This window comes from Enterobacter sp. SLBN-59 (assembly GCF_024807915.1).
Lineage (GTDB): Bacteria > Pseudomonadota > Gammaproteobacteria > Enterobacterales > Enterobacteriaceae > Enterobacter > Enterobacter asburiae_B.
The window spans coordinates 2,119,564-3,042,309 of sequence record NZ_JANUFI010000001.1 but is presented as its reverse complement, the minus strand read 5'-3'; the positions used below and the strand labels follow the sequence as shown (position 1 = coordinate 3,042,309).

Sequence of the window (922,746 nt, the reverse complement as noted above, 5' to 3'; positions counted from 1 at the left end):
ACTGGTACCATGGTGCGTTTCTGGCCGAGCCATGAAACCTTCACCAACGTCACCGAATTCGAGTACGACATCCTGGCGAAACGCCTGCGCGAACTGTCGTTCCTGAACTCCGGCGTCTCTATCCGCCTTAAAGACAAGCGTGACGGTAAAGAAGACCACTTCCATTACGAAGGTGGTATCAAAGCGTTCGTTGAGTATCTGAACAAGAACAAAACGCCTATTCACCCGAATATCTTCTATTTCTCCACCGAAAAAGACGGTATCGGCGTGGAAGTGGCGCTGCAGTGGAACGATGGTTTCCAGGAAAACATCTACTGCTTCACCAACAACATTCCACAGCGTGACGGCGGTACGCACCTTGCAGGCTTCCGTGCGGCGATGACCCGTACCCTGAACGCCTACATGGACAAAGAAGGCTACAGCAAGAAAGCAAAAGTCAGCGCCACCGGTGACGATGCCCGTGAAGGCCTGATTGCCGTTGTCTCCGTGAAGGTGCCGGATCCGAAGTTCTCCTCACAGACCAAAGACAAGCTGGTCTCTTCCGAGGTGAAATCGGCGGTTGAACAGCAGATGAACGAACTGCTGAGCGAATACCTGCTGGAAAACCCGTCCGACGCGAAAATCGTTGTGGGTAAAATTATCGATGCGGCGCGTGCCCGTGAAGCGGCGCGTAAAGCCCGTGAAATGACCCGTCGTAAAGGCGCGCTGGACTTAGCAGGCCTGCCGGGCAAACTGGCTGACTGCCAGGAACGTGACCCGGCGCTGTCCGAACTGTACCTCGTGGAAGGGGACTCCGCGGGCGGTTCTGCGAAGCAGGGCCGTAACCGTAAGAACCAGGCTATCCTGCCGCTGAAGGGTAAAATCCTCAACGTTGAGAAGGCCCGTTTCGACAAGATGCTCTCTTCTCAGGAAGTGGCGACGCTCATTACCGCGCTGGGCTGCGGCATCGGCCGTGATGAGTACAACCCGGACAAACTGCGCTATCACAGCATCATCATCATGACCGATGCGGACGTCGACGGCTCGCACATACGTACGCTGCTGTTAACCTTCTTCTATCGTCAGATGCCTGAAATCGTTGAGCGTGGTCACGTCTACATTGCACAGCCGCCGCTGTACAAGGTGAAGAAAGGCAAGCAGGAACAGTACATTAAAGACGACGAAGCGATGGATCAGTACCAAATCGCGATCGCCCTTGATGGCGCAACCCTGCACGCGAACTCGCACGCCCCTGCACTGGCCGGCGAGCCGCTGGAGCGTCTGGTGTCCGAGTTCAACGCCACGCAGAAAATGATTACGCGTATGGAACGCCGCTATCCGAAAACGCTTCTGAAGGAGCTGGTTTATCAGCCGACCCTGACCGAAGCCGATCTGAGCGACGAGCAGACCGTGACCCGCTGGGTGAATGCCCTGGTGACCGATCTGAACGAAAAAGAGCAGCACGGCAGCATGTGGAAATGCGATATCCAGCAGAACGCCGATAAGCAGTTCGAGCCTATTATTCGCGTGCGTACCCACGGCGTTGACACCGACTATCCGCTGGAGCACGAGTTTGTGACCGGTCCGGAATACCGTCGTATCTGCACGCTCGGCGAGACGCTGCGCGGCCTGATCGAAGACGATGCGTTCATCGAGCGTGGCGAACGTCGTCAGCCGGTAGCCAGCTTCGAGCAGGCGCTGGACTGGCTGGTGAAAGAGTCTCGTCGTGGTCTTGCGATCCAGCGCTATAAAGGTCTGGGCGAAATGAACCCGGACCAGCTGTGGGAAACCACCATGGATCCGGAAAGCCGCCGCATGCTGCGCGTGACCGTTAAGGACGCGATTGCCGCGGACCAGCTGTTCACGACCCTGATGGGCGATGCGGTTGAACCACGTCGTGCCTTCATCGAAGAGAACGCCCTGAAAGCGGCAAATATCGATATTTAATCGTCGTTATACCGCACGATAACTGGCCGCGCTTTTAGCGCGGCTTTTTTATGGACGCTGGAAGGTCCAGTGACATCGCTGCCGGTAAACGGCTCGCCAGCGTATCTATCGCTATTCTTACCCTCAGCGGCAGATGCGGCGTCTGCTGCCACACGGCATGAACGTTGAAATGCACATCCGGTGCCTGCTTCAGGAGCGGCACGAGTTTACCCTGGTGAATATCTTTGACGACCATCCAGCAGGGCAGCCATGCAATGCCGTGTCCGGCCAGCGCAGCGTCGCAGATCGCCTGCAAATCATCCATATTGAGTGACGATCGGGGCGTAAAGGTGTGCGACGTTCCTTCGTTATCCATCAGCTGCCAGGACAACACTCTGCCTGCGCTCAAATAGTTGATGGCCGTATGCTGGGATAAATCATTAACGCTTTGTGGCTGGCCTTTCTTCAACAGATACTCCGGCGCGGCGCAAAGCACCATGCGGTGTTCTCCCAGCTTTCTGGCGACCAGCACGCTGCTGTCCTGAAGCGTGCCGTTACGCACCGCCATATCAAACCCTTCCTCGACGAGATCCACCACGCGGTCGCTGAATGACATTTCCAGCTCAAGCCCGGGGTGTTCCTGCGCCAGCGCTATCAGCAAGGGGGCGACGCACTGGCGACCAAACAGCACCGGCATGGCAACGCGCAGGCGGCCACTGACCTGCTGTTTCCCCGTTTCAAGTAGCGATTCCGCACCCCGAATCTCCTCCAGCGCGCGCAGACAGCGTTCATAAAAAAGGGCGCCGTTATCGGTCAGACTCTGGCTGCGGGTGGTGCGCTGAAAAAGACGTACCCCCAGCCGCTGTTCGAGGCGAGCGATGCTTTTTCCGACCGCCGAACGTGACAAATGCAGGCGAATCGCGGCCTGCGCGAAACTTCCCGCCTCAACTGCGGCCACGAAAACAGGAATATCCTTCAGCGTATCGGTCATGGATTGTATCTATTCTGGCGTCAATAAAGAGAAAACTTATCGCCACTGGCGACCATTAGTCAACGGTAGACTGTCAGGACTAAAGCTCATCTGATGGCAGGAGAAATAAAATGACAGAGACAATGCAACGCTGGTCCATGGATGCCCTCGGGCGCGAGAACCTCAAGCTGACTCAGGCGCCCGTCCTACAGCCAGGCCCGGGTGAAGTGCGCGTAAGGGTGAATGCTGTTGCGCTCAACTATCGCGATAAAATGGTTGTTGAAGGCACAATGCCGATCCCGCTTTCCTTCCCGTTTACCCCGGCGTCTGACATGGCGGGCGTGGTGGACAGCATTGGTGAAGGCGTTACGCGCTTCCAGCCCGGCGCGCGCGTCATCTCAACCTTCTTCCCGGAGTGGATCGACGGTAAGCCGCAGGCGGACGCGCGCAATCTGCCCTATAAAACGTCCGGCGGATACTTCCAGGGCATGCTGTCCGAGTATGTGATTGTGAAGGAAGACGCGCTGGTGGCCTCTCCGGAGACCCTGGATGACGCCGAGGCCAGCACCTTACCTTGCGCAGGGCTTACCGCCTGGTTTGCGCTAGTGGAGCGCGGCCAGCTCCGCGCCGGGCAATCGGTGCTGGTGCAGGGCACGGGCGGCGTGGCGATATTCGCCCTTCAGATTGCAAAAGCGCACGGCGCGGAGGTGTTTGTCACCTCGGGGAGCGATGAGAAACTGGCGCTGGCCAAAACGCTGGGGGCCAGCCACGGCATCAACCGGCTGAAAGGCGACTGGGCTGAAAATACGCTGGCGCTCACGCAGGATCGCGGTATCGACCATATTATTGAAACCGTCGGTGGAGAGAATCTGAAGCATTCCCTGCGCGCCGTTGCCGTTCACGGACGTATCTCCGTCATTGGCGTGCTCGCCGGGACGGAGATTACCCTCTCTGCTGGCGAACTGCTGCTGAAATCCCCCGTCATTCAGGGGATTGGCGTGGGGCACCGCCGGGCGCTGGAAGATTTTGTCCGCGCTGTTGACGTCACGGGGCTGAAGCCGGTGATTGAGCATCGCTACCGTTTTAACGAGCTTGAACAGGCGTTTGAACATCTGGATCGCGGCGCGTTCGGTAAAATTGTGCTCACCCGCGAGTAAGCCTTCGTTCCCCGGAATAAGCGTAAAAGGGGCATTCCTGTTGCGCAATATAGCTCTATTTTTGTGTGCTTAATCGCGTTAGCATGAGGCAGCACTCATTTATTCCGGGGAACTCATGGCTATCAAACTCATTGCAATCGACATGGACGGCACGCTGCTGCTGCCAGACCACACCATCTCTCCAGCCGTTAAAAACGCGATCGCCGCGGCGCGCGCTAAGGGCGTGAATGTGGTCCTGACCACGGGGCGTCCGTATGCGGGCGTACACAGCTACCTGAAAGAGCTGCACATGAATCAGCCGGGCGACTACTGCATCACCTATAACGGCGCGCTGGTGCAGAAAGCCGCAGATGGCAGTACGGTTGCGCAAACCGCGCTGAGCTACGAAGACTATCTGTTCCTGGAAAAACTGTCCCGTGAAGTGGGTTCCCACTTCCACGCGCTCGATCGCAATACGCTCTATACCGCCAACCGCGATATCAGCTACTACACGGTACATGAATCCTACGTTGCGACCATTCCGCTGGTGTTCTGTGAAGCGGAGAAAATGGACCCGGCGACGCAGTTCCTGAAAGTGATGATGATCGATGAGCCGGAGATCCTGGATAAAGCGATTGCGCGCATTCCGGCGGAGGTAAAAGAGAAGTACACCGTGCTGAAAAGTGCGCCGTACTTCCTCGAAATCCTCGATAAACGCGTCAATAAAGGCACCGGTGTCAAATCGCTGGCCGATGCGCTGGGCATTAAACAGGAAGAGATCATGGCGCTGGGCGACCAGGAAAATGACATCGCGATGATCGAATTCGCCGGTATGGGCGTGGCGATGGATAACGCCATTCCATCCGTGAAAGAAGTGGCCAACTTCGTGACCAAATCCAACCTGGAAGACGGCGTTGCTTACGCGATCGAGAAGTTTGTGCTGCAGTAACGCTTATTTTTAATCATCGGCCTCGGTTATCAACCGGGGCTTTTTTTTGCGCTGAATTTATTGAATTGTTCTTTTTGTGATCTTGATTGTAGTACAACATTAAATGATTGTACTACATTACAGCCATGGCAAAGACGAACTCCCTCACGTTTGTACTGCAAAAGTGAGGTGAAATTCAGCGGTCGCGGTAAAGTAGTGATGGACATACAGAGCACAAGGACTCTCCATGACTCTCAATAAAACCGATCGCATTGTCATTACGCTGGGCACCCAAATTGTGGGTGGCAAATACGTTCCTGGTTCGCCGCTGCCGGCAGAGGCAGAACTGTGTGAGGAGTTTGAAACCTCGCGCAACATCATCCGGGAAGTATTCCGCTCGCTGATGGCGAAGCGGCTGATTGAAATGAAGCGCTATCGCGGCGCGTTTGTTGCCCCGCGTAACCAGTGGAACTACCTCGATACCGACGTGCTGCAGTGGGTGCTGGAAAACGACTACGACCCGCGGCTTATCGGCGCGATGAGCGAAGTCCGAAACCTGGTTGAACCGGCCATCGCCCGCTGGGCGGCGGAACGCGCAACTTCCGGCGATTTGGCCCAGATCGAGTCGGCTTTAAACGACATGATCGCCAATAACCAGAACCGGGAGGCGTTTAACGAGGCGGACATTCGCTACCACGAAGCGGTGCTGCAGTCGGTGCATAACCCGGTATTACAGCAGCTTAGCGTGGCGATCAGCTCGCTACAGCGAGCAGTATTTGAACGTACCTGGATGGGCGATGAGGCCAACATGCCGAAAACGCTCCAGGAACATAAAGCGCTGTTCGATGCGATACGGCATCAGGACGGCGATGCGGCAGAGCAGGCGGCACTTACTATGATTGCCAGCTCGACACGAAGGCTGAAGGAAATCACATGACATCTCGCTACATCGCAATTGACTGGGGATCGACCAATCTGCGCGCCTGGCTGTACCAGGGTGAGCAGTGCCTGGAGAGCAGGCAATCGGAAGCAGGCGTGACGCGCCTGAAGGGTAAGTCCCCCGAGGCGGTGTTAGCAGAGGTCACACAACACTGGCGCGATAGCGCCACGCCGGTGGTAATGGCGGGAATGGTAGGCAGTAACGTAGGCTGGAAAGTCGCGCCATATCTGCCTGTTCCCGCCCATTTCTCCTCTATTGGCGAGCAGTTAACGTCCGTTGGCGACAATATCTGGATTATTCCCGGCCTGTGCGTCTCTCGCGACGATAACCACAACGTGATGCGCGGCGAAGAGACGCAGCTGCTTGGCGCGCGCACGCTTTCTCCTTCTTCTGTCTACGTCATGCCCGGAACACACTGCAAGTGGGTCCAGGCTGACGCTGAGCAAATCCACGACTTTCGCACCGTGATGACCGGCGAGCTGCACCATTTGCTGCTCAACCATTCGCTGGTCGGGGCCGGTTTGCCTGAGCAGGAAGCCTCGGCAGAGGCGTTTGCTGCCGGGCTTGAACGTGGGATCGCTTCTCCTGATGTTTTGCCGCACCTTTTTGAAGTTCGCGCCTCGCACGTGCTGGGAAATCTCCCGCGCGAGCAGGTCAGCGAGTTTCTTTCCGGCCTGCTGATTGGCGCTGAGGTCGCCAGCATGCGTGATTTCATCGCGCACGAGCAGGCCATCACCATTGTCGCAGGCGCATCGCTGACGTCGCGCTACGAGCAGGCGTTTCGCGCCGTTGGGCGTAACGTTTCAACGCTATCCGGCGACACGGCATTTCAGGCAGGAATAAGGAGCATCGCTCATGCAGTGGCAAACTGATCTTCCCCTTATCGCGATTTTGCGCGGCATCACGCCCGATGAGGTGTTAGCCCACGTCGGCGCGGTTATCGACGCCGGGTTCGACGCGGTGGAAATCCCGCTTAACTCTCCGGAGTGGGAAAAAAGCATTCCGGCCGTGGTGGAGGCCTTCGGCGATAGGGCGCTGATTGGCGCAGGCACAGTGTTACGGTCTGAGCAGGTGGATGAACTGGCGAAAATGGGCTGCAAGCTTATCGTCACGCCCAACATTCAGCCTGAGGTGATCCGCCGCGCGGTGGGGCACGGCATGACCGTCTGCCCGGGCTGCGCTACCGCTACGGAAGCCTTTACTGCCCTCGATGCAGGCGCACAGTCGCTCAAAATTTTCCCGTCATCGGCTTTTGGTCCGGACTACATCAAAGCGCTGAAAGCGGTATTGCCCGCCAGCGTGCCGGTCTTTGCCGTGGGCGGCGTAACGCCAGAAAACCTGGGCCAGTGGATCAGCGCTGGCTGTGTGGGCGCGGGGCTGGGCAGCGATCTTTATCGTGCCGGACAGTCCGTGGAGCGTACCGCACAGCAGGCGGCAGCATTTGTGAAAGCGTATCGAGAGGCAGTGAAATGAAAATAACCAAACTCACCACGTACCGTTTACCCCCGCGCTGGATGTTCCTGAAAATCGAAACCGATGAAGGGGTTGTGGGCTGGGGCGAACCGGTGATTGAAGGGCGGGCGCGTACCGTAGAAGCGGCGGTGCACGAGCTGGGTGAATACCTGATTGGTCAGGATCCGGCGCGCATTAACGACCTTTGGCAGGTGATGTACCGTGCGGGCTTCTACCGCGGGGGGCCGATCCTGATGAGCGCCATCGCCGGCATCGACCAGGCGCTGTGGGATATCAAAGGCAAAGTGCTGAACGCGCCGGTCTGGCAATTGATGGGCGGCCTGGTGCGCGACAAAATCAAAGCCTACAGCTGGGTCGGCGGCGACCGTCCTGCGGAAGTGATTGATGGCATCACGCAGCTGCGCAACATCGGCTTCGACACTTTCAAGCTCAACGGCTGCGAAGAGATGGGTATTATCGACAACTCGCGCGCGGTAGACCGGGCGGTCAATACCGTGGCGCAAATCCGTGAAGCCTTCGGCAACGAGATTGAGTTTGGCCTGGATTTCCACGGCCGCGTCAGCGCGCCGATGGCCAAAGTGCTAATTAAAGAGCTGGAGCCGTATCGCCCGCTGTTTATCGAAGAGCCGGTGCTGGCCGAGCAGGCCGAGTACTACCCGAAACTGGCTGAACAGACCCACGTTCCTATCGCGGCGGGTGAACGTATGTTTTCGCGCTTCGAGTTTAAACGCGTGCTCGAAGCGGGCGGCATTGCCATTCTGCAGCCGGACCTCTCTCACGCGGGCGGCATCACCGAATGCTACAAAATTGCCGGGATGGCCGAAGCTTACGATGTAGCGCTGGCACCGCACTGCCCGCTCGGCCCGATCGCGCTGGCTGCCTGTCTGCACGTTGACTTTGTCTCCCGCAATGCGGTGTTCCAGGAACAGAGCATGGGGATTCACTATAACAAGGGCGCGGAACTGCTCGATTTTGTGAAAAATAAAGAAGACTTCTGCATGGAAGGCGGTTTCTTTAAACCGTTAACGAAGCCGGGCCTTGGCGTGGAAATAGACGAAGCCAAAGTCATTGAACTGAGTAAGTGTGCGCCGGACTGGCGTAACCCGCTGTGGCGTCATGAGGACGGCAGCGTAGCCGAATGGTAAATGCGCGTCATACTTCGCGCTGGTGATGCGTTGGCTGCGTTTTCTTACCCCGGTCACATACTTTTGTATGCTCCCGGGGATGCGAAAACTTGCCGCCTTCCCCCAGCACGAATTATTTAGCGCATTCTGTTTACGTTATTAATTAAAAAAACCAAATACACCCTCTGTAAATTACAGGGCATGGTGAGCGGCTTCGCTATGCCCAAAATCTGGAGACAGATTGCGATGGATATTCCAGTTACTGCTGCAAAAACCGGGCGTCGCCGCTACCTGACGCTAATCATGATCTTTATTACCGTGGTCATTTGCTATGTCGACCGCGCCAACCTTGCCGTGGCATCGGCCCATATTCAGGCAGAGTTTGGCATCACCAAAGCGGAAATGGGCTACGTCTTCTCGGCGTTTGCCTGGCTGTATACGTTATGTCAGATACCGGGCGGCTGGTTCCTTGACCGCGTGGGCTCACGTTTGACCTACTTTATCGCCATTTTCGGCTGGTCCGTGGCGACCCTGTTCCAGGGCTTCGCGACCGGGCTGATGTCGCTGATTGGCCTGCGCGCCATCACCGGTATTTTCGAAGCGCCCGCGTTTCCCACCAACAACCGCATGGTGACCAGCTGGTTCCCGGAACACGAGCGTGCGTCAGCCGTCGGCTTTTACACCTCCGGACAGTTCGTTGGCCTGGCGTTTCTGACGCCGCTGTTGATCTGGATCCAGGAGCTGCTGAGCTGGCACTGGGTATTCATCGTCACGGGTGGGATTGGCATTATCTGGTCGCTAATCTGGTTCAAGGTTTACCAGCCGCCGCGTCTGACCAAAAGCATCACCAAAGCCGAGCTGGACTACATCCGTGACGGCGGTGGCCTGGTGGACGGCGATGCACCGGTGAAAAAAGAGGCGCGCCAGCCGCTGACCAAAGCGGACTGGAAGCTGGTCTTCCATCGTAAGCTGGTGGGTGTTTATCTGGGCCAGTTCGCGGTGACCTCCACGCTGTGGTTCTTCCTCACCTGGTTCCCGAACTACCTGACCCAGGAGAAAGGGATCACGGCGCTGAAGGCGGGCTTTATGACCACCGTGCCGTTTCTCGCGGCGTTCTTCGGCGTGCTGCTCTCCGGCTGGCTGGCCGATAAGCTGGTGAAAAAAGGCTACTCGCTGGGCGTGGCGCGTAAAACGCCGATCATCTGCGGCTTGCTGATCTCAACCTGCATCATGGGTGCCAACTACACCAACGATCCGGTGTGGATTATGACCCTGATGGCGGTGGCGTTCTTCGGTAACGGTTTCGCCTCTATCACCTGGTCGCTGGTGTCGTCCCTTGCGCCGATGCGGCTGATTGGCCTGACCGGCGGCGTGTTCAACTTTGTCGGCGGGCTGGGCGGGATCACCGTACCGCTGGTCATCGGCTACCTGGCGCAGGACTACGGCTTCGGCCCGGCGCTGGTTTATATTTCTGCCGTGGCGCTGATCGGGGCACTCTCCTACATCCTGCTGGTGGGTGATGTGAAACGAGTAGGCTAATCCCTGCGGATGTTTTACCCTGATGCACTCACCGTGCATCAGGGTATCCTCATGAAACAAATCACCTTCGCTTCGCGCAACCACCAGCTGACCAACATCAATACCTGGACGTCGGACAGCCAGTGGCTGGTCTACGACGTGCGCCCGTCCGGTGCGTCGTTCACCGGTGAAACCATCGAGCGGGTCAACGTCGCTACGGGTGAGGTAGAGGTGGTTTATCGCGCCACTGACGGCGCGCATGTCGGCGTGGTGACCGTTCATCCTGCAGAAGATAAATATGTCTTTATCCACGGCCCGAAAAACCCGGATGCCGACTGGCATTACGATTTTCATCATCGCCAGGGAGTGATTGCGCAAAACGGTCAGGTGAGCAACCTGGACGCGATGGATATCACCGCGCCTTACACCGCAGGCGCGCTGCGCGGCGGCAGCCACGTCCATGTCTTCAGCCCGAACGGGCAGCTCGTCAGCTTTACCTATAACGACCATGTCCTGCACGAGCGCGATCCTAAACTCGATTTACGCAACGTCGGCGTGGCTGCGCCTTATGGCCCGGTGAACCCGCAGGGGAACCATCCCCGTGAATATTCGGGAACCTTCTGGAGCGTGCTGGTTAGCCGCACGACTCCCAACTCTCGGCCGGGCAGCGATGAAATCAACCGCGCTTACGAAGAGGGCTGGGTGGGCAACGACAGGCTGGCGTTTATCGGCGATACCCTCTCCGCGCAGGGCGAAAAAGTACCCGAACTGTTTATCGTCGACCTGCCGAAAGACGAGCAGGGCTGGAAGCGTGCGGGCGATGCGCCGCTACAGGGCACGACGGAGACCCTGCCTGCGCCGCCTGCGGGTGTGAACCAGCGTCGTTTGACCTTTACGCATCAGAGGGCGTACCCGGGCCTGGTGAACGTGCCGCGTCACTGGGTTCGCTGCAACCCGCAGGGGACGCAGATTGCGTTTCTGATGCGGGATGATAACGGCATTGTGCAGCTGTGGCTGATCTCTCCTGCGGGCGGCGAGCCGCGCCAGTTGACGCGTACCGGGAGCGATATTCAGTCAGCATTTAACTGGCATCCTGCGGGCGACAGTCTGGGGTTTGTGCTCGAAAATCGGATCGCCTGCTGCGACGCACGGACCGGAGAGGTGACGTTTTTGACGTCCGATCATGGCAACCCACCGTCTGCTGATGCGGTCGTGTTTTCCCCGGACGGGCGCGTTATTGCGTGGATGGAGGAGACAGCCGGTTTCCGTCAGCTTTGGGTAACGGAAACCGCGCAGTACTAGCGTGGAGGCATGTCAGCGGGCGGGATGACGGCGTTTGTCGCCAGATTTTCCTGCTCGCTTTTCTCTACCCGCGAGCGCACGGAGTTGTCCTTACGAAACATATCCCACGGCAGCAGAAGCGTATCCGCCACGGCCGTAAACGGCATATCCAGGATAACCAGGGATTTGGTGCCCCAGTTTGTATCGTCATCGGAGAGCATCGCCGCGCTGGCGCGCGTCCCCGGATATGTTCCTTCTTTACCGCCGGTGTGAGACATCACGCTCGAACACCCGCAAAGTAAAACTACCCCGCTGAACGTCGTCAGCTTTATCAGAACATTTTTCATCATCACTCAGTCATCGTTAATGGCACTGCATAGACCTGCAACTCAGGGTTATAGCGAGCCTTATCCAAAATGGATAGCCCGATAACCCCGCACTGTGGCAGCCATCGCAATTTAACCCTTTGTGCTGTTGTCCCAGTCTAAGCGAGATGCAGGAAAGTGCAAAAAAAAGTGCAGCTGTCGTTCTTGAAAAGCCCGATTGCAGACCCATTTTAAGAATGTGGCCCGATAACGAACTCGCCTGATGGGTGTTCGGGGGTGCAAAGGCCTGTCCATGGTGGAAGGCTACAATTTCTCGCTGATTTCAGGAGTTTTATTTATGCGTAACTTCGATCTTTCTCCGCTATACCGTTCTGCAATTGGTTTTGACCGCCTGTTTAACCATTTAGAAAATAACCAAAGCCAGAGCAACGGCTACCCTCCATACAATGTTGAGCTGGTTGACGAAAACCACTACCGCATCGCTATTGCCGTCGCCGGTTTTGCAGAAAACGAACTGGAGATCACCGCGCAGGACAACCTGCTGGTGGTGAAAGGTTCCCATACGGCCGAGCAGAAAGAACGTACCTATCTTTATCAGGGCATCGCCGAGCGCAACTTTGAACGCAAGTTCCAGTTAGCCGAGAACATTCACGTTAAAGGCGCGAACCTGGTTAACGGCCTGCTGTTTATCGAACTGGAACGTGTGATTCCGGAAGAGAAAAAACCGCGTCGTATCGAAATTAACTAATTACGCGGGTCGCGTAAGCGGCCCATCCAGACGTGCTTGCCGTAACGGGAGCATATGCGAATCCATCAGGATTTGCAGGAACAACTGCGCACAAAATTAGACTGTGCCGAACTCGCTTCTCAGAAGGAGATTTAGTATGCGTAACTATGATTTATCCCCTCTGCTGCGTCAGTGGATTGGTTTTGACAAACTGGCTAACGCCCTGCAAAGCACCACCGAGCAACAGACGTTTCCGCCGTACAACATCGAAAAGAGCGACGATAACCACTATCGCATTACCCTTGCGCTGGCCGGTTTCCGCCAGGACGATCTGGACATCCAGCTTGAAGGCACTCGCCTGACCGTGAAGGGGTCACCGGAAAAACAAGAGACCGAGACCAAATGGCTGCATCAGGGGCTGGTTAATCAGCCGTTTAGCCTGAGCTTTACCCTGGCAGACCATATGGAAGTGTCCGGCGCAACGTTTACCAACGGGCTGCTGCATATCGACCTGATCCGCAACGTGCCGGAAGCCATCGCGCCGCAGCGTATCGCCATTAGCGAGCGGCCTGCGTTGAATAGCTAATAGTGTGCGGGCTGATGCCATCACCCCGGCCCTCTCCTGTAGGGAGAGGGTGAAAAGATAAAGCCCTGCCCCGGCAGGGCTTTTTTGTGCGCCATCACCCATACAACCGCCTCCGGCTCTGAGAGAATCCTTAGCATAACTAAGGTTATGATAAGGAAGTGGGTCATGAGTGATATCGCGTTAACCGTCAGCGTGTTGGCCCTGGTCGCTGTTGTTGGCCTGTGGATAGGTAATATCAAAATCCGTGGCGTCGGGTTTGGGATAGGCGGGGTACTGTTTGGCGGCATTTTTGTCGGGCACTTCGCCGACAAGCTCGGGCTGGTCCTCAGCGCCGAAATGCTCCACTTTACCCAGGAGTTCGGCCTGATCCTCTTCGTTTATACCATCGGTATTCAGGTGGGACCGGGCTTTTTCGCCTCACTTCGGGTCTCCGGATTACGGCTCAACCTGTTTGCCCTCGGCATTGTGGTGATGGGCGGGCTGGTCACCGCAATCCTGCATAAAATCTTCGATATCCCGCTCCCCGTGGTGCTGGGCATTTTCTCCGGGGCGGTTACCAACACGCCTGCGCTCGGTGCCGGGCAGCAAATCCTTCGCGATTTGGGCATCGAACCCGGCATCGTCGACCAGATGGGGATGAGCTACGCCATGGCCTATCCGTTTGGGATTTGCGGCATTCTGCTTTCCATGTGGCTGGTACGCGTCCTGTTTCGCATTAACGTCGACAAAGAGGCGAAGGACCACGAAACCACGCTCACCAACGGCCATATGCCGATCAAAACCATCAACATTCGGGTCGATAACCCCAACCTGAACAATATGGCGATTCAGGACGTGCCGATCCTCAACAGCGCCAATATCATCTGCTCCCGCCTCAAGCGTGACGATATGCTGATGGTGCCCGCGCCCGGCACCGTCATTCGGCAGGGCGATCTGCTGCACCTGGTCGGCCAGCCCGGAGATTTAAACAACGCGCGGCTGGTGATTGGCCAGGAAGTGGATACCTCGCTCTCAACCCGCGGCACCGATATGCGCGTGGAACGCGTTGTGGTGACTAACGAACACGTTCTTGGCAAGAAAATACGCGATCTGCAGGTAAAGGAGCGCTATGACGTGGTGATCTCTCGCCTTAACCGTGCGGGTGTTGAACTGGTCGCCAGCCCGGAGGCCAGCCTGCAGTTCGGGGATATCCTCAACCTGGTTGGGCGCCCGTCGTCCATCGACGCCGTGGCGGATATGGTGGGTAACGCCCAGCAAAAGCTGCAGCAGGTGCAGATGCTGCCGGTGTTTATCGGTATCGGGCTTGGCGTGCTGCTCGGTTCTATTCCTGTGTACGTGCCGGGCTTCCCGGTGGCGCTCAAGCTGGGCCTGGCGGGCGGGCCGCTGATTATGGCGCTGATCCTCGGGCGTATCGGCTGTATCGGCAAGCTCTACTGGTTTATGCCGCCGAGCGCCAACCTGGCGCTGCGCGAGCTGGGCATCGTGCTGTTCCTGGCGGTGGTCGGCCTGAAATCCGGAGGGGATTTTGTCGATACCCTGGTCAAGGGCGAAGGGATGAGCTGGGTAGGCTACGGCATCTTTATCACGGCGATCCCGCTGCTGACGGTGGGAATACTGGCGCGGATGTTCGCCAAAATGAACTACCTGACGCTGTGCGGGATGCTGGCGGGCTCCATGACCGATCCGCCCGCGCTGGCTTTTGCCAACAACCTGCACGCCACCAGCGGTGCGGCCGCGCTCTCCTATGCCACCGTCTATCCGCTGGTGATGTTCCTGCGCATCATCACCCCGCAGCTACTGGCGGTGCTGTTCTGGGGGATGAGCTAGCAGGTCATCCGGGTGGATGCGCCGCAGATGGTAGTCCACCTGGTAATCACTGGTATTTCGGAACATCACGGAATAATTGAGGAACTCGCCGCTGTCGCTGTAGGAGAGAGAGGTAATTCGCAGCAGCGGCGTCTGTTCCGGCAGGTTCATATAACCGGCCAGCGTTTTATCTGCCAGCACCGGCGTCAGGCTCTCGTAGTTGCCGCTGATGGTGATCCCGCACTCCTTCTCGATGTAATCAAACTTAGACCCCTCAAGATGCGCCAGCGACAGATTGCGGAACAGCTTCACCGGCATAAAGCTGTCCTCCAGCATCAGCGGCTTCCCGTCCACGTAGCGCACCCGCCGGGAAAAGTAGATCCGTTCATCCACCTGAATCCGCAGCTGGCTGGCGATGGCGGGCGGGGCGGGCATCACTTCAAACTGTAAGACCTTACTCTGCACCTCTTTTCCCTGCTGACGCAGCACCTCCACCAGCCCGGTCAGGTTGGTGGTTTCGTGGTGAACGTCTTTGCGTGAGACAAAGGTTCCGCTGCCGTGCCGACGCTCAACCAGCCCCCAGCTCACCAGCAGATCCAGCGCCTTGCGGATGGTCATTCGCGCCACGCCGAACTCCTGCGCCAGCGCTTTTTCGCCGGGCAGCGGGCTGCCGACGTTGTAGTCCGACGAATTCAGCCGCAGCCGCAATCTGTCAGCAATGGATTTGTAGATCACCAGTAGACCTCTCTGCCGTTATCAGGGCGTGGATTGCGTTCTGACATGTCCATATTTACGTCAAAAAGTAGACCTGATTGGTCAAAATAAAACCATGAATGCGATCACGAATCGCAGCGGCACGCCATGTTCGCGCATCAGTAACTTCTTATGCTCACCTCAGGCCAGCAAAAAACCATAAAGGCCTCTACCCCTACAGGTTGTTTCATGAGGATTTAAAAATGCTCAGTCAAATACAACGTTTTGGCGGTGCCATGTTTACCCCGGTGTTGCTGTTTCCGTTCGCCGGGATCGTGGTGGGAATCGCCATCATGCTTCGCAACCCGCTGTTTGTCGGCGAAGCCTTAACGGCCCCCGATCATCTTTTCGCGCAGATTGTTCACATCATTGAAGAGGGCGGCTGGGCGGTGTTTCGCAATATGCCGCTGATTTTTGCCGTCGGCTTACCGATTGGCCTGGCGAAGCAGGCGCAGGGCCGCGCCTGTCTGGCGGTGCTGATTAGCTTCCTGACCTGGAACTACTTCATTAACGCGATGGGGATGACCTGGGGCCACTTCTTTGGCGTCGATTTCTCCGCCGAACCGACGGCCGGAAGCGGGCTGGCGATGATTGCCGGCATCAAAACGCTCGATACCAGCATCATCGGTGCCATTGTGATCTCAGGCATCGTCACCGCCATCCACAACCGCTATTTCGACAAGCCGCTGCCGGTGTTTCTGGGGATTTTCCAGGGCAGCTCGTTTGTCGTTATCCTCGCGTTCTTCGTCATGATCCCCTGCGCCTGGCTGACGCTGCTGGGCTGGCCGAAAGTGCAGATGGGCATTGAGTCCCTGCAGGCGTTTCTGCGCTCCGCCGGTGCGCTGGGCGTGTGGGTGTATACCTTCCTGGAACGCATTCTGATCCCAACCGGATTGCACCACTTCGTCTACGGTCCGTTCATCTTCGGCCCGGCGGCGGTAGAAGGCGGCATTCAGGTCTACTGGGCGCAGCACCTGCAGGAATTCAGCCAGAGCACCCTGCCGCTGAAAACCCTCTTCCCGGAAGGCGGATTCGCGCTGCACGGCAACTCAAAAGTGTTTGGCTCGGTCGGGATTGCGCTGGCGATCTGGTATACCGCGTCGCCGGAAAACCGCGTCAAGGTGGCGGGGCTGCTGGTCCCGGCCACGCTCACCGCCGTGCTGGTGGGCATCACTGAACCGCTTGAGTTCACCTTCCTGTTTATCTCGCCGCTGCTGTTTGCCGTGCACGCCGTGCTGGCGGCGACTATGGCAACGGTGATGTACGCCTTTGGCGTGGTCGGGAACATGGGCGGCGGCCTGCTGGACCAGTTCCTGCCGCAAAACTGGATCCCAATGTTCCACAACCACGCCTCGACGGTATTCACCCAGATCGGCATTGGCGTCTGCTTCACCGGGATTTACTTCGTGGTCTTCAAAACGCTGATCGAACGTCTGAACCTGAAAACGCCGGGCCGGGAAGAGAGCGAAATCAAACTCTACAGCAAGGCCGACTATAAGGCGGCGCGCGGGCAAACCACCGCCCCGGCGGCGGCCAGCCAGCAGGTAGGGCAGGCCGCCGGGTTCCTGCAGGCGCTCGGCGGCGCGGCCAACATCGAAAGCATCAACAACTGCGCCACCCGCTTGCGCATTGCGCTGGTGGATATGGCGAAAACCCAAAGCGATGACGTCTTCAAAGCCCTCGGCGCCCACGGCGTGGTGCGACGCGGCAACGGCATTCAGGTGATTGTCGGCCTGCACGTTCCTCAGGTGCGCGACCAGCTGGAATCGCTGATGAAAACCCCTTTAACGAATGAACAAACCACCCTGACAGAGGCTATATCATGAAAAAATTCTCAGTTGTTATTGCAGGCGGCGGCAGCACCTTTACGCCTGGTATCGTCCTGATGCTGTTAGCCAACCGTGACCGTTTCCCGCTGCGCGCGCTGAAGTTCTATGACAACGACGGCGCACGTCAGGAGACCATCGCCGAAGCGTGCAAAATCATCCTCAGGGAGCAGGCGCCGGAGATTGAATTCAGCTACACCACCGATCCTAAAGCGGCGTTTACCGACGTGGATTTCGTGATGGCGCATATCCGCGTGGGCAAATACCCGATGCGTGAAAAAGATGAAAAAATCCCGCTGCGCCACGGCGTGCTGGGCCAGGAGACCTGCGGACCGGGCGGCATCTCCTACGGCATGCGCTCTATCGGCGGCGTGCTGGAGCTGGTGGATTATATGCAGCAGTACTCCCCGAACGCGTGGATGCTGAACTATTCCAACCCGGCGGCGATTGTCGCGGAAGCCACGCGCCGCCTGCGTCCGAACGCCAAAATCCTCAACATCTGCGATATGCCGATCGGCATTGAAGGGCGCATGGCGCAGATTGTCGGCCTGAAAAACCGCAAAGAGATGCGCGTGCGCTACTACGGCCTGAACCACTTCGGCTGGTGGACGTCGATTGAAGATCTCAACGGCAACGATCTGATGCCGAAACTGCGCGAATACGTGGCGAAAAACGGCTATGTTCCGCCTTCGGAAGATGCGCATACCGAAGCGAGCTGGAACGATACCTTTGCCAAAGCCAGAGACGTACAGGCGCTTGATCCGGATACCATGCCGAACACCTACCTGAAGTATTACCTGTTCCCGGACTACGTGGTCGCGCACTCCAACCCGGAACGCACCCGCGCCAATGAGGTCATGGATCACCGTGAGAAGCATGTATTCAGCGCCTGCCGGGCGATTATTGAAGCCGGTCACTCTGCCGCCGGTGAGCTGGAAATCGACGAACATGCGTCGTACATCGTCGATCTGGCGACGGCGATTGCCTTCAACACTCAGGAGAGGATGCTGCTGATTGTGCCAAACAACGGGGCCATCCATAACTTTGATGCCGACGCGATGGTGGAGATCCCGTGCCTGGTAGGCCATAACGGCCCAGAGCCGCTTACGGTGGGCGATATTCCACACTTCCAGAAAGGGCTGATGAGCCAGCAGGTGGCGGTGGAAAAACTGGTGGTGGATGCCTGGGAGCAGCGCTCGTACCAGAAACTCTGGCAGGCGATCACCCTGTCGAAAACCGTGCCGAGCGCGTCCGTCGCGAAAGCGATTCTGGATGACCTGATCGAGGCCAATAAGGACTACTGGCCAGAGCTGCACTAATCGTCCTGACCGGCATCGCCCGATGCCGGTCTCCTTGTCCTTGTCGATTTACGCTATGCTGAAGCCTGCCTGGAGCACGACAAGGAACCTTCATGAAAATTTCCCGCCTCGGCGAAGCGCCGGACTACCGCTTCTCTCTGGCCAATGAACGCACTTTTTTAGCGTGGATCCGCACCGCGCTGGGCTTTCTTGCCGCAGGGGTGGGTCTCGATCAGCTCGCGCCGGATTTCGCCACGCCGCTGATTCGCGAAGTGCTGGCGCTGCTGCTGTGCCTGTTTGCGGGCGTGCTGGCGATTTACGGCTACCTGCGCTGGCTGCGCAATGAGAAGGCGATGCGTCTGAAGCAGGATCTGCCCTATACGCGCGGGCTGCTGATTATCAGCACGATTCTGCTGACGGTGGCGGGCGTGGTGATGGTGCTGGTGTTCTATGGCGGATAGCCGCAAAGCGCGGCGCGAGGCGGACCCCGGCCTGCAGCCGGAGCGGACGTCGCTGGCCTGGCTTCGCACGCTGCTGGGGTATGGCGCGCTGATTGCCCTGGCGATTAAGCACAACTGGCACCGCACGGGGGTGCCATTCTGGATTTCTATTGTTGTGCTGGCGCTGGTGGCCATCATTTTATGGCGCTATACCCGCAGCCGTAACCTGATGGACGTGGCGCAGAACGATTTTGTACAGCCGAAAGCGGTTCGGGATAAGTTCCTGATCGCGCTCGCTGTTCTCTCCCTGTCGCTGCTGTTTGCAGTAACCCATATTCAGCAAATTTTGAGCCTGTAAGCCCGGTGGCGGCTACGCCTTACCGGGCCTACGATTAACGGCCTTTTGCTAAATACTTCGCCATCTCGTCTTCCGGCACCATCCCGCCGCCGGTCGCCCACACCAGGTGGGTAACGTTGGTATGCGAATGAACGCGCACCGGCCCGGCCATCCCCGCCAGCGCCGACGGCTCCAGGCGGATCCCTTCCTCCTGCGCCAGCCAGCCGAGCATGTCGTACATGCTCTGGTCGGAAAGGGTGTAGAACCCGTCGAGCAGGCGCTCCATCGCGCGGCCCACGAAGCCGGAGGCGCGTCCTACCGCCAGCCCGTCCGCCGCCGTGACGTTATCAATGCCCAGGTCCTGCACCGCGATCTCATCGTGCAGGCCGGTGTAGACGCCCAGCAGCATGCACGGGGAGTGCGTTGGCTCCGCGAAGAAGCAGTGGACGTTATCGCCAAAGGCCAGCTTCAGGCCAAATGCTACGCCGCCGGGGCCGCCGCCAACGCCGCACGGCAGGTAAACGTACAGAGGATGGTCCGCATCCACCACGCGGCCCTGTTCGGCAAACTGCGCCTTAAGGCGCTCACCTGCAACGGCGTAGCCCAGGAAAAGGGTGCGGGAGTTTTCATCGTCAATGAAGAAACAGTTCGGATCGCTTTCCGCCGCTTTTCGTCCCTGCTCCACCGCCACGCCGTAATCCTGCTCATATTCCACGACGATGACGCCGTGGCTGCGCAGTTTGGCTTTCTTCCACTCGCGGGCGTCGGCGGACATATGCACCGTCACCTTAAAGCCGATGCGTGCGCTCATAATGCCGATGGACATCCCGAGGTTGCCGGTTGAGCCTACCGCAATGCTGTACTGGCTGAAGAAGTCCTTAAAGCGTGGCTCCAGCAGAATGCTGTAGTCGTCTTCAACGCTCAGCAACCCGGCTTCCAGCGCCAGTTTTTCCGCATGGGTCAGCACCTCATAGATGCCGCCGCGCGCTTTAATCGAGCCGGAAATCGGCAGATGGCTGTCTTTTTTCAGCAGCAGCGTGCCGGGAATAGGCTTACCAGATTCTCTCTCCAGCCGCTTTTGCATCGCCGGGATCGCGACCAGTTCGGATTCGATAATCCCGCCCGTTGCCGCCGTTTCCGGGAAGGCTTTCGCCAGATACGGCGCGAAGCGGTTGAGGCGCGCGTGCGCGTCGTCCACGTCGGCTTTGGTCAGCCCGACATAGGGCAACCCTTCTGCAAGCGTCGTGGTGCGCGGGTTAAGCCAGGTAGTTTCTTTCAGGGCGATCAGATCCTCAACCAGAGGAAACTGTGCGGTTAAAGTAGTGATTGTTGCGTTTTCCATAATACGTCTCTTCGCGCTCAGATAATGAAGGAAAGCAGGAATGTGCCGCCAAGTGCAAGCACCGAGGCGATAAACGTCGCCGTCGTATAGTATTTGAAGGTCTCATTCAGGGTCGCGCCGCAGTATTGCTTCACCAGCCAGAAGAGGGAATCGGTCACGATCGTGCAGCCAATGGCGCCGGAACCGATGGCAATGGTGATGATTTCCGGGCTCACGTTTGGATAGAGCGGCAGCATCGGCGCGACGATCGCCGTGGCGCCCATCATCGCCACCGTCGCGGAGCCTACGGCGGCATGCAGCACCAGCGCCACCAGCCAGGCGAGCAGGATAGGGTGCATGTGCAGGTTCGAGAGAATATGCGCCAGCGAATCCGCCAGCCCGCTGGTTTTCAGGATGGCGTTAAACGCGCCGCCCGCGCCGATAATCAGCAAAATGTTGGCGATAGAGCCGAAGCCGTGCTCGGTATGCGTCAGCATCGTGCCCATGCCCATATGCTGGCGTATCCCCAGCAGGTAGTAGGCGACAAACACGGCGATAAACATCGCGGTGATCGGGTTACCGATAAACTCCAGCAGCGTATACAGCGTGCCTTCTTTTGCCATATTCAGCTCGGCAATGGTTTTCACCAGCATCAGGGCAATCGGCAGCAGCACCGTGAACAGCGTGGCGCCCAGCGACGGCAGGGTGTGCTCTTCCCGCACCTTCAGGTCTGAAAATTCCGCCGGAACCGGTTTAAACGGCAGACGGTTGCCGAGCAGTTTCAGGAACAGCGGGCCGCCGACCAGCGAGGCCATCAGGCCCACCATCAAACCGTAGACAATGACCGTTCCGACGTCCGCGCCTAATTTATTGGTCACAAACAGCGCGGCCGGATGCGGCGGCACCACGCAGTGCACCGCCATCAGCGCGGTACAGAGCGGAATGGCCAGCTTGAGCAGCGACGTGTTGGTCTTTTTGGCGATGGAAAACGCCAGCGGGATCAGCAGTACCACACCCACTTCCACGAACAGCGTGATCCCGCAGATAAGGCCCACCAGCACCATAATCACGTCCGCCGACAGCCAGCGGCAGCGCTGCAACGCGATCCCGATGCGCTCTGCCGCGCCGGAGACTTCCATCATCTTGCCGAGAATGGTGCCCAGACCAATCACCGCCGCCAGGAAGCCCAGCGTACCGCCAATTCCGCTCTCAATGGCATTCACCATATCCAGCGGGCTCATCCCCATCATCGCGCCGACGAAAAAGCTCGCCAGCAGCAGCGCGAGGAACGGGTGAAACTTCAGCTTAACGATGGTTAAAACAATCAACACAATGCTGACCAGCAGCGTTGCCACAACCCAGACCTGAGATCCCATATCTCACCTCACCCTTATGTCATCTGTGGGTATTGGACGAAAAAACGGCGTGGGCTGACAAACGATATAAATTGGCGTTCAGATGAGCCAGATTGGATCAACTGAGTGACTGCGGTCTAAAAAGTGCACTTAATTCGTATTAGGTTCACATAAATTCACCCTTGAGCGGTATGCTGAGCGCAGAAAACCCGCGTGAGAATTGTGATGACCGATGCGAATGAAGCCAGAAACCGCCTGTTAAACGGCTGGCAGCTGTCGAAAATGTACACCTTTGAAGTGGCCGCCCGGCATGAGTCTTTCGCCCTGGCGGCGGAGGAGCTGTCGCTCAGCCCAAGCGCGGTGAGCCACCGCATCAACCTGCTGGAAGAGGAGCTGGGCATTCAGCTGTTCGTCCGCTCGCACCGTAAAGTTGAGCTGACGCAGGAGGGAAAGCGTGTTTACTGGACGCTTAAGTCGTCCCTCGACACCCTGAATCAGGAGATCCTGGACATCAAAAACCAGGCGCTGTCCGGCACGCTGACGGTCTACTCCCGGCCGTCGATCGCTCAGTGCTGGCTGGTGCCCATGCTGGGGGACTTTACCCGCCGCTATCCGTCGATTTCACTCACCATCCTGACCGGCAATGATTACGTCAATATGCAGCGAACGGGCGTCGATCTGGCGCTCTATTTCGACGATACGCCGCCAAACCACCTCTCTCATCACTTCCTGATGGACGAGGAGATTTTGCCCGTCTGCTCGCCGAAGTATGCCCGCGAGCATGAGCTGCTGAAAAACCCCGATAACCTCAGCCACTGCACGCTGCTGCACGACCGTCAGGCCTGGAGCAACGATTCCGGTACGGATGAGTGGCTGAGCTGGGCGCAACATTTTGCGGTGAATATGCCGCCATCGTCGGGTATTGGTTTCGATCGTTCCGATTTAGCGATTATTGCGGCCATCAACCACGTCGGCGTCGCGATGGGCAGAAAGCGGCTGGTGCAGAAACGGCTCGAACGGGGCGAGCTTATCGCCCCGTTTGGTGAAAAGACCCTGAAATGCCATCAGCACTACTATATCTCGACGCTCTCTGGCCGACAGTGGCCGAAAATAGACGCCTTTATCGGCTGGCTGAGAGAACTGGCAGGTTGAAGAATTATTACGCTTTCGCTCTACACGAAATGTGAAAAAGCGTGCTAAATACAGGTAATGCTTTCGATTTATCCAGGGTAAACCGTGTTAAAGCCTTTTATTGCCTGTGCATTACTAATCTCTTCCGGCTGGGCGATTGCCGCTGAGCCGCCGCTGACGGCTGCCCGTTATGCGCAGCAGCTGGGCGTCGGGATGGATGTGGACTGGGCGCGCACCGAGCGCGGCATACGCGAATTCGACCCGCTGGTGGTACGCGATTTTCGTGCAAAAGGCATTACCCACGTGCGCATTCGCGTCGCCGATGAGCCGACGGAAGCGCGGCTAATTCACCTGCGCAAGCTGGTAGAAGCCTGCGAACAGTATGGCGTGATCCCGATTATCGCCTATCAGGCTGATGAGTATAAAAACGACCCGAAAGCCGATAACGAGAAAGAGACGGTCAACTGGTGGATTGCCGTGGCGCACTATTTCGGTCAGAGCTATCCGCTGCTGGGTTTTGATCTCATTTATGAGCCGGCCGACAAGCTTAACCACAACCTCGCGTCGCTAAACCGCGTGTACGAAAAAACCATTAAAGCGATCCACGACATGGACCCGCAGCGCATGATCTTTATTGCGCCGCGCCTTCGCGCCGCGCCGGAGGATTTATCCAGCCTGAAGCTGCCCGCGCACAGCCAAAACTACCTGCTGGCAGAGTGGCATATTTTCCCGTGGGGGCCGCTGAAAAATAGCGGTAAATACCCGTGGACGTCCGGCACGGCGACGGAGAAAGCGGCTATCCATAATCGCATCACTACCGCGCTGCGCTGGCAGCAAAAAACCGGGCACGTGAGCTGGGTCGGGGGCTGGGGAGTGGGAGAGTCAAACCATCTCACGCCAACCGCTTCGCAAATGGCGTTCTCCACCTTTATGGCCTGCGAGTTGCAAAAGGCGAAAATCCCGTATGCGCTGAACGCGGATTTCCAGTTTTACGACGGGGAAGAGGGGGCCTGGCGGCCCGCGCCGGAGCCGTTACTGCAGGCGATGATTGCGCCCGTCTGTGAAAAGCCCGGCGAAAAGCCGGGCCATCATGCGGTTAAACCGGCTGCTCGTGATGCGGAACACGCGACGCCAGCGGCAGCCAGCACAGTAAAATCAGCAGCCCCATCAGCGTCATCAGCAGGCCCAAACTAGCCTGCCCGGTCTGCGGCATCATCGCCGAGAGCCAGGCCAGCGCGCCGGAGCCGATATTCTGCAAACCGCCTACCAGCGCGCCAGCCGTGCCTGCGAGAAACGGGAACGGCTCCATCGCGCCGCTGGTCGCCAGCGGGAACAGCATCCCCGCGCCGAAGAAGAACAGCGCTGCCGGGATGAGCAGCGTCCAGACCGTCATCACGCCAAACAGCCCCGGTATCCACATCATCAGACCCGCCAGCAGACAGCTGATTACCGACTGCCACATCAGGGTGGAGAAGCGTTTATTTGGGCGTCCGGCAAACCACGCGCCGAAGAACGCCGCCGGGATCGGCAGAATAAACAGAATACTCACTACCATGCTGCTCAGGCCCAGACCCGCGCCCAGCAGCACGCCGGAACAGGCTTCAAACACCGCAATGCCCGCCAGGCCGCCGATCAGCATCAGCAGGTAGCAGGTAAACGACCCGTTGCCGAACAGCGTTTTATAGCTGGTGATAAGCTTCGTGCGCGGGGCGTCCTGCGGGCGCGTTTCCGGCATCCAGCGCGCCATGCTGAAGGTGACAATGACGCACAGCACCAGCAGGAAGGCGTAGCAGGCGCGCCAGGACCACATCGTGTCCAGCAGGCCGCCAATCAGCGGGGCGAGAAGCGGGCTGACCAGAATACCCATATTCAACAAGCTGTTGGCATGACGGAGCTGGGTGCCCTGATACATATCGCGCGGTAAGGTTCGCGCCATCACCCCACCGACGCCGGTTCCGACGCCCTGCAGGGCGCTGGCGGCAATCAGTACGGTCAGGCTGTGCGTGGTAATGGCAATCACCGTCGCCACCATGAAAATGCTCATGCCCACCAGGATCACCGGGCGACGCCCGATTCGGTCAGACAGCGGGCCGTAGAAGAGCTGCGAAACGCCATAGGTCAGCAGGTAGGCTGCCATCACGCTCTGCACCGCGCCCTCGCGGACGTTCAATTCCTTTGCCATGTCTGCAATCGCCGGAATGTAGATGGTTTGCGCCATCTGACCGACGGCCACCAGTAACACCAGCATCAACAATAAGTTAACGTTCCTTTGTTTTTTCATGTCGCTGAATACTTTTGCCAAAAGAGAAAAATGAAGAATAAGTGACTGCGCATTCCCATAAATGCGCGAGGAATCTACCACAGAGAGATGACAATTTAAGCATTGTCGTGGTGAATGAAAAAACCGGGAAAGGCAGGATTTGTAAACAAGAACGGCAACTAATGTTGCCAGTGATTTACGCCAGGCGCAGCAGAATGGCGCCGCCGGCAATACCCAGCGCCGCCGCGATGCGCAGGCCCGCAACCTTCTCTTTTAAAAGGACAAACGCGATCAGCGCCCCGAAAAGAATCGAGGTTTCACGCAGCGCCGCGACCACCGCCAGCGGTGCCTGCGTCATGGCCCAAAGCGCCAGACCGTAAGAGCCCATGGTGCCAATACCGCCGAGCAACCCCTTTTTCCAGTGCAGGCGCAGGTAGCCGGACGCCTCGCGCCGGCGCGCCACCATCGCCCAGCTCAGCAGGCAGAAGCCGTTCATAAAGAAGGTCCACAGCGTGTAGCCCAGCGCGGTGTCCGACAGCCGCACGCCGGTGCCGTCGACCAGCGTATACCCGGCAATGAAGCAGGCGTTCAGCAGCGCCAGCCAGATCCCTTTGCGTGACCGTATGCGGCCATGCATCGCCATCGCCAGAATCGAAAGGCAAATTACCCCGATGCCGGACCAGGCGAGCCAGGAGAGACGATCGCCGAGCGCCAGCACGCCGATCAGCGCCACCAGCAGCGGGGCGGTGCCGCGCATCAGGGGATAGGTCTGGCTCATATCGGAGACCTGATAGGTCTTCGCTACCAGCACGGTGTACACCACCTGTAAGGCGCAGGAGACGATCAAAAACGGCCAGCTTGCAGCAGATGGCTGTGGGGAAAACGGCAGTAAGACCAGAGCGATAAGCGTGGCGGATCCGCTGACGCTTATCGCGGAATAGAGCTTGTCCGTTCCGGCCTTAACGATGGCGTTCCAGCTGGCATGCAGCAGCGCGGCGAAGAGCAAAATGCAGAAAACGGTGGTGGTCATGGCGTATCGGGTGATGAATTGTCACTTAACTGTAACATTCACACCCTGATGCTGCCAGCCGGTTACACGGCACAAAAAAGGCGGTGCGTCACCCGCGGTTCGTCCGAGACCAGCGTAAAACCCGCCCGATTATAAAACCCGTAGGCACTGTCCGGCGCGTGGGTATTCAGGAAATCAAACCAGATGCTGGCATCGGCCATCACCACGGTTAAAAGCTGTTTGCCAATGCCCAGCCCGCGGCACTTCTCGCTGACGTAGAGATGGCGAATACGTCCGGCGCGCGGCTGCTGGCTGAACGGATCGCGGTTGAGGCCGCACACGCCGACCAGCCTGCCGTTGAGAAACGCGCCCAGCAGCTTTTCTCCCGGCGCGTTAAAGCGGTTCTCGCCGCGCTGCCAGTTCTCTTCCAGCCTGCGCAGCATGTTGAAATTCAGTGCGATACTTTCAGCCTTCAGGGCGATATACCCCGGTTCATCCGGTGTGACGGGCTCAATTAACAGACGCGACATAGCATTCCCTCGTTATTAAAGAGGGGCGGTTGCCCGCCCCTCTCAGGTGCGACTTGAACCTGAATTACCGAAGGAATTTCAGGACAGCATCAAGCAGTTGCAGTACTGCAACAATGAGTTTGAGGATAAGTATCACCATATCCACTACGCTCATACGCGTCTCCTTTTGGTTAAAAGGAGCACGATGCTGGCGTACCTTTCCGCCGCCTGTTGCCAGCACCTGGATTGACGTAACACAGTGTGCTCACTTCAGGGGTTAAGGCACTGACGGCACCACCCGTTTCAGCCAGGACTTCGTTGCGCCGGTAAAACTGCGGCCCCCTCGCTCACTGCGAACACCCTCAGTATAGATAAATACTGTATGCATGAACAGTATTTTTTGGACAAAATCAGGAAGGCGATCCATACTCAAAAGCGTCAAAATCCGTGCCGGAATTGCGCGTTCGTCTTCGATCGCGTATACTTTTTGCGTTGACGTAACACAGTGTGTTCTGCGGCGACCAACCGCAAAACCCTGATAAAAACCTCGCTCCGGCGGGGTTTTTTGTTTTCTGATGTGCCTCATAAAAAACTGCTGGATGAGCGAGGGTTCTGCTGTTTGGCTTCGATGTGGGCTAGCCGGATCGCTTAAGCCGCTCTGTTTAATGGAGAGGTATTAGATTCATTTTGTAAGATAACACCACTTAATGTGTAAACTAATATAACTTACTAATACCTCTCAAGTAATTTAATTACTTCGCGTATAACAATAATAAATAAAAGTGAGTCAATTTATTTTTTACGTGAATGTTTAGTTGAAATAATTTCACTTATTTGAAACTCAGCGCTTTCCAATGTATATTTCCAGAGTCGCAAATATTGTATGGATACATTATGCAAGCATCTGATTATTTAAAGATGAAGTTCCAGAGTGACAGGCAGTTGGCTATTTATGGACAGCAAGGCGTTGCAGGGACATGGAGAGCATTAAAGGGGATCGGTTCTGATATTTACTCAGGAATCGAACGCGTAAGCTGGTACTCATCATGCTTAATCCCTAGCTATCATGATGTGTGTGATGAGCTTCTCTCAGAAGAAAAGAGGATGTATCTCTCAATTCTCTCGCTTTACCGTTATCGCGATGTAATAGAACACATGCTCTATCTTTATTTTGAACGTGTTATTACCGATTCTGAAAATGGAAATGAACAAAATCGCGTTCGTAAGATGGATTCAAAAGTCACCGGGCTTGTTAAAAACATACCAACAAACAAGGCCGCGCGTTTAGCGATAGCATTGGGGCTGGCCAAATCCCTTTCCGAATCTGGCCTGCTCTCTGAAATCGTCGTCGAACGGCTTGCACGCCGCGTACCTAACGTTGTCATGGCGCTTCAATTGATTGGAACGGAACAGAAGTGCGTTTTTGCTGCCCGTCGCCTGAAAACGTTGGACCCCAGGTATTACGCGACCCTGTATGCCGCACAACTGGAGATGCTTTACTACTTTTTTGAGCCTTTCCTGTCTGAACTCATTAAGAAGGTGCAAATGGGATTCTATAAGGATTTCGATGCAATTTATGACGACTTAAAGGACAAGGAGCATGTTTAAGAGTCTGCTATCAATTCTGTTTTCGGATGTTTTATTCCCCGTTTATATTTTTGCGTGCGCCTCTTTGTTCCTGTGGTTGATGCCTGACCACTGGGTATTACTAACATTCATTTCTATTGTTGTATTTATTATTGTGCATCCGATAATTTTCGGCCGCTTTGATAAGTACGATTAAATTTTATAAAAAGGATTTTATATGTCAAACCCAGCTTATTTGTTTCTAACAGATGAACAAGGTTCTCCCATGGTTGGACCTTGCCTTGTGTCAGGGCGTGAAGGTGCAATTGAACTCAAATCGTTCACTCATAATGTTAACATTCCAGTCGACGGGAATACCGGAAAATTGACGGGGACGCGCATACACATGCCCGTCATGTTTCAGAAGGAATTTGATCGGGTAACCCCGATTTTATTTCGGGCGCTGAGTACAGGAAGAACGCTCCAGTCAGCCACCATTAAGATGTACCAGATTAATGAGGCGGGTTTAGAACAGGAATATTTTAATATCCTCCTCGAGAATGTGAAAATCACCTCAATCACACCAGACCTGTACCCAGGCGCAAACACCGGAACACACCTTGAGACGGTTCTCATCCGCTACGAGAAAATCACCTGGAAGCATTGCGACGGCAATGTCATCTATAGTGACTCCTGGAATGAGCGAGCAACTTACTGAAACGTGATCCCTGACGCATTTTTGCGCAGATGAAAATATTTCCATTGTCACACCCGAAAACCTGTGTTTGTATAAATTCCATCAATGATTCCAAACACAGGTCCCCAATGACTTCATCCATCTTCACTTCGACCCTACTAAAAACTGCGCAACCAGCCGCAGTGGTCGTCGTGCGTGTGGTGGTGGTCGTCGGCAATGCGCCGTAGGGACTGGATCAACACACGAATCCAAAACCCCGCCGGCGCAAACCGGGCGGGGTTTTTCGTTTAGGACCCTCCCCGGAACGTCGGCCCAGAAGAAAAGGACTGGAGCATGGCAAGTTCGGGCACAACATCCACCACGACGCGTTTTACTGGCGCGCAGCTGATCGTTCATCTGCTGGAACGGCAGGGCATCACCACGGTTGCGGGTATCCCGGGCGGCACGGTGCTGCCGCTGTACGATGCGTTAAGCCAAAGCACGCAGATCCGCCACGTGCTGGCGCGCCACGAGCAGGGGGCAGGCTTTATTGCTCAGGGCATGGCGCGTACGCAGGGCAAACCGGCGGTCTGTATGGCCTGCAGCGGCCCGGGCGCAACCAACCTGGTGACCGCCATCGCCGACGCGCGTCTCGACTCCATTCCGCTGATCTGCATTACCGGCCAGGTACCGTCCTCGATGATCGGCACCGATGCGTTCCAGGAAGTGGACACCTACGGCATCTCTATCCCCATCACCAAACATAACTATTTAGTTCGCGACATCAGCGAGCTGCCTCAGGTTATCAGCGATGCGTTCCGCATTGCGCAGTCTGGCCGCCCGGGCCCGGTGTGGATAGACATTCCTAAGGATGTCCAGACCGCTGAGATCGAGATCGACGTCCTGCCGGAGCCGGGCGAGCGTGCCCCCGCGCCGGAATTCAGCGCTGAGAGCGTGCGCGATGCCGCCGACATGATTAACGCCGCCAAACGCCCGGTGCTCTATCTGGGCGGCGGAGCGATTAACGCTGCGGATGAAATCCGCCAGTTTGCAGAGAAAGCCAACCTGCCGACCACCATGACTCTGATGGCGCTGGGCATGCTGCCTAAAGCGCACCCGCTCTCTCTCGGCATGCTGGGCATGCACGGCGCGCGCAGCACCAACTACATCCTGCAAGAGGCTGATTTGCTGATTGTTATGGGCGCGCGTTTTGATGACCGGGCGATCGGCAAAACCGAGCAGTTCTGCCCGAACGCCAAAATCATCCACGTGGATATTGACCGCGCCGAGCTGGGTAAAATCAAGCAGCCGCACGTGGCGATTCAGGGCGACGTGGCCGAGGTTCTGGCGCAGCTGATCCCGCAGACGGACGCAGCCGACCGCGCCGACTGGCGCCAGCTGGTGGCCGATCTGCAGCGCGAGTTCCCGGGCGCCATCCCAACCGAAGGCGACCCGCTGAGCCACTACGGACTGATCAACGCCGTGGCAGCCTGCGTGGACGACAGCGCAATCATCACCACCGACGTGGGCCAGCATCAGATGTGGACCGCCCAGGCCTACCCGCTGAACCGTCCGCGCCAGTGGCTGACCTCCGGCGGTCTGGGAACCATGGGCTTCGGCCTGCCCGCAGCCGTGGGTGCGGCGCTCGCCAACCCGGACCGCAAGGTCATCTGCTTCTCCGGCGACGGTAGCCTGATGATGAACATTCAGGAAATGGCGACCGCGGCCGAAAATCAGTTAGACGTGAAAATCATCCTGATGAACAACGAGGCGCTGGGGCTGGTGCATCAGCAGCAGAGCCTGTTCTACAAGCAGGGCGTGTTTGCCGCGACCTACCCGGGGATGATTAACTTCATGCAGATTGCCGCCGGCTTTGGCCTGCACACCTGCGATCTGAACGCCGAAGAGGATGCCCACGCGGCGCTGCAGGACGCGATTTCTCGCCCCGGCCCGGCGCTGATCCACGTGCGTATCGACCCTGAACAAAAAGTGTATCCGATGGTGCCGCCGGGAGCGGCAAATACTGAGATGGTGGGAGAATAAGCCATGCAGAAACAACATGATAACGTCATTCTGGAACTCACCGTCCGCAACCACCCTGGCGTCATGACCCACGTCTGCGGGCTCTTTGCCCGCCGGGCGTTTAACGTGGAAGGCATTCTCTGTCTGCCGATTCAGGGCAGCGAGCACAGCCGCATCTGGCTGCTGGTCAACGATGACCAGCGTCTGGAGCAGATGATGGCGCAGATCGACAAGCTGGAAGACGTCACCAGAGTGGCGCGCAACCAGTCCGATCCCACCATGTTTAACAAAATTGCGGTGTTTTTCGAATAAATCGCTTAAGGTAAGCGCCCTGGTCGGCCTGCAGGCGTCGCGCTTGCAGGCCGGATAAGCGCAGCGCCATCCGGCGCTTTCAGACCGCAGGAAGACACATGACCACCATCGCTCTCATCGACGACCACCTTATCGTCCGCTCCGGCTTTGCCCAGCTTTTAAACCTCGAACCGGATTTTCAGGTTGTGGCCGAGTTTGGCTCCGGTCGCGAGGCGCTGGCGGGCCTGCCGGGGCGCGGGGTGCAGGTCTGTATCTGCGACATCTCGATGCCGGATCTCTCCGGGCTGGAGCTGCTAAGCCAGCTGCCGAAAGGGATGGCGACGATCATGCTGTCGGTCCACGACAGCCCGGCGCTGGTCGAGCAGGCCCTCAACGCGGGCGCGCGCGGCTTTCTCTCCAAGCGCTGTAGCCCCGACGAACTGATCGCCGCCGTGCGCACTGTCTCCACCGGCGGCTGCTATTTAACGCCGGATATCGCCATCAAGCTGGCGGCCGGACGTCAGGATCCGCTCACCCGGCGCGAGCGCCAGGTGGCTGAGAAGCTCGCGCAGGGGATGTCGGTGAAAGAGATTGCCGCCGAGCTGGAACTGTCCCCGAAAACCGTGCACGTCCACCGCGCCAACCTGATGGAAAAACTCAACGTCAGCAACGACGTCGAGCTGGCGCGCCGCATGTTTGACAGCTGGCAATGAGTTCCGCTTTTTCACGGCTGATCGCCGTCGTCGCCAGCTTTTTTATCTTCTCCGCCGCCTGGTTTTGCCTGTGGAGCATCAGCCTGCACCTGGTGGAACGCCCGGAGCTGGCGGTGCTGCTGTTTCCCTTCGGCCTGCGTCTGGGGTTAATGCTCCAGTGTCCGCGCGCCTACTGGCCCGTTTTGCTCGGTGCTGAATGGCTGATGCTGGTCTGGCTGGCGCAGGAGGTTGCCCTCGCGCACCTGCCCTTATTGATGACCGGAAGCGTGCTCACGCTTCTCCCGGTTGCCCTCATTTCCCGCTACCGCCACCAGCGCGACTGGCGCACGCTGCTGCGTCAGGGGGCGGCGCTGATTGCCGCCGCGCTGCTGCAGTCGCTTCCGTGGGTAGGCGAGAAGGAGATGCTCAACGCCCTGCTGCTGACCCTCACCGGCGGCCTGACGCTCGCGCCAACCTGTCTGGTGATCTGGCACTACCTCACAAGCACCGTCTGGCAGCCGCTCGGCCCGGCGCTGGTTTCCCAGCCGGTGAACTGGCGCGCCCGGCACCTCATCTGGTATCTGCTGCTGTTTGTGGTGAGCCTGTGGCTCCAGCTTGGCCTGCCCGCCGAGCTTTCTCGCTTCACGCCGTTTTGTCTGGCGCTGCCGATTATCGCCCTGGCCTGGCACTACGGCTGGCAGGGGGCGCTGATCGCCACGCTGATGAACGCCATCGCGCTGATCGCCAGCCAGACCTGGCACGATCACCCTGTGGATTTACTGCTCTCCCTGCTGGCCCAAAGCCTGACCGGGCTGCTGCTCGGCGCGGGCATTCAGCGCCTGCGCGAGCTGAACCAGTCCCTGCAAACCGAGCTGGCGCGCAACCGCCGTCTGGCGGAGCGTCTGCTGGAAACCGAAGAGAGCGTGCGGCAGGAGGTCGCCCGCGAGCTGCACGACGATATCGGCCAGACCATCACCGCTATCCGCACCCAGGCGGGCATTGTCCAGCGCCTGGCGGCGGAAAACGCGGGCGTGAAGCAGGGCGGAGCGCATATCGAACAGCTTTCGCTGGGCGTCTATGACTCCGTTCGTCGCCTGTTAGGACGGCTGCGCCCGCGCCAGCTTGACGACCTTACGCTGGAGCAGGCGGTGCGTTCCCTGATGCGCGAGATGGAGCTGGAAAGCCGCGGAATAGTCAGCCATCTCGACTGGCGCATTAACGAATCTACGCTCAGCGAAGGCCAGCGCGTGACGCTGTTCCGCGTCTGTCAGGAAGGGCTGAACAATATCGTCAAACACGCCAGCGCCAGCGCGGTTACCATCCAGGGCTGGCAGCAGGACGACAGCCTGAAGCTGATAATTGAAGACGACGGCTGCGGCCTGCCGCCGGGTTCCGGCCAGCAGGGCTTTGGCCTGGCGGGCATGCGCGAGCGCGTGAAGGCGCTGGGCGGCACGCTGAACCTCTCCTGCACCCACGGGACGCGCGTCAGCGTCAGCCTGCCGCTACGGAGTTACCATGTTTAAAACCCCTGCCAGCGCCGCGCCGATTGGCGATAAAGCGGAAATCGACGCCCGCTACCGCTACTGGCGTCGCCATATCCTGATGACCATCTGGCTCGGCTACGCGCTGTTCTACTTCACCCGCAAAAGCTTCAACGCCGCCGCGCCGGAAATCCTCGCCAGCGGCGTGATGACGCGCACCGATATCGGCCTGCTGGCGACGCTGTTTTACATCACCTACGGCCTGTCGAAGTTCTTCTCCGGCATCGTCAGCGACCGCTCCAACGCGCGCTATTTCATGGGCGTTGGGCTGATCGCCACCGGGGTGGTGAATATCCTGTTTGGCTTCTCGACGTCGCTTTGGGCCTTTGCCCTGCTGTGGGCGCTGAACGCCTTTTTCCAGGGCTGGGGCGCGCCGGTCTGCGCCCGCCTGCTCACCGCCTGGTATTCGCGCAACGAGCGCGGCGGCTGGTGGGCAATCTGGAACACCGCGCATAACGTCGGCGGGGCGCTGATCCCGATGGTGGTGGGGGCGGCGGCGCTGCACTACGGCTGGCGCGCGGGGATGATGATTGCCGGTGGCCTGGCGATAATTGCCGGGCTGTTTCTCTGCTGGCGCCTGCGCGACCGGCCGCAAACCGTCGGCCTGCCTGCGGTGGGCGACTGGCGGCACGACGAGATGGAGATTGCCCAGCAGCAGGAGGGCGCGGGGCTGACCCGCAGGGAGATCCTCACCAAATACGTGCTGAAAAACCCGTACATCTGGCTGCTGTCGCTCTGCTACGTGCTGGTCTATGTGGTGCGCGCGGCCATCAACGACTGGGGCAACCTGTACATGTCCGAGACGCTCGGCGTGGATCTGGTGACCGCCAACTCGGCGGTGACGATGTTCGAACTGGGCGGGTTTATCGGCGCGCTGGTGGCGGGCTGGGGCTCGGACAAGCTGTTCAACGGCAACCGTGGACCGATGAACCTGATTTTCGCCGCCGGGATTTTGCTCTCCGTCGGCTCGCTGTGGCTGATGCCGTTCGCCAGCTACGTGATGCAGGCGGCGTGCTTCTTCACCACCGGCTTCTTCGTGTTTGGCCCGCAGATGCTGATCGGCATGGCGGCGGCAGAGTGTTCCCACAAAGAGGCGGCAGGCGCGGCGACGGGTTTTGTCGGGCTGTTTGCCTACCTCGGCGCATCGCTCTCCGGCTGGCCGCTGGCGCGGGTGATCGACGTCTGGCACTGGAGCGGATTCTTTGCGGTGATCGCCATCGCGGCGGGGATTTCCGCGCTGCTGCTGCTGCCCTTCCTGCATGCGCAGGCGCCGCGCGAGGTGAGCGAAGCGTGATGCGTCTCACCTTTTCGCCCCGAGTGGCGCAAAACCAGGAAATTTTCCCGGTTTTACCTGGACGCTGTCTCAGGCATCTCTCCCGGCTGATTTTTACAATGCCTGCCATTCGCAGGTAAAAATCAGCTCAGGAGCAAACCATGCTGGCCTTCCTCAACCAGGTGCGCAAGCCGACCCTGGATCTGCCGCTCGACGTGCGGCGCAAGATGTGGTTCAAACCGTTCATGCAGTCCTATCTGGTGGTCTTCATCGGCTACCTGACCATGTACCTGATCCGCAAAAACTTTAACATCGCGCAGAACGACATGATCTCAACCTACGGGCTGAGCATGACGCAGCTGGGGATGATTGGCCTGGGCTTCTCCATCACCTACGGCGTGGGTAAAACCGTCGTTTCCTACTACGCGGACGGCAAAAACACCAAGCAGTTCCTGCCGTTTATGCTGATCCTCTCCGCCATCTGTATGCTCGGCTTCAGCGCCAGCATGGGCGCGGGCTCCGTCAGCCTGTTCATGATGATCGCCTTCTACGCCCTGAGCGGCTTCTTCCAGAGTACCGGCGGGTCGTGCAGCTATTCCACCATCACCAAATGGACCCCGCGCCGCAAGCGTGGTTCGTACCTCGGCATGTGGAACATCTCCCACAACCTAGGCGGGGCGGGTGCGGCAGGCGTGGCGCTGTTTGGCGCAAACTACCTGTTCGACGGCCACGTGATCGGCATGTTTATCTTCCCGTCGATTATCGCCCTGATTGTCGGCTTTATCGGCCTGCGCTACGGCAGCGACTCCCCGGAATCTTACGGCCTCGGCAAAGCCGAAGAGCTGTTCGGCGAGGAGATCAGCGAAGAGGACAAAGAGACCGAAGAAAACGAGATGTCCAAATGGCAGATCTTTGTTGAGTACGTGCTGAAAAACAAAGTGATCTGGCTGCTGTGCTTCTCAAACATCTTCCTCTACGTGGTGCGTATTGGCATCGACCAGTGGTCGACCGTATATGCCTTCCAGGAGCTGAAGCTCTCTAAAGAAGTGGCGATTCAGGGCTTCACTCTGTTCGAAGTGGGCGCCCTGGTCGGCACCCTGCTGTGGGGCTGGCTCTCGGATCTCGCCAACGGCCGTCGTGCGCTGGTGGCCTGCGTCGCGCTGGCGTTGATTATCGCCACGCTCGGCGTCTACCAGCATGCCAGCAACCAGTACGTTTACCTGGCGTCCCTGTTCGCGCTCGGCTTCCTGGTGTTTGGCCCGCAGCTGCTGATCGGCGTGGCGGCAGTCGGCTTCGTCCCGAAAAAAGCGATCGGCGCCGCCGATGGGATTAAGGGCACCTTCGCCTACCTGATCGGCGACAGCTTCGCCAAGCTGGGTCTGGGGATGATCGCCGACGGCACGCCAATTTTCGGCCTCACCGGCTGGGCGGGCACCTTCGCGGCGCTGGATGCGGCAGCCATCGGCTGTATCGTCCTGATGGCGATGGTAGCGGTGCTGGAAGAACGTAAGATCCGCCGTGAAAATCGTGCGCAGAAATTAAAAACAGCCTGAGTGTGCAGGTAACTTCTTTGCCCGGTGTGTGATGCCGGGCTTTTTTATGGCTGTCGCTGTCGACGCCGTGCGTTTCCCGCTATGATGAGCGGCTATTCATAGGAGAACGCATGGTCTGGATAATGCTGGCAACGCTTGCCGTGGTGTTTGTGGTGGGATTTCGCGTCCTGACCTCAGATTCCCGCCGCGCCATCAAACGTTTGAGCGAGCGTCTGGGGATCACCCCGATGCCGGTCGAGTCGATGATCGACCAGTTCGGTAAAACGCCCGGCAATGAGTTTATCCGCTACCTTGAGCGGCCGGACGAGGCGCATCTGCAAAACGCGGCGCAGGTGCTGCTGATCTGGCAGGTTTGCATTGTCGACGGCAGCGAGGAGAACCTGCACGCCTGGCACCGCATGCTGCGTAAAGCCCGCCTTGCCGCGCCGATTACCGATGCGCAAATTCGTCTGGCGCTTGGCTTCATGCGCGAGATGGAGCCCGATCCGCAGGAGCTAAACGCTTTCCAGCTTCGCTATAACCAGCTCTTCCTGCCGGAAGAGGGCGTGTTTTACCTGCACTGATCCCCTGTAAAAACGACAAAAGTTGTCAAATCGTTAAATCCGTCACACTTTTGATGATAAACTGCGCGACTTTTCCGCACGTTTTTATCTTCAGGTGACGCCATGACAGAACATATCCAGCCCACGACCAGACCGCAGACCAAAGAGGTTTCTCGCCCCAACTGGTCGGCCGTTTTCGCCGTGGCGTTCTGCGTCGCCTGCCTGATTACCGTTGAGTTTCTGCCGGTGAGCCTGCTGACGCCGATGGCGCAGGATTTGGGCATTTCTGAGGGCGTGGCGGGGCAGTCCGTCACCGTTACCGCCTTCGTGGCGATGTTCGCCAGCCTGTTTATCACCCAGGTGATTGGCACCATCGACCGCCGCAAGGTGGTCATTCTGTTCAGCGTGCTGCTGACGCTCTCCTGCCTGCTGGTCTCCTTCGCGGAAAGCTTCACCCTGCTGCTGCTGGGGCGCGCCTGCCTGGGGCTGGGATTAGGCGGTTTCTGGGCGATGTCGGCCTCGCTCACGATGCGACTGGTGCCCGCGCGGACGGTGCCAAAAGCGCTTTCCGTTATCTTCGGTGCGGTCTCTATCGCGCTGGTGATTGCCGCGCCGCTCGGCAGCTTCCTCGGCGGGATTATCGGCTGGCGTAACGTCTTCAACGCCGCGGCGGTGATGGGCCTGCTCTGCATCATTTGGGTGTGGAAAGCGCTACCGTCGCTACCGGGCGAAGCGGCGCACCACAAACAGAACATGTTCGCGCTGCTGAAGCGCCCCGGCGTGCTGGCGGGGATGACCGCTATCTTTATGTCCTTTGCCGGGCAGTTTGCCTTCTTTACCTATATCCGCCCGGTGTTTATGACCATGGCGGGCTTTGACGTGGACGGCCTGACGCTGGTGCTGCTGAGCTTTGGTATCGCCAGCTTTGTCGGCACCTCGCTGTCTTCCCAGTTCCTGAAACGCTCCCTGAAGGTGGCGCTGGCGGGTGCGCCGCTGGTGCTGGCAGCGAGCGCGGCGGTGCTGGTGCTGTGGGGCAGCGATAAGTGGGTGGCGTCTGCCATCGCGATTATCTGGGGGTTGGCCTTTGCGCTGGTACCGGTGGGCTGGTCGACGTGGATCACCCGCTCGCTTGCCGATCAGGCGGAAAAAGCCGGGTCGATTCAGGTGGCGGTGATCCAGCTGGCAAATACCTGCGGCGCGGCCATTGGCGGCGTGGCGCTCGACCATTTGGGGCTGACGTCACCTCTGGTGATCTCCGGCACGCTGATGCTGCTGACCGCGCTGCTGGTGGCGGGGAAGGTTAAGGCGAAGTAAGTCAATTTCCCCCCTCACCCCGGCCCTCTCCCCAAAGGGGCGAGGGTGAAAAGACAGCACCGAGCCGTCCCCTCTCCCCTGTGGGGAGAGGGTTAGGGTGAGGGGACATCAGGCTACGCCGATGTCTGAACCCGTCTTCTCGAATCCATTGAAATCAACACTACCGACGACACAATCAATAGCGTCCCCAGCCAGTCCGGCAGGGTGAACGCCACTCCCAGCAAAATCACCGACAGCAGCGCGCTGCTCAGCGGCTCGGCGCAGCTCAGAATGCTCGCCTTCGGCCCGCCAATCATCTGCGCGCCTTTCAGATACAGGCTGAACGTCAGCGCGGTGCCAATCACCACCAGGTAGAAAAACGCCAGCAGCAGGCTGCCGTCAATCACAAAGGTGGTCCCGCGTCCGGCGTAGAACGGCGTCAGCATTAGCCCGGCGATCAACATGCTCCAGCCGACAATCGGCAGCGTGCCGTAGCGGGCGATCAGCGTTGACGGATACGTCGTGTAAAACGCGGCGGCAAACGCCGATGCGATGCCGAAGAACAGCGCGGCAGGCGAGATAGAGAGCGAGGTTGGGTCGCCGTGGGTGACCAGCAGAAACGTACCGACAAGCGACGTCATGATGGCCGACAGCACAAAGACGCCGGGGCGCTTTTTCCGCGCCAGGGCGAACCAGGCCACGATAATGGTCGGCGAGAGAAACTGCAGCACGGTAGCGGTGGCTGCGTTGGATTTCTCAATCGTCAGCAGGAAGGTGAGCTGCACGGTGAGCGCGCCGACGAGTGAGAAAATCAGCAGGCTGAGGGCGTCTTTGCGATGTTTGATGACCGAGAAAATCTTGTCGCCGTGCACGAAGGAGAGCGTCAGCAGGATCACGCCGGTAAACAGCAGGCGAACCATGGTCAGGTAAGGCGAAGAAATGTGGCTTTTCTCCATGATGTACTGCGCGCAAACGCCGGAACTGCCCCATAAAACGGCGGCGATCAGGACGTTTAGCATCCCTTTACGTGTGGAACCCATTTTCTCCCCTGCGATGTTGTCGTTAATTCGGTCAACAGCATAGCATGGTTGCGTGCGGCCTGATGCCCTCACCCCGGACCGTACACCCACGGGGAGAGGGAGCAAACACTAAAAACGGCAACTTGCGTTGCCGTTTTGCTTCTACCTTGCCTAGAACCACGCCTCCCACATCGCGCCGACGTTGAAGTCGTCGAGCGTTTCGTCTTTGGTGTTGTTCACGCGCGCGGTGCGTTCGTTATCCACTTTGCCGCCGGTCACGTAGAAGCGCAGCATCGGGCGGAACTCCGGCCCCATGGCGATAGACATGTTCTGCGACAGGGTCAGCTTCCAGCCCTTGTTGTCGCCACCGTTGTCGTAATCCACGTGCTGCCAGCCCGCTTCCAGCCAGGTGGAGTGAACGTCGTTCCACCAGTGCATCGGTCGCACGATGGCGTTGTAGTTTTTGCGGTTGTCGGTCTTATCGCGGCTGTTGTCGTAGTCGTGGAAGGCGAGGATGTACTCCACCTGCGTGGCCTGGGTGAATTTGTACAGCCCTTCGAAGCTGGCGTAGACCGTGGTCAGATCCTCGGTTTTGTTGAACACGCTGTTGTCCGCGTTATCGGAGTAGCGGGCGATCACCTTGTTCACGCCGCTGTCGTTGGTGTGGCTCAACACCACGCCGCCTTGCCACGCGTTCAGACGCTCGTCGCTCTCCACCGCCTTGGAGTCAAAGCCGTAGTTGGCGTACAGCTCCATGTCGATCGGGCCAAGCTTCATGCCGTGGATTTTTGAGGTCGCGGCGTAGTTGCCTTTGTCGCCCGTGCCGGAACCGCCGGTACAGGTGATGCGCGACGGGTTGGCTTCATCTTCCATCACTTCCGGGCTACAGGATTCCACCGCCGCCACGGCGGCCACGTCGAACTGCACGCCGCCGATGTCGAAGTTCTTCACCCCGGCGCCCTGGCCGTCGTGGTTCATCCAGAAGTAATCGTTGATGCCCTGCTGCGGACGCTGGTGGAAGTCACGACCTGCCCAGAAATAGGCGTTCGGGTTGGAGGCCATAATGTTGGTCACCCCCGCGTAGGCTTTTTTCAGGTTAACTTCGTCGCCCCAGTGATCGATCATCACGTTAACGTCCCAGATGGCGCCGTTTTCACCCTTAAAGGCCTTGGAGAGCTGGAATTCCCCGCCGTTGCCTTCGTTGCCCAGACGACCAATGGCGGACGCGCCGTTGTACGAGCCGTCCACCGCCACGTATTTCTGATCGGCGGCCTGGAAGTGCGCGCCGTAGCGGGCGTAGCCGGTAAATTTAATTCCGAACGGGATCGCCATATCCGGAGATTGCGCCGCGCTTTGCGGCTCGGTCACCACGTCCGCTTTTTTCGCGACCGCCGCATCCATTTTAGCCTGACGTTCGGCCAGGGCTTTATCCACCGCTTTCGCCACAATGGCGTCGATTTGCTCCTGGGTGAATTCCTGCGCGAGCACGGAAATTGGGCAAAGCGCGGCGATAACCGCCATGGTTAATGGAAGTTTTTTAATCGTATTCATGGTTATCTCAATATAGTTTAATTTTATTCAGACAATAACCATCCCGCTCCGATCTGACAGAGTATGTCGCTATCATCAGAACAAGTGGATCTCTATTTAGGGTACAGAGGTATTACAATAATTATTTCGCCATAGACTATCTCTGATATAAATGAATAATTTCTTCGGACAGTTCACGCGCTAATAATGAATTCATTAAGTGATCCTGCGCGTGCACCATAATTAACGTCATCGGCTGGCGGCCTTCACCCGCATCCTGCTCGATCAGTTTGGTCTGCATCTTGTGCGCCTGGCGCGCGTAGCCGTCGGCTTCGCGCAGCAGGCTTTTGGCTTCGTCAATGTTGCCCTGACGCGCCGCGTGCAGCGCTTCAAAGCACAGGCTGCGGGACTGTCCGGCATTGACGATAATTTCCATTACGGCTTCTTCTAATGCGATCATCATCATTACTCTTTTTCAAAACTATTATTTAACGCGGTAGCGGCAAACCACTCTCCGCTTTTCTTAATGGTGCGTTTCTGCGTCTCTAAATCGAGCTGGATAAATCCGTAGCGATTTTTATACGCGTTGCACCACGACCAGTTATCAATAAACGTCCACATATGGTAGCCGAGACAATTGCACCCTTCGCTAATACCCTTATGCAGCCAGGCTAAATGTTCGGAAATAAACTCGATGCGGTATTGATCGTTAATCTGGCCATTTTCAATAAAACGCTGCTCGTTTTCGACGCCCATGCCGTTTTCAGAAATAAAGCAGCGTGGGTTGCCGTAATTGTCGCGCAGGTTAACCAGAATATCGTAAATACCCGGCTCGTAGATTTCCCAGCCGCGGTACGGGTTCATCTTGCGGCCCGGCATCTCGTAATTATCGAAGAACCACTCCGGCATAAACGGCGCCTGCGGGTTCACCGCGCTGTCGCGACACTTCACGCGACGCGGCTGATAGTAATTCACGCCGAGCAGGTCGATTTTCCCTTCCGCAATCAGGAAGCCGTCTTCCGGTTTACAGGCGGGTAATTGATCGCAGGATTTCAGCAGCGCTACGAGATCTGCCGGGTATTCGCCGCGCAGGACCGGGTCAAGGAAGCTGCGGTTAAACATCAGATCCGCGATGTGCGCCGCCTTCACGTCTGCCGGGTTCTGCGAACGCGGGTACGACGGCGTCAGGTTCAGCACGATGCCAATCTCCCCCGCGTAATGCCCGGCGCGGTAGGCCTGAACCGCCTTCGCATGGGCCAGCACGGTGTGATACGCCACGGTGGCTGCCCGACGAAAATCCACCACGTTCGGGTAGTGGAAATCGTAGAGATAACCGCCTTCCACCGGCACGATCGGCTCGTTGAAGGTAAACCAGTGCAGCACGCGATCGCCGAACAGCTCAAAGCAAATCTGCGCATAGCGGGCGTAGGCGTCCACCACGTCGCGGTTTTCCCAGCCGCCGATCTCCTGCATCGCCATCGGCATGTCGAAATGGAACAGGGTCATAAACGGCGTGATGCCCTGTTCATTCAGCTCATCAATGACCTGATTGTAAAAATCGACCGCTTCCGGGTTCACTTCACCGATACCGTCAGGGATCAGGCGCGCCCAGCTAATCGAGGTGCGAAAGCTGTTGTGGTTCAGCTGCTTTAACAGCTGAATATCCGTTTTCCAGTGCTGATAAAACGTGGAGGTCTGCTGCGGCCCCACGCCGCTGTGAAAACGGTTCGGCTCGCGGGCAAACCAGTAATCCCAGGTGGTTTCCCCCTCTCTTGCCCCTTCCGTCTGGAGAGCGGAGCTTGCGCTGCCCCACCAGAAATTATCGGGAAATGCGTATTTCATGACTCTTCCTCTTTGACTTAATTGCTGGCGGTCTCGGCGGCGCCGACGGTTGCCTGGGCCTTCTGCTCTTCGTTTTTGATGAGCGTACGCTCATAGGCGCGCAGGAACGGCAGGTACATCAGCGCGGACATCACCATACAGACCAGGCACATCACCACCGGGCTCAGCGCCCAGTTTGCCGCCCACGAGGCGCCAATCGGTGCAGGGGTGGTCCACGGGGTTAACGAGACGACCTGCGCCAGCCAGCCGAGTTTGGTTGCCGCGTACGCCAGGCAGGCGTTGACCAGCGGAACGAACACGAACGGGATAAACAGCATCGGGTTCATGATGATCGGCGCGCCGAACAGAATCGGTTCGTTGATGTTGAAGAAGCTTGGCACCACGCCCATTTTGCCGATGGTGCGCAGGTGGGTAACGCGGCTGCGCAGCAGCAGGAACGCCAGCGGCAGCGTGGAGCCTACGCCGCCAATCAGCAGGTAGTGATCCCAGAAGCCCTGGAGGTAAACGTGCGGCAGCGCCGCGCCGGCCGCCAGCGCCGCCTGGTTTGCCGAGAGGTTCGCCATCCAGAACGGGTTCATGATGCCGGTGACGATCAGCGAGCCGTGAATACCGGCGAACCAGAAGATCTGACACAGCAGCACGGAGAGCAGAATGGCGGGCAGGGAGTCAGACGCGGACACCAGCGGCTCAAGCAGGTGCATGATCGCCTGCGGGATAATCATCCCGGTCTGCGCTTCGATGAACAGGTTCAGCGGGTGCAGCGTGCCGATCACCACCATCACCGGGATCAGGATCTCAAACGAGCGCGCCACGCCGGTTGGCACTTCCTTCGGCAGGCGAATGGTCACGTTGTTCTGCTTCAGCCACGCGTAAACGCGTGTGGCGTAAATGGCGGTGATCAGCGCGGTGAAGATGCCCTGGCCGGAGAGATACTGGGTCGAAATTTTGCCGTCGGCATACGGCGCGGCGACCAGCAGGAAGGCCATAAAGGCCAGCAGGCCGGACATCACCGGGTCGAGGTTGAACTGACGCCCCAGGCTCGCCCCAATTCCCACCGAGATGAAGAAGGTCATCACGCCCATGCTGAGGTTAAACGGCAGCATCAGCTGTTCGCGATAGGTCTGGGAGAAATCCAGCCAGCCGCGGGCAAAGCTGTTGGTGGTATCCGCCGAGAAAGGCGGGAAGATGAACACCAGCATAAACGAGCCGATGATCATAAACGGCAGCGCGGCGGTAAAGCCGTCGCGGATGGCAATCACATACTTTTGCTGGCCCAGCTTGGCGGCCAGCGGGGTAATTGACTGCTCAATCACCGCGACCATGGATTGATATAACGAACTCATGTGAACACCTTTTAGTGTGCCGCTTCGATGAGCGACAGAGCATAGTCCAGTACTTTATCGCCACGCTGCATGCCGTAGTCCATCATATCGATGGGCTGCACCGGAATGCCTTTCGTAGCCGCCTTGTCTGAGAGTGTCTTTAACATGTATTTCACTTGCGGTCCGAGAAGGACAACCTGGTATTGCGGAAACTGCGTATCAAATTCGGAAACACCGTACGCATCAATCTTCACCGGCAAACCACGTTCTTTCGCGACATCGACCATTTTGCTGACCAACAGGCTGGTGGACATCCCGGCAGAGCAGCACAGCATAATCTTGAACATCGACAACCATCCTCTAAATGTAAAAAGTTATTGCGAGGATGATTGGACATTATACGGAAACCGGTTTCCATTCATAAAAGACAGAAGTGTGACAACCATCAAGATCCCTTACTTATGAGGCTAATTAACCGGATGTGGGTCACATAATTTGGCCGTTTTGACATCATTTTGAGTGGAAACGGAAAATCGGTTTCCATGGAAAACGGAAACGGATATACTCCGTTCTGGCTATAATGTGAGCCGAAGCGGTGATGGAATTTGCAGGCGCGAGGTAAGCCTGCCAGGGGAAAGAGATGTCGACAATCAATGATGTATCACGTCTTGCCGGGGTGTCTAAAGCCACGGTATCGCGAGTGTTGAGTGGGTCGCGTGGCGTAAAGGAAGCCAGCCGTCAGGCCGTTCTGAAGGCCGTGGATGAGCTGAACTATCGTCCCAACGTGATTGCCCAGTCGCTGCTGAGCCAGTCGACGGGCTGCATTGGAGTCATTTGCGCGCAGGAAAATATTAACCAGACCACCGGATATCTCTACGCGCTGGAAAAACAGCTCAGCCAGCATCAAAAACACCTCCTGCTGCGCTTCGCGCACAGCAAGGCGGAAGTGATGCACGCCCTTGAAGAACTCTCCTGCGGACTCTGCGATGATATCCTGGTGATTGGCGCCCGTTTCCCGCTGGACGTGGAGATGGACAACGTCATTCTGGTGGACTGCATGGAGTCTGATAATTCCAACAGCATTCAGTTCGATCACGCCTTTGCCGCCGAAACCGCCTGTAACTACCTCACCAGCCAGGGGCGTCGCCAGATTGCGCTGATCCACCCCCACGGCAGCGGTTTTGCCGACCAGGTGCTGCTCGGCTACAAGCACGCGCTGGAGAAAAATTTCCTGCCCTTTAATCGCAGCCTGGTCTTTATGGACGCGACTTCTTCATCTGTTGCGCTGCAGGAGCTGCTTAACAACGCCAGCACCCTGAATTTCAACGCGCTGCTGGTGGCGGACGAGCAGGAAGCCCAGCGGGTGATCCCGCAGCTGCAGGCGTTTAATAAATCGGTGCCGGACGACATCATGGTCTTCAGCCTGGCCGGATCGCTGCACCTGCCGGGCATTCCGGTGATCCCGGCGATTGAATATTCCATGGACGCGATGGCGGCGCGCATTGTGAGCTGGCTGACGGAGAAAACGCAGATGCTCGGGTCCTATGTTCTGCGCGGGGATCTCATCATTCCGGATATGCGGAAGCGTTAAACATGTTGTGTAGGCCGGGTAAGGCGCAGCCGCCACCCGGCGAGAAGCACGTTTCCAGCTCTCAATAATCTTCCATACAATCCACCTGACCAATCGCCCCCCAGTAGGCATCCAGGTTGTCGCGCTTCACGGCGGTAATGGCATTTTTGATCAGCAGCTGATTGGCCTCGGACGACAAAATCATCTCCTGCCAGGCTTTATCGCTCTGCTTTTTCTGTGGCGTACAGGTTTTCTTAATATCTTTAAGGACCTGCTGCTTTATTTGCGCCTCTTTCGCGGGGTCATCCTTTTCCTGAGCATGGACAAACGCGGCGAAGAGCAGACAAACCAGCAGGCAGACCAGGTGCGCAGCTTTCATCAACAACCCCCTTTAGAAGTCACATGCTTCCCATGAAATATATCGTTACATTCAGTGTAGCGACGCCAGCCGAAAGTATGAATTTTCTCTTCACCGCCTGTCATGAACTTCCCGGCAAGCGCTACTGAAGACCGCCCCCCAGCGACTGCCACAGCGTGATGCGGTTTTCCAGGTCGGTTTGCTGCAGCGCGATCAGCGATTCCTGCGCCGACCACAGCGACCGCTGCGCGGTCAGTACCGTCAGATAATCCCCCGCGCCCGCCTTATAGCTGCGCGTTGCCACGTCCAGTGTTTTTTGCTCCGCCGCGACGTATTCGCGCTGGGCGTCGAGCTGTTCGCTCAGGGTTTCTCGTCGCGCCAGCGCGTCGGCCACGTCCTTAAACGCGCTCTGGATGGTTTTCTCATAGGTAGCGATCAGCCCCTTCTTCTCCGCTTCCGCGTAGCGCAGCTGCGCCAGGTTGTTTCCGCCGCTAAACAGCGGCAGGGTGATGGACGGCGCAAACGACCAAACCTTCATCCCGTGGCTGAACAGGGAGGAGAGCGAGTCGCTGCCGACGCCCGCGCTGGCGGTGAGTGAAATGGTCGGGAAGAAGTTGGCGCGCGCCGCGCCGATGTTGGCGTTGGCGCTCAGCAGGTTATGCTCGGCCTCCTGAATGTCCGGGCGGCGCAGCAGCGCGCTGGAGCTGACGCCCGCCGGGATCAGCGTGATGGCGTTATCGCTCAGGCTCTCCAGCGTGCCGGGCAGCAGGTTCTCCGGCACCGTATTGCCCGCCAGCAGATTAAGGGCGTTTTTGTCCTGCATCACCAGCGTCCGGTAGCTCGCCACGCTGGCGCGCGCCTGCTGATACACCGCCATCGCTTCACTGACGTCCGTCGCCGCCGCCACGCCCACTTCCTGCTGGCGCTTCACAATCTTCAGCGAGTTCGCGGCGCTCTCCATCGTGGATTTCGCCAGCGCCAGGTTGCTGTTATCCGCCGCCAGCGTCACCCAGGCCGTGGTCAGCTCGCTGACCATCGTCAGGCGCGTGTTCTGCGCGGTGAACTCGCTGGCAAGCCAGGTTTCACGCGCGGCGCGGGAGAGGCTCTGGTTGCGGCCAAACAGATCCAGCTGGAAGCTGGAGACCGCGCCGTTGGCTTCATCGCTTGTCGCGACGCCGCTTGCCAGCGTGCGGCTGCGGGTGTGGCTCAGCTCCGCGTCCACCGTCGGGAACAGGGACGAGCGCGTTTCACCGTACTGGGCGCGGGCGGCGTCGATATCGGCAATCGCTTTTTGCACGTCGCGGTTGCTGTTCAGCGCCATCGTCACCACGCTTTTCAGCCGCGCATCGTTCATTACCTGCTGCCACTGGCTCACCACGGCGGTGGCTTCGCCGTGCGCGCCGGGCAAGGTTGCCGGGACGGGCGCGTCCGGGCGTTGATACGTTGGGTCTAACGACACACAGCCTGCGCTCAGCAGGGCTAGCGCTAAAACAGATACACGAAACATTATGACCTCCGGTTCGCGTGTTTACCGGAGAACAGTCGTTTCACCAGTACAAAGAATAAGGGGACGAAGAAGATCGCCAGCAGCGTCGCGGCCAGCGTCCCGCCGATAATGCCGGTACCAATTGCCACGCGGCTGTTGGCGCCTGCACCGGTTGCCACGGCCAGCGGCGTAACCCCTGCGATAAACGCCAGCGAGGTCATGATGATCGGCCGCAGACGCGTCTGGGCGGCACGCAGTGCGGCGCGCGTCAGAGAGTACCCTTCAGCGACTTTGGCTTCGGCAAACTCGACAATCAGGATCGCGTTCTTCGACGACAGGCCGATAGTGGTTAGCAGCGCCACCTGGAAGTAAACGTCGTTGTTCAGGCCGCGCAGCGAGGCGGCCATGGCCGCGCCCAGCACGCCAAGCGGGATCACCAGGATGACCGAAATCGGCACCGACCAGCTCTCATACAGCGCTGCCAGGCACAGGAACACCACCAGGATGGAGAGGGCATACAGGCTCATCGCCTGACCGCTCGCCAGTTTTTCCTGCAACGACAAACCGCTCCACGCCCAGGTGCTGCCGGACGGCAGGCTGTTTGCCAGCTGCTCCATTTTGCCCATCGCCGTGCCGGAGCTGGCGCCGCTGGCGTTTTCACCCTGAATCTCATACGCCGCCGAGCCGTTGTAGCGCACCAGGCTTTCCGGGCCGTACTCCCAGCGGGTGGTGGCAAAGGCGGAGAACGGGGTCATGGTGCTGTCACTGCCGCGCACAAACCATTTGTTGAGATCCGACGGCACGGCGCGGGTGTCGCTGTCGCCCTGGATGTAGACCTTTTTCACGCGGCCGCGATCGATAAAATCGTTCACGTAGGTCCCGCCCCAGGCGCTGGAAAGGGTGTTGGTAACGTCGCTCAGGGACAGCCCCAGCGACACGGCCTTGTTGTTATCGATATCCACCTGAAGCTGCGGCATCTGCGGCAGATCGTTGGCGCGCACGGCGTGCAGCGAGCTGTCCTGATTGGCCTCGCCAATCAGCTGGTTACGCAGCTTCAGCAGCGCGTCGCGGTCGGTGCCGCCGCTGGCCATCAGCTCAAAGGTAAAGCCGTTGCTCTGGCCCAGGCCGTCCACCGCGGGCGGCGTCATGGCAAAGATGGTCGCATCGCGGATGGTGCTCAGCTCCTGCGTGGCGCGCAGGGCGATGGCCTGAGCGGTATTCTCATCGCCTTTACGTTCGGACCAGTTTTTCAGGGAGACAAACGCCATCCCGGCGTTCTGGCCGCTGCCGCTAAAGCTGAAGCCTTCAATGGTGAAGATAACGTTGGTGTTGGCTTTCTCTTTCGTGAGGAACCACTCGCGCACCTGGCGGCTGACTTCGGCGGTACGTACCGTCGTTGCGCCCGCTGGCAGGGTGTACTGCACCATGATTTCGCCCTGATCTTCCGTTGGCAGGAAGCTGCCCGGCAGCTTAAGCATGGCGAAGCCCATCGCGCCGCAGAGCAGGGCATAGATAACCAGCATGCCGCCGGAACGGCGCAGGGCGCGCAGCACCTTGTTCTGATAGCCGCGCTCGGTCCTGCTGTAGAAGCGGTTAAACGCGCCGAAGAAGCCCTTTTTGTGCGGCGCCGTGTGGCTCAGAATCGAGCCGCAGAGCGCGGGCGTCAGGGTCAACGCCACCACCACGGAGAGGAACATTGCCGAAATGATGGTGACCGAGAACTGACGGTAAATCACCCCGGTGGAGCCGCCGAAGAAGGCCATCGGCAGGAATACGGCAGAAAGCACCAGCGCAATGGCAACCAGCGCGCCGGAGATTTCGCCCATCGATTTTTCGGTGGCTTCCCGCGCGGGCAGGCCTTCGTCGCGCATAATACGCTCGACGTTTTCCACCACCACGATGGCGTCATCCACCAAAAGCCCGATCGCCAGCACCATTGCAAACAGCGTCAGGGTATTGATGGAGTAGCCGAACAGCGCCAGCACGCCAAACGTGCCCAGCAGAACCACCGGTACCGCCAGCGCCGGGATCAGCGTCGCGCGGATGTTTTGCAGGAACAGGTACATCACCACCACCACGAGGATAATGGCTTCGAACAGGGTCTGAATCACGTCCTCAACGGAGATCTTGATGAACTCGGTGCTGTCTTTCGGGTAGGCCACGTCGTAGCCTTCCGGCATCGACTTTTTGAACTCGGCAATCTTGTCTTTTACCGCCGTGGCGGTGTTGAGCGCGTTCGCACCCGGTGAGAGCATGACTGCCATACCCGCCGCCGGGTGGCCGTTGAGCTTCGCGGTGGCGGTATAATCTTCGCTGCCCATCTCCACGCGGGCGACGTCGCTGATGCGCACCACCGCGCCGCTGGACTGGCTCTTCACGATGATGTTTTTAAACTGATCGACCGTCTGCAGGCGCGACTGGGCGCGGACGGTGGCGGTCAGCTGCTGGGCGTTCGACGAGGGCAGCGCGCCGATTTTACCGGCGGAAACCTGCACGTTCTGGGCTTCAATCGCGCTCTGCACGTCGGACGGCATCAGCGAGTAGGACGCCAGCTTCGCCGGGTCAAGCCAGATGCGCATGGCGTATTCCGCCCCAAACACCTGCAGGCTGCCGACGCCCTCCACGCGCGCCAGCGGGTCCTGCATGTTACTGACCAGCCAGTCGGCGATATCCGAGCTGCTGGCGGCGTCGGTTTTGTCATACACGCCCATGATCAGCAGGAAGTTGCTCTGCGATTTCTCGACGGTAATGCCGGACTGCTGCACCTCGGTCGGCAGACGCGATTCCGCCTGCTGAACCTTGTTCTGCACCTGCACCTGGGCGGTGTCCGGGTCGGTTCCCTGCTCGAAGGTGACGGTAATGCTCACCGACCCGTCCGAGCTGCTGGTGGAGGTGAAGTAGAGCAGGTTATCCAGCCCGGTCAGCTGCTGCTCGATCACCTGCGTCACGCTGTTTTCCAGCGTCTGCGCGGAGGAACCGGTGTAGGTGGCGGAGATTTTGATCGACGGCGGGGCGACGTCCGGGTACTGCGCCACCGGCAGCGTGCGGATCGCCAGCATCCCGGCGAGCATGATAAGAATGGCGATAACCCAGGCAAAGACCGGGCGACGCACGAAGAAGCGGGAAAACATCAGGCTTTTCCTCCACTGGCTTTCATCTCTTCGGCCTTCACTTCCTGCCCGGGAGTCACTTTGTCGGTACCTTCCACAATCAGCCTGTCGCCCGCCTTCAGGCCGCTCAGCACCAGCCATTTGTCGCCGTAGGTGTCGCCCGTCTCCAGCTGACGCTGCTCGACCTTATTGCTGGCATTCACCACCAGCGCGGTGGCGGTGCCTTTGGCGTCGCGGGTGATGCCCTGTTGCGGTGCCAGGATCGCGTCGTTCATGATGCCTTCATCTACCCTGGCGCGAACGAACATCCCCGGCAGGAGCTGATGCTGCGGGTTCGGGAAGACGGCGCGCAGCGTGACCGAGCCGGTTGATTCATCCACCGCCACTTCGGTTAACGCCAGACGGCCTTTCTCGCCGTAGGTGCTGCCGTCTTCAAGGATTAGCGACACGCTTAGCGTATCGCTATTGGTGGCAAGGGTTTGCCTGCGTAAACGCAGCAGATCGGCGCTGGAACGCGTGAGATCGACGTACATGCTGTCCAGTCCGCGAACGGTGGCGAGCGCGGTATCCTGCTGGGCGGTCACCAACGCGCCGGGCGTGACGGAGGAGATGCCGATGCGTCCGGCAATCGGCGCGGTAACGGTGGTCCAGTTGAGGTTAATGCGCGCGCTCTCCTGCGCGGCCTTCTTTGACTCGACGCTGGCCTTGTCCTGCGCGCAGGTGGACTGTGCGTCCTCTGCGTCCTGGCGCGACACGCCGTCGTCTTTCACCAGCTGCGCATAGCGCCGGGCCTTCTGGCAGTCGGCCGCTACCAGCGCCTGAGCCTGCTTCAGCGCCGCGGCGGCTTCATCAAACGCCGCGCGGTAGCTGGAAGGGTCAATTTGATACAGCGCCTGCCCGGCTTTCACGGTATCGCCTTCGGTGAACAGCCGCTTCTGGATAATGCCGCCCACCTGCGGGCGCACTTCGGCGCTCATGGCGGCGGCGGTGCGGCCGGTCAGCTCGCTGAAGACGGACACCGGCTGGCTCATGAGGGTGACAATCCCCACATCCGGAAGAGGACGTTGGGGAGCAGATGTTTGCGCATTATCGCACCCGGTCAGGAGAAATAATGCCGCGATGGAGGTTGTTATGTTTTTCATAATCTTTTTCCAGGGTGAACGACACCAGCCCCGTTAATGGCTTAACGGGGAGGAGGGCTATTTAAAGGCACAGCGATACCGCATCTCTGGCTGAGCCAGAAATGTAAAAAAGGGGAATTACTTATTCCCGCTAATTATTCATATGCGATTACTTCGCAGAGAAAAGCATATTTAAAATATCCTGATAAAGGGGTTCTAATTGTTCTGACGGGACTTTTAAGGGGGTTAATCGACGATAAATCGTCCCCTCAATCATCACGGCGGTAATCTCCACGCAGCAGCGAATATGCTCGTCGCTCAGGTGGGGAAACTGCTTTTTCAGGTGCGCGCAGGCGTTGGCGAACATGCGCGATTCGGCTTCGATCAGCATCGTCGCCACCTGCGGATTACGCGTGGCCTCAGCGGACATTTCCAGCATCAGCGCATCGTCATCTTCGTTGAGGGTCTGTCGCCAGGCGAGCGCCTGCGGCATCCCTTCCACCAGGGTTTTACCCTGCATCTCCTCAATGCGTGAGTCGATGATTCGGCGGATCATCTCTTCGATAATCGCGTCTTTGTTGCTGAAATAACGGTAAATTTGACCGACGCTGAGCTTCGCTTCGCTGGCTATCTGCGACATGCTGGCGGCGTGAAATCCGCTGGCGCGAAAGCAGCGACGCGCGGCGGTGATGATTTCGTCCTGACGTTGTTTTTGTCGTTCTTCCAGTTTCGTACTCATCGTCGGCTACCGTGTAAAAGTGAGAATGATCGTTCTCAGTATACGTTTTGGGTGCGTATTGGAAAGGCCTTTTTTATTTAGATATTGAGGGAATGTTTCCGTATTTAAAAAATGGAGGGAATGAGGAGTTTTTGTGGAGGTTAAGCTATGAGATATTCAGATTGCATAGAAAATAAGGAGAGAAAAATGCACCTGAGCATAACAAATAATGTAACGCCCGCTGAAAAAGAAGAGTTATTTGTGGGGTTAAGAGCCTATAACGGGCAATTTTTGGATATGGCGACCTTTAGCGGCGACATTGGCGTTTACGTACGAGACGATAAAGGCGTCATGCTCGGCGGGCTAATTGGGGTGCGTAAAGGCGACTGGCTGAATATCGACTATCTCTGGGTCAGTGAGACCGTGCGCGGATCCGGCGTGGGCAGCCAGCTCATCAAAACGGCCGAAGAGGAAGCCAGACGCAAAGGCTGCAAGCACGCGCTGGTCGATACCGCCAGCTTCCAGGCGCGCCCGTTCTATGAAAAACAGGGCTACCGGCTGCAGATGTCTTTGCAGGATTATCCTTATCCGGGCATGCAGCGGCATTATCTGGCGAAAGCGCTTTAAGCCCCGGATCTGTAGGCCGGGTAAGCGCAGCGCCACCCGGCAAAACCCGCATATAACTTATCCTTCTTATTGATTCTTTTTCGGTTTTTATTTCACCGCCTCGTTGTCGATATAGTCACTACAACATTTAGCAAAAGGAACTGTCTTGTGAAACGTCGATTGGGTGCTCTGGTACTTGCTGGCCTGCTGCTGGCAGGGTGCGATCAAAGTGGCAGCGATGCCAAACACATTAAAGTGGGCGTCATCAACGGCGCTGAACAGGACGTGGCGGAAGTTGCCAAAAAGGTGGCAAAAGAGAAATATGGCCTGGACGTGGAGCTGGTCGGCTTCAGCGGCTCGCTGTTGCCCAACGATGCCACCAACCAGGGAGAACTGGATGCCAACGTCTTCCAGCATCGCCCGTTCCTCGCTGAGGATAACAAGGCGCATAACTACAAGCTGGTGGCCGTGGCGAACACCTTTGTTTTTCCGATGGCCGGCTATTCCCGCAAAATCAAATCCGTCTCTGACCTGAAGGATGGGGCGACGATTGCCATTCCAAACGACCCGACCAACCTTGGCCGCGCGCTGTTGCTGCTGCAAAAGGAGAAGCTCATTACCCTGAAGCCGGGCACCGGGCTGCTGCCGACGGCGCTGGATATTACCGCCAACCCTAAACAGCTGAAAATTATGGAGCTAGAAGGGGCGCAGCTGCCGCGCGTGCTGGACGACCCGAAAGTGGATGTCGCCATCATCAGCACTACCTATATTCAGCAAACCGGGCTGTCGCCGGTGCATGACAGCGTCTTTATTGAAGACAAAAACTCGCCGTACGTGAACATCGTGGTGACGCGCGAAGACAACAAAGACGCGGAGAACGTGAAGGAATTTATCCAGTCGTATCAGTCGCCTGAGGTAGCGAAAGCGGCGGAGACGATCTTTAACGGCGGGGCGGTGCCGGGCTGGTAAACGATCTGACGGAAAACGGGTTGCTTAAATTGGCCCGATTCCATCGGTAATCGCCCTTTAACCCACTGCGGCAAGTGCGACGGCTGGCTATCCTCCTTATCACACCCACCGGAGGATAGCCCATGAACATTACCCACATTCGCAACGCCACCCAGCTGATTTCCTACGCCGGAAAACGTCTTTTAATCGACCCTATGCTGGCCCCGAAGGGGGCTTATCCGGGCTTTCCCGGCACGGCGTATGCCGAACGCCGTAACCCGACGGTCGAACTCCCCGTTGACGTCAACACGCTGCTGGACGCCGACGCGGTGATCGTCACCCATACTCATGACGATCACTGGGATCTCACTGCGGCGGAGCTGATCGCCAAAGACAAACCGATCTACGTGCAAAACGATCGTGACGCCGCGCTGCTGCGCAGCCAGGGATTCAGCAACCTGACGGTCATGACCGACGCGACCTTCTTCGGCGATATTCAGATTACGAAAACCCACGGCGGGCAGCACGGCACCGATCGCGCTTACGCCGTGCCCGAGCTGGCGGAGCGTCTGGGTGAGGCCTGCGGCGTGGTGCTGCGTCATCCCGATGAGAAGACGCTCTATCTTGCCGGGGATACCGTCTGGCGTGACGAGGTGGCGGCCGATCTGCAAAAGCACCAGCCGGACGTGGTGGTGCTGAACGCGGGCTATGCCCACGTTATTGGTTTTGGGCCCATTATTATGGGGCAGGAGGACGTGCTCAACGTTCATTTCCTGCTGCCGCAGGCCAGCATTGTGGCGATCCATATGGAGGCGATTAACCACTGCCTGTTGACCCGCAGCGCGCTGCGTGAGTACGTTGAAGCCAATCAGGTGAGTGACGCAGTGAGCATTCCCCAGGATGGCGAAACCGTTATATTCTGAGCGCGTTAAGGGGAAAGGAGGATCTGATGTCGCTAATCAACGTCGCGATTGTCGCGGTAGACGGGTTCAGCCCGTTCCACTACTCCGTTCCCTGCATTCTGTTTGGCGATTCGGTCTCCGGCGAAAAGCGCTTTAACGTGACGATCTGCGCCGAAACGCCGGGTTTTCTCACCTCAAAAGACGGATTTGCCCTCAACGCCACGCAGGATTTTACCGCCCTTGGTCAGGCCGATATTGTCGTCGTTCCCTACTGGCAGCACGTTCTTGAACGCCCGCCCCAGACGCTGCTCGACAGCCTGGTGCAGGCGAGAGACAACGGCGCGGAAATCGTCGGGCTGTGTCTGGGGTCGTTTGTGCTGGCCTGGGCGGGGCTCCTCGACGGCAAACGTGCGGCCACCCACTGGGAGTTCGAGCATCAGTTCCAGTCCCTTTTCCCGCACGTTCAGCTGGATATCAATGCGCTCTACGTGGATGACGGCAATATCATCACCTCCGCCGGAACCGCGGCGGCGCTGGACTGCTGCCTGTATATCATTCGTCAGCGCTTTGGCAGCGTGGTCGCCAACCAGATTGCCCGTCGGATGATTGTTCCGCCCCACCGCGAGGGCGGTCAGGCGCAGTTCATCGCCCAGCCGGTACCCAAAGATACCCGCGACGGACGCATTAACTGCCTGATCGACTACCTGCAGCGGCACATCACCGAACCGCATAGCCTGGACTCACTGGCGGAGGTGGTTTCGATGAGCCGCCGCACCCTGACCCGTCATTTTATTCAAGCCACGGGGATGAGCGTCGCCGACTGGCTTACCGCCGAACGCCTGCGGCGCAGCCAGCTCCTGCTTGAAGCCGGAAATATGCCGATTGAGCGCGTGGCCGAACTGGTGGGATTTAATTCCGCCGTCACCTGGCGGCAGCAGTTTAAGGCGCGTTTTGGGGTGAGCCCTGCGGAATGGAGAAAAACGTTTCGTCTTCACAGCTAGTGTATTACGGCTAACTCAAGATTTAAGGGTTAGTTAAATCACTTCTTATTTTTTCTTAATCCACCTCTCATTTTTCTGAAAAAATATTTTATTTGCTTCGCCCTAACGCAAATTAGATATACTCGCATTAAGAATGCTCTTATATTTCGAAAATATTAATTGCGAATAAATTTTGTGGCATGGATGAATAGCAATAAAATAGAAAGAAGAATAATTTCATTAGCAAATTATATTATTTTTATCTTATCGGGTGCGCTTTTTTCAGCAAGCGTTAACGCTGCACCCTTGTCGCCAGCCGATCGCGATACTATTCAGCAGCAACAGCAGCAGCTTTTATTACAGAACCAGCAACAGCGTGAAGAGCTGGAGCGGAGTATTCCTCGCCCCGCGCCTGCCAGACCTCTGCCTGCAGCCGGCGCCGGGCCCTGCTTCACCATTGATACCATTACCCTTTCCGGCACGACCCTCATTTCCCCGAAAACGCAGCAGGCCCTGGTTGCGCCGTGGCAGGGCCGGTGTCTGGATATGGCGAAAATAACGGAGCTTCTCGCCCGTATTTCTGACTGGTATATCAGCCGGGGATATATCACCAGCCGCGCCTTTCTTACCGAGCAGGATCTCTCCGGCGGCCAGCTGAATATTGTGGTGCTGGAAGGACGGCTGGAAGCGATCCGTCTGGAAGGTGAAACGCCCCGCATGCTGAAAATGGCGTTTCCGGGACGGACAGGCGGCATCCTTAATTTACGCGATATCGAACAGGGGATGGAGCAAATTAACCGTTTGCGCGCCGAACCGGTGCAGATTGAAATTCTGCCGGGAACGCAGGCCGGATATTCCATCGTTAATCTCACGGGCAAGCCGGAATTTCCGTTAAGTGCATCCGTGAGCCTGGATAATAGCGGGCAGAAGAGCACCGGTGAAAACCAGCTGAACGGCGTGCTCACCGCCAATAATATGCTGGGGCTGGCGGATAAATGGTTTGTCAGCGGCGGGCGCAGCAGCGATTTTGCCAGCGCGTTCGATGCGCAGAATTTCCAGGCGGGCGTCAGCGTGCCGTCTGGCTACGGCCTGCTGGACTACAGCTATGCCTGGAGTAACTACCGGACCACCATCAGTAACCAGGGGTTCAACTGGCTCTCCACGGGCGATACCAAAACCCACCGCCTTAACGCGTCCTGGGTGGTTTTCCGCAACGGGGATGTCAAAACCGGCATTGCGGCGGGCGTGGTTCAGCGCTCCAGCCGCAACTGGCTGAACGACGCGCCGCTTAAGAGCAGCACGCGCAACCTCTCCAGCCTGGTCCTGGGAATTACCCACACGCAAAAAATGCTGGGCGGCGTGGCGACCTTCAACCCGACCTGGAGCCACGGCATGCCGTGGTTCAATGCCGAAACCGATGAAAATAAATCCGGGGATATGCCGCGGGCGGAATTCCGCAAATGGAGCCTGAACGCCAGCTTCCAGCGTCCTGTTGCCCGTAACGCGTGGTGGCTGACCAGCGCCTACGGCCAGTGGTCGCCCGACCGGCTGTACGGCGCCGAGCGCCTGACGCTCGGCGGCGAAAGCTCCGTGCGCGGTTTTAAAGAACAGTACCTGTCCGGGGATAACGGCGGCTACTGGCGTAACGAGCTGGGGTATTCCCTCTTCACCCTCCCGGTAATTGGCGCGGTAAGCGCAACGGTCGCCGTTGACGGCGGCTGGCTGGAAAAAGACCGTCAGGACCGCTTTGCCTCCGGCACGCTGTGGGGCGGTTCGGTGGGGCTGAGCAGCGCTGGGCGCGGGTACAGCAGCCAGATTTCGGTCGGCACGCCCCTGCGCTACCCCGACTGGCTCGGCCCGGATCATGTGAGCGTTAACTGGCGCATTGCCTTCATGCTTTAAGAGACTCTACGACTATGGATACCCGTCACCCACCCGTTCGTTTCTCGCAGCGTCTGATCAGCTGGATTGTCTGCGGCCTGATGGTCTGGCAGCCGGTGGCACCCGCCGTCGCGGCGGCGCTCACGCCGGCCGGGCAGACCACGGTCGACCGGGCGGGGAACGGGGTGCCGGTCGTCAACATTGCCACCCCGAACGGGGCGGGTATCTCGCATAACCAGTTCGGCGAGTATAACGTCGGCAGCGAGGGGCTTATCCTCAACAACGGCACGGACCGTTTAACCCGGACCCAGCTGGGCGGGCTTATCCAGAACAACCCCAACCTGCAGGCCGGGCGGGAAGCGAAAGGCATCATCAACGAAGTCACGGGCGCCAGCCGCTCGCAGCTGCAGGGCTACACGGAAGTCGCCGGTAAGGCGGCAAACGTCATGGTGGCCAACCCGTACGGCATTACCTGTAACGGGTGCGGATTTATCAACACCCCGAACGTCACCCTGACCACGGGGAAACCGCAGTTCGACGCCAGCGGTAACCTGCTGGCGCTGGAGGTGACAAAAGGCGCCATCACGGTTGAAGGCCAGGGGCTGGACGCCAGTAAAAGCGACGCGCTGTCGCTGATTGCGCGCGCAACGGAGGTGAACGCCGCGATACACGCGAACGACCTGACGGTGACCGCAGGGGCGAACCGCGTGGGTGCCGACGGCAGCGTCAGGCCGGTTGCCGGCGAGGGCGCCGCGCCCGTGGTGGCGGTGGATACCGGCGCGCTCGGCGGGATGTATGCGAACCGTATCCGCCTGGTCTCCAGCGAGGCGGGCGTCGGGGTGAACCTCGGCAACCTCACCGCGCGCCAGGGCGACATTCAGCTGGATGCGGGCGGGAAACTGACGGTCAGGAACAGCCTCGCCAGCGGCTCGATTAGCGCGAAGGGCGCGGGGGTGGCCCTCAGCGGCAGCCATCAGGCCGGGGGCGCGCTGAACGTGGCCAGCTCGCAGGATGTGGAGCTCAGTAACAGCACGCTCGCCAGCCAGGGCGACATGCGCCTTTCCGCGGCGGGGAAAGTGCAGATGACGGGCGGCGGGACAAACAGCGCGGGCGCGCTGGCGGTCAGCAGCGGGCAGGCGATGACGCTCAGCAATACCTCCCTTATCTCCCGCGGCGCGGCGACGCTGAACAGTCAGGACACCCTGACCGTCAACGGTGGCGGCGTGTCGGCACAGGGCGGGGCGCTGACCGTCGCGGGCGGGCAGGGAGTGGCACTTTCGGATGCCACGCTGACGGGCCAGGGCGACACCACGCTGTCCACCGGCGGCAGCCTGACGCAGCGCGGCGGCAGCGTCACCGGCAGGGGCGAGCTCAGCGTGGCGGCCGGGAAGGATATCACCCTGACGAATACCCGCAGCGGAAGCGATACCCGCGCGACGCTCAGCAGCGGCGGCACGCTGTCATCCACGGGCAGTGCGGTCTCGGCAGGGGAGAGCCTGGCGCTGAGCGGCGGGCAGCTGGTGCTGGACGGCCAGAGCCGGGCCGATGCCGCGGCCGATATCCGCCTGACGGGCAGCACCGTCAGTAACCAGGGGCAGGTGAATGCGGGGCGCGACATTGCGCTCTCCGGCGACAGGGTGTCCAGCAGCGGCCTGCTGGCGGCGAAAGGCCGTCTGGACGTGAACGCCGGAGAGCTGACGAACGGCGGCACGGCGCAGGGCAGCGACGTCACCCTGAAGGGGCAGACGGTGACCAACAGCGGCACCCTGCAGAGCGCCGGCAACCTGGCGTTAAGCGCCGGAACCCTGGCGCAGCGGGGCACGCTGAGCGCGAAAGGCAATGCGGACGTCACGGCGCAGCAGACCCTGCGTAACGACGGCAGCCTGCTGGCTGACGGCGCGATGAACGTGACCGCAGGCGCGCTTGAGCAGAACGGCACCCTGTCCGGCGCGACGGCGCTGACGGCACAGGCCGGCACCCTGACCAGCGGTCAGGCGTCCCGCACGACCAGCCAGGGCAATATACAGATTACCGCGACCCGCAGCGCCAGCCTGAACGGGCAGACGGACGCGGCGGGGGCGGTCACCGTCAGCGCCGGCGACCTGACCACCGGCCCGGACGCGCACCTGCAGAGCGGGCAGGGGCTCACCCTGCAGGCGCAGAACGCCGCGCTGAACGGCACCCAGGCGGCGAAAGGCGCCCTGTCGGTAACGGCGGGCACGATTGCGCACGCCGGGAAATCCACCGGTGACGCGCTGAGCTTTAACGCGACCGGCGACCTGACCAGCGGCGGGGAGCTCACCGCCAGCGCCATTACTCTCAGCGGACAGAACATCCTCCAGTCCGGCGCCGCAAAAGCGGACCGCATGACCCTGACGGCCCCCGGGCGCATCACCAGCAGCGGCTCGCTGATTGCCGGTACCCTCTCGCTGGACGCAGCCTCGGTGGAGAACGGCGGGCTGCTGCAGGGGACCACCCTGCTCGGCCTGAAGACCGGGTCACTCGCGAACCTCGCGGGCGGGTCGGTTTACAGCGCGCAGGATTTAACGCTGAACGTTCCGGTGCTGACCAACGGCGGGCTTATCACCACCGACGGCACGCTGCGCATTAAAGGCGACACGCTGACCAACCAGGGTGAAATCAACGGCGTCAGCCTGAGCAGCGACTACCTCAGCCTGACCAGCAGCGGACGCCTGCTGGCGGACGACCGGCTCACCCTGAACGGCACTACTCTGGTTAACGCGGGCAGTATTGCCGCCGGCGACCTGCACATCACGGCGGACAGCCTGGAGAACCAGGGCACCGTCGAGGGGGACGCGGCCCTGACGCTCGGCGTGGCAGACCTCACTAACCGCGGCGCGCTGCGCAGCGGCGGAACGCTGACGCTTAACGGCGACACCCTTACCAGCAGCGGCGAGCTCAGCGCCACCGCGCTGCTGCTGAACCTGACCCGTCAGGTCAGCAACGAGGCGGGCGGCCGGGTGATTGCCCGGGACGGCCTGACGCTGACCGCCGCCAGCCTGACCAACAGCGGGCTGATGGCCGGTGCCGACGCGCAGTTCAACAGCGCGTCGGTGACCAACGGCGGCACGCTGCAGGGGACTCATTCCCTGACGGCGGCCGGGGCACAGCTCAGCAACCTGCAGGCGGGCATGCTGCTCTCCGGTGGCGCGCTCGGCCTGCACCACACCACCCTGAACAACGCCGGGCTCATGCAGGGCAGCACCCTGAACCTGGCCACCGGCGAGTGGATGAACACCGGTAACGCGCTGGGGGAAGCGGGCGTGACGGCGACGGTGACCGGCGCGCTGACCAACGGCGGTAAGGTGCTCAGCCAGCAGGCGCTGGACGTTCAGGCCGGCAATACCGATAACCGGGGCCAGCTGCTGGCGAAAGTGCTGACCCTGCGGGGCGACCTGCAGAACAGCGGCCTGCTTCAGGGCGGCAGCACGCTGGCCTGGTCCGGCAACACCTTCGCGAACCAGACTCAGGGGCAGGTGACGGGCGGTGAGACCCTCACCCTGAGCGGACACACGCTCAGCAACGCGGGCAGCCTGCAGGGGCGCAGCGCCACGCTGGACGCCGCAGGCCTGAATAACCAGGGCAGCGTTCAGGCGCTGGACGCCCTGACGCTTGCCGCGACCGGCAGGCTGGACAACACGGGCGCCCTGCTCAGCCAGAACCTGTTCACGCTGACGGCGGCGCAGCTGTTTAACGACGGCCGGCTGGCGGGGAAAGCGCTGACGGTGAACGCCGCGCAGCTGACCAACACCGGCATGCTGCAGGGCAACGACACGCTGGCGCTGACCACCCGCGCGCTGAGCAACGGCGCCACCGGGCAGCTGGTGAGCGGAAGCGGCCTGAATCTGTCCCTGGACACGCTCGATAACGCCGGTCTGCTGCTGGTGAACGGCGGGCTCACCCTCCGGGGCAGCGACCTGACCAACCAGGGCGATATTCAGGCGCAGGACCTGGATTTGGGGCTGGGCAACGCCCTGAGCAATACCGGGAACATCGTGGCCACCGGCGATGCCGCGCTTCACGCGACGACGCTGACCAGCAGCGGCACGGTGGCGGGCAGAACGCTGACCGCAGGCGCGACGGAGCTGCGCAACAGCGGCCTGATGCAGGGCAGCAGCGCGGTTAACGCCGCCGCTGACCGCTTTATCAACGCGCTGAACGGCAAATGGCTCTCCGGCGGCGGCTTCACGCTGACGGGCGGGCAGCTGACGAACGCCGGTACGCTGCAGGGCGCGACGCTGGACATGACCGGCACCACCCTGACCAGCAGCGGCACGGTGAACGGGCTGACGGGGCTCAGCGGCACGCTCGGCGGGGCGTTAACCAATACCGGGCTGCTGCAGAGCGGCGGCGCAACCACCTTCACCGCGGACACCCTGGCGAACCCGGGGCGCATCACCGGCGGCACGCTCTCCCTGACCGCCCGCGAGATGAACAACGACGGGCTGATGCAGGGAACGAACGGCCTGGCGCTTACCGGCACCGCGCTGACCACGGGCGCGGCCTCGCGCACCCTCTCCGGCGGCATGCTGACGCTGGACGCAGGCCAGCTGACCACGCAGGGCACGCTGCAGGGGAACGGCGCGGACGTCCGCGCCACCGGCGACTGGACGCACGGCGGGTCCCTGCTCAGCCAGGGGGCGCTGACGGCCACGACCGGCGGCACGCTGACCTCGTCCGGCTCGCTGATGAGCCAGGGGCGGGCGGATATCACCGCGCAGACGCTGGATAACCGCGGGCAGCTCCTCAGCGAAGGGGACGTGACGCTCGGCGGCAGCACCCTTAAAAACAGCGGCACCGTGCAGGGGAACACCCTCGCGCTGCGCCAGGACAGCATTAACAACCAGGGCACCCTGACCGGCCTGCAGAGCCTGACCGTTCAGGGGCAGCAGCGGCTGATGGCGCGCATGGCGATGGCCGCGCCGCAGCAGGCGCTGATTAACGGCGCAGGCGGCAGGCTGCTCACTCAGGGCGCGCTGACCATTGCCTCCGGGGCGGTGACCAACGCCGGCAGCTGGCAGGCGCAGAACATTCTGCTTAACGCGCAGTCGCTCAGCAACAGCGGCACGGTGCAGAGCGCCGACGGGCTGCAGATGACGCTGGCCGACACGCTCACCGGAACCACGGGCAGTAAGATTACCGCGCTGGGTGCGGCAACGCTGCAGGCCGCGACGCTGGTGAACCAGGGGCAGTGGGCGGCGAAAAACCTGACGCTGACCGGCGGCACGCTCAGCAACAGCGGCGCCATCAGCGGGGTGAATGGCCTGACCCTCAGCCAGACCGGCGCGGTCAGCCAGCAGTCGACCGGCACCCTGCTCTCCGGCGGGGCGCTGAACGTCACGGCGGCCTCCGTCACCAGCGACGGCAAAATGCAGGGGAGCACGCTCGGCATCACCACCGGGGCGCTCACCAACGGCGGACGTCTGCAGGGCGATAACGGCGCGACGCTGGCCCTCAGCGGCACGCTGACCAACAGCAGCGGGGGCGAAATCGTCAGCCGCGATGGCCTGACGCTGACCACGCCCGCGCTGTTTAACTACGGCCTGATTCAGGGCGGCGGCGAGACGCGCGTGACCGCCTCCTCGCAGGCGCGTAACGACGGCAGGCTGCTTTCCGGCGCGCGCCTGACGCTCGGCACGCCGCAGTTCACCGGCACCGGCTGGCTGCAGGCCACCGACCTGATACTCAATGCGGCAAACGCCACTAACGGCGGCACGTGGGTGGCCGACCGGGCCACGCTGACCGGCACCACCTTTGCCAGCCAGGGTACCACCCAGGCGGGACAGCTGACGGTTAACTACGGCCAGCTGAACAACAGCGGCACGCTGCTCGGCAACGCGCAGCTGAATATTGGCGCGGACCAGGTGACCCAGAGCGCGGGCGGCAGGCTGCTGAGCGGCGGCAACCTGTGGCTGCAGAGCCGGGGGCTGGACCTGACCGGCCAGCTGGTCTCCCTGGGGGACTTAACGCTGCAGCTGACGAACGCGTTTACCAGCCGGACCGCCGTGGCGGCAGGCCGAACCCTGACCATCAGCAGCGGCGGCGACATCGATAACCGCAGCGTGCTGCAGGGGCAGGCGGTCAACCTCAGCGCGGGCGGGCAGCTCAGCAACAACGGACAAATCACCACCGGCGGCGGCACCAGCACGCTCTCCGGCAGCAGCGTGGCGCTCAATGCCGCGGGCGCGGTGCAGGGCGGGGGCGACATCACCGTCGCCAGCCGGAGCAACATTACCGTCGACGGCTTCACCGGCACGCGCGGCTCGCTGACCCTGAGCGCGCCGGGCGCCATCGTCAACACCGCGCTGCTGTACGCGGCGAATAATCTGGCGCTGTTTGCTGACAGCATCACCAACCGGCGCGGCGACATCATGGCGGGGAACAACCTGTGGATGCAGCGTGATGCGGCGGGGAATGCGAACAGCCAGGTGGTGAACACGTCGGGGAATATTGAGACGCAGGGTGGGGATATTACCATCAGGACAGGAAGCCTGTTAAATCAGCGTGATGGATTAACGTCAACCACAACAACAAGTGCGTCGCCAGCGTATGGTTGGGTTGGGCAGGCAACTGTTGACATACCTGTGTCGGTTCTCGGAATCGATACGCTTGTTCGGGATAAATACAGCACTTATACCCATGACGGTTCAGGTACATGTGGGGGAGTTCCCTGTTTCTTGTATGAGGATACCCATTACTATTACAAACCAATTACAGGCTATGAAACACGTAAATATGCACTAAATCAGATAGCGCAGGTTGTAAATGCTGAGGGTGGAAGCGCTCGTATTTCTTCCGGGCGTAACCTGACTATCACTGCCGCAGAGTTGAACAATCAGGCGAGTGCAATCCTGGCGAATAGCAATATTACGCTTGCAGGAAACACGCTGAATAATCAGAGCTATCAGAGCGGAACTTATACAGAATATGCTGTATATAAATATGTAAGCCCCTCATATGGCGGGGGTTCTCCTGGCTCCTACTCTCCAACCCATCGCAATACTTACTACGACAATGACGTAACCTATGTATTAGATGGGCATGTCACAGAAAGTGAAAATGGTGAAACATACCGCGCCGTCATCCAGGCGGGCGGTAACGTCACCGCGAACTTCACCAGCAACATCAGTAACACCAGTACCACCGCCAATGCGGGCGGCGTCAGTAACGTTATCTCCACCCCGTCGCTGAACACCCTCAGCAACCAGAGTGTCGGCAGCGGCGTGCAAAAACAGGGGCTGAACACGACCGGCACCGTGGCGGTTAACTCGCCGCAGTGGAACGATCGGCTCCAGGGGGCGCTGCAGCAGCTTAACGGCGGCGGCTCGCTGGAAAACGGCGGCGCGTCCGGCACGCCTCTCAGCAACGTTGCCACCACGCAGAAAGGCGATGCGAACCTCGGCCAGCTGGGCGCACTGGCGAACGCCGGGGTCACCACCGCCGATCTTCGCACCGCTCAGGGCGGCGCCGTCGGGCATTATCAGGGCCAGCGCGTCGATACCAGCGCTTACCCGCTGCCGTCGGGCAACAACGGCTATTTTGTCTTCTCCGACAACCCGAAAAGCCCGTACCTGATCGGCATCAACCCGAAACTGAACGGTCTCGGACAGCTTGATCCCGCCCTGTTTGCCGATCTGAACGCGATGCTCGGGATCAAACCGTCGTCCACGGCGCCGCAGGAGACGCGGCTGGCGTTTACCGACGAGAAGCAGTTCCTCGGCTCGTCCTATATGCTCGGCCGCCTCAACCTGAACCCGGACTACGATTACCGCTTCCTCGGCGATGCGGCGTTCGATACCCGCTACGTTTCCAACGTGGTACTCAACCAGACCGGTAACCGCTACCTGAACGGCATCGGCTCCGATCTGGATCAGATGCGCTATCTGATGGACAACGCCGCGGCGGCGCAGCAGTCGCTGGGCCTGCAGTTTGGCGTCTCGCTGACCGCCGATCAGATTGCCGCGCTCGACCACAGCCTGCTGTGGTGGGAGAAAGCCACCGTCAACGGCGAAACGGTGATGGTGCCGAAACTCTACCTGTCGCCGAAGGACGTCACCGTCAACAACGGCAGCGTGATCGCGGGCAACAACGTCACCCTGAAGGGCGGCAGCATCACCAACGGCGGCAGCTCGCTGCTGGCGAAAAACAGCCTGACGCTCGACAGCCAGAACAGCATCAGCAACCTCAGCAACGGCCTGATGAAAGCGGGCGGCGACCTGAACCTGAGCGCCATCGGTGATATCAATAACATCAGCTCCACCATCAGCGGCAAAACGGTCGCGCTGGAGAGCCTGGACGGCAGCATCAACAACCTGACGCAGGTTGAGCAGATTGATATCAACGCCGGCGGGAAGTACGGCAACATCGGCCTGAAGGACACCCTGCTGGGCAACACGGCGTCGATTACCGCGCAGGATGGCCTGTCGCTTGAGGCGGGAAAAAACATCACCGTCACCGGGGCGAACCTGGCCTCCGGCGGCGATATGCTGCTGAACGCGTGGGGCGATATTGCCGTCAACGCGAATCAGATCAACGACGCATTCAGCTCCAGCCGGGAGAAAACCAGCCGTTCCTCCGTCACGTATCAGGGAAGTAACGTCAGTGCGGGCGGCAACCTGCTGGTGAATGCCGGGCATAACCTTGACGTGACCGCCAGCGACCTGAAGGCGGGCGGCAGCGCGGGGCTGAGCGCGGGCAACGACCTGAACCTGAACGCTGCACAGACCAGCGAAAGCAGCCGGAAAGGGAAAAGCGAGTCCCACAGCACCGGGCTCGACCGCACCACGATTTCCGCAGGCGATAACCTGGTCCTGAAGGCCGGGCAGGATATCAACGCCCGGGCCGCCGCGCTGGCGGCGGAGAAAAGCGTCGGGCTGCAGGCGGGTCGCGACGTGAATCTGGCTGCTGAAGAGACCACGCAGGGCGACAGCTATAGGTCAGGCAAGAAAACCGTTATTAACGAATCGGTACGTCAGCAGGGAACCGAGATCGCCAGCGGGGAGAATACTCAAATCCTCGCCGGACGCGATGTCACCACCGAAGCCGCGCAGGTGACGGCGAAGGGCGATATCGGCGTGGCGGCAGGCCGCGACGTCAATCTCAATACCGCAACCGAAAGCGATTATCACTACAAAGAGCAGACCAAAACCAAAAAAGGTTTCCTCAGCAAGAAAACCACCCACACCATCGAGGAGGACAGCGCGACGCGTGAATCCGGCTCATTACTTAGCGGCGACAACGTGCAGGTGGTGGCGGGCAACAACCTGCGGGTGTTCGGCTCCGCCGTGGCGGGCGATGGCGACGTGCAGCTTAAGGCGGGCAACAATGTTGATATCGTTGCGGCCACCAACACCGACACCTCCTGGCGCTTTAAGGAAGAGAAAAAATCCGGCCTGATGGGCTCGGGCGGGATTGGCTTCACCATCGGCAGCAGTAAAAGCACGCACGATCTTCGTGAGAAGGGTACCACCCAGAGCCAGAGCTTCAGTACGGTGGGCTCGACGGGCGGTAACGTCGCGATTTCTGCCGGAAACCAGACCCACATCGGCGGGGCGGATCTTATCGCCGGGAAGGATTTAAGCCTCAGCGGCGACAGCGTCATCATCGAGCCGGGGCACGACAGGCGCACCCGGGATGAAACCTTCGAGCAGAAGAAAAGCGGGCTCACCGTGGCGCTCTCCGGCACCGTCGGTAGCGCTATTAACAATGCCGTGAGCGCGGCGCAGGAGACCAAAGAGCAAAGTGATGGCCGTCTGAAAGCCCTTCAGGCCACCAAAACGGTGCTGTCCGGCGTGCAGGCCGGGCAGGCAGCGGATATGGCGGCAACCACCGGCGACCCGAACGCAATGGGTGTGAGCCTCTCGCTGACGACCCAGAAGTCGAAATCACAGCAGCATGCTGAGAGTGATGCGGTGGCAGGCAGCACGCTGAACGCAGGCAACAATCTCTCCATCACCGCGAACGGCAAAAACAAAGGTGCAAACAGCGGCGACATCGTGATTGCGGGCAGCCAGCTGAAAGCCGGGGGCGACACCACGCTGGATGCACAGAACGATATTCTGTTGTCCGGTGCGGCGAATACCCAAAAAACCAGCGGCAAGAACAGCAGCAGCGGTGGCGGTATTGGGGTAAGCATCGGTGCCGGAGGCAACGGCGCGGGTATCAGCGTGTTTGCCAACGTTAACGCCGCGCACGGCAAGGATAAAGGTAACGGTACCGACTGGACCGAAACCACAATCGACAGCGGCAAAAACGTCACCCTTAAAAGCGGGCACGACACCGTGCTTGATGGCGCCCAGGTTAACGGCAATAAAATCGTGGCAGACGCTGGTCACGACCTGCTGATGCGCAGCCAGCAGAACAACAGCGACTACGACAGCAAGCAGACCAGCGTTGCAGCGGGTGGCAGCTTCACCTTCGGCACCATGTCCGGTTCAGGCTATATCAACGCCAGCCAGGACAAGATGAAGAGCCGCTTTGATTCGGTGGCCGAACAGACCGGGCTGTATGCCGGGGACGGGGGCTTCGACATCACCGTGGGGCATCACACCCAGCTTGATGGCGCGGTTATCGCGTCCACCGCCACGCCGGACAAAAACAGCCTCGATACCGGAACGCTCGGCTTCAGCGATATCCACAACGAAGCGGACTTTAAAACCTCGCACTCCGGAATCAGCCTGAGCGGCGGCGGCAGCTTCGGGGATAAATTCCAGGGCAACCTGCCGGGCGGCATGATCTCCGCTGCGGGTAATAAAGGCCATAAGGAAGGCACCACGCAGGCCGCCGTGGCAGAGGGCTCCCTCACTATCCGCGACAAGGCAAACCAGAAGCAGGACGTGGCCGATCTGAGCCGCGATACCGAACATGCCAACGACAGCATCAGCCCGATCTTCGACAAGGAGAAAGAGCAGAACCGCCTGAACGCGGTTGGGATGATCAGCGACATTGGCAGCCAGGTGGCGGATATTGCCAGGACGCAGGGTGATCTTAACGGGCTGAAGGCGGCCCAGAAAGAAACTGGCGCAACACTCCCTGCAAACGCGACAGAGAAACAGCGGCAGGATTATCTGGCGAAACTGCGAGATACCCAGGCATACAAAAACGTGATGGTGACGTACGGAACCGGCAGCGATATGCAGCGCGGCATCCAGGCGGCCACGGCAGCGCTGCAGGGACTGGCGGGCGGCAATATCGGAGGGGCGCTGGCGGGCGCGTCGGCACCGGAGCTGGCGCATCTGCTGAAATCGACAGAGGATAACCCGGCTATCAACACGATTGCGCACGCGATACTGGGTGGCGCAGTTGCGGTACTGCAGGGGAATAGCGCAGCGGCGGGTGCGGCAGGTGCCGCAACGGGCGAGCTGGCTGCGCATGCTATAGCCAGCCTGCTCTATCCGGATGTGAAAGACCTGTCGACATTGAGCGAAGATCAAAAGCAGACGGTCATTACGCTGGCATCTGTATCGGCGGGGATGGCTGGTGGGTTGGCGGGAGGTAGTACGGCTTCGGCAGCTGCTGGGGCGCAAGGAGGAAAGAACGCGGCTGAGAATAATGCTACCTCCATTCCTCTCCCCTCTGGCCTGGATAACTACATGAACGCCGTGGGTTCATGGAATCAATATGCCGAAAATAAGGGCTTATCTGTAGAAGAAAAACAGGCAGGTTTGGATAAACTGGCGAAAGGCGACTTACCTGAGGGGGCTAACATCACAAAAGTGATTGTCGAAGGTTACCAGGATGGGGTAATGATCGGAGCCGCCTGGTATTTAGGACCTGCGGCGTCGGTGGGTAAAGTTGTTGGCGGGGGAGTGATTGCGGAAATCGCCAACGGAGGGTACCAGTGGTTTAACCTGAGTCAGCCAGGCAATGAAAACAAATCGTGGGATTATAAAAGCAGCATTAGTGCTGGCGTGGGGGGGATGCTTGCTCCGGGAAGGAATACCTGGCAAAACATCGGCATAGCTATGGGAGGGGCATTCTTTACTGATGGCCCAAATACGGGATCGCTTATTGGTTCAGCATTAGGTTCATGGGCTGGCGGTAAACTCGGTGAACTAGCACCTTTCCCAGGGGAAGTTAATGATCTGATAGGTGGTTTGGGAGGGGAGTTAATCGGCGATAAAGTTAAGGATAAAGTTAATGGCAAATAATAAGGCGTTTCATCGGGCTACGTTTTTGGTTTTTCTGCTTAGTACCCTTTATTACGGTGTGTGTTTTTTTGCATTTATTTTTATTGTAAACAATGTACTGATCGAGTTTATAAGTTCTGGAAAGATTGATTTATCATCAAAATCATTAATTTATCTATCTGTGGTGAGCGCTATAGTTGGCGTCGCCGCTGGTGCCAGAGTATGGCTCTTTGCAAAGTTAGATGAACGCAAAGCTAGAAAATCATCCTGAATATATCGCCACTAATTGACAGACCAATCCGGGTTGAATGGACATTTGATATGCCTGGGAAATATTCTTTCCAGGCATAACTTCGCTACAAACGAGACTTTCCTTGCGATTTTTTCTAACCGACCTACCCCAGCCTCTCCACCCGCGTCTCCCCCTCCACCATTGACAGCTGATACAGCGAAAACGATCGCTGTTTCTCAATCAACTTCGCCAGCTCCGGCGAGTGGCTGGTGAGCCAAATCTGCGAGTAGCGGCTGGCCTCGGCGATTAAGCTCGCCAGCGCGGGCAGCATCTGTGGGTGCAGGCTGTTTTCCGGTTCGTTCAACGCGATAAACGCCGGTGGGCGCGGGCTTAACAGCGCTACCGCCAGGCACAGAAAGCGCAGGGTACCGTCGGAGAACTCCGCCGGTTCCAGCGGCCTGCTAAGACCTTCGCGCTGCATCATCATGCGAAAACGTCCGCCGGTGTTGTCGCTGTAAAACACGCAGCCGGGGAAGGCCTGGTCAAGGATGCGCATCAGCAGCAGCTCGTCGCCGATCTCGACGATAGTCTGAAACGCGGCCGCCAGGTTGGCACCGTCGCTGGCCAGCACCGGGGAGCGGAAGCCGACCTGCGGGGCGCGCATCGCCGAGCCGATTGATACAGAAAACTCATGATAAAATCGCCAGTTACGCAGGGACTCGCGCATCTGCGACACTTCCGGGTAAAGATGCGGTTCGCCGAGCTGCCCGAACACCGATTCGTTCTCGTACAGCGTGCCGCTGTGGGTCACTTTCTCGTGATGCACGTTGTTCAGAAATACTGCCTGGTTCTTACGCTTCATCAGCTGTGATGAAGGCCGACGGTGCTGACCGCTCAGCCAGATGGACTCCTCTTTGATCACCGGGTCGAGCTGAAACTGCGAGGGATAGGGCAGCTTCTCCACAAACCCGACCTGCAGCTCGTATTCGTAGGTCTCTGTTTCCACCGCCAGATTCATCCGCCGCAGCTGGTCGCTGCGGGTTTTGCCTGCCCAGAACACCTTCAGAATGCCGCCCTCGTTTGCCAGCGCCTGGGAAAACTGTCCCTGAGCGGCGCTGTGCATCAGGTGTATCGCCTTGTAAATATTGGATTTCCCGGTGCCGTTCGGCCCGAAGACGATGTTGAGCTGCTCCAGCTCCAGCGACATGTCGCGGATGGATCGGTAGTTTTGAATGTGCAGGGTGTTGATCACTGGCAGGCCCCTTTTTGCAGAATAAGCCTGTATATAATCACAGTCTTTGAGATGAAATGCAAAAAAGAGACGACAGTGAGGATGTCGTCTAAACGGGGTACTGCTTTGGGCCTCTACGGGTCAATGGGGCCTTCGCATTTTTATGATCACTTGACTGCCAGACGCAGACCCAAATCATCAGGATAGGGATCAAAGTAGTTTTGCGTCATCAGATACCGGTCGGGGTATTCGGCCAGGTAGTGCTTCAGCAGCGTGATCGGGGCGAGAATAGGCAACTGTCCGTTGCGATAGTGCAGGATCACGTCGCGCAGCTCGCCGCGCTGGCGGGTGTTCAGCTGGTTACGGAAATACCCCTGGATATGCATCAGCACGTTGGTGTGATTCTTCCGCGAGGCGGGTTTTTTCAGGATGGTCATCAGTTTTTCCCGATACGCCACGAAGAAGGCGTCCAGGTCTTCCCACTCGTGCAGCGAGGCAACGAACGGGCCGATTTCGCGGTAGCCTGCCTGATGGTGCGCCAGTAGCTGAAGCTTATAGCGGCTGTGAAAATCCAGCAGCCCACGGCGCGTCAGACCTTTAGCGCGCAGCGTGTTTAGCTCGTGCAGGGCAAATACCCGCTCGATAAAGTTTTCCCGCAGCACCGGGTCGTGCAGCCGACCGTCTTCCTCGACGGGCAGCCACGGGTAGGTTTCAAGAAGGGCGGCGGTGAACAGCCCGACGCCCTCCTTGCGGCCCCGGTTGCCGTTTTCATCGTACAGCCGCACGCGTTCCAGGCCGCAGCTTGGGGATTTTGCACAGACGATAAATCCCGACAGATCGCCGATTTTTGGCAGATAGTCTGCCGTAAAGTCGGCCATTTTCTGCGTGAGGTCATCATGAGGCGGCTTGCTGAAACGGAGCTGCGTTTCGCCGCTGTCCGTCAGCGTCAGGCGTATGGCCGGACGAGGGGTCGGGAGACCGATAGCCATTTCCGGGCAGACGGGCCTGAAATTCACCCACTGGGCCAGCTCATCCATGACGAAGCCCATACGCTTGTGTCCGCCGTCAAAGCGAACGGCGGATCCGGTCAAACATCCGCTAATACCGAGCACAGGTTTCGTTGTCATGGTGTAGTCCTCCCGTTCACATAATTAAAACTTACACAACATGACTAATTTGTCCAAGTATTAGCGGAACTATTTTTTTTATTCCTTTAAAATCAATGCGTCTTAACTGCCCTTGTAGGTCGAGTAACCGTACTGGCTCAGCAGAAGCGGAATGTGCAGCTTCTCGTTGGTGCGGGTCACGGTAAACAGCACCGGGATCTCCGGGAAGAAGGAGTCCAGCTTTTTGCCGTGGAAGTACTCTGCGGTTTTGAAGGTCACTTTATACACGCCAGGCTGCATGTCCTGATCCTGCGGATAGAGCGATTTGATGCGGCCGTCGTGGTCGGTTTTACCGCTGGCAATCGGGGTCCATTTGTCCTGCTGCTGTTTCTCCAGCGTAACGGTCACGTCTGATGGCGGCATCCCGGTTTGCTGGTCGAGAATGTGGACGCTCAGCGTGCCGGCAGGGGCGCTAAAGGCAGCAGGGGCAAAGGCCATCGAGGCCAGGATCAGCAGAGGGGCAGTTTTTTTCATGGTGTTTTCCTGTTGAGTTATTCGTCACAGGAAAACGTTAGCATCTGCGGCGCGGGAAAATATTCAACTTTTCGTGAAGATTCCCGCAGGAGAAAATTATCAGAGGATAATCACTTCAAGCGATACCTGCTGCTGCCACTGCTCCACCTGTTTTTTCCGCCCGGCGGTGAGTTTGCCGCTGGTGACCAGAAGCCATTTGCGCTCCGGGAAAATTTCCGGTGCCAGCGCGTCAGGCGGAACCGGCAGGATGTCGATTCGGTGGCCCTGCCCGGTGCGCGTTAAGGCTTCGAGCCAGATCTCGCACGGGTCGTTCAGGTGCCAGCCGCTGAGCAAAATATTATCGCCCGGCGCTTTTTTATCGCCTTCGAGGCAAAACGAGGTGTAGGCGATGATGATGCCGTCGAGGATCGCGCGCAGGGTCATGGCGGCGGCGACGTTGGCCGAGACCTGGCTGCGCAGCGGGCGCAGCACGTTCGCGACCAGCTCCGGCCTTGGGTATTCGCGTCCGGCGTCGTAAATCATCTGGCGCAGGGACTCGACCTTGCCGTCCTGCAGACGTTGCAGCATGTTCTGCTGCAGGGTTTGCCAGTTGTTGGTCCGTCCCGGCATCGGGCGCTCCAGCAGCGGTTTGACCTGGCCGATCGGGACGCCTTTTTTTACCCAGTCGAGGATTTTGAGCGCCTGCTGGACGTCCTCGTCGCTGTACTGGCGGTGGCCGCCTTCCGTGCGCTGTGGCTTGAGTAAACCATAGCGACGCTGCCACGCCCGCAGGGTGGTGGCGGTGATGCCGCTGAGTCTGGCGAATTCGCCGATGGAGTAAGCCATGTCCGTGTCCAGAGTGGAGGAATACTCTCAATATACTACGAATTTTCCCGAACGGGATGAAGCGCCGAAACGGTGCACTACACTTAACGTCCAACCGTGCAAATGAAAGGAATTCTCATGAAGCTATGGCCTGTAGTGACCGGTGTTGCCATTGCGCTGACGCTGGTCGCCTGTAAATCCCCCACGCCGCCGAAGGGCGTGCAGCCGATTTCCGGTTTTGACGCCAGCCGCTATCTTGGCAAATGGTACGAGGTCGCCCGTCTGGAAAACCGCTTTGAACGCGGGCTGGAGCAGGTAACCGCCACCTACGGCAAGCGCAGCGACGGCGGCATCAGCGTGCTCAACCGGGGCTACGATCCGGTGAAGAACAAGTGGAACGAGAGCGAAGGCAAAGCGTACTTTACCGGCGAGCCAACCACCGCCGCGCTGAAGGTGTCCTTCTTCGGCCCGTTCTACGGCGGCTATAACGTGATCAGGCTGGACGATAAGTACCAGTACGCCCTGGTCAGCGGCCCGAACCGCGACTACCTGTGGATCCTGTCGCGCACGCCAACCATTCCGGATGCGGTGAAGCAGGATTACCTGAACACCGCGCGCGGTCTGGGCTTCCGAACCGATCAGCTGGTGTGGGTGAAGCAGTAGCCCCTACTGGTAGGAAAACGTAATGCTGGCCAGCGCGTTGGCCGAGCCGGGGACCAGTTCGCCGGTTCGGATGTACTGCGCCTGGAACGGTAACGTGAGCGTCTGCGCCGCCGTGGTGCTCTGGATGAAGAACTGGCCGGTCGCACCCGCGGCCGAGCTGTCCGGCCCCATCGTCAGCGGCCCGCTGCCGTTGTAGAAAAACTGCACCCCAACGCCGGACGCCGTGGAATCTCCGGTCAGGGTCACCACCGACGAGGTGTTCGACGGCGTGGTCTGATCGGTCATCACCGCGTGAACCGCCACGTTCGCGTCGCAGGTCAGGCCGACGGTAAACGTCCCCGATGGCGACGTGCTTCCCACCGTGGGCAGGGTGCGAATATCAATGGTGCCCAGCGCCACGCTGGCGTTTTTGCTGCCGACCGTACACCCGCTGGCGGTCACCGTGATGGTGGTCGGGCTGATGATGACCTGCGCCGTTTTCGTTTCGTTGTTATAGGCGGTGAGCACCGCGGCGTTGATGGTCGGGATGTTATAGACGCCGGATTTCAGGGCGGCACCGGTTTTAATAAAGGTGACCTTTGCTGACCATCCCAGATCCTGGGCAAACCCACTGGTGCCCTCTGCCGGGTAGCTTTGCGTGATACCGGTTTGCAGGGGAATATATTGCGTACTCTTAAAATCCTTCAGCCCGATGATATACCCCACGCCCGGTACGCCGGTCTCAAAAATGGTGTAATTCGCGCCGTCGACGGTGACCGTCGCACCGCTTGAGATGGCGCTGCTGCTGGGCTGCAGCGTGCCTTTGTTGCAGGTAAAAATAAGCCCGCACCAGAACACCTGCTGCACGCTGGCGGTGGCGCTCCAGGTCGATCCGATAATGCTGCCCGGCACCACGGAGTCCGCTGGCCCGCTGTAGGTCATCGGCTGAGGCGAGAGCGTAATGTCCGATTTCCAGTCCAGAGCCTGCACGCTGGCGCAGAAAAGTAATCCGCTGAGAGGAAACGCTAAACGCATCATAGATACTCCGTTGTCCAGGTGGCGAGGGCTGACACATCACCGGCGCTCACCGGCGTAGCGGTGGCAACCAGCTGCGCGTAGAAGGTCATCTGTACGCTGTCATCCCCCGCCGTTCCGTATGCGGTGGTCTTTGTATTCAGGGGAATGAGTACGCTCTCTTTATCGAGGATCTGCACCGCCACGCCGGTAGCGCCACCGTCGGCAATTTTCAGCAGCTGCGGATTGGCATCATCCGGCGTACCGCTGAAGCGAATTTTTACGCCAGCAAAGGTTGGCCCGCACGCTTCAAGCCTGAGCGTGAAGGGCGTTTTGATATTGCTGACGGCCCCGGCACGGCTGAACTGTTTAATACCAATGGTGCCCAGCGGCACGTTTTGCTCAACGGAGTCCTGCGCCACCACGCAGGTGTTGCCGATCAAATTGCCGGTGACGGAGACCAGCACGTCGTAGCCGCGAACGGGGAGCGTGAAAACCAGCAGCAGCGCAAGGCAGCCGATCCGAAGCGTTACTGACATACCACCTCCTGAGAATAAAGACCGGTGCGGGCGTTATAGTTCTGCTTGTTTAAGGCGTAGGTAATGGCGCAGCGCTGGCGGCTGCCGCGGCCCCACACGGCGTTCAGCTTGCCCTTCTCTGACAAACCGGAGAGATACAGGCTGCCGCCATCGCCAACGATGCCGCTGGTTTTGTCATCATCGAGCGAGACCAGCGTGCCGAAGGGGAGCACGTCGTTGCCGTGACGTACGATAAACATCGCTTTTGCCCCCTGGTGCGTGGTGAAGGTGGCGCGAACCAGGGCGCCATCGGTAGGCGTTTTGTTGGCGATGGCGTTTTCCAGCTCCACGTCGTTGCCGGCGGTCGTCACGTCCAGCGCGACCTGGTTAACGCGGTACGGCGTGGCGTACGGGATCACCGCGTAGCCACGGCCGTCCGTTTTGATGCCCTTATGGTTAAGCACGGCGACATTGCTGGCCCCCGGCGCTTTTACCAGAATGTTGGTGTTCCCGAGCGGCTGGCTCAGCGTCAGGCCATCTTCATGCACTACCGCGCCGCCGCTGATGCCGTAGCTGAGGTTGCGGGAGTCGCTGGCGTAGCTGTAGCCCAGGTTGTAGTCTCCCCACGCGCCTTCGTATTGCAGGGTGGCATCGCCGCCGTAGTGCTGTCGGGAGCTGTAGCGCTGGTTGACGCTATAGAACAGATTCTCCTCACCCGGCAGGTAGCCGCTCACGCCCGTGCTGGTGGTGGTGCCGGTGGAGTCCGCATGGGTCGTGGTAAAGCGCGCGCGGGTCGACAGCGTCGGGTTGCCCAGCGGGACCGAAATCGACATCGACAGGATGTTATCTTTCTTGTCGTCATACAGGCTCGAGCTTCGCTGGACGCTGACGCCAAGCGACACGTTGCGAAACGTGGCGTTCCACGCAAACTGCAGGCTTTGCGTGGTATTTGATGTGTTCCAGTAGGTCTGCTGATCCCACGACAGTGACAGCGAGCCGTATTGTCCCATCGGCTGCGACAGCAGCAGCTGGTTTTTTGCCTTGCGCGACATGCGCAGGTTGTACACGGTGTCGTATTGGGTGGTGACGGTGCCATCGTCTTCCACCGTCTGCTTTGGCGATCCGCCCGACATGCCTTTGTACGTGGTGTCGCTGAGGGTATAAAACCCTTTCGTGGAGTAGCGCAGCGAGAAGAAATTCACCCGCGTGCCAATGTCGTTCAGCAGCTTGCTGTAGCGCAGGCGCACCGAATCACCGGTATAGTGCCGATCGTCCGCCAGCTGGCTGCGGGCGTGGGTCAGATCGATGGAGTAGGCGCCAAAGCGGCCGAGGTTTTGCCCAAACCCGAGGGCCAGGCCGTTATAGCGATCGGCAAACTGCGCCCCGCCGTAAAACGTCAGGCCGTATCGCCAGCCGTAGAACAGCTCGCCCTGCGCGAAAGCGGGCGCGTCCTGATTGCCCGTCGGACGGTATTTCCCGGCGCCGAGGGCATATTTCACCTGTCCGTTACGCACCAGGTTCGGCACGCTGGCAAAGGGAAGCGTGTATTGCGTTTTGCTGCCGTCGTTCTCCTGAATGGTGACCGCCAGATCGCCTCTCGAGGAGGTCGGGTAGAGATCTTTCAGCACAAACGCCCCCGGCGGGACGGAGGTTTGATAGATGATGTTGCCGTTCTGGCGAACCGTGACCGTGGCGTTGCTGCGCGCGATGCCGCGAACTTCAGGCGCATAGCCGCTGAGGCTGGCGGGCAGCATGTTGTCATCGGTTTTCAGGGCGATACCGCGCAGGCCCACGGAGTCGAACACCTGCGCCGAGGTGTACGTTTCCCCGGCATACACCTGCGCGCGCAGGGCGTGAATATCGCGCTGCAGCCAGGTCTGCACGTGGGTGAGCTCATTGCTGTCTTTGGTCCACGTGGTGAAATCACGCAGCCGCCACGCGCCCAGGTTGACGCCGCTGTTGAGGCTCGCAAACAGCTGCTGTTCCCGCGTGCGCGTCTCGCCGCGATACTCATTGTTCGAGCCATTGACCACGTAATTCAGCCACGCGGCAGGAATGCCCGCCTCCCAGCTTTCCGGGCTGACGTACCCGCGCGGCAAATTGCGCATCGCACTTTGCGGTACGGTGAAGCTCAGGGTGAGCGTCTTCTGGTCCAGATCAAACTGCGTATCCGCAAACGCCTTCGTTAGGAAGATGCAGCGCTGCGCCAGCGGCAGGTCGCCACCCTTCGCCTGATGGCTATCGATGCCCAGCGCGGCGAATTGTTCAGGCGTGAGGCAGGGCAGCGCTTCACCCGTGCTGTCTTCAGCAAGGCGGAACGTGACGTTACCCGTGAACGCATAATTCGTATTGATATACACGTTGAAGTTGTAATCACCCGGCGGCAACGCGCTCCCGGCGTTGACCCAGGCGAGATCTGCGCTGTTTGCGCTCTCGCCGTTGAGGAACGCAGGGTTAAATTGCAGCTCGCTTTCAGCAGCCACGGCTTGCCGAATCACCAGGGAGATCACCGTGGCGCACAGGATTTTTATTTTCACGTGGTCACGCCTTACTGTTTTTATTATTGGGATAACGACGTGCGCGTGGCGGGGGTCCATGCCCCGTAATCGTTAATGGTCTGATAGCTCATGCTGCCCGCATGGCTGAAGGTTTCGGCCAGCGTCACGCTGCCTTTCGGGGGCACCATCACCGGCTGCACCGGCATACCGTCAATTTTCACGTTGATGGTGGTGAGGTAGTACGGCGTAGGGTTGCTGAGCGTGACTTTTCCGGCGCGATAGGCACCGGCCAGTTTTTTCCACGCCTCTCCCGGGCTCTCGCTGAGTCCCTCCGGGCGATAAAAGACCTTGATGCGGTTAGCCGACGCAAACTGCAGCGTATTCCCGGCGCCGCTTTTCGCCTGCTGGGGGATGGCTTTGACCGTCATCCAGTAGAGCGTCTCCCGATCCGCTGGCAGGGCTTTGCCGTTAAACATGATTTTCACCGCGCTTTCGCTGGCCGGTTTTATGACGTACAGCGGCGGCGTGATCGCGAAGTCGTTGGTGCGCTCGCCTTTCTCATTCTCCATCCACGACTGGATGAGGAACGTAGCGTCGGGATGGGTGTTTCTCACCTGCATCATGGCCTGGCTGGTGGCGCTGGAGTAGACCATTCGCGTTGCGCCCAGCCCCACGCCGCCGGCATAGACGGCGGAGGAACATAACGCACCTGCCAGGCAAATCCATGTGTTTACGCGCATAGTGTTTCTCCTGAAAGCTAAGACAGGCCCGGCTCGCAGACCGGGCCTGAGGATTACGAATAGGTCACGGTGTAGGTCGCGACGGCGCTGGCATCACCCGCGGTGGCGCCACCCTTCGGCGAGTAATATTTCGCGCTGAAGTTCAGGGTGTTGGCACCCTTACGCAGAGGGATGGCCGCAGCAGGTTCACCCAGGTTCACCACGTTGCCCTGCTCGTCATAAAGGCGAATAGCCACGTTTTGCGCAGAGTTGGCGCTGCCGTTTGCCCCGACGGACAAGCTATTAACATCGGAAGTGTCCGGCGTGCCGGTGAAGGTGACGGCCACGGTTGTGGCGGCAATCGGGTTCTCATCCGTAGAGGCTGAGGTATCGGCGATTTCGCAATCTTCCAGGGTGATGGCAAACGCTTTTGCCGTGCTGGCAACGCTGCCTGCCGTCTTCAGCGTTGCGGTACGCACTTCACCCATGTCCACGTCAATGTTGGCGCTTCCTGCGCTGATGGCGCAGGCTGAGGTCACCACTTTGCCGCTAAAGTTCACCGTGCCGCCGCTGGTGCCGGCAGCCAGGGCCGTGCCCGCTGGCAGTAAGGCCGCAATAGCGATCGCGAGCAGCGTTTTATTATTGAATTGAGCTTTCATTGTCCTGATTCCATTATGGTGTTATGTCGAGATTTGCTCTGAAAGCAGCAGGTCTAACTGGTTAAAAAGACCAGCAAATCTGTCTTGTTCCTGAGCCCGAGTTTTCTTATCGCTGAGCTTTTTAACGCGCTGACACGACGGTAAGAAAGCTGCTCTGTTTCGGCGATGTAACGCATATCCAGACCCTTTCGCAGTTCCTTCAATACCCTCCATTCACCCGGCGTCAGCGATAACGCCGTGGGTTTTTTTAGTGGGCGATAACGGCTATCGACCATTTTTAATACGCTGGCTCGCCAGTGATAAAGCGGGTCCTGCAGCGAGAGATAGGCGTCTATTTCACCGCGTATCCACAGCCAGGAATTTGCCGGTGCGGAATACATGCAAATAAGTACGTCGGGATAAAGGACTTTCATCTTCCTGATATATTTCAGGCAGTCATATCCCGCGTGATATTTCTCCATGCCGGATAAAAAAATCACGTCTACCGGTGCGGTCGCGAGTATCGCTTCGATCTCCGCGTAATTATCGATCGATGCTGTAATCTGCATAGCCGGGACAATATTTTTTAATAACGCGGCGATCCCCTGGCGCGCAAAGTGATCTCCACCCAATAGCGCGATATTTAAATGACGTGTGTTGTTGAGCTTATTCGCCATGTCATTCCCTCGATTTATAATTGTAATGAGACTCGTCTGTCTGGCAGAACGATGCCTGTATTTTCGAAGCAATTAAGCATTGCACGGTGTGAGCCCACTATACTCAGGGCGTAAAAGAGGTAACCTGAATTAATCTTAATTTGTTTTAAGTACGGTTTAGGTGTAGCGTCAATTTCTCCTCGCTGAACCGGCTTTTGCTTATCTGCCTGTAAATAATCATACCGGTAGTTTTTATTGAAAAGTTGGCTTTAATAAATGTTTTGTAAGGAAATAGTCTGGAGACGTCATGCGACGCGGGTTGTTACTGACGGTGGCTAACAGTTTCGCACCGAAATTGTTAATTAAGACGACAGCTTTCGAATTGGTCGTAATTTCGAAACCCGCTGGCAGAGCGCGTCCTCTCTGCTTTTGATTAAAAAAACAAATTAAGCGCGCTGAATAATTCAGACAATGATGGCTAAAGCGTTCAACGGGCGCCTTTGTCGAGTTTTGTCAGTGTCAAGACGGCTTAAAATGGCGGTTAAGAAAACTTCAGACCGGTCAGATAAAGAGAAAGGAAAAATAAGATTTTTCGCCAGGCGCCAGGATATACAGTTGCGCATTTATCCGTCACATTAATCCTTACACAGGCGAGGGATACGCAGGTTAACCGTGAAGGGAATCTACTGGAGCAACAGGCGTTGACCGGAGGTATTTAGCCCATTCTATGCATAAGCATTACATTATTAATGGCCTGGTAGAGTTTCATCCAGCGGCCAGCACATTACGCGATCTCAACAATCCTGACCGGGTGGTGGTATTAAATTCCCCGGCGGGGCGCTGTTTGTTGTTATTAATAGAAAGAGTCGGAAGTATTGTGACTCAACAGGAGTGCATGGATATTGTCTGGCAGCGCCGGGGGATGCTGGTTTCGCCTAATACCTACTACCAGAATATTTCTATTCTGCGTAAGGGGCTGAAGAAAGTGGGGTTTGAAACCGATCCGATTGTCACTATCCCGCGGATTGGACTGACGCTCGCAAGCGATACGCAAATCACCGTTAAAGAGACGCAGCCGCAGGCTGAAGAGGAAGAACGTGCTGCTCCGGATGCCGCCGAAGAGACCGTCGGCCCGACGGCCCCGACACGCCGCTTCTTGCTGCCGGGCGCGCTGGTGCTATTGCTGATGCTGGCTGGCGTGAGCGTTATCAGCCATAACCTGCTGCATGACAGCTATTTTGTAGACGGGTACCGCTTCGCGATGAAGATGGGCGAATGCCAGCTCTATTTTTCTCGCGATATTGAAACGCAGCGCGACAGGGATAAAGCCCTGGCCTATGCCGCCCCGTTTAAGGACCAGTGCGCGAACTATCCCTGGGTTTACGTCAGCGGATATATCCTGCTGCCCCGTGCATCGGTCATTCGCTGTGACAGGCCAATGACGGAACCCAACCGCTGTATGTCCGATTATTTTATTGAGGATCGCTAGTATGGTTCGCTACCGTCAAACGCTTGTTGCGCTCTGCCTGTGCCTGTTGATGGGGGCTATCGTGGCAGCGTATTACCTCTGGCATCGCCATTACATCCAGCCCTTTTCCTGCCAGGCGAACTTTATTCAGCATCACCGTGATGAAACGCTCTCTCTGTGGCTGAATTACACCGTGGAGGGTAACAGCGGAATACTCAGCATGAATGGCCGGTTGAAAAGCGATCCCACGAAGACCCTGAATCGCAAAGTTTTCTTTCAGATTGAGCGCAAAGACAGCGTCTATAATCTGACGTCCATACGCAATATGAAATTTCCGGACGACAACATCAGCGACAGCTGGCTGGAGAAGTACGAGCCCTTATTTTTTATCTATCCGAATAAGAATATTTATATGCGTATTAAGAAACAGCAGAATGAGAATTATTTATTTATTCTGGGGACGCTGCCGACCTACGTGTGCCACACGTCAAAAAACGGATAGCGACAGGGAGAAATGTTTTTAAGTTTTTGCGGGCATCATTTATGCTTGATTTAACAGCCAGGACCTATCTTAGGAAAATATAACAGCGACAATAATGTTGCGATAATGTAATTATTCTTCGGCAAGTTAATGAAAAATATAATTGATGATAGTGTCAGTATGACGCCTGCACGGAATAAATCCCTGCATATGGGTTTACTCCTGTGGCCCCATTTCTCGCTTTTCGCATATTCAGGATTAATAGAGGCGTTACGTATTGCATCCAGCGTCCAGAAGCGTAGCCAGAAAATACGCTTTAAACTCAGCCTGATAAGCACTTATCCCGACTTACCGATAGTGAGCAGCTCAGGGCTCAGCGTGCGGCCTGAGGCCGCCCATGCGCCGCCCGGCGACTTCGACTACATTGCGGCGATCGGCGGAGGTCTGGAGCATCTTCACCAGGGACACCGTGGCGACAGAGCGTTTCTCACGGAGGCTTATCACAACAACGTTCCCCTGATAGGTATTGGTACCGGCAGCTTTATCCTGGCGGAGGAAGGCTTACTGAACGAGCGCCGCGCCTCGATTCATCCTCATCACCATGACGTTTTCACGCAACGCTTTCCGCAGGTTTATGCTGAGCAAGGTCTCGATTTTATCGACGAAGGCGATGTGCTGACCTGCCCGGGCGGGATCTCAACGCTCACCCTGGTAACGGCGCTGATCCGCGCCCACGGGGGAGACGACATTGCGGCCACCACCTCCCGGCGGCTGTCCCTTCCTCCGCATGACGCCGCCACGCCGCGGCCCGCGAATATCGCCATGATCCCTGATTCACGGCTGCGCAGGGCGGTGACGATCGTCGAACAGTATCTGACTCACCCGCTGAACGCCGCCAGGCTCGCGCAGGACGTTAAGCTGAGCGAACGCCAGCTTAACCGCCTGTTTCACGCCGAGTTTGGCAAAACGGCGCGGGAATTTATTCGCAGCGCCAGGCTGCGCTATGCCTGCTGGCTGCTGAAAAACTCTCAGCAAAGCGTGACGGATATTGCGCGGCGGATGCGGTTTAGCGACTGCGCCCATTTTATTCGTCATTTTCAGACCGAGTACGGCTGCACGCCGGGGGTATGGCGCACGTCGCAGAACTGATGCACCTATCTCGTGCTTTCTTCGTAGGGTATTACTCGCTCGCCTGGATAGACTTCCGTTAAAAGCCCAACGGAGGGAAGACGACATGAACTGGCAGCCTTTTCGCGGCGATGCACCGGAAAATATGACGATTTTCAGCGCGTCATTTCCCGACGTCAGCGACCAGTGGCCGATGAAAGACGACGCTGCCCGTGAGATCGCCTCCCTTGACCGCGCCCTGAAAGCCGAGCCAGCGCTCCGGCCTCCGAGGGTGGAATACGACGAGGGGGGGCAGGCCGTGCTTGTCCCGCAGAACCGCTATTCCGAACAGGCCTTCCGCAACCGCCCGGCGCTCACCGCGTGGCGTACCCGGCTGGTGCCCTCCGCGCTGGCGCTGTTTGTGGTGCAAAACCCGCTGGAGGACCGCCTGCCCGACGGCACGAAAATGGACAGCGACAGCCGCCAGTGGTTTATCCACGCTAACGATGCGGTTGGCGTGCGCTCCCGCGCCCGGGTGCTGGCCGCGCTGGTGGATAAGTATATTCACAACGAAAGTGAAAATAACTGGGTTAGCCTCGCAAGCGGTGCCGCCATTCCGGTGCTGGAGGCGCTGCGCGAAGCAAAGCTCGACGGCCAGCGTGTATATCTCACGCTGGTGGACAAAGACCCGGTGGCGCTCAGCTGGGCCGAAACCATGGCGGCGCAGGAAGGGATTGTGGTGGGCGAACAGCTGACGCTGCTCAGGCGCAACCTGCTCCATACGCTGGTGCGTAACGAGGACCTGCTGCTGGAGCTCGGCGAGCATCAGGCCGAACTGGTCGACGCGCTGGGGATTTTCGAATACTTCAACGATACCGATGCGGTGATTTTTCTCCAGCGCGCGCTGCGGCTGGTCAAGCCCGGCGGGGCGGTGATTGTGTCGAACATGCTGACCAGCAGCCCGCAAATTGACTTTGTGCTGCGGGGTATCGGCTGGGAGGATATTCACCCGAGGTCGTTACAGCAGCTGCAGGATATCCACCTCGCGGCAGGCGTGCCGGTGGAAAACGTCACCGTGGTTGTGCCGAAGGATGGGGTGTATGCGGTGATGGAGATTAGGGTTTAGCTCGAACGGTGTGGGATGACAAACCGCACAATCGGTTCCCTCTCCCTTGAGGGAGAGGGCTAGGGTGAGGGGGAGCAGGGCGCAACAATATTTACCGTTCCTCAGTTGTTCGGTTAAACCGAACAACTGTCATGAAGGATTGACTCGTTTTCCTGTTCTCATTCCCAGGTGATGATTCTTGCTTGCCATGATCTATCATTTGCCTGGTTTCCTGAACCAACTTTCGGGCCATTTCCTTGATACGCTCTCTACTTTCAGATGTACGAGAGTTTATAACTTCATTTAAGGTCTTCGTTTTATTGCCTCCATGCTTCTGGATACTTGATTTAATCTCTGCGCTCTATAATGATCCCCCCATGAAAATTGAAACCGCACTTCCCACACACTTCGAACGTCTGGTTGCGATCTGGGAATCCTCCGTCCGCGCCACCCATCACTTTTTGCAGGAAAGCGATATTGCGGCGCTGCGCCCGCTATTGCTTAACGCCTATCTGCCTAACCTCAAGGTCGTGATCGCTCGCGATGACGCAGGCGTTATTCACGGCTTTTTAGGCGTGGATGAAAACCGCATTGAAATGCTGTTTGTTGATGAAGCGAGTCGCGGGAAGGGCGTCGGGAAATTGCTGCTGCAACACGCCATCGCAGCGTTCGGCGCGAACGAAGTGGACGTGAATGAGCAGAATCCGCAGGGCGTGGGATTTTATCGCCATATGGGGTTTGAGCAGGTCGGACGCTCGGAACTGGACGGGCAGGGGAATCCGTTTCCGTTGCTGCATATGCGATTGGGTGAGTAAAAATAATCAGTAGGTAATTTAAAACGTTACCGTAATTTCTGAGGGATATAATAACACCCTTATCATTCATTAAAAAAATAATTGTATTAATTTACGGTGATATTAATATAGCTCTCGCAAAAGGAGAGCGCAGATGAGCGATGGAATAAAAATTGGCGGAGTGCGACTGCTAACGCTCGGTGAAATTAACCTTGCCAAAACACTTTATGGTTTAAGTATTCGTTATAATGAAGTGTGGATTCATCGGGGAAGTTATTTGCCCTTCAATATGCAGAATTTCAGAACCGCAATGACGCCAAACGGTGAGATTTATTTTATGGAAGGTACGTATGAAAACGACTTTTCCATGTCCCATCAAAGAATGTCTCGTATCGTCGGAGCGCATCTTTTTCTGCATGACATGATGCATGTTTAGCAGCATCAGCACGGTATGATGGTACGCCTTCGCGGAGCATTCTCCTGGGCTGTCGACTATTCCTACCATTTAGATAAAAATCACTTGCTTGATTACGGTCTCGAGCAACAAGCCTCTATCGTCAGTGATTTCTGGCTGCTCAATACCTATGGATTTGATCCCCGCAGCAACCTGCATAAACTCATTGATTATGACCCATCGGAACCAAAACAGGATCTTCTCAGGCGGTATGAAGCTATTTTAGGAGACTTTCCACAGTGAAACTAAAAATTCTATTCATTCCGATTATCTCAATGTTGACCGGTTGTCCGGGTGAAAATCTGAATATTCCTGAGCAGCGAACGATCATGATAAATGGCAATCATTTTTGTTTTAGTGTTGACGAAAAAGATATTTTGAATGGATATACAATTTCGTCTATGCAACACGGTGAATATAAAGAGTTTGCGGCCGAATTTCAAAGACGTTCATATCCAGATAGTTGTATCGAGATTGCCCTGCCAGCTGGCTATGCCTATGAAATCTCTTATACCTTGAATGAGCGAAATTATTACTATCCATTTTTCAAGGATAATGACGGCAGAGTCATAAATTATCATTAGGAGGAAAGTCAATGTCATTACCCGCGTACATGTTTCTTTATGATGAAAATGGAAACCCGATCAAAGGCAGCTGCAACGTTTCGGGCAGAGAAGGCGCGATTGAGATCCTTAACAGCAATTACCACATCCATCAGGTTTGCAGCGCCAGCACGGGCAATCTTATGGGGGCCAGAGAACATGGGGCATTCACGATCCATAAGCAGATCGACAAAACGTCGCCTTACTTTGCAGATGCTTTATGTCAAAGCAAAAGGCTACAGAAAGCGGTTATCCACTACTATGATGTGAACGAAGCAGGATTTGAATTCGAGGTGTACCGCATAACGCTGGATAGTATCGTGATTATGTCTGTCGATGCTGCCCATACCTGGGTTCCGGGGGCGCCTGGTTATAATATGATGGAAAGCATCGGGATTCGTTATCGCGGTATCGAGTGGTTTTATCTGGAAGGACACATTAAATATGAGGATCACTGGAATAAGGTGCCTCAGTGATGCTGTTAGTGAAGATTGGGTCCCTCTACCTTGATGGAGAGAGATTTAAAAAATTAGTTACTGGTAATTTGCCCGATGATTACGCCACGCACTTTTTCGCCATCGAAGTAATAGGAGACCGTATTACTCTGGATGAATCCATTCTGTACTGGCGTCTCCTGATAAAAAAGCATCGCTTTCTTTTGGGCGGTCTCTTTCGCGCCGAACAACGCGACTAAATTGCCATGTGTCGCATTTAATAACGGAACATTAGCGACTGAGACTCTGATAGGTTCCGTTGTTTTAGCACACTCGTTATGGATGCCATCTTTGGCTATAACTAGCGCAGTTAACAATCCTGCACCCATTTCGTTATCCGAGATGAACCAGTAATTCGTGCCATCGTCGTCATGAAGGCAGACCCAACGAGCGGAACTGTCTGTGTTGACTGGTGAGCTGGTGATATCTGACAGGTGAGTAACCTCCATTTGTACGGCTTGCTTGCCTATAGCGATGGTTGGGGAAAGGGGCACTGTTGTAGAAATTTCCGTCAGCGAGCCGTCTTCATCGTAATACTGGGCCGCAAAGCCGGTCATTCCCGTTGCTGAGACGTGTGAACTGACTGCAACGAGTAATGGCAATAAACAAAATAAACGCTTCATTTGACAATCAATACCGTATCGTTGCTTTTCCAGATACTCCTTCTGGCACTCAGAGGAGCAATGATGCAGCCCTCTGAAGAGTCGTCAGGGTGCAAACTGCTTTTACCATGTATTTTAAATGAGTCCCTACCACACATATCATTTGTCGAATAGGGTGTGAGGCTGAGAGTATATTTTCCAGTGTGGGCTGAATTATGAGGGGACCCAATAGTGTAGGTACCTCGTGGCAGCGGTCCGCTATTTTTTACACATTCTTGTGACGGATCGTTTTTGTAACCACTTGCACCTGCGTAATCAGCATCAAATTGGTAGACACCATCCAGATAAAATTTATGCTCTTTTACATCATATTCCCAGGACATACTTTCTCCTTAAGCGCGTTCTTTCCAGGTATCAGAGTGAATGATGTTTCCATCAATGTAGTGCCATGTGATTTTTTCATATGTCAGATCTACATATTCATGGTGTGTATAGTGTTCGTTTTGCGGATGTTTAATGTCAAACATGATAGGTTCAATTTGAACAACTCTTGCATTTTCTAATGTTGTCTTAAAGTAAGCCTCTTCAAGTCCGTTATAGTTGATCCTGTAGAATATAAATTCTGCTTTTTTAGTGTTTGCCCAGTGCACAAAGCTTTGTATAGATAAGAGGATGATGAATCAATCTCTTTCATGAATGCATAGGTACTACAAATGCGTTTTGCTGTGATTTTTCCGGAGGATTTATCTATAGGTTGTTCTATTGAATGCATAAATTCAATCACTTCTATTGAACCCTCGCGATCTTTAATATCGACAGATCCATTAATTCTCCGACCTGAATCATCCTCGAGCCATAAGTAAACAGGTATAGCCATCTCAGTCTCCTTTTATAGACTGAGGGAAACTACTCTTCATTATGGATTTAAATTGTGACTTTCATTTCAAAATAGAAAATAAAATATGGAAGTGGGACTTAAAATTGCTGTTTGCGATGTATAAGTTTCTCAGATGGATTTTTAAAGACTATAACGTTGAATTATGATTTCGTTGCCATCGTAAGATAAATGCTAAGTTAAAATAGCATCAGCTATTGAAATGATGAATGTCATCAAATATTCAACTTGTAAGTTAGCATTACATGTTGGGTTCGATTGCTTTTTGGATGTTATGGAAGAAATTTGGCATTCCATAATGTGTTTTATGTTGGCTGCATGCCCAGCAGCCAACTTGATAACAGCGGGAACGGTTATGATAATTGCAGGCTCGCCAGCGTATTCTCGATCTGGCATAACTTTGCTTTAGTGCGTTTGTAATCGTCCAGCATCCTTCTGCTCCTGCTCGTTATACGCCACCAGAACGATGCATCCTTTCATCACCTTTACCGTGACCTGCTGTCCGGTATCAAAACCCGCTGCGCGCAGCCACTTGCCGGAAAGGATGATTTTCGGCGTGGATTTGTCGAAAACATTCGGGTGGTATCCCACAATTAACGAACGCTCGGTTCCTGATTGGTCGGTGTCTGGGGTAGAATGCGAATCAGCCATAATCAACTCCTTGATAGTTGGTGAGGTTAGCTCTCGTCCGGTATTGCGAGTACCTGGCGAGGGCGTTTTAATTTGAGGTTTTTGTATGTTAAGGTACGTACCTCAGTGGAGAAATTTTGCTCTTGTAGGTACGTACATGTCAACAGCTAAACGCGACCCCAACAAATCTAAATCCGGAAAAGCACCGACGTTTCAGATTCGTATTACATCTGAATTGAAGGCTCAGTTTGAGGAGGCTGCGAAGGCTGAAGGGATGAGTTTGGGGAATTGGCTAAAATCGTTGGGAAGACAAGAATTAACTAGACTGAACGAAAAAAATAATAACAACGACATCAATAAAATATTCTTAAGTTCAGGAGACTGAAAATGTTACTAGCAGAGTCATTCATAAGCTTAAGCGATCTTTACGTGGCTTATAGAAAAGCGAAGCAAGAAGCTTATTTTGATACGTTTCATTCTAATTCAATAATGTATTCTAACTACGAGTCACAACTTCATGAAAACATCAAAAATCTATATTTGAATTTGACAAAGAATGATTCTGGATGGGAAAACAATGTTTCCTTTTTGGGAGAGAATTTATATATTCCAAAGGGATTGGATGATGGTGAATGGGATAAAAACCCTATTATGCACTATCGCTCGGTTGATCCAAATACCGACTGGAGAAAAAGATTCAAAGAAAATAAAAAGAAACTTCAAGCAGAATATAGACTAATTATAAATGCTACGGTGAATTATCAAATAATTTCCGCATTATGGATCCTTAAGGTTGGTCATAAGTTAGAAAAAAAATTAAATGAAAAGCTTTCTTATGGCAATAGATTAAGACGATATGGTAGCCAGGATTTTTCGGAAGAAAAAGATTATGTGATAAATGAAAATGCAAACGGCCTGTTTGTTCCTTATTTTACAGCCTATAAAAACTGGAGAAGAAATGGGCTTAAATCAATGGAGCGATCACTTAAGAATGGGAAAAACATTACAGCAGTAACAATGGATGTTGCAAGTTTTTATCATAATATAAATCCAGAGTTTATGTTGAGGCCATTATTTTTAAAAACTATTGGAGTTGAATTGTCTTCTGAGGAAGTTTCATTTACTCAATTACTTATAAACTCAATAAAAACATGGTATTTTCAGACCCCAGACTACAAAGAAAACCCGCAAGGGGCTATACCTGTTGGTTTGTCAGCATCGAAAATAATATCTAATGTATTATTATTTGAGTTAGACCAAGACATCTATAACAATATTAATCCTATTTACTACGGGCGATATGTTGATGACATATTCCTTGTCTTTGAGACTCCTGAGGATACTATAAGTGGTGAGGCGATAATACGGTATATTTCACAACGAGTTGATTGTATCAAAATTAATCGTGATGAAGAAGGATTACCGGATTTAGTTATAAAGCTAAAATATGCATTTGATTCAAATTTAAAATTTAAAACACAAAAGCAAAGAATTTTTAGTCTTTCTTCTGAGCATGGTTTAGATCTTATAAATCAAATATCTAGCCAAATAAGGGCGCAATCAAGTGAGTATCGCATGTTACCGAGTATACCTCGGGATTCTATCCAAATGGCTGAAAAAACCTTACTTGCATCTTCAGATGCTTCATTAGTTGCTGATGCTCTTCGGAAGGCTGATACAATTTCAATTCGAAGACTCGGGTTATCATTGTTAATTAGAGATGTGGAAAGTTACTCTAAAGATTTATCTTGTCATGAATGGAAACTCATTCGCCATGAATTTTATGGTCTTTGCGAAAGATATTTACTCTCTCCAAAAGGGATGTTTGAATATTTTCAGTACTTTCCAAGAATATTTCAAATAATGATTTCTTGTCAAGATTTCACACAGTTAAATAGTTTTATTTTAAAGATAAATCAGACTTTTGGGTTGATAAAAGAAACTACTTATGTCAAAGAAAGTAATAAACTTAAATACTGCATAAATTACTTTATAAAAAAATTGATCGAAACAGTAATAAAATCATCTACTATAAAAGGTTTTGATTCATGGAATCAATTAAAAAAAGTAATTGAGGATATTAGTTTTCTTTCCGGCGTAAGGTCTGAACCCTATGATATAGAAGAATTAAAGACTATTAGTAACATGCTTTTAATATCAGATTTAGGATTAAGGCCATATAAGGATTTTTGGTATCACTCTCAAAAAAGTGATGCAATTTGCATCAATATTCCTTTGGAAAAGAGTATTCATTACCTGCTGCGGCTTCCTCAAATTGAATCTTTTAGAAAAAAAGTCAAACTAAAGAAACCATTTTGGCCTGCGTTAGCTTTTTCAACTAGACCTCTGAATATTCAAGAGATGGTTCTTATTTGTCCTCATCTTCTCGAGGATTCTGATTTTTTTGAAAAAAGCGTTATGGGATTAAGGGGGGCAAAAATATTAAATAAGGAAAAATTTAGTTTTCCTCATAATGAAGGTATCAACTACAAAATTCCTTATTCAAGAAAGGAAAAAATAAATGTGGCACTAACTAGTTTTGAAACAACTTTGCAGACGTATAATATGGTTGTATCTGGCGTACCGAATCGTAGTCTTGAGAGATATGAGAGGACGAATGATTTAATAAATAATATCCTTCGAGCCCGTAAGAGGACTGACTATATAATCCTTCCTGAATGTTCAATACCAAGAAAATGGGCTGTGAGTATAGCATCAAAACTTGGTAAGCAAGGTGTTTCTTTTATAGCAGGTATGGAGTATTATAAATTAAATGGTGAGAAAGAACTTCGAAATGATTCGTTAATATCTTTGGCTACAGTTTGGCCTGGATACCCAACAAATTTAATAATTATTCAGCCTAAAATAAGGCCTTCTCATGAAGAAGAAAAATTTCTAAAGTTAAAAGAACAAGTTTTATATAAACCGAAGTTTTTAAAAGAAGTACCACACATATATCAGCATGGAGATTTTTTCTTCGGCGTACTAATTTGTAGTGATCTAACTGATCCTCGAAATCGTGTTCGTTTTCAAGGAAAGGTTGATGCTTTGATTCTTTTAGAATGGAATGCTGATGTAAATACATTTGGTTATTTAGTAGAGGGCGCTGCACATGATATCCATTCATTTATAATCCAAGTAAATAATAGAATGTATGGCGATAGTCGAGTTAGAACACCATATAGAAAGTCTTATGAGCGTGATATGGTTAGATTGAAAGGAGGTATAGATGATTATTTTGTTATTGCCGAAATTGATTTTCTACCTTTAAGAGAATATCAGCATACAGGAGTTATGACCGATACAGAAGAAAGGTTTAAGCCTGTTCCAATAGGCTTTGATTTGGCGAAAGAAAGAATTACTACAATAATGTTGGCTGGGAATAAAAAATGAATATTGATTTTTGGGCTAAATGGGTTTCACTGGCGTCTGATCTGGCAACATTTATTGCTGTTTTTGTTGCAGGTTTAGCTGCTTGGATTGGATATAAGCAGCTTAAAAGTAGTAAAGATGAAGAAAGGAAAAGTATTGCGTATGACATTTATCAACAATATTTGCAACTTTGTATTGTAAACCCAAAATTTTCAGCAGGCTTAGAAAAACCGGAAAATAATACTAATGAATATGGCCAATACCGCTGGTTCGTTTCTGCCATGCTATTCTCTTTTGAACAAATACTAGAAACTCAGTCAAGAGATTCTAAGTGGATTGCAACGATTAAGTCTCAACTTAGTATACATAAAGACTGTTTAAAAAATTCTAGAACAGTGAGAGATAAAGAATGGAGTAACGAACTACAAGGGATCATTGAAGAAGTTATTAGATAACTTTTGGCGGAAGATCACAGGAGTCGAACCTGCCCGGGAACGCTGGCGTCCCCAACTGGATTTGAAGTCCAGCCACCTCACCGGAGATGACGATCTTCCGCGCCTCGATTGCTACATGGAGGCGGGGCGCATTATAGCTACTTTCAGGCATTTACCACATACCCAGACACACTTTTTTCACCTCTCTTTTGACCTGTACACCCCTGTTTCAGTTAATTCCTAAGAAAATCCTCATGTTAGCCCCTCGTGCTTCCAACATTTACCGCGATCACAAAAAACAAGAAACGTAATCTGCTAACCAGAAAACGCAATACCCGCTCCTGAAACAATGGTTTAAAACTCTGTAACCGGTCTCAGCGCCCCCCTACAGCGTGAAGGATAAAAAAAGATGAGCGAAGTATTGTCAGTTAAAGAGAAGATTGGCTACGGCATGGGAGATGCCGCCAGCCACATCATTTTTGATAACGTCATGTTGTACATGATGTTTTTCTACACCGATATTTTCGGCATTCCCGCCGGGTTTGTCGGCACCATGTTCCTGCTGGCGCGCGCGCTGGATGCGATCTCCGACCCGTGCATGGGGCTGATTGCCGACCGCACCCGCAGCCGCTGGGGCAAATTCCGTCCGTGGATTTTGTTCGGCGCCATCCCGTTCGGCATCGTCTGCGTGCTGGCCTACACCACGCCGGACCTCAGCCTCAACGGCAAAATGGTTTACGCCGCCGTTACCTACACCCTGCTGACCCTGCTCTATACCGTGGTCAACATTCCCTACTGCGCGCTGGGCGGCGTGATCACCAACGACCCGACGCAGCGTATCTCCCTTCAGTCCTGGCGCTTTGTGCTGGCGACCGCGGGCGGCATGCTCTCCACGGTGCTGATGATGCCGCTGGTGAACCTGATTGGCGGCGACGATAAGGCGTTCGGCTTCCAGGGCGGCATCGCCGTGCTGTCGGTGGTCGCGTTCCTGATGCTGGCGTTCTGCTTCTTCACCACCAAAGAGCGCATCCAGGTGCCGCCGAGCACCACCTCCATGCGGGAAGACCTGCGCGACATCTGGCACAACGACCAGTGGCGCATCGTCGGCGTACTCACCATCCTCAACATCCTCGCAGTCTGCGTGCGCGGCGGCGCGATGATGTACTACTGCACCTGGATCATGGGCTCGCCGGAGGTGTTCGTCGCGTTCCTCACTACCTACTGCGTCGGCAACCTGATTGGCTCCGCGCTGGCGAAACCGCTCACCGACTGGAAGTGCAAGGTCAGCATCTTCTGGTGGACCAACGCCGCGCTGGCGGTGGTCAGCGTGGCGATGTTCTTCGTACCGATGCACGCCACCGTGCTGATGTTCGCCTTTATCTTCGTCATCGGCGTGCTGCACCAGCTGGTGACGCCGATCCAGTGGGTGATGATGTCCGATACCGTCGACTACGGTGAATGGACCAACGGCAAACGCCTGACCGGCATCAGCTTTGCGGGCACGCTGTTCGTGCTGAAGCTCGGCCTGGCGCTGGGCGGGGCAATGATCGGCTGGATGCTGGCTGGCGGCGGCTACGACGCGGCAGCCAAAAGCCAGAACAGCGCGACCATCAGCATCATTATCGGCCTGTTTACCCTGGCCCCGGCGGCCTGCTACGTGCTGAGCGCCATTATCGCCAAGCGCTACTACACGCTGAAAACCCCCTTCCTGACCAAAATCCTGGGCGAGCTGGCGCAGGGCGCGCGCCGCAATCAGCAGGAGTTTGAAAACCTGCCGGTCAGCAAAGAATTGCAGAACTAAGAGGACGAAAGCATGAAAATCAGTGATGGAAACTGGCTTATTCAACCGGGCCTGAACGTGACGTATCCGGTTCAGGTGTTCGACGTGGAGCAGCAGGGCAACGACCTTGTGGTGTATGTGGCGCCGCGCGACGTGCGCGAACGCACCTGGCAGCTCGACACGTTGATGTTCACGGTGCGCCTGTTTTCCCCGCAGGAAGGGATTGTCGGGGTGCGCATTGAGCACTTCCAGGGCGCGCTGAATAACGGCCCGCACTATCCGCTGAACGTTCTGAAAGACGTGAAGGTAGAGATTGAAAACAACGCCGGGTTTGCCGAGCTGAAAAGCGGAAGCGTCAGCGTGCGCGTCACCAAAGGCGAGTTCTGGGCGCTGGATTTCCTGCGCAACGGCCAGCGCATTACCGGCAGCCAGCTGAAAAATAACGGCTACGTGCAGGACAGCAATACCGACCGCAATTACGTGTTTGAACGTCTGGACCTGGGCGTGGGCGAAACGGTCTACGGTCTGGGCGAGCGCTTTACCGCCCTGGTGCGCAACGGCCAGACGGTCGAAACCTGGAACCGCGACGGCGGCACCAGCACCGAGCAGTCCTACAAAAACATCCCGTTCTACCTGACCAACCGCGGCTACGGCGTGCTGGTGAATCATCCGGAAAACGTCTCGTTTGAAGTCGGCTCCGAGAAGGTCTCCAAAGTGCAGTTCAGCGTGGAAGGAGAATACCTCGAGTACTTCGTGATCGACGGCCCGACGCCGAAAGAGGTGCTGAACCGCTATACGCGGTTCACCGGGCGTCCGGCGCTGCCGCCTGCCTGGTCGTTCGGCCTGTGGCTCACCACCTCGTTCACCACCAACTACGACGAAGCCACGGTAAACAGCTTTATTGACGGCATGGCCGAGCGCGACCTGCCGCTGCACGTGTTCCACTTCGACTGCTTCTGGATGAAGGCCTTCCAGTGGTGCGACTTCGAGTGGGACCCGGTGACCTTCCCGGATCCGGAAGGGATGATCCGCCGCCTGAAAGAGAAAGGCCTGAAGGTCTGCGTGTGGATTAACCCGTACATCGGCCAGAAATCCCCGATCTTCCGGGAGCTGAAAGAGAAGGGCTACCTGCTCAGGCGCCCGGACGGCTCCCTGTGGCAGTGGGACAAATGGCAGCCGGGGCTGGCAATCTACGACTTCACCAACCCGGACGCGTGCCGGTGGTATGCCGACAGGCTGAAAGGCCTGGTGGATATCGGCGTCGACTGCTTTAAGACCGACTTCGGCGAGCGTATCCCGACGGATGTGCAGTGGTTCGACGGGTCCGATCCGCAGAAGATGCACAACCACTACGCCTACATCTATAACGAGCTGGTGTGGAACGTGCTGAAGGAGACGGTGGGGGAGGAAGAGGCGGTGCTGTTTGCCCGCTCGGCGTCCGTCGGGGCGCAGCAGTTCCCGGTACACTGGGGCGGTGACTGCTACGCCAACTATGAATCCATGGCCGAAAGCCTGCGCGGCGGGCTGTCGATTGGCCTGTCCGGCTTCGGGTTCTGGAGCCACGATATTGGCGGGTTCGAAAACACCGCTCCGGCGCATGTCTACAAACGCTGGTGCGCGTTCGGGCTGTTCTCCAGCCACAGCCGCCTGCACGGCAGCAAATCCTATCGCGTGCCGTGGGCGTACGATGACGAGTCCTGCGACGTGGTGCGCCACTTCACCCAGCAGAAGTGTCAGCTGATGCCGTACCTGTATCGTCAGGCGGCGCTGGCCCGCGAGTTCGGCACGCCGATGCTGCGGGCGATGATGCTGGAGTTCCCGGACGATCCGGCATGCGATTACCTCGACCGCCAGTACATGCTGGGGGATGCGGTGATGGTCGCGCCGGTGTTCTCCGAGGCGGGCGACGTGCAGTTCTACCTGCCGGAAGGACGCTGGACGCATCTGTGGCATAACGACGAAATTCAGGGCAGCCGCTGGCATAAGCAGCAGCACGATTTCATGAGCCTGCCGGTCTACGTGCGCGACAACACCCTGCTGGCGCTGGGCAACAATAACCAGAAGCCGGACTACGCGTGGAACGCGGGGACGGCCTTCCAGCTGTTTAACCTGGACGATGGCTCAACGGCGGTGAGCGAAGTGCCTGCGGCGGACGGGGCCGTGGCGTTTACGCTGAAGGCGTCACGTCGGGGCGATATCGTGACCTTTACCGGCGCGGGAGACGCGAAAAACTGGTCCGTGTGCTTGCGCAACGTACAGAAGGTGAGCGGCGTGAAGGGGGGTTCACACGCGGGCAGCGAGTGGGGCGTGGTGGTGAAAGCGGAGGGGAATGAGGTGGTGGTTCACCTTTAATTCCCCTCACCCTAACCCTCTCCCCAAAGGGGCGAGGGAAGGGTTTGCTCCCTCTCCCTTTCAGGGAGAGGGCTGGGGTGAGGGTGCGGTCGATACTACACCGCCCGTCATCGTCTGCTGCACCTGCTGTTTATCCATATTTACCGCGTTCAGCTTGCCGTTCACCGTTGGCTTCAACGGTGCGCTGGCCTGCACGCTGCCGCTGGCGGTGAGCTGAATATTGCCGTCGCCCGTAATCGGCAGCGCAGGCCAGCCCCACTGCTGCAGCACGTTGAGCGGCACGCCGCGCCCGTTCAGGCTCACCGTGGTATGTCGCTGCGGCAGCTGAGAAACCGTCGCCGTGGCTTCCAGAATGCCTTTCTCGGTAAAGGCGCTCAGGTCGGTAATGTTCACCGTGGCGGCGTTCGCATTCAGCGCCAGCGACGGACGGCGCACGTCCACGCGGTTAAAGGTCGCCGCCGCGCCGTTCAGGGTTGCGCTACCGCCCCAGATACCCCACTGGCGATCTTTCACCAGCTGCAGGTTTGCGCCGTAGCCGTCCAGAGAGGTGATCTGCCACGGGAAGGCGGGATCGATGTCGATCACCAGGTTGCGGCTCAGGCCGAATTTTTGCAGCGTGACGCTGTTCAGCCATTCCGGCAGAGGCTCCATCCACAGCGTTTTCCAGTTCTGCGGCAGGGTGTACTCCAGCCCGGCGATGGCAACATCGTCCAGCACCAGCGCTTTACCGTCGCGCAGCCAGTTACCGGACGTGCGCACCATGCCGCCTTCCCAGCGGGAGGTGAACTGACGCAGCGCCATGCCCTGCGGGGAAAACTCCGCATTCAGGATCGGGTCAAAAAGATGCAGCGAGCCGTAGATAAACTCGCTGGCGTTCATGGACAGCCGGCCTTCCTGGCTCTGCCAGTCGCCTTTGCTGAGAGTCAGGTTGCGCAGGCTTAAATCGAGATCGGTTACCGCCCAGTCCGGGCCCTGAAGCCGGGCGTCGGTCACGTCCAGACGACCAATCTGCAGAGAGGGGATGGAGGCCAGCGGCGCGAAGAACGCCATCAGCGTTTTATCGCTCTGCAGGCGGATCTCATTCAGGCGCATCGTGTCGATAATCCAGCTCCCGTCGGCGTTGCGCAGGGCGGAGCCGGTAAGTGAGCCACGGGCCATGTCGGCACCAATCGTTTTCAGCACCACCTCCCTGCCGTTAAGCTGCCCCTCGATCAGCACGTTGGTCGCCGGTACGCCGTTCAGGGTCAGCGAGCCCGCGCTCATCTGGATCTGCGCGTTGTTCCCCAGCACGTTGCCCGCTTCCGGCTGCCACGGGCTGACGCCGCCCGTGACCTTCTGCGCGCTGAGATCCCATTCGGTATTCGGGCTGTTAAAGGCCATGTTGTTCAGCTGCAGGCGATCCGCCTGGAAAGGCAGCGGTGCCGTCTGGGGCGAGAGATTCAGCGTGCCGTCGAACAGGGTGATGGTGTCCATATGCAGCGGATCGGTTATCTGGCGGCTGCTCAGGCCGATATCGACTTTTTTGGCTACCAGCGTGGCGGGTTTACCGTCCCGACCGAAGGTGACGTTTTCCAGAATGATGTGGGAAGGCGACGAAAAGCGGTGATTCATCTTGTCGAAACTGAGTTCGTAGTCGGTATTCACCGTCACCCAGCTGCTGACCTGAGACGCGCCCCAGCGGGTCTGGAGCAGAATGTAGAACGCCAGCAGCACAATGAGCAGGGCTACCAGAAGATAGATGAGGAGCTTTCCAATAAATTTCATGGTCTTCCATCCCGCAAAACGCACATAAGGGAGTTATGCACGATTTATGCGCAATCCTCAAGGCGGGAATGGTGTAATTAGATGTCACGGCAGGCATTGGCTGCCTGCCGTGAAGAGGATCAGTTCTTTTCAGGCGGGAAAACGAGGTTCAGAACGATAGCGGTGATACCGCCCGCGGCAATGCCGGAAGAGAGCAGGTTTTTCACCCAGTCAGGCGCAAACTGCAGGATCAGCGGCTGCTGGGAAACACCCAGACCGACGGCCAGCGACAGCGCGATAATCATGATCGCGCGGCGGTTCAGCGGCTCGCGGGAGACGATACGCACGCCGGAGGCCGCGATGGTCCCGAACATTACCAGCGTTGCGCCGCCCAGCACCGGCTCAGGAATGTGCTGCACAAAGCCGCTTACCGCCGGGAACAGGCCGAGGACGATCAGCATCAGCGCCACCACAAAACCGACGTAGCGGCTGGCCACACCGGTCAGCTGGATCACGCCGTTGTTCTGGCCGAAGCAGGAGTTCGGGAAGGTGTTGAATACCGCAGAGACAAACGAGTTCAGGCCGTTCGCCAGCACGCCGCCTTTCAGACGCTTCATATACAGCGGTCCGGACACCGGCTGCTCGGAGACGTCGGAGGTAGCGGTGATATCGCCGATGGTCTCCAGAGAGGTGATCATAAAGACCAGCATCAGCGGCAGGAGCAGGCCCCAGTCAATGCCCAGACCGTAGTACAGCGGCGTGGGGACAGTGATCAGCGCGCTGTTGGTCGGCGCGGTGTTCTCCGGCAGCATGCCCAGCGCCCACGCCAGCAGGTAGCCCGCCGCCATGGCGATCACCAGCGAGGCGACGCGCAGGTAAGGATTTCGCTGGCGGTTAAGCAGAATAATGATCGCCAGCACGACCCCCGCCAGCAGCAGGTTTTTCGGCGCGCCGAAGGTGTGGTCGCTCATTGCGGCATAGCCGCCGCCGATGGAGGTCAGGCCCACCTGAATCAGCGACAGCCCGATAATCATCACCACCACGCCGGAAACCAGCGGGGTGATGACGCGGCGAGCCAGATGCAGAACGCGGGAGATGACCATCTCCGTACAGCTGGCCAGCATCAGGGTGCCGAACAGCGCCGCCATCATGGTTGGGACATCCGCACCGCCGGTTTTTAGCGCCGTACCGCCCATGATAAGCGGTGCCACGAAGTTAAAGCTGGTGCCCTGAATCGACAATAATCCCGACCCCACCGGCCCCCACGCTTTAATTTGAATAATCGAGGCCACGCCGGAGGCGAAGAGAGACATGCTGATAATGTGCTGCGTGTCCTGCGCCGGTAAACCGAGCGCCTGGCAAATCAGCAGCGCCGGGGTGATCACCGCAACAAACATCGCCAGAAGATGCTGGCAGGCGGCGAAAAGCGTTTGCGGCAGCGGCGGGCGATCCTCAAGGCGGTAAATCAGTTCGCTATTTTGCTTCTGCGCAATCGGTTGCGCATCAGGCGACTCTATGGTGTTAACGGACATCGGCGGCAATCCCACGGTGGAAAAGCGGGCATTTTATCTGACCACCTGGTAAAAGCAAACGATTGCCAGCAAAAAAAGGGAAGAAAATCTGCCGCTGTGAGCAGGTTTTCTACAACGCGTGGGGAAAAAAAATTACACTTTTTGCGCCGGGGGCTCATGAAGAGCGCAAACCGGCCCAGGATAACGCCGCGTGTGTATGGAACACGCGCATAACAGGAGCCTTTTATGATTCATCTCGATACGTTGTCGACCCTTGTTGCCGCAACGCTGGTTCTTCTGCTTGGTCGCAAGCTGGTACATAGCGTTTCCCTTCTGAAGAAATACACCATTCCTGAACCTGTCGCCGGTGGCCTGCTGGTGGCGCTGGCCCTGCTGATACTGAAAAAAAGCATGGACTGGGAAATCGATTTTGATATGTCCCTGAAAGACCCGCTGATGCTGGCCTTCTTTGCCACTATCGGCCTGAACGCCAACCTGGCGAGCCTGCGCTCGGGCGGTAAGGTGCTAGGCGTATTCCTGATTGTGGTGGTGGGGCTGCTGCTGATGCAAAACGCCATTGGCATCGGCATGGCAACGCTGCTGGGGCTGGATCCGCTGATGGGTCTGCTGGCGGGGTCGATTACCCTTTCGGGCGGTCACGGAACCGGGGCCGCGTGGAGCAAGCTGTTCATCGAGCGCTACGGGTTTGAAAACGCGACGGAAGTGGCGATGGCCTGTGCGACCTTTGGCCTGGTGCTGGGTGGCCTGATTGGCGGCCCGGTGGCGCGGTATCTGGTTAAGCACTCCACCACGCCGAACGGCAGGCCGGACGATGAGCTGGTGCCGACCGCCTTCGAAAAGCCGGACGTTGGCCGCAGCATCACCTCGCTGGTGCTGATTGAAACTATCGCGACGATCGCCATCTGCCTGACCGTGGGCAAAGTGGTTGCGCAATGGCTTGCGGGTTCCGCGTTTGAACTGCCGACGTTTGTCTGCGTACTGTTTATCGGGGTGATCCTGAGCAACGGTCTGGCGCTGATGGGCTTCTACCGCGTGTTTGAACGGGCGGTATCGGTGCTCGGCAATGTCTGCCTGTCGCTGTTTCTGGCGATGGCGCTGATGAGCCTTAAGCTGTGGGAGCTGGCCTCGCTGGCGCTGCCGATGGTGGCGATTCTGGCGGTACAGGCGCTGTTTATGGCGCTGTACGCCATGTTCGTGACCTGGCGCATGATGGGCAAAAACTACGATGCGGCGGTGCTGGCGGCGGGTCACTGCGGGTTTGGTCTGGGGGCCACTCCAACGGCTATCGCCAATATGCAGGCGATCACAGAACGGTTCGGGCCATCGCACATGGCGTTTCTGGTGGTCCCGATGGTTGGCGCCTTCTTTATTGATATCGTCAACGCGCTGGTGATCAAGCTGTACCTGATGCTGCCGATGTTTGCCTGAAATCAGGCGTTGGAGTAGCGCTCGGTTTCCGGCATCCAGCGCTCAATTAGCGCTGCCGCCTGTTCGGGGTAGCGTTCATGAATATGGCGGGCGAGGCGCTGAACCTCGGGGATCATGGCCTGATCGCGCAGTAAATCGGCTACTTTGAATTCCGCGTTACCCGTCTGACGCGTGCCCAGCAGTTCGCCCGGGCCGCGGATCTCCAGGTCTTTTTGCGCAATCACAAAACCGTCGTTGCTGTCGCGCAGCACCTGCAGACGCATCTGGGCGGTTTTGGAAAGAGGCGCTTTGTAGAGCAGTACGCAGTGGGACGCAACCGCGCCGCGGCCGACGCGCCCGCGCAGCTGGTGGAGCTGGGCAAGGCCGAGACGCTCCGGGTTTTCGATGATCATCAGGCTGGAATTAGGGACGTCCACGCCGACTTCGATCACCGTGGTGGCGATCAGCAAATGCAAATCACCCTGTTTGAACGACTGCATCACCGCCTGTTTTTCGGCGGGCTTCATGCGTCCGTGAACCAGACCCACGTTCAGTTCCGGCAGCGCCAGCTTAAGCTCTTCCCACGTGGCTTCGGCAGCCTGCGCTTCCAGCAGTTCAGACTCTTCAATCAGCGTACAGACCCAGTAGGCCTGACGCCCTTCCTGAGTGCAGGCGTTGCGCACGCGGTCGATGATATCGCTGCGGCGCGTGTCGGGAATGGCGACCGTGGTGACCGGGGTACGGCCCGGCGGCAGTTCGTCGATGGTGGAGGTATCCAGATCGGCGTAGGCGGTCATCGCCAGGGTGCGTGGGATCGGCGTAGCGGTCATGATCAGCTGGTGCGGGTGGAAGCCCTGCTGCAGGCCTTTCTCCCATAATGCCAGACGCTGATGCACGCCGAAGCGGTGCTGCTCGTCGATTATCACCAGCGCAAGACCGTTAAACTGCACCTGCTCCTGGAAGATGGCGTGCGTGCCGACAATCATCTGCACCTGCCCGCTGGCAATAGCCTCCTGTTGCGCAAGGCGAGCTTTGCCTTTTTGCTTCCCGGCAAGCCAGCCCACTTCAATCCCGAGCGGCGCGAACCAGGCGCGGAAATTGTTGGCGTGCTGTTCGGCCAGCAGCTCGGTCGGCGCCATTAGCGCCACCTGTTTACCGTTAGCAATCGCGCGCAGGGCCGCCAGGGCGGCAACCAGCGTTTTACCGGAGCCCACGTCGCCCTGAACCAGGCGCATCATCGGCACGTCGAGCGCCATATCGCGTTCGATTTCGGCGGTGACGCGCGCCTGCGCGCCGGTGGGTTTAAACGGCAGAGAGGCCAGCAGCTTATCTTTGAGTGCATCATTCTTGCTTAACGGCTGAGCGTGGAAACGCTGCGCGCCCGCGCGAAGCGCCAGCATGCTCAGGTTATGTGCCAGTAATTCCTCAAGGATAAGACGCTGTTGTGCGGGGTGTTGGCCGCTTTCTAAATCGCTAAGCTGCAGCGTTGGCGGCGGGCGGTGCAGGGTGCGCAGCGCCTCGGGCAGGCTCATCATGCCCTGCGCCAGTTCGGGCGGCAGCAGCTCGGTAATGGCGCAGGTATCCAGCAGCTCCAGCGCCTGATCGGTGAGCTTGCGCAGCGTCGCCTGCTTGATGCCTTCGGTCGTCGGGTAAACCGGAGTGAGCGTCTCCTGCATTTCCGGCGTGCTGAGATCGCCCTGCACGCGGTACTCCGGGTGGATCATCTCTGCGCCGTATTTCCCGCGTTTGGCTTCGCCATAGGCCAGCACCCTGCGACCCGTCGCCAGGCTGTTTTTCATCGCCGCGCTGAAGTTGAAAAAACGCATGGTGAGAATGCCGGTGCCGTCGCTGATCTGGCAGGTCATCATCCGGCGTCCGCCGAAGGTGATGTTGCAGTTCAGGACTTCGCCTTCAACGGTGGCGTAAATGGCGGGAAGAAGATCGCCAATCTTGTAGAGCTGGGTGCGGTCTTCGTAACGCAGGGGGAGATGAAGCAGGAGATCCTGCACGGTGTGCAGGCCAATTTTTGCCAGCTTATTGCTTTGCGCCGCGCCCACGCCCGTCAGGCTGTTAAGCGGGATGGCATCCAGCAGGCGGCCTTTCATCGCTTACCCGGCGTACTGCATGGTGGCCCACCACTCGGCATCGGCTTCTATTTCGCCCTGCGCGTTGACGTGTGGGTAAGGCAATTTTTTCTGCTTCGCAACGCGAGCCAGCACCGGATAACCACCTTCAAACAGCAGGCGCTGCTGCTCATCTTCCGGCAGCATGCTGTTGCTGCGCTCGTACATCCCGGCGTTCTGACGCTGGCGCTGCGCTTCATACAGAATGAGCGCGGACGCCACGGAGACGTTGAGAGACTGGACCATGCCGATCATCGGAATGATGATGTCACGATCCGCCAGATCCAGCGCTTCCTGGGTGATCCCGGTTTTCTCCTGACCCATCAAAATGCAGGTCGGTCGGGTGTAGTCGATCTCGCGGAAATCTACGGCTTTAGCGGACAGGTTCGTGGCCAGGATCTGCATCCCGCGCCCTTTCAGGTGCGATACGGCTTCGCCAATGGTGTGATGATTTTTGACAGACACCCAGCTGTTGCTGCCTGCCGCCGCCGAGACCGTATTGCGCATACGGCCGTCCGGCCAGACGGCGTGCACTTCATGCACACCGACGGCATCTGCGGTACGGACGATAGCAGAGACGTTATGAGGTTTATGCACCTGCTCCATGCAGACCGTCAGGTCAGGCTGACGCCTGGCGAGCATTTCGCAGATACGTGCATAACGTTGTGAATTCATAAACCTAGTTTCGGTTTCGGGTGACTTTAATCACGTCCGGCATGACGCGGATCTTGCGCATAATATTCGCCAGATGCACGCGGTCGCGGGCGGTCAGACGAATAAAGGCGCTGTACACGCGGCCATCTTTTTCTTCCGTATTCAGGCTCTGAATGTTGGATGAAGCCGTGTTGATCGCTGCCGTCAGGTTCGCCAGGGCACCCTGATGGTTGAACATATCCACCTTAATTTCGGTGATAAATTCCTGCGCGGTCTCTTTATCCCACTCGACCGCCATAAACTTCTCGGCTTCTTTCTGGTAGCCGCGAATGTTACGACAGGACTCGTGGTGGATAACCAGCCCTTTACCCGGGCTGACATGCGCAATAATCGGGTCGCCAGGAATTGGACGACAGCATTTTGCGAAGGTGATCAGCACCCCGTCTGCGCCTTTAATCGGCAGGTGTCCGTGGCTTTGCGTGGTTGCAGGCACCGCTGTCGTGTCGCCTTGCTGCAGATTCTTCGCCACCACCACGCTCATGGCGTTGCCGAGGCCAATCTCTGCCAGCAGGTCGTCAAGCGACGCAAGCTTCATGCGCTCCAGCTCACGCTGGACGTTCTCCTGCGGAATTTCAGCCAGCTTACGGCTACCGCCCAACGCGTGGTTGAGCAGACGACGCCCCAGGCTGACGGAATCATCGCGCTTGAGGTTTTTCAGCAGCTGGCGAATTTTGGCGCGTGCTTTGGAGCTCACGACAAAGTTCAGCCAGGCCGCGTTCGGACGCGCGCCCGGCGCGGTAATAATTTCTACCGTCTGGCCGCTGGAGAGCGGTTGAGACAGCGGATAAGGCTGTCTGTCGACACGCGCGCCGACGCAGGCATGCCCGATATCGGTATGCACGGCGTAAGCGAAGTCGACCGGCGTTGCGCCCGCAGGCAGTTCGACAATGCGACCTTCTGGGGTGAAAACGTAAATCTCATCCGGGAAGAGATCGGATTTAACGCTCTCGATAAATTCAAACGAGCTACCCGCACTCTGCTGAAGCTCCAGCAGGCTTTGCATCCAGCGCTGGGCGCGGATTTGTGCGGTCGTGCTACTTTCGCCACCGTGCTCTTTATACGCCCAGTGTGCGGCAACACCCATCTCTGCCATCTGGTCCATGTCTTCGGTGCGAATTTGCACCTCAACAGGTACGCCATGTGGCCCGATCATCGAGGTGTGCAAAGATTGATAGCCGTTCGCTTTTGGAATGGCGATGTAATCTTTCATGCGGCCCGGACGCGGTTTGTAGAGGCTGTGCATCTGCCCCAGCACGCGATAGCAGGTGTCCGAGTCGTGGACAATTACGCGGAAGGCGTAGATATCCATGATCGAGTGAAAACGCTGCTCTTTGAGCACCATTTTGCAGTAGATGGAGTACAAATGTTTTTCGCGACCGCTGACGCGGCACGGAATTCCCGCTTCCTGTAAGCGCCCTTCAATTTCCGAGAGGATTTTTTGAATCATCTCTTTACGGTTACCGCGTGCGGCTTTCACCACCTCTTTAATCACGCGATAGCGGTTCGGGTACAACGCTTCAAAACCCAACTCTTCCAGCTCGGTTTTAATGTGATGAATACCTAAACGGTGCGCCAGCGGACTGTAGATTTCGAGGGTTTCACGGGCAATGCGGCGACGTTTATCCGGGCGAAGTGAGCCCAGCGTGCGCATGTTGTGGGTACGGTCAGCGAGTTTGATGAGAATGACGCGGATATCCTGCACCATCGCCATAATCATCTTGCGGAAGTTTTCGGCTTGCGCCTCTTTCTTGTCGCGGAAATTCAGCTTATCAAGCTTGGAGACCCCTTCCACCAGTTCGGCAACGCTTTTGCCAAACAGCTGTTCCATGTCCTGATAAGTGGCAGGGGTATCTTCGATCACGTCATGCAGCAGAGCGGCCATCAGCGTTTCGTAGTCGAGTTTCATCTCGGCCAGAATACAGGCCACCGCTACCGGGTGCGTGATATAGGGTTCACCGCTTGAACGTGTCTGGCCCTCGTGAGCGTCACGTGCAACGAGATACGCCTGCTGAAGACGCTTAATCTGGTCTTCAGGCAGGTAGGTTTGAATCAGTTGATTCAGGCTTTCAAACAGATACAAGGGCGACCCGCAGGTTTAATTAACGACGACCTTCAGCAATAGCGGTTACGGCCTGCAGTTCTGCGGCTTCCTGCTCTTGCTGCTCCTGGCGCTCACGCACGTCGAGGATCTGGTTGTTGATCAGACCTTCTTCGATTTCGCGAAGTGCAATAACGGTGGTTTTATCGTTTTCTTCCGGTACCAGCGGATCTTTACCGCCTACCTGCATCTGACGAGCGCGACGCGCGGCGACCAGCACCAGGTCAAAACGGTTACCAATTTTCTCTACAGCGTCCTGAACAGTTACGCGTGCCATACTTAAAATGCTCCACAGGTGAAGAAATGACTGGGCATGATACTGAAAGTGGGTTCAGTCTGCCAACAGTTTGGTGATTAATGCGTCATGTCGCTGCTTCTGGCGGCTCATACGCAGACGTTCTGCACGAAGAATGGTTTTGAGATCGCTCAGTGCGGCATCAAAATCATCATTCACAATAAGGTAATCATATTCCGCGTAATGGCTCATTTCTGCAACAGCCTGTTCCATACGCTTTGCGATCACTTCTTCGCTGTCCTGACCGCGGCCACGCAGGCGGCGATCCAGCTCATCTTTCGATGGCGGTAAAATAAAGATACTGCGCGAATCAGGCATTTTCTTACGAATTTGCTGTGCGCCCTGCCAGTCGATATCCAGGAACACATTCACGCCCGTGGCCAGAACCTGCTCAATGGTTTCACGCGAGGTACCGTAGTAATTACCAAATACTTCAGCGTGTTCAAGAAACGCGTCTCTGCCGATCATCGCTCTGAATTCGTCGTGATCCACAAAGAAATAGTGTTCACCGTGCACTTCACCCGGACGCGGCGCTCGCGTGGTGTGAGAAACAGAAACCTGTGTATCGTACAACGGTTGGGTTTTTAACAGTGCCTGAATAAGGCTGGATTTACCCGCGCCACTAGGGGCAGAAACAATATAAAGCGTGCCTTGAGCCATGAGAGTCTTTTGTATGTGTTAACGAAGAAGTCCTACATACGGGCTTATTATACACGTCACCGCCGTGTGACGTAGCCTTTGTCACACTTTTTCCCCTGGATTATTGAATTTTGCGTGCCGTTTTCAGGTTTTATCTGTGGTTTTCAGCAACCAAAAGAAACACCGGATAGCGTCTCGCATTGTGAAACGTTGTCGTTAGCGTTGTTTCAGGCATCCGGGTATACCTCCTGCAATGCAAAGGAGGGGTAGCGATGTGGCGATGGATAAGCGGGTTAATGCTGTTGTGGTGTGGCTCTGGCGCGGCGGTGTGTCCGGTGTGGTCGCAGGCAAAAGCAGAAAAAGAGATGGCGTCGTTAAGCGCCCAAATCAAAGGCTGGGATGAGGCTTACTGGAAGCAGGGCGTGAGCGAGATCAACGACGAGGTTTACGACCAGCTTCACGGGCGATTAACGCAGTGGCAGCGCTGTTTTGGCGGTGAGCCTTCAGAAGAGAAACTCCCGGCGCTGGCGGGAAGCGTAAAACATCCCGTTGCCCATACGGGCGTACATAAAGTGGCCAGCAAAGAGGAGTTGAGACAGTGGATGCGTACCCGACAACATCTGTGGCTGCAACCAAAAGTTGACGGTGTGGCGGTGACGCTGGTCTATCGCAACGGAAAGTTAACCCAGGCTATCAGTCGCGGTGATGGCCTCAAAGGGGAAGACTGGACCGATAAGGTGCGTTTAATCCCGTCGGTTCCGCAAAAGCTCACCGGCGCGCTGGCGAATAGCGTCTTGCAGGGCGAGCTTTACTGGTTACGCGACAACCACATTCAGAACCAGATGGGCGGAATGAACGCTCGCGCCAAGGTGGCGGGGGCGATGATGCGGCAAAAGGATAACGCGCTATTAAGCAAGATCGGCGTATTCATCTGGGCCTGGCCGGACGGACCGAAAGATATGCGTACCTCTTTAGCTGAACTGTCTCAGGCCGGTTTTACGCTGTCGGCACGGTACACGCTACCCGCCGAATCTGTCGATGCCGTCGAGAAGCAGCGCGCGGTCTGGCACGTGACCGCATTACCCTTTGCCACGGATGGCATTGTGGTGCGTTCGGAGGATGAACCTGCGGGCGAAGAGTGGTTACCGGGAGAAGGCAGCTGGGTTGTCGCGTGGAAATATCCTCCCGCAGCCCAAGTCGCTGAGGTGAGTGATATTCATTTTTCCGTGGGGCGCACGGGCAAAATTTCCGTTGTAGCAGCGCTGGAACCCGTGCAACTGGATGATAAACAGGTGCAGCGGGTGAGTCTGGGCTCGGTTGGGCGCTGGCAGAGTCTGGATATTGCTCCGGGGGATCAGATACAGATCAGCCTGGCCGGGCAGGGTATCCCCCGGTTTGATAAGGTGCTCTGGCGCGGAACGGACAGACATAAACCAGAGCCTCCGGCCTCACGCTATCATGCTCTTAGCTGTTTCTATGCTTCGCCGGAGTGTATGGAGCAGTTCTTTGCCCGGCTAACCTGGCTCAGTTCAAAGCAGGTACTTGATATTGAAGGAGTAGGCGAGTCATCATGGCGGGCCATCTGGCAGGCGCATCATTTTGAACATCTCTTTTCATGGCTGTTATTAACGCAGGCGCAGCTGCAGGCTACACCGGGTTTTTCCTCAGCACGCGGGCTGGCGCTCTGGCACCGATTTAATCTGGTGCGCGAGAAGCCGTTTATCCGCTGGCTCATGGCAATGGGTGTGCCATTGACCCAGGCTTCGCTGAAGGCGATGGGAGACATATCGTGGCAAAAGATGAGCGGGCGCAACGCTAAGGACTGGCAGACCCTGCCGGGAACGGGAGAGGAGAAAGCGCGACAAATCGTTAACTGGATTCACGCGCCTCAGATTGATGTGCTGGCGAAATGGCTCGCTGAACAGCACATCAACGGGTTCTGAAGCTAGTGGGCGCTGTGTTTGTAATGAAAAACGGGCAGCCCGAGCTTCAGACGCAGCGCCAGCATGCGGGCCGTAAAGCCAAACAGCAGCGTTGAGATGACCACCACATCATGGTTTGAAACGTAATGCTGCAGGGCGATATAGAGCACCGCTGCCGCAAAGGAGATGCCGGCATACAGCTCTTTTTGAAAGACCAGGGGGATGCGTTTGCAGAACATATCTCGCAGCACACCGCCGAATACGCCCGTGACCACGGCGGCGATGGTGGCGATAACCGGTCCTTCCCCCATATCGAGCGCGATTTGCGCACCGATTATCGAAAAGACGATCAGCCCCAGCGCATCAAGCACCAGGAACAGGCGGCGAAGATGGGGCATAACGGGCGCCACGATGGTGGTTAACACGGCGGCCGTTGCCACGATAATCACGTATTCAGGGTGTTTAACCCAGCCGAGCGGGTAATGGCCAAGCAGAATATCGCGCACGGAACCGCCACCCAGCGCGGTCGCGGTAGCAATAATGATTACGCCGAAGGTATCCATACGGCGACGTCCGGCGGCAAGCGCGCCGGTCATGGCTTCTGCGGTGATGCCAATGAGATAAAGGATGTGAAGCAGCATATACCCTCCGGTGTGAACGCGGGGGAGGTTAGCGATTTGTGCGCAAGATCACGATTGAGATTTTCTAAGGCGAGTCAGTTTGCCCTATAAATTTTTATCAAGCTATATTGAGCAGGCTTGATGAAAGGCGGTAAAGCGACAAAATGGGCGTTGAGATGGTTTAGAAATAGTAATGGGTGGTGCATTCGACACCACCCGAAAGGCATTACTCGATGTTCTGGATCTGCTCGCGCATCTGTTCAATCAGCACTTTCAGCTCAATCGCTGAATTCGTCACTTCTGCATTGATCGACTTAGACGCCAGGGTGTTCGACTCGCGGTTGAACTCCTGCATCATAAAGTCCAGACGGCGGCCCACAGCTTCTTTTTTCTTCAGAATGTTGTAGGTTTCTTTAACGTGCGCTTCCAGACGGTCCAGCTCTTCAGCGACATCGATACGCTGCGCCATCAGCACCAGCTCTTGTTCCAGGCGGGTGTTTTCCAGCTGAACTTCCGCTTCTTCCAGTTTGGCGACAAGGCGCTCGCGCTGCCATTGCAGCACTTCTGGCATATGGGTGCGGACTTTGGCAACTTCGGTGCTCACGCCTTCAAGACGCTGCTCAATCATCGCTTTCAGCGCCTGGCCTTCGGTTTCGCGGGCAACGATAAAGTCGTCCAGCGTGCCGTCGAGAGCTGCCAGGATTTCAGCGGCAATGGCGTCCAGATCCTGCTCACCGGCGGCCATGACGCCAGGCCAGCGCAGAATATCAACCGGGTTGATTTCGCCTTCATCGCTCTGCATTTTGACCCAGTTCGCCGCATTCACGAGCTGTTTTGCCAGTTTTTCGTTGAGGATGAGCTCGCCCTGTGCGCTCGCATCAGGCTCAAAGCGCAGGTTACATTCCACTTTTCCGCGCGTCAGACGCGTACGGATACGTTCACGTACGACAGGCTCAAGGCTGCGGAACTGCTCCGGCATACGGAAATACGTTTCCAGGTAACGCTGGTTTACCGAGCGCATTTCCCATGTGGCGCTGCCCCAGCTACCCTTGATTTCACGCCGGGCGTAGGCGGTCATACTGCGGATCATAGAGATTCCCGTTTTTAAAGGAGAGATGGGGGGATTATAGCTTTCGGGGGCTTCTCAGGATAGGAATAAGCGTCCTTTATCCGTATAATGCGCAGCCACATTCGTTTCAAGCCGGAGAATCCATCATGCGTCCATCAGGCCGTAGCGCCAATCAGGTGCGTCCCGTCACCCTGACCCGTAACTATACAAAACACGCTGAAGGCTCCGTGCTGGTTGAGTTTGGTGACACTAAAGTGCTGTGCACCGCCTCCATCGAAGAAGGCGTTCCGCGCTTCCTGAAAGGTCAGGGCCAGGGGTGGATCACCGCAGAATACGGCATGCTGCCGCGTGCGACCCATACCCGTAATGCCCGTGAAGCGGCAAAGGGTAAGCAGGGCGGCCGTACCATGGAGATTCAGCGTCTGATCGCGCGTGCGCTGCGCGCCGCCGTTGACCTGAAAATCCTCGGCGAATTCACCATCACGCTGGACTGCGACGTGATTCAGGCTGACGGTGGCACGCGTACCGCGTCCATTACCGGTGCCTGCGTAGCGCTGGCCGATGCCCTGAACAAGCTGGTTGCTGCCGGTAAGCTGAAAACCAACCCAATGAAAGGCATGGTTGCGGCGGTTTCTGTCGGTATCGTTAACGGCGAAGCGCTTTGCGATCTGGAATACGTTGAAGATTCCGCAGCCGAAACCGACATGAACGTGGTGATGACAGAAGACGGTCGCATCATTGAGGTGCAGGGCACGGCGGAAGGCGAGCCGTTCACCCACGAAGAGCTTCTCTCCCTGCTGGCGTTAGCCCGAGGGGGAATCGAATCCATTGTAACGACGCAGAAAGCGGCGTTAGAAAATTGATTTTAAAGGCGACCAATGAGTCGCCTTTTTTTTGCCTGTAAGACAGAAAAACCAAAGGAGCAAATCCATGAAATCGTATCAGCGCCAGTTTATTGAGTTTGCGCTTAACAAGCAGGTACTTAAGTTTGGCGAATTTACGCTGAAATCCGGGCGTAAAAGTCCCTATTTCTTCAACGCCGGGCTGTTTAATACCGGGCGCGATCTGGCACTGTTAGGCCGTTTCTATGCCGAAGCGCTGGTGGATTCCGGGATTGATTTTGACCTGCTGTTTGGCCCGGCCTATAAAGGCATTCCGATTGCGACCACCACCGCGGTGGCGCTGGCGGAACACCATGACCGCGACGTGCCGTACTGCTTTAACCGCAAAGAGGCCAAAACCCATGGCGAAGGCGGGAATCTGGTCGGCAGCGCGCTGCAGGGTCGCGTCATGCTGGTCGATGACGTGATTACCGCGGGTACGGCGATCCGTGAATCGATGGAGATTATTCAGGCCAACGGTGCGACGCTTGCTGGCGTGCTGATTTCTCTGGATCGTCAGGAGCGTGGTCGCGGTGAAATTTCCGCTATTCAGGAAGTCGAACGCGATTACAGCTGCAAAGTGACGTCGATTATCACCCTGAAAGACCTGATTGCGTATCTGGAAGAGAAGCCTGAGATGGCGGACCATCTGGCGGCGGTACGTGCGTACCGGGAAGAGTTCGGGGTGTAATTAAATTGCCCGGTGGCGCTACGCTTACCGGGCTTACGGATTACTGCAACTGAGCAGCCACTAACGGCCAGCGGGCGTCAAAATCGTCCGTTGGACGGTATTTGAATTCGCTACGCACAAAGCGGGAGAGCATCCCTTCACAAAACGCCAGAATCTGGCTCGCCAGCAGCGTTTCATCAATGGTGTAACCTTCGCCTTCACGCATTTTCTTTTCGCGCAGTACCTGGCGCAGCTGCGCTTCAATCCGCTCGAAAAGCTGGTTAATGCGGCCCTGCAGTCTGTCCTGTTCAAACATCAGCGCGTGGCCGGTGAGGATACGGGTTAAGCCCGGATTGCGTTCACCGAAGCCCAGGATTAACAGCACAATCAGACGCAGACGCGCGGTCGTGTCTTTTTCGTCTTTCAGAATCAGGTTGATGCGCGTAATCAGGCTGTCTTCAATAAACTCGATCAGACTGTCGAACATCCGGGTCTTGCTCGGGAAATGACGGTACAGCGCCGCCTCAGACACGCCTACAGAGGCGGCCAGTTTAGCGGTGGTGATGCGTTGACTGCCATCGCTGGATTCAAGCATCAGAGCCAGAGATTGAAGTATTTCTTCGCGACGATTCCTTTTCGCGGTTTGTTTTTCTGCCATGTTACAAAATACCCCTGAAAATAAGCACTTGCCAGGCTGGCATCCACACAGCGACCGCAAACGGGCGTTTGCGGTTTGTTATTGCATTATGACGCTGTGAGATACGTGTCTTTCGGGCCGTTATTTGCGCCCGGAATGGCCGAAGCCGCCTTCGCCACGGTCGGTGGCGTCAAAGTCTGCCACCAGGTTAAATTCTGCCTGTACCACCGGTACAAAGACCATCTGGGCGATACGTTCGCCAGGTTCAATGGTGAAGCTGTCCTGACCGCGGTTCCAGACGGAGACCATCAGCTGACCCTGGTAGTCGGAGTCGATCAGGCCGACCAGGTTACCCAGCACAACGCCGTGCTTATGGCCCAGACCAGAACGCGGCAGGATCACTGCTGCCAGAGACGGGTCAGCAATGTGAATTGCCAGGCCAGTTGGAACCAGGGTAGTGGCACCCGGAGCCAGTTCTACGGCGTCATCGAGACAGGCGCGCAGGTCAAGACCGGCAGAGCCGGAGGTGGCATAGGTTGGCAGCGGGAATTGCTCGCCAACACGCGGGTCCAGAATCTTAACGTCGATTTTTTTCATCATAACGGGTAACGATCTCGTCCAGTAATTGTTGGCCCAGGAGTTCCTTGCGCTCAAGCGGTAAGACTTTATCTCCATCCTGCCAGAAAAGGTGCAGTGCGTTGCTGTCGCTGTTAAATCCTTGTGTGGCCAGCGATACGTCGTTCGCGCAAATCAAATCGAGGTTTTTGCGGGTACGTTTTTGCCGGGCATATTCTTCCACATTATTCGTTTCTGCGGCAAACCCAACAACGTATGGACGATGGCTTTTTAGTGCGGCGACGCCGGCAACAATGTCCGGGTTTTTCACCATTTTTAGTGTTAATTCATCGCCTTGCTTTTTAATTTTAGCCTCGGCGATCGTCTCGGCACGATAGTCTGCGACGGCCGCACAGCCGATAAAAATCTGCTGGCTTTGCGCATGTGCCTGCACGGCGGCTTCCATCTCCAGCGCGGTGGTCACGTCAATTCGTTTCACAAACGCAGGGGTAGGCAGCGATACCGGGCCGCTCACCAGCGTGACGTTCGCGCCACGCCTTGCGGCGGCGGCGGCAATCGCAAAGCCCATTTTGCCGGAGCTGTGGTTGGTGATGTAGCGCACCGGATCCAGCGGCTCGCGCGTGGGGCCCGCGGTAATCATGATGTTGAGATGTTGCAGATCGTTGACAGGCGAAAAATGGGCTGCGGCCATATCAACAATCGTCAGCGGGTCAAGCATGCGGCCCGGGCCAACGTCGCCGCAGGCCTGGCTGCCGCTGTCCGGACCCCAGATAAGCAGGCCGCGTGAGGCCAGCGTCTCCAGATTGTGCTGGGTGGCCGCGTTACGGTACATCTGCTGGTTCATGGCAGGAACGACGGCAACAGGCGCAGGGGTGGCCAGACAAATGGTGGAGACCAGGTCGTTTGCCATACCGGCTGCCACCCGAGCGATTAAATCAGCCGTGGCGGGAGCGAGGATAACCAGGTCTGCCCATTTTCCCAGCTCAATATGGCCCATCGCGGCTTCGGCGGCCGGATCGAGCAGGCTGTCAGATACCGGGTATCCTGAAACGGCCTGCAGGCTCAGGGGAGTGATAAAGGCTTTACCGCCTTCGGTTATCGCGACCCGCACGTCAGCTCCGCGCTCGCGCAGACGACGCACCAGCTCCGGCGCTTTATAAGCAGCAATGCCGCCGCTCACGCCAAGAACGATTTTTTTACCGGCCAGGCTCATCATGATTCTTTCCTGTTGGGTTTCACCAGAGAGCGGGCATTTTATCACAATCCCCAAAGCGGGGTGATTTTGTCCTTCGTCCACTTTGCGAGGCGCTACGCAAGAACGCAATGTGGCTGTCGAGCGACGGATTGGCCTGTGGCAGCATGAGGTTAAAAAGGGGAGAAAGAGCATGGAAGAAGAGGATGAGGAGCTGCTGCCGCGCGAAAAACTGCTGCGCTATGGCGTCACCCTGTTAAAAGACGATGAACTGCTGGCGCTCTTTTTACGTACCGGAACGCCCGGAAAAACGGTATTTACGCTGGCAAAAGAGCTGATCGCACATTTCGGTTCGCTGTACGGTTTATTGACCGCCGATATGGCGCAGTTTAAGCACGTTGAGGGAATTGGCGTGGCGAAATATGCCCAGCTGAGGGGCATTGCTGAACTTGCCCGCCGTTTTTACAATGTCCGCATGGAGAAGGAAGATCCGATCCTGACGCCTGAAATGACGCGCGAATTCCTGCAAAGCCAGTTAACCGATATCGAACGCGAGATCTTTATGGTGATCTTTGTCGATAACAGAAATCGGGTGCTGAAACATAGCTGTCTCTTTGCGGGCACATTGAGTCACGTTGAGGTGCATCCGCGTGAAATTGTGCGGGAAGCGATAAAAGTGAATGCAGCGGGCGTGATCCTCGCGCATAATCACCCCTCTGGCTGTGCAGAACCGAGCAGAGCGGACAAAGAAATCACCGAACGCATTATCAAATGCTGTCAATTCATGGACATTCGTGTGCTGGACCATTTGATAATTGGCCGCGGTGAGTACATTTCTTTCGCAGAACATGGCTGGATTTAGGCTATTTCTCGCGATCCATCGGGATCTTTGTCTGTTCGGGACTTGAGCACACCGCCGAGTCAGCGTATACTACGCCACCTTTGAGAATCTCGGGTTTGGCATTTGGGCCTGGCAATCGAGAGTTCACTTAGAACTATGCGATGACCGGGCTGTAAAGCCTGACGAGGCGCCGATACCCCATACGAAGCTCGAGCTAATTTGATTTTTGGAGAATAGACATGTCCCGAGTCTGCCAAGTTACTGGCAAGCGTCCGGTGACCGGTAACAACCGTTCCCACGCACTGAACGCGACTAAACGCCGTTTCCTGCCGAACCTGCACTCTCACCGTTTCTGGGTTGAGAGCGAGAAGCGTTTTGTCACCCTGCGCGTATCTGCTAAAGGTATGCGTGTAATCGATAAGAAAGGCATCGATACAGTTCTGTCCGAACTGCGTGCCCGTGGCGAAAAGTACTAAGTACTTAAAGAGGAAATAAATCATGGCTAAAGGTATTCGCGAGAAAATCAAGCTGGTTTCTTCTGCTGGTACAGGTCACTTCTACACCACCACGAAGAACAAACGTACTAAGCCGGAAAAACTGGAACTGAAAAAGTTCGATCCAGTTGTACGTCAGCACGTACTGTACAAAGAAGCTAAAATCAAATAATTTTAGATTCCTTGTATCGAAAAACCCCGCAACTGCGGGGTTTTTTGCATTCTGCATCTCAACGGAGGAACTATGCCTGAATTACCTGAGGTAGAAACCAGCCGTCGCGGCATTGAGCCCCATCTGGTCGGCGCGACGATTCTTCACGCGGTGGTCCGCAATGGACGTCTGCGCTGGCCGGTGTCCGATGAGATCCATGCCCTGAGCGATAAACCCGTCCTTAGCGTACAGCGTCGCGCGAAATACCTGCTGCTGGAACTGCCCGACGGCTGGATTATTATCCACCTGGGAATGTCCGGGAGCCTGCGCATTCTTACCGAAGAACTGCCTGCGGAAAAGCACGACCACGTCGATCTGGTGATGAACAACGGCAAAGTGCTCCGTTACACCGACCCACGGCGCTTTGGCGCGTGGCTGTGGACGAAGGAGCTGGAAGGGCATAACGTGCTGGCGCATCTGGGCCCGGAGCCGCTCTCAGACGCGTTTAACGCGGAATACCTCAAGGCGAAGTGTGCGAAGAAGAAAAGCCCGATTAAGCCCTGGCTGATGGATAACAAGCTGGTGGTCGGCGTGGGGAATATCTACGCCAGCGAATCGCTGTTTGCGGCGGGGATCCATCCCGATCGGCTGGCCTCTTCGCTGTCGGCGCAGGAGTGCGAGCTGCTGGTCCGGGTGATTAAAGCCGTATTACTTCGCTCGATTGAGCAGGGCGGGACAACGTTGAAGGACTTCCTGCAAAGTGACGGCAAGCCGGGCTATTTTGCCCAGGAGCTGCAGGTGTATGGCCGGAAAGGCGAACCGTGCAGAGTCTGCGGCACGCCAGTGATTGCCACGAAGCACGCCCAGCGCGCCACGTTTTACTGCCGTCAGTGCCAGAAATAGGGCTACTTTAGCTTTTCCATCAATGCCTGGTGGACGTTAGTCGGCAGGAAATGGGTGACATCGCCGTGGTGACGCGCCACCTCTTTTACCAGCGTGGAAGAGATAAACGACCACTCTTTGGAGGGCATCAGGAACACACTCTCCAGCTCCGGCATCAGGTGGCGGTTCATGTGCGCCAGCTGCATCTCGTACTCGAAGTCTGCCACCGCGCGTAAACCACGGATCAGAATATTGGCCTGCTGAGCGCGGGCGAAGTTTGCCATCAGGTCGCTAAACCCGACCACCTCAACATTCGGCAGGTGCGAAATGGCATCGGTGGCGAGCTGTACGCGCTCGTTGAGATCAAACATCGGCTTTTTGCTGGGGCTGGCGGCAATGGCCAGGATCACCTTGTCGAACATGCACGCCGCACGGGTGATGATATCAAGATGACCGTTGGTGATCGGATCGAAGGTACCCGGATAAATCGCTTTTGTGCTCATGGCTCACGTTTTCTCTGAGTAGCCGCGGCAGAGCGCCCACAGCTCGGTGTATTTGTTGAAAGTATACTGGGCATTCACAACCGCGAGTAACCAGCCCTGCTTGCCGTCCAGGACGCCACCACGCAGCAGCAGCGTTTTCAGGAACGCGCCCAGCGTGTGGGTGAAGATACCCGTCAGCGAGGCCTTCTTGCCGCGCTGGTGACGCTCCTGAGCCCATGCGGTGGCATAGTTGAGCTGTTTACGCTGGAAGCTCGCGAAATCACGGCAGGTCAGGTGCAGCAAATCGCCCGTCAGGGGAATGACCTGGGCGCTATCGCAGCTCAGGGATTCATGCACCAGATTGTCGTTGTATTGATACCGCTCGCGCTCGTAGAGGCGCATCACGCGGTCAGGATACCAGCCGCTGTGGCGCATAAAACGGCCAAGGAAGTAGTTGCGGCGGGCAATGCTGTATACGGCACCAGGCTGGGGCGAGGAAATCACCGCCTGAATGGCCTGCTGAAGCTCAGGCGTGATGCGTTCGTCGGTGTCGAGCATCAGGACATAATCACCTGTGGCATACCCCTGCGCGCGCTGGCGCTGGATGCCATAGCCCTGCCAGTCAGCGTCGACAAAGACTTTTGCGCCCGCTGCCCGGGCAACGTCCACCGTGTTGTCCGTACTTCCGGAGTCAAGAATGACTATCTCGTCAGCCCAGGCAGCCGACGCCAGGCAATCCGGAAGCAGGTCGGCGGCGTTTTTGGCGATCATAACGACCGACAGACGCGTTGACATCAGTGGCTCCGCTGAGGCAGATAAGGTTGCAGAAGCTGCAGCAGTCGGGTCAGTGCGCCCTGGTTCTGGTGCAGCACTTCGACGGCATGACGCCCGTACCACAGGCGATAATCTTCGTCAGTCAGAAGGGTCGATACCTCTTTAACCACCGAATCCGCATCGGTCACGGTAATTAAACCATCGGCCTGCTGTAATTTCGCGCAGATATCTTTGAAGTTAAACGTGTGCGGCCCCATCAGCACCGGAATGGCGTGGGCTGCCGGCTCCAGCGGGTTATGACCGCCGCGTTCGACCAGGCTGCCACCGACAAACGCGAGGTCAGCGATTCCGTACAGCAGCATCAGCTCGCCCATCGTATCGCCAATCACCACCTGGGTGCTGCCGGAAGGAATTTCACCGCTGCTGCGCAGCGTGAAGCTGAAGCCGCCTTTCTGCACCATTTCACGGGCATCTTTAAAACGCTCCGGATGGCGAGGCACGAGGATCAGCAGTAAATCAGGGAATTTTTCCAGCAGCTTGCGGTGAGCCTGCAGAATGATCTCTTCTTCGCCATCATGAGTACTGGTGGCAATCCAGACCTGACGACGCGGGGCCCACTGGCGACGCAGCGTGATCGCACGGGCGGCGAGCTCAGGGGTAACGGAAATATCAAATTTCAGGCTGCCCGTTACCGCAAGCTGGTTGCGTTTCAGGCCCAGCGCGATAAAGCGTGCCGCATCCTCTTCGTTCTGCGCGGCAATCAGCGTAATTTTGCTCAGCAGGCGGCGCATAAACTTACCCAGCTTGCCGTAACCTTTCGCCGAGCGCTCTGAAAGGCGGGCGTTGGCAATGACCAGCGGGATTTTACGGGCATGCAGGGCGGAAATCATATTCGGCCACAGTTCGGTTTCCATCACGATCACCAGCTTCGGGCGAACGGTATTCAGGAAACGATTCATGGCGCAGGGCAGATCGTAAGGCAGATAAACGTGCTGCACGTCTTTACCGAAAGCGGATAACGCGCGCTCCGAGCCGGTCGGCGTCATCGTCGTGACGGTGATTGGCAGCGAAGGGTAGCGGTGACGCAGGGCGCGAACCAGCGGGATCGCCGCCAGCGTTTCACCGACAGAAACGGAATGCAGCAAAATACCGTCCGGTACGACTTTATTGCGGCAGAAGCCATAGCGTTCAGCCCAGCGTTTACGATACGCAGGCGCTTTCCGGCTACGAAGCAACAGTCTCAGCCACACCAGTGGCTGAATGATGTAGAGCAGAGCGGTATACAACAATTCCAAGCGATTATCCGTTTTTTTAGTTTCGGCGGGCAAATTCTAAGCATTTAGGCCAGGTAAAGCTATCTCTTATGCCAGATACCGTTTCAAACGGAAATAACGTCGACCCAGCCGCCAGCGCAGACGCGGACTTTTTGCACTTTTCCAGATGAGTTTCCAGATGCCTGTTTCGAAGAACTCTTTAATAATCATTGATTTCTTCTTCTCATCCTTCATGTTGTCGAAGGTGTGAATAATGCCCAGGCCCTCTTTGGCAATTTGCCAGTGGCATGCAGGGATCCCTTTCACTTTATCCGGGTAGCGCTGATTGATGGCGTCGAGCATCTGCAGGATTTTCATGTAGTGACGCGCGGAACGAATCAGCGTGTCGTCATTGTCCGGCATATGGGACACCGATGCAGAGTGAATGTAGTAGTCGTAATAACGTTCACTGGTGTACTGAACCCGCTCTGCCGCGAGCAGCACTTCGGTGGTCCACGGAATATCCTGATGGCGCAGGCCGGGTTCGAAATGGAAATTGTGTGTACGGATAAAGTCGTGGCGATAGATGTTCAACCAGGTGACGTGAAGGAATTTACGAGAGTCCAGCGCCATTTTTAACCACGCAGGGCCAGCCATGACCCCTGTCGAAGCCAGTTTGTCTTCAGGGAAGATCGGGCGCGAGGGTTTCTTGTTATTCTCCCAGACGTAGTTCCCGTTACAGGTGGCGACATCCAGATCCTGCGTGACGGCCATATCCAGCAGGCGCTGGTACATGCCGGGTTTAAAGACATCATCAATATCCGGGAAAGAGAGATATTGACCCGTCGCAACGGCCAGACCGGTGTTACGCGCGATGGATACGCCCTGGTTTTGCTGTTCTATGACCTGCAGCTGCGGCAGTTTTTCTCGCCAGTTTTCGACGATCTCCATCGAGCGGTCAGTAGAGCCGTCATTGACAATGATGACTTCCATGCTGTCGATGCGTTGATTGACAAGGCAGGTAAAGAACTGATCCAGGAAAGCTTCACCGTTATAAACGGCAACCACCACGCTTAACAATGGGGCTGAATTTTGCATAAGAAACCTGATTATTTTTGATTGTCGACCAGAGCAATATATTGCTGGCAAATGGCATTGATACCGAACGACGCGATGGTTGTATCGCCAACGACCGGTGGGGCGGTATAAATATCCGCCAGCGTTTTTGCCAGTGACTCGTCATTTAACTCTGCCAGCCCGCGCGCTAAAGCGCCGGTGAGGATTTCGGCAGGGCCTCCGGGGCAATTTGTACTGACCGGTGGCGTCTGGCAGATAATGGCTTCGACCAGCACATTACCAAAACCTTCGCAGTCAGAACTTAACACTAAAAGGCGTGCCCCTTTAATCCAGGGATAGGGATTGGACTCGAACGGGCGGAAAACCGTTTTGTTTTCAATACCCAGCTCGGCAGCAAGCTGCTTGAGTTTTTGAATTTGAGCGTCAGATCCATTGCCCATCATGACCAGCGTTGTGTCAATTTTACTCAGGGCGAACGCACGTAAGAGTCGGTCGTGGCGTTTGTGCTCATGGAAGCGGCCAACATGAATAATGTAATCCTTTCCCTGCATCTCGAAGGGCGCATCCGCCAGACGCTGAATTTCAGGAATATCGAAAGGATTATGGATAACCGCTTTGCGTCGAAGATTGAGCGCCAGCGTCTCGGAAAGATCTGTCAACACGGCGCCTGAGACGGCGACAACGTTGCGGTTTTCGTAGGTATGACGGATTTTAAGATGTTTAAACCAGCGCGAAAGTCCGCTGCGATGGCGAAGATAGGAAAACGAGAACATGCCGTGCACGCAGAACCAGACTTTATCACGTTCCAGCGCGCGGCAGTGCGACACAATGCGGTCGGTTTTGTGCAGGTGAGAGAACACCACATCAAATTTGCCGCTGCGCTCAGCTCGCTCAATCGCCTGATCCAGCAGTTGGGCGCGGCGTGGGATTTCCGTCAGCTTTCGCCACGGTTTTTTACATGTGTCCTGAACAACCTGATAATCGATGCCTTCCGGGATGGCGTAGTCGCACACTTTCCGCAGAGAGAATAGAGAGACCTGATGTCCCATTTCTATTAATCCACGGGAGAGTGTAAGAACCGTTTTTTCAGCTCCTCCACCGGGTAAACCATCAATAATCATTAGGATGCGCATTTTTAATCCAGTAATTTTTGATAAAGCGTAATAAGCTGACTTGATAGTTTTTCGGGAGTGGCGTCTTTTACACGTTCACGTGCCGCTCGTCCCATATTGTTATTTTTTTCCAGTGAAGGAATGGCGGCTACCGCTTCCTTCAATGTACTGATATCAAGTGCGTCACAATAAAATCCGTTCTGGCCTTGTTGAATAAACTCTGCACCACCGCAACTCTCTGAAGTAATGACGGGCAAGCCGCAGGCCATCGCTTCAAGAATGACGTTAGGAAAGGGATCATACAGCGTTGGCAACAGTAAACCATCGGATAGCTGATAAAAAGGCAGAGTTTCTTTTTGCACCCCCAGGAAACGGATTTGCCCCTCGCACCCTAACGAACGGGCGAGGTCGCGATAACGACGCTCTGCTTTATCTTGCCCAACCACAATCAGCCAGGCTGATGTTCCAGCGATAGCGCGTATGGCGCTGGCTAATCCTTTTCGTTCAAACCCTGAGCCAACAAAACAGAGCACAACGGCATCGGCTGGCAAACCAAATTGCTGGCGCAGCATCGCACGCTGTGCCTCCTGGGCCGGAACGAAGCGGCTGGAATCAATAGAATTATAAATCACATGAATTTTATTTGCGTCAATATCAAAGTCTTCAACGATTTCGCGTTTGATCATCTCCGCATTACAGATTACGGCTTTCAGCTCGGGCGCCTGATACATTTCCCGTTCCGCACGCATCACGTAGCGGTGATAGCGGTCATACATCAGCATTTGCGCACGCCAGGCAGGTAAAATGCGCGCGCGCTGCAGCAGCCAGCGACGATGCACCCCATCACCCGCGCGATAGATATCACAACCCGGGATGCGCTCATGGCTTTGAACAATATCAAACTGCTGTTGCTGCCACAGCGCGCGCGCGGCCTGTGCAAATCCGCGCTCTCGACTGATGCGGCCCCATTTTTGAGGGTTGCAAATGTGGATATGCCAGTCGTCTTGCTTCTCTCCCTGCCACTCACGCGTGATGACGTTGAGCTCAAGGTTCTGATTGCTCAGCGCGGTGAGAGCGCGCGAAACGAAGCGTTCCGCTCCGCCATCAGGGCGATACTTTTGGCGAACAATGGCCAGACGATGGTTTTTCATGACAGATATCTCCTTGCGGCGGAGACGACAGCATCAACGGGAATGGCGTCGAGATAGCGTTCTTTCGTTTTGGTATCAATGGCATCCGGATCGGGTAGCGGGCCGTAATCGCCGGCCCAGATGACTTCACCGTTGACTTGCCATGGAGACCAAAACGTGAGTTTAGAAGGACCAAACAGCGCCACGCAGGGCGTTTGCAGCGCGGCGGCCATATGCATTGGAACGGAGTCAACGCCGATAAAAAGACGCGCATGATCGATAAGTGAGGCCAGCTGGCGCAACGTTAGCTGGCCCGCCAGCGAGACGACTCCCGTCTTTGGCGAGGCGGCGAGAATGCGATCGATCATCGCCAGCTCTTTTTTATCCGGCCCCGCGGTGAGCACAACCGTATGACCATCCTGCTGCAGTGCAGTAATGGTTTGCGCCATTTTGTCTTCGCTCCAGCATTTAAAGAACCAGCGGGACGTCGGCTGGATCACGATATAGCTGTCGCCCACAGCCGTCTGCGTCAGCTTTTGGCGGGCATGATGCCAGTCTTCTGCGGTGTAAGCCATGGTGACAGCAGGCTGCGGCGCGACCTGTAATGGCGCCAGAATGGAAAGATTCTGTTCGACCGTATGCAGGGATTTGTGGCCGTCGACAGAGACCAGATCGGTGTGACAAAAACGCCAGAATGCACTGTTGCGTTTGTTAAACGCGAATCCGAGGCGAACGGGTGCACCGGTGAAACGGGTGACGATCGCGCTACGCCATTGATCGGCAAGGTTAATCACCAGATGATAATGCTGATTTCTTAACGCACGCAGCAACTGCCACTCTTTTTGAAGATGCTTCAGCGTGCCAAGCTGTTTCCATTTACGATCGATTCCATAAATTGTACCGATCGCCGGATGCGCGGCGAGCATATCGCGCGTTTCTTCATACAGCAGAACATCAATCTGCGCCTGCGGCCATTTTTGACGTAACGAATCAATGACGGGAGTGGTCAGCAACATGTCGCCATGATGGCGGAGTTTGATAAGTAAAATGCGCAAATCAGGTGTGTCAGGTAAGTTATTCATCATCATCTTATCGGCGTTGTACTGATGGCAATTCTAATAGACCTGATAGCGACTTGCACTCTTTCTCCATAATCTCAGTAATTTCCCTGGAAGGGTTTACTCATGCTTTGGAGAGTGCGTAACATAGCGCTAACTTTCCTGTCTTGCGGACTCATTATGAACAAACCAGCGTTTATCATCACAATTGATACTGAGGGCGATAATCTCTGGCAAAATCACCGCGTCATTAAAACGGAAAATGCGCGTTATCTGGCGCGTTTCCAGGCGCTTTGTGAGCGTTTCGGCTTTAAGCCCGTGTGGCTGACCAATTACGAGATGGCGATCGAGCCCGTTTTCATCGAATTCGCCAGGGACGCGATCGCCCGCGGTCAGGGGGAGGTGGGAATGCACCTTCACGCATGGAATAGCCCGCCGGAACACGATCTCACGGGCGATGACTGGCGATGGCAGCCTTATCTGGTTGAATTTTCGGATGAGGTGATGCGCGAAAAAGTGCTATTCATGACCCGCCTGCTGGAAGAGACCTTCCAGACCAAAATGTTAAGCCACCGTGCCGGACGTTGGGCATTTGACAGTCGCTACGCAAAATTGCTCGTTGAACTGGGCTACCAGGTGGATTGCTCCGTGACGCCACGCGTGAACTGGCGCAATGCGAAAGGCGCCCCACAGGGTAATGGCGGAACGGATTATCAGCATTTCCCCGACCACGCCTATTTCATGGATTTAGACAATATTTCCCGGGCAGGCCATAGCCCATTACTCGAAGTGCCGATGAGCATTCAGTATAAACACCCGGCGTGGTTGAACACGATCAAACAGGGTTACGACAGGCTTCGCGGTAAATACCGCTCTCCCTCTGTGAACTGGCTAAGACCGTCCGGTGGGAATGCGGAGCAAATGATTCAGGTCGCACAGCAATGCCTGTCGCAGGGAAGTGAGTACGTGGAGTTTATGCTTCATTCGTCGGAATTTATGCCTGGCGGAAGCCCAACGTTTAAAGATGAGGCGGCGATTGAAGGGTTGTATCAGGATTTAGAAACGCTCTTTAGCTGGTTATCCGATAAGACGGTAGGGATGACGCTGGCGGAGTTTTATTCCGAAAAAAATAGCGCCGGGTAATCGGCGCTGTAAGGTTTATTTTTGCAGAACCGTTTTAACGGGAGTGCTGAAAATAATGGCGAAAGGTAGCCAGAACAGGACCCAATATTCCCGTGGGTTACTGATAATAAACATACCTTGAGTGATATAGAACATCAGCGCGAAGACAAGGACGGCGATCTCCGCCTTATGATCGGCCGCTAGGTGACGAAGAGACTGTCTGGCGGCATATAAAATCATACCGACGAGTAGCAGAAGCCCCACGATCCCACCCTTAAGGAAGGTAGCTAAATAGAGGCTGTGCGTTGTGGAAATGGCCTGGCCATAGCCATTAATGAACTGAAGCTCCTTGTTGAAACCCCATCCGAAAATCGCTTTCTGTTTTGCCACTTCAACGGCGTGTTGCCAGATACCAAAGCGCACGGTGCTTGCACGAGAAGACTCTTCTGCTCGATTGATAAATATATCGAATGAGCCGCTAAAATAGAAAGCGAGACCGATTAATAATAATATAATAACCGAGCCTACCAGTAGCTTAACATTCCACTTTGGTTTACAAAGAAACGCTACTGTAGAGGCTACCACCAGGGAAAGGAACGGTCCGCGACTTTGAGTCAATATTAAGCAGGCCAGCAGCAACGGGACTGGAAGATAAAACCAGACGTTACGCGTTTCCCGCACCAATATAGCGCTTAATAAAACCCCTAGTGCCATATATCCTCCGAGGTCAATGACGTTATCAGGGGCATAAGGGAAAGCATTCGAAAGTCTGTTATAAAAAATGTTCGCTTTATCAACATAAATCAGGGTGAGTATAGCGAGTGCGACAATACCTGCATAAGCTGCGCCAATGACAAATTTTTTCTTTCCCTGCAATTCACACTGACGATAAAGACATATGAAAATAAATAAATATAATGAATGTGTTAAGGCAGAGCTTACCTGAGACGATTCAGCCCAAAGATTCGAAAGTGAAAAGTATATTAAAAAGGCACCCGTTATGCCTAGGGCGTGTAGAAAGGTACGGTCATTGATAAAATGCACTCTGAATTCATTGCTAGCAATTGTGGCAATGATAAATAGCCCAAGCGCAAGATGGAATAAGTTGTTTACGCGAGAAACTCCGCAAAAAATTATGCTTAAAAATACAAAAAGCGTAAAAGGATAGAACGGAATACGTTGGTAATTAATTGAAAACATCAGTAAAATCCTTTCTGGGAAAAACAAAGTCAGGTATAGCGCTTTGAGGTGATAAATTAATAACAGTGATGTTATCTTTTTTCAAAACAGTACTTGCCAGTGTGAACGCGGGGATCACAATATTATGTACTTTGTCTCCAAGGAATGAAGGCAACATGGTGTTACCGTTTTCATAAAATCGCGGTTGGTTGAAATTATTCATATCCAGACCAGCGATGTAAATCTTATTAAATCTCAAAAAATAAATTACCTGGAGTGCCCAATACATTACGGTACCAGCATCTACCACACCGCACCTCGCATCACGGCTGAAGGCAATATTGGGGTGTGTATCGGAAAAGACGATTTCTGGCCTACCCGCTAATGCCTGGTGCAAATTAACCATTTTTATAGAGGGTTTATAGGTTTCGTAACAAATATCTTCGATGATGCATATTTCGCAGTGGATATTTTCATATGAAAAACGGTTTATGAGCTTAACGATCCCCATTACGGTCGTAAACAAAATGACATTTTTACAGCCAATGACCTGCTTTAAAATAGCAGTCTGACGGTCGATGAACGTCATGTCGACCACAAAATAGAGACTAAAATGCAGCTTGTTATTGAGATGCCATGCGCCGTTGACACCAGCAGTAACTATCGTGGATGACAGTTTTTCAAAATTAATATTTTTGATTGAAGGACCGGTTGCCGTTATCAGAACCTCACCCTCAAACCGATCCTGAAGCGAAGTAAGCGTAGTGAGGTTGATACTTTGGCCTTTATATTTTAAATCACAAATCTCTCCGGTTTCATTGCGAGATAATTTAATAAAGGGCCACAAATTTTCGTTATGGCGCATATTGCGCTTATGTGTGTATCGGTACAATTGTTTGGTTAGAGAGCCCATTCTATGCCCCTAATAATGCTTTTTTATTTATATTCGTCAATAAACTCACTATGTTATTCATATCAACATCGCTTATAGCAAACAGTTTTTCCTTCGGCTGGCTGAAATAATAACGTGTTTCAAAAACATAAGAGTTAATATTTTCATCATTACCAATCAACAGAACGTTACCGAGTGGGCGTTGTTCATAATGACAGCAAGGCCCAAATAACATAACTACCGGCACGCCGACTGCATCGGCAATGTAGACATTCCCCGAGTCAGACGCGATATAGCAATCCATTTTAGAAATGGCCCACGGCAGCTCTTCAAGCGAGATTTTGCCAATCAGATTAATAAAGTTGGGCAGTTCACCGTAAGCGCGGGTGATGTCGTCCATCCACGATTGTTCATTCGGGGCGCCAAACACATAAAATTCGCAGGGCAGGTCGGCGAGACGATCGGAAATTTGCTTCCAGATGACCGGCGGAACGGTTTTCGCTTTATTTCCCGCGGCTACGCTGATGCCAATCCGGATCACGCCGGGTTTATCGAGGATTGCCGGATAGGTCGCAGGTTTGAAAAGTGGCTTTGTGGCGTGCTTTGGCGAGTCTTGCCAGGTTAAGGTGCGATCGGCCAGTTTGAGATAGTTCGTGACTGAAAGAGTCTTCTTACCGTGTTCAACAGTACCGTCTGCCGTTGCATAGAAAATTCCGTGATACCATCTTCGCGTGTAAGTGCTTAAAAACTGTTTGTTTTTAGCGTTACACACGGAGGCGAAAAAGAGGTTCACGCTATTGGGTTGCAGGAGATAGACATTGTCATAGCGGTTCATGATCCGGCAGGCAAAGACCAGCTTTCGCCACAGGTTACGCTTATGCTGCTCGATAAAAAAAATCTCATCGACCGTCTCATCATGCTTCGCTAGCGCACCTACGCTACGACTGATGAGCACGTCGCTTTTTTGCAGGTATGCCAGAAGGGGCGTTGCATTAACAAAATCGCCGATTTTTGCTGTCTGAATGACCAGGTTTTTACCTGTCTCTTTGCGGAACAGCTTCCGGATAAGCTTCACCGGAAAGAGTAAAATCAGCAGAAATACGTAACTCATGCGTTAGATATCCCTGTTGGAAAGCCAACGGCTGCCCTGTAAAAATGAAAAAATAGCATCTGCGCTGATATCCTTCGTTTGCTGGGTCGGGCTGACCATCTGATGCTGGTTTTTACCGTAACCCCCGATCAATTCGGGATCGGTCGGACCAAAAATCGTAATATTCGGACGATCCAGCGCCGCGGTTAAATGGCTTAAACCTGTATCAACGGAAACAACAGCATTCGCTCCCGCCAGCTGCGCGGCAACCTGCGCCAGCGTGAGTTTCGGCAATACCTCGACGTGTGAAAAACCTGCTGCCAGACGCCCTGCACGCTGCCGCTCATGTTCAGCGCCCCAGGGCAGTTTAATATGGATGCCGGTAGGTTGCATTAGTTCAATCAGGCTTCGCCAGTGCGTTTCCGGCCAGTGTTTATCGTCGCGCGTTGTGGCATGCAGGAAGACAAGATAAGGCTGAGCACAGGGATCTGTATTGCGCAAAAAGTGCTGCGCAATGGCGTAGTCGCCCTGAGTTTCCGGTTTCGCATAGCCCAGGCTTTTTGCAAACAGCTCGCGGGTACGTTCTACGGCATGCTGTTGCTTTGCGATGTGGTGGCGACGGTTATAGAACAGGCTCGCCAGCGGTTCGCGGGCGGTGTGCCAGTCCATGCCGTGCTTTACGCCGTGTGCCAGACGCGTCACCAGCGCGGCGCTTTTCACCAGCCCCTGGGCGTCGATGATGGCGTCGTAATGCCGTGCCCGCACCGCCTCACGGAAGGCTTTGCGTTCGGCTTTAATCGGGGCGGAGAACCACGCTTTGCGCCAGCGGCGAATCGCCACCGGGATCACGCGGTCAACCGCTTCATGCCAGGTGGGGATCTGCGCGAAGCCTTCTTCCACCACCCAGTCAAAACGAATGTCGGGAATGGCCCGCATCGCGTCCGTCAGTGACGGGAGCGTATGCAGAACATCGCCCATCGAAGAAGTTTTAACGATCAGTACCCGCATTCGTTATCCTTCTTCGCTCAACAGCAGTTCGTTAAGCTCTTCGAGAACGCGCTCTGGCGTAATGTCGATCAGGCTCTGATGGTAGCCTTCTGCGGCATCGCCCTTGCGTACTTTGTGATAGCCGGTGATCAGGCGGATGACGCGCGCTTTATGAGAAAGCGGGGGCGTGAAGTCCGGGCTACTTGGGCCATACAGCGCCACCAGCGGGCGGTTGAGCGCGGCGGCGACGTGCATCAGGCCCGAATCGTTGCTGACCACGGCCTCACAGGCGGCAATCAGAATAACCGCCTGTTCAAGCTGCGTTTCTCCCGCCAGGTTGCGGCACCAGGCCTGCTGTTCATTACTGAGCGTCGCGAGAATTTCGTTGCCTGCCTCGTGGTCCTTTGCCGAACCGAACAGGACAATCTGGTAGCCTTCGTCAATCAGCTGTTTCGCCAGCTCCGCATAGTGGTAGTGCGGCCAGCGTTTTGCCGGGCCGAACTCGGCGCCGGGGCAGAAGCCAATCATCGGGCGTTCAGACGATAGACCAAACGCGTTACAGGTCTGGGATTTTTCACCGTCGTTAACCTGAAGCTGTGGCCAGAGCAGCGGCTGCGGCAGGTCTTTCGCACTGCGCATCACGCCTTTGTCGTAGGCCAGCGCCACATAGCGCTCCACCATCAGCGGCCAGGCCTCTTTATCCAGCACCCGCGCATCGTTCAGCAGGCCGTAGCGCATTTCGCCGCGCCAGCCGGTGCGATGTGGGATGCCCGCAAAGAAAGGCACAAGGGCGGATTTAAAGGAGTTTGGCAGGACATACGCCCGATCGTAGCGCTTCTCGCGCAGGCTATGACCGAGCTTCCGGCGTTCGCCGATTTCCAGCGCCCCGTGGCCAAGCGGCATCGGGATCGCCTCGTTCACTTCCGGCATACGCGACAACAGCGGACGGCACCACGCGGGTGCCATCACGTCGATTATCGCCTGGGGATAACGCGCCTTGAGCGTGCGATAGAGACTTTGCGACATCATCATGTCGCCCACCCATGACGGGCCGATCACCAGAATCTTCATACTTATGCGTCGCGGTTCAGCCAGGCCATATATTCCGTTACGCCTTCGGCAACGGTCTTGAACGGCTTGTCGTAGCCTGCGGCGCGCAGGTTGGTCAGGTCAGCCTGGGTGAACGCCTGATAACGGCCTTTCAGCTTGTCAGGGAACGGAATGTACTCGATGCTGCCTTTTTTGTGATACGCCAGCGTTGCGTCAGCCACCGCCTGGAAGGACTCCGCGCGGCCGGTACCCAGGTTGAAGATGCCGGATACGCCGTTTTCCCAGAACCACAGGTTCACTGCGGCAACGTCGCCCACGTAAACGAAGTCGCGCTTAAAGCCGTCGCTGCCTTCGAACAGTTTCGGGCTTTCGCCGTTATTCAGCTGGGTGTTCAGGTGGAACGCCACGCTCGCCATGCTGCCTTTGTGACCTTCGCGCGGTCCGTAGACGTTGAAGTAACGGAAGCCGACGATCTGCGAGTTCGCTTCTGGCAGCACCTGACGTACGTACTCGTCGAACAGGAATTTGGAGTAACCGTAGACGTTCAGCGGCTGTTCATACTCGCGGGATTCGATAAAGTCCGAGGTGCGGCCGCCGTAGGTTGCCGCGGAGGAGGCATACAGGAACGGAATTTCACGCTCCAGGCAGTAGTGCAGGATCTCTTTGGAGTACTGATAGTTATTGTCCATCATGTACTTGCCGTCCCACTCGGTGGTGGAAGAACACGCACCTTCGTGGAAGATGGCTTCGATCTCGCCGAACTCTTCGCCTGCCATAATCTGGATAAGGAAGTCTTCTTTATCCATGTAGTCAGCGATGTTCAGATCCACCAGGTTGACGAACTTGGTGCCGTCTTTCAGGTTGTCAACCACCAGGATGTCGGTGATGCCTTTGTCATTGAGAGCCTTAACAATATTGCTGCCGATAAAGCCCGCGCCGCCGGTAACGATGATCATAACTGTAACCTTTGAAGTGTGGAGCCCGGGGACAATCCCGGACGCTAATGTCTCTATCATATCATTAGTATGGCTGCCCTTCAGCCATTCACCTTCACAGCGCAGGGGTACGCGTGATTTATGCTGCAAAAACGACAAGAGATGACGTGTCATCTCGTCATGAACTATAGGTTTGGGTAATATGTCCCGAAATTTGCCGAGTCTGGAGAATTGCAATGCGTGGTGATTTTTACAAACAGTTAAACAGCGACCTCGACACCGCACGTGCGGAAGGGTTGTTCAAGGAAGAGCGTATTATCACGTCTGCCCAGCAGGCGGACATCACCGTTGCCGACGGCAGCCATGTGATCAACTTTTGTGCGAACAACTACTTAGGTCTTGCGAATCACCCTGAGCTGATTGCCGCTGCAAAAAACGGCATGGACACCCACGGTTTCGGCATGGCCTCCGTACGCTTTATCTGCGGTACGCAGGACAGCCACAAGCAGCTTGAGCAAAAGCTGGCGAGCTTCCTCGGAATGGAAGACGCGATTCTGTACTCCTCCTGCTTCGACGCCAACGGCGGTCTGTTTGAGACCCTGCTTGGCGCAGAAGATGCGATTATCTCCGACGCCCTGAACCACGCCTCCATCATCGACGGCGTACGCCTGTGTAAAGCGAAGCGTTTCCGCTACGCCAACAACGACATGGTCGAGCTGGAAGCGCGCCTGAAAGAGGCGCGTGAAGCGGGTGCTCGCCACGTGCTGATCGCCACCGACGGCGTGTTCTCTATGGACGGCGTGATCGCCAACCTGAAGGGCGTGTGCGACCTGGCGGATAAATACGACGCGCTGGTGATGGTAGATGACTCTCACGCGGTCGGTTTTGTCGGCGAAAATGGCCGCGGTTCCCACGAATACTGTGACGTGATGGGCCGCGTGGATATCATCACCGGTACGCTGGGCAAAGCGCTCGGCGGCGCGTCCGGCGGCTATACCGCCGCGCGTAAAGAGGTGGTCGAGTGGCTGCGCCAGCGCTCTCGCCCGTACCTGTTCTCCAACTCCCTGGCGCCGGCCATTGTTGCCGCCTCCATCAAGGTACTGGAGATGGTGGAGTCGGGCGCTGAGCTGCGCGACCGCCTGTGGTCCAACGCCCGCCTGTTCCGTGAAAAAATGAGCGCCGCAGGGTTTACCCTGGCCGGTGCTGACCACGCGATCATTCCGGTGATGCTGTGCGATGCGGTCGTCGCGCAGCAATTTGCCCGCGAACTGCAGAAAGAAGGGATTTACGTCACCGGGTTCTTCTTCCCGGTGGTGCCAAAAGGTCAGGCGCGTATCCGCACCCAGATGTCTGCGGCGCATAAGCCTGAACAAATTGAACGTGCGGTGGAAGCCTTTACCCGCATCGGCAAACAGCTGGGCGTAATTGCCTGAGGACGTGTGATGAAAGCGTTATCCAAACTGAAAGCGGAAGAAGGGATTTGGATGACCGACGTGCCGGAGCCGGAAGTCGGTCATAACGATCTGCTGATCAAAATTCGTAAAACCGCCATCTGCGGTACTGACGTTCACATCTACAACTGGGACCAGTGGTCGCAGAAAACCATTCCGGTACCGATGGTTGTCGGTCACGAATATGTCGGCGAAGTGGTGGGTATCGGCCAGGAAGTAAAAGGCTTCCAGATTGGCGACCGCGTCTCCGGTGAAGGCCATATTACCTGCGGCCACTGCCGTAACTGTCGCGGCGGGCGTACGCACCTGTGCCGTAATACCATTGGCGTGGGCGTAAACCGCCCGGGCTGCTTCGCGGAATACCTGGTGATACCGGCGTTTAACGCGTTCAAAATCCCGAACAATATCTCTGACGACCTGGCCTCCATCTTCGACCCGTTCGGCAACGCGGTGCACACGGCGCTCTCCTTCGACCTGGTCGGTGAAGACGTGCTGGTCTCCGGCGCGGGCCCAATCGGCATTATGGCCGCTGCGGTGGCGAAGCACGTGGGCGCGCGCAACGTTGTGATCACCGACGTGAACGAATACCGTCTGTCGCTGGCCCGCAAAATGGGCGTCACCCGCGCGGTGGATGTCTCGAAAGAGAGCCTGACCGACGTGATGGAAGAGCTGGGCATGACCGAAGGCTTTGACGTGGGTCTGGAGATGTCCGGTGCGCCACCGGCGTTCCGCACCATGCTCGACACCATGAACCACGGTGGCCGTATCGCGATGCTGGGTATTCCGCCGTCAGACATGTCTATCGACTGGAACAAAGTCATCTTCAAGGGGCTGTTCATCAAGGGCATCTATGGCCGCGAGATGTTCGAGACCTGGTACAAGATGGCGGCGCTGATCCAGTCCGGTCTGGATCTGTCCCCGATTATTACTCACCGTTTCTCCATCGATGAGTTCCAGCAGGGCTTCGACGCGATGCGTTCCGGCCAGTCAGGAAAAGTGATCCTGAGCTGGGATAAGTAATCAAAAAGGGGCCTCAGGCCCCTTATTTTATTGCTTCTTTTTCTCTTCGTCCGTCAGGTAACGCACCTTGCGGGTGTAGTCCTGACCTTTGAACAGCAGTTTGTTATCCGGCGATTCAAGGTACTTCTGCCATTCAGAGAGAGGGAAGCCGCCATGCGCGCCAATCACCTCTTTCGGTACAACGGCTTCCTGACCGCCGATTTTTTTCGAGACCGGCCAGTTCATCCAGTCCCCCAGGTTAACCGTTTTTAAATCCAGCATGTCCAGCAGCGCGGCGAGCGGCAGCTGATCGGTCGGCGGCTGCGTATCATCCATCAGCTCCCAGGTATCCTGGAACAGCGTCAGCCACAGCGGGCAGATACGGCGCCAGGTTTTTTTGGTTGCCGCAAGAAACGCGCCGTTAACGTGATCGACCAGATACGGGCGCACCGTCTCTTTGTAATACGCCGGCACTTTCTCCGCTGGCGCACCGTCCAGCTTGGCAATCATTTTGCCCTGACGGAAGCTGGAGTAAATGTGCATGTCGGCCATGTTGATCTCTGGCATTTTCAGCAAGTTGAGATCGGAATCGATCATCAATACCCCTTCACCGCGAGCCTGCAGCGGGGCGTTAAGCTTCACCAGACGGCTGAGGTAGATCTGCTTATAGCGGTAACTTTCCTCACGTACGGGAAGGTTAAGCGTCACGACGCGGGTTTTCGGCGGCAGTACCCCAAAGGCGGATTCAGGCTGATCGCTGACGATGATGATTTCGCTCACCCCGGTGGCATAACGTTCCGCGAAGGTGGCAGAGAGTAATGCTTCTTCGACGAAATCTGCGCCGGTACACGGAATCACAATAGAATCCACCGCAGCAAGCGCGCCCGTCACGGGCAGAGAGCTGTAAGGAATGTTGTGTCGCCCGGTGATATGACGATAGCGAGCATTAAGAAATTTAAACATAGTTATCTCGTTTGGTTAGTGCGCGCCAAGCACGGCTTCGACACCGCTGACATAGTTTTCGATGGCATAGGTATGACAGACGTTCTGGTATGCAGCCGCAGCCAGTCGAGCCCGCAGATCCGCGTCTGCCCAGATATTGTCCAGATGCTGTGCAAGCTGTGAAACATCGCTCCAGGGGAAGAGCAGCCCTGTCGAATCATGGTCAATCAATTCCGCCGTGCCGGTCACCTGAGAGCCAATCACGGGGATATTGAGAAGCATCGCTTCCAGCACCACGCGCGGTAGCCCTTCGCTTTTTGAGGCCAGAATAAAGGCGTCAAACGTAGCGAGGTAATCAAATGGGGTATTCTGAAAACCGGTGAAGATGACGTGGTTTTCAATTCCCAGCGCTCGGGCCTGTTCCGCTAAAGCGCGGCGTTCGGCACCTTCACCGACCAGCACCATTTTCCATTTCGCCTCGGGATGCTTCTGGCTGAACTGTGCCAGCGCCTCCAGCGTGTGGTGGTTGGCTTTGCGAGGGATTAACGACCCGATACTGCCGAACACAAACGTGTCGTCATCAATGTTCAGGCGCTGGCGCATCGCGCGTCGGTCAGGTAAAGGCTGGTGGATGTCGATGGCATTATTGACCGTCGTACACAGTTCGGGCCGGACGCCATGCTGAAGCAACACGCGTTCAACGCCGTGCGAGACGGCGATGATTTTTGTGGCATGGGCATTAACCAGCTTTACCAGCGGCGGGGTCAAAACGGGCTCAATGCGGCAGTGCTGGATCAACCGCGCCTGCAGGTTCGCCGCCGCCAGATAGCCTTCTTCGTTTGAGCCCGGCTGGTTATTCATATAGAGCGTATCGAAACCGCCCTGCGTGAAAAGGGTCTCGATTTTGCTGACGTTAGGCCTGATGCGCCACATGATATCCACGTGACGCGTCAATGCCTTGCGGGCGCTGCGTGAGAAAAACAGCAGGCTACGTCCCGCTTCCTTCAACAATTTGGCCCAGACCGGCTGCGGACGTTGAGGGATCACGATGAGCGGGATGCCGATGCCGTTGAGCACCTGGCCAATTGTCTCACCTTCAGCACGACTATAATCACTGTAAAAACAACAGGTAATATCGAATTTATCGCGATTGATTCGCTTCAGGAGCTCAAGCATACTGTTGGTGCCTCCCCCCCATTCTTTGCCCGTATCCAGGAGGAGAATTTTACTTTTGTGCGGCATGTCTGAATCCGTGTGCTACCCTTCATCTGACTGCATTATAAAGAATCTGTTGAAATAAAATAGATTTTTCTATTTTATTGCTCTTGAGAATTAGACAAAATTTCAAGCGTGCTTATTTGAAAAGTGTGATTCAGGACTTTAATCGCCTCTACTCATTTATATAGTATTAATAATATTAATTTAGGCTGCTATTGAGAGTGGGAAAATGTTTAAAATAACGGTCTGCTTATTAACGTTTAATTCTGAAAGATTATTGCACGATGTTATTTCGCCTCTTTTGAAAATAGCGGATGAAATTGTCGTGGTCGATTCTGGCAGTACGGACAAAACACGATATATTTGTGAAAGTTTTGGACTGCTACCTGTCTATAAAAAATTTGGCTGGCATGGCGAGCAGATGAACCATGCCATATCCTTAGCCAGCAATGACTGGGTCCTGTGCATCGACAGCGACGAAATTCTTGACCAGGAAACGGTTAATGCCGTTTTAACGTTAAAAGCAGGCGATGAGCCAGACCCCGGAATGGCATGGCGAATATGCCGCCACTGGTTTGTTCTGGGTGAAGAAGTCCGGACGATTTATCCAGTTTCATCCCCTGATTATCCTGTGCGTCTTTTTAACCGTAACCAGTCCCGGTTTAATAACAGGCCGGTAGACGATCAGGTCGAAGGTTTTCTCCGTTGTGAACGTATTCCGGGTTATGTAAAACATGATACGTTTCCCACACTGCATGAGCTTTTTAACAAATTAAATTGTTATACAACCCGCCTGGTTCAACATCAAAAAATACGGCCCTCTATAGGGCGCGGCGTAATCAGCGCCATCGGGGCTTTTTTCAAATGGTATCTGTTTAGCGGCGCCTGGCGTAAGGGCAAAGTGGGGGTGGCGACGGGACTGTATGCCACAGCCTATAGCTTTTTGAAGTATTTCAAATCCTGGTATCAGCATCAGGAAAAAAAAGAGTCCGTTGCTAACGAGCAGACGGACTCTCAGATTGCGAAATAAGCGTCAGGATTTCTTACCCCATCCCTGCCACTGCTGTTGGACGTATTTCACCAGGGTACTGTTACTGATGCTGTCTCCGATGACGGAGAAGAAGCGGGTTGCATAGACCGGTTCAAGCGGTTGCTTCGGTACACAGCGCTTCACGCCGCGGAACGGATTACGCGGCGCTGTCGGGACGGGCTGCGCAGAATTTGGTGTAGAGGTATCTACCTGCGGCTCGTTCAGCAGATCGCTCGGACGCACCAGCGTGATATCGGCAGGCAAGGTCGGCAGCATCTGCTGCAGGACGCGAACGGTAGACGGGTGCGGGTGACCGATGGCGATGGCTGAGCCATTGCGGCGGGCCAGCTGTACCGCGCGATTAAACTGCATGCGGATATCGGCTTCGTTCTGGGTATCATCCAGGAACACCTTGCGCTTAATCACCTTTACGCCCGTTCCCTGAGCGGCACGCATCGCCTGGCTGTTGCCGATGGTCATGCTGTCGAGGAAGTAGAGGTTGTAACGCTCCAGCGCCTGCATCACTTTGAGCATCCCGTACAGGCTTGATGTCATCGCGCTGCCCATATGGTTGTTCAGCCCTACGGCATACGGCACTTTGTTATAGGCGTCGCGGATGATGCGCTCGATCTCCTCGCTGCTCATGTCCGGGCGCAGGGTGTCTTTTTCCAGCGGCTGCTTGCTGAGCGGGGCCATCGGCAGGTGGATCAGCACCTGATGACCGCTGTTATGGGCTTTGGTCGCCATCTCACGCGCGTGGGGCGCATTTGGAAGGACGGCGACAGAAATGGCCGACGGCATCGCCAGCACCTGATTTTCATAGTGCGGACGATAACCGAAGTCATCAATCACGATAGCGAGTTTACCTGCGTATACTGGTGCAGCCAGCGCCAGCGCGCTGACGACGGAGAAAACCATTCGACGAAATTGAAGCAAAACTTATCTTCCCAACCACGGCTGTGGATTGACCGCCTGACCCTGGCGACGAATTTCGAAATAGAGTGACGGGCGGCCCTGACCGCCACTGCTGCCCACAAGGGCGATGGGTTGGCCTGCGCGCACCTGCGTGCCGACGCTGACCAGCGCGCTCTGGTTGTAGCCGTAAAGGCTCATGTCACCTTTACCGTGTTCGACCACCACCACCAGACCGTAACCCTGCAGCCAGTCAGCCAGAATCACGCGGCCATCGGCAATGGCTTTTACTTCGCTACCTTCAGACGCACCGATAACTATTCCTTTCCAACGTAGCTCACCCTGCAGCTGTTCGCCATAGCGATGCAGAATTGAACCGCGAACGGGCCAGAAAGCCTGACCGCGAGGAGAGCCCAAACCGCCGGTACGCGACATCAGGGAACGTTCGCTCTCGCTTGGTTTGTAGGTAGTGCCTTTGCGGGACGCTTCCTGCTGCTTATCGCGAACGGCCTGCGCCTCGCGAGCCTCTTTTTCGGCGCGCGCTTTCGCCGCCGCTTCCGCACGGGCGATGCTGTTACGCAGTTTTGATTCGTTGGCGCGCATTTCGCTGAGCTGGCTCTGACCTTCCTGAATGGAGGATTCAAGGCCGGAAAGGGTTTTCTTACGCTCGTTGCGCGCCTGCTCAAGCTTCGCCTGCTGGGCCTGCTGATCGTAAAGCAGCGTCTGCTGCTGGCTCTGTTTCTCTTCCAGCTCGGCTTTTTGCGTGGAGACCTCTTCGCGCGTCTGCTTCAGCTGCGCGATCGTCTCCTGACGCGCCTGGTTGAGATAGCCAAAGTAGGCCTGCAGGCGCTGGCCGCGCTGGCTCTCTTCGCCGCTGAGGATCAGCTGGAGTCCGGTATGTTCACCCTGACGGAATGCGGCATCAAGCTGTGCGGCAAGATTGCGCTCCTGCGCGTCACGCTGGCGCTCGAGTTTGGCAATCGACGCGTTCATCTCGTCGATCTGTTTATTCAACTGGGCGAGGGTGTTTTGCGTTTCACGGAGTTTACGCGTGGCGGCGGAGATCGCCTCTTCCTGCTGCTTGAGCTGGGCGAGCAGGGCGGAGCGCTGCTGCTGCTGCTGGCGTACCGCACGCTCTTTGGCGGCGATATCGGCCTGAATGGATTTCAGCTGGTCGCGGTCATCCGCGTGGGCGGATGCGGCGCACAGCAATACGCCAGCGCTGAGTGCGCTGGCGTAAAACAGAGGTCTGACTGATAACCTAAGCGGCTTCACGACCCATGTGATTGAAAAAATCGCCTTTCCCCTCATGGGGAGCGATTATTCCACGATGAACAGCGGCTTACCAGTCATCTCTTCAGGGATCGGCATACCCATCAGCGACAGCATGGTTGGCGCGATGTCAGAAAGCTTGCCGCCTTCCACTGCTTTCAGTGATTTATCACCCACATAAATCAGCGGAACAGGCAGGTTGGTATGGGCCGTGTGCGCCTGGCCGGTCGCCGGGTCGCGCATCTGTTCAGCGTTACCGTGGTCAGCTGTGATCAGCAGCTGGCCGCCAACGGATTCAACCGCTTTCGCTACCTGCTCAACGCAGTGGTCCAGCGCTTCAACCGCTTTCACTGCCGCTTCCATCACCCCGGTATGACCCACCATGTCGCCGTTCGGGTAGTTACAGATGATGGTGTCGTACTTACCGCTCTTGATGGCCGCAACCAGTTTTTCAGTCAATTCTGCAGAGCTCATTTCTGGCTGCAGATCGTAGGTAGCCACTTTAGGGGAGTTGATCAGAATGCGGTCTTCGCCTTTGAACGGCTCTTCAACGCCGCCGTTAAAGAAGAAGGTCACGTGCGCGTATTTTTCAGTTTCGGAAATACGCAGCTGCGTTTTGTCGTTCTTCGCCATCCACTCGCCAAAGGTATTTGCCAGAGATGCTGGCGGATACGCGCAAGGCGCTTTGATATCGGCGGCGTATTCGGTCAGCTGGATGAAATCGAGGTTTACCACTTTCTTACGGGCAAAACCGTCGAAGTCGCTGTTGACGAACGCACGGGTGATTTCACGGGCGCGGTCAGCGCGGAAGTTCATGAAGATCAGCGCATCACCATCTTCCATGGCGGCATCAGCCTGGCCTTCAGCGCGAATCACGGACGCTTTCACGAATTCGTCGTTTTCATCACGCGCATAGGCCGCTTCCAGCGCCTCAACGGCGGTCGCAAACTGGAATTCACCTTTTGCCAGGGTCATCAGGTCATAGGCCTGTTCAACGCGATCCCAGCGGTTGTCGCGGTCCATAGCGTAGTAACGGCCAATGATGGACGCTACGCGGCCTTTGCCCAGCGCGGCGAATTTCTCTTCGAAGGCTTGCAGAGAGCCTTTTGCGCTACGTGGTGGCGTATCGCGACCGTCCAGGAAGGCGTGCAGATAGATTTTTTCCGCACCGCGCTCGGCGGCCAGTTCAACCATCGCCATGATGTGATCTTCGTGGCTGTGAACGCCGCCAGCAGAGAGCAGGCCCATGATGTGTACGGCCTTGCCAGCGGCAACGGCTTTATCGACCGCGCCAGACAGCGTTGGGTTGGAGAAGAAGGTGCGTTCTTTAATTTCAACGTCCAGACGCGTCAGATCCTGATACACAATACGCCCGGCGCCCAGGTTTACGTGACCGACTTCGGAGTTGCCCATCTGGCGGTCCGGCAGACCCACTTCCAGGCCAGACGCGTCAATCAGCGTATGCGGACGTTTCGCCCACAGGGCATCCATGACCGGAGTTTTGGCGTTGAAAATAGCGTTATCCTGGCTATCTTCACGGTAGCCATAGCCATCCAGAATCACCAGTACCATAGGTTTTTTAGAAACCGACATTGCGACAACCTCATGCTCAAGAGTCAAAATTTGCGTAATTTTACTACAGCTGAATCGATCAAATAGCCGCAGAAGATCAAAGAAAGCGCAGGGGCAAGATGTACACCAGACCATTTTGAGGCATTTTTTTAGGTGGCATGCCGCAGAAAATGGATTAGGTTATGGTCGCTGGCTGTATTTGCCAGAACGCACAGGTATACTCCTGTCCTGGTTTTTTTTATCACTTAGTCGGGAGTAGTTACCCTCCATGCAAGAAATTATGCAATTCGTTAGCCGCCATCCGGTTCTGAGCATCGCGTGGATTGGCCTGCTGGCTGCTGTGCTGTTCACCACATTTAAGAGCCTGACGTCTAAAATTAAGGTTATCACCCGTGGTGAAGCGACGCGTCTGATCAACAAAGAAGATGCCGTCGTGGTCGATCTGCGTCAGCGTGACGATTTCCGTAAAGGTCACATTGCGGGCGCAATCAACCTGCTGCCAGCTGAAATCAAAGCGAACAACGTCGGTGAGCTTGAGAAACACAAAGCCCAGCCGATTATCGTTGTCGATGCGACCGGCATGCAGGCACAGGAATCTGCCAGCGCGCTTCATAAAGCAGGCTTCGAAAACGTAACGGTGCTGAAAGAAGGTATTTCCGGCTGGAGCGGGGAAAATCTTCCTTTGGTACGCGGTAAATAAGGAGTTCAGTCATGGCCAATATTGAGATCTATACCAAAGCGACGTGCCCGTTCTGTCATCGTGCGAAAGCGCTGCTGAACAGCAAAGGCGTCACGTTCCAGGAACTGCCGATCGACGGTGACGCGATTAAACGCGAAGAGATGATCAAACGTAGTGGTCGCACGACGGTTCCGCAGATTTTTATTGATGCGCAGCACATTGGCGGCTGTGATGACTTGTATGCGCTCGACGCCCGTGGTGGACTCGATCCGCTGCTGAGCTAAGAGACTTTAGGACAATTAAAAAGGGTATTTCCATGTCAGAACAAAACAACACCGAAATGACTTTCCAGATCCAGCGTATCTACACCAAGGACGTCTCTTTCGAAGCGCCAAATGCGCCACATGTTTTCCAGAAAGATTGGCAGCCAGAGGTTAAACTTGATCTGGATACCGCATCTACCCAACTGGCAGATGACGTGTATGAAGTCGTGCTGCGTGTGACCGTTACCGCGTCTCTGGGCGAAGAAACTGCATTCCTGTGTGAAGTTCAGCAGGGCGGCATCTTCTCTATCGGCGGTATCGAAGGCAACCAGATGGCGCATTGCCTGGGTGCGTACTGCCCGAACATTCTGTTCCCGTATGCGCGTGAATGCATCACCAGCCTGGTTTCTCGCGGTACATTCCCGCAACTGAACCTTGCGCCAGTTAACTTTGATGCGCTGTTCATGAACTATCTGCAGCAGCAAGCTGGCGAAGGTGCTGAACAACATCAGGATGCCTGATGAGCACTGTTAATGCGTCAATGACTGTGATCGGTGCCGGCTCATACGGCACCGCTCTTGCCATCACGCTGGCAAGAAATGGTCACGAAGTGGTTCTCTGGGGCCACGATCCAAAACATATCGCAACGCTGCAACGCGACCGTTGTAACGTGGCGTTTCTTCCGGACGTTCCGTTCCCCGACTCCCTGCACCTTGAAAGCGACCTTGCGACCGCGCTGGCGGCCAGCCGCAACATTCTGATTGTGGTTCCGAGCCATGTATTTGGCGACGTGCTCCGTCAGATTAAGCCGCTGATGCGCCCGGATGCACGCATTGTCTGGGCGACAAAAGGACTGGAAGCCGAAACCGGACGCCTGCTGCAGGACGTTGCCCGCGAAGCGCTGGGTGATGAGATCCCGCTGGCGGTCATCTCCGGCCCGACCTTTGCCAAAGAGCTGGCCGCTGGCCTGCCGACGGCGATTTCGCTGGCCTCCACCGATCAGGCCTTCTCCGACGATCTTCAACAGCTGCTGCACTGCGGCAAGAGCTTCCGCGTCTACAGCAACCCCGATTTTATCGGCGTGCAGCTGGGCGGTGCGGTGAAGAACGTGATTGCGATTGGTGCCGGAATGTCAGACGGCATTGGTTTTGGTGCCAATGCGCGTACGGCGCTGATCACCCGAGGACTGACCGAAATGTCCCGCCTGGGCGAAGCGCTGGGTGCCGATCCGGCCACCTTTATGGGGATGGCTGGCCTGGGCGACCTGGTGCTGACCTGTACCGATAACCAGTCTCGTAACCGCCGTTTTGGCATGATGCTCGGACAGGGCAGCGATGTTAAAGGCGCGCAGGAGAAGATTGGTCAGGTGGTTGAAGGCTACCGCAATACCAGGGAAGTCCGCGAGTTGGCGCACCGTTTCGGTGTCGAAATGCCAATAACCGAGGAAATTTATCAGGTATTGTATTGCGGAAAAAATGCGCGCGAGGCAGCATTGACCTTATTAGGTCGTGCGCGCAAGGACGAGCGCAGCAGTAACTAGTCGGAACCGTTGTCACCTGAATGACCCAGCCAGCGCAGAACTGGCTGGTCATTAACTATCGTCTGGAGTAAGCAATGCCGTGTGAAGAACTGGATATCGTCTGGAACAATATTAAAGCCGAAGCCCGGGCGCTGGCCGACTGCGAGCCTATGCTGGCCAGTTTTTACCACGCGACGCTACTCAAGCACGAAAATCTCGGCAGCGCGCTGAGCTATATGCTCGCCAACAAGCTGGCTTCCTCGATCATGCCAGCTATCGCCATTCGTGAAGTGGTGGAAGAGGCTTACGCTGCAGACCCGGAAATGATCGCCTCTGCCGCCTGCGATATCCAGGCCGTGCGCACGCGTGACCCGGCGGTCGATAAATATTCTACACCGCTGCTGTACCTGAAAGGCTTCCACGCCCTGCAGGCTTACCGCATCGGCCACTGGCTGTGGAATGAAGGCCGCCGCGCGCTGGCGATCTTCCTGCAAAACCAGGTTTCCGTGACGTTCCAGGTCGATATTCACCCGGCGGCAAAGATTGGCCGCGGGATCATGCTCGACCACGCTACCGGGATTGTCGTCGGGGAAACGGCGGTGATTGAAGATGACGTCTCGATCCTGCAGTCGGTTACCCTGGGCGGTACCGGTAAAACCAGCGGCGATCGCCATCCAAAAATTCGTGAAGGGGTGATGATTGGCGCGGGTGCCAAAATCCTCGGCAATATCGAAGTCGGGCGCGGCGCGAAGATCGGCGCAGGCTCCGTGGTGCTCCAGCCCGTGCCGCCGCATACCACCGCCGCTGGCGTACCGGCGCGCATCGTCGGTAAACCAGACAGCGATAAGCCGTCCATGGACATGGATCAGCACTTCAACGGCATTCACCATACGTTCGAGTATGGTGACGGCATCTGAGATTTTGCCCGGTGGCGCTGCGCTTACCGGGCCTACCTTAATATGGCGCCCGGATACCCCAGCTGGCGCCATGCTTCATACACCACCACCGACACCGCGTTCGACAGGTTCATGCTGCGGCTGTCCGGCATCATCGGAATACGGATTTTCTGCTCAGCGGGCAGGGCATCCAGGATCGTGGCCGGCAGGCCGCGGGTTTCCGGGCCAAACATCAGATAGTCACCTGCCTGATAGCTCACGGCGCTATGCGCTGGCGTGCCTTTGGTGGTCAGGGCGAACATGCGCTGCGGCTTCTCTGCTTCCAGAAACGCGGCGTAATCGTGATGGCGAACGACGGCGGTAAATTCATGATAATCCAGCCCTGCGCGACGCAGGCGTTTGTCGTCCCACGTAAAGCCCATCGGCTCAATGATATGCAGACGAAAACCGGTGTTGGCACACAGGCGGATAATATTGCCGGTATTTGGCGGAATTTCTGGTTCGAATAAAACGATGTTAAGCATGCTGCCCCCTTAATTGCGGGGGCAGAATAGCAGAAAAGAGAGGAACTACGCGACGCCGGGTTCCTGCGAGCGGCTGTAGAGCATTTTGTAGACGGTTGCCGCAGCGGCCACCAGAGCGGGCACGCTGAGGATCATTAAAATACTGTCTGCCTGCCACTGCATAGCGAGAAGCTGGGCGCTGGTCATGGTTCCCGCCACGCCGCCAAAGCGGCCGATCCCCTGCATCCAGGCGATGCCCGTCGCGCGGCACTCGGTAGGGTAAAAGGTGGCGGCCAGGGTTTGCATGCCCGATTGCGCGCCGTTCATCGCGATCCCCATCAGGAAAATCAGCCCGCCAAACAGAGCGATATGGTTATGCTCAATGCCCAGTAAAAGAATAAGGCCCATTGTCAGCACGAAACCACACGCGACCACTTTATGCGCTTCCCAGCGGTCCATCATCCAGCCCGCGAGCAGAATGCCTGCGGTGCCGCCGAAGGTGAACAGCGAGGTGAGCCAGGCGGATTCCGCCAGAGCATAGCCCATCCCCTGCATCAGCGTTGGCATCCAGCTAAGCAGGACGTAGTAAATCACCAGCCCCATAAAATAGGTCACCCACAGCATCAGGGTGCCGGGCAGCCAGGGCATGGAAAAGAGCTGCGACACGCTCCCTTTTTTAGACGCGACTTTCTCCTCCGCCAGGAAGAAGCCCGTGACGCTATCCAGCGTGCTGCGGGCGAACCGGCTGGCGATGCGGCGGACCTGCATGACGTCTTTCCCGCGCTGCACCAGAAACTTCACGGACTCCGGTAAAAACAGCGCCAGCAGCAGCGTTAAAACCAGCGGAGCAATCGCGCCGGTCAGCAGCACGCTCCGCCAGCCGTGGTGGGGGATAAGCCAGGAAGAGATCGCGCCACCGCCCGCCGCACCCAGAGGGAAGCCGCAGTACATGGTATTAATCGCCATGGCGCGACAGCGCTGGGGGGCAAACTCCGAGATCAGCGTGATGGCGTTAGGCATTGCGGCGCCGAGCCCCAGGCCCGTCAGAAAGCGCCAAAGCGTCAGGGTATTCAGACTTTGCGCCCAGGCCGTCCCCAGGCTCGCAAGGCCGAAGAACAGGCACGAAAAGACCAGCACGCGCTTGCGCCCCATCCGGTCCGATACCGGACCGGCAATCAGCGCGCCCAGCGATAGCCCCAGCAGCGCCGCGCTCAGCACCGGCCCCAGATCCTGTTTGTGTATCCCCCATTCTGCCGACAGCGTAGGCGCGATGTAACCCATCGCCGCCGTATCAAAACCATCGATCGCCAGAACCAGAAAGCCCAGCACAATGAGCAGCCAGTGAAACCCTGAAAAGGGACTCTCATCGATCACCTGCTGAATATTCACCTTACCTGAATACGCCATACGCTCCCCTCCGATCTGATGTTGTTTTTGTGTTCTTGTATTTGCTTGTCTATACAATTGCGGACGGCAGGGGGATGTCAAATTTTCTTATCCAATATGTTATCTGGATGTTATTTTTGGCGTAAAAAAGCGCCCGAGGGGAAAATCGGGCGCGAGAAAAAGGTGTATTAACGGAGGAGAATTTACGCCGCGTTTCCCTGAGCCAGGGGAGCCAGCGCCGCCGGTAATTTGCTTAACTCCTGCACCAGAGAATCCTTACTGATTTCGCTAATCGTTCTTGCACCTGTCAGCGTCATCGCCACCTTCATCTCTTTTTCGATCAGGTTGAGCAGATTCGCCACCCCTGCCTGGCCCGCCGTCGCCAGCGCATACAGATACGCGCGCCCCAGCAGTACGCTGTCGGCGCCCAGCGCAATCATGCGCACCACGTCCAGCCCGTTGCGGATGCCGCTGTCGGCCAGGATCGCAATATCGCCTTTCACCGCATCGGCGATGGCCGGCAGGGCGCGTGCGGAAGAGAGCACACCGTCAAGCTGGCGTCCGCCGTGGTTAGAGACCACAATCCCGTCTGCGCCAAAGCGTACCGCGTCGCGGGCATCTTCCGGATCGAGGATCCCTTTGATCACCATCGGGCCGTCCCAGAACTCGCGGATCCACTCCAGGTCTTTCCACGAGATCGACGGATCGAAGTTGTTAGCCAGCCAGCCAATGTAATCTTCCAGCCCGGTCGGTTTACCGAGGTATGCCGAGATATTGCCCAGATCGTGCGGACGACCGTTCAGGCCGACATCCCACGCCCACTGTGGGTGGGTCACGGCCTGCCAGTAACGACGGAGCGCAGCATTCGGGCCGCTCATGCCGGAGTGGGCATCACGATAGCGCGCGCCGGGAGTCGGCATATCGACGGTAAAGACCAGCGTGGAGCAGCCAGCCGCTTTGGCGCGCTCGAGCGCGTTGCGCATAAAGCCGCGATCGCGCAGCACGTACAGCTGGAACCACATCGGGCGCTTGATGGTCGGGGCGACCTCTTCAATCGGGCAGACGGACACGGTGGAGAGGGTAAACGGAATGCCTTTGGCATCCGCCGCAGCGGCGGCCTGCACTTCGCCACGGCGGGCATACATGCCGCATAAGCCTACAGGCGCGAGCGCCACGGGCATGGAGAGCGTTTCGTTGAACAGCTTTGTCTCAAGGCTCAGGTCAGACATATTCTTCAGCACGCGCTGGCGCAGGGCCACTTCCGACAGATCTTCCACGTTGCGGCGCAGGGTGTATTCGGCATACGCCCCGCCGTCGATATAGTGGAACAGGAACGGGGGCAAAATGCGCTGCGCCGCGGCGCGATAGTCACTGGCTGCTGAAATAATCATGCTTTGTTCTCCCTGGAAATATCACTGTCGCCAGGCAGACGGGTAATACGCGCCTGTCGGGCCTGGTCTTCATCGAATCGTTTAATGGTGGTGTGCACGAAACCGAGATGCGCCATCATCGCTTTGCGTGCGGCCTCGGCATCACCGGCCAGAATGGCGTTGAGCACCGCCTCGTGTTGTTCGGTCAGCTGGGCAAACACCGGCGGAACCAGATACATGCGCTGGCGGCTCTGTTTAACGGAGGATTGCAGCAGGTCGAAGAACCCGCGCATGGTCTGCAGAAGCACCACGTTGTGCGACGCCTCGGCAATCGCCAGGTGAAAACGGACGTCCGCCTGGGAGGCGATGTCCGGGTCGCTGCTTTGCGTGGCCTCAAAGCAGGCGATGAGTTTCTCTTTGTCGGCGTCGGTTGCCCGCATGGCCGCGTGCCAGGCGGTACTGGTTTCGATGGCGTGACGCGCTTCAAGGATGTCGAAGCTGTAGTCCGGGTCGTTCTCCATCAGCGTCTTCAGGGGCTGCACGATGTTTTGCTCGGACCAGTCGTCATGCTGCCAGCGCACAAAGGTGCCGCCGCCGCGACGGCTCACCAGCACCCCTTCGCTGACCAGCGTCGCCAGCGCCTCGCGCAGTGAATTGCGCGACACGCCAAGCTGGGCGGCAAGCTGGCGTTCGGCGGGCAACTTCATGCCCGCTTCCAGCTGCTGTTCTTCAATCAGCGCCCGCACGCGAGAGGCAATCTCGTCGGACAGGCGTCTGGGCATCACTATCATGGGATCATCCAGGTTAAGACATAGGCCTGCAGGGTGGTGATCACCCCGACCATGCAGGTGAATATCAGGCTGTGTTTCACGGTAAAGCGGAACAGATCCGACTCTTTACCGACCAGTCCCACCGCCGCACAGGCAATGGCGATGGATTGTGGAGAGATCATTTTCCCGGTCACGCCGCCGGTGGTGTTCGCGGCCACCAGCAGGACATCCGACACGCCAATCTGCTGGGCTGCCGTTGCCTGCAGCGCGGCAAACAGGGCGTTAGACGAGGTATCGGAACCGGTCAGGAACACCCCCAGCCAGCCGAGGAACGGCGAGAAGAAGGTGAAGGCGTGGCTGGTATGGGCCAGCGCCAGCGCCAGCGTCGATGACAGGCCGGAGTAGTTCGAGATAAACGCGAACGCCAGCACCATGCCGATGGAGTAAATCGGCAGCATCAGCTCTTTAATGGTCGCGGCAAAGGTCTGCACCGCGGCCGCAGGCTTCATGCGCAGCCACACCACGGAAAGGATCGCGGCAAACAGGATGGCGGTACCGGTGGCGGAGAACCAGTCGAATTTATAGACCGCGGCATACGGCGTAGCGGCGTGCACCACCGGCGGCATACGGGCGACCATCTTGTCGAGGAACGGTACGGAGATGTTAATCACCATGTCGTACAGCGCGCCGCCCGGGGCGAACAGGGCTTTAAACGGCGGAATGCTCCACAGGGTGACCGTTGCGGTCAGGAACAGGAACGGCGACCAGGCGCGGATCACCTGTCCTGCCGTATAGCCCGTACGCGCCAGGGTTTGATCGACCTGCGAGGCGCCCATGTCGGCGAAGCGGAAGATACGTACCGGCTGCCAGCGTTTCAGGAACAGCGTCAGACAGACCAGCGACACCAGCGAGGAGATGATGTCCGGCAGCTCCGGGCCGAGGAAGTTCGAGCTGAGGTATTGAGCGATAGCGAACGAACCGCCCGCTACCATCACCGCAGGCCAGGTCTCCTTCACGCCGCGCCAGCCGTCCATAATCGCCATGATCCAGAACAGGACGATAATGGTCAGGAAGGGCAGCTGGCGGCCGACCATCTGGCCGATCTCGAAGCTGTCCAGCCCGGTGACCTGTCCGGCCACCAGTATCGGAATACCCATCGCGCCAAATGCAACCGGCGCGGTGTTCACAATCAGGCACAGGCCAGCGGCATAGAGCGGGTTAAAGCCCAGACCGACCAGCAGCGCGGCGGTGATCGCCACCGGTGCGCCAAAGCCTGCCGCACCTTCCAGAAACGCCCCGAAGGAGAAGCCGACAATCAGCATCTGCAGGCGCTGGTCCGGCGTGATGGAAAGAATCGACGAGCGGATAATGTCGAACTGCCCGGTTTTCACCGAGATTTTATAGACAAAGACCGCCGCGATGATGATCCACGCAATCGGCCACAGGCCGTAGAAGAAACCGTAGACGACGGAGGCCAGCGCGCGATCGACCGGCATTTTATAGAAGAACAGCGCCACCATCAGGGCGATAGCAACGGTATACGTCGCGGCGAGGTAGCCCTTCAGCTTGAGCTTAATCAGCGCAAAGAAGAAGAACAGAATCGGAAGCGATGCGATCAGGCTCGACAGCCAGATATTTCCGGCCGGGTCGTAGTTTTGTTGCCAGAGGCTCATGCAGGTCTCCTGGGGACCAGACAGCCTGCGCTGCGGGTGAGTCTCCGCTCAACTCTGCGTCACAGGTTGTGTAAAAGTGGTCCTGCCAATGTTGTGTTGTAGGGTTAATGACAATGAATGGTTAACCAAATGTTATGGTCAGGCAATGAGTTTGTGAGCGAAAATAATGGAATTGTGAACCGGGGAAGAAAGAAAAGGGGGATTGGTTGGGCCAATTTGAAGCAGGGTGGGGCCTGATGCCCTCACCCCGGCCCTCTCCCACAGGAAGAGGGGGAAGTATCAGAACGCGGTCTTACAAAAGCCCGTCATCTCTTTCAGGCCCATTTCGCGGCCAAGTTCGGTCATCGGGTGTACCACCACCAGACCACGGACGCTTTTTTTCAGCTTGCCCATGTCGGCCTGTTCTTTTTTGGTGATCGCGCGGCGGTGCGGCATGTTCATCAGCTTCTGCGCTTCTTTGCTCAGCTTCTGGCCCTTCACTTCGCGCAGGCGCTCGATTTCTGTTTCCAGCGTGGCGGCTTCTTTTTCCAGCTCGGCGTACTTCTCGGCGTAATCGACCAGTGACAGGCCAGCCATCTGGTGGCGGATCAGATCCAGACGGTCGCTCAGGCGTTTAATTTCGTTCTTTTCGACTTCTTTCATGACAAATAACTCTGAAAACGGGGAATTTACAGGGAAGGATACACCAATGTGAGCAGGCTTACTTCTGAAACGCTTTTTTTAAGCTGATTCGGGAAATCAGCTCAGTCAGGGAGAGCACCATCGTGGAACGGACAACCTGTTGATAACGCAGCTTTTGCATCGCGTAGAGCTCAGGGTCGCTGTTGTCAAAATGGGGAGCAGGGGGGAGCGCGCTGACGCAGTGCAGCTCGCCGAAGGGCCCCAGGATCTCATCATCGGTAAAGGTATACTCGTTACCGTCATGATTGAGCTCTTCGCGCAGCGCCATTAACAGCTCCGCATCTTCATACTCTTGTCGGTTGAGCACGCCAAGACCATAAATCAGCTTCAGACGCACGGATAAATCGCCCAGCGGTCCGTCTCCGTCCAGTAACGGTTCTACAGCATACTTTACCGCGTAGTCGTCTTTGCGAAACACCTGAAGCACCAGGATATTCACCGCCTCGGTCAGTAATTCGACGGCGGCAATCAGGAAGCTTCGTACGGTTTTGCCAGCATTCAGACGCTCAAGCACACGATTTTCAAAGGCCTGGGTTTGTTCCATTATTGCCTGCATATCTGACAATCTATTATCTGGGCGCAGGTTAACCTGCGCCTCACTGTGCATCATTTGGTTGCGTTGTATGCGTTAACCGCCTCCACAACCACGTCGCTGTTGGCGTCCAGACCGGAAATCTGCGCCAGCGCAGCCTGCGCGCCTTTGTCATCAATCAGCTGAGCCAGTTCCTGCGCCTGCGGGTCCTGCTCGCTGCGGTAGTGCATCGCGGCGGCAATCCCTTTCACCAGGTTGGCGTGCGGCAGGCCGTATTCCAGCGTGCCCAGCAGCGGCTTAATCAGACGGTCGCCCGCGCTCAGTTTGCGCAGAGGCTGACGGCCCACGCGCTCAACGTCATCTTTCAAATACGGATTTTCAAAGCGACCGAGGATTTTCTGGATGTATGCTGCGTGTTTATCAGCATCAAAACCGTAGCGTTTGATCAGCACCGCGCCGCTCTCTTCCATTGCCCCTTTCACCACCGCGCGGATCTTCTCATCGAGGATCGCGTCACGAATGGTCTGATGACCGGCCAATTTTCCGAGGTACGCGGTTATAGCATGCCCGGTGTTCAGCGTGAAGAGTTTGCGTTCGACAAATGCCATCAGGTTATCGGTTAATTCCATTCCCGGAATGGTCGGCAGGGCGCCTTTAAACTGGGTTTTATCAACGATCCACTCGCTGAAGGTTTCCACGGTCACTTCCAGCGGGTCGTTGGTGGCGGATTCAGACGGCGGAACGATGCGATCCACGGCGGAATCCACAAACCCGACGTGCGCTTCAACCCAGGTTTTGTCTTCATCTGCTACAGCGTTGAGCACGTGGCCTTTCAGCTGCGTGGTGCCGCGCACCATGTTTTCACAGGCGATGATGTTCAGCGGAGCGTCGATGCCCTGCGCTTTACGTTTTGCCAGGCCTTTCGCAACCGCAGGGGCGATGCGCTCAAGGACGACCGGACCCACGGCCGTGGTGACCAGATCGACGCTGGCGATCAGGTCGATAACGTCTTCCCCGATGCTGCTGACCGCGTTGACGCCGGACACCGTCTCAACCTGCTCGTTTTCACCGACTACATGGACCTGATAGCTATGACGCGCATTCAGGGCATCCAGGACCACCTGATTCACATCGGCGAATGTCAGCGTAATGCCCGCGTCTGCCAGCAGTTTACCGATAAAACCACGACCGATATTACCTGCGCCAAAATGTAATGCTTTCATAGTGTTAACCTTCATCAATGTTTTTACCCGAGAGGGCTGGGGTGAGGAACTTTTCCCCTCACCCTAGCCCTCTCCCCAGAGGGGAGAGGGAAGAGGACTTATTTGTTAAGAAGTGCCAGGACTTCTTCCACGCTGGTGGTGCTGGCCAGACGCGCAATGACAGACTCATCGTCCAGCGCGTTGGTCAGGCTGGTAATCACCTGAATGTGCTCGTTGTTGCGAGCGGCGATACCAATCACCAGACGGGCGATGTCGTCTTCTTCTTCACCGAAGCGCACGCCCTGCGGATACTGACAGAATACGACGCCGGTTTTCAGGACGCGATCTTTCGCTTCAACCGTACCGTGCGGAACCGCGATGGATTCGCCCAGGTAGGTTGGCGTCAGTTTTTCGCGTTCCAGCATTGCGTCGACATATTCAGGCTGAACGTAGCCGCCTTTCACCAGCTGCTCGCCGGCAAAGCGAATCGCTTCTTCTTTGGTTGCTGCTGTGCGACCGAGGAAGATGTTTTCCGCACCCAGTTTGAACAGGTGGGCGTTGCTTTCGTCAAAGCTGTCCTGCAGGCTTGAGCGCACTTTCACTTCGTTGTCTTCGTGACGCTGCGCCGCAACCAGACGTTCGGTCAGGCTGGTGTACAGGCCGCTGTCGAGGAAGTTGGTCAGCGAGATGTGCTGTGCCTGCGGCACCTGGCGCATGGCGCGTTCGGTCAGGTCGCGGTGCGTGATGACCAGGTCAACGTCCGGCGGCAGGCTGTTAATGGCGCTGTTGGTGACGGAGATGTTGGTCAGACCCGCATCCTGCACTTTCTTACGCAGCACGCCTGCACCCATTGCGCTGGAACCCATACCGGCGTCACAGGCTACGATGATTTTACGCACGTGGCTCAGGTCGTTAGACACATCGCCAGCCGCCAGCGGGGTTGCGCCTTTGGATTCGGCTTTCATGTCGTGCATACGACGGGTCGCCGCTTCAATATCGTCGTCTTCTTTCACTTTGCTGGTTTTCAGCAGGATAGAAGAGACCACGAAGGAGACTGCCATGGCCGCACAGATGGCCGCGATGTTCGCGAAGTACGCCCCTTTTGGCGTCATCGCCAGCACAGCCAGGATAGAACCCGGAGAAGCTGGAGACACCAGACCGCCGCCCAGCACGCTCAGGGTGAACACGCCGGTCATACCGCCAAGGATAACGGCCAGGATCAGACGTGGGTTCATCAGCACGTACGGGAAGTAAATTTCGTGGATACCACCCAGGAAGTGAATGATTGCCGCACCGCCAGCAGACTGCTTAGCGCTGCCGCGGCCAAAGAACATGTACGCCAGCAGAACGCCCATGCCCGGACCCGGGTTCGCTTCAATCAGGAAGAAGATGGACTTGCCGAGATCGTGAGACTGCTGAATACCCAGCGGCGAGAAAATGCCGTGGTTGATGGCGTTGTTCAGGAACAGGATTTTCGCCGGTTCAACGAAGATAGACGCCAGCGGCAGCATGTCGTGCGCCACCATAAAGTTAACGCCTGCCGCCAGAATTTTAGACAGCACTTCAACCGCTGGGCCAATGCCGAGGAACGCCAGAATCGCGAGGATCATCCCGATGATGCCCGCAGAGAAGTTGTTCACCAGCATTTCGAAGCCGGATTTGATCTTACCATCAACCCAGACGTCGAATTTCTTAATCGCCCAGCCGCCCAGAGGACCGGCAATCATTGCACCGAGGAACATCGGCATATCCGCACCGACGATAACACCCATGGTCGTGATGGCACCCACTACGCCACCACGGTCACCGCCCACCAGACGACCACCGGTGAAACCGATGAGCAGCGGCAGGAGATAGGTAATCATTGGGCCAACAAGTTTCGCCAGCGTTTCGTTAGGCAACCACCCTGTCGGAATGAACAATGCAGTGATGATACCCCACGCGATAAACGCGCCGATATTTGGCATCACCATGTTGCTGAGGAAACGACCAAAGCTTTGAACTTTGATCTTGAAATCGGATGACATAAAACACCCCTTCTTCTGTTTACGCTTAGGCTTGCGGCCCGAGGTTTATTGTTAATGAGGCGGCAGAGGTAGCCGGGCCCTGTTCTGATGCTGTGAAATCTGGCACTGAATCGTTCAACTGTCCAGACAGTGAAAATTTGTGTGACGCATATCACGTAAAGGTAGGGGGTGTGGATGTCAATGAGGTGATCTTAGTCACAAAAAAGATGGGCATAAAAAATACGACGGCGAGAAATGCGGCAAAAACCACCCTTTTATGTGATGGTTGTCACGATTTGGTTTTGTGGGTTTGTTTCTGGATTGTGACTGATTTCACAAAATATTTTTATGCAGATTTCTCCGGCTGTGATCGGCGGCAAACTCTGCTTAGCGATTCGGCGTCAGGATGGCATAGCGCGACACGTTAAGCTAAAAAACCACTTTTGAAGTGTGGTATGGCGAAAAGTTAAAACGTGGATTACGCTCATATTGTAAGGTTAAGTATATTATTATTCAGGATATATTTTGACACGCTTATAAACTTGCACGGAGATATTATAAAAAACGATACTCCCCGGCTCTGAAATAACCAGTATACCTTCTGTATTTCAAAATAAATTAATTAGGTTGCGTACTGTTTTATTAATTAAATGAGTTGACGTTGTTTAAGTGAGGAGAATATGTTTCTCAACTATTTTGCGCTGGGCGTATTGATTTTTGTATTTCTGGTTCTTTTTTATGGAATCATCGCCATCCATGACATTCCTTATAATATGGCCAAAAAGCGAAACCATCCGCATGCCGATGCGATTCACACGGCAGGCTGGATTAGCCTGTTTACGCTCCATGCCATCTGGCCGTTCCTGTGGATATGGGCCACGCTGTACCGTGAAGATCGCGGCTGGGGGATGCAAAACCACATCACCAAGCCTGATGAGGTTCCGGGCATGGATGCGCTGGCCAAACGCGTGGCCGAATTAGAACAAAAGCTGGCCGCGGTACAGCCCGCCGCTGATAAGAACACGCTGGAGCGCTAATCATGGATCTGTTAATTATTTTGACCTATGTGGCATTTGCCTGGGTGATTTTTAAAATATTCCGTATTCCGGTAAACCAGTGGACGCTTGCCACCGCGACATTAGGCGGGGTGTTTATTGTTGCCGGACTTATTCTATTAATGAACTATAACCATCCGTACACCTTTACGGCGCAAAAGGCGGTTATTTCTATTCCAATTACGCCGCAGGTTACCGGGGTGGTCAGTGAAGTGACCGATAAAAATAACCAGCTAATTAAAAAAGGCGAAGTGTTATTTAAACTGGATCCGGGCCGCTACCAGGCGCGCGTCGACAGACTCCAGGCCGACCTGGTGACCGCAACGCACAATATCGACAATCTGAAAGCGCAGCTTTCGGAAGCGGTCGCCAATACCACCCGCGTGTCGGCTGAACGCGATCGTCTGTTTAAAGATTATCAGCGCTACCTGAAAGGCAGCCAGGCAAAGGTGAATCCGTTTTCTGAAAGCGATATCGACAACGCGCGGCAAAATTATCTCGCACAGGATGCGATGGTGAAAGGCTCCGTTGCCGAACAGACGCAGATTCAAAGCCAGCTGGACAGCATGGTGAACGGCGAGCAGTCGCAGATTGCCTCCTTACGCGCGCAGCTTGCTGAAGCCAAATACAACCTGGATCAGACCGTGGTCCGTGCGCCAAGCGATGGCTACATCACCCAGGTGCTGATCCGTCCGGGGACGTACGCCGCCGCGCTGCCGCTGCGTCCGGTGATGGTCTTTATTCCTGAACAGAAGCGTCAGATCGTGGCCCAGTTCCGTCAGAACTCGCTGTTGCGTCTGAAGCCGGGCGATGAAGCGGAGGTGGTGTTTAACGCGCTGCCGGGCCAGGTGTTTACCGGTAAACTCACCAGTATTCTGCCGGTGGTGCCGGGAGGCTCCTATCAGGCGCAGGGCGCGCTGCAGTCGCTGACGGTGGTGCCGGGAACGGACGGCGTGTTGGGTACGATTGAGCTGGATCCGAATGCGGAAGTCGATGCGCTGCCAGACGGTATCTATGCCCAGGTGGCGGTCTACTCGGACCATTTCGCCCACGTCTCGGTGATGCGTAAAGTATTGCTGCGCATGACGAGCTGGATGCACTACCTCTACCTCGATCACTAATCCTTCCAGGGCAGGAATGCGACACGCGTACCTGCCCTTTTTTCATCGCTTGATCCATACTGACTTTTTTCCGGCATCAAGGATCAGGCAATGAAACTCATCGGTAGCTACACCAGTCCCTTCGTGCGAAAAATCTCGATTCTCCTGCTGGAGAAAGGGATTGAATTTGAATTCATCAATGAACAGCCCTACAACGCTGAAAACGGCGTCGCGCAGTACAACCCGCTGGGGAAAGTCCCGGCGCTGGTGACGGACGAGGGCGAATACTGGTTCGATTCCCCGATTATTGCGGAGTATATCGAGCTGCTGGGCGTTGCCCCGGCAATGCTGCCGGCTGACCCAAAAGCGGCGCTGGCGCTGAAGCAAATTGAAGCTCTGGCCGATGGCATTATGGATGCGGCGTTAACCTCCGTGCGTGAACAGGCCAGGCCCGCCGCCCAGCAGTCGGAAACGGAACTGTTACGCCAGCGGGAAAAAATCAGCCGCAGCCTGGACAGGTGCGAACAGCTTATCCGGGAGGGAAAGATTCAAACCGACAGCCTGAACCTGGCAACTATCGCTATCGCCTGCGCCATCGGCTATCTCAACTTCCGCCGGGTTTCCCCTGGCTGGTGCGTCGACCGTCCGCTGCTGGTGAAACTGGCAGACACGCTTTTTAGCCGCGAGAGCTTTGCCCGTACCGAACCGCCAAAGGCTTGATGCGGGTTATAACACTTCGGCGTCGGAGGCGGTACAATCCCTCCACATGTTAACTCCCTCTCCCGTCGGGAGGGGGGAAGATATTTACTCGCCAGGCGCTTTCATGACTACTCATCATTCGCTGTACAGCCAGATCCCCGCTACCGACCGCCTCCTTCGCGAGCCCCGCATTCATGCTGCCGTTGAGCGCTTCGGCCATACCGCGACGGTGGAGATGTTACGCCTGCTTCAGGACGAAGCCCGATGCGCTATTCAGGCAGAAAACGCCTTGCCCGACTGGTGCGCGGCGTGGGAGCAGGAAGTTGAGCACCGGCTGGATGAGAAAGCGCAAAGCGCATTACGCCCGGTGATTAACCTGACCGGTACCGTGCTGCATACCAACCTGGGCCGCGCGCAGCAGGCGGAAGAGGCGGTGGCTGCGGTTGTGCAGGCCATGCGGGCGCCCGTGACGCTGGAGTACGATCTGGACGGCGCCGGACGCGGGCATCGTGACCGGGCGCTGGCGGACCTGCTGTGCCAGCTGACCGGCGCGGAAGATGCCTGCATTGTGAATAACAACGCCGCAGCGGTGCTGCTGATGCTGGCGGCGACTGCCAGCGGCAAAGAGGTGGTGGTTTCCCGCGGCGAGCTGGTGGAGATTGGCGGGGCGTTTCGTATTCCGGACGTGATGCGCCAGGCGGGCTGCACGCTGCATGAAGTGGGCACTACTAACCGTACCCATGCGAAAGATTATCGCGCGGCGGTGAATGAAAATACCGCCCTGCTGATGAAGGTCCACACCAGCAATTACCATATTGAAGGCTTCACCAAAACGGTTGAAGAGGCAGAGCTGGCGGCGATTGGCCGCGAACTGAATATTCCGGTGATTGCCGATCTCGGCAGCGGCTCGCTGGTGGATCTGAGCCTTTACGGGCTGCCGAGAGAGCCGATGCCGCAAGAGATGATTGCCGCAGGCGTTAGCCTGGTCAGCTTTTCCGGCGACAAGCTGCTGGGCGGGCCGCAGGCCGGGATTATCGTCGGCAAGCGCGAGCTGATTGCGAAGCTGCAGCAGCATCCGCTCAAGCGCGCCCTGCGAGCCGATAAAATGACGCTTGCCGCGCTGGAGGCGACGCTGCGGCTCTATCTCCATCCGGAGAAACTGGCCGACCGCCTGCCCACGCTGCGTCTGTTAACCCGCGATGCCGCCTCGATTCGCGCCCAGGCCGAATTACTGCTGCCGCGCATTGCCCCGCACTACCCCGATTTTGACGTTCGCATTGAACCCTGCCAGTCGCAGATTGGCAGCGGTTCGCTGCCGGTGGACAGGCTGCCGAGTGAAGCGCTCACGTTCACCCCGCGTGACGGGCGCGGCAGCCACCTTGAAGCCCTGTCGGCGCGCTGGCGTGGCCTGCCTGCGCCGGTTATCGGGCGGATTTACGATGGCCGAATGTGGCTGGATCTGCGCTGCCTTGAAGATGAAGAGCGATTTCTGGAGATGTTGTTGAAATGATTATTGCCACCGCCGGTCATGTCGACCACGGAAAAACCACGTTGCTGCAGGCTATTACCGGCATAAACGCCGACCGCCTGCCGGAAGAGAAAAAGCGCGGCATGACCATCGATCTGGGCTATGCCTACTGGCCCCAGCCTGATGGTCGCGTGCTGGGTTTTATTGATGTTCCGGGGCATGAAAAGTTTCTGTCCAACATGCTGGCGGGCGTGGGGGGTATCGATCATGCCCTGCTGGTGGTGGCCTGCGATGATGGCGTTATGGCGCAAACCCGTGAGCACCTGGCGATCCTGCAGCTGACCGGTAACCCGCAGTTGACCGTGGCGCTGACCAAAGCCGATCGCGTGGATGACGCACGCGTCAGTGAGGTGCGCGAAGCGGTACAGGCGACCTTGCAGGAGTATGGTTTTGCCGATGCCCCGCTTTTTGTCACCGTGGCGACAGAAGGGCGCGGTATCGATGAACTTCGCCACCACTTACAGCAGCTTTCGTCGCGTGACCACGCCAGCCATCACCGCTTCCGTCTGGCAATTGACCGGGCGTTTACCGTCAAAGGCGCGGGGCTGGTGGTGACCGGTACGGCGCTGAGCGGTGAAGTGAACGTAGGTGATACGCTCTGGCTGACGGGCGTTAACAAGGCGATGCGCGTGCGCGGCCTGCATGCGCAAAACCAGCCCGCGGAGCGTGCTCATGCCGGGCAGCGGATCGCGCTGAACATTGCCGGGGATGCGGAAAAAGAGCAGCTTAACCGCGGCGACTGGCTGCTGGCCGATGCCCCACCTGAGCCGTCTGAACGCGTCATTGTTTCCCTGCAGACAAACGTGCCCCTGACCCAATGGCAGCCGCTGCATATTCACCACGCGGCCAGCCATATCACCGGGCGCGTGTCGCTGCTGGAAAACGATCTTGCCGAACTGGTATTCGATTCACCGCTCTGGCTTGCAGACAACGATCGTCTGGTTCTGCGTGATATTTCCGCGCGGGAAACGCTGGCCGGGGCACGGGTGGTCGCGCTGAATCCACCGCGACGCGGCAAGCGTAAGCCCGAATATCTGCAGTGGCTGGCAGCGCTGGTGCAGGCCAGCGATGATAACGCCGCGCTGCGGGTGCATCTTGAGCGCGGTGCGGTGAGCCTGCGTGATTTTGCATGGGCACGCCAGCTGAGCGAGGAAGGATTACGCCTGCTGGCCCAGCAGCCGGGCTTTATTCAGGCTGGAAACAGTCTGCTAAACGCCCCGGTTGCTGCGAACTGGCAGCGTAAGATACTGAACACGCTCGCAACATACCATGAACAGCATCAGGATGAGCCTGGCCCGGGCCGTGAGCGTCTGCGGCGCATGGCGCTGCCGATGGAAGACGATGCGCTGGTGCTGCTGCTGATTGAAAACATGCGCGAAAGCGGGGCGATCAAAAGCCACCACGGCTGGCTCCATCTGCCGGATCACAAGGCCGGGTTCACCGCAGAGCAAGAAGCGGTATGGCAAAAAGTGGCCTCGCTGTTTGGCGATGAGCCGTGGTGGGTTCGCGATCTGGCCCGCGAAACGAATACCGACGAGCAGGTGATGCGTCAGGTATTGCGCCATGCGGCGCAGCAGGGGCTGATAGTCGCGATCGTGAAAGATCGTTATTACCGTAACGATCGTATTGTGGCCTTTGCGAACCTGATCCGCGAGCTGGATCTGGAGCGGGGCTCTACCTGCGCAGCCGATTTCCGCGACCGGCTGAACGTGGGCCGCAAGCTGGCGATTCAGATCCTGGAGTATTTCAACCGCATCGGCTTCACCCGCCGTCGCGGTAACGATCATTTATTGCGCGATTCGTTATTATTTCCTGAAACTCCGTGACCCCCGTCGTAAAGCCGTTACCGGTTGGCGAGAAAATCGCCAGCCGGAACTACCCTTGATGTACACCAACAGCAAGGAGACGGTCATGACAAACAATCCTCCCTCATCGCGTATCCAGCCCGGCGAGTATGGTTTTCCCCTCAAGCTGAAGCCTCGTTATGACAACTTTATTGGCGGCGACTGGGTAGCTCCCGTCGACGGCGAATACTATTCCAACCTGACCCCCGTAACCGGCCAGCCGCTGTGCGAAATAGCCAGCTCCGGCAAGCGCGATATCGATCTGGCGCTGGATGCGGCGCACAAAGCGAAAGATAAATGGGGCCACACCTCCGTTCAGGACCGCGCGGCTATTTTGTTCAAAATCGCCGACCGGATGGAGCAGAATCTGGAGCTGCTGGCGACGGCGGAAACCTGGGATAACGGCAAGCCTATCCGGGAAACGATGGCGGCAGACGTGCCGCTTGCCATCGACCACTTCCGCTATTTTGCCTCCTGCATTCGCGCTCAGGAGGGCGGAATAAGCGAGGTTGACAGCGACACCGTGGCGTATCACTTCCACGAGCCGCTGGGCGTCGTCGGGCAAATCATTCCATGGAACTTCCCGCTGCTGATGGCGAGCTGGAAAATGGCGCCCGCGCTGGCGGCCGGGAACTGCATTGTGCTTAAACCGGCGCGTCTGACCCCGCTCTCGGTGCTGCTGCTGATGGAAATCGTTGGCGATCTTCTGCCGCCTGGCGTGATTAACGTGGTCAACGGTGCGGGCGGTGAGATAGGGGAATATCTGGCTACCTCGAAACGGATCGCTAAAGTGGCGTTTACCGGGTCGACGGAAGTGGGCCAGCAGATTATGCAGTACGCCACGCAGAACATCATTCCCGTGACCCTGGAGCTGGGCGGGAAATCCCCGAACATCTTCTTCGCGGACGTGATGGAGGAAGAGGATGCTTTCTTCGATAAAGCCCTGGAAGGGTTTGCGCTGTTTGCGTTTAACCAGGGCGAAGTCTGCACCTGCCCAAGCCGCGCGCTGGTGCAGGAGTCCATCTATGAGCGCTTTATGGAGCGGGCCATTCGCCGCGTCGAGTCTATCCGCAGCGGTAACCCGCTCGATAACGTCACGCAGATGGGGGCGCAGGTCTCGCACGGACAGCTGGAAACCATCCTCAACTACATCGATATCGGCAAGAAAGAGGGGGCGGATATTCTGACCGGCGGTCGCCGTAAGGTGCTCGGCGGGGATCTGCAGGAAGGGTATTACCTGGAGCCAACGATCCTGTTCGGTCAGAACAACATGCGCGTCTTCCAGGAGGAAATTTTCGGACCGGTGCTGGCCGTAACCACCTTCAAAACGATGGAGGAGGCGCTGGAGATTGCCAACGACACGCCGTATGGCCTGGGAGCCGGCGTCTGGAGCCGCAACGGTAACCTGGCCTATAAAATGGGCAGAGGCATTCAGGCCGGGCGCGTCTGGACCAACTGCTACCACGCCTATCCTGCGCACGCGGCATTTGGCGGTTATAAGCAATCGGGCATCGGGCGTGAAACCCACAAGATGATGCTGGAACATTATCAGCAGACGAAATGTTTGCTGGTCAGCTACTCCGATAAACCGCTGGGGCTGTTCTAATCGCCCAGCTCAGGCCGTCCATGGGCGGCCTGAGCAATTTGCTGGCGCAGGCAGTTCAGAACGCCATCCAGAACGTATTGCACGCGCCAGGGCTGGTATTCGCGTTTGCGGAAAATGGCCGTCAGATCGAGCCACCACTCTTCCTGATGCGGGAAGCAGGGAACCAGCATCCCTTGCGTTAATTCTTTTTTCAGACTCTCTTTTGGCGCAAAAACAATCCCAAGATTATTTCTTGCCAGCTCCAGGGCCGTCTGCGTATTGTCGCAAATATAATTACCGGTCACCCGGTAGTCATGCACGCTATCACTGCCGTGCACGCGGAAACGCCAGATGTTTGCATCATCGATCAGCATGGAATCAATGAGAATACAGGAGTGATTAATTAAACCTTCAGGTCCCGTTAAGGGGTGTTTATTTAAATATTCCAGGGTAGCGAATGCCGTAACAGAATATTTTGTTAACACGCTGGCAACCAGACTTTCGTCTTTCGGCGGCGCATAGGTAATTAAAATATCGCAGTCATCCGGAAAAGAAACGCCTTCTGAAAATTCATTCCGATCCAGGTTATAGGTTTTCAGGGAGATGCGGATGTCACCGATATCTTCTATCTGATGGATCACGTGGCGCGCGAGATAGGTTACGATACCTGTAGGGGCATAGATCGTGACCTTTCCGCGCTTTTCATGCTTGTAATCAGCAATAAAATTAACGAGTTGACTGTTCTTATCCAGCGTGGCATCAATGTACGGGAGTAACGCTTCCCCAAACTGGGTCAGGGCCAGCTGGCGCGTGGTGCGCTCAAAAACCTTGAGTCCAACCCGCGTTTCAAAATCAGACAGATATTTACTGACGTTGGCCTGCGCCATGCCCAGCAGGGCGGCGGCATCACCAATGCTGTGGGTGGCTGCGATGACGGATATAATTTTTAACTCGCGCGGCTTTAGCTGTAATTTATTCATCATGCACACCCATCTATATGATTTTGTATATAATATTATATAAACCGCAGCGTTGCATTGGCAAATTTGTAACCATTATTATGCGCCTCGCTTGTTTGGCATTTTAATGGATTACATGTAATGACTATTAAATACAATTTACTCATCGCTGCCACGTTATTTGCAACATCCTCAGCAATGGCCGGTGACTTTTCACTAGGAGCGGGGGCTGTATTTAATGAGTCTCCTTACAAAGGCTATAACGAAAATACTACCGCAGTACCGTTAATTAGCTACGAAGGCGATAGCTTTTATGTTCGCCAGACCACGGGCGGATGGATCCTGTGGAAAGACGCAAAAAATGAACTCAGCCTGACCGCATCGTGGATGCCGCTGCATTTCGATCCTGATGACAACGACGACCATCAGATGAAAAAGCTTGATGAGCGTAAAGCTTCTGCCTTCCTCGGCGGCGCGTACTACCGCCACGAAAGCTGGGGTTCGCTGAAAGTGGCGGTCTCGGGCGATGCCACGGATGAAAGCGGCGGTATGATCGGCGAGGTTTCATACTTCCGTCCAATCAGGATGGAACGCCTGACCCTGACGCCCTCTGTCGGTATTTTCTATAGCGACGAAAGCTATAACGACTACTACTACGGCGTATCCGGAAGCGAGTCTCGCCGCTCAGGTCTGGATGAATACACCGCCGGTGACAGCTGGACGCCATACGTTGGCCTGGCGGCCAAATATCAGTTAACCCAGAAGCTGTATCTTAACGCCAGCGCGGTCTACACCGTATTGCCTGACGACGTGAAGAACAGCCCGATGATCGACCGCGACGACAGCTTCGCGCTGATGACCGGCCTGACCTGGCGTTTCTGATGCGCTAAAGCCGGGTGGCGGCTTCGCCTTACCCGGCCTACATGGACTGCCATCGCAGTTTTACGTAGGCCCGTGCAAGCAAAGCGCCGCCGGGCATATTTGAGAGTACCGATCTCCCGTTTTCCCTTCCCGTCATGGCTTCCTCATTAATATTCCTGATACGCTAATGCGATCTGCGCCATCAATAAAGGTGTGCATCATGTGTATCATGCTTAAAGAAAATCAAACCGGGCACTCTCGCCCGTATTTGGCGAAAGGCGGGAATTAAGCACGGATATCAGAAGTCGTTATGTTTTATCCGGCTTACATTCATTCTGACTTCGACGGTAGCGCCAGCGGCTATCTTAAAAGAACCGGATTTTAACGTGCGCGAGGCGTAACACATGAACCGATTTATCGTGGCGGATGCGGAAAAATGCATTGGGTGCCGCACCTGCGAAGTGGCCTGTGCGGTGTCGCATCAGGACGCCGTCTCCGCTCGTGCCTTTGCGCCCCGCCTTCGGGTGGTTAAGGGAAGTTCATACACTACGGCAGTGGGTTGCCATCAGTGCGAGGACGCGCCGTGTGCTAACATCTGTCCAACCCATGCCATCAGCCTTACGGCGGGAGCCTGGCTCGTTGAGCAGACGCGCTGCATTGGGTGCAAAAGCTGTGTGGTGGCATGTCCGTTTGGGGCGATGCAGGTGCGCCTGGAGGGAAATAAGGCGCAGGCGCTGAAATGTGATTTATGCCTGCATCGCGAAGGCGGACCGGCCTGCGTGGAGGCCTGTCCAACCCACGCGTTGCGCTGCGTTGACCCTGCCAGGATTCGGGCTGAAAAGCTTACTGCATTTTATTGAAATTCCACGTAAACGTCAGACTGTAGCGCCAGTCCCTGTTGCGACTGTCTGTCGGAACATCCCCGACGGGTCGTGCCGCCTCCACCGTGACGCTATAGTGGCGCGTATCGCCTATCATCACCCCGGCAGCCACTGACCCGAGCCGCTGATGGGGCAAACCGGACGTGTTAAACCAGGTTTGCGCGGTATCGGCCAGGATATAGGGTTGGATGGTGGCAAGCCAGGTGCTCTCTTTTCGCATCTTGATATAGCGCAGTTCTACCTGCCCGCCGTAGCCGTAATCACCGCTTGCTTCACTGTCCTGATATCCACGGCCAAAGCGCTGGGCACCGAAGCTAACGCGTTCGGGCTCTGGCAACGTGTTATTTGACCAGTCTCCCTCCCAGGATGTTGATAGCCGCCATTTATCGGCAAACAGCCAGGCTGCGTCTAAATAGCTTTTTGTGAGCGTAAAATTAATATCGGGTTTAGGCGCTGAGACGATATCGGCACCCATCGCATCAATACCCTGTCGTACGTTGAGTCTGCCGCTGATGCTGGCGGTTGTGAATTGATGTGCACCATTGATACCCACTTCCAGCGCCGGATAACGTGCGTGTTGGTTGACGGAGTCCAGACTGTAGGTTTTGCCCTGCAGTCTGGCCTGCAGGGCATAGTCATCCCGGCGGTCGGTATAATCAAAACCGCTGGTCAGATTAATTTGTGATTTTTGCGTCAGCAGCAATGGATAGCCAAACGTCACGCCGCCGTTGTATTGCGTGGTTTTTTGCTTCGAATCGACCTGAATATTATTGGGCAAAGTGAGCAGGGGGGAAAAATCCCGCGGATTTTCACGGTAATAGCTGCCTTTGATCTGCATCGTCAGCCCTTCATCGTTTAAAAACTGCTGCCAGTTCAGACCCACATAGTTTTTTCGCGTGTTGCTATCTAACGGTATAAGCGTAGCCACGCCAAGCTGATCGCCATAGCTTGTCAGGTTGCTGAGCGTTCCGTTCAGCATCATTAAATCTTGCCCTTTACGGGTGTCGATCGTGGAGGCGATATTCCAGCTCCGCTCCTCATTACCGGTTATCTGCATCGCCGCCGCGCCATAGATATTGGTTGGCAGCTGCGCGTTGGCCGTGACCGGAACGTTCGGGGTGCGGGTCATCAGCTGGCTATAGCGATCGAACGTATCCTGAGACAGCGGTTTTTCCGCCATGATTTTTTCTGACAAGCGTTTAAGGCGCGCGGCGATATTGGGGTTGTTACTGGTTATGTCGCTGTGCGCCACGTACCCTTCGACCAGGACAATTTTAATATTTCCCTGCTGGAAATTATTATCGGGCAGCCAGGCATAGGAGAGCGGAAAACCGTCGGCCTTGTAGCGCGCCGTAATATCATTTACCAGCCCCGTAAGCGTTTTTAGCGGCACGGTTTTTCCGGCGTAAGGCCTGAAGGGGTTAAGTAATTCCTGCAAGGGATAACGCGTGCCGCCAATAAACTGAATGTGATGAATGGTAATGGGCGTTTCAGGCGTCAGCGTTGACTGCGGTTTTTCTATTTTGACTTTCGGCTGTGGGACGGTCTCAGTCTGTTCTGGGGCAACGTTACGAGAAACTTGCGCCGGGTTATCAGGGTTAATAATAGAGGGCAGTGTATCGGCGCGGGCCATGCTCAACACAACCAGCCCCGTCAGCGAAAAAAGGAAATGGTTTTTCATCGCGCTATCCCTGTTCATCATTCCCGGTTAGGGGGAGTGTCGCTGTACGAAGCGCCCCTGAAGCAGGGGCGCAGAAAGGCAATAACCGTTTTACTGTTTTGGCGTCAGTAGACCGGTGGTTAACGTGTTGTTGTGCTGGCGGTAACGCCCGACGTCAGGGTATTGAGGGTTGTATTGACCGTCGCACCCAGGCTGTTGTTCGTGGCCGCCACATTTGCATTAGCTGTGAGAGAGCCTGATCCTCCTCCGGTCGTCGAGGTGGCGGGTTTCACTAGCGTACCGGTATCCGTCACCGTCTGGCCGACGTTTTGAACGACCTGACCTACGCCGCTAAGCCCGCTATTACTGCTGCTAACGTTGGTACCTACGCCGCTCACGGTGTTTCCTACCTGCGTCAGCAGGCCGTTGACCGGAGTACCCAGACCTGTTGTGGTGCCCACGCTTTGCGTCACGCCTTGTACTCCGCCCAGCGTCTTGTTCACCACGGTCGTCGTATCGGTTGTTACCTGAGCTACCGCAGGGCTACTGACCGTGTTGGTTAAACCTGTGCCGGTGTTACTGACTAACTGCCCGGTACTGTTTACCACGCTGCCCGTCAGGCCTGTTACGCCGCTAACCGGTGTTCCCGATGTCGAACTTGCCAGGCCCGTGCCTACCGTAGAGACGGTATTGCCCAAGGAGGTGACCGATGTGGTCACGCCCTGAACCGTCGTACCAACACCGTTCGCGTTGCCCGGATCGCCAATGCCGGAGGTGACGCCCGTCCCCACGGTAGAAACGGCGCTGCCAACACCGCTGACGGTGGTTGAAACGGTTGATGTAACAGGATTATTTGTCGGGATCTGGCTTCCCAGGCTGTCCACCGTAGAGCCGACGCTGGTTACCGTTTTACCGGCATCACCCAGCACAGTATTCACGCCTGCAGTGGTTGTGCCGCCACTGCCCGTTCCGGTTCCTCCGCTGCCGTTACCTCCGGTTCCCGTTCCTGAGCCTGAGCCCGAGCCTGTCCCTGAACCTGAGCCAGATCCGTTACTGCCTGAACCACCATTGTTAGCCGTTGTGCCACTTCCATCACCCGAGCCGGTATTACTTCCGGTTGCAGGGTTATTTTTGGCTGTTGAGTGAGATCCGCCACCGCTTCCACTGCAGGCAGAAAGAGAGAACGCGAGCAGTACCGCAGCAGCAATTACGCTGATGCGACTAGCATTATTAGGTAGCATAAAAATACTCCACGCAATAGAACGCCGAGCGGCGTATTAGTGAGTATATGCAGTATTTTAAAAATGCACACAGACTCGCTTCGAGGATATTTTTTACCAGCGTTGTTTGTTTTAAATCTTGTATAACAATGAGTTAATTAATTTATTATTTAACGTCTACTTAATTATTTTTGAATTACTATAGTGCCATTAAAACAACAGGAATTATCCTAAATAATCCCTTTAAATAATAGGGGAATAAAGCTGAAGGATATATCCTTTATAAAATATATAGATCACGGTAAAAATAAGGCTCTTCATCCGAAGAGCCTTAATATTTAACAATTGCCTTCGCGCCAGGCTTTTTCAATTTCTTCGGCGAGAATTTTTACACCCGCTTCGATTTTTTCCGGATCGGGTACGTAGTTCATGCGCATGCACTGGTGCGTATGCGGCCACGGCTTATCCAGTCCCGGGAAGAAATAATCGCCCGGTACCATCAGAACGCCGCGCTTTTTCAGGCGCTGGTAGAGCAGTTCGGTGGTGACAGGCAAATCCTTAAACCACAGCCACAGGAAAATTGCTCCTTCTGGTTTGTGGATCAGGCAGCGTTCTTCCGGCAAATAGCGGCGAAGTATCGCAATCGTCTCCTGAACGCGCTGGTAATAGAATGGCTTGATCACGTCATTCGACAGACGCAGCAGGTCGTTGCGCTTAATCATTTCACACATCATCGCCGGGCCAATGCCGCCCGGTGAAAGGCTGATAATGCCGTTCATATTGGTAATGGCGGTGATGATTTTCTCGTTGGCGATGATGATGCCGCAGCGGCTGCCCGGCAGACCCAGCTTAGAGAGGCTCATGCACAGGACAATGTTCGGGTTCCACAGCGGTCGTGCTTCGCTGAAGATAATGCCCGGGAACGGCACGCCGTAGGCGTTATCGATCACCAGCGGAATGCCGTGCTGATTCGCCAGCGCATCCAGCTTCATCAGTTCGTCGTCGGTGATCACGTTGCCCGTTGGGTTAGTCGGGCGCGATACGCAGATCATGCCCGTCTCTTCACCAATATGCAGGTGTTCAAAATCGACGTGATATTTGAACTGGCCTTCCGGCAGCAGCTCGATGTTCGGGCGCGCGGAGACGAACAGATCCTCTTCCAGGCCGGAATCAGCGTAGCCGATATACTCCGGTGCCAGCGGGAACAGCACTTTTTTGGTGGTGCCGTCGGCGCGACGCCCTGCGAACAGGTTAAACAAGTAGAAAAACGCGCTCTGACTGCCGTTTGTCAGTGCAATATTCTGTGGTTCGATATCCCAACCCAGCTCGTCACGCAGCATTTCGGCGAGGAGTGCCAGCAGTTCGGTTTTACCCTGCGGGCCGTCGTAATTGCAAAGCGCATCGGTTGCTTTGCCGCTTTCCAGCATCTGAGCGAGCAGCGTCTGGAAATAGGTATTCATCTCCGGGATTTGAGCCGGGTTTCCGCCGCCGAGCATGATTGCGCCCGGTGTGCGCAGCCCGTCGTTGAGATCCTCCATCAGGCGAGTAATGCCTGAATGGCGGGTAAATTTGTCGCCGAAAAGTGAAAACGTCATAGCAGGTGATCTGTCGAGCTTATTTTGAAAGTGGGTAACCATAACGCTAGCACCGTGCTGGTGCAAATCGGGTGATGTGGTCGGATTTGTTGTTTTATATGGCGGAAGTGTATTTGTGTAGTGAATAGTTCTGGTGGGTTTCCCCTCACCCCGACCCTCTCCCAAAAGGGAGAGGGGGAAAAGACGGCGCCGTGCGGTTCCCTCTCCCCTGCGGGGAGAGGGTTAGGGTGAGGGGGTGAATTATTGATTACCTGCCCATACCACCATTACCTTATCGCCATTATGCTCGCGCACGAATCCATACCCCTCGTTCAGCGACAGCGTGGTTTGTTTGCCTTCACCAATCGCCGGGTGGCGGGCGCGGAACTGGCCCAGCGTTTGCCAGTGGGCGACAGTTAGGGCCTGCTTGCCCGTGACGTCCTGCCAGTTCATATCTGACCGGGTGCCCTGTAATGGATCAGAACCCGTCGGACCGAACGGACGCTCGGATTCATCACCGTAATAGATTTGTACGCTGCCCGGAGCCAGCAGAAGCAGCTCCGCCGCGCGCTGACCCCCTTCGCGGAACAGACGCGTATCGTGTGATGAGAGATAGCTCAGCACGTTGAAGCTTTGCAGCTTTTCCGCCATCTGCTGCCAGGTGAGATCCATATCGGCCAGGCAATCCACCGCTTTTGCCGCCTGCTCCTGATAGTCAAAGTTGATCATCGCATCAAAACCGTGGCGGTAATAATCGCTTTGCATCACCCGGTGGCCCCAGGACTCCCCGGTCATCCAGAACGGTGCGTTGTCGAGCTTTTTGTCCGGGTTCGCCCCTTTCCAGGCGGCCAGCGCCTGGCTTGCCTGGTCTTTCAGCTGTTGCCAGGCCGCAAGCTCAACGTGTTTCGCCGTATCCACCCGGAAACCGTCGATGCCGTAGTCACGTACCCACTGGCTGAGCCAGTGGGTCAGATAATCGCGCGGGGTATATACGGGGATGGCCTTCGCGTGGGTGTCGGGCTTGTGTTGGTAAAAGTTAGGCAATCCGGAAGGCGTCGTGGATTCCGTTTTCAGATCCGGCAGAAATGCCAGCGACATGGTCAAATCGTCGAAGCCGGGGTTGTCGTAATCGCCGATGTCCGTGCGGATCCATTTTTTGCCCCACCATTTCTCCCATGCGGCTTTGTCGCTGAAGTTGATGTAGTCGTTAAAGCTGTGCCAGCTTTGGCCCGCGCCCGGCTTCCAGTCCGTCCAGCGTTCTCCCAGCGTCTTTTTCAGCTCATCACCCTGAAGGTACAGGGCACCAAACTGAAATTCCTGCATGTCTGCCAGCGTGGCATAGCCAACGTGGTTCATGACGATATCAAACAGAACGCGGATCCCGCGCTTGTGCGCTTCGTCGACAAGATGGCGTAAATCATCTTCGGTTCCCATGTTGGCGTCGAGCTTCGTCCAGTCCTGGGTGTAGTAGCCGTGATAGGCGTAATGCGGGAAATCTCCTTTTGTGCCACCGCCTACCCAGCCGTGGATCTGCTCAAGCGGAGAGCTTATCCAGAGCGCGTTCACCCCCAGCTGCTGTAAATAATCGAGCTTGCCGGCAAGTCCTTTGAGATCCCCGCCGTGGAAGGTGCCAATCTCCTGCATACCGTCTTTATGACGACCGTAGCTGTTGTCGTTGCCCGGGTCACCATTCACATAACGGTCGGTCAGCACAAAATAGACGGTGGCGTTTTGCCAGCTAAACGGCGCAGGCTTGTCGGTTTCGGCGCGCTCAAGCAGCAGCAGGCCGTTACCGTGGGCGGCTGGCTGCAGGGTGATTTTTCCATTCTGCACCGTCGCCGTCTGTTTACTGTAGTAGTCGCGCACGACGGAGCCTTCCGGGAAGGTATCGCCGACGTCCAGCGACAGCGGTTTACCGTCCCACTTCGGACACTGGCGGATGACGTTTGCAACCGGCTGTTCTGCGGCACTCTGAATCGTCAGCAGCAGGGTGGGCGTGCCGGAGCGGGTATCAATCCGCATCTGGTAGTCACCGTCGCGAAAAAGGCGCCACTGCGGCGGCGTGCCGTCACAGGGCTTGAGCGACAGCATCTCATTGAGTTTTATCGCGTCCGCAGGCTGCCAGCACGTCTTGTCAAAACTCAGCGTCAGAGGACGCGTACCCTTCGCAAGCTTTGCCTGGCTTGTGAAGACCCCGGTGCCTTCGGCGCTAAATGCGCTAAACCCAGGCGATGACCAGTCGGCATGCGCCAGTGCGGGTAACATCAGAAAGGCTAATGCGGTACGTTTCATTCCTTTTTCCTGTCGCGGCATTTTTGACCAGTGTGCCATCAGGCGAGGGGCAAAAACTCATCCCCTGTCGCTTTCTGCCGGGAGGAAGCGTGAGGATGAGTGATCTCGCGCAAAATTAGGCAGTTATCTGCGATAGCGCACACAGTTTTTGTGGGATGATGTTTTTATGAGCAAGTTTCAGGTGACATAGTTTCGGAATTGGACTATTTCTATACGTGCTCTTGAAGTCTATTTTTGATATGATTTGAGATTCCGCTCTCAAATTTGTGAAAAAAATAAGGTGTTGGGATGATTACATCCGACCAGGAGACCTAATGATATCGACTCCCATTCGACGATATGGGGCTGCGATACTCATGTTACTCACCACGGCATTTTCGGGTGAGGTGCTTGCGAAGACGCACACGGATACAACGAGTAAGAAAGCCCACGTAATAAAGACGACAAGTAGTAAGGTTAGCAGTAAACAAGAGTATTCTCGCAATAGTGCAAAGAGTAGTTCACTTCCTGATTTGCGAAAATACCCTTCCGGAACACCAAGGAAAAAAGCGTTTCTCCGGACGGTAATGCCTTACATCACGAGTCAAAATGCCGCGATTACTGCGGATCGTAACTGGCTGATTTCCAAGCAGTACGATAGCCGCTGGTCGCCGTCAGAGCGCGCGCGTCTGAAAGATATCACGAAGCGCTACAAGTTGAGCTGGAACGGTAACACGCGTCGTGTGCCGTGGAATGCTCTCCTTGAGCGTGTAGATATCATCCCGGGCAGCATGGTTGCGACCATGGCTGCTGCCGAAAGCGGTTGGGGTACTTCTAAGCTTGCGCGTAGCAACAACAACCTTTTCGGCATGAAATGTGTGAAAGGTCGTTGTAATAATGCCCCTGGCAAGGTGAAAGGCTATTCGCAGTTTGAATCTGTGAAAGATTCCGTCAGCGCCTATGTGGTGAATCTGAACACGCATCCGGCCTACTCATCGTTCCGTAAATCACGCGCTCAGCTGCGTAAAGCGGACCAGGAAGTGACGGCCAGTACGATGATCCACAAGCTGAAAGGTTATTCGACAAAGGGACAGAGCTATAACAACTATCTGTTCGCCATGTACCAGGATAACCAGCGCTTAATTGCCGCCCATATGTAATCTCGAAAAAACGCCTTCCACTGGAAGGCGTTTTCTTTTCTATATCAACACCTCGCTGTGGCGATCCCGATACTCCTTCGGCGTGGTGTCATACTCCTTGCGAAACACGGAATAGAAATATTGCAGAGACGGGTAACCGCACATCTGCGATATTTCGTTGATCGACAGCGACGTGGAAATGAGCAGGCTGCGTGCTTTCTCCAGCTTTTCAGCATGGATGACGGCATGAATGGTTTCGCCCACCTCTTCTTTAAAACGCTTCTCCAGATTCGAACGCGAAATGCCCACCGAATCCAGCACCTGATCGACCTTTATCCCTTTGCAGGCGTGGTTGCGAATGTAGTGCATGGCCTGAATGACGGCCGGGTCGCTTAAGGAGCGATAATCGGTTGAGCGACGTTCCACGACACGGACAGGAGGCACAAGCAAACGCTGAAGCGGCAGAGATTCTTTATCGAGCAGACGATGCAGCAGCTTCGCCGCCTGATAGCCCATCTGACGCGTGCCCTGTGCAACGGAGGAGAGCGCCACGCGAGACAGATAGCGGGTCAGTTCTTCGTTATCAATGCCAATCACGCACAGCTTTTCGGGCACCGGAATGTGTAAATGTTCGCAGACCTGCAGCACGTGCCGCGCGCGAGCGTCCGTTACGGCGATAATACCGGTTTGCGGCGGCAGCGTTTGCAGCCAGTCCGCCAGGCGGTTTTGCGCGTGCTGCCAGTTTTCCGGCGCGGTCTCCAGCCCCTGGTACACCACGCCGCGATACTTCTCCTGCGCGACCAGCTGGCAAAACGCGTGTTCTCGCTCAACGGCCCAGCGCTTGCCGCTGGTGGCCGGTAACCCATAAAACGCGAAGCGATGGACGCCTTTCTCTTTTAAATGAAGAAAGGCGGCCTCGACCAGGGCATGGTTATCGGTGGCAATATAGTGGACCGGCGGATAGTGTTCGGGCGCATGATAGGAGCCGCCGACGCCCACAATCGGGACGTCGACGTCGGTCAGCAGCTGTTCGATGACGGGATCGTCATAGTCGGCGATGACGCCATCGCCCAGCCAGTCTTTGATGTTCTCCAGACGGGTGCGAAAATCTTCTTCAATAAAAATATCCCATTCAGATTGCGACGCCTGCAAATATTCACCAACACCTTCCACCACCTGACGGTCGTAGGCTTTATTGGCATTGAATAACAACGTAATGCGGTGACGCTTTTCAAACATGGCTCACTTCCCAATTAAGTCACAATACGGTTATCAGGCCCGTCGCTTGGTGGCCGAGTCCATCCAGACTGCCAGTAAAAGAATGGCCCCCTTGACGATATACTGCCAAAACGTCGGGACGTCCATCATACTCATCCCGTTATCCAACGACGCCATGATAAATGCCCCCATGACCGCGCCCGCCACGCTCCCGATACCCCCTGCGAGGCTGGTGCCGCCAATGACGCAGGCGGCGATAGCATCCAGCTCGGCGATGTTACCGGCGGAGGGCGAGCCGGCGCCCAGACGCGAGCTGAGGATCAGCCCGGCGATAGCGACCATCAGGCCGTTAATGGCGAAAACTGCCAGCTTGGTTCGTTCGACATTGATACCTGAGAGGCGGGCAGCTTCAAGGTTGCCGCCTATGGCATAAATACGGCGGCCAAACGCGGTGCGCGTCGCCATAAACATACCGGCCAGCAGTAAAAGCGCCAGCAGCAGGACGGGGGTCGGAACGCCGCGATAGTCGTTTAAAAGCCAGATGGCGCCCAGCACAATGACCGCCGTGAGCGCCTGACGCCCCACTACCGACGTTGACGCTGGAGAAGCCAGCCCCAGCGCCTGACGGCGCATGCGTCCACGCCACTGCCACGCGACAAACCCCAGCAACCCCACCACACCGAGGGTAAAGCCCACGGTATCCGAGAGGTAACTCTGGCCAATCTGCGACATGGCTGCACTGGTCGGGGAGACGGTGGTGCCGTTAGTGATGCCGATTAAGATCCCGCGAAAGGCCAGCATCCCCGCCAGGGTGACAATGAACGATGGCACCTTACGGTAGGCAACCCACCAGCCGTTCCAGGCTCCCAGTACCAGACCCAGCACCAGCGTGACCGCCACGGTCAGCGGCAGCGGCCAGCCGAGCCAGACGTCAAAAATCGCCGCCACGCCGCCGAGTAGGCCCATCATCGACCCGACCGACAGGTCGATCTCCGCGGAGATAATCACGAACACCATGCCCACCGCCAGAATGCCGGTGATGGCGGTCTGGCGGAGCAGGTTAGAGACGTTACGTGCGCTTAAGTACGAGCCATCGGTCATCCAGGTAAAGAAGAGCATGATGACGATAATGGCCGCGATCATCACGAAAACCTGCAGGTTAAGCGCTTTTAAGCCCGCGAACGCACCGGGCGTCGGAACAGCGACTTTGATATCAGACGGATTGCTTTTCGACATGACGTTCGCTCCTTAAAGCGGCTTCCATCACCTGCTCCTGCGTCAGGTTCTGGTTAATCAGGTTGGCTTTCAGTTTTCCCTCATGCATGACCAGCACGCGGTCGCTCAGTCCGAGCACTTCGGGTAATTCAGACGAAATGACAATGACGGCAATCCCTTGCTGGACAAGCTGATTAATCAGTTTGTAGATTTCATATTTGGCACCGATATCAATCCCGCGCGTTGGCTCATCAAGGATTAATATGCGTGGATTGAGAAGCAGGCAGCGCGCCAGAATCGCCTTCTGCTGATTCCCCCCGCTCAGACGGCCAATCGCCAGTTCCGGCGAGGAGGTTTTGACCTTCAGCCGGGCAAGCGACTGGAGGATGCACTGCTGCTCGGCGGCGTCGTCCAGGCTGCTCAGCGCGCCGGAGAACCGATCGAGTGCCGCAAGCGTAATGTTTTTACCCACCCCCATCACCGGTACGATGCCGTCTTTCTTACGATCTTCCGGCACCATGGCAATACCGTGGGCAATCGCCTGCTGGCAGTTGTCGATTTTCACCGGCTGGCCGTCGATATAAACCGTGCCCTCCCAGCGCCCCGGCCACACGCCAAACAGGCACTGTACGGCTTCGGTGCGTCCGGCACCGACGAGGCCGGCAATCCCAAGAATTTCACCACTGTGAAGGGAAAACGAGACGTTATTGACGCGCTTGATGTGGCGGTTAACGGGGTGCCACGCGGTGAGGTTTTCCACGCGTAGCACTTCATCGCCCTTAGCGTGAGGCTCATTCGGGTAGAGCGCCGTCAGCTCGCGGCCCACCATCATGGTGATGATGTCATCTTCACTCATCCCCGCGGCTTCACGCGTGCCGATGTGCTGCCCGTCGCGGATCACGCAGATGGTGTCCGAAATGGCTTTGACCTCGTTCAGCTTGTGCGAAATATAGATACAGGCGATGCCGTGGTTTTGCAGATCGCGGATGATGTTGAGCAGAACCGCGGTTTCCTGTTCGGTGAGCGAGGCCGTTGGCTCATCAAGGATCAGCAGCCTGACCTGTTTATTTAGCGCCTTCGCTATTTCGACCAGCTGCTGTTGACCCAGGCCCAGATCCCCCACGCGGGTATCCGGTGAAATGTTGAGGCTCACCTGCGCCAGCAGCTTTTCGCAGCGGAGCGTCATGGTGTCGTAATCCAGCACGCCGCGGTGGGAAATTTCGGCCCCGAGGAAGATGTTCTCCAGCACGGTGAGATGCTTCACCAGCGCCAGCTCCTGGTGGATGATGGCGATGCCTTTGCGTTCGGTATCGCGGATGTGTGTCGCCTGAATCACTTCACCGGCAAAGACGATTTCGCCTTCGTAGCTGCCGTGTGGGTAGATCCCGCACAGCACTTTCATCAGCGTCGACTTGCCCGAGCCGTTCTCGCCGCACAGTGAAACCACTTCGCCGGGGTTCAACCGGAGGCTAACGTTATCGACGGCTTTCACCGTGCCGAAGCGCTTGGTGATGCTTTTCATTTCAAGTAAATAGGGCATAACCGCTCCACATAACCCGAGGGAAGAACAGTACAACGTGATGCGCCCCCGCAGAGCAGGGGCCGCGCCGGATTACAGTTCGCTCTTCTTGTGGAAACCGTCTTTAACCACGGTGGCGTCAATGTTCTCTTTATTGACTTCAATCGGCGTGAGCAGGCGAGCCGGAACGTCTTTCAGGCCGTTATTCAGCGTTGCGTCTGCTTTAGGTTGTTTGCCATTACCCAGCTCCACGGCGATTTCCGCCGCCGTATTGGCCAGCTGGGTAATCGGTTTGTAGACCGTCATGGTTTGGGTGCCTGCGATAATGCGTTTTACGCCAGCGAGATCGGCATCCTGTCCTGAAATGGCGACTTTTCCGGCCAGCCCCTGTGCGCTCAGGGCCTGGATAGCACCGCCTGCAGTGGCATCGTTGGAGGCCACAACCGCATCAATTTTGTTGTTGTTGGCCGTCAGCGCGTTTTCCATAATTTTCAGCGCGTTTTCTGGCAGCCAGCCGTCGGCCCACTGATCGCCAACCACTTTAATTTTCCCGTTGTCGATGTACGGCTTAAGGACTTTCATTTGCCCTTCGCGGAACAGTTTGGCGTTGTTATCTACCGGAGAGCCGCCCATCAGGAAATAATTGCCCTGAGGCACTTTGTCGATCAGGCTTTGCGCCTGTAATTCCCCGACTTTTTCATTGTCGAACGAAATATAATAATCAATATCCGCATTATTAATCATGCGGTCATAGGCCAGGACTTTTATGCCTTCCTGTTTGGCTTCTTTCACCACGTTACTTAATACCTGGCCGTTATAGGGGATAATGACCAGAACATCGACGCCACGGTTGATCATATTCTCGATCTGCGACATTTGTGTTTCTTCGTTGCCGTTAGCCGACTGAACAAACACGCTAGCGCCGAGGGATTCTGCTTTCTTCACAAAAATATCGCGATCTTTTTGCCAGCGCTCCAGGCGCAGGTCGTCAATCGCCATACCAATTTTGACCTCTTTGGCATGTCCTGCAAAGCTTGCAAGGAGAAGCGTAGTGCAGAGCGTTAGAGTCAGGTTCTTTATCTTCATAATTATTAGGCCTTTTTGTAGGGGTATGTGTTGCTGAGATAAAAGAAACATTCACTACTGAGACGCAGCAAATTTTTAACGCGGAAAGGCGGGCTGGCAATTACAGATTTTTATCTTCTCATTATGATATTTGGTTTATTTCTGAATTTATGACCGCGATCGGATTTTAAAATAAGTAACGTCTTAATTACATTTGATTCTGGAATACGCGCCGAAAAATAGTTTGTCTGCGCATTATTTTGCGAGCCAGCGCACAGTTGTGCATTCTCTCAATAGCAGTGTGAAATAACGTAATTGAGCAACCCAAAATGTCTATTCACTATTACTCCTGTATCAACGACTCGCCGCATACCCTGATTATGGAGCTCAATATGCAAGCTTATTTCGACCAACTCGATCGTGTTCGTTACGAAGGCCCAAAAACGACCAATCCTTTAGCATTTCGTCACTACAACCCGGATGAGCTGGTGCTGGGTAAGCGCATGGAAGATCATCTGCGCTTTGCTGCCTGTTACTGGCATACCTTCTGCTGGAACGGCGCCGATATGTTCGGCGTGGGTTCCTTTGACCGCCCGTGGCAGCAGCCGGGTGAGGCCATTGAGCTGGCAAAGCGCAAAGCCGATGTCGCATTTGAGTTCTTCCACAAGCTGAACGTACCGTACTACTGCTTCCATGACGTGGACGTGTCGCCGGAAGGCGCGTCGCTGAAAGAGTATCTGAACAATTTTGCGCAGATGGTGGATGTACTGGCGGCGAAACAGCAGCAAAGCGGCGTGAAGCTGCTCTGGGGCACGGCAAACTGCTTCACCAACCCACGCTACGGCGCGGGCGCGGCAACCAATCCGGATCCGGAAGTGTTTAGCTGGGCAGCCACGCAGGTGGTGACGGCAATGAACGCTACGCATCAGTTGGGTGGCGAGAACTATGTCCTGTGGGGTGGCCGTGAAGGTTATGAAACGCTGCTGAACACCGACCTGCGTCAGGAGCGCGAGCAGATTGGCCGCTTTATGCAGATGGTTGTCGACCATAAGCACAAAATCGGCTTCCGCGGCACGCTGCTGATTGAGCCGAAACCGCAGGAACCGACCAAGCATCAGTATGACTACGACGTGGCGACGGTGTATGGCTTCCTGAAGCAGTTCGGTCTGGAAAAAGAGATCAAAGTGAACATTGAAGCCAACCACGCCACGCTGGCGGGCCACTCTTTCCATCACGAGATCGCGTCTGCGATTGCGCTGGGCATTTTCGGCTCTGTCGATGCGAACCGTGGCGATGCACAGCTGGGCTGGGACACCGATCAGTTCCCGAACAGCGTGGAAGAGAATGCGCTGGTGATGTACGAGATCGTCAAAGCGGGCGGTTTCACCACCGGCGGCCTGAACTTTGACGCCAAGGTGCGTCGTCAGAGCACCGACAAATACGATCTGTTCTACGGCCACATTGGCGCGATGGACACCATGGCGCTGGCGCTGAAAGTGGCGGCTCGTATGATTGAAGACGGCGAGCTGGATAAACGCGTAGCGAAGCGTTACAGCGGCTGGAACAGTGAGCTGGGCCAGCAAATCTTGAAAGGTCAGTTATCGCTGGCGGAAATTGCGAAGTACGCTGAACAACAGCAGCTGGCGCCGCAGCACCAGAGCGGGCACCAGGAACTGCTGGAAAATCTCGTAAACCACTATCTGTTTGATAAGTGATTGAGCTGAAGATGCACGTAGGCCCGGTAAGCGTTAGCGCCACCGGGCATTTCTGTTAAAGGAGTCACCGTAATGTATATCGGGATCGATCTTGGCACATCGGGTGTGAAAGCCATCCTGTTGAGCGAGCAGGGCGACGTGTTAGCAACGCAGACGGAAACGCTGCGGGTTTCACGTCCGCATCCGCTGTGGTCAGAACAGGATCCGGAGCAGTGGTGGCAGGCGACGGATCGCGCAATGAAAGCCTTAGGTGAGCAGCACAGCCTTCGTGACGTGAAAGCGCTGGGAATTGCCGGACAAATGCACGGCGCTACGCTGCTCGACAGCCAGCATCGCGTGCTGCGTCCAGCGATCCTCTGGAACGATGGCCGCTGTGCGGAAGAGTGCGCGCTTCTTGAGGAACGCGTGCCCAATTCCCGGGAGATTACCGGCAACCTGATGATGCCCGGCTTTACTGCGCCCAAATTGCTGTGGGTGCAGCGCCACGAACCGGAGATTTTCCGTCAGGTGGCGAAAGTCCTGCTGCCGAAAGACTATCTGCGTTTTCGCATGACGGGCGATTTCGCCAGCGACATGTCCGATGCCGCGGGCACCATGTGGCTCGACGTGGCGAAGCGCGACTGGAGCGAGGCGATGCTGGATGCCTGCCATCTGACCCGGGAACATATGCCAGCGCTGTACGAAGGCTGTGAGGTGACAGGCGCGCTGCTGCCAGCCGTTGCTGAACGCTGGAATATGCCTGCCGTACCGGTGGTGGCCGGGGGCGGCGATAACGCGGCGGGCGCTGTCGGTGTCGGCATGGTTGAGGCGGGGCAGGCGATGCTGTCGCTGGGAACGTCCGGCGTCTATTTTGCCGTCAGCGACGGGTATCGCAGTAATCCAGAAAGCGCAGTGCACAGTTTCTGTCATGCCCTTCCCGGGAAATGGCATTTGATGTCGGTGATGCTCAGCGCGGCATCCTGCCTGGACTGGGCGGCAAAACTCACCGGCATGGCCGACGTTCCGGCGCTCATTTCCACAGCCCAGCAGGCGGATGACGCTGCGGGTACCGTCTGGTTTTTACCGTATCTTTCCGGCGAGCGTACCCCGCACAACAACCCGGAAGCGAAAGGGGTGTTCTTTGGCTTAACCCATCAACATGGCCCGGCAGAACTGGCGCGTGCGGTTCTGGAAGGCGTGGGCTATGCGCTGGCCGACGGGATGGACGTGGTGCACGACTGCGGCCTGAAACCGACGAGCGTCACCCTGATTGGCGGCGGTGCGCGAAGCCCTTACTGGCGACAGATGCTGTCTGATATCAGCGGGTTGCAGCTGGATTTCCGCACCGGGGGGGACGTCGGGCCCGCGCTCGGTGCCGCGCGTCTGGCGCAGATAGCCATTCATCCGGAACAACCGCTTTCGCAACTGTTGCCGCAGCTTACGCTTGAACAGGCGCATTTGCCTGACGCGGCGCGCCATGCGCGGTACGCGGAGAGGCGCGACGTGTTCCGCAAAATCTACCAGCAGCTGCTGCCGCTGATGTCGTAAATACGCTTGTCCGGGAGAGGCACGAGGATGTCCTTTTTTGGTCTGTGCGTGCCTTACTTTCCTTGCCAGTATGGTGTTACACCCACTGGCGAGGAGATTTATCATGTCACGCACTGCATTAATCAACATCGATACTCAGCAGTCCTTCCATCACCGCAATTACTGGCAGGAAAGCGAGATCCCTGCGTTTCAGCAGGCGATGCTGGGGCTGATCGAAGGCTGCCAGGCGCGCAATATTCCGGTCGTTGATATTTTTCACGTGGATGAAGACGGTCCTTTCACCCTCGAAAGCGGCTATGTCAAACCGATGGCCTTTTTACGTCATCAGCCGGATGTGGTTTTCCAGAAACACGTCCATAATGCCTTCACGGATACCGGGCTTGACCGCTGGCTGCGCGAGCGTGATATCAACCAGCTGATTATCTGCGGCATTCGCACTGAACAATGCTGTGAAACCACCGCCCGGGTGGCATCCGATCTAGGTTATGCTGTGACCTTTGTTAGTGAGGCAACGCTGACGTTTCCCATGACGTACAAGGGGATAACCCTTAGCGCAGCGGAAATTCGCCATCGTACCGAGACGGTACTTTCCGGGCGTTTTGCCGAGATTAAAACGGTAGCGGAGACGCTGGAGTCACTGTAATGCGCATCGACGTCTGGTTCGTGATGTTGCCCGGGGTGCTGTCATTAGACATGACCGGCCCGGCAGAAACCTTTGTGCTGGCAGGCGACGCGTTTCGCCTGCATTACGTTGGCCCGCAGCCTGACGTTCAGACGTCGATTGGCCTGACGATGAGCGGCATTCAGCCGCTGCCGGAGCGTCTGCCGGAAGGTAGTCTGCTGGTGCTGCCGGGTGTGAGCGACTCCCGCAGTCAGTTCTCAACGCCACAGGCGCAGCAGATCCAGCACTGGCTGATGCGCCTGCAGCCGCAGATCCAGCGCCAGGAAATCACCGTGATGTGCGTCTGTTCAGGGGCCTTACTGGCGGCGAAATCGGGCCTGCTGAACAACCGACAGTGCACGACCCATCATGACGTTATTAGCCGTTTACGCACCGCGGCCCCCACGGCGACGATTAAAGAAAACCGCATCTTTGTGCAGGATGAGAATATCTGGACCAGCGCGGGGATCACGTCAGGCATCGATCTGGCGCTGCACATGATTAACCGCCTGTGCGGCCCCGAAAAGGCGCTGACCGTAGCGCGTGAAATGGTGGTCTGGTTCCGCCGTTCCGGTGACGATCCCCAGCTCTCTCCGTGGCTACGCTATCGCAATCATCTTCACCCGGCGATTCATCGGGCGCAGGATGCGCTCACCGCCGAGCCGCAAAAAACGTGGAGCTTGCCTGACATTGCCGCACAGGCGCACGTCAGCCCACGTCATCTCACCCGGCTTTTCCAGTCACATTTAGGGATTAGCGTTCGCGATTATCTGGAACAGCTGCGTCTGGCGGTGGCGGAGCAGTGGCTATTACAGGGGCGCGGCGTGGAGCAGGCTTCACTGGCGGCGGGGTTTTCCTCCCCGCGGCAGTACCATCGCGCCCGGCAGCGAAGCATTAGCTGACGAAGCGGCGAGCGTCTATTTTTTGCAGCAGCATCGACAGCAGCAGGCTGATCGCCAGCGTGGCGGCAAAAATCCAGACGATATCCAGCACCGGCCAGCTTTTTAGCTCAACGCCTCTCGTGCGCAGCGAGTGGATCACCAGCGCGTGAAAACCGTAAATCCCGAGAGAGTGCCGCGAGATAAGACTCAGCACGGGCAGGGCGCGCGCGTTCAGGGTATTTTTGGCAAGCGTGAGCAGCGAAACGGCACAGATAAAGACCATCGGCCCGCAATAGAGATACCAGGTATCGGCAAAATTGCCGCGCCACTGCAGCTCGTGCAGCGTCCCGCGTGAAATCACCGCCACGCCAGCGATAAACAGCGCCCCGCAGAGCCAGTTCAGCCCGCGTTTTTGCGTGTCCATCATCCCGATGGCGCGCCCCAGCATGCCGTAAAGCACGTAGTAAAAAGTATCGCCGTTGATATAGAGATTGACCGGCAGCCACTCAAATCCGTCGATTTTCTGTGAGAGCGTATTCGGGTTGGCGACAATGCCGATAACCACCATCAGGGCTAGGAGCATTTTACCGCTGACGTTTTTTACCTGGATGAGCGGGGAGACCAGATAGATAACGATAATGGCGAAGAAGAACCACAGGTGATAGAACACCGGTTTTTGCAGCACGTATTTCAGCGATAGCCCGGCGTTAATGGAGGTGAACAGCGTGATATAGAGCAGGGCAACGGCGCTGTAGAACCCCAGGCAGGCCGCGATGCGGATGAAGTGCCGCGGCTGCGCGCTACGCTCGCCAAAAAAGAGAAAGCCGGAAATCATAAAGAACAGCGGCACGCTGACGCGTGACGCAGAGTTGAGAATATTGGCGATATCCCAGTTAACGGGGCTGATGCTGTGGGCATTCGTGACGTACCAGGTCGTCGTGTGGATCATGACCACCATCAGACACGCTATTCCTCGCAGGTTATCAATCCAGTTAATTTTTGACTGCATCAGTTCCTCGTATTCCCTGTAAATTGAGTGTGACTGCCATTGTCCAAAAGTCTTCGCTTGGAAAATTCTGAGTTTTATTCAGCAGGCTTGTAGGGAGGCCGCGAGATTCGCAGAATGCCGGACCGTAATCTATAAAAGCTTTGATACTAAAAATAACAGCCACTGACCAGGGCGGTAATAAAAATGATGATGAAGCGTGTGGCGTCACTCTTTCTGCTGTTCATCCTGGCGGGATGCAGCGCGCCGCAAGAAGCACCTGTGCAGAAAGCGCAGCAGGGTAAAATGAGCCCGGAACGTTCACTGAATATGGAAGCGCTCTGTAAAGATCGGGCCGCTCGCCGCTATAACTCTGACGTACAGAAAATTGATGTCACCGGGTTTGAGCGTTTTCAGGGAAGCTATGAGCTGCGGGGGCATACGTCGCGCAAAGAGGGCTTTGTCTGCTCGTTTGATGCGGACGGTCAGTTTTTACACCTCTCCATGCGCTAGCCTGCTCGTATAATCAACAGCCAGACGCCGTCAGCGTTCTGGCCGGAAGGCTTATTTCCCCAATTTTCCCTAAACAACCCCGTTTCGTACTGTATATCTTGCAGCCAGCGGGTATACTGGTCCCTTCCATTTAAAACCACACGTATCCAGCACGAAATACTATGCAAAAGTTTGATACCAAGACCTTCCAGGGCCTGATCCTGACCTTACAGGATTACTGGGCTCGTCAGGGCTGTACCATTGTTCAACCTTTGGACATGGAAGTCGGCGCCGGCACTTCACACCCGATGACCAGCCTGCGCGCGTTGGGGCCAGAGCCAATGGCGACCGCGTATGTGCAGCCTTCCCGTCGTCCGACCGATGGTCGTTACGGTGAGAACCCGAACCGTCTGCAGCATTACTATCAGTTCCAGGTGGTGATTAAGCCATCACCAGACAACATTCAGGAACTGTACCTCGGGTCGCTGAAAGAGCTGGGTATGGATCCAACCATTCACGACATTCGTTTCGTGGAAGATAACTGGGAAAACCCAACGCTGGGTGCCTGGGGTCTGGGTTGGGAAGTGTGGCTGAACGGCATGGAAGTGACCCAGTTCACTTACTTCCAGCAGGTTGGCGGTCTGGAATGTAAGCCGATCACCGGTGAAATCACCTACGGTCTGGAACGTCTGGCGATGTACATTCAGGGCGTAGACAGCGTTTACGACCTGGTCTGGAGCGACGGGCCGCTGGGTAAAACCACCTACGGCGACGTGTTCCATCAGAACGAAGTGGAGCAATCCACCTATAACTTCGAATACGCGGATGTGGACTTCCTGTTCACCTGCTTCGAGCAGTATGAGAAAGAAGCCCAGCAGCTGCTGGCGCTGGAAATTCCGCTGCCGCTGCCTGCCTACGAGCGTATTCTGAAGGCCGCCCACAGCTTCAACCTGCTGGACGCCCGCAAAGCCATCTCCGTGACTGAACGTCAGCGCTACATTCTGCGTATTCGTACCCTGACCAAAGCCGTTGCAGAAGCTTACTATGCGTCCCGTGAAGCCCTTGGCTTCCCGATGTGCAACCGAAACAAATAAGAGGCGGCCATGTCTGAGAAAACTTTCCTGGTGGAAATCGGCACCGAAGAGCTGCCACCAAAAGCCCTGCGCAGCCTGGCTGAATCTTTCGCTGCGAACGTGACCGCCGAGCTGGATAACGCTGGCCTGGCACACGGTAAAATTGAGTGGTTTGCTGCACCGCGCCGTCTGGCGCTGAAAGTGGCAAATCTGGCGGCGTCTCAGCCGGATCGCGAAGTCGAAAAACGTGGCCCGGCGATTGCCCAGGCGTTTGACGCGGAAGGCAAGCCGAGCAAAGCGGCTGAAGGCTGGGCGCGCGGTTGCGGCATCACCGTTGATCAGGCCGAGCGTCTGACCACGGATAAAGGCGAGTGGCTGCTGTACCGTGCGCACGTGAAAGGCGAAAGCGCGGAAGCGCTGCTGCCGGACATGATTGCCACTTCTCTGGCGAAGCTGCCGATTCCTAAGCTGATGCGCTGGGGCGCCTCTGACGTGCACTTCGTGCGTCCGGTGCACACCGTGACCCTGCTGCTGGGCGATACCGTTATCCCGGCGACCATTCTGGGCGTGGCGTCCGATCGCGTGATCCGCGGCCACCGCTTTATGGGTGAGCCAGAGTTCACCATCGACAATGCCGACCAGTATCCGCAGATCCTGCTGGAGCGCGGTAAGGTCATTGCCGACTACGAACAGCGTAAAGCCAAAATCAAAGCGGACGCGGAAGACGCGGCGCGCAAGATTGGCGGTAACGCAGACCTGAGCGACAGCCTGCTGGAAGAAGTCACCTCTCTGGTTGAATGGCCAGTTGTGCTGACGGCGAAGTTCGAAGAGAAATTCCTGGCCGTTCCGGCTGAAGCGCTGGTATACACCATGAAGGGTGACCAGAAGTACTTCCCGGTCTATGCCAACGACGGCAAGCTGCTGCCAAACTTCATCTTCGTGGCGAACATCGAATCGAAAGATCCGATCCAGATTATCTCCGGTAACGAGAAAGTGGTGCGTCCACGTCTGGCAGATGCGGAGTTCTTCTTCAATACCGACCGTAAAAAGCGTCTGGAAGATCATCTCCCGCGCCTGCAGACCGTGCTGTTCCAGCAGCAGCTGGGTACGCTGCGCGACAAGACCGACCGCATTGCGGAGCTGTCCGGCTGGATTGCCCGTGAAATCGGTGCAGACGTCAACCACGCGACGCGTGCAGGCCTGCTGTCCAAGTGCGACCTGATGACTAACATGGTGTTCGAATTTACCGACACCCAGGGCGTGATGGGCATGCACTACGCGCGTCACGATGGCGAAGCGGAAGACGTGGCCGTCGCCCTGAACGAGCAGTATCAGCCGCGCTTTGCGGGTGACGAACTGCCGTCCAACCCGGTTGCCTGCGCCGTGGCGATTGCCGATAAGATGGACACCCTGGCGGGTATCTTTGGTATCGGTCAGCATCCGAAAGGCGACAAAGATCCGTTTGCGCTGCGTCGTGCTGCGCTGGGCGTGCTGCGTATCATCGTTGAGAAGAACCTGAACCTCGATCTGCAGACCCTGACCGAAGAAGCGGTGCGTCTGTACGGCGACAAGCTGACTAACGCGAACGTTGTGGATGATGTGATCGACTTTATGCTCGGTCGTTTCCGCGCGTGGTATCAGGACGAAGGCTACACCGTTGACACTATTCAGGCGGTGCTGGCGCGTCGTCCAACCCGTCCGGCTGATTTCGATGCGCGTATGAAGGCGGTTTCCCACTTCCGTACCCTGGAAGCGGCATCTGCCCTGGCCGCGGCCAACAAGCGTGTATCCAACATTCTGGCGAAATCCGACGAGACGCTGAACGAGCGTGTGAACGCCGCGACCCTGAAAGAGCCGGAAGAGATCGCTCTGGCGATGCAGGTTGTGGTGCTGCGCGACAAGCTCGAGCCGTACTTCGCGGAAGGTCGCTACCAGGAAGCGCTGGTGGAGCTGGCCGAGCTGCGTGACGTTATCGACGCCTTCTTCGAGAAAGTGATGGTGAACGTAGAAGATAAAGAACTGCGTATTAACCGTCTCTCCATGCTCGAGAAACTTCGCGAGCTGTTCCTGCGCGTAGCGGATATTTCGCTGCTGCAGTGATGTGCCGCTGTTACACATGCTAAAAACCCGCTTCGGCGGGTTTTTTTATGGGTCTTTTGTAGGCCGGATAAGCGCAGCGCCATCCGGCAGGTTTAGCCGATCGCGATTGTGCCTTCGTCTGTCTGCAGCCAGCGCGGTGCCTTCAGCGTATCGGCAAAGTAGCTGACCAGCTCGCACAGCAAATCTTCCATCACGATTTCAGATTGTCGCGGCAGTGAGCCGTTCATCAGCATCTGCGTAAGCTCCTGACAGTAGCGCCCCAGCTGATCGCATTCGGGTTCGAAAGCCGGAACGCGTGACGGGAGTTCCTTCACGGTCAGGCTGGCTTTTAAAGCGTCCGGAACAGGTTCCAGAAGCGTGGGTTGCAGAAGATTCAGACAGGCATAAAGTCTGCCGTAAAGCGCCATTTTTGGGGCGGGTTCTTCGCAATCGACCAGTGCGTCGGTAAAACGTTCGCAGTTATCCGCCAGTTCGGTGAAGTCGGTGGCATGGTTGAAGGGCAGGGTGATTAAAGAGTTAATCAATGACATAAAATAACCTCAGTGAGTGGTATATCTTCCGCCACGGGAGGTTCCAGGCTCGCTGGTGGCGGAACCGAACAAGGTTGGAACGACTGGCCTCACTGACACCAGCGCGCTTTGCAGCGCCCCTGTCCGGCCCGCCATTGAGATGCAACAGGCCGTACGACACAGAGCCTGTGTCGCCAGTGAAGTGATTCAGGGTTCCAATCCCGGCACCTGATTTTGCAGGTGCGAAGAGAACTTACTGCTCATCAAAACAGGCGGCAACAGTTTTGAGCTATGTCGCTGAGGATATTACCATTTCTGGAAAGAGGCTCGCAAAATTACCGTAATGAGAAGCATACTGCGGGTAGAGATTTTACAGCGACGCCATGGCGGTGGGGATTGAGCCGCCCTGGCACGTTCACAGGCCATGTCGTTACAGAGTAGCAAGGAACAACCCCCACAGCCGTATGTTCCCCCTCACCCCAGCCCTCTCCCTCAAGGGAGAGGGGGCCGTCTGTGCAGACAATATTTGGTGGGGATCCCTCAGCCCAAAGGGAGAGGGAGTATAAGTCGTCCAAAATTTAACCTTGAAACCGTCAACACATTACCGCTATCCTTATCGCGTTAACTTTCTCGCGCTGGAGCGCCCCCCAAAAATGAACAAACACGACTGATGAATTTCGATCCTTGCTAAACGCCACCGCGTCGGCAGGGGATGTTTTGATTTCATTCAGGAGTGCTTATGGCTCATTTTGCGCAGTCCCCTTCTTTTATTTTGCATCAGGTCACCTGCCAGTTTCCGACGGGCGATATCCTTTTTGGTCCGCTGAATCTCACGCTGGAACCCGCCCTGTGCGCGCTGGTTGGCCGCAACGGCAGCGGGAAAACGCGTCTGCTGCGTCTGCTGGCGGGGCTGGACGAATCGGCTTCCGGTCATATTGAACGCTTTGGCTCGCATGCCTGGGTGGCGCAGCAGCACCTCATTTCGCCGCAGACGACGCTTGCTGAACTGCTCGGGTATGACGCTATTTTTGCGGCGCGTAAGCGCATCGACAGCGGCGATTATCAGCCTGACGATCTGGACACGCTCGACGGCCGCTGGGATGTCGCCGAGCGTCTGAGCGAGGCGTTTATCAATGCGAATCTCCCGCCGTTTGACCCGGATAAACCCGCCGGTGAGCTCAGCGGCGGCGAGCGCATTCGCGCCCTGCTGTGCGGGGCGTTTACGGCTGAAGCCGATTTCATGCTGCTGGACGAGCCCACTAACCATCTGGACCGACAGGGCCGGGCGTGGTTCTACGACCAGCTCAGCCGTTTTCAGGGCGGCGTGCTGGTAGCCTCCCATGACCGCGAACTTCTGGAGCAGGTGCCGCGTATCCTTGAACTGAGCGCCTCGGGCCTGCGCAGCTACGGCGGGAATTATACGGATTATCAAACCCAGCGCGATGCCGAACAGCAGGCGGCCCGCGCGGCGCTGGAACATGCGGCAACCGAGCGCAAACGCACTCGGGTACGCATGCAAAAAGAGCATGATGACAGCCAGCGGCGTTCGGCAAAGACATTGCGCACCGTCGATACCCTGAATATCGCGTCGTTCGAGCGGGTCAAATATAAAGGCGCGGCAAAGGAGCGGATCGGCTCCTGGAAAAAACAGCACAGCGAGCAAAATGAAGCCCTCAACGCCTCGGTAAAAAAGGCGCGTGAACGCGTTGAAGAAGATAACCCAGTAATGTTCACCCTGCCGGGGAATCAGATCCCGGACGGGAAGCAGGTGCTGGTGCTGGAGGATCTGGTGCTGCCGCATGTGCCTGTTCCTCCGCTCAACTGGCGGATGGACGGACCGATGCGCGTGGCGTTAAAGGGACCGAATGGCTGCGGAAAATCGACGCTGTTAAAAATCCTCCTCGGCGAGATTGCCCCCCGTTCGGGTACCTGTAAGGTTTCCGTCAGCTGCGCTTATCTCGACCAGCATCTCTCCCGGCTCGATCTTTCGCAGTCGGTCATGACGCATCTCAACCTGAGTCATACGCCTCTGGAAGAGGGGGTATTGCGAACCCGTCTGGCGCAGCTTCAACTGGGTGCCGACAAAGTCACGCTCCCGCTGGCGGAGCTCAGCGGCGGCGAGCGTCTTAAGGCCGCCCTGGCCTGCGTGCTGTGGCGCGCGGAGGCTACGCAGCTTCTGCTGCTGGATGAACCGACCAACCATCTGGATTTGGCCTCGGTCCAGGCCATTGAAGCGGCGCTGGCCGGTTTCCCTGGGGCTTTGCTGGTGGTATCACACGATGAGGCTTTTCTAAGAGGCTTAACGTTAACGCATGAATGGGTGTGGGAAGAGGCGGGCTGGCGTTGCGAGAGCCTTTAAAACACAAGCCCCCGCAAAGGCGGGGGCATTCAATCTTCACTACGCTATCTGTTTGCTGAGTGCAGGGTTGGCCTGAATCAGGCGCATCAGCCTTAACTCGGTTGGGGTGGGTTTCTCACGTTTTGACTCCCACTCCTGCACCATAGCCACGCTGACACCCATCGCTCTGGCGAATTCTTCCGTTTTCAGTCCTGTCCCTTTGCGCAATTGCTCATATTCTGTAAAGGGATTGGATTTTTGTTGCAGGGTAATCGCCTGCGGTACGTCTTTAAAAATGATCTGTTCCAGACTGCTCAGCAGTTCAAACTCAGGATCTTTATATTCCATTGAGGACTCCTCTTAAATCTCACATCGTGATCAAGAACATCAGAGAGCCAGTTAAGAATAGTCCCTAATACGAACTCAGGATCGTCACGGGTGTGATTAATCGTGCGGTAACGATCGCTTTACCCGATTCAGCGATATGGATAGTTATGCTAATTACCTGATTAGTCATATGTCGGCTTCGGCAGGTATTTTTTTGTAAATGGTAAGAAATAAATCGGCAATAGCCGTTTTGCATGAAAAGAGTATCTTGCAAGGCTGACCTGGACTATCCTTGTCAGCGTCGGGCACGCGTGTGCCGGTGTGCGCTTTTTTGGGTGAAAGGAGTAATAAAATGGCGACAGGAAAGTCCTGCTCTCGCTGGTTTGCGCCTATTGCGGCGTTGTTGATGGTTGTTAGCCTGAGTGGGTGTTTTGATAAAGAAGGCGATCAGCGCAAAGCGTTTATCGATTTTCTGCAGAATACAGTGATGCGCAGCGGCGAGCGGTTGCCGACGCTGACTGCGGATCAGAAAAAACAGTTTGGCCCCTTCGTGTCCGATTACGCCATTCTTTATGGTTATTCACAGCAGGTGAGCCAGGCGATGGATTCCGGTATCCGTCCGGTAGTGGATAGCGTGAACGCCATTCGCGTTCCGCAGGATTATATGACGCAGCGTGAGCCGCTTCGCCAGTCCAACGGTGCGCTTGGCGTGCTGAGCCAGCAGTTGCAGAATGCGAAAATGCAGGCTGACGCGTCACGTTCTGCGCTGAAGCAGGGTGACGATCTCAAACCTGTCTTCGACAAAGTGTATGAGAAAGTGGTGACGAAACCGTCTGAAGCGCTGCAACCGCTGATTCCGGCCGCGCAAATCTTCACGCAGCAGCTGGTGCAGGTGGGCGACTTTATTGCCCAGCAGGATACTCAGGTGAGCTTTGTTGCCAACGGTATTCAGTTCCCGACCTCGCAGCAGGCAAGCCAGTACAATACGCTGATTGGGCCGCTGGCCTCCCAGCATCAGGCCTTTAGCCAGGCCTGGAGTGCCGCAGTCACGGCCACAGAATAAACCGAAAAAACCCCGTCTCTGGCGGGGTTTTTTTATGCTTATCGAAAATAACGCTTGTCATTCTTCTACCACATCGGTATAACTATCCCCGTCGGTTTGTTACACAGACCTAAAGCAGTTTAGTAAAGCAGTCCAGATTGTTATCCATAGATACCCTTCGTTGTGACCCTTCCTTCATCGCTTAAAAATCTGTAACGCAATCCATCAAGCCGGAAGGCTCAATATATTTGTTAATAAGGTAATTTCTATGTCTGCTAAAATGACTGGTCTGGTAAAATGGTTCAACGCTGATAAAGGTTTCGGCTTCATCACTCCTGACGATGGCTCAAAAGACGTGTTCGTACACTTCTCTGCTATCCAGAACGATGGCTACAAATCTCTGGACGAAGGTCAGAAAGTGTCCTTCACCATCGAAAGCGGCGCTAAAGGCCCAGCAGCTGGTAACGTTGTAAGCCTGTAAGCTTCCAACCCAGTAGCACAAAATTCAAAAACCCGCCTTCTGGCGGGTTTTTTCATTTCTATCGTTTCACCTGCGGGTTCACACAGTTTATCTCCACCTTTCCGCTTAGGGCGGCGATAAGGTTATCGACCGCAGTGGCCGCCATGTTGTAGCGCGTCTCATGGGTGGCGGAGCCGATGTGGGGCAGGGCGACGACGTTTGGCATTGCCAGCAGCGGGGAGTCCACCGGCAGCGGCTCCTGTTCAAACACGTCCAGACCTGCGGCATGGATCTCACCGTTCTGCAGGGCTTCAATCAGCGCCTTCTCATCTACCACCGGGCCACGACCCGCGTTGATGAAAATGGCGGATTTCTTCATTTTTTCAAATGCGGATTTGCCAATCAGATGACGCGTTTCGTCCGTCAGCGGCAGAACCAGACAAACAAAATCGGCTTCCTGCAGCAGAGTATCCAGCTCGCAGTAACGGGCGTTGAAGCGTTCTTCGGCTTCACCGTGATGGCGACGCGCGTTATACAGAATCGGCATGTTAAAACCAAAATGCGCGCGCTGCGCCAGTGCCAGCCCGATACGCCCCATGCCAACAATGCCCAGCGTTTTGCCGTTAACGTCCACGCCGAACCAGTCCGGTCCAATGCTTTTTGTCCATTCGCCCGCTTTCACGCGCTCGGCCACTTCCACCACGCGACGGGCCGTGGTGAGTACCAGCGCCATCAGCGTATCGGCCACGGTTTCCGTCAGGGCATGGGGGGTGTGCATCAGCAGGATCTTGCGGGCGTTCAGGGCATCCACATCGAAATTGTCGTAACCCACGGAAACGGTAGAGGTAGCACGAAGCTTCGGCATTTTCTCCAGCAGGGCGACATCCACTTTCTCGCTTGAACCCAGCAGGCCTTCGGCGCTGGCGAACGCTTCGGCGTGCTGCGCCACGGTTTCCGGGCTCAGGTTCTTCACCTGCGTGACGGTGAAGTGTTCTTCAAGGCGTTTCTGCAGATCTTCCGGCAGTGCTTTGTACAAAATGACGGACGGCTTCATGCTAATCTCCGTTGATTTTTAAGGGTTCAGGCGTGGCGTGCGCCGACAGGGTGTTGTTGATTATTAGCAGGCTTAACAATCAGAGTAAGCCACACGGAGGCGAAAAGCGCCACCCCCATAAAGATGTACGATGCGGACGGGCTGCCGGTGGCACCGTTCAGGTAGCCGACGAACCAGGAGCCGCAGAACGACCCCAGCGCACCCATACTGTTAATTAATGCCATCGCGCCACCCGCGACGTTACGCGGCAGCATTTCCGGGATGATGGCAAAGAACGGACCGTACGGGGCATACATGGCGGCACCGGCGACCACCAGCAGGGTATAAGAGGCCCAGAAGTGATTTGCACCCACGGCCCACGAGCCGATAAAGGCAAAAGCAGCGATCAGCAGCAGCGGCCAGACAAACAATTTTCGGTTCTGCAGCTTGTCCGACGCCCAGGAGACGACGATCATGGCGATGGTCGCGGCCAGGTATGGTACGGAAGAGAGCCAGCCCACTTCTACCATGCCGAGGTTTTCGCCGCCGCTGCGGATAATCGACGGCAGCCACAGCACAAAGCCGTACACGCCAATGCTCCAGGTAAAGTACTGCGCGCAGAGCAGGATCACGTTACGCGAGCGGAAGGCTTCACCGTAGTTGCGTACCGCCTTCAGACCTTGCTGTTCTTTATCCAGCTGCGCCTGCAGCGCCGCTTTTTCATCTTCGGAAAGCCATTTCGCCTGGGCAGGTTTATCTTTTACCAGCACCCACCAGCAGAATGCCCAGATCACTGCCGGGACCCCTTCGATGATAAACATCTCGCGCCAGCCGAAGGACTGGATCAGGTAGCCAGACACCACCGACATCCACAGCACCGTCACCGGGTTACCGAGGATCAGGAAGGTATTCGCGCGCGAGCGTTCAGATTTGGTAAACCAGTTACTGATGTAGATCAGCATCGCCGGCATGACCGCCGCCTCAACGACGCCGAGGATAAAGCGAATGGCGGCCAGGGCAGGAATATTGTTCACCACGCCGGTCAGTGACGCGCAGGCGCCCCACAGGATCAGACAGACGAAGATCAGCTTACGCACGCTGCGGCGTTCCGCGTAAATCGCGCCGGGGATCTGGAAGAAGAAGTAGCCCAGGAAGAAAAGGGCTCCCAGCAGGGAGGAGATACCTTTGGTTATGCCAAGGTCCTCTGTGATCCCCGCCGCGGACGCGAAGCTGAAGTTGGCACGGTCAAGGTACGCCAGGCTGTACGTGATAAACACGATTGGCATGATGTACCACCAGCGTTTTACTGCATTGGTCGAACTGTTCATAGGCTTGCCTCTGTTGTTGAGGTTGTTACCGCCGTTGTCTGTAGGGTACACGGTGGCTTGTTTTGCTGAGTGCGATTTATGCCCCTCACCCCGGCCCTCTCCCCAGAGGGGAGAGGGTTAGGGTGAGGGGGATGTTTATTCGTTAAGCTCTGCTCGCGTGGGTAATCCTTCGCTGTCGCCCTGCACCTGAATGGCCAGCGAGCCAATCTTGTTGCCTCGCTCCACGGACTGCGGCAGCGTTTTGCCTTCCAGCAGGGCGCTAATCACGCCCACGGCAAAACCGTCGCCCGCGCCGACGGTGTCGACCACGTTCTCAACCTTGACCGCCGCGACCGCGCCCTGTTCGCCGTCGGCCGTCTTAAACCATGCGCCATCGGCGCCGGTCTTCAGCACCACCGCTTTTACTCCTTTATTCAGGTAGAAATCGGCAATGCCCTCCGGTGTGCTTTCGCCGGTCAGGATCATCCCTTCTTTCAGGCCCGGCAGAACCCAGTCCGCTCTGAACGCCAGACGGTTGAGCTTCTCGACCATTTCCGCTTCGCTTTTCCACAGCACCGGGCGCAGGTTCGGATCGAAAGAGATCGTTTTTCCCTGGGCTTTCAGAGTGGCTGCCGCGTGATCCAGCAGTTCATACGAGCTGGCAGACAGCGCTGCCGCCACGCCGCTGAGGTGCAGATGGCGCGCGGAGGCGAAATAGTCGGCGTGGTAATCCGCCACTGAGAGGTGGCTTGCGGCCGATCCCTTACGGAAATACTCAACGATGGGATCGGTTCCATTTTCGACCTTTGATTTAAGCTGAAAGCCGGTAGGGAAGCGTGCATCAAGGGTGACGCCCGCGGCATCAATCCCCTCTTTTTTCAGCGAGTCGAGAACGAAATGGCCAAAGCTATCGTCCCCCACGCGGCTGACCCAGCCCACGTTCAGGCCGAGACGCGCCAGGCCGGTTGCGACGTTCAGCTCTGCGCCCGCCACGCGTTTGATAAAGTGCTCTACCGCGCTCAGCTCGCCCGTTTCGGTGGCGACAAACATCGCCATGGCCTCGCCGATCGTGATGACATCCAGCGTCTTGTGCATGGCTTACTCCTCGCGCAGCAGGTTGACGTAATGGCGGGTAACGGCGGTTAAATCCGTCCCTTCCAGCGGGAACTCGATACCGCGCGGGGCATCGGCAGGCAGCTGGCCAAGCAGATCCAGCCAGCGCGCATCGGCGTGGTCCGGCGCCACGGCGCGGAAGTTATCTTTATGCGGCACGGCGGCTTTCACGTGGATATAGCTCACCGCAGGGGCCAGATTACGCGCGGCCTCTTCGGGGGAATCACCGACCCACAGCCAGTTGCCCATGTCGAAGGTCAGCGTGACGGGTAAGGCCATTTCCCGACAGGCGGCCTGGAAGCGCTGCATCGGCGCGAGCTGTCCGCAGTCGGTCTGATCGTTCTCCACGACCAGCGCCATGCCGCTTGCGTTCAGCAGGGTACGCAGGGCGTCGAGAGGCTGCGCGTCGCGGAAATGGCCCAGGGAAACCTTCAGCCACAGGGCGTTCAGGGTGCTGGCCTCAGAGAGATAGCGGGTCAGATCCGGGTTGAGGGTGCCGTCGGGCATAAACAGGGCGGCGGGGGCGGAGTAGCACGCCAGCAGGCCGAGCAGCTCAATAGATTCTCCCAGCGCAGGCAGCGCCAGCAGCTCTTCGCTGCTGAACAGTTCCCGGCGGATCTCCACGCCGTCTGCCCCTGCGCCTGCAATAACGGGAAGCATCGCCCGCTGACCGCCTGCCTGTCGCACCTGTTCCGCACCGTACGCGGCGGTGACCACCATAATTTTCCTGCCCATCTTCGGACTCCATCGCAACATAACAATACTATTACGCTAGATGGAACCGGTTCCAAAGAAAAGGTCAGGATGTCGAATTTATGATCGGTATCACAAGGGAAAATTAACGCGCCGTGGAGCCGCGAACGATCAGCTCGCCGGAGAAGACCTGCTCGCGAACGGCATCGCTGGTGCCTTCAATGCGGCGAACCACTTGTTCAACAGCAGCATAGCCAATCTGCCAGGTGGGCTGTTTGAGTGTCGTAATGCCGACGCCCGCCAGTTCCGCCCACTCCAGTTCATCAAACCCCAGCAGACCGATATCGCTGCCCCAGTGCAGGCCAATGCGCTTGAGCGAGCGGGCGACCTGAAGCGTCAGCGCCCCGTTTGCGGAGATAACGGCTTTGCGCATCCCGCGATGGCGCGTGTGGAACTGGCGCAGGGTGTTATCAAGTTGGTCGGCTTCGTGAAGCGGCGTTTCGGCATTTTCGGCGATCACGCCGGGATATCGCTCCAGCGTGGCGCGAAATGCGCTCAGGCGCTCGCGACGGGTATTGACCATCCCTAACGGTTCACTCAGAAACAGAATGGCCTCGAAGCCCTGTTCGATCAGATGCTCGGTGGCGGTCGTGGCGGCCTGAGTGTTATCCAGCCCGACCACATCGCAGGCAAATTCCGGGATTTTACGGTCGATGAGGACCATGGGCAGGGAGGACTGCTGCAGGCGGTTTAAACCCTCTTCCCGCATGCCCACCGCGTTCACCACAATCCCTTCGACCTGGTAGCTGCGCAGCAGATCGAGGTAATGCAGCTCCTGGTCGACTTCGTTGTTGGTATTACAGACCAGCGGCGTGAACCCCTTCTCGCGACAGGCGGCTTCAATACCGCTGAGGACGTTAACGGAATAGGGGTTGGTGATATCGGCGATGATAAGCCCGATAAGGCGGGTGCGGCCGCGTTTGAGCCCGCGCGCCATGAGGCTGGGACGGTAGTCGAGATCGGCAATGGCCTGTTCAATACGCGCCAGCAATGCGTCGGACAGCAGGTGTTTCTCGCCGTTAAGGTAGCGTGAAATACTGGTTTTACCGGTTTTGGCGGCTTTCGCCACGTCGCTAATGGTGGCCCGGGCTGGTTTGCTCATCGCTGATTTCCCTGAATTTAGTGAGAATACCTTAACGGGAAAATCAGACGAATCAAGTAATTTGCCCGGTGGCGCTGCGCTTACCGGAGGGTGCGGTCTGGTGCCCTCACCCCAACCCTCTCCCACGGGAGAGGGTGCCACCACTAAAAACGGCAACGAGCGTTGCCGTTTTGCTTTTACCTACTGAATTGGGCTTAACGTAATCTCAACGCGGCGGTTCTGCGCTTTGCCTTCCGCCGTGCTGTTGCTGGCGATAGGGTTGGCAGGGCCCATGCCGCTGGTGCGGATGCGGTTGGCTTCAACGCCCTGGGTAATCAGCGAGCTGGCTACGGCGTCGGCGCGCTGCTGGGACAGACGCATGTTCAGATCCTGGCTGCCGGTGCTGTCGGTGTAGCCCATCACGTTCACGGCGGTCTTGTTGTACTCTTTCAGCACCATCGCCACGCCGGTGAGCGTGTTCGCGCCCGCGGGTTTCAGCGTCGCGCTGCTGCTGTCGAAGGTCACGTTGTTCGGCATATTCAGGATGATGTTATCGCCGCTGCGCGTCACGCTCACGCCGGTTCCCTTCATTTTGTCGCGCAGCTTCGCTTCCTGCACGTCCATGTAATAGCCGACGCCGCCACCCAGTGCCGCGCCCGCCGCTGCGCCAATCAGCGCGCCTTTACCGCGGTCTTTCTTGGAGGAGGAGAGCGCCCCCACGCCTGCGCCGACCAGCGAGCCGATACCCGCGCCAATGCCGGATTTACCCGCTTCACGCTCACCGGTGTAAGGGTTAGTTGTGCAGCCAGAAACAGCCAGTGCACCGCTCACCAGAGCGGCAATAACGAGTACGCGTTTTTTCATCTTCTTTCCTTAATCCTTTTTATTCTTTGCCACGGCGAGCGTGGCAGTTGATTATGACGTCCAGATACGGAGAAAATTCCGGGTATAACTCTGAAATTTGTGACAAACCATAAACTGCCTCAGAAAGAAGGCCGTAAACCTGCACGCAACCAGGAGCGCACGCTTGAGCACCTCAACGAAAACCATTCTGACCGCCGCCCACTGGGGGCCGATGCTGGTCGAAACCGATGGCGAAAATGTTCTGTCGTCCCGCGGGGCACTGCCAACCCAACATCCCAACTCGTTACAGACCGTCGTTCGCGATCAGGTGCACAGCAACACGCGCGTGCGCTGGCCGATGGTGCGTAAAGGTTTTCTGGCCTCGCCGGATAAACCGCAGGGGATCCGCGGTCAGGATGAGTTTGTTCGCGTGAGCTGGGATGACGCGCTGGCGCTGATCCACGCCCAGCATAAGCGCATTCGCGACACTTACGGTCCGTCGTCCATTTTTGCCGGCTCCTACGGCTGGCGTTCTAACGGCGTGCTGCACAAGGCCTCGACGCTGCTGCAGCGCTACATGAGCCTGGCGGGAGGCTATACCGGCCATCTGGGGGATTACTCCACCGGCGCGGCGCAGGCGATCATGCCGTACGTCGTAGGGGGGAACGAAGTGTACCAGCAGCAGACCAGCTGGCCGCTGGTGCTGGCGCATACCGACGTGGTAGTGCTCTGGAGCGCCAACCCGCTCAATACGCTGAAAATTGCCTGGAATGCCAGCGACGAGCAGGGCATTGGGTATTTCGACGCGCTGCGCAAAAGCGGCAAGCGCATCATCTGCATTGACCCGATGCGTTCTGAAACCATGGATTTCTTCGGCGACAGCGCCGAGTGGATTGCCCCCCATATGGGTACCGACGTGGCGATGATGCTGGGGATCGCCCATACGCTGGTAGAAAACGGCTGGCACGATGTTGAATTCCTGACGCGCTGTACCACCGGCTTCGATAAATTCGCCGACTACCTGACGGGCCAATCCGATGGGGTGGCGAAAACGGCAGCGTGGGCGGCAGATATTTGCGGCGTTCCTGCGGAGAAAATCCGCGAACTGGCGGCGTTGTTCCATAAAAATACCACGATGTTAATGTCCGGCTGGGGAATGCAGCGTCAGCAGTTTGGCGAGCAAAAACACTGGATGCTGGTAACGCTTGCCGCAATGCTTGGACAAATCGGCACGCCGGGCGGGGGTTTTGGTCTCTCCTATCACTTTGCAAACGGCGGTAACCCGACGCGTAAAGCGGCGGTGCTGGCGTCTCTGCAAGGCTCGGTGCAGGGCGGCGTGGACGCCGTGGATAAAATCCCGGTGGCGCGTATTGTTGAAGCCCTTGAAAACCCCGGCGGTTTCTATCAGCACAACGGTCTGGACCGCCACTTCCCGGACATTAAATTTGTCTGGTGGGCGGGCGGGTCGAACTTCACGCACCATCAGGATACCAACCGCCTGATCCGCGCCTGGCAAAAGCCGGAGCTGGTGGTGATTTCCGAGTGCTTCTGGACCGGCTCGGCTAAGCATGCAGATATTGTCCTGCCAGCGACCACCTCGTTTGAGCGTAACGATCTCACTATGACCGGCGACTACAGCAACCAGCATATGGTCCCGATGAAGCGCGTAGTGGCCCCGCGAGACGAAGCGCGTGATGATTTTGACGTGTTTGCTGAACTGAGCGAGCTGTGGGAAGCGGGCGGTCGCGAGCGTTTTACCGAAGGGAAAAGCGATCTGCAATGGCTGGAAACCTTCTACCAGATTGCCGGCCAGCGTGGCGCGGCGCAGGGCGTGACGCTTCCGCCATTTGCCGAATTCTGGGAAGCGAACCAGATCGTCGAGATGCCGGAGAGCGAACAGAACGCGAAGTTTGTCCGTTTTGCCGATTTCCGCCGCGACCCGGAGAGCCACCCGCTGAAAACCGAGAGCGGAAAGATCGTGATTTATAGTGAGCGCATCGCCAGCTTTGGCTATGCCGACTGCCCGCCACACCCTATGTGGCTCGAGCCGGACGAGTGGCACGGCAACGCCCAGCCGGAACAGCTGCAGGTGTTGTCTGCGCATCCCGCGCACCGTCTGCACAGCCAGCTTAACTATACGTCCCTGCGCGAGCAGTATGCGGTCGCCGGGCGAGAGCCGGTCACGCTGAATTCCCTTGATGCGAAAGCCCGGGGGATTGCGGACGGCGACGTGGTGCGCGTCTGGAACTCGCGCGGGCAGGTGCTGGCAGGGGCGGTGGTGAGCGACGGGATTAAACCGGGCGTGATCTGCATTCATCAGGGCGCATGGCCCGACCTTGAGCCTTACGAGGGAGGGATCTGTAAAAACGGGGCGGTTAACGTGCTGACCAAAGATCTCCCCAGCTCGAAGCTGGGGAATGGCTGCGCAGGGAACACGGCGCTGGCCTGGGTAGAAAAATATCAGGGACCCGAGCTTACCTTAACGGCGTTTGATCCGCCTGCCAGCTCATGATCCACGTCGGGTGCTGGGTATCATCCTGCCAGGCGCTGTCTTCAATGCGAAAGCCCTGAGCATGGTAGAAATTCACCGCCCGCACATTTTTCTGATATACCTCCAGCGTTAAATGCGGGAAGCGCTGTTGAACATGGTTCAGCAGCGCGCGCCCGATGCCTTTCCCGATGCATGACGGTGCGACAAACAGCGCGCCGACAAACTGAGACTGCATCACGCTGATAAATCCGTATGGCTCGCCATCCTGTTCCCAGACCCAGGTTTCCGCCGACGGCAGGTAAACGTCCCGCACCATGGCCTCGTTCTCTTTCCAGTAACCCGGTTCAATAAACGGATGCGCTTCCGTGGTGCTTTCAAGCCAGAGGCTCAGAAGCGGCGCGGTATTCTCACTTTGCCATTTGCGGATCATGATGGCCTCCCGGATGACAGAAGCAGCCGGTAACGTGGTCGTTGACCAGGCCACAGGCCTGCATAAAGGCGTAGCAGATGGTGGAACCGACAAACTTAAAGCCGCGTTTTTTCAGGGCCTTCGAGAGCGCATCCGAGGCCGGGGTAGAGGCCGGGATTTCCGCGAGCGTGGCGGCCCGGGTGACCTGCGGATCGTTGTTCACAAACGACCAGACAAAATCTGAGAACGATTCGCCGTTTTGCTCCATTGCCAGGTAAGCGCGTGCGTTACCGATGATGGCCTGGATCTTACCGCGATGACGGATGATACCGGCGTCCTGCACCAGGCGTTCCACGTCTTCATCGGTCATCGCGGCGACGGCGACAGGATCGAACTGGTGGAAGGCGTTGCGGTAGTTTTCACGTTTCTTCAGTACCGTAATCCATGACAACCCCGCCTGCTGGCCCTCCAGACAGATCATCTCAAAGAGTTTTTTGCCATCCGTTTCCGGCACGCCCCATTCCCGATCGTGATAGTCGATATAAAGCTGATCCTGGCTCACCCAACCGCAACGTTCCATCCGTCATCTCCCTTATTGATACTGATTTCGCAAAATTTTCATTCTGACTGGCTTGACGTGTTTACTATAAAGACAATAGTTAATACAAGGGTTATAAGCTCTTCCTGAATAACGACAAATATCGCCGAATTCGGCTCTCTCTGGGGTCGCGTTGATGATGATAAAAAAAATCAGTGGTCGCCATGCTGCTTCTGGCCTGGTGGGGATTTCAGCCTGCCTGTTTTCTTGTAATACAGCGTCTGCCTGGCAACAGGAATATATCGTTTCAGACGCCCAAAATAATACGGCGGAACGCTATACATGGGACGCGGATCACCAACCGCGTTATGAGGATATTCTGGCTGAGCGTATTCAGTCTTCGCAAAACGCGCCCGGTCTTGCCCTGAATATACCGTCTGGCAGCACGCCGGAGGGGACGATGAGCGTGGGCTGGAATTTTCCGGTTTCAGCGCGTATCACCACCGGTCCGGTGGTGGCGTGGCGATACGACGGCACGGCTCCCATGATGATCAACGAGTTTGGTGATAGCGCGTCGACGCAGGCAATCACCGACCCGCTCTGGCATGCCAGCGTCAGCACGCTGGGGTGGCGCGTGAATACCCAGTACGGCGATCTTCGTCCGTGGGCGCAGATTAGCTATAACCAGCAGTTTGGTGAAAACCAGTGGAAATCGCAGTTTGGCATGCCGCAAACGCCAGCTCCTGCCCAAAACGGTAGCTGGATGGACGTCACCGTGGGAACGGATATTCCTTTTAATACGCACGTCGCGGCCTATGCGTCGCTGGCTCAGGGGGAGCACACCACCACCGGTGAGGAGTTTTTATACACCCTCGGCGTTAGCGCAAATTTCTAGAGTTGTTACTTTTTTAAACGTTACGATAACATCTCGAATACAACAACCACGGGCGTTACAGCGATAGCGGATACTAACACGCTGTCGCTTTATGCCCGGGCCAGGCCATTCATTCCCGTTTCCAGGCATTTCATTCCGTTCCGCCTGCATTTCATGCCGTTTTACCCCAGGCGTATTAAGGTTTTGTTTATCGTTGTCCTCAGCGAACTTCCTTAATTTCTCTTGCAGGACGACTGCCATGAACACATCAAATTATAACCGCACGCGCTGGCTCACGCTCTTTGGCACCATCGTCACCCAGTTTGCGCTGGGGTCGGTCTATACCTGGAGCCTGTTTAACAGCGCGCTTTCCGACAAACTCGGCGCGCCGGTCAGCCAGGTTGCGTTCTCCTTTGGTCTGCTGAGCCTGGGTCTGGCGATTTCGTCTTCCGTCGCGGGCAAGCTGCAGGAGCGTTTTGGGGTGAAGCGTGTGACCATGGCGTCCGGCATTCTGCTGGGTTTGGGCTTTTTCCTGACGGCGCATTCCAGCAACCTGATGATGCTGTGGCTGAGCGCCGGCGTGCTGGTGGGTCTGGCCGATGGCGCAGGTTACCTGCTGACCCTGTCGAACTGCGTGAAGTGGTTCCCTGAGCGTAAAGGCTTAATCTCCGCGTTCGCCATCGGCTCCTATGGCCTGGGCAGCCTCGGATTCAAATTTATCGACTCCCATCTGCTGGCGTCCGTTGGCCTCGAAAACACCTTTATGATCTGGGGCGCAATCGTGCTGGTGATGATTCTGTTCGGCGCCACGCTGATGACCGATGCGCCGCAGCAGGAGGTCAAATCCGTTAACGGCGTGGTGGAGAACGACTTCACCCTCGCGCAGTCCATGCGTAAACCGCAGTACTGGATGCTGGCGGTGATGTTCCTGACGGCCTGCATGAGCGGACTTTATGTCATCGGCGTGGCGAAGGATATCGCGCAGGGGATGGTGAAGCTGGATGCGGCTACGGCGGCGAATGCGGTGACGGTCATCTCCATTGCGAACCTCTCCGGTCGTCTGGTGCTCGGTATTCTGTCTGACAAAATTGCCCGCATCCGTGTGATTACGATTGGGCAGGTGGTTTCGCTGGTCGGCATGGCGGCGCTGCTGTTCGCTCCGCTGAATGAAGCCACCTTCTTTGCGGCGATTGCCTGCGTGGCCTTTAACTTCGGCGGCACGATTACCGTCTTCCCGTCACTGGTAAGCGAGTTCTTTGGCCTGAACAATCTGGCGAAAAACTACGGCGTTATCTATCTTGGCTTCGGGATCGGCAGCATCTGCGGCTCGCTGATAGCCTCTCTGTTCGGCGGGTTCTACGTGACCTTCTGCGTCATATTTGCCCTGCTGATTATCTCGCTGGCGCTCTCGACCACGATTCGCCAGCCGCAGCGTGAAGTATTCAAAGAAGCGCACGCGTAAGCAGTATGAAAGAGGCCTCTGTGGCCTCTTTTTTCTTTATGCGAGACGCTTCCCGTCTCGATATTTTGTAAAAATTTATACCGATCACACTCTCTGCTGCCACTTTTCTCTCCCGCTGTGGTCTACTTATCGCGCTTGTAGACGTTTCTAATAACGCTTCCTTACGCATTTACGTACTCTGTCCGCTTTCTCTTTGAGATTCGTCGGGTTTTTATACCCCTTCCCCCAGGGTTGTTTGCATGAAATACATTAGGTCTCTTACCCAGCAAAGATTGTGTCTGATGCTGGCTGTCTATATCGGATTATTTCTGAATGGCGCGGTACTGTTCAGAAGAGTGGAAGGTTATTTTGAACACCTTACCGTAAGTAATGGTATTTTTGCCGCCATTGAAGTGTTCGGCTCCGTCCTCGCTACCTTCTTCCTCTTACGCCTGCTGTCCCTTTTTGGCCGACGTACCTGGCAAATTTTGGCCTCGCTGGTGGTGATTATTTCCGCCGCCGCAAGCTATTACATGACCTTTATGAACGTGGTCATTGGGTACGGTATCGTTGCCTCGGTGATGACCACGGATATCGATCTCTCGAAAGAGGTGGTAGGGAAAGGCTTTATCGTCTGGACAGTTTTAACCTGTCTGATACCGCTGTTCTTTATCTGGAACAATACGTGCCGCTATACGCTGTTACGCCAGCTGCGCACCCGTGGACAGCGGATCCGCAATATCGTCGTTGTCCTGCTGGCTGGTCTGCTGGTATGGGCGCCAATCCGCCTGATGGAAACGCAGCAAAAACGCGTTGAAAAAGCGACGGGCGTGGATATGCCAAGCTATGGCGGCGTGGTGGCAAACTCGTATTTGCCGTCTAACTGGCTGTCAGCGTTAGGTCTGTATGCCTGGGCGCAGGCGGACGAATCCAGTGATGTGAAATCGCTGATCAATCCAACGAAAAAATTCACCTACCAGCCGCCAGCCGACGGGATTGATGATACGTACGTCGTCTTCGTCATCGGCGAAACGACGCGCTGGGATCATATGGGTATTCTCGGCTATAACCGGGACACCACGCCAAAGCTGGCGCAGGAGAAAAACCTGGTGGCTTACCGTGGCTACTCCTGCGATACCGCAACGAAGCTCTCGCTGCGCTGTATGTTTGTGCGTGAAGGCGGTGCAAGCGATAACCCGCAACGCACGCTGAAAGAGCAGAACGTGTTTGCCGTGCTGAAGCAGCTTGGGTTTAGCTCTGACCTGTTCGCCATGCAAAGTGAGATGTGGTTCTACACCAACACGCTGGCAGATAACATTGCGTACCGTGAGCAGATTGGCGCCGAACCGCGTAACCGCGGTAAAAACGTCGACGACATGCTGCTGCTGGAAGAGATGTCGCAGTCCCTTAAGAACCATCCGCAGGGTAAGCATCTGGTTATTCTGCATACCAAAGGGTCGCATTACAGCTATTACCAGCGCTACACGCGTGATTTTGCGAAGTGGCAGCCTGAGTGCGTGGGCATTAATAAAGACTGCAGCAAGCAGGAGCTGATCAACGCCTACGACAACTCGGTGCTGTACGTGGATACCTTCCTGAGCCGGGTGATCGACCAGCTGCGCGATAAAAAAGCGATTGTGATTTACGCGGCAGACCACGGTGAATCCATCAATGAGAAAGAGCACCTGCACGGTACGCCGCGCAAGCTGGCACCGCCGGAGCAGTTCCGCGTGCCGATGATCATGTGGATGTCGGATAAGTATCTTGAAAATCCGGAGAAGGCGAAGATGTTTGCTCAGCTGAAAAAAGAGGCGGATATGAAGGTGCCTCGTCGTCACGTTGAGCTGTACGACACCATTATGGGTTGTCTCGGCTATACCTCACCGAATGGTGGGATTAACGAAAACAACAACTGGTGTAAACTCCCTGATAACAGCGTAAAAGCCGCGCAGTAGCTGCCCTGGCGAGAATATCGCCAGTTGAATGGCTTTTTGAAAATAAGGGATTGACGGGGGCGCACCTCAGCAGTAAGATGCGCTCCGCATTCGGCGAGTAGCGCAGCTTGGTAGCGCAACTGGTTTGGGACCAGTGGGTCGGAGGTTCGAATCCTCTCTCGCCGACCACATTCTGAAAAGGGCTAACCGCAAGGTTAGCCCTTTTTGCATTATGATCTTATCCCGTCAGAGTATCCAAAACGCCCCTTAGGCCTGCTTCTCCCTGCCTGTTAACGATTTTGTGACATAATCCATTGTATTTTTTTATATATAGATTGATCTTTTTTCGCGTTGCTTATGGATAACCTCAGCATTTTTCGCTGTGCGTTTTAACGTTCGCGGTATTTAGTGCTCAGATAATCACCATTCTGCAAGAAAATTTACCCATTCTGAATAAAAGTTAATCACTGATTGTTGCGAAATATGAAGAGACTTGTGCTGCAAGATAGCGAGTAGCATAAATTTCCCTGCTGAAAACTGGCATACATAGTTTTTTTAATCTTTGTTTGCGGTTTCTCACACTCAGCGTAAATCCCCGTCACCTGTATTGACGTTTTCACATTCTGTTGACAGATTGTAGGGCATGAGGGGCATTTCAGGGACGATCTGCGCTGCAACTCAAACGCTCTTCTGAAAGGATTCTCCATCCCTTTAAAGCCTTCGGGCATCACCGACCGGACCGGGTAAAAAATAAATAAAGGTCTGGCGGCGTAACACAACAAAGCAAAACATCACATTGGAGCAGAATAATGAGTATTTCCTTGAAGAAGTCAGGGATGCTGAAGCTTGGTCTGAGCCTGGTGGCTATGACCGTGGCAGCAAGCGTACAGGCAAAAACCCTGGTTTACTGTTCTGAAGGCTCGCCGGAAGGCTTTAACCCACAGCTCTTTACCTCTGGTACGACTTACGACGCAAGCTCTGTACCGATCTATAACCGTCTGGTTGAATTCAAAACCGGTACCACGGAAGTGATTCCGGGTCTGGCCGAGAAGTGGGACGTCAGCGAAGACGGTAAAACCTATACCTTCCACCTGCGCCAGGGCGTGAAGTGGCAGGACAGCAAAGAATTCAAACCAACGCGCGACTTTAACGCCGACGACGTTGTGTTCTCCTTCGACCGTCAGAAAAACGCTCAGAACCCGTACCACAAAGTGTCTGGCGGCAGCTATGAATACTTCGAAGGGATGGGTCTGCCAGACCTGATCGCTGAAGTGAAAAAAGTGGACGATAAAACGGTTCAGTTCGTGCTGACGCGTCCGGAAGCGCCATTCCTGGCTGACCTGGCCATGGACTTCGCTTCAATTCTGTCCAAAGAGTACGCGGACAACATGCTGAAAGCCGGTACGCCGGAAAAAGTCGATCTGAACCCAATCGGTACCGGTCCATTCCAGCTGCTGCAGTACCAGAAAGACTCCCGCATTCTATACAAAGCGTTCGAAGGCTATTGGGGCACCAAGCCGCAGATCGACCGTCTGGTCTTCTCCATCACGCCTGATGCGTCAGTACGTTATGCAAAACTGCAGAAAAACGAATGCCAGGTGATGCCGTACCCGAACCCGGCTGATATCGCCCGTATGAAGCAGGACAAGAACATCAACCTGCTGGAGCAGGCTGGCCTGAACGTGGGCTATCTCTCCTTCAACACCGAGAAGAAACCGTTTGATGACGTGAAAGTGCGTCAGGCGCTGACCTACGCGGTGAACAAAGAAGCGATCATCAAGGCGGTTTACCAGGGCGCTGGCGTTGCTGCCAAAAACCTGATCCCACCAACCATGTGGGGTTATAACGACGACGTTAAAGACTACACCTACGATCCTGAGAAAGCGAAAGCGCTGCTGAAAGAAGCGGGCCAGGATAAAGGCTTTACCGTTGAGCTGTGGGCGATGCCGGTACAGCGTCCGTACAACCCGAACGCACGCCGTATGGCGGAAATGGTTCAGGCTGACTGGGCTAAGGTTGGCGTTCAGGCCAAGATTGTGACCTACGAGTGGGGCGAGTACCTGAAGCGCGCCAAAGCGGGTGAGCACCAGGCGGTAATGATGGGCTGGACCGGTGATAACGGGGATCCGGACAACTTCTTCGCCACCCTGTTCAGCTGCGCGGCGGCGAAAGACGGTTCTAACTACTCTCGCTGGTGCTACAAGCCGTTTGAAGACCTGATCCAGCCGGCGCGTGCGACCGACGATCACAACAAACGTATTGAACTGTACAAGCAGGCTCAGGTTGTTATGCACGATCAGGCTCCGGCGCTGATTGTTGCTCACTCCACCGTGTACGAGCCAGTGCGTAAAGAAGTGAAGGGCTACGTGGTTGATCCACTGGGCAAACACCACTTCGAAAACGTATCTGTTGAATAATAAGTAGGGTGTTCTCCCTCTCCCTCTGGGAGAGGGCAGGGGTGAGGGGATGCATGCACGCCCTTCACCCTAACCCTCTCCCGCCAGGAGAGGGAATTTACATTTGTGAGCAATACAGACGTCACGCCACTGGTCGTGCGTCATCAGAGAGAATCCGGGTTATGTTGCAGTTCATCCTCCGACGTCTGGGACTTGTTATCCCCACGTTTATCGGTATCACCCTTCTCACTTTTGCCTTCGTCCATATGATCCCCGGCGACCCGGTAATGATTATGGCGGGCGAGCGTGGTATTTCCCCTGAGCGCCATGCACAGCTGCTGGCGGAACTCGGTCTCGATAAGCCGATGTGGCAGCAGTACCTCCACTATATCTGGGGCGTATTGCACGGTGATTTAGGGATTTCGCTGAAAAGCCGTCTTCCGGTGTGGGACGAGTTCGTGCCGCGTTTTAAAGCGACGCTGGAGCTTGGCGTCTGCGCCATGATTTTCGCCACTGCGGTGGGTATTCCTGTTGGGGTTCTGGCTGCCGTCAAGCGTGGCTCTATTTTTGACCACACCGCCGTGGGCCTGGCGCTGACCGGCTACTCCATGCCTATCTTCTGGTGGGGCATGATGCTGATCATGCTGGTATCGGTGCAGCTTAACCTGACACCGGTCTCCGGGCGCGTCAGCGATATGGTCTTCCTGGATGACTCCAACCCGCTCACCGGATTTATGCTGATCGATACGGCTATCTGGGGCGAAGAGGGCAACTTCATTGATGCCGTGGCGCACATGATCCTACCTGCCATGGTGCTGGGCACCATTCCTCTGGCGGTGATCGTGCGAATGACCCGTTCATCGATGCTGGAAGTGCTGGGTGAGGATTATATCCGCACCGCGCGCGCAAAGGGCCTGACGCGTATGCGCGTCATCATCGTCCATGCGCTGCGTAATGCCATGCTGCCGGTGGTGACCGTTATCGGTCTCCAGGTGGGGACGTTGCTGGCGGGGGCGATCCTGACCGAAACCATCTTCTCCTGGCCGGGCCTTGGACGCTGGCTGATTGACGCGCTGCAACGCCGTGACTATCCGGTTGTGCAGGGCGGTGTACTGCTGGTCGCGACGATGATTATCCTCGTCAACCTGCTGGTCGATTTGCTGTACGGCGTGGTGAACCCGCGTATTCGTCATAAGAAGTAAGGGACCATCATGTCACAAGTCACTCAAAATAAAGTGGTCGCTGCACCGGTTCCTATGACGCCGCTGCAGGAGTTCTGGCACTACTTCAAGCGCAATAAAGGCGCGGTGGTAGGGCTGGTGTATGTCGTAATCATGATCCTGATCGCGGTGTTTGCGAACTTCCTCGCACCGTATAACCCGGCGGACCAGTTCCGCGATGCGCTGCTCGCCCCGCCTGCGTGGCAGGACGGCGGCAGCCTGGCGCACCTGCTGGGTACCGATGACGTGGGCCGCGACGTGCTGTCGCGTCTGATGTACGGCGCGCGCCTGTCGCTGCTGGTCGGCTGTCTCGTTGTTGTGCTGTCGCTGATCATGGGCGTCGTCCTCGGCCTGGTTGCCGGTTACTTCGGCGGCATCGTTGATAACATCATCATGCGTATCGTCGACATCATGCTGGCGCTGCCAAGCCTGCTGCTGGCGCTGGTGCTGGTGGCAATCTTCGGCCCGTCGATAGGCAATGCCGCGCTGGCGTTGACCTTCGTGGCGCTCCCTCACTACGTGCGTTTAACCCGTGCGGCGGTGCTGGTGGAAGTGAACCGCGATTACGTCACCGCCTCTCGCGTGGCGGGTGCCGGTGCGATGCGCCAGATGTTTGTGAATATCTTCCCTAACTGCCTGGCGCCGCTGATTGTTCAGGCGTCGCTCGGTTTCTCTAACGCCATTCTTGATATGGCCGCTCTTGGCTTCCTGGGCATGGGTGCGCAGCCGCCAACACCGGAGTGGGGCACCATGCTCTCCGACGTGTTGCAGTTCGCACAAAGCGCCTGGTGGGTTGTCACCTTCCCGGGTCTGGCAATCCTGCTGACGGTGCTGGCATTTAACCTGATGGGTGATGGTCTGCGTGATGCGCTTGATCCCAAACTGAAGCAGTAAGAGGCACGAGATGGCGTTATTAAATGTAGATAAATTATCGGTGCACTTCGGCGACGAAGGCACCCCGTTTCGCGCCGTGGACCGCATCAGCTACAGCGTAAATCAGGGCGAAGTGGTTGGCATTGTCGGGGAGTCCGGTTCCGGTAAGTCAGTGAGCTCACTGGCGATCATGGGGCTGATTGATTACCCGGGCCGCGTGATGGCGGAAAACCTGCAGTTCAACGGTCAGGATCTGAAGCGCATTTCTGAAAAACAGCGCCGCCAGCTGGTGGGCGCCGAAGTGGCGATGATTTTTCAGGATCCCATGACCAGCCTGAACCCTTGCTATACCGTTGGTTTCCAGATTATGGAAGCGATTAAGGTGCATCAGGGCGGGAATAAGAAAACCCGTCGTCAGCGCGCGATCGACCTGCTGAACCAGGTGGGTATTCCTGACCCGGCATCACGTCTGGACGTTTACCCGCACCAGCTCTCCGGTGGGATGAGCCAGCGCGTGATGATCGCGATGGCGATTGCCTGTCGACCAAAACTGCTGATTGCGGATGAACCTACGACGGCGCTGGATGTGACCATTCAGGCGCAAATCATCGAACTGCTGCTGGAGCTGCAGCAGAAAGAGAATATGGCGCTGGTGCTGATTACGCACGATCTGGCGCTGGTGGCCGAAGCTGCGCACAAAATCATCGTGATGTATGCCGGCCAGGTGGTCGAGACCGGGAATTCACACGATATTTTCCGCGCGCCGCGTCATCCGTATACCCAGGCGCTTTTACGCGCGCTGCCGGAGTTTGCTCAGGACAAAGCGCGTCTGGCATCGCTGCCGGGTGTGGTACCGGGTAAATATGACCGTCCGCAGGGCTGTCTGCTCAATCCGCGCTGCCCGTATGCAACGGACAAATGCCGGGCAGAAGAGCCAGAGCTGAACCAGCTTGCTGACGGCCGTCAGTCGAAATGCCACTACCCACTCGATGATGCCGGGAGGCCAACACTATGAGTACGCAACAGGCCACCACGCAACAACCGTTGTTGCAGGCCATCGATCTGAAAAAATACTACCCGGTGAAGAAGGGGCTGTTTGCCCCTGAACGCCTGGTGAAAGCGCTGGACGGCGTCTCCTTTAACCTCGAACGCGGTAAAACGCTGGCGGTGGTGGGGGAGTCAGGCTGCGGCAAATCCACGCTGGGCCGTCTGCTGACGATGATTGAAGTGCCGACCGGCGGGGAGCTCTATTATCAGGGGCAGGATCTGCTCAAGCACGATCCGCAGGCGCAGAAGCTGCGCCGCCAGAAAATCCAGATTGTGTTCCAGAACCCGTACGGTTCTTTGAACCCGCGTAAAAAAGTGGGGCAGATTCTGGAAGAGCCGCTGCTGATCAACAGTAATCTGAGCAAAGAGCAGCGCCGTGAAAAAGCGCTGGCGATGATGGCGAAGGTCGGCCTCAAAACTGAGCATTATGACCGCTATCCGCACATGTTCTCCGGGGGCCAGCGTCAGCGTATCGCTATCGCCCGCGGGCTGATGCTCGATCCGGACGTGGTGATTGCCGATGAGCCGGTCTCCGCGCTCGACGTATCCGTGCGTGCGCAGGTGCTGAACCTGATGATGGATCTCCAGCAGGAGCTGGGGCTCTCTTACGTGTTCATCTCCCACGACCTGTCGGTGGTGGAACATATTGCCGATGAAGTGATGGTGATGTACCTGGGGCGCTGCGTGGAGAAGGGGACCAAAGACCAGATCTTTAATAACCCTCGTCACCCGTATACCCAGGCGCTGCTGTCTGCGACGCCGCGTCTGAACCCGGACGATCGTCGTGAGCGTATTAAGCTGACGGGTGAACTGCCAAGCCCGCTGAATCCGCCTCCGGGATGTGCATTCAACGCCCGCTGCAGTCGCCGCTTTGGCCCATGTACCCAGCTCCAGCCGCAGCTGAAGGATTATGGCGGCCAGCTGGTTGCCTGCTTCGCGGTCGATCAGGATGAAAATGGCGAGAAGCCACAGGCATAACGAAAAAAACCGGCGATAAGCCGGTTTTTTTATGTCTGCTTGATTATTTCCGCAGGCGAATCTGGTCGACGGCGTGCTTTTCGCTCTTGGTGAGGATCAGGCTCGCGCGCTCGCGCGTCGGCAGGATGTTCTCTTTGAGGTTCACGTAGTTGATCTCATTCCACAGCCCCGTCGCCACGCCGATCGCTTCCTCTTCAGAAAGCTGAGCATAGTGGTGGAAATAGGAATCCGGGTCAGTGAACGCCCCCTCGCGGAACTTCAGGAAGCGGTTGATGTACCAGTTTTGCAGCAGGTCTTCCGGCGCATCGACATAAATAGAGAAATCGACGAAATCCGAGACGAATACGTGATGCGGGTCGTGAGGATAGTCCATCCCGCTTTGCAGCACGTTCAGACCTTCCAGAATCAGGATGTCCGGCTGGACCACGGTTTTATCCCCACCCGGGATGCGATCGTAGATCAGGTGCGAATAGACTGGCGCAGTCACGTGCGGCACGCCGGATTTCAGGTCAGAGACAAATTTCACCAGACGGTGCATATCATAAGAAAGCGGGAAACCTTTCTTCTTCATCAGCCCACGTTCTTTTAACACCTCGTTCGGGTGCAGGAAGCCGTCTGTCGTGATCAGCTCCACGCTGCGGTGTTCCGGCCAGCGGCTTAACAGCGCCTGCAGGACGCGCGCGGTGGTACTTTTACCCACGGCCACGCTGCCTGCGATACTAATGATATAAGGAATGCGTTGACCGTTCGTCCCGAGAAACTGCTCCAGCACGGCCTGACGGCGCAGGTTCGAGCTGATATAGAAGTTAAGCAAGCGAGAGAGGGGGAGATAAATTTCTGCCACCTCTTCCAGGGACAGATCTTCGTTTATCCCTTTTAACCGTGCGATTTCACCTTCCGTCAGCGTCATAGGAACGGAATCACGCAGGGCAGCCCACTGGCTGCGGTTAAAGTGAAGATAAGGCGTCATTAACGTTTGCTCTTTTTTGCTCATAAGCATGCTTCAGTGAGCCAGCATCACACTGCCGGATCGTGGCTCATCACACAGTTAATTTTGGACAATGGGCAGGAGGTTAACACCAGATGACGGGAATAATAAGAAAAAAGATGGAAAGCGCTGCGTTACGCGGAAGCCGTCACGCTACGGTGAATACGGTGCAAATCACGATGATATGTTGAATATTTGACCTCAAATGACTACTTTTACAGCGTCCGATACGCTGTTCGCATAAAATGTGAGCGAAAGAACGTTTTATGCAAATTTTTAGTTGCATGACCGCGCAGGTATCCATAGAATGCGCGCTACTTGATGCCGACTTAGCTCAGTAGGTAGAGCAACTGACTTGTAATCAGTAGGTCACCAGTTCGATTCCGGTAGTCGGCACCATCAAGTCCGGTGGGGTTCCCGAGCGGCCAAAGGGAGCAGACTGTAAATCTGCCGTCACAGACTTCGAAGGTTCGAATCCTTCCCCCACCACCACTTTCTGGCAGCGTAAATGCCGCCGGAGCTGGTTGGAAAAATTAGCCAGCTCAAACTGAAAAAGAGAGAAATCTCTTTTTTTGTTACAGAAAGAACTGGGTAGCCGAGTTTCAGGATGCGGGCATCGTATAATGGCTATTACCTCAGCCTTCCAAGCTGATGATGCGGGTTCGATTCCCGCTGCCCGCTCCAATACGTGCTGATATGGCTCAGTTGGTAGAGCGCACCCTTGGTAAGGGTGAGGTCCCCAGTTCGACTCTGGGTATCAGCACCACTTCACTTCTCCTTCCCGTTTCTCTCTGTTTCAATTTTACTGTATTCAACAATTCAGGCATTTCGCCTGGTTGATGTGGTGATATCACCGATTTATCCGTGTCTTAGAGGGACAATCGATGTCTAAAGAAAAGTTTGAACGTACAAAACCGCACGTTAACGTCGGTACTATCGGCCACGTTGACCATGGTAAAACAACGCTGACCGCTGCAATCACTACCGTTCTGGCAAAAACCTACGGTGGTTCTGCTCGTGCATTCGACCAGATCGATAACGCACCAGAAGAAAAAGCTCGTGGTATCACCATCAACACCTCTCACGTTGAGTACGACACCCCGACTCGCCACTACGCACACGTAGACTGCCCAGGCCACGCCGACTATGTTAAAAACATGATCACCGGTGCTGCGCAGATGGACGGCGCGATCCTGGTTGTTGCTGCGACTGACGGCCCAATGCCTCAGACTCGTGAGCACATCCTGCTGGGTCGTCAGGTAGGCGTTCCTTTCATCATCGTGTTCCTGAACAAATGCGACATGGTTGATGACGAAGAGCTGCTGGAACTGGTAGAGATGGAAGTTCGTGAACTGCTGTCTCAGTACGATTTCCCGGGCGACGATACCCCAATCGTTCGTGGTTCTGCTCTGAAAGCGCTGGAAGGCGACGCAGAGTGGGAAGCGAAAATCATCGAACTGGCTGGCTTCCTGGATTCTTACATCCCAGAACCAGAGCGTGCGATTGACAAGCCATTCCTGCTGCCAATCGAAGACGTATTCTCCATCTCCGGTCGTGGTACCGTTGTTACCGGTCGTGTAGAGCGCGGTATCATCAAAGTTGGCGAAGAAGTTGAAATCGTTGGTATCAAAGAGACTGCGAAGTCTACCTGTACTGGCGTTGAAATGTTCCGCAAACTGCTGGACGAAGGCCGTGCTGGTGAGAACGTTGGTGTTCTGCTGCGTGGTATCAAACGTGAAGAAATCGAACGTGGTCAGGTTCTGGCGAAGCCAGGCTCAATCAAGCCACACACCAAGTTCGAATCTGAAGTGTACATCCTGTCCAAAGACGAAGGCGGCCGTCATACTCCGTTCTTCAAAGGCTACCGTCCACAGTTCTACTTCCGTACAACTGACGTGACCGGTACCATCGAACTGCCAGAAGGCGTTGAGATGGTAATGCCAGGCGACAACATCAAGATGGTTGTGACTCTGATCCACCCAATCGCGATGGACGACGGTCTGCGTTTCGCAATCCGTGAAGGTGGCCGTACCGTTGGCGCGGGCGTGGTTGCTAAAGTTCTCGGCTAATCGCTGATAACATTTGACGCAATGCGCATGAAAAGGGCATCATTTGATGCCCTTTTTGCACGCTTTCACATCAGAACCTGGCTCATCAGTGATTATTTTTGTCATAATCATTGCTGAGACAGGCTCTGCAGAGAGCGTATAATCCATAAAGGGATTAGCGTTTCGATTTGGCTCGCCTCGCAATCGCGGGGTGAAATTATTTGTAGAATTCTTCTGACAGGTTGGTTTATGAGTGCGAATACCGAAGCTCAAGGGAGCGGGCGCGGCCTGGAAGCGATGAAGTGGGTCGCTGTTGCCGTGCTGCTGATTGTGGCAATCGTTGGCAACTATCTTTATCGTGACATGATGCTGCCGCTCCGCGCGCTGGCAGTGGTGATTCTGATTGCTGCAGCGGGCGGTGTCGCGCTGTTGACGACTAAGGGTAAAGCAACCGTTGCTTTCGCTCGCGAAGCACGTACCGAAGTCCGCAAGGTCATTTGGCCGACTCGCCAGGAAACATTGCACACCACGCTGATCGTGGCTGCAGTGACTGCGGTAATGTCACTGATCCTGTGGGGACTGGATGGTATTCTGGTTCGCCTGGTTTCCTTTATTACTGGCCTGAGGTTCTAAGATGTCTGAAGCCCCTAAAAAGCGTTGGTACGTCGTTCAGGCGTTTTCCGGTTTTGAAGGCCGCGTAGCAACGTCGCTGCGTGAGCATATCAAATTACACAACATGGAAGAGTTATTTGGCGAAGTTATGGTTCCGACCGAAGAAGTGGTTGAGATCCGTGGCGGCCAACGTCGCAAAAGCGAGCGTAAATTCTTCCCGGGTTACGTGCTGGTTCAGATGGTGATGAACGACGCGAGCTGGCACCTGGTGCGCAGCGTACCGCGCGTGATGGGCTTTATCGGCGGCACGTCTGACCGTCCGGCGCCAATCAGCGACAAAGAAGTTGATGCGATTATGAACCGCCTGCAGCAGGTGGGTGATAAGCCGCGTCCGAAAACGCTGTTTGAACCGGGTGAAATGGTTCGTGTTAGCGACGGTCCGTTTGCTGACTTTAACGGTGTGGTTGAAGAAGTGGACTACGAGAAGTCCCGCCTGAAAGTTTCTGTTTCTATCTTCGGTCGTGCGACCCCGGTAGAACTGGACTTTGCGCAGGTCGAAAAAGCCTAAGCAGCGATCAAAAAAGCGGCGATTTAATCGTTGCACAGGGCGCGAGATTGGAATACAATTTCGCGCCTTTTGTTTTTATGGGCCCGGCCCGTAAAACGAATTTTATTCACGGGGAGCCTCCCTGAGGCGCTATCACCCAATCAGAGGATTTTACAATGGCTAAGAAAGTACAAGCCTACGTCAAGCTGCAGGTTGCAGCTGGTATGGCGAACCCAAGTCCACCAGTTGGTCCAGCTCTGGGTCAGCAGGGTGTGAACATCATGGAATTCTGTAAAGCGTTCAACGCCAAAACCGAATCCCTGGAAAAAGGTCTGCCAATCCCAGTCGTAATCACTGTTTACGCTGACCGTTCTTTCACTTTCGTTACCAAAACCCCTCCAGCAGCTGTTCTGCTGAAGAAAGCGGCTGGTATCAAGTCTGGTTCCGGTAAACCGAACAAAGACAAAGTGGGTAAAATTTCCCGCGCTCAGCTGCAGGAAATCGCGCAGACCAAAGCTGCCGACATGACTGGTGCCGACATTGAAGCGATGACTCGCTCAATCGAAGGTACTGCACGTTCCATGGGCCTGGTAGTGGAGGACTAAGAAATGGCTAAACTGACCAAGCGCATGTCCGTGATCCGTGACAAAGTTGATGCGACCAAACAGTACGACATCAACGAAGCTATCGCTCTGCTGAAAGAACTGGCAACTGCTAAGTTCGTTGAAAGCGTTGACGTTGCCGTTAACCTCGGCATCGACGCGCGTAAATCCGATCAGAACGTTCGTGGCGCAACTGTACTGCCACACGGTACTGGCCGTTCCGTTCGCGTAGCTGTATTTGCTCAGGGTGCAAACGCTGAAGCTGCTAAAGCTGCCGGCGCTGAACTGGTAGGTATGGAAGATCTGGCTGATCAGATCAAGAAAGGCGAAATGAACTTTGACGTTGTTATTGCTTCTCCAGATGCAATGCGCGTTGTTGGCCAGCTGGGCCAGGTTCTGGGTCCACGCGGCCTGATGCCTAACCCGAAAGTCGGTACTGTAACTCCTAACGTTGCTGAAGCGGTTAAGAACGCTAAAGCAGGTCAGGTTCGTTATCGTAACGACAAAAACGGCATCATCCACACCACCATCGGTAAAGTGGACTTTGACGCTGACAAACTGAAAGAAAACCTGGAAGCTCTGCTGGTTGCGCTGAAAAAAGCAAAACCAACTCAGGCGAAAGGCGTGTACATCAAGAAAGTTAGCATCTCCACCACCATGGGTGCAGGTGTTGCAGTTGACCAGGCAGGCCTGAGCGCTGCTGCAAACTAATGCCTTTACGTGGGCGGTGATTTTGTCTACAATCTTACCCCCACGTTTGCTAACGAAAGTTAGCGGCTAAAAGATTTGTTCGTTGGAGCCTGGCCTAATCCAGGCCTCCGTCGAAGACCGCAGGTGTTTCGCAAGAGACTTAATCCCCTGCGTAGACGGTGACAGAACGCTAAGATTATTTTTGGATACTCTGGCTTGTTTCTGCTCACCGTATTAAGACGCTCTTTCCGTTTGGGAGAGTGAAGTGAGTTCCGGAACATGAGTTCCGGCAAACATCCAGGAGCAAAGCTAATGGCTTTAAATCTTCAAGACAAACAAGCGATTGTTGCTGAAGTCAGCGAAGTAGCCAAAGGCGCGCTGTCTGCAGTAGTTGCGGATTCCCGTGGCGTTACTGTAGACAAAATGACTGAACTGCGTAAAGCAGGTCGTGAAGCTGGCGTATACATGCGTGTTGTTCGTAACACCCTGCTGCGTCGCGTAGTTGAAGGTACTCAGTTCGAGTGCCTGAAAGACACGTTTGTTGGTCCGACCCTGATTGCATACTCTATGGAACACCCGGGCGCTGCTGCTCGTCTGTTCAAAGAGTTCGCGAAAGCGAATGCAAAATTTGAGGTCAAAGCTGCAGCCTTTGAAGGTGAGTTGATCCCGGCATCGCAAATCGATCGCCTGGCAACCCTGCCGACCTACGAAGAAGCAATTGCACGCCTGATGGCAACCATGAAAGAAGCTTCGGCTGGCAAACTGGTTCGCACTCTGGCTGCTGTTCGCGATGCGAAAGAAGCTGCTTAATCGCAGTTATCTTTATAAAGCATTTGCTTACGTATAAACTTATTCTGATTTTCAGGAACAATTTAAATGTCTATCACTAAAGATCAAATCATTGAAGCAGTTGCAGCTATGTCCGTAATGGACGTTGTAGAACTGATTTCTGCAATGGAAGAAAAATTCGGTGTTTCTGCTGCTGCTGCTGTAGCTGTAGCTGCGGGCCCGGCTGAAGCTGCTGAAGAAAAAACTGAATTCGACGTAATTCTGAAAGCTGCTGGCGCTAACAAAGTTGCTGTTATCAAAGCAGTACGTGGCGCAACTGGCCTGGGTCTGAAAGAAGCTAAAGACCTGGTAGAATCTGCTCCAGCTGCGCTGAAAGAAGGCGTGAGCAAAGACGACGCAGAAGCACTGAAAAAATCTCTGGAAGAAGCTGGCGCTGAAGTTGAAGTTAAATAAGCCAACTTTTCTGGTTGCAGCCTGAGTAATTAGGCTGATGGCTGGTGACTTTTTAGTCACCAGCCTTTTTGCGCTGTAAGGCATCAGTAGCATTTCACACTGTTTGACTGCTGATTGTCCTGACAATGCATGTTTCTATCGACGACTTAATATATTGCGACAGGGTGCTCGCTCTGTGTAAATCGCGACGAAATGATTTAAGCGTGATAGCAACAGGTATTGCGGAAAGTATTCAATTTTCCGGTCCACAAAATGGTGTTGCACAAACTGTCCCTTCGTCGGACAGATGGGTCGACTTGTCAGCGAGCTGAGGAACCCTATGGTTTACTCCTATACCGAGAAAAAACGTATTCGTAAGGATTTTGGTAAACGTCCACAAGTTCTGGACATTCCATATCTCCTTTCTATCCAGCTTGACTCGTTCCAGAAGTTTATCGAGCAAGATCCTGAAGGGCAGTACGGTCTGGAAGCAGCCTTCCGCTCCGTGTTCCCGATTCAGAGCTACAGCGGTAACTCCGAGCTGCAGTACGTCAGCTACCGCCTTGGCGAACCGGTGTTTGACGTTCAGGAATGTCAGATCCGTGGCGTGACCTATTCCGCACCGCTGCGCGTAAAACTGCGTCTGGTGATCTACGAGCGCGAAGCGCCGGAAGGCACCGTAAAAGACATTAAAGAACAAGAAGTCTACATGGGTGAAATTCCACTCATGACAGACAACGGTACTTTCGTTATCAACGGTACTGAGCGTGTTATCGTTTCCCAGCTGCACCGTAGCCCGGGCGTCTTCTTCGACAGCGATAAAGGTAAAACACACTCTTCCGGTAAAGTACTGTATAACGCACGCATCATTCCTTACCGTGGTTCATGGCTGGACTTCGAGTTCGATCCGAAAGACAACCTGTTTGTCCGTATCGACCGTCGTCGTAAGCTGCCTGCAACCATCATTCTGCGTGCGCTGCAATACACCACTGAACAGATCCTGGACCTGTTCTTTGAGAAAGTGATCTTTGAAATCCGCGACAACAAGCTGCAGATGGAGCTGGTGCCGGAACGTCTGCGTGGCGAGACCGCGTCGTTCGACATCGAAGCCGACGGCAAAGTGTATGTGGAAAAAGGTCGCCGTATCACCGCGCGCCACATCCGCCAGCTGGAAAAAGATGATATCAAACTCATCGAAGTTCCGGTTGAGTACATTGCAGGAAAAGTAGCCGCGAAAGATTACGTTGATGAGTCAACGGGTGAGCTGATCTGCCCAGCGAACATGGAGCTGAGCCTGGATCTGCTGGCTAAGCTGAGCCAGTCTGGTCACAAACGTATCGAAACGCTGTTCACCAACGATCTGGACCACGGCGCGTATATTTCTGAAACTATTCGCGTCGACCCAACCACCGATCGTCTGAGCGCGCTGGTAGAAATCTACCGCATGATGCGTCCTGGTGAGCCACCAACTCGCGAAGCGGCGGAAAGCCTGTTCGAGAACCTGTTCTTCTCCGAAGACCGCTACGATCTGTCCGCGGTTGGTCGTATGAAGTTCAACCGTTCTCTGCTGCGCGACGAAATCGAAGGTTCCGGTATCCTGAGCAAAGACGACATCATCGAAGTGATGAAGAAGCTCATCGATATCCGTAACGGTAAAGGCGAAGTGGACGATATCGACCACCTCGGCAACCGTCGTATCCGTTCCGTAGGCGAAATGGCGGAAAACCAATTCCGCGTTGGCCTGGTACGTGTAGAGCGTGCGGTGAAAGAGCGTCTGTCTCTGGGCGATCTGGATACCCTGATGCCTCAGGATATGATCAACGCCAAGCCGATTTCTGCAGCAGTGAAAGAGTTCTTCGGTTCCAGCCAGCTGTCTCAGTTCATGGACCAGAACAACCCGCTGTCTGAGATTACGCACAAACGTCGTATCTCTGCACTCGGCCCAGGCGGTCTGACCCGTGAACGCGCAGGCTTTGAAGTTCGAGACGTACACCCGACGCACTACGGTCGCGTATGTCCAATCGAAACGCCTGAAGGTCCAAACATCGGTCTGATCAACTCCCTGTCCGTGTACGCACAGACTAACGAATACGGTTTCCTCGAGACCCCGTACCGTAAAGTGACTGACGGTGTTGTAACCGACGAAATTCACTACCTGTCTGCTATCGAAGAAGGCAACTACGTTATCGCTCAGGCGAACTCCAACCTGGATGACGAAGGCCACTTTGTAGAAGATCTGGTTACCTGCCGTAGCAAAGGCGAATCCAGCTTGTTCAGTCGCGACCAGGTTGACTACATGGACGTATCCACCCAGCAGGTGGTATCCGTCGGTGCGTCCCTGATCCCGTTCCTGGAACACGATGACGCCAACCGTGCATTGATGGGTGCGAACATGCAACGTCAGGCCGTTCCAACTCTGCGCGCTGATAAGCCGCTGGTTGGTACCGGTATGGAACGTGCTGTTGCCGTTGACTCCGGTGTTACTGCAGTTGCTAAACGTGGCGGTACTGTTCAGTACGTCGATGCATCCCGTATCGTTATCAAAGTTAACGAAGACGAGATGTATCCGGGCGAAGCTGGTATCGACATTTATAACCTGACCAAATACACCCGCTCTAACCAGAACACCTGTATCAACCAGATGCCTTGCGTATCTCTGGGTGAGCCAGTTGAGCGCGGCGACGTGCTGGCAGACGGTCCGTCCACCGACCTCGGTGAACTGGCGCTCGGTCAGAACATGCGCGTAGCGTTCATGCCGTGGAACGGTTACAACTTCGAAGACTCCATCCTCGTCTCCGAGCGTGTGGTTCAGGAAGATCGTTTCACCACCATCCACATTCAGGAACTGGCATGCGTGTCTCGTGACACCAAGCTGGGGCCAGAAGAGATCACCGCTGACATCCCTAACGTGGGTGAAGCTGCGCTCTCCAAACTGGATGAGTCCGGTATCGTTTACATCGGTGCGGAAGTGACCGGCGGCGACATTCTGGTTGGTAAGGTTACGCCTAAAGGTGAAACCCAGCTGACGCCAGAAGAGAAACTGCTGCGTGCAATCTTCGGTGAGAAAGCGTCTGACGTTAAAGACTCTTCTCTGCGCGTACCAAACGGTGTTTCCGGTACGGTTATCGACGTTCAGGTCTTCACCCGTGACGGCGTTGAGAAAGATAAGCGTGCGCTGGAAATCGAAGAGATGCAGCTCAAACAGGCTAAGAAAGACCTGTCTGAAGAACTGCAGATCCTCGAAGCGGGTCTGTTCAGCCGTATCTATGCGGTGCTGGTTGCCGGTGGCGTTGAAGCTGAGAAGCTCGACAAACTGCCACGCGATCGCTGGCTGGAACTGGGCCTGACCGACGAAGAGAAACAAAATCAGCTGGAACAGCTGGCTGAGCAGTATGACGAACTGAAACACGAGTTCGAGAAAAAACTCGAAGCGAAACGCCGCAAAATCACTCAGGGCGACGATCTGGCACCAGGCGTGCTGAAGATTGTTAAGGTGTATCTGGCCGTTAAACGTCAGATCCAGCCTGGTGATAAGATGGCAGGTCGTCACGGTAACAAGGGTGTTATCTCTAAGATCAACCCGATCGAAGATATGCCGCACGATGCTAACGGTACGCCGGTAGATATCGTACTGAACCCGCTGGGCGTACCGTCTCGTATGAACATCGGTCAGATCCTGGAAACTCACCTGGGTATGGCTGCGAAAGGTATTGGCGACAAGATTAACGCCATGCTGAAGCAGCAGGAAGAAGTCGCGAAACTGCGCGAATTCATCCAGCGTGCCTACGATCTGGGTACCGACGTGCGTCAGAAAGTCGACCTGAATACCTTCAGCGATGAAGAAGTGCTGCGTCTGGCTGAGAACCTGAAAAAAGGTATGCCAATCGCAACGCCGGTCTTCGATGGTGCGAAAGAAGCTGAAATTAAAGAGCTGCTGCAACTGGGTGGTCTGCCAACGTCTGGTCAGATTACGCTGTTTGACGGCCGTACCGGTGAACAGTTCGAGCGTCCGGTAACCGTAGGTTACATGTACATGCTGAAACTGAACCACCTGGTCGACGACAAGATGCACGCTCGTTCTACCGGTTCTTACAGCCTGGTTACTCAGCAGCCGCTGGGTGGTAAGGCGCAGTTCGGTGGTCAGCGCTTCGGGGAGATGGAAGTGTGGGCGCTGGAAGCATACGGCGCGGCATACACCCTGCAGGAAATGCTCACCGTTAAGTCTGATGACGTGAACGGTCGTACCAAGATGTATAAAAACATCGTGGACGGCAACCATCAGATGGAGCCGGGCATGCCAGAATCCTTCAACGTACTGTTGAAAGAGATTCGTTCGCTGGGTATCAACATCGAACTGGAAGACGAGTAATTCTCGCTCAAACAGGTCACTGGTGCCGGGTTAATCCCCGGCACCAGATTGTGCTAACTCCGACGGGAGCAAATCCGTGAAAGATTTATTAAAGTTTCTGAAAGCGCAGACTAAAACCGAAGAGTTTGATGCGATCAAAATTGCTCTGGCTTCGCCAGACATGATCCGTTCATGGTCATTCGGTGAAGTTAAAAAGCCGGAAACCATCAACTACCGTACGTTCAAACCTGAGCGTGACGGCCTTTTCTGTGCGCGTATTTTCGGGCCAGTAAAAGATTATGAGTGCCTGTGCGGTAAGTACAAGCGCCTGAAACACCGTGGTGTGATCTGTGAGAAGTGCGGCGTTGAAGTGACCCAGACCAAAGTGCGTCGTGAGCGCATGGGCCACATCGAGCTGGCGTCTCCGACCGCTCACATCTGGTTCCTGAAATCTCTGCCGTCCCGTATCGGTCTGCTGCTGGATATGCCGCTGCGCGATATCGAACGCGTTCTGTACTTCGAATCTTATGTGGTTATCGAAGGCGGGATGACGAACCTGGAACGTCATCAGATCCTGACTGAAGAGCAGTATCTGGACGCGCTGGAAGAGTTCGGTGACGAATTCGATGCGAAGATGGGTGCGGAAGCTATTCAGGCCCTGCTGAAGAGCATGGATCTGGAGCAAGAGTGCGAGCAGCTGCGTGAAGAGCTGAACGAAACCAACTCCGAAACCAAACGTAAAAAGCTGACCAAGCGTATCAAACTGCTGGAAGCGTTCGTTCAGTCTGGTAACAAACCAGAGTGGATGATCCTGACCGTTCTGCCGGTTCTGCCGCCAGATCTGCGTCCACTGGTTCCGCTGGATGGTGGTCGTTTCGCAACGTCCGATCTGAACGATCTGTATCGTCGCGTTATCAACCGTAACAACCGTCTGAAACGTCTGCTGGATCTGGCTGCGCCGGACATCATCGTACGCAACGAAAAACGTATGCTGCAGGAAGCGGTTGACGCCCTGCTGGATAACGGCCGTCGCGGTCGTGCGATCACCGGTTCTAACAAACGTCCTCTGAAATCTTTGGCCGACATGATCAAAGGTAAACAGGGTCGTTTCCGTCAGAACCTGCTCGGTAAGCGTGTTGACTACTCCGGTCGTTCTGTAATCACCGTAGGTCCATACCTGCGTCTGCATCAGTGCGGTCTGCCGAAGAAAATGGCACTGGAGCTGTTCAAACCGTTCATCTACGGCAAGCTGGAACTGCGTGGCCTGGCCACCACCATCAAAGCCGCTAAGAAAATGGTTGAGCGTGAAGAAGCTGTCGTTTGGGATATCCTGGACGAAGTTATCCGCGAACACCCGGTACTGCTGAACCGTGCACCAACTCTGCACCGTTTGGGTATCCAGGCATTTGAGCCAGTCCTGATCGAAGGTAAAGCTATCCAGCTGCACCCGCTGGTTTGTGCGGCATATAACGCCGACTTCGATGGTGACCAGATGGCTGTTCACGTACCGCTGACGCTGGAAGCCCAGCTCGAAGCGCGTGCGCTGATGATGTCTACCAACAACATCCTGTCCCCAGCGAACGGTGAACCTATCATCGTTCCTTCTCAGGACGTTGTATTGGGTCTGTACTACATGACCCGTGACTGTGTTAACGCCAAAGGCGAAGGCATGGTGCTGACTGGCCCGAAAGAAGCTGAGCGTATTTATCGCGCTGGCCTGGCCTCTCTGCATGCGCGCGTTAAAGTGCGTATCACCGAATATGAAAAAGATGAAAACGGCGAATTCGTTGCGAAAACCAGCCTGAAAGACACGACCGTTGGCCGTGCCATTCTGTGGATGATCGTACCGAAAGGTCTGCCTTTCTCCATCGTCAACCAGGCGCTGGGCAAGAAAGCGATCTCCAAAATGCTGAACACCTGTTACCGCATTCTGGGTCTGAAGCCGACCGTTATCTTCGCTGACCAGACAATGTATACCGGCTTTGCTTATGCAGCGCGTTCAGGTGCATCTGTTGGTATCGATGACATGGTCATCCCAGAGAAGAAACACGAGATCATCTCTGAAGCGGAAGCCGAAGTTGCTGAGATCCAGGAGCAGTTCCAGTCTGGTCTGGTTACCGCGGGCGAACGCTATAACAAAGTTATCGATATCTGGGCAGCGGCGAACGATCGTGTATCCAAAGCGATGATGGATAACCTGCAGACCGAAACCGTGATTAACCGTGACGGCGTAGAAGAGCAGCAGGTTTCCTTCAACAGCATCTACATGATGGCCGACTCCGGTGCGCGTGGTTCCGCAGCACAGATTCGTCAGCTGGCAGGTATGCGTGGTCTGATGGCGAAGCCAGATGGCTCCATCATCGAAACGCCAATCACCGCGAACTTCCGTGAAGGTCTGAACGTACTCCAGTACTTCATCTCCACCCACGGTGCTCGTAAGGGTCTGGCGGATACCGCACTGAAAACAGCGAACTCCGGTTATCTGACGCGTCGTCTGGTTGACGTTGCTCAGGATCTGGTTGTGACCGAAGACGATTGTGGCACCCTCGAAGGTATCACCATGACCCCGGTTATCGAGGGTGGTGATGTTAAAGAGCCACTGCGCGATCGCGTTCTGGGTCGTGTAACCGCGGAAGACATTCTGAAGCCGGGTACTGCAGACATTCTGGTTCCACGCAACACGCTGCTGCACGAGCACTGGTGTGACCTGCTGGAAGCGAACTCTGTTGACTCCGTGAAAGTACGTTCCGTTGTATCCTGTGACACCGACTTTGGTGTATGTGCGCACTGCTACGGTCGTGACCTGGCGCGTGGCCACATCATCAACAAAGGTGAAGCAATCGGCGTTATCGCGGCACAGTCCATCGGTGAGCCGGGTACACAGCTGACGATGCGTACGTTCCACATCGGTGGTGCGGCATCTCGTGCGGCTGCTGAATCCAGCATCCAGGTGAAAAACAAAGGTAGCATCAAGCTCAGCAACGCGAAGTCTGTTGTTAACTCCGCTGGCAAGCTGGTTGTGACCTCTCGTAACACCGAGCTGAAGCTGATCGACGAATTCGGTCGTACCAAAGAGAGCTATAAAGTGCCTTACGGTGCGGTTATGGCGAAAGGTGATGGCGAGCAGGTTGCCGGCGGTGAAACCGTTGCAAACTGGGATCCACACACCATGCCGGTTATCACCGAAGTAAGTGGTTTCATCCGCTTCACTGACATGATCGACGGCCAGACCATTACTCGTCAGACCGACGAGCTGACCGGTCTGTCTTCTCTGGTGGTACTGGATTCTGCTGAACGTACTACCGGTGGTAAAGATCTGCGTCCTGCACTGAAAATCGTTGATGCTCAGGGTAACGACGTTCTGATCCCTGGTACCGACATGCCTGCGCAGTACTTCCTGCCGGGTAAAGCGATCGTTCAGCTGGAAGATGGCATTCAGATCGGTGCGGGTGATGCTCTGGCGCGTATTCCACAGGAATCCAGCGGTACCAAGGACATCACCGGTGGTCTGCCACGCGTTGCGGACCTGTTCGAAGCACGTCGTCCGAAAGAGCCTGCAATCCTGGCTGAAATCAGCGGTATCATCTCCTTCGGTAAAGAGACCAAAGGGAAACGCCGTCTGGTTATCACTCCAGTAGATGGCAGCGAACCGTACGAAGAGATGATTCCTAAGTGGCGTCAGCTCAACGTGTTCGAAGGTGAACGTGTAGAACGTGGTGACGTGGTTTCCGATGGTCCAGAAGCTCCGCACGACATTCTGCGTCTTCGTGGCGTCCACGCGGTAACGCGTTACATCACCAACGAAGTACAGGACGTTTACCGTCTGCAGGGCGTTAAGATTAACGATAAGCACATCGAAGTTATCGTTCGTCAGATGCTGCGTAAAGCAACCATCGAAAACGCAGGCAGCTCCGAGTTCCTGGAAGGCGAGCAGGTTGAATACTCACGCGTCAAGATCGCTAACCGCGAACTGGAAGCGAACGGCAAAATCGGTGCGACCTTCTCGCGCGATCTGCTGGGTATCACCAAAGCGTCTCTGGCAACCGAGTCCTTCATCTCTGCAGCATCGTTCCAGGAAACGACTCGTGTCCTGACCGAAGCCGCTGTTGCAGGTAAACGTGATGAACTGCGCGGTCTGAAAGAGAACGTCATCGTGGGTCGTCTGATCCCGGCGGGTACCGGTTATGCGTACCACCAGGATCGTATGCGTCGTCGTGCTGCGGGCGAACTGCCAGCTGCACCGCAGGTAACTGCTGAAGATGCATCCGCGAGCCTGGCAGAACTGCTGAACGCAGGTCTGGGCGGTTCCGACAACGAGTAATCGTTGAGGCCATAAATAAAAAACCCGCTTTGGCGGGTTTTTTTATGGTGTTTTTGTAGGCCCGGTAAGCGTAGCGCTGCCGGGCTTTTTTATCAGTTCACCAACGGGATCCGACGATAAAGCTCAATCATATCGCCCGCCAGATCCTGAATGACCATCGCGTTCATCAGGTGATCCTGAGAGTGGACGGTGATCAGGTTAACCGGAAGCTTCCCGGTCCCTTCGTCAAAACCGATAAGCTGCGTCTGGATCGTGTGCGCATGCTTCACATATTCGCGCGACTCTTCCATCGCTTTTTCTGCTTCGTCAAACTCACCTTTACGCGCCATCTGTAGCGCCGTCAGGGCCGCACTGCGCGCCGCGCCTGCGTTGACCAGCAGTTCCATAATCGTGGTTTCTAAGTCTTCCATTATGACTCCAGAAGTTTGAGCGCTTTTTCCAGGACGGCATCGCCTTTCATCATGCCGTAATCCATCATGTCGATCACCGCGACCTTTTTACCCAGCGGCTCGGCCTGCGCCTGTAGCTTGGCCTGCTCGTATTTAACCTGTGGCCCCAGCAATACGATGTCGGCCGTCGCGATGTTGTCTTTAAACTCCGCAACCGGAACGGCTTTAATGGTGACTTCAACCCCTTTTTTCTGCGCGGCGTCTTTCATACGTTGAACCAGCATGCTGGTTGACATTCCCGCTGCACAGCATAAAACGATGTTCTTCATAATCAGCCTCGATCTACATGTGTTTATTGATAATTATCCCGTGCAGAGCGCTTCAACAACCGGTTTACCGCGATTGTGTGTCAGGCATCACAAAGAAACCGGCGATTTTCTGAAACCGGTTACAATTTTACATTGTCGGGTACCCGGCCCGTGGAAACGGGCAGGGTGAAAGTGGGAGGATTAGCTGATGGACGTTCGATTGATGCGGTTTTTGCCCTGCTGTTTGGCGCTGTAGAGGGCGCTATCAACGCTTCCGACAAATTGCTCCAGCGGTTCAAAATGCCACTCCCCAAGACCGCCGCTGAACGTAACCCGCAGGTTTTCTTCTCGCCAGACGCGTTTTTCAACTGCGGTACGCCAGGCTTCCAGCAATGAGAGCGCAGACGTCATCTGCTCAGCCTGGAAGATTACCGCGAACTCTTCTCCACCATAGCGGTAAATCGAGACGTGATGTGGCTGCATAATCTGGATCCCTTCGCGGGCCACGTTGCGCAGAACGATATCACCGGTCAGGTGGCCCAGCGTGTCGTTAATCGACTTGAAGTTATCGATGTCCACCAGCGCCAGCGCGAAAGGCTGCTGGGCATTCAGCAGCTCCGCGATATCGCTATCGAACGCGCGGCGGTTTTTACAGCCCGTCAGCGCATCGTGAGTGGCCTGGCGCACATAGGCCATCTCACGCTCTTTATTGGACTGGATAGTGTGGCTCAGCATCGCTTCCAGGCGCGGCGCTTCGCTGACGTCGCCGGTTTTGATGGCATTGATAATGTGCATCAGCACGGTACGCGAGGCGTGACGGAGGTATAAGCCGAAGAGGATGATGATGATTGCCGCCAGCGCAAACCCCCAGCCAACAATCGTCGTTTCGTGGCGGGTGATATCGGTGAGCGTCTCGCCAGAGACCCGGTAGATGACAAACCAGTCCGGATTGGTAAACGAGTAGTAGTAGTACCAGGCGTTGCTTTTCTTATCGTAAAGGTGGCCTTCGCCGCTGGTCATTTTGTCCATCAGCGCTTCGCTCACGTAGTGTTTGAAGAGCGCGCCTGTATCCGGGTGAAGCACAACGGCGCCGTCGCGTTCAACGACGAAGAATTCTCCCTGGACGGGCGCCACCATCTGACGCAGGGTGAAGCCCATTGACGTCAAATCGAGATGAAACGCGATCGTTCCCTTCAGTCTGCCTTCGGGAGAAATCAATGGCTTATAAAGTGTGACCGTCGGATGGCCGGTGAAATAGTCCATGTACGGGCGAGTATAGTGGCTGAAGATACTGGCTTCGGCCTGAGCGATAAACCACGGCCGCGTCCGGGGATCGAAGGTTTTACTCTTCTCCGTGGGGAGCACTTCCGGCGCGCGGAGATAATGCCCCTGCGTGTCCGCCAGCGAGATGGAGGACACGGTCGGCATCAGGTTTTGCAAATGCATCATCATCTGCAGCCCCTGCGTCGGGTTGACGTTGAGCGTCTCGTTTAGCCTGTCGTCGCGGGCAAAGTAAATCGCGGAACGGCCCAGGATATAGTCGTTTTCACGCAGGATAGATTCGGTGTAGTTCACCGCCAGGTTGTGCGTGAAATTGCTGTTTATCTGATGATAATCCTCAAGAAAATCCTTTCGTTGCGAAAGCGTCACCGCGATCGCGATCACCGCAAAACTGCATAGGATCCCCGCGAAGCTGAGCATGATTGGTCGGGTAAAAGAGAGCTTTTTGCTGTGAAGTGCCATGAGCTGTACATCGTTCCTGATGGTGAATACTTTTCGTCTGCCGATATCCTCTCAGCATAGTCGCTGTCCTGCGGTTAGCGGTGAATTATACGGCACACGATTTCTGGCGGGATGATTTATCTTAAGAACCATTAAGAAATTACTTATTCAACCTGCTGGCGGCCGTGTGCGCAATGAACCAGAGGCAGGGCGAAACGAGGAAGAAGCTTTTCGCCCTGGTCAGCATCCGTTGCTGACCGTGTGACAATAAAAAACCGGACGATCGCTGACAACCACCCGGTTTTGCCTTTTCGTCGCGCCTCGACAATTTTTTATGGTGTTGCAGCGCGTTTCATCGTCATTGCGAGGCTCTTCCCAGCCAGCTGTCCCAGTCTTTCCAGACAGGCTGAAGACCCTGCGCCGTCAGGGCTGCGGCGACCGCTTCCGGACGTCGTCCGTCATGAGGCACAAATTGCTCCAGCTCCGGACGATCGTCGGCGTAGCCGCCAGGCTGCGTTTTGGAAAACGCGCTGACGTTGTTAATCGCAAGCGGGATAACGCGATCGCGAAACGCCGGGGATTCACGCGTTGAGAGCGATAATTCCACTTCCGGGGCGAGCAGGCGAAACGCACAGATGGCCTGCACCAGCTGGCGTTCATCCATCAGCGAAGCCGGTTCAATCCCGCCCGCGCAAGGTCTCAGGCGCGGGAAGGAGATGGAATAACGGCTCTGCCAGTAGTGCTGCTGAAGCCACAGCAAATGTTCCGCCACCATGTAACAATCCACCCGCCAGCTGTCAGAGAGCCCGATCAGCGCTCCCAGACCGATTTTGTCGATCCCCGCGCGACCCAGCCTGTCCGGCGTTTCCAAGCGGAAAAAGAAATCCTGTTTCTTGCCCTTCAGGTGATGCCGGGCGTACGTCGCCTCGTGATAGGTTTCCTGGTAGACCATGACCCCGTCCAGCCCAAGGGTTTTGAGCTCCGCATACTCCTCCTGCGCCAGGGGCTGCACTTCCATCTGCAGCGACGCAAACTGACGACGAATGGCGGGAAGGTGCTGACGGAAATAGTCCATTCCCACTTTTCCCTGATGCTCGCCCGTGACCAGCAGAAGATGTTCAAAGCCCATTTCACGAATGGCCGCGCACTCGCGGGCGATCTCATCGTCATCGAGCGTTTTACGTTTGATGCGGTTGCTCATGGAAAAACCGCAGTAGGTGCAGTCATTGGCGCACAGGTTTGAGAGATAGAGCGGCACGTAGAAGCTCACCGTGTTGCCAAAACGCTGGCGTGTGAGCCGCTGCGCTCGCTGGGCCATCGGTTCGAGGTACGCGCTGGCCGCCGGGGAGAGCAGTGCCATCAGATCCTCGCGGGTCAGATGGCGGGCATGCAGCGCGCGCTCCACGTCAGCCGCCGTTTTGCTGTTAATGCGCAGGGCAATGTCGTCCCAGTTAAGCTGCCGCCAGCGATCGGTAAACGTGCTCATGAGATCGCCTCCAGAAAACCGGTCAGCGGGCTGGTGGCCTGCGCCTGGAAACTGCGCGAGCCGGGACCGGATTCCCTTGCCAGCAGGCCAGCCTCTACGGCCATGCGGAACGCACGCGCCATCATGACCGGATCGTCGGCAACCGCGATGGCCGTGTTGACCAGCACTGCGTCGGCGCCCATCTCCAGCGCCTGCGCGGCATGGCTGGGCACGCCAATGCCCGCATCAACCACCACCGGCACGGTAGCCTGCTCAATAATGATTTCCAGCATCGCGCGGGTTTCCAGCCCCTGATTGGAGCCAATGGGGGCGCCCAGCGGCATGACTGCGGCGCACCCGACCTCTTCCAGCCGTTTGCACAGAACAGGGTCGGCGCCGCAGTAAGGCAGGACGATAAACCCTTGCTGCACCAGCTTTTCAGCCGCTTTCAGCGTTTCGATGGGGTCGGGCAGCAGCCAGCGGGCGTCAGGATGAATTTCCAGCTTCAGCCAGCGGGTGCCGAGCGCCTCGCGGGCCAGCTGCGCGGCGAAAATCGCCTCTTCGGCCGTTTTGGCACCGGAGGTGTTGGGCAGCAGCGTGACGCCTGCCTCCAGTAAAGGCGCCAGAATGGCATCGCTGTGATGGCGCAGATCCACGCGCTTGAGCGCCAGCGTCACCAGCTGGCTGCCGCTTTCGCGAATGGCATCCACCATCAGCTGCGGCGAGGCGAATTTTCCGGTTCCGGTAAACAGATGTGAATCAAAGACTTTATCGGCAATACGTAACATCTCAGCCCCCTGCGATAACCTGAAACAGCAGGATCTGGTCGCCGTCATTGACCTGCTGATGTTCCCACTGCTCGCGCGGCAGGATCTGTTGATTGAGCGCCAGCGCCGTTCCCGGCTTGAGCTGGCGCAGCTTGTCGAGCAGTACCGCAACGGTGAGCCCGTCGTCGCATTTCATCGGCTCATCGTTAAACAGAATGCGCATCGCGGCCTCCGCATACCGGGCAGCGGCTGGCGCGGTGTAACGCCAGATGGCGCCAGCCGCTGGAGCGGGCATCGAACAGGCGGAGCGTATTGCGTTCCGTTTCCATGCCGCTGAGCAGCTTGATGGCCTCCAGCGCCTGCATTGTGCCCATTACGCCGACCACCGGACCAAGAATGCCCGCCGTACGGCAGTTGCGCGCCGGCTCTGCATCATCCGGCCACAGGCAGCGATAGCAGCCCTGCGACCACGGCGGGGTCAGGACCATCATCTGCCCGCCGAAACCCACCGCGCTGGCGGTGATAAGCGGCGTATTACTTGCCACGCAGGCGGCGTTAATCGCCTGGCGCGTCGCCATGTTGTCCGTGCAGTCCAGCACCACGTCGGCAAGGGCGACCTCACGGCGCAGGTTTTCACCGCTGAGCCGATCCTGCAGGGCAATCAGCGCGATATCCGGGTTGAGCTGGTTCAGGCGCTGCCGGGTAATTTGCGCTTTTGGCTGGTTGATATCCTCGGTGGTAAAGAGGATTTGTCGCTGCAGGTTGCTGAGGTGAACCTCGTCGTCGTCGGCCAGCACCAGCGTACCGATACCTGCACCAGCCAGATAAAGCGCGGCGGGCGCGCCTAACCCGCCCAGACCGACAATCAGCACCCGGCTGGCGAGCAGCTTTTGCTGTCCGTCGATGGCGATATCTTCCAGCAGGATCTGACGGCTGTAGCGCATAAAATCACGATCGTTCATCACCCGCTCCTGCCAGCTGTAACAGCTGTTCGGTGGCGAACCGCCAGTCTGCGGCCTGGGTGATGGCGCTGACGACGGCGATACTGCCGACGCCGGTCTCCAGCACCGCCGGGGCGCGTTCAAGGCTGATTCCGCCAATGGCGACGGTAGGGTAATCGGCAAGGCGTTTAACGTGACTCGCCAGCTGCGTCAGACCCTGCGGTGCGGAGGGCATCTGCTTGGTTTGCGTCGGGAAGACGTGACCCAGCGCGATGTAAGAGGGACGGGCCGCCAGCGCCACGTCGATCTCCATGTCATCGTGCGTTGAAACGCCAAGACGCAACCCGGCTTCGCGGATAGCGCTCAGATCCGTTGTTTCCAGGTCCTCCTGACCCAGGTGCACGCCGTACGCCTGGTGCTTAACGGCCAGCCGCCAGTAATCGTTGATAAACAGACGGGCGTTATGCCGACGGCCAAGCGCGATGGCGGCAGCCACATCGGCTTCCACCTCGTCATCGCGTTTATCCTTGATGCGCAGCTGGATCGTTCGAACGCCTGTCTCCAGCAGGCGCTCTATCCACTCCACGCTGTCCACCACCGGATAGAGCCCTAAACGGTAGGGGACAGGCGGGAAATCGGGCTTATACATTACGCCTCCTCTTTTTTGAGGTAGATTTCGCCGCCTCTGGCGCGGAAGGTTTCAGACATGTCCGCCATCCCCACTTCAATGGTCTGCGCGGCGGCGTAGTCGCGCACCTCCTGGCTGATTTTCATCGAGCAGAATTTTGGCCCGCACATAGAGCAGAAGTGCGCGACTTTGCCTGATTCCTGCGGGAGTGTCTCGTCGTGATAGGCGCGGGCGGTGAACGGGTCCAGCGCCAGGTTGAACTGGTCTTCCCAGCGGAATTCAAAGCGTGCCTTCGACATGGCGTTATCGCGGATTTGCGCTCCCGGATGGCCTTTGGCCAGATCCGCCGCGTGGGCGGCGATTTTGTAGGTGATCAGCCCCTGCTTCACGTCCTCTTTGTTTGGCAGGCCGAGGTGCTCTTTCGGCGTCACGTAGCAGAGCATGGCGCAGCCGAACCAGCCGATCATCGCCGCGCCAATGCCCGACGTGAAGTGGTCATAGCCCGGCGCAATATCGGTGGTCAACGGCCCCAGGGTGTAGAACGGAGCTTCGTGGCAGTGCTCCAGCTCCTCGGTCATGTTGCGGCGGATCATCTGCATCGGCACGTGGCCCGGGCCTTCAATCATCACCTGCACGTCATACTCCCAGGCGATTTTGGTCAGTTCGCCCAGCGTGTGCAGCTCGGCAAACTGCGCTTCGTCGTTCGCGTCGCGAATAGAGCCCGGACGCAGGCCGTCGCCCAGCGACAGAGAGACATCGTACGCGGCGCAGATTTCGCAAATTTCGCGGAAGTGTTCGTAGAGGAAGTTTTCCTGATGATGGGACAGGCACCACTTCGCCATGATGGAACCGCCGCGCGAGACGATGCCGGTCAGGCGCTTCGCCGTCATCGGCACGTAGCGCAGCAGCACGCCCGCGTGAATGGTGAAATAGTCCACGCCCTGTTCGGCCTGCTCCAGCAGCGTGTCGCGGAACGCTTCCCAGGTGAGGTCTTCGGCAATGCCGTTGACCTTTTCCAGCGCCTGATAAATCGGGACGGTGCCAATCGGTACCGGGCTGTTACGCAGGATCCATTCGCGGGTTTCGTGAATATAGCGTCCAGTGGAGAGGTCCATTACCGTGTCCGCGCCCCAGCGCGTGGACCAGACCAGCTTCTCCACCTCTTCTTCGATGGAGGAGGTGACGGCCGAGTTACCGATGTTCGCGTTGACCTTCACCAGGAAGTTGCGGCCGATAATCATCGGCTCGGATTCCGGGTGGTTGATGTTGGCGGGGATAATCGCGCGGCCTGCGGCCACTTCGTCACGCACAAACTCCGGCGTGATGTTCTCCGGCAGGCGAGCGCCAAAGCCTTCACCCGGATGCTGATAGCGCAGCACTTCGCTACGGATGCGCTCGCGACCCATGTTTTCGCGGATGGCGATGAACTCCATCTCCGGCGTGACGATGCCCCGGCGCGCGTAGTGCAGCTGGGTCACGCATTTGCCCGCTTTAGCGCGTTTTGGCGTCAGCAGGCCGGTAAAGCGCAGCTCGTCCAGGCCGTCGTCGGCCAGGCGCTCTTTGGTATACGCAGAACTCAGGACGCTCAGCTCTTCGCAGTCGTTACGCGCGTCAATCCACGGCTGGCGCAGCTTAGCCAGACCCTGCTGGACGTTGATGGCAACATCAGGATCGCCGTACGGACCGGAGGTGTCATATACCGGCACGGCTTCGTTGTCTTCATACTGCGGGTTATCTTTGCTGCCGCCGATGAGCGTCGGGCTAAGCTGAATTTCGCGCATTGGGACGCGGATATCGGCCTGCGAGCCGGAAATGTAGATGCGTTTCGAGTTCGGGAAAGCGGTGCCTTCCAGCGTGTCGATGAAGTGTTGGGCCTGTGCGCGCTGTTCGCGGCGGGTCAGTTTTGCAGTAGACATAGCTCATTCCAAAAGTGAAGGACATGGCTTGTCAGACGACGGATGAAGCAAGAGAGGATCGCCCTCAGGCGATACAACAGCAGTGTGACTCTTGTTCCCTTCGCAGGTATTAGCCTGATCAGGTTCCGCGGATCCCGAATTAACGGTCTCAGCCCGCGCTTTCAGGCGCTGGGCACTCCGACAAGAAAAATCCCCCTCGTGAGAGGGGCGAATGGTTGTAAATTACTCGTTAACGGTGAAGAACTCAAGCAGGGCGCGCGACGTTCTCTTCGTTACTGATGTTCAAATCGTTGTCCAGCACGAGGGCGATCAGCTTATCTTCCAGCGTGAATCGCTCTTCCAGCGCTTCACCGAGGTCGGATAGCGCCTGCTGAAACTCAAGATAGTTATCGTGGTCGATAGCGTTCTCGAGCGCGGAATCATAGTAATCCATGATCTGCTGGGTGTTGGCTTCCAGAAGGGGATAGAGCTTGCTGGCCGCTAAATACGGCGTTGTCCCTTCCATTTCGCGGATAATGCGTTCATAAATATTGAAATGGCCGTCGGACAGATAGTCGACCAGGCCCTGACAAAAATCATCCAGCGCTTTTTCATTCAGTCGCATAAACGATTCTTTGCCAGGCTTAATACCGACCAGATTGTAATAAGCCACGAGTAGATGCTTGCGTACATGTAGCCAGCGATCCACCAGTTTGTTATTTCCTCTAACGCGCTCAGTCAGGCTTTGCAGCTGGTTTAACATGGTCGACTCCGCAAAATGTAGGATTGAATCTGCTTATCCAGAATGTAACCACAATGCTAACAACATGTCAGTGAAGCGAAGGTAGTGCAATAGATATGGATCGTATTATTGAAAAATCAGATCTTGGTTGGTGGATCGTCAGTCACGAACAAAAATTATGGCTTCCTGCCGGGGAAATCCCCTACGGTGCAGCTGAGGCGTTCGATCTCGTCGGCCAGCCTGCGCTGAAGATCGGCGAGTGGCAGGGTGAGCCGGTGTGGTTGATCCAACAGCCCCGCCGCCAGGATATGGGATCGGTGCGCCAGGTGCTGGATCTGGACGTGGGGCTGTTCCAGCTGGCGGGGCGCGGCGTGCAGCTGGCCGAGTTTTACCGCTCGCATAAATACTGCGGCTACTGCGGTCATACCATGCGCCCGAGCAAAACCGAGTGGGCGATGCTCTGCAGCCACTGCCGCGAACGCTACTATCCGCAGATTGCGCCGTGCATTATCGTCGCTATCCGCCGGGAGGATTCCATCCTGCTGGCGCAGCATACCCGCCATCGCAACGGCATTCACACCGTGCTGGCCGGCTTCGTCGAAGTGGGCGAAACGCTGGAGCAGGCGGTAGCGCGCGAGGTGATGGAGGAGAGCGGGATCAAAGTGAAGAACCTGCGCTACGTTACCTCGCAGCCGTGGCCGTTCCCGCAGTCGCTGATGACGGCATTTATGGCCGAATATGATAGCGGCGAGATCGTTATCGATCAGAAAGAGCTGCTGGAAGCAAACTGGTATCGCTACGACGATCTACCGCTGTTACCTCCGCCGGGCACCGTGGCGCGTCGGCTGATAGAAGATACCGTGGCGATGTGTCGGGCCGAGTATGAGTAGTGTTACACTGAGGCCATGACGCTTAAGGAACTGCAAAAATGACCGAACTGAAGAACGATCGTTATCTGCGTGCGCTGCTGCGCCAGCCCGTTGATGTCACCCCGGTGTGGATGATGCGCCAGGCGGGACGCTATCTCCCGGAGTACAAAGCCACGCGCGCGCAGGCGGGCGATTTTATGTCGCTGTGCAAAAACGCCGAGCTGGCCTGCGAAGTGACGCTCCAGCCGCTGCGCCGCTTCCCGCTGGATGCTGCGATCCTCTTCTCGGATATTCTGACCATTCCGGATGCAATGGGCCTTGGCCTGTACTTCGAAACCGGTGAAGGCCCGCGTTTCACCTCCCCAATCAAAAGCAAAGCCGACGTGGATAAGCTGCCGATCCCCGATCCGGAAGGCGAGCTGGGCTACGTGATGAACGCCGTGCGCACCATTCGCCGCGAGCTGAAAGGTGAAGTGCCGCTGATTGGCTTCTCCGGCAGCCCGTGGACGCTGGCGACCTATATGGTGGAAGGGGGCAGCAGCAAAGCCTTTACCATGATTAAAAAGATGATGTACGCCGAGCCGCTGGCCCTGCATGCGCTGCTCGATAAGCTGGCGAAGAGCGTCACCCTCTATCTGAACGCGCAGATTAAGGCGGGTGCGCAGTCGGTGATGATTTTCGATACCTGGGGCGGCGTGCTGACCGGGCGCGATTATCAGCAGTTCTCCCTGTACTACATGCACAAAATCGTCGACGGCCTGCTGCGTGAAAACGAAGGCCGCCGCGTGCCGGTGACGCTGTTCACCAAAGGTGGCGGCCAGTGGCTGGAAGCGATGGCGGCAACCGGCTGCGACGCGCTGGGCCTCGACTGGACCACCGATATCGCCGATGCGCGCCGTCGCGTGGGCGACAAAGTGGCGCTGCAGGGCAATATGGACCCGTCCATGCTCTATGCGCCGCCAGCGCGCATTGAAGAAGAAGTGTCGACTATACTGTCTGGTTTCGGCCAGGGGGAAGGCCACGTCTTTAACCTCGGCCACGGCATTCATCAGGATGTGCCGCCAGAACACGCAGGCGTATTTGTGGAGGCGGTGCATCGGCTTTCTGCCCAGTATCACAAGTAAGGAGTGATTATGGATCTCGCGTCGCTACGCGCTCAACAAATCGAACTGGCCTCATCGGTGATCCGCGAGGATCGTCTGGATAAAGATCCTCCGCAGTACATTGGCGGAGCAGACGTCGGATTCGAGCAGGGTGGGGAAGTGACGCGAGCGGCGATGGTGGTACTGAAATACCCTTCGCTTGAGCTGGTGGAGTTCAAGGTTGCGCGTATCGCGACCACCATGCCGTACATTCCAGGCTTTCTCTCCTTCCGCGAATATCCCGCGCTGCTGGCAGCGTGGGAGCAACTCTCGCAAAAACCTGACCTGCTGTTTGTCGATGGACACGGTATCTCACACCCGCGCCGTTTAGGCGTTGCCAGCCACTTTGGTCTGCTGGTGGATGTCCCGACCATTGGCGTTGCCAAGAAACGCCTGTGCGGCGCCTTTGAACCTCTTTCAGCCGAGCCGGGCGCGCTGGCGCCGCTTATCCATAAAGGTGAGCAGCTAGCGTGGGTCTGGCGCAGCAAGGCACGCTGTAATCCGCTCTTTATCGCCACGGGGCATCGGGTGAGCATGGACAGCGCCCTGGCGTGGGTGCAGCGCTGCATGAAGGGCTACCGCTTGCCGGAGCCGACGCGCTGGGCAGACGCCGTGGCATCTTCGCGTCCGGCTTTTGTTCGTTGGCAGGAAATTCAGCGATGATTCAGGTAAACTGCGCCTAATTTTCGATTCGAGAGATCATCATGCTACAAAACCCGATTCACCTGCGCCTTGAGAAACTTGAAAGCTGGCAGCACGTGACGTTTATGGCTTGCCTGTGCGAGCGCATGTATCCCAACTATGCCGCGTTCTGTAAGGAGACGGGCTTTGGTGATGGCCATATCTACCGCCGCATTCTGGATCTGATCTGGGAAACGCTGACGGTGAAAGACGCGAAGGTGAACTTCGACTCCCAGCTGGAAAAGCTGGAAGAGGCGATTCCGGCTGCGGATGATTTTGACCTGTACGGTGTCTATCCGGCGATTGATGCCTGCGTGGCGTTAAGCGAACTGCTCCACTCCCGTCTGAGCGGTGAAACGCTGGAGCACGCAATTGAAGTCAGTAAGGCGTCTATTACGACCGTCGCGATGCTGGAAATGACCCAGGAAGGTCGCGAGATGACCGACGAAGAGCTGCGTGCGAACCCGGCGGTTGAGCAAGAATGGGACATTCAGTGGGAAATTTTCCGCCTGCTGGCAGAGTGTGAAGAACGCGATATTGAGCTGATAAAAGGGCTGCGCGCGGACTTACGAGAGGCTGCTGAGAGCAATATTGGTATAATTTTTAATCAATGAGACAATAAATCTTGAGATAACGCCCGTTTTGTCGCTCCTCGACTCTTCCCTTTCGCCCCTTGTCTGGTCTACATTTGGGGGGCGAAAAAAAGTGGCTATCGGTGCGTGTATGCAGGAGAGTGCTTTTTTGGCATTTTCGTCGCACTCGATGCTTAGCAAGCGATAAACACATTGAAAGGATAACTTATGAACAAGACTCAACTGATTGATGTAATTGCGGACAAGGCTGATCTGTCTAAAGTGCAGGCTAAAGCTGCTCTGGAATCTACCCTGGCTGCTATTACTGAGTCTCTGAAAGAAGGCGATGCTGTGCAACTGGTTGGTTTCGGTACCTTCAAAGTGAACCACCGCGCTGAGCGTACTGGCCGCAACCCGCAGACCGGTAAAGAAATCAAAATCGCCGCAGCTAACGTGCCGGCATTTGTTTCTGGTAAAGCACTGAAAGACGCTGTTAAGTAAGACGCGTGGCAGTGAACAGTTTTAGCGAAGGGGCGGTAACGCCCCTTTTGTCTTTCTGGCGTGGAACGCTCGCGCTGGCAGGCATGCTGCTGCTGTCAGCCTGCAGCCACGACACCTCCCTGCCGCCGTTTACCGCCAGCGGTTACGCGGACAACCAGGGTGCGGTCAGGATCTGGCGCAAAGATTCCGGCGGAGAAGTGCATCTGCTTTCTGCCTTCAGCCCGTGGCATAACGGCAATACGTCGACTGCGGAATATCGCTGGCAGGGAGATGACCTGTCGCTGATTGAACTGAACGTCTACAGCAAGACACCCGAACACGTGAAAGTGCGTTTTGACGACCATGGCGAGCTGAGCTTTATGCAGCGCGAAGTCAGCGGTCAAAAACAGCAGCTTTCCAGCGATCAAATCGCCCTCTACCGTTATCGTGCCGAACAAATCCGCCAGACCAGCGATGCGCTTCGTTTGGGCCGCGTTGTGCTGCGCCAGGGGCGCTGGCATGCCGATGGGACGGTCACAACCTGCGAAGGGCAGACGGTCAAGCCCGAGCTCGAATCCTGGGCAACCGAACACATTCAACGTCGTCAGCGTCATTCATCAATGGAGGTGAGTGTGGCGTGGCTGGAAGCGCCGGAAGGCTCTCAGCTGCTGCTGGTGGCGAACGAAGACTTCTGCACCTGGCAGCCGACAGAGAAGAGTTTCTGAGTTCTGTGGATTAAGCCGGATGGCGCTAACGCTTATCCGGCCTACGAACGATCCCTCTCCCTTGAGGGAGAGGCTTAGGGTGTGAAATTACTCTCCCTGCTCACGCGCAATCGCGCGATAACCGATATCCTGACGGCTAAAGCTGCCGTTCCAGTGAATATCCGCCATCAGCGCGTAGGCGCGTTTCTGCGCTTCTGCCACGGTATGGCCCAGCGCGGTCGCACACAGCACGCGTCCGCCGTTGGTGAGGACGCGATCGTCTTCAGCCAGCTTCGTACCCGCATGGAACACCTTCGCACCGTCAATCTCTTCCAGCGGCAGGCCGTGGATTTCATCCCCGGTGTTGTAGTTGCCCGGATAACCACCCGCCGCAATCACCACGCCCAGAGACGCACGCTCGTCCCACTCTGAGGTTTTCTCGTCGAGCTTGCCTTCGCAGGCTGCCAGACACAGTTCCACCAGATCGGATTTCATGCGCAGCATGATGGGCTGCGTTTCCGGATCGCCAAAGCGGCAGTTGAATTCGATGACCTTAGGGTTACCCTGTTTGTCGATCATCAGACCTGCATAGAGGAAACCGGTGTAGGTGTTGCCTTCCGCCGCCATCCCTTTCACGGTTGGCCAGATGACGCGATCCATGGTGCGCTGGTGTACTTCATCAGTCACTACCGGAGCAGGGGAGTAAGCGCCCATTCCGCCAGTATTCGGGCCGGAATCGCCATTGCCCACGCGTTTGTGATCCTGGCTGGTGGCCATCGGCAGAACGTGCTCGCCGTCGACCATCACGATAAAGCTGGCCTCTTCACCGTCGAGGAACTCTTCGATCACGATGCGGTGGCCCGCATCGCCAAAGGCGTTGCCCGCCAGCATATCCTGAACCGCGGCTTCGGCTTCTTCGAGGGTCATCGCGACGATAACGCCTTTACCAGCGGCCAGACCGTCGGCCTTGATAACAATCGGCGCACCTTTTTCACGCAGGTAGGCCAGGGCTGGCTCCACTTCGGTGAAGTTCTGATATTCCGCCGTCGGGATGTTATGACGCGCGAGGAAATCTTTGGTGAAGGCTTTGGAGCCTTCCAGCTGCGCGGCGCCTTCCGTAGGCCCGAAGATTGTCAGGCCCGCCGCGCGGAAGGCATCGACGACGCCAATCACCAGCGGCGCTTCCGGGCCGACGATGGTCAGATCGATTTTCTCGCTCTGGGCAAAGCTCAGCAGCGCCGGGATATCGGTCACGCCGATAGCCACGTTCTGCAGCGCGGGTTCCAGCGCGGTACCGGCGTTGCCCGGTGCTACGAAAACTGTTTTCACCAGCGGAGACTGCGCCGCTTTCCACGCCAGAGCGTGCTCGCGTCCGCCGTTACCAATCACTAATACTTTCATTTTCTGCTCCGGGAATTAATGGCGGAAGTGGCGCATGTCGGTGAAGATCATTGCAATGCCATGTTCGTCGGCAGCGGCAATCACTTCGTCGTCGCGAATTGAGCCGCCAGGCTGGATCACACAGGTGATGCCCACTGCAGCCGCCGCGTCGATACCGTCACGGAACGGGAAGAAGGCGTCAGAAGCCATGGCGGAGCCTTTTACTTCCAGACCTTCATCGCCTGCTTTAATGCCCGCGATTTTCGCGGAGTAAACGCGGCTCATCTGGCCTGCGCCTATCCCGATAGTCATGTTTTCTTTGGCGTAGACGATGGCGTTGGATTTGACGAACTTCGCGACCTTCCAGCAGAACAGCGCGTCACGCAGTTCCTGTTCGGTAGGCTGGCGTTTCGTTACCACGCGCATGTCGGCTTCTGTCACCATACCCAGATCGCGGTCCTGAACCAGCAGGCCGCCGTTCACGCGCTTGAAGTCCAGGCCCGGCACGCGTTCTGCCCACTGGCCGCAAACCAGCACGCGCACGTTCTGTTTTGCCGCGGTGATTTTCAGCGCTTCTTCGGAGGCCGATGGCGCGATGATCACTTCAACAAACTGGCGGGAGATGATGGCCTGCGCGGTTTCAGCATCCAGCTCGCGGTTGAAGGCGATAATGCCGCCGAACGCGGAGGTCGGGTCGGTTTTGTACGCGCGATCGTAGGCATCCAGAATAGAGGTGCTCACGGCAACGCCGCATGGGTTCGCGTGCTTAACGATAACGCAGGCCGGCTCGCTGAACTCTTTCACGCATTCCAGCGCGGCGTCGGTGTCAGCAATGTTGTTATAGGATAGCGCTTTGCCCTGAACCTGCTGAGCGGTCGCAACAGAGGCTTCTTTAACCTCTTCTTCTATATAGAAGGCTGCCTGCTGGTGGCTGTTCTCGCCGTAACGCATATCCTGCTTCTTAATGAAGTTCAGGTTCAGGGTGCGCGGGAAGCGGCCAGAAGGATCTTTACTTTCACCGTGGTAAGCAGGCACCAGACTACCGAAGTAGTTGGCGATCATGCTGTCGTACGCCGCGGTGTGCTCGAAGGCTTTGATGGCGAGGTCGAAACGCGTTTCCAGAGTCAGTGACCCTTCGTTGGCGTCCATCTCGTTAATAATGGTTTCGTAATCGCTGCTCTTTACGACGATGGCCACATCTTTATGGTTCTTGGCCGCGGAGCGCACCATGGTTGGGCCGCCGATATCAATATTCTCTACGGCATCTTCCAGAGAACAGCCTTCGCGAGCAACGGTCTGGGCAAACGGGTAGAGGTTAACGACAACCATGTCGATTGGCGCGATGTCATGCTGTTCCATAATGGCGTCGTCCTGACCGCGACGGCCAAGAATACCGCCGTGCACTTTCGGATGCAGGGTTTTGACGCGTCCATCCATCATTTCCGGGAAACCGGTGTAATCGGACACTTCGGTTACCGGCAGACCTTTATCTGCTAACAGGCGAGCGGTACCGCCTGTAGAAAGCAGCTCCACACCGCGTGCGGAAAGTGCCTGAGCGAATTCGACGATACCGGCTTTATCAGAAACACTGAGCAGAGCGCGGCGGACTGGACGACGTTGTTGCATGGTAAATCCCCTGGATTTCACGATTACAGAGAGCGTTAGATGAATTTTCCTGTGAAAAACTCATCTAACACACCTGACGGGGCATCCTTATTAAGCGCGAGCATTTTAACGAAAACGTTTGCGCAACGCTCGCACATTTTCATTTTTTCGTATCATTGTGGATAAGTCTGTGTGTAAAAAGGTATAAGGCGGGGTTTTGCTGTGGAATGCAGCAGTCAGTCATTTTTCTGACATTTAGCGGTTGCGGCCTGCTGAGAACTCCCTATAATGCGCCTCCATCGACACGGCGGATGTGAATCACTTCACAGACAACGCGGTCGGTTGAAGAGAAAAATTCTGAAATAACGGGTTGACTCTGAAAGAGGAAAGCGTAATATACGCCACCTCGCAACAGTGAGCGAAAGCCGCGTTGCAATGCTCTTTAACAATTTATCAGACAATCTGTGTGGGCACTCAAAGTGACATGGATTCTTAATGTCTTCGGACAATAAATGAATACCAAGTCTCTGAGTGAACATACGTAATTCATTACGAAGTTTAATTCACGAGCATCAAACTTAAATTGAAGAGTTTGATCATGGCTCAGATTGAACGCTGGCGGCAGGCCTAACACATGCAAGTCGAGCGGTAACACAGGGAGCTTGCTCCTGGGTGACGAGCGGCGGACGGGTGAGTAATGTCTGGGAAACTGCCTGATGGAGGGGGATAACTACTGGAAACGGTAGCTAATACCGCATAACGTCGCAAGACCAAAGAGGGGGACCTTCGGGCCTCTTGCCATCAGATGTGCCCAGATGGGATTAGCTAGTAGGTGGGGTAACGGCTCACCTAGGCGACGATCCCTAGCTGGTCTGAGAGGATGACCAGCCACACTGGAACTGAGACACGGTCCAGACTCCTACGGGAGGCAGCAGTGGGGAATATTGCACAATGGGCGCAAGCCTGATGCAGCCATGCCGCGTGTATGAAGAAGGCCTTCGGGTTGTAAAGTACTTTCAGCGGGGAGGAAGGCGATAAGGTTAATAACCTTGTCGATTGACGTTACCCGCAGAAGAAGCACCGGCTAACTCCGTGCCAGCAGCCGCGGTAATACGGAGGGTGCAAGCGTTAATCGGAATTACTGGGCGTAAAGCGCACGCAGGCGGTCTGTCAAGTCGGATGTGAAATCCCCGGGCTCAACCTGGGAACTGCATTCGAAACTGGCAGGCTAGAGTCTTGTAGAGGGGGGTAGAATTCCAGGTGTAGCGGTGAAATGCGTAGAGATCTGGAGGAATACCGGTGGCGAAGGCGGCCCCCTGGACAAAGACTGACGCTCAGGTGCGAAAGCGTGGGGAGCAAACAGGATTAGATACCCTGGTAGTCCACGCCGTAAACGATGTCGACTTGGAGGTTGTGCCCTTGAGGCGTGGCTTCCGGAGCTAACGCGTTAAGTCGACCGCCTGGGGAGTACGGCCGCAAGGTTAAAACTCAAATGAATTGACGGGGGCCCGCACAAGCGGTGGAGCATGTGGTTTAATTCGATGCAACGCGAAGAACCTTACCTACTCTTGACATCCAGAGAACTTAGCAGAGATGCTTTGGTGCCTTCGGGAACTCTGAGACAGGTGCTGCATGGCTGTCGTCAGCTCGTGTTGTGAAATGTTGGGTTAAGTCCCGCAACGAGCGCAACCCTTATCCTTTGTTGCCAGCGGTTCGGCCGGGAACTCAAAGGAGACTGCCAGTGATAAACTGGAGGAAGGTGGGGATGACGTCAAGTCATCATGGCCCTTACGAGTAGGGCTACACACGTGCTACAATGGCGCATACAAAGAGAAGCGACCTCGCGAGAGCAAGCGGACCTCATAAAGTGCGTCGTAGTCCGGATTGGAGTCTGCAACTCGACTCCATGAAGTCGGAATCGCTAGTAATCGTAGATCAGAATGCTACGGTGAATACGTTCCCGGGCCTTGTACACACCGCCCGTCACACCATGGGAGTGGGTTGCAAAAGAAGTAGGTAGCTTAACCTTCGGGAGGGCGCTTACCACTTTGTGATTCATGACTGGGGTGAAGTCGTAACAAGGTAACCGTAGGGGAACCTGCGGTTGGATCACCTCCTTACCTTAAAGAACCTGCCTTTGTAGTGTCCACACAGATTGTCTGATGAAAAGTAAATAGCAAGGCGTCTTGCGATTGAGACTTCACGTCCCCTTCGTCTAGAGGCCCAGGACACCGCCCTTTCACGGCGGTAACAGGGGTTCGAATCCCCTAGGGGACGCCACTTGCTGGTTCGTGAGTGAAAGTCACCTGCCTCAGTATCTCAAAACTCATCTTCGGGTGACGTTTGAGATATTTGCTCTTTAAAAATCTGGATCAAGCTGAAAATTGAAACGACACATCTTTAATGGTGTGTTCGAGTCTCTCAAATTTTCGCAATCAGAAGTGAAACATCTTCGGGTTGTGAGGTTAAGCGACTAAGCGTACACGGTGGATGCCCTGGCAGTCAGAGGCGATGAAGGACGTGCTAATCTGCGAAAAGCGCCGGCGAGGTGATATGAACCTTTGACCCGGCGATGTCCGAATGGGGAAACCCAGTGCAATTCGTTGCACTATCGTTAACTGAATACATAGGTTAACGAGGCGAACCGGGGGAACTGAAACATCTAAGTACCCCGAGGAAAAGAAATCAACCGAGATTCCCCCAGTAGCGGCGAGCGAACGGGGAGCAGCCCAGAGTCTGAATCAGCTTGTGTGTTAGTGGAAGCGTCTGGAAAGTCGCACGGTACAGGGTGACAGTCCCGTACACGAAAGCACACAGGCTGTGAACTCGAAGAGTAGGGCGGGACACGTGGTATCCTGTCTGAATATGGGGGGACCATCCTCCAAGGCTAAATACTCCTGACTGACCGATAGTGAACCAGTACCGTGAGGGAAAGGCGAAAAGAACCCCGGCGAGGGGAGTGAAAAAGAACCTGAAACCGTGTACGTACAAGCAGTGGGAGCACCTTCGTGGTGTGACTGCGTACCTTTTGTATAATGGGTCAGCGACTTATATTCTGTAGCAAGGTTAACCGTATAGGGGAGCCGAAGGGAAACCGAGTCTTAACTGGGCGTTAAGTTGCAGGGTATAGACCCGAAACCCGGTGATCTAGCCATGGGCAGGTTGAAGGTTGGGTAACACTAACTGGAGGACCGAACCGACTAATGTTGAAAAATTAGCGGATGACTTGTGGCTGGGGGTGAAAGGCCAATCAAACCGGGAGATAGCTGGTTCTCCCCGAAAGCTATTTAGGTAGCGCCTCGTGAACTCATCTTCGGGGGTAGAGCACTGTTTCGGCTAGGGGGCCATCCCGGCTTACCAACCCGATGCAAACTACGAATACCGAAGAATGTTATCACGGGAGACACACGGCGGGTGCTAACGTCCGTCGTGAAGAGGGAAACAACCCAGACCGCCAGCTAAGGTCCCAAAGTCATGGTTAAGTGGGAAACGATGTGGGAAGGCACAGACAGCCAGGATGTTGGCTTAGAAGCAGCCATCATTTAAAGAAAGCGTAATAGCTCACTGGTCGAGTCGGCCTGCGCGGAAGATGTAACGGGGCTAAACCATGCACCGAAGCTGCGGCAGCGACGCTTAGGCGTTGTTGGGTAGGGGAGCGTTCTGTAAGCCGTTGAAGGTGTCCTGTGAGGGGTGCTGGAGGTATCAGAAGTGCGAATGCTGACATAAGTAACGATAAAGCGGGTGAAAAGCCCGCTCGCCGGAAGACCAAGGGTTCCTGTCCAACGTTAATCGGGGCAGGGTGAGTCGACCCCTAAGGCGAGGCCGAAAGGCGTAGTCGATGGGAAACAGGTTAATATTCCTGTACTTGGTGTTACTGCGAAGGGGGGACGGAGAAGGCTATGTTAGCCGGGCGACGGTTGTCCCGGTTTAAGCATGTAGGCGGAGGTTCCAGGTAAATCCGGTACCTTTTAACGCTGAGGTGTGATGACGAGGCACTACGGTGCTGAAGTAACAAATGCCCTGCTTCCAGGAAAAGCCTCTAAGCATCAGGTAACACGAAATCGTACCCCAAACCGACACAGGTGGTCAGGTAGAGAATACCAAGGCGCTTGAGAGAACTCGGGTGAAGGAACTAGGCAAAATGGTGCCGTAACTTCGGGAGAAGGCACGCTGATATGTAGGTGAAGCCCCTGCGGGTGGAGCTGAAATCAGTCGAAGATACCAGCTGGCTGCAACTGTTTATTAAAAACACAGCACTGTGCAAACACGAAAGTGGACGTATACGGTGTGACGCCTGCCCGGTGCCGGAAGGTTAATTGATGGGGTTAGCGGCAACGCGAAGCTCTTGATCGAAGCCCCGGTAAACGGCGGCCGTAACTATAACGGTCCTAAGGTAGCGAAATTCCTTGTCGGGTAAGTTCCGACCTGCACGAATGGCGTAATGATGGCCAGGCTGTCTCCACCCGAGACTCAGTGAAATTGAACTCGCTGTGAAGATGCAGTGTACCCGCGGCAAGACGGAAAGACCCCGTGAACCTTTACTATAGCTTGACACTGAACACTGGTCCTTGATGTGTAGGATAGGTGGGAGGCTTTGAAGCGTGGACGCCAGTCTGCGTGGAGCCAACCTTGAAATACCACCCTTTAATGGCTGGTGTTCTAACGTAGACCCGTAATCCGGGTTGCGGACAGTGTCTGGTGGGTAGTTTGACTGGGGCGGTCTCCTCCCAAAGAGTAACGGAGGAGCACGAAGGTTAGCTAATCCTGGTCGGACATCAGGAGGTTAGTGCAATGGCATAAGCTAGCTTGACTGCGAGAGTGACGGCTCGAGCAGGTGCGAAAGCAGGTCATAGTGATCCGGTGGTTCTGAATGGAAGGGCCATCGCTCAACGGATAAAAGGTACTCCGGGGATAACAGGCTGATACCGCCCAAGAGTTCATATCGACGGCGGTGTTTGGCACCTCGATGTCGGCTCATCACATCCTGGGGCTGAAGTAGGTCCCAAGGGTATGGCTGTTCGCCATTTAAAGTGGTACGCGAGCTGGGTTTAGAACGTCGTGAGACAGTTCGGTCCCTATCTGCCGTGGGCGCTGGAGAATTGAGGGGGGCTGCTCCTAGTACGAGAGGACCGGAGTGGACGCATCACTGGTGTTCGGGTTGTCATGCCAATGGCACTGCCCGGTAGCTAAATGCGGAAAAGATAAGTGCTGAAAGCATCTAAGCACGAAACTTGCCCCGAGATGAGTTCTCCCTGACCCTTTAAGGGTCCTGAAGGAACGTTGAAGACTACGACGTTGATAGGTCGGGTGTGTAAGCGCAGCGATGCGTTGAGCTAACCGATACTAATGAACCGTGAGGCTTAACCTTACAACGCCGAAGCTGTTTCGGCGGATGAGACAGACACGATTTTCAGCTCTGATACAGATTAACAGAATTTGCCTGGCGGCTTTAGCGCGGTGGTCCCACCTGACCCCATGCCGAACTCAGAAGTGAAACGCCGTAGCGCCGATGGTAGTGTGGGGTCTCCCCATGTGAGAGTAGGGAACTGCCAGGCATCAATTAGAAAAACCCCGTACCGTAAGGTGCGGGGTTTTTTGCTTTTGTTTTTCCCTCTCCCCCCTCCTTGAAACTTTCTCACCTTCCGCTTGCAGGCTCGACATTATGCCCGTTTCTGGGTATCGTTAGCTATCTGGATGTCTAAACGTTTATACGTATGCTGTGAGGATATAAAGCTATGCCGATTCGGGTGCAGGACGAGCTACCAGCCGTCAATTTCTTGCGTGAAGAAAACGTCTTCGTCATGACGGCTTCGCGTGCGACAGGTCAGGAAATTCGCCCGCTGAAGGTGCTTATTCTCAATCTGATGCCAAAAAAGATCGAAACAGAAAACCAGTTCCTGCGTCTTCTGTCGAACTCCCCGCTGCAGGTGGATATCCAGTTGCTGCGAATCGATGCCCGTGAATCACGTAACACGCCATCTGAGCATTTGAACAACTTCTACTGTAACTTCGATGACATTCAGGGGGAAAACTTCGACGGACTGATCGTGACCGGCGCGCCGCTCGGCCTGGTTGAATTTAACGATGTCGCCTACTGGCCGCAGATCAAACAGGTTCTGGAGTGGGCAAAAGATCACGTCACGTCTACCTTGTTTGTCTGTTGGGCGGTACAAGCCGCACTGAATATTCTTTATGGCATCCCCAAGCAAACCCGCACTGAAAAGCTCTCCGGCGTATACGAACACCATATTCTTCATCCACATGCGTTGCTGACGCGCGGTTTCGATGACTCTTTCCTGGCCCCGCATTCTCGCTACGCCGATTTCCCGGCCCAGCTGATTCGTGATTACACCGATCTGGAGATCCTGGCCGAAACGGAAGACGGAGATGCTTACCTGTTTGCCAGCAAGGATAAACGCATTGCTTTTGTGACCGGACATCCTGAGTACGATCCGCATACCCTCGCATCAGAGTATTACCGTGATGTCGAAGCGGGTCTTAATCCGGATGTACCGTACAACTATTTCCCGAAAGACGATCCGCAAAACAAACCGAGAGCAACCTGGCGCAGCCACGGAAATTTGCTTTTCACTAACTGGCTCAACTATTACGTCTACCAGATAACGCCATACGATCTGCGTCACATGAATCCGACGCTGGAGTAATCTTCTGCACTAAACGATCCTAAAGCGTTTCAGCTATTCAAATCAGGCACCTTCGGGTGCCTTTTTTATTTCCGAAATGCTGCTCACCATTCAATAAAAATTTAATTCCAATAAAATCATATAATTAATTTCAATTAACAATTAAAATGGAAATTGTTTTTGATTTTAGAAAAAATATAGATAGTCTTAATTCTGCTGAGCGAAAACTACCCAACGATCTTTCGTTCGCATCGGGGGCGTGATTTTGGATCTTTGATGAGGAGCAGAGTAATGACTCAACAGGCAACGACGGTCGATGAACTGGCCTTTACCCAGCCGTATGGCGAGCAAGAACAGCAAGTTTTGACGGCGGAAGCGGTAGAATTTCTGACTGAACTGGTGACCCGCTTTACACCGCAGCGTAATAAGCTGCTGGCGGCACGCATTCATCAGCAGCAGGAAATTGACGATGGCAAGTTGCCTGGATTCATTTCGGAAACCGCTTCCATTCGCCGCGGTGAGTGGAAAATCCGCGGTATCCCTGAAGATTTACAGGATCGTCGCGTTGAGATCACCGGTCCGGTAGAGCGCAAAATGGTGATCAACGCCATGAACGCCAACGTTAAAGTCTTTATGGCCGATTTTGAAGACTCACTGGCGCCGGACTGGCGTAAGGTCATCGAGGGGCAGATCAACCTGCGCGACGCCGTGAACGGCACCATCAGCTATACCAACGAAGCCGGCAAAATTTACCAGCTCAAACCGAACCCTGCGGTGCTGATCTGTCGCGTACGCGGCCTGCACCTGCCTGAAAAACATGTCACCTGGCGTGGGGAAGCCATTCCGGGCAGCCTGTTTGATTTCGCGCTCTATTTCTTCCACAACTACAAGAACCTGCTGGCAAAAGGCAGCGGCCCTTATTTCTATCTGCCAAAAACGCAGGCCTGGCAAGAAGCGGCCTGGTGGAGCGAGGTCTTCAGCTATGCGGAAGATCGTTTCAACCTGCCGCGCGGCACCATCAAAGCCACGCTGCTGATTGAAACGCTGCCTGCCGTGTTCCAGATGAATGAAATTCTGCACGCCCTGCGCGACCACATTGTCGGCCTGAACTGCGGACGCTGGGACTATATTTTCAGCTACATCAAAACCCTGAAAAACTATCCCGACCGCGTACTGCCGGATCGCCAGGTCGTGACCATGGATAAACCGTTCCTGAGTGCCTACTCGCGCCTGCTGATCAAAACCTGCCACAAGCGCGGCGCCTTTGCGATGGGCGGCATGGCGGCATTTATCCCGAGCAAAGACGCAGAGCGGAACAATCAGGTGCTCAACAAGGTGAAGGCTGATAAAGAGCTTGAAGCCCGTAACGGTCACGACGGCACGTGGATTGCCCATCCCGGCCTGGCCGATACGGCGATGGAGGTCTTTAACCGCGTTCTCGGCGACAACAAAAACCAGCTGTTTGTCACGCGTGAAGACGATGCCCCAACGGCTGAAGAACAGCTGCTGGCACCGTGCGCGGGCGAGCGTACGGAAGAGGGCATGCGTGCCAATATCCGCGTCGCGGTCCAGTACATCGAAGCGTGGATCTCCGGCAACGGCTGCGTACCTATCTACGGCCTGATGGAAGATGCCGCGACGGCGGAGATTTCACGTACCTCCATCTGGCAGTGGATCCACCATCAAAAAACGCTCAGCAACGGCAAACCGGTGACCAAGACCCTGTTCCGCCAGATGCTGGCCGAAGAGATGCGGGTGATCCAGGACGAGCTGGGCGAGCACCGCTTCAGCAGCGGACGTTTTGACGACGCCGCGCGCCTGATGGAGCAAATCACCACATCAGATGACTTAATCGATTTCCTGACCCTGCCGGGCTACCGCTTCCTGGCGTAACTCACCACATAACAATATGGAGCATCTGCACATGAAAACCCGTACCCAACAAATCGAAGAGTTGAAGAAAGAGTGGACACAGCCTCGCTGGGAAGGCATCCGCCGTCCTTACAGCGCGGAGGAAGTGGTGAAATTACGCGGCTCGGTCAATCCGGAATGCACGCTGGCACAGAACGGTGCGGCGAAAATGTGGAAGCTGCTGCACGGTGGCTCTAAAAAGGGCTACATCAACAGCCTCGGCGCGCTGACCGGCGGTCAGGCGCTGCAGCAGGCGAAGGCCGGTATTGAAGCTATCTATCTCTCCGGCTGGCAGGTTGCGGCGGACGCTAACCTGGCGTCCAGCATGTACCCGGATCAGTCGCTCTATCCGGCTAACTCCGTGCCGTCGGTGGTGGATCGGATCAACAATACCTTCCGCCGTGCGGATCAGATCCAGTGGGCTGCCGGTATCGAACCTGGCGATCCGCGCTTTATTGACTACTTCCTGCCGATCGTCGCGGATGCGGAAGCGGGCTTCGGCGGTGTGCTGAACGCCTTCGAGCTGATGAAATCGATGATTGAGGCCGGTGCAGCGGCCGTTCACTTCGAAGACCAGCTGGCGTCAGTGAAAAAATGCGGACACATGGGCGGTAAGGTGCTGGTTCCTACACAGGAAGCCGTACAGAAGCTGGTTGCCGCGCGTCTGGCCGCGGACGTGCTCGGCGTGCCGACGCTGGTGATTGCCCGTACCGATGCGGACGCGGCGGACCTGATCACCTCTGACTGCGACCCGTACGACAGCGAGTTCATCACCGGCGAGCGTACCAGTGAAGGCTTCTACCGCACCCATGCCGGCATTGAACAGGCGATCAGCCGCGGCCTGGCGTACGCGCCTTACGCGGACCTGGTCTGGTGTGAAACCTCCACGCCGGATCTGGCGCTGGCAAAACGCTTTGCTGACGCCATCCACGCGAAGTATCCGGGCAAACTGCTGGCCTATAACTGCTCGCCGTCCTTCAACTGGCAGAAAAAGCTGGATGACAAAACCATCGCCAGCTTCCAGCAGCAGCTGTCCGACATGGGCTACAAATACCAGTTCATTACCCTGGCCGGTATCCACAGCATGTGGTTCAACATGTTCGACCTGGCGCACGCCTATGCGCAGGGTGAGGGGATGAAGCACTACGTTGAGAAGGTGCAGCAGCCGGAATTTGCGGCGGGCAAAGACGGTTACACCTTCGTGTCTCACCAGCAGGAGGTGGGAACCGGCTACTTTGACAATGTGACCACGATTATCCAGGGCGGAACCTCCTCCGTCACCGCCTTAACGGGTTCAACGGAAGAAGCACAGTTCTAATCTTTTCCCCCTCTCCCCTCTCGGGGAGAGGGTTGGGGTGAGGGGGAATATATGTCGCGTGGCCTGGAATTGCTGATTGCCCAAACTATTTTGCAGGGCTTCGATGCCCAGTATGGTCGTTTTCTTGAAGTGACATCCGGCGCGCAGCAGCGCTTCGAACATGCAGACTGGCATGCGGTTCAGCAGGCCATGAAGCAGCGTATCCATCTCTATGACCACCACGTGGGTCTGGTGGTGGAGCAGCTGCGCTGTATTACCGACGGTAAAAGCCCGGACGCGGAATTTTTACTGCGCGTGAAAGAGCACTACACCCATTTGTTACCCGATTACCCGCGCTTCGAGATTGCGGAGAGCTTTTTCAACTCCGTCTATTGTCGGTTATTTGACCACCGCTCACTATCTCCTGAGCGGTTATTTATCTTCAGCTCCCAGCCCGAGCGACGCTTTCGAACCATTCCCCGTCCGCTGGCGAAAGATTTCTTTCCCGATCGCGGATGGGAAAAGCTCCTGCACCGCGTGCTAACGGATCTGCCGCTGCGCCTGCCCTGGGAGAATAAAACCCGGGATATCGGCTATATCCACGCCCATCTCAACGAAACCTTCGGCGCGGAGGTGCTCAGCCACAGCCATTTGCAGGTTGCCAACGAGCTTTTCTACCGCAATAAAGCCGCCTGGCTGGTGGGCAAACTGGTTACGCCGACCGCCATTGTGCCGTTTCTGCTGCCCATTCACCGTACCGACGACGGGGAACTGTTTGTCGATACCTGCCTGACCACCAGCGCCGAGGCCAGCATCGTGTTTGGCTTCGCCCGCTCCTATTTCATGGTGTACGCCCCACTGCCTGCCGCGCTCGTGGAGTGGCTGCGGGAGATCCTGCCGGGCAAAACCACCGCCGAACTGTATATGGCCATTGGCTGCCAGAAGCACGCCAAAACGGAAAGCTATAGGGAGTACCTGCGTTATGTCACCGCGGCCGATGAGCAGTTTATCGAAGCGCCCGGCATTCGCGGTATGGTGATGCTGGTCTTTACGCTGCCGGGTTTCGACCGGGTCTTTAAGGTGATTAAAGACAGATTCGCGCCGCAGAAAGAGATGACCGCCGCGCACGTTCGCGCCTGCTATCAGCTGGTCAAAGAACACGACCGCGTCGGGCGCATGGCGGATACCCAGGAGTTCGAAAACTTTGTGCTGGATAAACAGCAGATCGACCCGGCGCTCATGGCGCTGTTAATGCAGGAAGCGCCCGCGAAAATCACCGATCTGGGTGATAAAATCGTGATTAGCCATCTCTACATCGAACGCCGTATGGTGCCGCTGAATATCTGGCTGGAGCAGTCCGAAGGTCAGGCGCTGCGGGATGCCATTGAAGAATACGGCAACGCGATTCGCCAGCTTGCCGCCGCCAATATTTTCCCGGGCGACATGCTGTTTAAAAACTTCGGCGTCACCCGTCACGGGCGCGTGGTGTTCTACGATTACGACGAAATTTGCTACATGACCGAAGTGAATTTCCGCGATATACCACAGCCCCGCTACCCGGAAGACGAGCTTTCCGGTGAGCCGTGGTACAGCGTCTCGCCGGGCGATGTGTTTCCGGAGGAGTTTCGCCACTGGCTGTGCGCCGACCCGCGCATCGGGCCGTTATTTGAAGAGATGCATGAGGATCTGTTCCGCGCCAGCTACTGGCGCGGGCTGCAAACGCGGATCAAAAACGGGCATGTCGAAGATGTGTACGCTTACCGCCGCAAGCAGAGGTTTTGCATTAGGTTTGCACCCTCTCTAGCAGGGTGAGGGCATCATGTTTTCTCCCTCTCCCTGCGGGAGAGGGCCGGGTGAGGGCATCAGGCCGCACTCAATCTCAACGAATCCCACCGTACGCCAGCGTCACCTCTTTCGCCGCCTTAATCACCAGCGCACCCAGCTCGGTCACGCGGTCATCGGTCATCCGCGAAATCGGCCCGGAGATGGAGATGGCGGCAAACGGCTCGCGGTGCTCGTCAAAAATACAGGCCGCGAGGCAGCGCAGGCCCAGGGCATGTTCTTCATCATCAAACGAATAGCCGCGCTTCCGGGTCAGGGCCAGATCTTCTTTCAGATGCACGGGCGACACCAGCGTGGCGTGGGTATAGGCGTGCAGCCCTTTACGGTGCAGCAGTCCCGTCACCTGCTCTTCGCTCAGCTGCGAAAGAAACGCTTTCCCCGCCCCGGAGGCATGCATCGGCAGCTTGCCGCCAATCGGTGCGGACATGCGCATCAGCTGCGTGCACTGCACCTGGTCGATGATAATCGCCTGGTGGTCGCTCTGGTCCAGCACCGCCAGGTTTACGGTCTCGCCGGACTCCTCCATCAGCTTGCGCAGAATCGGGTGCACAATTGCCAGCAGGTTGCGGCTCTGCAGGAAGCTGCTGCCGACGATAAACGCGTGCGCGCCCACCGCCCAGTGCCCCAGCTCGCCGACCTGACGCACAAAGCCCAGCTGCTGCATGGTGGTCAGCAGGCGGTGCGTCGTGGAGTTCGGCAGGCCAGCCTGCTGGGCCAGCTCGGTCAGGGCCACGCTGCTGTGCGACTCGGCTATCCACTCCAGCAGCTTCAAACCGCGCGTGAGCGATTGAACCTGTCCGCCCTGTTGTGCGGCGGCGGTGGTGGCAGCAGGTTTTCTGCCGCGTTTAGCGGGAACGGTCGCGACCATGACGATCTCCTTTTTCTGTATCGTGGAAATCATTTTCGTTTTATTTGGTGAATTTGCAACCGTTATCCTGACTGATCGGAGGAGTGATGGTGAACATGTCTCATGTTACCGCTGTGCGGCTTTTCCACCCTGCGAGATTGTGCCAGTATGGAACGCAGCCTTATGGCCTTGTTGAGCGTTGTCGGGAGCAAGTGTGAGCAGCAAAGTAGAGCAACTGCGTGCGCAGTTAAATGAACGAATTCTGGTGCTGGACGGCGGCATGGGCACCATGATCCAGGGGTATCGTCTGAGTGAAGATGATTTCCGCGGCGAACGCTTTGCCGACTGGCCCTGCGACCTGAAAGGGAACAACGACCTGCTGGTGCTCAGCAAGCCGTCCGTCATTAAGGATATCCACAACGCCTACTTCGAAGCGGGTGCGGATATCGTTGAAACCAACACATTCAACTCGACAACCATCGCCATGGCGGATTACCAGATGGAATCCCTGTCGGCGGAAATCAACCTGGAAGCCGCGAAGCTGGCGCGCGCCTGCGCCGACGAGTGGACGGCCCGCACGCCGGACAAGCCTCGCTACGTTGCCGGGGTGCTTGGCCCGACGAACCGCACCGCGTCGATTTCACCGGACGTCAACGACCCGGCGTTTCGTAATATCACCTTCGATCAGCTGGTTGCGGCCTACCGTGAATCGACCAAAGCGCTGGTGGAAGGCGGTTCCGATCTGATCCTGATTGAAACCGTATTCGACACCCTCAATGCCAAAGCCGCGATTTACGCGGTGAAAGAGGAGTTTGAAGCGCTCGGCGTTGACCTGCCAATCATGATTTCCGGCACCATCACCGACGCCTCCGGCCGTACCCTGTCCGGCCAGACAACCGAAGCGTTTTATAACTCCCTGCGCCACGCCGAAGCGCTCTCCTTTGGCCTGAACTGCGCGCTGGGGCCGGATGAACTGCGTCAGTACGTGCAGGAACTTTCCCGCATCGCGGAATGCTACGTCACTGCCCACCCGAACGCCGGTTTGCCAAACGCGTTCGGTGAATACGATCTCGATGCCGACACCATGGCGGCGCAAATCCGCGAGTGGGCCGAGTCTGGCTTCCTGAACATCGTCGGCGGCTGCTGCGGCACCTCGCCGGAGCACATCGCGGCCATGAGCAACGCCGTGGCCGGTCTGCCGCCGCGCAAGCTGCCCGAGCTTCCGGTTGCCTGTCGTCTGTCCGGCCTGGAGCCGTTGACCATCGGCGACGACAGCCTGTTTGTGAACGTGGGTGAGCGTACTAACGTCACCGGTTCCGCAAAGTTCAAGCGCCTGATTAAAGAAGAGAAGTACAGCGAAGCGCTGGACGTTGCCCGCCAGCAGGTAGAAAGCGGCGCGCAGATTATCGATATCAACATGGATGAGGGGATGCTCGACGCCGAAGCGGCGATGGTGCGTTTCCTCAACCTGATTGCCGGTGAGCCGGACATTGCCCGCGTGCCGATCATGATTGACTCCTCCAAGTGGGAAGTCATCGAAAAAGGGCTGAAGTGCATCCAGGGTAAAGGCATCGTCAACTCCATCTCGATGAAAGAGGGTGTCGATATCTTTATCCACCACGCGAAGATGGTCCGCCGCTACGGTGCCGCCGTGGTGGTGATGGCCTTTGACGAAGTGGGTCAGGCCGATACCCGCGAGCGCAAAATCGAGATTTGCCGCCGCGCGTACAAGATTTTGACCGAAGAGGTGGGCTTCCCGCCGGAAGACATTATCTTTGACCCGAATATCTTCGCCGTTGCGACCGGGATTGAAGAGCACAACAACTACGCCCAGGACTTTATCGGCGCATGTGAAGACATCAAGCGCGAGCTGCCGCATGCGCTGATCTCCGGCGGCGTATCGAACGTGTCGTTCTCGTTCCGCGGCAACGACCCGGTGCGTGAGGCGATCCACGCTGTGTTCCTCTACTACGCCATCCGCAACGGCATGGACATGGGGATCGTTAACGCCGGCCAGCTGGCGATTTACGACGACCTCCCCGCCGAGCTGCGCGATGCCGTAGAGGACGTGATCCTTAACCGCCGCGACGACGCCACCGAGCGCATGCTGGACCTGGCGGAGAAATACCGCGGCAGCAAATCGGATGAGGCGGCAAACGTTCAGCAGGCCGAGTGGCGTTCGTGGGACGTGAAAAAGCGTCTGGAATACTCGCTGGTCAAAGGTATCACCGAATTTATCGAGCTCGATACCGAAGAGGCGCGCCAGCAGGCAGCCCGCCCGATTGAGGTGATCGAAGGTCCCCTGATGGACGGCATGAACGTGGTCGGCGATCTGTTCGGTGAGGGCAAAATGTTCCTGCCGCAGGTGGTGAAATCCGCCCGCGTGATGAAGCAGGCAGTGGCCTATCTGGAGCCCTACATCGAAGCCAGCAAAGAGAAAGGCTCCAGCAACGGCAAGATGGTTATCGCCACCGTGAAGGGCGACGTGCACGACATCGGCAAGAACATCGTTGGCGTAGTGCTGCAGTGTAATAACTACGAAATTATCGACCTTGGCGTGATGGTCCCGGCGGACAAAATCCTCAAGACCGCGCGCGAAGTGAACGCCGACCTGATTGGCCTCTCTGGCCTGATTACGCCGTCGCTCGACGAAATGGTCAACGTGGCAAAAGAGATGGAGCGACAGGGCTTCACCATTCCGCTGCTGATTGGCGGGGCGACCACCTCGAAAGCGCACACGGCGGTGAAAATCGAGCAGAACTACAGCGGCCCGACGGTCTACGTGCAGAACGCCTCGCGTACGGTGGGCGTGGTCTCCGCGCTGCTCTCCGACACCCAGCGCGACGATTTTGTGGCGCGCACCCGCAAAGAGTACGAAACCGTCCGCATCCAGCACGGCCGTAAGAAACCGCGCACCCCGCCTGTTTCGCTTCAGGCGGCGCGCGATAACGATCTGGCCTTCGACTGGTCCAGCTACACGCCGCCGGTCGCGCACCGCCTGGGCGTGCAGGACGTGACGGCCAGCATCGAGACGCTGCGCAACTACATCGACTGGACGCCGTTCTTTATGACCTGGTCGCTGGCGGGCAAATATCCGCGCATCCTGGAAGATGAGGTGGTCGGCGAGGAGGCGAAGCGCCTGTTTAAAGATGCCAACGATATGCTCGACACGCTGAGCGCAGAGAAAAGCCTCAACCCGCGCGGCGTGGTGGGCCTGTTCCCGGCGAACCGCGTGGGCGACGACATCGAAATCTATCGCGATGAAACCCGCACCCACGTGCTGGCGGTCAGCCGTCATCTGCGCCAGCAAACCGAGAAAGTGGGCTTTGCCAACTACTGCCTGGCCGATTTTGTCGCGCCGAAGCTGAGTGGTAAAGCCGACTATATTGGCGCCTTTGCGGTGACCGGCGGTTTGGAGGAAGACGCGCTGGCGGACGCGTTCGAAGCGCAGCACGATGATTATAATAAAATCATGGTGAAATCGATTGCCGACCGCCTGGCGGAAGCCTTCGCCGAGTACCTCCACGAGCGCGTGCGTAAGGTGCACTGGGGCTACGCGGCGAATGAAAACCTCAGCAATGAGGATCTGATCCGCGAAAACTACCAGGGCATTCGCCCGGCGCCGGGCTATCCGGCCTGTCCGGAGCACACCGAAAAAGGCACCATCTGGAAGCTGCTGGACGTGGAAACCCATACCGGCATGAAGCTCACCGAGTCGTTCGCCATGTGGCCAGGCGCGTCCGTTTCCGGCTGGTACTTCAGCCATCCGGACAGCAAGTACTTTGCCGTGGCGCAGCTGCAGCGGGATCAGATTGAAGATTACGCCCTGCGCAAAGGCATGAGCGTGTCTGAAGTGGAGCGCTGGCTGGCGCCTAATCTCGGCTACGACGCCGACTAAAATCACTTTTCCTTACAACAAACAGGGCGCTCATTGGGCGCCCTGTCTCTTTCTTACGTTTAAACCCTTATACTGAACCTATGGAAAACGAATAACGATAAGGAGGAAAACCTTCCGTGCTGACCCTGTTACACCTGCTCTCTGCAGTCGCACTGCTCGTATGGGGCACCCATATCGTCCGTACCGGCGTGATGCGCGTATTTGGCGCGCGCTTGCGTACCGTTCTCAGCAGCAGCGTTGAGAAGAAGCCGCTCGCCTTCTGCGCGGGCATTGGCGTAACGGCACTGGTGCAGAGCAGTAACGCCACGACACTGCTTGTGACCTCCTTTGTGGCGCAGGATTTGGTGGCGCTGGCCCCGGCGCTGGTGATTGTGCTGGGTGCGGATGTAGGTACCGCGCTGATGGCGCGTGTTCTGACGTTCGATCTCTCCTGGCTGTCGCCGCTGCTGATTTTTATCGGTGTTATCTTCTTCCTCGGCCGCAAACAGACGCGCGCCGGGCAGCTCGGGCGCGTAGGGATTGGCCTCGGGCTGATCCTGCTGGCGCTGGAGCTGATTGTGCAGGCGGTCACGCCAATCACCGAGGCCAACGGCGTGCAGGTCATCTTCGCCTCCCTGACCGGGGACATCATGCTGGACGCGCTCATTGGCGCGGTGTTTGCTATCGTCAGCTACTCCAGCCTGGCGGCGGTCCTGCTGACGGCCACGCTTACCGCCGCAGGGGCGATCTCCTTCCCGGTAGCGCTGTGTCTGGTGATCGGGGCCAACCTCGGCTCCGGCCTGCTGGCGATGCTTAACAACAGCGCGGCCAATGCTGCCGCCCGCCGCGTGGCGCTGGGCAGCCTGCTGTTTAAGCTGGTGGGCAGCCTGATTATCCTGCCCTTTATCCACCCGCTGGCGAACCTGATGGACAATCTCCCGCTGCCGAAGGCGGAGCTGGTGATCTACTTCCACGTGTTCTACAACCTGGTGCGCTGCCTGGCGATGGTGCCTTTTGCCGGGCCGATGGCCCGCTTCTGCGAGCGTCTCATTCAGGACGAGCCTGAGCTGGATGCGCGCCTGAAGCCGAAGCACCTGGATACGTCCGCGCTGGATACTCCGGCGCTGGCGCTGGCGAATGCCGCGCGCGAGACGCTGCGTATGGGCGACGCAATGGAAACCATGCTCGAAGGCCTGCAAAAGGTGATGCACGGCGAGCCGCGTGAAGAGAAAGAACTGCGCAGACTGGCGGACGATATCAACGTGCTCTATACCGCCATTAAGCTTTACCTGGCGCGTATGCCGCAGGACGAGCTGGCGGAAGAGGAGTCCCGCCGCTGGGCGGAAATCATCGAGATGTCGCTTAACCTTGAGCAGGCCTCGGATATCGTGGAGCGTATGGGCAGCGAGATCGCTGACAAATCCCTTGCCGCGCGTCGTGCGTTTTCAGGTGAAGGCCTGAAGGAGCTGGAAGCGCTGCACGAACAGCTGGTCAGCAACCTCAAGCTGGCGATGCTGGTCTTCTTCTCCAGCGACGTGCCGAGCGCGCGCCGCCTGCGCCGCAACAAGCATCGTTTCCGTATTCTGAACCGTCGCTACTCGCACGCCCACGTTGAGCGTCTGCACCAGCAGAACGTGCAGAGTATCGAGACCAGCTCCCTGCATCTGGGGCTGCTGGGGGATATGAAGCGTCTCAACTCGTTGTTCTGCGCGGTGGCGTACAGCGTGATGGAACAGCCGGATGAAGACGACGAGCGGGATGAGTATTAATCTCTGAAAGCGCCTCGCAAAATCGTTTTGCGGGGCGTGACACTTTATAAAGCGCCATTTACTCTTCAGACCTTACATTTTGAAGGGAATAGAAAATGCTCGTTTATTACGCTACACTTCGCCAATTCATGCGCATTCCGATGGGGGTTCTCATGCGCACTACTCATGGCATCAAAAAATCAGTCAATGTGTCGTTAGCACCAGAAATCCTTGAAGAGGCGCGACGGCTTAAACTGAATCTCTCTGCTGTACTCACGAGTGCACTGCAGGAGCAGTTTCGAGCGCATCAGCGCGCAGAGTGGTTAGCAGAAAATAAAGCTTCTATCGAGGCCATTAACCAGTGGGTTGATGAAAACGGCTCCTTTAGTGATTCTCAGAGATCGTTCTGATGGAGCAATATTTTGCTTATGAGAATGAAGGTAAGGGGAAAACTGCCTATCCCTGGCTAATCAATATGCAGCATCCCGTGGCCAATGTGATGAAGCATGTCCTGGTCGCCCCAGCAGTTGAGCTTAGCCACCTGGGAGGCATTCAGCCGCCTGCGAAAGTGTGCCCTGTTGTTGAGATAGCGGGTAAGCCCTGCGTGGTTATGATGCACATGATGGCTGGCATATCGCCAAAAGAGTTAGGTGAGCGTGTTGCCGATCTTACGCAAAACCGGTCTTCATTGCGGGATGCACTCGATTTTTTGATCAACGGTTACTAACACTTTTTTGTCAGCCGCAAGGTAAGGTATATTTCGCCCTTCACAGGAGAAACTATGCTGCCAACTCAATCAACCCGATTAAACAAATACATTAGCGAGAGCGGGATCTGCTCACGTCGCGAGGCTGACCGTTACATTGAACAGGGTAACGTGTTTCTTAACGGCAAACGCGCCACCATCGGCGACCAGGTGGTCCCTGGCGATGTGGTTAAAGTGAATGGTCAGGTCATCGAACCGCGTGATGCTGAAGACCTGGTGTTTATCGCGTTGAACAAACCGGTTGGTATTGTCAGCACCACGGAAGACGGTGAGCGGGACAACATCGTTGATTTCGTGAACCACAGCAGCCGTATCTTCCCGATTGGCCGTCTGGATAAAGACTCTCAGGGGCTGATTTTCCTCACCAACCACGGCGATCTGGTCAACAAAATTCTGCGTGCCGGTAACGATCACGAGAAAGAGTACATTGTGACGGTAAATAAGCCGGTTACGGACGAATTTATTCGTGGCATGGGCGCCGGGGTGCCGATCCTCGGTACCGTCACGAAAAAGTGTAAGGTGAAGAAAGAAGCACCGTTCGCGTTCCGCATTACGCTGGTGCAGGGCTTAAACCGCCAGATCCGCCGTATGTGCGAGCACTTCGGTTATGAAGTGACGAAGCTGGAACGCACGCGCATCATGAACGTCAGCCTGTCCGGCATCCCGCTGGGCGAATGGCGCGATTTAACGGATGACGAGCTGATTGAACTCTTCAAGCTTATCGAGAATTCCTCGTCCGAAGCGAAGCCGAAGGCCAAAGCCAAACCGAAAACCCAGGCGATTAAGCGCCCGGTGGTGAAGGCGCCTCAGGCGGAAGATAAGGGGCGAGGCAAGCCGGGTAATGGAAAACGCTTTACCCAGCCGGGGCGCAAAAAGAAAGGGCGCTGATTAGCGCCTTCCACGGGTAGACGTTGTGGCGGACCAGGAAAAGGTCGCCTCTGCATCGGGTTTATAAGCCTGCTCTTTTTTCAGCTTGCGGGCTTTTTTCGCCGCGGCGTCACGCTGCGCCATCAGCTTATCGATGTACTCTTTTTTCACCTGATTGGTTTCGGCGTTCGTCAGCGTGCGGCCATGTGCGATTCGGGCGCGGTCGAGAAGCGTTTTCAGTTCGCGCTGCTCGGCTTCCGTCATGTCTTTCTGGGTCAAACGTGGTGTAGCCATTGCTGAAGCCTCCTGATAGAGAGGCTTCAGTGTAAAGCAAGCTGCGTAAATTAACCCTGCTTCACCGCATCTTTTTTCGTTTGTTCATCAATCGGTTTGCCGGACCAGTAGCCCGCCAGCAGCGAGCCGGAGAGGTTATGCCAGACGGAGAACAGCGCGCCGGGCAGGGCCGCCAGCGGGGAGAAGTAAATTTTACCGAGCGCCGCCGCCAGGCCTGAGTTCTGCATGCCTACCTCGATTGCCAGCGTGCGGCAGGTCGATTCGTCAAAACCGAACAGCTTCCCGCCCCAGTAGCCGCCCAGCAGGCCAATAGTGTTATGCAGCACCACGGCGATAATCACGATAAAGCCCACGGAGGCAATGTGCGATGCGGAACCCGCCACCACAGCGCTGATGATCGCCAGAATGCAGACCATCGAAAACGCGGGCAGGTAGGGCTCAACGGCCTTCACAACGCGCGGGAAAAGATGGTGAATGACCAGCCCCAGCGCAATCGGGATCACCACAATCTGCAGAATACTGAGCAGCATGCCCGTCACGTCCACCTGAATATGCGCGTCCACGTACAGGCGAGTTAACAGCGGCGTGGCAACGACGCCAACCAGCGTTGAAACGGAAGAGACGGTGACGGAGAGCGCCACATCTCCTTTTGCCAGGTAGATCATGACGTTGGAGGCCGTGCCGCTGGCCACGCTGCCCACCAGCACCATCCCGGCGGAAAGATCGGGCGGCATCTTAAAAGCCATCGCCAGCAGCCACGCCGCAAGCGGCATCACCAGGTAGTGCAGGAAGATCCCTGCCGCGACGGGCGCAGGGCGAGACAGCACGCGTTTAAAGTCGTCGACTTTCAGATGCACGCCCATACCGAACATGATCAGCATCAGCAGCGTGGCGACCCACGGACCAATGCCCGTGAACGTGGCGGGGGTGTAATACGCGAGTACGGAGAGCAGCAGCGCCCATAACGGGAACAGCCGCGTAACGGCGGATAACATAGTGGATTCCTTGCAGTATTGTCGTGTTGTTTAGTTATGAAAAAGCCGGGTCTGTGCCCGGCTTATAGGTATTGTTTATCCTGCTAACGAATTTTATTCAAACAAATTCTGATGAAGTTTCTGCACGACCTGCTCGGCCTGATCGGCAGGCACCAGGAAGCAGAGGTTGTAGCTGGATGCGCCGTAGCAGATCATGCGGATGTTGAACGGGTCGAGCACGCCGAACACCTCTTTACCCACGCCGCAGGCGCGCGACAGCTTGTTGCCGATGATGGCAACCAGCGCCAGGTCTTCTTCTACTTCCACGCGGCACAGCTCAGACAGCTCAATCAGCAGCGACTGCGTCAGCAGCGTGTCGCCGGTGGAGGTCGAGCCGGTGGTGTCCAGCGTTAGCGCAATGCTCACTTCAGAGGTGGTGATCAGATCCACCGAGATATTGTGGCGCGCCAGAATGCCAAACACTTCCGCCAGGAAACCGCGTGAATGCAGCATATTGTGGCTGTGGAGCGTCACCAGCGTCTGGCGACGGCGCAGGGCCAGGGCGCGGAACAGCGGTGGGTTTTCCGTTTTTTTGCAGACCAGCGTCCCGCCCGCTTTCGGATCTTTGCTGGAGCCGACGAAGACCGGAATATCGCTGCGTACGGCCGGCAGCAGCGTTGCCGGGTGCAGCACTTTCGCGCCGAAGGTGGCCATTTCAGCCGCTTCTTCAAAGGCGATTACATCAATACGTTTAGCCGCAGAAACGACGCGCGGGTCGGTGGTGTAAATTCCCGGAACGTCAGTCCAGATATCCACGCGCGTTGCATGCAGGGCTTCGCCCAGCAGCGCGGCGGTGTAGTCGCTGCCGCCGCGGCCAAGCGTGGTGGTGCGGCCTTTCGCTTCACTGCCGATAAAGCCCTGGGTGATCACGATACCGTCTGCCAGGCGTGGTGCCAGCTGCTGATTGGTCAGCTCCGCCAGCGCCTCAACGTCCGGCTCGGCGCGGCCAAAGCGATCGCTGGTACGCATCACTTTACGCACGTCAAACCACTGCGCCTGAACGTTACGCTCGCGCATGATTTCAACAAACAGCAGGGTGGACATCAGCTCACCGTGGCTGACCAGTTCGTCGGTCAGGGCGGTGGAGGTAGCCAGAGACGCCGCTTCTGCCAGAGTGGTGATATTTTCCAGCAGACGTTCCACTTCCTCGCGGATGACGTTCGGGTTCTGCAGACGCTCAAGAATGTCGAACTGAATTTTGCGCAGTGCATCCAGCTTCACGAAACGTTCTGTCGCTTCCAGTCCTTCAGACAGAGAAACCAGCAGGTTCGTCACGCCGGCGGAGGCAGACAGCACCACCAGGCGGGTATTCGGATCGGCCAGCACCACATCGGCGCTGCGGTTCATGGCATCGTAATCGGCCACACTGGTGCCGCCAAATTTGGCGACCACAAAACTCGTCATAACAACCTCGTGTCAGGGAATGAATAAGCGACCTTGGCACAAGAGTGATACGAAAACAGGTGCAGGCGCAAAATACGGCCCTATAAATAAAATGCGGGGGAGGTCCTGTCAATGCTGGGATTATGCGGATTTTTTATGGGGGGGTACCCCTGAGAAACAGGACTTATAACAGCGCCAGATTTTATGCTCCGTTTTAGGGCTTTTTGACCGACATTTCGCCGCCCCGGGAGGGCGCTTCAGCAGCTATACTTTTCGGGTCTTTTCACCTGTGTTTGATGCAGGCCAGGGCAATGGCATAAAAACCATCACAATTTTTATTTGCAGGCGCTACAATCGACCGCAGTCACAATTCTCAAATCAGAAGAGTATTGCTAATGAAAAACATCAACCCAACGCAGACCGCTGCCTGGCAGGCACTCCAGAAACATTTTGATGAAATGAAAGACGTCACCATCGCGGATCTGTTCGCGAAAGATGCCGATCGTTTCTCTAAGTTCTCCGCGACCTTCGACGACCTGATGCTGGTGGATTTCTCCAAAAACCGCATTACCGAAGAAACGCTGGCAAAACTGCAGGATCTGGCGAAAGAGACTGAGCTTGCCGACGCCATCAAATCCATGTTCTCCGGCGAGAAGATCAACCGTACCGAAGACCGTGCCGTGCTGCACGTGGCCCTGCGTAACCGTAGCAATACGCCAATCATCGTTGACGGCAAAGACGTCATGCCGGAAGTGAACGCGGTGCTGGAAAAGATGAAAACCTTCTCCGAAGCGATCATCTCCGGTAGCTGGAAAGGCTACACCGGCAAAGCGATCACCGACGTGGTTAACATCGGTATCGGCGGTTCTGACCTCGGTCCGTTCATGGTGACCGAAGCGCTGCGCCCGTATAAAAACCACCTCAATATGCACTTTGTGTCTAACGTCGATGGTACCCACATCGCCGAAGTGCTGAAGAACGTGAACCCGGAAACCACCCTGTTCCTGGTTGCGTCCAAAACCTTCACCACTCAGGAAACCATGACCAACGCCCACAGCGCGCGCGACTGGTTCCTGAAAACCGCGGTCGACAACAAGCACGTGGCGAAACACTTCGCGGCGCTGTCTACCAACGGTAAAGCGGTCAGCGAGTTCGGCATTGATACTGCGAACATGTTCGAGTTCTGGGACTGGGTTGGCGGCCGCTACTCCCTGTGGTCTGCGATCGGTCTGTCCATCATCCTGTCCGTGGGCTTCGACAACTTCGTCGAGCTGCTCTCCGGCGCGCACGCAATGGACAAACACTTCTCCACCACCGCACCAGAGAAAAACCTGCCGGTACTGCTGGCGCTGATCGGTATCTGGTACAACAACTTCTTCGGCGCTGAAACCGAAGCGATCCTGCCATACGACCAGTACATGCACCGCTTTGCTGCTTACTTCCAGCAGGGCAACATGGAATCCAACGGTAAATACGTTGACCGTAACGGCAACGCGGTGGATTACCAGACTGGCCCAATCATCTGGGGCGAGCCGGGCACCAACGGCCAGCATGCTTTCTACCAGCTGATCCACCAGGGCACCAAAATGGTACCGTGCGATTTCATCGCCCCGGCTATCACCCATAACCCGCTGTCCGATCACCATCCGAAGCTGCTGTCCAACTTCTTTGCGCAGACCGAAGCGCTGGCGTTCGGTAAATCCCGCGAAGTGGTTGAGCAGGAATACCGTGACCAGGGTAAAGATCCGGCAACCCTGGATCACGTGGTGCCGTTCAAAGTGTTCGAAGGCAACCGCCCAACCAACTCCATCCTGCTGCGCGAAATCACGCCGTTCAGCCTGGGCGCGCTGATTGCCCTGTACGAGCACAAGATCTTCACGCAGGGCGCCATCCTGAACATCTTCACCTTTGACCAGTGGGGCGTTGAGCTGGGCAAACAGCTGGCAAACCGTATTCTGCCAGAGCTGGGTGACGATAAAGCGATTGCCAGCCATGACAGCTCGACAAATGGTTTGATCAACCGTTATAAAGCCTGGCGTGCGTAATTAAAGCGTCATGAAAACGTGCCGGCTTAATGCCGGCATTTTTTTATCGGATAATTCCTGATGTCTGTTAGTTAACTCAAATTCTGAATCTGAGTTTAATCCGAAAAAGACGCTTAACCCGTTAATTGCTGCGGTTTATTTTAAGAAAATACGTAGTGGTTCATTAATATTGATATATTATAAATTATTGATTTTTATTAATTATATATTTGTGTTATTTGCCTTTCATTTCCATTTTAACCATTAGTCCGAAAACCCTCTCCCTATTTCCCCTTACGGCAAACCCACGGCACTAGTTGTGTATACTCGATTCCGCCTGAAATTCTTTTCGGGCAAATCTCCATTCATTCATTGAAGGGAAATTGTTATGAAGAAAGTACTGTATGGCATTTTTGCCATATCTGCGCTTGCGGCGACATCTGTCTATGCAGCTCCGGTTCAGGTCGGGGAAGCGGCAGGTTCGGCTGCGACGTCTGCGTCTGCGGGAAGTTCTACCGCAGCCAGCGCCAGCACCGTAAGTTCAGCCGTGGGTGTCGCGCTGGCGGCAACCGGTGGCGGTGATGGCTCCAATACCGGAACCACGACCACCACGACAACCAGCACCCAGTAATAGCGGGTGTTTTAATCATAACCACACTTCGGTGTGGTTATTTCGCCCCTTCGGAGAAGAGTCGTGAAGCGACCTGCAATCATTCTGATTTGCCTGCTGCTGCAGGCGTGCTCGGCCACCACCAAAGGGCTGGGAAACTCACTGTGGGAAAGCATGTTCGGCACACCGGGCGTGCATTTGACCGATGACGAACTTCAAAACATGCCCTATGCCAGTCAGTACATGCAGCTTAATGATGGCCCGCAGCTGTTTGTGGTGCTCGCTTTCGATGAAAACGGGCAGCAGAAATGGGTGACGCAGGATCAGGCCACCATCGTGACGCAGCATGGTCGTATCGTGAAAACCCTGTTGGGCGGCGACAACCTGCTGGAGGTGAATAACATCGCTGCCGATCCGCTGATCAAGCCGAACCAGATCGCCGACGGCGCAAGCTGGACGCGCACGATGGGCTGGACCGAACATAAGCAGGTGCGTTACGCCACGGCACGCTCGACCTTCCGCTGGGACGGCACGGACAGCGTGAAAGTCGGCAGCGACGAAACGCAGGTTCGCGTGCTGGATGAAGAAGTCACTACCGACCAGGCCACCTGGCACAACCGCTTCTGGATCGACGAGGAAGGGCAGATCCGCCAGTCCCTGCAGTATCTTGGTGCCGGATTCTTCCCGGTGAAAACCACCCTGATCAAGGCGGCGAAATCATGAAAACGCTCATCCACGTTGCGCTTCTCGCCAGCCTTGCCGCACCGCTGGCATGGTCCGCAGGGACGGTGAAGGTCTACACGCCGGACAGTGAAAAACCCAAAACCTTAACCCACGCTGAGCATCTGCTCGATCTCGTCGGACAGCCAAGGCTCGCCAACAGCTGGTGGCCGGGGGCAGTGATCGCTGAGCGGCAGAAGACGGCTGAAGCGGAACAACAGCACAAGGCGCTCCTTGCCAGGCTGACGGGGTTAGCGGAGCAGGAAGATGGCGACGACGCGGCGGCGATTAACAGCGTTCGCCAGCAGCTGCAGGCGCTGAAGGTGACGGGCCGTCAGAACGTGAACCTTGATCCCGACGAAGTGCGCGTCACGGAAAAGGGCAATCCCACGCTTGAAGGGGAGTATACGCTCTGGCTGCCGGAGAAGCCGACGACGGTGACCGTAATGGGGCTTATCAGCAGCCCGGGTAAAAAGCCCTTCACGCCCGGTCGTGACGTGGCGAGCTACCTCGACGAGCAGAGCCTGCTGAGCGGTGCCGATAACAGCTACGCCTGGGTGGTTTACCCTGACGGGCACACACAAAAAGCCCCCGTCGCTTACTGGAATAAACGGCATATCGAACCTATGCCGGGCAGCATCATTTTTGTCGGTTTTGCCGACCATTTCTGGACGAAGGCGTATGACGGGCTTAACGCCGATATCCTTCACTCCCTGATTCAGCGGATACCGGAATAATGAAAAGAACCTATCTCTACAGCATGCTGGCGCTCTGCGTGAGTGCCGCCTGCCATGCAGAAACGTATCCGGCACCCATTGGCCCGTCTCAGTCAGACTTCGGCGGCGTCGGTTTACTGCAAACGCCCACCGCGCGGATGGCGCGCGAAGGCGAAATTAGTCTTAACTACCGTGATAACGACCAGTATCGCTATTACTCGGCGTCGGTGCAGCTGTTCCCGTGGCTTGAAACCACGCTGCGCTATACCGACGTGCGTACGAAACAGTACAGCAGCGTAGAGGCGTTCTCCGGCGATCAGACCTACAAAGATAAAGCCTTCGACGTCAAGCTGCGCCTGTGGGAAGAGAGCTACTGGATGCCGCAGGTGTCCGTGGGCGCCAAAGATATCGGTGGTACCGGTCTGTTTGATGCGGAATACATCGTGGCCAGTAAAGCCTGGGGGCCGTTCGACTTCTCGCTCGGCCTGGGATGGGGCTATCTCGGCACCAGCGGCAACGTGAAAAACCCGTTTTGCTCCTACAGCGACAAATACTGCTACCGCGATAACAGCTATAAGAAAGCGGGCTCCATCAACGGAGACCAGATGTTCCACGGTCCGGCGTCGCTGTTTGGCGGCGTGGAGTATCAAACGCCCTGGCAGCCATTACGCCTGAAGCTGGAATATGAGGGGAATGACTACTCGCAGGACTTCGCCGGAAAGATTGAGCAGAAGAGCAAGTTTAACGTCGGCGCCATTTATCGCGTCACCGACTGGGCCGACGTTAACCTCAGCTACGAGCGCGGCAATACGGTGATGTTTGGCTTCACGCTGCGCACCAACTTTAACGACATGCGGCCGCACTACAATGATAACGCGCGCCCTGCATACCAGCCGGAGCCGCAGGATGCGATTCTGCAGCACTCCGTGGTTGCAAACCAGCTGACGCTGCTGAAATACAATGCCGGCCTGGCGGATCCGAAAATTCAGGTGAAAGGCGATACGCTGTACGTGACCGGCGAGCAGGTGAAATACCGCGACTCGCGCGAAGGGATCGAACGCGCTAACCGGATCGTTATGAACGATCTGCCGGAGGGGATCCGCACGATCCGCGTGACGGAGAACCGTCTCAACCTGCCGCAGGTCACAACCGAAACGGACGTTGCCAGCCTCAGGCGCCATCTGGAAGGCGAGCCGCTCGGGCATGAAACCGAGCTGGTGCAAAAACGCGTAGAGCCGATCGTGCCGGAAACCACCGAGCAGGGCTGGTATATCGACAAATCTCGCTTCGATTTCCATATCGATCCGGTGCTGAACCAGTCCGTGGGCGGGCCTGAAAACTTCTACATGTATCAGCTGGGCGTCATGGCGACGGCGGATCTGTGGCTCACCGACCACCTGCTGACCACCGGCAGCCTGTTCGGCAACATCGCCAATAACTACGACAAGTTCAACTACACCAACCCGCCAAAAGACTCGGCGCTGCCGCGCGTGCGTACCCGCGTGCGTGAGTACGTACAAAACGATGCCTACGTGAATAACCTGCAGGCCAACTACTTCCAGTACTTTGGCAACGGCTTCTACGGCCAGGTGTACGGCGGGTATCTGGAAACCATGTACGGCGGCGCGGGGGCGGAAGTGCTTTATCGTCCTGTCGACAGTAACTGGGCGTTCGGGGTGGATGCCAACTACGTCAAACAGCGTGACTGGCGCAGCGCGCAGGACATGATGAAGTTCACCGACTACAGCGTCAAAACGGGCCATCTGACCGCCTACTGGACGCCGTCGTTCGCGCCTGACGTGCTGGTGAAAGCCAGCGTCGGCCAGTACCTGGCGGGCGATAAGGGCGGTACGCTGGACATCTCTAAACACTTCGACAGCGGCGTCGTGGTGGGTGGCTATGCCACCATCACCAACGTTTCGCCGGACGAGTACGGGGAAGGGGACTTCACCAAAGGGGTCTACGTGTCGATCCCGCTGGATCTGTTCTCGTCAGGCCCAACCCGCAGCCGTGCGGCAGTGGGCTGGACGCCGCTGACGCGTGACGGGGGTCAGCAGCTTGGACGTAAGTTCCAGCTGTATGACATGACGAGCGATAAGAACATTAACTTCCGCTGATGCCCCTCACCCTCTCCCCTAAGGGGAGAGGGTAATCCTCTCCATTGCGTCAAACATAAACAAAAAATATAGATCCCCGTCACATTTTTGCGTTATACAGGAACCTCGCCCTGGAGAATGAGGTGCTGTATGACATCCCTGACTCGCCCGCGCGTTGAGTTTATCTCAACAGTCCTCCAGACCGTGCTGAACCTCGGTCTGTTGAGCCTTGGCCTGATACTGGTCGTCTTTTTGGGTAAAGAGACAGTGCATCTTGCGGATGTACTGTTCGCCCCTGAACAAACCAGCAAATATGCGCTGGTGGAAGGCCTGGTGGTCTACTTTCTCTACTTTGAATTTATCGCCCTGATTGTGAAGTACTTTCAGTCCGGCTTTCACTTCCCGCTGCGTTATTTTGTCTACATTGGGATCACTGCGATAGTGCGGCTGATCATCGTCGATCATAAATCCCCGCTCGACGTGCTGATCTACTCGGCGGCGATCCTGCTGCTGGTGATCACCCTCTGGCTGTGTAATTCGAAGCGGCTGAAACGCGAATAAAAAAATGGCGCTCCGAAGAGCGCCTAACAACAGTCACAAGTTGGGTCAATACAATACGTCTAAAGTTGAGGGTTGCAGTGGCATAACAAAATGAAACTTAACCTTTCACACCGCCCGCCGTCAGGCCGTTGACCAGCCAGCGCTGCGCCAGCAGGAACACCACGGTAATCGGGATGGCGGAAAGTACGGCCGCCGCGGCAAAGTCGCCCCACAGGTAGTTTTGCGGGTTGAGGTATTGCTGCATACCTACGGCCAGGGTGTAGCTGTTCACATCACGCAGTAACAGTGAGGCAACCGGTACTTCGGTGATCGCAGCGATAAACGACAGGATAAACACTACCGCCAGAATCGGCACCGACAGCGGCAGCAGCACCAGGCGGAACGCCTGCCACGGGGTTGCGCCATCCAGCGCGGCCGCTTCTTCCAGCGAGCCGTCGATAGTTTCGAAATAGCCTTTGATGGTCCACACATGCAGTGCGATACCGCCAAGATAGGCGAAGATCACGCCGCCGTGGGTGTTCAGGCCGATAAACGGTACGTACTGGCCCAGACGGTCAAACAGGGCATACAACGCCACCAGCGACAGCACGGCGGGGAACATCTGGAAAATCAGCATCCCTTTCAGCAGCGTCGCTTTGCCCGGGAAACGCATGCGGGCGAAGGCATAAGCACAGGTGGTGGAAAGCGCCACGATACCAATGGCGGTAATGCCTGCGATTTTCACCGAGTTCCACAGCCACAGCAGGACCGGGAACGGCGGCGGCGTGACGCGGCCATCCGCGTGTTCCACGCTGAAGCCCAGCGCGAGCTTCCAGTGCTCCCAGGAGATTTCGTCCGGGATCAGGCTCCCTGTCGCGAAGTTACCCGAACGCAGGGAGATGGCGATAACCATCAGCAGCGGGAACATGATCGCCGCGATGAAAATCAGCAGGCCTAAGTGCGTCGCCAGGAGGCGCAACTTCTGAGATTTGGGTTGTACCATTGCCATGATTGATGCCCTCCTTAATCAAATTTCATACGTGTGGCTTTCAGGTTCACAATCGCCAGAGCGCCTACCAGCAGGAAGATCAGGGTGGCAATCGCCGCCGCCAGACCGAAGTCCTGGCCGCCGCCGCCTTCGAAGGCGATACGGTAGGTGTAGCTCACGAGCAGGTCGGTATAGCCTGCTGGCGTCGTGGTGCCAAGGCGGTCCGGGCCGCCGTTGGTCAACAGCTGAATCAGCACGAAGTTGTTAAAGTTAAAGGCGAAGCTGGCAATCATCAGCGGCGTCAGCGGCTTAATGAGCAGCGGCAGAGTAATTTTAAAGAAGTTCTGGAACGGGCCAGCGCCGTCCATCGCCGAGGCTTCGTACAGATCGTCCGGGATAGCCTTCAGCAGGCCCATGCACAGGATCATCATGTACGGATAACCGAGCCAGGTGTTCACGATGATAATCATCGAGCGAGCGGTGGTCGGGTCGCTGAACCAGGCCGGTTTGATGCCGAACAGGGCGCTCAGCATCATGTTGATTTCACCGAAGCTCTGGTTAAACAGCCCTTTGAAAATCAGAATCGAGATAAACGACGGTACGGCATACGGCAGGATCAGCAGCACGCGGTAAATCGCTTTGCCTTTCAGGGATTCCCACTGGACCAGACAGGCCAGCACCATGCCCACGGCCACGGTCAGGATCACCGTCAGCACCGAGAAGACCACCGTCCAGACGAAGATGGCGAAGAACGGTTTCTGAATGCCTTCGTCGGTAAACACGCGGGTAAAGTTATCCCAGCCGATGGTGACGGTATAGCCCGGGCTGAGCTTGTCATCACCCCATTTGCCGTCGGCAGTAATGGACTGATAGAAACCAATGTCGTTATTCGGACGATATTTCACGCCGCTCTGGTTGTTGGTCAGCGTGCCGTCGTCCGCCAGGGTATACAGCGGCTGCGTGCCGGAGAACTGGCGCAGCGAGCTCATGGTCACCTTGCTTTCGTCTGGCAGCACGGCGGTGAGCTGGGTCAGCGCCTGACGGTTCTGGGTAATGACGCGCAGGTTGGCGCGTTCACCTTCCGGCAGGGCCTGTGCCTCTTTTAAGGTGAGCTTCTGCTCGCCGCCAAATTTGAACGCGTCGGAGACATAGTGTTTGCTGCTTGCTTCGTCAGTAAGCGCTAACTTCCAATCGTTCCCGGCAGGATAGAGGCCGAAGTTAAAGGTCTTGCCTGCCTGATATGAGCGATCCAGCAGGACCTGCTGCGCGCGTTCCTGCGCAAGCTGGTTGGTGCTGCTGTAGTTGGTAAACGCAATGGCGATGGTACAAATCAGCGGGAACAGGACAAACAGCCCCATCCCGGCCACGCCCGGATAAACATAGCGCCAGGCATAGGCTTTACGATTAGCGAAAATATACAGGCCAGCAGAGCTTAAAATCAGCGTCATGATGGCGAACAGATATTCCCCTTGTACGTACATTAAAACAACAAGGTAACCCACCAGCAGGCACAGCAGACCGATCGCTGACCACTTCAGCGCGTCGCTTTGCCACCAGCGTTTCTTTTTAATGACATCCATGGGGTTTTTCCTCTACAACGTTTGATCTTTTCTCCCTCTCCTGGGGGAGAGGGCCGGGGTGAGGGCGTGCGGATAGCGCCAACCCTCACCCTAACCCTCTCCCAAAGGGAGAGGGGACTACGTCATTACTTAGTAATACGACCCTGAGCATCTTTCAGCGCGGCATCGACAGTCTGACGACCGCTTGCAGCGTTGATGACCGCGGTACGCGTGGCGTACCAGAACGCAGCCATTTGTGGGATGTTCGGCATGATTTCGCCTTTCTGGGCGTTATCCATGGTGGCCGCGATACGTGGGTCTTTCGCCAGCTGATCCTGGAAGGATTTCAGCGCGACGGCGCCCAGCGGTTTGTCCTTGTTCACTTCATCCAGACCCTGATCGGTCAGCAGGTAGTTTTCCAGGAACTCTTTCGCCAGCTCTTTGTTCGGGCTGGCGGCGTTGATGCCCGCGCTCAGCACGCCAACGAACGGTTTAGACGGCTTGCCTTTGAAGGTTGGCAGCAGCGTCACGCCATAGTTGATTTTGCTCTTGTCGATGTTGGTCCAGGCCCACGGACCGTTGATGGTCATCGCGGTTTCGCCTTTGTTGAACGCCGCTTCCGCGATGGAGTAGTCGGTATCCGCGTTCATGTGTTTGTTCTTGATCAGATCCACCAGGAAGGTCAGACCCGCTTTCGCGCCAGCGTTGTCCACGCCCACGTCTTTCACGTCATATTTGCCGTTTTCAAACTTGAACGCGTAACCGCCGTCGGCAGCAATCAGCGGCCAGGTGAAGTACGGCTCTTGCAGGTTGAACATCAGCGCGGATTTACCTTTCGCCTTCAGCTCTTTATCCAGTTTCGGGATCTCTTCCCAGGTTTTAGGTGGGTTTGGTACCAGGTCTTTGTTGTAAATCAGAGACAGGGCTTCAACCGCGATAGGGTAAGCGATCAGCTTGCCGTTATAGCGAACGGCATCCCAGGTGAACGGGAACAGTTTGTCCTGGAAGGCTTTATCTGGCGTCACTTCAGCCAGCAGACCAGACTGCGCGTAACCCCCGAAACGGTCATGCGCCCAGAAGATAATGTCCGGGCCGTCGCCGGTTGCTGCAACCTGCGGGAACTTCTCTTCCAGCTTGTCCGGGTGTTCTACGGTAACTTTGATGCCGGTATCTTTTTCGAATTTTTTGCCCACTTCGGCCAGGCCGTTATAGCCCTTGTCGCCGTTAATCCAGATAACCAGTTTGCCTTCTTCAATTTTGGCGAGCGCCGGTGCGGAAATCATCATTGCTGCGAGGGCGGACAATGCGAAAACGCGTGCGCCAGTCTTGATATTCATAGCTGCCATCCTTTTTGGTGATGTCTCGTGGTATGACTTCAGTGGTTCAACGTGTCTCAGTCTCCTTATTTGACATCCTCTTTCCATCCTCCCAACCCCTACGCCCCACCCCCCGTTTGTGTGATCTCCGTTGCATAAATTTAAGTTATGAGTGCTGGCGCACATAAAAACCCACCGAATTTTGCAGGCGGCTTCACGAATTTTGCCTCAGCCCGCCCATGGCGGTCGCAGAGCCTGCTCCCTCATCCTCCCGCCTCCTCCCCCATAAAAAAGGCGGGGGGTGGAGGATTCGGGAAAGTAATGGATACCCCATAGTGAACTTATCTTGAATGTTTCTGTCGGTGACAGGTTGTAACGAAGGGAGAAGGGCATGGCGAGCGTACAGCTGCGTAATGTAACGAAAGCCTGGGGTGACGTTGTGGTGTCGAAAGACATCAATCTGGACATCAACGAAGGCGAATTCGTGGTGTTTGTTGGCCCATCAGGCTGTGGTAAATCTACTCTGCTGCGTATGATTGCCGGTCTTGAAACGATTACCAGCGGCGACCTGCTGATTGGTGATACCCGAATGAACGACATCCCGCCTGCCGAACGTGGCGTCGGTATGGTGTTCCAGTCTTATGCACTCTATCCACACCTTTCCGTTGCCGAAAATATGTCCTTTGGCCTGAAGCTGGCCGGCGCGAAGAAAGAAGTGATTAACCAGCGCGTGACGCAGGTGGCGGAAGTGTTACAGCTGGCCCACCTGCTGGAGCGTAAACCAAAAGCGCTTTCCGGTGGTCAGCGTCAGCGTGTGGCGATTGGCCGTACGCTGGTGGCCGAACCGCGCGTGTTCCTGCTCGATGAACCTCTTTCTAACCTGGATGCCGCCCTGCGCGTCCAGATGCGTATTGAAATCTCCCGTCTGCACAAGCGTCTTGGCCGCACGATGATTTACGTCACCCACGATCAGGTGGAAGCGATGACCCTCGCCGACAAAATCGTGGTGCTGGATGCCGGCCGCGTGGCGCAGGTGGGTAAACCGCTGGAGCTGTATCACTACCCGGCAGACCGCTTTGTTGCGGGCTTCATTGGCTCGCCAAAGATGAACTTCCTGCCCGTCAAAGTGACCGCGACAGCCATTGAACAGGTACAGGTGGAGCTGCCAAACCGCCAGCAGGTCTGGCTACCGGTCGACAGCGCCAACGTACAGGTAGGGGCAAACATGTCCCTCGGTATTCGTCCTGAGCACCTGCTGCCGAGCCACATCGCTGATGTGACCCTGGAAGGTGACGTTCAGGTCGTCGAACAGCTTGGTCACGAAACACAGATTCATATCCAGATCCCCGCCATCCGTCAGAACCTGGTCTACCGCCAGAACGACGTGGTGTTGGTAGAAGAGGGTGCCACATTCGCTATCGGCTTGCCGCCAGAGCGTTGCCATCTGTTCCGTGAGGATGGCACTGCATGTCGTCGGTTGCACAAAGAGCCAGGCGTTTAAGCAATCCCAAAAGAAGACACGAAACCGACAGGTGAAGTGTTCAAAGAAAAGCAATGATCTCAGGAGATAGAATGATGATTACTCTGCGCAAACTTCCTCTGGCAGTTGCCGTCGCAGCGGGCGTAATGTCTGCTCAGGCAATGGCCGTGGATTTCCATGGTTATGCTCGTTCCGGTATCGGCTGGACGGGTAGTGGCGGCGAACAACAGTGCTTCCAGGCAACCGGTGCTCAAAGTAAATACCGTCTGGGTAACGAATGTGAAACCTATGCGGAACTGAAACTGGGCCAGGAAGTGTGGAAAGAAGGCGATAAGAGCTTCTACTTCGACACCAACGTTGCGTATTCCGTGGCGCAACAGAACGACTGGGAGGCCACTGACCCGGCGTTCCGTGAAGCCAACGTGCAGGGTAAAAACCTGATTGAGTGGCTGCCAGGTTCGACTATCTGGGCCGGTAAGCGCTTCTATCAGCGTCATGACGTCCACATGATCGACTTCTACTACTGGGATATTTCAGGTCCTGGTGCAGGTCTGGAAAACATCGACGTAGGTTTTGGTAAGCTCTCTCTGGCTGCAACCCGTTCTTCTGAAGCCGGCGGTTCTTCATCCTTCGCCAGCAACAGCGTTTATGACTACACCACTCGCACGGCGAACGATGTCTTTGACGTGCGTTTAGCCCAGATGGAAATTAACCCGGGCGGTACCCTGGAGCTGGGGGCTGATTACGGCCGTGCAAACCCACGTGATGATTATCACCTGATCGACGGCGCATCTAAAGATGGCTGGATGTTCACCGCTGAACACACGCAGAGCATGCTGAAAGGCTACAACAAATTCGTTCTGCAATATGCAACTGACTCTATGACCTCTCAGGGTAAAGGTCTGTCGCAAGGTTCGAACATTGGCACCACTGACGATATCAACTACGGCATCAACAACAACGGGCACCTGTGGCGCGTACTTGACCACGGTGCTATCTCGCTGGGCGATAGCTGGGATCTGATGTACGTCGGTATGTACCAGGATATCAACTGGGATAACAACAACGGTACGAAATGGTGGACCGTAGGCGTTCGTCCTATGTACAAATGGACGCCTATCATGAGCACTCTGCTTGAAGTGGGCTACGACAACGTCAAATCTCAGGAAACTGGCGAAACCAACAACCAGTATAAAATCACCCTGGCACAACAGTGGCAGGCTGGCGACAGCATCTGGTCACGTCCAGCAATCCGCGTCTTCGCCACCTATGCCAAGTGGGATGAGAAATGGGGTTATGCGCCTTCAGGTAAAAACTCCGTTGCGGGTTACACTCCAGGCATGGCCTATAGCGATACCACTGCGAAAAGCTTCAGCCGCGGCGACAACGACGAGTGGTCCTTCGGCGCCCAGATGGAAATCTGGTGGTAATCCCGTCTTAACCTGACGTAATGACCAAACTGAGGGGCGTAAGCCCCTCAATCCTTGGGACGGCGCGCTATTGCCTGGCTACCGCTGACCTGTGCATTTTGAGGTGATAACAATGAAAATGAACAAAACTCTCCTTGCCCTTTGTTTAACCGCAGGGCTGCTGGCAAGCGCGCCTGCTGTAACGCTCGCTAACGTCAATTTCGTTCCGCAAAACACAACATCCGCGCCAGCCATTCCGACAGCGGCATTGCAACAGCTTGTCTGGGCCCCTGTCGATCAGTCTAAAACCCAGACCACCCAGCTCTCAACGGCTGGTCAGTCACTTAATGTTCCGGGTATTACCGGCCCTGTCGCTGCGTATAGCGTACCCGCCAATATTGGTGAACTGGCCATTACCTTAACCAGTGAGGTTAATAAGCAGACGAGTGTATTTGCACCAAACGTGTTAATTCTCGATCAGAACATGACGCCATCTGCCTTTTTCCCAAGTGAATACTTTACGTATCAGGAGCCCGGCGTGATGAGCGCCGACCGTCTGGAAGGCGTCATGCGCCTTACGCCAGCGCTGGGCCAGCAAAAACTCTACGTTCTGGTCTTTACCACTGAGCAAGATCTTCAGAAGACCACCACGTTGCTCGATCCGGCTAAAGCCTACGCAAAAGGTACCGGTAACGCGATTCCTGATATTCCAGACCCGATTGCTCGTCACGTCACCGACGGAACGTTAAAGCTGAAGGTGAAAACGAACAGCGGTTCAAGCGTGCTGGTCGGCCCGCTGTTTGGCTCTTCCGGTTCCGGCCCTGTCACTGTAGGTAACACAGCTGCTCCTGCCTATACCGCGCCAGCTGCCACGGCAGCCGCACCGGTAGCGACCGCAGCGCCTGCCCCGGCGAAGAAAGCCGAGCCGGTACTGAACGACACCGAAGAGTACTTCAACAACGCCATTAAGCAGGCGGTGAAGCGCGGCGATGTCGATAAAGCGCTGAAACTGCTTGATGAAGCCGAACGTTTAGGTTCAACCACTGCCCGTTCCACCTTTATCAGCAGTGTAAAAGGCAAGGGGTAACCGTTTCCCCACAGTGCTGATTTGTTAGTAGTTTGGTGCGCCTGAGTGGGCGCACTTTTTTTCGTATCGGCCAGGCTGTTGCGCCCATGTTGCGATCGTGATCGTTAAATAACGTTTGGCCCCCCTCAATCTGTGTTTCTGCGATACAATGCCATTACGTTATGTATCGGAGAGTCTGGCATGTCACACCCTGCGCTAACGCAACTGCGTGCGCTGCGCTATTTCGACCAAATACCTGCGCTTGATCCGCAGCAACTGGACTGGTTGTTGCTGGAAGATTCCATGACGAAACGTTTTGAGCAACAGGGTAAAACGGTCACGGTGACCCTGATTCAGGAAGGGTTTGTCTCTGGCGATGAGATCGCCAGCGAGCTGCCGCTGCTGCCGCAAGAGCCACGCTACTGGCTGCGCGAAATTTTACTCTGTGCTGATGGTGAGCCTTGGCTTGCCGGGCGGACGGTGGTCCCCGAGTCCACCCTTTCCGGGCCAGAGCTCGCGCTGCAACGTCTGGGGAAAACGCCGCTGGGGCGTTACCTTTTCACCTCGTCTGAGCTTACCCGGGATTTTATTGAGATTGGTCGTGATGCCGAACTCTGGGGGCGTCGTTCCCGCCTTCGCCTGAGCGGTAAACCGTTAATTCTGACGGAGCTTTTTTTACCGGCATCACCGTTGTACTAAGAGGAAGAAAAAATGGAGTGGAGCCTGACGCAGAATAAGCTGTTGGCGTATCACCGCTTAATGCGTACCGATAAACCCATTGGCGCGTTACTGCTGCTGTGGCCGACCCTGTGGGCGCTGTGGCTCGCCACACCGGGTGTGCCGCCGCTGTGGATCCTGGCCGTGTTCGTTGCCGGCGTCTGGCTGATGCGTGCGGCTGGCTGCGTGGTGAATGACTATGCCGATCGTAAATTCGACGGTCATGTTAAGCGTACTGCCGGTCGTCCGTTACCCAGCGGGCAGGTCACCGGGAAAGAAGCCCGCGTGCTGTTCATTGTGCTGGTGCTGCTCTCTTTCATGCTGGTGCTGACCCTCAACACCATGACCATTCTGCTTTCCGTTGCGGCGCTGGCGTTGGCCTGGGTATATCCCTTTATGAAGCGCTATACCCACCTGCCTCAGGTGGTGCTGGGCGCGGCGTTTGGCTGGTCGATTCCGATGGCGTTTGCGGCGGTTAGTGAGTCCTTACCGCTCAGCTGCTGGCTGATGTTCCTGGCGAACATTCTCTGGGCGGTGGCGTATGACACGCAATACGCGATGGTAGACCGCGACGATGACCTGAAAATTGGCATCAAATCCACCGCCATCCTCTTTGGTCGTCAGGACAAGCTGATTATCGGCATCCTGCAGGTCGCGGTACTGGCGCTGATGGTCGCGATCGGTCGCCTGAACGGGCTGAACTGGGAGTTTTACTGGTCCGTGCTGGTGGCGGGACTGCTGTTCGTGTACCAGCAAAAGCTGATTGCGAAGCGTGAACGCGACGCCTGTTTTAAAGCGTTTATGAACAATAACTACGTTGGTCTGGTGCTGTTTTTAGGCCTGGCGATGAGCTATTTCTTATAAAAAAGTCGGGTGGCGGCTTCGCCTTACCCGACCTACGAGTTAACAGGACATGGAGGCCCGGTAAGCGTTAGCGCCACCGGGCTTTTTTTTATCGGCGACGCAGCAGCCGAAGCGCGTTCGCCGTCACCAGCACCGTTGCCCCGGTATCCGCCAGCACCGCCAGCCACAGTCCGGTCATGCCGAGCAGGGTCGTCACCAGGAAAATCCCCTTCAGACCGAGCGCAATGCCGATGTTCTGACGGATGTTGGCCCGCGTCGCGCGCGCCAGGGCGATCGTCTGCGCCAGCCCGGTCAGGCGGTTGTGCGTCAATGCCGCGTCGGCCGTTTCCAGCGCCACGTCGGTTCCGCTGCCCATCGCTATACCGATGGTGGACGCTTTCATCGCCGGGGCATCGTTAATCCCGTCACCGACCATTGCCAGCGGCGCGCGAGCGTTCAACGCCGTCACGGCACTGACCTTATCCGCAGGCAACAGTCCGGCTTTAAACTCCAGCCCCAGCTCACCGGCAATCGCTGCCGCCGCGCGAGGGTTATCGCCGGTAAGAATAATGCCCTGCACGCCCAGCTTGTGCAGCGCCGCCACGGCTTCTTTGGCGTCATCGCGCAGAGTATCGCGCAGCGCCAGCATCCCTTTCGCGACACCGTCCTGCAGGACGGTCACGACGGTTTGTCCGGTCTGTTCTAACGCCTCAACCTCTGGACTGGAAGACTTGCTCGCCGCGACAATCAGCACCTTTTTACCTTCAACGGTGGCCTCAATCCCTGACCCGACCAGCGCTCGCTGGGCGGTTGCCGGAGGGATGTCCAGCCCGCGCGACTGCGCTTCTCGCACAATCGCCTGCGCCAGCGGGTGAGTGGACCCCTGCTCAACGGCGGCGGCCAGCGTAAGCAGCTCATCTTCACTGATTTCCTGCGGATACACGCCGGTCACCTGCGGCTTGCCGACGGTTAACGTACCGGTTTTATCGAAGGCGATATGCTGAACCTGGCTCAGCTGTTCCAGCGCCGCGCCGCCCTTAATCAGCGCGCCGCGACGTGCCGCTGCCGCCAGGCCTGAGGTAATCGCCGCCGGGGTGGAAATCACCAGCGCGCACGGGCAGCCAATCAGCAGCAGCGTCAGCCCTTTATAAATCCAGCCCTCCCACGGCTCGCTAAAGAACAGCGGCGGGACGACGGTGACCAGCAGGGCAACCAGCATGATGGCAGGGGTATAAATCCGGCTGAAGCGATCGATAAAGCGTTCGACCGGCGCGCGGCGCTCCTCTGCCTCTTCAATCAGCTTCAGGATGCGGTCGATGGCGCTGTCGCCCGGCTCGGAAAGCACGGTGAGCTGCACCAGTCGGTCGACGCTGGTGGCGCCAGCAGGCACTTTTTCACCCGCGGCACGCTCTACCGGAATGGATTCCCCGGTCAGGGCGCTCTCGTCGAAGCTGGCGGTTGCGGTAAGCAGCGCACCATCTGCAGGCAAGCGTCCGCCTGCCGCGACTTCAATCACGTCGCCCGGGCGCAGCGTATTGATGGCGACCGTTTCACGCGTACCGTTTATCACGCGAGTGGCGGTTTCCGGCTTCAGCGCCATCAGCGCGCTGACCCCTTTACGCGCCCGGCTCGCCGCCCAGCCCTCAAGGCGTTCGCCGATTAAGAACAGCAGCAGCACCATCGCCGCTTCCGCCGTCGCGCCAATGAACAGCGCGCCGATCGCCGCCACGCTCATCAGCGTTTCGATGGCAAACCAGCTCCCGCTTTTCATCAGGCGCAGCGCCTGACGGGCAATCGGGAACAGCCCGACCAGCGTGGTGGCGATAAACGCCAGAGTGCCGAACGGATGGTTAATCTGCTCCAGACCCCAGCTCAGGGCCATCATGATGATGAGGGTAATGAGCGGCAGGTTTTCTTTCAGGGAGGAGGCTTTTTCAACGGGCGCCGTTTCGCTACGCAGGGTATAGCCCGCTTTGCTGACGGCGGCTTCAACCTGCTTGGTGACGTCGTTATCGGCGCTAACCAGCAGCTTTTCGGTGGCGAACAGCACCTGAACGTGGCTCACGCCCGGCACCTGCTTCACGGCGTTTTCCACCTTGCGGGCGCAGGCCGCGCAGTCCATACCGTTGACGACCCAGCTGAAGCGGTTGCCGCTTTCAGGAAGGGGTTGAGTTGGCGTTTCGCACGCGCCTTCGCAGCAGCAGTCGTCTTTCGACGGAGCCGGGCTGAGCTTAAGTGCCGAGAATTGAGGTACTTTTTTAGGTATTTCTGGAGTCGACATGGCAGTCTCCGGCAATGATAATTTTCTCATTAACCGCAGAATACACTCTGGAGTCGACTCCAGAGTCAAGCGCTATTTAGATATACAGCGAACGCACAATCAGGAAATGCCCGGCAAAGTAGCAGGCGGAGGCAATCGCGTTATCCGCCCGGAAGCGGCGGCGATAGTGGCTGCCCAGCCACACGGTATTCCCGATCAGCAGCAGCGCGGCGCCGAAGAACGCGGACATCGCCGGAGCGGTCGGACGGAAGAACCACAGCTCGCCTGCCAGCCACACCATCACCAGCGTCATGGCGATAAAGGTACAGACCGGCAAACGCATCTCTTCCAGACGTGACCAGATCACCGCAATCAGCAGGGCGCCAATCACCAGCAGCACCAGCGGCAGCGGCCAGAAGAAGGAGAGCGTCATCTGGCTGGCAAAGTAGATGGTATACAGCAGATGGGAGAGGAAGAACGCCCCAACGGCGTACAGCAGGCGCTGGCGCGGCAGCAGGGTTAAGGCATCGCCAATCAGGGATGCACACAGCCCGGCGAGCACCAGATAGCTGACGGCGTTAAACATCGGCGCTTGCCAGGCCAGCAGCAGCAGGAGCAACAGCGTGACCGGTTTAAACAACCAGCGCTGCCAGGTGGGACCGCGGTACGACGCATCGACATAAAGCCATGCGGAAAAACAGACAGCGATAAATGACCAAAGCATATTAACTCCCTGTATCTGTTAAGTCTGAATAATCAGTTTCTGATCCAGTGTAGTGACGCGGGCGGGCGTTTGGCAATGGCGGTACAGGCAATGTATCCTGAATTCCGCATAATCTGATGGGATTTTTCAATGAGCAAGATGCCGCTTTTTTTCATTATCGTGGTGGCGATTATCGTCATTGCCGCCTCGTTCCGTTTCGTGCAGCAGCGCCGCGAGAAGGCGGATAACGATGCCGCGCCGCTGATGCAAAAGCGCGTGGAGGTGACCAACAAACGCGAGAAACCGCTCAACGACCGCCGCTCGCGCCAGCAGCAGGTTACGCCCGCGGGCACAGCAATGCGCTATGAAGCGAGCTTTAGGCCGGAAATGGGCGGCCTGGAGATGACCTTCCGCCTGGAGGCGCAGCAGTACCATCAGCTGACGGTGGGGGAGAAAGGGACGTTGAGCTACAAAGGATCGCGGTTTGAGGGGTTTGAACCGGAGCGGTAATTTCCCCTCACCCCGGCCCTCTCCCACAGGGAGAGGGTGTAATCGTTCCCTCTCCCTGTGGGAGAGGGCATCAGGCCGCACCTTACTTCTTCACCTGCGCCTTAAACTTCTTCATCCACACCAGCAGTTCAAACACGCCGAAAATAAACACGCGCAGCTGCTGCCAGCCCGTCATCTGCGGGCCGTCTTTCGGCAGGCCGTTTTTCAGCATCACCATCTGCAGGGCGTGCATAAACGACGTGAAAATCAGCGCGACGTTAACGAAAATATTCATCGGACGCGGGAAGGGGTGTACCAGGTTGAGAATTAAAAACGCCCAGACGCCCAGCATCAGCAAACGTCCCAGGTTAATCAGTACCGGCATCGGAGCCTCCTTGTGCCTGACGGTGATAAAGACGATAAGCGACCTGGCCGGCGACCTTTTCGCGGTGCAGATCCCAGTGGGCGGGAACCGGCGGTAAACCGTTTTCCACTTCGCTTTCAACGTAAATTAGCGCGTCATCCGCCAGCCAGCCGTTTTGCTCAAGCAGGGATAACGTCTCTTCCAGCAGCCCCTTGCGGAACGGCGGATCGACAAACACCACGTTATGCGGCGTGCCTTTCTGCGCAAGAAAACTCAGCGTGTTGGTGTTCACGACTTTGGCGTTGCTCGCTTTCAGCGTCGCCAGATTTTGCTGCAGCGTCTGCGCAACGCCGCGCTCCATCTCCAGCAGCGTGGCGCTGGCGGCATAGCGCGACAGCGCTTCCAGGCCGAGCGCGCCGCTTCCGGCGAAGCAGTCCAGGCAGTGGGCGTCTACCATTGACGGGGCCAGCCAGTTAAACAGCGTCTCGCGCACGCGGTCAGTAGTAGGGCGTAAACCGGGGCTGTCCGGCACCGGTAATTTCCGGCCTCGCCACTGACCGCCGATAATACGAATTTGACCGGCCGGGGCGCGGTTGGGTTTCTTCATCTCTGGAAAGCTCTGTTAACAATTGGCCTGCGATTGCGGGCGGTGATGTCAATTAAGTAAAGTGTTAGACTATTTCATCATTTTTTTAGCTTCCATGTATATAGCGCCGCGAGGAGTGTAGTCGCAGATGGCAAAACAAAAAAAACGTGGCTTCTTTTCCTGGCTGGGCTTCGGTGAAAAAGAGCAAGAAACAGAACAGAAAACCGAAGAGCAACAAGCCGTTGAAGAGCAGTCACAGCCTGAAACGCCTGTAGAAACCGCCGCGGTTGTCGAAGCGGAAGAAACGGCGCACAGCAAAGAAGAGATTGAAACCTTTGCACAAGAGGTTGTTGAGGTCACGGAACAGGTTCAGGAGAGCGAGAAGCCAGAGCCGGTTGTCATTGAGGCCCTTGCCGAAGCGCCGCAGGCCGTTATCGAACACGAAGAGCTGCCGCTGCCGGAAGAGGTGAAAGCCGAAGAGGTTTCTGCCGAAGAGTGGCAGGCCGAAGCGGAAACCGTTGAAATTGTTGAGGCGGTGGAAGAAGAAGCGGCACTCGAGCCAGAGCTGACCGATGAAGAGTTGGAAGCCCAGGCGCTGGCGGCAGAAGCCGCGGAAGAGGCGGTCATCGTCGTGCCGGTAGAAGAGCAGGCCGAAGAAGAGAGCGTCCAGGAGCAGGAAAAACCGACCAAAGAAGGTTTCTTCGCGCGCCTGAAGCGCAGCCTGCTCAAAACCAAAGAAAACTTAGGTTCCGGATTTATCAGTCTGTTCCGCGGCAAGAAGATCGACGACGATCTCTTTGAAGAGCTGGAAGAACAGCTGCTGATTGCGGACGTCGGCGTGGAAACCACCCGTAAGATCATCGCCAATCTGACCGAAGGGGCGAGCCGCAAACAGCTGCGCGACGCCGAAGCGCTGTACGGCCTGCTGAAAGACGAGATGGGTGAAATTCTCGCAAAAGTTGACGAACCGCTTAATATTGAAGGCAAAACGCCATTTGTTATTCTGATGGTCGGCGTGAACGGCGTGGGTAAAACCACCACCATCGGCAAGCTGGCGCGTCAGTTCGAACAGCAGGGCAAATCGGTGATGCTGGCGGCGGGCGATACCTTCCGCGCGGCAGCGGTTGAGCAGCTGCAGGTTTGGGGCCAGCGCAACAACATTCCGGTGATTGCCCAGCATACCGGCGCGGACTCCGCGTCCGTGATCTTCGACGCCATCCAGGCGGCGAAGGCGCGCAACGTGGACGTGCTGATTGCCGATACCGCAGGGCGTTTGCAGAACAAATCGCACCTGATGGAAGAGTTGAAGAAAATCGTTCGCGTCATGAAGAAGCTGGACGAAGACGCGCCGCATGAAATTATGCTGACCATTGATGCCAGCACCGGACAGAACGCCATCAGTCAGGCGAAGCTGTTCAATGAAGCGGTAGGACTGACGGGGATCGCGCTGACCAAGCTGGACGGCACCGCGAAAGGCGGGGTGATCTTCTCCGTGGCCGATCAGTTCGGTATTCCTATCCGTTACATCGGTGTGGGCGAGCGTATTGAGGATTTGCGTCCGTTTAAGGCGGACGACTTTATTGAGGCATTATTTGCCCGAGAGGACTAACAATGATTCGCTTTGAACACGTCAGCAAGGCCTATCTCGGTGGGAGACAAGCGCTGCAGGGGGTGACATTCCACCTGCAGCCGGGCGAGATGGCATTCCTGACCGGCCATTCCGGCGCGGGGAAAAGTACCCTGCTCAAGCTTATCTGTGGGATCGAGCGGCCAAGCGCCGGGAAAATCTTTTTTGGCGGCCATGAGATCAGCCGCCTGAAAAACCGCGAAGTGCCGTTCCTGCGTCGTCAGATCGGCATGATTTTCCAGGATCACCACCTGCTGATGGATCGCACCGTTTTCGATAACGTGGCCATTCCGCTGATTATTGCCGGCGCCAGCTATGACGATATCCGCCGCCGCGTTTCTGCGGCGCTGGATAAGGTCGGGCTGCTGGACAAAGCGAAGAACTTCCCGATCCAGCTCTCCGGCGGTGAACAGCAGCGCGTGGGCATCGCCCGCGCGGTGGTGAACAAGCCTGCCGTACTGCTGGCGGATGAACCAACCGGTAACCTGGACGATGCCCTGTCCGAAGGGATTTTGCGTCTGTTTGAGGAATTCAACCGCGTAGGAGTCACCGTATTGATGGCGACGCACGACATCGGGCTCATTTCCCGTCGTTCGTACCGCATGCTGACCCTGAGCGACGGGCATTTGCACGGAGGCCACGGTGAATAAGCGTGATGCAATAAACCAGATTCGGCAGTTCGGAAACCGGTTTGACCGTTTCCGTAAGCCGCAGGGCGGTGGTGACGGCAATCGTAATGCGCCGAAGCGCCAGAAGGCCGCGCCAAAACCGGCCTCCCGTAAAACCAACGTGTTTAACGAGCAGGTGCGCTACGCCTTCCACGGCGCGCTGCAGGACCTGAAAAGCAAACCGCTGGCGACGTTCCTGACGGTGATGGTGATCGCCATCTCCCTGACGCTGCCAAGCGTCTGCTATATGGTCTATAAAAACGTCAACCAGGCGGCCTCACAGTATTATCCGTCTCCGCAGATCACGGTCTATATGGATAAAGCGCTCGACGATAACGCCGCGGCACAGGTGGTCGGGCAAATCCAGGCCGAGCAGGGCGTGGAGAAGGTCAACTATCTCTCCCGTGAAGACGCGCTGGGCGAGTTCCGTAACTGGTCTGGTTTTGGCGGCGCGCTGGATATGCTCGAAGAGAACCCGCTGCCCGCCGTGGCGGTGGTGATCCCGAAGCTGGATTTCCAGGGGACCGATTCGCTTAACACCCTGCGCGATCGCATCACGCGCATTAAGGGCATTGATGAAGTGCGCATGGACGACAGCTGGTTTGCGCGCCTTGCTGCCCTGACCGGGCTGGTAGGACGCGTCGCGGCGATGATTGGCGTGCTGATGGTGGCGGCGGTCTTCCTCGTCATCGGTAACAGCGTGCGCCTGAGCATCTTTGCCCGTCGCGATACCATTAACGTGCAGAAACTGATTGGTGCGACGGATGGTTTCATCCTCCGACCGTTCCTTTACGGTGGCGCATTGCTCGGTTTTTCCGGTGCATTTCTTTCACTGATATTGTCAGAAATTTTGGTGATGCGGCTCTCTTCTGCCGTGACTGAAGTGGCGCAGGTTTTCGGAACGAAGTTTGATATCAGTGGCTTAGGCTTCGATGAGTGCCTGTTGCTGCTGCTGGTTTGTTCGATGATTGGGTGGGTGGCAGCCTGGCTGGCAACCGTTCAACATTTACGTCACTTTACTCCCGACTAATAAAAGCGTGATATAATCTTTCCCTGCACCGAGATGCTCGCTCTGCAGGGAAAGCGTCCCTGTTGTCGCTTCCCCTGTTATCATCTCCATGTCACAATTTGTGCGTAATTTATTCACCGTTGCACCTGGAACTTGTGGATAAAATCACTGTCTGATAAAAGAGTGAATGCTAATCTCGTTGCTCAAACGCTTTGGCATGGTTGTTGCCTGACGGGGACGACCAGGACCAGAAGAAACATTGAGAGGAATGAATGACCAAAGAAATGCAAACTTTAGCTTTAGCCCCTGTTGGTAACCTGGAATCTTATATCCGGGCTGCGAACACCTGGCCGATGTTAACGGCCGAGGAAGAAAAGGAGCTTGCTGAAAAGCTGCATTACCAGGGCGATCTGGAAGCAGCGAAAAAGCTGATCCTGTCTCACCTGCGCTTTGTTGTTCACATTGCTCGTAACTATGCGGGCTATGGCCTGCCGCAGGCGGACTTGATTCAGGAAGGTAACATCGGCCTGATGAAGGCTGTGCGTCGCTTTAACCCGGAAGTGGGTGTGCGACTCGTCTCCTTCGCTGTGCACTGGATCAAAGCAGAAATTCATGAATACGTGCTGCGCAACTGGCGTATCGTGAAAGTCGCCACGACAAAAGCGCAACGCAAACTGTTCTTCAACCTGCGTAAAGCCAAGCAGCGTCTGGGCTGGTTCAATCAGGATGAAGTGGAAATGGTGGCGCGCGAGCTGGGCGTATCCAGCAAAGACGTGCGTGAGATGGAATCCCGTATGGCCGCGCAGGACATGACCTTTGATATGTCCTCCGACGACGACGCATCTGACAGCCAGCCGATGGCGCCGGTTCTGTATCTGCAGGATAAAACCTCTAACTTTGCTGACGGCATCGAAGAGGATAACTGGGAAGATCAGGCCGCGAACAAGCTGACCCATGCGATGGAAGGCCTCGACGAGCGTAGCCAGGATATTATCCGCGCCCGCTGGCTGGACGAAGACAACAAGTCCACGCTGCAGGAGCTGGCCGACCGCTACGGCGTTTCTGCGGAACGTGTCCGTCAGCTTGAAAAGAACGCCATGAAAAAACTTCGCGCCGCTATCGAAGCGTAATTTCCGCGAAGTACACCGAGAACCCCTGGATGAAAGTCCGGGGGTTTTGTTTTTTTAGCGCCCGCTCTGGCGAATTCCCTCCCCCTGGCAAACACTTACTGATGCGCTAAGCAGGCGACTTTCTCAGGGGGACAGGGTGAAAAATAACGAACTGAACGACCGGCGTTTACAGGCGACGCCGCGCGGCATCGGCGTGATGTGTAACTTCTATGCTGATAAAGCTGAAAACGCCACGGTGTGGGACGTGGAAGGTAACGAGTACATCGACTTCGCCGCCGGGATCGCGGTGCTGAATACCGGCCATCGCCATCCAAAAGTCATTTCCGCGATTGAAAAACAGCTCCACGCGTTTACCCATACGGCGTACCAGATTGTGCCGTACGAAGGCTATGTGGCACTTGCCGAGCGCATCAACCAGCGCGTGCCCGTTGACGGTCCGGCCAAAACCGCGTTCTTCTCCACGGGGGCTGAGGCGGTCGAAAACGCGGTCAAAATTGCCCGAGCGTACACCAAACGTCCCGGCCTTATCACCTTCGGCGGCGCGTTCCACGGCCGCACCTTTATGACCATGGCGCTGACCGGCAAAGTTGCGCCGTACAAGCTCGGCTTTGGCCCGTTCCCCGGTTCGGTGTATCACGCGCAGTATCCGAATGAACTGCACGGCGTCAGCACGGCGGAAGCGTTGAAAAGCCTGGAACGCATCTTTAAGGCGGATATCGCACCCGATCAGGTCGCGGCCATTATTCTCGAACCGGTTCAGGGAGAGGGCGGTTTCAACATTGCGCCAGCTGATTTTATGCAGGCGCTGCGCGCCCTGTGCGACACCCACGGTATTTTGCTGATTGCCGACGAGGTGCAAAGCGGCTTCGCCCGTACCGGCAAGCTGTTCTCGATGGAACACCACTGCGTGAAGCCCGATCTGATCACCATGGCGAAAAGCCTGGCGGGCGGGATGCCGCTCTCAGCGGTATCGGGCCGTGCGGAGGTCATGGACGCCCCTGCACCGGGCGGGCTGGGCGGTACCTACGCCGGGAACCCGCTGGCGATTGCGGCGGCGCATGCCGTGCTCGACGTGATTGATGAAGAGGATCTCTGCACGCGCTCGGCGCATCTTGGCCATCACCTGGTGGAAGTGCTGAACAAAGCGAAGGAACACTGCCCGTATATCGCTGACATTCGCGCGCAGGGATCGATGGTGGCGGTGGAGTTTAACGACCCGCAAACGGGCCAGCCTTCGCCGGAATTTACTCGACAGGTGCAGGAGCGCGCGTTGCAGGAAGGGCTGCTGCTGCTGAGCTGCGGCGTCTACGGCAACGTCATTCGTTTCCTGTATCCGCTGACTATCCCTGAAGCGCAGTTCCGTAAAGCGCTGGACATTATCTCCGCGTCGCTGACACGTTAAAGCCATATGCCCGGCGAAAATCCCTGCCGGGCTTATCATATATTCATTTCAAATTAGCTATTCCAAAATCATAAAAATCGGGTATGTTTTAGCAGAGTATGCTGAAAAAGCGCGGACAGCACACCTATAACTGACATAAAGCGCTGCACAACAACATCACAACAATCGTAATAACCATAATAATGGGGAATCTCAGGATGAACATGAAGGGTAAAGCGTTACTGGCAGGATGTATCGCGTTGGCATTCAGCACCATGGCACAGGCAGACATCAAGGTGGCTGTGGTTGGCGCAATGTCCGGTCCGGTAGCACAGTACGGCGACCAGGAATTTACCGGCGCTGAGCAGGCGGTTGCAGACATTAATGCCAAGGGCGGTATCAAGGGCGAAAAACTGCAGATCGTAAAATATGATGATGCCTGTGACCCGAAACAAGCGGTCGCGGTCGCGAACAAAGTGGTGAACGACGGGATCAAATACGTTATCGGTCACCTGTGCTCTTCCTCTACTCAGCCAGCGTCTGACATCTACGAAGACGAAGGTATTCTGATGATCACCCCGGCAGCGACCGCACCGGAGCTGACCGCGCGCGGCTACAAGCTGACCCTGCGCACCACCGGCCTGGACTCTGACCAGGGCCCAACCGCGGCGAAATACATCGTTGAAAAAGTGAAGCCAAAGCGCATTGCCATCGTTCATGACAAGCAGCAGTACGGTGAAGGTCTGGCGCGTTCAGTGCAGGATAACCTCAAGAAAGCGAATGCCGACGTGGTGTTCTTCGACGGGATCACCGCCGGTGAGAAAGACTTCTCAACCCTGGTGGCGCGTCTGAAGAAAGAGAATATTGATTTCGTTTACTACGGTGGCTACCACCCGGAAATGGGCCAGATCCTGCGCCAGGCGCGCGCTGCGGGCCTGAAAACCCAGTTTATGGGCCCGGAAGGCGTGGCGAACGTTTCCCTGTCTAACATTGCGGGTGAATCAGCCGAAGGCCTGCTGGTAACCAAACCGAAGAACTACGACCAGGTCCCTGCGAACAAACCTATCGTAGATGCCATCAAGGCGAAGAAACAGGATCCAAGCGGCGCGTTCGTCTGGACCACCTACGCGGCGCTGCAGTCTCTGCAGGCGGGCCTGAACCAGTCAGCCGATCCGGCTGAGATTGCCACCTGGCTGAAAGCGAATACCGTCGAGACCGTCATGGGACCACTCTCCTGGGACGCGAAGGGCGACCTGAAGGGCTTCGAGTTCGGCGTGTTTGACTGGCATGCGAACGGCACGGCGACAGACGCAAAATAAACGCAAATGGCAACCATAAGGTTGCCATTTTAGTGTTTGCACCCTCTCCCCGTGGGAGAGGGTCGGGGTGAGGGCATCAGGCCGCACCGCACGCACCAAGCCGCACAAATCAGCCCTGGCGCTTCTCCCAACCGCTCTCCTGCGCCGTAAACCCTAACGCCTGCATAAACGCCGCCATCACGCCGCGGTCTTCCACGCCCACATCAGCCATCCACCATGAGGTCACGCTCGGGTTTTCGCGGATCACTTCTTCAATTAAATACTGTCCCACACCGCGACGACGGGTGACGTCACGCACGCGCAGCGAGTCCAGCGCTCCCTCTGTACCGCTCAGGGTTACGCGAACCGCTGCCAGCAGGCGTTCGTTAAAACGCGCGGCATAAATGCGGTGGGTCTCATCAACGCGCAGCGACGAAGGGGAATATTCCGGCCAGATCTTGCCCAGGTCGATATGATCCTGGTCGCTAAAGGTCACCAGACGCACGATAGTCAGTTTCATTAGCCACTTGTCCAAATCAGATTGAGTAGGGGCAGTGTACTCAATTTATTCACTCAGCGGCTTCCTCTTTTTATTCTCATTAACCAGGTGATTAGTTTTTTGGCAACGCGATGGGCAGTTTGAAAACACATGGATCGAAAAATAAGCAGAATTTTAACCTGAACGGTAGTGATTTATTCGGCGCTTTGTACCGTTATTTTATGCTGCAAACTGCACTTTTATTTGTTTATCTCTGCCTGATTTCAGAATATTATCTTTGCTTAATCGCCTGAAAAATAGAGATTTTAGTCTGGTTTTTGACAAAAAACTGCGCTAAACCATTAAAGGCACTGGTAAAAATAGCGTTGTTCATTAAAAGTACAGAATGCTTTTTAACCATAATAAAACAAAATATAAACACGACATCACGAATGGGGATTCAGAGATGAAAAGGAACGCGAAGACGTTAATCGCGGGGATGGTCGCACTGTCGATCTCGCATGCCGCTATGGCAGACGACATTAAAGTTGCGGTAGTGGGCGCGATGTCCGGCCCTATTGCCCAGTGGGGTGACATGGAGTTCAACGGCGCGCGCCAGGCCATCAAAGACATCAACGCCAAGGGCGGTATCAAAGGCGACAAGCTGGTGGGCGTGGAATATGACGACGCCTGCGATCCGAAACAGGCCGTCGCGGTCGCCAACAAAATCGTCAACGACGGTATTCAGTATGTGATCGGCCACCTGTGCTCATCCTCCACGCAGCCGGCGTCTGATATCTACGAAGACGAAGGCATTCTGATGATCACCCCTGGCGCAACGAACCCGGAGCTGACCCAGCGCGGCTACCAGCACATTATGCGTACCGCCGGTCTGGACTCCTCGCAGGGTCCCACCGCCGCCAAATACATCCTCGAGAGCGTTAAGCCACAGCGCATTGCCATTATTCATGACAAACAGCAGTACGGCGAAGGCCTGGCGCGCTCCGTGCAGGACGGCCTGAAAAAAGGCGGCGCGAACATCGTCTTCTTCGACGGCATTACCGCCGGTGAGAAAGACTTCTCCGCGCTGATTGCTCGCCTGCAAAAAGAGAATATCGACTTCGTTTACTACGGCGGCTACTACCCGGAGATGGGCCAGATGCTGCGTCAGGCACGCGCCACCGGTCTGAAAACCCAGTTTATGGGGCCAGAGGGCGTGGGCAATGCCTCCCTGTCAAACATCGCGGGGGATTCTGCCGAAGGCATGCTGGTGACGATGCCAAAACGCTATGACCAGGATCCGGCCAACAAGGCTATCGTGGATGCGCTCAAGGCGCAGAAGAAAGATCCGAGTGGTCCGTACGTCTGGATCACCTACGCGGCCGTACAGTCTCTGGCCACCGCGCTGGATCGCTCCGGCAGCAAAGAACCGCTGGATCTGGTGAAAGATTTAAAAGCACACGGGGCGAACACCGTGATTGGGCCGCTGAACTGGGATGAGAAAGGCGATCTGAAGGGATTTGAGTTTGGTGTCTTTAAGTGGCACGCCGACGGTTCATCCTCGGCCGCCAAATAATTATCCCACCGCCCGGCATGACGGGCGGGTATAAAAAGGTTTGCATATGTCCGAGCAGTTTCTCTATTTCCTGCAGCAGATGTTTAACGGCGTTACGCTGGGAAGCACCTACGCGCTGATCGCCATCGGCTATACGATGGTTTACGGCATTATCGGCATGATCAACTTCGCCCATGGCGAGGTGTACATGATCGGTAGCTACGTCTCCTTTATGATTATCGCCGCCCTGATGATGATGGGCATCGACAGCAGCTGGCTGCTGGTCGCCGCCGGTTTTGTCGGCGCGATTGTGATTGCCAGCGCCTACGGCTGGAGCATTGAGCGCGTGGCCTACCGGCCGGTGCGCAGCTCCAAGCGCCTGATTGCGCTTATTTCCGCGATCGGGATGTCGATCTTCCTGCAAAACTACGTCAGCCTGACCGAAGGCTCGCGCGACGTGGCGCTGCCAAGCCTGTTTAACGGCCAGTGGATTGTGGGGGCCAGCGAAAACTTCGCGGCCTCTATCACCACCATGCAGCTGGTTATCTGGGTCGTGACCTTTATTGCGATGCTTGCCCTGACGCTGTTCATCCGCTACTCGCGTATGGGACGCGCCTGCCGCGCCTGCGCGGAAGACCTGAAGATGGCGAGCCTGCTCGGCATCAACACCGACCGCGTGATTGCCCTGACCTTCGTGATTGGCGCCGCGATGGCGGCGGTGGCGGGGGTCCTGCTCGGCCAGTTCTACGGCGTGATCAACCCATACATCGGCTTTATGGCCGGGATGAAAGCCTTCACCGCGGCGGTTCTGGGCGGTATCGGCAGTATTCCGGGCGCGATGATCGGCGGCCTGATCCTGGGCGTGGCCGAAGCGCTCTCCTCGGCGTACCTGAGCACGGAGTATAAAGACGTGGTGTCGTTTGCCCTGCTGATTCTGGTTCTGCTGGTGATGCCTACCGGTATTCTGGGCCGTCCGGAGGTAGAGAAAGTATGAAACCGATGCATTTTGCAATGGCGCTGCTCTCTGCCGCCATGTTCTTCGTGCTGGCCAGCGTCTTTATGGGAGTCCAGCTTGAGCTGAATGGCACCAAACTGGTTGTCGATACCGCAGCTGACATCCGCTGGCAGTGGGTATTTATCGGCACGGCCGTAGTGTTCCTGTTCCAGCTGCTGCGTCCGCTGTTCCAGAAGACGCTGAAAAACGTCTCCGGGCCGAAATTCGTCCTGCCGGCAATCGACGGTTCTACGGTTAAGCAGAAGCTGTTCCTCGTGGCGCTGCTGGTGGCCGCCGTGGCGTGGCCGTTCGTGGTGTCGCGTGGCACCGTGGATATCGCCACGCTGACCATGATCTACGTGATTCTCGGCCTCGGTCTGAACGTGGTCGTGGGGCTCTCGGGCCTGCTGGTGCTGGGCTACGGCGGCTTCTACGCCATCGGCGCCTATACCTTCGCGCTGCTGAACCACTATTACGGTCTCGGCTTCTGGACCTGCCTGCCGCTGGCGGGGCTGGTCTCTGCCGCTGCTGGCTTCCTGCTTGGCTTCCCGGTACTGCGCCTGCGTGGCGACTACCTGGCGATTGTGACCTTAGGCTTCGGCGAAATCGTCCGTATCCTGCTGCTCAACAACACCGAAGTGACCGGCGGCCCGAACGGCATCAGCCAGATCCCGAAACCGACCTTCTTCGGCCTGGAATTTAGCCGTACCGCCCGCGAAGGCGGCTGGGATACCTTCAGCAACTTCTTCGGCGTGAAGTATGACCCGTCCGACCGCGTGATCTGGCTCTATCTGGTGGCGCTGCTGCTGGTGGTGATTACCCTGTTCGTGATCAACCGCCTGTTGCGCATGCCGCTGGGCCGCGCGTGGGAAGCGCTGCGTGAAGATGAGATCGCCTGCCGCTCCCTGGGCCTGAACCCGACCCGCATCAAGCTGACCGCGTTCACCATCAGCGCCGCGTTTGCCGGTTTCGCCGGAACGCTGTTTGCCGCGCGTCAGGGCTTCGTTAGCCCGGAATCGTTCACCTTCGCCGAATCCGCCTTTGTGCTGGCGATTGTGGTGCTCGGCGGGATGGGCTCGCAGTTCGCCGTTATCCTCGCGGCCATCCTGCTGGTGGTCTCGCGCGAGCTGATGCGCGACTTTAACGAATACAGCATGCTGATGCTGGGTGGTTTGATGGTGCTGATGATGATCTGGCGTCCGCAGGGTCTGCTGCCGATGACCCGTCCACAGCTGAAGCTGAAGAACGGGCAAGCGAAAGGAGAGCAGGCATGAGTCAGCCATTATTATCCGTTAACGGCCTGATGATGCGTTTTGGCGGCCTGCTGGCGGTCAACAACGTGAATCTGGATCTGCACAAGAAAGAGATTGTCTCCCTGATTGGTCCGAACGGCGCAGGGAAAACCACGGTCTTTAACTGCCTGACCGGCTTCTACAAGCCGACGGGCGGTACCATCATGCTGCGCGACCAGCACCTGGAAGGGCTGCCGGGCCAGCAGATCGCCCGTATGGGCGTGGTGCGTACCTTCCAGCACGTGCGTCTGTTCCGCGAGATGACGGTGATTGAGAACCTGCTGGTGGCCCAGCATCAGCAGCTGAAAACCGGGCTGTTCTCCGGCCTGCTGAAAACCCCGGCCTTCCGCCGCGCGCAGGATGAAGCGCTTGATCGCGCCGCCACCTGGCTCGACCGAATTGGCCTGCTTCAGCACGCCAACCGTCAGGCGAGCAACCTGGCCTACGGTGACCAGCGTCGCCTGGAGATCGTGCGCTGCATGGTGACGCAGCCGGAAATCCTGATGCTCGACGAACCGGCGGCAGGGCTCAACCCGAAAGAGACCAAAGAGCTGGACGAGCTGATTGCCGAGCTGCGCGACAGTCACGACACCACCATCCTGCTGATTGAGCACGACATGAAGCTGGTGATGGGCATTTCGGACCGTATCTACGTGGTAAACCAGGGCACGCCGCTGGCAAACGGCACGCCGGAAGAGATCCGCAACAACCCGGACGTGATCCGCGCATACCTTGGTGAGGCATAAGATGGAAAAAGCGATGTTAACGTTCGACAAGGTCAACGCGCACTACGGCAAGATCCAGGCGCTGCACGACGTCAGCCTGCATATCAATCAGGGTGAAATCGTGACCCTGATTGGCGCCAACGGCGCGGGCAAAACCACGCTGCTCGGCACCCTGTGCGGCGACCCGCGCGCCACCAGCGGGCGGATTGTGTTCGATGGTAAAGACATTACCGACTGGCAGACCGCCAGAATCATGCGCGAGGCGGTGGCGATTGTTCCGGAAGGGCGCCGCGTCTTCTCCCGCATGACGGTGGAAGAGAACCTGGCGATGGGCGGTTTCTTCGCTCACCGCGATGAATACCAGACCCGCATCAAGTGGGTATATGAACTCTTCCCGCGCCTGTGGGAGCGCCGCATCCAGCGTGCGGGCACCATGTCCGGCGGTGAACAGCAGATGCTGGCGATTGGCCGCGCGCTGATGAGCCAGCCGCGCCTGCTGCTGCTGGACGAACCGTCGCTCGGTCTGGCGCCGATCATCATTCAGCAGATCTTCGACACCATCGAGCAGCTGCGCAAAGAGGGGATGACCATCTTCCTCGTCGAGCAGAACGCCAACCAGGCGCTGAAGCTCGCCGATCGTGGCTACGTGCTGGAGAACGGCCGCGTGGTGCTGGAGGATACCGGCGACGCGCTGCTGGCGAACGAAGCGGTGCGGAGCGCGTATCTGGGCGGATAGGTAAAAGCAAAAAGGCAACGCAAGTTGCCTTTTTTAATGTTTTCTCCCTCTCCCCGTGGGAGAGGGGCGGGGTGAGGGCACCAGACCGCACGAGGTAAAAGCAAAAAGGCAACGCAAGTTGCCTTTTTTAGTGTTTTCTCCCTCTCCCCGTGGGAGAGGGCGGGGTGAGGGCACCAGACCACACCCAAACCACCCCCCAGCCCCTTTCACACAACCATCATCCCCCTGACGCCTGGCTGTCACTTATCTGTAAACAAACAGTTATTTTTCTGTAATTCGAGCATGTCATGTTACCTCGCGAGCATAAAACGCGTGATATCGCGCATCCGGCACAATAAGAGAGATGACAATGACATCGTTACGACACACAGCTTTGGGTCTGGCACTGGGTCTGGCTTTTGCGACGAACGCAATGGCTGTCACGACCATTCCGTTCTGGCATTCCATGGAAGGGGAGTTGGGTAAAGAAGTTGACTCCCTGGCGCAGCGTTTCAACGACACCCATCCGGATTACAAAATTGTGCCGGTGTACAAAGGCAACTACGAGCAGAGCCTGAGCGCGGGCATCGCCGCCTTCCGTACCGGTAACGCACCGGCGCTGTTGCAGGTTTATGAAGTGGGTACCGCCACCATGATGGCCTCTAAAGCCATCAAACCGGTGTATGAAGTGTTCAAAGAAGCGGGCATCAACTTCGACGAGTCGCAGTTCGTGCCGACCGTAGCGGGTTACTACACCGATTCCAAAACCGGCCACCTGCTATCCCAGCCGTTTAACAGCTCCACGCCGGTGCTGTACTACAACAAAGACGCCTTCAAAAAAGCCGGTTTAGACCCGGAGCAGCCGCCCAAAACCTGGCAGGACCTGGCGGAGTACACCGCGAAGCTGAAAGCGGCGGGGATGAAGTGCGGCTACGCCAGCGGCTGGCAGGGCTGGATCCAGATTGAAAACTTCAGCGCCTGGCACGGCCTGCCGGTGGCGACCAAAAACAACGGCTTCGACGGCACCGACGCGGTACTGGAGTTCAACAAGCCTGAGCAGGTGAAACATATCGCGCTGCTTGCCGATCTTAACAAGAAGGGTGACTTCAGCTACTTCGGACGTAAAGACGAATCCACCGAGAAGTTCTACAACGGCGACTGCGCCATTACCACCGCCTCGTCCGGCTCGCTGGCGGATATCCGCCACTACGCCAAATTCAACTACGGCGTGGGCATGATGCCGTACGACGCTGACGTGAAGGGCGCGCCGCAGAACGCCATCATCGGCGGAGCGAGCCTGTGGGTGATGCAGGGTAAAGACAAGGGCACCTACAAAGGCGTAGCCGAATTCCTCGACTTCCTGGCCAAGCCTGAAAACGCCGCCGAGTGGCACCAGAAGACCGGCTACCTGCCGATCACCAAAGCCGCGTACGACCTGACCCGCGAGCAGGGCTTCTACAGCAAGAACCCAGGGGCGGACATTGCGACGCGTCAGATGCTGAACAAGCCGCCGTTGCCGTTCACCAAGGGCCTGCGTCTGGGCAACATGCCGCAGATCCGTACCATCGTGGATGAGGAGCTGGAAAGCGTGTGGACCGGTAAGAAAACGCCACAGCAGGCGCTGGACTCTGCGGTAGAGCGCGGGAATCAGCTGCTGCGCCGCTTTGAGCAGTCGACCAAATCGTAATTCAAACCTGCCCCTCACCCTAACCCTCTCCCATAGGGGAGAGGGGACTGCGCGGAGCCGTCTTTTCTCCCTCGCCCCTTTGGGGAGAGGGCCGGGGTGAGGGGGAATACCTACAGAGCAAACCTATGTCATCATCCCGTCCGGTGTTCCGTTCCCGCTGGCTGCCCTATCTTCTGGTCGCACCGCAGCTGGTCATCACCGTTATCTTCTTTATCTGGCCTGCGGGCGAAGCGCTGTGGTACTCGGTACAAAGCGTCGATCCGTTCGGGCTTTCCAGCCAGTTTGTTGGCCTGGACAACTTCACCGCGCTGTTCCACGACAGCTACTACCTGGACTCCTTCTGGACGACGATGAAGTTCAGCGCGCTGGTGACCGTCAGCGGTCTGGTTGCCTCGCTGTTTTTCGCCGCGCTGGTGGACTACGTGGTGCGCGGCAGCCGGATTTATCAAACCCTGATGCTGCTGCCTTACGCCGTGGCTCCCGCCGTCGCCGCCGTACTGTGGATCTTCCTGTTTAACCCCGGTCGCGGATTGATTACCCACTTCCTGGCTGAGTTCGGCTACGACTGGAACCACGCCCAGAACAGCGGTCAGGCCATGTTCCTGGTGGTGTTCGCCTCGGTGTGGAAGCAGATCAGCTACAACTTCCTGTTCTTCTTTGCCGCGCTGCAGTCCATTCCGCGCTCGCTGGTGGAAGCCGCGGCAATTGACGGCGCAGGGCCCATTCGTCGCTTCTTCAGGCTGTCGCTGCCGCTGATCGCCCCGGTGAGTTTCTTCCTGCTGGTGGTTAACCTCGTGTACGCCTTCTTCGACACCTTCCCGGTGATCGACGCGGCGACCGCAGGCGGCCCGGTGCAGGCGACCACCACGCTGATTTACAAAATCTATCGCGAAGGCTTTGCGGGGCTGGATCTCTCCGCCTCCGCCGCGCAGTCGGTCGTGCTGATGTTCCTCGTCATCATCCTCACGGTGGTGCAGTTCCGCTATGTCGAAAGTAAGGTGCGCTACCAATGATTGAGAACCGTCGCGGGCTGACGATTTTCAGCCATACCATGCTGATTTTAGGGATTATCGTCATCCTCTTCCCGCTGTACGTGGCGTTTGTCGCCGCCACGCTGGACACCAAAGCGGTGTTCGACACGCCGATGACGCTGATCCCCGGCGGGCATCTGTTCGAGAACATGAAGACCATCTGGACTCAGGGGGTGGGCGCCAACAGCGCGCCGTTCTGGCTGATGATGCTCAACAGCTTCATCATGGCGTTTGGCATTACGGTCGGCAAAATTACGGTGTCGATGCTTTCGGCCTTCGCCATCGTCTGGTTCCGCTTTCCGCTGCGTAACCTCTTCTTCTGGATGATTTTTATCACCCTGATGCTGCCGGTGGAGGTGCGTATCTTCCCGACGGTAGAAGTGATCGCCAACCTGAAGCTGCTCGACAGCTACGCGGGCTTAACCCTGCCGCTGATGGCCTCGGCGACCGCCACCTTCCTGTTCCGCCAGTTCTTTATGACCCTGCCGGACGAGCTGATTGAAGCGGCGCGCATCGACGGCGCGTCGCCGATGCGCTTCTTCCGCGACATCGTGCTGCCGCTGTCGAAAACCAACCTTGCGGCGCTGTTTGTGATCACCTTTATCTACGGCTGGAACCAGTACCTGTGGCCTCTGCTGATTATTCAGGACGTTAACCTCGGTACCGCCGTGGCGGGCATCAAAGGCATGATCGCCACCGGCGAAGGCACCACCCTCTGGAACCAGGTGATGGCGGCGATGCTGCTCACCCTTATCCCACCCGTAGTCATTGTTTTAGCCATGCAGCGCGCGTTTGTCCGCGGCCTGGTCGATAGCGAGAAATAAGATGGCAGGTTTAAAACTTCAGGCAGTAACCAAAAGCTGGGACGGCAAAACCCAGGTGATTCAGCCGCTGACGCTCGACGTGGCGGACGGAGAATTCATCGTGATGGTCGGCCCGTCCGGCTGTGGCAAATCCACCCTGCTGCGCATGGTGGCGGGGCTGGAGCGCGTGACCTCCGGGGATATCTGGATTGACCGTCAGCGCGTCACCGAGATGGAGCCGAAAGACAGAGGCATCGCGATGGTGTTCCAGAACTACGCCCTCTATCCGCACATGAGCGTGGAAGAGAACATGGCCTGGGGGCTGAAAATCCGCGGCATGGGCAAAGGCCATATCGACGAGCGCGTGAAAGAAGCGGCACGCATTCTCGAGCTGGACGGACTGCTGAAGCGCCGCCCGCGCGAGCTCTCCGGCGGCCAGCGCCAGCGCGTGGCAATGGGGCGCGCCATCGTGCGCGATCCGGCGGTATTCCTCTTCGACGAGCCGCTGTCTAACCTCGACGCCAAGCTGCGCGTGCAGATGCGTCTTGAGCTGCAGCAGCTGCACCGTCGCCTGAACACCACCTCCCTGTACGTGACCCACGATCAGGTCGAAGCCATGACCCTCGCCCAACGCGTGATGGTGATGAACAAAGGCATCGCCGAGCAGATTGGCACGCCGGTGGAAGTGTACGAGAAACCGGCCACCCGCTTTGTGGCGAGCTTTATCGGCAGCCCGGCAATGAACCTGCTGGAAGGGCGTATCAGCAGCGCGGGCACGCATTTTGAGCTGGAAAGCGGGATGGCATTGCCGATCAACTGGTACTATCGTGGCTACGCCGGGCGTAAGATGACGCTCGGTATCCGCCCGGAACATATTGGTTTAACCTCTCAGGCGGACGGCGGCGTGCCGCTGGTGATGGACACGCTGGAGATGTTGGGTGCAGATAACCTGGCGCACGGGCGCTGGGGCGAGCAAAAAATGGTGGTGCGCCTGGCACATCAGGAGCGTCCGAAAGCAGGCAGCACGCTGTGGCTGCACCTGCCGGAAAACCATCTGCACCTGTTTGACGGTGAAACAGGACAACGAGTATGAGCAACTGGCCTTATCCCCACGTCGTCGCCCACCGTGGCGGCGGTAAGCTGGCGCCGGAGAACACCCTGGCGGCGATTGACGTTGGCGCGCGCTACGGTCACACGATGATCGAGTTCGACGCCAAGCTGTCGAAAGACGGCGAAATTTTCCTGCTGCATGACGATAACCTCGAACGCACCAGCAACGGCTGGGGCGTGGCGGGCGAGCTGCCGTGGCGCGATCTGCTGAAAGTGGACGCCGGAAGCTGGTACAGCGGCGAATTCAAAGGCGAACCGCTGCCGCTGCTGGCGGAAGTGGCCGATCGCTGTCGCCAGTACGGCATGATGGCCAATATCGAAATCAAACCGACCACCGGCACCGGGCCGCTGACGGGCAAAGTCATTGCCCTGGCCGCGCGCGAGCTGTGGGAAGGGATTACCGCGCCGCTGCTGTCATCATTTGAAATCGATGCGCTGGAGGCCGCACAGGCGGCCGTACCGGAGCTGCCGCGCGGGCTGCTGCTTGACGAGTGGCGCGAGGACTGGCGCGAGCTGACGACACGCTTAGCGTGCGTTTCTATCCATCTCAACCACAGGCTGCTGGATGAGGCGCGGGTGAAGATGCTGAAGGACGCAGGCCTGCATATTCTGGTCTACACGGTTAACAAACCCCAGCGCGCAGCCGAACTGCTGCGCTGGGGCGTGGACAGCATCTGTACCGATGCAATCGACCTGATCGGCCCGGACTTTAGTTCTGCGGATTAAGCATGCTGCCATTCGACTGCGGCGGCAGCATGTGCTGCTGACCGCTGCCTGACGACGTCATTCCTCCTAACATCCCGCCGTTTTTATTCGGCAGCGGCTGCTCGCGCACCTGCCCCTGCTGCACGCGCTGGGTGTTGGCGTTCATCTGATTTTGCAGGCTTTGCTGCTGCATCTGGGTCTGCGTTTTAAGCTGCTGATTAAGCATCCCTTTCTGCTGCTGTTGCTGGCTCATCATCTCCGTCTGCATTCGCTGCTGGCTCGGGATAACGTAACCCTGCTGGTTCGGGTTGTTCATGGTGTTGAGTGGCTGTGCGAGCGCGGAAAACGGGATCAGCGCCGTAAGGATCCATAAGCGTTTCATTGTCATTTCCTCCTTTTGAGGTCTCTCTTAAGTTTACCCCGATTTCACCATGACGATGATTTTTTAGGAGTTGTGAACCAGGCTTAAGCGGGGAATATGGATCCCTTCACCTGGAGAACAATAATGATGAAACCAACATTTTTGCGCTGGGTCGCCATCGCCGCGCTGATGGCAGGCGGTACATTTAGCGTGGCGGCCAACCCGCCAGCGGCGCCTCCGGTCTCTTACGGCGTGGAGGAAGATGTTTTTCATCCCGTGCGGGCAACCCATGGCATGGTGGCGTCGGTGGATGCGCTGGCAACAAAAGTGGGCGTCGATATTCTCAGGCAGGGCGGTAACGCGGTGGATGCAGCGGTCGCCGTCGGCTATGCGCTGGCGGTGACGCATCCGCAGGCGGGGAACCTGGGCGGCGGCGGCTTTATGATGCTGCGTACCAAAGACGGCAAAACCACCGCCATCGATTTCCGCGAAATGGCGCCTTCTCAGGCGTCCCGCGATATGTTCCTCGACGATCAGGGTAACCCTGACAGCAAAAAATCCCTGACTTCGCACCTCGCCACCGGCACGCCGGGCACCGTTGCGGGCTTCTCGCTGGCGCTGGAAAAATACGGCACGATGCCGCTGAACAAGGTGGTGCAGCCTGCCATCAAGCTGGCGCGCGACGGCTTTGTGGTAAACGATGCGCTGGCGGACGATCTCAAGACCTATGGCAGCGAAGTCATTCCGAATCACGAAAACAGCAAGGCCATCTTCTGGAAAGACGGTGAGCCCCTGAAGAAGGGCGATAGGCTGGTGCAGAAGAACCTCGCCAAAAGCCTGGAGCTGATTGCTGAGCACGGTCCGGACGCCTTCTACAAAGGGGCAATTGCCGACCAGATTGCCGAAGAGATGCAGAAGAACGGCGGGCTCATCACCAAAGCGGATCTGGCGGAATACAAGGCGGTGGAGCGCGAGCCGATTAGCGGTACCTATCGCGGATACGAGGTCTTCTCCATGCCGCCGCCGTCCTCCGGCGGGATCCACATCGTGCAGATCCTCAATATTCTCGAAAATTTCGATATGCACAAGTTCGGCTTCGGCAGCGCGGACGCCATGCAGGTGATGGCGGAAGCGGAAAAACGCGCCTACGCCGACCGGTCGGAATATCTCGGCGATCCGGACTTCGTGAAGGTGCCGTGGCAGGCGCTGACCAACAAGGCGTATGCCAAATCCATTGCCGATCAGATTGACATCAACAAGGCAAAACCGTCGAGCGAGATCCGCCCCGGCAAGCTGGCGCCGTATGAAAGCAACCAGACCACCCACTTCTCGGTGGTGGATAAAGACGGTAACGCGGTGGCGGTGACGTACACGCTCAACACCACCTTCGGCACCGGGATTGTGGCGGGCAACAGCGGCATTCTGCTGAACAACGAGATGGATGACTTCTCTGCCAAACCGGGCGTGCCGAACGTCTACGGGCTGGTGGGCGGCGATGCGAATGCGGTAGGGCCGAAGAAACGTCCGCTGTCGTCTATGTCGCCCACCATTGTCGTGAAAGACGGGAAAACCTGGCTGGTGACCGGCAGCCCTGGCGGGAGCCGTATTATCACTACCGTGCTGCAGATGGTGGTGAACAGCATCGACTTTGGGATGAACGTCGCCGAAGCGACCAACGCACCGCGTTTCCATCACCAGTGGCTGCCGGACGAGCTGCGCGTGGAGAAGGGCTTTAGCCCTGACACCATCAAGCTGCTGGAACAGCGCGGGCAGAAGGTGGCGGTGAAGGAGGCGATGGGCAGCACCCAGAGCATTATGGTGGGGCCGGACGGGGCGCTGTTTGGCGCGTCGGACCCGCGGTCGGTGGATGATTTGTCGGCGGGGTATTAACGATTCCCCTCACCCTAACCCTCTCCCCGCAGGGGAGAGGGGATTGCACGGTGCGGTCTTTTCTCCCTCGCCCCTGTGGGGAGAGGGCCGGGGTGAGGGGAGTGTGTCACTTCATTCGCGCCATATAATACGCGTCCACATACTCGCCGTTGCGCAGGGCATAGCGTTTGCCGGTGCCTTCAATTTCGAACCCGTGTTTTTTGTACACCGCAATCGCCGGTTCGTTATCGACAAATACCGTCAGCTCAATGCGGTCAACGCGCAGCCAGTTATCGCACATATCAATCATAGTGCGCATCAGAGCACTGGCAACGCCCCGGTTTTGCCACTGCGCGCCGACACAAATCCCAAAATCAGCCACATGGCTGCGGCGCGGGCGTTGCGCGACGACGATGCACAGATGGCCGGCGACATGACCTTCTATGCAGGCGACGAGCTGCTTGATGCCGGGCTGGTCGGATAGCCGTTCTTGCCACATTTGCTCAGAGGGATGAGGAACCTGTAGTGTGTTGTGGTACACCTCCGGCTGGGCGTGGATCTGACGAATGGCGTCATAATCTTTCGGTTCCGCATGGCGTATCACTATCTCACTCATTCCTTGTTCCTCAGTCAGTTAAACGTCCCTTTCAACATCAATGACTTTAAAATTTGAGTCAACCGCTATTTTTTGCAAAAAGTATTGGACAAGTGCGAATGAGAATGATTATTATTGCTCTGCATTCAGGAAGACCGCTACGGGAACCTGAAAGCACGACATTGCTCACATTGCTTCCAGTATTACTTTAGCCAGCTTTTAGCTGGCTTTTTTTTTGTTATGGTTAGACTCAGTAACCTTCCAAAAGGACTGAGCCATGACACTACATTGCGCATTTATTGGATTTGGTAAAAGTACGACCCGCTACCACCTGCCGTATGTTCTCAACCGTAAAGACAGCTGGCACGTCGCGCACATCTTCCGCCGCCGCGCGAAGCCGGAAGAGCAATCCCCGCAGTATTCCCATATCCATTTCACCAGCGATCTTGATGAAGTGCTTAACGACCCGCAGGTCAAACTGGTTGTTGTCTGCACCCATGCCGACAGCCATTTTGACTATGCGAAACGCGCGCTGGAAGCGGGTAAAAACGTGCTGGTGGAAAAGCCGTTCACCCCAACTATCGCCGAAGCAAAAGCGCTGTTCGCGCTGGCGAAAAGTAAAGGCCTGACCGTTACGCCGTATCAGAACCGTCGCTTTGACAGCTGCTTCCTGACGGCGAAAAAGGCGATTGAAAGCGGCAAGCTGGGCGACATTGTGGAAATCGAAAGCCACTTCGATTACTACCGTCCGGTGGCGGAAACCCAACCCGGCCTGCCGCAGGACGGCTCGTTCTATGGTCTGGGCGTGCATACGATGGACCAGATCATCTCCCTGTTTGGCCGACCGGACCACGTGGCGTATGACATCCGCAGCCTGCGTAATAAAGCCAACCCGGACGACACCTTTGAAGCGCAGCTGTTCTACGGCGACCTGAAGGCCATCGTCAAAACCAGCCATCTGGTGAAAATCGACTATCCGAAATTTATCGTTCACGGCACCAAAGGATCGTTCATTAAGTACGGCATCGACCAGCAGGAGACCAGCCTGAAGGCCAACATCATGCCGGGTGAACCGGGCTTTGCGGCGGATAATTCCGTGGGCGTGCTGGAGTATGTGAACGATGAGGGCGTAACGGTCAGGGAAGAGCTGAAACCGGAAATTGGCGACTATGGCCGCGTCTACGATGCGCTGTATGAAACTCTCACAACTAGCGCGCCGAATTACGTCAAGGAATCTGACGTTCTGACCAACCTCGAAATCCTCGAACGGGCCTTTGAGCAGGCTTCTCCTGCCACGGCAACCCTCGCGAAATAAGCAAAAACGGCTCCTCTGCGCTTGTTCATAATTTTTGAACAGAGGAGTCAATTTTCACCCTCTATGATCCCAGGCGGTTTGCGTCCACACTTACTCCATCGAAACGAACTGAGGGTGAAACAATGATCTACTTACGCAAAGCAAACGAACGTGGTCACGCGAATCATGGCTGGCTGGACTCATGGCATTCATTCTCGTTTGCCGACTACTACGACCCGAACTTCATGGGCTTCTCCGCACTGCGCGTGATTAACGACGACGTGATTGATGCAGGCCAGGGCTTCGGTACCCACCCGCACAAGGACATGGAAATCCTGACCTATGTGCTGGAAGGGGCGGTGGAACACCAGGACAGCATGGGCAACAAAGAGCAGGTTCCGGCGGGTGAGTTCCAGATTATGAGCGCGGGTACCGGGGTGCGTCACTCCGAGTACAACCCGAGCAAAACGGAAAAACTGCACCTGTATCAAATCTGGATCATTCCAGAAGAGACCGGCATCACGCCACGCTACGAACAGCGCCGCTTCGACGCGAAACAGGGCAAACAGCTGGTGCTGTCCCCGGATGCGCGTGAAGGTTCTCTGAAGGTGCATCAGGATATGGAGCTGTACCGCTGGGCGCTGGCGAAAGACGAACAGTCTGTGCACCAGATTGCCGCCAACCGCCGCGTCTGGATCCAGGTGGTGAAAGGTGAAGTGTCCATCAACGGCACCAAAGCGACAACCGCCGATGGCCTGGCCGTCTGGGATGAGCAGGCGCTCTCCGTGCATGCCGACAGCGAAAGTGAAATTCTGCTGTTTGACCTGCCGCCGGTGTAATAAATCATAAATAAATGCCCATCCTTCCCTTTGACAGGGGAAGGATGGGCTTTGTCCGTGATAAACTGAGCAAATCTCTCACTTCAAGATTTCTCAGGACGATGAAAAAGAAACGCCCCGTACTTCAGGATGTCGCCGATCGCGTCGGTGTGACCAAAATGACGGTTAGCCGTTTTTTACGTAACCCGGAACAGGTTTCCGTGGCGTTGCGTGGCAAGATTGCCGCGGCCCTTGATGAACTGGGTTATATCCCCAACCGCGCGCCCGATATTCTCTCCAATGCGACCAGCCGTGCGGTGGGCGTCCTGCTTCCTTCCCTGACCAACCAGGTTTTCGCCGAAGTTTTGCGAGGCATTGAAAGCGTCACCGATGTTTTTGGCTATCAGACCATGCTCGCCCACTACGGGTACAAGCCGGAACTGGAAGAGGAACGTCTTGAATCGATGCTTTCCTGGAACATCGACGGCCTGATTTTAACCGAACGTACCCACACTGCCCGCACGCTCAAAATGATTGAAGTGGCCGGTATCCCGGTGGTGGAGCTGATGGACAGTCAGTCGCCGTGCCTCGATATCGCCGTTGGGTTCGATAACTTCGAAGCGGCGCGCCAGATGACGGCGGCGATCATCGCTCGCGGTCATCGTCATATCGCCTATCTGGGTGCGCGTCTTGATGAACGTACTATCATCAAACAGAAGGGATACGAGCAGGCGATGCTCGACGCGAACCTAACCCCGTACAGCGTGATGGTGGAACAGTCCTCTTCCTATACGTCGGGTATTGAGCTGATGCGTCAGGCACGACGCGAGTATCCGCAACTGGACGGTATTTTCTGTACCAACGATGACCTTGCGGTTGGCGCGGCGTTTGAGTGTCAGCGTCTGGGGCTCAAGATCCCGGATGATATGGCAATTGCCGGTTTCCACGGCCACGACATCGGCCAGGTGATGGAGCCGCGTCTGGCGAGCGTCCTGACCCCGCGTGAACGTATGGGCCGCATTGGCGCAGAACGCCTGCTGGCGCGCATTCGTGGCGAGACGGTTACCCCAAAAATGTTAGATTTAGGTTTCACTTTGTCACCGGGTGGATCTATTTGAACTGACAAATTTGAAGTAGCTCACACTTATTCACTTCGCGCACGTTTGGATATTGCTTCTCTTTTGCCCCGGCAGGACAATGTTACCGATAACTGTTACCCGTAACAATTGACTGAGGGACACCCTTTGAGCACGACTAATCACGATCACCACGTCTACGTCCTGATGGGCGTTTCCGGTAGCGGGAAATCAGCCGTAGCCAGCGAAGTGGCGCATCAACTCCAGGCTGCGTTCCTTGATGGCGACTTCCTCCATCCGCGCAGCAACATCATGAAAATGGCGTCCGGCGAGCCGCTGAACGACGACGACCGCAAACCGTGGTTGCAGGCGCTGAATGACGCCGCGTTCGCCATGCAGCGCACCAACAAAGTCTCCCTGATCGTCTGCTCCGCGCTGAAAAAAACCTACCGCGACCTGCTGCGCGACGGTAACCCGAACCTCTCTTTCATCTACCTGAAAGGGGACTTCGAGGTGATTGAAAGCCGCCTGAAGGCGCGTAAAGGTCACTTCTTCAAAACCCAGATGCTGGTGACGCAGTTCGAAGCGCTGCAGGAGCCGGGTGATGATGAGAAAGACGTCTTAGTGGTTGATATCGATCAGTCACTGGAAGGTGTTGTTGCCAGCACCATCGAGGTCATTAATAAAAGGCAGTAAGTTTTGAGTACATTAACGCTAGTTTTGACAGCAGTGGGTTCCGTGTTGCTGCTGCTGTTTTTAGTGATGAAGGCGCGTATGCACGCTTTTGTCGCTTTGATGGTGGTTTCTATAGGTGCAGGTCTCTTTTCCGGTATGCCGCTCGACAAGATCGCCGCGACGATGGAAAAAGGGATGGGCGGCACGCTGGGCTTCCTGGCGATTGTGGTCGCCCTTGGCGCGATGTTTGGCAAGATTTTGCACGAGACGGGCGCGGTCGACCAGATTGCCGTCAAGATGCTGAAATCCTTTGGCCACAGCCGCGCGCACTACGCGATTGGTCTGGCTGGCCTGATTTGCGCGCTGCCGCTGTTCTTCGAAGTGGCCGTTGTGCTGCTGATAAGCGTCGCGTTCTCCATGGCGCGCCATACCGGCACTAACCTCGTGAAGCTGGTCATTCCGCTGTTTGCGGGCGTGGCGGCGGCCGCAGCGTTTCTGCTGCCTGGGCCTGCGCCGATGCTGCTGGCGTCCCAGATGCACGCTGACTTTGGCTGGATGATCCTGATTGGCCTGTGCGCGGCAATCCCGGGGATGATTATTGCCGGTCCGCTGTGGGGCAACTTCATCAGCCGTTACGTTGAGCTGCATATTCCGGACGACGTCACCGAGCCGCACCTGGGCGAGGGCAAAATGCCGTCCTTCGGCTTCAGCCTGTCGCTGATCCTGCTCCCGCTGGTTCTCGTGGGTCTGAAAACCATCGCCGCGCGCTTTGTGCCGGTGGGTTCCAGCGCCTACGAATGGTTCGAGTTCATCGGCCACCCGTTCACGGCGATCCTGGTGGCCTGTCTGGTGGCGATTTACGGCCTGGCGATGCGTCAGGGAATGCCGAAAGATCGGGTGATGGAGATCTGCGGTGCCGCGCTGCAGCCTGCGGGTATTATCCTGCTGGTGATCGGCGCTGGCGGCGTGTTCAAGCAGGTGCTGGTGGATTCCGGCGTGGGCCCGGCTCTGGGCGAAGCGCTGACCGGGATGGGCCTGCCGATTGCGGTCACCTGCTTCGTGCTGGCTGCGGCGGTGCGTATCATCCAGGGTTCCGCAACCGTGGCGTGCTTAACCGCCGTGGGTCTGGTGATGCCGGTGATTGAACAGCTGAACTACTCCGGTGCGCAGATGGCCGCGCTGTCTATCTGTATCGCGGGCGGTTCGATTGTGGTCTCTCACGTTAACGACGCGGGCTTCTGGCTGTTCGGGAAATTTACCGGCGCCACCGAAGCGCAAACCCTGAAAACCTGGACGCTGATGGAAACCATCCTTGGCACGACGGGCGCCATTGTCGGGATGATTGCTTTCACACTGCTGAGCTGAATGCGGTGATTTAACAAGGCTCAAAAATAAGGCCCGGTAGCGTTAACGCTTACCGGGCCTTTATATTATGCAGAACGCCAGGCCGGGTCAGGTGAAACCACCAACCCGGCTTTTTCACATCACTCGCCCTGCGTCGCGCTCTCGATCGTCAAACGCACATCCGACGTAATGAGTTCGGCCAGCATCTGGTACACCTTCAGCGTCTCTTCCGGCTCTGCATCGCCCGTATCGCTGATGTAGCCTTCATCACGCAGCGTCAGGACCAGAGAGCTGAAGACCGCTTTGTCGAAGAACTCAGGGGCGTTAATGCCGTGCAGAACGGACAGGCGCTGTGCCAGCGTCCGGCTCTCTTTCTCCAGCGTACCGCGGTTGATAGACGGGTTCGCACTCAGCAGCCAGAACGTAATGGCGTAGCGCTGCAGCGTTTCGCGCGCACCGGCCGCAAGCAGTTGCAGAGTTCGGGAACGCGACGGATTGATGTGCAGCTCGTCGTTTGAGACGGTGATCAGCCCCTGACGACGCAGCTCTTCCGTCAGTTTGTCCAGTTCGCCCGCCAGCTCGTCTTTGCTCCAGCGCAGGAACAGCTCCGCTTTCAGCATCGGATAGAGCGTCTCAACGTGACGCAATAGCTCCTGACGCGAAATACGGCGATGCTGGGTGATGATAGCCGCCATGAGCGACGGCAGCATCAGCATATGGGTGATGTTGTTGCGGTAGTAGGTCATCAGCACTGCCTGCTCGCGCGGCAGAATGATGATGTCGCCGATCGTGTCCTTTTCGACTTCAAACTTGTTCATCTGCAGTGCGTGATCGATAAGCTCACTGGCGGTAGCAGAAGGCACGGTTGAATCAACGGAATACGGCACGTTGCGCATCATGTCCAGATAGCAATCCAGCTGCTCCGTGAGCTGTTCGCGGGTCAGCGAGCGCTGACGTGAAGCCAGAAGCGCCGTACAGCACAGGTTCATGGCGTTAGCCGCACCGGCGTTGTTAATACGCACCATCAGCTCGGACGCGATGCCGTTGACCGTTGGCGTCAGCCAGGCCGGACGAATCGCTTCGATAGGATCGATGGACTCGCGCCACTCGGGAACGTGATGGTTCAGATACGTCATCAGCGGCATGGGTTCGCCGAAGTTCACGTAGCCCTGACCGAGATTGCGTAGCTTGCTCAAACCGCGCAGCATCTGCGGCAGGCTCTCTTTCTCTTTGGTCGCACCGCGCAGCTCTTTGGCGTACGTGCCCACTTCCATCACGTGCTCATAGCCAATGTAAATTGGCACCAGCGTGATTGGACGGGTTCCTCCGCGCAGCATCGCCTGAATGGTCATCGACAGCGTGCCGGTCTTCGGATCGAGCAGACGTCCGGTACGGGAACGACCGCCTTCCACGAAGTACTCCACGGAATAGCCGCGGCTGAACAGCTCGCCCAGATACTCGCGGAACACGGTGGAGTAGAGCTTGTTGCCCTTGAAGGTGCGACGGATAAAGAACGCGCCCAGGCGGCGGAAAATCGGACCTGCTGGCCAGAAATTCAGGTTGATACCGGCAGCAATGTGCGGCGGTACCAGCCCCTGGTGATAGAGCACGTAGGAAAGAAGCAGGTAGTCCATGTGGCTGCGGTGGCAGGGAACATAGACAATCTCATGGCCATCGTGCGCCAGCTGACGCACACGTTCGGCATTATGAACGTTGATGCCCTGATACAGGCGGTTCCAGGTAAAGCCGAGAATACGATCGGACAGGCGAATCATCTCGTAAGAGAAGTTCGCTGCAATCTCTTCCATCAGCGCAATGGCGTTCTGCTGGGCTTTCTCATGCGATATTTTCTTGCTGCGCGCTTCGTCTTCAACGGCGCGGGCAATCGCTTTGGAGGCCAAAAGCTTGTTGAACAGATCCTGACGCGCCGGGAGACGCGGCCCTACGGCAGCGAGGCGCTGGCGGGCGAAGTGCATACGCGCCACGCGCGCCAGTTTTTGCGCGATGATCTTGTCGGTACCGTGCTCGTCCGCCATACGACGCAGCGAAACGGAAGGGGAGAAACGCACAAAGCTGTCGCGTCCCAGCCAGGAGACCGCGAAGAACTTCTGGATGCCGTTAAGCATGCGCAGCGGCGGGTTCTCTTCACCTTTTTCACGGCCCGGACGACGACCAAACATCACCGACACCGGCACCATCTGCACATCCAGATCGGGGTTGCTGCGGTGCAGGTCGAGATAGTCGTGGAACAGCTTGATGGACTCTTCTTTTGGCGTGTAGTAGGTAAACACGCGCGGTCCACCGTGAATGAACACGTAGCGCGGCAGCAGCGTACCGTCAACTTCAAGCGGTTCAAGCGGGTCCGGTAAGTCATGCGCCAGACACTGGGCGCGCAGCGTCAGTAAGTCTGCCTTCGAGTTATAAGGCAAAACGTACATAATAGGACGCGACGTATCGAGCCCCAATTCCAGCGCGGGTTCTGCTGGGATAGACTTGCTTTTTACCAGGATGCTTAATGGTAAATTAAGTAATTTGTAGTAAATTCGTGGCCAGCCGGACATAAACGATGTAAAGCCTCTGGTTAATAATGCAATTGCGGCGCAAGGATAACAGAAAGCGCGCAAAATTTCTGTTGTTACCCGTCATACTTCAGGCTGTAGCGAAACGCGCTACAGTTCCTGTTACTGACGCTTTTTTTCATAAAAGGTTCTTTTAATGGCCAATAATACCACTGGGTTAACGCGTATCATCAAAGCCGCCGGCTATTCATGGAAAGGTTTCCGTGCCGCGTGGATCAACGAAGCCGCCTTTCGCCAGGAGGGCGTCGCCGCTATCATCGCGGTGATCATCGCCTCTTTCCTTGATGTTGATGCTATTACCCGCGTACTTCTAATCGGTTCCGTGCTTCTGGTGATGATAGTGGAAATTCTTAATAGCGCTATTGAAGCCGTTGTTGATCGCATTGGTTCAGATTTCCACGAGCTTTCTGGCCGCGCAAAAGACATGGGCTCTGCTGCCGTGTTGCTGGCGATTATCACTGCCGTTATCACCTGGGTCACGCTGCTTTGGTCACATTTCCGATGAGCCTCGAGGAATAATTAAGTCCCTGGTTTTTTGTGCAGTTTTTGGTTCCAAAATCGCCTTTGACTGTATATACTCACAGCATAACTGTATATACACCCAGGGGGCGGAATGAAAGCGTTAACGACCAGGCAGCAAGAGGTGTTTGATCTCATCCGGGATCATATCGGCCAGACGGGTATGCCACCCACGCGTGCGGAAATCGCGCAGCGTCTGGGCTTCCGTTCTCCGAATGCTGCCGAAGAACACCTGAAAGCGCTGGCGCGTAAAGGCGTGATTGAGATTGTTTCAGGCGCGTCACGTGGTATCCGCCTGCTGGTGGAAGAAGAGACGGGCATTCCGCTGATAGGCCGTGTTGCCGCCGGTGAGCCTTTACTGGCACAGCAGCATATTGAAGGCCACTACCAGGTCGATCCTGGCATGTTCAAACCGAGCGCTGATTTCCTGCTGCGCGTCAGCGGTATGTCGATGAAAGACATCGGTATTCTTGACGGCGATCTGCTTGCGGTGCACAAAACACAGGATGTGCGTAACGGTCAGGTGGTTGTCGCGCGCATAGATGATGAAGTTACCGTCAAGCGTCTGAAAAAACAGGGTAACACCGTTCAGCTACTGCCTGAAAACAACGAGTTCTCCCCGATTGTGGTCGATCTCCGCGAACACAACTTCTCTATCGAAGGACTGGCGGTTGGGGTCATTCGCAACGGCGAATGGCTGTAACCTCTTCCTGACAGGCTATGGCGCCGCTGTAGCCTGCTTCATTCTCCACTCCCGGTATTTTTCATGTCACTGCTGACGGAATCAGATAAGGCATTGTGGCGTCTTGCTCTGCCGATGATTTTCTCCAATATTACCGTTCCCTTGCTGGGTCTGGTCGATACTGCCGTTATTGGCCACCTTGATTCGCCTGTTTATCTTGGCGGCGTGGCGATTGGCGCGACGGCAACCAGCTTCCTGTTTATGCTGCTGCTGTTTTTGCGCATGAGCACCACCGGGCTCACGGCCCAGGCTTATGGTGCAAAAGATCCGCTGCGTCTGGCGCGCGCGCTGGTCCAGCCGCTGATCCTTGCGCTTGGCGCGGGAGTGTTAATCGTTTTATTACGTACGCCCCTGATCGACCTTGCGCTCCATGTTGTCGGCGGCAGCGAGGCGGTACTGGCTCAGGCGCGCCGTTTCCTTGAAATTCGCTGGCTCAGCGCGCCCGCCTCGCTGGCAAACCTGGTTCTGCTGGGGTGGCTACTGGGCGTGCAGTACGCCCGTGCGCCAGTGATTTTGCTGGTGGCAGGCAACCTTCTCAACATTGTGCTGGATGTCTGGCTGGTAATGGGCCTGCATATGAACGTGCGGGGCGCGGCGCTGGCGACGGCGATTGCCGAATACGGAACCTTGATTATCGGTCTGTGGATGGTCTGGCGCGTGCTGTCGATGCGCGGGATCTCCCTGGCGCTGCTCAAAACCGCATGGCGCGGCAATATCCGTAAGCTGCTGGCGCTCAATCGTGACATCATGCTGCGCTCGCTGCTGCTTCAGCTCTGCTTTGGCGCGCTGACGGTTTTCGGGGCCCGACTGGGGCCAGAAATCGTCGCGGTCAACGCGGTATTGATGACGCTGCTGACCTTTACCGCCTACGCGCTGGACGGATTTGCCTATGCGGTAGAAGCGCATTCCGGGCAGGCGTACGGGGCGCGCGAAAGCGGGCAGCTTAGGGACGTCTGGCGGGCAGCCTGCCGCCAGTCTGGGCTGGTGGCGCTGGCGTTCGGCCTGGTTTACGCCTGCTTTGGTGAGCAAATTGTCGCGTTGCTTACGTCTCTTCCTGCGCTGCGCGAGCTGGCGAGTCACTATCTCATCTGGCAAGTCATCTTACCGGTGGTCGGCGTCTGGTGTTATCTGCTGGACGGTATGTTCATTGGTGCGACGCGCGGAGCGGAAATGCGTAACAGCATGGCGGTCGCGGCGGCCGGGTTTGGTCTGACGCTGCTGACGCTTCCCTGGCTGGGTAATCACGGTTTGTGGCTGGCCCTGGCCGTTTTCCTCTCGCTGCGAGGGATATCGCTGGCTTTTATCTGGCACCGCCACTGGCAAAACAATACCTGGTTCCCTTCACGTCACGATATATCGTGACGGTTAAAGATTCCGAATATCAAATCAACTGCCGAATCCTTAACTACAATAATTATCACGTCCAGCAGAAAAGAACGTAACGGACGTTACGACCCGACGCTTAACTAAGAGGACACGATGATGAATAAAGACGAAATCGGCGGCAACTGGAAGCAGTTCAAAGGTAAAGCGAAAGAACAGTGGGGTAAGCTGACCGATGACGATATGACCGTCATTGAAGGTAAACGCGATCAGCTTGTCGGTAAAATCCAGGAGCGTTACGGCTACGCGAAAGACCAGGCGGAAAAAGAAGTGGGCGACTGGGAAAAACGCAACGACTACCGCTGGTAACCGGGCTATACCCGCAAGTACAAGGAAGTACACCCTGAGGGCGGCCATGAGCCGCCTTTGCTTTTACTACTGCTAACGCGGTTTTTTCTTCACAAGAATAGAGTGGTCGTGCTGACATGCGTCCTGATGGCGGCAGGCTTCCACTTCCACGCAGGCAGAGCACAGTCCGTGCGCTTCAATCACGTTATGACGCAGGGCAAAACCCATTTTCGCCGCCAGCGTATGCATAATATCTTCCACGCCTTCCGCAGCCTCTTCTTTCACCACGCCGCAGCGGTCGCAGATAAACATCGCCGATGTATGGGTGGGCTGATCGAACAGATGGCACAACACGTAGCTGTTTGTGGACTCAACTTTATGCACGAATCCTTGTTCCAGCAGGAAATCCAGGGCGCGATACACGGTCGGTGGTTTCGCCTGCGGCTCGCTTTCGCGGAGCAGGTCCAGCAGATCGTAAGCGCTGATGGCACCCTGCTGCAGGCTCATCAGACGTAAGACTTCAAGGCGCTGCGGAGTCAGGCGCACATTGCGTTGCGCACACAGCTTTTCGGCCTGCGCTAACAGCTCTTTTGTGGACTTATCCATTTAGCACCCCGGATGTTATAGGACGGAAAACCCTCACTTTATCATGTTCTGGTAAAAACGCCGAGATCCGCCAGTCTGTGCTATACCTGACCCATTGCAAACCGGGAAATAAACAATGAAAAAACCTGACTGTATTCGACATTGGCGCGACGTTGAAGGCGCGGATGATTCGACCTATCCAGATAGCGATGAGCGTTTTTCTATCGGCGCCCCGTTGGCTCGCAAGCTTGGGCTCGGGCGCATTGGTATCCATCACGAGCGTTTACCGCCCGGGCGCAGGACGTCCTATCCGCACGCGGAAAGCGATGAAGAAGAGTTCGTTTATGTGCTCGAAGGTCATCCAGAAGCGTGGATCAATGGCTATTTATGGAAACTTGAACCGGGCGACAGCGTGGGGTTTCCTGCCGGAACCGGTATTTGCCACACCTTTATCAACAACACGGACGAAGAGGTGCGGTTACTGGTCGTTGGCGAGGCCAACAAAAAGCACAACCGCATCTACTACCCGCTCAACCCTGTGTATGCCGCCACGCGTGAGGATCGCTGGGTAGACCACCCGCCCCAGTTTTTTGGACCGCATGATGGAAAACCTGGGAAAAAATAATTTCCTCTTCTATAAATATTGAGGGCCGTCACAAAATATAACAGGCCGTAAGGGAGTTTTACTTAGGGATAGAAATAGCGGGTCTTTTACTACTTATTCACAGCAATAGTTCGTTCCTGTTTGGGTGATAACAGACAGGGGTTATTTCATAACAGACTATAACGGGCATACTGTGAAAAAAAATTTTAAATTTTCGGTGGTTAGTATCGCTGTTTCCTTGTTTATGGCAAATCAGGCGGGAGCAGCCAATACCTGGACAGAATCACGTAGCGACGCAATGGGTGGCACTGGCGTTGCCTCCGGGAGCTATGGTAGCGGGGCGTTAATCAACCCCGCGTTGCTGGCAAAGGCAAAACCGGACGATGATGTGACGGTCATTTTGCCGTCCGTTGGCGTACAGGTGACGGATGAGGACAATCTGCAGGACGAGATTGATACCATCAACGACAAAATCAATCACTATAAGGATGTGGTTGATGACCTCACGCCAAGGGAGATCATCACCAATCCGTTAGGTTCCATTAATCAATTCCAGGGCGCGGCCAAAGATCTGGCCGATGAGCTGGACTATCTCAAGGGTAAAACCGCACGCGCGACGGCAGGTGCAGGGCTTGCCGTGAGTATCCCTAACGATGTGCTTTCCGTGGCCTTTATGGCGAAAGGCTACGCCCATGGCCGGGTAAGCTCGTCTATCGATCAGCAAGATATTGATTATCTGCGCGGTATTCAACAAAGCAAAGCGGTGGCTGCCGGTGTTGCCCTGGACGCTGCGCTGAACGGCACGGATCAGATCACTAAAAATCTCAACTCAACGGCGTCTGGCCGGGCAGCGATTGTGTCCGACTATGGTGTTGCCGTTGCCCGTCAGTTTGACCTCGGCGGCGTCCCGGTTTCCGTGGGGGTGACGCCAAAACTGCAAAAAACCTGGGTCTATAACTACACCACGTCAATCTACGATTACGACAGTAACAAGTGGAACGACAGCCGCTACCGCACGGACGACACGGGCTTTAACGTCGATGCCGGTATTGCGGCTGATTTCGGCGAACACTGGACGGTTGGCGTGAGCGGGCAAAACCTGATGTCGCGCGATATCGACACCAAAGATATCCGTATCCGCAACGGCCGGACGGGAGAAGTGGTGAGCTACAAAGACACCTACCAGATCCGTCCGCTGGTGACCGCCGGCGCCGCCTGGCATAACGACCTGGTGACGCTGACCGCCGATGGCGATCTGACGGAAACCAAAGGCTTCAAGAGCGAAGATACGTCGCAGTACGTGGGCGTCGGTGCTGAGGTTACGCCGCTCAGCTGGCTGGCGGTGCGTGCGGGTTATCGCGCGGACGTGAAGGGTAACGACAGCAATGTCTTTACCGGCGGTGTCGGCTTCGCGCCGTTCAGTACCGTTCATGTTGACCTGATGGGCCTGTACGGCGAGGACGAAACCTGGGGCGCCGGGGCTCAGCTGAGCATGACGTTCTAAAGTCCACCGGAGGCGCTGCGCCTCCGGCTTTTCTTTGTGCTATAGTAGCGCCCCTTTTCCACCAGATGCTTAAAACTTCGCCATGTCGTCAGAATTACAGACCGCTTTCCCTGCACACCGTTTCTCCATTGCGCCGATGCTCGACTGGACGGACAGACACTGTCGCTACTTCCTGCGCCAGCTCTCCCGCCATACGCTGCTGTACACCGAAATGGTGACCACGGGCGCAATCATTCACGGGAAGGGCGACTATCTGGCCTATAGCGAAGAAGAGCATCCGGTTGCCCTGCAGCTGGGCGGCAGCGATCCGGCCGCGCTGGCGCAGTGCGCGAAGCTGGCGGAAGAACGCGGCTACGACGAGATCAACCTGAACGTTGGCTGCCCGTCCGACCGCGTGCAGAACGGCATGTTTGGCGCCTGTCTGATGGGGAATGCACAGCTTGTAGCGGACTGTATCAAGGCGATGCGCGATGTGGTCTCCATTCCGGTCACGGTCAAAACCCGTATCGGCATTGACGACCAGGACAGCTACGAATTCCTGTGCGACTTCATCAACACGGTATCCGGGAAAGGCGAGTGCGAGATGTTCATCATCCACGCGCGAAAAGCCTGGCTCTCCGGCCTCAGCCCGAAAGAGAACCGCGAGATCCCGCCGCTGGACTATCCGCGCGTGTATCAACTGAAGCGTGACTTCCCGCACCTGACGATGTCCATCAACGGCGGCATCAAGTCGCTGGAAGAGGCCAAAGCGCATCTGGCGCATATGGATGGCGTGATGGTCGGCCGCGAGGCGTATCAGAATCCGGGCATTCTGGCGACGGTCGATCGCGAAATCTTTGGGATCGAAGGCGCGGACACCGATCCGGTTGCCGTCGTGCGTGCGATGTACCCTTACATTGAGCATGAGTTGAGCAATGGCACGTATCTCGGCCATATCACCCGCCATATGCTTGGCCTGTTCCAGGGTATTCCGGGCGCGCGTCAGTGGCGCCGCTACCTGAGCGAGAATGCGCATAAAGCCGGAGCCGATATTGAGGTGCTGGAACATGCGCTGCGACTGGTGGCGGACAAGCGATAACTTTCGCTAAAAGTTCGTCAAATTCACCACGCCCTGCGAACGTTCGCGGGGCGTTTTGCTTTAATAACAACAGGTTAATACTGGCATGATTCTTGTAATGCTTACTTCATTACTCGGGAACTCGTGGGAGATCACCATGCTGGAACTACTTTTTGTGATTGGCTTTTTTGTCATGCTGTTAGCGACAGGCGTTTCGCTGCTCTGCATTCTGGCGGCTATCGTGGTGGCGACGGTGGTCATGTTTATTGGCGGATTGTTTGCGCTGACGATCAAACTGTTGCCGTGGCTACTGCTGGCCATTGCGGTCGTGTGGGTGATTCGGGCGATTAAAGCGCCAAAAGTGCCCAGTTATCAGCGCAATAACCGCTTCCGTTACTAAGGTATTGAGGGGTTCGTCACATACTTGTAACTTTTCCGGCGGCATGGCTTAGAACAGAATAGGATTTAGTTATCGAATCTGTCACTATGACTGCCGTTAAAGAATTCATCGAGCTGTACCCTACATACAGCCGAACTAAAAAAAGAAAGGGCTTCCCACGGGAAGCCCAATTTCTTTTTGGGGCTCAGGGAATCAACAAGCTCGACCCCTGCGTCGCCCGGCTCTCCAGCACCTCATGCGCGCGCTGCGCATCGGTCAGCGCGAATTTCTGCGCATCTGCCACATCCACTTTGATGACGCCGCTGGCGATCAGCGAGAACAGCTCGTTGCTGGCTTCCTCAAGTTCTTCCCGGTTGGTGATGTATCCTTGCAGGGAAGGGCGAGTCACATACAGCGAACCTTTCTGATTCAGAATACCGAGGTTAACGCCGGTTACCGCGCCTGATGCATTGCCGAAGCTGACCATCAGACCACGGCGCTGCAGACAGTCCAGCGACGCTTCCCACGTGTCTTTCCCCACAGAGTCATACACCACGCGCACTTTTTTGCCGCTGGTGATCTCCTTCAGCCGCTCAACAATGCTCTCTTCACGGTAGTTAATCACCTGCCAGGCGCCCGCCTGCAGCGCGCGCTGCGCTTTTTGTGCATTTCCGACCGTGCCGATCAGCTTCGCGCCCAGCGCCTTTGCCCACTGACAAGCGATGAGCCCGACGCCACCCGCTGCGGCATGGAACAGGAACTGCTCGTCGGGCTTAATTTCATAGGTTTTGCGCAGCAGGTAGTAAACCGTCAGACCTTTCAGGAACGAGGCCGCCGCCTGCTCAAAGGAGATGGCGTTAGGCAGCAGGGCGGCTTTATCCGCCGGAACGTTGTGGACGGAGCTGTAAGCGCCCAGCGCAGACTGCGCGTACACCACGCGGTCGCCCTCTTTAATATGCTTAACCGCGCTGCCCACTTTGACGACGACCCCGGCTGCCTCAGTGCCCAGGCCGCTCGGCATTGACGGCGGCGGGTAGAGACCGCCGCGAATATAAGTGTCGATGTAGTTTATGCCTATGGCTTTGTTTTCAACTTGCACTTCGTTTTCGCCAGGCGCGTCAGGGGTGAACTCCACCGCTTTCAGTACGTCTGGCCCACCGTGTTTCTGGAATTCAATGCGCGTTGCCATGCTCCCTCCGTAAGAAAAATATGGTAATCTTTCGACCCACTCTTTATCTCGGTAACTCCATTCACTATGGCAGGAAACAAACCCTTCAACAAACAGACTGAACCTCGCGAGCGTGATTTCCAGGTCGCAGGGTTAAAGGTCCCGCCGCACTCGATTGAAGCGGAACAGTCGGTGTTGGGCGGTTTAATGCTGGATAACGAACGCTGGGACGACGTCGCCGAGCGCGTTGTGGCGGAAGATTTCTACACCCGCCCGCACCGCCACATCTTTACCGAAATGGCGCGTCTGCAGGAGTCGGGCAGCCCAATCGACCTGATCACGCTCGCGGAATCGCTGGAGCGCCTTGGTCAGCTCGACAGCTGCGGCGGGTTTGCCTATCTGGCGGAACTGTCAAAAAACACGCCTAGTGCGGCGAACATCAGCGCGTATGCCGATATCGTGCGCGAACGTGCCGTCGTCCGCGAGATGATTTCGGTGGCGAATGAGATCGCCGAAGCCGGTTTTGATCCACAGGGGCGTACCAGCGAAGACCTGCTCGATCTGGCTGAATCCCGCGTCTTTAAAATCGCCGAAAGCCGCGCCAATAAAGACGAAGGTCCAAAAAACATCGCCGATGTCCTCGACGCCACCGTTGCCCGTATCGAACAGCTGTTCCAGCAGCCGCACGACGGTGTGACCGGGGTAAACACCGGCTATGACGATTTGAACAAGAAAACCGCTGGTCTGCAGCCGTCGGATTTGATTATCGTCGCCGCGCGTCCGTCGATGGGTAAAACTACCTTTGCGATGAACCTCGTCGAAAACGCGGCGATGTTGCAGGATAAGCCGGTATTGATCTTCAGCCTTGAGATGCCCTCCGAGCAGATTATGATGCGTTCTCTGGCGTCGCTGTCGCGCGTGGATCAGACCCGCATTCGTACCGGCCAGCTCGATGATGAAGACTGGGCGCGCATTTCCGGCACCATGGGCATTCTGCTGGAAAAACGTAACATCTATATCGATGACTCCTCCGGCCTGACGCCGACGGAAGTGCGCTCCCGCGCGCGCCGTATCGCCCGTGAACACGGCGGCATCGGCCTCATCATGATCGACTACCTTCAGCTGATGCGCGTCCCGTCGCTTTCCGACAACCGTACGCTGGAAATTGCGGAGATTTCCCGCTCGCTCAAGGCGTTAGCCAAAGAGCTGCACGTACCGGTCGTTGCGCTGTCGCAGCTGAACCGCTCTCTGGAACAACGTGCCGACAAGCGCCCGGTCAACTCCGACCTCCGTGAATCCGGCTCCATCGAGCAGGATGCCGACTTAATCATGTTTATCTACCGTGATGAGGTTTATCACGAGAACAGCGACCTGAAAGGGATCGCCGAAATTATTATTGGTAAACAACGTAACGGCCCAATCGGGACGGTGCGTCTGACCTTTAACGGACAGTGGTCGCGTTTCGACAACTATGCCGGTCCTCAATATGATGATGAGTAATTTCTAAGGAATTCAAATGCAAGCGGCAACTGTTGTTATTAACCGCCGCGCTCTGCGACACAACCTGCAACGTCTGCGTGAACTGGCGCCTGCCAGCAAGCTCGTTGCAGTCGTGAAAGCGAACGCTTACGGACACGGTCTTCTTGAGACCGCGCGAACGCTCCCCGATGCCGACGCCTTTGGCGTCGCCCGTCTCGAAGAAGCCCTCCGCCTGCGCGCGGGCGGCATTACCCAACCCATTCTGCTCCTCGAAGGCTTTTTCGAAGCCAGCGATCTGCCGACCATTGCTGACCAGCATTTGCATACCGCGGTACATAACGAAGAACAGCTCGCCGCACTGGAAACCGCCGAGCTGAGCGAGCCGGTGACCGTCTGGATGAAGCTCGACACGGGCATGCACCGTCTGGGCGTGCGTCCGGAAAGCGCGGAAGCGTTTTATCAGCGTTTATGCCGGTGCAAAAACGTGCGTCAGCCGGTGAATATCGTCAGCCACTTCGCCCGTGCCGATGAGCCCGAGTGCGGTGCGACCGAGCGCCAACTGGATATCTTTAACACCTTCTGCGAAGGCAAGCCGGGGATGCGCTCGATTGCGGCATCCGGCGGTATTCTGCTGTGGCCGCAGTCGCATTTCGACTGGGCGCGACCGGGCATCATTCTCTACGGCGTGTCGCCGCTGGAGAACAAACCCTGGGGGCCGGACTTTGGCTTCCAGCCGGTCATGTCGCTGGTCTCTAACCTGATTGCCGTGCGTGACCATAAAGCGGGCGAGCCAGTGGGCTACGGCGGTACCTGGACCAGCGAGCGTGATACCCGTCTCGGCGTGGTGGCGATGGGCTATGGTGACGGCTATCCGCGCGCCGCGCCGTCGGGTACGCCGGTTCTGGTCAACGGTCGCGAGGTGAAGATCGTCGGCCGCGTGGCGATGGACATGATTTGTGTCGATCTGGGGCCTGAAGCCCAGGATAAGCCCGGCGACGATGTCGTGATGTGGGGTGAAGGTTTGCCCGTCGAACGCATTGCTGAAATTACGAAAGTGAGTGCTTACGAACTTATCACGCGCCTGACGTCAAGGGTTGCGATGAAGTACATCGACTGAGACTCGCAGATAGTCGTCCAACGGCATTAGCTGCCGTTGGACGCGTAACGCTTATTTCAACACGTTATAGATCGCCTGATTAGTCAAATAATCCGACGCGAGCCCTGACTCCGGACTGAAGCGCGAACCCTGGATGGATGAGAACCGTTTTCCAGTGCTGCCCAGTGAGACATAACGCTCCCCCCCATCGTTTTCCGAAATGGTGTACACCGTTTTCTGCATTTCGGCGAATAGCGGAGCGTTACGCTGAATGGCCTGATGCAATTCCAGCAGCTGCACTCCATCCAGATTGAGCTTTTTATCCAGCGTGACGCCCCATCTTTGCAGGCAAACTTCGGCGAAATGACGCACGATCGTGCCGGGCTCATGGACCACTTTTTCCCCGCTATTCCCATTGGCCGAAGCATTCCCTACCAGCGTAGCGTGGCGACCAGACATGGGATAAATATGGACTTTTGTCGCGCTATCGGTCTGCGGAATGACGCACGAGAAACCTTTTGACCGCTCATGTCTGGCATAGAAAGCCACATACTCCTTCACGTTGCTGCCCAGAGTGACTTTGTCCGCCTGGAAATTACCCATGCCCGGAACCGGATCGACCGCAAAAATATTCACCGGAATCGTCGTCAAAAGGGGGTCGGCCAGCATTGCATTGGCAAGCATATGGCAGCTAATTCCGCCCCGGCTCCACCCAACAAGGTTCACCTGAGTGGGCAGGATCTGACCCTGGCGGAAGGTTTTAATGATTTGCTGCTGCAGCGCCTGCTGGGTCACTTTACGATCGCCATAGTCATATTTGCGCCACCAAAATGAGCCGGTAACCTCAACGTCCTGAATCGGTACGCCCGCCTTTTTAAGCTGCTCATAGTTTTCTTTTGTGAGCTTCTCACGCTGCCAGTCAACGTGTCCTTTGATAATATTGATCGCATGCTGAACATTCTCATTCCAGCCGCTGCCCAGAAGCTGGGCGCGAAGCTGAGAATATTCTCCGCTTTTGACCCAAAGCTCATCGCTTTGTAGATTGCCGCTCCCCGGACCATCAAGAATGACCCATTCGGCGAACTCTTTACCCTTGTTATTGGCTGCCAGAGAAGAGATGAGCTCGCCGTTCCAGTAATTAGCATGAGACTCATCAAATTTATTAGATCCAGTACCACAGAAATACACTGTTAGTATTGTCATAAATGACCTCATTGAAATATTAATATGTAGGTGGATGGCACGCGTGCAGTAAAATAATAAGTGCCAGCAATATTTCTTGGAATATGCTATTGAGCCCAGGCTGTTTTTAATAACGATAAGATCGTTTTTAATTAAATATGGCTATGTCTAATGTGTAGTACTGCTTAACTTTTTGCTTTGGGTATATGACGTTTGCCTTATGCCGAATGCTGTTTTTACAGTTTTGTAATAGCACGCATACTTAATTTCGGAATAAGTTGGTTGAATAACCTAAGAAAATAGATTTCACACGGGGTTATGCTACGATGAATATATTAATGATCGATGAATTACCGATCTTCATTCACGGTATGAAAACAGAGCTGGAACGCGTCATGCCGGAATGCACTGTTTTTGCAGCGAACAACTTTGAAGATGCACACGCAATTTTAACCTCTATGCCGGTCAGCATTATTTTGCTGGATGGTGAAATGAAGTGCCGTGATTTTATCACTAATTTGATGACAAACTGGCCTGAGCTACCGATCGTGGTGATGTTACGAAAAACGACGGATAAGATATTCAACTTCTACATCCGCCAAAGCATTAAGGGCATTTTTACCAAGGATCTCCCCGCCGAGAAAATCAGCCAGATACTTTGCATGGTTTCCTCGGGGGTGGTCTGTTTTCCGGAGCAAGCCGTGGTCCAGCGAGAACAACCCACTGGCGGTTTGCCAATCTACTCCCTGAGTCGTCGGCAGAAGGAGGTTCTTAAGCTGCTGGCGAATGGGGGAACAAATAAGCAGATCAGCCGGCAATTGAATATCAGCGCAGGTACGGTCAAAGTGCATCTGGAATCCATCTTTCACCGACTACAGGTCAACAATCGGACGCAGGCCGCAATGCTCTATTTTAAATATATGTCTAATTAGCCGCTTTTCAGCAAAGCGAAAGGCTGCAGTCAAAATGCGTTAAAAGAAAAGCGCAACAGACAGACCTCTGTTGCGCTTTGTTTTTTTAACGGTACTGAGATTTGAAATAATATATCACCACCACCAGCGTTCCGAAGTCCTGCAATAGCCAGAATGGAAAGCTGTCACTCAGTATATCAGCACCGGTAAGAATAAATTTCATGTTTAAGCTGCTCTCACCAAAAAAACCAAAGGCGAGGGCGGCTAAGCCGATTTTACACATTACCGGCAGGGCATGGACTCTTCGGCTATAGGCGGCAAACAAAATCAGCAGCGATGTTATCAGGTCGACGAAGATAATAAAGGGAAGCACCCAGCCATTCATTATGTTAAGCATTTATTCTCCATCGGGCTTGTTGTGGGTTAAATCTGGCGGAGAAAGTGACTCATGTCTGACTTTACTTTTAATGACGCTTGCAACATCAAAAATATCGCGCTGCTCATGCCGGCGAAAAAAGTTTGCCAGCCAGACGATCAGGCCATTACTCATTGCCCCGAGGATATACCCTAAACCAAGCGTGATATCGGCCTGATTAAGGTCTATCTTTAACCAGCGGGCTGCTAATCCACCTAATGCGACGGCCGCGCCCATGCTGATTCCACCAAAAATAATGCCTGCCATAAATCGGCTGTGCTGGTGCAATCGCTGCGGTTGCCAGAAAAACGAGATACTGACGCCGCCAAATAAACCTGAAAAAGCCAGCAAGGCTTCACTGATGAGGGTCGGGAGATAGATGTCAGACATATGTTCATCCTCTGCAAGGATAAATCCCCTCGGAAAAGGGGACTTATTATCGTAACGGGCGCTTATTATTGGCAGGGATCCAGCTCAACAATATGCTGATACTTATCGGTCGTAATAAAGCGCTGCTGCCCTGACAGGCTGTAAATCAGACGCTTGGGAGAGCGATACCCCTTCACGACATCGACATCCGCGCTAAGCCAGGGCTGACTGGAAGGAAGAGCGCGATCGCTGTATTTATCGCCACCGATCCATTTTTGATTGGTGGGTTTAAGACCCCAAAGCGATTCGCTTTCACTTCCCGACCAGCCGAGGCGTTTGGCCTCATCCGAGGTAATATAGCGGTCGGGCAGGCGCCCAAAATTTTTTATATGACGAAGCGTTGTCGCCAGATCGGTCACGTTATTGACGGGCACCATACCCTGAGAAGATAAAAAGGCGTTGGCTTCCTTTATTTCCTCTTCGCAGGTTGGCATGGCGGCGGTTGCCTGTAACACGTTGAATAACGAAACAGACAGTACGGCCATTTTCACTATGTATAGTGGTTTCATTGTAATTTTCCTGTTGAATTAACTAAGAAATAGCTTCATTTCCGCCTCGCGGCGTCGGGTAAGCCCGGTCAAAACCTTACCACCTGCCTTATTCCAGCTTTTGAACTGCAGTGCGGCGCCCTGGATATCGCCTGCGTTGAATTTTTTGAGCAGCGTGGATTTCTTTAAATTGCCCACGCCAAGGTTGAAGGCGAACGAAACCAGCGCGTCGAATTGGTTCTGCGTCGAAGCGTTGTTCAGCAGTTTTTTCACGCCGTCCTCGGTGCGTTTCAGATCTTTGCGCAGCAGATCTTTGGCTTCACCGGTGGTAATTTTGGTGAGCTTTTCCATCTCCTCTTTGAGGATCAAATGGCCGTAGCCGATGGTCCATAAACCTACGGCATCGCGATAACGCTCCAGCCTCAGCCCTTCAAACTGGCAAATAAGCTGAATGCCCCTGTCACCTGTACGTTCTGGTTGTTTTTGCATTACGGAGTCTCCTCTGCTTTCGGGCGGGGAATCACCTTGTTGGTGTATTCGTCAATCAAACGCATGACGCTTTCCGGTGGCTCAAGTGCGGTAAATTGCATCTCTACATCGACGTGGCGGCTGTCACGCCCGCCTTTGTTATCGCTGGAAGGCGAAAGGCTGACGTGAAAGCGGCCAAATTCGTTTTCACCGGACTGTCGGGAAGGCGCCTGCATGCCTTCCGTACGGATCGTCAGGTTGACCTTCATCTTTTCCAGCATCAGCCCGCGCGGTGTCGAAAGCGCGACTAAGGGCAGGTCAAAGTAGTGCTTTTCATCCAGCGCCAGCTGTACCGTGCGTGGAATTAACGAACCGTCTTCTGCGGGTTCGAAAAAGGGATCCAGCGCCTTCATATACTGCTGAGCAATCAGTTCGTTGGCCGCAGTGGCCGCGTACTGCATCCCACGCGTGATATCTTCAAGCGAGATCGGCACGCCGGGAATATCGGCTGGAGGCGCTGGAGGCGCTGGAGGCGTGTTTTCTTGTACCGACGGCGTGCCTTGATCCTCTTTGTCCGCACTGTTTTCCGGCTCCTCATCCTTGCCGCCGCGCAGCCATTTTTTAAAAGACATATTTCGCTCCTGGAAAAAGGGCTACCCGGGTAGCCCTTGCGTTACGGAATCGCACGTATGTCGCGGCGTGGAAGATTATTGCGCGGCGACAGGCTTGGTTTTGGCGTTGGTCAGGTAATCAATCACGCGCTGCAGAGCTTCAGGTGGCTCCTGGCGTTTAATCTGGGTATGAATGGAATATTTCGCGCGTGTATCGGTCGAACGGGTCTGCTCCGATTTATGGGAGACCTTGCCGGTCATTTTCGCTTTGAAAACGCCCCAGCCGACGGACGCTTCTACGGAAGCCTCCGCTTCGGTGCTGCTGGAACTGGCTTCGCTCTGGCTCACTTCCAGCTCAAAGTCGATGGTACCGTCCTCGATACAGATGATGGGGTGGGTGACCGCCGCCAGGAGCGGAATACTCATCTTGCGAGTCACGCTGCCTTTATTGACCCCCTGTTCGTCTACCACGGTTTCGTCGTAATCGAACTCGATCGCGACAGCTTTGCCGTCTTTAATACAGACGGAGAGCAGGAAGTCGGTATAGGCCTTACTCGCCTGGACCTGTGCTTTGATCATCGCCTGCAGCGGACCGCCGATCATATGTTCCAGCGGCAGGGCGTTAATAACTGAACCAATAAATTGTGAATCCATGATGTGAACTCCTTGAATCAGTGAATGCGCGGTTGCGCAGGAGCCACATTACGGAAAGCGAGAAGGGGAAAATATTGGGTAAATGTCATGGCGAGAGGACGCAAAAAACCTATGCCGATCGCAGGATAATCTTAAGGGGTGGTGTTGAGTGATGTTCCGGTTTATTGTTGAAATCCCTGCCTCATCGAATTCCGGAGAACCATCGCGTGTTTCAGAAAGTTGACGCCTATGCCGGCGACCCTATCCTCTCCTTAATGGAGCGTTTCAAAGAAGATCCTCGCAGCGACAAAGTGAACCTCAGCATCGGTCTGTATTACAACGAGGATGGCATCATTCCTCAATTAAAAGCCGTTGCCGAAGCCGAAGCGCGTCTGAACGCTGTTCCACACGGTGCCTCTCTTTATCTGCCGATGGAAGGGTTAAACGCCTACCGCAACACCATCGCTCCGCTGTTATTCGGTGCCGATCACGCGGTGCTCGCGCAAAAACGCGTGGCGACCATCCAGACGCTGGGCGGCTCGGGTGCGCTGAAAGTGGGTGCAGACTTCCTGAAAAAATACTTCCCGGATTCAGGCATATGGGTCAGTGACCCGACGTGGGAAAACCACGTTGCGATCTTCGAGGGCGCAGGTTTCAACGTGGCGACCTATCCGTGGTTCGACGGTAAAACGAACGGCGTGCGCGTTGAAGCGCTGCTGGAAAAACTGAACACCCTGCCGGCGCGCAGCATTGTGCTGCTGCACCCATGCTGCCATAACCCGACCGGGGCAGATCTCACCAACGCCCAGTGGGATGCGGTGATTGAGGTACTGAAGGCCCGCGACCTGATTCCGTTCCTCGACATCGCCTACCAGGGCTTTGGCGCGGGTATGGAAGAAGATGCTTACGCCATCCGCGCCGTGGCCAGCGCCGGGCTGCCAGCGCTGGTCAGCAACTCCTTCTCTAAAATCTTCTCCCTGTATGGTGAACGCGTTGGCGGTCTGTCCGTGGTCTGTGAAGACGCCGAAGCGGCGGGTCGCGTCCTGGGCCAGCTGAAGGCGACGGTGCGCCGCATTTACTCCAGCCCGCCAAACTTTGGTGCGCAGGTGGTGGCGACGGTTCTCGGTGACGAACAGCTGAAAGCGTCCTGGCTTGCCGAAGTGGAAGCGATGCGTAAGCGCATCCTGTCCATGCGTCAGGAGCTGGTTAACGTGCTGAAAGAGGCCGTGCCGGGACATAACTTCGACTATCTGCTCAAGCAGCGTGGGATGTTCAGCTATACCGGTCTGAGCGCGGCGCAGGTCGATCGCCTGCGGGAAGAGTTCGGCGTCTACCTGATCGCCAGCGGCCGTATGTGCGTGGCGGGCCTGAATGCCAGCAACGTTCATCGCGTGGCGCAGGCGTTTGCTGCTGTAATGTAAGCACTTACCAACCGACCCTCTCCCCGTGGGAGAGGGCTGGGGTGAGGGTATCAGGCCGCACAAAAACGTTGCCCGGCATTCTGTGATCGTCTTCTTTTTATTCCGCTTCATAAGCAAAAACTCCTTCCCTTCACCTCCCGCTGGGGTTATGGTCGGATAGTTTTTTGACCATCCGCTCAAATTAAAACGATAACAAACTGAATATTCAGGGGAAAATATGCGCAAGATCACACTGGCGCTCAGCGCCGCCTGCTTATTGTTCTCGCTTAACAGCGCCGTCGTCGCGAGAGCTTCTGCCCCGACGCCGCTTTACACCGGCACCACCGCCGCCATTCTCGCCGAGCAGGCACCCATTCACTGGGTTTCAGTGGCCCAAATCGAAAACAGTCTGATCGGCCGCGCGCCAATGGCCGTGGGTTTTGACATTGACGATACCGTACTGTTCTCAAGCCCTGGCTTCTGGCGCGGGAAGAAAACGTATTCACCCGACAGCGAAGCGTATCTGAAGAACCCGGAATTCTGGGAAAAAATGAATAACGGCTGGGACGAATTCAGCATCCCGAAAGAGGTTGCCCGTGCGCTTATTGCCATGCACGTGAAGCGCGGCGACAGCATTTATTTTGTTACCGGCCGCAGCCAGACCAAAACCGAAACCGTCTCTAAAACGCTGCAGGATGATTTCCAGATCCCGGCGACCAGCATGAACCCGGTCATTTTTGCCGGTGACAAAGAGGGGCAAAACACCAAAACCCAGTGGCTGGAAAAGAAAAATATCAAAGTATTCTACGGCGATTCGGATAACGACATCACCGCCGCACATGACGTGGGGGCCCGAGGGATCAGGGTATTGCGCGCCTCTAACTCGACCTATCGACCGCTGCCGATGGCCGGAAAGTTTGGCGAAGAGGTAATCGTCAACTCGGAGTATTAAGTATCCGGCAGCGGGTTTGACTCTTTTTTAATCAAATCTCGCTGCTGCGGGTTTTACCTTTCGTCTTCTTGCTGCACACTTAGAAAGATTCATCTTTCATCACGGAGCAGCACATGTGGTACCAACAAACCCTGACCTTAAGCGCTAAACCACGCGGATTTCACCTGGTGACGGATGAAGTCATCGGGCAACTCCGCGATCTGTCGCGGGTGAAAACGGGTTTGTTGCATCTGCTGCTTCAGCACACGTCAGCCTCTCTCACGCTTAATGAAAATTGCGATCCCACCGTCAGGTCCGACATGGAGCACCATTTTCTGAAGAGTGTCCCGGACAACGCGCCTTACGAGCATGACTATGAGGGGGCGGACGATATGCCTTCGCATATTAAATCCTCCCTGCTGGGCGTATCGTTGATGCTGCCGGTTCACAACGGCCGACTGCTGTTGGGTACGTGGCAGGGGATCTGGCTGGGAGAGCATCGCATTCACGGTGGTTCGCGTAAAATTATCGCCACGCTACAAGGGGAATAAAGATGACAATTTCGGAGATACTTCAGTACTGCATGAGCAAGCCCGGCGCGGAGCAGAGCGTTCATAGCGACTGGAAAGCCACGCAGATTAAAGTGGGAGATGTCCTGTTTGCGATGGTGAAAGAGGTGGAAGGCCGTCCGGCTGCGTCGCTGAAAACCAGCCCTGAACTGGCGGATTTGCTACGCCAGCAGCATGATGACGTGAGGCCGAGCAAGCACCTCAATAAGGCGCACTGGAGCACCGTCTATCTGGATGGATCGATTCCTGGCTCGCAGATTTACTACCTGGTGGACGCGTCCTATCAGCAGGCGGTTGAGCTGCTGCCGGAAACCACCCGACAGCAACTCTCCGTGTGACAATTACAGCAACGGTTTAAGGAAGCGCGCGGTGTGCGAGGCTTCGCACTCTGCAACGGTCTCTGGCGTACCGGAGACGAGAATTTCACCGCCGCCGCTGCCGCCTTCCGGGCCGAGATCGACAATCCAGTCCGCGGTTTTAATCACGTCCAGGTTATGTTCGATGACCACGATGGTGTTGCCCTGGTCTCTGAGCTGATGCAGAACCTCGAGCAGCTGCTGGATATCGGCAAAGTGCAGGCCGGTGGTCGGCTCGTCCAGAATGTAGAGCGTCTGACCGGTGCCGCGTTTTGACAGCTCACGCGCCAGCTTCACGCGCTGCGCTTCACCGCCGGACAGCGTGGTTGCCGACTGCCCAAGACGAATGTAGGTCAGGCCTACGTCCATCAGCGTCTGCAGCTTACGCGCCAGCGCAGGGACGGCATCAAAGAATTCGCGCGCCTCTTCAATGGTCATGTCCAGCACTTCGTGGATGGTCTTGCCTTTGTACTTAATCTCCAGCGTTTCGCGGTTATAGCGTTTGCCTTTGCACTGGTCGCACGGCACGTAGATATCCGGCAGGAAGTGCATCTCAACCTTGATCACGCCGTCGCCCTGGCATGCTTCGCAGCGGCCACCGCGCACGTTAAAGCTGAAACGTCCTGGCGTATAGCCGCGGGAGCGCGCTTCCGGCACGCCGGCAAAGAGTTCACGTACGGGCGTGAAGACGCCGGTATAGGTTGCCGGGTTAGAGCGCGGGGTACGGCCAATCGGGCTCTGGTCGATGTCGATAACTTTATCGAAATGCTCCAGACCCTGGATGTCGCGGTACGGTGCAGGCTCGGCCAGCGTCGCGCCGTTTAGCGCCGTCTGCGCAATCGGGAACAGCGTATCGTTGATCAGCGTCGATTTACCGGAACCGGACACGCCGGTGATGCAGGTAAACAGGCCAACCGGCAGCGTCAGGGTGACGTCTTTCAGGTTGTTGCCGCGCGCGCCGGTCAGCTTCAGCACTTTTTCCGGATCTGCCGCTACGCGCTGTTTTGGCACTTCAATCTTGCGCTTGCCGCTCATGAACTGGCCGGTCAGCGATTCGGGTACCGCCATGATGTCCTTCAGCGTTCCCTCCGCGACCACCTGGCCGCCGTGCACGCCAGCGCCTGGGCCAATGTCGATGACGTGGTCGGCCGCGCGGATCGCATCTTCATCGTGCTCGACCACAATTACCGTGTTGCCGAGGTTGCGCAGGTGAACCAGCGTCCCGAGCAGACGCTCGTTGTCGCGCTGGTGCAGGCCGATGGACGGCTCATCCAGCACATACATCACGCCGACTAAGCCCGCGCCAATCTGGCTCGCCAGACGGATACGCTGGGCTTCACCGCCGGAGAGCGTTTCTGCCGAGCGGGAAAGCGTCAGGTAGTTCAGGCCGACGTTCACCAGGAATTTCAGGCGATCGCCAATCTCTTTCAGCACTTTTTCGGCGATTTTCGCGCGCTGGCCGGAGAGCTTCAGATTGTTGAAGAAGTCCATCGCATGGCCGATGCTCATGTCTGAGATGGTCGGCAGCGCGGTGTTTTCCACAAACACGTGGCGCGCTTCGCGACGCAGACGCGTGCCTTCACAGGTGGCGCAGGAGCGGTTGCTGATGAATTTCGCCAGCTCCTCGCGTACCGCGCTGGATTCGGTCTCTTTGTATCGGCGCTCCATGTTGTGCAGCACCCCTTCGAACGGGTGGCGACGCACGGAGGTATCGCCGCGATCGTTCATATACTTGAACTCGATGTTCTCTTTGCCGGAACCGAACAGGATCACTTTGTGTACGTTCGGGCTCAGGCTCGCCCACGGTGCTTCGACGTCAAACTTGTAGTGCTCTGCCAGCGATTTCAGCATCTGGAAGTAGTAGAAGTTACGCTTGTCCCAGCCGCGAATGGCCCCGCCCGCCAGCGACAGCTCCGGGTTCTGGATCACGCGGTCCGGGTCGAAATACTGCTGGACGCCCAGGCCGTCACACGTCGGGCACGCGCCCGCCGGGTTGTTGAATGAGAACAGGCGCGGCTCGAGCTCGCGCATGCTGTAGCCGCAAATCGGGCAGGCGAAGTTGGCGGAGAAGAGCAGCTCTTCCGCTTTTGGGTCGTCCATGTCGGAGACCACGGCCGTGCCGCCAGAGAGTTCCAGCGCCGTTTCAAAAGATTCCGCCAGGCGCGTGGCGAGATCGTCGCGTACCTTAAAGCGGTCAATCACCACTTCGATGGTGTGCTTCTTCTGCAGCTCCAGCTTTGGCGGGTCGGACAGGTCACACACCTCGCCGTCGATACGGGCGCGGATATAGCCCTGGCTTGCCAGGTTTTCCAGCGTTTTGGTGTGTTCGCCTTTTCGCTCTTTAATGATCGGCGCCAGCAGCATCAGGCGTTTGCCTTCCGGCTGCGACAGCACGTTATCCACCATCTGGCTTACGGTCTGGGCCGCCAGCGGGACGTCGTGGTCCGGGCAGCGCGGCTCACCCACGCGGGCATACAGCAGACGCAGGTAGTCATGAATTTCGGTAATGGTACCGACCGTTGAACGCGGGTTATGCGAGGTGGACTTCTGCTCAATAGAGATAGCAGGGGACAACCCTTCAATGTGGTCGACATCCGGTTTTTCCATCAGCGACAGGAACTGACGCGCGTACGCAGAGAGCGATTCAACGTAACGACGCTGTCCTTCGGCATACAAAGTGTCGAAAGCCAGTGAGGATTTGCCAGACCCCGAAAGCCCGGTCACGACAATGAGTTTGTCGCGAGGGATTATGAGGTTGATATTCTTGAGATTGTGGGTGCGGGCGCCCCGAACTTCGATCTTATCCATTCACCTTTCCCGGTTGGAACACGGATTGCCTGATTTGTTTGAAGGACAAACGGCTGTCAGAAACGGCTAATTATGACACAATTTGACCTGTTTGAATATACAGTATTGGAATGCATTTTCTGATTGGCTGTGTAACAATGTGGAGTTGCGAGAGAACTCTGGAACGTGCTACGCAACTATCAAAGTGCAGCATGGAAATGGTACACTCGCGCGTTTACACTATTAAGAAACGTATTCAGGAGACACGAACATGGCCAGCAGAGGCGTAAACAAGGTGATTCTCGTCGGTAATCTGGGCCAGGACCCGGAAGTACGCTACATGCCGAGTGGTGGCGCAGTTGCCAACATTACGCTGGCTACTTCCGAATCCTGGCGTGATAAAGCGACCGGTGAGATGAAAGAGCAGACCGAATGGCACCGCGTAGTGCTGTTTGGCAAACTGGCCGAAGTGGCCGGTGAGTATCTGCGTAAAGGTTCTCAGGTCTATATCGAAGGCCAGCTGCGTACCCGCAAATGGACCGATCAGGCCGGCGCTGAGAAGTACACCACAGAAGTCGTGGTCAACGTGGGCGGTACCATGCAGATGCTGGGTGGCCGTCAGGGCGGTGGCGCACCGGCAGGTGGCGGTCAGAGCCAGCAGCAGGGCGGTTGGGGTCAGCCTCAGCAGCCGCAGGGCGGCAACCAGTTCAGCGGCGGCGCACAGTCTCGTCCGCAGCAGCAGTCTGCTCCGGCGCCGTCTAACGAACCGCCAATGGATTTCGACGACGACATTCCGTTCTGATTTCCGCGTGCTGAAAACAAAAAACCCAGACTATCGTCTGGGTTTTTTTATTCCGGAAGGGATCAGGTAATCACCATCGGCCAGTCTGGCGGCGTGTGGCTCATCGCCTCAACCATCACCACTTTAATGTTTTCCCAGACGGCAGCGATATCCAGCAGGGTGATGCCAAGCAGACCCGTTGCAAACCAGCAGGCCGCACCCAGCCCCAGCAGGGTGCTGATGACAGCAAGACCTGCATAGTCAGATTTACGAAACTGAATATTCAGCGTGCTGGCTAGAAACATCAGTACCGCACTCAACAAAGGCCAGCGCAGGAGAACCATGCTGGTAGTAATGGTTGCCATAAAACCCATCCTCTATAAAACAGACGAACTGAATGAAACGGTGTTTCTCGTTACAAAATATGTGTGAACTATATCACATTTGTTGATTTATTCGCCAGTATCTGAACGATCAAAAAAGAGGATTTTATTCCTCAGAAAAGGCGATTGCGCGGGCTGGTCCTGCCTTCGGCGCACGAGGAGGCGGAGTCACAGCGTGCCGAAAATGCCCTTCGGGCAAGTGGGGATAGCGCAAATTCGGTTTTTATAAGAGGGGCGTTATTTTCCGCCAATACTCAAAATATTGTGGTGTAGGCTGACTATTTATAAATCAACGAACACAATGGCTCAGAGCAAATAGCATAAAACGTCATGATGAAATTGTACTTTTTTCATGCTGTCAGACGTTTGGCTTAATCAACGATTGTCTGTTGTGTTATCTTCCCGTCTGCCTGACGAGCTGGATAATTATTTTCCTTAATTGAAACGGAACGAATACTTACAGTTTAACTTACGGGAAAATATTATCGGCATAACGAAATTTAAGATTTTTAATACTAAAAGTCAGTTGCTAACTTCGCATGATTCATGCAACGTAATCACCTGTTTAACAAAGCATCCGGCCTTAAGTACTACAGGCGTACAACATGCAGGGATATAGGGCGGGAAATGAATCGTAGCGCGCGGCGCAAAATGCTCAGGGTGGTAGGGATCATCATGGTAGTTATGCTGCCGGTGATGCTTGCGCTATGGTTTGCCCAACTGCGTGCCGTGTCTGAAACAAGCGCCCAGCTACGCACATTTGCTGAACTGGCTTTAGACAAAACAGAGCTGGTTATTCAACAGGTTGAGCTGGCCAGGGACGAGGCGGTAAAATATCAGGGCGAGCTTTGCACGCCGGGACACCGTCAATATATGCTGAACGTTGTTCGTGGCCGCCTGTTTGTCGCCGATTTAATTTACGCTGAAGGTCAGAATTTTCTTTGTTCGACCGTTTTTACACCGGATCACCCCTACGCCATTCCTGTCGCTAATTACACGCGTAAACCTGACGTCGCTATCTATTATTATCGCGATACCCCATTTTATACTGGCTATAAAATGACATATATGCAGCGCGGAAATTATGTGGTGGTCGTCAATCCGCTTTCATACAGCGAAGTCATGTCCGCGGATCATTCTCTCTCCTGGGGTGTGTACGACACGGTAACCAATGCTTTCTTTTCCGTCAGCCAGAAAGCCAATGTTTCTTTATTAAATTCGATGATTCGGGATAAGGAATCGGTATTTCAAAAAGATAACCGCTTTTATACGATCGTAACATCTCCCAAAAGACCGATTGCGGCCATTGTCTCGACATCAAATAAACGCTTTTATGAAACGCTTTATCACCAGGCGACGTTGACGCTACCGCTGGGCATGATCTGCAGCATTATTATTTTGCTGGTATGGTCCCGTACCCATCGTGAACTCAATTCGCCGGGGCGCTTACTGCACCGCGCGCTGAACAAACGACAGCTTTGCGTACACTATCAGCCGATTATTGATATTAAGAATAATCAGTGTGTGGGCGCGGAGGCGCTGTTACGCTGGCCTGGCTTTAACGGCCAGGTGATGAGCCCGGCTGAGTTTATTCCGCTGGCGGAAAATGAGGGAATGAGCGAGCGGATTACGGACTATGTCGTTGAGGAGGTGTTCAACGATCTGGGCCATTTCCTGGCCGAGCATCCGCATCTCTATATTTCGATTAACCTGTCGGCCACGGATTTCCACTCTTCGCGGCTGATCGCCATGATTTCCGACAAGGCCCGCCACTACGCCGTCCGTGCGCAGCAAATCAAAATAGAAGTGACGGAACGCGGTTTTATCGATGTGCCAAAAACCACCCCGGTGATTCAGGCTTTCCGTCAGGCGGGTTATGAAGTCGCGATCGATGATTTTGGTACCGGCTACTCGAACCTGCACAACCTCTACTCGCTGAACGTGGATATTCTGAAAATCGATAAATCGTTTATCGATACCTTAACGACCAACAGTACCAGTCACCTGATCGCCGAGCATATTATCGAGATGGCGCAAAGCCTGCGGCTGAAAACCATTGCGGAAGGGGTAGAGACGGCAGAGCAGGTAAGCTGGCTGTTGAAGCGCGGCGTCCAGTTTTGTCAGGGATGGCACTTCGCGAAAGCGATGCCGCCCCAGGAATTTATGACCTGGCAGCAGCAACCTTTGCACTGAGGGCGATTAATTCAACTGGTGGCGATAGTCGCTCGGCGTGCGGTCAAACTCGCGGCGAAACACGCGGGAAAAGGTTTGTTGCGACACATAGCCAAGGTCCATCGCGATATCAAAAATGGGCCGCTGCGTTGAGCGTAGCGCCTGCGCCGCCAGCAGCAGTCTGCGCTGGCGAATGTACTCGCCCAGCGTCTGATGCATGACCGTGCGGAACATTCTCTGTAAATACCATTTCGAATAGCCCGACTTTTTAGCGACCACATCAATGTTCAACGGTTGGTCGATATGTTCATCAATCCATTCAATAAGCGTCTGAATAATCTGCTGATGCGACATAAGGTTGCCCCTCTGTAGATACAACTATCTCGGTTAATTCGTCGTTTTCTCTGCGGGGGAGTATAATTCCTCAAGTTAACTTGAGGTAAAGAGGTTTTATGGAAAAGAGATTGCCGCGAATTAAAGCGCTGTTAACCCCCGGTGAAGTGGCGAAGCGAAGCGGCGTTGCGGTATCCGCGCTCCACTTCTATGAAAGCAAAGGGTTAATTAAAAGCATCCGCAACGGGGGCAACCAGCGTCGCTATACTCGCGACGTGCTCCGCTACGTGGCGATTATCAAAATTGCGCAACGAATCGGAATTCCCCTGGCCACGATCGGCGAGGCGTTTGGCGTGCTGCCGGAAGGGCATACGCTTAGCCCGAAAGAGTGGAAAGAGCTGTCGTCCCAGTGGCGTGAAGAGCTGGACCGGCGTATTCATACGTTGGTCGTCCTGCGTGATGAGCTGGATGGCTGTATCGGCTGCGGCTGCCTGTCGCGTAGCGATTGTCCATTGCGTAACCCCGGCGACAGGCTGGGCGAGCAGGGGACGGGGGCGCGGTTGCTGGAAGAGGATTGAGATTGTGCGGCCGGTTTGCCGGGTGGCGGCTGCGCCTTACCCGGCCTACAAAACCGGGAACGTAGGCCGGGTAAGCGAAGCGCCACCCGGCAAAAGCATTATAAAGAACTAAAGCGCCACATAAGGGCGCTTTAGTTTTTCCCGGTCTTTGTCTTTCACTCTATCCCGCTGGTTCACGGGAGGGTTTCCCCCGACATCAGCACCCCTCAGTGTCGAGCTGGTTGGGGAGGTTCCGGATTGTGCTGACACTTTAATTCTATGCAAGACCCGTTTTTTCGCCAGCCTCACCGACCGTTTTTTAGACGAATTTTTTTCGCGGTGTTGTTCAATTTTCTATAGTTAAAAAGTATGAATAACAGGAGAAAGCCATGCTCACGGTACACCACCTTAACCAGTCACGCTCGCACCGCGTGATTTGGGCGCTGGAAGAACTCGGCCTGCCTTATGAGATCGTCCACTACCAGCGCGAAAAGAACATGCTGGCGCCGGAGGCTCTCAAAAAGGTGCATCCGTTGGGCAAATCGCCGGTTATCGAAGATAACGGGCTGATCCTTGCGGAATCGGGCGCCATCCTGGAGTACCTGCAGGAAACGTACGATCCCGAGTCACGCCTTAAGCCTTTAGACCCGTCGCATAAGGTGCAATACCGCTTCTGGCTGCATTACGCCGAAGGATCGCTGATGCCGCTGCTGTTAATGAAGCTGGTCTTCAACAGCCTCGGCAAGCCGCCGGTGCCGTTTGGTATCAGAACCCTGGGCAAAGCGCTGGGGCAGGGGGTGCAGAAAGCGTATCTCAACCGTCAGCTGGAAACCCATGCGCGCTTTATTGAGTCACATCTTGCCGAAAACAGCTGGTTTGCCGGGGATTCGCTCAGCATGGCCGATATCCAGATGAGCTTCCCGATCTTTGCCCTGCTGGCGCGAGGCGGTATCGCTAATCTGCCGCATATTCTGGCGTGGAAGACAAAAGTTGAGAACACCCCAGGCTGGCAAAGAACCCTGGAACAGGGGGGCCCATTATCTATCCCGGGCGAGGACTGAAATGTAAACAAATTGCGCATAGACGATAACGTTTGCGCATCCTCTGTTTATTTCTTCAGCGTCATAAGTGAATTTTAGCGAAAAACGAGAAAGTTCAGTTGAAAAGGGCGGGGATTACGCTAGATAATCGTTTGCCTTAATTTGACCACCCGTTTGTAAGCGCGGAGCTAAACGTTTGCTTTTTTTGTGACGCCCTTTCGTCACAAACGCAACACAAGGATTTGACGTTCAGCTGGCAGTGGCGTCTCCACCTCGCTTACGGACTTCCTAAAAAACTCTCAGGGGATGTTTTCTATGTCTACGCCATCTGCGCGTACTGGCGGTTCACTTGACGCCATGTTTAAAATTTCGGCCCGCGGCAGCACCGTGCGCCAGGAAATTGTTGCCGGTTTGACAACGTTTCTGGCGATGGTTTATTCCGTCATCGTTGTGCCGGGCATGCTGGGCAAAGCAGGCTTCCCGCCAGCGGCTGTCTTTGTGGCGACCTGTCTTGTGGCCGGCGTGGGCTCCATCGTGATGGGTCTGTGGGCGAACCTGCCGCTGGCGATTGGTTGCGCCATCTCTCTGACCGCGTTTACCGCGTTCAGCCTGGTGCTGGGTCAGCACATCAGCGTACCGGTTGCGCTGGGTGCCGTGTTCCTGATGGGTGTGCTGTTTACCGTGATTTCAGCGACCGGCATCCGTAGCTGGATTTTGCGCAACCTGCCGCAGGGCGTGGCGCACGGTACCGGCATCGGTATCGGCCTGTTCCTGTTGCTGATCGCCGCCAACGGCGTCGGTCTGGTCATCAAGAACCCGCTGGACGGTCTGCCGGTAGCGCTGGGCCACTTCGCCAGCTTCCCGGTGATCATGTCGCTGATCGGTCTGGCGGTGATTATCGGTCTGGAAAAACTGAAGGTGCCTGGCGGCATTCTGCTGACCATTATCGGCGTTTCTATTGTCGGCCTGATTTTCGATCCAACCGTACACTTCTCCGGTATCTTCGCCATGCCGTCGCTGAGCGATGACAAAGGCAACTCCCTGATTGGCAGCCTGGATATCGTTGGCGCGCTGAACCCGGTGATCCTGCCAAGCGTGCTGGCGCTGGTCATGACCGCCGTGTTTGACGCGACCGGTACCATTCGTGCGGTGGCCGGTCAGGCGAACCTGCTGGATAAAGACGGTCAGATTATTGACGGCGGCAAAGCGCTGACCACCGACTCCCTGAGCAGCGTCTTCTCTGGTCTGGTGGGCGCGGCGCCTGCGGCGGTGTACATCGAGTCCGCAGCGGGTACGGCGGCAGGCGGTAAAACCGGCCTGACGGCGATCACCGTCGGCGTGCTGTTCATGCTGATCCTGTTCCTCTCTCCGCTCTCCTATCTGGTTCCGGCGTATGCGACCGCGCCAGCGCTGATGTACGTTGGCCTGCTGATGCTGAGCAACGTGGCGAAAATCGACTTTGCGGATTTCGTTGACGCGATGTCTGGCCTGATTACCGCGGTCTTCATCGTCCTGACCTGTAACATCGTGACCGGCATTATGATCGGCTTCGCGTCGCTGGTGATTGGTCGTCTGGTCTCCGGTGAATGGCGCAAGCTGAACGTCGGCACCGTGATTATCGCCGTTGCGCTGGTAGCGTTCTACGCGGGCGGCTGGGCAATCTAAGTTGTCCATTGATGCGAAAACGGGTGGCTCAGGCCGCCCGTTTTTATTTTCAGGACTCATCCTGTTGCCTTTTGCGTTACTCTGGAGAAGATAGAATAAAAGGCACGACGCCTTCCGGAGTACATAAGCAACACAGCAAACAGGGAACGCATGGAAATCTTCTTCACAATACTCATCATGACCCTTGTGGTCTCGCTATCCGGGGTGGTTACACGCGTACTGCCCTTTCAGGTCCCCCTGCCATTAATGCAAATTGCCATCGGCGCGCTGCTGGCGTGGCCGACGTTTGGCCTACACGTGGAATTTGACCCCGAACTGTTCCTCGTGCTGTTTATTCCGCCGCTGCTGTTTGCCGATGGCTGGAAAACGCCCACCCGCGAATTCCTTGAGCACGGGCGCGAGATCTTCGGCCTGGCGCTGGCGCTGGTGGTGGTCACCGTCGTCGGGATTGGTTTTCTGATCTACTGGGCGGTACCGGGTATTCCATTAATACCGGCTTTTGCGCTGGCCGCCGTGCTGTCGCCAACCGATGCCGTGGCGTTGTCCGGCATTGTGGGTGAAGGCCGTATTCCGAAGAAAATCATGGGGATTTTACAGGGTGAGGCGCTGATGAACGACGCCTCCGGCCTGGTCGCCCTGAAGTTTGCCGTGGCCGTTGCGATGGGCACGATGGTCTTTACCATCGGCGGCGCAACCCTGGAATTCTTCAAGGTGGCGATTGGCGGTATTCTGGCGGGCTTCGTGGTGAGCTGGCTGTACGGCCGCTCATTGCGCTTCCTCAGCCGCTGGGGCGGCGATGAACCCGCAACGCAGATCGTACTGCTGTTCCTGCTGCCGTTTGCCTCTTATCTGATTGCCGAACATATCGGCGTGTCGGGCATTCTGGCTGCGGTTGCGGCAGGGATGACCATCACCCGTTCCGGCGTAATGCGTCGCGCGCCGCTGGCCATGCGCCTGCGTGCCAACAGCACCTGGGCCATGCTGGAATTTGTCTTTAACGGCATGGTGTTCCTGCTGTTGGGCCTGCAGCTGCCGGGCATTATGGAATCCTCGCTGGTGGCGGCGGAAGCCGATCCGAACGTTGAGGTCTGGATGCTGTTTACCGACATCGTGCTGATCTACATGGCGCTGATGCTGGTGCGTTTCGGCTGGCTGTGGACGATGAAAAACTTCAGCGTACGTTTCCTGAAGAAAAAGCCGATGGAGTTCGGCTCGTGGACAACGCGTGAGCTGCTGATCGCCTCTTTTGCGGGCGTACGCGGGGCGATCACCCTTGCCGGTGTGCTCTCCATTCCGCTGCTGCTGCCCACGGGCGACGTCTTCCCGGCGCGCTACGAGCTGGTCTTCCTGGCGGCGGGCGTGATTCTGTTCTCCCTGTTTGTCGGCGTGATTATGCTGCCGATTTTACTCCAGCATATTGATGCCGGTGATTCGACCCAGCAGCATAAAGAGGAGCGTATTGCCCGGGCGGCTACCGCCGAAGTGGCAATTGTCGCGATTCAGAAAATGGAAGAGCGTCTGGCCGCGGATGCGGAAGAGAACATCGACAATCAGCTGCTGACGGAAGTCAGTTCCCGCGTGATTGGTAACCTGCGCCGCCGCGCGGACGGGCGTAACGACGTGGAAAGCTCGCTGCAGGAGGAAAACCTGGAGCGTCGGTTCCGCCTGGCGGCGCTGCGCTCAGAGCGCGCCGAGCTGTACCATCTGCGCGCCACGCGCCAGATCAGCAACGAAACGCTGCAAAAGCTGCTGCACGATCTGGACCTGCTGGAAGCGCTGTTGATAGAGAATCAGTAGCGCGCTTTTGCCCGGTGGCGCTGCGCTTACCGGGCCTGCGTGCTCGATCGGTTCCCTCTCCTTGTGGGCTGAGGGTTTCCCACAAAATAATGCCTGCACGGACGACCCCCTCTCCCTTGAGGGAGAGGGCTGGGGTGAGGGGGAACATACGGCTGTGGAGGTCATTCCGTTCACTTTATGTTCCTTGCTACTCTGTAACGACATGACCGGTGAACGTGCCAGGGTGGCTCAATCGCCACCACCCTGGCGACCCGGGCTCCCGGCGGTAAATCGCCGCTTCGCGGTGCCCTCAGCTTATTCCTTCAGGCTATCGGGTCGGGCATGAGCCTGCATCCCTGCAGGCCACGCCCTCTCGGCGCATCCCTGCGCCTCGCCCCGGCCTTACGGAAACGCTTCGGCGATTTACAGCCGGACCAGGGTGTCGCTGTAAGCCATTAATTTTGCAGAAGAAGCGTTCATCGCTTCAGGTAAAAAATTACTGGGGATTCCTCAGCCCTGTGGGAGAGGGTTAGGGTGAGGGCACCCAAAACCCCTCACAACATTGCAGCCAGGCCTGCGCGCTCTGCGATAAATACACCCCTTCGCGCCAGATCATCCCCAGCTGCCAGTGCAGGTCGCTCTCCAGCGGGATCCAGCGCAGCGTGTTTTTATCCAGACGCTCGCAAATCGGCTGCGGCAGAATGGCAATCCCCACGCCGGCCTGCACCATCGCCGCCAGGAAATCCCACTGTCCGCTGCGCACCGCTATGCGCGGCTTGACGTTATGCTGGTTAAACAGCGTCATTAGCTGGCGGCTGAGGGCGAAGTCTTCGTTGTAGATCAGCAGAGGGTGCTCGCCGAGCAGTTCAGGTCTCACCGAGTCTAACTTCAGCCAGTCGCCGGAGCGGGGAACCAGCACGCACAGCGGGTGGCTAAAGAGCGGAAGCGTCGCCAGACCGCTCTCTTCCTCAACGGGGAGGGCGGTCATTGCCACGTCGAGCTCGCCGTTGGTGACGGCCTGCTGGACGGTTAACCCACCAAACTCCGAAATCTTCAGCTCAACGCCGGGATAACGCTGGCGAAACAGGCTAATCGGCCCGGCCATCATCATCCCCACCATGGGCGGAATGCCGAGGCGAAGCACTCCTTTCTTCAGATGATTGATATCGCCCAGCTCTGCTTCCAGCTGGCGAAACTCCGCCAGAATCGCCAGCCCGCGTTCGAATACCACGCGTCCGGTGTCGGTCAGCAACAGCTTGCGCCCGTCGCGGATCAGCAGGGTACAGTTCAGTTCATCTTCGAGGTTTTTCAGCATCTTGCTGATGGTGGGCTGGGTAACAAACAACTTCTCCGCTGCGCGGGTAAAACTTTGCTGACGAACCACTTCGACAAAATAGCGCAGCGTTCTTATGTCCATGATTATTCCTCGAAACTATACCTTTGATGATTTTAATTCATTTCAGTCCATACCGTGCGCTCTCTATACTGGCGCCTCGTCTCATTTTTGAGGAAAACCCCCATGGCCGTGGCGTTAAGCCGTTTTACGCCTGCCGTTGTGCAACGACTCCAGGTCCCGGTGCAGGTACTGCTCTACGCGGGACTGTTTGTTTTCGCGGAATATCTTGTCGGCTGGCTGCATCTGCCGCTGCCCGCCAATCTTGTCGGGATGCTGCTGATGCTGACGCTTATTCTGTGCCGCGTGATCCCCCTTAACTGGGTGCGCGCCGGGGCGCGCTGGCTGCTGGCGGAGATGCTGCTGTTCTTTGTTCCGGCGGTGGTGGCGGTGGTGAACTACGCGCAGCTGCTGATGGTGGACGGCTGGCGAATCTTTGCGGTTATCGCGCTGAGTACGTTGATGGTGCTGGGGGCAACCGCCTGGGTGGTGGATAAAGTGTATCGCTTTGAAATCAGCAGGCACAAACATGACTAATTTTCAGATCAGCGTCTTGTGCCTGATTGCGACGCTGGCGATCTACTTTGCCAACAAGCGGCTGTATCGCCGCTTTCATGCCCTGCCGCTGATGCCGCTGGTCTTTACGCCGATCCTGCTGGTGCTGATGCTGGTCTTCGGCCACATCTCCTGGCAAAACTACATTGGCGAATCCCACTGGCTGCTGTGGCTGCTCGGCCCGGCGACCATCGCTTTTGCCGTCCCCGTTTACGACAACCTGGCGATTATCAAACGCCACTGGATGTCGCTCAGCGCGGGCGTCATCACCGCCACGGTGGTGGCGGTGTGCAGCTCCGTCTGGCTGGCGCGGCTGTTTACGCTGCCCGATGAAATTCAGCGCAGCCTGGCGGTGCGTTCGGTGACCACGCCGTTTGCGCTGGCGGCCGCTAAACCGCTCGGCGGGCAGCCGGATCTGGTGGCGCTGTTTGTTGTCGTGACGGGCGTGTTCGGTATGGCGGTCGGCGATATGTTGTTCCTGCGCCTGTCGATCCGTGAAGGGATGGCAAAAGGCGCGGGGTTTGGCGCGGCGTCGCACGGGGCGGGTACGGCACGTTCGTATGAGCTGGGGCAGCAGGAGGGCGTTGTCGCGAGCCTGGTGATGATGCTCTCAGGCGTAGTGATGGTGCTGATTGCGCCGCTGGTGGCGTGGGTGATGTTTTAAGCTCCCCGGCCAGAATGACCGGGGAGAAAGGCTTAGTGCGCGCGGCCCTGCTCAACGCCCAGGCCGGTTTGAGAACGGATGAACTGGGCGCGGAATTTCTCTCGCTCCACGTTACCCTCCGGCGAATTGTCGGTGGCCGAGAAGAACCAGATGCCGATAAACGCCACGGCGATCGAGAACAGCGCCGGGTATTCATACGGGAAGATAGCGCTTGCGTGACCGAGGATCTGCACCCAGATGGTCGGGCCCAGAATCATCAGGATCACCGCCGTCAGCAGCCCCAGCCAGCCGCCAATCATCGCGCCGCGCGTGGTCAGCTTCGACCAGTACATGGAGAGCAGGATGATCGGGAAGTTGCAGCTTGCCGCAATCGAGAAGGCCAGCCCCACCATAAAGGCGATGTTCTGCTTCTCGAACAGAATGCCTAACAGAATCGCCACGACGCCCAGCACCAGCACGGTGATTTTCGAGACCTTCAGCTCGTCGCGCTCGCTCGCGCCTTTGCGGATAACGTTGGCGTAGAGGTCATGCGACACCGCAGACGCGCCGGCGAGCGTCAGCCCTGCAACCACCGCAAGAATGGTGGCGAAGGCCACGGCGGAGATAAAGCCGAGGAACAGGTTACCGCCCACCGCGTCCGCCAGATGCACCGCCGCCATGTTGTTACCGCCAATCAGCGCGCCCGCCGCGTCTTTAAACGCCGGGTTCGCCCCCACCAGCATGATCGCGCCAAAGCCGATGATAAAGGTCAGGATATAGAAGTAACCCATGAAACCGGTGGCGTAAAAGACGCTCTTGCGCGCTTCACGCGCATCGCTCACGGTGAAGAAGCGCATCAGGATATGCGGCAGGCCCGCGGTACCGAACATCAGGCCGAGACCGAGCGAGAGCGCGGATATCGGGTCTTTCACCAGCCCGCCCGGGCTCATGATCGCTTCCCCTTTCGGGTGGACCGCCATCGCTTCGGTGAACAGGTTATTGAAGCTGAATCCGACGTGCTTCATCACCATAAAGGCCATAAAGCTGGCGCCGAACAGCAGCAGGACGGCTTTGATGATCTGCACCCAGGTGGTTGCCAGCATGCCGCCGAACAGGACGTACATCACCATCAGCACGCCAACCAGCACCACCGCGACGTGGTAGTTCAGGCCGAACAGCAGTTCGATCAATTTACCCGCACCGACCATCTGCGCAATCAGGTACAGCGCCACCACCACCAGCGAACCGCAGGCGGAGAGGGTGCGAATCGGCCCCTGCTTCAGGCGATAGGAGGCCACGTCAGCGAAGGTATAGCGGCCCAGGTTACGCAGGCGTTCGGCAATCAGGAACAGGATGATCGGCCAGCCGACGAGGAAGCCGAGGGAATAAATCAGGCCGTCATAGCCGGATGTATACACCAGCGCGGAGATCCCGAGGAACGAGGCGGCGGACATAAAGTCACCCGCAATCGCCAGCCCGTTCTGGAAGCCGGTAATGTTGCCGCCAGCGGTGTAGTAATCGTTACGGGAGCGCACGCGTTTCGACGCCCAGTAGGTGATGTACAGCGTCAGCAGGACGAAAATCAGGAACATCACAATGGCCTGCCAGTTGGTTGGCTGGCGCTGGACCTCGCCGGTAATGGCATCCGCCGCGTGGGCGGCAAAGGGAAGCGTGGCGGCGAGCGCCGTCAGAACTCTCTTCATGATGCTTTTACCTCTTGCAGTACCGCTTTATTAAGTCGATCGAATTCACCGTTCGCGCGCCAGACGTAGACGCCGGTCAGCAGGAATGAAATCACAATCACGCCAATGCCAATCGGAATACCGCGCGTCACGCTGGTTCCCTCGTGCAGCGGGGTGCCCAGCCAGTGCGGGGCAAAGGCGATCAGCAGAATAAAGCCGACGTAGATAACCAGCATGATGATGGAAAGGATGAAGGCAAACCGTTGCCGCTTATCGACGAGCTCCCTGTAGTGCGCACTATTCTCTATCTGCTGACAAATATCGTTATTCATCACAGAGTCTCCAAAGGTAAGGTAGGTTTGTTTTTAGTCCCCTCTCCCTTTTGGGGAGAGGGTTAGGGTGAGGGGAGGAAGGTGCGGTCTGATGCCCTCACCCCAGCCCTCTCCCACAGGGAGAGGGAGAAAACACTAGGAAGGCATCGCGATGGCCTGCTTCTCTTCGAGCAGTTTTTCCACCACGCCAGGATCCGCGAGCGTTGAGGTATCACCGAGGTTGCTGGTGTCTCCAGCCGCGATTTTGCGCAAAATACGACGCATAATTTTGCCGGAACGGGTTTTCGGCAGCGAGTCGGTCCAGTGCAGCACGTCCGGCGTCGCCAGCGGGCCAATCTCTTTACGCACCCAGTTGCGCACCTCAGCGTAGAGCTCAGGCGACGGTTCTTCGCCGTGGTTCAGAGTGACATAGGCGTAAATCGCCTGGCCTTTGATGTTATGCGGAATGCCCACAACCGCCGCTTCGGCAATCTTCGGATGCGATACCAGCGCCGATTCAATCTCAGCGGTGCCCAGACGGTGGCCGGAGACGTTCAGCACGTCGTCCACGCGCCCGGTTATCCAGTAATAGCCATCTTCGTCACGACGCGCGCCGTCGCCGCTGAAGTACATGTTTTTAAAGGTCGAGAAGTAGGTTTGCTCGAAGCGATCGTGATCGCCGAACAGAGTACGCGCCTGACCAGGCCAGGAATCTGTGATCACCAGGTTGCCTTCGGTGGCGCCTTCCAGCGGGTTGCCTTCGTTATCCACCAGCGCAGGCTGCACGCCGAAGAACGGGCGGGTTGCGGAACCGGCCTTGAGCTGCGTGGCGCCCGGCATCGGAGTGATCATGAAGCCGCCGGTTTCGGTCTGCCACCAGGTGTCCATCACCGGGCATTTCTCGTTGCCGATTTTCTTCCAGTACCACTCCCAGGCTTCCGGGTTGATTGGCTCACCCACGGAACCGAGGATGCGCAATGAAGATCGGTCAGTGCCTTCGATGGCTTTATCGCCTTCCGCCATCAGTGCGCGGATCGCCGTTGGCGCGGTGTAGAGAATGTTGACCTGGTGTTTGTCGACCACCTGACACATACGCGCCGGGGTCGGCCAGTTTGGTACGCCCTCAAACATCAGCGTTGTTGCGCCACAGGCCAGCGGGCCGTACAGCAGGTAGCTGTGTCCGGTAACCCAGCCCACGTCGGCGGTACACCAGTAGATGTCGCCCGGATGGTAGTCGAAGACGTATTTGAAGGTGGTGGCCGCATAGACCAGATAGCCGCCGGTGGTGTGCAGGACGCCTTTCGGCTTACCGGTGGAGCCGGAGGTGTAAAGAATGAACAGCGGATCTTCTGCGTTCATCTCTTCCGGCTGATGCTGGTCGCTCGCGTTCTCAATCAGGTCGCTCCACCACAGGTCGCGCCCCTCGGTCCAGTCGATTTTGCCGCCGGTACGCTTAAGGACGATGACGTTACTGACCGTTTTGACGTTCGGGTTTTTCAGCGCTTCGTCGACGTTTTTCTTCAGAGGGATACCGCGCCCGGCGCGCACGCCTTCATCGGCGGTGATCACCAGTTTTGAACTGGAATCGACAATACGGCCCGCAACCGCCTCTGGCGAGAACCCGCCAAAAATCACCGAGTGAATTGCGCCGATACGCGCGCAGGCCAGCATGGCCACCGCCGCTTCCGGCACCATCGGCATATAGATAGCAACTACATCACCTTTTTTAATGCCCTTTTCCAGCAGGACGTTGGCGAAGCGGCACACGTCGCGGTGCAGCTCTTTGTACGTAATATGTTTGCTTTGCGAGGCGTCATCGCCTTCCCAGATGATGGCCGTCTCATTCCCGCGCTCGGCGAGGTGACGATCGAGGCAGTTCGCCGCCAGGTTCAGGGTGCCATCTTCATACCATTTAATGGAGACATTGCCGGGCGCAAAGGAGGTGTTCTTCACCTTCTGATAAGGTTTGATCCAGTCAAGGATATGACCCTGCTCACCCCAGAAGGTGTCCGGGGCGGTGATAGATTGCTGATAATTCTCGTGGTACTGCTCCGGGGTGATCAGGCAACGGTCCGCAATATTTGCGGGAATGTCGTGTTTATGTATTTGGCTCATGGCTTTTTTTCTCCTTGTAAGATGTTAATAATATGTCGCAAAAACGTTAATTGTAGGGGCTTTACAAGCTTTGTTTATTATTTGGGCTACAGATCACGCATTGTTTGAAGAGTATGAAAATTGAGCGAATGAAACTTTGAAGGAAAATAATTGATGCTGACGATTATTCACATTTATGTTTAAAAAAGCGTTTTTATAACAAAAGGTTATTTATCAGAATTAGAACAAACTCCCGTCATCGTCGCATTTGTGAGTGAAACGCGTCGTTCTTTAAGGCTTGCGCAACAGGTCGCGCAAATGATACTCATACGCCGCGTTAAAAAATCCCATAAACCAACGCAACACAATTCATACCCTTTCAGTATGTCTCCCTGTTCATGCAGTTTGAGTGAATAAGGCGCTTCATTGAGGAAGTCAGTTTCTATGAAAAACGTTAAAGTCAGCCTTGCCTGGCAGATCTTAATCGCCCTTGTGCTGGGCATCTTGCTGGGCAGTTACCTCCACTATCATAGCGACAGCCGCGAATGGCTGATTGCGAACTTGCTTTCACCGGCAGGGGATATCTTTATTCATCTGATCAAGATGATCGTGGTGCCGATTGTGATCTCGACGCTGGTGGTCGGTATTGCGGGCGTCGGCGATGCGAAACAGTTAGGCCGTATTGGTGCGAAAACCATTATCTATTTCGAAGTGATCACTACGGTTGCGATTATCCTCGGTATCACGCTGGCGAACGTGTTCCAGCCGGGGTCCGGGATCGATATGTCGCAGCTGGCAACGGTGGATATTTCGAAATACCAAAGTACGACCGCTGACGTGCAGAGCCATGCGCATGGCCTGATGGGCACTATCCTGTCGCTGGTGCCGACCAACATCGTGGCGTCGATGGCGAAGGGCGAGATGCTGCCTATCATCTTCTTCTCGGTGCTGTTTGGTCTGGGGCTCTCTTCCCTGCCGGCGACGCACCGTGAGCCGCTGGTGACCGTGTTCCGCTCTATCTCCGAAACCATGTTTAAAGTGACCCACATGGTGATGCGTTACGCGCCGGTAGGGGTGTTTGCGCTTATCGCCGTCACCGTGGCGAACTTCGGTTTTGCCTCCCTGTGGCCGCTGGCGAAGCTGGTGCTCCTGGTGCACTTCGCCATTTTGTTCTTCGCGCTGGTGGTGCTGGGGATCGTGGCGCGCCTGTGCGGGCTGAGCATCTGGATCCTGATTCGCATCCTGAAAGATGAGCTGATTCTGGCGTACTCCACGGCAAGTTCTGAGAGCGTGCTGCCGCGCATCATTGAGAAGATGGAAGCCTACGGCGCGCCTGCCTCTATTACCAGCTTCGTGGTACCGACCGGCTACTCCTTTAACCTGGACGGTTCGACGCTGTACCAGAGCATCGCCGCTATCTTTATTGCGCAGCTGTACGGCATTGACCTGTCGCTGTGGCAGGAGATCGTGCTGGTGCTGACGCTGATGGTGACGTCCAAAGGTATTGCAGGCGTTCCGGGCGTCTCCTTCGTGGTGCTGCTGGCGACGCTTGGCAGCGTCGGTATTCCGCTGGAAGGTCTGGCGTTTATCGCCGGTGTGGACCGTATCCTCGACATGGCGCGTACCGCGCTGAACGTGGTGGGGAATGCCCTGGCGGTGCTGGTTATCGCCAAGTGGGAACACAAATTCGATCGTAAAAAAGCGCTGGCGTATGAACGCGAGGTGCTGGGTCGTTTTGATAAGACGGCTGACCAGTAATGTTAAAAGCCGGGTGGCGGCTTCGCCTTACCGGGCCTACACAAGCCGTAGGCCCGGTAAGCGCAGCGCCACCGGGCAATGCTTTACTCTCCGCTCAGCGCATCAAACTCTTCGCATCCGGTATCAAACCCTTCAGTGCAGCTCAGGTTCAACCAGTACAGCGCTTTCTGTTTATTGGGCGTGATAAAGCCTTTCTCACCCTGCCTGAACAACATCCCTGCCCAGTATTCGGCGTAGCCCGTGCGTGAAAGTGCCGAGCTCCGCTTGAACCACGAGGCGGCCTGTACGTCGTCCTGGACCACTTCAACGCCGTTGGCATAAATCAGCCCCAGCAGCATTTGCGCATCTACCGCAGAGTCGTTGTCGATATCTTCGGTCGCCGTTTGCAGCAGTTTGATGGCCTGGGGATAGTCGGTTGTACCTGCCTGAGTGTTGACCAGCACGCGCGCCAGCATGATCGCGCCGCGTTTGCTGCCCGCGATGGTTGCCTGCTGCGCCAGTGCCTTAGCTTGCGCATAATTTCCCTGGGTAAAGAGGATTTGAGAGAGCAGCCCCATGGCGTCGACATCGCCACCTTTAGCGGCTTTCTCGGCCCACAGCGCGGCCTGCTTGCTGTCACCGGAGCTAAAGTATGTATCGGCCAAATAATACTGGGCACGGGCGTCACCCGCTTCAGCCTGTTCTTTGTACTGACTGCCAATCTCGTCGGCACGGACAAGCGATGTAAAAAGTAACAACAACAGAAAAATATGTTTCATGGGTTCTTATCATCGGGGTACACGCCGCGCAGTATAATCGCGGCGACAGAAGAAAAAAATGGGTGCATTAAGACCTCAGCATCCTGCAAGCCGGGCGGAACAGTGGTTCCGCCCGTAGAGGTTAGCCTGCGTTACAGGCTAATTTTGCCGCCACCTCCTGATGTTCACCCTTTATTGAAAACTCGCATAACTTACCTCGAGTAATAAAGGTAAAGATCACTATCGTCAGGCAAATAATAAAGACGATGCCTAACGCAGTTTTTAATGGCGTCATGCCTTTTACTCCTTGTCAAAAAAAGAATAAGAGGCTACTCTCAACTTGTCGGAGTTGAGGGAGAGTAGCCTCGGGTAAATGAAAATTTCCCGGGGCTTTCTACTTTCTGTCCCTCAACAATGCTCAAGACAGAAAGTCTTAAGCACCCGCCGCACATCTTATCCCTCTGAATTAAAATGCAAAGATGTAATTCTTTTTCGCGAAAATTACATTATTTCTGCGAGCCGCTTTCCAGAATAATAATTCATATATTTGATGAGTTAATCGGAAATAAAAAGGGAGTGAATATCTCACTCCCTTTATTCACTGATTAATTAACGGCTTCAGCCCATTGCGCTTTCGCGCAGTCGGGCTTTCAGCTTGTTATATTCGTCGATGACATACTGTTCCGCAGCGTGCTGATCCGCAATCGGCTCCACGCGTACGGCGCAGTATTTATACTCCGGCGTTTTGGTTATCGGACTTAAGTTCTCCGTCACCAGCTCGTTACAGGCTCCAATCCACCACTGGTAGGTCATATAGACCGCCCCTTTGTTCGGACGATCGCTGACCTGCGCACGGGTAATGATCCGGCCTTTGCGCGAGTTCACCCACACCAGCGCTTCATCCTCAATGCCGAGGCGCTCAGCGTCGGCGGTGTTGATTTGCGCGTAGCCCGGTTCGTCCGCCAGCGCCGCCAGCGCGGCGCAGTTACCCGTCATCGAACGGCAGGAGTAGTGGCCCACTTCACGCACGGTGGAGAGCACCATCGGATACTCGTCGGTGAGTTTATCGATCGGCGCGACCCAGTCGCAGGTGAAGAACTGCGCCAGCCCGTTCGGGGTGTCGAACTTCTCTTTAAAGAGGTATGACGTCCCCTGGTCGGCTTCGGACTCATCGCGACACGGCCACTGGATGTACCCCAACTCACCCATTTTTTCATAGGTTGCCCCGTAGAAGTCCGGGCACAGATTGCGCAATTCGTCCCAGATCTCCTGAGTGTTGTTGTAGTGCATCGGGTAGCCCATGCGGGTGGCGATTTCGCTGATGATCTGCCAGTCCGTTTTCAGATCCCACTTCGGCTCGACCGCCTTAAAGAAGCGCTGGAAGCCGCGGTCCGCCGCCGTGTAGACGCCTTCATGCTCGCCCCAGGAGGTCGACGGTAAAATCACATCCGCCGCCGCCGCGGTTTTGGTCATGAAGATATCCTGGACAATCACCAGCTCCAGATCCTCAAACCCTTTGCGCACCGCAGACAGCTCGGCGTCGGTCTGGAGCGGATCTTCACCCATGATGTAGGCCGCACGCACTTCGCCGTGCGCCGCGCGGTGCGGCAGCTCGCTGATGCGATACCCGGTGTGTTCCGGCAGGCTTTCCACGCCCCAGGCCTTCGCGAATTTCTCGCGGTTTTCCGGGAACTTCACGTACTGGTAGCCCGGATAGGTGTCCGGCAGCGCGCCCATATCGCAGGCGCCCTGGACGTTATTCTGCCCACGCACCGGGTTGACGCCGACGTGCGCTTTACCCAGATTGCCGGTCAGCATCGCGAGGCTGGTCAGAGAACGCACGGTTTCCACGCCCTGATAGAACTGGGTCACGCCCATGCCCCACAGGATGGCGGCGGTTTTCGCCCCGGCATACATCCGTGCCGCCTGGCGGATCTCCTGCGCGCTGACGCCGGTGATTGTTTCCACCGACTCTGGCGTATAGCCTTCGACAATTTTCCGATACTCTTCAAAACCTTCCGTACGGGTCGCGACAAACGCCTGGTCGTACAGGTTCTCCTCAATAATGACGTGCCCCATTGCGTTCAACAGCGCGATGTTCGAGCCGTTTTTTAACGCGATGTGCATATCCGCAATGCGCGCGGTTTCAATTTTGCGCGGATCGCAGACGATGATTTTCGCCCCGTTCTGCTTAGCGCGAATAACGTGGTTCGCGACGATAGGGTGAGAATCCGCCGGGTTATAACCAAAGATGAAAACGAGATCGGTGTTATCTATCTCGTTGATGGCATTACTCATTGCGCCGTTACCGACCGACTGGTGCAGACCTGCAACCGATGGGCCGTGTCAGACGCGAGCGCAGCAGTCGACGTTATTGGTTCCAATAACGGCGCGCGCGAATTTTTGCATCACATAGTTGGTTTCATTCCCCGTCCCGCGTGAGGATCCGGTGGTCTGAATCGCATCCGGGCCATACTTGGCCTTGATGGCGCTCAGACGCGTGGCGACGTAATCCAGCGCCTCGCTCCAGGAGACGGCTTCCAGCTTGCCGCCGCGCTCGCGGCGGATCATAGGGGTTTTCAGGCGCGGGGTGAGGATTTGGGTATCGTTAATAAAATCCCAGCCGTAGTAACCTTTCAGGCATAGCGTGCCCAGGTTGGTTTTCCCCTGTGCGGCCTCCGCCCGGACGATTTTGCCGTTATCGACCACCAGGTGGATCTTGCAACCTGAGGCACAATAAGGGCAAACCGTGACGACTTTTTTCATCAGTCTGCTCCAGTTAATCGAATCATTCGCACCCACTATGCAGCTTCTATGCCATGTTTTTTGTATGGGTATACCCTGACTTTACGGTCCCTTCGCGGTGAAAACCCTGACAAAAAGCAGCCAATCGTCAAAATTGACGTGTCGACAGGGCAGCGGATGTGACATGGGTTGAATTTCCGTCACTGAAAAAACCATTTGACTGGAGCCGACGGCAGAATGGTTCAGACTTAACATAATCCCCTGACGGAAGCATACGATGAAACCGGCGATCCTGGTGGTTGATGACGATACGGCAGTCTGCGAACTGCTTCAGGACGTGCTGAGCGAGCACGTCTTTAGCGTGCTTGTCTGCCATAACGGCCAGGATGCACTGCGGCAGGTACAGCAGGAGCCGAATATCGCGCTGGTGCTGCTGGATATGATGCTGCCGGATATCAACGGCTTACAGGTTTTGCTGCAGCTGCAAAAGCAGCGCCCGGCGCTGCCGGTGATCATGTTAACCGGGCTGGGCAGTGAGTCAGACGTGGTGGTGGGGCTGGAGATGGGGGCCGACGATTATATTGGCAAACCGTTCAACCCGCGCGTGGTGGTCGCCCGCGTAAAAGCGGTATTGCGCCGTACCGGCGTACTGGCGGCGGAAGTCCCCGCAGCGCCCGTCGCGGGCATTGCTTTTAACGGATGGACGCTTGATACCACCCGCTGTGAGCTGAGCGATCCGCAGCGTAACCCTGTCCCCTTAACCCAGGGCGAGTACGGCTTGCTGCTGGCGCTCACGCAAAATGCCCGTCGGGTGCTGAGCCGTGACCGGCTGCTTGAGCTGACCCACAGCGAAAGCGCGGACGTGTTCGACCGCACGATTGACGTGCTGATCATGCGCCTGCGCCGGAAGATCGAGGCTAATCCGCATCAGCCTGCGCTCATCAAAACCATCCGTGGGCTGGGCTATGTGTTTGCCACCGATGTTTCTCATAGCGAGAAAGCGGCCTAGGTATTCTCTTTGATAAACAGCTGCAGCTCGGCCAGCGTTTTCGCGCCGTCAATCGCATTGGCGGCCAGCAGGCTGGCCCGCGCACAGGCGTGTGCCAGATAAATGCTCTCCGTGAGCGGCAGCGATTCATGGCAGCCGTATAAAAACCCCGCGCAAAACGCATCGCCCGCGCCAACGCTGCCGACAATCTCTTTCTGCTCCAGTAACCATGAGGGGATCCAGCGACCTTGCTCACCCGGCGCTTCGCCCCATGCGCCTTCCGGACAGTGGATCACCACCCGCTGACGCACGCCTGCCGCCAGCAGCTGCGTCGCGGCATCGGCGATATGGGCGATATTCAGCGCATCGTCGGCGTCGCGCATCTCCAGTCCGCTAAACTCCCCGGCTTCCAGCTCGTTAATCACCAGATAATCAAGGTGGCGCAGGGCTGGGAGCACCAGCGGCTGATAGCGCGGGTCGCCCTTGCGGGAAACCAGATCGAGCGACGTTTCATACCCCTGGTCGCGCATCTGCGCCAGCAGGCGCGCGCTGCGGGTGCCAAACTCGTCATCGGGCATATCCAGGCTGTCGAGCAGCAGCAGGTAGCCGAGATGGAAGATCTTCATCGATCCGTCTAAGCGATCGAAGGCGGGAAGATCCAGCAGGCGGTTGGCGCCCGGCGAGTGGAAAAAGGTGCGCTGTCCGCTGGGATCGGTCATCACCTGCGACATGGAGGTTGGTGCAAAGGTGGTGCGCTGGACGCGCTGGCGGTTGACGTGGTACTGGTCCAGCATCGCCAGAATGTAATCCCCGTCGGCATCTTCGCCAATCAGCCCCACCGCCTGCAGCGGCAGGCCAACGTGCATTTTCGCCAGCGTCAGCAGCACGTTGAGCGGCGCGCCGCCGGTTGAGCGTTCGCTGTGGGTGATTTCCGCCAGCCAGCCGCGCTCCGGCCACTGCACGATCTGGTGGACGTGATCCACCAGCATGTTGCCTGCGGCGATGATGCCTTTGTGTTCCATTATGCCTGCCCCGCGCTGCCGAAGATGCGCATCTGTTCGGCGACCGTATCGGCAATCGCCTCTTCTATCCCCAGCAGCAGTTCAGCAAATTCATCGTACAGCGGCTGGCGGTTCGCCATGCGCTGCTCAACGGCGGCGAGTGCGGCCTGCGACATGCCGGTGTAGAAGTTGATTTTATGAATGCCGAGCTCGATGGCGCGGCGGAAGTCGGCATCGCTAATCCCGGAGCCGCCGTGTAAAACCAGCGGCAGGCCCGTCTGCTGGCGAATGGCGTCCAGGCGTGGGAAATCGAGTTTTGGCTCGCCCTTGTATTTGCCGTGCGCGTTGCCGATGGCAACCGCCAGCGCGTCAATGCCGGTTGAATCGACAAACTCGCGCGCCAGCTGCGGGTCGGTAAAGAACGCTTCATCCGCATGCCCGTACAGCGCGCCACCTTCATCGCCACCGACCGCGCCCAGCTCCGCCTCCACCGACACGCCGACCGCGTGGCACATCTTCACCACCTCCCGCGTCTGGCGAATATTCTCCTCATAGCTCAGCGTAGAGCCGTCGAACATCACCGAGCTGAACCCTAAGCGCAGGGCGCGCACCACCGCCTCGAAATGCAGGCCGTGGTCGAGGTTGAGCACCACGGGAATATCGTGACGGGCGGCTTCGAACTTAACCGCTTCGACAAGCGAATCCAGGGAGACGTACTTAAAATGCACTTCGGCGATGTTGATAATAAACGGCGAGCGTTCCTGCTTCGCGGCGGCGAACAGCGCGCGCAGGAAGTGGGAGTCGAGCACGTTAAACGCGCCCAGCGCGTAGCGATGCGCCCTGGCGTGCTCCAGACCGTCGGCAAGAGAGATCAATGGCATCATTTACTCCTTATATCCGGAACAGGTTGTACTCGTTGCACAGCACCAGCAGCGCCGGTTCGTCTTCTTCGATGTTGTTATAGCGGGCAACGGGCTGCAAAAAGTGGTTGTCGTGCTCGTCGTCGTTTACCGATGACACCTCCCCAACCAGCACGTCGCCGAAGCCGCGTTCGCCCCAGAAGCTGTGGTACAGAGTGGGTGTCAGGCAGATGCTTTCCCCTGGTGTGAGGCGCAGCTGGCTGCCGGGCGCGTGGGTCTGACGACAGCCGTCGACGGTGACCGTCACGTCGGTGTTTTCCGTCTCTTCATGCGCCCCGGCATTCCATAACTCAATAATCAGATTTCCGCCGCCCCGGTTGATGATGTCTTCCCGCTTGCGCCAGTGAAAATGCATCGGCGTCACCTGGCCGTCGCGCACGTGCATAATTTTTTCGGCATAGCACTTTTCATAAGGCACGCCGTTGGGCGAGCCGTTGCGCAGGGTAAACAGCGTCAGGCCCTCAGCGGCAAAGCTGTTGCCGCCGAACGCCGTCACGTCCCAGCCGAGCTTGAGATCGAACACTTCCTGCCATGCGGCCTGGTCAAGCTGCTGCCATTTTGTGGGCGGGAAGCTGGCAAACGGCGGGAGGTGCACGTCGTGCATGGAAAAAAACTGTCGCGTGTGGCCGAGAATTTCATTGATGTCGGAGCGTTTCATGGGGACTCCTTGAATTTTATGCCACCCCCTCACCCCGGCCCTCTCCCTCAAGGGAGAGGGGGAAATAAGTTCCCTCTCCCTGTGGGAGAGGGTTAGGGTGAGGGCATCAGGCCGCAACGAGGTTACTTAACCGTCCACCCCTTATACGTGCCGACGTTCTTTTTATCGATCATCGTCACCGGGATCAGCACAGGCGCTTTCGGCGCAGGTTTGCCCTGTAGAATGTCATAGCCGATCTCCACCGCTTTTGCCGCCATCACCTGCGGATCCTGCGCCGGGGTTGCGACAAACAGCGAGTTTTCGCGCTTCAGCGCTTCCTCACCGTCCGGGCTGCCATCCACGCCGACGATAAAGAACTCGTTGCGTTGAGCCTGCTTCGCGGCCAGATCGGCGCCGATCGCCGTCGGATCGTTAATCGCAAACACGCCGTCGATCTTCGGATTGGCCGCCAGCAGGGAGGTCATGACTTCCAGACCGCCTTCACGACTGCCCTTGGCGTTTTGGTTATCCGAGAGCACCTTGATATCCGGATGTTTTTTGAATTCCGTCTGGCAACCTTCCACGCGGTTTTGCACCGCAGAGACCGGCGGTCCGTTGATGATCACCACGTTGCCTTTGCCTTTCAGGCGATCGGTAATGTACTTACAGGCCATTTCGCCCGCCTGGGTGTTATCGGAGGTGATGGTCGCATCCGCCCCTTCCGCCGCCACGTCAACCGCAACGACCACGATCCCGGCGTCCTTCGCGCGCTTCACCGCCGGGCCGATCCCTTTGGAATCCGCAGCGTTGAGGATGATCATGTCCACCTTCGCGGCGATGAAGTTATCGATCTGCGCCACCTGCTGGCCCAGATCGTAACCGCTGGAGACCAGCGTCACCTTGACGTTATCGCCAGCCAGCTTGCGCGCTTCCAGCTCGGCACCTTTGGTGATCTGCACGAAGAACGGGTTGGCCAGGTCGCCCACCGTCACGCCGATGGACTTCAGATCTTTTGCCTGCGCAAACGGCGTTGCGGCAAGCAGCGCGCCAGCACAGAGCGCGGTCACTAACGGTTTCAAACGCATGTTGTTTTCCTCGAAGCTGTAGGGTTTTGTTGTTATGCACTTTGATGGTGTCGGGTACGGTATTTGTCGATCAGCACCGCTATGATGATCACCGCCCCTTTGATCACCAGCTGCCAGAAGTAGGAGACGCCCATCAGCGTCATGCCGTTGTTGAGGGTGGCGATGATTAATGCGCCGACCAGCGTGCCGGTGATCGTGCCGATCCCGCCGACGAAGCTGGTGCCGCCGAGGATCACCGCCGCAATCGCATCCAGCTCGTAGCCCGTGCCGAGGTTGCCGTTGGCGCTGTAGAGGCGCGAGGCGCTCATCACGCCGCCGAGCCCGGAGAGCAGGCCGCTCATGCCGTAGACAAACAGCAGCACCAGCCAGACCTTGATGCCGGTCAGTCGCGCCGCCTGCATGTTGCCGCCCACCGCGTAGATGTGGACGCCGAGCGTGGTGCGGCGCAGGATGAACCAGCAGATAGCAATCACCGCAAGGGCAATGACTACCAGCCACGGGATCGGGCCGAGGTAGTTATTGCCGATCCACTCGAAGCTGATGTTGGAGTTAATGACCGTCGTGCCGTCCGCCAGCAGATACGCCGCGCCGCGCAGCGCCGTATAGGTGCCGAGCGTCACGATGAAGGGCGGCAGCCCGGCAAAGGCCACCAGCGCGCCGTTGAACAGACCCAGCACCATGCCGAGCATCAGCGCGGCCGGAATGGAGAGCATCGCAAATTCAGGGATAAGCGAGACCACCATCGCCGCTACCGCCGTGGTGCCCAGAATCGAGCCCACGGAGAGGTCAATCCCGCCGGTTAAAATGATGAAGGTCATTCCCGCCGCCAGCACGATGTTGATCGACGCCTGACGGGTAATGTTGAGCAGGTTGCTCTCGGTGAAGAAGTTCGGGGCGATAAAGCCAAATACCGCCACAATCAGGATAAGAATCGGCAGGATGCCGACCGTTTGCATCAGATCGCTCATCAGCATTTTTTTGGCAGAGGCGGATTTCGCCACCTGCTGCGGATGGGTTGGAGTTGTCATGATTGCACCGCCTGATGATGAGTGTCGTTCACGCCGGTTGCCAGCGTCATAATGTTTTCCTGAGAGATGTCGCGCCCGTGGAGTTCACCCGCAATGCTGCCTTCCCGCATCACGTACACCCGGTCGCTCATGCCCACCACTTCCGGCAGCTCGCTGGAGATCATTAAAATCGCCACCCCTTTGCGCGCCATCTGGTTCATGATGCGGTAGATCTCGCTTTTCGCGCCGACGTCCACGCCGCGCGTGGGTTCGTCCAGAATCAGAATGCGCGGACCGATGGCCACCCAGCGGGAGATCAGCAGCTTTTGCTGATTGCCGCCGGACAGCCCGCCCGCGCGAACCTGCGAATGGGGCACGCGGATGTTAAGCAGGGCAATGGCGTCATCGGAAATGGCCTGCGCTTTTTTGCGGTTTAACATACCGAAGGTCGCGTCGCGCTCCAGCGTCGCCATGGTGATGTTCTCCTGCGCCGCCAGCTCCAGAAACAGCCCCTGCTCCTTGCGGTTCTCGGTGAGAAAACCGATGCCGTTTTCGATGGCCGCACGCGGGGAGTGGATCACCACCGGCTCGCCGTCGACCTCAATCATGCCGCCGGTGGCTTTACGCACGCCGAAAATCAGCTGCGCCAGCTCGGAGCGCCCGGCCCCCACCAGGCCCGCCAGCCCAACGATTTCGCCGGAACGGACCTGCAGGCTGCACGGCTGTACCTTTTTACCGTCGGTGAGGTGGTGGACGTTGAGGCGCGGGCTGCCGAGGGGAATATCACGTTCTTTGTTGAACAGGTCGCTTAACGGGCGGCCCACCATCATGCGCACCAGCTCGGAGGCGTTTAGCTTGTCGCGCGTCAGGCTGCCGACGTACTGCCCGTCGCGCAGCACGCTGACGCGGTCAGAAAGTTCATACACTTCCGCCATGCGGTGGCTGATATAGATGATCGCCATCCCTTCATCGCGCAGGCGCAAAATCAGTTCAAACAGGCGATGCGTTTCCCGGGAGGAGAGGGCGGCGGTGGGCTCATCCATCACCAGAATGCGGCTGTTGCGGTGCAGCGCGCGGGCAATTTCCACCTGCTGCTGCTCGGCGATGGTCAGCTTCATCACCAGGTCGGTGGCATTGAACTGTGCGCCGAGGCGCTCAATCACCGCCTGCGCCTGGGCGACCATCTCTTTGCGCTGCACCATCCCGCCGCGCGACAGCTCGCTGCCAAGAAAGATATTTTCGGCAACGGTCAGGTTGGGCGCGAGCTGCATCTCCTGATAAATCAGGGTAATGCCTGCGGCCAGCGCATCTTTCGGCCCTTTAATGTGAAACGGCTGACCGTCGATCAGGATCTCACCGCTGGTGGCGGTATAGGCTCCCGCGAGGATTTTCATCAGCGTGCTTTTTCCCGCGCCGTTTTCGCCCATCAGCGCGTGGATCTCTCCGGGAAAGACCGTCAAATCCACACCCTTGAGCGCGTGGAAACTGCCAAACGTTTTGGCAATGCTGCGCATCTCTAATACCGGGGTTCTGCTCATGGCGGATCTCCTGCGAATGCCGATATCTGCACTTCATCACAGGTGCGTAAATGCAAAATGTCAGAAGCTGTTCATATTTGTCATAGTTATGAATAGCTAATGTAGATCACAGTTATTGAACTACCCTCACCCCGGCCCTCTCCCTGAAAGGGAGAGGGAGCAAATCATTCCCTCGCCCCTTTGGGGAGAGGGTTAGGGTGAGGGGACACCAAACCGCACAGGAGCCCAAGCCCATGCCATCACGCCGTCCGCCCTTTTTCGCCAGCGCCCGAGGCCGCCTGCTGATTTTTAATCTGCTGGTGGTCGCCGTGACGCTAATGGTGAGCGGCGTGGCGGTGCTCGGCTTTCGTCACGCCAGTCAAATCCAGGAGCAGGTTCAGCAGCAAACGCTGGACGATATGACCGGCAGCATGAACCTGGCCCGCGATACCGCCAACGTGGCGACGGCGGCGGTGCGGCTTTCGCAGGTCGTCGGGGCGCTGGAATATAAAGGCGAAGCCGAGCGCCTGAAGCAGACGCAAATGGCGCTGCGCCGCTCGCTGGAACAGCTTGCGGAAGCGCCGCTGGCGCAGCAGGAGCCGGCGCTGGTGGCGCGTATTATTCAACGAAGCAATGAGCTACAGCAGAGCGTGACGGAGATGCTTGAGCGCGGCCAGCGGCGCCATCTGGAGCGTAACGCGCTGCTGAGCTCGCTGTATCAAAGCCAGAGCTACCTGCGTCATCTGCAGGACATCAACCGCCGTTACGACAGCAACGTGCCGGATGCGCAGCAGCTGATGGAGATGGACCGGCTGATCGCCGCCGCCATCGACACCCCTTCGCCGCGCGCGACCGTTCAGCAGCTGGACGCCGTGGCCGCTGCGCTGCCCCGGAGTGCCGTACAGCCGGTCGTGAAGGGGGTTCTGCCTGATTTTAATGCCGAGTTAGGCAAGCTCGCCCCGCTGTCGAAGCAGCTGGAAGAGAGCGATCTGGCGATAAGCTGGTATATGTTCCACATCAAGGCGCTGGTGGCGATCCTCAACAGCGACATTAATCAGTACGTCGGGCAGGTGGCGCAGGCTTCCCGGCTTCGCACGGCCCAGAGCCATCACGAGCTGCAGTCCATCAGCGTGTTTATCAGCTTCTTCGCCGTGCTGGCGCTGATCATCACCGGGTGCGCCTGCTGGTATATCTACCGCAATCTGGCCTCTAACCTGACGGCGATTTCCCGGGCGATGTCGCGCCTTGCTCACGGCGAACAGGATGTCTCCGTTCCCGCCCTCCAGCGGCGCGATGAGCTGGGCGAGCTGGCGCGCGCGTTTAACGTTTTTGCCCGCAATACCGCCTCGCTTGAGCACACCACGCGCCTGCTGAAAGAGAAAACCACGCAGATGGAGATCGACCGCGTTGAGCGTCAGGGGCTGGAAGAGGCGCTGCTGCACAGCCAGAAGATGAAGGCGGTCGGACAGCTGACCGGCGGGCTGGCGCATGATTTTAACAACCTGCTGGCGGTAATCATCGGCAGCCTTGAGCTCACCGACCCCGAATCAAAAGACGCGCCGCGCATTACCCGGGCGCTGAAGGCGGCCGAGCGGGGTGCCTTACTGACGCAGCGCCTGCTGGCGTTTTCCCGCAAGCAGTCCCTGACGCCGCATGCGGTAGAGATGCTGCCGCTGCTGGAGAACCTCCGGGAGCTGATGCGCCACTCCCTGCCTGCTACCCTGACCCTGGAGATTGAAGCGCAAACCCCGGCATGGCCCGCGTGGATTGACGTTAGCCAGCTGGAAAACGCCATCATCAACCTGGTGATGAACGCGCGCGATGCGATGGAAGGGCAAGGCGGGGTGATTAAAATCCGGACCTGGAATCAGCGCGTCACCCGCAGCGACGGGCGCAGGCAGGATATGGTGGCGCTGGAGGTGATTGACCGCGGCAGCGGCATGTCGCAGGAGGTGAAATCCCGGGTCTTTGAACCGTTCTTCACCACCAAGCAGACCGGAAGCGGGAGCGGATTAGGCCTGTCGATGGTCTACGGCTTTGTGCGTCAGTCCGGCGGCCGCGTGGAAATTGAAAGCGCGCCGGGGCAGGGAACGACCGTTCGGCTTCACCTCCCGCGCTCGGTGCTGCCTGCTGCGGCAGACGATGAAGCGCTGTCAGCCACCGCCTCCGTCGATAGCGAGCGGCTGGTGCTGGTGCTGGAAGATGAAGCCGATGTTCGGCAAACCCTGTGCGAGCAGCTGCATCAGCTCGGCTACCTGACGCTGGAAGCGGACAACGGCGAGCAGGCGCTGAATATGCTGGCGGCTTCGCCGGATATTGGCATGTTTATCAGCGACCTGATGCTGCCCGGCAGCCTCAGCGGCGCCGAGGTGATTAACCATGTGCGCAGCCATTATCCGCAGCTTCCTGTGCTGCTGATCAGCGGCCAGGATCTACGGCCCGCGCATAACCCTCAGCTGCCGGACGTCCCGCTACTGCGTAAGCCGTTTACGCGGGTGCAGCTGGCGCAGGCGCTGCGCAAGGTTATGGTAATTTGAGATTCCTCCGCTACCCCGGCTTCCCGCCGTTCATTATCGTAAGGCCAGTTCACCTGCGAGTCTGGCCTTATGAAACGTTACTCAACTGCTCTGTTATTCGGTCTGCTGTCACTCACCAGCCAACTGGCTCATGCCGATATTGTTGATGATGCTATTGGCAACATTCAGCAGGCGATCAACGATGCCTATAACCCCGGCAGCAGCCGCAGCAATGACGACGACGATCGTTATGACCGCAGCCGTCAAATCGACAGTCGACAATACGACGATCGTCGTCGGCAGCTTGAAGACAGACGCCGTCGTTTAGATGAACGTCAGCGTCAGCTGGATGACGATCGCCGTCGGTTAGAAGAGGATGAGCGCAGGTTAGAAGACGATTACGATCGAGGCTAAGTGCGGCCTGTTGCCCTCTCCCACGGGAGAGGGAGAAAACCTAATCCAGCACCAGCACCATCCCGTCATAGCCCGCTTCTATGCCCTGCGGCAGCGGGTTATCCATCATCCACACGTCAAACTGATGGCTGATATGCGTCAGGATCACCTGCGGGCAGCCAATTATCTCGTTTAACGCAATCACGGTATTTAAGTCGCAATGGTTTCGCGGCGTTTCCTCGCGCGGCTCATGGCTGCAGTCGATAATCATCGCCTGCGGCTGGCTGTTGAGCAGGAACTTCACCGTTTTTTCCGGCAATCCGGCGGTGTCGGAAAGCCAGGCCACGCGGCTGTGGGCCGATTCCAGCAAATACCCGAAGGTCAGTTTCGAATGGTTGAGCGGCAGCGGCGTGACCCGCAAACCCTGAAGCTCAAACATCACAAACGGTTCGACCGTGTGGCTGAAATCCAGAATGCCGGGGTGCTTAAACAGGTCGTCGCATCCGGCGTCGTCCGGCGGACCGTAAACCGGGATCGTCGCCCCCACGCCCCAGCGCAGGGGGAAAAGCCCCTGAACGTGATCCATATGGTAATGGGTGAGCAAGAACTGCTGGAAGCTGCCCGCCGGCCAATCGTCCATCAGGTGCGGAATACCGGCATCCAGCAGGGTGACGGCATCGTTGAATTTCACCACCGCGCTGCACGGGCGACGGCGATAGTTATCCTGCAGGCGCGCCCGGCGACACGCCGCGCAGTCGCAGCCAAAGACCGGCACCAGCTGGGCACCACCCGTTCCCGTCAACGTGATGGTCAGACTCATAGCGCACCTCTACAGCGGTTTGGTGAATCGGAAATGGCTCTGCGTGTATCCTTCACGGACGTAAAAACGGTGCGCGTCGGTGCGCTTCACGCTGGTGGAAAGTTCGGTCAGCTCCGCGCCGGCCTGTCGCGCCACCTCTTCTGCCCAGGCCAGCAGTTGACTGCCCACTTTTAACCCACGCGCCTGCGGCATTACGACCAGCTCCTGGATCTCGCCGATCCAGCGCGCGTGGTGCAGGTGAAACTGCATGTGCAGACCGATCATGCCGATGACCTGTCCCTCTCTCTCCGCAAGCTGGTAGCGCATGTTGCGATCCTGCAGGTTGGCAAAATAGCCCGCGTGGAACGCCTGGCGATCGAACTCTGCCTGCTTGAGCTCGCAGATCAGGGCGTAAACACTCTGCGCATCGTCGGCTGTGGCGGGGCGAAGCTGGCAGTCAGGCATGCTGTTTCTCCTTCTGACGGATAAGCGATAAAAAGGTCTCGACTGACTGTAGCAAACTTCCGTCGTTATTGAGGATGTGGCAGTCCGACGGGGCATAGCGAGCCGCGCGCTCAAGCCGCTGATCGATCTCACGGGCTGATTCACGCCCCCGGCTTTGCAACCGGCTGCGCAGAACGTCCGGCGAAACCTGCAGGCAGACCGGCAGCAGAGCCGCCTCATAGCGGGCGCGAGCTTGCGGCAGATGCGCACGCGAGCCGTTAACCAGTACGTCGAACCCCGCATGCAGCCAGAGGTCGATTTCGATGCCCACGCCATAGTAATAACCGTTGGCGTGCCAGCTCAGCGCCAGCAGGTTTTGCCCGGCGCGGATGAAAAACTCCTGCTCGCTCAGGGCGATATGGTTTTCACTCCCGGCATTGGCCGCACGGGTAATATAGCGGTGCGCGACCAGCAGCTGCGGATGTTCCCGCTGCCGTAAGGCGGACAGCAGGCTGTCTTTACCGGAACCCGAGGGCCCCATTAACCAGATGAGCCTTCCCATCAGAACACCCTTTTTCCCTGACGCCAGACGTGGTTGATATGAACGTGCTCGCCCTTGCGGTGGGCCAGCACCAGATCCGCGCGTTTACCCTCGGCGATTTCCCCGCGATCCTGAAGATTAAGCGCCGAGGCCGGGTTTTTCGTCACCAGGCGAATCGCCTGCGGCAGCGTAAAGCTGTTGCTCTCGTCGTCGGCCACCCGGAACGCCGCATCCAGCAGGCTGGCGGGGTAGTAGTCGGACGAGAGAATATCCAGCAGGCCAAGGGAGGCTAGCCTGCTTGCCGCGACGTTGCCGGAGTGCGATCCGCCGCGCACGATGTTTGGCGCGCCCATCAGCACGTTCATGCCGTGCCTGCGGGAGGCTTCAGCCGCTTCAAACGTGGTGGGAAATTCGGCGATCACGCTGCCAAGCTGGTGGGATTCGCGCACGTGATCGTGCGTGGCGTCGTCATGGCTGGCCAGCGCGATATTGCGGTCACGACACATCGCGGCAATCCTGAGACGGTTTGGCTGCGACCACTGCGCGGCAAGCGCCAGCTGCTCTTCCTCGTAGCGCGCCATCTCCGCATCGCTGAGAGAATATTTGCCCTGATAGTATTCGCGATACTTTTCAATGTTGGCGAACTGGCGCTGCCCCGGCGAGTGGTCCATCAGGGAGACCAGCGAGACCGGCTCGCGCCCGACCAGTTTTTCAAACAGCGGCAGGGTGGTGTGGTGCGGCAGCTCGCAGCGCAGGTGGAGACGGTGCTCGGCGCGGTTGAGGCCGCGCTTTTGCGTCTCCTCCACGGCGTTGATCATCTTCTCCAGATTCTCCAGTCGATCGCCGCCGTCGCGCACGTCGCCAATCGCCACCGCGTCCAGCACGGTGGTAATGCCGCTGGCGACCATCAGCGCGTCGTGGCTGCTCATCGCCGAATGGGCGGGCCAGTCGACCTTCGGGCGCGGGGTGAAAAATTTGTCCAGATTATCGGTATGCAGCTCAATCAGCCCCGGCAGCAGCCAGCCGCCTTCACCGTCCATCGCTTCAGGGGTACGGCTTTGGGTTTCGGCAAAGGCGCGAATAACGCCTTCATGAACTTCAACCGAGCCATTAACGACTTCATTTTCCAGCACCAGCCTGACGTTATTGATAATCATGCGTGGACCCCCATCGGGTGCAATCTGTCCGCCACGCGGCTGCGTACGGCGTCGTCGTGGAAGATCCCGACGATCGCCGCGCCGCGCGCTTTGGCCTGTTCGATCAGTTCCACCACGGCGGCGCTGTTTTTGCCGTCGAGCGAGGCGGTGGGTTCATCCAGAAGTAAAATCGGGTAGTCGACGATAAACCCGCGGGCGATATTCACGCGCTGCTGTTCACCGCCGGAAAAGGTCGACGGGGCGAGATGCCACAGGCGCTCCGGCACGTTGAGGCGCGTCAGTAGGCTGGCGGCTTTGGCGGCGCAGGCTTCTCGCGGCACGCCCAGATCCAGCAGCGGCTGCATCACCACGTCCAGAGCGGAGATCCGCGGGATCACCCGCAGAAACTGGCTGACCCAGCCGATCGTCGTGCGGCGCACTTCCAGCACTTTGCGCGCGGGGGCCTGCACCAGATCGACCCATTCATCGTTGTGGCGAATGTGAATGTGGCCTTCATCCGGCAGATAGTTGGCATAAAGGGAGCGCAGCAGGGTGGATTTTCCGCTACCGGAATGGCCGTGCAGCACCACGCATTCGCCGCTGCTGACCTCTAACGAGGCATTTTGCAGCACCGGCAGGCGCACGCCGTTTTGCTGGTGGAGCACAAAGGTCTTACTTACGTTTTGTACGTGGATCATGTTGGCCTCTTAATTCTGTAATACCGAGGACACCAGCAGCTGGGTGTACGGATGGTGCGGATCGTCGAGCACCCGGTCGGTTAACCCACTTTCCACCACCTGGCCCTGCTTCATTACCAGCAGGCGGTCCGCCAGCAGGCGCGCAACGCCTAAATCATGGGTGACAATCACCACCGCAAGGTTCAGCTCCACCACCAGACCGCGCAGCAGGTCGAGCAGGCGCGCCTGCACGGAGACGTCCAGCCCGCCGGTGGGTTCATCCATAAACACCAGCTTCGGATGGGTGACCAGGTTGCGGGCAATCTGCAGGCGCTGCTGCATCCCGCCGGAGAAGGTCGTCGGCAGGTCGTCGATGCGCGAGGCGGGGATTTCCACTTCCTCCAGCCAGTGCTGGGCGGTAGCGCGGATGTTGCCGTAGTGGCGCGCGCCGGTAGCCATCAGGCGTTCGCCGATGTTGCCCCCGGCAGAGACCTGACGGCGCAGGCCGTCCATCGGGTGCTGATGCACCACGCCCCACTCGGTGCGCAGCAGGCGACGGCGCCCGGCCTCGCTCATGCCGTACAGCGAGGCGCCCTCATACAAAATGTCGCCTTTCTGCGGCGTCAGGCGCGCGGAGATGGACTTCAGCAGGGTGGTTTTGCCGGAGCCGGACTCGCCGACGATCCCCAGCACTTCGCCCGGCCACAGCTCGAACGACACGTCGCTAAAGCCTTTGCCCGGCGCATACAGGTGAGTCAGGTTATTAACCGAAAGCAGCGGTTTCATTGGCTATTCGCCTCGCTCTGTTGGCGGCAGTAATCGGTGTCGGAGCAGACAAACATCCGTTTGCCCGTGTCGTCCAGCACCACTTCGTCCAGATAGCTGTGTTTGGATCCGCAGATGGCGCACGGCTCGTCCCACTCCTGCACCGTAAACGGGTGATCGTCGAAATCCAGGCTTTCCACGCGGGTGTAAGGCGGGACGGCGTAGATGCGCTTTTCGCGCCCGGCGCCGAACAGCTGCAGGGCGGGCATCATGTCCATCTTCGGGTTATCGAATTTTGGGATTGGCGACGGGTCCATCACGTAGCGCCCGTTCACCTTCACCGGGTAGGCGTAGGTGGTGGCGATATGGCCGAAGCGGGCGATATCCTCATACAGCTTCACCTGCATGACGCCGTACTCTTCCAGCGCGTGCATGGTGCGGGTTTCCGTTTCGCGCGGCTCGATAAAACGCAGCGGCTCCGGGATCGGCACCTGGAAAATCAAAATCTGATCTTCAGTGAGCGGGGTTTCCGGGATGCGGTGACGGGTCTGGATCAGCGTTGCGTCTTCGGTTTTTTCGGTGGTATTGACGCCGGTTACGCGCTGGAAGAAGCTGCGGATCGACACGGCGTTGGTGGTGTCGTCGGCACCCTGGTCGATGACCTTCAGCACGTCCGCCTCGCCGATCACGCTGGCGGTGATCTGAATACCGCCCGTGCCCCAGCCGTAGGGCATCGGCATTTCGCGGCCGCCGAACGGCACCTGATAGCCCGGAATGGCCACCGCTTTTAAGATGGCGCGGCGGATCATGCGTTTGGTTTGCTCATCCAGATAGGCAAAGTTGTAGCCGCTTAAGTTAGCCATTTTTGCGCTCCCGTTGCAGGCGTTTCAGCAGTTCCAGTTCGGCCTGGAAATCGACGTAGTGCGGCAGCTTGAGGTGCGAGACGAAGCCAGCGGCCTCAACGTTATCCGCGTGGGCCAGCACGAACTCTTCGTCCTGCGCCGGGCCTGCAACGTGCTCGCCGTAGTCCGGTGCCTGCAGGGCGCGGTCGACCAGCGCCATGGCCATGGCCTTGCGCTCGCCGAGGCCGAACACCAGCCCGTAGCCGCGGGTAAAGTGCGGGTCTTCGTCTTCCGGGGCGACGAAACCGTTGACCATTTCACACTCGGTCATCAGCAGTTCGCCGACGTTCACCGCAAAACCCAGCTCTTCCGGCGCGATTTCAACGTCAATGTAGCCGCTGCGAATTTCGGCCGCAAACGGGTGGTTGCGCCCGTAGCCGCGCTGGGTTGAGTAGGCCAGCGCCAGCAGATAGCCTTCGTCGCCGCGCATCAGCTGCTGCAGGCGGGACGAGCGCGAGCACGGGTAAACCGGCGGCGTGCGGGTGATGTCATCCGGCTGCGCGCCTGAATCTTCTTCCGTCTTCGCCAGGCCCTGTTTTGCCAGCAGGCTGAAGACGTGCGGAGACGGTTCCTGTTCGGCGTCGGAGGTGCTGAGCTGCGGCGATTCACCGTTCGCCAGCAGGGTAAAATCCAGCAAGCGGTGGGTGTAGTCGTAGGTGGGGCCAAGCAGCTGGCCGCCGGGAACGTCTTTATAAACGGCAGAAATGCGGCGTTCCAGGCGCATCTCCGCCGTATTCACCGGCTCGCTGACTGCCAGTTTCGCGAGCGTGGTGCGGTAGGCGCGCAGCAGGAAGATGGCTTCCACGCTGTCGCCGCTGGCCTGCTTCAGGGCCAGCGCCGCCAGCTCGCGATCGGCGATGCCGCCTTCGGTCATCACGCGGTCGACGGCGAGGTTTAGCTGCTGCTCAATCTGGGCGACGCTCAGCTCGGGAAGCCGTTCATCGCCCCGTCGTCTGTGCGCCTGTAGCGCATGGGCGGCGGCGATGGCCTTCTCGCCCCCTTTGACGGCAACGTACATCAGCACACCTCCACGTGGGTGGTCCGCGGGATTGCCAGCAGGCGCTCGCCGCAGGTCAGGATCAGGTCAATGCCCAGCGGGAACGGGTGCGGGCGCTCGGTCAGCTCGTGAATGATGCACTCCGGCAGCTGCGGCGCGACCATGCGTTCGTCGGCGATGCCTGCCCCCGTGAGGCGCAGCATGCGGCCGCCGCTCAGGCTGGAGACCTGCAGGATCAGCGTGGCGCTGGTCTCCGGGGCGACGGCGCTGCCTTCGCTCAGGGCGTTCAATTGCTCATGGCTGATTTGCTCGTCAGCCACGGCAAAAACCGCCTGCTGGGGCTGATCGACCAGCGGAGCGCTGGTGTGAAAACGCAGGTTCTGGCTGGCGATATCGTTCGACAGCGCGCCCGAAAGCCACACCGGGGTGTCGTTGTCGGCAAGCGTCAGCAGCACGCTGGTGGTCGCCAGGTTCAGCGGCAGCCAGCCCTGGGAGAGCTGGTGCAGCGAGACGATCACGCCCGGCTCGCTCATCGCCTTCAGCAGGCGACGAAAACTGTGTTGGGCATCCTGGACGGCCAGGGTAAAAGCAGGTTGAAGCGTCATGCGTTGTCTCCGCGAACGAGCGTAAAGAAGTCGACCCGGCTGGTATTCACTTCGGCCTGACGTGCGGCAATGCGCGCGGCGCGGTCGGCTTCCAGCGGGGCAATAAGGGTTTCCATTAACGTCTGGAAATAGGGTTGTTCCTGTAAAAGCGCGTCGATCACCGCGCAGCGCTCGGCGTGCGCTTTGTCGCGCCCCAGCACGTAGCTGTAGCCCAGCGTGCCGCTGTTCAGGCGGATTGCCGCGCGGGTGAGGGTGGCATCTCCGGCGAAAAAGCGTTCTCCGGTGCCGCCCATGCGCGCCTGGATCTGAACGAGGCCGATCTCCGGGGCGCGAAGGGTGTCGTAGTCTGGCGTCAGGCTGAGCGCGTTCATGCGGGCAGCCAGCGCAGCAGGCTGGCTGTGGGCCAGCACGCGCATCCAGCGCTGTCGGGTGGCGGTATCGAAGTGCATTCAGTGCTCCATGGTAAATTCGATCATGTCGGCGCGGGTCAGGCTGACGGAGTATTCCGTCGCGTTGATCTCGCCGTCACGGTGGTTGAGGGTGCGCACGCAGAGCAGCGGGGCCATATTGGGAATTTCGAGCACCTTGCTCTCTTTCGCCTGCGCGCGACGGGCGCTGATGCGCGTCTGGGTGCGCTTGAGCGCTATGCCTGTCGCATCCTGAAGAAAATCATGCAGCGAGCCGCTGGAGAAATGCTGGAGCACGGGCCAGAGGGCGAGGTCCGCAAAGTAGTGGTCTATCTGGCATACCGCCACGCCGTTAACGCGACGCAGGGTGCGCAGGTGAATGACGTCGTCACCCTCCTGAATGCCCAGCGCGTCCGCCACGTGGCTGGAGGCCGGACGCAGCACCGAGAGCAGCTTTTCGCTGGTCGGGTGGCTGCCCTGATCCAGCAGGTTCTGGCTAAAGCGCGCCTGGGCGTTCAGCGGGTAGTCGAACGGGCGCATCAGCACCAGCACGCCCACGCCCTGACGGCGCTGGACCCAGCCGCGCTCGACCAGCTGGTCAATGGCGCGACGCAGGGTGTGGCGGTTCACCTCATAGCGGTCGGCAAGCTGCTGCTCGGCGGGCAGGTAGTCCCCGCAGCGGTAGTGCGTGCGCAGCTCCACTTCGAGCTTTGCCGCAATCTCTTGCCAGCGGGTCGGGTAACTGGTCGGATGTCTGGATAAGTGCATAGAAAACAAAGCCTCGCTTCTCAGATGAAGTGCTTACGCAAACGTTGAGAGAGGAAATCCAGCAGGCTGACGGTGACGATGATGAGCACCATCAGGGCGCAGGTTTGCTGGAACTGAAAACCGCGAATCGCTTCCCACAGGGTGACGCCAATCCCGCCTGCGCCCACCATGCCGACCACCGTCGCGGAGCGGACGTTGGACTCAAAGCGGTACAGGGAGTAGGAGATCAGGAGCGGCATGACCTGCGGCAGGACGCCGTACAGGATCTCTTCGATTTTGTTGGCACCCGTTGCGCGGATGCCTTCCACAGGGCCGGGCTCGATGGCTTCGACCGCTTCAGAAAGCAGCTTGGAGAGCACGCCGGTGGTGTGGATGAACAGTGCCATCACGCCGGCGAACGGACCCAGGCCAACGGCGACCACGAACAGCATCGCAAAGACCATCTCGTTGATGGCGCGACAGGCGTCCATCAGGCGACGCATCGGCTGATACACCCACCACGGCACGATGTTTTCGGCGCTCATCAGGCCAAATGGGATGGAGAGAACGACGGCAAGGGCGGTGCCCCAGACGGCGATTTGCAGGGTGACCGCCATTTCGCTGAGGTAATCCTGCCACTGGCTGAAGTCCGGCGGGAAGAAGTCGGCGGCGAAAGTCGCCATGTTGCCCGCGTCTTTGAAGAGCAGCAACGGATCCATTTCCGCGCCCTTCCAGGAGATAACCAGCACCGCCAGCAGGATGCCCCAGCTTATGAGCGAGAACCAGCTGCGCTTCGGCGGCGGGAGGGTGATGGTTTGCATGTTGGCTCCTTTGGGTTTAGTCCCCTCTCCCTTGAGGGAGAGGGTTAGGGTGAGGGGGAAATGTGCGCGCTGATGCCCTCACCCCGGCCCTCTCCCACTGGGAGAGGGAGAAAGGCACTACTGCACCGCTTTATTCACGCTCGTCATCGCACCGAGCGCGGCGGTCAGGCGGTCGAGGTCTTCCAGCTGGGCCTCAATTGCGGCCACTTTGCTGGTCTTCTCCTCGTCCTTCAGCCCTTTGTTGTCCTTCACGCCCTGCATCTCTTTAAACAGCGCCAGCTGGCGAATCGGGACCAGCTGCAGGTCGCTTGACGGGCGGAACGGTGCCCAGCCCAGACGCGCCAGGACCGCTTTCTCTTCCGGCGTTTTGCCATAGGTCATGAAGAAGTCGTACACCTTGTCCTTGGTGCTCTCGGACAGGTTTTTACGCCACACGATCGGGTCGCCCGGGATCAGCGGCGATTTCCAGATAACCTTGATCTCTTTCAGCTTGTCCGGCGCGGAAGTTTTCAGCTTGTCGAGGTTCTCGGTGTTGTTGGTAGCAACGTCCACCTGCTTGTTGGCCACGGCCAGGGCGTTGGTTTCGTGGCTGGCGTTCACCGTGCGTTTGAAGTCGCTGGCGGAGGCGTTGTTTTTGGCGAAGACGTAGTAGCCAGGGACAAGGTAGCCGGAGGTCGAGTTCGGGTCGCCGTTGCCGAAGGCCAGCTCTTTGCGTTTGGCGAGCATGTCGTTGAGGTTGTTGATCGGGCTGTCTTTGTTGACGATCAGCACGCTCCAGTAGCCCGGGGAGCCATCTGCCGCGACGGTCTGGGCAAAGACCTGGCCGTTCGCGCGGTCCACCGCTTCCATGGCGGAGAGGTTGCCGTACCAGGCGATGTCCACTTTATTAAAGCGCATCCCCTGGATGATGCCCGCGTAGTCCGGGGCGAAGAAGGCGTTCACTTTGATCCCCAGCTTAGTTTCCATATCTTTCAGGAACGGTTCCCACTGAGGCTTCAGGTTCTGCTGTGATTCCGTCGAAATAATGCCGAAGTTCAGCGCTTTTTCCTGCTCTTGTGCATACGCCGGGCTTAACAGGGTGCTGAGGCTTAACATGCTGGTAAAGGCCAGCGCGGCAACGGCTTTGTAGCTCATGTACTTTCCTCGGATCGGGTTTAATTAAGCAGCCTGCGCGTTCTCTTCGACGCGGTTAATGCTGCGGTAGAGATGGTCAAAACGTTCGTTATCAAACTGATGGCTCGCGCCATCAAAGAACACATGTCCCTGACGCAGGGCGACAATGCGTTCGCAGTAGCGCAGGGCGTAATCCACCTGATGCAGCGTGACCACTACGGTGATGCCGTCGTTCTGGTTAATGTCGCGCAGGGTTTCCATCACGATGCGGGCGGACTCCGGGTCCAGCGAGGCAATGGGTTCGTCTGCAAGAATGATTTGCGCTTTCTGCATCAGCGCGCGCGCAATCGCCACGCGCTGCTGTTGCCCACCGGACAGGGTGGAGACGCGCTGGTGGGCAAAATGCGCCATGCCGACGCGGGTCAGCGCCTGCAAGGCTTCCTGCTTCTGCGAAGGGGAGAACCAGCGCAGACAGGTGCGCCAGAACGGGGTGCTGCCGAGCGCGCCAATCAGCACGTTCTCAAGCACCGTCAGGCGGTTCACCAGGTTGAACTGCTGGAAGATGTAGCCCGTCTGGGCGCGGCTCTTGCGGATATCACTGGCGAGACGCCCCGCGCGCTGCACGGTATTGCCCAGCAGCTCGACGTGGCTTTCCGGCGTTTTATCGCAGGTGATAAGGCCGCTTAAATGACGCAGAAGGGTGGATTTACCTGAACCGGATGGCCCCAGCAGCGCCACCATTTCGCCCTGCTGGACGGTCAGATCAACGGCATGCAGAGCCTTATTGTGATGGAAGGTCTTGCTCAGTTTCTCGACGCGGATGACGGTTTGCATGTGCTGGGCCTCACGATAAATGTGGCCTCATGCTGGCGCATCAATGTGACATTTGGGTTAAGTCTGGGTTGCGGGAGTTTGAAGAGTTGAAGTGAAAGCGATGACAGTCACCGTAGGCCCGGTCAGCGCAGCGCCACCGGGCGCTGTTGCCGGCTGCGCTGCGCTTATCCGGCCTAAGAGGTTTGCTGCTGCTTAACGACGTTAATCATCCACGGCACGCCGTATTTATCGGTGACTTTACCGAAACCGTGTGCCCAGAAGGTTTCCTGCCAGGCCATGTCGATATTCCCGCCCGCGGCGAGGGTGTCGAACCAGCGTTTGCCTTCATTAACGTCCTGGGTGTCGAGAACCAGCGTGAAGCCCGCGTATTGCGCGTTGCTGCCCGGCGGCATCCCGTCGCTCATCATGATATCGCTGCCCGCAATGCGGACGTTGGAGTGAGCGATAGCCGAATCCGGAAATTGCATACCGGACGGACAGCCTTCTTCGCTGTTATCGCTTTTTGGCATTTCGCCGAAGGTGATTTTATAGAGAAGCTCTGCGCCGACGGCTTGCTGGTAGAAAGAAGTGGCTTCTGCACAGTTGCCGGCAAAAGAGATGTAGGGACTTAACGGCATAATCTTTACCTCACGTAAGAAAAGCCCGTTAAGTGTAGTTCCCGAAAACCCGGTAAGCGAAGCGCCACCGGGCGGGTAAATCAGTTCTTTTTCACGAACTCTGATTTCAGCTTCATCGGACCGAAGCCGTCAATTTTGCAGTCGATATTATGATCGCCTTCAACCAGACGGATATTCTTCACTTTGGTGCCGATCTTCAGCATGGAAGAACTGCCTTTCACTTTCAGATCTTTAATCACGGTTACGCTGTCGCCGTCCGCCAGCAAATTGCCGTTCGCATCTTTTACGACAAGTGCATCAGCATCGTGTGATGGTTCGGCATCATTCCATTCGTGAGCGCATTCCGGGCAGATGAACATGCCATTATCTTCATAGGTGTATTCAGAATTGCATTTTGGGCAGTGTGGGAGTGACATATCGGTATCCTCAAAAAGTGTAAACGCGCTGGAAAGTGCCAGCTAAATGACGGCAGCGTGCCGAAAAAGGCGGCAAGTATAGCGCAAATCCACACGTTTGTCGGTGACATTGTGAATTAAAAAAATGCAAAAAGCGTATCGGGAGTGACACTTCCTGTCAGTCAGTTAAGAGATGCTTACTTCATTAACACGTTGGGAAGAAATGACGCTAAATATATCGAATATTTTATTGCAGCAAATTGCTACGCTCCTTCATTTCGGATAAGGTGAAGCGACACATTGTTATTTATCTCCTGACTTCGCTGCCATCCATATCTTTTGGCAGGGGCGTATTACCTCTCTTTTTAGGTGGGTAAATAATGATGATATATCCTGAAGTTTCTTAAAATTGGGCTACGCTTTTTTCCTTTGGCCGTCAGGCCAGGAGGGGCGCTATACACGCCATGCAAGGATAGCGAATTATTTCTGATTATCATCAATCAGTTATATTTCGGCGGACATGTTTTCCACACGTGATCATATAAGCCTGAACAACATAATTAATACCAGTGGCTTAATAAAAGTAATAAATTTGCGTTAAGGAAAGGCTTTTATCATGCACACACAGACCATTTTTGAATTAAGCCAGGAAGCTGAGCGTTTGCTACAGCTCGCCCGGCAAAACCTTGATACGTTGAAATCAATGCCGACTGCGATGCTGGAGAGCACCGCGGCTGCTATTACGGGTGAAAAGAACAACGTTTTACCTTTGCATTTTAGCGCGCGCGGTGTCGAAGCGCAGCAGGCGATGCTGAATAATGAATTACGAAAAATAACCCGGCTGGAAATGGTCCTGGCTATTGTGGGCACTATGAAAGCGGGGAAATCGACCACCATTAATGCGATTGTGGGGACCGAAGTGTTGCCGAACCGCAATCGTCCGATGACGGCGCTTCCTACCCTGATTCGCCACACGCCGGGTCAGAAGGAGCCGGTACTGCATTTCTCGCATGCCTCACCCATTGATGATTTGATCCAACTGCTTCAGAAAAAGCTATGCGATTACGATCGCGGAAAGCTCGCTCAGCATCTGGAAATTGATAAAGACATGAATACGCTGCTGGAGCGCATTGAAAAAGGAGAGGCTTTTGAGAAGCATCACCTGGGCGCGCAGCCGATATTTCATTGTCTGAAAAGCCTCAACGACCTGGTGAGGCTTTCCCAGGCGTTAGGGGTGGAGTTTCCGTTCTCTGAGTATGCGGCTATCGAACATATTCCGGTGATTGAAGTGGAGTTCGTGCATCTTGCGGGTCTTGATGCTCACCTCGGACAGCTGACGCTGCTCGATACGCCCGGGCCGAATGAGGCCGGACAGCCGCACCTGCAAAAAATGCTAAGCGAGCAGTTGTCCCGCGCATCGGCAGTGCTGGCCGTGATGGATTATACCCAGCTTAAATCCATCTCTGATGAAGAAGTCCGCCAGGCTATTTCCGCGGCGGGAAAATCCGTGCCGCTGTATGCGCTGGTCAATAAATTCGATCAGAAAGATCGCAATAGCGACGATGAAGAGCAGATCCGGGCGATGATCTCCGGCACCTTAATGAAAGGCAATATTTCGCCTGGCCAGATCTACCCCGTTTCGTCCATGTGGGCCTATCTGGCGAACCGCGCTCGCTACGAGATGATTACCCACGGACAACTGCCGGATCATCAGGAGCAACCCTGGGTGCAGGACTTTGCCGAAGCGGCGCTTGGGCGACGCTGGCGTACGGCGGACCTGGACGATATCGACCATATTCGTCATGCTGCCGATTTGCTCTGGGAAGATTCGCTTTTCGAACAACCGATACGCAAACTGATTTACGCCGCCTATGCCAATGCCTCGCTTTACGCGCTGCGTTCGGCCTCGCATAAGCTGCTCAACTACGCACAAAATGCCCGGGAGTACCTCGACTTCCGCTATCAGGGGCTGACGGTTGCCTTTGAGGCTCTGGAACTGAATATCGCACGTCTGGAAGAGGACATGGCGCTTCTCCAGACGCGTCAGAGCGTGGTGAGCGATGAGGTGAAACATGAAGTTGAGGAGGCGCTGAACGCTACAGCGGACTTTATTGGAGCGCAAAAAACCGCGCTTAACCAGGCGATTGGCGAGGTGTTCAGCGCTCAGCATATTCTTGATTTGGCAGGTATCGATCGGCAGAACCCTCACGATGACGAGCTGAAGCAGCTGGTTCTGGACGATGAAGGGCAGGCGCAGATCGCGCTGAGTAAAATCCGCTCCTCCTGCGAATTGGTGATGCTGGATGCACAGACGAAAATCTGCCGGGAGCTGGCGTTACGCTTCGACCAGCTTGAATCTACGCTGGCGCGTTCCCTGAACGAAGCCATGCGCCCCATCGAAACGCGTATTAAAGAGCATCTGAGCCATGCGGGTTTTCGGGCGCGAATCAGTTTCCCGGCGTTTCAGGCTCACCAGCTCAACTTCAATACGCGGGCGCTGTTTAACGATGCGATAGCGCAGGATGACAGCCAGGCAGGCCCGTCATCAGGCGGGAGCAGCATGCGAGAAACGGTCTCTCGCTGGCTCAATAATCCGGGCTGGGGCTGGGATGAGTATGTGGAAACGCGCACGCGCTATGTTATCGATATTGCGCAGCTACATGACAAATTTAAGCAACATATTGAGCTGTTTTGTGAACAAATACGTAAAGCTTTGTCCGCGCAGGTCGATGTCTCTGTTACGGCAGGAATGGCGACGTTCTTTGCCGAATTCTCACTGTGCCTGACCGGGTTACAGGAAAGCTTGCGTGATAGCCTCGCAGTGCGTCAACAGAATGAGCATTCAACCCGAGCGCTCTGCCAGCTGTTGAAGCAAAGTATTACGACTGCGGCGTGGATACAGGAAGATACCCGACTGTTACGCGATGATATTCAAACTCTATTCGCGGCAGAGCAACCATGACAACACCACTACTGGACGGCCCCGGGCGAAGGCTGGAGTGTATTAATCCAAAATTTATGGTCGATCTGGTTCAGGGAGTGGACGCGGCGCGTCATCCTCACCTGGGACCACAACAGCTTCAGTTTCGTGAGCGTTTGACTCAGGAAATCATGACGCATACCCGGCTGCGCCCCTGGGCGATGGCGGGTATGCTTAATGAAAATGCGGCGCTGCGCCTGGGGCTGGCGGAAAAACTGGCCGGCATGCTTGACCCGGGTCATCTCGCGCTGACGCTGATGGCAGAGAAACTGATTGCTTTGCGCCAGCAGACGCACCCGCGCGCCCAGCAGTCCCCCGGTCTGATGCAGCAGTACGCTGAACTCGCTTCTCATTTTACCCAACGCGGCGCCTATAAAGAGAAGGCGCTAACCCAGCGCGGGCTGACGGTGCAGGCGGGTGAGCATAGCGAGCAGATTTTTACCCGCTGGCGGGCCGGGCATTATGATGGCTGGTCGCTGGCCGGGCGCTGTTTTATCGTCCTGGAAGAGCTGCGCTGGGGGGCATTTGGTGACGCATGCCGCCTCGCGAATGAAGATGTGGCGGCAATGCTTAAGGATAACCTGCGCAGCATGGCGGCTAACTATCTGGCACAGGGCATCAATGCGTCACCCACGACCCGCCATTTCTATCACCAGTGGCTGACAACGCCGGCCTCTCCGGGTTTAATCGATCATAAAGACATGCTGGGCTGGCTGGGGGACTGGTGTCAGGCGGATCAACATCCGGTGAGCTGGTCAGTGACGCAAAACTGGCAGACCGTCGCGCTGGGCATGCCGAGACTCTGTTCGGCAAAACGGCTGGTGGACGGGATGGTGGAAGAGATTTTTGGCTAAATCTCTCCCCCTCTCCCCATTGGGAGAGGGAACGGTGCGGTGTGTTAATGATTCATTTCTATCGGCTTCGGTTCAGGCAGGGTCTCTTGCATATTCCCGTAGCGTTTCGCATACAGCGCCGTGATGATGGGGACCAGAATCGCGGTGACGATCACGCTCGCGGCAACCAGCGCCGTTGCTGAAGCGGCGACCGGTTCGAAGGCCGGGTTAATTTGGGCGATAATCACCGGGTTTGCGACTGCAGCACCGGCGGCTGAAGAGGCGGCGACGCCGGCCGTGCCGTTTCCTCCTCCGATTATGCGGTCGGCAATAATCAGCGGAATACCGGTGATGACGATCACGGCGACACCCAGCACAATGCCCAGCAGGCCGGTATCGAGAATGACCTTCAGGTTGATGGTGTTCCCCAGTGCGAAACCGAAGAACGGGATCAACACCGGCGTGGCTTTGCTGAAGAAATCACGCAGATCGCGGTCGAGATTGCCAAGGGCGAAACCGACCAGGAAGGGCAGGATCGCGCCGACAAAGTGGTGCGGTTCAAACGAGGCCAGGCCAGCAGACCCCAGGATCAGCATCGTCATCAATGGGCCGGACTCCAGAGACATCAACACAAATGCGCCGGACTCTTCTTTCGTCCCGTACTGATTCATCAGGCTGGCGTACAATCCGCCGTTGGTCATATCCATCGCCGAGACGATCGCCAGGACCGATAAACCCGCAAAGAACCCGGTCTGAATTCCATTCTCCGGAATGAACATCGCGCATATCATTGCCACCGCCCAGGCTACCGCTATTTTGGTGATCACCAGCGTGCCGGATTTCCGTAATACTGTCCCCGTTGCCCGTAAATTAATCGATGCGCCGATACAAAAAAACCAGACGGCAAGAATGGGAACCGTGCCTGTTATCATGCCTTTTGTGAAACCGCCAAAATAAGCTCCGGTATTGGGAGCAAGGGTATTCAGGATCGCGCCCAGTACCAGCGGAACCAGCATCATGCCGCCGGGTATACGTTCTATCGTGGCTTTAATCTTCATAGACAAACCTCACATCGGATCCCGCAGTACGGGGGATAGGTGTTAAAAATTAGTCAATAAATTCAATTGATTGTTCGTATTGCTTGTGGTGTTTTTTCGAAAGCCCTGCAACAAAATTAAATGCGTGCTCTCAATTAATCTTTTCCTTAAACACGTAAAACGCTGAATTCGGATTTATGATGCGATCATTGGAATATTGATTCAATGAAAATAAAACATCGTTTTAGTTATCTTTATCACATATTCAATGTAAAACTTGAGGCCGGTTCCTGTTGATGAAAATTTATGTAAACCTGATGTGAATTAACGTGGTTTGTTTTTCTGTTACGAAAGAAATAATGACGTGCGGGAGGATGTTCTTTAGGTGGGGTAAGGAAGTACTTATTGGCACTCCTTGACAAAAATTTGCCTGAGTTGACCAGACACGAAAATATGTGTGAAGTTGATCACAAATATAAACGCTGGTAGGGTAAAAAGGTCATTAACTGCCCAGGCAGGCGTCAACAGGTTCGGTTGTATCGACGTAAAACGTCAATGTAAGTAAACCTGCTACGCTTGAATAAGGCGATTCGCATGGAGCGGATCCCATGGTTCACAGAACGCTAACTGGACTGTGAAACAGACAGGGCCGAGTCAACGAGGATAGCTATGCTGAGAAGGAAAAAGATTAAACCCATCACGCTTCGCGACGTCACCATTATTGATGACGCAAAGCTGCGTAAAGCCATTACCGCAGCCTCGCTCGGTAATGCGATGGAATGGTTCGATTTTGGTGTCTACGGCTTTGTGGCCTATGCGTTAGGTAAAGTGTTTTTCCCCGGGGCCGATCCCAGCCTGCAGATGATTGCCGCGCTGGGTACGTTCTCCGTTCCCTTCCTGATTCGCCCGCTGGGCGGTCTGTTCTTCGGTATGCTCGGCGATAAATATGGTCGTCAGAAGATCCTGGCCATCACCATCGTCATTATGTCGATCAGTACATTCTGTATCGGCCTTATACCGTCTTACGCCACCATCGGCATTTGGGCACCCATTCTCCTGCTGATTTGTAAGATGGCGCAGGGCTTCTCCGTCGGCGGTGAATATACCGGTGCCTCGATCTTCGTCGCCGAGTATTCCCCGGACCGTAAGCGCGGATTTATGGGGAGCTGGCTGGACTTCGGCTCGATTGCCGGGTTTGTCATGGGCGCGGGCGTAGTGGTACTGATTTCAACCGTGGTGGGCGAAGATAACTTCCTCGACTGGGGCTGGCGTATCCCGTTCTTCCTGGCATTGCCGCTGGGGATTATTGGTCTTTACCTGCGTCATGCGCTGGAAGAGACGCCTGCTTTCCAGCAGCACGTCGAAAAACTGGAACAGGGTGACCGCGAAGGGCTGCAGGATGGTCCGAAGGTGTCGTTCAAAGAGATTGCCACTAAGCACTGGCGCAGCCTGCTGACCTGTATTGGTCTGGTGATTTCGACCAACGTGACCTACTACATGCTGTTGACCTACATGCCGAGCTATCTGTCGCATAACCTGCACTACTCGGAAGATCACGGTGTGCTGATTATTATCGCCATCATGGTGGGTATGCTGTTTGTGCAGCCGATTATGGGCCTGTTGAGTGACCGTTTTGGTCGTCGACCGTTCATTATCCTGGGAAGCGTTGCGCTGTTTGCTCTGGCAATTCCGGCATTCATTCTGATTAACAGTGATGTGCTGGGGCTGATTTTTGCCGGTCTGCTGATGCTGGCGGTGATCCTTAACTGCTTTATCGGGGTGATGGCCTCCACGTTGCCCGCGATGTTCCCGACGCATATTCGCTACAGCGCGCTGGCCGCGGCCTTTAACATCTCGGTGCTGATTGCCGGTCTGACCCCGACGCTTGCCGCCTCGCTGGTCGAGAGCACGCAGAACCTGATGATGCCGGCTTATTACCTGATGGTGATTGCGGTGATTGGTTTGATTACAGGTCTTACCATGAAGGAGACGGCGAATCGCCCTCTGAAAGGCGCAACGCCTGCGGCGTCTGACATCCAGGAAGCGAAAGAGATCCTGCGCGAGCACTACGATAACGTAGAGCAGAAGATTGAGGATATTGACGCAGAGATTGAAGAGCTGCAGAAAAAACGCTCCCGACTGGTGGACCAGCATCCACGCATCAACGAGTAATAAAGAAACCCGCCAACGGCGGGTTTTCTTTTATTAGCATCCGGCAGCGATGTAGTCGCCATTGGCGCTGACGGGGATCACCGTCAGGAACAGCACCGTCGCAAACAGGATCAGGACTATCCCTCCGGCTATTTTGACTGCCGGTACGAGCCATCTCAATGAGGCGCTCTCTCCGAACCAGGTCACCGTGCGCTCGCGGGCGTAACGTACAGCCAGGGAAAGCCCCACAATAGAAAGTGCGGTGCCCAAAGACATGGTCATGACCGCGGCTACCCCCCAGGTGACAATGCCCAGCGCGTTCGAAAACATCAGAATCATGATCGCCCCGCTGCACGGACGTGCGCCAATCGCCAGAATGACGCCCAGGCGCGTTTTCCAGTCGCCCTGCGTCAGATCTGTACCTACGCCGTGATGTCCGCAGCCACAGTGTTCATCGTGCTGATGAAGCGGCTTGATGGCGGAGATAGTCATCCTGCGCGGGCGCAGGCTCTTCAGCGCCTGGTAAATGACAAAAGCACCGAATGCGCCAATAAGCACTGCGCTTATCTTCTCCACGTACCAGCGGCTGGTACTGATATCCCCTGAGGCGAGGTTAAACCCCACCGCCAGAATAAAGACAAACAGAATGGCGCTGACGCCCTGCATCAGGCTACCCAGGAAGGGGACAACCCGGGCGGCCAGTTCGCTTTCCTTATTGGTGGTCAGATAGGTCGTCACGATGAACTTTCCGTGTCCGGGTCCAATGGCGTGAAGGACACCATAAAGGAAAGCCCCCGTTAACAGCCATAATCCGCCGCTGTACTGGTGGTTATTAAGCTGCAGCAGATACATCACCAGATAGCGGTGCAGCGTAATTTGCGTGGCGAGACACCACTGGATAAAAGCGTTCCAGTGCGCATGCAGGGTAAAACCCGCAAAGAGGAGTGCCAGCAGCATCAAACCTGCGGTAGGGAGACGCCAGTCGCGGGCGAGGCGTTGTGTGGTCATGAGGGGGGCCTGCACAGGGGAGATTATTTGCCGCTAGTATAGTTGATCTTCCCGCTCAATTCGTAGGATCGCATCGCGAACCGCTCATGATTGTGGATAACTTTGTGCATAAAAGGGTATAAGGCGGGGTTTTGCTGTGGAATGCAGCAGTCAGTCATTTTTCTGTCATTTAGCGGTTGCGGCCTGCTGAGAACTCCCTATAATGCGCCTCCATCGACACGGCGGATGTGAATCACTTCACAAACAACCCGGTCGGTTGACGAGAAAAAATTCTGAAATAACGGGTTGACTCTGAAAGAGGAAAGCGTAATATACGCCACCTCGCAACGGTGAGCGAAAGCCGCTTTGCACTGCTCTTTAACAATTTATCAGACAATCTGTGTGGGCACTCAAAGTGACATGGATTCTTAATGTCTTCGGACAATAAATGAATACCAAGTCTCTGAGTGAACATACGTAATTCATTACGAAGTTTAATTCACGAGCATCAAACTTAAATTGAAGAGTTTGATCATGGCTCAGATTGAACGCTGGCGGCAGGCCTAACACATGCAAGTCGAGCGGCAGCGGAAAGTAGCTTGCTACTTTGCCGGCGAGCGGCGGACGGGTGAGTAATGTCTGGGAAACTGCCTGATGGAGGGGGATAACTACTGGAAACGGTAGCTAATACCGCATAACGTCGCAAGACCAAAGAGGGGGACCTTCGGGCCTCTTGCCATCAGATGTGCCCAGATGGGATTAGCTAGTAGGTGGGGTAACGGCTCACCTAGGCGACGATCCCTAGCTGGTCTGAGAGGATGACCAGCCACACTGGAACTGAGACACGGTCCAGACTCCTACGGGAGGCAGCAGTGGGGAATATTGCACAATGGGCGCAAGCCTGATGCAGCCATGCCGCGTGTATGAAGAAGGCCTTCGGGTTGTAAAGTACTTTCAGCGGGGAGGAAGGCGATAAGGTTAATAACCTTGTCGATTGACGTTACCCGCAGAAGAAGCACCGGCTAACTCCGTGCCAGCAGCCGCGGTAATACGGAGGGTGCAAGCGTTAATCGGAATTACTGGGCGTAAAGCGCACGCAGGCGGTCTGTCAAGTCGGATGTGAAATCCCCGGGCTCAACCTGGGAACTGCATTCGAAACTGGCAGGCTAGAGTCTTGTAGAGGGGGGTAGAATTCCAGGTGTAGCGGTGAAATGCGTAGAGATCTGGAGGAATACCGGTGGCGAAGGCGGCCCCCTGGACAAAGACTGACGCTCAGGTGCGAAAGCGTGGGGAGCAAACAGGATTAGATACCCTGGTAGTCCACGCCGTAAACGATGTCGACTTGGAGGTTGTGCCCTTGAGGCGTGGCTTCCGGAGCTAACGCGTTAAGTCGACCGCCTGGGGAGTACGGCCGCAAGGTTAAAACTCAAATGAATTGACGGGGGCCCGCACAAGCGGTGGAGCATGTGGTTTAATTCGATGCAACGCGAAGAACCTTACCTACTCTTGACATCCAGAGAACTTTCCAGAGATGGATTGGTGCCTTCGGGAACTCTGAGACAGGTGCTGCATGGCTGTCGTCAGCTCGTGTTGTGAAATGTTGGGTTAAGTCCCGCAACGAGCGCAACCCTTATCCTTTGTTGCCAGCGGTCCGGCCGGGAACTCAAAGGAGACTGCCAGTGATAAACTGGAGGAAGGTGGGGATGACGTCAAGTCATCATGGCCCTTACGAGTAGGGCTACACACGTGCTACAATGGCGCATACAAAGAGAAGCGACCTCGCGAGAGCAAGCGGACCTCATAAAGTGCGTCGTAGTCCGGATTGGAGTCTGCAACTCGACTCCATGAAGTCGGAATCGCTAGTAATCGTAGATCAGAATGCTACGGTGAATACGTTCCCGGGCCTTGTACACACCGCCCGTCACACCATGGGAGTGGGTTGCAAAAGAAGTAGGTAGCTTAACCTTCGGGAGGGCGCTTACCACTTTGTGATTCATGACTGGGGTGAAGTCGTAACAAGGTAACCGTAGGGGAACCTGCGGTTGGATCACCTCCTTACCTTAAAGAACCTGCCTTTGTAGTGTCCACACAGATTGTCTGATGAATGATGAACTTCTGAATGTACTTTTGAGTGCATTAAGAAGTTTTGCTCTTTAAAAATCTGGATCAAGCTGAAAATTGAAACGACACACATGTTATGTGTGTTCGAGTCTCTCAAATTTTCGCAATCATGAAGTGAAACATCTTCGGGTTGTGAGGTTAAGCGACTAAGCGTACACGGTGGATGCCCTGGCAGTCAGAGGCGATGAAGGACGTGCTAATCTGCGAAAAGCGCCGGCGAGGTGATATGAACCTTTGACCCGGCGATGTCCGAATGGGGAAACCCAGTGTGATTCGTCACACTATCGTTAACTGAATACATAGGTTAACGAGGCGAACCGGGGGAACTGAAACATCTAAGTACCCCGAGGAAAAGAAATCAACCGAGATTCCCCCAGTAGCGGCGAGCGAACGGGGAGCAGCCCAGAGTCTGAATCAGCTTGTGTGTTAGTGGAAGCGTCTGGAAAGTCGCACGGTACAGGGTGACAGTCCCGTACACGAAAGCACACAGGTTGTGAACTCGAAGAGTAGGGCGGGACACGTGGTATCCTGTCTGAATATGGGGGGACCATCCTCCAAGGCTAAATACTCCTGACTGACCGATAGTGAACCAGTACCGTGAGGGAAAGGCGAAAAGAACCCCGGCGAGGGGAGTGAAAAAGAACCTGAAACCGTGTACGTACAAGCAGTGGGAGCACCTTCGTGGTGTGACTGCGTACCTTTTGTATAATGGGTCAGCGACTTATATTCTGTAGCAAGGTTAACCGTATAGGGGAGCCGAAGGGAAACCGAGTCTTAACTGGGCGTTAAGTTGCAGGGTATAGACCCGAAACCCGGTGATCTAGCCATGGGCAGGTTGAAGGTTGGGTAACACTAACTGGAGGACCGAACCGACTAATGTTGAAAAATTAGCGGATGACTTGTGGCTGGGGGTGAAAGGCCAATCAAACCGGGAGATAGCTGGTTCTCCCCGAAAGCTATTTAGGTAGCGCCTCGTGAACTCATCTTCGGGGGTAGAGCACTGTTTCGGCTAGGGGGCCATCCCGGCTTACCAACCCGATGCAAACTACGAATACCGAAGAATGTTATCACGGGAGACACACGGCGGGTGCTAACGTCCGTCGTGAAGAGGGAAACAACCCAGACCGCCAGCTAAGGTCCCAAAGTCATGGTTAAGTGGGAAACGATGTGGGAAGGCACAGACAGCCAGGATGTTGGCTTAGAAGCAGCCATCATTTAAAGAAAGCGTAATAGCTCACTGGTCGAGTCGGCCTGCGCGGAAGATGTAACGGGGCTAAACCATGCACCGAAGCTGCGGCAGCGACACTTAGGTGTTGTTGGGTAGGGGAGCGTTCTGTAAGCCGTTGAAGGTGTGCTGTGAGGCATGCTGGAGGTATCAGAAGTGCGAATGCTGACATAAGTAACGATAAAGCGGGTGAAAAGCCCGCTCGCCGGAAGACCAAGGGTTCCTGTCCAACGTTAATCGGGGCAGGGTGAGTCGACCCCTAAGGCGAGGCCGAAAGGCGTAGTCGATGGGAAACAGGTTAATATTCCTGTACTTGGTGTTACTGCGAAGGGGGGACGGAGAAGGCTATGTTAGCCGGGCGACGGTTGTCCCGGTTTAAGCATGTAGGCGGAGGTTCCAGGTAAATCCGGTACCTTTTTAACGCTGAGGTGTGATGACGAGGCACTACGGTGCTGAAGTAACAAATGCCCTGCTTCCAGGAAAAGCCTCTAAGCATCAGGTAACATCAAATCGTACCCCAAACCGACACAGGTGGTCAGGTAGAGAATACCAAGGCGCTTGAGAGAACTCGGGTGAAGGAACTAGGCAAAATGGTGCCGTAACTTCGGGAGAAGGCACGCTGATATGTAGGTGAAGCCCCTGCGGGTGGAGCTGAAATCAGTCGAAGATACCAGCTGGCTGCAACTGTTTATTAAAAACACAGCACTGTGCAAACACGAAAGTGGACGTATACGGTGTGACGCCTGCCCGGTGCCGGAAGGTTAATTGATGGGGTTAGCGGCAACGCGAAGCTCTTGATCGAAGCCCCGGTAAACGGCGGCCGTAACTATAACGGTCCTAAGGTAGCGAAATTCCTTGTCGGGTAAGTTCCGACCTGCACGAATGGCGTAATGATGGCCAGGCTGTCTCCACCCGAGACTCAGTGAAATTGAACTCGCTGTGAAGATGCAGTGTACCCGCGGCAAGACGGAAAGACCCCGTGAACCTTTACTATAGCTTGACACTGAACACTGGTCCTTGATGTGTAGGATAGGTGGGAGGCTTTGAAGCGTGGACGCCAGTCTGCGTGGAGCCAACCTTGAAATACCACCCTTTAATGGCTGGTGTTCTAACGTAGACCCGTAATCCGGGTTGCGGACAGTGTCTGGTGGGTAGTTTGACTGGGGCGGTCTCCTCCCAAAGAGTAACGGAGGAGCACGAAGGTTAGCTAATCCTGGTCGGACATCAGGAGGTTAGTGCAATGGCATAAGCTAGCTTGACTGCGAGAGTGACGGCTCGAGCAGGTGCGAAAGCAGGTCATAGTGATCCGGTGGTTCTGAATGGAAGGGCCATCGCTCAACGGATAAAAGGTACTCCGGGGATAACAGGCTGATACCGCCCAAGAGTTCATATCGACGGCGGTGTTTGGCACCTCGATGTCGGCTCATCACATCCTGGGGCTGAAGTAGGTCCCAAGGGTATGGCTGTTCGCCATTTAAAGTGGTACGCGAGCTGGGTTTAGAACGTCGTGAGACAGTTCGGTCCCTATCTGCCGTGGGCGCTGGAGAATTGAGGGGGGCTGCTCCTAGTACGAGAGGACCGGAGTGGACGCATCACTGGTGTTCGGGTTGTCATGCCAATGGCACTGCCCGGTAGCTAAATGCGGAAAAGATAAGTGCTGAAAGCATCTAAGCACGAAACTTGCCCCGAGATGAGTTCTCCCTGACCCTTTAAGGGTCCTGAAGGAACGTTGAAGACTACGACGTTGATAGGTCGGGTGTGTAAGCGCAGCGATGCGTTGAGCTAACCGATACTAATGAACCGTGAGGCTTAACCTTACAACGCCGAAGCTGTTTCGGCGGATGAGACAGACACGATTTTCAGCTCTGATACAGATTAACAGAATTTGCCTGGCGGCTTTAGCGCGGTGGTCCCACCTGACCCCATGCCGAACTCAGAAGTGAAACGCCGTAGCGCCGATGGTAGTGTGGGGTCTCCCCATGTGAGAGTAGGGAACTGCCAGGCATCAATTAGAAAAACCCCGTACCGTAAGGTGCGGGGTTTTTTGCTTTGTGCGCGCAGAAAAGCCCGATGGCGCTTAGTAGGCCGGATAAGGCAAAGCCGCCATCCGGCAACGCAGACCGCACGATCCCACGACAAAGAGAAATAAGAATACAAAGAAGGGATGTATAAACGCAGAAAAGCAAAAACCCAGCCATAGGCTGGGTTCTTTAAATAGTGGTGCCCGGACTCGGAATCGAACCAAGGACACGGGGATTTTCAATCCCCTGCTCTACCGACTGAGCTATCCGGGCAACGGAGCGCATTAAACCGCAATCACGCTCGATCGTCAACATTATTTCGGGAAAAGCTGTTCAATTGCTTAAGTTTGCGGCAGTCTGTCCGCTTTCGCCGTGAAAATGCACAAATCTTCCAGACACAACCAGCGTAATACGGCAATGCTGATAGCAAGAGGAGGACAGTATGGCGAATGACTGGCTTGAACTGCGTCAGCATGCAGATACGGGTATTGAGACGATTAAAGCGCATTTCGAAGGTCATGCCTTTGATCCGCACTGGCACGATAGCTATCTGGTAGGGATAACCCTCTCCGGCACGCAGCAGTTTCACTGCCGCCGTGAGCGTCATCGTAGCCAGCCGGGCGACGCATTTCTCCTCGAACCTGGCGAGATCCACGACGGTGATGCGCCTGTAGAGGGCGGCTTTACCTATTTGACCTTCTATCTGGATGAGCGCTGGCTTACCCGTGCGCTACAAGGGCTTTACGAATCTACTCCCGGGAGTTATTCACTCCACTTTGCCCAAACGTTGACGCGGGAGCCGCAGCTGGTGCGTGCTATCGGTGAGACATTTTCCACCCTGCATAATGACGAGATGAAAATCGTTCAGCAGAGCACAATGGATAATCTGCTCTCCCGGATCACCGCCCACTGCCACTGGCGTAAAAAACTGCCGTCGCAGTTACAAAGCGCTGCCGTGGCGCACCGTGCGCGCGACTATCTCTTTGCTCATATCGGCGAGAACGTAGGGCTGTCAGACCTTGCGCGCGAGACGGGAACGGATCGCTTTACCCTGACGCGCTGTTTTAAGCGCGAGTTCAACCTGGCGCCACACGCATGGCTTATTCAGCTTCGTCTGGCAAAGGCCCGACAGCTGCTGGCGCGTGGGGACCAGCCCGTTGATGTGGCTGCCGCAGTGGGTTTTGCCGATCAAAGCCATCTGGGACGTTGGTTTCAGCGTGCTTACCGTATCTCTCCTGCACACTACCGACGGTTGTGCACAAACCTTCCAGACGTTTCCAAAAAATAACGGCACATTCATGGCTCTAATAAAAAGGAGCCACCCGTGAGTTTGATACCCTTTCTGTTGTTCGCATTTGTCGCCTCCATTACGCCGGGGCCGACCAATATTCTCGTGCTGACGAACAGCCAGCACTTTGGCGTAAAAAATACCGTACCTGCTATTCTGGGCGGATGTATCGCGGCCAGTGCGATTGTGCTGGTATCAGGCGCGGGCGCGGGGGAAGTGCTGCGTCAGTATCCTCTGATACGTCAGATAATGAGCTGGGCAGGCGTGCTGTGGCTAAGCGGGATGAGCTGGCAGCTGTTTCGCGCCCCGGCTGCCCGTCTCTCCGCTGAGTACCGTATTCGATTCACCGCTCGGGCGGCGGCGCTGCTGCAGATCGTGAACCCCAAAACCTGGATGATGGCGCTGGCCGTCGTCAGCCTGTTTGCCCCAGCTGGTGACCATGCATTGCACGATATTGCGCTAATGGCGCTATGGTTTCTGCTGATCTCGATAGCCTGTTTGATGTGCTGGGCGTGGTTGGGTAAAGCGGTGAACCGAATTTTTCGCACCACCGTGGCGATGGTGCGGTTTCAGCGCCTGATGGCGCTGTGTCTGCTCGTCTCCGCCTGGGCGGGCATGCTGGCTTAGGTCAGCGCTCCACCCATTCTGCATTGGGCAAAGCGTAGAATATCTTCCGCCAGGCGGTGCGCCGTATCCACATCGGCCTGGCTACGGTTCACCAGCATGCGGCTGAGGCAACCTTCCAGCACCAGCTCCATCTGTTTAGCCACCATCGCAGGGTCATCGACTTCCAGCGTGGTCAGCAGTTCGTGGGTAAAGTCATGCGCCGCCCGTTTTTGCTGATCCGCCAACTGGTGAATAGGATGGCCAGGGTCAGGAAAATAAGTGCAGGCGGCGATGAACAGACAACCCGGGTAGCGGTTGTTGCTGACGCATTCCGTCAGCGCGGTATAGCGCGCCAGCAGCTTTTGCTCCGCGGTCAGTTCTTCATTCAGCATCAGTTGTCTGCGCCAGACATCAACCTGCTGGCTGAGATAGCGCAGGGCATCATAGAGTAGCGCCTCTTTATCCGGCCAGAAGCGCTTAAGTTCATCCAGGGGATAATCGATACGGTCGGCTACCATCTCAAGCGTGGTGCTGGCGATCCCTTGAATCTCAAGTAGTTGCAGGGCTTGTCCCAGTACGTCTTCACGTTGCACGGTTATCTCCTCCGCTATTCCCAACGGTTTGTCCCGCTTAAAGTGTTGTTTACGGTTGGCGATTGCGCAAATGCGCGCTAAATGCCGCAGCATCCATAAACCCGGTTACACGCTGTTCTGGCTGCTCATGGCCCTGTTGATTGAAGAACAGAATGGTTGGCAGCCCGAGCACGTTAAGCTGCTTCAGCAGAGCCTTATCCTGCGCATTATTGGCGGTCACGTTAGCCTGGAGCAAAACGGTCTCTTTCAGGGCGCTTTGCACCTGTGGATCGCTAAAAGTATATTTTTCAAACTCTTTGCAGGCGACACACCAGTCGGCATAGAGATCGAGCATCACCGGTTTGTCTTTCGCCTCTGCCAGTGCGCTGTTAAGTTCATCCACGTTTTTTATCTGGGTAAAGTTCAGATGCGCCTGGGTCTGACTCACCGGTGTGCCGAACGCCCAGTCCTGGAGAGGGCGTACGCTCACCAGCGCGGCAGCCAGCAGCAGGATTTGCACCAGGCGCATCCATGGCTTCTTCGCCCCCAGGCTGACGATAAACGCCCAGGCAAAGAATGATACGCCGAGTATCGCCCACAGGCGCAGACCCCAGGCGTCGCCGATGATACGCTCAAGAAGGAACACCGGCAGCGCGAGGATGACAAAACCAAATGCGGTTTTCACCGTCTCCATCCACGGGCCGCTCTTCGGCAGAAGTCGATTGCCGAAAACCGTGACCAGAATCAGCGGCAGGCCCATGCCGAGCGCGTAGAGGTACAGCGTACCCCCGCCGAGCCACATGTTACCGCTCTGGGCGATGTACAGCAGGATAGCGCTCAGCGGTGCGGTAGTGCAGGGAGAGCAAATCAGCCCGGCAATGGCACCCATCGCAAACACGCCGCCTGCGGAGCCGCCCTGCTGACGGTTGCTCATCAGCGTTAAGCGCGTTTGCAGCGAAGAGGGCAGCTGTAGCGTGAACAGGCCAAACATTGACAGCGCCAAAAGGATAAACACCGCTGACAGGCCAATGAGAACATAAGGGTGCTGGAGTGCCGCCTGGAACTGTAACCCGGCAGCGGCAACCACAAGGCCAAGGGCTGTGTAGGTTAGCGCCATTCCTTGCACGTATATAAAAGCCAGCAGCAGGGCGCGGGCGGTAGAAAGACGCTGTTTGCCGCCCAGCACGATGCCAGAGATGAGCGGATACATCGGCAACACGCACGGCGTAAAGGCAATGCCGATACCAATCAGTAACGCCCACAGCGCTGAGAACGGAAGGTCAGCGCGGTCGTTGGTTTTCTCAACCGCAGGGACCGGCGTTACAGCAGCAGACGCTTTCACTTCGCTAAGCGGCACGACTTTCGTTTCCGGTGGATAGCAGAATCCCGCGTCCGCGCATCCCTGATAGGTCACCGTCAGCGTCGCGCCTTTATCGGCCTGATTCACCGTCACGGGCACGCTTAAGCGCTGGCGGTAGATTTCACTCTTGCCGTAGAACTCGTCCTCGTGCCACTCGCCAGCGGGCAATTGTAATGCGGCCACGTTTGCCTGGGCAGGGGTAATACTCACCTGCTTGCGATAGAGGTAATAGCCCTCTTTCACCTGCCAGGTGAGCGTCAGATCGTGCTGGTTCTGCTGAAAATCGAAAACAAACGCCTGGTCGGCAGGAATAAAGTTCGAACGGCCGGGCGCGTCAAACAACCCGGCAAAAGCTGACGTGCTGCACAGCAGCAGGATCAGCGTAAGGAAGCGTTGAGCCATGAGAGATAGTCGTTATCGCCATGAACCACTGGCAATACCAGCAGCTCCGGGGTTTGGTAAGGATGATGAGATTTGAGGCAATCCAGGAGAGCCTGCTGATTCGCCAGATTGGTTTTGAGCAACATCTGGACTTCGTACTCTTGCTCCAGCTTGCCTTCCCAGTAATAAAGGGAGGTGGCACCGGGGAGGAGCGTCACGCAGGCAGCCAGTTTTTCGGCCAGCACTTTGGCGGCGAGATCCTGGGCAGAGGCTTCATCAGGGGCGGTACACAGTACGACAACAGCATCAGGCGTGTTCACAAGTCGACCTCCTCATCACGAAAGGCTTCACTATATCACGCAAGGCGGTTGGTCATTAATGAAACGGGCCGCAGTGCGGCCCGTTTTTAACTATTTTTACAACCACTCACCGTTTACAGCACCACGCCGCCAATGATAAAGCCGAGGATCACGCAAAGTGAAATGGCGACCACGCCCGGGATCAGGAACGCGTGGTTAAACACATACTTACCGATACGGGTTGAGCCGGTGTCGTCCATCTCCACCGCCGCCAGCAGGGTTGGGTAGGTTGGCAGAACGAACAGGGCAGAAACCGCCGCGAAAGAGGCAATCGCCGTCAGTGGCGTCACGCCCAGCATCAGTGCCGCAGGCATCAGCGCTTTGGTGGTCGCCGCCTGGGAGTAAAGCAGGGTAGCGGCAAAGAACAGCACCACCGCCAGCAGCCACGGGTAGTTGTGCAGCAGGTCGCCAGCGATGGTCTGAATGTCGCTGATGTGCGCTTTCACGAAGGTATCACCGAGCCACGCCACGCCCAGTACGCATACGCAGGCGCTCATACCGGATTTAAAGGTGCTGGCGTTCAGCACTTCGCTGGTGTCGATTTTACAGGTGATGCTAATCAGCGTCGCGATGGTCAGCATAAACACTACAATCGCTTCGTTACGCGGCAGGACAGGGTTCTGGATCAGGCCCACGGTATCGCTGATGGCGGTCGCGTAGAACATCACCGCGACAATACCGATCAGGAACAGCAGCACGGAGCGCTTTGCGTGCGGCTTCAGCTCGAAGACCTGGCTGCCGCGCAGTCTCACTTCACCCTTGGCGAGGCGTTCCTGGTAAACCGGATCGTCTTTCAGTTCAGCGCCGAGGAAGTTACACAGCACGGCAGTAATCATCACCGCGATCAGCGTCACCGGGATACAGATCGCCAGCAGCGTCAGGTAGCTCACGCCCATCGGCTCCAGAATACCGGCGAAGAAGACCACCGCAGCGGAAATCGGCGAGGCGGTAATGGCAATCTGGGACGCGACGACGGCAATTGAGAGCGGACGAGACGGACGGATACCCTGCTCTTTCGCCACTTCGGTAATCACCGGCAGCGTAGAGAAGGCGGTGTGGCCCGTACCGGCGAGAATGGTCATAAACCAGGTCACCAGCGGGGCAAGGAAGGTAATGTATTTTGGATGGCGGCGCAGCATACGCTCCGCCAGGCTTACCAGGTAGTCCATACCGCCTGCCACCTGCATGGCGGCGATAGCGGCAATAACTGCCATGATGATTTCGATAACGTCGAACGGGATTGCGCCGGGTTTAATCTGAAAGATAAGGGTAAGAACGAGCACCCCGAGACCGCCGGCAAAACCAATGCCGATACCCCCGAGTCTTGCTCCCAAATAAATCGCCAACAAGACGATGACGAGTTCTGCTCCAAACATAAGGACCTGCCTTGTTTATTAACAAGTTGATATTGAATTGTTGTATTTAGGTAACGCCTAAAAAGAAAAAAGGCACGTCACAAGTGACGTGCCTTAAGAAGCCTAGCCAGAACGGTTACTGTTCGCTTTCATCGGTATATCGTTTCGCTTTATATGCCGGGTGCATCAGGTTCTGGGCCGAGAAGATATCGTCCAGCTCAGCTTCGGTCAACAGCCCGCGCTCCAGCACCACTTCACGTACGCTCTTACCGGTTTCGGCGCAAATCTTACCGACGATATCACCGTTGTGGTGGCCGATGAACGGGTTGAGGTAGGTGACGATCCCGATGGAGTTATAGACATAACCCTCACAGACTTCTTTATTCGCCGTGATGCCGTTAATGCATTTTTCCAGCAGGTTGTAGCAGGCGTTGGTCAGAATGTGGATGGATTCAAACATCGCCTGGCCAATCACTGGCTCCATCACGTTCAGCTGCAGCTGACCCGCTTCCGAGGCCATGGTCACGGTTGTATCGTTACCGATGACTTTGAAGCAAACCTGGTTCACCACTTCTGGCACTACCGGGTTCACCTTGGCTGGCATGATGGATGAACCGGCCTGCAGCTCTGGCAGGTTGATTTCATTCAGGCCAGCGCGCGGACCGGAAGAGAGCAGGCGCAGGTCGTTACAGATTTTGGACAGTTTCACCGCCAGACGTTTCAGGGCGCTGTGTACCATGACGTAGGCGCCGCAGTCGGAGGTGGCTTCAATCAGGTCTTCTGCAGGCACAACCGGCAGGTTAGAGACTTCAGCCAGCTTCTGTACCGCCAGCTGCTGATAGCCATCCGGGGTGTTCAGACGCGTACCGATGGCGGTGGCGCCCAGGTTCACTTCCAGCAGCAGCTCGGAGGTGCGCAGCAGGTTTTTGGTCTCTTCGTTCAGCAGTACGTTAAACGCGTGGAATTCCTGGCCGAGCGTCATCGGCACCGCGTCCTGCAGCTGGGTACGACCCATTTTCAGGATGTCCTGGAACTCAACCGCTTTACGCTGGAAGCCATCACCCAGCTGGTTGATCGCATCCACCAGTTTCACCACAGAGGCATACACCGCGATACGGAAGCCGGTAGGGTAGGCGTCGTTGGTAGACTGGCATTTGTTTACGTGGTCGTTCGGGTTCAGGTACTGGTATTCACCTTTCTGGTGACCCATCAGCTCCAGGCCAATGTTTGCCAGTACTTCGTTGGTATTCATGTTGACGGAGGTGCCCGCGCCGCCCTGATAGACGTCAACCGGGAACTGGTCCATGCATTTGCCGTTGTTCAGCACTTCATCGCAGGCCGCGATAATCGCATTTGCCGCGCTTTTAGGAATGGTTTGCAGCTCTTTGTTGGCCAGTGCTGCGGCTTTCTTCACCATCACCATGCCACGGACAAACTCAGGAATGTCGCTGATTTTGCTGTTGCTGATGTAGAAGTTTTCAATCGCTCTCAGAGTGTGGACACCGTAGTAGGCATCCGCTGGAACTTCCCTGGTACCCAACAAGTCTTCTTCGATACGAATGTTGTTTAACATGTGAACCTTCTTTTCAAGCTGCCGATGGATTGTACTAAACACACAGTATTTATGTGGTTTTGAATATTTTCTGGCCGACGATTATTCCCTCAATCAGCCAGATGTTCGAGATCATATGCTGATGATAGCGAATTGCCGTAAGCTGGATCACTTATTATCGAGCCGATTCCATGATAATTATTAATCTGTGAAATGGGTCACCGCTTTATAATTTCCAAAAAAAATATCCGTGCAAACTGATTGAATTTTCGCTAACCGTCACCATTTCATACAAACGCGCGTCGCGAACACATTCAGACAGGGGCCCGATGGCCTCTGCCACACAGGAGATGCCAGTGCGCTGGATACCGTTTATTGCTTTCTTTCTCTATGTTTACATTGAGATTTCCATTTTCATCCAGGTTGCCCATGTGCTGGGCGTCCTGCTGACGCTGATTCTGGTGATTTTCACCTCCGTCATCGGCATGTCGCTGGTGCGCAATCAGGGTTTCAAAAATTTCCTGATAATGCAGCAGAAGATGGCTGCAGGGGAAAGCCCGGCGGAAGAGATGATCAAAAGCGTGTCGTTGATTATTGCGGGGCTGCTGCTGATCCTGCCGGGGTTCTTCACTGACTTCCTTGGCCTTCTGCTGCTTCTGCCGCCGGTGCAAAAACACCTGACCATGAAGCTGCTGCCGCATCTGCGCTTTAGCCGTATGCCGGGGGGCGGATTCAGCACCGGGCCGGGCGATACCTTTGAAGGGGAGTATCAGCGTAAGGATGAACAGCACGACCGTTTAGACCATAAAGACGATCGGTGATTTTGTTGCCCGGTGGCGCTTCGCCTACCGGGCCTCCGGTAGCGCACCGCGCTTCGGCAAAAACACCCACAGCCCTGCCAGCATGACAATCGCGTACAGACTCTTCCATCCCACCATCGCCAGCAACAGCAGGCAAAGCATACCCCCGACGACCGCCAGAGCTTTATAGCGACCTTTCAGCAAACGACATCCCGCCAGCATGCACAGCAGGTAGATCATGATGAAAACGCCGTTGGCGTAGACGATCAGCGCGTCCAGATTGATCTTCAGTGCGTAAATACACAGCGTGCTCACCATGCAGCAGCCCAGTACGGCATTCAGGGCATTCAGCGGAAGCTGGCGTTTAGACAGGCGTGCGAGGCGATTCTCTGGTTTGTCGAGCGCCTGCGACCACACCAGCCGGGCAAAGCTCTGGATATAAATATTGAGGCTGGCAAAACAGGCGAGATAGCCGATGACGCAGGCGATCCATAGCGCCTTCACGCCGAACAGTTCCACCACGATACCCGGTAGCGATGCCGCGGCGGCGAGATCCGCTCCGAACGCGTGGAAGTGTAAGACCAGCACGGTACACGCCCAATAGACCGTGCCAGCCAGCAGCAGGCCTATCATCAGCGCGCGGGGGAAATCACGTTCAGGCTGCTTAAATTCAGAGGCCAGATGGGCAAAGGCTTCCAGGCCGACAAAACACCAGAACATGACGGAGAGCGCGGCGAAAAGCTGGGAATGGTCGACGTCTGTCACCGCAGGGAAGGGAATTTCCTTTATTGTGATATCGCCCGCCCACCAGATTGCGACAACGAGCGCGACAATCAGCACCGCAACCAGCGTCTGCAGGTTGGCGCTGGAGCTGGCGCCGCGAGAGCCCACCCACCAGACGATCGCCAGCGTACCCAGCTCGGCCAGCAATAACTGCTCGTTATGCCAGCCAAACAGCGCCTGACCAAAGCCGGTCGCAATATGCAACGCCGCAGGAAGGCCAACCGGAATGACGGAGAGAAACAGCCAGCCGGTAACGCGCTGCAGCCGCGGGCCAAAGGCCAGTCCGACAAAGTGCGCCACGCCACCCGCGCTGGGGAAATGCCGGCCCAGGATGGCAAACACAATGGCTATCGGGAAAACCAATACAATCAGCGCTGGCCACGCCCACAGGCTGTTATTTCCAGCCACCAGCGCCGCCAGTGCGGGTACGGCAAACACGCCCGTACCTAACAAGGAGGTTGAGAGCAGTCCGACGCCCTGCGCCAGCCCCAGCTCCTGCTTGAGTCCACTCATTCACATCGCCCTGCCAGTACCAAAAGAGAGGCGATGGTAACACTTTCGCAAATTTTTTTTTCGACTCCCCCTTGAAGGGGGAAAAAGCTATCCCCATCTCTCAGGGCACTAGTCGGAAAACCGCATGCGGGCCGGCGTCATCCATAACTGATAATGACTTTCTCAAAGGAGAGCTATCAATGAGTATTCGTCCGTTACATGATCGTGTGATCGTCAAACGTAAAGAAGTTGAAACCAAGTCTGCTGGCGGCATCGTTCTGACCGGTTCTGCAGCAGCCAAATCAACGCGTGGCGAAATCATCGCTGTCGGTAAGGGCCGCATCCTGGAAAACGGAACTGTGCAGCCACTGGACGTTAAAGTTGGTGACATCGTAATTTTCAACGATGGCTACGGCGTGAAATCCGAGAAGATCGACAATGAAGAAGTGTTGATCATGTCCGAGAGCGACATTCTGGCAATTGTTGAAGCGTAATTTACGCACGAGAATTTGAGGAAATAAGAACATGGCAGCTAAAGACGTAAAATTCGGTAACGACGCTCGTGTAAAAATGCTCCGCGGCGTAAACGTACTGGCAGATGCAGTTAAAGTGACTCTGGGCCCGAAAGGCCGCAACGTAGTGCTGGATAAATCCTTCGGCGCGCCAACCATCACCAAAGATGGTGTTTCTGTAGCACGTGAAATTGAGCTGGAAGACAAGTTCGAAAACATGGGCGCGCAGATGGTGAAAGAAGTTGCCTCTAAAGCGAACGACGCTGCTGGTGACGGTACCACCACCGCGACCGTACTGGCGCAGGCAATCATCACCGAAGGTCTGAAAGCCGTTGCTGCGGGCATGAACCCAATGGATCTGAAACGTGGTATCGACAAAGCTGTCGCCTCCGCTGTTGAAGAGCTGAAAGCGCTGTCCGTACCGTGCTCTGACTCTAAAGCCATTGCTCAGGTTGGTACTATCTCCGCTAACTCCGACGAAACCGTAGGTAAACTGATCGCTGAAGCGATGGACAAAGTCGGTAAAGAAGGCGTGATCACCGTTGAAGACGGTACCGGTCTGGAAGACGAGCTGGACGTGGTTGAAGGTATGCAGTTCGACCGCGGTTACCTGTCCCCATACTTCATCAACAAGCCAGAGACTGGCGCTGTTGAGCTGGAAAGCCCGTTCATCCTGCTGGCTGACAAGAAAATCTCCAACATCCGCGAAATGCTGCCAGTGCTGGAAGCCGTTGCGAAAGCAGGCAAGCCGCTGGTGATCATCGCTGAAGACGTTGAAGGCGAAGCGCTGGCGACCCTGGTGGTTAACACCATGCGCGGCATCGTGAAAGTGGCTGCGGTTAAAGCACCTGGCTTCGGCGATCGCCGTAAAGCGATGCTGCAGGATATCGCTACCCTGACCGGCGGTACCGTAATCTCTGAAGAGATCGGTATGGAGCTGGAAAAAGCGACCCTGGAAGACCTGGGCCAGGCGAAACGCGTTGTGATCAACAAAGACACCACCACCATCATCGATGGCGTGGGTGAAGAAGCTGCTATTCAGGGCCGCGTTGGTCAGATCCGTAAGCAGATCGAAGAAGCGACTTCCGATTACGACCGTGAAAAACTGCAGGAGCGCGTAGCGAAACTGGCAGGCGGCGTTGCGGTAATCAAAGTCGGTGCAGCGACCGAAGTTGAAATGAAAGAGAAAAAAGCACGCGTTGACGATGCCCTGCACGCGACCCGTGCTGCGGTAGAAGAAGGCGTGGTTGCTGGTGGTGGTGTTGCGCTGGTGCGTGTTGCCGCTAAACTGGCAGGCCTGACCGCACAGAACGAAGATCAGAACGTGGGTATTAAAGTTGCGCTGCGCGCAATGGAAGCTCCTCTGCGTCAGATCGTTTCTAACGCCGGTGAAGAGCCATCTGTGGTTGCGAACAACGTGAAAGCGGGCGAAGGTAACTACGGTTATAACGCAGCAACTGAAGAATACGGCAACATGATCGACTTCGGTATCCTGGATCCAACGAAAGTGACCCGTTCTGCTCTGCAGTACGCGGCATCTGTCGCTGGCCTGATGATCACCACCGAGTGCATGGTCACCGATATGCCTAAAGGCGATGCACCAGACTTAGGTGCTGCTGGCATGGGCGGCATGGGCGGTATGGGCGGCATGATGTAATCGTGCGCTCTACGTCGTAGAACGTGAAAAACCCCCGGGCAGAAATGCTCGGGGGTTTTTCTTTTGGTCATCTTTTAGGTATAAGATTTACACACGGACAACTACTGTCCAGCTTATTGAAAACGAGGAATAACATGCGCGTAAAAGTCTGTGCAGGGATTGTAGGGGCAGCATTGCTGCTGGCGGGTTGTAGCTCCAGCAATGAGCTGTCGGCAGCGGGCCAGGGCGTTCGCTTTGTGGAAGATAAGCCTGGCAGTGAATGCCAGCTGTTAGGCACGGCAACCGGTGAGCAAAGTAACTGGATGTCAGGGCAGCATGGCGAAGAAGGCGGCTCGATGCGCGGTGCGGCGAATGCCCTGCGTAACCAGGCTGCGGCAATGGGCGGTAACGTGATTTACGGCGTGAGCAGCCCAACGCAGAGTATGCTGTCCAGCTTCGTGCCGACCGCCAGCCAGATGAACGGCCAGGTCTACAAGTGCCCGAACTGATTGCCTTTTTCCCTCTCCCTGTGGGAGAGGGTTAGGGTGCGGGGAAACTAGCGCTGCCGCAGCTGCAGATCCAGCGGCGTCTTGCTCGGCTCTCCGCCAATCTCGCGTGCCAGCTTCGGCACCATATAGCCTGAAACCAGCGTTAACAGTTCGCGCATAATCTGCCGGGCTTCTTCATCCGTCACCATGAAATGGGCCGCGCCCTGAACGCGATCCAGCACGTGCAGGTAATAGGGCATCACGCCCGCATCAAACAGGGCATTGCTCAGGTCGGCCAGCACGCGGGCGCTGTCATTGACGCCGCGCAGCAGCACGCTCTGGTTCAGCAGCGTCACGCCCGCTTTACGCAGACGCGCCATCGCCGCGCGAAAGTCATCGTCAATTTCATTCGCGTGGTTAATATGGTTCACCAGCAGCACCTGCAATCTTGACTGCTCCAGGCGTGACACCAGTCCGTCAGTGACACGTGCCGGAATGACAATCGGTAAACGGCTGTGAATACGCAGGCGCTTAACGTGCGGGATGGCTTCAAGCTGAGTCAACAGCCAGTCCAGCTCATGATCTTTTGCCATCAGCGGGTCACCGCCGGAAAAAATAATCTCATCCAGCTCCGGATGGGCGGCGATATAGTCCAGCGCGACCTGCCAGTTGCGTTTATTGCCCTGGTTTTCGGCATACGGGAAGTGCCGACGGAAGCAATAACGACAATTTACCGCGCAACCGCCTTTTACCAGCAGCAGGGCGCGGTTGAGATACTTGTGCAGTAAACCCGGCACCACGCTGTTCTGCTCTTCCAGCGGATCGGTGCTGTATCCCGGTGCGGTGACAAACTCATCCTGCGAAGTAAGCGTTTGTTTTAAAAGTGGATCGTCGGGGTTGCCTTTCTCCATTCGCGCCACAAACGCACGGGGAACGCGCAGGGCGAAAAGACGCTTTGCCTCGCGGCCTGCAAGCAACTCTGGGTGCTGATCGAGGTCTAAAAGACGCAGCAATTCATCAGGACTGGTGATTACATCGGCAAGTTGCGATAACCAATCTTCTCTGGACGGGGTGTTTAGGGTTACAATATGCGCCATTTTGTGGCTTAGCTACCAGTTAACAAATTTAGAGGGCCTTATGGCAACGTACTATAGCAACGATTTTCGTGCTGGTCTTAAAATCATGATGGACGGCGAACCGTACGCGGTTGAAGCCAGCGAATTCGTTAAACCAGGTAAAGGCCAGGCATTCGCACGCGTTAAGCTGCGCCGTCTGCTGACCGGTACCCGTGTTGAGAAAACCTTCAAGTCTACTGACTCCGCTGAAGGCGCTGATGTTGTTGATATGAACCTGACCTATCTGTACAACGACGGTGAGTTCTATCATTTCATGAACAACTCCACTTTCGAACAGCTGTCTGCTGATGAGAAAGCGGTAGGTGATAGCGCTAAATGGCTGCTGGATCAGGCTGAGTGCATCGTGACCCTGTGGAACGGCCAGCCTATCGCTGTGACCCCACCAAACTTCGTAGAACTGGAAATCGTTGAAACCGATCCAGGTCTGAAAGGTGATACCGCAGGTACCGGCGGTAAACCAGCCAAACTGTCTACCGGCGCAGTGGTTAAAGTTCCACTGTTCGTACAGACTGGCGAAGTGATCAAAGTGGATACCCGCTCCGGCGAATACGTATCCCGCGTGAAGTAATTTACGTCATGATTGAAGGCGCAGCGCCCGCTGCGCCTGATTTTTGCAGGCAGGGATGATGAAACGTACCGTTAAAATTCTGCTTCTGTTAGCGCTTTCCAGTGCATTGCTTTCCGGCTGTAACACCACCCGTGGAATGGGACAAGATATCCAGGATCTCGGTCATATCATTTCTCACGCCGCCAGCTAAGTTCGTCTAATTTTCCTAAAAATGCTTCCTTTTCCGTCAACCGGCGGGATCTTGTCTATTCTTAAGTTGCTATACACAAAACAACTTTGGCTATAAAAGGAAGATATTATGGTTAAGAAGACAATTGCAGCGATCTTTTCAGTCCTGGTACTTTCTTCAGTGTTAACGGCCTGTAATACCACGCGTGGCGTCGGTCAGGATATTTCTGAAGGTGGTAGCGCAATCTCTGGTGCGGCAACTAAAGCTCAGCAGTAATTAACATACGGTACGAGACCAGCGGGTTTCGTACCGTCAGCTTTCTGATTCCTGCAGGGATAAGAACGGAGAAAAACGCGTATCCATATGCAATTTCATCCGGATATTGCGTTTGTAGGTATAGACCGTTTTTCCATTGATACTCAGGTGAGCGGCAATTTTTTGATTGCTTGCCCCGTCCATCCACAATGTCAGCACTTTCTCTTCCTGCCGGGTCAGCAAGGGGGCGGCTGCCGTTGGCCTTTCAGCGCTAGCGCGCGAGTTTAATGCGTCATTGATAGTCGTTGCCACTTCTCCGAGACTGGCGTTTTTCAACAGCGACGACCAAACCGGGAACTGTCCGAGCCAGTCGGTCATGCCGCGGTCCTCTCCCGATTGCAGCATAATAAACGGTAATCGTTCACTGGCGTTAAGCAAGGACGAGAGCTGCTGAAAATGATGAATATCCTGCCTGAAGCCGTACAGGTCGGCGATGACCAGCGTGGGTTTCCATTGCAGAATGTGCTCCCTGGCAAGGAACAGATTATTTAGTCCGGTCACAACGTAGTGTCCCGGGAACAAACCGGAATGATTGAGCCATGCTTCAAACCCCGTGCGGGTGAAGTGACAACGGTCAATCAAAAGAATTTTGAACATATTTTATTCGCAGTCGGCTAGTGGTTTGGCTTCCTGCCATCAGAAAGCACATCATCATAGAGAAGTCGGATGAGTGCTAAATGCCGGAACTACGCGCCATACTGCGGCTATTTCTTGCCTTAACGTGTTCAGCAAAAAATGATTGAAAAAAAATAGCACGCTAACCACAATATGGGGCGTAATCTCTGCCTTACGGGACGACCCGTAAGCGTTTCTTTCACCGGGGACGGCCCCAACTTGAATTAAGTTAAGGAGCCTGAAATGTCCTGGATCATTCTTTTTATTGCTGGCCTGCTCGAAGTGGTATGGGCAATTGGTCTCAAGTACACCCACGGATTTACCCGCCTGACGCCCAGCGTCATTACCGTCACCGCGATGATCGTGAGTATTGTCCTGTTATCCTGGGCGATGCGCTCGCTGCCTGTGGGAACGGCTTATGCCGTCTGGACGGGCATTGGTGCGGTAGGGGCCGCCATCACCGGCATTCTGCTGCTGGGAGAGTCAGCGAGTCTGGCGCGTATCGCCAGCCTCGCCTTGATTGTGGCCGGCATCGTTGGGCTGAAGCTCAGCACCCATTAATGGGGCTGTTTTACCCAGATGAGTTTTGACACATCAAACCCTTGCCGGGTCGCGACGTCCAGCATTTGCTGTTTCATTTCTGACGAAATAGTTGGCGTGCGGGAAAGTATCCACAAATAGTCGCGATCCGGCCCGCACACCAGCGCGTGACGGTACTCTCTGTCGAGCGCGATCACGTTATAGCCGCCATAAAACGGGCCGAAGAAAGAGACTTTGAGCGCGGCCCGTCGCGGGTCGCCCGTGAAGTACGCTTTCCCAATCGATTGCTGCCACATCTCCCGATCGGGATTATAGCCCCGGTTGATCACCTGAATACCGCCATCATCCATCGGGCTGTAATTCGCAGTGACCTTCTCTAAGCCCTGCTCAAACCGATGGTCGAGGCGCGCGATTTCATACCATGTTCCAAGGAAGCGTTGTGCATCAAAAGGCGAGACGACGGTAACGCCTGGAGGTGGGGTAGGGGAACTGCAGGCAACCACTAAAAACGCGGCTGTCACCGCGGCGATAACAGGCAGAATGCGCATAGGAGTTTCCTTACTGTTTTTTGTTAAGTGTAGATGACGGCAAGGAAAATGTGGTTTTTGTGCGGTGTGTTTCGCCGGGGGGTCACCCCGTGGATTTTGTAGGCCGGGTCAGGCAAAGCCGCCACCCGGCAATGTTTTACTGCAGCGCGTCGAGGATACGGTATGCCGCCTCAACGCGTGCCGGGTTCGGATAGCTTTTATTCGCCAGCATCACAATGCCGAGCTGCTTTTCAGGAATAAATGCCACGTAGCTGCCAAACCCGCCGGTAGAGCCGGTTTTATGGACCCAGGATGCGTTGACCGGGGGCGCCGGTGGATTCACTTCTCTCGCAGGCAGCGGTGCCAGCGCCACCTTATTGTCGCTACCTTCAACCACGGTTTTTGCATCGACCGGCCTGTTAAGCATTTCCCAGCCTAAACCCTGATACATGGCACCCACGCGCCAGTAGCGAGACTGCGCCAGGGTAATGCCTTTCCTGAGTGAACTATCCTGAAGCGAGTCCGGCTTCATGTTGACCATTACCCAGCTTGCCATATCCTGCACGTTGGTTTTTACGCCATAGGCTTCAGCGTCCAGCATGCCTGGCGAAACGTGTACCGCCTTACCGTCGCGGTATCCCCAGGCGTAATGCGCCTCTTCCGCTTTCGGAACGTTAATCCATGTATGGTCCAGCTTGAGCGGCTTAAAGACCCGCGTCGTTATGGCCTGCTCATAGCTCATGCCGGAAGGTTTGACCGCCAGCGCGCCAAAAAGACCGATGCTGGCGTTGGCATAAAGACGCGTGGTGCCCGGCTTCCACTGCGGCTGCCAGTTTTGATAAAAGCGCAGCAGAGAGGCGTTATCCGTGACCTCATCCGGTACCTGTAACGGCAAACCACCTGCGGTATAGGTTGCCAGATCCAGCATTCGGATCCCCTGCCACTGCTTGCCTGTCAGCTCAGGCCAGTATTTTGTCACCGGATCGCCCAGCGATATTTCACCGCGAGCAATGGCATCGCCGCCGAGTACGCCGGTGAAGGTTTTACTTATAGAACCCAGCTCGAATAAGGTTTGTGGGGTGACAGGTTTGTTCGCCGCAACATCGGCTTTACCGAAGGTAAAGTAGTGCGGCTGACCTTGATAAATCACCGCCACCGCCATACCCGGAATGGCCTGCGCTTTCATCAGCGGCGTAACGGTACGTTCCACCACCTCAGCCAGCTGTTTTTCTGACATCGGGGCAGCCAATACCGAGCAGGAGGTGCTGAGCAGCAGGGCGCAGCAAAGGGATTTAGTCATCATCAGTTATCTTCCGTAATAGCAGTTCAAGGGAGTGTCCGGGCCCGTCAGACCGCTGTAGTCTGTTGGATTTGACTATGGCTGACAAACGGTTAAATTTAGCATTAGCTGTTAATTTTTCTAACGGACGAGACCATGACGCGCAGCTATCTCCCTCTTAATTCCCTGCGGGCGTTTGAAGCAGCCGCCAGGCACCTCAGTTTTACGCATGCCGCTATCGAGCTGAACGTCACCCATTCCGCGATTAGCCAGCACGTAAAGGCGCTGGAGCAGCACCTTAATTGCCAGCTGTTTGTCCGCGTTTCGCGTGGGCTGATGTTGACCACCGAAGGCGAGAATTTGCTGCCGGTACTGAATGACTCGTTCGATCGCATCGCCGGAATGCTGGATCGCTTTGCCAGCCAGCGCGCTCAGGAGAAGCTCAAAATAGGTGTGGTAGGGACTTTTGCCACGGGAGTTTTATTCTCGCTGCTTGCGGACTTTCGCCGCTGCTATCCGCATATTGATCTTCAGCTTTCCACCCATAACAATCGCGTCGACCCGGCGGCTGAAGGGCTTGATTACGCCATTCGCTACGGTGGCGGCGCGTGGCATGGAACCGATGCTGAATTCCTTTGCCCTGCGCCGCTGTCTCCGCTCTGTACACCCGACATTGCCTCCTGTCTAAAAAGCCCGGCAGATATCCTGAAGTTTACCCTGCTGCGCTCCTACCGGCGCGACGAGTGGGCGGCGTGGATGCAGGCCGCGGGTGAACATCCTCCCTCACCGACGCACCGGGTGATGGTGTTTGATTCGTCCGTGACCATGCTGGAAGCCGCGCAGGCAGGCACAGGGATTGCCATTGCGCCTGTCGACATGTTTACCCATTTACTCAGCAGCGAACGCATCGTGCAGCCGTTTGCAACGCAGATTGACCTCGGCAGCTACTGGCTGACAAGACTACAGTCACGGACAGAAACGCCCGCAATGCGCGAGTTTGCCCAGTGGCTTGTGGGGAAGATGCAGAAATAAAAGGCCCGCCGGATGGCGGGCCAGAAGCGTCAGATGGTGACCACGGCAATCAGCGTCACCACGGTCAGGATGGTCGCCAGACCGTAGAACACCCATTTCCCGCTCGGTACATGGATTTTCAGGTCATGCATCGCATGGTGAATACGGTGCAGGCCACACCACAGCGGCAGGACGATCATCAGGAAGATGAACACGCGGCCGATAAAGCTGCTCGCAAACGCCAGCACGCGCTCGTAGCTCAGCGCATCGCCCGGGAACAGCCCCAGCGGCAGCATAATGCCGACCAGCAGAATGATGACGGGGGCGATGATGGCACTCCACATGCCGCCTGCGCCAAACAGGCCCCAGAAGACCGGCTCGTCAGAACGTTTTGGATTTGGATTGATCACAGGTGTCTCCTTACCAGAACAGTGCGACAAACAGAATGACCACAGTGACCAGAATCGTCACTGCCCAGAGCCCTTTAATCACCGGCTCTGGCCCCATTTTCTCGTCTTTTATGATGATGTTCGCCGCTTTTGGCGCCAGCTCAAACCAGGTTTTGGTATGAAGCAGCGCGGCCGCGAGTACGATCAGGTTCAGAACAACAATGATCGGGTTTTGCAGAAAACCGACAAAGCTGGCCCAGGCTTCCGGGCCATGCTTGAGGGCAAAAACGCCGTACATCAGCTCAAGGCTGAACCAGACCGCCGGTACCGCCGTGCCTTCACGCAGCATGTAGAAGCGATAAAACGGCAGGTTTTTCCACCAGGTGGACGGCACAGGCCGCACATAGGCTTTGCGTTTAGTCGTCATCATGCACTCCTTAGCGTGGTTTCAGGGTAGCGATAAGAAAGTCTTTCGAGCTTTCCACTTTACCCTGCTGAATTGCGGCGGCCGGGTCGACGTGCTTCGGACACACTTCGGAGCAGTAACCCACAAAGGTACAGCTCCAGACGCCGTTCTGGCTGTTAAGCTGCGCCATACGTTCTTTTTTGCCGTGGTCGCGGCTGTCTTCGTTATAGCGGTGTGCCAGGGTAATGGCGGCCGGGCCGATGAACTCCTTGTTCAGGCCAAACTGTGGACAGGCTGCGTAGCACAGGCCGCAGTTGATGCAGCCGGAGAACTGATGGTATTTCGCCATCTGAGCCGGCGTCTGGGTATTTGGCCCCTGATCCGGCGTGCGCGGATTACCGATGATGTACGGCTTAATGGCTTCCAGGCTTTCGATAAAGTGGGTCATATCGACCACCAGATCGCGTTCAATCGGGAAGTTGCCCAGCGCTTCGACCTTAATGCCTTTGGTGTACTCGCGCAGGAAGGTCTTACAGGCCAGCTTCGGCACCTTGTTGACCATCATGCCGCAGGAGCCGCAGATTGCCATGCGGCAGGACCAGCGGTAGCTCAGGTCTGGCGCCAGGTTATCTTTGATATAGCCGAGCGCATCCAGCAGGGAGGTTTGCTCGTCATAAGGTACTTCATAGAAAGCGCTGTGCGGTGCGGCGTCCACTTCCGGATTGTAGCGCACCACTTCAACCTTCATTTTTTGCATCTCAGCCATTCGCCTTCTCCTTCTTCTCGGCGGCTTCTGCTTCTGCACCGTACACGCGTTTAGCCGGCGGCAGCGTGGTGATTTTCACGTCGCTGTAGTCCAGACGTGTGGTGCCATCTGCATCGCGCCAGGCGAGAGTGTGTTTCAGGAAATTGACGTCGTCACGTTCGGTACAGCCTTCGTCCAGACGCTGGTGGGCCCCACGCGACTCTTTACGCGCCAGCGCAGAGTGCGCCATACATTCCGCGACGTTCAGACCGTGGCCCAGCTCGATGGTGTAGAGCAGGTCGGTGTTGAATACGCTGGAGGTATCGGTGATGCGTACGCGCTTGAAGCGCTCCTGCAGTTCCGCCAGCTTGTCGACGGTTTTTTGCATCAGCTCTGGCGTACGGTAAATACCGCAGCCTTCTTCCATCGACAGGCCCATCTCGTCGCGGATCTTAGACCAGTTCTCGTTACCCTCCTGGTTCACCAGATCTTTCAGGCGTTTTTCAACGTCTGCGACCTGCGCATCCAGCGCGGCACCGTTGGCTTCGCCTGCTGTAGCCGCCCGCTCCATCGCGCGCTCGCCCGCCATGCGGCCAAAGACGACCAGCTCTGCCAGCGAGTTAGACCCGAGACGGTTGGCGCCGTGCAGACCCACGGAGGAACACTCGCCGACGGCGAACAGGCCTTTAATACGGGTTTCGCACTGCTGGTCGGTTTCGATCCCGCCCATGGTGTAGTGCGCGGTTGGACGCACCGGAATCGGCTCTTTCACCGGGTCGACGCCGACGTAAGCTTTCGCCAGCTCGCAGATGAACGGCAGACGTTCCAGCAGTTTCTTCTCGCCAAGGTGACGCAGGTCGAGATAGACCACATCGCCGCGCGGCGTGGAGATGGTGTTGCCTTTGCGCCACTCGTGCCAGAAGGCCTGAGAGACTTTGTCGCGCGGGCCGAGTTCCATGTATTTGTTCTTCGGCTCGCCGAGCGGGGTTTCCGGGCCCATGCCGTAATCCTGCAGATAGCGGTAGCCGTTTTTATTGACCAGAATACCGCCTTCACCGCGGCAGCCTTCCGTCATCAGAATGCCGGAGCCCGGCAGACCGGTTGGGTGATACTGCACGAACTCCATATCGCGCAGCGGTACGCCGTGACCGAGCGCTATGCCCATGCCGTCACCGGTGACGATGCCGCCGTTGGTGTTATAACGATAAACGCGACCCGCACCGCCCGTTGCCATCACTACCGCGTTGGCGCGGATCTGGACAAGCGTGCCTTCCATCATGTTCATCGCCACCAGGCCACGCGCCTGTCCGTCATCAACCAGAATGTCGAGGACGAAGTGTTCATCGAAGCGCTGAATTTGTGGGAACTGAAGGGAGGTCTGGAACAGGGTGTGCAGCATGTGGAAGCCGGTTTTATCGGCGGCGAACCAGGTGCGTTCAATCTTCATACCGCCAAAGCGGCGAACGTTGACGCTGCCGTCCGGGCGGCGGCTCCACGGACATCCCCACTGCTCAAGCTGGGTCATTTCCGTGGGACAATGATGCACAAAGTAGTCAACGACATCCTGCTCGCAAAGCCAGTCGCCCCCTGCAACCGTGTCGTGGAAATGGTATTCAAAGCTGTCATGATCCTGCGCAACGGCGGCGGACCCTCCTTCTGCTGCCACTGTGTGACTACGCATTGGATAGACTTTTGAAATCAATGCGATTTTAGCGTTGGGATTAGCTTGTGCTGCAGCAATCGCAGCACGTAATCCAGCCCCGCCAGCGCCTATTACGGCAAGATCGGCTTGAAAAGTTTGCACGACATTCCTCCAGATTTTTGTTATTTCGCAACGCGACAAACTAAAGGTAGTTCACCCGTCCAAAAGGACGATTGCGAAAGCGTTTCCACTGCTCCTTTATGGGTAAAACAGTATAACCGTGTAGATGTCAGGGAAATTTGACGTGTTCGATTTTTTTGCTGTTCTGTACGGCGATTTATTATGAAGATTGATGAAATACGTCACGAAAAAGTTCACCTAAATGAAATGCCCTTTTTTACTGCGCAAAATTTGTCTCTGCCCCTGCTAACGAGTAGACTTCGTGCCCTTGTCTGAAATCGGAGAACAACTCATGAGCGAAACGGCCACCTGGCAGCCGAGCGCATCCATCCCTAATCTGTTAAAACGCGCTGCAATTATGGCGGAGATCCGCCGTTTCTTTGCCGACCGCGGAGTCCTGGAGGTGGAAACGCCGTGCATGAGTCAGGCAACGGTAACGGATATTCATCTGGTGCCGTTTGAAACCCGTTTTGTTGGCCCCGGCCACTCTCAGGGCATGAATTTGTATCTGATGACCAGCCCGGAATACCACATGAAACGCCTGCTGGCGGCGGGATGTGGCCCGGTGTATCAGCTGTGCCGCAGCTTCCGTAATGAAGAGATGGGGCGTCACCACAACCCGGAATTCACCATGCTGGAGTGGTACCGCCCGCATTATGATATGTACCGCCTGATGAATGAGGTGGACGATCTGCTCCAGCAGGTGCTGGACTGCTCGGAAGCCGAAACGCTCTCCTATCAGCAGGCTTTCCAGCGCCATCTGGAAATCGATCCGCTGTCGGCGGACAAAACCCAGCTGCGCGAAGTGGCAGCAAAACTGGATCTGAGCAACGTGGCGGATACCGAAGAGGATCGCGACACGCTGCTGCAGCTGCTGTTCACTTTTGGCGTTGAACCGCAGATTGGCAAAGACCGTCCGACCTTTGTCTATCACTTCCCGGCAAGCCAGGCGTCGCTGGCGCAGATCAGTACCGAAGATCATCGTGTCGCAGAGCGTTTTGAGGTCTATTACAAAGGCATCGAGCTGGCGAACGGCTTCCACGAACTGACGGATGCCCGCGAGCAGCAGCAGCGCTTCGAGCAGGATAACCGCAAGCGCGCCGCGCGCGGTCTGCCGCAGCAGCCTATTGATGTGAATTTGCTTGAAGCATTAAAAGCAGGTCTGCCGGATTGCTCCGGCGTGGCGCTGGGTGTTGACCGTCTGGTGATGCTGGCCCTGGGCGCAGAGCAGCTTGGCGATGTGATTGCGTTTACCGTAGATCGCGCCTGACGGCAGTTTACCCTCTCCCGCGGGAGAGGGTTGCCCCGCTTACCTTACAAACTTCCCGCCGGGCGCGTACGCGCCGCTGACGTCAGCGTTCTTCCCGTTTTACGCCCGTCCAGGCTTTCGAGACGCATCTGGAACGGTGGGAACGGCATATCAATACCGTGCTCGCGGAAGCCCGCCAGAATCAGCTGGTGGATCTCATGGCGCAGCGGCATACGGTGTCCCATTTCGGCGGCGTAGATGCGCAGCTCGAAAATCTGGATCCCCTGCTGTAAATCCACAAGGAATACTTCCGGCGCCGGGTTGTCGATTACCAGCGAACAGCGCTCAGCGGCAGTGTAGAGGATCTGGGTGACCTCTTCGCTGTTGGCGTCCGACGGCGCCGGTACCGTCAGCACCACGCGGGTAACGGAGTCTGACAGCGACCAGTTGATGAACTGCTCGGTAATAAACGCCTTGTTTGGCACGATGATCTCTTTGCGATCCCAGTCGCTGATCGTCGTCGCGCGGGTGTTGATCTTCGTGATGCTGCCGGTCAAATCGCGGATCGTTACGGTATCGCCAATACGGATCGGTTTTTCGAACAGAATGATCAGGCCAGAGATGAAGTTGGCGAAGATCTCCTGTAAACCAAAACCTAACCCTACACCAAGGGCCGCCACCAGCCACTGCAGCTTCGACCACTCAATACCGATCATCGAGAAGCCAACCAGCCCGCCAAACAGCATGATCAGATATTTGGTAATGGTCGTAATCGCATAGCCTGTACCCGGCGTTAAATCCAGATGCTGCAGCAGCGCAAGCTCCAGCAGCGCCGGGAAGTTGCGTACCAGCTGCGTGGTGATGATCAGCACCAGAATGGCAATCAGCACCGCCCCTAAGGTAATCGGCTCCAGGCTTTCAACACCCTGCACCGTAGACGTCACGTCCCAGAGCGAGATGTTCTCCAGGAAGCCAAACGCGGAGTGGATCTCTGACCAGAGGAAGATCACCGACAGGAGGGCAATCAGCATCAGGATGGAACGAACCAGGCGCAGGGACTGGGTACTGATGGCATCCAGATCCAGTTCGACTTCGTCCGCTTCCGTTGTGCCTTCCGTACTGTTGACGTGGTTTGGCTCTTCCTCACCCCGCGCGCGCTGGGCGAGGATCTCCGCCCGGCGATGCTTGGCACGATCGAAGGCCAGACGGCGGCGCTGGATCAGCATCCAGCGGCGGATCACGTGGTACACCACCAGCAGCAGGAACCAGATGGCCACCGAGGTTTCCAGCCGCGCCAGCAGCGCCTGCGCGGTTGCCAGATAGCCTACCGCTGCTGCCAGCATCGCAAACAGCGGCGCGCTAAGCAGCAGGTTCCAGAGCAGCCGGTTGAACATGTTTTCGCCGCTGCCGGATTTATCGAGATAGAGCGGAATACCCGCGCGTTTCAGGCTGAGCGTAACGATGGCCAGCGCCCCGCATATCAGCATAAAGCAGAGGCGCCCCAGCGAGCCTGAGAACTCCCGGTCGTTGAGATTATCGAACATGATCAGCGCCATAATCAGCGGCACAATCAGCCCGATGCTCATCAGGTAGTAACGCATGGCGCGCGCGACGCGATTACGCGGCCAGCCAAAGTGGGTGATGAACAGGCCATTGGGGCGCGCGAAGGTGGCGCAAATCATGACCACCCACAGCAGCGGCACCGTGGCGGTGACGCCATCGCCAATCGCGACCGCGAGCGGATAGGGCCAGGCTTCCCGCAGGCCATACCCCAGCGTCATCCACAGCACCGGCAGCGGAGAGGCGACAAGAATCGACCAGAATACGGTGCGCAACGTCAGCCAGAAGTGATCCTGGGTGACTTTCCCGACCCGGGAGCTGGAACGCTCCAGGAAGCGGGTGAAATGTCTGCGCGAGTAAATGCTGAAGCCCACCAGAATCAACGCCCCCAGCAGCGGGAAAATGGTCTCTTTGCTGGTAAACATCATCACGCTGGCCTGTCCCAGCTGGCTGACGGTGTCCAGCGAAATCAGGCGGCGCAGGTCCTGGACAATCTCAATCGGCCACGAGAAGGTCATCGGACGCACGTCGGACGTCCAGAAGAGATAACGGTGCGTAGCCTCGTTCACCTCTTTCAGCGCATCTTCCAGCTGGCTATTGGAGACTTTTAGCTTGGTCAGCTCCAGAATCAGCGTATCCCCGCCCTGGAGCAGAGAGTTCAGCAGTTCACGCTGGGTACGCAGCTGGGCTTCCAGAATACGGTTTTGCTCGCTGGTCAGGGGCTGTCCGTCAGCCTGACGGATCTGGCGGATTTGCGGCTGTTTATTGAGAAGATCTTCAAAGTGCAGTCGCTGAACGCGCAGCTGGGCCATCTCGGTATCCAGCTGTTGCGGCTTCGGCATTTCCGGCAGGCGCGCGACCTGGGCACGTAACGCTTCGCCCAGCAGGTTTGATGATCCGAGCCACTGGGACTGCTCGCGCAGGGTGTTGAGCGCCTGGCGAACCTGCAGGGTTTGATTGGTGGCCTGACGCTGCTGCGAGGCAACCAGATCCATGCGCTGCGCCTGCTGGTTCAGCGCGGCAGAAAGCTCGCGGTTGACCCTGAATTGTTCGTTGATACCGGCAGGCAGGTTTTCGCTGTTTTCCGCCAGCAGTTCGGTGCTTTCAAGGGCACGCTCGGCTTCGCGCTGACGCTGGCTGTTAAGCTGATTGCGCAGGGCCTGGAGATACGCATCCAGCTGCTCGCTCTGCTTCTGAGCGAGTTCAGAGCGCATCCGCGACAGCTCCTGGCGGTTATTGGCGGAAAGCTGCGCCAGCTCCAGCTCATCGACAAGGGCCTTCAGGCGAGCCGATTCTGCCTGCAGGCCCAGATTTTGAGCCTGAGCCTGTGGCGTATTGCCGCTTTGCGTACCCACGCGACGCTCAACCTCATTAAGCTGGCGGCGGGCGTCGGTTTGCTGTTGCGGAAGCTGGCTGAGGGAGTCGGCAATTTCACGCGCTCGCTCCTGCTCCTGCTGGGCAAGGCGGCTCTTTTCCAGAAGCTGGCTGCTGACCTGCAGGATCTCCTGGTTCAGGGCGTCGGAGGTCATGCCTGCGGGCACGTCGCGCGGTTCGTCACGCAGATTATTGAGCTGCGCGCGCAGCGTCTGCGAGAGTTTGGGGAAGTTGTCGATAACCTGCTGATACTGCTGAGCGCGCTCAAGAGAGCCTTTTCGCTCCTCAAGCGCGTTCAGGGCAGCCTGGAGCGACTCGACGGTCTCTGGCTGAGCGGGTTTGGCCGCTTTTGCCTGCTCCAGTTCCTGGGTTATCTGTTTGGCGTCGGGGGCTGTCGCTGCGTACGCCCCCATGCTGAGGCACCAGGCCATCAGTAGAACGATAATCGGGCGCACGTCAGCGATCCTTCTGTTGTTAGCCTTCGTCTTTTTTGTCGTCAACCAGCGGGCTGGCGTCGTGCTCGGCGTTGATCTCTTCCTGCGGTAGCGGCGCTGGTTCTGCATCCGGCGTAACGAAGGTTTCGGTAGAGACCGCCAGCGGCTGGCCCAGTTTGGTGACCGACAGGCTTTCGAGCTGTTCAGCCAGCTTCACTTTGCCCGGCGCAAACAGGTTGATTACGGTAGAGCCCAGCTTGAAGCGACCCATCTCCTGACCTTTCAGCAGGGCCACCGAGCCTTCCGCTTCACCGGCAGGCCAGGTCCAGCGTTTGATCACGCCTTCGCGCGGTGGGGTGATGGTGCCCGCCCAGACGGTTTCGATGCTGCCTACGATGGTCGCACCCACCAGAATCTGCGCCATAGGGCCAAATTCAGTATCGAACAGACAGATGACGCGCTCGTTGCGGGCAAACAGGTTCGGCACGTTCTGCGCGGTCAGGTGGTTTACGGAGAACAGGTCGCCCGGGACGTAAATCATTTCACGCAGGATACCGTTACACGGCATGTGCACGCGATGGTAGTCGCGCGGTGAAAGATAGGTGGTGGCAAACGTACCGTTGCGGAACAGATCCGCCATCAGGTAGTTACCCGCCAGCAGCGCTTCCAGACTGTAGTTATGGCCCTTCGCCTGCAGGATTTTGTCGTCTTCGATATTACCCAACTGGCTGATCACGCCGTCTGCCGGCATCACCAGGACGTTAGGGTCGGTGTTCAGCGGGCGCACTTCGTCACGCAGCGGGCGTACGAAGAACTCGTTGAAGGTGCGGTAGCTGGCGGTATCCGGCTTCTGCGCCTCTTTCATATCGACCTTGTAATATTTTACGAAAAGGTCGATGACCAGTTTGGTCAGCCAGCCCGCGCGTTTGCTTGCGCCCCAGCCCGCCAGGCGAGTGAGCCACAGTTTTGGCAGAATGTATTGAAGCGAAAGTTTAAATGCGTTTAACAAGGTAGCCTCCAGGCCATTGTTTTGTCGTTCCTGATCCGGCGTTAAGCCGCCGGAACCTGAAAAAAGGGGACGATTTTAGCGATGCTTAGCTTAGTTGTCAGTTATCAGAATCAGAAAAGTTTTTACGCGTTTTTACGTCTTCCATGCTCTCAAGAATGCGGTGGTAATTCTCGAAGCGGGTTTCCGCGATCTCGCCTTTCTCAACCGCTTCACGGATAGCGCAGCCTGGGTCGTTATCGTGCTTACAGTCGCGGTATTTACAGGCGCCTAAATAATCATGGAATTCGACAAATCCGTTAAAGATTTGTTCCGGCTCAAGGTGCCACAAACCGAACTCACGCACCCCCGGGGAGTCGATCACGTCGCCGCCGTGCGGGAAATGATACAGACGCGAGGCGGTGGTGGTGTGCTGGCCCAGGCCAGAGACGTTGGACACATCGTTGGTCAGGATCTCTTGCTGGAGGCCGAGCAGGTTGTTCAGCAGGCTCGATTTACCCACGCCGGACTGGCCAGCAAAGATGCTGATGCGGTCGGTCAGCGCCTCTTCCAGCGGTTTAAGGCCATCTTTGGTGTGGCTGGAGACCATCAGCACGCGGTAACCAATCTTGCGGTAGATATCCATCTGCTCATTCACGAAGGCCATGCCGTCGTCATCCAGCAGATCGATTTTGTTCAACACGATAATCGGTTCAACCTGCAGCGTTTCGCAGGCGACGAGATATCGGTCGATAATGTTGAGCGAAAGTTCGGGCAAAATCGCCGATACGATAACAATCTGGTTAATGTTGGCAGCAATGGGTTTGACCCCGTCGTAGAAATCGGGACGGGTTAACACGGACGTGCGCTCATGAACCGCTTCAACGATACCTTTTACCGTAACGCCTTCCGCCGCCTCTTTACCCGGTCGCCAGACCACGCGATCGCCGGTAACCAGTGAACGGATGGTGCGACGGATATTGCAACGGTGAATATCCCCGTCGGCGGATTCGACATCGGCATGCATACCGAAACGGCTGATGACTACGCCTTCTGTCGCTTCACCAAACAGGTTGTCGTCATAATCCGGCTTCTCCGAAGTGGTTTTAAGACGGCGCTGGTGGTTGGCGTTTACGCGGCGCTGCTGCCCTTTGGAGAGTTTATTTTTACTCAATCGCGCTGGCTCCTGGTCGCCCGTAAGGGGCAAAACCTCTATGATACACTCTAATTAATACTAGTTAACCTGCTACTGCCGGTTATGCGAGAAGGGTGGAAAATAACATGAGCGCGGATGAAAACAACCTGATTTGGATCGATCTCGAAATGACCGGGCTGGATCCCGAGCGCGATCGCATCATTGAAATTGCAACGCTGGTGACGGACGCTAACCTGAATATCCTGGCTGAAGGGCCAACGATTGCGGTGCATCAGTCCGACGACCAGCTGGCTTTGATGGATGAATGGAACGTGCGCACCCACACCGGCAGTGGCCTGGTAGAGCGCGTGAAGGCGAGCACGTTCGGCGATCGCGAGGCGGAGCTGGCGACGCTTGAGTTCCTGAAACAGTGGGTTCCGGCAGGCAAATCGCCTATCTGTGGAAATAGCATCGGCCAGGATCGCCGTTTCCTGTTTAAGTACATGCCGGAGCTGGAGTCATATTTCCACTACCGCTATCTGGATGTCAGCACCCTGAAAGAGCTGGCGCGTCGCTGGAAGCCTGAAATCCTCGACGGCTTCAAAAAGCAGGGGACTCACCAGGCGATGGACGATATCCGTGAGTCTGTGGCGGAGCTTTCCTACTACCGCGAAAACTTTATTAAGCTGTGATTTTGCGATCCGGCGCCTTGCGTGGCCGGGTTTTTGTCGTTAAATTGTTCAGCTTGCCGATTAATTAAGCATTTGAACTTAATTTCGAAAAAATCGCTTTAAGGGGGGTTGCAGCTAAAAGGATTTCTCGTATAATGCGCCTCCCGTAACGACAGAGAATTACACGTTACGACAGCAACAAAAGCAGTGCAGATTTGCGGGAATAGCTCAGTTGGTAGAGCACGACCTTGCCAAGGTCGGGGTCGCGAGTTCGAGTCTCGTTTCCCGCTCCAAAATTTGAAAAGTGCTTCCAAAGCACGGACCACCCAAGCGGGAATAGCTCAGTTGGTAGAGCACGACCTTGCCAAGGTCGGGGTCGCGAGTTCGAGTCTCGTTTCCCGCTCCAAAATTTGAAAGTGCTTCTAAAGCACGGACCACCCAAGCGGGAATAGCTCAGTTGGTAGAGCACGACCTTGCCAAGGTCGGGGTCGCGAGTTCGAGTCTCGTTTCCCGCTCCAAATTCTTCTTCATCTCTAAAATATCCACAGCGAAAAGAGTCGTTGGGGACGTTTTCTATTGTCTCTGAAATACTCTTGTGAACAGAGTTATCCACAGAAACTACGCTTAACCGTAACAGGGTTAAAACTTAGCAGGGTGAATAATATCTTTGTAACGCGCTGTATTTAGTAAATAAATTTTCATTTCAAAATGTTATTGAGATCACTTGACCTCTTCTCCAGCCCAGATGGCGCTTGAGTTTGTAATTTTATTCACAGGCTGTGAATAGTTCAGGCATCCCGCGTAAGCCCTTTTTCAATCACCCGCACCAGACGCTGTTTCTTCGGTAGCTGCACCTCGATCGTGCAGGCATTACGCTTCTCTATTTGCTGCGCAATCGCCCATTCTATGTGTTCATCAAGAAGTGGGTGCTCACCTTTACGGCTTTCAAGCGCCCGAATATTCGCTTCATCCCACGGGGCATTACCCAGCGCGACGGCAACATTACGCAGCCAGCGCAGATGACCGATACGGCGAATGGCCGAACCTTCCGTCACTTTCAGGAACCAGGCTTCGGTCCAGGCGAATAACTCAACCAGCTGCGGCGCATGCAGCGCCTTACGCGGGCTGAAATCCTCTTCGTCCGTGAGCTGCGAATAGCGGTTCCACGGGCAGATCAGCTGGCAGTCGTCGCAGCCGTAGATGCGGTTGCCGATAAGTGGTCGAAATTCCTCTGGAATGGCCCCTTCCAGTTCGATAGTGAGGTAGGAGATGCAGCGGCGCGCATCAACGGTGTAAGGCTCGACGATGGCACCCGTCGGACAGATGGTCATGCAGGCCACGCAGCGTCCGCAGCCTTCCTCTACCGGGCCGTCTACCGGCAATGGTAAATCAATCAGCAGTTCACCCAGGAAGAAAAACGATCCGGCGTCGCGGCTGAGGATAAGTGAGTGCTTACCTGTCCAGCCAAGCCCGGCTTTTTCGGCGATCGGGCGCTCAAGAATAGGCGCAGAATCGACAAAGGGTCTAAAATTCAGCGAAACACAGTGCTGCTGAATAGTTTCCCCGAGTTTTTTTAAACGGTTACGCAAGAGCTTATGGTAATCACGGCCCAGAGCGTACCGGCTGACGTAACCCAGAGAGGGATTTTTTAGCGTGCGCGCAAAGGCCGCGTTGGCGGGCAGATAATTCATGCGCACGCTGATGACGCGTAATGTGCCCGGCAAAAGCTCGTGAGGGCGGGCGCGCATCATGCCATGACGCGCCATCCACTCCATTTCGCCGTGGTATTGTTTGTCCAGCCAGGCCTGCAGTTTCGGCTCGCTGGCGGAGAGGTCGGTATCGGTAATGCCCACCTTCTGGAAGCCAAGCTCAGCACCCCACTGTTTAATTTTTTGCGCTAATTCATTGAGATCGAGGGGCTGTGACATGACGGACCATACGGTGAAGAAAAACCCCGCAAGTATACCACATTCCATCTGGCATGCGGATGACCTCCGGCGCGCCGAAAAAGAGGCCGCAGACAGCCTCGGGATTACCCTTTATGAACTGATGCTGCGCGCGGGTGAGGCGGCGTTTAACGTTGCCCGCAGCGCGTACCCTCATGCCGCCCACTGGCTGATTCTGTGCGGTCACGGCAATAACGGCGGCGACGGCTACGTTGTCGCCCGTTTGGCGGTTGCGGCAGGTATCCGCGTGACGTTGCTGGCCCTGGAGAGCGATAAACCGCTGCCGGAAGAGGCCAGCGCGGCCCGGGAGGCGTGGCTTAACGCAGGCGGTGTGATTCATGCGCCTGATATCGTCTGGCCGGAAGAGGTGGATCTGATTGTTGATGGTCTGCTGGGTACCGGGCTACGCAGTGCGCCTCGCGAGAACATTGCCGCCCTTATTGAACACGCTAACGGACATTCCGCGCCGGTCGTTGCCCTGGATATTCCCTCAGGCCTGATCGCACAAACCGGCGCGACGCCGGGAGCGGTGATTCAGGCTGCACATACGGTAACCTTCATCGCCCTCAAGCCGGGGCTACTGACCGGTAAAGCACGAGACGTTGTTGGCGTGCTGCACCACCATGCGCTGGGGCTGGAGAGCTGGCTGTCCGGGCAGGAAACGCACCTCGCGCGTTTTGATGCTTCGCAGCTTGCGGCGTGGCTCCCGCCGCGCCGGCAGACGTCCCATAAGGGCGATCACGGCAGGCTGGTGATTATTGGCGGCGATCATGGTACGGCAGGTGCAATTCGCATGACCGGCGAGGCGGCTCTGCGCAGCGGTGCCGGATTAGTGCGAGTACTCACTCGCATTGAGAATATTGCGCCGATCGTTAGGGCCCGACCGGAGCTGATGGTCCATGAGCTTACGCCTCAGGCGCTTGAAGAAAGTCTGGAATGGGCGGACGTGGTGGTGATTGGCCCCGGGCTTGGGCAGCAGGCATGGGGTAAACAGGCCCTGCAAAAGGTCGAGAATTTTCGTAAACCGATGCTGTGGGATGCCGACGCGCTTAACCTTCTGGCAATAAACCCCGATAAGCGTCACAATCGCATTCTGACGCCACACCCCGGCGAAGCCGCGCGCCTGCTTAACTGCAGCGTGGCAGAAATTGAAAGCGATCGCTTACTTTCTGCTCAGCGTCTGGTAAAACGTTACGGAGGTGTTGCTGTTTTGAAAGGGGCAGGAACCGTTGTCGCCAGTGACGAGACGCAGGGCATTATTGATGCCGGAAATGCGGGCATGGCAAGCGGCGGCATGGGCGATGTGCTTTCCGGCATCATTGGCGCATTGCTTGGACAGAAACTTCCCCTTTATGATGCAGCCTGCGCGGGCTGCGTGGCCCACGGTGTCGCGGCGGATAAACTGGCCGCGCGTTACGGTACACGCGGCATGCTGGCCACCGATCTTTTTTGCACGCTGCGGCGTGTTGTTAACCCGGATGTGATTGACGTAGAAAATGACTAATCGAGCGATTCCTTTACCTGATGAACAAGCCACTTTAGAACTCGGCAAGCGCGTGGCGCAGGCCTGTCAGGGGGCAACCGTCATTTATCTGTATGGTGATTTAGGTGCGGGTAAAACCACCTTCAGCCGGGGTTTTTTGCAGGCGTTAGGGCATAACGGGAATGTGAAAAGCCCAACCTACACGCTGGTAGAACCGTACACCCTTGAAAATCTCATGGTGTACCACTTCGATTTATACCGCCTTGCGGATCCTGAGGAGCTGGAATTTATGGGGATCCGTGATTATTTTGCCAACGACGCCATTTGCCTGGTGGAGTGGCCGCAACAAGGTGCGGGTGTGCTGCCTGACCCGGATGTCGAAATTCACTTAGATTACCAGGCACAAGGGCGTGAGGCGCGCATCAGTGCTGTTTCCTCATCAGGCAGTTCCTTACTGGCGCGACTGGCCGGTTAAGCGTAGGGATGACGGGATGATAAATCGCGTTAAAGGTTGGTTGTTGGCTGCCACCGTGCTGCTGTGCGCGCAGGCCGGGGCTGCAAACCTCTCAGATATTCAGGTATCAAACGGCGAAAGCCAGGCCCGGATCACGTTCAGCTTTATGGGCGACCCTGAATATGCGTTCTCACAGCCAGACAGCCACAGCGTGGCGCTGGATATCAAACAAACAGGCGTGATCCAGGGGTTACCGCTGCGGTTCAGCGGTAATAATCTGGTGAAAAGTATCCGTTCGGGAACGCCGCAGGATAGCCAGTCGTTACGCCTGGTGGTTGATCTGACCGAAAAGGGCAAAACGAAGGCGGTGAAGCAGCAAAACGGGGCGAACTATACGGTGGTGTTTACCATCAATGCCGACGCGCCGCCACCGCCTCCACCGCCGCCGGTCGTAGCGAAGCGCGTGGAAGAACCGGTGTATACGCCGCGTCCTTCTGAACCTGCGCGTAATCCGTTTAAATCGCAGAACGATCGCATTACTGCGGCAACCAGCAGCAATACGGTGACGCGTCCGGCGGCCAGCGCGCGACGCGCGACGGTCAGCGGTGACAAAGTGATTATCGCCATTGATGCGGGCCACGGCGGGGAAGACCCGGGGGCGATTGGCCCTGGCGGCACGCGAGAGAAAAACGTCACTATCGCTATCGCGCGTAAACTGCGTTCGCTACTCAATGACGACCCCATGTTTAAAGGCGTGTTGACCCGCGACGGGGATTACTTTATCTCCGTAATGGGACGCTCGGACGTGGCGCGTAAGCAAAACGCGAACTTCCTGGTCTCTATTCATGCGGACGCCGCACCGAATCGTAGCGCCACCGGCGCCTCGGTTTGGGTGCTGTCGAACCGTCGCGCTAACAGCGAAATGGCCAACTGGCTGGAAGAGCACGAGAAGCAGTCTGAACTGTTAGGCGGCGCGGGCGACGTGCTGGCGAACAGCCAGTCCGATCCGTACCTCAGCCAGGCGGTGCTGGATTTACAGTTCGGTCATTCGCAGCGCGTCGGGTATGATGTCGCCACTAACGTATTGAACCAGCTGCAAAGCGTTGGCGTGCTGCATAAGCGCCGTCCGGAACATGCAAGCCTCGGCGTTCTGCGCTCCCCGGATATTCCGTCCATCCTTGTAGAGACGGGCTTTATCAGTAACAACGGTGAAGAGCGTCTGTTGGGAAGCGACAGTTACCAGCAGCAAATTGCCGAAGCGATTTATAACGGTTTACGTAAATATTTTGAGGCGCATCCTCTGCAGTCTGCGCCGCAGAGCGGCTCAGCACAGACGGCCAGCGCAGCGCTGCCGGGTGAGATGACCGCGACCAACTAAGGAGCATTCATGCCGATTCAGGTTCTACCGCCGCAGCTCGCGAACCAAATCGCCGCCGGTGAGGTGGTGGAACGCCCTGCGTCGGTGGTGAAGGAGCTGGTGGAAAACAGCCTCGATGCGGGCGCAACCCGCATCGATATTGATATCGAACGCGGTGGCGCGAAGCTTATCCGCATTCGCGACAACGGCTGTGGCATTAAAAAAGAGGAGCTGGCGCTGGCGCTGGCTCGTCACGCCACCAGTAAAATCGCCTCTCTGGACGATCTGGAAGCGATTATTAGCCTCGGTTTTCGCGGCGAAGCGCTGGCCAGTATCAGCTCGGTTTCGCGCTTAACGCTGACCTCCCGTACCGCTGAACAGCAGGAAGCCTGGCAGGCTTACGCCGAAGGGCGCGATATGGATGTGACGGTCAAACCCGCGGCGCACCCTGTCGGCACGACGCTGGAAGTCCTGGATCTGTTCTACAACACCCCCGCCCGACGCAAGTTTATGCGTACCGAGAAGACCGAGTTCGGCCATATCGACGAGATCATTCGCCGTATCGCGCTGGCCCGTTTCGATGTCGCCATCAACCTCAGCCATAACGGTAAGGTGATGCGCCAGTACCGCGCGGTGGCGGAAGGTGGACAGAAAGAGCGTCGCCTGGGCGCTATCTGCGGGACGCCGTTTCTGGAACAGGCTCTGGCCATTGAGTGGCAGCACGGCGATCTGGCTTTACGCGGCTGGGTTGCCGATCCAAACGCGAGCAGTGCTGCGTTCTCTGAAATTCAGTATTGCTACGTGAACGGGCGCATGATGCGCGATCGTCTCATCAATCACGCGATTCGCCAGGCCTGCGAAGACAAACTCGGGGCCGATCAGCAGCCAGCTTTCGTCCTTTATCTGGAAATCGACCCCCATCAGGTGGATGTAAACGTTCATCCTGCCAAGCATGAGGTGCGTTTCCACCAGTCGCGTCTGGTTCACGACTTCATTTATCAGGGCGTGGCCGCCGTGTTGCAGCAGCAGGCAGCGCCAACGCTGCCGCTGGAGAACGACGCCCCTGCGCCGCGTCCGCTGCCTGAAAACCGTGTAGCGGCAGGGCGCAACCATTTTGCTGAGCCTGCCGTCGCGCGTGAACCGGAAGCTCCGCGTTTCTCCCAGGCCGGGAGCGCACCGCGTCCAACGGGCGCGAACTACCCGAATGCCCAGCCGGGCTATCAGAAGCAGCAGGGAGCGTTGTACCGCAAGCTGCTGGAAACGCCCGCCGTGGAGCGAAAAGAGCACATTCAGCCCGCTCAGCCTTCTCTGGACGGCCATAGCCAGAGTTTTGGCCGGGTGCTGACGATTATCGCGCCGGATATGGCGCTGCTTGAGCGTGACGGCAAACTGATGCTTCTGGCCCTGCCGGTCGCCGAACGCTGGCTCAAGCAGGTGCAGCTTACGCCAGGCGAAAATGCAGCCTGCGCGCAGCCGTTATTAATTCCGGTTCGCCTGAAAATATCCCCTGATGAAACGAGGGTATTGCAGCGCGCAGAGCCGCAGCTGGCGCAAATGGGTATTGAAACCGTGCTCGAACCACAACATGTGACAATTCGTGCAGTGCCTTTACCCTTACGCCAACAAAATTTACAAAACTTGATTCCTGAACTGATAGGCTACCTGGCGCAGCAAACGTCGTTTGATGCCGCCAACACCGCGCAGTGGATCGCCCGCCATCTGGCAAGCGAACACGCGACGTGGAGTATGGCGCAGGCCATTAGCGTGCTGGCGGAGGTAGAACGCCTCTGTCCGCATCTGGTGAAAACGCCGCCGGGTGGGTTATTACAACCTGTTGATTTACAAACGGCGATGAACGCCCTGAAACATGATTGACGCAAGTAAGGCGAGCCTGCCTAAGGCAATTTTTTTAATGGGCCCAACGGCCTCCGGCAAAACGGCGCTAGCCATTGAGTTGCGTAAAGTTTTGCCTGTAGAGTTGATTAGCGTCGACTCCGCCCTCATCTACCGGGGGATGGACATCGGCACGGCGAAGCCTGACGCAGAAGAGTTGCGTGCGGCGCCGCACCGTTTGCTCGATATTCTCGACCCGGCTCAGGCCTATTCCGCAGCGGATTTCCGCCGGGATGCCTTAGCCGAGATGGTCGAGATAACGGCGGCGGGACGTATACCGCTGTTGGTTGGCGGAACCATGCTCTATTTCAAGGCGTTGCTGGAAGGGTTGTCACCTCTGCCATCCGCGGATCCGGAAATAAGAGCGAAAATTGAGCAGCAGGCGGCAGAGCAAGGTTGGGACGTTTTGCATCAGCAACTGGCGGAGATTGACCCGGTTGCTGCAGCACGGATCCATCCAAATGATCCGCAAAGGCTTTCCCGGGCACTGGAAGTTTTTTTCATTTCGGGTAAAACTTTAACGGAACTGACGCAAACGTCAGGAGACGCTCTGCCGTATCAGGTGCATCAGTTCGCCATCGCCCCGGCGAGCCGTGAACTGCTCCATCAGCGAATTGAGCAGCGTTTTCATCAGATGTTAGCTTCAGATTTTGAAGCAGAAGTGCGGGCGCTATTTGCCCGTGGAGATTTGCATACGGACATGCCTTCCATTCGTTGTGTGGGATATCGCCAGATGTGGTCGTATCTTGAAGGTGAGATTTCATACGATGAAATGGTTTATAGAGGTGTTTGCGCCACGAGACAGTTAGCGAAGCGCCAGATCACCTGGTTGCGCGGTTGGGAGGGGGTTCACTGGTTAGACAGTGAAAAACCGCAACAGGCGTTAAACGAAGTGATTGAGGTTGTTGGTGATATCGCTCACTGAATGTGTACAATTGAGACGTATCGTGCGCAATTTTTCAGAATCGCAAGGTTCTAAGTACAAAACAAGCATATAAGGAAAAGATAGAATGGCTAAGGGGCAATCTTTACAAGATCCGTTCCTGAACGCATTGCGTCGGGAACGTGTTCCAGTTTCTATTTATTTGGTGAATGGTATTAAGCTGCAAGGTCAGATTGAGTCTTTCGATCAGTTTGTGATTCTGTTGAAAAACACGGTCAGTCAGATGGTCTACAAGCACGCTATTTCTACTGTTGTTCCGTCCCGTCCGGTATCTCATCACAGCAATAACGCTGGCGGCGGCACTGGTAGTAACTACCATCATGGCAGCAGCGCGCAGGGTTCTTCAACGCCGGCGCAGGACAGCGACGAGACCGAATAAGGTTTCGCACTGTTATCCACACGGGGAGCCAGGGATCCTGCGTTCCCCGCTGATCTTTTTAGAGAGGTTTACGCTTGTTTGACCGTTATGATGCCGGTGAGCAGGCGGTGCTGGTACACATCTATTTTTCGCAAGACAAAGATATGGAAGACCTCCAGGAGTTTGAATCTCTGGTCTCTTCCGCCGGTGTCGAAGCAATGCAGGTGATTACCGGTAGCCGTAAAGCGCCGCACCCAAAGTATTTTGTTGGTGAAGGTAAAGCAGTCGAAATTGCGGATGCCGTAAAAGCAACCGGCGCGTCAGTCGTGTTGTTTGATCATGCGCTGTCTCCAGCCCAGGAGCGCAACCTGGAAGCCCTTTGCGAATGCCGTGTTATCGATCGCACGGGTTTGATTTTAGATATTTTTGCTCAGCGTGCACGTACCCACGAAGGGAAACTGCAGGTTGAGCTGGCGCAGCTGCGCCATCTGGCAACGCGTCTGGTGCGTGGCTGGACACACCTTGAAAGACAAAAAGGCGGGATTGGTTTGCGCGGCCCGGGTGAAACCCAGCTCGAAACCGACCGTCGTTTGCTGCGTGGCCGAATTACCCAGATCCTTTCACGTCTGGAACGTGTAGAGAAACAGCGCGAACAGGGGCGTCGGGCGCGAACCAAAGCCGATATCCCGACGGTGTCGCTGGTGGGCTATACCAACGCCGGTAAATCCACCCTGTTTAACCAGATAACCGAGGCCCAGGTGTATGCCGCAGACCAGCTGTTTGCGACCCTGGACCCTACGCTGCGCCGTATTGACGTCGCAGACGTCGGTGAAACGGTGCTGGCGGATACCGTAGGGTTTATCCGCCACCTGCCGCATGACCTGGTGGCGGCGTTTAAAGCCACCCTGCAGGAGACGCGACAGGCGACTCTGCTGCTGCACGTGATTGATGCGGCAGACGTGCGCGTGCAGGAGAACATCGACGCGGTGAACGTGGTGCTCGAAGAGATCGACGCCCACGAGATCCCAACGCTGTTGGTCATGAATAAGATCGATATGCTGGACGATTTCGAACCGCGTATCGACAGAGATGAAGAAAACAAACCGATTCGGGTCTGGCTTTCTGCCCAGACTGGTATTGGTGTGCCACTGCTTTTCCAGGCTTTGACAGAACGTCTTTCCGGTGAGGTAGCTCAGCACACGCTGCGACTGCCGCCACAGGAAGGCAGGCTGCGCAGCCGGTTTTATCAGCTTCAGGCGATAGAAAAAGAGTGGATGGAGGATGACGGCAGCGTGGGGATGCAGGTGCGTATGCCGATCGTTGACTGGCGTCGCCTCTGTAAACAAGAACCTGCGCTGGTCGACTATATCGTCTGATCAGAAAGGGGATGCCTGAATAATTCGCCCTTGCATAACAAATATGGAGCATATACATGGCGTGGAATCAGCCCGGTAATAACGGACAAGACCGCGACCCGTGGGGAAGCAGCAAACCTGGCGGCAACTCTGAGGGAAATGGCAACAAAGGTGGTCGCGAGCAGGGGCCGCCGGATCTGGATGATATCTTCCGCAAACTGAGCAAGAAGCTTGGTGGCCTTGGCGGAGGAAAAGGTTCTGGCTCGGGTGGCAATTCCACTCAGAGCTCGCGCCCGCCAATGGGTGGCCGCGTAGTGGGCATCGTGGCCGCTGCGGTAGTCATCATCTGGGCAGCCAGCGGGTTCTACACCATTAAAGAAGCAGAACGCGGCGTAGTCACCCGTTTCGGTAAGTTCAGCCATCTGGTTGAGCCGGGTCTGAACTGGAAGCCGACCTTCATTGACGATGTGACCGCGGTAAACGTGGAATCCGTCCGTGAACTGGCCGCCTCTGGCGTGATGCTGACCTCTGACGAAAACGTGGTGCGCGTTGAGATGAACGTGCAGTACCGCGTGACCGATCCTGAGCGTTATCTGTTTAGCGTGACCAGCGCCGATGACAGCCTGCGTCAGGCGACCGACAGCGCCCTGCGCGGTGTGATCGGTAAATACACCATGGACCGTATTCTGACCGAAGGTCGTACCGTTATTCGTAGCGATACCCAGCGCGAGCTGGAAGAGACCATTCGTCCGTACAACATGGGTATTACCCTGCTGGACGTCAACTTCCAGGCTGCGCGTCCGCCGGAAGAGGTGAAAGCCGCATTTGACGATGCGATTGCTGCCCGTGAAAACGAACAGCAGTACATCCGTGAAGCAGAAGCGTACACCAACGAAGTTCAGCCACGCGCTAACGGTCAGGCGCAGCGTATTCTGGAAGAAGCGCGCGCGTATAAAACGCAGACCATCCTGGAAGCTCAGGGTGAAGTGGCCCGCTTTGCGAAGATCCTGCCGGAATATAAAGCGGCACCGGAAATTACCCGTGAGCGTCTCTATATCGAGACCATGGAAAAAGTGCTGAGCCATACCCGCAAAGTGTTGGTTAACGACAACAAAGGCGGAAACCTGATGGTTCTGCCGCTGGATCAGATGCTGAAAGGCAGTTCTGCGCCAGCAGCGAAAGGCGACACCAGCGGCGCGAACAACCTGCTGCGTCTGCCGCCAGCCTCAACAGGCAGCGCCAGCACGAACACAACGCCTTCTTCGAACGATGGTGACATTATGGACCAACGCCGTGCTAACGCGCAGCGTAACGACTACCAGCGTCAGGGGGAATAAGGATGCGTAAGTCAGTTATTGCGATCATCGTCATCGTACTGGTCGCGCTTTATACCTCGATCTTTGTGGTGAAAGAAGGCGAGCGAGGGATCAAGTTCCAGTTCAGCAGCGTCGTGCGTGATGGCGACAAACGCCCGGTGATTTACGAGCCGGGTCTGCACTTCAAGGTACCGTTTATTCAGTCCGTGAAAACGCTTGATGCGCGTATCCAGACCATGGATAACCAGGCCGACCGTTTCGTGACCAAAGAGAAGAAAGACCTGATCGTTGATTCCTATATCAAATGGCGCATCAGCGATTTCAGCCGTTACTTCCTGGCAACGGGCGGCGGCGACGTTTCTCAGGCAGAAGTGCTGCTGAAACGTAAGTTCTCTGACCGCCTGCGTTCCGAGATTGGTCGTCTGGATGTGAAAGACATCGTGACCGACTCCCGTGGTCGTCTGACCCTGGAAGTACGCGATGCGCTGAACTCCGGTACAGCGGGCACTGAAGACGAAGTTTCAACGCCGGCAGCAGATGATGCGATTGCCAAAGCGGCTGAACGCGTTCAGGCGGAGACCAACGGTAAAGTGCCGGTGATCAACCCGAACAGTATGGCTGCGCTGGGTATCGAAGTCGTTGACGTGCGTATTAAGCAGATCAACCTGCCAGTTGAAGTGTCCGAGGCGATTTACAACCGTATGCGCGCCGAGCGTGAAGCGGTAGCCCGTCGTCACCGTTCACAGGGCCAGGAAGAGGCTGAGAAGCTGCGTGCCGCAGCGGACTACGAAGTCACCAAGACGCTGGCGGAATCTGAGCGCCAGGGCCGTATCCTGCGCGGTGAAGGCGATGCCGAAGCGGCGAAGCTGTTCGCCGATGCCTTCAGCCAGGATCCTGACTTCTACGCCTTTATCCGTAGCCTGCGCGCTTACGAGAATAGCTTCCAGAGCAACCAGGATGTGATGGTGCTCAGCCCGGACAGCGATTTCTTCCGTTATATGAAGACGCCGACTAACGCAACGCGATAAACTCAGGCTCGTTTGAGTATTCAAACCACCGCTCCCAACGGAGCGGTGGTTTTCTTTTATAGGGAATAAAAATGAATTCAACGATCTGGCTCGCACTGGCCCTGGTCCTGGTGCTGGAAGGTCTTGGACCGATGCTTTATCCGCGTGCCTGGCGCCGAATGATCGCCACGATGAGTCAGCTGCCGGATAATATTTTGCGTCGTTTTGGCGGCGGTCTTGTGGTTGCGGGCATCGTGATCTACTACATGTTGAGGAAAACGATTGGCTGATCAAAAAGTAGGCGCAATCGGCGTATTTTGAGGTCAAAAAGTGCTGTATATCTGAAAAAGCGATGGTAGAATCCATTTTTAAGCAAACGGTGATTTTGAAAAAAATGGGTAACAACGTCGTCGTACTGGGCACCCAATGGGGTGACGAAGGTAAAGGGAAGATTGTTGATCTTCTGACTGAACGGGCTAAATATGTTGTACGCTACCAGGGCGGTCACAACGCAGGCCATACTCTCGTAATCAACGGTGAAAAAACCGTCCTCCATCTTATTCCATCAGGCATTCTTCGTGATAACGTCACCAGCATCATCGGTAACGGCGTTGTGCTGTCTCCTGCTGCGCTGATGAAAGAGATGAAAGGTCTGGAAGACCGTGGTATCCCTGTTCGTGAGCGTCTGCTGCTCTCCGAAGCCTGCCCGCTGATCCTGGATTATCACGTGGCGCTGGACGTAGCGCGTGAGAAAGCGCGCGGCGCGAAAGCGATCGGCACCACCGGTCGTGGTATCGGTCCGGCTTACGAAGATAAAGTAGCACGTCGCGGTCTGCGCGTGGGCGACCTCTTCGACAAAGCAACCTTCGCTGAAAAACTGAAAGAAGTGATGGAATATCACAACTTCCAGCTGGTGAACTTCTACAAAGCTGACGCTGTTGACTACCAGAAAGTGCTGGATGACGTCATGGCGATCGCTGACATTCTGACCGGTATGGTTGTTGACGTGTCCGATCTGCTGGACCAGGCGCGCAAGCGTGGCGATTTCGTCATGTTCGAAGGTGCGCAGGGTACGCTGCTGGACATCGACCACGGTACCTATCCGTACGTAACGTCCTCTAACACCACTGCAGGTGGCGTGGCGACCGGCTCTGGCCTGGGTCCACGTTATGTGGATTACGTACTGGGCATCATCAAAGCGTACTCCACTCGCGTGGGTGCGGGTCCATTCCCGACCGAGCTGTTTGATGAAACCGGCGAGTTCCTGTGCAAGCAGGGTAACGAGTTTGGCGCGACCACCGGTCGTCGTCGTCGTACCGGCTGGCTGGATGCGGTTGCAGTGCGTCGCGCAGTGCAGATCAACTCCCTGTCTGGCTTCTGCCTGACCAAGCTGGACGTACTGGACGGCCTGAAAGAAGTGAAAATCTGCGTAGGCTACCGTATGCCAGATGGCCGCGAAGTGACCACTACTCCGCTGGCTGCTGACGACTGGGAAGGCATTGAGCCAATCTACGAAACCATGCCGGGCTGGTCTGAGACCACTTTCGGTGTGAAAGAGCGTAGCGGCCTGCCGCAGGCGGCGCTGGATTACATCAAGCGTATTGAAGAACTGACCGAAGTGCCGATCGATATTATTTCTACCGGCCCGGATCGTACTGAAACGATGATCCTGCGCGACCCGTTCGACGCATAATCTTCGTGACTGCTGGCCTGCGGGGAGACCCGTAGGCCGGATAAGCGTAGCGCCATCCGGCGACCGCTCCTGGATCTCCGCTTTTTCGCCCCGTCTGTCAAATAAATTAGCCGCTCACTATCTGGCTGGTTTATCATCATTAATGAATATCTCTGCGGTTTGACCGCGTTTTCCCTTTTTCCTGAGGTTGATGTGCAGTTAACAAGTTTCACCGATTACGGCTTACGTGCGCTGATTTACATGGCGTCGTTACCCGAGGGGAAGATGACCAGTATCTCTGAAGTGACAGAGGTCTACGGCGTATCCCGTAATCATATGGTCAAAATAATCAATCAACTTAGTCGTGCCGGATACGTTGCTGCCGTCCGCGGGAAGAATGGTGGGATCCGTCTCGGTAAACCGGCACAGAGTATTCGTGTTGGCGATGTGGTACGTGAACTGGAGCCGCTTTCTCTGGTGAACTGCAGCAGCGAGTTCTGCCACATCACGCCCGCTTGCCGCCTGAAAAAGGCGCTTTCAAAGGCCGTGCAAAGTTTTCTCATGGAACTGGATAACTACACGCTGGCCGATTTGGTTGAAGAGAATCAACCGCTTTATAAATTATTGCTGGTGGAATGAAGAAAATTTCCACCGGAGCTGACAACGGAGGAACCGACATGTCACATGATCCTTTCCAGGAACGCGAAGCCGAAAAATACGCGAATCCTATTCCCAGCCGCGAGTTCATCATTGAACACTTAACAAAACGCGAAAAACCCGCCAATCGTGAAGAACTTGCCGTTGAATTAAACATTGAAGGTGAAGAGCAAATTGAAGCCCTTCGCCGCCGCCTGCGCGCGATGGAGCGTGACGGGCAGCTGGTCTTTACCCGCCGCCAGTGCTACGCGCTGCCAGAACGCCTCGATCTGCTGAAAGGGACCGTCATTGGTCACCGCGATGGCTTCGGCTTCCTGCGCGTGGAAGGCCGTAAGGACGATCTGTACCTCTCATCTGAACAGATGAAAATGTGCATCCACGGCGACCAGATCCTGGCGCAGCCGCTGGGCGCTGACCGTAAAGGCCGCCGCGAAGCGCGCGTGGTACGCGTTCTGGTGCCAAAAACCAGCCAGATCGTCGGCCGCTATTTTACCGACGCGGGTGTGGGCTTCGTGGTGCCGGACGACAGCCGTCTGAGCTTCGACATCCTTATCCCACCTGAAGAGGTGATGGGTGCCCGCATGGGCTTTGTGGTGGTGGTGGAACTCACCCAGCGCCCAACCCGTCGCACCAAAGCGGTAGGTAAAATCGTCGAAGTACTGGGCGATAACATGGGCACCACGATGGCCGTTGATATGGCATTGCGCACCCATGAAATTCCGTACATCTGGCCGAAAGCGGTTGAAGATCAGATCGAAAGCCTGCGCGAAGAAGTGCCGGAAGAGTCCAAAGTGGGCCGCGTGGATCTGCGCTCCCTGCCGCTGGTCACTATCGACGGCGAAGACGCCCGCGACTTTGATGACGCCGTCTACTGCGAGAAAAAACGCGGTGGTGGCTGGCGCCTGTGGGTCGCTATCGCTGACGTAAGCTATTACGTCCGTCCGCACACCCCGCTGGATAACGAAGCCCGCAGCCGCGGTACCTCGGTCTACTTCCCGTCCCAGGTCGTGCCGATGCTGCCGGAAGTGCTGTCTAACGGCCTGTGTTCCCTGAACCCGCAGGTTGACCGCCTCTGTATGGTTTGCGAGATGACCATCTCCACCAAAGGGCGCTTAACCGGCTACAAGTTCTACGAAGCGGTGATGAGCTCGCACGCGCGTCTGACCTATACCAAGGTCTGGCATATGCTGCAGGGCGACCAGGATCTGCGCGAGCAGTACGCGCCGCTGGTCAAACACATCGAAGAGCTGCATAACCTCTACAAAACGCTGGATCAGGCGCGGGAAGAGCGCGGCGGGATCTCGTTTGAGAGCGAAGAAGCGAAATTCATCTTCAACGCCGAACGCCGCATTGAGCGTATCGAGCAGACCCAGCGTAACGACGCGCACAAGCTGATCGAAGAGTGTATGATCCTGGCGAACATCTCGGCGGCACGATTCGTTGAAAAAGCCAAAGAGCCTGCGCTGTTCCGTATTCACGATAAGCCGACCACGGAAGCCATTACGTCGTTCCGCTCCGTGCTGGCTGAACTGGGTCTGGAACTGCCCGGGGGCAACAAGCCAGAGCCGCGCGATTACGCTGAGCTGCTGGAGTCTATTGGCGACCGTCCTGACGCAGAAATGCTGCAGACGATGCTGTTACGCTCTATGAAGCAGGCGATTTACGATCCGGAAAACCGCGGACACTTCGGCCTGGCGCTGCAGTCTTACGCCCACTTTACGTCGCCGATCCGTCGTTATCCTGACCTCTCTCTGCACCGTGCGATCAAGTATCTGCTGGCGCAGGAGCAGGGCCATAAAGGGAACACCACCGAAACCGGTGGCTACCACTATTCGATGGAAGAGATGCTGCAGCTGGGTCAGCACTGCTCCATGGCCGAACGTCGTGCCGATGAAGCAACACGCGACGTGGCGGACTGGCTGAAGTGTGACTTTATGCTCGATCAGGTCGGTAACGTCTTTAAAGGCGTGATTGCCAGCGTGACCGGCTTTGGTTTCTTCGTTCGTCTGGACGAGCTGTTCATCGACGGTCTGGTGCACGTCTCCAGCCTGGATAACGACTACTACCGCTTCGACCAGGTCGGCCAGCGCCTGATTGGCGAATCTGGCGGCCAGACCTACCGTCTGGGCGACCGTGTGGAAGTGAAGGTCGAAGCCGTGAATATGGACGACCGTAAGATCGACTTCAGCCTGATCTCCAGCGAGCGCGCGCCGCGTAACGTCGGTAAAACCGAGCGTGAAAGGGCGAAAAAAACCGGTAACGGTAAACCGGGCGGCGGTAAACGTCGTCAGGCGGGCAAGAAGGTAAACTTCGAACCGGACAGCGCGTTCCGCGGCGAGAAGAAACAGAAGCCGAAGGCGGCGAAGAAAGAAGCCCGTTCAGCGAAAAAACCTTCCGCGAAAACGCAGAAAATCGCTGCCGCCACCAAAGCGAAGCGCGCGGCCAAGAAAAAGCAGGCGGAGTAAATTCTCCCCTCAACCTGACCCTCTCCCCAGCGGGGGGAGGGGAAATACTTATTACGAGAACCATCAATGAGTGAAATGATTTACGGCATCCACGCGGTGCAGGCCCTTCTCGAGCGCGCACCGGAGCGTTTTCAGGAAGTGTTTATTCTGAAAGGGCGTGAAGATAAGCGTCTGATGCCGCTGATCCACGCCCTGGAAGCGCAGGGCGTGGTGATCCAGCTGGCGAATCGCCAGTTCCTGGATGAGAAAAGCGAAGGCGCGGTCCACCAGGGGATCATTGCCCGCGTGAAGCCGGGTCGTCAGTATCAGGAAAACGATCTGCCGGATCTGATTGCCGAGCTGGATAACCCGTTCTTCCTGATCCTCGATGGCGTTACCGATCCGCACAACCTCGGCGCGTGCCTGCGCAGCGCCGATGCGGCGGGCGTGCACGCGGTGATCGTGCCGAAAGATCGCTCCGCGCAGCTGAACGCGACGGCGAAGAAGGTGGCCTGCGGCGCGGCGGAAAACGTTCCGCTGATCCGCGTGACCAACCTGGCGCGCACTATGCGTCTGCTGCAGGAAGAGAATATCTGGATCGTCGGTACCGCCGGTGAAGCGGATCATACTCTGTACCAGAGCAAAATGACCGGCCGTCTGGCGCTGGTGATGGGTGCGGAAGGCGAAGGCATGCGTCGTCTCACCCGCGAGCACTGCGACGAGCTAATTAGCATCCCGATGGCGGGCAGCGTATCGTCCCTGAACGTTTCCGTTGCGACGGGTATCTGCCTGTTTGAAGCGGTGCGTCAGCGCGGAGAATAAACAGCAAGGCCGTCCACAGGACGGCCTTTTGTGTTTTCTCCCTCTCCCCGTTGGAGAGGGGCTGGGTGAGGGCACCTGATGGTGACAACCTCACTCCTCCAGTGACCGCAAATGGTCGTCCTTCCTCAGCGTCATCAGCGCGAAAATACTCACTACCGCCGTCGCCATCACGTAATACGCCGGAATATCCAGGTTGCCCGTCTGCTTAATCAGCCCGGTAATGATTAACCCTGCGCATCCCGAGAAGATCGCGTTCGACAACGAGTAGGCCAGCCCCAGCCCCGTATAGCGCACGCGCGTCGGGAACATCTCAGATAGCATCGCCGGGCCCGGACCCGCCAGCATGCCCACCAGACCGCCCGCAATCAGCACCACAACAGCCTTCACCGCTAGCGTGCTGGACTCCGCCTGCAGGATTTTCAGCAGCGGCAGGGCGAGGATCAGCAGCAGCGCGGTGGCGAGAATCATCACCGTGCGGCGCCCTATCCGGTCACTCAGGATCCCCGACGGAATGATGGTCAGCGCAAAACCAATATTTGAAATCACCGCTATCAACAGCGCCTGGTTGAACCCGGTGTGCAGCGCCGACTGCAGATAGGTCGGCATAATCACCAGGTAGGTATACCCCGCCGCAGACCAGACCATGACGCGCCCAATTCCCATCACGATGGCCCGGAGCGTGGCGGCAGTATCCGCCTGAGCGACAGCCGGTTTATCCTGCTGCTGCACAAAGCTCGGTGTCTCTTCCATACTGACGCGAAGCCACAGCGCCACAACGCCCATGGGCAGCGCCAGGAAGAACGGAATGCGCCAGCCCCAGTCGTGCAGGGCTTCAGGCGTGAGAAGGGTGGAGAGCAGCGCCACGATGCCTGCGCCCGCCAGCAGCCCCAGCGCCACGGTAAAGGACTGCCACGCGCCATAGAGCCCACGCTTGCCGCGCGGGGCGAACTCCGTCATCAGCGAGACCGCGCCGCCGTACTCGCCGCCCGCGAACAGCCCCTGCAGGATGCGTAGCAGCGTAATAATCAGCGGCGCGGCAATCCCGATGCTGGCGTAGACCGGCACAACGCCGATGGCGGCGGTAGCGAGCGTCATTAGCACTAGCACAATGATTAGCGTCGGCTTACGGCCAATCCGGTCGCCGATGCGGCCAAACACCACCGCACCCAGCGGGCGGAAGAAGAAGGCGATGGCAAACGAGGCGTAGGTGAGGATCAGGCTGGTCAGCCCCGCCTCTCCTTCAAGCTGGAAGAAGTTTTTCGCAATGACGGTCGCCAGAAAACCGTAGACCGCAAACTCATACCACTCGATAAAGTTACCAATGGAGCCTGCAATTAATGCTCGCTTGTGCGCGTCCGGTTGCATAACGATCCTCACTTAAGGTGTAAGAATAAATTATTCAACAAAAGCGGAGTCATGAAATAGTTTATTCTTATGTTCTGTGAGCTATTTCACGAATGATATCAGCGGGATCGTGAACGTGTGACTCCCCTCCCATGCAGCGTGCGCGCGGTCTGTCCATACTTATCGTCATTGCCACTGAAGGAGGGAGACAGCATGCACTGGCAGACCCATACCGTTTTCAATCAACCTGCACCGCTTTCCAACAGCAACCTTTTCCTCTCGGACTGCGCCCTGCGCGATGCGGTCGTGCGTGAAGGAGCCGAGTGGGATTTTGAGCTGCTCGCCAGCATCGGGCAGCAGTTGGGCACCGCGGAGTCGCTGGAGCTGGGCCGGTTGGCAAACGTCAACCCGCCCGAGCTGTTACGCTATGACGCCACCGGGGAGCGGCTGGACGACGTGCGTTTTCATCCGGCGTGGCATCTGCTGATGCAGGGGCTTTGCGCCAACCGCGTGCATAACCTGGCGTGGGAAGAGGAGGCGCGTAAAGGGGCGTTTGTCGCTCGGGCCGCACGCTTTGTGCTGCATGCTCAGGTGGAGGCGGGCACGCTTTGCCCGGTCACCATGACGTTCGCCGCCACGCCGCTGCTGCTGCAGGCGCTCCCCAAAGCATTTCACGACTGGCTGACGCCGCTGCTCAGCGATCGCTATGATCCGCACCTTGCCCCTGGCGCGCAAAAGCGCGGCCTGCTGATTGGCATGGGGATGACGGAAAAGCAGGGCGGCTCGGACGTGCTTAGCAACACCACCAAAGCGGAAAAATGCAGTGACGGCAGCTACAGGCTGGTGGGGCATAAATGGTTTTTCTCCGTCCCGCAAAGCGATGCGCATCTGGTGCTGGCTCAGGCGAAGGGCGGGCTATCCTGCTTTTTTGTGCCGCGCTTTTTGCCTGACGGACAGCGCAACGCCGTGCGTCTTGAGCGCCTCAAGGACAAGCTCGGAAACCGCTCCAACGCCAGCAGCGAGGCGGAGTTCCTTGATGCCTCTGGCTGGCTGCTGGGGGAAGAGGGCGAAGGGGTACGGCAGATCCTCAAAATGGGCGGGCTGACGCGCTTTGACTGCGCACTGGGCAGCCACGGACTGATGCGTCGGGCGCTTTCGGTGGCGCTGTACCATGCCCACCAGCGTCAGACCTTCGGCAAAAATCTCATCGATCAGCCGTTAATGCGCGAAGTGCTAAGCCGCATGGCGCTGGTGCTGGAGGGGCACACGGCGCTGCTGTTCCGCCTGGCCCGGGCGTGGGACAAGCGTGCCAATCTGCAGGAGGCCGCCTGGGCGAGGCTGTTTACCCCGGCGGCGAAATTTAGCGTCTGTAAAGCGGGCATCCCGTTTGTCGCTGAGGCGATGGAGGTGCTGGGCGGGATCGGATATTGCGAAGAGAGCGAACTTCCCCGCCTGTACCGCGAGATGCCGGTCAACAGCATCTGGGAAGGGTCAGGAAATATTATGTGCCTGGACGTTCTGCGCGTGCTGGCGAAGCAGCCGGGTATTCACGACCTGCTTGCCGATGAGTTTGCGCAGGTGAAAGGGCAGGACAGACACTTCGACCGCAGCTGGCGACAGCTTCAGCAAAAACTGCGTAAACCGCAGGAGGCGCAGGGGCGGGAGATCGCGCAGCAGCTTTTCTTGCTGGGTGCCGGAAGCCAGATGCTGCGGCACGCATCGCCCCCGGTGGCGCAGGCGTGGTGCCGTATGATGCTGGATACCCGTGGCGGCACGCTGATGAGCGAGCAGGTGCAAAGCGACCTGCTGCTGCGTGCGACGGGCAGAGTTGGTTAGCCTTTTAGCTGGAACAGGCTCACCAGCTGGGTCAGGTGTGAACCCTTCTCGCGCAGCGTTTGAGCGGTTTGTTCGCTGCGTGAGATGCGATCGGCATTGATATGCGACGCTTCGCCAATATGGGTCATGGCAAGGTTCACCTGGCCGATCCCGGCGGACTGCTCGCGTGAGGCATGGTTAATCTCGGTGACCAGCTGGCTGATGTTATCGATATGAATGATGATGTCGTCCATCGCCAGGCGCGTCCGTTCAGACAGCGCATGACCCTCACTCACTTTTCTGAGCGTATCGCCAATCAGCTGTTCAATCTCCTTCACCGCGTTAGCGCTGCGACCCGCCAGCGCGCGAACTTCCTGCGCGACTACCGCAAACCCTTTTCCGTGCTCGCCTGCGCGGGCCGCTTCCACTGCCGCGTTCAGCGCCAGAATATTGGTCTGGAAAGCGATGGATTCGATCACGCGCGTGATGTCTTCGATGCGTTTTGACGCTTCGCGAATGTCGTCCATGGTCGACACCGCATGGGTGACCGTCTCACCGCCCTGATGGACCGCGAGCGAGGTTTCACCCACCAGCTGCTGTGTTTGCTCCATGTTGGCGGCATTTTGCTGCACGGTGGCGGCCAGCTGCTCCATGCTGGCGGACGTCTCCTCCACGCTGCTGGCCTGCTTGTTGATCTGCTCTGAAATCTCGCCAGTGTCGGCGGCCAGCGCGTTGGTGCCCAAATGGATCTCGCCTGCTGCCTCACGAACCTGCAGGACAATTTTTTGCAGGCCGCCGCCGATGCCGTTGATAGCATCGATCAGCTGGCCGACTTCGTCCTGGCGGGTCACGGGCAGGCTGGAACGGAGATCCCCTGCGGCATATTGTCGGGCAAGATGGATAACGTTGCGCAGCGGACGGGTCAGCACGCGGCGAATAATGACCACGAACAGGCCAGCAAAAAGGATGGATAAGACCACGCCGGCCAGCAGGAAGCGATCGCGCATGGCGGTAACGCTTGAGAGCAGCACCGATTTATCCACTTCGCCCACGATCGTCCAGTTCCAGCCCGGCAGCGGGGTATAGGCCATTTTCAGTGTCCGGCCGTCGTCGCTTGTACGCTCCAGCGTGCCGGGTTTGTCACCCAGAAGCTGCTGCTGCGTCGCGCCGTCCCACTTCGGCTGTTTTCCCTCTTCGCTGGCATGGAACAGGTATTGCCCGCGCGTTTTGCCGTTGCTGCGATCCAGCACGAAGAAGTGACCGCTCTCGCCCAGGCGGCGGTTGAGGATTTTCTCGCGCATTACGTTCCAGGAGTGGGTGATGTCCACCCCGACAAAGACAATCGCAATGACCTGCCCTTCGGCGTTTTTAACGGGCTGGTACTGGGTGATGTAGTGTTTGCCGAACAGCAGCGCCAGGCCGCGGTACACTTCACCTTTGTTGACGGCGGCAAAGGCCGGGCTGGCGTTATCCAGAACGGTACCCATTGCCCGATCGCCATTCTCTTTGCGCAGGGAAGTGGCTACGCGAACAAAGTCGTTACCGCTGCGTACAAACAGCGTCGAAATGGCTCCCGTACGGTTCAGGAACTCGTCCGAAAGGGTGTTATTTTCATGCAGCCCGGTGTCTCCGCCTTTCAGAAGCGGAACGCTAAGTCCGTTAATCGTCTGGTGTTGGGAATTATCAATGTTCAGGGGCTGCGGTAAAAAGGTGGTAAACAGACGGGTATAGCTCTCAACCTCTTCACTCAGGCTGGTGTTGAACATCTGCACCATGTCGACCATGCCGGTGGACTGATTATGCAGATCTTCGACCGCAAGGGCTTCAAGCTGCTGGCTGGCTTTTTGGCTGAGCAGAAAAGTGAATAGCAGAAACAGCGTGGCGACACTGACGCCAGTCAGCAGCGAGAGTTTCGACCCCAGGCCCGCACGGCGGAAAAAGTTGATCATAAATTGCTCATCATTGAAAAGTTATGGTTCTTCAACGGCAGAGCGGAGATTACGTTTACTGTTTTAATGTAACAAAATGTTATTCAATTGTTCTTTATTGGTTTTATATAAGATAAAAAATTTGCAAAAACGAAAAGCCACTAAAAATAAGTGGCTTTTATCAGGAGGGAGTTTACACGTAGAGAATGGCCTGTACCCGCCAGCGATCGATATGGTTATCTTCCTGCATCTGGATGATGCGATACCATGAAGCACCCTGCTCATCGGCCTTTAATGCCACGACACGTTCAACGTCTTGCGGGCTCCCCGAGATATTATTCACGGAGATCTGGCCAATTTCATTCAGGCCAGTCACACAATCAGCACTGGCGAATTCTGCTGACTGCGCGGTGGTGCTCAGCAGGCCTGCTGAGAGCAACAGTGAGGTCAAAGCAAGAGTTCGTTTCATCGTCAGCTCCATTTCACATATATCCGGTATCCGCCGGGCAATCCTTCGCTAATAAACTCCCTTCCATTGATGCGGGCGTGGAGTTTATTGTGGACAGGAAAATGTCTATGGACGCAAAGCAGTGTAAATCTCGTTCAAAGGAAAACCATTATTTGCGGTACAAAATGGCCTGTGAGTACCACTGTCCCGTTATGATGGTTTCGTCGATCATAATGATGACGTAATAATCTGCTTTGGCGGCGACGGCCTGTGCTTTTATTGCCGATTCTGCGTCATCCGGAGAGCCGCGAACCAGCGCGGAGATGGTGCCCATTCGTTGTAATCCTTCCGTCTGATTACGACGAATCTCCTGTGGATGATCGGCGACCGGTGGAGCGGGTTGCGGCGTTCCCTGCAGCGCGCTACAGCCACTCAGCAGAAACACCAGCAATAAAGCAGCAAACCTGCGCATAACCATATCTCGTTTCCTGATAGCCATAGTGTAGTTGGCTGTGAATTTAGTTTTGGGGGAATGTTCCCGAAGTGTTATCTGGGACGTATATTTCGAATGAAAATGACGCGAAAGCGTAACCCAGTTCTCAACATTATGAATCATAGATTCGCACAGGGTCGACAATGATTGAAATTGAAATACGCCACCTCGGCGACCATGAAATTTTACACGCGATGCCGGCGGGTAAACGTGATAAACCGCTGCCTGTTGTCGTTTTTTATCACGGGTTTACCTCATCGAAGCTGGTTTACAGTTATTTTGCGGTAGCGCTGGCGCAGGCGGGTTTTCGCGTGGTGATGCCAGATGCACCCGACCACGGCGCACGCTTTACGGGTAATGAACAGGCGCGGCTGGGGCAGTTCTGGCACATTCTGCACGGGAGTCTGACCGAGTTTTCCGGGCTGCGCGATGCGCTTTATGAGGCAGGGCTGGTGGCCGACAATCGTCTGGCGGTAGCCGGGGCATCGATGGGCGGTATGACGGCGCTGGGGATTATGACGCATCATCCTGAAGTGAAGTCTGTCGCCTGTCTGATGGGCTCGGGCTACTTTACTTCGCTGGCGAAGACCCTCTTTCCCCCTCAGGATTTAACGGAAATGACCGCGACGCTGGCAGAGTGGGAAGTGACCCGGGCATTGCCGCGCGTGGCCGATCGCCCGCTGCTGCTGTGGCACGGTGACGCGGATGATGTGGTCCCGCCCGAGGGAACCTTCCGTCTGCAGCAGGCGTTAATGAATGAAGGGCTGGACGGTAATCTGACCTGCCTGTGGGAACCGGGCGTCCGCCACCGCATTACGCCAACGGCGCTGGACGCCACGGTGGCGTTTTTCCGCCAGCACCTGTAACGCGCGGGACTTTGACGCCCTTATCTTCCCGCTTCGGGAGGATCTCTGGGGACTCTTTTACCGGGAGTATTCCGGAGCTATTCACAAAAAAAAGCCCCCGGGCAGGGGGCAACGTCAACTATGGCTATGTTCTCGTTGTTGGCTTTCCTGGTGCTAGCGTTAAAGCGTTATCGGTAAATATCTGCACTGGCGTGCATGTTGCCGTTGCTGCCGGGCTCACGGGTTAACATCACGTGGTAATAGGTTGCGCCCTGCGCATCGGTTTCTGCGTTTAATGCCTGATCTGCTTCACTTTCCGTGGCGAAATTATGATTGATGTAAATTACGCCCAAGCTTTGCACATCATCCATGTTTCTGGCCTGTCGGCTGTCTATCTTGATGGCTGCCATCGCGTTTGCACTGAGCAAAAGCGCCGCCATTATGGCTAATGCGATTTTTTTCATGATATGCGCTCCACGACTACGTGCTGCGAGAGGGGGGATGCTCCTTCTTTAATTCAGGCGATCTCTGATTAAAGTGTAATCACTCATCCGGCGGGGATGCGTGACCATTTCTGATGCAGTTGTTCAAAAAAACAACGCTTCCGGGTGTGACCAATTTTAAATCACCCACTTAGACCCGCTTCGCGCTTTGTGCGAATTATTTGTGCAATCAGCTTGAGTTTCCAGGGGCGCGCAAGTATTATGACGCGTCAATTTTTCAGCCGACCTTTAACACGTTCCTTGCCTCCCCGGGCCTCGGCTGACCCAGACAGGAGGCTGAATAATCCGTAAGGAGCAATTCGATGCGTCATTACGAAATCGTTTTTATGGTCCATCCTGACCAGAGCGAACAGGTTCCGGGTATGATCGAGCGTTACTCTGCTGCCATCACTGGTGCAGAAGGTACGATCCACCGTCTGGAAGACTGGGGCCGCCGTCAGCTGGCTTACCCGATCAACAAACTGCACAAAGCACACTACGTTCTGATGAACGTTGAAGCGCCGCAGGAAGTGATCGATGAGCTGGAAACTACCTTCCGCTTCAACGATGCCGTTATCCGCAGCATGGTTATGCGTACCAAAAACGCAGTTACCGAAGCATCTCCGATGGTTAAAGCGAAAGACGAGCGCCGTGAGCGTCGCGATGATTTCGCAAACGAAACCGCAGATGATTCTGATGCTGGGGATTCTGAAGAGTAATTTCTGATGACCAACCGTCTGGCGTTGTCCGGCATCGTATGCAGGGCTCCCCTTCGAAAGGTCAGTCCATCAGGAATTCCGCATTGCCAGTTCGTGCTTGAGCATCGTTCTGTGCAAGAGGAAGCCGGGTTTCACCGGCAGGCGTGGTGCCAAATGCCCGTTATTATTAGCGGACACGAAAACCAGGCCATTACTCACAGTTTAACGGTCGGTAGCGCAGTAATCGTTCAGGGGTTCATCTCTTGCCACAAGGCAAAGAACGGCCTGAGCAAAATGGTTCTGCATGCCGAGCAGATTGATTTGATAGATTCTGGAGACTAGCCATATGGCACGTTATTTCCGTCGTCGCAAGTTCTGCCGTTTCACCGCGGAAGGCGTTCAAGAGATCGACTATAAAGATATCGCAACGCTGAAAAACTACATCACCGAAAGCGGTAAGATTGTCCCAAGCCGTATCACCGGTACTCGTGCAAAATACCAGCGTCAGCTGGCTCGCGCTATCAAACGCGCTCGCTACCTGTCCCTGCTGCCGTACACTGATCGTCATCAGTAATCGGGCACGGTCCATTAATACGACTTTAAGAGGATAAGGTAATGCAAGTTATTCTGCTTGATAAAGTAGCAAACCTGGGCAGCCTGGGTGATCAGGTTAACGTTAAAGCGGGTTACGCACGTAACTTCCTGGTTCCACAGGGTAAAGCTGTTCCAGCTACCAAGAAAAACGTAGAGTTTTTCGAAGCACGTCGCGCTGAACTGGAAGCCAAACTGGCTGACGTTCTGGCGGCTGCTAACGCTCGCGCTGAAGCAATCAACGCACTGGGCACCGTTACCATCGCGTCTAAATCAGGCGACGAAGGTAAACTGTTCGGTTCCATCGGTACCCGCGATATCGCTGATGCAGTTTCTGCAGCAGGCGTTAAAGTGGCTAAGAGCGAAGTTCGTCTGCCGAACGGCGTTCTGCGTACCACTGGTGAGCACGAAGTTGACTTCCAGGTTCACAGCGAAGTGTTCGCTAAACTGGTTGTTAACGTTGTAGCTGAGTAATTTTTTACTCTGCTCACGTTGAAACGCCGGCCTTGTGCCGGCGTTTTGCTTTTTACAGATCCGGGTCTTAACGCGCCCTGATGAAACTGCCGTCTGGCTGGCGGGTAAACAGTACCTGTTGTCCACTTCCCGTATCAATCGTTAACCCTGTCACTACCCCGCTGGCATTCTGGCGAATCTGTACCATCTGACCATTCTGCAGGTTACTGAGCGGTTTACCCGCACCTTCCACCTTCGCCATGGCATACACGTCGGTTGGCGGCAGGTTGTGGTCGCGGAACAGCTGCGCCAGGGTTTTGCCCGGCTCTACGCGATAGGAACGCCACTGTTGCTCAATACCGGTAGGCTGTTGCGCCTGAGGCTGAGACGGGGCGGCGGCTTGATCCTGCGGCTGTTCATCCTGAATGGGCTCTGGCTCAACCGGCGCGACCTGACCCGGATCGTTAGACGGGGTGACGAGCTGCGTCTGCATCGGCTGTGCGTCAGGCTGAGGCCGCGTCTGCGACTGAATGTCCAGTTGGGCATTGCGGGTGACGGGTGCGGTATCGACATCATCGCCCCCGGAAGGAAGCAGGAAGCCCACGATCACCATCAGCGCGCCAATGATGATCCCTCTGCGATGCAGAGGAGGCAGCGGGTCCATGATGCGAAAATTGTCCGGCGCCTGCCAGATTTTCGCCAGGGTAGGTTTCAGTTCAAATCGCCCGGGCATGGCACTCCTCCTGCTCCGCGTATTTTTTATCCTGTGTCCCGAAGTATAGTTTGCTAACTGCCTGAACGGCGTAGTAAACCCGACATCCGTGACATCAGTTCGGGATTAATCCTGGTTATCTCTATTGTTTCTGTTTCGTCGCGGTTTGTCACCTTAACTTCAGACAAAGTTTTACCCATAAGGGCATGGCTGATATGCTGCCCGCTACTTTAAATGTGATGGAAGGAAAACCCATGACCACCCCGACTTTTGACACTATCGAAGCGCAGGCAAGTTACGGTATCGGCTTGCAGGTAGGACAGCAGCTGAGCGAATCCGGCCTGGAAGGTCTGTTACCAGAAGCGCTGGTGGCGGGTATCGCTGACGCGCTGGAAGGCAAACAGCCTGCCGTTCCGGTAGACGTTGTGCACCGTGCGCTGCGTGAAATCCACGAACGTGCTGACGCCGTGCGTCGCGCGCGCTTCGAAGAGATGGCGGCCGAAGGTGTGAAATATCTGGAAGAGAACCGCGAGCGTGAAGGCGTGAACAGCACCGAGTCTGGTCTGCAGTTCCGCGTGATCAATCAGGGCGACGGCGCAATCCCGGCGCGTACCGACCACGTTCGCGTGCATTACACCGGTAAACTGATCGACGGTACCGTGTTCGACAGCTCCGTGGCGCGCGGCGAACCGGCTGAATTCCCGGTCAACGGCGTGATCGCAGGCTGGATCGAAGCTCTGACCCTGATGCCGGTCGGTTCCAAATGGGAACTGACTATCCCGCATAACCTGGCCTATGGCGAGCGCGGCGCTGGCGCGTCCATCCCGCCATTCAGCACCCTGGTCTTTGAAGTCGAGCTGCTGGAAATTCTGTAATCGAATTTTCTTATTTCCTCTCCCCGGTTGGGGAGAGGAAAATAGTGTAAAAACCTATAGTTACGGTGCTATCAACATTTTATCTTGCAAACGAAACTGTTGCGTGTATTTTTGTGAGCTGTTTCGCGCTGTATGAGTGATATGACACTCACTTTCAACATATTATTAACATAATATCTAAATCATAGTATTCATCCCGCCGATTCTTACCTAATATCGATTAGCCCTTACAAGGGAACGTCATCTTTTGACGTATTTAAAGGCCAGAAGAGCCTTAACAACACAGACAGGCATAAACAGGAAAATATCACATGGTAGATCAGGTCAAAGTCGTCGCCGACGAAGAGGCGTCGTCTGAACAGTCGCTACGGCGCAATCTCACTAACCGTCATATTCAGCTCATTGCGATTGGGGGTGCCATCGGTACCGGGCTGTTTATGGGGTCAGGCAAAACCATCAGTCTCGCCGGGCCGTCGATCATATTCGTTTATATGATCATCGGTTTTATGCTCTTCTTCGTGATGCGTGCAATGGGTGAGCTGCTGCTCTCGAACCTCGAATACAAATCCTTTAGCGACTTCGCTTCTGACCTGCTCGGGCCGTGGGCGGGCTATTTTACCGGCTGGACCTACTGGTTCTGCTGGGTCGTCACCGGTATGGCGGACGTCGTGGCGATTACCGCCTACGCGCAGTTCTGGTTCCCGGGGCTGTCGGACTGGGTCGCCTCGCTGGCGGTCATTGTTCTGCTGCTGAGTCTTAACCTCGCCACCGTTAAAATGTTCGGTGAGATGGAGTTCTGGTTCGCGATGATCAAAATCGTGGCGATTGTCGGGCTTATCGTCGTGGGTCTGGTGATGGTGCTCACCCACTTCCAGTCGCCAACGGGCGTTCAGGCGTCGTTTACCCATCTGTGGAATGACGGCGGCTGGTTCCCGAAAGGCATTAGCGGCTTCTTTGCCGGCTTCCAGATCGCGGTATTTGCGTTCGTGGGCATTGAACTGGTGGGCACGACGGCAGCGGAGACCAAAGATCCCGAGAAGTCTCTCCCGCGCGCGATTAACTCTATTCCGCTGCGTATCATCATGTTCTACGTCTTCGCGCTGATCGTCATTATGTCCGTGACGCCGTGGAGCTCCGTGGTGCCAACCAAGAGCCCGTTCGTTGAGCTGTTCGTGCTGGTAGGCCTGCCTGCTGCCGCGAGCCTGATTAACTTCGTGGTGCTGACCTCTGCTGCCTCGTCTGCCAACAGCGGCGTATTCTCCACCAGCCGTATGCTGTTTGGTCTGGCGCAGGAAGGCGTGGCGCCGAGCGCGTTCGCCAAGCTGTCGAAGCGCGCGGTACCGGCAAAAGGGTTGACCTTCTCCTGCATGTGCCTGCTGGGCGGCGTGGTGATGCTCTACGTGAACCCAAGCGTGATTGGCGCGTTCACCATGATCACCACGGTCTCAGCGATCCTGTTTATGTTCGTCTGGACCATCATCCTCTGTTCATACCTGGTGTACCGCAAGCAGCGCCCGCACCTGCATGAAAAATCGATCTACAAGATGCCGCTGGGCAAGCTGATGTGCTGGGTGTGCATGGCGTTCTTCGTCTTCGTGCTGGTTCTGCTGACGCTGGAAGATGATACCCGTCAGGCACTCATCGTCACGCCGCTGTGGTTTATCGCGCTGGGGCTGGGCTGGGTGTTTATCGGTAAGAAACGTATGGCAGGCGTAAGGTAAAAGCAAAACGGCAACTTCGGTTGCCGTTTTTAGTTTTTGCACCCTCTCCCCGTGGGAGAGGGCCGGGGTGAGGGCATTAGGCCGCAGCGGCCTTTTTTATTCCCCAGCTAATGCCCGCGGGAACAGAACGTTGTTCTCAAGACTGATGTGTTCCATCAGGTCGTCAATCATCTCGTTAATGCCGTTGTACATCGCTTTCCACGTTGTGCACGCTTCTGGCGGCGGCGTGACGTTGTGGGTGGTGTGTTTGATCACTTCCAGCAGCTCACCCGCATCATCGTGCTCGCTTTCCATCACGCTTATAGGCCCCATCGCCTGGCTTCCCATTCCCTGTTTAATCATCGGGAAGAGGATCTGCTCTTCTTTCATCATGTGGCTGGAAAGCTCTTCATGCAGCAGGGTCAGGTATTTCGCCAGACCGCGCGGTACGGAAGGTTTGTCGGCATGTACGCGCTCAACTTTGGTTGCCTGCAGGATCAGTTCCGGCAGCTGTTCACGGTGACGGTCATGGTATCGCACGATGATATGGTCGATGATTTCAGCGAGCGAGGCGGTTCGCCAGTCTTTGTCGACGGGCTGCCCGGCCAGCTGCGCCAGCTCTGCTTCAATCACCTCAACGTCCAGCTCCTTGCGTGAGGCCGCACGCGCCAGGGTTTGCTTACCGCCGCAGCAGTAATCCATATCGTATTTACGGAACAGCGCAGAAGCGCGAGGAATGGAGAGCGCCAGCTCGCCAAGGGGTTGGTCGCGAAAGGCCATAGCAGTTACCTCGTCATCAATAATATAAGATGCATATTAAATGCATCTTTAAGACAGCGCTATAACCCTTTAGAGGGAAGGGGGAAAGTGAGATGCAGATCACAAAAAAATATCCCGTTTAACTCTCTGAATGGACTTAGGAAAGTGGTTTAGAAACTTTTTAAAGGTGTAGAAACAGTAAACAACCCGCCGCGTCTGCCGATATATCCACGTCAGACAAACCTGCATATAACAAAGGCAACGCATGTTTAAACGTATAAAAGTCATTACCCTTCTGATTTCGGTGCTGCTTGTGCTCGGCATCATGCAAGTGATTTCCGCAGGTATCTTTATCAACGCGCTGAATAACGATAAAGACAACTTCACCGTGTCGCAGCTCTCCAGCAAGAACGTGGCGGAGTTTACCGATGCGTGGATCAGCCTGAACCAGGCGCGCGTGACGCTGAACCGCGGGATGCTGCGTCTGCAAAGCAGCATGGCCTCTCAGATTAACGGTGGGCAGCTCAATGAGCTGGTCAACACGGCGAAAAATCTGCTCGCCGATGCGCAGGTCCATTACGATAAATACTATGCCCTGCCAAATACGCCGGGCCTGGACGAGAACCTGGCCAAGCGTCTGGAAGAGCAGTACCGCATTTACTCCTCAACGCTGACGCAAATGAACGTCCTGCTGAGCCAGGGCAATCTGGAAGACATGTTCAAGCAGAACGCGGAGCAAAAGCAGACCGCGATGCAGGCGGTTTACCGTGAATGGCGTGAAGCGCAGGCAACGCTTACCGATAAAGGCATCCAGGACAATGAAAGCGACTACAAGCGCATCCTGTGGATCCTCTCTGCGGTTATGCTGCTGGTGATTGTGGTGATTATCTCCAGCTGGGTAGCCATGCGCCGCGTGCTGCTGCTGCCTCTGGAAGAGGTGATTAACCATATTCGCGCCATTGCGGCGGGGGATTTAACCCAGCCGATTCAGGCTGAAGGTAAGAACGAGATGGCTATCCTGGCGCGTAACGTTCAGGAGATGCAGACCTCGCTGGCGAACACCGTGGGCGTGGTGCGTGAAGGTGCGGATACCATCTACACCGGTGCCGGTGAAATTTCTGCCGGCAGCAACGACCTCTCTTCCCGTACCGAGCAGCAGGCCGCGTCTCTGGAAGAGACGGCAGCCAGCATGGAACAGCTGACGGCAACCGTGAAGCAGAACGCCGATAACGCGCGTCAGGCTTCCCGTCTGGCGCTGGACGCCTCCTCAACGGCGAAGAAGGGCGGTAACGTGGTGGAAGGCGTGGTGCGTACAATGGACGAAATCGCCACCAGTTCCAGTAAAATCGCGCAAATTACTAACGTGATCGACGGTATTGCCTTCCAGACTAACATTCTGGCGCTGAACGCGGCGGTTGAAGCGGCGCGCGCGGGCGAGCAGGGCCGTGGTTTTGCGGTGGTGGCAGGGGAAGTGCGTACTCTCGCCCAGCGCAGCGCCCAGGCGGCGAAAGAGATCAAAGCGCTGATCGATGATTCCGGCGAGCGCGTGAACGCGGGCTCCCAGCTGGTCAACGAAGCCGGGGAGACGATGGCAGAGATCGTTAATGCGGTCACCCGCGTCACCGACATCATGGGTGAAATTGCCTCGGCCTCTGACGAGCAGAGCCGCGGTATTGACCAGGTGGGCCAGGCGGTAGCCGAGATGGACCGCGTGACCCAGCAGAACGCCTCGCTGGTAGAGGAATCTGCGGCCGCGGCGGCGGCGCTGGAAGATCAGGCTGCCCGCCTGAACGAAGCGGTGGCGGTGTTCAAAATCACCCGCAACCAGGCGGTCAAAGCGGCGCCGGTGAAAACCTATGTACCTAAAGCGCAGCCCGTAGCGGCGGCGTCTGAAGGGAACTGGGAAACGTTTTAAGGGCTTGCCCGGTGGCGGCTACGCCTTACCGGGCCTACGATTTTGTAGGCCCTGCAAGCGCAGCGCCGCTGGGCAATGCTCACATCTCCGAAGCCGGAATGACCCTCGGTTTTTCCGGCTTCGCTCTTACCGCCATCACCACTCCCACCACCAGCAGCGCGATCCCGCAGGCCGTGAATAACGGCGGTAAGCTCTGGCGCATCAGGAAGGTATAAAGCAGTCCGGCCAGGGTTTCGAAGACAATCAGCGGCCCTAAAATCACCGTCGGCAGCTTCTGGCTGGCAATGTTCCAGCACAGCGCGCCCACCCATGAGCACAGCACCGCAATCGCAACCATCAGGCCGATAAACACCCAGGGTCTTGGCCCGAAGGGTTGGGCGAAGTCTGGCTGTTGATGGCCTAACCAGATGCACGCGCCGGCATAGCCCACCAGCGAGACGGGCAGCGTAACCAGCGCCTGCGCCGTCGCCCACATCATCGGGTGCTTGTCCGGGTTCTCCCGCAGCCAGCGCGCGTTGCGCAGGGCATACCATGCCCAGCACGCCACGGAAATGAACGCCAGCACAATGCCAGAACCGTAACGCCACAGGTCAACATCCGCCTGCCCGTGACGCAGCTCGGCAATATTGACGCATACCAGCCCCACGGCGGTGCATACCAGCGCCGGTATCATTTTTGACCACGCCAGTTTGCCATCGCGGTGGCTGTAGAGCCGGTTAGCAAAGACGGGGATGACGACCGGCAGCGTGCCGATAATCATGGTAGATACCGGCGCACCGGTACGCTGAATGGCACTCGCAAGGCAAACGTAGTAGATAAGATTGCCCATCATGGTCAGCGCCAGCGCGGTGCCCCAGTCCTGACGGCTGAGCTGACGCAAGCGCGCGCGTCCCAGCCACGCCAGGGGCAGAGCAATCAGCCCGAGCGCCAGATAGCGTCCGGTCGACTGCAGTATTGCCGGATACTCGGGCACGATCAGCGGGCCGACAAAAATAAGCCCCCACATCATCCCGGCCAGCAGGGCATACAACACTCCACTAATCATTTTTCCATCCACAGGTATTTACGCTGCATGCAGTGTAGGAGGGGAAAATGCGCGCGTATTGTATGAGATTGCGCATTAGCGCCGGGTGACCTGCTTCTGGTAGCGCACGGGCGTAATGCCGTAGCGGCGGGTAAACGCGCGGGTTAAATGGGACTGGTCGGTCAGCCCGGTCGCGGCTGCCACTTCGGCGGCGGGCATGCCGTGGGTGAGGAACGCTTTAGCGCGCCAGAGGCGAATGGCCATCAGCATCTGGTGCGGCGTAACGTGAAAATGGGCTTTGAACTGGCGCTGGAAGTGGTACGGGCTGAGCGAAACGACGCTGGCCAGCTCGTCCAGAGTCAGGGAGTGCATGTAGTTGTCGTGCAGGTACTCGCGCACGCGTTCGAAGCGGTGCGCGCCTTCCTGAATCACCGGCGCGTGATGGGCCAGCGGCTGGAAGGTCTCAATCAGATCCAGCAGTAATCCTTTTTGCGCAAGCGGCTCGTCCGTATGCCACAAGCCGTAAATCAGCCTGCCGATTTGCTGCGAGCGCAGCGGGTCATGACGCGTGACATCGCTAAACCACCAGTGCCGGAGGCCGGTCACCTCTTCCAGCAGATCGGGTTCGATATAGACCATCCGGTAGCGCCAGCCGCCTTCGGTGGCGGATTCACCGGTATGGATCTCGTCCGGGTTCATGGTAACGACGGATTTTTCCGCCGCGAGATGCTGGGTACCGCGATAGCGAAAGCGTTCGGCACCGGTTTCAATCGTGCCGATCCCGAAGGCTTCATGGGTGTGAGGCTCAAAGGCGTAGTCAGAAATATGCGCGTGATAAAGCTCCAGGCCCGGCAACTGCGCCAGATGGCGAAAGCGCGCGCTGTCTCTTTCATCATTAAACTGTTCCGGTACGCCTTGCACGTTGAGCCTCCTCGTGGTCATCTTTTCATTATCAGAGATGACCGGAATTTATGCACTAAACATCTTTGCCCGGACGGTCTTACGGTAATCCCCCGGTGAAACCGTTGTTTTATGCTTAAACTGGCGATTAAAGTGCGCAATATCCTGATATCCAACCGCATTTGCAATCTCCTGAATACACAGATTGGTGGATTGCAGCATTGTCATGGCGGATTCAATTCTGGCGGTTAATAAATACTGCAGTGGGGACATGTCGGTGGCATTTTTAAAGCGGCGATTAAAGTTGCGCAAACTCATGCCAGCCATATCTGCAAGATTCTGCATGGATATATCCGAGGCGCAGTTGGCTTTTATCCAGATTTGAATTTGAATAATATCTTCATCCGGATGGGGTTTGTTTTCTTCACTGTAACACTGACGTTCAAACTGGCTACGAATTTCATGGAAAAATGTCCGTTGAGTATGGGTGGCTACACGTTTCCCGTATGTCGTTTCAATAAAATGAATTGTCAGATCTGACAGGGCCTTAACGCTTGCGGCGCAGAAAATATTATCGGCCTGAGTGAGAAAATGTTTTGTCTGTAATTTTACGCTGGGGTAGTCGCGCGAGAATTGTTTGAAGTAGTGCCAGTGGGTGGTGGCAGGCTTTCCGTTGAGCAATCCCGACTCCGCCAGAAAACAGCAGCCCGTTCCGACGGCGGCGATGCGGGTTCCTCGCGCGGCCTGCTCGGTCAGCCATTCCAGAAGTTCAGGCTCTTGTCTGACCACCGCGCGAGGATTGCGCCACAGGGCAGGAAGATAGATAACGTCATAGTGTCTGTCTGCGGCAAGGGTGGTATCGGCGGTAATGCTAAAACCACTGTGCGTCAGAATGGGCTCGCTGTTTATGCCAATGGTATTCACCTTCAGAATATTCTCCGGGCGACAGAGCCTGAAGGGTGACTTCTCCGGTTTGTGCGTGCCTGCGTGGGATGTTTTTTTTTGCTCAGCTAAATAGCTACTGGCTGCCGCTTTCCACATTTCAATCGGAAGACTGAGACCGGAACTTAGCATGCGTTCACATAACACAAATCCTATTTGTGTATTTGTCATTTTTGATTAATACCTGTTTTGACTATTATTTTTGGTGGCTCATCGTTGCCGTGGCCAAAAAAGTCAGCGTTTTGGCTGGATTTTCATATTAGCTTTTGTTGGTAATTTGTAAACTAATATCTGAAATTATCGCACTTGCTTAATAAAATAAATCCACGACCACGAGAGAATAAATTATGGTGAAATTACCCGTAATAACGGCTTTTGGCGGCTATGGTCCAGCTGGGCGTAGTTCTTCACATCATGCATTTCGTCGAATGATTATTGAGTCATTATCGGAAGAGGAACGGCAGGATACGTTATTATCGTTAGCCAACCTGATGGGCGTCCTTAAATATGATGAAGGTGGGTATTGCGACATTTCCGGTAAAAGATTTACACCTGCTCAGGCCGCCGCGAGGATAAAAGACGAGGTGCTTGAGGGAACCCTTATCAGAAATATTACGCGCGACTACTTTGATGTCGATGCTATTGCCGGCCATGCAAAATTGAATATGGCTTCAGGCGAAGAGGGATTCAGTTTTAATATATCTGCCAGGCAATTACCTCAACCCTTACCGGCGGGATGGCACGTTGAGGAATTAGCGGATCGGCGTGTCCGTATTACCGTTCAGGGAGAGATGGACTGCAAAATTGAGGCGTTGCTGCGCACGGAGGTTCAGGCTGCAGGGCTGTTGCCGCAGGGATTCCGTCCGGGCGACCATTACAATTCGCAGTTCCATCCGCGGGCGTTACAAATGGCGATTGTCGGAGCGTCAGACGCCATCAACGCGCTGGGGATCCCGTGGCGAGAGGTACAGGCCAAAATCACGCCGGATCAGCTCGGCGTCTATTCGGGCAATATCATGGGGCAGCTCGACGATTATGGCTTTGGCGGGATGCTGCAGTCGCGCCTGAAAGGCCATCGCGTCAGCGCCAAACAGTGCCCGCTGGGCCTGAACAGCATGTGCGCCGATTTCCTCAATGCGTATGTGCTGGGTAGCGTCGGTCATACCAGCGCCACGCTGGGGGCGTGTGCCACGTTTCTGTATAACCTGAATGCGGCAGTTGAGGATATCAAAGCGGGGCGCATTCGCGTAGCCGTCGTTGGCAGCGCCGAAGCGCCGGTCACCTCAGAAGTGATTGAAGGATTCGATGCCATGGGCGCCCTGGCAACGGAGAGCAAGCTTAAGCACATTGATGAAACGGAAACGGCCGACTGGCGCAACAGCAGCCGCCCGTTTGGCAACAGCTGCGGTTTTGTTATCGCAGAATCCAGCCAGTATGTCGTGTTAATGGACGACGAGCTGGCGCTGCAGCTTGGCGCAGAGATCCACGGTTCGGTGGGGAATGTCTTCATCAACGCTGACGGCTTTAAACGCTCTATTGCGTCAACGGGGCCGGGGAATTACATCACCATGGCGAAAGCCGTAGCCTCTGCGGTATCGATGGCCGGGATAGAGACGGTGCAGAAGGGATCGTTTATTCAGGCGCACGGCTCAAGCACGCCGAAGAATTGCGTCTCCGAGGCCGATATTTTTGACCGCGTTGCGCAAGCTTTTTCGATTCGCGACTGGCCGGTGACGGCGGTGAAATCGTACCTCGGTCACTCCCTAGGCCCCGCCAGCGGCGACCAGCTTATCGGCTGCCTCGGCGTCTTCCGCTATGGTATTTTGCCGGGAATTAAAAGCGTGTCCCACATCGCGCCGCAGGTGAACAATGCGCGCTTAACCATTCCTCTTCAGGACTGCAAATTAGAGGAAGGCCAGGGACAAATCGCCTTTATTAATTCAAAAGGCTTTGGCGGTAATAATGCCACGGGGGTGGTTTACTCGCCAAAGCTTACCCATCAATGGTTGCGCAAACGCTATGGGGAAACGGTGTTTGCGAATTATCAGCAGCGTAACCGCCAGGTGCGACGTCAGGCTAACGCCTACGACGAGGCGGCCTCGCAGGGTGAACTCAATGTCATTTATCGTTTCGGCCAGCAGGGGATAAATGAGGAAGATATTAAGATTGATATGAATGGCATCACCATTCCCGGATTTGAAAAACCGATAACGTACGCGACGGATAAAGAATACCCGGACTTTTAATCGTTATATCTGATTTTATTATTAATAAATATGAGCGGGCCGGGTAAGGGAAATCACCCGGCCGCAGGAAAGAACGGTGACACCGTTAAAGAATGGCTTTAATGCTCTGCGCCAGCGGGGTCGTTGCGCGCCCGATCAGCTTGCTCAGCGTATGGCTATCGTCAAAGAGTCCCCCTTTGGACGCACCCACATCGGAGTCCGCCAGCATATCTGCCAGCCCGGCAGGCAGACCGACGCTTTTCAGCGCGGCGGCAAAATCCGCTTCACTGAGATTCTGGTAGGTTACCGGCTTCCCGCTCTGTTTGCTGAGTTCAGCCGCCAGTTCGCTCAGCGTCCAGCCGTGGTCGCCCGCCAGTTCGTAGACCTTGCCCGCGTGGCCCTCTTCTGCGATCACTTTGGCGGCCGCCGCGGCATAGTCGGCACGGGTGGCAGAGGCAATTTTGCCTTCGCCTGCCGCACCAATAAACACGCCGTGTTCCAGCGCAGGCGGCGCGCTCGCCAGGTAGTTTTCGGTATACCAGCCATTGCGCAGCAGGGCATAAGAGATGCCGGACGCCGCCAGCGCTTTTTCAGTGGCAACGTGTTCAACGTGCAGACCCAGCGGGGAGTTGTCCGCATGCAGCAGGCTGGTGTAGGCGATAAATTTCACGCCTGCCGTTTTGGCGGCGTTAATCACGTTCTGGTGCTGGGTTGCGCGCTGGCCGACTTCGCTGGAAGAGATCAGCAGCAGCTTATCCACGCCGCTCAGCGCGGCGGTGAATGCGGCTTCATCCGTGTAGTCCGCCTGGCGAACCACAATTCCCTGCTGGCTTAAGGCCTGCGCTTTCGCCGGGTTACGTACGATGGCCACAATCTGGCTGGCCGGTACGGTTTTCAACAGCTGTTCGATAACGAGATGGCCAAGCTGGCCGGTAGCACCGGTAATCGCGATCATGATGAATCTCCTTCGTGTTTGTCTGGTGTTGTGGCACACTAGCACCATAGCTAACTTTTAGTAAGTACGTACAAAAAGGTAAGTATGAAAACAACGATACCGACGCTCAGCGAACAAATGCGCGATGGCAATCTTTTCGCGGAACAGTGTCCTTCACGCGAGGTGCTCAAACACGTGACCAGCCGCTGGGGTGTCCTGATTCTGCTGGCCCTGCGCCAGGGAACGCATCGCTTTAGCGATCTGCGCCGTAAAATGGGCGGGGTGAGCGAAAAGATGCTGTCGCAGTCACTCCAGGCGCTGGAGCTGGACGGGTTTGTCGATCGCGTGTCGTATCCGGTGGTGCCGCCGCACGTAGAGTATAGTCTGACGCCGATGGGGATTGAGGTCAGCGAGAAAGTCGCCGCGCTGGCGGACTGGATTGAGGTGAATACCCCGAAGGTGATGGCGAACAGGGACGATCGTGCGGCCTGATGTCTTCACCCTGACCTAATGCCTGCGTGGGCGACCCCCTCTCCCTTGAGGGAGAGGGCTGGGGTGAGGGGGAACATATAACTCTGGTGGTCATTCCGTTCACTTTATGTTCCTTGCTACTCTGTAACGACATGGCCTGTGAACGTGCCAGGGCGGCTCAATCGCCGCCGCCCTGGCGACCCGGGCTCCCGGCGGTAAATCGCCGCTTCGCGGATTGCTCGCCCCATCCCTGGGGCTCACCCTTTCAGGGCCAGCTCAGGCGCTGTCCAAAATTGCTCCCGGCAATTTTGTCCTCAGCTTATTCCTTCAGGCTATCGGGTCGGGCATGAGCCTGCATCCCTGCAGGCCACGCCCTCTCGGCGCATCCTTGCGCCTCGCCCCGGCCTTGCGGAAACGCTTCGGCGATTTACAACCGGACCAGGGCATCGCTGCAATTCATTAATTTTTCTGAAGAAATATTCATCGCTTCGAGTTGGAAAATTACTGAGGACCCCTCTCCCATAGGGAGAGGGAACAAACACGAAAAACGGCAACGTATGTTGCCGTTTTGTTTTTACTTGCTCAAATCCACCTGATAAATCGCGAACCCGATATCATCCGTTGCGACCTTCTTCATCGGATACTGGGCTTTATCCTTGATAAACGCGGCTGCTTTATCGGATGGCGACGTTTCAAAGCGGATATCCAGTTTCGTATCGCTGTGGATCGGCGCGAGACGCCAGTTGTTGTCCACCGCCGGATGAATTTCGCCCGCCTTCTTCGACTCCGCGCTGATCCACGCCGCCAGCACCGAGCGGTTCTCATCCGGCGAGGCAAAGGCGATGTGGCTATCTCCCGTACCGGCAAACTTACCGCCGTAGGCGCGGTAGTTATTGGTCACGACCAGGAAGGTGGCATTCGGGTCGATCGCCTTGCCGTTGAAGGTCAGGTTTTTGATGCGCTCCGCCTGCGGGTTGATCGCCTGACACTCGCCGTCATATTTCGCCGGCTGGGTGACGTCAATCTGGTAGTTCACGCCGTCGATCACGTCGAAGTTATAGGTACGGAAGCCGTCCCAGTTAATCAGCGACTGCGGCTTACTGCTGTGCGGGTCAATCTGGTTAAACTGTCCGGCAGAGCACTCCAGCCACTCTTTCACCTCCTGGCCCGTCGCTTTTACCACCACCAGCGTGTTCGGGTAGAGATAGAGATCGGCGGCGTTACGGAAGGTCAGCTGGCCCTTTTCGACTTCAACATAGCTTGCCGGGTCGTTCTTACGCCCGCCCACCTTGAATGGCGCAGCCGCTGACAGAACCGGCAGTTTTGCCAGATCCGGATCGCCCTGCACAAAGTGTTCCGCATAGGCTTTCTGCGCCATGTTGACGACCTGAACGGTCGGGTCGTCCTGCACCAGCGCCAGGAAGCTATACATGTTGTCGGCGGATTTGCCGATCGGCTTGCTGACGAATTCGCGCGTGGCGTCGTGATCGTGCTTCAGCACGTCGACCAGTTTTTTATCTTCCGCCGCCAGAGATTTTTTAGCCGCAGCGTCGTAAATCGGGCGCGCTTCGGCTTTTGACTGCGTCACCTTCCAGCTGCCGCCGTCGTTATTCAGCACTAGGTCCACCACGCCAAGATGGTCGCCCCACATGCCCGGCATCACCGAAGGCACGCCGTTGAGCGTCCCTTTCTCAATGTCCGCTCCTTTGATGCTGGCGAAATCTTTGCCCGGGAAGACCGCGTGGGCGTGGCCGAACAGGATCGCGTCGACGCCTGGGACTTCACTCAGATAGTAAACGGAGTTTTCTGCCATGGCCTGATACGGATCGGCGGAGAGGCCCGAGTGGGCGACAACGACCACCAGATCGGCGCCTTTTTCGCGCATTTCCGGCACGTATTTCCGCGCGGTTTCGGTGATGTCATTAACGGTCACTTTGCCGTCTAGGTTGGCTTTATCCCACGTCATGATCTGCGGCGGCACAAAGCCGATATAGCCGATTTTCAGCGTCTGTTTTTTACCGTCCTGGTCGACGACGTTTGTCTCTTTAATCAGGTAAGGGGTAAAGAGCGGCTTTTGCGTCTTAACGTCGATAATATTGGCGTTAACGTACGGGAATTTCGCACCGGCAAGGGCGTCATGCAGGTATTTTAGACCGTAGTTGAATTCGTGGTTGCCGAGGTTGCCGACGGTATAGTCCAGGGTGTTCATCGCTTTATAAACAGGATGGATCTCGCCTTTTTTCAGCCCCCTGGTCGCCATGTAATCCCCGAGCGGACTGCCCTGAATGAGATCGCCATTGTCGACCAGCACGCTGTTTTTCACTTCGCCACGCGCCGCATCGATCAGGCTTGCCGTGCGTACCAGACCGAATTTTTCCGTCGGGGTATCTTTGTAGTAATCGAAGTCCATCATGTTGCTGTGCAGATCGGTCGTTTCCAGAATACGCAGATCTACCGTCGCCGCCTGTACGCTTGCTGCAATCAGCGTCGCCAGAAGCGTTGCACTAAACTTAATCATCAGAGGAGTCCTTTTTTCGATGCAGAGCACAAAAGAGTATGTATCTATAGCTTGTTGCTTACAGAAATGTGAATCCTGACAGAAAAAAGTAACCTGAAACCGGAATTGCTTCACAGATAGCGGAATTGTTCACATTACGATATAACTAAAACAAAGAGTTAACCTCACTGCGTTAACAAAGAGGTGGAAAATGCTAGATAAAATTTGTCAGCTCGCACGGGATGCGGGAGATGCCATCATGCAGGTGTATGACGGCAGTAAACCTATGGAGGTGGTCAGCAAAGCCGACGACTCTCCGGTCACGGCGGCGGATATCGCGGCGCATAAGGTGATCCTGAAAGGATTACAGGCTTTAACGCCGGATATCCCCGTTCTGTCAGAAGAAGCGCCGCAAAGCTGGGACGAGCGCCAGCACTGGCAGCGTTACTGGCTGGTCGATCCGCTGGACGGGACAAAAGAGTTCATCAAGCGCAACGGTGAATTCACCGTCAATATCGCCCTGATTGAGAAGGGCAAAGCGGTGCTGGGCGTGGTCTACGCGCCGGTAATGAAGGTGATGTACAGCGCTGCAGAAGGGAAGGCGTGGAAGGAAGAGTGCGGCGTGCGCAAGCAGATCCAGGTGCGCGATGCGCGTCCACCGCTGGTGGTGATTAGCCGCTCGCACAGCGACAGCGAGCTGCAGGAGTACCTGCAGCAGCTGGGTGAACACCAGACCACCTCGATTGGCTCATCGCTGAAATTCTGCCTGGTGGCGGAAGGCCATGCGCAGCTCTACCCTCGCTTTGGGCCAACCAACGTCTGGGATACCGCGGCAGGTCATGCCGTTGCCGCGGCCGCCGGGGCGCATGTTCATGACTGGCAGGGCAAGCCGCTTGACTATACCCCGCGCGAATCCTTCCTCAACCCCGGCTTCCGCGTCTCTATTTACTGAGCCAGCAGCTTATGCAGCAGGTCGACAACCTGCTGCACCTCTTCCTGGGTTAACGCGCCGTCTTTCGCCCACTGTACGCGGCCCTCTTTATCCAGCACGATAATCGCGGAGCTCTCTTCTTCCAGCTGCCAGGCCTTACGGGTTACGCCGTTGCTGTCGACGATAAACTGCGACCACGGGTAGAGCTTTTTATTGCTCTCAAGGCTTGAGCGCACAAACATCCCGGAGCCCGGAATGGCGTCGTCGGTGTTAACAATGGTGGTCGTCTGGTAGCGGTCGTGAGGGAATTTTGCGGCCTTGATCGCTTCCACCAGGGTAGCATTTTTCTCTTTTGCGGATGTACGACCGGCAATATGTTGTACAACTCTCACTTTGCCCGCGAGCTGCGCGCTATTCCAGGGTTTGTAGCTAAACTTATCATTGTCGAGAATCAATTCTCCCCGGTCAGCAATGCCGACTGGCGGTACACGTTGTCCTTTTTCAATGTTGTGAGCGGAAGCCCACAGCGGCAGCAGCAGGCAGGCTGCTGCAAGGATATTACGTAGGGTCATGGCGTTTCCTTATTGTTTGCAGGTGATCCGACCACTTGGTCTTGCGCTTTTAATCATAAGTGCGATCAATGGGGTTTTCCCGCAATCCCGATGCCAGTTTGCGGGCGAACGCACATATCCATGAAAAAACGACGGCTTATACTGCGCCCGGTCACGCTTTGCAAAGATTATTCTGAATAATTGTAATCAAACGGTAAATAAACTTATGCACACTGGGTAACACCGTAGTTCTGGTCTATAGTCATTGGGCATTAAAATTTGCGCTCAGGACAGTCGGGCCGATTGTGGCACCGCAAGAGCGTATGATTCGCAGGAGATACAATAATGAAAATTTTCCAACGCTACAACCCGCTTCAGGTGGCGAAGTACGTGAAGATCCTGTTCCGTGGACGGTTGTACATCAAGGATGTTGGCGCTTTTGAGTTTGATAAGGGCAAGATCCTTGTCCCAAAAGTGAAGGACAAACAGCACCTGTCTGTGATGTCCGAAGTCAACCGTCAGGTTATGCGTCTGCAGACTGAGATGGCTTAACCAACGTGCTATGCAGTAGTTAAAAAAACGGCTCCCAATGGGAGCCGTTGATGTTTGTAGAGGCTGGTACTTTACGCCGACACCTTCTCTTCCGCGTCCGGCAGCTTCGGTACCAGTACGGTCGGTTTGTTATCGATGCGCGTCACCAGCAGCTGGTCGATGCGGTAGTTATCAATATCCACCACTTCAAACTTGTAGCCGGAGAACTTCACCGAGTCGGTACGTTTCGGGATCTTACGCAGCATAAACATCATAAAGCCGCCGATGGTCTCGTAGTTGCCGGACTGCGGGAACTCGTCGATATCCAGCACGCGCATCACGTCTTCAATCGGTGTGCCGCCATCAATCAGCCACGAATTATCGTCGCGCTGAACAATCTGCTCTTCCAGCCCCTGGCCAACCAGGTCGCCCATCAGCGTGGTCATCACGTCGTTCAGGGTGATAATACCCACCACCAGAGCGTATTCGTTCATGATAACCGCGAAGTCTTCCCCGGCGGTTTTGAAACTTTCCAACGCTTCTGAGAGCGTCAGGGTGTCCGGCACAATCAGGGTATTGCGGATCTGCACGCCGCTGTTAAGCGCCAGGCTCTGGTTTGCCAGCACGCGGTTCAGCAGGTCTTTGGAGTCGACGTAACCGATGATGTGGTCGATATCTTCATTACAGACCAGGAACTTAGAGTGCGGATGCTGCGCCACTTTGTTCTTCAGGCTCTGCTCATCTTCATGTAAATCGAACCAGATAATGTTTTCACGGCCCGTCATGGAAGACGGCACGGTACGGGATTCCAGTTCGAATACGTTCTCAATCAGCTCGTGCTCCTGCTTGCGCAGCACCCCGGCCAGTGCGCCGGCTTCCACCACCGCATAAATGTCGTCAGAGGTGATGTCGTCTTTACGCACCATCGGCAGCTTAAAGATGCGGAAAATGACGTTCGCCAGGCCGTTGAAGAACCACACCAGCGGACGAAACACGTACAGACAGAAGCGCATCGGGTTGATGATACGCAAAGCCACAGCTTCTGGCGCAATCATACCGATGCGTTTCGGGGTCAGGTCTGCAAAGAGGATGAACAGGCCGGTTACCAGCGAGAAGGAGAGGATAAAGCTCAGCTGTTCGGCCAGTTCAACGGACATGTACTTAACAAACAGACTATAAAACGCCGGAGAAAACGCCGCATCACCCACGATACCGCCGAGAATGGCGACCGCGTTGAGGCCAATTTGCACCACGGTGAAGAACATCCCGGGATTTTCCTGCATTTTCAGGATGCGGGTGGCATTGATGTTGCCTTCATCGGCAAGCAGCTTCAGTTTGATTTTACGGGACGCGGCCAGCGAGATCTCAGATATCGAGAAAAACGCGCTGACGGCAATCAGACAAAGTATTACTAAAATACTGTTTAACATAGTTTATCCGGCTTATCGCCAGATCCTCAGAAGGGGAGTTGATACCATTTGTGTGAAAACACATTGAAAATCAGCTCGTAGCGTTGAGCCGATTATTTCAGCGGGTAGTATAGCGTAAAGAGATGTAAATCTGCCAGAGGTCACAATTTGGCATAAAAAAGACCGGACAGCGTGGCGCTGTCCGGTACGGGCGACGATTTAACGGCTGATAATCAGGCCAGCTGTGGCGGCAGGCAGACGCCGATGCCCCCGATACCGCAGTAGCCGTACGGGTTTTTATGCAGATACTGCTGGTGATCGTCCTCGGCATAGTAGAACGGTTTCGCGGTGGTGATTTCCGTCGTCACCTCGCGCGTATCGCCCGCTTCACGCATGGCCTGCTGGAAACGCTCAAGGCTGGCGCGTGCGGCGGCATCTTGCTCGGGCGTGAGCGGATAAATGGCCGAACGGTACTGTGTGCCGTGGTCGTTGCCCTGACGCATGCCCTGCGCCGGGTCGTGGTTTTCCCAGAAGACCTGCAGGAGTTGCTCGTAGCTGATGACTGCAGGGTCATAGACCACGCGTACCGCTTCCGCATGCCCTGTTTCGCCGGAGCAGACTTCGCGATAGGTAGGATTCGGCGTGTAGCCGCCCGTGTAGCCAGCCGCCGTGCTGTAAACGCCGGGCAGCTGCCAGAAGAGGCGCTCAACGCCCCAGAAGCAGCCCATGGCGAACAGGGCGATTTCCATTCCCTCCGGCACGTTGGTCATGGAATGGTTATTGACGGCGTGTAAGGTCGCCACAGGCATAGGGGTGTTGCGTCCCGGTAATGCATCAGTTTGTGAAACCAGATGCTTTTTGTCGAATAAACTCACGATGGGGCCTCCCGGGGTGCGATGTTTCGGTTAAGGTTGTCACGAAGCGTTTAATTGAACACAATAAATGCGCTGAATGAGTCTAGATTTAATCATAAGAAATATTTGGGTGTTACACCCGTTTTCAACCCGTGATTTGGGTTTTTGGCCAACAGGCCGTATTTTGCCGCGGAGCGGTACTTCATTTGCTTCCAGGGTGGAAACAGGGATATTCAGGAGAAAACGTGACAAAAATCCGCCAGTTATGTTTAGTCAGTGTGTTGCTGACAAGCGGGATTGCCAGCGCGGCGAATGTCCGTTTGCAGGTTGAGGGGTTATCCGGGGCGCTGGAAAAAAACGTGCGTGCGCAGTTGTCGACCATCCAGAGTGATGAGGTGACGCCGGACCGGCGTTTTCGCGCGCGCGTGGATGACGCCATCCGTGAAGGGCTTAAAGCGCTGGGGTATTACGAACCCACCATTGATTTCGATCTTCGCCCGCCGCCAAAGAAGGGGCGCCAGGTTCTTATTGCCCGCGTTTCGCCGGGTGAGCCGGTATTGATTGGCGGCACGAACGTTATCCTGCGCGGCGGGGCGCGTACCGACCGGGATTACCTGGACCTGCTCAGCACGCGGCCGAAAATCGGTACCGTGCTTAACCACGGTGACTACGATCATTTCAAAAAAGAGCTGACGAACGTTTCCCTGCGTAAGGGCTACTTCGACAGCCAGTTCAATAAAAGCCAGCTGGGGATTGCGCTGGATCGGCGTCAGGCCTTCTGGGATATCGACTACGACAGCGGAGAACGCTACCGCTTTGGCGATGTGACGTTTGAAGGTTCGCAAATTCGTGAAGAGTATCTGCAAAACCTCGTGCCGTTCAAAAAAGGGGATTACTACCAGTCGAGGGACCTGGCGGAACTGAACCGTCGTCTTTCCGCTACCGGCTGGTTTAACTCCGTGGTTGTCGCGCCGGAATTTGATAAGTCTCGCAAAACGAAGGTGTTGCCGCTGCATGGCGTTGTCTCGCCGCGCACCGAGAACACCATTGAGACCGGTGTTGGCTACTCGACGGATGTTGGACCACGCGTGAGAACCTCGTGGAAAAAACCGTGGATGAACTCGTACGGTCACAGCCTGACCACCAGCCTGAGCCTCTCTGCGCCCGAGCAGCAGCTGGATTTCAGCTACAAAATGCCGCTGCTGAAAAATCCGCTTGAGCAATATTACCTTGTGCAGGGCGGTTTTAAGCGCACCGACTTGAACGACACCAAGCAGGACTCAACAACGCTTGCGGTCTCCCGCTTCTGGGATCTCTCCAGCGGCTGGCAGCGCGCCATTAACCTGCGCTGGAGCCTGGACCACTTTACCCAGGCCAACGTCACCAATACCACCATGCTGCTTTATCCGGGCGTGATGATCAGCCGTACCCGCTCGCGCGGCGGCCTGATGCCGAGCTGGGGCGACTCACAGCGCTACTCCATCGATTATTCCAACTCCGCCTGGGGCTCCGACGTGGATTTCTCGGTGATTCAGGCGCAAAACGTCTGGATCCGCACGCTGTACGACAAACACCGCTTTGTGATGCGCGGCAATCTCGGCTGGATTGAAACGGGAGACTTCGAGCGCGTTCCGCCGGATCTGCGCTTCTTCGCCGGGGGCGACCGCAGCATTCGTGGGTATAAGTACAAATCGATCTCACCTGAGAACGAGAAAGGCCAACTTACCGGTGCATCAAAACTGGCGACCGGATCGCTGGAGTATCAGTACAACGTCAGCGGAAAGTGGTGGGGCGCCATGTTTGTTGACGGCGGTGAGGCGGTGAACGATATCCGCCGCAGCGACTTCAAAACCGGCGCGGGCGTGGGCGTACGCTGGCAGTCACCCGTCGGGCCCATCAAGCTCGACTTCGCCGTGCCTGTCGGCGACAAAGAAGAGCACGGATTACAGTTTTACATCGGTCTGGGGCCTGAATTATGAGTTTATGGAAGAAAATAAGCCTCGGGGTGCTGATTTTTATCGTGCTGCTGCTCGGTACGGTGGCGTTTCTGGTGGGAACGACGACCGGGCTGCATCTGCTGTTTAACGCTGCGAACCGCTGGGTGCCGGGGCTGGAGATTGGCCAGGTAACGGGCGGCTGGCGCGACCTGCGTCTGAAGAATATCCGCTACGAGCAGCCGGGCGTGGCGGTGAACGCCGGGGAGTTCCACCTGGCGGTGAAGCTGGGCTGCCTGCGCGACAGCAAGCTCTGCGTCAACGATCTGTCGCTTAAAGACGTCAACGTGGCGATAGATTCGAAAAAAATGCCGAAGTCTGCGCCGGTCGAGGAAGAGGACAGCGGCCCGCTGAATCTCTCCACGCCGTACCCGATCGCGCTCTATCGGGTCGCGCTTGATAACGTCAATATCAAAATCGACGACACTACCGTGTCCGTGATGGATTTCACCTCCGGCCTGCGCTGGCAGGAGAAAAACCTCACCCTGACGCCGACGTCCCTGCAGGGCTTGCTGATCGCGTTGCCGAAGGTGGCCGACGTGGCGCAGGAAGAGATCGTCGAGCCGAAGATCCAGAACCCGCAGCCGGAAGAAAAGCCGCTGGGCGAAACGCTGAAAGATCTCTTCTCGAAGCCTGTCCTGCCGGAAATGACCGACGTTCACCTGCCGCTGAACCTCAACATCGAGGAGTTCAAAGGCGAGCAGCTGCGCCTGACCGGCGATACCGATCTGACGGTCTATAACATGCTGCTGAAAGTCAGCAGCATTGACGGCAACATGAAGCTCGACGCGCTGGATATCGACACCAACCAGGGCTCGGTGAATGCGTCAGGGAATGCCCTGCTGCGCGATAACTGGCCGGTGGACATCACGCTTAACAGTGCCCTCAACATCGATCCGCTGAAAGGCGAAAAGGTGAAGGTCAAAGTGGGCGGTGCGCTGCGCGATAAGCTGGATGTCGGGGTGAATCTCTCCGGCCCGGTGGACATGGTTCTGCGCGCGCAAACGCAGCTGGCGGAAGCCGGGCTGCCGCTCAATCTGGAGGTTGTCAGCAAGCAGCTTTACTGGCCGTTCACCGGCGAAAAGCAGTTCCAGGCCGATGATCTGAAGCTGAAGCTGAGCGGCAAGATGACCGACTACGCGCTCTCGTTCCGCACCGCGGTGAAGGGACAGGGCGTGCCGCCCGCGAACATCACGCTGGATGCGAAGGGCAACGAACAGCAGGTCAACCTCGACAAGCTGACCGTCGCGGCGCTGGAAGGCAAAACCGAGCTGACCGCGCTGCTCGACTGGCAGCAGGCGATCAGCTGGCGCGGCGAGCTGAAGCTGACGGGCATTAACACCGCCAAAGAGGTGCCGGACTGGCCGTCGAAGCTGGATGGCCTGATTAAAACCCGCGGCAGCCTGTACGGCGGTACGTGGCAGATGGACGTGCCGGAAATCAAGCTCACCGGGAACGTGAAGCAGAACAAGGTTAACGTTGAAGGCTCGGTGAAAGGCAACAGCTATCTGCAGTGGGTTATCCCGGGGCTGCACGTGGCGCTGGGCCGCAACACGGCGGATATCAAAGGCGAGCTGGGGGTGAAAGATCTCAATCTGGATGCCACCATCGACGCGCCGAATCTGGATAACGCCCTGCCGGGGCTGGGCGGCACGGCGAAGGGCCTCGTGAAAGTGCGCGGTACGGTGGAGGCGCCGCAGCTGCTGGCGGACATTACCGCCAATAACCTGCGCTGGCAGGAGCTGAGCGTTGCCCGCGTCCGCGTGGAAGGGGATGTGAAATCCACCGATCAGATCGGCGGTAGCCTGAACCTGCGCGTGGAGCGCATTTCTCAGCCGGACGTGAACATTAACCTGGTCACCCTGGACGCCAAAGGGAACGAGAAACAGCACGACCTCCAGCTGCGCGTGCAGGGCGAGCCGGTCTCCGGCCAGCTTCACCTTACCGGCAGCTTCGACCGCAAAGAAGAACGCTGGAAAGGGACGCTGGATAACACGCGCTTCAATACGCCGGTCGGGCCGCTGGCGCTCTCGCGATCCATTGCCCTCGACTATCGCAACGCTGAGCAGAAGATAAGCATTGGGCCACACTGCTGGACCAACCCGAATGCGGAGCTGTGCGTGCCGCAGACCATCGATGCGGGTGCGGAAGGGCGCGCGCAGATCAATCTCAACCGCTTCGATCTGGCGATGCTGAAGCCGTTTATGCCGGATACGACCCAGGCCAGCGGCGTCTTCAGCGGGAAAGCCGATGTGGCCTGGGACACCACCAAAGAGGGACTGCCGCAGGGCAGCGTCACGCTGTCCGGGCGTAACGTGAAGGTGACGCAGGAGGTCAACGACGCGCCGCTGCCGGTGGCGTTCGACACCCTGAACCTGAGTGCCGATCTGCATAACAATCGCGCACAGCTGGGGTGGACGATCCGCCTGACCAACAACGGTCAGCTGGACGGGCAGGTCCAGATTACCGATCCGCAGGGACGGCGTAATCTGGGCGGCAACGTCAACGTCCGTAACTTCAACCTGGCGATGGTGAACCCGATTTTCGCGCGCGGGGAAAAAGCGGAGGGCATGCTGAACGCTAACCTGCGCCTGGCCGGTAACGTGCAAAGCCCGCAGCTGTTCGGTCAGATGCGGCTCAGCGGCGTGGATATCGACGGTAACTTCATGCCGTTTGACATGCAGCCCAGCCAGATCGCGATGAACTTCAACGGCATGAGCTCGACGCTGAGCGGCTCGGTATTGACGCAGCAAGGGCAAATCAACCTGAGCGGCGACGCGGACTGGAGCCAGCTCGACAACTGGCGCGCCCGTATTGCCGCGAAGGGCAGCAAGGTGCGCATCACCGTACCGCCGATGGTGCGCCTGGACGTCTCGCCTGATGTGGTCTTTGAAGCCACGCCAAGCCTCTTCACGCTTGACGGACGCGTCGACGTGCCGTGGGCGCGCATCGTGGTTCACGACGTGCCGGAAAGCGCGGTCGGCGTCTCAAGTGATGAAGTGATGCTCAATGAAAATCTGAAACCTGTCGAACAGAAGAGCGCGGGCATACCGATCAATAGTAACCTCATCGTGCACGTGGGGAATAACGTGCGGTTGAATGCGTTTGGGCTGAAGGCGAGGCTCACGGGCGACCTGAAAGTCGCGCAGGATAAACAGGGGCTTGGCCTGAACGGGCAGATCACTATCCCTGAAGGACGTTTCCACGCCTATGGTCAGGATCTGATTGTGCGCAAAGGCGAGCTGCTGTTCTCCGGTCCACCGGATCAGCCCCTGCTGAACATCGAGGCGATTCGTAACCCGGAAGCGACGGAAGACGACGTCATTGCTGGCGTTCGCGTCACCGGCTCCGCCGACGAACCGAAGGCGGAGATCTTCTCTGACCCGGCGATGTCGCAGCAGGAAGCGCTCTCTTATCTGCTGCGTGGGCAAGGTCTGAACAGCGGACAAAGCGACAGTGCGGCGATGACCTCGATGTTAGTGGGTCTGGGGGTTGCACAAAGTGGGCAGGTTGTGGGTAAAATCGGCGAGACGTTCGGCGTAAGCAATCTGGCGCTGGACACCCAGGGCGTGGGTGACTCCTCGCAGGTGGTGGTCAGCGGCTATGTATTGCCGGGTCTGCAGGTAAAATATGGTGTGGGGATCTTTGACTCACTGGCAACTCTCACGTTACGCTATCGCCTGATGCCCAAGCTATATCTGGAAGCAGTGTCCGGCGTAGACCAGGCACTTGATCTGCTCTATCAGTTTGAGTTTTAGCAATGCGAATATTTGTCTACGGCAGTTTACGAACCAAGCAAGGCAACAGTCACTGGATGACCAATGCCCTGCTGCTGGGGAATTACAATATCGAGAACTACCAGTTGTACAGCCTGGGCCACTATCCAGGCGCGGTTCCGGGCGAAGGAACAGTACAGGGTGAAGTCTATCGTATTGATAACGCGACGCTTGCCGAACTTGATGCCTTGCGCACCAGGGGCGGTGAATACGCACGCCAGTTGATCCAGACTCCGTACGGAAGTGCGTGGATGTACGTCTACCAGCGTCCGGTCGAAGGGTTAACGCGGATTGTAAGCGGTAACTGGTTAGACAGAGACCAGTACTGAAAAAAACAACGCCACCGTGAGGTGGCGTTGTTTTTTTTATTCCTTCAACTCTCTTCTGTATCCCGGCGTCGGGTTAAAAACAGAGGAACGAACAGCATGATGTACGGGGCAATAAGCCATAAAAAACACAAGGCGCGTGAACGGCCATAGTAGTTTATGCACCGCGTATTGCTTGAAATGACGGGCAGGAAAAACAGTAAAAACAGCAGAATCACATAATCGCTTCGATAAGGGATCCATAAGTAAAACAAAAACCAGGCAAGCTGGAATGTCATGATGCAGAGATACTGCCATTTACTGTCTTTACCGTAACAGTCAAACGCCTTTATGTAGCCCATCTTTATGCTTTGAAGAAAGAAACTTAGCATGTATAACGCTCACGATCGCGACGGTCAGGAGTGTGCTCATCAGCAACGCCCCTAAAAAATAGCTTTGGGTGATATCAGTAGCACCCGAGCCTAAAGTATGCAATTTACTATAACCTTTATCTACTGCAACAAAAAGCGTATATAGCCCTATGTTAATAAAGAATTGCAGAAGACAAGAAAAAAAGATATTTCTGGGAATTGTTTTTAATAGAGTGAGTAACGCATAAATAATGCTTGATGATAGCGCGAAGTAAAGTCCGTTAAGTAAACCAGATAGTAATGCGCTATTTATTTGACTGAATATTAAATGATCGCTTCCATAGTACCATGACAGATATTCAACATAAGTACTTCTGCCAAAGACAAAGGAGGCAATAATAAGGACGAATAGGCTTATGACATGGCTTTTCTTACTCATAATTTTGCTCCCTTAGATAGCAGCTCCTTCATCGTTTTACTGGCTTCTAGCTGATCTTTGATTATGGCAAGGTCACGAGTATTGTGGTTATATTTTGCAATAGCGGTTGGTGTACCCTTACCACCATTATCCATAAAGAAGACTATATCCTTACGACCATAAAGAAGGACTTGTGGGATGGGATCACGCCCATAACTCACCGCCTGTGGAAGGGAGTGGATAGACTCTGTCGTGAGGAAGCGAGGAATATTTTCATGCTCAATATTACCTAAAGGCGTGGTGGCAACAAGGGAGCCGATAAAATCGGTCGTATACACTAACGCATCTGTATCCTTGGTCGTTACTTTTGAACCCGTAATATATTTTATCTGTTGCCAAAGGGTAATATCTTTAGGGGTAACCTTAACACCATCCATAAACATATCCTGCTTGCGTTTTAGCTGAATGACAGTACGGTGCACCTGTGTCAAAGAGGGGCTGATTTCCCCAATAGAAGGCATATAACCATCGCGGGAATACAACCGTTCAATGATAAAATAAATTCCAGTTGGGCGGGCAACATCAATGTTAATGGATGACATATGAATCCTGTAATGAATGGGGATTAATGATCATCATGACAGTATGTTGTGAACAGCCAGGCTATTCAACCACTCCCACTATAAATGATAGGGAGTCTTTTTTTTGTTTTTAATATCCAAAACAAAAGGAATGGGATTATTCTTAAAAGTTAAGTTTGTACTACTCTCAACCAGGGAAATAAAAAAGCCCCGACTCGCGGGGCCTTCATTAACAGCGGTAAGAATTACTTCTTAGCAGCGCGTTCGAAAGAGGCGATGATTTCTGCTTTCGCCGCTTCTGCGTTGTCCCAGCCGTCAACTTTAACCCACTTGCCTTTTTCGAGGTCTTTGTAGTGCTCGAAGAAGTGAGTGATCTGCGCTTTCAGCAGCTCTGGCAGGTCGTTCACATCTTTGATGTGATCGTATTCTTTGCTCAGCTTGGTGTGCGGTACCGCAACCAGCTTCGCATCTTCACCGGATTCGTCGGTCATTTTCAGCACGCCAACTGGACGGCAGCGAATGACGGAGCCTGGCTCCAGTGGGTATGGCGTTGGGACCAGCACGTCAACCGGGTCACCGTCCAGAGACAGGGTGTGGTTGATGTAACCGTAGTTGCACGGATAGAACATCGCGGTAGACATGAAACGGTCTACGAACAGGGCGCCGCTCTCTTTGTCCACTTCGTATTTGATCGGATCTGCGTTAGCCGGGATTTCGATAACTACGTAGATGTCTTCTGGCAGTTCTTTACCCGCTGGGACGTTGAGTAAGCTCATGTCGGTGTCCTTTAAAATGGATGGTAAACAAGTGGCAGGTATTATAGCCAACTCGCGCTGAATGTCTCCGCCTGTTTTCGCTTTCTCTCCCCGCTTTCTCCACTTTTCAGACCGATTCCATGACAGAAAAATCCATAAACTCAGCCGCATTTTTCATGGCGAAATGAAAGCGATTACAAACTTGTGATTAACGTTTTATTCACTTTTCTGAAGTGTGATGTAACGCAATTCGTTACATATTTCATGGGCTATAGTCATTTCGCAGAACATCTTTTAACCAACAATAAACACCCCTACGAGGACGCTCATATGTGGAAGCGCTTACTTCTTGTCACAGCAGTTTCGGCAGCCATGTCGTCTATGGCGATGGCCGCTCCCTTAACCGTAGGTTTTTCGCAGGTCGGCTCTGAATCTGGCTGGCGAGCGGCAGAAACCAACGTTGCGAAAAGCGAGGCTCAGAAACGCGGCATTACCCTGAAAATCGCCGATGGTCAGCAAAAACAAGAGAATCAGATCAAAGCCGTGCGCTCCTTTATCGCCCAGGGCGTGGATGCCATCTTTATTGCACCCGTCGTGGCGACCGGCTGGGAACCCGTCCTGAAGGAAGCGAAAGACGCTGAGATCCCGGTCTTCCTGCTCGACCGTTCCATCGACGTCAAAGACAAATCCCTCTATATGACCACCGTGACCGCCAACAACGTGCTTGAAGGGCAATTGATTGGCGACTGGCTGGTGAAACAGGTCGACGGCAAGCCGTGTAACGTCGTTGAGCTGCAGGGCACCGTCGGCGCGAGCGTGGCCATCGATCGTAAAAAAGGCTTTGCTGAGGCCATCGCTAAAGCGCCAAACATCAAGATTATCCGTTCTCAGTCCGGCGACTTTACGCGCAGTAAAGGTAAAGAGGTCATGGAGAGCTTCATCAAGGCTGAAAACAACGGCAAGAACATCTGCATGGTTTACGCCCACAACGATGACATGGTGATCGGTGCGATTCAGGCGATTAAAGAAGCGGGCCTGAAGCCGGGCAAAGATATCCTCACCGGCTCTATCGACGGCGTGCCGGACATCTACAAAGCGATGATCGACGGCGAAGCCAACGCCAGCGTGGAGCTGACGCCAAACATGGCGGGTCCGGCATTCGACGCGCTGGAGAAATTCAAGAAAGACGGCACGATGCCTGAGAAGGTGACGGTCACCAAGTCCACGCTCTACCTGCCTGATACGGCGAAAGAAGAGTTAGAGAAGAAGAAAAATATGGGCTACTAAGACCCGCGCCCCTCACCCCAGCCCTCTCCCCGGAGGGGAGAGGGAGAAAGGCAGGGCGGAGCTGGATATTAACAATTGGCACGATCAATCCCCTCTCCCCTCCGGGGAGAGGATCAGGGTGAGGGGGAAAACCATGACCACTGAACAACACCAGGAAATCCTCCGCACAGAGGGCTTAAGCAAATTCTTCCCCGGCGTAAAGGCGCTGGATAACGTTGATTTCAGCCTGCGGCGCGGTGAGATCATGGCGCTGCTGGGCGAGAACGGCGCGGGAAAATCGACGCTGATTAAATCCCTGACCGGCGTTTATCATGCCGATCGCGGCACCATCTGGCTGGAAGGCAACGCCATTTCGCCGAAAAATACCGCCCATGCCCAACAGCTGGGGATCGGGACGGTGTACCAGGAAGTGAACCTGCTGCCGAATATGTCGGTGGCGGATAATCTGTTTATTGGCCGTGAGCCGCGACGTTTTGGCCTGCTGCGCCGCAAAGAGATGGAGGCGCGGGCGACAAAGCTGATGGAATCGTACGGTTTCTCCCTTGACGTCCGCGAGCCGCTGAACCGCTTTTCCGTGGCGATGCAGCAGATTGTCGCCATCTGTCGCGCGATCGATCTCTCGGCAAAGGTGCTGATCCTCGACGAACCCACCGCCAGCCTCGATACCCAGGAAGTTGAGATGCTCTTTACCCTGATGCGTCAGCTGCGCGATCAGGGCGTCAGCCTGATCTTCGTTACCCACTTCCTCGATCAGGTATATGAGGTAAGCGATCGCATCACGGTGCTGCGCAACGGCAGCTTTGTCGGCTGCCGCGAAACCCGCGAGCTGCCGCAGATCGAACTGGTGAAAATGATGCTGGGCCGCGAGCTGGAAACCAACGCCCTTCAGCGCGCCGGGCGCACGCTGCTGAGCGAGAAACCGGTCGCCGCGTTCAGCGATTACGGCAAGAAAGGCGTGATATCGCCGTTTAATCTGGAAGTCCGCCCGGGCGAAATTGTCGGGCTGGCGGGCCTGTTAGGATCCGGACGAACCGAAACCGCCGAAGTGATCTTCGGGATCAAGCCGGCCGACAGCGGCAGCGCGCTGATCAAGGGCAAACCGCAAACCCTGCGATCCCCGCATCAGGCCTCCTGTCTGGGCGTCGGCTTCTGCCCGGAAGATCGGAAAACGGACGGCATTATTGCCGCGGCCTCGGTGCGGGAAAATATCATTCTGGCGCTGCAGGCCCAGCGCGGCTGGCTGCGCCCGATCCCGCGTAAAGAGCAAAACGCCATTGCCGAGCGCTTTATCCGTCAGCTGGGTATTCGTACCCCGAGCGCGGAACAGCCCATCGAGTTCCTCTCCGGCGGCAACCAGCAGAAGGTGCTGCTCTCCCGCTGGCTGCTGACCAAACCTCAGTTCCTGATCCTCGACGAACCGACCCGCGGCATTGACGTGGGGGCGCACGCCGAAATTATCCGGCTTATCGAAACCCTGTGCGCGGACGGTCTGGCGCTGCTGGTTATTTCGTCCGAGCTGGAGGAGCTGGTGGGATATGCCGATCGCGTCATCATCATGCGCGATCGCAAACAGGTGGCAGAGATCCCGCTGGATAAGCTGTCCGTTCCGGCGATCATGAATGCCATCGCGGCATAAGGAGTAAATCGTGATGCCCCGTTCGCTTTCGCAAACCGGTGAGTCAAAGCGCCGATTCAGCTGGCCAACCGGCACGCCGCAAATCGCAGCGCTGCTGGTGGTGCTGCTGGTTGATAGCCTGGTCGCGCCGCATTTCTTCCAGATTATCGTGCAGGATGGTCGCCTGTTTGGCAGCCCGATAGACATTCTAAACCGTGCAGCGCCCGTGGCGCTGCTGGCCATCGGGATGACGCTGGTCATCGCCACCGGCGGGATTGACCTTTCCGTCGGCGCGGTGATGGCTATCGCCGGGGCCACGGCCGCCTCCATGACCGTGTCCGGACACAGCCTGCCGGTGGTACTGCTGGCGGCCTTAGGCACCGGCGTGCTGGCCGGATTATGGAACGGCATTCTGGTGGCGGTGCTGAAAATTCAGCCCTTTGTCGCCACCCTTATCTTAATGGTGGCCGGGCGCGGCGTGGCGCAGCTGATTACCTCCGGGCAGATTGTCACCTTTAACTCGCTGAGCCTGGCGTGGATCGGGAGCGGCAACCTTCTGTTCTTCCCGACGCCGGTGATCGTTGCCCTGGTCACGCTCGTGGTTTTCTGGCTTTTCACCCGCAAAACGGCGCTGGGCATGTTCATTGAAGCCGTCGGGATCAACATCCGCGCCGCGCGCAACGCCGGGGTCAACACCCGGCTGATGGTGATGCTGACCTACGTGCTGAGCGGCGTCTGCGCCGCCATCGCCGGGGTCATCGTCGCGGCGGATATTCGCGGGGCCGATGCCAACAACGCGGGGCTCTGGCTGGAGCTGGACGCGATCCTCGCGGTGGTGATCGGCGGTGGATCGCTGATGGGCGGGCGCTTTAACCTGCTGCTCTCGGTGATTGGCGCGCTGATCATTCAGGGAATGAACACCGGGATCCTGCTCTCGGGGTTCCAGCCGGAACTCAACCAGGTGGTGAAAGCGGTGGTCGTGCTCTGCGTGCTGATCGTCCAGTCGCCGCGCTTTGTCAGCATCATTAAGGGGATCCGTGGCCATGATAAAACGTAATTTACCGTTGATGATCACGCTGGGCGTGTTTGTGCTGGGGTATCTCTACTGCCTCACCCAATTCCCCGGTTTTGCGTCGACGCGCGTGATTTGCAATATCCTGACCGATAACGCCTTTTTAGGCATCATCGCCGTCGGAATGACCTTTGTGATCCTCTCCGGCGGGATCGATCTCTCCGTTGGGTCGGTGATCGCGTTTACGGGCGTGTTCCTCGCGAAGGCGATCGGCTTCTGGGGGATCTCTCCGCTGGTGGCGTTTCCGCTGGTGCTGGCGATGGGCTGCGCGTTTGGCGCCTTTATGGGGCTGCTTATCGACGCGTTAAAAATCCCGGCGTTTATCATTACCCTCGCGGGGATGTTCTTCCTGCGCGGGGTGAGCTATCTGGTCTCGGAAGAGTCGATTCCGATTAACCATCCGGTGTACGACACGCTCTCCAGCCTGGCGTGGAAAATTCCCGGCGGCGGCCGCCTGAGCGCGATGGGGCTGCTGATGCTGGGCGTGGTGGTGATTGGCATCTTCCTCGCCCATCGTACCCGGTTTGGCAATCAGGTTTACGCCATCGGCGGTAACGCCACGTCGGCAAACCTGATGGGGATCTCCACCCGCAGCACCACCATCCGCATCTATATGCTCTCGACCGGCCTGGCGACGCTGGCGGGGATCGTCTTCTCGGTGTATACCCAGGCGGGCTATGCCCTTGCAGGCGTGGGCGTTGAGCTGGATGCGATTGCTTCTGTGGTCATTGGCGGCACGCTGCTCAGCGGCGGGGTGGGGACGGTGCTGGGAACGCTGTTCGGCGTGGCGATCCAGGGGCTGATACAAACCTATATCAACTTTGACGGCACGCTCAGCTCCTGGTGGACGAAGATCGCCATCGGCATTCTGCTGTTTATTTTTATTGCCCTGCAGCGCGGTCTTACGGTGCTCTGGGAGAACCGCCAAAGCTCACCTGTTACCCGCGTAAACACATCGGTAACAGAGCGATAACACGCTGAATTTGCTTAAAGTCTAAACATTTTCCGGTAGCGGCCGATACTCTTTTTTTATGCCCAGAAATATCTCGCTACCGGAAATAATATCATGCTTAAAACGCTATCGATTCGTACCGGCTTGCTCTCTTTACTGGCCGTTATGACCCTTCTGCTGCTGATTGTCAGCGGCATTGGCATTTATGCCCTCACACAGAGTTCTTCTTCACTGCAGCGTATTAATCACCTTCAGGGTGAGCAGATGGTGCAGCTTAATTCAGGCTATACGCTGATCCTGCGCGCGCGCAATGAGGCGGGCCAGGCCGTCCGCATGATGGAAATCGGCATGCTGGACGATGCGGCCAAAGCGGTAAAAAACATCAATCAGGAAGTTGCCCTGGCCCAGAAAACGCTGAAAGGCGTGATCGACGGCGGCGTGGCTGACGAGCAGGGGCAACAGCTGCTCGATAAAGTGGCGGCCAGCCTGGCGACGTATAGCCAGCAGGGGATCAACCCGATGCTGAAAACCCTGAATGATCAGAGCGCGGACGGGTACTACGATCTTCTGGAGAAGACGCTAATTCCGGTGGCGAAGCAGTTTGATAACGACATGCAGGCGTTTCAGAAATGGAGCGAAGCGCGTGGTCAGGCGGAAGTGAGCGCCGTGCAGGCGAGTAAAACCCGCGTACTGATCCTGATTATCGTCGCAGCGCTGCTGACGGCGGGCATTATCGTGCTCGCGTGGCTGGTGCTGCGCCATATGCTGCTCAAGCCGCTCTCTGCATCGATCGCTCAGCTGGAGAACGTGGCGGCGGGGGATTTAACCCATACGCTGAATGCCCCCGCGAGCCAGGAGTTTAACCGCCTCAACGCGGTGATAGAGGAGATGCGGCAGTCGCTGATGAACTCGGTTATGCGGGTTCGCGATGCCAGCTCGCAAATTGACACCGGTAGCCGCGAGCTGACGCTGGGAAACCGCGATCTTGCCGAGCGTACGGAATCTACCGCCACGTCGTTGGAGCAGACGGCGGCCAGCATGGAACAGATCACCGCAACGGTGAAGCTCAACGCCGATAACGCCGAGCAGGCGCACCAGCTGGCGAAGTCGGTGTCCGACACGGCCGATCACGGCAGCGAAATGGTCTGCTACGTGATTGAAAAAATGCGCGATATCTCGGGCAGCTCGGCGCGCATCGCCGACATCCTGAGCGTGATCGACGGTATTGCCTTCCAGACCAATATCCTGGCGCTTAACGCCTCCGTGGAAGCGGCGCGCGCGGGCGAGCAGGGGCGCGGGTTTGCCGTCGTCGCGGGCGAAGTGCGAAACCTCGCCAGCCGCAGCGCCGACGCGGCGAAAGAAATCCGATCGCTTATCAGTGATTCGCAGACCCACGTTAACGAGGGCAGCGAGCTGGCCCAGCAGGCCGGCGAAACGATGGACGAAATCGCAACAGAAGTGCTGCGGATGACCAAACTGATGCGTGAGATTGCGACCGCGTCTCAGGAGCAGAGCCGCGGCATTGAGCAGGTGAATATTGCGGTGAATCAGATGGACGAAACCGCGCAGCAGAATGCGGCGCTGGTGCAGCAATCCTCCGCCGCGACCCGCTCCCTTGAAGAGCAGTCGCGTCAGCTGATGGAAGCCATGTCATCATTCAAAGTGACGACTCAGACCGCTGCATAATATTACCCAGCCCCGGTACGTTCTGTGCCGGGGTTTTATTTTTTCCGGAATTAACTGCCGCAATATTATCGTGAATTTCACCCATTAATATTTCCAGCGAACTGGTTAAGGCTAACGCTTTTTCCGTCGGTTCAAGATATAAACCTTTGCGGAAAAATAACGGTTCATCAAAGAGTTGATTAAAACGCTTTAGGGCCAGACTCACCGCCGGACGTGACATCTCCAGACGCAAAGAGGCTTTAGCCATGCTGCCGCAGCGGACGATTTCAATAAATACAGGGATAAGATTTAAATCAATGCCGGTATTAGCACGGGAATAATTATTCATTGCGATTCTGCTCCACGAAATATCTGTCAAACTGTTATGGAAATAATGCAGGAGCAGTGGTGAATATTAAAGCATGTTTTTTATAAACACTTATACGGTAAAATATATAAATGACCAGGGGAGCCAGAACGGCTCCCCTGTAGAGAGGCATTACGCGTCCGGGTACTCACGGATAAAACGCTCAACGTCTTCAACCATGTGGTTGTTGCCGACGAAGAATGAACGGCGCTGGTGAAGGCTTTCCGGCACGATATCCAGAATACGCTCTTTACCGTCGCTCGCCTTGCCGCCCGCCTGTTCGGCGAGGAACGCCATCGGGTTGCACTCGTACAGCAGGCGCAGCTTCCCGTCCGGGTGGCTGGCGGTGCTTGGGTAGAGGTAGATACCGCCTTTCAGCAGGTTACGGTGGAAATCCGCGACCAGAGAGCCAATATAGCGGGACGTGTACGGGCGCTGGGTTGCTTTATCTTCTTCCTGGCAGAATTTAATGTACTTCTTCACGCCGTTCGGGAATCGGATGTAGTTGCCTTCGTTGATGGAGTAGGTGTTGCCCTTCTCCGGGAAGCGCATGCGTTCCTGGCTCAGGCAGAAAACGCCCAGGGAAGGATCGTACGTAAAGGCGTGAACTCCGCAGCCGGTGGTGTACACCAGCATGGTGGAGGAGCCATAAACGACGTAACCGGCAGCAACCTGGTTAATGCCCGGCTGCAGGAAATCTTCTTCGGTCACCGGCGTGCCAACAGGCGTGACGCGGCGGTAGATGGAGAAAATGGTACCGACAGAAACGTTAACGTCGATGTTTGAGGAGCCGTCGAGCGGATCCATCAGAACAACGTATTTAGCGTGTTCACACCCTTCGAAAACAACAATTTCATCTTCTTCTTCAGAGGCGATACCCGCAACGATGTCGCGCGCGCGCAGTGCAGCTTTCAATTTTTCATTTGCGAACAGATCGAGCTTCTGTTGAACCTCGCCCTGAACGTTCTCGGCACCGCTGGCACCCAGGATATCGACCAGACCGGCCTTGTTGATATCGCGGTGGATGATCTTAGCGCCCAGCTTTATTGCCGACAGCAAAGCAGTGAGTTCACCGGTAGCATGAGAGAACTCGTGCTGCTTTTCGACAATAAATTCACCTAACGTTTTCATAACACTTTCCCTGCATCTTTGTGAGTAGAGCGATTGTATGTTCACTAAAACGACTAAAGCCCAACAATCTTAACAAACATTCAAATATTAGCGCAGAGGTGAATCGCGCCAGCAACATACGGATTTACCTGAAATGCGTTTCACAGCCGCTAACATGTGAGTAAAATGTGCGCCACATTGAAGAAGGATAGTGACGTATGCGCATTCATATATTGGGGATTTGTGGCACTTTCATGGGCGGACTGGCAATGCTGGCGCGCTCGCTGGGCCATGAAGTGACAGGTTCGGACGCCAATGTGTATCCGCCAATGAGCACACTTCTGGAGAAACAGGGCATCTCGTTAATTCAGGGCTACGATGCCAGCCAGCTGGATCCCGAGCCGGACCTGGTGATCATCGGCAACGCCATGACCCGCGGCAATCCGTGCGTCGAGGCGGTTCTGGAACGCAATATTCCGTTCATGTCCGGCCCGCAGTGGCTGCATGACTTCGTCCTGCGCGACCGCTGGGTGGTTGCCGTTGCCGGTACCCATGGCAAAACCACGACCGCGGGCATGGCGACCTGGATCCTCGAAGCCTGCGGCTACAAGCCGGGCTTCGTGATTGGCGGCGTACCGGGTAATTTCGACGTTTCTGCGCGTCTGGGTGACAGCCCGTTCTTTGTGATCGAAGCCGACGAATACGACTGCGCGTTCTTCGACAAACGCTCCAAGTTCGTGCATTACTGCCCGCGCACGCTGATCCTCAACAACCTTGAGTTCGACCACGCGGATATTTTTGACGACCTGAAAGCGATCCAGAAACAGTTCCACCACCTGGTGCGCATTGTTCCGGGCCAGGGGCGCATCATCCTGCCGGAAAACGACATCAACCTGAAGCAGACGATGGCGATGGGCTGCTGGAGCGAGCAGGAGCTGGTGGGCGAGCAGGGCCACTGGCAGGCGAAGAAACTCAACGCCGATGCCTCCGAGTGGGAAGTGCTGCTCGACGGTGAAAAAGTGGGTGAGGTGAAGTGGGGCCTGGTGGGTGAGCACAACATGCACAACGGCCTGATGGCTATTGCTGCGGCGCGTCACGTTGGCGTTCTGCCTGCGGATGCGGCCAATGCGCTGGGCTCGTTTATCAATGCCCGTCGCCGTCTGGAACTGCGCGGTGAAGCCCACGGCGTTACCGTATATGACGATTTCGCGCACCACCCAACGGCTATTCTGGCCACGCTTGCCGCCCTGCGTGGCAAGGTCGGCGGCACTGCCCGCATTCTGGCGGTGCTGGAACCGCGCTCGAACACCATGAAGATGGGCATCTGCAAAGATGACCTCGCGCCGTCGTTAGGGCGTGCCGACGAGGTCTTCCTGCTGCAGCCGCAGCATATTCCGTGGCAGGTGGCCGAAGTGGCCGACGCCTGCATTCAGCCTGCGCACTGGAGTGCGGACGTGGATGCGCTCGCGGATATGGTGGTGAAAGCCGCACAGCCTGGCGACCACATTCTGGTGATGAGCAACGGCGGTTTTGGTGGGATCCATCAGAAGCTGCTGGACGGTCTGGCGAAGAAAGCGGAAGCGGCAGCCGCAGAGTAAAAAAAAGCCCGGTGGCGCTTGCGCTTACCGGGCCTACTTTCCCGTGTTTTCTCCCTCGCCCCTCCGGGGAGAGGGCCGGGGTGAGGGGAAGAGATTACTCGTCGTTCTCAGACAGCTCGCGCAGATACTGGAAAATCAGGCGCGCAGATTTCGGCGGCTTATTCCCTTCTTTCTCTTTCTTCGCATTGCGGATCAAGGAACGCAGCTGCTGGCGGTCGGCATCCGGCCACAGGTTCAGCACTTCCGGTACGGCATCATCACCCTGTTCAATCAGGCGATCGCGGATCTGCTCAAGCTTGTGGAAAAACGCAACCTGCTGGTTGTGGCGGTTTTTCAGCTTGTCCAGCGCCTGGCGGATCGGATCGACGTCGCGCTGACGCAGCATTTTCCCGATAAGCTGAAGCTGGCGACGACGGCCTTCTTTTTTGATTTTCTGTGCCAGTTCAATGGCATCACGCAGATCCTGGTCGAGCGGGATCTTGTCCAGCGCGTTTTTACCCAGTTCTACCATTTCTGCGCCAAGCTGTTTTAACTCTTCGGCGTCACGTTTAATTTCACTTTTACTGACCCAGATGATCTCATCATCTTCGTCTTCGATGTCATCACCGGGAACGTCGTCGAGCCAGTCTTCGGGCTGCTTAGTCATGTCAGGCTCCTTAAAAAAAGAGGCTAATGTTACCAGTTAAGACGCGCACTGAAAAACGGTTCTCTGTTAGACTTCAGATAACTCTCTCTTACAGTATGGCATTTGCGATGAAAGTAACCTCACAAGTTGAAGCGCAGCGTAAGATTCTTGAAGAAGCCGTCTCCACCGCGCTGATGCTTGCTTCAGAAAAATCAGATGGCGCCGAAGTGGCGGTCAGCAAAACCACCGGCATCAGCGTGAGTACCCGCTATGGTGAAGTGGAGAACGTAGAATTCAACAGCGATGGCGCGCTTGGGATCACGGTGTATCACCAGAATCGCAAAGGCAGCGCGTCGTCTACCGATCTCAGCCCGGATGCCATTGCCCGTACGGTGCAGGCGGCGCTGGATATCGCCCGTTATACCTCTCCGGATCCTTACGCAGGCGTGGCGGATAAAGACCTGCTGGCGTTTGACGCGCCGGATCTCGATCTTTTCCACCCGGCGGAAGTAACCCCGGACGAAGCGATCGAACTCGCCGCGCGCGCCGAGCAGGCTTCCCTGCAGGCCGATAAGCGCATCACCAATACCGAAGGCGGCAGCTTCAACAGCCATTACGGCATCAAAGTCTTCGGCAACAGCCACGGCATGCTGCAGGGCTACTGCTCTACCCGTCATTCGCTCTCCAGCTGCGTGATCGCCGAAGAGAACGGTGACATGGAGCGTGACTACGCCTATACCATTGGCCGCGCGCTGGGGGATTTGCAGTCTCCTGAGTGGGTGGGTAAAGAGTGTGCCGAACGCACGCTGTCACGCCTGTCGCCGCGCAAACTCTCCACCATGAAGGCCCCGGTTATTTTTGCCAACGAAGTGGCGACCGGTCTGTTTGGCCATCTGGTGGGCGCTATCGCGGGCGGCTCGGTTTACCGTAAGTCGACCTTCCTGCTCGACTCGCTGGGCAAGCAGATCCTGCCGGAATGGCTCACCATTGAAGAACATCCGCACCTGCTAAAAGGGCTGGCCTCCACGCCGTTCGACAGCGAAGGCGTGCGCACTGAACGTCGCGATATCATCAAAGACGGCATTCTGACCCAGTGGCTGCTGACCAACTACTCCGCGCGCAAGCTGGGGCTGAAAAGCACCGGACACGCTGGCGGCATCCACAACTGGCGCATTGCCGGACAGGGCCTGAACTTTGAGCAGATGCTGAAAGAGATGGGCACCGGTCTGGTGGTCACCGAGCTGATGGGCCAGGGCGTAAGCGGCATCACCGGAGACTACTCGCGCGGCGCGGCGGGCTTCTGGGTGGAAAACGGCGAAATCCAGTATCCGGTGAGCGAAATTACCATCGCTGGAAATTTGAAGGACATGTGGCGCAATATCGTTACGGTCGGTAACGATATTGAAACACGTAGCAATATACAGTGTGGTTCTGTACTTCTGCCGGAAATGAAAATCGCCGGTCAGTAATACCCGTAAAGGCGTTTTAATAATAAAAAAGGAAGTGAGCAATGCGTAAACATCTGTTAGCGATCGTCGCGGCTTCAACGCTGGTTCTTGGCTCTTCTGCGTTTGCTGCCGATCTTGAAGACGACATGGGCATCCTCGGTCAAAACCTAAAGGTGGTGCAGAAAACCGACAATGCGGCTGAAATGAAAGACGCGCTGACCAAAATGCGTGAAGCGGCGCTCGACGCACAAAAAGCGACGCCTCCGAAGCTGGAAAGCAAAGCGGCAGACAGCGCAGAGATGAAAGACTACCGCCACGGCTTTGACGTGCTGGTCGGCCAGATCGACGGCGCGCTGAAGCTGGCTAACGAAGGCAAAGTGAAGGAAGCCCAGGCGGCGGCCGAGCAGTTTGTGACGACCCGTAACACGTATCACCAGAAATACCGTTAACCGATCGCGCATCTGACAAACAACCAGCGGGGGCCAGCGGCCCCCGTTTTTTTTACGCGGTAATAAGTAAACCCTATCGCCATCACATTTTTGCGTCACCACGCCTGAACGTTTCGTTTCCCCGGCGCGCGTTTTGCCGCTGGAATACGTGATATTCATCACGCAAATACCGTCATTAATTCAGATTCACCGCATTTATGTGGCACAGATCACTGCTGCGGCTCGCCTTTCCACTTCGAAGTGGAAAACAACTCGCTACAAACAATTCCCCCCCAACGTTAGTTTTATTCCAGAGCCATTAACGGGGTAAGACCAGTGATTAACGGAGCGGTAATGAACGACGTTGGGGAACAGGCAGAGCAAACAGAACAGCTCGCGAACACCATGCTGCAGCAGGTTTATGCCCTGCTGGGTCGAAACAACATCATCCCCAATGCGGTACAGGAGCAGATGCTCACCTCCCACGTGCGCGCAATGGCGCACCGGTCCGTGACCGGCGAGCCGCTGCCGGAGGTTGAAGCAGAGCTGTTTGACGAAATTTCACCGGATTCAATGCGGCTCGCCCGTGAAGTGGTCGCGCAGTTTGGCAATCTTCCTGATGAAGAAGCCTGGCTGCTCTCCGTTCACTTTGAAGTCGCGAAAGACAACCTTTAAGGAGCAACACATGGAACAGATTACAGTCGTGATTGGCGATCGCCTGGGTAAAGGTCAGAAAGTGGCTGCGGGTGTGGAAAAAGCAGGTGGACGCGCGGTGGTCGTACCGGGCATGGCAGCGGATATGAAGCTCGGCGACGTGATGAAGGCGGAAAACGCCACCTTCGGCATCTCCTTCTGCGGCAGCGGCGGCGCGGGTGCCATCACTGCCCAAACCAAATATGGCTACAAGGCCAAATACGGCATGCGTTCCGTGGAAGAGGGCGTGACCGCCATCAACGAAGGCTGCAACGTGCTGGGCTTCGGCTTTATGGATAAAGAAGAGCTGGGCGAGCGTCTGGTACAGGCGTGGCAGAAGAAATACGGCGCATAAGCATGAAAGAACAGTTCACAACCACGGTGAGAGTGAAGGGCAAAGGCGACGCCAAAGCGCGCGCCTTTGCCGACGCGCTCAACCACGTTCAGGCCGCGGTGATGAAAGCCTCACCGCATATCTTACTGCGTATTGAGCCACAGGATGTGCAGGTCGTTCAGGCGCAAGAAGCGGTGCGAAAAGAAGCGTTTCTGTTCTTCTTTCTGCGCCGGGAAAGACGCACCTACAGCGTGGAGCTGGATGTGACCGTCAACGTGACCGCTATCAATCTTGACCAGGTGGATTTCGTCACGCAACGCTGATTATTCATAAAAGGGCAGACTGATGTTCTTAATTATATTAATAAAATCGCTCATCATTGGCGGCCTGGTTGGCGTCGGTGTCGGAGCCGGGGCTGCACGCATGTTTCATGCGCCTACCACTCAGGGTATGGGCGCGTTTCGTACGTTGGGGGAACTGAACTCCTGCGAAGGGGATCCGGCGTCCCACTTCTCCTTTGGGTTAGGTTTCTTCTTTAACGCCTGGGCCTCTTCCGTGGCCGCAGGGGCTTTCACACAGGACGTTGACCACCGCATCATCCCGAACTGGGGTGCTGCTGCACTGATGATCAAAAACCGTAACGTCGGCGAAACGCTGCACGACCCGCGCAAAATGGCGATTGCCTGCGGCGTGATTGGCATGCTCGTCGTCACCTTCCTGAACCTGACCGCCTCCTCCGTTCCTGCAGCGCTTCAGGTCACCGCCGTGAAGGTTCTGGTACCGGCGGCAAACCTGCTGGTCAACACCGTCATGCCGGTGATCTTCTGGCTGGCGGCCATCGACGCGGGTAAAAAATCGGGCTTCTGGGCCACCATCTTTGGCGGCGCGGCGCAGCTGATTATGGGGAACGCCGTACCGGGCCTGGTGCTGGGGATCCTGATCGGGAAAGGCGTGGAAGAGAGCGGCTGGAACCACGTCACCAAAGTGATGATGGCGGCGATCGTCCTGCTCTTCGTGCTGAGCGGCTTCTTCCGCGGCTTCGACATGAAGATGATCGAATCCTTCCATCTGACCGTGCCGAACTGGCTCGACATGATCCACAACTCGCTCAGCGGTAAATAACAGGAGCCTCTAAATGGAACAGAATAAAGGTTTTTGGTATGCCGACTGGTCGTTCCCGATCTTCGTTGGCCTGCTCTCCTCCGGCGTTTTCGCAGGGACGCACATGTACTACCTCTACGGCATCGGCGCGTTTAACGAAGTGGCCTTCGTGGCGATGCTGAAAGCGGGGATCGATACCGGCGTTTACGGCGCGGTGGCGGCGTTCGGCGCGAGCTTCCTGTTCGCCCGCATTATCGAAGGGTCGCTGGTGGGTATTCTCGACATCGGCGGCGCCATCCAGACCGGCGTGGGCCTCGGCGTTCCGGCGCTGCTGCTGGGCGCGGGCATCATGTTCCCGGTGACCAACTTCATTGCCGCGCTGATTACCGGCCTGGTGATTGGTCTGGCGATTGGCTACGTCATCATCCTGGCGCGTAAGTTCACCATCAACCAGAGCAACTCCACCTACGGTGCAGACGTGATGATGGGCGCGGGTAACGCCTCCGGCCGCTTCCTCGGGCCGTTGATTATCCTCAGCGCCATGACCGCCTCCATTCCTATCGGCGTCGGTTCCCTGCTGGGTGCGCTGGTGTTCTACATCTGGCAGAAGCCGATCACCGGTGGCGCGATCCTCGGCGCAATGCTGTTGGGCTGGCTGTTCCCGGTCGCCCTTTAATACCCGCGGGCGCTCAGGCGCCCGCCTTATCAGGAGATCCTCATGTTTGATTTACTCCTGCGCCGTGCGCGCCTTGCCGACGATACCCTGACCGATATCGCCATTCAGGACGGGAAGATCGCGGCGCTGGGCGAGATTGACGCCCCCGCGCATAAAACGGTTGAGCTGAACGGCGACGTGTTCGTCAGCGCAGGCTGGATTGACTCCCACGTTCACTGCTACCCGAACTCCCCGATTTACCACGACGAGCCGGACAGCGTGGGCATTGCCACCGGCGTCACCTCCGTGGTGGACGCGGGCAGTACCGGCGCCGACGACGTGGACGACTTCTATGACATCACCCGCAGGGCCTCCACCGAGGTGTTTGCCCTGCTGAACATCTCCCGCGTGGGGCTGATTGCCCAGAACGAGCTGGCCAACATGGCGAATATCGACGCCGACGCGGTGAAGCAGGCGGTGAAGCGCCACCCTGATTTTATCGTCGGCCTGAAGGCGCGCATGAGCAGCAGCGTGGTCGGTGAAAACGGCATCACGCCGCTGGAGCGGGCGAAAGCCATTCAGAAAGAGAACGGCGACCTGCCGCTGATGGTGCACATTGGCAACAACCCGCCGAACCTCGACGAAATCGCCGAGTTGCTGAGCTCCGGCGACATCATCACCCACTGCTACAACGGCAAACCCAACCGCATTCTTACGCCCTCCGGCGAGCTGCGCGCCTCCATCACCTCCGCCCTGAAGCGCGGCGTGCGTCTGGACGTCGGCCACGGCACGGCGAGCTTCAGCTTTGAGGTGGCGAAACGCGCCATCGCGATGGGCATTCTGCCGCACACCATCAGCTCGGATATCTACTGCCGCAACCGCATCAACGGCCCGGTGGGCTCGCTGGCAAGCGTGATGTCGAAGTTTCTCGCCATCGGCATGTCCTTGCCGCAGGTGATTGACTGCGTGACCGCCAACGCCGCCGACGGCCTGCGCCTGGCGCGCAAGGGCCGCATCCAGCCGGGTCTCGACGCCGACCTGACGCTGTTCACGATTAAACGCCAGCCGACGGTGCTGACGGACGCCGAAAACGACAGCCTGCAGGCTGAACACATTCTGGTGCCGCTTGCCGCGATCCGCGCGGGCAAGGGCTACATGACCGAACAAGGGAGCACGGAACATGCCTTCGATTTATGAGAAGTACCATTTAAAGCAGGTTATCAACACCTCTGGCCGCATGACGGCGCTGGGCGTCTCCACGCCGCGCCCGGAAGTGGTGCAGGCGGCGATGGACGGCATGAATCACTATTTCGAGATGAAAGATCTGGTCAACAAAACCGGGGAATACATCGCGAAGCTGCTGGATGTGGAAGGCGCGACGGTAGTTTCCTGCGCGTCTGCGGGCATTGCCCAGTCCGTGGCGGCGGTGCTGGTCAAAGACAGCGACTGGCTGCTGGAAAACCTGCACGTGACCCCGATTGAGAACAACGAAATCGTCCTGCCGAAAGGCCACAACGTAAACTTTGGCGCGCCGGTGGGCACCATGGTGGCGCTGGGCGGCGGCAAGCTGGTGGAGGCGGGCTACGCCAACGAATGCTCCGCCGATCAGCTGGCGGCGGCGATCACTCCGCGCACGGCGGCGATCCTCTACATCAAATCTCACCACTGCGTGCAGAAAAGCATGCTCAGCGTCGGGCAGGCGGCGGTGGTGGCGCGCAAGCACGATCTCCCGCTGATCGTCGATGCGGCGGCGGAAGAAGATCTGCACGCGTACTACCGATCCGGCGCCGATCTGGTGATCTACAGCGGCGCGAAGGCGATTGAAGGCCCAACCAGCGGGCTGGTGATCGGCAAAACCCAGTACGTTGAGTGGGTGAAGCGCCAGACCGCGGGCATTGGCCGCGCGATGAAGGTGGGCAAAGAGGGCATTCTTGGCCTGACCTGCGCCATCGAACACTACCTGACGGCGACCAAAGAGAGCGGGTCTGAAATGGTGGCGAAGATGACGCCGTTTATCGAGGCGCTCAACACCCTCAACGGCGTGACCGCGCGCGTGGTCTGGGACAGCGCCGGTCGCGATATCGCGCGCACCGAGATCAAGTTCGACGAAGCCACGACCGGCGTCGGCACGGGCGATCTGGTGGCGAAGCTCAAGCAGGGCGAATATGCCATTTACTTCCGTGGCTACAAGGCCAACGAAGGGATTATCGAGGCGGACGTGCGCAGCGTGAACGCTGACCAGCTGAACATCGTGTACCGCCGCATTAGCGAAGTATTAGGACAGGAGAAAAAAGCATGAAACTGACCCCCAACTTTTACCGTGACCGAGTCTGCCTGAACGTGCTGGCAGGATCGAAAGCCAACGCCAGCGCCATTTACGAGGCGGCGGAAGGTCACGTGCTGGTGGGCGTGCTCTCCAAAAATTACCCGGACGTGGCGAGCGCCGTTGCCGATATGCGTGAATACGCCGCGCTGATTGATAACGCGCTCTCCGTAGGCCTCGGCGCGGGGGATCCGAACCAGTCGGCGATGGTGAGCGAGATCTCCCGTCAGGTGCAGCCGCAGCACGTCAACCAGGTCTTTACCGGCGTGGCCACCAGCCGCGCGCTGCTGGGGCAGAATGAGTCGGTGGTCAACGGCCTGGTCTCTCCGACCGGCACCGTCGGGATGGTCAAAATCTCCACCGGACCGCTGAGCAGCAACGCTCCGGACGGCATTGTGCCAGTTGAAACCGCGATTGCCCTGCTGAAGGATTTCGGCGGCAGCTCCATCAAATACTTCCCGATGGGCGGCCTCAAGTGCCGTGATGAGTACAACGCGGTGGCGGAAGCCTGCGCCCGTCACGACTTCTGGCTGGAGCCGACCGGAGGTATCGATCTGGAAAACTATGAGGAGATCCTGCAGATCGCCCTCGACGCGGGCGTGAGCAAAATCATCCCGCATATCTACAGCTCGATTATCGACAAAGCCAGCGGCGACACGCGCCCGGAAGACGTGCGTACGCTGCTTGCGATGACGAAGAAGCTGGTGAAGTAGTATCTGCCCTCACCCTAACCCTCTCCCAAAGGGAGAGGGAACTTTTACCTCCTCTCCCTTTGGGAGAGGGCCGGGGTGAGGGAAAACAAACCGCACAAATATAAAGGAGCCACCATGCACACCCGTACCCTGCTTGTTGCTTCACTCTCAATGCTCGCCACCGCCGCTATCGCCCAGCCGCAGTACGCCTGGGTGGGCACCTACAACCCCAACGGCGAAGGGCTGTACCGCTTTACCGTTGACCCGCAAAGCGGCGCGCTGGCGAATAAAACGCTGGTGAGCAGGCTGCCGAACGCCGCGCAGCTGGCCGTCTCGCACGACGGCAAAACGCTGTATCTGGCAAGTGAAGTGGAGCAGGGCGTGGTGCAGGCGCTGCGGGTGGGGGATAACGGCGCGCTGAGCGAGCTTAATCAGGTGGCCTCCGGCGGCGCGGGGCCGGTTTACCTGTCGCTGACGCCGAACGGTCGACATCTGCTGGTGGCTAACTATGTCAGCGGATCGATCGCCGTTTTGCCAGTCAACGCAGACGGCAGCCTGGGTGAGGCTACGGATAAACGTCAGGATCAGGGCGAACCGGGCGCGGCGAAGCCGGAAGCGGCTGTCGAAGGAAGCTTTGCCATCAGCGATCATAACGGCCCCCACGCGCACATGATCGCCGCCGATCCGAGCGGGAAATACGTGTTTTCCACCGATCTTGGGCTGGATCGCCTCTACCAGTACCGTTTTGACGATCGAACAGGGAAGCTGACGCCGAACGATCCGCCGTTTATCAGCGCCTCCTCAAAAGGCGCCGGGCCGCGCCACTTTGTCTTTACGCCAAAAGGCGATGCCCTGTGGCTGATTAACGAAGAGGCGTCTACGCTCACCCATTATACCGTGAACGCCAACGGCACCCTGAAAGAGGGCAAAACGCTCTCAGCCCTGCCGGAAGGTTACAAAGGCACCAGCTTTGCTGCCGGGCTCGCATTAAGCGCCGACGGTAAACAGCTGTATGTGGCTAACCGTTTGCATAACAGCATCGGGCACTTTACCGTAACAGCGGAGGGCACGCTGACGCATCAGGACGACGTGTGGACGCGCGGCGACTACCCGCGCACCCTGACGCTCGATAAGCAGGGACGCTGGCTGTACGTCATGAACCAGCGCAGCGACAACATTACCCGTTTCCGCGTCGGTCAGGACGGTAAGCTCAGCTTCGAGCCAGACTATACCCCGGTCGGCAGCCCATCCCAGATGGTCATTTCACCTTAAGCTGTAAGAGGACAAGCCCGTGCGATTTCCGAACCAACGTTTAGCGCAACTGTTCGATCTGTTGCAAAACGAGACGCTGCCGCAGGACGAGCTGGCGCAGCGGCTGTCGGTCTCCACGCGAACCGTCCGTGCCGATATCACCGCCCTGAACGCGCTGCTGGCAAGCCACGGTGCGCAGTTTATATTGAGCCGGGGCAACGGTTATCAGCTCAAAATTGATGATGCCCAGCGCTACCAGCAGCTGCAGGCATCCCACCCGCGCGCGCTGCGTATTCCCCGGACCGGGCCGGAGCGCGTGCACTATCTGGTGGTGCGTTTTCTCACCTCGGCATTTTCTCTTAAGCTCGAGGATCTGGCGGACGAGTGGTTCGTCAGCCGCGCCACGCTGCAGAGCGACATGGCCGAAGTCCGCGAGTGGTTTCACCGCTATAACCTGACGCTGGAAACGCGCCCGCGCCACGGCATGAAGCTGTTTGGCAGCGAGATGTCGACCCGCGCCTGCCTGACCGATCTGCTCTGGGAGCTGGCGCAGCAGGACAGCCTGAACCCGCTGGTGACCGACGTGGCGCTGAATGCAGGCGTGGCGGAGCAGATGGTGCCCGTGCTACACGAGGCGCTGACGCGTCATCACATCCGTCTGACCGACGAAGGCGAGCTGTTCCTGCGCCTGTACTGTGCGGTGTCGGTGCGGCGCATCAGCGAGGGCTATCCGCTGCCGGAATTCCATGCCGAAGACGTGGAAGAGAACGTGCGCGAGGCGGCGAAGGATATCGCCGTCACTATCCAGCAGCTGGCGGGCAAAGCGCTTTCACCTTCAGAGGAGAGCTGGCTCTGCGTGCACATTGCGGCACGGCAGATCCAGGAGATTGCCCCGAGCGCCATTAACGCGGATGACGACGAAGCGCTGGTCAACTACATCCTGCGCTACATCAACACCCACTATAATTACAACCTGCTCAGCGACGCGCAGCTGCACGCGGACCTGCTCACGCACATCAAAACCATGATCACCCGGGTGCGGTATCAAATCATGATCCCCAATCCGCTGCTGGATAACATCAAGCAGCACTACCCGATGGCGTGGGATATGACCCTCGCGGCGGTGTCGAGCTGGGGAAAATACACGCCGTATGTGATCAGCGAAAACGAAATCGGCTTCCTGGTGCTGCATATCGGCGTCGGGCTGGAGCGCCATTACAACATCGGCTACCAGCGCCAGCCGCGGGTACTGCTGGTATGCGACGCCGGGAATGCCATGGTCCGCATGATCGAGGCGGTGCTGCAGCGCAAGTACCCGCAAATTGAGGTGGCCCGCACGCTCACCCTGCGCGAGTACGAGCTGGCGGAAACGATTAGCGAAGACTTTGTGATCGCCACCGCCCGCGTAAGCGAAAAGTCCAAACCGGTGGTGACGATCGCCCCGTTCCCGACCGATTACCAGTTAGAACAGATCGGCAAGCTGGTGCTGGTGGACCGCACCCGCCCGTGGATGCTGGATAAATACTTCGACGCGGCCCATTTCCGCATTATCGACAAGCCCGTTGACCAGCAAACGCTGTTCCGTGAACTGTGCGCGCAGCTTGAAGGCGAGGGGTTTGTCGGCGCGGAGTTCCTGGATTCTGTCGTCGAGCGTGAAGCCATCGTCAGCACCATGCTCGGCGACGGCATCGCGCTGCCGCACTCCCTCGGCCTGCTGGCGCAGAAAACGGTAGTCTATACCGTGCTCGCCCCGCACGGCGTTCAGTGGGGAGACGAAACCGCGCACGTCATCTTCCTGCTCGCCATCAGCAAAAGCGAATACGAAGAGGCGATGGCGATTTACGATATCTTCGTCACCTTCCTGCGTGAACGGGCGATGTCGCGGCTCTGTAGCTGCGGTGACTTTGCCGGGTTTAAGGCGGTGGCGATGGAGAGTTTGAGTCGGTTTTGAGAGGCGTTATCCAGAATTCGATGTAATGCGAATGTAATGCTAAACTGCATTACACATTCGATTTTACTGGAGGCATAATGGCCACGCTGAACGTCCGTCTGGATGACAAACTCAAAAACGAGGCTTATGCCGTGCTGGAAAAACTCAATATCACCCCAACGGAAGCCGTGCGATTACTGTTTCAGTACGTCGCGGAGACGGGACGTATGCCGGTGAAAACGGTCACGATTAGCGACAGCGAAGATGCGCTGATACAGACGGTCCGGGAGCGACTGGCGAATCCGCAAAAGGGAATCAAGGTTAGTCTGGATGACTTATGAACTGGCATTTGACCCGAGGGCGTTAAAGGAGTGGAGCAAGCTGGGGCAGACTGTAAAAGACCAGTTTAAGAAGAAACTTGCGGACGTGCTGGTGAGCCCCAGGGTCGAATCGGCCCGCCTGCATGGTCTGCCGGATTGCTACAAAATAAAACTCAGATCGCAGGGTTATCGTTTGGTCTATCAGGTTCAGGACAACGTTGTAACGGTATTTGTTATCGCTATCGGTAAGCGAGAGAAATCAGCCGTTTATCATGATGCAAACAAACGGCTTTAGCGTTCATCGCAAATGGTGCACAACCTGGTTGCTGCTGCCGCGCCAGATCAGGGCTGGGTCTTTTAAATCCTGCACGAACTTGCCGTCGACCAGGACGTTAATCAGATCCACTACTTCTCTTTGCTGCGCATTGAGTTCATCCAGCTTATATCCCGTCCAGACCCAAATATCTTTGCCTGCACATTCGCGGCGAATGCGCTTCACCAGCTTCAGGATCTCCGGCACGTTTTGCGGGTGCAGCGGATCGCCGCCGGAGAGGGAAATCCCCTGACGTTTGATGCGCGTGTCGTTCAGGTCGTTGACGATCCGGTCTTCCATTTCGGCGGTGAACGGCATGCCGGAATTTAAGCGCCAGGTGCTTTTGTTATAGCAGCCGGGGCATTCGTGGACGCAGCCTGAAACGAACAGGGTGCAGCGGGTGCCGGGGCCGTTGACGATGTCGACGGGGTAGTATTGATGATAATTCATAGCGTTAACCTGATGCCCTCACCCCGGCCCTCTCCCACAGGGAGAGGGAGAAAACCGGTGGCCGGAATAACTATGTGCTCGATCGGTTCCCTCTCCCTTGAGGGAGAGGGGTAGGGTGAGGGGGAGAACCCTGCGCAGAACTTACCCGATCTGCCCATTCCCCAAATGCTTCACGCGACGCTTCACCTCTTCCTGCTTGCCGGCGTTAAACGGACGCGCGTCCGGGCTGCCGAGATAGCCGCACACGCGACGGGTCACGGAGACGCGAGCCGCATCGTGGTTGCCGCATTTCGGGCAGGTAAAGCCTTTGCTCGTACACTCGAACTCACCGGTAAAGCCGCACTCGTAGCACTCGTCGATTGGCGTGTTGGTCCCGTAATACGGCACGTGCTGATAGCTATAATCCCACACGTCTTCCAGCGCCTTCAGGTTGTGCTGAATGTTCGGGTACTCGCCGTAGCAGATGAAGCCGCCGCTGGCGATCGGCGGATACGCCGCTTCGAAGTCGATCTTGTCGTACGGGTTCACCTTTTTCTCCACGTCGAGGTGGAAGCTGTTGGTGTAATACCCTTTGTCGGTCACGCCTTCCACAATCCCGAATTCGGCGGTGTCCAGACGGCAGAAGCGGTCGCACAGATTCTCGCTCGGCGTGCTGTAGAGGCTAAACCCGTAGCCGGTTTCCTCTTTCCACTGGTCAACCGCGTCGCGCAGGCGCTGAACGATGGCGATGCCTTTTTCGCGCAGGGCCTCGCTGTCGTACATATGCGTATCGCCCGCCAGGGCGTTGATGGTCTCGTGAATACCGATATAGCCCAGCGAAATGGACGCGCGACCGTTTTTGAAGATCTCCGACACGTCATCGTCCGCTTTCAGACGTACGCCGCAGGCCCCTTCCATATAGAGAATTGGCGCCACGCGGGCCTTGACCCCTTCAAGGCGCGCAATACGGGTCATCAGCGCTTTGCGCGCCAGCTGCAGACGTTCATCCAGCAGCGTCCAGAATTCCGCTTCATTGCCTTTCGCCTCCAGCGCGATGCGCGGCAGGTTAAGGCTGATGACGCCCAGGTTGTTGCGCCCGTCGTGGATCTGCTCGCCGTTTTCGTCTTCGTACACGCCGAGGAAGCTGCGGCAGCCCATTGGCGTTTTAAACGAACCGGTCACTTTCACCACCTGATCGTAGTTCAGGATGTCCGGATACATGCGCTTGCTCGCGCACTCCAGCGCCAGCTGTTTGATGTCGTAGTTCGGATCGCCAAACTTGTGGTTCAGGCCGTCGCGAATGGCGAATACCAGTTTCGGGAACACCGCCGTTTTGCGGTTTTTACCGAGGCCGGAAATGCGGTTGCGCAGAATGGACTGCTGGATCAGGCGCGATTCCCAGCTGGTGCCCAGACCAAACCCGAAGGTTACAAACGGCGTCTGGCCGTTGGCGGTATGCAGCGTGTTCACTTCATACTCCAGCGACTGGAAGGCGTCGTAGCACTCTTTCTCGGTGCGGGAGTGCGCATAGCCGTCGGCGTCCGGGATCTGCCACTCTTCGGCCGTTTTACGATGCTTGTTGAAGCTTGCCGTCACGAACGGGGCCAGCACTTCATCAATGCGGTTAATCGTGGTGCCGCCGTAAATATGGCTGGCGACCTGAGCGATAATCTGCGCGGTGACGGCGGTGGCCGTGGAGATTGATTTAGGCGGTTCAATCTCGGCGTTACCCATTTTAAAACCGTGGGTCAGCATGCCTTTCAGGTCGATCAGCATGCAGTTGAACATCGGGAAGAACGGCGAATAGTCGAGATCGTGGTAGTGAATTTCACCACGCTCGTGCGCCGACACCACGTCGCGCGGCAGCAGGTGCTGACGGGCATAGTGTTTGGCGACGATACCGGCCAGCAGGTCGCGCTGGGTCGGGATCACTTTACTGTCTTTGTTGGCGTTTTCATTGAGCAGGGCGGAGTTGGTCTGCTCCACCAGGCCACGGATCTCCTGGTTCAGACGACCGCGCTTCTCACGCTGCACGTCACGATCGTGACGGTACTCAATGTAGGCGCGCGCCAGCTGCTTGTAGGGCCCCGCCATCAGCTGGTTCTCAACCGCGGTCTGGATCTCACTGATATCGACCTGGCTGCGTTCGTTCATCTGGCTGCTAACGACTTCTGCGACGGTGGCGCAGTAATCTGCGTCATCGACTCCCGCTGCTTTAGCTGCACGCAGAATGGCTTCCTGGATGCGCTCTGATTTAAACGGCACTTTACAGCCATCACGTTTCATCACATGCGGTGTCATGATCACTCCATTTTTTGAAAACAGGTTATCCACAGAGGTGGAGAAGTAATAACCGGGCATATTCCCCGCCGGGCCAAAGACTTCCCGCGTTCCCAGCTCGTGTTATCCACAATTCCGGCCAGCGTAAGCGCCGTCTTGTTGTTGGAATAGTAGACGATAAATACAAGATGTTGGGTCGGCGTGCATTTTAAGTGCTACATATAGTGATTTGCATCAAACATGTTTGCGATTTATTTGATGCAGAACAAAGTAAAAAGACGAGAGTACAAACGACGGGCGCTACAGCGATTGTAAAGGCGCGAGAGAAAAATCTGATTATTTACTCAACAAAAACAGTAAAGTAAGCCGGGTGCTGAACCGCACCCGGTAGAGAGAGTTACTGCTGCAACCACCAGACGGCTTCAAACGGACGCAGCGATGTCGTTTGCGGTGCCGGGTAGTTACTTATCACCACCTGCGACCTATCGCTGAGAGCGTCTGCCTGCCATTCCTGCGGTATATTACTCAGGTTCGCCGCCACCATCAGCGTCTGCCCCTGCCACTGACGACGGTAGCACCAAAGAGAAGGATGTTCCGGCAGAAGATCCTCATAATCTCCCCACGTCAGCACCGGCAAGGTTTTACGCAGGCCGATCAGCGACCGGTAGGTGTAGAACACCGAATCCGGGTCGTCGAGCGCGGCGCGGGCGTTCACCGTCTCGTAATTGTCGCAGACGCCAATCCACGGCTCGCCCTCGGTAAAGCCCGCATTGTGCGAAGCGTCCCACTGCATTGGGGTTCGCCCGTTATCGCGGGACTTACTCGCCAGAATCGCCAGTAATTCATCCGGTTCGCGGCCGTTGGCGCGCAGTTCGGCGAACATGTTCAGGCTTTCCACGTCGCGATAGTCGGTGATGCGGCTGAAGTGCGGGTTGGTCATCCCCAGCTCCTCGCCCTGGTAGATATACGGCGTGCCCTGCATGCCGTGCAGCACCATGCCGAGCATCTTCGCGGCCTGTACGCGGTATTCCCCTTCGTCACCAAAGCGCGACACGATGCGCGGCTGATCGTGGTTACACCAGAACAGCGCGTTCCACGCCCTGTTGTGCATCCCCTGCTGCCAGTGGCGGAAGAGGGTTTTCAGCGCCACGAAGTCCGGCTTCGCCTTCGTCCATTTTTCGCCGCCGGGGTAGTCCACCTTCAGGTGGTGGAAGTTAAAGGTCATCGACAGCTCGCGTCCGTCGAGCGAGGCGTACTGCTGGCAGTTCTCCAGTGAGGTCGAGGACATCTCGCCCACCGTCATCAGGTTGCGCGGGGTGAAGACGTCCCGGCTCATCTCCTGCAGATATTCGTGAACGCGCGGCCCGTCGGTGTAGAAGCGGCGGCCGTCTCCGGTGTTGTCGTCCGGGAAATCCTGATCTTTCGAAATCAGGTTAATCACGTCGAGACGCAAGCCGTCGACGCCGCGATCGGCCCAGAACTCGCACACCTTTTTCAGCTCGGCGCGCACTTCTGGGTTCTCCCAGTTGAGATCCGCCTGCTCCGGGGCGAACAGATGCAGGTAATACTGCTCGCTCTCGGCGTGCCAGCGCCAGGCGTTGCCGCCAAACTTGGAGCGCCAGTTGTTGGGAAGCTGCTCCGGCGTGCCGTCGCGCCAGATGTAGAACTGGCGGTACGGGCTCTCTTTGTTCAGCGACTCGCGGAACCAGGCGTGCTGCGTGGAGGTGTGGTTAAACACCATATCCAGCACGATACGGATGCCGCGCTCGTGCGCCCGGGCAACCAGCTCGTCGAAATCATCCAGCGTGCCGTAAGCCGGGTCGATGGCGGTGTAATTCGCCACGTCGTAGCCGTTATCCACCTGCGGGGAGATATAAAACGGCGTCAGCCAGATGGCGTCGATGCCGAGGGTTTTCAGGTAGTCCAGACGCTGCGTCACGCCGCGCAGATCGCCGGTGCCGCTGCCGGTGGTGTCCTGGAAACTCTTTGGGTAAATCTGATAGATGACGCCGTTCTGCCACCAGTGAGGAAGGGTATTCATAGTGCGTTCCTGCAAATGCGAAGGGGCGCAACTGCGCCCCGAAAGAAGAAGTTAAACAATCTGCAGCGAGCCCTGACGGAACTTACGCTGGTAAACCACTGTGGTGAGCGCCATAGGGACGATAATCGCGATGGCCATCGCCAGGGCAAACACCTGCCAGTAAGCTGGCTGGATGGAGAGGATGCCCGGCAGGCCGCCGACGCCAATCCCGTTCGCCATCACGCCGTTCAGACCGCACACCAGGCCCGCCAGACCGGAACCGATCATCGCGCAGAGCATCGGGAAGCGGTATTTCAGGTTGATACCGTACATCGCCGGTTCTGTGACGCCGAGGTAAGCAGAGATGGCTGCCGGAACGGAGATCTCACGCTCGTTGTGCTTGCGGCTGACGATGATGATGCCGGTCACTGCAGAGGCCTGCGCAATGTTAGACAGGGCGATAATCGGCCAGACCGGCGTGCCGCCGAGGCTCTGGATCATCTGCATATCAATGGCCAGCGTGGTCTGGTGCACGCCGGTGATCACCAGCGGGGCGTAAAGGAAGCCAAACAGCGCGGCACCGATTGGCGCAAAGCTGCCGGTCATCAGGTGACGCACCGCGAAGGCCACGCCGTCGCCGATCATGCGGCCAAACGGACCGATAAAGGCGTGCGCCAGGAACACCGCCAGAATCAGCGAGCAGACCGGCACCACCACCAGATAGAGATAATCCGGCACGATGCGCTTCAGGCGCGTTTCAATAAAGCCCAGCGCCAGACCCGCCAGCAGGGCCGGAATGACCTGCGCCTGATAGCCCACTTTGGCGATGGTAAACAGGCCGAAGTTCCACACCTCAGGCACCTGCTGACCAAGTAAGTAAGCGTTCATTAACTGTGGAGAGACCAGCGTGACGCCCAGCACGATACCGAGAATCGGCGTGCCGCCCATCTTGCGCACCGCGGACCAGCAAATCCCGACCGGCAGATAGAAGAAGATCGCCTCGCCAATCAGCCACAGGAAATCGTAAACGGTTTTCAGCGCCGGATACATCTGCGCCAGGGTTTTGCCGTCGCTCATCGGCACATCGCCGATGACGTTACGGAAGCCTAAGATTAAGCCCCCGCTGATCAGCGCGGGCAGCAGCGGGAAGAAAATTTCCGCGAAGTGGGAAATCAGCTGCTCGTGCCACTTCATATTCTGGCGCGCGGCCTTCTTCGCCTGCTCTTTATCGGCAGAAGAGTGCCCGGTTGTCGCCAGCAGAGCCTGATAGTAATCGCCCACTTCGGTACCAATAACGACCTGGAACTGCCCGGCGTTGGTGAAGCAGCCTTTGACCATGGAAAGTTCTTCAATGGCCTTCGGGTTGGCTTTGGCCGGATCGTTCAGCACGAAGCGCAGGCGGGTAATGCAATGGCTGACGGTGGCGATGTTTTCGCGTCCGCCGACCAGGACGATCAGCCGATCGATATCTGCTTGTTTGACTTTACTCATCATGAAACCTCATGACAGATGGTGAGGGGGTGTAATGACCTGAGCGCAAGCCTACTCCTTCAGCGTGACGGCGAAAATGGGAACGTTCCCGAAATCAGGCGAAGATCACAATAATCTGTTTTAGAGGGGTTACGAAAGATGAGCGGGAATGACGATCTGACGGGGCTCTGAACGCCCGTTTATCTGCTCGATCAGCTGCGCGGCGGCCTGTCTGCCGGACTCGGCGTAGCCCGGATCGACGGTGATGATCTCCGGGTGCAGGAATTTCATCAGCGGCGTGCTGCCGACGCTCGCCACCTGCAGGTTATCGATACGCTGCTCCTGCAGATATTTGCTCGCACCCAGCGCCAGGGTATCCGTGGCGCACACCAGCGCGGTGGTCTGCGGCGTCAGAACGCTGGCGGCCTGCTCGTAGCCCTGCTTCATGCCCAGCCCGGGCAGGGAGGCCACGGCGGAGAGATTGTGCTTTTTGCAAAAGGCCAGGTAGGCCTCATGACGGCGCTTGCCGGTGGTGACGTCCGCGTGCGGGACGCCGAGGAAGCTGATGTGGCGATGGCCTTCGTCAAACAGGCGCTGCATCAGGGTGATAATCGCGCCCTCGTCGTCATAGCAGACGGAGGCAAACCCGTGGGCATCGCGCGCCAGCAGCACCAGCGAAGGCTGCCAGGGTTTCAGCATCTCGTCCTTAATGCCGGTAAAACCAAACAGCACCACGCCGTCAATGTTGCGCCGCTGGAGCATACCCAGATGTTCTTCAACCAGCTGCACAGAGAACTGGCTCTCCATCATGATCGGATCATACCCCTGCTCGTAGAAGGCGGGCAGCATGGTCTGCACGGCGAGGTTTTCAGACAGAGAGTCCAGACGCGAGACAATGATGGCGACGACTTTGTCACTCTGCCCGCGCATGGCGCGCGCGGAGCGGGAAGGGGAAAAACCGTGCTGATTCATGACCGCCTCAACGCGCTCGCGGGTGCGTTCGCTGACGCCGCTTTCGTTGTTCAGCACGCGTGAGACGGTCGATTTCCCCACGCCGCTTAAACGCGCGATGTCTTTAATCGTAAGGCGGTTCTGCATGCTGTATTCCCTGTAACAACGACGATGTAGTGAATTGAGCCTAATGCTATAGCGCGATTTCGCTATGGGCAAAGTCTGGTTTACGTTCGGTTTATTTGCAGGGGGGTATAATACCGCCCGAATCGTCATAAAGGGTATGCCTAAATCCCTGTACTGCGCGGCGACACCCTGTTTTTTTACTTACCGGAGGCTTCATGGATCCCGATCCCACACCTCTCCTGAACGGGAGAATGCGTTCTTTCCGGTAAGCCAGCTTTTGCTGTCTCACCGGCGTGAGGCAGCAACGTCTTAAACGTTCCTGCTTGAAAAATTGAGTGCCTCTCAGGTACGGCCTTGCCACGCCTGAAGGAATTGCTGCGTCCGCATTCGCGGATGCGGAGGAATGACTATGTTTAAAAATATCACCCGGCAGCTGCAGGCCCTGCTGAGCCGCCACCTGCCACACCGTCTTGTTCAGCGCGACCCGCTGCCAAACGCCAAAAACATGGCGGGGGCGGCGATCCCCGCGTCCCTGACCGAACGCTGCCTGAACGTGGCGGCGATGGATGAAAACGAAGTCTGGCGCGCGTTCGGCGGACATCCGGAAGGGCTAAACGCGGCCGAAGTGGAAAAAATCCGCGCCGTGCACGGCGATAACCAGATCCCGGCGCAAAAGCCGTCTCCGTGGTGGGTGCACCTGTGGCTCTGCTACCGCAACCCGTTCAACCTGCTGCTGACCGTGCTCGGCCTCATCTCCTACGCGACGGAAGATCTGTTTGCCGCAGGCGTCATTGCCCTGATGGTGGGCATCTCCACGCTGCTGAACTTTATTCAGGAAGCCCGCTCCACCAAAGCGGCGGACGCCCTGAAGGCGATGGTCAGCAACACCGCGACCGTCTCGCGCGTGATTAACGATCTCGGCGAAAACGCCTGGGTGGAGCTGCCGATCGACCAGCTGGTGCCGGGCGATCTGGTGAAGCTGGCCGCGGGGGACATGATCCCGGCGGATTTACGCATCATCCAGGCGCGCGATCTGTTCGTCGCCCAGGCCTCCCTGACCGGGGAATCCCTGCCCGTTGAAAAGGTGGCGCGCAGCCGCGACCCGCAGCAGATGAACCCGCTCGAGTGCGACACCCTGTGCTTTATGGGCACCACGGTGGTGAGCGGTACGGCGCAGGCGATTGTCACCGCCACCGGGGGCAACACCTGGTTTGGTCAGCTTGCCGGGCGCGTCAGCGAGCAGGAGAGCGAGCCAAACGCCTTTCAGAAAGGGATTGGCCGCGTCAGCATGCTGCTGATCCGCTTTATGATGGTGATGACGCCGATCGTGCTGCTGATCAACGGCTACACCAAAGGCGACTGGTGGGAAGCGGCCCTGTTCGCGCTCTCCGTGGCCGTTGGCCTGACGCCGGAAATGCTGCCGATGATCGTCACCTCCACGCTGGCGCGCGGGGCGGTGAAGCTCTCTAAACAGAAAGTGATCGTTAAACACCTCGACGCCATTCAAAACTTTGGCGCGATGGACATCCTCTGCACCGATAAAACCGGCACCCTGACGCAGGACAAAATCGTGCTGGAGAACCACACCGATATCTCCGGCAAAACCAGCGAGCGCGTCCTGCACAGCGCGTGGCTGAACAGCCATTACCAGACCGGGCTGAAAAACCTGCTCGACGTCGCGGTGCTGGAAGGGGTGGATGAGGAATCCGCCCGCACGCTCTCCGGGCGCTGGCAGAAGGTGGATGAGATCCCGTTCGACTTCGAGCGCCGCCGCATGTCGGTGGTGGTGAGCGAGCAGACGGACGTGCATCAGCTGATCTGCAAAGGGGCGCTGCAGGAGATCCTCAACGTGTCGACGCAGGTTCGCTATAACGGCGACATCGTGCCGCTGGACGACACCATGCTGCGCCGCATCAAGCGCGTCACCGACAACCTGAACCGTCAGGGGCTGCGCGTGGTGGCGGTCGCGAGCAAGTTCCTGCCCGCGCGCGAGGGTGACTATCAGCGTATCGACGAATCCGATCTAATCCTCGAGGGTTACATCGCCTTCCTCGATCCGCCGAAAGAGACCACCGCGCCGGCGCTGAAAGCGCTGAAGGCGAGCGGTATTACCGTCAAAATTCTCACCGGCGACAGCGAGCTGGTGGCGGCCAAAGTGTGCCATGAAGTGGGGCTGGACGCGGGCGACGTGGTGGTGGGAAGCGATATTGAGCACCTGTCCGACGACGAGCTGGCGAAGCTTGCCCAGCGTACCACGCTGTTTGCCCGCCTGACGCCGATGCACAAAGAGCGCATCGTCACCCTGCTTAAGCGTGAAGGGCACGTGGTGGGCTTTATGGGCGACGGCATCAACGACGCGCCCGCGCTGCGTGCGGCGGACATCGGTATCTCCGTCGATGGGGCGGTGGATATCGCCCGCGAGGCGGCGGATATTATTCTGCTGGAAAAGAGCCTGATGGTGCTGGAGGAGGGCGTGATCGAAGGGCGCCGTACCTTCGCCAATATGCTCAAGTACATCAAGATGACCGCCAGCTCCAACTTCGGTAACGTCTTCAGCGTGCTGGTGGCGAGCGCGTTTCTGCCGTTCCTGCCGATGCTGCCGCTGCATCTGCTGATCCAGAACCTGATGTACGACGTGTCTCAGGTAGCGATCCCGTTTGATAACGTCGACGACGAGCAGATCCAGAAGCCGCAGCACTGGAACCCGGCGGATCTCGGGCGCTTTATGCTGTTCTTTGGGCCTATCAGCTCCATCTTCGACATCCTGACCTTCTGCCTGATGTGGTTTGTGTTCCACGCCAACACCCCGGAACACCAGACGCTGTTCCAGTCCGGCTGGTTCGTGGTAGGTCTGCTGTCGCAGACGCTGATTGTGCACATGATCCGCACCCGCCGTATTCCGTTCATCCAGAGCCGCGCCGCGTGGCCGCTGATTGTGATGACGGGCATTGTGATGGCGCTCGGCATCGCGCTGCCGTTCTCGCCGCTGGCAGGCTACCTGCAGCTTCAGGCGCTGCCGCTGAGCTACTTCCCGTGGCTGGTGGCGATCCTCGCGGGCTATATGGTGCTGACGCAGATGGTGAAAGGATTCTATGCGCGTCGGTATGGGTGGCAGTAATTTTTTACCCTCACCCTAACCCTCTCCCTGAAAGGGAGAGGGGACCGCTCGGTGTCGCCTTTCACCCTCGCTCCTTTGGGGAGAGGGGGCTGGCTTTCCTCCCAAATTCAACAACCTGTGATCTCCGTCGGCGCATTCGCTTGACGACAAATTGAGCGCATGTTAACAGAATGTTTTGCCTTTATTTGGCCCGTCAGATAAGGAACATTCATGTTACGGTACAGCCTCTTAACCGCCGGGCTGATGCTCGGCGCCTCTGCGTTTGCCGCCCCGGCAGGCGATCTCCCCCTGATGCCCTGGCCTGCGAAGGTCGAACGACCTACGACCCAGGGCGCGTTGGTGCTCAGCAACAACGTATCCATTAGCGTCAGCGGGGACGATCTCGGTGACGCCGTCAACCGCCTGCGCCAGCGCATTGCCCTGCAAACCGGCTGGACGCTGCAGCCCCAGGCCGACAAGCCTGAAAAGCCGACCATCCGTATCGCGATTGCCAAAAAGGTAAAACCGCAGCCGCTGCCGGACAGCGATGAAAGCTATAGGCTCACGGTGGATGCCGACGGCGTCGATATCTCCGCCAACACCCGCTTCGGCGCGCTGCGCGCCATGGAAACGCTGCTCCAGCTGATGCAGAACGGGGCGGAAAACACCTCGCTGCCGTGGGTCACCATTGAAGATTCGCCGCGCTTCCCGTGGCGCGGGCTGCTGCTCGACTCGGCGCGTCATTTTATTCCGCTGCCGGATATCAAGCGCCAGATCGACGGCATGGCCGCGGCGAAGCTCAACGTCCTGCACTGGCACTTAACCGACGATCAGGGCTGGCGCTTCAGCTCGAAGCGCTACCCTAAGCTGACGCAGCTTGCCAGCGACGGACTGTTCTACACGCCTGAACAGATGCGTGAAGTGGTGCGTTACGCCGCCGAGCGCGGTATCCGCGTGGTGCCGGAGATCGACATGCCGGGCCACGCCTCGGCGATTGCCGTAGCCTATCCGGAGCTGATGAGCGCCCCGGGGCCGTACGCCATGGAGCGCCACTGGGGCGTGCTGAAGCCGGTTTTAGATCCCACTAAAGAGGCAACCTACGCCTTTGCTGACGCGATGGTCAGCGAACTGGCGGCGATCTTCCCCGATCCGTATCTGCATATCGGCGGCGATGAGGTCGACGACAGCCAGTGGAAAGCGAACGCCGCGATCCAGAACTTCATGCGCGACAACAGGCTGGCGGACAGCCACGCGCTGCAGGCGTATTTCAACCGCAGGCTGGAAACGATCCTTGAGAAGCATCACCGGCAGATGGTCGGCTGGGATGAGATCTATCATCCCGACCTGCCGAAAAGCATTCTGATCCAGTCCTGGCAGGGGCAGGACGCGCTGGGGCAGGTGGCGCAAAACGGCTACAAGGGCATTCTCTCGACCGGTTTCTATCTCGACCAGCCCCAGTCCACCGCCTATCACTACCGCAACGAAATTGTCCCACAGGGGCTGAACGGCGTGGATGTGATTGCCGACACCGACAGCGTCCAGAGCTGGGCCTTCTCCATGCCGCGCCTGAAGGGCAAGCCGGTAGAGGGGAGTTTTACGCTGGTGAAAGGGGATTCAGGCTGGCGCGGGTTTATTGATTTTGCCGGGAAATCCCGCCGCGCGGTGCAGGATATTGAATGGCGTGACGACAGCCAGGTGACCTTCACCGTCGACACGTGGATGGGCGAGACGCGCCCGGTGGTTTCCGTCGATAACGATAAACTCACCGGCTATTTCCTGGTGGGGAATACGCGTTATCCAATCAGCGGCACGCGTCTGGACGCGGTGCCGAAAGGCATTCCGCCCGTCGTGCCGGACGTGGCGAATCAGGCCAACCTGCTCGGCGGGGAAGCCGCGCTGTGGGCGGAAAACGTGGTGGCGCCGGTGCTGGATATCCGCCTGTGGCCGCGCACCTTCGCGGTGGCGGAGAGGCTGTGGTCCGCGCAGGACGTCAACGACGTCGACAACATGTACACCCGCCTGCAGGCGATGGACAGCTGGTCGACGGTGTCTGTCGGGCTGCAGCAGCATACCCAGCAGCAGGTGCAGTTCACGCGCCTCGCCGGTAATGCCGACACGCTGCCGTTGCAGATCCTTGCTCAGGCTGTAGAGCCCGCGCAGTATTACACCCGCCAGCACCTGAAGTTCCAGGCGGGAAATTATCATCAGTTCGAACCGCTCAACCGCTTCGCCGATGCGCTGAACGCCGAAAGCGCCACCGTGCGCCAGATGAACAAATGGGCGGACCGCCTGGTGAGCGATGCGGAAGACGCGGAAAGCGCCGACGCGCTGCGCCACGTCTTTAACCGTTGGCAGAGCAACACCAGCGACGCGCTGGCGCTAAGCGAAAACAGCTATCAGCTGAAGGCGATGAAGCCGGTGATCCAGGAGGTGGATAAGCTGGCCTCCATTGGCCTGAGGCTGACGGATCTGGTGGCGCGCCAGGGCACGCTGGATGATAAAGAGATAGCCTCGATTCAGAGCGAGCTGGATAACGCGGCGAAGGTTCAGGACGAAGTGGTGATTGCGGCGGTCTATCCGCTGGAGACGCTGCTCAGGGCGACGCGGAATCAGTAGCAAGCAACAAAAAAGGCAGCCTGGGCTGCCTTTTTTTATCGCCAACGCGAATTAGCGACGTACGGCAATCGCTTCGATTTCAATTTTCACGTCTTTTGGCAGACGGGCCACTTCCACGCAGGAGCGCGCCGGGAAGGTGGCGTTGTGCTCGGTGAAGAACGCTTCGTAAGTGGCGTTAACGGTCGCGAAATCGTTCAGATCCTTCACGAAAACGGTGGTTTTCACGATATCGCCCACTTTCAGACCGGCAGATTCAACGATAGCCTGCACGTTTTCCAGCGACTGACGCGCCTGTGCCGCGACGTCTTCCGGCACCGCGCCGGTTTTTGGGTTCACCGGGATCTGACCGGAAGTGATGATCATGCTACCCAGATCAACGCCCTGAACGTAAGGGCCGATAGCCGCTGGTGCATTTTCCGTCGCGAGTACTTTGCTCATGTTTTCTCCAGAATTACAGCGTTAAGAATGTTCCCGGCCATTATAACAGCCGGGATTTCATTACCAACCTCAATTAGTTGGCCAGCACCACATAATGAGAAAACTCTTTTTCGCAGTATTTGCATTTGAGCGCGATGTCATCGGCGCGTTTTTTCACTGCAAAGCTGGAAGAAACCGGCTCAGCATGACTGATGCAGTTGCTGTTCGGGCAGACCAGCACGCTTTCAATGCGATCCGGCAGGCTCGGACGGGATTTGCCGACCACTTCATACTCGTCGATGCGGTTGACGGTGGCGTCCGGCGCGTACAGCGACAGCTGGTTGACCTGCTCGTCGGTCAGGAAGGTGTTCTCGATTTTAATCAGGTCTTTGCGGCCCATCTCGCCCGACGGCAGGTTGAGGCCGATGGTGATGCGCTGGTCGGTTTCGGTCAGTTTGAACAGCGTCAGCAGCTTAAAGCCCACCTGCGCAGGGATGTGGTCAATCACGGTGCCGCGCTTGATGGCTTCAACCTGGAGTTTGTTATCGTGTGTCATGGTCGTTTCCCCTTACAGTGCCAATTCGCGATTCAGAACCAGTGCCAGTAACGCCTGGCGGGCGAAGATGCCGTTTCCGGCCTGCTGGAAGTACCAGGCGTGCGGCGTCTTATCCACGTCTGTGGTGATCTCATCGATGCGCGGCAGCGGATGCAGTACCTTCATGTTGTCGCGCGCGCCCTCGAGGTCGCTGGCGCGCAGCACGAACTGTGCCTTCACGTTGGCGTATTCGGACGGATCCAGACGCTCTTTCTGCACGCGGGTCATGTAGAGAATATCCACGTGGCTCATCACCTCTTCGATGCTGGCGTGCAGGCTCCACTGAATGCCTTTCTCATCCAGCATGTCGAGAATGTACTGCGGCATCGCCAGCGCGTCAGGCGCGATGAAGAAGAAGCGGTTGCCGTTAAATTTCGCCAGCGCCTGGGTCAGGGAGTGGACGGTGCGGCCATATTTCAGGTCGCCGACCATGGCGATATTCAGGTTCTCGAGCTTGCCCTGCGTCTCCTGAATGGTGAACAGATCCAGCAGGGTCTGCGTCGGGTGCTGGTTGGCACCGTCACCGGCGTTCAGCACCGGAATGCCGCCGGAAAATTCGGTCGCCAGGCGCGCCGCGCCCTCCTGCGGATGACGCATCACAATCGCGTCGACGTAGGTGCTGATCACTGAAATGGTGTCCGCCAGGGTTTCGCCTTTTTTACCCAGCGACGTGTTGCTGCTGTCCGAGAAGCCCACCACGCTCGCGCCCAGGCGGTGCATGGAGGTTTCAAAGGAGAGGCGGGTGCGGGTCGAGGCTTCGAAGAAGCAGCTCGCAATCACCTTGTGCTTCAGCAGCTCCGGTTGCGGATTGGCCTTCAGTTTTGCCGCGGTTTCCAGAACCAGTTCCAGCTCTTCGCGGCTGAGGTCGTTTATGGAAATGATGTGTTTTTGATAAAGCGGATTCATGTTTATCTCCTGACGCCGGGCAAAAAAAAGCCCCTCAAATGAGGGGCTCTGGGAATAGGTTTAGCAACGGGAAGAAAAACGGCAGGCCAGCGTCTGATTTCAGACGCGGTAAGACGTTATGTCGTACACGCTTGACCATGCTTCCTCCCGGCAAATTGTCGGGCATTATACGCAGCTCGCTTTTCGGATCAAGCGATTTAATGCACGCTTTACTCAATGCAAACGGTTCTTTATGAATATTAATGCGTTCTGAGTAAATAATTAATTTGCTTATGCACCAGTGCGGTGCGCTTCACGACCCGGGGAGCGACCCAGACGATACTGCTGCCGGCCACCACGCCTAAAATTTCCGGTAGCTGGTGATAATCCAGAATACGCGCCACCGCGCGGCCATATCCGGCGACGGTATGAACAAGGATAAACTCGCTATTGTGCTCGACGCTGACCACCATTTCGGACACGGTACGCGCGGCGTCGGGGGCAGGGCGCAGCTGGGGATTCAGCGAATAAATCTTTAGCCCTTTGGCATTTCGAATTTTTATGACGCCGAGCAATTTAAGCAGACGTGAAACGGTGGACTGGCTGATGGTCTCAAAACCACGCTCCTGCAAATCCCGGCGGATCTCCTCCTGAGAGAGATAGCTCTTTTCTGCGATCAGGCGCTGGCAGACCGTCAGCTGTAGTTGCTCTTTGGGAGAGTACTCTTCGTAATCCATCATAGTTCCCATATCAGTTCCTGAAATAACCGGTGGCACCGCACCGATCCGTAGGCCGGATAAGCGCAGCGCCATCCGGCAAATCACAACAAGGCACCCAGACTTAACGCCACCATAATCACCACCGTTAAAATGCCCAGCAGCGGCGCCACCCATTTCAGATAACGCACGTAGGGCACGCGGGCGATAGCCAGCCCGCCCATCACGACGGCAGAAGTGGGCGTGACGAGGTTAACGATGCCGGAGGCCGACTGGTAAGCCGTCACCACCAGGTCGCGGTTGACGTTAGCGAAATCGGCAAGCGGCGCCATGATCGGCATCGTCAGAACGGCCAGGCCGGATGAAGAAGGCACAAGAAACGACAGCACGACCTCCAGCCAGTACATCACGTTGATAAACGCTACCGTGGACAACCCGCTGACCAGCCCTTCCGCGCTGTGCAAAATGGTGTGGGTAATCATGCCCTTATCCATGATGACTACGATACCGCGCGCGATGCCGATAATCAGCGCGACGCCCAGCAAATCTCGCGCGCCGTTGATAAACGTCGACGTCAGCTCCTCTTCGCTCATGCGGGCAATCAGGCCGACGATAATCGCGCTGGCGAGAAACACCGCCGAGATCTCCGCCATCCACCAGCCCAGCACCGCCACGCCGTAGATCATCACCGCGAAGGCGAGGGCGAAAATCACCAGGATGATTTTGCGCACCGGGGTAAATTCCAGCGACTGTTCGCCCTTGTCGCCGAGGAAATGGGCGCGGTTCTCTTCCTGTTTGTCTGCGACGATCGACAGCGACGGATCCTGGCGCACCTTACGGGCGTAACGCATCACCCACGCCACGCAGATGACCCAGCCGATGACCAGCAGCGCCACGCGCAGGGCAATGCCGTTAGTGAAGGGGATCCCGGCGGCGTTGGCGGCGATCACCGTGGCAAACGGGTTAATGGTAGAGCCGAGCGTGCCGATCCCCGCCCCGAGCAGCACGGTAGAGGCGGCGACAACCGGATCGAACCGGGCGGCCAGCATCACCGGTACCAGCAGGGTGTAGAACGGCAGCGACTCTTCGGCCATGCCGTAAATGGTGCCACCTGCGGCAAACAGCGCCATCAGGATCGGGATCATCCACTCCTCGCGCCCGCGAAGCCGGGTGGTGACGCGTTCGATCCCGGCGTCAATCGCCCCGGTTTTGGTGACGATCCCGAGAAAACCGCCGATGATCAGGATAAACAGCGCGACGTCGATCGCCCCGGCCTGGCCGGAGACCGGATCGTACAGCCCGGCGATGGGCGCCATCAGGACGGAAACCAGCCCCTGCGGATGCGCCGCCACGTGCGCGTACGTTCCGGCAATCGGGACTTCTTTACCGAGGGTTTCGTTCATCGTCATCTGGTACTGACCGGCGGGGACGACCCAGCTCAGCGCCGCCACAACGGCAATCAGGAAAAAGAGAATGGTGTAAGCGGAGGGAAACTTAAACTTGCCCATGATGTTCTCCTTAAACCCGGCGCACCCCGCGGCGCGCCGGGCGGTGATTAGTCGCCGAGTGTCGCCACCATGACCGCTTTAATGGTGTGCATGCGGTTCTCTGCTTCGTCGAAGACGATGGAGTTCGGTGATTCGAAGACCTCTTCCGTCACCTCCAGCCCCTTCAGGCCGTAGGCCATCTCGATCTCGCGGCCCACTTTGGTGTGTTCGTTGTGGAACGCCGGCAGGCAGTGCATAAACTTGACGTTCGGGTTGCCGGTGGCTTTCATCACGTCCGCGTTGATTTGATACGGCTTCATCAGGCTGACGCGCTCGGCCCAGGCCTCCTTCGGCTCGCCCATGGAGACCCACACGTCGGTGTAGAGGAAATCGGTCCCCTGCACGCCTTCTTCCACGTCGTCGGTGAGGGTGATGCGCGCGCCCGTCTCTTTCGCGATGGCGCGGCACTGCTCAACCAGCCCGGCTTCCGGCCAGAAGGATTTCGGCGCGACGAGGCGGATATCCATCCCCATCTTGGCCGCGCCGACCATCAGCGAGTTGCCCATGTTGTTGCGCGCGTCGCCCAGGTAGGCAAAGCTCAGCTCCGGCAGGGTTTTGCCCGGCGCGTGCTCCAGCATGGTCATCAGGTCGGCGAGGATCTGCGTTGGGTGGAACTCGTCGGTCAGGCCGTTCCACACCGGCACGCCCGCGTACTCGCCCAGCTCTTCGACGATGGCCTGGCCGTAGCCGCGGTATTCGATGCCGTCATACATGCGGCCCAGCACGCGGGCGGTGTCTTTCATCGACTCTTTATGGCCGATCTGCGAGCCGCTTGGGCCGAGATAGGTTACCTGCGCGCCCTGGTCGAACGCGCCCACTTCGAATGCGCAGCGGGTGCGGGTGGAGGTTTTTTCAAAAATCAGGGCGATGTTTTTCCCGACCAGGGTTTGCTTTTCGCGCCCGGCTTTTTTGGCGGCCTTCAGCTCGATGGCGAGGTCGATCAGGTACTGGATCTCCGCCGGGGTGTAGTCCAGCAGTTTCAGGAAGTTGCGGTTTTTCAGGTTGATGGTCATGGGTAAATCCTTTTTTAAAATTAGTGTCTAAAACCTTACCCCTCACCCCAGCCCTCTCCCCAAAGGGGAGAGGGTGTTTCAAGTCCCCTCTCCCCTTTGGGGAGAGGGTTAGGGTGAGGGGAGAGTGTGCTCAATTACGAATCAACGTGCCTTTCTCGCCCGCCAGGATCTCCGCGCCGTCGGCCAGCGCGCCGATCCCGGCAATGCCGTTGCAGGCTTCTACAAACTCGCGGCAGGCGGCCACTTTCGGCCCCATCGATCCGGCGTCGAACTGCATGCCTCTGAGCAGCTCCGGCGTCACCTGCGCCAGCGGGCGCTGGGTCGGCTTGCCCCAGTCGAGGTACACCGCGTCGGCATCGGTCAGGATCAGCAGGGCGTCGGCCTCGATCTGGCGCGCCAGCAGGGCGGCGGAGAGGTCTTTGTCGATCACCGCCTCAATGCCGCGATAGCCGTTGGCGTTCTCCACCACCGGCACGCCGCCTCCGCCGTTGCAGATCACCAGGTGATCGCGCTGGATCAGCGCCGTGATGGCGTCGCTCTCGACGATGCGTTTCGGCTGCGGTGATGGCACCACGCGGCGGACGTAGCTCCCGTCGGCCTTAAACACCCAGCCTTTTTCCGCAGCGAGCGCTTTCGCCTGGGCTTCGCTGTACACCGGGCCGATGTATTTGGTGGGGTTGCTGAAGGCCGGGTCGGCGGCGTCCACTTCCACCTGCGTGAGCAGGACGCTCACCTCGCGCTGCGGCAGATTGTTTTTCAGCGCCTGCTGGAGCATGTAGCCGATCATTCCCTGGCTTTCGGCGCCGAGAACGTCCAGCGGGTAGGGTGTGACTTTGTCGTAGGCGCTGTTCTGCAGCGCCAGCAGCCCGACCTGCGGCCCGTTGCCGTGCACCAGCACCACGCGCCACTGTTCTGTTAATCCGGCGATGGTGCGCGCGGCCTGCTCGATGTTCTGGCGCTGGATTTCGGCTTCCAGCGGCTCGCCGCGCTTGAGCAGCGCGTTGCCGCCCAGGGCCACAACCAGAGTGGGTTTTCGTTCCATGATGGCTCCTTTAAATTCCGTCGCGTTCCAGCGGGCAACTCATGCAGCGCGCGCCGCCGCGGCCGCGTCCGAGTTCGTCTCCCGGGATAGGCAGCACGGTGATGCCCGCTTTGTCGTACTTCTCGTTGGTCCAGACGTTGCGCTCGTAGCCGATCACCACGCCCGGACGAATGGTCAGCACGTTGTTGGCGTCGTTCCACTGCTCGCGTTCGGCTTCAAAGGCGTCGCCGCCGGTGGTGATCAGGCGCACCTGGTTAATGCCGAGCGCTTTCTCGATGGCGTGCAGCAGGTCTGTTTCCTGAGTGCGCAGCAGGCCGCCGCGTCCGTCCGGGGTGAGCGTCCAGCACTGGGCATCCTTGCGCACCACTTCCGGGTAGACGGAGAAGGTGTCCACGTCGATGTGGGTCATGACGGTGTCGAGGTGCATGCAGGAGCGGTGTTTTGGCAGCTCAACGGCGATCACGCGCTCGGCCTGACGGTGTTTGAACAGGCTGTTGGAGAGGAACTCCACGCCCTGCGGCGTCGTGCGCTCGGACATGCCGATTAATACCGCCCCGCGGCCAATCACCAGTACGTCGCCGCCTTCTAGCGTGGCGTGGTCGTAATTAATATTCTCGTCGCCGAAATACTTAATAAAATCGCCGTCGGCAAACGCCGGGTGCCAGCGATATATTGCCCGCAGGTTATTGGTTTCACGCTGACGGGCCGGTTTCGCCATTGGGTTAATAGAGACGCCGTTATAAATCCAGCACGAGGTGTCGCGGGTAAATAAATGGTTCGGCAGCGGCTTCATAATAAAATCATTCGCCGTGTGGGTATCCACCACCATATTTTTAATGGCCGCCGGAATTTCGCCGTAGGTTAATCCGCCGCTTAATCTGCGCGCCAGTTCGCGGTGCGGCATATCCGCCAGCCAGCCGCGGACGTCGCCGGCAAAGGTCGGGCCGAGGCGATAGTCAGAGATTTGGGTATCCAACAGCCAGGCTTTCGCTTCTGCAATATCAAGGGTTTGTGTCAGAAGGTCGGTCAACAGCAGGACTTCCACACCCTGCTCGCGCAGCGTGTTGGCGAAGATGTCATGCTCCTCACCCGCCCGCTCAACCGAGAGCACGTCATCGAAAAGCAGCTCCTGACAGTTTGATGGCGTTAAACGTTTCAGACTTAAATTAGGACGATGCAGCATAACGCTACGCAATTGACCAATTTCAGAACCGACGTAATGCTTTTCCATAATTATTCCTTTAACTGTTTTTCAGAATAAAAAGGGCATGCGCCATGTGATGTGTTTAATTTCATGGCGGCTAAGCTCAATTGATTTCGTGATTCATACTAGGCAGTTAAATAATCCGTATTGTGATATTGCTCACGCGAAACCGGATATTAAGGAGTTTGTTTTCATTTGCATGATTCGCATCAGATAATGATTGATTTCATATTATTGAGGGGTGAATAGCTAAGCAGGATCCGCTGGCATTATTTGAGGTTGTTATTATTTTGTAGATTTTAATTCTTTGAAATATATCGTTATGTGACTGATTTTAAATGAAAAATATCATGAGCAAGAATGGCTATGCAATTAACGTAATTAACTATTTTTGACTTAAGAAAAATCAATAAATAATTATGGCTTTTTAGAGCAAATTATCAAAACAGTAAAGTGTGAGACGGCAACGGGTTTTGTTAATTAGAGAGCAGGATCAAGAGGTTAGAAGAGTCGGACGATAAGCGCTGATCGAGGTTATGCATAACCCCTGCATAATTGCCTGGACAGGATTAACAGTGGGTTAACACCTTTCCCGATAAACATGCGCTCGCGCAAACCTCTTCGAAAAAGGGCTGGTATGGCAGTCTTAACTCTCGTATAAAAGATAAAAATGAAACGTTGTTTTACGTAGAGGGATTTCACATGATTATCGGCAACATCCACCATCTGCAGCCCTGGCTGCCTGACGCGCTGCGCCAGGCCATTGAGCACGTTAAAGCCCACGTCACCGACGCTACGCCGCTCGGCAAGCACGACATCAACGGCAGCAGCCTGTTTTATCTGGTCTCGGAAGATATGACCCAGCCGTTCGCCGAGCGCCGCGCCGAGTACCACGCGCGCTATCTGGATATCCAGATCGTGATGAAGGGGCAGGAAGGAATGACGTTCAGCACCCTGCCGCACGGTACGCCGGACACCGACTGGCTGGCGGACAAAGACATCGCGTTCCTGCCGGAAGGCGAGCAGGAGAAAACCGTGGTGCTGAGCGAAGGGGATTTTGTGGTGTTCTGGCCGGGTGAAGTGCACAAGCCGCTGTGCGCGGTGGGCGCGCCTGCGCAGGTGCGCAAGGTTGTGGTGAAGATGCTGATCGGCTAAACGAGTTTACTCCCTTTCCCACAGGGAGAGGGCCGTATCGGTGCTTGATTTGCCCGGTGGCGCTGCGCTTACCGGGCCTACGATTATTGATATCGTTGCACAAAGTAGGCCGGGTAAGCGCAGCGCCACCCGGCAAGAAAGGCGCACTGAACCACTAGAGTGATAAGAACTTTGTTTGGCTCATTTAGAGATAGCCAGATTTCTTGAAAAATCCGCATTAGAAACTGACTGTACCTTCCATAAGTTGTTTTCTTTAACCATGCAGTCTATGACTACGTGCTCCTGCTTTTTGCCAAATGCAATGTATACGTTGACACAAACTGGATCGGTATCCCCGGCTATGGCTGTTACATTCTGGGGCCAGTCATCGCCAACGTATTGCGCTTTTAAAAACATATCGGCTTCGTAAAACTCTTCGTCGGCATAACGCGGATCCTGCGTATGACGGAGTTTTTTCATTGTTGATGCTGTGACATATTTATCTATTTCGTTTCCATCAGTAATGGGAAATGCATCTTTGTTGATTTGATTAACGTACCAGCTGTTAAATTTTACAGCACGCTCAATCGGGTCAGAGTGGCCAGCCATTACAGAGAAAGAAAATATGAAGAGAAGCTGTAAGATATTTTTCATATCAGTAGTGCCTGTAAAGGATGATTTTTGGCTGTATATTCCGATATGTCTGGCCGGGATAAAGGCTGTTCTGTTTAAAATCTGAATACCAGGTGCCCGATCCGTCGTAGATACATGCATGCCCATTCTGATGCGCACCTGGTAATGCGTCAATTACTGCGACATCACCCTCAATGGGTGTGCCGTACACCTTGCTGAATCCTGCCTTCTCAAGAGAGCGCCAGAAGTTTTTTGCATCAGCACCATCAATTTTCAAACCTCCGGCACGAATAGCTGCAGCGACGGCGCGAGCGCAGTAACCCGTACTGTTATGATGTGCGTGGCTGCGGGCATATGACACAGCTTCATGCTTATTCCATGACATAAAATAATCCTTATTTTATTAACGAAACGTAGTAATAAGGAAACATTACACCGGATATTTACAATGGTTTGTAATTGATAATGATCTAATATTAACCATCATCAATCTAATAAATAATGGTTAATAAAATTATAAATACATATTATGGTTGATGCTTATCTGAGGATGCGTCAGTAAAATGATTTTTTTGCTCGTAAACTGGAAATGATTATCTGCTGAAAAATAATTCAGCAGATAATCACCATCTCAAGGTAAGAGAGAGGCTCACTCCCCAAGCGTCGCCACCATCACCGCCTTAATCGTATGCATCCGGTTTTCCGCCTGGTCGAACACGATGCTCGCCGCCGACTCAAACACCTCGTCCGTCACTTCCATCCCGCCGTGCAGGTCGAACTCTTTCGCCATCTGCTTGCCGAGCGTGGTCTGGTCGTCATGGAACGCCGGCAGACAGTGCAGGAACTTCACGTTCGGGTTGCCGGTCAGCGCCATCATCTGCGCATTCACCTGATACCCGCGCAGCAGCGCAATCCGCTCCGCCCACTTCTCTTTGGCTTCGCCCATCGACACCCAGACGTCGGTATAGATAAAGTCCGCGCCCTTCACGCCTGCCGCCACGTCTTCCGTCAGGACAATCTTCCCGCCGTGCTTCTCCGCCAGCGCGCTGCACTCCGCCACCAGGCTCTCTTCCGGCCAGCAGGCTTTCGGGGCCACCAGGCGCAGATCCAGCCCGGTCAGCGCCGCTGCTTCCAGCATCGAGTTGCCCATGTTGTTGCGCGCGTCGCCCGCGTAGACCAGCGTCATCTCGTTAAACGCCTTGCCAGGCAGGTGCTCCTGCATGGTCAGCAGGTCCGCCAGCAGCTGCGTCGGGTGGAACTCGTTGGTCAGCCCGTTCCACACCGGCACGCCCGCGTACTGCGCCAGCGTTTCGACCACTTCCTGGCCGTGGCCGCGATACTGAATGCCGTCGTACATCCGCCCGAGAACCCGCGCGGTGTCCTTAATTGACTCTTTATGCCCAATCTGGCTGCCGCTCGGCCCTAAATACGTGACGCGCGCGCCCTGGTCAAATGCGGCAACTTCGAAAGAGCAACGTGTACGGGTCGAGTCTTTTTCGAAGATGAGCGCGATGTTTTTACCGGTAAGCTTCTGTACTTCCTTGCCATTTTTTTTATCGGCTTTGAGCTGTGCGGCAAGGGTCAGCAGAGAGGTGAACTGTGCAGGGGTAAAGTCGAGCAGTTTCAGAAAGTGTTTTTTGTATAAATCGGACATTTTATCCTCGCATGGCGAACGCCACTTATTGAATTAAAATTCACTTTATATGTGTAATTATTCATTTGCAACCCCGTTTCACAATTCTTTCTTACAAAGGTGGAGGCAAACCCGTCCGTGTGTGAAAATAGAAGTATCTGCCGCACTTTAAAGAGGATTGAGCCATGGCAAACCCGGAACACCTGGAAGAGCAACGCGAAGAGACGCGTCTGATTATTGAAGAACTGCTGGAAGACGGTAGCGATCCGGACGCGCTGTACACCATCGAGCACCATTTCTCTGCGGATGATTTCGACGCGCTGGAAAAGCTGGCCGTGGAAGCCTTCAAGCTGGGTTACGAAGTGACCGAGCCGGAAGAGCTGGAAGTGGAAGAGGGCGACACCGTCATCTGCTGCGACATCCTGAGCGAAGGCGCGCTGAAGGCAGAGCTTATTGACGCGCAGGTAGAACAGCTGATGAACCTGGCCGAGAAGTTTGAAGTGGAATACGACGGTTGGGGAACCTACTTCGAAGATCCGAACGGTGAAGACGGCGAAGAAGGCGACGACGAAGATTACGTCGACGAAGACGACGACGGCGTGCGTCACTAAGCGTTTCAGGCGGTGGCGCGAGCCACCGCTTTTTCAAGGCAGAACCATGGATTACCCGCAGATACTCGCCCCCGTTCTCAACTTCCTCCAGTGCCCGACCCCGCAAGCATGGATTGATAAAGCCCGCGACCCGGCGAACCTGCCGCTGCTGCTCACCGACCACATGGTGTGCGAGCTCAAGGCCGCCCAGACCGCGCTGCTGCTGGTGCGTAAATACGTCGCCGACGAAAGCGGTGCCGACGCGCTGCTCGACTGGCTCAAACCCTACGAACAGTTCACCTTCCGCGACGGCCCGGAGCCGGACTTCGTCGCCCTGCACAGGCAGATTGGCAAAAGCGTGATGCCCAAAACCGATGACCCGTGGGGCCAGTCGCTTATCGACAGCATGGTGCTGCTGATTAAAGAGGAGCTGCACCACTTCTGGCAGGTGCGCGAGGCGATGCTGGCCCGCAACATTCCGTACGTCAAAATCACCGCCAGCCGCTACGCCAAAGGGATGCTGAAGGACGTGCGCACCCACGAACCGCTGACGCTGATCGACAAGCTCATCTGCGGCGCCTACATCGAAGCCCGCTCCTGCGAACGCTTCGCCGCGCTGGCTCCGTTCCTCGATGATGACCTGCAGAAGTTCTATCTCTCGCTGCTGCGCTCGGAAGCGCGCCATTATCAGGACTACCTGACGCTGGCCCAGCAGGTGAGCGACGACGATATCTCACCGCGCATACAGCTTTTTGGCGAAATTGAAGCCACACTTATCTCGACACCGGACAACGAGTTTCGCTTCCACAGCGGCGTGCCGGTGTAAACCGGCACAACTCAAGGATAAGGATGCGAGATGAATAAAACGTGGACCCGTACCGTGATGGTTGTTGTGGTGGCCGCCGCCGTGGCGTTCTGGGTGTTCTTCGACAGGCAGCGCGCTCCGGAACGGCAGATGGATTCCGCCCTTAACGCGATGCCCGCCTGGCAGGTGATTAAGGAGCAGGAGCCCGCGCTGCATCAGCGCATCCTCGACCAGATGGCCGCCCTGCAAAAAGCGGGCGAGCCGGAGCAGCAGATTATCGACACCATCCAGCCGCAGATCCTGCATCTGCAGATGTCGCGACTGCAAAACGCCCCGGACGCCAACGTGGTGAACTACATGACCATCAACATGGAGCAAACCGCCGCCATCCAGAAGGTGAGCGACGACGCCTGCTTCCGCTTCCTCTACCCGACGGTGAAGGGCGGCGTGAACCCGATGCGCATGCTGGATAAAGACCTGATGGCGCGGCGCATGCAGGCCGACGCCGACATGATGCGCGCGGCCTACGGCAAAAACCGCCACACCGTGACCCAAGTCGAACGCGAGGCGGCTGTTGAGGACGTGCGGCCGATTATGAAGCAACTTGCCGATAAGTACGGCGAGGAAATCCAGCTGCTGCAGATGCCGGAGAAGGCGGCGGGCAAGGAGAAGCTCTCCTGCGATATGGTGCAGGAGATGTGGGCGAAGGTGCTGGCGCTGCCGGAGCAGAAGGCGGCGGGGGTGATTCGTCTGGCGGTGTCTGAGCTGGAGTGACAAAGGGCGCTGGTTTTTTGGGCACTTAGCGTAGGTTTAGCGCGTCGTCGCTTGCATGGCGGCGCGCGACAGGTATAATCCACAACGTTTCCGCATCCCCTTCAGTGCCGAAGTGGCGAAATCGGTAGACGCAGTTGATTCAAAATCAACCGTAGAAATACGTGCCGGTTCGAGTCCGGCCTTCGGCACCATTAGTACTTCCAAGATCATCCGAGAAAGTCCATTAAACCCTTTAAAATCAACGCTTGCAGCGATTTTTACGTCCTGAGTTGTCCGTGGTAGTCCGTTGAAATCCGGATATAATTGGGGGCATCTTAACTTCGATAAGAAATGAGCCCTCAGATGAAGCTCAACGCAGACAGGTCGAGACCGCAAAGCCAAAAGACAAAACCTATAAAATGGCCGATGGCGGCGGTTTGTATCTCGAGGTTTCGGCCAAGGGTTCTAAATACTGGCACATGAAATACAGACGCCCCTCCGACAAAAAAGAGGATCGCCTCGCTTTTGGTGTGGCCTTCTGTGACGCTGGCTCAGGCAAGAGCAAAGCGCGATGAAGCTAAAAAGCTGTTAGCGCAGGGCATTGCTCCAAAAACCGAACAGAAACAAGCTCAGGCCGAGAATTCAGGGGCATATACTTTTGAAACCATTGCTCGTGAATGGCATGCCAATAACAAGTGCTGGAGTGAAGACCATCGATCGCGCGTTCTTCGCTATCTTGAGCTTTATATCTTCCCTCATATCGGTTCGTCCGACATTCGGCAGCTTAAAACCAGCCACCTGTTAGCCCAGATTAAAAAAGTTGATGCCAGTGGAAAACACGATGTCGCTCAGCGCCTGCAACAGCGCGTCAAGGCCATTATGCGGTATGCCGTCCAGAACGATTACATCGATTCTAACCCGGCTAGTGATATGGCAGGTGCGTTATCAACAACCAAAGCTCGACATTACCCCGCTTTACCCTCCAGCCGCTTTCCTGAATTTCTTGCACGTCTTACTGCATATCGTTCCGCTTAGTCGGCAGGCGATGATTTTGTTAGAGCAGCTTAAGCAGATTAGTGGCGATAAAGAGTTACTTTTTCCGGGTGACCATGACGCAACTAAGGTTATGAGTGAAAATACGGTAAACAGTGCATTGCGTGCGATGGGATATGACACTAAAACCGGGTGTGCGGGCATGGGTTTAGGACGATGGCGCGTGGTGCGTTGTGTGAGTCAGGGTTATGGAGCGATGATGCGATTGAACGACAATTGAGCCACACAGAGCGTAACAATGTGCGTGCGGCTTACATACATACTTCTGAGCATTTGGATGAACGCCGTTTAATGGTGCAATGGTGGGCTGATTATTTAGATGTAAATCGCGACTTACATGTAACACCTTATGATTTTGAAAATAATAAATAATTTACATAGCCCCCTCTCATTTGTGAGAGGGGGCTATATTTATTCTTCACTTCCTAATTGACCAGTAATAATTCTTTCAAATTTTAATATTAATTTACTGATTTCTGGGTCTGATGTTCTCTCTTCAGCTTGTTTTAGCCTTGTTATAGCATCATCAAATACAGTTATATCTTTTGATTTTCTATAAAGTTCGAGCCCAAGAGAACAATAAGAACTTAAGATATATTTATGATCAGGATAGCGCTGCAAAGCAATCATGGCTACTTTCTCTGCTTCCCTTAAGATTGTAATCCGATCTTCAGTCATTATTCCTGGGGTATTAACTGCTCTTGCCGTCAGAAGAGAAACTTTGTATCGCATAATTGCACTGTCAGATCTGAAATCTTTGTCAAAAATTCTAATTTCTGTTTCAGCTTTATCAAACTCACCCAAATCAATCATATTTCTAATTAGTCGATGTCTAGGCAATCTTTCTCCAGGCGCTATTGATATCATTTTACGTAACAGCCTGTTTTGCGCTGTTTTGTCTGAAATCCTCTGTAAGCCATTTTCTATGTTACAAAGCTCTCTAATTGTGCGGATTTCTATATCATATGTTGGTGAAATACAATCAATGACTTTGTCAAATAATGATATTATATCTGAAGTGTCCGAGTACTTGTATTTTGCAATTATGTCTACTATTACTGAATGCCGCCCTCTCCAGCCATAAATACCCTCTCGTTCACTGACGGTATATTCGTTTATAATCTCTGAGAGATTAACTAAGATTGCCTGAATAGCATCGCTAGGGATGCTTAGCAGTCTGATGATCAACTGTCTATGAACCCTTACTCCTGCACTTTCCATTGCGGCTACAATTTTATATATCTCTTGAAGTTCCGATGATAAATGTGCATATTCTCGTAAAATAATGTCATCAAATTTTTCAGAGGCAAATATATTTTTCAAGCAAACAAACATATCAGACTCACATCTAACGGCTAAGCGCCTTTTTCTTTCTGGCCTGGAGAAACCACTAAAATTCTCCTCAGTTAATCCTCTCATTGTTGTATTGTTTTCTATCAGGAATAAGAGTCGATCTATCTCTTCACTAGATAGTTGAGACAGGCTAACATCTTTACCATGTTTGTATATATTAGGCGTTTTGATGCGAGGATTCCAAAGGTTCTTCGATGAGGCACAAATTATCTTCAAATTAGAAATGTTATCAGAACGTAATCTATCAATTAATTCGTTAATTGCGTTTAATTGAGAATGAGCTTCATCTATAAACAAAATACCTATTTTATCATTTTTTACAAGCTCTTTACTTACGTCTAGCCAGGCAAGAGCTTCTAAATTAAAATCATTTTTATGCTCCCAGCAAATGATCCCTTTATCAACGCATCTAACTAGCATTTGTCTAGCTGCGGTTGTTTTTCCAACACCACTAGCTCCAAGTATTATGAGAGAGGTAATATCTTGCGAGGATATAAGTTGGTCACTCAACCCTATAATATCGCGCTCAAACGTCAATCCTGATTTAATATCTGAATAAAGCGCTGGCCATCCATTGAACATTGCAATCGCATCACCTTCTCCAGCCATTAAATGGTTAACATCTTGAGTGGTGGCTCTTAGCTGAATAGTATTGTAAAAGTAATCTTGATCGTTTCTTTGTGGTCCAACCTGAGGTTTAGCAGCTGCTAACTCCGCAAAAAAGTCATCAATGCCTCCGAAGCAAACTTTAAATCCTCTCTTCTCATAAAGCATAGCCCTGTTATCATCACGGCTATAAAGAAATAATGAAACTTTACCAATCCCGGAAATTGCATTTATGTTGGCTGTTTTTTCAATAAGTTCTTTAATGTGAGCATCTGCTAGAGAATGACCTATTATTATTAAATGAGAGTCACTAATATCATTTTTAAATCTATCCCAGAGTTTTTCCCTGTATTCTACAGTTTGATCGTAATCTCCGTCACTAATTATTATCCTAGACTGAATGCCGTCAACTATATCCTTATCTATCGTGCCGTGTAATTTGAAGTATTTTAAAGTGTCCGCCCCACCGGCACTTGAAAAGTCAAAGTTGGATGAAATGGGTCTTATTCTTTTTTGAGAGGAATTATAACTCTGTTCAATTAACTCATCATAGTTTGTGGTGTATATCGACTTCCAGTCATATAGTGGAGTATTGAGTATTCCACCAGTAGGTTTAACATCTTCAAACATCTTTCTTAATTCGGTGATCATCTCATATCTGGTATATTTAGTTTCCAGTATGCTTGTGAACTCTCTAAGGGTATATCCATTTGCATCTTCTTTAAATCTAGTGGCCAGCTTTCTAATTATTCCTTCCACGCTAGGTGCTCTAGATGGAATTGATGAACCCGCACCAAAAAATAAAACGGTTTTTTCAGGCGTTATGTCATGTACTAATTGTTTAATGTCTATAGGCATATTAAATCCATTTGGTTTTGGCTTATATTGGCGATTTTATATTTCTTACAATCTTAAATCTATTTTTGACGCAAATAGACTATTTATTCCTCTAATAGTGATATATGTTTCTGAACCTTGATATAGATCACGTTACACTAATCTAAGCTCTGGCGCGCAATGCTCTCCCCGCCCCGCCTGCCCCCTTAAGGAGGCGCTTTTAATGCAGGTACATGAACGGCCTCAGGGCGCGCTAGTGCTGGCGCTGGCGGGGGATTCAGTGTCAGTAAAACGCATGCAAAATCATGCACCTTAAGCATGCATGGCTTTGATATGTAAAAATGGCGGGATTTCGGGGATTTTTAAGCGGGTACTAAACGACCAGTTCTGCACGACGGCGGGGGTAATTCAGGTTCTGTACGGGCGTGAATTTTCACGATTATCATCCCGAGAAGCCGCGTCTGGCCTGAATCCGATGGCCGTTAAAATGTCATTATCCTGCGCCGAATAATTAATTTTTTCACCGGCGACCAGCTAGAGCTGTAGCGCCTCGCACAGATAATCGAGTCAGTGCTGCATGGCGTAGCGCTGAACGGCGGGATGTTGCCCGGAATAATTCATCAGTTCAGGGGCATTTGCGGCGGTCAGCTCCGCGCCGTGCGCCCGCATAAAATCATTTAATCGGTCGCGGATGCTGATGCGCTGCACTTCTTTATGCGAGCGAATATAGCGATCGGCAGGCTGATTGATTTCCCATTTTTTTTCATATCTATAATTTCGCGCAGCGTTTGCAGGCTCCGGCCGCTGTCGACAAGCTGTTCGCGGTATGCCTGTTCGGCCTGCGTCAGTTCTTCCCTGCGTTGCAGCCAGGCGGATTTATTTGCCTGACAGGCCGCAAAGGCTTCCTGTAGTGTCAGTGTGGTCACGTAAGTTTCTCCCTCTGACTGAGGGTGCTTAGGCACCGGCACGGTTAACGGTGGCCGCCGGTGCGGGGACAGGGATGACCGGCTCTATCGCCGGTGAACGAATAACCCCGTCGATGGATTCAAGCGTGCGGAAGGTCGCCGAACACTTGATGCTCATGCACTGATAGTGATCCGGGCGTGTTCCATAACGATCTCACGTCGTCGTGTTGTTTCCTCGCGAGGGCGAGCTGAGTGGATTTTGGAGTGGCCAAGGCCTGCGGCATTGTGAGTAAAGCCAGTAACAGAAATGGTGAGTTTTTACGCATGATAATAGTCTCCGCAGACTGTTCATGGCAGTGTAGAATAAGGTCAGGTCAACAATCAGCTAAGAATTAGTTAGCATAGAAAAAAACATTTCATCCCGTTAGCTTGTTTATGTAATTTCTGTTCTGAGAGTGGGCGAATGTATCAATTTCTACGCTAAAGCGTAAAATGATGTGATGAAATCTATATTGTGAATGAGGAATTAATTTTTTTATATAAGTTAATTTGTTATAATTGGGCGAGAATGTGAAATTTTTAACTTGGAAATGAGCATGAAAAATAAAAGAGCTTGGGCTTTTAAAACAATAAGTAAAAAAGAACAAGTTTATCGTGGTAATGATGGTTATGATGATAATCCATCTGAATCGTATTCTTATGATAATTTGGTTGCTAATCATAAGCAAGTTGAATCTGGGGATATTGTTGTAATATATAATAGGAAGCAAGTAATTGGTGTGGCGGAAATAACCTCTCTTATAAAGGAAGATTCTCAAAAAGAAATAAATCAATGTCCAATAAAAAACTGTAATGCAGAAAAAATAAGAACCAGAACTAGCAAGAAACCCGAATGGAGATGTAGTAATGGCCATGAATTCGAAAAACCATTAAAAAAAAACATACCTGTAATAAAATCTACGGCATTCTATTCTAATAGCTTTAAAATACTAAAAATGAATTATCTTGAGCTGGAGGGTAAAATAATAAACCATAACAAACAACTATCTATCCAGGAAGTAAAGTTAGAATGGGCAAAAAATCTATGGGAAGGAAATAATCTTTATATCGATAATTTAGAAAGCTTAGAGGCGAGTGAACCTGAAGCCCTATTCAACAAGGAAGATCTAAGAGAAGTAGTTAATCGTTCTATTAAACAAAGACGAGGACAACGTTCGTTTAGGGAAAAACTTCTCAAAAAGAATAATCATTGCGCTATAACTAAATGTGCGGTTGTAGATATTCTTGAAGCCGCCCATATCTATCCATATAGAAATAACTCTCATAACCATATAAGTAACGGTATTTTACTTAGGGCTGATATACATACACTTTTTGATCTTGATTTAATAGCTATTGAGCCTAAGAGCTTCACAGTTCATATTAATAAAAAGCTTAAAGGCAGTGAGTATTTGGTTTATGAAGGTAGTATTCTTAGTCTTTCCCACGTGCTATCACAAGAGGCAATAGAAGAAAGATGGGAGATATTTATGGATAAAAATAAATGAGTAAAGAATTTCTAGAATGGTTCATATATTAGAATGTTTTGGACAAAACTTGAGGTAAGTTTATAGCAGTTCCTTTCGATAAAAAACTCACAATACAACAGGGGATGTTAATAACTTATAATCACCGTTTATAACTCCCTGCAGCCATCTAGGCCGTCATCCAAACCATAAGGCGGTAGGTAGAAACATCAGCATTATGGTACAAGCAATGGCTGCGTTCGAGAAACCGAATGCCCTTGGTATTGTTACAAAACTAGTCGATCGTGTTTATACAAAATTGTTATTGGTGATATGGTTTGCTGTGCGTGGGGTCGCTCAACTGGTTTAGTGCGCCAAGTGAATGACGAAATGAACGGTACGATCCATCGATGGTTTAGAGCGATGATGAGCTGAAGGGCGAGATTGACTCTATTTATAATAGCCTTGAGAAGCGTCAGGTTTAGGACAGCGATTTTATAAGCCTCTTACCGGTATTTGTTTAGGGAAAGTTGGATGAAGCCACCGGGTTTTAAAGCTTAACTAATTGATTTTTGTATCATTTATTATGCGCTATACTGTGATATTCACTACGCATGCTGCATGTATACCACTTGGAAACATCATTAGCTAAATCTCATAATTACTACTCTCTGTTGAATCCATATACTGATCAAATATCCAGAATAAATCGTTTCATCTGGGTCAAATGAGTGATATATTTTCACCCATAAACCCCTAGGAGGCGTTATGTCTGAATTCGATTTATTTGCTCAGGAACTGCTCGAAAAAGCAGAAGCTGAAGAAAAACAACAACAAGAGCGCGACAGGAAGCTGATTGATCGGGTACTTGAAATTTACGACCAGAAGTATGTCGCAGAACTGCTAAGAAAAATAGGTAAAAACGAGTGGAGTCGCGAAACTCTTAACCGCTGGATAAATGGCAAGTGTGAGCCAAAATCGCTCACCATGGCAGAAGAAGCGCTGTTACGGAAAATGCTGCCGGAGCAACCCGCTCATCATCCTGACTATGATTTCCGCTTTATTGATCTGTTTGCCGGTATTGGTGGTATACGTAAAGGATTCGAGGCCATCGGCGGGCAATGCGTTTTTACCAGCGAATGGAATAAAGAAGCGGTACGTACCTACAAAGCAAACTGGTACAACGATGAAGACGCACACACATTCAATCTGGATATCCGCGAAGTCACGCTAAGCGGGGAAGAAGGCATCTCAGAAGAGAAAGCCTACGCCCATATCGATCAACACATCCCGGATCATGACGTCCTGCTGGCCGGTTTTCCCTGCCAGCCATTCAGTCTGGCGGGTGTAAGTAAGAAAAACTCTCTCGGACGTGCACATGGATTCGAATGTGAAGCGCAGGGCACTCTGTTTTTCGATGTTGCCCGCATAATCAAGGCTAAGCAACCAGCCATTTTTGTTCTGGAAAACGTGAAAAACCTTAAGAGCCATGACAAAGGCAAAACGTTTAAAGTTATTATGGATACCCTTGATGAATTAGGCTATGAAGTCGCTGATGCCAATATTACAGGGAAAGATGATCCTAAAATTATTGATGGTAAAAATTTCCTGCCACAACATCGTGAGCGTATTGTTCTGGTCGGATTCCGCCGTGACCTCAATATCCATCAGGGATTCACTTTAAAAGATATTCATAAATTCTACCCTGAGAAAAGACCAACATTTGGTCAGCTTCTGGACCCTGCGGTTGACAGTAAATATATCCTGAGCCCTAAGTTATGGGAGTATCTCTATAACTATGCTAAAAAGCATGCTGCCAAAGGTAATGGGTTCGGTTTTGGTCTGGTTGATCCGAATAATGAAAATAGCATTGCGAGAACATTATCCGCTCGTTACCATAAAGATGGATCTGAAATTCTCATCGACAGAGGATGGAATAAAGAACTCGGCGAAATCGATTTCTCAAATCCAGTGAATCAGGAACAAAGACCAAGAAGACTGACGCCTCATGAATGCGCCAGATTGATGGGTTTTGAGCAACCCGGAGGCAAGCCATTCCGGATCCCCGTTTCCGATACCCAGGCCTATCGCCAGTTTGGGAATTCAGTGGTCGTTCCCGTTTTTGAAGCCGTGGCGAAACTGCTTCAACCTTATATTATTAAAGCCGCAGCAAACAAGGCGACAAATAAATAATATAAACAGATCCCCCGGAATTTATCCGGGGGATAACAGTATAAAATTATTTAATCGACATACAATGATTTAGTTTCATTGATAAATGTATCTAAAGAAATAAGATATTTCCGGATAGCTTTCGGGTACTTATCATGAAGACTAATGGGTACAACCAACCTGACTCTTTCCTGCTGCATCTCCTGAAATTGAGCAACGGAAACACCTTCCTGAAGGGTAAAAAGGTAAATGTCCTGAATTCTATCTGCTTCATTTAATATTTGCCGCCAGCGATCTTTACAGGTCGTTTTTACTGCCAACATGCGAAGCTTCTGCTCAGGGAACGTCTCATCGTGATAAGCTTGCGCAGAGGGGAATAAAAAATCTGGCTTCTTATTTCCTTCTGTAACGGCCTGAGTCTCAAAAGTTTTCAGCCCATGCTCATTAAAAAGTTGTTCAAGATGCAGCTCAAGTGATTTACCGGCTCGTGATTTTCGTCTGTTGCTCACGGAATTCGCCAGTGCAATAAATTCATTAACGGAACCAAACCCAGACTGAACTATGCCCAGCACATGCATTTCCTCCACCAGTAGGAAAATTTCATACTCAACACGACGACGTTCAATCAGTTGCTTATCCGGACCTACGACATTTGGGGAATAGTGAGCTGCTGCATACTGGATAATTTCCTTACCTGAAGGGAAATTTGTTCTCCACTCCTCAGGAAGACGATACCCATTGGAAACTGGTTCTTTTAAGGCCAGGCCGCCCAGAATCTCATTTGCGGGGCCATAGACCAACGATCCAGGAACAATTTCTCCGAGCGATGACTCAACGACATCTTCTTCTTCTGCGTCATGACATACCCAAATATCAACAAATTGGCTATCAGATCCCTGATGGTGATCAAACGCCAATAATGCCAGCGCTCCCGTATTCTCCGGGTCTTGCAGAGGATTCTTTCCTCCCCCCCATCGAGTGATACGCTTTTCATTTCGTGTCTTACCAAAGAAACGACCATTGTAATAAATGGCCCTAGCCTCGCTGTCCGGGCAGCTGTGCGAGGAGGTATGCGCATTCAGCCTTACGGACGGGTTAGGATCCCTTGTATGATTAATTGAAGGGAAAAGATGTCCAACAATGCCAGAGGGTATGTAAATACCAACCTGATGTCCGCCCGTCGCGCCGGTGTCGTTGGCTGACAAACGCTTGATGAACATATAGGTGTCACTGGTTGATTTATCTAACAGCCATGAATGTAGCCCCGACATCATCACTTCCTCGCTGTAAAAATATCGCTGATTTTTAAACGGTTATCCTGCCACAGCTCTGCTTTAGTGAATACTCACTATGCCGTTTTATTTGATGTTGTTATTTTATTCATTCTCCCGGATTTAGCTCAGATTCCGGAAAACCGTATAATCCATTTCTGACCGTTTCTGATATCTGGGCTAAGAGCTTTTCAAGCTCAGTGGTTCGCAGGTCATGCGATCACAGACTAACTAATTGTGTGTTGAGCTGACTAAAGTGATGAATTACTGAGTTAACCTACTCCCTGTCGACTAGCACCGCCTGATCATCAAGCGGCGCTTTTTCGTAGTATCCCATTCAGCCATGTCTCATCCCTGTCTGGGCGGTTATCCTGAGTCGCCCACAGTGAAGTTATCTCCATTCCCGGAACCGCTCTCAGCAACTCCCGCAGCCCCTCTTCATCCAGGTCCGTAAACCGTCGTTCACCCTGTACCCGTTCACCGTTGCCGTACTTAAAGGACACATACCAGACGCCGCCAGGTTTAAGCGCATCCGCAAGCTTCTGCATCACCGCAAGCAGCTCAGAAGAGAGGACATGCAGCAAAGAGGCACAGCACCAGATCCCATCGTACTGCGCTTTACCGTCGATCTCTGAAAATGTCATCAGCTGCACGGGTAACCCGGTATGTTGCTTTGCCAGTTCCACCATCGCGGAAGAGGCATCAAAAGCATCCACCTGATAACCCATCTCATGAAAGGCTTTTGCGTCCCGGCCTGAACCGCAGCCCGCATCCAGAACCCGGGCACCGTGAGGCAGGTGTTGGGTAAAGGCCTCGTAAAGCGGGGTCATATCGACATTGACCGTGCCATCGAAGAAATCCTGTGCGTGGTTCTGATAGTAGTGAAGAGTCATTAAAATGTTGCCTCGCCTTCCGCGTAGGGTTTCCAGGTATGGATAAGTTTGTCCAGCGCGGCCTGCCAGTTGCGCTGAAGAAAGCTTTTCCGTGCTTCAGGACGTTGCCCTGTCTGTTGAACAATCGTCTCATGTAACGGCAGTTTGCTTTGAATAAAATACTCATTGCGGGTGTGTAACCGCTGCAGGAGGCTGAGGTCGGGAATGCGTGCGGACTTGCCTTCGACGCCACGGTTACAGCACCGACAGGCCAGCACTAAGTTCCATACGCCGTTAATATTGCTCACTTCTTTACGGGCAGCCCAGGGAATAAAGTGGTCGACGTCCGCCAGAGCTGCGTCTCCCGGTACCAGGCTGATGGGTTTGAAGCAGTAAAAACACCGCCCTTTCTGGTAACCATTCAGGCTGTCGCGACAGCTGGTGATGTCTACGCGATGCGCGTTCACCCTCGTGAACAACAGCTGATTATCTTCGTCGAACTCCACGCCCACAAGGTTACGCGAAATCCCCATCGACCAGGCCTGTTCCACCAGGTTCCAGCGGGCATTGGTTTCAAAGGCGAGGTTTTTATACTGCAGGCGTTCGCCCAGTTTAAAGAAGTTGTCCGTCAGACGGATGCCGTTATTAGTTTTGCGCTCATCGAGGAAAAAACGTTTATCGATCTCGCCCTGGTTCACGTAATGAAAGGCATCAATCACGTTGTTAAAGCCAAGGCGCACCGTCGCTTCAATGAGCTGAGCGTGGGTGATTTCACCTCTGTTGAACTTCAGGCAGGTATCAAGAAATTGACTGCTGCGGGAGGTGATCTGTTTTGGCGCATGCTTCAGGTGTTCGCAAAGATTGCGGCTGAACGGTACGGCAAGCTGGTCGAGCGTTATCAAATCGCTGCCCGATTTATCCACTTCATACAATGCTGACGCCAGCGCAAATTTGTAAGATGCGACGTTCCTTCCAAAGAGGATCACACCACGCCAGTAGTTCTCAAGCGTCGGATCGGCCTGATAAAATTCCATCGATGAAGTCCTGTTACGGTTGGCTGGGCAGGGCGTTACTGAAGCCTGTAACAGGATCACATAACAAAATCAGGGTGATGTAAATCGTTAATCTATAGGTTTGATGAATTTTTGTGGGATCTGAGAAGAAGGGCTGGATGCGATGAATTTGTCGTCTAAGGCAATTTAGCGAATGAATAGATTTCTGGATGAGGAAAATAAGACTGATTTTCAAGCCAGCGATTTACCAGTATCCCCCAAACCCATTCCCTGAATCCCCCTTGTATTTCCCAATTTTACCTGTCGCAAAACCGCTGTATTTATATTCAGTTCTGTATAATAGGCAGCAGTAATTACGCCAGTCGGAAAAACGCCTTTTCATGGGGATGTCCTCATGTGGCTTATGAAGACATTACTAACATCAGGGAGCAGGTCACTCTGCCAGCGGTTCGGTCTCGCCCCTGAGGGTACATGGTCAACATGATAAACCTAGCTTCCTGACACACCTCTGATGTTACCGCCTAACGGCCTTACACGTTGTCTTACCACCAACGGGCTATTGTCTGAAAATCAGAGGTCTCTCGGAAGAAAACCTTCTTATGTCCAATTGCGTAGGAGTACGATAAGCCAACAAATCATTATAGATAAAAGGGTTATCTATGGCTCTACATGGAAAGTTCGTAATTAATGATGCGTACTACTCCCCGTTATCGTTTCCTGGTATAGGCACGTTTTTAGCTTTCTCTGGTAATGGTGCTTACCGTAATCGTGGGGCATGTGGAATGATCCCCAAAGAGGGGCCAGTACCAGCGGGTAAATACTGGATTGTTGACCGCCCTCAAGGTGGACTCAAGTCACAGCTAAACACAGTGGGAAGAGACATTTATAATCACTTCGCCAATGGTGCAACATTCAAACATTCTGAATGGTTCGCATTATGGCGTGATGATTGGGGGATCGACGACTACACATGGATTGAGAGCGTTAAGCGTGGCAATTTTCGTTTGCATCCAGGCGTACTATCAGAAGGTTGTATCACTCTCCCACATGATTCTGATTTTGCCATGTTGCGTAATGCTCTGTTGAGAAGCCAGAGAATAGATGTTCCTTGCATGAGGAAGCTACAGGCATACGGCACGATTGAGGTGATCTCCAATGGCAAAACATGCCCTTAGTTTATTCATCAAGATAGTGCTGTTCGCTGTTGTTGTGCTGATCGTTGCTGAAATGGTTCCGTATGATGGATTAGTTAATTCTATTACGGGGCTTTTCGATTTCCAGACCGCCGACAAGTTTACCCGCTTCATTTTGGGTGAACCTGATTTAGAAGTTTGGGAATCGTTAGACGGCTATTTTAGCATCTTAATCAATACATTAATCAGCGTACCTGTCATGAGCGCCATTACCACGGCGTACAGTGGCGCGACACAAAAAGTTAGTCCAGCTGGCATCCCCAGAGAGTGGTTCAGTTCCACATTGCGACGGTTAGCTAAAATCTTCGGGTTTACCTTCCTGTTTTGGGCGTTGTTTCGCTTGCTGCCTTATCAGTCTTTATTCCCGGATCAAATGTATTCAAATTTCACATTGGCGGCGATTGTGGGCTTTCAGTTGCTCTTAACGATTGTTTGCTACTGGTTCATCACGAAGAAAATCACAACTAAAAGGAGTTTGTAAAATGCCTATTCCGGCTTACATGTGGCTTAAGGACGATGGCGGCGCAGATATTAAAGGAGCTGTAGACGTTCAGGATCGTGAGGGGAGTATAGAGATTGTTGGCTTTAGTCATGGTCTGAACATTCCAGTAGACAGTGCCAACGGGAAGATTACTGGTAAGCGTTCACATTCTCAGATGATGATTGAAAAGGAGTTTGATAGCTCCAGCCCGTATCTATACAAAGCCGTTGCCACCGGTCAAACGTTGAAAAGTGCGGAAATTCGCTGGTATCGCATTAACCATGCAGGACAAGAAGAGTGCTACTTCGTCATGACCATTGAGGGCGTGAAAGTGACGGGCATTAATCCAGGGATGCCAAACGCTAAAATGGCAGGAAACTCGCAGATCAACCACATGGAATCTGTTTCCCTGATGTATGACAAAATCACCTGGCGTTATGTTGATGGTAATGTCCAGTATACGGACGATTGGAACGTAAGAGCGTAACAAATAGAAAGGAGGCATTGAGTGCCTCCTCTTTATTAACGCTTATTCTCGCAAAGGAGTCTGTCCTTAATTCTGTGTAACTGCCATCGTATTAAAGGTGATCGCTCAGTCGGTCACCGAACTTGATAATAAAACGACTCATTGCCAGCCCGAAGAATGGCGAATGGTTGCTCTGAGGTCCATGCGGGCGCTCACCTTATATTCTGATAGTCCTCGCTGCGTAATTTCCCTGACTCCACCCTTTTCCTGAACCCCCCTCGCAAATTCCAAATATCCCTCACACCAAACCGCTGTATTTATATTCAGCCCTGTATAATGGTCACCAGAAATTACGCCGAACGGCAAAAGGAAATATCAACGAGAATTTAACGAGAAATTCGCGATATGAAGGTGCTGCAACACCCCCATACCGCTAACCACCAACAACTAAGATGGAGTTGAAAATGGCTGCGACGAATTTTAAGCCAGAGTTTACTGTTTGCAAAACAGAATCAGACGCTTTCACCGGCATGATTGAAAACCGCGAGCTGGTACGCAAAAACAGCGCCCGCCGTCTGCACGGCAACCAGCCCGATACAGCGCCCGTTCATCCCCGCGCAGAAACGCCGCAGGACAGTGCTGCCTGCTGCGAACTGTATGCACGCATAGACATGAAATACCTTCTGCTGGGCGGCGAGTGGTTAACCCGCGCAGGCTTTATCAACGGCATGCCGGTAAAAATCCGCGCCATGAAAGACTGCATCGTGATTACGCCACAGCATACAAGAGAATTATGGGGATGCCTGGAAGGTATGAGCGTGGTGAATATAAATAAGCAGAAAGTCGCGCAGTGGTTGAAGACGTTTCCGGGAGCGCTGAATGATACTGGAGATATCCCGGTAGTTAAGCGCACTATAGGGCAGGCAAAATAATAACGTATTTAAACACCCTTGATCCTGAATCGAGGGTGTTTAAATTAGTAGAAGGGGTAATTTGTTTTTTCAATAATATTATTGATCTGAATGGTATGGCTGTATTTTTATCATTGTGGTTATATAAGGAGGCTTTTCAGAAGTATGTTGGAGATCTCAATTTAATTATTGTCCAACATTTATGATTCTTCCTGGAGCAACTCAATGGAATGAACTATGGACACAACAGAAGAACTAAATGGAACGTATTTTTATGCTGGCAGAACCAATCTTACCGCGGCAGGACTTTTCTTTATGATTTACTGTGAGTCAATTGCCGATCATTTTGGTATTGACGATGTGGCAGGAATTGCTGCGTTATACAGTGGTGCTAATAATCAAACGACTAGAAAGAAACCCGCAGGAGCTACGGAAGGAACGTCCCGAGCCTCGAAAGCCATGAGGAACTATTTCAAACAGGCGAAATTTCCTTATGGCATTAAGCTGCCTACCTGGGTTGGTGGGTACACTCCGTGGACAGTAAAGTGTCGAATGGTATCGAAAGTTAGTGCGTTTGTTGGCAGGACAATACCGTTAATAGGCATATTGATATTAGTCGCTGATGTATCACTAATCACCTATGCTGCAATACGTGATTATAATCGAATCGCACGGGGCAGCGACAAACTATGGTAGAGGATATTGAGCAGCGCATCTACGCCTTAGCCAGACGCTATAACGGCGTTTATCTGATGAATAACGAAGCGAAGCAGAAATTACTGAATGCAAAAACTGATTTGGATACTGACATGCAGCTTGATGTCACTGAAGCAGAAGATTTAATGGAAGAATTTTTTAAAGAATTTGATGTTGATAGAGGGAATTTTAACATAAACACCTACTACCCTGATGAGCCTTTTTCATGGAATCCATTCAAAAAAAGCCCGGTGGTGATGGTTCCAGATTTCACTATTGGAATGCTTATCGAATCCGCAAAAGCGGGCAAATGGTTATACGACTAAAACGCAAGGAGCAATAGAATGGCCGTACCTGTACATCTCTTTTTAACCAATGACGGCGGCACAATGATTTGTGGTTCTTGTGACGTTGCACAAAGGGAAGGAAGTATTGAGCTAAGAGGATTACAACATAACCTCAGCCTGCCAACCGACTCGGCAACGGGAAAGGTCACTGGCACTCGTCAACATTCGCCGTTTCAGTTTACCAAGGAATTGGATAGCTCTTCGCCCTATCTGTTCAAAGCGGCAGCAACGGGTCAGACCCTTAAAACGGCAGAATTCAGGTTTTACCATATTAACTATTCCGGGCAAGAGGAGGAGTATTACCGAATCACGCTCGAGAATGTTAAGGTCATTTCTGTGAGTCCAGTAATGTACGACACCCGAGGCTGTCCGGGGACGGGGCATATGGAGGAAGTGGCGTTTAATTATGAGAAGATTACCCATTTGTACAAGGACGGTAACTTGTTAGCGCACGACGCGTGGAACGAACGTCCAACATCGGGTTCCGCTGCTTGATGCTATCTTGAACTTGCCCGCCAGCGTTTCGTTTGTGCGGGCAGAGAATATCATTCTTTATTCCTTTTCGTAAATGATGGCAGAAACATCATAAAAATAACCCACGCAAAAATTCCAATAATCTTCATAGGCCAGGGTTCAAACACATCCAGACACACAATTGCGCCAATAACTAATAGCGGACCTTCTATCAGTTCAGCTATCCCCCCTAAAACATGTAACTTATGAGGCAGTGCCCGATTAAGTAATGTCGCAATAAGTTGTGCACTTCCTAAGATTATTGTTATTGCGATTATACGGTCCTCCCAGTTATCAAAACTAACCAAAGAAATGAGGCATGTAGCCAGTACATAACCACAGAATAATATATTCAGCATGTAAATAATAAACTTGCCCATAGCATTTTCCGAGACGGTTAAAAAATAAGAGTCTATGACAATAGCGCTCTTAACAGAATGACAAACGACAATGGCTAATAATGCATTTAAGAATTTTTGCTCCTCGCTTATTTACGCAATAATCAAGTTAGCGGCTTCATGCCAATCCCCCGCATTCCACCGCTAAATCGACTTTAACTAAACACCGGCACCCCCAGCCCAACCTTCACCTCCCTCAACGTCCCCTGCGTCACCCCCTGCGCCCGTTCCGTCCCGCGCTTCAGCATCGCCATCAGTTCCCCCTTATCCTGCATATACATCGCCCTCCGCTCCCGCATCGGCGCAATCAGCTCCTGCAGGCACGCCTCCAGCTCGTTCTTACACGCCCGGTCACCCAGCCCGCCCGCCCGATAATGCGCCTTCATCGCTGCCACTTTCTCCCTGTCCGGATGAAACGCGTCGAGATACGTAAACACCACGTTCCCCTCAATCTGCCCCGGGTCGCTCACCTTCAGGTGGTTCGGGTCGGTGTACATGGCGCTGACCGCACGATGAATGGTCTCTTCGCTGGCCGAAAGGTGCAGCGTGTTGCCGAGCGATTTCGACATCTTGGCGCTGCCGTCGATGCCGGGCAGGCGGCTGGTGTCGCTCAGCATCGCCTTACAGTGGCGCAGCACCGGGGCGGGCAGCAGGCTGTTCATCTTGTGCACAATCTCGTTGGTCTGCTCAATCATCGGCAGCTGGTCGTCGCCGACGGGCACGCACTCGGCCTTGAACGCGGTGATGTCCGCCGCCTGGCTGATGGGGTAGGCCATAAACCCGACCGGCAGCGAGCGGGCGAAACCCTTCTGCGCAATCTCGTTCTTCACCGTCGGGTTACGCTCCACGCGGGCGACGGTCACGATGTTCATATACAGCATCGTCAGCTCGGCGAGGGCGGGCAGGGCGGACTGCAGGCAGATCGTGGTCAGGTTCGGGTCGATGCCGGCGGCGAGGTAGTCGGCCAGCACTTCGGGGATGTTGTCGCGGATCTTCTGCGGGTTGCTGCCGTTGTCGGTCAGCCCCTGCAGGTCGGCAATCAGCACAAACTGGCTGTGCGTCTGCTGCAGCGCCACGCGCTGGCGCAGCGATCCTACATAGTGGCCGAGATGCAGCGGGCCGGTTGGGCGATCGCCGGTGAGGATGGTGGGTGCGTTCATAAAGACTCCTTAATGGGCAGTTGCCGAAAGGGGTCTTAGATGTGTGAAAGCCGCCTTTCGGCGGCTATCTGAAAATGGGGAAAACTACTCCGAGCCGCCTTTAAGAAGGCAGCCACCAGCGGTTTACGGTGAGCACGGCGTGGTTTATGTTCATGCTTTTACCGTATCACGTCCGGCGAGAAAAACAAAAGGGCACGTCATGCTGCAATCTCTCAACCATCTGACCCTCGCGGTCAGCGACCTGCAAAAAAGCGTCACCTTCTGGCACGAGCTGCTGGGGCTGACGCTGCACGCCCGCTGGAATACCGGGGCCTATCTCACCTGCGGCGATCTGTGGGTCTGCCTGTCGTACGACGAGGCGCGCCAGTACGTGCCGCCGCAGGAGAGCGACTACACCCACTACGGGTTTACCGTGGTGGAAGAAGATTTTGAACCGCTCTCGCAAAGGCTTGAGCAGGCGGGCGTCACCGTCTGGAAGCAGAACAAAAGCGAGGGGGCGTCGTTCTATTTTCTCGACCCGGACGGGCACAAGCTGGAGCTGCACGTGGGCAGCCTCGCCGCGCGGATGGCGGCGTGTCGGGAGAAGCCCTACGCGGGCATGGTGTTTACCTCAGACGAGGCTTGAGGCGCGCACCTTCAGCCTGCAGGTCCTGTCTCAGCGATCACTGGCTACGTGCCGCTGGCGGAGCGAAAGCGCCGGGTGGCGGCTGCGCCTTACCCGGCCTGGAAAAAATTACAGCGACTTCACAAACGCCAGCAGGTCTTCGTTAAGCTGGTCCTGGTGGGTCAGCGCGAAGCCGTGCGGCGCGTTGTCGTACACCTTCAGCGTGGCGTTTTTGATCATCTCTGCCGCCAGCTTGCCGGTGCTTTCAAACGGCACGATCTGGTCGTTGCTGCCGTGGATCACCAGCGTCGGCACGTCGATTTTCGCCATATCCGGGCGGAAGTCGGTTTCGCCGAACGCGGTCACGCAGTCGATGGTGCCCTTCAGCGACGCCAGCAGGGCGATGTTCAGCGTCTGGGTCAGGGCACCGGCAGAGACGGTCTGCCCGGCGTTGATGCCGTAGAACGGCGTCGCGAAATCGCTGATGAACTGGGCGCGATCTTTATGCAACCCGTCGCGAATGCCGTCGAACACGCTCTGATCCACGCCCTGCGGGAAGGAGTCGGATTTACCGAAGATCGGCGTCACCGCGCCCAGCAGCGCCAGACCGGCCACGCGCGCGCTGCCGTAGTTGTTGATGTAACGGGTCACGTCGCCGCCGCCCATGGAGAAGCCCACCAGCGTCACGTCGCGCAGATCCAGCGTGGTAATCAGGTCGTTGATGTCGGACGCAAAGGTGTCGTAGTCGTAGCCGTTCCACGGCTGATCCGAGCGGCCAAAGCCGCGACGGTCAAAGGCGATGGCGCGGAAGCCGCGCTCCGCCAGGTAGTTCAGCTGGCTGTCCCACATGTCGCCGTCCAGCGGCCAGCCGTGGCTGAAGAGAACCGGTTTGCCCGCGCCGCCGTCTTTGTAGTAAATCTGCGTGCCGTCTTTTGCCTTAAACGTTGCCATAGTGTGTTCCTGTGCAGGTGATGATTATGGTTATACCGGCGCGACCAGGTAGCGAATTGCCGGTGATGTTGTGCCCTGATGAAAAGCCAGAACGCGGCTCTGCAGCAGGAGGTCATTCATGGTGTGGCGCTCCTGCTGGCGCAGATGCTCGATCCAGGAGCCCATCAGGAAGGTCTCGATAAACAGGCCGGGGCGCTCGATATCCTCGTACACCGCCCAGCTCATCGCCCCGGCGCGGCGGCGCACCCGGCGCAGCTCGTGGACGGCTTCCAGGAAGGCCTTGGTGTTGTTCGGGTCGATGATGTACTCGTGCGATACCAGCACCGGGCCGCGCTCGTTGGGCAGGTCAATCTCCACGCCGTCCAGCGGCTGGCCGCTCAGGTCGAGGTTCAGGTCCGGATCTTTCCCCAGCTTCCAGCGGAACACGGTGGCGCTCGCCAGCACCATCCCCAGCGTGGCGACCACCAGCGAGGTCGGGGTGCCGAAACGGGAAGCGATCTGCCCCCAAATGGCGCTGCCCGCGGTCATCGAGCCGAAGAACACCGTCAGGTAGACCGCCAGGGCGCGGGCCTTCACCCAGCGGGCGGCGCTGCGCTGCGCGCCGAGATTCAGCGTTGAGAGCACCGCAATCCACGCGAAGCCGGTGAAAAACTCAAACAGGTTGAGCAGCCAGACGTGACGCACGAACGCCAGCGCCAGCATGGTAAGGGCAAAGGTCAGGCTGGCGGCCACCATCAGGCGGTCGGCGTCGAGCCGCTGGCGCAGGCGCGGCAGCAGGATCGCCCCGGCAATCGCCCCCAGGCCAATGCACGCCAGCATCACGCCGTAGCCCGCCGGGCCTAAGCCCAGCTCGCGGCGCGCCACCAGCGGCAGTAGCGCCCAGCCCGCGCTGCCGAAAACGAAGAAGGCCACGGTGCGCACCAGCACGTTGCGCAGCACCGGCGCGGCGTGCACGTAGCGGATGCCGGAGCGCACCGCGGAGAAGAAGTGCTCCGGCGGCAGGCGCTGTATGGACGGTGCCGGACGCCAGCGCCACAGCACCCACGCCACGCCGACCACGGAGAGCGCGTTGAGGGCAAACACCATCCACGGCCCGGCGAGCGACAGCAGGAAACCGCCCAGCGCGGGGCCTATCGCCCGGCTGATGTTCACCCCCAGCGAGTTCAGCGCCACGGCGGCGCCCAGCTCCGGCTTGCTCACCAGATCGGGCACCACGGCCTGGAACGGCGGCGAGCTCATCGCCGCCCCCACGCTCAGCAGGAACGTCGCCACCAGCAGAACGGCGGGGGTGACGTGTCCGGTGAAGGAGAGCACCGTCAGCCCGGCGGCGGCGATGAACACCCACAGCTGGGAGAAGAGCAGGTATTTACGCCGGTCGACGATGTCCGCCATCACCCCGGACGGCAGGGCGAAGAGGAACATCGGCAGGCTGCTGGCCGCCTGCACCAGCGCGATATCCAGCGGGTCGGCGCTCAGGGTCAGCATGCTCCAGTTGATACCGACGTCGCTCATCCATGAGCCGACGTTAGAGACCACCGTGGCGATCCACAGCATGCGGAACACCGGCTGGCTCAGCGGCTGCCAGGGCGAAACCGTCGGTGCGGGCGTCGTCTCGACGTGTGCGTCGCGAACGTCGTTAACCTGGGTCATGCGAACCTCTCCGCTGTCTTACGCTGCAGCCGCCACTGGCCCGGCCCGGTGAGGGCGAGGGTGGTGAAGATAATCAGCAGCAGCCAGCCAAACTGCCCTTCGGCAATCGACCAGTTCGGGTGGACCGCCAGCATCGCCACCAGCAGCACGGCGATAATCGGCAGGCACGCCAGGCGGGTGTACACGCCCGCAATGATAAACAGCGGGCAGATCACCTCGGCGAAAATTGCCGGGATCAGGCTGGCGTAAGGCCCGAAGCCGAACGGATCTTCAATGCGCGTCAGCTCTTCGCTGAAGTGCAGCACCTTCGGCAGGCCGTGTACGTACAGCAGCAGCAGGCTGCCGGTCAGACGCAGGAAGAACAGCCCCAGGTCGACCCGGGGCGGAGCAAAGGTGTTTTTCATCAGAATGCAAAGCAGCTGCAGCCCAGCGCCCCCCAGAAAGCGTTATCGTCGGACACCGGCATCTCTGACGTGCGGGCGAAATCATGCTGGTGGCTGTGAACCCCGCACGGCCCGCTGCAGTGGTGGACGGCGTTCATCCCGACGCGGGCGGCCTGCGGCGGCGCGCTGCGGTAGTGGCCCGGCACCTTGACCACCGGGGACCACTCGGGCAGAACCGGAATGGCCGGCGGCGCGAGCGGGCCAAAAGCGCCTGCGGCGTAAACGATATCGCCGTTGACCACCGTCAGGACGGACTCGATGCCCTTGATCTCCTCTTCCGGCACGCGGAAGAAGTCTTTGCTCAGTACCGCCAGATCGGCGAGCTGGCCGACCTTGATCTGCCCCTTCTGGTTCTGCTCGCTGGAGAACCACGCGCTGCCCTGGGTCCAGAGCATCAGGGCGGTATCGCGATCCAGGCGGGCGCTGTGGTCGTACATCTGCATCCCGCCGACGGTGCGGCCGGAGACCAGCCAGTAGAGCGCGGTCCACGGGTTGTAGCTCGCCACGCGGGTGGCGTCCGTCCCTAAGCCCACCGGCACGCCGGTCTCGAGCATTTTCGCCACCGGCGGCGTGTGGCGGGTGGCTTCGATGCCGTAGCGCTCGGCAAAGTACTCGCCCTGGAACGCCATGCGGTGCTGGACGGCAATGCCGCCGCCGAGCGCTTTGATGCGGTCGATGTTGGCCTGGGTAACGGTTTCCGCATGGTCGAAGAACCAGTGCAGGCCGTTGAACGGTATGTCGCGGTTCACCTTCTCGAAGACGTCCAGCATGCGGCTGATGGATTCGTTATAGGTGGCGTGCAGGCGGAACGGCCAGCGGTGCTCCACCAGATGGCGCACCACGCGCTCCAGCTCGTCTTCCATGCCCGGCGCGAGGTCCGGGCGCGGTTCGAGGAAGTCTTCAAAATCGGCGGCGGAGAAGACCAGCATCTCGCCCGCGCCGTTGTGGCGGAAGAAGTCGCTGCCCTGGCCCGGCGTGAGCATGTCGGTCCATTTTTCAAAGTCTTCCAGCTCGTGGCCCGGACGCTGGGTAAACAGGTTGTAGGCGATGCGGATGGTCATCTGCTTTTTCTCGTGCAGCTCGGCAATCACCTCGTAATCTTCCGGGTAGTTCTGGAAGCCGCCGCCCGCGTCGATGGCGCTGGTCAGCCCCAGACGGTTCAGCTCGCGCATGAACTGACGCGTGGAGTTGACCTGCTGCTCAAGCGGCAGCTTCGGCCCTTTAGCGAGCGTGGCGTAGAGGATCATGGCGTTCGGACGGGCAATCAGCATCCCGGTCGGGTTGCCGTTGGCATCGCGCTGGATCTCTCCGCCCGGCGGGTTTGGCGTGTCCTTGGTGTAGCCGACCACCTTCAGCGCGGCGCGGTTGAGCAGCGCGCGGTCGTACAGATGCAGGATGAAGACCGGGGTGTCCGGCGCGGCGTCGTTGATCTCGTCCAGGGTCGGCATCCGGCGCTCGGCAAACTGGAACTCGGTCCAGCCGCCCACCACGCGCACCCACTGGGGCGACGGCGTGCGCAGGGCCTGCTCTTTCAGCATCCGCAGGGCGTCGGCCAGCGACGGCACGCCTTCCCAGCGCAGCTCAAGGTTGTAGTTCAGCCCGCCGCGAATGAGGTGCAGGTGCGAGTCGTTCAGGCCGGGGATGGCGGTGTGGCCTTTTAAGTCGACCACTTTGGTGCCTTCGCAGTGGTGCTGCATCACCTCGGCGACGGTACCCACTTCCAGAAATTTTCCGTCGCGCACGGCAACGGCTTCCGCGACGGGGTTCTCGCGATCGACGGTGTGAAACTGGCCGTTAACCAGAATGAGATCGGCTTTACCAAGGGTAACCATAAACTGCTCCTGACTGAGAGGGGAATGGTCAGGATTATGGGAACCGGTTTCGGCAAAGATCCAGTTATACAATAGGATAGGTATACCAAAGTATAACTATACCTAAGGTTAACTATACGAAGAGATAATTACGCGCAAAGACGGAAAACCGCAGGATGAGGGTGACTTTATCGTCGCGGCGCTCGCGGCGATTTCACCCTTAACCACTGGAAAATGCTATGACCTCTTCAAAGCTCGAAGTGTTAACCCCTGCGAACTGTCAGGTAATCTTTATCGATCACCAGCCTCAGATGGCGTTTGGCGTGCAGTCTATTGACCGTCAGGTGCTGAAAAACAACACCGTGGCGCTGGCGAAAGCGGCTAAGGTGTTCAACATCCCGACCATCATCACCACCGTTGAGACCGAAAGCTTCTCCGGTAATACCTATCCGGAGCTGCTGGACGTGTTCCCGGGCCAGGACATTCTGGAGCGTACCTCCATGAACTCCTGGGACGACCAGAAGGTGCGCGACGCGCTGAAGGCCAACGGCAAGAAGAAGGTGGTGGTTGCCGGCCTGTGGACCGAAGTGTGCAACAACAGCTTTGCCCTGTGCGCGATGCTGGAAGGCGATTACGAAATTTATATGGTGGCGGACGCGTCCGGCGGTACCTCCAAAGAAGCCCACGACTACGCGATGCAGCGCATGATCCAGGCGGGCGTGATCCCGGTCACCTGGCAGCAGGTGATGCTGGAGTGGCAGCGCGACTGGGCGCGTAAAGAGACCTACACCGCGGTGATGGATATCGTGCGCGAGCACTCCGGCGCGTACGGCATGGGCGTCGATTACGCCTACACCATGGTGCACAAAGCGCCGTCTCGCCAGAAGAGCGAGCACCGCACCTTAGCGCCGGTCCCGGCACGCTAAGTTCCGCTGGCGGGCTGGTCCCTCATCCGGCTCGCCGCTGCCTCTTTCTCTGGAGTTCACAATGAGTACTGGGCTGATATCCCTTGCGGCAGGCGTGTTGATTGGCCTGATGTATGCCGTGCTGAAGGTGCGTTCCCCCGCGCCGCCCGCGCTGGCGCTGATTGGCCTGCTGGGGATGCTGGCGGGTGAACAGGCGACGCGACATCTGTTATCCCGCGACGGCGCGCCGCCGCCTCCGGTGACCGTTCCGCAGGTCAAATCGCAGACGGGAGCGTCATCATGAAAGCATGGATAATTTCGCTGGTGTGCGGCGTGTTTGCTGGGGTAATTTACGCCCTGCTCGACGTGCATTCCCCGGCGCCGCCGGTTGTCGCCCTGCTTGGCCTGTTTGGCATGCTGGTGGGCGAACAGCTCATCCCGGTGGGACGGCGTTTACTGAGTCGCGAACCGCTTACCCTCGCCTGGTTTCGTCACGAATGCGTGCCGAAAATCAGCGGCACGGCGCCCCCTGCGCCCGCGAAGGACGATCGCGACGTTTAATGATTTACCAGAGGAAAGACAGCATGACGCTGCCGTGGCGCATTGCCATCATTGATGACGAACGATCCGTCCGCAGCGGGCTGAGTAATCTCCTGGAGTCGGAAGGCTATACCGCCGATACGTTTGATTCGGCAGAGGTATTTCTGAGCCATCCGCTCGCCCTGTCCGGCGCGGCGCTGGTGATCACCGACATCAAGCTGCGGGGCATGAGTGGCCTGGAGCTGTTTGATAAGCTGCGGCTGCTGGCCGTACCGCCTCCGCCCGTGCTCTTTATCTCCGGTCATGCTGATGAAAATATGCAGCGGTACGCTCTTAATCTGGGCGCCGCTGCATTTTTGCGTAAGCCTATTAACATCGATATTCTGCTGGATCATATTCAGCGGGAGCTGGCCCGCCGACAATAAGGATCGCGGATGAACGAACACGAGCAGCCTGCATTCTGGCCCGCCCAGGGGAATCTTCACCAGGGGCGGGTTTTTGTCCTTAAAGAGGATGTGATTTTTACCGTGCTGGCGCAGGAGGGCGGAATCGCCTGGATGCACGCGCGACATCCTCACTCCGGCGGCTCGTTCATTATCGCCACCGCGGCGAGCGACGAAGAGGAAGAGCGGGCCACCCGGCTGCTTAAAAACGAGTTTGCGCTGCGCGACGCGCTGCAGGACAGCTGGGCCATTCGCGCCGTTGCGTCCACCCAGTACCGGGGGCGCTTCGCGCTGGTGTACGCCCCGTTTTCGTTTGAGCTGCTGGCGCGGCGCGCGGGCAGGGCGATCTCGGGCATCACGCGCTTTCTCGAGATGGCGATCCAGATTTGCGTTCCCCTGCGCCAGATGCATCTGCAAAACCTGATCCACGGCGATATCAAGCCCGGCAGTATTTTTGTTCATCACGACGGCACCTGCCGTCTGGGCAGCTTTGGCCTTTCCAGCAGTCTTTCCGATGCCATCACCCAGACCCGGCTTGCCGTTTCAGGGGGCACGCCTGCGTATATGTCGCCGGAGCACACCACCCGCACCCAGCGCCCCGTCGACGGCCGCAGCGATCTCTACAGCCTCGGCATGGTGCTGTATGAACTCCTGACCGGACGTCTGCCGTTTGAGCTGGGGGAGGACGATCGGGCCAACTGGGCGCACTATCATATTGCCTCGGCGCCGCTGGCCCCGGACGCGATCCGCCCGGACGTGCCGGGAATGCTGTCGACCATCGTCCTGAAGCTGCTGGAAAAGCACCCCGATAACCGCTACCAGACGGTCGACGGATTGATTGCCGACCTTCGCCGCTGCCAGGCGACGCTGACCTGCGAGGGCGAGATCGTCGCCTTTACCCCCGGCCAGCAGGACCGCACCCCGGCGATCCATCTGGCGGACTCCCTGTTCGCGACGCATCCGCAGGCGAACGACGTTATTGCGGCGTTTGAGCGGGTGAGTCAGAACCTGGTGCCGGAGCTGGTGACAATTGGCGGGCCGTCGGGGATCGGCAAATCCTCAATTATCGCGACGGCGCTTAAAACGCTGCAGCAGCGTACGGTGCTGCTGGCGGTGGGCAAAGTCGACCAGTTTTCGCCGTCGCTGCCCTACGGCGTATTAAGCTCCGCGTTCCGCACCCTGACGCTGCACCTGCTGGGGCTGCCCGCAGACGAGGTGGCGAAGTGGAAAATCCGCCTGTCTCGCGCCCTGGAGGGGCACGAGGCGCTGGCCGTCAGCCTGGTGCCCGAGCTGGGCCTGCTGCTGGAGAGCAAGCCGCGCTTCTCGGCCGATACGTTTTCCATAGATGCCCGGGCGCGCTTCAGCCATATGGTGCTGGCGCTGGTAAAAACCTTTGCCTCGCAGGGCTGCCCGCTGGTGCTGGTGCTCGACGATCTCCAGTGGAGCGACGCCGCCAGCCTACACACGCTCAAATATCTGCTGATGAACTGCGGCGCTGTTCCGCTGCTGGTGGTGGCGGCCCACCGGGATATCAGCGCCGTGCCCGACGCCGCCCTGCAGGCGCTGCTGGCGGGCCTGCCGGAGGCGGCGCAAAACGCGAGCGAGATTGTCCCGCAGGCGCTTTCCGTGAAAGCAGTGGCGCGCTGGCTGGCGACGGTATTTCGCACCCGCAGCGCGGCGACGACCGACCTCGCCACGCTGATCCACGAGAAAACGGGTGGCAACCCGCTCTTTGTGCACGAGTTTTTCCGCCGCATCGTGGATGACGGCCTGGTGGTGCACAACAAATATCAGGACAAGTGGCACTACGATCTGCAGGCGATCCGCGCCAGGCATTACACCGAAAACCTCGTCACCCTGGTGCTGGAGCAGCTTGAAGAGCTGCCCGACGAGACGCGCCGCCTGCTGGGCAGCATCGCCTGCCTCGGCGGCACGGGCGAGATGGAGATGATCTGCCGCGTGGTCGGCATGTCGATGGCGGAAATGCGCTATGCGCTGCACCCGGCGGTGATGGCCCAGCTCATCGTGCTGGCGGAAAAAAAGTACGCCTTCACCCACGACCGGGTGCAGGAGGCCGCCTTTGCGCTGCTGGATCGGCATGAGAGAAGCCATATTCACCTGACCACCGCCAGCCTGCTGGCCGACGCCGCGCGTCAGGCGGCGGGGAATGAGCTGCTGTTCCGCGCCGTGCACCACGTCACGGCCGCGCTGGACAGCATCCAGCCCGCCCCGCAGCGGGAGATGTTCCGCGAGCTGAGCCTGCTGGCCGCGCGACGCGCGAAGCGCTCCGGGGATTATCCTTCGGCGCTCGGCTATATCCAGACCGCCAGAGCGCTGGGCAACGCCGGGACGGTGTCGGACTTTATGCTCGATATCGAAGAGGCGGGCTGCGAGTTTGCGCTGGGGCACCTGGAGCGGACCCGCGAGCTGTGTGATGCCATTCTCGGCTGCCCAGGCGGGCTGACCGAAAAGGCGCTGGCGGCGAACCTGCTGGTGGAGGTGTACATTCGCCAGTCGGACAGCCGTCTGGCGCTGGAGGCGGCACTCTGCTGGCTGGGGATTTTTGGGATCCAGATTAGCCGCTATCCGGAAGATGCCGACTGCGACGAGGCCTGGGCGCTGTTTTGCAACCGCACGGCCGACGCGCCGCAAAACCTGTTTGCCCAGCCGTCGCGGATGGATAACCCGGAAACCGAAGCGGTGATGAACCTGCTCTACAGCGCCAGCATTTGCGCCAGCTTCATCTGCCCGCGCCTGCACTTTTTGCTGCTCTGCCGCATGATGCACCTGACCCTCGACCACGGTATTACCGGCGCCTCCACCACGGCGATGGCCTGGTTTGGCGTGCTGATTGGCCACCGCTACGCCGAGTATCGCCTTGGGTTCCAGTACGGCACGCTGGCCCGCGAGCTGGTCAATCGCCACGGCTACGACGCGTTCGAAGCCAAAACCCTGCTGCCGCTCGACCAGCTCAGCGTCTGGACCCAGCCGCTGTCGTTTACCATCGAGTGCGCAAAGGCCTGCTTCACCTCGGCGGTGACCCACGGGGATATGACGATGGCCTGCTTTGCGGCCTGCCATCAGGTGATTAACTTCCTCTCGCGGGGCGATCACCTGGATGGGGTGCTGACCAGCATCGATCGCGGCCTGGCGTTCGTGCGTAAAACCCACTTCCAGGACGTGGAAACCATTCTGATGGTCCAGCGCGGCTACGTTGAGTTTCTGCGCACGCCGGTCATCGGCACCTGGACCGCGGCGCAGGTGCTGCCGGAGGCGCTGCTTCCCGCGTCGCCGGAGCAGGCGCCGGAGAAGAACTCCACCATGCTGTTCTGGTACTGGCTCTACCGCGGCATGGCGCACTTTACCTGCGGCGAATATGTCGACGCGCAGGCGGATCTCGAGATGGCGGGCTGGTACGCGTGGTCTGCGCCGGGGCATATCCATCTGCTGGATTACCATCTCTACAGCGCACTGGCGCTGTCACGTCAGCTGACGCCGGAGACCTTCTCGGCGAATCACCGCCGCAGCATTCACGCCCACTACGACAAAATTGCCCTCTGGGCGCGCATTAATCCGGGCACGTTTGCGGATAAAGAGGCGCTGATCTACGCCGAAATCGTGCGGCTGGACGGGATGAACAGCATTGCGCTCGAGCAGTATGAGAAGGCGGTCCGGCTCTCCCGCGAGGGCGGGTTTAACCCGATCAACGCCCTGGCCCACGAGCTGGCGGGGCGCTTTTCGCTGGCCTGCGGCTACCCGACCGCCTCGGACGCGCACTTCCGCGGCTCGATTGCCGCCTGGGGCCGCGCGGGCGCGCAGGCCAAGGTGCGCCAGCTGGAGCAGGATTTCCCGCACCTGCTGGCCTCCGGGCAGGCCAGCGCCTACGACACGGTGGCCTTCGCCCAGAACGAGACCATCCGCGATCTGCAAAGCGTCATCAAAGCCTCCCGCGCGCTGTCGGAAGAGATTAACCTTGAACGCTTAATCGAAAACCTGATGACCATCCTGCTCGAACGCGCCGGGGCGCAGCGCGGCCTGCTGCTGCGCGTGAGCGAGAGCCTCATCCCGGAGATCGAGGCCAGCGCCTGGACCAGCACCGAGGGCGTGCGGGTGCGGATCCTGAAAGATGTGCCGACGGCGACCGACCTGCCGCTGTCGGTGCTGGCGGCGGTGATCCGCACCGGGCAGGAGATCCGCACCGGCAGGCCAGAGGAGTTTCATCCTTTCAGTCAGGACCCCTATCTGGTGACCTCGGGGGCGGCGGTCATGTGCGTCCCGATGTTCAAACAGGCGCGGCTGGTGGGTGTGCTGTACCTGGAAAACCGCCTGATGCCGGAGGTCTTCACCGCCGAGCACTCGCGCGTGGTGAGCCTGCTGGGCGCGCAGGCCGCGGTATCCCTGGAGACGGCGCGGCTGTACGCCGAGCTGCTGGCGGAGAACATCCAGCGCCGACGGGTGGAGAAAGAGCTGCGATCCAGCCAGACCTCGCTGATGCTCGGCGAGCAGATCAGCCACACCGGCAGCTGGCGCTGGGAGCTGGAGCAGGATCTGATGTTTGTCTCGGACGAGTACGCCCGCATTCTCGGCCTGCCCGAGCAGCAAAAGACGATCTCCATGGCGGAGTTTTTGACCTTCGTTCATGAGGACGATTACGCCCGCATCAGCGCCATCGTCACCCGGAGCGTGCGCGACGGGCTCTCCATGCGCGCGGAGTTTCGCGTTAAGCGTACCGACGGCTCAACGCGCTACCTCCTCGGGATTGGCGATCCGGTGGGCGTGGGCAGCGAGGTGAACGAGTATTACGGCATCATCACCGACATCACCAGCCAGCGCGCCGCGGAGGATGCGATGCGGGTCGCGCAGGCGGATCTGGCGCGGGTCTCCCGGGCCACCACCGTTGGGCAGCTGACCTCCTCCATCGCCCACGAGATCAACCAGCCGCTGATGTCGATCGTCTCGAACGCCGGGGCGAGCCTGCGCTGGCTCAACCGCGAGCCCGCCCGGCTGGATAAAGTGCGCGAAGGGCTGGAGGAGATCGCCGCGGAAGGCGCGCGGGCTGGGGAGATCATTCGCAGCATCCAGTCCCTGACGCGCAAGCAGGATCCCACCTTCTCGCGCATCGACATGCACTACCTGATCCACCATATCATCACGCTCTCCCGCAGCGAGCTGGAGCAGAGACACATTAGCGTTGATTATCTGTTACAGGCGCAGAACAGCTTTATCACCGGCGATAGCGTGCAGATCCAGCAGGTGCTGTTGAACCTGGTGATGAATGCGGTAGAGGCGATGGCCGAGGTGAAGGATCGCGCCAGCACCATAACCCTCAGCACCGCCAACGCGGACGGGAAAGTGATCGTCGAGATCGCCGATACCGGGAGCGGCATTGAGCCCGAGCGGCTGGAGCAGATTTTTGACTCGTTCTACTCTACCAAAGCGCAGGGGATGGGGATGGGGCTGACCATCAGCGCCAGCATCATCGAGCGCCACTGCGGGAAGCTGAGCGCGCGCCGCCGGGAGCCGTACGGCACGGTGTTCGCGTTTGCGCTGCCGCTGGCGGCGCAGGAAGGGTAAAGGTTACTCCGCAGGCTGGCTATTGGTCAGGCGCTCAACGGCCCTGACCAGCTCCGCGACGGAGCGCACCTGCATTTTCTCCATCACGCGGCGGCGGTGCACCTTCACCGTGATCTCGCTGACGCCCAGCTCGGCGGCAATCTGCTTGTTCAACATGCCGCTTATCGCCAGCGTCAGCACCTCGTGCTCGCGCGGGGTGAGGGACATGTGGCGCTGCTTCAGGGCGTAGTGCTCTTTATTGCGCACGGCGTTGTGTTCCGCCAGCTGAAGCGCGGACTCAATGGCGTCGATAAGCGCGGTGGATTCGACGGGCTTGGTGAGAAATTCGTACGCGCCGCCTTTAATGGCGCGCACCGACATCGGGATAGTGCCGTGGCCGGTAAGAAAAATAATCGGGATTTCGCGCCCGCTGTCCTTAAGGGCATCAGCCACCTCAAAGCCCGAGATGGCGGGCATTTGCATATCGAGGACTACGCACGACGGGAGCTCTTCAAAGCGGTGTTGAAGAAACGCTTCTGCCGATGAAAAGCCGACGGCGTTCAGGTCCGCCGAATCCAGCAGCCCGATCACGGACTGCCTGACTGCGTCATCGTCATCAACCACATACACAATGTGTTCCATTCACCGCCCCGGTGCTGATTTACATGTCGAGGATGCAAACAATCCCGCCGGTTACGTAAGGGACTGTTTATGCTGACTTTCATCTTAACACATTAACTATCATTATCATTTAACAATATGATAACCGTATGAAGATGAAGTATAGCGATCCGTGACCGGAGCGGTGAAGGAACGAAACGCTGATTTTATGCACCCACAAGCTCGATGCGGTTGCCGTCCGGATCCGCAATTACCGCTTCATAGAAGCCGTCCCCGGTCATGCGCGGGGCGCTGAGCAGCGTGCCGTTGGCCTGTGCACGCCCGGCCATGCTGTCGACCTGCGCTTTGCTGCCGACGTTGATGGCGATATGCGCCCAGCCGATAAACTCCGGGTGCGCAGGGGCGTCGGGCAGATCCGGTAGCGTCATCAGCTCGATGGTCGGCCCGTCATCCAGCGTAATAAAGTGTGATTCGAAACCGGGACGATTTTTACTGACGTAGCGTTCGTTACTGCGGCCACCAAACACCGTTTCCCAGAACTGAACCTGCGCGTTCAGGCTGCGGGTCCAGAGTGCGACATGGGCAATATTCATAAGCTCCCTCGTTATTTGTCTGTGAGGACTTTCACCGGTAAAACAGGCTACACTCTGGTTTTGAGCGCGACAAGCTGAGGAAATAACAATGCACTACACACTGAAAGATAGCGACAAGGAAAAAGCGGAAGGGTCAAACGGCGCGGGCGCTCTGCAGCAAAAACTGCTGGAGTCTCGTTCGATTGTGATCTCCGGTGAGATCAACCAGGAGCTGGCGCAGAAGGTCATCACCCAGATGATCCTGCTGCAAAGCGTCAGCAACGATCCGATCAAGCTGTACATCAACAGCCAGGGCGGCCACGTGGAAGCGGGCGATACCATCCACGACTTCATCAAGTTCATCCGCCCGGAAGTGCACGTCATCGGCACCGGCTGGGTGGCGAGCGCCGGGATCACCATCTTCCTGGCGGCGAAGAAAGAGCACCGCTACTCGCTGCCAAATACCCGCTTTATGATCCACCAGCCGCTGGGCGGCGTGCGCGGTCAGGCGACGGATATTGAGATCGAAGCGCGCGAGATCATCCGCATGCTGGATCGCGTGAACAAGCTGATCGCTGACGCCACCGGCCAGCCGCTGGAAAAAGTGAAAAAAGACACCGACCGCAACTTCTGGATGTCTCCGGCAGAAGCGCTGGACTACGGCATCGTGGGTAAACTGATTACCCATTATGACGAGCTGAAGCTGGATTAAGTTTTCGCGGCGTGTTTGAGTCGGGTGACGGCTTCGCCTAACCCGACCTACGCCGGACCTAGCGTACCTCGAACACCACCGCCATCCAGTTCGTTCGCGTGCCTGGCGGAAACGCCGGGTAAGGATCGAGCCGTGTACATGCCCCCGCCCAGATGTATGTATCCTCATCAATGCGATACCAGTGCGCGTTGCCTTCCACAGCATCCCCCATCACCGCAGCCTGCACCGTCAGCTGGCTTCCCGCAGGGAGTTCACGCGCCACGGGCGAGAATACCGAGGGGTTCTGTTTACGCGTGTAGACCGCTGTTGTGGTCTTAACAAAGCCAGTGACCGGCAGTTCAGTGAAATCGCTCATTTCAGGCCTCATGACAGTTCTCTCTTAACGTAACGATATAAGCCGCTGTAAATATGGCGATCACGATAAAGCGTGAAACTGTCAGAATGTGTCATGCAGAAGTCTGAAAGGCACCCGTTGAGCGGGTGCCTGGAGGATTACTTAATTCTGGGCTGCGATGCTGATAAGTTCGTAGATTTTTTTTGCCCCGGCATTTGATTGAGTCAGTTCAATATTATGTTTCTGGCCATTCTTCATATGCAGGACAATTTTTTTATTAAAGGATCCTTTTATGACTACGCTACTGACTTCGCTGAAGCGGGCGTAGAAAGTTTCATACAATTTTCCCAACACGCAAAAAACACCGTCATCGGTTAATACCACACCATGATCCCCTTGGCCGAAAACCGTTTCGTCGTAGTAGAACAGGATCGCATCTTCCGTGAGAGGAGGCAGCGATTGACGATGACTGGCCGCCTGGACGAAATTGCTTATTTTTTTCGCGTTGAGATTGTCGTAGCGGTAAAAGTTGTGGTCTTTGTTCGTCGCATACTGTGTTAATTCACCCCCGGCTGGTTTGTGTTCCAGCGCTGGCAAGGTTTGCTGTGGCTGTTGTGGTGTTGTTATCGTTGCCTCCGATACGGAACCAACCATAGAGGCACCAACAGCTCCCATCCCCGGAAGCGTCTGGGAGGTCACGCTATGTTGAATGGTGGTCACAGTTCGGGTGTAAGCGTTGACATGGCTCCCGCCTCGCATATGCGCTGATACGTTTTGCGGGGTTTTGACCACGGTCTGCACCGGGGTCAGCACGGTTCTGAATGCCGCGCGTAAGGATGCCACAATCGAGACGATCAGAAGTGCGATAAGTGGGACCGAAAGCCACATAATTGAAAAATAGAAAATACTTTGCTTAGTGTTGGTTGCCAGCTGCGTTAACCTGGAACAATAAAGCCCTGCAGTTATCACGTACACGACACCACAAGCGATAGTGGCAGCCATGTTGCTCTCCCCGTCCATTGCCATTTCCTGGATAACGGGAAAGAGCAAACATCCATAGAGAACAGCGCTAAAGAGCGCATCGGGAAGTAATGTTTTTATCGTCTCAAAGGCTTTCGCAATATTGTAGAAGATCCATAGAAGTAACAATATCCAGCCAATGACAGGAATAGCTGCGGCGATAGCCATTAGTATCATGCTGACGATCATACTGCCAAGAATATTGCCTAAATGCCCTTCCGAAATAAGATACCAGATAAAATACAGGAAGGAACCGGCGAGAACGGCCGGGAAGGCGACCACAACGCTTGCAGGTATAAAGAAAACGAACCCGCCAAAGATAAGTAATAACAAAAAGCAAAGGCCAGGTCCATTATTGTCAGGTGTTGAGTTTGCTTCAGCGTCTATAGACATATTAGTGATCTGCCTGTGGGTTAATGATAGGGAATGGAATAAATGCCCTTGGTGTAAGCAAACTGAGAGGTAAAGGCTGTTTGGTCTTTCCGTTAACTAATGCCAGTGACGTCAGGCGCAGCGTGAGATTGCTTTCGCAATAATGCTCGCCTTCGGCGAAAGCCGTTTGGTATCGCGTGGCATCAGAATCGCCGAATGGGTCTACCTGCAAAGTATCATGAGCTACAAGGTTATTTTTTGCATCAACGAGGTCAAAGCCTACCTCTAACGAACCAACGCTTTCCATGCCACTGTCCAGCGTGAAAGTGGCGCTGCACATCCCTTGATTTGCCCAGACGGTGTTTGAGTGCCAGATCTCAATCGCATGAGTTGGAGCAGCGAATAAAAGACATGCGAATACTGTGCTACAGTGTAAGTAACGGCTCATCATATTTTACCATCCTGAAAATGATGTATTAATCAACATAACCGTATGTTGCATCATCACCGGTGTCCGCTTCTTTTACGAGGCCTTGACCGCGATATTCATTAGGTAAAAACCCCCCATTAGTGCACTCTTTTTTCATGATGAGCTTTTGGTTTTTATATACTTTCAGGCCGGTATAATCCCATCCTTTTCCCGTACCGCTATAAACAACATAGCTGTAGTTGCCATTGATGAAACGATAATAATAAGCGCCTCCACCTGAGAACGTCATTTCACCCAGGCGAACCTGCGTTTTGTCTCCCTCATTTTGGGGGAGAGTCATTTCTACTTTTTCAAGTGAGCCGTAATAATAAGTAGGAACATCGTGATCCAGACGGACGATAACGTATTTTCCGTTCGTGAGTTCGCAGTTGAAAATAAGTTCAGGCTCAGGCGGTGCAGCATGAACGCTTGGAGTTGTCGCCAGAAGTGTCAATAATCCAGCAGAGAGTAATTGAGATTTCAACGTTATTTTTCCTTAGCAGGTAAAGCAGCCGGTAATCCGGCTGCTATTTTATTATTGTGAAGCCAGTGTTTCTTGTAATTCATTCAGCTGTCCCTGCAGCTTCTGCAGTTCCATCTGTTTTTGCAATTCGGAAGCGCTTGGTTTGTTTTGCGCCTCCTTCATACTTTTTTCCAGGTCTGCAACTTGCTTTTGAGCATCAGCCCGGCCAGCTGTTTTTTTCTTCAACTGGGCGACCAGATTGTTCATCGACTTTTGCAGTTCTTGCTGCGATTTTTGTTTACTGGCTACGTTGGCATTGCTCAGTGCTTTCTCTTTTTCAATCGCATCATTCACCGCTTTGAACTCTTTATTCAGTTCCTGATCGTGTTGCAGCGTTTTTTGTTTATCTTCAACGCGCTTATCCCAGGTGCCGGAGTAGTTGCAGTTAAATTTGGTAATAATGCTGACATCACCGGTTGTCGGGTCACAATCTCGCGCGTTAGTGGCACAGCCGGCTAATATGAGTGCGCTGAGTGCAAGAAAAATATAACGCATTGCTATTCCCCTCAACCGACTTTCAGCGCGGTGCGCTGGGTATAGAGGCTATCGAGCTCGCCCTGCAGAGAGCCAATTTTGTCGCGCATCAACGCAATCTCGCTATCCAGATTTTGGGTATCACTGCCGGATTTGCTCATGTCTGCAGAAACGTCCTGCCACTGCTTCTCATGTTTTTTCATGTCGGTGATGGTGCCGCGAAGGTAAGCAATGTTGGCATCCACTCCTTTAATTTGCTTCTGTACGGCGTCTTTTTTCACCGTGTTTGCAGCCATATCTTTTTCTATTTGAGCGAGGGTCTTTTTATCAGAGTCGATAACCGATTTTGCAACGCTGGTTGCGTTCTGAATGCGTTTGTTTTCGGCTTCAACATCCTTAATCGTTGCGTTTAACTGCAGCTCTTGGGAGGCGTATTTTTTGCGCTGATTATCCAGATAGGCGTTAGCCCCCATACCCACACCGCAACCGGCGATAGCGGCGGCGGCCATACATACCGCTTTGTTGCTGGAGTTACTGACAGCGCAAGCCAGTGCGCCGATTACCGCGCCGCCAGCACAGGCCTGCCAGCCTGATTTATTGAAAAACTCAACGTCCTGATTATTGGCAAGGCGCGGGTCGACGCCGCCACTACTTCCCGTACTGCCATTCTGGCACCCCGCCAGAAATACCATCATTCCTGCTATCACTGCTGTGCGAATAACCTTTAACATTCCAATCTCCTGAACTATTTAATTATTTTTTTTACATGAACTAAGCCACGCCTCGCGCGCAACTTTTCCATCTTTCCAGTACCCCTGAAGGTTCTTCCAGTAGGTATCGAGATAACCGTTAAGGTTGGTTTTTCCGCGTGCAGCCATCTGTTGCAATACGACAGCGACCTGCGGTTCGATGAGGGGTTTGTCATAGGTTTTGCCCATGTCTACCAGGGTGTCAGCGTAATAACTGGTAATAAAATCAAGGGCTTTTTGATGTTGACCAAGCTGTTCCTGACGGCGGGAGCAATTAGCATCAAGCTGGCTGCCTGCGGCACAGGTTTTGGTGAAGAGCTGGTTGAGACGATCGTAAAACTCGCCGTCATCTTTCATTTTTGTGCACAAAAAGGCGCCCAACTGTAACGATGTGCGTATTGCCTGATCCCGTTGTTCATCCCGAAGCTGGCTATTTGCGCGCAGCTCACCGCGCAGTTGCTCAAGTTGTTTCTTCAGCGCGTCATCCTGGACTTTTGCCGAGATAGCATTCAGGTTTTTTAGCGAATCATCAGCTTTGCCTGCAGGTGTCTCCTTTTTACCCGTGCCTAATGATTGCCACTCTTTTTCAATCTCTTTCACCCGCTCGCGTGATGTCAGGGTTGTGGAAACTAAAACCAGACGAACACCGGTGCTTTTGGTTGTATTCTCGCCCGCATTGGCATAGTACGGCTCCTCTCCACGCAGTGAACTGCGGATATCCGCCTGAGGAGTCATATAACTGCCCCCCCGAACGACATAGCCCCCAGCCTTACCATGCAGGCGATCGAGCTTGTTCAGGCGGAACGGGTCAAACATCATCTCTGCTGCGTTGCCCAGTATGTCGTGCAATCCGAGCGGGTTAGGTTTCAGCAGGCCGGTAAGCTGAAGTTTTCCATTTGCAGACTGTGCCCCCGCAAACCAGACATAACCGTTTAATCCTTCAGGCATGGGGAAGTGGCGATCGCGGAACTCTGCGGGGGAAACCGCGAGCCCGCCGCGTGCGGCAAACTCCCACTCGGTTTCTGTCGGAAGCCGTAAAAATCCCGCCTGACCATCATCTTCAGGCAGTGCAGAAAGTTTTTCTTTTCGTAACCACAGGTTGTATTGATTTGCGAATACCATGGCATCCATCCAGCCAATACTCACCTTCGGTAAACGTCCTTTCATATCCGTCGTCGGGCATTCCCCAGAAAGCGCGCGATACTGCAGGTCGCTCAGTTCATATTTGGCCATCAGGTAATAACGGCCCTTACCACCCTTCTCCGGGAAACTGCCTGCAATGTGTTCCTGGCGAGATTGTTCAACGTATCCCCAGTCGTCGCCTTCTTGCCCCAGCGTGATGTTGTAATCTTCCAGCGGTTTATTCAGCGGGATAGCGACTTTGCGAAATGCCATGGCACCGTCGCACGGCATAGGCAATATCACGTCATCGGCCAGAGGTTTTGGGTTCCAGAACTTTTCATCCCAGGTGGCATTCGCCGCGCAGGCGTACCCGAGTCCAATGATAGCCAGGCTCATCGCCAGTTTAGATTTCACGTAAACTCTCCGCAGGTTCGATTTTCAGTGCGCGCAGTGCTCCGATAGCGGCCACGCCTAACGCCACGGCAAGGACACAGAGCAATGCGGCGATAAAATGAAGGGGGTCAAGGTGACAGACGAATGCCTGGTCCGGTAAAGAACTGCCCAACACATGGTTGAACAATGCGCTGCCCAGCAGGTAGATGATCACACCCAGTCCGTATGAGACGCCGGTCAAACACAGCGCCTGAATAATAATAAAAAGCGTCACAGCGCGACGGCGAAAACCCAGAAGGCGCAGCACGGCCATATCTTTGCGCTTACGATCAATGTTGGCGATGAAGGCACCGACTAACGAGGCGATGCACCCTGATGCAGAGATCCAGGCAATCACGCCAAAGATAATCCCCAGCACACGGTCGATGGCACGCACAGACTCAATTTGAGCTGACTGAGTGATAGCCTCAATGTTCTGCGTCTCCAGCCACCGCGCGAGGAGTGAAACGTCATCTATCGAACTGGCATAGATACGTGCTCTTGAATAGCGGGTTCTCTCTCTGGGCGGCTTGCCATCGCTGACCCCCAGCAAGGGAACCTGAAAGCCATCGCGGTAGTCTTCCAGAGCAACAAGCAAAGGCAATGTAATAAAGGCACCTTGACGTGAAAATTTTGCGTCATCCAGCACGCCGGTAACGGTTAAAGCGAACGTGGCGCGTTGGTTTTTCCCTTCGCTTTTTCGGCTCACCATCAGGCGCAGGATATCTCCTGGCTGCACGCCAAGGCGCCGTGCCGCACTGGCGCTGAGTACGGTATCGCTGTCTTTGACCGGTGCTCTGACATCCTGCAAAAGAGGATCGCCTTTGGCCGTCGGGATCACTTCAGCACCCGGGACAAAGTGTTGCCCGTCCCGGACCAGATCGGCCTGAGTGTTCAGCGAACGGGTTAACGGAATCGAAAATCCGACTTCTGAACGGCGGGCGAGCTTATCAAGCCAGGCAAAATCATAATTACCATTACCCGTTATACGTACTTCCCGGGTGCGAGGGTCGTCGAGAAGCTGATGGCGAAGCTGGCTGACAATGCCATTCTTCAATCCGAACAGCAGCAATAACGGTGCGATAACGGCAATCAAAGAGAAGATGATGCACAGCGCGACCTTGCGATCGTGAATGAGATCGCGCAGAGCCATACGGCATAGCAGGGTGCCTGACGCTGGCATATCAGCTGGGTAAGAAGACACTTTTTCCCTCTCCGGTCACGGCCTGATATCGGTCAATCCCAAAATGCGTCACGCGCTGCCAGTCGTGGCTCACAACAATGGCTGCCATATCCAGTGAGCGCACCATGCCGATCATCAGGTCAAACAGCCGGTCTGCATTATCAGGATCCAGCGCCGCAGTCGGTTCATCGGCAAGGAGTAAGCGTGGCTGGTGGGCAATCGCACGGATGAAGGCAACGCGCTGGCGCTCGCCGATAGAAAGCCGGGAAGGCATTCTTGTCAGCAGCGGCCGCACGCCCAGGCTGTCGATGGCCTTATCGAGCCAGGCTGACTGTAGGCTAAGTCCTGCCAGCCTGCGAACCAGAGTGATGTTTTCTATCACGGGTAACCAGGGCAACAAGCCGCCGTGCTGTAGCATAAACCCAAGCTCGCGTGCGCGAAGCGCGGCCAGGACAGGCTCGTTTTCAGCCATGAGCGGTATTGAAATATCGCGACCGGCGAGCCGGTATTCGGCAAGATGCGCTGGGCGGAGGATCGCCCCTATCATCTCCAGAAGCGTGCTTTTACCGCACCCGCTAGGCCCGGTTAGAGCGACCACCTCTCCCTTTTTCAACGAGAGGTGCGGGAGGGCGACGCTATAGCCATGCGTTCCGCCCCGGCTGATCTCCATATCGCGGATCCTCAACATCAGGGCAGGTTCTCCAGAGGTACCGGATAAACGTTATCGCGTGGGTCGCTATCGGGCGCTAATGCCACCCAACGGTCTACATCCTGGTTGTAGCGTTGATAGTAATTAAGCTTGGTATTCAGCCTGCGGATGAAACGCTCCTGCTCAAGGCCATCCCAGCTTTTCCAGGTTTCTTCGTCCAGGCTCAATACTTCACTGAGGTAAGGTAAGCTCTCGATATATTCACCGAGCAGCCCCATCTCTCCTAGGCGGGTCGCATTTTTCCCTTTCGCCTGGTTTGGATCGTTGCCCATGGTTGCCGCCAGAGAACGCAGGCTGGCAAACATGTCATCCGGAGAGATCATCCCCTCATTGGCGGCATTGACGATCTTCTTCATGACATCGCTCAGATCGCTGAGCTCGCTTTTCGTGAGCAGTACGCGCACCTCGGTCGCCGGGATGTTTTGGTCAATCAGATCGCGGTCGCTTATCCATGACTTGAATACCGGTGGTGCCGTGGTGCCTTGCTTTTCACCCAGATAGGCAAGACGCATTGCCTTACTTAACTTGTCGGCATCACTGAGCAGGGGATCTTCTTTCTTACCGGCATATTTAGGGCTTGCCCCCAGCGCGCTCCCCGCCGTTTCTTCGCCGCTCCAGGCTGTTTTAATCTGGCCGGTAATGGCATTCGCCAGGTTATCGACCATACTACCGAAGCTATTTACATCACCTGAATCAATAGGATAGTAGAGCGGTTTGTGCAGGAATGGATTTAACGTCAGCTCCTGATACTGGGCTTCAGCAGAACTGTGATTTTTCTTACCATCAGAGGTTTTCAGATGTAACGCATACAGCGCAACGCCACGATAGGCGGCTTCCTGACGCACCTGGGCGGCATCCAGATGGGTTGACGAGAGCTTATCTGTGCCATCAAGCGCGCCTGCGTCAGTAATCAGTACAACGTAGCGGGCGCCAAACTGCGTCCAGTCCACTTTGTCCAGCGCTGTCATGACCCCGCCGTAAGCATCTTCATCAACCTTGCTGCTGGAAACGGTAGCCTGCTTCAGGTCATGTACTTTAGCGAGGAAGTCTTTACCATCTTTAACGGTATTGGGGTCGACATACATCTTGCTGTCGTATTCAAGACCCGGAACCGCTTTCACGCTGGAGCGGAAAGCTACCAGGCCAAACTTGACCTGATCCTGTAAGTGTTCCTTCTCGATCCTCTTGTAGATCTTATCGATCGCCTCTTTAGTGCGATCGATATACGGCCCCATCGAGATGGTGGAGTCGATCACAAAGACAACCGAGGCGGAGAACCCTTTCATCATGTTCTTTTCATCAGCAGCGGACGCGGCCTTTTTTGCGGGCGACTTTTCGCTGACGGAGGCAACGTTGAGTACACGTACCTGGAAGCCGGTATCGGTAAACACATCATCTGAGCCAAGAACAGGTAAGAGATAAAAGTTTTTTAACTGATCCACCATGTAATCAGGCTCGCGTGCCAGAACCTGCGGGACCGGTTTATGGCTGCTCAAACTGTTGAGCATTGGTTGCAATGTTGCCGCAGGGTTTTTGCTGTTCAGAAGAGACTCAACGTCGGATTTCTCTTTAAAGAACAGCATCGGTTGACGGCCAGCAGGATTGGTAAACGCCAGCGTCAGCTGCATTTTCCAGTCAACGGTGCAGGAGGATTTCATCCAGCCAGCGGTATGACCAAAGCTGTCCGGCCCAACCTGCAGCCACGTGTCCTGACCCAGCGTTGTCCTTTGGTAAACATAGAATCGACTAAAGGCCGGCTGCTCTTTACCTGCTTCACCTGCTTTGGCGGACAGCTGGCAGCCTGGGTAAGTCAGTACCCGCTGGAATAACGCATGTTTACCTTCCTGCAAAAGCGGCTGTTTACCCGCGGCACAGGCGGGGGATGCCAGCGTTGCGGCACACACCAGGCTACTGAACCAATGCATGTATTTCATTGTTTATCCTATTTCTTCAGCTCAGCTAAACGGGCTTTGGCCTCGTTATTCTGCGGGTCCTGATTTACAACCGATTCATACCAATACGCCGCTGTCTCTGCGTCAGGATTGAAGCATCCCCCTGGTTTTGCGGTTTTCGGGTCATATTCTTGTGCATAACGAACAGCTATCTGCGTATCGCCGGACTGGGCTTTATAGGCGTAAAGGCGCTGAGCGATATCGCAATGTTTTGCCGCTTTCGCTTTTGCGATGACGTCCAGCAGTTGTGCACTACTTGGCTGGCTACGCAGGCACCCTTTAACGAACGCCATTTCATTGCCGCTCGCCATTTGTTCATCACCACACGGCCCGGTAGTTTTCGCGACGGGCGCGGGAGGTGCCGCTGGAATTGCAGGCTCTGGCTTACGGGTAAACCACCACCCAGCAGCGGCCAGCAGGAGCAATAGAATGGCTAATCCCGCAAATAACGGCAGCTTACTTTTCGGCTTATGCGGCTGTTGAGATACAGGCTTTTCTGCGACAGGTTCTAAAACGACAGGTTCCGGTTCTTGAACGGACATCGGCTGCACGATGGGGGTATCATTCAGCGTCTGTATATTTTCCGGGAGTGGGTTTTCACCACCGGCCTGGGAGCTGAGTAGCCCTTCAGCGATGGTCAGAATCCCCATATCCTTATTACTTCCATCTTTGATGGTGATGCGATAGGCCGCCTGGCGGTTGGCGAGTAGTGGATCGATCAGAGAAGGGCCGACCTGAACGCAGGGCGTCTCCTCATTTTGTATCAGTGGAGGAAGGGCGAGGAAAATCTCGCCACTGACCCAATCACCGTGGCTATCCAGATACAGGCGATCCTGATTACGTACTACCGAGATTGTGACGCCCTCGGCATCGCCTTTCCAGCCTTTCAACAAGAGCAATGCGAATCCTGGTTGTATAGGGGTCAGCGTCTTAAGTTCAGGTTTGATCACGTCCAGTTACTCCTTTGCCAATTTAATCTGGCGGAGAATGACGCCCAGATTTTCGTTCTGCGCGACGCTAATCTCGCGTCCGGCAGAATGACCTGCGTTTTCGGTAATGAGTGCTTCCAGGCCAACCAGCCAGTCGATGATAAAGAAGGCACTGTAGTTCAGCTGTTGCGGCGTCAGGCGTGCCAGGCGTTCATCACCTTTCCAGACCACGCTGTCGCACGTTGGTGGACGGGTAAAGATCGGCTGTTCGGGCTGGTTGAGACGGGCCGGGCGTTTCGATTCCGGCATATTTTGATAGCCCAGCCAGGTGATGAAATCGCTCATCACGTGAAGCACGCGTGAAACCTGACGCTCGACCATACGTTCGCGACGAACGCCAGCCTGCTCGGTATTTTTCATTGCATTGACCAGCGCGTCCTCGACACGTGAACGCAATAACCCCGTGATCAATTCGTCTACCAGCGCTTCGGCAATCGGGCGCGGAAGACTGATGTAGTTGAGCATGGCGGCGGTTTCAGGCAGGCCGCGCAGATGGTTAATCCAGAGCTGAACGCTCTGGTGCGCGAAAGCGATCTCATGGCTGTGCGTCGTCACCGCAGTTGCGCTGCTTTCGAAAGCATCTTCCACACCGATATCAAAGAATCCTGCATCTTCTTCTTCTGCTTCAGGCGCAGACAGGGTCGTTTGCTGCATGTAAAGTGCATGGAGATCGCGGCGTGCCGGAACCAACCGCGCCAGCAGTTCGCCGTGCATGCCGCTGCGTTTTTTCAGGGTGGCAAGGATCTCTTGCGCAATTCGGGATTTTCTGGACAGCTCTTCTTCGCCGTCCGGCTGGTACCAGTTCCCCAGTCCCCCTTCGACCAGTTCGTGGCGGATCTCGTCGAGCTGTTCTGCGATCCGCTCCAGTTTCAGTTCAGGGCGGGCGACGCGGGTCAGATAATCGGCCATTCGGCGCATACCACCGTCGTTGAGGGTGAGCATCGCATCCCAGGCTTCAGCAGGGTTCGCGATGTAGCGAGCGACAGCTTCATCTTCAAGGAAGGTTTTCCGCATCAGTGCGAGCTGCCCGCCATTGTCGTCGTTGAAAGCCGCTTCACTACCTGCGTTCATGCGGATAAAGGGCGTTTGCTGGCGCGGTTTGCGTACCAGGAACGTGTTATTGAACGCCTGACCCTGGCTCCATTCCTGCATCCATTTGTACTGGCCAAAACGCTCGGTCATCGCCATTTTGATCATCCCGCCAAGCCCCCAGGACTGGCGAAGAAGTGCTTCGTCATGGGAAAGGTTTTGGCTAATGCGCAGATCAAACATGGTTAATGCCCAGACTAGGCCAGGTAAGCGACGACCACGCGCGTCGGCATCGGCGCCCTGGGTGTAACGGATCCACTCGTCCAGAACGCCGCCCACTTCTTTGACATCGGACTGTTTTGTTGAGGCCGTACACACCACCAGGACATTCATCTCCTGGTTTTCGGTGTAACGTTCAAAAAGATAGGCCACTTTTCCGCGCAAAATTAACTGCGCTAGCGGGTTGCTCTCTGCATTTTTAACCTCGCGAGTGACATCACTCATGGACTCCACCGCCAGACGGCCGCGATAACCCGGGAAATCAAGCAAGTCGACGGCTTCGAAGATTGTTTCGCGAGGCGGAGCCATTAACGGGATATGCAATTCAACGGTAAGCGCAGTGAGCTCTGCCAGCGATAGCGAAATAGACGCACCCGTTTGCCCATTTACCACAGGACAGACTTCAATAGTCTGATCCGACGGGGTATTCAGCCGCTCCAGCATATCGACGTTCATGATGCTATCCCGCTGGATAAGCAGGCCGTTTTCGTTACGAACCAGCGTGCTCAGCGGGGCACGCAGCTCCTGCTCTCCACCGAGACGCTGTAGCGTGTTGGCAAAACGGATATAGGCATTGGTTAGTTCTGGTACTTCGCCCCATAAAACGGAGAAAAGCTGGCCGCGATCTTCAACAGAAAGCCATGGTGCGAGGCTTACTGCCTGTGGCCAGTAGGTCAGGGCAAAACGGCTTTGCGTTTTCTCAGCATGGCGGATGAGGTAATCCCAAAAAGAAACTACGTCATCTTCGGTCACGCCAGGGCTGCGGGAGGTCAGGCGTCGTTTCGACAGGGACGTTAACAGATCGCTGATGCGTTTTTCATCGAACTGCCAGTCAAATTTTTCCTGGTTGAAATCATGGATGAATGCGTTGGCGAGGATCTTCCCCATTTCCACTTCGTTGAAGAGCTGTAACGTGACAGGCCAGCGGTCGTCTGAGCTCTGAGCACTGCGGCTAAACCGGGTAACAAGACCCGTCGCCTCTTTGCCGCCGCCAGGCGGGTTGATGTGGGTCAAAAAATCGAGCTGATTGCCGCCGAGGCGTGTTTCCAGCTTTCCGTTTTCACCCGCAGCCAGCGCGGAAATGAGATACGATTTGCCTGCCTGCGACAAGCCAAAGAAGCCGATTGTCATCGGTTTCGCTGCGGCCTGCGCCAATCTGCGTGCTTTGTTACGGCTGCGGCGCAAGTTCATGGTCAGGCGATCGGCTTCAGTGTTCAGGCGCGGCGCGTCCTGACGAACGCTTGCGATCCAGTCAATGGCCCGGCCTGCACCTTGTTCGACGCCATTCCAGCCCTGGATAATGGTGTTGGGATGAATAGTGCTCATTAGCTTTTAATACTCCCGCTATCCAGCCAGTAATGGGTTTCACTCAGCCCATTACCGACCATTGTGTTCAACTGGAATGCAACATCTCTACGACCATAACCGCGCTGTGCGTTTTTCATTTCCATCGAGCCAATCTGGAAGCGCTCCGGACTGACCGGTTCTTCGCTACTACGTCCACGTCCCTGTTCTGCGGTTAAACCGATGCTTATTACAGCATCACCCGACAGCTCGCTTGCCAGGTTCGCACTGGTAATTTTTAGGGTGTAAAGTGCGGTCGATGGCCAGCGTTCGTTATCAAGCTGGCGGAAACCGATACGCACTTCCCCCCGTGCTTCAAAGCCTTTCCCTTCCGGTAACTGGAAATCAGCGGAGTCCAAATCAACGTCGCGATAGGCGACATTGCTGTCTTTAATCACATTGTTTCCATCAAGCATCCCGACATAGCGGATGGTTGAATAAGGCTTAAAGTTCGCAGTGCGGAAGAAGAAGTTGTTGAGCCTGGATTTCTCCGCTAACAGGCACAGCATCGCCCCCACAACGGCTGTCGATTTCGGATCGTCAATGCATCCTTTCTTGTTAAACGGATACCAGCCACCGGTTTCATAACCGTGGAGTGGCAGCACGCGAGAAGGGGGAACAGGTTGAAGCTGGCGAATGAGCGCTTGAATTCCCGGCAGGCGGGATGGACGACCGGTTAAAAGTAATACATCGCAGTTGTAGTGCCAAAGCACTTCGCACAACGCGCGCAGGCTGTGGCAAATGTTCATTCGCCCGCTGCGAGGGTCGATAAATTCATTGTGCAGACGCGCAAGATCCAACTCCAGCGGTACATCCAGAATGGAGAACGGTACTTCGCTCGCAAGCTGTCCGGAACGGGCAACGTCGTTGACGTAATCCTGTACTTTCTCGGTTGGAAGATTATCGGCAAGTAGCTCACGGAAAGTGTAATTCAGTATCTCCCGACCATTTTCCGGGGAGTACTCTTCATAGCGATGCAAAATAGATAACGCCAGAGGCGCGAAGATCTGCAATGTTAGCTGCTGACGTAATACCTGTTTTCCGGCTTCGATCGATTCACTACCGAACAGTTGTGACATCATTGATTCGGCTGCAAGATCGCTGTGGCCGACTTTGGTCATGGCCGCTTTTACTGCTGGCTGGAGGAAAAGCCGTATAACATCCAGCAGTATGTCGTCGCCTGCTACCTTAAACCCTTCACGGAAAAGCTGTTTCGGGGTAATCCGGACGTTAATGCCCTGGCCTTCATCCAGCGTGTAGCGAGAAATGACGAGATCGGTCGTTCCTCCGCCAATGTCAATCGACGCGATTTTTAATGAGCGTGTATCGCTGGTGTCCTTTTGAGTATCGGGACGGCGAGTAGCTGCAAAAAATTCGTCCGTGCGACCGCCAAAGTAGTTCTGCGTTTCGTTATAGAGATATACCAACTGCCCACAGGTGGCTTCGTCCCACTTCACGTGTACGCCTGGATGGGCGTATTTCAAGCACTGCGGGTCATCGCCTTCATAATCCATCTCTTCCCAGCCGAGCGCTTTCCAGACCATGCGGATAGCGTCATGCATGCTCTCCTCAAAGATAGCGCGCTCAGGCTTTGGCATCGCCGGAGGGACAGTCATAATGACATTTCGTAAACGACGCGGTGTGCTGGCGTGGTTCATCTTCAGCCGCTGTGAAGGGCTGTTGATTTGCATGAGAGCCTGGCTTAATACCTCTGACAACATCATCGTCATCAGCGAGCTACGACTGTATACCGGCGTGAAGACGGGCATACGGTCTTCTTCATTTTTCAGGCGAATGAGCAATTTCCCCTGATCGTTGATCATATACAGCAGCGGTGCTGCAGTGGCTAACGGCTCTCTGTCACTTTTCACGAAGGCCTGGCTAAAGCGCCATCCCGGTGAATAGGGTTGATCGTCCCAGAGGTAGCGTTTAGGGCTGGAGATCCCTGTTGAGCCCTCGGTACCCAGGCGTTGAGCCGCCATTCTGAAGGCTTCTCCGCCGACGCGTCCAATGGTTGGCCATGTGAAGGCATCGCTGCGCCCGCTTTTTAGCGAGAAATCCTGCTTGCCGAATTCGGCCTGGGCAAACTCGAGACGGCTGTCAAAAGGCTCGTTATAAACAAATTGCGGTTGGCTCAAATCTCGCAGCTGAAGCTGATAAAGTTGAGAAAGCCCTTTATTGTCGTCACGATGTTCTTCGATCAGGATGCCGCAGCTACGTGAGTTACCAATGTCCAGCACGAGATCTACAGGTATCGCTGAGTCCCGGATTTTTACGTCGTTGACCTGTACTTCAGGAACGACAATCGTCGTCGCCAGGACATGCAGCAGGTTAAGATAATGCGCCTGATGTTCCTGCTGCAGTAGTTGTTCATCAATGTCATCAATATGTTGGCGTAATACTTCGCGAGCCTGAGTACTGAAAATTTCCCGTAGCCATTCATTCACCCATGGCAGTGAGAGAAACTCCCCCATCTCGTGAGGATGGCGTGCCAGAGCAAATCCCGCGCCTGAACGGATATCATCCTCGCCCGGTGCGAGATACTGCGTATTCTCGCGATCCGGGAAAATTTTGGTATCAAAAATCAGAGTAGCGCGCCAGGTATTGCCCTTTTCATCCGGCTCAGGCAGCTCATGGAACTGGACGCGTGACCAGTTATACGGCCCGTGAGCAAAGGCTCGTGGCGGGTTGAAGCGGAAAAATGGCAGCGGTAACCAGAGGCCGCGATAGAGGCGTAGCGACTCTTCGGTCGTCAATGTGTAGTCGGAGTCTGCGTAGCGAGGAGGTTCGCTGTCAGGTTGAGGGATCTGCAGCTTATCTTCCCTCTCATTATAGATAAGCCGCATAATAGCCTCGTCTCCCTGTTGACGAAGAAATTCCCCATATTCTTTACGCGTGGGCAGGGTAAAGGCGAAATCAAGGAACTGGATCCCGCTGTCGCGAATAAGTTTGACCTGTTTTTTAAAATCAGTGAGTTCAGCGAGCATTTACTGACTTGCCTCCTGCTTCATCGAAATAGGGAAAAGTGTTTTGGCGTCGTAACGGCCTTTGCAATCCGCAATGTTTTGCGCGCCGGGAGCACACAGAATTTCTGGCATTTGGTAGCGTGAGCCATCGGAGCACTGTGCTTCTCCCTGATTGTTAATGGCGAGATGACCTGACTGAATGGCCGCGTTGACCGCGCCACGACAGGTCACACCGTCGCCACGGATCATCTGTACTTCGCCCTTACCGTCATTGATTTGGTAACTCAGACTAAGGGGCTTTCCTGTGCGTTGATCCTGAATACCAGCCCCTGCGTGCCAGTTCCCGTCCAGAAAACGGGTGTTTCCTTGGGCCAGTGAAGATGCGGGCAGGGTCAACGGGACTTTAGCGCCAGTTGAGGTATTGGCCGATGGCGCTTCGAGAGCAGGTGCTGTTCCGCCGGGATGAGGGCTATTCGTGGCTGACGCAGGATCCACAGCAGATGCCGTTGCTGCTGCGCTTTGTGACGGCGTTTGTAATGCTGATTGCTCTTGTGACGTTGTGAGTGAAGTGCCCGTGGTGCTTAAAATCTCACTGCCCGTTGTCGAATGCAGGTTCGCCTTAGACGTTGTTGTGCTGATGATGGCCCTTGACGACGGCGCAAGAGATTCGGCTGTTGGAAGGTGGGGCGCGGGCAAAGCGGGTACGGAAGATGAAATACCAGGGATCGTTATGCCTGGCATGCAACCCCGTAAGAACAATAGTGCTAAAAAGAGTAACAGAAGTAGCGGCAGTAGCCAACGCAACCATGCGGGTAAGAGCAACCACCAGCGTCTTTTGGCGTGCCTTTGATGAGTGAAAGTGCGTTCTGGTATCACCGGTTCAATACTGGCTGATTGCGGAGGCAAGGCTGTAGATATGGGACGCAAACAGTCTAACGGCTCGATGCGGGCCTGGTTAGTGGCGTTCACAAATCCCCAAAAACTGATGACCGGCTTTCCACCTACCAGCCACACGTGCTGCTGATCGGGGAATTGCATCGCTTTTTCAAGTAATTTCCCAAAGAGCCGGCGTTCCGGCTGCTGGCTTTGGGCAAATTCATTACTTATCTGGCGAAACGCTGCATGGGTGGTTTCGAGTTGCGCGAGCGCGGCCTGGCGCTCAGCTTCCGTTGCGGCCGTCCATGGAATAACGTCACCGGCCAGCGGGGCATACCAGTCGATTCGATCGCCATGCTCGCTGATTTGCGGGATGGCTAAAGTGTCAGCAACCGCCGTTTGTTTTCTAAGTCGTAGGGTTTCACGCAGCTGTAATGCGGAAATATATACTGCCTGTCCATTCTCACCCATCGACTGATATTTATCGAGCTTGTCACTGCATAGAAAAATTTCTTTCACGCTGCATGCCTTTGCTGTTAAACGAACAAGTGAAAGCAAGTTCCACTGTGAAAAAGGACGCCGCAAATACGCCGGGTAATCTGCGTCAATTGTTTATGGCAACAAAATATTGAGTATTATCGGCAAATGGCCGAAAACGTTTAGACCTAAACTAAACTTATTATTGGGACGTGCGCATATCCGATTGCCGCAAAAAAAAGTTTCGCTGTGAAACTATATTTCTGGCAATGTATTCATTTTCTCTAATGTGTTAATCACAACCCTGCGGTATATATTCCTTCACGGCGTTGTTCATCATCTTATTAAACTCCTGCGTATTATTGACAGCAAATACCTTTCCACCTGTATTGCTGGCAATACAGTTTCCGGCGCCGGTATTCATGATATCGACAACATTGACCTGTAATCGGGGCTTACGTTTTTTTAGCTCAAGCGCGACATCGCAAGGCGAGCCTCCGCATGTCTCTTCCCCGTCCGTCACCAGTAGAATTATGGCATCACGGTCAACGCCATTAACTCGTTTCCCCGCCTCTTCTAACGCCTCTGCCAGAGCGGTTTTACCCACCGGCTGGATTTTATCAATTAACTTTTTTAGCTCAGCGCGTTGTTCCGGCAGGAAAGCCGGAGTTGCGTTCACCTGGTGGCAATTAGCTGCGGCAATAAGGCTAATGTCCATGTCATTTGGCACGTCATCGATAATGTGTTTAGCGGATTGATGTGCGAGCGTAATGCGACGAGGTTCACGATCGATACCGGGTACAGGTTTATCCTGCATCCACCGCATTATCTCTTCTGGTGTGGCATCCATGCTCATGGCCATAGAGCCAGAAGCATCAAAAATAATAACCATTTCAGGTGCCTGCTGTTTTGTCCGCTGTGCCGGGCAGAGCATTTTGACCTGATGCTCAGGGGCTGGCTGGACGGGAGAAACGGCAGGAGTGGCTACTTTGACAGTCGGCCAGCAGCCGCGCAGGAGAACAAGAGCCAGAAGCAGAGCCAGTGCTAAAAGCCCCAGCCATAACCACCCACGCTTTTTAGCCAGCGGTTCTGCCGGCAACTTAGTTTCAGGCATGATGTCCCAGCCTGTAATCACAGGCTGACCGTCAACGATCCATATTCTTTCTGGTGAGGGCTGTCTGGCTATTTTTGCCAGTAACTGCAGTGTTTCGGGAGAAGTCTGCGCGCTAGTCGAGAGTGTTTGATGAAGTTGAGTGAGTGCCGCCAGCTTTTGTGAGAGGAGTATGGCGATTTTGTCTCGCTCAACGACGTTTAAAGCGTTAAAGCGTTGGGGTTTGCCATTTATTTCGCTATACCATTCAACCGCACCATCTTCAGCCTGCTGAGGGCGGGCAAAAAGATTGAGATAAGTTTTAGAAAGGTGTCGGTCAATAAGATTATTTAAGGCAGAAAACGTTGAAATATATTCTTGTAAGCAATGTTCGCTTTCAACAGTCCTTGTGATTCTAATCATTGCCTTTAATGAGCCAGGTATGCAAAAGAAAATAGCTTAGAGCTAAATATAAAGAATGACAATCTCTAATGCTAATCTTGTTCTTAAAATTAAAAAACTACCAGTTTTAAGAGGTAAGATGCCTTGAGTAAAAGTAAACGTCGGACGGGGGAAAAGGTTCATGAAAAATTATCATTTAAGTTTTACTTTAATACCACTTCACCTAATGACCAGGTTTAATCATTGCCAACACGCGCGTGGCAGGCAAATCATCTGCGCTTGACCCACGACAAAGCAGCCCTCCACGCTCTCCACCATAATCGCGCCTGTTTCCCCTCTCTCTGGTGCTACCCATGGCGTATCAACTGAACCTGAACTGGCCGGAATTTCTTGAGAAATACTGGCAAAAACAACCCGTAGTGCTGAAAAATGCCTTCCCGAATTTTGTCGACCCGATTACTCCGGACGAGCTGGCAGGGCTGGCGATGGAGCCGGAAGTCGATAGCCGTCTGGTGAGCCATTTCAACGGCAAATGGCAGGCCAGCAATGGTCCGTTTGAGCACTTTGACGATCTGGGCGAAACCGGCTGGTCGCTGCTGGCGCAGGCGGTGAACCACTGGCATATGCCCGCCGCGGAGCTGGTGCGTCCGTTCCGCGTCCTGCCGGACTGGCGTCTGGATGACCTGATGATCTCCTTCTCCGTGCCGGGTGGCGGCGTGGGTCCGCATATCGATCAGTACGACGTGTTTATCATTCAGGGGATGGGCAGCCGCCGCTGGCGCGTGGGCGACAAGCTGCCGATGCGTCAGTTCTGCCCGCATCCGGCGCTGCTGCACGTCGATCCGTTTGAGCCGATCATCGACGAAGATCTGGCCCCGGGCGATATCCTCTACATCCCGCCTGGATTCCCGCACGACGGCTTTACCCATGAGACGGCGCTCAACTACTCGGTCGGTTTCCGCGGGCCGAACGGTCGCGATCTGATCAGCAGTTTCGCCGATTATGCGCTGGAAAACGATCTGGGCGGCGAGCACTACAGCGATCCGGATCTGACCTGTCGCGAACACCCGGGCCGCGTGGAGCAGTACGAGCTCGATCGCATTCGCCAGATGATGATCGAGATGATCAGCAAGCCGGATGATTTCACAAAATGGTTCGGCAGCTTTGTCTCCACGCCGCGCCACGAGCTGGATATCGCCGCCGCTGAGCCGCCGTACGCGCCGGAAGAGGTGCTGGACGCGCTGCAGGGCGGCGAAACGCTGTCCCGCCTGAGCGGCCTGCGTGTGCTGAACGTCAACGGCAGCTTCTTTATCAACAGCGAACAGCTGGAGACGGTAGACGCGAAGGCGGCGGATGCGCTGTGCCGCTACACCGAACTCGGCCAGGCCGAGCTGGGCGATGCGCTGAATAACCCGGCGTTTGTTGAAGAGCTCACCGGGCTGATTAACCAGGGATACTGGTACTTCGACGAGTAACCTGCCTGTTGCCCGGTGGCGCTGCGCTTACCGGGCCTACAGGATCGGTTTTCTCCCTCTCCCTGTGGGAGAGGGTCGGGGTGAGGGCATCAGGCCGCACTACTCCTCCATTGCAATCACAATCGCTTCACCCATCTTCTTCAGCGCCTCGCGATTCTTCTCCGTCGGCGGCAGCGCCACGTTGATCCGCAGACAGTTGCGGTACTTCCCGGAGGCGGAAAACAGCGATCCGGCCGCGGCCTGGATCTTCAGCCGACACAGCTGCTTGCTGACGCACACCATGTCGACCTTTTCCGGCAGCTCAATCCACAGCAGGAAGCTGCCCTGCGGGCGCGTGACGCAAATCTCTGCCGGAAAATACTGCCGCACCCAGCAGGTGTAGGTTTCCATATTCTGCTGATAAATCTGGCGCATACGACGCACGTGGCGATGGTAATGGCCGTCGCGAATAAACGCCGCCACCGCCATCTGGGTGCCCGGCACGTTAAACCCGCCCGCGGCGTATTTCATGTGCATCACCCGGTCGTAATAGCGCCCCGGCACAATCCAGCCGACGCGCAGGCCCGGCGCCACGGTTTTGGTAAACGAGCTGCAGAGGATCACGCGGCCGTCGATATCCATCGAATGAATGGTGCGCGGGCGCGGGTACTCCGCCGCCAGCTCGCCGTAAATGTCATCTTCCACGATCACGATATCGTGCCGCTGGGCCAGGGCTAAAACCTGCTTTTTCCGCGCTTCCGGCATGATAAACCCGAGCGGGTTATTGCAGTTGGGCACCAGAATCACGGCCTTGATCGGCCACTGCTCCAGCGCCAGCTCTAACGCCTCGATGCTGATCCCGGTCTCGGGATCGGTAGGAATTTCAATCGCCTTGATGTCAAACCCGCGCAGCATCTGCATGGTGCCGTGAAACGACGGCGACTCCACCGCCACGATATCCCCCGGCTTGCACACCGAGAGCAGGGCAATCGACAGCGCGCCGTGGCAGCCGTTGGTGATGACAATCTCATTCGCCGCTACGGTGGAGCCGCCGTCCAGCATCAGGCGGGCGATCTGCTCGCGCAGCTCCAGGCGGCCGTCGAGCACGTCATAGCTCAGCATCTCGGCAGGATTATGCTGCGCGATGCGGCTCATCTCGCGCCACAGGGGCTTCAGGCTCGGCTGGTTAATATCCGGCGAGCCGCCGCCGAAGGAGATCATCTCTTTGTCGGCGCGGGCGTCCAGCAGCATCATCACCTCATCCCACTGGGTGACGTCCACGGGGCGCTGCACCGGGCGCGTCATGGCCGGAACCGGCGGCTGGGCCTTGCGCTGCGAGACAAAATAGCCGGAGCGCGGCTGAGGGGTGATCAGCTGGAGGTTTTCGAGGACCTGATAGGCCTGCTGTATGGTGCTGATGCTCACGCCGTGCTCCTGGCTCAGCGTGCGCACCGACGGCAGACGTTCGCCGCTGCGATACAGCCCTTGTTCAATGCGTTCTGCCAGGAGGTTGGCCAGATGTTGATAGCGCGTCATGCTGTATCCTTTGTTTCCACCATACAGATTGTAAAACCAGTACAGATTGCCGTAAAAATTGGCATGCAGATACTGTTTTAGCGGATCTGTATGTTAAACAAAAGGTGTTTTTGAGTCTGTATTGCGCAGACCGATTTCCAGGATGATAACCCCACTGGTACAGTGAGGAGAGCATCATGGAATTCTATGAGAATCGTTCAAAACGTCCGTTCGTCGTGTTTGTCTGGATCGGCAAAACGATCTGCAACTGGTATCGCATCAACCGTACCCGCCGCATCCTGAGCCAGATGAGCGACGAGCAGCTCAAGGACGTTGGGTTGTCCCGCAATGATATTTAAACCGTAGGCCGGGTAAGGCGTAGCCGCCACCCGGCGATTTCAGCTCAACAGCGCAAGCGTCTGCCGCTTCGGCCTCTCCAGCAACGCCAGCGCCTCTTCATACGACCGCACGTTGTTATAGCCCATCACCAGCCCGTAGCGTTTGCCCGACCCGCAATACCACTCCGAAAGCGCATTCACCTGCAGCTGCTGTTCCTGCCAGCAGCGCGCCACTTCCCGGTCACCGCTGCCTCTGGTCAGGAACGCCACGATATGCATCCCACCGTCGTTTTGCTCGGTGAAAAACAGATCGCCATACACCTCGCGGAGAGCCGCAATCATCCAGTCGCGGCGGGTCTGATACAGCGCGCGCATCTTTTTCAGGTGACGGAAAAAATGCCCTTCGTTGAGAAACGCGGTGAGGATCTTTTGCGTCAGCACCGGCTGGCCGCTGGTGGTAATGTCCGCGCAGTCGGTAAAGGCCCCGACGGTGCTGGCGGGCATCACCACGTAGCCCATGCGCAGCGACGGCATGATGGTTTTACTGAAGGTGCCCATAAAAATTACCCGGTCGTGCTGGTCGAGGCTTTTCAGCGACGGCAGCACCTTGCGGGTGTAGTGAAACTCACCGTCGTAATCGTCTTCGATGATCCACGCCTCGTTCTGGCTGGCCCAGTCGAGCAGCTGCTGCTTGCGCGGCAGCGATAGCGTGACCGCCAGCGGGCTCTGGTGCGACGGGGTGACGATGGCAAAACGGGCGTCGCGATGGTGACGGAGCAGGTAGTCCGTATCGATGCCGCAGTGGTCGACCGGCACCGTGTGCAGGCGCGGCACGATCCGCTTGAGCAGCTGCTGGCCCATAAAGTAGCCCGGATCCTCAAACACCACCTTGTCGCTGCGGCTGGCGAGGGTGTCGAGGATCAGCCGCAGGCTGCCGCTGTAGCCGCTGGTGATCAGCACCTGTTCGGCGCTGCAGGACAGCCCGCGTGAGATATTAAGATAGCTGGCGATGGCCTGGCGCAGCGGATACCAGCCCAGAACGGGCGGATTGAGCATCTCCTCCTGACGCATGGCGCGCGTCGCCTGACCCGCCAGCAACAGCCATTTTTTATACGGGAAGCTGTCGAGGGCGGGGATGCCAGGGCGCAGAAACCCGGCCCGCTCGCGCTGGCTGATGAGCGATGCCGGAAGCGTGCCGGTGGGCTGTTCCGCAGGGGCACTCTTATCCGGCAACAGCAGGTCCGGGTTGACCCGCGTGCCGCGCGCGCCCCGGCTCACCAGATACCCTTCCCCCGTCAGAATGGCATACGCCGTTTCGACGGTTTTACGCGCCACCTTCAGCTCTTCCGCCAGCACGCGGATGGCAGGCACCTTATCGCCCGGCTTCAGCACGCCGCGCGTGATGTTGTCGCGATAGCGGGAATAAATCTCGTGATAGCCTGGCTTCATGTCCTACCTCATTTCACGCGTTTTGTATCTTTTTACTATGTCATGAACGGCGTAGATTTGCCGCATCGCATGACATATGCCGCACAAAAAAGAGGAAAGACAATGAGCACTCGCGTTAACCACCACAAAGTTACACCCGCCCTCGCCAACGCCCTGTCCGCCCTGAGCATGGAGGTGGCAAAAACCTCCATCGACCCGGCGCTTAAGCACCTGATCGACATTCGCGTGTCGCAGCTGAACGGCTGTACCTTCTGCCTGGATATGCACTCGAAAGAGGCCAAAATCGCCGGCGAGCGCGAGCTGCGCCTGTACCATCTGGCGGCCTGGCGCGAGTCCCCGCTGTTCAGCGCCCGCGAGAAAGCCGCGCTGGCCTTCACCGAAGCGCTGACCCAGATTGGCGTTCACGGCGTGAGCGACGCGTTGTACCGCAGCGTGGCGGAGCACTTCTCGGACGTGGAGATTTCAGAGCTGAACTTCGCCATCGTGGCGATCAACGCCTGGAACCGTCTGGGGATCACCTCCCGCATGGCGCCGGGCTCGCTGGACGCGGCTTACGGGCTGAACAAGGCTAACCTGGAATAATCCCGCGCTCGCGGATCGTCGCCACCAGCGCCCGCAGGCCTGGCGGGACGTGGCGATGGCCGGGGTAGTAAAGGCGCAGTCCGGCAAAGGGCTGCGCCCAGTCGTTTAAGACGCTCACCAGTTCTCCACGCTCCAGCTCTTCACGGATATACAGTTCCGGCAAAAATCCCACCCCTAATCCCGCTTTTACGGCGCGGATCGAGGCAAAAAGATCGGACGTCGCAAAGCGCGGCGGCACGGCAAGGGCGTACGTTTCCCCCCGACGCGCCAGCTCCCAGCGGTAGATCCCGCCGTGGGCCATGCGCATGCCGATCCCCTGATGCGAAAGCAGATCGTCCGGCGTCTGCGGAATGCCGTGACGGGCAAAATAGTCCGGCGTGGCGGTAACCAGCTGGCGGATCTCTCCGGTCAGCGGCACGGCGATCATGTCCTGCGGCACGGACTCTTCAAGGCGGATCCCCGCGTCATAGCCTTCCGCGACGATGTCGATCATTCGCGCTTCGCTGACGGTCTCTACGCGCATCTTCGGGTAGCGGATCATAAAGTCGATCAGCAGCTGGTCCAGAAACAGGGTGCCGATATGGTTCGGCACGTTCAGACGCAGCGTGCCGGCGGGTTCCCCGGTGTCGCTGTGGATCTCCTCGCTGGCGAGACGGATCTCCTGCAGGGCCGGGCCGATACGCGCCACGTAGCGCTGTCCGGCGTCGGTGAGCGCCACGCTGCGGGTGGTGCGGTTAAAGAGGCGGGTATCAAGGCGGCTCTCCAGCCCGGCGATGGCGTTGCTGACCGCCGTGGCGGACATGCCCAGCTCCTGCGCCGCGGTGCGAAAGTTGCCGCGCCGCACGACCGCCATCACCACTTCCAGCTCTGTCAGACCTGAACGATGCATAGATTATCCTGAAAATCGAAACAACCCTTGCAGCATAGCGTGGATTATCGCAATGGAGAAACCGTGACAGACTGTGCTCACACAGCCTGAGGAGGTTTATATGCACACCATCGAACAGATCTTTATTAACGGCGAATTTGTTACCCCGCACGGCAACGAGTGGTTTGATTTGTACAACCCGGCGACGGCGCAGGTCATCGGCCAGGTTCGTCTGGCGGATGAGATTGACGCGGAGCGCGCCGTTGCGGCGGCGAAAGCGGCGTTCCCGGCGTGGTCGCAGACCACTAAACAGGAACGCCTCGCGGCGCTAAAACGTATGCACGCCGCCGTGGCCGCCCGTCACGACGATCTGCTGGAAGCGGTCATTGAAGAGTACGGCGCGCCCGCTTCGCGCTCTGCATGGATGGCCAGCTATCCGGCGGAGGTGATTGCTCAGGCCATTGAGGCGCTGGAGGCGTTTGAATTTATCACCCCCGCAGGCGCAGCGACGGTGCAGATGACGCCGCTTGGCGTGGCCGGGCTCATCACGCCGTGGAACAGCGACGCGGGGTTTATCTGCGGCAAGCTGGCGGCCGCGCTGGCTGCGGGCTGTACGGCAGTCATCAAGCCGAGCGAAATGAGCGCCCTGCAAACCCGGATTGTCACCGAAGCGCTGCGCGATGCCGCACTGCCGCCGGGCGTGTTTAATATCGTCACCGGACGCGGCGAAACCGTCGGTGAAACCATCAGCCGTCATCCCGACGTGGCAAAAATCTCGTTTACCGGCTCGACGAATACCGGCAAGGCGATCCTGCGCAACGCGGCGGAGAGCTTTAAGCGCGTTACCCTGGAGTTAGGCGGTAAATCGCCGACGATCCTGCTGGATGATGTGGATCTGGCGCAGGCGATCCCGCTGGTGATTCAGGCCGGATTTATGAACAGCGGGCAGGCGTGCGTGGCCGGAACGCGCATTCTGGTGCCGCAGGCGCGCAAGGCGGAGATCGAAGCCGCATTGGCGCAGGCCGTGGCGGCGGTGAAATCGGGCGATCCGCGCGATAGCGCGACGGACGTCGGCCCGATGGTCAGCGAAAAGCAGTGGCAGCGGGTGCAGGGCTATATCCGTAAAGGAATCGAAGAGGGCGCGCGCCTGCTGGCGGGTGGTGAAGGGAGACCGGACGGCACGCGAGACGGCTGGTTTGTGCGCCCTACGCTGTTTGCCGACGTGAACAACCAGATGACGGTCGCCCGTGATGAGATTTTCGGCCCGGTGCTGTGCGCGATCCCTTATCGTGACGAGACGGAGGCTGTCGCCATTGCCAATGATACCGACTACGGACTGAGCGCGATGGTGCTGGGCGGCGATGCGAACCGCGCGCGACGCGTGGCGCAGCAGATTGTTTCCGGTCGCGTGCTGGTGAATACCCTTGCCCATGAGCCGAAGGCGCCGTTCGGCGGGTTTAAGCACTCCGGCGTGGGGCGCGAGATGGGCGAGTGGGGGATCCGGGCGTTTATGGAGCCGAGGTCGATTCTGAGCTAAAACCTGCCCGGTGGCGCTGCGCTTACCGGGCCTACAGGAGCCCACAGGCCGGATAAGCGCAGCGCCATCCGGCACAACATTTCGCTCTTTGCCGAAGCATCGTTCCTCTCTACCCTGCATTCTCTCTCCAAATCACTACGGAGAGACCATCATGATTGCAGTCATTTTCGAAGCCAAAGCCGCGCCCGCCCATCAGGCGCGCTACCTACAGCTCGCTGCCGAACTCAAACCTCTGCTGGCGGACATCGACGGCTTCATTGATATCGAACGTTTTCAGAGCCTGACGACCGACGGCAAAATCCTGTCGCTTTCCTGGTGGCGCGACGAAGAGGCCGTCCGCCGCTGGAAGCAGAACGTCTTCCATCAGGCGGCGCAGGCCGAAGGGCGGGAGTCGATTTTCGCGTACTACCGCATTCGAGTGGCGCAACTGGTGCGGGAGTACAGTTCCGAAACCGGAGGGCACGCGGATGTATGACGTTCACCTTATTCTGCTGACGGATGATGATAAGCTGGCCGCAGAGATCACCGAACCCTGGGCGACACATGTTAAAAACGAGCCTACCTCCTGATAACGGCGCGGCGCTGGAACAGGCCATTGCCGCGGTGGCTGCCGCAATGGCCGATCCGTCGCGTGTAAAGATGCTGTGCGCGCTGATGGACGGGCGGGCGTGGACTGCCACCGAGCTGAGCGCGGCGGCAGACGTTGCGCCGTCGACCGCCAGCGGCCATCTCGCCCGGCTGGTGGAAGGGCAATTGGTTACCTGCCTGTCGCAGGGGCGGCACCGCTATTATCGTCTGGCGGGGCACGACGTGGCGGCGCTGGTCGAGCATATGATGGGGCTCTCCTGGAGCCGCATCACCCCGCCGGAAACAACCGCGCCGAAAGCCATGCGCGAGGCCCGAACCTGCTACGACCATCTTGCCGGAAGGGTTGCGGTGCAAATCTACGATTTTATGCAGGCGGAAGGCTGGCTGGAGGCAGACGGTTCAGCGCTCACGCCGTATGGCCGCGAGCAGTTCCTGACGCTCGGCGTTTCGTTAAGCGCTCACCCGCGCCGAAAAGCCTGCTGCGCCTGTCTGGACTGGAGCGAGCGGCGGTTTCATCTGGGCGGTGAGGCGGGCGCGGCGCTGCTCATTCATCTGGAAAGCAAAGGGTGGATCCAGCGGGTGGCGGGGTACAGGGAGGTGGTGGTGACGGCTTCAGGTAGGGCTGCTGTTAAGAGACTTTTTAGCCGCTAAACTCTGATGCGGGCTGGTGCCCTCACTCCGACCCTCTCCCACGGGGAGAGGGAGACGTCGTTTCGCAATTCCTGCTCTTTCGCCTCTCGTTTCTTGATACTTACCCTGATAACTATTATCGTTACCGCGTGTGACGAGAGGTTTCCCCATGAGCGAAGAAGAACTGTTTAGCCGCAGGCCGATGGGCATGCGGATGGCGATGATCGTGCGCCAGTGGCGTGCGGTAATCGACGACGCCATTCTCGATACCGGGTTAACCCAGTCGAGCTGGACGGTGATGATGCAGCTTCATCAGCTCGGGGATAACGTCTCCGTGAGTGAGCTGGCGGAGGTGCAGGGCATTGAACTGCCGCCGCTGATGCGCACCCTGACACAGCTGGAAAAGCAGGGTTACCTGCTGCGCTCCGTATCGCCTTATGACAAGCGCATCCGGCTTCTGACGCTGACGCCTGAGGGAAAAGCCCTATTACAAAGGCTCACTCGGGTGATTGAGACCTATCAGGCGCGCGTATCGCAAAACATCGCGCCGGAACATATCGACATTTTCAGCGCCACCCTGAATCAATTCGCCTGCAATTTGCGGACAATCCGCGAAGAAGATAACAAGACCGAAAAATAATGACCCCTGAACAAAAGTTTGCCCGCTGGGTAAGGGTGAGTATTGCCTCTTTCCTGCTGATGTTTGTCTACTTTATCGTCGCGGATATCTGGATCCCGCTGACGCCGGACTCCACCGTGATGCGCGTGGTGACGCCGGTTTCTCCGCGCGTCTCCGGCTACGTGGCGGCGGTACATGTCCACAACAACAGCCAGGTGAAGAAAGGCGATCTGCTGTTTGAGCTCGACGACACGCCGTTTCGCAATAAAGTGGAAGCGGCGCAAATCGCGCTTGAGCAGGCACGCCTTTCCAACGACCAGCTGGATGCGCAGATCGCTGCCGCGCAGGCCAGCCTGAAAACCGCCGTGCTGACCGCGCGTAACGATAAAGTGACCTTCGATCGCTACCAGAAGCTGAGCACCCTGCAGAACGTCTCGCAGGCGGATCTGGATAAGGTCCGAACCACCTGGCAGAGCAGCGAGCAGTCCGTCAGCTCCATCCAGGCCAATATCCATAACCTGCGCATTCAGCGCGGCGAGCGGGACGAGCACCGCAACGTGACGCTGCAAAAATACCGTAACGCGCTGGATGACGCGGAGCTTAACCTCGGCTGGACGAAGGTTTACGCCCAGGCGGACGGTACGGTCAGTAACCTGCAGTTAAGCCCGGGCTTTTACGCCTCCTCGGGTTCCGCCGCGCTGGCGCTGGTGAACAACCAAACCGATATCGTCGCTGATTTCCGCGAGAAGAGCCTGCGCCATACCCATCAGGGCACCGATGCCGCCGTGGTGTTTGACGCCTTTCCGGGGCACGTTTTCCGCGCCCACGTGACCAGCAGCGACGCGGGGATACTGGCGGGTCAGGAGGCCGTGAACGGCCAGCTGTCCGAGCCGGAAACCTCCAACCGCTGGGTGCGCGATGCCCAACGCATGCGTATTCACGTCGCGCTGGACGAAGAATTGCCGAAGCATCTGCCGACCGGCGCGCGCGCCACCGTGCAGCTCTACAACAGCGAGGGGCCGTTTGCGCGCTTTTTCTCCGGGATGCAGATCCACCTGGTGAGCCTGCTTCACTATGTCTATTAGCACCCTGGCGCGGGTGTTTACCCCGCACGGCAACATCGTCTATACGGCAAACGACTTTCGCCAGACCCTGCGCATCGTCTTCGCCGGGATGATTGCGCTGAGCATCTCCAGCTTCTACAACACCAGCTACGGCGTATTTTTCGTAGTCTATCCGATCATGCTCCTGTCGCTGGTGCCGGTGTTTAACCGCCACGTGGCGAAGCAGTTTATCTTCAGCGCCGCGCTAAACTGCGTCGAAATGATCTTCATTATCGGCTATCTGTCGCAATGGCCGGTCATCATGACGCTGGTGGTGTTTGCCCTGTACGTGATGCGTTTTCGCTTTATGAGCAAGGGGCCGCTGTTCCTGTTTGGCTCAATGGGCGTGGTGTGCCAGAGCGTGATGCTCAACTTTATGAGCTACCCCACTACCAGCTGGCACACGCTGCTGTTTTCCAACATCGAAGCGAGCGTGATGGCGGTGTGCCTGAGCGCGCTGATGAACTATCTCCTGCCGGACGTGGAGCCCCGCAGGCCGCCGCCGCTGATTGAGAAAGACGATGCCCGCGTGCGCCACGAGTCGCTGCTCTCCGGCACCGTCGCGACGCTGATATTCGTGGTGTTTCAGATTAGCGACTTAAGCGATTCGCTTTCGGCGCTGATGGCGGGGATTTTGATCCTGTTCCCCATGCACTACCGCGGTTCGGTGATGAGCTCGATCTGGCGCGTGGTCGGCGTGGTGCTGGGCTGTCTCTATATTCTGGTGGTGCAGCTGATCCTCTACGATCACAGCAGCCATATGCTGCTGATGATGCCGCTGATTGGCCTCGGGCTGGCGTTTGGCGCGCGTCTGCACGTGATGGAAAAGGTGGGCGCGGGCGTGGGGTTCTCCAGCATCACGACCATCGGCATTATGTTCGGGCAGAACATGCACCCGGACACTGACCTGGTGTTCAGCGATCTCTACCGCATCACTTCCGTCACCTTTTCGCTGGTCGCAACGCTGACGATGGTCTTCCTGGTGCATCTGATCCTCAACCGCTTTGAGGCGACGCGCTACGTCATCGCGCCGCCTAAAGTAGATTAATGCCCCAGCACGGCAGGCAGCTGCGAGAGTAAAAACAGGATCAGGCCAATCGTCCCGCCGACCAGCGTGCCGTTGACGCGGATGAACTGCAGATCTTTACCGATGTTAAGCTCAATCTGGCGGGACATGTCTTTGGCGTCCCAGCTTTTGACCGTGTCGCTGATGTGGCGCGTCAGAAACGCCGCGAAATCCGGTGCGAGGCGGTGTGCCGCCTGCTCCAGATGCTCGTTCAGCGACGCCCGCAGGCTGGCGTCGTTAGACAGCGTTTCGCCAAACCACAGCCCGGCGTTGGCGATGCGCTGCTTCACGCGCGAATCCTCGCTTTGCATATCCGCTTTCAGCCACTGGCGCAGGTCGGCCCACATCTCTCCCAGATAGCGGTTAAACGCCTCATCGTTTTTCAGGTAGTGCTTGATGTTGTCGGCTTTCGCCGCCATTTCCGGATCGTTTTTCAGGTTGTCGATAAGCTTCAGCGTGGCACGGTCGAACGCCTGGCGGATCTGGTGCGTGCGGTCGTGGCTGATATCGTCCAGCAGCGTGTTCACCGCGTTCGAGACCATTTCCGCGCTTTGATCGCCCAGCCACTCGGTGGGCAGCACCATCGCTTTGCGCGGGTGTTCGGTCTTCAGCCAGTGGACAATCTGATCGGCAATAAAGTCCCGCGTGCTCTCCCGCTGAATCAGGGTAATCAGACGGTTGATGATCGCATCCAGCAGCACCTGGTGGCGGTTGTTTTTGGTCATGCTCTCCAGCATCACGGCGCTGGTTTCGGTGAAATCGACCTTGTCGATGGCCTTATGCACCGCCCGTTTGAGCAGGCGCTGAATGCGTCCATCGTCGGTGAGTTCGAGAAAACCGCTCATCACCTGCATCAAATGCAGCCCGACGCGCTGGGCGTTGTCCGGTTTGCTGAACCAGGCGCCGATCATCTGGGCAGGTTCATAGCGGCGGATGAGTGCCACCAGCGACTGGGTATCAAGAAACTTCTCCTGCACAAACTGGCCGAGATTGTCGCCGATCCGGTCTTTATTGCGCGGGATAATCGCCGTATGTCGCGAGATAAACGGAATGGGCACCCGGCGGAACAGCGCAACCACGGCAAACCAGTCTGCCAGCGCGCCGACCATCGCCGCCTCGGCAATGGCCTTCACGCCGCGCACCCAGAAGGTCTGCGGCAGGAACAGGGTGGTGATAAACGCCGCGGCGGCAACCAGCAGCAGCGACAGCGCCAGCAGCTTGGCGCGTTTGAGTTCAGCTATTTTTTCCATGGGTTAAGGATAGAGGGAAGTTCACCAAAAGTGCAAAACTGGTGTAAGAGGAGGGGGATGCATAATCTGAGCGAACAGACTGCTATTATATTAAAAAATATATGTATTAAAATTACCTATTATTCATTTTTATATATTTTTTGTGCTTGTCTATTATCGGCAGTAAGTTTTTGTGATCTTCATGGTAATTTCGATTTTCTTGCCCGTCATAAGATAAAGAACTATTCGTAAAAGGAGGTGGTATTAATGACATGGGAATATAAAGTATCGACAGGAGTATTGAGCCATAACGGTGAGTTTGTCGCTAACTGCTACAGCGGCGCTGGTGAATCGAAAGATAAACCCGAGTGTGAAAGTCAACGAAACAGAGGGCCCATCCCCAGAGGTATTTATTTTATTGCCGGATGGAATAATCATAAAAGTGCAGAGGCCATAATTCTTGAGCCTATAGCCGGAACCAATACCTTTGGTAGAGATCACTTTCAAATTCATGGTGATAAAAAAGGACTGCCGCCAGGTTCTGCGTCAGCAGGTTGCATCATAATGAACGGCCAGGACAAGCGCCATATAATTTATGATTCAGGTGACACAATACTGGTGGTACGATAATGAAATATATTATTGCGCTATTCTTTTTGTCCTTATCGATGGGCTTATTTGCCAAAAATCATACGCCTGAGCAGATATTGCAAAGGATAAACGACAAGGGGGTCAGCACTGTTGTTGGTGAAATGAACTCAAATGATAACGGTGAGTCGGAATGGTGGAACCATGTCATCCCGAAAATCAGGAGCGGAACACAAGCATGGTTAGCGGTGGCGAGTGCCCTTGAACCCGGAGTAGACGCCAGTACGGCTGAAGATTTAAAGGCGGCGCTTTCAGAAGCCATCCCGCATAACCCTGAGGGTGTCTTAGCAATATTAAAAGACGATAAACCGTTGCTCACTATTGAACAAGTCTGCGCTTTTGCTAATTTCCCTGAGACGGAAGCAGAGAGCAATAAGCTTTATGTAGATTCCATCAGGGAGATGTTTAAAATAAAAAGCCCTGAGGGTAAAAGATGTCTCGCCGTCATGATCGCCACCGTTGAACACTCTGTTCCATTCGATAAGGATATTTAAATGGCCATTCCGGGATATATGTCATTAACTGACGATGCGGGTAATATTATAAAAGGGAGCGTGAAAGTTACAGACCGTGAAAACCAAATTGAGGTTTTAGGGCTCTATCATAACGTAAGCTATAATTCTGACCTGCATAATGGCAGAGTGTTGAGCAAACGCCAGCATCGCCCTTTTCTCATTGAAAAGGAAATTGATGCCTCCAGCGTTTATCTCTATAAAGCGCTCAGCACGGGCGGTACGCTCAGGAAAGCGACTATCGACCTTTACAGAATCAATGATGCCGGTCAGGAAGAAATCTATTTCACGATAACGCTGGAATCGGTAAAAGTCGTCACGCTGTTTTCATTAATGCATGACGTGAAAGAGACTTATCATGAAAAACAGGGGCATCTTGAGCTTGTTCAGCTTCGTTATGAAAAGATTACCTGGCATTACCGTGACGGTAATGTTATTCATTCGGATGACTGGGATTATCGGTTAGGGGCTTGATTAACCTGCGCCGGGAGAAAAATCTTCCCCGGAGCAAAAGGCAGTTATTCGTCCAGATCCATTGAATCAATGCGTCCACGGTGGGTCTTACCGGTACTGTATTCACTGTCGAGAAAACGAACGCCGAGAAAGGTATCCATTCGGGATTCGATCAAGGATTGCAGCTCTTTTTCGATGGTTGCTGCTTTACCGGAAAGTTCTTTTACGCCGCTAGCACTATAGCGGAAAAGTTGAATATCACTCATGAATCGATTCCCTGCGCATTTTTGCGATGTCATACATCAGATGAGCAAACCCTTTGGCAACGTCAGGAGACGATAAATACTGCATCATCATCTCCTTGTGCGCTTCGTTGCTGTCTATCACGGCGTCATCAATGGCTTTCGTAAAGTCGCCCAGCATCGCTTGTTCACGGGTGTTGTTGTCGAGTTGGGTCATGACAAGTTTGTTTTCTGCGAGCTTATCGTAAACCACAAAGGCATAGTTGAGCATATCTTTGTCGGTCAGATTTTCGGTGATAAACAGCTCGTTGAGCTGCGACAGCACCTGCGACATAAACTCCTCTTTCTTATCTTTTGCTTTTGCGGTGCCGACGTCATTAACCGGGTTGAGCTTATACTCTGCCGCATCCTCCTGAAGCTTGATATGCTGTTCCAGGATTTTTGAAAGCCGATAGTGGCTCATTTCAACATTGGAAAGATCGACGTCATCTTCATCTGTTGCCTCTTCGCGCAGTAGGGGGCGAAGGTGTCGACAATACAGGCTTAACTTCTCCAGCGACTTGTCATCGTAGGCGACGATCTGGGACATAAATTCATAAAAGCGTACAAAGCTGCCGAGATCTTTTTTGAAGATCTCCAGACGATCTTTTTCCTGCTTGCAGGATTTAAAACTGTTTTCCGCGTTCGCGAGCAAAATGGGGTTAGGGGAATCCTTTTTTGTTAATTCATAGATTTGTTTAGCGCTGATATACGCCTCTTTCGCGGAGGCATACCGCATTGCCCAGCGGTTTACTGCAGGCATGCAAATATTGCTGAGCATCGCATTCGATTTCTTCTTACTGTAAAAAGCCTCGCATAGCTGTTCGACTTCGTGCCATAAAAATATCCCCGTCGCGCGAAGTTTCTCGTACAGATCGAACACCAGACCTGGATCGCTGACATCGGTCAATTCAGCCGTTTGGTAGTAGGGTTGGAAGGCAGCCAGGATGTCGTCAGGTTCGTTATAAAAATCGAGTACAAAGGTGCCGGATTCCTTTTTACCAGGATAGGTTCGGTTCAGCCGCGACAGCGTCTGTACGCACTCCACGCCGCCAAGCGCTTTATCCACGTACATGGCGCACAGCTTCGGCTGGTCGAAGCCGGTCTGGAACTTGTTGGCTACCAGCATCACCTGATAATCATCGGTATCAAACGCCCTACGCATGTCGCGGCCCTTGAGCGCCGGGTTCATATTGATTTCAGTGAATTTCTGGTGCAACAGCGCAAGGCTGTTCATGTCATTTTCCTGAAACTCAACTTCGCCTGAGAACGCCACCATCGCAGCGATCTTTCCGTAGCCCATGTCGGCAATGTATTTATCAAACGCCAGCTTATAGCGCACGGCGGCTTTGCGAGAGCTGGTGACCACCATCGCTTTTGCCTGTCCGCCGAGCAGATGCATCACGTGCTGGCGGTAGTGCTCAATGATGACTTTTACCTTTTGCGAGACATTGTGGTCGTGCAATGTTACCCACTGGTTGAGCCTGATCTTCGCCCGATTGCTGTCCACTTCCCGGTCTTTATCACCCATTTTTTGCAGCAGCTTATAGGCCACTTTGTAATTGGTATAGTTCTTCAGCACGTCGAGGATAAAGCCCTCCTCGATGGCCTGGCGCATAGAGTAAACATGAAACGCCGCAGGTTTATTGGTTCTGGATGCGGGCTCGTGCGGGTTGGGTCTGCGGCCAAAAAGCTCCAGGGTTTTCGCCTTCGGCGTCGCGGTGAAGGCGTAGAAATTCAGGTTGCTGCTCCCGCTTCGCGCGGCAAGGGTGGCGTCGAGGATGTCTTCGGAGGTGAGGACCACATCGTCGTCGGCCCCTTCGCTCATCAGCACCTCTTTCAGCTGGCGCGCCGTGGAGCCGCTTTGGGAGGAGTGCGCTTCATCTGCGATAATCGCGTAGGTTCGCTCTTTGAGACAGGTGCTGTTTTCAATCGCTTTAAGTACGAACGGGAAAGTCTGAATGGTGACGATGATGATGGGCTGCGAATGCTCCAGCGCGCAGGCGAGCTTCTCCGATTTCGAGCCTTCCCCCTCGCGGTTGTTGATTCGCCCGACCACGCCGTCCGCATGTTCAAACTGATAGATGGTGTCCTGCAGCTGATCGTCCAGCACGGTGCGGTCAGTCACAACAATCACCGAGTGGAAGCGTTTTTCCCCCTTTTCGTTATGCAGACACGAGAGCTGATGCGCCGTCCAGGCGATGGAGTTCGATTTTCCGGATCCGGCGCTGTGCTGGATGAGGTATTTGTTGCCGGTGCCTTCCTCATCTGCTGCGGCAATGAGCTTGTTCAAGACGTCCCACTGGTGATAGCGCGGGAAGATCAGGCTCTCTTTTTTGACCTTTTTACCGTCCCAGTCCTCTTTTTCCTCAATTTGCAGATGCACAAAGCAGGCGAGGATCTTCAGCAGATTCTCGGGTAGCAATACCTCGTTCCACAGATAGCTGGTGGCGTATTCATGGTGATCCTCCGGGATGTCGTTACCCGCGCCACCTTCTTTCGTGCCTCTGTTGAACGGCAGAAAGAACGTGTCGTCACCAGCAAGTCGAGTGGTCATGTAGACCTCATACTGGCTGACGGCGAAATGCACCAGCGCGCCGCGCTTGAAGGTCAACAACGGCTCAGGCTTGTTGGTCTCCGGATCTTTTGGCAGGCGCGTTTTTTTGTACTGGTTTATGGCGCTGTTGACCGTCTGCTTGAATTCGGATTTCAGTTCGAGAGTGGCAACGGGAAGGCCGTTGATAAACAGCACCAGATCGATGCGCCTGCGTTTGGCTTTCGCCTCCGTGTCGCTGCCGCTCGCGTGGGGGCTGTAAACCAGTTCCGGAACGATACGGCAGATGTTTTGCCGATAGCGCGCAAGGATGTCCGGGTTGAGGTTGTGATCCGGCTTGAACTGGCATAACGAGAAGCGTGCGTTATGGCTTTTGATGCCGTGGCGCAGCACCCCCAGGGTGCCGTAGGTTCGTGACTGAAGATCGGTGGCGTTGGCATCGGCTTTTTTAAGCTGCGCCACCAGCGCATCGAGAAAATGACGCTCGGTGTCGTTGGGATAGATGCGGGTGAATTTTTCCCACTCCTGCGGCTGGGTAATTTGGACAAACGTCAGCGCATCCTGCGGATAGAGTGCACGTTCGCGATCGTACTTGCTGCCCGTGCCGGGGATCCAGCCGTTCTGACACATCTGATTGATGATATCTGCCTGCAGGTTCGATTCTTTGGTGACGTCGGCGATCATGCTGTGGCCTCCTCTGCGGTGAGGGATGTTTCGGTGCTGCTGGCGGGAGGCGTCCAGTCACGTAGATCGATTTTGCCGGTGACTGCGGCGGAGATAAGGGCGGTGCGACGTTCTTTCAGAAGCTCAATTTGCTGGAGTTGTTTTTGGATTAGAGTGTCGATTTTTGCGGTCTGATAATCTAGAAAGGCCGAAATTCTTTCTTGTTCGTTTTCTGAAGGTAGCCAAAGAGATAATCCACGTAAAATGGACTGAGAGATACTAAAAACTTTGACGCCTTTAACTGAGAATCTAATTTGAGTCCTTAACTCTTCACAGTCAAAAATGTAAGCATAGAAACGATAATTTTCGCGTTTCACTGGTCTGGCTATTATTGTATGGTAACCGGCGAAAGTAATTGTTTCATGAATTAATTGCGAGAAATTACCTGATCCTATAATGTCCTCAGAAGTATCGGCAAAAATAAGATCGCCTTTATAAATTAATGAGTTAAAATTATTTTTCAGGTTTTTTTTATCAACAGATTTTAAATGATCAATCTCAGGGTTAACTTCAAAACTATATTTAGAATGTATTTCTCCATAATTTAAACAGGGAATGCCTTCATCTTGGAGATCTTCTTTTGTAATAGTCAGACCTTTATCAAATGCAAAGCAATATCTAACTTTACTGATAACCCAGCACTCAGGTATCTCCCCCAACCACTCAACCCCAGAATCCTTATATTCCGGATACGCCTTATACTTAGCCATCAGGAGTGTACCTCCTGCAGCAGCTTCATTATCTCCGCACTCAGCGCATCCAGCTCCGCGTCAATCTCCTCCAGCGGGCGCGGTGGCTTGTACACATAAAAATGCCGGTTAAATGGAATTTCGTACCCAACAACCCCAACCTCGCCGTCGCGGGCGTCGCGCTTATCGGCATTAATCCAGGCGTCCGGCACGTGCGGCAGCACTTCCGCCTTCACATAGCCTTCAATCAAATCGCTGGTCGAAACAGACGGATTGAGCGCCACGTTCTCGTTGTCGCGCAGGTCGCCGTCCTGCTCAAACTCCACCACCTGTCCGCGGTACGCAAACGCGCCGTACAGCGGCTGCGCATCTTCCCTGAGCACCTTTTTGACGACCGGCTCCGCGTCGGGGTTTTTGCGGGTAATGGCCTCGATGAACTGCTTATGCTCTTTGGCATCCAGCTTAACGGCGGCGGTTTTAAACGCCTCTTTGAGCGTCAGCTGGAACTGATTGAAATCATCGCTCGGCTGAGCGAGACCACCTGCTTTCCCGTCGAGCGCCGTCTGGATTTTTTGCGCTTTGAACATCAGCGCGCGCTGTTGTCGCCACAGCGTTGCGTCGAGCAGATCTTTAATCTGCTTCTCTTTAAGCTCAGGGAATTCAGCCTTGATAACGGCGCGTGCTTCCACCTCGAACTCGGCAAAGCTGCCGTAGTTCTCGTCCTGCCAGAAGGCACCGAACGCGTCGTACAGGCACGCCATCGGTGCGTTAAGCGGTTTTGGCGCAAAGCGCAGCGCGGCGATGGATTCATCCGTGACATGCGCCGTCAGGCGCAGCGGGCGCTCAATCGTCAGCCGGCGGAAGCCAAAATCGGTGCTGTAGAAAATCTTGCTGGCGACGGCGCGCTTGTCGTCCGCGTCCTTAAGATCCACGACCTCGGCGTCGCCAAAGGTGCGGGTGATGAGCCGAATGTCCTCCTCGCTCATCATGTTGCGCTTCGCGCCCAGTGACTTACGCATTTTGCTGCACAGCTTGCTGGCGTCGATCAGCTGGATCTTGCCCTTACGCTCCGCCGCCTTTTTGTTCGACAGGATCCACACGTAGGTGGCGATCCCGGTGTTGTAGAACATGTCGGTGGGCAGGGCGACGATCCCTTCCAGCAGATCGGCTTCAAGGATGTAGCGGCGGATCTCGCTTTCGCCGCTGCCCGCACCACCCGTGAACAATGGCGAACCGTTGAGAATGATCCCGATGCGCCCGCCGGTATCCGCATCGCGCATTTTGCTGATCAGGTGCAGCAGGAACAGCAGCGAGCCGTCGGAAACGCGCGGCAGGCCAGGCCCGAAACGGCCATCAAATCCTTTACGATGCTCGTTGTTAACGTCGGCTTCGATCTTCTTCCAGTCCACGCCAAACGGCGGGTTCGACAGCATGTAATCGAAACGGTCTGCTGGAAGCTGATCGTTAGACAGGGTATTGCCCAGCTTGATGCGGCTGACGTCCTGACCCTTTATCAGCATATCGGCCTTACAGATAGCGTAGGACTCCGGGTTCAGCTCTTGCCCAAACGCGCGCATCACCGCATTCGGGTTGAGTTCGTGAACGTACTCCATCCCGGCAGAGAGAAATCCGCCCGTGCCTGCCGTCGGGTCGTAAAGGGTTCGAATAACGCCCTCTTTGGTGAGCGCCTCGTCGTCTTCCATAAACACAAGCGAAGTGGTGAGGCGAACGATATCACGCGGCGTGAAATGCTCACCGGCGGTTTCATTCGAGCTTTCGGCAAAACGACGGATCAGCTCTTCAAAGACCAGCCCCATGTCATGGTTGGAGATGGCCTGCGGGCTGAGATCGGTGGTGGAAAACTTCTGCACCACTTTGTAGAGGAGGTTGGCATCATCAAGTAACCCAATGAATTCGTTGAATTTAAAGTGCTCGAAAATTTCCCGCGCATCTCTGGAAAAATACTGAATGTAGTTTTCCAGGTTGGCCCTGATGTCGTTTTGGCCCATTTTGCTCAAATCCAGCGGCGAGGCGTTAAAGAACGTCAGCCCGTTGGTGACGCGCAGGATTAACTTTTCTTTCGCTTCTTCAGGCAGGGGAGAAGAGCGGACTTTTTGAGCCTCAATAACGACGGCCTCTTTAGTCTCTTCAAGCACGCATTCCAGGCGGCGCAACAGGGTAAACGGAAGAATAATGCGGCCATATTGAGATTGCTTAAAATCACCGCGCAGGAGATCTGCAACAGACCAGATAAAGGCTGCCGTTTGGGAGAAATTCAGGGTACTCATAAAAGCGTCCTTGCCCATTTTTCAGGCATTTTTGATGATGAATTAAAACCCTCTTTTTATCATGGTTAAAAATATAGATCGACTAAAAAATAGATCTAAATCAATGGTTTATGTTTATGAATTACAATAATTCATGGGTGTCATGAATGTGTATTTCAATCCAAATGATGGAGCAGGGTCAAAGAGTATTAACGCACAACCGCCACAGCACCCACCCGCCAAATCCCATCAGCACCACCCCCGCCGTGCGCTCAATCCACCACAGCGAACGGCTGAGCTTCTGTTGTACCGCCGATAGCCCCATCAGCGACACCAGCGCGACATCCCACGCCAGCACCACCATCACCATCCAGACGCCGCAGGTCGCCTGCTGAAGCAGCGTGACGTCCGGCCCCAGCAAGGCCGTCATCAGCGCCAGATAGAACAGCGCGTTTTTCGGGTTTAGCAGCGCCGAACCGAGCCCCAGCAGGATCTGCTTTTGCAGCGAGGGAAAGCGCTGGTGGGTTTCATTCAGCGCCAGCGCCAGCGCCTGCTGGCGGCTGCGAATCAGATGCGAGCCGACCCACAGCAGGTACAGCGCCCCGCAAAGCTCGATAAGCGTAAACAGCCACGTAAACTGGCGCAGCGCGCTCCAGCCGATAATCACCAGAAGAATATAGAGCGCGTTGCCCGCGGCGATGCCGAGGCACAGTCCGGCGCTGCCGCGTAGCCGATAGCGCGCGGCATAGCCCACGAGCAGGAAGAAATCCGGGCCCGGGCTTAGCAGGGCGACAAAGTGCGCCAGCGCCAGGGCGAGAAAAGCGGAAGGGAAGAACAGTTCCATAGCGACCTCAGTTAACAATCCGAGGTCAGAGTACGGCGCTGCAGAACCTATTTATTGTCTGATATTGATCGGCCGGTGGCGTACTGGCGCGGCGTGGCGGCGGTATAGCTGACGAAGGTCTTATGAAAATGGCTCTGGTCGGCAAAGCCGCTCTGGTAGCCGACGTCGGCAATATCGTCCCCGGCACGCAGCCGCACCTTGGCGTACTCCACGCGGGAGATGTTGAGAAAACTGCCCGGCGTCAGGCCGGTGTCCTGCCTGAAGGTGCGGATCAGCGTCTCCTTGCGCAGCGAGAAGCGTTGGGCAAGCTCGTCGAGGGAAGGCGGGCAGGTGAGATCGGAAAGAAACGCCTGCTGAATCTGCTGGCTGGTTGCGCGAAGCGCGTCAGCGTTATCCGCGGCGCGGGGAAGGGCAGAAAGCAGGGTCTCAAGGGACGCCGGAGACAGGGTCTCAACAACGTCCAGGTAATGGGCAAACAGGGTTGGGTTACGAATCACCTGTAGCGCCAGCGGAAGCCCGGTGTCGATGTAGAGCATATGGTAGCTGCGCGGTTGCCCGGCGACGGGGTTGCAGCTGTGCGGCACACCGGCCGGGATCGCGATGAGGTCCCCGGGGTTAAGGATGTACTCTCTGTCATGACACACGCAGCAGGTCTGGCCCTCCACAATCGCGCCGATGGAGAGCTGAGGGTGACTGTGGCGTTTGTACGCCTGCGTACTCTGCCAGGTGCTGCGCAGCTCAAGGCCTGAGGCGCGGTGAAAAGTCTGGCGGATATGTCGGGTATCGGTCATGGGCGCTCCTTCTGAAGATTTTTTATACCACGTCAGCGAACCGTCCGGCAGCGCTTCATTAAGAACCTTCCGGATATACCCAACTTTACGTCCATAGCCAGTCATGTTGACTACCCTTAATACCCTAAGCGGTAAAACAAGGAGATTCGACATGGCTTATCAGACAGTAAATCCTGCCACTAACCAGCTCATCAAAGAATACCCCTCACATACCGACGCGGATATCGAAGCGGCGCTGAAGGCGGCCGATGCGCTTTATCATTCGGACTGGGCGAAAGGCGACATCAGCCAGCGCCTGCCGGTGCTGCATAAGCTTGCCGATCTGATCGACGAGCGTGTGGAGGATCTGGCGAAAATTGCCAGCCAGGAGATGGGTAAGCTCATCGAACAGAGCCGCGGCGAGGTGAAGCTGTGCGCGCAGATCGCCCGCTACTACGCCGACAACGCGAAGCGGTTCCTGGCCCCGGAGAAGTACGACTCTGAGCTCGGTGAAGCCTGGGTGGAGCATCACCCCATCGGCGTGCTGATGGCCGTTGAGCCGTGGAACTTCCCGTACTACCAGCTGATGCGCGTCCTGGCGCCAAACCTGGCGGCGGGTAACCCCGTCATCGCCAAACATGCCAGCATCGTGCCGCACTGCGCCGAGACCTTTGCCCATCTGGTGCGCGAGGCGGGGGCGCCGGAAGGGGCGTGGACCAACCTGTTTATCTCGTCCGAGCAGGTGGCGAATATCATTGCTGACGATCGCGTGCAGGGCGCCGCATTAACCGGCTCCGAAAAGGCCGGCAGCGCGGTGGCCGCGCAGGCGGCGAAGCACATTAAGAAATCCACGCTGGAGCTGGGCGGTAACGACGTGTTCGTGGTGCTGGACGATGCAGACCTTGAGAAGGCCGTGAAAATTGGCGTTAACGCGCGGCTCAACAACGCCGGGCAGGTCTGTACCGCGGCGAAGCGCTTTATCCTGCATGAAAAGATTGCGGATGCCTTCCTGAGCAAATTCACCGAGGCGTTTAAGCAGGTGAAGATTGGCGATCCGCTGGACGAAAGCACCACGCTGGGGCCGCTGTCGTCTAAAGATGCGCTCGAAACGCTGACCAGACAGGTTAACGAGGCGGTGAAAAACGGCGCCACGCTGCACTATGGCGGCAAACCGGCGCAGCGCGACGGGAGTTTCTTCGAACCGACGATCCTGACGAATATCTCCCGCGATAACCCGGCGTATTTCGAAGAGTTCTTCGGCCCGGTGGCGCAGATGTACGTGGTGAAAAACGACGACGAGGCGGTCGCGCTGGCGAACGACTCCCACTACGGCCTGGGCGGGGCGGTATTCAGCCAGAATATCGAGCGCGCGAAGAAAATGGCGTCGCGGATTGAGACCGGGATGGTGTACATCAACTGGCTCACCGATACCGCGCCGGAGCTGCCGTTCGGCGGCGTGAAGCGCTCCGGCTACGGACGCGAGCTGTCGGATCTGGGGATCAAAGAGTTTGTGAACCAGAAGCTGGTGGTGGTGCGTAAGTAAGAGATAATAAAAAACCTGCCAGCCGGCAGGTTTTTTTTAAGGGATTATTGCACTTCGATCTTGTCCCAGCCGCTTTTAAACATGCAGCTGTCAACTAACGTATCCCGGCGATATTCGTTCGCGTCTTCAACCGTGTAGCTCGTGGAAATATCCTTTTTCTTGTTCTTTTTGTCCGTTTTTTCCGAGCTGGATCCGGTCACGACGTTATCCGGGGGCAGATCGATTAGCGCCTGCGCTTCGCATTCCGTGAGCTTTTTATTCATTTCCGCATCGCTGACGCCCGGTTTCACCCATTTGTACTGGACGCAGCCGGCGAGCATCAGCGTGAGGCTCAGAACGCAAAGCGCGGTCATGCGGTGTTTCATCAGAAGGTGACTCCACCGCCTACATATGCGCCGTCAATCAGCGTGTGGCCAGGACGACCGTCTTTTCCGTCCACGCTCACGTGGCGGTAGCCCACTTTCAGGGTCACTGGCGTAATTGGCGTCCAGCTTACGCCGCCGTTGGCTTCGACGTAGTTTTTCACGCTGTTGTTCAGGCCTTCTGGTGCGACATAGCCTTCACCGTACACGTGGATGCTGTCGGTCAGGGCAACGTTTACGCCGCCGCCAATCGGGAACGCCACGCCGTTATCGCCTTTTTTCGGGCCGAGGTAGATGGCTTTTGCGCCCGCGTTCAGCATCACCGGGCCAAGACCCAGGTTGTAGCCTGCGCCCACGCCGCCGGTCTGGGTACCGTCGTCGGTGTTTTTGAGCCAGTTACTTTCCAGATAAACACCGGATGAGGATTTCCCCATTTCCAGATTGAGGTTGGTAAAGTTTTTACCCTGCTCAACGGTGCCGCCCATCGCCAGTGCGGAACCCGATACGGCAGCCAGAGCAGAAAGAAGAAGGATATTCAGTTTTTTCATGTTTTTTGCCTCGTCATTAAATTCATCTGGGCGCACCTTAACAAGCGATGTTAATGACTGCAAATGTGATATAAATCGCGGTTTTATACTGATATTGTTAACTTTTTTATTGAAGTTGTTGCAATGATGTTTGATTGTCGGGGTGTCAACAGGGGATGTTTTTAGCGTTTAGGAACCGTTTAGTTTTTTGACTAAACATAAACTGAACGAGGCGGGGATAGTGATTTGAGATGAATTAATTGGGTTTCTAATAATTTCCAAAAATGTTTCGCCTGTCACACAAAACAACAAAGCCTTACATTTCGAGCGATGAATATACGTTCAATCGCGCAGGCCGGTTTCCCTTCCATGTCATTTTTCTGACACGTTTATTCTTTACGTTGTTGGCTTCACTAACTGGATGCTAACAATATGAAAAGAAAAATTATTCCTGTACTTATCGGCTGTGCGCTCTCTTTCTCTGGCCTGGCGGCGCAGCCCACTGCTGAGCGCTATGTCGTCAGCTTCCCTGAAGGCTCCCACGTGAGCTACAGCGGCGCGTTTGCCAGCGCGTTTCCGAACGGACTCCCTGTGGGAATCGGCTCCGGCCTGCTGTTTACGGGCAAGCAGGGCGACGCCCTGACCTTTGCGACCGTGACCGATCGCGGTCCAAACGCCGATGCGCCAAAAATGGGTAAAAACGAAGCCAAAATATTTGTCACGCCAGATTTCGCGCCGCTGCTGATGACCATCCGCGTTCAGAACGGCAAAGCGGAGGCTGTCGACGCCCGCCCGCTGCATGATGATAAAGGCGAGATCAACGGTCTGCCGCTGCAAAGCGGCGTGATTGGCTCCACCAATGAAGTGGCGTTCAGCGACACCCTCAAGATCCTGAAGGGCGACAACCGCGGGCTGGACACGGAAGGCATCACCCCGGACGGCAAAGGCGGCTACTGGCTGTGCGACGAATATGGTCCGTTCCTGATTAACGTCGACAGCAAAGGGAAGATCCTGGCGATCCACGGGCCGCAGGCCGCGGAAGGGGAGAAATCCATCGCGGGCGGCCTGCCAAACATCATCAAATGGCGCCAGGCGAACCGGGGCTTTGAAGGCCTGACCCGGATGCCGGACGGGCGGATTATCGCCGCCGTGCAAAGCACGCTGGATATTGACGGCAAGAGCAAAAAGCAGGCGCTGTTTACGCGTCTGGTGAGCTTCGACCCGGCGACCGGGAAAACGGCGATGTACGGTTACCCTATCGACAGCGCGGCCTACAGCAAAAACAGCGACGCCAAAATCGGCGACATCGTGGCGCTCGATGACCAGCACATCCTGCTGATTGAGCAGGGAAGCGATAAAAACGACGGGATGCGTAACCTGATTTACAAGGTGGATCTCAGCAAGGCGAGCGACCTGACCACCTTCGACAAGCCGGGCGAATACCCGGAGTTTGATGATGAGAAAACCCTGGCGCAGCGCGGCATTACCCTTGCGGCTAAAACGCAGGTCGTCGATCTCCGCGCACTGGGCTGGCAGCAGGAGAAGGCCGAAGGGCTGGCGCTGATCGACAGCAAAACGCTTGCGGTAGCGAACGATAACGACTTTGGCGTGAAGGTGGCGATGCAAAACCCGGTCGAGGGCAAGAAGCTCAAGGATTATCGGGTGAACGCGGAAGGCAAGCTGACGCTGGATGATAAGCCAGTTGAAACCACGCTCAGCGTGAAGCCGCTGAAAAAGCCGGAGTCGGACAGCGAGCTGTGGATTGTGACGCTGCCGGAGGCGGTGAAATAAGTATCCCCACAAAATAATGCCTGCACAGACGCCCCCTCTCCCTTGAGGGAGAGGGCTGGGGTGAGGGGGAACATACGGCTCTAGTGGTCATTCCGTTCACTTCATGTTCCTTGCTACTCTGTAACGGCATGACCGGTGAACGTGCCAGGGTGGCTCAATCGCCACCACCCTGGCGACCCGGGCTCCCGGCGGTAAATCGCCGCTTCGCGGTGCCCTCAGCTTATTCCTTCAGGCTATCGGGTCGGGCATGAGCCTGCATCCCTGCAGGCCACGCCCTCTCGGCGCATCCCTGCGCCTCGCCCCGGCCTTACGGAAACGCTTCGGCGATTTACAGCCGGACCAGGGCGTCGCTGTAAGTCATTAATTAACCTGAAGCAACGTTCATCGCTTCAGGTTAATAAATTACTGGGCAGAGGGGATGCATGGCTGTTATTTCTTCAGACCCGCAAACGCCGCCCGAATTTCTTCTTCCGGGAGTTGGATACCGATAAACACCATCACGCTGTGCGGCGCTTCCTCGCCCCAGGGGCGATCCCAGTCGGCGCTGTACAGGCGCTGTACGCCCTGGAACAGCAGGCGGTTCGGCTCGCCGTCAATCCACAGCATCCCTTTGTAGCGCAGCAGCTTGTCGGCAAACGACAGCAGCAGGTTTTCCATCACGCGCGAAACCTCGCTGATGTCCACCGGGTAGTCCAGCTCCACCACTATCGACGCCACGTCGTTTTGCCTGTCTCCCATAAAGTGGAAGCGCGGCTTTGCGGTGACGTTCTCTTCCAGCATAAAGCCGTTGGTATTGAACAGCTGAGACAGAGCGATGTCTCCGTGCGTCACCGTGTAAACCGGCGCGCGGGAGTTAATGCGCGTCAGGCGCTCGCGCAGCTTAACGCTTTCGCCCGCCACGTCGGTTTTGGTCAGCAGGATGCGGTCGGCGTAGCCCACCTGAGACTGGGCGATGGTGAACTGGTTCATCTGCTCGTCGGCGTGAACCGCGTCGACGAGGGCAATGACGCCGTCCAGCAGGTAGCGCTGGCAGAGGATCTCGTGAGAGAAAAAGGTCTGAATAATCGGGCCGGGGTCGGCCATGCCGGTGCACTCGATCACCAGGCGGTCAAAGTCGATCTCGCCGCGATCGCGGCTGTCGAGCAGGTCCAGCAGGGCGTCTTCTAATTCGTTAGAGCGGGTGCAGCAGATGCAGCCGTTGGTCAGGGTTTTGATCTGGGTGGCGCGATCGCCGATCAATTGATCGTCAACGGAGACCTCGCCGAATTCGTTTTCGATGACGGCGATTTTGAAGCCGTGCTGTTCGTTCAGGATGTGGCGCAGCAGGGTGGTTTTACCGGCGCCGAGGAAACCGGTCAGCAGGGTAACGGCAATCGGGGTCATGGTCTCTCCTTTAGCAGCAGCGAACGCCGCCTTCTCCACTTCCGCCGTAGCGCGCTTCCTGACGCTCGCGGAAGAATTCGGTGTAGGTCATGTAGGGCTTATCCGGATGGTTGGTCTTCATATGCTCAACGTAGTTGTCATAGTCCGGAATGCCAATCAGCATTTTCGCCGCCTGACCGAGGTATTTTTTTGCTTCGCCTAAGTTACCAAACATTGTGGGTTCCAGACAGAAAAAGCCCGGCGATGTGAGTCCGCTGGGCTTATGTTTCCCTCACCCCAGCCCTCTCCCAAAGGGAGAGGGGGAGGATTGCGGATTAATGGTGTGAAGAGGTCTTCACGCCGCCTTCCGGCACCGGCACGTACGGGGTTTCTTTATCCGTACGGCCGTCGGCGTTGCGCACGTTCAGCCAGGTTTTGATGCCGTAGAAAATAATGCTGTACACCACCACCAGGAACAGAATGCTCAGACCCGCGTTGGTGTAGTTGTTCACCACGATATGGTTCATGTTGGCAATCTGCTGAGCGGTCAGGTCCGCTCCGCCTGCGGCAATCTTCTCTTTGTACTGGTTAGCCATGAAGAAGAAGCCTTCCAGCTGCGGGTTGGCGCTGAACAGCTTCAGGCCAAGCGCCCAGGTGGTGCAGAGCAGCAGCCACAGCGCAGGAACAACGGTTACCCAGATGTATTTGGTGCGCTTCATCTTCACGAGGACCACGGTACCGAGCACCAGAGCAACGGCTGCGAGCATCTGGTTAGAGATACCGAACAGCGGCCACAGGCTCTTCACGCCGCCGAGCGGGTCGACAACGCCCTGATACAGCAGGTAGCCCCACAGGCCGACGCAGCCCGCAGTACCCAGAATACCCGCCACCAGAGAGTCGGTTTTCTTCAGGAACGGCACGAAGTTACCGAGCAGGTCCTGCAGCATGAAGCGGCCCGCACGGGTACCGGCGTCCAGCGCGGTCAGGATGAACAGCGCTTCGAACAGAATACCGAAGTGGTACCAGAAGCCCATGTCCGCCCACGGCAGCACCTTGTGGAACACGTGTGCGATACCGACGGCCAGCGTCGGCGCGCCACCGGCGCGGTTCAGTACGGACGGTTCGCCGATGTCCTTCGCGGTTTGCATGATCTGCTCAGGCGAAATCACGAAGCCCCAGGAGCTGACGGTCGCCGCCGCGTGTGCGCTCGCGTCCTTCAGCTGCGCCATAATCAGCGCCGCGTTGTCACCGCCCATCTCGTGCAGGTTTGGCATGGTGATGCCGAGGCCCGCAGGCGGGGTGTTCATCGCGAAGTAGAGACCCGGTTCGATGATAGACGCGGCAACCAGCGCCATGATCGCCACGAAGGACTCCATCAGCATCGCGCCGTAGCCGATCAGACGCGCGTCTTTCTCGTTCGCCAGCAGCTTAGGCGTGGTGCCGGACGCAATCAGGGCGTGGAAGCCGGAGACCGCACCGCAGGCGATGGTGATGAACAGGAACGGGAACAGGGCGCCTTTCCACAGCGGGCCGGTACCGTCGATGTACTGGGTTACCGCAGGCATTTTCAGATCCGGGTTAATCACCAAGATACCGATCGCCAGACCGACGATAACGCCGATTTTGAGGAAGGTCGCGAGGTAGTCACGCGGGGCCAGAATCAGCCAGACCGGCAGCAGCGCGGAGATAAACGCATAGCCAATCAGCGCGAAGGTAATGGTGGTGTCCTTGAAGGTCAGCGCCGGGCCCCAGTAAGGGTCGTGCGCAATCACGCCGCCGAAGTAGATGGAGGCTACCAGCAGCACGATACCAATCACCGACACTTCACCTACGCGTCCCGGTCTCAGGAAGCGCATGTAGATCCCCATGAACAGCGCAATTGGCACGGTTGAGCAGACGGTGAAGACGCCCCACGGGCTTTCGGCCAGCGCTTTCACCACGATCAGGGCCAGCACCGCGAGGATGATGATCATAATCAGGAAGCAGCCGAACAGAGCGATCGTCCCCGGCACGCGGCCCATCTCTTCTTTGACCATCTCACCCAGAGAGGCGCCGTTACGGCGAGAAGAGATAAACAGCACCATAAAGTCCTGCACCGCACCCGCCAGCACCACGCCTGCGAGCAGCCACAGGGTACCCGGCAGGTAGCCCATCTGCGCGGCCAGCACCGGGCCGACCAGCGGGCCTGCGCCCGCGATAGCGGCAAAGTGGTGACCAAACAGCACGTAGCGGTTGGTTGGCACGTAATTCAGGCCGTCATTGTTAATGACCGCCGGAGTGGCGCGCGTCGGGTCGAGCTTCATGACCTTCTGCGCGATGTACAAGCTGTAGTAGCGATAAGCAACAAGATAGACGGAAACGGACGCAACCACGATCCACAGGGCGCTTACGTGTTCGCCCCGGCGTAATGCGACAACCGCCAGACAAAAAGCGCCGAGGATCCCGAGTAAGGCCCAGGGCACGTGCTTCAGTAGTTTTTTAGTATCCATAGTAAGACCTGGTTTTTTATGTAAAGAAAAAAGGGTCAGGGTTCGTTGTGAGGAGGTATTGATTAATGCTGGAGCGATCGTGCCAGATCCTCGCGCGTGTAAAGGACGGTAAATGAATGAGTGGTTGAAAGTGCCGGGTGAGCGGTCAAAGGGGGCGACGAGCGGTTCCGGCTCGCCGCCAGGGGGCGAAATTATGTGATTGAGATCACTTGATTATTCGGGTTACGCTCCACCGCCAGATAGTTCTCCAGCGTTCTAATCAGTTTTTCCTTCAGCCAGTTCGGTTCCAGAATCTGAATGTGGGGCAGCCAGTAGAACAGCAGCGGCAGGATCTGGTTCTCGTGCGCCGCCTGGCAGCGCAGCGTGACGCCGCCCTGCTGCTCCTCCAGCAGCTCCTGTTCCGGCAGAAGATCGCGGCGCAGGAAGTAATGTGAAATATTATCTTTGATAAATATTTTCACCGCGAAAGTATTTTCAGACACCCAGGGATCGAGGCTTTTCTCCAGCAGCTCAAGGACATTTTCTTCGGGCGTGAAGGTCGTTTTCTGAATATCAAACCAGCTAATCTGGCTCAATGAGAAGGATTTCAGGCGGCTATTTTCGGTGGCTTGTAAATACCATATATTTTTTTTGTTAATGAGTTTATAGGGATTAATCAGACGGGTTTTTCCCTTATAAACGATCTGACAAACATTATGGTTTTTAATCGATCTCTCGATTTTCGTTAAATGACGGCGAATATCACGTTCTACCGTGTGTTCTGCCTCATTTCCAAGAATGAGAATATGGTTTTCGTCAACGCGCGTTTCAAGCTTTTGCCAGAATTCCATATTTCTTTCAGGGAAAAAGCTGTCAGCATTCAGGAAGTTAGCAAGGGTGTGATGTAAGCCTTGTCCGCCGGGCGATTGTGCAGAATGGATCAGCCGATATAGCCCGTTACCGGTATGCTCAACAATGGGAGAGAGGGCATTTAAATCCCGGTAGACGGTACGCTCGGTAATTTTAAATTTTTCCATTAGCGCACTGCGGTTTACCACACCGTTTAAATGTAGCTCAACCAGAATATCGACCAGACGTTCAGCCGAGCGGCTCCGCGTCGTTTTAGCCATAAGGTCATCCTGTATATTTAGGTATGCGCTGAATGATGCGGATGCACTGACAAAGGGTGTCAGTATTCAGTCACAGAAAATTTCTCTTATGGGTATATAACGGCGTGATTTAGCGGAAACCTTAGGAGTTTTTGTAGAAAGCGGCGCTGGCCGGAAAAAAAGGCCAGCGCGAGGGGGGGATCACACGGCGGCTTCCGCCTCCAGCATGACCGGGTGGAAACGGCGCTTGAAGTAGATCAGACCGTGTCCCGCGTCACTCAGAATGATGTTCTTAACTTCAACAAGGTAGACAAGATGCGTGCCGATGGTTTGCACCTGGCTAATCTCGCCCTCAAGGCTGGCGAGCGCGCCCTTGAGCACCGGCTGCGCCAGCGGTCCTTTCTGCCAGCAGGAGAGGGTAAAGCGCTCCTCCATCGTCATACCGGTCATCCCCGCAAAATGGCGAGCCATGATCTCCTGTTCGTGGTTCAGCACGTTAACGCACAGCCTGCCGTTGCCCTGAAATACCGGGTTCATGGCGCTGTTGGCGTTGATGCACACCATAACCGACGGCGGGGTGTCCGTGACCGAACAGACGGCGGTGGCGGTAATGCCGCAGCGGCCCGCCTCGCCCTCGGTGGTGATCACATTAACCGCCGCCGACAGGCTGCTCATTGCGTCGCGAAAACGCAGGCGTTGTTCATCTGAATGCATTGCAACCTCCCGCTGCGCTATTTCAGCAGCTTGTCGAGCATATTGATATCGCTGTTGTTGTGCAGGTGCGGCACCGTCCAGCCGTGCTGGTCGTATTCGGACATGCAGCGGTCGACCATCGCCATCATTTTGTCCATGTTGCCAGAGCTCTGCGCCTGGCGCAGACACTGCAGGCGGATCTCATCCTGGCTGCCGGAGTAGTTGATTTCGTACAGCTCGTGACGGCCGCCGAACTCGCTGCCGATGGCGTCCCACATCAGCTTCAAAATCTTGATGCGTTCGACGTGATCCATGCCGTTGGAGCCGCGCACGTATTTCGCCAGATACTGGTCGATCTGCGGGTTGTTCAGATCCCGGGCGCTGGACGGCAGGTAGATCAGCCCGGACGTCACGTTACGCTCGATGATGTTCTTGATCTTCGCGTAGGCCATCGGCGCCATCACGCGGTAGGTTTGCAGCGCGGCGTGATCCGGCAGATACGCGCCGTTGACCCACGGGGTGGCTTCGGAGCACATGGAGTCGCTCAGCGCCCAGAACATGTTGCGCCAGGCCACCACTTCGCCCAGATCCGCCTGCACGCCGCGGAACTCCAGGGTGCCGGTGCACTCCAGGGATTTTTTCAGCAGGGCGGTGATGAAGTCGAGCTTCACCGCCAGACGCACGCAGGCCTGCAGCGGGTACATGCGGGCGAAACCGCCCTCCATCGTCCAGCGACGGCAGCGGTCGAAATCGCGGTAGATCAGCACGTTTTCCCACGGGATCAGCACATGATCCATCACCAGGATCGCGTCGTTCTCGTCGAAGCGGCTGGAGAGCGGGTAGTCGTACGGGGATCCGGTTGCGCCTGCCACCATCTCGTAAGAGGCGCGGGAGATCAGCTTCACGCCTTCGGCATCCATCGGCGCGACGAACATCAGCGCGAAGTCCGGGTTTTCGCCCATCACCTGCGCGGAGCCGAAGCCGATCATGTTGTAGTGGGTCAGCGCCGAGTTGGTTGCTACCACTTTCGCGCCGCTGACGATAATCCCGGCGTCGGTCTCTTTCTCCAGCTTGATGTAGACGTCTTTCACCTCGTCCGCCGGCTTGTGGCGGTCGATCGGCGGGTTAACGATGGCGTGGTTGAAGTACAGGCCGGTTTCCTGAATGCGGGTGTACCAGCTGCGGGCGTTCTGTTCGAACTGGCCGTAGAAGGCCGGGTTGGCGCCGAGCGCGCAGCCGAACGCGGCTTTGTAGTCCGGCGTGCGGCCCATCCAGCCGTAGCTCAGGCGCGACCACTCGGCGATGGCGTCGCGCTGCTGGCGCAGGTCGTCGGCGCTTTTCGCCACGCGGAAGAACTTGTGGGTATAGCCGCCGCTGCCGGTGTCGGTGCCCCAGCAGAGCGTGTCCTGCATCTCCGGCTTGTGCAGCGCGTCGTACATCTGTGCGATGGAGGCCGCCGCGTTGCGAAACGCCGGATGGGTGGTGACGTCTTTGACGCGCTCGCCGTAGATATAAATCTCACGGCCGTCCTGCAGGCTTTTTAAATACTCTTCGCCGGTTAACGGACGTTTGGCATCAGCGCGGAAATCTTCAGGCTTCATAGGGACCTCGTATCGGAATAGAGTTGTTAAATTTATGTTTTGTTTTTGTTGTTTAATTGAAGCCTGAGAGGGGCGGAACGTGAAGGGACGATTGGGACAACGGCGGGTACTTTTCGGGCTGGATTGGGATTTGTGATCGTTGTCCCCTCACCCCGGCCCTCTCCCCAAAGGGGCGAGGGAGAAATCGTCCCCTCTCCCCTATGGGGAGAGGGTTAGGGTGAGGGGTAAGGTTTTACGACACTGGTACTTTCCGCGCCCGATACGCGCTCGGCGAACACCCCACTAAGCGATTAAAAAACCGGGCAAAATAGGCCGGATCCTTAAACCCCAGCTGCCAGGCAATGTCGCTGACCGCGCTGTCGGAGAAGAGCAGCAGCCGCCTGGCTTCCCGCAGCTGGCGGTCGAAGATCAGCCGCTTCGGCGGGCGGTTGGCGAAGCGGCGGCAGATATCGGTCAGGCGGGATTCGGTCAGGTGCAGCTCGCTGGCGTATTCCGGCACCGTCCAGTGCTCATGGTAATGAACGTCAATCAGCTGGGTAAAGCGCTGGAACAGCTTCAGCTCGCCGCGCATGCCGCCCGAAGCGTGGTCGTCGAGCTTCGCGTTACGCAGCAGCAGAGTAAACACCGCCTGCGCCAGCAGGACCAGAGTATGTTCGCGCCCCGGCAGCTGTTCCGTGGATTCCCGGGCAATGAGCTGCCAGTAGTGCTTCAGCGCCGCCAGCTCGTCCGGCCTGTCGGCCAGCGAGAGGCAGATCCCCGGCAGGCCAAACGCTTCCCGCGTGCCGGGGTAGAGCACCTCCAGCAGCGGCCAGATGAGATCCTCGCGCACCGTCAGCACGTGTCCGTCGCTGTCGGATTCGGTGATAAACGCGTGCGGCACCGACGGCGGCGTGAGGACGAACAGCGGGGCCTGCACCGAGTAGCGGTGATCGTCGAGCTGGAGCTCAATCTGCCCGGTATCGAGAAAGTGCATCTGAAAATACTGGTCGTGACGGTGCGCCTGCATGTCGCGGCCAAAAAAGGCCGCCATGCGCGCGAACGACTGGTAGTGCACATCGTCGGTGCCCAGACTTTCGTCGTACTCCTTGCTGATATCAATGTTGGCGATAGGGCTCTGGCACATGCTCGTTCCTCTGTTGATCCCGCTGCGTCATCGGAATGCGCGTCAGCACCAGCGCGCCGACCACCAGCAGCCCGGCCACAAACCACAGTCCGGAGCTGAAGCTGCCGGTCGCGTCGCGCAGAATGCCGATCAGCAGCGGGCTGACGGCGGATCCGACGTTGCCGATGGCGTTGATCACCGCCAGCGCCACCGCGCGGGACTGCAGGCTAATCACCCGATCCGGCGTGGTCCAGAATATCGCCATGGCGGTAAAGGATCCGGTTGAGGCCATAATGATGCCAAGCAGCTGGATCAGGCTGTGATCGGTGGCCGAGGCCAGCATCCATCCCGCCGCGGCGAACAGGTACGGCAGGATGGTGTGCTTTTTTCGCTCTTTCAGCCTGTCGGAGCGTCGGCTCCACCAGATCATCCCGAGAATGGTGCAAAACTGCGGGATCGCCGCCAGCAGGCCGATGACGATATTGCTGCTCCCCGTGTTGAAGCTCTGCAGGATCTGCGGCGTCCAGATGTTGATGGCGCTGAGCGTGTTGGTCAGGCAGAAGTAGGCCAGCGTGTAGAGCAGCACCGCCGGGGTCAGCACTTCGCGCAGCGTCGATCGCGGCGTGACGGACTGGGCAATGGCGACCTCCTGCTCGCGGGCGATCATCGTTTTCAGCGCCTGCTTTTCGTCGTCGTCGAGCCAGGTGGCCTGATCCGGCGTGTCGTTGAGATAAAACCAGGTCACCACGCCGAGCACCACCGACGGCAGCCCCTCCAGCAGGAACAGCCACTGCCAGCCCTTCAGGTTCCACAGCCCATCCATCGCCAGAATGTAGCCGGAGAGGATCGAGCCGAGCATCATGGTCACCGGCATGGCGATCATAAACAGCGCGTTGGCGCGGGCGCGGTGATAGGCCGGGAACCACCATGTGAGGTAGACCAAAATCCCCGGCAGGAAGCCCGCTTCGGCAATGCCTACCAGCATGCGCAGGACGTAGAGCGTTTCAGGGCTGGTGGCAAACATGGTGCAGGTGGAGGCGATGCCCCACACCACCATGATCCCGGCGATCCAGCGCCGCGCGCCGATCTTCGCCAGCATGATGTTGCTCGGGATCCCGCACAGCACGTAGGTGACGTAAAACAGCGTCGCGGCCAGGCCAAACATCGTGGACGTGAGGCCCAGATCTTTGCCCATCGTCAGCCCGGCAAAGCCGATGTTGATGCGATCGAGAAACGAAAAGACAAACAGGATAAAGAGAAAGACGATCAGGCGTCGGAACAGCTTGTTAATGGCGCGATGTTCAACAGCTTTATTATCATGGGTTTGCAGGGTAGAGGTCGTCATGGTGCGCTCCAGATCTTACGTTTAGTAGACGGATTTATTGTTATTAACTGACGTAACCGGTTGTTCGATAAAGCGTGCCGCCAGCGCTTCGGCGCCGCGGGCGAGCAGGGTGGTGTCGACGCCGACGGCGACAAACAGCGCGCCAAGCTCGAGGTAGCGTTTCGCCAGCGGCTCGTTCGCCATCAGGATGCCGGGCGCTTTGCCCGCGCTGAGGATCTGCGCGATAGCCTGCTCGATGGCGGCCTGCACCTCCGGGTGCTGCGGATTGCCGGCAAAGCCCATGTCGGCGCTCAGATCCGCCGGGCCGATAAACACGCCGTCGACGCCTTCAACGTCCAGGATCTGCGGCAGATTTTTTAGCGCCTCGCGGGTTTCAATCTGCACCAGCACGCACATGGCGTCGTTGGCCTGCTGCAGGTAATCCGGGATGCGGTTCCAGCGCGAGGCGCGCGCCAGGGCGCTTCCGACCCCGCGAATGCCCGCGGGCGGGTAGCGGGTGGCACGTACCGCCAGCCGCGCTTCGTCGGCGTTTTGCACCATCGGCACCAGCAGGGTTTGTGCCCCCACGTCCAGCAGCTGTTTGATCTGCACCGGGTCGTTCCACGACGGGCGCACCACCGGCTGGCTGGGATAGGGCGCGATGGCCTGCAGCTGGGTTAACACGGTCTGCACGCTGTTCGGCGCGTGCTCGCCGTCGATCAGCAGCCAGTCGAAGCCTGCCCCGGCCAGCAGCTCGGCGCTGTAGCTGCTGGTGAGCCCCAGCCATAAACCGATTTGCGGGCGGCCCGCCTTCAGCGCCGCTTTGAATGCGTTTTGCATGGTTGTCTCCTTACACAAAGCGGCAGCTGATGGAGCCCATGTTGCCGTAGTCGACGTGGAAGGTGTCGCCTCTGCTGGCGGGCACCGGGCGGGTAAAGGAGCCGCCGAGAATAATCTGGCCAGGCTCAAGCTGCACGTCGTACGGTGCCAGCTTGTTCGCCAGCCACGCCACGCCGTTCGCCGGGTGGTTAAGCACGCCTGCGGCGACGCCGGTCTCTTCGATCACGCCGTTGCGGTAGAGCAGGGCGGAGATCCAGCGCAGATCCAGCTCGTCGGGCTTAATCGGACGACCGCCGAGGATCACCCCCGCGTTGGCGGCGTTATCGGAGATGGTATCGAACACCTTGCGCGGGCGCTGGGTTTCCGGGTCAACGTTGTGGCAGCGGGCGTCGATCAGCTCCAGCGCGGGGATCACGTAGTCCGTAGCGTTGTAGACGTCGAAGATGGTGCAGTTCGGGCCGCGCAGCGGTTTTGCCAGCACAAAGGCCAGCTCCACTTCGATACGCGGAACGATAAAGCGATCGACGGGAATGTCGCTGCCGTCGTGGAAGAACATGTCGTCCAGCAGCGCGCCGTAGTCCGGCTCGCTTATCTGGGAGCTGGCCTGCATCGCTTTGGAGGTGAGGCCGATCTTGTGGCCCTTCAGCACGCGTCCTTCGGCAATCTTCAGGCTGACCCATTCGCGCTGGACGGCGTAGGCGTCGTCGATGGTGATCGTCGGGTAGTCGAGAGAGATCTGGCGGATCTGCTCCCGGGACTGTTCCGCCTGATGCAGACGATGGGCGATCAGGGTATGGGTATGTTTGTCGAGCATGGCGATATCCTGTTTTACGTTTGTTTTCTCCCTCTCCCCGTGGGAGAGGGACGGGGTGAGGGCATCAGGCCGCAGAGATTTCCCCTCACCCTAACCCTCTCCCAAAGGGAGAGGGGACGGTATTACTTAAACAACGCGTGCACGTTGTTTTGTTTGTAATTGAGCGTCGGGTGCAGCTCCTCGAGCTCGAACGACAGCGCCAGATAGCGGCTCGCCATTAGCGCCGAGAAGTGCATTTTGATCAGCGCAAACAGCATCTCCCCCACGGCTTCCCGGCTCTCCAGGCTGCGCCCGGAGCCAATCTTCAGCGTCATATGCACAAAGGCGTAATCGTGCCTGCCGTCGGCCATCTGCCAGGTGTCCAGCCAGTGGGCGCGGCTGCGGATGCCGCCGATGGGGAAGATGCCCGTGGCGGCCAGCGCCTCGTTCACTTTGGCAAACAGCCCCGGCAGGTCGGCCTGCTCGCGGATGTTGTCGGTACATTCAGCAATAAAGTGCGGCATGGTGGCTCCTTACGCGGGCAGCGGGAAAACGGCGTTGACCTGGCCGGTGCCGGAGCTGGCGAACAGCTCGGTGAGGAACTCCACCTTGCCGTCGTACTGGTCCCAGCCGAGCATCCCCAGCAGCATCACCGTGTCGTGCATGTTGCCCTCGCCGTAGCAGTAGTCGGCGTACTCCGGCAGCATGCTGCAAAATTCCTTAAACTGGCCTTCGCGCCACAGCTTCACCACGCGCTCGTCCATCTGGCGGTCGAACTCGCGGGTGTAGCTGTTCATCCCTTCCTCCGCGCGCTGGTCGTCGATAAAGCGGTGCGACAGCGAGCCGCTGGCGAGCACCGCCACGGTGCCGTCGTATTTTTCGATGGCGCTGACGATGGCCTCGCCCAGCCTGCGGCTGTCGGCGAAGTCGTGAACCGTGCAGAACGCCGAGATGGAGACTACCTTGAAGTGCTTATCCGCGTTCATGTAGCGCATCGGCACCAGCGTGCCGTACTCCAGCTTGAGGCTCGGGATGTTGTGCGCTTTGGCGCGCACGCCGAGCTTCACCGCCTCGTCGGCGATCAGCTGGCCGAGCGCCGGGTTGCCGTCGTAGTCGTAGGTCATGTCGCGGATAAAGTGCGGCAGCTCGTTGCTGGTGTAGACGCCCGCAAAATGGTCCGCACAGTTGATGTGGTACGCGCTGTTCACCAGCCAGTGGGTGTCGAACACGATGATGGTGTCCACGCCCAGCTCCCGGCAGCGCTTGCCGATCTCTTTATGCCCGTCGATGGCCGACTGGCGGCAGCCGTGGTTTTTCCCCGGCAGCTCGGAGAGGTACATCGACGGAACGTGGGTGATTTTTGCCGCTAACGCTAATTTACCCATGGTCAGATCCCCCACTTTGGAATCGGATGGTCGCCCATGGAGATGCAGACGTTCTTCATCTCCGCGAACACCTCGAAGCTGTACTCACCGCCCTCGCGGCCGGTGCCGGAGGCCTTCACGCCGCCAAACGGCTGGCGCAGGTCGCGCACGTTCTGGGTGTTGACGAACACCATCCCCGCTTCGATATTCCGCGCCAGGCGCAGCACTTTGCTGACGTCCTGGGTCCAGATGTACGACGCCAGGCCGTACTCCACGTCGTTGGCCAGGCGCAGGCCTTCCGCTTCGTCCTTAAACGGCAGCAGGCAGGCCACCGGCCCGAAGATCTCCTCCTGCGCCACGCGCATGCGGTTGTCGACGTCCGCCAGCACGGTTGGTCGCAGAAAGTTGCCGCCCTTCAGGTGTGCAGGCAGATCGGTCGGTTTGTCCGGGCCGCCCGCCAGCAGGGTCGCACCCTCTTCAATGCCGAGGCGGATGTAGCCGGAGACTTTCTCCCAGTGCTGCTTGCTGATGAGTGCGCCGATCTGGGTGTTCGGATCGGTCGGGTCGCCCACGCGCAGGCGGTTGGCGCGTTCGGCAAAGCGCTTCACGAATTCCGGGTAGATGCTCTGCTGGATGAAGATGCGCGAGCCGGCGGTGCAGCGCTCGCCGTTGATGGAGAAGATGGTGAACAGGGCGGCGTCCAGCGCGCGCTCTATGTCGGCATCTTCAAAAATCAGCACCGGGGACTTGCCGCCCAGCTCCATGGAGTATTTCTTCAGCCCGGCGTTTTTCATGATGTTGCGCCCGGTGGCGGTGCCGCCGGTGAAGGAGACGGCGCGTACGTCGTGATGGCGCACCAGCGCGTCGCCTGCCGTCGCGCCGTAGCCCTGCACCACGTTGAGCACGCCCGCCGGAATGCCCGCCTCCAGCGCCAGCTCGCCCAGACGGTCGGCGGTCAGCGGGGAGAGTTCAGACATCTTCAGCACCGCGGTGTTTCCGAGTGCCAGGCACGGCGCGACCTTCCAGGTGGCGGTCATAAACGGCACGTTCCACGGCGACACCAGCGCGCAGACGCCCACCGGCTGCACCAGGGTGTAGTTGAGCATCTTGTCGTCGACCGGGTAGGTTTTGCCGTTCATCTGCTGGCACACCTCGGCGAAGAACTCGAAGTTGTGCGAGGCGCGCGGAATGAGCACGTTTTTGGTCTGGTGGATCGGCAGGCCGGTGTCGGCGGTTTCCATGGCGGCGATCTCGGGCACGTTCTGGTCGATCAGGTCGCCCAGACGACGCATCAGGCGCGCGCGCTCCTTCATCGGCAGGTTGGCCCATTTCGGGAACGCCTCTTTAGCGGCGGCGACGGCCTGGTGAACTTCACCTTCACCGCCGGCGGCGACTTCCGCTAATACCTCGCCGGAGGCCGGGTTGGTAGTGTGGAAGTACTCGCTTCCGGCGACGTTTTTACCGTTGATCCAGTGGTTAATCTTTTTCATTTTGCAGTCTCCTCGCTGACAATCCGGTTCACCAGGCGTCCCACGCCTTCCACTTCCACCACCACTTCATCGCCCGGCACCACGTCGGACAGCCCCTTCGGCGTGCCGGTGGCAATCATGTCGCCCGGCTGCAGGGTCATAAAATCGCTCAGGTACGCAATCAGGTACGGGATGCTAAAAATGAGATCGGCGGTGGTGCCTTCCTGCCGCAGCTCGCCGTTGACGAAGGTGCGCAGGGTGAGGTTGTGCGGATCGGGGATGGCTTCTTTTGGCACGATGTTTGGGGAAATGGGGGTCAGCCCGTCCCGGCTTTTTACCCGCAGGTTTGGTCGGTAGTAGTTTTCCAGGTAGTCGCGGATGGCGTAGTCGTTGCAGACCGTATAGCCCGCAACACAGTCCATCGCCTCGGCTTCGCTGACCTTACGCGCGGTTTTACCGATGACCACCACCAGCTCCGCTTCGTAATGCATGTATTCGATATTGTTCGGGCGCACCGACGTCTGGCCGTCGCCGTTGAAGGTGTTTGGCGCTTTGATAAATACCAGCGGCTCGGTCGGCGGCTTAAAGTCCAGCTCGCTGGCGTGATCGGCATAGTTGAGACCGAGGGCAAACAGCGTGGCGTGCGGCGGCGTGCTGTGCGTGTTAGCGACGTCGCGTTCATCTACCACCGGGTTTTCCAGCGGCGGAAAACTTTCCGCCAGAACGCGCACGCGATCGCCCGGGCGGATCTCCACGCGGCTTTGCGGGGTGCCGAGCAGGATCGCATCGCCGGGATTGAGGGTGGCGAACTCGCTCAGGGCGCTCAGCAGTTCGGCGGCGCTGCGCTGAAGATCGGCCGTGCTCCAGTGGTCCGCTTCGCGGCCGTTGATCTCGGTGATGATGGTCAGGTTATCCACGTTATCCACGGCGACCAGTTCGCCGAGCGGGCAAAATCCGTCCCGGCATTTGGCCTTGATGGCCGGGCGGTAGAAGCTCTCTTCCGGCAGGCTCACCTCGTTGGCGAGCGCATATCCCGCGATGTACTCCGCGGCGTCCTCCACGCGAACCTTGCTGGCGGTTTTGCCCACGACCAGCGCCACCGTCGCGCCGCTTAATACCGTTTCCCCGTGCGGGAAGGGGATCGGCTCGCCCGCGCGGATCACCGTGTTATGCGGCTTGATAAACCACACCGCCGTTTTCGGCGGCGTGTTGTAGGGAGCTTTTTCAAAGGCCTCACGCCAGGCTTCACGCTGGCTTTGATGGTTGAGGGCGACGGCAAAAACGGTACCTTTCATTCACATACTCCTCACTCCGACGGTCCGGGTTATGATTTCATTAATATGTTAATGATCTGGTTTTATGCTTTTGCTGTTTATTTCGCAATCAGAAGTGAAATATTTGTGATGGGAATAACAATAAATTTACATGTTGGATTTTATTTATATGTAAATCATATGTTTAATAAAAATGAATGGTTTCTGTTAGACTTTTTGACGGAAAACGTGTTGTTTATAAAAGCATCTTTTAGGGATTGTTTACTTGTTAATGATGGGAAGGGGAAAGGCTATGCATGATTCATTAACCATCGCGCTGCTGCAGGCGCGGGAAGCGGCGATGTCGTACTTCCGCCCGATCGTGAAGCGCCATAACCTGACCGAGCAGCAGTGGCGCATCGTGCGCGTGCTGGCTGAACATCCGTCGATGGATTTTCACGATCTGGCGTTTCGCACCTGCATCCTGCGCCCGAGCCTGACCGGCATCCTGACGCGCATGGAGCGCGACGGCCTGGTGCTGCGCCTAAAGCCGGTGAACGACCAGCGCAAGCTGTACGTGTCGCTGACCAAAGAGGGGAATGCGCTGTATGAACACGCCCAGGCGCAGGTCGAAGAGGCGTATCAGCAGATCGAGGCGGAATACACGCCTGAGAAGATGAAACAGCTGACGGCGCTGCTGGAAGAGTTTATTGAACTCGGAAACCGGCATAACGCAGCGCGGGAAGAAGAGTAAAAACCACAAATTCCAGGATGATTTTCGTAAAGTTTTCCCTTTCCAGGCCGAAAATTCTGTATCTGTCTGAGGAAAGAGAAAACATGTTAAACCGTATCAAGATTGTCACCAGCTTAATGCTGGTTTTAGCGATATTTGGCCTTTTACAACTCACGTCCGGTGGTCTTTTCTTTAATGCCCTTAAGAATGACAAAGAGAATTTCACCGTCCTGCAAACCATTCGCCAGCAACAATCCACGCTGAACGCCAGCTGGGTCGCGTTGCTGCAAACCCGTAATACCCTGAACCGTGCGGGTATCCGCTACATGATGGATCAGAGCAATATCGGCAGCGGCGCGACCGTTAACGATTTGATGCAAATCGCGTCTACGTCTCTGAAACAGGCGGAAAAAAACTGGGCTGCCTACGAAGCCCTGCCGCGCGATCCGCGTCAAAGCGATGCGGATGCCATGGAGATCAAGCGTAACTATGATATTTACCACGGTGCGCTGGCGGAGCTGATTCAGCTGCTGGGTGCCGGCAAAATCAACGCCTTCTTCGACCAGCCGACCCAGAGCTATCAGGACGGTTTTGAGAAGCAGTATGTGAGCTACCTGCAGCAGAACGACAAGCTGTATCAGACGGCGGTCGAAGACAGCAACAGCTCCTACAGCCAGGCTATCTGGGTGCTGATCAGCGTCCTGATTGCCGTGCTGGTGGTGATCGTGGCCGTCTGGCTCAACATCAAGCAGACGCTGATCTCTCCGCTGAATCGTCTGATCGACAACATTCGCCATATCGCCAGCGGCGACCTGGTGAAGCGCATTGAGGTTCAGGGCACCAACGAGATGGGTGAACTGGCCGACTCGCTGCGCCATATGCAGAGTGAGCTGGTGCGTACCGTTGGCGACGTGCGTAACGGCGCGAACGCGATCTACAGCGGCGCGAGCGAAATTGCGATGGGCAATAACGACCTCTCTTCCCGTACTGAACAGCAGGCCGCTTCCCTGGAAGAGACCGCTGCCAGCATGGAGCAGCTGACGGCAACCGTTAAGCAGAACGCCGAAAACGCCCGTCAGGCGAGCCACCTTGCGCTGAGCGCCTCTGAAACCGCGCAGAAAGGCGGCAAAGTGGTGGATAACGTGGTCCAGACTATGCGCGATATCGCGGGCAGTTCGCAGAAAATTGCCGACATTATCAGCGTGATCGACGGCATTGCCTTCCAGACCAACATTCTGGCACTGAACGCGGCGGTAGAAGCGGCGCGTGCGGGCGAGCAGGGCCGTGGTTTTGCGGTGGTGGCAGGTGAAGTGCGTAACCTGGCCCAGCGCAGCGCCCAGGCGGCTCGCGAAATCAAGAGCCTGATTGAAGACTCCGTGGGCCGCGTGGAAGTGGGCTCAACGCTGGTAGAAAGCGCCGGTGAAACCATGGGTGAGATCGTGAACGCGGTGACCCGCGTAACGGACATCATGGGTGAAATCGCCTCTGCGTCTGACGAGCAGAGCCGCGGTATCGACCAGGTGGGTCTGGCGGTCGCTGAGATGGATCGCGTGACCCAGCAGAACGCCTCGCTGGTTGAAGAATCTGCCGCAGCGGCGGCCGCCCTGGAAGAGCAGGCGAGCCGTCTGACTCAGGCCGTGGCGGTGTTCCGCATTCAGCAGGAGCAGATGAAAGCGCGCGAATTCGCTGCGGCTAAAGCGGTTTCCACGCCGGTGATGGCGCGTAAAACCGCGACGGCCGATTCAGGCGATAACTGGGAAACGTTCTAACCCGGTGCGTTGTGCCGGGTGGCGGCTACGCCTTACCCGGCCTACGGAAGGTTGTTGCAGGCCCGGTAAGCGAAGCGCCACCGGGCGATATCAAAGCGGCAGACGCATGGCACAGCGGGAGTTATACGCTAAGCCGTGCGCTGCTTCTTCTTCACGTTTTTCACGCAGTTCAGGCGTGAGTTCAGCTATGTATTCAAACCCCAGCTTTGCATAGAACGGCGCGTTCCACGGTACGTCCCTGAACGTCGTCAACGTCAGCGACGCCAGCCCCAGCGTGCGGGCATGGTCTGCCACGCAGGCGATGAGTTGCCTGCCGATCCCTTTTCCCTGCCAGTCCAGATCAACCGAGAGTTCGACAATAAACAGTGATGAAGGGTGTGCCTCGGCGAGGATAAACCCGACGGGCTGGCCGTTCGCCAGCGCCAGCCAGCTTAGCCCACGTTCGGCATATTCCAGGTGCTGCTCAGCGGAAATGACCTCACCGTCGGCAAGCCAGGCGAGATCCGGGCTTTCACGAAAGCGCTCGCCCGCCGCGCGTTCAATGGCGGGCAGGGAGGCAACGTCGCCGGGACGCGTGGGGCGGACGGTGAGGTTAAGGTCGACCATTAGCCTGCGCGACTCACAATTTTAATTTCGACCATGCCAATGCCGAGCTCGCGCGGTGAATGGCCGAGAATATTCCCTTCATTGGTGGACTGCGGATCCGGCGGCACGATCACCAGGGTATTGCTGCGCGATGGGTTCTCAAAATGCAGCGTGTGCGTGCTCACGTCGTTCCCGAGCGTCAGCATCTGCTCCTGGCTGCCCACGCGAACCGGTACGGGCTTGTTAGCGTTGGGGCCATACGCTCTGGCGGTGATCACCAGGTCGAATTGTTCCGGCAGGGGATGGGCGTATTCAATTTTCACCTCGTTGCCCAGCTGCGCGTTGGACCAGCGCCCCCAGGACTCCGGACGCGAGATGCCGCTAAACTGCTTCACTTCCTCGGGCGCGCCGGCCACGTTAAAGATAAAGCTGTCCGCTTTGTAGCGAATGTCGTTATCGCTGATTTTCAGCATGTCGACGTTACGCTGATAGCGCGCGGTATCAATCACCGTATCGTTAAACGCGGTTTTGCCTTTCCACTGGGCTTTATCCACGTGCTGCACGGTTTGCTCCCCGCCGAGCTGACCCTGAGAGACGCACCAGTCGGTAGAAAGCGCCAGCGGCTGCGACCAGAGCTGGCCCATCTTGTAACATCTGTCGACCCAGACGAAATTATCGCGTGGGGCAAAATCGGCCAGCTGATAGCGCAGCGGCGCGGAATATTCGCTTTCCGGCAGCGGCTCGACGCGCCCCGCCGACACGCGCACCAGCAGCGGTAGACGGAAGCTGCTGCCCGAGAAGGCAATCGTGTTTTTATCCCGATCGACGGTGAAGTCCTTCATCTCTTTCGGGAAGTTCCACAGGCGGATAATGTCTGGCTTCCAGGCGAGAATTTTATCCTTCATGTTGAGGAACACTTCCGACAGGGATTGCCCCGACAGCGTGCTGCGGCCCAGGCCAATAAAGTTGTCGCCGCCCAGAATGTCCAGCACGGTTGCGCCGTTATCCATGGAGTTGCGTTTGGTGGCGATGACCTCCTGCTGCGGCTGGTCGCCGCGCAGGACGAAGAACAGGTTGCTGCGATCCTGCTTGTTGAGCCGATCCCATGCGCTGTTTTTCATCGCCAGATGGTCAGACGAAACGACGATGACGGTGTTTTTAAACCAGGGCGAGGCTTTGATTTTCTCGACCAGCGCGGCAATGTGCTCCTGGCTGCAGGTCACGGCGCTGAAAGACGTGTTGTTTTTGCCATCCACGTCATAGCTTTTGCGTTTGCAGCTGCGCGAGACGAACCCGTCCGGATGGTGGGTGTCCACCGTCAGCGCAAAGAGGGAGAAACGCTTGCCCGCGCGGGAAAGCTCCTCGAATTTCTTCCAGGTTTCGTCGAGTACCGTATCGTCATAGAAGCCCCAGTCGTTGCGGTAGCTCGGATCGGCAACCGTCGTTTTTAACTCCTCTGAGCCATACAGGTGGTCAAAACCGTGGGATTTCAGGAACACGTCTTTTCCGGCAAAGCGCAGGTTTGCCCCCTGCACGAAATAGTTTTCGTAGCCGGAGTTTTTCAGGATATCGCCGAGGCAAATATTCTGGGGGAAGAACGTCGACATCGAGGCTGAGGCGTTACCTTCAAAAGGCGCGAACAGCGGGATACCGCACTGGGAGGCAACCATCCCGGCAATCGTATAGTCCGTACCCGGCAGCTGCATGGTGTGGCTGAAGTCGAGCCCTTCGTTTTTCAGCGCGCCCAGGTCCGGCGTCAGGTTCGGGAAGGCATCGTTATCAAAGTACGTGCGTTCCAGGCTTTCGCCGTAGATGTAGACCAGGTTGAGCTTCGGGCTGGCGATCGTTTTGGACGGTTCTTTGTAGTAAGCCGCGAAATCCGGATCGCCGTCGCGCGACTGGGATTTCACCAGCTCGGTGATCTGATGGAACGCCGGGCTGGCGTCGACGGAGGCCAGCGCCAGGAATAACGCCAGCAGGCTGTAGCCATGATGGTGCGGAAGATGGCGACGTCGACGCAGCACCCAGGCCAGCGCGCCAAAAATCGTCACCAGCGCGACGATAAGGCCGAGCCCCGGAAGAATGTACTTGCCCACACCCGCGCCCGTCAGGCTGTTCGTTAGCGTGTAGAGCACCGCATCGTTAATACCGTCACCGGTAAAGTAGTCGCTGGCGTATAAGGTAATGTTTAAAATAATAAAAATGCCGAGTACCACCAGCGTGGCGATAAACCACCAGGTGTGACGGCCGGCTTTCCAGGCGTAAACGCCGACAGAAGCCAGAAAAAGGATAAGAGACATGAATTCTGACAACAGCATATCCTCATGACGCCAGGTGCTTCGCTGGCTAACTGTTTATTTTTTGGGTCATACAATGTAATTGCGATGTCGTTAAGCTGCAATTTTAGTGTCACGAAAGTGTGCTGTTGTTAGGATTTGGTTTAGAAAATCGTTTTTATGAAGAAGGTCGCATCCTGACAAACGGACGCTGAGACGGTGGCAGGTGGGAAAAACGTTCGTTTAGCGCCGCTTTGCAAGACTATCGCATTAAACGCGGCGTGTTGTGGCAGAAAAAGGGGTGGATCAGGAGATGAAATTAACGCCTTGTTTCAGCACCAGATCGCAGGCCTTGGTTTTCACCTGTTTTGCCAGAGAAGAGTTGCCGAGGGTGCTCAGGTTAAGCTGCTGCCCGTTTTGCGCGTTAAGCAGGCCCTGAATGCCGTCCATATAGTTGGTGTCCGCTTTTTGCTCCTGGGTATCTAGCCCCAGTTTACCCAGCACCTGGTTTTTCACGTTTTGCGCGTCGGTCACGGAGGCCAGCTTTTGCTTCGCGCAATATTCCAGAATCCCCGCCGCGTTGTTCATCGTGCCCGCGCTAAGGCTCTGAGAGCTGTTGCCCAGCAGGCTGGTGAGGGAAGAGGCGGAGAGTCCACCCTGAGAGCCGCTGCTCTCTTTGGTCAGCTCATTTGCCGCGCTTGACAGGGACTCCTGCCAGGACGCCGCTTGCGCTGCGCCGGTCACCAGCATAGCGCCTAAAAAGGTGCTGATTAGAATCTGTTTTTTCATCATGGCTCTCTCAAAAAGGTCCGTTTTGGGCCGAAGGGTTCCAGTATATACCTATGCCCTGGCGGCGATTCCTGGAACTGTCTTAATACTCTTTGCCGGTAACGCGGCTGCGGTAACTTTCCCAGTCGAAGATGACATAGAGACTGTTACCCAGCTTCATGCGGTCCATGACGCGTTCTCCCAGCAGGCGGGTCATTTCGTCGATATTGTGGTTCGTCAGCATGCCGGTGGGGCGTTTGGACGAGGAGCGGCGGTCGACAATCTGGTTGATGATCACTTTTTCATAGCGGGATTCTGTCTGAACGCCAATCTCGTCGATGACCAGTAAATCGACATTGCTCAGATCGTTGAGCAATTGCTCTTCGCTGGTTTCGCGGTTGCTGAAGGTGTCTTTCATCGCGGACATGATATCGGCCACGGTGATGATAAGAACCGATTTACCCCGCAGAAGCAGCTCGTTGCAGATGGCGGCTGCAAGGTGGTTTTTTCCGGTACCCGGCTTGCCGCTAAAGATAAAGCTGGCGATATTGCCGTCGAATTCATCCACGTACTGACGGGCGGCGGCAAGGGCGTTCATTTGTCCGTTGGTTTCGACTTTATAGTTATCGAACGAGCAGTTCTGGTGCAGGGGACGGATACCGGAGCGGTTAAAGGTGCGCTGCATTTTCATCGCCCGGTTTTCCCTGGCGAGCGCGGCGGCGCGGATCTCACCTTGCTCTTTTTGCCACGCCAGCAGCTCTTCACCCGTGGTGAAAGCGGGCTTCACGTTGGCAGGCATCATTTTTTGCAGACGTTTCATCAGGTCGCCGACGTTCTTCATTTCGCACCTCGGAATCCGCTGGGGATCTGTTTATCCGGTTCTGAAAACGCGTTGATATCGCGTTTGGGCTGGCCGTTGTTGCCGGCGCGGGTAATTTGAAGATGACGCGCGAGCTTTTGCTGCCATTGAATATGGGTGAAGACTTTACCTTCCGCCTGCCACCAGGCGGTAAACGCGGCGAGCTCTTCCGCGGTGGCCGGCTGGGTTAGCGCAATGCCCCACAGCGCGGCCTGCCGCTGAAAATCTGCATCCGGCTGCCAGCCCGCGTACAGGGCAAATTTTCCCATCGGAACGGTCACGGGGACGTTAACCGGTTCATCAAAGAACTGGTTGTCCAGCGTGATATCGCTCGCCGGGCGTGACAGTTGCGCTTCAATCTCCAGAAGCTGTGCCAGGCGTTCCGGCGTGATTGCGTAGAACGCCGGCGCGTTGTCGGCAAAAACCGCAACCGTGCCGCCTTCGGCATGGGTCAACACACCGCGTGGGTCGCGCATAAAGGCATCAATGCCAGCAATGCTGGTGGTCAGAATTCTGGAGGACATAACGCTTACTCTACTGATTACTACGGGCGTGATATGGGCTTATGGTAGCACAGAGAGAGGAAAGGGAAGGAGGGGATTTCCCCGGTGGCGCTGCGCTTACCGGGGCTATGGTCGTAGGCCTGAAAAGCGCAGTGCCATCAGGTATTTATCACGCGATGATGTTCAGGGTCACGTCGATGTTGCCGCGGGTCGCGTTAGAGTACGGGCAAACAATGTGCGCCGCATCGACCAGCTTTTTGGCTTCCGCAGGATCCATACCCTCAACGTGGATGTTCAGTTTTGCTTCGATACCAAAACCGGTTGGCAGCGGGCCAATACCCACTTCGCCTTCAATAAAGGCATCTTTTGGCAGGGTGAATTTGTCGCGTGCGGCCACGAACTTCATCGCGCCCAGGAAGCAGGCAGAGTAGCCCGCAGCAAATAGCTGCTCAGGGTTCGTCACTTCTCCGCCCATGCCGCCCATCTCTTTTGGCACGCCCAGTTTTACGTCCAGTACGCCATCGGAAGAGGTCGCGCGGCCGTCACGGCCACCGGTTGCTTTTGCTTTGGCGGTATACACTACTTTTTCTAAAGACATGGCAGGTTCCTCATCTTGCTTTAATGCGTGCTATTAAATAGCGTGCGATATATATGGGTAATAATCACGCGTAAAGTATAGCTTTACGCGCGGTGTAGCTGTTGTCGCAAAAGTTCGAGCTGCTGTTTGAGCGCCAGCAAAGTGTCGGTATCACACTGCGCTGCGCAACCCACCGCATGGGGAATACCCAATGCCTGCTGCTGAAGTTCACGTCCCGCTTCACTCAGGGTGACGGCGACCTGACGTTCGTCTTTGCGCGAACGGTGACGGTTGATTAACCCACCGTTTTCCAGCCTTTTTAACAGCGGCGTCAGGGTTGCAGAGTCCAGAAACAGGCGTTCGCCGATGTCCGACACCGTGACGTCATCCTGCTCCCACAGTACCAGCATCACCAGATATTGCGGGTAAGTCAGGTTCAGCGGTGCCAGCAGTTGCCGGTACAGCTTATTAAGCGCCAGATTTGCCGAATAGAGAGCAAAGCAAAGCTGGTTATCCAGCTTGAGCGCAGCGGTTGCGTCGTTCGTTTTCGCGTTCATGAGATTAATATAGGTAGTGTGCGATTTAATTGCAAGCAATTTTATGGGCAGGTGTAGCGGAGCGCCACCTGAACGGCCATTTTGCGGTAGTGCTGGCGCTGAGCCTGTTCGTCCGCCCCATCTTCAAACAGGAGCGTGAAGGTGTAGCTGTTGGCAACGTAATGAAAGCTGAAGCTGCTTATCAGGCGGTGAAGATCGCGGGCGTCAACCGTCTGGCTGAAGAGCTGCTTTTCTTTGCCCCGGAGCAGGATGCCCTCCAGCAGGTCGAGCGCGCTACGGTTGACCTGGCGCAGATAGCTCGACTGCTGCATAAAGCGGCCCCGCTGCATGTTTTCCATGCAGATAATCCGGATGTAGTCCGGGTGGTCGGCATGATAGTCAAAGGTGGCTTCAACCAGGTTGACCAGCGCTTCGACGGGGGGCATTCCCGCCAGGCTTAGCGCTTTTTCACTGGCGCGAATCTGGGTGTAAACATGTTCCAGAACCAGGAGATAGAGATTCTCTTTATTCTTAAAATGGTAAACCACCATGCGTTTGGTGGTGCCCGCTTTCTCCGCGATCTGCTCCATGCGGGCACCGTTCAATCCATACTCGGCAAAAAGCGCGATGGCGCTCTGAAAAATTTTCTCTTTCAGGCTGGATTCTTCGCTGTGCTCGGGGTGTTCGCTGCCAGGGTTAGCCACATCCTTTCCTTATTTTCACCAAACGGACCAGAAAGATTATCTCCATGGCAGCGAAATAACACAAATATCAAACGCGTGGGCGTTTGCGGTACAACCACAGCCCGGGGATCGACAGCCCGATAGAGAGCGCGCCGACGATGGACGAGGCCTTAAGAAAGTTGCTCAGGAGGAGGATCATCTGAGGCTCGGTGTAGCCAAAATGGCTGATTTTCACCGCGGAAATCATCGCCGTATAGGCAGATATGCCGGGGAACATTGGGATCACGGCGGCGACGGTGAACACCTTGGGATGCGCCAGATACCAGCGCGACCACTGAATGCCGATACTGCCAACCAGCATGGAGGCCATAAATGTCGACCATTCGATGTTAAATCCTGCGGTCATCATCACCATTCGCGAGCCATGACCAATCGCGCCCAGCAGCGCACACCACCGCAGAGCGCGTTGCGGAACGTTAAACACCATCGCAAAGCCGACGGCAGGAATGGCGGCCAGAAGCATGTCCTGTGCCAGCGCCAGCAGAAAATCTATCACGCCCATCCGCGTAACCCCCAGAGTGTCATGGCCATCACAACGCCGATGCAGGTCGCCAGCGTCAGCAGGCTGGCAATAGCCCAGCGTGCCAGACCGGTATTGATGTGTCCTTTAAACATGTCGGCGACGGCGTTAATCAACGGAAAGCCCGGAACCAGCAGAAGCACGCTGGCGGCCATGGCAATCGTCGGGGTAGTGGCAAACTGCGGCAGGCGCAGCAGCAGGCCGGAAACCGTGGTGGCGACAAACGCGGTAATGCAGAAGTTAATTTGCGGATGCAGCTGCCGGTGCGTCAGCAGCTGGCGAACATACATGGCGATACTGCTGGCGAAAAAGGTGACGATCGCGCCGTCCCAGCCGCCTTTATTGAGCTTACAAAAGCAGGCGCAAGACAGCCCTACCATCACCACGACAAGCCAGCGCGGATAACGCAATGGCTTAATTTGGCTGAACCGTTTTTCAATCTCCCGAAGATCGAGAAGCTTATGTTCAGCAAGGATGACGATGTGCTGCACTTCGGTCACGACGTGCATGTTAATGCCGCGATCATGGTTTTTGCGGGTGGAGGTCAGGCACTGGCCGTCTTTGATCGTGGTCAGCACGATGGCGTTAGATGAAATAGCGCTTTCAACGCTATCCATACCCAGCGCCAGTCCCAGCCGGGTGGAAAGCTCCTCAACCAGCGCGCTTTCCGCGCCGTGCTGGAGCAGAAAAAGACCGCACTGAATACATAGCCGCGTGATAGCACGCTGCGTTGACCGATCTGCCTGCATGTATTGTCCTGAAGAAGGTGGAAAGTTGCCGGTTGGCCCATAGCGATTACTTTTAGCACAAAGTGCAGTGTCTCTTGCTGTGGGCCAGATCAAGGTTTATGCAAACAGTTGCAGCGCCTACGTGCGGAAGGGGTTGGGATTAATTCATCATTCTGGTGAATTATAATTATTGAAAGATAAGTTATATATATTTAGTTATTCTAATTTTATATTGTAGTTATTTTAATGACACTGCAATTAAATTTAATTTCGCTTTGTGAGATATTACTGCTGTTTAGGTATTTCTTAAACTAAGAAAACATCTCATCTTCTGCTTGTATTAACCTGCTTTACACTCAGGGACGAAAATACTCATACGTTGATGCACTTTAACGTTACTCATCACATGAAGAATGGACATGGAGGGTCTATGTTGTCTTTGCACGGTAAGCATAGCGTTATCATTAGCCGGATACCGGTCATGCAAAACGGGTTGGGGGGCGTAATGACTCGCCATTTCCCCGATTTTGAATTGACCTATTGCAGCTCATTGCAGGAGTTAACACTGCTCCAGCTACGCCGCGCTGACGTCATCATTGCCGATATTACAGGCGAATACTGGAATCCTCGGGGCGCGCTCGAAGAGTATTTCAATTTATTGAATCAATACCGGAACATTCACTGGATCTTTTTAGTTTCGCGGCCGCTTAACCCTATTGCCGTTGAGCTACTTGTGCGCCCGGAAAGTACGTTGCTTTCTGATATGGAACCCATTGAAGGCCTGGTTAACGCTATTCGGGCAGGTAGTGAACGCGCAGAGCGGGTAAGCCAGACGTTGTTAACCCCGGAACCTCAAAGTACGGGGGAAGAAGACGAAAACGTTATTGCCCTTACGCACTCCGAACGCAAAGTTTTGCGACTGTTAGGTAAAGGATGGGGGATTAACCAAATCGCCACATTGCTCAAGAAAAGCAATAAAACCGTCAGTGCACAGAAAAACAGTGCGATGCGACGGCTGTCATTACGCAGTAATGCCGATATGTACGCCTGGATAAACAGTACACAGGGAATGCGAGAGCTGAGTTTGATGTCAGCCTATGGAGAGTTCGAGGAATGGAAAAAACCGATTCAACAAGACATATCGCCATCGTCGAAAATTGCACGATGAGTGCTGTTGGGCTGCAGCATCTTTTTGCGATGCCCGGCCTGAATCATTATCAGCTGCATCTGTTTAGTGAATTTGACAGCTTTAAGAAAGCACTTCAGCACATCAATTTTTTCTCGCTGATCTATTCATATTCCGATGCGCGAGAAGAGCGTCGTAGCTGCCTGGCGCACCTGCGGGATTTTGCGTTTACGCATGGCCATATCCAGCGCATTATCCTGGTCGCTGATGAGATGGAAGCAAGATTGATTAGCCATCTTTCCCCGTCACGCCTTCACGGTGTGGTCAGTAAATCGCTGAAGCTTGAGCTCCTGCAGAAGGAACTCATGGTGTTGCTGAGCGAAACCCTGCGCATCAATGACAATATGATGAATCACTGGTACCAGAGTCAAAGCAGAATGTTAAGCCCAACGGAACGGGCAATATTGCGTTATATGTCTTGCGGCTATTCCATTCCTCAAATCGCGGCACAGCTTGAACGCAATATTAAGACCATCCGGGCGCATAAGTTTAATGCGATGGTCAAGCTGGGGGTGAACTCTGACGTAGGGCTGCTCGATGCGGCGGATATTATTACCCATCTTTCAGCAAGAGAACCGCGAAGTTCGATACTCAGCAAGCCGACTTTTTTATAACCTGTCTGTTGCGCGCCAGACAGGTTCTGGCGCATCAATCATATGCAAACATCAACCCATTTTGCGGAAGTTAACTCTGCCATTCTGTCAGGTGAAATACGCACGGCACTATGAATTGCGCCTGCTGCGGGCAGAACTTCGGCGTACTGCTTTAATGAGATATCGCAGTAAACCGCGAGCGGGTTTTCCAGGCCGAACGGGCACACGCCGCCAACGGGGTGACCGGTGATGGTCACCACTTCATCACTGCTGAGCATGCGCGCTTTTGCACCAAAGGTATCTTTCAGTTTTTTGTTATCCAGGCGCGCATCGCCTTTCGCCACAACCAGTATCACCTCATTTTTCACCTTTAATGACAAGGTCTTGGCGATTTGTCCCGGTTCAACACGATGGGCGGCAGCAGCCAACGCAACGGTAGCGGTACTCTGACTAAGTTCAATGACGTCTATATCCGGCGCGTTGTCGGCAAAAAACTGCTGTACAGACTGCAAACTCATTGTTTCCTCCTGACAAATATCCTGCGTAATCTGTCATAAGAATTTATGCTCTGTAAATATCTCTTCAGTAACAAATATCCCGAACGGCTGATTTCTGGATCCTCTTCACAATCACGGAAACCGGTTACAGTAACCGGTTGCAGAGCGAGATGCGTCGATTAATACTGAGTACGTAACGTCCCCTGTATCCAATAATAAGAGCAAATTATGAAACCATTCCGTCTGAGCAGTACCACTGGTACACAAGCCAGCAAGGTTGTGAAGGTGATTTATGGAACAACGTGCGGCGCAAATGCGCCCGTAACAAACGTCTGACAGGAGATCTGCCATGTCTGCCAACCATGCTGCGTTTAACCTGATATTCCGTTTTGTTGAAAATTACGTCAGCCCGATTGCCGGGCGGATCTCTTCCCAGCGTCATGTCATGGCTATCCGTGATGGGTTTATCTCTGCGATGCCATTTATGATTGTGGGTTCGTTTCTGTTAGTGTTCGCATACCCACCGTTTTCGCCGGATACCACCTGGGGTTTCGCCCGAGCCTGGCTGGATATGGCGAAGCAGTTTGAAGGCCAGATCCTGACGCCGTTTGATATGACGATGGGCATTATGTCCATCTATATCTGTGCGGCCATCGCCTATAACCTTGGCAAACATTATGTCAAATCACACCAGTTAGACCCGTTTATGTGCGCCATGCTGTCGCTGATGGCGTTTCTGCTGGTCGCGGCACCGAAAACCAAAGGCACGCTGCCTGTCGATAGCCTGGGTGGGACGGGCATTTTTACCGCGATTCTGGTGGCGATCTACTGCGTTGAGATGATGCGTTTCCTCAAGGCCCATAACATCGGTATTCGCCTGCCGGACCAGGTTCCTCCGATGATCAAAAACTCTTTTGATCTGCTCATCCCGGTGCTGGTAGTGGTGTTGACGCTTTATCCTTTGAGCCTGCTCATTCAGTCTCAGTTCGGCATGCTGATCCCGCAGGCCATTATGTCGGTCTTTAAACCTCTGGTTTCCGCAGCGGATTCCCTGCCTGCGATCCTGCTGGCCGTGTTGATTGGTCATCTGCTGTGGTTCGCCGGGATCCACGGAGCCGCCATCGTCTCCGGGATGCTGCAGATGTTCTGGCTGACTAACCTGGGTGCGAACCAGACCGCGCTGGCCGCCAGTCAGCCTCTGCCGCATATTTTTATGGAGGCGTTCTGGACGTTCTTTATCGTGATTGGCGGGTCGGGCGCCACGATGGGGCTGGTCATTTGCTATCTGCGTAGCCGTTCAGCGCATTTACGCTCTATCGGGCGTTTGAGCGTGGTACCCAGCTTCTTCAACATCAATGAACCCGTTATCTTCGGTACGCCAATCGTGATGAACCCGGTGTTCTTTATTCCGTTCCTGCTGGCACCGATGGTAAATGCCGTGCTAGCCTGGGCGGCGATGACGTTTGACCTGATTGGCCGCGTCATCTCAGTGGTTCCCTGGACGGCACCGGCGCCAATAGGCGCAGCGTGGGCTCTGGGCTGGGATTTCCGCGCGGCTATTCTGGTTGTGGTTCTGGCCTGCGTATCGGCAATCATCTACTTCCCGTTCTTCAAAGTGTACGAGAAACAGCTGCTGGAGCAGGAAGCGGAAGAAGCACAGCGTAACGCGGAAGAGGACAATCAGCAGGTGGCTTAGGTTAAAGCAAAACGGCAACTCAGGTTGCCGTTTTTAGTGTTTGTTCCCTCTCCCTGAGGGAGAGGGGCAGGATGAGGGCATCAGGCCGTGGCCGATTATTTCAGCGTGCAGTCCCCGCACTGCTTAACGTCCGGCAGGCGATAGCGCTGGCAGCAGGTGCGGCGAACCAGAAGTCCATCACGGAGCACGACGGTACGGAATAACGGGTTGTCACGGCCATCGGAAAGCTGTTTTGCAAAGAAACAGGACTGACGCAGGGCATCAACGTTCTCATCACCAAGCAGAGGCTTCATTTCCGTTAAATACCAGTGGATTAAATAGCCCGTATTGCTCCAGATAAGCTTCGCGTTAATCTCTCCCGTCGCTTCAAGCGCGTCCACGACCGGGATCAGGGCCTGGGTGATAAGCTGCTCCATGCGTTCCTGAGCCGTCAGGCGTTCCGCGTTCTGGTCTTCGTGCAGATCAATCCAGAAACAGGCTGCGCGCCCGGTTTCGTGAAACTCGACGTGGAAATTATCCGGCGAGAGTTCCAGCATGCTCTTCTGGGTTAACAGCGCCAGCATGAGGGGAGGCACCATCAACCCGATATACCATTGCGCCCAAAGAGAGAGCAGTGGTTTATTTTCCCGCGTAAGAGTGGGCTGATTGCGATAGATATGGTCGGAATAGGTGGCCAACAGCGACTGCAGTTTTGTCGGTTGACGCCACTCTGAGAGCGTCATGGCGTGGTTCGGGTGCGCTTCATCAAGGCGGATAAAATCCAGCAGGTGGGCGCGCGTCTCCGCAATCTTATCCCGTATGGCATCCGCAAGCGAAGCATTCCCGCTGGTGAGGGGCGCTCGCCAGAGGAGGGGCTCGACGATGTGTGCGGTATGCGTAGCCATAGTATAGATAGAAATCTAAATGATAATGATTGCCAATCCTAACTATTGCTCATATCAATGGCAAGACTTTTGTCTTTAAGACACCGCCGTGATGTTTATGCCGTCTGCAGCTCTTCACTTAACAGAATGTTATTGCGCCCCATATGCTTTGCTTCGTAGAGGGCTTTGTCCGCTTTTTCCAGCGCGCCTTCCACGTCTTCATCCTCGAAAATGGCAATACCAATGCTGATGGTGACGTTTGTCGCGACACTCTCGTTAAACAGATGCGGGATTTTCAAATCGTAGACTTTCTGACGGATCCGCTCGGCCGTCTGGCGGGCATGTTCGAGAGAAATATTGGTCAGCAGCACCATAAACTCTTCTCCGCCAAAACGCGCCACAATATCGCGAGAACGCACGGCGTCGCGAATTGCCGCAGAGACGCGCTTCAGCGCCTGGTCGCCCATCATATGGCCATAGTGATCGTTATAGGCTTTGAAGTGATCGATATCCATCAGCAGGACAAAGTGCTCGCCATTTTCTACCGTCGGCAGGTTCTCCAGACGGCTTTGCAGACCACGACGATTATAGAGCCCGGTAAGCGGGTCCATCATGCTGAGATCGGTAAGGGTTTCTCGCTCTTCCAACAGGCGCGAGAGCAATTCCTGAGCGAAACGATCGTTACGCGTTTGCAAAATGTTATGTATAGCAATTGCCACCACAGGAAGTGCGAAAGAATAGGTCATTCTCAGCCATATATCGTGATCGCTTAGCCACAGGCAGACAATAAAGGTGGGCAATGAGTGCAGCGTAAATGCTTTGATATTACTCGCGAATGCCAGCGTTCCGATAAAAAGTACCGTTAATAGAGCGATTAACAAATACGTCGCGTGGTCGTGGGTAATTAAGGCGAATTTAGACTCAATTTGCCAGGCCCACAAAATACCGAAGATCCCTGAAACAACGGGAATATTTATCTTCCGCGCGCGCTTTCTCCAGTGCCAGACGAACAGGCCGGTGCTGATGGAGAAAATAGCAATAAGTGGGGCAGATAACAGGCGTACAGAATTGAGCGGATTTGTTACCGAGAACACTGCCGAGGTTGCGTTCAGAAATAAAAATAAACGTAACGACAATTGATATTTTCTGTGAACCAAAGACCGCCAGGATTGTGATGTCATAGTCGTGCGTTTTTATTAAAATTTAATTAAAACAAATAAGTAGGTGCTGTTTCGCAATAAAACATGCAAAAAACTCAAAGAGTAATTATCAGAAAATCTTTAGATGTTGTTAACAGGTGTGCAATTTATCACCTTAGGCAATTCCTGTCATTACGGGAAAGGTAAAGGTCGATGGATTTTGATTCATTCAGCTGACAAATGATAATGTCTGTCATATGATATTGGTTATCATTATCGTTGTGAGAGGGCAGATCATGTTGAACAGGGCGCTTGGCAGTGGTTGGGGGGTATTGCTACCGGGAGCCATTCTCGGCGGGTTGATGTTTGCCGATCTCTCCCTTGATACCTGGAAAGCGATCATTGTGTCAGGACTGTTAGTCACGTCAGGCATGATCTGGCATAAGCAGCTGCGCCACTTTGTTTTACTGCCATCATGCGTAGCACTGGTCAGTGGAATTCTGGTGATACTGATGAGTTTGAAATAACAGGGAAAAACAAGGGGAACTTCAGAAGGGATGTAAGATAATTGGTGCGAGGGGGGGGACTCGAACCCCCACATCCTAAGGACACTAACACCTGAAGCTAGCGCGTCTACCAATTCCGCCACCTTCGCACAGTCATCTTACTATTTTTGATATCGCCTCGTTGGTGCGAGGGGGGGGACTCGAACCCCCACATCCGTAAGGACACTAACACCTGAAGCTAGCGCGTCTACCAATTCCGCCACCTTCGCCCAGTGCGAGCAATATCATTGTGATTTATGGTGCGAGGGGGGGGACTCGAACCCCCACATCCGTAAGGACACTAACACCTGAAGCTAGCGCGTCTACCAATTCCGCCACCTTCGCATACCATCGATACTGTAAAAGTATCGTAACCACGGAGGCGCATTCTAGATGTTTTCAGCTTTACGTCAACAGAAAAGTGCGCGCGACGCCTTGATTGCTGCAAAAATGGCCGATGCAGGCGCTATGCGGAGCCGGATGGCGCTTGCGCTTATCCGGCCTGCTGGAGCGGAGATTACTTTTTGGCCTGGCGCGTCATGACGGTACGGTAGACCTTAAAGCGGCCGGTCTGGGCGATCACTTCGTGGAAGCCGAAGGTTTCGTCCAGCACTTTCGGGTACGCCAGGAAGGCGTTCGCGACTATACGCAGCTCGCCGCCGCTGTTCAGATGACGGGTTGCGCCGCGGATCAGCGTTTGCGCCGCTTCAAGGCTGGTCTCCATACCGTCGTGGAACGGCGGGTTGGAGATAATCATGTCGAAGCGACCGGTGACGTCGGAGAAGACGTTGCTGGCAATCACCTCGCCTTCAATGCCGTTTGCGGCAAGCGTTGCGCGGCTGGCTTCAACAGCCGGGGCGCTCACGTCACAGAGGGTTAAGCGCACTTTTGGTGAATGGCTGGCTAGCACGGTAGAGAGCACGCCCGCGCCGCAGCCCACGTCCAGCACTTTGCCTTTGGTATGCGGCGTCAGGGTGGAGAGCAGCAGCTTGCTGCCCGTATCCAGCGCGTCACGGCTGAACACGCCCGGCAGGGTTTTGATGGTCAGGCCGTCAAGCTGGTACTCGTCCCAGTATGCCTGTGGATCGAACGTTGTCTGTTTTTCCAGACGGCCATGATACAGACCACAGCGGCGTGCGCTGTCGACTTTATTCAGCGGCGCGTAGCCTTCCAGCATCTGTTCAGCGCTACGCACGCCGCTGCGGTTCTCACCCACCACGAAAATATCGCAGCCTACCGGCAGCAGGGAGAGCAGGTTCATCAGCTGGAACTGGGCTTCAGGCTTGTTCTTCGGCCAGTAGTAGATCAGCGTATCGCAGTCGGCGATATCGCTCTGCTCCGCCACCAGGCTAAAGCGCGCGCGCTCGCCCATCTGGCGGCTCAGCACCTGCCAGTGGTGGTAGTATTGGGTGTGGGCACGGCTTTCAGCACAGTCGAAACGCGCAGGCAGGTCATCCTGCATATCTCCGGCAAACAGAATACGGCTTTCTTCGAAATCATCACTGTGACGCAGCAAGACTTCACTTGCCGGGGTAAATGCAGACATGAATTGTTCCTCAATAAACTCAGGCGGGGATTATAGTAGGTAGATGGCGCACTTTCGACACATTTGCTATATTTGCGCGCCTGAGAGACAGGAGTTTTCCCTATGACATCCCGACGAGACTGGCAGTTGCAGCAGCTGGGCATTACCCAGTGGGCTTTGCGTCGCCCGACGGCGTTGCAGGGCGAAATCGCCATTTCCATCCCTGCGCACGTACGCCTGGTGATGGTGGCGGAAGAACTGCCTGCCCTGAATGAACCCCTGATCGATGATGTCCTTCGCAGCCTGAAGATGACGGCCGACCAGGTTTTACAGCTGACGCCAGAGCGTGTCGCGATGCTTCCTCCTGATAGCCGCTGTAACAGCTGGCGTATCGGAGAGACAAACGAGATCCCCCTCCAGGGGAGCCAGATCTGCACGCCAGCGCTGGACGAACTGAAAGCCAACCCAAAAGCGCGCAGCGCGCTATGGCAACAAATCTGCGAATATGAACACGATTTCTTCCCTCACGACGCCTGACCTGACCACCGCGTTCGCGATTGAAACACGCGCCCACGCGTTTCCGTGGAGCGAAAAAACCTTCGCCAGCAATCAGGGCGAACGGTATCTGAACTTCCGTCTGGACGTTGACGGCACCATGGCCGCCTTCGCGATCACGCAGGTTGTTCTTGATGAAGCGACGCTGTTTAATATTGCGGTTGATCCCGCGTTCCAGCGCCGTGGGCTGGGAAGAGAACTGCTCGAGCACCTCATTCGTGAGCTCGAAACCCGTGACGTTTTCACCCTGTGGCTGGAGGTGCGCGCGTCGAATGTCGCCGCCATCGCGCTCTATGAAAGCTTAGGCTTTAACGAGGCGACGGTCCGCCGTAACTACTACCCCACCGCAGAGGGACGTGAAGACGCCATCATAATGGCTCTGCCGATTGGATAACGAATATAAGGTTGTAACGATGAAATGGGACTGGATTTTCTTTGATGCCGACGAAACGCTGTTTACGTTTGACTCGTTCGGCGGCCTGCAGCGGATGTTTCTCGACTATAGCGTGACCTTCACCGCTGAAGATTTTCAGGACTATCAGGCGGTAAACAAGCCGCTGTGGGTGGATTACCAGAACGGTGCCATCACCGCGTTACAGCTTCAGCACCAGCGTTTTGACGTCTGGGCGGAACGCTTAAAGGTCAGTCCGGGAACGCTGAACGATGCCTTCCTGAACGCGATGGCCGATATCTGTGCGCCACTGCCGGGTGCGGTTTCCCTGCTGAATGCGTTGAAAGGGAAGGTGAAACTGGGGATCATCACCAACGGTTTTACCGCCCTGCAGCAGATCCGCCTCGAGCGCACCGGCCTGCGCGATCATTTCGACGCGCTGGTGATCTCCGAAGAGGTGGGCGTACCTAAACCGGATCCGCGTATTTTCGACTACGCGCTGGCCCAGGCCGGTCATCCTGACCGCGATCGCGTCCTGATGGTGGGTGATACGGCAGAGTCAGATATCCTGGGCGGCATGAAGTCAGGTTTGTCGACCGTCTGGCTCAACGCGCATGGCCGCGTGAAGCCTGAAGGCATCGAGCCGACCTGGACCGTGACGTCGTTGAACGAACTGGAGCAACTCCTGTGTAAACAATGATTGCCTGCCCCCCATTGATGGGTAAAATAGCCGCAATTTTGTATTCCATGATGCGTGGCGTGCTGCCGCGCTTATAAAAGAAGATTTAATTATGACGTTGTCTCCTTATCTGCAAGAGGTGGCCAAGCGCCGCACTTTTGCCATTATCTCGCACCCGGATGCCGGTAAAACGACCATCACTGAGAAGGTGTTGCTGTTCGGACAGGCGATCCAGACTGCGGGTACCGTTAAAGGCCGTGGCTCCAGCCAGCATGCAAAATCTGACTGGATGGAGATGGAAAAGCAGCGTGGTATTTCGATTACCACCTCCGTGATGCAGTTCCCGTATCACGACTGCCTCGTGAACCTGCTGGACACCCCGGGCCACGAAGACTTCTCCGAAGATACCTACCGTACCCTGACGGCGGTGGACTGCTGTCTGATGGTGATCGACGCCGCGAAAGGTGTAGAAGACCGGACCCGTAAGCTGATGGAAGTCACCCGTCTGCGCGATACGCCGATCCTCACCTTCATGAACAAACTCGACCGCGACATCCGTGACCCGATGGAAGTGATGGACGAAGTGGAAAGCGAGCTGAAAATCGCCTGTGCGCCAATCACCTGGCCAATTGGCTGCGGTAAGCTGTTCAAAGGGGTGTATCACCTCTATAAAGACGAAACCTACCTGTATCAGACCGGTAAAGGCCACACCATTCAGGAAGTTCGCGTGGTGAAAGGTCTGGATAACCCTGAGCTGGACGCGGCAGTCGGCGAAGAGCTGGCCGCGCAGCTGCGCGACGAGCTGGAGCTGGTGAAGGGGGCGTCTCACGAGTTCGATAAAGAGCTGTTCCTGAGCGGTGAAATCACCCCGGTCTTCTTCGGTACCGCGCTGGGTAACTTCGGCGTTGACCACATGCTGGACGGTCTGGTGGAGTGGGCGCCGCGTCCGATGCCGCGTAAAACCGACACCCGTGAAGTGGAAGCGCAGGAAGAGAAATTCACCGGCTTCGTGTTCAAAATTCAGGCCAACATGGACCCAAAACACCGCGACCGCGTGGCGTTTATGCGCGTGGTGTCCGGTAAGTATGAAAAGGGCATGAAGCTGCGCCAGGTGCGTATCGGTAAAGATGTGGTGATTTCCGACGCCCTGACCTTTATGGCGGGTGACCGTTCGCACGTTGAAGAGGCGTATCCGGGCGACATCATCGGTCTGCACAACCACGGCACGATTCAGATCGGCGATACCTTCACCCAGGGTGAAATGATGAAGTTCACCGGTATTCCGAACTTCGCACCGGAGCTGTTCCGTCGTATCCGTCTGCGCGATCCGCTGAAGCAGAAACAGCTGCTGAAAGGCCTGGTTCAGCTCTCCGAAGAGGGCGCCGTGCAGGTGTTCCGCCCAATCGCGAACAACGACCTGATCGTGGGTGCGGTCGGCGTGCTGCAGTTCGACGTGGTTGTTGCGCGTCTGAAGAGCGAGTACAACGTGGAAGCGATTTACGAGTCTGTGAACGTCGCGACCGCGCGCTGGGTTGAGTGTTCTGACGTGAAGAAATTCGAAGAATTTAAGCGTAAGAACGAAATTCAGCTGGCGCTGGATGGCGGCGATAACCTGACCTATATCGCGCCAACCATGGTGAACCTGAACCTGACGCAGGAACGTTACCCTGACGTTCAGTTCCGTAAAACCCGCGAGCACTAATCCCCTCTCAGAGCACGGCTCCCGCCGTGCTCTTCTTTAATTCCTGTCTTATTAATCCCTTGCGGAATGTTCTTAATTCAACGCAATTTCACGCTATTCGCGCGTTTTTTACCCAATTCTGAAAGCGGCTCTGTGAGAGTGATCTATATTTAACTCAGTGTTTAACACCGGGCGTGGATAAATTAACTGTTCAATGCATGACTTTAGGTTATCCATTTTACCCGTGTGTTTATTCGCAATATATAAAACTACTAAGGAAGTATGTAGCCCGAATAACGGGTAAACACAGGAATAGATCGATGAATATGACAAGACTGAAGATTTCGAAAACTCTGCTGGCTGTAACCCTGGGTAGCGTTCTGGTGAGCGGTTCCGCTCTGGCGGAAAGCAGCACAATGGATAAAGCCCAGTCCACGGCCGATACCGCAGGGCAAAAAATCGATAGCTCTATGAATAAAGTCGGCAACTTCATGGACGACAGCTCAATCACAGCAAAAGTGAAAGCCGCACTGGTGGATGATGAAGCCATCAAAAGTACCGATATTTCCGTTAAGACCGACAAGAAAGTGGTCACGCTGAGCGGCTTCGTGGAAAGCCAGGCTCAGGCCGAACAGGCGGTGAAAGTCGCGAAAGGCGTTGAAGGCGTTGCGTCCGTCAGCGATAAGCTGCACGTACGTGACGGTAAAAACGCGTCGGTGAAAGGTTATGCCGGTGATGCAGCCACCACCAGCGAAATCAAAGCTAAACTTTTAGCAGATGACATCGTGCCGTCCCGCAAGGTGAAAGTGGAAACCACCGATGGTGTGGTTCAGCTCTCCGGTACGGTAGATTCGCAGGCGCAAAGTGAACGCGCCGAGTCCATCGCGAAAGCGATTGACGGTGTGAAAAGCGTTAAAAACGATCTGAAAACGAAGTAAATCTGGACCATTCGCCCGTCTGGTTAAAACCTGCGGGCGAAATAAGAACGACTCTGGAAAAACGCCGGTGAGTGACCTGAGCGCTCACGTTTAGCGGCCGACATTAACTATGGTAAAGGAGAAGCTTATGTTTCGTTGGGGCATTATATTTCTGGTTATCGCGTTAATTGCCGCCGCATTGGGCTTTGGTGGACTGGCAGGTACAGCGGCATGGGCAGCTAAAATTGTCTTCGTTGTGGGTATTATTCTGTTCCTGGTCAGCCTGTTTACGGGTCGTAGACGTCCGTAGCAAACGCAATATTCCTTCAACAAAATAAAGCCAGTCACTGTGACTGGCTTTTTCTTATTTGCGGAACAGGTCGGGTGCGTTACTGTGGTGTTATAAAATAATCAAAACAGGAAAGCAGAGGTGGGGCAACGAATTCCCGTTACGCTCGGCAATATTGCGCCGCTGACGTTAAAGCCGTTTCGCTCAGGACAACTCGCACTGGTTTGCGAGGGGGGAGGGCAGCGCGGCATCTTCACCGCAGGCGTGCTGGATGAATTTATGCGCGCGCAGTTCAACCCGTTTGACCTTTACTTCGGCACCTCTGCCGGGGCGCAGAACCTCTCTGCCTATGTATGTAACCAGCCCGGCTACGCGCGAAAGGTCATCATGCGCTACACCACGGCGAAAGAATTTTTTAATCCGGTGCGCTTTGTGCGCGGCGGTAACCTGATCGATCTTGACTGGCTGCTGGAATCGACCTCCAGCCAGATGCCGCTGGCCATGGATACCGCTGCCCGTCTGTTTGATAGCGGCAAAGAGTTCTGGATGTGCGCCAGCCGGGGCGATGACTATTCGCCGGGCTATTTTTCTCCTCAGAAGGAGAACTGGCTGGACATCATCCGCGCCTCCAGCGCGATCCCCGGCTTTTATCGTACCGGTGCCCTGCTGGACGGCATTAGCTATCTGGACGGTGGGATCAGTGACGCGGTGCCGGTGCAGGAAGCCGCCCGGCGCGGGGCGAAAACCATTGTGGTGATCCGTACCGTACCGTCGCAAATGTATTACACGCCGCAGTGGTTCAAACGGATGGAGCGCTGGTTGGGCGACAGCAGCCTGCAGCCGCTGGTGAACATCGCGAAGCAGCATGAAACCACCTACGGCGCGATGCAGCGCTTCATTGAAAAACCGCCGGGCAAGCTGCGTATTTTTGAAATCTATCCGCCTAAGCCGCTGCTGAGCATGGCCCTGGGCAGCCGCGTCCCTGCGCTGCGCATGGATTACAAAACGGGGCGGCTGTGCGGGCGTTACTTCCTGGCGACGGTGGGGAAAATGCTGGCGGAGCAACCGCCGCTTCATCGCCATAAACGCATTATTTTGCCGCCTGCGATTGTCGCCAACGACGCCCTGACGATGCCGCTGGTGGATATTCCGCAGGCGAATGACGCTTTACTGGATAACGAGGATCTGGCGTGACGCTCCGCTTTGTCGATACCCACTGCCACTTTGATTTTCCGCCGTTTACCGGGGATGAAGCGCAAAGCATAGCGAAAGCGGCCGAAGCAGGCGTTCAGGCTATCATTGTGCCGGCAGTGGAAGCGGCCTATTTTTCCCGGGTGCTGGATCTTTCCGCGCGGCACCCCGCGCTCTATGCCGCGCTCGGCATGCATCCGATTGTGATTGAACGGCATCTTGATGAGCACATTGAGAGGCTTGATGAGGTTGTGCAAACCGCAGGAGACAAACTTGTCGCCATCGGTGAGATCGGCCTCGATCTTTATCGTGAGGATCCGCAGTTTGAGCGCCAGCAGACGATCCTCGACGCGCAGCTCAGGCTGGCGAAGCGCCACGATCTGCCGGTGATCCTCCACTCAAGACGCACGCACGATAAGCTGGCGATGCACCTGAAACGCATCGATCTGCCGCGAAAAGGGGTCGTGCACGGTTTCTCCGGCAGCCTGCAGCAGGCGCAGCGTTTTATTGAACTGGGCTATAAAATTGGCGTCGGTGGCACCATCACCTATCCGCGCGCCAGTAAAACCCGGGACGTGATGGCACAGCTGCCGCTGTCGGCGCTCCTGCTGGAAACCGACGCGCCGGATATGCCGCTGAATGGTTTTCAGGGCCAGCCGAATCGCCCGGAACAGGCGGCGCGCGTGTTTACCACCCTATGTGAACTGCGAAAAGAGCCTGAAGAGGTGATTGCCGATGCGCTGCTGGAAAATACCCGTTCGGTATTTGGCATCACGCTATAGGTAAAGTGCCGGACGAATCACCGTTATCTTCTGTTTTTCCAGCGCCAGCGCCAGCGGTTCAACGTCCTCGGGCGTGGCGCTGCGCCATGAGGCCGCCTCACCGTAAACGCCATGCGCATGAAACGCGTTGATGCGCACCGGCACATTCCCAAGCCCGTGGATAAAGGTCGTTAGCGGTTTGAGGTGTTCCAGATAATCACACTGCTCCGGAATCACCAGCAGGCGGAGTTCCGTCAAACGGTGACGATCTGCCAGCCAGCGGATGCTCTGCTTAATCTGCGGGTTTTCGCGCCCGGTCAGGAAGCGGTGATGCTCGTTCCCCCACGCCTTCAGATCCAGCATCGCGCCATCCAGTACCGGCAGCAGCTTTTGCCAGCCGGTTTCGCTTAACAGACCGTTGCTGTCTACCAGGCAGGTGAGGTGACGCAGGGCGGGATCGGCTTTGATCGCGGTGAACAGGGCGATCAAAAACGGCAATTGCGTTGTGGCTTCGCCGCCGCTGACGGTGATCCCTTCGATAAACGGTGCGGATTTGCGGACCTGAGCGAGGATCTCTTCCACGCTGAAGCGGTGCGCCATAGGCGTTGCCTGCTGCTGGCACAGGTGCAGGCAGGTGTCGCACTGCAGGCAGTCACTCTCCTGCCACCAGACGCGTCCGGCCTGAATCGTCAGCGCGTCGTGCGGGCAGTGGGGCACGCAGTCCCCGCAGTCGTTGCAGCGGCCGATCGTCCACGGGTTGTGGCAGGTTTTACAGCGCAGGTTGCAGCCCTGCAGGAACAGCGCCAGGCGGCTGCCCGGCCCGTCCACGCAGGAAAAAGGAATGACCTGACTAACTAAAGCGCATCTGCTGTTCATGGCTTATCACGCGCGGCTGACGTTCCAGAATACGGGTATTGCGTGCGGCCTCTTCCCCCAGCCACGTGGTATTGGTGCGCGATCCGGCTTCCCGGTATTTCTCCAGATCCGACAAGCGAACCATGTAGCCGGTCACGCGGACCAGATCGTTACCCGCTACGTTGGCGGTAAATTCACGCATTCCCGCCCTGAATGCGCCCAGGCAAAGCTGAACCACCGCCTGCGGGTTGCGTTTGACCGTCTCCTCCAGGGTGAGAATATCGCTGATTCCGGAGTGATAGTGTTTGTGATGCGGCGCAACGGCCAGCAGATGGCTGATGGGATCCGGCTCGTCGCCGTAGGGCAGGCGCGCGCCCGGCGTGGTGCCCGAATCGGAACTGATCCCCGACTGCGCGTGCAGCATCGCGCGATGCTTCCAGCCGTGCTTCACCGGCGTGCTTTCAACGAACGCTGCAAGCTGTTCGCTGATGCGATAGCCCAGCGCGTTGGCCTGTTCATCCTTTCCGTAGCGTCCCGCTAATCCTGCTTTCTCACAGAGCGCGTTTACCGCTTCCGCCAGGCCGTACATGCCAAACATGGGCACAAACCGATCCGCATCAATCAGCCCCTCTTTTACCAGGAAGCTATTCTCAAAGAAGCCAGATTGCTCGTACAGGAAACCGCAGCGTGCATCGATGATGGCAATTTGCTGCTGGCAGTAGTGCGGGAGCGTGCGGGTGAAGAAGTCGTCAATGGATGCGCTGCGTTCAGCAATGGCTTTGAGGTTAAGGCGCACCAGAGTGCTGCCACCGCCTGCAAGCGGCAGGGAGTTGTAACAGCTCACCACGCCGTAACGGCCTTTTGTGAAAATTTTATCATTCATCGGGCCATTAGAAATATGAGGTTTGCTGCATTCACAAATGTTTTTCGCCACCTCAAGCAGCAAATCATCCGGGGTGATATCGGGATCGTAGATAAAGGTCAGATTCGGTGCGACCTGCTTCAGCTCTGCATCGGCACGCAAAATGGCGCGCGTGACGGGCGTATCTTCAGGCCCGATGTTTGCGTGCATAAACGCATCCGGCAGCGTACGGTCGAGATAGCGCCAGAAACGTTTTATTCGGCTATCGATCTCTTCTTGTGTTAGAATTATAACATATGGCGTTAATATCGCATCAAGCTGACCGAGATAGACCGGCATCGATGTGACGGACGGAACATGATGGTAGAGGATGGTTAACAGCGAGAGGGCGTCGTCGAGATCTTTCGCGCCTTCCAGCTCCAGCCACTCTGAACCGTTAGCCAGAAATTTTGCGTAATCCGGCAGAACGTAACGGGGTTTGTAAGGCGCATGGCCTTCGAACATGTCGCAGATAACCCCCTCGTCCAGCGCGGCTCGTGCGGCCTCAGGAAGTGCCGGGTAAGGCAGGTTGTTTTCCGCTTCCAGCGCCAGAAAATGACGTTTTTGTTCCGGGGTTAACACCGGGCTTGTCACAATGTGCTGGCAACGTTGTTGCAGGGCGTCGGGGCTGGAGTGGGGCATAGTCGCTTCCTTGTGTGTTCTGCGGATGATGAACGGATTGTAGGAAGCAAGCCTGTCGGGGCTTTTGATCCGACAGGGGGTATCGCTGCTTTAGTCAGCAATTTACGCGCTAAAGTTTGAAGAAGATCTCATTACAGTAATGCAAATTTGTATGCAGTTTTCATTAACTGTGATGAATGTCGAAGTGTGGATGCGGGTGAATGTTAGAATACTCACAGACCCGCAAGGTAAAATTTATACGGCACTGCCGTTGGAGAATGTTATGACCGATTTAACTGCAAGCAGCCTGCGCGCGTTGAAACTGATGGACCTGACCACCCTGAACGATGACGACACCAATGAAAAAGTCATCGCCCTGTGCCATCAGGCGAAAACGCCGGTGGGTAACACCGCAGCCATCTGTATCTACCCGCGCTTTATCCCGATTGCCCGTAAGACGCTGAAAGAGCAGGGTACGCCGGACGTGCGCATTGCAACCGTAACTAACTTCCCGCATGGCAACGACGATATCGAGATCGCGCTGGCAGAAACCCGCGCGGCGATTGCTTACGGCGCAGACGAAGTTGACGTGGTGTTCCCGTACCGCGCGCTGATCGCCGGTAACGAGCAGGTCGGTTTTGACCTGGTGAAAGCCTGTAAAGACGCGTGCGCGGCGGCAAATGTGCTGCTGAAAGTGATCATCGAAACCGGCGAGCTGAAAGAAGAGGCGCTGATTCGTAAGGCATCTGAAATCTCCATCAAAGCCGGTGCGGATTTCATTAAAACCTCTACCGGTAAAGTGCCGGTGAATGCGACCCCGGAAAGCGCGCGCATCATGATGGAAGTGATCCGCGACATGGGCGTATCCAAAACCGTTGGTTTCAAACCTGCGGGCGGCGTGCGTACTGCTGAAGACGCGCAGCAATTCCTGGCGATTGCCGACGAGCTGTTTGGCGCCGACTGGGCCGATTCCCGTCACTACCGCTTCGGTGCGTCCAGCCTGCTGGCCAGCCTGCTGAAAGCGCTGGGTCATGGCGACGGTAAGAGCGCAAGCAGCTACTGATTGCCAGACAATGCCGGATGACGCTTCGCTCATCCGGTCGACAGGATCGTAGGGCGGGTAAGCGTAGCGCCACCCGCCACAACTCCCCCGATTCCGCATGGAGGTTACCGTGTTTCTCGCACAAGAAATTATTCGTAAAAAACGTGATGGTCATGCATTAAGCGATGAAGAGATCCGCTTCTTCATCAACGGCATTCGTGATAACACCGTCTCAGAAGGGCAAATTGCGGCTCTGGCGATGACCATTTTCTTCCACGATATGTCGATGCCTGAGCGCGTGTCGCTGACCATGGCGATGCGAGATTCAGGAACCGTTCTGGACTGGAAAAGCCTCAACCTTAACGGCCCGATTGTGGATAAGCACTCCACCGGCGGCGTGGGTGACGTGACGTCTCTGATGCTCGGCCCTATGGTGGCAGCCTGTGGCGGTTACATCCCGATGATCTCCGGGCGCGGCCTGGGCCACACCGGCGGTACGCTCGACAAACTGGAAGCCATTCCGGGCTTCGATATCTTCCCGGACGACAACCGCTTCCGCGACATTATTAAAGACGTTGGTGTGGCGATTATCGGCCAGACCAGCTCTCTTGCTCCGGCAGACAAGCGTTTCTACGCCACCCGCGACATCACCGCGACCGTTGACTCCATCCCGCTGATCACCGCCTCTATCCTGGCGAAGAAACTGGCAGAAGGGCTGGACGCGCTGGTGATGGACGTGAAGGTGGGCAGCGGCGCGTTTATGCCGACCTATGAACTTTCTGCTGCGCTTGCGGAAGCGATCGTTGGCGTCTCCAACGGCGCGGGCGTGCGCACCACCGCGCTGCTCACCGACATGAACCAGGTGCTGGCCTCCAGCGCCGGTAACGCCGTCGAAGTGCGTGAAGCGGTGCAGTTCCTGACTGGTGAATACCGCAACCCGCGTCTGTTCGACGTCACCATGGCGCTGTGCGTTGAGATGTTAATCTCCGGCAAGCTGGCCAAAGACGACGCAGAAGCCCGCGCGAAGCTGCAGGCGGTGCTGGATAACGGCAAAGCGGCGGATATTTTCGGCCGCATGGTCGCAGCCCAGAAAGGCCCGACCGATTTCGTCGAAAACTACGCGAAATACCTGCCAACCGCGACGCTCAGCAAAGCGGTGTATGCCGATAGCGAAGGGTTTGTCTCTGCAATGGACACCCGTGCGCTGGGTATGGCAGTAGTCTCGATGGGCGGCGGCCGTCGTCAGGCGTCAGACACCATTGATTACAGCGTCGGCTTTACCGATATGGCCCGTCTGGGCGACAGCGTTGACGGTCAACGTCCGCTTGCGGTGATCCACGCGAAAGACGAAGCCAGCTGGCAGGAAGCGGCTAAAGCGGTGAAAGCGGCAATTACGCTTGACGATAAAGCGCCGGAAACCACACCGACTGTCTATCGCCGCATCACCGAATAGCGGTATACTGATCTGATCGATAATTTTTGAAGCACTACGTACGGAGAACAATTATGAAACGTGCATTTATTATGGTGCTGGACTCATTCGGCATCGGCGCAACCGAAGATGCAGAACGTTTTGGTGACGTGGGTTCCGATACCATGGGCCACATCGCGGAAGCCTGTGCGAAAGGCGAAGCGGACAACGGTCGTAAAGGCCCTCTGACTCTACCTAACCTGACCCGCCTCGGTCTGGTGAAAGCGCATGAAGGTTCTACCGGTAAAATCGCAGCCGGTATGGACGGCAACGCGGAAGTCGTGGGCGCCTATGCCTGGGCTCACGAGCTCTCCTCCGGTAAAGACACCCCGTCTGGCCACTGGGAAATCGCCGGTGTGCCGGTGCTGTTCGACTGGGGTTATTTCTCCGATCACGAAAACAGCTTCCCGCAGGAGCTGCTCGATAAGCTGGTGAAGCGTGCCAACCTGCCGGGCTACCTTGGTAACTGTCACTCTTCCGGTACCGTGATTCTGGACCAGCTTGGCGAAGAGCACATGAAAACCGGCAAGCCGATTTTCTACACCTCTGCTGACTCCGTGTTCCAGATTGCGTGCCATGAAGAGACGTTTGGCCTGGATAAACTCTACGAGCTGTGCGAAATCGCCCGTGAAGAGCTGACCGAAGGCGGCTACAACATCGGCCGCGTGATCGCGCGTCCGTTTATCGGCGACAAAGCGGGTAACTTCCAGCGTACCGGTAACCGTCATGACCTGGCCGTTGAGCCACCGGCGCCAACCGTGCTGCAGAAGCTGGTTGAAGAGAAAGACGGTCACGTGGTTTCCGTGGGTAAAATCGCGGATATCTACGCCAACTGCGGCATCACCAAAAAAGTGAAAGCCACCGGTCTGGACGCGCTGTTTGATGCCACCATCAAAGAGATGAAAGAAGCGGGCGACAAGACTATCGTCTTCACCAACTTCGTGGACTTCGACTCCTCCTGGGGCCACCGTCGCGACGTTGCGGGCTATGCAGCGGGTCTTGAGCTGTTCGACCGCCGTCTGCCGGAGCTGATGGAGCTGGTGGGCGAAGATGACATTCTGATCCTGACCGCGGACCACGGCTGTGACCCAACCTGGACCGGTACCGACCACACCCGTGAGCACATTCCGGTGCTGGTGTATGGCCCGAAAGTGAAGCCGGGCTCGCTCGGTCACCGTGAAACCTTCGCGGACATCGGCCAGACCCTGGCGAAATACTTTGGTACGTCTGACATGGAATATGGCAAGGCCATGTTCTAAACGGATTGGGTGCGGCCTGATGCCCTCACCCCGACCCTCTCCCACAGGGAGAGGGAGAACAGAATGTAGGCCGGGTCAGGCGTAGCCGCCACCCGGCAAAAACAACAATGTAAAAGGAACTGAAGATGGCAACTCCTCACATTAACGCAGAAATGGGTGATTTCGCTGACGTCGTATTGATGCCGGGCGACCCGCTGCGCGCGAAGCACATTGCAGAAACTTTCCTGGAAGACGTGCGTGAAGTGAACAACGTTCGCGGCATGCTGGGCTTCACCGGTACCTATAAAGGCCGCAAAATCTCCGTTATGGGCCACGGTATGGGTATCCCATCCTGCTCTATCTACACCAAAGAGCTGATCACCGACTTCGGCGTGAAGAAAATCATCCGCGTTGGCTCCTGCGGCGCGGTGCGCATGGACGTTAAGCTGCGCGACATCGTTATCGGTATGGGTGCCTGCACCGATTCCAAAGTTAACCGCATGCGTTTCAAAGACCATGACTTCGCGGCGATTGCTGACTTCGGCATGGTGCGTGACGCGGTTGACGCGGCAAAAGCGCTGGGCGTTGAAGCGCGCGTGGGTAACATCTTCTCTGCTGACCTGTTCTATGCCCCGGACGGCGGCGAGATGTTCGACGTGATGGAAAAATACGGCATTCTGGGCGTTGAAATGGAAGCGGCGGGTATCTACGGCGTCGCGGCTGAGTTTGGTGCGAAAGCGCTGACCATCTGCACCGTGTCTGACCACATCCGTACCCACGAGCAGACCACTGCTGCCGAGCGCCAGACTACCTTTAACGACATGATCAAAATCGCGCTGGAATCCGTTCTGCTGGGCGATAAAGAGTAATTCTGTCTCTTCCCTCCCTCTCCCTGTGGGAGAGGGCAGGGGTGAGGGCACCAGACCGTACCTAGCGCACGGCCTGTGCAATCCACGCCGACAGCTCCCGCAGCTCTTTTTCCTGCTCCGGAAAATCCCCGATCAACGCGTCGCATTCCTGCTGCAGCATATCCGCCCTGTACAAACAGCCCTGCAAACGTGCCGCCAGCGCCTCTAACGGTGCCGGGTTCAGGCTATCGGTAAACACCTGCGTGCGGGTGATATGGCCTTTCTCCACGTCAAAATGCAGCTCCACGCCGCCCCAGGTGAAACGCTCGTCCAGCAGATGGGAAAAGGCAGGAGCCTGACCGAAGTTCCATTCCCAGCTGCTCTGGCGGGCGAAGGTTTCGGCGAAGTTGGGCAGGTCCGGGGTTTTGTCAGGGGAGATGACTTCTGCTTCCACGCGCTCGCCGTAATGTTCAAAGAACGCGTCACGGACGGCATCGCAAATCTGCTCGTGCGTAATGCCCGGCAGCAGTTCCACCAGATTTGCCACGCGGCCGCGCACGGAGGTAATTCCTTTGGCCTGGAGCTTTTTCTTATCCGGATTCAGGTAGTTCGCCAGACGGCTCAGGTCAGCGTTCAGCAACAGGGTGCCGTGGTGGAACCCGCGATCCATTGTTTCGCGGTAGGCGGAGCCGGAGACCTTCCGGTCACCCTCGGGGGTTTTCACCACCAGATCGTTACGCCCGGACGCTTCCGCCGTCACGCCGAGTGAATTGAGCGCGTTGAGGACGATGGACGTTGAGATGGTTTTGTCGTATTCCGGTTTGCCCGCCATAAAGGTAAAGCAGGTATTGCCCAGATCGTGAAACACCGCGCCGCCGCCGCTGCTGCGACGTGCGAGACGGACGTTGTCCTCTTCCATACGCCGCGTATTGCACTCTTTCCACGGGTTTTGCGCGCGGCCGATGACCACCGTATCGGCGTTCCGCCAGAGAAACAGGACGCGCTGGGTGGCGGGCATCTGGCGGAAGATGCACTCTTCTACCGCGAGATTAAACCAGGGATCGTAAGAGTCAGAGATAAGCAGGCGTAACGTCGTCATGGCAAAGTTCCTTTTCCGAATCGTTCGCCTACTTTATCACTAATCTTTCTTCTCGCTCTCTTCGTCTTCGGGGACGGAGTTGCTGGCGGTCAGCAGGAACGGGGATTGCTGCCAGCGCGAGCGCTTGCCGCGAAGCAGGGTGCGCGCCAGCACAACGCCGATGGCGAGTGAAAGCAGCAGCATCAGGCGCAGAATATTGGTGGTATTATCGACCTGTTTGGCTTCAGTAGGCAGGGTGTGGGTATCGAGGGTCAGGCGCAGATAGCCCAGTGGGCCATTCTTCCCCTGAATAGGTTCGACAATCTGCTGGTTAAAGTAGCCCCCGGCTTTTTTCCCGTCCAGCGCCAGCCTGTCGCGCACGTCGACGTGTTCGCCAGCGCGGGCAATCAGGTTGCCTTGCTCATCATAGACGCCGGCATCAAGAATGCGGCTATTCTCCGTGAGCAGGCGTAAAACCTGGCCTATCCGCTTCTCGTCCGGCGTTTCGGTACGCATGGACGGCGCGACGTTGAGCGTCACCTGGCGTGCCAGCGTGCGGGCCAGCTCTTCAAACTGCGGGTTGCGTTGCCGTTGATGGTTCTGGCTAAACCACGATGCCCCTTGCATCAGCACCACTAATAGTGCGAGACAGGAAAGGACAATCACGGCGCGATGGAGCCGGAATTTCAGTTTTGCGCGAGCCATATTCCACCTGCTGAAAATTTACGGCTTAATGTTGCCAGAAGTGATGGTTACAGGGTAGCCTCATGCGTTATTTTCCCTCTGCAACCTTCCGGCGCGAACGAAATTACAGGAGCTTTAATGCCGAACATTACCTGGTGTGACCTGCCAACGGATGTCTCTTTATGGCCAGGATTGCCGCTCTCTTTAAGTGGCGATGAGGTGATGCCTCTGGATTACCACGCCGGTCGTAGCGGCTGGCTCCTCTACGGACGCGGTCTGGATAAGCAACGCCTGACCCAGTATCAAAGCAAGCTGGGTGCGGCAATGGTCATCGTCGCCGCCTGGTGCGTGGAAGACTACCAGGTTATTCGCCTGGCGGGTTCCCTGACGCAGCGCGCAACGCGTCTGGCGCATGACGCCGGGCTGGACGTCGCGCCGCTGGGTAAAATTCCGCATCTGAAAACCCCGGGCCTGCTGGTCATGGACATGGATTCTACGGCGATCCAGATCGAGTGTATTGACGAGATTGCGAAGCTGGCGGGCAGCGGCGAGCTGGTGGCGGAAGTCACCGAACGTGCGATGCGCGGCGAGCTGGACTTCACCGCCAGCCTGCGACAGCGCGTGGCGACCCTGAAAGGGGCCGACGCCAACATTCTGCGCCAGGTGCGCGACGTGCTGCCGCTGATGCCAGGGCTGACGCAGCTGGTGCTGAAGCTGCAATCCCTCGGCTGGAAAGTGGCGATTGCTTCCGGTGGCTTCACCTTCTTCGCGGATTACCTGCGGGAAAAACTGCATCTGACCACCGTGGTGGCCAATGAGCTGGAGATCATGGACGGCAAGCTGACCGGCCAGGTGATCGGCGATATCGTTGATGCCCAGTACAAAGCCAATACGCTGACGCGTCTGGCGGAAAAATATGAAATTCCGGTTGTCCAGACCGTCGCCATCGGCGATGGCGCGAACGACCTGCCGATGATCAAAGCCGCCGGTCTGGGCATTGCCTACCATGCCAAGCCAAAAGTGAATGAAAAGACGGAAGTCACTATCCGTCACGCTGACCTGATGGGGGTGTTCTGCATTCTCTCCGGCAGCATTAATCAGAAATAACGGTCTGCTTTGTAGGCCGGGTAAGCGTAAGCGCCACCCGGCACGCAGGCCGCACAGAAATAACGAGGTAAACCGTGGCGAAAGCTCCAAAACGCGCATTTGTCTGTAATGAATGTGGTGCGGATTATCCGCGCTGGCAGGGGCAATGCAGCGCCTGTCATGCCTGGAACACCATCACCGAAGTGCGTGGTGTGGCGGCTTCGCCGAGCGTGGCGCGCAATGAGCGCCTGAGCGGCTATGCCGGTAACGCGGGCGTGGCGAAGGTGCAAAAACTTTCGGACATCAGCCTCGAAGAGCTGCCGCGCTTCTCCACCGGGTTCAAAGAGTTTGACCGCGTGCTCGGCGGCGGCGTGGTACCGGGCAGCGCGATCCTGATCGGCGGTAACCCGGGCGCGGGTAAATCGACCCTGCTGCTGCAAACGCTCTGCAAGCTTGCCGAACAGATGAAAACCCTGTACGTCACGGGCGAAGAGTCTCTGCAGCAGGTGGCGATGCGCGCGCACCGTCTGGGCCTGCCGACCGGCAACCTGAACATGCTCTCCGAAACCAGCATCGAGCAGATCTGCATGATTGCCGAAGAAGAGCAGCCGAAGCTGATGGTGATCGACTCCATCCAGGTGATGCACATGGCGGACATTCAGTCCTCGCCGGGCAGCGTCGCGCAGGTGCGTGAAACCGCGGCTTACCTGACGCGCTTTGCCAAAACGCGCGGCGTGGCGATTGTGATGGTCGGCCACGTGACCAAAGACGGCTCGCTGGCCGGGCCGAAGGTGCTTGAACACTGTATCGACTGCTCCGTGATGCTCGACGGCGACGCGGATTCCCGTTTCCGTACCCTGCGCAGCCATAAAAACCGCTTTGGGGCGGTGAACGAACTGGGCGTGTTTGCCATGACCGAACAGGGGTTGCGCGAAGTCAGCAATCCCTCGGCCATCTTCCTGAGCCGCGGCGATGAGATCACCTCCGGCAGCTCGGTGATGGTGCTATGGGAAGGAACGCGCCCGCTGCTTGTTGAAATTCAGGCGCTGGTGGACGTGTCGATGATGGGAAACCCGCGGCGCGTGGCGGTCGGTCTGGAACAGAACCGTCTGGCGATCCTGCTGGCGGTGCTGCACCGTCACGGCGGGCTGCAGATGGCGGATCAGGACGTCTTCGTTAACGTGGTCGGCGGCGTCAAAGTCACGGAGACCAGCGCAGACCTGGCGCTGCTGCTGGCGATGGTCTCCAGCCTGCGCGACAGGCCGCTGCCGCAGGACCTGGTGGTCTTCGGCGAAGTGGGCCTCGCCGGGGAAATCCGTCCGGTACCCAGCGGCCAGGAGCGTATCTCCGAGGCGGCAAAACACGGTTTCCGCCGGGCGATAGTTCCCGCCGCCAACGTGCCGAAAAAGATCCCGGAAGGGATGCAGGTATTTGGCGTGAAAAAACTCGCAGATGCGTTAAATGTCTTTGACGACTTATAATTACGTAAATTTGATTTTGCAGGAGGCACCGTAATTTATGTCATCATTTGACTACATCAAGACCGCAATCCGCCAGAAGGGCTGCACGCTGCAGCAGGTGGCGGACGCCAGCGGCATGACCAAAGGCTACCTGAGCCAGCTGCTGAACGCCAAAATCAAAAGCCCCAGCGCGCAGAAGCTGGAAGCGCTGCACCGCTTTCTGGGGCTGGAGTTCCCGCGTATGCAAAAGAACATCGGCGTGGTGTTCGGCAAGTTTTACCCGCTGCATACCGGGCATATCTATCTGATCCAGCGCGCCTGTAGCCAGGTTGACGAGCTGCACATCATCATGGGCTACGACGAAACCCGTGACCGTCAGCTGTTTGAAGACAGCGCCATGTCGCAGCAGCCGACCGTGCCGGACCGCCTGCGCTGGCTGCTCCAGACCTTTAAGTACCAGAAAAATATTCGTATTCATGCCTTTAACGAAGAGGGTATGGAGCCGTATCCGCACGGCTGGGACGTGTGGAGCAACGGCATCAAAGCGTTTATGGAAGAGAAGGGCATTGCGCCTAACTGGATCTACACCTCTGAAGAGTCTGACGCGCCGCAGTTCCGCGAGCATCTGGGCATCGAGACGGTGCTGATCGACCCGAAACGCACCTTTATGAACATCAGCGGGGCGCAGATCCGCGAAAACCCGTTCCGCTACTGGGATTACATCCCGACTGAGGTGAAGCCGTTCTTCGTGCGTACCGTCGCGATCCTGGGCGGCGAGTCGAGCGGTAAATCAACGCTGGTCAACAAGCTGGCGAATATCTTCAACACCACCAGCGCGTGGGAGTACGGCCGCGATTATGTCTTCTCGCACCTTGGCGGCGACGAGATGGCGCTGCAGTATTCCGACTACGACAAAATCGCGCTCGGTCATGCCCAGTACATTGATTTTGCGGTCAAATACGCCAACAAAGTGGCGTTTATCGATACCGATTTCGTCACCACGCAGGCGTTCTGTAAAAAATACGAAGGGCGCGAGCACCCGTTCGTGCAGGCGCTGATTGACGAATACCGTTTTGACCTGGTGATCCTGCTGGAAAACAACACCCCATGGGTGGCCGACGGCATGCGCAGTCTCGGCAGCTCCGTGGACAGGCGAGAGTTTCAGACCATGCTGGTGGAGATGCTCAACGAAAACAACGTTGAGTTTGTCCATGTGGAAGAGTCTGACTACGACTCCCGCTTCCTGCGCTGCGTCGAGCTGGTGAAGGAGATGATGGGGGAGCAGGGGTAAAAACTTACCCCTCACCCTAACCCTCTCCCACAGGGAGAGGGGACTTTAACCTCCCTCTCCCTGTGGGAGAGGGCCGGGGTGAGGGCATCAAGCCACTCAGAACTCAACCACCACTTTCCCCCGCATATGTCCCTCCAGCACTTTACGGTGCGCCTCGGTAATGCTTTCCACGCTCAGCCCGTGCAGCGTTTCGCTGAGCGAACTTTCCACCACGCCGTTATCCACCAGCTTTGCCACCTCATTGAGGATCTCACCCTGACGCGCCATATCCGCGGTCTGGTACATGCTGCGGGTGTACATAAACTCCCAGTGCAGGGCGGCGGATTTGGACTTCAGCTTGTCCTGGTTCAGCGGATGTTCATTTTCAACGATGGAACAGATATGCCCCTGCGGCGCAATCAGTTCGCTGACCGCATCCCAGTGCCCGTCGGTGTCGTTGAGGATGAAAATGTAATCCACAAAGGTGAGCCCCTGTTTCGCCAGCTCGCCTTTCAGATCGCGGTAGTTGACGACAATATCAGCCCCGCGATCGCGGCACCACCGGGCGGAATCTTCTCGTGAAGCCGTTGCGACGATCTTCACCTTGCTGTTGTGCTTCGCAAAGGGGATCGCCAGCGATCCCACGCCGCCCGCGCCGCCGATGATCAGCAGCGTTTTTTCCGCCCCGGCATCCTGAATGTTCAGGCGTTCAAACAGACCTTCCCACGCGGTGAGCGCGGTCAACGGCAGTGCAGCGGCAGCCGCCCAGCTGAGGCTGTCAGGCTTGCGCCCGACAATCCGCGCGTCGATCAGCTGGTGCGTGGTGTTGCTGCCCGGGCGGGTGATATCGCCCGCGTACCAGACCTCGTCACCCGGTTTAAATCCGGTCACGCCAGCCCCCACCGCTTTGACGATCCCGCTGGCATCCCAGCCGAGGATGCGCGGCTCGTTCAGCCCGTTTTTAGCGATGCCCGCGTGGACTTTGGTATCGACCGGGTTAACGGAGACGGCCTTCACCTCTACCAGCAGATCGTGCTCGCCGGGCCGCGGCATTGGCGGGGTGATTTCAATGAAGGTGGACGGATTTTCTGGGTTAACGGCAATAGCTTTAACAGACATGGTGTGTTCCTCAATGGCATGCGTTTTGTTGAGGCTAGTCTATTAAGTGGCCAGCTGCATGATAAGATGGACAATCAAGAACTCAGCGTTCGTACAGGATGAACAATCATGTTTAAACAGCTGCAGGATATGGCGCTGTTCGCGCTGGTGGCGGAGATGGGCAGCTTTACCGCTGCCGCGCAGAAAGCCGAACTGCCGAAATCCAGCGTTAGCCAGCGAATTAGCCAGCTGGAGCAGCAGGTGGGGATCCGCCTTCTGAACCGCACCACGCGCAGGATCAGCCTCACGTTTGCGGGCGAGCACTATCTGGTGCACTGTCGCGAGATGCTGGCGGCCAGCGAGCGGGCCGAGTACGCCATTCAGCGGCTGCGCGAAAACCCGAGCGGGCGGCTGCGGATCACCTGTCCGGCGGGAATTGGGGCGACGCTGCTGGCGCACATGAATGCCGAGTTTCAGCTTCGCTATCCTGACGTGTCGCTGGATGTGTCGATCTCTGATGACGTGGTGGATCTGGTCGAGGCCGGTTTTGACGTAGCGCTGCGTACCGGCAAGCCGCAGGACTCCTCCCTGATTGGCCGGATGATCGGGCACTGCCCGCGCTACATGCTGGCCTCGCCGGACTATCTGGCGCGTCGGGAGCCGCTGACGCATCCCCGTCAGCTGGTGGAGCACCGCTGCATTACGCACCGGGCGTGGTCGGAGTGGCTTCTGCGAAGCGAGAGCGAGGATTACCGCTACCTGCCGGATAACGCGCACATGACCGATAATCTGGTCTACGCCCGCGAGTGTGCGATTGCCGGTGCGGGGATCACTCTGCTTCCCGCCTTCCTGGTAGAAGATAAAATTGAAAAAGGGGCGCTGGTTCAGGTGCTGCCGGAGTGGAATGTTGAAGGTAACGATCTGTGGCTGGCCTACCCAAGCCGCAAGCTGAATTCGCCTGCGCTGATGAGCTATATCGACTTTGCGATGCAGTTTGACGAGGTGAAGCGGTATTACGTGGGTGGGTGATTTTGTGCGGCCTGATGCCCTCACCCTGGCCCTCTCCCACGGGGAGAGGGTACAAACATAAAAAACGGCAACCGAGGTTGCCGTTTTGCTTTTATTTCGAAATACGCTTGTACTTAATACGCTTCGGCTCCAGCGCGTCGGCGCCCAGCGTGCGTTTCTTGTACTCTTCGTATTCGGTGAAGTTACCTTCGAAGAACTCCACCTTACCTTCGTCCTGATAGTCCAGGATGTGGGTCGCGATACGGTCCAGGAACCAGCGGTCGTGCGAGATAACCATCGCGCAGCCCGGGAACTCCAGCAGGGCGTTTTCCAGCGCGCGCAGGGTTTCGATATCCAGGTCGTTTGTTGGTTCATCGAGCAGCAGAACGTTTCCGCCCACCTGCAGCAGCTTCGCCAGGTGCAGACGACCGCGCTCACCGCCGGACAGCTCGCCCACGCGTTTGCCCTGGTCGGTGCCTTTGAAGTTAAAGCGGCCAACATAGGCGCGGCTTGGCATCTCGGTGTTGCCGATACGCATGATATCCAGACCGCCGGAGACTTCTTCCCACACGGTTTTGCTGTTATCCATTGCGTCACGGAACTGGTCAACGGAGGCCAGCTTCACGGTTTCACCCAGCGTGATAGAGCCGCTGTCAGGCTGTTCCTGACCGGACATCATGCGGAACAGGGTCGATTTACCCGCGCCGTTCGGACCGATGATCCCGACGATAGCGCCTTTCGGTACGGAGAAGGTCAGGTCGTCGATCAGCAGACGGTCGCCGTAGGACTTACGCAGGTTGGTCACTTCAACCACTTTATCCCCCAGACGAGCTCCAGGTGGAATAAACAGTTCGTTGGTTTCGTTACGTTTCTGGTATTCGGTGTTGTTCAGCTCTTCAAAGCGTGCCAGACGGGCTTTGCCCTTAGACTGACGGCCTTTCGCGCCCTGACGAACCCACTCCAGCTCTTTCTCGATAGACTTACGACGCGCCGCTTCCTGAGAAGCTTCCTGCGCCAGACGCTGATCTTTTTGCTCCAGCCAGGAAGAGTAGTTGCCTTCCCACGGAATACCTTCACCGCGGTCCAGCTCCAGGATCCAGCCAGCGACGTTGTCGAGGAAGTAACGGTCGTGGGTAATCGCCACAACGGTGCCTTCGAAGTCGTGCAGGAAGCGCTCCAGCCACGCCACGGATTCCGCATCCAGGTGGTTAGTCGGTTCGTCGAGCAGCAGCATGTCTGGTTTTTCCAGCAGCAGGCGGCACAGCGCCACGCGGCGGCGTTCACCCCCGGAGAGGTTCGCGATTTTCGCATCCCAGTCCGGCAGACGCAGGGCATCAGCCGCGCGCTCCAGCTGCACGTTCAGGTTGTGACCGTCGTGCGCCTGGATGATCTCTTCATACTTGCCCTGCTGCGCGGCCAGCTTGTCGAAGTCCGCATCCGGCTCAGCGTATTTGGCATACACTTCATCCAGACCTTTCAGCGCGTTGACCACTTCGGATACCGCTTCTTCAACGGATTCGCGAACGGTGTGTTCCGGGTTCAGCTGAGGTTCCTGCGGCAGGTAACCAATCTTGATGCCAGGCTGCGGACGGGCTTCACCTTCGATGTCTGTATCAATGCCGGCCATGATGCGCAGCAGGGTGGACTTACCGGCACCGTTGAGACCCAGAACACCGATTTTTGCGCCCGGGAAGAAGCTCAGCGAGATATTTTTAAGAATATGACGTTTCGGCGGGACAACTTTGCCGACACGATGCATGGTATAAACGAATTGAGCCACGTTGGACTTCGCCTCTTTTATCGTAATGAGAAGGAATTTCAGCCTCGAAGTGTAGCCTTTTTCACGTCCTAATCCCAGCCAGGAACGTCGGGAGTGTTAAAACGCGCAAGAAAGGTAAAAAAGTGTCCATGACGTGGCGCGTTGAAGGATGCCTGGTTAGCATAAGTTAATTAGACTTTGACGTGGCAAGACGCTGCAATTGACGAAAAAACAATGAGGAAGAGCTTGTGGAAAAAGCCAAACGGGTGGTCTGGCGTCTGCTGGCTGCCAGCGTATGCGTAATGGCGGTAAGCCAGGCGGTGCATGCCGATTCACTGGATGAACAACGTAACCGCTACGCCCAGATTAAACAGGCGTGGGACAACAAGCAGATGGATACCGTGCAGGTGCTGATGCCGACGCTAAAGGATTATCCGCTGTATCCGTATCTGGAGTATCGCCAGATAACCGACGATCTGATGAACCAGCCTACCGTCACCGTGAATAACTTCATTCAGGCGAACCCAACCCTGCCGCCAGCCCGAAATCTGCAGTCTCGCTTTGTGAATGAGCTGGCGCGTCGCGAAGACTGGCGCGGACTGCTGGCGTTTAGCCCTGAAAAGCCGAACGCCACCGAAGCGCAGTGTAACTATTACTACGCAAAATGGGCGACCGGCCAGCAGGAAGAGGCCTGGGCCGGAGCGAAAGAGCTCTGGCTGACCGGAAAAAACCAGCCGAACGCCTGTGATTCCCTGTTTAGCGCGTGGCGTGCTTCCGGCAAGCAGGATCCGCTCTCCTATCTTGAACGCATCCGTCTGGCGATGAAAGCCGGTAACACGCGTCTGGTGAGCTCGCTGGCGGGGCAGATGCCGTCCGATTACCAGACGATCTCCACGGCGGTTATCTCGCTGGCAAACGATCCAAACAGCGTCCTGACCTTTGCCCGCAGTACGGGCGCGACCGATTTTACCCGCCAGATGGCGGCGGTGGCCTTTGCCAGCGTGGCGCGTGACGATGTCGAAAACGCGCGGCTGATGATCCCGCAGCTGGTGCAGGCGCAGCAGCTCAATGAGGAGCAAACCCAGGAGCTGCGCGACATCGTGGCGTGGCGACTGATGGGCACCGATGTGACCGATGAACAGGCGCGCTGGCGTGACGATGCCATTATGCGTTCGAATTCTACGTCGCTGGTGGAACGCCGCGTGCGCATGGCGCTGGGCACGGGCGATCGCCGTGGGCTGAATACCTGGCTCGCGCGGTTGCCCATGGAGGCCAAAGAGAAAGACGAATGGCGCTACTGGCAGGCCGATCTGCTGATGGAGCGCGGTCGTGATGATGAGGCCAAAGAGATCCTCCATTCGCTGATGCAGCAGCGCGGGTTTTACCCAATGGCTGCCGCGCAGCGTCTGGGCGAAGAATACACTTTCCGTATAGATAAAGCGCCCGCTAACGCGAACCCGGCACTGACGCAGGGGCCAGAAATGGCGCGCGTTCGCGAGCTGATGTACTGGAATATGGATAACACCGCGCGCAGCGAGTGGGCGAATCTGGTGACCAGCCGCACCACCGATGAGAAAGCCCAGCTTGCCCGCTATGCGTTTGATAATCACTGGTGGGATCTCAGCGTGCAGGCGACGATCGCCGGCAAGCTTTGGGATCATCTGGAAGAGCGTTTCCCGCTGGCGTACAAAGATCTGTTCGATCGCTACACCAGCGGCAAAGATATCCCGCAAAGCTACGCGATGGCGATTGCCCGTCAGGAGAGCGCGTGGAACCCGAAAGTCCGTTCCCCGGTGGGCGCCAGCGGCCTGATGCAGATTATGCCGGGCACGGCGACGCACACGGTGAAGATGTTTAATATTCCGGGCTACAGCAGTCCGTCGCAGCTTCTGGATCCGGATACCAACATCAACATCGGTACCAGCTATCTCCAGTACGTGTATCAGCAGTTCGGCAATAACCGCATCTTCTCTTCTGCGGCGTATAACGCGGGTCCTGGGCGCGTGCGGACCTGGCTCGGCAACAGCGCCGGACGCATCGACGCCGTGGCTTTTGTGGAGAGCATTCCGTTCTCGGAAACGCGCGGCTACGTGAAGAACGTGCTGGCCTATGACGCTTACTATCGCTACTTCATGGGGCAGAAAGATACCCTGATGAGCGATGCCGAGTGGCAGAGACGTTACTGATCGGCGTGGGTTGTGTTATGCTGTACTCGCTAAAGAGTACAAGAGGCAGCATAACATGACCCAGCATTCCCCGTATTCCTCGGCAATGGCCGAACAACGTCATCTGGAGTGGCTTCGTTTTGTGGAGCTGCTGCGTCAGTCTTACGAACAGGATCTGCACTTACCCCTTATGCAGCTGATGCTCACGCCGGACGAGCGCGAGGCGCTGGGCACCCGCGTGCGGATCATTGAAGAGCTGCTGCGCGGAGAGATGAGCCAGCGCGAGCTGAAAAATGAGCTCGGCGCGGGTATTGCAACGATCACCCGCGGCTCGAACAGCCTGAAGTCGGCCCCGGTTGAGCTGCGCCAGTGGCTGGAAGCGGTATTGTTGAAAAACGCCGGATGACGGCTTTGCCTTATCCGGCCAAAAAACTTACCGATAAATCGCGTTATGGAACGGGCTTAAGGCCAGAATCACGGCCTGATGATAAACGCCTGAACGCGTCAGCGCGCCTGCGGTAAAGACGCCAATCGCCCCTTCTTTACGGCCAATCTCATCGATGCCGGTGTACTGCGACATCACCGGCCCGAGCGCTTCACCCGCACGGACTTTTTCCAGAATGATCTCCGGCAGCGGCAGGGTGGCCGAACGTGCTTCACCGCGCTGCTCGCGGCTTTCGATGACAACCCAGCTAAAGGTTGCGCCTTCGTCGATACCTGCTTCAATCGCTACCCAAAAGTCGGCATTCGGTGCCGCGGCCTTAGCGTTTGCCACGCGATTTCGTGCGCCAGCGCGCGTTTCCTCGCTGCCAAACGGCTGTTCAGGTACGCCGCTCTCGACGCCGATGGCCTCAATATGGCAGGATCCTGCGCCGAAGATCTCGTCAAATGCCCTTAGAATTGCCTGAATTTTGGCAGGATTAGTGGTAGCAGAGACAACATGGTGCATAATTAAGCTCGATTCAAAAAAAACTCATCGCAGTATAACGGAAAAAAAGCATGTTACAGGTATACCTTGTTCGCCACGGTGAAACGCAGTGGAACGCCGAGCGACGTATTCAAGGCCAGTCAGACAGTCCTCTCACCGAGAAGGGTGTGCAGCAAGCGTGGCAGGTGGCGGAACGCGCCAGAACGCTGGGTATTACCCACGTGATCACCAGCGATTTAGGTCGCACACAGCAGACGGCGCGCATCATCGCAGATGCCTGCGGCTGTGACGTCATGCTGGAGCCGCGCCTGCGCGAGCTGGATATGGGCGTGCTGGAGAAACGCCATATCGATACGCTGACGGAAGCGGAGGAGGGCTGGCGCCGCACGCTGGTGAACGGTACCGAAGATGGCCGCATTCCCGAAGGCGAATCCATGCAGGAGCTTAGCGTACGCATGCATGCCGCCCTGGCGGAGTGCCTGAAGCTGCCGGCGGGAAGCCGTCCGCTGCTGGTGAGTCACGGGATTGCGTTGGGTTGCCTGGTGAGCACCATTCTGGGGTTACCGGCTTACGCTGAGCGCCGTTTGCGCCTGCGCAACTGCTCCATTTCCCGGATTGATTATCAGGAAAGCGCGTGGCTGGCGTCGGGCTGGGTAGTAGAGATGGCAGGGGACATTTCGCATCTTGATGCCCCTGCGCTTGACGAACTGCAGCGTTAACGACGTATCGGAATCAAGAATTCCATACGCAGATTGATTGGGCCTTCTTCCGGTTTGGCATCCTGCGCCGGGTAGTAGCGCTCAATGTCCTGACCTTTACGGCGATTCAGATTCAGCATCGGCATGCAGGTTCCGTAAACGGTCAGGATAAACTCCTGAACCCCCGTTCCCAGCCCTTCATAGGCGAACATCACGTATTCGCCGCCTTCCAGCACGACTGGCTTCGAACCCTGAATATACCCATTGGCCATCTCTGGTGTCAGCGCGGTGGTGTAGAACACCTCCTGCTCGTCGTCTTTTTCCTGGCTTGGGTGCGTTTCGTTGAGGCCATACAGGATTGGCGGGATCGTCGGTGCGTGGCTCAGGAAGTCGCGCCAGAACTGGACGCGCATCTGATGACGGAACTCTGAAATCTGCTCCAGGGAGCACGAGTAACTCTGTGTCGTGCCGATCAGATGGGTTTCAGGCAACGTGACAATTTCGTATTTTGGCATCGCGAACTCGCCCAGACGCAGCGGCGGACGCATGCCAAACGAGCTCCAGTCAGGCGAGCGACGATAAAGCGCTGGCGTCAACGAGAACTGTTTTTTGAAGGCGCGGGTGAAGGTCTGCTGTGAATCGAAACGATATTGCAGGGCAATATCCAGAATAGGCCGCGCGGTCAGGCGCAATGCCACAGCAGATTTTGATAAACGACGTGCGCGAATATAGGCCCCGATAGCATGACCGGTGACATCCTTGAACATCCTTTGCAGATGCCACTTGGAATAGCCTGCTTTAGCCGCCACATTATCCAGTGACAAAGGCTGGTCGAGATGACCTTCCAGCCAGGTGAGCAGGTCGCGAATAATTCCAGCCTGATCCATATACTATCCTCATCCTTAAAACAGCAGGTGCCTGATAACAGGTTAGCGGATAATAGCATTTTTTGATGTTTTAGCATTCAGTGTTTTTTTTGCGCATTCATGCTTTTTAGAGCACATTACAGGCAGATATATTCTAATCCTGTGATCTTGCTACATTTTTGTCTAAAGTGTTGAATAATCGCTAAGTGTAATTTTAAAGAATGGTAACAATATGAAATACAAGACTTTGATCTTCACCGCGTTGATGCTGATGGTCGGGCGTGTGGCGCAGGCAGAACAGATTGGCTCCGTCGATACCGTGTTCAAAATGTTCGGCCCGGACCACAAAATCGTGGTGGAGGCGTTTGACGATCCGGACGTGAAAAACGTCACCTGCTACGTCAGCCGCGCGAAAACGGGTGGTATCAAAGGCGGGCTGGGACTGGCGGAAGATACCTCCGATGCGGCGATTTCCTGTCAGCAGGTGGGGCCGGTTGAGTTAAGCGATAAAATTAAAAACGGCAAAGCGCAGGGCGACGTGGTGTTCCAGAAACGGACCTCACTGGTGTTCAAAAAGCTGCAGGTGGTGCGTTTCTATGATGCCAAACGCAACACCCTGGCTTACCTTGCCTACTCTGACAAAGTGGTGGAAGGCTCGCCGAAAAACGCGATCAGCGCGGTGCCGATTATGCCGTGGCATTAATTCAGGGATGAACTATGCAACAACCTGTGGTCTGGCTGGTTGAAGACGAAACCAGTATCGCCGATACGCTGATCTACATGCTTCAGCAGGAAGGATTCGCGGTAAAGGCGTTTGAACGCGGTTTACCCGTGCTGGAGGAGGCGCGGCGGCAGGTTCCGGCGCTCGCTATTCTGGACGTCGGGCTGCCGGACATCAGTGGATTTGAGCTTTGCCGCCAGCTTCTGGCGCGGCACCCCTCACTGCCCGTGCTGTTTCTGACGGCGCGCAGTGATGAGGTGGACAAGCTGCTTGGCCTGGAAATGGGGGCTGATGACTACGTTGCGAAACCTTTCTCCCCTCGTGAAGTCTGCGCCCGGGTGCGGACGATTTTACGGCGCATGCAGAAATCCGTCGCACCATCAGATACGTTGCGTATCGGGCAGTTTGAACTGAACGAGCCTGCCGCGCGAATTAGCTGGTGCGGTGAAGCACTGCCCCTGACCCGCTATGAATTCTTGCTGCTCAAAACCTTGTTGCAGGCCCCCGGGCGGGTCTTTTCTCGTCAGCAGCTCATGGACAAGGTGTGGGGTGAAGACGGCGACAGCTTCGATCGTACCGTGGACACCCACATCAAAACCCTGCGCGCCAAGCTGCGGGCGGTGAACGAGGAACTGTCACCCATCAGCACCCATCGCGGTATGGGCTATAGCCTGGGGCTGTATTAATGCGCATTGGGATGCGTCTGCTGCTGGGGTATTTCCTGATCGTGGCCATCGCCGCGTGGTTCGTGCTGTCGATCTTTGTTCAGGAAGTGAAGCCCGGCGTGCGCAGGGCAACCGAGGGCACGTTAATCGATACCGCGACCCTGCTGGCTGAAATTGGGCGTGATGATTTGCTTTCGGGCCATGCGCAGCAGGGCAAACTGGCGCAGGCCTTTTCTCAGCTACATCAGCGCCCTTTCCGCGCCAATATCGGCGGGATCCATAAAGTGCGTAACGAGTACCACGTCTACATGACCGATGCGCAGGGCCGCGTCGTGTTTGATTCCGCCGGTCTGGCCGTGGGCCAAGATTACTCGCGCTGGAACGATGTCTGGCTGACGCTTCGCGGCGAATACGGCGCGCGCAGTACGCAAAGCCATCCCGACGATCCGGAGAGCACGGTGATGTATGTTGCCGCGCCGGTTGTGGAGCAGGGCAAGATTATCGGCGTGGTGTCGGTCGGGAAACCTAACAGCGCGATGGCACCGGTTATCCATCGCAGCGAGCGGCGGATCCTGTGGGCAGGCGGGGCGCTGCTCGGCATTGCCCTGCTGATTGGCCTCGTTGTGGCGTGGTGGATCAATCGATCTATCGCGACGTTATCGCGCTATGCCGACTCGGTGACCACGGATACGCCTCTCCCGCTGCCTAATCCTGGCAGTAGCGAACTGCACAAGCTGGCATTGGCGCTGGAGAGTATGCGCATTCGCCTGGAAGGGAAAAACTACATTGAACACTATGTCCATGCGCTGACCCACGAGCTGAAAAGCCCCATCGCCGCCATACGCGGCGCGGCGGAAATTCTCTCCGAGCAGCCGCCGCCGCAGGTGGCCGCGCGGTTTATCGATAATATTCTGGTGCAAAACGCGCGTATGCAGTCGCTGGTTGAAAAACTGCTCACTCAGTCGCGTCTTGAAAATCGGGTCGAAATTACGCCTCAGATCGTCCGTGTCGACCTGCTGTTTACGCGTCTTGCCGACGCGCGCTCGGCGCTGTTGGCAGCAAAAGAGATTGTACTGACCCTTCAGCCCGCTTCGATTCATGTTGAAGGCGATCCCGACCTTCTCGAACAGGCACTCGGTAATTTACTGGATAACGCTATCGATTTTACGCCGCAGGGCGGCGCCATTGAACTGGCGGCCCGGGAAGAGCAGGGGCAGATACAGCTGATCGTCACCGACAGCGGAAGCGGGATCCCGGATTACGCGCTGGATCGTATTTTTGAGCGCTTTTATTCTCTGCCGCGGGAGAACGGATTGAAGAGCAGCGGGCTCGGGCTGGCGTTTGTTCAGGAGGTGGCGCGTCTGCATCAGGGAGAGATTACATTGCGTAATCGTGATGAAGGTGGCGTGATGGCCACGCTGATACTTCACCGTCCCTTCACATAACTTCAAACTAACCCCACACGGCCTGGTTACGCTCTCCTCATCATAAAGGAGACGTAATGATGAAATCCCCACTGTTCTGGAAAATTAGCACCCTGCTGGGGTGCATCCTGCTGCTGTTAGTCCCGCTTTTTATGGTCAGTAACCTGATATCAGAGCGGGAGAACTACCGCAATGATGTCGAAAATACGCTTCGCCAGAGTACCAGCGGACCGCAAAAACTGGTCGGCCCGATGATTGCGATTCCGATGACGGAGATCTTCTACAAGATAGAGGACGAGAAGAAGGTCGAATACAAGAAAAGCTACATGCATTTCATTCTGCCGGAATCTCTGGTTGTTGAAGGGAACCAGCGCGTTGAGTCGAGAAATATTGGTATCTATGACGGGCAGATCTGGAACACGGACCTGAAGATAAAAGCGCAGTTTAATACCGAAGAGCTGAAGCAGTTGAAAGGGGAAACGATCGCGACAGGGCAGCCGTTTATCGTGACGGGCGTTGGCGACGCGCGGGGTATTGGCACGGTCAGTATCTCTAAAATCAATGGTGAGACCCTAAGCGTGGAACCCGGTTCAGGCGTCTACGGTGCGTTTGCTGGGATCCATATCCTGCTGACCGACAAAGCGCTGGAAGCCAAAACGTTTGCGCTTGAGATGTCCCTCAGCCTGGCGGGAACTGGCAGTTTTGCGGTGGTACCGGTAGGGCGTAATAGCGAGATGACGCTCAACAGCAACTGGCCGCATCCGGGCTTTATGGGCGATTATCTCCCCGTTAAGCATCAAATAGGCGAGTCTGGTTTCCAGGCGAACTGGCAGAGCAGCTGGTTTGCAAATAACCTTGAGAGCTGGTTCTACGGCAAGGAGTCGCCGGAGTGGGAGGCGCTCCCGGCCTTTAGCGTGACGGTAGCGACGCCAGCCGACCAGTATCAATTGACCGACCGGGCAATTAAATACGCTATTTTGCTGATTGCGCTGACGTTTATGGCTTTCTTTGTCTTCGAAACCTTAACCGGATTACGCCTTCATCCGATGCAGTATCTGCTGGTGGGGCTGTCGCTGGTCCTGTTCTATCTGGTGTTGCTGGCGCTGTCTGAACACGTCGGGTTTACGCCAGCCTGGGTTGTTGCAAGCCTGGTTGGCGCAGCGATGAACGGAATGTACCTGCAGGCCGTGCTGAAAAGCTGGAAACGCAGCGGGCTGTTTGTGCTGGCACTACTCGGACTGGATGTCGTGATGTGGTTCCTGCTGCGCTCGGAGGACAGCGCATTGCTACTGGGCTCTGCTGTTCTTGCCCTGGCGCTGTTCGCGGTGATGTACCTGACCCGGCATTTCGACTGGTACTCGCTCTCTCAGCCGAAGCGACCAGAGCCACCCGCAGCATCTGATAACGATACGATGCGGATCTGGAAATAAAAAAACGGCGCAAATGCGCCGTTTTTTAATGCGTTAACTGCAGGATTACTCCTGCAGATCGCCGCAGAAACGATACCCTTCGCCGTGGATCGTGGCGATGATTTCCGGCGTATCTGGCGTAGATTCGAAATGCTTACGAATACGACGAATGGTCACGTCTACGGTACGGTCGTGCGGTTTCAGCTCACGGCCGGTCATTTTCTTCAGCAGCTCTGCACGGGACTGAATTTTGCCCGGGTTTTCGCAGAAGTGCAGCATCGCGCGGAATTCACTGCGCGGCAGTTTATACTGCTCACCGTTCGGGCTAATCAGCGAACGGCTATTGATATCAAGTTCCCAGCCGTTGAATTTGTAGCTGTCTACGCTACGACGCTCTTCGCTGACCGTACCCAGGTTCATGGTGCGGGACAGCAGGTTGCGTGCACGAATGGTTAACTCGCGAGGATTGAACGGCTTGGTGATGTAGTCATCCGCACCGATTTCCAGGCCAAGAATTTTATCAACTTCGTTATCACGGCCCGTCAGGAACATTAACGCGACGTTCGCCTGCTCGCGCAGTTCGCGCGCCAGAAGAAGACCGTTTTTGCCCGGCAGGTTAATATCCATGATCACCAGGTTGATATCATTTTCAGAAAGGATCTGATGCATCTCTGCGCCATCGGTCGCTTCAAAGACATCGTAGCCTTCTGCTTCGAAAATGCTCTTTAACGTGTTGCGTGTTACCAACTCGTCTTCAACGATAAGAATGTGCGGGGTCTGCATGTTTGCTACCTAAATTGCCAACTAAATCGAAACAGGAAGTACAAAAGTCCCTGACCTGCCTGATGCATGTCGCAAATTAACATGATCGGCTTAACGTGACTAAAGTACGTAATTGCGTTCTTGATGCACTTTCCATCAACGTCAACAACATCATTAGCTTGGTCTTGGGTACTTTCCCTTTGGACCCGACAGTGTCAAAAACGGCTGTCATCCTAACCATTTTAACAGCAACATAACAGGCTAAGTGACACCAGACACCCAATAAAACTACGCTTCGTTGACATATATCAAGTTCAATTGTAGCACGTTAACAGTTTGATGAAATCATCGTAGCGGAATGCTAGCCTTTGTCACAATTTTTCAATAAACCAACTAGTTGCGGACATTGATTTATAAACGAAGCGAATCCAATCAGAATAGGGTATTCATGTCGCTATTATCATTATAAAACATGGGGATAATAGTGTTCTGTTAACATTCTAACTGATTGTTCAGACAAGGAATAGTTTAGCGTTTTTAATTTGTTATGAAACGCTATTTCGGTGATTTGTGTTGCATTTTTGTAAATTCGCGCCGCGTAATATGTTGAAGTGCATCACATTTTTGCCCGCTAACTGATTAAAAAGAGAGCATAAATGCATCTGTCGATTGTACTGGTTGCCCCAGCCAGAGCCGAAAATATAGGCGCTGCCGCGCGCGCCATGAAGACCATGGGATTCACCGATTTACGTATCGTGGACAGCGCTGCCCACCTGGAGCCTGCGGCTCGTTGGGTAGCGCACGGATCGGGCGATATCCTCGATAATATAACCACTTACGCGACGCTTGCTGATGCGCTGCACGACATTTCGTTTACCGTTGCGACCACCGCGCGCAGCCGTGCGAAGTTCCATTACTATGCCACGCCAGCGGAGCTGGTGCCGATGTTGGGCGAGAAAAGCCAGTGGCTGGATAAAGCCGCGCTGGTGTTTGGTCGCGAAGATTCCGGATTAACCAACGAAGAGCTGGAGCTGGCGGACGTTCTTACCGGTGCGCCGATGGTCGCCGATTATCCCTCCCTGAATTTAGGCCAGGCGGTCATGGTCTATTGCTATCAATTAGCCTCCCTAATACAAATCCCTCAACCTCCGGCAGAAGGGGCAAATGAAAATCAGCTGGCTGCCCTGCGCGCTCGCGTTGAGCAACTGTTGTCTCAGCTGGGTGTGGCGGACGATCAAAAAATGGCTGACTGGTTGCAGCAGCGTTTGGGGCGTCTTGAGCAGCGGGACACCGCAATGCTGCACCGTTTGCTGCACGATATTGAAAAAAAATTGGCGGAGTAAAATCCTGCCATAAGTTTTTACTATGGCGAATAAGTCTGTCCAGAAGGGTTGCTATTGGGCGAATCGGATGAAAATAAATCTGCAAACAGCGGGACGTGAGAGTCTCCCGAATTGTGATCAAATTAAAAATTCGTTGACTTAAGGTGCCCGATCCTTTAACCCTAAAAGAATACAGGACAGACAGATAATAATGACAGAGTACACAACATCCATGAAACGCATCAGCATCACCACCATTACTACAACCATCATCATTACCACAGGTAACGATGCGGGCTGACGCGTACAGGAAAAACAAAAAAAAGCCCGCACCTGAACAGTGCGGGCTTTTTTTTCGGCTAAAGGAAACGAGGTAGAACCATGCGAGTGTTGAAGTTCGGCGGTACATCAGTGGCAAATGCAGAACGTTTTCTGCGTGTTGCCGATATCCTGGAAAGCAACGCCAGGCAGGGGCAGGTTGCTACCGTGCTCTCTGCCCCGGCAAAAATCACGAACCATCTGGTGGCGATGATTGAAAAAACCATCGGTGGCCAGGATGCACTCCCGAACATCTGCGACGCAGAGCGTATCTTCGCTGACTTGCTGCAAGGGCTGGCAGAGGCGCTGCCAGGCTTCCCACACGCTCAGCTGAAGTCCTTCGTTGAGCAGGAATTCGCACAAATCAAACACGTCCTGCACGGCATCAGCCTTCTCGGCCAGTGCCCGGACAGCGTCAACGCGGCGCTGATCTGCCGGGGCGAAAAACTCTCTATCGCCATCATGGCCGGCGTGCTGGAAGCGCGCGGACATAGCGTGACCGTGATCGACCCGGTTGAAAAACTGCTGGCGGTGGGCCACTACCTCGAATCCACCGTTGATATTGCCGAATCAACCCGCCGTATCGCCGCGAGCAAAATTCCTTCTGACCATATGATCCTGATGGCAGGCTTCACCGCCGGTAACGAGAAGGGCGAGCTGGTAGTGCTGGGCCGTAACGGCTCCGACTACTCCGCCGCCGTGCTGGCCGCCTGTTTACGCGCGGACTGTTGTGAAATATGGACTGACGTCGACGGCGTTTATACCTGTGACCCGCGCCAGGTACCCGATGCCAGACTGCTGAAATCGATGTCGTACCAGGAAGCGATGGAGCTTTCCTACTTCGGCGCCAAAGTGCTTCACCCTCGTACCATCTCCCCGATTGCCCAGTTCCAGATCCCTTGCCTGATTAAAAACACCGGTAACCCGCAGGCGCCGGGTACGCTGATTGGCGCGAGTACCGATGAAGACGGTCTGCCGGTCAAAGGCATCTCCAACCTGAACAACATGGCGATGTTCAGCGTCTCCGGCCCGGGGATGAAGGGGATGGTCGGCATGGCGGCGCGCGTCTTTGCGGCTATGTCCCGCAACGGTATCTCGGTGGTGCTGATTACCCAGTCTTCTTCCGAATACAGCATCAGCTTCTGCGTGCCGCAGGCTGACTGCCTGCGCGCCCGTCGCGCGCTGGAGGAGGAGTTCTATCTGGAACTCAAAGAAGAGCTGCTGGAGCCGCTCGCCATTCAGGAACGCCTGGCGATTATCTCCGTGGTCGGCGACGGCATGCGCACGCTGCGTGGTATTTCCGCCAAGTTCTTCGCCGCGCTGGCGCGCGCCAATATCAATATCGTGGCGATTGCCCAGGGCTCGTCAGAGCGTTCAATTTCTGTTGTCGTGGACAACGATGACGCCACCACCGGCGTACGCGTGGTTCACCAGATGCTGTTCAACACCGACCAGGTTATCGAGCTGTTCCTGATTGGCGTCGGCGGCGTGGGCGGCGCGCTGCTGGAGCAGGTGAAGCGTCAGCAGGAGTGGCTGAAGAAGAAACATATCGATCTGCGCGTCTGCGGGATTGCCAACTCCAGAGCGCTACTCACCAACGTTCACGGTCTGAACCTGGAGAACTGGCAGGCCGAGATGAACGAGGCGAAAGAGCCGTTCAACCTGGGCCGCCTGATCCGTCTGGTGAAAGAGTACCACCTGCTTAACCCGGTGATTGTCGACTGTACCTCTAACCAGGCGGTGGCCGACCAGTACGCCGACTTCCTGCGCGAAGGGTTCCACGTGGTGACGCCGAACAAAAAGGCCAACACCTCGTCGATGGATTACTATCACCAGCTGCGTCTGGCGGCGAGCAAGTCGCGCCGCAAGTTCTTGTACGATACCAACGTGGGCGCGGGCCTGCCGGTTATCGAGAACCTGCAGAACCTGCTGAACGCGGGCGACGAACTGCAGCGTTTCTCCGGCATTCTCTCCGGCTCGCTGTCGTTTATCTTCGGCAAGCTGGATGAGGGGATGAGCCTCTCGGAAGCGACCCGCGCCGCGCGCGAGCTGGGCTATACCGAGCCGGATCCGCGTGACGATCTCTCCGGTATGGACGTGGCGCGTAAGCTGCTGATTCTGGCACGTGAAACGGGCCGTGAGCTTGAGCTTTCCGATATCGTGATTGAACCCGTGCTGCCAGCAGAATTTGACAGCAGCGGTGATGTCGCTGCATTCATGGCAAATTTGCCGCAGCTTGACGATGCTTTTGCCGCGCGCGTTGCGAAAGCCCGTGATGAAGGTAAGGTATTGCGCTATGTTGGCAACATTGAAGAAGATGGCGTGTGCCGGGTGAAGATTGCCGAAGTGGATGGCAACGACCCGCTGTACAAAGTTAAAAACGGCGAAAACGCCCTCGCGTTTTACAGCCACTATTATCAGCCATTGCCGCTGGTGCTTCGCGGCTATGGCGCAGGGAACGATGTTACGGCGGCGGGTGTGTTTGCCGATCTGCTGCGTACCCTGTCATGGAAGTTAGGAGTTTAACATGGTCAAAGTTTATGCCCCGGCTTCCAGCGCGAATATGAGCGTCGGATTTGACGTGCTGGGCGCGGCGGTGACGCCGGTGGATGGTTCACTGCTGGGCGATACGGTCACGGTGGAAGCGGCAGACAGCTTCAGCCTGAACAACGTCGGCCGCTTCGCCAGCAAACTGCCGCCTGAGCCGCGCGAAAATATCGTCTATCAGTGCTGGGAACGCTTCTGTCAGGAGATCGGCAAAAACGTGCCGGTTGCCATGACGCTGGAAAAAAGTATGCCGATTGGCTCGGGGCTGGGTTCCAGCGCTTGTTCGGTGGTCGCCGCGCTGGTGGCGATGAACGAGCACTGCGGCAAGCCGCTGAACAACAACCGCCTGCTGGGGTTGATGGGCGAGCTGGAAGGGCGCATCTCCGGCAGCATTCACTATGACAACGTGGCGCCGTGCTTCCTCGGCGGCATGCAGCTGATGATCGAAGAAAATGGCATCATCAGCCAGCAGGTGCCAGGGTTTGATGAGTGGCTGTGGGTGCTGGCCTATCCGGGCATTAAGGTCTCTACCGCGGAAGCGCGTGCGATCCTGCCCGCGCAGTATCGTCGCCAGGACTGTATCGCCCACGGGCGTCATCTGGCGGGCTTTATTCACGCCTGCTACACCCGTCAGCCGCAGCTGGCGGCGAAGCTGATGAAGGACGTCATTGCCGAGCCGTACCGCACGAAGCTGCTGCCCGGCTTTAACGAGGCGCGACAGGCATCGATGGATATCGGCGCGCAGGCGTGCGGCATCTCCGGCTCCGGCCCGACGCTGTTCGCCCTGTGCGACAAGCCTGACACCGCGCAGCGCGTGGCGGACTGGCTCTCTAAACACTACCTGCAAAATCAGGAAGGCTTTGTTCATATTTGCCGTCTGGACACGGCTGGCGCACGAGTACTGGGATAATTAATGAAACTCTATAACCTTAAAGATCATAACGAGCAGGTCAGCTTCGCGCAGGCGGTAACTCAGGGGCTGGGCAAAAATCAGGGGCTGTTCTTCCCGCATGACCTGCCGGAATTCCAGCTGACCGAGATCGACGAGCTGCTGAAGCAGGACTTCGTCACCCGCAGCACCAAAATTCTGTCTGCGTTTATCGGCGACGAAATTCCGCAGGAGCTTCTGGAAGAGCGCGTGCGTGCGGCGTTCGCTTTCCCGGCGCCGGTGAAGCAGGTTGAGCCTGACGTTGGCTGCCTGGAGCTGTTCCACGGTCCGACCCTGGCGTTTAAAGACTTCGGCGGCCGCTTTATGGCGCAGATGCTGACCCACATCAGCGGCGACAAACCGGTGACCATCCTGACCGCGACCTCCGGCGATACCGGTGCGGCGGTGGCGCATGCCTTCTACGGCCTGAAAAATGTCCGCGTAGTGATCCTCTATCCGAAAGGCAAAATCAGCCCGCTGCAGGAAAAACTGTTCTGTACGCTCGGCGGCAACATTGAAACCGTGGCGATCGACGGTGATTTCGATGCCTGCCAGGCTCTGGTCAAGCAGGCTTTCGACGACGAAGAGCTGAAGGTGGCCCTGGGTCTGAACTCTGCCAACTCCATCAACATCAGCCGTCTGCTGGCGCAGATCTGCTACTACTTCGAAGCGGTGGCGCAGCTGCCGCAGGAAGCGCGCAACCAGCTGGTGATCTCCGTGCCGAGCGGTAACTTCGGTGACCTGACGGCAGGTCTGCTGGCGAAATCCCTGGGTCTGCCGGTGAAACGCTTTATCGCGGCGACCAACGCCAACGACACCGTGCCGCGCTTCCTGAAAGACGGGAAGTGGGCGCCGAACGCCACGCAGGCGACGCTCTCCAACGCGATGGATGTGTCACAGCCGAACAACTGGCCGCGCGTGGAAGAGCTGTTCCGCCGTAAGATCTGGCGTCTGGGTGACCTGGGCTACGCCGCGGTGACGGATGAAACCACCAAAGAGACCATGCGCGAGATGAAAGCGGTGGGGTATATCTCTGAACCGCACGCGGCGATTGCCTACCGCGCGCTGCGCGACCAGCTTAACCCGGGTGAATATGGCCTGTTCCTGGGCACCGCGCATCCGGCGAAGTTCAAAGAGAGCGTGGAAGCGATCCTGGGCGAAACGCTGCCGCTGCCGAAAGAGCTGGCCGAGCGCGCCGACCTGCCGCTGCTGTCACATGAGCTGCCCGCAGATTTTGCCGCGCTGCGTAAGCTGATGATGACCCGCGCGTGATTGTGTTGCCCGGTGGCGGCTACGCCTTACCGGGCCTACAACGACTACGACGACCTAATCGAAGGCCGGGTAAGGCGAAGCCGCCACCCGGCTTTTTTGTGGAGAAATTAAGGAGAGAAAAAGCAGGAAAAAAGCAGAAATTCCCAATAAATGCGGTCACTTAGCGTTTAGGATTGCAGAGAATAACATCCCCCGTTCCCCTCGCGTACTCTCCTTACATCGGCCCACGTTGGGCAAGAAGAATAAGGAGTCACCTGTGTCTACACTGAAACCTGCACTCATCGCGCTTTCACTGGTGCTGGCCGCCCCCATGGCGGTTCAGGCATCTGAAATTACCCTCGTACCTGCAGTCAAACTGCAGATTGGCGACCGGGATAACAACGGGCATTACTGGGACGGCGGCCGCTGGCGCGACCACGACTGGTGGAAGGCGCATTATGACTGGCGTGATAACCACTGGCGCCCACATGATGAGCATCGTAAACACGACGATCGTCACGATGACCATCACCACGATGACCGCCGTGACGATCGCGGCCCGGACTGGAAACACCATTAATGCAAAACCCCGCCAGCTGGCGGGGTTTGTTTTTACTGCTCGTGGCGCTTAAACACCAGCTCGCCTTTCCCTGACGACGCCTCGTCAAAGAAATAGCCTTCGCTGTTAAATTTGGTTAACTGCTCCGGCTTCGTCAGGCGGTTCTGGATGATGTAGCGGCTCATCAGGCCGCGCGCTTTCTTAGCGTAGAAGCTGATCACTTTGAACTTACCGTTCTTCTCGTCGAGGAACACCGGTTTGATAATCTCCGCATCCAGCTTTTTCGGCTTCACCGACTTATAGTATTCGTCGGATGCCAGGTTAATCACCACGTTATCGCCCTGAGCGTGCAGCGCCGCGTTCAGCTTGTCGGTAATGATATCGCCCCAGAAATGATACAGGTCTTTGCCTTTGGCATTTTCCAGGCGAATCCCCATCTCCAGACGATACGGCTGCATCAGATCCAGCGGGCGCAGTACGCCGTACAGACCCGACAGCATGCGCAGATGCTGCTGGGCAAAATCGAAATCGGCTTCGCTAAAATCTTCCGCCTGCAGGCCGGTGTAGACATCACCTTTAAACGCCAGAATCGCCTGGCGAGCGTTCGCCGGGGTGAAATCCGGGTGCCACTCGTGAAAGCGGGTCGCGTTAAGATCGGCCAGCTTGTCGCTGATGCTCATCAGCGAGGCGATTTGCGGCGCAGAGAGCTTACGCGCTTCGCGGATCAGCTGTTGCGAGTAGTCCAGCAGTTCAGGCTGGGTATAGCGCTCGGTGGCGAGCGGGCTCTGGTAGTCGAGCGTTTTTGCAGGTGAAATCAGAATCAGCATATCCAGTCCTTGCAGGAAATTTAGAGCGACTTTAGCAAAAAATCGCCCTGAATTGATCGATAGCTGTTATTGCCGCGGCAAATCATCCCACGTGCCGGGGGCAAGCTGCGCCTTAATATCGGGATAGCGGGCGGGATCAAATACCGGCGGAACGCCGAGTTTGCGCTGACGCAGATAGTCTCTGGCAATCAGGGTCACAACGGGCGAGAGCAGCAGGATAGCGGTGAGGTTCGTGATCGCCATTAGCGCCATAATGATATCGGCCAGCTGCCAGACCAGCGGCATGCTGAGTAAGGAGCCAGCGATGATCATCAGTATGACCGCGAGCCGCAGGGTTCCGATTGCGGCGCGAGAGTCGAGCTTCAGGAAAATAAGGTTATTTTCGGCGTAGAGGTAATTCACCACAATCGAGCTGAAGGCAAACAGCACCAGGACGAGCGAGACAAATCCTGCTCCCCAGCCGCCGGTCAGGTTCACCAGCGCCTGCTGGAGAAGCTGTATCCCGGCGGTTCCTGAGGAGTGCGGGACGGGGCCTGCCAGCAGCAAAATCATGGCGCTGGCGGAGCAGATGATAATGGTATCGGTAAAGACGCCAATCATCTGCACAATGCCCTGTGCGGCCGGGTGCGGCGGCCAGGAAGAGGCGGCAGCGGCCGCGTTGGGGGTTGACCCCATTCCGGCTTCATTGGAGAACATGCCCCGCTGAAAACCCGCCATCAGCGCCTGGCTAAAGGTATAGCCCAGCGCCCCGGAGGCTACCTCGCGCCAGCCAAAAGCGCTTTTGACGATGGTCGCAATCACGCCAGGCACCTGGTCGATATGCCGTGCGGCGACGAACAGGCTCGCGACCACCCAAAGCAGCGCCATAACGGGAACCAGCCACTGCATCAGGCGGGCAACGCCCCTGAGACCGGCAGAAATGGTGAGCAGAACGACGAGGGCTAAAGCAATACCGGCGACCCACTCCGGGCAGGAGAAGGCATAGCGCAGGGCATTGGCGACAGAATTTGCCTGGACGGTATTAAAAATAAGGCCGTATGCGAGCAGTAAAAAAAGCGAGAACAGAACGCCCATCCAGCGCATCCCCAAGCCACGCGCCATGTACCACGCAGGACCGCCGCGAAACTGGCCGTTTTTATCTTTCTCTTTATACAGCTGGGCGAGCGAACTTTCGGCAAAGGAGGTGGCCATTCCGAGTAGCGCCGTCACCCACATCCAGAAGACCGCGCCTGGCCCGCCGGCGCTGATGGCCAGCGCAACGCCCGCCAGATTCCCGCTGCCGAGGCGTGCCGCCAGGCTGGTACAGAGTGCCTGGAACGACGTTAATCCGCCCGGCTGGGGCGTAACGCTGTTTTTCAGACTTCTGCCAAACTTGCGAATATAACGAAACTGGATAAACCCACTGCGTAGCGTAAACCAAATACCTGCTCCCAGAAGCAGGTAAATCATTATCGAACCCCACAGGACTTCGTTAATAAAGAAAAAGAAATCAGGCATTAACGTCCCTCTTGTTGATGCCAAAGTGAATATGTAAGCGCTACCACTGATTGGGCATGCTGTTGCTTAGCAGCCTGTTAATCTTCCGAGTTTACCATACTCTACCTAAGCGCACTGTCTGCGGTTGCGCTACCCCTCCGTCGTGTTATCATCAGGGCAGACCGGTTACATCCCCCTAACAAGTAAACCTGTCATTTTTCCGCTGCAGACATGCTGTCGGTAGCGTGAATTATCCAGGGCACGTTAAAAGAGAAACACTATCATGACGGATAAATTGACCTCCCTTCGTCAGTTCACCACTGTCGTAGCTGACACCGGAGATATCGCGGCAATGAAGCTGTACCAGCCGCAGGATGCCACAACTAACCCTTCTCTGATCCTTAACGCCGCACAGATCCCTGAGTATCGCAAACTGATTGACGACGCAGTGACCTGGGCGAAAGCACAGAGCAACGACCGCGCGCAGCAGGTTGTGGATGCCACCGACAAACTGGCAGTGAACATCGGTCTGGAAATCCTGAAGCTGGTTCCTGGCCGTATCTCTACCGAAGTGGATGCACGTCTCTCCTACGACACCGAAGCGTCTATCGCCAAAGCGAAACGCCTGATCAAAATGTACAACGACGCTGGCATCAGCAACGACCGTATCCTGATCAAACTGGCTTCCACCTGGCAGGGTATCCGCGCGGCAGAGCAGCTGGAAAAAGACGGTATCAACTGTAACCTGACCCTGCTGTTCTCCTTCGCGCAGGCGCGTGCATGTGCAGAAGCAGGCGTATACCTGATTTCTCCGTTCGTGGGCCGTATTCTGGACTGGTACAAAGCCAACACCGATAAGAAAGAGTACGCGCCGGCTGAAGATCCAGGCGTGGTTTCTGTTACTGAAATCTACGAATACTACAAACAGCACGGCTATGAGACTGTGGTTATGGGCGCAAGCTTCCGTAACGTCGGTGAAATCATCGAGCTGGCTGGCTGTGACCGCCTGACCATCGCCCCTGCGCTGCTGAAAGAGCTGGCAGAAAGCGAAGGTACCATCGAGCGTAAGCTGTCTTACACCGGTGAAGTGAAAGCGCGCCCAGAGCGCATTACTGAATCCGAGTTTCTGTGGCAGCACAACCAGGATCCAATGGCTGTAGATAAGCTGGCGGACGGTATCCGTAAGTTTGCTGTTGACCAGGGCAAACTGGAAAAAATGATCGGCGACCTGCTGTAATCATTCTGCGTGACCGGGCTCCCGGTCACGCGACTTCTTTCGTACCCTGTCTGAATCTCCTCTCTGCGTGTATCATTCCCTTTAATCAGTACTTTTTGAATGGAATGGATATGAATACCTTACGCATCGGCCTAGTGTCGATTTCTGACCGCGCCTCCAGCGGCGTTTACCAGGATAAAGGCATCCCCGCTCTGGAAGAGTGGCTTGGCAGCGCGCTGACCACCCCCTTTGACATTCAGACCCGCCTGATCCCTGACGAACAGCCGATCATCGAGCAGACGCTCTGCGAGCTGGTGGATGAGATGAGCTGCCACCTTGTTCTGACGACGGGCGGAACCGGCCCCGCGCGCCGCGACGTGACGCCGGACGCAACGCTGGCGATCGCCGATCGTGAAATGCCGGGCTTCGGCGAACAGATGCGCCAGATCAGTCTACACTTTGTCCCGACGGCCATTCTTTCCCGCCAGGTGGGAGTGATCCGCAAGCAGGCGTTGATTCTGAACCTGCCGGGGCAGCCGAAGTCGATCAAAGAGACGCTGGAAGGGCTGAAGGCGGAAGATGGCAGCGTCCTCGTTCACGGCATCTTTGCAAGTGTACCGTATTGTATACAGCTGCTTGACGGCCCCTATGTGGAAACCGATGAGAAAGTAGTAGCAGCTTTTCGCCCGAAAAACGCACGTCGCGAAACAATCTCCTGAAATTAACCAATATGTGGCATTAGCTGAAGCGGCGATGGCGTGGTAAAGCTTTTACGGTATAGTAATTTTTTCTTTACGATTGCTGTAAAAATAAATCCACAATATACGCAAATGGTTCGCTATGTCACATAACACCCGACCTCTGAATCGACAGGACTACAAAACTCTCACGCTCGCGGCCTTAGGCGGCGCGCTGGAGTTTTACGACTTCATCATCTTTGTTTTCTTTGCCGCCGTGGTGGGAGAACTCTTCTTCCCGGCGGATATCCCGGAATGGCTGCGTCAGGTGCAAACCTTCGGCATTTTTGCCGCCGGGTATCTGGCGCGTCCGCTGGGTGGCATTATCATGGCCCACTTTGGCGATCTGGTCGGGCGTAAGAAGATGTTTACCCTTAGCATCCTGCTGATGGCCGTGCCGACGCTGGCTATTGGTCTGCTGCCCACCTATGCCTCGATGGGCATTCTCGCTCCGTTGCTGCTGTTGCTGATGCGCGTTCTTCAGGGCGCGGCGATTGGCGGTGAAGTGCCGGGCGCGTGGGTGTTTGTCGCGGAGCATGTTCCGGCGCGCCGCATTGGAATCGCCTGCGGAACCTTAACCGCGGGCTTAACGGTAGGGATTTTGCTCGGTTCCGTCGTCGCGACAATTGTAAACACCAGCATGACGCAGCAGGCCGTGCATGACTGGGGCTGGCGTATTCCGTTCCTGCTGGGCGGGGCGTTTGGTCTGGTCGCGATGTACCTGCGCCGCTGGCTGCAGGAGACGCCGATTTTCCTCGAGATGCAGCAGCGCAAAGCGCTGGCGCAGGAGCTGCCGGTGAAGGCGGTCGTGGTACGTCATAAAAAAGCGGTGGTGGTGTCGATGCTGCTCACCTGGCTGCTTTCGGCGGGCATTGTGGTGGTGATATTGATGTCCCCGGTGTGGCTGCAAAAGCAGTACGGTTTCGCCCCTGCCGTGACGTTACAGGCGAACAGTATCGCGACAATCATGCTCTGCTTTGGCTGTCTGGCCGCCGGGCTGGCGGCAGATCGTTTCGGCGCCAGCGTTACCTTTATCGTCGGCAGCCTGTTACTGGCCGCATCAAGCTGGGCGTTTTACCATCTTGCGGGCAGTCATCCTGAACAGCTGTTCCTGCTGTACGGCGTGGTAGGGCTGTGCGTGGGCGTAGTGGGTGCTGTGCCTTACGTCATGGTGCGAGCTTTCCCGCCGGAAGTACGCTTCACCGGGATCTCGTTCTCTTACAACGTCTCATATGCCATTTTCGGCGGGCTGACGCCGATTGCGGTGACGGTGCTGATGGGCGTGTCGCCGATGGCGCCAGCCTGGTATGTACTCGCGCTCTCGTTGATGGGGCTGGGATTAGGGATTTGGCTGGGGCAGATGAAGGGATGTCGTGCCCGCGAAGCGGACACGACAGAGGGATCAGTGTTTTTCACCAATCGGTAGAATGGTGCGGTCAAACTGCTCGTTCAGCACTTCACCCATTGCGAGGTAGATAGCGCTTGCGCCGCAAACCAGACCAATCCAGCCTGCAACATGAACGATGCCTTCGTTATCCACCAGGTGACCGATCGCCAGCAGGGCGAACAGCACGGTCAGGCTCAGGAAAACGAACTGCAGCATGCGGTTACCTTTCAGGGTACCGAAGAACATGAACAGGGTGAAGATGCCCCACAGGCCCAGGTAAACGCCCAGGAAGTGGGCGTTTGCCGCGTCAGCCATGCCCATTTTAGGCAGCAGCAGAATGGCAACCAGGGTCAGCCAGAAAGAACCGTAAGAGGTGAAGGCGGTTAAGCCGAAGGTATTGCCTTTCTTATATTCCAGCAGGCCCGCGAAGATTTGCGCGATACCGCCGTAAAAAATGCCCATCGCCAGGATGATGCCATCCATCGGGAACATCCCGATATTGTGCAGGTTCAGCAGGATAGTGGTCATGCCAAAACCCATCAGGCCCAGCGGAGCCGGATTAGCCAACTTAGTGTTGCCCATAAGTCCTCAAAAAAATCATCATTAATATGGTGAAATGGTTAAACCCGCGTCAGTACTCCCTGACTGGGCGCGGCATCATAATGGGCGCAATCGATGGCGTCTATGATCTCATCAGGGTGAAATTAAAATTTTTTTTATGCTTGCCCCTTGATGGATGCCGTCGCGACCCCATCTTGTAGTCAACCGCAGTGTGTGGACCTGAAAAAAATCAAATCTGGGCAGTTGAAAAAGCACGTTCTGCCCTTATTACAGGTACACAACCACATGTTGACTGAATTTTTAGTGGAGACGTTTAGATGGGTAAAATTATTGGTATCGACCTGGGTACTACCAACTCTTGTGTAGCGATTATGGATGGCACTACTGCACGCGTGCTGGAGAACGCCGAGGGCGATCGCACCACGCCTTCTATCATTGCTTATACCCAGGATGGTGAAACTCTGGTTGGTCAGCCGGCTAAACGTCAGGCAGTGACAAACCCGCAAAACACCCTGTTTGCGATTAAACGCCTGATCGGCCGCCGCTTCCAGGACGAAGAAGTTCAGCGTGACGTTTCCATCATGCCTTACAAAATCATCGCGGCAGATAACGGCGATGCATGGCTTGATGTGAAAGGCACCAAAACTGCACCACCGCAGATTTCTGCTGAAGTGCTGAAAAAAATGAAGAAAACCGCTGAAGATTACCTGGGTGAGCCGGTAACTGAAGCTGTTATCACCGTACCTGCCTACTTCAACGATGCTCAGCGTCAGGCAACCAAAGATGCTGGCCGTATCGCAGGTCTGGAAGTAAAACGTATCATCAACGAACCAACCGCTGCTGCACTGGCTTACGGTCTGGATAAAGAAGTTGGCAACCGTACTATCGCGGTTTACGACCTGGGTGGTGGTACTTTCGATATCTCTATTATCGAAATCGACGAAGTTGATGGCGAAAAAACCTTCGAAGTTCTGGCAACCAACGGTGATACCCACCTGGGCGGTGAAGACTTCGATACCCGTCTGATCAACTACCTCGTTGACGAGTTCAAGAAAGATCAGGGCATTGACCTGCGTAACGACCCGCTGGCCATGCAGCGCCTGAAAGAAGCCGCTGAGAAAGCGAAGATCGAGCTGTCTTCCGCTCAGCAGACCGACGTGAACCTGCCGTACATCACTGCAGACGCGACCGGTCCTAAACACATGAACATCAAAGTGACCCGTGCGAAACTGGAAAGCCTGGTAGAAGACCTGGTGAACCGTTCAATCGAGCCGCTGAAAGTTGCCCTGCAGGACGCTGGCCTGTCCGTATCCGATATCCAGGACGTTATCCTGGTCGGTGGTCAGACGCGTATGCCAATGGTTCAGAAGAAAGTGGCTGAGTTCTTTGGTAAAGAGCCACGTAAAGACGTTAACCCGGACGAAGCGGTCGCAATCGGCGCTGCGGTTCAGGGTGGCGTACTGACCGGTGAAGTTAAAGACGTACTGCTGCTGGACGTTACCCCGCTGTCTCTGGGTATCGAAACCATGGGCGGTGTGATGACTGCGCTCATCAACAAAAACACCACCATCCCAACGAAACACAGCCAAGTGTTCTCTACCGCTGAAGACAACCAGTCTGCGGTAACCATCCATGTGATTCAGGGTGAGCGTAAGCGTGCGGCGGATAACAAATCTCTGGGTCAGTTCAACCTGGACGGTATTAACCCGGCACCGCGCGGCATGCCGCAGATCGAAGTCACCTTCGACATCGATGCTGACGGTATCCTGCACGTGTCTGCGAAAGACAAAAACAGCGGTAAAGAGCAGAAGATCACCATCAAGGCATCTTCTGGCCTGAACGAAGCGGAAATCGAAAAAATGGTTCGCGATGCCGAAGCTAACGCGGAATCCGACCGTAAGTTCGAAGAGCTGGTTCAGACTCGCAACCAGGGTGACCATCTGCTGCACAGCACTCGTAAGCAGGTTGAAGAAGCAGGCGATAAACTGCCAGCGGAAGACAAGACTGCTATCGAAGCTGCACTGAGTGCGCTGGAATCCTCACTGAAAGGTGAAGACAAAGCGGACATCGAAGCGAAGATGCAGGAACTGGCGCAGGCTTCTCAGAAGCTGATGGAAATCGCTCAGCAGCAGCACGCTCAACAGCAGGCGGGCGCTGACGCTTCGGCGAACAACGCGAAAGACGACGACGTTGTCGACGCTGAGTTCGAAGAAGTTAAAGATAAAAAATAATCGCCCTGATGCAGGGTAATTAATCGGCACGGGCGTAGGAGAACTCTCCACGCCCGTGCTCGCATGTTAAGGGGCTTAAAAAAACCAATGGCAAAGCAAGACTATTACGAGATTTTAGGCGTTCCGAAAACTGCGGAAGAGCGTGAAATCAAAAAGGCGTACAAGCGCCTGGCCATGAAATTCCACCCGGACCGTAACCAGGGTGACAAAGAGGCTGAAGCCAAATTTAAAGAGATCAAAGAAGCCTACGAAGTCCTGACCGATGCACAAAAACGTGCGGCCTATGACCAGTACGGTCATGCAGCCTTTGAACAGGGCGGCATGGGCGGCGGTGGGTTCGGCGGCGGCGGCTTTGGCGGCGGCGCTGACTTCAGCGATATCTTTGGCGATGTATTTGGCGACATCTTCGGCGGCGGCCGTGGTCGTCAGCGCGCGGCGCGCGGCGCGGACCTGCGCTACAACATGGAGCTGACGCTGGAAGAGGCCGTTCGCGGCGTAACCAAAGAGATCCGTATCCCGACGCTGGAAGAGTGTGACGTTTGCCACGGCAGCGGCGCGAAAGCGGGCACACAGCCTCAGACCTGTCCAACCTGTCACGGCTCTGGTCAGGTACAGATGCGCCAGGGCTTCTTCGCGGTACAGCAGGCCTGTCCTCACTGTCACGGTCGCGGCACGCTGATTAAAGATCCATGCACCAAATGCCACGGGCACGGCCGCGTTGAGAAAACCAAAACTCTGTCCGTTAAGATCCCGGCTGGCGTCGATACGGGCGACCGCATCCGTCTGGCGGGCGAGGGCGAAGCTGGCGAGCACGGTGCACCGGCAGGCGATCTGTACGTTCAGGTTCAGGTGAAACAGCACGCCATCTTCGAGCGTGAAGGTAATAACCTGTACTGCGAAGTGCCGATCAATTTCGCGATGGCGGCACTCGGTGGTGAAATCGAAGTGCCTACGCTGGACGGTCGCGTGAACCTGAAAGTGCCTGGGGAAACCCAGACCGGCAAGCTGTTCCGCATGCGCGGGAAAGGCGTTAAATCCGTTCGCGGTGGCGCCCAGGGCGACCTGCTGTGCCGCGTCGTCGTGGAAACGCCGGTTGGCCTGAACGACAAGCAGAAACAGCTGCTGAAAGAGCTGCAGGAAAGCTTTGGCGGCCCGACGGGTGAGAAAAACAGCCCGCGTTCCAAAAGCTTCTTCGATGGCGTCAAAAAATTCTTCGATGATTTGACTCGCTGATTCGTTAGCTGGTTTTCATCTTCTCAAAGCCCGGAAGCGATTCCGGGCTTTTTTATTTGCGCGTATAGCTCGGTTAAACTGAGTCTATACTCAATATTAATCTGTTTTTGCCGAGCTATTTGGCTTGGTATTATGGTTTTATCGAGGTATTGTTGTAAAAGAGAGAACTTAAATGAAATTACTACACCGTTTCTTTAGCAGTGAGGCGTCCGGTGGCGTGATCCTGATTATTGCCGCAGCGGCCGCGATGGTGCTGGCTAACCTTGGCATCACGCAGGATCTCTACCATGCATTTCTGGAAACGCCCGTTGAGCTGAAGGTCGGGGCGCTGGAAATTAATAAGAACATGCTGCTGTGGATCAACGATGCGCTGATGGCGGTGTTCTTCCTGCTGGTGGGTCTTGAGGTTAAGCGTGAGCTGGTTCTGGGCTCGCTTGCCAGTCGCCAGCGCGCGGCGTTTCCGGTGATCGCAGCGATTGGCGGAATGGTCGTTCCGGCGTTGCTCTTCCTGGCGTTCACCTGGCAGGATCCTGTTGCACGTGACGGCTGGGCGATCCCGGCCGCGACGGATATCGCCTTTGCGCTCGGTGTCTTAGCCCTGCTCGGTAGCCGCGTGCCGGTGGCCCTGAAAATCTTCCTGATGGCGCTGGCGATCATCGATGACCTGGGGGCCATTGTGATTATCGCTCTGTTCTACACCAGCGATCTGTCGATCCTGTCCCTGAGCGTCGCCGCCGGGGCGATTGCGGTGCTGGCGCTGCTGAACATCTTCAATGTTCGCCGCATCGGTATCTATATCCTGGTGGGGATGGTGCTGTGGACGGCGGTGCTTAAATCCGGCGTGCACGCCACGCTGGCAGGCGTGATTGTGGGCTTCTTCGTGCCGCTTAAACCGCAGGACGGCAAGTCGCCTGCCAAACAGCTGGAGCACGTGCTGCACCCGTGGGTTGCCTTTATGATCCTGCCGCTGTTTGCGTTTGCCAACGCGGGCGTTTCCCTCGGCGGCGTGACGCTGGACGGGCTGACGTCCGTGCTGCCGCTGGGCATTATTGCCGGGCTGTTTATCGGTAAGCCGCTGGGCATTAGCCTCTTTTGCTGGCTGGCGACGAAGCTGAAGCTTGCGTCATTGCCGCATGGCACCACGTTTTCGCAGATTATGGCCGTCGGCGTGCTGTGTGGAATCGGGTTTACGATGTCGATCTTTATTTCGACGCTGGCGTTTGGTACGCATGCGCCTGAGCTTATCGTCTGGGCTAAACTCGGCATTCTCATCGGGTCATTACTGGCCGCGGTAATCGGTTATACCTTGTTGAAGGTGAAGTTGTCCGGACAGGCCGTCCAGGCATAACGGAACACCGGGAGGAGGCGATCCTTCTCCCATACACACTCAGGGAGAGAAGACGCGATGTCTCATTTAAATTACAACCATCTGTACTACTTCTGGCACGTCTACAAACAGGGCTCGGTGGTGGGGGCGGCAGAGGCGCTCTACCTGACGCCGCAAACCATCACCGGGCAAATCAAGGCCCTGGAGGAGCGTCTGCAGGGGAAGCTGTTCAAGCGTAAGGGGCGTGGGATTGAACCCAGCGAACTGGGTGAACTGGTGTTCCGCTATGCGGACAAAATGTTCACCCTGAGCCAGGAGATGCTGGATATCGTCAACTACCGCAAAGAGTCGAACCTGCTCTTTGACGTGGGCGTGGCGGATGCGCTGTCCAAGCGACTGGTGAGCGGCGTGCTGGATGCGGCGGTAGTCGAAGATGAGCAAATCCACCTGCGCTGCTTTGAATCCACCCACGAGATGCTGCTGGAACAGCTGAGCCAGCACAAGCTGGACATGATTATCTCGGACTGCCCGATTGACTCCACCCAGCAGGAAGGGCTGTTCTCGGTGAAGATTGGCGAATGTGGCGTGAGCTTCTGGTGTATCAACCCGCCGCCGGAGAAAACCTTCCCGGCCTGCCTGGAAGAGCGTCGCCTGCTGGTGCCTGGGCGACGCTCAATGCTCGGACGCAAGCTGCTGAACTGGTTTAATTCGCAGGGGCTGAAGGTAGAAATCCTCGGTGAGTTCGACGATGCGGCGCTGATGAAAGCCTTTGGCGAAGCGCATAATGCGATCTTCGTTGCGCCGACGCTGTACGCGCACGATCTCTATTCAGACGACAAGATTACGGAGATAGGCAGAGTGGATAACGTGATGGAGGAGTATCACGCCATATTTGCCGAAAGAATGATTCAGCACCCGGCGGTGCAGCGAATCTGCAACCGTGACTACTCGGCGCTGTTTACGCCACCGGCAATCTGAAGGCATAAAAAAACCCGCGTTAAGCGGGTTCTTTAAACAAGCAACAACAAGTAGCGATTAAGCCAGTTTGTTGATCTGCGCGGTCAGGTTTGCTTTATGACGCGCTGCTTTGTTTTTGTGGATCAGACCTTTAGCAGCCTGACGATCCACGATTGGTTGCATTTCGTTAAATGCGTTCTGCGCTGCAGCTTTGTCGCCTGCTTCGATTGCTGCGTATACTTTCTTGATGAAAGTACGCATCATAGAGCGACGGCTTGCGTTGTGCTTACGAGCCTTTTCAGACTGAACGGCACGTTTCTTAGCTGATTTGATATTAGCCAAGTCCAACTCCCAAATATGTTCTATGTGGACAATTCAAAGGCCGAGGAATATGCCCTCTTTGCCTTCTTTTGTCAATGGATTTGTGCAAATAAGCGCCGTTAATTAGCGACGCTACGTTACGTAGTGATGGCGCAGGATTCTACCAGCTTGTCTTCCCTGAATACAGCCTTTCGGCATAAAAATCGCAGTTCAAGAGCAGATTTTTTCGCTGCGAAAGGTCAGCCTGATGAAATCATTACGGCTTTCTGTTTTGCGCGAACAATCGCCGGTTAACCTTAACCGCTGTACAAGGTATACTTTGGCGATTTTCACTGTTTTGAGCCAGACATGAAGCTGATACGCGGCATACATAATCTCAGCAGCGCGCCACACGGGTGCGTGCTGACTATTGGTAATTTCGACGGCGTGCATCGTGGTCATCAGGCGCTGTTGCAGGGATTGCGGAAAGAAGGGGAGGCCCGTGGCCTGCCCGTTGTAGTGATGATTTTCGAGCCGCAGCCGCTGGAGCTGTTCGCGGGCGATAAATCTCCCGCCCGACTCACTCGCCTGCGCGAGAAATTGCGCTATCTGGCGGAGTCCGGCGTGGACTATGTATTGTGTTTACGTTTCGATCGTCGCTTTGCCGCGCTGACAGCACAAAATTTCGTCAGCGACCTGCTGGTTAAGCGTCTTGGCGTACAGTTTCTTGCCGTGGGCGATGATTTCCGCTTTGGCGCTGGTCGTCAGGGCGATTTCTTGCTATTACAGAAGGCTGGTCTGGAGTATGGATTTGACGTCACCAGCGCGATGACCTTCTGCGAAGGCGGCGTGCGCGTCAGCAGCACGGCGGTGCGTCAGGCGCTGGCTAATGATGACCTGGACACGGCAGAAACCCTGCTGGGCCATCCGTTCACCATCTCTGGCCGCGTGGTCCATGGCGATGCGCTGGGCCGCACGATAGGCTTCCCGACGGCGAATATACCGCTGCGTCGTCAGGTTTCCCCGGTTAAAGGGGTGTATGCGGTGGAAGTGGCAGGACTGGGCGATAAGCCGTTCTACGGCGTCGCCAACATTGGCACGCGTCCGACCGTCGCCGGTGTGCGTCAACAGTTAGAAGTGCACCTGCTGGACGTTGTAATGGACCTCTATGGTCGCCATATAGATGTGATACTGCGTAAAAAAATACGCAACGAGCAGCGATTTGGTTCGCTGGATGAACTAAAAGCGCAAATTGCGCGAGATGAATTGACGGCCCGCGAGTTTTTTGGGCTTTGAACCCGGCTTAACTGCCTACGTGATAAATACGGAACCGAGAATCTGATGAGTGACTATAAATCAACCCTGAATTTGCCGGAAACAGGGTTCCCGATGCGCGGCGATCTCGCCAAGCGCGAACCGGGAATGCTGGCGCGTTGGACCGATGATGACCTGTACGGCATCATTCGTGCAGCCAAAAAAGGCAAAAAAACCTTCATTCTGCATGATGGCCCTCCATATGCGAATGGCAGCATTCATATTGGTCACTCGGTTAACAAGATTCTGAAAGACATTATCGTGAAGTCCAAAGGCCTCACGGGATACGACTCGCCTTATGTTCCGGGCTGGGACTGCCACGGTCTGCCAATCGAGCTTAAAGTGGAGCAAGAGTTCGGCAAGCCGGGTGAGAAGTTCACCGCCGCCGAGTTCCGTGCGAAGTGCCGCGAATACGCAGCCACGCAGGTTGACGGTCAGCGTGCTGACTTCATCCGTCTGGGCGTGCTGGGCGACTGGTCGCACCCGTACCTGACCATGGACTTCAAAACTGAAGCCAACATCATCCGTGCGCTGGGTAAAATCATCGGTAACGGCCACCTGCACAAAGGCGCTAAGCCGGTGCACTGGTGCGTGGACTGCCGCTCTGCGCTGGCAGAAGCGGAAGTTGAGTATTACGACAAAACCTCTCCATCTATCGACGTGGCGTTCCATGCCGTCGATCAGGATGCGGTGAAAGCTAAATTTGGCGTCTCCTCGGTAAACGGCCCGATCTCTCTGGTGATCTGGACCACCACCCCGTGGACCCTGCCGGCCAACCGTGCGATCTCCCTGTCCGGTGAGTTCGAATACGCGCTGGTGCAGATTGACGGTCAGGCGGTTATCCTGGCGAAAGATCTGGTTGAGAGCGTGCTGAAGCGCGCGCATATCACCGACTACACCGTGCTGGGCACCGTGAAAGGCGACGCGCTGGAGCTGATGCGCTTCAAACACCCGTTCCTGGACTTCGACGTTCCGGCGATCCTGGGCGACCACGTGACGCTGGAAGCGGGTACCGGTGCGGTGCATACCGCCGGTGGCCATGGTCCTGACGACTACAACATCAGCCTGAAGTACGGTCTGGAAATCGCTAACCCGGTTGGCCCGGACGGATCTTACCTGCCAGGCACCTATCCGGCGCTAGACGGTATCAACGTCTTCAAGGCGAACGACATCATCGTCGACATGCTGCGCACCAGCGGCGCGCTGCTGCACGTTGAAAAAATGCAGCACAGCTATCCGTGCTGCTGGCGTCACAAAACCCCGATCATCTTCCGTGCGACCCCGCAGTGGTTCGTCAGCATGGATCAGAAAGGCCTGCGCGAGCAGTCTCTGAAAGAGATCAAAGGCGTGCAGTGGATCCCTGACTGGGGCCAGGCGCGTATCGAATCCATGGTGGCTAACCGTCCTGACTGGTGTATCTCCCGTCAGCGTACCTGGGGAGTGCCGATGTCTCTGTTCGTACATAAAGAGACGCAGGAGCTGCACCCGAACACCCTGGAACTGATGGAAGAAGTGGCGAAGCGCGTCGAAGTTGACGGCATTCAGGCGTGGTGGGATCTCGACTCCCGCGACATCCTGGGCGCTGACGCAGACAACTACGAGAAAGTGCCGGATACCCTGGACGTGTGGTTCGACTCCGGGTCTACCCACTCCTCCGTGGTTGACGTGCGTCCGGAATTTGCCGGTCACGCTGCCGATATGTATCTGGAAGGGTCTGACCAACACCGCGGCTGGTTCATGTCATCTCTGATGATCTCCACCGCCATGAAGGGTAAAGCGCCTTACCGTCAGGTACTGACTCACGGCTTCACCGTGGATGGTCAGGGCCGTAAGATGTCCAAATCTATCGGTAACACCGTTTCTCCGCAGGATGTGATGAACAAGCTGGGCGCAGACATTCTGCGTCTGTGGGTGGCCTCTACCGATTACACCGGCGAAATGGCGGTGTCTGACGAGATCCTGAAGCGTGCTGCCGACAGCTATCGTCGTATCCGTAACACCGCGCGCTTCCTGCTGGCGAACCTGAACGGGTTCGATCCGGCAAAAGACATGGTGAAACCGGAAGAGATGGTGGTGCTGGACCGCTGGGCGGTAGGCTGCGCGAAAGCGGCGCAGGAAGATATCCTGAAAGCCTATGAGTCTTACGACTTCCACGAAGTGGTGCAGCGCCTGATGCGCTTCTGCTCCATCGAGATGGGCTCGTTCTACCTCGACATCATCAAAGACCGCCAGTACACCGCGAAAGCGGACAGCGTGGCGCGTCGTAGCTGCCAGACCGCGCTGTTCCACATCGCAGAAGCGCTGGTGCGCTGGATGGCGCCGATCATGTCCTTCACCGCGGATGAAATCTGGGGCTACCTGCCGGGCGACCGTGAGAAGTATGTGTTCACGGGCGAGTGGTACGAAGGTCTGTTCGATCTCTCCAGCACCGAAGCGATGAACGATGCCTTCTGGGACGAGCTGCTCAAAGTGCGTGGCGAAGTGAACAAGGTTATCGAGCAGGCGCGCGCGGACAAGAAAGTCGGCGGCTCTCTGGAAGCGGCAGTTACGCTGTATGCCGAACCGGAGCTGGCGGCGAAGCTGACGGCGCTGGGCGATGAATTACGATTTGTCCTGTTGACCTCCGGTGCGAAAGTTGCGGATTATGCCGATGCTTCTGCTGATGCTCAGCAGAGCGAACTGCTCAAAGGACTGAAAGTCGCGCTGAGCAAAGCCGACGGTGAGAAATGCCCGCGTTGCTGGCATTACACCACCGATGTTGGCCAGGTGGCGGAACACGCAGACATCTGCGGACGCTGTGTAAGCAACGTCGCCGGTGACGGCGAAAAACGTAAGTTTGCCTGATGAGTAAAACTCTCTGTTCAACAGGACTGCGCTGGCTATGGCTGGTTGTGGTGGTGCTGATTATCGATCTGGGCAGCAAGTTCCTGATCCTCCAGAATTTCGCTCTGGGGGAGACGGTTCCGCTATTCCCGTCGCTTAACCTGCACTACGCGCGTAACTACGGCGCAGCGTTTAGTTTCCTTGCCGACAGCGGTGGCTGGCAGCGCTGGTTCTTTGCGGGTATCGCTCTCGGTATCTGCGTGATCCTCGCGGTGCTGATGTACCGCTCGAAGGCCACGCAAAAGCTGAATAACATTGCCTACGCGCTGATCATTGGCGGCGCGCTGGGCAACCTGTTTGACCGCCTGTGGCACGGCTTTGTGGTTGATATGATCGACTTCTACGTCGGCGACTGGCACTTCGCGACCTTTAACCTTGCCGATACGGCAATTTGTATCGGTGCGGCGTTAATCGTGCTGGAAGGCTTCTTGCCTAAACCGGCCGTGAAAGAGCAGGCGTAACACACTCGCCCGGTGGCGTAATGCTACCGGGCAAAACAAGCGAGCAATTTGCATGTCTAAATCCGTACAGAGCAACAGCGCGGTTCTCGTTCACTTCACGCTGAAGCTGGATGACGGCTCCACGGCCGAATCCACCCGCAATAACGGCAAACCGGCCCTGTTTCGTCTTGGCGATACCTCCCTGTCTGAAGGTCTTGAGCAGCAGCTTCTGGGCCTGAAAGAGGGTGAGAAAAAAGCCTTTTCGCTGGAGCCGGATGCCGCGTTTGGCGTGCCGAGTCCGGACCTGATCCAGTATTTCTCGCGCCGCGAGTTTATGGACGCGGGTGAACCGGAGATCGGAGCGATTATGCTCTTTACCGCTATGGACGGCAGCGAAATGCCTGGCGTGATCCGCGAGATCAACGGCGACTCTATTACCGTTGACTTCAACCATCCGCTTGCCGGGCGTACCGTTCATTTTGATGTTGAAGTGCTGGAAATCGATCCTGCACTGGAGGCCTGAAATGCAGATCCTGTTGGCTAACCCGCGCGGCTTCTGCGCCGGTGTAGACCGCGCTATCAGCATTGTTGAAAACGCGCTGGAGATTTACGGCGCGCCGATTTATGTACGTCACGAAGTGGTGCACAACCGCTACGTGGTCGACAGCCTGCGCGAGCGCGGAGCCATCTTCATTGAACAAATCAGCGAAGTGCCGGACGGTGCGATCCTGATCTTCTCCGCGCACGGCGTCTCTCAGGCGGTACGTAACGAAGCGAAAAGCCGCGATCTGACCGTATTCGATGCCACCTGCCCGCTGGTGACAAAAGTGCATATGGAAGTGGCTCGCGCCAGCCGTCGTGGTGAAGAGTCGATTCTGATTGGCCATGCCGGTCATCCGGAAGTCGAAGGCACCATGGGCCAGTACAGTAACCCGGAAGGAGGGATGTATCTGGTTGAGTCGCCTGAAGATGTCTTTACGCTGAACGTGAAAAATGAAGCCCGTCTGTCGTTTATGACCCAGACAACGCTCTCCGTAGACGATACTTCAGACGTGATTGACGCGCTGCGTCAGCGCTTCCCGAAAATCGTTGGCCCGCGTAAGGATGATATCTGCTACGCGACCACTAACCGTCAGGAAGCGGTGCGCGCACTGGCTGAAAAGGCGGATGTGGTGCTGGTAGTCGGCTCCAAAAACTCGTCTAACTCAAACCGTCTGGCCGAACTGGCGCAACGCATGGGGAAAGCGGCTTTCCTGATTGATGACGCGTCGGATATTCAGGAGGCGTGGGTTAAGCACGCGGCATGTGTCGGCGTGACGGCCGGGGCGTCTGCGCCAGATATTCTGGTACAGAACGTCATTTCTCGTTTGCAGGAACTGGGCGGTGGCGAAGCGGTGCCGCTGGAAGGACGTGAAGAAAACATCGTTTTTGAAGTCCCGAAAGAACTGCGCATCGACGCCCGCGAAGTCGAATAGTCCTTTTTCTGATGAAAGGCCAGCACCTCCTGTGCTGGCCTTTTTTTTACCCGTTACTTTATCGTGACGACAAAATCATGTCTTTTACTGATATTTAAGTCGGTTTCACGTTAAATTCTAATTATCGGTGTTTTCAGTTGGCAGTGCTTCTCAAGGCTGGTTAATCTGAAAACGGTTTACATCATTTTAACGTAAGAGAATAACTATGCATGATGCACAGATCCGTGTCGCCATTGCGGGCGCGGGTGGACGTATGGGCCGTCAGCTTATTCAGGCGGCACTTCAGATGGATGGCGTCGCGCTTGGCGCGGCTCTGGAGCGTGAAGGCTCTTCACTTCTGGGGACCGATGCCGGTGAGCTGGCGGGCGCAGGCCACACGGGCGTTACCGTGCAAAGCAGCCTGGAGGCGGTAAAAGAGGACTTCGATGTATTCATCGATTTTACCCGCCCGGAAGGGACGCTCGCGCATCTGGCGTTTTGTCGTCAGCACGGCAAGGGGATGGTGATCGGCACCACCGGTTTTGACGATGCGGGCAAGCAGGCTATCCAGGATGCATCAAAAGAGATTGCGATTGTCTTCGCGGCAAACTTCAGCGTGGGCGTTAACGTCATGCTGAAGCTGCTGGAGAAGGCCGCGAAGGTGATGGGCAACTATACCGATATTGAGATCGTAGAAGCTCACCACCGTTACAAGGTTGATGCGCCATCGGGTACGGCGCTGGCGATGGGCGAAGCGATTGCTCATGCACTTGATAAAGACTTAAAAGACTGCGCGGTCTATACCCGCGAAGGTTACACCGGCGAACGCGTGCCGGGCACTATTGGCTTTGCAACCGTGCGAGCGGGTGACATCGTCGGCGAACATACGGCGATGTTCGCCGATATTGGTGAACGTGTCGAAATTACGCATAAAGCCTCCAGCCGAATGACGTTTGCCAACGGCGCCGTACGCTCTGCTTTGTGGCTTAAAAACAAGAAAAACGGCCTTTTTGATATGCGAGATGTGCTCGATCTCAACAATTTGTAAGCATTATTACCCATCGTGATGTGGTTATTGCAGTCGTAATTATTTGATTGCATAGGGCAATATTTTATTGCCCTTTTATTTTGTCTGTTTTATAGCGTATTTTTGTTTAAGTCTCTAAATATCTATCTCTTGTGGCGTTTTAACGTTACTGAAATGTAAATTTTGACCATCTGGTCTACTTTATAGTGCTGCACCATCTCATTTTTCATTAAACCAGGCGCGCAAGCGTTTTCCGCAGTGATTTACCTGATCTTTTTGTCGCTTAAGCCGCATTCCACTCGCCAGACTTGCAAAAGAGTAAACAAAATATCCGTTTTAAGTTGACTTTTACCCACCAAATCCCCAGAATGCCGCCGTTTGCCAAAAATCCGCTGGCAACACATTTGCATTGATCCATGACATGCTATGAATTAATATGCAAATAAAGTGAGTGAATATTCTCTGGAGGGTGTTTTGATTAAGTCAGCGCTATTGGTTCTGGAAGACGGAACCCAGTTTATCGGTCGGGCCATAGGGGCAACGGGTTCGGCGGTTGGGGAAGTCGTTTTCAATACTTCAATGACCGGTTATCAAGAAATCCTCACTGATCCTTCCTATTCTCGCCAAATCGTTACTCTTACTTATCCTCATATCGGCAATGTCGGCACCAATGCGGCTGACGAAGAATCTTCTCAGGTACATGCGCAAGGCCTGGTCATCCGCGACCTGCCGCTGATTGCCAGCAACTTCCGCAATACCGAAGACCTCTCTTCTTACCTTAAGCGCCATAACATCGTGGCGATTGCCGATATCGATACCCGTAAGTTAACGCGTCTGCTGCGCGAGAAGGGTGCACAGAACGGCTGCATTATCGCGGGTGATAACCTCGATGCGACGCTGGCGCTGGAAAAAGCGAAAGCCTTCCCGGGCCTGAACGGCATGGACCTGGCGAAAGAAGTGACGACCGCTGAAGCCTACAGCTGGACTCAGGGTAGCTGGACGCTGGAAGGCGACCTGCCGGAAGCGAAAAAAGAGAGCGAGCTGCCGTTCCACGTGGTGGCCTACGATTTCGGCGCCAAGCGCAACATCCTGCGCATGCTGGTTGACCGCGGCTGCCGCCTGACGGTAGTTCCGGCACAAACGTCTGCCGAAGACGTGCTGAAGATGAATCCGGACGGTATTTTCCTGTCCAACGGCCCTGGCGACCCGGCGCCGTGCGATTACGCCATCGCCGCCATCAAGTCCTTCCTGGAAACCGACATCCCGGTATTCGGCATCTGCCTCGGCCATCAGCTGCTGGCGCTGGCGAGCGGTGCGAACACCGTTAAGATGAAGTTCGGCCACCACGGTGGTAACCACCCGGTGAAAGACATCGATAACAACACGGTGATGATCACCGCGCAGAACCACGGCTTTGCCGTCGATGAAGCCTCGATGCCGGCTAACCTGCGCGTGACCCATAAGTCGCTGTTTGATGGCACCCTGCAGGGGATTCATCGCACCGATAAGCCAGCTTTCAGCTTCCAGGGTCACCCGGAAGCCAGCCCGGGCCCACACGACGCCGCGCCGCTGTTCGATCACTTCATCGAACTTATCGAGCAATACCGTAAGACCGCTAAATAATCAGGAGCCGAGAAGACAATGCCAAAACGTACAGACATAAAAAGCATCCTGATCCTTGGCGCTGGCCCGATCGTCATCGGCCAGGCCTGCGAATTCGACTACTCCGGCGCGCAGGCGTGTAAAGCCCTGCGTGAAGAGGGTTACCGCGTAATCCTGGTAAACTCTAACCCGGCAACCATCATGACCGACCCGGAAATGGCTGATGCAACCTACATCGAGCCGATTCACTGGGAAGTGGTACGTAAAATCATCGAGAAAGAGCGTCCGGACGCGGTGCTGCCAACCATGGGCGGCCAGACGGCGCTGAACTGTGCGCTGGAGCTGGAGCGTCAGGGCGTGCTGGAAGAGTTCGGCGTGACAATGATTGGTGCGACCGCCGACGCGATTGATAAAGCAGAAGACCGTCGCCGCTTCGACGTGGCGATGAAGAAAATCGGCCTCGACACCGCGCGTTCCGGTATCGCACACAACATGGAAGAAGCGCTGGCCGTCGCGGCTGACGTGGGCTATCCGTGCATCATCCGTCCATCGTTCACCATGGGCGGCACCGGCGGCGGCATCGCCTACAACCGCGAAGAGTTCGAAGAGATTTGCGAACGCGGTCTGGATCTCTCTCCAACCAAAGAGCTGCTGATTGATGAATCGCTGATTGGCTGGAAAGAGTACGAGATGGAAGTGGTGCGTGATAAAAACGACAACTGCATCATCGTCTGCTCCATCGAAAACTTCGATGCGATGGGTATCCACACCGGCGACTCCATCACCGTTGCGCCAGCCCAGACCCTGACCGACAAAGAGTATCAAATCATGCGTAACGCCTCGATGGCGGTACTGCGTGAAATCGGCGTGGAAACCGGCGGTTCTAACGTGCAGTTCTCGGTGAACCCGAAAACCGGCCGTCTGATTGTTATCGAAATGAACCCGCGCGTGTCCCGTTCCTCCGCGCTGGCCTCTAAAGCGACCGGCTTCCCGATTGCGAAAGTGGCGGCGAAGCTGGCGGTGGGTTACACCCTCGACGAGCTGATGAACGACATCACCGGTGGCCGCACCCCTGCGTCCTTCGAGCCGTCCATCGACTACGTTGTGACCAAAATTCCACGCTTCAACTTCGAGAAATTCGCAGGCGCGAACGACCGTCTGACCACCCAGATGAAATCTGTCGGTGAAGTGATGGCGATTGGCCGCACGCAGCAGGAATCCCTGCAGAAAGCGCTGCGCGGCCTCGAGGTGGGCGCGACCGGCTTCGACCCGAAAGTGAGCCTGGACGACCCGGAAGCGCTGACCAAAATCCGCCGCGAGCTGAAAGACGCGGGCGCAGAGCGTATCTGGTATATCGCCGATGCCTTCCGTGCGGGCCTCTCCGTCGACGGCGTGTTCAATCTGACCAACATCGACCGCTGGTTCCTGGTGCAGATTGAAGAGCTGGTGCGTCTGGAAGAACAGGTCGCGGAGCTGGGCATCAACGGCCTGGACGCTGACTTCCTGCGCGTGCTGAAGCGCAAAGGCTTCGCCGATGCGCGTCTGGCTAAGCTGGCGGGCGTGCGTGAAGCGGAAATCCGCAAGCTGCGCGACCAGTACGACCTGCACCCGGTCTACAAGCGCGTGGACACCTGTGCGGCTGAATTCTCGACCGACACCGCCTACATGTACTCCACCTATGAAGACGAGTGCGAAGCGAACCCGTCCGTCGACCGCGACAAGATTATGGTGCTGGGCGGCGGTCCAAACCGTATCGGCCAGGGCATTGAGTTCGACTACTGCTGCGTACACGCCTCGCTGGCGCTGCGCGAAGACGGTTACGAGACCATCATGGTCAACTGTAACCCGGAAACGGTTTCTACCGACTACGACACCTCTGACCGCCTCTACTTCGAGCCGGTTACCCTGGAAGACGTGCTGGAAATCGTGCGCATCGAGAAGCCAAAAGGCGTTATCGTGCAGTACGGCGGCCAGACCCCGCTGAAGCTGGCGCGCGCGCTGGAAGCAGCAGGCGTGCCGGTTATCGGCACCAGCCCGGACGCGATTGACCGTGCGGAAGACCGCGAGCGTTTCCAGCAGGCGGTTGACCGTCTGAAGCTGAAACAGCCGGCGAACGCCACCGTCACCGCCATTGAAATGGCCGTTGAGAAGGCGAAAGAGATTGGCTACCCGCTGGTGGTGCGTCCTTCCTACGTGCTGGGCGGCCGCGCGATGGAAATCGTGTATGACGAAGCCGACCTGCGTCGCTACTTCCAGACTGCGGTGAGCGTCTCCAACGATGCGCCAGTGCTGCTCGACCGCTTCCTCGACGACGCGGTTGAAGTGGACGTTGACGCCATCTGCGATGGCGAAATGGTGCTGATTGGCGGCATCATGGAGCATATCGAGCAGGCAGGCGTGCACTCCGGCGACTCCGCCTGTTCTCTGCCAGCGTACACCCTGAGCCAGGAGATTCAGGACGTGATGCGCCAGCAGGTGCAGAAGCTGGCCTTTGAGCTGCAGGTTCGCGGTCTGATGAACGTCCAGTTCGCGGTGAAAGACAACGAAGTCTACCTGATTGAAGTCAACCCGCGTGCGGCGCGTACCGTACCGTTCGTCTCCAAAGCCACCGGCGTACCGCTGGCGAAAGTGGCGGCGCGCGTGATGGCGGGCCAGACGCTGGCGCAGCAGGGCGTGACCAAAGAGATCATTCCACCGTACTACTCGGTGAAAGAAGTGGTGCTGCCGTTCAATAAATTCCCGGGCGTTGACCCGCTGTTAGGGCCAGAAATGCGCTCTACCGGGGAAGTGATGGGCGTGGGCCGCACCTTCGCAGAAGCGTTCGCGAAGGCGCAGCTGGGCAGTAGCTCCACCATGAGAAAATCAGGCCGTGCGCTGCTCTCCGTTCGCGAAGGCGACAAAGAGCGCGTGGTTGACCTGGCCGCCAAGCTGCTGAAACAGGGCTTCGAGCTGGACGCGACCCACGGTACCGCGATTGTGCTGGGCGAAGCCGGCATCAACCCGCGTCTGGTGAACAAGGTGCATGAAGGTCGTCCGCACATTCAGGACCGTATCAAGAATGGCGAATACACCTACATCATCAACACCACCGCAGGCCGCCAGGCGATTGAAGACTCCAAGCTGATTCGTCGCAGCGCGCTGCAGTACAAAGTGCACTACGACACCACCCTGAACGGCGGTTTCGCAACGGCCATGGCGCTGAACGCGGATGCCACCGAGAAGGTGATTTCAGTGCAGGAAATGCACGCGCAGATTAGCAAATAAGTAAAAATGCCCGGTGCCGTTCGGCTGCCGGGCATTCTCCCATCTTCAGAACCTTCTGGTTTTTCATCCGCTTTCAGTCAGTTAGCCTAAAATGGTTAGGTCGATAACGAAATTCAACTGAGAGCAGGGGAAAACACCATGCAAAATAAATTACTGATCGCTTCCGTTCTGGCTGCCACGACAATGTTTACCGTTGCGGGCTGTTCGTCTAATCAGGCCGTAAAAACCACCGATGGCAAAACCATTGTCACCGACGGCAAACCTCAGGTGGATGACGATACCGGTCTGGTGTCGTACAAAAACGCCGAAACCGGTCAAACCGAGCAGATCAACCGTGACCAGGTGAAATCCATGGGCGAGCTGGATAACTAATTCAGAATTCTGACGTAAGCCCGTCAATAATATTCACTATTAGCCTGTTGAATTACTGACTACACTCTTTTGTTAAAAGAAAGCAGTAACAACAGGCTAATCAATGATTCTGATAATTTATGCCCATCCTTATCCGCAGCACTCGCATGCGAATAAGCGGATGCTTGAGCAGGTAAGGACGCTTGATAACGTAGAGATACGTTCCCTCTATCAACTTTATCCCGATTTTAATATCGATATCGCCGCCGAACAGGAGGCGCTTTCCCGTGCCGATCTGATTATCTGGCAGCATCCAATGCAGTGGTACAGTACGCCCCCGCTCCTGAAGCTGTGGATTGATAAAGTCTTCTCCCACGGCTGGGCGTATGGCCACAACGGCAATGCGCTAAAAGGAAAAAGCCTGATGTGGGCGGTCACCACCGGCGGTGGGGAAAGCCATTTTGATATCGGTTCCTTCCCGGGTTTTGACGTCCTGGCGCAGCCGCTGCAGGCGACTGCGCTCTATTGCGGTCTGAACTGGCTCCCGCCGTTTGCGATGCACTGCACGTTTGTTTGCGACGATGAAACGCTGCAGGCGCAGGCTCGCCATTATAAACAACGCTTACTTGAGTGGCAGGAGACGCACCATGGATAGCCATACGCTGATAGAGGCGCTGATTTACCTCGGCGCGGCGGCGCTGATTGTGCCCGTGGCGGTCCGCCTGGGGCTGGGTTCGGTGCTCGGCTACCTGATTGCGGGCTGCGTCATTGGGCCGTGGGGCTTTCGACTGGTCACGGATGCCGAGGCGATTCTCCATTTCGCTGAAATTGGCGTGGTGCTGATGCTGTTTGTGATTGGCCTGGAGCTCGACCCGCAGCGGCTGTGGAAGCTTCGCGCCTCGGTATTTGGCGGCGGCGCGCTGCAGATGGTGGCCTGCGGCCTGCTGCTGGGCGGGTTCTGCATCCTGTTAGGAATGGACTGGAAAGTGGCAGAGCTCATCGGCATGACGCTGGCGCTCTCCTCAACGGCCATTGCCATGCAGGCGATGAACGAGCGAAATCTGACGGTCTCCCAGATGGGACGCAGCGCGTTCTCGGTGCTGCTGTTCCAGGACATTGCCGCTATCCCGCTGGTGGCGATGATCCCGCTGCTGGCGGCCAGCGGTTCCTCTACCACGCTGGGCGCTTTCGCGCTGTCGGCACTGAAGGTGGCGGGCGCGCTGGCGCTGGTGGTGGTGCTTGGCCGCTACGTGACCCGCCCGCTGCTGCGGTTTGTCGCCCGCTCTGGCCTGCGCGAAGTGTTCAGCGCCGTGGCGCTGTTCCTGGTGTTTGGCTTCGGTCTGCTGCTGGAGGAGGCCGGGCTGTCGATGGCGATGGGGGCGTTCCTCGCAGGCGTTCTGCTGGCGAGCTCTGAATACCGTCACGCGCTGGAAAGCGATATCGAGCCGTTCAAAGGGTTGCTGCTGGGACTGTTTTTCATCGGAGTCGGGATGTCCGTCGACTTCGGTACGCTGGTGACGCACCCGCTGCGGATCGTCATCCTGCTCGTCGGCTTCCTGGTCATTAAAATGGTGATGCTGTGGCTGATTGCTCGCCCACTGAACGTGCCGGGCAGGCAGCGCCGCTGGTTCGCCGTGCTGCTGGGGCAGGGGAGTGAATTTGCGTTCGTGGTCTTTGGCGCCGCGCAGATGGCAAACGTGCTCGATCCCGAGTGGGCGAAAGCGCTGACGCTGGCGGTCGCCCTGTCGATGGCGGCGACGCCTGTGCTGCTGGTGGTGCTGACGCGCCTGGAAAAATCGGACAGCGGGCAGGAGCGCGAGGCCGATGAGATCGACGAGGAGCAGCCGCGCGTCATCATCGCCGGATTTGGCCGCTACGGGCAGATCGTGGGTCGTTTACTGCTGTCGAGCGGGGTGAAAATGGTCATCCTCGATCACGACCCCGACCATGTCGATACCCTGCGTAAATTTGATATGAAGGTGTTTTACGGGGATGCAACCCGCGTCGATCTGCTGGAATCCGCCGGGGCGGCAAAAGCCGAGGTGTTGATTAACGCCATTGACGATCCGGAAACCAGCATGCAGATGGTGGAGCTGGTAAAAGAGCATTTCCCGGCGCTGACTATTATCTCCCGCGCGCGCGATGTGGATCACTACATCCGGCTGCGGCAGGCGGGCGTAGACGCGCCGGAGCGTGAAACCTTCGAAGGTGCGCTGAAGTCTGGCCGCATGGCGCTGGAAAACCTGGGACTTGGCGCGTATGAAGCACGCGAACGGGCAGACCTGTTCCGCCGCTTTAATACCGAGATGGTCGAAGAGATGGCGGCGATGGCCGGCAGTACGGCCACCGAGCGTGCGGCGGTGTTCAAACGCACCAGCGCGATGCTGACGGAAATCATTAACGAGGACCGTAACCACCTGTCGCTGATCCAGCGCCATGGCTGGCAGGGCACGGAAGAGGGCAAGCATACCGGCGATCCGGCTGACGAGCCCGAGAGTAAACCTTCCGCGTGAAGTGGAGTTGCCAGCAATATTAAAAAATTTCTTTATCTTTACCCTGCCGCCAGTCGACGAAAGATTAAGCTTTCCGTATAGTGGCGGCAATTTTTTGCATCCGGGAAATTTTCAATGATCAGTCTGATTGCAGCGCTGGCGGTGGACCGCGTTATCGGTATGGAAAATGCCATGCCGTGGAACCTGCCTGCCGATCTCGCATGGTTTAAACGTACTACGTTAAACAAGCCGGTAGTGATGGGCCGCCTGACCTGGGAGTCGATTGGTCGTCCATTGCCGGGCCGTAAGAATATCGTTATCAGCAGCCAGCCGGGCACTGACGATCGCGTCGAATGGGTAAAATCAGTAGACGAGGCGATTGCTGCATGCGGCAATGCCGAAGAGATCATGGTGATTGGCGGTGGGCGCGTGTACGAGCAGTTCCTGCCAAAAGCGCAGAAGCTGTATCTGACCCACATTGATGCAGAAGTGGAAGGGGATACTCATTTCCCGGACTACGATCCGGACGAGTGGGAATCGGTATTCAGCGAATTCCACGATGCGGATGCACAGAACTCCCACAGCTACTGCTTCGAGATTCTGGAACGTCGTTAAGTGATTTTCCCTCTCCCGGCCGGGAGAGGGAATAACGTATCAGGAGGCAACGGCCTCGCTTTCCCCCAGGTCCAGCTGTCGGTTGGACGGCTGCACAAAGTAAGCTTTATCTTCCCAGCGTAAGCAGGTTAACTCTCCGCCCCAGCAGCATCCGGTATCCAGACCGTAAATCCCTTCCGGTGTGCCTTTTCCTTCCAGTGCAGCCCAGTGACCAAATACCACGCTGTACTCGCTTGTCACCGGCCCCGGAATGGCAAACCACGGCTTGAGCGGCGCGGGCGCGCTCTCCGGCGTCTCTTTGGAATACATATCCAGCTGTCCGTTCGGGAAGCAGAAGCGCATGCGGGTGAACGCGTTGGTGATAAAGCGCAGACGGGCCAGACCGCTGAGATCCTCGCTCCAGTGGTTCGGCATATCGCCGTACATGGCATCGAGGAAGAAAGGATACGAGTCGCTTGCCAGCACCGCCTCAACGTCACGCGCGCAGGTTTTCGCCGTCTCAAGATCCCATTGCGGGGTGATCCCGGCATGCGCCATGACCAGCTTTTTCTCTTCGTCGATCTGCAGCAGGGGCTGACGGCGCAGCCAGTTAATCAGATCGTCCGCGTCCGGCGCATCCAGCAGTGGGGTGAGGCGATCTTTAGGTTTGTTGCGGCTGATCCCGGCGAAAACCGCCAGCAGATGCAGATCGTGATTGCCCAGCACCATGCGCACGCTATCGCCCAGCGATTTGACGAAACGTAATACTTCAAGGGAGCCGGGGCCACGCGCGACTAAATCGCCCGTCAGCCAGAGCGTGTCCTGTCCTGGCGTAAAGTCGACCTGTTTTAATAATGCGATCAGTTCATCGTAGCAACCGTGAACGTCGCCAATCAGATATGTAGACATTAGATTAATGAATGAGTGTGGTTACGGCGAGACGGAACACAGGAATGGCAACGCGGAAATCATTGCCATCGACGTCGACCATTTCATAATGGCCCTGCATGGTACCCATCGGCGTTTCAATCACCGCGCCGCTGGTGTACTGGTACTCTTCGCCAGGGGCGATGTGGGGCTGTTCACCAACCACACCTTCGCCCTGAACTTCGATTTCGCGGCCATTGCCGTTAGTGATAAGCCAGTAGCGCCCGCGCAGCTGCACGGGCATCCGCCCCAGATTGCGAATGGTCACGGTGTAAGCGAAAACAAAACGTTCTTCGTCCGGTGAGGACTGTGATTCAACATAGACGCTTTGTACATGGACACATACGCGGGGCGAATCAATCATGGCTTAACTCTCCTTCGGCGGCGCATTATCGCTGATGTAATTAGCCAGCTTGCAGTACTGCTCTACGGAAATGTTCTCCGCACGCATTGCCGGGTCGATCCCCAGCTCGGCTAACACCTCAACGGTAAACGAATTGCTCAGGCTGTTACGGATCGTTTTACGGCGCTGGTTAAAGGCTTCTGTGGTAATGCGGCTCAGTACGCGCAGATCTTTAACCGGATACGGTTTCGTCTTGTGCGGCACAAGGCGCACAACCGCTGAATCCACTTTCGGTGGTGGTGTGAACGCTGACGGCGGTACTTCGAGTACCGGGATCACGTTGCAGTAATACTGTGCCATCACACTTAAACGACCATACGCTTTACTGTTCGGGCCTGCAACCAGACGGTTAACAACCTCTTTTTGCAACATGAAGTGCATGTCGGCAATGGCATCAGTATAGCTAAAGAGGTGGAACATGAGCGGCGTGGAGATGTTGTACGGCAGGTTGCCGAAGACGCGCAGCGGCTGGCCCATTTTTTCGGACAGCTCGCCAAAGTTCATGGTCATGGCGTCCTGCTGATAGATGGTCAGCTTCGGCCCGAGGAACGGGTGCGTTTGCAGGCGTGCGGCCAGATCGCGGTCCAGTTCGATGACGGTCAGCTCGTCGAGGCGTTCGCCTACCGGCTCGGTCAGCGCGGCAAGGCCCGGGCCGATTTCGACCATCGCCTGACCTTTTTGCGGATTAATAGCCGAGACAATGCTTTCGATCACGAACTGATCGTTAAGGAAGTTTTGCCCGAAACGTTTACGGGCTAAGTGGCCCTGATGGACTCGATTAGTCATTGAGTATTAACAATCATTTTGATGGCGAGATTAAGCGCCGTAATAAAACTGCCGACATCCGCTTTCCCCTGGCCTGCCAGATCCAGCGCAGTACCGTGGTCAACGGACGTTCGAATAAAGGGTAAACCGAGGGTGATATTCACCCCGCGGCCAAAGCCCTGGTATTTTAGCACGGGCAGGCCCTGATCGTGGTACATCGCGAGCACGGCGTCGGCATTATCCAGGTATTTCGGCTGGAAAAGGGTATCTGCAGGCAGCGGCCCGCTGAGGTTCATCCCCTTCGCCCGCATTTCGTCGAGCACCGGAATAATGGTGTCGATCTCTTCGGTTCCCATGTGCCCGCCTTCTCCGGCGTGCGGATTCAGGCCGCAGACCAGCACGTGCGGCTGCGGGATCCCAAACTTTGTCTGCAGATCGTGGTGCAAAATCCCGATGATCTCGCGCAGGAGTTCAGGGGTGATCGCATCAGGAATGGCTCTGATCGGCAGATGGGTAGTCACCAGCGCAACGCGCATTTCCTCCGTCGCCAGCATCATCACCACTTTCGGGCTGTGCGAGCGCTCTTCGAAGAACTCCGTATGCCCGGTAAAGGGTATACCCGCTTCGTTGATGACGCCTTTGTGGACGGGGCCGGTAATAAGGGCGGCAAATTCGCCCTTCAGGCAACCGTCGCAGGCGCGCGCCAGGGTTTCAACGACATAGTGGCCGTTTTCCGTGCAGAGCTGGCCCGGAATAACCGGCGTACGAAGGGGAACAGAAAGAAGGGTGAGGGTACCGGCTTGCTGCGGTGCTGGCTGTTGGCCTTCAACGTAAGGGATGAGCGTTAAAGGCAGACCGAGCAGCGTTGCCCGGTCTTGTAACAGTGTTGCATCGGCGCAGACAACCAGTTCTACCGGCCAGCTGCGCTGGGCGAGCTGGACAACGAGGTCAGGCCCAATCCCGGCGGGTTCGCCGGGCGTGATAACAACACGATGCTGTTTCATTAGTTGCTCAGAACTTTCACGTAAGCGCTGGCGCGTTGTTCCTGCATCCAGGTCGCTGCTTCTTCAGAGAACTTACGGTTAAACAGCATACGGTATGCTCTGTCTTTCTGTGCCGCATCCGTTTTATCAACGTTACGGGTGTCCATCAGCTCGATCAGATGCCAGCCGAATGAAGAGTGGACCGGCGCGCTGATCTGGCCTTTGTTCAGCTTCATCAACGCATCGCGGAAGGCAGGATCGTAAATATCCGCAGCCGCCCAGCCCAGATCGCCGCCCTGGTTAGCAGAGCCTGGATCCTGAGAGAACTCTTTTGCTGCTTTCGCAAATGAGGTTTTACCGCTCTTAATGTCAGCTGCGATCTGTTCCAGCTTCACACGCGCCTGATCGTCAGTCATGATCGGTGACGGTTTCAGAAGAATGTGGCGAGCGTGAACTTCGGTGACGGAGATATTTTGGCTCTGGCCGCGCAGATCGTTCACCTTCAGAATGTGGAAGCCCACGCCTGAACGGATAGGACCAACGATATCCCCTTTCTTCGCCGTGCTCAGCGCCTGGGCAAAGATAGATGGCAGCTCCTGAATACGTCCCCAGCCCATCTGGCCGCCTTTCAGCGCCTGTTGGTCAGCGGAGTAGGTGATTGCCAGCTTGCCAAAGTCGCCGCCGTTACGCGCCTGTTCAACAATCGAACGCGCCTGGCTTTCGGCTTCCGCAGCCTGATCGGACGTTGGGTTCTCTGGCAGTGGGATCAGAATGTGGCTCAGGTTCAGCTCTGTGCTCGCATCGTTCTGGTTACCCACCTGTTTTGCCAGCGCGTCCACTTCCTGAGGCAGGATGGTGACGCGGCGACGCACTTCGTTGTTACGCACTTCCGAAATCAGCATCTCTTTACGGATCTGATTACGGTAGGTGGCGTAGCTGATGCCGTCATAGGCCAGGCGGCTGCGCATCTGGTCTAAAGACATATTGTTCTGCTTCGCGATGTTAGCGATCGCCTGATCGAGCTGCTCGTCAGTGATCTTCACACCCATTTTCTGCCCCATCTGCAGAACGATCTGATCCATGATCAGACGCTCCAGGATCTGGTGGCGCAGCGTAGCGTCATCCGGAAGCTGTTGACCGGCTTCGCCCGAATTGAGCTTCACCGATTTCATCAGACCGTCAACGTCACTTTCAAGCACGACGCCGTTGTTAACCACAGCAGCGACTTTATCAACAACCTGGGGGGCGGCGAAGCTGGTATTCGCAACCATAGCGACACCGAGCAGCAGCGTTTTCCAGTTCTTCATACTTTTTCCATTTCAATTAACCGCAAAGCGGATTACGTTGCAAATCAAGCACATTACAAGGCGCTACTGTACGGCAGAATATTCGAGCGCAGCATTTTCTGCGTACCCAGACCGTAGTTGGAACTCAGGCCGCGTAACTCGAAGTTAAAGCCAATCACGTTATCGTATTTGCTCTGATTGTTTTCACTGTTCCAGCCGTTAAGCTTGCGTTCGTAGCCGACACGCAGCGCGTAACAGCAGGAGTTATATTGCAGACCCACCATCTGGTCAGCAGGTTTATTAGCGTTAGTGTCAAAGTAGTAAGCGCCTACGATTGACCAGCGGTCGGCGATTGGCCAGCTCGCTGCGCCACCCACCTGCGAAATACCGTCTTTATACTGCTCTGCAGTACCATAGTTTGGTAACGTCGCCTGAATATATTCCGGGCTGGCATAACGATAGGTCAACTGCACCATACGATCTTCATCCCGGCGGTACTCAATCGCCGCCGTACTGTTGGCGATATTGTCGAGACGGGTGTCATATTGCACGCCACCGCGAAGACCCCAACGATCGGTCATACGCCAGTAGGTATCACCAGCCCAAATCAGCGAACCTGTCTTGTTATCTTTCTCCCACTTAATATTGTCATCGCCGGTGCGAGACTCGGTGAAATAGTAGATTTGACCAACAGAAACGTTAAAACGTTCAACGGCAGCGTCATCATAAACGCGTGATGTGACCCCGGTCGTTAACTGGTTCGCTGAGGCGATGCGGTCAAGGCCACCGTAGGTACGGTCGCGGAACAGGCCGCTGTAATCAGATTGCAGTAAAGAGGAGTCATAGTTATTGATGTTGCTCTGATCGCGATAAGGCACATACAGGTACTGCATACGTGGCTCCAGCGTCTGGGTATAGCCATCCGCCAGAAGTCCCATATTGCGTTCGAAGATCAGCTTACCGTCCATTTTGAACTGTGGAAGCGTACGGTTTACGCTTTCCTCTAGATGAGCGTTGTTGCTGGTGTTGTAATCATCAATATTTTTTTGCTGATAGTGTGTCGCCATCAGCTTGGCTTCCGTGTTCAGGCTTGCCCAGTCATTCGACCATGGCAAGTTGATGACGGGCTCCAGGTGAACTCGGGTGGCTTCCGGCATATTGGAATTGGTGTTTACAAAATGCACCGCCTGACCATAAATACGGGTGTCGAACGGACCCACGTCATTCTGGTACCAGTTAACGTCCAGCTGCGGCTCGGCACCATAGGTACTCGCGGTCTGGCTGGAGAACACCTGGAACTGCTTGTTGGTTACCGTCGCATCGAAGTTCTGCACCGCATAGCCAACGCTGAAGATCTGCGTGGCATAACCGTCGGTACTCGAACCGTATTTTGACGAGAAATCGTTGAAGTAGTTCGGGTCACTGACCTTGGTGTAGTTAACGTTAAAACGCCAGACCTGATCCATTACCCCGGAATGCTGCCAGAAATACATCCAACGGTGTTTATCGCCTTCGGTCGGATGCTCGTCCTGGAAGACTTTATCCGACGGCAGATAATCCAGCTCCATCAGACCCGCACCGGCGTGGGTCAGATAGCGGAACTCGTTCTCCCACATGATGTTGCCGCGCTTGTGAATATAGTGCGGCGTGATCGTCGCATCCATGTTTGGCGCGATGTTCCAGTAATACGGCAGGTAGAACTCAAAGTAGTTCGACGTGCTGTATTTGGCATTCGGGATCAGGAAACCGGAGCGACGTTTGTCACCCACGGGAAGCTGCAGATAAGGGCTATAGAATATGGGCACCGGACCCAGCTTAAAGCGGGCGTTCCAGATCTCTGCGACCTGTTCTTCGCGGTCATGGATAACCTCGCTCCCGACCACGCTCCAGGTATTGGAACCCGGTAGACATGACGTGAACGTACCGTTTTCCAGGATCGTATAGCGGTTTTCACCGCGCTGTTTCATCAGGTCAGCGTCGCCGCGCCCCTGGCGACCCACCATCTGGTAATCACCTTTCCAGACGTTAGTATCTTTAGTATTCAGGTTTGACCAGGCTTTCGGACCTTTCAGGATGACCTGATTGTCGTCATAGTGCACATTACCCAGCGCATCCACCGTTCGTACCGGCTCGGCCGCACCTTCCGGCTGCTTCTGGTGCAATTGCACTTCATCTGCCTGCAGGCGGCTATTGCCCTGGTTAATATCGACATTGCCCGTAAAGGTGGCATTGTCAGGGTAAGTCCCTTTCGAACTGTCGGCAGTAATGGTTACCGGCAAGCTATTTGTATCGCCACTCACCAGTGGGCGATTATAACTTGGAACGCCAAGCATACACTGCGAGGCGAGATCGGCCGCCAGACCCTGTTGACTGTACAGGGCGGAGCCAATCATTGTGGCCAGGAGGGTGGGGATACGTTTTTTCATACGTTGTATTTTATTGTTCCGTCATCAGTGGCTACGGCTTACAAACGCTCAGAGACTATCTTACTCATCTGCGCAGTACCAGCGTTAATCCTGCCCGTTTGCGTGCCAGAGTGTTAGGCTCGCTATCGAATGACGAGTATGATAAAGCAAATTATAGGCGATGTCCTTCAATTGACCGTGACTTGAACACAGTGATGATGACGTTGCGTCGGCAAGGAATATGACTATCCGGGGAGTATATGCAGTATTGGGGTAAAATAATCGGCGTTGCGTTCGCCATCATCATGGGTGCCGGGTTCTGGGGGATTGTGCTTGGGCTTATTATCGGCCATATGTTTGATAAGGCGCGCAGCCGCAAAATGGCCTGGTTTGCCAATCAGCGCGAGCGTCAGTCACTCTTTTTCTCCACCACCTTTGAGGTCATGGGGCACTTAACCAAATCCAAAGGGCGTGTCACAGAAGCCGATATTCAGATTGCCAGCGTCTTTATGGATCGCATGAATCTGCACGGCGACTCCCGTCTGGAAGCGCAAAATGCGTTTCGCATCGGTAAGTCGGATAATTATCCGCTTCGCGAAAAAATGCGTCAGTTCCGCAGCATCTGCTTTGGACGTTTTGATTTAATTCGGATGTTTCTGGAAATTCAAATCCAGGCGGCTTTCGCAGACGGTTCACTTCACCCTAATGAACGTGACGTGCTGTACGTCATTGCGGAAGAGCTGGGCATCTCCCGCATGCAGTTCGACCAGTTCCTGCGCATGATGCAGGGCGGGGCGCAGTTTGGCGGCGGCTATCACCAGCAGTCGTCCGGCGGTGCCTGGCAGCAGGCGCAGCGTGGTCCGACGCTGGAAGACGCCTGCAACGTGCTTGGCGTTAAGCCCTCTGACGATCAGACCACGATTAAACGTGCCTATCGTAAGCTCATGAGCGAACACCATCCGGACAAACTGGTCGCGAAAGGCTTACCGCCAGAGATGATGGAGATGGCGAAGCAAAAAGCGCAGGAAATCCAGAAGGCGTACGAGCTCATTAAAGAGAAGAAAGGTTTCAAATAAAAAAAGCCCGACGATGTCGGGCTTTTTTTTAGAAGTCCACCGGGGCTTTAAACGTCATCGCGTTACCGAAGGCCGGATGGGTGATGGTGAGCGTCTGCGCGTGCAGCTGCAGACGTGGCGCTAAGGCCAGCGCTTCAGGCGGCGCGTAAAACCTGTCGCCCAAAATCGGATGACCCAGGGCGAGCATATGCACGCGCAGCTGGTGCGAACGTCCGGTAATCGGCTTAAGCAGGACGCGCGCGGTATTATCCGGCGCGTACTCCAGCACTTCGTACTCGGTCTGCGCGGCCTTGCCGGTTTCGTAACACACCTTCTGCTTAGGCCGGTTTGGCCAGTCGCAGATCAGCGGTAAATCTACCAGCCCTTCCGCCTTTGCGGGGTGGCCCCAGACGCGGGCGACATACTGCTTTTTCGGCTCGCGCTCGCGGAACTGGCGCTTTAACTCGCGTTCCGCCGCTTTGTTCAGCGCCACCACAATCACGCCGCTGGTGGCCATATCCAGGCGATGGACAGACTCCGCCTGCGGATAATCGCGCTGAATGCGCATCATCACGCTGTCCTTGTGCTCGTCCAGACGCCCCGGCACGGATAACAGGCCGCTGGGCTTGTTGACCACCATAATATGTTCATCCTGATACAGAATGACCAGCCAGGGATCCTGAGGCGGATTGTAAGGCTCCATCACCATCTTGCGCTCCGTTTACTGATGCGTCACAACGATAAGACGCAGGGCATCCAGACGCCAGCCAGCCTGATTCAGGCTTTCCAGCACCTGCTGACGGTTGCTTTCAATCGCAGCCAGCTCGTCGTCGCGGATGTTCGGGTTGACCGCTTTTAACGCTTCCAGACGGGACAGCTCCGCAGACAGTTTCTCGTCGGCTTCACTGCGCGCGGCGTCAATCAGCGCTCTGGCCGCTTTTTCAATCTGGGTTTCGCCCAGTTGCAGAATAGCGTGCACATCCTGCTGTACCGCGTTCACCAGCTTGCTGCCCGTATGGCGGTTTACCGCACTCAGCTGTCGGTTGAAACTCTCGAATTCAACCTGTCCCGCCAGGTTCGTGCCGTTTTTATCCAGCAGCAGACGCACCGGTGTTGGCGGCAGGAAGCGGGTGAGCTGCAGCTGTTTCGGCGCCTGCGCTTCCACAACGTAGATCAGCTCCACCAGCAGGGTGCCCACCGGCAGCGCCTTGTTTTTCAACAGGGAGATGGTGCTGCTGCCGGTATCGCCGGAGAGGATCAGGTCCAGACCGTTGCGGATCAGCGGGTGTTCCCAGGTGATAAACTGGGCGTCTTCGCGGGACAGCGCCACGTCACGCTCAAAGGTGATGGTACAGCCATCTTCCGGCAGGCCCGGGAAATCCGGAACCAGCATGTGATCGGACGGAGTCAGGACAATCAGGTTCTCGCCGCGATCGTCCTGGTTGATGCCGACGATGTCGAACAGGTTCATGGAGAAGCTGATGAGACTGGTGTCATCATCTTGCTCTTCAATGCTCTCGGCAAGCGCCTGCGCTTTTTCACCGCCGTTGGAGTGGATCTCCAGCAGGCGGTCACGCCCTTGCTCCAGCTGCGCTTTCAGCGCGTCGTGCTTCTCACGGCAGGACTTGATCAGCTCATCAAACCCTTCCGTGTTTTCCGGCGCGGCCAGGTAGCCGATCAGATCGCCATGCACCTGATCGTAAATGGTGCGGCCCGTCGGGCATGTATGTTCAAACGCGTCCAGACCTTCGTGGAACCAGCGTACCAGCACGGACTGGGCAGTTTTTTCCAGATACGGCACGTGGATCTGAATATCATGCGCCTGGCCGATACGATCCAGACGGCCAATACGCTGCTCGAGCAGATCCGGGTTAAACGGCAGATCGAACATCACCAGGTTGCTGGCGAACTGGAAGTTACGGCCTTCAGAGCCGATTTCCGAGCACAGCAGAACCTGCGCGCCGCTGTCCTCTTCCCCAAACCACGCCGCGGCGCGGTCGCGCTCGACGATGGACATGCCCTCGTGGAACACGGCGGCACGAATACCTTCGCGCTCGCGCAGGACCTGCTCCAGCTGCAGCGCGGTGGCCGCTTTGGCGCAGATCACCAGCACTTTCTGGGAGCGGTGCGCGGTCAGGTAGCCCATCAGCCACTCCACGCGCGGATCGAAGTTCCACCAGGTGCCGGTATCGCCTTCGAACTCCTGGTAGATCTGTTCCGGATAAAGCATGTCGCGGGCGCGCTCTTCCTGGGTTTTGCGCGCACCCATAATGCCGGAGACTTTAATCGCCGTTTGATACTGCGTCGGCAGCGGCAGCTTAATCGTATGCAGCTCGCGTTTCGGGAAGCCTTTGACGCCGTTACGGGTGTTTCGGAACAGCACGCGGCTGGTGCCGTGGCGGTCCATCAGCATGTCGATCAGCTCTTTACGCGCGGATTCCGCGTTGTCGCTCTCGCTGTTCGCAGCCTGCAAAAGCGGCTCGATATCCTGCTCGCCAATCAGATCGCTCAGGGTGTTGAGTTCGTCATCAGAAAGACGCTTGCCCGCCAGCAGCATGGCGACGGCATCGGCGACCGGACGGTAGTTATTCTGTTCTTCCACGAACTGCGCAAAGTCGTGGAAACGGTTTGGATCGAGCAGGCGCAGACGGGCGAAGTGGCTTTCCAGACCCAGCTGCTCCGGCGTTGCGGTCAGCAGCAGGACGCCAGGCACGCGTTCCGCAAGCTGCTCGATAGCCATGTATTCGCGGCTCGGCGCGTCTTCGCTCCAGACCAGGTGGTGCGCTTCGTCAACAACCATAATGTCCCACTCGGCATCGCACAGGTGCTCAAGACGCTGCTTGCTGCGGCGCACGAAGTCGAGGGAGCAAATGACCAGCTGTTCGGTTTCAAACGGGTTGTCGGCGTCGTGCTGCGCTTCGGCATAGCGTTCATCGTCGAACAGGGAGAAACGCAGGTTAAAGCGGCGCAGCATCTCAACCAGCCACTGGTGCTGCAGGGTTTCTGGCACCACGATCAGCACGCGTTCGGCAGCGCCGGAAAGCAGCTGTTGATGCAGGATCATGCCCGCTTCGATGGTTTTACCCAGACCCACTTCATCTGCCAGCAGCACGCGCGGCGCGTGGCGACGGCCCACGTCGTGGGCGATGTTCAGCTGGTGGGGGATCAGGCTGGTGCGCTGGCCGCGCAGGCCGCTCCACGGCATGCGGTACTGTTCACTCTGGAACTTACGCGCGCGATAGCGCAGGGAGAAGCGATCCATACGGTCGATTTGCCCGGCAAACAGGCGGTCCTGCGGCTTGCTGAACACCAGTTTGCTGTCGAGCAGCACTTCACGCAGGATGACATTGGCTTCATCCGTATCAAGACGAGTACCAATGTAGGCGAGCAGTCCATTCTCTTCTTTTACGTCTTCAATCTTGAGCTGCCAGCCGTCATGGCTGGTCACGGTGTCACCCGGATTAAACATCACGCGGGTTACAGGGGAGTCATTGCGAGCGTACAGACGGTTTTCACCGGTGGCAGGGAAGAGGAGGGTAACCATACGCGTATCGATTGCTACGACGGTTCCTAGTCCAAGTTCGCTTTCTGTATCGCTGATCCAGCGTTGACCAAGTGTAAAAGGCATAGTTGTTCGGCTCTAATCTTTAATTGCAGGCAATAGTTCGACTACCGTCAAAAAAGACGGTCAACGAAAAATGGGTCCAGGAATGGAAAGGGCGCTATGGTACTGGATGGCAGCCATTTCGTCACGCGTCAAAATAGGCCAAGTTGCCCTGTAACCAGTGTAGCAAAATCATCGTCGATGAAGGGCAAAATTCCGTCGGCAACCGGCTGAAGCTGGCGCGTCAGATAGTGTTCGTAATCCAGCGGAGAGTGCTGATAATCCACGGGTTCCGGGCCGCTAATGGTCCAGACGTATTTGATGGTTCCCCGGTTTTGATACTGCGGCGCGCGGCCACGGCGTACGTTTTCTTCATCCGCCAGGCGCGCGGCGCGTACGTGCGGAGGAACGTTGCGCTGGTACTCCGCGAGCGGGCGGCGCAGGCGCTTGCGGTATACCAGCTGCGCGTCAAGTTCGCCCGCCATCAGGCTGGCTATCGTCTCGCGCACGTAGTCCTGATACGGCTCATTGCGAAACACCCGCAGATAGAGCGTCTGCTGGAACTGCTGCGCCAGCGGCGTCCAGTCGGTACGTACCGTCTCCAGTCCTTTAAAAACCATCCGCTGCGCGTCGCCTTCCTGAATCAACCCGGCGTAGCGCTTCTTGCTGCCCTGATCGGTGCCGCGAATGGTGGGCATTAAAAAGCGGGCGAAATGGGTTTCAAATTCCAGCTCCAGCGCGCTGGTTAACCGCTCTTTCTGCAAATGTTCCTGCCACCAGTCGTTCACGAAGGCGACCAGCGCTTTGCCGATTTGCGCGGCGTCGTCTTCAGAGTGCGGGCCCTTAAGCCACACAAAGGTGGAGTCCGTGTCGCCGTAGATGACGTCATAGCCCCGGGACTCAATCAGCGCTTTGGTCTGGCGCATGATCTCGTGCCCGCGCATGGTGATCGAGGAGGCCAGACGCGGATCAAAGAAGCGGCAGGCGCTGGTGCCCAGCACGCCGTAGAAGGCGTTCATAATGATTTTCAGCGCCTGTGAAAGCGGCTTGTTGCCGTGGCGCTTGGCCTCATCGCGGCCGTGCCAGATGTTTCCCACGATTTCAGGCAGGCAGTGTTTTTCCCGCGAGAAGCGTGCGCCGAGGAAACCTTCGGTGCTGTGCTCATCGTCCGGCTGGGCCATGCCCTCTACCAGCCCGACGGGATCGATCAGGAAGGTACGGATAATCGACGGGTACAGGCTTTTGTAGTCCAGCACCAGCACCGAGTCATACAGTCCTGGCCGGGAGTCCATCACGTACCCGCCGGGGCTTGCCTGCGGCGGTACGTCCCCGAGGTTGGGGGCGACGTATCCCGCCCGGTGCATGCGCGGAAAATAGAGGTGGCTAAAAGCCGCCACGGAGCCGCCGTGCCTGTCTGCCGCCAGGCCGTTTACCGTCGCGCGCTCCAGCAGGAACGGCATAATCTCGGTTTTGTGGAAAATTTGCGTGACCAGCTCGCAGTCTTTCAGGTTATAGGTGGCAAGCGCCGGTTTATCTTCATTAAAGCGCCGGTCGATCTCGTCCATTCTGTCCCAGGGGTTGTCGATGGATTTGCCTTCGCCAAGCAGCTCCTGTGCGACCGCTTCGAGGGAGAATGAAGAGAAGTTCCAGAAGGCGGACTTAAGCGCCTCAATGCCGTCGATAATCAGGCGACCGTTGGCCTGCGCGAAAAAAATACCGTTCTTAAAACCGTGTTCGCGCCATTCCAGCTCGCTGTTTCCGCGCCCCAGCATCAGCGGGATGCGGTAGCGCTCGGCGTGCTTTTGCAGGACGCGCAGGTCGAACTGCACCACGTTCCAGCCGATCAGGACGTCGGGGTCGTTGTCGGCAAACCACTGGTTAAGCTTCTCCAGCAGCTGCGGGCGGCTGTTGACGTACTCAAGCCGGAAATCCAGCGCGGACGCATCGCCATTCGGCGGCCCGAGCATATAAACAACCCGATCGCCGCAGCCTTCCAGACCGATGCAGTACAGTTCGCCGTGACGGGTGGTTTCGATATCCAGGGAGACCCACTTCAGCGGCGGGCGGTAGTGCGGATTCGGCTTCAGGCGCGCGTTAACGAGGCTGCCGCAATGCGCGGTGCCGTCGACCCAGACGGGGGCGGAGATGAACCGCTCCATCAGAAAGCGTTCCGGTGGGCGGATATCGGCCTCATAGAGCGTCACGCCCGCCTCGCGGAGCAGCTTTTCATAGCGCATCAGCTGGCGATGGGCGCGACAGTAGAGGCCGTAAACCGGCTGACGGTGGAAATCCTTCAGCTCAAGCGGGGTGATGCGCCAGCCGTTTTCGCCGCGCAGCAGCTGCTTTACCTTTTCGACGTGGGCTTCAGGAATAAAGGCCACGGATTCCTGCGGGGGCAGCGTAACGTGCAGCGGACCGCTGTCGGTTGCCAGCCAGAACGCGACCTCGGTGCCCTGAGGGGTATCCCGCCAGTGTCGGGTCAGTAAAAAGCCTTCTTGCGCCTGCGCCACGCCGTTATCCCAGAAAACAAAACCAGGCCTGATTATAGCCTGGTTAAGATTTTAATGCTGGGTTTATATACAGTTTACTGCCCGTAATAGGCCTTCGCGCCGTGCTTGCGCAGGTAATGCTTATCCAGCAGGGTTTGCTGCATATCCGGCAGCTGCGGCGCCAGCTGGCGACAGAAGATCCCCATATAGGCGACCTCTTCGAGTACGATGGCGTTATGCACCGCGTCTTCCGCGTTTTTACCCCAGGCAAACGGGCCGTGGGAGTGCACCAGCACGCCGGGCATCTGCGCGGCGTCGATCCCCTGTTTTTCGAAGGTTTCGACAATCACGTTGCCTGTTTCCCACTCATATTCGCCGTTAATCTCGGCGTCGGTCATCAGACGCGTGCAGGGAATGGTGCCGTAAAAGTAGTCCGCGTGCGTGGTGCCGGTCGCCGGGATGGACTGGCCCGCCTGCGCCCAGATGGTGGCGTGGCGCGAATGGGTATGCACGATGCCGCCGATGGTCGGGAATGACCGATACAGCAGGCGGTGAGTCGGCGTATCGGAGGACGGTTTTTTCTTACCTTCGACCACTTCGCCGGTCTCAAGGCTGACAACGACCATATCGTCTGCGGTCATCACCGTGTAATCCACGCCGGAAGGCTTAATCACGAACACGCCTTTTTCGCGGTCAACGGCGCTGACGTTGCCCCATGTCAGGGTGACCAGATTATGTTTCGGCAGCGCCAGGTTGGCTTCGAGCACCTGACGTTTGAGATCGTCTAACATCGTTATCTCCCTGCCCGGTGAGCGTAGCGTCACCGGGCATTCCGTACTTAGCGTTTTGAACCGTAATAGACTTCGTTCCAGCGCAGCGCGTCTTTGAAGGCGGGCAGGCGGGTATCGTTATCAATCACGGTCAGCTCGATGTCGTGCAGCTCGGCGAACTGACGCATGTCGTTCAGATCCAGCGCGTGGCTAAACACCGTGTGGTGCGCGCCGCCGGCCAAGATCCAGGCCTCTGAGGCGGTTGGCAGGTCAGGCTGTGCTTTCCACAGGGCGTTGGCGACCGGCAGTTTCGGCAGAGAGTGCGGCGTTTCAACCGCATCGACGCAGTTCACCAGCAGGCGGAAGCGATCGCCCAGGTCGATCAGGCTGGCGTTGATGGCCGGGCCCGTACGGGTGTTGAAGATCAGACGCGCCGGATCGGCTTTGCCGCCGATGCCGAGGTACTGCACGTCGAGGATCGGTTTCTCTTCCACGGCGATCGTCGGGCACACTTCCAGCATGTGCGAGCCGAGTACCAGGTCATTGCCGTTTTCGAAGTGATAGGTGTAGTCCTCCATAAAGGAGGTGCCGCCCTGCAGACCGGTCGACATCACCTTCATGATGCGAAGCAGAGCGGCAGTTTTCCAGTCGCCTTCGCCCGCAAAGCCGTAGCCCTGCTGCATCAGACGTTGTACCGCCAGACCCGGCAGCTGTTTCAGGCCGTGGAGGTCTTCAAAGGTAGTGGTAAAGGCGTGGAAGCCGCCCTGTTCCAGGAAGCGCTTCATGCCCAGCTCGATGCGCGCCGCGTCCAGCACGTTCTGACGCTTGTCGCCGTTGATTTGTGCCGCAGGCGTCAGGCGGTAGCTGCTTTCGTACTCGTCCACCAGCGCGCTCACGTCGCCGTCGCTGATTTCATTCACCACCTGCACCAGGTCGCCCACGGCCCAGGTATTCACGGAGAAGCCGAACTTGATCTGCGCGGCCACTTTGTCGCCGTCGGTGACCGCCACTTCACGCATGTTGTCGCCGAAACGCACCACTTTCAGATGGCGGGTATCCTGTTTGGATACTGCCTGGCGCATCCAGGAGCCGATACGCTGTTGCGCTTTGCCATCCTGCCAGTGGCCGGTGACCACCGCGTGCTGCTGGCGCATACGCGCGCCGATGAAGCCGAACTCGCGGCCGCCGTGCGCGGTCTGGTTCAGGTTCATAAAGTCCATGTCGATGCTGTCCCACGGCAGCGAGGCGTTGAACTGGGTATGGAACTGCAGCAGCGGTTTGTTGAGGATAGACAGGCCGTTGATCCACATTTTGGCGGGTGAGAAGGTGTGCAGCCACACCACCAGACCGGCGCATTTATCGTAGTAGTTGGCGTCGCGGCAGATGTGGGTAATTTCGTCCGGCGTTGTGCCCAGCGGCTTCAGCACCAGTTTGCACGGCAGTTTGGCTTCCGCATTCAGCGCGTTAACGACGTGCTCTGCGTGTTTCGTCACCTGCTGCAGCGCTTCCGGTCCGTACAGATGCTGGCTGCCAATCACAAACCACACTTCATAGTTATTAAAAATGGTCATCATCGTGTCCTTAATGGGTCAGGGTTGCCGTAGTGTCCGCGGTGCTTTTGGCCGGGGCGGCGACAGGGAGATAGTGAAGTTCGGCGCTTTTTGCCCATTGCTGGTAGCGCTGATAAAGCTGTTCAAAGCGTTGCGCCTGATGGGCGCGCGGCTGGAGCGTGTTTTCGACGGCGCTCGCCATATGCTGCTGTGCGGTCGGAATGTCGGCATGCACGCCTGCGGCCACGGCAGCGAAAATCGCCGCGCCCAGCGCGCAGCACTGATCGGAGGCCACAATCTGCAGCGGACGGTTCAGCACGTCGCAGCAGGCCTGCATGATCACCGGGTTTTTACGGGCGATGCCGCCCAGCGCCATCACGTTGTTCACGTCGATGCCCTGTCCGGTGAAGCACTCCATAATGGCGCGGGCACCGAAGGCCGTTGCGGCAATCAGGCCGCCGAACAGCGCAGGGGCGTCGGTCGCCAGGTTGAGATCCGCGATCACCCCTTTCAGGCGCTGGTTGGCAAACGGCGTGCGGCGGCCGTTAAACCAGTCCAGCACCACCGGGAGGTGATCGAGAGACGGATTTTTTGCCCAGGCTTCGGTGAGCTGCGGCAGAAGCTGCTTTTTGCTGTCGGCTATCTGGGTTTTCAGTTCAGGATGCGCCGCCGCCAGCTGGTCCAGCGGCCAGCCGAGCACGCGACCAAACCAGGCGTAGATATCGCCAAACGCGGACTGACCGGCTTCAAGACCGATGAAGTCCGGCACCACGCTGCCGTCAACCTGGCCGCAGATGCCTTTCACCGCGCGGTCGCCGACGGTGGCTTTATCCGCCGTCAGGATGTCGCAGGTTGAGGTCCCGATGACTTTGACCAGCGTGTTTGGCTGTGCGCCCGCGCCCACGGCGCCCATATGGCAGTCAAAGGCACCGCCCGAGATGGCCACGTTCTGCGGCAAGCCGAGGCGCGTCGCCCACTCTTCGCAGAGGGTGCCGACGGGAATATCGGCGGTAAAGGTGTCGGTAAAGAGCGGGTACGTCAGGCTCTTGTTGAGGATCGGGTCGAGTTCATCAAAGAACGCGGCCGGAGGCAGGCCGCCCCAGCTTTCATGCCACAGGGATTTATGCCCGGCGCTGCAGCGACCGCGGCGGATATCCTGCGGGCGGGTGGTGCCGGAGAGCAGGGCAGGCACCCAGTCGCACAGTTCAACCCATGACGCCGCAGCCTGCGCAACGGCTGCGTCGGCACGGGTGACGTGGAGGATCTTGGCCCAGAACCATTCGCTGGAATAAATCCCGCCGATGTAGCGCGAGTAGTCCTTTTTGCCCGGCTGGTGGCACAGGCGCGTAATGGCTTCGGCCTCTTCCACGGCGGTGTGGTCTTTCCACAGCACGAACATGGCGTTCGGGTTGTCGGCGAACTCCGGGCGCAGCGCCAGCACGCGGCCTTCGGCATCCACCGGGGCAGGCGTGGAGCCGGTGCTGTCGACGCCAATTCCGACAATCTCAGCCCGCTGGGCGTCAGTCAGTTCGGCAAGAACGGTTTTGATCGCCGCTTCCATCGACTCGATATAGTCACGCGGGTGGTGACGGAACTGGTTGTTAGGCGCATCGCAGTAGCGCCCCTCTTGCCAGCGCGGGTACCACTCAACGCTGGTTGCTATCTCCTGGCCGGACGTACAGTCCACTGCCAGCGCGCGAACCGAATCGCTGCCAAAATCGAGGCCAATCGCAATTGCCATGGTGTTGCTCCATCGAAAAAACAGGTATGGAAGAACATTAGAGACTGGGGAAAAAAGTCGTCAGGCAGGATCCGCTAATCTTATGGACTAAATTGCTGTTACAACGGAAAGTGTGACGCCGTGCAAATATTCAATGTGGACATTTCTGCCGCACTTATAGACACTTTTGTTACTGGTTATCTGCCTGCTCTGGCGGAGAAATCAGGGGGAAAGGCTGAAATATGGCGGACGTAAAAGCGGCGTGATGCTTTTTGGATCTTTTCGCGGGCCATTTTAAAGCTGCTTTTAGTGATATGGACAATTGGTTTCCTTCAGGACCCTTGGGAGAACTGAATCTATGGCCGAAACGCAAAACGATCCCCTGCTGCCGGGATACTCGTTTAACGCGCACCTTGTGGCGGGACTGACCCCTATCGAGGCTGAGGGATACCTCGACTTTTACGTCGACCGACCGCTCGGCATGAAAGGGTATATCCTCAACCTGACCGTGCGAGGGGAAGGGATCATCAAGAACGGTGACCAGCAGTTTGTCTGCCGCCCCGGCGATATCCTGCTGTTCCCGCCGGGGGAGATCCACCACTATGGCCGTCATCCGGATGCCAAAGAGTGGTATCACCAGTGGGTCTATTTCCGTCCGCGCGCCTACTGGCAGGAGTGGCTTTCGTGGCCCGCCATTTTTGCGCATACCGGTTTTTATCGCCCGGATGAGGTTCATCTGGCGCAGTTTCGCGAGCTTTTTGCGCAGATTATCGAAGCGGGACAGGCCGGTGGTCGCTACGCCGAACTGCTGGCGATTAACCTGCTTGAACAGCTGCTGCTGCGACGGATGGAGGCGATTAACGAATCGCTTAATCCCCCGCTGGACAACCGCGTGCGCGACGCCTGCCAGTACATCAGCGACCACCTGGCCGATAGCCAGTTTGATATCGCCAGCGTTGCTCAGCACGTCTGCCTGTCGCCGTCGCGGCTGTCGCATCTGTTCCGCCAGCAGCTGGGCGTCAGCGTATTGAGCTGGCGCGAGGATCAGCGCATCAGCCAGGCGAAGCTGCTGCTCAGCACCACCCGGATGCCGATCGCCACCGTGGGGCGTAACGTGGGCTTTGAGGATCAGCTCTATTTCTCCCGGGTATTTAAAAAATGCACCGGCGCCAGCCCGAGCGAATTCCGCGCGGGATGTGAATAAACGGTAAAAAAAGATAAACAAACAGGTGAATGCAGAAAGCAACCTGTAAACTATTCAGACAATTGTTGCCTTGACGCGGTGCGGGGCGCTAAGCAGAATCGCTGATTCGTTTTCTGACCGGAATAGTTATGCAGGCATTGCTGGAACACTTTATTACCCAGTCCGTTATGTACTCGCTCATCGCCGTGGCGCTGGTGGCGTTTCTGGAATCGTTGGCGCTGGTTGGGCTGATCCTGCCCGGCACCGTGATGATGGCAGGACTTGGGGCGCTGATTGGCAGCGGCGAGGTTAATTTCTGGCAGGCGTGGCTGGCCGGGATTATCGGCTGCCTGCTCGGCGACTGGATCTCCTTCTGGCTGGGCTGGCGCTTTAAGAAGCCGCTGCACCGCTGGTCGTTCATGAAAAAGAACAAAGCCTTGCTGGATAAAACCGAGCATGCGCTGCATCAGCACAGCATGTTTACCATCCTCGTCGGCCGCTTTGTCGGGCCAACGCGTCCGCTGGTGCCGATGGTGGCGGGGATGCTGGATCTGCCCGTCGCGAAATTCGTGGTGCCGAACATTATCGGCTGCGTCTTCTGGCCGCCGTTCTACTTCCTGCCGGGGATCCTCGCGGGCGCGGCCATCGATATCCCTGACGGTATGCAAAGCGGTGAGTTTAAGTGGCTGCTGCTGGGTACGGCTGTGCTGCTGTGGCTGGCGGCATGGCTCTGCTGGCGGCTGTGGCGCAGCGCGAAAGCCAGCGTCGGTCGCCTGACGCGCTATCTTCCGCGCTCTCGCCTTTTGTGGCTGGCCCCGCTGGCGCTTGGCGTGGCTGTGGTAGCCCTGGTTGCGCTGATTCGTCACCCGCTGATGCCGGTATATGGCGAAATTCTGCTGAAGGTGGTGAGCCGTTAAGGTTTATTCCCTCTCCCCGTGGGAGAGGGCCAGGGTGAGGGCATCAGACGGCACGAATGCCCAACAGTGAAGACGCCCCCGCTTTACCGCTCAGCAGTTCTTCTGTTTTTCCATCCCACAAAATACGCCCTTCGGCAATCACTACCGATCGCGGGGCGATGCGGGCGGCATCCTCAATACTGTGTGAAACCATCAGCATCGTCAGCTGCTGGCGCTGGCAGACGTCCTGAACCAGGGCGAGCATCTCCTGGCGCAGCGCGGGATCGAGCGCCGAGAACGGCTCATCCAGCAGCAGTATCGGCTGCTCGCGCACCAGGCATCGCGCCAGCGCCACGCGCTGACGCTGGCCGCCGGAAAGCTCGCCCGGCAGCCTGTCGATGAACTCGTTGATCCCCATCTGGGCGGCAATGATCTCCAGCTTCTGGCGCTGGGCATCGTTCAGCCTGAGTCCCGGATGCATCCCCAGCGCGATGTTTTGCCGCACCGTCAGATGGGTAAACAGGTTGTTTTCCTGAAACAGCATTGAGACCGGACGTTTCGCGGGCGGCGTGTAGGTATGATCTTGATTGTTAATGACGATCGCACCGCTTGCCGGCTGCAGAAAACCCGCAATCAGATTAAGCAGCGTGCTTTTTCCCGCGCCGCTTGGGCCAAGCACGGCGATCATCTCCCCCTGGCGCGCGGAGAGCGTGAAGCGCATCGGCAGATGCTGGTAAAGCCAGGTTACATCAGTCAGTTTTAACATCACGCCCCGGAAGTTTTTCGATAACGGTAAATAAGGCAAAGCACAGCAGCAGCAGTAACAGCGCGGTGACCGCGCCGTCCTGACTGCGATAAGAGCCGATCTGCTGATAGAGCCAGTATGGCAGCGTGCGGAAATCTTCATTGCCAAAGAGAGCCACCACGCCAAAATCCCCAATCGACAGCACGCAGGCAAACGCCAGCGCCTGCGCCAGCGGACGTTTTAGCGCGCGCAGTTCCACCACCTTCAGCCGCTGCCAGCCCTGCATGCCCAGCGACTGGCACAGCAAACCGTAGCGGCTGTTGACGTCGCGCATCGGGTTTTCCAGCACTTTGAGCGCGTAAGGAATGGCCATCAGGGCGTTGGTGAAAATCACAATGCCATCGGCCCTTTCCGGCAGGCCGACGGTGCTGTTGAACAGTAAAAAGAAGCCCGTCGCCAGTACGATGCCCGGCATCGCCAGAATCAGCATGCCCGTCAGCTCCAGCGCCTGCCCGGCCTTTTGGGCCTGCCGGGCATAGAGTTCACGGCTGCTCCACAGCAGCATCATGGTCAGCACGACGCACAGTAACCCTGCCGCCAGCGCGATACGTAGCGAGGACCAGGTCGCCTGCCAGAGGATGGGCTGTTGCAGGACGGACATGAGATTGAGGTTCAGTCCGTCAACGATAACGGCCATCAGCGGCGGCAGCAGAAGCAGGAGCGCCAGCGCGATCAGGATAAAATCGGTAACGCGGCTGTGCAGGCTGTCCTGCGGATCGCGCCAGCCGGTTATTTGATTGCTGCCAGGGGGAATGGCTTTACTCAGCCGCTGGCTCAACAGCACCAGCACAAGGCAGCACGCCATCTGCACCATCGCCAGCAGCGCGGCGCGACCGGGATCGTAGTCGTAACTCAGCGCCTGGTAAATCGCCAGCTCAATGGTGGTGGCCTGCGGCCCGCCGCCGAGCGACAGCACGGTGGCAAAGCTGGCAAAGCAGAGCATAAAGATTAACGCCGCGACGGGCGGGATCTGGCGGCGCAGCCACGGCCATTCGACAAAGCGGAAGAATGAAACGCCGCGCATGCCGAGCTGGGCGGCAATCTGGCGCTGCTCGCCGGGAATGTTCTCCAGCGCCTGCAAAAAGAGGCGCGTTGCCATCGGCATATTGAAAAACACGTGTGCGAGCAGAATGCCCTGCAGTCCGTAAGGAGAGAATGACCATTCCAGACCAAGCTGGCCGAACAGCAAAGCCAGCCAGCCCTGGCGACCGTAAACGCTGAGGATCCCAAATACCGCCACCAGCACGGGCAGGATCAGCGTCATGGCGCACAGGCGCAGCAGTGCCAGCCTGCCTGGAAAACGCCGGCGATACAGGGCGCGCGCAAGAAAAATAGCCGGGAGCACCGACAGCAGGGCTGAGAGCGACGCCTGCCAGAAGGAGAACCGGATAACGTGCCAGAGGTAGCTGTCGTGCCAGAGGGCGAGCATGTCGCTCTCTGGCGCGTTGAACCACAGTGCAAGAAAAGCCCCCAGGCTGACCGCCACCATCACTGTGGCGGCGAGCAGCCCGGGAAGTAACCAGCCGGGAATCAACGGCTGACGGCGCGTTGCCATTCACTTACCCATGCTGCACGCTGCGCGGCGACCTGCTGCGGCGTAAACTCCAGCGAGGTTTTTGGTTTGGTCAGCTGCTCGAAACCTGCGGGCAGCGCAACGTTCGTGACCGGATACATCCAGTTGCCTGCGGGAATCGCATTCTGGAACGCCGGTGAAACCGTAAATTTCAGGAACTTCTCGGCCAGCTCCGGCTGTTTGCTGGCGGCGGTACGTGCGGCGACTTCCACCTGCAGATAGTGCCCTTCAGCAAAATCAGCGGCAGCATAGTTATCTTTCTTCTCGGCGATGATGTGGTAGGCCGGAGAGGTGGTGTAGCTCAGCACCAGGTCGCTTTCGCCTTTCAGGAACAGGCCATAGGCTTCGCTCCAGCCCTTGGTCACGGTGACGGTTTTGGCGGCCAGTTTCTGCCACGCTTCCGGCGCTTTATCCCCGTAAACCTTTTGCATCCAAAGCAGCAGGCCCAGGCCTGGCGTACTGGTGCGCGGATCTTCATAAATCACGCGCCATTTCTGGTCACTCTCAACCAGTTCTTTCAGGCTCTTCGGCGGGTTTTTCAGCTTATTTTTGTCGTAAACAAAAGCAAAGTAGCCATAGTCGAACGGCACAAAGGTGTCGTTTTTCCAGCCGCCCGGCACGTTAACGGCATCTGCCGCGACGCCGCTTTTGGCAAACAGTTTGGTTTGCGAGGCGGCCTCCAGCAGGTTGTTATCCAGCCCGAGCACTACGTCGGCCTTGCTGTTTTTCCCTTCCATGCGCAGACGGTTGAGCAGCGATACGCCATCTTCCAGCGCCACGAACTTCAGCTCGCAGTTACAGTCAGCTTCGAAGGCTTTTTTAACCACCGGGCCAGGGCCCCAGTCGGCAGAGAAGGAGTCATAGGTGTAGACCGTCAGGACGGGCTTCGCAAAAGCAGGCAGCGCAAACAGCGCCAGCAGGGGGAGAACTTTTTTTAACACTTTGCACCTCAAAGTTGAGTGGCAAAGGATTTTGAGAGACAGCCTCAAATCCCTTCGCCGGCGTTATCCGGATCAGGTTCGACGGGTATTATCTCAGCGCACATCTGTGATGCAGCACCCCGTTGAGAACGGCGCTATTGTAATGATTTGGTGAATATTACGAAAGCGTTATGGCTCCGGCGGCGCAAACCAGGCGGATTTAAAATCAAACCAGCCCAGGGTGTTCATCCGCAGGCCGCGCATGCTGCGCTGGCCCTGGATCATCAGCCAGTGGTGGATCAAGGGTACGATCGCCTGCTCGGCCAGAAGCTGCTGGCACCACGCTGCAAGATTCATTTCGCCCGCGCGCCACAGGGCGGCATCCTGCTGCCAGTCACGGTCGATGCAGTGCTGGATCAGCGGGACTTCATACAGATGCGAGAAAAGGGAAAAATCGAGCGGCAGGGTAAAGTTGGCGCTGTTGAGCCAGATATCACTGGCGATCTCCCCCTGATGCCATTCGTCATAGTCCACTTCCCTGACCTCTAACGTGACCCCCTCGGCTGCCAGCAGCCGGGTCATGATTCTGGCGATAAAACGATGCTCCACGTGTTCGCGGTAGTAGGTCAGGGTGATGGACTCCAGCCCTGCGGGTTTGTCGCAGTGCACCGGGCGGGCGTGGTGCCAGCGCGGAAGCAGGCCGTACGCCGGGAACCAGTATGTCTGGTACTGCTCTTCCGCATGGTAAATCAGATTGGAAGGGGACAAAACGTGGCTAACCCACTTGCGGACGGCCTGGTTTGCCCCACGGTGGGTGCGGCGGTCAAACAGGAGATAGTAACACCCTTCCTCGAGGCGACTCTCCACGGCTTTTTCTCCCGTGGTGGGGCCTTCCAGCGTCAGCCCGCAGCTCAGGTCTTCATTGAGATCCGGCAATACCCAGACGTTCACTTCGTCGATGAGCGCCCGATAGCCAAAGTAGTCGTCGAACGCGCGGATTTTCAGCTGATTGCTGTTATTGCGGGACACGGAGTAAGGCCCGGTGCCAATCGGCAGGCTGGCAAAATTGTTCATTGATTCCCACTCGCCGGGCAAAATCATCGACGGCACGTAGCCCAGCAGCCAGGGAAGCCACTTATCCTGTTGCGACAGCTCAATATCCAGCGTCCAGGCCGTGGGCGAGTGGATGCGGGAGATATGCGAGTAGAGCGGTAGCCTGCGGGCACGTTCCAGGGAGGCGATGACGTCGTGCATTTCCAGCTCGCGGCCGTGGTGAAAGTGGATGCCGGGGCGTAAAAAGAAGCGCCAGTGGCGCGGGGAAAGTTGCTGCCAGTGATGCGCGATATCCGCCTCCAGTTCCCCGTTTTCCTCATTTATCCGCGTCAGGCCGCTGAAGATTTGCCGGGCCATATGCGTTTCTGAGCGGCGTAAGGCCGTGCCGGGCAACAGATTTTTCATCGGACGGTAGTAGAGCACCCGCAGAATGTGGCGGCCCTGACGAAAGCTGCGCCCGAGATGGGAAACCAGCATCTGGCGCACGGCGGCTTTGTCGCCAACCAGCTGTACCAGCTGATCGATGCGGTCCTGCTCGAGCAGATCTTCCGCGCGCTGCTGCTGCAGCGCCAGCCCGGTATAGAGGAAGGTCAGCCGCGAACGTTTGCCGCGTCCCGCCTCCGCTTCCCAGCTTAACCAGCCCTGCTGCTGCATGGTGTTGAGCAGCGTGCGCATATGGCGGCGGGAGCAGCTAAGCAGGTCAGCCAGCTCGTTGAGCGTAGTCTCCTGAGATTGCCCCTCGCAGCACTGCCAGAGGCGGATAAACTGTTGTTGCAGACGACCGGAAGGCATAAAAGGGGAACTCCTGACAAAAAACCAGCAATTTATTTATCCCTATATTAGGCCAATAATTCTCCCCGATGAAGCGAGGAGGTAAATTATGAAGAGGTCTACCGCACGTCAGTTCTATCAGCAGTACTTTTCAGCGACAAAAGGATCGTCCTGGCTGGCCCGCCGGTGTGCAGAGCAACGGCTGAAAACGTTAGAAGAATTGATGCAGTGGGACGTTACAACACCGACCTCTTCCCGCTAACTCGCCTCGATCATGTGTGACTGAGTATTGGTGCTTATCACCCGCCAGCAAAATGTTTTTGCTGGCTTTTTTCGTTTACTATTCACCCAATTTCGATTCGCTCTCACAAGGACTTGCGCATGCTCTGGTTGATGACGATGGGGCGACGCCTGAACGGCGTGTATGCCGCTTTTATGCTGGTGGCCTTTATGATGGGCGTGGCGGGGGCGCTGCAGGCGCCGACGCTGAGCCTGTTTCTCAGCCGCGAGGTGGGGGCGCAGCCGTTTTGGGTCGGCCTGTTTTACACCGTTAACGCCATTGCCGGGATCCTGGTCAGCCTCGCGCTGGCGAAACGATCGGACAGCCAGGGCGATCGCCGCAGGCTGATCCTCTTTTGCTGCGCCATGGCCGTGGGAAACGCGCTGCTCTTTGCCTTCAACCGTCATTATCTGACGCTCATTACCTGCGGCGTGCTGCTGGCGTCACTGGCGAACACCGCCATGCCGCAGCTGTTCGCGCTGGCCCGTGAATATGCGGATAACTCGGCGCGTGAAGTGGTGATGTTCAGCTCGGTGATGCGCGCCCAGCTTTCGCTGGCGTGGGTCATTGGTCCGCCGCTGGCCTTCATGCTGGCGTTGAACTACGGCTTTACCACCATGTTTTCCATCGCCGCCGGGATTTTTGTCATCAGCCTGGCGCTGATTGCCTTCGCGCTGCCGTCCGTGGCGCGCGTCGAACAGACGACGGATAAACCTGTCACCGAGGTGAGCGGCTGGCAGGACAAAAACGTCCGCATGCTGTTTATTGCCTCCACCCTGATGTGGACCTGCAACACCATGTACATCATCGATATGCCGCTGTGGATCAGCAGCGATCTGGGCCTGCCGGACAAGCTCGCGGGGATCTTAATGGGAACTGCCGCCGGGCTGGAAATTCCGGCAATGATTCTGGCGGGTTACTACGTTAAGCGCTTTGGAAAGCGCAGGATGATGATTGTCGCCGTGGCGGCCGGGGTGCTGTTCTACGCGGGGCTGATCCTTTTCCATTCGCGGGAAGCGTTGCTGGCGCTGCAGCTGTTTAACGCCGTGTTTATTGGGATTGTTGCCGGGATCGGCATGCTCTGGTTTCAGGATCTCATGCCCGGTCGTGCCGGCTCGGCGACCACGCTTTTTACCAACAGCATTTCAACCGGGGTGATTCTGGCGGGCGTGATTCAGGGGGCGCTGGCGCAAAGCTACGGGCATGCGTCTGTCTACTGGATGATTGCGGCGCTATCCGTCGTGACGCTCCTGCTGACCTGCCGCGTAAAAGACGTGTGATCGGATGAGCGAAACGGAGCCCGGGAACGCCGGGCTCTGTGAACCGTTTTATTCTGAATACTGATATTTACGCTGCGCGCGTAGCGTCAGGTACATATGAACGAGGCCCATGAAGCCGTGTGCCCAGAAATATGTCTCAATAAAGACCGTCAGGAATTTATGCAAATCCAAGACGGATTCCGTGACGGACGAAACCGGCCCGAGCGTGGCGTTCAGCACGAACCAGGCCGCGCCGCAGAGTGCAACGCCCAGCAGCGCCAGCACGCCCAGACCTTGCACCGTTGCTGCCATACCGCCGGCATGCGCGTCAGGAAGCTGACGCTGCGCGAGGGTGCGAATATCGTCAACAATTCCGCGAAAATCCAGCGCCAGCCAGGCGAAGTAATACTTAAATCCGCGCTGGGTTAACATCCATGCCATCATGGCAATGCCACAAAAAAATAAACCAAACCCGGAGATAACATGGATCCAGGTGACAATTCCGTTCAGCCCGGATTCGTGGAGGGCTTCACTTTCGGTGAAATTAGAATTGATAATCTGGGCGAGGACCAGTACGGCCACAAGAATGTGCAGTATGCGAAGAAAAGGCGTTTCTTTATGGGGAAGCGTATCGCGTAAATTTGGTTTCATCGCTTTTTACCTCAATAATGAGAGAGCTGATGCGATGCAGTGTGACGCAGATTAATTAACGAAACCTTAACGGTCGCTTGCGTCACACTGTATTTATGCGTTCCGGTTAGTGGGCAGGATCAATATGCGTCATCACGTTCAGCACATTGAATTTTTGCATCACGTTATTTCTGGCATTCACGGCAATCTGATGTCCTTCTTTTACGCTTAATTCGCCGTTCACTTCCAGATGGACATCGACAAGGGCTAAATCGCCCATCTTGCGGGTTTTTAAATCATGGAGTCCGGTGACGCCCTCGGTTGCGAGAAGACACGTTTTGATGTCGTGCTCCAGCTCGGGCTCAAGCGAACGGTCCATCAGATCGTGCAGGGCATCGGCAGCAAATTTGTAACCCATGTGGGCGATGAATACTCCGACAATCAGGGCCGCAATGAGGTCCATCGCGTGAAAACCCACTAAATTCCCGGCAATGCCGATGGCGACAACCACTGACGACGCTGCGTCAGAACGGGCATGCCAGGCATTGGCTATCAGCAGCGAGGACTGAATACGTTTTCCCGTGGCAAACATGTATCTGAACAGGCTTTCCTTCACCACCAGCGCCAGTATCGCCACCCACAGCGCGGCCCCTTTCACCAGCTGATGCGTCTCGGGGTGAAGCAGTTTATTGCCTGCGGACCAGAGCATCCCGACCCCCACAAGCAGCAGAATAGCGCCAATAATGAGCTTTGCGCCGTTTTCGAAACGCAGATGACCATAATGATGATCGATATCAGAGGCTTTCTGACTCTTTTTATTCGCAACCAGAACGACAAAGTCGGAGGATAAATCGGAAAGAGAATGAATCCCATCAGCAATTAAACCTTGTGAACCGGAAAATATTCCTGCAACTATCTGAAAGGCGGTGAGTAAACTATTTATTATTACGCTCACTAATGTGCATTTATGTATTTCCCGAGAACGGATATGAGACTCATTGCCATTTTTCTTTTCCATGATTATTTCCGCTACCAGCTGATTGAGCGATTATTTTGCGCACGGAACATTAAATTGACATTAAATATAACGTCATTATTGGCTGGGTTTGGGAAGTATTTACAGAAGGAGGGGGGGCTCGGGATAAAACGCGGCCTGCAGAGTGGACTGCAGGCCGGAGGATTATTTCATAAATGCGGGTTGTTTGTTTTCGTAAGCGGCAATCGCCGCGTCGTGCTGGAGGGTTAAACCAATGCTGTCCAGACCGTTCAGCATGCAGTGACGGCGGAACGCATCAATGCTGAAGCTGTAGGTCTTATCCCCGGCTTTCACCACTTCTGCTTCCAGATCCACTTCAAACGAAATGCCCGGATTCGCCTTAACCAGCGCGAACAACTCATCGACCTGTTCATCGCTCAGCGTGACGGGCAGCAGCTGGTTGTTGAAGCTGTTACCGTAAAAAATATCCGCGAAGCTTGGGGCAATGACCACTTTAAAACCGTAGTCGGTGAGCGCCCACGGCGCGTGCTCACGGGATGAGCCGCAGCCAAAGTTTTCGCGTGCCAGCAAAATGGAGGCGCCTTTATATTCCGGGAAGTTCATAACGAATTCCGGATTAGGCACTTCTCCCTTATCGTCCAGGAAACGCCAGTCGTTAAACAGATGTGCGCCGAAACCGGTACGCGTCACTTTCTGCAGAAACTGTTTTGGAATAATAGCGTCAGTATCGACGTTAGCGGCGTCCAGCGGGACAACACGGCCCGTATGTTGGGTAAATTTCTCTGCCATGATTGTCTCCTTATTTCAGACTGCGAATATCGGCGAAATGGCCGGTGACTGCCGCAGCGGCGGCCATTGCCGGGCTGACCAGATGGGTGCGCCCACCGCGGCCCTGACGGCCTTCAAAGTTACGGTTGCTGGTGGAGGCGCAGCGCTCGCCCGGATTCAGGCGATCGTTGTTCATGGCCAGACACATGGAGCAGCCGGGCAGGCGCCATTCGAAGCCCGCTTCGATAAAGATCTTATCCAGACCTTCGGCTTCCGCCTGGGCTTTCACCGGACCGGAGCCAGGTACCACCAGCGCCTGAACGCCTGGCGCCACTTTGCGGCCTTTGGCAATCTCGGCTGCGGCACGCAAATCTTCGATACGGGAGTTGGTGCAGGAACCGATAAATACTTTATCAATGGCGACATCGGTCAACGGCACGCCGGGCTTAAGCCCCATGTAGGCCAGCGCTTTTTCCGCACTGGCGCGCTCGACCGGATCGGTAAAGGATGCCGGGTCAGGGATATTGTCGTTAACGGAAATCACCTGGCCCGGATTGGTGCCCCAGGTCACCTGAGGCGCAATCTCTTCTGCCTGAAGAGTGACGACGGTGTCAAAGGCTGCGCCATCGTCGGTTTTCAGGGTTTTCCAGTACGCTACCGCGTCGTCAAAATTCTGACCTTTCGGCGCATGCAGACGACCCTTCACGTAGTTGAAGGTGGTTTCGTCCGGCGCGACCAGACCGGCTTTTGCGCCCATCTCAATCGCCATATTGCACAGGGTCATGCGTCCCTCCATGCTCAGCGCCTGGATGGCTTCCCCGCAGAACTCAACAACGTGACCGGTGCCGCCTGCGCTGCCGGTTTTACCGATGATGGCCAGCACGATGTCTTTTGCGGTAATACCCGGTGCGGCTTTACCCTTCACTTCAATCTTCATGGTTTTGGCGCGGCCCTGTTTCAGGGTCTGCGTTGCCAGCACATGTTCCACCTCGGAAGTGCCAATCCCGAACGCCAGAGCGCCAAACGCGCCGTGGGTCGCGGTATGGGAGTCACCGCAGACGATGGTCATGCCCGGCAGGGTGATCCCTTGCTCAGGCCCCATCACGTGGACGATGCCCTGATACGGATGGTTCAGGTCGTACAGCTCAACGCCAAATTCATTGCAGTTCTTAATCAGCTCCTGCATCTGGATACGCGCCATCTCACCCGAGGCATTGATGTCTTTGGTCTGGGTGGAAACGTTGTGATCCATCGTCGCGAAGGTTTTACCCGGCTGACGTACCGGACGCTTGTGCGCGCGCAGGCCGTCAAATGCCTGAGGAGAGGTCACTTCGTGCACCAGATGACGGTCAATGTACAGCAGCGGGGTTTCGTTCGGTGCCTCGTAAACAACGTGCGCATCAAACAACTTTTCATATAACGTCTTAGCCATGATTACACCCCTTCAGCGACATAGCGGGCAATGATGTCGCCCATTTCATCGGTACTGACTGCCGCCGTGCCGCGTGCTAAATCGCCGGTACGGACGCCTTCTTCTAACGCCCGGTTAATGGCGTTTTCAATTGCGGTTGCCGCCTCGCCTGCATCCAGGCTGTAGCGCAGCAGCAGGGCCAGGGAGAGGATCTGCGCAATCGGGTTGGCAATATTTTTGCCGGCAATATCCGGCGCGGAGCCGCCCGCAGGCTCGTACAGGCCAAAGCCTTCTTCATTCAGGCTTGCAGAGGGCAGCATGCCCATCGAGCCGGTGATCATCGCGCATTCGTCAGAGAGGATATCGCCGAACAGGTTGGAGCACAGCAGCACGTCAAACTGGGACGGATCTTTAATCAGCTGCATGGTCGCGTTGTCGATGTACATGTGCGACAGCGCGACGTCCGGGTACTGCTTAGCGACTTCGCTGACGATCTCGCGCCACAAAATGGAAGACTGCAGCACGTTCGCTTTATCAATGGAGGTCACTTTATGGCGGCGTTTGCGCGCCGACTCGAACGCGATGTGGGCGATACGCTCGATTTCGAAACGGTGATACACCTCGGTATCGAACGCTTTCTCGTGTTGTCCGCTGCCTTCGCGTCCTTTTGGCTGACCGAAATAGATCCCGCCGGTCAGTTCACGCACGCACAGAATGTCGAAACCGTTGGCGGCGATATCCGCACGCAGCGGGCAGAACTCTTCCAGACCCTGATACAGCTTCGCCGGACGCAGGTTGCTGAACAGTTTGAAATGTTTACGCAGCGGCAGCAGCGCGCCGCGTTCAGGCTGCTCTGCCGGCGGCAGGTGTTCCCATTTCGGGCCACCGACGGAACCAAACAGCACGGCATCGGCATTTTCGCAGCCTTCCACGGTCGCTTTTGGCAGCGGCGTACCGTGGTTATCAATCGCAATACCGCCCACGTCGTAGTGGCTGGTGGTGATTTTCATCGCAAAACGCGCGCGAACGGCTTCCAGTACTTTCAGCGCCTGTGCCATCACTTCCGGACCAATACCGTCGCCCGGCAACACAGCAATATGGTAATTCTTCGACATTACACGGTTTCCTTGTTGTTCTCTTTATTCTGAGCTTTGCGTTGCAACTCTTTTTCGACTTCGGCGGCGCGCCAGATGTTGTTCAACACGTGTACCATCGCTTTCGCGGAGGATTCAACGATATCGGTCGCCAGGCCCACGCCATGGAAGCGGCGGCCATTGTGGGTAACAACTATGTCGACCTGACCCAGTGCATCTTTGCCGTGGCCCTTGGCCGTCAGGTCATATTTCACCAGCTCAACGTCGTACTCGGTGACGCGATTAATCGCCTGATAGATGGCATCGACAGGGCCGTTACCGTTAGCGGCCTCTGCTTTAATTTCATCGCCGCAGGCCAGTTTGACCGAGGCGGTGGCGATGTCGCTGGAGCCGGACTGCACGTTGAAGTAATCCAGACGGAAGTGCTCCGGCTCTTCCTGCTGCTTGTTAATAAAGGCCAGCGCTTCCAGGTCATAGTCGAACACCTGGCCTTTTTTGTCGGCCAGTTTCAGGAACGCGTCGTACAGCTGGTCCATGTTGTAATCGCTGTCCTTATAACCCATCTCTTCCATACGGTGTTTAACCGCGGCGCGACCGGAACGGGAGGTCAGGTTCAGCTGTACTTGATTCAGGCCGATGGATTCCGGGGTCATGATTTCGTAGTTTTCACGATTCTTCAGGACGCCATCCTGGTGGATACCAGAGGAGTGCGCGAAGGCGCCGGTACCGACAATCGCTTTGTTAGCCGGAATGGGCATGTTGCAAATCTGGCTGACGGTCTGGCTGGTGCGCCAGATTTCGTTGTGATTAATGCGGGTGTGCACGTCCATGATGTCTTTGCGCACTTTGATCGCCATGATCACTTCTTCCAGCGAACAGTTGCCCGCGCGTTCGCCGATACCGTTCATCGCGCCTTCTACCTGACGCGCGCCAGCGTGGACGGCGGCGATAGCATTGCCTACGGCCAGACCCAAATCATCGTGGGTGTGGACGGAGATAATTGCTTTATCAATATTCGGCACGCGGTCATACAGGCCGGTGATGATGTTGGAGAACTCAAACGGCATGGTGTAGCCGACGGTGTCCGGGATGTTGATGGTTTTCGCGCCCGCGTTGATGGCGGCTTCCACAACGCGCGCCAGGTCTTCGATTGGCGTACGGCCCGCATCTTCACAGGAGAACTCAACGTCATCGGTATAGTTGCGTGCGCGCTTAACCATGTAGACCGCGCGCTCAATCACCTCATCCAGCGTGCTGCGCAGCTTGGTTGCGATGTGCATAGGCGAGGTAGCAATAAAGGTGTGGATACGGAACGCTTCGGCGACCTTCAGCGACTCGGCGGCGACGTCGATGTCTTTCTCTACGCAGCGCGCCAGGGCACAGACGCGACTGTTTTTAATGGTGTGCGCAATGGTCTGTACGGATTCGAAATCACCTGGGGAAGAGACAGGGAAACCGACCTCCATCACGTCAACACCCATACGTTCGAGAGCCAGCGCGATCTGCAGTTTCTCTTTTACACTCAGGCTTGCCTGTAATGCCTGTTCACCGTCACGTAAAGTTGTATCGAAAATAATGACTTGCTGGCTCATGGGTTAGGTCCTTGTCAGTCTTAGGGCGCCTTGCTACGAGCATAAAAAAACCCGCGCAGTGGCGCGGGTTTCTAGTCTTACTGGTGACGATTCAACGCTGAATTTCGCCCGCCAGTCTACCGCGCACAGTGGATGCGTTTAGTAGTAGTAGACCGGTGAAACGAATGGTGCGTGTCATGAATCGTGCTCCGTTAAATTCAATATGCTTTTAGTGGTACTGGATACGGTTGTTCATGTCAACCCCTGAGGATGAAAACGGGCCCGACAGATGGAATCAACCGGGTATTCACTTTAGCTAATTGTGCTGGTTTTAGCTTTTTTGACCCGATTAATTGTCTAATTTTGGACTTGAGAAAAGAGTTGCAGATACCAATAAATATAAATGTTTAAAAATGAGTGAAATGTTTTATGAGGATGCTTTGTGTTTAAATAGTTTTGATATCATAAACTTATAAATGTAGTGAATTTTTTCCGGAATGCTGGAAAGCGAATAGAGATAACAGGTTGTTAACTAACTGTAGGGCGATAGTAATAACAGTTTAATAATACTTAAATCATCATTAACCTGACGGCAATTGTATATTGGTTTGATTTATGGTTTCATTTAAATCCTAAAGTCAAACATATCAGTTTTGTTCATTAATTTTCGTTAATATAAAGTCTTTATTTATTCCGAATTTTAAATAATTCTCTTTCGCTGATCGTATTTGCATGATAAATGATATTTTTCAGGATTATTACCGTACGTTGGCAAAGGGGTGTAGCGTGACAGTGGAGTCAGAAGTGCCAGAAAATAATATTAAACAACCTCAAGCTACTGATGGGATTAAACCACAGTTACGCACGGTGGATCTGAATCTTCTGACGGTGTTTGATGCTGTCATGCAGGAACAGAATATCACCCGCGCTGCCCAAACCTTGGGGATGTCACAACCTGCCGTGAGTAATGCCGTTGCCAGGCTTAAGCTTATGTTTAACGACGAATTATTTGTTCGCTACGGGAGGGGGATCCAGCCTACGGCGCGCGCATTCCAGCTGTTTGGCTCCATTCGTCAGGCGTTGCAACTGGTCCAAAATGAGCTGCCGGGATCGGGCTTTGAACCCTTAAGCAGCGAGCGCGTATTCCATCTTTGTGTCTGTAGCCCTTTAGATAATTATTTAACGTCTATTATCTATAATAAAGTTGAAGAGATCGCACCCAATATCAATCTTGTTTTTAAATCATCCCTGAATCAAAACACAGAACATCAGTTACGCTATCAGGAGATCGAATTCGTTCTGGGGTATGAAGAGTTCCGTCGTCCGGAATTTTCCTGCGTGCCGCTGTTTAAAGATGAAATGGTTTTGGTCGCCAGTAAAAAACACCCGCGCCTGAATTCTCCGCTGCGAGAAAACGATGTTTATAACGAGCAACACGCCGTTGTTGCGCTCGACAGATATGCTTCCTTTAGCCTGCCGTGGTATGACACTGCGGATAAACAGGCGAGCGTGGCTTATCAGGGCATGGCCATGGTCAGCGTATTAAACGTGGTTTCCCAGACACAGCTGGTGGCAATTGCGCCGCGCTGGCTGGCAGAAGAGTTTTCTGACCCTTTAAATCTGCAAATTTTGCCTCTGCCGCTCAAGCTAAATAGCCGTACCTGTTATCTTTCCTGGCATGAAGCAGCGGGCCGGGATAAAGGACATCAGTGGATGGAAGAGTTGCTGGTTGGCATCTGTCGCCGGTAAACGCATCAGGATAAATCGCATCGTTTTATGTGATTTATCCTGAGTTTTTTTAGATAACTGCTATTTTCTTCTGTGATGATTTTTTTTGGCTGCTCTACGGCACGCAAAAATAGATGATTTCCTGCATTGTCGCGCTTTTCAGCGATGATTTATCACCTCACTCTCTATTCCCAGAGGAATTAACCATATCTTCTGTGAACGGCTGCTTTTTCTGCTTTACGCACCGTTTATCTCCCCGGGTTTGCTAATTGCCTGCCTCATAACGAGCGGTTAAGGTAAAGAACACTCTGCAAAATATAAGATTGGTTCATCCCAGTCGTAAGACGGTGCGGAAATGAATTCGGCAGTCCGTCTATAACAAAATGCCTGGAGGCAAAGCATGGAGATGTTGTCTGGCGCGGAAATGGTCGTTCGGTCGCTGATCGATCAGGGCGTAAAGCAAGTGTTCGGCTACCCTGGCGGTGCGGTTCTCGATATTTATGATGCGCTGCATACGGTTGGGGGCATTGACCATGTTCTGGTACGTCACGAGCAGGCGGCGGTACACATGGCTGACGGCCTGGCACGTGCGACGGGTGAAGTGGGCGTGGTGTTAGTCACGTCTGGCCCCGGCGCGACAAACGCCATTACCGGGATTGCAACGGCCTATATGGACTCTATCCCGCTGGTGATCCTCTCCGGGCAGGTGGCAACCTCACTGATTGGCTACGATGCGTTTCAGGAGTGCGACATGGTTGGGATTTCGCGTCCCGTTGTGAAGCACAGCTTTCTGGTCAAGCAAACAGAAGACATTCCCGGCGTATTGAAAAAAGCCTTCTGGCTGGCGGCGAGCGGACGCCCGGGACCGGTGGTGGTCGATCTGCCTAAAGATATTCTCAACCCGGCAAACAAGCTGCCTTATGTCTGGCCGGAATCGGTCAGCATGCGCTCTTATAATCCCACAACGCAGGGGCATAAAGGTCAGATCAAGCGAGCGTTGCAAACGCTTCTGGCAGCCAAAAAACCGGTGGTCTATGTCGGTGGCGGGGCGATCAACTCTGCCTGTGAAGCCCAGCTTCGTGAACTGATTGAAAAGCTTAACCTTCCCGTTGCGTCGTCGCTGATGGGGCTGGGGGCGTTCCCTGCCACCCATCGTCAGGCGCTGGGAATGCTGGGTATGCACGGTACCTATGAAGCCAACATGACGATGCATCATTCCGATGTGATCTTTGCCGTGGGCGTGCGCTTTGACGACCGCACCACCAACAACCTGGCGAAGTATTGCCCGAACGCTACCGTGCTGCACATTGATATCGATCCAACGTCAATTTCAAAAACGGTGTCGGCTGATGTGCCGATCGTCGGTGATGCCCGGCAGGTTCTGGAGCAAATGCTGGATCTGCTGACCCAGGAGAGTGCAACCCAGCCGCTGGATGAGATCCGCGACTGGTGGCAGCAGATTGAACAGTGGCGCGCGCGTCAGTGCCTGAAATATGACACGCAAAGTGAAAATATTAAGCCGCAGGCGGTCATTGAAGCGGTGTGGCGACTGACGAAAGGTGAGGCGTACGTGACCTCAGACGTGGGGCAGCATCAGATGTTTGCCGCCCTGTATTACCCGTTTGATAAACCGCGACACTGGATCAACTCCGGTGGTTTAGGAACCATGGGCTTTGGTCTGCCTGCTGCGCTGGGCGTGAAGCTGGCGCTGCCGAATGAAACCGTCGTCTGCGTGACGGGGGACGGCAGTATTCAGATGAACATTCAGGAGCTGTCTACCGCGCTGCAATATGAACTGCCGGTACTGGTGCTGAACCTGAATAACGGGTATCTCGGTATGGTGAAGCAGTGGCAGGATATGATCTACTCTGGCCGCCACTCTCAGTCATACATGAAATCGCTGCCGGATTTTGTTCGTCTTGCTGAAGCTTACGGCCATGTAGGCATGCGGGTGACCGATCCGGCTGAGCTGGAGACGAAGCTCGCGCAAGCGCTTGAGCACGTTAAAAACAACCGCCTCGTCTTTATGGATGTGATTGTTGATGGGACCGAGCACGTTTATCCGATGCATATTCGTGGTGGTGGTATGGATGAAATGTGGTTAAGCAAAACGGAGAGAACCTGATATGCGCCGGATATTATCTGTTTTACTGGAAAACGAGTCTGGCGCACTGTCTCGCGTCATTGGCCTTTTTGCGCAGCGCGGTTATAACATTGAAAGCCTGACCGTTGCCCCAACGGAAGACCCGACGCTGTCGCGCATGACGATCCAAACCGTCGGCGATGCCAAAGTGCTTGAGCAAATTGAAAAACAGCTGCATAAGCTGGTCGACGTACTGCGCGTGAGCGAGCTGGGGCAGGGGGCCTACGTTGAGCGTGAGGTCATGCTGGTGAAAATCCAGGCCAGCGGCTACGGGCGTGATGAAGTCAAACGCAATGCGGATATTTTCCGCGGACAAATTATCGACGTCACGCCTTCTCTTTATACTGTGCAGCTGGTCGGGACAAGCGACAAGCTGGATGCTTTCCTCGCGTCCGTGCGGGACGTTGCAAAAATTGTCGAGGTGGCGAGATCGGGTGTCGTAGGTCTGTCACGCGGCGAGAAAATCATGCGTTAGTTGTCAAAAAGGTTCGCCTCTTTCTGCCCGGTCACCAAAGCCGGGCTTTTTTTTGCGTAATCAGCCGACAACGCAGATAAAAGCGGTTGCCGCGAAGTCTTTTCTGCGTTTAGATGTTAAAAGATTTAACCATAACCTTGACAGGGCCATGGACTCTTTTCTTTTTTTAAGGGGCAATTGTGAAACTGGATGAAATCGCCCGGCTAGCCGGCGTGTCACGAACAACGGCCAGCTATGTGATTAACGGTAAAGCAAAGCAGTACCGTGTCAGCGACAAGACCGTTGAAAAAGTTATGGCGGTGGTTCGTGAGCATAACTACCATCCGAATGCTGTCGCAGCCGGTCTGCGTGCCGGGCGTACCCGCTCTATTGGTCTGGTGATCCCTGACCTGGAAAACACCAGCTATACCCGTATCGCCAACTATCTTGAACGTCAGGCGCGCCAGCGCGGCTATCAATTGCTGATTGCCTGCTCGGAAGACCAGCCCGACAACGAAATGCGTTGCATTGAGCATCTGCTCCAGCGCCAGGTGGATGCCATCATCGTGTCGACCTCTTTGCCGCCAGAGCATCCGTTCTACCAGCGCTGGGCGAACGACCCGTTCCCAATCGTGGCGCTGGATCGCGCGCTCGATCGCGAGCATTTCACCAGCGTCGTGGGTGCGGATCAGGATGATGCCGAAATGCTGGCCGCAGAGCTCAGAACGTTCCCCGCTGAAACAGTGCTGTATCTTGGCGCGTTGCCCGAGCTTTCCGTGAGCTTCCTGCGTGAGCAGGGATTCAGAACCGCCTGGAAAGACGATCCGCGCGAGGTTCACTACCTCTATGCCAACAGCTACGAACGTGAAGCCGCAGCGCAGCTGTTTGAAAAATGGCTGGAAACGCATCCGATGCCTCAGGCGCTGTTCACCACGTCATTTGCGCTGTTGCAGGGTGTCATGGATGTGACCTTACGTCGTGAAGGTAAACTGCCCTCCGACCTGGCGATTGCCACGTTCGGGGATAATGAGCTGCTCGACTTCCTGCAGTGCCCGGTGCTGGCGGTAGCACAGCGTCACCGCGATGTGGCTGAACGCGTACTTGAGATTGTGCTGGCAAGCCTGGATGAGCCGCGCAAACCGAAGCCGGGTCTGACGCGTATCAAACGCAATCTCTACCATCGCGGAATTCTAAGCCGCCAAAAATGAAATGACCGGGGCGGAGAAATCTGCCCCATTTTGTTGTGATTATTCGTGCAGATAATTCCCGGAGAGAAATTAGGATAATTCTTGCGGGATCGTAATCGCCTATTTTTTTAATTCATTCTGGCTTTTAAATTGTCCTTTAAAAGAACGTCCGGGCGATTTTAAACAGCTATCTTTGTATTATTTTGTTACAAACCCTCATCGGTCGATGAATATTCAGACGTTTTTCCTCTTACTGCTCCAGCTTACGTGGCAACCTCCGCGCTTACCGGGCACCTGGATGAATCTGGCGCTGTTATCCCCTGAGAATCTGTCATAAAATGCTGCCCGCGTCGCAAACTGACACTTTATATTTATCTGCGATGATATTGAGTGAGCTTTAACGCTAGTGTGCATATTCGGTTTTTTTCTTACAAATATTCATAACGTTAATTTTGCCTCGCCAGTTGTGCAGTTATTAACCAGGACTGTTTATCTCTGTAAATAGAGGGCTTTCGGGTCCTTATAGGGAGAGTCCTGGCTTGACAAGCTTTTCCCTCGCTCCGTAAACTCCTTTAGGTGGGAATTTGTGGGTTAAAGTGGTGAGGAGGGGTGAGACTGGCATGTTCCGTGGAGCTACGTTAGTCAATCTCGACAGCAAAGGGCGTTTATCGGTACCAACCCGATACCGCGACCAGCTGATTGAGAACGCTGCGGGTCAAATGGTTTGCACCATTGACATTAACTCCCCCTGCCTGCTGCTTTACCCCTTGCCTGAATGGGAAATTATTGAGCAAAAGCTGTCGCGACTGTCGAGCATGAACCCGCAGGAACGCCGCGTGCAGCGGCTGTTATTGGGACATGCCAGTGAATGTCAGATGGATAACGCAGGGCGGTTACTGATTGCCCCTGTGTTGCGGCAACATGCCGGTCTGACCAAAGAAGTGATGCTGGTCGGGCAGTTCAACAAGTTTGAACTGTGGGATGAAACGACCTGGTATCAACAGGTCAAGGAAGATATCGACGCTGAGCAGTCTGATTCCGCGACATTATCGGAACGGCTGCAGGACTTGTCTCTATAAATATGATGGAAAATTATAAACACAAAACGGTGTTACTGGACGAGGCCGTAAACGGTCTGAATATTCGTCCGGATGGCATCTACATTGATGGCACGTTTGGTCGCGGTGGTCACTCGCGTTTGATTCTCTCCCAGCTTGGAGAGGAAGGACGTCTGCTGGCAATCGATCGCGATCCGCAGGCAATTGCCGTTGCACAAACCATCAATGACCCACGCTTTTCCATCGTGCATGGACCTTTCTCTGCGCTCGCGGATTATGTTGCCGAGCGTGGCCTGACGGGCAAGATCGACGGGATTCTTCTCGATCTTGGCGTCTCTTCACCCCAACTTGATGATGCTGAACGTGGTTTCTCCTTTATGCGTGATGGTCCGCTGGATATGCGTATGGACCCGACGCGCGGTCAGTCTGCCGCTGAGTGGTTACAGACCGCTGACGAAGCAGATATTGCATGGGTCATCAAAACGTTTGGCGAAGAGCGCTTTGGCAAACGTATTGCGCGCGCCATCGTTGAGCGCAATCGCATTGAGCCCATGACCCGCACCAAAGAGTTGGCCGAAGTGATCGCGGCGGCGACACCGGTGAAGGATAAGCACAAACATCCCGCGACCCGTACCTTCCAGGCGGTTCGCATCTGGGTAAACAGTGAACTGGAGGAAATAGAGCTGGCGCTAAAAAGCTCGCTCGACGTGCTGGCCCCGGGTGGGCGGTTATCCATCATCAGCTTCCATTCGCTGGAAGACCGTATTGTGAAACGCTTTATGCGTGAGCAAAGCCGCGGTCCACAGGTGCCAGCGGGGCTGCCGATGACGGAAGAACAACTCAGGAAACTGGGTGGCCGTCAGTTGCGAGCATTAGGCAAGTTGATGCCGGGCGAAGAAGAAGTGGCAGAGAATCCACGCGCCCGTAGTTCAGTGCTGCGTGTTGCAGAGAGGACGAACGCATGATCGGCAGAGTGACAGAGACCCTAAGCAAAGTTAAGGATTCGTTAGGAAGCAACGAGCGCCATGCCTTGCCTGGCGTGATCGGCGACGATCTTTTGCGGTTTGGGAAACTGCCACTCTGTCTGTTCATTTGCATCATTGTCACGGCAGTTACGGTGGTGACCACCGCCCACCATACACGTTTATTGACTGCGCAACGCGAGCAGATGGTATTGGAACGCGATGCGCTGGATATTGAATGGCGAAATCTGATCCTTGAAGAAAACGCGCTCGGCGATCACAGCCGGGTTGAACGGATCGCAACGGAAAAGCTGCAGCTGCAGCATGTTGATCCTTCGCAGGAAAATATCGTAGTACAAAAATAAGGGAAAACGCGACGCATGAAAGCAGCGGCAAAAACGCTAAAACCAAAACGTCAGGAAGAACAGGCCAACTTTGTCAGTTGGCGTTTTGCGTTGCTTTGCGGCTGCATTTTACTCGCTCTGGGTTTTCTGCTGGGACGCGTGGCCTGGCTGCAAATCATCGCCCCTGACATGCTGGTGCGTCAGGGCGACATGCGCTCCCTGCGCGTCCAGGAAGTGTCGACATCCCGCGGGATGATCACCGACCGTTCGGGTCGTCCGCTGGCGGTGAGCGTGCCGGTGAAGGCGATCTGGGCCGATCCGAAAGAGCTGCACGACGCTGGCGGTATCACGCTTGATAACCGCTGGAAGGCGCTTGCGGATGCGCTGAAGATGCCGCTGGACCAGTTAGCTTCACGCGTAAATACGAACCCGCGAGGGCGCTTTATCTATCTGGCGCGTCAGGTGAACCCTGACATGGCGGACTACATCAAAAAATTGAAGCTGCCTGGGATCCATCTGCGTGAAGAATCCCGTCGTTACTATCCATCCGGCGAAGTGACTGCTCACCTCATTGGCTTTACTAACGTTGATAGCCAGGGGATTGAAGGCGTTGAAAAAAGCTTTGATAAATGGCTCACCGGCCAGCCCGGCGAGCGCATTGTGCGTAAGGACCGCTATGGTCGCGTAATTGAGGATATTTCCTCTACGGACAGCCAGGCCGCACACAATCTGGCCCTGAGTATTGATGAGCGGTTACAGGCGCTGGTTTACCGCGAGCTGAACAATGCCGTGGCCTTCAACAAAGCGGAATCGGGCAGTGCCGTGTTAGTCGATGTCAACACGGGTGAAGTGCTGGCGATGGCCAATAGCCCGTCCTACAACCCTAACAATCTTACCGGTACGCAGAAGGATATTATGCGTAACCGTACCATCACCGACGTGTTCGAACCGGGTTCGACCGTTAAGCCGATGGTGGTCATGACTGCCCTTCAGCGCGGTATCGTCAATGAAAACACCGTCCTGAATACCATTCCATACCGAATTAACGGCCACGAGATCAAAGACGTGGCGCGCTACAGCGAATTGACCCTGACCGGGGTGTTACAGAAGTCGAGTAACGTCGGTGTTTCAAAGCTGGCGTTAGCGATGCCGTCCTCAGCGTTAGTAGAGACTTACTCACGTTTTGGGCTTGGAAAGGCGACCAATTTGGGGTTGGTCGGAGAACGCAGTGGCTTATATCCTCAAAAACAACGGTGGTCTGACATAGAGAGGGCCACCTTCTCTTTCGGCTACGGGCTAATGGTGACACCGTTACAGTTAGCGCGAGTCTACGCAACGATCGGCAGCTATGGCGTTTATCGTCCGCTGTCGATTACCAAAGTTGATCCACCGGTTCCCGGCGAGCGTATCTTCCCGGAATCAACCGTCCGTACGGTTGTTCATATGATGGAAAGCGTGGCGCTGCCCGGCGGCGGCGGCGTGAAGGCGGCAATCAAAGGTTATCGCATCGCCATCAAGACCGGCACGGCGAAAAAAGTAGGGCCGGACGGCCGCTATATCAACAAATACATTGCCTATACCGCAGGCGTTGCGCCTGCAAGCAATCCGCGTTTTGCGCTGGTGGTCGTGATAAACGATCCACAGGCGGGTAAATACTACGGCGGCGCCGTCTCCGCGCCTGTGTTCGGGGCTATCATGGGCGGCGTGTTACGCACCATGAACATCGAACCGGATGCGCTGGCGACGGGCGAAAAAAGTGAATTTGTAATTAATCAAGGCGAGGGTACAGGTGGCAGATCGTAATTTGCGCGACCTTCTCGCTCCGTGGGTGCCAAATGCACCGGAGCGAGCACTGCGAGAGATGGTACTGGACAGCCGCGTGGCTGCTTCTGGCGATCTTTTTGTGGCGGTGGTCGGTCATCAGGCGGACGGGCGTCGTTATATCCCGCAGGCGATTGCGCAAGGTGTGGCTGCCATTATTGCTGAGGCGAAAGATGAGGCAACCGACGGTGAGATCCGTGAAATGCACGGGGTGCCGGTCATCTATCTCAGCCAGTTAAACGAGCGTCTTTCCGCGCTGGCGGGACGTTTTTATCACGAACCTTCCGACCAGCTGCGCCTGGTAGGCGTCACGGGTACGAACGGTAAAACCACTACCACGCAGCTGATGGCGCAGTGGGCCCAGCTGCTGGGTGAAACCGGTGCGGTGATGGGTACCGTGGGTAACGGCCTGCTGGGCAAAGTGAGCCCGACGGAAAACACCACCGGCTCGGCCGTAGACGTACAGCATGTGCTTGCCGGTCTGGCAGGGCAGGGGGCAACCTTTGCTGCGATGGAAGTCTCTTCGCACGGTCTGGTTCAGCACCGCGTCGCGGCGCTGAAATTTGCCGCTTCCGTGTTTACCAACCTGAGCCGCGATCATCTTGATTATCACGGTGATATGGAGCATTACGAAGCCGCGAAATGGCTGCTGTTCTCTACTCACCATTACGGACAAGCCATCATCAACGCCGACGACGAAGTGGGCCGCCGCTGGCTGGCGAAGCTGCCGGATGCGGTTGCGGTGTCGATGGAAGACCATATCAATCCCAACTGCCACGGCCGCTGGCTGAAGGCGGTTGAGGTGAATTATCACGACAGCGGGGCGACAATCCGCTTTGCCTCTTCCTGGGGTGAAGGCGAAATTGAAAGCCGCCTGATGGGCGCTTTTAACGTCAGCAACCTGCTGCTGGCGCTGGCAACGCTGCTGGCGCTGGGTTATCCGATGGCTGAACTGCTGAAAACCTCAGCGCGTCTGCAGCCGGTTTGCGGCCGTATGGAAGTGTTCAGCGCGCCGGGCAAACCGACCGTTGTGGTTGATTATGCCCACACGCCGGATGCGCTGGAAAAAGCGCTGGAAGCGGCGCGCCTGCACTGCGCCGGTAAGCTCTGGTGCGTGTTTGGCTGTGGCGGCGATCGCGATAAAGGCAAACGCCCGCTGATGGGGGCTATTGCCGAGCAGTTCGCAGATATTCCGGTTGTGACCGATGACAACCCGCGTACCGAAGAGCCGCGCGCCATCATTAATGACATTCTGGCGGGCATGCTGGACGCGGGCCGCGCTCGCGTGGTGGAAGGGCGTGCGGAAGCCGTGACCAACACCATCATGCAGGCGCAGGAGAATGATGTTGTCCTGCTGGCGGGCAAAGGCCATGAAGATTATCAGATCGTTGGCAATCGCCGTCTGGACTACTCGGACCGCGTAACGGCAGCACGCCTGCTGGGAGTCGTGGCATGATTAGCATCACGTTAAGCCAGGCTGCTGCCATCCTGCAGGGCGACCTGCACGGGCAAGACCTGACCATTGATGCCGTAACGACGGACACCCGCAAGATTACCGCAGGCTGTCTGTTTGTGGCGCTGAAAGGCGAGCGTTTTGACGCGCATGATTTTGCAGAACAGGCCAAAGGGAACGGTGCCGGTGCGCTGCTCGTCAGCCGCAAGCTCGATATCGATCTGCCACAAATTGTGGTGAAAGATACGCGTCTCGCGTTCGGTGAACTGGCCGCCTGGGTTCGTCAGCAGGTCCCTACTCGCGTTGTCGCCTTGACCGGTTCATCAGGCAAGACGTCGGTGAAAGAGATGACGGCGGCGATCCTCAGCCAGTGCGGGAATACGCTTTATACCGCGGGCAACCTCAATAATGACATCGGCGTGCCGATGACATTACTCCGCCTGACCAAAGAACATGAATTTGCGGTGATCGAGTTAGGGGCAAACCACCAGGGCGAAATCGCCTGGACCGTGAGCCTGACTCGCCCGGAAGCCGCACTGGTGAATAACCTCGCGGCGGCGCATCTGGAAGGCTTTGGCTCGCTGGAAGGCGTAGCGAAAGCCAAAGGTGAGATTTACACCGGTCTGCCGGATGACGGTATCGCCATCCTGAACGCCGACAACAACGACTGGCTGAACTGGCAAAGCATCATTGGTTCGCGTAAAACCTGGCGCTTCTCGCCGAATGCGGCCAACAGTGATTTTACCGCGACCAATATCCATGTGACGTCGCACGGCACGGAGTTCACCCTCACCACCCCAACGGGTGGCGTAGATGTGCTGCTGCCGCTGCCGGGTCGCCATAATATCGCCAATGCGCTTGCGGCGGCGGCGTTGTCGACGGCAGTGGGCGCGTCGCATGAAGCGATTAAAACCGGGCTGGCGAACCTGAAAGCCGTGCCGGGGCGTCTGTTCCCGATTCAGCTTTCGGAAAACAAGCTGCTGCTTGATGACTCCTACAACGCGAACGTGGGCTCGATGACGGCGGCGGTGCAGGTGTTATCTGAAATGCCGGGCTACCGCATCATGGTGGTGGGCGATATGGCAGAGCTGGGCGACGAAAGCGAAGCCTGCCATACCCAGGTCGGTGAAGCGGCGAAAGCGGCGGGGCTGGACTGCGTGCTGAGCGCAGGAAAACTGAGCCAGGCGATTAGCCAAGCCAGCGGCGTTGGCGAGCATTTTGCTGATAAAACCGCGTTGATAGCGCGCCTTAAGGCGTTGATTACAGAAAAACAAATTGTGACTGTGTTAGTGAAAGGTTCACGTAGTGCCGCCATGGAAGAGGTTGTGCACGCATTACAGGAGAACGGGACATGTTAGTTTGGCTGGCCGAACATTTGGTCAAATATTATTCAGGCTTTAACGTCTTTTCGTATCTGACGTTTCGCGCCATCGTCAGCCTGCTGACTGCGCTGTTCATCTCGTTGTGGATGGGCCCGCGCATGATTGCCCGTCTGCAAAAACTCTCTTTCGGCCAGGTTGTGCGTAACGACGGTCCGGAATCGCACTTCAGCAAGCGCGGCACGCCGACCATGGGCGGGATCATGATCCTGACCGCCATCGTCGTTTCCGTGTTGCTGTGGGCCTATCCCTCTAACCCGTACGTCTGGTGCGTTCTGACGGTACTGGTGGGTTACGGGATCATCGGTTTTGTGGATGATTACCGCAAAGTCGTCCGCAAAGATACCAAAGGCCTGATCGCGCGCTGGAAGTATTTCTGGATGTCGGTGATCGCGCTGGGCGTGGCCTTTGCGCTGTATCTGGCAGGCAAAGACACGCCAGCTACCGAGCTGGTCGTGCCGTTCTTTAAAGACGTGATGCCGCAGCTGGGGCTGTTCTACATCCTGCTGGCCTACTTTGTGATTGTCGGTACCGGTAACGCCGTTAACCTGACCGACGGTCTGGATGGCCTGGCCATTATGCCAACCGTCTTTGTGGCCGCCGGTTTTGCGCTGGTGGCGTGGGCGACCGGTAACATGAACTTTGCGAACTACCTGCACATCCCTTATCTGCGCCACGCGGGTGAGCTGGTGATCGTCTGTACGGCGATTGTCGGCGCGGGGCTGGGCTTCCTGTGGTTCAACACCTATCCGGCGCAGGTCTTTATGGGTGACGTCGGTTCTCTGGCTTTGGGCGGTGCGCTCGGTATTATCGCCGTACTGCTGCGTCAGGAGTTCCTGCTGGTGATCATGGGCGGCGTGTTTGTGGTTGAAACCCTGTCGGTGATTTTGCAGGTCGGTTCCTTCAAGCTGCGCGGTCAGCGCATCTTCCGTATGGCGCCGATTCACCACCACTATGAACTGAAAGGCTGGCCGGAGCCGCGCGTGATTGTGCGCTTCTGGATTATTTCGCTGATGCTGGTGCTGATTGGCCTGGCAACGCTGAAGGTACGTTAATCATGGCAGATTACCAGGGCAAAAAAGTCGTTATCATCGGGTTGGGCCTCACGGGGCTCTCCTGCGTGGACTTTTTCCTCGCACGCGGCGTGACGCCACGCGTGATGGATACGCGTGTCTCTCCGCCGGGTCTGGACAAACTGCCGGAACAGGTTGAACGCCACCTTGGTGGTCTGAATGATGACTGGCTGCTGGCAGCCGATCTGATTGTCGCCAGCCCGGGTATGGCGCTGGCGCATCCTTCGCTGAGCGCTGCTGCGGATGCGGGCGTTGAGATTGTCGGCGATATCGAGCTGTTCTGCCGCGAAGCGCAGGCACCTATTATCGCCATTACCGGTTCTAACGGTAAAAGCACCGTCACCACCCTGGTGGGGGAAATGGCGAAAGCGGCGGGCATGAACGTCGGCGTTGGCGGTAACATTGGTTTACCCGCTCTGATGCTGCTGGATAAAGGCTGCGAGCTGTATGTTCTCGAGCTTTCCAGCTTCCAGCTGGAAACCACCTCCAGCCTGCATGCTGCGGCCGCGACGATCCTCAACGTGACTGAAGATCATATGGACAGGTATCCATTTGGTCTGCAGCAGTACCGTGCCGCCAAGCTCCGCGTTTATGAAAATGCCAAAGTCTGCGTTGTTAACGCCGATGACGCGCTGACCATGCCGGTGCGTGGCGCAGACGATCGCTGTATCAGCTTCGGTATCACGATGGGGGATTACCACCTGAACCGTCAGCTGGGCGAAACCTGGCTGCGCGTGAAGGGTGAGAAAGTGCTGAACGTGAAAGAGATGAAGCTCTCTGGTCAGCACAACTATACCAATGCCCTGGCGGCGCTGGCGCTGGCGGATGCAGTAGGGCTGCCGCGATCCTCCAGCCTGAAAGCGTTAACCACGTTTTCTGGTCTGGCGCACCGTTTCCAGCTGGCGCTGGAGCACAACGGCGTGCGCTGGATTAACGACTCCAAAGCCACCAACGTCGGAAGCACGGAGGCCGCGCTGAACGGTCTGCACGTTGACGGCACCCTGCATTTACTGCTGGGCGGCGACGGTAAATCAGCTGATTTCTCCTCCCTGAAGCCGTATCTCGCCGGAGATAACATCCGCCTGTACTGCTTCGGGCGTGACGGCAGCGAGCTGGCTGAACTGCGCCCTGAGGTTGCCGAGCAAACCGAAACCATGGAACAGGCGATGCGGCTGATTGCCCCTCGCGTGAAGCCAGGCGATATGGTGCTGCTCTCTCCGGCCTGTGCCAGCCTCGATCAATTCAAGAATTTCGAACAGCGTGGTGATGTCTTTACCCGCCTGGCGAAGGAGTTAGGCTAATGCGTTTATCTCTCCCTCGCCTGAAAATGCCGCGCCTGCCAGGATTTGGGATCCTGGCATGGGTATTTGCGGCGCTCAAAGGCTGGGTGATGGGCTCTCGTCAAAAAGATAACGACAGCCTGGTCATGTACGATCGCACGCTGTTCTGGCTCACTATGGGGCTGGCGGCGGTCGGCTTCATTATGGTGACGTCAGCCTCAATGCCCGTCGGGCAGCGTCTGGCGAACGATCCTTTCCTGTTTGCCAAGCGTGATGGTCTTTACATCATCCTGGCGTTCTGCCTGGCGCTGGTGACCTTGCGCCTGCCGATGGAGTTCTGGCAGCGCCACAGTACGGCGATGCTGATCGCCTCGATTATTATGCTGCTGATCGTACTGGTGGTGGGGAGCTCTGTTAACGGGGCATCGCGCTGGATCGCCTTTGGCCCGCTGCGCATTCAGCCTGCGGAATTTACCAAGCTCTCCCTGTTCTGCTATCTGGCTAACTACCTGGTGCGTAAGGTTGATGAAGTGCGTAACAACCTGCGCGGCTTCTTAAAACCGATGGGCGTGATTCTGGTGCTGGCGGTATTACTGCTGGCGCAGCCTGACCTCGGTACCGTTGTCGTGCTGTTCGTTACCACTCTGGCCATGCTGTTCCTGGCGGGCGCGAAGCTGTGGCAGTTCATCGCTATCATCGGGATGGGTATTTCGGCGGTTGTGCTGCTGATCCTGGCCGAGCCTTACCGTATTCGCCGTGTTACCTCGTTCTGGAACCCGTGGGAAGATCCCTTCGGCAGCGGTTATCAGCTGACGCAGTCGCTGATGGCCTTTGGTCGCGGTGAAGTCTGGGGGCAGGGGCTGGGTAACTCGGTACAGAAACTGGAGTATTTACCGGAAGCGCACACTGACTTCATCTTCTCCATTATTGCGGAAGAACTGGGTTATATCGGTGTGGTATTAGCGCTATTAATGGTATTCTTCGTCGCTTTCCGCGCCATGTCTATCGGCCGGAAAGCGCTGGAGATCGATCACCGCTTCTCAGGATTCTTAGCCTGTTCAATTGGTATCTGGTTTAGCTTCCAGGCATTGGTTAACGTCGGGGCCGCAGCGGGTATGCTGCCGACCAAAGGTCTGACGCTGCCGTTGATCAGTTATGGTGGTTCGAGTCTGTTGATTATGTCGACGGCCATCATGTTTTTGTTGCGTATAGATTATGAGACGCGTCTGGAAAAAGCCCAGGCGTTTACACGAGGTTCACGATGAATCAACCGAAGCGGTTAATGGTGATGGCAGGCGGTACCGGTGGACACGTGTTCCCGGGGCTGGCGGTTGCGCACCATTTAATGGATCAGGGCTGGCAGGTACGCTGGCTGGGAACCGCAGACCGCATGGAAGCCGAACTGGTACCGAAGCACGGTATCGAGATCGACTTTATTCGTATTTCCGGCCTTCGGGGCAAAGGCCTCAAGGCAATGCTGCTGGCTCCGGTGCGTATTTTTAACGCCTGGCGTCAGGCGCGCACCATCATGAAGCGCTTTAAGCCAGATGTGGTGCTGGGCATGGGCGGCTATGTCTCTGGTCCTGGCGGGCTGGCGGCGTGGTCGTTAGGCATTCCCGTTGTGCTACATGAACAGAACGGTATTGCTGGTCTGACCAACAAGTGGCTGGCGAAAATCGCTACCAAAGTTATGCAGGCGTTTCCCGGTGCGTTCCCGAAAGCGGACGTGGTGGGTAACCCGGTGCGCGTGGACGTGCTGGCGCTCCCGCTGCCGGACGCTCGCCTGACGGGCCGTGAAGGGCCGGTTCGTGTACTGGTCGTCGGCGGCTCTCAGGGCGCACGCATTTTAAACCAGACGATGCCGCAGGTTGCCGCAAAGCTGGGGGATACCGTGACCATTTGGCACCAGAGCGGAAAAGGCGCTCAGCAGACCGTTGAGCAAGCTTACGCCGAGGCGGGGCAGCCGCAGCATAAAGTCACAGAATTTATCGACGACATGGCGGCGGCGTATGCCTGGGCCGATGTCGTGGTTTGTCGTTCAGGCGCGCTGACGGTGAGCGAGATCGCCGCCGCCGGTCTGCCGGCCCTTTTTGTGCCGTTCCAGCACAAAGACAGACAGCAGTACTGGAATGCGCTGCCGCTTGAGAAAGCCGGTGCCGCGAAGATTTTTGAACAGCCACAATTTACCGCCGACGCGGTCGCCACCACCCTGGCGGGCTGGAACAGAGACGCACTGCTGGAGATGGCGCAACGCGCACGCGCGGCCGCTATCCCTGATGCGACGGAACGGGTGGCAAAAGAAGTGAGCCTGGCAGCCCAGGCTTAACCCTCGCAGCGCGTGTTGCGCTGCACGAATTTTAAGTAGTCGATGGCGTTTAGAGAATGAATACACAACAACTGGCAAAACTGCGTTCAATCGTGCCCGAGATGCGTCGCGTCCGGCACATTCACTTTGTTGGCATCGGTGGTGCTGGCATGGGCGGTATTGCCGAAGTGTTAGCTAACGAAGGTTATCAGATCAGCGGGTCTGACCTGGCGCCAAACCCTGTTACGCAGCAGCTGGCGTCGCTTGGGGCGACTATCTATTTCAACCATCGTCCGGAAAACGTGCGCGATGCGAGCGTGGTGGTGGTCTCCAGCGCCATCTCCTCTGACAACCCGGAAATCGTTGCCGCACATGAAGCGCGCATTCCGGTGATCCGCCGTGCAGAAATGCTGGCGGAACTGATGCGTTTCCGTCACGGCATCGCCATTGCCGGGACCCACGGTAAAACCACGACCACGGCGATGGTCTCCAGTATTTATGCGGAAGCGGGTCTCGACCCGACGTTCGTCAACGGCGGTCTGGTCAAAGCCGCGGGCGTACACGCGCGTCTGGGCCACAGTCGTTATCTGATTGCCGAAGCGGATGAGAGCGACGCGTCGTTCCTGCACCTGCAGCCGATGGTGGCGATTGTCACTAACATCGAAGCTGACCATATGGATACCTACCAGGGCGACTTCGAGAACTTAAAGCAGACCTTCATCAACTTTCTGCACAACCTGCCGTTCTATGGACGCGCGGTGATGTGCGTAGACGATCCGGTGATCCGCGAGCTGCTGCCGCGTGTGGGTCGTCAAATCACCACTTACGGCTTTAGTGAAGACGCTGACGTCCGCGTGGAAGAGTACAAACAGATTGGTGCGCAGGGGCACTTCACGCTGGCGCGTCAGGACAAAGAGTTGCTGCACGTCACGCTGAATGCGCCAGGTCGCCATAACGCCCTCAATGCCGCAGCGGCTGTGGCCGTCGCGACGGAAGAAGGCATTGATGATGATGCCATTCTGCGCGCGCTGGAAAGCTTCCAGGGCACCGGTCGTCGTTTCGACTTCCTCGGTGAATTCCCGCTGGACGCCGTGAACGGTAAAGCCGGCACTGCGATGCTGGTGGACGACTATGGTCACCATCCGACCGAAGTCGACGCCACCATTAAAGCCGCACGTGCAGGCTGGCCGGACAAAAATCTGGTGATGGTCTTCCAGCCGCACCGCTTCACGCGTACGCGCGATCTGTACGACGATTTCGCCAGCGTCCTGTCACAGGTAGACACCCTGTTAATGCTGGACGTGTACGCCGCAGGCGAGACGCCGATTCCGGGGGCCGACAGCCGCTCTCTGTGTCGTACCATCCGTGGACGCGGTAAAGTTGACCCTATTCTGGTTTCTGACCCTGCAAAGGTGGCGGAAATTCTGGCACCGGTTCTTACAGGTAACGATTTGATTCTGATTCAGGGCGCGGGAAATATTGGCAAAATCGCCCGTACCTTAGCTGAAATCAAACTGAAGCCGCAAACCCAGGAGGATGAGCATCATGGCTGATAAGATTGCTGTCCTGTCTGGCGGTACCTCCGCCGAGCGCGAGGTTTCCCTGAATTCCGGCGCGGCTGTGCTGGCGGGCCTGCGTGAAGGTGGCGTCAATGCGCACCTGGTCGACCCAAAAGAGGTCGACGTGACGCAATTAAAAGCCATGGGCTTCGATAAAGTCTTTATCGCTTTGCATGGTCGCGGCGGCGAAGACGGCACCCTGCAGGGGCTTCTGGATTTGATCGGCATGCCGTACACCGGCAGCGGCGTGATGGCCTCCGCTATCTCTATGGATAAACTGCGCAGCAAGCTTCTGTGGCAGGGCGCGGGGTTACCCGTTGCGCCATGGGTTGCGCTGACGCGTCGCGAATTTGAATTGGGCCTGCCGGATAGCGTTAATGCACGCATTGCTGAGCTGGGCTTACCGGTTATTGTAAAGCCCAGCCGGGAAGGCTCCAGCGTGGGAATGTCCAAAGTCGACAAAGCTGAAGATCTTTCGTCCGCTTTAGCACTGGCATTTCAACATGATGAAGAAGTTCTGATTGAAAAATGGCTCAGCGGGCCGGAATTTACCGTCGCGATGCTTGGCGAAGAAATTTTACCGTCAATTCGTATCCAACCGGCCGGAACCTTCTATGATTATGAGGCGAAGTATCTCTCTGATGAGACGCAATATTTCTGCCCTTGTGGTCTTGAAGCTGAGCGTGAAGCAGATTTACAGTCCCTGGTGCTTAAAGCCTGGCATATTCTGGGTTGTCAGGGCTGGGGACGCATCGACGTGATGCAGGACAGTGACGGACAATTTTATCTGCTGGAAGCGAATACCTCTCCGGGAATGACCAGCCACAGCCTTGTGCCGATGGCCGCGCGTCAGGCGGGGATGAGCTTCTCGCAGTTAGTCGTACGCATTCTGGACCAGGCGGGCTGATATGTCTCAGGCTGCATTGAACACGCGCAACCGCGATGACGAGGACGAATACGCCTCCTCACGCCGCAGTAATGGAACGCGTCTTGCAGGCATCATTTTCCTGCTCGGGGTGCTGTGCACCGTGTTTATCAGCGGCTGGATGGTCCTGGGCTGGATGGAAGATGCGCAGCGGTTGCCGCTCTCTAAGCTGGTGGTCACCGGTGAGCGTCACTACACGCGTAACGACGATATTCGCCAGTCAATACTGGCGCTGGGGTCACCTGGCACCTTTATGACGCAGGACGTCAATATTATCCAGAGCCAGATAGAACGTCTGCCATGGATAAAACAGGCGAGCGTAAGAAAGCAATGGCCTGATGAATTGAAGATTCATCTGGTTGAATATGTGCCCATTGCGCGTTGGAATGATCAGCACATGGTTGACGCAGACGGAAACTCCTTCAGCGTCCCGGCCGATCGTGTCAACAAGCAAAATTTACCGATGTTGTATGGCCCGGAAGGTAGCGAAAACGAGGTGTTACAAGGTTTTCGCGAAATGGGTCAGGTGCTGGCGAAGGACAGGTTTACGTTAAAAGATGCTGCCATGACGGCGCGCCGTTCCTGGCAGCTGACGTTAACGAACGGCATTAAGCTCAACCTGGGACGCGGCGACACAATGAAGCGTCTGGCGCGTTTTGTCGAACTTTACCCGGTTTTACAGCAGCAGGCACAGACTGACGGCAAACGGATAAGCTACGTTGATTTGCGCTATGACTCAGGCGCAGCAGTCGGTTGGGTACCGGCTCCGGTCGAGGAACCTAATCAGCAACAGAATCAGGCACAGGTACAGGCAGAACAACAATGATCAAGGCGACGGACAGAAAACTGGTAGTTGGACTGGAGATTGGCACCGCGAAGGTTGCCGCTTTAGTAGGGGAAGTTCTGCCCGACGGTATGGTCAATATCATTGGCGTAGGCAGTTGCCCGTCCCGTGGTATGGATAAAGGTGGGGTAAACGATCTTGAATCGGTGGTGAAATGCGTTCAGCGCGCCATCGATCAGGCTGAACTGATGGCAGATTGCCAGATTTCTTCTGTCTATCTGGCCCTTTCTGGTAAGCACATTAGCTGCCAGAACGAAATCGGTATGGTGCCGATTTCCGAAGAAGAAGTGACGCAGGAAGACGTTGAAAACGTTGTGCACACGGCGAAATCCGTGCGTGTCCGCGACGAGCATCGCGTGCTGCATGTCATTCCGCAGGAATATGCGATTGACTACCAGGAAGGGATCAAGAACCCGGTTGGCCTTTCTGGCGTACGTATGCAGGCAAAAGTGCACCTGATCACATGTCACAACGATATGGCGAAGAACATTGTAAAAGCCGTTGAACGTTGTGGCCTGAAAGTTGACCAACTTATTTTCGCGGGTCTGGCGGCAAGTTATTCCGTGCTGACCGAAGATGAACGTGAACTGGGTGTCTGTGTGGTCGATATTGGTGGTGGTACAATGGATATCGCCGTGTATACCGGCGGTGCGTTGCGCCACACGAAAGTGATCCCTTATGCCGGGAACGTTGTGACCAGCGATATTGCTTACGCTTTTGGTACGCCGCCGAGCGATGCAGAAGCGATCAAAGTGCGCCACGGCTGTGCGCTGGGGTCTATCGTTGGCAAAGATGAGAGCGTTGAAGTGCCGAGCGTCGGTGGTCGTCCACCTCGTAGCCTGCAGCGCCAGACGTTGGCAGAGGTCATTGAGCCGCGCTATACCGAGCTGCTCAACCTGGTCAACGAAGAGATTTTACAGTTACAGGAACAGCTTCGTCAGCAGGGCGTTAAACATCATCTTGCGGCGGGGATTGTATTAACCGGCGGTGCAGCGCAAATTGAAGGTCTTGCGGCCTGTGCTCAGCGCGTGTTCCATACGCAGGTGCGTATTGGTGCGCCGCTGAATATCACCGGTTTAACGGATTATGCTCAGGAGCCGTATTATTCAACGGCTGTGGGCCTGCTCCACTACGGGAAGGAATCTCATCTCAGTGGTGAAGCAGAAGTGGAAAAACGCGTCTCAGTGGGGTCGTGGGTCAAACGACTGAACAACTGGTTGCGAAAAGAGTTTTAATTTTTTTAAGAGACCGGAGAGAATTAGCGGTCTCGGGCGACAGGCACAACGGAGAGAGAAATTATGTTTGAACCTATGGAATTGACCAACGACGCGGTGATTAAAGTCATCGGCGTCGGTGGCGGCGGCGGTAACGCCGTAGAGCATATGGTGCGTGAACGCATTGAAGGTGTTGAATTCTTCGCAGTTAACACCGATGCGCAGGCACTGCGTAAGACGGCTGTAGGCCAGACTATCCAGATCGGCGGTGGTATCACCAAAGGGCTGGGAGCAGGGGCTAACCCGGAAGTCGGTCGTAATGCGGCTGAAGAAGATCGTGAAGCGCTGCGCGCTGCACTGGAAGGTGCTGACATGGTCTTCATCGCAGCAGGTATGGGTGGCGGTACCGGTACCGGCGCAGCACCTGTTGTTGCTGAAGTGGCAAAAGATTTAGGTATCCTGACCGTTGCTGTCGTGACCAAGCCTTTCAATTTTGAAGGCAAGAAGCGTATGGCCTTCGCGGAGCAGGGTATCACCGAGCTGTCCAAGCATGTGGACTCGCTGATCACCATCCCGAACGACAAACTGTTGAAAGTTCTGGGTCGCGGTATTTCCCTGCTGGACGCATTCGGTGCAGCAAACGACGTGCTGAAAGGCGCGGTTCAGGGTATCGCTGAACTGATTACCCGTCCAGGCCTGATGAACGTTGACTTTGCAGACGTTCGCACCGTGATGTCCGAAATGGGCTACGCGATGATGGGCTCTGGTGTGGCGAGCGGTGAAGACCGTGCTGAAGAAGCGGCTGAAATGGCTATCTCTTCTCCACTGCTGGAAGATATCGATCTGTCTGGTGCGCGCGGCGTGCTGGTCAACATTACCGCTGGCTTTGACCTGCGTCTGGATGAGTTCGAAACCGTGGGTAACACCATCCGTGCGTTCGCCTCTGACAACGCTACCGTGGTAATCGGTACTTCCCTTGACCCTGAAATGAACGACGAGCTGCGTGTTACCGTTGTTGCGACCGGTATCGGTATGGACAAGCGTCCTGAGATCACCCTGGTGACCAACAAGCAGACTCAGCAACCGGTAATGGATCGTTACCAGCAGCACGGTATGTCTCCTCTGACTCAGGAGCAGAAACCGGCCGCGAAAGTGGTGAACGACCCAACGCCGCAAACGGCGAAAGAGCCAGATTATCTGGATATCCCGGCGTTCCTGCGTAAGCAAGCTGACTAAGAATTGGCTGGAATTAGGGGATTTGCGCTCTTTGTGCTAAACTGGCCCACCGTTAGTGATATACACTCTCGGTTGGATAGTTAATTTGGCGAGATTATACGATGATCAAACAAAGGACACTTAAACGTATCGTTCAGGCGACTGGTGTCGGTTTACATACCGGCAAGAAAGTCACGCTGACGTTACGCCCTGCGCCGGCCAATACCGGGGTCATCTATCGTCGCACCGACTTGAATCCACCGGTAGATTTTCCGGCCGATGCCAAATCTGTGCGTGATACTATGCTCTGTACTTGTCTGGTGAACGAGCATGACGTGCGGATTTCTACCGTAGAGCACCTGAACGCCGCCCTGGCGGGTCTGGGTATCGACAACATTATTGTTGAAGTCGATGCGCCAGAAATCCCGATTATGGATGGCAGTGCTGCACCGTTCGTCTATCTGTTGCTGGATGCCGGCATCGAAGAACTGAACTGCGCGAAGAAATTTGTACGCATCAAAGAGACCGTTCGCGTCGAAGATGGCGACAAGTGGGCTGAATTCAAACCGTACAATGGTTTCTCGTTGGACTTTACCATCGACTTTAACCATCCGGCGATTGACTCCAGCACCCAACGCTATGCGATGAACTTCTCTGCTGATGCGTTTATGCGCCAGATCAGCCGAGCCCGTACATTTGGCTTCATGCGTGATATCGAATATCTGCAGTCCCGCGGCTTGTGCCTGGGCGGCAGCTTCGATTGTGCCATCGTTGTTGACGATTATCGCGTACTGAACGAAGACGGCCTGCGTTTCGAAGATGAATTCGTTCGTCACAAAATGCTGGATGCTATCGGCGACCTGTTCATGTGTGGTCACAACATCATTGGTGCATTTACCGCGTTCAAATCCGGTCATGCGCTGAACAACAAACTGTTGCAGGCCGTCCTGGCAAAACAGGAAGCCTGGGAATATGTGACCTTCGAAGACGAAGCTGAACTGCCGCTGGCTTTCAAAGCACCAAGCATGGTTCTGGCGTAACGGTTCAAACCGTTTCGTAAAAAAATCGACTGGTTAACCTGGTACTCTCTCCGACCAGGAAGACCAGTCGTTTTTATTTTTACCCTTCTTCGTTTACCCCTGCGGTATCTCTCGTTTGTCTTACTCAGAAAATATGTGCGTTAGCTGCATTCTTGACCGTTTTTCTCCGCGGCGGCACCTCATTCCTGCTGATGTATATTGGCTTTAGTGGTACTATCTGGGCGCTAAAATGAATAACTGAACTCAGCCTCTGCAAGGCTGGCTTATTGGGTGGAGCAGGTGAGCGGAATACTGACGCGCTGGCGACAATTTGGCAGACGTTACTTCTGGCCGCATCTCTTATTAGGGATGGTCGCGGCGAGTTTCGGCTTGCCTGCGCTCAGCAACAGTGCCGAAGCGGCGACGCCCGCAAAAACCTCCACCACTAAACACGATCTCAGCACGCGGGTTAACTTCACTAACCTCGCGTGGCTTGAAGCCAGTCGCCGCCCAAACTTCACCGTCGATTACTGGCACCAGCACGCTATCCGCACCGTTATCCGCCATCTGTCCTTTGCGATGGCACCGCAGGCCATGCCTGTTGCGGAAGAGGCGCTGCCGGTGCAGGCTCAGCATCTTGCCCTGCTGGACACGCTCAACGCGCTGCTCACGCAGGACAGCCAGCCGCCGGTCATGGTTCGTCAGACAACGCAGCGTGCGTTTGTTTCACCAGCTTCATTCTCTGTTTCAACCTGGATTAGCCAGGCTCACGGCATTCGCGCCGGGCCGCAACGCCTCAGCTAAATTAACTTTTTCAATACCTTAATTTATCTGCCCACAATGGGGCGTTTGAGAATTTATTATGCTAATCAAATTGTTAACTAAAGTTTTTGGTAGTCGTAACGATCGTACCCTGCGCCGTATGCGCAAAGCTGTTGCCGTCATCAACGGTATGGAACCAGCGATGGAGAAGCTCTCTGATGACGAGCTGAAAGCGAAAACGGCGGAATTCCGTGCGCGTCTGGAAAAAGGTGAAACCTTAGAAAGCCTGATCCCGGAAGCGTTTGCTGTCGTGCGCGAAGCGAGTAAGCGTGTATTCGGCATGCGTCACTTCGACGTTCAGCTGCTGGGTGGTATGGTGCTCAACGAGCGCTGCATCGCGGAAATGCGTACCGGTGAAGGTAAAACCCTGACCGCAACGCTGCCGGCTTACCTGAACGCGCTGACCGGTAAAGGCGTTCACGTGGTTACCGTCAACGACTATCTGGCGCAGCGTGACGCCGAAAACAACCGTCCACTGTTCGAATTCCTCGGTATGACCGTCGGCATCAACATGTCCGGCCTGCCTGCGCCAGCCAAGCGCGAAGCGTATAACGCGGACATCACCTACGGCACCAACAACGAATACGGCTTCGACTACCTGCGTGACAACATGGCGTTCAGCCCGGAAGAGCGCGTACAGCGTAAGCTGCACTATGCGCTGGTGGATGAGGTTGACTCCATCCTGATCGATGAAGCGCGTACCCCGCTGATCATCTCCGGCCCGGCTGAAGACAGCTCCGAGATGTACCGTAAAGTCGACAAAATCATTCCACACCTGCTGCGCCAGGAGAAAGAGGACTCGGATACCTTCCAGGGTGAAGGTCACTTCTCCGTAGATGAAAAAGCGCGCCAGGTGAACCTGACCGAACGTGGTCTGGTGAAAATTGAAGAGCTGCTGGTAGCTGAAGGCATCATGGAAGAGGGCGAGTCCCTGTACTCCCCGAGCAACATCATGCTGATGCACCACGTGACCGCTGCACTGCGCGCCCACGCGCTGTTCACCCGCGACGTCGATTACATCGTTAAAGACGGCGAAGTGATCATCGTCGATGAACACACCGGCCGTACCATGCAGGGACGTCGCTGGTCTGACGGTCTGCATCAGGCTGTGGAAGCCAAAGAAGGTGTGGATATTCAGAATGAAAACCAAACGCTGGCGTCTATTACCTTCCAGAACTATTTCCGTCTGTACGAGAAGCTGGCGGGGATGACCGGTACTGCTGATACCGAAGCGTTTGAATTCAGCTCCATCTACAAGCTGGATACCGTGGTCGTTCCAACCAACCGTCCGATGATCCGTAAGGATATGCCGGATCTGGTGTACATGACCGAAGCGGAAAAAATTCAGGCGATCATCGAAGATATTCGCGACCGCACTGCCAACGGCCAGCCGGTTCTGGTGGGGACCATCTCCATCGAGAAATCTGAAGTGGTTTCTCACGAGCTGACTAAAGCGGGTATCAAACATAACGTTCTGAACGCCAAATTCCACGCCAAAGAAGCGGACATTGTTGCGCAGGCGGGTTATCCGGCTGCCGTAACCATTGCCACCAACATGGCGGGTCGTGGTACCGATATTATGCTGGGCGGTAGCTGGCAGGCTGAAGTGGCGGAGCTTGAAAACCCAACGCCAGAACAGATTGCGCAGATCAAAGCTGACTGGCAGGTTCGTCATGACGCCGTCCTGGCTTCCGGCGGTCTGCACATCATCGGTACAGAGCGTCACGAGTCTCGTCGTATCGATAACCAGCTGCGTGGCCGTGCGGGTCGTCAGGGTGATGCCGGTTCATCCCGCTTCTACCTGTCTATGGAAGATGCGCTGATGCGTATTTTCGCCTCCGACCGTGTTTCCGGCATGATGCGTAAGCTGGGGATGAAACCTGGCGAAGCCATCGAGCACCCTTGGGTGACTAAAGCGATCGCTAACGCACAGCGTAAAGTGGAAAGCCGCAACTTTGATATTCGTAAGCAGCTGCTGGAATATGATGATGTGGCTAACGATCAGCGTCGCGCGATCTACACCCAGCGTAACGAACTGCTGGACGTGTCCGACGTGAGCGAAACCATCAACAGCATTCGTGAAGATGTGTTTAAAGCCACCATCGACGCGCATATTCCACCGCAGTCTCTGGAAGAGATGTGGGATATCGAAGGCCTGCAGGAACGTCTGAAAAATGACTTTGACCTCGATCTGCCAATCAAAGAGTGGCTGGATAAAGAGCCTGAGCTGCACGAAGAGACCCTGCGCGAACGTATCTTTGAAACCGCGCTGGACGTCTACAAGCGTAAGGAAGAGGTTGTTGGCGCTGAAATGATGCGTCATTTCGAAAAAGGCGTGATGCTGCAGACGCTCGACTCCCTGTGGAAAGAGCACCTGGCGGCGATGGACTACCTGCGTCAGGGTATTCACCTGCGTGGCTATGCGCAGAAAGATCCGAAGCAGGAATATAAGCGTGAATCCTTCTCCATGTTTGCCTCGATGCTGGAATCACTGAAGTATGAAGTGATCAGCACCCTGAGCAAGGTTCAGGTGCGTATGCCTGAAGAAGTGGAAGCGATGGAGCAGCAGCGTCGTGAAGAGGCCGAGCGCCTGGCACAAATGCAACAGCTGAGTCATCAGACCGACGACAGCGAAGCCGCAGCGGCGATCGCCGCGCAGACCGGCGATCGTAAAGTGGGTCGTAACGATCCTTGCCCGTGTGGTTCCGGTAAAAAGTACAAGGCGTGCCACGGCCGTCTGAGCTAAGTTCATAAAAAAACAAAAAGGCGCAGAAATCTGCGCCTTTTTTATGGAAGTGACAATATGAAAATACTGCAAATTGCCGTCGGGATTATTCGCAACCCGCAAAACCAAATCTTCATCACCCAGCGCGCTGCCGACGCCCATATGGCGAACAAGTGGGAGTTTCCAGGCGGTAAAATCGAGTCAGGTGAAACGCCGGAAGAGGCGCTGGTTCGGGAGCTTCAGGAAGAGGTGGGGATCACGCCGCTTGGCGCAACGCTGTTTGATAAGCTTGAGTACCAGTTTCCGGACAGGCACATCACGCTGTGGTTCTGGCTGGTAGAAAACTGGGAGGGGGAACCCTGGGGAAAAGAGGGACAGCCGGGTAACTGGGTGGAACTTCAGGCAAGTGATGCCGAAAAATTCCCGCCAGCTAATGAACCCGTGATCCTGCGGTTAGTCGCACAACCGTAGGCCTGCTGAGCGAAGCGCCAGCAGGCTTTACAGATTACTGCTGGGTTTCACTCCAGTCATCGCTATCCGAGAGATCGCCTTCGCTTGGAATGCGTTTCTCTTCCGCCGCCCATTCGCCCAGGTCAATGAGCTGGCAGCGCTTGCAGCAGAATGGGCGGAACGGACTGACTTCGCCCCAGACAACGGTTTTGCCACAGGTTGGGCAGCTTACGGTGGTGACATCAGACATCGGCACTCCTTAACAACAGGCCAGTTCAAAATCGAGACGTTCCGGCACGGTGCCATTTTCACTGTCCAGCGGCATAAAGCGAATCGCAAAGCGGCTCTTATGCCCGGAAATCTGTGGGTAAAGCTGTTCGCCGAGAGACAGATTGAGACGCAGAAGATCGGCATCATCACCGTTATCCTGGAAGAAACCATTCAGGCTGGTTTGCTTGCGGAACGGCGCAGAGTTACGGATCAGATCGAGGATCAGCGATAGCGTCTGGTGCATTGGCTCCAGGCTTGCCAGCCAGCTGTTCACCTGTGCGTCACGCTGCGCCTGTGGCATATGTAGCCACATATGCAGCGTCGGCAGGTCGAAGCTGCAGCAGCCGCCAGGAATGCTCAGACGCTGGCGCACCAGGCCAATCAGGCGGTCTTCACGCAAAAACTGCCCGACGCGCGGCGCGGCCATCAGGACGGCGCTGCTGCTTTTCAACTGCTGGCGGAGCGCGTCGATACGGCTCTGATCTACGCCGGGGACCTCTGTCCATGCCTGCAATTTACGCTGCTGGCGCTCCAGCTCTTTGAGTAATTCTGTGCGGACATCGCCGCGTTCAATCACATCCAGCAGATCGCCTACGTTGCGGAAGAAGTGCAGCGCGTTGGCATGATCGTTAACAGGCAGATGTTGTGAAAGTTGTTGAATAAGGAATTCGATGCGCAGCCAGGTGCGCATTTTTTCGTTGAGCGGATGCTCAAAAAGGATGTGTGTCGACATTATGGTTTTTCCTGTGCAACGGCCTGCGCGGCGAACGTCAGATACTGCGCGTGCAGACGGGCAACATCCGATGCAATGGCATCTGGTGCGCCGTTATTATCAATAACATCATCCGCCACGGCAAGGCGCTGAGCGCGCGTAGCCTGAGCGGCAAGAATTTGTTCAGCATGCTCCCGAGAGACGCGATCGCGCGTCATGGTTCTCTGGATTTGCGTTTCGGGCGCGACATCAATCACCAGCACACGATCGGCTTTCTTCTGCAGCTGATTTTCAACCAGTAGCGGAACCACCCACAGGACATAGGGCGAGCGGGCTGCGGCTATCTGACGTTGAGTTTCCTGGTGGATGATGGGGTGGAGCAGGGCATTAAGCCAGGCTTTTTCCGCAGAATCAGAAAAAATACATTCGCGAAGCTGACGGCGATTCAGTGTGCCATCGGCACTGATAACTGCATGACCAAAATGTTCTGCGATGGCCTTTAGCGCGGGTGTATTGGGCTCTACCACCTGGCGGGCAATGATATCGGCATCAATAATCGTGATACCCAAACGAGAGAACGCGTCCGCAACGGTACTTTTGCCACTACCGATGCCGCCGGTTAATGCGACGATATACCCCATTAATTCAAATCCTGGGAATTATTCATTATTAAAATCAATTGATTAAAACGCTTAGGTGCGCCGGCAACTGTTTGGCCCTGTTTACCTGCTTTTTACCAGGTAAATTTATAGGATTGTAGCGTAAAAAAAGAGAATTTCGCAGTCTTGCGGAGCAGGTATTAGTGCGTATGATAACGTCACTGGAGTTGTGCTTTTAACATATTTGCCTCTAACCCCAGGAATCCGCACATGCGTATCGAAGAAGATCTGAAGTTAGGTTTCAAAGACGTTCTTATCCGCCCTAAACGCTCTACACTGAAAAGTCGCTCAGACGTTGAACTCGAACGTCAATTCACCTTTAAGCATTCCGGTCAGACCTGGTCTGGCGTGCCGATCATCGCTGCCAACATGGATACTGTGGGAACCTTTGAGATGGCAACCGCCCTGGCACAGTTCGACATTCTCACCGCCGTGCACAAACATTACAGCCCTGAAGAGTGGAATGCGTTTGTTGCGACCGCGCCTGCTGACGTGGTGAAGCATGTGATGGTTTCTACCGGGACCTCCGATGCGGATTTCGAGAAGACCAAACAGATCCTGAACGCTAACCCGGCGCTCAACTTCGTTTGTATTGACGTGGCGAACGGTTACTCCGAACACTTCGTGCAGTTCGTCAGCAAGGCGCGTGAAGCCTGGCCGACGAAAACCATCATCGCGGGCAACGTGGTGACCGGTGAAATGTGTGAAGAGCTGATCCTTTCCGGTGCAGATATCGTGAAAGTGGGTATTGGCCCGGGCTCCGTGTGCACGACCCGCGTCAAAACCGGCGTCGGTTATCCGCAGCTCTCTGCAGTCATTGAATGCGCCGACGCGGCGCACGGTCTGGGCGGCCAGATCATCAGCGATGGCGGCTGCACCATGCCGGGCGACGTTGCGAAAGCCTTCGGCGGCGGCGCAGACTTCGTAATGCTCGGCGGTATGCTGGCTGGACACGAAGAGAGCGGTGGTACCGTTGTGGAAGAAAATGGCGAGAAATTTATGCTCTTCTACGGCATGAGCTCTGAATCCGCGATGACCCGTCACGTCGGTGGCGTGGCAAAATACCGTGCGGCAGAAGGTAAAACCGTGAAGCTGCCTCTGCGCGGCCCGGTTGAATACACCGCGCGCGATATCCTCGGCGGCCTGCGCTCGGCCTGCACCTACGTTGGGGCATCCCGCCTGAAAGAGCTGACGAAACGTACGACGTTTATTCGCGTTCAGGAACAGGAAAACCGCGTATTCAATAGTCTGTAATGGCTTCTGCTGGCGCATGCCCGTGCGCCAGCACTGTTTAGCACTAACCCGCGCTCATCGCATCTCCCAGATGGAAAATCGGCAGGTACATTGCCACCACCAGCGTGCCGATGATGACCCCTGTCACAATCAGAAGCACTGGCTCGAGAAGTGCCGCCAGATTATCTGCCCGTTGAAAGGTCTGTTCCGTGTGGTGCCGGGCGAGATTTTCCAGCATGATGTCCAGCGCACCTGACATTTCGCCGGTTCGTAAAAGCTGAATACACAGCGGGGTAAAGATGGCCGCTTTCTGAAAGGATGACCAGACGGGGAGACCTTTTTCAATGTCCTCGCGAACGCTGCGGAGTATTCCCCGCCAATAGCGACTTTCAACGGTCTCCTCTGCGCTCTCCAGGCCCTGTAAAAAGGGGATACCTGCCTGCTGCGTGAGTGACAGCACGGTAAAGATGTGTCCCAGCTTTTGGCCTTTTGCCAGCGCGCCCATCACGGGCGTATGGATCAGTATGCGCTGCCAGCGAGGGTTCTGCCTCAGAGCCCAGGCGGCGGCTAAGGGCATTAATAACGCGACGAACAACGCGAGGGCATAGGACTGGATAAATGCGGCCATCCCCATGACCATTTGTGTCAGCATCGGAAGCGGCGTGTTAAACGTTTTGTAGATCGCGGCAAACTCGGGCAAGACCAGAATGACCATCGCCAGCACCACGAGTACGGCCAGCGTCAGGACGATCGCCGGATAGCGCAGGGCCTTTTTCACCTTATCTCTGAGCTGCTGCTGCGCTTTTTGCTGCTGCGCGAGCTGGCGGCAGCACTCCTCCAGTTTCCCTGTGAGCTCACCGGTTTTCACCATCGAGACATGCAGTGGGCTAAACACCGCTGGCCACTTTTTTAGCGACTCAGAAAAGGGGGATCCCTCACTGAGCTCATCGGCAATGCTTTGCAGCAGCGCCTGCCACGGTTTTAACGGATGTTGCTCTGCCAGCATCTGCAGGCTGTGGGACAACGTCAGCCCCGCCTGCAGAAGCGTTGCGAGCTGGCGAAACATCTCGTAGCAGTGATGCGGCCGCCAGCGGTGCCGCTGAGCGCATCGGGTAAGCGCCAGAGGATGGAGATCGCTACGCATCAGCCTGGTGAAGGCGGCATTGCGGTCTGTGGCCCAGAGTGTTCCGCTTTGGGGTTCACCTTCTTTGGTGAGCGCTCGCCAGCGCCAGAGCTGATTAGCAGCCATCCGGCATTCCCAGCACGCGCACCAGCTCTTCGATCGTGGTCAGCCCTTTTTCGACGGCCATGCAGCCGTGCTCAAAAAGAGAAATCATTCCCGCCTGCCGGGCACTCGCCTCTATCACTTCGATTCCCGCCCCGCTGGCAATGGCCTGGCGCAGGGCATTGTCGATCGCCAGTACTTCAAAAATGGCAACGCGGCCATAAAAACCGTGATAACAGCGATCGCAGCCGGTGGGCTGCCAGCGTGGAAGCGGTCTGGACCATACGGCGCGCGGTAATTCAGCATGCTCGCTGGCTTCCCGGCGACAGTGCGGACACAAACGCCGGACCAGTCTCTGGGCAATCACCATCGACAGCGCGGAAGATATCATCCAGCGCGCGACGCCCATCTGCTCCAGGCGAATCAGGGTTTCCGTCGTCGAGTTGGTGTGCAGCGTTGACAGCACCAGATGACCGGTCTGGGCGGCATTAATGGCAATTTCTGCCGTTTCACCGTCACGGATTTCGCCGACCATAATGATGTCTGGATCCTGACGCAGCAGCGCCCTCAGCACGCTCTGGAATGTTAAACCCGCCCGGGGATTAATCTGCGTCTGGTTTAATCCCGCAAGGGGGATCTCAATCGGATCCTCCACGCTACAGATGTTGACGTCAGGGGTATTACGCGCCTGCAGCGCGCTGTACAGCGTCACGGTTTTGCCGCTGCCGGTAGGGCCGGTGACCAGAATCAGCCCCTGCGGCTGGTGGAGAACCTCATTGAAACAGGCCAGTTGTTCTGCGCTCATGCCAAGCGCTTTCGGCTCAAGAGCCTGTTGAACCTGATGCAGGAGACGCAGCACAATTTTCTCGCCACCGCTGCAGGGAAGCGTCGCGATCCGAAACGAGACCGGCTCGTTTGCCAGCTCAATCGTAAACTGACCGTCCTGAGGTAAACGACGTTCAGCAATATCCAGGTTACCCAGCACCTTTAAACGTGCGCTGAACAGGCTGGCCAGCGAGGCGGAAAGCGGAGGCTGGGGGCAAAGAACCCCGTCGATGCGTAACCGAATCTGGCATGCATGCTCCATCGGTTCGATATGAATGTCGGAGGCGCGCTGGTTGATTGCCTGCTGCAGCGTGTGGTTGAGGATATCCACCGTCGAGTGTGTTTGCGAAACGACGGGCAGATGCGATTGTGACGTTAGCTGACGGTGTTTTTCCATGCGCTCAGCGCTCCAGCACTCAATATCAATCCGTTTCTGGGTCGCGAAGCGCAGCGCCTCCATGAGTTCAGCCGCGGGGCTGCCCACGACGGCGATGCTGACCATGTCACTGTCGCTGGTGAGCAGCAGAGCGTGATGGCGCTGACAAAGCGCCACGAGTTGATCGGTATTCATTATCCGCTCCTCAGTTATTGTCGAAGCGGAAAACGTCTTCGCAGGCCTGTTTCAGGGCGCTGTCAGCACTGATGTTGCAGTCGCGCGTCCAGCCCGTCATACCGTTGCCGTCGCTCCACCGTGGCGTCATGGTTACCGTCAGCCCGTTAAGACTCTCCTGTCCTGTTATGGTCACGGTCCCTTTCGCCACGCTCATTCCTGAAACGTAGCGTGTCGTGGTGGGGGAAGGGATACCGTTACTGCCGGCGTCGCAGCTCTCCACGCCACCGTGATCCAGCGCGCAAAGCTCGATGGCCGTGCGGTAGGGAACGAAGGTTTGCAGCATATCGGTCAGCGCCGCCTTGCGCAGGTAGTTCTGATAGGCGGGAACGCCGATAGCGCTCAGAATCGCAATGATGCCAATGACCACCATCAGCTCAATGAGTGTGAAGCCTTGTTGTCTGTTCATATCTGCTCCTTATGCAAAGTGGCGCTACTTTGTCAGCGGGAAAGAGGAGAAACGAGAGGAAAAAAAGGGAACGGGAAGGAGGCTTCAGAGAATTTATTCAGTGTTGCAGGGAAGAACAGCGGATCTGCGAGCGGGGCTGAAATTCCCCTCTCCGGGTGGAGAGGGGAGAATGCGTTATTTGAAGCGCATTGAGAGGTCGAGGGCGCGAACGTGTTTAGTCAACGCGCCGACGGAGATGTAATCCACGCCGGTTTCGGCGAATTCACGGATCGTTTCGAAAGTGACGTTCCCGGATACTTCAAGCTGGGCCCGGCCGTTAGTCAGTTTTACCGCCTCGCGCATCTGCTCTGTTTCGAAGTTATCGAGCATGATGATATCGGCCCCGGCCTTGATCGCCTGCTCCAGCTCTTCCAGGCTTTCGACCTCTACCTCGACAGGCACATCCGGGTGCAGCCAGAAGGCTTTCTCCACCGCCTGACGCACGGAGCCAGAGGCAATAATGTGGTTCTCTTTAATCAGGAAGGCGTCGGATAAGCCCAGGCGATGGTTTGCGCCGCCGCCGCACAGCACCGCATACTTCAGCGCGGTGCGCAGGCCCGGCAGCGTTTTGCGGGTATCCAGCAGCTGGGTGCGGGTACCGACCAGCAGGTCAACGTAGCGACGCACTTCGCTGGCCACGCCAGAGAGCGTTTGTACAAAATTGAGCGCGGTACGTTCGCCGGTCAGCAAGACGCGGGAAGGACCGTCCAGTTCAAACAGCGGCTGGTTTGCCGTAATTGCCTCGCCGTCCTCAACGTGCCAGATAATCTGCACATCATCACCCGCCAGCTGGGTAAAGACCTCTTCAACCCAACGCTTGCCGCAAAAAACGCCGTCTTCACGGGTGATAATGACCGCGTGCGAGCGCGTCTCTTTTGGCAACAATTGTGCGGTAATATCCTTATCAGCGTTAACGTCACCGCCCAGATCTTCTTTCAAAGCATGGGAGACGCTTGCCGGAATATCCATATTAATACGTTCCAGAAGCGCTTCACGTCGGTGGTCGGGGTTGTAGCGGCGAGGCGGCATGATAAAACTCCAAATTGGTAACGAATCATAATATTGAAACATGCTACTCTGAACCGAGTCATTGCACCATACAGAAGGAGTTCCAGCATGTTGTTAGAAAACGGATGGCTGGTGGATGCGCGGCACGTGCCCTCGCCGCACCACGATTGCCGCCCGGAGGATGAAAAGCCCACACTGCTGGTGGTTCATAATATTAGTCTCCCGCCGGGTGAATTTGGCGGCCCGTGGATCGATGCGTTATTCACGGGAACGATTGATCCCGATGCTCATCCCTTCTTTGCTGAAATTGCACATCTGCGCGTATCGGCTCACTGCCTGATTCGTCGCGATGGTGAAGTGGTTCAGTATGTTCCCTTTGATAAGCGCGCCTGGCATGCCGGCGTGTCGATGTATCACGGGCGCGAACGGTGCAACGATTTTTCTATCGGGATCGAACTGGAAGGCACGGATACGACGCCCTACACCGATTCACAGTATCAACAGCTAGCGGCAGTGACCCGCACGCTTATCGGACTCTACCCGGCTATCGCCGACAATATCACGGGACACAGTGATATAGCCCCGGAGAGAAAAACCGATCCCGGCCCGGCCTTTGACTGGCCCCGGTTTCGCGCCATGCTCACCGCGTCGTCAGAATAAGGAGATACCATGACGTTGTTTACCATGCTGCTGGTTATCATCGCTGAACGCCTGTTCAAGCTCGGCGAGCACTGGCATCTGGATCACCGGCTGGAGGTATTATTCCGCCGTATCAAACATTTTTCCATGCTGCGCACGCTGCTGATGATGGCAGGGGTGATGGTCATTACGTTCCTGCTCCTGCGTTCGCTGTACGGACTCTTTTTCAACGTGCCGCTGCTGGTGGTGTGGATCCTGCTTGGGGTGCTGTGCATTGGCGCAGGCAAGGTGCGTTTACACTATCACGCATACCTGAAAGCCGCCTCCCGTGACGATGCCCATGCGCGCGGTGCCATGGCGAGCGAGCTGACGATGATCCACGGCGTGCCGCCGGACTGTGACGAGCGCGAATTCCTGCGCGAGCTGCAAAACGCGCTGCTGTGGATTAACTTCCGTTACTACCTTGCGCCGCTGTTCTGGTTTGTAGTGGGTGGTCCGCTGGGGCCGGTACTGCTGATGGGATATGCGTTCCTGCGCGCCTGGCAGACCTGGCTTGCCCGTTATCTGACGCCGCATGAACGCCTGCAGTCCGGTATTGACGCCATCCTGCACGTGATCGACTGGCTCCCGGTGCGTCTGGTCGGCGTGGTGTACGCGTTAATTGGTCACGGTGAAAAAGCGCTGCCCGCATGGTTCGCTTCTCTTGCCGATCGCCATACGTCGCAGTACCAGGTGCTAACGCGTCTGGCGCAGTTCTCGCTGGCGCGTGAGCCGCATACCGACAAGATTGAAACGCCGAAAGCCGCTGTCTCCATGGCGAAGAAAACGTCGTTTGTGGTGGTGGTGATCGTGGCGCTACTGACGATTTACGGCACGCTGGTGTAGGCCAGCGCGCCGCAAAGGCTAAAGCGTATCCGCGGGCGGGATGCCGAAATCAGGCATCCCGTTTTCATTCCAGCGGACAAGCTTCAGTCGGGTATGGCGATTCGGATCGTACAGCGGGTCGCCCTCAATTTCGGTGTAATTCCGCGCGTGATACACCAGCACATCTTCCCCTTCCGGCGTTTGCGTAAAACTGTTGTGGCCCGGGCCGTACTGACGATTTTCGTAGCTGGTAACGAACACCGGATGGGGGGATTTGTGCCAGTTTGCCGGTTTTTGCGGATCGGCATTCAGGTCTATCCACAGTAGACCCATGCAGTAGTTCTCGTCGGTAGCGCTGGCGGAATAGCTGATAAACAGCTTATCGCCGTGAACCAGTACCGCCGGGCCTTCGTTGACCCAAAACCCGCGACGCTCCCAGTCGTGGTCAGGCTTGCTGAGCATCACCGGCTCGCCTTTCAGCGTCCACGGGTTCTCCATTTCACACAGATAAAGATTGGAGTTACCGGTGATGTCCGGCGCTTTTTGCGCCCACAGATACCAGCGTTTCCCCTGATGAACAAAGGTGGTGGCGTCCAGAGCGAAGGTATCGAAAGGCGTTTTGATTTGCCCTTTCTCCACCCACGTGCCGGTGAGCGGATCGCCGTCGGCACATTCAATGGCGAACATACGGTGCTGGAACATTCCGAGCGCGTCGAGCGCCTGGGTGTGCGTCGCAGCAAAATAGATGTACCACTTCCCGTCGATGTGGTGCAGTTCCGGCGCCCAGATCAGCTGGCTCATCGGGCCGGTGTTGGGTTTGCGCCAGACCACCACTTCTTCGGCATTACGTAAGCCTTCCAGAGACTCTGCGCGGCGGATCGCCAGCCTGTCGTACTCCGGCACGGAGGCGATAAAATAATACTGCCCCTCGTGGCGTAAAATGTACGGATCGGCGCGTTGTTCAATAAACGGGTTTGGCCAGGTTTGCATTCGGCTTTCCTTATTTTGTCTCTGCGGCTTTGAGTTCCTGATAATCATTCAGCTCGCGGTAGTTATTGCGACGCTTTTCCAGATCGGACTGGATCTGCTTCATGGTTTCGCGGTCCACTTTCAGCAGGCGCACTACGCCAGCGGTAACTAAGTATCCAATGCCGGGAATGACGGTAAAGAGCAGCACGATCCCATTAATGGCGTCCGCGCTCTGCGCTTTTGCGCCCGCGTCATAGCCGTACCAGGAGAGCAGGAAGCCGACCATTGCCCCGGCAATCGCCAGCCCCAGCTTCAGGAAGAAGATGTTGCCGGAGAAGCTGATCCCGGTGATGCGCTTACCGGTCTTCCACTCGCCGTAGTCGTCCACGTCGGCCATCAGCGACCAGTGCAGCGGAGACGGGATCTGGTGCAAGATGTTCAGCAGGAAGTAGAGCACCACGATGGTGGCGGTGGCTTTCGGGTCGAAGAAATAAAAGGCGGTTGAGAAAATCGCCAGCACGATATTGGTCCAGAAGAAGACCTTGAGCTTACACCAGCGGTCGGTCAGCACTTTTGCCAGCACGCTGCCGAGCATCATGCCGACCACGCCCAAGCTGATAAACAGCGTGGCGAAATGGGTGCTCTGGCCCATCACCCAGGTGACGTAATACATGGTGGCCGCCATGCGGATAAAGCCCGGGCAGACGTTGCACAGGGTCAGGAGCAGAATGCGTACCCACTGGTCGTTCTTCCACACGTCTTTCAGATCGTTTTTCAGCTCGTCGTTGGTCTGTACCGCCGGACGCACGCGCTCGCGCACGGTGGCGAAGCAGAACAGGAACATGCAGGTGCCAATCAGCGCCAGGACGGTCATCGCCATCTGGTAACCTTTGGCTTTGTTATCCCCGCCAAACCAGTCGGCCATCGGCAGCAGCGTTAATGAGAGCAGCAGCGTGGCGATGCCGACCAGCACGAAGCGATACGACTGGCAGGCCACGCGCTCTTTTGGATCGTTGGTGATCACCCCGCCCAGCGAGCAGTAGGGAATGTTGATGGCCGTATAGGTTAAAGAGAGCAGGAAGTAGGTGACAAACGCATAGATAACTTTGCTGTTATAGCTCCACTCCGGCGTGGTGAACATCAGAATGCTGAACAGCGCGTAGGGGAAAGCGATCCACAGCAGCCATGGACGAAACCGACCATATTTGCTGCGGGTACGGTCAGCAATCGCGCCCATGATCGGGTCCGTTACGGCGTCAATCACGCGCACGGAAAGCAGCAGCACGCCGACCAGCGCAGGGGCGAGGCCAAAAATATCCGTATAAAAATAGTTAACAAACAGCATGATGGCGCCGAAGATGATATTGCATCCCGCGTCGCCCATCCCATAGCCGATCTTTTCTTTTACTGACAGTGTGTTGTTATCCATCGACAGCTCTCCGGTTTACGGTATGGAGAGAATTATTTGCTGGCAAAGGAATATATGCGTTGCAGTATCAGGGCGGTGATATGGATAAATGCGCTGTGGGCGTGAAAGTGTGAGGGAGGTAACAACGCGCGGCACCCGCAAAAGCAGGCGCCGCGGAGAGAGGCTTAGTGTGCTTTCATGGCATTACGGCTTTTCTGGCTGAAGAGATAGCCCACGCCAAGGATCGCAATCCAGACCGGGATCAGGTAGACGGAAATCGCCATACCCGGCGTGATCAGCATGATCACCAGCACGGCCGCCATGAACACCAGGCACACCCAGTTGCCCAGCGGATAGAGCAGGGCAGGGAAGCGGGGGGTGACGCCCTGCTGCTGCTTGGCGCGGCGGAACTTCATGTGCGCCAGGCTGATCATCGCCCAGTTGATGACCAGGGCAGAGACCACCAGCGCCATCAGCAGGCCAAACGCCGATTCCGGAGCCATGTAGTTAATGAGCACGCACAGCGCGGTCACAACCGCCGAAACCAGAATTGTGTTTACCGGCACGCCGCGTTTATCGACGTTGAGCAGCGCTTTAGGCGCGTTGCCCTGCTGGGCCAGGCCGAACAGCATACGGCTGTTGCAGTATACGCAGCTGTTGTAAACGGAGAGCGCTGCTGTCAGAACAACCACGTTGAGTGCGTTTGCTACAAAGGTATCGCCCAGCTCGTGGAAGATCAGCACAAACGGGCTGGTGTCGGCGGTCACGCGCGTCCACGGCAGCAGGGAGAGCAGCACGGCCAGCGAGCCCACATAGAAGATCAGAATGCGGTAGATAACCTGGTTAGTGGCTTTTGGAATGCTCTGCTCCGGGTTGTCGGCTTCAGCAGCGGTGATGCCCACCAGCTCCAGGCCGCCGAAGGAGAACATGATGATGGCCATCATCATCACCAGACCGGTCATGCCGTGAGGCAGGAAGCCGCCCTGTTCCCAGAGGTTGCGCACGGTTGCCTGCGGGCCGCCGTTGCCGCTGAACAGCAGCCAGCCGCCGAAGATAATCATCGCCACAACGGCAATGACCTTGATGATAGCGAACCAGAACTCCATCTCACCGAACACTTTTACGTTGGTCAGGTTAATGGCGTTAATAATGACGAAGAAAGCCGCTGCGGAGGCCCAGGTTGGGATCTCGGGATACCAGAACTGAATGTATTTCCCGACGGCGGTAAGTTCGGCCATGGCAACCAGAACGTACAGCACCCAGTAGTTCCAGCCCGAGGCGAAACCGGCAAAGCTGCCCCAGTATTTATAGGCAAAGTGGCTGAAGGAGCCTGCGACCGGCTCTTCAACGACCATTTCACCCAGCTGGCGCATAATCAGAAAGGCAATAAAGCCGGCAATCGCGTAACCCAAAATAATGCCGGGACCGGCTGACTGGATAACGGATGCGCTGCCCAGAAACAGGCCGGTACCAATCGCACCGCCCAGTGCGATCAGCTGTATATGGCGGTTTTTAAGCCCGCGCTTTAGCTGATCGCCGTGCTGTTGAGCTTCCATTTGAAACCTCGTGTGTGGTTGTTATGTTCACGCTGTGCGTGTGTAATTATGAAAATCCATATTCTGTATTTATTTCTTTACGGTTAACGAGACCGAAAAAAGCGGACATGACTTCCGTAAGCGCAAGAATAGTGGTAAGCGCCTGCGAATGCACCTGCTTTATGAAGGGGTGATGACGACTTGAATAAAAAGAAAGCATTTGTAAATCGGCCCGCTCATTCTTCCTAACCCAACCTATAGAATAGAAATGCTCCGTAAGTGGGCGAATTTTCATTATTTGCCTTGTTGAATCGCTTCAGATTGCAAAAACCCTCGTTTCATTATGGTTAAAACTCCCTCTTAAGGAGTAATCAACTCATTTGTGCAAAGTTACATTTCTGAAACGTTATTTCTGTAAGGTTGTTAAAATGTGCAGGGTTTACTGATTTCAATCAAAACCAATATGGACAGAAGGTGAATACTTTGTTACTTTAGCGATACGAAATAGAAATTGGTAAGACCAATTGACTCCGGGCAAAAAGGCGTAAGACAGGGAATATGGCCTACAGCAAAATTCGCCAACCAAAACTATCTGATGTGATTGAGCAGCAGCTGGAGTTTTTAATCCTCGAAGGGACTCTGCGCCCGGGTGAGAAACTTCCGCCAGAACGCGAGCTGGCAAAACAGTTCGACGTTTCACGTCCCTCTCTGCGTGAGGCGATTCAGCGTCTCGAAGCAAAGGGCTTGCTGCTTCGTCGCCAGGGCGGCGGAACCTTTGTGCAAAACAGCCTGTGGCAGAGCTTCAGCGATCCGCTGGTAGAACTTCTCTCTGACCACCCAGAATCCCAGTTTGACCTGCTTGAGACCCGTCACGCGCTTGAAGGTATTGCGGCCTATTACGCCGCCCTTCGCAGCACTGATGAAGATCGCGTGCGTATCCGCGAACTGCATCAGGCCATTGAACGGGCACAGCAGTCCGGCGATCTAGACGCCGAGTCCAGCGCCGTCGTCCAGTATCAAATCGCCGTCACCGAAGCGGCCCACAACGTGGTGCTCCTCCATCTGCTACGCTGCATGGAGCCGATGCTGGCCCAGAACGTTCGTCAGAATTTTGAATTGTTGTATGCCCGTCGGGACATGCTCCCACTGGTAAGCAACCATCGCACCCGAGTATTCGAGGCGATAATGGCCGGGGAACCGGAGCAGGCGCGCGAAGCGTCGCACCGACATCTGGCTTTCATTGAGGAAATCTTGCTGGACCGCAGCCGTGAACAATCGCGTCGCGAACGTTCATTACGCCGCATACAGCAACGAAAGGATTAAGCGCCAGGTACTTTTAGAGCGCGGCAACTAAACGCAGAACCTGTCTTATTGTGCTTTTGGTTGTTCAAATAGTTCGGGTTATATCGCGGCGGCAAGCGCGCGAATCCCCGGGAGCATAGCGAACTATGTGACCGGGGTGAGAAAGCGCAGCCAACAAAGAGATAACCCGAAATATTAAGAACAAAGAGCACAATGGGACAGGTTCCAGACAAATCAACGTATTAGATAGATAAGGAATACCCCCATGTCAGAACGTCTCCAAAATGACGTGGATCCGATCGAAACTCGCGACTGGCTACAGGCGATCGAATCGGTCATCCGTGAAGAAGGTGTTGAGCGCGCTCAGTATCTGATTGATCAGCTGCTTTCTGAAGCCCGCAAAGGCGGTGTGAAGGTTGCTTCAGGTGCAGGGGCTAGCAACTACGTAAACACGATTGCCGTCGAAGACGAACCGGAATACCCGGGCAATCTGGATCTGGAACGTCGTATCCGTTCTGCAATCCGCTGGAACGCCATCATGACCGTTCTGCGCGCATCCAAGAAAGACCTGGAACTGGGTGGCCACATGGCGTCCTTCCAGTCTTCTGCGACCGTTTACGAAGTGTGCTTCAACCACTTCTTCCGTGCAGCGAACGAGAAAGACGGCGGCGATCTGGTGTACTTCCAGGGCCACATCTCTCCGGGCATCTATGCACGTGCATTCCTGGAAGGTCGTCTGACTGAAGAGCAGATGAACAACTTCCGTCAGGAAGTTCACGGTAAAGGTCTGTCTTCTTACCCGCACCCTAAACTGATGCCTGAATTCTGGCAGTTCCCGACCGTATCTATGGGTCTGGGCCCAATCGGTGCGATCTATCAGGCTAAATTCCTGAAATACCTGGAACACCGTGGTCTGAAAGACACCTCTGAGCAGACCGTTTACGCCTTCCTGGGCGACGGCGAAATGGATGAGCCAGAATCCAAAGGTGCGATCACCATCGCTACCCGTGAGAAGCTGGACAACCTGTGCTTCATCATCAACTGTAACCTGCAGCGTCTGGATGGTCCGGTAACCGGTAACGGCAAGATCATCAACGAACTGGAAGGCATCTTCGCTGGTGCTGGCTGGAACGTGATCAAAGTCATGTGGGGCGGTCGTTGGGATGAGCTGCTGCGTAAAGACACCAGCGGTAAGCTGATCCAGCTGATGAACGAAACCGTTGACGGTGACTACCAGACCTTCAAATCCAAAGACGGTGCCTACGTTCGTGAGCACTTCTTCGGCAAATACCCTGAAACCGCAGCACTGGTTGCAGACTGGACTGATGAGCAGATCTGGGCTCTGAACCGCGGTGGTCACGATCCGAAGAAAGTCTACGCTGCACTGAAAAAAGCGCGTGAAACCAAAGGTAAAGCGACTGTAATCCTGGCCCATACCATCAAAGGTTACGGCATGGGTGATACCGCAGAAGGTAAAAACATCGCTCACCAGGTTAAGAAAATGAACATGGACGGCGTGCGTTATATCCGCGACCGTTTCAACGTTCCAGTGACCGATGAGCAGGTAGAAAACCTGTCTTACATCACCTTCCCGGAAGGGTCTGAAGAGCACAAGTACCTGCACGAACGTCGTCAGGCGCTGAAAGGCTACCTGCCAGCTCGTCAGCCTAACTTCACCGAGAAGCTGGAACTGCCAGCGCTGGAAGACTTCTCTCAGCTGCTGGAAGAGCAGAACAAAGAGATCTCCACCACTATCGCTTTCGTTCGTGCCCTGAACGTGATGCTGAAGAACAAGTCGATCAAAGATCGTCTGGTTCCAATCATCGCCGACGAAGCGCGTACTTTCGGTATGGAAGGTCTGTTCCGTCAGATCGGTATCTACAGCCCGAACGGCCAGCAGTACACCCCGCAGGACCGTGAGCAGGTTGCATACTACAAAGAAGACGAGAAAGGTCAGATCCTGCAGGAAGGTATCAACGAGCTGGGCGCAGGCGCATCCTGGCTGGCTGCTGCGACCTCTTACAGCACCAACAACCTGCCGATGATCCCGTTCTACATCTACTACTCCATGTTCGGGTTCCAGCGTATCGGTGACCTGTGCTGGCAGGCAGGCGACCAGCAGGCTCGCGGCTTCCTGGTAGGCGGTACCTCCGGTCGTACGACTCTGAACGGTGAAGGTCTGCAGCACGAAGATGGCCACAGCCACATTCAGTCTCTGACTATCCCTAACTGTATCTCTTACGATCCGTCTTACGCATACGAAGTGGCAGTCATCATGCATGACGGTCTGCAGCGCATGTACGGTGAAGCGCAAGAGAACATTTACTACTACATCACCACCCTGAACGAAAACTACCACATGCCGGCAATGCCAGCAGGTGCCGAGGAAGGTATCCGTAAAGGTATCTACAAACTCGAAACCATCGAAGGTAGCAAAGGTAAAGTTCAGCTGCTGGGCTCCGGCTCTATCCTGCGTCACGTACGTGAAGCAGCGCAGATTCTGGCGAAAGACTACGGCGTGGGTTCCGACGTGTACTCTGTGACCTCCTTCACCGAACTGGCGCGTGATGGCCAGGATTGTGAGCGCTGGAACATGCTGCACCCACTGGAAACTCCACGCGTTCCGTACATCGCTCAGGTGATGAACGACGCGCCAGCGGTGGCGTCTACTGACTATATGAAACTGTTCGCTGAGCAGGTTCGTACTTACGTTCCAGCTGATGATTATCGCGTACTGGGTACTGACGGCTTCGGTCGTTCTGACAGCCGCGAAAACCTGCGTCACCACTTCGAAGTTGATGCTTCTTACGTGGTTGTAGCAGCACTGGGCGAACTGGCTAAACGTGGCGAAATCGATAAGAAAGTGGTTGCGGACGCAATCACCAAATTCAACATCGATGCAGAAAAAGTTAACCCGCGTCTGGCGTAAGAGGTAAAAGAATAATGGCTATCGAAATCAATGTACCGGACATCGGGGCTGATGAAGTTGAAATCACCGAGATCCTGGTCAAAGTAGGCGACAAAGTTGAAGCTGAACAGTCGCTGATCACCGTAGAAGGCGATAAAGCCTCTATGGAAGTCCCGTCTCCTCAGGCTGGCATCGTTAAAGAGATCAAAGTCTCTGTTGGCGATAAAACCGAGACCGGCAAACTGATCATGATTTTCGATTCCGCCGACGGTGCAGCAGCTGCTGCACCTGCGCAGGAAGAGAAGAAAGCCGCTCCGGCCGCCGCTGCTCCAGCAGCTGCCGCGAGCGCGAAAGAAGTGAACGTGCCTGACATCGGCGGTGACGAAGTTGAAGTCACTGAAATCCTGGTGAAAGTGGGCGACACCGTTGCGGCCGAGCAGTCACTGATCACCGTAGAAGGCGACAAAGCCTCTATGGAAGTGCCGGCTCCGTTCGCGGGTACCGTTAAAGAAATCAAGATCAACACCGGCGATAAAGTGTCTACCGGCTCCCTGATCATGGTCTTCGAAGTGGCGGGTGCAGAAGGCGCTGCCGCGCCTGCGCAGGCCGCTGCTCCGGCTCCGGCTGCTGCACCAGCAGCTGCTGGCGGCGCGAAAGACGTTAACGTACCGGACATCGGCGGTGACGAAGTTGAAGTGACCGAAGTGATGGTGAAAGTGGGCGACAAAGTTGCCGCTGAACAGTCACTGATCACCGTTGAAGGCGACAAAGCTTCTATGGAAGTGCCAGCGCCGTTCGCGGGTACCGTTAAAGAGATTAAGATCAGCACCGGCGACAAAGTGTCTACCGGCTCTCTGATCATGGTCTTCGAAGTGGAAGGCGCTGCGCCTGCCGCAGCTCCGGCTGCCGCGGCTGCTCCAGCACCGGCTGCTGCACCGGCTCAGGCTGCTAAACCAGCCGCTGCCCCTGCTGCTAAAGTAGAAAAATCTGAGTTCGCTGAAAACGACGCTTACGTCCACGCTACCCCACTGATTCGTCGCCTGGCGCGCGAATTCGGTGTGAACCTGGCGAAAGTGAAAGGAACCGGCCGTAAGGGTCGTATCCTGCGCGAAGACGTTCAGACCTACGTGAAAGACGCGGTGAAACGCGCCGAAGCTGCACCAGCTGCAGCCGCCGGTGGCGGTATCCCGGGCATGCTGCCATGGCCGAAAGTGGACTTCAGCAAGTTCGGCGAAATCGAAGAAGTGGAGCTGGGCCGCATCCAGAAAATCTCTGGTGCTAACCTGAGCCGTAACTGGGTGATGATCCCGCACGTTACGCACTTCGACAAAACCGATATCACCGATCTGGAAGCGTTCCGTAAACAGCAGAACGCTGAAGCTGAGAAGCGCAAACTGGACGTGAAATTCACCCCAGTGGTCTTCATCATGAAAGCCGTTGCCGCTGCCCTTGAGCAGATGCCACGCTTCAACAGCTCCCTGTCCGAAGACGGCCAGAAGCTGACGCTGAAGAAATACATCAATATCGGTGTTGCGGTTGATACGCCAAATGGTCTGGTTGTTCCGGTCTTCAAAGACGTGAACAAGAAGAGCATCACTGAGCTGTCCCGTGAACTGACCGTGATCTCCAAGAAAGCGCGTGATGGTAAGCTGACTGCCGGCGAAATGCAGGGCGGCTGCTTCACTATCTCCAGCATCGGCGGCCTGGGTACCACCCACTTCGCGCCGATCGTTAACGCGCCGGAAGTGGCTATCCTCGGTGTGTCCAAGTCCGCGATGGAGCCGGTGTGGAATGGCAAAGAGTTCGTGCCGCGTCTGATGATGCCAATCTCTCTTTCCTTCGACCACCGCGTGATCGACGGTGCTGATGGTGCGCGCTTCATCACCATCATCAACAACATGCTGAGCGACATTCGCCGCCTGGTGATGTAATCGAAAAGCCGGCCAGTCGGCCGGCTTTTTTCTGATAATCTCATGGTGTTTGTGAGGTTATTGGCGAAAGCGACAATTCGTGAGCCGTTTGTTGTTTCAAAATTGTTAACAATTTTGTAAACTGCGGGCGGATAGAACGACCCGGTGGACGACGGGTATAAATTAAGAGGTCATGATGAGCACAGAAATCAAAACTCAGGTCGTAGTACTTGGGGCAGGCCCGGCAGGTTACTCCGCAGCATTCCGTGCAGCGGATTTAGGTCTGGAAACCGTCATCGTAGAACGTTACAGCACCCTCGGCGGTGTTTGTCTGAACGTCGGCTGTATCCCTTCTAAAGCGCTGCTGCACGTAGCGAAAGTTATCGAAGAAGCCAAAGCGCTGGCTGAACACGGTATCGTCTTCGGCGAGCCGAAAACCGATATCGACAAAATTCGTACCTGGAAAGAGAAAGTTATCACTCAGCTGACCGGCGGTCTGGCGGGTATGGCCAAAGGCCGTAAAGTGAAAGTGGTAAACGGTCTGGGTAAATTCACCGGTGCGAACACCCTGGAAGTGGAAGGCGAAAACGGCAAAACCGTGATCAACTTCGACAACGCGATCATCGCGGCAGGCTCTCGCCCAATCGAACTGCCATTCATTCCGCATGAAGATCCACGCGTGTGGGATTCCACCGATGCGCTGGAGCTGAAAACCGTTCCTAAGCGTCTGCTGGTCATGGGCGGCGGTATCATCGGTCTGGAAATGGGTACCGTGTACCATGCGCTGGGTTCAGAGATCGACGTGGTTGAAATGTTCGACCAGGTTATCCCGGCTGCCGACAAAGACATCGTTAAAGTCTTCACCAAACGCATCAGCAAGAAATTCAACCTGATGCTGGAAACCAAAGTGACTGCCGTTGAAGCGAAAGAAGACGGTATTTACGTTTCCATGGAAGGCAAAAAAGCCCCATCCGAACCACAGCGTTACGACGCCGTGCTGGTGGCTATCGGCCGTGTGCCGAACGGTAAAAACCTCGACGCGGGCAAAGCTGGCGTGGAAGTGGACGACCGTGGCTTTATCCGCGTTGACAAGCAGCTGCGCACTAACGTGCCGCACATCTTTGCTATCGGCGATATCGTCGGTCAGCCAATGCTGGCGCACAAAGGTGTCCACGAAGGTCACGTTGCCGCTGAAGTTATCGCCGGCATGAAGCACTACTTCGATCCGAAAGTCATTCCATCTATCGCGTACACCGAGCCAGAAGTGGCATGGGTCGGTCTGACTGAGAAAGAAGCGAAAGAGAAAGGCATCAGCTACGAAACCGCCACCTTCCCGTGGGCTGCTTCTGGCCGTGCTATCGCTTCCGACTGCGCTGACGGTATGACCAAACTGATCTTCGACAAAGAGACTCACCGCGTCATCGGTGGTGCGATTGTCGGTACCAACGGCGGCGAGCTGCTGGGTGAAATCGGTCTGGCTATCGAAATGGGCTGTGACGCTGAAGACATCGCGCTGACCATCCACGCTCACCCGACTCTGCACGAGTCCGTGGGCCTGGCGGCAGAAGTGTTTGAAGGCAGCATCACTGACCTGCCAAACGCGAAAGCGAAGAAGAAATAAGTTTCTTCAGATGAAAAAAAGCGGCCAATGGCCGCTTTTTTTATGCGCTGCGTTCAGGGGGCCACAGGCTGCCAGGTTTTATCAGGGCTATAGGCGGCTAGCGCCCGGGCTTTCTGCTCTGAATCGCTGCCGAGATCGGACTGGTACACCTTGTCGTCCTGGTTTATCACAAAGCTCATGACGCCCGTCTGACCGTAGCTGACCGGCCAGGCCACCATCGCGAAACCGTGATTATCCGGCAGGATGCGGAAGCGATAGCCGTGATAGCCGGTACCTGGCTCTTTCGGACTAAATGCCGGGCCGAGCGGGCTGGGCGCTTCGCCGGGCGAGGCTGGCCAGTACAAACCGTCTTTTTTGCCTTTCGAGCTGACAATCTTCTGCGCGTATTTCTGGTTCATCGCAAAATAGCTTTGCTGCGCATCAACATAGGCATGTAAGGCTTCAATGGCGGCGAGCTCGTTACGCCCGATTTCGCGGGTCAGGATCTCTTCTGCCCCTTCTTTGATGTCGAACTGCCAGCCTGCCGAGGTTTTGATCACCGGGATGGGAAGCTGCCAGCCGCTGTCTCCGACAACCAGGTGTGCCGTATCTCCTTCGACAACCGTGGTATGACGGACGTTCCAGTCGCGCAGGAAGCGATCGACAGCATCCGGATCAACGCCCTCAGGCGGCAGAAAATCGCGCCAGTTCTCTCCAAGCAGGTTGGTCATCGCGCTCTCGTTTTGCTCACGGATGGCTTTGGTCAGCGCATCGGTTGCCTGAGCGGGTGTGCTAAAAGACTGCTGCGCCATCACCGAGGCCGAAAGCATAAATAACACCATTCCGCTGAGTAGTTTACGTTTCATGTCGGTTCCCTTAGCGATGTCGAATTTCACGGCGTTCAGCACGTCCACCAGACGCCTGACGTGGCTGCTGCTGGCGCGCAGCGAGCTGTCTGCTTTGCGCACCGCGCTGCTGCTGCGCCTGCCAGTTCGCCGAGCGGCTGTCGTTACCGCTCAGCGCATTGGCCCGGGGCTGGCTGCTTCGCTGCTGGAGAGAGCGTTGCTGCGCGGGCTGCGAAGCCCGCTTCTCTTGTCTCTGCGCGTTGGTCTGGCGATTTTCTCGCTGCTGCGCGGTGCTCCGCTTCGCCGTCTGCGGTTTAGTGTCGTAGCCGCGGTAGTTATTGCGCTGTGAAATCTGCTTCAGCTGTTCACCTGAGGCCTGACGCTGCACGTCTTTCGTTCCGGAGCGCGCCGTTTGGGGGAAGGTTTTACCCGTGGATTTCTCCATCTGGCTTAGCGCGGCCTGACGCTGGCTATCGCGGTTAACCGGTTTTTGCTGCGTTGAGCTGAGCCCTGTCGCCGCGTTGGTGGAGTGGAAGCGAGTGTTGAGCTGGTTAGTCGGATAGGGCACGCCTTCCCGATAGGCCGGGTTGTGCTGCCAGGTGCGGTTGGTGTCCGTCAGGCGCTGTCCGCTGATTTTATTGAAGTTCTCAACGTTGATATTGATATTGTTATCGCCGTTGCGGTTATAGCCGCCGTGATTATCCCAGTCGCCATGGTGATGATCCCAGTCATCGTCATCATCCCAGTCGATGTTGCTGAAGATGGCATAGGTTGTGGCGACGCCCAGGCTGAAGCCTAAACCGTTTACGAAGCTGTTGCCAAACTGCTCCCCGGGCGTAGGCGGGAGATAGGTGGGCGGATAAGCGGCGTTTGGCCAGGTCCCATAAACCGTATTGGGGTTATAGGTCGGGACGTAAACAACCTGCGGATCGGCAGATTCAATTTTGATTACCGTTGGGGCGGGCGCGGACGTCGTGGCGGTCGTCGCCTCGGCGGTGCTGGTTTTCGCTGGCGCCGGTTTAGTCACGGTGGTGACCGTCTGCTGGGGCGTGGATTGTAAAGCGCCGGTCTTCTGCGCCAGCGCGCGCAGGCGCTGTACGGAATCCATCACGTCCTTCGGCTGCGCGAGAAACGCATCACCCAGATTTTGTACCCACGGCGGGTTTTCACCCATCAGGGACATAAGCTGAGGAAACGCGACCAGCGATTTTACGCTGGGATCCCAGGGCTGGCTGGCAACGGCCTGAATCGCGGCATCCCCTTCCATTTTAGGGTTGTCTTTGGACCACTGCGCCGCCTGGATCACGTTGGCCGGATAGGTCGACGCCATTAAAATTTGCGACAGCAGGGCATCCGGGTAGAGCGCGATGGGAGCAACCCATTGATCGATTTGCGCGGCAGTGTAGGCTGGCGCGACAACAGGTGCGGGCTGGGCTGCGGCAGGCGCTGGTGCAGCCGGTTGTTGTGCGACGGGAGTCGGCGCAGCGGGCTCCGTGGCGCGGCCTTTGACAAACATGACGCCCGAGGCGGCAAACAGCCCGGCACTGCACAGAAGGACGAGCAGATGTGGCTTAAAGGGCAACTTCATAAAATGACTCCAACGAGACAAGCGCTGTGCCGTGAGGCGTTACGGTTGGCGTGAGTATTATTCACCCGTCTTTTACTGTTTTGACTTTTATTGGGAAGCGTCCGGTACGTCCGGATAAAGAGTGTGAGTATTTATTACACAATTATATCTGATGAAGAAAAAACTGAAGCGTCACGGTGCCGAAGATACCGCAAAAAGATGCCCTGAATCCCCGCTACACCATGCTTAACGATTCAGCAAATTTTTTAATGTTGCTTTTTTGTAAACGGATTAACACTGTGCAGAAATCCTGCTATGCTGCCCGACGCGGTATCGGGCATTTACCCTACAAACTGCTGTCTCACAGGAGCGTGAAGAGAACGCCCGCCGCATATGACAATGAGAGCGAGGAGAACCGTCGTGCTAGAAGAATACCGTAAGCACGTAGCAGAACGTGCCGCCGAGGGAATTGTACCCAAACCTTTAGATGCAACCCAAATGGCCGCGCTCGTCGAGCTGCTGAAGAACCCGCCTAAGGGCGAAGAAGAATTCCTGTTAGATCTGCTGATCAACCGCGTACCGCCTGGCGTAGATGAAGCTGCCTACGTAAAAGCCGGATTCCTTGCTGCTATCGCCAAAGGCGAAGCCACCTCCCCACTGGTTACTCCTGAAAAAGCCATTGAACTGCTCGGCACCATGCAGGGTGGTTACAACATTCATCCGCTGATTGACGCGCTGGATAACGACAAGCTGGCACCGATTGCCGCTAAAGCGCTCTCTTCCACGCTGCTGATGTTCGATAACTTCTACGATGTGGAAGAAAAAGCCAAAGCGGGCAACATCTATGCGAAGCAGGTGATGCAGTCCTGGGCTGATGCCGAATGGTTCCTGAACCGTCCAGCCCTGGCTGAAAAAATCACCGTTACCGTCTTTAAAGTGACCGGTGAAACCAACACCGATGACCTCTCTCCGGCACCGGACGCGTGGTCTCGCCCGGATATCCCTCTGCACGCCCTGGCGATGCTGAAAAACGCCCGTGAAGGTATTGAGCCGGATCAGCCGGGCAGCGTCGGCCCGATCAAACAGATCGAAGCCCTGCAGAAAAAAGGGTTCCCGCTGGCCTATGTGGGTGACGTTGTGGGTACCGGTTCTTCCCGTAAGTCCGCAACCAACTCCGTGCTGTGGTTCATGGGCGACGACATTCCGCACGTGCCGAACAAGCGCGGCGGCGGCCTGTGCCTCGGCGGCAAAATTGCGCCAATCTTCTTCAACACCATGGAAGATGCGGGCGCCCTGCCGATCGAAGTGGACGTTTCTAACCTGAACATGGGCGACGTGATTGACGTTTACCCGTACAAAGGCGAAGTGCGCAACCACGAGACCAACGAGCTGCTGGCAAGCTTCGAGCTGAAAACCGACGTGCTGATCGACGAAGTGCGTGCCGGTGGCCGTATCCCGCTGATCATCGGTCGTGGTCTGACTACCAAAGCGCGTGAAGCGCTGGGTCTGCCGCACTCTGACGTTTTCCGTCAGGCGAAAGACGTTGCTGAAAGCAACCGCGGTTATTCGCTGGCGCAGAAAATGGTGGGCCGCGCGTGCGGCGTAGCCGGTATTCGTCCTGGCGCGTACTGCGAGCCTAAGATGACCTCCGTGGGCTCTCAGGACACCACTGGCCCAATGACCCGTGACGAACTGAAAGACCTGGCGTGCCTGGGCTTCTCTTCTGATCTGGTGATGCAGTCTTTCTGCCACACGGCGGCCTATCCGAAGCCGGTTGACGTGACCACGCACCACACGCTGCCAGACTTCATCATGAACCGCGGCGGCGTTTCCCTGCGTCCGGGTGACGGCGTAATCCACTCCTGGCTGAACCGCATGCTGCTGCCGGATACCGTCGGTACCGGCGGTGACTCCCATACCCGTTTCCCAATCGGTATCTCCTTCCCGGCGGGCTCCGGTCTGGTGGCGTTTGCTGCTGCGACCGGCGTGATGCCGCTGGATATGCCGGAATCGGTGCTGGTGCGCTTCAAAGGTAAAATGCAGCCGGGTATTACCCTGCGCGACCTGGTTCACGCGATCCCGCTGTATGCGATTAAACAGGGCCTGCTGACCGTTGAGAAGAAAGGGAAGAAAAACATCTTCTCTGGCCGCATTCTGGAAATTGAAGGTCTGCCGGATCTGAAAGTGGAGCAGGCGTTCGAGCTGACCGATGCTTCCGCCGAGCGCTCTGCGGCTGGCTGTACCATCAAGCTGAACAAAGAGCCGATTATTGAGTATCTGACCTCCAACATCGTGCTGCTGAAGTGGATGATTGCAGAAGGCTACGGCGACCGTCGTACGCTGGAGCGTCGTATCCAGGGCATGGAAAAATGGCTGGCCGATCCGCAGCTGCTGGAAGCCGATGCTGACGCAGAGTACGCGGCGGTGATCGACATCGATCTGGCGGATATCAAAGAGCCAATCCTGTGTGCGCCGAACGATCCGGACGACGCGCGTCCGCTGTCTGAGGTTCAGGGCGAGAAGATCGACGAAGTGTTCATCGGATCCTGTATGACCAACATCGGTCACTTCCGTGCTGCCGGTAAGCTGCTGGATACCCACAAAGGCCAGCTGCCAACCCGTCTGTGGGTGGCGCCGCCAACCCGTATGGACGCGGCTCAGCTGACCGAAGAGGGCTACTACAGCGTGTTTGGTAAGAGCGGGGCGCGTATCGAAATCCCTGGCTGTTCCCTGTGTATGGGCAACCAGGCGCGCGTAGCCGACGGTGCGACGGTGGTTTCCACCTCTACCCGTAACTTCCCGAACCGTTTAGGTACCGGTGCGAACGTCTTCCTGGCCTCTGCGGAGCTGGCGGCGGTTGCGGCGCTGATTGGCAAACTGCCAACGCCGGAAGAGTACCAGACCTTTGTGGCTCAGGTGGATAAGACCGCGGTGGATACCTATCGCTATCTGAACTTCGACCAGCTTTCTCAGTACACCGAGAAGGCCGACGGGGTTATCTTCCAGACGGCGGTATAAACAGCAAAACCGTCTCCATGAGACGGTTTTTAGTGTTTGCACCCTCTCCCGTGGGAGAGGGGCGGGGTGAGGGCATCAGGCCGCAGGGTCTTGCTCTCACCTTTTTATTTTCATTCCTCCCACCTCTCACGCTTTTTTTCTTCCTCGCTGCTGCGATAATTACCGTAATGGCTTTGCAGAGGAAAACACTATGGATTACGAATTTCTGCGCGACATCACTGGAGTGGTGAAAGTGCGTATGTCGATGGGCCACGAAGCCGTTGGACACTGGTTTAACGAAGAGGTGAAAGAAAATCTCGCACTTCTTGATGAGGTTGAACAGGCGGCAAATACGGTGAAAGGCAGTGAACGATCCTGGCAGCGCGCCGGGCATGAATATACGCTGTGGATGGACGGTGAAGAGGTCATGGTGCGTGCCAACCAGCTCGAGTTTTCAGGTGACGAGATGGAAGAGGGGATGAGCTACTATGACGAAGAAAGCCTGTCGATGTGCGGCGTAGAGGATTTCCTTCAGGTGGTAAATGCCTACCGCGACTTTATGAAACAGAAATAACAGCCCGGAGCATCCCTGCTCCGGCTTGCTCTTACACGGCCGGAATATTGCGGCCGTAGTAAATCTCGCGCATCTCTTTCCAGAGCAGGTCAGTAATCGCCTTACGCTCTTCTTCGCTCAAATCTTCCGGCTTCGTGTGGAACATATAGTGCTTAAGGTCGAATTCCTTAAGTAACATCTTGGTATGGAAGATATTTTCCTGATACACGTTCACGTCCATCATGTCGTACAGCGATTTCATGTCCTCGGACATAAAGTTCTGGATGGAGTTGATCTCGTGGTCGATGAAATGCTTCATGCCGTTGATATCGCGGGTAAAACCACGCACGCGATAATCAATGGTGACGATGTCCGATTCCAGCTGGTGGATTAAATAGTTCAGTGCGTTCAGCGGGGAAATCACGCCGCAGGTCGACACTTCAATATCGGCGCGGAACGTGCACAGCCCGCCTTCCGGGTGACTCTCCGGGTAGGTGTGCACGCAGATATGGCTTTTATCCAGGTGGGCCACGACCACTTCCGGCAGCGGGCCCGGATGTTCAGTTTTGTCGATAAGCTTCGGGTCGACCGGCTCTTCGCTGACCAGAATAGTCACGCTGGCGCCCTGAGGTTCATAATCCTGTCGGGCGATGTTCAGGATGTTTGCGCCGATAATGGAACAGGTTTCTGACAGGATCTCGGTCAGACGGTTGGCGTTGTAGAGTTCGTCGATATAGGCGATGTAACCATCGCGTTCTTCCGCTGTTTTGGCATAGCAGATATCGTAAATACAAAAACTCAGGCTTTTCGTCAGGTTGTTAAAGCCATGCAGTTTAAGCTTTTTCAATTAGCTCACCCCCTTAGTGGATAATGCGTCCTGCAGGTACTGCGGCAGAGCAAATGCTGCGGTATGGATAGCCGGATTGTAGTATCGGCACTGAAGACCGGCCTGATGGAAGCGGGCCTGAATAATTTCGGTAGAGAGATGGCGCAGCACGTCGTTATCCGTCGCCCAGGCAAAGGTCATGATCCCGCCGTAGTACGTCGGAATGGCCGCCTGATAGAAGCTGACGTCATCGAAATAGGTACTCAGCTTACGATGGCTGTCGAGCGCTTCATCCTGCTGCAGGAAGCAGACGCCATTTTGTGCGACGAAGATCCCGCCCGGGTTCAGGCAGCGCTTGCAGCCTTCGTAGAAGGAGGAGGTAAACAGCGACGCGCCGGGGCCGATTGGGTCGGTGCAGTCGGAGATAATGACGTCAAAGGTCTGCGAGGTCTGGTTAACAAAGTTAACGCCGTCGTCAATCACCAGGCTAAAGCGCGGATCGTCATAGCTACCGGCATTGTGGTTGGGCAGATACTGGCGGCAGAAAGAGACGACGCCCGCATCGATTTCCACCATGGTGATGGTTTCAATGGAACGATGGCGGGACACTTCACGCAGCATTGCGCCGTCGCCGCCGCCGATAATCAGGACATGCTTCGCGTGACCGTGCGCCAGCAGCGGAACGTGGGTCATCATTTCGTGATAGATAAACTCGTCGCGCTCGGTCGTTTGCACGACGCCGTCCAGCGCCATCACGCGGCCAAAGGCGGCGTTTTCGAAGATGATGAGATCCTGGTGATCGGTTTTCTCATGATAGAGCACGTTATCAACGGCAAAGTACTGACCAAACTGGTCATGCAGTGTTTCATGCCACAACGTGTGGTCGGCCATACGCGGACTCCTCCTTTGTTAACATCCGTTACGCTCACAAAAAATGAGCGAAACATGATAGCTAACTATAACCGTGGTTGCACGGCTATAGGTTCAACAGGGGGGCGTCGGGAAGGTTATTTGACGTAGGCGAGCAGGCTGAGTGAGTCGCGAGCCAGCGCTTTACATTTTTTGGCAGTGGGAATACCAATACCGCTCAAGTCACGGTAGCTGTCTTCGCCGAGGGCCTTCATGTCGAAGCTGTCGTAGTTGCTGAGATCCCACTGGTTTTGCTGGGCAAAAAAGACCAGCGCGCGGCGAATCTGCCCGTTGGGTAAATTCTGGTAGCCACAATCATTTTTCAGGAATACAAAAACCGCCGTTAAATCGGCCATATCTTCCGCTTCATTTTCACTTAGCGCATAGCTGTTCGCACACATTGCCATCAGGCTTCCGAACAAAATTGTCCTGAAAAACGTCTTCATTGCTTCTACCACTTCTTCACGGAAAATTAACGTTAGCATACTTGATGCCGGTGCGACGATCTTTATTATTGCCGCTTTACTTGACCTTCCGGTAAGGGGAGGGTTTATGCTCAAAAGATCGCCTGCTGGAAATAAGGAAATGAACATGCAACGTCGTGATTTTTTAAAATATTCCGCTGTGCTGGGGGCTGCCAGCGCATTACCTCTCTGGAGCCGCGCGGTTTTCGCGGCCGACAGGCCTGCCTTACCCATTCCTGACTTACTGACCGCTGACGCCCGCAGCCGTATCCAGCTTGTGGTTCAGGCCGGTCAAACGACGTTCGGCGAGCACAACGCCACGACGTGGGGCTATAACGGCAATTTGCTCGGTCCGGCGCTTCAGCTACGTAAAGGGAAAGCGGTGACGGTGGATATCCACAACACGCTCGTCGAAGAGACGACGCTGCACTGGCACGGGCTGGAAGTGCCGGGCGAGGTGGACGGCGGGCCGCAGGGCATCATCAAAGCGGGCGGTACGCGCAGCGTGACCTTTACGCCCGATCAGCGCGCGGCGACCTGCTGGTTCCATCCGCATCAGCATGGCAAAACGGGCCATCAGGTGGCGATGGGGCTGGCGGGGCTGGTGCTGATTGAAGACGACGAAAGCCGCCTGCTGCGCCTGCCGAAACAGTGGGGCATCGACGACGTACCGGTGATTGTGCAGGACAAGAAATTCAACGCTGACGGGCAAATTGACTACCAGCTGGACGTGATGAGCGCGGCGGTAGGCTGGTTTGGCGACACGTTGCTGACCAACGGCGCCATTTACCCTCAGCATGCCGCGCCGAAAGGCTGGCTGCGCCTGCGCCTGCTCAACGGCTGTAACGCGCGCTCGCTGAATTTCGCCGCCAGCGATAAACGCCCGCTGTATGTGGTAGCCAGCGACGGCGGCCTGCTGCCGGAGCCGGTGAAGGTGAGCGAGCTGCCGATGCTCATGGGCGAACGCTTTGAGGTGCTGGTGGATATCAGCGACGGTAAGCCGTTTGACCTCGTGACGCTGCCGGTGAGCCAGATGGGGATGGCGGTCGCACCGTTTGATAAGCCGCATCCGGTGCTGCGTATTCAGCCGCTGCTGGTGGCCGCATCCGGCACGCTGCCTGATACGTTAACCACCCTGCCAGCCCTCCCGTCGCTGGAGGGGCTTACGCAGCGCAAGCTGCAGCTCTCCATGAACCCGATGCTCGATATGATGGGCATGCAGGCGCTGATGGCGAAATATGGCGATAAGGCGATGGCGGGGATGCAGCACGGCCAGATGATGGGCCACATGAATATGGACCACGGCAAAATGGGCGGCATGGGGAATATGAATCACGGCGACCATGGCTTTGATTTCCACAACGCCAACATGATCAACGGCAAAGCGTTCGACATGAACACGCCGATGTTTGCAGCGACAAAAGGTCAGCTCGAGCGCTGGGTGATTTCAGGCGAAGGGGACATGATGCTGCACCCGTTCCATATCCACGGCACCCAGTTCCGCATTCTCACAGAGAACGGCAAAGCGCCGGATGCGCATCGCGCGGGCTGGAAAGATACGGTGAGAGTGGAAGGCGGCGTCAGCGAGGTGCTGGTGAAGTTTGACCACGAGGCGCCGAAGGAGTTTGCCTATATGGCGCACTGCCACCTGCTGGAGCATGAGGATACGGGGATGATGCTGGGGTTCACGGTATAAAAAAGCCGGGTGGTCGCAGGTGCGGCCTGATGCCCTCACCCTGACCCTCTCCCACAGGGAGAGGGAACAAACACAAAAACGGCAACCGAAGTTGCCGTTTTGCTTTTATTTGCCTTCGTCAGGCAACGCATACGCGACGATGTAGTCGCCCATCTTGGTGCCAAACGAACCGTGACCACCCGCTGAGATGACAACGTACTGCTTGCCATTCACCTCATAGGTCATCGGCGTGGCCTGGCCACCCGCCGGCAGACGGCCCTGCCACAGTTTTTCACCGTTGGTCATGTTGTACGCGCGCAGGTAGTTATCTGCGGTTGCCGCGATGAACAGCACGTTACCGGCGGTGGAAATTGGGCCACCCAGCATTGGCATACCCATATTGAACGGCACCGGAACCGGCATCGGGAACGGCATGCTGTCCTGTGGCGTACCAATACGTTTTTTCCATACGATCTGGTTAGTCTTCAGATCCAGACCGGAGATATAACCCCAGGCAGGCTGTTTACACGGCAGACCAAACGGCGACAGGAACGGGTTCAGCGTCACGCCAAACGGCACGCCGTACTGCGGCTGAATGCCGGCTTCGGTACCGCTGCCTTTCGCGTCTTTCGGCTGCTCCATTGGGTTGCCCGGACCGCGTGGGATCAAGCGGGAAACGAACGGCAGCGCCATCGGGTTGGCAATCGCCACCTGACGGTTAGGGTCAACGGAGATCCCGCCCCACTCGAACATCCCCAGGTTACCCGGGAAGACCAGCGTGCCCTGCTCAGACGGCGGCGTGAAGATGCCTTCATAGCGCAGCTGGTGGAACATCACGCGGCACACCAGCTGGTCAAACATGGTGGCGCCCCACATGTCCGCACCGCTGAGGTCTTTCTTCGGACGGAAGCTCAGGTCAGAGAACGGCTGGGTTTTGCTGACGTAATCGCCTTTCGCCGCGCCCTGCGGAACCGGTTTTTCCGGTGCTGGCACAACCAGCTTACCGTTGCTGCGATCCAGCACGAAGATGTTGCCCGTCTTGGCCGGCGCGTAAATCACCGGAACGGTTTTGCCGTCAACGGTAATGTCCGCCAGCGTCGGCTGGGACGGCATATCCATATCCCACAGATCGTGGTGAACGGTCTGGTAGCTCCATGCCAGCTTACCGGTGGTCGCGTTCAGCGCCACGATAGCGCTCGCATAACGCTCCTGCTCCGGCGTGCGGTTACCGCCCCAGATATCTGGCGTGGTCACACCCATTGGCAGATAGACCAGGTCCAGCTTCGCGTCATACGCCGCTGGCGCCCAGGAGTTTGGCGAGTTAAAGGTAAAGGTGTGCTCGTCCGACGGGATCGCGTTGGGATCTTTCGCGCCCGGGTCGAAGGCCCACAGCAGTTTACCGGTGTTCACGTCGAAACCACGGATTACGCCGGAGGTTTCACGCGTGGAGAAGTTATCCGTTACCGAACCGGCAATCACGATGGTTTTATCGGTGATGATTGGCGGTGAGGTTGGCTCATACAGACCCGGCGTGGTGTCCGGCATGTTGGTCTGCAGGTTCAGGATACCTTTGTTGGCAAAGGTTTCACACAGCTTGCCCGTTTCGGCATTGATGGCGAACAGACGACCATCGTTCACCGGCAGCATAATGCGGCGAGGACAGTCGGCAATGACCTCCGGGCTGGCATTATCGGCGCGCGCTTCGTGGTAAGAGACGCCGCGGCAGGTGACGTGCTGGAAGGACGGGTTGGAATTCAGCTGCGGATCGAAGTGCCATTTCTCTTTACCGGTGGCCGCGTCGAGCGCGAACAGACGCTGGTGCGCCGTACACAGATAAAGCATGTTGCCGACTTTAATCGGCGTCACTTCGTTGGTCAGCTCGCCCGGATCGTTCGGCATCTTCACATCGCCGGTACGGAATACCCAGGCTTCCTTCAGGTTTTTAACGTTGTCCGCGTTGATCTGCTTCAGCGGAGAGTAGCGTTGACCTTCCTGGTTACGACCATACGCAGGCCAGTCGCCGTCAGCGACCTGCGAGATAGCCGCAGCAGGCGTGGATTCTGCGTTCAGCGTACCGTTGATCTCCTGTGGGTCGTTAAAACCGGCCCAGGTCAGAATGCCGCCGGTAATCAGCAGGGCAACAACCAGGCCCGCCACCGCACCGCTGGACGGCACAATCAGGCGACGCCAGACGAACGGCAGGATCAGCCAGATACCGAAGAAGACCAGGATGTCGCTGCGCGGCGTCAGTGCCCAGAAGTCGAACCCGACTTCCCAGACGCCCCAGATCATGGTGGCAAGAAGGAGGGCGGCATACAGCCACAGTGCAGATTGTTTTCTACGCAACAGCAGGACGGTTACGGCAACCATAACCAGACCCGCAATCGGGTAGTACCAGGAGCCGCCTAAAGCGACCAGCCAGACGCCACCGATTAACAGATACAGCGCGCAGAAGGCTGCGAATGCGGCTGTTAATGTCACCAGTAGACGCGGCTGTTTAGAGTTTGTTTCAGCCATAGAAAGTGTACTCGTCAGTTTTTGTTAATAATTTGCTAGCAACTAATTATAGGTATTAACAAGTGTGATCGGAATCACAATATTTGCTTTTTATAACTCATACGCCAGGCTTATCCATTTGCTGATATAATGGCTGGCTTGCGTATCAGTGCTGGATATTAACTCATCCGTATTGAGAGATTTTCACTAAAATCATTTGGTTAGTAATATGAAACATACTGTTGAAGTGATGATCCCGGAAGCCGAGATCAAAGCGCGTATCGCCGAACTGGGTCGTCAAATCACCGAACATTACAAGGACAGCGGCAGCGAAATGGTGCTGGTCGGTCTGTTGCGCGGCTCTTTCATGTTCATGGCAGACCTGTGCCGTGAGGTGCATGTGCCCCATGAGGTCGATTTTATGACCGCCTCCAGCTACGGCAGCGGCATGTCCACTACCCGTGATGTGAAAATCCTGAAAGATCTGGATGAAGATATTCGTGGCAAAGATGTGTTGATCGTTGAGGACATTATCGACTCCGGCAACACGCTGTCAAAAGTGCGCGAGATCCTGAGCCTGCGCGAGCCAAAATCTCTGGCGATTTGTACGCTGCTGGATAAACCTGACCGTCGCGAAGTGCAGGTGCCGGTAGAGTTCGTGGGCTTCTCGATTCCTGACGAATTCGTCGTCGGTTACGGCATTGACTACGCGCAGCGTTATCGTCATCTGCCGTATGTGGGGAAAGTGGTACTGCTGGACGAGTAATCGAGGGCTGATGTCCTCACCCCCGGCCCTCTCCCACAGGGAGAGGGAGAAAATCCCCGGCTTTATTTATGATTTACATGCTTAAGCTGAAGGTTGGCAATCCCCGAACGGTAACGCTGCTCCAGCGTTTCGCGGTTGGTGGCGGTCACTTCCAGATTGCGCAGCAGGCCATCGTGAATCCCGTACGCCCAGCCGTGGATAGAGACCTTCTGCCCGCGTTTCCACGCTGATTGCATGATCGTTGAGTGGCCCAGGTTATACACCTGCTCCATCACGTTGAGTTCGCAAAGGGTATCCATGCGACGCTCCTGCGGCATTTCGCCCAGCAGTGAGCTATGTTTGAACCAGATATCGCGGATGTGCAGTAGCCAGTTATCAATGAGCCCCAGTTCCGTGTTTTCAACCGCCGCCTGCACGCCGCCGCAGCCATAATGGCCGCAAATGATGATGTGCTCGACTTGCAGAACGTCCACGGCATACTGAACAACAGAAAGACAGTTGAGATCGGTGTGAATCACGAGATTGGCGACATTGCGGTGAACAAACAGTTCGCCGGGTTCAAGGCCGGTCAGGCGCTCCGCCGGTACGCGGCTGTCGGAACATCCAATCCAGAGAAAGCGTGGGTTCTGAGCCTGCGCGAGTTTTCCAAAAAATCCGGGGTCTTCCTCCACCAGCATTTTTGACCATAGTGCATTGTTGCTGATGAGTGTATCTATGTTGTTCATGGAGGTTAGCGACCTGTAACCGAGTTATTGCGTTGCGCTACTATAGGGTAACCCGACTTTTAATGAAACCACACAACGTGTGTAAGAACTGAAGGTAAGTTAATTTCATGGCAATTGCACTGGAGCTTGAGCAGCTTAAAAAAACCTATCCGGGTGGCGTTCAGGCGCTACGCGGAATAGATCTGAAAGTAGAGGCCGGCGATTTTTACGCGCTTCTGGGGCCGAACGGGGCGGGGAAATCGACCACCATTGGGATTATCAGCTCGCTGGTCAATAAAACGTCCGGCCGGGTGAGCGTCTTTGGGTACGACCTGCAAAAAGACGTGGTGAACGCCAAGCGCCAGCTGGGGCTGGTTCCGCAGGAGTTCAACTTCAACCCATTCGAGACGGTGCAGCAAATTGTCGTTAACCAGGCGGGCTATTACGGCGTTGAGCGTAAAGAGGCCCTCGAGCGTAGCGAAAAATACCTTAAGCAGCTCGATCTGTGGGAAAAGCGTAACGAACGCGCGCGCATGTTGTCCGGCGGGATGAAGCGCCGCCTGATGATTGCCCGTGCGCTGATGCACGAGCCAAAGCTGCTGATCCTCGATGAACCGACAGCGGGTGTTGATATCGAACTTCGTCGCTCCATGTGGGGCTTCCTGAAAGATCTCAACGACAAAGGCACCACCATTATTCTGACCACCCACTATCTGGAAGAGGCTGAAATGCTGTGCCGCAATATCGGCATCATTCAGAACGGCGAGCTGGTGGAAAACACCTCGATGAAGAATCTGCTCTCCAAGCTGAAATCCGAAACCTTCATTCTCGATCTGGCGGCGAAAAGCGCGCTGCCAAAACTTGAAGGTTACAACTATCGTCTGGTAGATACCTCAACGCTGGAAGTGGAAGTGCTGCGCGAGCAGGGGATTAACAGCGTGTTCTCACAGCTGAGCGCGCAGGGGATTCAGGTTTTAAGTATGCGTAACAAAGCGAACCGACTGGAAGAGCTGTTTGTCTCTCTGGTACATGACAAACAAGGAGACAAGGCATGACGCATCTTTACTGGGTCGCGCTGAAAAGTATCTGGGCGAAAGAGATCAACCGCTTTATGCGTATCTGGGTGCAAACCCTGGTGCCGCCGGTTATCACGATGACGCTCTATTTCATTATCTTCGGTAACCTGATTGGTTCCCGAATTGGTGAGATGCACGGCTTTACCTATATGCAGTTTATCGTGCCGGGCCTGATCATGATGGCGGTGATCACCAATGCCTACGCCAACGTGGCGTCGTCGTTCTTTAGCGCCAAGTTCCAGCGCAATATTGAAGAGCTGCTGGTCGCGCCGGTGCCGACGCACGTTATTATCGCGGGCTATGTCGGCGGCGGCGTGGCGCGCGGGCTGTGCGTGGGGATCCTGGTCACGGCGATTTCGCTGTTCTTCGTGCCGTTCCAGGTCCACTCGTGGCTGTTTGTCGCGCTGACGCTGCTTCTGACGGCGATCCTCTTCTCGCTGGCCGGTCTGCTGAACGCCGTGTTCGCCAAAACGTTTGACGATATCAGCCTGATCCCGACCTTCGTGCTGACGCCGCTGACCTATCTCGGCGGGGTGTTCTACTCCCTGACGCTGCTGCCACCGTTCTGGCAGGCGCTGTCGCACCTGAACCCGATTGTCTACATGATCAGCGGGTTCCGCTTTGGCTTCCTCGGCATCACCGATGTGCCGCTGTTTACCACGGTGGCGGTACTGGTGGTGTTCATCATCGCCTTCTACCTGCTCTGCTGGTCGCTGATCCAGCGCGGACGCGGGCTGCGCAGCTAATCTTTTGCCCGGCGACGCTCTGTTTGCCGGGCACTTTCTTTGACAGTTATCACCGTAAGCTAACCTTCACTCCGCTAAACTACTTGCCTGCTAAGGAGGGAGTTATGCTGGGATGGGTTATCACCTGCCACGATGAACAGGCGCAGGAAATGCTGGATAAGCTTGAAGCCAGATTTGGCCCGCTGGTGCAATGCCGGGCGGTAAACTACTGGCGCGGGTTGAGCACCAATATGCTGAGCCGCATGATGTGCGATGCCCTGCATGAAACGGACACCGGGGATGGCGTGATTTTTCTTACCGATAAATCGGGCGCGGCGCCTTACCGCGCAGCCGCGTTGCTGAGTCATAAGCACGCGTGCTGTGAAGTGATCTCGGGTATTAACTTCTCCCTGCTGGCGTTAATGTATCCGCAGCGTGGATCCTTAAGCAGCGCAGAGTTTCGCCAGGCCATCGTGGCGCAGGGCGTTCCGGGCGTCAGCAGCTTGTGGCATCAGCAGCAAAAAAATCCTCCCTTCGTCCTGCTCCACGATTTGTATAAGAATTAAACGTGGGTATTGATGTCTCATTTGTTACAATAGCGGCAGTTTTCCGCACCGATTAAGACACCATGCTACCGCGCATTCTTTTCTTGCTATTGATGCTCATTTCCGGCGTCAGCTCAGCCAGTTTACTCAGTCAGCACACGCTGCCTGCCCAGTACATGCAAACCACCGAAGACGCGGCGATCTGGGCGCAGGTGGGGAACAGCGTGATCAACGTCGGTAACGTGCGCGCCGGGCAGATCCTGGCCGTTGTGCCCGCGGCGGCGGACTACTACGAATTTCGCTTCGGTTTTGGCACGGGGTTTATCGACAAGGGCCACCTGGAGCCGGTTCAGGGGAAACAGCGCGTCGAGGACAGCCTCGGGGATCTCAATAAGCCCCTGAGCAATCAGAACCTCATTACCTGGAAAGACACGCCGGTGTATAACGCGCCGTCGAGCGGCAGCGCGCCTTTCGGCACGTTAAGCGCCAATCTGCGCTACCCCATACTGAATAAACTGAAAGACCGTCTGAATCAGACCTGGTTCCAAATCCGCATCGGCAATCGTCTGGCGTGGATCAGCAGCCTGGACGCGCAGGAAGATAACGGCCTTCCGGTTCTGACCTACCATCATATTTTGCGTGATGAAGAAAACACGCGCTTTCGACATACGTCCACAACGACAAGCGTACGTGCGTTCAACAACCAGATGGCCTGGCTACGCGATCAGGGCTATACCACCCTGACGATGTATCAGCTTGAAGGGTACGTGCGTAACAAAATGAACCTGCCTGCAAAATCGGTGGTGATTACCTTTGACGATGGCCTGAAATCCGTCAGCCGCTATGCCTATCCTGTGCTGAAAGAGTACGGCTTCAAGGCAACCGCGTTTATTATCTCTTCCCGCATAAAAGGCCATCCGCAGAAGTGGGATCCAAAATCGCTGCAGTTTATGAGCGTGCAGGAGATTAAGGGGATTCAGGATGTGTTCGATATTCAGTCCCACACCCACTTCCTGCACCGCGTGGATGGGTATAAGCACCCGATTTTACTGAGCCGCAGCTATCACGTGATTTTGTTTGATTTTGAACGCTCGCGTCGCGCGCTGGCGCAGTTTAATCCACGCGTGCTCTATCTTTCCTATCCGTTTGGCGGCTACGACAATAAAGCGATAAAGGCGGCGAATGATGCCGGTTTCCATCTGGCGGTGACGACGGTGAAAGGGAAGGTGAAGCCGGGGGATAATCCGTTCTTACTGAAACGCCTGTACATCTTAAGAACGGATTCGCTGGAGACCATGTCGCGGCTGATCAGCAATCAGCCGCAGGGATAGTGCTTATGCAACCTGAACCGGAATCGCCTTCGCGGTACGTTTCATGTCGTTGTCGCCTTCAAAGTATGCAACTTTCGGCTGCCAGCGGCGCGCTTCTTCATCAGACATCATCACGAAGCTGGCGATAATCACAATATCGCCCACGTCCGCGCAGTGCGCTGCCGCGCCGTTAACGGAGATGATTTTAGACCCGCGCTCGGCGGCGATGGCGTAGGTGGAGAAACGTTTGCCGTTGTTAACGTTCCAGATATCAATCGCTTCGTTTTCAAGGATGCCCGCAGCATCAAGGAAATCCTGGTCGATGGCGCAGGAGCCTTCATAGTGCAGGTCGGCCTGGGTGACTTTCACACGGTGAAGCTTACCTTGCAGCATTTTGCGAATCATTACGTTTACCTTTCATCTTCCGGGTAGAGAAACCTACGCCAGTTCAACCACTTTGTTGTCGATTAGGCGGGCCTGACCGAGCCATGCCGCCACCAGAATGACCGCACGTTTGCTGGTCTGTGTAAGCTCCAGAAGCGTGTCGGCATCGCGAATTTGAATATCATCAGCGCGGAAGCCTTTATCGTTCAGCGCCTGTTCAGCCAGAGCAATAATCTCTTCGGCCGTTAACTCTTTCGCCAGCAGCTGTTCTGCCATGGTGTTCATGACCTTGCTTAAGCCCGGCGCGATTTTACGCTGGTCCGCGGTCAGGTAGCCATTTCGCGAGCTGAGCGCCAGACCGTCTTTCGCGCGTACAATCGGTACGCCGACAATCTCGATATCGTAGCCCATATCCGCAACCATCTTGCGGATCAGCGCCAGCTGCTGGAAATCTTTCTCACCGAAGCAGGCAACGTCCGGCTGCACCAGGTTGAACAGCTTGCTGACGATGGTCGATACGCCGCGGAAATGACCCGGGCGGCTTGCGCCTTCCAGCATGGTGGAAATGCCCGGTACGTCAACGTAGGTGGCCTCATCGGTACCCTGAGGATAGACATCCGCCGGTGCCGGAGAGAAGACAATATCCGCATGGCGTTTTTTGAGCTTCTCGCAATCTTCCTGCAGGGAGCGCGGATAGCGTGCCAGATCGTCGGCGCGGTCAAACTGCATTGGGTTAACGAAGATACTGACCACCACGATATCTGCACGGGCTCTTGCTTCGTCAACCAGCTTCATATGGCCGTCATGCAGGTTGCCCATGGTCGGGACCAGTGCGATACGTTTACCTTCCTGACGCGCGCGACGGATATGCTGGCGCAGCAGCGGCAGGGTTTCAATGATTAGCACAACGAGACTCCTTAATGGAAACTGTGTTCTTCACCCGGGTAAACACCGGATTCAACGTCGGCAATATACTGCCTGACCGCAGCGCGCATGTCGCCCGCTTCGGTGAGGAAATTTTTGGCAAACTTCGGAATATGCCCGCCGGTGATGCCAAAGGCGTCGTGCATCACCAGGATCTGACCGTCGGTCACGTTGCCTGCGCCAATACCAATCACCGGAATCGACAGGGCTTCAGTAATACGCTTCGCCAGCTCAACCGGCACGCACTCCAGCACCAGCAGCTGGGCGCCTGCGGCTTCCAGCGCCAGGGCATCATCAAACAGCGTCTGGGCGGCGTCACCGCGGCCCTGCACTTTATATCCACCAAAGATGTTGACGGACTGCGGCGTCAAGCCCAAATGGCCGCACACCGGCACGGCGCGCTCGGTGAGCATCTTCACCGTATCCACCAGCCAGGCACCGCCTTCAATTTTGACCATGTTAGCGCCAGCACGCATGACCGCTGCCGCGTTTTCGAATGCCTGCTCCGGCGTGGCATAGGCCATAAACGGCAGATCGGAGAGCAGCAGGCAGGCTGGAGCCCCGCGGCGCACCGCACGGGTGTGGTAAGCGATATCCTCAACCGTGACCGGCAGGGTGGAATCATGTCCTTGTACCGTCATCCCTAACGAATCTCCGACCAGCATGACGTTGATACCCTCTTCGGCAAAGAGTTTGGCGAAGCTGTAGTCATACGCGGTGATGGTGGCGAAGCGTTTTTTTTCCTGTTTGCATTTCTGCAGTAAGGAGATGGTGGTTGGTTTCATACTGTTTCCTGATAGCCCAAAAGCGAATCTTTGCGCATTCTAACAGTAACATTCGGGGGAACAATGATTTTAGGTAACCGATTAGCCACAATTATTTTGAGGCTAATAGGCAGGGGAACCGGATCACCAGCGGGCGGGTCTTTCCGCGTTGAGGTTGTCCAGAATGGTCCGGAGTGGGATGCCATCCGGGAAGATGAGATCGGGTGCGACTTCAAACAGCGGCCAGAGCATAAACCCGCGGTTTTTCATGTCGTAATGCGGAACGGTGAGACGTTCAGTGTTAATGGTTTCGTGACCAAACAGCATAATGTCGAGGTCCAGCGTGCGCGGTCCCCAGCGCTCGGCTTTGCGTACGCGTCCCTGCTGCAGTTCGATGCGCTGGGTGTTATCCAGCAGCGTTTCGGCATCAAGGGCAGTTTCCAGCACCACGGCGGCATTGAGATAATCAGGCTGATCCTGCGGGCCCAGCGGCGGCGTGCGGTAGAAAGAGGAGACCGCCACGATCTTGCTTTGCGGGATCTCCCCCAGCGCCTGTACGGCAGCGTTCACCTGCTCCAACGGAGAGGCTAAATTGCTGCCGATGGCGATATACGCGAGGGTCATGCTGTCCCTTCACGACGCGGCGCGCGTTTGCGCGGGCGACGATGGCGGCGACGCGGTTCCGGCTCTTCATCCAGCCCGGTGAGCATGTCTTTTTGCTCCGGCGGTGCGGAAACCTGGAATTCGGCCCACCACTGCGTCAGGCGCTGCAGCTCCTGGTTGCGTTCAATTTCAGCACGCAGCGACAGCAGATCGAAGGCGGCGCGGAATTTTGGATGCTCCATCAGCTTCCAGGCGCGTTTGCCCTGACGACGGGACATGCGCAGCTGAAGCTGCCAGATATCGCGTACCAGCGTGGTGATACGTTTTGGAATAGCGAGCGTACGGCACCCTTCGTCCAGCACGTCGTTTGCGGCCAGGGCGAAGGCATCATAGTAGGCAAGCCCGCTCTCCTGGGTAATTCGCTGGGCCGTTTCCAGCAACGGATACCAGAACATCGCCGCAAACAGGAACGCCGGATTGACGCGCATGTCGTTGCGAATACGGGTATCGGTATTTTTCAGCACCTGCGCAATCATCCGCTCCATTGGGCTGTCACCGCTTTCGGTGAAGTAGCGGGTAATGGTCGGGAACAGGGGCTGGAACAGGTTGTATTCGCGCAGCAGATTGTAGGTTTCAAAGCCGTGGCCAGCCTGCAGCAGCTTCAGCGCCTCTTCAAACAGGCGGGCAGGCGGCACGTCGTTAATCAGCGTTGCCAGGCGCGGAATCGGCTCTGCCGTTTCCGGGCTGATGCGCATATTGAGCTTGGCGGCGAAACGCACGGCGCGCAGCATACGCACGGGATCTTCACGATAGCGCGTTTCCGGCGTGCCGATCAGACGGATCAGACCTTCTTTCAGGTCCTGCATGCCGCCGACGTAATCGCGCACGGTGAAATCCGCCACGCTGTAATAAAGGCTGTTAATGGTGAAGTCGCGACGCTGGGCATCTTCTTCGATAGAGCCGAAGATATTGTCGCGCAGCAGCATGCCGTTCTGGCCGCGCTGTGACGTGGTGCGATCGGATGCGCCCGCTTCGTGGTGGCCGCGGAAGGTCGCCACTTCGATAATTTCCGGCCCAAACATCACGTGAGCCAGACGGAAACGGCGGCCAACGAGACGGCAGTTGCGGAATAATTTGCGCACCTGTTCAGGCGTGGCGCTGGTCGTCACGTCGAAATCTTTTGGTTTTTTGCCCAGCAGTAAATCACGCACTCCACCGCCCACGAGGTAGGCCTCGTAGCCCGCTTTATTCAGACGATAGAGCACCTTGAGGGCATTTTCACTGATATCTTTGCGGGAAATAGTGTGCTGCTCACGCGGAATAACCGACATGTGTGGCTGTGCAATAGCATCGTTCGCCATGCTCTCTTCGCGGCTTAGCACTTTGCGGCAAAAATTAGCGACTCGGGTAAAAATGGTACACCTCGTAGTGTGTTTTGTTATGAAAAAAGCGGCTAATCATAGCTCAGCGCAACGCATTTGAGAATGCTGGATTTTTGGCACTGCCGCGAGCGTCCAGTTGGCAACGGCCATTTTCAGCAGTTCGTCAATACGCAGATCCTGCCATTCGTTGGTTACATTCTGGTTGAGAAATCGCAGCGCGTCGATCAAAACAGGACGCGGATCGCCGTCTGGCAGGGCCGGGGCGTGGTTCTGCTTTGACAATTTAAAGCCCTGCGCATTGACCGCCAGCGGCAGATGAATGTAGTCCGGTGCCGTCCAGCCAAACTGGTGATACAGCGATATTTGTCGCACGGTCGGTTCGACCAGATCCGCCCCGCGCACAATTTCCGTCACGCCCTGGAAACGATCGTCGACGACCACGGCCAGGTTATAGGCAAAAAGGCCGTCACGGCGGTGAATAATAAAATCCTCACGCGCCAGACGTTCATCGGCATGAATCTCACCGGAGAGGAGATCGTTAAAGTGCGTCACCGGGGAGCGCTGCTTTATACGTACGGCGGCATTTTCCGGGGAAAGATTAAGCGTGCGGCAGTGGCCGTCATAGACCCCTCCCACGCTCTGGATACGCGCGCGGGTGCAGGTGCAGTTATAGGAAAGCCCCCGATCGCGAAGCCAGGCCAGACGTTCCCGATAGGCATCGTGACGTTTTGACTGCCAGAGCACCTCGTCATCCCAGTGAAGACCGTAATGTTCCAGCTGACGCAGAATAGTGTCTGCAGCACCGGGAACTTCACGCGGGGGGTCAATATCTTCAATGCGGACAAGCCATTTTCCCAGGCGGGCGCGAGCCTGCAGGTAGCTGCCGAGCGCGGCAATTAATGAGCCGAAGTGTAATTCACCGGAAGGAGATGGCGCGAAGCGCCCAATATAGTGTGATTCAGACATATCAACAGTAACAAGGCGGGAGAGACTCCCGCCTTTGGAGTGTGTAAACAGCGCTGGTATTAACCGGCCATCTGTTTTTCGCGGATTTCGGCCAGCGTTTTACAGTCGATGCACAGATCGGCGGTTGGACGCGCTTCCAGGCGACGAATACCGATTTCAACACCGCAGGATTCGCAGTAGCCAAAATCTTCGTCTTCGACTTTTTTCAGCGTTTTCTCGATCTTTTTGATCAGTTTGCGTTCGCGGTCACGGTTACGCAGTTCGAGGCTGAACTCTTCTTCCTGAGCGGCACGGTCTACCGGATCCGGGAAGTTGGCAGCTTCATCCTGCATATGAGTAACGGTGCGATCGACTTCATCCCTGAGTTGATTACGCCATGCTTCAAGAATACGCTTGAAGTGCGACAGCTGGGCTTCGTTCATATACTCTTCGCCCGGCTTCTCTTGATACGGCTCCACCCCAGCGATGGCGAGAATACTCAGGGACGATGTTTTACGGTTTTGCCCTTCTTGCATGTTGCTTCTCCTTAACACGCACTATCGATCCCCGTGTTGGGGGAAAAATCAGGTCGCTATAAATAGCAGATGCTTTTCCGTAAGGCAATTATCTAAACGTAACACTTGACAAGCCTGTGAGGAAAAGCGTATTTGCGCACGCGGCCAGAACACTTATTCGACAATCGTCTAATCCCTTACAAGACAATGGGAAGAGAGGATCTCAGAGTCATATTATCGGCAGAAAGTTCCGCTTTATAAGCGAAAACCTCTACCCCCTGCTTTTGTGCCTCATGCAACAATTGCGCGTATTTAGGATCAATATGGCGGGCAGGGGAGAAACGTTCAATGGCTGAATGCAACACCGCAAACAGCAATACGGCGCGTTTGCCCGCCGCCGCAACACTCATTAGCTCTCGCAGATGCTTCTGGCCACGCAGCGTTACCGCATCCGGGAAGTAGCCATTTTCCTGTTCCGCTAACGTCACTGATTTTACTTCAATATAGCACTCGGGCCTGTCTTCCGCCTGTAACATGAAGTCAATTCTGCTGCCTTCATCGCCATATTTCACTTCACTTTTATGCGTGCCATATCCCACCAGTTCGGGAATGGCGCCAAGGGTCAGCGCTTCCTTAACCAGCTGATTTGCGCGCTGGGTATTAACGCAAATAAATGCCCCGTTTTGGGTTTCGGTCACTTCCCAGGTATGGGCATATTTGCGTTTACTATTTTCTGATGTGGAATACCAGACCCTGTCACCTGGCGTCGCACACCCCGTCATGGCGCCGGTATTGGGGCAGTGCAGGGTGAGCTGAACCCCTTCGGGGGTGATCACGTCGGCGAGGAAGCGTTTGTAGCGTTGGATAAGCGTAGCGTGCTGCAGGGGAGGACTAAACTTCATCAGAATTCCTTTCGGTGTTGCCCAGCGTCCAGCGCTGTAGCGGCGTATAGCGGGTGCGTCCCTGTGCAAAGACGGATTCGTAAAGCGCGAATGCGTTGACCGGAAAGGCCCAGTGAAAACCCGGCGGCGGGATGGCAACGGCCTGACCGGCATCGCGCAGCAGCGTGATATGTGGATGAAACGGCTGTGGGCTCTGATAACAGCCGCTGCGCGCCGCCTGGGCGCGCAGCATATTCGCTAGCTGTAACAATCCGCGCGGCGGCTGGCGCGTTCCCAGCCACACCACGCGCGAACGCGGCCACTGGCCCGCGTCGTCGAGGTGCAGCGTAAATTCCGGCTGGGCAATACGCCCGGCCATTGCGGCTAACGCCCGCTGTTTTTCGGCACTGACGTCGCCCAAAAAGGCCAGCGTCAGGTGCAGGTTGGCCGCCGCGACAGGGCGGCCCGCTTCCGGCGAAAAGCAATCGGCGCGCCAGCGAACAATTTGACGCTGTATGGTGGTGGGCAATTCAATGGCAAAAAACAGCCGTTTCGACTCAGGCATACGGAGGACTCGGTAATGATATGCGCCGATGCTACAATGTACGCCGACTAATGTTAACCCTCTGGAGCTGTTAGTGTCCTCATTGCCGGTCGCCGTCATTCTTCCTGAGCTTCTCGCTGCCTTACACCATGCCCCGCAGGTTTTGCTGAATGCCCCTACGGGCGCGGGCAAGTCCACCTGGCTGCCGCTGCAGATTCTGAAAGACGGAAACATCAGCGGGAAAATTATCCTGCTGGAGCCGCGCAGGCTGGCCGCGCGCAACGTGGCGCAGCGTCTGGCGGAGCTGCTGAATGAAAAACCGGGCGAAACGGTAGGTTACAGGATGCGTGCCGAGACCTGCGTTGGCCCGACCACGCGTCTTGAAGTGGTCACCGAGGGTATTCTCACCCGCATGCTGCAAAACGATCCGGAGCTGACCGGCGTCGGGCTGGTGATCCTCGATGAATTCCACGAGCGCAGCCTGCAGGCGGATCTGGCCCTCGCGCTGTTGCTGGACGTGCAGCAGGGGCTGCGCGACGATCTCCGGCTGCTTATTATGTCGGCCACGCTGGACAACGAGCGGCTACGACAGGCATTACCCGATGCGCCGGTCATCAGCTCAGAAGGGCGGGCGTTTCCGGTTGAACGCCGCTATCAGCCGCTTCCCTCCCACCAGCGTTTTGACGAGGCCGTCGCCATTGCCACCGCTGTGCTGCTGCGCCAGGAGCCTGGTTCCCTGCTGCTGTTTTTGCCGGGCGTCGGTGAAATTCAGCGCGTGCAGGAGCAGCTTTCTACCCGGGTAGGCGGCGACGTGCTGCTTTGCCCGCTCTACGGCGCGTTGTCGCTACAGGATCAGCGTAAAGCGATCCTTCCCGCGCCGGCGGGGCAGCGCAAGGTGGTGCTGGCAACCAACATTGCTGAAACCAGTTTGACCATTGAAGGTATTCGCCTGGTGGTGGATAGCGCGCAGGAGAGAGTGGCAAGCTTTGACCCGCGTACCGGGCTGACTAAACTCCTGACGCAGCGCATCAGCCAGGCGTCGATGGTGCAGCGCGCGGGCCGTGCGGGGCGTCTTGAGCCGGGCATCTGCCTGCATTTGACCAGCGCGGAGCAGGCTGAACGCGCTGCACAGCAAAGCACGCCGGAAATTTTACAAAGCGATTTGTCTGGTCTGGTGATGGACCTGCTCCAGTGGGGCTGTCCGAACCCTGAGCAGCTCACCTGGCTTAATCCACCTCCTGTCGTAAACCTCACCGCTGCGCGCACGTTGCTGACCCAGCTTGGCGCGCTGGAAGGCGAGCGTCTGACGGCGCGCGGCCAGAAAATGGCGGCGCTGGGCAACGATCCGCGTCTGGCCGCGATGCTGGTGGCCGCGCAAGGGGATGATGAAATTGCCACGGCGGCAAAACTGGCGGCTATTCTTGAGGAGCCGCCTCGCGGTGGCAGCAGCGATCTGGGGCAGGCGTTTTCGCGCAGCCAGGGTAACTGGCAGCAGCGGGCGCAGCAGCTGGGTAAACGCCTGAATAGCCGGGGAGGAGCGCCTGACAGCGACAAGATTGCCTTCCTGCTGGCCCAGGCTTTCCCGGACAGGATTGCGCGTCGGCGCGGGCTGGACGGTCGCTACCAGCTGGCAAACGGCATGGGGGCGATGCTGGACAGCGATGATGCGCTGACGCGTCACGAATGGCTGATCGCCCCGCTGTTGCTGCAGGGCAGCCATTCTCCGGATGCGCGTATCCTGCAGGCGATAGCCGTAGAGATTGACGCCCTGACGCGTGCCTGTCCGCAGCTGCTTCAGCAATCTGATACCGTGGAATGGGATGACGCCCAGGGCACGCTGAAGGCCTTTCGTCGCAGCCAGATTGGCAAGTTGACGCTTGGGACGAAGCCGCTGGCGAAGCCGTCGGAAGACGAGCTTCATCAGGCGATGCTGAACGGAATTCGGGAAAAAGGGCTGAGCGCCCTGAACTGGACGCCGGAAGCGGAGCAGTACCGCATTCGTCTGCACTGCGCCGCGAAGTGGCTACCGGAATATAGTTGGCCTGCGGTGGATGACGAGACGCTGCTCGCTACGCTTGAGCGCTGGCTACTGCCGCAAATGAGCGGCGTACACTCTCTGCGAGCCCTTAAGGCGCTTGATGTTAAGACCGCGTTACAGAATTTACTGGACTGGTCATTACGTCAACGTCTGGATAGTGAACTGCCAGGGCATTACACTGTGCCGACCGGAAGCCGGATTGCCATCCGTTATCATGAGGATAATCCGCCGGCGCTGGCGGTTCGGATGCAGGAGATGTTTGGTGAAGCCACCACGCCGTCCATTGCGGAAGGGCGTGTGCCGTTAGTGCTTGAGCTGCTGTCGCCTGCGCATCGTCCATTACAAATCACCCGAGATTTGGGAGCGTTCTGGGCGGGAAGCTACCGTGAAGTGCAAAAAGAGATGAAGGGGCGATATCCCAAACATGTCTGGCCGGACGATCCGGCGAATACGGCGCCGACGCGGCGAACGAAGAAATATTCGTAGGTTAGGTGAAAGAGGGAGTGCGGCCTGATGCCCTCACCCCGGCCCTCTCCCACACGGAGAGGGAGAAAACACTAAAGACTTTCCTGACAGGAAAGTCTTGCTGTTTATTTTGAGAGATTTCTTCTTTCACAGGCCTGTGAAAGAAAAGAAAATCTGGCCTTTGCGCCTGAAAGTTGCGGAGAAAAAGCATGGCGGGGAATGACCGCGAGCCAATAGGACGTAAGGGAAAACCAGCGCGTCCGGCGAAAGAAAAGGTAAGCCGTCGTCGCCTCAGAGATGAGGACTATGACGATGACTATGAAGACGATTATGAGGATGAAGAACCGATGCCGCGTAATGGAAAAGGCAAAGGGCGTAAGCCTCGGGGCAAGCGCGGCTGGTTCTGGCTGCTGCTGAAGCTGTTTATTGTTTTTGTTGTCCTGATGGCAATTTACGGCGTGTATCTGGATCAGAAGATCCGCAGCCGTATCGACGGAAAAGTCTGGCAGCTCCCTGCGGCAGTGTATGGCCGTATGGTGAACCTTGAGCCAGATATGTCCATCACCAAAAACGAGATGGTTAAACTGCTGGAAGCCACCCAGTATCGTCAGGTGTCAAAAATGACGCGGCCTGGCGAATTTACCGTGCAGTCCAACAGCATTGAGATGATCCGTCGTCCGTTTGATTTCCCGGACAGCAAAGAGGGGCAGGTGCGCGCGCGTCTGACCTTTGACGGCGATCGTCTGGACACCATCGAGAACATGGATAACAACCGTCAGTTCGGTTTCTTCCGTCTCGATCCTCGTCTGATCACCATGCTTTCGTCAGCAAACGGCGAGCAGCGCCTGTTCGTGGCGCGTAATGGCTTCCCGGATCTGCTGGTCGATACCCTGCTGGCAACCGAAGACCGTCACTTCTACGAGCACGATGGCATCAGCCTCTACTCGATTGGCCGTGCGGTACTGGCTAACCTGACTGCCGGTCGCACCGTGCAGGGAGCGAGTACGCTGACCCAGCAGCTGGTGAAAAACCTGTTCCTCTCCAGCGAACGCTCTTACTGGCGTAAAGCGAACGAAGCCTACATGGCCGTGCTGATGGATGCGCGCTACAGCAAGGATCGTATCCTTGAGCTGTACATGAACGAGGTGTACCTCGGTCAGAGCGGCGATAACGAAATCCGCGGCTTCCCGCTGGCGAGCCTGTATTACTTTGGCCGTCCGGTGGAAGAGCTGAGCCTGGACCAGCAGGCGCTGCTGGTGGGCATGGTGAAAGGGGCGTCCATTTATAACCCGTGGCGTAACCCGAAACTGGCGCTGGAGCGTCGTAACCTCGTTCTGCGTCTGCTGCAACAGCAGCAGGTGATTGACCAGGAGCTGTACGACATGCTGAGCGCGCGTCCGCTCGGCGTTCAGCCGCGCGGCGGCGTGATTTCGCCTCAGCCTGCGTTTATGCAGCTGGTGCGTCAGGAGCTGCAAAGCAAGCTCGGCGATAAGGTCAAAGATCTCTCCGGCGTGAAGATCTTCACCACCTTTGACTCCGTGGCGCAGGATGCGGCCGAAAAGGCGGCTGTGGAAGGCATTCCGGCGCTGAAGAAACAGCGTAAGCTCTCCGATCTTGAAACCGCGATGGTGGTGGTTGACCGTAACACCGGCGAAGTGCGCGCGATGGTGGGCGGGGCCGAGCCGCAGTTTGCAGGCTACAACCGTGCGATGCAGGCGCGTCGCTCAATCGGCTCTCTGGCAAAACCGGCAACCTACCTCACAGCCCTGAGCCAGCCAAATCAGTATCGCCTGAATACCTGGATTGCGGATGCGCCGATCTCCCTGCGCCAGCCTAACGGCCAGGTCTGGTCACCGCAGAACGATGATAAACAGTTCAGCGGTCAGGTCATGCTGGTGGATGCGTTGACCCGTTCCATGAACGTGCCAACGGTGAACCTGGGCATGTCGCTGGGACTGCCGGCGATTGTCGATACCTGGCAAAAGCTGGGCGTGGCGAAAGATCAGCTGCATCCGGTGCCGGCGATGATCCTCGGCGCGCTTAACCTGACGCCGATCGAAGTGGCGCAGGCGTTCCAGACCATTGCCAGCGGGGGCAACCGCGCGCCGCTGTCTGCCCTGCGCTCAGTGATTGCCGAAGATGGTTCCGTGCTTTATCAGAGCTTCCCGCAGGCGGAGCGTGCCGTTCCCGCTCAGGCCGCCTATATGACGCTGTGGACGATGCAGCAGGTCGTGCAGCGCGGTACCGGCCGTCAGCTGGGCGCGAAGTATCCGGGTCTGCATCTGGCGGGTAAAACCGGGACCACCAACAACAACGTCGATACCTGGTTCGCCGGTATTGATGGCCGTGAAGTGGTGATCACCTGGGTAGGCCGCGACAACAACCAGCCGACCAAACTGTACGGGGCGAGCGGGGCGATGTCGATTTACCAGCGCTATCTGGCGAATCAGTCTCCTGTGCCGCTGAATCTGGTTGCGCCGGAAGATATCGTCGATATGGGCGTAGACAGCTCCGGTAACTTCGTCTGCGGCGGCGGAATGCGTACGCTGCCTGTCTGGACCGCAAACCCGGACTCGCTGTGCCAGCAAAGCCAGCCAGAACAGCCAACGGGTAACCCGTTCGACCAGTCTTCTCAGCCACAGCAGCAGCAACAGCCGCAGCAGCAGAATGAGAAGAAAGACAGCGACGGTGTCGCGGGCTGGATTAAAGACATGTTCGGCGGTAACTAACCTTTTAAAGCCCTCTTCCCTGGAAGGGGGCTTTTTTTACCCGTAAACCTCATTTCGTTAACCCTCGCTTTAACTCTGATTAACCCTTCGTTTTCTCTTGATGATTTCTTAAACCCTTAATTCTCATAGGGCCGCTTACTGCTTGCTATGCAACCAGCGTTTCGCATATTATTCTGGCGCTCATAATAATAATTCTCGTTTACGTTATCATTCACTTTCACATCAGAGATTCAACATGGCGCTTTCCAATACTGCTCAGCCAATGAACACGTCGCTGCGTAAGCTCGCGGTCGTCGTCGCCACAGCGGTTGCCGGCATGTCTGCTTATGCTCACGCGGCCGAAACCCCGAAAAAAGAAGAAACCATTACGGTAACCGCAGCACCTGCGGCACAGGAAAGTGCCTGGGGGCCTGCTGCGACCATCGCCGCACGGCAATCCGCGACCGGAACCAAAACGGATACCCCTATTCAAAAGGTTCCGCAGTCTATTTCGGTAGTCACTGCCGAAGAGATGGCGCTGCATCAGCCGCGCTCGGTGAAAGAAGCCCTGAGCTACACGCCGGGCGTTGCGGTAGGCACGCGCGGCGCGTCTAACACCTATGACTATTTGATCATCCGCGGCTTCGCGGCCGATGGTCAGACGCAGAATAACTACCTCGACGGCATGAAAATGCAGGGGAACTTCTATAACGACGCGGTGATTGATCCTTATATGCTGGAGCGCGCCGAGATCATGCGCGGTCCGGTTTCCGTTCTGTACGGCAAAAGCAGCCCGGGCGGTTTGCTGAACATGGTCAGTAAGCGCCCAACAACCGAGCCGCTGAAAGAGATCCAGTTCAAAGTCGGCACGGATAGCCTGTTCCAGACCGGGTTTGACTTTAGCGATGCGATCGACGACGACGGCGTTTACTCTTATCGCTTAACGGGCGTTGCGCGTTCTAATAACGCTCAGCAGGAGCGTGCGGAAGAGCAGCGTTACGCCATCGCGCCATCGTTCTCCTGGCGTCCGGATGATAAAACCACCTTCACGTTCCTCTCCTACTTCCAGAACGAGCCTGAAACGGGCTACTACGGCTGGCTGCCAAAAGAGGGAACGGTTGAGCCGCTGCCGAATGGCGATCGTCTGCCGACGAACTTCAACGAAGGCGCGAAGAACAATACCTATTCCCGTAACCAGAAAATGGTGGGATACAGCTTCGACCACGAGTTCAACGATACCTTTACCGTGCGTCAGAACCTGCGCTTTGCCGAGAACAAAACCTCGCAAAACAGCGTATACGGTTATGGCGTCTGTACCGATCCGGCAAACAGCGGCAACAAACAGTGTGCCGCGCTAGCGCCATCGGACAAAGGCCATTATCCGGCGCGTAAATACGTTGTCGATAACGAAAAGCTGCAGAACTTTACCGTTGATACCCAGCTGCAGAGCAAATTCTCAACCGGCGAGGTGGACCACGTCCTGCTGACCGGCGTTGACTTTATGCGCATGCGGAATGACATCAACTCCTGGTTCGGTTACGACGACTCTGTTCCGCTGCTGGATCTTTACAACCCGGTGAACAGCGATTTTGATTTCGGCTCAAAAGATCCCGCGACCTCCGGCCCATATCAGATCCTCAACCGTCAGAAACAGACGGGGCTGTACGTTCAGGATCAGGCGCAGTGGGATAAAGTGCTGGTAACCCTGGGCGGCCGTTATGACTGGGCCGATCAGGAATCCTACAACCGCGTGACGAACACCACCTCCAAACGTGATGATACCCAGTTCACCTGGCGCGGTGGCGTTAACTATCTGTTTGATAACGGCGTAACTCCGTACTTTAGCTACAGCGAATCGTTTGAACCGGCTTCGCAGACCGATGCCCAGGGCAAGCTGTTCTCGCCGTCTAAAGGCAAACAGTACGAAGCGGGCGTGAAATACGTGCCGAACGATCGTCCGATCGTCGTCACCGGTGCGTTGTACCAGCTGACCAAAACCAACAACCTGATGGCGGACCCGGCGGGCTCCTTCTTCTCGGTTCAGGGCGGTGAAATCCGCGCGCGTGGCGTAGAACTGGAAGCGAAAGCGGCCCTGTCTGCAAGCGTCAACCTGGTGGGTTCTTATACCTACACCGATGCGGAATACACCACGGACACCACCTACAAAGGCAACACGCCTGCTCAGGTGCCAAAACACATGGCATCGTTGTGGGGTGATTACACCCTGTTTGACGGTGCGCTGTCGGGTCTGACGCTGGGTACCGGCGTGCGTTACACGGGCTCAAGCTATGGCGATCCGGCGAACTCCTTCAAGGTGGGCAGCTATACCGTAGTCGATGCGCTGGTCAGATACGATCTGGCACGCGTTGGCATGGCGGGCTCAAACGTGGCGCTGCACGTGAACAACCTGTTCGATCGCGAGTACGTTGCCAGCTGCTTCAATACCTACGGCTGCTTCTGGGGTGCTGAACGTCAGGTTGTTGCCACCGCGACCTTCCGCTTCTAATCTCTCTTCGGGCACGGTTCGCCGTGCCCTTTTTATTTAAGTTGGCTGATATGCAGGATATTCAAACGCAACCCGACACCACCTTTACGCTCAACCATCTCTCATTTCGCGTACCCGGGCGCACGCTGCTGCATCCGCTCTCTCTGACGTTTCCGGCCGGTAAAGTGACGGGCCTGATTGGTCACAACGGTTCCGGTAAATCCACGCTGCTCAAAATGCTGGGGCGCCATCAGCCGCCTTCAGAAGGCGATATTCTGCTGGATGACCAACCGCTGGAGAGCTGGAGCAGTAAAGCCTTTGCCCGCAAAGTGGCCTATCTGCCGCAGCAGCTGCCGCAGGCGGAAGGGATGACGGTGCGTGAGCTGGTGGCGATTGGGCGGTATCCGTGGCACGGTGCGCTTGGGCGCTTCGGCGTCGCCGACCGAGAGAAGGTGGAAGAGGCGATTGCGCTGGTCGGGCTAAAACCGCTGGCGCACCGTCTGGTGGATAGCCTGTCCGGCGGCGAACGTCAGCGCGCGTGGATCGCGATGCTGGTGGCGCAGGACAGCCGCTGCCTGCTGCTGGATGAACCGACCTCTGCGCTGGATATCGCCCATCAGGTCGACGTCCTGGCGCTGGTGCATCGCCTGAGCCAGCAGCGTGGCCTGACGGTCATCGCGGTTCTGCACGATATCAACATGGCCGCGCGCTATTGTGACTACCTCGTCGCGCTGCGCGGGGGCGAGATGATTGCCCAGGGGACACCGGCAGAGCTGATGCGCAGCGAAACGCTGGAACATATTTACGGTATTCCGATGGGTATTCTGCCTCACCCGGCCGGGGCTGCACCGGTGAGCTTTGTCTACTGATGCTGAATAACACACGCATTAGCCGCCGTCGCCTGCTGACGGCGATGGCGCTCTCGCCGCTGCTGTTAAAAATGAATACGGCGCGTGCCGCCGCCGTCGATCCGCACCGTATTGTGGCTCTGGAGTGGCTGCCGGTCGAACTGATGATGGCGCTCGGCGTCACGCCCTATGGCGTGGCGGACATTCCTAACTATAACCTCTGGGTGAACGAGCCAAAGCTGCCGGACTCGGTGATCGACGTCGGCCTGCGTACGGAGCCAAACCTTGAGCTGCTCACCCAGATGAAACCCTCGTTCCTGTTCTGGTCCGCGGGCTACGGCCCGTCAGAGGAGACCATGGCGCGCATTGCGCCGGGACGTGGATTTGCTTTCAGCGACGGTAAAAAACCGCTGGCCGTGGCGAAAAACTCGATTAACGAGATGGCGCATTTCCTCAACCGCGAAGCGGAGGCCAAAAAGCATCTCGACGAATTTGATGCCCTGATAGACTCCCTGAAGCCGCGCTTTGCTCACCGGGGCGATCGTCCGCTGCTGATGGTGACGCTGCTGGATGCCCGCCATATGCTGGTCTTCGGTAAAAACTGTCTTTTCCAGGAGGTGCTGGACAGCTTCGGCATTCGCAACGCCTGGGAAGGGGAGATGACCTTCTGGGGCAGTACCGCCGTGGGTATCGACCGCCTGGCGGCGTTTCGCGATGTGGACGTGCTCTGTTTCGACCACGGTAATGAACGCGACATGCAAACCCTGATGGCGACCCCGCTCTGGCAGGCGATGCCGTTTGTACGCGAGAAGCGCTTCCAGCGCGCCCCGGCTGTCTGGTTCTACGGCGCGACGCTGTCGGCCATGCATTTTGCCCGCGTGCTGGATAACGCCCTGGGAGGTAAAGCATGAGTACGCGTATCGCCCGCTTCCCGGCGCTGCTGTTATCCCTGCTTTTTCTGGTTGCGCTGGTATTAACCGGCTTCAATCTCTCCGCGGCCTTACCGCGCGCGCAGTGGGGGGCCGCTCTGGCCTCGCCGGATATCGACAATATTCAGCAGATGCTGTTCCACTACAGCCTGCTGCCGCGTCTGGCGATCTCCCTTTTGGTCGGGGCCGGCTTAGGGCTGGTGGGCGTGCTGTTCCAGCAGGTTTTACGTAACCCGCTGGCAGAGCCAACCACGCTCGGCGTCGCGACCGGCGCGCAGCTTGGGATCACCATCACCACGCTGTGGGCGCTGCCGGGAGCGTTAACCTCGCAGTTTGCGGCACTCGCGGGGGCGTGCGTGGTGGGCGCGCTGGTCTTTGGCGTGGCCTGGGGCAAGCGCCTTTCTCCTGTGACGCTTATTCTGGCCGGGCTGGTGGTGAGCCTGTACTGCGGGGCGATTAACCAGCTGCTGGTGCTGTTCCATCACGATCGGCTGCAAAGCATGTTCCTGTGGAGTACCGGCACGCTCACCCAGACCGACTGGAGCGTTGTAGAGCACCTCTGGCCGCAGCTGGCTGGCGGCGTCGTGCTGACGCTGCTGCTCCTGCGCCCTCTGACGCTCATGGGGCTGGATGATGGCGTGGCGCGTAACCTGGGGCTGGCGCTGTCGCTGGCTCGTCTGGCGGCGCTGACGCTGGCGATTGTATTGAGTGCCCTGCTGGTCAACGCGGTTGGCATCATCGGGTTTATCGGCCTGTTTGCGCCGCTGCTGGCGAAAATGCTCGGGGCGCGTCGCCTGCTGGCGCGTCTGATGCTGGCGCCGCTGATTGGAGCGCTGATCCTCTGGCTTTCCGATCAGCTTATTCTCTGGCTGGCGCAGGTCTGGAGGGAAGTGTCCACCGGCTCTGTGACCGCGCTTATCGGGGCGCCGCTGCTGCTGTGGCTGCTGCCGCGCCTGCGCAGCATGAGCGCACCGGCGATGGACGCCGGCGATAAAGTCTACGCTGAACGTCAGTCGGTGCTGTGGTTTAGCCTTGCCGGTCTGGCGGTGCTGATTATCGCCTCGTTCGCGGCGCTCTCATTCGGACGCGATGCCATGGGCTGGCACTGGGCAACGGGTGATTTACTCAATGAACTGGTGCAGTGGCGCTGGCCGCGTATCTTCGCTGCGCTGATCGCAGGGGTGATGCTGGCAGTGGCGGGGTGCATTATTCAGCGTCTGACCGGCAACCCGATGGCAAGCCCTGAAGTGCTCGGGATCAGCTCTGGCGCCGCCTTTGGCGTGGTGCTGATGCTGTTCTTTGTGCCGGGGAATGCGTTTGGCTGGCTGATGCCAGCCGGCAGTATCGGTGCGGCAGTCACGCTGATGATTATCCTGATTGCCGCCGGTCGCGGCGGATTTTCGCCGCACCGCATGCTGCTGGCCGGGATGGCGCTCAGCACCGCATTTACCATGCTGCTGATGATGCTGCAGGCCAGCGGCGATCCGCGTATGGCGAAGATCCTGACCTGGATTTCCGGCTCAACCTACAACGCCACCGGCAGCCAGGTGGTCTGGTCCGGGATCGCGATGCTCGTGCTGCTGGCGATGGTGCCGCTGTGCCGCCGCTGGATGACCATTCTACCGCTCGGCGGCGAAACCGCGCGCGCGGTGGGAATGGCGCTGACGCCAGCGCGCGTGGCCCTGCTGCTGCTGGCGGCGTGCCTGACGGCTGTGGCAACCCTGACGATTGGACCGCTGAGTTTTGTCGGATTAATGGCGCCGCACATTGCCAGAATGATGGGATTCCGGCGGACGATGCCGCATATCGTCATGTCGGCCCTGACGGGCGGGGTGATGCTGGTGTTCGCGGACTGGTGCGGAAGAATGGTGCTGTTCCCGTATCAGATCCCGGCGGGTCTGCTGTCGACCTTTATCGGTGCGCCGTACTTTATTTATCTGTTGAGAAAGCAGAGTCGGTAGTCAGGTGCGGCCTGTTGCCCTCACCCCGACCCTCTCCCACGGGGAGAGGGAGAACATCGTAGGCCGGGTAAGCGTTAGCGCCACCCGGCAATGCCCTTAGAGCTTCGCAAACACCTTGCGCGCCGCGTCGATGGTGTTGTTGATATCATCTTCGCTGTGCGCCACGGACATAAAGCCCGCTTCGAACGCGGACGGCGCCAGGTACACGCCTTCTTCCAGCATCAGGTGGAAGAAGCGCTTGAAGCGTTCAACGTCGCACTTCACCACGTCCTGATAGCAGGTCACGGTTTTCGCATCGGTGAAGAAAATCCCGAACATGCCGCCCACGTGGTTAACCACCAGAGGGATAGCGGCCTCTTCTGCGGCCTCCAGCAGACCGTTTGCCAGCTGCGTGGTCAGGTCGGTCAGGGTTTCGTGAATGCCCGGCTGAGCCACTTCGGTCAGGCAGGCAAAGCCCGCCGCCATGGCGATAGGGTTACCGGAAAGCGTGCCCGCCTGGTAAACCGGGCCGGTTGGCGCCAGGGCTTCCATCACGTCTTTGCGTCCACCGAATGCGCCGACCGGCATGCCGCCGCCGATGATTTTGCCGAGGCAGGTCAGGTCCGGCACGACGTCGTAGTAAGACTGGGCACCCGCCAGCGCCACGCGGAAGCCGGTCATGACTTCATCGATGATCAGCAGCGCGCCGAATTCGTCGCACAGGGCGCGCAGGCCCGGCAGGAACTCAGGCTGCGGTGGGATGCAGTTCATGTTGCCGGCAACCGGCTCAACGATGATGCAGGCGATTTCCTGCGGATACTGCTCGAACGCCGCGCGAACGGTAGCAAGATCGTTGTAGGTGCAGGTCAGGGTGTGCTTCGCGAAATCTGCCGGTACGCCAGGCGAGTTCGGCTGGCCGAGCGTCAGCGCGCCGGAACCGGCCTTCACCAGCAGACAGTCGGCGTGACCGTGGTAACAGCCTTCAAACTTGATGATTTTATCGCGGCCGGTAAAACCGCGCGCCAGGCGGATGGCGCTCATGGTGGCTTCGGTACCGGAGTTCACCATACGCACCATGTCCATGGTAGGCACCAGTTCGGTCACCAGCTCCGCCATTTTCACTTCCATTTCGGTTGGCGCACCGAAGCTCAGGCCGCGCTGGGCGGCTTCAATTACCGCGTTACGAATGGCCGGGTGGTTGTGCCCCAGCACCATCGGTCCCCAGGAACCCACATAATCGATATAGGCTTTGCCATCGACATCATACAGATACGCGCCGTCAGCACGTTCGATAAACAGCGGCGTACCGCCCACGCCGGTGAAGGCGCGCACAGGTGAGTTCACGCCACCCGGAATAAGCTCGCGGGCTGCACTGTAGAGGTTTTCAGACTTGCTCATGGCGTCGTTCCTGGTTCGAATAAAATGGTTAAGCCCACTATTCTATGTGATTCGGGGAAGGTTATGAAATTTTTAGCCGGGCAATGCTTTAAGATTTGTTAAGTAATTTTCAGGAGACGGTAGGGCCGTCTCTGGTAAAATCCTCGCGGCTTTTTGTGTGACAAATAAGAACAGGACATGAAATCAGATTCTCCGTCTTTTGAAGAACAACAGTTTACGCGCGCCCAGCACCGAATCAGCATTCGGCGGCTGCTCAATCGCGATAAAACGCCGCTGGCGATCCTGCTGGCCGCTGCCGTGGTGGGCACTCTCGCGGGCCTGGTTGGCGTAGCGTTTGAAAAAGCGGTTAATGCCGTACTCAACTGGCGAGTGGGCACCGTGGCCGGTTTCGCCGACAGCGAATGGCTGGTCTGGGTGTGGGCATTCGGGCTGTCCGCGCTGTTTGCCATGGTGGGGTATTTTCTGGTGCGTAAATTCGCGCCGGAAGCGGGGGGATCGGGCATCCCTGAAATTGAAGGCGCGCTTGAGGAGCTGCGTCCGGTGCGCTGGTGGCGGGTGATTCCGGTTAAGTTCATCGGCGGCATGGGGACTCTGGGCGCGGGAATGGTGCTTGGACGGGAAGGACCCACGGTACAGCTGGGGGGAAACGTCGGCCGCATGGTGGGCGATCTGTTTCGGATGCGAAGCGCCGAAGCGCGCCATACGCTGCTGGCAACCGGCGCGGCGGCGGGGCTTTCCGCCGCGTTTAACGCGCCGCTGGCAGGCATTTTGTTCATTATCGAAGAGATGCGCGCGCAGTTCCGCTACAACCTGATCTCAATTAAAGCGGTATTCACCGGCGTCATTATGTCGAGCATCGTGTTTCGCATCTTTAATGGCGAGGGCGCGGTCATTGAGGTGGGTAAACTGACCAACGCGCCGGTCAACACCCTGTGGCTTTACCTGATCCTCGGCATGATTTTTGGCGTGGTGGGGCCGCTGTTTAACACCTTTATCCTGCGCGCTCAGGATATGTTCCAGCGCATTCACGGCGGGAACACCACGAAATGGGTGCTGATGGGCGGTCTGCTGGGCGGAATGTGTGGCGTACTCGGGTTTATCGAGCCGAATGCCGCAGGCGGCGGGTTCGGGCTGATTCCCATTGCGGCGGCGGGGAATTTCAGCGTGGGTCTGCTGCTGTTTATGTTTATCTCCCGGGTTATCACGACGGTACTGTGCTTCTCTTCCGGCGCGCCCGGGGGGATTTTTGCCCCGATGCTGGCGCTGGGTACGCTGCTCGGCACCGCGTTTGGTATGGCGGCTGAAGTGGGCTTTCCCGCCTATCATCTTGAAGCCGGGACCTTTGCGGTGGCCGGAATGGGGGCGCTGCTGGCCGCGTCCCTGCGCGCGCCCTTGACCGGGATCGTACTGGTGCTGGAGATGACGGACAATTACCAGCTCATTTTGCCAATGATCATTACCTGTCTCGGCGCGACACTATTAGCCCAGTTCCTGGGTGGAAAACCGCTATACTCCACCATCCTCGCGCGTACCCTGGCGAAACAAGAGGCTGAACGGGCCGCCACGCAGAATACTTGAATGAATTACCAGGGTATTAGATAATGAGACAAAGAATTGGGTGAATTTTACCCAATGGCAGTATTCATGGGAGCATAAGATGAGTGATGACGTAGTAGCTGTACCGCTCGAATTTACCGAAGCAGCAGCCAACAAAGTGAAAGTCCTGATTGCCGACGAAGACAATCCGGATCTGAAACTGCGTGTTTATATTACCGGTGGCGGCTGCAGCGGCTTCCAGTATGGTTTTACCTTTGACGATCAGGTTAACGATGGCGATATGACTATCGAGAAACAGGGCGTCGCGCTGGTGGTTGACCCGATGAGCCTGCAATATCTGGTGGGTGGCTCGGTGGATTACACCGAGGGTCTGGAAGGTTCGCGCTTTGTGGTCACGAACCCGAATGCGACAAGCACCTGCGGGTGTGGATCTTCGTTCAGCATCTAAAAGAGTGCGGGCTGATGCCGTTACTCCGTCCCTCTCCCACAGGGAGAGGGAGAAAAGACTAAAAACGGTAACCTTGCGGTTACCGTTTTGCTTTTACCTGCCATTATCATCCAGCGCAAACGTCGGCAGCTTAAGGTGCCAGCGTATCGCCGCTAAGCGTATCACCAGCGTCACGAGCATCCCCAGCATCGCGGCATTTTCCAGCGGGAGGGCAAAGGTGTAGTACGCGGTAGCGTGAACAATCCCGCCCACAATGCAGGCCGTCGCGTAAATTTCAGTACGCAGGATCATCGGCACTTCACGCGCCAGAATGTCGCGTATGATCCCACCGCCCACGCCGGTTAATACGCCCATGCAGATTGCCACCATCGGGCCGGTACCGGCATTAAACGCCTTATTGACGCCAATACCGACAAACACGGCCAGACCCACGGCATCCAGTACCGGCAATATCCACTTGGGTAAGCGGCGGGGCTGGCGAACCAGCACAATGGTCAACAGGCAGGTGACCATCGCGACCACCAGATCGGTAGGATCTTTCACCCAAAACACCGGGCCATTTGCCAGCGCCATATCGCGGATAGTCCCACCGCCGACGGCGGTCACGACGCCCAGCACCAGCACGCCAAACGGATCCATGCGTAGTTTTCCGGCGAGCAGAACGCCGGAGATAGCAAAAACGGCTGTGCCAAGAATATCCAGCCAATAAACGAGCATCGTTAAATCCTCGAAAAGGGTCTTATGTTAGTGACTCTCTGCCAGCGCGGCACAGAGCTGTTTTGCGGCGAGGATAATACGCGGGCTGGCGCGTTCAAACCAGTCGCTGTTGAGCGGGATCACCGGAATTTTTAGCTGCTTTTGCCAGAATTGTTCAATTTTAGGAATCTCGCTCGCATTTCCGACCACGACGATGGCCTGCGGCTGGCGCGCCAGCACCTGTTCGCGGCTCACCTGAGGCCACGGTACCCGGCTGGCAGCAAAGATATTTTCACCGCCGCAGACTTCCAGCACCTGGTTCTGAATCGACCCTTTTCCGGTGGTGAACAGCGGCTGGCTGCCAAACTGCAGGAAGATGCGCTTTTTAACAGGGGTATCGTATCGGGATTTCAGCGCGGCATAGTCGCTCAGCATCTGTTTCGCCGCAGACTCGGCTTTTTTGGGCGTAGGGCTGTAGGGTGCCAGGGCGCGTAGCGCCTGAGCGACCTGCTCAATGCTGACGGCATCAATCCACATGACCTTTATGCCAAGCGAGGTGAGCTGGTTGACCTGCCGCTCGGCGTTGCCGCCGCGCCAGGCCAGCACGAGATCCGGTTTAAGCGCCACGATGCGCTCAAGGTTCATCCCCTGCCAGGTTGCCACCTGTTCAATACCCGCGGCTTGCGGTGGGTAATCCGAAAAGCTACTCACGCCAACGGGCGTGATTCCGGCGGCAAACGCCAGTTCCGTATTTGCGGGAGAGAGGGTAATCACGCGCGGTAACGCATAGAGCCACAGCGGTGCGAGAAGAAGCAGGGCGGCCAGCGCCCTGACAGTATGTTTAGCCACGTGCCAGATTCTGCACCAGGCGCTCCACCATCACGGTGGACTGTTTTGCCGCAACGGTCAGGAACTCGTCGAAGCTGATGTGGGACTGCTGGTCTGCCACGTCAGAGATGGCGCGAACCACCACGAAGGGTACGCTGAAGTTATGGCAAACGTGAGCGATCGCGGTCGCTTCCATCTCAACGGCAACCGCCTGAGGGAAGTTATGACGGATTTTCGCCAGCCCAACGGAGCCGTTGATAAAGGCATCACCGCTGACAATCAGACCGCGTACCGCGTTGAGGTTGAGTTCTGCGATGCAGGTCTCTGCCGCCGCAATCAGTTTGTCGTCAGCTTTAAAACCAGCAGGGCAGCCCGGGAGCTGGCCGTACTCGTAACCGAACGCGGTGACGTCGGCATCGTGGTAACGCGCTTCGTCGGAAACAACGATATCGCCCACTTTCAGCGTCGGCGCCAGGCCACCCGCAGAGCCGGTATTCACGATCACGTCCGGCTTGCAGCGCTCAAGCAGCAGGGTTGCACCCAGCGCAGCAGCCACTTTACCGATGCCTGATTTCAGCAGAGCCACGTCAACGCCGTTCAGCTGGCCGGTATAGATCTCACAACCTCCCAGAGAGAGGGTCTGACGGTTCTCAATTTTGTCACGCAGCAGCGTAACTTCTTCTTCCATTGCACCAATAATGCCGATTTTCATAGATTTACTCGCGATGTGCCTTGTTAAGATGCATAGTCTATCATGCGGTTAAGGGGAAACGCATTCTCACGCGGGGGAGCACATGTCACCAATCGATTTTCGCACCAAAATAAACTGGCACCGACGTTTCCGTTCGCCGCAGGGCGACAAGAGCGAACATGAGATCCTGCGTATCTTCGAAAGCGATCGCGGGCGGATCGTTAACTCGCCTGCCATCCGCCGTCTGCAGCAAAAAACTCAGGTGTTCCCGCTGGAGCGTAACGCCGCGGTGCGCACGCGCTTAACCCACTCGATGGAAGTGCAGCAGGTCGGGCGCTATATTGCCAAAGAGATTTTGAGCCGTCTCAAAGAGCAGCGTTTACTGGAAACCTATGGTCTGGACGAGCTGACGGGGCCCTTCGAGAGCATCGTTGAGATGGCCTGCCTGATGCATGACATCGGCAACCCGCCTTTCGGCCACTTTGGTGAGGCGGCTATCAATGACTGGTTTAAGCAGCGGCTTTATCCTTCGGATGCGGTAAGCCAGCCCCTCAGCGATGACCGCTGCATCGTACGCGATTTACGCCTGCGTGAAGGTGAAGAGGGGCTGAACGATCTGCGCCGCAAAGTGCGCCAGGATTTGTGTCACTTCGAGGGCAACGCGCAGGGGATCCGGCTGGTCCATTCCCTGATGCGCATGAACCTGACCTGGGCACAGGTCGGCTGCATTCTGAAATATACGCGTCCCGCGTGGTGGATGGGGGATACGCCCCCGTCCCACAGCTATTTAATGAAAAAACCGGGCTATTACCTTTCCGAAGAGGCCTATATTGAACGGTTACGTAAAGAACTTTCATTGACGCCAAACGGCCGCTTTCCATTGACGTGGATTATGGAAGCCGCCGATGATATTTCCTATTGCGTGGCCGATCTGGAAGATGCCGTGGAGAAAAGAATCTTCAGCGTCGAGGAGCTTTATCAACATCTTTATGCGTCCTGGGGTACCCATGAAAAAGGTTCGCTGTTTGCGCAGGTTGTCGAAAATGCCTGGGAAAAATCGCGCTCAAATACATTAAGCCGCAGTACGGAAGACCAGTTCTTTATGTATTTGCGGGTCAATACATTAAATAAGCTGGTGCCGTATGCGGCGTCGCGTTTTATTGATAATTTGCCGCTCATTTTCAGCGGGGAATTCAACCACGCGCTGCTGGAAGATGACAGCAGTTTCAGTCAACTCCTTGAGCTTTATAAACATGTGGCGATGCGGCATGTATTCAGCCATCCGGATGTCGAGCAGCTAGAGCTGCAGGGCTATCGGGTAATCAGTGGGTTAATGGAAATTTATTCCCCGTTGCTTCAGCTGTCGGTCGATGAATTCAGCGAACTGGTGGAACACGAGCGCGTGCGCAGAATACCCATCGAATCGCGGCTTTATCAGAAACTTTCTACCCGGCATCGTCTGGCGTATGTCGAAGCGATTGGTAAGCTGGAACGCAACTCTCCCCAATGGCCGGTGATGGAATATTATTATCGCTGCCGTCTTATCCAGGACTATATCAGCGGCATGACGGATTTGTATGCCTGGGATGAATACCGCAAGCTCATGGCGGTGGAATAATTCCGGAGTTTTGTAAAGACGGCCAATAAATTTTTACCTTTCCCATAAACTTATCGCCGGAACTAAGCGGTATAAAATGAATCTGAGTTACACAGCAATTTTGCGTTACCTGTAAATCGAGATTGAGAAACATGAAAAAAACCACATTAGCAATGAGTGCACTGGCTCTGAGTTTAGGTTTAGCGCTGTCTCCTCTGACTGCTACTGCAGCCGAGACCGCGTCGTCGGCAGCAACCGCGCAGCAGATGCCAAGCCTGGCACCGATGCTCGAAAAAGTGATGCCATCGGTGGTGAGTATTAACGTTGAGGGCAGCACCACCGTCAATACGCCGCGTATGCCGCGTAACTTCCAGCAGTTCTTCGGCGACAACTCGCCGTTCTGCCAGGACGGTTCGCCATTCCAGAGCTCTCCGTTCTGTCAGGGCGGCGGTGCCGGGGATGACAGCCAGGGCGGCGGCCAGCAGCAGAAATTCATGGCGCTTGGCTCGGGGGTAATTATTGATGCGGCGAAAGGCTACGTCGTCACTAACAACCACGTTGTCGATAACGCGAACAGCATTAAGGTTCAGCTGAGCGATGGCCGTAAGTTCGACGCCAAAGTAGTGGGTAAAGACCCGCGCTCCGACATTGCGCTGATCCAGATTCAGGATCCGAAAAACCTGACGGCGATTAAAATTGCCGACTCCGATGCGCTGCGCGTGGGCGACTATACCGTGGCGATCGGTAACCCGTTCGGTCTGGGTGAAACCGTGACATCCGGTATCGTCTCAGCGCTGGGCCGTAGCGGCCTCAACGCTGAGAACTACGAAAACTTCATCCAGACGGATGCGGCGATCAACCGCGGTAACTCCGGCGGTGCGCTGGTGAACCTGAACGGTGAGCTGATCGGTATCAACACCGCTATCCTGGCACCGGACGGCGGCAACATCGGGATCGGTTTTGCTATCCCAAGTAACATGGTGAAAAACCTGACCGCGCAGATGGTGCAGTATGGCCAGGTGAAACGCGGCGAGCTGGGTATCCTCGGTACGGAGCTGAACTCCGAACTGGCTAAGGCGATGAAAGTTGACGCTCAGCGCGGGGCATTCGTCAGCCAGGTGATGCCGAATTCTTCTGCGGCGAAAGCGGGCATTAAAGCGGGGGATGTAATCACCTCCCTGAACGGTAAACCGATCAGCAGCTTTGCCGCCCTGCGTGCCGAAGTGGGCTCGATGCCGATTGGCAGTAAAGTGACCCTCGGCCTGCTGCGCGACGGTAAGCCGGTTAACGTGAGCCTGGAGCTGCAGCAGAGCAGCCAGAATCAGGTGGATTCCAGCACCATCTTCAGCGGTATTGAAGGTGCCGAGATGAGCAATAAAGGCGCAGACAAAGGCGTGGTGGTGAACAACGTGAAAGCGAATTCACCGGCAGCCCGTATCGGCCTGAAAAAAGGCGATGTGATCATGGGTGCTAACCAGCAGCCTGTGAAAAACATCGCTGAACTGCGCAAAATTCTCGACAGCAAGCCTTCCGTGCTGGCGCTGAATATCCAGCGTGGTGATACCTCTCTTTATCTGCTGATGCAGTAATCCTCTGAAGCCCCTGTTCGCGGGGGCTTTCTCGTTTCTGTGATTCTTGCCACAACTCCATACTTCTTCCTCTCTCTTTGTGCATTCGCACAATGCAGCCGTCGCTGAACTTCCCTATGCTTGAGCTCTGCTCACGGGAGGGTTACATGGCTGGCTGGCATCTTGATACCAAAATGGCGCAGGATATCGTGGCGCGCACCATGCGCATTATTGATACCAATATCAACGTAATGGATGCCCGCGGGCGCATTATTGGCAGCGGCGATCGCGAGCGTATTGGGGAATTGCACGAAGGTGCGCTGCTGGTGCTTTCTCAGGGGCGGGTCGTGGATATCGACGATGCGGTAGCGAAACACCTGCACGGCGTACGTCAGGGCATCAATTTACCGCTGCGTCTTGAAGGCGAAATTGTGGGGGTAATCGGCCTCACCGGCGAGCCCGAGTCACTGCGAAAATACGGTGAGCTGGTCTGTATGACGGCAGAGATGATGCTGGAGCAGTCGCGCCTGATGCACCTGCTCGCTCAGGACAGCCGCCTGCGTGAAGAGCTGGTAATGAACCTTATTCAGGCGGAAGAGCATACGCCTGCGCTCAGCGAATGGGCGCAGCGTCTGGGGATCGATTTAAACCAGCCGCGCGTGGTGGCGGTCATTGAGGTCGATAGCGGCCAGCTTGGCGTGGACAGCGCGATGGCCGAGCTGCAGCAGCTGCAAAATGCGCTGGCGACGCCGGAGCGCGATAACCTGGTGGCGATCGTTTCTCTGACGGAAATGGTGGTCCTCAAACCGGCGCTCAATGCGTTCGGCCGCTGGGATGCCGACGATCATCGTCGTCGCGTGGAGCAGCTGATCTCCCGGATGGAGGAGAACGGCCAGCTGCGTTTTCGCGTTGCGCTGGGCAACTACTTTACCGGGCCGGGCAGTATCGCCCGCTCCTGGCGTACCGCGCGCACCACCATGATGGTGGGCAAGCAGCGGATGCCGGAGAGCCGCAGCTATTTCTATCAGGATCTGATGCTGCCGGTGCTGCTCGACAGCCTGCGCGGGGGCTGGCAGGCCAATGAGCTGGCGCGGCCATTAGCGCGTCTGAAAGCCATGGACAACAATGGCCTGCTGCGCCGGACGCTGCAGGCGTGGTTCCGCCATAACGTGCAGCCGCTGGCGACCTCGAAGGCGCTGTTTATTCACCGCAATACGCTTGAGTATCGGTTAAACCGGATTTCAGAGCTGACGGGTCTGGATCTGGGAAACTTTGACGACAGGCTGCTGCTGTATGTGGCGCTGCAGCTGGACGAACAGAGATGACTGAGTGCGGTCTGGTGCCCTCACCCCATCCCTCTCCCACTGGGAGAGGGCGCAAACACTAAAAACGGCAATCAAAGATTGCCGTTTTGCTTTTATTTCCGCGTTAATTTCTCAAGATCCGCTTCAATCTCGCTGATCTTATTTGTTACAACGCTTTCAAGGTGACGCAGATCGTCAAGGATCTTACGCTTGAGATCGACTTCGGTGCGGTCGCGCTGGCAGATCTGATCGAGTTCATCGATCACATAGCGCAGGTTAGGGCTGATTTCCTGTACTTCTTTGTAGCCCTGTCCTACACCGTCAGCCACAACGGTCTTACGCTGGCGTGGATATTTAAACTTCACGCTTTTGGCGAAAAACTCTCCTTTGTCCTTGTGAAAATAGATTTTCAGAATATCGTTATTGGCTTCCTGACGGAGGCTGTAACGATCAATTTCATCAGGATTGGTAATGCCCAGACTTTTCAGATTATCGTACATAGCGGTACCCTTGATCTCAACATAACCTTTGAATAATTAACGAAAAAATCTATTTTCGCCACCCTCAGATATAAAAAAAGCGGGGTTGCCCCCGCTTTTTGTTATACCCGATTAATCGATGGTGCGCAGCAATTCGTTGATGCCCACTTTACCGCGCGTTTTCGCATCCACTTTCTTCACGATAACCGCACAGTACAGGCTGTATTTGCCATCTTTTGACGGCAGGTTGCCGGAAACCACCACGGAGCCCGCCGGAACGCGACCGTAGTGAACTTCACCGGTTTCACGGTCGTAAATACGGGTGCTCTGACCGATGTAAACGCCCATGGAGATCACGGAGCCTTCTTCAACGATCACGCCTTCAACCACTTCAGAACGCGCGCCGATGAAGCAGTTGTCTTCGATGATGGTCGGGTTAGCCTGCAGTGGCTCCAGAACACCACCGATGCCCACGCCGCCGGAAAGGTGAACGTTTTTACCGATTTGCGCGCAGGAACCGACGGTCGCCCAGGTATCAACCATGGTGCCTTCGTCAACGTAGGCACCGATGTTCACGTAGGATGGCATCAGCACGGTGTTGCGTGCGATAAACGCGCCCTGACGAACCGCCGCAGGCGGTACCACGCGGAAGCCTTCTTTCTGGAAACGCGCTTCGTCGTAGTCAGCGAATTTCATTGGCACTTTATCGAAGTAGCGGCTTTCTGCTCCGTCGATAACCTGGTTATCGTTGATACGGAAAGAGAGCAGCACGGCTTTCTTCAGCCATTGATGAGTGACCCACTGACCGTCGATTTTTTCTGCCACGCGCAGCGCGCCGGAATCCAGAAGGGAAATCACCTGGTTTACCGCTTCACGGGTCACGGTATCCACATTTGCCGGGGTAATCTCGGCGCGACGCTCAAAAGCGGACTCAATAACGTTCTGTAACTGCTGCATTGTTTACTCTTTCCATTTCACTAAAAAACATATCACCCTTTATCGTTTGGATTGAGGGCTGCTGTCAACCGTTGTTGCACTTCAAGCTGCAGGTCATTATTAAGGGCACGCCGGTCCGCTGTTGCGATTATAAATAAATCTTCTACTCGCTCGCCAATCGTTGTAATTCGGGCGCCGTGGAGCGAAATTCCCAGATCGGCAAAAACCTGGCCGACGCGGGCAAGCAGCCCTGGCTGGTCGAGCGCGATCAGCTCCAGGAACGATTTACGGTCGGTGTGGGTCGGCAGGAAATTGACCTCGGTATCGACGGTAAAGTGGCGCAATTTCGCCGGCTGGCGACGCGGCTGCGGGGGCTGCCAGCTGCGCTGGGTAATCGCCTGTTCCAGACCAAAACGTATCCCTTCATGCCTGTCCGACGAGAGCGGGCTGCCGTCCGGCTCAAGCACGATAAAGGTGTCCATCGCCATGCCGTCGCGGGTGGTGAAAATCTGCGCGTCGTGAACGCTCAGGTTACGCCTGTCCAGCTCGGCGCAGACCGCAGCAAACAGATAAGGTCGGTCCGGGCTCCAGATAAAAATCTCCGTCCCGCCGCGGGTGGCCTGCGGGCTCAGCAGGATCATCGGCTGGGACAGATCGTGCTTGAGCAGATGCCGCGCGTGCCACGCAAGCTGGTTTGGGCTATGGCGGACAAAATAGTTGGCGCGGCAGCGGGCCCAAATCTGATGCAGTGCCTCTTCATCAATATTATCCATCCGCAGCAGCGCCAGCGCCTGCAGCTGGTGATGACGCACGCGCTCGCGCATGTCCGGGGTGTTTTGCATCCCGCGACGCAGCTGTTTTTCGGTGGCGAAGTACAGCTCGCGCAGCAGGCTCTGCTTCCAGCTGTTCCACAGGGTCTCGTTGGTGGCGCAGATATCGGCCACCGTCAGGCAGACCAGATAGCGCAGACGGTTTTCCGTCTGAACCTCTTCAGCGAACTGCTTGATCACTTCCGGATCCTGAATGTCACGACGCTGCGCGGTGACCGACATCAGCAGGTGATGGCGCACCAGCCAGGCCACCAGCTGCGTTTCACGCGAGTTCAGGCCGTGCAGTTCGGCAAATTTCAGCACGTCCTGCGCGCCCAGCACCGAATGGTCACCGCCGCGACCTTTGGCGATATCGTGGAACAGGGCGGCAATCAGGATCAGTTCCGGATGGGTCAGGCGCGGCCACAGTTCGACGCAGAGCGGGTGGCGGGAGCGCGTCTCTTCTCTCGCAAAGCTTTCCAGCTTTAGCATCACGCGGATCGTGTGTTCATCCACCGTGTAGGCGTGGAACAGATCGAACTGCATTTGCCCGACAATGTGCGACCACTGCGGCATATAGGCCCACAGCACGCTGTGGCGGTGCATCGGCAGCAGGCCGCGGCTGACGGCGCCCGGGTGGCGGAGCATGCTCAGGAACAGCGAACGCGCTTCCGGGATATAGCACAGCGGCTGCGTCAGATGACGGCGCGCATGGCGCAGATGGCGCAGAGTGGTGGAGTAGATCCCGGTGATGGTGCTGTTGCGCACCATGGTATAGAACATCCGCAGAATCGCTTCCGGCTCGCGGATGAACAGCGTTTCGTCGCGCAGGTCGATAAGCGTGCCGCGCAGCTGGAATTCGTCATCAATCGGGCGCGGTTTTTCGTCCGCCGTCAGGGCCAGAATGGCCTCGTCGAACAGCTGCAACAGCATCTGGTTCAGCTCGCTCACCCGGCGGGTGACGCGGAAGAAATCCTTCATCATGTGCTCAACCGGCTCGTTGCCTTCGCCCTGATAATTCAGACGCTGAGCCACGCTGAGCTGGCGGTCAAACAGCAGGCGGTTATCGTAGCGGGTGACTTCCAGATGCAGGGCAAACCGGATGCGCCACAGCAGGTGCAGGCACTCGTTCAGCTCGTTACGCTCGGCCTCGGTTAAAAAGCCGAAGCCGACCATCTCGTCCATTGAAGTGGCGCCAAAATGGCGGCGGGCGACCCACTGCAGGGTGTGGATGTCGCGCAGGCCGCCGGGGCTGCTTTTAATATCGGGTTCAAGATTATAGCTGGTGCCGTGGTAGCGCTGGTGGCGCTGATTTTGCTCCTCGACCTTCGCGGCGAAGAACTTTTCTGACGGCCAGAAGCCGTCGCTGAAGATGTGTTTTTGCAGCTCCAGGAACAGGGCGACGTCACCAATCAGCAGGCGGGTTTCAATCAGGTTGGTGGCGACGGTCAGGTCCGATAACCCTTCCAGCAGACACTCTTCCAGGGTACGCACGCTGTGGCCGACTTCCAGCTTTACGTCCCAGAGCAGCGTCAGCAGTTCGCCAATTTTTTGCGCCTGTTCGTCCGGCAGCTTTTTGCGGCTTAAGATCAGCAGATCGATATCGGAAAGCGGATGCAGCTCACCGCGGCCATAGCCCCCGACGGCAACCAGCGCAACATCACTGATTTGCCCAAACCCGTAATCGATCCACAGGCGCTGCAGCAGCTGGTCGATAAATTCGGTGCGCGCTTCAATGAGCTGCTCGGCCGACACGCCTGCGTCAAACGCGCTGCCCAGCCAGCGATGGAAAACATCCATATGGGCTTTAATATGCGCGCAGGTCAGCTCGTGCGACGGCCAGACGCCCGGGTTATCGGGCTGGTCGGGGAGGGTGGGAAGTGCTGTGTTAGCATACTGTTCGGGTAAAAGATTACTCATCGTGTGCCACCCATAAGAAAAAGCTATAGCCATTAAAAAAGCCGGCATTTGCCGGCTTTTTTATCATTCATCGTGCGTCAGTATCGCCGGGATAGTGTCATCCTTGCGCAACGTCATAATTTCGCAGCCGTTGTCTGTTACCACAATAGTATGCTCGTACTGCGCAGACAAGCTTCTGTCTTTGGTTTTCACCGTCCAGCCGTCTTTCATGGTACGGATGCGGTAGTCACCCGCGTTGACCATCGGCTCAATGGTAAAGGTCATGCCTTTTTGCAGCACCACGCCGCCGTCATCTGCATCATAGTGCAGGACCTGCGGCTCTTCATGGAAGACGCGACCAATGCCGTGACCGCAGTACTCGCGCACCACGGAGAAACCTTCTGCTTCCACAAACTTCTGGATTGCCGCACCTATGGTACGCAGGCGAATACCCGGTTTAACCATTTTCAGCGCCAGATAGAGGCTGTCCTGGGTGACTTTGCACAGGCGCTCGCCCAGGATGGTCGGCTTGCCAACGATGAACATTTTTGAGGTGTCCCCGTGGTACTCGTCTTTAATGACGGTCACGTCGATGTTGACGATGTCGCCATCTTTCAGCAGTTTTTCGTCATCCGGAATGCCGTGACACACCACTTCATTAATGGAGATGCAGACGGATTTCGGGAAACCGTGGTAGCCGAGGCAGGCGGAAACCGCGTGCTGCTCGTTCACGATATAGTCGTTACAGATACGGTCCAGTTCACCGGTGCTGATGCCCGGCTTCACGAACGGCTCGATCATTTCCAGCACTTCCGCGGCCAGACGACCGGCGATGCGCATCTTTTCAATTTCTTCAGGTGTCTTAATAGAGATAGCCATGTAATCTGTCCATCGGTGTCGATTTTTTCGACAATACTAGTCTAAGTGTCGTCAATGGTATCAGTCAGGCACGCTCCGTGCCAAATTGAGAATCATTAACAGCACACTCCGCCAACAACTGTTGGTTTCTGGTCGTGTTTTGTGGTATAAAGCGCGCCGGACTTCCGATCCATCTCAGATACACAGGCTGGACGGAAGCGACAAATCTCACTTTGTGTAACAACACACACGTATCGGCACATATTCCGGGGTGCCCTTCGGGGTCGGTAATATGGGATACGTGGAGGCATAACCCCAACTTTCAATATAGAGGTTTTAAACATGGCAACTGTTTCCATGCGCGACATGCTCAAGGCTGGTGTTCACTTTGGTCACCAGACCCGTTACTGGAACCCGAAAATGAAGCCTTTCATCTTCGGCGCGCGTAACAAAGTTCACATCATCAACCTTGAGAAAACTGTACCAATGTTCAACGAAGCCCTGGCTGAGCTGAACAAGATCTCTTCCCGTAAAGGTAAGATTCTGTTCGTTGGTACTAAGCGCGCTGCAAGCGAAGCTGTGAAAGATGCTGCTAACAGCTGCGACCAGTTCTTCGTGAACCATCGCTGGTTGGGCGGCATGCTGACCAACTGGAAAACTGTTCGTCAGTCCATCAAACGCCTGAAAGATCTGGAAACCCAGTCTCAGGACGGTACTTTCGACAAGCTGACTAAGAAAGAAGCGCTGATGCGCACTCGTGAACTGGACAAGCTGGAAAACAGCCTGGGCGGTATCAAAGATATGGGCGGCCTGCCAGACGCGCTGTTCGTAATCGATGCAGACCACGAGCACATCGCAATCAAAGAAGCTAACAACCTGGGTATCCCGGTATTCGCTATCGTTGATACCAACTCCGATCCGGACGGTGTTGACTTCGTTATCCCGGGTAACGACGACGCAATCCGTGCTGTTAGCCTGTACCTGAGCGCTGTAGCTGCTACCGTTCGTGAAGGCCGTTCCCAGGATCTGGCTTCTCAGGCGGAAGAAAGCTTCGTAGAAGCTGAATAATAAGGTTTTACCCCTTATTAGTACCGTGTATGAATAGGGGCCCATTACCGGCCCCTTTTTTCAATTTACACTGTTTGGCCCCCGGCCGGGCAGTTCACATCTCCCGAGGATTTAAGAATGGCTGAAATTACCGCATCCCTGGTAAAAGAGCTGCGCGAGCGTACTGGCGCAGGCATGATGGATTGCAAAAAAGCGCTGACTGAAGCGAACGGCGACATCGAGCTGGCAATCGAAAACATGCGTAAATCCGGTGCGATCAAAGCAGCTAAAAAAGCAGGCAACGTTGCTGCTGACGGCGTGATCATCACTAAGATCGACGGCAACTACGGCATCATTCTGGAAGTTAACTGCCAGACTGACTTCGTTGCTAAAGATGGCGGTTTCCAGGCATTTGCTAACAAAGTTCTGGACGCAGCTGTTGCGGGTAAAATCACTGACGTTGAAGTTCTGAAAGCACAGTTCGAAGAAGAACGTGTTGCGCTGGTTGCTAAAATCGGTGAGAACATCAACATCCGTCGCGTATCTTCTCTGGAAGGCGACGTTCTGGGCTCTTACCAGCACGGTGCACGTATCGGTGTTCTGGTTGCGGCTAAAGGCGCTGACGAAGAGCTGGTTAAACAGCTGGCAATGCACATCGCTGCAAGCAAACCAGAATTCGTTAAGCCAGAAGACGTGTCTGCTGAAGTGGTAGAGAAAGAGTACCAGGTTCAGCTGGACATCGCGATGCAGTCTGGTAAGCCAAAAGAAATCGCAGAGAAAATGGTTGAAGGCCGCATGAAGAAATTCACCGGCGAAGTTTCTCTGACTGGCCAGCCATTCGTAATGGACCCAAGCAAGTCTGTTGCTCAGCTGCTGAAAGAGCACAACGCTGACGTAACTGGCTTCATCCGCTTCGAAGTGGGCGAAGGCATCGAGAAAGTTGAGACTGACTTCGCAGCAGAAGTTGCTGCAATGTCCAAGCAGTCTTAATGATTGAAAAGGAGCCGCCTGAGGGCGGCTTCTTTTTGTCACCCGTCACAGGAAATCAGACAGGCTCCAGTATCGCTGTGCTGATTTGCGGCATATCATGTCGCCAGAATTAACCCCCATCTTAATCGTTGACAGTCTCAGGAAAGAAACATGGCTACCAATGCAAAACCCGTGTACAAACGCATTCTGCTTAAGCTGAGTGGCGAAGCGCTGCAGGGATCGGAAGGCTTCGGTATTGACGCAAGCATCCTTGATCGCATGGCACAGGAAATCAAAGAACTGGTCGAACTGGGTATCCAGGTTGGCGTGGTCATTGGCGGTGGCAACCTTTTCCGTGGTGCTGGTCTGGCGAAAGCGGGGATGAACCGCGTTGTGGGCGACCACATGGGTATGCTGGCAACCGTCATGAATGGCCTGGCAATGCGTGATGCCCTGCACCGCGCCTATGTGAATGCCCGCCTGATGTCCGCGATTCCGCTGAATGGCGTTTGCGATAATTACAGCTGGGCAGAAGCCATCAGCCTGCTGCGCAATAACCGCGTGGTGATCCTCTCCGCCGGTACGGGTAACCCGTTCTTTACAACCGATTCCGCTGCCTGCCTGCGCGGTATCGAGATCGAAGCCGATGTGGTTCTGAAAGCGACCAAAGTAGACGGCGTGTTTACTGCCGACCCGGCAAAAGATCCTTCTGCCACCATGTACGATCAGCTGAGCTACAGCGAAGTGCTGGATAAAGAGCTGAAAGTGATGGATCTTGCCGCCTTCACGCTGGCTCGCGACCACAAACTGCCGATCCGTGTCTTCAACATGAACAAGCCTGGCGCACTGCGTCGCGTGGTCATGGGCGAAAAAGAAGGCACTTTGATCACGGAATAATTTCCGTTGACGATAAATACAGGTAAGATTCCGCTTTATTTTGTAGTGGTATCTTACCCGGACGCGCCTTTGGCGTTGTCATGAATTAAACGCGACTATACTTAGCACACCTGTAGCGCTGTGCTGGCGGATAGTCTGCCTGAGACAAGTTTTCAAGGATTCGTAACGTGATTAACGACATCAGAAAAGATGCTGAAGTACGCATGGACAAATGCGTAGAAGCGTTCAAAAACCAAATCAGCAAAATCCGTACTGGCCGTGCTTCCCCAAGCCTGCTGGATGGCATCATCGTAGAATATTACGGTACGCCAACCCCTCTGCGCCAGCTGGCGAGCGTGACGGTTGAAGATACCCGTACGCTGAAAATCAACGTCTTCGACCGCTCTATGAGCCCGGCCGTTGAGAAAGCGATTATGGCCTCTGACCTCGGACTGAACCCAAGCTCTGCGGGCGCAGACATCCGCGTTCCACTGCCTCCGCTGACGGAAGAACGTCGTAAAGATCTTATCAAAGTGGTTCGTGGCGAAGCTGAGCAGGGTCGTGTATCCGTGCGTAACGTCCGTCGCGACGCGAACGATAAAGTGAAAGCACTGCTGAAAGAAAAAGAGATCAGCGAAGATGACGATCGTCGTTCTCAGGACGACATTCAGAAAATGACCGACGCGGCCATCAAGAAAATTGATGCGGCGCTGGCAGAAAAAGAAGCGGAACTGATGCAGTTCTGATTTCTGTCGTACACTGATAAACGCCGTTCAGAAGGACTTCGGGTCTTGCTGGCGGCGTTTTGCTTTTATCTGGTCTAACTTTTTTCGGGCATCTCATGAAGCATTTAACACTCCTCGGCTCAACCGGCTCTATCGGTTGCAGCACTCTCGACGTCGTTCGCCATAATCCTGAACTTTACACCGTGACAGCGCTGGTGGCTGGTAAGAATGTGCAGCGAATGGTCGAGCAGTGCCTGGAGTTTTCGCCCCGCTATGCGGTGATGGATGACGAAGAGAGCGCGCGTCTGCTGAAAGCACAGCTGCGTGAAAAGGGCAGTCGAACCGAAGTGCTGAGCGGCCAGCAGGCGGCCTGCGAGATGGCGGCGATGGATGAGGTGGATCAGGTCATGGCGGCCATTGTCGGCGCGGCAGGGCTGCTGCCGACGCTTGCTGCGATTGATGCCGGTAAGGATGTTTTGCTGGCCAATAAAGAGTCGCTGGTCACTTGCGGACGCCTGTTTATGGATGCGGTGAAGCAGCACGGCGCGCGTCTTCTGCCGGTCGACAGCGAACACAACGCGATTTTTCAGAGTTTACCGCAACCTTTTCAACAGAACCTGGGGTACGCTGACCTGGAGCAGAATGGCGTAGTGTCTATTCTACTTACCGGGTCTGGTGGCCCATTCCGTGAAACGCCACTTTCTGAACTGCGTGCGATGACACCGGATCAGGCGTGCCGTCATCCGAACTGGTCGATGGGGCGTAAAATCTCCGTTGATTCTGCCACCATGATGAACAAAGGTCTGGAATACATTGAAGCGCGCTGGCTGTTTAATGCGTCAGCGAAACAGATGGAAGTACTGATTCACCCGCAATCGGTGATTCACTCGATGGTGCGTTATCAGGATGGCAGCGTGCTGGCACAGCTGGGCGAGCCGGACATGCGTACGCCGATTGCCCATTCAATGGCGTGGCCAAATCGAGTGAAATCCGGCGTGAAGCCGCTTGATTTCTGCAAGCTAAGTTCCCTGACGTTCAGTGAACCAGACTACGACCGCTATCCTTGTCTGAAGCTTGCGATGAATGCCTTTGACCAGGGGCAGGCGGCGACGACGGCACTTAATGCAGCCAATGAAATTACCGTTGAGGCATTTCTGAATCAGCAAATTCGTTTTACCGATATCGCGTCGCTTAATTTATCGGTACTGGACATGATGGATTTGCGCGAACCACAAAGCGTGGAAGAGGTGCTGGCGGTGGATGCAGCTGCGCGTAATATTGCGCGCCAACAGGTGACACGTCTCGCAAGCTGGTGATAAAGCAAGCACTAGTCGTCGTGCTATTTGTTAGCGTTGGGCTTCAGTGATATAGTCTGCGCCACCTGATCGCAGGTATTTGACTTAATGTGGTCAGGTGAGCCGTGGTTTGACACGGCTTTTTTATGTATAGGCTTCAGTATTCCTGAGTACCGTTAAATCCTTTTCAGGGACAAAAAACGCGTTATGTTGTCTGCGAATCAACCAATAAGCGAAAATTTGCCAGCTCATGGCTGCCGTCATGTAGCAATCATTATGGATGGCAATGGCCGCTGGGCGAAAAGACAAGGGAAGATACGAGCCTTTGGGCATAAAGCGGGGGCGAAATCCGTTCGTCGCGCCGTTTCTTTTGCCGCCAACAACGGCATTGATGCGTTAACGCTCTATGCTTTTAGCAGTGAAAACTGGAATCGACCTCTGCAGGAAGTGACTGCGTTGATGGAATTGTTTGTGTGGGCGCTAGACAGCGAAGTAAAAAGCCTGCACCGCCACAACGTCCGCCTGCGTATCATTGGCGATACCAGTCGTTTTAACTCACGTTTGCAGGAACGGATTCGCAAAGCTGAAGCGCTGACGGAAAATAATACCGGTTTGACGTTGAATATTGCGGCGAATTACGGCGGACGCTGGGATATTATCCAGGGCGTTCGGCATCTGGCCGAACAGGTTCAGGAAGGGCTGTTGAGACCCGACCAAATTGATGAAGAGGCGCTGAGCAAGCAAATCTGCATGAATGAACAGGCACCTGTGGATTTGGTAATTAGGACAGGGGGGGAACATCGCATAAGTAACTTTTTGATATGGCAAATTGCCTATGCCGAACTTTACTTTACGGATGTTCTTTGGCCCGATTTTGATGAACAAGACTTTGAAGGTGCGCTGCATGCCTTTGCCAATCGAGAGCGTCGTTTCGGCGGCACCGAGCCTGGTGGCGACAAAGCCTGATGGGGGTAGCTTTTGCTGAAGTATCGCCTGATTTCCGCTTTTGTATTAATACCCATTGTCATTGCGGCGCTGTTTTTACTGCCCCCGGTGGGATTCGCTATTGTCACGCTGGTGGTGTGCATGCTCGCCGCGTGGGAATGGGGACAGTTTAGCGGCTTTACCTCGCGCACTCAGCGAGTATGGCTTGCGGTACTTTGTGGCTTTATCCTGGCCATAATGCTGTTTACGTTGCCTGAATATCACCATGATATTCATCAGCCCCTGGTTGCCGGATCTTTGTGGATATCGCTGGCCTGGTGGGTTGCCGCGCTGTTGCTGGTTCTTTTTTATCCGGGTTCCGCGGCATTGTGGCGTAATTCAAAAGTGCTGCGACTGATTTTTGGCTTGCTCACAATTATTCCTTTTTTCTGGGGTATGGTTGCGCTGCGAGCCTGGCACTACGACGAAAACCACTACAGCGGTGCGATCTGGCTGCTTTATGTGATGATTCTGGTCTGGGGGGCTGACTCCGGGGCCTATATGTTTGGTAAACTGTTTGGCAAACATAAGCTGGCACCGAAGGTTTCTCCGGGCAAAACCTGGCAAGGATTCATCGGCGGCCTGTTTACGGCAGCGATCATCTCCTGGGGCTACGGCGTCTGGGCGAATCTTGAAGTGGCACCGTCAATACTGCTGGTGTGCTCGATTTTTGCTGCGCTTGCCTCCGTGCTCGGTGATTTAACCGAAAGTATGTTTAAGCGTGAAGCAGGGATTAAGGACAGCGGACACCTGATTCCAGGGCATGGCGGTATACTGGATCGCATTGATAGCCTGACAGCGGCTGTTCCAGTGTTTGCGTGTTTGCTTTTACTGGTATTCGGGACGATTTAACGGAAGGTTTTATGCTGAGCATTCTCTGGAATCTGGCGGCGTTCATTGTTGCACTGGGTGTACTGATTACCGTGCATGAATTTGGCCATTTCTGGGTTGCTCGCCGCTGTGGCGTGCGCGTAGAGCGATTTTCCATCGGTTTTGGTAAATCACTCTGGACGCGCACCGACCGCCACGGCACGGAATTTGTCATCGCCCTTATCCCGCTGGGCGGCTACGTCAAAATGCTCGACGAACGCGTCGAGCCTGTCGCTCCTGAGCTGCGACACAGCGCATTCAACAATAAAACCGTTGGACAACGCGCCGCCATCATTGCTGCCGGACCGGTAGCCAACTTCATCTTTGCGATTTTCGCTTACTGGCTGGTGTTTATCATCGGCGTCCCTGGCGTACGTCCGGTGGTGGGTGAAATTGCCCCCAATTCCATCGCGGCGAGTGCGCAAATTACATCCGGGATGGAACTTAAAGCGATTGATGGCATCGAAACCCCTGATTGGGATGCCGTGCGACTGCAGCTGGTAGCCAAAATTGGCGATGCGCAGACCACCATCAGCGTATCGCCGTTTGGTTCAGATACGCGTCAGGACAAAGTACTCGATTTACGTCACTGGCGTTTCGAGCCAGACAAAGAGGATCCCGTCGCTGCACTGGGCATTCGTCCACGCGGCGCGCAGATTGAGCCGGTATTAGCCGAAGTACAGGCAAATTCGGCGGCGAGCAAAGCGGGTTTGCAAGCGGGCGACAGGATCGTTAAAGTCGATGGTCAACCATTAACAGAGTGGATGACCTTTGTTACTCTGGTGCGCGATAATCCGGGAACGTCTCTCGCGCTGGAAGTTGAAAGGCAGGGCAGTCCGCTTTCGCTGACGCTGATCCCGGATACGAAGTCGGTCGGCAAAAAGGCAGAAGGGTTTGCAGGCGTTGTGCCAAAAGTGATCCCGCTGCCAGATGAGTACAAGACAATACGCCAGTATGGGCCGTTCAGCGCCATCCTTGAAGCCACGGATAAAACATGGCAACTGATGAAGCTGACGGTCAACATGTTGGGGAAATTGATAACCGGTGATGTGAAACTGAACAACCTCAGTGGGCCAATTTCGATTGCTCAGGGGGCTGGGATGTCAGCGGAATTCGGGGTGATTTACTATCTCATGTTCCTCGCGCTCATTAGCGTGAACCTTGGGATAATCAACCTGTTCCCGCTTCCCGTTTTAGACGGGGGTCATCTGCTGTTTTTGGCGATTGAAAAGCTAAAAGGCGGACCGGTATCCGAGCGAGTTCAAGACTTTAGTTATCGCATTGGCTCGATTTTGCTGGTGCTGTTAATGGGGCTTGCACTTTTCAATGATTTCTCTCGGTTGTAAGAGAGTGTTAGGAAGAACGCATAATAACGATGGCGATGAAAAAGTTGCTCATAGCGTCGCTGCTGTTTAGCAGCGCCACCGTATACGGTGCTGACGGGTTCGTAGTGAAAGACATTCATTTCGAAGGCCTCCAGCGTGTCGCCGTTGGTGCGGCCCTCCTCAGTATGCCTGTACGCCCCGGCGATACGGTTAATGATGATGATATCAGTAACACCATCCGTGCTCTGTTTGCCACCGGCAACTTTGAGGATGTTCGCGTCCTGCGCGATGGTGATACGCTGCTGGTACAGGTAAAAGAACGTCCGACGATCGCCAGTATCACTTTCTCCGGTAACAAGTCGGTGAAAGATGACATGCTCAAGCAGAACCTTGAAGCATCTGGTGTTCGTGTGGGTGAGTCCCTGGACCGCACAACCCTTTCAGACATTGAAAAAGGTCTGGAAGACTTCTACTACAGCGTCGGTAAATACAGCGCCAGCGTGAAAGCGGTTGTCACTCCGCTGCCGCGTAACCGTGTTGACCTGAAGCTGGTCTTCCAGGAAGGTGTTTCTGCGAAGATCCAGCAGATCAACATTGTCGGCAACCACGCGTTCAGCACCGACGAACTGATCTCCACCTTCCAGCTGCGCGATGAAGTGCCATGGTGGAACGTGGTGGGCGATCGCAAATACCAGAAACAGAAACTGGCGGGCGACCTCGAAACCCTGCGCAGCTACTATCTCGATCGTGGCTATGCGCGTTTCAACATCGACTCGACTCAGGTCAGTCTGACTCCGGACAAGAAAGGTATCTACATTACGGTTAACATCACTGAAGGCGAGCAGTACAAGCTTTCTGGTGTTGAAGTGAGTGGTAACCTGGCGGGGCATTCTGCTGAAATCGAATCGCTGACCAAAATTCAGCCGGGCGATCTGTATAGCGGTTCCAAGGTAACCAAAATGGAAGACAGCATTAAGAAGCTGCTCGGCCGCTACGGTTATGCCTATCCGCGCGTACAGACTCAGCCGGAAATCAATGACGCGGATAAAACCGTTAAGCTGCACGTGAATGTTGATGCGGGCAACCGTTTCTACGTGCGTAAGATCCGCTTCGTCGGTAACGACACCTCCAAAGATTCCGTTCTGCGTCGCGAAATGCGTCAGATGGAAGGCGCATGGTTGGGAAGCGACCTCGTTGATCAGGGTAAAGAGCGTCTGAACCGTCTGGGCTATTTTGAAACGGTGGATACCGATACCCAGCGCGTACCAGGCAGCCCGGATCAGGTTGATGTCGTATATAAAGTGAAAGAGCGCAACACCGGTAGCTTCAACTTCAGTGTGGGTTACGGTACTGAAAGCGGCGTCAGCTTCCAGGTAGGCGTGCAGCAGGATAACTGGCTGGGTACGGGTTACTCTGTCGGTATTAACGGCACCAAAAACGACTACCAGACCTACTCTGAGTTCTCTGTGACTAACCCATACTTCACCGTAGACGGTGTGAGCCTGGGCGGTCGTATCTTCTATAACGACTTTAAAGCAGATGACGCGGACCTGTCTTCTTACACCAACAAGAGTTACGGTGTCGACGGTACGCTTGGCTTCCCGGTTAACGAATACAACACCCTGCGTGCGGGCTTGGGTTACGTGCATAACGACCTCTCCAACATGCAACCGCAGGTGGCGATGTGGCGCTATCTGGACTCTATCGGCCAGTCAACCAGTAAAAATGGTAATGACAATGGCTTCGCGGCGGATGACTTCACCTTTAACTACGGCTGGACCTATAACCGTCTCGACCGTGGTTACTTCCCAACGGAAGGTTCTCGCGTCAACCTGAACGGTAAAGTTACCGTGCCGGGTTCCGACAACGAGTTCTATAAGGTCACGCTGGATACCGCGTCCTACTTCCCGATCGATGACGATCATAAGTGGGTGGTTCTGGGTCGTACCCGTTGGGGCTATGGCGATGGTCTGGGTAGCAAAGAACTGCCGTTCTATGAAAACTTCTATGCGGGTGGCTCCAGCACCGTTCGTGGTTTCCAGTCCAACAACATTGGTCCGAAAGCGGTTTACTACGGCGGAAACGACAAAGATAACTGTGATAAGTCTTCCTCGTCAGAAGTCTGTAGCTCCAATGACGCGGTGGGCGGTAACGCCATGGCCGTTGCCAGCCTGGAGTTCATCACGCCAACGCCGTTTATCAGTGATAAATATGCGAACTCGGTCCGTACGTCCTTCTTCTGGGATGCCGGTACCGTGTGGGATACCAACTGGCAGAATACTGCCCAGATGCGCGCAGAAGGCATTCCTGACTACAGCGATCCGAGCAATATTCGCATGTCTGCCGGTATCGCATTACAATGGATGTCACCGCTGGGGCCGTTGGTCTTCTCCTACGCCCAGCCGTTTAAGAAATATGATGGAGACAAAGCGGAGCAATTCCAGTTTAACATTGGTAAAACCTGGTAATAATCCGCTGCAAAGGAATGCGTTGGCAGTGTAGCGCTGACAACTGGCGATCGGTAACACGGTCGCCTTGCCACGCAAAGAACGGTACCTTCTGGTGCCAATGGGATGGTAAGGAGTTAATTGTGAAAAAGTGGTTATTAGCTGCAGGTCTCGGTTTAGCGATGGCAACTTCTGCTCAGGCAGCAGACAAAATTGCAATCGTCAACATGGGTAATTTGTTCCAGCAGGTTGCACAGAAAACGGGTGTTTCTGCGACTCTGGAAAACGAATTCAAAGGCCGTGCAAGCGAACTGCAGGGTATGGAAAACGATCTTCAGTCCAAAATGCAGCGTCTGCAGCGTGATGGTTCTACCATGAAAGCAAGCGACCGCAGCAAGCTGGAAAAAGACGTAATGGCTCAGCGCCAGACGTTCTCCCAGAAAGCGCAGGCTTTCGAGCAGGATCGTCAGCGTCGTTCTAACGAAGAACGCGGCAAGCTGGTAACTCGCATTCAGACTGCTGTTAAAGCAGTGGCTGCCGATCAGAGTATCGATCTGGTTGTAGATGCGAACGCCGTTGCTTATAACAGCAAAGATGTTAAAGACATCACTGCTGATGTTCTGAAACAGGTTAAATAAGTAATGCCTTCAATTCGACTGGCTGATTTAGCTCAGCAGTTGGATGCAGAATTACACGGTGATGGCGATATCGTCATCACCGCTGTTGCGTCCATGCAATCTGCTAAAGCTGGCACGATTACCTTCATGGTAAGCCCTAAGTACCGTGAGCAACTGGCTCAATGCCAGGCGTCAGCTGTTGTACTGACGCAGGACGATCTTCCATTTGCCACTGTAAGCGCGCTGGTAGTGAAAAACCCCTACCTGACGTATGCACGCATGGCTCAAATTCTTGATACCACGCCGCAGCCGGCCCAGAACATTGCGGCCAGTGCAGCGATTGATGCGACGGCCAGGCTTGGTAACAACGTCGCCGTTGGCGCGAATGCAGTTATCGAATCCGGCGTTGTGCTGGGCGATAACGTCGTCATTGGCCCGGGCTGCTTCGTTGGGAAAAATACGAAAATCGGCGCCGGAACCCGTTTATGGGCCAATGTGTCCGTTTATCATGATGTTGAAATTGGCGAAAATTGCCTCGTCCAGTCCAGCACCGTTATTGGTTCTGATGGCTTTGGTTACGCTAACGATCGTGGTAACTGGGTTAAGATCCCGCAGCTTGGTCGCGTTATTATTGGCGATCGCGTAGAGATCGGCGCCTGTACCACCATTGACCGTGGCGCGCTTGACGACACGATCATTGGCAATGGTGTTATCATCGATAACCAGTGCCAGATTGCGCATAACGTTGTGATTGGCGACAATACCGCGGTTGCGGGTGGCGTCATTATGGCAGGCAGCCTGAAAATTGGCCGTTATTGCATGATTGGCGGCGCGAGCGTGATTAATGGCCATATGGAAATATGCGACAAGGTGACTGTGACGGGAATGGGCATGGTAATGCGTCCTATCACTGAACCTGGCGTCTATTCCTCAGGTATTCCGCTACAACCCAACAAGGTATGGCGTAAAACAGCAGCTCTGGTGATGAACATTGATGATATGAGCAAGCGCCTCAAGTCCCTTGAGCGTAAGATCGATCAACAAGATTAAGCGTCATCCGTTTAACGCTATTTTTCCCGGCCTGTCGGCTTTCTAATAAACCGGCAGGCCGTGTTATTATTGTTATCAGTACATTTTGACAGGAAGAGTATTTTGACTACTGACACTCATACTCTGCATATTGAAGAGATTTTAGAACTTCTGCCGCACCGCTACCCGTTTCTGCTGGTAGACCGTGTGCTGGATTTTGAAGAAGGTCGTTTTCTGCGCGCAGTGAAAAATGTTTCCGTGAACGAGCCGTTTTTCCAGGGACACTTCCCTGGTAAGCCTATCTTCCCGGGTGTGTTGATTCTGGAAGCGATGGCTCAGGCTACCGGTATTCTGGCGTTTAAAAGCGTTGGCAAACTGGAGCCAGGTGAGCTGTATTACTTCGCGGGTATTGATGAAGCGCGCTTTAAGCGCCCTGTCGTGCCTGGTGATCAGATGATCATGGAAGTCACTTTTGAAAAAACGCGTCGTGGCCTGACTCGCTTCAAAGGCGTAGCGCTGGTTGACGGCAAAGTTGTTTGCGAAGCGACGATGATGTGTGCTCGTAGCCGGGAGTCCTGATACGTGATTGATAAATCCGCCTTTATTCATCCTACCGCTATTGTGGAAACCGGTGCCATCATTGGCGCTAACGTCCACATTGGCCCGTTTTGTATTGTTGGACCCCATGTCGAAATTGGTGAGGGTACAGTACTGAAATCTCACGTTGTCGTGAATGGTCACACGACCATTGGCTGCAATAACGAGATCTATCAGTTCGCTTCCATCGGCGAAGTTAACCAGGATCTGAAATATGCTGGTGAGTCGACCCGTCTGGAAATTGGCGATCGTAACCGTATTCGCGAAAGCGTCACTATTCATCGTGGAACAGTACAGGGTGGTGGGTTGACGAAGGTGGGCAGCGATAACCTGTTTATGGTTAATGCGCATATTGCGCACGACTGTACCGTGGGTGACCGCTGTATTCTTGCCAACAACGCAACGCTGGCAGGACACGTATCGGTTGATGACTTCGCAATTATTGGCGGCATGACCGCAGTCCATCAGTTCTGCATCATTGGTGCGCACGTGATGGTTGGCGGATGCTCCGGTGTGGCGCAGGACGTCCCACCGTATGTGATTGCGCAGGGCAACCATGCCACGCCGTTTGGCGTGAACATCGAAGGCCTCAAGCGTCGTGGTTTTAGTCGCGAAGCGATTACTGCCATCCGCAACGCGTACAAACTGCTGTACCGTAGCGGTAAAACGCTGGAAGAGGCGAAGCCGGAAATTGCCGAGCTGGCGAATAAGCACCCGGAAGTGAACGCGTTCATGGAATTCTTTGACCGTTCAACAAGGGGTCTGATTCGTTAATGGTCGACAGTCGTCCGCTTACGATAGCCCTGGTCGCCGGAGAAACCTCCGGCGATATTCTTGGTGCCGGTCTCATCCGCGCGCTTAAGGCGCGTGTACCCAATGCTCGCTTTGTCGGCGTTGCTGGCCCGCTGATGCAGGCCGAAGGCTGTGAAGCCTGGTATGAAATGGAAGAACTCGCCGTGATGGGCATCGTTGAGGTGCTGGGACGGCTACGCCGTTTGCTGCACATCCGCGCCGATCTCACCCGCCGTTTTACCGAACTCAAACCCGATGTGTTTGTCGGTATTGATGCACCTGATTTCAACATTACCCTCGAAGGGAATCTGAAAAAGCAGGGTATCAAAACGATTCACTACGTCAGTCCGTCCGTCTGGGCGTGGCGACAGAAACGCGTTTTCAAAATCGGACGGTCCACCAACCTGGTGCTGGCTTTCCTGCCTTTCGAAAAAGCGTTTTACGACCGATTTAATGTTCCGTGCCGTTTTATCGGTCATACCATGGCGGATGCGATGCCATTGGATCCGGATAAAAACGCGGCGCGCGACGCGCTGGGCATCCCGCACGATGTGCACTGTCTGGCACTGCTACCGGGCAGCCGTGGCGCAGAAGTTGAGATGCTGAGCGCCGATTTCCTCAAAACTGCGCAAATTCTTCGCCAGACCTATCCGGATCTTGAAGTGGTTGTTCCGCTGGTAAATGCCAAACGCCGTGAGCAGTTTGAGCGCATCAAAGCGGAAGTCGCCCCGGATCTTCACGTCCGTCTTCTGGACGGGAAAGGGCGGGAAGCGATGTATGCGAGCGATGCCGCGCTGCTGGCCTCCGGCACGGCGGCGCTGGAATGCATGCTGGCGAAATGCCCGATGGTGGTCGGTTATCGCATGAAGCCGTTCACTTTCTGGCTGGCAAAACGTCTGGTTAAAACGGATTATGTCTCCCTGCCAAACCTGCTTGCCGGGCGCGAGCTGGTGAAAGAGCTGCTGCAGGATGAGTGCCAGCCGCAGGCGCTTGCCGATGCACTACTGCCGCTGCTCGCGAACGGCAAGACCAGCCACCAGATGCACGATACCTTCCGCGAACTGCATCAACTGATCCGCTGTAATGCTGATGAGCAAGCGGCTGATGCGGTGCTGGAGTTAGCAAAATGATGGAATTTGTTTATCCTCACACTCGCCTTGTGGCGGGCGTGGACGAAGTGGGTCGTGGCCCGTTGGTCGGGGCTGTGGTGACTGCCGCGGTGATCCTCGATCCGGCTCGCCCGATTATCGGGCTGAACGACTCAAAAAAATTGTCTGAAAAACGCCGTCTGGCGCTGTTCAGTGAGATTCAGGAGAAGGCGCTGGCCTGGAGCCTGGGGCGCGCTGAACCGCATGAAATAGACGAGCTGAATATTTTGCATGCCACGATGCTGGCGATGCAGCGTGCGGTAGCAGGTCTGAAAATTTCCCCGGAATATGTCCTGATTGACGGCAACCGCTGTCCGGCATTGCCCATGCCTTCAATGGCGGTCGTCAAAGGCGATAGTCGGGTCGCAGAAATTAGCGCAGCTTCTATCATTGCCAAAGTGACGCGCGACGCCGAAATGGCCGCGCTGGACCTCACTTATCCTCAGTATGGTTTCGCCCAGCATAAGGGTTATCCCACACCTTTCCATCTGGAAAGGCTGGCTGAACATGGCGCAACCGAACATCACCGGCGCAGTTTTGGCCCGGTGAAACGCGCGCTGGGACGGGTGTCCTGAATCAATACGCAAGCAATTAAGTAACGCGGAATCTGAAGATGGCTGAACCACGTTTCGTACACCTGCGGGTGCATAGCGACTACTCCATGATCGATGGGCTGGCGAAGACCGGGCCGCTGGTAAAAAAGGCGGCCTCCCTTGGCATGCCCGCGCTGGCGATCACCGATTTTACCAACCTGTGTGGCCTGGTGAAGTTCTACGGAACGGCGCACGGTGCGGGAATGAAGCCTATCGTCGGCGCAGATTTTCATGTCCAGAGCGATCTCGTCGGCGATGAAATGACGCAAATCTCCGTGCTGGCGATGAACAACACGGGCTATCAAAACCTCACTCTGCTTATCTCAAAAGCTTATCAGCGCGGATATGGTGCGCTGGGCCCGTGGATCGACAGGGACTGGCTGGCTGAGCTGAACGAAGGGCTGCTGCTGATCTCTGGCGGCCGTATGGGCGATGTCGGTAAATGTCTGCTGCGCGGCAATAGCGCGCTGGTGGATCAGTGCGTCTCGTTCTATGAGGAGTATTTCCCGGATCGTTATTATCTGGAGTTGATCCGCACCGGTCGCCAGGACGAAGAGAGCTATCTCCATGCGGCGGTCGCACTTGCGGAAGAACGCGGGCTGCCCGTCGTCGCGACAAACGATGTACGCTTCCTCGAGCCGGGAGATTTTGACGCTCACGAAATTCGCGTGGCGATCCACGATGGCTTCACGCTCGACGATCCGAAACGGCCGCGTAATTACTCCGCTCAACAGTACATGCGCAGCGAGGAGGAGATGTGTGAACTCTTCTCCGATATCCCCGAAGCGCTGGAAAACAGCGTAGAGATCGCCAGGCGCTGTAACGTTACCGTCCGCCTCGGTGAATACTTCCTGCCGCAGTTCCCGACGGGTGACATGACCACGGAAGATTTCCTGGTCGTGAAATCAAAGGAAGGTCTGGAAGAGCGTCTGGAATTCCTGTTCCCGGATGAGGCCGTTCGCAAAGAGAAGCGGCCGCCGTACGATGAGCGCCTGGATATTGAACTCCAGGTAATCAACCAGATGGGCTTCCCGGGCTACTTCCTGATCGTAATGGAGTTTATCCAGTGGTCGAAGGATAACGGCGTACCGGTTGGACCGGGACGTGGCTCCGGTGCGGGATCGCTTGTGGCCTATGCGCTTAAAATTACCGACCTCGATCCGCTGGAATTCGACCTGCTGTTCGAACGTTTCCTTAACCCGGAACGTGTTTCCATGCCCGACTTTGACGTCGACTTCTGCATGGAGAAACGCGACCAGGTGATCGAGCACGTTGCCGATATGTACGGCCGTGATGCGGTATCGCAGATTATTACGTTCGGTACGATGGCGGCGAAGGCGGTTATTCGTGACGTCGGCCGCGTGCTGGGCCACCCGTACGGGTTTGTCGATCGTATTTCGAAGCTGGTGCCGCCCGATCCGGGCATGACGCTGGCAAAAGCGTTTGAAGCCGAACCTCAGCTGCCGGAAATCTACGAAGCTGACGAAGAAGTGAAAGCGCTGATTGACATGGCGCGCAAGCTGGAAGGCGTCACGCGTAACGCCGGTAAGCATGCGGGGGGCGTGGTTATCGCCCCGACCAAAATTACCGACTTCGCGCCGCTCTACTGCGATGAAGCGGGTGAGCATCCGGTTACTCAGTTTGATAAGAACGACGTAGAATACGCCGGGCTGGTGAAGTTTGACTTCCTCGGCCTGCGTACGCTGACGATCATCGACTGGGCGCTGAAGATGATCAACCCGCGCCGGGAAAAGCAGGGCCTTGAGCCGATAGACATTGCCGCCATTCCGCTGGATGACAAGAAAAGTTTCGACATGCTGCAGCGCTCGGAGACGACGGCCGTCTTCCAGCTTGAATCCCGCGGCATGAAAGATCTGATTAAACGCCTGCAGCCCGACTGCTTCGAAGATATGATCGCACTGGTCGCCCTGTTCCGTCCGGGCCCACTGCAGTCAGGGATGGTAGATAACTTTATCGACCGTAAGCACGGTCGCGAAGAGATTTCTTACCCGGACGTTCAGTGGCAGCATGAAAGCCTGAAGCCGGTGCTGGAGCCAACCTACGGCATTATCCTGTATCAGGAACAGGTCATGCAGATTGCTCAGGTGCTTTCCGGCTATACGCTCGGCGGCGCGGACATGCTGCGTCGTGCGATGGGTAAGAAAAAGCCGGAAGAGATGGCCAAGCAGCGCTCCATCTTTGAAGACGGGGCGAAGAAAAACGGCGTTGACGGCGAGCTGGCGATGAAAATCTTCGACCTGGTGGAGAAATTCGCCGGGTACGGATTTAACAAATCTCACTCCGCCGCCTATGCTTTGGTGTCGTATCAAACGCTGTGGCTGAAAGCGCACTATCCTGCTGAATTTATGGCGGCGGTAATGACGGCCGATATGGACAACACCGAGAAAGTGGTTGGCCTGGTGGACGAGTGCTGGCGCATGGGGCTTAAGATCCTGCCGCCGGATATTAACTCAGGGCTCTACCACTTCCACGTCAACGACGATGGAGAGATCGTTTATGGGATCGGCGCGATCAAAGGTGTGGGCGAAGGTCCGATCGAGGCGATCATCGAAGCGCGTAACAACGGCGGGTATTTCCGCGAGCTGTTCGATCTTTGCGCCCGTACCGACACCAAAAAACTGAACCGTCGCGTGCTGGAAAAACTGATCATGTCCGGCGCGTTTGACAGGCTGGGGCCGCACCGCGCCGCGCTGATGAATTCCCTCGGCGACGCCCTGAAAGCGGCGGATCAGCATGCAAAAGCGGAAGCCATTGGTCAGGCGGATATGTTCGGCGTGCTGGCGGAAGAGCCAGAGCAGATCGAGCAATCTTATTCCAACTGCCAGCCGTGGCCAGAACAGGTGGTACTGGATGGGGAGCGTGAGACGTTAGGCTTGTACCTGACGGGGCACCCGATCAACCAGTACATCAAAGAAATTGAGCGCTATGTCGGCGGCCACAGGCTTAAAGACATGCATCCGACAGAACGTGGTAAAATCACCACGGCTGCGGGGCTCGTGATTGCCGCAAGGGTTATGGTCACCAAGCGCGGTAATCGTATCGGCATCTGTACGTTGGATGACCGTTCCGGGCGTCTGGAGGTGATGTTGTTCACCGACGCGCTGGATAAATACCAGCAATTGCTGGAAAAAGACCGCATACTTATCGTCAGCGGACAGGTCAGCTTTGATGACTTCAGTGGGGGGCTTAAAATGACCGCCCGCGAAGTGATGGACATTGACGAAGCCCGGGAAAAATATGCTCGCGGGCTTGCTATCTCGCTGACGGACAGGCAAATTGATGACCAGCTTTTAAACCGACTCCGTCAGTCTCTGGAACCCCACCGCTCGGGGACAATTCCAGTACATCTCTACTATCAGAGGGCGGATGCACGTGCGCGGTTGCGCTTTGGTGCAACGTGGCGTGTCTCTCCGAGCGATCGTTTACTGAACGATCTCCGTGGCCTCATTGGTTCGGAGCAGGTGGAACTGGAGTTTGACTAATACAGGAATACTATGAGTCTGAATTTCCTTGATTTCGAACAGCCGATTGCTGAGCTGGAAGCGAAAATCGATTCTCTGACAGCGGTAAGCCGTCAGGATGAAAAACTGGATATTAACATCGACGAAGAAGTGCATCGTCTGCGCGAGAAAAGCGTAGAGCTGACGCGCAAAATCTTTGCCGATCTCGGCGCATGGCAGGTGGCCCAGCTGGCTCGCCATCCACAGCGTCCGTACACCCTGGATTATGTCCGCCTGGCGTTTGACGAATTTGACGAACTGGCAGGCGATCGCGCATACGCTGACGATAAAGCTATCGTTGGCGGTATCGCGCGTCTGGACGGACGCCCGGTGATGATCATTGGTCATCAGAAAGGTCGTGAAACCAAAGAGAAAATCCGTCGTAACTTCGGTATGCCAGCACCAGAAGGCTACCGTAAAGCCCTGCGTCTGATGGAGATGGCTGAGCGTTTCAACATGCCAATCATCACCTTCATCGACACCCCGGGTGCATACCCTGGCGTGGGCGCGGAAGAGCGCGGTCAGTCTGAAGCCATCGCGCGCAACCTGCGCGAGATGTCTCGTCTGAAGGTGCCGGTCATCTGTACCGTTATCGGTGAGGGTGGTTCCGGCGGTGCGCTGGCGATTGGCGTGGGCGATAAAGTGAATATGCTGCAGTACAGCACCTATTCCGTTATCTCCCCGGAAGGCTGTGCGTCCATTCTGTGGAAAAGCGCCGACAAAGCGCCGCTGGCTGCAGAAGCAATGGGCATCATTGCGCCACGCCTGAAAGAGCTGAAGCTGATCGATTCCATCATTCCGGAACCGCTGGGTGGTGCGCATCGTAAGCCGGAAGTAATGGCGGCTTCTCTGAAAGCGCAGCTGCTGGCTGACCTGGCGGATCTGGACGTGCTGAGCAAAGACGATCTGCTCAACCGCCGCTACCAGCGTCTGATGACCTACGGTTACGCGTAAGCTTCACAATTATCTGAAAAGCCGCACAATGTTGCGGCTTTTTTTATACCTGCGGTTTAGCCGGACTATGCTTAGCTAATGTTTTTTAAGGAGGAAGCCCATGAATATCATTGCCATTATGGGGCCACACGGCGTCTTTTATAAAGATGAGCCGATTAAGGAGCTGGAGCAATCCCTGCAGTCGCGCGGGTATCAGCTAATCTGGCCGCACAACAGCGCCGATCTGCTGAAGTTCATCGAGCATAACCCGCGTATCTGCGGCGTGATCTTCGACTGGGACGAATACGATCTCGAACTGTGCAGCGACATCAACAAGCTGAACGAATACCTCCCGCTGTACGCGTTTATCAATACCCACTCAACCATGGACGTCAGCGCCAATGATATGCGTATGGCGCTGTGGTTCTTTGAATATTCCCTCGGCGTTGCGGAAGATATTGCGACCCGCATTCAGCAATACACGAATGAATATCTCGATAACATTACTCCCCCCTTTACCCGCGCGCTCTTCACCTACGTGAAGGAGGGCAAATATACCTTCTGTACGCCTGGTCATATGGCGGGAACGGCCTATCAAAAAAGCCCGGTGGGCTGCCTGTTCTATGATTTCTTCGGTGGCAACACGCTAAAAGCGGACGTGTCGATTTCAGTCACCGAACTAGGCTCCCTGCTGGATCACACCGGCCCGCATCTTGAAGCCGAAGAGTATATCGCCCGCACCTTTGGCGCCGAGCAGAGCTATATGGTGACCAACGGCACCTCGACCTCGAACAAAATCGTCGGGATGTACGCTGCGCCTGCTGGCAGCACCTTGCTGATTGACCGTAACTGCCATAAATCGCTGGCACACCTGCTGATGATGAGCGACGTCGTACCGCTCTGGCTGTCGCCCACGCGTAACGCGCTCGGTATTCTTGGGGGTATTCCGCGCCGGGAGTTCACCCATGACGCCATTGAACGTAAGGTTGCGGCAATTCCTGGCGCAAGCTGGCCTGTCCATGCGGTGATCACTAACTCTACCTACGACGGTCTGCTGTACAACACGAACTGGATCAAACAGACGCTGGATGTGCCGTCGATCCACTTCGATTCCGCATGGGTGCCGTACACTAATTTCCATCCGATTTACGCCGGCAAAAGCGGCATGAGCGGTGAACGCGTGCCGGGGAAAGTGTTCTTCGAAACGCAGTCGACGCATAAAATGCTGGCGGCGTTTTCCCAGGCTTCGCTTATTCACATCAAAGGCGAGTACGACGAAGACACGTTCAACGAAGCCTTTATGATGCACACCACCACCTCGCCGAGCTACCCGCTGGTGGCCTCTATTGAAACGGCCGCGGCGATGCTGCGCGGCAATCCCGGTAAGCGTCTCATCAATCGTTCGGTGGAACGCGCGCTGCATTTCCGCAAAGAGGTTCAGCGGCTTAAAGATGAAGCCGACGGCTGGTTCTTTGATATCTGGCAGCCGGAAGAGATTGATGAAGCCGAATGCTGGCCCGTCTCGCCCGGCGAAGACTGGCATGGCTTCCGGGATGCCGATAGCGACCATATGTTCCTCGACCCGGTAAAAGTGACGATCCTGACGCCGGGCATGGATGAGCAGGGCAAGATGAGCGATGAAGGTATTCCGGCCGCGCTGGTCGCGAAATTCCTTGATGAACGTGGCGTGGTGGTGGAGAAAACCGGCCCCTATAACCTGCTGTTCCTTTTCAGCATCGGGATCGACAAAACCCGCGCGATGGGGTTGTTGCGCGGCCTGATGGAGTTTAAGCGCGCCTACGATCTCAACCTGCGGGTGAAGAACATGCTGCCGGATCTCTACGCGGAGGATCCTGACTTCTATCGAAATATGCGCATTCAGGATCTGGCCCAGGGGATCCACAGGCTGATCCGTCAGCACGATCTGCCGCGTCTGATGCTTCAGGCGTTCGATGTCTTACCGGAGATGAAGTTTACCCCGCACAAGGCATGGCAGCGCCAGGTGAAAGGGGAGGTCGAAACCGTCGAGCTGGAAAACCTGGTCGGCCGCGTATCGGCTAACATGATCCTGCCTTACCCGCCGGGCGTTCCGCTCCTGATGCCGGGAGAGATGATTACCGAAGAGAGTCGGGCGGTGCTTGATTTCCTGCTGATGCTCTGTTCGGTAGGGCGGCACTATCCCGGTTTTGAGACGGATATCCACGGTGCGAAGCGCGACGAGAGCGGCGTTTACTGGGTGCGAGTCCTAAAATAAGGGTGACCGCTTGCCAGGCGCGGGTTTTCGGTTGTAACGTTCAGGCATCATAAAAAGGAGAAGCTATGCTGGGTTTAAAAGCTGTTCATCATATTGCGATCATTGCGACCGATTACGCGAAAAGTAAGGCCTTCTACTGCGACATCCTGGGCTTTACGCTCATGAGCGAGGCCTACCGCGAGGAGCGCGATTCATGGAAGGGCGATCTGGCGTTAAACGGGCAATATGTGATTGAGCTGTTCTCTTTTCCTTTTCCGCCTGCGCGTCCCTCCCGCCCGGAAGCCTGCGGCCTGCGTCATCTTGCCTTCAGCGTCGATGACCTGGATAGCGCAGTTAAGCATCTGGAAGCGCACGGCGTGACGTGCGAAGCGATACGCGTCGATCCGTTCACCGACAAGCGCTTTACTTTTTTCAACGATCCGGATGGCCTGCCGCTGGAGCTTTATCAGCAGTAATGGTTGTCCTGTGTGATAATGCCCGCTCAGTTCGGGCATTTTTTATGTGTAATCTCCTATGACCTCACCCGCTATCGCACAAGCCGTTTCACCGTACCGCCAGCTGCTGGTGGGGTTTAGCGGTGGCCTGGATTCTACCGTGTTGCTGCATCGCCTTAAGCTTTGGCGCGATCGGGAACCTGACGTCCAGCTTCGGGCTATGCATATTCACCACGGATTAAGTCCTCACGCAGAGGCGTGGGTGGTGCACTGTGAAGCCTTGTGTGCGGCCTGGGCGATCCCGCTCATCGTTGAGCGCGTCACGCTTGCGGAGGAGGGGCTGGGCATCGAAGCGCAGGCGCGGAAAGCCCGCTATGCCGCATTTGCCGGGGCATTACGTCCTGGAGAAGCGCTGGTCACGGCCCAGCATCTGGACGATCAGTGTGAAACCTTTCTGCTGGCCCTTAAGCGGGGCAGCGGCCCGGCGGGACTTTCTGCCATGCCGACGCGTTCTGAATTTGCCGGCACAACGCTACTGCGTCCGCTGCTTGGCGAGACGCGTGCCTCGCTGGAAGCCTGGGCGCGAGAACAACAGCTGAACTGGATCGAAGATGAGAGTAACCAGGATGACGGCTATGACCGTAACTTCCTGCGTCTGCGCGTCCTCCCGCTTTTAGGCGAGCGCTGGCCGCATTTCGCCGACGCGACGGCAAGAAGCGCCATGCTGTGCGCCGAACAGGAATCGTTGCTGGATGAACTGTTGAGCGACGAGCTGGCTGCACTCATTTCTGCCGACGGGGCGTTGGCGATCGCACCGATGAAAGCGATGAGCCCGGTACGTCGCGCCGCGCTGTTACGGCGCTGGCTGGCCTTTCATCGCGCCGCGATGCCGTCGAGGACAATGCTGAGCCGTATCTGGGACGAAGTCGCACTGGCGCGGGATGATGCTTCTCCGTGCGTCCACCTGAACGGTTTTGAGGTTAGACGTTATAAAGGGGAGCTCTGGTGGATAAAATCCATGCCCTCGCTGACCGATGTGGTGCTCGACTGGCTTTCTCCTGACGCGCCCCTGATATTGCCCTGTGAGGCAGGACGCGTTTCTCTTCTGTCGTCTGGTCATGTGCGGCTGCCGAAGCCCGGTGAACCGGTCACCGTGCGCTTTAAGGCTGGCGGCCTGCTGCATATCGTCGGGCGCAACGGGGGACGAAAGCTGAAGAAAATATGGCAGGAGTGCAACGTGCCGCCGTGGCTGCGCGACACCACGCCGCTACTGTTCTACGGTGAAACGCTGATCGCTGCGGCAGGGGTGTTCATTACGGAAGAGGGGTGGTCAGAAGAGGGTGTCCGTTTTGAGTGGCAGAAAGCGTAACGGGCAGCCAGGCTGCCCGTTAGTGTCATCAGGATTCGCTCACCACGACGGTGCCGATTTGCGGGTGGCTGAAGCTGGCTATTTTGTCCAGACGCAGCTCACGCGTCGCCCCGGCGTCTTCCACTATCAGGTATTCCACATTCTTTCGTGAAACCAGATCGCTGGCTTTCGCCTTCAACACTTCGCCATCTTTTAGCTCCAGCGTCAGTAATAAATGATGCTGGCAGGCGAGTTCGAGGTTGTCATAGTCATCACAATTGATGGGTTGATAAGTATCATTCATCGACATAATCGCTCACCAGTAAATTCGCCGCAGCATACGCTGCTTTTTCCCTGACCGACTCTGAAAGGCTCTCATCAGAGGCCACTTCATTAAGCACCTTCAATACACAGCCCAACGCGTCCGGGACATACCCCAGATCTCCGCTGGCGATTTCCGCATACCGTTTGCGAATTAACTCACAATAATTATTCACATCCCCTCCCGCCAGCGCACTGACTTACTGTGAGATATCATTAAGCCTACGAAGATAAACTCGGTTTAGCAAGGTGACTATACCATACTCATTTAAGCAATATCAGGGCCTTGATAGCGGTGTATTTAACACCCTGTAACAGCCTTTTGCCGCGGTTTTCGCTACAATGTGCGCCTGATTCGAATGGAGTTCTCTCATGGCGCTGAAAGCGACAATTTATAAAGCTGTGGTCAATGTGGCCGATCTGGATCGCAACCAGTTCCTCGACGCGTCGCTTACGCTGGCACGCCACCCCTCCGAAACCCAGGAGCGCATGATGCTGCGCCTGCTGGCGTGGATTAAGTATGCCGACGAGCGTCTGCAGTTTTCCCGTGGGTTAAGCGCAGAAGACGAGCCTGAAGCCTGGCTGCGCAACGATCATCTGGGTATCGATTTGTGGATCGAACTCGGCCTACCTGACGAGCGCAGAATTAAGAAGGCCTGCACCCAGTCCGCTGAAGTGGCCTTATTCGCATATAATCAGCGCGCTGCGGAGATCTGGTGGCAGCAAAACAAGAGCAAGTGCGGACAGTTTAAAAATCTCACGGTCTGGTATCTGGATGATGAGCAGCTGGCGCAGTTGAGCGAATTTGCCAGCCGGACCATGGTTTTGCAGGCGACGATTCAGGATGGCGCCATCTGGCTCTCTGATTCTCAGAATAATCTGGAAATTCATTTAACGGCGTGGCAACCCGCGTCATGATCGTCTTGTCCCGAAACGTCAGCATCCCTGACAGCGAGCTCGAGATCACCGCCATCCGTGCGCAGGGAGCAGGCGGGCAGCACGTCAACAAGGCGTCGACGGCTATCCATTTGCGTTTTGACATTCGGGCCTCAAGCCTGCCAGAGTATTATAAAGAAAGCCTGCTTGCCGCCAGCCATCACCTGATCACCAGCGATGGCGTGATTGTGATCAAAGCCCAGGAGTACCGCAGCCAGGAGCTCAACCGGGAAGCGGCGATAGCCAGGCTGGTGGCGGTCATCAAAGAGCTAACGGCAGTACAAAAAAGCCGCCGGGCAACGCGGCCGACCCGCGCATCGAAAGAGCGTCGGTTGTCCTCGAAGGCCCAAAAATCCACAGTGAAAGCACTACGCGGTAAAGTTCGTCGCCCGACAGAGTGACGAAAGGGAACACACTTTTCATAAGGAATTCATTGTGAAAAAAGCATTATGGTCAGCGCTGGCAGTGAGTACGCTGTTTGCGCTTTTTGGGTGTAACAACCGCTCCGAAACGCAGGTTTTACAACCCACGCAAACGGAAGAATTAAAACCGATGCAGCAAAGCTGGCGCGGCGTATTGCCTTGCGCGGACTGCGAAGGCATTGAAACGTCGCTGTTCCTGCAAAAAGATGGCACCTGGGTGATGAATCAGCGCTATCAGGGCGCTAAAGAGCCTTCTTCTTTTGCCACTTATGGAACCTGGGCACGTACGGCGGAGAAGCTGGTCCTGACGGATACCTCCGGTGAGAAAACCTTTTTCCGCGCCAAAGGTGAGGGAATGGAGATGCTTGACCGCGAAGGCAACCCGATTGAATCCCAGTTCAACTACACGCTGGCGCCGGTAAAAGCGGCTCTGCCTGCCACGCCGATGGCAATGCGGGGGATGTACTTCTATATGGCGGATGCGGCGATCTTTACCGACTGCGCAACCGGCAGGAAGGTCAGCGTGGCAAACAATGCGCAGCTTGAACGTGATTACGCTGTGGCACGCGGCAATGACAGTAAGCCGGTACTGCTGACGGTTGACGGTCACTTTACGCTGGAGCCAAACCCGGATAGCGGAGAGATGGTGAAAACGCTGGTGGCAGATAAATACGCGAAGTTTGTTGCGGGTAAAGACTGTAACAGTAAATAAGCTGATGCTGAGCCATTAAAAAACCCCGCCTGAGCGGGGTTTTTTGTTTAGCCTTTGATGGCTTTCACCAGGTAATCAAGAATGTCGCCGGTCTTGATCATCTGTTTCTCGCCGCTGCGACGGTATTTGTATTCAATCTCATCGCTGTCGAGGTTACGGTCGCCGATGACGACGGTGTGCGGGATACCGATCAGTTCCATATCGGCGAACATTACGCCTGGACGCTCTTTACGGTCATCCATCAGCACTTCGATACCCTGAGCGCGCAGCTCGGCATACAGCTTCTCGGCCAGCTCCTGCACGCGGTAAGACTTGTGCATGTTCATTGGCAGAATGGCCACCTGGAACGGCGCAATATTGTCCGGCCAGACGATGCCGCGTTCGTCGTAGTTCTGCTCAATCGCCGCAGCCACCACGCGCGTCACCCCGATACCGTAGCAACCCATGGTCAGGATCTGGTTACGGCCATCTTCACCCTGAACAGCCGCGTTCAGCGCGCGAGAGTATTTATCACCCAGCTGGAAGATATGACCCACTTCGATGCCGCGCTTAATCATCAGGGTACCCTGGCCGTCCGGGCTTGGATCGCCTGCAACCACGTTACGGATGTCAGCCACTTCCGGCGTCGCCACGTCGCGATCCCAGTTGATGCCGAAGTAATGTTTACCGTCGATGTTCGCACCTGCGGAGAAGTCGCTCATTGCCGCAACCGTGCGGTCAATAACAACCGGCACCGGCAGATTGACTGGACCCAGTGAACCTGGACCCGCATTCACCACGGCGCGGATTTCCGCTTCCGTTGCGAAGGTCAGCGGGCTGGCTACCTGCGGCAGCTTCTCGGCTTTCACTTCGTTCAGCTCGTGATCGCCACGCACCAGCAGGGCAACCAGCGGGTAAGCGCTGCCTTCGGTGGATTTCACCAGCAGCGTTTTCACGGTTTTTTCGACAGGCAGATTGAACTGCTCAACCAGCTCGGCAATGGTTTTAGCGTTTGGCGTATCAACCAGCGTCATCTCTTGCGTTGCCGCCCCGCGTGGTTCTTTTGGCGCCAGCGCTTCTGCAAATTCGATATTCGCCGCGTAGTCTGAAGAGTCAGAGAAGATCACATCGTCTTCACCGCTCTGCGCCAGGACCTGGAACTCATGGGATGCGCTACCGCCGATGGAGCCGGTATCAGCCTGCACAGCACGGAAATCCAGACCCATGCGGGAGAAGATTTTGCTGTACGCCGCGTACATTGCGTCGTAGGTCTCTTGGAGTGATTCCTGAGAGGTATGGAAAGAGTAAGCATCTTTCATCAGGAATTCGCGAGAGCGCATTACGCCGAAACGTGGGCGAACTTCGTCACGGAACTTGGTCTGGATCTGGAAGAAGTTCAGCGGCAGCTGTTTGTAAGAGCTCAGCTCATTACGAATCAGGTCGGTAATGACTTCTTCATGCGTTGGGCCGAGAACGAAAGGACGCTCGCCGCGATCGACAAAGCGCAGCAGTTCAGGACCATATTGTTCCCAACGGCCGCTCTCCTGCCACAGGTCAGCGGGCTGAACCACAGGCATGGACACCTCGATAGCACCGGCGTTGTTCATCTCTTCACGCACGATGTTTTCGACTTTTTTCAGGACGCGCACGCCGGTCGGCAGCCAGGTGTATAACCCGGAGGCCAGCTTGCGGATCATCCCGGCGCGCAGCATCAGCTGATGGCTGATCACTTCGGCGTCGGCAGGCGTCTCCTTCAGAGTGGAGAGCAGATATTGGCTAGTACGCATGTTGTTACGGTTCCATTTCGACGATTGGAACAGGCTGAAACACCAGCCTGACACAAAAAAAGTGGTTTAGTTTACCAGTGTGGCAAAGATGCCAAAAGAGAGGAGAACAAAATTACCTGGGTTCAAGGGCAAACACTTCAAAACCTGCCCCGGTGACGCGCCAGCGAACGTTGAAATCGAGCAGCCAGACGGCGTACGTTTTTCCTTCTTCCTCTTCTTTACGGTAGGCCGGACGCGGGTCCTGTGCCAGAACTTCAGTGATGAAATCCCGTAAGCGAGGATAGCGTTTCTCCAGCTGGCCGATCTGCGCGGTTATCTCTGGCGTAAAATAAACAGGCATGTCCGCCTGCGGTGCGTCCTGAGCATAACTTGCACGCGCGTCCGGGAGCGCTTCGGCGAAGGGCAAATAGGGTTTGATGTCGATTACCGGCGTGCCGTCTACCAGGTCCAGGCTACCTAACTCCAGTATCACCCGATCTTTCTGGCAGCGTATGCCTTTCAGTTCAACCAGCGACATGCCAACCGGGTTTGGGCGGAAGGTCGAGCGGGTCGCAAACACGCCCATTCTCGCATTTCCGCCAAGACGAGGAGGGCGCACGGTAGGACGCCAGCCGCCTTCCATCGTCTGGTGAAACACGAACACCACCCATAAATGGCTGAAAGCCTCGAGCCCGCGTACCGCATCGGCCTGATTGTAAGGCGCAATCAGGTGAAGCTCACCGCTTCCGCTGGTCACAAGACCGGGCTGGCGGGGGACGGCGAACTTCTCTTTATAAGGAGAGTGGATAACGCCTATCTGCTCGAACTGAAATGCACTCATTTCGCCGTGATGTTCAGCGCTGAACCGATGCAAACCGCCTGACGGTAGCAGCCCGGCGTGCCGCTGGTGACTTCGCAGCTGTGCAGCAGAACCGCGTTGGCTTTCATTTTTGCGGCATTAATCTGCATACGTTTACGCGCTGTCGGAATATTCGGTGGTGAGTCCTGATTGGTTGCCTGACAGGATTCGCCGCTCACTTCGCCCAGTTCACGGAACGGTTTACCGACGAGTTCGTCTGCTTTCGTGATAATGCGAACCGGCGCAGGGCGAACCACTTTCGGTTTTGCAGGCTCGGTTTTTGGCGGGGTTGCCGTGCTTTGAACAGGTTCAACGGGAGATCTGCTTAGCATAGAACAGCCGCTCAGCATGAGTGCTAAAAGACAGATCGGTAAAGCACGCATAATAGTTCCTCAATGGATAATCAAAACGTCAGATATTGAATCAGTTGACTGCACAAATGACAAGACGGGCATAAGCCCGTCCTGATGATATTACACTGAGGTGAGATTACCAGCCTTTAACAGCGCCGCCGTTAAACACTTTGTTGGCTTCCTGGTAAACTTCATCAGACTGATAAGCCTGAACGAATTTCTTCACGTTTTCCGCGTCCTTGTTGTCTTCGCGAGTCACGATCAGGTTAACGTACGGGGAGTCTTTATCTTCAACGAAGATACCGTCTTTAGCCGGCGTCAGGCCAATCTGGCTGGCATAAGTGGTGTTGATCACGGCCAGGGCAATCTGCGCATCGTCCAGAGAACGTGGCAGCTGCGGTGCTTCCAGTTCAACAATTTTCAGATTTTTCGGGTTCTCGGTGACATCCAGAACGGTTGGCAGCAGGCCAACACCGTCTTTCAGTTTGATCAGGCCCACTTTCTGCAGCAGCAGCAGGGAACGGCCAAGGTTGGTTGGGTCGTTAGGCACGGCAACCTGAGAGCCCGGCTGCAGCTCGTCCAGCGATTTAATTTTCTTAGAGTAACCGGCAATTGGATAAACGAAGGTGTTACCAACACCCACCAGTTTATAGCCACGATCTTTGATCTGCTGATCCAGGTATGGCTTATGCTGGAAGGCGTTAGCGTCGATATCGCCTTTGCTCAGCGCTTCGTTCGGCAGAACGTAATCGTTGAAGGTCACCAGCTCAACGTCCAGGCCATACTTCTCTTTCGCCACTTTCTGAGCAACTTCAGCAACCTGTTGTTCTGCACCCACGATAACGCCCACTTTAATGTGGTTTGGATCTTTTTCGTCCTGACCGCAACCCACCAGTGCCAGAGAGCCGATCAGCGCGCCTACTGCTGCAAAGGTCTTTAATTTAAACGCCATGTTTTATCCTTAACTCGTAGAGTTTGTGTTGTGTGTAACGTTATTTGTGAGTAACGGTCCGGACGATGCGATCGCCAGAGAACTGGATTAAATAAACCAGAACAACCAGCAATACCAGAACGGTATTCATCACGGTAGCGTTATATCCAATATAGCCGTACTGGTAACCAATCTGGCCTAAACCGCCAGCGCCAACTGCGCCACCCATTGCGGAATAACCGACCAGCGTGATGAGCGTGATGGTTGCCGCGTTCACCAGGCCCGGCAGTGCTTCCGGGAGCAGGACTTTGCGGACGATCTGCATCGGCGTTGCGCCCATCGCGCGTGAGGCTTCGATCAAACCGGTTGGGATCTCCAGCAGGGCGTTTTCCACCATACGGGCGATAAACGGCGCAGCCCCCACGGTTAGCGGAACAATGGCCGCCTGCAGACCGATAGACGTTCCGACGATCACGCGGGTAAACGGAATCATCCACACCAGCAGAATAATGAAGGGAATAGAACGGAAGATGTTCACCAGCGCAGAGAGCGTACGGTACAGTTTCGCGTTCTCAATGATTTGACCCGGACGCGTCACATACAGCAGTACGCCGACCGGCAGGCCAATCACAAAACCAAAGAAGCCAGAGACAAAGGTCATTGCCAGCGTTTCCCAAACGCCGCGAACCAGCAGCCACATCATCGGCTCAGACATAACCCAGTACCTCTACTTTTACGTGGTGTTCTTGCAGCCAGGCAATCGCGGCCTGGGTTTCTTCTTGTGTGCCGTGCATTTCTGTCAGCATGATGCCGAACTTCACGCCACCGGCGTAATCCATCTGCGCGCTGATGATGTTGTTGTTTACGTTAAAGCGACGCGCGGTTTCGGAAAGCAGGGGAGCGTCAACGGACTGACCGGTGAACTCCATGCGCAGCATCGGGACGCTGTCTGCTGCGGGTTCGGTTTTCAAACGCTCCAGATAATCTTCCGGAATATCCAGATGCAGCGTGGACTGGATGAACTGCTGTGCCAGCGGCGTCTTCGGATGCGAGAAGACTTCACTTACCGTGTCCTGCTCGATCAGTTCACCGTTGCTGATGACCGCCACGCAGTCGCAGATGCGTTTCACCACGTCCATCTCATGTGTAATAAGGAGGATCGTCAGGCCCAGGCGACGGTTAATGTCTTTCAGCAGTTCCAGAATCGAACGCGTGGTTGCCGGATCCAGTGCGCTGGTGGCTTCATCGCACAGCAGTACCTTAGGATTACTTGCCAGCGCGCGGGCAATGGCCACACGCTGCTTTTGCCCACCGGACAGATTTGCCGGGTAGCTATCATGCTTGTCGCCCAGACCTACGAGGTCGAGCAGCTCGGTGACGCGACGCTTCACTTCTTCTTTTGGCGTGTTATCAAGCTCAAGCGGCAGGGCAACGTTGCCGAACACGGTGCGGGAAGCCAGCAGGTTAAAGTGCTGGAAGATCATGCCAATCTGACGACGCGCTTTGGTGAGTTCTTTCTCTGAGAGGGCGGTAAGTTCCTGGCCGCCAACTTCTACGCTGCCCTGGGTTGGGCGCTCAAGCAGGTTAACACAACGAATCAGCGTGCTTTTACCTGCACCCGATGCGCCAATGACGCCATAAATTTGACCAGCAGGAACATGCAGGCTGACGTTGTTCAGCGCCTGAATGGTTCGGTTCCCCTGCTGGAACACTTTGGTGATATTGGAAAGTTTAATCATTAGATTATTTTTATCGTATGTAAGTTAGCCGTGGCATTTTCTTCTGCCAGATACGGGTGATGACCGTAAACAAAACGGATGTTAAGGCATCCAGACGTCTAAATCAATCCAACTCTGTACGATGAGCACTTTATTGCGCTGCGATTCATGAGATACTAGTCGAACATGCCTTTTTCAGGAGCAAACCGGTGGCAAAATCAGTACCCGCAATTTTTCTCGATCGTGATGGCACTATTAATGTGGATCACGGTTATGTTCATGAGATTGATGAGTTCGAGTTTATCGAGGGCGTAATAGATGCCATGCGCCAGCTGAAAGAGATGGGTTATGCGCTGGTGGTTGTGACGAACCAGTCCGGTATTGCACGCGGTAAATTCACCGAGGCGCAGTTCGAGACGCTGACGGAATGGATGGACTGGTCGCTGGCCGACCGCGGTGTGGATCTCGACGGCATCTACTATTGTCCGCACCACCCGCAGGGAACCGTTGATGCGTATCGCCAGACCTGTGACTGCCGTAAGCCGCATCCGGGGATGTTCATCTCTGCACAGGAGTTCCTGCACATTGATATGTCTGCTTCTTATATGGTGGGCGATAAACTGGAAGATATGCAGGCGGCAGCGGCAGCGGGTGTAGGAACCAAAATATTAGTTCGCACCGGTAAGCCAGTGACGCCAGAAGCAGAAAATGCAGCGGATTGGGTGATTAATAGTCTGGCCGACCTGCCAAAAGAGATTAAAAAGCACCAAAAATAGCCTTTTTGGTGAAAAGGTGAGCGGTTGAAATAAAAATGCATTTTTCCGCTTGTCATTCCTCGGCGGCCCCCTATAATGCGCCTCCATCGACACGGCGGATGTGAATCACTTCACAGACAACGCGGTCGGTTGAAGAGAAAAATTCTGAAATAACGGGTTGACTCTGAAAGAGGAAAGCGTAATATACGCCACCTCGCAACGGTGAGCGAAAGCCGCGTTGCACTGCTCTTTAACAATTTATCAGACAATCTGTGTGGGCACTCAAAGTGACATGGATTCTTAATGTCTTCGGACAATAAATGAATACCAAGTCTCTGAGTGAACATACGTAATTCATTACGAAGTTTAATTCACGAGCATCAAACTTAAATTGAAGAGTTTGATCATGGCTCAGATTGAACGCTGGCGGCAGGCCTAACACATGCAAGTCGAGCGGTAGCACAGGGAGCTTGCTCCTGGGTGACGAGCGGCGGACGGGTGAGTAATGTCTGGGAAACTGCCTGATGGAGGGGGATAACTACTGGAAACGGTAGCTAATACCGCATAACGTCGCAAGACCAAAGAGGGGGACCTTCGGGCCTCTTGCCATCAGATGTGCCCAGATGGGATTAGCTAGTAGGTGGGGTAACGGCTCACCTAGGCGACGATCCCTAGCTGGTCTGAGAGGATGACCAGCCACACTGGAACTGAGACACGGTCCAGACTCCTACGGGAGGCAGCAGTGGGGAATATTGCACAATGGGCGCAAGCCTGATGCAGCCATGCCGCGTGTATGAAGAAGGCCTTCGGGTTGTAAAGTACTTTCAGCGGGGAGGAAGGCGATAAGGTTAATAACCTTGTCGATTGACGTTACCCGCAGAAGAAGCACCGGCTAACTCCGTGCCAGCAGCCGCGGTAATACGGAGGGTGCAAGCGTTAATCGGAATTACTGGGCGTAAAGCGCACGCAGGCGGTCTGTCAAGTCGGATGTGAAATCCCCGGGCTCAACCTGGGAACTGCATTCGAAACTGGCAGGCTAGAGTCTTGTAGAGGGGGGTAGAATTCCAGGTGTAGCGGTGAAATGCGTAGAGATCTGGAGGAATACCGGTGGCGAAGGCGGCCCCCTGGACAAAGACTGACGCTCAGGTGCGAAAGCGTGGGGAGCAAACAGGATTAGATACCCTGGTAGTCCACGCCGTAAACGATGTCGACTTGGAGGTTGTGCCCTTGAGGCGTGGCTTCCGGAGCTAACGCGTTAAGTCGACCGCCTGGGGAGTACGGCCGCAAGGTTAAAACTCAAATGAATTGACGGGGGCCCGCACAAGCGGTGGAGCATGTGGTTTAATTCGATGCAACGCGAAGAACCTTACCTACTCTTGACATCCAGAGAACTTTCCAGAGATGGATTGGTGCCTTCGGGAACTCTGAGACAGGTGCTGCATGGCTGTCGTCAGCTCGTGTTGTGAAATGTTGGGTTAAGTCCCGCAACGAGCGCAACCCTTATCCTTTGTTGCCAGCGGTCCGGCCGGGAACTCAAAGGAGACTGCCAGTGATAAACTGGAGGAAGGTGGGGATGACGTCAAGTCATCATGGCCCTTACGAGTAGGGCTACACACGTGCTACAATGGCGCATACAAAGAGAAGCGACCTCGCGAGAGCAAGCGGACCTCATAAAGTGCGTCGTAGTCCGGATTGGAGTCTGCAACTCGACTCCATGAAGTCGGAATCGCTAGTAATCGTAGATCAGAATGCTACGGTGAATACGTTCCCGGGCCTTGTACACACCGCCCGTCACACCATGGGAGTGGGTTGCAAAAGAAGTAGGTAGCTTAACCTTCGGGAGGGCGCTTACCACTTTGTGATTCATGACTGGGGTGAAGTCGTAACAAGGTAACCGTAGGGGAACCTGCGGTTGGATCACCTCCTTACCTTAAAGAACCTGCCTTTGTAGTGCTCACACAGATTGTCTGATGAAAAACAGCAGTAAAAAATCTCTGCAGGCTTGTAGCTCAGGTGGTTAGAGCGCACCCCTGATAAGGGTGAGGTCGGTGGTTCAAGTCCACTCAGGCCTACCAAACTCCTTTTAAAGGATGAGCGGTACAGAGATTGCAAACGATGGGGCTATAGCTCAGCTGGGAGAGCGCCTGCTTTGCACGCAGGAGGTCTGCGGTTCGATCCCGCATAGCTCCACCATCTTTTACTGCGAACACAAGAAAACTTCAGAGTGAACCTGAAAAGGTGCACTGCGAAGTTTTGCTCTTTAAAAATCTGGATCAAGCTGAAAATTGAAACGACACATCTTAATTGGTGTGTTCGAGTCTCTCAAATTTTCGCAATCAGAAGTGAAACATCTTCGGGTTGTGAGGTTAAGCGACTAAGCGTACACGGTGGATGCCCTGGCAGTCAGAGGCGATGAAGGACGTGCTAATCTGCGAAAAGCGCCGGCGAGGTGATATGAACCTTTGACCCGGCGATGTCCGAATGGGGAAACCCAGTGTGATTCGTCACACTATCGTTAACTGAATACATAGGTTAACGAGGCGAACCGGGGGAACTGAAACATCTAAGTACCCCGAGGAAAAGAAATCAACCGAGATTCCCCCAGTAGCGGCGAGCGAACGGGGAGCAGCCCAGAGTCTGAATCAGCTTGTGTGTTAGTGGAAGCGTCTGGAAAGTCGCACGGTACAGGGTGACAGTCCCGTACACGAAAGCACACAGGTTGTGAACTCGAAGAGTAGGGCGGGACACGTGGTATCCTGTCTGAATATGGGGGGACCATCCTCCAAGGCTAAATACTCCTGACTGACCGATAGTGAACCAGTACCGTGAGGGAAAGGCGAAAAGAACCCCGGCGAGGGGAGTGAAAAAGAACCTGAAACCGTGTACGTACAAGCAGTGGGAGCACCTTCGTGGTGTGACTGCGTACCTTTTGTATAATGGGTCAGCGACTTATATTCTGTAGCAAGGTTAACCGTATAGGGGAGCCGAAGGGAAACCGAGTCTTAACTGGGCGTTAAGTTGCAGGGTATAGACCCGAAACCCGGTGATCTAGCCATGGGCAGGTTGAAGGTTGGGTAACACTAACTGGAGGACCGAACCGACTAATGTTGAAAAATTAGCGGATGACTTGTGGCTGGGGGTGAAAGGCCAATCAAACCGGGAGATAGCTGGTTCTCCCCGAAAGCTATTTAGGTAGCGCCTCGTGAACTCATCTTCGGGGGTAGAGCACTGTTTCGGCTAGGGGGCCATCCCGGCTTACCAACCCGATGCAAACTACGAATACCGAAGAATGTTATCACGGGAGACACACGGCGGGTGCTAACGTCCGTCGTGAAGAGGGAAACAACCCAGACCGCCAGCTAAGGTCCCAAAGTCATGGTTAAGTGGGAAACGATGTGGGAAGGCACAGACAGCCAGGATGTTGGCTTAGAAGCAGCCATCATTTAAAGAAAGCGTAATAGCTCACTGGTCGAGTCGGCCTGCGCGGAAGATGTAACGGGGCTAAACCATGCACCGAAGCTGCGGCAGCGACGCTTAGGCGTTGTTGGGTAGGGGAGCGTTCTGTAAGCCGTTGAAGGTGTCCTGTGAGGGGTGCTGGAGGTATCAGAAGTGCGAATGCTGACATAAGTAACGATAAAGCGGGTGAAAAGCCCGCTCGCCGGAAGACCAAGGGTTCCTGTCCAACGTTAATCGGGGCAGGGTGAGTCGACCCCTAAGGCGAGGCCGAAAGGCGTAGTCGATGGGAAACAGGTTAATATTCCTGTACTTGGTGTTACTGCGAAGGGGGGACGGAGAAGGCTATGTTAGCCGGGCGACGGTTGTCCCGGTTTAAGCATGTAGGCGGAGGTTCCAGGTAAATCCGGTACCTTTTAACGCTGAGGTGTGATGACGAGGCACTACGGTGCTGAAGTAACAAATGCCCTGCTTCCAGGAAAAGCCTCTAAGCATCAGGTAACACGAAATCGTACCCCAAACCGACACAGGTGGTCAGGTAGAGAATACCAAGGCGCTTGAGAGAACTCGGGTGAAGGAACTAGGCAAAATGGTGCCGTAACTTCGGGAGAAGGCACGCTGATATGTAGGTGAAGCCCCTGCGGGTGGAGCTGAAATCAGTCGAAGATACCAGCTGGCTGCAACTGTTTATTAAAAACACAGCACTGTGCAAACACGAAAGTGGACGTATACGGTGTGACGCCTGCCCGGTGCCGGAAGGTTAATTGATGGGGTTAGCGGCAACGCGAAGCTCTTGATCGAAGCCCCGGTAAACGGCGGCCGTAACTATAACGGTCCTAAGGTAGCGAAATTCCTTGTCGGGTAAGTTCCGACCTGCACGAATGGCGTAATGATGGCCAGGCTGTCTCCACCCGAGACTCAGTGAAATTGAACTCGCTGTGAAGATGCAGTGTACCCGCGGCAAGACGGAAAGACCCCGTGAACCTTTACTATAGCTTGACACTGAACACTGGTCCTTGATGTGTAGGATAGGTGGGAGGCTTTGAAGCGTGGACGCCAGTCTGCGTGGAGCCGACCTTGAAATACCACCCTTTAATGGCTGGTGTTCTAACGTAGACCCGTAATCCGGGTTGCGGACAGTGTCTGGTGGGTAGTTTGACTGGGGCGGTCTCCTCCCAAAGAGTAACGGAGGAGCACGAAGGTTAGCTAATCCTGGTCGGACATCAGGAGGTTAGTGCAATGGCATAAGCTAGCTTGACTGCGAGAGTGACGGCTCGAGCAGGTGCGAAAGCAGGTCATAGTGATCCGGTGGTTCTGAATGGAAGGGCCATCGCTCAACGGATAAAAGGTACTCCGGGGATAACAGGCTGATACCGCCCAAGAGTTCATATCGACGGCGGTGTTTGGCACCTCGATGTCGGCTCATCACATCCTGGGGCTGAAGTAGGTCCCAAGGGTATGGCTGTTCGCCATTTAAAGTGGTACGCGAGCTGGGTTTAGAACGTCGTGAGACAGTTCGGTCCCTATCTGCCGTGGGCGCTGGAGAATTGAGGGGGGCTGCTCCTAGTACGAGAGGACCGGAGTGGACGCATCACTGGTGTTCGGGTTGTCATGCCAATGGCACTGCCCGGTAGCTAAATGCGGAAAAGATAAGTGCTGAAAGCATCTAAGCACGAAACTTGCCCCGAGATGAGTTCTCCCTGACCCTTTAAGGGTCCTGAAGGAACGTTGAAGACTACGACGTTGATAGGTCGGGTGTGTAAGCGCAGCGATGCGTTGAGCTAACCGATACTAATGAACCGTGAGGCTTAACCTTACAACGCCGAAGCTGTTTCGGCGAAGAGAGAGACACGATTTTCAGCCTGATACAGATTAAACAGAATTTGCCTGGCGGCTTTAGCGCGGTGGTCCCACCTGACCCCATGCCGAACTCAGAAGTGAAACGCCGTAGCGCCGATGGTAGTGTGGGGTCTCCCCATGTGAGAGTAGGGAACTGCCAGGCATCAAATTAAGTAGTAAGCCGGTGCATAAATCCGGTGGTTACAGCAGTCTTCGGTGGAGCGGTAGTTCAGTCGGTTAGAATACCTGCCTGTCACGCAGGGGGTCGCGGGTTCGAGTCCCGTCCGTTCCGCCACTTATTAAAAGCCCTGAGCTCACGCTCAGGGCTTTTTTCTTATCTGACGTTTAATTATTGCGAAATTAGCAAAAATCCTCTGCGTTTTGCGATCTTTTTCTCTATAACAACGCCAGCGATAATCTTCCTCAGTTTACGAACATAATGATTGAGGAATAGTATGACTCTCCCTGCATTTGGTCTGGGCACTTTCCGCCTGAAAGACGACGTTGTTATCGCATCTGTTAAAACCGCACTCGAACTGGGCTATCGTGCAGTTGATACGGCACAGATCTATGAAAACGAAGCTGCCGTTGGACAAGCTCTCGAAGAGAGTGGTGTGCCGCGTAACGAACTGTTTATCACCACGAAAATCTGGATTGAGAATCTCAGCAAAGATAAGCTGATCCCTAGCCTGAAAGAGAGTCTGAAAAAACTGCGTACTGACTACGTAGATCTGACTCTTATCCACTGGCCTTCACCGAATGATGCCGTCTCAGTAGAAGAATTCATGCAGGCGCTGCTGGAGGCGAAAGAGCAGGGCTTAACCCGCGAAATAGGGATCTCCAACTTCACCATTCCGCTGATGGAAAAAGCCATTGCTGCTGTTGGTGCAGAAAATATTGCGACTAACCAGATTGAGCTGTCGCCATACCTGCAAAACCGCAAAGTCGTGGACTGGGCAAAACAGCACGGGATCCACATCACCTCCTACATGACGCTGGCCTACGGTAAGGCGCTGAAAGATGAAGTGATTACGCGTATCGCAGAGAAACATAACGCGACTGCTGCGCAGGTCATTCTGGCATGGGCAATGGGTGAAGGTTATGCCGTGATCCCATCATCGACTAAGCGTGAAAACCTGGCCAGCAACCTGTTAGCAGCGGATCTTCATCTGGATGCAGACGATAAAAAAGCGATCGCAGCGCTGGAGTGCAACGATCGCCTGGTAAGCCCGGAAGGTTTAGCTCCTGACTGGGATTAAGTTTGACCCACCCTCTGTAACCTGAACCCTCACACAGCTCCTCCGGGAGCTGTTTTTATATGTTCACTCAGGAAGTCAATAAAGGCACGAATGCGCGTACTCACCGCTCTGTCACTGTAATACACTGCGCTAAAAGGCATTTCGACCGGCAGGCGTTTATCGGCCATTAGCTCCACCAGTTCACCCCGGGCTATCTCCTTGTCAATCATATAGTCTGACAAGCAGGCGATACCATTTCCTTCGAGACACAGCTGCTTCAGCGTTTCCCCGCTGTTTGAGGATAATCCGCAGGTAATTTCATGAAGTTGACCATCATGACAGGCGACAGGCCAGGTGTTCAGCGACACCGGCTCCGTAAAGCCAAGGCACAGATGCTGCTTCAATTCTTCAACCGTCTCCGGTTTCCCATGCTCGGCAATATACTCTGGCGATGCGATAATTTTGCGGTAGCTGGCAAACAGAGGGCGGGCACGCAAGCTTGAATCTGTCAGGGTTCCCGCCCGGATAGCCACATCCACTTTCCGTTCGATGAGGTTGATAAACGTCTCTGAGGAGACCAGCGATAGCGTCATCTCCGGATAGCGTTCGCGGAAAGGTTTGATCAGCGGCATCAGAAAATGGAGCACAACCGGCGTGGCCGCATCAATGCGCAGCAATCCACGCGGCGTGCTGCGGGTCTCCATAATCTCCGTCTCTGCTGCAGCCATCTCCTGCAGTACCGACTGCACGCGGCGGAAGTAACGCTCTCCTTCTTCCGTCAGGCTCAACTGCCGCGTCGTTCGGTTGAGCAGACTCACTCCAAGCTTCATCTCCAGTTTTTTTACCGAACGGCTGATGGCTGAGTTAGCCTGACCCAGCTGTTCGGCCGCGCGGCTAAAGCTGCCGCCTTCAACGACGGCGACAAAGGTTGTCAGCTCTTCCGATGTTGCTTTCATTGTTGCACCACCTGCAAAATTCTATTGAGATTTTGACCATTTTTGTTATTTAAGCACTGGCGCATACTGCCTGTCATCTTAATCCTGATGATACGGAGTATTTTATGCCACTGGCGCTACTTGCCCTGACGATCAGTGCCTTCGCAATTGGCACGACCGAATTTGTTATCGTGGGTCTGGTTCCCACTATTGCTAACCAGCTTGCGATCTCGTTGCCCTCAGCCGGATTGCTGGTGTCTATCTACGCCCTGGGCGTCGCCGTCGGTGCGCCAGTGCTGACGGCCCTGACCGGACGTTTTCCGCGTAAGCAGCTGTTAGTCGCGCTGATGGTGCTGTTCACCGCTGGCAACATTCTGGCCTGGCAGGCGCCGGACTACACCACGCTGGTGATTGCGCGTCTGTTAACCGGCCTTGCACACGGCGTGTTCTTCTCGATTGGTTCCACCATTGCAACCAGCCTGGTGCCCAAAGAGAAAGCGGCTTCAGCCATTGCGATCATGTTTGGTGGACTGACCGTCGCACTCGTTACGGGCGTACCGTTGGGAACGTTTATCGGACAACACTTCGGCTGGCGTGAAACGTTCCTGGCCGTCTCCTTACTGGGCGTCATCGCCCTGGTGACCAGCCTGCTGCTGGTACCGTCGAATATCCCTGGCCGGGCGAGCGCCAGCCTGCGCGATCAGCTGAAGGTGCTCACGCATCCCCGTTTGCTGATTATCTACGCGGTAACTGCATTGGGCTATGGCGGCGTATTCACGGCTTTCACCTTCCTGGCGCCGATGATGCAGGACCTGGCAGGCTTTTCACCTAATGCCGTGAGCTGGATTTTGCTGGGATACGGTATTTCCGTTGCCGTTGGCAATATCTGGGGCGGCAAGCTTGCGGATAAGCATGGTGCGGTACCGGCGCTGAAATTCATCTTCGCCGCCCTGGTGGTTCTGCTGATGATTTTCCAGTTCACGGCTTCGGTACACTACGCCGCGCTGGTCACTGTGCTGGTCATGGGGATCTTTGCCTTTGGTAATGTCCCCGGGCTTCAGGTTTACGTTGTCCAGAAAGCCGAGCTCTATACGCCAAATGCGGTGGATGTGGCGTCCGGTCTGAACATTGCCGCATTTAATATCGGCATTGCGCTGGGCTCCATCATTGGCGGGCAAACCGTAGCGCATGTCGGATTAGCCCAGACCCCGTGGATTGGCGCGGTGATTGTCCTGGTCGCCTTCCTGCTGATTGGCCTGAGTGGACGTCTCGATAAGCCAGCCCGGGTCGCGCTGGGGTAACATCAGTAAGTGCTTGCTTACAAAACTGGAAAGCGGTTTCTCAGAAATTGCGTTGAAAGTATGACCTAAAGTCCCTATAACATTAGAACCAGTCCGTTTTCCGGGCTGGTTCATGTTACAGAGGCTGTTTCCAAAAGTGCGAAAAAATACCTATGCCATGCGTTATGTTGCCGGAATGCCCGCGGAGAGGATCTTGCCTCCGGGGTCATTTGCGAGCATAAGCCAGGCATTACCCGCCGGCACGCCGTTAAGCAGCGATGAGAAAATCCGTGTACTGGTGTGGAATATCTTTAAGCAGCAGCGTGCCGAATGGTTATCGGTGCTCAAGAATTTTGGAAAAGATGCCCACCTGGTTTTGCTCCAGGAGGCGCAAACCACTCCTGAGCTGGTACGGTTTGCCACCACGAACTATCTTGCCGCCGACCAGGTGCCTGCATTTGTCCTGCCGCAACACCCCTCAGGTGTGATGACGCTTTCAGCAGCACATCCGGTCTATTGCTGTCCACTGCGCGAACGTGAACCTATCCTGCGTCTGGCAAAATCGGCGCTGGTGACGGTCTATCCGCTGCCGGATACCCGAATGCTGATGGTCGTGAATATCCACGCGGTAAACTTCAGCCTGGGCGTGGATGTCTACAGTAAGCAGTTACTTCCGATCGGCGATCAGATTGCCCATCACAGCGGGCCCATCATTATGGCCGGCGATTTCAATGCCTGGAGCCGTCCGCGCATGAATGCGCTGTATCGCTTTGCGCGCGAAATGTCGCTGCGTGAAGTTCGTTTTAGCGATGACCAGCGCAAAAAAGCCTTTGGTCGTCCTCTCGATTTTGTCTTCTATCGTGGTTTGAGCGTGCACGACGCCTCGGTTCTGGTGACGCGCGCCTCGGATCATAACCCTCTACTAGTCGAATTCAGTCCCGGCAAACCTGATAAATAATGGTGTGTCAGGTCTGCCGTGGGGCAGGCCTGTGCGGGTGCTGCCCTTTATTTTTCACTCACAAAGGACAGTACGATGACAACAACACGCTCCCATCATGACAATGTAGAAAAACAGTTTGGTTCTCAGGCAAGTGCCTATCTGAGCAGCGCCGTGCATGCTTCTGGCCGCGATCTGGTGCGTCTCGGTGAACGTCTGGCGGCGTTCCCGCAGGCGCACGTGCTGGATTTAGGCTGCGGGGCAGGGCATGCCAGCTTTACGGCTGCGCAGCGGGTCGCGCACGTTACCGCGTATGACTTATCCAGCCAGATGCTGGACGTCGTTGCCGGGGCGGCAAAAGCGAAAGGGCTGAACAACATCGATACGCGCCAGGGCTATGCCGAATCCTTACCGTTCGATGATGCATCGTTTGAGGTGGTGATCAGCCGTTATTCCGCGCACCACTGGCACGATGTCGGCCAGGCATTGCGCGAGGTCAAACGTGTTCTGAAGCCGGGCGGCACCTTCATCATTATGGATGTGATGTCTCCCGGACACCCGGTGCGCAATATCTGGCTGCAGACGGTAGAAGCGCTGCGCGATACCTCGCACGTGCAAAATTACGCCAGCGGAGAGTGGTTGTCGCTTATCACTGAAGCGGGGCTGATCGCGCGCGCGTTGATTACCGATCGCTTACCGCTGGAGTTCAGCTCCTGGATCGCGCGTATGCGCACCCCGGAAGCATTGAGCCAGGCGATCAGACTGTATCAGGAGAGTGCGTCCGCGGAGGTAAAGGCGTACTTTGAACTGCAGGACGATGGCTCGTTTACCAGCGATACCATCATGGCTGAAGCGCAAAAAGCGGAATAAACAAAAAAGGCACCGAGGGGAATCGGTGCCTTTTTATCTTTCGATCGTGCTATCAGGAGTCTGGCGTCGCGCTGTTCTTCACAAACAGCGTCAGCTGGTCGCCAGGTTTCAGATTGTCAGTATCATTGTTCCAGCGCATCACATCCTTGATGTTCACGCCGTGCCGTTTTGCGATACTGGACAGTGAATCGCCCTTGCGTACGCGATAGGTAATGCTATCGCTGTTGCTGGCGAGACGCTGTGCGCTGCTACCTGCACCTACCGTCAGAGTCTGACCCACTTTCAGGCCGGAACTGCGCAGATTATTCCACTGCTGCAGATCTTTCGCATTCACGCCAAGACGTGACGCGATGCCCGAAAGCGTATCACCTGAACGAACCTTATAGCTGCGGCTGTTAACTGATGATGCATCCGCGATCAGCGTTGACTGAACGGCGGCGATTTCACCAGAAGCTAAAGACTCACGTAACTGCTCGGCATGTTTCTGCGGAACCATTACATACTGCGGGCCACTTGCCCCCAGGGTTGAGCCTTTAACGCCAGCATTAAAGGTTTTCAATTTACTTACCGACATACCCGTCATATCAGCAACCTGTTGAATATCAACTGGATTGCTGAGGCGAACACGCGCCAGTGCACGACTTTCGTCTGGTGTTGGCAGTTGTACACCGTAACGCTTGCTGTTCTTGAGAATATCGCTCAATGCCAGCATTTTCGGTACGTAAATCTTTGTTTCCTGTGGCAGTGAGAGCGACCAAAAATCGGTGGATTTACCCCGTGCTTTATTCGCTTTCATTGCCTTCAGTACACGACCTTCGCCACTATTATACGCTGCGACCGTTAACAGCCAGTCGCCGTCAAACATCTTGTTCAGACGTTGCATCATGTCGAGAGCGGCTGTCGTTGAAGCGACAACATCGCGACGCGCATCATAGTTGCGGGTCTGTTTCAGACCATAGTTTCGCCCGGTGCTCGGAATGATCTGCCAAATGCCTGCGGCATTGGCGCCAGACGTCGCGTGTGGGTCAAAAGCGCTCTCCACTATGGGTAGGAGTACCAGCTCCATAGGCATGTTACGTTTCTTAACTTGCCCGGCTATCCAGTACATATACGGCTCTGCCCGTAACGTTACATCGTGGAGATAGCTCTTATTACTTAAATACTTCTGTTTCTGTTCGCGAATCCGGGGATTTTCCGGAATTCCCATCTTTAGCTCGTCGCCAATAGAGGTCCACAAGTCTTGATCCTGCGCGTAAGATGTTCCATCGTCCATCCAGCGCGCCGAACTTGCAAACTTCCCTGCTTCCCCTTGACCAGCTGCAGAAAGGCTCTGTGCGTGCTGTTGTACGTTGCTGCCGTTTTGCGACTGGCAACCTACAAGCAGGACAGAGGCGAGTAATATCGCTTTTGCCTTCATGTGTGTGTCAATAGTTGCTTAAAAGACGAGCGATGATAACGGCGAAATTTTGAAAAGGCAACCCGCAATTATCTGAAGTTATCTTTCTTTGACCTTAACCATGCAAATCGCTGTTCTGGTTGTTGCATATTTGTTTCTTGGTTAATTTTATTAATTAAATCAATATCATCTGTGCGTAAAAATAAATTAATTTGGCGCTCATTTTTCAGAATTACGGGGAGTGTTTTTTGGTTTTTTGCACGTAACTCCTTCACTTTGTGATAATAATCCTGAATCGCTCGATCCTCGGGTAAGAGGCTCACTGCAAACTTCATATTTCCTAATGTATACTCATGGGCGCAACAAATGAGCGTCTCATCGGGTAGCGCGTTAATCTTCTGTAAAGACTGATACATTTGAGCTGGCGTGCCTTCAAACAGTCTTCCGCAGCCTCCGGAGAAGAGCGTATCGCCGCAAAAAAGATAAGGCTTACTGTAGAAACACAGATGTCCCAAAGTGTGACCCGGTGTGGCAAATACGGAAAACTCCCACTCGCGTATGAGGATATTTTCGCCTTCTTCGACTACATGCGTGATTCCCTTATCTTGTGCCTCTGCCGGTCCGTAAACCACAAGATGCGGAAAATGAGCGCGCAGTTCAGGCACGCCGCCAGTGTGATCGTTATGATGATGCGTCAACAGAATGGCTTCTGGCTGCCAGCCGTTCTCTTTTACGGCGTGCAGTACAGGGGCGGATTCTCCGGGATCGACAATGACGCAGCGGCGATCGTCGTCAACCAAAACCCAGATGTAATTGTCCTGAAACGCTGGAATACTGATAAGATTCATACATTACCTCTTAGAGCGTGGCGGGTGTTTTGATGAAACCGGCAAGGATACCTCAGACTGTCGCAGCACCGGAACGTTGGGCGGAATTGCCCTGGGGTGAATACTATCGCGAAGCGTTAGAACAGCAGCTAAAACCCTGGCTCGCGAAAATGTATGGCTTTCACCTGCTTAAGATTGGCAATCTCAGCGCGGAAATCAATACCGAAAGCTGCGCTATCTCGCATCAGGTTAACGTCTCTCTCGGCGGATCGCCGGTTCAGGTGAAAGCAGACCCGTTGCATCTGCCGTTTGCGGAAAAATCCGTCGATGCGTGTTTGCTCGCACATACGCTACCCTGGTGCAGCGATCCGCATCGTCTGCTTCGCGAAGCCGATCGCGTGCTGATTGATGACGGCTGGCTGGTACTTAGCGGATTCAATCCGCTAAGCCTGATGGGCCTGCGTAAGCTGGTACCGGTGCTACGCCGGACTCCACCTTACAACAGCCGGATGTTCACCATGATGCGTCAGCTCGACTGGCTTTCACTGCTGAATTTTGAAGTGCTCTGCTACGGTGGTTTTCAGGTGCTGCCCTGGGCGCGGCAGGGGGGCGTGGTACTGAGCACCCATCTCCCCGCGTTGGGCTGTTTGCAGTTTATCGTTGCGCGTAAGCGAACCATTCCCCTTACGCTTAACCCCATGAAGCAGAGCAAGTCGAAAACGCCCATCCGCCAGACCGTGGGCGCCACGCGGCAGTACAAAAAAACCGATTAGACGTCGGGCTGATAGCCCGCATCTTCATGTGCGGGATTGGATGCCGCAGCACGCGCCAGTTCGTCGCAGCGTTCGTTTTCCGGGTGGCCTGCGTGGCCTTTAACCCACTCCCACTTAATCTGGTGCTGGCCCAGCGCAGCATCAAGACGTTTCCAGAGATCGACGTTCTTGACCGGCTTCTTATCGGCGGTCTTCCAGCCGCGTTTTTTCCAGTTATGGATCCACTGGGTGATCCCCTGACGCACGTACTGACTGTCGGTGCTTAGCACCACGTCACAATGTTCTTTTAACGCCTCCAGCGCCACGATGGCCGCCATCAACTCCATCCGGTTGTTGGTGGTCAGAAAATAGCCTTCGCTAAAGGTTTTTTCGTGCTGGCGATAGCGCATAATCGCGCCGTAGCCGCCGGGTCCTGGGTTACCGAGACAAGATCCATCGGTGAAAATTTCTACCTGTTTACGCATCTCTGGTAGACTTCCTGTATTCGAAACGTTCAGTTAAACGATAAGTCTGACATAAATGACCGCTATGAGCACTGCAATTACTCGCCAGATTGTCCTCGATACCGAAACCACCGGTATGAACCAGATCGGCGCGCACTACGAGGGGCATAAGATCATCGAGATCGGTGCCGTTGAAGTGGTGAACCGTCGTCTTACGGGGAACAACTTCCACGTCTACCTCAAACCCGATCGGCTGGTGGATCCGGAAGCGTTCGGCGTTCACGGGATTGCCGATGAGTTCTTGCTGGATAAGCCGACTTTTGCGGATGTCGCTGACGAGTTCCTGGAATACATCAAGGGCGCCGAGCTTGTCATCCATAACGCATCGTTCGATATCGGCTTTATGGATTATGAATTCAGCAAGCTTAATCGTGATATTCCGAAGACGAACACCTTCTGTAAGGTGACGGACAGCCTGGCGCTGGCAAGGAAGATGTTCCCCGGCAAGCGTAACAGCCTGGATGCACTCTGCTCGCGCTACGAGATAGACAATACCAAGCGAACGCTCCACGGGGCGTTGCTCGATGCCCAGATCCTGGCCGATGTCTATCTGACGATGACCGGCGGGCAGACGTCAATGAAGTTCAGTATGGAAAATGAATCCCAGCAGACGCAAGGCGAAGCGGGCATTCAGCGTGTTGTCCGTCAGGCCAGTCGGTTGCGGGTTATTTTAGCCAGTGACGAAGAGCTTCTTAACCACGAATCCCGGCTTGATCTGGTCCAGAAGAAGGGCGGCAGCTGTTTGTGGCGCGCCTGAAAAAACGCCTTAATGCCTGTAAAATCATCGTTTGGGCGATTTTTGCAGCAAACGATTCAAAACGTGAGAAAAAGCGTTGACGAGATCGGAGGCGCACCGTAATATGCGCCTCGTTCCCCAAACGGGAACAGTGGAGCGGTAGTTCAGTCGGTTAGAATACCTGCCTGTCACGCAGGGGGTCGCGGGTTCGAGTCCCGTCCGTTCCGCCACTATTCAGAAGGCCTGAATCAGAAATGATTCAGGCCTTCGTCGTTTCAGCCTTCAGTAATCTCATTCTCCCCCTTATCGTTAACAAAAAGTTAATACTCATAGTGCAATTTATTAACAATTGCACGGATATAGTGCATTATTTGCACTGGTATTGTGCATTACTCCATCACTCCTCTCTTCGCACCTCATTCAGAATGTTTCTTTCTGTAAAAATAATTCACGCAGAATCATCTGGTTATCTCCTGCTTTCCAAAAATATACCGAACCAATTGCGTATTGGTTTGGTTATTGCTTAATCATTAGCACGATAAGCTTCATTCCATATCAATAACTTATCGTTAATAAAAATAAAGTCATGATGAAAGCGAGCGAACCAATATGGAAAAACCGTCACGGTTTCTGGCCAATTCCAGCACCGCGCTTGAGCAGTTGCGCGGGCTTATCAACCAGCATGAGTCAACACCAGGCATACCGCTGCCCACGGAACGTGAGCTGTCGGACACTCTCGGCGTAGGACGACGTGAAGTACGTCGTGCGCTGGACGTGCTGGAAGAAGAGGGGCGCATCTGGCGTAAGCAGGGCAAAGGGACCTTTATTGGCCCGGCGGCACCTGTTGAACCGCTGGCCCTTCAGGGATTGGTTCAGCAAACCAACCTTCTGGAAGTGATGGAAGCTCGTCTACAGCTCGAACCCGGCTTAGCCCGGCTTGCGGCACTGCGTGCCACCAGGGAAAACCTCGCGCTCATGCAGCGCATGCTGGAACGCATCGACAAGGTCAGTCCGGACGACCGCGATCTCAACGAACTCTGGGACAGCGCCTTTCACCGGGCGATTGCTGAGGCGGCGGGCAACCGTCTGATGCTCGGCCTGTTTGATGCCATTGATGCCGTGCGGCGCGAACCGGGCTGGCAGCATCTGCGCGAGCTGGCACGCACCCCCGAACGTGTCGACAGCTATAACGACCACCACCATAAGATCATGTCTGCGATTATCCATCGCCAGCCTAATGAAGCCGCGGCCGCCATGCGCGAACACTTGCTCAGCCTGCAAACCGCCCTGATTCAGGCGATCCACCTTGAGGACGACTTCACGCCATGACGACAATACCCTTTAAGGACGCCACACCCGTATTGCGAGTGCAAAACCTCAACGTTACGTTTGCTGGCTCGCCGGTTAGCGTGCTTGATGGTATCTCGCTGACCGTCAGGGCGGGCGAAACGCTGGCGCTGGTGGGGGAGTCAGGTTGCGGGAAAAGTATCACCTCCCTGGCGCTGATGGGATTACTGCCCGCCAGCGCGCAGATTGTCAGCGGTGAGATGCAGTTTCGCCGCCACAATCTGCGAAAGCTCTCACCGCGGGAGTATGCCGATCTGCGCGGCAGCGAGCTGGCGATGATTTTTCAGGAGCCGATGACCTCGCTCAATCCGGCGTTCACGCTGGGGGATCAGCTGAGCGAGGCGGTTATGCGACACCAGAACGTCTCGCGCGCAGAGGCGATGAAGGTCGCGCTGCAGATCCTCGAGAAGGTGCAGATCCCGGCGGCAGAGATGCGCCTGAAAGCATATCCCCACCAGCTTTCCGGCGGCATGCGCCAGCGCGTGATGATTGCGATGGCGTTGATTAACCACCCCAAACTGCTGATTGCCGACGAGCCGACCACAGCGCTCGACGTCACCATCCAGGCGCAAATCCTCGCCTTGCTCAACGCCTTAAAAGAGGAAACCGGCACGGCGGTGCTGATGATCACCCACGATTTAGGCGTGGTGGCAGAAGTCGCCCAGCAGGTCGCGGTGATGTATGCCGGGCAGGTGGTGGAGCAGGGGAGCGTGGAGGCAATATTCGCCGACCCGCAGCACCCGTACACCATCGGCCTGATGGGGTCGATCCCCTCGCTGGGCGCACGCAAGGGCCAGCTCTCCACCATTCCCGGCGCGGTCCCGCTCCCGGAATCCATGCCGAAAGGCTGCCGTTTTGCCACCCGCTGCCCGTTTGCGCTGTCGCGCTGCCATGCTGAAAAACCGCCGCTCACCGCGCTCGGCGCGGGCCATCAGGTCGCCTGCTTCCGCGTGCCGCTCGAACACCACATTGCCCTGGGAGAGACCGCATGACCACGCCCATTCTTGAAGCCCGTGACCTCAGCAAGCTTTTCCCCGGCCCCAAAAAGCTCTTTACCCCGGCACGGTTTGTCACCGCGGTCGATCGCGTTTCGCTTGCCGTGATGCCGGGCGAAACGCTGGCGATCGTCGGCGAGTCCGGCTCCGGCAAATCTACGCTCGGCCGCCTGCTGCTGCGCCTGCTGGCCGCCAGCGAAGGGCGCGTGTTTTATCAGGGGGAGGAGATCACCGACGCCTCCGGTGCCCGCCTGAACCAGCTCCGGCGCGAGCTGCAAATCATCTTTCAGGATCCCTTCGCCTCGCTCAACCCGCGCATGACGGTGGAGCAAATCGTCGGGGAGCCGCTGTGGCTGCATCAGAACATGAAAAAAGTGGAGCGTCAGTACCGCGTTGCCGAGCTGCTTAAAACCGTGGGCCTGCCTGCCGCCTGGGCCGGGCGCTATCCGCACGAGTTTTCCGGCGGGCAGCGCCAGCGTATCGGCATTGCGCGTGCGCTGGCTTCCGGGCCGAAGCTGCTGCTGGGCGATGAGCCGGTATCCGCGCTGGACGTCTCCGTTCAGGCGCAGGTGGTTAATCTGCTGGAGAGCCTGAAGCACCAGCTGGGGCTGACGATGGTGATTGTCGCCCACGGCCTGGCGGTGATCCGCCATATGAGCGACCGCGTGGCGGTCATGTACCTCGGGCAAATCGTTGAGCTTGCCACCGTCGATGAGATTTTTGACGCACCGCTGCACCCCTACACCCAGGCGCTGATCGCCTCGGCACCGCAGATGCAGCCGGGCGTTGAGCGAGATGCGCCGCTGCTGCAGGGGGATCTGCCCAACCCGGCCAGCCCGCCGTCCGGCTGCCGTTTCCACACCCGCTGCCCGTACGTCACCGATGAATGCCGCCAGGTTGAGCCGATCAATCAGGTGCTCGACGGCGGACGTCAGGTTGCCTGCCACCGCTGGCAGGAGATCAACCGCGATCGCAGCGTTATTCAGATCGCACCGCCATCCGCCGCCTTTCTGCGCCGCCGCGCGCTGTTTGAACACGCGGCCACTCACTCGTCCCTTCCTTCAAGGAACTCATGATAATGACAATGCGTAATTCTCTTTTGACCGTACTGGGAAGTGTTATGTTGCTTGGCGCGGCGCTGCCCGCCCATTCTGAAAGCGTGCTGCGAATCGGCCTGGGCGCTGACCCGGACATGCTCGACCCGCATCTGGCGCGCACCTACTATGGCCGCTTCGTCTTTGCCTCCCTGTGCGACAGGCTGGTGGACGTGGATGAAAATCTGAAGGTCGTCCCCGGCCTGGCTAAAGACTGGGCGTGGAGTGACGACGGTAAAACCCTGACGCTCAATCTGCGCGAAGGCGTCACCTTCCACGACGGTGAGAAATTCGATGCCGCCGCGGCAAAATACAACCTCGACCGCGCCCTGACCCTGAAAGGATCCCTGCGTAAGAGCGAGATCTCCTCCGTTGAATCGGTCGAGGTCACCGGCCCGATGCAGATTGCGCTGCACCTGAAGACCCCCGATGCCGCGCTGCTGATGCAGCTCACCGACCGCGCCGGGGCAATGATGGCCCCGGAGGCGGCGAAAAAGCCGGACTTTGCCGCCCACCCGGTCTGCTCCGGCCCGTATAAATTCGACAGCCGCGTGTCCCAGGACCGCATCGTTCTGACCCGCTTCGACAACTACTGGAACAAAGACGCCTACCACTTCGACAAAATTATCTATCTGCCGATCCCGGACGCCTCCGTGCGCCTCGCGAACCTGCGCGCGGGCGATCTCGACCTGACCGAAGGCATCGCCGCCAGCGACGTTAAAACCGTCGAAGCCGACAGCAAGCTGGCGCTGGCGAAGGTGACGGGCCTGGGCTATCAGGGCATTACCTTCAACATCAACAACGGCAAGGTGCCGGCGAACGATCCGTTCAAGGACGCCCGCGTGCGCGAGGCGTTTTCTCAGGCCATCGACCGCGATGCGTTAAATCAGGTGGTCTTTGAAGGGCTCTACACCCCGGCCAACCAGGCGTTTTCCCCGGTCAGCCCGTATCACGTTAACCTGCCGGTTCCGCCGCGTGACGTCGACAAAGCCAAAGCGCTGCTGAAGGCGGCAGGCGTCACCGCGCCGCTGACCGTCAACCTGCTGGTGCCTAACAACCCAACCTCGCAGCAGGTGGGCCAGGTATTCAGGCTATGGTCGCCGAGGCCGGATTTAACCTGAACCTGCAGATGACCGAATTCGCCACGCTGCTCGACCGCCAGCAGAGCGGCGACTATCAGCTGAGCTTCTCCGGCTGGTCGGGACGCCCGGATCCGGACGGCAGCATCTACGGCTTTATCAACAGCAAAGGCACCCTTAACGACGGCCGCTACAGCAACGCGCAGGTCGATGAGTGGCTGACCCAGGCGCGCCAGAGCACCGACCAGGCCGCACGCCAGCCGCTGTACGACAAGGTGGTGAAGCAGCTGCAAACCGACATGCCGATTGCCTACCTCTACTTCGAGCCGCGCATTTTCGGTCTGAACAAAAGCGTGCAGGGCTTTAAGCCGTACCCGGACGGCATCGTGCGTCTGGCGGGTTTGACGCTGGCGAAATAAAGGTCCCGAGGAGAACCCATGCTGGAACTGATTTGCAAACGTCTGCTGCTGGCTATACCAACCCTGCTGCTGGTGAGCATGATGGTCTTCGGGCTGCAAAAGCTGCTGCCCGGCGACCCGCTGATCGCCATGGCCGGGGAGGAGCGCGACCCGGCGGTCATCGCCCAGCTGCGCGCGGAACTGAACCTCGATGCGCCAATCCCCGTGCAGTATTTCCACTGGCTGACGCGCGCGCTGCAGGGCGATCTGGGCGTCTCCTTACGCACGCACGAACCGGTGACGCAGCTGATCGCGAGCAAGCTGCCGGTCACGCTGGAGCTGTCTCTGCTGGCGATGATTATCGCGCTGGTGTTTGGCATCAGCATGGGGATCCTCGCGGCGGTGAACAAAAACAGCTGGGTCGATCACGGGGCGAACTTCGTGGCGATCTCGGGGATCTCGATCCCGCACTTCTGGCTGGGGATCCTGCTGATTCTGGTCTTTTCGGTGAACCTGCAGTGGCTGCCCGCGTCCGGCTACGTGCCGTTCAGTGAAGATCCGCTCCAGAACCTGCGCACGCTGCTGCTGCCCGCGTCCGTGCTCGGAACGGGCCTTGCGGCGACGCTGATGCGCCATACCCGCGCCTCGATGATTGCGGTTCTGAAGGCGGATTACATCCGCACCGCGCGCGCTAAGGGGCTGCTGCCAAAGGCGGTGATCCTGAAGCACGCGTTTCGCAACGCGCTGGTGCCGGTCATCACCCTCACCACGCTGCTGTTTGGCGAGCTGCTGGGCGGCGCGGTGCTGACCGAGCAGGTCTTCACCATTCCAGGCTTCGGCAAGATGATCGTCGACTCGGTATTTAACCGTGACTACGCGGTGGTGCAGGGCGTGGTGCTGATCGTGGCGATCGGCTTCCTGATGCTCAACCTGCTGGCCGACGTGCTCTACGTCCTTATCAACCCGAAAATGCGAGGTTAACCATGGCGGAACTGACGACGCAAACCGTTACGCCTGCGCTGCCGCGCGCGCAGAACCGGGTGCTGAAGAAATTCCTTGCCAACAAAAGTGCGGTGATTGGCGCGGTGGTGGTGGGATTCTTTGTGCTGGTGGCGCTGCTGGCGCCGTGGATTGCCCCGTTCGACCCGGTCAAAGCCAACTTCCTGGCGGTGCGCAAAGCGCCGTCGGCGATGTACTGGTTCGGCACCGACGAGCTGGGGCGCGACATTTTATCCCGCATTATCTGGGGTGCGCGCACCTCGCTGATGGCAGGCTGTATGTCGGTCGTTATCGCGGTGGTCATCGGCGTGCCGCTGGGGCTGGTGGCGGGTTACTTCCAGAAGATGTGGGACGGCGTGATCTCGCGGTTTATCGAGGCGCTGCTGGCCTGTCCGTTCCTGATCATGGCGATCGCGCTGGGGGCGTTTTTGGGCCCGAGCCTAACGAACGCCATGATCGCCATCGGTCTTTCGGCGATGCCGATCTTCGCCCGCCTGACGCGCGGCCAGGTGATCGCCATTCGCAACGAAGAGTATATCGACGGCGCGCGGGCGATTGGCCTGCCGGATCGCTGGATCATCATTAAATACGTCCTGCCGAACGTGATGTCGCCGATCCTGGTGCAGGCCACGCTGGCGATTGCCTCGGCAATTATCGCCGAAGCCAGCCTGTCGTTTTTAGGGCTGGGGCAGCAGCCGCCCAATCCGTCCTGGGGCTCCATGCTCAACACCGCGAAAGGGTTTCTTGAGCAGGCGCCGTGGATGTCCGTCTTCCCCGGCGTGGCGATTTTTCTCGCCGTGCAGGGCTTTAATTTACTCGGTGACGGGCTGCGCGATGCGCTCGATCCGCGCCACGACTAAGGAGTCATGATGACCAAAGCGCTTGATTTTACGTCCGGTTACGCTTCACGACGCCCGCCAATGATGGGCCATAACGCCGTTGCCACGTCGCAACCGCTGGCGGCGCAGGCTGGAATGAAAATGCTGCAGCTGGGCGGCAACGCCGTTGATGCGGCGATTGCCACCGCGATGGCGCTGACGGTGGTTGAGCCGACCGGCAACGGGATCGGCAGCGACGCCTTTGCCATCGTCTGGGACGGTGAAAAGCTGCACGGTCTGAACGCCTCGGGCCGCTCGCCTGCGAGCTGGCATGCGGATCTGTTTGCCGGTAAAACGGCGGTGCCGGAAATTGGCTGGGACGCGGTGACCGTGCCGGGAGCGGTATCCGGCTGGGTCGCGCTGGCGGAACGCTTCGGCACGCTGCCGCTGACCACCCTGGCGCAGCCAGCCATTGACTACGCGCGCAACGGTTTCCCTGTCTCCCCGCTGATCGGCCATCTCTGGCAGCGCGGCTATAGCAAGCTGAAAGATCAGCCGGGCTTCAGCGCCTGCTTCGCGCCGGAAGGCCGCGCCCCGCGCGTGGGGGAAATCTTCCGTAACCCGGCGCAGGCGAACTCGCTGGAGCTGATTTCCCGCACCAACGGTGAAGCCTTTTACCGCGGCGAGCTGGCGCAGAAAATTGCCGCTTTCGCCAAAGAACACGGCGCGCACCTGACGGCTGAAGATCTGGCAAACCACCGCGTGGACTGGGTAGAGCTGCTGTCGCGCGACTTCGCGGGCGGTTCGGTGCAGGAACTGCCCCCAAACGGCCAGGGGATCGCCACGCTGATTGCGCTCGGCATTCTGGAGCAGTGCGGCATTGAGAAGCATCATCCGGATTCCGTGCAGTCCCTGCACCTGTCCATTGAGGCGATGAAGCTGGCGCTGGCGGATCTCGATCGCTACGTGGCGGATGAAGACCATATGGCGTTCGCGGCGCAAGAGCTGCTGAGCGACCATTATCTGAAGTCGCGCGCGGCGCTTATCAATCACGAGCACGCCTCTGATTTCGTTTACGGTTCCCCGACGCAGAGCGGCACGGTCTACATCAGCACCGCCGACGCCAGCGGGATGATGGTTTCGTTTATTCAGTCCAACTACATGGGCTTTGGTTCAGGCATCGTGGTGCCGGATACGGGGATCAGCCTGCAAAACCGGGGCTGCGGGTTTGTGCTGGATCCCAATCACCCGAACGCGCTGGCGGGCAGCAAGCGACCGTTCCACACCATCATTCCGGGCTTTGCGATGGACGGCAGCGGCCAGCCGCTGATGTCTTTCGGCGTGATGGGTGGCCCGATGCAGGCGCAGGGGCACATGCAGATGGCGCTGCGCATTATGCTGCACGGGCAAAACCCGCAGGCGGCAATCGATGCCCCGCGCTGGCGCGTGGTGCAGGGCAGGGAGGTGATCGTTGAATCGACCTTCGATCGCAATACCATCGCCGCGCTGCGCGAGCGGGGTCATCAGATCGTGGTGGAAGATCCGCTTCAGGATTACAACTTCGGCGGGGCGCAGGTGATTTACCGTCTGCCGGAAGGACACTACGTGGCCGCAACGGAAAGCCGCAAAGACGGGCAGGCGCTGGTGAGTTAATGTTTTATCCTCCCTCTCCCGTTGGGAGAGGGGCGGGGTGAGGGGAAAATTTCAGCCAATGCTAAACGGATCCGCATCCTGCCAGGCCGGAAACTTCTCGCGATACTCCTGCAGCGCCGTCAACGACAGCTCGGCATCAATGCGCGTCGCCTGATGCGGCTCGGCGGTGGCAATGATCTCGCCCTGCGGATTCACCACCCGGCTGTCGCCGCGGTAGTGATGCCCGTTGCCGTCGGTTCCCACGCGGTTACAGCCCACCACGTACGCCTGGTTCTCAATCGCGCGCGCTACCAGCAGCGACTGCCAGTGGAGGGAGCGCGGTGCAGGCCAGTTGGCAACATACAGCGCCAGGTCGTAATCGTTGCGGTTGCGCGACCACACCGGGAAGCGCAGGTCGTAGCAGACCAGCGGCAAAATACGCCAGCCGCGCCACTCGAACACCACGCGCTCGTGACCCGCTTCATAGTGATGATGCTCATCCGCCATGCGGAACAGGTGGCGTTTATCGTAAAAATGCACTTTCCCTTCCGGCTCCACCAGCAGGAAGCGGTTCACCGGCCCGCGATCCGTTTGCAGGGCGGCGCTCCCGGCGATCAGCGCGTTGGTCTGCTGCGCTTTGGCATGCATCCAGGCCACCACCTCATCCTGCGGCATTGATTGTTGTGCCGCTTCCATGGCGAATCCGGTGGTGAACATTTCCGGCAGGACAATCACATCACGCCCGGTAATCTCTTCCAGTTGACGATCAAAGTGGCGCAGGTTGGCGGGGCCATCCATCCACACTAAAGGTTGCTGCAAAATAGAAATCTTCAAACCAGGCACGATACAGACTCCTCAAAAGACCGCTTTTTGACACTGTAGCACGTCATTACGAGAAAATGTGGCAATAAAAAACCCCGCGCGAGGCGGGGTTTGTATAAGCGAAACGCGTTATGCCGCTTCAGGTTTGCGGTGCTTCTCCGGGAGCTTTACCGGCTGCGTCGCCAGCTCGTCCGGCTCGAAATCATCCACGTTAATGCTGCGCAGACGGCTCTCTTCGGCTTTCACCAGCAGAGCGGCTTCATCTTTATTGATAATGCCGCCGGCCAGCGCCTGTTTTGCCAGTTCGTCCAGACGGGTAAACGGCAGGTTTTTGCCCAGCTGTTTACAGATCTTCTGGTGAATCGGATCGGCAGCCATCACGTCCAGCAGCGCCTCTTCCAGCAGACCCACCGGGTTATGCGGCGTCGGCGTCAGATACTGACCACGACCGATACGGGAGCGGGTTGCGCTCGGTACCTGCAGGATCTTCGCCACCTTGTGGTCCAGCTTGTCGGACGGCGCCAGGTGGTGACGTCCGGTCGGGAAGATCACCGCGCGCAGAGCACCCGCCACGAAGCGGTTCGGGAAGTTCGCCAGCAGGTCGTCAATCGCCTGTTCAGCCTGATACATCGCATCCTGAACGCCCCAGTGCACCAGCGGCAGATCCGCTTCCTGACGGCCTTCGTCGTCGTAGCGCTTCAGGACCGCAGAGGCCAGGAAGATCTGGCTCAGCACATCCCCCAGACGGGCAGAGATACGCTCGCGACGCTTCAGGCTACCGCCCAACACCGCCATGGAGACGTCAGACAGCAGAGCCAGGTTGGCGCTCAGACGGTTCAGATGCTGGTAGTAACGTTTGGTCGCATCGCCGGTCGGCGTCGCGCTGGTAAGACCGCGCGTCAGGCCCAGCCAGAAGCTGCGCACCTTGTTGCTGCCCACGTGACCGATATGTTTGAACAGCAGCTTATCGAAGGCATCCACGTCGTTATTCTGCGCGGCAGCCATCTCTTCCAGCACGTACGGATGGCAGCGAATTGCGCCCTGACCAAAGATCATCATGCTGCGGGTCAGGATGTTTGCCCCTTCCACGGTGATGGCAATCGGTGCGCCCTGATAGCCGCGCGCCAGGAAGTTGCCTTCGCCGAGCATAATGCCTTTACCGCCCGCGATATCCATCGCGTCAATGATCGACTGCTGCGCGCGGTGGGTACAGTGGTACTTCACAATCGCGGACAGCACGGCCGGTTTTTCGCCCAGCATAATGCCGTAGGTAATCAGAGAAGCCGCGGCATCCATCACGTAGGCGTTGCCCGCGATACGCGCCAGCGGCTCTTCGATACCTTCCATCTTGCCGATGGAGATTTTGAACTGACGGCGGATGTGGGCGTAAGCGCCAATCCCCATCGCGACCGACTTCAGACCGCCGGTTGAGTTCGACGGCAGGGTAATGCCGCGGCCCACAGACAGACATTCCACCAGCATGCGCCAGCCCTGACCGGCCATTTTCGGACCGCCGATGATGTAGTCAATCGGCACAAAGATGTCCTGACCGCGGGTCGGACCGTTCTGGAACGGCACGTTCAGCGGAAAGTGACGGCGACCAATTTCAACGCCTGGGGTAGAGGTTGGGATCAGCGCACAGGTAATGCCCAGATCTTCTTCGCCGCCCAGCAGTTTTTCCGGGTCAGAGAGCTTAAAGGCCAGACCCAGCACGGTGGCGATTGGCGCCAGGGTGATATAACGCTTGTTCCAGGTCAGGCGCATGCCCAGCACCTGCTCGCCCTGCCACTCGCCCATGCAGACCACGCCGGTATCCGGGATCGCGCCTGCATCGGAACCCGCTTCCGGGCTGGTCAGCGCGAAGCAAGGGATTTCCTGACCGCGTGCCAGACGCGGCAGGTAGTGATCTTTCTGCTCTTCGGTACCGTAATGCTGCAGCAGTTCACCCGGGCCTAAGGAGTTAGGCACGCCAACGGTAATCGCCAGGATCCCGGAGACGCCCGCCAGCTTTTGCAGGACGCGAGCCTGAGCGTAAGCGGAGAATTCCAGACCGCCGTATTCTTTCTTGATGATCATCGCGAAGAAGCGATGTTCTTTCAGATACGCCCACAGCTCTGGCGGCAGATCGGCCATTTCATGGGTGATGGCAAAGTCGTTTGCCATGCGGCACGCTTCTTCCACCGGGCCGTCAATAAAGGCCTGCTCTTCAGCGGTCAGACGCGGCTGCGGATAGTTATGCAGCTTTTTCCAGTCCGGGTTGCCCTGGAACAGATCGCCTTCCCACCAGGTGGTGCCCGCGTCAATCGCTTCTTTTTCAGTACGCGACATGGGCGGCATCACTTTGCGAAAGCCCTTGAACACCGGCGCAGAGATCATTGATTTACGCATCGGGGCCAGGTTAAACGGCAGAAGGATGATGGCAAGAGGGACTAAAAGCCAGATATTCCAGAGACCTGCGACGCCAAGCGCAGCCGTCCAGGCCAGAAGAATCAGGCTGCTCAGGAATAAACTTACGCGGTGATAGAACAACACACCGAGCAGAACAACGGTTGCGAGAATGCTCAAAATCATCATAAAGAAAAGCTCCCTTGCTTGTAGGAGGTCTGACCACTTGTGATGATATGGTTGTAGTTGATGTTATTTCCTTTAGCAATGTGTTTACAAAATAATTACAACCTGGTTCACATTGTTCGCGTTTTAGCCGGCACAAAAAATCAAAACGCCGGACGATTCGCATGGCTTTAGCTTCTCGCTTTTCCCGCTATCCGGTACACTCCACTGTGTTATTTCATCAATACTGAAGGATTATCCTCATGTACCAGGATCTTATTCGTAACGAACTGAACGAAGCGGCGGAAACGCTGGCGAACTTTCTGAAAGATGATGCCAATATTCACGCTATTCAGCGCGCAGCGGTCCTGCTGGCCGACAGCTTCAAAGCCGGTGGCAAAGTGCTTTCCTGCGGTAACGGCGGTTCCCACTGCGACGCTATGCACTTCGCAGAAGAGCTGACCGGACGCTATCGCGAAAACCGTCCGGGCTACCCGGCGATTGCGATTTCAGACGTGAGCCACATCTCCTGCGTAGGCAACGACTTCGGTTACGACCACATCTTCTCCCGCTACGTTGAAGCGGTAGGCCGTGAAGGCGACGTGCTGCTGGGGATCTCTACCTCCGGCAACTCCGGCAACGTGATCAAAGCGATCGCCGCCGCGCGTGAAAAAGGGATGAAAGTCATCACCCTGACCGGTAAAGATGGCGGTAAGATGGACGGTACGGCGGATGTCGAAATTCGCGTTCCGCACTTCGGTTATGCTGACCGTATTCAGGAAATTCACATCAAAGTGATCCACATCCTGATCCAGCTGATCGAAAAAGAGATGGTTAAGTAAGACTTCGCTGGGGGCACTCTTGCCCCCGCTGTTGTGGAGGTGACGTATGTGCGAACTGCTCGGGATGAGCGCCAATGTGCCAACCGATATCTGCTTTAGTTTCACCGGGCTGGTTCAGCGCGGTGGAGGAACCGGGCCGCATAAAGACGGCTGGGGCATCACCTTCTACGAAGGCAAAGGGTGTCGTACGTTCAAAGATCCACAGCCCAGCTTTAACTCACCGATTGCCAAACTGGTTCAGGACTACCCGATCAAGTCCCGCTCGGTAATCGCCCACATCCGTCAGGCCAACCGTGGCGAAGTGGCGCTGGAAAATACCCATCCGTTTACCCGCGAGCTGTGGGGCCGTAACTGGACCTACGCGCACAATGGGCAGCTCACGGGCTATAAGTCACTGGAGACGGGCAATTTCCGCCCGGTCGGGGAGACGGACAGCGAAAAAGCCTTCTGCTGGCTGCTGCACAAGCTGACGGAGCGCTATCCCCGCACGCCCGGCAACATGACTGCCGTGTTCAAATACATCGCGACGCTGGCATCTGAACTGCGTGAAAAAGGCGTGTTCAACATGCTGCTCTCTGATGGCCGCTATGTGATGGCGTTCTGCTCGACGAATCTGTTCTGGATCACCCGCCGTGCGCCGTTTGGCGTTGCGACGCTGCTCGATCAGGATGTGGAGATAGACTTTCAGAAGGAGACCACACCGAACGATGTGGTCACTGTTATCGCAACGCAGCCGCTGACGGGCAACGAAACCTGGCAAAAGATTATGCCAGGCGAGTGGGTGCTATTTTGTCTCGGGGACCGTGTAATTTGACGCCAGCTGTGGATGGACGACTTCGTGGCTCAGCGGTTTGCTGACCACGTAACGGCCATCGACGATAGAGACCACGGGTGGCTTGTGGGTCTGCTCAAAGTAGTCGTAACCCGGTTTCAGCTGTTTCCAGAAATCCGCGTAGTATGAGTACTTGTGACGCGTCATGTTGGCGTCCGTCATGCGGAACGGATAGATGCTGACCTGTACGTTAGGCTGCCCAAAGACCAGTGCGCCCGTCACGAACTGGAAAATCTCATCAATGCCGGAGTCGGTCATCGCATAACAGCCGATAGACACGCAGGCACCGTGGATCATCAGATATTTACCTTCATAACCGTGTGCACGGTCATAGGCATTCGGGAAGCCGATGTTAATGGCTTTATAGAAGCGGCTGTCAGGCTTGAGCTGGCTGCGCTGAACGTTGTAGAACCCTTCCGGACTTTTGAAGTCGCCCTGACGCTGTTTTGGCCCCAGTCCGCCGGAGTAGTTACAAATTTTGTAACTATCAAGCAGCTGATATGTCTCGCCCATTTTGACAAACAGATCGAGAGTGCGCTCTTCCTTGAAGATCTGAATATAAACCGGCGATCCCATTAACTGCTGTTTATATTCCTTGCTGACCGGCGTCGTTGAGCTATTACTGCTGAGCAGTCCGGCAAACGACATGCACGGCATCAGAAGCATCGCAATGAACAATGCGATTTTACGCATACTACTAGTTCCTTGATAAAACCATGACCAACTTGCCAGGACGGCAAAAGAGACCCGAAATCAGATTATTCTGTTAGGAGCGCTCACATTAGCACCGCTATAGATTTTCGCAAGAGCCGGGCGGTGAGTTTACAAATTAGTTTTACTTTATAAACCATCAAAATTGCGATGGCTCCAGGAACTTTGCGCATTAGCTCGCAATTTGGCGCGCGTGACGGCGGATTCCCTGCCCGCGTGAAGGGGAAAATGTTACACTTTGCGCCCACTGGATTGTTGTTCATGGAAACCTGCTAACCACATGTTTAAAATTAAAAAAGGACTTGATCTGCCGATTGCAGGCGTGCCAGCGCAGCACGTTTCGACAGGCGCAAGTGTCCGTCATGTCGCCATTTTGGGCGAAGACTACCTGGGTATGCGTCCTTCAATGCTGGTACAGGAGGGCGATCGCGTTATCAAAGGACAGGCGCTCTTTGAGGACAAAAAAAATCCCGGCGTGATGTTCACGGCCCCCGCGAGCGGCACCGTTGTGGCCATCAACCGTGGCGAACGGCGCGTTCTGCAGTCGGTGGTTATCCGCATTGAGGGCGATGAAAAGCGTGAGTTTGCCCATTACGACACCGCAGAACTCGCGTCGCTGAACCGTGACGCCGTTCAGGATCAGCTCCTGGCATCCGGTTTATGGACCGCGCTTCGTACGCGCCCCTTCAGCAAATCCCCTGTTCCGGGCACGGAACCGGCCGCGATTTTCGTCACGGCCATCGACACCAACCCGCTCAGCGTGGACCCGGAACCGATTATCCTGGCGCAGCGAAAAGCTTTTGATGCTGGTCTAACCGTTTTAACCCGCCTCACATCCGGAAAAGTGCACGTTTGCCAGGCCGGCGGCGGCAAGCCTGGCGGGCATCCGCAGGGGCAGGTCACGTTTAATGAATTTTCTGGCCCGCATCCGGCGGGGCTGGTCGGGACGCACATCCATTTCCTTGAGCCAGTCAGCCTGACGAAACAGGTCTGGCACCTTAACTATCAGGACGTCATTGCCATCGGTAAGCTCTTTACTACGGGTGAACTCTGCGCTGAACGGATAATCGCCATCGGCGGACCGCAGGCTGCAAATCCGCGCCTGGTGAAGACGCTGCTGGGTGCCGACATCAATGAACTGCTGGTGGGGGAAACGAAAGAGGGCGAAAACCGCCTGATTTCCGGCTCGGTCCTCAGCGGCCGCCATGCGGCCAATGCGCACGCGTACCTGGGACGCTTCCATTTGCAGGTCAGCATTTTGCAGGAAGGGCGTGAGAAAGAACTGTTTGGCTGGGTTCTGCCAGGCGCAGAAAAATACTCCGTCACCCGAACCACGCTGGGCCACTTCCTGCGTAATAAGCTGTTTAGCTTCTCAACCAGCACGCACGGCGGCGAGCGCGCCATGGTCCCGATTGGCAACTACGAGCGCGTCATGCCGCTGGATATTCTGCCCACCGTGCTGCTGCGCGATCTGCTTGCTGGCGATACCGACGGCGCGCAGGCGCTGGGCTGTCTGGAGCTTGACGAGGAAGATCTGGCGCTCTGTACCTATGTCTGTCCGGGCAAATATGAATATGGACCGGTATTGCGCGAGGTGTTAACCCGCATTGAGCAGGAAGGATAACCGATGGGCTTAAAACACCTCTTTGAAAAAATTGAGCCGCACTTTACCGAAGGGAAGCTCAAAAAGTACTACCCGCTGTATGAAGCAACGACGACCATTTTCTACACGCCGGGGCTGGTGACGAAAGGGGCGGCGCACGTTCGCGATGCCATCGACCTGAAACGCATGATGATCCTGGTGTGGTTTGCGGTCTTCCCGGCGATGTTCTGGGGAATGTACAACGTCGGCCTGCAGACCATTCCGGCGCTGCACCACATGTACGATGCACAGCAGCTGGCGCAGGTGATTCAGGCCGACTGGCACTACCGTCTGGCCCAGTCGTTAGGGGTAAGCTTCACCGCAGACGCGGGCTGGCTGAGCATGATGACGCTGGGTGCCGTGTTCTTCCTGCCGATTTACATCACGGTATTTGTCGTGGGCGGCTTCTGGGAAGTGCTGTTTGCCATCATCCGTAAACATGAGATCAACGAAGGCTTCTTCGTGACCTCTATTCTGTTTGCCCTGATTGTTCCCCCGACGCTACCGCTCTGGCAGGCGGCGCTTGGCATCAGCTTCGGCGTGGTGATTGCCAAAGAGATCTTCGGCGGCACCGGGCGGAACTTCCTCAACCCGGCGCTGGCGGGACGCGCGTTTCTGTTCTTTGCTTATCCGGCGCAAATATCGGGCGACCTGGTGTGGACGGCGGCAGACGGTTTTTCCGGCGCGACGCCGCTTTCACAGTGGGCGGCACACGGCGGCGAAACGCTGGTTAACAACGCGACAGGTCAGCCAGTCACCTGGTTTGATGCCTTTATTGGCAACATTCCGGGCTCCATCGGAGAAGTCTCTACGCTGATGATTTTGCTTGGCGGCGCGATCATTCTTTTTGGTCGCGTGGCCTCCTGGCGGATCGTTGCGGGCGTGATGATCGGCATGGTGCTGACCGCCACCCTGTTCAACGTTATCGGTTCGACCACCAATCCGATGTTCTCCATGCCCTGGTACTGGCATCTGGTGCTGGGTGGCTTCGCGTTCGGCATGATGTTCATGGCGACGGACCCCGTATCTGCCTCGTTTACAGACAAAGGTAAATGGAGCTATGGCGTGCTCATTGGCGCGATGTGTGTCCTGATCCGCGTGGTCAACCCGGCGTACCCGGAAGGGATGATGTTGGCCATTCTGTTTGCCAACCTGTTTGCGCCGCTCTTCGATTACCTGGTGGTGCGGGCCAATATCAAGCGGAGGAAGGCGCGTGGCTGAGGTTAAAAATAACGACAGCATCAGCAAAACGCTGCTGGTGGTGCTGGTGCTCTGTCTGGTCTGTTCTATTGTCGTGGCCGGCTCTGCCGTGGGGTTAAAACCCCTGCAGCAGGAGCAACGTGCGCTGGATAAACAGCGCAACATCCTGGCCGTCGCCGGGCTGATGCAGGAAGGAATGAGCGCGGACGAGGTTTCGGCCGTCTTTGCTGAACGTATTTCGGCGCGTCTGGTGGATTTAAAAACGGGTGAACTGCTGGATAAAGACCCGGCAAAATTCAACCAGGCGCTGGCGCTGAAAGATCCGCAGATGAGCCTGACGCTGGAGGCATCGCAAGATCCCGCCGGGATTAAGCGTCGCAGCAACCTGGCCGAAATCTATCTGGTTCGCGACCCCCAAAAACGTATTCAGGAAGTGGTACTGCCTATTTACGGTAACGGTCTGTGGTCAATGATGTATGCCTTTGTGGCCCTTGATACCGATGGGCGCACGGTCAAAGGCATTACGTATTACGACCAGGGCGAAACGCCGGGGCTGGGTGGCGAAGTTGAAAACCCTAACTGGCGGGCACAGTTTGTCGGCAAGAAAGTGCTCGACGATAACGGCCTGCCTGCGCTGAAGGTGATGAAAGGGGCGGCACGTCCCGGTGACGACTACGCCGTTGACGGGCTTTCCGGCGCCACGCTCACCTCAAAAGGCGTGCAGCACAGTTTTGATTTCTGGATGGGCGAGCTGGGCTTTGGTCCTTTCCTGAAAAACGTACGTGAAGGAGCGCTGAACAATGGCTGATACCGGTGAACTGAAAGAAGTTAAAAAGGTGCTCGTTGGCCCACTGTTAGCCAATAACCCGATCACGCTCCAGGTGCTGGGTGTCTGTTCTGCTCTGGCGGTGACGACCAAGCTGGAAACGGCAGTCGTGATGACGCTGGCGGTCACGCTGGTCACGGCGTTCTCCAGCATGTTTATCTCGATGATCCGCCACCACATCCCCAACAGCGTGAGGATCATCGTGCAGATGGCGATCATCGCCTCGCTGGTGATCGTGGTCGATCAGCTGCTGCGCGCCTTTGCCTATGAAACCTCCAAACAGCTCTCGGTGTTTGTCGGGCTGATTATAACCAACTGTATCGTCATGGGGCGTGCGGAAGCCTACGCCATGAAAATGCCGCCGCTGGCGAGCTTTATGGACGGCATCGGCAACGGCCTGGGCTACGGCGTGATCCTGCTGACCGTGGGGTTCCTGCGCGAGCTGATTGGCAGCGGCAAGCTGTTTGGCATCACGGTGCTGGACACGGTGCAGAACGGCGGCTGGTATCTGCCAAACGGCCTGTTCCTGCTGGCCCCTAGCGCATTTTTCATTATCGGTTTGTTGATCTGGCTGATTCGTACGCTGAAGCCAGAACAGCAGGAAAAGGAGTAACCGACGATGGCTCATTACCTGAGTTTGTTTGTGCGGGCGGTGTTTGTTGAAAACATGGCGCTCGCGTTTTTCCTCGGCATGTGTACGTTCCTTGCGGTTTCCAAAAAAGTGTCGACGGCATTTGGTCTCGGTATCGCGGTCACCGTGGTGCTCGGCTTATCTGTACCGATCAACAATCTGGTGTACAACTTTGTGCTGCGGGACGGCGCGCTGGTGGAAGGGGTTGATCTCAGCTTCCTGAACTTCATCACCTTTATCGGGGTGATCGCGGCGCTGGTGCAAATCCTCGAGATGATCCTCGATAAGTATTTCCCGTCGCTCTACAACGCGCTGGGGATCTTCCTGCCGCTGATCGCGGTGAACTGCGCCATCTTCGGTGGCGTCTCGTTTATGGTGCAGCGTGATTACAACTTCAGCGAATCCGTGGTGTACGGTTTTGGTTCCGGCATCGGCTGGATGCTGGCGATTGTCACCATGGCGGGGATCCGCGAGAAAATGAAATATGCCAACGTGCCTGCGGGTCTGCGTGGCCTGGGGATCACCTTTATCACCACCGGGCTGATGGCGCTGGGCTTTATGTCCTTCTCCGGTGTGCAGCTATAAGGGCAAACAGATGGAAATTATCCTTGGCGTGGTGATGTTCACGCTGATTGTACTGGTGCTGTCAGGGCTTATTCTGGCGGCGCGCGCGAAGCTGGTAAATTCCGGCGACGTGGTCATTGATATTAACGACGAGCCGCAGAATCAGATCCGCACGCCGGCGGGAGACAAGCTGCTCAACACGCTCTCCGGTAACGGCATTTTTGTCTCCTCAGCCTGCGGCGGCGGCGGTTCCTGCGGACAGTGCCGCGTGACGGTAAAAGAGGGCGGTGGCGATATTCTGCCAACCGAACTGGCGCATATCACAAAGCGTGAGGCAAAAGAGGGCTGTCGTCTGGCCTGCCAGGTCGCGGTGCGCCAGAACATGAAGATTGAGCTGCCGGAAGAGATCTTCGGCGTCAAAAAATGGGAGTGCGAGGTTATCTCTAATGATAACAAAGCCACCTTTATAAAAGAGCTGAAGCTGCGGGTGCCGGAAGGCGAGCATGTCCCGTTCCGCGCCGGAGGCTACATTCAGATCGAGTGCCCGGAGCACGCTGTGGCCTATGCGGACTTTGACGTGCCGCATGAGTACCGCGCCGACTGGGACAAATTCAATCTCTTCCGCTTTGTATCTGAGGTGAAAGAGCCGACGCTGCGCGCCTACTCGATGGCCAACTATCCGGAAGAGAAGGGCATCATCATGCTCAACGTGCGTATCGCCACGCCGCCACCGAATGTGCCGGATGCACCGCCGGGCGTCATGTCGTCATACATCTGGTCGCTGAAGCCTGGCGATAGGGTGACGATCTCCGGCCCGTTCGGGGAGTTCTTCGCGAAAGATACCGATGCGGAAATGGTCTTTATCGGCGGCGGTGCCGGTATGGCCCCGATGCGCTCGCACATCTTTGACCAGCTCAAGCGGCTGGGGAGCCAGCGTAAGATCAGCTTCTGGTACGGGGCGCGCTCGCTGCGCGAGATGTTCTATGAAGATGAGTTTGAACAGCTGGCGCGTGAAAACCCGAACTTTACCTTCCATGTGGCGCTTTCCGATCCGCAGCCGGAAGATAACTGGACGGGCTATACGGGGTTCATCCACAACGTGCTGTATGAAAACTACCTCAAACAGCACCCGGCGCCTGAGGACTGCGAGTTCTATATGTGTGGTCCGCCGATGATGAACGCCGCCGTGATTAAGATGCTGAAAGATCTCGGTGTCGAAGATGAGAACATCATGCTCGATGACTTTGGAGGCTGATGATGCTGACGTTTCTGGCAACTTTTGTGGTGTTTGTGCTTGTCATCTTCGGCATGTCGTTAGGCTGGATCGTTAAGCGGAAAAGCATTCAGGGCAGCTGCGGCGGTATTTCCTCTATTGGGATGGAAAAGGTTTGCGACTGTCCGGAACCGTGCGATGCGCGGAAGAAAAGGATGGCCCGCGAGCAGCAGCGCATTATTTAATTTTTTGCAGGCCGGGTAAGGCAAAGCCGCCACCCGGCGTTCTCACATCTTCTTCTCAATCCTCATTTGTTTACTGTATACTTATCCAGTGATGAGTGAGGGCTTACTATGCGCAAAATAATCCATGTCGATATGGACTGCTTTTTTGCCGCAGTGGAGATGCGTGACAACCCGGCGCTGCGGGACATTCCCATCGCCATTGGCGGCAGCCGCGTTCAGCGTGGTGTCATCAGCACCGCCAACTATCCTGCGCGCAAATTTGGCGTGCGCAGCGCGATGCCGACGGCGATGGCCTTAAAGCTTTGCCCTCATCTCACGCTTCTGCCCGGCCGGTTTGAAGCCTATAAAGAGGCTTCCCTCCATATTCGGGAAATCTTCTCCCGCTATACCTCTCTGATAGAGCCGCTGTCGCTGGACGAAGCCTATCTGGATGTGACCGACAGCGTGCACTGCCACGGCTCCGCCACGCTGATGGCGCAGGAGATCCGCCAGACGATTTTCCACGAGCTGAATCTGACGGCATCGGCGGGCGTCGCGCCCGTTAAATTCCTCGCCAAAATCGCCTCCGATTTAAATAAGCCCAACGGTCAATACGTCATCACGCCTGACGAGGTGCCGGCGTTTTTGAAAACGCTGCCGCTCGGCAAAATCCCCGGCGTGGGAAAAGTCTCCGCCGCAAAGCTGGAAAGCATGGGGCTACGGACCTGCGAAGACGTGCAGCGAAGCGATCTCGCCATGCTGCTCAAGCGCTTTGGAAAGTTTGGCCGCGTGCTGTGGGAGCGCAGCCAGGGAATTGACGATCGCGATGTGAACAGCGAGCGGCTGCGGAAATCCGTCGGCGTTGAGCGCACCCTCATTGAAGATATTCATGACTGGTCTGAATGCGAAACCATTATCACGGAACAGCTTTACCCTGAGCTGGAACGACGCTTAAGCAAGGTGAAGCCGGACCTGCTCATTGCCCGTCAGGGTATCAAATTAAAATTCAACGACTTCCAGCAGACAACGCAGGAACACGTCTGGCCGCGTCTGAATAAAGACGATCTTATCGCGACGGCGAAAAAGGCATGGGAAGAGCGCCGGGGCGGGCGAGGGGTCAGGCTGGTGGGATTACACGTCACGCTGCTGGATCCGCAGTTAGAGCGACAGCTGGTTCTGGGATTGTAAAAAAGCCCGGTGGCGCTACGCTTACCGGGCCTACGTTTTTCACCCTCTCCCTGTGGGAGAGGGCTGGAGTGAGGGTATTACTTAACGGGGATCGCTTTCAGCAGTTCAGTCAGCAGCGTCCAGTAGTGACCGACGCTTTCGATATGAACCTGCTCATCCGGCGAATGCGGACCGGTAATGGTTGGCCCGATGGACACCATATCCATATCCGGATACGGTTTCTTGAACAGGCCACATTCCAGACCGGCGTGGATCACCTGAATGTTCGGCGTGCTGTTGAACAGACGCTGATAGGTTTCACGCACCAGCGCCATCACCGGAGAACTTGCATCCGGCTGCCAGCCCGGGTAGCTGCCTTTTGCAGACGTTTTGGCGCCCGCCAGCGTGCCCAGTGATTCAAGCATGCTCACCACGTACTCTTTACCGCTGTCGATAAGGGAGCGGATCAGGCAGATGATTTCCGCGCTGTCGTCGCTCATGGTCACCACGCCCACGTTCAGCGAGGTTTCCACCACGCCTTTCGCCACGTCAGAGTTGCGGATCACGCCGTTTGGCGTCGCGTTCAGCAGCTGAACGAAGGTGTCACGAGACTGCGCGGTCAGCGCGTCTTTATCCGTAGATACGGATTCCAGCACCACGGTCAGGTTTTTCTCTTTCGCCGACAGTTCGTTTTTCAGGATATCCAGGTATACGGTGGAGAGTTTTTTCAGCTCGTCCGCTTTTGCCGCTGGAACCGCTACGGTGGCGAAGGCTTCACGCGGGATTGCGTTACGCAGGGTACCGCCGTTGAAGTCCACCAGACGCAGATCCAGCTCGGCCGCATGGCCTGCCAGGAAGCGCGCCAGCAGCTTGTTGGCGTTACCCAGACCCAGGTGAATATCACCGCCGGAGTGGCCGCCTTTCAGCCCTTTCAGCGTCAGCTTGAAGGTCTGGAAGCCAGCAGGAATCGCTTCGCGCTTCAGCGGCAGGGTAGAGATGAAATCAATCCCGCCCGCGCAGCCCATGTAGATCTCGCCTTCTTCTTCAGAGTCGGTGTTGATCAGGATGTCCGCCTGCAGCCAGTTCGCCTGCAGACCGAACGCGCCGTCCATGCCCGCTTCTTCGGTCATGGTCAGCAGCACTTCCAGCGGACCGTGCTCAACGCTGTCGTCGGCCAGCACGGCCAGCGCAGAGGCCATACCGATGCCGTTATCCGCGCCCAGCGTGGTGCCGCGTGCTTTCACCCAGTCGCCGTCGATGTACGGTTGAATCGGGTCTTTGGTGAAGTCGTGAACGGTGTCGTTGTTCTTCTGTGGCACCATGTCCAGGTGCGCCTGCAGCACAACCGGTTTGCGGTTTTCCATGCCTGCGGTAGCCGGTTTGCGGATCAGAATGTTGCCAACCTGGTCGCGTTCAGCATGCAGACCTTTTTCCTTCGCCCAGCCCATAATATGTTCGGCAAGCTGTTCTTCGTGGTAGGAAGGGTGTGGAATGGAGCAGATTTTCGCAAAAATATCCCACAGCGGCTGCGGAGATAATTGAGACAGTTCAGACACGATAAGTCTCCTTGTCGAGGCGCTGCAAACAGGGTTGCAGGCCACAGGGTTAGCAGGTTAATAGTTACCACAAGTCAGGCTTGCGAGATGAAACTGAGAATACCACTTTCTCTGCTGGCTGGTAGCATAAAGCATGTAAAAACTCAGGCAGAGGGCGCTAAACACTGGTTTTTAGTGCGTCAGATCTCTATAATCTCGCGCAACCTATTTCCCCCTCGAACACTTTTTAAGCCGTATAAAAACAGGCTGGGACACTTCACATGAGCGAAAAATACGTCGTCACCTGGGACATGTTGCAGATTCACGCACGCAAACTGGCTGCGCGTCTGATGCCTTCCGAACAGTGGAAAGGCATTATTGCCGTCAGCCGTGGCGGTCTGGTACCGGGGGCGCTGCTGGCACGTGAGCTGGGTATTCGTCATGTCGATACCGTTTGCATCTCCAGCTATGACCATGACAACCAGCGCGAGCTGACCGTGCTGAAACGTGCGGAAGGCGACGGCGAAGGTTTCATCGTTATTGATGACCTGGTGGATACCGGCGGTACTGCGGTCGCTATCCGCGAAATGTATCCGAAAGCGCATTTCGTCACTATCTTCGCGAAGCCTGCTGGCCGCCCGCTGGTTGACGATTACGTGATTGATATCCCGCAGGACACCTGGATTGAACAGCCATGGGATATGGGCGTGGTCTTCGTACCGCCTATTTCAGGCCGTTAATACCAGTACGTAACTTTACACGCCCGACTATGTCGGGCGTTGTTCTTTTTGGCCTGCCACGCGTTACAATAGTCTCTATACGACGTATTCATGGAGGCAACGCAATGACGCAGGCGAATCTCACCGAGACTCTCTTCAAACCCCGTTTCAAACACCCTGAAACGTCGACGCTGGTGCGTCGCTTCAATCCGGGTACCCAGCCTGCCGTCCAGTCCGCGTTAGACGGAAAAAACGTGCCTCACTGGTATCGCATGATTAACCGCCTGATGTGGATCTGGCGCGGTATCGACCCCCGTGAAATCCTTGATGTGCAGGCACGTATCGTGATGAGTGAAGCCGAACGTACCGACAGCGAACTCTACGATACGGTGGTGGGCTACCGTGGCGGAAACTGGATCTACGAGTGGTCTAAACAGGCGATGCTCTGGCAGCAAAAAGCCAGCCAGGAAGAGGATGCCACGCGCAGCGGCAAGCACTGGCTGCACGCCGCTAATCTTTACGGCATTGCCGCTTACCCCCATTTAAAAGGGGATGAACTGGCGGAGCAGGCTCAGGCGCTGGCGAATCGCGCCTATCAGGAGGCGGCTCAACGCCTGCCGGGCCGGATGCGTGAACTTGAGTTCACCATTTCAGGGGGCGCTTCCGTTACCGGATTCCTGCATATGCCTGAAGGTGAAGGTCCGTTCCCGACCGTCCTCATGTGCGGCGGGCTGGATTCGCTGCAAATTGATTATTACAGCCTGTATGAGCGTTACTTCGCACCAAAAGGGATCGCGATGCTGACGCTTGATATGCCTTCAATTGGTTTCTCATCCAAATGGAAACTGACTCAGGATTCCAGCCTGCTGCACCAGCATGCGCTAAAAGCGCTGGAAAATATTCCGTGGGTTGACCACACCCGCGTGGCGGCATTCGGCTTCCGTTTCGGCGCGAACGTCGCGGTGCGTCTGGCTTATCTTGAATCTTCTCGTCTGAAAGCTGTCGCCTGCCTCGGCCCGGTCGTACACGCTCTGCTCAGCGATCCTGCACGCCAGGGGAGCGTACCTGAAATGTACCTTGATGTGCTGGCCAGCCGTCTTGGCATGCATGATGCATCAGACGAAGCGCTGCGCGTTGAGCTCAATCGTTACTCGTTAAAAACGCAGGGGTTGCTGGGACGTCGCTGCCCAACGCCGATGCTGTCAGGGTTCTGGAAAAACGATCCGTTCAGCCCGGAAGAAGAGTCGCGATTAATCACTTCGTCATCTGCGGATGGCAAATTGCTTGAGGTGCCGTTCAGCCCGGTCTATCAGAATTTCGACAAATCACTGAAAGAGATTACGCGCTGGATCGCTCAGAGATCGTGTTAATAGATTGCTAAATTTCGCTGGTTTGGTAAAACAGTGGCTTCACAAAAGGAGATCGCAATGACGTTACCGAGTGGACACCCGAAAAGTAGACTGATTAAGAAGTTTATGGCTCTCGGCCCGTATATTCGAGAAGAGCAGTGTGAAGAGAATCGCTTTTTTTTCGACTGCCTGGCTGTATGCGTCAACGTGAAGCCTGCACCCGAAAAACGTGAATTCTGGGGCTGGTGGATGGAAATGGAAGCAGAGGAAAAACGCTTTACGTATAGCTACCAGTTTGGCCTGTTTAATAAAGACGGCAACTGGCAGGCGACCACAATTAAAGATCAGGAAGTGATTGACCGCCTGGAATATACGCTAAAAGAGTTTCACGATAAGGCACGCGCACTGCTGGCCACCCTGGATCTCAAGTTCGAACCCGCGGATGACTTTTCCAGCGAAGCGGTGAAGCTGACTGCCTGATGGTGTCACAGCGCCGGGTGGCGGCTTCGCCTTACCCGGCCTACAAATTCTCCCTCTCCCCGTGGGTGAGGGCACCAGACCGCATTAATCCCGACAATAAAAAAACCGGCATCAAGCCGGTTTTTTTATTTCACATCATCAGAACTGGTAGGTCATACCTACAGCAACGATGTCATCGCTGCTCACGCCCAGTTTATTTTTGTCGTCAATCTGGTTGATTTTATAATCAACAAAGGTGGACATATTTTTGTTGAAGTAATAGGTCGCGCCAACGTCAATATATTTCACCAGATCTTCGTCACCAATACCTTCGATATCTTTGCCTTTAGACTGGACATAGCCCAGGGACGGGCGCAGACCAAAGTCGAACTGATATTGTGCGACAACTTCAAAGTTCTGCGCTTTATTTGCAAAGCCGCCGGAAATTGGCGTCATATTGCGGGTTTCAGAATACATTGCAGCCAGATAAATATCGTTTGCATCATATTTCAGACCGGTTGCCCAGGCTTCTGCTTTCTGACCCTGGCCACGTGCCAGCAGGTTCTGAGCATTGGTGCGGTCAGAGTTGGTGTAGGCGCCGCTGACGGCGAAATCGCTGCCGCCGAAGTCATAGGTCAGAGAGGTACCAAAACCGTCACCGTTCTGTTTTTTGGCGTCACGGTTTTCGTTTTTGCCCTGGTACTGCAGCGTCATGTCCAGACCGTCAACCGCGCCGAAGAAATCGGTGTTACGGTAGGTGGCCAGGCCGGTAGCACGCTTGGTCATGAAGTTATCGGTCTGCGCGGAAGAGTCGCCGCCGAACTCAGGGAACATATCGGTCCATGCTTCGACGTCATACAGGGCGCCCAGGTTACGACCATAATCCAGTGAACCAAAGTTTTTCAGCTTCAGGCCCGCAAACGCCAGACGCGTTTTCTGAGTAGAGTCGCTCTCGGCTTTGTTACCTGCAAATTCAGATTCCCAACGGCCATAGCCCGTCAGCTGATCGTTAATCTGCGTTTCGCCTTTAAAACCGAAACGAACGTAAGTCTGATCGCCATCTTTGGTGGCATCATCACTGATGTAGTGCATGGCTTTCACTTTGCCGTACACGTCCAGTTTATTACCATCTTTATTATAAACTTCAGCTGCGTGAACGGATGCAGAAGCCACTACGCCCATAACCATTAATGCCAGAGTGCTCTTTTTCATTTTCGATCCTGTCTTATAAACGCGCTAAAAAAAATTCGCTGGACGATAAGCTCATGCTTAAGTCCCGTGAAAAAACAGGAAGGGTTTTATCGTTCTGGAATGAAACTTTTATGACAAACTAAGAATAATTTTAAAAAACTGTGATTTATTATTTCGGTAATAAAAGTGTCAAACTTTCCCGCTAGGCTTCCTGATCCCGCGCAACAAAGTGTTTCGCGATGTGCTAAGGCAGTTGGCAACGGGGCTGACTCCTGTTAAAACGTTCGTTCGACATTACTTTTCCTTATCGTTGAACGGCAGAGAATCATGAGTGACAGCCAGACGCTGGTGGTAAAACTCGGTACCAGTGTTTTAACAGGCGGATCGCGCCGCCTAAATCGCGCCCACATTGTTGAGCTTGTACGTCAGTGCGCTCAGCTGCATGCCGCAGGGCATCGTATTGTGATTGTGACCTCCGGGGCGATTGCCGCCGGGCGTGAACACCTGGGTTACCCCGAACTCCCCGCGACGATCGCTTCCAAGCAGCTGCTGGCCGCCGTGGGGCAAAGCCGACTCATTCAACTCTGGGAACAGTTGTTCTCCATCTATGGCATTCACGTCGGGCAGATGCTGCTGACGCGTGCGGATATGGAAGACAGAGAGCGCTTCCTGAACGCCCGCGATACCCTGCGCGCGCTGCTGGACAACAACATTGTTCCGGTCATTAACGAGAACGATGCCGTAGCTACCGCTGAAATCAAAGTGGGTGATAACGATAACCTCTCGGCGCTGGCCGCGATTCTGGCCGGTGCCGATAAATTACTGCTTCTGACCGATCAGCAGGGGCTGTTCACCGCCGACCCGCGCTCGAATCCGGAAGCCGAGCTGATTACCGACGTTCAAGGCATCGACGATGCGCTGCGCGCTATCGCCGGCGACAGCGTTTCAGGCCTGGGAACGGGCGGAATGGGGACCAAGCTGCAGGCCGCTGACGTAGCGTGCCGCGCCGGTATCGACACCATCATTGCGGCGGGCAGCCGCCCCGGCGTGATTGGTGACGTGATGGAAGGTATCTCCGTCGGCACCCGCTTCCACGCCCAGGAATCCCCGCTGGAAAACCGCAAGCGCTGGATATTTGGCGCGCCTCCTGCTGGTGAACTCGTCGTCGATGAAGGAGCTACCGCCGCGATTCTGGAACGAGGAAGTTCATTACTTCCTAAAGGAATTAAAAGCGTGACAGGCAACTTCTCCCGTGGTGAAGTGATCCGTATCCGTAACCTCGAAGGCCGCGACATCGCCCACGGCGTAAGCCGTTACAACAGCGACGCGCTGCGCCGCATCGCGGGTCACCACTCGCAGCAGATCGACGCCATTCTGGGCTATGAATATGGCCCGGTTGCCGTGCATCGCGATGACATGATTATTCGTTAAGGAGCCAGAACATGCTGGAACAAATGGGCGCTGCCGCGAAGGCTGCCTCTTACAAACTGGCGCTCCTTTCCAGCCGCGAGAAAAACCGCGTGCTGGAAAAAATCGCTGATTATCTGGAATCCCAGTCCCAGGAAATTTTGCTCGCCAACGAGCAGGATCTGCTGGAAGCGCGTCGCAACGGCTTGAGCGAAGCGATGCTCGACCGTCTGGCGCTGAATCCGGCACGCCTGAAAGGCATCGCCGACGATGTGCGTCAGGTCTGCAATCTGGCTGACCCGGTAGGGCAGGTGATCGACGGCGGGCTGCTCGACAGCGGTTTACGCCTGGAGCGCCGCCGCGTGCCGCTCGGCGTTATCGGCGTTATTTATGAAGCCCGTCCAAACGTGACGGTGGATGTTGCGTCCCTGTGCCTGAAAACCGGTAACGCCGCTATTCTGCGCGGTGGGAAAGAGACATGGCGCACCAACGCCGCGACGGTAAAAGTCATTCAGCAGGCGCTGGAAGAGTGCGGCTTACCGGCAGGGGCCGTACAGGCGATCGAGAGCCCAGACCGCGCGCTGGTCAACGAAATGCTGCGCATGGACAAATACATCGACATGCTGATCCCACGCGGTGGCGCGGGCCTGCACAAGCTGTGCCGCGAGCAGTCGACGATTCCAGTGATCACCGGCGGTATCGGCGTGTGTCATATCGTTGTTGACGACAGCGCTGAGATTGAACCGGCGCTGAAGATAATCGTGAACGCGAAAACCCAGCGTCCAAGCACCTGTAACACCGTTGAAACGCTGCTGGTGCATCAGGATATTGCGAACACCTTCCTGCCGGCCCTGAGCAAACAGATGGCAGAGAGCGGCGTGACGCTGCATGCTGACACCAACGCGCTCGCACTGCTGAAGGATGGCGCGGCTAACGTTGTTCCCGTAAAAGCGGAGCAGTACGACGACGAGTTCCTGTCACTGGATCTAAACGTGAAAATCGTTGCCGATCTCGACGACGCCATTGCCCACATTCGTGAACACGGCACGCAGCATTCTGACGCGATCCTGACGCGCACCCTGCGCAATGCCGATCGCTTCGTGAACGAAGTGGATTCTTCAGCAGTATATGTGAATGCCTCCACCCGCTTTACCGACGGCGGCCAGTTCGGCCTCGGGGCTGAGGTGGCGGTCAGCACGCAGAAACTTCACGCGCGCGGCCCGATGGGGCTGGAAGCGCTGACCACGTACAAGTGGATCGGCTTCGGCGACGATACGATTCGTGCGTAAATAATCACGGGTGATGCAAAAATAGCCGTTTGATTCAAAAGGGCATTGACGCATCACCCGGTTAGATCTAACCTTTTGCCCCGTGGTTACGCTCGTAACCGGCCTCTCAGGGCCGATATAGCTCAGTTGGTAGAGCAGCGCATTCGTAATGCGAAGGTCGTAGGTTCGACTCCTATTATCGGCACCATCTTTTATAATAAAATCATCAAGTTATTATTGCATTGTTTTGCTTTGTTCAACACTAATGTGCAATTTTGCGCGTTGTAGATGTGGCAAAATTGTGGCAAGTACAGTGAGATTGTTTGTGGCTCAATGCAAGGGTATGCTAACGGCACGTGTTACCTTGTAGCTCCCGTCGATCTTGTCTTTTGAGCAATATTACTACTTTGATGGTTTCTGGTTACGGATGTTGTCAGTCCAGTTCGCAGCCAGCACGGTTTGACCTAAAGGATGTTATTACAATAACCTACGCAGGCATTCAAACACGTTTAGTCTGCCATTTAGGTTATTGCATTCACTTGACGACCCATTTGCATTTCACTTAGTCATATCTAACAAAAAAATGCATCCGATACCCTACTATTGACAGGCAGCTTTGAGCGAAAAACGGACCTTCAAATCCGAACCGGTTCAATTGATTAACCTTGGCTGTCAGTCAAGCTATCGTTAACATGAATCCGATCGAAAATTCCTTATCGCATTTTTACAAATACGCAGTGGCAAGAAAGATAGATTCTGGCTCATGACAAGTAGAGTTGTTCATTTGTATAAAGAGACTTCGCCTTCAGGACGCGTTTTGAACCTGCGATGCATCCACAGGTATTGCTCAGGAGCACGGAGAATTTCACGCTCGATGATCTTGTTCATATAAGCCGCTGCGGCGACCTTGTCTTCCCCTGGATAGCCTGACAACGGCTTGCTGATATACATGTGATAACCTTGTTTATCGCTACGTCGAATCATGCTAAGTGTGATCAAGGGTGCACCAGCGAGTTTTGAAAGAACATACGTTCCGTTCGTCGTTGCTGCTTTTTTTACCGAGAAAAAAGGTGCAAAAACGCTTCCTTTAGACCCATAATCTTGGTCTGGTGCAAACCAAACGGCTTCACCTGCTTTTAGCGCATGAACAAAACCTGATAAATTACGTCGATTAATCATAGCCTTATTTGAACGCATACGCCCTTTTGTCTGTACCCATTCCATTAATGGATCATTGTGTGGGCGATACGTTGCCATCATAGGATGGCATAACCCCATTATTCTTCCACACAACTCAAGGGACATAAAATGAATCCCGACAACCATTACTCCTCTTGTCGCACCGGTCAGGTTTTCAAGCCCTTCGACATCAAACCATTTTTTGACTCTCGCATCGCTCCAGAACCAGGCCATTCCTGTTTCCATCAGTCCCAGCCCGAGAGAAACAAAGTTTTTATTGACCATCTGGCTCCGGGCAAACGGTGTCATCTCGGGAAAGCACAGTTCGATATTTCTAATCGCAATCCGTTCCCGGCGTTTCAGAATGGGTCTTGATATTTTTCCAAGGCCAGAGCCCAGAATATGTAAAACCGGGTAAGGAAGTTGAACGAGAAGCCACAGCAGACCCAAACCAGACCAGGTAAGCCAGTGGCGAGGATGAAGTAAATTATGAGTTAAAGTCTGTGCCATAAATTTCCTTAATGCTAATGAAGGTTATAACGCAAAAGGAAAACAATGAGGCAATTCGTCTTTAGCGATACATTTTGTTTTAGATGATTTAAATTCATCTAAATTCAGGAAAAAAATATTTTCCAGTGGCTGGTGAATAATTTAAAGAACCAGGAGTGAATTGTAAGCCAGCAAATTTATTCTGTTATAAATCCATGGTTTTATCATTGATACTCAAGGAATTGTCTTCTTGATTCATCATCATCAAGGTACTCAAAAGAAAGAAGCCGAATTTTGGTAAGTTTACAAAACCACTCACAATCGTTTCGTTGAATAATTTCGTCTGGTTTGAAACATATCCCGGATGCCACCCGAATAATCGCATATTTACCATTACTAAACCTGACCCTGTGAATACAGAAAGGTTGGCCAGCCTGTCCGTGACAGCTGTTCGACATGATATGCCCTTCAATAAAAACAGATTTTTTAGATTTCATTATCATACCCTCGACAACAGCAGTACAGGAGGAATGTTGTCATTTTCCGACATCACTGACGTTAAGTGGCAGAAGCTGATCAGCCGCCGATACACCAGCATTCTGAAGGTCTGAACAACAGTCCGCAGGCAGGGCACTCAAGAACCGCATCTTTTCTTAGTTTACCTGCTTTCTGATCGGCTCTGTGTGCACATACCGGACAGGCAACATGAACCGGTCTTTCTTTAAAATACCTGAGCCCATTTGTATAAGACATAAATAATTCTCTGAGGAATAGAGTGATTATTATACGCTTTAATATAAAAATAACTGGCATAAGTTATGTTAAGTTGTGTCTGAATCAGGATATCAGATATTGAAAATTGAACGTCTTATTTATGATACACTACCCTTCCGTGAGAAATTTAAGATGAAATCAGAAGACACCCTTGACTGGTATCCGGCACAATTACCGCCTGTGAAAATTATTCTTGGAGAAGCCGTGCTGGCTGTGGGTAAACAGGGCCGACCGATTAATACCCGCACCTTGCTGGAATACCTTCAGGTCATACAGGACAAACAAAAAAGGCGGGATGACAAAATCGCCATGCAGACTGCGATTGATGTTCTCAGGGATAATCAGCGCATTAACGGCAGACGTTAATGCACCTCCGGGATCAGTGTCAGTTCTGAATGATCTCAACCGTATGGTTTTGTCCATCATCCTTCAGCGGTATTCTGTCATCAGGGAGGAGAACACCATCCAGCGTCACGCAATATTCTGCATCGCCGCGTGAAACACTAATCTGATAATGGCTTTCACCATATTGATATGCCATAGAAAAAGAGGACCACTCATCCGGTAACCTGGCATGAACACTAAAGTCAGTGCCGGAACGTTTTATCCCCAGTAATCCCTCGGTAAGTAAACGCCAGGCCCAGGCTGCGGAACCGGTATACCAGCTCCACCCTGCACGTCCGGTATGGGGAGCGACACTGTAGACATCAGCACTCATGACATAAGGCTCAGCTTTATAAATCCCGACAGAGTCCGCATTCAGGGTATGATTTATAGGGCTGAGCATTGACCAGAGTTGCCAGGCTCGTTCGGCATTCCCCATTCGGGCAAAGGCCATCACTGCCCAGATGGCGCCATGCGTATACTGCCCTCCGTTTTCCCGCACGCCGGGCAGGTACCCCTGTATGTAGCCCGGATTTGGACCGTGTCCGTCGAAAGGAGGCGTTAACAGTTTGATCAGCCCTCCTTCGTTATCCACAAGGTGCTTATCCAGCGCCTGCATGGCCTTTGCGCACCGTCCCGGGCTCGCGGCGCCGGACAATACAGACCAGCTCTGCGCAATCGCATCAATCCGGCAGTCCTGTGAGGTTTTCGATCCCAGGGGAGTACCATCGTCAAAATACCCGCGCCGGTACCATTCCCCATCCCAGGCGTGGGCTTCGAGATTACTTTGCAGGCGCAGAGCCTGTGAACGGCACATCGCGGCGACGCTTTCATCCAGCCTGTGCTCCGCCAGCGCTGCAAACCGCTGCAAAATGTCGTACAGGAAGAAGCCCAGCCAGACGCTTTCACCTTTGCCTTCGATACCCACCCGGTTCATCCCGTCATTCCAGTCACCAGCCCCCATCAGCGGCAGGCCATGCTCCCCGAAGCGAAGTCCATAGTGAATAGCTTTGACGCAGTGTAACCAGAGTGTCTCTTCGGTGCCGCTGATGACCGGCGTGTCATAGACAGACTCTTCACCAGGCTGAAGCGAGCGTCCTTCCAGATAAGGAATGCGTATTTCCAGTGCATCCATATCCCCCGTCGTTTCAACATAGTGGCACACAGCAAGCGGCAGCCAAAGATAGTCATCGGAACAGCGGGTACGCACACCGTTGCCGTGTGGCGGGTGCCACCAGTGCTGCACATCCCCCTCGATAAACTGCCGTGATGCACAGAGTATTATCTGTTCACGCATCCGGTCCGGAGCAGCGTGGCTCAGAGCCAGCGTATCCTGCAGCTGATCGCGAAAACCAAATGCACCGCCAGACTGATAGTAGCCACTCCGGGCCATAAGACGGCAGGCGACCGTCTGATACAGCAGCCAACCATTAACCAGTAAATTTACGGACGTGTCGGGGGTGTTAACTACGATTTTATCGAGAACATTGTGCCAGTGATTATGAATCCGGTTCAGCTCCTGGCGGACCGTATCCTCGTTCATGTAGCGGGCCAGCGTCTCCTGAGCACAAACATCATTCTCCTCTGCGCCGAGGATAAAAATAAACGTCCTCTGGTCCCCGTCAATTAATGTAACCGCCGATTGCACCGCTCCGCAGGGATCCAGACCGGCCCCCGTCTTACCAGAAAGCTTTTGCAGTTTCATGGCCGAAGGGGCGTGAAGGGAACCATTACGGCCAATAAACTCCCGGCGATCCCCTGTCAGAGAACAATCATTACCGCTGACGGCAAAAAATGCAGTTCGGCCGCCACCATTATCACCATAAAAGTTATTCGCAAGCACCCCGCAGCCACCGGGCGTTCTGGCCACATGTGTCACAATGTGAGGGGCTGAGCGCGTTCGTGTTTCTCCGAGCGTCCACTCTACATAGCCTGTGACGGAAAGTTGACGTGTCCGTCCCGAAGAGTTACTGAGCGTCAGGAGCACCAGTTTAACCGGATCTTCTTCAGCAACCAGGACCGTCAACTCGCTGTCTATACCACTCTCACGATGGGCAAAAACGCTGTAGCCAAAACCATGGCGGGTCAGGTAGTCACCGTGTCCGCGAACAGGTAAAGCCGTCGGCGACCAGCACTCCCCGCTCTCTTCATCGCGCAGGTAAAATGCCTCGCCGCTGCGATCGCTCACCGGATCGTTCTCCCACGGCGTCAACCGGTATTCATGGGCATTCTCATACCAGGTATAGGCCTGCCCTGCCTCTGAGATCACACTGCCAAAACGAGAATTTGCCAGTATGTTCGACCAGGGAGCCGGTGTAAGCGCATTTTCCCGAAGGACGATCTGATACTCCCGCCCATCCTGAGAAAATCCACCGTACCCATTGAAATGGCATAACTGACTGGTATCAGGGCTCCAGTCCGTATGTTGATTACGCTCGCGCACAGCACGCGGAATGAATGCCCTTGCCGGCGATTTCAGGGTATGAATACGCTGGTTAAGCTGCTCATTAATACCCCCTGCGCGGTCATCAAGATAAAGACAGGCCACGCTCATCAAAAGCAACTTATCCTCAGCGGAGAGATGCTCACCGTTCCGGACAAAAAGCCCGCCCTTTTTATCCAGCAGACTGGCTTCAGACCCGGCATAAATTAACTCCATAATCTGATTTTGTAATCCCTGCTGGTAGCCGCCGGGGCTGTTATTCAGGATAACCAAATCAACATCCAGCCCTTTCTGTCTCCAGTAACGGTGTGCCTGAATCAGTGTGGTCACTGAGGTGATACTTTCCTCGCTGGTTATACTCAGCAGCACTATCGGCAGATCCCCTGAAATTGCCCAGCCCCACAGTCCGGACTGGCCACGCCGGTTGCGGCCTATCGCCTGGCCTTCGGCGCGCAGCTCCTGGACAGGGTAAAGCACAGCGCTGGCGAGACTATTGAACAACGTGGCATCATCTTCACTGGCGTTCATCTGGCGCAATACCACCAGACTGTGAGACCAGGCCAGTTCAAAGACGCGATCGGCGATAGGGTAATCGCGATATTTCTCCAGCAACGCCAGGCTCTGCTGACGGGTCTCGCTGATGCCATAAATGATATCAATCGTAACCGGCTGCCCTGGCTGCAGAATGATGGCGTTGCGAATTGCCAGTATCGGATCCAGCACCGAGCCCGACGTGTTGCCTAGCATCCCTCCCGTCTCTATTGCCTGTGCATTCGCAGGGTTTCTGCCACGTCCAATAAACCTTGCCCTGTCCGTTTCAAACGACACGTTATGTCGGTTATCGCCGTGCACCACCATCATGTGAAACAGGCAAGGGCCCGGTTCATCCGGTGAGCGCGGGCGCCGGTGGCAAAGAATAGCGTCACGCTCTGGAGCCAGCTCAGTCTGAATAAACAAATTGCTGAATGCCGGGTGTGCCAGATCGCTGGCATCAGGTGCCAGTACCACTTCAGCATAGGTTGTCAGCTCCAGAGAGCGAGGCTTACGACCACGATGAATCAGTGTGAGCCGTCGCAATTCAACATCATCCTCCGGAGAGATCACCACCTGAGTTTTGACGCTGAGTCCCCCTAAGCTGCGTCTGAATTCTGCCCCCGCATCGGTGAACAACACTTCCTCGTCTTGTCCGCTGGTGTAGCCTGTTGGTTGCCAGGTATTGCTCCACACATCTCCCGTCTGGGTATCGCGGATGTAGCAGAATGCTCCCCAGTTATCACAGGTGGTATCACTGCGCCAGCGCGTTAGTGCAATATCATTCCAGCGACTGTAACCACCGCCGCCCGCGGTCAACATCAGATGATAATGGCCGTTGGACAGGAGTTGAATATCCGGGGAGGGGGTATCCACGCTATAGAAAATACGGGGTTCATAGCGAACGGGTTTGACCATGCCCTCATGAGATTCAAAATGACGGCGCGGACTGTACAGATCGACCGCATCCGGCACGCGCTCCTGTAACAGCAGACTCGCTGACCGGAATACCGTGCTGGACATAAAGCGTTCAGTCATGGGGGCGTCAAGCAGCACATGAGCCAGCGCCTGAAATGCCATACCCTGGTGATGCGCCATCCAGGACTGTACCACCGCATAGAGCTGACCGGTTGCAAGACGTGAGGGGGTATAGTCCAGCGCTTCATAAAAACCGTATTCTCCGCGTGCACCATTTTTTTGCAGCCTGAACAGGTTCTCACAGGCTCTCTGTGGGGAAACCATCAGCGCCAGCAGCGTGGCGTAAGGAGCAACAACCATGTCATCGGCAAGTCCCCTGCGTAGACCGAGCCCCGGTACGCCAAATGCCTGATACTGATAATTATGCTGAACATCAAAAGCATGATAGCCAGACTCTGAAACACCCCATGGTACCCCGCGTTCTTTCCCCCAGTTAATCTGGCGCATAACCGCCGACTGACTCATTTCATCGAGCAGGCTGCCGGGCCAGGTGGGCATCACCAGATTCGGCATCAGATATTCAAACATGGATCCGCTCCATGACATCAGGGCAGTTTCATTATCAATCGTGGTAAACAATCGACCCAGCGCGTACCAGCTTTTAAGAGGCAGCTGATTAGTCGCAATGGCAAGAAAACTGGTCAGGCGGATTTCAGACGGCAGGAGATCGTAGTGGCTTTTGTCAGGCATATTGGTGTCACAGTTATAACCGACGCTGAGCAGACTGGTTGCTTCACTGTACAGAAAGGCGAAATCCATCCGGGCATGCTCATCCAGCCGCTGTTCCAGCTCGGTGATAATATTGAGTCGCATTCGGGCCTGCTCCGCCACTGACGCCGGAGGCGTTCCTGTACCGGTTAATGTCGGACGGGCAAGCTCGCTCAGCGTCGGCAGCGTCTGTTCATTCCAGGATGCAGGCAACCAGCCAAGCAACAGAGACCACTCATGGCAAAGCTGAACCAGTTGATGCTCCAGATATCCAGCCCAGCGCATCTGAAGAGGAGATCCCTGATGACATGCGCTGGTCAGATGGTTGCACTGGGTGCGCATGCTTTTCAGTTCGCTGAAAAGCGCCTGCGGAGAGAGCGACACCGCGTTCAGGCAATGCTTGCGCAGCAGTCTCAGGCTGTCAGGTGGGTTCTTACCCCACTGTTTTTCCAGAATATCCAGCGTATCGTTCAGTCCTGCCAGTATCTGTTGGTTGCTTAAAACAGGCTGATGACGCATGGCGGACAGGCCTGCACGCAGGGTCAATAAATGCCCGGCCATATTGCCGCTGTCGACGCTGGAGATATAGCGTGGACTTAGGGGGACCAGCGTACGGGTGTCATACCAGTTGTAGAGATGGCCCCGGTAGTGCTCCATTTTATCCATCGTGTCGAGCGTGAGCGACACGCGCCGGAGCACCTCTCCGCCAGGCAGGTAGCCAAAGTCCCATGCCGTCAGGTTAGCCATAAGTGAAAGACCAATATTGGTAGGAGAAGTTCGGTGTGCCACCGTCGGTTGTGGTATTTCCTGATAATTATCAGGCGGAAGCCAGTTCTCTTTTGCTGTGGCAAATATTTCAAAAAAAGCCCAGATTTCACGGCTTGTCTGGCGTAACAGCTGTTTTTGTTCCTGATTAGGCGAAAAAACCTTACGCACGGGCTGGCGACTCAGCCAGCTCATCAGCAGCGGTGCCACACACCATACCAAACCGATCGGTAACGCAATCCCCAGCAGCTGTGGGGCAAATTGTCCGGTCAGTATTGTCAGCGCCACGCCACCGGCAACGTTCAGCCACATCGCCTGATAAAAACGTGCAACAGTGGGTCTGGCCTGACTGCTGTCCTGGCTGTGGCTGACCCACTGGCTGAGGTGACGCCTGCTTATCCCCAGTCGCCATAGCGTCACGGCGATCGCTTTCAACGAATATCCGGCTTCGTGCGGCAGTATCGCAAAATTAAGGCTGATACCTGACAAACGCTTCAGCGCGCCCGCCCCCACCAGTAACAGATGCGGCTTCACGCGGCGACGCAGAGGTTTATGCAGAAGGTCATGGCTGATGCAGAGGATGGCTGGCAACAGCCATATCAGCAACAGTATGCCCAGCCAGTAAACCGGATTGGGTACCCAAAGCAGAGTGAAGAACAGCAATATCAGTAAAGAGGGGGCGACCAGACTGCGACGTAGATTATCGAGTAATTTCCAGTAAGAAAGCGCGGTCAGCGGATTCCTGACCCGGGTTCCATCGGCTTTTCTGACGCGTGGTTTTAGCCAGTTAAGCAGTTGCCAGTCACCCCGGATCCAGCGTGAACGTCGTGCAACATCCGACAGATAATTATTAGGGTACTGTTCGTACAGTAACACCTCGCTCAGCAGACCCGAACGTGCATAGCATCCTTCAAGCAGATCGTGGCTGAGTACCAGATTTTCCGGGCAGATGTTGGTAGTGGCCTGCATAAAAATATCAACATCGTAAATCCCTTTGCCCACAAACGAGCCTTCCCCAAAGAGATCCTGATAAATATCCGAAGACATCATCGAATAAGGGTTATTGCCCGGTACGCTGCTGCGCAGGGCTGCGTAACGCCCCTGACCGTTGCGTGGTATCTCCTCCGCAAGACCGGGCTGTAAAATACCGAATCCTTTGACAACCCTCTGGCGTACCGGATCATACTCAGGCGTATTCAGCGGATGCGCCATCGTCGCGACGAGTTTGTGTGCC

Annotated in this window: 823 protein-coding genes, 20 tRNA genes, 9 rRNA genes, 12 pseudogenes, 2 riboswitches and 2 other annotated features (2 of these 868 cut by a window edge); of the genes and pseudogenes, 476 read left to right on the top strand and 388 right to left on the bottom strand. The window is 56.1% G+C overall.

Going from position 1 to position 922,746, the window contains the following annotated elements; translation table 11 throughout:
* Positions 1–1,926, top strand: partial view of a DNA topoisomerase (ATP-hydrolyzing) subunit B gene (gyrB, locus tag M2422_RS14485; RefSeq protein WP_029741443.1) — the 3' portion only. Its footprint begins 486 nt before the window's first position; only the last 1,926 of its 2,412 coding nucleotides appear in the window; its start codon lies off the left edge, out of view; its stop codon occupies positions 1,924–1,926.
* Positions 1,927–1,960: 34 nt separating this feature from the next.
* Here gyrB and M2422_RS14480 read toward each other — a convergent pair whose 3' ends face one another.
* Entirely contained in the window at positions 1,961–2,896 is a 936-nt protein-coding gene (locus M2422_RS14480) for a LysR family transcriptional regulator (protein ID WP_039260360.1), read from the bottom strand.
* A 110-nt stretch (positions 2,897–3,006) separates the two neighbouring features.
* On the opposite strand from M2422_RS14480, the gene M2422_RS14475 reads away from it, so the two are divergent.
* From M2422_RS14475 to M2422_RS14440, 8 genes are all read left to right on the top strand, one after another.
* On the top strand, positions 3,007–4,032 hold the full coding sequence (locus tag M2422_RS14475) for an NAD(P)-dependent alcohol dehydrogenase (RefSeq protein WP_064673023.1): 1,026 nt from the start codon (positions 3,007–3,009) through the stop codon (positions 4,030–4,032).
* 115 nt (positions 4,033–4,147) lie between these two features.
* Positions 4,148–4,960, top strand: a complete 813-nt coding sequence (gene yidA / locus M2422_RS14470; protein WP_064673024.1) for a sugar-phosphatase — start codon at positions 4,148–4,150, stop codon at positions 4,958–4,960.
* A gap of 226 nt (positions 4,961–5,186) precedes the next feature.
* The gene (dgoR, locus tag M2422_RS14465) at positions 5,187–5,876 is read left to right on the top strand and encodes a D-galactonate utilization transcriptional regulator DgoR (RefSeq protein ID WP_003861109.1); all 690 of its coding nucleotides are present in this window, start codon (positions 5,187–5,189) and stop codon (positions 5,874–5,876) included.
* On the top strand, positions 5,873–6,751 hold the full coding sequence (locus M2422_RS14460; protein WP_064673025.1) for a 2-dehydro-3-deoxygalactonokinase: 879 nt from the start codon (positions 5,873–5,875) through the stop codon (positions 6,749–6,751). Before dgoR ends, M2422_RS14460 begins: the two co-directional genes overlap by 4 nt.
* Positions 6,735–7,352 (top strand): 2-dehydro-3-deoxy-6-phosphogalactonate aldolase, encoded by a 618-nt coding sequence (locus tag M2422_RS14455; RefSeq protein ID WP_064673026.1) that lies wholly within the window; start codon positions 6,735–6,737, stop codon positions 7,350–7,352. The genes M2422_RS14460 and M2422_RS14455 overlap by 17 nt, the downstream gene beginning before the upstream one ends.
* A complete protein-coding gene (gene dgoD / locus M2422_RS14450) occupies positions 7,349–8,497 on the top strand; it encodes a galactonate dehydratase (RefSeq protein ID WP_064673027.1) in 1,149 nt (382 codons plus the stop codon). Before M2422_RS14455 ends, dgoD begins: the two co-directional genes overlap by 4 nt.
* Positions 8,498–8,677: 180 nt before the next feature.
* Positions 8,678–10,015, top strand: coding sequence for an MFS transporter (locus M2422_RS14445; RefSeq protein WP_081273721.1), 1,338 nt, complete (start codon positions 8,678–8,680; stop codon positions 10,013–10,015).
* A gap of 51 nt (positions 10,016–10,066) precedes the next feature.
* The gene (locus M2422_RS14440) at positions 10,067–11,296 is read left to right on the top strand and encodes a DUF3748 domain-containing protein (RefSeq protein WP_074399166.1); all 1,230 of its coding nucleotides are present in this window, start codon (positions 10,067–10,069) and stop codon (positions 11,294–11,296) included.
* Here M2422_RS14440 and M2422_RS14435 read toward each other — a convergent pair.
* Complete coding sequence (locus M2422_RS14435; RefSeq protein ID WP_039260364.1) at positions 11,293–11,625, bottom strand: YceK/YidQ family lipoprotein; 333 nt, start codon at positions 11,623–11,625, stop codon at positions 11,293–11,295. The genes M2422_RS14440 and M2422_RS14435 overlap by 4 nt on opposite strands.
* Positions 11,626–11,872: 247 nt before the next feature.
* Positions 11,873–11,945: a sequence feature (ROSE (Repression Of Heat Shock gene Expression) occurs in the 5'-region of heat shock genes and acts as an RNA thermometer to modulate expression.), on the top strand.
* On the opposite strand from M2422_RS14435, the gene ibpA reads away from it, so the two are divergent.
* From ibpA to M2422_RS14420, 3 genes are all read left to right on the top strand, one after another.
* Positions 11,939–12,349 (top strand): small heat shock chaperone IbpA, encoded by a 411-nt coding sequence (ibpA, locus tag M2422_RS14430; protein WP_008500162.1) that lies wholly within the window; start codon positions 11,939–11,941, stop codon positions 12,347–12,349. Its footprint overlaps the feature before it by 7 nt.
* Positions 12,350–12,485: 136 nt before the next feature.
* Entirely contained in the window at positions 12,486–12,914 is a 429-nt protein-coding gene (ibpB, locus tag M2422_RS14425; RefSeq protein WP_023309816.1) for a small heat shock chaperone IbpB, read from the top strand.
* Positions 12,915–13,079: 165 nt separating this feature from the next.
* Positions 13,080–14,741, top strand: coding sequence for a putative transporter (locus tag M2422_RS14420; protein WP_039260365.1), 1,662 nt, complete (start codon positions 13,080–13,082; stop codon positions 14,739–14,741).
* Here M2422_RS14420 and M2422_RS14415 read toward each other — a convergent pair.
* Positions 14,709–15,455 carry a GntR family transcriptional regulator gene (locus M2422_RS14415; protein WP_033144348.1) on the bottom strand — a complete coding sequence of 249 codons (747 nt, stop codon included), beginning with the start codon at positions 15,453–15,455 and terminating at the stop codon, positions 14,709–14,711. The genes M2422_RS14420 and M2422_RS14415 overlap by 33 nt on opposite strands.
* A gap of 221 nt (positions 15,456–15,676) precedes the next feature.
* Here M2422_RS14415 and M2422_RS14410 point away from each other — a divergent pair, with 221 nt between their 5' ends.
* The 4 genes from M2422_RS14410 (at position 15,677) to M2422_RS14395 (ending at position 19,395) form a co-directional block, all read left to right on the top strand.
* Complete coding sequence (locus M2422_RS14410; RefSeq protein ID WP_033144347.1) at positions 15,677–17,299, top strand: alpha-glucoside-specific PTS transporter subunit IIBC; 1,623 nt, start codon at positions 15,677–15,679, stop codon at positions 17,297–17,299.
* Positions 17,296–18,618, top strand: coding sequence for a 6-phospho-alpha-glucosidase (locus tag M2422_RS14405; RefSeq protein ID WP_063440097.1), 1,323 nt, complete (start codon positions 17,296–17,298; stop codon positions 18,616–18,618). Before M2422_RS14410 ends, M2422_RS14405 begins: the two co-directional genes overlap by 4 nt.
* Before the next feature lie 92 nt (positions 18,619–18,710).
* Positions 18,711–19,058 carry a YidH family protein gene (locus M2422_RS14400; RefSeq protein ID WP_023309821.1) on the top strand — a complete coding sequence of 116 codons (348 nt, stop codon included), beginning with the start codon at positions 18,711–18,713 and terminating at the stop codon, positions 19,056–19,058.
* Positions 19,048–19,395, top strand: coding sequence for a DUF202 domain-containing protein (locus M2422_RS14395; RefSeq protein WP_047059222.1), 348 nt, complete (start codon positions 19,048–19,050; stop codon positions 19,393–19,395). The genes M2422_RS14400 and M2422_RS14395 overlap by 11 nt, the downstream gene beginning before the upstream one ends.
* 34 nt (positions 19,396–19,429) lie before the next feature.
* Here the strand turns inward: M2422_RS14395 and dsdA are convergent, their stop codons facing one another.
* Both dsdA and dsdX read right to left on the bottom strand, forming a co-directional pair.
* Positions 19,430–20,716, bottom strand: a complete 1,287-nt coding sequence (gene dsdA / locus M2422_RS14390) for a D-serine ammonia-lyase (protein WP_064673029.1) — start codon at positions 20,714–20,716, stop codon at positions 19,430–19,432.
* A 17-nt stretch (positions 20,717–20,733) separates the two neighbouring features.
* Positions 20,734–22,071 (bottom strand): D-serine transporter DsdX, encoded by a 1,338-nt coding sequence (gene dsdX / locus M2422_RS14385; protein ID WP_023309824.1) that lies wholly within the window; start codon positions 22,069–22,071, stop codon positions 20,734–20,736.
* A gap of 204 nt (positions 22,072–22,275) precedes the next feature.
* On the opposite strand from dsdX, the gene dsdC reads away from it, so the two are divergent.
* Together dsdC and M2422_RS14375 are read left to right on the top strand one after the other, a co-directional pair.
* On the top strand, positions 22,276–23,202 hold the full coding sequence (dsdC, locus tag M2422_RS14380; RefSeq protein WP_033144342.1) for a DNA-binding transcriptional regulator DsdC: 927 nt from the start codon (positions 22,276–22,278) through the stop codon (positions 23,200–23,202).
* Positions 23,203–23,286: 84 nt separating this feature from the next.
* Positions 23,287–24,375, top strand: a complete 1,089-nt coding sequence (locus M2422_RS14375; RefSeq protein WP_064673030.1) for a cellulase family glycosylhydrolase — start codon at positions 23,287–23,289, stop codon at positions 24,373–24,375.
* On the opposite strand, the gene emrD is transcribed toward M2422_RS14375, so the two are convergent.
* The 5 genes from emrD to M2422_RS14350 form a co-directional block, all read right to left on the bottom strand.
* A complete protein-coding gene (gene emrD / locus M2422_RS14370) occupies positions 24,278–25,462 on the bottom strand; it encodes a multidrug efflux MFS transporter EmrD (protein WP_033146466.1) in 1,185 nt (394 codons plus the stop codon). The genes M2422_RS14375 and emrD overlap by 98 nt on opposite strands.
* Positions 25,463–25,637: 175 nt before the next feature.
* Entirely contained in the window at positions 25,638–26,471 is an 834-nt protein-coding gene (locus M2422_RS14365) for an EamA family transporter (protein ID WP_064673031.1), read from the bottom strand.
* Between the two features lie 62 nt (positions 26,472–26,533).
* Positions 26,534–26,980 carry a GNAT family N-acetyltransferase gene (locus M2422_RS14360; protein ID WP_064673032.1) on the bottom strand — a complete coding sequence of 149 codons (447 nt, stop codon included), beginning with the start codon at positions 26,978–26,980 and terminating at the stop codon, positions 26,534–26,536.
* 64 nt (positions 26,981–27,044) lie between these two features.
* The gene (gene tisB / locus M2422_RS14355) at positions 27,045–27,134 is read right to left on the bottom strand and encodes a type I toxin-antitoxin system toxin TisB (RefSeq protein ID WP_023309830.1); all 90 of its coding nucleotides are present in this window, start codon (positions 27,132–27,134) and stop codon (positions 27,045–27,047) included.
* Between the two features lie 102 nt (positions 27,135–27,236).
* Positions 27,237–27,545: a hypothetical protein gene (locus M2422_RS14350; protein WP_166670494.1), complete on the bottom strand. Its 309-nt coding sequence runs from the start codon at positions 27,543–27,545 to the stop codon at positions 27,237–27,239.
* A 308-nt stretch (positions 27,546–27,853) separates the two neighbouring features.
* Between M2422_RS14350 and M2422_RS14345 the strand changes: the two genes are divergently transcribed.
* The 11 genes from M2422_RS14345 to nepI all read left to right on the top strand — a co-directional run bounded on the left by M2422_RS14345 (position 27,854) and on the right by nepI (position 38,429).
* A complete protein-coding gene (locus tag M2422_RS14345) occupies positions 27,854–28,567 on the top strand; it encodes a hypothetical protein (protein ID WP_064673033.1) in 714 nt (237 codons plus the stop codon).
* Positions 28,568–28,763: 196 nt separating this feature from the next.
* Entirely contained in the window at positions 28,764–29,243 is a 480-nt protein-coding gene (locus M2422_RS14340; protein WP_064673034.1) for a type VI secretion system tube protein TssD, read from the top strand.
* A 107-nt stretch (positions 29,244–29,350) separates the two neighbouring features.
* Positions 29,351–29,449 (top strand): ilvB operon leader peptide IvbL, encoded by a 99-nt coding sequence (gene ivbL / locus M2422_RS14335; RefSeq protein ID WP_057979964.1) that lies wholly within the window; start codon positions 29,351–29,353, stop codon positions 29,447–29,449.
* A gap of 106 nt (positions 29,450–29,555) precedes the next feature.
* A complete protein-coding gene (gene ilvB, locus M2422_RS14330) occupies positions 29,556–31,244 on the top strand; it encodes an acetolactate synthase large subunit (protein ID WP_064673035.1) in 1,689 nt (562 codons plus the stop codon).
* Between the two features lie 3 nt (positions 31,245–31,247).
* On the top strand, positions 31,248–31,535 hold the full coding sequence (gene ilvN, locus M2422_RS14325) for an acetolactate synthase small subunit (RefSeq protein ID WP_033144334.1): 288 nt from the start codon (positions 31,248–31,250) through the stop codon (positions 31,533–31,535).
* A gap of 98 nt (positions 31,536–31,633) precedes the next feature.
* Entirely contained in the window at positions 31,634–32,227 is a 594-nt protein-coding gene (gene uhpA, locus M2422_RS14320; protein ID WP_032626676.1) for a transcriptional regulator UhpA, read from the top strand.
* Positions 32,224–33,729 carry a signal transduction histidine-protein kinase/phosphatase UhpB gene (uhpB, locus tag M2422_RS14315; protein ID WP_064673036.1) on the top strand — a complete coding sequence of 502 codons (1,506 nt, stop codon included), beginning with the start codon at positions 32,224–32,226 and terminating at the stop codon, positions 33,727–33,729. Before uhpA ends, uhpB begins: the two co-directional genes overlap by 4 nt.
* Positions 33,722–35,041: an MFS transporter gene (locus tag M2422_RS14310; RefSeq protein ID WP_033144332.1), complete on the top strand. Its 1,320-nt coding sequence runs from the start codon at positions 33,722–33,724 to the stop codon at positions 35,039–35,041. Before uhpB ends, M2422_RS14310 begins: the two co-directional genes overlap by 8 nt.
* Before the next feature lie 140 nt (positions 35,042–35,181).
* The gene (uhpT, locus tag M2422_RS14305) at positions 35,182–36,573 is read left to right on the top strand and encodes a hexose-6-phosphate:phosphate antiporter (RefSeq protein ID WP_023333957.1); all 1,392 of its coding nucleotides are present in this window, start codon (positions 35,182–35,184) and stop codon (positions 36,571–36,573) included.
* 110 nt (positions 36,574–36,683) lie between these two features.
* Positions 36,684–37,136, top strand: a complete 453-nt coding sequence (locus tag M2422_RS14300; protein WP_021242696.1) for a DUF1198 domain-containing protein — start codon at positions 36,684–36,686, stop codon at positions 37,134–37,136.
* Between the two features lie 102 nt (positions 37,137–37,238).
* Positions 37,239–38,429 (top strand): purine ribonucleoside efflux pump NepI, encoded by a 1,191-nt coding sequence (gene nepI / locus M2422_RS14295; protein ID WP_039260374.1) that lies wholly within the window; start codon positions 37,239–37,241, stop codon positions 38,427–38,429.
* 113 nt (positions 38,430–38,542) lie between these two features.
* Here the strand turns inward: nepI and M2422_RS14290 are convergent, their stop codons facing one another.
* The 6 genes from M2422_RS14290 to M2422_RS14265 all read right to left on the bottom strand — a co-directional run bounded on the left by M2422_RS14290 (position 38,543) and on the right by M2422_RS14265 (position 44,468).
* Positions 38,543–39,448: a DMT family transporter gene (locus M2422_RS14290; protein WP_029741863.1), complete on the bottom strand. Its 906-nt coding sequence runs from the start codon at positions 39,446–39,448 to the stop codon at positions 38,543–38,545.
* Positions 39,449–39,598: 150 nt separating this feature from the next.
* Positions 39,599–40,978 (bottom strand): carbohydrate porin, encoded by a 1,380-nt coding sequence (locus tag M2422_RS14285; protein ID WP_033144328.1) that lies wholly within the window; start codon positions 40,976–40,978, stop codon positions 39,599–39,601.
* Between the two features lie 136 nt (positions 40,979–41,114).
* Complete coding sequence (locus M2422_RS14280) at positions 41,115–41,417, bottom strand: PTS lactose/cellobiose transporter subunit IIA (protein ID WP_029741865.1); 303 nt, start codon at positions 41,415–41,417, stop codon at positions 41,115–41,117.
* A gap of 5 nt (positions 41,418–41,422) precedes the next feature.
* Positions 41,423–42,799 (bottom strand): glycoside hydrolase family 1 protein, encoded by a 1,377-nt coding sequence (locus M2422_RS14275; RefSeq protein WP_064673037.1) that lies wholly within the window; start codon positions 42,797–42,799, stop codon positions 41,423–41,425.
* A gap of 17 nt (positions 42,800–42,816) precedes the next feature.
* Positions 42,817–44,142, bottom strand: a complete 1,326-nt coding sequence (locus tag M2422_RS14270; protein ID WP_023309840.1) for a PTS sugar transporter subunit IIC — start codon at positions 44,140–44,142, stop codon at positions 42,817–42,819.
* An 11-nt stretch (positions 44,143–44,153) separates the two neighbouring features.
* Positions 44,154–44,468 carry a PTS sugar transporter subunit IIB gene (locus M2422_RS14265; protein WP_039260376.1) on the bottom strand — a complete coding sequence of 105 codons (315 nt, stop codon included), beginning with the start codon at positions 44,466–44,468 and terminating at the stop codon, positions 44,154–44,156.
* A 293-nt stretch (positions 44,469–44,761) separates the two neighbouring features.
* On the opposite strand from M2422_RS14265, the gene M2422_RS14260 reads away from it, so the two are divergent.
* Positions 44,762–45,712: a LacI family DNA-binding transcriptional regulator gene (locus tag M2422_RS14260; RefSeq protein WP_033144326.1), complete on the top strand. Its 951-nt coding sequence runs from the start codon at positions 44,762–44,764 to the stop codon at positions 45,710–45,712.
* Between the two features lie 61 nt (positions 45,713–45,773).
* Here the strand turns inward: M2422_RS14260 and M2422_RS14255 are convergent, their stop codons facing one another.
* The 5 genes from M2422_RS14255 to M2422_RS14235 form a co-directional block, all read right to left on the bottom strand.
* Positions 45,774–46,070 (bottom strand): YicS family protein, encoded by a 297-nt coding sequence (locus tag M2422_RS14255; protein WP_023309843.1) that lies wholly within the window; start codon positions 46,068–46,070, stop codon positions 45,774–45,776.
* 121 nt (positions 46,071–46,191) lie between these two features.
* Complete coding sequence (locus M2422_RS14250) at positions 46,192–47,556, bottom strand: efflux transporter outer membrane subunit (protein ID WP_064673038.1); 1,365 nt, start codon at positions 47,554–47,556, stop codon at positions 46,192–46,194.
* Entirely contained in the window at positions 47,556–50,666 is a 3,111-nt protein-coding gene (locus M2422_RS14245) for an efflux RND transporter permease subunit (RefSeq protein ID WP_064673039.1), read from the bottom strand. Before M2422_RS14245 ends, M2422_RS14250 begins: the two co-directional genes overlap by 1 nt.
* Positions 50,666–51,787, bottom strand: coding sequence for an efflux RND transporter periplasmic adaptor subunit (locus M2422_RS14240; RefSeq protein ID WP_064673040.1), 1,122 nt, complete (start codon positions 51,785–51,787; stop codon positions 50,666–50,668). Before M2422_RS14240 ends, M2422_RS14245 begins: the two co-directional genes overlap by 1 nt.
* Positions 51,788–51,935: 148 nt before the next feature.
* A complete protein-coding gene (locus tag M2422_RS14235; protein WP_033144322.1) occupies positions 51,936–52,505 on the bottom strand; it encodes a TetR/AcrR family transcriptional regulator in 570 nt (189 codons plus the stop codon).
* Between the two features lie 186 nt (positions 52,506–52,691).
* Between M2422_RS14235 and M2422_RS14230 the strand changes: the two genes are divergently transcribed.
* The 8 genes and pseudogenes from M2422_RS14230 (at position 52,692) to M2422_RS14200 (ending at position 70,221) form a co-directional block, all read left to right on the top strand.
* Entirely contained in the window at positions 52,692–53,111 is a 420-nt protein-coding gene (locus tag M2422_RS14230) for a GNAT family N-acetyltransferase (protein ID WP_033144321.1), read from the top strand.
* A gap of 147 nt (positions 53,112–53,258) precedes the next feature.
* Complete coding sequence (gene nlpA, locus M2422_RS14225) at positions 53,259–54,059, top strand: lipoprotein NlpA (protein WP_048981417.1); 801 nt, start codon at positions 53,259–53,261, stop codon at positions 54,057–54,059.
* A gap of 122 nt (positions 54,060–54,181) precedes the next feature.
* Positions 54,182–54,961, top strand: coding sequence for an MBL fold metallo-hydrolase (locus tag M2422_RS14220; RefSeq protein ID WP_048981418.1), 780 nt, complete (start codon positions 54,182–54,184; stop codon positions 54,959–54,961).
* Positions 54,962–54,987: 26 nt separating this feature from the next.
* On the top strand, positions 54,988–55,941 hold the full coding sequence (locus M2422_RS14215) for a GlxA family transcriptional regulator (protein WP_048981419.1): 954 nt from the start codon (positions 54,988–54,990) through the stop codon (positions 55,939–55,941).
* A 183-nt stretch (positions 55,942–56,124) separates the two neighbouring features.
* The gene (locus M2422_RS14210; protein WP_259142569.1) at positions 56,125–57,822 is read left to right on the top strand and encodes a ShlB/FhaC/HecB family hemolysin secretion/activation protein; all 1,698 of its coding nucleotides are present in this window, start codon (positions 56,125–56,127) and stop codon (positions 57,820–57,822) included.
* A gap of 14 nt (positions 57,823–57,836) precedes the next feature.
* Positions 57,837–58,646: pseudogene (locus M2422_RS23940) on the top strand (filamentous hemagglutinin N-terminal domain-containing protein); the annotation flags it as partial.
* A gap of 675 nt (positions 58,647–59,321) precedes the next feature.
* Positions 59,322–69,971 (top strand): hemagglutinin repeat-containing protein, encoded by a 10,650-nt coding sequence (locus tag M2422_RS14205; protein ID WP_404997314.1) that lies wholly within the window; start codon positions 59,322–59,324, stop codon positions 69,969–69,971.
* Positions 69,961–70,221: a hypothetical protein gene (locus M2422_RS14200; protein WP_064673836.1), complete on the top strand. Its 261-nt coding sequence runs from the start codon at positions 69,961–69,963 to the stop codon at positions 70,219–70,221. The genes M2422_RS14205 and M2422_RS14200 overlap by 11 nt, the downstream gene beginning before the upstream one ends.
* Before the next feature lie 124 nt (positions 70,222–70,345).
* On the opposite strand, the gene M2422_RS14195 is transcribed toward M2422_RS14200, so the two are convergent.
* From M2422_RS14195 to M2422_RS14180, 4 genes are all read right to left on the bottom strand, one after another.
* Entirely contained in the window at positions 70,346–71,434 is a 1,089-nt protein-coding gene (locus M2422_RS14195; RefSeq protein ID WP_047059659.1) for an AAA family ATPase, read from the bottom strand.
* A 146-nt stretch (positions 71,435–71,580) separates the two neighbouring features.
* On the bottom strand, positions 71,581–72,540 hold the full coding sequence (locus M2422_RS14190; protein ID WP_023333995.1) for a DUF523 and DUF1722 domain-containing protein: 960 nt from the start codon (positions 72,538–72,540) through the stop codon (positions 71,581–71,583).
* A gap of 102 nt (positions 72,541–72,642) precedes the next feature.
* Positions 72,643–73,053 (bottom strand): hydroxyisourate hydrolase, encoded by a 411-nt coding sequence (uraH, locus tag M2422_RS14185; protein WP_033147068.1) that lies wholly within the window; start codon positions 73,051–73,053, stop codon positions 72,643–72,645.
* A 99-nt stretch (positions 73,054–73,152) separates the two neighbouring features.
* Complete coding sequence (locus M2422_RS14180; RefSeq protein WP_032661978.1) at positions 73,153–73,878, bottom strand: MerR family transcriptional regulator; 726 nt, start codon at positions 73,876–73,878, stop codon at positions 73,153–73,155.
* A gap of 117 nt (positions 73,879–73,995) precedes the next feature.
* Between M2422_RS14180 and M2422_RS14175 the strand changes: the two genes are divergently transcribed.
* Positions 73,996–74,520 (top strand): lipocalin family protein, encoded by a 525-nt coding sequence (locus M2422_RS14175; RefSeq protein WP_047059663.1) that lies wholly within the window; start codon positions 73,996–73,998, stop codon positions 74,518–74,520.
* A 3-nt stretch (positions 74,521–74,523) separates the two neighbouring features.
* Here the strand turns inward: M2422_RS14175 and M2422_RS14170 are convergent, their stop codons facing one another.
* From M2422_RS14170 to M2422_RS14145, 6 genes are read right to left on the bottom strand one after another with little or no spacing between them, the layout of a single operon-like run.
* Positions 74,524–75,534, bottom strand: coding sequence for a fimbrial protein (locus M2422_RS14170; protein ID WP_064673840.1), 1,011 nt, complete (start codon positions 75,532–75,534; stop codon positions 74,524–74,526).
* Positions 75,534–76,052: a fimbrial protein gene (locus tag M2422_RS14165; protein WP_064673835.1), complete on the bottom strand. Its 519-nt coding sequence runs from the start codon at positions 76,050–76,052 to the stop codon at positions 75,534–75,536. The genes M2422_RS14170 and M2422_RS14165 overlap by 1 nt, the downstream gene beginning before the upstream one ends.
* The gene (locus tag M2422_RS14160; RefSeq protein WP_064673834.1) at positions 76,043–78,568 is read right to left on the bottom strand and encodes a fimbria/pilus outer membrane usher protein; all 2,526 of its coding nucleotides are present in this window, start codon (positions 78,566–78,568) and stop codon (positions 76,043–76,045) included. Before M2422_RS14160 ends, M2422_RS14165 begins: the two co-directional genes overlap by 10 nt.
* A 23-nt stretch (positions 78,569–78,591) precedes the next feature.
* A complete protein-coding gene (locus M2422_RS14155) occupies positions 78,592–79,269 on the bottom strand; it encodes a molecular chaperone (RefSeq protein ID WP_064673833.1) in 678 nt (225 codons plus the stop codon).
* A gap of 53 nt (positions 79,270–79,322) precedes the next feature.
* Complete coding sequence (locus tag M2422_RS14150; RefSeq protein WP_032661969.1) at positions 79,323–79,907, bottom strand: fimbrial protein; 585 nt, start codon at positions 79,905–79,907, stop codon at positions 79,323–79,325.
* 53 nt (positions 79,908–79,960) lie between these two features.
* On the bottom strand, positions 79,961–80,563 hold the full coding sequence (locus M2422_RS14145; RefSeq protein WP_064673832.1) for a LuxR C-terminal-related transcriptional regulator: 603 nt from the start codon (positions 80,561–80,563) through the stop codon (positions 79,961–79,963).
* Positions 80,564–81,269: 706 nt separating this feature from the next.
* Between M2422_RS14145 and M2422_RS14140 the strand changes: the two genes are divergently transcribed.
* The 9 genes from M2422_RS14140 to M2422_RS14105 all read left to right on the top strand — a co-directional run bounded on the left by M2422_RS14140 (position 81,270) and on the right by M2422_RS14105 (position 87,029).
* Positions 81,270–82,031, top strand: a complete 762-nt coding sequence (locus tag M2422_RS14140; RefSeq protein WP_064673831.1) for a winged helix-turn-helix domain-containing protein — start codon at positions 81,270–81,272, stop codon at positions 82,029–82,031.
* A 1-nt stretch (position 82,032) separates the two neighbouring features.
* The gene (locus M2422_RS14135; protein WP_064673830.1) at positions 82,033–82,512 is read left to right on the top strand and encodes a hypothetical protein; all 480 of its coding nucleotides are present in this window, start codon (positions 82,033–82,035) and stop codon (positions 82,510–82,512) included.
* Between the two features lie 189 nt (positions 82,513–82,701).
* Positions 82,702–83,640, top strand: a complete 939-nt coding sequence (locus M2422_RS14130; RefSeq protein ID WP_047059676.1) for a GlxA family transcriptional regulator — start codon at positions 82,702–82,704, stop codon at positions 83,638–83,640.
* A gap of 85 nt (positions 83,641–83,725) precedes the next feature.
* Positions 83,726–84,724, top strand: coding sequence for a class I SAM-dependent methyltransferase (locus tag M2422_RS14125; protein WP_064673829.1), 999 nt, complete (start codon positions 83,726–83,728; stop codon positions 84,722–84,724).
* 356 nt (positions 84,725–85,080) lie between these two features.
* On the top strand, positions 85,081–85,518 hold the full coding sequence (locus M2422_RS14120; protein WP_064673828.1) for an acetyltransferase: 438 nt from the start codon (positions 85,081–85,083) through the stop codon (positions 85,516–85,518).
* A gap of 133 nt (positions 85,519–85,651) precedes the next feature.
* Complete coding sequence (locus M2422_RS23935) at positions 85,652–85,933, top strand: hypothetical protein (RefSeq protein ID WP_404995717.1); 282 nt, start codon at positions 85,652–85,654, stop codon at positions 85,931–85,933.
* A gap of 15 nt (positions 85,934–85,948) precedes the next feature.
* Entirely contained in the window at positions 85,949–86,194 is a 246-nt protein-coding gene (locus tag M2422_RS23930) for a type IV secretion protein Rhs (RefSeq protein WP_404995718.1), read from the top strand.
* Positions 86,191–86,535: a putative T6SS immunity periplasmic lipoprotein gene (locus M2422_RS14110; RefSeq protein ID WP_224435036.1), complete on the top strand. Its 345-nt coding sequence runs from the start codon at positions 86,191–86,193 to the stop codon at positions 86,533–86,535. Before M2422_RS23930 ends, M2422_RS14110 begins: the two co-directional genes overlap by 4 nt.
* An 11-nt stretch (positions 86,536–86,546) precedes the next feature.
* Complete coding sequence (locus M2422_RS14105) at positions 86,547–87,029, top strand: type VI secretion system tube protein TssD (RefSeq protein ID WP_064673827.1); 483 nt, start codon at positions 86,547–86,549, stop codon at positions 87,027–87,029.
* A gap of 53 nt (positions 87,030–87,082) precedes the next feature.
* On the opposite strand, the gene M2422_RS14100 is transcribed toward M2422_RS14105, so the two are convergent.
* From M2422_RS14100 to M2422_RS14085, 4 genes and pseudogenes are all read right to left on the bottom strand, one after another.
* Positions 87,083–87,670: a hypothetical protein gene (locus tag M2422_RS14100; protein WP_231113515.1), complete on the bottom strand. Its 588-nt coding sequence runs from the start codon at positions 87,668–87,670 to the stop codon at positions 87,083–87,085.
* A complete protein-coding gene (locus M2422_RS14095) occupies positions 87,667–88,032 on the bottom strand; it encodes a tlde1 domain-containing protein (RefSeq protein WP_072051083.1) in 366 nt (121 codons plus the stop codon). Before M2422_RS14095 ends, M2422_RS14100 begins: the two co-directional genes overlap by 4 nt.
* Before the next feature lie 9 nt (positions 88,033–88,041).
* Positions 88,042–88,526 (bottom strand): annotated as a pseudogene (locus M2422_RS14090) (Hcp family type VI secretion system effector).
* 371 nt (positions 88,527–88,897) lie between these two features.
* A pseudogene (locus M2422_RS14085) lies at positions 88,898–89,195 on the bottom strand (SymE family type I addiction module toxin).
* Between the two features lie 136 nt (positions 89,196–89,331).
* On the opposite strand from M2422_RS14085, the gene M2422_RS14080 reads away from it, so the two are divergent.
* The 3 genes from M2422_RS14080 to M2422_RS14070 are packed head-to-tail and all read left to right on the top strand — an operon-like array spanning position 89,332 to position 93,001.
* Positions 89,332–89,559 carry a hypothetical protein gene (locus M2422_RS14080; protein ID WP_064673839.1) on the top strand — a complete coding sequence of 76 codons (228 nt, stop codon included), beginning with the start codon at positions 89,332–89,334 and terminating at the stop codon, positions 89,557–89,559.
* A 2-nt stretch (positions 89,560–89,561) separates the two neighbouring features.
* Positions 89,562–92,567 (top strand): RNA-directed DNA polymerase, encoded by a 3,006-nt coding sequence (locus M2422_RS14075; RefSeq protein ID WP_064673825.1) that lies wholly within the window; start codon positions 89,562–89,564, stop codon positions 92,565–92,567.
* The gene (locus tag M2422_RS14070) at positions 92,564–93,001 is read left to right on the top strand and encodes a hypothetical protein (RefSeq protein ID WP_029740794.1); all 438 of its coding nucleotides are present in this window, start codon (positions 92,564–92,566) and stop codon (positions 92,999–93,001) included. Before M2422_RS14075 ends, M2422_RS14070 begins: the two co-directional genes overlap by 4 nt.
* Positions 93,002–93,005: 4 nt before the next feature.
* On the opposite strand, the gene M2422_RS14065 is transcribed toward M2422_RS14070, so the two are convergent.
* A tRNA-Sec gene (locus M2422_RS14065) sits at positions 93,006–93,100 on the bottom strand.
* Positions 93,101–93,389: 289 nt separating this feature from the next.
* Here M2422_RS14065 and M2422_RS14060 point away from each other — a divergent pair.
* Together M2422_RS14060 and yicI are read left to right on the top strand one after the other, a co-directional pair.
* Positions 93,390–94,781, top strand: a complete 1,392-nt coding sequence (locus M2422_RS14060) for a glycoside-pentoside-hexuronide family transporter (protein WP_033147057.1) — start codon at positions 93,390–93,392, stop codon at positions 94,779–94,781.
* A 12-nt stretch (positions 94,782–94,793) separates the two neighbouring features.
* Positions 94,794–97,112, top strand: a complete 2,319-nt coding sequence (gene yicI / locus M2422_RS14055; RefSeq protein ID WP_064673824.1) for an alpha-xylosidase — start codon at positions 94,794–94,796, stop codon at positions 97,110–97,112.
* 60 nt (positions 97,113–97,172) lie between these two features.
* Here yicI and M2422_RS14050 read toward each other — a convergent pair whose 3' ends face one another.
* Both M2422_RS14050 and xanP read right to left on the bottom strand, forming a co-directional pair.
* A complete protein-coding gene (locus tag M2422_RS14050) occupies positions 97,173–98,876 on the bottom strand; it encodes an AsmA family protein (RefSeq protein ID WP_064673823.1) in 1,704 nt (567 codons plus the stop codon).
* Positions 98,877–98,995: 119 nt separating this feature from the next.
* Positions 98,996–100,387, bottom strand: coding sequence for a xanthine/proton symporter XanP (xanP, locus tag M2422_RS14045; protein ID WP_014881972.1), 1,392 nt, complete (start codon positions 100,385–100,387; stop codon positions 98,996–98,998).
* Between the two features lie 225 nt (positions 100,388–100,612).
* Here xanP and gltS point away from each other — a divergent pair, with 225 nt between their 5' ends.
* The gene (gene gltS, locus M2422_RS14040) at positions 100,613–101,815 is read left to right on the top strand and encodes a sodium/glutamate symporter (protein WP_064673822.1); all 1,203 of its coding nucleotides are present in this window, start codon (positions 100,613–100,615) and stop codon (positions 101,813–101,815) included.
* A 2-nt stretch (positions 101,816–101,817) separates the two neighbouring features.
* Here the strand turns inward: gltS and recG are convergent, their stop codons facing one another.
* The 5 genes from recG to gmk are packed head-to-tail and all read right to left on the bottom strand — an operon-like array spanning position 101,818 to position 107,684.
* Positions 101,818–103,899 (bottom strand): ATP-dependent DNA helicase RecG, encoded by a 2,082-nt coding sequence (gene recG, locus M2422_RS14035; protein WP_064673821.1) that lies wholly within the window; start codon positions 103,897–103,899, stop codon positions 101,818–101,820.
* 3 nt (positions 103,900–103,902) lie between these two features.
* Positions 103,903–104,592 (bottom strand): tRNA (guanosine(18)-2'-O)-methyltransferase TrmH, encoded by a 690-nt coding sequence (gene trmH, locus M2422_RS14030; RefSeq protein ID WP_064673820.1) that lies wholly within the window; start codon positions 104,590–104,592, stop codon positions 103,903–103,905.
* 4 nt (positions 104,593–104,596) lie between these two features.
* Entirely contained in the window at positions 104,597–106,711 is a 2,115-nt protein-coding gene (gene spoT, locus M2422_RS14025) for a bifunctional GTP diphosphokinase/guanosine-3',5'-bis pyrophosphate 3'-pyrophosphohydrolase (RefSeq protein WP_023309883.1), read from the bottom strand.
* A gap of 19 nt (positions 106,712–106,730) precedes the next feature.
* Positions 106,731–107,006 carry a DNA-directed RNA polymerase subunit omega gene (rpoZ, locus tag M2422_RS14020; protein ID WP_000135058.1) on the bottom strand — a complete coding sequence of 92 codons (276 nt, stop codon included), beginning with the start codon at positions 107,004–107,006 and terminating at the stop codon, positions 106,731–106,733.
* Between the two features lie 54 nt (positions 107,007–107,060).
* On the bottom strand, positions 107,061–107,684 hold the full coding sequence (gene gmk, locus M2422_RS14015; protein WP_010426438.1) for a guanylate kinase: 624 nt from the start codon (positions 107,682–107,684) through the stop codon (positions 107,061–107,063).
* A 251-nt stretch (positions 107,685–107,935) separates the two neighbouring features.
* Between gmk and ligB the strand changes: the two genes are divergently transcribed.
* On the top strand, positions 107,936–109,606 hold the full coding sequence (gene ligB, locus M2422_RS14010) for an NAD-dependent DNA ligase LigB (protein WP_064673819.1): 1,671 nt from the start codon (positions 107,936–107,938) through the stop codon (positions 109,604–109,606).
* Between the two features lie 2 nt (positions 109,607–109,608).
* On the opposite strand, the gene M2422_RS14005 is transcribed toward ligB, so the two are convergent.
* Complete coding sequence (locus M2422_RS14005; RefSeq protein WP_023334014.1) at positions 109,609–110,226, bottom strand: trimeric intracellular cation channel family protein; 618 nt, start codon at positions 110,224–110,226, stop codon at positions 109,609–109,611.
* A gap of 205 nt (positions 110,227–110,431) precedes the next feature.
* Positions 110,432–111,295: a YicC/YloC family endoribonuclease gene (locus M2422_RS14000; RefSeq protein ID WP_023309886.1), complete on the bottom strand. Its 864-nt coding sequence runs from the start codon at positions 111,293–111,295 to the stop codon at positions 110,432–110,434.
* A gap of 125 nt (positions 111,296–111,420) precedes the next feature.
* Between M2422_RS14000 and rph the strand changes: the two genes are divergently transcribed.
* The gene (rph, locus tag M2422_RS13995; RefSeq protein WP_010426431.1) at positions 111,421–112,137 is read left to right on the top strand and encodes a ribonuclease PH; all 717 of its coding nucleotides are present in this window, start codon (positions 111,421–111,423) and stop codon (positions 112,135–112,137) included.
* 67 nt (positions 112,138–112,204) lie between these two features.
* The gene (gene pyrE, locus M2422_RS13990) at positions 112,205–112,846 is read left to right on the top strand and encodes an orotate phosphoribosyltransferase (RefSeq protein WP_010426430.1); all 642 of its coding nucleotides are present in this window, start codon (positions 112,205–112,207) and stop codon (positions 112,844–112,846) included.
* A gap of 40 nt (positions 112,847–112,886) precedes the next feature.
* Here the strand turns inward: pyrE and slmA are convergent, their stop codons facing one another.
* The 3 genes from slmA to coaBC all read right to left on the bottom strand — a co-directional run bounded on the left by slmA (position 112,887) and on the right by coaBC (position 115,251).
* The gene (slmA, locus tag M2422_RS13985; RefSeq protein ID WP_010426428.1) at positions 112,887–113,483 is read right to left on the bottom strand and encodes a nucleoid occlusion factor SlmA; all 597 of its coding nucleotides are present in this window, start codon (positions 113,481–113,483) and stop codon (positions 112,887–112,889) included.
* A 120-nt stretch (positions 113,484–113,603) separates the two neighbouring features.
* Entirely contained in the window at positions 113,604–114,062 is a 459-nt protein-coding gene (gene dut / locus M2422_RS13980; RefSeq protein ID WP_008502691.1) for a dUTP diphosphatase, read from the bottom strand.
* The gene (gene coaBC / locus M2422_RS13975) at positions 114,040–115,251 is read right to left on the bottom strand and encodes a bifunctional phosphopantothenoylcysteine decarboxylase/phosphopantothenate--cysteine ligase CoaBC (RefSeq protein WP_087823747.1); all 1,212 of its coding nucleotides are present in this window, start codon (positions 115,249–115,251) and stop codon (positions 114,040–114,042) included. Before coaBC ends, dut begins: the two co-directional genes overlap by 23 nt.
* A 172-nt stretch (positions 115,252–115,423) precedes the next feature.
* Here coaBC and radC point away from each other — a divergent pair, with 172 nt between their 5' ends.
* The 4 genes from radC (at position 115,424) to mutM (ending at position 117,619) form a co-directional block, all read left to right on the top strand.
* A complete protein-coding gene (gene radC / locus M2422_RS13970) occupies positions 115,424–116,092 on the top strand; it encodes a DNA repair protein RadC (RefSeq protein ID WP_064673818.1) in 669 nt (222 codons plus the stop codon).
* 218 nt (positions 116,093–116,310) lie between these two features.
* Complete coding sequence (rpmB, locus tag M2422_RS13965; RefSeq protein WP_002436699.1) at positions 116,311–116,547, top strand: 50S ribosomal protein L28; 237 nt, start codon at positions 116,311–116,313, stop codon at positions 116,545–116,547.
* Positions 116,548–116,569: 22 nt separating this feature from the next.
* Complete coding sequence (gene rpmG, locus M2422_RS13960; protein WP_003024094.1) at positions 116,570–116,737, top strand: 50S ribosomal protein L33; 168 nt, start codon at positions 116,570–116,572, stop codon at positions 116,735–116,737.
* A gap of 72 nt (positions 116,738–116,809) precedes the next feature.
* Positions 116,810–117,619: a bifunctional DNA-formamidopyrimidine glycosylase/DNA-(apurinic or apyrimidinic site) lyase gene (gene mutM / locus M2422_RS13955; RefSeq protein WP_064673817.1), complete on the top strand. Its 810-nt coding sequence runs from the start codon at positions 116,810–116,812 to the stop codon at positions 117,617–117,619.
* Positions 117,620–117,621: 2 nt separating this feature from the next.
* Here mutM and coaD read toward each other — a convergent pair whose 3' ends face one another.
* The 7 genes from coaD to rfaQ all read right to left on the bottom strand — a co-directional run bounded on the left by coaD (position 117,622) and on the right by rfaQ (position 124,514).
* Positions 117,622–118,101, bottom strand: coding sequence for a pantetheine-phosphate adenylyltransferase (gene coaD, locus M2422_RS13950; RefSeq protein ID WP_023334018.1), 480 nt, complete (start codon positions 118,099–118,101; stop codon positions 117,622–117,624).
* Positions 118,102–118,104: 3 nt separating this feature from the next.
* A complete protein-coding gene (locus M2422_RS13945) occupies positions 118,105–118,875 on the bottom strand; it encodes a glycosyltransferase family 2 protein (protein ID WP_064673816.1) in 771 nt (256 codons plus the stop codon).
* The gene (waaA, locus tag M2422_RS13940) at positions 118,875–120,149 is read right to left on the bottom strand and encodes a lipid IV(A) 3-deoxy-D-manno-octulosonic acid transferase (RefSeq protein WP_032661923.1); all 1,275 of its coding nucleotides are present in this window, start codon (positions 120,147–120,149) and stop codon (positions 118,875–118,877) included. Before waaA ends, M2422_RS13945 begins: the two co-directional genes overlap by 1 nt.
* A 66-nt stretch (positions 120,150–120,215) precedes the next feature.
* Positions 120,216–121,205, bottom strand: a complete 990-nt coding sequence (locus M2422_RS13935; protein WP_064673815.1) for a glycosyltransferase — start codon at positions 121,203–121,205, stop codon at positions 120,216–120,218.
* Between the two features lie 11 nt (positions 121,206–121,216).
* Positions 121,217–122,317 carry a glycosyltransferase gene (locus tag M2422_RS13930; RefSeq protein ID WP_064673814.1) on the bottom strand — a complete coding sequence of 367 codons (1,101 nt, stop codon included), beginning with the start codon at positions 122,315–122,317 and terminating at the stop codon, positions 121,217–121,219.
* A 2-nt stretch (positions 122,318–122,319) separates the two neighbouring features.
* Positions 122,320–123,447, bottom strand: a complete 1,128-nt coding sequence (locus M2422_RS13925) for a glycosyltransferase family 4 protein (RefSeq protein ID WP_045143053.1) — start codon at positions 123,445–123,447, stop codon at positions 122,320–122,322.
* The gene (rfaQ, locus tag M2422_RS13920) at positions 123,444–124,514 is read right to left on the bottom strand and encodes a putative lipopolysaccharide heptosyltransferase III (RefSeq protein WP_073001641.1); all 1,071 of its coding nucleotides are present in this window, start codon (positions 124,512–124,514) and stop codon (positions 123,444–123,446) included. Before rfaQ ends, M2422_RS13925 begins: the two co-directional genes overlap by 4 nt.
* A 150-nt stretch (positions 124,515–124,664) precedes the next feature.
* Here rfaQ and M2422_RS13915 point away from each other — a divergent pair, with 150 nt between their 5' ends.
* Complete coding sequence (locus tag M2422_RS13915) at positions 124,665–125,627, top strand: polysaccharide deacetylase family protein (protein ID WP_064673813.1); 963 nt, start codon at positions 124,665–124,667, stop codon at positions 125,625–125,627.
* 15 nt (positions 125,628–125,642) lie between these two features.
* Here the strand turns inward: M2422_RS13915 and M2422_RS13910 are convergent, their stop codons facing one another.
* From M2422_RS13910 to rfaD, 6 genes are read right to left on the bottom strand one after another with little or no spacing between them, the layout of a single operon-like run.
* The gene (locus M2422_RS13910) at positions 125,643–126,806 is read right to left on the bottom strand and encodes an O-antigen ligase (RefSeq protein ID WP_064673812.1); all 1,164 of its coding nucleotides are present in this window, start codon (positions 126,804–126,806) and stop codon (positions 125,643–125,645) included.
* Positions 126,793–127,650, bottom strand: coding sequence for a sugar glycosyltransferase (locus tag M2422_RS13905; protein ID WP_231113514.1), 858 nt, complete (start codon positions 127,648–127,650; stop codon positions 126,793–126,795). Before M2422_RS13905 ends, M2422_RS13910 begins: the two co-directional genes overlap by 14 nt.
* Positions 127,651–127,699: 49 nt before the next feature.
* The gene (locus M2422_RS13900; RefSeq protein ID WP_064673810.1) at positions 127,700–128,788 is read right to left on the bottom strand and encodes a glycosyltransferase family 9 protein; all 1,089 of its coding nucleotides are present in this window, start codon (positions 128,786–128,788) and stop codon (positions 127,700–127,702) included.
* Positions 128,789–128,791: 3 nt separating this feature from the next.
* Positions 128,792–129,775, bottom strand: a complete 984-nt coding sequence (gene rfaC, locus M2422_RS13895) for a lipopolysaccharide heptosyltransferase RfaC (RefSeq protein WP_259141185.1) — start codon at positions 129,773–129,775, stop codon at positions 128,792–128,794.
* Positions 129,776–129,778: 3 nt separating this feature from the next.
* Positions 129,779–130,825: an ADP-heptose--LPS heptosyltransferase RfaF gene (gene rfaF, locus M2422_RS13890; protein WP_058841861.1), complete on the bottom strand. Its 1,047-nt coding sequence runs from the start codon at positions 130,823–130,825 to the stop codon at positions 129,779–129,781.
* A gap of 2 nt (positions 130,826–130,827) precedes the next feature.
* Positions 130,828–131,760 carry an ADP-glyceromanno-heptose 6-epimerase gene (gene rfaD / locus M2422_RS13885; RefSeq protein WP_008502707.1) on the bottom strand — a complete coding sequence of 311 codons (933 nt, stop codon included), beginning with the start codon at positions 131,758–131,760 and terminating at the stop codon, positions 130,828–130,830.
* A gap of 215 nt (positions 131,761–131,975) precedes the next feature.
* On the opposite strand from rfaD, the gene kbl reads away from it, so the two are divergent.
* Positions 131,976–133,172 carry a glycine C-acetyltransferase gene (gene kbl / locus M2422_RS13880; protein ID WP_064673808.1) on the top strand — a complete coding sequence of 399 codons (1,197 nt, stop codon included), beginning with the start codon at positions 131,976–131,978 and terminating at the stop codon, positions 133,170–133,172.
* A gap of 9 nt (positions 133,173–133,181) precedes the next feature.
* On the top strand, positions 133,182–134,210 hold the full coding sequence (gene tdh, locus M2422_RS13875) for an L-threonine 3-dehydrogenase (protein ID WP_064673807.1): 1,029 nt from the start codon (positions 133,182–133,184) through the stop codon (positions 134,208–134,210).
* Positions 134,211–134,237: 27 nt separating this feature from the next.
* On the opposite strand, the gene M2422_RS13870 is transcribed toward tdh, so the two are convergent.
* Complete coding sequence (locus M2422_RS13870) at positions 134,238–135,152, bottom strand: hypothetical protein (RefSeq protein WP_064673806.1); 915 nt, start codon at positions 135,150–135,152, stop codon at positions 134,238–134,240.
* A gap of 15 nt (positions 135,153–135,167) precedes the next feature.
* Positions 135,168–136,373 carry a glycosyltransferase gene (locus M2422_RS13865; RefSeq protein WP_064673805.1) on the bottom strand — a complete coding sequence of 402 codons (1,206 nt, stop codon included), beginning with the start codon at positions 136,371–136,373 and terminating at the stop codon, positions 135,168–135,170.
* Between the two features lie 205 nt (positions 136,374–136,578).
* Between M2422_RS13865 and M2422_RS13860 the strand changes: the two genes are divergently transcribed.
* Complete coding sequence (locus M2422_RS13860) at positions 136,579–137,379, top strand: glycosyltransferase family 2 protein (RefSeq protein WP_064673804.1); 801 nt, start codon at positions 136,579–136,581, stop codon at positions 137,377–137,379.
* A gap of 3 nt (positions 137,380–137,382) precedes the next feature.
* Here the strand turns inward: M2422_RS13860 and M2422_RS13855 are convergent, their stop codons facing one another.
* Genes M2422_RS13855 through gpmM form a run of 3 tightly spaced genes read right to left on the bottom strand, consistent with a single transcriptional unit; the run spans position 137,383 to position 141,156 of the window.
* Positions 137,383–138,315: a divergent polysaccharide deacetylase family protein gene (locus tag M2422_RS13855; protein ID WP_064673803.1), complete on the bottom strand. Its 933-nt coding sequence runs from the start codon at positions 138,313–138,315 to the stop codon at positions 137,383–137,385.
* A 3-nt stretch (positions 138,316–138,318) separates the two neighbouring features.
* Positions 138,319–139,578: a murein hydrolase activator EnvC gene (envC, locus tag M2422_RS13850; protein WP_229231479.1), complete on the bottom strand. Its 1,260-nt coding sequence runs from the start codon at positions 139,576–139,578 to the stop codon at positions 138,319–138,321.
* A 33-nt stretch (positions 139,579–139,611) separates the two neighbouring features.
* A complete protein-coding gene (gpmM, locus tag M2422_RS13845; RefSeq protein ID WP_048975591.1) occupies positions 139,612–141,156 on the bottom strand; it encodes a 2,3-bisphosphoglycerate-independent phosphoglycerate mutase in 1,545 nt (514 codons plus the stop codon).
* A 247-nt stretch (positions 141,157–141,403) separates the two neighbouring features.
* Here gpmM and M2422_RS13840 point away from each other — a divergent pair, with 247 nt between their 5' ends.
* From M2422_RS13840 to cysE, 5 genes are all read left to right on the top strand, one after another.
* Positions 141,404–141,835 carry a rhodanese-like domain-containing protein gene (locus M2422_RS13840; RefSeq protein ID WP_023309913.1) on the top strand — a complete coding sequence of 144 codons (432 nt, stop codon included), beginning with the start codon at positions 141,404–141,406 and terminating at the stop codon, positions 141,833–141,835.
* 11 nt (positions 141,836–141,846) lie between these two features.
* Positions 141,847–142,098, top strand: a complete 252-nt coding sequence (gene grxC / locus M2422_RS13835; RefSeq protein ID WP_023309914.1) for a glutaredoxin 3 — start codon at positions 141,847–141,849, stop codon at positions 142,096–142,098.
* 32 nt (positions 142,099–142,130) lie between these two features.
* Positions 142,131–142,598 (top strand): protein-export chaperone SecB, encoded by a 468-nt coding sequence (gene secB / locus M2422_RS13830; protein ID WP_003860835.1) that lies wholly within the window; start codon positions 142,131–142,133, stop codon positions 142,596–142,598.
* On the top strand, positions 142,598–143,617 hold the full coding sequence (gene gpsA, locus M2422_RS13825; protein ID WP_033147029.1) for an NAD(P)H-dependent glycerol-3-phosphate dehydrogenase: 1,020 nt from the start codon (positions 142,598–142,600) through the stop codon (positions 143,615–143,617). Before secB ends, gpsA begins: the two co-directional genes overlap by 1 nt.
* A 74-nt stretch (positions 143,618–143,691) precedes the next feature.
* Positions 143,692–144,513, top strand: coding sequence for a serine O-acetyltransferase (gene cysE, locus M2422_RS13820; protein ID WP_008502718.1), 822 nt, complete (start codon positions 143,692–143,694; stop codon positions 144,511–144,513).
* 32 nt (positions 144,514–144,545) lie between these two features.
* Here cysE and trmL read toward each other — a convergent pair whose 3' ends face one another.
* The 9 genes from trmL to M2422_RS13775 all read right to left on the bottom strand — a co-directional run bounded on the left by trmL (position 144,546) and on the right by M2422_RS13775 (position 154,636).
* Positions 144,546–145,016, bottom strand: a complete 471-nt coding sequence (trmL, locus tag M2422_RS13815) for a tRNA (uridine(34)/cytosine(34)/5-carboxymethylaminomethyluridine(34)-2'-O)-methyltransferase TrmL (protein ID WP_032643735.1) — start codon at positions 145,014–145,016, stop codon at positions 144,546–144,548.
* A 45-nt stretch (positions 145,017–145,061) separates the two neighbouring features.
* Positions 145,062–146,402, bottom strand: a complete 1,341-nt coding sequence (locus tag M2422_RS13810) for an aromatic acid/H+ symport family MFS transporter (protein ID WP_064673802.1) — start codon at positions 146,400–146,402, stop codon at positions 145,062–145,064.
* A 182-nt stretch (positions 146,403–146,584) separates the two neighbouring features.
* Positions 146,585–147,772: a quinone-dependent L-lactate dehydrogenase gene (lldD, locus tag M2422_RS13805; RefSeq protein ID WP_029740822.1), complete on the bottom strand. Its 1,188-nt coding sequence runs from the start codon at positions 147,770–147,772 to the stop codon at positions 146,585–146,587.
* A complete protein-coding gene (gene lldR / locus M2422_RS13800) occupies positions 147,769–148,542 on the bottom strand; it encodes a transcriptional regulator LldR (protein ID WP_023294814.1) in 774 nt (257 codons plus the stop codon). Before lldR ends, lldD begins: the two co-directional genes overlap by 4 nt.
* Positions 148,539–150,194 carry an L-lactate permease gene (gene lldP, locus M2422_RS13795; RefSeq protein WP_032650757.1) on the bottom strand — a complete coding sequence of 552 codons (1,656 nt, stop codon included), beginning with the start codon at positions 150,192–150,194 and terminating at the stop codon, positions 148,539–148,541. Before lldP ends, lldR begins: the two co-directional genes overlap by 4 nt.
* Before the next feature lie 279 nt (positions 150,195–150,473).
* Positions 150,474–150,836 (bottom strand): YibL family ribosome-associated protein, encoded by a 363-nt coding sequence (locus M2422_RS13790; protein WP_064673801.1) that lies wholly within the window; start codon positions 150,834–150,836, stop codon positions 150,474–150,476.
* A gap of 58 nt (positions 150,837–150,894) precedes the next feature.
* Positions 150,895–151,485: a mannitol operon repressor MtlR gene (gene mtlR, locus M2422_RS13785; protein WP_045887681.1), complete on the bottom strand. Its 591-nt coding sequence runs from the start codon at positions 151,483–151,485 to the stop codon at positions 150,895–150,897.
* A complete protein-coding gene (gene mtlD / locus M2422_RS13780) occupies positions 151,482–152,630 on the bottom strand; it encodes a mannitol-1-phosphate 5-dehydrogenase (protein WP_064673800.1) in 1,149 nt (382 codons plus the stop codon). Before mtlD ends, mtlR begins: the two co-directional genes overlap by 4 nt.
* 98 nt (positions 152,631–152,728) lie before the next feature.
* Positions 152,729–154,636 (bottom strand): PTS mannitol transporter subunit IICBA, encoded by a 1,908-nt coding sequence (locus tag M2422_RS13775; protein ID WP_023309922.1) that lies wholly within the window; start codon positions 154,634–154,636, stop codon positions 152,729–152,731.
* Between the two features lie 659 nt (positions 154,637–155,295).
* Between M2422_RS13775 and M2422_RS13770 the strand changes: the two genes are divergently transcribed.
* The 6 genes from M2422_RS13770 (at position 155,296) to aldB (ending at position 162,447) form a co-directional block, all read left to right on the top strand.
* Positions 155,296–155,652: a DUF3302 domain-containing protein gene (locus M2422_RS13770; RefSeq protein WP_023334046.1), complete on the top strand. Its 357-nt coding sequence runs from the start codon at positions 155,296–155,298 to the stop codon at positions 155,650–155,652.
* A 2-nt stretch (positions 155,653–155,654) separates the two neighbouring features.
* Entirely contained in the window at positions 155,655–156,791 is a 1,137-nt protein-coding gene (locus tag M2422_RS13765; protein WP_033147023.1) for an HlyD family secretion protein, read from the top strand.
* A gap of 90 nt (positions 156,792–156,881) precedes the next feature.
* Complete coding sequence (locus M2422_RS13760) at positions 156,882–157,490, top strand: glutathione S-transferase (RefSeq protein ID WP_047059729.1); 609 nt, start codon at positions 156,882–156,884, stop codon at positions 157,488–157,490.
* A gap of 103 nt (positions 157,491–157,593) precedes the next feature.
* Entirely contained in the window at positions 157,594–158,979 is a 1,386-nt protein-coding gene (gene selA / locus M2422_RS13755; protein ID WP_064673799.1) for an L-seryl-tRNA(Sec) selenium transferase, read from the top strand.
* On the top strand, positions 158,976–160,823 hold the full coding sequence (gene selB, locus M2422_RS13750; RefSeq protein WP_064673798.1) for a selenocysteine-specific translation elongation factor: 1,848 nt from the start codon (positions 158,976–158,978) through the stop codon (positions 160,821–160,823). The genes selA and selB overlap by 4 nt, the downstream gene beginning before the upstream one ends.
* Positions 160,824–160,908: 85 nt before the next feature.
* Positions 160,909–162,447, top strand: a complete 1,539-nt coding sequence (gene aldB / locus M2422_RS13745) for an aldehyde dehydrogenase AldB (protein ID WP_023309928.1) — start codon at positions 160,909–160,911, stop codon at positions 162,445–162,447.
* Here aldB and M2422_RS13740 read toward each other — a convergent pair.
* The gene (locus tag M2422_RS13740; RefSeq protein WP_064673797.1) at positions 162,444–163,409 is read right to left on the bottom strand and encodes a LysR family transcriptional regulator; all 966 of its coding nucleotides are present in this window, start codon (positions 163,407–163,409) and stop codon (positions 162,444–162,446) included. The two genes, aldB and M2422_RS13740, sit on opposite strands and share 4 nt — an antisense overlap.
* A 117-nt stretch (positions 163,410–163,526) precedes the next feature.
* Here M2422_RS13740 and M2422_RS13735 point away from each other — a divergent pair, with 117 nt between their 5' ends.
* Entirely contained in the window at positions 163,527–164,267 is a 741-nt protein-coding gene (locus M2422_RS13735; RefSeq protein WP_033147018.1) for a MipA/OmpV family protein, read from the top strand.
* A 383-nt stretch (positions 164,268–164,650) separates the two neighbouring features.
* Positions 164,651–165,106, top strand: a complete 456-nt coding sequence (locus M2422_RS13730) for a 4Fe-4S dicluster domain-containing protein (protein ID WP_074399212.1) — start codon at positions 164,651–164,653, stop codon at positions 165,104–165,106.
* On the opposite strand, the gene M2422_RS13725 is transcribed toward M2422_RS13730, so the two are convergent.
* From M2422_RS13725 to M2422_RS13710, 4 genes are all read right to left on the bottom strand, one after another.
* Positions 165,090–166,808, bottom strand: coding sequence for a ShlB/FhaC/HecB family hemolysin secretion/activation protein (locus M2422_RS13725; RefSeq protein WP_064673796.1), 1,719 nt, complete (start codon positions 166,806–166,808; stop codon positions 165,090–165,092). The genes M2422_RS13730 and M2422_RS13725 overlap by 17 nt on opposite strands.
* 119 nt (positions 166,809–166,927) lie before the next feature.
* Positions 166,928–167,725 carry a collagen-like triple helix repeat-containing protein gene (locus M2422_RS13720; RefSeq protein WP_223862643.1) on the bottom strand — a complete coding sequence of 266 codons (798 nt, stop codon included), beginning with the start codon at positions 167,723–167,725 and terminating at the stop codon, positions 166,928–166,930.
* Between the two features lie 620 nt (positions 167,726–168,345).
* On the bottom strand, positions 168,346–169,602 hold the full coding sequence (gene avtA / locus M2422_RS13715; RefSeq protein ID WP_033147014.1) for a valine--pyruvate transaminase: 1,257 nt from the start codon (positions 169,600–169,602) through the stop codon (positions 168,346–168,348).
* A gap of 240 nt (positions 169,603–169,842) precedes the next feature.
* Positions 169,843–171,873 (bottom strand): alpha-amylase, encoded by a 2,031-nt coding sequence (locus M2422_RS13710; protein ID WP_064673795.1) that lies wholly within the window; start codon positions 171,871–171,873, stop codon positions 169,843–169,845.
* Between the two features lie 314 nt (positions 171,874–172,187).
* On the opposite strand from M2422_RS13710, the gene M2422_RS13705 reads away from it, so the two are divergent.
* Complete coding sequence (locus tag M2422_RS13705) at positions 172,188–173,012, top strand: protein bax (protein ID WP_032661838.1); 825 nt, start codon at positions 172,188–172,190, stop codon at positions 173,010–173,012.
* 39 nt (positions 173,013–173,051) lie between these two features.
* Here M2422_RS13705 and xylR read toward each other — a convergent pair whose 3' ends face one another.
* From xylR to xylF, 4 genes are all read right to left on the bottom strand, one after another.
* Entirely contained in the window at positions 173,052–174,230 is a 1,179-nt protein-coding gene (gene xylR, locus M2422_RS13700) for a D-xylose utilization transcriptional activator XylR (RefSeq protein ID WP_023309935.1), read from the bottom strand.
* Between the two features lie 33 nt (positions 174,231–174,263).
* On the bottom strand, positions 174,264–175,445 hold the full coding sequence (xylH, locus tag M2422_RS13695; RefSeq protein ID WP_033147011.1) for a xylose ABC transporter permease XylH: 1,182 nt from the start codon (positions 175,443–175,445) through the stop codon (positions 174,264–174,266).
* Complete coding sequence (locus tag M2422_RS13690; protein ID WP_064673794.1) at positions 175,423–176,964, bottom strand: xylose ABC transporter ATP-binding protein; 1,542 nt, start codon at positions 176,962–176,964, stop codon at positions 175,423–175,425. The genes xylH and M2422_RS13690 overlap by 23 nt, the downstream gene beginning before the upstream one ends.
* A 72-nt stretch (positions 176,965–177,036) precedes the next feature.
* Complete coding sequence (gene xylF / locus M2422_RS13685) at positions 177,037–178,029, bottom strand: D-xylose ABC transporter substrate-binding protein (RefSeq protein WP_032650791.1); 993 nt, start codon at positions 178,027–178,029, stop codon at positions 177,037–177,039.
* A gap of 371 nt (positions 178,030–178,400) precedes the next feature.
* Here xylF and xylA point away from each other — a divergent pair, with 371 nt between their 5' ends.
* From xylA to M2422_RS13665, 4 genes are all read left to right on the top strand, one after another.
* The gene (gene xylA, locus M2422_RS13680; RefSeq protein ID WP_087823749.1) at positions 178,401–179,723 is read left to right on the top strand and encodes a xylose isomerase; all 1,323 of its coding nucleotides are present in this window, start codon (positions 178,401–178,403) and stop codon (positions 179,721–179,723) included.
* 72 nt (positions 179,724–179,795) lie between these two features.
* Entirely contained in the window at positions 179,796–181,250 is a 1,455-nt protein-coding gene (gene xylB / locus M2422_RS13675) for a xylulokinase (RefSeq protein WP_064673793.1), read from the top strand.
* A gap of 103 nt (positions 181,251–181,353) precedes the next feature.
* A complete protein-coding gene (locus tag M2422_RS13670) occupies positions 181,354–181,893 on the top strand; it encodes an isochorismatase family protein (protein WP_064673792.1) in 540 nt (179 codons plus the stop codon).
* Positions 181,893–182,813 (top strand): GlxA family transcriptional regulator, encoded by a 921-nt coding sequence (locus tag M2422_RS13665; protein ID WP_064673791.1) that lies wholly within the window; start codon positions 181,893–181,895, stop codon positions 182,811–182,813. The genes M2422_RS13670 and M2422_RS13665 overlap by 1 nt, the downstream gene beginning before the upstream one ends.
* On the opposite strand, the gene M2422_RS13660 is transcribed toward M2422_RS13665, so the two are convergent.
* Positions 182,806–183,801: an acyltransferase gene (locus tag M2422_RS13660; protein WP_064673790.1), complete on the bottom strand. Its 996-nt coding sequence runs from the start codon at positions 183,799–183,801 to the stop codon at positions 182,806–182,808. The genes M2422_RS13665 and M2422_RS13660 overlap by 8 nt on opposite strands.
* A gap of 183 nt (positions 183,802–183,984) precedes the next feature.
* On the opposite strand from M2422_RS13660, the gene M2422_RS13655 reads away from it, so the two are divergent.
* The 3 genes from M2422_RS13655 to glyS all read left to right on the top strand — a co-directional run bounded on the left by M2422_RS13655 (position 183,985) and on the right by glyS (position 187,442).
* Positions 183,985–184,290 (top strand): YsaB family lipoprotein, encoded by a 306-nt coding sequence (locus M2422_RS13655; protein WP_045907868.1) that lies wholly within the window; start codon positions 183,985–183,987, stop codon positions 184,288–184,290.
* Positions 184,291–184,451: 161 nt separating this feature from the next.
* Positions 184,452–185,363 carry a glycine--tRNA ligase subunit alpha gene (gene glyQ / locus M2422_RS13650; protein ID WP_064673789.1) on the top strand — a complete coding sequence of 304 codons (912 nt, stop codon included), beginning with the start codon at positions 184,452–184,454 and terminating at the stop codon, positions 185,361–185,363.
* Positions 185,364–185,372: 9 nt separating this feature from the next.
* Positions 185,373–187,442 (top strand): glycine--tRNA ligase subunit beta, encoded by a 2,070-nt coding sequence (gene glyS / locus M2422_RS13645; RefSeq protein ID WP_039261172.1) that lies wholly within the window; start codon positions 185,373–185,375, stop codon positions 187,440–187,442.
* A gap of 92 nt (positions 187,443–187,534) precedes the next feature.
* On the opposite strand, the gene M2422_RS13640 is transcribed toward glyS, so the two are convergent.
* Positions 187,535–187,972, bottom strand: a complete 438-nt coding sequence (locus M2422_RS13640; RefSeq protein WP_064673788.1) for a hypothetical protein — start codon at positions 187,970–187,972, stop codon at positions 187,535–187,537.
* A 718-nt stretch (positions 187,973–188,690) separates the two neighbouring features.
* Here M2422_RS13640 and M2422_RS13635 point away from each other — a divergent pair.
* On the top strand, positions 188,691–190,310 hold the full coding sequence (locus tag M2422_RS13635; protein WP_064673787.1) for an ABC-F family ATP-binding cassette domain-containing protein: 1,620 nt from the start codon (positions 188,691–188,693) through the stop codon (positions 190,308–190,310).
* 39 nt (positions 190,311–190,349) lie between these two features.
* Here the strand turns inward: M2422_RS13635 and M2422_RS13630 are convergent, their stop codons facing one another.
* On the bottom strand, positions 190,350–190,637 hold the full coding sequence (locus tag M2422_RS13630; RefSeq protein WP_029740975.1) for an HTH-type transcriptional regulator: 288 nt from the start codon (positions 190,635–190,637) through the stop codon (positions 190,350–190,352).
* A 331-nt stretch (positions 190,638–190,968) separates the two neighbouring features.
* Here M2422_RS13630 and M2422_RS13625 point away from each other — a divergent pair, with 331 nt between their 5' ends.
* Together M2422_RS13625 and cspA are read left to right on the top strand one after the other, a co-directional pair.
* Positions 190,969–191,679, top strand: a complete 711-nt coding sequence (locus M2422_RS13625) for a DUF3053 domain-containing protein (RefSeq protein WP_023309949.1) — start codon at positions 190,969–190,971, stop codon at positions 191,677–191,679.
* A gap of 247 nt (positions 191,680–191,926) precedes the next feature.
* The gene (gene cspA / locus M2422_RS13620) at positions 191,927–192,139 is read left to right on the top strand and encodes an RNA chaperone/antiterminator CspA (RefSeq protein ID WP_003860775.1); all 213 of its coding nucleotides are present in this window, start codon (positions 191,927–191,929) and stop codon (positions 192,137–192,139) included.
* A gap of 58 nt (positions 192,140–192,197) precedes the next feature.
* Here cspA and ghrB read toward each other — a convergent pair whose 3' ends face one another.
* The 6 genes from ghrB to M2422_RS13590 form a co-directional block, all read right to left on the bottom strand.
* Complete coding sequence (ghrB, locus tag M2422_RS13615; RefSeq protein ID WP_064673786.1) at positions 192,198–193,172, bottom strand: glyoxylate/hydroxypyruvate reductase GhrB; 975 nt, start codon at positions 193,170–193,172, stop codon at positions 192,198–192,200.
* Between the two features lie 26 nt (positions 193,173–193,198).
* A complete protein-coding gene (locus M2422_RS13610) occupies positions 193,199–194,479 on the bottom strand; it encodes an MFS transporter (RefSeq protein WP_023309951.1) in 1,281 nt (426 codons plus the stop codon).
* 135 nt (positions 194,480–194,614) lie between these two features.
* Positions 194,615–195,553 carry a sugar kinase gene (locus tag M2422_RS13605; RefSeq protein WP_064673784.1) on the bottom strand — a complete coding sequence of 313 codons (939 nt, stop codon included), beginning with the start codon at positions 195,551–195,553 and terminating at the stop codon, positions 194,615–194,617.
* 3 nt (positions 195,554–195,556) lie between these two features.
* Positions 195,557–196,306: a sugar phosphate isomerase/epimerase gene (locus M2422_RS13600; RefSeq protein ID WP_064673783.1), complete on the bottom strand. Its 750-nt coding sequence runs from the start codon at positions 196,304–196,306 to the stop codon at positions 195,557–195,559.
* A 103-nt stretch (positions 196,307–196,409) separates the two neighbouring features.
* The gene (locus M2422_RS13595) at positions 196,410–197,426 is read right to left on the bottom strand and encodes a LacI family DNA-binding transcriptional regulator (RefSeq protein WP_039261180.1); all 1,017 of its coding nucleotides are present in this window, start codon (positions 197,424–197,426) and stop codon (positions 196,410–196,412) included.
* A gap of 180 nt (positions 197,427–197,606) precedes the next feature.
* The gene (locus M2422_RS13590) at positions 197,607–198,269 is read right to left on the bottom strand and encodes an OmpA family lipoprotein (protein ID WP_024909080.1); all 663 of its coding nucleotides are present in this window, start codon (positions 198,267–198,269) and stop codon (positions 197,607–197,609) included.
* Positions 198,270–198,480: 211 nt separating this feature from the next.
* Here M2422_RS13590 and M2422_RS13585 point away from each other — a divergent pair, with 211 nt between their 5' ends.
* Complete coding sequence (locus tag M2422_RS13585; protein ID WP_064673837.1) at positions 198,481–200,760, top strand: molybdopterin guanine dinucleotide-containing S/N-oxide reductase; 2,280 nt, start codon at positions 198,481–198,483, stop codon at positions 200,758–200,760.
* Here the strand turns inward: M2422_RS13585 and M2422_RS13580 are convergent.
* Both M2422_RS13580 and tag read right to left on the bottom strand, forming a co-directional pair.
* Positions 200,723–201,169, bottom strand: coding sequence for an N-acetyltransferase (locus M2422_RS13580; RefSeq protein WP_032661790.1), 447 nt, complete (start codon positions 201,167–201,169; stop codon positions 200,723–200,725). The two genes, M2422_RS13585 and M2422_RS13580, sit on opposite strands and share 38 nt — an antisense overlap.
* Positions 201,147–201,728: a DNA-3-methyladenine glycosylase I gene (gene tag / locus M2422_RS13575; protein ID WP_064673782.1), complete on the bottom strand. Its 582-nt coding sequence runs from the start codon at positions 201,726–201,728 to the stop codon at positions 201,147–201,149. The genes M2422_RS13580 and tag overlap by 23 nt, the downstream gene beginning before the upstream one ends.
* Positions 201,729–201,882: 154 nt before the next feature.
* On the opposite strand from tag, the gene M2422_RS13570 reads away from it, so the two are divergent.
* The 9 genes from M2422_RS13570 to dppF all read left to right on the top strand — a co-directional run bounded on the left by M2422_RS13570 (position 201,883) and on the right by dppF (position 212,449).
* A complete protein-coding gene (locus tag M2422_RS13570; RefSeq protein ID WP_064673781.1) occupies positions 201,883–202,581 on the top strand; it encodes an autotransporter domain-containing protein in 699 nt (232 codons plus the stop codon).
* Positions 202,582–202,819: 238 nt separating this feature from the next.
* Complete coding sequence (locus tag M2422_RS13565) at positions 202,820–204,022, top strand: MFS transporter (RefSeq protein WP_047059769.1); 1,203 nt, start codon at positions 202,820–202,822, stop codon at positions 204,020–204,022.
* Between the two features lie 239 nt (positions 204,023–204,261).
* A complete protein-coding gene (gene eptB, locus M2422_RS13560; protein ID WP_064673780.1) occupies positions 204,262–205,956 on the top strand; it encodes a kdo(2)-lipid A phosphoethanolamine 7''-transferase in 1,695 nt (564 codons plus the stop codon).
* A gap of 91 nt (positions 205,957–206,047) precedes the next feature.
* Positions 206,048–206,124: transfer RNA gene (locus tag M2422_RS13555), tRNA-Pro, on the top strand.
* 620 nt (positions 206,125–206,744) lie between these two features.
* Positions 206,745–208,352: a dipeptide ABC transporter periplasmic-binding protein DppA gene (gene dppA, locus M2422_RS13550; RefSeq protein ID WP_033146993.1), complete on the top strand. Its 1,608-nt coding sequence runs from the start codon at positions 206,745–206,747 to the stop codon at positions 208,350–208,352.
* Between the two features lie 161 nt (positions 208,353–208,513).
* Positions 208,514–209,533, top strand: a complete 1,020-nt coding sequence (gene dppB / locus M2422_RS13545; protein ID WP_023334097.1) for a dipeptide ABC transporter permease DppB — start codon at positions 208,514–208,516, stop codon at positions 209,531–209,533.
* Positions 209,534–209,542: 9 nt separating this feature from the next.
* A complete protein-coding gene (dppC, locus tag M2422_RS13540) occupies positions 209,543–210,445 on the top strand; it encodes a dipeptide ABC transporter permease DppC (protein WP_023309963.1) in 903 nt (300 codons plus the stop codon).
* 10 nt (positions 210,446–210,455) lie between these two features.
* Positions 210,456–211,439, top strand: coding sequence for a dipeptide ABC transporter ATP-binding protein (gene dppD, locus M2422_RS13535; RefSeq protein ID WP_008502772.1), 984 nt, complete (start codon positions 210,456–210,458; stop codon positions 211,437–211,439).
* A complete protein-coding gene (gene dppF, locus M2422_RS13530) occupies positions 211,436–212,449 on the top strand; it encodes a dipeptide ABC transporter ATP-binding subunit DppF (RefSeq protein WP_023309965.1) in 1,014 nt (337 codons plus the stop codon). The genes dppD and dppF overlap by 4 nt, the downstream gene beginning before the upstream one ends.
* 43 nt (positions 212,450–212,492) lie before the next feature.
* Here dppF and coaA read toward each other — a convergent pair whose 3' ends face one another.
* Complete coding sequence (coaA, locus tag M2422_RS13525; protein ID WP_032668002.1) at positions 212,493–213,443, bottom strand: type I pantothenate kinase; 951 nt, start codon at positions 213,441–213,443, stop codon at positions 212,493–212,495.
* Between the two features lie 317 nt (positions 213,444–213,760).
* Here coaA and M2422_RS13520 point away from each other — a divergent pair.
* The 13 genes from M2422_RS13520 (at position 213,761) to rpoC (ending at position 227,826) form a co-directional block, all read left to right on the top strand.
* Positions 213,761–213,836 (top strand) — tRNA-Thr (locus tag M2422_RS13520).
* 8 nt (positions 213,837–213,844) lie between these two features.
* A tRNA-Tyr gene (locus M2422_RS13515) sits at positions 213,845–213,929 on the top strand.
* Between the two features lie 117 nt (positions 213,930–214,046).
* Positions 214,047–214,121: transfer RNA gene (locus M2422_RS13510), tRNA-Gly, on the top strand.
* Between the two features lie 6 nt (positions 214,122–214,127).
* Positions 214,128–214,203, top strand: a tRNA-Thr gene (locus tag M2422_RS13505).
* Between the two features lie 118 nt (positions 214,204–214,321).
* Complete coding sequence (gene tuf / locus M2422_RS13500) at positions 214,322–215,506, top strand: elongation factor Tu (protein WP_023309456.1); 1,185 nt, start codon at positions 214,322–214,324, stop codon at positions 215,504–215,506.
* A gap of 228 nt (positions 215,507–215,734) precedes the next feature.
* Positions 215,735–216,118, top strand: coding sequence for a preprotein translocase subunit SecE (gene secE, locus M2422_RS13495; protein WP_014068449.1), 384 nt, complete (start codon positions 215,735–215,737; stop codon positions 216,116–216,118).
* Position 216,119: 1 nt separating this feature from the next.
* Positions 216,120–216,665, top strand: a complete 546-nt coding sequence (gene nusG / locus M2422_RS13490; protein WP_002438628.1) for a transcription termination/antitermination protein NusG — start codon at positions 216,120–216,122, stop codon at positions 216,663–216,665.
* 155 nt (positions 216,666–216,820) lie between these two features.
* Positions 216,821–217,249 carry a 50S ribosomal protein L11 gene (rplK, locus tag M2422_RS13485; RefSeq protein ID WP_008503452.1) on the top strand — a complete coding sequence of 143 codons (429 nt, stop codon included), beginning with the start codon at positions 216,821–216,823 and terminating at the stop codon, positions 217,247–217,249.
* A 3-nt stretch (positions 217,250–217,252) separates the two neighbouring features.
* A complete protein-coding gene (gene rplA / locus M2422_RS13480; protein ID WP_006810530.1) occupies positions 217,253–217,957 on the top strand; it encodes a 50S ribosomal protein L1 in 705 nt (234 codons plus the stop codon).
* A 291-nt stretch (positions 217,958–218,248) separates the two neighbouring features.
* Positions 218,249–218,746, top strand: a complete 498-nt coding sequence (gene rplJ, locus M2422_RS13475) for a 50S ribosomal protein L10 (RefSeq protein ID WP_001207203.1) — start codon at positions 218,249–218,251, stop codon at positions 218,744–218,746.
* Between the two features lie 66 nt (positions 218,747–218,812).
* Positions 218,813–219,178: a 50S ribosomal protein L7/L12 gene (gene rplL / locus M2422_RS13470; RefSeq protein WP_006176746.1), complete on the top strand. Its 366-nt coding sequence runs from the start codon at positions 218,813–218,815 to the stop codon at positions 219,176–219,178.
* A 319-nt stretch (positions 219,179–219,497) separates the two neighbouring features.
* A complete protein-coding gene (gene rpoB / locus M2422_RS13465) occupies positions 219,498–223,526 on the top strand; it encodes a DNA-directed RNA polymerase subunit beta (RefSeq protein ID WP_023334099.1) in 4,029 nt (1,342 codons plus the stop codon).
* 76 nt (positions 223,527–223,602) lie between these two features.
* The gene (gene rpoC / locus M2422_RS13460; RefSeq protein WP_023309968.1) at positions 223,603–227,826 is read left to right on the top strand and encodes a DNA-directed RNA polymerase subunit beta'; all 4,224 of its coding nucleotides are present in this window, start codon (positions 223,603–223,605) and stop codon (positions 227,824–227,826) included.
* Between the two features lie 92 nt (positions 227,827–227,918).
* Here the strand turns inward: rpoC and M2422_RS13455 are convergent, their stop codons facing one another.
* The 10 genes from M2422_RS13455 to M2422_RS13410 form a co-directional block, all read right to left on the bottom strand.
* Positions 227,919–228,236: a PTS lactose/cellobiose transporter subunit IIA gene (locus tag M2422_RS13455; RefSeq protein ID WP_033146992.1), complete on the bottom strand. Its 318-nt coding sequence runs from the start codon at positions 228,234–228,236 to the stop codon at positions 227,919–227,921.
* On the bottom strand, positions 228,236–228,544 hold the full coding sequence (locus tag M2422_RS13450; protein WP_023334100.1) for a PTS sugar transporter subunit IIB: 309 nt from the start codon (positions 228,542–228,544) through the stop codon (positions 228,236–228,238). Before M2422_RS13450 ends, M2422_RS13455 begins: the two co-directional genes overlap by 1 nt.
* Positions 228,545–228,724: 180 nt before the next feature.
* Positions 228,725–230,266 carry a sensor domain-containing diguanylate cyclase gene (locus tag M2422_RS13445; RefSeq protein WP_064673106.1) on the bottom strand — a complete coding sequence of 514 codons (1,542 nt, stop codon included), beginning with the start codon at positions 230,264–230,266 and terminating at the stop codon, positions 228,725–228,727.
* Between the two features lie 337 nt (positions 230,267–230,603).
* Positions 230,604–231,731, bottom strand: a complete 1,128-nt coding sequence (gene thiH / locus M2422_RS13440; RefSeq protein WP_064673105.1) for a 2-iminoacetate synthase ThiH — start codon at positions 231,729–231,731, stop codon at positions 230,604–230,606.
* Positions 231,728–232,498 carry a thiazole synthase gene (gene thiG / locus M2422_RS13435; RefSeq protein ID WP_047059535.1) on the bottom strand — a complete coding sequence of 257 codons (771 nt, stop codon included), beginning with the start codon at positions 232,496–232,498 and terminating at the stop codon, positions 231,728–231,730. The genes thiH and thiG overlap by 4 nt, the downstream gene beginning before the upstream one ends.
* A gap of 1 nt (position 232,499) precedes the next feature.
* Positions 232,500–232,700 (bottom strand): sulfur carrier protein ThiS, encoded by a 201-nt coding sequence (thiS, locus tag M2422_RS13430; RefSeq protein WP_039262358.1) that lies wholly within the window; start codon positions 232,698–232,700, stop codon positions 232,500–232,502.
* Positions 232,684–233,439 (bottom strand): thiazole biosynthesis adenylyltransferase ThiF, encoded by a 756-nt coding sequence (thiF, locus tag M2422_RS13425; RefSeq protein WP_064673104.1) that lies wholly within the window; start codon positions 233,437–233,439, stop codon positions 232,684–232,686. The genes thiS and thiF overlap by 17 nt, the downstream gene beginning before the upstream one ends.
* Complete coding sequence (gene thiE / locus M2422_RS13420; protein WP_064673103.1) at positions 233,426–234,067, bottom strand: thiamine phosphate synthase; 642 nt, start codon at positions 234,065–234,067, stop codon at positions 233,426–233,428. The genes thiF and thiE overlap by 14 nt, the downstream gene beginning before the upstream one ends.
* Positions 234,067–235,962, bottom strand: coding sequence for a phosphomethylpyrimidine synthase ThiC (gene thiC, locus M2422_RS13415; RefSeq protein WP_033146986.1), 1,896 nt, complete (start codon positions 235,960–235,962; stop codon positions 234,067–234,069). The genes thiE and thiC overlap by 1 nt, the downstream gene beginning before the upstream one ends.
* A gap of 78 nt (positions 235,963–236,040) precedes the next feature.
* Positions 236,041–236,152, bottom strand: a riboswitch (TPP riboswitch).
* Positions 236,153–236,206: 54 nt separating this feature from the next.
* A complete protein-coding gene (locus M2422_RS13410) occupies positions 236,207–236,704 on the bottom strand; it encodes an Rsd/AlgQ family anti-sigma factor (protein ID WP_023309976.1) in 498 nt (165 codons plus the stop codon).
* A gap of 95 nt (positions 236,705–236,799) precedes the next feature.
* Here M2422_RS13410 and nudC point away from each other — a divergent pair, with 95 nt between their 5' ends.
* The 6 genes from nudC (at position 236,800) to M2422_RS13380 (ending at position 241,152) form a co-directional block, all read left to right on the top strand.
* Positions 236,800–237,573: an NAD(+) diphosphatase gene (gene nudC, locus M2422_RS13405; RefSeq protein WP_064673102.1), complete on the top strand. Its 774-nt coding sequence runs from the start codon at positions 236,800–236,802 to the stop codon at positions 237,571–237,573.
* 38 nt (positions 237,574–237,611) lie between these two features.
* Positions 237,612–238,676 (top strand): uroporphyrinogen decarboxylase, encoded by a 1,065-nt coding sequence (gene hemE / locus M2422_RS13400; protein ID WP_029742041.1) that lies wholly within the window; start codon positions 237,612–237,614, stop codon positions 238,674–238,676.
* 9 nt (positions 238,677–238,685) lie between these two features.
* On the top strand, positions 238,686–239,357 hold the full coding sequence (nfi, locus tag M2422_RS13395) for a deoxyribonuclease V (RefSeq protein WP_033146984.1): 672 nt from the start codon (positions 238,686–238,688) through the stop codon (positions 239,355–239,357).
* 41 nt (positions 239,358–239,398) lie between these two features.
* Positions 239,399–239,989: a YjaG family protein gene (locus M2422_RS13390; RefSeq protein WP_033146983.1), complete on the top strand. Its 591-nt coding sequence runs from the start codon at positions 239,399–239,401 to the stop codon at positions 239,987–239,989.
* A gap of 186 nt (positions 239,990–240,175) precedes the next feature.
* A complete protein-coding gene (hupA, locus tag M2422_RS13385; protein ID WP_002445246.1) occupies positions 240,176–240,448 on the top strand; it encodes a nucleoid-associated protein HU-alpha in 273 nt (90 codons plus the stop codon).
* Between the two features lie 11 nt (positions 240,449–240,459).
* Positions 240,460–241,152 (top strand): DUF1481 domain-containing protein, encoded by a 693-nt coding sequence (locus M2422_RS13380; RefSeq protein WP_023309981.1) that lies wholly within the window; start codon positions 240,460–240,462, stop codon positions 241,150–241,152.
* Between the two features lie 87 nt (positions 241,153–241,239).
* Here the strand turns inward: M2422_RS13380 and purD are convergent, their stop codons facing one another.
* Both purD and purH read right to left on the bottom strand, forming a co-directional pair.
* Positions 241,240–242,532, bottom strand: coding sequence for a phosphoribosylamine--glycine ligase (purD, locus tag M2422_RS13375; protein ID WP_064673101.1), 1,293 nt, complete (start codon positions 242,530–242,532; stop codon positions 241,240–241,242).
* A gap of 15 nt (positions 242,533–242,547) precedes the next feature.
* The gene (gene purH, locus M2422_RS13370; protein WP_064673100.1) at positions 242,548–244,137 is read right to left on the bottom strand and encodes a bifunctional phosphoribosylaminoimidazolecarboxamide formyltransferase/IMP cyclohydrolase; all 1,590 of its coding nucleotides are present in this window, start codon (positions 244,135–244,137) and stop codon (positions 242,548–242,550) included.
* Between the two features lie 559 nt (positions 244,138–244,696).
* Here purH and M2422_RS13365 point away from each other — a divergent pair.
* The 8 genes from M2422_RS13365 (at position 244,697) to aceK (ending at position 255,780) form a co-directional block, all read left to right on the top strand.
* Positions 244,697–246,236 (top strand): 16S ribosomal RNA (locus tag M2422_RS13365).
* 84 nt (positions 246,237–246,320) lie between these two features.
* Positions 246,321–246,396, top strand: a tRNA-Glu gene (locus M2422_RS13360).
* Between the two features lie 183 nt (positions 246,397–246,579).
* A 23S ribosomal RNA gene (locus tag M2422_RS13355) occupies positions 246,580–249,484 on the top strand.
* A 71-nt stretch (positions 249,485–249,555) separates the two neighbouring features.
* A 5S ribosomal RNA gene (rrf, locus tag M2422_RS13350) occupies positions 249,556–249,671 on the top strand.
* Together the 16S, 23S and 5S rRNA genes with 1 tRNA gene alongside form the textbook arrangement of a ribosomal RNA operon.
* 180 nt (positions 249,672–249,851) lie before the next feature.
* Positions 249,852–250,781, top strand: coding sequence for a homoserine O-succinyltransferase (gene metA / locus M2422_RS13345; RefSeq protein ID WP_064673012.1), 930 nt, complete (start codon positions 249,852–249,854; stop codon positions 250,779–250,781).
* A gap of 270 nt (positions 250,782–251,051) precedes the next feature.
* Positions 251,052–252,653 carry a malate synthase A gene (gene aceB, locus M2422_RS13340; RefSeq protein WP_039264171.1) on the top strand — a complete coding sequence of 534 codons (1,602 nt, stop codon included), beginning with the start codon at positions 251,052–251,054 and terminating at the stop codon, positions 252,651–252,653.
* 31 nt (positions 252,654–252,684) lie between these two features.
* A complete protein-coding gene (gene aceA / locus M2422_RS13335) occupies positions 252,685–253,989 on the top strand; it encodes an isocitrate lyase (RefSeq protein WP_024906665.1) in 1,305 nt (434 codons plus the stop codon).
* 51 nt (positions 253,990–254,040) lie between these two features.
* Positions 254,041–255,780: a bifunctional isocitrate dehydrogenase kinase/phosphatase gene (aceK, locus tag M2422_RS13330; protein WP_033144371.1), complete on the top strand. Its 1,740-nt coding sequence runs from the start codon at positions 254,041–254,043 to the stop codon at positions 255,778–255,780.
* 67 nt (positions 255,781–255,847) lie between these two features.
* Here aceK and iclR read toward each other — a convergent pair whose 3' ends face one another.
* Positions 255,848–256,678 (bottom strand): glyoxylate bypass operon transcriptional repressor IclR, encoded by an 831-nt coding sequence (iclR, locus tag M2422_RS13325; RefSeq protein ID WP_045888359.1) that lies wholly within the window; start codon positions 256,676–256,678, stop codon positions 255,848–255,850.
* A 193-nt stretch (positions 256,679–256,871) separates the two neighbouring features.
* Here iclR and metH point away from each other — a divergent pair, with 193 nt between their 5' ends.
* The 5 genes from metH to rluF all read left to right on the top strand — a co-directional run bounded on the left by metH (position 256,872) and on the right by rluF (position 263,936).
* The gene (gene metH / locus M2422_RS13320; protein WP_064673011.1) at positions 256,872–260,555 is read left to right on the top strand and encodes a methionine synthase; all 3,684 of its coding nucleotides are present in this window, start codon (positions 256,872–256,874) and stop codon (positions 260,553–260,555) included.
* 116 nt (positions 260,556–260,671) lie between these two features.
* Entirely contained in the window at positions 260,672–262,303 is a 1,632-nt protein-coding gene (locus tag M2422_RS13315) for a Na/Pi cotransporter family protein (RefSeq protein ID WP_064673010.1), read from the top strand.
* A gap of 95 nt (positions 262,304–262,398) precedes the next feature.
* Entirely contained in the window at positions 262,399–262,692 is a 294-nt protein-coding gene (locus tag M2422_RS13310) for a type II toxin-antitoxin system CcdA family antitoxin (RefSeq protein WP_064673009.1), read from the top strand.
* Entirely contained in the window at positions 262,692–263,009 is a 318-nt protein-coding gene (locus M2422_RS13305; protein ID WP_048977782.1) for a CcdB family protein, read from the top strand. The genes M2422_RS13310 and M2422_RS13305 overlap by 1 nt, the downstream gene beginning before the upstream one ends.
* A gap of 54 nt (positions 263,010–263,063) precedes the next feature.
* Positions 263,064–263,936 (top strand): 23S rRNA pseudouridine(2604) synthase RluF, encoded by an 873-nt coding sequence (gene rluF / locus M2422_RS13300; RefSeq protein ID WP_023309993.1) that lies wholly within the window; start codon positions 263,064–263,066, stop codon positions 263,934–263,936.
* Here rluF and M2422_RS13295 read toward each other — a convergent pair whose 3' ends face one another.
* The 3 genes from M2422_RS13295 to lysC form a co-directional block, all read right to left on the bottom strand.
* Positions 263,937–264,209, bottom strand: coding sequence for a DUF3811 domain-containing protein (locus tag M2422_RS13295; RefSeq protein ID WP_023309994.1), 273 nt, complete (start codon positions 264,207–264,209; stop codon positions 263,937–263,939).
* Between the two features lie 50 nt (positions 264,210–264,259).
* On the bottom strand, positions 264,260–265,204 hold the full coding sequence (gene panS / locus M2422_RS13290) for a ketopantoate/pantoate/pantothenate transporter PanS (protein WP_064673008.1): 945 nt from the start codon (positions 265,202–265,204) through the stop codon (positions 264,260–264,262).
* A 93-nt stretch (positions 265,205–265,297) separates the two neighbouring features.
* Complete coding sequence (lysC, locus tag M2422_RS13285) at positions 265,298–266,647, bottom strand: lysine-sensitive aspartokinase 3 (RefSeq protein WP_033144379.1); 1,350 nt, start codon at positions 266,645–266,647, stop codon at positions 265,298–265,300.
* A gap of 374 nt (positions 266,648–267,021) precedes the next feature.
* Here lysC and pgi point away from each other — a divergent pair, with 374 nt between their 5' ends.
* The 6 genes from pgi (at position 267,022) to psiE (ending at position 273,353) form a co-directional block, all read left to right on the top strand.
* Complete coding sequence (gene pgi, locus M2422_RS13280; RefSeq protein ID WP_064673007.1) at positions 267,022–268,671, top strand: glucose-6-phosphate isomerase; 1,650 nt, start codon at positions 267,022–267,024, stop codon at positions 268,669–268,671.
* 367 nt (positions 268,672–269,038) lie between these two features.
* On the top strand, positions 269,039–269,281 hold the full coding sequence (yjbE, locus tag M2422_RS13275; protein WP_008503423.1) for an exopolysaccharide production protein YjbE: 243 nt from the start codon (positions 269,039–269,041) through the stop codon (positions 269,279–269,281).
* A 63-nt stretch (positions 269,282–269,344) separates the two neighbouring features.
* Positions 269,345–269,983, top strand: coding sequence for a YjbF family lipoprotein (locus M2422_RS13270; protein WP_047059420.1), 639 nt, complete (start codon positions 269,345–269,347; stop codon positions 269,981–269,983).
* Positions 269,980–270,717, top strand: a complete 738-nt coding sequence (locus M2422_RS13265) for a capsule biosynthesis GfcC D2 domain-containing protein (RefSeq protein ID WP_023334129.1) — start codon at positions 269,980–269,982, stop codon at positions 270,715–270,717. Before M2422_RS13270 ends, M2422_RS13265 begins: the two co-directional genes overlap by 4 nt.
* Complete coding sequence (locus M2422_RS13260; RefSeq protein WP_064673006.1) at positions 270,717–272,813, top strand: YjbH domain-containing protein; 2,097 nt, start codon at positions 270,717–270,719, stop codon at positions 272,811–272,813. The genes M2422_RS13265 and M2422_RS13260 overlap by 1 nt, the downstream gene beginning before the upstream one ends.
* 129 nt (positions 272,814–272,942) lie before the next feature.
* A complete protein-coding gene (gene psiE, locus M2422_RS13255) occupies positions 272,943–273,353 on the top strand; it encodes a phosphate-starvation-inducible protein PsiE (RefSeq protein ID WP_021242727.1) in 411 nt (136 codons plus the stop codon).
* 97 nt (positions 273,354–273,450) lie between these two features.
* Here the strand turns inward: psiE and malG are convergent, their stop codons facing one another.
* The 3 genes from malG to malE all read right to left on the bottom strand — a co-directional run bounded on the left by malG (position 273,451) and on the right by malE (position 277,216).
* Complete coding sequence (gene malG / locus M2422_RS13250; protein ID WP_023310002.1) at positions 273,451–274,341, bottom strand: maltose ABC transporter permease MalG; 891 nt, start codon at positions 274,339–274,341, stop codon at positions 273,451–273,453.
* Between the two features lie 14 nt (positions 274,342–274,355).
* Complete coding sequence (malF, locus tag M2422_RS13245) at positions 274,356–275,900, bottom strand: maltose ABC transporter permease MalF (RefSeq protein WP_064673005.1); 1,545 nt, start codon at positions 275,898–275,900, stop codon at positions 274,356–274,358.
* 125 nt (positions 275,901–276,025) lie between these two features.
* Positions 276,026–277,216: a maltose/maltodextrin ABC transporter substrate-binding protein MalE gene (malE, locus tag M2422_RS13240; RefSeq protein WP_048990584.1), complete on the bottom strand. Its 1,191-nt coding sequence runs from the start codon at positions 277,214–277,216 to the stop codon at positions 276,026–276,028.
* 370 nt (positions 277,217–277,586) lie between these two features.
* On the opposite strand from malE, the gene malK reads away from it, so the two are divergent.
* From malK to ubiA, 5 genes are all read left to right on the top strand, one after another.
* Entirely contained in the window at positions 277,587–278,696 is a 1,110-nt protein-coding gene (malK, locus tag M2422_RS13235; protein WP_023310005.1) for a maltose/maltodextrin ABC transporter ATP-binding protein MalK, read from the top strand.
* A 71-nt stretch (positions 278,697–278,767) separates the two neighbouring features.
* Positions 278,768–280,105, top strand: a complete 1,338-nt coding sequence (locus M2422_RS13230) for a maltoporin (protein WP_072210885.1) — start codon at positions 278,768–278,770, stop codon at positions 280,103–280,105.
* Between the two features lie 112 nt (positions 280,106–280,217).
* Positions 280,218–281,171, top strand: a complete 954-nt coding sequence (gene malM / locus M2422_RS13225; RefSeq protein ID WP_064673004.1) for a maltose operon protein MalM — start codon at positions 280,218–280,220, stop codon at positions 281,169–281,171.
* A gap of 180 nt (positions 281,172–281,351) precedes the next feature.
* Entirely contained in the window at positions 281,352–281,849 is a 498-nt protein-coding gene (gene ubiC / locus M2422_RS13220; RefSeq protein WP_023334136.1) for a chorismate lyase, read from the top strand.
* Positions 281,850–281,861: 12 nt separating this feature from the next.
* Positions 281,862–282,731: a 4-hydroxybenzoate octaprenyltransferase gene (ubiA, locus tag M2422_RS13215; protein ID WP_064673003.1), complete on the top strand. Its 870-nt coding sequence runs from the start codon at positions 281,862–281,864 to the stop codon at positions 282,729–282,731.
* A gap of 88 nt (positions 282,732–282,819) precedes the next feature.
* Here the strand turns inward: ubiA and zntA are convergent, their stop codons facing one another.
* Both zntA and M2422_RS13205 read right to left on the bottom strand, forming a co-directional pair.
* Positions 282,820–284,991, bottom strand: a complete 2,172-nt coding sequence (gene zntA, locus M2422_RS13210) for a Zn(II)/Cd(II)/Pb(II) translocating P-type ATPase ZntA (RefSeq protein ID WP_064673002.1) — start codon at positions 284,989–284,991, stop codon at positions 282,820–282,822.
* A 76-nt stretch (positions 284,992–285,067) separates the two neighbouring features.
* The gene (locus M2422_RS13205) at positions 285,068–285,694 is read right to left on the bottom strand and encodes a lysoplasmalogenase (protein ID WP_064673001.1); all 627 of its coding nucleotides are present in this window, start codon (positions 285,692–285,694) and stop codon (positions 285,068–285,070) included.
* 129 nt (positions 285,695–285,823) lie between these two features.
* Between M2422_RS13205 and M2422_RS13200 the strand changes: the two genes are divergently transcribed.
* Positions 285,824–286,183, top strand: coding sequence for a DUF2500 domain-containing protein (locus M2422_RS13200; RefSeq protein ID WP_064673000.1), 360 nt, complete (start codon positions 285,824–285,826; stop codon positions 286,181–286,183).
* 82 nt (positions 286,184–286,265) lie between these two features.
* On the opposite strand, the gene M2422_RS13195 is transcribed toward M2422_RS13200, so the two are convergent.
* Together M2422_RS13195 and rsmD are read right to left on the bottom strand one after the other, a co-directional pair.
* Complete coding sequence (locus M2422_RS13195; RefSeq protein WP_010436509.1) at positions 286,266–286,547, bottom strand: DUF1145 family protein; 282 nt, start codon at positions 286,545–286,547, stop codon at positions 286,266–286,268.
* Complete coding sequence (gene rsmD / locus M2422_RS13190; protein WP_023310014.1) at positions 286,531–287,133, bottom strand: 16S rRNA (guanine(966)-N(2))-methyltransferase; 603 nt, start codon at positions 287,131–287,133, stop codon at positions 286,531–286,533. Before rsmD ends, M2422_RS13195 begins: the two co-directional genes overlap by 17 nt.
* A 127-nt stretch (positions 287,134–287,260) precedes the next feature.
* Between rsmD and ftsY the strand changes: the two genes are divergently transcribed.
* The 6 genes from ftsY (at position 287,261) to livJ (ending at position 294,246) form a co-directional block, all read left to right on the top strand.
* Entirely contained in the window at positions 287,261–288,721 is a 1,461-nt protein-coding gene (gene ftsY, locus M2422_RS13185) for a signal recognition particle-docking protein FtsY (protein WP_064672999.1), read from the top strand.
* A gap of 2 nt (positions 288,722–288,723) precedes the next feature.
* Positions 288,724–289,389 (top strand): cell division ATP-binding protein FtsE, encoded by a 666-nt coding sequence (ftsE, locus tag M2422_RS13180; RefSeq protein WP_025758973.1) that lies wholly within the window; start codon positions 288,724–288,726, stop codon positions 289,387–289,389.
* Positions 289,382–290,437 (top strand): permease-like cell division protein FtsX, encoded by a 1,056-nt coding sequence (gene ftsX / locus M2422_RS13175; protein WP_032662628.1) that lies wholly within the window; start codon positions 289,382–289,384, stop codon positions 290,435–290,437. The genes ftsE and ftsX overlap by 8 nt, the downstream gene beginning before the upstream one ends.
* A 251-nt stretch (positions 290,438–290,688) precedes the next feature.
* Positions 290,689–291,546 carry an RNA polymerase sigma factor RpoH gene (gene rpoH / locus M2422_RS13170; protein ID WP_033144392.1) on the top strand — a complete coding sequence of 286 codons (858 nt, stop codon included), beginning with the start codon at positions 290,689–290,691 and terminating at the stop codon, positions 291,544–291,546.
* A 136-nt stretch (positions 291,547–291,682) separates the two neighbouring features.
* Positions 291,683–292,948: a 4-aminobutyrate--2-oxoglutarate transaminase gene (locus tag M2422_RS13165; protein WP_029741816.1), complete on the top strand. Its 1,266-nt coding sequence runs from the start codon at positions 291,683–291,685 to the stop codon at positions 292,946–292,948.
* Positions 292,949–293,145: 197 nt separating this feature from the next.
* Positions 293,146–294,246 carry a branched chain amino acid ABC transporter substrate-binding protein LivJ gene (livJ, locus tag M2422_RS13160; RefSeq protein ID WP_072163886.1) on the top strand — a complete coding sequence of 367 codons (1,101 nt, stop codon included), beginning with the start codon at positions 293,146–293,148 and terminating at the stop codon, positions 294,244–294,246.
* 109 nt (positions 294,247–294,355) lie between these two features.
* On the opposite strand, the gene panM is transcribed toward livJ, so the two are convergent.
* On the bottom strand, positions 294,356–294,745 hold the full coding sequence (gene panM, locus M2422_RS13155; RefSeq protein ID WP_023310021.1) for an aspartate 1-decarboxylase autocleavage activator PanM: 390 nt from the start codon (positions 294,743–294,745) through the stop codon (positions 294,356–294,358).
* Between the two features lie 424 nt (positions 294,746–295,169).
* Between panM and livK the strand changes: the two genes are divergently transcribed.
* The 10 genes from livK (at position 295,170) to ugpQ (ending at position 305,341) form a co-directional block, all read left to right on the top strand.
* Positions 295,170–296,279: a high-affinity branched-chain amino acid ABC transporter substrate-binding protein LivK gene (gene livK / locus M2422_RS13150; protein WP_064672997.1), complete on the top strand. Its 1,110-nt coding sequence runs from the start codon at positions 295,170–295,172 to the stop codon at positions 296,277–296,279.
* A 46-nt stretch (positions 296,280–296,325) separates the two neighbouring features.
* Positions 296,326–297,252: a high-affinity branched-chain amino acid ABC transporter permease LivH gene (gene livH, locus M2422_RS13145; protein WP_008500099.1), complete on the top strand. Its 927-nt coding sequence runs from the start codon at positions 296,326–296,328 to the stop codon at positions 297,250–297,252.
* Positions 297,249–298,526, top strand: coding sequence for a branched chain amino acid ABC transporter permease LivM (gene livM, locus M2422_RS13140; RefSeq protein WP_023310023.1), 1,278 nt, complete (start codon positions 297,249–297,251; stop codon positions 298,524–298,526). Before livH ends, livM begins: the two co-directional genes overlap by 4 nt.
* Positions 298,523–299,290, top strand: coding sequence for a high-affinity branched-chain amino acid ABC transporter ATP-binding protein LivG (livG, locus tag M2422_RS13135; RefSeq protein WP_023310024.1), 768 nt, complete (start codon positions 298,523–298,525; stop codon positions 299,288–299,290). The genes livM and livG overlap by 4 nt, the downstream gene beginning before the upstream one ends.
* 1 nt (position 299,291) lies before the next feature.
* Positions 299,292–300,005, top strand: coding sequence for a high-affinity branched-chain amino acid ABC transporter ATP-binding protein LivF (livF, locus tag M2422_RS13130; protein WP_008500102.1), 714 nt, complete (start codon positions 299,292–299,294; stop codon positions 300,003–300,005).
* 349 nt (positions 300,006–300,354) lie between these two features.
* Positions 300,355–301,671, top strand: coding sequence for a sn-glycerol-3-phosphate ABC transporter substrate-binding protein UgpB (ugpB, locus tag M2422_RS13125; RefSeq protein ID WP_023310025.1), 1,317 nt, complete (start codon positions 300,355–300,357; stop codon positions 301,669–301,671).
* Positions 301,672–301,796: 125 nt separating this feature from the next.
* Entirely contained in the window at positions 301,797–302,684 is an 888-nt protein-coding gene (gene ugpA / locus M2422_RS13120; protein ID WP_033144396.1) for a sn-glycerol-3-phosphate ABC transporter permease UgpA, read from the top strand.
* Positions 302,681–303,526 (top strand): sn-glycerol-3-phosphate ABC transporter permease UgpE, encoded by an 846-nt coding sequence (gene ugpE, locus M2422_RS13115; protein ID WP_033144397.1) that lies wholly within the window; start codon positions 302,681–302,683, stop codon positions 303,524–303,526. Before ugpA ends, ugpE begins: the two co-directional genes overlap by 4 nt.
* A gap of 1 nt (position 303,527) precedes the next feature.
* Complete coding sequence (locus tag M2422_RS13110; RefSeq protein WP_064672996.1) at positions 303,528–304,598, top strand: sn-glycerol-3-phosphate import ATP-binding protein UgpC; 1,071 nt, start codon at positions 303,528–303,530, stop codon at positions 304,596–304,598.
* Positions 304,595–305,341, top strand: coding sequence for a glycerophosphodiester phosphodiesterase (ugpQ, locus tag M2422_RS13105; RefSeq protein WP_064672995.1), 747 nt, complete (start codon positions 304,595–304,597; stop codon positions 305,339–305,341). The genes M2422_RS13110 and ugpQ overlap by 4 nt, the downstream gene beginning before the upstream one ends.
* Here the strand turns inward: ugpQ and M2422_RS13100 are convergent.
* The gene (locus tag M2422_RS13100; protein ID WP_064672994.1) at positions 305,325–305,702 is read right to left on the bottom strand and encodes a DUF2756 family protein; all 378 of its coding nucleotides are present in this window, start codon (positions 305,700–305,702) and stop codon (positions 305,325–305,327) included. The genes ugpQ and M2422_RS13100 overlap by 17 nt on opposite strands.
* 123 nt (positions 305,703–305,825) lie before the next feature.
* Here M2422_RS13100 and ggt point away from each other — a divergent pair, with 123 nt between their 5' ends.
* Complete coding sequence (gene ggt / locus M2422_RS13095; RefSeq protein WP_073001667.1) at positions 305,826–307,571, top strand: gamma-glutamyltransferase; 1,746 nt, start codon at positions 305,826–305,828, stop codon at positions 307,569–307,571.
* 106 nt (positions 307,572–307,677) lie between these two features.
* On the opposite strand, the gene yhhY is transcribed toward ggt, so the two are convergent.
* Positions 307,678–308,166, bottom strand: coding sequence for an N-acetyltransferase (gene yhhY, locus M2422_RS13090; protein WP_033144400.1), 489 nt, complete (start codon positions 308,164–308,166; stop codon positions 307,678–307,680).
* A gap of 256 nt (positions 308,167–308,422) precedes the next feature.
* Between yhhY and M2422_RS13085 the strand changes: the two genes are divergently transcribed.
* The 5 genes from M2422_RS13085 (at position 308,423) to gntU (ending at position 313,373) form a co-directional block, all read left to right on the top strand.
* A complete protein-coding gene (locus tag M2422_RS13085; RefSeq protein WP_064672993.1) occupies positions 308,423–309,460 on the top strand; it encodes an oxidoreductase in 1,038 nt (345 codons plus the stop codon).
* Positions 309,461–309,582: 122 nt separating this feature from the next.
* The gene (locus M2422_RS13080; protein WP_003861565.1) at positions 309,583–310,278 is read left to right on the top strand and encodes a pirin family protein; all 696 of its coding nucleotides are present in this window, start codon (positions 309,583–309,585) and stop codon (positions 310,276–310,278) included.
* Between the two features lie 101 nt (positions 310,279–310,379).
* Entirely contained in the window at positions 310,380–311,375 is a 996-nt protein-coding gene (gene gntR, locus M2422_RS13075) for a gluconate operon transcriptional repressor GntR (RefSeq protein ID WP_064672992.1), read from the top strand.
* Positions 311,376–311,501: 126 nt separating this feature from the next.
* Positions 311,502–312,029, top strand: coding sequence for a gluconokinase (gene gntK, locus M2422_RS13070; RefSeq protein WP_058842052.1), 528 nt, complete (start codon positions 311,502–311,504; stop codon positions 312,027–312,029).
* Between the two features lie 3 nt (positions 312,030–312,032).
* Positions 312,033–313,373, top strand: coding sequence for a gluconate transporter (gntU, locus tag M2422_RS13065; RefSeq protein ID WP_023310036.1), 1,341 nt, complete (start codon positions 312,033–312,035; stop codon positions 313,371–313,373).
* A 119-nt stretch (positions 313,374–313,492) separates the two neighbouring features.
* Here gntU and plsB read toward each other — a convergent pair whose 3' ends face one another.
* Entirely contained in the window at positions 313,493–315,913 is a 2,421-nt protein-coding gene (gene plsB, locus M2422_RS13060) for a glycerol-3-phosphate 1-O-acyltransferase PlsB (protein ID WP_033144402.1), read from the bottom strand.
* A gap of 154 nt (positions 315,914–316,067) precedes the next feature.
* Here plsB and M2422_RS13055 point away from each other — a divergent pair, with 154 nt between their 5' ends.
* The 4 genes from M2422_RS13055 (at position 316,068) to M2422_RS13040 (ending at position 318,884) form a co-directional block, all read left to right on the top strand.
* Positions 316,068–316,436, top strand: a complete 369-nt coding sequence (locus M2422_RS13055; RefSeq protein WP_048980859.1) for a diacylglycerol kinase — start codon at positions 316,068–316,070, stop codon at positions 316,434–316,436.
* Positions 316,437–316,544: 108 nt separating this feature from the next.
* Positions 316,545–317,153, top strand: a complete 609-nt coding sequence (gene lexA / locus M2422_RS13050) for a transcriptional repressor LexA (protein ID WP_023310039.1) — start codon at positions 316,545–316,547, stop codon at positions 317,151–317,153.
* 63 nt (positions 317,154–317,216) lie between these two features.
* Positions 317,217–318,554 carry an MATE family efflux transporter DinF gene (dinF, locus tag M2422_RS13045; protein WP_064672991.1) on the top strand — a complete coding sequence of 446 codons (1,338 nt, stop codon included), beginning with the start codon at positions 317,217–317,219 and terminating at the stop codon, positions 318,552–318,554.
* Positions 318,555–318,674: 120 nt separating this feature from the next.
* Positions 318,675–318,884: a CsbD family protein gene (locus M2422_RS13040; protein ID WP_014830284.1), complete on the top strand. Its 210-nt coding sequence runs from the start codon at positions 318,675–318,677 to the stop codon at positions 318,882–318,884.
* Between the two features lie 72 nt (positions 318,885–318,956).
* Here the strand turns inward: M2422_RS13040 and zur are convergent, their stop codons facing one another.
* The gene (gene zur, locus M2422_RS13035) at positions 318,957–319,469 is read right to left on the bottom strand and encodes a zinc uptake transcriptional repressor Zur (RefSeq protein WP_008503369.1); all 513 of its coding nucleotides are present in this window, start codon (positions 319,467–319,469) and stop codon (positions 318,957–318,959) included.
* Positions 319,470–319,584: 115 nt separating this feature from the next.
* On the opposite strand from zur, the gene M2422_RS13030 reads away from it, so the two are divergent.
* The 4 genes from M2422_RS13030 (at position 319,585) to pspG (ending at position 323,013) form a co-directional block, all read left to right on the top strand.
* Positions 319,585–320,073, top strand: coding sequence for a cupin domain-containing protein (locus tag M2422_RS13030; protein WP_023310041.1), 489 nt, complete (start codon positions 319,585–319,587; stop codon positions 320,071–320,073).
* Positions 320,074–320,245: 172 nt separating this feature from the next.
* Positions 320,246–321,556, top strand: a complete 1,311-nt coding sequence (locus tag M2422_RS13025; RefSeq protein WP_064672990.1) for a conjugal transfer protein TraF — start codon at positions 320,246–320,248, stop codon at positions 321,554–321,556.
* 82 nt (positions 321,557–321,638) lie between these two features.
* Positions 321,639–322,634 carry a tRNA dihydrouridine(20/20a) synthase DusA gene (dusA, locus tag M2422_RS13020; RefSeq protein WP_064672989.1) on the top strand — a complete coding sequence of 332 codons (996 nt, stop codon included), beginning with the start codon at positions 321,639–321,641 and terminating at the stop codon, positions 322,632–322,634.
* A 136-nt stretch (positions 322,635–322,770) separates the two neighbouring features.
* Positions 322,771–323,013: an envelope stress response protein PspG gene (gene pspG, locus M2422_RS13015; protein ID WP_064672988.1), complete on the top strand. Its 243-nt coding sequence runs from the start codon at positions 322,771–322,773 to the stop codon at positions 323,011–323,013.
* 184 nt (positions 323,014–323,197) lie between these two features.
* Here pspG and M2422_RS13010 read toward each other — a convergent pair whose 3' ends face one another.
* A complete protein-coding gene (locus M2422_RS13010; protein ID WP_064672987.1) occupies positions 323,198–324,181 on the bottom strand; it encodes a quinone oxidoreductase in 984 nt (327 codons plus the stop codon).
* A 66-nt stretch (positions 324,182–324,247) separates the two neighbouring features.
* On the opposite strand from M2422_RS13010, the gene dnaB reads away from it, so the two are divergent.
* Entirely contained in the window at positions 324,248–325,660 is a 1,413-nt protein-coding gene (dnaB, locus tag M2422_RS13005; RefSeq protein ID WP_023310046.1) for a replicative DNA helicase, read from the top strand.
* A gap of 16 nt (positions 325,661–325,676) precedes the next feature.
* Positions 325,677–326,756 (top strand): alanine racemase, encoded by a 1,080-nt coding sequence (gene alr / locus M2422_RS13000; RefSeq protein WP_032662599.1) that lies wholly within the window; start codon positions 325,677–325,679, stop codon positions 326,754–326,756.
* A 51-nt stretch (positions 326,757–326,807) separates the two neighbouring features.
* Here the strand turns inward: alr and M2422_RS12995 are convergent, their stop codons facing one another.
* Positions 326,808–327,938 carry a hypothetical protein gene (locus tag M2422_RS12995; RefSeq protein WP_032662597.1) on the bottom strand — a complete coding sequence of 377 codons (1,131 nt, stop codon included), beginning with the start codon at positions 327,936–327,938 and terminating at the stop codon, positions 326,808–326,810.
* Positions 327,939–328,255: 317 nt separating this feature from the next.
* Here M2422_RS12995 and M2422_RS12990 point away from each other — a divergent pair, with 317 nt between their 5' ends.
* A complete protein-coding gene (locus M2422_RS12990) occupies positions 328,256–328,849 on the top strand; it encodes a response regulator transcription factor (protein ID WP_223862650.1) in 594 nt (197 codons plus the stop codon).
* Between the two features lie 85 nt (positions 328,850–328,934).
* On the opposite strand, the gene M2422_RS12985 is transcribed toward M2422_RS12990, so the two are convergent.
* The 6 genes from M2422_RS12985 to M2422_RS12960 all read right to left on the bottom strand — a co-directional run bounded on the left by M2422_RS12985 (position 328,935) and on the right by M2422_RS12960 (position 331,893).
* Complete coding sequence (locus M2422_RS12985) at positions 328,935–329,225, bottom strand: hypothetical protein (RefSeq protein WP_032662594.1); 291 nt, start codon at positions 329,223–329,225, stop codon at positions 328,935–328,937.
* The gene (locus tag M2422_RS12980) at positions 329,226–329,633 is read right to left on the bottom strand and encodes a hypothetical protein (protein ID WP_033144411.1); all 408 of its coding nucleotides are present in this window, start codon (positions 329,631–329,633) and stop codon (positions 329,226–329,228) included.
* A gap of 65 nt (positions 329,634–329,698) precedes the next feature.
* Positions 329,699–330,181 carry a ribonuclease domain-containing protein gene (locus tag M2422_RS12975; protein ID WP_081273719.1) on the bottom strand — a complete coding sequence of 161 codons (483 nt, stop codon included), beginning with the start codon at positions 330,179–330,181 and terminating at the stop codon, positions 329,699–329,701.
* An 18-nt stretch (positions 330,182–330,199) separates the two neighbouring features.
* The gene (locus tag M2422_RS12970; RefSeq protein ID WP_048976345.1) at positions 330,200–330,649 is read right to left on the bottom strand and encodes a lysozyme; all 450 of its coding nucleotides are present in this window, start codon (positions 330,647–330,649) and stop codon (positions 330,200–330,202) included.
* The gene (locus M2422_RS12965; RefSeq protein ID WP_074399163.1) at positions 330,649–331,260 is read right to left on the bottom strand and encodes a DUF2589 domain-containing protein; all 612 of its coding nucleotides are present in this window, start codon (positions 331,258–331,260) and stop codon (positions 330,649–330,651) included. Before M2422_RS12965 ends, M2422_RS12970 begins: the two co-directional genes overlap by 1 nt.
* 75 nt (positions 331,261–331,335) lie before the next feature.
* On the bottom strand, positions 331,336–331,893 hold the full coding sequence (locus tag M2422_RS12960; protein WP_023334176.1) for a DUF2589 domain-containing protein: 558 nt from the start codon (positions 331,891–331,893) through the stop codon (positions 331,336–331,338).
* A 206-nt stretch (positions 331,894–332,099) separates the two neighbouring features.
* On the opposite strand from M2422_RS12960, the gene tyrB reads away from it, so the two are divergent.
* From tyrB to M2422_RS12940, 4 genes are all read left to right on the top strand, one after another.
* Positions 332,100–333,293: an aromatic amino acid transaminase gene (gene tyrB / locus M2422_RS12955; RefSeq protein WP_064672985.1), complete on the top strand. Its 1,194-nt coding sequence runs from the start codon at positions 332,100–332,102 to the stop codon at positions 333,291–333,293.
* Positions 333,294–333,510: 217 nt separating this feature from the next.
* Positions 333,511–334,224 (top strand): acid phosphatase AphA, encoded by a 714-nt coding sequence (aphA, locus tag M2422_RS12950; protein ID WP_032662578.1) that lies wholly within the window; start codon positions 333,511–333,513, stop codon positions 334,222–334,224.
* 113 nt (positions 334,225–334,337) lie between these two features.
* Entirely contained in the window at positions 334,338–334,754 is a 417-nt protein-coding gene (locus M2422_RS12945) for a secondary thiamine-phosphate synthase enzyme YjbQ (protein ID WP_023310052.1), read from the top strand.
* Positions 334,755–334,756: 2 nt separating this feature from the next.
* Positions 334,757–335,110 carry an MmcQ/YjbR family DNA-binding protein gene (locus tag M2422_RS12940; protein ID WP_023310053.1) on the top strand — a complete coding sequence of 118 codons (354 nt, stop codon included), beginning with the start codon at positions 334,757–334,759 and terminating at the stop codon, positions 335,108–335,110.
* 3 nt (positions 335,111–335,113) lie between these two features.
* Here M2422_RS12940 and uvrA read toward each other — a convergent pair whose 3' ends face one another.
* Positions 335,114–337,936, bottom strand: coding sequence for an excinuclease ABC subunit UvrA (gene uvrA / locus M2422_RS12935; RefSeq protein WP_029740212.1), 2,823 nt, complete (start codon positions 337,934–337,936; stop codon positions 335,114–335,116).
* A 250-nt stretch (positions 337,937–338,186) separates the two neighbouring features.
* On the opposite strand from uvrA, the gene ssb1 reads away from it, so the two are divergent.
* Entirely contained in the window at positions 338,187–338,717 is a 531-nt protein-coding gene (gene ssb1, locus M2422_RS12930; protein WP_029740211.1) for a single-stranded DNA-binding protein SSB1, read from the top strand.
* A 62-nt stretch (positions 338,718–338,779) separates the two neighbouring features.
* On the opposite strand, the gene M2422_RS12925 is transcribed toward ssb1, so the two are convergent.
* On the bottom strand, positions 338,780–339,061 hold the full coding sequence (locus M2422_RS12925) for a YjcB family protein (protein ID WP_008503385.1): 282 nt from the start codon (positions 339,059–339,061) through the stop codon (positions 338,780–338,782).
* A gap of 645 nt (positions 339,062–339,706) precedes the next feature.
* On the opposite strand from M2422_RS12925, the gene M2422_RS12920 reads away from it, so the two are divergent.
* Positions 339,707–341,272: an EAL domain-containing protein gene (locus M2422_RS12920; RefSeq protein ID WP_029740210.1), complete on the top strand. Its 1,566-nt coding sequence runs from the start codon at positions 339,707–339,709 to the stop codon at positions 341,270–341,272.
* 6 nt (positions 341,273–341,278) lie between these two features.
* On the opposite strand, the gene soxS is transcribed toward M2422_RS12920, so the two are convergent.
* Positions 341,279–341,605, bottom strand: coding sequence for a superoxide response transcriptional regulator SoxS (gene soxS / locus M2422_RS12915; RefSeq protein ID WP_013095071.1), 327 nt, complete (start codon positions 341,603–341,605; stop codon positions 341,279–341,281).
* Between the two features lie 98 nt (positions 341,606–341,703).
* Here soxS and soxR point away from each other — a divergent pair, with 98 nt between their 5' ends.
* From soxR to M2422_RS12895, 4 genes are all read left to right on the top strand, one after another.
* A complete protein-coding gene (gene soxR / locus M2422_RS12910; protein ID WP_023310057.1) occupies positions 341,704–342,162 on the top strand; it encodes a redox-sensitive transcriptional activator SoxR in 459 nt (152 codons plus the stop codon).
* 368 nt (positions 342,163–342,530) lie between these two features.
* The gene (locus M2422_RS12905) at positions 342,531–343,202 is read left to right on the top strand and encodes a glutathione S-transferase family protein (protein WP_064672984.1); all 672 of its coding nucleotides are present in this window, start codon (positions 342,531–342,533) and stop codon (positions 343,200–343,202) included.
* A gap of 294 nt (positions 343,203–343,496) precedes the next feature.
* Entirely contained in the window at positions 343,497–344,846 is a 1,350-nt protein-coding gene (gene ghxP, locus M2422_RS12900) for a guanine/hypoxanthine transporter GhxP (protein ID WP_023310059.1), read from the top strand.
* A gap of 150 nt (positions 344,847–344,996) precedes the next feature.
* Entirely contained in the window at positions 344,997–346,643 is a 1,647-nt protein-coding gene (locus M2422_RS12895; RefSeq protein ID WP_033144417.1) for a Na+/H+ antiporter, read from the top strand.
* Positions 346,644–347,151: 508 nt separating this feature from the next.
* Here M2422_RS12895 and M2422_RS12890 read toward each other — a convergent pair.
* Positions 347,152–348,039, bottom strand: coding sequence for a LysR family transcriptional regulator (locus tag M2422_RS12890; RefSeq protein WP_023310061.1), 888 nt, complete (start codon positions 348,037–348,039; stop codon positions 347,152–347,154).
* Positions 348,040–348,141: 102 nt separating this feature from the next.
* On the opposite strand from M2422_RS12890, the gene M2422_RS12885 reads away from it, so the two are divergent.
* Together M2422_RS12885 and M2422_RS12880 are read left to right on the top strand one after the other, a co-directional pair.
* Positions 348,142–348,552: a CidA/LrgA family protein gene (locus M2422_RS12885; protein WP_064672983.1), complete on the top strand. Its 411-nt coding sequence runs from the start codon at positions 348,142–348,144 to the stop codon at positions 348,550–348,552.
* A complete protein-coding gene (locus M2422_RS12880; protein ID WP_023310063.1) occupies positions 348,545–349,234 on the top strand; it encodes an LrgB family protein in 690 nt (229 codons plus the stop codon). The genes M2422_RS12885 and M2422_RS12880 overlap by 8 nt, the downstream gene beginning before the upstream one ends.
* Positions 349,235–349,266: 32 nt before the next feature.
* Here M2422_RS12880 and actP read toward each other — a convergent pair whose 3' ends face one another.
* The 3 genes from actP to acs all read right to left on the bottom strand — a co-directional run bounded on the left by actP (position 349,267) and on the right by acs (position 353,321).
* Complete coding sequence (gene actP, locus M2422_RS12875; RefSeq protein WP_064672982.1) at positions 349,267–350,916, bottom strand: cation/acetate symporter ActP; 1,650 nt, start codon at positions 350,914–350,916, stop codon at positions 349,267–349,269.
* Complete coding sequence (locus M2422_RS12870; protein WP_023310065.1) at positions 350,913–351,227, bottom strand: DUF485 domain-containing protein; 315 nt, start codon at positions 351,225–351,227, stop codon at positions 350,913–350,915. Before M2422_RS12870 ends, actP begins: the two co-directional genes overlap by 4 nt.
* 135 nt (positions 351,228–351,362) lie before the next feature.
* On the bottom strand, positions 351,363–353,321 hold the full coding sequence (gene acs / locus M2422_RS12865; protein WP_058842101.1) for an acetate--CoA ligase: 1,959 nt from the start codon (positions 353,319–353,321) through the stop codon (positions 351,363–351,365).
* 423 nt (positions 353,322–353,744) lie between these two features.
* Here acs and gltP point away from each other — a divergent pair, with 423 nt between their 5' ends.
* Positions 353,745–355,058, top strand: a complete 1,314-nt coding sequence (gene gltP / locus M2422_RS12860; RefSeq protein WP_023310067.1) for a glutamate/aspartate:proton symporter GltP — start codon at positions 353,745–353,747, stop codon at positions 355,056–355,058.
* Positions 355,059–355,141: 83 nt separating this feature from the next.
* Here gltP and M2422_RS12855 read toward each other — a convergent pair whose 3' ends face one another.
* The 3 genes from M2422_RS12855 to fdhF form a co-directional block, all read right to left on the bottom strand.
* Positions 355,142–355,816 carry a tetratricopeptide repeat protein gene (locus tag M2422_RS12855; protein WP_064672981.1) on the bottom strand — a complete coding sequence of 225 codons (675 nt, stop codon included), beginning with the start codon at positions 355,814–355,816 and terminating at the stop codon, positions 355,142–355,144.
* Positions 355,817–355,937: 121 nt separating this feature from the next.
* Positions 355,938–356,090 carry a Hok/Gef family protein gene (locus tag M2422_RS12850; protein WP_032644722.1) on the bottom strand — a complete coding sequence of 51 codons (153 nt, stop codon included), beginning with the start codon at positions 356,088–356,090 and terminating at the stop codon, positions 355,938–355,940.
* A gap of 323 nt (positions 356,091–356,413) precedes the next feature.
* Complete coding sequence (fdhF, locus tag M2422_RS12845; RefSeq protein ID WP_081273718.1) at positions 356,414–358,561, bottom strand: formate dehydrogenase subunit alpha; 2,148 nt, start codon at positions 358,559–358,561, stop codon at positions 356,414–356,416.
* 256 nt (positions 358,562–358,817) lie between these two features.
* Between fdhF and M2422_RS12840 the strand changes: the two genes are divergently transcribed.
* Positions 358,818–359,549: a response regulator gene (locus M2422_RS12840; RefSeq protein WP_029740750.1), complete on the top strand. Its 732-nt coding sequence runs from the start codon at positions 358,818–358,820 to the stop codon at positions 359,547–359,549.
* Here the strand turns inward: M2422_RS12840 and M2422_RS12835 are convergent.
* The 6 genes from M2422_RS12835 to M2422_RS12810 all read right to left on the bottom strand — a co-directional run bounded on the left by M2422_RS12835 (position 359,546) and on the right by M2422_RS12810 (position 365,716).
* On the bottom strand, positions 359,546–360,550 hold the full coding sequence (locus M2422_RS12835) for a carbohydrate kinase family protein (protein WP_064672978.1): 1,005 nt from the start codon (positions 360,548–360,550) through the stop codon (positions 359,546–359,548). The genes M2422_RS12840 and M2422_RS12835 overlap by 4 nt on opposite strands.
* The gene (locus M2422_RS12830; RefSeq protein WP_033144425.1) at positions 360,550–361,410 is read right to left on the bottom strand and encodes a ketose 1,6-bisphosphate aldolase; all 861 of its coding nucleotides are present in this window, start codon (positions 361,408–361,410) and stop codon (positions 360,550–360,552) included. Before M2422_RS12830 ends, M2422_RS12835 begins: the two co-directional genes overlap by 1 nt.
* A gap of 10 nt (positions 361,411–361,420) precedes the next feature.
* The gene (locus tag M2422_RS12825) at positions 361,421–362,107 is read right to left on the bottom strand and encodes a D-lyxose/D-mannose family sugar isomerase (protein WP_047059282.1); all 687 of its coding nucleotides are present in this window, start codon (positions 362,105–362,107) and stop codon (positions 361,421–361,423) included.
* Positions 362,108–362,229: 122 nt separating this feature from the next.
* Entirely contained in the window at positions 362,230–363,171 is a 942-nt protein-coding gene (locus tag M2422_RS12820; RefSeq protein WP_021242935.1) for an ABC transporter substrate-binding protein, read from the bottom strand.
* A 32-nt stretch (positions 363,172–363,203) separates the two neighbouring features.
* Positions 363,204–364,199, bottom strand: coding sequence for an ABC transporter permease subunit (locus M2422_RS12815; RefSeq protein ID WP_032662554.1), 996 nt, complete (start codon positions 364,197–364,199; stop codon positions 363,204–363,206).
* Entirely contained in the window at positions 364,196–365,716 is a 1,521-nt protein-coding gene (locus tag M2422_RS12810; RefSeq protein ID WP_064672977.1) for a sugar ABC transporter ATP-binding protein, read from the bottom strand. The genes M2422_RS12815 and M2422_RS12810 overlap by 4 nt, the downstream gene beginning before the upstream one ends.
* A gap of 233 nt (positions 365,717–365,949) precedes the next feature.
* Between M2422_RS12810 and M2422_RS12805 the strand changes: the two genes are divergently transcribed.
* Together M2422_RS12805 and yjdP are read left to right on the top strand one after the other, a co-directional pair.
* Positions 365,950–368,232, top strand: a complete 2,283-nt coding sequence (locus M2422_RS12805) for an ATP-binding protein (RefSeq protein ID WP_064672976.1) — start codon at positions 365,950–365,952, stop codon at positions 368,230–368,232.
* Positions 368,233–368,301: 69 nt separating this feature from the next.
* On the top strand, positions 368,302–368,625 hold the full coding sequence (yjdP, locus tag M2422_RS12800) for a DDRRRQL repeat protein YjdP (protein WP_039262386.1): 324 nt from the start codon (positions 368,302–368,304) through the stop codon (positions 368,623–368,625).
* Between the two features lie 40 nt (positions 368,626–368,665).
* On the opposite strand, the gene phnP is transcribed toward yjdP, so the two are convergent.
* The 16 genes from phnP to M2422_RS12720 form a co-directional block, all read right to left on the bottom strand.
* Positions 368,666–369,424 carry a phosphonate metabolism protein PhnP gene (gene phnP / locus M2422_RS12795; RefSeq protein WP_248203077.1) on the bottom strand — a complete coding sequence of 253 codons (759 nt, stop codon included), beginning with the start codon at positions 369,422–369,424 and terminating at the stop codon, positions 368,666–368,668.
* A gap of 9 nt (positions 369,425–369,433) precedes the next feature.
* Positions 369,434–369,868, bottom strand: coding sequence for an aminoalkylphosphonate N-acetyltransferase (phnO, locus tag M2422_RS12790; RefSeq protein WP_064672974.1), 435 nt, complete (start codon positions 369,866–369,868; stop codon positions 369,434–369,436).
* Positions 369,861–370,412, bottom strand: a complete 552-nt coding sequence (phnN, locus tag M2422_RS12785; protein WP_155739946.1) for a ribose 1,5-bisphosphokinase — start codon at positions 370,410–370,412, stop codon at positions 369,861–369,863. Before phnN ends, phnO begins: the two co-directional genes overlap by 8 nt.
* A complete protein-coding gene (gene phnM, locus M2422_RS12780; RefSeq protein ID WP_064672972.1) occupies positions 370,409–371,545 on the bottom strand; it encodes an alpha-D-ribose 1-methylphosphonate 5-triphosphate diphosphatase in 1,137 nt (378 codons plus the stop codon). Before phnM ends, phnN begins: the two co-directional genes overlap by 4 nt.
* The gene (gene phnL, locus M2422_RS12775; RefSeq protein WP_064672971.1) at positions 371,542–372,222 is read right to left on the bottom strand and encodes a phosphonate C-P lyase system protein PhnL; all 681 of its coding nucleotides are present in this window, start codon (positions 372,220–372,222) and stop codon (positions 371,542–371,544) included. The genes phnM and phnL overlap by 4 nt, the downstream gene beginning before the upstream one ends.
* A 9-nt stretch (positions 372,223–372,231) precedes the next feature.
* The gene (gene phnK / locus M2422_RS12770) at positions 372,232–372,987 is read right to left on the bottom strand and encodes a phosphonate C-P lyase system protein PhnK (RefSeq protein ID WP_048976472.1); all 756 of its coding nucleotides are present in this window, start codon (positions 372,985–372,987) and stop codon (positions 372,232–372,234) included.
* Entirely contained in the window at positions 372,984–373,829 is an 846-nt protein-coding gene (gene phnJ / locus M2422_RS12765; RefSeq protein WP_033144435.1) for an alpha-D-ribose 1-methylphosphonate 5-phosphate C-P-lyase PhnJ, read from the bottom strand. The genes phnK and phnJ overlap by 4 nt, the downstream gene beginning before the upstream one ends.
* The gene (locus tag M2422_RS12760; RefSeq protein WP_064672970.1) at positions 373,822–374,886 is read right to left on the bottom strand and encodes a carbon-phosphorus lyase complex subunit PhnI; all 1,065 of its coding nucleotides are present in this window, start codon (positions 374,884–374,886) and stop codon (positions 373,822–373,824) included. The genes phnJ and M2422_RS12760 overlap by 8 nt, the downstream gene beginning before the upstream one ends.
* A complete protein-coding gene (phnH, locus tag M2422_RS12755) occupies positions 374,886–375,470 on the bottom strand; it encodes a phosphonate C-P lyase system protein PhnH (RefSeq protein WP_032662532.1) in 585 nt (194 codons plus the stop codon). Before phnH ends, M2422_RS12760 begins: the two co-directional genes overlap by 1 nt.
* Entirely contained in the window at positions 375,467–375,919 is a 453-nt protein-coding gene (gene phnG, locus M2422_RS12750; RefSeq protein ID WP_033144437.1) for a phosphonate C-P lyase system protein PhnG, read from the bottom strand. Before phnG ends, phnH begins: the two co-directional genes overlap by 4 nt.
* Positions 375,920–376,645, bottom strand: coding sequence for a phosphonate metabolism transcriptional regulator PhnF (phnF, locus tag M2422_RS12745; protein ID WP_023310091.1), 726 nt, complete (start codon positions 376,643–376,645; stop codon positions 375,920–375,922).
* A 20-nt stretch (positions 376,646–376,665) separates the two neighbouring features.
* Positions 376,666–377,445: a phosphonate ABC transporter, permease protein PhnE gene (gene phnE, locus M2422_RS12740; protein WP_064672969.1), complete on the bottom strand. Its 780-nt coding sequence runs from the start codon at positions 377,443–377,445 to the stop codon at positions 376,666–376,668.
* A 117-nt stretch (positions 377,446–377,562) separates the two neighbouring features.
* Positions 377,563–378,579 carry a phosphonate ABC transporter substrate-binding protein gene (gene phnD / locus M2422_RS12735; RefSeq protein WP_259140996.1) on the bottom strand — a complete coding sequence of 339 codons (1,017 nt, stop codon included), beginning with the start codon at positions 378,577–378,579 and terminating at the stop codon, positions 377,563–377,565.
* Positions 378,580–378,603: 24 nt separating this feature from the next.
* Positions 378,604–379,392 (bottom strand): phosphonate ABC transporter ATP-binding protein, encoded by a 789-nt coding sequence (phnC, locus tag M2422_RS12730; RefSeq protein WP_033144439.1) that lies wholly within the window; start codon positions 379,390–379,392, stop codon positions 378,604–378,606.
* Positions 379,393–379,565: 173 nt separating this feature from the next.
* A complete protein-coding gene (gene yjdN, locus M2422_RS12725; protein WP_064672968.1) occupies positions 379,566–380,009 on the bottom strand; it encodes a VOC family metalloprotein YjdN in 444 nt (147 codons plus the stop codon).
* Positions 380,010–380,089: 80 nt separating this feature from the next.
* On the bottom strand, positions 380,090–380,425 hold the full coding sequence (locus M2422_RS12720) for a zinc ribbon domain-containing protein YjdM (RefSeq protein ID WP_023310096.1): 336 nt from the start codon (positions 380,423–380,425) through the stop codon (positions 380,090–380,092).
* A gap of 595 nt (positions 380,426–381,020) precedes the next feature.
* Between M2422_RS12720 and crfC the strand changes: the two genes are divergently transcribed.
* Positions 381,021–383,366: a clamp-binding protein CrfC gene (gene crfC / locus M2422_RS12715; RefSeq protein WP_064672967.1), complete on the top strand. Its 2,346-nt coding sequence runs from the start codon at positions 381,021–381,023 to the stop codon at positions 383,364–383,366.
* Positions 383,363–384,238: a diguanylate cyclase regulator RdcB family protein gene (locus tag M2422_RS12710; RefSeq protein ID WP_064672966.1), complete on the top strand. Its 876-nt coding sequence runs from the start codon at positions 383,363–383,365 to the stop codon at positions 384,236–384,238. The genes crfC and M2422_RS12710 overlap by 4 nt, the downstream gene beginning before the upstream one ends.
* 44 nt (positions 384,239–384,282) lie before the next feature.
* Here the strand turns inward: M2422_RS12710 and kdgT are convergent, their stop codons facing one another.
* Positions 384,283–385,275 carry a 2-keto-3-deoxygluconate transporter gene (gene kdgT, locus M2422_RS12705; protein ID WP_048979052.1) on the bottom strand — a complete coding sequence of 331 codons (993 nt, stop codon included), beginning with the start codon at positions 385,273–385,275 and terminating at the stop codon, positions 384,283–384,285.
* 648 nt (positions 385,276–385,923) lie between these two features.
* Here kdgT and proP point away from each other — a divergent pair.
* Entirely contained in the window at positions 385,924–387,426 is a 1,503-nt protein-coding gene (proP, locus tag M2422_RS12700) for a glycine betaine/L-proline transporter ProP (protein WP_029740241.1), read from the top strand.
* 33 nt (positions 387,427–387,459) lie between these two features.
* Here the strand turns inward: proP and M2422_RS12695 are convergent, their stop codons facing one another.
* Positions 387,460–388,413 (bottom strand): nickel/cobalt transporter, encoded by a 954-nt coding sequence (locus M2422_RS12695; RefSeq protein ID WP_064672965.1) that lies wholly within the window; start codon positions 388,411–388,413, stop codon positions 387,460–387,462.
* A 495-nt stretch (positions 388,414–388,908) separates the two neighbouring features.
* Here M2422_RS12695 and M2422_RS12690 point away from each other — a divergent pair.
* From M2422_RS12690 to rrf (M2422_RS12680), 3 genes are all read left to right on the top strand, one after another.
* Positions 388,909–390,450 (top strand): 16S ribosomal RNA (locus tag M2422_RS12690).
* Positions 390,451–390,649: 199 nt separating this feature from the next.
* Positions 390,650–393,555: ribosomal RNA gene (locus M2422_RS12685) — 23S ribosomal RNA — on the top strand.
* A 71-nt stretch (positions 393,556–393,626) separates the two neighbouring features.
* A 5S ribosomal RNA gene (rrf, locus tag M2422_RS12680) occupies positions 393,627–393,742 on the top strand.
* 214 nt (positions 393,743–393,956) lie between these two features.
* Here rrf (M2422_RS12680) and M2422_RS12675 read toward each other — a convergent pair.
* A tRNA-Phe gene (locus M2422_RS12675) sits at positions 393,957–394,032 on the bottom strand.
* A 169-nt stretch (positions 394,033–394,201) separates the two neighbouring features.
* On the opposite strand from M2422_RS12675, the gene M2422_RS12670 reads away from it, so the two are divergent.
* Together M2422_RS12670 and M2422_RS12665 are read left to right on the top strand one after the other, a co-directional pair.
* On the top strand, positions 394,202–395,047 hold the full coding sequence (locus M2422_RS12670; protein ID WP_048975178.1) for an AraC family transcriptional regulator: 846 nt from the start codon (positions 394,202–394,204) through the stop codon (positions 395,045–395,047).
* 36 nt (positions 395,048–395,083) lie between these two features.
* Entirely contained in the window at positions 395,084–395,674 is a 591-nt protein-coding gene (locus M2422_RS12665; protein ID WP_064673115.1) for a LysE family translocator, read from the top strand.
* Here M2422_RS12665 and M2422_RS12660 read toward each other — a convergent pair.
* The 5 genes from M2422_RS12660 to aspA form a co-directional block, all read right to left on the bottom strand.
* Positions 395,671–396,246, bottom strand: coding sequence for a transcriptional regulator (locus M2422_RS12660; RefSeq protein ID WP_032641387.1), 576 nt, complete (start codon positions 396,244–396,246; stop codon positions 395,671–395,673). The genes M2422_RS12665 and M2422_RS12660 overlap by 4 nt on opposite strands.
* A 49-nt stretch (positions 396,247–396,295) precedes the next feature.
* Complete coding sequence (locus M2422_RS12655; RefSeq protein ID WP_064673116.1) at positions 396,296–397,987, bottom strand: protein-disulfide reductase DsbD; 1,692 nt, start codon at positions 397,985–397,987, stop codon at positions 396,296–396,298.
* Complete coding sequence (gene cutA / locus M2422_RS12650) at positions 397,963–398,286, bottom strand: divalent cation tolerance protein CutA (protein WP_014168278.1); 324 nt, start codon at positions 398,284–398,286, stop codon at positions 397,963–397,965. Before cutA ends, M2422_RS12655 begins: the two co-directional genes overlap by 25 nt.
* A gap of 113 nt (positions 398,287–398,399) precedes the next feature.
* Entirely contained in the window at positions 398,400–399,701 is a 1,302-nt protein-coding gene (locus M2422_RS12645; protein ID WP_039260997.1) for an anaerobic C4-dicarboxylate transporter, read from the bottom strand.
* Between the two features lie 115 nt (positions 399,702–399,816).
* Entirely contained in the window at positions 399,817–401,253 is a 1,437-nt protein-coding gene (aspA, locus tag M2422_RS12640; protein WP_003855923.1) for an aspartate ammonia-lyase, read from the bottom strand.
* A 335-nt stretch (positions 401,254–401,588) separates the two neighbouring features.
* Here aspA and M2422_RS12635 point away from each other — a divergent pair, with 335 nt between their 5' ends.
* Positions 401,589–402,053, top strand: coding sequence for an FxsA family protein (locus tag M2422_RS12635; RefSeq protein WP_023616652.1), 465 nt, complete (start codon positions 401,589–401,591; stop codon positions 402,051–402,053).
* A 24-nt stretch (positions 402,054–402,077) separates the two neighbouring features.
* Here M2422_RS12635 and yjeH read toward each other — a convergent pair whose 3' ends face one another.
* Positions 402,078–403,328, bottom strand: a complete 1,251-nt coding sequence (gene yjeH / locus M2422_RS12630) for an L-methionine/branched-chain amino acid transporter (protein ID WP_064673117.1) — start codon at positions 403,326–403,328, stop codon at positions 402,078–402,080.
* A gap of 179 nt (positions 403,329–403,507) precedes the next feature.
* Between yjeH and M2422_RS12625 the strand changes: the two genes are divergently transcribed.
* The 3 genes from M2422_RS12625 (at position 403,508) to M2422_RS12615 (ending at position 405,964) form a co-directional block, all read left to right on the top strand.
* Positions 403,508–403,801, top strand: a complete 294-nt coding sequence (locus M2422_RS12625) for a co-chaperone GroES (protein WP_003855929.1) — start codon at positions 403,508–403,510, stop codon at positions 403,799–403,801.
* Between the two features lie 31 nt (positions 403,802–403,832).
* The gene (groL, locus tag M2422_RS12620; protein ID WP_014882201.1) at positions 403,833–405,476 is read left to right on the top strand and encodes a chaperonin GroEL; all 1,644 of its coding nucleotides are present in this window, start codon (positions 403,833–403,835) and stop codon (positions 405,474–405,476) included.
* A 134-nt stretch (positions 405,477–405,610) separates the two neighbouring features.
* Positions 405,611–405,964, top strand: a complete 354-nt coding sequence (locus tag M2422_RS12615) for a DUF4156 domain-containing protein (RefSeq protein ID WP_023310115.1) — start codon at positions 405,611–405,613, stop codon at positions 405,962–405,964.
* Between the two features lie 47 nt (positions 405,965–406,011).
* On the opposite strand, the gene epmB is transcribed toward M2422_RS12615, so the two are convergent.
* Positions 406,012–407,040, bottom strand: coding sequence for an EF-P beta-lysylation protein EpmB (epmB, locus tag M2422_RS12610; protein WP_039261006.1), 1,029 nt, complete (start codon positions 407,038–407,040; stop codon positions 406,012–406,014).
* 40 nt (positions 407,041–407,080) lie between these two features.
* Here epmB and efp point away from each other — a divergent pair, with 40 nt between their 5' ends.
* The 3 genes from efp (at position 407,081) to ecnB (ending at position 408,092) form a co-directional block, all read left to right on the top strand.
* Positions 407,081–407,647, top strand: a complete 567-nt coding sequence (efp, locus tag M2422_RS12605) for an elongation factor P (protein WP_010427766.1) — start codon at positions 407,081–407,083, stop codon at positions 407,645–407,647.
* A 58-nt stretch (positions 407,648–407,705) separates the two neighbouring features.
* Positions 407,706–407,837, top strand: a complete 132-nt coding sequence (locus M2422_RS12600) for an entericidin A/B family lipoprotein (protein ID WP_024907352.1) — start codon at positions 407,706–407,708, stop codon at positions 407,835–407,837.
* Positions 407,838–407,945: 108 nt separating this feature from the next.
* A complete protein-coding gene (gene ecnB / locus M2422_RS12595) occupies positions 407,946–408,092 on the top strand; it encodes a lipoprotein toxin entericidin B (RefSeq protein WP_003025482.1) in 147 nt (48 codons plus the stop codon).
* Between the two features lie 36 nt (positions 408,093–408,128).
* On the opposite strand, the gene M2422_RS12590 is transcribed toward ecnB, so the two are convergent.
* Positions 408,129–408,728: a LuxR C-terminal-related transcriptional regulator gene (locus tag M2422_RS12590; RefSeq protein WP_064673118.1), complete on the bottom strand. Its 600-nt coding sequence runs from the start codon at positions 408,726–408,728 to the stop codon at positions 408,129–408,131.
* A 261-nt stretch (positions 408,729–408,989) separates the two neighbouring features.
* Here M2422_RS12590 and sugE point away from each other — a divergent pair, with 261 nt between their 5' ends.
* Entirely contained in the window at positions 408,990–409,307 is a 318-nt protein-coding gene (gene sugE / locus M2422_RS12585) for a quaternary ammonium compound efflux SMR transporter SugE (RefSeq protein ID WP_008502938.1), read from the top strand.
* Here sugE and M2422_RS12580 read toward each other — a convergent pair.
* Together M2422_RS12580 and blaACT are read right to left on the bottom strand one after the other, a co-directional pair.
* A complete protein-coding gene (locus tag M2422_RS12580; RefSeq protein WP_023310119.1) occupies positions 409,304–409,834 on the bottom strand; it encodes a lipocalin family protein in 531 nt (176 codons plus the stop codon). The two genes, sugE and M2422_RS12580, sit on opposite strands and share 4 nt — an antisense overlap.
* Positions 409,835–409,970: 136 nt before the next feature.
* On the bottom strand, positions 409,971–411,116 hold the full coding sequence (blaACT, locus tag M2422_RS12575; RefSeq protein ID WP_248202728.1) for an ACT family cephalosporin-hydrolyzing class C beta-lactamase: 1,146 nt from the start codon (positions 411,114–411,116) through the stop codon (positions 409,971–409,973).
* 132 nt (positions 411,117–411,248) lie between these two features.
* On the opposite strand from blaACT, the gene ampR reads away from it, so the two are divergent.
* On the top strand, positions 411,249–412,124 hold the full coding sequence (ampR, locus tag M2422_RS12570) for a LysR family transcriptional regulator AmpR (protein WP_064673119.1): 876 nt from the start codon (positions 411,249–411,251) through the stop codon (positions 412,122–412,124).
* Between the two features lie 29 nt (positions 412,125–412,153).
* Here the strand turns inward: ampR and frdD are convergent, their stop codons facing one another.
* Genes frdD through frdA form a run of 4 tightly spaced genes read right to left on the bottom strand, consistent with a single transcriptional unit; the run spans position 412,154 to position 415,447 of the window.
* Positions 412,154–412,513 carry a fumarate reductase subunit FrdD gene (gene frdD, locus M2422_RS12565; protein ID WP_000609653.1) on the bottom strand — a complete coding sequence of 120 codons (360 nt, stop codon included), beginning with the start codon at positions 412,511–412,513 and terminating at the stop codon, positions 412,154–412,156.
* Between the two features lie 10 nt (positions 412,514–412,523).
* A complete protein-coding gene (gene frdC / locus M2422_RS12560; RefSeq protein ID WP_032662400.1) occupies positions 412,524–412,919 on the bottom strand; it encodes a fumarate reductase subunit FrdC in 396 nt (131 codons plus the stop codon).
* 10 nt (positions 412,920–412,929) lie between these two features.
* On the bottom strand, positions 412,930–413,664 hold the full coding sequence (locus M2422_RS12555) for a succinate dehydrogenase/fumarate reductase iron-sulfur subunit (protein WP_023310124.1): 735 nt from the start codon (positions 413,662–413,664) through the stop codon (positions 412,930–412,932).
* On the bottom strand, positions 413,657–415,447 hold the full coding sequence (gene frdA, locus M2422_RS12550; protein ID WP_259140954.1) for a fumarate reductase (quinol) flavoprotein subunit: 1,791 nt from the start codon (positions 415,445–415,447) through the stop codon (positions 413,657–413,659). The genes M2422_RS12555 and frdA overlap by 8 nt, the downstream gene beginning before the upstream one ends.
* Positions 415,448–415,757: 310 nt before the next feature.
* On the opposite strand from frdA, the gene epmA reads away from it, so the two are divergent.
* A complete protein-coding gene (epmA, locus tag M2422_RS12545; protein WP_024907345.1) occupies positions 415,758–416,735 on the top strand; it encodes an elongation factor P--(R)-beta-lysine ligase in 978 nt (325 codons plus the stop codon).
* A gap of 44 nt (positions 416,736–416,779) precedes the next feature.
* Here the strand turns inward: epmA and mscM are convergent, their stop codons facing one another.
* The 3 genes from mscM to rsgA all read right to left on the bottom strand — a co-directional run bounded on the left by mscM (position 416,780) and on the right by rsgA (position 422,241).
* Positions 416,780–420,103: a miniconductance mechanosensitive channel MscM gene (gene mscM / locus M2422_RS12540; RefSeq protein ID WP_039261016.1), complete on the bottom strand. Its 3,324-nt coding sequence runs from the start codon at positions 420,101–420,103 to the stop codon at positions 416,780–416,782.
* Between the two features lie 19 nt (positions 420,104–420,122).
* Entirely contained in the window at positions 420,123–421,091 is a 969-nt protein-coding gene (gene asd, locus M2422_RS12535; protein ID WP_033144458.1) for an archaetidylserine decarboxylase, read from the bottom strand.
* Positions 421,092–421,188: 97 nt separating this feature from the next.
* Positions 421,189–422,241 (bottom strand): small ribosomal subunit biogenesis GTPase RsgA, encoded by a 1,053-nt coding sequence (rsgA, locus tag M2422_RS12530; RefSeq protein WP_023334242.1) that lies wholly within the window; start codon positions 422,239–422,241, stop codon positions 421,189–421,191.
* A gap of 107 nt (positions 422,242–422,348) precedes the next feature.
* On the opposite strand from rsgA, the gene orn reads away from it, so the two are divergent.
* The 4 genes from orn to M2422_RS12510 all read left to right on the top strand — a co-directional run bounded on the left by orn (position 422,349) and on the right by M2422_RS12510 (position 423,391).
* Positions 422,349–422,894, top strand: coding sequence for an oligoribonuclease (gene orn / locus M2422_RS12525; RefSeq protein WP_023310130.1), 546 nt, complete (start codon positions 422,349–422,351; stop codon positions 422,892–422,894).
* A gap of 196 nt (positions 422,895–423,090) precedes the next feature.
* Positions 423,091–423,166: transfer RNA gene (locus M2422_RS12520), tRNA-Gly, on the top strand.
* 37 nt (positions 423,167–423,203) lie between these two features.
* A tRNA-Gly gene (locus tag M2422_RS12515) sits at positions 423,204–423,279 on the top strand.
* A gap of 36 nt (positions 423,280–423,315) precedes the next feature.
* Positions 423,316–423,391 (top strand) — tRNA-Gly (locus M2422_RS12510).
* A gap of 270 nt (positions 423,392–423,661) precedes the next feature.
* On the opposite strand, the gene queG is transcribed toward M2422_RS12510, so the two are convergent.
* The gene (gene queG, locus M2422_RS12505; RefSeq protein ID WP_064673121.1) at positions 423,662–424,801 is read right to left on the bottom strand and encodes a tRNA epoxyqueuosine(34) reductase QueG; all 1,140 of its coding nucleotides are present in this window, start codon (positions 424,799–424,801) and stop codon (positions 423,662–423,664) included.
* Here queG and nnr point away from each other — a divergent pair.
* The 14 genes from nnr (at position 424,800) to rlmB (ending at position 440,580) form a co-directional block, all read left to right on the top strand.
* Positions 424,800–426,323 carry a bifunctional ADP-dependent NAD(P)H-hydrate dehydratase/NAD(P)H-hydrate epimerase gene (nnr, locus tag M2422_RS12500; protein WP_064673122.1) on the top strand — a complete coding sequence of 508 codons (1,524 nt, stop codon included), beginning with the start codon at positions 424,800–424,802 and terminating at the stop codon, positions 426,321–426,323. The genes queG and nnr overlap by 2 nt on opposite strands.
* Positions 426,316–426,777, top strand: coding sequence for a tRNA (adenosine(37)-N6)-threonylcarbamoyltransferase complex ATPase subunit type 1 TsaE (tsaE, locus tag M2422_RS12495; RefSeq protein WP_013095283.1), 462 nt, complete (start codon positions 426,316–426,318; stop codon positions 426,775–426,777). The genes nnr and tsaE overlap by 8 nt, the downstream gene beginning before the upstream one ends.
* 16 nt (positions 426,778–426,793) lie before the next feature.
* The gene (gene amiB, locus M2422_RS12490) at positions 426,794–428,134 is read left to right on the top strand and encodes an N-acetylmuramoyl-L-alanine amidase AmiB (RefSeq protein ID WP_033144462.1); all 1,341 of its coding nucleotides are present in this window, start codon (positions 426,794–426,796) and stop codon (positions 428,132–428,134) included.
* A gap of 9 nt (positions 428,135–428,143) precedes the next feature.
* Positions 428,144–429,988 carry a DNA mismatch repair endonuclease MutL gene (gene mutL / locus M2422_RS12485; protein WP_064673123.1) on the top strand — a complete coding sequence of 615 codons (1,845 nt, stop codon included), beginning with the start codon at positions 428,144–428,146 and terminating at the stop codon, positions 429,986–429,988.
* On the top strand, positions 429,981–430,931 hold the full coding sequence (gene miaA, locus M2422_RS12480) for a tRNA (adenosine(37)-N6)-dimethylallyltransferase MiaA (protein WP_064673124.1): 951 nt from the start codon (positions 429,981–429,983) through the stop codon (positions 430,929–430,931). Before mutL ends, miaA begins: the two co-directional genes overlap by 8 nt.
* Before the next feature lie 85 nt (positions 430,932–431,016).
* Positions 431,017–431,328 carry an RNA chaperone Hfq gene (gene hfq / locus M2422_RS12475; RefSeq protein WP_023334248.1) on the top strand — a complete coding sequence of 104 codons (312 nt, stop codon included), beginning with the start codon at positions 431,017–431,019 and terminating at the stop codon, positions 431,326–431,328.
* A gap of 74 nt (positions 431,329–431,402) precedes the next feature.
* Positions 431,403–432,683 carry a ribosome rescue GTPase HflX gene (gene hflX, locus M2422_RS12470; RefSeq protein ID WP_023310136.1) on the top strand — a complete coding sequence of 427 codons (1,281 nt, stop codon included), beginning with the start codon at positions 431,403–431,405 and terminating at the stop codon, positions 432,681–432,683.
* A gap of 56 nt (positions 432,684–432,739) precedes the next feature.
* Complete coding sequence (hflK, locus tag M2422_RS12465) at positions 432,740–433,999, top strand: FtsH protease activity modulator HflK (RefSeq protein ID WP_024907334.1); 1,260 nt, start codon at positions 432,740–432,742, stop codon at positions 433,997–433,999.
* Between the two features lie 2 nt (positions 434,000–434,001).
* On the top strand, positions 434,002–435,006 hold the full coding sequence (gene hflC / locus M2422_RS12460; protein WP_023334250.1) for a protease modulator HflC: 1,005 nt from the start codon (positions 434,002–434,004) through the stop codon (positions 435,004–435,006).
* Between the two features lie 71 nt (positions 435,007–435,077).
* Complete coding sequence (locus M2422_RS12455) at positions 435,078–435,275, top strand: DUF2065 domain-containing protein (protein WP_003855996.1); 198 nt, start codon at positions 435,078–435,080, stop codon at positions 435,273–435,275.
* A 104-nt stretch (positions 435,276–435,379) separates the two neighbouring features.
* Positions 435,380–436,678, top strand: coding sequence for an adenylosuccinate synthase (locus M2422_RS12450; RefSeq protein WP_024907332.1), 1,299 nt, complete (start codon positions 435,380–435,382; stop codon positions 436,676–436,678).
* 192 nt (positions 436,679–436,870) lie between these two features.
* Positions 436,871–437,296, top strand: coding sequence for a nitric oxide-sensing transcriptional repressor NsrR (gene nsrR / locus M2422_RS12445; protein ID WP_023334253.1), 426 nt, complete (start codon positions 436,871–436,873; stop codon positions 437,294–437,296).
* A 38-nt stretch (positions 437,297–437,334) separates the two neighbouring features.
* Positions 437,335–439,779, top strand: a complete 2,445-nt coding sequence (rnr, locus tag M2422_RS12440; RefSeq protein ID WP_023310140.1) for a ribonuclease R — start codon at positions 437,335–437,337, stop codon at positions 439,777–439,779.
* A 66-nt stretch (positions 439,780–439,845) separates the two neighbouring features.
* The gene (gene rlmB / locus M2422_RS12435) at positions 439,846–440,580 is read left to right on the top strand and encodes a 23S rRNA (guanosine(2251)-2'-O)-methyltransferase RlmB (RefSeq protein WP_010427468.1); all 735 of its coding nucleotides are present in this window, start codon (positions 439,846–439,848) and stop codon (positions 440,578–440,580) included.
* A gap of 90 nt (positions 440,581–440,670) precedes the next feature.
* Here rlmB and M2422_RS12430 read toward each other — a convergent pair whose 3' ends face one another.
* On the bottom strand, positions 440,671–441,945 hold the full coding sequence (locus M2422_RS12430; RefSeq protein WP_033144467.1) for an MFS transporter: 1,275 nt from the start codon (positions 441,943–441,945) through the stop codon (positions 440,671–440,673).
* 192 nt (positions 441,946–442,137) lie between these two features.
* On the opposite strand from M2422_RS12430, the gene M2422_RS12425 reads away from it, so the two are divergent.
* A complete protein-coding gene (locus M2422_RS12425; protein WP_064673125.1) occupies positions 442,138–443,760 on the top strand; it encodes an isovaleryl-CoA dehydrogenase in 1,623 nt (540 codons plus the stop codon).
* Here M2422_RS12425 and M2422_RS12420 read toward each other — a convergent pair.
* The 3 genes from M2422_RS12420 to bsmA form a co-directional block, all read right to left on the bottom strand.
* On the bottom strand, positions 443,757–445,688 hold the full coding sequence (locus tag M2422_RS12420; protein WP_064673126.1) for a methyl-accepting chemotaxis protein: 1,932 nt from the start codon (positions 445,686–445,688) through the stop codon (positions 443,757–443,759). The genes M2422_RS12425 and M2422_RS12420 overlap by 4 nt on opposite strands.
* A 172-nt stretch (positions 445,689–445,860) precedes the next feature.
* On the bottom strand, positions 445,861–446,148 hold the full coding sequence (gene yjfN, locus M2422_RS12415; protein WP_032665074.1) for a DUF1471 family protease activator YjfN: 288 nt from the start codon (positions 446,146–446,148) through the stop codon (positions 445,861–445,863).
* 136 nt (positions 446,149–446,284) lie between these two features.
* Positions 446,285–446,614: a biofilm peroxide resistance protein BsmA gene (gene bsmA, locus M2422_RS12410; RefSeq protein ID WP_029740376.1), complete on the bottom strand. Its 330-nt coding sequence runs from the start codon at positions 446,612–446,614 to the stop codon at positions 446,285–446,287.
* 137 nt (positions 446,615–446,751) lie between these two features.
* Here bsmA and yjfP point away from each other — a divergent pair, with 137 nt between their 5' ends.
* Positions 446,752–447,474, top strand: coding sequence for an esterase (gene yjfP / locus M2422_RS12405; RefSeq protein ID WP_064673127.1), 723 nt, complete (start codon positions 446,752–446,754; stop codon positions 447,472–447,474).
* Positions 447,475–447,641: 167 nt separating this feature from the next.
* On the opposite strand, the gene yjfY is transcribed toward yjfP, so the two are convergent.
* Positions 447,642–447,917, bottom strand: coding sequence for a DUF1471 family protein YjfY (gene yjfY / locus M2422_RS12400; RefSeq protein ID WP_029740378.1), 276 nt, complete (start codon positions 447,915–447,917; stop codon positions 447,642–447,644).
* 341 nt (positions 447,918–448,258) lie between these two features.
* On the opposite strand from yjfY, the gene rpsF reads away from it, so the two are divergent.
* Genes rpsF through rplI form a run of 4 tightly spaced genes read left to right on the top strand, consistent with a single transcriptional unit; the run spans position 448,259 to position 449,698 of the window.
* Entirely contained in the window at positions 448,259–448,654 is a 396-nt protein-coding gene (gene rpsF / locus M2422_RS12395) for a 30S ribosomal protein S6 (RefSeq protein WP_014068637.1), read from the top strand.
* A 6-nt stretch (positions 448,655–448,660) separates the two neighbouring features.
* Positions 448,661–448,975 carry a primosomal replication protein N gene (gene priB, locus M2422_RS12390; RefSeq protein ID WP_008502895.1) on the top strand — a complete coding sequence of 105 codons (315 nt, stop codon included), beginning with the start codon at positions 448,661–448,663 and terminating at the stop codon, positions 448,973–448,975.
* A gap of 4 nt (positions 448,976–448,979) precedes the next feature.
* Positions 448,980–449,207: a 30S ribosomal protein S18 gene (gene rpsR / locus M2422_RS12385; RefSeq protein WP_000135199.1), complete on the top strand. Its 228-nt coding sequence runs from the start codon at positions 448,980–448,982 to the stop codon at positions 449,205–449,207.
* Between the two features lie 41 nt (positions 449,208–449,248).
* Complete coding sequence (gene rplI / locus M2422_RS12380; RefSeq protein ID WP_023310148.1) at positions 449,249–449,698, top strand: 50S ribosomal protein L9; 450 nt, start codon at positions 449,249–449,251, stop codon at positions 449,696–449,698.
* 67 nt (positions 449,699–449,765) lie between these two features.
* Here the strand turns inward: rplI and M2422_RS12375 are convergent, their stop codons facing one another.
* Positions 449,766–450,410, bottom strand: a complete 645-nt coding sequence (locus M2422_RS12375) for an OapA family protein (RefSeq protein ID WP_047646484.1) — start codon at positions 450,408–450,410, stop codon at positions 449,766–449,768.
* Between the two features lie 233 nt (positions 450,411–450,643).
* Here M2422_RS12375 and fklB point away from each other — a divergent pair, with 233 nt between their 5' ends.
* Both fklB and cycA read left to right on the top strand, forming a co-directional pair.
* Positions 450,644–451,264 carry an FKBP-type peptidyl-prolyl cis-trans isomerase gene (fklB, locus tag M2422_RS12370; protein WP_008502892.1) on the top strand — a complete coding sequence of 207 codons (621 nt, stop codon included), beginning with the start codon at positions 450,644–450,646 and terminating at the stop codon, positions 451,262–451,264.
* 311 nt (positions 451,265–451,575) lie between these two features.
* On the top strand, positions 451,576–452,985 hold the full coding sequence (gene cycA / locus M2422_RS12365; protein WP_048977313.1) for a D-serine/D-alanine/glycine transporter: 1,410 nt from the start codon (positions 451,576–451,578) through the stop codon (positions 452,983–452,985).
* A 96-nt stretch (positions 452,986–453,081) separates the two neighbouring features.
* Here cycA and ytfE read toward each other — a convergent pair whose 3' ends face one another.
* A complete protein-coding gene (ytfE, locus tag M2422_RS12360) occupies positions 453,082–453,744 on the bottom strand; it encodes an iron-sulfur cluster repair protein YtfE (RefSeq protein WP_048977312.1) in 663 nt (220 codons plus the stop codon).
* A 244-nt stretch (positions 453,745–453,988) separates the two neighbouring features.
* Here ytfE and M2422_RS12355 point away from each other — a divergent pair, with 244 nt between their 5' ends.
* Positions 453,989–455,638, top strand: a complete 1,650-nt coding sequence (locus M2422_RS12355; protein WP_045402276.1) for a methyl-accepting chemotaxis protein — start codon at positions 453,989–453,991, stop codon at positions 455,636–455,638.
* Positions 455,639–455,717: 79 nt separating this feature from the next.
* Here the strand turns inward: M2422_RS12355 and M2422_RS12350 are convergent, their stop codons facing one another.
* The 3 genes from M2422_RS12350 to M2422_RS12340 form a co-directional block, all read right to left on the bottom strand.
* Positions 455,718–456,683 (bottom strand): DMT family transporter, encoded by a 966-nt coding sequence (locus M2422_RS12350; RefSeq protein ID WP_064673128.1) that lies wholly within the window; start codon positions 456,681–456,683, stop codon positions 455,718–455,720.
* 75 nt (positions 456,684–456,758) lie between these two features.
* Complete coding sequence (locus M2422_RS12345) at positions 456,759–457,583, bottom strand: AraC family transcriptional regulator (protein ID WP_064673129.1); 825 nt, start codon at positions 457,581–457,583, stop codon at positions 456,759–456,761.
* Positions 457,584–457,631: 48 nt separating this feature from the next.
* On the bottom strand, positions 457,632–458,675 hold the full coding sequence (locus tag M2422_RS12340; RefSeq protein WP_231113498.1) for a GlxA family transcriptional regulator: 1,044 nt from the start codon (positions 458,673–458,675) through the stop codon (positions 457,632–457,634).
* Between the two features lie 620 nt (positions 458,676–459,295).
* Here M2422_RS12340 and M2422_RS12335 point away from each other — a divergent pair.
* Positions 459,296–460,750 (top strand): beta-ketoacyl synthase, encoded by a 1,455-nt coding sequence (locus M2422_RS12335; RefSeq protein ID WP_226852590.1) that lies wholly within the window; start codon positions 459,296–459,298, stop codon positions 460,748–460,750.
* 85 nt (positions 460,751–460,835) lie between these two features.
* Here the strand turns inward: M2422_RS12335 and M2422_RS12330 are convergent, their stop codons facing one another.
* Positions 460,836–461,684, bottom strand: a complete 849-nt coding sequence (locus M2422_RS12330; RefSeq protein WP_064673131.1) for an SDR family oxidoreductase — start codon at positions 461,682–461,684, stop codon at positions 460,836–460,838.
* An 84-nt stretch (positions 461,685–461,768) separates the two neighbouring features.
* Between M2422_RS12330 and M2422_RS12325 the strand changes: the two genes are divergently transcribed.
* On the top strand, positions 461,769–462,155 hold the full coding sequence (locus tag M2422_RS12325; protein WP_032651400.1) for a helix-turn-helix domain-containing protein: 387 nt from the start codon (positions 461,769–461,771) through the stop codon (positions 462,153–462,155).
* Positions 462,156–462,708: 553 nt separating this feature from the next.
* Here M2422_RS12325 and M2422_RS12320 read toward each other — a convergent pair.
* Positions 462,709–464,652, bottom strand: coding sequence for a bifunctional 2',3'-cyclic-nucleotide 2'-phosphodiesterase/3'-nucleotidase (locus tag M2422_RS12320; RefSeq protein WP_064673132.1), 1,944 nt, complete (start codon positions 464,650–464,652; stop codon positions 462,709–462,711).
* A 190-nt stretch (positions 464,653–464,842) separates the two neighbouring features.
* Between M2422_RS12320 and cysQ the strand changes: the two genes are divergently transcribed.
* Entirely contained in the window at positions 464,843–465,583 is a 741-nt protein-coding gene (gene cysQ, locus M2422_RS12315) for a 3'(2'),5'-bisphosphate nucleotidase CysQ (protein ID WP_023310160.1), read from the top strand.
* Here cysQ and M2422_RS12310 read toward each other — a convergent pair.
* Entirely contained in the window at positions 465,577–466,134 is a 558-nt protein-coding gene (locus M2422_RS12310) for a YtfJ family protein (protein ID WP_033144484.1), read from the bottom strand. The genes cysQ and M2422_RS12310 overlap by 7 nt on opposite strands.
* Before the next feature lie 324 nt (positions 466,135–466,458).
* On the opposite strand from M2422_RS12310, the gene M2422_RS12305 reads away from it, so the two are divergent.
* Positions 466,459–466,665 carry a DUF1107 domain-containing protein gene (locus M2422_RS12305; RefSeq protein WP_008501430.1) on the top strand — a complete coding sequence of 69 codons (207 nt, stop codon included), beginning with the start codon at positions 466,459–466,461 and terminating at the stop codon, positions 466,663–466,665.
* Positions 466,666–466,736: 71 nt separating this feature from the next.
* On the opposite strand, the gene M2422_RS12300 is transcribed toward M2422_RS12305, so the two are convergent.
* Together M2422_RS12300 and msrA are read right to left on the bottom strand one after the other, a co-directional pair.
* A complete protein-coding gene (locus M2422_RS12300) occupies positions 466,737–468,074 on the bottom strand; it encodes a hemolysin family protein (protein WP_032662457.1) in 1,338 nt (445 codons plus the stop codon).
* Between the two features lie 212 nt (positions 468,075–468,286).
* On the bottom strand, positions 468,287–468,928 hold the full coding sequence (msrA, locus tag M2422_RS12295) for a peptide-methionine (S)-S-oxide reductase MsrA (RefSeq protein ID WP_029741954.1): 642 nt from the start codon (positions 468,926–468,928) through the stop codon (positions 468,287–468,289).
* Positions 468,929–469,152: 224 nt separating this feature from the next.
* Between msrA and tamA the strand changes: the two genes are divergently transcribed.
* From tamA to M2422_RS12280, 3 genes are read left to right on the top strand one after another with little or no spacing between them, the layout of a single operon-like run.
* Positions 469,153–470,886, top strand: coding sequence for an autotransporter assembly complex protein TamA (gene tamA, locus M2422_RS12290; protein ID WP_064673133.1), 1,734 nt, complete (start codon positions 469,153–469,155; stop codon positions 470,884–470,886).
* On the top strand, positions 470,883–474,659 hold the full coding sequence (gene tamB, locus M2422_RS12285) for an autotransporter assembly complex protein TamB (RefSeq protein ID WP_064673134.1): 3,777 nt from the start codon (positions 470,883–470,885) through the stop codon (positions 474,657–474,659). Before tamA ends, tamB begins: the two co-directional genes overlap by 4 nt.
* Positions 474,660–474,661: 2 nt before the next feature.
* Positions 474,662–475,006, top strand: a complete 345-nt coding sequence (locus M2422_RS12280) for a gamma-glutamylcyclotransferase (RefSeq protein WP_014830431.1) — start codon at positions 474,662–474,664, stop codon at positions 475,004–475,006.
* A 315-nt stretch (positions 475,007–475,321) separates the two neighbouring features.
* Here the strand turns inward: M2422_RS12280 and M2422_RS12275 are convergent, their stop codons facing one another.
* From M2422_RS12275 to ppa, 3 genes are all read right to left on the bottom strand, one after another.
* A complete protein-coding gene (locus tag M2422_RS12275; protein WP_064673135.1) occupies positions 475,322–475,792 on the bottom strand; it encodes a hypothetical protein in 471 nt (156 codons plus the stop codon).
* Positions 475,789–476,373, bottom strand: a complete 585-nt coding sequence (locus M2422_RS12270) for a hypothetical protein (RefSeq protein ID WP_032662463.1) — start codon at positions 476,371–476,373, stop codon at positions 475,789–475,791. The genes M2422_RS12275 and M2422_RS12270 overlap by 4 nt, the downstream gene beginning before the upstream one ends.
* 224 nt (positions 476,374–476,597) lie before the next feature.
* On the bottom strand, positions 476,598–477,128 hold the full coding sequence (ppa, locus tag M2422_RS12265; protein ID WP_010427397.1) for an inorganic diphosphatase: 531 nt from the start codon (positions 477,126–477,128) through the stop codon (positions 476,598–476,600).
* 309 nt (positions 477,129–477,437) lie between these two features.
* Here ppa and ytfQ point away from each other — a divergent pair, with 309 nt between their 5' ends.
* From ytfQ to M2422_RS12240, 5 genes are all read left to right on the top strand, one after another.
* The gene (gene ytfQ, locus M2422_RS12260; protein ID WP_014882271.1) at positions 477,438–478,394 is read left to right on the top strand and encodes a galactofuranose ABC transporter substrate-binding protein YtfQ; all 957 of its coding nucleotides are present in this window, start codon (positions 477,438–477,440) and stop codon (positions 478,392–478,394) included.
* A gap of 133 nt (positions 478,395–478,527) precedes the next feature.
* The gene (gene ytfR / locus M2422_RS12255) at positions 478,528–480,030 is read left to right on the top strand and encodes a galactofuranose ABC transporter, ATP-binding protein YtfR (protein WP_008501421.1); all 1,503 of its coding nucleotides are present in this window, start codon (positions 478,528–478,530) and stop codon (positions 480,028–480,030) included.
* A gap of 10 nt (positions 480,031–480,040) precedes the next feature.
* Positions 480,041–481,066, top strand: a complete 1,026-nt coding sequence (ytfT, locus tag M2422_RS12250) for a galactofuranose ABC transporter, ATP-binding protein YtfT (RefSeq protein ID WP_161798504.1) — start codon at positions 480,041–480,043, stop codon at positions 481,064–481,066.
* On the top strand, positions 481,053–482,054 hold the full coding sequence (gene yjfF, locus M2422_RS12245) for a galactofuranose ABC transporter, permease protein YjfF (protein ID WP_023293434.1): 1,002 nt from the start codon (positions 481,053–481,055) through the stop codon (positions 482,052–482,054). The genes ytfT and yjfF overlap by 14 nt, the downstream gene beginning before the upstream one ends.
* 93 nt (positions 482,055–482,147) lie before the next feature.
* On the top strand, positions 482,148–483,719 hold the full coding sequence (locus tag M2422_RS12240) for a methyl-accepting chemotaxis protein (RefSeq protein ID WP_033144491.1): 1,572 nt from the start codon (positions 482,148–482,150) through the stop codon (positions 483,717–483,719).
* Here M2422_RS12240 and M2422_RS12235 read toward each other — a convergent pair.
* Both M2422_RS12235 and fbp read right to left on the bottom strand, forming a co-directional pair.
* Positions 483,691–484,047 carry a LysR family transcriptional regulator gene (locus M2422_RS12235; protein WP_033144492.1) on the bottom strand — a complete coding sequence of 119 codons (357 nt, stop codon included), beginning with the start codon at positions 484,045–484,047 and terminating at the stop codon, positions 483,691–483,693. The two genes, M2422_RS12240 and M2422_RS12235, sit on opposite strands and share 29 nt — an antisense overlap.
* 150 nt (positions 484,048–484,197) lie before the next feature.
* Positions 484,198–485,196 carry a class 1 fructose-bisphosphatase gene (gene fbp / locus M2422_RS12230; RefSeq protein ID WP_023310178.1) on the bottom strand — a complete coding sequence of 333 codons (999 nt, stop codon included), beginning with the start codon at positions 485,194–485,196 and terminating at the stop codon, positions 484,198–484,200.
* A gap of 197 nt (positions 485,197–485,393) precedes the next feature.
* Here fbp and mpl point away from each other — a divergent pair, with 197 nt between their 5' ends.
* Positions 485,394–486,773 (top strand): UDP-N-acetylmuramate:L-alanyl-gamma-D-glutamyl-meso-diaminopimelate ligase, encoded by a 1,380-nt coding sequence (gene mpl / locus M2422_RS12225; protein ID WP_029739256.1) that lies wholly within the window; start codon positions 485,394–485,396, stop codon positions 486,771–486,773.
* Positions 486,774–486,867: 94 nt separating this feature from the next.
* Here the strand turns inward: mpl and yjgA are convergent, their stop codons facing one another.
* The gene (yjgA, locus tag M2422_RS12220; protein WP_042713463.1) at positions 486,868–487,419 is read right to left on the bottom strand and encodes a ribosome biogenesis factor YjgA; all 552 of its coding nucleotides are present in this window, start codon (positions 487,417–487,419) and stop codon (positions 486,868–486,870) included.
* Between the two features lie 95 nt (positions 487,420–487,514).
* Here yjgA and pmbA point away from each other — a divergent pair, with 95 nt between their 5' ends.
* The 14 genes from pmbA (at position 487,515) to M2422_RS12150 (ending at position 498,868) form a co-directional block, all read left to right on the top strand.
* Positions 487,515–488,867 (top strand): metalloprotease PmbA, encoded by a 1,353-nt coding sequence (gene pmbA, locus M2422_RS12215; RefSeq protein WP_023310180.1) that lies wholly within the window; start codon positions 487,515–487,517, stop codon positions 488,865–488,867.
* 41 nt (positions 488,868–488,908) lie between these two features.
* Entirely contained in the window at positions 488,909–489,295 is a 387-nt protein-coding gene (gene cybC, locus M2422_RS12210) for a cytochrome b562 (RefSeq protein ID WP_023334302.1), read from the top strand.
* A gap of 315 nt (positions 489,296–489,610) precedes the next feature.
* Entirely contained in the window at positions 489,611–489,949 is a 339-nt protein-coding gene (locus M2422_RS12205) for a glycine dehydrogenase (RefSeq protein WP_155739949.1), read from the top strand.
* Between the two features lie 10 nt (positions 489,950–489,959).
* Complete coding sequence (locus tag M2422_RS12200; RefSeq protein WP_023293430.1) at positions 489,960–490,322, top strand: SFCGS family glycine-rich protein; 363 nt, start codon at positions 489,960–489,962, stop codon at positions 490,320–490,322.
* Positions 490,323–490,324: 2 nt separating this feature from the next.
* Entirely contained in the window at positions 490,325–490,624 is a 300-nt protein-coding gene (locus tag M2422_RS12195; RefSeq protein ID WP_006810338.1) for a DUF4312 family protein, read from the top strand.
* Positions 490,625–490,646: 22 nt separating this feature from the next.
* Complete coding sequence (locus M2422_RS12190; protein ID WP_023310182.1) at positions 490,647–491,423, top strand: DUF4311 domain-containing protein; 777 nt, start codon at positions 490,647–490,649, stop codon at positions 491,421–491,423.
* A gap of 13 nt (positions 491,424–491,436) precedes the next feature.
* Positions 491,437–492,078, top strand: a complete 642-nt coding sequence (locus M2422_RS12185) for a DUF4310 family protein (RefSeq protein ID WP_023310183.1) — start codon at positions 491,437–491,439, stop codon at positions 492,076–492,078.
* Between the two features lie 42 nt (positions 492,079–492,120).
* Complete coding sequence (locus M2422_RS12180) at positions 492,121–493,254, top strand: amidohydrolase/deacetylase family metallohydrolase (RefSeq protein ID WP_033144494.1); 1,134 nt, start codon at positions 492,121–492,123, stop codon at positions 493,252–493,254.
* Entirely contained in the window at positions 493,238–494,356 is a 1,119-nt protein-coding gene (locus M2422_RS12175) for a DgaE family pyridoxal phosphate-dependent ammonia lyase (protein ID WP_064673137.1), read from the top strand. Before M2422_RS12180 ends, M2422_RS12175 begins: the two co-directional genes overlap by 17 nt.
* Positions 494,353–495,093: a 2-dehydro-3-deoxy-phosphogluconate aldolase gene (locus M2422_RS12170; protein ID WP_033144496.1), complete on the top strand. Its 741-nt coding sequence runs from the start codon at positions 494,353–494,355 to the stop codon at positions 495,091–495,093. The genes M2422_RS12175 and M2422_RS12170 overlap by 4 nt, the downstream gene beginning before the upstream one ends.
* Before the next feature lie 114 nt (positions 495,094–495,207).
* Positions 495,208–496,344, top strand: a complete 1,137-nt coding sequence (locus M2422_RS12165) for a lactonase family protein (protein ID WP_064673138.1) — start codon at positions 495,208–495,210, stop codon at positions 496,342–496,344.
* A 19-nt stretch (positions 496,345–496,363) separates the two neighbouring features.
* Positions 496,364–498,274, top strand: coding sequence for a transcription antiterminator (locus tag M2422_RS12160; RefSeq protein WP_064673139.1), 1,911 nt, complete (start codon positions 496,364–496,366; stop codon positions 498,272–498,274).
* A 77-nt stretch (positions 498,275–498,351) separates the two neighbouring features.
* The gene (locus M2422_RS12155) at positions 498,352–498,594 is read left to right on the top strand and encodes a type II toxin-antitoxin system RelB/DinJ family antitoxin (protein ID WP_008501400.1); all 243 of its coding nucleotides are present in this window, start codon (positions 498,352–498,354) and stop codon (positions 498,592–498,594) included.
* Positions 498,584–498,868 (top strand): type II toxin-antitoxin system RelE/ParE family toxin, encoded by a 285-nt coding sequence (locus M2422_RS12150; protein ID WP_033144499.1) that lies wholly within the window; start codon positions 498,584–498,586, stop codon positions 498,866–498,868. Before M2422_RS12155 ends, M2422_RS12150 begins: the two co-directional genes overlap by 11 nt.
* A 3-nt stretch (positions 498,869–498,871) precedes the next feature.
* On the opposite strand, the gene nrdG is transcribed toward M2422_RS12150, so the two are convergent.
* The 5 genes from nrdG to treR all read right to left on the bottom strand — a co-directional run bounded on the left by nrdG (position 498,872) and on the right by treR (position 506,183).
* Positions 498,872–499,336, bottom strand: coding sequence for an anaerobic ribonucleoside-triphosphate reductase-activating protein (gene nrdG / locus M2422_RS12145; protein WP_033144500.1), 465 nt, complete (start codon positions 499,334–499,336; stop codon positions 498,872–498,874).
* A 141-nt stretch (positions 499,337–499,477) separates the two neighbouring features.
* Entirely contained in the window at positions 499,478–501,616 is a 2,139-nt protein-coding gene (gene nrdD, locus M2422_RS12140; protein WP_032662478.1) for an anaerobic ribonucleoside-triphosphate reductase, read from the bottom strand.
* A 376-nt stretch (positions 501,617–501,992) separates the two neighbouring features.
* Positions 501,993–503,636, bottom strand: a complete 1,644-nt coding sequence (gene treC / locus M2422_RS12135; protein WP_064673140.1) for an alpha,alpha-phosphotrehalase — start codon at positions 503,634–503,636, stop codon at positions 501,993–501,995.
* A 51-nt stretch (positions 503,637–503,687) separates the two neighbouring features.
* Positions 503,688–505,106: a PTS trehalose transporter subunit IIBC gene (gene treB / locus M2422_RS12130; protein ID WP_029739268.1), complete on the bottom strand. Its 1,419-nt coding sequence runs from the start codon at positions 505,104–505,106 to the stop codon at positions 503,688–503,690.
* 129 nt (positions 505,107–505,235) lie between these two features.
* Entirely contained in the window at positions 505,236–506,183 is a 948-nt protein-coding gene (gene treR / locus M2422_RS12125; RefSeq protein WP_047174646.1) for a trehalose operon repressor TreR, read from the bottom strand.
* Positions 506,184–506,571: 388 nt separating this feature from the next.
* Here treR and mgtA point away from each other — a divergent pair, with 388 nt between their 5' ends.
* Both mgtA and M2422_RS12115 read left to right on the top strand, forming a co-directional pair.
* Positions 506,572–509,280 (top strand): magnesium-translocating P-type ATPase, encoded by a 2,709-nt coding sequence (gene mgtA / locus M2422_RS12120; RefSeq protein WP_047174645.1) that lies wholly within the window; start codon positions 506,572–506,574, stop codon positions 509,278–509,280.
* A gap of 210 nt (positions 509,281–509,490) precedes the next feature.
* On the top strand, positions 509,491–511,875 hold the full coding sequence (locus M2422_RS12115) for a beta-N-acetylhexosaminidase (RefSeq protein ID WP_064673141.1): 2,385 nt from the start codon (positions 509,491–509,493) through the stop codon (positions 511,873–511,875).
* 51 nt (positions 511,876–511,926) lie between these two features.
* On the opposite strand, the gene ridA is transcribed toward M2422_RS12115, so the two are convergent.
* The 4 genes from ridA to M2422_RS12095 form a co-directional block, all read right to left on the bottom strand.
* On the bottom strand, positions 511,927–512,313 hold the full coding sequence (ridA, locus tag M2422_RS12110; protein WP_008501391.1) for a 2-iminobutanoate/2-iminopropanoate deaminase: 387 nt from the start codon (positions 512,311–512,313) through the stop codon (positions 511,927–511,929).
* A gap of 73 nt (positions 512,314–512,386) precedes the next feature.
* Positions 512,387–512,848 carry an aspartate carbamoyltransferase regulatory subunit gene (gene pyrI / locus M2422_RS12105; protein ID WP_023310197.1) on the bottom strand — a complete coding sequence of 154 codons (462 nt, stop codon included), beginning with the start codon at positions 512,846–512,848 and terminating at the stop codon, positions 512,387–512,389.
* A 12-nt stretch (positions 512,849–512,860) separates the two neighbouring features.
* On the bottom strand, positions 512,861–513,793 hold the full coding sequence (gene pyrB / locus M2422_RS12100) for an aspartate carbamoyltransferase (RefSeq protein WP_023310198.1): 933 nt from the start codon (positions 513,791–513,793) through the stop codon (positions 512,861–512,863).
* Positions 513,794–513,827: 34 nt separating this feature from the next.
* Entirely contained in the window at positions 513,828–513,932 is a 105-nt protein-coding gene (locus M2422_RS12095) for a pyrBI operon leader peptide (RefSeq protein WP_022646880.1), read from the bottom strand.
* Here M2422_RS12095 and M2422_RS12090 point away from each other — a divergent pair.
* A pseudogene (locus M2422_RS12090) lies at positions 513,912–514,029 on the top strand (hypothetical protein). The gene M2422_RS12095 and the pseudogene M2422_RS12090 overlap by 21 nt on opposite strands.
* A 3-nt stretch (positions 514,030–514,032) precedes the next feature.
* Here M2422_RS12090 and M2422_RS12085 read toward each other — a convergent pair.
* The 5 genes from M2422_RS12085 to arcA (M2422_RS12065) form a co-directional block, all read right to left on the bottom strand.
* Positions 514,033–514,512 carry an arginine repressor gene (locus M2422_RS12085; protein WP_029739272.1) on the bottom strand — a complete coding sequence of 160 codons (480 nt, stop codon included), beginning with the start codon at positions 514,510–514,512 and terminating at the stop codon, positions 514,033–514,035.
* An 80-nt stretch (positions 514,513–514,592) separates the two neighbouring features.
* Entirely contained in the window at positions 514,593–515,996 is a 1,404-nt protein-coding gene (locus tag M2422_RS12080; protein ID WP_064673142.1) for a YfcC family protein, read from the bottom strand.
* Between the two features lie 47 nt (positions 515,997–516,043).
* Positions 516,044–517,048 carry an ornithine carbamoyltransferase gene (argF, locus tag M2422_RS12075; protein ID WP_032647051.1) on the bottom strand — a complete coding sequence of 335 codons (1,005 nt, stop codon included), beginning with the start codon at positions 517,046–517,048 and terminating at the stop codon, positions 516,044–516,046.
* Between the two features lie 130 nt (positions 517,049–517,178).
* On the bottom strand, positions 517,179–518,090 hold the full coding sequence (gene arcC / locus M2422_RS12070; protein ID WP_033144506.1) for a carbamate kinase: 912 nt from the start codon (positions 518,088–518,090) through the stop codon (positions 517,179–517,181).
* A 10-nt stretch (positions 518,091–518,100) separates the two neighbouring features.
* Entirely contained in the window at positions 518,101–519,321 is a 1,221-nt protein-coding gene (gene arcA, locus M2422_RS12065; protein WP_064673143.1) for an arginine deiminase, read from the bottom strand.
* 675 nt (positions 519,322–519,996) lie between these two features.
* Between arcA (M2422_RS12065) and M2422_RS12060 the strand changes: the two genes are divergently transcribed.
* Complete coding sequence (locus M2422_RS12060) at positions 519,997–520,449, top strand: YhcH/YjgK/YiaL family protein (RefSeq protein WP_064673144.1); 453 nt, start codon at positions 519,997–519,999, stop codon at positions 520,447–520,449.
* A gap of 180 nt (positions 520,450–520,629) precedes the next feature.
* On the opposite strand, the gene M2422_RS12055 is transcribed toward M2422_RS12060, so the two are convergent.
* The 4 genes from M2422_RS12055 to argL all read right to left on the bottom strand — a co-directional run bounded on the left by M2422_RS12055 (position 520,630) and on the right by argL (position 522,780).
* On the bottom strand, positions 520,630–521,082 hold the full coding sequence (locus M2422_RS12055) for a DUF3828 domain-containing protein (RefSeq protein ID WP_047059081.1): 453 nt from the start codon (positions 521,080–521,082) through the stop codon (positions 520,630–520,632).
* Position 521,083: 1 nt separating this feature from the next.
* Positions 521,084–521,446 carry a hypothetical protein gene (locus tag M2422_RS12050; protein WP_064673145.1) on the bottom strand — a complete coding sequence of 121 codons (363 nt, stop codon included), beginning with the start codon at positions 521,444–521,446 and terminating at the stop codon, positions 521,084–521,086.
* A gap of 264 nt (positions 521,447–521,710) precedes the next feature.
* A complete protein-coding gene (gene argF / locus M2422_RS12045; protein WP_047059078.1) occupies positions 521,711–522,715 on the bottom strand; it encodes an ornithine carbamoyltransferase in 1,005 nt (334 codons plus the stop codon).
* Positions 522,685–522,780, bottom strand: a complete 96-nt coding sequence (argL, locus tag M2422_RS12040) for a putative translational regulatory protein ArgL (RefSeq protein ID WP_211180486.1) — start codon at positions 522,778–522,780, stop codon at positions 522,685–522,687. Before argL ends, argF (M2422_RS12045) begins: the two co-directional genes overlap by 31 nt.
* A gap of 99 nt (positions 522,781–522,879) precedes the next feature.
* On the opposite strand from argL, the gene rraB reads away from it, so the two are divergent.
* The 5 genes and pseudogenes from rraB (at position 522,880) to M2422_RS12015 (ending at position 526,267) form a co-directional block, all read left to right on the top strand.
* Complete coding sequence (gene rraB / locus M2422_RS12035; protein ID WP_029739283.1) at positions 522,880–523,305, top strand: ribonuclease E inhibitor RraB; 426 nt, start codon at positions 522,880–522,882, stop codon at positions 523,303–523,305.
* A 46-nt stretch (positions 523,306–523,351) separates the two neighbouring features.
* On the top strand, positions 523,352–524,110 hold the full coding sequence (gene miaE, locus M2422_RS12030; protein WP_064673146.1) for a tRNA isopentenyl-2-thiomethyl-A-37 hydroxylase MiaE: 759 nt from the start codon (positions 523,352–523,354) through the stop codon (positions 524,108–524,110).
* A gap of 30 nt (positions 524,111–524,140) precedes the next feature.
* A complete protein-coding gene (locus M2422_RS12025) occupies positions 524,141–524,863 on the top strand; it encodes a topoisomerase II (protein WP_259140856.1) in 723 nt (240 codons plus the stop codon).
* Positions 524,864–524,969: 106 nt separating this feature from the next.
* Positions 524,970–525,054 (top strand) — tRNA-Leu (locus tag M2422_RS12020).
* Between the two features lie 207 nt (positions 525,055–525,261).
* Positions 525,262–526,267 (top strand): annotated as a pseudogene (locus M2422_RS12015) (tyrosine-type recombinase/integrase).
* A gap of 39 nt (positions 526,268–526,306) precedes the next feature.
* Here M2422_RS12015 and M2422_RS12010 read toward each other — a convergent pair.
* The 3 genes and pseudogenes from M2422_RS12010 to M2422_RS12000 form a co-directional block, all read right to left on the bottom strand.
* Positions 526,307–528,712 carry an SIR2 family protein gene (locus M2422_RS12010; protein WP_064673148.1) on the bottom strand — a complete coding sequence of 802 codons (2,406 nt, stop codon included), beginning with the start codon at positions 528,710–528,712 and terminating at the stop codon, positions 526,307–526,309.
* A 352-nt stretch (positions 528,713–529,064) separates the two neighbouring features.
* Positions 529,065–529,617: pseudogene (locus M2422_RS12005) on the bottom strand (phage polarity suppression protein).
* Between the two features lie 28 nt (positions 529,618–529,645).
* Positions 529,646–529,774 carry a hypothetical protein gene (locus tag M2422_RS12000; protein WP_259140853.1) on the bottom strand — a complete coding sequence of 43 codons (129 nt, stop codon included), beginning with the start codon at positions 529,772–529,774 and terminating at the stop codon, positions 529,646–529,648.
* A 418-nt stretch (positions 529,775–530,192) separates the two neighbouring features.
* Between M2422_RS12000 and M2422_RS11995 the strand changes: the two genes are divergently transcribed.
* The 3 genes and pseudogenes from M2422_RS11995 (at position 530,193) to M2422_RS11990 (ending at position 533,294) form a co-directional block, all read left to right on the top strand.
* Positions 530,193–531,143, top strand: coding sequence for an HNH endonuclease (locus M2422_RS11995; RefSeq protein ID WP_064673149.1), 951 nt, complete (start codon positions 530,193–530,195; stop codon positions 531,141–531,143).
* A gap of 211 nt (positions 531,144–531,354) precedes the next feature.
* Positions 531,355–531,586 (top strand): annotated as a pseudogene (locus M2422_RS23885) (hypothetical protein); the annotation flags it as partial.
* Between the two features lie 283 nt (positions 531,587–531,869).
* On the top strand, positions 531,870–533,294 hold the full coding sequence (locus M2422_RS11990; protein WP_248202741.1) for a DNA cytosine methyltransferase: 1,425 nt from the start codon (positions 531,870–531,872) through the stop codon (positions 533,292–533,294).
* Positions 533,295–533,344: 50 nt separating this feature from the next.
* On the opposite strand, the gene M2422_RS11985 is transcribed toward M2422_RS11990, so the two are convergent.
* The 3 genes from M2422_RS11985 to M2422_RS11975 form a co-directional block, all read right to left on the bottom strand.
* Positions 533,345–534,544: a type II restriction endonuclease gene (locus M2422_RS11985; RefSeq protein WP_064673151.1), complete on the bottom strand. Its 1,200-nt coding sequence runs from the start codon at positions 534,542–534,544 to the stop codon at positions 533,345–533,347.
* Positions 534,545–534,852: 308 nt separating this feature from the next.
* On the bottom strand, positions 534,853–535,437 hold the full coding sequence (locus M2422_RS11980; RefSeq protein ID WP_064673152.1) for a bifunctional 2-polyprenyl-6-hydroxyphenol methylase/3-demethylubiquinol 3-O-methyltransferase UbiG: 585 nt from the start codon (positions 535,435–535,437) through the stop codon (positions 534,853–534,855).
* Entirely contained in the window at positions 535,437–536,450 is a 1,014-nt protein-coding gene (locus M2422_RS11975) for an HNH endonuclease domain-containing protein (protein WP_064673153.1), read from the bottom strand. The genes M2422_RS11980 and M2422_RS11975 overlap by 1 nt, the downstream gene beginning before the upstream one ends.
* A gap of 638 nt (positions 536,451–537,088) precedes the next feature.
* Between M2422_RS11975 and M2422_RS11970 the strand changes: the two genes are divergently transcribed.
* The 7 genes from M2422_RS11970 to M2422_RS11940 all read left to right on the top strand — a co-directional run bounded on the left by M2422_RS11970 (position 537,089) and on the right by M2422_RS11940 (position 541,018).
* Complete coding sequence (locus M2422_RS11970) at positions 537,089–537,604, top strand: DUF2778 domain-containing protein (protein WP_071788967.1); 516 nt, start codon at positions 537,089–537,091, stop codon at positions 537,602–537,604.
* Positions 537,585–538,103, top strand: a complete 519-nt coding sequence (locus M2422_RS11965) for a hypothetical protein (protein ID WP_064673154.1) — start codon at positions 537,585–537,587, stop codon at positions 538,101–538,103. Before M2422_RS11970 ends, M2422_RS11965 begins: the two co-directional genes overlap by 20 nt.
* 1 nt (position 538,104) lies before the next feature.
* A complete protein-coding gene (locus M2422_RS11960) occupies positions 538,105–538,590 on the top strand; it encodes an Hcp family type VI secretion system effector (protein WP_064673155.1) in 486 nt (161 codons plus the stop codon).
* 443 nt (positions 538,591–539,033) lie between these two features.
* On the top strand, positions 539,034–539,501 hold the full coding sequence (locus M2422_RS11955) for a SymE family type I addiction module toxin (protein ID WP_074399176.1): 468 nt from the start codon (positions 539,034–539,036) through the stop codon (positions 539,499–539,501).
* Between the two features lie 216 nt (positions 539,502–539,717).
* Positions 539,718–540,176 carry an STM2901 family protein gene (locus M2422_RS11950; protein WP_064673156.1) on the top strand — a complete coding sequence of 153 codons (459 nt, stop codon included), beginning with the start codon at positions 539,718–539,720 and terminating at the stop codon, positions 540,174–540,176.
* On the top strand, positions 540,170–540,502 hold the full coding sequence (locus tag M2422_RS11945) for a DUF1493 family protein (RefSeq protein ID WP_064673157.1): 333 nt from the start codon (positions 540,170–540,172) through the stop codon (positions 540,500–540,502). The genes M2422_RS11950 and M2422_RS11945 overlap by 7 nt, the downstream gene beginning before the upstream one ends.
* Positions 540,503–540,520: 18 nt before the next feature.
* A complete protein-coding gene (locus M2422_RS11940) occupies positions 540,521–541,018 on the top strand; it encodes a type VI secretion system tube protein Hcp (RefSeq protein ID WP_023315311.1) in 498 nt (165 codons plus the stop codon).
* 50 nt (positions 541,019–541,068) lie between these two features.
* Here M2422_RS11940 and M2422_RS11935 read toward each other — a convergent pair whose 3' ends face one another.
* Positions 541,069–541,416 carry a hypothetical protein gene (locus M2422_RS11935; RefSeq protein ID WP_047059065.1) on the bottom strand — a complete coding sequence of 116 codons (348 nt, stop codon included), beginning with the start codon at positions 541,414–541,416 and terminating at the stop codon, positions 541,069–541,071.
* A 173-nt stretch (positions 541,417–541,589) separates the two neighbouring features.
* Positions 541,590–542,594 (bottom strand): tryptophan--tRNA ligase, encoded by a 1,005-nt coding sequence (trpS, locus tag M2422_RS11930; RefSeq protein ID WP_064673158.1) that lies wholly within the window; start codon positions 542,592–542,594, stop codon positions 541,590–541,592.
* A 199-nt stretch (positions 542,595–542,793) separates the two neighbouring features.
* Here trpS and fosA point away from each other — a divergent pair, with 199 nt between their 5' ends.
* Positions 542,794–543,219 carry a FosA/FosA2 family fosfomycin resistance glutathione transferase gene (gene fosA, locus M2422_RS11925; RefSeq protein ID WP_064673159.1) on the top strand — a complete coding sequence of 142 codons (426 nt, stop codon included), beginning with the start codon at positions 542,794–542,796 and terminating at the stop codon, positions 543,217–543,219.
* A gap of 108 nt (positions 543,220–543,327) precedes the next feature.
* Here the strand turns inward: fosA and M2422_RS11920 are convergent, their stop codons facing one another.
* Genes M2422_RS11920 through M2422_RS11905 form a run of 4 tightly spaced genes read right to left on the bottom strand, consistent with a single transcriptional unit; the run spans position 543,328 to position 548,074 of the window.
* Positions 543,328–544,149 (bottom strand): alpha/beta fold hydrolase, encoded by an 822-nt coding sequence (locus tag M2422_RS11920; protein ID WP_064673160.1) that lies wholly within the window; start codon positions 544,147–544,149, stop codon positions 543,328–543,330.
* A gap of 30 nt (positions 544,150–544,179) precedes the next feature.
* Positions 544,180–545,799 carry an MFS transporter gene (locus M2422_RS11915; protein ID WP_248202742.1) on the bottom strand — a complete coding sequence of 540 codons (1,620 nt, stop codon included), beginning with the start codon at positions 545,797–545,799 and terminating at the stop codon, positions 544,180–544,182.
* On the bottom strand, positions 545,796–546,203 hold the full coding sequence (locus M2422_RS11910; protein WP_064673162.1) for a DoxX family protein: 408 nt from the start codon (positions 546,201–546,203) through the stop codon (positions 545,796–545,798). The genes M2422_RS11915 and M2422_RS11910 overlap by 4 nt, the downstream gene beginning before the upstream one ends.
* Positions 546,203–548,074, bottom strand: coding sequence for an amidohydrolase (locus M2422_RS11905; protein ID WP_064673163.1), 1,872 nt, complete (start codon positions 548,072–548,074; stop codon positions 546,203–546,205). The genes M2422_RS11910 and M2422_RS11905 overlap by 1 nt, the downstream gene beginning before the upstream one ends.
* A gap of 218 nt (positions 548,075–548,292) precedes the next feature.
* On the opposite strand from M2422_RS11905, the gene M2422_RS11900 reads away from it, so the two are divergent.
* From M2422_RS11900 to M2422_RS11880, 5 genes are all read left to right on the top strand, one after another.
* The gene (locus M2422_RS11900) at positions 548,293–548,979 is read left to right on the top strand and encodes a hydrolase (protein WP_047059056.1); all 687 of its coding nucleotides are present in this window, start codon (positions 548,293–548,295) and stop codon (positions 548,977–548,979) included.
* Positions 548,980–549,040: 61 nt separating this feature from the next.
* On the top strand, positions 549,041–549,262 hold the full coding sequence (locus M2422_RS11895) for a DUF1427 family protein (protein ID WP_039260948.1): 222 nt from the start codon (positions 549,041–549,043) through the stop codon (positions 549,260–549,262).
* Positions 549,259–549,519, top strand: coding sequence for a XapX domain-containing protein (locus tag M2422_RS11890; RefSeq protein ID WP_064673164.1), 261 nt, complete (start codon positions 549,259–549,261; stop codon positions 549,517–549,519). Before M2422_RS11895 ends, M2422_RS11890 begins: the two co-directional genes overlap by 4 nt.
* A gap of 23 nt (positions 549,520–549,542) precedes the next feature.
* Positions 549,543–549,923, top strand: coding sequence for a response regulator transcription factor (locus tag M2422_RS11885; RefSeq protein WP_064673165.1), 381 nt, complete (start codon positions 549,543–549,545; stop codon positions 549,921–549,923).
* 9 nt (positions 549,924–549,932) lie between these two features.
* Positions 549,933–555,515 (top strand): ATP-binding protein, encoded by a 5,583-nt coding sequence (locus M2422_RS11880; protein WP_064673166.1) that lies wholly within the window; start codon positions 549,933–549,935, stop codon positions 555,513–555,515.
* Positions 555,516–555,518: 3 nt separating this feature from the next.
* Here the strand turns inward: M2422_RS11880 and M2422_RS11875 are convergent, their stop codons facing one another.
* Both M2422_RS11875 and M2422_RS11870 read right to left on the bottom strand, forming a co-directional pair.
* The gene (locus M2422_RS11875) at positions 555,519–556,136 is read right to left on the bottom strand and encodes a response regulator transcription factor (protein ID WP_033144524.1); all 618 of its coding nucleotides are present in this window, start codon (positions 556,134–556,136) and stop codon (positions 555,519–555,521) included.
* Positions 556,137–556,321: 185 nt separating this feature from the next.
* Positions 556,322–556,708 (bottom strand): VOC family protein, encoded by a 387-nt coding sequence (locus tag M2422_RS11870; protein ID WP_045888820.1) that lies wholly within the window; start codon positions 556,706–556,708, stop codon positions 556,322–556,324.
* A gap of 88 nt (positions 556,709–556,796) precedes the next feature.
* Between M2422_RS11870 and M2422_RS11865 the strand changes: the two genes are divergently transcribed.
* Positions 556,797–557,399 carry an ATP-dependent Clp protease proteolytic subunit gene (locus M2422_RS11865; protein WP_023310243.1) on the top strand — a complete coding sequence of 201 codons (603 nt, stop codon included), beginning with the start codon at positions 556,797–556,799 and terminating at the stop codon, positions 557,397–557,399.
* A 58-nt stretch (positions 557,400–557,457) separates the two neighbouring features.
* Here the strand turns inward: M2422_RS11865 and M2422_RS11860 are convergent, their stop codons facing one another.
* The 15 genes from M2422_RS11860 to M2422_RS11790 form a co-directional block, all read right to left on the bottom strand.
* Entirely contained in the window at positions 557,458–557,754 is a 297-nt protein-coding gene (locus tag M2422_RS11860) for a hypothetical protein (RefSeq protein ID WP_033144527.1), read from the bottom strand.
* A 141-nt stretch (positions 557,755–557,895) separates the two neighbouring features.
* Complete coding sequence (locus tag M2422_RS11855; RefSeq protein WP_064673167.1) at positions 557,896–559,146, bottom strand: hypothetical protein; 1,251 nt, start codon at positions 559,144–559,146, stop codon at positions 557,896–557,898.
* 1 nt (position 559,147) lies between these two features.
* Positions 559,148–559,576 carry an IrmA family protein gene (locus M2422_RS11850; protein ID WP_064673168.1) on the bottom strand — a complete coding sequence of 143 codons (429 nt, stop codon included), beginning with the start codon at positions 559,574–559,576 and terminating at the stop codon, positions 559,148–559,150.
* Between the two features lie 25 nt (positions 559,577–559,601).
* Positions 559,602–560,078, bottom strand: a complete 477-nt coding sequence (locus M2422_RS11845) for a hypothetical protein (protein WP_058840477.1) — start codon at positions 560,076–560,078, stop codon at positions 559,602–559,604.
* A 51-nt stretch (positions 560,079–560,129) separates the two neighbouring features.
* Positions 560,130–560,612, bottom strand: a complete 483-nt coding sequence (locus tag M2422_RS11840) for a hypothetical protein (RefSeq protein WP_033144529.1) — start codon at positions 560,610–560,612, stop codon at positions 560,130–560,132.
* 11 nt (positions 560,613–560,623) lie between these two features.
* Complete coding sequence (locus M2422_RS11835; RefSeq protein ID WP_033144530.1) at positions 560,624–561,322, bottom strand: hypothetical protein; 699 nt, start codon at positions 561,320–561,322, stop codon at positions 560,624–560,626.
* Positions 561,323–561,340: 18 nt separating this feature from the next.
* Positions 561,341–562,876, bottom strand: a complete 1,536-nt coding sequence (locus tag M2422_RS11830) for a formylglycine-generating enzyme family protein (protein ID WP_259140825.1) — start codon at positions 562,874–562,876, stop codon at positions 561,341–561,343.
* Positions 562,866–564,047, bottom strand: coding sequence for an ABC transporter permease (locus tag M2422_RS11825; RefSeq protein ID WP_224435042.1), 1,182 nt, complete (start codon positions 564,045–564,047; stop codon positions 562,866–562,868). Before M2422_RS11825 ends, M2422_RS11830 begins: the two co-directional genes overlap by 11 nt.
* Positions 564,048–564,078: 31 nt before the next feature.
* Complete coding sequence (locus tag M2422_RS11820; protein ID WP_087823597.1) at positions 564,079–564,765, bottom strand: ABC transporter ATP-binding protein; 687 nt, start codon at positions 564,763–564,765, stop codon at positions 564,079–564,081.
* The gene (locus M2422_RS11815) at positions 564,765–566,720 is read right to left on the bottom strand and encodes a vWA domain-containing protein (RefSeq protein WP_033144532.1); all 1,956 of its coding nucleotides are present in this window, start codon (positions 566,718–566,720) and stop codon (positions 564,765–564,767) included. Before M2422_RS11815 ends, M2422_RS11820 begins: the two co-directional genes overlap by 1 nt.
* 8 nt (positions 566,721–566,728) lie before the next feature.
* Complete coding sequence (locus M2422_RS11810; RefSeq protein ID WP_033144533.1) at positions 566,729–567,688, bottom strand: hypothetical protein; 960 nt, start codon at positions 567,686–567,688, stop codon at positions 566,729–566,731.
* 6 nt (positions 567,689–567,694) lie between these two features.
* On the bottom strand, positions 567,695–570,361 hold the full coding sequence (locus M2422_RS11805) for a putative virulence factor (RefSeq protein ID WP_259140819.1): 2,667 nt from the start codon (positions 570,359–570,361) through the stop codon (positions 567,695–567,697).
* Positions 570,361–573,366 (bottom strand): virulence factor SrfB, encoded by a 3,006-nt coding sequence (locus tag M2422_RS11800; protein ID WP_064673171.1) that lies wholly within the window; start codon positions 573,364–573,366, stop codon positions 570,361–570,363. Before M2422_RS11800 ends, M2422_RS11805 begins: the two co-directional genes overlap by 1 nt.
* Positions 573,367–574,740: an SrfA family protein gene (locus M2422_RS11795; protein WP_231113499.1), complete on the bottom strand. Its 1,374-nt coding sequence runs from the start codon at positions 574,738–574,740 to the stop codon at positions 573,367–573,369.
* A gap of 250 nt (positions 574,741–574,990) precedes the next feature.
* Positions 574,991–576,211 carry a VWA domain-containing protein gene (locus tag M2422_RS11790; RefSeq protein ID WP_033144537.1) on the bottom strand — a complete coding sequence of 407 codons (1,221 nt, stop codon included), beginning with the start codon at positions 576,209–576,211 and terminating at the stop codon, positions 574,991–574,993.
* A gap of 332 nt (positions 576,212–576,543) precedes the next feature.
* On the opposite strand from M2422_RS11790, the gene M2422_RS11785 reads away from it, so the two are divergent.
* The gene (locus M2422_RS11785; RefSeq protein ID WP_058840482.1) at positions 576,544–577,665 is read left to right on the top strand and encodes a cupin domain-containing protein; all 1,122 of its coding nucleotides are present in this window, start codon (positions 576,544–576,546) and stop codon (positions 577,663–577,665) included.
* A 99-nt stretch (positions 577,666–577,764) separates the two neighbouring features.
* On the opposite strand, the gene M2422_RS11780 is transcribed toward M2422_RS11785, so the two are convergent.
* Entirely contained in the window at positions 577,765–579,180 is a 1,416-nt protein-coding gene (locus M2422_RS11780) for a PLP-dependent aminotransferase family protein (protein WP_064673172.1), read from the bottom strand.
* A 176-nt stretch (positions 579,181–579,356) separates the two neighbouring features.
* Here M2422_RS11780 and M2422_RS11775 point away from each other — a divergent pair, with 176 nt between their 5' ends.
* Positions 579,357–579,518, top strand: coding sequence for a DUF1127 domain-containing protein (locus M2422_RS11775; protein ID WP_045357378.1), 162 nt, complete (start codon positions 579,357–579,359; stop codon positions 579,516–579,518).
* A gap of 39 nt (positions 579,519–579,557) precedes the next feature.
* Here M2422_RS11775 and M2422_RS11770 read toward each other — a convergent pair whose 3' ends face one another.
* Positions 579,558–580,946 carry a PLP-dependent aminotransferase family protein gene (locus tag M2422_RS11770; RefSeq protein ID WP_064673173.1) on the bottom strand — a complete coding sequence of 463 codons (1,389 nt, stop codon included), beginning with the start codon at positions 580,944–580,946 and terminating at the stop codon, positions 579,558–579,560.
* Positions 580,947–581,048: 102 nt separating this feature from the next.
* Between M2422_RS11770 and M2422_RS11765 the strand changes: the two genes are divergently transcribed.
* Positions 581,049–581,528: a carboxymuconolactone decarboxylase family protein gene (locus M2422_RS11765; protein ID WP_014882392.1), complete on the top strand. Its 480-nt coding sequence runs from the start codon at positions 581,049–581,051 to the stop codon at positions 581,526–581,528.
* Here the strand turns inward: M2422_RS11765 and M2422_RS11760 are convergent.
* Positions 581,515–582,417: a LysR family transcriptional regulator gene (locus M2422_RS11760; protein WP_064673174.1), complete on the bottom strand. Its 903-nt coding sequence runs from the start codon at positions 582,415–582,417 to the stop codon at positions 581,515–581,517. The genes M2422_RS11765 and M2422_RS11760 overlap by 14 nt on opposite strands.
* 100 nt (positions 582,418–582,517) lie before the next feature.
* Between M2422_RS11760 and M2422_RS11755 the strand changes: the two genes are divergently transcribed.
* From M2422_RS11755 to M2422_RS11730, 7 genes and pseudogenes are all read left to right on the top strand, one after another.
* Complete coding sequence (locus M2422_RS11755; RefSeq protein ID WP_064673175.1) at positions 582,518–583,933, top strand: aldehyde dehydrogenase family protein; 1,416 nt, start codon at positions 582,518–582,520, stop codon at positions 583,931–583,933.
* Between the two features lie 151 nt (positions 583,934–584,084).
* Positions 584,085–584,408, top strand: a complete 324-nt coding sequence (locus tag M2422_RS11750; protein ID WP_033144543.1) for an antibiotic biosynthesis monooxygenase — start codon at positions 584,085–584,087, stop codon at positions 584,406–584,408.
* A gap of 4 nt (positions 584,409–584,412) precedes the next feature.
* Positions 584,413–584,502 (top strand): annotated as a pseudogene (locus tag M2422_RS23880) (amino acid-binding protein); the annotation flags it as partial.
* Positions 584,477–585,172 carry a helix-turn-helix transcriptional regulator gene (locus M2422_RS11745; protein ID WP_064673176.1) on the top strand — a complete coding sequence of 232 codons (696 nt, stop codon included), beginning with the start codon at positions 584,477–584,479 and terminating at the stop codon, positions 585,170–585,172. The pseudogene M2422_RS23880 and the gene M2422_RS11745, both read left to right, overlap by 26 nt.
* A gap of 148 nt (positions 585,173–585,320) precedes the next feature.
* Positions 585,321–585,791 (top strand): MarR family winged helix-turn-helix transcriptional regulator, encoded by a 471-nt coding sequence (locus M2422_RS11740; RefSeq protein WP_064673177.1) that lies wholly within the window; start codon positions 585,321–585,323, stop codon positions 585,789–585,791.
* Entirely contained in the window at positions 585,788–586,855 is a 1,068-nt protein-coding gene (locus M2422_RS11735) for an HlyD family secretion protein (protein ID WP_155739950.1), read from the top strand. The genes M2422_RS11740 and M2422_RS11735 overlap by 4 nt, the downstream gene beginning before the upstream one ends.
* The gene (locus M2422_RS11730) at positions 586,845–587,921 is read left to right on the top strand and encodes a DUF2955 domain-containing protein (protein ID WP_023310256.1); all 1,077 of its coding nucleotides are present in this window, start codon (positions 586,845–586,847) and stop codon (positions 587,919–587,921) included. Before M2422_RS11735 ends, M2422_RS11730 begins: the two co-directional genes overlap by 11 nt.
* On the opposite strand, the gene M2422_RS11725 is transcribed toward M2422_RS11730, so the two are convergent.
* Positions 587,918–589,189, bottom strand: a complete 1,272-nt coding sequence (locus M2422_RS11725; RefSeq protein ID WP_032660921.1) for a DUF445 domain-containing protein — start codon at positions 589,187–589,189, stop codon at positions 587,918–587,920. The genes M2422_RS11730 and M2422_RS11725 overlap by 4 nt on opposite strands.
* 246 nt (positions 589,190–589,435) lie before the next feature.
* On the opposite strand from M2422_RS11725, the gene M2422_RS11720 reads away from it, so the two are divergent.
* From M2422_RS11720 to tssD, 3 genes are read left to right on the top strand one after another with little or no spacing between them, the layout of a single operon-like run.
* Entirely contained in the window at positions 589,436–589,798 is a 363-nt protein-coding gene (locus M2422_RS11720) for a tlde1 domain-containing protein (protein ID WP_064673179.1), read from the top strand.
* Entirely contained in the window at positions 589,798–590,310 is a 513-nt protein-coding gene (locus M2422_RS11715) for a hypothetical protein (protein WP_064673180.1), read from the top strand. Before M2422_RS11720 ends, M2422_RS11715 begins: the two co-directional genes overlap by 1 nt.
* On the top strand, positions 590,311–590,802 hold the full coding sequence (gene tssD / locus M2422_RS11710) for a type VI secretion system tube protein TssD (RefSeq protein ID WP_064673181.1): 492 nt from the start codon (positions 590,311–590,313) through the stop codon (positions 590,800–590,802).
* A 47-nt stretch (positions 590,803–590,849) separates the two neighbouring features.
* Here the strand turns inward: tssD and M2422_RS11705 are convergent.
* From M2422_RS11705 to M2422_RS11680, 6 genes and pseudogenes are all read right to left on the bottom strand, one after another.
* Positions 590,850–591,047 (bottom strand): annotated as a pseudogene (locus M2422_RS11705) (DUF91 domain-containing protein); the annotation flags it as partial.
* On the bottom strand, positions 591,040–594,300 hold the full coding sequence (locus tag M2422_RS11700; RefSeq protein WP_064673183.1) for a type I restriction endonuclease subunit R: 3,261 nt from the start codon (positions 594,298–594,300) through the stop codon (positions 591,040–591,042). The gene M2422_RS11700 and the pseudogene M2422_RS11705, both read right to left, overlap by 8 nt.
* Before the next feature lie 77 nt (positions 594,301–594,377).
* Positions 594,378–595,049: pseudogene (locus tag M2422_RS11695) on the bottom strand (restriction endonuclease subunit S); the annotation flags it as partial.
* Positions 595,049–597,316, bottom strand: coding sequence for a class I SAM-dependent DNA methyltransferase (locus M2422_RS11690; RefSeq protein WP_064673185.1), 2,268 nt, complete (start codon positions 597,314–597,316; stop codon positions 595,049–595,051). The pseudogene M2422_RS11695 and the gene M2422_RS11690, both read right to left, overlap by 1 nt.
* Before the next feature lie 178 nt (positions 597,317–597,494).
* Positions 597,495–598,139 carry a LysE family translocator gene (locus tag M2422_RS11685; protein ID WP_064673186.1) on the bottom strand — a complete coding sequence of 215 codons (645 nt, stop codon included), beginning with the start codon at positions 598,137–598,139 and terminating at the stop codon, positions 597,495–597,497.
* Between the two features lie 47 nt (positions 598,140–598,186).
* Positions 598,187–598,930 (bottom strand): AraC family transcriptional regulator, encoded by a 744-nt coding sequence (locus M2422_RS11680; protein ID WP_064673266.1) that lies wholly within the window; start codon positions 598,928–598,930, stop codon positions 598,187–598,189.
* A 151-nt stretch (positions 598,931–599,081) separates the two neighbouring features.
* Between M2422_RS11680 and M2422_RS11675 the strand changes: the two genes are divergently transcribed.
* Complete coding sequence (locus M2422_RS11675) at positions 599,082–600,452, top strand: NAD-dependent succinate-semialdehyde dehydrogenase (protein ID WP_064673187.1); 1,371 nt, start codon at positions 599,082–599,084, stop codon at positions 600,450–600,452.
* A gap of 44 nt (positions 600,453–600,496) precedes the next feature.
* On the opposite strand, the gene M2422_RS11670 is transcribed toward M2422_RS11675, so the two are convergent.
* Together M2422_RS11670 and M2422_RS11665 are read right to left on the bottom strand one after the other, a co-directional pair.
* Positions 600,497–600,817 (bottom strand): hypothetical protein, encoded by a 321-nt coding sequence (locus tag M2422_RS11670; RefSeq protein ID WP_039262264.1) that lies wholly within the window; start codon positions 600,815–600,817, stop codon positions 600,497–600,499.
* On the bottom strand, positions 600,817–601,362 hold the full coding sequence (locus tag M2422_RS11665) for a YfaZ family outer membrane protein (protein ID WP_023310269.1): 546 nt from the start codon (positions 601,360–601,362) through the stop codon (positions 600,817–600,819). Before M2422_RS11665 ends, M2422_RS11670 begins: the two co-directional genes overlap by 1 nt.
* Positions 601,363–601,773: 411 nt before the next feature.
* On the opposite strand from M2422_RS11665, the gene M2422_RS11660 reads away from it, so the two are divergent.
* The gene (locus M2422_RS11660; RefSeq protein WP_064673188.1) at positions 601,774–603,132 is read left to right on the top strand and encodes an esterase-like activity of phytase family protein; all 1,359 of its coding nucleotides are present in this window, start codon (positions 601,774–601,776) and stop codon (positions 603,130–603,132) included.
* A 429-nt stretch (positions 603,133–603,561) separates the two neighbouring features.
* Here the strand turns inward: M2422_RS11660 and yjiA are convergent, their stop codons facing one another.
* The 14 genes from yjiA to hpaG all read right to left on the bottom strand — a co-directional run bounded on the left by yjiA (position 603,562) and on the right by hpaG (position 618,552).
* Positions 603,562–604,515, bottom strand: a complete 954-nt coding sequence (yjiA, locus tag M2422_RS11655; protein WP_033144553.1) for a GTPase — start codon at positions 604,513–604,515, stop codon at positions 603,562–603,564.
* A gap of 10 nt (positions 604,516–604,525) precedes the next feature.
* Positions 604,526–604,729, bottom strand: a complete 204-nt coding sequence (locus M2422_RS11650) for a YbdD/YjiX family protein (RefSeq protein WP_003856610.1) — start codon at positions 604,727–604,729, stop codon at positions 604,526–604,528.
* Positions 604,730–604,829: 100 nt separating this feature from the next.
* On the bottom strand, positions 604,830–606,983 hold the full coding sequence (locus M2422_RS11645; RefSeq protein WP_023334384.1) for a carbon starvation CstA family protein: 2,154 nt from the start codon (positions 606,981–606,983) through the stop codon (positions 604,830–604,832).
* A 191-nt stretch (positions 606,984–607,174) separates the two neighbouring features.
* Positions 607,175–608,092 carry a YafY family protein gene (locus M2422_RS11640; RefSeq protein ID WP_033144554.1) on the bottom strand — a complete coding sequence of 306 codons (918 nt, stop codon included), beginning with the start codon at positions 608,090–608,092 and terminating at the stop codon, positions 607,175–607,177.
* 180 nt (positions 608,093–608,272) lie between these two features.
* Positions 608,273–608,785: a 4-hydroxyphenylacetate 3-monooxygenase reductase subunit gene (locus M2422_RS11635; RefSeq protein WP_033144555.1), complete on the bottom strand. Its 513-nt coding sequence runs from the start codon at positions 608,783–608,785 to the stop codon at positions 608,273–608,275.
* Positions 608,786–608,802: 17 nt separating this feature from the next.
* A complete protein-coding gene (gene hpaB / locus M2422_RS11630) occupies positions 608,803–610,365 on the bottom strand; it encodes a 4-hydroxyphenylacetate 3-monooxygenase, oxygenase component (protein ID WP_063439872.1) in 1,563 nt (520 codons plus the stop codon).
* Between the two features lie 232 nt (positions 610,366–610,597).
* Positions 610,598–611,488, bottom strand: a complete 891-nt coding sequence (gene hpaA / locus M2422_RS11625) for a 4-hydroxyphenylacetate catabolism regulatory protein HpaA (protein ID WP_064673189.1) — start codon at positions 611,486–611,488, stop codon at positions 610,598–610,600.
* Positions 611,460–612,812 carry a 4-hydroxyphenylacetate permease gene (gene hpaX / locus M2422_RS11620; RefSeq protein ID WP_048978976.1) on the bottom strand — a complete coding sequence of 451 codons (1,353 nt, stop codon included), beginning with the start codon at positions 612,810–612,812 and terminating at the stop codon, positions 611,460–611,462. The genes hpaA and hpaX overlap by 29 nt, the downstream gene beginning before the upstream one ends.
* Positions 612,813–612,833: 21 nt before the next feature.
* On the bottom strand, positions 612,834–613,631 hold the full coding sequence (gene hpaI / locus M2422_RS11615; protein WP_064673190.1) for a 4-hydroxy-2-oxoheptanedioate aldolase: 798 nt from the start codon (positions 613,629–613,631) through the stop codon (positions 612,834–612,836).
* Positions 613,632–613,641: 10 nt separating this feature from the next.
* Positions 613,642–614,445 (bottom strand): 2-oxo-hept-4-ene-1,7-dioate hydratase, encoded by an 804-nt coding sequence (gene hpaH, locus M2422_RS11610; RefSeq protein WP_039262280.1) that lies wholly within the window; start codon positions 614,443–614,445, stop codon positions 613,642–613,644.
* A 122-nt stretch (positions 614,446–614,567) separates the two neighbouring features.
* On the bottom strand, positions 614,568–614,948 hold the full coding sequence (locus M2422_RS11605) for a 5-carboxymethyl-2-hydroxymuconate Delta-isomerase (protein ID WP_064673191.1): 381 nt from the start codon (positions 614,946–614,948) through the stop codon (positions 614,568–614,570).
* A 9-nt stretch (positions 614,949–614,957) separates the two neighbouring features.
* Positions 614,958–615,809 (bottom strand): 3,4-dihydroxyphenylacetate 2,3-dioxygenase, encoded by an 852-nt coding sequence (gene hpaD / locus M2422_RS11600; protein WP_064673192.1) that lies wholly within the window; start codon positions 615,807–615,809, stop codon positions 614,958–614,960.
* Between the two features lie 2 nt (positions 615,810–615,811).
* Positions 615,812–617,278 carry a 5-carboxymethyl-2-hydroxymuconate semialdehyde dehydrogenase gene (hpaE, locus tag M2422_RS11595; RefSeq protein ID WP_064673193.1) on the bottom strand — a complete coding sequence of 489 codons (1,467 nt, stop codon included), beginning with the start codon at positions 617,276–617,278 and terminating at the stop codon, positions 615,812–615,814.
* A complete protein-coding gene (hpaG, locus tag M2422_RS11590) occupies positions 617,275–618,552 on the bottom strand; it encodes a 4-hydroxyphenylacetate degradation bifunctional isomerase/decarboxylase (RefSeq protein WP_064673194.1) in 1,278 nt (425 codons plus the stop codon). Before hpaG ends, hpaE begins: the two co-directional genes overlap by 4 nt.
* Before the next feature lie 271 nt (positions 618,553–618,823).
* On the opposite strand from hpaG, the gene hpaR reads away from it, so the two are divergent.
* Complete coding sequence (hpaR, locus tag M2422_RS11585) at positions 618,824–619,264, top strand: homoprotocatechuate degradation operon regulator HpaR (RefSeq protein WP_023334396.1); 441 nt, start codon at positions 618,824–618,826, stop codon at positions 619,262–619,264.
* Positions 619,265–619,347: 83 nt separating this feature from the next.
* Positions 619,348–621,012, top strand: a complete 1,665-nt coding sequence (gene tsr / locus M2422_RS11580) for a methyl-accepting chemotaxis protein (protein ID WP_033146482.1) — start codon at positions 619,348–619,350, stop codon at positions 621,010–621,012.
* 90 nt (positions 621,013–621,102) lie between these two features.
* On the opposite strand, the gene M2422_RS11575 is transcribed toward tsr, so the two are convergent.
* From M2422_RS11575 to M2422_RS11530, 10 genes are all read right to left on the bottom strand, one after another.
* Positions 621,103–621,618 carry a GNAT family N-acetyltransferase gene (locus M2422_RS11575; protein WP_064673195.1) on the bottom strand — a complete coding sequence of 172 codons (516 nt, stop codon included), beginning with the start codon at positions 621,616–621,618 and terminating at the stop codon, positions 621,103–621,105.
* The gene (gene opgB / locus M2422_RS11570; protein ID WP_047060246.1) at positions 621,618–623,909 is read right to left on the bottom strand and encodes a phosphatidylglycerol--membrane-oligosaccharide glycerophosphotransferase; all 2,292 of its coding nucleotides are present in this window, start codon (positions 623,907–623,909) and stop codon (positions 621,618–621,620) included. The genes M2422_RS11575 and opgB overlap by 1 nt, the downstream gene beginning before the upstream one ends.
* Positions 623,910–624,179: 270 nt before the next feature.
* Positions 624,180–624,662 (bottom strand): DUF2501 domain-containing protein, encoded by a 483-nt coding sequence (locus M2422_RS11565; protein WP_074399177.1) that lies wholly within the window; start codon positions 624,660–624,662, stop codon positions 624,180–624,182.
* 82 nt (positions 624,663–624,744) lie between these two features.
* A complete protein-coding gene (gene dnaC, locus M2422_RS11560) occupies positions 624,745–625,482 on the bottom strand; it encodes a DNA replication protein DnaC (protein ID WP_023334409.1) in 738 nt (245 codons plus the stop codon).
* Positions 625,479–626,024: a primosomal protein DnaT gene (gene dnaT / locus M2422_RS11555; RefSeq protein WP_029742210.1), complete on the bottom strand. Its 546-nt coding sequence runs from the start codon at positions 626,022–626,024 to the stop codon at positions 625,479–625,481. The genes dnaC and dnaT overlap by 4 nt, the downstream gene beginning before the upstream one ends.
* 148 nt (positions 626,025–626,172) lie before the next feature.
* Positions 626,173–626,601, bottom strand: coding sequence for an organic hydroperoxide resistance protein (locus tag M2422_RS11550; RefSeq protein WP_023310299.1), 429 nt, complete (start codon positions 626,599–626,601; stop codon positions 626,173–626,175).
* An 83-nt stretch (positions 626,602–626,684) separates the two neighbouring features.
* The gene (locus M2422_RS11545; RefSeq protein WP_064673267.1) at positions 626,685–627,137 is read right to left on the bottom strand and encodes a MarR family winged helix-turn-helix transcriptional regulator; all 453 of its coding nucleotides are present in this window, start codon (positions 627,135–627,137) and stop codon (positions 626,685–626,687) included.
* A gap of 41 nt (positions 627,138–627,178) precedes the next feature.
* Positions 627,179–627,820 (bottom strand): TetR family transcriptional regulator, encoded by a 642-nt coding sequence (locus M2422_RS11540; protein ID WP_033144567.1) that lies wholly within the window; start codon positions 627,818–627,820, stop codon positions 627,179–627,181.
* A gap of 67 nt (positions 627,821–627,887) precedes the next feature.
* Positions 627,888–628,361, bottom strand: a complete 474-nt coding sequence (locus M2422_RS11535) for a threonine/serine exporter (protein WP_023310302.1) — start codon at positions 628,359–628,361, stop codon at positions 627,888–627,890.
* Entirely contained in the window at positions 628,352–629,128 is a 777-nt protein-coding gene (locus M2422_RS11530; protein WP_023310303.1) for a threonine/serine exporter ThrE family protein, read from the bottom strand. Before M2422_RS11530 ends, M2422_RS11535 begins: the two co-directional genes overlap by 10 nt.
* Positions 629,129–629,537: 409 nt before the next feature.
* Here M2422_RS11530 and M2422_RS11525 point away from each other — a divergent pair, with 409 nt between their 5' ends.
* The gene (locus tag M2422_RS11525) at positions 629,538–630,275 is read left to right on the top strand and encodes a response regulator transcription factor (RefSeq protein ID WP_064673197.1); all 738 of its coding nucleotides are present in this window, start codon (positions 629,538–629,540) and stop codon (positions 630,273–630,275) included.
* Positions 630,272–630,907, top strand: a complete 636-nt coding sequence (gene bglJ, locus M2422_RS11520; protein ID WP_064673198.1) for a DNA-binding transcriptional activator BglJ — start codon at positions 630,272–630,274, stop codon at positions 630,905–630,907. The genes M2422_RS11525 and bglJ overlap by 4 nt, the downstream gene beginning before the upstream one ends.
* A 38-nt stretch (positions 630,908–630,945) precedes the next feature.
* Here the strand turns inward: bglJ and M2422_RS11515 are convergent, their stop codons facing one another.
* On the bottom strand, positions 630,946–631,404 hold the full coding sequence (locus M2422_RS11515; RefSeq protein WP_008502085.1) for a YbaK/EbsC family protein: 459 nt from the start codon (positions 631,402–631,404) through the stop codon (positions 630,946–630,948).
* A gap of 328 nt (positions 631,405–631,732) precedes the next feature.
* On the opposite strand from M2422_RS11515, the gene M2422_RS11510 reads away from it, so the two are divergent.
* Positions 631,733–633,079, top strand: coding sequence for a PTS sugar transporter subunit IIC (locus M2422_RS11510; RefSeq protein WP_023310306.1), 1,347 nt, complete (start codon positions 631,733–631,735; stop codon positions 633,077–633,079).
* A gap of 95 nt (positions 633,080–633,174) precedes the next feature.
* Here the strand turns inward: M2422_RS11510 and fhuF are convergent, their stop codons facing one another.
* Together fhuF and M2422_RS11500 are read right to left on the bottom strand one after the other, a co-directional pair.
* On the bottom strand, positions 633,175–633,963 hold the full coding sequence (fhuF, locus tag M2422_RS11505) for a siderophore-iron reductase FhuF (RefSeq protein WP_033144570.1): 789 nt from the start codon (positions 633,961–633,963) through the stop codon (positions 633,175–633,177).
* 95 nt (positions 633,964–634,058) lie between these two features.
* A complete protein-coding gene (locus tag M2422_RS11500) occupies positions 634,059–635,123 on the bottom strand; it encodes a diguanylate cyclase (RefSeq protein WP_047060227.1) in 1,065 nt (354 codons plus the stop codon).
* Between the two features lie 215 nt (positions 635,124–635,338).
* On the opposite strand from M2422_RS11500, the gene M2422_RS11495 reads away from it, so the two are divergent.
* On the top strand, positions 635,339–635,608 hold the full coding sequence (locus tag M2422_RS11495; RefSeq protein WP_032660829.1) for a DUF1435 domain-containing protein: 270 nt from the start codon (positions 635,339–635,341) through the stop codon (positions 635,606–635,608).
* A gap of 42 nt (positions 635,609–635,650) precedes the next feature.
* Here M2422_RS11495 and M2422_RS11490 read toward each other — a convergent pair.
* The 4 genes from M2422_RS11490 to rsmC form a co-directional block, all read right to left on the bottom strand.
* A tRNA-Leu gene (locus M2422_RS11490) sits at positions 635,651–635,736 on the bottom strand.
* Between the two features lie 33 nt (positions 635,737–635,769).
* Positions 635,770–635,856 (bottom strand) — tRNA-Leu (locus tag M2422_RS11485).
* Between the two features lie 28 nt (positions 635,857–635,884).
* Positions 635,885–635,971: transfer RNA gene (locus tag M2422_RS11480), tRNA-Leu, on the bottom strand.
* A gap of 172 nt (positions 635,972–636,143) precedes the next feature.
* The gene (gene rsmC, locus M2422_RS11475) at positions 636,144–637,172 is read right to left on the bottom strand and encodes a 16S rRNA (guanine(1207)-N(2))-methyltransferase RsmC (RefSeq protein ID WP_029740018.1); all 1,029 of its coding nucleotides are present in this window, start codon (positions 637,170–637,172) and stop codon (positions 636,144–636,146) included.
* 102 nt (positions 637,173–637,274) lie between these two features.
* On the opposite strand from rsmC, the gene M2422_RS11470 reads away from it, so the two are divergent.
* The 8 genes from M2422_RS11470 to M2422_RS11435 all read left to right on the top strand — a co-directional run bounded on the left by M2422_RS11470 (position 637,275) and on the right by M2422_RS11435 (position 643,636).
* Positions 637,275–637,688 (top strand): DNA polymerase III subunit psi, encoded by a 414-nt coding sequence (locus M2422_RS11470; RefSeq protein WP_029740017.1) that lies wholly within the window; start codon positions 637,275–637,277, stop codon positions 637,686–637,688.
* On the top strand, positions 637,657–638,100 hold the full coding sequence (gene rimI / locus M2422_RS11465; RefSeq protein WP_033144573.1) for a ribosomal protein S18-alanine N-acetyltransferase: 444 nt from the start codon (positions 637,657–637,659) through the stop codon (positions 638,098–638,100). The genes M2422_RS11470 and rimI overlap by 32 nt, the downstream gene beginning before the upstream one ends.
* 19 nt (positions 638,101–638,119) lie before the next feature.
* Positions 638,120–638,797, top strand: a complete 678-nt coding sequence (gene yjjG, locus M2422_RS11460; protein WP_039260913.1) for a pyrimidine 5'-nucleotidase — start codon at positions 638,120–638,122, stop codon at positions 638,795–638,797.
* A 91-nt stretch (positions 638,798–638,888) separates the two neighbouring features.
* Complete coding sequence (gene prfC / locus M2422_RS11455; protein WP_047060224.1) at positions 638,889–640,478, top strand: peptide chain release factor 3; 1,590 nt, start codon at positions 638,889–638,891, stop codon at positions 640,476–640,478.
* A 299-nt stretch (positions 640,479–640,777) separates the two neighbouring features.
* Positions 640,778–641,395, top strand: a complete 618-nt coding sequence (osmY, locus tag M2422_RS11450) for a molecular chaperone OsmY (RefSeq protein ID WP_028015434.1) — start codon at positions 640,778–640,780, stop codon at positions 641,393–641,395.
* Between the two features lie 127 nt (positions 641,396–641,522).
* Positions 641,523–641,684 carry a DUF1328 domain-containing protein gene (locus tag M2422_RS11445; RefSeq protein WP_003856556.1) on the top strand — a complete coding sequence of 54 codons (162 nt, stop codon included), beginning with the start codon at positions 641,523–641,525 and terminating at the stop codon, positions 641,682–641,684.
* Positions 641,685–641,804: 120 nt separating this feature from the next.
* Complete coding sequence (locus tag M2422_RS11440) at positions 641,805–642,857, top strand: patatin family protein (protein WP_064673199.1); 1,053 nt, start codon at positions 641,805–641,807, stop codon at positions 642,855–642,857.
* Positions 642,854–643,636: a TatD family hydrolase gene (locus M2422_RS11435; RefSeq protein ID WP_064673200.1), complete on the top strand. Its 783-nt coding sequence runs from the start codon at positions 642,854–642,856 to the stop codon at positions 643,634–643,636. Before M2422_RS11440 ends, M2422_RS11435 begins: the two co-directional genes overlap by 4 nt.
* Here the strand turns inward: M2422_RS11435 and M2422_RS11430 are convergent.
* Together M2422_RS11430 and M2422_RS11425 are read right to left on the bottom strand one after the other, a co-directional pair.
* Positions 643,631–644,491: a YjjW family glycine radical enzyme activase gene (locus M2422_RS11430; RefSeq protein WP_064673201.1), complete on the bottom strand. Its 861-nt coding sequence runs from the start codon at positions 644,489–644,491 to the stop codon at positions 643,631–643,633. The two genes, M2422_RS11435 and M2422_RS11430, sit on opposite strands and share 6 nt — an antisense overlap.
* Positions 644,466–646,013 carry a YjjI family glycine radical enzyme gene (locus M2422_RS11425; protein WP_259140758.1) on the bottom strand — a complete coding sequence of 516 codons (1,548 nt, stop codon included), beginning with the start codon at positions 646,011–646,013 and terminating at the stop codon, positions 644,466–644,468. The genes M2422_RS11430 and M2422_RS11425 overlap by 26 nt, the downstream gene beginning before the upstream one ends.
* Before the next feature lie 262 nt (positions 646,014–646,275).
* Here M2422_RS11425 and deoC point away from each other — a divergent pair, with 262 nt between their 5' ends.
* The 4 genes from deoC to deoD all read left to right on the top strand — a co-directional run bounded on the left by deoC (position 646,276) and on the right by deoD (position 650,612).
* Positions 646,276–647,055, top strand: a complete 780-nt coding sequence (deoC, locus tag M2422_RS11420) for a deoxyribose-phosphate aldolase (RefSeq protein ID WP_023310320.1) — start codon at positions 646,276–646,278, stop codon at positions 647,053–647,055.
* Between the two features lie 109 nt (positions 647,056–647,164).
* A complete protein-coding gene (deoA, locus tag M2422_RS11415) occupies positions 647,165–648,487 on the top strand; it encodes a thymidine phosphorylase (protein ID WP_047060215.1) in 1,323 nt (440 codons plus the stop codon).
* 53 nt (positions 648,488–648,540) lie between these two features.
* Positions 648,541–649,764 carry a phosphopentomutase gene (gene deoB / locus M2422_RS11410; RefSeq protein WP_033144579.1) on the top strand — a complete coding sequence of 408 codons (1,224 nt, stop codon included), beginning with the start codon at positions 648,541–648,543 and terminating at the stop codon, positions 649,762–649,764.
* Between the two features lie 125 nt (positions 649,765–649,889).
* Positions 649,890–650,612 (top strand): purine-nucleoside phosphorylase, encoded by a 723-nt coding sequence (gene deoD, locus M2422_RS11405; RefSeq protein ID WP_010427122.1) that lies wholly within the window; start codon positions 649,890–649,892, stop codon positions 650,610–650,612.
* 61 nt (positions 650,613–650,673) lie between these two features.
* Here the strand turns inward: deoD and lplA are convergent, their stop codons facing one another.
* The gene (gene lplA / locus M2422_RS11400) at positions 650,674–651,690 is read right to left on the bottom strand and encodes a lipoate--protein ligase LplA (RefSeq protein WP_064673203.1); all 1,017 of its coding nucleotides are present in this window, start codon (positions 651,688–651,690) and stop codon (positions 650,674–650,676) included.
* 39 nt (positions 651,691–651,729) lie between these two features.
* Positions 651,730–652,374 (bottom strand): YtjB family periplasmic protein, encoded by a 645-nt coding sequence (locus M2422_RS11395; RefSeq protein ID WP_033144581.1) that lies wholly within the window; start codon positions 652,372–652,374, stop codon positions 651,730–651,732.
* 117 nt (positions 652,375–652,491) lie between these two features.
* On the opposite strand from M2422_RS11395, the gene serB reads away from it, so the two are divergent.
* The 3 genes from serB to nadR all read left to right on the top strand — a co-directional run bounded on the left by serB (position 652,492) and on the right by nadR (position 656,190).
* Entirely contained in the window at positions 652,492–653,460 is a 969-nt protein-coding gene (serB, locus tag M2422_RS11390; protein WP_023310325.1) for a phosphoserine phosphatase, read from the top strand.
* Positions 653,461–653,534: 74 nt separating this feature from the next.
* Positions 653,535–654,920: a DNA repair protein RadA gene (radA, locus tag M2422_RS11385; RefSeq protein WP_014068810.1), complete on the top strand. Its 1,386-nt coding sequence runs from the start codon at positions 653,535–653,537 to the stop codon at positions 654,918–654,920.
* Positions 654,921–654,957: 37 nt separating this feature from the next.
* The gene (gene nadR, locus M2422_RS11380) at positions 654,958–656,190 is read left to right on the top strand and encodes a multifunctional transcriptional regulator/nicotinamide-nucleotide adenylyltransferase/ribosylnicotinamide kinase NadR (protein WP_015572616.1); all 1,233 of its coding nucleotides are present in this window, start codon (positions 654,958–654,960) and stop codon (positions 656,188–656,190) included.
* A gap of 96 nt (positions 656,191–656,286) precedes the next feature.
* Here the strand turns inward: nadR and M2422_RS11375 are convergent, their stop codons facing one another.
* The gene (locus tag M2422_RS11375; RefSeq protein ID WP_064673204.1) at positions 656,287–657,288 is read right to left on the bottom strand and encodes a zinc-binding alcohol dehydrogenase family protein; all 1,002 of its coding nucleotides are present in this window, start codon (positions 657,286–657,288) and stop codon (positions 656,287–656,289) included.
* A gap of 108 nt (positions 657,289–657,396) precedes the next feature.
* Between M2422_RS11375 and M2422_RS11370 the strand changes: the two genes are divergently transcribed.
* Positions 657,397–658,296: a LysR family transcriptional regulator gene (locus tag M2422_RS11370; RefSeq protein WP_039260881.1), complete on the top strand. Its 900-nt coding sequence runs from the start codon at positions 657,397–657,399 to the stop codon at positions 658,294–658,296.
* A 91-nt stretch (positions 658,297–658,387) separates the two neighbouring features.
* On the opposite strand, the gene ettA is transcribed toward M2422_RS11370, so the two are convergent.
* Positions 658,388–660,055 carry an energy-dependent translational throttle protein EttA gene (ettA, locus tag M2422_RS11365; RefSeq protein WP_047060206.1) on the bottom strand — a complete coding sequence of 556 codons (1,668 nt, stop codon included), beginning with the start codon at positions 660,053–660,055 and terminating at the stop codon, positions 658,388–658,390.
* 227 nt (positions 660,056–660,282) lie between these two features.
* Between ettA and sltY the strand changes: the two genes are divergently transcribed.
* Both sltY and trpR read left to right on the top strand, forming a co-directional pair.
* Entirely contained in the window at positions 660,283–662,220 is a 1,938-nt protein-coding gene (gene sltY, locus M2422_RS11360; RefSeq protein ID WP_064673205.1) for a murein transglycosylase, read from the top strand.
* A 55-nt stretch (positions 662,221–662,275) separates the two neighbouring features.
* Positions 662,276–662,605: a trp operon repressor gene (gene trpR / locus M2422_RS11355; protein WP_023310330.1), complete on the top strand. Its 330-nt coding sequence runs from the start codon at positions 662,276–662,278 to the stop codon at positions 662,603–662,605.
* Positions 662,606–662,632: 27 nt separating this feature from the next.
* Here trpR and yjjX read toward each other — a convergent pair whose 3' ends face one another.
* The gene (gene yjjX, locus M2422_RS11350; protein WP_023334447.1) at positions 662,633–663,148 is read right to left on the bottom strand and encodes an inosine/xanthosine triphosphatase; all 516 of its coding nucleotides are present in this window, start codon (positions 663,146–663,148) and stop codon (positions 662,633–662,635) included.
* Positions 663,149–663,198: 50 nt separating this feature from the next.
* On the opposite strand from yjjX, the gene gpmB reads away from it, so the two are divergent.
* Positions 663,199–663,846: a 2,3-diphosphoglycerate-dependent phosphoglycerate mutase GpmB gene (gene gpmB / locus M2422_RS11345; RefSeq protein ID WP_023310332.1), complete on the top strand. Its 648-nt coding sequence runs from the start codon at positions 663,199–663,201 to the stop codon at positions 663,844–663,846.
* On the opposite strand, the gene robA is transcribed toward gpmB, so the two are convergent.
* Positions 663,843–664,712 carry an MDR efflux pump AcrAB transcriptional activator RobA gene (gene robA / locus M2422_RS11340; protein ID WP_033144587.1) on the bottom strand — a complete coding sequence of 290 codons (870 nt, stop codon included), beginning with the start codon at positions 664,710–664,712 and terminating at the stop codon, positions 663,843–663,845. The genes gpmB and robA overlap by 4 nt on opposite strands.
* 211 nt (positions 664,713–664,923) lie before the next feature.
* On the opposite strand from robA, the gene creA reads away from it, so the two are divergent.
* Genes creA through creD form a run of 4 tightly spaced genes read left to right on the top strand, consistent with a single transcriptional unit; the run spans position 664,924 to position 668,931 of the window.
* Entirely contained in the window at positions 664,924–665,394 is a 471-nt protein-coding gene (creA, locus tag M2422_RS11335; RefSeq protein WP_023334448.1) for a protein CreA, read from the top strand.
* Between the two features lie 14 nt (positions 665,395–665,408).
* Complete coding sequence (creB, locus tag M2422_RS11330) at positions 665,409–666,098, top strand: two-component system response regulator CreB (protein WP_064673206.1); 690 nt, start codon at positions 665,409–665,411, stop codon at positions 666,096–666,098.
* Entirely contained in the window at positions 666,098–667,522 is a 1,425-nt protein-coding gene (creC, locus tag M2422_RS11325; RefSeq protein WP_064673207.1) for a two-component system sensor histidine kinase CreC, read from the top strand. The genes creB and creC overlap by 1 nt, the downstream gene beginning before the upstream one ends.
* Positions 667,523–667,578: 56 nt before the next feature.
* Positions 667,579–668,931, top strand: coding sequence for a cell envelope integrity protein CreD (gene creD / locus M2422_RS11320; RefSeq protein ID WP_064673208.1), 1,353 nt, complete (start codon positions 667,579–667,581; stop codon positions 668,929–668,931).
* Positions 668,932–668,976: 45 nt separating this feature from the next.
* Here the strand turns inward: creD and arcA (M2422_RS11315) are convergent, their stop codons facing one another.
* Positions 668,977–669,693: a two-component system response regulator ArcA gene (arcA, locus tag M2422_RS11315; RefSeq protein ID WP_003856501.1), complete on the bottom strand. Its 717-nt coding sequence runs from the start codon at positions 669,691–669,693 to the stop codon at positions 668,977–668,979.
* A gap of 95 nt (positions 669,694–669,788) precedes the next feature.
* Here arcA (M2422_RS11315) and yjjY point away from each other — a divergent pair, with 95 nt between their 5' ends.
* From yjjY to M2422_RS11280, 7 genes are all read left to right on the top strand, one after another.
* Positions 669,789–669,929, top strand: a complete 141-nt coding sequence (gene yjjY, locus M2422_RS11310) for a protein YjjY (RefSeq protein WP_085928893.1) — start codon at positions 669,789–669,791, stop codon at positions 669,927–669,929.
* 399 nt (positions 669,930–670,328) lie between these two features.
* Positions 670,329–671,015, top strand: coding sequence for a tRNA/rRNA methyltransferase (locus M2422_RS11305; protein ID WP_064673209.1), 687 nt, complete (start codon positions 670,329–670,331; stop codon positions 671,013–671,015).
* A 211-nt stretch (positions 671,016–671,226) separates the two neighbouring features.
* A complete protein-coding gene (gene thrL, locus M2422_RS11300; protein ID WP_015572623.1) occupies positions 671,227–671,295 on the top strand; it encodes a thr operon leader peptide in 69 nt (22 codons plus the stop codon).
* Positions 671,234–671,351 (top strand) — a sequence feature (Thr leader region). Its footprint overlaps the gene before it by 62 nt.
* A 24-nt stretch (positions 671,352–671,375) precedes the next feature.
* Positions 671,376–673,838 carry a bifunctional aspartate kinase/homoserine dehydrogenase I gene (thrA, locus tag M2422_RS11295; RefSeq protein WP_033144592.1) on the top strand — a complete coding sequence of 821 codons (2,463 nt, stop codon included), beginning with the start codon at positions 671,376–671,378 and terminating at the stop codon, positions 673,836–673,838.
* Between the two features lies 1 nt (position 673,839).
* Positions 673,840–674,769, top strand: a complete 930-nt coding sequence (thrB, locus tag M2422_RS11290; protein WP_064673210.1) for a homoserine kinase — start codon at positions 673,840–673,842, stop codon at positions 674,767–674,769.
* 3 nt (positions 674,770–674,772) lie between these two features.
* Positions 674,773–676,059, top strand: a complete 1,287-nt coding sequence (thrC, locus tag M2422_RS11285) for a threonine synthase (RefSeq protein WP_064673211.1) — start codon at positions 674,773–674,775, stop codon at positions 676,057–676,059.
* A gap of 256 nt (positions 676,060–676,315) precedes the next feature.
* Positions 676,316–676,618, top strand: a complete 303-nt coding sequence (locus tag M2422_RS11280) for a DUF2502 domain-containing protein (protein WP_048979033.1) — start codon at positions 676,316–676,318, stop codon at positions 676,616–676,618.
* Positions 676,619–676,650: 32 nt separating this feature from the next.
* Here the strand turns inward: M2422_RS11280 and yaaA are convergent, their stop codons facing one another.
* Entirely contained in the window at positions 676,651–677,424 is a 774-nt protein-coding gene (gene yaaA / locus M2422_RS11275; RefSeq protein WP_039260860.1) for a peroxide stress protein YaaA, read from the bottom strand.
* Between the two features lie 66 nt (positions 677,425–677,490).
* Positions 677,491–678,921, bottom strand: a complete 1,431-nt coding sequence (locus tag M2422_RS11270; RefSeq protein WP_064673212.1) for a sodium:alanine symporter family protein — start codon at positions 678,919–678,921, stop codon at positions 677,491–677,493.
* Between the two features lie 262 nt (positions 678,922–679,183).
* Here M2422_RS11270 and tal point away from each other — a divergent pair, with 262 nt between their 5' ends.
* The 3 genes from tal (at position 679,184) to M2422_RS11255 (ending at position 682,279) form a co-directional block, all read left to right on the top strand.
* Positions 679,184–680,137 (top strand): transaldolase, encoded by a 954-nt coding sequence (gene tal, locus M2422_RS11265; protein WP_023310342.1) that lies wholly within the window; start codon positions 679,184–679,186, stop codon positions 680,135–680,137.
* Positions 680,138–680,247: 110 nt separating this feature from the next.
* Positions 680,248–680,835: a molybdopterin adenylyltransferase gene (gene mog, locus M2422_RS11260; protein WP_023310343.1), complete on the top strand. Its 588-nt coding sequence runs from the start codon at positions 680,248–680,250 to the stop codon at positions 680,833–680,835.
* A 121-nt stretch (positions 680,836–680,956) separates the two neighbouring features.
* Positions 680,957–682,279, top strand: a complete 1,323-nt coding sequence (locus M2422_RS11255; protein WP_213787696.1) for an MFS transporter — start codon at positions 680,957–680,959, stop codon at positions 682,277–682,279.
* Here M2422_RS11255 and satP read toward each other — a convergent pair.
* Entirely contained in the window at positions 682,256–682,822 is a 567-nt protein-coding gene (satP, locus tag M2422_RS11250; RefSeq protein WP_064673214.1) for an acetate uptake transporter, read from the bottom strand. The genes M2422_RS11255 and satP overlap by 24 nt on opposite strands.
* Positions 682,823–683,118: 296 nt before the next feature.
* On the opposite strand from satP, the gene dnaK reads away from it, so the two are divergent.
* From dnaK to nhaR, 4 genes are all read left to right on the top strand, one after another.
* Complete coding sequence (dnaK, locus tag M2422_RS11245) at positions 683,119–685,032, top strand: molecular chaperone DnaK (protein ID WP_023310346.1); 1,914 nt, start codon at positions 683,119–683,121, stop codon at positions 685,030–685,032.
* An 87-nt stretch (positions 685,033–685,119) separates the two neighbouring features.
* Positions 685,120–686,265, top strand: coding sequence for a molecular chaperone DnaJ (gene dnaJ, locus M2422_RS11240; RefSeq protein WP_023310347.1), 1,146 nt, complete (start codon positions 685,120–685,122; stop codon positions 686,263–686,265).
* Between the two features lie 172 nt (positions 686,266–686,437).
* Positions 686,438–687,613, top strand: a complete 1,176-nt coding sequence (gene nhaA, locus M2422_RS11235; RefSeq protein WP_039260856.1) for a Na+/H+ antiporter NhaA — start codon at positions 686,438–686,440, stop codon at positions 687,611–687,613.
* A gap of 57 nt (positions 687,614–687,670) precedes the next feature.
* A complete protein-coding gene (gene nhaR / locus M2422_RS11230; protein WP_033144600.1) occupies positions 687,671–688,570 on the top strand; it encodes a transcriptional activator NhaR in 900 nt (299 codons plus the stop codon).
* A 57-nt stretch (positions 688,571–688,627) separates the two neighbouring features.
* On the opposite strand, the gene rpsT is transcribed toward nhaR, so the two are convergent.
* Positions 688,628–688,891, bottom strand: a complete 264-nt coding sequence (gene rpsT, locus M2422_RS11225; protein ID WP_003856458.1) for a 30S ribosomal protein S20 — start codon at positions 688,889–688,891, stop codon at positions 688,628–688,630.
* 101 nt (positions 688,892–688,992) lie between these two features.
* On the opposite strand from rpsT, the pseudogene M2422_RS11220 reads away from it, so the two are divergent.
* The 13 genes and pseudogenes from M2422_RS11220 to folA all read left to right on the top strand — a co-directional run bounded on the left by M2422_RS11220 (position 688,993) and on the right by folA (position 704,291).
* Positions 688,993–689,211, top strand: a pseudogene (locus tag M2422_RS11220) (DUF2575 domain-containing protein).
* A gap of 7 nt (positions 689,212–689,218) precedes the next feature.
* Positions 689,219–690,145 (top strand): bifunctional riboflavin kinase/FAD synthetase, encoded by a 927-nt coding sequence (gene ribF, locus M2422_RS11215; RefSeq protein WP_023310350.1) that lies wholly within the window; start codon positions 689,219–689,221, stop codon positions 690,143–690,145.
* 45 nt (positions 690,146–690,190) lie between these two features.
* Positions 690,191–693,007 carry an isoleucine--tRNA ligase gene (ileS, locus tag M2422_RS11210; RefSeq protein ID WP_064673215.1) on the top strand — a complete coding sequence of 939 codons (2,817 nt, stop codon included), beginning with the start codon at positions 690,191–690,193 and terminating at the stop codon, positions 693,005–693,007.
* A complete protein-coding gene (gene lspA / locus M2422_RS11205) occupies positions 693,007–693,507 on the top strand; it encodes a signal peptidase II (RefSeq protein ID WP_064673216.1) in 501 nt (166 codons plus the stop codon). Before ileS ends, lspA begins: the two co-directional genes overlap by 1 nt.
* Before the next feature lie 52 nt (positions 693,508–693,559).
* Positions 693,560–694,009, top strand: coding sequence for an FKBP-type peptidyl-prolyl cis-trans isomerase (fkpB, locus tag M2422_RS11200; RefSeq protein WP_003856450.1), 450 nt, complete (start codon positions 693,560–693,562; stop codon positions 694,007–694,009).
* 1 nt (position 694,010) lies between these two features.
* Positions 694,011–694,961, top strand: coding sequence for a 4-hydroxy-3-methylbut-2-enyl diphosphate reductase (gene ispH, locus M2422_RS11195; RefSeq protein ID WP_033144603.1), 951 nt, complete (start codon positions 694,011–694,013; stop codon positions 694,959–694,961).
* A 205-nt stretch (positions 694,962–695,166) separates the two neighbouring features.
* Entirely contained in the window at positions 695,167–695,988 is an 822-nt protein-coding gene (dapB, locus tag M2422_RS11190) for a 4-hydroxy-tetrahydrodipicolinate reductase (RefSeq protein ID WP_047060183.1), read from the top strand.
* 453 nt (positions 695,989–696,441) lie between these two features.
* Entirely contained in the window at positions 696,442–697,590 is a 1,149-nt protein-coding gene (carA, locus tag M2422_RS11185; RefSeq protein WP_010427050.1) for a glutamine-hydrolyzing carbamoyl-phosphate synthase small subunit, read from the top strand.
* Positions 697,591–697,608: 18 nt separating this feature from the next.
* Positions 697,609–700,833 (top strand): carbamoyl-phosphate synthase large subunit, encoded by a 3,225-nt coding sequence (gene carB / locus M2422_RS11180; RefSeq protein WP_039260850.1) that lies wholly within the window; start codon positions 697,609–697,611, stop codon positions 700,831–700,833.
* A gap of 138 nt (positions 700,834–700,971) precedes the next feature.
* Entirely contained in the window at positions 700,972–701,205 is a 234-nt protein-coding gene (locus M2422_RS11175) for a YgdI/YgdR family lipoprotein (protein ID WP_023310357.1), read from the top strand.
* Between the two features lie 103 nt (positions 701,206–701,308).
* Complete coding sequence (gene kefF / locus M2422_RS11170) at positions 701,309–701,839, top strand: glutathione-regulated potassium-efflux system oxidoreductase KefF (RefSeq protein ID WP_023310358.1); 531 nt, start codon at positions 701,309–701,311, stop codon at positions 701,837–701,839.
* Positions 701,832–703,697, top strand: a complete 1,866-nt coding sequence (gene kefC / locus M2422_RS11165; protein ID WP_064673217.1) for a glutathione-regulated potassium-efflux system protein KefC — start codon at positions 701,832–701,834, stop codon at positions 703,695–703,697. Before kefF ends, kefC begins: the two co-directional genes overlap by 8 nt.
* Before the next feature lie 114 nt (positions 703,698–703,811).
* Positions 703,812–704,291, top strand: coding sequence for a type 3 dihydrofolate reductase (gene folA, locus M2422_RS11160; protein ID WP_008502023.1), 480 nt, complete (start codon positions 703,812–703,814; stop codon positions 704,289–704,291).
* Between the two features lie 39 nt (positions 704,292–704,330).
* Here the strand turns inward: folA and apaH are convergent, their stop codons facing one another.
* Genes apaH through lptD form a run of 6 tightly spaced genes read right to left on the bottom strand, consistent with a single transcriptional unit; the run spans position 704,331 to position 711,060 of the window.
* The gene (gene apaH / locus M2422_RS11155; RefSeq protein WP_023310360.1) at positions 704,331–705,179 is read right to left on the bottom strand and encodes a bis(5'-nucleosyl)-tetraphosphatase (symmetrical) ApaH; all 849 of its coding nucleotides are present in this window, start codon (positions 705,177–705,179) and stop codon (positions 704,331–704,333) included.
* 4 nt (positions 705,180–705,183) lie between these two features.
* Positions 705,184–705,561, bottom strand: coding sequence for a Co2+/Mg2+ efflux protein ApaG (gene apaG, locus M2422_RS11150; RefSeq protein WP_023310361.1), 378 nt, complete (start codon positions 705,559–705,561; stop codon positions 705,184–705,186).
* Positions 705,562–705,564: 3 nt separating this feature from the next.
* Positions 705,565–706,386 carry a 16S rRNA (adenine(1518)-N(6)/adenine(1519)-N(6))-dimethyltransferase RsmA gene (rsmA, locus tag M2422_RS11145; RefSeq protein WP_023310362.1) on the bottom strand — a complete coding sequence of 274 codons (822 nt, stop codon included), beginning with the start codon at positions 706,384–706,386 and terminating at the stop codon, positions 705,565–705,567.
* Entirely contained in the window at positions 706,383–707,369 is a 987-nt protein-coding gene (pdxA, locus tag M2422_RS11140; RefSeq protein ID WP_064673218.1) for a 4-hydroxythreonine-4-phosphate dehydrogenase PdxA, read from the bottom strand. Before pdxA ends, rsmA begins: the two co-directional genes overlap by 4 nt.
* Positions 707,369–708,655 (bottom strand): peptidylprolyl isomerase SurA, encoded by a 1,287-nt coding sequence (gene surA / locus M2422_RS11135; protein WP_033144608.1) that lies wholly within the window; start codon positions 708,653–708,655, stop codon positions 707,369–707,371. Before surA ends, pdxA begins: the two co-directional genes overlap by 1 nt.
* Positions 708,656–708,708: 53 nt before the next feature.
* Entirely contained in the window at positions 708,709–711,060 is a 2,352-nt protein-coding gene (gene lptD / locus M2422_RS11130; protein WP_064673219.1) for an LPS assembly protein LptD, read from the bottom strand.
* Positions 711,061–711,299: 239 nt separating this feature from the next.
* On the opposite strand from lptD, the gene djlA reads away from it, so the two are divergent.
* The gene (gene djlA, locus M2422_RS11125; RefSeq protein ID WP_008502016.1) at positions 711,300–712,115 is read left to right on the top strand and encodes a co-chaperone DjlA; all 816 of its coding nucleotides are present in this window, start codon (positions 711,300–711,302) and stop codon (positions 712,113–712,115) included.
* Between the two features lie 28 nt (positions 712,116–712,143).
* On the opposite strand, the gene rluA is transcribed toward djlA, so the two are convergent.
* The 6 genes from rluA to araB all read right to left on the bottom strand — a co-directional run bounded on the left by rluA (position 712,144) and on the right by araB (position 722,248).
* Positions 712,144–712,803 (bottom strand): bifunctional tRNA pseudouridine(32) synthase/23S rRNA pseudouridine(746) synthase RluA, encoded by a 660-nt coding sequence (gene rluA, locus M2422_RS11120; RefSeq protein WP_167818870.1) that lies wholly within the window; start codon positions 712,801–712,803, stop codon positions 712,144–712,146.
* Between the two features lie 12 nt (positions 712,804–712,815).
* Positions 712,816–715,722, bottom strand: coding sequence for an RNA polymerase-associated protein RapA (gene rapA / locus M2422_RS11115; RefSeq protein ID WP_064673221.1), 2,907 nt, complete (start codon positions 715,720–715,722; stop codon positions 712,816–712,818).
* 128 nt (positions 715,723–715,850) lie between these two features.
* Entirely contained in the window at positions 715,851–718,208 is a 2,358-nt protein-coding gene (polB, locus tag M2422_RS11110) for a DNA polymerase II (RefSeq protein ID WP_064673222.1), read from the bottom strand.
* A gap of 74 nt (positions 718,209–718,282) precedes the next feature.
* Entirely contained in the window at positions 718,283–718,978 is a 696-nt protein-coding gene (gene araD, locus M2422_RS11105; protein WP_039260840.1) for an L-ribulose-5-phosphate 4-epimerase, read from the bottom strand.
* Positions 718,979–719,025: 47 nt separating this feature from the next.
* A complete protein-coding gene (gene araA, locus M2422_RS11100) occupies positions 719,026–720,528 on the bottom strand; it encodes an L-arabinose isomerase (protein ID WP_259142547.1) in 1,503 nt (500 codons plus the stop codon).
* A 10-nt stretch (positions 720,529–720,538) separates the two neighbouring features.
* Entirely contained in the window at positions 720,539–722,248 is a 1,710-nt protein-coding gene (gene araB, locus M2422_RS11095) for a ribulokinase (RefSeq protein WP_064673223.1), read from the bottom strand.
* 337 nt (positions 722,249–722,585) lie between these two features.
* Between araB and araC the strand changes: the two genes are divergently transcribed.
* Complete coding sequence (araC, locus tag M2422_RS11090) at positions 722,586–723,431, top strand: arabinose operon transcriptional regulator AraC (protein ID WP_023310373.1); 846 nt, start codon at positions 722,586–722,588, stop codon at positions 723,429–723,431.
* Between the two features lie 128 nt (positions 723,432–723,559).
* Positions 723,560–724,327 carry a DedA family protein gene (locus M2422_RS11085; protein WP_064673224.1) on the top strand — a complete coding sequence of 256 codons (768 nt, stop codon included), beginning with the start codon at positions 723,560–723,562 and terminating at the stop codon, positions 724,325–724,327.
* 43 nt (positions 724,328–724,370) lie between these two features.
* On the opposite strand, the gene thiQ is transcribed toward M2422_RS11085, so the two are convergent.
* The 4 genes from thiQ to sgrR form a co-directional block, all read right to left on the bottom strand.
* The gene (gene thiQ / locus M2422_RS11080; RefSeq protein ID WP_064673225.1) at positions 724,371–725,072 is read right to left on the bottom strand and encodes a thiamine ABC transporter ATP-binding protein ThiQ; all 702 of its coding nucleotides are present in this window, start codon (positions 725,070–725,072) and stop codon (positions 724,371–724,373) included.
* On the bottom strand, positions 725,056–726,666 hold the full coding sequence (gene thiP / locus M2422_RS11075) for a thiamine/thiamine pyrophosphate ABC transporter permease ThiP (protein WP_064673226.1): 1,611 nt from the start codon (positions 726,664–726,666) through the stop codon (positions 725,056–725,058). Before thiP ends, thiQ begins: the two co-directional genes overlap by 17 nt.
* Entirely contained in the window at positions 726,642–727,625 is a 984-nt protein-coding gene (gene thiB / locus M2422_RS11070) for a thiamine ABC transporter substrate binding subunit (protein WP_064673227.1), read from the bottom strand. Before thiB ends, thiP begins: the two co-directional genes overlap by 25 nt.
* Positions 727,626–727,656: 31 nt before the next feature.
* Positions 727,657–727,757: riboswitch (TPP riboswitch) on the bottom strand.
* Between the two features lie 36 nt (positions 727,758–727,793).
* Entirely contained in the window at positions 727,794–729,449 is a 1,656-nt protein-coding gene (sgrR, locus tag M2422_RS11065; protein ID WP_033144620.1) for an HTH-type transcriptional regulator SgrR, read from the bottom strand.
* Between the two features lie 88 nt (positions 729,450–729,537).
* Here sgrR and sgrT point away from each other — a divergent pair, with 88 nt between their 5' ends.
* Positions 729,538–729,690 (top strand): glucose uptake inhibitor SgrT, encoded by a 153-nt coding sequence (gene sgrT / locus M2422_RS11060; protein ID WP_023334488.1) that lies wholly within the window; start codon positions 729,538–729,540, stop codon positions 729,688–729,690.
* A gap of 119 nt (positions 729,691–729,809) precedes the next feature.
* Complete coding sequence (locus tag M2422_RS11055) at positions 729,810–730,988, top strand: sugar efflux transporter (protein ID WP_023310380.1); 1,179 nt, start codon at positions 729,810–729,812, stop codon at positions 730,986–730,988.
* A 48-nt stretch (positions 730,989–731,036) separates the two neighbouring features.
* Here M2422_RS11055 and M2422_RS11050 read toward each other — a convergent pair whose 3' ends face one another.
* The 7 genes from M2422_RS11050 to leuL form a co-directional block, all read right to left on the bottom strand.
* Positions 731,037–731,618 carry a cytochrome b/b6 domain-containing protein gene (locus M2422_RS11050; protein WP_259140730.1) on the bottom strand — a complete coding sequence of 194 codons (582 nt, stop codon included), beginning with the start codon at positions 731,616–731,618 and terminating at the stop codon, positions 731,037–731,039.
* Positions 731,619–731,724: 106 nt separating this feature from the next.
* Positions 731,725–732,615, bottom strand: a complete 891-nt coding sequence (locus tag M2422_RS11045) for a cation diffusion facilitator family transporter (protein WP_069303664.1) — start codon at positions 732,613–732,615, stop codon at positions 731,725–731,727.
* A gap of 162 nt (positions 732,616–732,777) precedes the next feature.
* Positions 732,778–733,383, bottom strand: a complete 606-nt coding sequence (gene leuD, locus M2422_RS11040) for a 3-isopropylmalate dehydratase small subunit (RefSeq protein ID WP_064673230.1) — start codon at positions 733,381–733,383, stop codon at positions 732,778–732,780.
* Between the two features lie 10 nt (positions 733,384–733,393).
* Positions 733,394–734,794 (bottom strand): 3-isopropylmalate dehydratase large subunit, encoded by a 1,401-nt coding sequence (gene leuC / locus M2422_RS11035; protein WP_033144624.1) that lies wholly within the window; start codon positions 734,792–734,794, stop codon positions 733,394–733,396.
* A gap of 2 nt (positions 734,795–734,796) precedes the next feature.
* Positions 734,797–735,888 carry a 3-isopropylmalate dehydrogenase gene (leuB, locus tag M2422_RS11030; RefSeq protein ID WP_047060144.1) on the bottom strand — a complete coding sequence of 364 codons (1,092 nt, stop codon included), beginning with the start codon at positions 735,886–735,888 and terminating at the stop codon, positions 734,797–734,799.
* Positions 735,888–737,459: a 2-isopropylmalate synthase gene (gene leuA / locus M2422_RS11025; protein WP_064673231.1), complete on the bottom strand. Its 1,572-nt coding sequence runs from the start codon at positions 737,457–737,459 to the stop codon at positions 735,888–735,890. The genes leuB and leuA overlap by 1 nt, the downstream gene beginning before the upstream one ends.
* A gap of 91 nt (positions 737,460–737,550) precedes the next feature.
* On the bottom strand, positions 737,551–737,637 hold the full coding sequence (gene leuL / locus M2422_RS23925; RefSeq protein WP_071786497.1) for a leu operon leader peptide: 87 nt from the start codon (positions 737,635–737,637) through the stop codon (positions 737,551–737,553).
* A 587-nt stretch (positions 737,638–738,224) separates the two neighbouring features.
* Between leuL and leuO the strand changes: the two genes are divergently transcribed.
* The 23 genes from leuO (at position 738,225) to mutT (ending at position 765,419) form a co-directional block, all read left to right on the top strand.
* On the top strand, positions 738,225–739,187 hold the full coding sequence (leuO, locus tag M2422_RS11020; protein ID WP_045888154.1) for a transcriptional regulator LeuO: 963 nt from the start codon (positions 738,225–738,227) through the stop codon (positions 739,185–739,187).
* 379 nt (positions 739,188–739,566) lie between these two features.
* On the top strand, positions 739,567–741,291 hold the full coding sequence (gene ilvI / locus M2422_RS11015; protein WP_033144626.1) for an acetolactate synthase 3 large subunit: 1,725 nt from the start codon (positions 739,567–739,569) through the stop codon (positions 741,289–741,291).
* Position 741,292: 1 nt separating this feature from the next.
* Positions 741,293–741,784 (top strand): acetolactate synthase small subunit, encoded by a 492-nt coding sequence (gene ilvN / locus M2422_RS11010; RefSeq protein ID WP_023310389.1) that lies wholly within the window; start codon positions 741,293–741,295, stop codon positions 741,782–741,784.
* A 179-nt stretch (positions 741,785–741,963) separates the two neighbouring features.
* Positions 741,964–742,971 (top strand): catabolite repressor/activator, encoded by a 1,008-nt coding sequence (gene cra / locus M2422_RS11005; protein ID WP_008501993.1) that lies wholly within the window; start codon positions 741,964–741,966, stop codon positions 742,969–742,971.
* Positions 742,972–743,570: 599 nt separating this feature from the next.
* On the top strand, positions 743,571–744,029 hold the full coding sequence (gene mraZ, locus M2422_RS11000; protein ID WP_021240528.1) for a division/cell wall cluster transcriptional repressor MraZ: 459 nt from the start codon (positions 743,571–743,573) through the stop codon (positions 744,027–744,029).
* 2 nt (positions 744,030–744,031) lie between these two features.
* A complete protein-coding gene (gene rsmH / locus M2422_RS10995) occupies positions 744,032–744,973 on the top strand; it encodes a 16S rRNA (cytosine(1402)-N(4))-methyltransferase RsmH (protein WP_021240527.1) in 942 nt (313 codons plus the stop codon).
* Positions 744,970–745,335, top strand: coding sequence for a cell division protein FtsL (gene ftsL / locus M2422_RS10990; protein WP_008501989.1), 366 nt, complete (start codon positions 744,970–744,972; stop codon positions 745,333–745,335). Before rsmH ends, ftsL begins: the two co-directional genes overlap by 4 nt.
* Before the next feature lie 15 nt (positions 745,336–745,350).
* Complete coding sequence (locus M2422_RS10985) at positions 745,351–747,117, top strand: peptidoglycan glycosyltransferase FtsI (protein ID WP_033144627.1); 1,767 nt, start codon at positions 745,351–745,353, stop codon at positions 747,115–747,117.
* Positions 747,104–748,591, top strand: a complete 1,488-nt coding sequence (murE, locus tag M2422_RS10980; RefSeq protein WP_048979011.1) for a UDP-N-acetylmuramoyl-L-alanyl-D-glutamate--2,6-diaminopimelate ligase — start codon at positions 747,104–747,106, stop codon at positions 748,589–748,591. Before M2422_RS10985 ends, murE begins: the two co-directional genes overlap by 14 nt.
* A complete protein-coding gene (gene murF / locus M2422_RS10975) occupies positions 748,588–749,946 on the top strand; it encodes a UDP-N-acetylmuramoyl-tripeptide--D-alanyl-D-alanine ligase (protein ID WP_064673232.1) in 1,359 nt (452 codons plus the stop codon). Before murE ends, murF begins: the two co-directional genes overlap by 4 nt.
* Positions 749,940–751,022, top strand: a complete 1,083-nt coding sequence (gene mraY / locus M2422_RS10970; protein ID WP_008501985.1) for a phospho-N-acetylmuramoyl-pentapeptide-transferase — start codon at positions 749,940–749,942, stop codon at positions 751,020–751,022. The genes murF and mraY overlap by 7 nt, the downstream gene beginning before the upstream one ends.
* 2 nt (positions 751,023–751,024) lie before the next feature.
* Positions 751,025–752,341: a UDP-N-acetylmuramoyl-L-alanine--D-glutamate ligase gene (murD, locus tag M2422_RS10965; protein ID WP_069303667.1), complete on the top strand. Its 1,317-nt coding sequence runs from the start codon at positions 751,025–751,027 to the stop codon at positions 752,339–752,341.
* The gene (ftsW, locus tag M2422_RS10960; RefSeq protein WP_023310395.1) at positions 752,341–753,585 is read left to right on the top strand and encodes a cell division protein FtsW; all 1,245 of its coding nucleotides are present in this window, start codon (positions 752,341–752,343) and stop codon (positions 753,583–753,585) included. Before murD ends, ftsW begins: the two co-directional genes overlap by 1 nt.
* Entirely contained in the window at positions 753,582–754,646 is a 1,065-nt protein-coding gene (murG, locus tag M2422_RS10955; protein ID WP_064673234.1) for an undecaprenyldiphospho-muramoylpentapeptide beta-N-acetylglucosaminyltransferase, read from the top strand. The genes ftsW and murG overlap by 4 nt, the downstream gene beginning before the upstream one ends.
* A 56-nt stretch (positions 754,647–754,702) precedes the next feature.
* Complete coding sequence (murC, locus tag M2422_RS10950) at positions 754,703–756,178, top strand: UDP-N-acetylmuramate--L-alanine ligase (protein WP_064673235.1); 1,476 nt, start codon at positions 754,703–754,705, stop codon at positions 756,176–756,178.
* Entirely contained in the window at positions 756,171–757,091 is a 921-nt protein-coding gene (locus tag M2422_RS10945; protein ID WP_064673236.1) for a D-alanine--D-alanine ligase, read from the top strand. Before murC ends, M2422_RS10945 begins: the two co-directional genes overlap by 8 nt.
* A gap of 1 nt (position 757,092) precedes the next feature.
* Entirely contained in the window at positions 757,093–757,935 is an 843-nt protein-coding gene (ftsQ, locus tag M2422_RS10940; protein ID WP_023310399.1) for a cell division protein FtsQ, read from the top strand.
* Positions 757,932–759,188, top strand: coding sequence for a cell division protein FtsA (gene ftsA / locus M2422_RS10935; protein WP_023334508.1), 1,257 nt, complete (start codon positions 757,932–757,934; stop codon positions 759,186–759,188). The genes ftsQ and ftsA overlap by 4 nt, the downstream gene beginning before the upstream one ends.
* 63 nt (positions 759,189–759,251) lie before the next feature.
* Positions 759,252–760,403: a cell division protein FtsZ gene (gene ftsZ, locus M2422_RS10930; RefSeq protein ID WP_008501978.1), complete on the top strand. Its 1,152-nt coding sequence runs from the start codon at positions 759,252–759,254 to the stop codon at positions 760,401–760,403.
* Between the two features lie 101 nt (positions 760,404–760,504).
* Positions 760,505–761,422: a UDP-3-O-acyl-N-acetylglucosamine deacetylase gene (lpxC, locus tag M2422_RS10925; protein ID WP_008501977.1), complete on the top strand. Its 918-nt coding sequence runs from the start codon at positions 760,505–760,507 to the stop codon at positions 761,420–761,422.
* Positions 761,423–761,701: 279 nt separating this feature from the next.
* Entirely contained in the window at positions 761,702–762,205 is a 504-nt protein-coding gene (secM, locus tag M2422_RS10920; RefSeq protein ID WP_033146485.1) for a secA translation cis-regulator SecM, read from the top strand.
* A 58-nt stretch (positions 762,206–762,263) separates the two neighbouring features.
* On the top strand, positions 762,264–764,969 hold the full coding sequence (gene secA / locus M2422_RS10915) for a preprotein translocase subunit SecA (RefSeq protein ID WP_023310402.1): 2,706 nt from the start codon (positions 762,264–762,266) through the stop codon (positions 764,967–764,969).
* Positions 764,970–765,026: 57 nt separating this feature from the next.
* On the top strand, positions 765,027–765,419 hold the full coding sequence (gene mutT, locus M2422_RS10910) for an 8-oxo-dGTP diphosphatase MutT (RefSeq protein ID WP_023310403.1): 393 nt from the start codon (positions 765,027–765,029) through the stop codon (positions 765,417–765,419).
* 34 nt (positions 765,420–765,453) lie between these two features.
* Here mutT and yacG read toward each other — a convergent pair whose 3' ends face one another.
* The 3 genes from yacG to coaE are packed head-to-tail and all read right to left on the bottom strand — an operon-like array spanning position 765,454 to position 767,021.
* Complete coding sequence (gene yacG / locus M2422_RS10905; RefSeq protein WP_023310404.1) at positions 765,454–765,648, bottom strand: DNA gyrase inhibitor YacG; 195 nt, start codon at positions 765,646–765,648, stop codon at positions 765,454–765,456.
* Between the two features lie 9 nt (positions 765,649–765,657).
* Positions 765,658–766,401 carry a cell division protein ZapD gene (gene zapD, locus M2422_RS10900; RefSeq protein ID WP_064673237.1) on the bottom strand — a complete coding sequence of 248 codons (744 nt, stop codon included), beginning with the start codon at positions 766,399–766,401 and terminating at the stop codon, positions 765,658–765,660.
* Positions 766,401–767,021, bottom strand: coding sequence for a dephospho-CoA kinase (coaE, locus tag M2422_RS10895; protein ID WP_064673238.1), 621 nt, complete (start codon positions 767,019–767,021; stop codon positions 766,401–766,403). Before coaE ends, zapD begins: the two co-directional genes overlap by 1 nt.
* Positions 767,022–767,249: 228 nt before the next feature.
* On the opposite strand from coaE, the gene M2422_RS10890 reads away from it, so the two are divergent.
* Positions 767,250–768,293 (top strand): GMP reductase, encoded by a 1,044-nt coding sequence (locus M2422_RS10890; RefSeq protein ID WP_064673239.1) that lies wholly within the window; start codon positions 767,250–767,252, stop codon positions 768,291–768,293.
* Positions 768,294–768,336: 43 nt separating this feature from the next.
* Here the strand turns inward: M2422_RS10890 and hofC are convergent, their stop codons facing one another.
* From hofC to nadC, 4 genes are all read right to left on the bottom strand, one after another.
* The gene (hofC, locus tag M2422_RS10885) at positions 768,337–769,521 is read right to left on the bottom strand and encodes a protein transport protein HofC (protein WP_064673240.1); all 1,185 of its coding nucleotides are present in this window, start codon (positions 769,519–769,521) and stop codon (positions 768,337–768,339) included.
* The gene (gspE, locus tag M2422_RS10880) at positions 769,511–770,893 is read right to left on the bottom strand and encodes a type II secretion system protein GspE (RefSeq protein ID WP_033144635.1); all 1,383 of its coding nucleotides are present in this window, start codon (positions 770,891–770,893) and stop codon (positions 769,511–769,513) included. Before gspE ends, hofC begins: the two co-directional genes overlap by 11 nt.
* 10 nt (positions 770,894–770,903) lie before the next feature.
* Positions 770,904–771,341, bottom strand: coding sequence for a prepilin peptidase-dependent pilin (gene ppdD / locus M2422_RS10875; protein WP_064673241.1), 438 nt, complete (start codon positions 771,339–771,341; stop codon positions 770,904–770,906).
* A gap of 174 nt (positions 771,342–771,515) precedes the next feature.
* The gene (gene nadC, locus M2422_RS10870) at positions 771,516–772,409 is read right to left on the bottom strand and encodes a carboxylating nicotinate-nucleotide diphosphorylase (RefSeq protein ID WP_064673242.1); all 894 of its coding nucleotides are present in this window, start codon (positions 772,407–772,409) and stop codon (positions 771,516–771,518) included.
* An 87-nt stretch (positions 772,410–772,496) separates the two neighbouring features.
* Between nadC and ampD the strand changes: the two genes are divergently transcribed.
* Positions 772,497–773,048, top strand: coding sequence for a 1,6-anhydro-N-acetylmuramyl-L-alanine amidase AmpD (gene ampD / locus M2422_RS10865; RefSeq protein ID WP_024907473.1), 552 nt, complete (start codon positions 772,497–772,499; stop codon positions 773,046–773,048).
* A gap of 9 nt (positions 773,049–773,057) precedes the next feature.
* Positions 773,058–773,912 carry a beta-lactamase regulator AmpE gene (ampE, locus tag M2422_RS10860; protein WP_033144645.1) on the top strand — a complete coding sequence of 285 codons (855 nt, stop codon included), beginning with the start codon at positions 773,058–773,060 and terminating at the stop codon, positions 773,910–773,912.
* Between the two features lie 18 nt (positions 773,913–773,930).
* On the opposite strand, the gene M2422_RS10855 is transcribed toward ampE, so the two are convergent.
* From M2422_RS10855 to M2422_RS10840, 4 genes are all read right to left on the bottom strand, one after another.
* The gene (locus M2422_RS10855) at positions 773,931–774,881 is read right to left on the bottom strand and encodes a family 43 glycosylhydrolase (protein ID WP_064673243.1); all 951 of its coding nucleotides are present in this window, start codon (positions 774,879–774,881) and stop codon (positions 773,931–773,933) included.
* Between the two features lie 10 nt (positions 774,882–774,891).
* Positions 774,892–776,289 carry a glycoside-pentoside-hexuronide (GPH):cation symporter gene (locus M2422_RS10850; protein WP_033144647.1) on the bottom strand — a complete coding sequence of 466 codons (1,398 nt, stop codon included), beginning with the start codon at positions 776,287–776,289 and terminating at the stop codon, positions 774,892–774,894.
* A gap of 164 nt (positions 776,290–776,453) precedes the next feature.
* Positions 776,454–777,824, bottom strand: a complete 1,371-nt coding sequence (gene aroP, locus M2422_RS10845) for an aromatic amino acid transporter AroP (protein WP_259140712.1) — start codon at positions 777,822–777,824, stop codon at positions 776,454–776,456.
* 46 nt (positions 777,825–777,870) lie between these two features.
* Positions 777,871–778,098, bottom strand: a complete 228-nt coding sequence (locus M2422_RS10840) for a hypothetical protein (protein ID WP_080934400.1) — start codon at positions 778,096–778,098, stop codon at positions 777,871–777,873.
* 263 nt (positions 778,099–778,361) lie between these two features.
* On the opposite strand from M2422_RS10840, the gene pdhR reads away from it, so the two are divergent.
* From pdhR to lpdA, 4 genes are all read left to right on the top strand, one after another.
* The gene (gene pdhR / locus M2422_RS10835) at positions 778,362–779,126 is read left to right on the top strand and encodes a pyruvate dehydrogenase complex transcriptional repressor PdhR (protein WP_008501960.1); all 765 of its coding nucleotides are present in this window, start codon (positions 778,362–778,364) and stop codon (positions 779,124–779,126) included.
* A gap of 244 nt (positions 779,127–779,370) precedes the next feature.
* Entirely contained in the window at positions 779,371–782,034 is a 2,664-nt protein-coding gene (gene aceE / locus M2422_RS10830; RefSeq protein WP_023310418.1) for a pyruvate dehydrogenase (acetyl-transferring), homodimeric type, read from the top strand.
* A gap of 14 nt (positions 782,035–782,048) precedes the next feature.
* Positions 782,049–783,944 carry a pyruvate dehydrogenase complex dihydrolipoyllysine-residue acetyltransferase gene (gene aceF, locus M2422_RS10825; protein WP_064673244.1) on the top strand — a complete coding sequence of 632 codons (1,896 nt, stop codon included), beginning with the start codon at positions 782,049–782,051 and terminating at the stop codon, positions 783,942–783,944.
* Between the two features lie 175 nt (positions 783,945–784,119).
* Entirely contained in the window at positions 784,120–785,544 is a 1,425-nt protein-coding gene (gene lpdA / locus M2422_RS10820; protein WP_003856313.1) for a dihydrolipoyl dehydrogenase, read from the top strand.
* Positions 785,545–785,597: 53 nt separating this feature from the next.
* Here lpdA and M2422_RS10815 read toward each other — a convergent pair whose 3' ends face one another.
* On the bottom strand, positions 785,598–786,389 hold the full coding sequence (locus tag M2422_RS10815; RefSeq protein ID WP_064673268.1) for a DUF2950 family protein: 792 nt from the start codon (positions 786,387–786,389) through the stop codon (positions 785,598–785,600).
* Between the two features lie 10 nt (positions 786,390–786,399).
* Entirely contained in the window at positions 786,400–787,956 is a 1,557-nt protein-coding gene (locus M2422_RS10810) for a DUF3300 domain-containing protein (protein WP_064673245.1), read from the bottom strand.
* 399 nt (positions 787,957–788,355) lie between these two features.
* Here M2422_RS10810 and acnB point away from each other — a divergent pair, with 399 nt between their 5' ends.
* Entirely contained in the window at positions 788,356–790,953 is a 2,598-nt protein-coding gene (acnB, locus tag M2422_RS10805; protein ID WP_064673246.1) for a bifunctional aconitate hydratase 2/2-methylisocitrate dehydratase, read from the top strand.
* Positions 790,954–791,143: 190 nt separating this feature from the next.
* On the top strand, positions 791,144–791,506 hold the full coding sequence (gene yacL, locus M2422_RS10800) for a protein YacL (protein WP_023310423.1): 363 nt from the start codon (positions 791,144–791,146) through the stop codon (positions 791,504–791,506).
* A 31-nt stretch (positions 791,507–791,537) separates the two neighbouring features.
* Here the strand turns inward: yacL and speD are convergent, their stop codons facing one another.
* The 3 genes from speD to M2422_RS10785 form a co-directional block, all read right to left on the bottom strand.
* Positions 791,538–792,332, bottom strand: a complete 795-nt coding sequence (gene speD, locus M2422_RS10795) for an adenosylmethionine decarboxylase (protein ID WP_032649781.1) — start codon at positions 792,330–792,332, stop codon at positions 791,538–791,540.
* Entirely contained in the window at positions 792,333–793,202 is an 870-nt protein-coding gene (speE, locus tag M2422_RS10790; protein WP_023310424.1) for a polyamine aminopropyltransferase, read from the bottom strand.
* Between the two features lie 116 nt (positions 793,203–793,318).
* Positions 793,319–793,666 carry a YacC family pilotin-like protein gene (locus tag M2422_RS10785; protein ID WP_014882582.1) on the bottom strand — a complete coding sequence of 116 codons (348 nt, stop codon included), beginning with the start codon at positions 793,664–793,666 and terminating at the stop codon, positions 793,319–793,321.
* Between the two features lie 145 nt (positions 793,667–793,811).
* Here M2422_RS10785 and cueO point away from each other — a divergent pair, with 145 nt between their 5' ends.
* Positions 793,812–795,380 carry a multicopper oxidase CueO gene (gene cueO / locus M2422_RS10780; RefSeq protein ID WP_064673247.1) on the top strand — a complete coding sequence of 523 codons (1,569 nt, stop codon included), beginning with the start codon at positions 793,812–793,814 and terminating at the stop codon, positions 795,378–795,380.
* Between the two features lie 105 nt (positions 795,381–795,485).
* Here the strand turns inward: cueO and M2422_RS10775 are convergent, their stop codons facing one another.
* Positions 795,486–797,876, bottom strand: a complete 2,391-nt coding sequence (locus M2422_RS10775; protein WP_059445810.1) for a glucose/quinate/shikimate family membrane-bound PQQ-dependent dehydrogenase — start codon at positions 797,874–797,876, stop codon at positions 795,486–795,488.
* Between the two features lie 208 nt (positions 797,877–798,084).
* Here M2422_RS10775 and hpt point away from each other — a divergent pair, with 208 nt between their 5' ends.
* Positions 798,085–798,621: a hypoxanthine phosphoribosyltransferase gene (gene hpt, locus M2422_RS10770; protein WP_008501948.1), complete on the top strand. Its 537-nt coding sequence runs from the start codon at positions 798,085–798,087 to the stop codon at positions 798,619–798,621.
* Positions 798,622–798,683: 62 nt separating this feature from the next.
* Here hpt and can read toward each other — a convergent pair whose 3' ends face one another.
* The gene (can, locus tag M2422_RS10765) at positions 798,684–799,346 is read right to left on the bottom strand and encodes a carbonate dehydratase (RefSeq protein WP_008501947.1); all 663 of its coding nucleotides are present in this window, start codon (positions 799,344–799,346) and stop codon (positions 798,684–798,686) included.
* A gap of 107 nt (positions 799,347–799,453) precedes the next feature.
* Here can and M2422_RS10760 point away from each other — a divergent pair, with 107 nt between their 5' ends.
* The 4 genes from M2422_RS10760 (at position 799,454) to M2422_RS10745 (ending at position 803,002) form a co-directional block, all read left to right on the top strand.
* Positions 799,454–800,380: an ABC transporter ATP-binding protein gene (locus M2422_RS10760; RefSeq protein WP_032660633.1), complete on the top strand. Its 927-nt coding sequence runs from the start codon at positions 799,454–799,456 to the stop codon at positions 800,378–800,380.
* Positions 800,377–801,147, top strand: a complete 771-nt coding sequence (locus M2422_RS10755) for an ABC transporter permease (protein ID WP_023310428.1) — start codon at positions 800,377–800,379, stop codon at positions 801,145–801,147. Before M2422_RS10760 ends, M2422_RS10755 begins: the two co-directional genes overlap by 4 nt.
* Before the next feature lie 104 nt (positions 801,148–801,251).
* Positions 801,252–801,692: a PTS sugar transporter subunit IIA gene (locus tag M2422_RS10750; protein WP_033144654.1), complete on the top strand. Its 441-nt coding sequence runs from the start codon at positions 801,252–801,254 to the stop codon at positions 801,690–801,692.
* 62 nt (positions 801,693–801,754) lie between these two features.
* Positions 801,755–803,002, top strand: a complete 1,248-nt coding sequence (locus tag M2422_RS10745; protein WP_045355167.1) for a polysaccharide deacetylase family protein — start codon at positions 801,755–801,757, stop codon at positions 803,000–803,002.
* 3 nt (positions 803,003–803,005) lie between these two features.
* On the opposite strand, the gene panD is transcribed toward M2422_RS10745, so the two are convergent.
* From panD to thpR, 9 genes are all read right to left on the bottom strand, one after another.
* Complete coding sequence (gene panD / locus M2422_RS10740) at positions 803,006–803,386, bottom strand: aspartate 1-decarboxylase (protein ID WP_006810068.1); 381 nt, start codon at positions 803,384–803,386, stop codon at positions 803,006–803,008.
* Between the two features lie 33 nt (positions 803,387–803,419).
* Complete coding sequence (panC, locus tag M2422_RS10735; protein ID WP_259140704.1) at positions 803,420–804,271, bottom strand: pantoate--beta-alanine ligase; 852 nt, start codon at positions 804,269–804,271, stop codon at positions 803,420–803,422.
* An 11-nt stretch (positions 804,272–804,282) separates the two neighbouring features.
* Positions 804,283–805,074, bottom strand: a complete 792-nt coding sequence (gene panB, locus M2422_RS10730; protein ID WP_014882600.1) for a 3-methyl-2-oxobutanoate hydroxymethyltransferase — start codon at positions 805,072–805,074, stop codon at positions 804,283–804,285.
* A gap of 123 nt (positions 805,075–805,197) precedes the next feature.
* Positions 805,198–805,677: a 2-amino-4-hydroxy-6-hydroxymethyldihydropteridine diphosphokinase gene (gene folK, locus M2422_RS10725; protein WP_033144656.1), complete on the bottom strand. Its 480-nt coding sequence runs from the start codon at positions 805,675–805,677 to the stop codon at positions 805,198–805,200.
* Positions 805,674–807,071 (bottom strand): polynucleotide adenylyltransferase PcnB, encoded by a 1,398-nt coding sequence (gene pcnB, locus M2422_RS10720; protein WP_072210735.1) that lies wholly within the window; start codon positions 807,069–807,071, stop codon positions 805,674–805,676. Before pcnB ends, folK begins: the two co-directional genes overlap by 4 nt.
* A 42-nt stretch (positions 807,072–807,113) precedes the next feature.
* Positions 807,114–808,004, bottom strand: a complete 891-nt coding sequence (gene gluQRS, locus M2422_RS10715) for a tRNA glutamyl-Q(34) synthetase GluQRS (RefSeq protein ID WP_064673248.1) — start codon at positions 808,002–808,004, stop codon at positions 807,114–807,116.
* 59 nt (positions 808,005–808,063) lie between these two features.
* On the bottom strand, positions 808,064–808,519 hold the full coding sequence (dksA, locus tag M2422_RS10710; RefSeq protein ID WP_001155232.1) for an RNA polymerase-binding protein DksA: 456 nt from the start codon (positions 808,517–808,519) through the stop codon (positions 808,064–808,066).
* Positions 808,520–808,695: 176 nt separating this feature from the next.
* Positions 808,696–809,400, bottom strand: coding sequence for a DNA/RNA nuclease SfsA (gene sfsA, locus M2422_RS10705; RefSeq protein WP_033144658.1), 705 nt, complete (start codon positions 809,398–809,400; stop codon positions 808,696–808,698).
* A complete protein-coding gene (thpR, locus tag M2422_RS10700; protein WP_033144659.1) occupies positions 809,390–809,944 on the bottom strand; it encodes an RNA 2',3'-cyclic phosphodiesterase in 555 nt (184 codons plus the stop codon). Before thpR ends, sfsA begins: the two co-directional genes overlap by 11 nt.
* 73 nt (positions 809,945–810,017) lie before the next feature.
* Here thpR and hrpB point away from each other — a divergent pair, with 73 nt between their 5' ends.
* From hrpB to fhuB, 6 genes are all read left to right on the top strand, one after another.
* Complete coding sequence (hrpB, locus tag M2422_RS10695; RefSeq protein ID WP_064673249.1) at positions 810,018–812,447, top strand: ATP-dependent helicase HrpB; 2,430 nt, start codon at positions 810,018–810,020, stop codon at positions 812,445–812,447.
* 188 nt (positions 812,448–812,635) lie between these two features.
* Positions 812,636–815,155 carry a bifunctional glycosyl transferase/transpeptidase gene (gene mrcB / locus M2422_RS10690; RefSeq protein WP_064673250.1) on the top strand — a complete coding sequence of 840 codons (2,520 nt, stop codon included), beginning with the start codon at positions 812,636–812,638 and terminating at the stop codon, positions 815,153–815,155.
* A gap of 235 nt (positions 815,156–815,390) precedes the next feature.
* Positions 815,391–817,640 carry a ferrichrome porin FhuA gene (gene fhuA / locus M2422_RS10685; protein ID WP_259140632.1) on the top strand — a complete coding sequence of 750 codons (2,250 nt, stop codon included), beginning with the start codon at positions 815,391–815,393 and terminating at the stop codon, positions 817,638–817,640.
* A 50-nt stretch (positions 817,641–817,690) separates the two neighbouring features.
* Entirely contained in the window at positions 817,691–818,488 is a 798-nt protein-coding gene (gene fhuC / locus M2422_RS10680; RefSeq protein WP_033144663.1) for a Fe3+-hydroxamate ABC transporter ATP-binding protein FhuC, read from the top strand.
* Positions 818,488–819,378 (top strand): Fe(3+)-hydroxamate ABC transporter substrate-binding protein FhuD, encoded by an 891-nt coding sequence (gene fhuD, locus M2422_RS10675; protein ID WP_033144664.1) that lies wholly within the window; start codon positions 818,488–818,490, stop codon positions 819,376–819,378. Before fhuC ends, fhuD begins: the two co-directional genes overlap by 1 nt.
* Entirely contained in the window at positions 819,375–821,357 is a 1,983-nt protein-coding gene (fhuB, locus tag M2422_RS10670; RefSeq protein WP_064673251.1) for a Fe(3+)-hydroxamate ABC transporter permease FhuB, read from the top strand. The genes fhuD and fhuB overlap by 4 nt, the downstream gene beginning before the upstream one ends.
* 96 nt (positions 821,358–821,453) lie before the next feature.
* Here fhuB and hemL read toward each other — a convergent pair whose 3' ends face one another.
* Complete coding sequence (gene hemL, locus M2422_RS10665) at positions 821,454–822,734, bottom strand: glutamate-1-semialdehyde 2,1-aminomutase (RefSeq protein ID WP_064673252.1); 1,281 nt, start codon at positions 822,732–822,734, stop codon at positions 821,454–821,456.
* 177 nt (positions 822,735–822,911) lie between these two features.
* Between hemL and clcA the strand changes: the two genes are divergently transcribed.
* Both clcA and erpA read left to right on the top strand, forming a co-directional pair.
* Complete coding sequence (gene clcA, locus M2422_RS10660; RefSeq protein ID WP_039260615.1) at positions 822,912–824,312, top strand: H(+)/Cl(-) exchange transporter ClcA; 1,401 nt, start codon at positions 822,912–822,914, stop codon at positions 824,310–824,312.
* A gap of 79 nt (positions 824,313–824,391) precedes the next feature.
* On the top strand, positions 824,392–824,739 hold the full coding sequence (gene erpA / locus M2422_RS10655; protein ID WP_023310446.1) for an iron-sulfur cluster insertion protein ErpA: 348 nt from the start codon (positions 824,392–824,394) through the stop codon (positions 824,737–824,739).
* A 93-nt stretch (positions 824,740–824,832) separates the two neighbouring features.
* On the opposite strand, the gene M2422_RS10650 is transcribed toward erpA, so the two are convergent.
* From M2422_RS10650 to mtnN, 3 genes are read right to left on the bottom strand one after another with little or no spacing between them, the layout of a single operon-like run.
* Positions 824,833–825,456 carry a TRIC cation channel family protein gene (locus tag M2422_RS10650; protein WP_059311937.1) on the bottom strand — a complete coding sequence of 208 codons (624 nt, stop codon included), beginning with the start codon at positions 825,454–825,456 and terminating at the stop codon, positions 824,833–824,835.
* A gap of 27 nt (positions 825,457–825,483) precedes the next feature.
* Complete coding sequence (gene btuF, locus M2422_RS10645; protein ID WP_058840558.1) at positions 825,484–826,284, bottom strand: vitamin B12 ABC transporter substrate-binding protein BtuF; 801 nt, start codon at positions 826,282–826,284, stop codon at positions 825,484–825,486.
* Positions 826,277–826,975 (bottom strand): 5'-methylthioadenosine/S-adenosylhomocysteine nucleosidase, encoded by a 699-nt coding sequence (gene mtnN / locus M2422_RS10640; RefSeq protein WP_014882620.1) that lies wholly within the window; start codon positions 826,973–826,975, stop codon positions 826,277–826,279. The genes btuF and mtnN overlap by 8 nt, the downstream gene beginning before the upstream one ends.
* Before the next feature lie 82 nt (positions 826,976–827,057).
* Here mtnN and dgt point away from each other — a divergent pair, with 82 nt between their 5' ends.
* From dgt to cdaR, 3 genes are all read left to right on the top strand, one after another.
* Positions 827,058–828,572 carry a dGTPase gene (dgt, locus tag M2422_RS10635; RefSeq protein ID WP_064673253.1) on the top strand — a complete coding sequence of 505 codons (1,515 nt, stop codon included), beginning with the start codon at positions 827,058–827,060 and terminating at the stop codon, positions 828,570–828,572.
* A 131-nt stretch (positions 828,573–828,703) separates the two neighbouring features.
* Positions 828,704–830,140, top strand: a complete 1,437-nt coding sequence (degP, locus tag M2422_RS10630; RefSeq protein ID WP_024907518.1) for a serine endoprotease DegP — start codon at positions 828,704–828,706, stop codon at positions 830,138–830,140.
* 146 nt (positions 830,141–830,286) lie between these two features.
* A complete protein-coding gene (gene cdaR, locus M2422_RS10625) occupies positions 830,287–831,444 on the top strand; it encodes a DNA-binding transcriptional regulator CdaR (protein ID WP_023310452.1) in 1,158 nt (385 codons plus the stop codon).
* 92 nt (positions 831,445–831,536) lie between these two features.
* Here cdaR and M2422_RS10620 read toward each other — a convergent pair whose 3' ends face one another.
* The 4 genes from M2422_RS10620 to map form a co-directional block, all read right to left on the bottom strand.
* Positions 831,537–831,923, bottom strand: coding sequence for a DUF3461 family protein (locus tag M2422_RS10620; RefSeq protein WP_014168696.1), 387 nt, complete (start codon positions 831,921–831,923; stop codon positions 831,537–831,539).
* Positions 831,924–832,034: 111 nt separating this feature from the next.
* Positions 832,035–832,859: a 2,3,4,5-tetrahydropyridine-2,6-dicarboxylate N-succinyltransferase gene (dapD, locus tag M2422_RS10615; RefSeq protein ID WP_008501915.1), complete on the bottom strand. Its 825-nt coding sequence runs from the start codon at positions 832,857–832,859 to the stop codon at positions 832,035–832,037.
* A gap of 32 nt (positions 832,860–832,891) precedes the next feature.
* On the bottom strand, positions 832,892–835,567 hold the full coding sequence (gene glnD / locus M2422_RS10610; protein ID WP_048978987.1) for a bifunctional uridylyltransferase/uridylyl-removing protein GlnD: 2,676 nt from the start codon (positions 835,565–835,567) through the stop codon (positions 832,892–832,894).
* A 63-nt stretch (positions 835,568–835,630) separates the two neighbouring features.
* On the bottom strand, positions 835,631–836,425 hold the full coding sequence (gene map, locus M2422_RS10605) for a type I methionyl aminopeptidase (protein ID WP_064673254.1): 795 nt from the start codon (positions 836,423–836,425) through the stop codon (positions 835,631–835,633).
* Positions 836,426–836,746: 321 nt separating this feature from the next.
* Between map and rpsB the strand changes: the two genes are divergently transcribed.
* The 20 genes from rpsB to tilS all read left to right on the top strand — a co-directional run bounded on the left by rpsB (position 836,747) and on the right by tilS (position 860,229).
* Positions 836,747–837,472 carry a 30S ribosomal protein S2 gene (gene rpsB / locus M2422_RS10600; RefSeq protein WP_003856207.1) on the top strand — a complete coding sequence of 242 codons (726 nt, stop codon included), beginning with the start codon at positions 836,747–836,749 and terminating at the stop codon, positions 837,470–837,472.
* Between the two features lie 117 nt (positions 837,473–837,589).
* A complete protein-coding gene (gene tsf, locus M2422_RS10595; RefSeq protein WP_014882627.1) occupies positions 837,590–838,441 on the top strand; it encodes a translation elongation factor Ts in 852 nt (283 codons plus the stop codon).
* 150 nt (positions 838,442–838,591) lie between these two features.
* A complete protein-coding gene (gene pyrH, locus M2422_RS10590; RefSeq protein WP_008501910.1) occupies positions 838,592–839,317 on the top strand; it encodes a UMP kinase in 726 nt (241 codons plus the stop codon).
* A 167-nt stretch (positions 839,318–839,484) separates the two neighbouring features.
* A complete protein-coding gene (gene frr, locus M2422_RS10585; protein ID WP_003856180.1) occupies positions 839,485–840,042 on the top strand; it encodes a ribosome recycling factor in 558 nt (185 codons plus the stop codon).
* Positions 840,043–840,137: 95 nt separating this feature from the next.
* Complete coding sequence (gene ispC, locus M2422_RS10580) at positions 840,138–841,337, top strand: 1-deoxy-D-xylulose-5-phosphate reductoisomerase (protein WP_064673255.1); 1,200 nt, start codon at positions 840,138–840,140, stop codon at positions 841,335–841,337.
* Between the two features lie 186 nt (positions 841,338–841,523).
* Complete coding sequence (gene ispU, locus M2422_RS10575; protein WP_024907522.1) at positions 841,524–842,282, top strand: (2E,6E)-farnesyl-diphosphate-specific ditrans,polycis-undecaprenyl-diphosphate synthase; 759 nt, start codon at positions 841,524–841,526, stop codon at positions 842,280–842,282.
* Positions 842,283–842,294: 12 nt separating this feature from the next.
* Positions 842,295–843,152 carry a phosphatidate cytidylyltransferase gene (gene cdsA / locus M2422_RS10570; protein ID WP_023310457.1) on the top strand — a complete coding sequence of 286 codons (858 nt, stop codon included), beginning with the start codon at positions 842,295–842,297 and terminating at the stop codon, positions 843,150–843,152.
* 11 nt (positions 843,153–843,163) lie between these two features.
* The gene (rseP, locus tag M2422_RS10565) at positions 843,164–844,516 is read left to right on the top strand and encodes a sigma E protease regulator RseP (protein ID WP_033144672.1); all 1,353 of its coding nucleotides are present in this window, start codon (positions 843,164–843,166) and stop codon (positions 844,514–844,516) included.
* Between the two features lie 29 nt (positions 844,517–844,545).
* Positions 844,546–846,963 carry an outer membrane protein assembly factor BamA gene (bamA, locus tag M2422_RS10560; RefSeq protein ID WP_259140604.1) on the top strand — a complete coding sequence of 806 codons (2,418 nt, stop codon included), beginning with the start codon at positions 844,546–844,548 and terminating at the stop codon, positions 846,961–846,963.
* Positions 846,964–847,085: 122 nt separating this feature from the next.
* A complete protein-coding gene (gene skp, locus M2422_RS10555) occupies positions 847,086–847,580 on the top strand; it encodes a molecular chaperone Skp (RefSeq protein WP_032644135.1) in 495 nt (164 codons plus the stop codon).
* Positions 847,581–847,583: 3 nt separating this feature from the next.
* The gene (gene lpxD / locus M2422_RS10550; RefSeq protein WP_032644136.1) at positions 847,584–848,609 is read left to right on the top strand and encodes a UDP-3-O-(3-hydroxymyristoyl)glucosamine N-acyltransferase; all 1,026 of its coding nucleotides are present in this window, start codon (positions 847,584–847,586) and stop codon (positions 848,607–848,609) included.
* 102 nt (positions 848,610–848,711) lie between these two features.
* Positions 848,712–849,167, top strand: a complete 456-nt coding sequence (gene fabZ, locus M2422_RS10545) for a 3-hydroxyacyl-ACP dehydratase FabZ (RefSeq protein ID WP_010426706.1) — start codon at positions 848,712–848,714, stop codon at positions 849,165–849,167.
* 3 nt (positions 849,168–849,170) lie between these two features.
* On the top strand, positions 849,171–849,959 hold the full coding sequence (gene lpxA / locus M2422_RS10540; RefSeq protein ID WP_023310462.1) for an acyl-ACP--UDP-N-acetylglucosamine O-acyltransferase: 789 nt from the start codon (positions 849,171–849,173) through the stop codon (positions 849,957–849,959).
* Positions 849,959–851,107, top strand: coding sequence for a lipid-A-disaccharide synthase (gene lpxB, locus M2422_RS10535; RefSeq protein WP_023334578.1), 1,149 nt, complete (start codon positions 849,959–849,961; stop codon positions 851,105–851,107). The genes lpxA and lpxB overlap by 1 nt, the downstream gene beginning before the upstream one ends.
* A complete protein-coding gene (gene rnhB, locus M2422_RS10530) occupies positions 851,104–851,700 on the top strand; it encodes a ribonuclease HII (RefSeq protein WP_024907528.1) in 597 nt (198 codons plus the stop codon). The genes lpxB and rnhB overlap by 4 nt, the downstream gene beginning before the upstream one ends.
* 38 nt (positions 851,701–851,738) lie before the next feature.
* The gene (gene dnaE / locus M2422_RS10525) at positions 851,739–855,221 is read left to right on the top strand and encodes a DNA polymerase III subunit alpha (protein ID WP_033144674.1); all 3,483 of its coding nucleotides are present in this window, start codon (positions 851,739–851,741) and stop codon (positions 855,219–855,221) included.
* A gap of 12 nt (positions 855,222–855,233) precedes the next feature.
* Positions 855,234–856,193: an acetyl-CoA carboxylase carboxyl transferase subunit alpha gene (gene accA / locus M2422_RS10520; RefSeq protein WP_023310466.1), complete on the top strand. Its 960-nt coding sequence runs from the start codon at positions 855,234–855,236 to the stop codon at positions 856,191–856,193.
* Positions 856,194–856,293: 100 nt separating this feature from the next.
* Positions 856,294–858,426 (top strand): lysine decarboxylase LdcC, encoded by a 2,133-nt coding sequence (locus tag M2422_RS10515; protein ID WP_064673256.1) that lies wholly within the window; start codon positions 856,294–856,296, stop codon positions 858,424–858,426.
* A gap of 65 nt (positions 858,427–858,491) precedes the next feature.
* The gene (locus M2422_RS10510) at positions 858,492–858,881 is read left to right on the top strand and encodes a VOC family protein (protein WP_023334583.1); all 390 of its coding nucleotides are present in this window, start codon (positions 858,492–858,494) and stop codon (positions 858,879–858,881) included.
* A gap of 58 nt (positions 858,882–858,939) precedes the next feature.
* A complete protein-coding gene (gene tilS / locus M2422_RS10505; protein ID WP_064673257.1) occupies positions 858,940–860,229 on the top strand; it encodes a tRNA lysidine(34) synthetase TilS in 1,290 nt (429 codons plus the stop codon).
* A 28-nt stretch (positions 860,230–860,257) separates the two neighbouring features.
* On the opposite strand, the gene rof is transcribed toward tilS, so the two are convergent.
* Both rof and M2422_RS10495 read right to left on the bottom strand, forming a co-directional pair.
* The gene (gene rof, locus M2422_RS10500; RefSeq protein WP_008501890.1) at positions 860,258–860,518 is read right to left on the bottom strand and encodes a Rho-binding antiterminator; all 261 of its coding nucleotides are present in this window, start codon (positions 860,516–860,518) and stop codon (positions 860,258–860,260) included.
* Positions 860,505–860,705, bottom strand: a complete 201-nt coding sequence (locus M2422_RS10495; protein ID WP_008501889.1) for a YaeP family protein — start codon at positions 860,703–860,705, stop codon at positions 860,505–860,507. Before M2422_RS10495 ends, rof begins: the two co-directional genes overlap by 14 nt.
* Positions 860,706–860,901: 196 nt before the next feature.
* On the opposite strand from M2422_RS10495, the gene M2422_RS10490 reads away from it, so the two are divergent.
* Genes M2422_RS10490 through nlpE form a run of 3 tightly spaced genes read left to right on the top strand, consistent with a single transcriptional unit; the run spans position 860,902 to position 862,599 of the window.
* Positions 860,902–861,447, top strand: coding sequence for a YaeQ family protein (locus M2422_RS10490; RefSeq protein WP_033144678.1), 546 nt, complete (start codon positions 860,902–860,904; stop codon positions 861,445–861,447).
* Complete coding sequence (gene arfB, locus M2422_RS10485; protein WP_064673259.1) at positions 861,444–861,866, top strand: alternative ribosome rescue aminoacyl-tRNA hydrolase ArfB; 423 nt, start codon at positions 861,444–861,446, stop codon at positions 861,864–861,866. The genes M2422_RS10490 and arfB overlap by 4 nt, the downstream gene beginning before the upstream one ends.
* A gap of 34 nt (positions 861,867–861,900) precedes the next feature.
* Positions 861,901–862,599 (top strand): envelope stress response activation lipoprotein NlpE, encoded by a 699-nt coding sequence (nlpE, locus tag M2422_RS10480; protein ID WP_064673260.1) that lies wholly within the window; start codon positions 861,901–861,903, stop codon positions 862,597–862,599.
* 47 nt (positions 862,600–862,646) lie between these two features.
* On the opposite strand, the gene proS is transcribed toward nlpE, so the two are convergent.
* From proS to metN, 6 genes are all read right to left on the bottom strand, one after another.
* Entirely contained in the window at positions 862,647–864,365 is a 1,719-nt protein-coding gene (gene proS / locus M2422_RS10475; protein ID WP_033144681.1) for a proline--tRNA ligase, read from the bottom strand.
* Between the two features lie 112 nt (positions 864,366–864,477).
* A complete protein-coding gene (gene tsaA / locus M2422_RS10470; RefSeq protein WP_064673261.1) occupies positions 864,478–865,185 on the bottom strand; it encodes a tRNA (N6-threonylcarbamoyladenosine(37)-N6)-methyltransferase TrmO in 708 nt (235 codons plus the stop codon).
* Positions 865,182–865,586 carry an Rcs stress response system protein RcsF gene (rcsF, locus tag M2422_RS10465; protein ID WP_008501883.1) on the bottom strand — a complete coding sequence of 135 codons (405 nt, stop codon included), beginning with the start codon at positions 865,584–865,586 and terminating at the stop codon, positions 865,182–865,184. Before rcsF ends, tsaA begins: the two co-directional genes overlap by 4 nt.
* Before the next feature lie 106 nt (positions 865,587–865,692).
* Complete coding sequence (metQ, locus tag M2422_RS10460) at positions 865,693–866,508, bottom strand: methionine ABC transporter substrate-binding lipoprotein MetQ (RefSeq protein WP_014168729.1); 816 nt, start codon at positions 866,506–866,508, stop codon at positions 865,693–865,695.
* A gap of 40 nt (positions 866,509–866,548) precedes the next feature.
* Entirely contained in the window at positions 866,549–867,202 is a 654-nt protein-coding gene (locus M2422_RS10455) for a methionine ABC transporter permease MetI (RefSeq protein ID WP_014168730.1), read from the bottom strand.
* A complete protein-coding gene (gene metN / locus M2422_RS10450) occupies positions 867,195–868,226 on the bottom strand; it encodes a methionine ABC transporter ATP-binding protein MetN (RefSeq protein WP_023310475.1) in 1,032 nt (343 codons plus the stop codon). Before metN ends, M2422_RS10455 begins: the two co-directional genes overlap by 8 nt.
* A 188-nt stretch (positions 868,227–868,414) precedes the next feature.
* Here metN and gmhB point away from each other — a divergent pair, with 188 nt between their 5' ends.
* The 8 genes from gmhB to dkgB all read left to right on the top strand — a co-directional run bounded on the left by gmhB (position 868,415) and on the right by dkgB (position 875,511).
* Positions 868,415–868,981 (top strand): D-glycero-beta-D-manno-heptose 1,7-bisphosphate 7-phosphatase, encoded by a 567-nt coding sequence (gene gmhB / locus M2422_RS10445; RefSeq protein WP_048974968.1) that lies wholly within the window; start codon positions 868,415–868,417, stop codon positions 868,979–868,981.
* Between the two features lie 367 nt (positions 868,982–869,348).
* A 16S ribosomal RNA gene (locus M2422_RS10440) occupies positions 869,349–870,888 on the top strand.
* Between the two features lie 70 nt (positions 870,889–870,958).
* A tRNA-Ile gene (locus M2422_RS10435) sits at positions 870,959–871,035 on the top strand.
* 42 nt (positions 871,036–871,077) lie between these two features.
* Positions 871,078–871,153 (top strand) — tRNA-Ala (locus tag M2422_RS10430).
* Positions 871,154–871,324: 171 nt separating this feature from the next.
* Positions 871,325–874,229: ribosomal RNA gene (locus M2422_RS10425) — 23S ribosomal RNA — on the top strand.
* A gap of 70 nt (positions 874,230–874,299) precedes the next feature.
* Positions 874,300–874,415, top strand: a 5S ribosomal RNA gene (gene rrf / locus M2422_RS10420).
* A 55-nt stretch (positions 874,416–874,470) separates the two neighbouring features.
* A tRNA-Asp gene (locus tag M2422_RS10415) sits at positions 874,471–874,547 on the top strand.
* Between the two features lie 160 nt (positions 874,548–874,707).
* Positions 874,708–875,511: a 2,5-didehydrogluconate reductase DkgB gene (dkgB, locus tag M2422_RS10410; protein WP_048980839.1), complete on the top strand. Its 804-nt coding sequence runs from the start codon at positions 874,708–874,710 to the stop codon at positions 875,509–875,511.
* A 29-nt stretch (positions 875,512–875,540) separates the two neighbouring features.
* Here the strand turns inward: dkgB and yafC are convergent, their stop codons facing one another.
* Positions 875,541–876,446: a DNA-binding transcriptional regulator YafC gene (gene yafC, locus M2422_RS10405; protein ID WP_064673488.1), complete on the bottom strand. Its 906-nt coding sequence runs from the start codon at positions 876,444–876,446 to the stop codon at positions 875,541–875,543.
* A gap of 104 nt (positions 876,447–876,550) precedes the next feature.
* On the opposite strand from yafC, the gene M2422_RS10400 reads away from it, so the two are divergent.
* From M2422_RS10400 to M2422_RS10390, 3 genes are all read left to right on the top strand, one after another.
* On the top strand, positions 876,551–877,726 hold the full coding sequence (locus M2422_RS10400; protein WP_064673487.1) for an MFS transporter: 1,176 nt from the start codon (positions 876,551–876,553) through the stop codon (positions 877,724–877,726).
* Between the two features lie 136 nt (positions 877,727–877,862).
* On the top strand, positions 877,863–878,663 hold the full coding sequence (locus M2422_RS10395) for an endonuclease/exonuclease/phosphatase family protein (protein ID WP_024909448.1): 801 nt from the start codon (positions 877,863–877,865) through the stop codon (positions 878,661–878,663).
* A gap of 75 nt (positions 878,664–878,738) precedes the next feature.
* Positions 878,739–879,512 carry a class I SAM-dependent methyltransferase gene (locus tag M2422_RS10390; RefSeq protein WP_048980843.1) on the top strand — a complete coding sequence of 258 codons (774 nt, stop codon included), beginning with the start codon at positions 878,739–878,741 and terminating at the stop codon, positions 879,510–879,512.
* A 52-nt stretch (positions 879,513–879,564) separates the two neighbouring features.
* Here the strand turns inward: M2422_RS10390 and mltD are convergent, their stop codons facing one another.
* Both mltD and gloB read right to left on the bottom strand, forming a co-directional pair.
* Positions 879,565–880,929, bottom strand: a complete 1,365-nt coding sequence (gene mltD / locus M2422_RS10385) for a murein transglycosylase D (RefSeq protein WP_032661729.1) — start codon at positions 880,927–880,929, stop codon at positions 879,565–879,567.
* A gap of 68 nt (positions 880,930–880,997) precedes the next feature.
* On the bottom strand, positions 880,998–881,756 hold the full coding sequence (gene gloB, locus M2422_RS10380; RefSeq protein WP_064673486.1) for a hydroxyacylglutathione hydrolase: 759 nt from the start codon (positions 881,754–881,756) through the stop codon (positions 880,998–881,000).
* A gap of 32 nt (positions 881,757–881,788) precedes the next feature.
* On the opposite strand from gloB, the gene M2422_RS10375 reads away from it, so the two are divergent.
* Positions 881,789–882,508: a class I SAM-dependent methyltransferase gene (locus M2422_RS10375; RefSeq protein ID WP_023310484.1), complete on the top strand. Its 720-nt coding sequence runs from the start codon at positions 881,789–881,791 to the stop codon at positions 882,506–882,508.
* Here M2422_RS10375 and rnhA read toward each other — a convergent pair.
* Entirely contained in the window at positions 882,505–882,972 is a 468-nt protein-coding gene (gene rnhA / locus M2422_RS10370; protein ID WP_023334599.1) for a ribonuclease HI, read from the bottom strand. The genes M2422_RS10375 and rnhA overlap by 4 nt on opposite strands.
* Before the next feature lie 64 nt (positions 882,973–883,036).
* Between rnhA and dnaQ the strand changes: the two genes are divergently transcribed.
* The 9 genes and pseudogenes from dnaQ (at position 883,037) to M2422_RS10325 (ending at position 892,130) form a co-directional block, all read left to right on the top strand.
* Positions 883,037–883,768: a DNA polymerase III subunit epsilon gene (gene dnaQ, locus M2422_RS10365; RefSeq protein ID WP_055703371.1), complete on the top strand. Its 732-nt coding sequence runs from the start codon at positions 883,037–883,039 to the stop codon at positions 883,766–883,768.
* Between the two features lie 132 nt (positions 883,769–883,900).
* Positions 883,901–883,977, top strand: a tRNA-Asp gene (locus M2422_RS10360).
* Positions 883,978–884,356: 379 nt separating this feature from the next.
* Positions 884,357–885,076: a FadR/GntR family transcriptional regulator gene (locus tag M2422_RS10355; RefSeq protein WP_023334601.1), complete on the top strand. Its 720-nt coding sequence runs from the start codon at positions 884,357–884,359 to the stop codon at positions 885,074–885,076.
* Positions 885,073–886,086 (top strand): ABC transporter ATP-binding protein, encoded by a 1,014-nt coding sequence (locus M2422_RS10350; RefSeq protein WP_064673485.1) that lies wholly within the window; start codon positions 885,073–885,075, stop codon positions 886,084–886,086. The genes M2422_RS10355 and M2422_RS10350 overlap by 4 nt, the downstream gene beginning before the upstream one ends.
* Positions 886,083–887,165, top strand: coding sequence for an ABC transporter ATP-binding protein (locus tag M2422_RS10345; protein ID WP_064673484.1), 1,083 nt, complete (start codon positions 886,083–886,085; stop codon positions 887,163–887,165). Before M2422_RS10350 ends, M2422_RS10345 begins: the two co-directional genes overlap by 4 nt.
* Positions 887,166–887,167: 2 nt before the next feature.
* Positions 887,168–888,681: pseudogene (locus tag M2422_RS10340) on the top strand (ABC transporter substrate-binding protein).
* 18 nt (positions 888,682–888,699) lie between these two features.
* A complete protein-coding gene (locus M2422_RS10335; protein ID WP_023310491.1) occupies positions 888,700–889,641 on the top strand; it encodes an ABC transporter permease in 942 nt (313 codons plus the stop codon).
* Between the two features lie 2 nt (positions 889,642–889,643).
* Positions 889,644–890,519 (top strand): ABC transporter permease, encoded by an 876-nt coding sequence (locus tag M2422_RS10330; protein WP_029739694.1) that lies wholly within the window; start codon positions 889,644–889,646, stop codon positions 890,517–890,519.
* A gap of 9 nt (positions 890,520–890,528) precedes the next feature.
* The gene (locus M2422_RS10325; protein WP_064673483.1) at positions 890,529–892,130 is read left to right on the top strand and encodes a gamma-glutamyltransferase family protein; all 1,602 of its coding nucleotides are present in this window, start codon (positions 890,529–890,531) and stop codon (positions 892,128–892,130) included.
* Positions 892,131–892,181: 51 nt separating this feature from the next.
* On the opposite strand, the gene M2422_RS10320 is transcribed toward M2422_RS10325, so the two are convergent.
* Together M2422_RS10320 and fadE are read right to left on the bottom strand one after the other, a co-directional pair.
* Positions 892,182–892,952: an amidohydrolase gene (locus M2422_RS10320; RefSeq protein ID WP_039263863.1), complete on the bottom strand. Its 771-nt coding sequence runs from the start codon at positions 892,950–892,952 to the stop codon at positions 892,182–892,184.
* Positions 892,953–893,060: 108 nt separating this feature from the next.
* Positions 893,061–895,505, bottom strand: a complete 2,445-nt coding sequence (gene fadE, locus M2422_RS10315) for an acyl-CoA dehydrogenase FadE (protein ID WP_029739697.1) — start codon at positions 895,503–895,505, stop codon at positions 893,061–893,063.
* 239 nt (positions 895,506–895,744) lie between these two features.
* Between fadE and lpcA the strand changes: the two genes are divergently transcribed.
* Positions 895,745–896,323: a D-sedoheptulose 7-phosphate isomerase gene (lpcA, locus tag M2422_RS10310; RefSeq protein ID WP_010427884.1), complete on the top strand. Its 579-nt coding sequence runs from the start codon at positions 895,745–895,747 to the stop codon at positions 896,321–896,323.
* A 46-nt stretch (positions 896,324–896,369) separates the two neighbouring features.
* Positions 896,370–897,137: a class II glutamine amidotransferase gene (locus tag M2422_RS10305; protein ID WP_023310496.1), complete on the top strand. Its 768-nt coding sequence runs from the start codon at positions 896,370–896,372 to the stop codon at positions 897,135–897,137.
* Here M2422_RS10305 and dpaA read toward each other — a convergent pair.
* The gene (dpaA, locus tag M2422_RS10300) at positions 897,108–897,848 is read right to left on the bottom strand and encodes a peptidoglycan meso-diaminopimelic acid protein amidase (protein WP_033144698.1); all 741 of its coding nucleotides are present in this window, start codon (positions 897,846–897,848) and stop codon (positions 897,108–897,110) included. The genes M2422_RS10305 and dpaA overlap by 30 nt on opposite strands.
* A 298-nt stretch (positions 897,849–898,146) precedes the next feature.
* On the opposite strand from dpaA, the gene M2422_RS10295 reads away from it, so the two are divergent.
* From M2422_RS10295 to dinB, 8 genes are all read left to right on the top strand, one after another.
* Positions 898,147–899,490 carry a Na(+)-translocating NADH-quinone reductase subunit A gene (locus M2422_RS10295; RefSeq protein ID WP_064673482.1) on the top strand — a complete coding sequence of 448 codons (1,344 nt, stop codon included), beginning with the start codon at positions 898,147–898,149 and terminating at the stop codon, positions 899,488–899,490.
* Positions 899,491–899,493: 3 nt separating this feature from the next.
* Entirely contained in the window at positions 899,494–900,729 is a 1,236-nt protein-coding gene (locus M2422_RS10290) for an NADH:ubiquinone reductase (Na(+)-transporting) subunit B (RefSeq protein WP_048976534.1), read from the top strand.
* Positions 900,722–901,516, top strand: a complete 795-nt coding sequence (locus M2422_RS10285; RefSeq protein ID WP_064673481.1) for a Na(+)-translocating NADH-quinone reductase subunit C — start codon at positions 900,722–900,724, stop codon at positions 901,514–901,516. The genes M2422_RS10290 and M2422_RS10285 overlap by 8 nt, the downstream gene beginning before the upstream one ends.
* The gene (locus tag M2422_RS10280) at positions 901,509–902,147 is read left to right on the top strand and encodes an NADH:ubiquinone reductase (Na(+)-transporting) subunit D (protein WP_033144701.1); all 639 of its coding nucleotides are present in this window, start codon (positions 901,509–901,511) and stop codon (positions 902,145–902,147) included. The genes M2422_RS10285 and M2422_RS10280 overlap by 8 nt, the downstream gene beginning before the upstream one ends.
* A 6-nt stretch (positions 902,148–902,153) precedes the next feature.
* On the top strand, positions 902,154–902,750 hold the full coding sequence (gene nqrE, locus M2422_RS10275) for an NADH:ubiquinone reductase (Na(+)-transporting) subunit E (protein ID WP_008500255.1): 597 nt from the start codon (positions 902,154–902,156) through the stop codon (positions 902,748–902,750).
* A 10-nt stretch (positions 902,751–902,760) separates the two neighbouring features.
* Positions 902,761–903,984: an NADH:ubiquinone reductase (Na(+)-transporting) subunit F gene (gene nqrF, locus M2422_RS10270; RefSeq protein WP_064673480.1), complete on the top strand. Its 1,224-nt coding sequence runs from the start codon at positions 902,761–902,763 to the stop codon at positions 903,982–903,984.
* A complete protein-coding gene (gene nqrM / locus M2422_RS10265; RefSeq protein WP_023615899.1) occupies positions 903,984–904,187 on the top strand; it encodes a (Na+)-NQR maturation NqrM in 204 nt (67 codons plus the stop codon). The genes nqrF and nqrM overlap by 1 nt, the downstream gene beginning before the upstream one ends.
* A 108-nt stretch (positions 904,188–904,295) precedes the next feature.
* Positions 904,296–905,354: a DNA polymerase IV gene (gene dinB, locus M2422_RS10260; RefSeq protein WP_064673479.1), complete on the top strand. Its 1,059-nt coding sequence runs from the start codon at positions 904,296–904,298 to the stop codon at positions 905,352–905,354.
* Positions 905,355–905,431: 77 nt separating this feature from the next.
* Here the strand turns inward: dinB and pepD are convergent, their stop codons facing one another.
* Positions 905,432–906,889, bottom strand: a complete 1,458-nt coding sequence (gene pepD, locus M2422_RS10255; protein ID WP_064673478.1) for a cytosol nonspecific dipeptidase — start codon at positions 906,887–906,889, stop codon at positions 905,432–905,434.
* A gap of 260 nt (positions 906,890–907,149) precedes the next feature.
* On the opposite strand from pepD, the gene gpt reads away from it, so the two are divergent.
* From gpt to crl, 3 genes are all read left to right on the top strand, one after another.
* Positions 907,150–907,608: a xanthine phosphoribosyltransferase gene (gpt, locus tag M2422_RS10250; protein ID WP_010427903.1), complete on the top strand. Its 459-nt coding sequence runs from the start codon at positions 907,150–907,152 to the stop codon at positions 907,606–907,608.
* Between the two features lie 104 nt (positions 907,609–907,712).
* On the top strand, positions 907,713–908,957 hold the full coding sequence (gene frsA, locus M2422_RS10245; protein WP_064673477.1) for an esterase FrsA: 1,245 nt from the start codon (positions 907,713–907,715) through the stop codon (positions 908,955–908,957).
* Between the two features lie 57 nt (positions 908,958–909,014).
* Positions 909,015–909,416, top strand: a complete 402-nt coding sequence (crl, locus tag M2422_RS10240; RefSeq protein WP_023310506.1) for a sigma factor-binding protein Crl — start codon at positions 909,015–909,017, stop codon at positions 909,414–909,416.
* A 138-nt stretch (positions 909,417–909,554) separates the two neighbouring features.
* Here crl and phoE read toward each other — a convergent pair whose 3' ends face one another.
* Positions 909,555–910,607, bottom strand: coding sequence for a phosphoporin PhoE (phoE, locus tag M2422_RS10235; RefSeq protein WP_033144705.1), 1,053 nt, complete (start codon positions 910,605–910,607; stop codon positions 909,555–909,557).
* Positions 910,608–910,913: 306 nt separating this feature from the next.
* On the opposite strand from phoE, the gene proB reads away from it, so the two are divergent.
* The 3 genes from proB (at position 910,914) to M2422_RS10220 (ending at position 913,469) form a co-directional block, all read left to right on the top strand.
* Positions 910,914–912,017, top strand: a complete 1,104-nt coding sequence (gene proB, locus M2422_RS10230) for a glutamate 5-kinase (protein ID WP_023310508.1) — start codon at positions 910,914–910,916, stop codon at positions 912,015–912,017.
* An 11-nt stretch (positions 912,018–912,028) separates the two neighbouring features.
* Positions 912,029–913,282: a glutamate-5-semialdehyde dehydrogenase gene (gene proA / locus M2422_RS10225; protein ID WP_064673476.1), complete on the top strand. Its 1,254-nt coding sequence runs from the start codon at positions 912,029–912,031 to the stop codon at positions 913,280–913,282.
* Positions 913,283–913,393: 111 nt separating this feature from the next.
* Positions 913,394–913,469: transfer RNA gene (locus M2422_RS10220), tRNA-Thr, on the top strand.
* A gap of 572 nt (positions 913,470–914,041) precedes the next feature.
* Here M2422_RS10220 and lpxP read toward each other — a convergent pair.
* The 3 genes from lpxP to M2422_RS23920 form a co-directional block, all read right to left on the bottom strand.
* Complete coding sequence (gene lpxP / locus M2422_RS10215; protein WP_232927825.1) at positions 914,042–914,950, bottom strand: kdo(2)-lipid IV(A) palmitoleoyltransferase; 909 nt, start codon at positions 914,948–914,950, stop codon at positions 914,042–914,044.
* A gap of 203 nt (positions 914,951–915,153) precedes the next feature.
* Positions 915,154–915,426 carry a hypothetical protein gene (locus tag M2422_RS10210; RefSeq protein WP_181642280.1) on the bottom strand — a complete coding sequence of 91 codons (273 nt, stop codon included), beginning with the start codon at positions 915,424–915,426 and terminating at the stop codon, positions 915,154–915,156.
* Positions 915,427–915,505: 79 nt separating this feature from the next.
* A complete protein-coding gene (locus M2422_RS23920) occupies positions 915,506–915,682 on the bottom strand; it encodes a YnfU family zinc-binding protein (RefSeq protein WP_213076229.1) in 177 nt (58 codons plus the stop codon).
* Between the two features lie 153 nt (positions 915,683–915,835).
* Between M2422_RS23920 and M2422_RS10205 the strand changes: the two genes are divergently transcribed.
* Positions 915,836–916,069, top strand: a complete 234-nt coding sequence (locus tag M2422_RS10205) for a hypothetical protein (protein ID WP_001446196.1) — start codon at positions 915,836–915,838, stop codon at positions 916,067–916,069.
* A gap of 19 nt (positions 916,070–916,088) precedes the next feature.
* On the opposite strand, the gene M2422_RS10200 is transcribed toward M2422_RS10205, so the two are convergent.
* A protein-coding gene (locus tag M2422_RS10200) for a glycoside hydrolase family 94 protein (protein WP_259140553.1) crosses the window boundary here: on the bottom strand, positions 916,089–922,746 show its 3' portion. It continues 1,925 nt past the right edge of the window; 6,658 of the gene's 8,583 nt are visible here — the last part of the coding sequence; its start codon lies beyond the right edge, outside the window; the stop codon is at positions 916,089–916,091.

Excerpts from the sequence above, each read along its gene's own strand:
- M2422_RS14480 (WP_039260360.1), bottom strand. The coding sequence starts at position 2,896 with ATGACCGATACGCTGAAGGATATTCCTGTTTTCGTGGCCGCAGTTGAG.
- M2422_RS14475 (WP_064673023.1), top strand. The coding sequence starts at position 3,007 with ATGACAGAGACAATGCAACGCTGGTCCATGGATGCCCTCGGGCGCGAG.
- yidA (WP_064673024.1), top strand. The coding sequence starts at position 4,148 with ATGGCTATCAAACTCATTGCAATCGACATGGACGGCACGCTGCTGCTG.
- dgoR (WP_003861109.1), top strand. The coding sequence starts at position 5,187 with ATGACTCTCAATAAAACCGATCGCATTGTCATTACGCTGGGCACCCAA.
- M2422_RS14460 (WP_064673025.1), top strand. The coding sequence starts at position 5,873 with ATGACATCTCGCTACATCGCAATTGACTGGGGATCGACCAATCTGCGC.
- M2422_RS14455 (WP_064673026.1), top strand. The coding sequence starts at position 6,735 with ATGCAGTGGCAAACTGATCTTCCCCTTATCGCGATTTTGCGCGGCATC.
- dgoD (WP_064673027.1), top strand. The coding sequence starts at position 7,349 with ATGAAAATAACCAAACTCACCACGTACCGTTTACCCCCGCGCTGGATG.
- M2422_RS14445 (WP_081273721.1), top strand. The coding sequence starts at position 8,678 with ATGGTGAGCGGCTTCGCTATGCCCAAAATCTGGAGACAGATTGCGATG.
- M2422_RS14440 (WP_074399166.1), top strand. The coding sequence starts at position 10,067 with ATGAAACAAATCACCTTCGCTTCGCGCAACCACCAGCTGACCAACATC.
- M2422_RS14435 (WP_039260364.1), bottom strand. The coding sequence starts at position 11,625 with ATGATGAAAAATGTTCTGATAAAGCTGACGACGTTCAGCGGGGTAGTT.
- ibpA (WP_008500162.1), top strand. The coding sequence starts at position 11,939 with ATGCGTAACTTCGATCTTTCTCCGCTATACCGTTCTGCAATTGGTTTT.
- ibpB (WP_023309816.1), top strand. The coding sequence starts at position 12,486 with ATGCGTAACTATGATTTATCCCCTCTGCTGCGTCAGTGGATTGGTTTT.
- M2422_RS14420 (WP_039260365.1), top strand. The coding sequence starts at position 13,080 with ATGAGTGATATCGCGTTAACCGTCAGCGTGTTGGCCCTGGTCGCTGTT.
- M2422_RS14410 (WP_033144347.1), top strand. The coding sequence starts at position 15,677 with ATGCTCAGTCAAATACAACGTTTTGGCGGTGCCATGTTTACCCCGGTG.
- M2422_RS14405 (WP_063440097.1), top strand. The coding sequence starts at position 17,296 with ATGAAAAAATTCTCAGTTGTTATTGCAGGCGGCGGCAGCACCTTTACG.
- M2422_RS14400 (WP_023309821.1), top strand. The coding sequence starts at position 18,711 with ATGAAAATTTCCCGCCTCGGCGAAGCGCCGGACTACCGCTTCTCTCTG.
- M2422_RS14395 (WP_047059222.1), top strand. The coding sequence starts at position 19,048 with ATGGCGGATAGCCGCAAAGCGCGGCGCGAGGCGGACCCCGGCCTGCAG.
- dsdA (WP_064673029.1), bottom strand. The coding sequence starts at position 20,716 with ATGGAAAACGCAACAATCACTACTTTAACCGCACAGTTTCCTCTGGTT.
- dsdX (WP_023309824.1), bottom strand. The coding sequence starts at position 22,071 with ATGGGATCTCAGGTCTGGGTTGTGGCAACGCTGCTGGTCAGCATTGTG.
- dsdC (WP_033144342.1), top strand. The coding sequence starts at position 22,276 with ATGACCGATGCGAATGAAGCCAGAAACCGCCTGTTAAACGGCTGGCAG.
- emrD (WP_033146466.1), bottom strand. The coding sequence starts at position 25,462 with ATGAAAAAACAAAGGAACGTTAACTTATTGTTGATGCTGGTGTTACTG.
- M2422_RS14365 (WP_064673031.1), bottom strand. The coding sequence starts at position 26,471 with ATGACCACCACCGTTTTCTGCATTTTGCTCTTCGCCGCGCTGCTGCAT.
- M2422_RS14360 (WP_064673032.1), bottom strand. The coding sequence starts at position 26,980 with ATGTCGCGTCTGTTAATTGAGCCCGTCACACCGGATGAACCGGGGTAT.
- tisB (WP_023309830.1), bottom strand. The coding sequence starts at position 27,134 with ATGAGCGTAGTGGATATGGTGATACTTATCCTCAAACTCATTGTTGCA.
- M2422_RS14350 (WP_166670494.1), bottom strand. The coding sequence starts at position 27,545 with ATGAGGCACATCAGAAAACAAAAAACCCCGCCGGAGCGAGGTTTTTAT.
- M2422_RS14345 (WP_064673033.1), top strand. The coding sequence starts at position 27,854 with ATGCAAGCATCTGATTATTTAAAGATGAAGTTCCAGAGTGACAGGCAG.
- M2422_RS14340 (WP_064673034.1), top strand. The coding sequence starts at position 28,764 with ATGTCAAACCCAGCTTATTTGTTTCTAACAGATGAACAAGGTTCTCCC.
- ivbL (WP_057979964.1), top strand. The coding sequence starts at position 29,351 with ATGACTTCATCCATCTTCACTTCGACCCTACTAAAAACTGCGCAACCA.
- ilvB (WP_064673035.1), top strand. The coding sequence starts at position 29,556 with ATGGCAAGTTCGGGCACAACATCCACCACGACGCGTTTTACTGGCGCG.
- ilvN (WP_033144334.1), top strand. The coding sequence starts at position 31,248 with ATGCAGAAACAACATGATAACGTCATTCTGGAACTCACCGTCCGCAAC.
- uhpA (WP_032626676.1), top strand. The coding sequence starts at position 31,634 with ATGACCACCATCGCTCTCATCGACGACCACCTTATCGTCCGCTCCGGC.
- uhpB (WP_064673036.1), top strand. The coding sequence starts at position 32,224 with ATGAGTTCCGCTTTTTCACGGCTGATCGCCGTCGTCGCCAGCTTTTTT.
- M2422_RS14310 (WP_033144332.1), top strand. The coding sequence starts at position 33,722 with ATGTTTAAAACCCCTGCCAGCGCCGCGCCGATTGGCGATAAAGCGGAA.
- uhpT (WP_023333957.1), top strand. The coding sequence starts at position 35,182 with ATGCTGGCCTTCCTCAACCAGGTGCGCAAGCCGACCCTGGATCTGCCG.
- M2422_RS14300 (WP_021242696.1), top strand. The coding sequence starts at position 36,684 with ATGGTCTGGATAATGCTGGCAACGCTTGCCGTGGTGTTTGTGGTGGGA.
- nepI (WP_039260374.1), top strand. The coding sequence starts at position 37,239 with ATGACAGAACATATCCAGCCCACGACCAGACCGCAGACCAAAGAGGTT.
- M2422_RS14290 (WP_029741863.1), bottom strand. The coding sequence starts at position 39,448 with ATGGGTTCCACACGTAAAGGGATGCTAAACGTCCTGATCGCCGCCGTT.
- M2422_RS14285 (WP_033144328.1), bottom strand. The coding sequence starts at position 40,978 with ATGAATACGATTAAAAAACTTCCATTAACCATGGCGGTTATCGCCGCG.
- M2422_RS14280 (WP_029741865.1), bottom strand. The coding sequence starts at position 41,417 with ATGATCGCATTAGAAGAAGCCGTAATGGAAATTATCGTCAATGCCGGA.
- M2422_RS14275 (WP_064673037.1), bottom strand. The coding sequence starts at position 42,799 with ATGAAATACGCATTTCCCGATAATTTCTGGTGGGGCAGCGCAAGCTCC.
- M2422_RS14270 (WP_023309840.1), bottom strand. The coding sequence starts at position 44,142 with ATGAGTTCGTTATATCAATCCATGGTCGCGGTGATTGAGCAGTCAATT.
- M2422_RS14265 (WP_039260376.1), bottom strand. The coding sequence starts at position 44,468 with ATGTTCAAGATTATGCTGTGCTGCTCTGCCGGGATGTCCACCAGCCTG.
- M2422_RS14260 (WP_033144326.1), top strand. The coding sequence starts at position 44,762 with ATGTCGACAATCAATGATGTATCACGTCTTGCCGGGGTGTCTAAAGCC.
- M2422_RS14255 (WP_023309843.1), bottom strand. The coding sequence starts at position 46,070 with ATGAAAGCTGCGCACCTGGTCTGCCTGCTGGTTTGTCTGCTCTTCGCC.
- M2422_RS14250 (WP_064673038.1), bottom strand. The coding sequence starts at position 47,556 with ATGTTTCGTGTATCTGTTTTAGCGCTAGCCCTGCTGAGCGCAGGCTGT.
- M2422_RS14245 (WP_064673039.1), bottom strand. The coding sequence starts at position 50,666 with ATGTTTTCCCGCTTCTTCGTGCGTCGCCCGGTCTTTGCCTGGGTTATC.
- M2422_RS14240 (WP_064673040.1), bottom strand. The coding sequence starts at position 51,787 with ATGAAAAACATAACAACCTCCATCGCGGCATTATTTCTCCTGACCGGG.
- M2422_RS14235 (WP_033144322.1), bottom strand. The coding sequence starts at position 52,505 with ATGAGTACGAAACTGGAAGAACGACAAAAACAACGTCAGGACGAAATC.
- M2422_RS14230 (WP_033144321.1), top strand. The coding sequence starts at position 52,692 with ATGCACCTGAGCATAACAAATAATGTAACGCCCGCTGAAAAAGAAGAG.
- M2422_RS14220 (WP_048981418.1), top strand. The coding sequence starts at position 54,182 with ATGAACATTACCCACATTCGCAACGCCACCCAGCTGATTTCCTACGCC.
- M2422_RS14215 (WP_048981419.1), top strand. The coding sequence starts at position 54,988 with ATGTCGCTAATCAACGTCGCGATTGTCGCGGTAGACGGGTTCAGCCCG.
- M2422_RS14210 (WP_259142569.1), top strand. The coding sequence starts at position 56,125 with ATGAATAGCAATAAAATAGAAAGAAGAATAATTTCATTAGCAAATTAT.
- M2422_RS14200 (WP_064673836.1), top strand. The coding sequence starts at position 69,961 with ATGGCAAATAATAAGGCGTTTCATCGGGCTACGTTTTTGGTTTTTCTG.
- M2422_RS14190 (WP_023333995.1), bottom strand. The coding sequence starts at position 72,540 with ATGACAACGAAACCTGTGCTCGGTATTAGCGGATGTTTGACCGGATCC.
- uraH (WP_033147068.1), bottom strand. The coding sequence starts at position 73,053 with ATGAAAAAAACTGCCCCTCTGCTGATCCTGGCCTCGATGGCCTTTGCC.
- M2422_RS14180 (WP_032661978.1), bottom strand. The coding sequence starts at position 73,878 with ATGGCTTACTCCATCGGCGAATTCGCCAGACTCAGCGGCATCACCGCC.
- M2422_RS14175 (WP_047059663.1), top strand. The coding sequence starts at position 73,996 with ATGAAGCTATGGCCTGTAGTGACCGGTGTTGCCATTGCGCTGACGCTG.
- M2422_RS14170 (WP_064673840.1), bottom strand. The coding sequence starts at position 75,534 with ATGCGTTTAGCGTTTCCTCTCAGCGGATTACTTTTCTGCGCCAGCGTG.
- M2422_RS14165 (WP_064673835.1), bottom strand. The coding sequence starts at position 76,052 with ATGTCAGTAACGCTTCGGATCGGCTGCCTTGCGCTGCTGCTGGTTTTC.
- M2422_RS14155 (WP_064673833.1), bottom strand. The coding sequence starts at position 79,269 with ATGCGCGTAAACACATGGATTTGCCTGGCAGGTGCGTTATGTTCCTCC.
- M2422_RS14150 (WP_032661969.1), bottom strand. The coding sequence starts at position 79,907 with ATGAAAGCTCAATTCAATAATAAAACGCTGCTCGCGATCGCTATTGCG.
- M2422_RS14145 (WP_064673832.1), bottom strand. The coding sequence starts at position 80,563 with ATGGCGAATAAGCTCAACAACACACGTCATTTAAATATCGCGCTATTG.
- M2422_RS14140 (WP_064673831.1), top strand. The coding sequence starts at position 81,270 with ATGCATAAGCATTACATTATTAATGGCCTGGTAGAGTTTCATCCAGCG.
- M2422_RS14135 (WP_064673830.1), top strand. The coding sequence starts at position 82,033 with ATGGTTCGCTACCGTCAAACGCTTGTTGCGCTCTGCCTGTGCCTGTTG.
- M2422_RS14130 (WP_047059676.1), top strand. The coding sequence starts at position 82,702 with ATGGGTTTACTCCTGTGGCCCCATTTCTCGCTTTTCGCATATTCAGGA.
- M2422_RS14125 (WP_064673829.1), top strand. The coding sequence starts at position 83,726 with ATGAACTGGCAGCCTTTTCGCGGCGATGCACCGGAAAATATGACGATT.
- M2422_RS14120 (WP_064673828.1), top strand. The coding sequence starts at position 85,081 with ATGAAAATTGAAACCGCACTTCCCACACACTTCGAACGTCTGGTTGCG.
- M2422_RS23935 (WP_404995717.1), top strand. The coding sequence starts at position 85,652 with ATGAGCGATGGAATAAAAATTGGCGGAGTGCGACTGCTAACGCTCGGT.
- M2422_RS23930 (WP_404995718.1), top strand. The coding sequence starts at position 85,949 with ATGATGGTACGCCTTCGCGGAGCATTCTCCTGGGCTGTCGACTATTCC.
- M2422_RS14105 (WP_064673827.1), top strand. The coding sequence starts at position 86,547 with ATGTCATTACCCGCGTACATGTTTCTTTATGATGAAAATGGAAACCCG.
- M2422_RS14100 (WP_231113515.1), bottom strand. The coding sequence starts at position 87,670 with ATGAAGCGTTTATTTTGTTTATTGCCATTACTCGTTGCAGTCAGTTCA.
- M2422_RS14095 (WP_072051083.1), bottom strand. The coding sequence starts at position 88,032 with ATGTCCTGGGAATATGATGTAAAAGAGCATAAATTTTATCTGGATGGT.
- M2422_RS14080 (WP_064673839.1), top strand. The coding sequence starts at position 89,332 with ATGTCAACAGCTAAACGCGACCCCAACAAATCTAAATCCGGAAAAGCA.
- M2422_RS14075 (WP_064673825.1), top strand. The coding sequence starts at position 89,562 with ATGTTACTAGCAGAGTCATTCATAAGCTTAAGCGATCTTTACGTGGCT.
- M2422_RS14070 (WP_029740794.1), top strand. The coding sequence starts at position 92,564 with ATGAATATTGATTTTTGGGCTAAATGGGTTTCACTGGCGTCTGATCTG.
- M2422_RS14060 (WP_033147057.1), top strand. The coding sequence starts at position 93,390 with ATGAGCGAAGTATTGTCAGTTAAAGAGAAGATTGGCTACGGCATGGGA.
- yicI (WP_064673824.1), top strand. The coding sequence starts at position 94,794 with ATGAAAATCAGTGATGGAAACTGGCTTATTCAACCGGGCCTGAACGTG.
- M2422_RS14050 (WP_064673823.1), bottom strand. The coding sequence starts at position 98,876 with ATGAAATTTATTGGAAAGCTCCTCATCTATCTTCTGGTAGCCCTGCTC.
- xanP (WP_014881972.1), bottom strand. The coding sequence starts at position 100,387 with ATGTCCGTTAACACCATAGAGTCGCCTGATGCGCAACCGATTGCGCAG.
- gltS (WP_064673822.1), top strand. The coding sequence starts at position 100,613 with ATGATTCATCTCGATACGTTGTCGACCCTTGTTGCCGCAACGCTGGTT.
- recG (WP_064673821.1), bottom strand. The coding sequence starts at position 103,899 with ATGAAAGGCCGCCTGCTGGATGCCATCCCGCTTAACAGCCTGACGGGC.
- trmH (WP_064673820.1), bottom strand. The coding sequence starts at position 104,592 with ATGAATTCACAACGTTATGCACGTATCTGCGAAATGCTCGCCAGGCGT.
- rpoZ (WP_000135058.1), bottom strand. The coding sequence starts at position 107,006 with ATGGCACGCGTAACTGTTCAGGACGCTGTAGAGAAAATTGGTAACCGT.
- gmk (WP_010426438.1), bottom strand. The coding sequence starts at position 107,684 with ATGGCTCAAGGCACGCTTTATATTGTTTCTGCCCCTAGTGGCGCGGGT.
- ligB (WP_064673819.1), top strand. The coding sequence starts at position 107,936 with ATGTGGCGATGGATAAGCGGGTTAATGCTGTTGTGGTGTGGCTCTGGC.
- M2422_RS14005 (WP_023334014.1), bottom strand. The coding sequence starts at position 110,226 with ATGCTGCTTCACATCCTTTATCTCATTGGCATCACCGCAGAAGCCATG.
- M2422_RS14000 (WP_023309886.1), bottom strand. The coding sequence starts at position 111,295 with ATGATCCGCAGTATGACCGCCTACGCCCGGCGTGAAATCAAGGGTAGC.
- rph (WP_010426431.1), top strand. The coding sequence starts at position 111,421 with ATGCGTCCATCAGGCCGTAGCGCCAATCAGGTGCGTCCCGTCACCCTG.
- pyrE (WP_010426430.1), top strand. The coding sequence starts at position 112,205 with ATGAAATCGTATCAGCGCCAGTTTATTGAGTTTGCGCTTAACAAGCAG.
- slmA (WP_010426428.1), bottom strand. The coding sequence starts at position 113,483 with ATGGCAGAAAAACAAACCGCGAAAAGGAATCGTCGCGAAGAAATACTT.
- dut (WP_008502691.1), bottom strand. The coding sequence starts at position 114,062 with ATGATGAAAAAAATCGACGTTAAGATTCTGGACCCGCGTGTTGGCGAG.
- coaBC (WP_087823747.1), bottom strand. The coding sequence starts at position 115,251 with ATGAGCCTGGCCGGTAAAAAAATCGTTCTTGGCGTGAGCGGCGGCATT.
- radC (WP_064673818.1), top strand. The coding sequence starts at position 115,424 with ATGGAAGAAGAGGATGAGGAGCTGCTGCCGCGCGAAAAACTGCTGCGC.
- rpmB (WP_002436699.1), top strand. The coding sequence starts at position 116,311 with ATGTCCCGAGTCTGCCAAGTTACTGGCAAGCGTCCGGTGACCGGTAAC.
- rpmG (WP_003024094.1), top strand. The coding sequence starts at position 116,570 with ATGGCTAAAGGTATTCGCGAGAAAATCAAGCTGGTTTCTTCTGCTGGT.
- mutM (WP_064673817.1), top strand. The coding sequence starts at position 116,810 with ATGCCTGAATTACCTGAGGTAGAAACCAGCCGTCGCGGCATTGAGCCC.
- coaD (WP_023334018.1), bottom strand. The coding sequence starts at position 118,101 with ATGAGCACAAAAGCGATTTATCCGGGTACCTTCGATCCGATCACCAAC.
- M2422_RS13945 (WP_064673816.1), bottom strand. The coding sequence starts at position 118,875 with ATGTCAACGCGTCTGTCGGTCGTTATGATCGCCAAAAACGCCGCCGAC.
- M2422_RS13935 (WP_064673815.1), bottom strand. The coding sequence starts at position 121,205 with ATGCAAAATTCAGCCCCATTGTTAAGCGTGGTGGTTGCCGTTTATAAC.
- M2422_RS13930 (WP_064673814.1), bottom strand. The coding sequence starts at position 122,317 with ATGCGCATCCTAATGATTATTGATGGTTTACCCGGTGGAGGAGCTGAA.
- M2422_RS13925 (WP_045143053.1), bottom strand. The coding sequence starts at position 123,447 with ATGAAAAACCATCGTCTGGCCATTGTTCGCCAAAAGTATCGCCCTGAT.
- rfaQ (WP_073001641.1), bottom strand. The coding sequence starts at position 124,514 with ATGATGATGAATAACTTACCTGACACACCTGATTTGCGCATTTTACTT.
- M2422_RS13915 (WP_064673813.1), top strand. The coding sequence starts at position 124,665 with ATGAACAAACCAGCGTTTATCATCACAATTGATACTGAGGGCGATAAT.
- M2422_RS13910 (WP_064673812.1), bottom strand. The coding sequence starts at position 126,806 with ATGTTTTCAATTAATTACCAACGTATTCCGTTCTATCCTTTTACGCTT.
- M2422_RS13905 (WP_231113514.1), bottom strand. The coding sequence starts at position 127,650 with ATGCGCCATAACGAAAATTTGTGGCCCTTTATTAAATTATCTCGCAAT.
- M2422_RS13900 (WP_064673810.1), bottom strand. The coding sequence starts at position 128,788 with ATGAGTTACGTATTTCTGCTGATTTTACTCTTTCCGGTGAAGCTTATC.
- rfaC (WP_259141185.1), bottom strand. The coding sequence starts at position 129,775 with ATGCGGGTACTGATCGTTAAAACTTCTTCGATGGGCGATGTTCTGCAT.
- rfaF (WP_058841861.1), bottom strand. The coding sequence starts at position 130,825 with ATGAAGATTCTGGTGATCGGCCCGTCATGGGTGGGCGACATGATGATG.
- rfaD (WP_008502707.1), bottom strand. The coding sequence starts at position 131,760 with ATGATCATCGTTACCGGCGGCGCGGGCTTTATCGGCAGCAATATTGTT.
- kbl (WP_064673808.1), top strand. The coding sequence starts at position 131,976 with ATGCGTGGTGATTTTTACAAACAGTTAAACAGCGACCTCGACACCGCA.
- tdh (WP_064673807.1), top strand. The coding sequence starts at position 133,182 with ATGAAAGCGTTATCCAAACTGAAAGCGGAAGAAGGGATTTGGATGACC.
- M2422_RS13870 (WP_064673806.1), bottom strand. The coding sequence starts at position 135,152 with ATGTTTAAATTTCTTAATGCTCGCTATCGTCATATCACCGGGCGACAC.
- M2422_RS13865 (WP_064673805.1), bottom strand. The coding sequence starts at position 136,373 with ATGCCGCACAAAAGTAAAATTCTCCTCCTGGATACGGGCAAAGAATGG.
- M2422_RS13860 (WP_064673804.1), top strand. The coding sequence starts at position 136,579 with ATGTTTAAAATAACGGTCTGCTTATTAACGTTTAATTCTGAAAGATTA.
- gpmM (WP_048975591.1), bottom strand. The coding sequence starts at position 141,156 with ATGTCGGTTTCTAAAAAACCTATGGTACTGGTGATTCTGGATGGCTAT.
- M2422_RS13840 (WP_023309913.1), top strand. The coding sequence starts at position 141,404 with ATGCAAGAAATTATGCAATTCGTTAGCCGCCATCCGGTTCTGAGCATC.
- grxC (WP_023309914.1), top strand. The coding sequence starts at position 141,847 with ATGGCCAATATTGAGATCTATACCAAAGCGACGTGCCCGTTCTGTCAT.
- secB (WP_003860835.1), top strand. The coding sequence starts at position 142,131 with ATGTCAGAACAAAACAACACCGAAATGACTTTCCAGATCCAGCGTATC.
- gpsA (WP_033147029.1), top strand. The coding sequence starts at position 142,598 with ATGAGCACTGTTAATGCGTCAATGACTGTGATCGGTGCCGGCTCATAC.
- cysE (WP_008502718.1), top strand. The coding sequence starts at position 143,692 with ATGCCGTGTGAAGAACTGGATATCGTCTGGAACAATATTAAAGCCGAA.
- trmL (WP_032643735.1), bottom strand. The coding sequence starts at position 145,016 with ATGCTTAACATCGTTTTATTCGAACCAGAAATTCCGCCAAATACCGGC.
- M2422_RS13810 (WP_064673802.1), bottom strand. The coding sequence starts at position 146,402 with ATGGCGTATTCAGGTAAGGTGAATATTCAGCAGGTGATCGATGAGAGT.
- lldD (WP_029740822.1), bottom strand. The coding sequence starts at position 147,772 with ATGATTATTTCAGCAGCCAGTGACTATCGCGCCGCGGCGCAGCGCATT.
- lldR (WP_023294814.1), bottom strand. The coding sequence starts at position 148,542 with ATGATAGTGATGCCCAGACGCCTGTCCGACGAGATTGCCTCTCGCGTG.
- lldP (WP_032650757.1), bottom strand. The coding sequence starts at position 150,194 with ATGAGCCTCTGGCAACAAAACTACGACCCGGCCGGAAATATCTGGCTG.
- M2422_RS13790 (WP_064673801.1), bottom strand. The coding sequence starts at position 150,836 with ATGAAAGAAGTCGAAAAGAACGAAATTAAACGCCTGAGCGACCGTCTG.
- mtlR (WP_045887681.1), bottom strand. The coding sequence starts at position 151,485 with ATGATGCACAGTGAGGCGCAGGTTAACCTGCGCCCAGATAATAGATTG.
- mtlD (WP_064673800.1), bottom strand. The coding sequence starts at position 152,630 with ATGAAAGCATTACATTTTGGCGCAGGTAATATCGGTCGTGGTTTTATC.
- M2422_RS13775 (WP_023309922.1), bottom strand. The coding sequence starts at position 154,636 with ATGTCATCCGATTTCAAGATCAAAGTTCAAAGCTTTGGTCGTTTCCTC.
- M2422_RS13770 (WP_023334046.1), top strand. The coding sequence starts at position 155,296 with ATGTTTCTCAACTATTTTGCGCTGGGCGTATTGATTTTTGTATTTCTG.
- M2422_RS13765 (WP_033147023.1), top strand. The coding sequence starts at position 155,655 with ATGGATCTGTTAATTATTTTGACCTATGTGGCATTTGCCTGGGTGATT.
- M2422_RS13760 (WP_047059729.1), top strand. The coding sequence starts at position 156,882 with ATGAAACTCATCGGTAGCTACACCAGTCCCTTCGTGCGAAAAATCTCG.
- selA (WP_064673799.1), top strand. The coding sequence starts at position 157,594 with ATGACTACTCATCATTCGCTGTACAGCCAGATCCCCGCTACCGACCGC.
- selB (WP_064673798.1), top strand. The coding sequence starts at position 158,976 with ATGATTATTGCCACCGCCGGTCATGTCGACCACGGAAAAACCACGTTG.
- aldB (WP_023309928.1), top strand. The coding sequence starts at position 160,909 with ATGACAAACAATCCTCCCTCATCGCGTATCCAGCCCGGCGAGTATGGT.
- M2422_RS13740 (WP_064673797.1), bottom strand. The coding sequence starts at position 163,409 with ATGATGAATAAATTACAGCTAAAGCCGCGCGAGTTAAAAATTATATCC.
- M2422_RS13735 (WP_033147018.1), top strand. The coding sequence starts at position 163,527 with ATGACTATTAAATACAATTTACTCATCGCTGCCACGTTATTTGCAACA.
- M2422_RS13730 (WP_074399212.1), top strand. The coding sequence starts at position 164,651 with ATGAACCGATTTATCGTGGCGGATGCGGAAAAATGCATTGGGTGCCGC.
- M2422_RS13725 (WP_064673796.1), bottom strand. The coding sequence starts at position 166,808 with ATGAAAAACCATTTCCTTTTTTCGCTGACGGGGCTGGTTGTGTTGAGC.
- avtA (WP_033147014.1), bottom strand. The coding sequence starts at position 169,602 with ATGACGTTTTCACTTTTCGGCGACAAATTTACCCGCCATTCAGGCATT.
- M2422_RS13710 (WP_064673795.1), bottom strand. The coding sequence starts at position 171,873 with ATGAAACGTACCGCATTAGCCTTTCTGATGTTACCCGCACTGGCGCAT.
- M2422_RS13705 (WP_032661838.1), top strand. The coding sequence starts at position 172,188 with ATGATATCGACTCCCATTCGACGATATGGGGCTGCGATACTCATGTTA.
- xylR (WP_023309935.1), bottom strand. The coding sequence starts at position 174,230 with ATGTTTGAAAAGCGTCACCGCATTACGTTGTTATTCAATGCCAATAAA.
- xylH (WP_033147011.1), bottom strand. The coding sequence starts at position 175,445 with ATGTCGAAAAGCAATCCGTCTGATATCAAAGTCGCTGTTCCGACGCCC.
- M2422_RS13690 (WP_064673794.1), bottom strand. The coding sequence starts at position 176,964 with ATGCCCTATTTACTTGAAATGAAAAGCATCACCAAGCGCTTCGGCACG.
- xylF (WP_032650791.1), bottom strand. The coding sequence starts at position 178,029 with ATGAAGATAAAGAACCTGACTCTAACGCTCTGCACTACGCTTCTCCTT.
- xylA (WP_087823749.1), top strand. The coding sequence starts at position 178,401 with ATGCAAGCTTATTTCGACCAACTCGATCGTGTTCGTTACGAAGGCCCA.
- xylB (WP_064673793.1), top strand. The coding sequence starts at position 179,796 with ATGTATATCGGGATCGATCTTGGCACATCGGGTGTGAAAGCCATCCTG.
- M2422_RS13670 (WP_064673792.1), top strand. The coding sequence starts at position 181,354 with ATGTCACGCACTGCATTAATCAACATCGATACTCAGCAGTCCTTCCAT.
- M2422_RS13665 (WP_064673791.1), top strand. The coding sequence starts at position 181,893 with ATGCGCATCGACGTCTGGTTCGTGATGTTGCCCGGGGTGCTGTCATTA.
- M2422_RS13660 (WP_064673790.1), bottom strand. The coding sequence starts at position 183,801 with ATGCAGTCAAAAATTAACTGGATTGATAACCTGCGAGGAATAGCGTGT.
- M2422_RS13655 (WP_045907868.1), top strand. The coding sequence starts at position 183,985 with ATGATGATGAAGCGTGTGGCGTCACTCTTTCTGCTGTTCATCCTGGCG.
- glyQ (WP_064673789.1), top strand. The coding sequence starts at position 184,452 with ATGCAAAAGTTTGATACCAAGACCTTCCAGGGCCTGATCCTGACCTTA.
- glyS (WP_039261172.1), top strand. The coding sequence starts at position 185,373 with ATGTCTGAGAAAACTTTCCTGGTGGAAATCGGCACCGAAGAGCTGCCA.
- M2422_RS13640 (WP_064673788.1), bottom strand. The coding sequence starts at position 187,972 with ATGTCATTGATTAACTCTTTAATCACCCTGCCCTTCAACCATGCCACC.
- M2422_RS13635 (WP_064673787.1), top strand. The coding sequence starts at position 188,691 with ATGGCTCATTTTGCGCAGTCCCCTTCTTTTATTTTGCATCAGGTCACC.
- M2422_RS13630 (WP_029740975.1), bottom strand. The coding sequence starts at position 190,637 with ATGGAATATAAAGATCCTGAGTTTGAACTGCTGAGCAGTCTGGAACAG.
- M2422_RS13625 (WP_023309949.1), top strand. The coding sequence starts at position 190,969 with ATGGCGACAGGAAAGTCCTGCTCTCGCTGGTTTGCGCCTATTGCGGCG.
- cspA (WP_003860775.1), top strand. The coding sequence starts at position 191,927 with ATGTCTGCTAAAATGACTGGTCTGGTAAAATGGTTCAACGCTGATAAA.
- ghrB (WP_064673786.1), bottom strand. The coding sequence starts at position 193,172 with ATGAAGCCGTCCGTCATTTTGTACAAAGCACTGCCGGAAGATCTGCAG.
- M2422_RS13610 (WP_023309951.1), bottom strand. The coding sequence starts at position 194,479 with ATGAACAGTTCGACCAATGCAGTAAAACGCTGGTGGTACATCATGCCA.
- M2422_RS13605 (WP_064673784.1), bottom strand. The coding sequence starts at position 195,553 with ATGCACAAGACGCTGGATGTCATCACGATCGGCGAGGCCATGGCGATG.
- M2422_RS13600 (WP_064673783.1), bottom strand. The coding sequence starts at position 196,306 with ATGGGCAGGAAAATTATGGTGGTCACCGCCGCGTACGGTGCGGAACAG.
- M2422_RS13595 (WP_039261180.1), bottom strand. The coding sequence starts at position 197,426 with ATGAGCAAACCAGCCCGGGCCACCATTAGCGACGTGGCGAAAGCCGCC.
- M2422_RS13590 (WP_024909080.1), bottom strand. The coding sequence starts at position 198,269 with ATGAAAAAACGCGTACTCGTTATTGCCGCTCTGGTGAGCGGTGCACTG.
- M2422_RS13585 (WP_064673837.1), top strand. The coding sequence starts at position 198,481 with ATGCTGGTCGAAACCGATGGCGAAAATGTTCTGTCGTCCCGCGGGGCA.
- M2422_RS13580 (WP_032661790.1), bottom strand. The coding sequence starts at position 201,169 with ATGATCCGCAAATGGCAAAGTGAGAATACCGCGCCGCTTCTGAGCCTC.
- tag (WP_064673782.1), bottom strand. The coding sequence starts at position 201,728 with ATGGAACGTTGCGGTTGGGTGAGCCAGGATCAGCTTTATATCGACTAT.
- M2422_RS13570 (WP_064673781.1), top strand. The coding sequence starts at position 201,883 with ATGATGATAAAAAAAATCAGTGGTCGCCATGCTGCTTCTGGCCTGGTG.
- M2422_RS13565 (WP_047059769.1), top strand. The coding sequence starts at position 202,820 with ATGAACACATCAAATTATAACCGCACGCGCTGGCTCACGCTCTTTGGC.
- eptB (WP_064673780.1), top strand. The coding sequence starts at position 204,262 with ATGAAATACATTAGGTCTCTTACCCAGCAAAGATTGTGTCTGATGCTG.
- dppA (WP_033146993.1), top strand. The coding sequence starts at position 206,745 with ATGAGTATTTCCTTGAAGAAGTCAGGGATGCTGAAGCTTGGTCTGAGC.
- dppB (WP_023334097.1), top strand. The coding sequence starts at position 208,514 with ATGTTGCAGTTCATCCTCCGACGTCTGGGACTTGTTATCCCCACGTTT.
- dppC (WP_023309963.1), top strand. The coding sequence starts at position 209,543 with ATGTCACAAGTCACTCAAAATAAAGTGGTCGCTGCACCGGTTCCTATG.
- dppD (WP_008502772.1), top strand. The coding sequence starts at position 210,456 with ATGGCGTTATTAAATGTAGATAAATTATCGGTGCACTTCGGCGACGAA.
- dppF (WP_023309965.1), top strand. The coding sequence starts at position 211,436 with ATGAGTACGCAACAGGCCACCACGCAACAACCGTTGTTGCAGGCCATC.
- coaA (WP_032668002.1), bottom strand. The coding sequence starts at position 213,443 with ATGAGCAAAAAAGAGCAAACGTTAATGACGCCTTATCTTCACTTTAAC.
- tuf (WP_023309456.1), top strand. The coding sequence starts at position 214,322 with ATGTCTAAAGAAAAGTTTGAACGTACAAAACCGCACGTTAACGTCGGT.
- secE (WP_014068449.1), top strand. The coding sequence starts at position 215,735 with ATGAGTGCGAATACCGAAGCTCAAGGGAGCGGGCGCGGCCTGGAAGCG.
- nusG (WP_002438628.1), top strand. The coding sequence starts at position 216,120 with ATGTCTGAAGCCCCTAAAAAGCGTTGGTACGTCGTTCAGGCGTTTTCC.
- rplK (WP_008503452.1), top strand. The coding sequence starts at position 216,821 with ATGGCTAAGAAAGTACAAGCCTACGTCAAGCTGCAGGTTGCAGCTGGT.
- rplA (WP_006810530.1), top strand. The coding sequence starts at position 217,253 with ATGGCTAAACTGACCAAGCGCATGTCCGTGATCCGTGACAAAGTTGAT.
- rplJ (WP_001207203.1), top strand. The coding sequence starts at position 218,249 with ATGGCTTTAAATCTTCAAGACAAACAAGCGATTGTTGCTGAAGTCAGC.
- rplL (WP_006176746.1), top strand. The coding sequence starts at position 218,813 with ATGTCTATCACTAAAGATCAAATCATTGAAGCAGTTGCAGCTATGTCC.
- rpoB (WP_023334099.1), top strand. The coding sequence starts at position 219,498 with ATGGTTTACTCCTATACCGAGAAAAAACGTATTCGTAAGGATTTTGGT.
- M2422_RS13455 (WP_033146992.1), bottom strand. The coding sequence starts at position 228,236 with ATGGAAGACTTAGAAACCACGATTATGGAACTGCTGGTCAACGCAGGC.
- M2422_RS13450 (WP_023334100.1), bottom strand. The coding sequence starts at position 228,544 with ATGAAGAACATCGTTTTATGCTGTGCAGCGGGAATGTCAACCAGCATG.
- M2422_RS13445 (WP_064673106.1), bottom strand. The coding sequence starts at position 230,266 with ATGGCACTTCACAGCAAAAAGCTCTCTTTTACCCGACCAATCATGCTC.
- thiH (WP_064673105.1), bottom strand. The coding sequence starts at position 231,731 with ATGAGCACGTTTACCGATCGCTGGCGGCAGCTTAACTGGGACGACATT.
- thiG (WP_047059535.1), bottom strand. The coding sequence starts at position 232,498 with ATGTTACGTATTGCCGATAAAGTCTTTGATTCACATCTGTTTACCGGA.
- thiS (WP_039262358.1), bottom strand. The coding sequence starts at position 232,700 with ATGCGCATTCTGTTTAACGATGAGCCGATGAAATGCGACGACGGGCTC.
- thiF (WP_064673104.1), bottom strand. The coding sequence starts at position 233,439 with ATGAACGATCGTGATTTTATGCGCTACAGCCGTCAGATCCTGCTGGAA.
- thiE (WP_064673103.1), bottom strand. The coding sequence starts at position 234,067 with ATGTATAAGCCCGATTTCCCGCCTGTCCCCTACCGTTTAGGGCTCTAT.
- thiC (WP_033146986.1), bottom strand. The coding sequence starts at position 235,962 with ATGTCTACTGCAAAACTGACCCGCCGCGAACAGCGCGCACAGGCCCAA.
- M2422_RS13410 (WP_023309976.1), bottom strand. The coding sequence starts at position 236,704 with ATGTTAAACCAGCTGCAAAGCCTGACTGAGCGCGTTAGAGGAAATAAC.
- nudC (WP_064673102.1), top strand. The coding sequence starts at position 236,800 with ATGGATCGTATTATTGAAAAATCAGATCTTGGTTGGTGGATCGTCAGT.
- hemE (WP_029742041.1), top strand. The coding sequence starts at position 237,612 with ATGACCGAACTGAAGAACGATCGTTATCTGCGTGCGCTGCTGCGCCAG.
- nfi (WP_033146984.1), top strand. The coding sequence starts at position 238,686 with ATGGATCTCGCGTCGCTACGCGCTCAACAAATCGAACTGGCCTCATCG.
- M2422_RS13390 (WP_033146983.1), top strand. The coding sequence starts at position 239,399 with ATGCTACAAAACCCGATTCACCTGCGCCTTGAGAAACTTGAAAGCTGG.
- hupA (WP_002445246.1), top strand. The coding sequence starts at position 240,176 with ATGAACAAGACTCAACTGATTGATGTAATTGCGGACAAGGCTGATCTG.
- purD (WP_064673101.1), bottom strand. The coding sequence starts at position 242,532 with ATGAAAGTATTAGTGATTGGTAACGGCGGACGCGAGCACGCTCTGGCG.
- purH (WP_064673100.1), bottom strand. The coding sequence starts at position 244,137 with ATGCAACAACGTCGTCCAGTCCGCCGCGCTCTGCTCAGTGTTTCTGAT.
- metA (WP_064673012.1), top strand. The coding sequence starts at position 249,852 with ATGCCGATTCGGGTGCAGGACGAGCTACCAGCCGTCAATTTCTTGCGT.
- aceB (WP_039264171.1), top strand. The coding sequence starts at position 251,052 with ATGACTCAACAGGCAACGACGGTCGATGAACTGGCCTTTACCCAGCCG.
- aceA (WP_024906665.1), top strand. The coding sequence starts at position 252,685 with ATGAAAACCCGTACCCAACAAATCGAAGAGTTGAAGAAAGAGTGGACA.
- aceK (WP_033144371.1), top strand. The coding sequence starts at position 254,041 with ATGTCGCGTGGCCTGGAATTGCTGATTGCCCAAACTATTTTGCAGGGC.
- iclR (WP_045888359.1), bottom strand. The coding sequence starts at position 256,678 with ATGGTCGCGACCGTTCCCGCTAAACGCGGCAGAAAACCTGCTGCCACC.
- M2422_RS13310 (WP_064673009.1), top strand. The coding sequence starts at position 262,399 with ATGCTCGTTTATTACGCTACACTTCGCCAATTCATGCGCATTCCGATG.
- M2422_RS13305 (WP_048977782.1), top strand. The coding sequence starts at position 262,692 with ATGGAGCAATATTTTGCTTATGAGAATGAAGGTAAGGGGAAAACTGCC.
- rluF (WP_023309993.1), top strand. The coding sequence starts at position 263,064 with ATGCTGCCAACTCAATCAACCCGATTAAACAAATACATTAGCGAGAGC.
- M2422_RS13295 (WP_023309994.1), bottom strand. The coding sequence starts at position 264,209 with ATGGCTACACCACGTTTGACCCAGAAAGACATGACGGAAGCCGAGCAG.
- panS (WP_064673008.1), bottom strand. The coding sequence starts at position 265,204 with ATGTTATCCGCCGTTACGCGGCTGTTCCCGTTATGGGCGCTGCTGCTC.
- lysC (WP_033144379.1), bottom strand. The coding sequence starts at position 266,647 with ATGACGAGTTTTGTGGTCGCCAAATTTGGCGGCACCAGTGTGGCCGAT.
- pgi (WP_064673007.1), top strand. The coding sequence starts at position 267,022 with ATGAAAAACATCAACCCAACGCAGACCGCTGCCTGGCAGGCACTCCAG.
- yjbE (WP_008503423.1), top strand. The coding sequence starts at position 269,039 with ATGAAGAAAGTACTGTATGGCATTTTTGCCATATCTGCGCTTGCGGCG.
- M2422_RS13265 (WP_023334129.1), top strand. The coding sequence starts at position 269,980 with ATGAAAACGCTCATCCACGTTGCGCTTCTCGCCAGCCTTGCCGCACCG.
- M2422_RS13260 (WP_064673006.1), top strand. The coding sequence starts at position 270,717 with ATGAAAAGAACCTATCTCTACAGCATGCTGGCGCTCTGCGTGAGTGCC.
- psiE (WP_021242727.1), top strand. The coding sequence starts at position 272,943 with ATGACATCCCTGACTCGCCCGCGCGTTGAGTTTATCTCAACAGTCCTC.
- malG (WP_023310002.1), bottom strand. The coding sequence starts at position 274,341 with ATGGCAATGGTACAACCCAAATCTCAGAAGTTGCGCCTCCTGGCGACG.
- malF (WP_064673005.1), bottom strand. The coding sequence starts at position 275,900 with ATGGATGTCATTAAAAAGAAACGCTGGTGGCAAAGCGACGCGCTGAAG.
- malE (WP_048990584.1), bottom strand. The coding sequence starts at position 277,216 with ATGAATATCAAGACTGGCGCACGCGTTTTCGCATTGTCCGCCCTCGCA.
- malK (WP_023310005.1), top strand. The coding sequence starts at position 277,587 with ATGGCGAGCGTACAGCTGCGTAATGTAACGAAAGCCTGGGGTGACGTT.
- M2422_RS13230 (WP_072210885.1), top strand. The coding sequence starts at position 278,768 with ATGATGATTACTCTGCGCAAACTTCCTCTGGCAGTTGCCGTCGCAGCG.
- malM (WP_064673004.1), top strand. The coding sequence starts at position 280,218 with ATGAAAATGAACAAAACTCTCCTTGCCCTTTGTTTAACCGCAGGGCTG.
- ubiC (WP_023334136.1), top strand. The coding sequence starts at position 281,352 with ATGTCACACCCTGCGCTAACGCAACTGCGTGCGCTGCGCTATTTCGAC.
- ubiA (WP_064673003.1), top strand. The coding sequence starts at position 281,862 with ATGGAGTGGAGCCTGACGCAGAATAAGCTGTTGGCGTATCACCGCTTA.
- zntA (WP_064673002.1), bottom strand. The coding sequence starts at position 284,991 with ATGTCGACTCCAGAAATACCTAAAAAAGTACCTCAATTCTCGGCACTT.
- M2422_RS13205 (WP_064673001.1), bottom strand. The coding sequence starts at position 285,694 with ATGCTTTGGTCATTTATCGCTGTCTGTTTTTCCGCATGGCTTTATGTC.
- M2422_RS13200 (WP_064673000.1), top strand. The coding sequence starts at position 285,824 with ATGAGCAAGATGCCGCTTTTTTTCATTATCGTGGTGGCGATTATCGTC.
- M2422_RS13195 (WP_010436509.1), bottom strand. The coding sequence starts at position 286,547 with ATGCCGGTACTGATTAACCTGGGACGTTTGCTGATGCTGGGCGTCTGG.
- rsmD (WP_023310014.1), bottom strand. The coding sequence starts at position 287,133 with ATGAAGAAACCCAACCGCGCCCCGGCCGGTCAAATTCGTATTATCGGC.
- ftsY (WP_064672999.1), top strand. The coding sequence starts at position 287,261 with ATGGCAAAACAAAAAAAACGTGGCTTCTTTTCCTGGCTGGGCTTCGGT.
- ftsE (WP_025758973.1), top strand. The coding sequence starts at position 288,724 with ATGATTCGCTTTGAACACGTCAGCAAGGCCTATCTCGGTGGGAGACAA.
- rpoH (WP_033144392.1), top strand. The coding sequence starts at position 290,689 with ATGACCAAAGAAATGCAAACTTTAGCTTTAGCCCCTGTTGGTAACCTG.
- livJ (WP_072163886.1), top strand. The coding sequence starts at position 293,146 with ATGAACATGAAGGGTAAAGCGTTACTGGCAGGATGTATCGCGTTGGCA.
- panM (WP_023310021.1), bottom strand. The coding sequence starts at position 294,745 with ATGAAACTGACTATCGTGCGTCTGGTGACCTTTAGCGACCAGGATCAT.
- livK (WP_064672997.1), top strand. The coding sequence starts at position 295,170 with ATGAAAAGGAACGCGAAGACGTTAATCGCGGGGATGGTCGCACTGTCG.
- livH (WP_008500099.1), top strand. The coding sequence starts at position 296,326 with ATGTCCGAGCAGTTTCTCTATTTCCTGCAGCAGATGTTTAACGGCGTT.
- livM (WP_023310023.1), top strand. The coding sequence starts at position 297,249 with ATGAAACCGATGCATTTTGCAATGGCGCTGCTCTCTGCCGCCATGTTC.
- livG (WP_023310024.1), top strand. The coding sequence starts at position 298,523 with ATGAGTCAGCCATTATTATCCGTTAACGGCCTGATGATGCGTTTTGGC.
- livF (WP_008500102.1), top strand. The coding sequence starts at position 299,292 with ATGGAAAAAGCGATGTTAACGTTCGACAAGGTCAACGCGCACTACGGC.
- ugpB (WP_023310025.1), top strand. The coding sequence starts at position 300,355 with ATGACATCGTTACGACACACAGCTTTGGGTCTGGCACTGGGTCTGGCT.
- ugpA (WP_033144396.1), top strand. The coding sequence starts at position 301,797 with ATGTCATCATCCCGTCCGGTGTTCCGTTCCCGCTGGCTGCCCTATCTT.
- ugpE (WP_033144397.1), top strand. The coding sequence starts at position 302,681 with ATGATTGAGAACCGTCGCGGGCTGACGATTTTCAGCCATACCATGCTG.
- M2422_RS13110 (WP_064672996.1), top strand. The coding sequence starts at position 303,528 with ATGGCAGGTTTAAAACTTCAGGCAGTAACCAAAAGCTGGGACGGCAAA.
- ugpQ (WP_064672995.1), top strand. The coding sequence starts at position 304,595 with ATGAGCAACTGGCCTTATCCCCACGTCGTCGCCCACCGTGGCGGCGGT.
- M2422_RS13100 (WP_064672994.1), bottom strand. The coding sequence starts at position 305,702 with ATGAAACGCTTATGGATCCTTACGGCGCTGATCCCGTTTTCCGCGCTC.
- ggt (WP_073001667.1), top strand. The coding sequence starts at position 305,826 with ATGATGAAACCAACATTTTTGCGCTGGGTCGCCATCGCCGCGCTGATG.
- yhhY (WP_033144400.1), bottom strand. The coding sequence starts at position 308,166 with ATGAGTGAGATAGTGATACGCCATGCGGAACCGAAAGATTATGACGCC.
- M2422_RS13085 (WP_064672993.1), top strand. The coding sequence starts at position 308,423 with ATGACACTACATTGCGCATTTATTGGATTTGGTAAAAGTACGACCCGC.
- M2422_RS13080 (WP_003861565.1), top strand. The coding sequence starts at position 309,583 with ATGATCTACTTACGCAAAGCAAACGAACGTGGTCACGCGAATCATGGC.
- gntR (WP_064672992.1), top strand. The coding sequence starts at position 310,380 with ATGAAAAAGAAACGCCCCGTACTTCAGGATGTCGCCGATCGCGTCGGT.
- plsB (WP_033144402.1), bottom strand. The coding sequence starts at position 315,913 with ATGTCCGGCTGGCCACGAATTTACTACAAATTACTTAATTTACCATTA.
- M2422_RS13055 (WP_048980859.1), top strand. The coding sequence starts at position 316,068 with ATGGCCAATAATACCACTGGGTTAACGCGTATCATCAAAGCCGCCGGC.
- lexA (WP_023310039.1), top strand. The coding sequence starts at position 316,545 with ATGAAAGCGTTAACGACCAGGCAGCAAGAGGTGTTTGATCTCATCCGG.
- dinF (WP_064672991.1), top strand. The coding sequence starts at position 317,217 with ATGTCACTGCTGACGGAATCAGATAAGGCATTGTGGCGTCTTGCTCTG.
- M2422_RS13040 (WP_014830284.1), top strand. The coding sequence starts at position 318,675 with ATGAATAAAGACGAAATCGGCGGCAACTGGAAGCAGTTCAAAGGTAAA.
- zur (WP_008503369.1), bottom strand. The coding sequence starts at position 319,469 with ATGGATAAGTCCACAAAAGAGCTGTTAGCGCAGGCCGAAAAGCTGTGT.
- M2422_RS13030 (WP_023310041.1), top strand. The coding sequence starts at position 319,585 with ATGAAAAAACCTGACTGTATTCGACATTGGCGCGACGTTGAAGGCGCG.
- dusA (WP_064672989.1), top strand. The coding sequence starts at position 321,639 with ATGTCGTCAGAATTACAGACCGCTTTCCCTGCACACCGTTTCTCCATT.
- pspG (WP_064672988.1), top strand. The coding sequence starts at position 322,771 with ATGCTGGAACTACTTTTTGTGATTGGCTTTTTTGTCATGCTGTTAGCG.
- M2422_RS13010 (WP_064672987.1), bottom strand. The coding sequence starts at position 324,181 with ATGGCAACGCGCATTGAATTCCAGAAACACGGTGGGCCAGACGTACTG.
- dnaB (WP_023310046.1), top strand. The coding sequence starts at position 324,248 with ATGGCAGGAAACAAACCCTTCAACAAACAGACTGAACCTCGCGAGCGT.
- alr (WP_032662599.1), top strand. The coding sequence starts at position 325,677 with ATGCAAGCGGCAACTGTTGTTATTAACCGCCGCGCTCTGCGACACAAC.
- M2422_RS12995 (WP_032662597.1), bottom strand. The coding sequence starts at position 327,938 with ATGACAATACTAACAGTGTATTTCTGTGGTACTGGATCTAATAAATTT.
- M2422_RS12990 (WP_223862650.1), top strand. The coding sequence starts at position 328,256 with ATGATCGATGAATTACCGATCTTCATTCACGGTATGAAAACAGAGCTG.
- M2422_RS12985 (WP_032662594.1), bottom strand. The coding sequence starts at position 329,225 with ATGCTTAACATAATGAATGGCTGGGTGCTTCCCTTTATTATCTTCGTC.
- M2422_RS12980 (WP_033144411.1), bottom strand. The coding sequence starts at position 329,633 with ATGTCTGACATCTATCTCCCGACCCTCATCAGTGAAGCCTTGCTGGCT.
- M2422_RS12975 (WP_081273719.1), bottom strand. The coding sequence starts at position 330,181 with ATGAAACCACTATACATAGTGAAAATGGCCGTACTGTCTGTTTCGTTA.
- M2422_RS12970 (WP_048976345.1), bottom strand. The coding sequence starts at position 330,649 with ATGCAAAAACAACCAGAACGTACAGGTGACAGGGGCATTCAGCTTATT.
- M2422_RS12965 (WP_074399163.1), bottom strand. The coding sequence starts at position 331,260 with ATGTCTTTTAAAAAATGGCTGCGCGGCGGCAAGGATGAGGAGCCGGAA.
- M2422_RS12960 (WP_023334176.1), bottom strand. The coding sequence starts at position 331,893 with ATGGATTCACAATTTATTGGTTCAGTTATTAACGCCCTGCCGCTGGAA.
- aphA (WP_032662578.1), top strand. The coding sequence starts at position 333,511 with ATGCGCAAGATCACACTGGCGCTCAGCGCCGCCTGCTTATTGTTCTCG.
- M2422_RS12945 (WP_023310052.1), top strand. The coding sequence starts at position 334,338 with ATGTGGTACCAACAAACCCTGACCTTAAGCGCTAAACCACGCGGATTT.
- M2422_RS12940 (WP_023310053.1), top strand. The coding sequence starts at position 334,757 with ATGACAATTTCGGAGATACTTCAGTACTGCATGAGCAAGCCCGGCGCG.
- uvrA (WP_029740212.1), bottom strand. The coding sequence starts at position 337,936 with ATGGATAAGATCGAAGTTCGGGGCGCCCGCACCCACAATCTCAAGAAT.
- ssb1 (WP_029740211.1), top strand. The coding sequence starts at position 338,187 with ATGGCCAGCAGAGGCGTAAACAAGGTGATTCTCGTCGGTAATCTGGGC.
- M2422_RS12925 (WP_008503385.1), bottom strand. The coding sequence starts at position 339,061 with ATGGCAACCATTACTACCAGCATGGTTCTCCTGCGCTGGCCTTTGTTG.
- M2422_RS12920 (WP_029740210.1), top strand. The coding sequence starts at position 339,707 with ATGAATCGTAGCGCGCGGCGCAAAATGCTCAGGGTGGTAGGGATCATC.
- soxS (WP_013095071.1), bottom strand. The coding sequence starts at position 341,605 with ATGTCGCATCAGCAGATTATTCAGACGCTTATTGAATGGATTGATGAA.
- soxR (WP_023310057.1), top strand. The coding sequence starts at position 341,704 with ATGGAAAAGAGATTGCCGCGAATTAAAGCGCTGTTAACCCCCGGTGAA.
- M2422_RS12905 (WP_064672984.1), top strand. The coding sequence starts at position 342,531 with ATGCTCACGGTACACCACCTTAACCAGTCACGCTCGCACCGCGTGATT.
- ghxP (WP_023310059.1), top strand. The coding sequence starts at position 343,497 with ATGTCTACGCCATCTGCGCGTACTGGCGGTTCACTTGACGCCATGTTT.
- M2422_RS12895 (WP_033144417.1), top strand. The coding sequence starts at position 344,997 with ATGGAAATCTTCTTCACAATACTCATCATGACCCTTGTGGTCTCGCTA.
- M2422_RS12890 (WP_023310061.1), bottom strand. The coding sequence starts at position 348,039 with ATGGACATAAGAACGCTGCGCTATTTTGTCGAAGTGGTTCGTCAGCAA.
- M2422_RS12885 (WP_064672983.1), top strand. The coding sequence starts at position 348,142 with ATGGCCGTGGCGTTAAGCCGTTTTACGCCTGCCGTTGTGCAACGACTC.
- M2422_RS12880 (WP_023310063.1), top strand. The coding sequence starts at position 348,545 with ATGACTAATTTTCAGATCAGCGTCTTGTGCCTGATTGCGACGCTGGCG.
- actP (WP_064672982.1), bottom strand. The coding sequence starts at position 350,916 with ATGAAGAGAGTTCTGACGGCGCTCGCCGCCACGCTTCCCTTTGCCGCC.
- M2422_RS12870 (WP_023310065.1), bottom strand. The coding sequence starts at position 351,227 with ATGAATAACGATATTTGTCAGCAGATAGAGAATAGTGCGCACTACAGG.
- acs (WP_058842101.1), bottom strand. The coding sequence starts at position 353,321 with ATGAGCCAAATACATAAACACGACATTCCCGCAAATATTGCGGACCGT.
- gltP (WP_023310067.1), top strand. The coding sequence starts at position 353,745 with ATGAAAAACGTTAAAGTCAGCCTTGCCTGGCAGATCTTAATCGCCCTT.
- M2422_RS12855 (WP_064672981.1), bottom strand. The coding sequence starts at position 355,816 with ATGAAACATATTTTTCTGTTGTTGTTACTTTTTACATCGCTTGTCCGT.
- M2422_RS12850 (WP_032644722.1), bottom strand. The coding sequence starts at position 356,090 with ATGACGCCATTAAAAACTGCGTTAGGCATCGTCTTTATTATTTGCCTG.
- M2422_RS12840 (WP_029740750.1), top strand. The coding sequence starts at position 358,818 with ATGAAACCGGCGATCCTGGTGGTTGATGACGATACGGCAGTCTGCGAA.
- M2422_RS12835 (WP_064672978.1), bottom strand. The coding sequence starts at position 360,550 with ATGGAACACAAAGGCATCATCGCCGCAGGCAACATGCTGGTGGATCAC.
- M2422_RS12830 (WP_033144425.1), bottom strand. The coding sequence starts at position 361,410 with ATGCCATTGATCTCTCTTGCCGACGGTCTGGAGCACGCCAGGGCGCAT.
- M2422_RS12825 (WP_047059282.1), bottom strand. The coding sequence starts at position 362,107 with ATGAAACGCTCCGACATCAATGAAATTCTCGGCCACACGCGACAGTTT.
- M2422_RS12820 (WP_021242935.1), bottom strand. The coding sequence starts at position 363,171 with ATGCGTTTGAAACCGTTAGTGACCGCGCTCTGTGCTGGCGCGCTGCTT.
- M2422_RS12815 (WP_032662554.1), bottom strand. The coding sequence starts at position 364,199 with ATGACAACTCCAACCCATCCGCAGCAGGTGGCGAAATCCGCCTCTGCC.
- M2422_RS12810 (WP_064672977.1), bottom strand. The coding sequence starts at position 365,716 with ATGAGCAGAACCCCGGTATTAGAGATGCGCAGCATTGCCAAAACGTTT.
- M2422_RS12805 (WP_064672976.1), top strand. The coding sequence starts at position 365,950 with ATGCCATCACGCCGTCCGCCCTTTTTCGCCAGCGCCCGAGGCCGCCTG.
- yjdP (WP_039262386.1), top strand. The coding sequence starts at position 368,302 with ATGAAACGTTACTCAACTGCTCTGTTATTCGGTCTGCTGTCACTCACC.
- phnP (WP_248203077.1), bottom strand. The coding sequence starts at position 369,424 with ATGAGTCTGACCATCACGTTGACGGGAACGGGTGGTGCCCAGCTGGTG.
- phnO (WP_064672974.1), bottom strand. The coding sequence starts at position 369,868 with ATGCCTGACTGCCAGCTTCGCCCCGCCACAGCCGACGATGCGCAGAGT.
- phnM (WP_064672972.1), bottom strand. The coding sequence starts at position 371,545 with ATGATTATCAATAACGTCAGGCTGGTGCTGGAAAATGAAGTCGTTAAT.
- phnL (WP_064672971.1), bottom strand. The coding sequence starts at position 372,222 with ATGATCCACGTACAAAACGTAAGTAAGACCTTTGTGCTCCACCAGCAA.
- phnK (WP_048976472.1), bottom strand. The coding sequence starts at position 372,987 with ATGAAACCGCTGCTTTCGGTTAATAACCTGACTCACCTGTATGCGCCG.
- phnJ (WP_033144435.1), bottom strand. The coding sequence starts at position 373,829 with ATGGCTAACTTAAGCGGCTACAACTTTGCCTATCTGGATGAGCAAACC.
- M2422_RS12760 (WP_064672970.1), bottom strand. The coding sequence starts at position 374,886 with ATGTACGTTGCCGTCAAAGGGGGCGAGAAGGCCATCGCCGCCGCCCAT.
- phnH (WP_032662532.1), bottom strand. The coding sequence starts at position 375,470 with ATGACGCTTCAACCTGCTTTTACCCTGGCCGTCCAGGATGCCCAACAC.
- phnG (WP_033144437.1), bottom strand. The coding sequence starts at position 375,919 with ATGCACTTCGATACCGCCACCCGACAGCGCTGGATGCGCGTGCTGGCC.
- phnF (WP_023310091.1), bottom strand. The coding sequence starts at position 376,645 with ATGCACTTATCCAGACATCCGACCAGTTACCCGACCCGCTGGCAAGAG.
- phnE (WP_064672969.1), bottom strand. The coding sequence starts at position 377,445 with ATGCAAACCATCACCCTCCCGCCGCCGAAGCGCAGCTGGTTCTCGCTC.
- phnD (WP_259140996.1), bottom strand. The coding sequence starts at position 378,579 with ATGAGCTACAAAGCCGTTGCCGCGCTGGCCTTTACCAGCATGTTAAGC.
- phnC (WP_033144439.1), bottom strand. The coding sequence starts at position 379,392 with ATGCAAACCGTCATCCGCGTCGAGAAACTGAGCAAGACCTTCCATCAC.
- yjdN (WP_064672968.1), bottom strand. The coding sequence starts at position 380,009 with ATGCCGTTAAGTCCCTACATCTCTTTTGCCGGCAACTGTGCAGAAGCC.
- M2422_RS12720 (WP_023310096.1), bottom strand. The coding sequence starts at position 380,425 with ATGTCACTCCCACACTGCCCAAAATGCAATTCTGAATACACCTATGAA.
- crfC (WP_064672967.1), top strand. The coding sequence starts at position 381,021 with ATGCACACACAGACCATTTTTGAATTAAGCCAGGAAGCTGAGCGTTTG.
- M2422_RS12710 (WP_064672966.1), top strand. The coding sequence starts at position 383,363 with ATGACAACACCACTACTGGACGGCCCCGGGCGAAGGCTGGAGTGTATT.
- kdgT (WP_048979052.1), bottom strand. The coding sequence starts at position 385,275 with ATGAAGATTAAAGCCACGATAGAACGTATACCCGGCGGCATGATGCTG.
- proP (WP_029740241.1), top strand. The coding sequence starts at position 385,924 with ATGCTGAGAAGGAAAAAGATTAAACCCATCACGCTTCGCGACGTCACC.
- M2422_RS12695 (WP_064672965.1), bottom strand. The coding sequence starts at position 388,413 with ATGACCACACAACGCCTCGCCCGCGACTGGCGTCTCCCTACCGCAGGT.
- M2422_RS12670 (WP_048975178.1), top strand. The coding sequence starts at position 394,202 with ATGGCGAATGACTGGCTTGAACTGCGTCAGCATGCAGATACGGGTATT.
- M2422_RS12655 (WP_064673116.1), bottom strand. The coding sequence starts at position 397,987 with ATGGCTCAACGCTTCCTTACGCTGATCCTGCTGCTGTGCAGCACGTCA.
- M2422_RS12645 (WP_039260997.1), bottom strand. The coding sequence starts at position 399,701 with ATGTTTGGAGCAGAACTCGTCATCGTCTTGTTGGCGATTTATTTGGGA.
- aspA (WP_003855923.1), bottom strand. The coding sequence starts at position 401,253 with ATGTTAAACAACATTCGTATCGAAGAAGACTTGTTGGGTACCAGGGAA.
- yjeH (WP_064673117.1), bottom strand. The coding sequence starts at position 403,328 with ATGAGTGGACTCAAGCAGGAGCTGGGGCTGGCGCAGGGCGTCGGACTG.
- M2422_RS12625 (WP_003855929.1), top strand. The coding sequence starts at position 403,508 with ATGAGTATTCGTCCGTTACATGATCGTGTGATCGTCAAACGTAAAGAA.
- groL (WP_014882201.1), top strand. The coding sequence starts at position 403,833 with ATGGCAGCTAAAGACGTAAAATTCGGTAACGACGCTCGTGTAAAAATG.
- M2422_RS12615 (WP_023310115.1), top strand. The coding sequence starts at position 405,611 with ATGCGCGTAAAAGTCTGTGCAGGGATTGTAGGGGCAGCATTGCTGCTG.
- epmB (WP_039261006.1), bottom strand. The coding sequence starts at position 407,040 with ATGGCGCATATTGTAACCCTAAACACCCCGTCCAGAGAAGATTGGTTA.
- efp (WP_010427766.1), top strand. The coding sequence starts at position 407,081 with ATGGCAACGTACTATAGCAACGATTTTCGTGCTGGTCTTAAAATCATG.
- M2422_RS12600 (WP_024907352.1), top strand. The coding sequence starts at position 407,706 with ATGAAACGTACCGTTAAAATTCTGCTTCTGTTAGCGCTTTCCAGTGCA.
- ecnB (WP_003025482.1), top strand. The coding sequence starts at position 407,946 with ATGGTTAAGAAGACAATTGCAGCGATCTTTTCAGTCCTGGTACTTTCT.
- M2422_RS12590 (WP_064673118.1), bottom strand. The coding sequence starts at position 408,728 with ATGTTCAAAATTCTTTTGATTGACCGTTGTCACTTCACCCGCACGGGG.
- sugE (WP_008502938.1), top strand. The coding sequence starts at position 408,990 with ATGTCCTGGATCATTCTTTTTATTGCTGGCCTGCTCGAAGTGGTATGG.
- M2422_RS12580 (WP_023310119.1), bottom strand. The coding sequence starts at position 409,834 with ATGCGCATTCTGCCTGTTATCGCCGCGGTGACAGCCGCGTTTTTAGTG.
- blaACT (WP_248202728.1), bottom strand. The coding sequence starts at position 411,116 with ATGATGACTAAATCCCTTTGCTGCGCCCTGCTGCTCAGCACCTCCTGC.
- ampR (WP_064673119.1), top strand. The coding sequence starts at position 411,249 with ATGACGCGCAGCTATCTCCCTCTTAATTCCCTGCGGGCGTTTGAAGCA.
- frdC (WP_032662400.1), bottom strand. The coding sequence starts at position 412,919 with ATGACGACTAAACGCAAAGCCTATGTGCGGCCTGTGCCGTCCACCTGG.
- M2422_RS12555 (WP_023310124.1), bottom strand. The coding sequence starts at position 413,664 with ATGGCTGAGATGCAAAAAATGAAGGTTGAAGTGGTGCGCTACAATCCG.
- epmA (WP_024907345.1), top strand. The coding sequence starts at position 415,758 with ATGAGCGAAACGGCCACCTGGCAGCCGAGCGCATCCATCCCTAATCTG.
- orn (WP_023310130.1), top strand. The coding sequence starts at position 422,349 with ATGAGCGCGGATGAAAACAACCTGATTTGGATCGATCTCGAAATGACC.
- nnr (WP_064673122.1), top strand. The coding sequence starts at position 424,800 with ATGACGGACCATACGGTGAAGAAAAACCCCGCAAGTATACCACATTCC.
- queG (WP_064673121.1), bottom strand. The coding sequence starts at position 424,801 with ATGTCACAGCCCCTCGATCTCAATGAATTAGCGCAAAAAATTAAACAG.
- tsaE (WP_013095283.1), top strand. The coding sequence starts at position 426,316 with ATGACTAATCGAGCGATTCCTTTACCTGATGAACAAGCCACTTTAGAA.
- amiB (WP_033144462.1), top strand. The coding sequence starts at position 426,794 with ATGATAAATCGCGTTAAAGGTTGGTTGTTGGCTGCCACCGTGCTGCTG.
- mutL (WP_064673123.1), top strand. The coding sequence starts at position 428,144 with ATGCCGATTCAGGTTCTACCGCCGCAGCTCGCGAACCAAATCGCCGCC.
- miaA (WP_064673124.1), top strand. The coding sequence starts at position 429,981 with ATGATTGACGCAAGTAAGGCGAGCCTGCCTAAGGCAATTTTTTTAATG.
- hfq (WP_023334248.1), top strand. The coding sequence starts at position 431,017 with ATGGCTAAGGGGCAATCTTTACAAGATCCGTTCCTGAACGCATTGCGT.
- hflK (WP_024907334.1), top strand. The coding sequence starts at position 432,740 with ATGGCGTGGAATCAGCCCGGTAATAACGGACAAGACCGCGACCCGTGG.
- hflC (WP_023334250.1), top strand. The coding sequence starts at position 434,002 with ATGCGTAAGTCAGTTATTGCGATCATCGTCATCGTACTGGTCGCGCTT.
- M2422_RS12455 (WP_003855996.1), top strand. The coding sequence starts at position 435,078 with ATGAATTCAACGATCTGGCTCGCACTGGCCCTGGTCCTGGTGCTGGAA.
- M2422_RS12450 (WP_024907332.1), top strand. The coding sequence starts at position 435,380 with ATGGGTAACAACGTCGTCGTACTGGGCACCCAATGGGGTGACGAAGGT.
- rnr (WP_023310140.1), top strand. The coding sequence starts at position 437,335 with ATGTCACATGATCCTTTCCAGGAACGCGAAGCCGAAAAATACGCGAAT.
- rlmB (WP_010427468.1), top strand. The coding sequence starts at position 439,846 with ATGAGTGAAATGATTTACGGCATCCACGCGGTGCAGGCCCTTCTCGAG.
- M2422_RS12430 (WP_033144467.1), bottom strand. The coding sequence starts at position 441,945 with ATGCAACCGGACGCGCACAAGCGAGCATTAATTGCAGGCTCCATTGGT.
- M2422_RS12425 (WP_064673125.1), top strand. The coding sequence starts at position 442,138 with ATGCACTGGCAGACCCATACCGTTTTCAATCAACCTGCACCGCTTTCC.
- M2422_RS12420 (WP_064673126.1), bottom strand. The coding sequence starts at position 445,688 with ATGATCAACTTTTTCCGCCGTGCGGGCCTGGGGTCGAAACTCTCGCTG.
- yjfN (WP_032665074.1), bottom strand. The coding sequence starts at position 446,148 with ATGGAGCTGACGATGAAACGAACTCTTGCTTTGACCTCACTGTTGCTC.
- bsmA (WP_029740376.1), bottom strand. The coding sequence starts at position 446,614 with ATGGCTATCAGGAAACGAGATATGGTTATGCGCAGGTTTGCTGCTTTA.
- yjfP (WP_064673127.1), top strand. The coding sequence starts at position 446,752 with ATGATTGAAATTGAAATACGCCACCTCGGCGACCATGAAATTTTACAC.
- yjfY (WP_029740378.1), bottom strand. The coding sequence starts at position 447,917 with ATGAAAAAAATCGCATTAGCCATAATGGCGGCGCTTTTGCTCAGTGCA.
- rpsF (WP_014068637.1), top strand. The coding sequence starts at position 448,259 with ATGCGTCATTACGAAATCGTTTTTATGGTCCATCCTGACCAGAGCGAA.
- priB (WP_008502895.1), top strand. The coding sequence starts at position 448,661 with ATGACCAACCGTCTGGCGTTGTCCGGCATCGTATGCAGGGCTCCCCTT.
- rpsR (WP_000135199.1), top strand. The coding sequence starts at position 448,980 with ATGGCACGTTATTTCCGTCGTCGCAAGTTCTGCCGTTTCACCGCGGAA.
- rplI (WP_023310148.1), top strand. The coding sequence starts at position 449,249 with ATGCAAGTTATTCTGCTTGATAAAGTAGCAAACCTGGGCAGCCTGGGT.
- M2422_RS12375 (WP_047646484.1), bottom strand. The coding sequence starts at position 450,410 with ATGCCCGGGCGATTTGAACTGAAACCTACCCTGGCGAAAATCTGGCAG.
- fklB (WP_008502892.1), top strand. The coding sequence starts at position 450,644 with ATGACCACCCCGACTTTTGACACTATCGAAGCGCAGGCAAGTTACGGT.
- cycA (WP_048977313.1), top strand. The coding sequence starts at position 451,576 with ATGGTAGATCAGGTCAAAGTCGTCGCCGACGAAGAGGCGTCGTCTGAA.
- ytfE (WP_048977312.1), bottom strand. The coding sequence starts at position 453,744 with ATGGCCTTTCGCGACCAACCCCTTGGCGAGCTGGCGCTCTCCATTCCT.
- M2422_RS12355 (WP_045402276.1), top strand. The coding sequence starts at position 453,989 with ATGTTTAAACGTATAAAAGTCATTACCCTTCTGATTTCGGTGCTGCTT.
- M2422_RS12350 (WP_064673128.1), bottom strand. The coding sequence starts at position 456,683 with ATGATTAGTGGAGTGTTGTATGCCCTGCTGGCCGGGATGATGTGGGGG.
- M2422_RS12340 (WP_231113498.1), bottom strand. The coding sequence starts at position 458,675 with ATGACAAATACACAAATAGGATTTGTGTTATGTGAACGCATGCTAAGT.
- M2422_RS12335 (WP_226852590.1), top strand. The coding sequence starts at position 459,296 with ATGGACTGCAAAATTGAGGCGTTGCTGCGCACGGAGGTTCAGGCTGCA.
- M2422_RS12330 (WP_064673131.1), bottom strand. The coding sequence starts at position 461,684 with ATGATCGCGATTACCGGTGCTACCGGCCAGCTTGGCCATCTCGTTATC.
- M2422_RS12325 (WP_032651400.1), top strand. The coding sequence starts at position 461,769 with ATGAAAACAACGATACCGACGCTCAGCGAACAAATGCGCGATGGCAAT.
- M2422_RS12320 (WP_064673132.1), bottom strand. The coding sequence starts at position 464,652 with ATGATTAAGTTTAGTGCAACGCTTCTGGCGACGCTGATTGCAGCAAGC.
- cysQ (WP_023310160.1), top strand. The coding sequence starts at position 464,843 with ATGCTAGATAAAATTTGTCAGCTCGCACGGGATGCGGGAGATGCCATC.
- M2422_RS12310 (WP_033144484.1), bottom strand. The coding sequence starts at position 466,134 with ATGACCCTACGTAATATCCTTGCAGCAGCCTGCCTGCTGCTGCCGCTG.
- M2422_RS12305 (WP_008501430.1), top strand. The coding sequence starts at position 466,459 with ATGAAAATTTTCCAACGCTACAACCCGCTTCAGGTGGCGAAGTACGTG.
- M2422_RS12300 (WP_032662457.1), bottom strand. The coding sequence starts at position 468,074 with ATGTTAAACAGTATTTTAGTAATACTTTGTCTGATTGCCGTCAGCGCG.
- tamB (WP_064673134.1), top strand. The coding sequence starts at position 470,883 with ATGAGTTTATGGAAGAAAATAAGCCTCGGGGTGCTGATTTTTATCGTG.
- M2422_RS12280 (WP_014830431.1), top strand. The coding sequence starts at position 474,662 with ATGCGAATATTTGTCTACGGCAGTTTACGAACCAAGCAAGGCAACAGT.
- M2422_RS12275 (WP_064673135.1), bottom strand. The coding sequence starts at position 475,792 with ATGAGTAAGAAAAGCCATGTCATAAGCCTATTCGTCCTTATTATTGCC.
- M2422_RS12270 (WP_032662463.1), bottom strand. The coding sequence starts at position 476,373 with ATGTCATCCATTAACATTGATGTTGCCCGCCCAACTGGAATTTATTTT.
- ppa (WP_010427397.1), bottom strand. The coding sequence starts at position 477,128 with ATGAGCTTACTCAACGTCCCAGCGGGTAAAGAACTGCCAGAAGACATC.
- ytfQ (WP_014882271.1), top strand. The coding sequence starts at position 477,438 with ATGTGGAAGCGCTTACTTCTTGTCACAGCAGTTTCGGCAGCCATGTCG.
- ytfR (WP_008501421.1), top strand. The coding sequence starts at position 478,528 with ATGACCACTGAACAACACCAGGAAATCCTCCGCACAGAGGGCTTAAGC.
- yjfF (WP_023293434.1), top strand. The coding sequence starts at position 481,053 with ATGATAAAACGTAATTTACCGTTGATGATCACGCTGGGCGTGTTTGTG.
- M2422_RS12240 (WP_033144491.1), top strand. The coding sequence starts at position 482,148 with ATGCTTAAAACGCTATCGATTCGTACCGGCTTGCTCTCTTTACTGGCC.
- M2422_RS12235 (WP_033144492.1), bottom strand. The coding sequence starts at position 484,047 with ATGAATAATTATTCCCGTGCTAATACCGGCATTGATTTAAATCTTATC.
- fbp (WP_023310178.1), bottom strand. The coding sequence starts at position 485,196 with ATGAAAACGTTAGGTGAATTTATTGTCGAAAAGCAGCACGAGTTCTCT.
- mpl (WP_029739256.1), top strand. The coding sequence starts at position 485,394 with ATGCGCATTCATATATTGGGGATTTGTGGCACTTTCATGGGCGGACTG.
- yjgA (WP_042713463.1), bottom strand. The coding sequence starts at position 487,419 with ATGACTAAGCAGCCCGAAGACTGGCTCGACGACGTTCCCGGTGATGAC.
- pmbA (WP_023310180.1), top strand. The coding sequence starts at position 487,515 with ATGGCATTTGCGATGAAAGTAACCTCACAAGTTGAAGCGCAGCGTAAG.
- cybC (WP_023334302.1), top strand. The coding sequence starts at position 488,909 with ATGCGTAAACATCTGTTAGCGATCGTCGCGGCTTCAACGCTGGTTCTT.
- M2422_RS12200 (WP_023293430.1), top strand. The coding sequence starts at position 489,960 with ATGGAACAGATTACAGTCGTGATTGGCGATCGCCTGGGTAAAGGTCAG.
- M2422_RS12195 (WP_006810338.1), top strand. The coding sequence starts at position 490,325 with ATGAAAGAACAGTTCACAACCACGGTGAGAGTGAAGGGCAAAGGCGAC.
- M2422_RS12190 (WP_023310182.1), top strand. The coding sequence starts at position 490,647 with ATGTTCTTAATTATATTAATAAAATCGCTCATCATTGGCGGCCTGGTT.
- M2422_RS12185 (WP_023310183.1), top strand. The coding sequence starts at position 491,437 with ATGGAACAGAATAAAGGTTTTTGGTATGCCGACTGGTCGTTCCCGATC.
- M2422_RS12180 (WP_033144494.1), top strand. The coding sequence starts at position 492,121 with ATGTTTGATTTACTCCTGCGCCGTGCGCGCCTTGCCGACGATACCCTG.
- M2422_RS12175 (WP_064673137.1), top strand. The coding sequence starts at position 493,238 with ATGCCTTCGATTTATGAGAAGTACCATTTAAAGCAGGTTATCAACACC.
- M2422_RS12170 (WP_033144496.1), top strand. The coding sequence starts at position 494,353 with ATGAAACTGACCCCCAACTTTTACCGTGACCGAGTCTGCCTGAACGTG.
- M2422_RS12165 (WP_064673138.1), top strand. The coding sequence starts at position 495,208 with ATGCACACCCGTACCCTGCTTGTTGCTTCACTCTCAATGCTCGCCACC.
- M2422_RS12155 (WP_008501400.1), top strand. The coding sequence starts at position 498,352 with ATGGCCACGCTGAACGTCCGTCTGGATGACAAACTCAAAAACGAGGCT.
- M2422_RS12150 (WP_033144499.1), top strand. The coding sequence starts at position 498,584 with ATGACTTATGAACTGGCATTTGACCCGAGGGCGTTAAAGGAGTGGAGC.
- nrdG (WP_033144500.1), bottom strand. The coding sequence starts at position 499,336 with ATGAATTATCATCAATACTACCCCGTCGACATCGTCAACGGCCCCGGC.
- nrdD (WP_032662478.1), bottom strand. The coding sequence starts at position 501,616 with ATGACACCGCATGTGATGAAACGTGATGGCTGTAAAGTGCCGTTTAAA.
- treC (WP_064673140.1), bottom strand. The coding sequence starts at position 503,636 with ATGAATACCCTTCCTCACTGGTGGCAGAACGGCGTCATCTATCAGATT.
- treB (WP_029739268.1), bottom strand. The coding sequence starts at position 505,106 with ATGAGTAAAGTCAAACAAGCAGATATCGATCGGCTGATCGTCCTGGTC.
- treR (WP_047174646.1), bottom strand. The coding sequence starts at position 506,183 with ATGCAGAACCGCCTTACGATTAAAGACATCGCGCGTTTAAGCGGCGTG.
- mgtA (WP_047174645.1), top strand. The coding sequence starts at position 506,572 with ATGTTTAAAAATATCACCCGGCAGCTGCAGGCCCTGCTGAGCCGCCAC.
- M2422_RS12115 (WP_064673141.1), top strand. The coding sequence starts at position 509,491 with ATGTTACGGTACAGCCTCTTAACCGCCGGGCTGATGCTCGGCGCCTCT.
- ridA (WP_008501391.1), bottom strand. The coding sequence starts at position 512,313 with ATGAGCAAAGTACTCGCGACGGAAAATGCACCAGCGGCTATCGGCCCT.
- pyrI (WP_023310197.1), bottom strand. The coding sequence starts at position 512,848 with ATGACACACGATAACAAACTCCAGGTTGAAGCCATCAAGCGCGGCACC.
- pyrB (WP_023310198.1), bottom strand. The coding sequence starts at position 513,793 with ATGAATCCGCTTTATCAAAAACACATCATTTCCATAAACGACCTCAGC.
- M2422_RS12095 (WP_022646880.1), bottom strand. The coding sequence starts at position 513,932 with ATGGTCAAGCGTGTACGACATAACGTCTTACCGCGTCTGAAATCAGAC.
- M2422_RS12085 (WP_029739272.1), bottom strand. The coding sequence starts at position 514,512 with ATGATGGATTACGAAGAGTACTCTCCCAAAGAGCAACTACAGCTGACG.
- M2422_RS12080 (WP_064673142.1), bottom strand. The coding sequence starts at position 515,996 with ATGGGCAAGTTTAAGTTTCCCTCCGCTTACACCATTCTCTTTTTCCTG.
- argF (WP_032647051.1), bottom strand. The coding sequence starts at position 517,048 with ATGACCATCAACCTGAAAAACCGCAACTTCCTGAAACTGCTGGACTAC.
- arcC (WP_033144506.1), bottom strand. The coding sequence starts at position 518,090 with ATGGAACGAAAACCCACTCTGGTTGTGGCCCTGGGCGGCAACGCGCTG.
- arcA (WP_064673143.1), bottom strand. The coding sequence starts at position 519,321 with ATGGAAAAGCATTACGTCGGTTCTGAAATTGGTCAATTGCGTAGCGTT.
- M2422_RS12060 (WP_064673144.1), top strand. The coding sequence starts at position 519,997 with ATGATTATCGGCAACATCCACCATCTGCAGCCCTGGCTGCCTGACGCG.
- M2422_RS12055 (WP_047059081.1), bottom strand. The coding sequence starts at position 521,082 with ATGAAAAATATCTTACAGCTTCTCTTCATATTTTCTTTCTCTGTAATG.
- M2422_RS12050 (WP_064673145.1), bottom strand. The coding sequence starts at position 521,446 with ATGTCATGGAATAAGCATGAAGCTGTGTCATATGCCCGCAGCCACGCA.
- argF (WP_047059078.1), bottom strand. The coding sequence starts at position 522,715 with ATGTCCGATTTATACAAAAAACACTTTCTGAAACTGCTCGACTTTACC.
- argL (WP_211180486.1), bottom strand. The coding sequence starts at position 522,780 with ATGAATAATTACACATATAAAGTGAATTTTAATTCAATAAGTGGCGTT.
- rraB (WP_029739283.1), top strand. The coding sequence starts at position 522,880 with ATGGCAAACCCGGAACACCTGGAAGAGCAACGCGAAGAGACGCGTCTG.
- miaE (WP_064673146.1), top strand. The coding sequence starts at position 523,352 with ATGGATTACCCGCAGATACTCGCCCCCGTTCTCAACTTCCTCCAGTGC.
- M2422_RS12025 (WP_259140856.1), top strand. The coding sequence starts at position 524,141 with ATGAATAAAACGTGGACCCGTACCGTGATGGTTGTTGTGGTGGCCGCC.
- M2422_RS12010 (WP_064673148.1), bottom strand. The coding sequence starts at position 528,712 with ATGCCTATAGACATTAAACAATTAGTACATGACATAACGCCTGAAAAA.
- M2422_RS12000 (WP_259140853.1), bottom strand. The coding sequence starts at position 529,774 with ATGAGCATCAAGTGTTCGGCGACCTTCCGCACGCTTGAATCCATCGAC.
- M2422_RS11995 (WP_064673149.1), top strand. The coding sequence starts at position 530,193 with ATGAAAAATAAAAGAGCTTGGGCTTTTAAAACAATAAGTAAAAAAGAA.
- M2422_RS11990 (WP_248202741.1), top strand. The coding sequence starts at position 531,870 with ATGTCTGAATTCGATTTATTTGCTCAGGAACTGCTCGAAAAAGCAGAA.
- M2422_RS11985 (WP_064673151.1), bottom strand. The coding sequence starts at position 534,544 with ATGTCGGGGCTACATTCATGGCTGTTAGATAAATCAACCAGTGACACC.
- M2422_RS11980 (WP_064673152.1), bottom strand. The coding sequence starts at position 535,437 with ATGACTCTTCACTACTATCAGAACCACGCACAGGATTTCTTCGATGGC.
- M2422_RS11975 (WP_064673153.1), bottom strand. The coding sequence starts at position 536,450 with ATGGAATTTTATCAGGCCGATCCGACGCTTGAGAACTACTGGCGTGGT.
- M2422_RS11970 (WP_071788967.1), top strand. The coding sequence starts at position 537,089 with ATGGCTCTACATGGAAAGTTCGTAATTAATGATGCGTACTACTCCCCG.
- M2422_RS11965 (WP_064673154.1), top strand. The coding sequence starts at position 537,585 with ATGGCAAAACATGCCCTTAGTTTATTCATCAAGATAGTGCTGTTCGCT.
- M2422_RS11960 (WP_064673155.1), top strand. The coding sequence starts at position 538,105 with ATGCCTATTCCGGCTTACATGTGGCTTAAGGACGATGGCGGCGCAGAT.
- M2422_RS11955 (WP_074399176.1), top strand. The coding sequence starts at position 539,034 with ATGGCTGCGACGAATTTTAAGCCAGAGTTTACTGTTTGCAAAACAGAA.
- M2422_RS11950 (WP_064673156.1), top strand. The coding sequence starts at position 539,718 with ATGGACACAACAGAAGAACTAAATGGAACGTATTTTTATGCTGGCAGA.
- M2422_RS11945 (WP_064673157.1), top strand. The coding sequence starts at position 540,170 with ATGGTAGAGGATATTGAGCAGCGCATCTACGCCTTAGCCAGACGCTAT.
- M2422_RS11940 (WP_023315311.1), top strand. The coding sequence starts at position 540,521 with ATGGCCGTACCTGTACATCTCTTTTTAACCAATGACGGCGGCACAATG.
- M2422_RS11935 (WP_047059065.1), bottom strand. The coding sequence starts at position 541,416 with ATGGGCAAGTTTATTATTTACATGCTGAATATATTATTCTGTGGTTAT.
- trpS (WP_064673158.1), bottom strand. The coding sequence starts at position 542,594 with ATGAACGCACCCACCATCCTCACCGGCGATCGCCCAACCGGCCCGCTG.
- fosA (WP_064673159.1), top strand. The coding sequence starts at position 542,794 with ATGCTGCAATCTCTCAACCATCTGACCCTCGCGGTCAGCGACCTGCAA.
- M2422_RS11920 (WP_064673160.1), bottom strand. The coding sequence starts at position 544,149 with ATGGCAACGTTTAAGGCAAAAGACGGCACGCAGATTTACTACAAAGAC.
- M2422_RS11915 (WP_248202742.1), bottom strand. The coding sequence starts at position 545,799 with ATGACCCAGGTTAACGACGTTCGCGACGCACACGTCGAGACGACGCCC.
- M2422_RS11910 (WP_064673162.1), bottom strand. The coding sequence starts at position 546,203 with ATGAAAAACACCTTTGCTCCGCCCCGGGTCGACCTGGGGCTGTTCTTC.
- M2422_RS11905 (WP_064673163.1), bottom strand. The coding sequence starts at position 548,074 with ATGGTTACCCTTGGTAAAGCCGATCTCATTCTGGTTAACGGCCAGTTT.
- M2422_RS11900 (WP_047059056.1), top strand. The coding sequence starts at position 548,293 with ATGACCTCTTCAAAGCTCGAAGTGTTAACCCCTGCGAACTGTCAGGTA.
- M2422_RS11895 (WP_039260948.1), top strand. The coding sequence starts at position 549,041 with ATGAGTACTGGGCTGATATCCCTTGCGGCAGGCGTGTTGATTGGCCTG.
- M2422_RS11890 (WP_064673164.1), top strand. The coding sequence starts at position 549,259 with ATGAAAGCATGGATAATTTCGCTGGTGTGCGGCGTGTTTGCTGGGGTA.
- M2422_RS11885 (WP_064673165.1), top strand. The coding sequence starts at position 549,543 with ATGACGCTGCCGTGGCGCATTGCCATCATTGATGACGAACGATCCGTC.
- M2422_RS11880 (WP_064673166.1), top strand. The coding sequence starts at position 549,933 with ATGAACGAACACGAGCAGCCTGCATTCTGGCCCGCCCAGGGGAATCTT.
- M2422_RS11875 (WP_033144524.1), bottom strand. The coding sequence starts at position 556,136 with ATGGAACACATTGTGTATGTGGTTGATGACGATGACGCAGTCAGGCAG.
- M2422_RS11870 (WP_045888820.1), bottom strand. The coding sequence starts at position 556,708 with ATGAATATTGCCCATGTCGCACTCTGGACCCGCAGCCTGAACGCGCAG.
- M2422_RS11865 (WP_023310243.1), top strand. The coding sequence starts at position 556,797 with ATGCACTACACACTGAAAGATAGCGACAAGGAAAAAGCGGAAGGGTCA.
- M2422_RS11860 (WP_033144527.1), bottom strand. The coding sequence starts at position 557,754 with ATGAGCGATTTCACTGAACTGCCGGTCACTGGCTTTGTTAAGACCACA.
- M2422_RS11855 (WP_064673167.1), bottom strand. The coding sequence starts at position 559,146 with ATGTCTATAGACGCTGAAGCAAACTCAACACCTGACAATAATGGACCT.
- M2422_RS11850 (WP_064673168.1), bottom strand. The coding sequence starts at position 559,576 with ATGATGAGCCGTTACTTACACTGTAGCACAGTATTCGCATGTCTTTTA.
- M2422_RS11840 (WP_033144529.1), bottom strand. The coding sequence starts at position 560,612 with ATGCGTTATATTTTTCTTGCACTCAGCGCACTCATATTAGCCGGCTGT.
- M2422_RS11835 (WP_033144530.1), bottom strand. The coding sequence starts at position 561,322 with ATGTTAAAGGTTATTCGCACAGCAGTGATAGCAGGAATGATGGTATTT.
- M2422_RS11825 (WP_224435042.1), bottom strand. The coding sequence starts at position 564,047 with ATGGCTCTGCGCGATCTCATTCACGATCGCAAGGTCGCGCTGTGCATC.
- M2422_RS11820 (WP_087823597.1), bottom strand. The coding sequence starts at position 564,765 with ATGTTGAGGATCCGCGATATGGAGATCAGCCGGGGCGGAACGCATGGC.
- M2422_RS11815 (WP_033144532.1), bottom strand. The coding sequence starts at position 566,720 with ATGAAATACATGCATTGGTTCAGTAGCCTGGTGTGTGCCGCAACGCTG.
- M2422_RS11805 (WP_259140819.1), bottom strand. The coding sequence starts at position 570,361 with ATGAGCACTATTCATCCCAACACCATTATCCAGGGCTGGAATGGCGTC.
- M2422_RS11800 (WP_064673171.1), bottom strand. The coding sequence starts at position 573,366 with ATGCTCGCTGAACTCACTGATTTTAAAAAACAGGTCAAACTTATTCGC.
- M2422_RS11790 (WP_033144537.1), bottom strand. The coding sequence starts at position 576,211 with ATGATTAGAATCACAAGGACTGTTGAAAGCGAACATTGCTTACAAGAA.
- M2422_RS11785 (WP_058840482.1), top strand. The coding sequence starts at position 576,544 with ATGGCGTATCAACTGAACCTGAACTGGCCGGAATTTCTTGAGAAATAC.
- M2422_RS11780 (WP_064673172.1), bottom strand. The coding sequence starts at position 579,180 with ATGACGCGCTATCAACATCTGGCCAACCTCCTGGCAGAACGCATTGAA.
- M2422_RS11775 (WP_045357378.1), top strand. The coding sequence starts at position 579,357 with ATGGAATTCTATGAGAATCGTTCAAAACGTCCGTTCGTCGTGTTTGTC.
- M2422_RS11770 (WP_064673173.1), bottom strand. The coding sequence starts at position 580,946 with ATGAAGCCAGGCTATCACGAGATTTATTCCCGCTATCGCGACAACATC.
- M2422_RS11765 (WP_014882392.1), top strand. The coding sequence starts at position 581,049 with ATGAGCACTCGCGTTAACCACCACAAAGTTACACCCGCCCTCGCCAAC.
- M2422_RS11760 (WP_064673174.1), bottom strand. The coding sequence starts at position 582,417 with ATGCATCGTTCAGGTCTGACAGAGCTGGAAGTGGTGATGGCGGTCGTG.
- M2422_RS11755 (WP_064673175.1), top strand. The coding sequence starts at position 582,518 with ATGCACACCATCGAACAGATCTTTATTAACGGCGAATTTGTTACCCCG.
- M2422_RS11750 (WP_033144543.1), top strand. The coding sequence starts at position 584,085 with ATGATTGCAGTCATTTTCGAAGCCAAAGCCGCGCCCGCCCATCAGGCG.
- M2422_RS11745 (WP_064673176.1), top strand. The coding sequence starts at position 584,477 with ATGTTAAAAACGAGCCTACCTCCTGATAACGGCGCGGCGCTGGAACAG.
- M2422_RS11740 (WP_064673177.1), top strand. The coding sequence starts at position 585,321 with ATGAGCGAAGAAGAACTGTTTAGCCGCAGGCCGATGGGCATGCGGATG.
- M2422_RS11730 (WP_023310256.1), top strand. The coding sequence starts at position 586,845 with ATGTCTATTAGCACCCTGGCGCGGGTGTTTACCCCGCACGGCAACATC.
- M2422_RS11725 (WP_032660921.1), bottom strand. The coding sequence starts at position 589,189 with ATGGAAAAAATAGCTGAACTCAAACGCGCCAAGCTGCTGGCGCTGTCG.
- M2422_RS11720 (WP_064673179.1), top strand. The coding sequence starts at position 589,436 with ATGACATGGGAATATAAAGTATCGACAGGAGTATTGAGCCATAACGGT.
- M2422_RS11715 (WP_064673180.1), top strand. The coding sequence starts at position 589,798 with ATGAAATATATTATTGCGCTATTCTTTTTGTCCTTATCGATGGGCTTA.
- tssD (WP_064673181.1), top strand. The coding sequence starts at position 590,311 with ATGGCCATTCCGGGATATATGTCATTAACTGACGATGCGGGTAATATT.
- M2422_RS11700 (WP_064673183.1), bottom strand. The coding sequence starts at position 594,300 with ATGATCGCCGACGTCACCAAAGAATCGAACCTGCAGGCAGATATCATC.
- M2422_RS11690 (WP_064673185.1), bottom strand. The coding sequence starts at position 597,316 with ATGAGTACCCTGAATTTCTCCCAAACGGCAGCCTTTATCTGGTCTGTT.
- M2422_RS11685 (WP_064673186.1), bottom strand. The coding sequence starts at position 598,139 with ATGGAACTGTTCTTCCCTTCCGCTTTTCTCGCCCTGGCGCTGGCGCAC.
- M2422_RS11680 (WP_064673266.1), bottom strand. The coding sequence starts at position 598,930 with ATGACCGATACCCGACATATCCGCCAGACTTTTCACCGCGCCTCAGGC.
- M2422_RS11675 (WP_064673187.1), top strand. The coding sequence starts at position 599,082 with ATGGCTTATCAGACAGTAAATCCTGCCACTAACCAGCTCATCAAAGAA.
- M2422_RS11670 (WP_039262264.1), bottom strand. The coding sequence starts at position 600,817 with ATGAAACACCGCATGACCGCGCTTTGCGTTCTGAGCCTCACGCTGATG.
- M2422_RS11665 (WP_023310269.1), bottom strand. The coding sequence starts at position 601,362 with ATGAAAAAACTGAATATCCTTCTTCTTTCTGCTCTGGCTGCCGTATCG.
- M2422_RS11660 (WP_064673188.1), top strand. The coding sequence starts at position 601,774 with ATGAAAAGAAAAATTATTCCTGTACTTATCGGCTGTGCGCTCTCTTTC.
- yjiA (WP_033144553.1), bottom strand. The coding sequence starts at position 604,515 with ATGACCCCGATTGCCGTTACCCTGCTGACCGGTTTCCTCGGCGCCGGT.
- M2422_RS11650 (WP_003856610.1), bottom strand. The coding sequence starts at position 604,729 with ATGTTTGGTAACTTAGGCGAAGCAAAAAAATACCTCGGTCAGGCGGCG.
- M2422_RS11645 (WP_023334384.1), bottom strand. The coding sequence starts at position 606,983 with ATGGATACTAAAAAACTACTGAAGCACGTGCCCTGGGCCTTACTCGGG.
- M2422_RS11640 (WP_033144554.1), bottom strand. The coding sequence starts at position 608,092 with ATGGCTAAAACGACGCGGAGCCGCTCGGCTGAACGTCTGGTCGATATT.
- M2422_RS11635 (WP_033144555.1), bottom strand. The coding sequence starts at position 608,785 with ATGCATTCAGATGAACAACGCCTGCGTTTTCGCGACGCAATGAGCAGC.
- hpaB (WP_063439872.1), bottom strand. The coding sequence starts at position 610,365 with ATGAAGCCTGAAGATTTCCGCGCTGATGCCAAACGTCCGTTAACCGGC.
- hpaA (WP_064673189.1), bottom strand. The coding sequence starts at position 611,488 with ATGTGCCAGAGCCCTATCGCCAACATTGATATCAGCAAGGAGTACGAC.
- hpaX (WP_048978976.1), bottom strand. The coding sequence starts at position 612,812 with ATGACGACCTCTACCCTGCAAACCCATGATAATAAAGCTGTTGAACAT.
- hpaI (WP_064673190.1), bottom strand. The coding sequence starts at position 613,631 with ATGCAAAACGCATTCAAAGCGGCGCTGAAGGCGGGCCGCCCGCAAATC.
- hpaH (WP_039262280.1), bottom strand. The coding sequence starts at position 614,445 with ATGCTCGACAAACATACCCATACCCTGATCGCCCATCGTCTGCATCAG.
- M2422_RS11605 (WP_064673191.1), bottom strand. The coding sequence starts at position 614,948 with ATGCCGCACTTTATTGCTGAATGTACCGACAACATCCGCGAGCAGGCC.
- hpaD (WP_064673192.1), bottom strand. The coding sequence starts at position 615,809 with ATGGGTAAATTAGCGTTAGCGGCAAAAATCACCCACGTTCCGTCGATG.
- hpaE (WP_064673193.1), bottom strand. The coding sequence starts at position 617,278 with ATGAAAAAGATTAACCACTGGATCAACGGTAAAAACGTCGCCGGAAGC.
- hpaG (WP_064673194.1), bottom strand. The coding sequence starts at position 618,552 with ATGAAAGGTACCGTTTTTGCCGTCGCCCTCAACCATCAAAGCCAGCGT.
- hpaR (WP_023334396.1), top strand. The coding sequence starts at position 618,824 with ATGCATGATTCATTAACCATCGCGCTGCTGCAGGCGCGGGAAGCGGCG.
- tsr (WP_033146482.1), top strand. The coding sequence starts at position 619,348 with ATGTTAAACCGTATCAAGATTGTCACCAGCTTAATGCTGGTTTTAGCG.
- M2422_RS11575 (WP_064673195.1), bottom strand. The coding sequence starts at position 621,618 with ATGGTCGACCTTAACCTCACCGTCCGCCCCACGCGTCCCGGCGACGTT.
- M2422_RS11565 (WP_074399177.1), bottom strand. The coding sequence starts at position 624,662 with ATGAAAAAACAGATTCTAATCAGCACCTTTTTAGGCGCTATGCTGGTG.
- dnaC (WP_023334409.1), bottom strand. The coding sequence starts at position 625,482 with ATGAAGAACGTCGGCGACCTGATGAAACGTCTGCAAAAAATGATGCCT.
- dnaT (WP_029742210.1), bottom strand. The coding sequence starts at position 626,024 with ATGTCCTCCAGAATTCTGACCACCAGCATTGCTGGCATTGATGCCTTT.
- M2422_RS11550 (WP_023310299.1), bottom strand. The coding sequence starts at position 626,601 with ATGTCTTTAGAAAAAGTAGTGTATACCGCCAAAGCAAAAGCAACCGGT.
- M2422_RS11545 (WP_064673267.1), bottom strand. The coding sequence starts at position 627,137 with ATGAACGCGAAAACGAACGACGCAACCGCTGCGCTCAAGCTGGATAAC.
- M2422_RS11535 (WP_023310302.1), bottom strand. The coding sequence starts at position 628,361 with ATGGGCGTGATAGATTTTCTGCTGGCGCTGGCACAGGACATGCTTCTG.
- M2422_RS11530 (WP_023310303.1), bottom strand. The coding sequence starts at position 629,128 with ATGCAGGCAGATCGGTCAACGCAGCGTGCTATCACGCGGCTATGTATT.
- M2422_RS11525 (WP_064673197.1), top strand. The coding sequence starts at position 629,538 with ATGTTGTCTTTGCACGGTAAGCATAGCGTTATCATTAGCCGGATACCG.
- bglJ (WP_064673198.1), top strand. The coding sequence starts at position 630,272 with ATGAGTGCTGTTGGGCTGCAGCATCTTTTTGCGATGCCCGGCCTGAAT.
- M2422_RS11515 (WP_008502085.1), bottom strand. The coding sequence starts at position 631,404 with ATGAGTTTGCAGTCTGTACAGCAGTTTTTTGCCGACAACGCGCCGGAT.
- M2422_RS11510 (WP_023310306.1), top strand. The coding sequence starts at position 631,733 with ATGTCTGCCAACCATGCTGCGTTTAACCTGATATTCCGTTTTGTTGAA.
- fhuF (WP_033144570.1), bottom strand. The coding sequence starts at position 633,963 with ATGGCTACGCATACCGCACACATCGTCGAGCCCCTCCTCTGGCGAGCG.
- M2422_RS11500 (WP_047060227.1), bottom strand. The coding sequence starts at position 635,123 with ATGACATCACAATCCTGGCGGTCTTTGGTTCACAGAAAATATCAATTG.
- M2422_RS11495 (WP_032660829.1), top strand. The coding sequence starts at position 635,339 with ATGATATTGGTTATCATTATCGTTGTGAGAGGGCAGATCATGTTGAAC.
- rsmC (WP_029740018.1), bottom strand. The coding sequence starts at position 637,172 with ATGTCTGCATTTACCCCGGCAAGTGAAGTCTTGCTGCGTCACAGTGAT.
- M2422_RS11470 (WP_029740017.1), top strand. The coding sequence starts at position 637,275 with ATGACATCCCGACGAGACTGGCAGTTGCAGCAGCTGGGCATTACCCAG.
- rimI (WP_033144573.1), top strand. The coding sequence starts at position 637,657 with ATGAACACGATTTCTTCCCTCACGACGCCTGACCTGACCACCGCGTTC.
- yjjG (WP_039260913.1), top strand. The coding sequence starts at position 638,120 with ATGAAATGGGACTGGATTTTCTTTGATGCCGACGAAACGCTGTTTACG.
- prfC (WP_047060224.1), top strand. The coding sequence starts at position 638,889 with ATGACGTTGTCTCCTTATCTGCAAGAGGTGGCCAAGCGCCGCACTTTT.
- osmY (WP_028015434.1), top strand. The coding sequence starts at position 640,778 with ATGAATATGACAAGACTGAAGATTTCGAAAACTCTGCTGGCTGTAACC.
- M2422_RS11445 (WP_003856556.1), top strand. The coding sequence starts at position 641,523 with ATGTTTCGTTGGGGCATTATATTTCTGGTTATCGCGTTAATTGCCGCC.
- M2422_RS11430 (WP_064673201.1), bottom strand. The coding sequence starts at position 644,491 with ATGAACAGCAGATGCGCTTTAGTTAGTCAGGTCATTCCTTTTTCCTGC.
- M2422_RS11425 (WP_259140758.1), bottom strand. The coding sequence starts at position 646,013 with ATGCCCCACTCCAGCCCCGACGCCCTGCAACAACGTTGCCAGCACATT.
- deoC (WP_023310320.1), top strand. The coding sequence starts at position 646,276 with ATGACCGATTTAACTGCAAGCAGCCTGCGCGCGTTGAAACTGATGGAC.
- deoB (WP_033144579.1), top strand. The coding sequence starts at position 648,541 with ATGAAACGTGCATTTATTATGGTGCTGGACTCATTCGGCATCGGCGCA.
- deoD (WP_010427122.1), top strand. The coding sequence starts at position 649,890 with ATGGCAACTCCTCACATTAACGCAGAAATGGGTGATTTCGCTGACGTC.
- lplA (WP_064673203.1), bottom strand. The coding sequence starts at position 651,690 with ATGACGACGTTACGCCTGCTTATCTCTGACTCTTACGATCCCTGGTTT.
- M2422_RS11395 (WP_033144581.1), bottom strand. The coding sequence starts at position 652,374 with ATGGCTCGCGCAAAACTGAAATTCCGGCTCCATCGCGCCGTGATTGTC.
- serB (WP_023310325.1), top strand. The coding sequence starts at position 652,492 with ATGCCGAACATTACCTGGTGTGACCTGCCAACGGATGTCTCTTTATGG.
- nadR (WP_015572616.1), top strand. The coding sequence starts at position 654,958 with ATGTCATCATTTGACTACATCAAGACCGCAATCCGCCAGAAGGGCTGC.
- M2422_RS11375 (WP_064673204.1), bottom strand. The coding sequence starts at position 657,288 with ATGTCTGTTAAAGCTATTGCCGTTAACCCAGAAAATCCGTCCACCTTC.
- M2422_RS11370 (WP_039260881.1), top strand. The coding sequence starts at position 657,397 with ATGTTTAAACAGCTGCAGGATATGGCGCTGTTCGCGCTGGTGGCGGAG.
- trpR (WP_023310330.1), top strand. The coding sequence starts at position 662,276 with ATGACCCAGCATTCCCCGTATTCCTCGGCAATGGCCGAACAACGTCAT.
- yjjX (WP_023334447.1), bottom strand. The coding sequence starts at position 663,148 with ATGCACCATGTTGTCTCTGCTACCACTAATCCTGCCAAAATTCAGGCA.
- gpmB (WP_023310332.1), top strand. The coding sequence starts at position 663,199 with ATGTTACAGGTATACCTTGTTCGCCACGGTGAAACGCAGTGGAACGCC.
- robA (WP_033144587.1), bottom strand. The coding sequence starts at position 664,712 with ATGGATCAGGCTGGAATTATTCGCGACCTGCTCACCTGGCTGGAAGGT.
- creA (WP_023334448.1), top strand. The coding sequence starts at position 664,924 with ATGAAATACAAGACTTTGATCTTCACCGCGTTGATGCTGATGGTCGGG.
- creB (WP_064673206.1), top strand. The coding sequence starts at position 665,409 with ATGCAACAACCTGTGGTCTGGCTGGTTGAAGACGAAACCAGTATCGCC.
- creC (WP_064673207.1), top strand. The coding sequence starts at position 666,098 with ATGCGCATTGGGATGCGTCTGCTGCTGGGGTATTTCCTGATCGTGGCC.
- creD (WP_064673208.1), top strand. The coding sequence starts at position 667,579 with ATGATGAAATCCCCACTGTTCTGGAAAATTAGCACCCTGCTGGGGTGC.
- arcA (WP_003856501.1), bottom strand. The coding sequence starts at position 669,693 with ATGCAGACCCCGCACATTCTTATCGTTGAAGACGAGTTGGTAACACGC.
- M2422_RS11305 (WP_064673209.1), top strand. The coding sequence starts at position 670,329 with ATGCATCTGTCGATTGTACTGGTTGCCCCAGCCAGAGCCGAAAATATA.
- thrA (WP_033144592.1), top strand. The coding sequence starts at position 671,376 with ATGCGAGTGTTGAAGTTCGGCGGTACATCAGTGGCAAATGCAGAACGT.
- thrB (WP_064673210.1), top strand. The coding sequence starts at position 673,840 with ATGGTCAAAGTTTATGCCCCGGCTTCCAGCGCGAATATGAGCGTCGGA.
- thrC (WP_064673211.1), top strand. The coding sequence starts at position 674,773 with ATGAAACTCTATAACCTTAAAGATCATAACGAGCAGGTCAGCTTCGCG.
- yaaA (WP_039260860.1), bottom strand. The coding sequence starts at position 677,424 with ATGCTGATTCTGATTTCACCTGCAAAAACGCTCGACTACCAGAGCCCG.
- M2422_RS11270 (WP_064673212.1), bottom strand. The coding sequence starts at position 678,921 with ATGCCTGATTTCTTTTTCTTTATTAACGAAGTCCTGTGGGGTTCGATA.
- tal (WP_023310342.1), top strand. The coding sequence starts at position 679,184 with ATGACGGATAAATTGACCTCCCTTCGTCAGTTCACCACTGTCGTAGCT.
- mog (WP_023310343.1), top strand. The coding sequence starts at position 680,248 with ATGAATACCTTACGCATCGGCCTAGTGTCGATTTCTGACCGCGCCTCC.
- M2422_RS11255 (WP_213787696.1), top strand. The coding sequence starts at position 680,957 with ATGTCACATAACACCCGACCTCTGAATCGACAGGACTACAAAACTCTC.
- satP (WP_064673214.1), bottom strand. The coding sequence starts at position 682,822 with ATGGGCAACACTAAGTTGGCTAATCCGGCTCCGCTGGGCCTGATGGGT.
- dnaK (WP_023310346.1), top strand. The coding sequence starts at position 683,119 with ATGGGTAAAATTATTGGTATCGACCTGGGTACTACCAACTCTTGTGTA.
- dnaJ (WP_023310347.1), top strand. The coding sequence starts at position 685,120 with ATGGCAAAGCAAGACTATTACGAGATTTTAGGCGTTCCGAAAACTGCG.
- nhaA (WP_039260856.1), top strand. The coding sequence starts at position 686,438 with ATGAAATTACTACACCGTTTCTTTAGCAGTGAGGCGTCCGGTGGCGTG.
- nhaR (WP_033144600.1), top strand. The coding sequence starts at position 687,671 with ATGTCTCATTTAAATTACAACCATCTGTACTACTTCTGGCACGTCTAC.
- ribF (WP_023310350.1), top strand. The coding sequence starts at position 689,219 with ATGAAGCTGATACGCGGCATACATAATCTCAGCAGCGCGCCACACGGG.
- ileS (WP_064673215.1), top strand. The coding sequence starts at position 690,191 with ATGAGTGACTATAAATCAACCCTGAATTTGCCGGAAACAGGGTTCCCG.
- lspA (WP_064673216.1), top strand. The coding sequence starts at position 693,007 with ATGAGTAAAACTCTCTGTTCAACAGGACTGCGCTGGCTATGGCTGGTT.
- fkpB (WP_003856450.1), top strand. The coding sequence starts at position 693,560 with ATGTCTAAATCCGTACAGAGCAACAGCGCGGTTCTCGTTCACTTCACG.
- ispH (WP_033144603.1), top strand. The coding sequence starts at position 694,011 with ATGCAGATCCTGTTGGCTAACCCGCGCGGCTTCTGCGCCGGTGTAGAC.
- dapB (WP_047060183.1), top strand. The coding sequence starts at position 695,167 with ATGCATGATGCACAGATCCGTGTCGCCATTGCGGGCGCGGGTGGACGT.
- carB (WP_039260850.1), top strand. The coding sequence starts at position 697,609 with ATGCCAAAACGTACAGACATAAAAAGCATCCTGATCCTTGGCGCTGGC.
- M2422_RS11175 (WP_023310357.1), top strand. The coding sequence starts at position 700,972 with ATGCAAAATAAATTACTGATCGCTTCCGTTCTGGCTGCCACGACAATG.
- kefF (WP_023310358.1), top strand. The coding sequence starts at position 701,309 with ATGATTCTGATAATTTATGCCCATCCTTATCCGCAGCACTCGCATGCG.
- kefC (WP_064673217.1), top strand. The coding sequence starts at position 701,832 with ATGGATAGCCATACGCTGATAGAGGCGCTGATTTACCTCGGCGCGGCG.
- folA (WP_008502023.1), top strand. The coding sequence starts at position 703,812 with ATGATCAGTCTGATTGCAGCGCTGGCGGTGGACCGCGTTATCGGTATG.
- apaH (WP_023310360.1), bottom strand. The coding sequence starts at position 705,179 with ATGTCTACATATCTGATTGGCGACGTTCACGGTTGCTACGATGAACTG.
- apaG (WP_023310361.1), bottom strand. The coding sequence starts at position 705,561 with ATGATTGATTCGCCCCGCGTATGTGTCCATGTACAAAGCGTCTATGTT.
- rsmA (WP_023310362.1), bottom strand. The coding sequence starts at position 706,386 with ATGACTAATCGAGTCCATCAGGGCCACTTAGCCCGTAAACGTTTCGGG.
- pdxA (WP_064673218.1), bottom strand. The coding sequence starts at position 707,369 with ATGAAACAGCATCGTGTTGTTATCACGCCCGGCGAACCCGCCGGGATT.
- surA (WP_033144608.1), bottom strand. The coding sequence starts at position 708,655 with ATGAAGAACTGGAAAACGCTGCTGCTCGGTGTCGCTATGGTTGCGAAT.
- lptD (WP_064673219.1), bottom strand. The coding sequence starts at position 711,060 with ATGAAAAAACGTATCCCCACCCTCCTGGCCACAATGATTGGCTCCGCC.
- djlA (WP_008502016.1), top strand. The coding sequence starts at position 711,300 with ATGCAGTATTGGGGTAAAATAATCGGCGTTGCGTTCGCCATCATCATG.
- rluA (WP_167818870.1), bottom strand. The coding sequence starts at position 712,803 with ATGGTGATGGAGCCTTACAATCCGCCTCAGGATCCCTGGCTGGTCATT.
- rapA (WP_064673221.1), bottom strand. The coding sequence starts at position 715,722 with ATGCCTTTTACACTTGGTCAACGCTGGATCAGCGATACAGAAAGCGAA.
- araD (WP_039260840.1), bottom strand. The coding sequence starts at position 718,978 with ATGTTAGACGATCTCAAACGTCAGGTGCTCGAAGCCAACCTGGCGCTG.
- araA (WP_259142547.1), bottom strand. The coding sequence starts at position 720,528 with ATGACCATTTTTAATAACTATGAAGTGTGGTTTGTGATTGGCAGCCAG.
- araB (WP_064673223.1), bottom strand. The coding sequence starts at position 722,248 with ATGGCAATTGCGATTGGCCTCGATTTTGGCAGCGATTCGGTTCGCGCG.
- araC (WP_023310373.1), top strand. The coding sequence starts at position 722,586 with ATGGCCGAAACGCAAAACGATCCCCTGCTGCCGGGATACTCGTTTAAC.
- M2422_RS11085 (WP_064673224.1), top strand. The coding sequence starts at position 723,560 with ATGCAGGCATTGCTGGAACACTTTATTACCCAGTCCGTTATGTACTCG.
- thiQ (WP_064673225.1), bottom strand. The coding sequence starts at position 725,072 with ATGTTAAAACTGACTGATGTAACCTGGCTTTACCAGCATCTGCCGATG.
- thiP (WP_064673226.1), bottom strand. The coding sequence starts at position 726,666 with ATGGCAACGCGCCGTCAGCCGTTGATTCCCGGCTGGTTACTTCCCGGG.
- sgrR (WP_033144620.1), bottom strand. The coding sequence starts at position 729,449 with ATGCCTTCCGGTCGTCTGCAACAACAGTTTATCCGCCTCTGGCAGTGC.
- sgrT (WP_023334488.1), top strand. The coding sequence starts at position 729,538 with ATGAAGAGGTCTACCGCACGTCAGTTCTATCAGCAGTACTTTTCAGCG.
- M2422_RS11055 (WP_023310380.1), top strand. The coding sequence starts at position 729,810 with ATGCTCTGGTTGATGACGATGGGGCGACGCCTGAACGGCGTGTATGCC.
- M2422_RS11050 (WP_259140730.1), bottom strand. The coding sequence starts at position 731,618 with ATGAAACCAAATTTACGCGATACGCTTCCCCATAAAGAAACGCCTTTT.
- M2422_RS11045 (WP_069303664.1), bottom strand. The coding sequence starts at position 732,615 with ATGGAAAAGAAAAATGGCAATGAGTCTCATATCCGTTCTCGGGAAATA.
- leuD (WP_064673230.1), bottom strand. The coding sequence starts at position 733,383 with ATGGCAGAGAAATTTACCCAACATACGGGCCGTGTTGTCCCGCTGGAC.
- leuC (WP_033144624.1), bottom strand. The coding sequence starts at position 734,794 with ATGGCTAAGACGTTATATGAAAAGTTGTTTGATGCGCACGTTGTTTAC.
- leuB (WP_047060144.1), bottom strand. The coding sequence starts at position 735,888 with ATGTCGAAGAATTACCATATTGCTGTGTTGCCGGGCGACGGTATTGGT.
- leuA (WP_064673231.1), bottom strand. The coding sequence starts at position 737,459 with ATGAGCCAGCAAGTCATTATTTTCGATACAACTTTACGTGACGGTGAA.
- leuL (WP_071786497.1), bottom strand. The coding sequence starts at position 737,637 with ATGACACGCACCATTCGTTTCACCGGTCTACTACTACTAAACGCATCC.
- ilvI (WP_033144626.1), top strand. The coding sequence starts at position 739,567 with ATGGAGATGTTGTCTGGCGCGGAAATGGTCGTTCGGTCGCTGATCGAT.
- ilvN (WP_023310389.1), top strand. The coding sequence starts at position 741,293 with ATGCGCCGGATATTATCTGTTTTACTGGAAAACGAGTCTGGCGCACTG.
- mraZ (WP_021240528.1), top strand. The coding sequence starts at position 743,571 with ATGTTCCGTGGAGCTACGTTAGTCAATCTCGACAGCAAAGGGCGTTTA.
- rsmH (WP_021240527.1), top strand. The coding sequence starts at position 744,032 with ATGATGGAAAATTATAAACACAAAACGGTGTTACTGGACGAGGCCGTA.
- ftsL (WP_008501989.1), top strand. The coding sequence starts at position 744,970 with ATGATCGGCAGAGTGACAGAGACCCTAAGCAAAGTTAAGGATTCGTTA.
- M2422_RS10985 (WP_033144627.1), top strand. The coding sequence starts at position 745,351 with ATGAAAGCAGCGGCAAAAACGCTAAAACCAAAACGTCAGGAAGAACAG.
- murF (WP_064673232.1), top strand. The coding sequence starts at position 748,588 with ATGATTAGCATCACGTTAAGCCAGGCTGCTGCCATCCTGCAGGGCGAC.
- mraY (WP_008501985.1), top strand. The coding sequence starts at position 749,940 with ATGTTAGTTTGGCTGGCCGAACATTTGGTCAAATATTATTCAGGCTTT.
- murD (WP_069303667.1), top strand. The coding sequence starts at position 751,025 with ATGGCAGATTACCAGGGCAAAAAAGTCGTTATCATCGGGTTGGGCCTC.
- ftsW (WP_023310395.1), top strand. The coding sequence starts at position 752,341 with ATGCGTTTATCTCTCCCTCGCCTGAAAATGCCGCGCCTGCCAGGATTT.
- murG (WP_064673234.1), top strand. The coding sequence starts at position 753,582 with ATGAATCAACCGAAGCGGTTAATGGTGATGGCAGGCGGTACCGGTGGA.
- murC (WP_064673235.1), top strand. The coding sequence starts at position 754,703 with ATGAATACACAACAACTGGCAAAACTGCGTTCAATCGTGCCCGAGATG.
- M2422_RS10945 (WP_064673236.1), top strand. The coding sequence starts at position 756,171 with ATGGCTGATAAGATTGCTGTCCTGTCTGGCGGTACCTCCGCCGAGCGC.
- ftsQ (WP_023310399.1), top strand. The coding sequence starts at position 757,093 with ATGTCTCAGGCTGCATTGAACACGCGCAACCGCGATGACGAGGACGAA.
- ftsA (WP_023334508.1), top strand. The coding sequence starts at position 757,932 with ATGATCAAGGCGACGGACAGAAAACTGGTAGTTGGACTGGAGATTGGC.
- ftsZ (WP_008501978.1), top strand. The coding sequence starts at position 759,252 with ATGTTTGAACCTATGGAATTGACCAACGACGCGGTGATTAAAGTCATC.
- lpxC (WP_008501977.1), top strand. The coding sequence starts at position 760,505 with ATGATCAAACAAAGGACACTTAAACGTATCGTTCAGGCGACTGGTGTC.
- secA (WP_023310402.1), top strand. The coding sequence starts at position 762,264 with ATGCTAATCAAATTGTTAACTAAAGTTTTTGGTAGTCGTAACGATCGT.
- mutT (WP_023310403.1), top strand. The coding sequence starts at position 765,027 with ATGAAAATACTGCAAATTGCCGTCGGGATTATTCGCAACCCGCAAAAC.
- yacG (WP_023310404.1), bottom strand. The coding sequence starts at position 765,648 with ATGTCTGATGTCACCACCGTAAGCTGCCCAACCTGTGGCAAAACCGTT.
- zapD (WP_064673237.1), bottom strand. The coding sequence starts at position 766,401 with ATGTCGACACACATCCTTTTTGAGCATCCGCTCAACGAAAAAATGCGC.
- coaE (WP_064673238.1), bottom strand. The coding sequence starts at position 767,021 with ATGGGGTATATCGTCGCATTAACCGGCGGCATCGGTAGTGGCAAAAGT.
- M2422_RS10890 (WP_064673239.1), top strand. The coding sequence starts at position 767,250 with ATGCGTATCGAAGAAGATCTGAAGTTAGGTTTCAAAGACGTTCTTATC.
- hofC (WP_064673240.1), bottom strand. The coding sequence starts at position 769,521 with ATGGCTGCTAATCAGCTCTGGCGCTGGCGAGCGCTCACCAAAGAAGGT.
- gspE (WP_033144635.1), bottom strand. The coding sequence starts at position 770,893 with ATGAATACCGATCAACTCGTGGCGCTTTGTCAGCGCCATCACGCTCTG.
- ppdD (WP_064673241.1), bottom strand. The coding sequence starts at position 771,341 with ATGAACAGACAACAAGGCTTCACACTCATTGAGCTGATGGTGGTCATT.
- nadC (WP_064673242.1), bottom strand. The coding sequence starts at position 772,409 with ATGCCGCCTCGCCGCTACAACCCCGACCACCGACGTGAAGCGCTTCTG.
- ampD (WP_024907473.1), top strand. The coding sequence starts at position 772,497 with ATGTTGTTAGAAAACGGATGGCTGGTGGATGCGCGGCACGTGCCCTCG.
- ampE (WP_033144645.1), top strand. The coding sequence starts at position 773,058 with ATGACGTTGTTTACCATGCTGCTGGTTATCATCGCTGAACGCCTGTTC.
- M2422_RS10855 (WP_064673243.1), bottom strand. The coding sequence starts at position 774,881 with ATGCAAACCTGGCCAAACCCGTTTATTGAACAACGCGCCGATCCGTAC.
- M2422_RS10850 (WP_033144647.1), bottom strand. The coding sequence starts at position 776,289 with ATGGATAACAACACACTGTCAGTAAAAGAAAAGATCGGCTATGGGATG.
- aroP (WP_259140712.1), bottom strand. The coding sequence starts at position 777,824 with ATGGAAGCTCAACAGCACGGCGATCAGCTAAAGCGCGGGCTTAAAAAC.
- M2422_RS10840 (WP_080934400.1), bottom strand. The coding sequence starts at position 778,098 with ATGAAAATTCGCCCACTTACGGAGCATTTCTATTCTATAGGTTGGGTT.
- pdhR (WP_008501960.1), top strand. The coding sequence starts at position 778,362 with ATGGCCTACAGCAAAATTCGCCAACCAAAACTATCTGATGTGATTGAG.
- aceE (WP_023310418.1), top strand. The coding sequence starts at position 779,371 with ATGTCAGAACGTCTCCAAAATGACGTGGATCCGATCGAAACTCGCGAC.
- aceF (WP_064673244.1), top strand. The coding sequence starts at position 782,049 with ATGGCTATCGAAATCAATGTACCGGACATCGGGGCTGATGAAGTTGAA.
- lpdA (WP_003856313.1), top strand. The coding sequence starts at position 784,120 with ATGAGCACAGAAATCAAAACTCAGGTCGTAGTACTTGGGGCAGGCCCG.
- M2422_RS10815 (WP_064673268.1), bottom strand. The coding sequence starts at position 786,389 with ATGAAACGTAAACTACTCAGCGGAATGGTGTTATTTATGCTTTCGGCC.
- M2422_RS10810 (WP_064673245.1), bottom strand. The coding sequence starts at position 787,956 with ATGAAGTTGCCCTTTAAGCCACATCTGCTCGTCCTTCTGTGCAGTGCC.
- yacL (WP_023310423.1), top strand. The coding sequence starts at position 791,144 with ATGGATTACGAATTTCTGCGCGACATCACTGGAGTGGTGAAAGTGCGT.
- speE (WP_023310424.1), bottom strand. The coding sequence starts at position 793,202 with ATGGCCGACCACACGTTGTGGCATGAAACACTGCATGACCAGTTTGGT.
- M2422_RS10785 (WP_014882582.1), bottom strand. The coding sequence starts at position 793,666 with ATGAAGACGTTTTTCAGGACAATTTTGTTCGGAAGCCTGATGGCAATG.
- cueO (WP_064673247.1), top strand. The coding sequence starts at position 793,812 with ATGCAACGTCGTGATTTTTTAAAATATTCCGCTGTGCTGGGGGCTGCC.
- M2422_RS10775 (WP_059445810.1), bottom strand. The coding sequence starts at position 797,876 with ATGGCTGAAACAAACTCTAAACAGCCGCGTCTACTGGTGACATTAACA.
- hpt (WP_008501948.1), top strand. The coding sequence starts at position 798,085 with ATGAAACATACTGTTGAAGTGATGATCCCGGAAGCCGAGATCAAAGCG.
- can (WP_008501947.1), bottom strand. The coding sequence starts at position 799,346 with ATGAACAACATAGATACACTCATCAGCAACAATGCACTATGGTCAAAA.
- M2422_RS10760 (WP_032660633.1), top strand. The coding sequence starts at position 799,454 with ATGGCAATTGCACTGGAGCTTGAGCAGCTTAAAAAAACCTATCCGGGT.
- M2422_RS10755 (WP_023310428.1), top strand. The coding sequence starts at position 800,377 with ATGACGCATCTTTACTGGGTCGCGCTGAAAAGTATCTGGGCGAAAGAG.
- M2422_RS10750 (WP_033144654.1), top strand. The coding sequence starts at position 801,252 with ATGCTGGGATGGGTTATCACCTGCCACGATGAACAGGCGCAGGAAATG.
- M2422_RS10745 (WP_045355167.1), top strand. The coding sequence starts at position 801,755 with ATGCTACCGCGCATTCTTTTCTTGCTATTGATGCTCATTTCCGGCGTC.
- panD (WP_006810068.1), bottom strand. The coding sequence starts at position 803,386 with ATGATTCGCAAAATGCTGCAAGGTAAGCTTCACCGTGTGAAAGTCACC.
- panB (WP_014882600.1), bottom strand. The coding sequence starts at position 805,074 with ATGAAACCAACCACCATCTCCTTACTGCAGAAATGCAAACAGGAAAAA.
- folK (WP_033144656.1), bottom strand. The coding sequence starts at position 805,677 with ATGACCCTCGCGTATATCGCCATCGGCAGCAATTTAGCCTCTCCGTTG.
- gluQRS (WP_064673248.1), bottom strand. The coding sequence starts at position 808,004 with ATGTCTGAATCACACTATATTGGGCGCTTCGCGCCATCTCCTTCCGGT.
- dksA (WP_001155232.1), bottom strand. The coding sequence starts at position 808,519 with ATGCAAGAAGGGCAAAACCGTAAAACATCGTCCCTGAGTATTCTCGCC.
- sfsA (WP_033144658.1), bottom strand. The coding sequence starts at position 809,400 with ATGAAGTTTAGTCCTCCCCTGCAGCACGCTACGCTTATCCAACGCTAC.
- thpR (WP_033144659.1), bottom strand. The coding sequence starts at position 809,944 with ATGCCTGAGTCGAAACGGCTGTTTTTTGCCATTGAATTGCCCACCACC.
- mrcB (WP_064673250.1), top strand. The coding sequence starts at position 812,636 with ATGGCGGGGAATGACCGCGAGCCAATAGGACGTAAGGGAAAACCAGCG.
- fhuA (WP_259140632.1), top strand. The coding sequence starts at position 815,391 with ATGGCGCTTTCCAATACTGCTCAGCCAATGAACACGTCGCTGCGTAAG.
- fhuC (WP_033144663.1), top strand. The coding sequence starts at position 817,691 with ATGCAGGATATTCAAACGCAACCCGACACCACCTTTACGCTCAACCAT.
- fhuD (WP_033144664.1), top strand. The coding sequence starts at position 818,488 with ATGCTGAATAACACACGCATTAGCCGCCGTCGCCTGCTGACGGCGATG.
- fhuB (WP_064673251.1), top strand. The coding sequence starts at position 819,375 with ATGAGTACGCGTATCGCCCGCTTCCCGGCGCTGCTGTTATCCCTGCTT.
- hemL (WP_064673252.1), bottom strand. The coding sequence starts at position 822,734 with ATGAGCAAGTCTGAAAACCTCTACAGTGCAGCCCGCGAGCTTATTCCG.
- clcA (WP_039260615.1), top strand. The coding sequence starts at position 822,912 with ATGAAATCAGATTCTCCGTCTTTTGAAGAACAACAGTTTACGCGCGCC.
- erpA (WP_023310446.1), top strand. The coding sequence starts at position 824,392 with ATGAGTGATGACGTAGTAGCTGTACCGCTCGAATTTACCGAAGCAGCA.
- M2422_RS10650 (WP_059311937.1), bottom strand. The coding sequence starts at position 825,456 with ATGCTCGTTTATTGGCTGGATATTCTTGGCACAGCCGTTTTTGCTATC.
- mtnN (WP_014882620.1), bottom strand. The coding sequence starts at position 826,975 with ATGAAAATCGGCATTATTGGTGCAATGGAAGAAGAAGTTACGCTGCTG.
- dgt (WP_064673253.1), top strand. The coding sequence starts at position 827,058 with ATGTCACCAATCGATTTTCGCACCAAAATAAACTGGCACCGACGTTTC.
- degP (WP_024907518.1), top strand. The coding sequence starts at position 828,704 with ATGAAAAAAACCACATTAGCAATGAGTGCACTGGCTCTGAGTTTAGGT.
- cdaR (WP_023310452.1), top strand. The coding sequence starts at position 830,287 with ATGGCTGGCTGGCATCTTGATACCAAAATGGCGCAGGATATCGTGGCG.
- M2422_RS10620 (WP_014168696.1), bottom strand. The coding sequence starts at position 831,923 with ATGTACGATAATCTGAAAAGTCTGGGCATTACCAATCCTGATGAAATT.
- dapD (WP_008501915.1), bottom strand. The coding sequence starts at position 832,859 with ATGCAGCAGTTACAGAACGTTATTGAGTCCGCTTTTGAGCGTCGCGCC.
- glnD (WP_048978987.1), bottom strand. The coding sequence starts at position 835,567 with ATGAGTAATCTTTTACCCGAACAGTATGCTAACACAGCACTTCCCACC.
- map (WP_064673254.1), bottom strand. The coding sequence starts at position 836,425 with ATGGCTATCTCTATTAAGACACCTGAAGAAATTGAAAAGATGCGCATC.
- rpsB (WP_003856207.1), top strand. The coding sequence starts at position 836,747 with ATGGCAACTGTTTCCATGCGCGACATGCTCAAGGCTGGTGTTCACTTT.
- tsf (WP_014882627.1), top strand. The coding sequence starts at position 837,590 with ATGGCTGAAATTACCGCATCCCTGGTAAAAGAGCTGCGCGAGCGTACT.
- pyrH (WP_008501910.1), top strand. The coding sequence starts at position 838,592 with ATGGCTACCAATGCAAAACCCGTGTACAAACGCATTCTGCTTAAGCTG.
- ispC (WP_064673255.1), top strand. The coding sequence starts at position 840,138 with ATGAAGCATTTAACACTCCTCGGCTCAACCGGCTCTATCGGTTGCAGC.
- ispU (WP_024907522.1), top strand. The coding sequence starts at position 841,524 with ATGTTGTCTGCGAATCAACCAATAAGCGAAAATTTGCCAGCTCATGGC.
- rseP (WP_033144672.1), top strand. The coding sequence starts at position 843,164 with ATGCTGAGCATTCTCTGGAATCTGGCGGCGTTCATTGTTGCACTGGGT.
- bamA (WP_259140604.1), top strand. The coding sequence starts at position 844,546 with ATGGCGATGAAAAAGTTGCTCATAGCGTCGCTGCTGTTTAGCAGCGCC.
- lpxD (WP_032644136.1), top strand. The coding sequence starts at position 847,584 with ATGCCTTCAATTCGACTGGCTGATTTAGCTCAGCAGTTGGATGCAGAA.
- lpxB (WP_023334578.1), top strand. The coding sequence starts at position 849,959 with ATGGTCGACAGTCGTCCGCTTACGATAGCCCTGGTCGCCGGAGAAACC.
- rnhB (WP_024907528.1), top strand. The coding sequence starts at position 851,104 with ATGATGGAATTTGTTTATCCTCACACTCGCCTTGTGGCGGGCGTGGAC.
- dnaE (WP_033144674.1), top strand. The coding sequence starts at position 851,739 with ATGGCTGAACCACGTTTCGTACACCTGCGGGTGCATAGCGACTACTCC.
- accA (WP_023310466.1), top strand. The coding sequence starts at position 855,234 with ATGAGTCTGAATTTCCTTGATTTCGAACAGCCGATTGCTGAGCTGGAA.
- M2422_RS10515 (WP_064673256.1), top strand. The coding sequence starts at position 856,294 with ATGAATATCATTGCCATTATGGGGCCACACGGCGTCTTTTATAAAGAT.
- M2422_RS10510 (WP_023334583.1), top strand. The coding sequence starts at position 858,492 with ATGCTGGGTTTAAAAGCTGTTCATCATATTGCGATCATTGCGACCGAT.
- tilS (WP_064673257.1), top strand. The coding sequence starts at position 858,940 with ATGACCTCACCCGCTATCGCACAAGCCGTTTCACCGTACCGCCAGCTG.
- rof (WP_008501890.1), bottom strand. The coding sequence starts at position 860,518 with ATGTCGATGAATGATACTTATCAACCCATCAATTGTGATGACTATGAC.
- M2422_RS10490 (WP_033144678.1), top strand. The coding sequence starts at position 860,902 with ATGGCGCTGAAAGCGACAATTTATAAAGCTGTGGTCAATGTGGCCGAT.
- arfB (WP_064673259.1), top strand. The coding sequence starts at position 861,444 with ATGATCGTCTTGTCCCGAAACGTCAGCATCCCTGACAGCGAGCTCGAG.
- proS (WP_033144681.1), bottom strand. The coding sequence starts at position 864,365 with ATGCGTACTAGCCAATATCTGCTCTCCACTCTGAAGGAGACGCCTGCC.
- tsaA (WP_064673261.1), bottom strand. The coding sequence starts at position 865,185 with ATGAGTGCATTTCAGTTCGAGCAGATAGGCGTTATCCACTCTCCTTAT.
- rcsF (WP_008501883.1), bottom strand. The coding sequence starts at position 865,586 with ATGCGTGCTTTACCGATCTGTCTTTTAGCACTCATGCTGAGCGGCTGT.
- metQ (WP_014168729.1), bottom strand. The coding sequence starts at position 866,508 with ATGGCGTTTAAATTAAAGACCTTTGCAGCAGTAGGCGCGCTGATCGGC.
- M2422_RS10455 (WP_014168730.1), bottom strand. The coding sequence starts at position 867,202 with ATGTCTGAGCCGATGATGTGGCTGCTGGTTCGCGGCGTTTGGGAAACG.
- metN (WP_023310475.1), bottom strand. The coding sequence starts at position 868,226 with ATGATTAAACTTTCCAATATCACCAAAGTGTTCCAGCAGGGGAACCGA.
- dkgB (WP_048980839.1), top strand. The coding sequence starts at position 874,708 with ATGACTCTCCCTGCATTTGGTCTGGGCACTTTCCGCCTGAAAGACGAC.
- yafC (WP_064673488.1), bottom strand. The coding sequence starts at position 876,446 with ATGAAAGCAACATCGGAAGAGCTGACAACCTTTGTCGCCGTCGTTGAA.
- M2422_RS10400 (WP_064673487.1), top strand. The coding sequence starts at position 876,551 with ATGCCACTGGCGCTACTTGCCCTGACGATCAGTGCCTTCGCAATTGGC.
- M2422_RS10390 (WP_048980843.1), top strand. The coding sequence starts at position 878,739 with ATGACAACAACACGCTCCCATCATGACAATGTAGAAAAACAGTTTGGT.
- mltD (WP_032661729.1), bottom strand. The coding sequence starts at position 880,929 with ATGAAGGCAAAAGCGATATTACTCGCCTCTGTCCTGCTTGTAGGTTGC.
- gloB (WP_064673486.1), bottom strand. The coding sequence starts at position 881,756 with ATGAATCTTATCAGTATTCCAGCGTTTCAGGACAATTACATCTGGGTT.
- M2422_RS10375 (WP_023310484.1), top strand. The coding sequence starts at position 881,789 with ATGAAACCGGCAAGGATACCTCAGACTGTCGCAGCACCGGAACGTTGG.
- rnhA (WP_023334599.1), bottom strand. The coding sequence starts at position 882,972 with ATGCGTAAACAGGTAGAAATTTTCACCGATGGATCTTGTCTCGGTAAC.
- dnaQ (WP_055703371.1), top strand. The coding sequence starts at position 883,037 with ATGAGCACTGCAATTACTCGCCAGATTGTCCTCGATACCGAAACCACC.
- M2422_RS10355 (WP_023334601.1), top strand. The coding sequence starts at position 884,357 with ATGGAAAAACCGTCACGGTTTCTGGCCAATTCCAGCACCGCGCTTGAG.
- M2422_RS10350 (WP_064673485.1), top strand. The coding sequence starts at position 885,073 with ATGACGACAATACCCTTTAAGGACGCCACACCCGTATTGCGAGTGCAA.
- M2422_RS10345 (WP_064673484.1), top strand. The coding sequence starts at position 886,083 with ATGACCACGCCCATTCTTGAAGCCCGTGACCTCAGCAAGCTTTTCCCC.
- M2422_RS10335 (WP_023310491.1), top strand. The coding sequence starts at position 888,700 with ATGCTGGAACTGATTTGCAAACGTCTGCTGCTGGCTATACCAACCCTG.
- M2422_RS10330 (WP_029739694.1), top strand. The coding sequence starts at position 889,644 with ATGGCGGAACTGACGACGCAAACCGTTACGCCTGCGCTGCCGCGCGCG.
- M2422_RS10325 (WP_064673483.1), top strand. The coding sequence starts at position 890,529 with ATGACCAAAGCGCTTGATTTTACGTCCGGTTACGCTTCACGACGCCCG.
- fadE (WP_029739697.1), bottom strand. The coding sequence starts at position 895,505 with ATGATGATTTTGAGCATTCTCGCAACCGTTGTTCTGCTCGGTGTGTTG.
- lpcA (WP_010427884.1), top strand. The coding sequence starts at position 895,745 with ATGTACCAGGATCTTATTCGTAACGAACTGAACGAAGCGGCGGAAACG.
- M2422_RS10305 (WP_023310496.1), top strand. The coding sequence starts at position 896,370 with ATGTGCGAACTGCTCGGGATGAGCGCCAATGTGCCAACCGATATCTGC.
- dpaA (WP_033144698.1), bottom strand. The coding sequence starts at position 897,848 with ATGCGTAAAATCGCATTGTTCATTGCGATGCTTCTGATGCCGTGCATG.
- M2422_RS10295 (WP_064673482.1), top strand. The coding sequence starts at position 898,147 with ATGTTTAAAATTAAAAAAGGACTTGATCTGCCGATTGCAGGCGTGCCA.
- M2422_RS10290 (WP_048976534.1), top strand. The coding sequence starts at position 899,494 with ATGGGCTTAAAACACCTCTTTGAAAAAATTGAGCCGCACTTTACCGAA.
- M2422_RS10280 (WP_033144701.1), top strand. The coding sequence starts at position 901,509 with ATGGCTGATACCGGTGAACTGAAAGAAGTTAAAAAGGTGCTCGTTGGC.
- nqrE (WP_008500255.1), top strand. The coding sequence starts at position 902,154 with ATGGCTCATTACCTGAGTTTGTTTGTGCGGGCGGTGTTTGTTGAAAAC.
- nqrF (WP_064673480.1), top strand. The coding sequence starts at position 902,761 with ATGGAAATTATCCTTGGCGTGGTGATGTTCACGCTGATTGTACTGGTG.
- nqrM (WP_023615899.1), top strand. The coding sequence starts at position 903,984 with ATGATGCTGACGTTTCTGGCAACTTTTGTGGTGTTTGTGCTTGTCATC.
- dinB (WP_064673479.1), top strand. The coding sequence starts at position 904,296 with ATGCGCAAAATAATCCATGTCGATATGGACTGCTTTTTTGCCGCAGTG.
- gpt (WP_010427903.1), top strand. The coding sequence starts at position 907,150 with ATGAGCGAAAAATACGTCGTCACCTGGGACATGTTGCAGATTCACGCA.
- frsA (WP_064673477.1), top strand. The coding sequence starts at position 907,713 with ATGACGCAGGCGAATCTCACCGAGACTCTCTTCAAACCCCGTTTCAAA.
- crl (WP_023310506.1), top strand. The coding sequence starts at position 909,015 with ATGACGTTACCGAGTGGACACCCGAAAAGTAGACTGATTAAGAAGTTT.
- phoE (WP_033144705.1), bottom strand. The coding sequence starts at position 910,607 with ATGAAAAAGAGCACTCTGGCATTAATGGTTATGGGCGTAGTGGCTTCT.
- proB (WP_023310508.1), top strand. The coding sequence starts at position 910,914 with ATGAGTGACAGCCAGACGCTGGTGGTAAAACTCGGTACCAGTGTTTTA.
- proA (WP_064673476.1), top strand. The coding sequence starts at position 912,029 with ATGCTGGAACAAATGGGCGCTGCCGCGAAGGCTGCCTCTTACAAACTG.
- lpxP (WP_232927825.1), bottom strand. The coding sequence starts at position 914,950 with ATGGCACAGACTTTAACTCATAATTTACTTCATCCTCGCCACTGGCTT.
- M2422_RS10210 (WP_181642280.1), bottom strand. The coding sequence starts at position 915,426 with ATGAAATCTAAAAAATCTGTTTTTATTGAAGGGCATATCATGTCGAAC.
- M2422_RS23920 (WP_213076229.1), bottom strand. The coding sequence starts at position 915,682 with ATGTCTTATACAAATGGGCTCAGGTATTTTAAAGAAAGACCGGTTCAT.
- M2422_RS10205 (WP_001446196.1), top strand. The coding sequence starts at position 915,836 with ATGAAATCAGAAGACACCCTTGACTGGTATCCGGCACAATTACCGCCT.